The organism is Kribbella kalugense (genome assembly GCF_004365875.1).
In the GTDB taxonomy this organism is placed as follows: Bacteria; Actinomycetota; Actinomycetes; order Propionibacteriales; family Kribbellaceae; genus Kribbella; species Kribbella kalugense.
Window position 1 is genome coordinate 1,478,872 of sequence record NZ_SODF01000001.1, and the last position, 912,984, is coordinate 2,391,855.

General features: G+C 68.0%; 864 protein-coding genes, 9 tRNA genes, 2 pseudogenes and 5 riboswitches (2 of these 880 cut by a window edge). Of the genes and pseudogenes, 351 read left to right on the plus strand and 524 right to left on the minus strand.

Annotated features, from left to right (window positions below; translation table 11 throughout):
- Window positions 1-89, minus strand: the start of a protein-coding gene (locus tag EV650_RS06930; RefSeq protein WP_238174059.1) for a TIGR02569 family protein. It extends 709 nt beyond the left edge of the window; the window shows 89 of its 798 coding nt (coding positions 1-89); it begins with the start codon at window positions 87-89; its stop codon lies off the left edge, out of view.
- Between the two features lie 69 nt (window positions 90-158).
- Between EV650_RS06930 and lexA the strand changes: the two genes are divergently transcribed.
- Window positions 159-812 (plus strand): transcriptional repressor LexA, encoded by a 654-nt coding sequence (gene lexA, locus EV650_RS06935; RefSeq protein ID WP_134116490.1) that lies wholly within the window; start codon window positions 159-161, stop codon window positions 810-812.
- A gap of 107 nt (window positions 813-919) precedes the next feature.
- Here lexA and EV650_RS06940 read toward each other — a convergent pair whose 3' ends face one another.
- Genes EV650_RS06940 through EV650_RS06960 form a run of 5 tightly spaced genes read right to left on the minus strand, consistent with a single transcriptional unit; the run spans window position 920 to window position 4,523 of the window.
- On the minus strand, window positions 920-1,357 hold the full coding sequence (locus tag EV650_RS06940; protein WP_134116493.1) for an SRPBCC family protein: 438 nt from the start codon (window positions 1,355-1,357) through the stop codon (window positions 920-922).
- A 16-nt stretch (window positions 1,358-1,373) separates the two neighbouring features.
- Window positions 1,374-2,549 (minus strand): acyltransferase family protein, encoded by a 1,176-nt coding sequence (locus EV650_RS06945; RefSeq protein ID WP_134116496.1) that lies wholly within the window; start codon window positions 2,547-2,549, stop codon window positions 1,374-1,376.
- Between the two features lie 18 nt (window positions 2,550-2,567).
- A complete protein-coding gene (locus tag EV650_RS06950; RefSeq protein WP_134116498.1) occupies window positions 2,568-3,752 on the minus strand; it encodes an RNA polymerase sigma factor in 1,185 nt (394 codons plus the stop codon).
- A complete protein-coding gene (locus tag EV650_RS06955; RefSeq protein ID WP_134116500.1) occupies window positions 3,749-4,096 on the minus strand; it encodes a YciI family protein in 348 nt (115 codons plus the stop codon). Before EV650_RS06955 ends, EV650_RS06950 begins: the two co-directional genes overlap by 4 nt.
- Window positions 4,097-4,124: 28 nt before the next feature.
- Window positions 4,125-4,523: a VOC family protein gene (locus EV650_RS06960; protein ID WP_134116502.1), complete on the minus strand. Its 399-nt coding sequence runs from the start codon at window positions 4,521-4,523 to the stop codon at window positions 4,125-4,127.
- An 86-nt stretch (window positions 4,524-4,609) separates the two neighbouring features.
- Between EV650_RS06960 and EV650_RS06965 the strand changes: the two genes are divergently transcribed.
- Window positions 4,610-5,230 carry a class I SAM-dependent methyltransferase gene (locus EV650_RS06965; RefSeq protein WP_202874418.1) on the plus strand — a complete coding sequence of 207 codons (621 nt, stop codon included), beginning with the start codon at window positions 4,610-4,612 and terminating at the stop codon, window positions 5,228-5,230.
- 2 nt (window positions 5,231-5,232) lie between these two features.
- Here EV650_RS06965 and EV650_RS06970 read toward each other — a convergent pair whose 3' ends face one another.
- From EV650_RS06970 to EV650_RS06980, 3 genes are read right to left on the minus strand one after another with little or no spacing between them, the layout of a single operon-like run.
- Window positions 5,233-5,694, minus strand: coding sequence for a hypothetical protein (locus EV650_RS06970; protein ID WP_134116507.1), 462 nt, complete (start codon window positions 5,692-5,694; stop codon window positions 5,233-5,235).
- Between the two features lie 56 nt (window positions 5,695-5,750).
- On the minus strand, window positions 5,751-6,374 hold the full coding sequence (locus EV650_RS06975; RefSeq protein ID WP_134116509.1) for a response regulator: 624 nt from the start codon (window positions 6,372-6,374) through the stop codon (window positions 5,751-5,753).
- Entirely contained in the window at window positions 6,371-7,690 is a 1,320-nt protein-coding gene (locus tag EV650_RS06980) for a sensor histidine kinase (RefSeq protein ID WP_134116511.1), read from the minus strand. The genes EV650_RS06975 and EV650_RS06980 overlap by 4 nt, the downstream gene beginning before the upstream one ends.
- A 105-nt stretch (window positions 7,691-7,795) precedes the next feature.
- Between EV650_RS06980 and EV650_RS06985 the strand changes: the two genes are divergently transcribed.
- On the plus strand, window positions 7,796-9,469 hold the full coding sequence (locus tag EV650_RS06985; protein WP_134116513.1) for an ABC transporter ATP-binding protein: 1,674 nt from the start codon (window positions 7,796-7,798) through the stop codon (window positions 9,467-9,469).
- A gap of 21 nt (window positions 9,470-9,490) precedes the next feature.
- On the opposite strand, the gene EV650_RS40290 is transcribed toward EV650_RS06985, so the two are convergent.
- The gene (locus EV650_RS40290) at window positions 9,491-9,637 is read right to left on the minus strand and encodes a hypothetical protein (RefSeq protein ID WP_166678049.1); all 147 of its coding nucleotides are present in this window, start codon (window positions 9,635-9,637) and stop codon (window positions 9,491-9,493) included.
- Between EV650_RS40290 and EV650_RS06990 the strand changes: the two genes are divergently transcribed.
- Window positions 9,630-10,406: a serine/threonine-protein kinase gene (locus tag EV650_RS06990; RefSeq protein WP_166678050.1), complete on the plus strand. Its 777-nt coding sequence runs from the start codon at window positions 9,630-9,632 to the stop codon at window positions 10,404-10,406. The two genes, EV650_RS40290 and EV650_RS06990, sit on opposite strands and share 8 nt — an antisense overlap.
- Here EV650_RS06990 and EV650_RS06995 read toward each other — a convergent pair.
- Entirely contained in the window at window positions 10,396-10,848 is a 453-nt protein-coding gene (locus EV650_RS06995) for a YybH family protein (protein WP_134116517.1), read from the minus strand. The two genes, EV650_RS06990 and EV650_RS06995, sit on opposite strands and share 11 nt — an antisense overlap.
- 92 nt (window positions 10,849-10,940) lie before the next feature.
- On the opposite strand from EV650_RS06995, the gene sigJ reads away from it, so the two are divergent.
- Window positions 10,941-11,837: an RNA polymerase sigma factor SigJ gene (gene sigJ, locus EV650_RS07000; RefSeq protein WP_134116519.1), complete on the plus strand. Its 897-nt coding sequence runs from the start codon at window positions 10,941-10,943 to the stop codon at window positions 11,835-11,837.
- Here the strand turns inward: sigJ and EV650_RS07005 are convergent.
- The 4 genes from EV650_RS07005 to EV650_RS07020 form a co-directional block, all read right to left on the minus strand.
- The gene (locus EV650_RS07005) at window positions 11,800-13,074 is read right to left on the minus strand and encodes an FAD-dependent oxidoreductase (RefSeq protein ID WP_134116521.1); all 1,275 of its coding nucleotides are present in this window, start codon (window positions 13,072-13,074) and stop codon (window positions 11,800-11,802) included. The two genes, sigJ and EV650_RS07005, sit on opposite strands and share 38 nt — an antisense overlap.
- Window positions 13,071-13,937, minus strand: coding sequence for an AurF N-oxygenase family protein (locus EV650_RS07010; protein WP_134116523.1), 867 nt, complete (start codon window positions 13,935-13,937; stop codon window positions 13,071-13,073). The genes EV650_RS07005 and EV650_RS07010 overlap by 4 nt, the downstream gene beginning before the upstream one ends.
- Window positions 13,938-14,004: 67 nt before the next feature.
- Window positions 14,005-14,622 carry a class I SAM-dependent methyltransferase gene (locus tag EV650_RS07015; protein WP_134116525.1) on the minus strand — a complete coding sequence of 206 codons (618 nt, stop codon included), beginning with the start codon at window positions 14,620-14,622 and terminating at the stop codon, window positions 14,005-14,007.
- A gap of 10 nt (window positions 14,623-14,632) precedes the next feature.
- Window positions 14,633-15,235 (minus strand): TetR family transcriptional regulator, encoded by a 603-nt coding sequence (locus EV650_RS07020; RefSeq protein WP_134116527.1) that lies wholly within the window; start codon window positions 15,233-15,235, stop codon window positions 14,633-14,635.
- Window positions 15,236-15,322: 87 nt separating this feature from the next.
- On the opposite strand from EV650_RS07020, the gene EV650_RS07025 reads away from it, so the two are divergent.
- The 4 genes from EV650_RS07025 (at window position 15,323) to EV650_RS07040 (ending at window position 18,954) form a co-directional block, all read left to right on the plus strand.
- Window positions 15,323-16,804, plus strand: a complete 1,482-nt coding sequence (locus EV650_RS07025; RefSeq protein WP_134116529.1) for an FAD-dependent monooxygenase — start codon at window positions 15,323-15,325, stop codon at window positions 16,802-16,804.
- A gap of 99 nt (window positions 16,805-16,903) precedes the next feature.
- Window positions 16,904-17,821 carry a DUF929 family protein gene (locus EV650_RS07030; RefSeq protein WP_134116531.1) on the plus strand — a complete coding sequence of 306 codons (918 nt, stop codon included), beginning with the start codon at window positions 16,904-16,906 and terminating at the stop codon, window positions 17,819-17,821.
- Window positions 17,822-17,824: 3 nt separating this feature from the next.
- Complete coding sequence (locus EV650_RS07035) at window positions 17,825-18,307, plus strand: vitamin K epoxide reductase family protein (RefSeq protein WP_134116533.1); 483 nt, start codon at window positions 17,825-17,827, stop codon at window positions 18,305-18,307.
- 29 nt (window positions 18,308-18,336) lie between these two features.
- Window positions 18,337-18,954, plus strand: a complete 618-nt coding sequence (locus EV650_RS07040) for a UdgX family uracil-DNA binding protein (protein ID WP_134116535.1) — start codon at window positions 18,337-18,339, stop codon at window positions 18,952-18,954.
- Here EV650_RS07040 and EV650_RS07045 read toward each other — a convergent pair.
- Window positions 18,951-19,274, minus strand: a complete 324-nt coding sequence (locus EV650_RS07045; RefSeq protein ID WP_134116537.1) for a plasmid stabilization protein — start codon at window positions 19,272-19,274, stop codon at window positions 18,951-18,953. The genes EV650_RS07040 and EV650_RS07045 overlap by 4 nt on opposite strands.
- A 141-nt stretch (window positions 19,275-19,415) precedes the next feature.
- Here EV650_RS07045 and EV650_RS07055 point away from each other — a divergent pair, with 141 nt between their 5' ends.
- Entirely contained in the window at window positions 19,416-21,713 is a 2,298-nt protein-coding gene (locus tag EV650_RS07055) for a DEAD/DEAH box helicase (protein WP_369409949.1), read from the plus strand.
- On the opposite strand, the gene EV650_RS07060 is transcribed toward EV650_RS07055, so the two are convergent.
- Window positions 21,705-22,328 (minus strand): DUF1684 domain-containing protein, encoded by a 624-nt coding sequence (locus EV650_RS07060; RefSeq protein WP_134116539.1) that lies wholly within the window; start codon window positions 22,326-22,328, stop codon window positions 21,705-21,707. The genes EV650_RS07055 and EV650_RS07060 overlap by 9 nt on opposite strands.
- A gap of 120 nt (window positions 22,329-22,448) precedes the next feature.
- Between EV650_RS07060 and EV650_RS07065 the strand changes: the two genes are divergently transcribed.
- On the plus strand, window positions 22,449-23,678 hold the full coding sequence (locus EV650_RS07065) for an MFS transporter (RefSeq protein WP_134116541.1): 1,230 nt from the start codon (window positions 22,449-22,451) through the stop codon (window positions 23,676-23,678).
- Here EV650_RS07065 and EV650_RS07070 read toward each other — a convergent pair.
- Window positions 23,668-24,318, minus strand: coding sequence for a transglycosylase SLT domain-containing protein (locus EV650_RS07070; RefSeq protein WP_134116543.1), 651 nt, complete (start codon window positions 24,316-24,318; stop codon window positions 23,668-23,670). The genes EV650_RS07065 and EV650_RS07070 overlap by 11 nt on opposite strands.
- 93 nt (window positions 24,319-24,411) lie before the next feature.
- Window positions 24,412-25,818, minus strand: a complete 1,407-nt coding sequence (locus tag EV650_RS07075; RefSeq protein ID WP_134116545.1) for an alkaline phosphatase — start codon at window positions 25,816-25,818, stop codon at window positions 24,412-24,414.
- Window positions 25,819-25,974: 156 nt separating this feature from the next.
- On the opposite strand from EV650_RS07075, the gene EV650_RS07080 reads away from it, so the two are divergent.
- Window positions 25,975-26,622, plus strand: coding sequence for a VOC family protein (locus EV650_RS07080; protein ID WP_134116547.1), 648 nt, complete (start codon window positions 25,975-25,977; stop codon window positions 26,620-26,622).
- A 96-nt stretch (window positions 26,623-26,718) separates the two neighbouring features.
- Here EV650_RS07080 and EV650_RS07085 read toward each other — a convergent pair whose 3' ends face one another.
- Window positions 26,719-27,267: an HD domain-containing protein gene (locus EV650_RS07085; protein WP_134116549.1), complete on the minus strand. Its 549-nt coding sequence runs from the start codon at window positions 27,265-27,267 to the stop codon at window positions 26,719-26,721.
- A gap of 384 nt (window positions 27,268-27,651) precedes the next feature.
- Here EV650_RS07085 and EV650_RS07090 point away from each other — a divergent pair, with 384 nt between their 5' ends.
- From EV650_RS07090 to EV650_RS07110, 5 genes are all read left to right on the plus strand, one after another.
- A complete protein-coding gene (locus EV650_RS07090) occupies window positions 27,652-28,383 on the plus strand; it encodes a class I SAM-dependent methyltransferase (RefSeq protein ID WP_134116551.1) in 732 nt (243 codons plus the stop codon).
- An 82-nt stretch (window positions 28,384-28,465) separates the two neighbouring features.
- Complete coding sequence (locus tag EV650_RS07095; protein ID WP_134116552.1) at window positions 28,466-29,041, plus strand: dihydrofolate reductase family protein; 576 nt, start codon at window positions 28,466-28,468, stop codon at window positions 29,039-29,041.
- Window positions 29,042-29,062: 21 nt separating this feature from the next.
- On the plus strand, window positions 29,063-29,713 hold the full coding sequence (locus tag EV650_RS07100) for a DNA-3-methyladenine glycosylase family protein (RefSeq protein WP_134116554.1): 651 nt from the start codon (window positions 29,063-29,065) through the stop codon (window positions 29,711-29,713).
- Between the two features lie 7 nt (window positions 29,714-29,720).
- On the plus strand, window positions 29,721-31,322 hold the full coding sequence (locus tag EV650_RS07105; protein WP_134116556.1) for a RecQ family ATP-dependent DNA helicase: 1,602 nt from the start codon (window positions 29,721-29,723) through the stop codon (window positions 31,320-31,322).
- Window positions 31,319-31,891: a GNAT family N-acetyltransferase gene (locus tag EV650_RS07110; RefSeq protein WP_134116558.1), complete on the plus strand. Its 573-nt coding sequence runs from the start codon at window positions 31,319-31,321 to the stop codon at window positions 31,889-31,891. The genes EV650_RS07105 and EV650_RS07110 overlap by 4 nt, the downstream gene beginning before the upstream one ends.
- On the opposite strand, the gene EV650_RS07115 is transcribed toward EV650_RS07110, so the two are convergent.
- Entirely contained in the window at window positions 31,878-32,255 is a 378-nt protein-coding gene (locus tag EV650_RS07115) for a hypothetical protein (protein WP_202874419.1), read from the minus strand. The genes EV650_RS07110 and EV650_RS07115 overlap by 14 nt on opposite strands.
- 15 nt (window positions 32,256-32,270) lie before the next feature.
- Window positions 32,271-32,786 (minus strand): CGNR zinc finger domain-containing protein, encoded by a 516-nt coding sequence (locus EV650_RS40925; protein ID WP_134116560.1) that lies wholly within the window; start codon window positions 32,784-32,786, stop codon window positions 32,271-32,273.
- A gap of 37 nt (window positions 32,787-32,823) precedes the next feature.
- Here EV650_RS40925 and EV650_RS07125 point away from each other — a divergent pair, with 37 nt between their 5' ends.
- The 3 genes from EV650_RS07125 to EV650_RS07135 all read left to right on the plus strand — a co-directional run bounded on the left by EV650_RS07125 (window position 32,824) and on the right by EV650_RS07135 (window position 35,830).
- Window positions 32,824-33,507, plus strand: a complete 684-nt coding sequence (locus tag EV650_RS07125; RefSeq protein ID WP_202874420.1) for a hypothetical protein — start codon at window positions 32,824-32,826, stop codon at window positions 33,505-33,507.
- A gap of 5 nt (window positions 33,508-33,512) precedes the next feature.
- Entirely contained in the window at window positions 33,513-34,913 is a 1,401-nt protein-coding gene (locus tag EV650_RS07130) for a sulfatase family protein (RefSeq protein ID WP_134116562.1), read from the plus strand.
- A 182-nt stretch (window positions 34,914-35,095) separates the two neighbouring features.
- On the plus strand, window positions 35,096-35,830 hold the full coding sequence (locus tag EV650_RS07135) for a dienelactone hydrolase family protein (RefSeq protein ID WP_134116563.1): 735 nt from the start codon (window positions 35,096-35,098) through the stop codon (window positions 35,828-35,830).
- Here EV650_RS07135 and EV650_RS07140 read toward each other — a convergent pair.
- Together EV650_RS07140 and EV650_RS07145 are read right to left on the minus strand one after the other, a co-directional pair.
- On the minus strand, window positions 35,827-37,542 hold the full coding sequence (locus EV650_RS07140; protein WP_134116565.1) for a cation:proton antiporter: 1,716 nt from the start codon (window positions 37,540-37,542) through the stop codon (window positions 35,827-35,829). The genes EV650_RS07135 and EV650_RS07140 overlap by 4 nt on opposite strands.
- Before the next feature lie 10 nt (window positions 37,543-37,552).
- Window positions 37,553-37,981 (minus strand): Lrp/AsnC family transcriptional regulator, encoded by a 429-nt coding sequence (locus tag EV650_RS07145; protein ID WP_134116566.1) that lies wholly within the window; start codon window positions 37,979-37,981, stop codon window positions 37,553-37,555.
- A gap of 123 nt (window positions 37,982-38,104) precedes the next feature.
- Here EV650_RS07145 and EV650_RS07150 point away from each other — a divergent pair, with 123 nt between their 5' ends.
- Entirely contained in the window at window positions 38,105-39,385 is a 1,281-nt protein-coding gene (locus tag EV650_RS07150) for an amidohydrolase family protein (protein WP_134116568.1), read from the plus strand.
- Here EV650_RS07150 and EV650_RS07155 read toward each other — a convergent pair whose 3' ends face one another.
- A complete protein-coding gene (locus tag EV650_RS07155) occupies window positions 39,386-40,300 on the minus strand; it encodes an SAM-dependent methyltransferase (protein WP_134116569.1) in 915 nt (304 codons plus the stop codon). It lies immediately after the preceding gene.
- A gap of 144 nt (window positions 40,301-40,444) precedes the next feature.
- Here EV650_RS07155 and EV650_RS07160 point away from each other — a divergent pair, with 144 nt between their 5' ends.
- The 4 genes from EV650_RS07160 to EV650_RS07175 all read left to right on the plus strand — a co-directional run bounded on the left by EV650_RS07160 (window position 40,445) and on the right by EV650_RS07175 (window position 42,651).
- Window positions 40,445-41,068 carry a VOC family protein gene (locus tag EV650_RS07160; protein WP_134116571.1) on the plus strand — a complete coding sequence of 208 codons (624 nt, stop codon included), beginning with the start codon at window positions 40,445-40,447 and terminating at the stop codon, window positions 41,066-41,068.
- A 29-nt stretch (window positions 41,069-41,097) separates the two neighbouring features.
- Entirely contained in the window at window positions 41,098-41,832 is a 735-nt protein-coding gene (locus EV650_RS07165; protein WP_134116573.1) for a helix-turn-helix transcriptional regulator, read from the plus strand.
- A 64-nt stretch (window positions 41,833-41,896) separates the two neighbouring features.
- Window positions 41,897-42,280 (plus strand): VOC family protein, encoded by a 384-nt coding sequence (locus tag EV650_RS07170; protein WP_134116575.1) that lies wholly within the window; start codon window positions 41,897-41,899, stop codon window positions 42,278-42,280.
- 5 nt (window positions 42,281-42,285) lie between these two features.
- Window positions 42,286-42,651, plus strand: a complete 366-nt coding sequence (locus EV650_RS07175; protein ID WP_134116577.1) for a hypothetical protein — start codon at window positions 42,286-42,288, stop codon at window positions 42,649-42,651.
- Between the two features lie 50 nt (window positions 42,652-42,701).
- On the opposite strand, the gene EV650_RS07180 is transcribed toward EV650_RS07175, so the two are convergent.
- Window positions 42,702-44,393, minus strand: coding sequence for a hypothetical protein (locus EV650_RS07180; RefSeq protein ID WP_134116579.1), 1,692 nt, complete (start codon window positions 44,391-44,393; stop codon window positions 42,702-42,704).
- Window positions 44,394-44,487: 94 nt separating this feature from the next.
- Window positions 44,488-44,910, minus strand: a complete 423-nt coding sequence (locus tag EV650_RS07185; RefSeq protein ID WP_134116581.1) for a hypothetical protein — start codon at window positions 44,908-44,910, stop codon at window positions 44,488-44,490.
- Window positions 44,911-44,991: 81 nt separating this feature from the next.
- Here EV650_RS07185 and pta point away from each other — a divergent pair, with 81 nt between their 5' ends.
- Both pta and EV650_RS07195 read left to right on the plus strand, forming a co-directional pair.
- Window positions 44,992-47,073 (plus strand): phosphate acetyltransferase, encoded by a 2,082-nt coding sequence (gene pta, locus EV650_RS07190; RefSeq protein ID WP_134116583.1) that lies wholly within the window; start codon window positions 44,992-44,994, stop codon window positions 47,071-47,073.
- Window positions 47,070-48,266: an acetate/propionate family kinase gene (locus EV650_RS07195; RefSeq protein WP_134116585.1), complete on the plus strand. Its 1,197-nt coding sequence runs from the start codon at window positions 47,070-47,072 to the stop codon at window positions 48,264-48,266. Before pta ends, EV650_RS07195 begins: the two co-directional genes overlap by 4 nt.
- On the opposite strand, the gene EV650_RS07200 is transcribed toward EV650_RS07195, so the two are convergent.
- The 5 genes from EV650_RS07200 to EV650_RS07220 all read right to left on the minus strand — a co-directional run bounded on the left by EV650_RS07200 (window position 48,250) and on the right by EV650_RS07220 (window position 52,590).
- The gene (locus EV650_RS07200) at window positions 48,250-49,074 is read right to left on the minus strand and encodes an ACT domain-containing protein (RefSeq protein WP_134116587.1); all 825 of its coding nucleotides are present in this window, start codon (window positions 49,072-49,074) and stop codon (window positions 48,250-48,252) included. The two genes, EV650_RS07195 and EV650_RS07200, sit on opposite strands and share 17 nt — an antisense overlap.
- Before the next feature lie 68 nt (window positions 49,075-49,142).
- Complete coding sequence (locus EV650_RS07205) at window positions 49,143-50,009, minus strand: P1 family peptidase (protein ID WP_134116589.1); 867 nt, start codon at window positions 50,007-50,009, stop codon at window positions 49,143-49,145.
- A 26-nt stretch (window positions 50,010-50,035) separates the two neighbouring features.
- On the minus strand, window positions 50,036-51,232 hold the full coding sequence (gene lhgD, locus EV650_RS07210) for an L-2-hydroxyglutarate dehydrogenase (RefSeq protein WP_134116591.1): 1,197 nt from the start codon (window positions 51,230-51,232) through the stop codon (window positions 50,036-50,038).
- Window positions 51,233-51,256: 24 nt separating this feature from the next.
- The gene (locus EV650_RS07215) at window positions 51,257-51,511 is read right to left on the minus strand and encodes an alpha/beta fold hydrolase (protein ID WP_134116593.1); all 255 of its coding nucleotides are present in this window, start codon (window positions 51,509-51,511) and stop codon (window positions 51,257-51,259) included.
- Between the two features lie 26 nt (window positions 51,512-51,537).
- Window positions 51,538-52,590 (minus strand): substrate-binding domain-containing protein, encoded by a 1,053-nt coding sequence (locus EV650_RS07220; protein WP_166678051.1) that lies wholly within the window; start codon window positions 52,588-52,590, stop codon window positions 51,538-51,540.
- A 99-nt stretch (window positions 52,591-52,689) separates the two neighbouring features.
- Here EV650_RS07220 and EV650_RS07225 point away from each other — a divergent pair, with 99 nt between their 5' ends.
- The 8 genes from EV650_RS07225 (at window position 52,690) to EV650_RS07260 (ending at window position 59,215) form a co-directional block, all read left to right on the plus strand.
- The gene (locus EV650_RS07225) at window positions 52,690-53,085 is read left to right on the plus strand and encodes a MarR family winged helix-turn-helix transcriptional regulator (protein ID WP_134116595.1); all 396 of its coding nucleotides are present in this window, start codon (window positions 52,690-52,692) and stop codon (window positions 53,083-53,085) included.
- Between the two features lie 101 nt (window positions 53,086-53,186).
- The gene (locus EV650_RS07230; protein ID WP_134116597.1) at window positions 53,187-54,824 is read left to right on the plus strand and encodes a purine-cytosine permease family protein; all 1,638 of its coding nucleotides are present in this window, start codon (window positions 53,187-53,189) and stop codon (window positions 54,822-54,824) included.
- Window positions 54,821-55,123, plus strand: a complete 303-nt coding sequence (locus EV650_RS07235; protein ID WP_134116600.1) for an urease subunit gamma — start codon at window positions 54,821-54,823, stop codon at window positions 55,121-55,123. The genes EV650_RS07230 and EV650_RS07235 overlap by 4 nt, the downstream gene beginning before the upstream one ends.
- A 10-nt stretch (window positions 55,124-55,133) precedes the next feature.
- Entirely contained in the window at window positions 55,134-55,496 is a 363-nt protein-coding gene (gene ureB / locus EV650_RS07240; protein ID WP_134116602.1) for an urease subunit beta, read from the plus strand.
- Window positions 55,489-57,192 (plus strand): urease subunit alpha, encoded by a 1,704-nt coding sequence (locus EV650_RS07245; protein ID WP_134116604.1) that lies wholly within the window; start codon window positions 55,489-55,491, stop codon window positions 57,190-57,192. The genes ureB and EV650_RS07245 overlap by 8 nt, the downstream gene beginning before the upstream one ends.
- Window positions 57,192-57,872 (plus strand): urease accessory protein UreF, encoded by a 681-nt coding sequence (locus tag EV650_RS07250; RefSeq protein WP_134116606.1) that lies wholly within the window; start codon window positions 57,192-57,194, stop codon window positions 57,870-57,872. Before EV650_RS07245 ends, EV650_RS07250 begins: the two co-directional genes overlap by 1 nt.
- Window positions 57,865-58,572, plus strand: coding sequence for an urease accessory protein UreG (ureG, locus tag EV650_RS07255; protein WP_134116608.1), 708 nt, complete (start codon window positions 57,865-57,867; stop codon window positions 58,570-58,572). Before EV650_RS07250 ends, ureG begins: the two co-directional genes overlap by 8 nt.
- Window positions 58,556-59,215 carry an urease accessory protein UreD gene (locus tag EV650_RS07260; protein ID WP_134116609.1) on the plus strand — a complete coding sequence of 220 codons (660 nt, stop codon included), beginning with the start codon at window positions 58,556-58,558 and terminating at the stop codon, window positions 59,213-59,215. Before ureG ends, EV650_RS07260 begins: the two co-directional genes overlap by 17 nt.
- A gap of 2 nt (window positions 59,216-59,217) precedes the next feature.
- Here EV650_RS07260 and EV650_RS07265 read toward each other — a convergent pair whose 3' ends face one another.
- Complete coding sequence (locus EV650_RS07265; protein WP_134116611.1) at window positions 59,218-59,577, minus strand: ArsR/SmtB family transcription factor; 360 nt, start codon at window positions 59,575-59,577, stop codon at window positions 59,218-59,220.
- 64 nt (window positions 59,578-59,641) lie between these two features.
- Here EV650_RS07265 and EV650_RS07270 point away from each other — a divergent pair, with 64 nt between their 5' ends.
- Entirely contained in the window at window positions 59,642-60,607 is a 966-nt protein-coding gene (locus EV650_RS07270) for a cation diffusion facilitator family transporter (RefSeq protein ID WP_238174060.1), read from the plus strand.
- Window positions 60,608-60,685: 78 nt separating this feature from the next.
- Entirely contained in the window at window positions 60,686-63,451 is a 2,766-nt protein-coding gene (locus EV650_RS07275) for an ATP-binding protein (RefSeq protein ID WP_134116613.1), read from the plus strand.
- Here EV650_RS07275 and EV650_RS07280 read toward each other — a convergent pair.
- Complete coding sequence (locus tag EV650_RS07280; RefSeq protein ID WP_202874422.1) at window positions 63,448-64,185, minus strand: SDR family oxidoreductase; 738 nt, start codon at window positions 64,183-64,185, stop codon at window positions 63,448-63,450. The two genes, EV650_RS07275 and EV650_RS07280, sit on opposite strands and share 4 nt — an antisense overlap.
- A 13-nt stretch (window positions 64,186-64,198) precedes the next feature.
- Window positions 64,199-65,668 carry an MFS transporter gene (locus EV650_RS07285; RefSeq protein ID WP_134116615.1) on the minus strand — a complete coding sequence of 490 codons (1,470 nt, stop codon included), beginning with the start codon at window positions 65,666-65,668 and terminating at the stop codon, window positions 64,199-64,201.
- A 194-nt stretch (window positions 65,669-65,862) separates the two neighbouring features.
- Between EV650_RS07285 and EV650_RS07290 the strand changes: the two genes are divergently transcribed.
- Entirely contained in the window at window positions 65,863-67,209 is a 1,347-nt protein-coding gene (locus tag EV650_RS07290; protein WP_134116617.1) for a dihydrolipoyl dehydrogenase family protein, read from the plus strand.
- On the opposite strand, the gene EV650_RS07295 is transcribed toward EV650_RS07290, so the two are convergent.
- Window positions 67,202-67,717, minus strand: coding sequence for a DUF5134 domain-containing protein (locus EV650_RS07295; RefSeq protein WP_134116619.1), 516 nt, complete (start codon window positions 67,715-67,717; stop codon window positions 67,202-67,204). The two genes, EV650_RS07290 and EV650_RS07295, sit on opposite strands and share 8 nt — an antisense overlap.
- Window positions 67,718-67,827: 110 nt before the next feature.
- Between EV650_RS07295 and EV650_RS07300 the strand changes: the two genes are divergently transcribed.
- A complete protein-coding gene (locus tag EV650_RS07300) occupies window positions 67,828-69,795 on the plus strand; it encodes a cytochrome c oxidase assembly protein (RefSeq protein WP_134116622.1) in 1,968 nt (655 codons plus the stop codon).
- Complete coding sequence (locus EV650_RS07305) at window positions 69,792-72,014, plus strand: heavy metal translocating P-type ATPase (protein WP_134116624.1); 2,223 nt, start codon at window positions 69,792-69,794, stop codon at window positions 72,012-72,014. Before EV650_RS07300 ends, EV650_RS07305 begins: the two co-directional genes overlap by 4 nt.
- A gap of 4 nt (window positions 72,015-72,018) precedes the next feature.
- Here the strand turns inward: EV650_RS07305 and EV650_RS07310 are convergent, their stop codons facing one another.
- The 3 genes from EV650_RS07310 to EV650_RS07320 form a co-directional block, all read right to left on the minus strand.
- Window positions 72,019-73,044 (minus strand): phosphotransferase family protein, encoded by a 1,026-nt coding sequence (locus tag EV650_RS07310; RefSeq protein ID WP_134116626.1) that lies wholly within the window; start codon window positions 73,042-73,044, stop codon window positions 72,019-72,021.
- 21 nt (window positions 73,045-73,065) lie between these two features.
- Window positions 73,066-74,262, minus strand: coding sequence for a heavy-metal-associated domain-containing protein (locus EV650_RS07315; protein ID WP_134116628.1), 1,197 nt, complete (start codon window positions 74,260-74,262; stop codon window positions 73,066-73,068).
- A 143-nt stretch (window positions 74,263-74,405) separates the two neighbouring features.
- The gene (locus tag EV650_RS07320; RefSeq protein WP_134116630.1) at window positions 74,406-74,597 is read right to left on the minus strand and encodes a hypothetical protein; all 192 of its coding nucleotides are present in this window, start codon (window positions 74,595-74,597) and stop codon (window positions 74,406-74,408) included.
- Window positions 74,598-74,724: 127 nt separating this feature from the next.
- Between EV650_RS07320 and EV650_RS07325 the strand changes: the two genes are divergently transcribed.
- The 4 genes from EV650_RS07325 to EV650_RS07340 are packed head-to-tail and all read left to right on the plus strand — an operon-like array spanning window position 74,725 to window position 78,532.
- Window positions 74,725-75,381 (plus strand): phosphatase PAP2 family protein, encoded by a 657-nt coding sequence (locus tag EV650_RS07325; protein WP_134116632.1) that lies wholly within the window; start codon window positions 74,725-74,727, stop codon window positions 75,379-75,381.
- Entirely contained in the window at window positions 75,359-76,012 is a 654-nt protein-coding gene (locus tag EV650_RS07330) for a response regulator transcription factor (RefSeq protein WP_134116634.1), read from the plus strand. The genes EV650_RS07325 and EV650_RS07330 overlap by 23 nt, the downstream gene beginning before the upstream one ends.
- The gene (locus EV650_RS07335) at window positions 76,003-77,238 is read left to right on the plus strand and encodes a sensor histidine kinase (RefSeq protein WP_134116636.1); all 1,236 of its coding nucleotides are present in this window, start codon (window positions 76,003-76,005) and stop codon (window positions 77,236-77,238) included. Before EV650_RS07330 ends, EV650_RS07335 begins: the two co-directional genes overlap by 10 nt.
- 46 nt (window positions 77,239-77,284) lie before the next feature.
- The gene (locus tag EV650_RS07340) at window positions 77,285-78,532 is read left to right on the plus strand and encodes a COG4705 family protein (RefSeq protein WP_134116638.1); all 1,248 of its coding nucleotides are present in this window, start codon (window positions 77,285-77,287) and stop codon (window positions 78,530-78,532) included.
- Here the strand turns inward: EV650_RS07340 and EV650_RS07345 are convergent.
- The gene (locus EV650_RS07345) at window positions 78,516-79,319 is read right to left on the minus strand and encodes a class I SAM-dependent methyltransferase (RefSeq protein WP_134116640.1); all 804 of its coding nucleotides are present in this window, start codon (window positions 79,317-79,319) and stop codon (window positions 78,516-78,518) included. The two genes, EV650_RS07340 and EV650_RS07345, sit on opposite strands and share 17 nt — an antisense overlap.
- Window positions 79,320-79,431: 112 nt before the next feature.
- Window positions 79,432-79,992 (minus strand): DJ-1/PfpI family protein, encoded by a 561-nt coding sequence (locus EV650_RS07350; RefSeq protein WP_134116642.1) that lies wholly within the window; start codon window positions 79,990-79,992, stop codon window positions 79,432-79,434.
- A gap of 112 nt (window positions 79,993-80,104) precedes the next feature.
- On the opposite strand from EV650_RS07350, the gene EV650_RS07355 reads away from it, so the two are divergent.
- The gene (locus EV650_RS07355; protein WP_134116644.1) at window positions 80,105-80,893 is read left to right on the plus strand and encodes an oxidoreductase; all 789 of its coding nucleotides are present in this window, start codon (window positions 80,105-80,107) and stop codon (window positions 80,891-80,893) included.
- Here the strand turns inward: EV650_RS07355 and EV650_RS07360 are convergent.
- The 3 genes from EV650_RS07360 to EV650_RS07370 are packed head-to-tail and all read right to left on the minus strand — an operon-like array spanning window position 80,890 to window position 82,773.
- Entirely contained in the window at window positions 80,890-81,078 is a 189-nt protein-coding gene (locus tag EV650_RS07360) for a hypothetical protein (RefSeq protein WP_134116646.1), read from the minus strand. The two genes, EV650_RS07355 and EV650_RS07360, sit on opposite strands and share 4 nt — an antisense overlap.
- A 12-nt stretch (window positions 81,079-81,090) precedes the next feature.
- Window positions 81,091-81,957, minus strand: coding sequence for an AraC family transcriptional regulator (locus EV650_RS07365; protein WP_238174061.1), 867 nt, complete (start codon window positions 81,955-81,957; stop codon window positions 81,091-81,093).
- Window positions 81,958-81,966: 9 nt separating this feature from the next.
- Window positions 81,967-82,773: an alpha/beta fold hydrolase gene (locus tag EV650_RS07370; RefSeq protein ID WP_202874423.1), complete on the minus strand. Its 807-nt coding sequence runs from the start codon at window positions 82,771-82,773 to the stop codon at window positions 81,967-81,969.
- A gap of 75 nt (window positions 82,774-82,848) precedes the next feature.
- On the opposite strand from EV650_RS07370, the gene EV650_RS07375 reads away from it, so the two are divergent.
- Window positions 82,849-84,318, plus strand: coding sequence for a glycoside hydrolase family 3 protein (locus tag EV650_RS07375; protein WP_166678052.1), 1,470 nt, complete (start codon window positions 82,849-82,851; stop codon window positions 84,316-84,318).
- Between the two features lie 4 nt (window positions 84,319-84,322).
- Window positions 84,323-84,967 (plus strand): alpha/beta hydrolase, encoded by a 645-nt coding sequence (locus EV650_RS07380; RefSeq protein WP_134116649.1) that lies wholly within the window; start codon window positions 84,323-84,325, stop codon window positions 84,965-84,967.
- A gap of 136 nt (window positions 84,968-85,103) precedes the next feature.
- Here the strand turns inward: EV650_RS07380 and EV650_RS07385 are convergent, their stop codons facing one another.
- Window positions 85,104-85,517: an RNHCP domain-containing protein gene (locus tag EV650_RS07385; RefSeq protein ID WP_202874424.1), complete on the minus strand. Its 414-nt coding sequence runs from the start codon at window positions 85,515-85,517 to the stop codon at window positions 85,104-85,106.
- Between the two features lie 719 nt (window positions 85,518-86,236).
- On the opposite strand from EV650_RS07385, the gene EV650_RS07390 reads away from it, so the two are divergent.
- The 4 genes from EV650_RS07390 (at window position 86,237) to EV650_RS07405 (ending at window position 92,947) form a co-directional block, all read left to right on the plus strand.
- Window positions 86,237-87,538 (plus strand): globin domain-containing protein, encoded by a 1,302-nt coding sequence (locus EV650_RS07390; RefSeq protein WP_134116652.1) that lies wholly within the window; start codon window positions 86,237-86,239, stop codon window positions 87,536-87,538.
- Window positions 87,486-88,025, plus strand: coding sequence for a DivIVA domain-containing protein (locus EV650_RS07395; protein ID WP_134116654.1), 540 nt, complete (start codon window positions 87,486-87,488; stop codon window positions 88,023-88,025). Before EV650_RS07390 ends, EV650_RS07395 begins: the two co-directional genes overlap by 53 nt.
- 66 nt (window positions 88,026-88,091) lie before the next feature.
- Complete coding sequence (locus EV650_RS07400; RefSeq protein WP_238174062.1) at window positions 88,092-89,504, plus strand: nitric oxide synthase oxygenase; 1,413 nt, start codon at window positions 88,092-88,094, stop codon at window positions 89,502-89,504.
- An 89-nt stretch (window positions 89,505-89,593) separates the two neighbouring features.
- The gene (locus EV650_RS07405) at window positions 89,594-92,947 is read left to right on the plus strand and encodes a glycoside hydrolase family 84 protein (protein ID WP_166678053.1); all 3,354 of its coding nucleotides are present in this window, start codon (window positions 89,594-89,596) and stop codon (window positions 92,945-92,947) included.
- Here EV650_RS07405 and EV650_RS07410 read toward each other — a convergent pair.
- Entirely contained in the window at window positions 92,917-93,369 is a 453-nt protein-coding gene (locus EV650_RS07410; RefSeq protein ID WP_202874425.1) for a ribonuclease H family protein, read from the minus strand. The genes EV650_RS07405 and EV650_RS07410 overlap by 31 nt on opposite strands.
- Before the next feature lie 174 nt (window positions 93,370-93,543).
- On the opposite strand from EV650_RS07410, the gene EV650_RS07415 reads away from it, so the two are divergent.
- The 3 genes from EV650_RS07415 (at window position 93,544) to EV650_RS07425 (ending at window position 99,283) form a co-directional block, all read left to right on the plus strand.
- Complete coding sequence (locus EV650_RS07415) at window positions 93,544-94,635, plus strand: lactonase family protein (RefSeq protein WP_134116658.1); 1,092 nt, start codon at window positions 93,544-93,546, stop codon at window positions 94,633-94,635.
- A gap of 108 nt (window positions 94,636-94,743) precedes the next feature.
- Window positions 94,744-98,115 carry a hypothetical protein gene (locus EV650_RS07420; RefSeq protein WP_134116659.1) on the plus strand — a complete coding sequence of 1,124 codons (3,372 nt, stop codon included), beginning with the start codon at window positions 94,744-94,746 and terminating at the stop codon, window positions 98,113-98,115.
- A gap of 31 nt (window positions 98,116-98,146) precedes the next feature.
- Window positions 98,147-99,283: a hypothetical protein gene (locus EV650_RS07425; RefSeq protein ID WP_134116661.1), complete on the plus strand. Its 1,137-nt coding sequence runs from the start codon at window positions 98,147-98,149 to the stop codon at window positions 99,281-99,283.
- Window positions 99,284-99,298: 15 nt separating this feature from the next.
- Here EV650_RS07425 and EV650_RS07430 read toward each other — a convergent pair whose 3' ends face one another.
- Complete coding sequence (locus EV650_RS07430; RefSeq protein ID WP_238174063.1) at window positions 99,299-99,847, minus strand: DUF2461 family protein; 549 nt, start codon at window positions 99,845-99,847, stop codon at window positions 99,299-99,301.
- A 138-nt stretch (window positions 99,848-99,985) separates the two neighbouring features.
- The gene (locus tag EV650_RS07435) at window positions 99,986-102,139 is read right to left on the minus strand and encodes an MMPL family transporter (protein ID WP_134116663.1); all 2,154 of its coding nucleotides are present in this window, start codon (window positions 102,137-102,139) and stop codon (window positions 99,986-99,988) included.
- Window positions 102,140-103,074: 935 nt separating this feature from the next.
- Here EV650_RS07435 and EV650_RS07445 point away from each other — a divergent pair.
- A complete protein-coding gene (locus EV650_RS07445; protein ID WP_134116665.1) occupies window positions 103,075-103,950 on the plus strand; it encodes a hypothetical protein in 876 nt (291 codons plus the stop codon).
- Between the two features lie 776 nt (window positions 103,951-104,726).
- Here the strand turns inward: EV650_RS07445 and EV650_RS07450 are convergent.
- From EV650_RS07450 to EV650_RS07465, 4 genes are all read right to left on the minus strand, one after another.
- Window positions 104,727-105,131, minus strand: a complete 405-nt coding sequence (locus EV650_RS07450) for a DUF6855 family protein (protein WP_134116667.1) — start codon at window positions 105,129-105,131, stop codon at window positions 104,727-104,729.
- Entirely contained in the window at window positions 105,128-105,586 is a 459-nt protein-coding gene (locus tag EV650_RS07455) for an SRPBCC domain-containing protein (protein ID WP_134116668.1), read from the minus strand. Before EV650_RS07455 ends, EV650_RS07450 begins: the two co-directional genes overlap by 4 nt.
- The gene (locus EV650_RS07460; protein ID WP_238174064.1) at window positions 105,586-105,915 is read right to left on the minus strand and encodes an ArsR/SmtB family transcription factor; all 330 of its coding nucleotides are present in this window, start codon (window positions 105,913-105,915) and stop codon (window positions 105,586-105,588) included. The genes EV650_RS07455 and EV650_RS07460 overlap by 1 nt, the downstream gene beginning before the upstream one ends.
- 362 nt (window positions 105,916-106,277) lie before the next feature.
- Entirely contained in the window at window positions 106,278-106,553 is a 276-nt protein-coding gene (locus tag EV650_RS07465) for a YggT family protein (RefSeq protein ID WP_134116670.1), read from the minus strand.
- A 167-nt stretch (window positions 106,554-106,720) separates the two neighbouring features.
- Between EV650_RS07465 and EV650_RS07470 the strand changes: the two genes are divergently transcribed.
- Both EV650_RS07470 and EV650_RS07475 read left to right on the plus strand, forming a co-directional pair.
- A complete protein-coding gene (locus EV650_RS07470) occupies window positions 106,721-108,853 on the plus strand; it encodes an ATP-binding SpoIIE family protein phosphatase (protein WP_202874426.1) in 2,133 nt (710 codons plus the stop codon).
- On the plus strand, window positions 108,850-109,179 hold the full coding sequence (locus tag EV650_RS07475; RefSeq protein WP_166678055.1) for an STAS domain-containing protein: 330 nt from the start codon (window positions 108,850-108,852) through the stop codon (window positions 109,177-109,179). The genes EV650_RS07470 and EV650_RS07475 overlap by 4 nt, the downstream gene beginning before the upstream one ends.
- 4 nt (window positions 109,180-109,183) lie before the next feature.
- Here EV650_RS07475 and EV650_RS07480 read toward each other — a convergent pair whose 3' ends face one another.
- Entirely contained in the window at window positions 109,184-110,425 is a 1,242-nt protein-coding gene (locus EV650_RS07480) for an MFS transporter (RefSeq protein WP_202874427.1), read from the minus strand.
- A 55-nt stretch (window positions 110,426-110,480) separates the two neighbouring features.
- Between EV650_RS07480 and EV650_RS07485 the strand changes: the two genes are divergently transcribed.
- Window positions 110,481-111,440, plus strand: a complete 960-nt coding sequence (locus tag EV650_RS07485) for an ArsR/SmtB family transcription factor (protein ID WP_134116678.1) — start codon at window positions 110,481-110,483, stop codon at window positions 111,438-111,440.
- On the opposite strand, the gene EV650_RS07490 is transcribed toward EV650_RS07485, so the two are convergent.
- Window positions 111,424-112,320 carry an alpha/beta fold hydrolase gene (locus EV650_RS07490; protein ID WP_134116680.1) on the minus strand — a complete coding sequence of 299 codons (897 nt, stop codon included), beginning with the start codon at window positions 112,318-112,320 and terminating at the stop codon, window positions 111,424-111,426. The genes EV650_RS07485 and EV650_RS07490 overlap by 17 nt on opposite strands.
- A gap of 56 nt (window positions 112,321-112,376) precedes the next feature.
- Between EV650_RS07490 and EV650_RS07495 the strand changes: the two genes are divergently transcribed.
- On the plus strand, window positions 112,377-113,252 hold the full coding sequence (locus EV650_RS07495) for an alpha/beta fold hydrolase (RefSeq protein WP_134116682.1): 876 nt from the start codon (window positions 112,377-112,379) through the stop codon (window positions 113,250-113,252).
- A 395-nt stretch (window positions 113,253-113,647) separates the two neighbouring features.
- Window positions 113,648-114,136, plus strand: a complete 489-nt coding sequence (gene kilB / locus EV650_RS41595) for a plasmid transfer protein KilB (RefSeq protein ID WP_500778884.1) — start codon at window positions 113,648-113,650, stop codon at window positions 114,134-114,136.
- 160 nt (window positions 114,137-114,296) lie between these two features.
- Here the strand turns inward: kilB and EV650_RS07500 are convergent, their stop codons facing one another.
- Window positions 114,297-115,520 (minus strand): hypothetical protein, encoded by a 1,224-nt coding sequence (locus tag EV650_RS07500; RefSeq protein WP_134116684.1) that lies wholly within the window; start codon window positions 115,518-115,520, stop codon window positions 114,297-114,299.
- Window positions 115,521-115,644: 124 nt separating this feature from the next.
- On the opposite strand from EV650_RS07500, the gene EV650_RS07505 reads away from it, so the two are divergent.
- The 3 genes from EV650_RS07505 to EV650_RS07515 all read left to right on the plus strand — a co-directional run bounded on the left by EV650_RS07505 (window position 115,645) and on the right by EV650_RS07515 (window position 117,402).
- On the plus strand, window positions 115,645-116,154 hold the full coding sequence (locus EV650_RS07505) for a hypothetical protein (protein WP_134116686.1): 510 nt from the start codon (window positions 115,645-115,647) through the stop codon (window positions 116,152-116,154).
- Window positions 116,155-116,568: 414 nt separating this feature from the next.
- Window positions 116,569-117,150 (plus strand): hypothetical protein, encoded by a 582-nt coding sequence (locus tag EV650_RS07510; protein WP_166678056.1) that lies wholly within the window; start codon window positions 116,569-116,571, stop codon window positions 117,148-117,150.
- Window positions 117,151-117,189: 39 nt separating this feature from the next.
- Complete coding sequence (locus EV650_RS07515) at window positions 117,190-117,402, plus strand: hypothetical protein (RefSeq protein WP_134116690.1); 213 nt, start codon at window positions 117,190-117,192, stop codon at window positions 117,400-117,402.
- A gap of 553 nt (window positions 117,403-117,955) precedes the next feature.
- On the opposite strand, the gene EV650_RS07520 is transcribed toward EV650_RS07515, so the two are convergent.
- Both EV650_RS07520 and EV650_RS07525 read right to left on the minus strand, forming a co-directional pair.
- The gene (locus tag EV650_RS07520; protein ID WP_134116692.1) at window positions 117,956-118,846 is read right to left on the minus strand and encodes a phosphotransferase enzyme family protein; all 891 of its coding nucleotides are present in this window, start codon (window positions 118,844-118,846) and stop codon (window positions 117,956-117,958) included.
- The gene (locus tag EV650_RS07525) at window positions 118,843-120,228 is read right to left on the minus strand and encodes a helix-turn-helix domain-containing protein (RefSeq protein ID WP_134116694.1); all 1,386 of its coding nucleotides are present in this window, start codon (window positions 120,226-120,228) and stop codon (window positions 118,843-118,845) included. Before EV650_RS07525 ends, EV650_RS07520 begins: the two co-directional genes overlap by 4 nt.
- Window positions 120,229-120,514: 286 nt before the next feature.
- On the opposite strand from EV650_RS07525, the gene EV650_RS07530 reads away from it, so the two are divergent.
- Window positions 120,515-120,859: a hypothetical protein gene (locus EV650_RS07530; protein WP_134116696.1), complete on the plus strand. Its 345-nt coding sequence runs from the start codon at window positions 120,515-120,517 to the stop codon at window positions 120,857-120,859.
- Window positions 120,860-120,874: 15 nt separating this feature from the next.
- A complete protein-coding gene (locus EV650_RS07535) occupies window positions 120,875-121,198 on the plus strand; it encodes a hypothetical protein (RefSeq protein WP_134116698.1) in 324 nt (107 codons plus the stop codon).
- 182 nt (window positions 121,199-121,380) lie between these two features.
- Here EV650_RS07535 and EV650_RS07540 read toward each other — a convergent pair whose 3' ends face one another.
- From EV650_RS07540 to EV650_RS07550, 3 genes are all read right to left on the minus strand, one after another.
- Complete coding sequence (locus EV650_RS07540; protein ID WP_134116700.1) at window positions 121,381-121,860, minus strand: DinB family protein; 480 nt, start codon at window positions 121,858-121,860, stop codon at window positions 121,381-121,383.
- 85 nt (window positions 121,861-121,945) lie between these two features.
- A complete protein-coding gene (locus EV650_RS07545) occupies window positions 121,946-122,542 on the minus strand; it encodes a flavoprotein (RefSeq protein ID WP_134116702.1) in 597 nt (198 codons plus the stop codon).
- A 162-nt stretch (window positions 122,543-122,704) separates the two neighbouring features.
- Window positions 122,705-123,181: a DUF6326 family protein gene (locus EV650_RS07550; RefSeq protein ID WP_134116704.1), complete on the minus strand. Its 477-nt coding sequence runs from the start codon at window positions 123,179-123,181 to the stop codon at window positions 122,705-122,707.
- Between the two features lie 162 nt (window positions 123,182-123,343).
- Between EV650_RS07550 and EV650_RS07555 the strand changes: the two genes are divergently transcribed.
- Together EV650_RS07555 and EV650_RS07560 are read left to right on the plus strand one after the other, a co-directional pair.
- On the plus strand, window positions 123,344-124,483 hold the full coding sequence (locus EV650_RS07555) for a sensor histidine kinase (protein WP_134116706.1): 1,140 nt from the start codon (window positions 123,344-123,346) through the stop codon (window positions 124,481-124,483).
- Window positions 124,480-125,136, plus strand: coding sequence for a response regulator (locus EV650_RS07560; RefSeq protein ID WP_134116708.1), 657 nt, complete (start codon window positions 124,480-124,482; stop codon window positions 125,134-125,136). Before EV650_RS07555 ends, EV650_RS07560 begins: the two co-directional genes overlap by 4 nt.
- Window positions 125,137-125,787: 651 nt before the next feature.
- Here the strand turns inward: EV650_RS07560 and EV650_RS07565 are convergent.
- The 4 genes from EV650_RS07565 to EV650_RS07575 all read right to left on the minus strand — a co-directional run bounded on the left by EV650_RS07565 (window position 125,788) and on the right by EV650_RS07575 (window position 128,651).
- Window positions 125,788-126,243 carry a hypothetical protein gene (locus EV650_RS07565; RefSeq protein WP_134116710.1) on the minus strand — a complete coding sequence of 152 codons (456 nt, stop codon included), beginning with the start codon at window positions 126,241-126,243 and terminating at the stop codon, window positions 125,788-125,790.
- A 352-nt stretch (window positions 126,244-126,595) separates the two neighbouring features.
- Window positions 126,596-126,763 carry an OsmC family protein gene (locus EV650_RS40295; RefSeq protein WP_166678057.1) on the minus strand — a complete coding sequence of 56 codons (168 nt, stop codon included), beginning with the start codon at window positions 126,761-126,763 and terminating at the stop codon, window positions 126,596-126,598.
- Window positions 126,764-126,855: 92 nt separating this feature from the next.
- Window positions 126,856-127,512: a response regulator gene (locus EV650_RS07570; RefSeq protein ID WP_134098182.1), complete on the minus strand. Its 657-nt coding sequence runs from the start codon at window positions 127,510-127,512 to the stop codon at window positions 126,856-126,858.
- Complete coding sequence (locus EV650_RS07575) at window positions 127,509-128,651, minus strand: sensor histidine kinase (protein ID WP_134116712.1); 1,143 nt, start codon at window positions 128,649-128,651, stop codon at window positions 127,509-127,511. Before EV650_RS07575 ends, EV650_RS07570 begins: the two co-directional genes overlap by 4 nt.
- Window positions 128,652-128,780: 129 nt before the next feature.
- On the opposite strand from EV650_RS07575, the gene EV650_RS07580 reads away from it, so the two are divergent.
- The 3 genes from EV650_RS07580 to EV650_RS07590 all read left to right on the plus strand — a co-directional run bounded on the left by EV650_RS07580 (window position 128,781) and on the right by EV650_RS07590 (window position 132,202).
- Window positions 128,781-129,680 (plus strand): ABC transporter ATP-binding protein, encoded by a 900-nt coding sequence (locus EV650_RS07580; protein ID WP_134098177.1) that lies wholly within the window; start codon window positions 128,781-128,783, stop codon window positions 129,678-129,680.
- Window positions 129,677-130,489, plus strand: a complete 813-nt coding sequence (locus tag EV650_RS07585; protein ID WP_134116715.1) for an ABC-2 transporter permease — start codon at window positions 129,677-129,679, stop codon at window positions 130,487-130,489. The genes EV650_RS07580 and EV650_RS07585 overlap by 4 nt, the downstream gene beginning before the upstream one ends.
- Before the next feature lie 123 nt (window positions 130,490-130,612).
- Window positions 130,613-132,202, plus strand: a complete 1,590-nt coding sequence (locus tag EV650_RS07590; protein ID WP_134116717.1) for a tyrosine-type recombinase/integrase — start codon at window positions 130,613-130,615, stop codon at window positions 132,200-132,202.
- A gap of 13 nt (window positions 132,203-132,215) precedes the next feature.
- Here the strand turns inward: EV650_RS07590 and EV650_RS07595 are convergent, their stop codons facing one another.
- On the minus strand, window positions 132,216-133,538 hold the full coding sequence (locus EV650_RS07595) for an acyl-CoA dehydrogenase family protein (protein WP_238174065.1): 1,323 nt from the start codon (window positions 133,536-133,538) through the stop codon (window positions 132,216-132,218).
- A 96-nt stretch (window positions 133,539-133,634) separates the two neighbouring features.
- Between EV650_RS07595 and EV650_RS07600 the strand changes: the two genes are divergently transcribed.
- Genes EV650_RS07600 through EV650_RS07615 form a run of 4 tightly spaced genes read left to right on the plus strand, consistent with a single transcriptional unit; the run spans window position 133,635 to window position 137,860 of the window.
- Window positions 133,635-134,372 (plus strand): TetR/AcrR family transcriptional regulator, encoded by a 738-nt coding sequence (locus EV650_RS07600; RefSeq protein WP_134116719.1) that lies wholly within the window; start codon window positions 133,635-133,637, stop codon window positions 134,370-134,372.
- A complete protein-coding gene (locus tag EV650_RS07605) occupies window positions 134,369-135,646 on the plus strand; it encodes an acetyl-CoA C-acetyltransferase (RefSeq protein ID WP_134116721.1) in 1,278 nt (425 codons plus the stop codon). The genes EV650_RS07600 and EV650_RS07605 overlap by 4 nt, the downstream gene beginning before the upstream one ends.
- A gap of 8 nt (window positions 135,647-135,654) precedes the next feature.
- Window positions 135,655-137,001 (plus strand): 3-oxoacyl-ACP reductase, encoded by a 1,347-nt coding sequence (locus EV650_RS07610; RefSeq protein WP_134116723.1) that lies wholly within the window; start codon window positions 135,655-135,657, stop codon window positions 136,999-137,001.
- Between the two features lies 1 nt (window position 137,002).
- A complete protein-coding gene (locus EV650_RS07615) occupies window positions 137,003-137,860 on the plus strand; it encodes a MaoC/PaaZ C-terminal domain-containing protein (protein WP_134116725.1) in 858 nt (285 codons plus the stop codon).
- Between the two features lie 56 nt (window positions 137,861-137,916).
- On the opposite strand, the gene thrS (EV650_RS07620) is transcribed toward EV650_RS07615, so the two are convergent.
- The 3 genes from thrS (EV650_RS07620) to EV650_RS07630 form a co-directional block, all read right to left on the minus strand.
- Window positions 137,917-139,164 carry a threonine--tRNA ligase gene (gene thrS / locus EV650_RS07620; RefSeq protein ID WP_134116727.1) on the minus strand — a complete coding sequence of 416 codons (1,248 nt, stop codon included), beginning with the start codon at window positions 139,162-139,164 and terminating at the stop codon, window positions 137,917-137,919.
- A gap of 151 nt (window positions 139,165-139,315) precedes the next feature.
- Window positions 139,316-140,161, minus strand: a complete 846-nt coding sequence (locus EV650_RS07625; RefSeq protein ID WP_134116729.1) for an acyl-CoA thioesterase — start codon at window positions 140,159-140,161, stop codon at window positions 139,316-139,318.
- A 59-nt stretch (window positions 140,162-140,220) separates the two neighbouring features.
- Window positions 140,221-141,135 (minus strand): proteasome assembly chaperone family protein, encoded by a 915-nt coding sequence (locus EV650_RS07630; RefSeq protein WP_134116731.1) that lies wholly within the window; start codon window positions 141,133-141,135, stop codon window positions 140,221-140,223.
- Between the two features lie 172 nt (window positions 141,136-141,307).
- On the opposite strand from EV650_RS07630, the gene EV650_RS07635 reads away from it, so the two are divergent.
- Genes EV650_RS07635 through EV650_RS07645 form a run of 3 tightly spaced genes read left to right on the plus strand, consistent with a single transcriptional unit; the run spans window position 141,308 to window position 144,798 of the window.
- Entirely contained in the window at window positions 141,308-142,324 is a 1,017-nt protein-coding gene (locus EV650_RS07635) for a hydroxyacid dehydrogenase (RefSeq protein ID WP_238174066.1), read from the plus strand.
- Window positions 142,321-144,219, plus strand: a complete 1,899-nt coding sequence (locus EV650_RS07640; protein ID WP_134116733.1) for a DUF2264 domain-containing protein — start codon at window positions 142,321-142,323, stop codon at window positions 144,217-144,219. Before EV650_RS07635 ends, EV650_RS07640 begins: the two co-directional genes overlap by 4 nt.
- A 51-nt stretch (window positions 144,220-144,270) precedes the next feature.
- On the plus strand, window positions 144,271-144,798 hold the full coding sequence (locus EV650_RS07645) for a ferritin (protein ID WP_134116735.1): 528 nt from the start codon (window positions 144,271-144,273) through the stop codon (window positions 144,796-144,798).
- An 8-nt stretch (window positions 144,799-144,806) separates the two neighbouring features.
- Here EV650_RS07645 and EV650_RS07650 read toward each other — a convergent pair whose 3' ends face one another.
- On the minus strand, window positions 144,807-146,693 hold the full coding sequence (locus tag EV650_RS07650; RefSeq protein WP_134116736.1) for a DUF2207 domain-containing protein: 1,887 nt from the start codon (window positions 146,691-146,693) through the stop codon (window positions 144,807-144,809).
- A gap of 120 nt (window positions 146,694-146,813) precedes the next feature.
- Here EV650_RS07650 and EV650_RS07655 point away from each other — a divergent pair, with 120 nt between their 5' ends.
- A complete protein-coding gene (locus tag EV650_RS07655; protein ID WP_134116738.1) occupies window positions 146,814-148,940 on the plus strand; it encodes an elongation factor G-like protein EF-G2 in 2,127 nt (708 codons plus the stop codon).
- Here EV650_RS07655 and EV650_RS07660 read toward each other — a convergent pair.
- The 3 genes from EV650_RS07660 to EV650_RS07670 are packed head-to-tail and all read right to left on the minus strand — an operon-like array spanning window position 148,933 to window position 151,498.
- Window positions 148,933-150,180, minus strand: a complete 1,248-nt coding sequence (locus EV650_RS07660; protein ID WP_134116740.1) for an AAA family ATPase — start codon at window positions 150,178-150,180, stop codon at window positions 148,933-148,935. The two genes, EV650_RS07655 and EV650_RS07660, sit on opposite strands and share 8 nt — an antisense overlap.
- Window positions 150,177-151,052 (minus strand): tetratricopeptide repeat protein, encoded by an 876-nt coding sequence (locus tag EV650_RS07665; RefSeq protein WP_134116742.1) that lies wholly within the window; start codon window positions 151,050-151,052, stop codon window positions 150,177-150,179. Before EV650_RS07665 ends, EV650_RS07660 begins: the two co-directional genes overlap by 4 nt.
- Entirely contained in the window at window positions 151,049-151,498 is a 450-nt protein-coding gene (locus EV650_RS07670) for a hypothetical protein (RefSeq protein WP_134116744.1), read from the minus strand. The genes EV650_RS07665 and EV650_RS07670 overlap by 4 nt, the downstream gene beginning before the upstream one ends.
- 63 nt (window positions 151,499-151,561) lie before the next feature.
- On the opposite strand from EV650_RS07670, the gene EV650_RS07675 reads away from it, so the two are divergent.
- Window positions 151,562-151,969, plus strand: a complete 408-nt coding sequence (locus tag EV650_RS07675) for an HIT family protein (RefSeq protein WP_134116746.1) — start codon at window positions 151,562-151,564, stop codon at window positions 151,967-151,969.
- Here EV650_RS07675 and EV650_RS07680 read toward each other — a convergent pair.
- From EV650_RS07680 to pgsA (EV650_RS07690), 3 genes are read right to left on the minus strand one after another with little or no spacing between them, the layout of a single operon-like run.
- Window positions 151,962-153,041 carry a glycosyltransferase family 4 protein gene (locus EV650_RS07680; RefSeq protein ID WP_134116748.1) on the minus strand — a complete coding sequence of 360 codons (1,080 nt, stop codon included), beginning with the start codon at window positions 153,039-153,041 and terminating at the stop codon, window positions 151,962-151,964. The two genes, EV650_RS07675 and EV650_RS07680, sit on opposite strands and share 8 nt — an antisense overlap.
- A gap of 10 nt (window positions 153,042-153,051) precedes the next feature.
- Window positions 153,052-153,918, minus strand: coding sequence for a phosphatidylinositol mannoside acyltransferase (locus tag EV650_RS07685; RefSeq protein ID WP_134116749.1), 867 nt, complete (start codon window positions 153,916-153,918; stop codon window positions 153,052-153,054).
- Between the two features lie 2 nt (window positions 153,919-153,920).
- Complete coding sequence (pgsA, locus tag EV650_RS07690) at window positions 153,921-154,583, minus strand: phosphatidylinositol phosphate synthase (protein ID WP_134116751.1); 663 nt, start codon at window positions 154,581-154,583, stop codon at window positions 153,921-153,923.
- A 112-nt stretch (window positions 154,584-154,695) separates the two neighbouring features.
- Here pgsA (EV650_RS07690) and EV650_RS07695 point away from each other — a divergent pair, with 112 nt between their 5' ends.
- Together EV650_RS07695 and EV650_RS07700 are read left to right on the plus strand one after the other, a co-directional pair.
- Entirely contained in the window at window positions 154,696-155,640 is a 945-nt protein-coding gene (locus tag EV650_RS07695; RefSeq protein WP_238174067.1) for a hypothetical protein, read from the plus strand.
- Window positions 155,641-155,699: 59 nt separating this feature from the next.
- Entirely contained in the window at window positions 155,700-156,635 is a 936-nt protein-coding gene (locus EV650_RS07700) for a hypothetical protein (RefSeq protein ID WP_134116753.1), read from the plus strand.
- On the opposite strand, the gene EV650_RS07705 is transcribed toward EV650_RS07700, so the two are convergent.
- Window positions 156,632-157,204, minus strand: coding sequence for an HIT family protein (locus EV650_RS07705; RefSeq protein ID WP_134116755.1), 573 nt, complete (start codon window positions 157,202-157,204; stop codon window positions 156,632-156,634). The two genes, EV650_RS07700 and EV650_RS07705, sit on opposite strands and share 4 nt — an antisense overlap.
- Window positions 157,201-159,222, minus strand: a complete 2,022-nt coding sequence (gene thrS, locus EV650_RS07710) for a threonine--tRNA ligase (RefSeq protein ID WP_134116757.1) — start codon at window positions 159,220-159,222, stop codon at window positions 157,201-157,203. Before thrS (EV650_RS07710) ends, EV650_RS07705 begins: the two co-directional genes overlap by 4 nt.
- A gap of 176 nt (window positions 159,223-159,398) precedes the next feature.
- On the opposite strand from thrS (EV650_RS07710), the gene EV650_RS07715 reads away from it, so the two are divergent.
- Window positions 159,399-160,052: a DedA family protein gene (locus EV650_RS07715; protein WP_134116759.1), complete on the plus strand. Its 654-nt coding sequence runs from the start codon at window positions 159,399-159,401 to the stop codon at window positions 160,050-160,052.
- Here the strand turns inward: EV650_RS07715 and EV650_RS07720 are convergent.
- Window positions 159,985-160,668, minus strand: a complete 684-nt coding sequence (locus tag EV650_RS07720) for an FMN-dependent NADH-azoreductase (protein ID WP_134116761.1) — start codon at window positions 160,666-160,668, stop codon at window positions 159,985-159,987. The genes EV650_RS07715 and EV650_RS07720 overlap by 68 nt on opposite strands.
- A 68-nt stretch (window positions 160,669-160,736) precedes the next feature.
- Here EV650_RS07720 and EV650_RS07725 point away from each other — a divergent pair, with 68 nt between their 5' ends.
- Window positions 160,737-161,621 carry a sigma-70 family RNA polymerase sigma factor gene (locus EV650_RS07725; protein ID WP_134116763.1) on the plus strand — a complete coding sequence of 295 codons (885 nt, stop codon included), beginning with the start codon at window positions 160,737-160,739 and terminating at the stop codon, window positions 161,619-161,621.
- On the opposite strand, the gene EV650_RS07730 is transcribed toward EV650_RS07725, so the two are convergent.
- The 4 genes from EV650_RS07730 to EV650_RS07745 all read right to left on the minus strand — a co-directional run bounded on the left by EV650_RS07730 (window position 161,605) and on the right by EV650_RS07745 (window position 166,671).
- A complete protein-coding gene (locus EV650_RS07730; RefSeq protein ID WP_134116765.1) occupies window positions 161,605-163,134 on the minus strand; it encodes a MinD/ParA family ATP-binding protein in 1,530 nt (509 codons plus the stop codon). The genes EV650_RS07725 and EV650_RS07730 overlap by 17 nt on opposite strands.
- A gap of 198 nt (window positions 163,135-163,332) precedes the next feature.
- Window positions 163,333-163,998, minus strand: a complete 666-nt coding sequence (locus tag EV650_RS07735; RefSeq protein ID WP_134116767.1) for a response regulator transcription factor — start codon at window positions 163,996-163,998, stop codon at window positions 163,333-163,335.
- Window positions 163,995-165,551 carry a sensor histidine kinase gene (locus tag EV650_RS07740; RefSeq protein ID WP_134116769.1) on the minus strand — a complete coding sequence of 519 codons (1,557 nt, stop codon included), beginning with the start codon at window positions 165,549-165,551 and terminating at the stop codon, window positions 163,995-163,997. Before EV650_RS07740 ends, EV650_RS07735 begins: the two co-directional genes overlap by 4 nt.
- A 10-nt stretch (window positions 165,552-165,561) precedes the next feature.
- The gene (locus EV650_RS07745; RefSeq protein WP_134116771.1) at window positions 165,562-166,671 is read right to left on the minus strand and encodes a GntR family transcriptional regulator; all 1,110 of its coding nucleotides are present in this window, start codon (window positions 166,669-166,671) and stop codon (window positions 165,562-165,564) included.
- 73 nt (window positions 166,672-166,744) lie between these two features.
- Here EV650_RS07745 and EV650_RS07750 point away from each other — a divergent pair, with 73 nt between their 5' ends.
- The 3 genes from EV650_RS07750 to EV650_RS07760 all read left to right on the plus strand — a co-directional run bounded on the left by EV650_RS07750 (window position 166,745) and on the right by EV650_RS07760 (window position 169,221).
- On the plus strand, window positions 166,745-167,065 hold the full coding sequence (locus EV650_RS07750) for an SDR family NAD(P)-dependent oxidoreductase (protein WP_134116773.1): 321 nt from the start codon (window positions 166,745-166,747) through the stop codon (window positions 167,063-167,065).
- 68 nt (window positions 167,066-167,133) lie between these two features.
- On the plus strand, window positions 167,134-168,594 hold the full coding sequence (locus EV650_RS07755; protein WP_134116775.1) for an ArnT family glycosyltransferase: 1,461 nt from the start codon (window positions 167,134-167,136) through the stop codon (window positions 168,592-168,594).
- An 18-nt stretch (window positions 168,595-168,612) separates the two neighbouring features.
- Window positions 168,613-169,221 carry a formylglycine-generating enzyme family protein gene (locus tag EV650_RS07760; RefSeq protein WP_134116777.1) on the plus strand — a complete coding sequence of 203 codons (609 nt, stop codon included), beginning with the start codon at window positions 168,613-168,615 and terminating at the stop codon, window positions 169,219-169,221.
- Here EV650_RS07760 and EV650_RS07765 read toward each other — a convergent pair.
- The 4 genes from EV650_RS07765 to EV650_RS07780 form a co-directional block, all read right to left on the minus strand.
- On the minus strand, window positions 169,211-170,140 hold the full coding sequence (locus tag EV650_RS07765; RefSeq protein WP_134119948.1) for a zinc-binding dehydrogenase: 930 nt from the start codon (window positions 170,138-170,140) through the stop codon (window positions 169,211-169,213). The two genes, EV650_RS07760 and EV650_RS07765, sit on opposite strands and share 11 nt — an antisense overlap.
- Window positions 170,141-171,595: 1,455 nt before the next feature.
- Window positions 171,596-171,667 (minus strand) — tRNA-Val (locus EV650_RS07770).
- Between the two features lie 36 nt (window positions 171,668-171,703).
- A tRNA-Cys gene (locus tag EV650_RS07775) sits at window positions 171,704-171,774 on the minus strand.
- A 46-nt stretch (window positions 171,775-171,820) separates the two neighbouring features.
- Window positions 171,821-171,893 (minus strand) — tRNA-Gly (locus tag EV650_RS07780).
- Window positions 171,894-172,070: 177 nt separating this feature from the next.
- Between EV650_RS07780 and EV650_RS07785 the strand changes: the two genes are divergently transcribed.
- The gene (locus EV650_RS07785) at window positions 172,071-172,889 is read left to right on the plus strand and encodes an aminotransferase class IV (protein WP_134116779.1); all 819 of its coding nucleotides are present in this window, start codon (window positions 172,071-172,073) and stop codon (window positions 172,887-172,889) included.
- A gap of 56 nt (window positions 172,890-172,945) precedes the next feature.
- On the opposite strand, the gene EV650_RS07790 is transcribed toward EV650_RS07785, so the two are convergent.
- Window positions 172,946-173,512, minus strand: coding sequence for a CGNR zinc finger domain-containing protein (locus EV650_RS07790; RefSeq protein ID WP_238174068.1), 567 nt, complete (start codon window positions 173,510-173,512; stop codon window positions 172,946-172,948).
- 124 nt (window positions 173,513-173,636) lie between these two features.
- Here EV650_RS07790 and EV650_RS07795 point away from each other — a divergent pair.
- Together EV650_RS07795 and EV650_RS07800 are read left to right on the plus strand one after the other, a co-directional pair.
- Window positions 173,637-173,708 (plus strand) — tRNA-Val (locus tag EV650_RS07795).
- A 642-nt stretch (window positions 173,709-174,350) separates the two neighbouring features.
- On the plus strand, window positions 174,351-175,523 hold the full coding sequence (locus EV650_RS07800; protein WP_202874428.1) for a M20/M25/M40 family metallo-hydrolase: 1,173 nt from the start codon (window positions 174,351-174,353) through the stop codon (window positions 175,521-175,523).
- Here the strand turns inward: EV650_RS07800 and EV650_RS07805 are convergent.
- Window positions 175,520-176,530, minus strand: coding sequence for an SDR family NAD(P)-dependent oxidoreductase (locus EV650_RS07805; protein WP_134116783.1), 1,011 nt, complete (start codon window positions 176,528-176,530; stop codon window positions 175,520-175,522). The genes EV650_RS07800 and EV650_RS07805 overlap by 4 nt on opposite strands.
- A gap of 74 nt (window positions 176,531-176,604) precedes the next feature.
- Here EV650_RS07805 and EV650_RS07810 point away from each other — a divergent pair, with 74 nt between their 5' ends.
- Window positions 176,605-177,531 carry an AraC family transcriptional regulator gene (locus EV650_RS07810; RefSeq protein ID WP_134116785.1) on the plus strand — a complete coding sequence of 309 codons (927 nt, stop codon included), beginning with the start codon at window positions 176,605-176,607 and terminating at the stop codon, window positions 177,529-177,531.
- On the opposite strand, the gene EV650_RS07815 is transcribed toward EV650_RS07810, so the two are convergent.
- Together EV650_RS07815 and EV650_RS07820 are read right to left on the minus strand one after the other, a co-directional pair.
- A complete protein-coding gene (locus EV650_RS07815; protein ID WP_134116787.1) occupies window positions 177,513-178,478 on the minus strand; it encodes an aldo/keto reductase in 966 nt (321 codons plus the stop codon). The two genes, EV650_RS07810 and EV650_RS07815, sit on opposite strands and share 19 nt — an antisense overlap.
- Before the next feature lie 39 nt (window positions 178,479-178,517).
- Window positions 178,518-178,958 carry a pyridoxamine 5'-phosphate oxidase family protein gene (locus tag EV650_RS07820; protein ID WP_134116789.1) on the minus strand — a complete coding sequence of 147 codons (441 nt, stop codon included), beginning with the start codon at window positions 178,956-178,958 and terminating at the stop codon, window positions 178,518-178,520.
- Between the two features lie 72 nt (window positions 178,959-179,030).
- Here EV650_RS07820 and EV650_RS07825 point away from each other — a divergent pair, with 72 nt between their 5' ends.
- The 4 genes from EV650_RS07825 (at window position 179,031) to EV650_RS07840 (ending at window position 180,385) form a co-directional block, all read left to right on the plus strand.
- Complete coding sequence (locus tag EV650_RS07825; protein ID WP_238174069.1) at window positions 179,031-179,927, plus strand: sigma-70 family RNA polymerase sigma factor; 897 nt, start codon at window positions 179,031-179,033, stop codon at window positions 179,925-179,927.
- 165 nt (window positions 179,928-180,092) lie between these two features.
- Window positions 180,093-180,165 (plus strand) — tRNA-Gly (locus EV650_RS07830).
- A gap of 50 nt (window positions 180,166-180,215) precedes the next feature.
- A tRNA-Cys gene (locus EV650_RS07835) sits at window positions 180,216-180,286 on the plus strand.
- A 27-nt stretch (window positions 180,287-180,313) separates the two neighbouring features.
- A tRNA-Val gene (locus tag EV650_RS07840) sits at window positions 180,314-180,385 on the plus strand.
- Between the two features lie 879 nt (window positions 180,386-181,264).
- Here EV650_RS07840 and EV650_RS07845 read toward each other — a convergent pair.
- The 3 genes from EV650_RS07845 to EV650_RS07855 form a co-directional block, all read right to left on the minus strand.
- The gene (locus EV650_RS07845) at window positions 181,265-182,008 is read right to left on the minus strand and encodes an SDR family NAD(P)-dependent oxidoreductase (protein ID WP_134116791.1); all 744 of its coding nucleotides are present in this window, start codon (window positions 182,006-182,008) and stop codon (window positions 181,265-181,267) included.
- Between the two features lie 30 nt (window positions 182,009-182,038).
- Window positions 182,039-183,106, minus strand: a complete 1,068-nt coding sequence (rsgA, locus tag EV650_RS07850) for a ribosome small subunit-dependent GTPase A (RefSeq protein ID WP_134116793.1) — start codon at window positions 183,104-183,106, stop codon at window positions 182,039-182,041.
- A gap of 149 nt (window positions 183,107-183,255) precedes the next feature.
- Window positions 183,256-184,497 carry a YihY/virulence factor BrkB family protein gene (locus EV650_RS07855; RefSeq protein WP_134116795.1) on the minus strand — a complete coding sequence of 414 codons (1,242 nt, stop codon included), beginning with the start codon at window positions 184,495-184,497 and terminating at the stop codon, window positions 183,256-183,258.
- Between the two features lie 18 nt (window positions 184,498-184,515).
- Between EV650_RS07855 and EV650_RS07860 the strand changes: the two genes are divergently transcribed.
- Window positions 184,516-186,135, plus strand: coding sequence for an acyl-CoA dehydrogenase family protein (locus tag EV650_RS07860; RefSeq protein ID WP_134116797.1), 1,620 nt, complete (start codon window positions 184,516-184,518; stop codon window positions 186,133-186,135).
- Window positions 186,133-186,214: riboswitch (ZMP/ZTP riboswitch) on the plus strand. It overlaps the preceding gene by 3 nt.
- A gap of 28 nt (window positions 186,215-186,242) precedes the next feature.
- Window positions 186,243-187,691, plus strand: coding sequence for a glycine hydroxymethyltransferase (locus EV650_RS07865; RefSeq protein WP_134116799.1), 1,449 nt, complete (start codon window positions 186,243-186,245; stop codon window positions 187,689-187,691).
- On the opposite strand, the gene EV650_RS07870 is transcribed toward EV650_RS07865, so the two are convergent.
- Window positions 187,684-189,228, minus strand: a complete 1,545-nt coding sequence (locus EV650_RS07870; RefSeq protein ID WP_134116801.1) for a DHA2 family efflux MFS transporter permease subunit — start codon at window positions 189,226-189,228, stop codon at window positions 187,684-187,686. The genes EV650_RS07865 and EV650_RS07870 overlap by 8 nt on opposite strands.
- Window positions 189,229-189,290: 62 nt before the next feature.
- On the opposite strand from EV650_RS07870, the gene EV650_RS07875 reads away from it, so the two are divergent.
- Window positions 189,291-189,761: a GbsR/MarR family transcriptional regulator gene (locus EV650_RS07875; RefSeq protein WP_134116803.1), complete on the plus strand. Its 471-nt coding sequence runs from the start codon at window positions 189,291-189,293 to the stop codon at window positions 189,759-189,761.
- 993 nt (window positions 189,762-190,754) lie between these two features.
- Here the strand turns inward: EV650_RS07875 and EV650_RS07880 are convergent.
- The 4 genes from EV650_RS07880 to EV650_RS07895 all read right to left on the minus strand — a co-directional run bounded on the left by EV650_RS07880 (window position 190,755) and on the right by EV650_RS07895 (window position 195,625).
- Window positions 190,755-191,939 (minus strand): amidase family protein, encoded by a 1,185-nt coding sequence (locus EV650_RS07880; RefSeq protein WP_134116805.1) that lies wholly within the window; start codon window positions 191,937-191,939, stop codon window positions 190,755-190,757.
- 54 nt (window positions 191,940-191,993) lie between these two features.
- Window positions 191,994-193,778 carry a glycoside hydrolase family 9 protein gene (locus EV650_RS07885; RefSeq protein WP_134116807.1) on the minus strand — a complete coding sequence of 595 codons (1,785 nt, stop codon included), beginning with the start codon at window positions 193,776-193,778 and terminating at the stop codon, window positions 191,994-191,996.
- 84 nt (window positions 193,779-193,862) lie between these two features.
- Window positions 193,863-195,062, minus strand: coding sequence for an MFS transporter (locus tag EV650_RS07890; RefSeq protein WP_134116809.1), 1,200 nt, complete (start codon window positions 195,060-195,062; stop codon window positions 193,863-193,865).
- The gene (locus tag EV650_RS07895) at window positions 195,059-195,625 is read right to left on the minus strand and encodes an ArsR/SmtB family transcription factor (protein ID WP_134116811.1); all 567 of its coding nucleotides are present in this window, start codon (window positions 195,623-195,625) and stop codon (window positions 195,059-195,061) included. The genes EV650_RS07890 and EV650_RS07895 overlap by 4 nt, the downstream gene beginning before the upstream one ends.
- 411 nt (window positions 195,626-196,036) lie before the next feature.
- Here EV650_RS07895 and EV650_RS07900 point away from each other — a divergent pair, with 411 nt between their 5' ends.
- From EV650_RS07900 to EV650_RS07920, 5 genes are all read left to right on the plus strand, one after another.
- Entirely contained in the window at window positions 196,037-197,725 is a 1,689-nt protein-coding gene (locus EV650_RS07900) for a nitrite/sulfite reductase (RefSeq protein WP_134116813.1), read from the plus strand.
- Window positions 197,726-197,867: 142 nt separating this feature from the next.
- Window positions 197,868-198,551, plus strand: coding sequence for a phosphoadenylyl-sulfate reductase (locus EV650_RS07905; protein ID WP_134116815.1), 684 nt, complete (start codon window positions 197,868-197,870; stop codon window positions 198,549-198,551).
- On the plus strand, window positions 198,533-199,447 hold the full coding sequence (gene cysD, locus EV650_RS07910; protein WP_134116817.1) for a sulfate adenylyltransferase subunit CysD: 915 nt from the start codon (window positions 198,533-198,535) through the stop codon (window positions 199,445-199,447). The genes EV650_RS07905 and cysD overlap by 19 nt, the downstream gene beginning before the upstream one ends.
- Window positions 199,447-200,733 carry a sulfate adenylyltransferase subunit 1 gene (locus tag EV650_RS07915; protein WP_134116819.1) on the plus strand — a complete coding sequence of 429 codons (1,287 nt, stop codon included), beginning with the start codon at window positions 199,447-199,449 and terminating at the stop codon, window positions 200,731-200,733. Before cysD ends, EV650_RS07915 begins: the two co-directional genes overlap by 1 nt.
- On the plus strand, window positions 200,730-201,509 hold the full coding sequence (locus EV650_RS07920; protein ID WP_134116821.1) for a sirohydrochlorin chelatase: 780 nt from the start codon (window positions 200,730-200,732) through the stop codon (window positions 201,507-201,509). The genes EV650_RS07915 and EV650_RS07920 overlap by 4 nt, the downstream gene beginning before the upstream one ends.
- 39 nt (window positions 201,510-201,548) lie before the next feature.
- On the opposite strand, the gene EV650_RS07925 is transcribed toward EV650_RS07920, so the two are convergent.
- Window positions 201,549-202,430, minus strand: coding sequence for a type IV toxin-antitoxin system AbiEi family antitoxin domain-containing protein (locus EV650_RS07925; RefSeq protein ID WP_134116823.1), 882 nt, complete (start codon window positions 202,428-202,430; stop codon window positions 201,549-201,551).
- Window positions 202,431-202,590: 160 nt separating this feature from the next.
- On the opposite strand from EV650_RS07925, the gene EV650_RS07930 reads away from it, so the two are divergent.
- Entirely contained in the window at window positions 202,591-202,818 is a 228-nt protein-coding gene (locus tag EV650_RS07930) for a hypothetical protein (RefSeq protein WP_134116825.1), read from the plus strand.
- Entirely contained in the window at window positions 202,818-203,900 is a 1,083-nt protein-coding gene (locus tag EV650_RS07935) for a Clp protease N-terminal domain-containing protein (RefSeq protein WP_134116827.1), read from the plus strand. The genes EV650_RS07930 and EV650_RS07935 overlap by 1 nt, the downstream gene beginning before the upstream one ends.
- Before the next feature lie 19 nt (window positions 203,901-203,919).
- Here the strand turns inward: EV650_RS07935 and EV650_RS07940 are convergent, their stop codons facing one another.
- The 3 genes from EV650_RS07940 to zapE are packed head-to-tail and all read right to left on the minus strand — an operon-like array spanning window position 203,920 to window position 206,490.
- Window positions 203,920-204,789 (minus strand): PPK2 family polyphosphate kinase, encoded by an 870-nt coding sequence (locus tag EV650_RS07940; protein ID WP_134119951.1) that lies wholly within the window; start codon window positions 204,787-204,789, stop codon window positions 203,920-203,922.
- A 14-nt stretch (window positions 204,790-204,803) separates the two neighbouring features.
- The gene (locus tag EV650_RS07945; RefSeq protein WP_134116829.1) at window positions 204,804-205,460 is read right to left on the minus strand and encodes a hypothetical protein; all 657 of its coding nucleotides are present in this window, start codon (window positions 205,458-205,460) and stop codon (window positions 204,804-204,806) included.
- A gap of 25 nt (window positions 205,461-205,485) precedes the next feature.
- A complete protein-coding gene (gene zapE, locus EV650_RS07950) occupies window positions 205,486-206,490 on the minus strand; it encodes a cell division protein ZapE (protein ID WP_134116831.1) in 1,005 nt (334 codons plus the stop codon).
- Window positions 206,491-206,594: 104 nt separating this feature from the next.
- Here zapE and EV650_RS07955 point away from each other — a divergent pair, with 104 nt between their 5' ends.
- Genes EV650_RS07955 through EV650_RS07980 form a run of 6 tightly spaced genes read left to right on the plus strand, consistent with a single transcriptional unit; the run spans window position 206,595 to window position 212,767 of the window.
- Complete coding sequence (locus tag EV650_RS07955; protein ID WP_134116833.1) at window positions 206,595-207,908, plus strand: ABC transporter substrate-binding protein; 1,314 nt, start codon at window positions 206,595-206,597, stop codon at window positions 207,906-207,908.
- Window positions 207,909-207,912: 4 nt separating this feature from the next.
- Complete coding sequence (locus tag EV650_RS07960) at window positions 207,913-208,875, plus strand: carbohydrate ABC transporter permease (RefSeq protein ID WP_134116835.1); 963 nt, start codon at window positions 207,913-207,915, stop codon at window positions 208,873-208,875.
- Window positions 208,872-209,693, plus strand: coding sequence for a carbohydrate ABC transporter permease (locus EV650_RS07965; protein ID WP_134116837.1), 822 nt, complete (start codon window positions 208,872-208,874; stop codon window positions 209,691-209,693). The genes EV650_RS07960 and EV650_RS07965 overlap by 4 nt, the downstream gene beginning before the upstream one ends.
- A 19-nt stretch (window positions 209,694-209,712) precedes the next feature.
- A complete protein-coding gene (locus tag EV650_RS07970) occupies window positions 209,713-210,486 on the plus strand; it encodes a VOC family protein (protein WP_134116839.1) in 774 nt (257 codons plus the stop codon).
- Window positions 210,483-211,424: an aldo/keto reductase gene (locus EV650_RS07975; protein ID WP_134116841.1), complete on the plus strand. Its 942-nt coding sequence runs from the start codon at window positions 210,483-210,485 to the stop codon at window positions 211,422-211,424. The genes EV650_RS07970 and EV650_RS07975 overlap by 4 nt, the downstream gene beginning before the upstream one ends.
- Window positions 211,421-212,767, plus strand: coding sequence for a GH1 family beta-glucosidase (locus tag EV650_RS07980; protein WP_134116843.1), 1,347 nt, complete (start codon window positions 211,421-211,423; stop codon window positions 212,765-212,767). The genes EV650_RS07975 and EV650_RS07980 overlap by 4 nt, the downstream gene beginning before the upstream one ends.
- Here EV650_RS07980 and EV650_RS07985 read toward each other — a convergent pair.
- Window positions 212,764-213,975: an ROK family transcriptional regulator gene (locus tag EV650_RS07985; protein ID WP_134119952.1), complete on the minus strand. Its 1,212-nt coding sequence runs from the start codon at window positions 213,973-213,975 to the stop codon at window positions 212,764-212,766. The genes EV650_RS07980 and EV650_RS07985 overlap by 4 nt on opposite strands.
- Before the next feature lie 101 nt (window positions 213,976-214,076).
- Here EV650_RS07985 and EV650_RS07990 point away from each other — a divergent pair, with 101 nt between their 5' ends.
- Window positions 214,077-215,051 (plus strand): zinc-binding dehydrogenase, encoded by a 975-nt coding sequence (locus EV650_RS07990; protein WP_134116845.1) that lies wholly within the window; start codon window positions 214,077-214,079, stop codon window positions 215,049-215,051.
- Between the two features lie 74 nt (window positions 215,052-215,125).
- Window positions 215,126-215,878, plus strand: a complete 753-nt coding sequence (locus EV650_RS07995) for a phytanoyl-CoA dioxygenase family protein (protein ID WP_134116846.1) — start codon at window positions 215,126-215,128, stop codon at window positions 215,876-215,878.
- Window positions 215,879-216,362: 484 nt separating this feature from the next.
- Here EV650_RS07995 and EV650_RS08000 read toward each other — a convergent pair whose 3' ends face one another.
- The 7 genes from EV650_RS08000 to EV650_RS08030 form a co-directional block, all read right to left on the minus strand.
- Complete coding sequence (locus tag EV650_RS08000) at window positions 216,363-216,791, minus strand: DUF6069 family protein (RefSeq protein WP_202874430.1); 429 nt, start codon at window positions 216,789-216,791, stop codon at window positions 216,363-216,365.
- A gap of 5 nt (window positions 216,792-216,796) precedes the next feature.
- A complete protein-coding gene (locus tag EV650_RS08005) occupies window positions 216,797-217,783 on the minus strand; it encodes an RNA polymerase subunit sigma-70 (protein ID WP_134116850.1) in 987 nt (328 codons plus the stop codon).
- A gap of 64 nt (window positions 217,784-217,847) precedes the next feature.
- Window positions 217,848-218,438, minus strand: a complete 591-nt coding sequence (locus tag EV650_RS08010; protein WP_134116852.1) for a hypothetical protein — start codon at window positions 218,436-218,438, stop codon at window positions 217,848-217,850.
- 161 nt (window positions 218,439-218,599) lie between these two features.
- The gene (locus EV650_RS08015) at window positions 218,600-218,935 is read right to left on the minus strand and encodes a YnfA family protein (RefSeq protein ID WP_134116854.1); all 336 of its coding nucleotides are present in this window, start codon (window positions 218,933-218,935) and stop codon (window positions 218,600-218,602) included.
- Entirely contained in the window at window positions 218,932-219,345 is a 414-nt protein-coding gene (locus EV650_RS08020; protein WP_134116856.1) for a MerR family transcriptional regulator, read from the minus strand. Before EV650_RS08020 ends, EV650_RS08015 begins: the two co-directional genes overlap by 4 nt.
- Window positions 219,342-219,653, minus strand: coding sequence for a hypothetical protein (locus EV650_RS08025; protein WP_134116858.1), 312 nt, complete (start codon window positions 219,651-219,653; stop codon window positions 219,342-219,344). The genes EV650_RS08020 and EV650_RS08025 overlap by 4 nt, the downstream gene beginning before the upstream one ends.
- A gap of 42 nt (window positions 219,654-219,695) precedes the next feature.
- A complete protein-coding gene (locus tag EV650_RS08030) occupies window positions 219,696-220,367 on the minus strand; it encodes an FHA domain-containing protein (RefSeq protein WP_134116860.1) in 672 nt (223 codons plus the stop codon).
- An 84-nt stretch (window positions 220,368-220,451) separates the two neighbouring features.
- Between EV650_RS08030 and EV650_RS08035 the strand changes: the two genes are divergently transcribed.
- The 3 genes from EV650_RS08035 (at window position 220,452) to EV650_RS08045 (ending at window position 222,855) form a co-directional block, all read left to right on the plus strand.
- A complete protein-coding gene (locus EV650_RS08035; RefSeq protein ID WP_134116862.1) occupies window positions 220,452-221,528 on the plus strand; it encodes an ATP-dependent DNA ligase in 1,077 nt (358 codons plus the stop codon).
- Window positions 221,528-222,286 (plus strand): polyprenyl diphosphate synthase, encoded by a 759-nt coding sequence (gene uppS, locus EV650_RS08040; RefSeq protein ID WP_134116864.1) that lies wholly within the window; start codon window positions 221,528-221,530, stop codon window positions 222,284-222,286. Before EV650_RS08035 ends, uppS begins: the two co-directional genes overlap by 1 nt.
- A gap of 65 nt (window positions 222,287-222,351) precedes the next feature.
- Window positions 222,352-222,855, plus strand: a complete 504-nt coding sequence (locus tag EV650_RS08045; RefSeq protein ID WP_134116866.1) for a hypothetical protein — start codon at window positions 222,352-222,354, stop codon at window positions 222,853-222,855.
- Here the strand turns inward: EV650_RS08045 and EV650_RS40300 are convergent.
- Together EV650_RS40300 and EV650_RS08050 are read right to left on the minus strand one after the other, a co-directional pair.
- Window positions 222,852-223,028 carry a hypothetical protein gene (locus EV650_RS40300; RefSeq protein WP_166678058.1) on the minus strand — a complete coding sequence of 59 codons (177 nt, stop codon included), beginning with the start codon at window positions 223,026-223,028 and terminating at the stop codon, window positions 222,852-222,854. The genes EV650_RS08045 and EV650_RS40300 overlap by 4 nt on opposite strands.
- A 2-nt stretch (window positions 223,029-223,030) precedes the next feature.
- Window positions 223,031-224,920 (minus strand): ABC transporter ATP-binding protein, encoded by a 1,890-nt coding sequence (locus tag EV650_RS08050; protein WP_134116868.1) that lies wholly within the window; start codon window positions 224,918-224,920, stop codon window positions 223,031-223,033.
- Between the two features lie 132 nt (window positions 224,921-225,052).
- Between EV650_RS08050 and EV650_RS40655 the strand changes: the two genes are divergently transcribed.
- The 3 genes from EV650_RS40655 to EV650_RS08060 are packed head-to-tail and all read left to right on the plus strand — an operon-like array spanning window position 225,053 to window position 226,274.
- Window positions 225,053-225,493, plus strand: coding sequence for an SRPBCC domain-containing protein (locus EV650_RS40655; protein ID WP_238174071.1), 441 nt, complete (start codon window positions 225,053-225,055; stop codon window positions 225,491-225,493).
- Window positions 225,490-225,819 (plus strand): ArsR/SmtB family transcription factor, encoded by a 330-nt coding sequence (locus EV650_RS40660; protein WP_238174072.1) that lies wholly within the window; start codon window positions 225,490-225,492, stop codon window positions 225,817-225,819. The genes EV650_RS40655 and EV650_RS40660 overlap by 4 nt, the downstream gene beginning before the upstream one ends.
- An 11-nt stretch (window positions 225,820-225,830) precedes the next feature.
- Window positions 225,831-226,274, plus strand: a complete 444-nt coding sequence (locus tag EV650_RS08060) for an SRPBCC family protein (RefSeq protein WP_134116872.1) — start codon at window positions 225,831-225,833, stop codon at window positions 226,272-226,274.
- Here the strand turns inward: EV650_RS08060 and EV650_RS08065 are convergent.
- Both EV650_RS08065 and abc-f read right to left on the minus strand, forming a co-directional pair.
- Window positions 226,271-227,041 carry an enoyl-CoA hydratase/isomerase family protein gene (locus EV650_RS08065; protein ID WP_134116874.1) on the minus strand — a complete coding sequence of 257 codons (771 nt, stop codon included), beginning with the start codon at window positions 227,039-227,041 and terminating at the stop codon, window positions 226,271-226,273. The two genes, EV650_RS08060 and EV650_RS08065, sit on opposite strands and share 4 nt — an antisense overlap.
- A gap of 24 nt (window positions 227,042-227,065) precedes the next feature.
- Window positions 227,066-228,664, minus strand: coding sequence for a ribosomal protection-like ABC-F family protein (abc-f, locus tag EV650_RS08070; RefSeq protein ID WP_134116876.1), 1,599 nt, complete (start codon window positions 228,662-228,664; stop codon window positions 227,066-227,068).
- A gap of 106 nt (window positions 228,665-228,770) precedes the next feature.
- Between abc-f and ypfJ the strand changes: the two genes are divergently transcribed.
- Window positions 228,771-229,679, plus strand: a complete 909-nt coding sequence (gene ypfJ, locus EV650_RS08075; RefSeq protein ID WP_134116879.1) for a KPN_02809 family neutral zinc metallopeptidase — start codon at window positions 228,771-228,773, stop codon at window positions 229,677-229,679.
- Window positions 229,680-229,747: 68 nt separating this feature from the next.
- Here ypfJ and EV650_RS08080 read toward each other — a convergent pair whose 3' ends face one another.
- The 14 genes from EV650_RS08080 to EV650_RS08145 form a co-directional block, all read right to left on the minus strand.
- Complete coding sequence (locus EV650_RS08080; RefSeq protein WP_134116881.1) at window positions 229,748-234,787, minus strand: fibronectin type III domain-containing protein; 5,040 nt, start codon at window positions 234,785-234,787, stop codon at window positions 229,748-229,750.
- Between the two features lie 292 nt (window positions 234,788-235,079).
- Window positions 235,080-238,103 (minus strand): hypothetical protein, encoded by a 3,024-nt coding sequence (locus EV650_RS08085; RefSeq protein WP_134116883.1) that lies wholly within the window; start codon window positions 238,101-238,103, stop codon window positions 235,080-235,082.
- Between the two features lie 21 nt (window positions 238,104-238,124).
- Window positions 238,125-239,072, minus strand: coding sequence for a hypothetical protein (locus EV650_RS08090; RefSeq protein ID WP_134116885.1), 948 nt, complete (start codon window positions 239,070-239,072; stop codon window positions 238,125-238,127).
- A gap of 108 nt (window positions 239,073-239,180) precedes the next feature.
- Entirely contained in the window at window positions 239,181-239,816 is a 636-nt protein-coding gene (locus EV650_RS08095; protein ID WP_202874433.1) for a hypothetical protein, read from the minus strand.
- Window positions 239,817-239,836: 20 nt separating this feature from the next.
- Window positions 239,837-240,589, minus strand: a complete 753-nt coding sequence (locus tag EV650_RS08100; RefSeq protein WP_202874434.1) for a TadE/TadG family type IV pilus assembly protein — start codon at window positions 240,587-240,589, stop codon at window positions 239,837-239,839.
- Window positions 240,576-241,004 carry a TadE/TadG family type IV pilus assembly protein gene (locus tag EV650_RS08105; RefSeq protein ID WP_134116887.1) on the minus strand — a complete coding sequence of 143 codons (429 nt, stop codon included), beginning with the start codon at window positions 241,002-241,004 and terminating at the stop codon, window positions 240,576-240,578. Before EV650_RS08105 ends, EV650_RS08100 begins: the two co-directional genes overlap by 14 nt.
- Before the next feature lie 8 nt (window positions 241,005-241,012).
- On the minus strand, window positions 241,013-241,435 hold the full coding sequence (locus EV650_RS08110; protein ID WP_134116889.1) for a TadE/TadG family type IV pilus assembly protein: 423 nt from the start codon (window positions 241,433-241,435) through the stop codon (window positions 241,013-241,015).
- Between the two features lie 9 nt (window positions 241,436-241,444).
- Window positions 241,445-241,666: a hypothetical protein gene (locus EV650_RS08115; protein ID WP_134116891.1), complete on the minus strand. Its 222-nt coding sequence runs from the start codon at window positions 241,664-241,666 to the stop codon at window positions 241,445-241,447.
- Between the two features lie 112 nt (window positions 241,667-241,778).
- Complete coding sequence (locus tag EV650_RS08120) at window positions 241,779-242,687, minus strand: type II secretion system F family protein (RefSeq protein WP_134116893.1); 909 nt, start codon at window positions 242,685-242,687, stop codon at window positions 241,779-241,781.
- A complete protein-coding gene (locus EV650_RS08125) occupies window positions 242,684-243,589 on the minus strand; it encodes a type II secretion system F family protein (protein ID WP_134116895.1) in 906 nt (301 codons plus the stop codon). The genes EV650_RS08120 and EV650_RS08125 overlap by 4 nt, the downstream gene beginning before the upstream one ends.
- A 4-nt stretch (window positions 243,590-243,593) precedes the next feature.
- Window positions 243,594-244,904 (minus strand): TadA family conjugal transfer-associated ATPase, encoded by a 1,311-nt coding sequence (locus tag EV650_RS08130; protein WP_134116897.1) that lies wholly within the window; start codon window positions 244,902-244,904, stop codon window positions 243,594-243,596.
- On the minus strand, window positions 244,901-245,701 hold the full coding sequence (locus EV650_RS08135; protein ID WP_134116899.1) for a CpaE/TadZ family protein: 801 nt from the start codon (window positions 245,699-245,701) through the stop codon (window positions 244,901-244,903). The genes EV650_RS08130 and EV650_RS08135 overlap by 4 nt, the downstream gene beginning before the upstream one ends.
- The gene (locus EV650_RS08140) at window positions 245,701-246,441 is read right to left on the minus strand and encodes a hypothetical protein (RefSeq protein ID WP_134116901.1); all 741 of its coding nucleotides are present in this window, start codon (window positions 246,439-246,441) and stop codon (window positions 245,701-245,703) included. Before EV650_RS08140 ends, EV650_RS08135 begins: the two co-directional genes overlap by 1 nt.
- A gap of 86 nt (window positions 246,442-246,527) precedes the next feature.
- The gene (locus EV650_RS08145; protein ID WP_134116903.1) at window positions 246,528-246,989 is read right to left on the minus strand and encodes a hypothetical protein; all 462 of its coding nucleotides are present in this window, start codon (window positions 246,987-246,989) and stop codon (window positions 246,528-246,530) included.
- A 273-nt stretch (window positions 246,990-247,262) separates the two neighbouring features.
- On the opposite strand from EV650_RS08145, the gene EV650_RS08150 reads away from it, so the two are divergent.
- The 5 genes from EV650_RS08150 (at window position 247,263) to EV650_RS08170 (ending at window position 262,594) form a co-directional block, all read left to right on the plus strand.
- The gene (locus tag EV650_RS08150) at window positions 247,263-254,318 is read left to right on the plus strand and encodes a hypothetical protein (RefSeq protein ID WP_134116905.1); all 7,056 of its coding nucleotides are present in this window, start codon (window positions 247,263-247,265) and stop codon (window positions 254,316-254,318) included.
- Window positions 254,319-254,363: 45 nt separating this feature from the next.
- The gene (locus EV650_RS08155; protein ID WP_134116907.1) at window positions 254,364-254,903 is read left to right on the plus strand and encodes a hypothetical protein; all 540 of its coding nucleotides are present in this window, start codon (window positions 254,364-254,366) and stop codon (window positions 254,901-254,903) included.
- A 3-nt stretch (window positions 254,904-254,906) separates the two neighbouring features.
- Complete coding sequence (locus tag EV650_RS08160; protein ID WP_134116909.1) at window positions 254,907-255,464, plus strand: hypothetical protein; 558 nt, start codon at window positions 254,907-254,909, stop codon at window positions 255,462-255,464.
- Window positions 255,465-255,596: 132 nt separating this feature from the next.
- Window positions 255,597-262,109, plus strand: coding sequence for a hypothetical protein (locus EV650_RS08165; RefSeq protein ID WP_134116911.1), 6,513 nt, complete (start codon window positions 255,597-255,599; stop codon window positions 262,107-262,109).
- Window positions 262,106-262,594, plus strand: coding sequence for a hypothetical protein (locus tag EV650_RS08170; RefSeq protein ID WP_134116913.1), 489 nt, complete (start codon window positions 262,106-262,108; stop codon window positions 262,592-262,594). The genes EV650_RS08165 and EV650_RS08170 overlap by 4 nt, the downstream gene beginning before the upstream one ends.
- Here EV650_RS08170 and EV650_RS08175 read toward each other — a convergent pair.
- From EV650_RS08175 to EV650_RS08225, 11 genes are read right to left on the minus strand one after another with little or no spacing between them, the layout of a single operon-like run.
- Complete coding sequence (locus EV650_RS08175; protein ID WP_166678059.1) at window positions 262,585-263,199, minus strand: acVLRF1 family peptidyl-tRNA hydrolase; 615 nt, start codon at window positions 263,197-263,199, stop codon at window positions 262,585-262,587. The two genes, EV650_RS08170 and EV650_RS08175, sit on opposite strands and share 10 nt — an antisense overlap.
- 19 nt (window positions 263,200-263,218) lie before the next feature.
- Window positions 263,219-263,644 carry a type II toxin-antitoxin system VapC family toxin gene (locus EV650_RS08180; RefSeq protein ID WP_134116915.1) on the minus strand — a complete coding sequence of 142 codons (426 nt, stop codon included), beginning with the start codon at window positions 263,642-263,644 and terminating at the stop codon, window positions 263,219-263,221.
- Entirely contained in the window at window positions 263,641-263,871 is a 231-nt protein-coding gene (locus tag EV650_RS08185; RefSeq protein ID WP_134116917.1) for a FitA-like ribbon-helix-helix domain-containing protein, read from the minus strand. The genes EV650_RS08180 and EV650_RS08185 overlap by 4 nt, the downstream gene beginning before the upstream one ends.
- A gap of 55 nt (window positions 263,872-263,926) precedes the next feature.
- Entirely contained in the window at window positions 263,927-264,307 is a 381-nt protein-coding gene (locus EV650_RS08190; RefSeq protein ID WP_134116919.1) for a metal-sulfur cluster assembly factor, read from the minus strand.
- The gene (sufU, locus tag EV650_RS08195) at window positions 264,300-264,758 is read right to left on the minus strand and encodes a Fe-S cluster assembly sulfur transfer protein SufU (RefSeq protein WP_134116921.1); all 459 of its coding nucleotides are present in this window, start codon (window positions 264,756-264,758) and stop codon (window positions 264,300-264,302) included. The genes EV650_RS08190 and sufU overlap by 8 nt, the downstream gene beginning before the upstream one ends.
- A 1-nt stretch (window position 264,759) precedes the next feature.
- Window positions 264,760-266,016 (minus strand): cysteine desulfurase, encoded by a 1,257-nt coding sequence (locus tag EV650_RS08200; protein ID WP_134116923.1) that lies wholly within the window; start codon window positions 266,014-266,016, stop codon window positions 264,760-264,762.
- Window positions 266,013-266,774, minus strand: coding sequence for a Fe-S cluster assembly ATPase SufC (gene sufC / locus EV650_RS08205; protein ID WP_134116926.1), 762 nt, complete (start codon window positions 266,772-266,774; stop codon window positions 266,013-266,015). The genes EV650_RS08200 and sufC overlap by 4 nt, the downstream gene beginning before the upstream one ends.
- Before the next feature lie 23 nt (window positions 266,775-266,797).
- Complete coding sequence (locus EV650_RS08210) at window positions 266,798-267,136, minus strand: non-heme iron oxygenase ferredoxin subunit (RefSeq protein WP_134116928.1); 339 nt, start codon at window positions 267,134-267,136, stop codon at window positions 266,798-266,800.
- The gene (gene sufD, locus EV650_RS08215; RefSeq protein ID WP_134116930.1) at window positions 267,133-268,335 is read right to left on the minus strand and encodes a Fe-S cluster assembly protein SufD; all 1,203 of its coding nucleotides are present in this window, start codon (window positions 268,333-268,335) and stop codon (window positions 267,133-267,135) included. Before sufD ends, EV650_RS08210 begins: the two co-directional genes overlap by 4 nt.
- Complete coding sequence (gene sufB, locus EV650_RS08220; RefSeq protein ID WP_134116932.1) at window positions 268,335-269,747, minus strand: Fe-S cluster assembly protein SufB; 1,413 nt, start codon at window positions 269,745-269,747, stop codon at window positions 268,335-268,337. Before sufB ends, sufD begins: the two co-directional genes overlap by 1 nt.
- Window positions 269,744-270,481, minus strand: a complete 738-nt coding sequence (locus EV650_RS08225; RefSeq protein WP_439648763.1) for a helix-turn-helix transcriptional regulator — start codon at window positions 270,479-270,481, stop codon at window positions 269,744-269,746. Before EV650_RS08225 ends, sufB begins: the two co-directional genes overlap by 4 nt.
- 127 nt (window positions 270,482-270,608) lie before the next feature.
- Here EV650_RS08225 and EV650_RS08230 point away from each other — a divergent pair, with 127 nt between their 5' ends.
- From EV650_RS08230 to EV650_RS08240, 3 genes are read left to right on the plus strand one after another with little or no spacing between them, the layout of a single operon-like run.
- Window positions 270,609-271,328 carry an ABC transporter ATP-binding protein gene (locus EV650_RS08230; RefSeq protein WP_238174074.1) on the plus strand — a complete coding sequence of 240 codons (720 nt, stop codon included), beginning with the start codon at window positions 270,609-270,611 and terminating at the stop codon, window positions 271,326-271,328.
- On the plus strand, window positions 271,328-272,104 hold the full coding sequence (locus tag EV650_RS08235) for an ABC transporter permease (RefSeq protein WP_134116934.1): 777 nt from the start codon (window positions 271,328-271,330) through the stop codon (window positions 272,102-272,104). Before EV650_RS08230 ends, EV650_RS08235 begins: the two co-directional genes overlap by 1 nt.
- 19 nt (window positions 272,105-272,123) lie before the next feature.
- Complete coding sequence (locus EV650_RS08240; RefSeq protein ID WP_134119956.1) at window positions 272,124-273,143, plus strand: COX15/CtaA family protein; 1,020 nt, start codon at window positions 272,124-272,126, stop codon at window positions 273,141-273,143.
- Here the strand turns inward: EV650_RS08240 and EV650_RS08245 are convergent.
- On the minus strand, window positions 273,070-274,164 hold the full coding sequence (locus EV650_RS08245; RefSeq protein ID WP_166678060.1) for a ScyD/ScyE family protein: 1,095 nt from the start codon (window positions 274,162-274,164) through the stop codon (window positions 273,070-273,072). The genes EV650_RS08240 and EV650_RS08245 overlap by 74 nt on opposite strands.
- A gap of 132 nt (window positions 274,165-274,296) precedes the next feature.
- Window positions 274,297-275,211, minus strand: coding sequence for a heme o synthase (locus EV650_RS08250; protein WP_238174268.1), 915 nt, complete (start codon window positions 275,209-275,211; stop codon window positions 274,297-274,299).
- Between the two features lie 304 nt (window positions 275,212-275,515).
- Between EV650_RS08250 and tkt the strand changes: the two genes are divergently transcribed.
- Genes tkt through EV650_RS08285 form a run of 7 tightly spaced genes read left to right on the plus strand, consistent with a single transcriptional unit; the run spans window position 275,516 to window position 284,721 of the window.
- A complete protein-coding gene (gene tkt / locus EV650_RS08255; RefSeq protein WP_134116938.1) occupies window positions 275,516-277,693 on the plus strand; it encodes a transketolase in 2,178 nt (725 codons plus the stop codon).
- A gap of 43 nt (window positions 277,694-277,736) precedes the next feature.
- On the plus strand, window positions 277,737-278,846 hold the full coding sequence (tal, locus tag EV650_RS08260; RefSeq protein WP_134116940.1) for a transaldolase: 1,110 nt from the start codon (window positions 277,737-277,739) through the stop codon (window positions 278,844-278,846).
- Window positions 278,843-280,423, plus strand: coding sequence for a phosphoglucose isomerase-related protein (locus tag EV650_RS08265; protein ID WP_134116942.1), 1,581 nt, complete (start codon window positions 278,843-278,845; stop codon window positions 280,421-280,423). The genes tal and EV650_RS08265 overlap by 4 nt, the downstream gene beginning before the upstream one ends.
- Before the next feature lie 41 nt (window positions 280,424-280,464).
- Window positions 280,465-282,012, plus strand: a complete 1,548-nt coding sequence (gene zwf, locus EV650_RS08270) for a glucose-6-phosphate dehydrogenase (protein WP_134116944.1) — start codon at window positions 280,465-280,467, stop codon at window positions 282,010-282,012.
- Window positions 282,009-283,157, plus strand: a complete 1,149-nt coding sequence (locus EV650_RS08275) for a glucose-6-phosphate dehydrogenase assembly protein OpcA (protein WP_134116946.1) — start codon at window positions 282,009-282,011, stop codon at window positions 283,155-283,157. Before zwf ends, EV650_RS08275 begins: the two co-directional genes overlap by 4 nt.
- Entirely contained in the window at window positions 283,154-283,870 is a 717-nt protein-coding gene (gene pgl / locus EV650_RS08280; protein WP_134116949.1) for a 6-phosphogluconolactonase, read from the plus strand. Before EV650_RS08275 ends, pgl begins: the two co-directional genes overlap by 4 nt.
- A gap of 44 nt (window positions 283,871-283,914) precedes the next feature.
- Window positions 283,915-284,721, plus strand: a complete 807-nt coding sequence (locus EV650_RS08285) for an isocitrate lyase/PEP mutase family protein (protein WP_134116951.1) — start codon at window positions 283,915-283,917, stop codon at window positions 284,719-284,721.
- On the opposite strand, the gene EV650_RS08290 is transcribed toward EV650_RS08285, so the two are convergent.
- The gene (locus EV650_RS08290) at window positions 284,718-285,329 is read right to left on the minus strand and encodes an NADPH-dependent F420 reductase (RefSeq protein WP_134116953.1); all 612 of its coding nucleotides are present in this window, start codon (window positions 285,327-285,329) and stop codon (window positions 284,718-284,720) included. The genes EV650_RS08285 and EV650_RS08290 overlap by 4 nt on opposite strands.
- A gap of 65 nt (window positions 285,330-285,394) precedes the next feature.
- Between EV650_RS08290 and EV650_RS08295 the strand changes: the two genes are divergently transcribed.
- Window positions 285,395-285,733, plus strand: coding sequence for a winged helix-turn-helix transcriptional regulator (locus tag EV650_RS08295; RefSeq protein ID WP_238174075.1), 339 nt, complete (start codon window positions 285,395-285,397; stop codon window positions 285,731-285,733).
- A gap of 51 nt (window positions 285,734-285,784) precedes the next feature.
- The gene (locus EV650_RS08300) at window positions 285,785-286,189 is read left to right on the plus strand and encodes an SRPBCC family protein (RefSeq protein WP_134116955.1); all 405 of its coding nucleotides are present in this window, start codon (window positions 285,785-285,787) and stop codon (window positions 286,187-286,189) included.
- Here the strand turns inward: EV650_RS08300 and EV650_RS08305 are convergent, their stop codons facing one another.
- Window positions 286,190-287,680: an AAA family ATPase gene (locus tag EV650_RS08305; RefSeq protein WP_134116957.1), complete on the minus strand. Its 1,491-nt coding sequence runs from the start codon at window positions 287,678-287,680 to the stop codon at window positions 286,190-286,192.
- A gap of 67 nt (window positions 287,681-287,747) precedes the next feature.
- On the opposite strand from EV650_RS08305, the gene EV650_RS08310 reads away from it, so the two are divergent.
- Window positions 287,748-288,563, plus strand: coding sequence for an LLM class F420-dependent oxidoreductase (locus tag EV650_RS08310; RefSeq protein WP_134116959.1), 816 nt, complete (start codon window positions 287,748-287,750; stop codon window positions 288,561-288,563).
- Between the two features lie 74 nt (window positions 288,564-288,637).
- Window positions 288,638-289,243, plus strand: a complete 606-nt coding sequence (gene def / locus EV650_RS08315; RefSeq protein WP_134116961.1) for a peptide deformylase — start codon at window positions 288,638-288,640, stop codon at window positions 289,241-289,243.
- A gap of 1 nt (window position 289,244) precedes the next feature.
- Here the strand turns inward: def (EV650_RS08315) and EV650_RS08320 are convergent, their stop codons facing one another.
- From EV650_RS08320 to cobT, 5 genes are read right to left on the minus strand one after another with little or no spacing between them, the layout of a single operon-like run.
- Window positions 289,245-289,802: an AAA family ATPase gene (locus tag EV650_RS08320; protein WP_134116963.1), complete on the minus strand. Its 558-nt coding sequence runs from the start codon at window positions 289,800-289,802 to the stop codon at window positions 289,245-289,247.
- Window positions 289,781-290,308, minus strand: coding sequence for a GNAT family N-acetyltransferase (locus EV650_RS08325; protein ID WP_134116965.1), 528 nt, complete (start codon window positions 290,306-290,308; stop codon window positions 289,781-289,783). Before EV650_RS08325 ends, EV650_RS08320 begins: the two co-directional genes overlap by 22 nt.
- 13 nt (window positions 290,309-290,321) lie before the next feature.
- The gene (locus tag EV650_RS08330) at window positions 290,322-291,131 is read right to left on the minus strand and encodes a TrmH family RNA methyltransferase (RefSeq protein WP_134116967.1); all 810 of its coding nucleotides are present in this window, start codon (window positions 291,129-291,131) and stop codon (window positions 290,322-290,324) included.
- Window positions 291,128-292,336, minus strand: coding sequence for a uroporphyrinogen-III C-methyltransferase (gene cobA / locus EV650_RS08335; protein ID WP_134116969.1), 1,209 nt, complete (start codon window positions 292,334-292,336; stop codon window positions 291,128-291,130). Before cobA ends, EV650_RS08330 begins: the two co-directional genes overlap by 4 nt.
- On the minus strand, window positions 292,333-293,373 hold the full coding sequence (gene cobT, locus EV650_RS08340; RefSeq protein ID WP_134116971.1) for a nicotinate-nucleotide--dimethylbenzimidazole phosphoribosyltransferase: 1,041 nt from the start codon (window positions 293,371-293,373) through the stop codon (window positions 292,333-292,335). Before cobT ends, cobA begins: the two co-directional genes overlap by 4 nt.
- A gap of 133 nt (window positions 293,374-293,506) precedes the next feature.
- Between cobT and EV650_RS08345 the strand changes: the two genes are divergently transcribed.
- The gene (locus EV650_RS08345; RefSeq protein WP_134116973.1) at window positions 293,507-294,037 is read left to right on the plus strand and encodes a YbhB/YbcL family Raf kinase inhibitor-like protein; all 531 of its coding nucleotides are present in this window, start codon (window positions 293,507-293,509) and stop codon (window positions 294,035-294,037) included.
- Window positions 294,038-294,087: 50 nt separating this feature from the next.
- Here the strand turns inward: EV650_RS08345 and EV650_RS08350 are convergent, their stop codons facing one another.
- The 4 genes from EV650_RS08350 to EV650_RS08365 all read right to left on the minus strand — a co-directional run bounded on the left by EV650_RS08350 (window position 294,088) and on the right by EV650_RS08365 (window position 296,863).
- Entirely contained in the window at window positions 294,088-294,624 is a 537-nt protein-coding gene (locus EV650_RS08350) for a hypothetical protein (protein ID WP_134116975.1), read from the minus strand.
- A 211-nt stretch (window positions 294,625-294,835) separates the two neighbouring features.
- Window positions 294,836-295,318 carry a DUF7144 family membrane protein gene (locus EV650_RS08355; RefSeq protein ID WP_134116978.1) on the minus strand — a complete coding sequence of 161 codons (483 nt, stop codon included), beginning with the start codon at window positions 295,316-295,318 and terminating at the stop codon, window positions 294,836-294,838.
- A gap of 113 nt (window positions 295,319-295,431) precedes the next feature.
- Window positions 295,432-295,851 (minus strand): hypothetical protein, encoded by a 420-nt coding sequence (locus EV650_RS08360; RefSeq protein WP_166678061.1) that lies wholly within the window; start codon window positions 295,849-295,851, stop codon window positions 295,432-295,434.
- Window positions 295,852-295,891: 40 nt separating this feature from the next.
- Entirely contained in the window at window positions 295,892-296,863 is a 972-nt protein-coding gene (locus EV650_RS08365) for a DNA glycosylase AlkZ-like family protein (protein WP_166678062.1), read from the minus strand.
- A gap of 55 nt (window positions 296,864-296,918) precedes the next feature.
- Between EV650_RS08365 and EV650_RS08370 the strand changes: the two genes are divergently transcribed.
- A complete protein-coding gene (locus EV650_RS08370; RefSeq protein ID WP_134116984.1) occupies window positions 296,919-297,797 on the plus strand; it encodes a GNAT family N-acetyltransferase in 879 nt (292 codons plus the stop codon).
- On the opposite strand, the gene EV650_RS08375 is transcribed toward EV650_RS08370, so the two are convergent.
- Both EV650_RS08375 and EV650_RS08380 read right to left on the minus strand, forming a co-directional pair.
- Complete coding sequence (locus EV650_RS08375) at window positions 297,778-298,173, minus strand: hypothetical protein (RefSeq protein ID WP_134116986.1); 396 nt, start codon at window positions 298,171-298,173, stop codon at window positions 297,778-297,780. The genes EV650_RS08370 and EV650_RS08375 overlap by 20 nt on opposite strands.
- A gap of 99 nt (window positions 298,174-298,272) precedes the next feature.
- On the minus strand, window positions 298,273-298,764 hold the full coding sequence (locus tag EV650_RS08380; RefSeq protein WP_134116988.1) for a winged helix-turn-helix domain-containing protein: 492 nt from the start codon (window positions 298,762-298,764) through the stop codon (window positions 298,273-298,275).
- Window positions 298,765-298,826: 62 nt separating this feature from the next.
- Between EV650_RS08380 and def (EV650_RS08385) the strand changes: the two genes are divergently transcribed.
- Complete coding sequence (gene def, locus EV650_RS08385) at window positions 298,827-299,516, plus strand: peptide deformylase (RefSeq protein ID WP_134116990.1); 690 nt, start codon at window positions 298,827-298,829, stop codon at window positions 299,514-299,516.
- Here the strand turns inward: def (EV650_RS08385) and EV650_RS08390 are convergent.
- Entirely contained in the window at window positions 299,463-299,819 is a 357-nt protein-coding gene (locus EV650_RS08390) for a MerR family transcriptional regulator (protein ID WP_134116992.1), read from the minus strand. The genes def (EV650_RS08385) and EV650_RS08390 overlap by 54 nt on opposite strands.
- A 74-nt stretch (window positions 299,820-299,893) precedes the next feature.
- Between EV650_RS08390 and EV650_RS08395 the strand changes: the two genes are divergently transcribed.
- On the plus strand, window positions 299,894-300,214 hold the full coding sequence (locus EV650_RS08395) for a DMT family transporter (protein ID WP_134116994.1): 321 nt from the start codon (window positions 299,894-299,896) through the stop codon (window positions 300,212-300,214).
- 17 nt (window positions 300,215-300,231) lie between these two features.
- Window positions 300,232-300,567: a DMT family transporter gene (locus tag EV650_RS08400; RefSeq protein WP_238174076.1), complete on the plus strand. Its 336-nt coding sequence runs from the start codon at window positions 300,232-300,234 to the stop codon at window positions 300,565-300,567.
- 240 nt (window positions 300,568-300,807) lie between these two features.
- On the opposite strand, the gene EV650_RS08405 is transcribed toward EV650_RS08400, so the two are convergent.
- The 3 genes from EV650_RS08405 to EV650_RS08415 are packed head-to-tail and all read right to left on the minus strand — an operon-like array spanning window position 300,808 to window position 303,945.
- Complete coding sequence (locus tag EV650_RS08405) at window positions 300,808-301,692, minus strand: carbohydrate ABC transporter permease (protein WP_134116998.1); 885 nt, start codon at window positions 301,690-301,692, stop codon at window positions 300,808-300,810.
- A 1-nt stretch (window position 301,693) separates the two neighbouring features.
- Entirely contained in the window at window positions 301,694-302,653 is a 960-nt protein-coding gene (locus EV650_RS08410) for a carbohydrate ABC transporter permease (RefSeq protein WP_238174077.1), read from the minus strand.
- 8 nt (window positions 302,654-302,661) lie between these two features.
- The gene (locus EV650_RS08415) at window positions 302,662-303,945 is read right to left on the minus strand and encodes an ABC transporter substrate-binding protein (protein ID WP_134117002.1); all 1,284 of its coding nucleotides are present in this window, start codon (window positions 303,943-303,945) and stop codon (window positions 302,662-302,664) included.
- 435 nt (window positions 303,946-304,380) lie between these two features.
- Here EV650_RS08415 and EV650_RS08420 point away from each other — a divergent pair, with 435 nt between their 5' ends.
- A complete protein-coding gene (locus EV650_RS08420; RefSeq protein ID WP_134117004.1) occupies window positions 304,381-305,268 on the plus strand; it encodes a hypothetical protein in 888 nt (295 codons plus the stop codon).
- Here EV650_RS08420 and EV650_RS08425 read toward each other — a convergent pair whose 3' ends face one another.
- Together EV650_RS08425 and EV650_RS08430 are read right to left on the minus strand one after the other, a co-directional pair.
- Window positions 305,269-307,404: a 3-hydroxyacyl-CoA dehydrogenase NAD-binding domain-containing protein gene (locus tag EV650_RS08425; RefSeq protein WP_134117006.1), complete on the minus strand. Its 2,136-nt coding sequence runs from the start codon at window positions 307,402-307,404 to the stop codon at window positions 305,269-305,271. It lies immediately after the preceding gene.
- Complete coding sequence (locus EV650_RS08430) at window positions 307,401-308,621, minus strand: acetyl-CoA C-acetyltransferase (protein ID WP_134117008.1); 1,221 nt, start codon at window positions 308,619-308,621, stop codon at window positions 307,401-307,403. The genes EV650_RS08425 and EV650_RS08430 overlap by 4 nt, the downstream gene beginning before the upstream one ends.
- Before the next feature lie 62 nt (window positions 308,622-308,683).
- On the opposite strand from EV650_RS08430, the gene EV650_RS08435 reads away from it, so the two are divergent.
- Window positions 308,684-309,433, plus strand: coding sequence for a MerR family transcriptional regulator (locus EV650_RS08435; protein WP_166678063.1), 750 nt, complete (start codon window positions 308,684-308,686; stop codon window positions 309,431-309,433).
- Here the strand turns inward: EV650_RS08435 and EV650_RS08440 are convergent.
- The 6 genes from EV650_RS08440 to EV650_RS08465 form a co-directional block, all read right to left on the minus strand.
- On the minus strand, window positions 309,430-310,656 hold the full coding sequence (locus EV650_RS08440; RefSeq protein WP_134117010.1) for a sugar ABC transporter permease: 1,227 nt from the start codon (window positions 310,654-310,656) through the stop codon (window positions 309,430-309,432). The two genes, EV650_RS08435 and EV650_RS08440, sit on opposite strands and share 4 nt — an antisense overlap.
- Complete coding sequence (locus EV650_RS08445; protein WP_134117012.1) at window positions 310,653-311,420, minus strand: ATP-binding cassette domain-containing protein; 768 nt, start codon at window positions 311,418-311,420, stop codon at window positions 310,653-310,655. Before EV650_RS08445 ends, EV650_RS08440 begins: the two co-directional genes overlap by 4 nt.
- Window positions 311,420-312,475: an ABC transporter substrate-binding protein gene (locus EV650_RS08450; protein ID WP_134117014.1), complete on the minus strand. Its 1,056-nt coding sequence runs from the start codon at window positions 312,473-312,475 to the stop codon at window positions 311,420-311,422. The genes EV650_RS08445 and EV650_RS08450 overlap by 1 nt, the downstream gene beginning before the upstream one ends.
- A gap of 150 nt (window positions 312,476-312,625) precedes the next feature.
- Window positions 312,626-312,886, minus strand: a complete 261-nt coding sequence (locus EV650_RS08455; protein ID WP_134117016.1) for a DUF6510 family protein — start codon at window positions 312,884-312,886, stop codon at window positions 312,626-312,628.
- Window positions 312,883-313,635 carry a ferredoxin reductase gene (locus EV650_RS08460; RefSeq protein ID WP_134117019.1) on the minus strand — a complete coding sequence of 251 codons (753 nt, stop codon included), beginning with the start codon at window positions 313,633-313,635 and terminating at the stop codon, window positions 312,883-312,885. The genes EV650_RS08455 and EV650_RS08460 overlap by 4 nt, the downstream gene beginning before the upstream one ends.
- Window positions 313,605-314,201, minus strand: a complete 597-nt coding sequence (locus EV650_RS08465) for a sulfite oxidase-like oxidoreductase (protein ID WP_134117021.1) — start codon at window positions 314,199-314,201, stop codon at window positions 313,605-313,607. Before EV650_RS08465 ends, EV650_RS08460 begins: the two co-directional genes overlap by 31 nt.
- 397 nt (window positions 314,202-314,598) lie before the next feature.
- On the opposite strand from EV650_RS08465, the gene EV650_RS40305 reads away from it, so the two are divergent.
- Both EV650_RS40305 and EV650_RS08475 read left to right on the plus strand, forming a co-directional pair.
- Window positions 314,599-315,291, plus strand: a complete 693-nt coding sequence (locus EV650_RS40305; protein WP_166678064.1) for a GAF and ANTAR domain-containing protein — start codon at window positions 314,599-314,601, stop codon at window positions 315,289-315,291.
- Window positions 315,291-316,013: a GAF and ANTAR domain-containing protein gene (locus EV650_RS08475; RefSeq protein WP_134117025.1), complete on the plus strand. Its 723-nt coding sequence runs from the start codon at window positions 315,291-315,293 to the stop codon at window positions 316,011-316,013. The genes EV650_RS40305 and EV650_RS08475 overlap by 1 nt, the downstream gene beginning before the upstream one ends.
- 227 nt (window positions 316,014-316,240) lie before the next feature.
- Here the strand turns inward: EV650_RS08475 and EV650_RS08480 are convergent, their stop codons facing one another.
- Genes EV650_RS08480 through EV650_RS08505 form a run of 6 tightly spaced genes read right to left on the minus strand, consistent with a single transcriptional unit; the run spans window position 316,241 to window position 322,829 of the window.
- The gene (locus EV650_RS08480) at window positions 316,241-317,383 is read right to left on the minus strand and encodes an acyl-CoA dehydrogenase family protein (protein ID WP_134117027.1); all 1,143 of its coding nucleotides are present in this window, start codon (window positions 317,381-317,383) and stop codon (window positions 316,241-316,243) included.
- Between the two features lie 14 nt (window positions 317,384-317,397).
- The gene (locus EV650_RS08485; protein ID WP_134117029.1) at window positions 317,398-318,519 is read right to left on the minus strand and encodes a CaiB/BaiF CoA transferase family protein; all 1,122 of its coding nucleotides are present in this window, start codon (window positions 318,517-318,519) and stop codon (window positions 317,398-317,400) included.
- 34 nt (window positions 318,520-318,553) lie between these two features.
- Complete coding sequence (locus EV650_RS08490) at window positions 318,554-319,279, minus strand: SDR family oxidoreductase (protein ID WP_134117031.1); 726 nt, start codon at window positions 319,277-319,279, stop codon at window positions 318,554-318,556.
- Window positions 319,276-319,842 (minus strand): DinB family protein, encoded by a 567-nt coding sequence (locus EV650_RS08495; RefSeq protein ID WP_238174078.1) that lies wholly within the window; start codon window positions 319,840-319,842, stop codon window positions 319,276-319,278. Before EV650_RS08495 ends, EV650_RS08490 begins: the two co-directional genes overlap by 4 nt.
- The gene (locus EV650_RS08500; RefSeq protein WP_134117034.1) at window positions 319,839-321,290 is read right to left on the minus strand and encodes a cobyric acid synthase; all 1,452 of its coding nucleotides are present in this window, start codon (window positions 321,288-321,290) and stop codon (window positions 319,839-319,841) included. The genes EV650_RS08495 and EV650_RS08500 overlap by 4 nt, the downstream gene beginning before the upstream one ends.
- Before the next feature lie 9 nt (window positions 321,291-321,299).
- On the minus strand, window positions 321,300-322,829 hold the full coding sequence (locus EV650_RS08505; protein WP_134117036.1) for an MFS transporter: 1,530 nt from the start codon (window positions 322,827-322,829) through the stop codon (window positions 321,300-321,302).
- 87 nt (window positions 322,830-322,916) lie between these two features.
- On the opposite strand from EV650_RS08505, the gene EV650_RS08510 reads away from it, so the two are divergent.
- The 4 genes from EV650_RS08510 to EV650_RS08525 are packed head-to-tail and all read left to right on the plus strand — an operon-like array spanning window position 322,917 to window position 326,509.
- On the plus strand, window positions 322,917-323,213 hold the full coding sequence (locus EV650_RS08510) for a GNAT family N-acetyltransferase (protein WP_134117038.1): 297 nt from the start codon (window positions 322,917-322,919) through the stop codon (window positions 323,211-323,213).
- Window positions 323,210-323,740, plus strand: a complete 531-nt coding sequence (locus EV650_RS08515) for a YbaK/EbsC family protein (RefSeq protein ID WP_134117040.1) — start codon at window positions 323,210-323,212, stop codon at window positions 323,738-323,740. The genes EV650_RS08510 and EV650_RS08515 overlap by 4 nt, the downstream gene beginning before the upstream one ends.
- 10 nt (window positions 323,741-323,750) lie before the next feature.
- Window positions 323,751-325,367 carry a helix-turn-helix transcriptional regulator gene (locus tag EV650_RS40665; RefSeq protein WP_134117042.1) on the plus strand — a complete coding sequence of 539 codons (1,617 nt, stop codon included), beginning with the start codon at window positions 323,751-323,753 and terminating at the stop codon, window positions 325,365-325,367.
- Between the two features lie 53 nt (window positions 325,368-325,420).
- A complete protein-coding gene (locus tag EV650_RS08525; protein ID WP_134117044.1) occupies window positions 325,421-326,509 on the plus strand; it encodes a flavin-containing monooxygenase in 1,089 nt (362 codons plus the stop codon).
- Here EV650_RS08525 and EV650_RS08530 read toward each other — a convergent pair.
- Both EV650_RS08530 and EV650_RS08535 read right to left on the minus strand, forming a co-directional pair.
- Window positions 326,458-326,889, minus strand: a complete 432-nt coding sequence (locus EV650_RS08530) for an organic hydroperoxide resistance protein (RefSeq protein WP_134117046.1) — start codon at window positions 326,887-326,889, stop codon at window positions 326,458-326,460. The two genes, EV650_RS08525 and EV650_RS08530, sit on opposite strands and share 52 nt — an antisense overlap.
- A gap of 12 nt (window positions 326,890-326,901) precedes the next feature.
- Entirely contained in the window at window positions 326,902-327,855 is a 954-nt protein-coding gene (locus tag EV650_RS08535; protein ID WP_134117048.1) for a quinone oxidoreductase family protein, read from the minus strand.
- A 50-nt stretch (window positions 327,856-327,905) separates the two neighbouring features.
- Here EV650_RS08535 and EV650_RS08540 point away from each other — a divergent pair, with 50 nt between their 5' ends.
- Entirely contained in the window at window positions 327,906-328,556 is a 651-nt protein-coding gene (locus EV650_RS08540) for a TetR/AcrR family transcriptional regulator (protein WP_134117050.1), read from the plus strand.
- Here the strand turns inward: EV650_RS08540 and EV650_RS08545 are convergent.
- The 4 genes from EV650_RS08545 to EV650_RS08560 form a co-directional block, all read right to left on the minus strand.
- Entirely contained in the window at window positions 328,540-329,286 is a 747-nt protein-coding gene (locus tag EV650_RS08545) for a sulfite exporter TauE/SafE family protein (protein WP_134117052.1), read from the minus strand. The genes EV650_RS08540 and EV650_RS08545 overlap by 17 nt on opposite strands.
- 123 nt (window positions 329,287-329,409) lie before the next feature.
- On the minus strand, window positions 329,410-330,564 hold the full coding sequence (locus tag EV650_RS08550; protein WP_134117054.1) for an SPFH domain-containing protein: 1,155 nt from the start codon (window positions 330,562-330,564) through the stop codon (window positions 329,410-329,412).
- A gap of 169 nt (window positions 330,565-330,733) precedes the next feature.
- On the minus strand, window positions 330,734-331,261 hold the full coding sequence (locus tag EV650_RS08555; RefSeq protein ID WP_134117056.1) for an NfeD family protein: 528 nt from the start codon (window positions 331,259-331,261) through the stop codon (window positions 330,734-330,736).
- Between the two features lie 261 nt (window positions 331,262-331,522).
- Entirely contained in the window at window positions 331,523-332,305 is a 783-nt protein-coding gene (locus tag EV650_RS08560) for an ABC transporter ATP-binding protein (protein ID WP_134117058.1), read from the minus strand.
- On the opposite strand from EV650_RS08560, the gene EV650_RS08565 reads away from it, so the two are divergent.
- The 4 genes from EV650_RS08565 to EV650_RS08580 all read left to right on the plus strand — a co-directional run bounded on the left by EV650_RS08565 (window position 332,304) and on the right by EV650_RS08580 (window position 336,817).
- Window positions 332,304-333,101, plus strand: a complete 798-nt coding sequence (locus tag EV650_RS08565) for an Rv1486c family protein (RefSeq protein WP_238174079.1) — start codon at window positions 332,304-332,306, stop codon at window positions 333,099-333,101. The genes EV650_RS08560 and EV650_RS08565 overlap by 2 nt on opposite strands.
- A 53-nt stretch (window positions 333,102-333,154) precedes the next feature.
- Window positions 333,155-334,366 (plus strand): phosphoserine phosphatase SerB, encoded by a 1,212-nt coding sequence (gene serB, locus EV650_RS08570; protein WP_134117060.1) that lies wholly within the window; start codon window positions 333,155-333,157, stop codon window positions 334,364-334,366.
- 56 nt (window positions 334,367-334,422) lie between these two features.
- Window positions 334,423-335,292, plus strand: coding sequence for a GNAT family N-acetyltransferase (locus EV650_RS08575; RefSeq protein ID WP_238174080.1), 870 nt, complete (start codon window positions 334,423-334,425; stop codon window positions 335,290-335,292).
- A 109-nt stretch (window positions 335,293-335,401) separates the two neighbouring features.
- A complete protein-coding gene (locus tag EV650_RS08580) occupies window positions 335,402-336,817 on the plus strand; it encodes a glycoside hydrolase family 16 protein (protein WP_134117064.1) in 1,416 nt (471 codons plus the stop codon).
- 142 nt (window positions 336,818-336,959) lie between these two features.
- Here EV650_RS08580 and EV650_RS08585 read toward each other — a convergent pair whose 3' ends face one another.
- Window positions 336,960-337,979: a type IV toxin-antitoxin system AbiEi family antitoxin gene (locus EV650_RS08585; RefSeq protein ID WP_134117066.1), complete on the minus strand. Its 1,020-nt coding sequence runs from the start codon at window positions 337,977-337,979 to the stop codon at window positions 336,960-336,962.
- 217 nt (window positions 337,980-338,196) lie between these two features.
- On the opposite strand from EV650_RS08585, the gene EV650_RS08590 reads away from it, so the two are divergent.
- Together EV650_RS08590 and cphA are read left to right on the plus strand one after the other, a co-directional pair.
- Window positions 338,197-339,279, plus strand: a complete 1,083-nt coding sequence (locus tag EV650_RS08590) for a cyanophycinase (protein WP_134117068.1) — start codon at window positions 338,197-338,199, stop codon at window positions 339,277-339,279.
- Window positions 339,276-342,089 (plus strand): cyanophycin synthetase, encoded by a 2,814-nt coding sequence (gene cphA / locus EV650_RS08595; protein ID WP_134117070.1) that lies wholly within the window; start codon window positions 339,276-339,278, stop codon window positions 342,087-342,089. The genes EV650_RS08590 and cphA overlap by 4 nt, the downstream gene beginning before the upstream one ends.
- Here the strand turns inward: cphA and EV650_RS08600 are convergent.
- The 5 genes from EV650_RS08600 to EV650_RS08620 are packed head-to-tail and all read right to left on the minus strand — an operon-like array spanning window position 342,086 to window position 346,439.
- Window positions 342,086-342,937: a hypothetical protein gene (locus EV650_RS08600; RefSeq protein ID WP_134117072.1), complete on the minus strand. Its 852-nt coding sequence runs from the start codon at window positions 342,935-342,937 to the stop codon at window positions 342,086-342,088. The genes cphA and EV650_RS08600 overlap by 4 nt on opposite strands.
- 40 nt (window positions 342,938-342,977) lie before the next feature.
- A complete protein-coding gene (locus EV650_RS08605) occupies window positions 342,978-344,663 on the minus strand; it encodes a Mur ligase family protein (RefSeq protein ID WP_134117074.1) in 1,686 nt (561 codons plus the stop codon).
- Between the two features lie 3 nt (window positions 344,664-344,666).
- The gene (fabI, locus tag EV650_RS08610) at window positions 344,667-345,437 is read right to left on the minus strand and encodes an enoyl-ACP reductase FabI (protein WP_134117076.1); all 771 of its coding nucleotides are present in this window, start codon (window positions 345,435-345,437) and stop codon (window positions 344,667-344,669) included.
- 24 nt (window positions 345,438-345,461) lie between these two features.
- Complete coding sequence (gene fabG / locus EV650_RS08615; RefSeq protein WP_134117078.1) at window positions 345,462-346,166, minus strand: 3-oxoacyl-[acyl-carrier-protein] reductase; 705 nt, start codon at window positions 346,164-346,166, stop codon at window positions 345,462-345,464.
- A gap of 60 nt (window positions 346,167-346,226) precedes the next feature.
- Entirely contained in the window at window positions 346,227-346,439 is a 213-nt protein-coding gene (locus tag EV650_RS08620) for a dodecin (protein WP_134117080.1), read from the minus strand.
- Window positions 346,440-346,513: 74 nt separating this feature from the next.
- Here EV650_RS08620 and EV650_RS08625 point away from each other — a divergent pair, with 74 nt between their 5' ends.
- On the plus strand, window positions 346,514-346,861 hold the full coding sequence (locus tag EV650_RS08625) for a DUF3099 domain-containing protein (RefSeq protein WP_134117082.1): 348 nt from the start codon (window positions 346,514-346,516) through the stop codon (window positions 346,859-346,861).
- Window positions 346,862-347,051: 190 nt separating this feature from the next.
- Window positions 347,052-347,255, plus strand: a complete 204-nt coding sequence (locus EV650_RS08630) for a hypothetical protein (RefSeq protein WP_134117084.1) — start codon at window positions 347,052-347,054, stop codon at window positions 347,253-347,255.
- Window positions 347,256-347,315: 60 nt separating this feature from the next.
- Here EV650_RS08630 and moaA read toward each other — a convergent pair whose 3' ends face one another.
- Window positions 347,316-348,335, minus strand: a complete 1,020-nt coding sequence (gene moaA / locus EV650_RS08635; RefSeq protein ID WP_238174081.1) for a GTP 3',8-cyclase MoaA — start codon at window positions 348,333-348,335, stop codon at window positions 347,316-347,318.
- Between the two features lie 58 nt (window positions 348,336-348,393).
- Between moaA and EV650_RS08640 the strand changes: the two genes are divergently transcribed.
- The gene (locus EV650_RS08640) at window positions 348,394-349,194 is read left to right on the plus strand and encodes an SURF1 family cytochrome oxidase biogenesis protein (RefSeq protein ID WP_238174082.1); all 801 of its coding nucleotides are present in this window, start codon (window positions 348,394-348,396) and stop codon (window positions 349,192-349,194) included.
- 90 nt (window positions 349,195-349,284) lie between these two features.
- Window positions 349,285-350,040, plus strand: coding sequence for an SDR family oxidoreductase (locus EV650_RS08645; RefSeq protein ID WP_134117086.1), 756 nt, complete (start codon window positions 349,285-349,287; stop codon window positions 350,038-350,040).
- A gap of 16 nt (window positions 350,041-350,056) precedes the next feature.
- Here EV650_RS08645 and EV650_RS08650 read toward each other — a convergent pair whose 3' ends face one another.
- Together EV650_RS08650 and EV650_RS08655 are read right to left on the minus strand one after the other, a co-directional pair.
- Window positions 350,057-350,530, minus strand: a complete 474-nt coding sequence (locus EV650_RS08650) for a carboxymuconolactone decarboxylase family protein (protein ID WP_134117088.1) — start codon at window positions 350,528-350,530, stop codon at window positions 350,057-350,059.
- 63 nt (window positions 350,531-350,593) lie between these two features.
- Window positions 350,594-351,685, minus strand: coding sequence for a DNA polymerase domain-containing protein (locus EV650_RS08655; RefSeq protein WP_134117090.1), 1,092 nt, complete (start codon window positions 351,683-351,685; stop codon window positions 350,594-350,596).
- A gap of 168 nt (window positions 351,686-351,853) precedes the next feature.
- Here EV650_RS08655 and EV650_RS08660 point away from each other — a divergent pair, with 168 nt between their 5' ends.
- The 6 genes from EV650_RS08660 to EV650_RS08685 all read left to right on the plus strand — a co-directional run bounded on the left by EV650_RS08660 (window position 351,854) and on the right by EV650_RS08685 (window position 361,738).
- Entirely contained in the window at window positions 351,854-353,449 is a 1,596-nt protein-coding gene (locus EV650_RS08660) for a M4 family metallopeptidase (protein WP_134117092.1), read from the plus strand.
- A gap of 117 nt (window positions 353,450-353,566) precedes the next feature.
- A complete protein-coding gene (locus tag EV650_RS08665; protein WP_134117094.1) occupies window positions 353,567-355,297 on the plus strand; it encodes an NAD(P)/FAD-dependent oxidoreductase in 1,731 nt (576 codons plus the stop codon).
- 38 nt (window positions 355,298-355,335) lie between these two features.
- Entirely contained in the window at window positions 355,336-356,664 is a 1,329-nt protein-coding gene (locus EV650_RS08670) for an adenylate/guanylate cyclase domain-containing protein (RefSeq protein WP_134117096.1), read from the plus strand.
- An 82-nt stretch (window positions 356,665-356,746) separates the two neighbouring features.
- On the plus strand, window positions 356,747-359,134 hold the full coding sequence (locus EV650_RS08675) for a DUF8508 domain-containing protein (RefSeq protein ID WP_134117098.1): 2,388 nt from the start codon (window positions 356,747-356,749) through the stop codon (window positions 359,132-359,134).
- Window positions 359,135-359,209: 75 nt separating this feature from the next.
- Window positions 359,210-359,626 (plus strand): peptide-methionine (R)-S-oxide reductase MsrB, encoded by a 417-nt coding sequence (msrB, locus tag EV650_RS08680; RefSeq protein WP_134117100.1) that lies wholly within the window; start codon window positions 359,210-359,212, stop codon window positions 359,624-359,626.
- A gap of 69 nt (window positions 359,627-359,695) precedes the next feature.
- Window positions 359,696-361,738: an AAA family ATPase gene (locus EV650_RS08685; RefSeq protein WP_238174083.1), complete on the plus strand. Its 2,043-nt coding sequence runs from the start codon at window positions 359,696-359,698 to the stop codon at window positions 361,736-361,738.
- Here the strand turns inward: EV650_RS08685 and EV650_RS08690 are convergent.
- The 5 genes from EV650_RS08690 to hemE are packed head-to-tail and all read right to left on the minus strand — an operon-like array spanning window position 361,735 to window position 365,756.
- Window positions 361,735-362,112 (minus strand): VOC family protein, encoded by a 378-nt coding sequence (locus EV650_RS08690; RefSeq protein ID WP_134117102.1) that lies wholly within the window; start codon window positions 362,110-362,112, stop codon window positions 361,735-361,737. The genes EV650_RS08685 and EV650_RS08690 overlap by 4 nt on opposite strands.
- Window positions 362,112-362,807 (minus strand): hydrogen peroxide-dependent heme synthase, encoded by a 696-nt coding sequence (gene hemQ / locus EV650_RS08695; RefSeq protein WP_134117104.1) that lies wholly within the window; start codon window positions 362,805-362,807, stop codon window positions 362,112-362,114. Before hemQ ends, EV650_RS08690 begins: the two co-directional genes overlap by 1 nt.
- The gene (gene hemG, locus EV650_RS08700) at window positions 362,804-364,213 is read right to left on the minus strand and encodes a protoporphyrinogen oxidase (protein WP_134117106.1); all 1,410 of its coding nucleotides are present in this window, start codon (window positions 364,211-364,213) and stop codon (window positions 362,804-362,806) included. Before hemG ends, hemQ begins: the two co-directional genes overlap by 4 nt.
- Window positions 364,210-364,719 (minus strand): GNAT family N-acetyltransferase, encoded by a 510-nt coding sequence (locus EV650_RS08705; protein ID WP_238174084.1) that lies wholly within the window; start codon window positions 364,717-364,719, stop codon window positions 364,210-364,212. The genes hemG and EV650_RS08705 overlap by 4 nt, the downstream gene beginning before the upstream one ends.
- Window positions 364,716-365,756, minus strand: coding sequence for a uroporphyrinogen decarboxylase (gene hemE, locus EV650_RS08710; RefSeq protein WP_238174085.1), 1,041 nt, complete (start codon window positions 365,754-365,756; stop codon window positions 364,716-364,718). Before hemE ends, EV650_RS08705 begins: the two co-directional genes overlap by 4 nt.
- 109 nt (window positions 365,757-365,865) lie before the next feature.
- Here hemE and EV650_RS08715 point away from each other — a divergent pair, with 109 nt between their 5' ends.
- Together EV650_RS08715 and EV650_RS08720 are read left to right on the plus strand one after the other, a co-directional pair.
- Window positions 365,866-366,468, plus strand: coding sequence for a DUF3000 domain-containing protein (locus EV650_RS08715; RefSeq protein ID WP_134117110.1), 603 nt, complete (start codon window positions 365,866-365,868; stop codon window positions 366,466-366,468).
- Window positions 366,465-367,727, plus strand: coding sequence for a ribonuclease D (locus EV650_RS08720; RefSeq protein ID WP_134117112.1), 1,263 nt, complete (start codon window positions 366,465-366,467; stop codon window positions 367,725-367,727). The genes EV650_RS08715 and EV650_RS08720 overlap by 4 nt, the downstream gene beginning before the upstream one ends.
- A gap of 389 nt (window positions 367,728-368,116) precedes the next feature.
- On the opposite strand, the gene EV650_RS08725 is transcribed toward EV650_RS08720, so the two are convergent.
- From EV650_RS08725 to EV650_RS08745, 5 genes are all read right to left on the minus strand, one after another.
- Entirely contained in the window at window positions 368,117-369,337 is a 1,221-nt protein-coding gene (locus EV650_RS08725; RefSeq protein WP_134117114.1) for an MFS transporter, read from the minus strand.
- Window positions 369,334-369,924, minus strand: a complete 591-nt coding sequence (locus EV650_RS08730; protein WP_166678065.1) for a winged helix-turn-helix domain-containing protein — start codon at window positions 369,922-369,924, stop codon at window positions 369,334-369,336. The genes EV650_RS08725 and EV650_RS08730 overlap by 4 nt, the downstream gene beginning before the upstream one ends.
- A 127-nt stretch (window positions 369,925-370,051) precedes the next feature.
- Window positions 370,052-370,543, minus strand: coding sequence for a glutathione peroxidase (locus tag EV650_RS08735; RefSeq protein WP_134117118.1), 492 nt, complete (start codon window positions 370,541-370,543; stop codon window positions 370,052-370,054).
- Complete coding sequence (locus EV650_RS08740) at window positions 370,540-371,217, minus strand: dienelactone hydrolase family protein (protein WP_134117120.1); 678 nt, start codon at window positions 371,215-371,217, stop codon at window positions 370,540-370,542. The genes EV650_RS08735 and EV650_RS08740 overlap by 4 nt, the downstream gene beginning before the upstream one ends.
- On the minus strand, window positions 371,214-371,882 hold the full coding sequence (locus tag EV650_RS08745; RefSeq protein ID WP_134117122.1) for a hypothetical protein: 669 nt from the start codon (window positions 371,880-371,882) through the stop codon (window positions 371,214-371,216). Before EV650_RS08745 ends, EV650_RS08740 begins: the two co-directional genes overlap by 4 nt.
- A gap of 175 nt (window positions 371,883-372,057) precedes the next feature.
- Between EV650_RS08745 and EV650_RS08750 the strand changes: the two genes are divergently transcribed.
- Both EV650_RS08750 and EV650_RS08755 read left to right on the plus strand, forming a co-directional pair.
- The gene (locus tag EV650_RS08750; protein ID WP_134117125.1) at window positions 372,058-373,257 is read left to right on the plus strand and encodes a thiolase family protein; all 1,200 of its coding nucleotides are present in this window, start codon (window positions 372,058-372,060) and stop codon (window positions 373,255-373,257) included.
- Window positions 373,254-375,365, plus strand: coding sequence for a 3-hydroxyacyl-CoA dehydrogenase NAD-binding domain-containing protein (locus tag EV650_RS08755; RefSeq protein ID WP_134117127.1), 2,112 nt, complete (start codon window positions 373,254-373,256; stop codon window positions 375,363-375,365). The genes EV650_RS08750 and EV650_RS08755 overlap by 4 nt, the downstream gene beginning before the upstream one ends.
- 54 nt (window positions 375,366-375,419) lie before the next feature.
- Here the strand turns inward: EV650_RS08755 and EV650_RS08760 are convergent, their stop codons facing one another.
- The 5 genes from EV650_RS08760 to dxs form a co-directional block, all read right to left on the minus strand.
- Entirely contained in the window at window positions 375,420-376,703 is a 1,284-nt protein-coding gene (locus EV650_RS08760) for a hypothetical protein (protein WP_134117129.1), read from the minus strand.
- 59 nt (window positions 376,704-376,762) lie between these two features.
- On the minus strand, window positions 376,763-378,241 hold the full coding sequence (locus EV650_RS08765; protein ID WP_134117131.1) for an APC family permease: 1,479 nt from the start codon (window positions 378,239-378,241) through the stop codon (window positions 376,763-376,765).
- 71 nt (window positions 378,242-378,312) lie between these two features.
- Window positions 378,313-379,599 carry a gluzincin family metallopeptidase gene (locus EV650_RS08770; protein WP_134117133.1) on the minus strand — a complete coding sequence of 429 codons (1,287 nt, stop codon included), beginning with the start codon at window positions 379,597-379,599 and terminating at the stop codon, window positions 378,313-378,315.
- A gap of 150 nt (window positions 379,600-379,749) precedes the next feature.
- Entirely contained in the window at window positions 379,750-381,084 is a 1,335-nt protein-coding gene (locus EV650_RS08775; protein ID WP_238174086.1) for a hypothetical protein, read from the minus strand.
- 29 nt (window positions 381,085-381,113) lie between these two features.
- Window positions 381,114-383,006: a 1-deoxy-D-xylulose-5-phosphate synthase gene (gene dxs, locus EV650_RS08780; RefSeq protein WP_134117135.1), complete on the minus strand. Its 1,893-nt coding sequence runs from the start codon at window positions 383,004-383,006 to the stop codon at window positions 381,114-381,116.
- Window positions 383,007-383,175: 169 nt separating this feature from the next.
- Here dxs and EV650_RS08785 point away from each other — a divergent pair, with 169 nt between their 5' ends.
- Complete coding sequence (locus EV650_RS08785; RefSeq protein ID WP_238174087.1) at window positions 383,176-383,676, plus strand: ribonuclease FAU-1 family protein; 501 nt, start codon at window positions 383,176-383,178, stop codon at window positions 383,674-383,676.
- A gap of 196 nt (window positions 383,677-383,872) precedes the next feature.
- Window positions 383,873-384,367 (plus strand): DUF402 domain-containing protein, encoded by a 495-nt coding sequence (locus EV650_RS08790; RefSeq protein WP_134117137.1) that lies wholly within the window; start codon window positions 383,873-383,875, stop codon window positions 384,365-384,367.
- On the opposite strand, the gene EV650_RS08795 is transcribed toward EV650_RS08790, so the two are convergent.
- Entirely contained in the window at window positions 384,364-385,872 is a 1,509-nt protein-coding gene (locus EV650_RS08795) for a CocE/NonD family hydrolase (protein WP_134117139.1), read from the minus strand. The two genes, EV650_RS08790 and EV650_RS08795, sit on opposite strands and share 4 nt — an antisense overlap.
- A gap of 123 nt (window positions 385,873-385,995) precedes the next feature.
- Between EV650_RS08795 and EV650_RS08800 the strand changes: the two genes are divergently transcribed.
- The gene (locus EV650_RS08800) at window positions 385,996-387,903 is read left to right on the plus strand and encodes a Na+/H+ antiporter (RefSeq protein ID WP_134117141.1); all 1,908 of its coding nucleotides are present in this window, start codon (window positions 385,996-385,998) and stop codon (window positions 387,901-387,903) included.
- Between the two features lie 4 nt (window positions 387,904-387,907).
- Complete coding sequence (locus tag EV650_RS08805) at window positions 387,908-388,318, plus strand: HIT family protein (RefSeq protein ID WP_134117143.1); 411 nt, start codon at window positions 387,908-387,910, stop codon at window positions 388,316-388,318.
- On the opposite strand, the gene EV650_RS08810 is transcribed toward EV650_RS08805, so the two are convergent.
- Together EV650_RS08810 and EV650_RS08815 are read right to left on the minus strand one after the other, a co-directional pair.
- A complete protein-coding gene (locus tag EV650_RS08810; RefSeq protein WP_238174088.1) occupies window positions 388,301-388,753 on the minus strand; it encodes a GNAT family N-acetyltransferase in 453 nt (150 codons plus the stop codon). The genes EV650_RS08805 and EV650_RS08810 overlap by 18 nt on opposite strands.
- Before the next feature lie 97 nt (window positions 388,754-388,850).
- Entirely contained in the window at window positions 388,851-389,402 is a 552-nt protein-coding gene (locus EV650_RS08815; RefSeq protein WP_134117145.1) for a HEAT repeat domain-containing protein, read from the minus strand.
- Window positions 389,403-389,505: 103 nt separating this feature from the next.
- Between EV650_RS08815 and EV650_RS08820 the strand changes: the two genes are divergently transcribed.
- Window positions 389,506-390,597, plus strand: a complete 1,092-nt coding sequence (locus EV650_RS08820) for a hypothetical protein (protein WP_134117147.1) — start codon at window positions 389,506-389,508, stop codon at window positions 390,595-390,597.
- 70 nt (window positions 390,598-390,667) lie between these two features.
- Here EV650_RS08820 and acnA read toward each other — a convergent pair whose 3' ends face one another.
- The 5 genes from acnA to EV650_RS08845 form a co-directional block, all read right to left on the minus strand.
- A complete protein-coding gene (gene acnA / locus EV650_RS08825) occupies window positions 390,668-393,457 on the minus strand; it encodes an aconitate hydratase AcnA (protein WP_134117149.1) in 2,790 nt (929 codons plus the stop codon).
- A gap of 243 nt (window positions 393,458-393,700) precedes the next feature.
- Window positions 393,701-394,633 (minus strand): LLM class F420-dependent oxidoreductase, encoded by a 933-nt coding sequence (locus EV650_RS08830; RefSeq protein WP_134117151.1) that lies wholly within the window; start codon window positions 394,631-394,633, stop codon window positions 393,701-393,703.
- Window positions 394,634-394,643: 10 nt separating this feature from the next.
- Entirely contained in the window at window positions 394,644-399,533 is a 4,890-nt protein-coding gene (locus tag EV650_RS08835) for a hypothetical protein (protein ID WP_134117153.1), read from the minus strand.
- Between the two features lie 35 nt (window positions 399,534-399,568).
- Window positions 399,569-400,768, minus strand: a complete 1,200-nt coding sequence (locus EV650_RS08840; RefSeq protein ID WP_134117155.1) for a class I SAM-dependent RNA methyltransferase — start codon at window positions 400,766-400,768, stop codon at window positions 399,569-399,571.
- Window positions 400,765-402,792: an APC family permease gene (locus EV650_RS08845; protein ID WP_134117157.1), complete on the minus strand. Its 2,028-nt coding sequence runs from the start codon at window positions 402,790-402,792 to the stop codon at window positions 400,765-400,767. The genes EV650_RS08840 and EV650_RS08845 overlap by 4 nt, the downstream gene beginning before the upstream one ends.
- 96 nt (window positions 402,793-402,888) lie before the next feature.
- Between EV650_RS08845 and EV650_RS08850 the strand changes: the two genes are divergently transcribed.
- Window positions 402,889-403,551: a potassium channel family protein gene (locus tag EV650_RS08850; protein WP_134117159.1), complete on the plus strand. Its 663-nt coding sequence runs from the start codon at window positions 402,889-402,891 to the stop codon at window positions 403,549-403,551.
- A complete protein-coding gene (locus tag EV650_RS08855; RefSeq protein ID WP_130450480.1) occupies window positions 403,551-404,225 on the plus strand; it encodes a potassium channel family protein in 675 nt (224 codons plus the stop codon). Before EV650_RS08850 ends, EV650_RS08855 begins: the two co-directional genes overlap by 1 nt.
- Window positions 404,226-404,241: 16 nt before the next feature.
- Here EV650_RS08855 and EV650_RS08860 read toward each other — a convergent pair whose 3' ends face one another.
- The 5 genes from EV650_RS08860 to dut all read right to left on the minus strand — a co-directional run bounded on the left by EV650_RS08860 (window position 404,242) and on the right by dut (window position 408,220).
- Complete coding sequence (locus tag EV650_RS08860; protein WP_134117161.1) at window positions 404,242-405,414, minus strand: S41 family peptidase; 1,173 nt, start codon at window positions 405,412-405,414, stop codon at window positions 404,242-404,244.
- Window positions 405,415-405,798: 384 nt separating this feature from the next.
- Entirely contained in the window at window positions 405,799-406,608 is an 810-nt protein-coding gene (locus tag EV650_RS08865) for a DUF3159 domain-containing protein (RefSeq protein ID WP_134117163.1), read from the minus strand.
- Window positions 406,601-406,990: an OB-fold nucleic acid binding domain-containing protein gene (locus EV650_RS08870; RefSeq protein ID WP_134117165.1), complete on the minus strand. Its 390-nt coding sequence runs from the start codon at window positions 406,988-406,990 to the stop codon at window positions 406,601-406,603. The genes EV650_RS08865 and EV650_RS08870 overlap by 8 nt, the downstream gene beginning before the upstream one ends.
- A gap of 19 nt (window positions 406,991-407,009) precedes the next feature.
- The gene (locus EV650_RS08875) at window positions 407,010-407,666 is read right to left on the minus strand and encodes a DUF3710 domain-containing protein (RefSeq protein WP_134117167.1); all 657 of its coding nucleotides are present in this window, start codon (window positions 407,664-407,666) and stop codon (window positions 407,010-407,012) included.
- A 101-nt stretch (window positions 407,667-407,767) separates the two neighbouring features.
- A complete protein-coding gene (gene dut, locus EV650_RS08880; protein ID WP_134117169.1) occupies window positions 407,768-408,220 on the minus strand; it encodes a dUTP diphosphatase in 453 nt (150 codons plus the stop codon).
- Between the two features lie 52 nt (window positions 408,221-408,272).
- Here dut and EV650_RS08885 point away from each other — a divergent pair, with 52 nt between their 5' ends.
- Window positions 408,273-408,740 (plus strand): DUF3093 domain-containing protein, encoded by a 468-nt coding sequence (locus EV650_RS08885; protein ID WP_238174089.1) that lies wholly within the window; start codon window positions 408,273-408,275, stop codon window positions 408,738-408,740.
- 31 nt (window positions 408,741-408,771) lie between these two features.
- Complete coding sequence (locus EV650_RS08890; protein ID WP_134117171.1) at window positions 408,772-409,089, plus strand: DUF4235 domain-containing protein; 318 nt, start codon at window positions 408,772-408,774, stop codon at window positions 409,087-409,089.
- Between the two features lie 197 nt (window positions 409,090-409,286).
- On the opposite strand, the gene EV650_RS08895 is transcribed toward EV650_RS08890, so the two are convergent.
- The 3 genes from EV650_RS08895 to EV650_RS08905 form a co-directional block, all read right to left on the minus strand.
- Window positions 409,287-409,586, minus strand: a complete 300-nt coding sequence (locus EV650_RS08895) for a DUF4193 domain-containing protein (protein ID WP_131341119.1) — start codon at window positions 409,584-409,586, stop codon at window positions 409,287-409,289.
- A gap of 294 nt (window positions 409,587-409,880) precedes the next feature.
- The gene (locus EV650_RS08900; RefSeq protein WP_134117173.1) at window positions 409,881-410,681 is read right to left on the minus strand and encodes an inositol monophosphatase family protein; all 801 of its coding nucleotides are present in this window, start codon (window positions 410,679-410,681) and stop codon (window positions 409,881-409,883) included.
- Window positions 410,678-411,745: a ferrochelatase gene (locus EV650_RS08905; protein ID WP_134117175.1), complete on the minus strand. Its 1,068-nt coding sequence runs from the start codon at window positions 411,743-411,745 to the stop codon at window positions 410,678-410,680. Before EV650_RS08905 ends, EV650_RS08900 begins: the two co-directional genes overlap by 4 nt.
- 72 nt (window positions 411,746-411,817) lie before the next feature.
- Between EV650_RS08905 and EV650_RS08910 the strand changes: the two genes are divergently transcribed.
- Complete coding sequence (locus EV650_RS08910) at window positions 411,818-412,993, plus strand: MFS transporter (RefSeq protein WP_238174090.1); 1,176 nt, start codon at window positions 411,818-411,820, stop codon at window positions 412,991-412,993.
- Window positions 412,994-413,033: 40 nt separating this feature from the next.
- On the plus strand, window positions 413,034-413,750 hold the full coding sequence (locus tag EV650_RS08915) for a MerR family transcriptional regulator (protein WP_134117179.1): 717 nt from the start codon (window positions 413,034-413,036) through the stop codon (window positions 413,748-413,750).
- Here EV650_RS08915 and EV650_RS08920 read toward each other — a convergent pair.
- Window positions 413,733-414,338 carry a trimeric intracellular cation channel family protein gene (locus tag EV650_RS08920; RefSeq protein WP_134117181.1) on the minus strand — a complete coding sequence of 202 codons (606 nt, stop codon included), beginning with the start codon at window positions 414,336-414,338 and terminating at the stop codon, window positions 413,733-413,735. The two genes, EV650_RS08915 and EV650_RS08920, sit on opposite strands and share 18 nt — an antisense overlap.
- Before the next feature lie 55 nt (window positions 414,339-414,393).
- Here EV650_RS08920 and EV650_RS08925 point away from each other — a divergent pair, with 55 nt between their 5' ends.
- Together EV650_RS08925 and fdhD are read left to right on the plus strand one after the other, a co-directional pair.
- Entirely contained in the window at window positions 414,394-415,359 is a 966-nt protein-coding gene (locus EV650_RS08925; RefSeq protein ID WP_134117183.1) for a phosphotransferase family protein, read from the plus strand.
- 17 nt (window positions 415,360-415,376) lie between these two features.
- Window positions 415,377-416,210 (plus strand): formate dehydrogenase accessory sulfurtransferase FdhD, encoded by an 834-nt coding sequence (fdhD, locus tag EV650_RS08930; RefSeq protein WP_134117185.1) that lies wholly within the window; start codon window positions 415,377-415,379, stop codon window positions 416,208-416,210.
- On the opposite strand, the gene EV650_RS08935 is transcribed toward fdhD, so the two are convergent.
- The 3 genes from EV650_RS08935 to EV650_RS08945 form a co-directional block, all read right to left on the minus strand.
- Window positions 416,194-418,938, minus strand: coding sequence for an AAA family ATPase (locus EV650_RS08935; RefSeq protein ID WP_134117187.1), 2,745 nt, complete (start codon window positions 418,936-418,938; stop codon window positions 416,194-416,196). The two genes, fdhD and EV650_RS08935, sit on opposite strands and share 17 nt — an antisense overlap.
- Complete coding sequence (locus EV650_RS08940; RefSeq protein ID WP_134117189.1) at window positions 418,935-420,062, minus strand: metallophosphoesterase family protein; 1,128 nt, start codon at window positions 420,060-420,062, stop codon at window positions 418,935-418,937. The genes EV650_RS08935 and EV650_RS08940 overlap by 4 nt, the downstream gene beginning before the upstream one ends.
- Before the next feature lie 105 nt (window positions 420,063-420,167).
- Entirely contained in the window at window positions 420,168-420,977 is an 810-nt protein-coding gene (locus EV650_RS08945; protein ID WP_134117191.1) for an SDR family NAD(P)-dependent oxidoreductase, read from the minus strand.
- A 22-nt stretch (window positions 420,978-420,999) separates the two neighbouring features.
- On the opposite strand from EV650_RS08945, the gene EV650_RS08950 reads away from it, so the two are divergent.
- Together EV650_RS08950 and EV650_RS08955 are read left to right on the plus strand one after the other, a co-directional pair.
- The gene (locus EV650_RS08950; RefSeq protein WP_238174091.1) at window positions 421,000-421,548 is read left to right on the plus strand and encodes a GNAT family N-acetyltransferase; all 549 of its coding nucleotides are present in this window, start codon (window positions 421,000-421,002) and stop codon (window positions 421,546-421,548) included.
- Window positions 421,541-422,035 carry a phosphatase domain-containing protein gene (locus EV650_RS08955; RefSeq protein ID WP_202874437.1) on the plus strand — a complete coding sequence of 165 codons (495 nt, stop codon included), beginning with the start codon at window positions 421,541-421,543 and terminating at the stop codon, window positions 422,033-422,035. The genes EV650_RS08950 and EV650_RS08955 overlap by 8 nt, the downstream gene beginning before the upstream one ends.
- 4 nt (window positions 422,036-422,039) lie before the next feature.
- Here EV650_RS08955 and EV650_RS08960 read toward each other — a convergent pair whose 3' ends face one another.
- Genes EV650_RS08960 through EV650_RS08980 form a run of 5 tightly spaced genes read right to left on the minus strand, consistent with a single transcriptional unit; the run spans window position 422,040 to window position 427,604 of the window.
- Window positions 422,040-423,713 carry an ABC transporter substrate-binding protein gene (locus EV650_RS08960; protein ID WP_134117197.1) on the minus strand — a complete coding sequence of 558 codons (1,674 nt, stop codon included), beginning with the start codon at window positions 423,711-423,713 and terminating at the stop codon, window positions 422,040-422,042.
- Entirely contained in the window at window positions 423,710-424,696 is a 987-nt protein-coding gene (locus tag EV650_RS08965) for an ABC transporter ATP-binding protein (RefSeq protein WP_134117199.1), read from the minus strand. Before EV650_RS08965 ends, EV650_RS08960 begins: the two co-directional genes overlap by 4 nt.
- Complete coding sequence (locus EV650_RS08970; protein ID WP_134117201.1) at window positions 424,689-425,684, minus strand: ABC transporter ATP-binding protein; 996 nt, start codon at window positions 425,682-425,684, stop codon at window positions 424,689-424,691. The genes EV650_RS08965 and EV650_RS08970 overlap by 8 nt, the downstream gene beginning before the upstream one ends.
- Window positions 425,677-426,675 (minus strand): ABC transporter permease, encoded by a 999-nt coding sequence (locus tag EV650_RS08975; protein ID WP_134117203.1) that lies wholly within the window; start codon window positions 426,673-426,675, stop codon window positions 425,677-425,679. Before EV650_RS08975 ends, EV650_RS08970 begins: the two co-directional genes overlap by 8 nt.
- Window positions 426,675-427,604, minus strand: a complete 930-nt coding sequence (locus tag EV650_RS08980; protein ID WP_134117205.1) for an ABC transporter permease — start codon at window positions 427,602-427,604, stop codon at window positions 426,675-426,677. Before EV650_RS08980 ends, EV650_RS08975 begins: the two co-directional genes overlap by 1 nt.
- Before the next feature lie 154 nt (window positions 427,605-427,758).
- Between EV650_RS08980 and EV650_RS08985 the strand changes: the two genes are divergently transcribed.
- Both EV650_RS08985 and EV650_RS08990 read left to right on the plus strand, forming a co-directional pair.
- A complete protein-coding gene (locus EV650_RS08985; protein ID WP_134119970.1) occupies window positions 427,759-428,601 on the plus strand; it encodes an alpha/beta hydrolase in 843 nt (280 codons plus the stop codon).
- Window positions 428,601-429,302, plus strand: coding sequence for a nucleotidyltransferase domain-containing protein (locus EV650_RS08990; RefSeq protein WP_134117207.1), 702 nt, complete (start codon window positions 428,601-428,603; stop codon window positions 429,300-429,302). Before EV650_RS08985 ends, EV650_RS08990 begins: the two co-directional genes overlap by 1 nt.
- Window positions 429,303-429,342: 40 nt before the next feature.
- On the opposite strand, the gene EV650_RS08995 is transcribed toward EV650_RS08990, so the two are convergent.
- The 4 genes from EV650_RS08995 to EV650_RS09010 form a co-directional block, all read right to left on the minus strand.
- The gene (locus EV650_RS08995; protein ID WP_134117209.1) at window positions 429,343-431,118 is read right to left on the minus strand and encodes a hypothetical protein; all 1,776 of its coding nucleotides are present in this window, start codon (window positions 431,116-431,118) and stop codon (window positions 429,343-429,345) included.
- Window positions 431,119-431,251: 133 nt separating this feature from the next.
- Window positions 431,252-431,887, minus strand: coding sequence for a hypothetical protein (locus EV650_RS09000; RefSeq protein ID WP_134117211.1), 636 nt, complete (start codon window positions 431,885-431,887; stop codon window positions 431,252-431,254).
- 49 nt (window positions 431,888-431,936) lie between these two features.
- Window positions 431,937-432,593, minus strand: coding sequence for a hypothetical protein (locus EV650_RS09005; RefSeq protein ID WP_134117213.1), 657 nt, complete (start codon window positions 432,591-432,593; stop codon window positions 431,937-431,939).
- Complete coding sequence (locus tag EV650_RS09010) at window positions 432,590-433,099, minus strand: RNA polymerase sigma factor (RefSeq protein ID WP_238174270.1); 510 nt, start codon at window positions 433,097-433,099, stop codon at window positions 432,590-432,592. The genes EV650_RS09005 and EV650_RS09010 overlap by 4 nt, the downstream gene beginning before the upstream one ends.
- Window positions 433,100-433,212: 113 nt before the next feature.
- Between EV650_RS09010 and EV650_RS09015 the strand changes: the two genes are divergently transcribed.
- Complete coding sequence (locus tag EV650_RS09015; protein ID WP_238174092.1) at window positions 433,213-434,724, plus strand: TldD/PmbA family protein; 1,512 nt, start codon at window positions 433,213-433,215, stop codon at window positions 434,722-434,724.
- Window positions 434,721-436,127 (plus strand): metallopeptidase TldD-related protein, encoded by a 1,407-nt coding sequence (locus EV650_RS09020; RefSeq protein WP_134117217.1) that lies wholly within the window; start codon window positions 434,721-434,723, stop codon window positions 436,125-436,127. Before EV650_RS09015 ends, EV650_RS09020 begins: the two co-directional genes overlap by 4 nt.
- Window positions 436,128-436,182: 55 nt before the next feature.
- Here the strand turns inward: EV650_RS09020 and EV650_RS09025 are convergent, their stop codons facing one another.
- Together EV650_RS09025 and EV650_RS09030 are read right to left on the minus strand one after the other, a co-directional pair.
- Window positions 436,183-436,611: a DUF805 domain-containing protein gene (locus EV650_RS09025; RefSeq protein WP_134117219.1), complete on the minus strand. Its 429-nt coding sequence runs from the start codon at window positions 436,609-436,611 to the stop codon at window positions 436,183-436,185.
- Between the two features lie 161 nt (window positions 436,612-436,772).
- On the minus strand, window positions 436,773-437,459 hold the full coding sequence (locus tag EV650_RS09030) for a class I SAM-dependent methyltransferase (RefSeq protein ID WP_134117221.1): 687 nt from the start codon (window positions 437,457-437,459) through the stop codon (window positions 436,773-436,775).
- A 292-nt stretch (window positions 437,460-437,751) separates the two neighbouring features.
- Between EV650_RS09030 and EV650_RS09035 the strand changes: the two genes are divergently transcribed.
- The 4 genes from EV650_RS09035 (at window position 437,752) to EV650_RS09050 (ending at window position 443,336) form a co-directional block, all read left to right on the plus strand.
- A complete protein-coding gene (locus tag EV650_RS09035) occupies window positions 437,752-439,662 on the plus strand; it encodes a DUF2157 domain-containing protein (RefSeq protein WP_238174093.1) in 1,911 nt (636 codons plus the stop codon).
- A gap of 91 nt (window positions 439,663-439,753) precedes the next feature.
- Window positions 439,754-441,280, plus strand: a complete 1,527-nt coding sequence (locus EV650_RS09040; RefSeq protein WP_134117223.1) for a PfkB family carbohydrate kinase — start codon at window positions 439,754-439,756, stop codon at window positions 441,278-441,280.
- Between the two features lie 249 nt (window positions 441,281-441,529).
- Window positions 441,530-441,712: a hypothetical protein gene (locus EV650_RS09045; RefSeq protein WP_134117225.1), complete on the plus strand. Its 183-nt coding sequence runs from the start codon at window positions 441,530-441,532 to the stop codon at window positions 441,710-441,712.
- An 85-nt stretch (window positions 441,713-441,797) separates the two neighbouring features.
- Window positions 441,798-443,336 (plus strand): PfkB family carbohydrate kinase, encoded by a 1,539-nt coding sequence (locus EV650_RS09050; RefSeq protein WP_134117227.1) that lies wholly within the window; start codon window positions 441,798-441,800, stop codon window positions 443,334-443,336.
- Between the two features lie 6 nt (window positions 443,337-443,342).
- Here EV650_RS09050 and EV650_RS09055 read toward each other — a convergent pair whose 3' ends face one another.
- From EV650_RS09055 to clsA, 23 genes are all read right to left on the minus strand, one after another.
- Window positions 443,343-444,218: a Mom family adenine methylcarbamoylation protein gene (locus tag EV650_RS09055; protein ID WP_134117229.1), complete on the minus strand. Its 876-nt coding sequence runs from the start codon at window positions 444,216-444,218 to the stop codon at window positions 443,343-443,345.
- 197 nt (window positions 444,219-444,415) lie between these two features.
- The gene (locus EV650_RS09060; RefSeq protein WP_134117231.1) at window positions 444,416-445,096 is read right to left on the minus strand and encodes a hypothetical protein; all 681 of its coding nucleotides are present in this window, start codon (window positions 445,094-445,096) and stop codon (window positions 444,416-444,418) included.
- A 298-nt stretch (window positions 445,097-445,394) separates the two neighbouring features.
- Window positions 445,395-447,116 carry an IucA/IucC family protein gene (locus EV650_RS09065; RefSeq protein WP_134117233.1) on the minus strand — a complete coding sequence of 574 codons (1,722 nt, stop codon included), beginning with the start codon at window positions 447,114-447,116 and terminating at the stop codon, window positions 445,395-445,397.
- The gene (locus EV650_RS09070) at window positions 447,113-448,375 is read right to left on the minus strand and encodes a lysine N(6)-hydroxylase/L-ornithine N(5)-oxygenase family protein (RefSeq protein ID WP_134117235.1); all 1,263 of its coding nucleotides are present in this window, start codon (window positions 448,373-448,375) and stop codon (window positions 447,113-447,115) included. The genes EV650_RS09065 and EV650_RS09070 overlap by 4 nt, the downstream gene beginning before the upstream one ends.
- Before the next feature lies 1 nt (window position 448,376).
- On the minus strand, window positions 448,377-448,898 hold the full coding sequence (locus tag EV650_RS09075; protein ID WP_134117237.1) for a GNAT family N-acetyltransferase: 522 nt from the start codon (window positions 448,896-448,898) through the stop codon (window positions 448,377-448,379).
- A complete protein-coding gene (locus tag EV650_RS09080) occupies window positions 448,895-450,505 on the minus strand; it encodes an IucA/IucC family protein (RefSeq protein ID WP_134117239.1) in 1,611 nt (536 codons plus the stop codon). Before EV650_RS09080 ends, EV650_RS09075 begins: the two co-directional genes overlap by 4 nt.
- Window positions 450,502-451,989 (minus strand): pyridoxal phosphate-dependent decarboxylase family protein, encoded by a 1,488-nt coding sequence (locus EV650_RS09085; RefSeq protein ID WP_134117241.1) that lies wholly within the window; start codon window positions 451,987-451,989, stop codon window positions 450,502-450,504. The genes EV650_RS09080 and EV650_RS09085 overlap by 4 nt, the downstream gene beginning before the upstream one ends.
- An 83-nt stretch (window positions 451,990-452,072) precedes the next feature.
- The gene (locus EV650_RS09090; RefSeq protein ID WP_134117243.1) at window positions 452,073-454,379 is read right to left on the minus strand and encodes a hypothetical protein; all 2,307 of its coding nucleotides are present in this window, start codon (window positions 454,377-454,379) and stop codon (window positions 452,073-452,075) included.
- Window positions 454,380-454,406: 27 nt separating this feature from the next.
- Window positions 454,407-454,478 (minus strand) — tRNA-Ser (locus tag EV650_RS09095).
- 40 nt (window positions 454,479-454,518) lie between these two features.
- Window positions 454,519-454,836, minus strand: a complete 318-nt coding sequence (locus tag EV650_RS09100; RefSeq protein WP_134117245.1) for a helix-turn-helix domain-containing protein — start codon at window positions 454,834-454,836, stop codon at window positions 454,519-454,521.
- Window positions 454,833-455,198, minus strand: a complete 366-nt coding sequence (locus EV650_RS09105; protein ID WP_134117247.1) for a type II toxin-antitoxin system RelE/ParE family toxin — start codon at window positions 455,196-455,198, stop codon at window positions 454,833-454,835. The genes EV650_RS09100 and EV650_RS09105 overlap by 4 nt, the downstream gene beginning before the upstream one ends.
- Before the next feature lie 47 nt (window positions 455,199-455,245).
- The gene (locus EV650_RS09110) at window positions 455,246-456,544 is read right to left on the minus strand and encodes a serine hydrolase domain-containing protein (RefSeq protein ID WP_134117249.1); all 1,299 of its coding nucleotides are present in this window, start codon (window positions 456,542-456,544) and stop codon (window positions 455,246-455,248) included.
- On the minus strand, window positions 456,544-459,375 hold the full coding sequence (gcvP, locus tag EV650_RS09115; protein WP_134117251.1) for an aminomethyl-transferring glycine dehydrogenase: 2,832 nt from the start codon (window positions 459,373-459,375) through the stop codon (window positions 456,544-456,546). Before gcvP ends, EV650_RS09110 begins: the two co-directional genes overlap by 1 nt.
- An 87-nt stretch (window positions 459,376-459,462) precedes the next feature.
- A riboswitch (glycine riboswitch) is annotated at window positions 459,463-459,552 on the minus strand.
- A gap of 15 nt (window positions 459,553-459,567) precedes the next feature.
- The gene (locus tag EV650_RS09120; protein WP_134117254.1) at window positions 459,568-460,461 is read right to left on the minus strand and encodes a dihydrodipicolinate synthase family protein; all 894 of its coding nucleotides are present in this window, start codon (window positions 460,459-460,461) and stop codon (window positions 459,568-459,570) included.
- 15 nt (window positions 460,462-460,476) lie between these two features.
- Window positions 460,477-460,983 carry a MerR family transcriptional regulator gene (locus EV650_RS09125; RefSeq protein ID WP_233714804.1) on the minus strand — a complete coding sequence of 169 codons (507 nt, stop codon included), beginning with the start codon at window positions 460,981-460,983 and terminating at the stop codon, window positions 460,477-460,479.
- Between the two features lie 303 nt (window positions 460,984-461,286).
- Entirely contained in the window at window positions 461,287-461,781 is a 495-nt protein-coding gene (locus tag EV650_RS09130) for a bifunctional nuclease family protein (RefSeq protein WP_134117256.1), read from the minus strand.
- 49 nt (window positions 461,782-461,830) lie between these two features.
- Complete coding sequence (gene ftsR / locus EV650_RS09135; protein ID WP_134117258.1) at window positions 461,831-462,517, minus strand: transcriptional regulator FtsR; 687 nt, start codon at window positions 462,515-462,517, stop codon at window positions 461,831-461,833.
- Window positions 462,504-463,082, minus strand: a complete 579-nt coding sequence (locus EV650_RS09140) for a zinc-ribbon and FHA domain-containing protein (RefSeq protein ID WP_134117260.1) — start codon at window positions 463,080-463,082, stop codon at window positions 462,504-462,506. Before EV650_RS09140 ends, ftsR begins: the two co-directional genes overlap by 14 nt.
- A gap of 122 nt (window positions 463,083-463,204) precedes the next feature.
- Window positions 463,205-463,588, minus strand: a complete 384-nt coding sequence (gene gcvH, locus EV650_RS09145; protein ID WP_134117262.1) for a glycine cleavage system protein GcvH — start codon at window positions 463,586-463,588, stop codon at window positions 463,205-463,207.
- Window positions 463,589-463,613: 25 nt separating this feature from the next.
- Entirely contained in the window at window positions 463,614-464,438 is an 825-nt protein-coding gene (locus EV650_RS09150; RefSeq protein ID WP_134119973.1) for a DUF881 domain-containing protein, read from the minus strand.
- A 2-nt stretch (window positions 464,439-464,440) separates the two neighbouring features.
- Entirely contained in the window at window positions 464,441-464,773 is a 333-nt protein-coding gene (locus tag EV650_RS09155; RefSeq protein ID WP_130379362.1) for a small basic family protein, read from the minus strand.
- Window positions 464,770-465,618, minus strand: a complete 849-nt coding sequence (locus EV650_RS09160; protein ID WP_238174094.1) for a DUF881 domain-containing protein — start codon at window positions 465,616-465,618, stop codon at window positions 464,770-464,772. The genes EV650_RS09155 and EV650_RS09160 overlap by 4 nt, the downstream gene beginning before the upstream one ends.
- 4 nt (window positions 465,619-465,622) lie before the next feature.
- Window positions 465,623-466,219, minus strand: a complete 597-nt coding sequence (gene clsA / locus EV650_RS09165; RefSeq protein WP_134117264.1) for a cardiolipin synthase ClsA — start codon at window positions 466,217-466,219, stop codon at window positions 465,623-465,625.
- Window positions 466,220-466,410: 191 nt separating this feature from the next.
- Between clsA and EV650_RS09170 the strand changes: the two genes are divergently transcribed.
- Both EV650_RS09170 and EV650_RS09175 read left to right on the plus strand, forming a co-directional pair.
- Window positions 466,411-466,779: a YciI family protein gene (locus EV650_RS09170; protein ID WP_134117266.1), complete on the plus strand. Its 369-nt coding sequence runs from the start codon at window positions 466,411-466,413 to the stop codon at window positions 466,777-466,779.
- Entirely contained in the window at window positions 466,776-467,975 is a 1,200-nt protein-coding gene (locus tag EV650_RS09175; protein ID WP_134117268.1) for an RNA polymerase sigma factor, read from the plus strand. The genes EV650_RS09170 and EV650_RS09175 overlap by 4 nt, the downstream gene beginning before the upstream one ends.
- Here EV650_RS09175 and EV650_RS09180 read toward each other — a convergent pair.
- Entirely contained in the window at window positions 467,950-468,714 is a 765-nt protein-coding gene (locus EV650_RS09180) for a class I SAM-dependent methyltransferase (RefSeq protein ID WP_134117270.1), read from the minus strand. The two genes, EV650_RS09175 and EV650_RS09180, sit on opposite strands and share 26 nt — an antisense overlap.
- 156 nt (window positions 468,715-468,870) lie before the next feature.
- On the opposite strand from EV650_RS09180, the gene EV650_RS09185 reads away from it, so the two are divergent.
- The 3 genes from EV650_RS09185 to EV650_RS09195 are packed head-to-tail and all read left to right on the plus strand — an operon-like array spanning window position 468,871 to window position 473,043.
- Window positions 468,871-471,087, plus strand: a complete 2,217-nt coding sequence (locus tag EV650_RS09185) for a glycoside hydrolase domain-containing protein (protein WP_134117272.1) — start codon at window positions 468,871-468,873, stop codon at window positions 471,085-471,087.
- A complete protein-coding gene (locus EV650_RS09190; RefSeq protein ID WP_134117274.1) occupies window positions 471,084-472,397 on the plus strand; it encodes a glycosyltransferase in 1,314 nt (437 codons plus the stop codon). Before EV650_RS09185 ends, EV650_RS09190 begins: the two co-directional genes overlap by 4 nt.
- Window positions 472,398-472,431: 34 nt before the next feature.
- On the plus strand, window positions 472,432-473,043 hold the full coding sequence (locus EV650_RS09195) for a GNAT family N-acetyltransferase (RefSeq protein WP_134117276.1): 612 nt from the start codon (window positions 472,432-472,434) through the stop codon (window positions 473,041-473,043).
- Between the two features lies 1 nt (window position 473,044).
- On the opposite strand, the gene EV650_RS09200 is transcribed toward EV650_RS09195, so the two are convergent.
- Window positions 473,045-474,667 (minus strand): DNA polymerase Y family protein, encoded by a 1,623-nt coding sequence (locus EV650_RS09200; RefSeq protein ID WP_238174095.1) that lies wholly within the window; start codon window positions 474,665-474,667, stop codon window positions 473,045-473,047.
- Window positions 474,637-475,452, minus strand: a complete 816-nt coding sequence (gene imuA' / locus EV650_RS09205; protein WP_134117280.1) for a DnaE2-dependent mutagenesis accessory factor ImuA' — start codon at window positions 475,450-475,452, stop codon at window positions 474,637-474,639. Before imuA' ends, EV650_RS09200 begins: the two co-directional genes overlap by 31 nt.
- 77 nt (window positions 475,453-475,529) lie before the next feature.
- Here imuA' and EV650_RS09210 point away from each other — a divergent pair, with 77 nt between their 5' ends.
- From EV650_RS09210 to EV650_RS09220, 3 genes are read left to right on the plus strand one after another with little or no spacing between them, the layout of a single operon-like run.
- Complete coding sequence (locus EV650_RS09210; protein ID WP_134117282.1) at window positions 475,530-476,066, plus strand: hypothetical protein; 537 nt, start codon at window positions 475,530-475,532, stop codon at window positions 476,064-476,066.
- A gap of 9 nt (window positions 476,067-476,075) precedes the next feature.
- Window positions 476,076-476,540, plus strand: coding sequence for a PPOX class F420-dependent oxidoreductase (locus EV650_RS09215; RefSeq protein WP_134117284.1), 465 nt, complete (start codon window positions 476,076-476,078; stop codon window positions 476,538-476,540).
- On the plus strand, window positions 476,540-477,277 hold the full coding sequence (locus tag EV650_RS09220; RefSeq protein WP_134117286.1) for a PIG-L deacetylase family protein: 738 nt from the start codon (window positions 476,540-476,542) through the stop codon (window positions 477,275-477,277). The genes EV650_RS09215 and EV650_RS09220 overlap by 1 nt, the downstream gene beginning before the upstream one ends.
- Here EV650_RS09220 and EV650_RS09225 read toward each other — a convergent pair.
- From EV650_RS09225 to EV650_RS09285, 13 genes are all read right to left on the minus strand, one after another.
- Window positions 477,240-477,932, minus strand: coding sequence for a GntR family transcriptional regulator (locus tag EV650_RS09225; protein WP_134117288.1), 693 nt, complete (start codon window positions 477,930-477,932; stop codon window positions 477,240-477,242). The genes EV650_RS09220 and EV650_RS09225 overlap by 38 nt on opposite strands.
- Before the next feature lie 135 nt (window positions 477,933-478,067).
- Window positions 478,068-479,006, minus strand: a complete 939-nt coding sequence (locus EV650_RS09230; RefSeq protein ID WP_134117290.1) for a quinone oxidoreductase family protein — start codon at window positions 479,004-479,006, stop codon at window positions 478,068-478,070.
- A 61-nt stretch (window positions 479,007-479,067) separates the two neighbouring features.
- The gene (locus EV650_RS09235) at window positions 479,068-479,967 is read right to left on the minus strand and encodes an amidohydrolase family protein (RefSeq protein ID WP_134117292.1); all 900 of its coding nucleotides are present in this window, start codon (window positions 479,965-479,967) and stop codon (window positions 479,068-479,070) included.
- Window position 479,968: 1 nt separating this feature from the next.
- Window positions 479,969-480,361: a cupin domain-containing protein gene (locus tag EV650_RS09240; RefSeq protein WP_134117294.1), complete on the minus strand. Its 393-nt coding sequence runs from the start codon at window positions 480,359-480,361 to the stop codon at window positions 479,969-479,971.
- The gene (locus EV650_RS09245; RefSeq protein WP_134117297.1) at window positions 480,358-481,917 is read right to left on the minus strand and encodes an FAD-dependent monooxygenase; all 1,560 of its coding nucleotides are present in this window, start codon (window positions 481,915-481,917) and stop codon (window positions 480,358-480,360) included. Before EV650_RS09245 ends, EV650_RS09240 begins: the two co-directional genes overlap by 4 nt.
- Window positions 481,918-481,921: 4 nt before the next feature.
- The gene (locus EV650_RS09250) at window positions 481,922-482,647 is read right to left on the minus strand and encodes an SDR family NAD(P)-dependent oxidoreductase (protein ID WP_134117299.1); all 726 of its coding nucleotides are present in this window, start codon (window positions 482,645-482,647) and stop codon (window positions 481,922-481,924) included.
- Window positions 482,644-483,342 carry a GntR family transcriptional regulator gene (locus tag EV650_RS09255; RefSeq protein ID WP_134117301.1) on the minus strand — a complete coding sequence of 233 codons (699 nt, stop codon included), beginning with the start codon at window positions 483,340-483,342 and terminating at the stop codon, window positions 482,644-482,646. The genes EV650_RS09250 and EV650_RS09255 overlap by 4 nt, the downstream gene beginning before the upstream one ends.
- A complete protein-coding gene (locus EV650_RS09260; RefSeq protein ID WP_134117303.1) occupies window positions 483,339-484,172 on the minus strand; it encodes a fumarylacetoacetate hydrolase family protein in 834 nt (277 codons plus the stop codon). Before EV650_RS09260 ends, EV650_RS09255 begins: the two co-directional genes overlap by 4 nt.
- Before the next feature lie 39 nt (window positions 484,173-484,211).
- Window positions 484,212-484,607 (minus strand): RidA family protein, encoded by a 396-nt coding sequence (locus EV650_RS09265; protein ID WP_134117305.1) that lies wholly within the window; start codon window positions 484,605-484,607, stop codon window positions 484,212-484,214.
- Window positions 484,607-485,695, minus strand: a complete 1,089-nt coding sequence (locus tag EV650_RS09270) for an Ldh family oxidoreductase (protein ID WP_134117307.1) — start codon at window positions 485,693-485,695, stop codon at window positions 484,607-484,609. The genes EV650_RS09265 and EV650_RS09270 overlap by 1 nt, the downstream gene beginning before the upstream one ends.
- A gap of 118 nt (window positions 485,696-485,813) precedes the next feature.
- Window positions 485,814-486,593 carry an ABC transporter permease gene (locus EV650_RS09275; RefSeq protein WP_134117310.1) on the minus strand — a complete coding sequence of 260 codons (780 nt, stop codon included), beginning with the start codon at window positions 486,591-486,593 and terminating at the stop codon, window positions 485,814-485,816.
- Window positions 486,590-487,387 (minus strand): ABC transporter ATP-binding protein, encoded by a 798-nt coding sequence (locus tag EV650_RS09280; protein WP_134117312.1) that lies wholly within the window; start codon window positions 487,385-487,387, stop codon window positions 486,590-486,592. The genes EV650_RS09275 and EV650_RS09280 overlap by 4 nt, the downstream gene beginning before the upstream one ends.
- Window positions 487,388-487,403: 16 nt before the next feature.
- Window positions 487,404-488,423, minus strand: coding sequence for an ABC transporter substrate-binding protein (locus EV650_RS09285; RefSeq protein WP_134117314.1), 1,020 nt, complete (start codon window positions 488,421-488,423; stop codon window positions 487,404-487,406).
- Between the two features lie 373 nt (window positions 488,424-488,796).
- On the opposite strand from EV650_RS09285, the gene EV650_RS09290 reads away from it, so the two are divergent.
- Both EV650_RS09290 and EV650_RS09295 read left to right on the plus strand, forming a co-directional pair.
- The gene (locus EV650_RS09290; RefSeq protein WP_238174096.1) at window positions 488,797-490,113 is read left to right on the plus strand and encodes a sensor histidine kinase; all 1,317 of its coding nucleotides are present in this window, start codon (window positions 488,797-488,799) and stop codon (window positions 490,111-490,113) included.
- Between the two features lies 1 nt (window position 490,114).
- Window positions 490,115-490,765, plus strand: coding sequence for a response regulator transcription factor (locus EV650_RS09295; protein WP_134117316.1), 651 nt, complete (start codon window positions 490,115-490,117; stop codon window positions 490,763-490,765).
- On the opposite strand, the gene EV650_RS09300 is transcribed toward EV650_RS09295, so the two are convergent.
- Window positions 490,762-491,310, minus strand: a complete 549-nt coding sequence (locus EV650_RS09300) for a MarR family winged helix-turn-helix transcriptional regulator (RefSeq protein ID WP_134117318.1) — start codon at window positions 491,308-491,310, stop codon at window positions 490,762-490,764. The genes EV650_RS09295 and EV650_RS09300 overlap by 4 nt on opposite strands.
- Window positions 491,311-491,435: 125 nt before the next feature.
- On the opposite strand from EV650_RS09300, the gene EV650_RS09305 reads away from it, so the two are divergent.
- Window positions 491,436-492,104, plus strand: a complete 669-nt coding sequence (locus tag EV650_RS09305; protein ID WP_134119976.1) for an FMN-dependent NADH-azoreductase — start codon at window positions 491,436-491,438, stop codon at window positions 492,102-492,104.
- A 75-nt stretch (window positions 492,105-492,179) separates the two neighbouring features.
- Here EV650_RS09305 and EV650_RS09310 read toward each other — a convergent pair whose 3' ends face one another.
- From EV650_RS09310 to EV650_RS09355, 10 genes are all read right to left on the minus strand, one after another.
- Window positions 492,180-493,019, minus strand: coding sequence for a putative RNA methyltransferase (locus EV650_RS09310; protein ID WP_134117320.1), 840 nt, complete (start codon window positions 493,017-493,019; stop codon window positions 492,180-492,182).
- A gap of 4 nt (window positions 493,020-493,023) precedes the next feature.
- Window positions 493,024-493,887 (minus strand): ABC transporter permease, encoded by an 864-nt coding sequence (locus tag EV650_RS09315; protein WP_134117322.1) that lies wholly within the window; start codon window positions 493,885-493,887, stop codon window positions 493,024-493,026.
- The gene (locus tag EV650_RS09320; RefSeq protein ID WP_238174097.1) at window positions 493,874-494,806 is read right to left on the minus strand and encodes an ABC transporter ATP-binding protein; all 933 of its coding nucleotides are present in this window, start codon (window positions 494,804-494,806) and stop codon (window positions 493,874-493,876) included. The genes EV650_RS09315 and EV650_RS09320 overlap by 14 nt, the downstream gene beginning before the upstream one ends.
- Window positions 494,807-494,808: 2 nt before the next feature.
- Window positions 494,809-495,888, minus strand: coding sequence for a LolA family protein (locus EV650_RS09325; protein ID WP_238174098.1), 1,080 nt, complete (start codon window positions 495,886-495,888; stop codon window positions 494,809-494,811).
- Window positions 495,889-496,056: 168 nt separating this feature from the next.
- Window positions 496,057-496,659 carry an LURP-one-related family protein gene (locus tag EV650_RS09330; RefSeq protein ID WP_238174099.1) on the minus strand — a complete coding sequence of 201 codons (603 nt, stop codon included), beginning with the start codon at window positions 496,657-496,659 and terminating at the stop codon, window positions 496,057-496,059.
- Entirely contained in the window at window positions 496,656-498,011 is a 1,356-nt protein-coding gene (bluB, locus tag EV650_RS09335) for a 5,6-dimethylbenzimidazole synthase (protein ID WP_134117324.1), read from the minus strand. The genes EV650_RS09330 and bluB overlap by 4 nt, the downstream gene beginning before the upstream one ends.
- Window positions 498,008-499,351 carry a cobyrinic acid a,c-diamide synthase CobB gene (locus EV650_RS09340; protein WP_238174100.1) on the minus strand — a complete coding sequence of 448 codons (1,344 nt, stop codon included), beginning with the start codon at window positions 499,349-499,351 and terminating at the stop codon, window positions 498,008-498,010. The genes bluB and EV650_RS09340 overlap by 4 nt, the downstream gene beginning before the upstream one ends.
- On the minus strand, window positions 499,345-499,959 hold the full coding sequence (cobO, locus tag EV650_RS09345; protein ID WP_134117326.1) for a cob(I)yrinic acid a,c-diamide adenosyltransferase: 615 nt from the start codon (window positions 499,957-499,959) through the stop codon (window positions 499,345-499,347). Before cobO ends, EV650_RS09340 begins: the two co-directional genes overlap by 7 nt.
- Window position 499,960: 1 nt before the next feature.
- The gene (locus EV650_RS09350; protein WP_134117328.1) at window positions 499,961-501,934 is read right to left on the minus strand and encodes a magnesium chelatase subunit D family protein; all 1,974 of its coding nucleotides are present in this window, start codon (window positions 501,932-501,934) and stop codon (window positions 499,961-499,963) included.
- Window positions 501,935-502,003: 69 nt separating this feature from the next.
- Window positions 502,004-502,141: riboswitch (cobalamin riboswitch) on the minus strand.
- A gap of 33 nt (window positions 502,142-502,174) precedes the next feature.
- Window positions 502,175-503,551: a TolB family protein gene (locus EV650_RS09355; RefSeq protein WP_134117330.1), complete on the minus strand. Its 1,377-nt coding sequence runs from the start codon at window positions 503,549-503,551 to the stop codon at window positions 502,175-502,177.
- A 127-nt stretch (window positions 503,552-503,678) separates the two neighbouring features.
- Here EV650_RS09355 and EV650_RS41395 point away from each other — a divergent pair, with 127 nt between their 5' ends.
- Window positions 503,679-506,597: a helix-turn-helix transcriptional regulator gene (locus tag EV650_RS41395; RefSeq protein ID WP_134117332.1), complete on the plus strand. Its 2,919-nt coding sequence runs from the start codon at window positions 503,679-503,681 to the stop codon at window positions 506,595-506,597.
- Here the strand turns inward: EV650_RS41395 and EV650_RS09365 are convergent.
- The 6 genes from EV650_RS09365 to EV650_RS09390 all read right to left on the minus strand — a co-directional run bounded on the left by EV650_RS09365 (window position 506,591) and on the right by EV650_RS09390 (window position 514,195).
- Window positions 506,591-506,860 (minus strand): hypothetical protein, encoded by a 270-nt coding sequence (locus tag EV650_RS09365; RefSeq protein WP_130450647.1) that lies wholly within the window; start codon window positions 506,858-506,860, stop codon window positions 506,591-506,593. The genes EV650_RS41395 and EV650_RS09365 overlap by 7 nt on opposite strands.
- A 109-nt stretch (window positions 506,861-506,969) precedes the next feature.
- The gene (gene surE, locus EV650_RS09370; RefSeq protein WP_134117334.1) at window positions 506,970-507,734 is read right to left on the minus strand and encodes a 5'/3'-nucleotidase SurE; all 765 of its coding nucleotides are present in this window, start codon (window positions 507,732-507,734) and stop codon (window positions 506,970-506,972) included.
- 12 nt (window positions 507,735-507,746) lie between these two features.
- A complete protein-coding gene (gene cobN / locus EV650_RS09375; protein WP_134117336.1) occupies window positions 507,747-511,439 on the minus strand; it encodes a cobaltochelatase subunit CobN in 3,693 nt (1,230 codons plus the stop codon).
- Between the two features lie 32 nt (window positions 511,440-511,471).
- Window positions 511,472-511,594: riboswitch (cobalamin riboswitch) on the minus strand.
- A gap of 14 nt (window positions 511,595-511,608) precedes the next feature.
- The gene (locus tag EV650_RS09380) at window positions 511,609-512,577 is read right to left on the minus strand and encodes a DUF3500 domain-containing protein (protein WP_134117338.1); all 969 of its coding nucleotides are present in this window, start codon (window positions 512,575-512,577) and stop codon (window positions 511,609-511,611) included.
- The gene (locus EV650_RS09385; protein WP_134117340.1) at window positions 512,568-513,248 is read right to left on the minus strand and encodes a phosphoglycerate mutase family protein; all 681 of its coding nucleotides are present in this window, start codon (window positions 513,246-513,248) and stop codon (window positions 512,568-512,570) included. Before EV650_RS09385 ends, EV650_RS09380 begins: the two co-directional genes overlap by 10 nt.
- Window positions 513,239-514,195 carry a cobalamin biosynthesis protein gene (locus EV650_RS09390; protein ID WP_202874438.1) on the minus strand — a complete coding sequence of 319 codons (957 nt, stop codon included), beginning with the start codon at window positions 514,193-514,195 and terminating at the stop codon, window positions 513,239-513,241. Before EV650_RS09390 ends, EV650_RS09385 begins: the two co-directional genes overlap by 10 nt.
- Before the next feature lie 44 nt (window positions 514,196-514,239).
- Between EV650_RS09390 and EV650_RS09395 the strand changes: the two genes are divergently transcribed.
- From EV650_RS09395 to EV650_RS09405, 3 genes are read left to right on the plus strand one after another with little or no spacing between them, the layout of a single operon-like run.
- Window positions 514,240-515,067, plus strand: a complete 828-nt coding sequence (locus EV650_RS09395; protein WP_134117344.1) for a serine hydrolase — start codon at window positions 514,240-514,242, stop codon at window positions 515,065-515,067.
- Complete coding sequence (locus EV650_RS09400) at window positions 515,064-516,128, plus strand: mandelate racemase/muconate lactonizing enzyme family protein (RefSeq protein ID WP_134117346.1); 1,065 nt, start codon at window positions 515,064-515,066, stop codon at window positions 516,126-516,128. The genes EV650_RS09395 and EV650_RS09400 overlap by 4 nt, the downstream gene beginning before the upstream one ends.
- On the plus strand, window positions 516,125-516,991 hold the full coding sequence (locus EV650_RS09405) for a C40 family peptidase (RefSeq protein ID WP_134117348.1): 867 nt from the start codon (window positions 516,125-516,127) through the stop codon (window positions 516,989-516,991). Before EV650_RS09400 ends, EV650_RS09405 begins: the two co-directional genes overlap by 4 nt.
- Here EV650_RS09405 and EV650_RS09410 read toward each other — a convergent pair.
- From EV650_RS09410 to EV650_RS09430, 5 genes are all read right to left on the minus strand, one after another.
- Entirely contained in the window at window positions 516,988-518,004 is a 1,017-nt protein-coding gene (locus tag EV650_RS09410; protein WP_134117350.1) for a TerC family protein, read from the minus strand. The two genes, EV650_RS09405 and EV650_RS09410, sit on opposite strands and share 4 nt — an antisense overlap.
- A gap of 278 nt (window positions 518,005-518,282) precedes the next feature.
- Window positions 518,283-519,122 (minus strand): SDR family oxidoreductase, encoded by an 840-nt coding sequence (locus EV650_RS09415; protein WP_134117352.1) that lies wholly within the window; start codon window positions 519,120-519,122, stop codon window positions 518,283-518,285.
- A gap of 115 nt (window positions 519,123-519,237) precedes the next feature.
- Complete coding sequence (locus tag EV650_RS09420) at window positions 519,238-520,224, minus strand: Lrp/AsnC family transcriptional regulator (RefSeq protein ID WP_134117354.1); 987 nt, start codon at window positions 520,222-520,224, stop codon at window positions 519,238-519,240.
- A gap of 49 nt (window positions 520,225-520,273) precedes the next feature.
- On the minus strand, window positions 520,274-520,624 hold the full coding sequence (locus tag EV650_RS09425) for an MmcQ/YjbR family DNA-binding protein (RefSeq protein ID WP_238174102.1): 351 nt from the start codon (window positions 520,622-520,624) through the stop codon (window positions 520,274-520,276).
- A 13-nt stretch (window positions 520,625-520,637) separates the two neighbouring features.
- The gene (locus tag EV650_RS09430) at window positions 520,638-521,006 is read right to left on the minus strand and encodes a VOC family protein (protein WP_134117356.1); all 369 of its coding nucleotides are present in this window, start codon (window positions 521,004-521,006) and stop codon (window positions 520,638-520,640) included.
- Between the two features lie 67 nt (window positions 521,007-521,073).
- Between EV650_RS09430 and EV650_RS09435 the strand changes: the two genes are divergently transcribed.
- The gene (locus tag EV650_RS09435) at window positions 521,074-521,997 is read left to right on the plus strand and encodes a carbon-nitrogen hydrolase family protein (RefSeq protein ID WP_134117358.1); all 924 of its coding nucleotides are present in this window, start codon (window positions 521,074-521,076) and stop codon (window positions 521,995-521,997) included.
- A 50-nt stretch (window positions 521,998-522,047) separates the two neighbouring features.
- On the opposite strand, the gene uvrB is transcribed toward EV650_RS09435, so the two are convergent.
- From uvrB to coaE, 6 genes are all read right to left on the minus strand, one after another.
- The gene (gene uvrB, locus EV650_RS09440) at window positions 522,048-524,153 is read right to left on the minus strand and encodes an excinuclease ABC subunit UvrB (RefSeq protein WP_134117360.1); all 2,106 of its coding nucleotides are present in this window, start codon (window positions 524,151-524,153) and stop codon (window positions 522,048-522,050) included.
- Between the two features lie 46 nt (window positions 524,154-524,199).
- Window positions 524,200-525,030: a hypothetical protein gene (locus EV650_RS09445; protein WP_134117362.1), complete on the minus strand. Its 831-nt coding sequence runs from the start codon at window positions 525,028-525,030 to the stop codon at window positions 524,200-524,202.
- A 31-nt stretch (window positions 525,031-525,061) separates the two neighbouring features.
- The gene (locus EV650_RS09450; RefSeq protein ID WP_134117364.1) at window positions 525,062-525,766 is read right to left on the minus strand and encodes a hypothetical protein; all 705 of its coding nucleotides are present in this window, start codon (window positions 525,764-525,766) and stop codon (window positions 525,062-525,064) included.
- Window positions 525,767-525,987: 221 nt separating this feature from the next.
- On the minus strand, window positions 525,988-527,049 hold the full coding sequence (locus EV650_RS40670) for a hypothetical protein (RefSeq protein WP_202874440.1): 1,062 nt from the start codon (window positions 527,047-527,049) through the stop codon (window positions 525,988-525,990).
- Window positions 527,046-528,182, minus strand: a complete 1,137-nt coding sequence (locus tag EV650_RS09460; protein ID WP_238174103.1) for a PrsW family glutamic-type intramembrane protease — start codon at window positions 528,180-528,182, stop codon at window positions 527,046-527,048. Before EV650_RS09460 ends, EV650_RS40670 begins: the two co-directional genes overlap by 4 nt.
- Before the next feature lie 202 nt (window positions 528,183-528,384).
- Entirely contained in the window at window positions 528,385-528,993 is a 609-nt protein-coding gene (gene coaE, locus EV650_RS09465) for a dephospho-CoA kinase (protein ID WP_134117368.1), read from the minus strand.
- An 87-nt stretch (window positions 528,994-529,080) separates the two neighbouring features.
- Here coaE and EV650_RS09470 point away from each other — a divergent pair, with 87 nt between their 5' ends.
- Entirely contained in the window at window positions 529,081-529,674 is a 594-nt protein-coding gene (locus tag EV650_RS09470; protein ID WP_134117370.1) for a hypothetical protein, read from the plus strand.
- Here EV650_RS09470 and EV650_RS09475 read toward each other — a convergent pair.
- From EV650_RS09475 to EV650_RS09485, 3 genes are all read right to left on the minus strand, one after another.
- Window positions 529,665-530,513, minus strand: coding sequence for a class I SAM-dependent methyltransferase (locus tag EV650_RS09475; protein WP_134117372.1), 849 nt, complete (start codon window positions 530,511-530,513; stop codon window positions 529,665-529,667). The genes EV650_RS09470 and EV650_RS09475 overlap by 10 nt on opposite strands.
- A 72-nt stretch (window positions 530,514-530,585) precedes the next feature.
- A complete protein-coding gene (rpsA, locus tag EV650_RS09480; protein ID WP_134117375.1) occupies window positions 530,586-532,082 on the minus strand; it encodes a 30S ribosomal protein S1 in 1,497 nt (498 codons plus the stop codon).
- A gap of 250 nt (window positions 532,083-532,332) precedes the next feature.
- Window positions 532,333-533,208 carry a phosphotransferase family protein gene (locus EV650_RS09485; protein WP_134117377.1) on the minus strand — a complete coding sequence of 292 codons (876 nt, stop codon included), beginning with the start codon at window positions 533,206-533,208 and terminating at the stop codon, window positions 532,333-532,335.
- Window positions 533,209-533,231: 23 nt separating this feature from the next.
- Between EV650_RS09485 and EV650_RS09490 the strand changes: the two genes are divergently transcribed.
- Both EV650_RS09490 and EV650_RS09495 read left to right on the plus strand, forming a co-directional pair.
- Window positions 533,232-534,032: a class I SAM-dependent methyltransferase gene (locus EV650_RS09490; RefSeq protein WP_238174104.1), complete on the plus strand. Its 801-nt coding sequence runs from the start codon at window positions 533,232-533,234 to the stop codon at window positions 534,030-534,032.
- Window positions 534,029-535,069, plus strand: coding sequence for an acyltransferase family protein (locus EV650_RS09495; protein ID WP_134117379.1), 1,041 nt, complete (start codon window positions 534,029-534,031; stop codon window positions 535,067-535,069). Before EV650_RS09490 ends, EV650_RS09495 begins: the two co-directional genes overlap by 4 nt.
- Here EV650_RS09495 and EV650_RS09500 read toward each other — a convergent pair.
- Window positions 534,958-537,663, minus strand: coding sequence for an alpha-(1->3)-arabinofuranosyltransferase domain-containing protein (locus EV650_RS09500; RefSeq protein ID WP_238174105.1), 2,706 nt, complete (start codon window positions 537,661-537,663; stop codon window positions 534,958-534,960). The two genes, EV650_RS09495 and EV650_RS09500, sit on opposite strands and share 112 nt — an antisense overlap.
- A gap of 94 nt (window positions 537,664-537,757) precedes the next feature.
- On the opposite strand from EV650_RS09500, the gene EV650_RS09505 reads away from it, so the two are divergent.
- Window positions 537,758-539,005 carry an MATE family efflux transporter gene (locus EV650_RS09505; protein ID WP_134117383.1) on the plus strand — a complete coding sequence of 416 codons (1,248 nt, stop codon included), beginning with the start codon at window positions 537,758-537,760 and terminating at the stop codon, window positions 539,003-539,005.
- 1 nt (window position 539,006) lies between these two features.
- Here EV650_RS09505 and EV650_RS09510 read toward each other — a convergent pair whose 3' ends face one another.
- The 3 genes from EV650_RS09510 to EV650_RS09520 are packed head-to-tail and all read right to left on the minus strand — an operon-like array spanning window position 539,007 to window position 542,672.
- Window positions 539,007-539,981, minus strand: a complete 975-nt coding sequence (locus EV650_RS09510; RefSeq protein WP_134117385.1) for an ABC transporter permease — start codon at window positions 539,979-539,981, stop codon at window positions 539,007-539,009.
- A gap of 4 nt (window positions 539,982-539,985) precedes the next feature.
- Window positions 539,986-540,912: a carbohydrate ABC transporter permease gene (locus EV650_RS09515; RefSeq protein ID WP_238174106.1), complete on the minus strand. Its 927-nt coding sequence runs from the start codon at window positions 540,910-540,912 to the stop codon at window positions 539,986-539,988.
- Window positions 540,913-540,917: 5 nt separating this feature from the next.
- Complete coding sequence (locus EV650_RS09520) at window positions 540,918-542,672, minus strand: extracellular solute-binding protein (protein WP_134117389.1); 1,755 nt, start codon at window positions 542,670-542,672, stop codon at window positions 540,918-540,920.
- A 205-nt stretch (window positions 542,673-542,877) separates the two neighbouring features.
- Here EV650_RS09520 and EV650_RS09525 point away from each other — a divergent pair, with 205 nt between their 5' ends.
- Window positions 542,878-543,357 (plus strand): NUDIX hydrolase, encoded by a 480-nt coding sequence (locus EV650_RS09525; RefSeq protein WP_134117391.1) that lies wholly within the window; start codon window positions 542,878-542,880, stop codon window positions 543,355-543,357.
- On the opposite strand, the gene EV650_RS40675 is transcribed toward EV650_RS09525, so the two are convergent.
- Together EV650_RS40675 and polA are read right to left on the minus strand one after the other, a co-directional pair.
- Window positions 543,341-544,207: a hypothetical protein gene (locus EV650_RS40675; RefSeq protein WP_238174107.1), complete on the minus strand. Its 867-nt coding sequence runs from the start codon at window positions 544,205-544,207 to the stop codon at window positions 543,341-543,343. The genes EV650_RS09525 and EV650_RS40675 overlap by 17 nt on opposite strands.
- Before the next feature lie 4 nt (window positions 544,208-544,211).
- Window positions 544,212-546,914, minus strand: a complete 2,703-nt coding sequence (gene polA / locus EV650_RS09535; protein WP_134117393.1) for a DNA polymerase I — start codon at window positions 546,912-546,914, stop codon at window positions 544,212-544,214.
- 104 nt (window positions 546,915-547,018) lie between these two features.
- On the opposite strand from polA, the gene EV650_RS09540 reads away from it, so the two are divergent.
- Entirely contained in the window at window positions 547,019-547,408 is a 390-nt protein-coding gene (locus EV650_RS09540; protein ID WP_134119984.1) for a hotdog fold thioesterase, read from the plus strand.
- Here the strand turns inward: EV650_RS09540 and EV650_RS09545 are convergent.
- Window positions 547,371-547,970, minus strand: a complete 600-nt coding sequence (locus EV650_RS09545) for a GNAT family N-acetyltransferase (protein WP_238174109.1) — start codon at window positions 547,968-547,970, stop codon at window positions 547,371-547,373. The two genes, EV650_RS09540 and EV650_RS09545, sit on opposite strands and share 38 nt — an antisense overlap.
- A 151-nt stretch (window positions 547,971-548,121) precedes the next feature.
- On the opposite strand from EV650_RS09545, the gene EV650_RS09550 reads away from it, so the two are divergent.
- A complete protein-coding gene (locus EV650_RS09550; RefSeq protein ID WP_238174110.1) occupies window positions 548,122-548,838 on the plus strand; it encodes a DUF554 domain-containing protein in 717 nt (238 codons plus the stop codon).
- A 16-nt stretch (window positions 548,839-548,854) separates the two neighbouring features.
- Here EV650_RS09550 and EV650_RS09555 read toward each other — a convergent pair whose 3' ends face one another.
- The 7 genes from EV650_RS09555 to EV650_RS09590 form a co-directional block, all read right to left on the minus strand.
- Window positions 548,855-549,571, minus strand: coding sequence for an ABC transporter ATP-binding protein (locus tag EV650_RS09555; RefSeq protein WP_134117399.1), 717 nt, complete (start codon window positions 549,569-549,571; stop codon window positions 548,855-548,857).
- On the minus strand, window positions 549,568-550,524 hold the full coding sequence (locus tag EV650_RS09560; protein ID WP_134117401.1) for an ABC transporter ATP-binding protein: 957 nt from the start codon (window positions 550,522-550,524) through the stop codon (window positions 549,568-549,570). The genes EV650_RS09555 and EV650_RS09560 overlap by 4 nt, the downstream gene beginning before the upstream one ends.
- Complete coding sequence (locus EV650_RS09565) at window positions 550,521-552,236, minus strand: branched-chain amino acid ABC transporter permease (protein ID WP_134117403.1); 1,716 nt, start codon at window positions 552,234-552,236, stop codon at window positions 550,521-550,523. The genes EV650_RS09560 and EV650_RS09565 overlap by 4 nt, the downstream gene beginning before the upstream one ends.
- Window positions 552,233-553,549: a branched-chain amino acid ABC transporter permease gene (locus EV650_RS09570; protein ID WP_238174111.1), complete on the minus strand. Its 1,317-nt coding sequence runs from the start codon at window positions 553,547-553,549 to the stop codon at window positions 552,233-552,235. Before EV650_RS09570 ends, EV650_RS09565 begins: the two co-directional genes overlap by 4 nt.
- Before the next feature lie 84 nt (window positions 553,550-553,633).
- Window positions 553,634-554,875: a branched-chain amino acid ABC transporter substrate-binding protein gene (locus EV650_RS09580; protein WP_238174112.1), complete on the minus strand. Its 1,242-nt coding sequence runs from the start codon at window positions 554,873-554,875 to the stop codon at window positions 553,634-553,636.
- Window positions 554,876-555,055: 180 nt separating this feature from the next.
- A complete protein-coding gene (locus EV650_RS09585; protein ID WP_134117405.1) occupies window positions 555,056-555,646 on the minus strand; it encodes an ANTAR domain-containing response regulator in 591 nt (196 codons plus the stop codon).
- A gap of 15 nt (window positions 555,647-555,661) precedes the next feature.
- Window positions 555,662-556,438 (minus strand): helix-turn-helix domain-containing protein, encoded by a 777-nt coding sequence (locus EV650_RS09590; protein ID WP_134117407.1) that lies wholly within the window; start codon window positions 556,436-556,438, stop codon window positions 555,662-555,664.
- A gap of 85 nt (window positions 556,439-556,523) precedes the next feature.
- On the opposite strand from EV650_RS09590, the gene EV650_RS09595 reads away from it, so the two are divergent.
- Together EV650_RS09595 and EV650_RS09600 are read left to right on the plus strand one after the other, a co-directional pair.
- A tRNA-Leu gene (locus tag EV650_RS09595) sits at window positions 556,524-556,596 on the plus strand.
- A 47-nt stretch (window positions 556,597-556,643) separates the two neighbouring features.
- Window positions 556,644-557,393 (plus strand): transcriptional regulator, encoded by a 750-nt coding sequence (locus EV650_RS09600; RefSeq protein WP_134117409.1) that lies wholly within the window; start codon window positions 556,644-556,646, stop codon window positions 557,391-557,393.
- A gap of 209 nt (window positions 557,394-557,602) precedes the next feature.
- On the opposite strand, the gene pyk is transcribed toward EV650_RS09600, so the two are convergent.
- The 4 genes from pyk to gltB all read right to left on the minus strand — a co-directional run bounded on the left by pyk (window position 557,603) and on the right by gltB (window position 566,782).
- Entirely contained in the window at window positions 557,603-559,054 is a 1,452-nt protein-coding gene (pyk, locus tag EV650_RS09605; RefSeq protein WP_134117411.1) for a pyruvate kinase, read from the minus strand.
- A 99-nt stretch (window positions 559,055-559,153) separates the two neighbouring features.
- Window positions 559,154-560,704 carry a metallophosphoesterase family protein gene (locus EV650_RS09610; protein ID WP_238174113.1) on the minus strand — a complete coding sequence of 517 codons (1,551 nt, stop codon included), beginning with the start codon at window positions 560,702-560,704 and terminating at the stop codon, window positions 559,154-559,156.
- A gap of 88 nt (window positions 560,705-560,792) precedes the next feature.
- Window positions 560,793-562,259 (minus strand): glutamate synthase subunit beta, encoded by a 1,467-nt coding sequence (locus tag EV650_RS09615; RefSeq protein WP_134117413.1) that lies wholly within the window; start codon window positions 562,257-562,259, stop codon window positions 560,793-560,795.
- Window positions 562,259-566,782 (minus strand): glutamate synthase large subunit, encoded by a 4,524-nt coding sequence (gene gltB / locus EV650_RS09620; protein ID WP_134117415.1) that lies wholly within the window; start codon window positions 566,780-566,782, stop codon window positions 562,259-562,261. The genes EV650_RS09615 and gltB overlap by 1 nt, the downstream gene beginning before the upstream one ends.
- A gap of 341 nt (window positions 566,783-567,123) precedes the next feature.
- Here gltB and EV650_RS09625 point away from each other — a divergent pair, with 341 nt between their 5' ends.
- Window positions 567,124-567,924, plus strand: coding sequence for an aminoglycoside phosphotransferase family protein (locus tag EV650_RS09625; RefSeq protein ID WP_166678066.1), 801 nt, complete (start codon window positions 567,124-567,126; stop codon window positions 567,922-567,924).
- Here EV650_RS09625 and EV650_RS09630 read toward each other — a convergent pair.
- Entirely contained in the window at window positions 567,852-568,634 is a 783-nt protein-coding gene (locus EV650_RS09630) for a serine/threonine-protein kinase (RefSeq protein ID WP_134117420.1), read from the minus strand. The two genes, EV650_RS09625 and EV650_RS09630, sit on opposite strands and share 73 nt — an antisense overlap.
- 26 nt (window positions 568,635-568,660) lie before the next feature.
- Here EV650_RS09630 and EV650_RS09635 point away from each other — a divergent pair, with 26 nt between their 5' ends.
- Complete coding sequence (locus EV650_RS09635; protein WP_134117422.1) at window positions 568,661-569,716, plus strand: 1-aminocyclopropane-1-carboxylate deaminase; 1,056 nt, start codon at window positions 568,661-568,663, stop codon at window positions 569,714-569,716.
- Here the strand turns inward: EV650_RS09635 and EV650_RS09640 are convergent.
- The 13 genes from EV650_RS09640 to hisI all read right to left on the minus strand — a co-directional run bounded on the left by EV650_RS09640 (window position 569,678) and on the right by hisI (window position 579,823).
- A complete protein-coding gene (locus EV650_RS09640; protein WP_134117424.1) occupies window positions 569,678-570,496 on the minus strand; it encodes a hypothetical protein in 819 nt (272 codons plus the stop codon). The genes EV650_RS09635 and EV650_RS09640 overlap by 39 nt on opposite strands.
- An 80-nt stretch (window positions 570,497-570,576) precedes the next feature.
- Window positions 570,577-571,302, minus strand: coding sequence for a VIT1/CCC1 transporter family protein (locus tag EV650_RS09645; protein WP_238174114.1), 726 nt, complete (start codon window positions 571,300-571,302; stop codon window positions 570,577-570,579).
- Window positions 571,295-572,362 (minus strand): prolipoprotein diacylglyceryl transferase, encoded by a 1,068-nt coding sequence (lgt, locus tag EV650_RS09650; RefSeq protein WP_202874441.1) that lies wholly within the window; start codon window positions 572,360-572,362, stop codon window positions 571,295-571,297. The genes EV650_RS09645 and lgt overlap by 8 nt, the downstream gene beginning before the upstream one ends.
- Before the next feature lie 64 nt (window positions 572,363-572,426).
- Window positions 572,427-573,122 (minus strand): DsbA family protein, encoded by a 696-nt coding sequence (locus EV650_RS09655; protein WP_134117426.1) that lies wholly within the window; start codon window positions 573,120-573,122, stop codon window positions 572,427-572,429.
- Complete coding sequence (locus EV650_RS09660) at window positions 573,119-573,589, minus strand: MauE/DoxX family redox-associated membrane protein (protein ID WP_134117428.1); 471 nt, start codon at window positions 573,587-573,589, stop codon at window positions 573,119-573,121. The genes EV650_RS09655 and EV650_RS09660 overlap by 4 nt, the downstream gene beginning before the upstream one ends.
- Window positions 573,586-574,242, minus strand: coding sequence for an SCO family protein (locus EV650_RS09665; RefSeq protein WP_134117430.1), 657 nt, complete (start codon window positions 574,240-574,242; stop codon window positions 573,586-573,588). Before EV650_RS09665 ends, EV650_RS09660 begins: the two co-directional genes overlap by 4 nt.
- A 7-nt stretch (window positions 574,243-574,249) precedes the next feature.
- Complete coding sequence (trpA, locus tag EV650_RS09670) at window positions 574,250-575,074, minus strand: tryptophan synthase subunit alpha (RefSeq protein ID WP_134117432.1); 825 nt, start codon at window positions 575,072-575,074, stop codon at window positions 574,250-574,252.
- Window positions 575,067-576,269 (minus strand): tryptophan synthase subunit beta, encoded by a 1,203-nt coding sequence (gene trpB / locus EV650_RS09675; protein ID WP_134117434.1) that lies wholly within the window; start codon window positions 576,267-576,269, stop codon window positions 575,067-575,069. The genes trpA and trpB overlap by 8 nt, the downstream gene beginning before the upstream one ends.
- A 74-nt stretch (window positions 576,270-576,343) precedes the next feature.
- Window positions 576,344-577,150, minus strand: coding sequence for an indole-3-glycerol phosphate synthase TrpC (gene trpC / locus EV650_RS09680; RefSeq protein ID WP_134117436.1), 807 nt, complete (start codon window positions 577,148-577,150; stop codon window positions 576,344-576,346).
- A 13-nt stretch (window positions 577,151-577,163) separates the two neighbouring features.
- Entirely contained in the window at window positions 577,164-577,424 is a 261-nt protein-coding gene (locus EV650_RS09685) for an HGxxPAAW family protein (protein WP_202874442.1), read from the minus strand.
- A gap of 55 nt (window positions 577,425-577,479) precedes the next feature.
- Window positions 577,480-578,010: a Trp biosynthesis-associated membrane protein gene (locus EV650_RS09690; RefSeq protein ID WP_134117438.1), complete on the minus strand. Its 531-nt coding sequence runs from the start codon at window positions 578,008-578,010 to the stop codon at window positions 577,480-577,482.
- Window positions 578,007-579,497, minus strand: coding sequence for an anthranilate synthase component I (locus tag EV650_RS09695; RefSeq protein WP_134117440.1), 1,491 nt, complete (start codon window positions 579,495-579,497; stop codon window positions 578,007-578,009). Before EV650_RS09695 ends, EV650_RS09690 begins: the two co-directional genes overlap by 4 nt.
- Window positions 579,494-579,823 (minus strand): phosphoribosyl-AMP cyclohydrolase, encoded by a 330-nt coding sequence (gene hisI / locus EV650_RS09700; RefSeq protein ID WP_134117442.1) that lies wholly within the window; start codon window positions 579,821-579,823, stop codon window positions 579,494-579,496. The genes EV650_RS09695 and hisI overlap by 4 nt, the downstream gene beginning before the upstream one ends.
- A 91-nt stretch (window positions 579,824-579,914) precedes the next feature.
- On the opposite strand from hisI, the gene EV650_RS09705 reads away from it, so the two are divergent.
- Complete coding sequence (locus EV650_RS09705; protein ID WP_134117444.1) at window positions 579,915-581,024, plus strand: dipeptidase; 1,110 nt, start codon at window positions 579,915-579,917, stop codon at window positions 581,022-581,024.
- On the opposite strand, the gene EV650_RS09710 is transcribed toward EV650_RS09705, so the two are convergent.
- Complete coding sequence (locus EV650_RS09710; protein ID WP_238174115.1) at window positions 581,021-581,827, minus strand: GNAT family N-acetyltransferase; 807 nt, start codon at window positions 581,825-581,827, stop codon at window positions 581,021-581,023. The genes EV650_RS09705 and EV650_RS09710 overlap by 4 nt on opposite strands.
- A 456-nt stretch (window positions 581,828-582,283) precedes the next feature.
- Between EV650_RS09710 and EV650_RS09715 the strand changes: the two genes are divergently transcribed.
- Window positions 582,284-583,264, plus strand: coding sequence for a hypothetical protein (locus EV650_RS09715; protein ID WP_134117448.1), 981 nt, complete (start codon window positions 582,284-582,286; stop codon window positions 583,262-583,264).
- 838 nt (window positions 583,265-584,102) lie between these two features.
- A complete protein-coding gene (locus EV650_RS09720; protein ID WP_134117450.1) occupies window positions 584,103-584,402 on the plus strand; it encodes a Fe-S cluster assembly protein HesB in 300 nt (99 codons plus the stop codon).
- Window positions 584,403-584,525: 123 nt separating this feature from the next.
- On the opposite strand, the gene EV650_RS09725 is transcribed toward EV650_RS09720, so the two are convergent.
- Complete coding sequence (locus EV650_RS09725; protein ID WP_134117452.1) at window positions 584,526-586,322, minus strand: ABC transporter ATP-binding protein; 1,797 nt, start codon at window positions 586,320-586,322, stop codon at window positions 584,526-584,528.
- Window positions 586,319-588,139, minus strand: a complete 1,821-nt coding sequence (locus EV650_RS09730) for an ABC transporter ATP-binding protein (protein WP_134117454.1) — start codon at window positions 588,137-588,139, stop codon at window positions 586,319-586,321. The genes EV650_RS09725 and EV650_RS09730 overlap by 4 nt, the downstream gene beginning before the upstream one ends.
- 94 nt (window positions 588,140-588,233) lie before the next feature.
- Here EV650_RS09730 and EV650_RS09735 point away from each other — a divergent pair, with 94 nt between their 5' ends.
- A complete protein-coding gene (locus EV650_RS09735) occupies window positions 588,234-588,875 on the plus strand; it encodes a TIGR03085 family metal-binding protein (RefSeq protein ID WP_134117456.1) in 642 nt (213 codons plus the stop codon).
- Here EV650_RS09735 and EV650_RS09740 read toward each other — a convergent pair.
- The 4 genes from EV650_RS09740 to EV650_RS09755 are packed head-to-tail and all read right to left on the minus strand — an operon-like array spanning window position 588,861 to window position 593,681.
- The gene (locus EV650_RS09740; RefSeq protein WP_134117458.1) at window positions 588,861-589,442 is read right to left on the minus strand and encodes a DedA family protein; all 582 of its coding nucleotides are present in this window, start codon (window positions 589,440-589,442) and stop codon (window positions 588,861-588,863) included. The two genes, EV650_RS09735 and EV650_RS09740, sit on opposite strands and share 15 nt — an antisense overlap.
- Window positions 589,439-590,203: an MBL fold metallo-hydrolase gene (locus EV650_RS09745; protein WP_134117460.1), complete on the minus strand. Its 765-nt coding sequence runs from the start codon at window positions 590,201-590,203 to the stop codon at window positions 589,439-589,441. The genes EV650_RS09740 and EV650_RS09745 overlap by 4 nt, the downstream gene beginning before the upstream one ends.
- 14 nt (window positions 590,204-590,217) lie before the next feature.
- Complete coding sequence (locus tag EV650_RS09750; RefSeq protein WP_134117462.1) at window positions 590,218-592,323, minus strand: alkaline phosphatase family protein; 2,106 nt, start codon at window positions 592,321-592,323, stop codon at window positions 590,218-590,220.
- Between the two features lie 59 nt (window positions 592,324-592,382).
- Window positions 592,383-593,681, minus strand: coding sequence for a family 43 glycosylhydrolase (locus tag EV650_RS09755; RefSeq protein WP_134117464.1), 1,299 nt, complete (start codon window positions 593,679-593,681; stop codon window positions 592,383-592,385).
- A gap of 147 nt (window positions 593,682-593,828) precedes the next feature.
- Between EV650_RS09755 and dacB the strand changes: the two genes are divergently transcribed.
- The 3 genes from dacB to EV650_RS09770 are packed head-to-tail and all read left to right on the plus strand — an operon-like array spanning window position 593,829 to window position 597,317.
- Window positions 593,829-595,394 (plus strand): D-alanyl-D-alanine carboxypeptidase/D-alanyl-D-alanine endopeptidase, encoded by a 1,566-nt coding sequence (gene dacB, locus EV650_RS09760; protein WP_134117466.1) that lies wholly within the window; start codon window positions 593,829-593,831, stop codon window positions 595,392-595,394.
- 40 nt (window positions 595,395-595,434) lie between these two features.
- A complete protein-coding gene (locus EV650_RS09765) occupies window positions 595,435-596,388 on the plus strand; it encodes a GNAT family N-acetyltransferase (RefSeq protein ID WP_134117469.1) in 954 nt (317 codons plus the stop codon).
- Complete coding sequence (locus EV650_RS09770) at window positions 596,385-597,317, plus strand: GNAT family N-acetyltransferase (RefSeq protein WP_134117471.1); 933 nt, start codon at window positions 596,385-596,387, stop codon at window positions 597,315-597,317. The genes EV650_RS09765 and EV650_RS09770 overlap by 4 nt, the downstream gene beginning before the upstream one ends.
- Here the strand turns inward: EV650_RS09770 and EV650_RS09775 are convergent.
- The gene (locus EV650_RS09775; protein WP_166678068.1) at window positions 597,280-598,362 is read right to left on the minus strand and encodes a sigma factor-like helix-turn-helix DNA-binding protein; all 1,083 of its coding nucleotides are present in this window, start codon (window positions 598,360-598,362) and stop codon (window positions 597,280-597,282) included. The genes EV650_RS09770 and EV650_RS09775 overlap by 38 nt on opposite strands.
- Window positions 598,363-598,437: 75 nt before the next feature.
- Here EV650_RS09775 and EV650_RS09780 point away from each other — a divergent pair, with 75 nt between their 5' ends.
- Window positions 598,438-599,025: an ArsR family transcriptional regulator gene (locus tag EV650_RS09780; protein ID WP_134117475.1), complete on the plus strand. Its 588-nt coding sequence runs from the start codon at window positions 598,438-598,440 to the stop codon at window positions 599,023-599,025.
- A 23-nt stretch (window positions 599,026-599,048) separates the two neighbouring features.
- Window positions 599,049-600,305, plus strand: a complete 1,257-nt coding sequence (locus tag EV650_RS09785) for an MFS transporter (protein WP_238174116.1) — start codon at window positions 599,049-599,051, stop codon at window positions 600,303-600,305.
- Window positions 600,306-600,312: 7 nt separating this feature from the next.
- On the opposite strand, the gene EV650_RS09790 is transcribed toward EV650_RS09785, so the two are convergent.
- From EV650_RS09790 to EV650_RS09810, 5 genes are all read right to left on the minus strand, one after another.
- Entirely contained in the window at window positions 600,313-601,917 is a 1,605-nt protein-coding gene (locus EV650_RS09790; RefSeq protein ID WP_134117479.1) for an MFS transporter, read from the minus strand.
- Window positions 601,917-602,423: a MarR family winged helix-turn-helix transcriptional regulator gene (locus EV650_RS09795; RefSeq protein WP_134117481.1), complete on the minus strand. Its 507-nt coding sequence runs from the start codon at window positions 602,421-602,423 to the stop codon at window positions 601,917-601,919. The genes EV650_RS09790 and EV650_RS09795 overlap by 1 nt, the downstream gene beginning before the upstream one ends.
- Before the next feature lie 105 nt (window positions 602,424-602,528).
- Window positions 602,529-602,996 (minus strand): MarR family winged helix-turn-helix transcriptional regulator, encoded by a 468-nt coding sequence (locus tag EV650_RS09800; RefSeq protein WP_238174117.1) that lies wholly within the window; start codon window positions 602,994-602,996, stop codon window positions 602,529-602,531.
- On the minus strand, window positions 602,993-603,754 hold the full coding sequence (gene hisF, locus EV650_RS09805; protein WP_134117483.1) for an imidazole glycerol phosphate synthase subunit HisF: 762 nt from the start codon (window positions 603,752-603,754) through the stop codon (window positions 602,993-602,995). The genes EV650_RS09800 and hisF overlap by 4 nt, the downstream gene beginning before the upstream one ends.
- Window positions 603,755-603,813: 59 nt before the next feature.
- Window positions 603,814-605,025 (minus strand): aminopeptidase, encoded by a 1,212-nt coding sequence (locus tag EV650_RS09810; RefSeq protein WP_134117485.1) that lies wholly within the window; start codon window positions 605,023-605,025, stop codon window positions 603,814-603,816.
- Between the two features lie 83 nt (window positions 605,026-605,108).
- Between EV650_RS09810 and EV650_RS09815 the strand changes: the two genes are divergently transcribed.
- The gene (locus EV650_RS09815; protein ID WP_166678069.1) at window positions 605,109-605,717 is read left to right on the plus strand and encodes an ArsR/SmtB family transcription factor; all 609 of its coding nucleotides are present in this window, start codon (window positions 605,109-605,111) and stop codon (window positions 605,715-605,717) included.
- A 43-nt stretch (window positions 605,718-605,760) separates the two neighbouring features.
- Here the strand turns inward: EV650_RS09815 and EV650_RS09820 are convergent, their stop codons facing one another.
- From EV650_RS09820 to priA, 5 genes are all read right to left on the minus strand, one after another.
- Window positions 605,761-606,579 carry a lysophospholipid acyltransferase family protein gene (locus EV650_RS09820; protein WP_238174118.1) on the minus strand — a complete coding sequence of 273 codons (819 nt, stop codon included), beginning with the start codon at window positions 606,577-606,579 and terminating at the stop codon, window positions 605,761-605,763.
- Between the two features lie 113 nt (window positions 606,580-606,692).
- The gene (gene larAH / locus EV650_RS09825; RefSeq protein ID WP_134117489.1) at window positions 606,693-608,273 is read right to left on the minus strand and encodes an NPN-dependent hydroxyacid isomerase, LarAH14/15/16 family; all 1,581 of its coding nucleotides are present in this window, start codon (window positions 608,271-608,273) and stop codon (window positions 606,693-606,695) included.
- 37 nt (window positions 608,274-608,310) lie between these two features.
- Window positions 608,311-609,510 carry a zinc-dependent alcohol dehydrogenase gene (locus EV650_RS09830; protein WP_134117491.1) on the minus strand — a complete coding sequence of 400 codons (1,200 nt, stop codon included), beginning with the start codon at window positions 609,508-609,510 and terminating at the stop codon, window positions 608,311-608,313.
- Complete coding sequence (locus tag EV650_RS09835) at window positions 609,507-611,798, minus strand: HAD-IB family hydrolase (RefSeq protein ID WP_134117493.1); 2,292 nt, start codon at window positions 611,796-611,798, stop codon at window positions 609,507-609,509. The genes EV650_RS09830 and EV650_RS09835 overlap by 4 nt, the downstream gene beginning before the upstream one ends.
- Entirely contained in the window at window positions 611,795-612,568 is a 774-nt protein-coding gene (gene priA, locus EV650_RS09840; RefSeq protein ID WP_134117495.1) for a bifunctional 1-(5-phosphoribosyl)-5-((5-phosphoribosylamino)methylideneamino)imidazole-4-carboxamide isomerase/phosphoribosylanthranilate isomerase PriA, read from the minus strand. Before priA ends, EV650_RS09835 begins: the two co-directional genes overlap by 4 nt.
- Window positions 612,569-612,689: 121 nt before the next feature.
- Between priA and EV650_RS09845 the strand changes: the two genes are divergently transcribed.
- On the plus strand, window positions 612,690-613,802 hold the full coding sequence (locus EV650_RS09845; RefSeq protein ID WP_134117497.1) for a cytochrome P450: 1,113 nt from the start codon (window positions 612,690-612,692) through the stop codon (window positions 613,800-613,802).
- Here the strand turns inward: EV650_RS09845 and EV650_RS09850 are convergent.
- Window positions 613,786-614,544, minus strand: coding sequence for a class I SAM-dependent methyltransferase (locus EV650_RS09850; protein ID WP_134117499.1), 759 nt, complete (start codon window positions 614,542-614,544; stop codon window positions 613,786-613,788). The two genes, EV650_RS09845 and EV650_RS09850, sit on opposite strands and share 17 nt — an antisense overlap.
- A gap of 118 nt (window positions 614,545-614,662) precedes the next feature.
- The gene (locus EV650_RS09855) at window positions 614,663-615,433 is read right to left on the minus strand and encodes a sulfite exporter TauE/SafE family protein (RefSeq protein WP_134117501.1); all 771 of its coding nucleotides are present in this window, start codon (window positions 615,431-615,433) and stop codon (window positions 614,663-614,665) included.
- Window positions 615,434-615,530: 97 nt separating this feature from the next.
- On the opposite strand from EV650_RS09855, the gene EV650_RS09860 reads away from it, so the two are divergent.
- Window positions 615,531-615,923: a YciI family protein gene (locus EV650_RS09860; protein ID WP_134117503.1), complete on the plus strand. Its 393-nt coding sequence runs from the start codon at window positions 615,531-615,533 to the stop codon at window positions 615,921-615,923.
- Window positions 615,920-617,140, plus strand: a complete 1,221-nt coding sequence (locus EV650_RS09865; protein WP_134117505.1) for an RNA polymerase sigma factor — start codon at window positions 615,920-615,922, stop codon at window positions 617,138-617,140. The genes EV650_RS09860 and EV650_RS09865 overlap by 4 nt, the downstream gene beginning before the upstream one ends.
- On the opposite strand, the gene EV650_RS09870 is transcribed toward EV650_RS09865, so the two are convergent.
- From EV650_RS09870 to EV650_RS09910, 9 genes are all read right to left on the minus strand, one after another.
- Window positions 617,104-618,495: an FAD-binding oxidoreductase gene (locus tag EV650_RS09870; RefSeq protein ID WP_134117507.1), complete on the minus strand. Its 1,392-nt coding sequence runs from the start codon at window positions 618,493-618,495 to the stop codon at window positions 617,104-617,106. The genes EV650_RS09865 and EV650_RS09870 overlap by 37 nt on opposite strands.
- A gap of 137 nt (window positions 618,496-618,632) precedes the next feature.
- Entirely contained in the window at window positions 618,633-620,396 is a 1,764-nt protein-coding gene (locus tag EV650_RS09875) for a proline--tRNA ligase (RefSeq protein WP_134117509.1), read from the minus strand.
- Between the two features lie 88 nt (window positions 620,397-620,484).
- Window positions 620,485-620,844, minus strand: coding sequence for a DoxX family protein (locus EV650_RS09880; protein ID WP_134117511.1), 360 nt, complete (start codon window positions 620,842-620,844; stop codon window positions 620,485-620,487).
- 24 nt (window positions 620,845-620,868) lie between these two features.
- The gene (locus EV650_RS09885) at window positions 620,869-621,981 is read right to left on the minus strand and encodes a M14 family zinc carboxypeptidase (protein ID WP_238174119.1); all 1,113 of its coding nucleotides are present in this window, start codon (window positions 621,979-621,981) and stop codon (window positions 620,869-620,871) included.
- 54 nt (window positions 621,982-622,035) lie between these two features.
- Complete coding sequence (locus EV650_RS09890; RefSeq protein ID WP_134117513.1) at window positions 622,036-622,860, minus strand: GNAT family N-acetyltransferase; 825 nt, start codon at window positions 622,858-622,860, stop codon at window positions 622,036-622,038.
- Between the two features lie 51 nt (window positions 622,861-622,911).
- The gene (locus tag EV650_RS09895; protein WP_134117515.1) at window positions 622,912-624,165 is read right to left on the minus strand and encodes an MFS transporter; all 1,254 of its coding nucleotides are present in this window, start codon (window positions 624,163-624,165) and stop codon (window positions 622,912-622,914) included.
- A 17-nt stretch (window positions 624,166-624,182) separates the two neighbouring features.
- The gene (locus EV650_RS09900; RefSeq protein ID WP_134117517.1) at window positions 624,183-624,665 is read right to left on the minus strand and encodes a GNAT family N-acetyltransferase; all 483 of its coding nucleotides are present in this window, start codon (window positions 624,663-624,665) and stop codon (window positions 624,183-624,185) included.
- Window positions 624,662-625,300, minus strand: a complete 639-nt coding sequence (locus tag EV650_RS09905; protein ID WP_134117519.1) for a VOC family protein — start codon at window positions 625,298-625,300, stop codon at window positions 624,662-624,664. The genes EV650_RS09900 and EV650_RS09905 overlap by 4 nt, the downstream gene beginning before the upstream one ends.
- Window positions 625,297-625,461 (minus strand): ribbon-helix-helix domain-containing protein, encoded by a 165-nt coding sequence (locus EV650_RS09910; protein WP_134117521.1) that lies wholly within the window; start codon window positions 625,459-625,461, stop codon window positions 625,297-625,299. Before EV650_RS09910 ends, EV650_RS09905 begins: the two co-directional genes overlap by 4 nt.
- A gap of 55 nt (window positions 625,462-625,516) precedes the next feature.
- Between EV650_RS09910 and EV650_RS09915 the strand changes: the two genes are divergently transcribed.
- Together EV650_RS09915 and EV650_RS40955 are read left to right on the plus strand one after the other, a co-directional pair.
- Window positions 625,517-625,885 (plus strand): VOC family protein, encoded by a 369-nt coding sequence (locus EV650_RS09915; protein ID WP_166678070.1) that lies wholly within the window; start codon window positions 625,517-625,519, stop codon window positions 625,883-625,885.
- 25 nt (window positions 625,886-625,910) lie between these two features.
- A complete protein-coding gene (locus EV650_RS40955; protein WP_238174120.1) occupies window positions 625,911-626,042 on the plus strand; it encodes a hypothetical protein in 132 nt (43 codons plus the stop codon).
- 356 nt (window positions 626,043-626,398) lie between these two features.
- Here the strand turns inward: EV650_RS40955 and trxA are convergent, their stop codons facing one another.
- The 4 genes from trxA to EV650_RS09935 form a co-directional block, all read right to left on the minus strand.
- Entirely contained in the window at window positions 626,399-626,749 is a 351-nt protein-coding gene (gene trxA / locus EV650_RS09920; protein WP_134117526.1) for a thioredoxin, read from the minus strand.
- Complete coding sequence (locus EV650_RS09925; protein ID WP_134117528.1) at window positions 626,746-627,114, minus strand: MerR family transcriptional regulator; 369 nt, start codon at window positions 627,112-627,114, stop codon at window positions 626,746-626,748. Before EV650_RS09925 ends, trxA begins: the two co-directional genes overlap by 4 nt.
- Window positions 627,115-627,184: 70 nt before the next feature.
- The gene (locus EV650_RS09930) at window positions 627,185-628,807 is read right to left on the minus strand and encodes a thiamine pyrophosphate-binding protein (protein ID WP_134117530.1); all 1,623 of its coding nucleotides are present in this window, start codon (window positions 628,805-628,807) and stop codon (window positions 627,185-627,187) included.
- Window positions 628,804-629,589, minus strand: coding sequence for a cyclase family protein (locus EV650_RS09935; protein ID WP_134117532.1), 786 nt, complete (start codon window positions 629,587-629,589; stop codon window positions 628,804-628,806). Before EV650_RS09935 ends, EV650_RS09930 begins: the two co-directional genes overlap by 4 nt.
- Before the next feature lie 78 nt (window positions 629,590-629,667).
- Here EV650_RS09935 and EV650_RS09940 point away from each other — a divergent pair, with 78 nt between their 5' ends.
- Window positions 629,668-630,174, plus strand: a complete 507-nt coding sequence (locus EV650_RS09940; protein WP_166678071.1) for an NUDIX domain-containing protein — start codon at window positions 629,668-629,670, stop codon at window positions 630,172-630,174.
- Here the strand turns inward: EV650_RS09940 and EV650_RS09945 are convergent.
- The 5 genes from EV650_RS09945 to EV650_RS09965 are packed head-to-tail and all read right to left on the minus strand — an operon-like array spanning window position 630,155 to window position 635,254.
- Window positions 630,155-630,703 (minus strand): nucleosidase, encoded by a 549-nt coding sequence (locus tag EV650_RS09945; RefSeq protein ID WP_134117535.1) that lies wholly within the window; start codon window positions 630,701-630,703, stop codon window positions 630,155-630,157. The genes EV650_RS09940 and EV650_RS09945 overlap by 20 nt on opposite strands.
- Window positions 630,704-630,705: 2 nt before the next feature.
- Window positions 630,706-631,848, minus strand: a complete 1,143-nt coding sequence (gene ispG / locus EV650_RS09950) for a flavodoxin-dependent (E)-4-hydroxy-3-methylbut-2-enyl-diphosphate synthase (RefSeq protein ID WP_134117537.1) — start codon at window positions 631,846-631,848, stop codon at window positions 630,706-630,708.
- A 26-nt stretch (window positions 631,849-631,874) separates the two neighbouring features.
- Window positions 631,875-633,182 (minus strand): M50 family metallopeptidase, encoded by a 1,308-nt coding sequence (locus EV650_RS09955; protein ID WP_134117540.1) that lies wholly within the window; start codon window positions 633,180-633,182, stop codon window positions 631,875-631,877.
- Window positions 633,179-634,390 (minus strand): 1-deoxy-D-xylulose-5-phosphate reductoisomerase, encoded by a 1,212-nt coding sequence (gene dxr / locus EV650_RS09960; RefSeq protein WP_134117542.1) that lies wholly within the window; start codon window positions 634,388-634,390, stop codon window positions 633,179-633,181. The genes EV650_RS09955 and dxr overlap by 4 nt, the downstream gene beginning before the upstream one ends.
- Window positions 634,391-634,408: 18 nt before the next feature.
- Window positions 634,409-635,254: an FHA domain-containing protein gene (locus tag EV650_RS09965; RefSeq protein WP_134117544.1), complete on the minus strand. Its 846-nt coding sequence runs from the start codon at window positions 635,252-635,254 to the stop codon at window positions 634,409-634,411.
- A 68-nt stretch (window positions 635,255-635,322) separates the two neighbouring features.
- Between EV650_RS09965 and EV650_RS09970 the strand changes: the two genes are divergently transcribed.
- From EV650_RS09970 to EV650_RS09985, 4 genes are read left to right on the plus strand one after another with little or no spacing between them, the layout of a single operon-like run.
- Window positions 635,323-636,012: a type 1 glutamine amidotransferase gene (locus EV650_RS09970; protein WP_134117546.1), complete on the plus strand. Its 690-nt coding sequence runs from the start codon at window positions 635,323-635,325 to the stop codon at window positions 636,010-636,012.
- A 19-nt stretch (window positions 636,013-636,031) separates the two neighbouring features.
- Window positions 636,032-636,607: a DUF1707 SHOCT-like domain-containing protein gene (locus tag EV650_RS09975; RefSeq protein ID WP_134117548.1), complete on the plus strand. Its 576-nt coding sequence runs from the start codon at window positions 636,032-636,034 to the stop codon at window positions 636,605-636,607.
- 22 nt (window positions 636,608-636,629) lie between these two features.
- Complete coding sequence (locus EV650_RS09980; RefSeq protein WP_134117550.1) at window positions 636,630-637,793, plus strand: acyl-CoA dehydrogenase family protein; 1,164 nt, start codon at window positions 636,630-636,632, stop codon at window positions 637,791-637,793.
- A 38-nt stretch (window positions 637,794-637,831) separates the two neighbouring features.
- Window positions 637,832-638,263, plus strand: coding sequence for a group II truncated hemoglobin (locus tag EV650_RS09985; protein ID WP_166678073.1), 432 nt, complete (start codon window positions 637,832-637,834; stop codon window positions 638,261-638,263).
- Here the strand turns inward: EV650_RS09985 and rny are convergent, their stop codons facing one another.
- The 8 genes from rny to recA form a co-directional block, all read right to left on the minus strand.
- Window positions 638,264-639,970: a ribonuclease Y gene (rny, locus tag EV650_RS09990; protein ID WP_134117552.1), complete on the minus strand. Its 1,707-nt coding sequence runs from the start codon at window positions 639,968-639,970 to the stop codon at window positions 638,264-638,266. It abuts the gene before it with no gap.
- Window positions 639,971-640,648: 678 nt separating this feature from the next.
- Window positions 640,649-641,089, minus strand: coding sequence for an antitoxin (locus EV650_RS09995; protein ID WP_134117554.1), 441 nt, complete (start codon window positions 641,087-641,089; stop codon window positions 640,649-640,651).
- Between the two features lie 179 nt (window positions 641,090-641,268).
- On the minus strand, window positions 641,269-641,667 hold the full coding sequence (locus EV650_RS10000; RefSeq protein ID WP_134117556.1) for an MmcQ/YjbR family DNA-binding protein: 399 nt from the start codon (window positions 641,665-641,667) through the stop codon (window positions 641,269-641,271).
- 76 nt (window positions 641,668-641,743) lie between these two features.
- Window positions 641,744-643,171, minus strand: a complete 1,428-nt coding sequence (locus EV650_RS10005; RefSeq protein ID WP_134117558.1) for an alkaline phosphatase family protein — start codon at window positions 643,169-643,171, stop codon at window positions 641,744-641,746.
- A 151-nt stretch (window positions 643,172-643,322) separates the two neighbouring features.
- The gene (locus EV650_RS10010; protein ID WP_166678074.1) at window positions 643,323-643,724 is read right to left on the minus strand and encodes a GNAT family N-acetyltransferase; all 402 of its coding nucleotides are present in this window, start codon (window positions 643,722-643,724) and stop codon (window positions 643,323-643,325) included.
- Window positions 643,725-643,754: 30 nt separating this feature from the next.
- A complete protein-coding gene (locus tag EV650_RS10015) occupies window positions 643,755-644,249 on the minus strand; it encodes a regulatory protein RecX (RefSeq protein WP_238174121.1) in 495 nt (164 codons plus the stop codon).
- A gap of 865 nt (window positions 644,250-645,114) precedes the next feature.
- On the minus strand, window positions 645,115-645,384 hold the full coding sequence (locus tag EV650_RS10025) for a hypothetical protein (RefSeq protein ID WP_134117562.1): 270 nt from the start codon (window positions 645,382-645,384) through the stop codon (window positions 645,115-645,117).
- Between the two features lie 492 nt (window positions 645,385-645,876).
- Entirely contained in the window at window positions 645,877-646,950 is a 1,074-nt protein-coding gene (gene recA, locus EV650_RS10030) for a recombinase RecA (protein WP_134117564.1), read from the minus strand.
- A gap of 250 nt (window positions 646,951-647,200) precedes the next feature.
- Between recA and EV650_RS10035 the strand changes: the two genes are divergently transcribed.
- Window positions 647,201-647,992, plus strand: coding sequence for a hypothetical protein (locus EV650_RS10035; RefSeq protein ID WP_134117566.1), 792 nt, complete (start codon window positions 647,201-647,203; stop codon window positions 647,990-647,992).
- A gap of 42 nt (window positions 647,993-648,034) precedes the next feature.
- Window positions 648,035-648,595 carry a GrpB family protein gene (locus EV650_RS10040; protein ID WP_134117568.1) on the plus strand — a complete coding sequence of 187 codons (561 nt, stop codon included), beginning with the start codon at window positions 648,035-648,037 and terminating at the stop codon, window positions 648,593-648,595.
- Between the two features lie 27 nt (window positions 648,596-648,622).
- On the opposite strand, the gene EV650_RS10045 is transcribed toward EV650_RS10040, so the two are convergent.
- Window positions 648,623-648,817 carry a DUF3046 domain-containing protein gene (locus EV650_RS10045; RefSeq protein WP_134117570.1) on the minus strand — a complete coding sequence of 65 codons (195 nt, stop codon included), beginning with the start codon at window positions 648,815-648,817 and terminating at the stop codon, window positions 648,623-648,625.
- Window positions 648,814-649,989 carry an LppM family (lipo)protein gene (locus EV650_RS10050; RefSeq protein ID WP_134117572.1) on the minus strand — a complete coding sequence of 392 codons (1,176 nt, stop codon included), beginning with the start codon at window positions 649,987-649,989 and terminating at the stop codon, window positions 648,814-648,816. Before EV650_RS10050 ends, EV650_RS10045 begins: the two co-directional genes overlap by 4 nt.
- Before the next feature lie 109 nt (window positions 649,990-650,098).
- Here EV650_RS10050 and EV650_RS10055 point away from each other — a divergent pair, with 109 nt between their 5' ends.
- The 3 genes from EV650_RS10055 (at window position 650,099) to EV650_RS10065 (ending at window position 656,108) form a co-directional block, all read left to right on the plus strand.
- Complete coding sequence (locus tag EV650_RS10055; protein ID WP_134119995.1) at window positions 650,099-654,736, plus strand: ATP-dependent helicase; 4,638 nt, start codon at window positions 650,099-650,101, stop codon at window positions 654,734-654,736.
- Window positions 654,737-654,754: 18 nt separating this feature from the next.
- Window positions 654,755-655,540 carry an Fpg/Nei family DNA glycosylase gene (locus EV650_RS10060; RefSeq protein ID WP_134117574.1) on the plus strand — a complete coding sequence of 262 codons (786 nt, stop codon included), beginning with the start codon at window positions 654,755-654,757 and terminating at the stop codon, window positions 655,538-655,540.
- A gap of 82 nt (window positions 655,541-655,622) precedes the next feature.
- Entirely contained in the window at window positions 655,623-656,108 is a 486-nt protein-coding gene (locus EV650_RS10065) for a DUF4262 domain-containing protein (protein WP_134117576.1), read from the plus strand.
- 8 nt (window positions 656,109-656,116) lie between these two features.
- Here EV650_RS10065 and EV650_RS10070 read toward each other — a convergent pair whose 3' ends face one another.
- The 4 genes from EV650_RS10070 to EV650_RS10085 all read right to left on the minus strand — a co-directional run bounded on the left by EV650_RS10070 (window position 656,117) and on the right by EV650_RS10085 (window position 658,777).
- Window positions 656,117-656,410, minus strand: a complete 294-nt coding sequence (locus EV650_RS10070; protein ID WP_134117578.1) for a helix-turn-helix domain-containing protein — start codon at window positions 656,408-656,410, stop codon at window positions 656,117-656,119.
- A gap of 163 nt (window positions 656,411-656,573) precedes the next feature.
- The gene (locus EV650_RS10075; protein ID WP_238174122.1) at window positions 656,574-657,068 is read right to left on the minus strand and encodes a CinA family protein; all 495 of its coding nucleotides are present in this window, start codon (window positions 657,066-657,068) and stop codon (window positions 656,574-656,576) included.
- 46 nt (window positions 657,069-657,114) lie between these two features.
- Window positions 657,115-658,455 (minus strand): DUF2332 domain-containing protein, encoded by a 1,341-nt coding sequence (locus EV650_RS10080; protein ID WP_202874444.1) that lies wholly within the window; start codon window positions 658,453-658,455, stop codon window positions 657,115-657,117.
- Between the two features lie 19 nt (window positions 658,456-658,474).
- Complete coding sequence (locus EV650_RS10085; RefSeq protein ID WP_134117580.1) at window positions 658,475-658,777, minus strand: helix-turn-helix domain-containing protein; 303 nt, start codon at window positions 658,775-658,777, stop codon at window positions 658,475-658,477.
- A 77-nt stretch (window positions 658,778-658,854) separates the two neighbouring features.
- Here EV650_RS10085 and map point away from each other — a divergent pair, with 77 nt between their 5' ends.
- On the plus strand, window positions 658,855-659,637 hold the full coding sequence (map, locus tag EV650_RS10090) for a type I methionyl aminopeptidase (protein WP_134117582.1): 783 nt from the start codon (window positions 658,855-658,857) through the stop codon (window positions 659,635-659,637).
- Between the two features lies 1 nt (window position 659,638).
- Here the strand turns inward: map and pgsA (EV650_RS10095) are convergent, their stop codons facing one another.
- From pgsA (EV650_RS10095) to EV650_RS10125, 7 genes are all read right to left on the minus strand, one after another.
- Window positions 659,639-660,262 (minus strand): CDP-diacylglycerol--glycerol-3-phosphate 3-phosphatidyltransferase, encoded by a 624-nt coding sequence (gene pgsA / locus EV650_RS10095; RefSeq protein WP_134117584.1) that lies wholly within the window; start codon window positions 660,260-660,262, stop codon window positions 659,639-659,641.
- Window positions 660,259-661,968, minus strand: coding sequence for a MiaB/RimO family radical SAM methylthiotransferase (locus tag EV650_RS10100; protein WP_134117586.1), 1,710 nt, complete (start codon window positions 661,966-661,968; stop codon window positions 660,259-660,261). The genes pgsA (EV650_RS10095) and EV650_RS10100 overlap by 4 nt, the downstream gene beginning before the upstream one ends.
- 74 nt (window positions 661,969-662,042) lie before the next feature.
- Complete coding sequence (locus tag EV650_RS10105) at window positions 662,043-662,798, minus strand: helix-turn-helix domain-containing protein (protein WP_238174123.1); 756 nt, start codon at window positions 662,796-662,798, stop codon at window positions 662,043-662,045.
- 99 nt (window positions 662,799-662,897) lie between these two features.
- The gene (locus EV650_RS10110) at window positions 662,898-663,464 is read right to left on the minus strand and encodes a hypothetical protein (RefSeq protein WP_134117588.1); all 567 of its coding nucleotides are present in this window, start codon (window positions 663,462-663,464) and stop codon (window positions 662,898-662,900) included.
- Window positions 663,465-663,467: 3 nt separating this feature from the next.
- The gene (locus EV650_RS10115; protein WP_202874445.1) at window positions 663,468-666,077 is read right to left on the minus strand and encodes an FtsK/SpoIIIE family DNA translocase; all 2,610 of its coding nucleotides are present in this window, start codon (window positions 666,075-666,077) and stop codon (window positions 663,468-663,470) included.
- 73 nt (window positions 666,078-666,150) lie between these two features.
- Window positions 666,151-666,936, minus strand: coding sequence for a DUF4184 family protein (locus EV650_RS10120; RefSeq protein WP_134117590.1), 786 nt, complete (start codon window positions 666,934-666,936; stop codon window positions 666,151-666,153).
- Between the two features lie 20 nt (window positions 666,937-666,956).
- The gene (locus EV650_RS10125; RefSeq protein WP_134117592.1) at window positions 666,957-667,472 is read right to left on the minus strand and encodes a DinB family protein; all 516 of its coding nucleotides are present in this window, start codon (window positions 667,470-667,472) and stop codon (window positions 666,957-666,959) included.
- A gap of 214 nt (window positions 667,473-667,686) precedes the next feature.
- Between EV650_RS10125 and EV650_RS10130 the strand changes: the two genes are divergently transcribed.
- The 11 genes from EV650_RS10130 to EV650_RS10180 all read left to right on the plus strand — a co-directional run bounded on the left by EV650_RS10130 (window position 667,687) and on the right by EV650_RS10180 (window position 679,304).
- Window positions 667,687-668,844 (plus strand): hypothetical protein, encoded by a 1,158-nt coding sequence (locus EV650_RS10130; protein ID WP_134117594.1) that lies wholly within the window; start codon window positions 667,687-667,689, stop codon window positions 668,842-668,844.
- Window positions 668,837-669,580 carry an amidohydrolase family protein gene (locus tag EV650_RS10135; RefSeq protein WP_134117596.1) on the plus strand — a complete coding sequence of 248 codons (744 nt, stop codon included), beginning with the start codon at window positions 668,837-668,839 and terminating at the stop codon, window positions 669,578-669,580. The genes EV650_RS10130 and EV650_RS10135 overlap by 8 nt, the downstream gene beginning before the upstream one ends.
- A complete protein-coding gene (locus EV650_RS10140; protein WP_134117598.1) occupies window positions 669,577-670,332 on the plus strand; it encodes an amidohydrolase family protein in 756 nt (251 codons plus the stop codon). Before EV650_RS10135 ends, EV650_RS10140 begins: the two co-directional genes overlap by 4 nt.
- Entirely contained in the window at window positions 670,329-671,681 is a 1,353-nt protein-coding gene (locus tag EV650_RS10145) for an extracellular solute-binding protein (protein ID WP_134117600.1), read from the plus strand. Before EV650_RS10140 ends, EV650_RS10145 begins: the two co-directional genes overlap by 4 nt.
- Before the next feature lie 10 nt (window positions 671,682-671,691).
- A complete protein-coding gene (locus EV650_RS10150) occupies window positions 671,692-672,582 on the plus strand; it encodes a carbohydrate ABC transporter permease (protein ID WP_134117602.1) in 891 nt (296 codons plus the stop codon).
- A 1-nt stretch (window position 672,583) separates the two neighbouring features.
- On the plus strand, window positions 672,584-673,492 hold the full coding sequence (locus EV650_RS10155; RefSeq protein ID WP_134117604.1) for a carbohydrate ABC transporter permease: 909 nt from the start codon (window positions 672,584-672,586) through the stop codon (window positions 673,490-673,492).
- Complete coding sequence (locus tag EV650_RS10160) at window positions 673,489-674,733, plus strand: transglutaminase-like domain-containing protein (protein WP_134117606.1); 1,245 nt, start codon at window positions 673,489-673,491, stop codon at window positions 674,731-674,733. Before EV650_RS10155 ends, EV650_RS10160 begins: the two co-directional genes overlap by 4 nt.
- Window positions 674,723-675,913, plus strand: a complete 1,191-nt coding sequence (locus EV650_RS10165) for an N-acetylglucosamine-6-phosphate deacetylase (RefSeq protein ID WP_134117608.1) — start codon at window positions 674,723-674,725, stop codon at window positions 675,911-675,913. Before EV650_RS10160 ends, EV650_RS10165 begins: the two co-directional genes overlap by 11 nt.
- Window positions 675,910-676,677 carry a 6-phosphogluconolactonase gene (locus EV650_RS10170; protein ID WP_166678075.1) on the plus strand — a complete coding sequence of 256 codons (768 nt, stop codon included), beginning with the start codon at window positions 675,910-675,912 and terminating at the stop codon, window positions 676,675-676,677. The genes EV650_RS10165 and EV650_RS10170 overlap by 4 nt, the downstream gene beginning before the upstream one ends.
- Window positions 676,678-676,733: 56 nt before the next feature.
- Complete coding sequence (locus tag EV650_RS10175; RefSeq protein ID WP_134117612.1) at window positions 676,734-677,726, plus strand: LacI family DNA-binding transcriptional regulator; 993 nt, start codon at window positions 676,734-676,736, stop codon at window positions 677,724-677,726.
- A gap of 83 nt (window positions 677,727-677,809) precedes the next feature.
- A riboswitch (SAM riboswitch) is annotated at window positions 677,810-677,923 on the plus strand.
- Between the two features lie 16 nt (window positions 677,924-677,939).
- Window positions 677,940-679,304 (plus strand): aminotransferase class V-fold PLP-dependent enzyme, encoded by a 1,365-nt coding sequence (locus EV650_RS10180; RefSeq protein ID WP_134117614.1) that lies wholly within the window; start codon window positions 677,940-677,942, stop codon window positions 679,302-679,304.
- A gap of 21 nt (window positions 679,305-679,325) precedes the next feature.
- Here the strand turns inward: EV650_RS10180 and EV650_RS10185 are convergent, their stop codons facing one another.
- Entirely contained in the window at window positions 679,326-681,383 is a 2,058-nt protein-coding gene (locus tag EV650_RS10185; protein WP_134117616.1) for a prolyl oligopeptidase family serine peptidase, read from the minus strand.
- A gap of 95 nt (window positions 681,384-681,478) precedes the next feature.
- Window positions 681,479-683,005 carry an alkaline phosphatase D family protein gene (locus EV650_RS10190; protein WP_134117618.1) on the minus strand — a complete coding sequence of 509 codons (1,527 nt, stop codon included), beginning with the start codon at window positions 683,003-683,005 and terminating at the stop codon, window positions 681,479-681,481.
- A 247-nt stretch (window positions 683,006-683,252) separates the two neighbouring features.
- On the opposite strand from EV650_RS10190, the gene EV650_RS10195 reads away from it, so the two are divergent.
- The 8 genes from EV650_RS10195 to EV650_RS10230 all read left to right on the plus strand — a co-directional run bounded on the left by EV650_RS10195 (window position 683,253) and on the right by EV650_RS10230 (window position 692,102).
- Window positions 683,253-684,812, plus strand: a complete 1,560-nt coding sequence (locus EV650_RS10195) for an amidase family protein (protein WP_166678076.1) — start codon at window positions 683,253-683,255, stop codon at window positions 684,810-684,812.
- A gap of 172 nt (window positions 684,813-684,984) precedes the next feature.
- Entirely contained in the window at window positions 684,985-685,992 is a 1,008-nt protein-coding gene (locus tag EV650_RS10200) for an ABC transporter ATP-binding protein (protein ID WP_134117622.1), read from the plus strand.
- 1 nt (window position 685,993) lies between these two features.
- Window positions 685,994-687,598 (plus strand): ABC transporter substrate-binding protein, encoded by a 1,605-nt coding sequence (locus tag EV650_RS10205; RefSeq protein ID WP_134117624.1) that lies wholly within the window; start codon window positions 685,994-685,996, stop codon window positions 687,596-687,598.
- Window positions 687,599-687,601: 3 nt separating this feature from the next.
- The gene (locus tag EV650_RS10210) at window positions 687,602-688,546 is read left to right on the plus strand and encodes an ABC transporter permease (protein WP_134117627.1); all 945 of its coding nucleotides are present in this window, start codon (window positions 687,602-687,604) and stop codon (window positions 688,544-688,546) included.
- A complete protein-coding gene (locus EV650_RS10215) occupies window positions 688,543-689,505 on the plus strand; it encodes an ABC transporter permease (RefSeq protein WP_134117629.1) in 963 nt (320 codons plus the stop codon). The genes EV650_RS10210 and EV650_RS10215 overlap by 4 nt, the downstream gene beginning before the upstream one ends.
- Window positions 689,506-689,518: 13 nt before the next feature.
- Window positions 689,519-690,487: an ABC transporter ATP-binding protein gene (locus EV650_RS10220; protein ID WP_134117631.1), complete on the plus strand. Its 969-nt coding sequence runs from the start codon at window positions 689,519-689,521 to the stop codon at window positions 690,485-690,487.
- Window positions 690,488-690,497: 10 nt separating this feature from the next.
- Complete coding sequence (locus tag EV650_RS10225; RefSeq protein ID WP_134117633.1) at window positions 690,498-690,701, plus strand: hypothetical protein; 204 nt, start codon at window positions 690,498-690,500, stop codon at window positions 690,699-690,701.
- Window positions 690,702-692,102 carry an amidase gene (locus EV650_RS10230; RefSeq protein ID WP_134117635.1) on the plus strand — a complete coding sequence of 467 codons (1,401 nt, stop codon included), beginning with the start codon at window positions 690,702-690,704 and terminating at the stop codon, window positions 692,100-692,102. It begins immediately after the preceding gene.
- 3 nt (window positions 692,103-692,105) lie between these two features.
- Here the strand turns inward: EV650_RS10230 and EV650_RS10235 are convergent, their stop codons facing one another.
- Window positions 692,106-692,831: a GntR family transcriptional regulator gene (locus tag EV650_RS10235; protein ID WP_166678077.1), complete on the minus strand. Its 726-nt coding sequence runs from the start codon at window positions 692,829-692,831 to the stop codon at window positions 692,106-692,108.
- 276 nt (window positions 692,832-693,107) lie between these two features.
- Between EV650_RS10235 and EV650_RS10240 the strand changes: the two genes are divergently transcribed.
- Window positions 693,108-694,187, plus strand: coding sequence for a fatty acid desaturase family protein (locus EV650_RS10240; RefSeq protein ID WP_134117639.1), 1,080 nt, complete (start codon window positions 693,108-693,110; stop codon window positions 694,185-694,187).
- Window positions 694,188-694,262: 75 nt separating this feature from the next.
- Window positions 694,263-695,327: a fatty acid desaturase family protein gene (locus EV650_RS10245; protein WP_134117641.1), complete on the plus strand. Its 1,065-nt coding sequence runs from the start codon at window positions 694,263-694,265 to the stop codon at window positions 695,325-695,327.
- Here the strand turns inward: EV650_RS10245 and EV650_RS10250 are convergent.
- From EV650_RS10250 to EV650_RS10265, 4 genes are all read right to left on the minus strand, one after another.
- Window positions 695,304-696,332 carry a LacI family DNA-binding transcriptional regulator gene (locus EV650_RS10250; protein ID WP_134117643.1) on the minus strand — a complete coding sequence of 343 codons (1,029 nt, stop codon included), beginning with the start codon at window positions 696,330-696,332 and terminating at the stop codon, window positions 695,304-695,306. The genes EV650_RS10245 and EV650_RS10250 overlap by 24 nt on opposite strands.
- Before the next feature lie 46 nt (window positions 696,333-696,378).
- Window positions 696,379-698,073 carry a ribonuclease J gene (locus tag EV650_RS10255; protein ID WP_134117645.1) on the minus strand — a complete coding sequence of 565 codons (1,695 nt, stop codon included), beginning with the start codon at window positions 698,071-698,073 and terminating at the stop codon, window positions 696,379-696,381.
- The gene (dapA, locus tag EV650_RS10260) at window positions 698,070-699,008 is read right to left on the minus strand and encodes a 4-hydroxy-tetrahydrodipicolinate synthase (protein WP_134117647.1); all 939 of its coding nucleotides are present in this window, start codon (window positions 699,006-699,008) and stop codon (window positions 698,070-698,072) included. The genes EV650_RS10255 and dapA overlap by 4 nt, the downstream gene beginning before the upstream one ends.
- A 196-nt stretch (window positions 699,009-699,204) precedes the next feature.
- On the minus strand, window positions 699,205-700,032 hold the full coding sequence (locus EV650_RS10265) for a metal-dependent hydrolase (protein ID WP_238174124.1): 828 nt from the start codon (window positions 700,030-700,032) through the stop codon (window positions 699,205-699,207).
- Between the two features lie 100 nt (window positions 700,033-700,132).
- On the opposite strand from EV650_RS10265, the gene argG reads away from it, so the two are divergent.
- Complete coding sequence (gene argG / locus EV650_RS10270) at window positions 700,133-701,566, plus strand: argininosuccinate synthase (protein ID WP_134117649.1); 1,434 nt, start codon at window positions 700,133-700,135, stop codon at window positions 701,564-701,566.
- Window positions 701,567-701,621: 55 nt separating this feature from the next.
- Here argG and paaE read toward each other — a convergent pair whose 3' ends face one another.
- Genes paaE through paaA form a run of 5 tightly spaced genes read right to left on the minus strand, consistent with a single transcriptional unit; the run spans window position 701,622 to window position 705,144 of the window.
- Window positions 701,622-702,710, minus strand: a complete 1,089-nt coding sequence (gene paaE, locus EV650_RS10275) for a 1,2-phenylacetyl-CoA epoxidase subunit PaaE (protein ID WP_134117651.1) — start codon at window positions 702,708-702,710, stop codon at window positions 701,622-701,624.
- A 25-nt stretch (window positions 702,711-702,735) separates the two neighbouring features.
- Window positions 702,736-703,215, minus strand: coding sequence for a 1,2-phenylacetyl-CoA epoxidase subunit PaaD (gene paaD / locus EV650_RS10280; protein WP_134117653.1), 480 nt, complete (start codon window positions 703,213-703,215; stop codon window positions 702,736-702,738).
- The gene (gene paaC / locus EV650_RS10285) at window positions 703,209-703,949 is read right to left on the minus strand and encodes a 1,2-phenylacetyl-CoA epoxidase subunit PaaC (RefSeq protein WP_134117655.1); all 741 of its coding nucleotides are present in this window, start codon (window positions 703,947-703,949) and stop codon (window positions 703,209-703,211) included. The genes paaD and paaC overlap by 7 nt, the downstream gene beginning before the upstream one ends.
- Complete coding sequence (paaB, locus tag EV650_RS10290; protein WP_134117657.1) at window positions 703,946-704,224, minus strand: 1,2-phenylacetyl-CoA epoxidase subunit PaaB; 279 nt, start codon at window positions 704,222-704,224, stop codon at window positions 703,946-703,948. Before paaB ends, paaC begins: the two co-directional genes overlap by 4 nt.
- A complete protein-coding gene (gene paaA, locus EV650_RS10295) occupies window positions 704,221-705,144 on the minus strand; it encodes a 1,2-phenylacetyl-CoA epoxidase subunit PaaA (protein WP_134117659.1) in 924 nt (307 codons plus the stop codon). Before paaA ends, paaB begins: the two co-directional genes overlap by 4 nt.
- 174 nt (window positions 705,145-705,318) lie before the next feature.
- Between paaA and EV650_RS10300 the strand changes: the two genes are divergently transcribed.
- From EV650_RS10300 to EV650_RS10310, 3 genes are all read left to right on the plus strand, one after another.
- Window positions 705,319-706,503 (plus strand): DUF418 domain-containing protein, encoded by a 1,185-nt coding sequence (locus tag EV650_RS10300; protein WP_238174125.1) that lies wholly within the window; start codon window positions 705,319-705,321, stop codon window positions 706,501-706,503.
- Between the two features lie 18 nt (window positions 706,504-706,521).
- The gene (locus EV650_RS10305; RefSeq protein WP_134117661.1) at window positions 706,522-707,139 is read left to right on the plus strand and encodes a GNAT family N-acetyltransferase; all 618 of its coding nucleotides are present in this window, start codon (window positions 706,522-706,524) and stop codon (window positions 707,137-707,139) included.
- A gap of 123 nt (window positions 707,140-707,262) precedes the next feature.
- Window positions 707,263-709,008 carry an alpha/beta hydrolase gene (locus EV650_RS10310; protein WP_134117663.1) on the plus strand — a complete coding sequence of 582 codons (1,746 nt, stop codon included), beginning with the start codon at window positions 707,263-707,265 and terminating at the stop codon, window positions 709,006-709,008.
- Between the two features lie 363 nt (window positions 709,009-709,371).
- Here EV650_RS10310 and EV650_RS10315 read toward each other — a convergent pair whose 3' ends face one another.
- The 11 genes from EV650_RS10315 to EV650_RS10365 form a co-directional block, all read right to left on the minus strand.
- On the minus strand, window positions 709,372-711,873 hold the full coding sequence (locus EV650_RS10315) for an ATP-binding protein (RefSeq protein WP_134117665.1): 2,502 nt from the start codon (window positions 711,871-711,873) through the stop codon (window positions 709,372-709,374).
- A gap of 126 nt (window positions 711,874-711,999) precedes the next feature.
- Complete coding sequence (locus EV650_RS10320) at window positions 712,000-712,443, minus strand: hypothetical protein (RefSeq protein ID WP_134117667.1); 444 nt, start codon at window positions 712,441-712,443, stop codon at window positions 712,000-712,002.
- Entirely contained in the window at window positions 712,444-713,190 is a 747-nt protein-coding gene (gene dapB / locus EV650_RS10325; RefSeq protein WP_134117669.1) for a 4-hydroxy-tetrahydrodipicolinate reductase, read from the minus strand.
- A 37-nt stretch (window positions 713,191-713,227) separates the two neighbouring features.
- Entirely contained in the window at window positions 713,228-715,054 is a 1,827-nt protein-coding gene (locus EV650_RS10330; RefSeq protein ID WP_134117671.1) for a hypothetical protein, read from the minus strand.
- Window positions 715,055-715,101: 47 nt separating this feature from the next.
- On the minus strand, window positions 715,102-716,097 hold the full coding sequence (locus EV650_RS10335; RefSeq protein ID WP_134117673.1) for an ABC transporter ATP-binding protein: 996 nt from the start codon (window positions 716,095-716,097) through the stop codon (window positions 715,102-715,104).
- A complete protein-coding gene (locus tag EV650_RS10340; protein WP_134117675.1) occupies window positions 716,097-717,098 on the minus strand; it encodes an ABC transporter ATP-binding protein in 1,002 nt (333 codons plus the stop codon). The genes EV650_RS10335 and EV650_RS10340 overlap by 1 nt, the downstream gene beginning before the upstream one ends.
- Entirely contained in the window at window positions 717,095-717,988 is an 894-nt protein-coding gene (locus EV650_RS10345; protein ID WP_134117677.1) for an ABC transporter permease, read from the minus strand. Before EV650_RS10345 ends, EV650_RS10340 begins: the two co-directional genes overlap by 4 nt.
- Window positions 717,981-718,907, minus strand: coding sequence for an ABC transporter permease (locus tag EV650_RS10350; protein WP_134117679.1), 927 nt, complete (start codon window positions 718,905-718,907; stop codon window positions 717,981-717,983). Before EV650_RS10350 ends, EV650_RS10345 begins: the two co-directional genes overlap by 8 nt.
- Window positions 718,904-720,496 carry a peptide ABC transporter substrate-binding protein gene (locus tag EV650_RS10355; RefSeq protein WP_238174126.1) on the minus strand — a complete coding sequence of 531 codons (1,593 nt, stop codon included), beginning with the start codon at window positions 720,494-720,496 and terminating at the stop codon, window positions 718,904-718,906. Before EV650_RS10355 ends, EV650_RS10350 begins: the two co-directional genes overlap by 4 nt.
- A 313-nt stretch (window positions 720,497-720,809) precedes the next feature.
- A complete protein-coding gene (locus tag EV650_RS10360; RefSeq protein WP_238174127.1) occupies window positions 720,810-722,522 on the minus strand; it encodes an ATP-binding cassette domain-containing protein in 1,713 nt (570 codons plus the stop codon).
- A gap of 155 nt (window positions 722,523-722,677) precedes the next feature.
- A complete protein-coding gene (locus EV650_RS10365; RefSeq protein ID WP_202874446.1) occupies window positions 722,678-723,295 on the minus strand; it encodes a TetR/AcrR family transcriptional regulator in 618 nt (205 codons plus the stop codon).
- A gap of 80 nt (window positions 723,296-723,375) precedes the next feature.
- Here EV650_RS10365 and EV650_RS10370 point away from each other — a divergent pair, with 80 nt between their 5' ends.
- Window positions 723,376-724,002: a hypothetical protein gene (locus tag EV650_RS10370; RefSeq protein ID WP_134117685.1), complete on the plus strand. Its 627-nt coding sequence runs from the start codon at window positions 723,376-723,378 to the stop codon at window positions 724,000-724,002.
- Window positions 723,999-725,168, plus strand: a complete 1,170-nt coding sequence (locus EV650_RS10375; protein ID WP_134117687.1) for a cytochrome P450 — start codon at window positions 723,999-724,001, stop codon at window positions 725,166-725,168. The genes EV650_RS10370 and EV650_RS10375 overlap by 4 nt, the downstream gene beginning before the upstream one ends.
- On the opposite strand, the gene EV650_RS10380 is transcribed toward EV650_RS10375, so the two are convergent.
- From EV650_RS10380 to EV650_RS10395, 4 genes are all read right to left on the minus strand, one after another.
- Entirely contained in the window at window positions 725,158-726,468 is a 1,311-nt protein-coding gene (locus tag EV650_RS10380; RefSeq protein WP_134117689.1) for a M16 family metallopeptidase, read from the minus strand. The genes EV650_RS10375 and EV650_RS10380 overlap by 11 nt on opposite strands.
- The gene (locus EV650_RS10385) at window positions 726,465-728,687 is read right to left on the minus strand and encodes a polyribonucleotide nucleotidyltransferase (RefSeq protein WP_134117691.1); all 2,223 of its coding nucleotides are present in this window, start codon (window positions 728,685-728,687) and stop codon (window positions 726,465-726,467) included. The genes EV650_RS10380 and EV650_RS10385 overlap by 4 nt, the downstream gene beginning before the upstream one ends.
- Before the next feature lie 289 nt (window positions 728,688-728,976).
- Window positions 728,977-729,249, minus strand: a complete 273-nt coding sequence (rpsO, locus tag EV650_RS10390; RefSeq protein ID WP_134117693.1) for a 30S ribosomal protein S15 — start codon at window positions 729,247-729,249, stop codon at window positions 728,977-728,979.
- A 116-nt stretch (window positions 729,250-729,365) separates the two neighbouring features.
- A complete protein-coding gene (locus EV650_RS10395; RefSeq protein WP_134117696.1) occupies window positions 729,366-730,328 on the minus strand; it encodes a bifunctional riboflavin kinase/FAD synthetase in 963 nt (320 codons plus the stop codon).
- Between the two features lie 119 nt (window positions 730,329-730,447).
- On the opposite strand from EV650_RS10395, the gene EV650_RS10400 reads away from it, so the two are divergent.
- Window positions 730,448-731,464 carry an SGNH/GDSL hydrolase family protein gene (locus tag EV650_RS10400; RefSeq protein ID WP_238174128.1) on the plus strand — a complete coding sequence of 339 codons (1,017 nt, stop codon included), beginning with the start codon at window positions 730,448-730,450 and terminating at the stop codon, window positions 731,462-731,464.
- A 40-nt stretch (window positions 731,465-731,504) separates the two neighbouring features.
- Here EV650_RS10400 and EV650_RS10405 read toward each other — a convergent pair whose 3' ends face one another.
- From EV650_RS10405 to rimP, 8 genes are all read right to left on the minus strand, one after another.
- Complete coding sequence (locus EV650_RS10405) at window positions 731,505-732,401, minus strand: NAD-dependent protein deacetylase (protein ID WP_202874447.1); 897 nt, start codon at window positions 732,399-732,401, stop codon at window positions 731,505-731,507.
- A 17-nt stretch (window positions 732,402-732,418) separates the two neighbouring features.
- Complete coding sequence (locus EV650_RS10410) at window positions 732,419-733,261, minus strand: LLM class flavin-dependent oxidoreductase (RefSeq protein WP_134117698.1); 843 nt, start codon at window positions 733,259-733,261, stop codon at window positions 732,419-732,421.
- 34 nt (window positions 733,262-733,295) lie between these two features.
- Entirely contained in the window at window positions 733,296-734,222 is a 927-nt protein-coding gene (gene truB, locus EV650_RS10415) for a tRNA pseudouridine(55) synthase TruB (RefSeq protein ID WP_439648769.1), read from the minus strand.
- 8 nt (window positions 734,223-734,230) lie between these two features.
- On the minus strand, window positions 734,231-734,668 hold the full coding sequence (gene rbfA / locus EV650_RS10420) for a 30S ribosome-binding factor RbfA (RefSeq protein ID WP_202874448.1): 438 nt from the start codon (window positions 734,666-734,668) through the stop codon (window positions 734,231-734,233).
- 112 nt (window positions 734,669-734,780) lie between these two features.
- The gene (gene infB, locus EV650_RS10425) at window positions 734,781-738,038 is read right to left on the minus strand and encodes a translation initiation factor IF-2 (protein WP_134117702.1); all 3,258 of its coding nucleotides are present in this window, start codon (window positions 738,036-738,038) and stop codon (window positions 734,781-734,783) included.
- A gap of 136 nt (window positions 738,039-738,174) precedes the next feature.
- Window positions 738,175-738,504, minus strand: a complete 330-nt coding sequence (locus EV650_RS10430; RefSeq protein WP_134117704.1) for a YlxR family protein — start codon at window positions 738,502-738,504, stop codon at window positions 738,175-738,177.
- Window positions 738,505-738,549: 45 nt separating this feature from the next.
- Window positions 738,550-739,542, minus strand: coding sequence for a transcription termination factor NusA (gene nusA, locus EV650_RS10435; RefSeq protein WP_134117706.1), 993 nt, complete (start codon window positions 739,540-739,542; stop codon window positions 738,550-738,552).
- Between the two features lies 1 nt (window position 739,543).
- On the minus strand, window positions 739,544-740,074 hold the full coding sequence (gene rimP / locus EV650_RS10440) for a ribosome maturation factor RimP (protein WP_134117708.1): 531 nt from the start codon (window positions 740,072-740,074) through the stop codon (window positions 739,544-739,546).
- A gap of 172 nt (window positions 740,075-740,246) precedes the next feature.
- Here rimP and EV650_RS10445 point away from each other — a divergent pair, with 172 nt between their 5' ends.
- From EV650_RS10445 to EV650_RS10455, 3 genes are read left to right on the plus strand one after another with little or no spacing between them, the layout of a single operon-like run.
- Window positions 740,247-740,804 (plus strand): cell division protein FtsK, encoded by a 558-nt coding sequence (locus EV650_RS10445; protein WP_238174130.1) that lies wholly within the window; start codon window positions 740,247-740,249, stop codon window positions 740,802-740,804.
- On the plus strand, window positions 740,801-741,211 hold the full coding sequence (locus tag EV650_RS10450) for a ferritin-like domain-containing protein (RefSeq protein WP_134117710.1): 411 nt from the start codon (window positions 740,801-740,803) through the stop codon (window positions 741,209-741,211). The genes EV650_RS10445 and EV650_RS10450 overlap by 4 nt, the downstream gene beginning before the upstream one ends.
- Complete coding sequence (locus tag EV650_RS10455; RefSeq protein WP_134117712.1) at window positions 741,211-741,576, plus strand: YchJ family protein; 366 nt, start codon at window positions 741,211-741,213, stop codon at window positions 741,574-741,576. Before EV650_RS10450 ends, EV650_RS10455 begins: the two co-directional genes overlap by 1 nt.
- 17 nt (window positions 741,577-741,593) lie before the next feature.
- On the opposite strand, the gene EV650_RS10460 is transcribed toward EV650_RS10455, so the two are convergent.
- Window positions 741,594-742,775 (minus strand): ROK family transcriptional regulator, encoded by a 1,182-nt coding sequence (locus tag EV650_RS10460; protein ID WP_134117714.1) that lies wholly within the window; start codon window positions 742,773-742,775, stop codon window positions 741,594-741,596.
- Window positions 742,776-742,894: 119 nt separating this feature from the next.
- Between EV650_RS10460 and EV650_RS10465 the strand changes: the two genes are divergently transcribed.
- From EV650_RS10465 to EV650_RS10475, 3 genes are read left to right on the plus strand one after another with little or no spacing between them, the layout of a single operon-like run.
- Entirely contained in the window at window positions 742,895-743,815 is a 921-nt protein-coding gene (locus EV650_RS10465; protein WP_134117716.1) for a carbohydrate ABC transporter permease, read from the plus strand.
- A gap of 7 nt (window positions 743,816-743,822) precedes the next feature.
- Complete coding sequence (locus EV650_RS10470) at window positions 743,823-744,776, plus strand: carbohydrate ABC transporter permease (protein WP_134117719.1); 954 nt, start codon at window positions 743,823-743,825, stop codon at window positions 744,774-744,776.
- Between the two features lie 10 nt (window positions 744,777-744,786).
- On the plus strand, window positions 744,787-746,169 hold the full coding sequence (locus EV650_RS10475) for an ABC transporter substrate-binding protein (protein WP_202874450.1): 1,383 nt from the start codon (window positions 744,787-744,789) through the stop codon (window positions 746,167-746,169).
- 16 nt (window positions 746,170-746,185) lie between these two features.
- Here the strand turns inward: EV650_RS10475 and hisH are convergent, their stop codons facing one another.
- From hisH to hisD, 4 genes are read right to left on the minus strand one after another with little or no spacing between them, the layout of a single operon-like run.
- Window positions 746,186-746,827 carry an imidazole glycerol phosphate synthase subunit HisH gene (gene hisH, locus EV650_RS10480; RefSeq protein WP_134117721.1) on the minus strand — a complete coding sequence of 214 codons (642 nt, stop codon included), beginning with the start codon at window positions 746,825-746,827 and terminating at the stop codon, window positions 746,186-746,188.
- Window positions 746,824-747,423, minus strand: a complete 600-nt coding sequence (gene hisB / locus EV650_RS10485) for an imidazoleglycerol-phosphate dehydratase HisB (RefSeq protein WP_134117723.1) — start codon at window positions 747,421-747,423, stop codon at window positions 746,824-746,826. Before hisB ends, hisH begins: the two co-directional genes overlap by 4 nt.
- A complete protein-coding gene (locus tag EV650_RS10490; protein ID WP_134117725.1) occupies window positions 747,420-748,538 on the minus strand; it encodes a histidinol-phosphate transaminase in 1,119 nt (372 codons plus the stop codon). The genes hisB and EV650_RS10490 overlap by 4 nt, the downstream gene beginning before the upstream one ends.
- Window positions 748,538-749,863, minus strand: a complete 1,326-nt coding sequence (hisD, locus tag EV650_RS10495) for a histidinol dehydrogenase (RefSeq protein ID WP_134117727.1) — start codon at window positions 749,861-749,863, stop codon at window positions 748,538-748,540. The genes EV650_RS10490 and hisD overlap by 1 nt, the downstream gene beginning before the upstream one ends.
- A gap of 89 nt (window positions 749,864-749,952) precedes the next feature.
- On the opposite strand from hisD, the gene EV650_RS10500 reads away from it, so the two are divergent.
- The 4 genes from EV650_RS10500 (at window position 749,953) to EV650_RS10515 (ending at window position 752,111) form a co-directional block, all read left to right on the plus strand.
- Window positions 749,953-750,624: an LON peptidase substrate-binding domain-containing protein gene (locus tag EV650_RS10500; protein WP_134117729.1), complete on the plus strand. Its 672-nt coding sequence runs from the start codon at window positions 749,953-749,955 to the stop codon at window positions 750,622-750,624.
- An 84-nt stretch (window positions 750,625-750,708) separates the two neighbouring features.
- The gene (locus EV650_RS10505; RefSeq protein WP_134117731.1) at window positions 750,709-751,548 is read left to right on the plus strand and encodes an SDR family NAD(P)-dependent oxidoreductase; all 840 of its coding nucleotides are present in this window, start codon (window positions 750,709-750,711) and stop codon (window positions 751,546-751,548) included.
- 24 nt (window positions 751,549-751,572) lie between these two features.
- Window positions 751,573-751,809, plus strand: coding sequence for a ribbon-helix-helix domain-containing protein (locus tag EV650_RS10510; protein ID WP_134117733.1), 237 nt, complete (start codon window positions 751,573-751,575; stop codon window positions 751,807-751,809).
- A complete protein-coding gene (locus EV650_RS10515) occupies window positions 751,809-752,111 on the plus strand; it encodes a type II toxin-antitoxin system PemK/MazF family toxin (RefSeq protein ID WP_134117735.1) in 303 nt (100 codons plus the stop codon). The genes EV650_RS10510 and EV650_RS10515 overlap by 1 nt, the downstream gene beginning before the upstream one ends.
- Here the strand turns inward: EV650_RS10515 and ilvD are convergent.
- Window positions 752,108-753,958, minus strand: a complete 1,851-nt coding sequence (gene ilvD, locus EV650_RS10520) for a dihydroxy-acid dehydratase (RefSeq protein ID WP_134117737.1) — start codon at window positions 753,956-753,958, stop codon at window positions 752,108-752,110. The two genes, EV650_RS10515 and ilvD, sit on opposite strands and share 4 nt — an antisense overlap.
- A gap of 121 nt (window positions 753,959-754,079) precedes the next feature.
- Here ilvD and EV650_RS10525 point away from each other — a divergent pair, with 121 nt between their 5' ends.
- The 4 genes from EV650_RS10525 to EV650_RS10540 are packed head-to-tail and all read left to right on the plus strand — an operon-like array spanning window position 754,080 to window position 757,865.
- Entirely contained in the window at window positions 754,080-754,922 is an 843-nt protein-coding gene (locus EV650_RS10525; RefSeq protein WP_134117739.1) for an AraC family transcriptional regulator, read from the plus strand.
- Window positions 754,919-755,338 (plus strand): VOC family protein, encoded by a 420-nt coding sequence (locus EV650_RS10530; protein ID WP_134117741.1) that lies wholly within the window; start codon window positions 754,919-754,921, stop codon window positions 755,336-755,338. The genes EV650_RS10525 and EV650_RS10530 overlap by 4 nt, the downstream gene beginning before the upstream one ends.
- Window positions 755,339-755,397: 59 nt before the next feature.
- Window positions 755,398-757,233 (plus strand): DNA helicase RecQ, encoded by a 1,836-nt coding sequence (gene recQ / locus EV650_RS10535; protein WP_134117743.1) that lies wholly within the window; start codon window positions 755,398-755,400, stop codon window positions 757,231-757,233.
- Between the two features lie 59 nt (window positions 757,234-757,292).
- A complete protein-coding gene (locus EV650_RS10540; RefSeq protein WP_134117745.1) occupies window positions 757,293-757,865 on the plus strand; it encodes a dihydrofolate reductase family protein in 573 nt (190 codons plus the stop codon).
- On the opposite strand, the gene EV650_RS10545 is transcribed toward EV650_RS10540, so the two are convergent.
- On the minus strand, window positions 757,866-758,999 hold the full coding sequence (locus EV650_RS10545) for a serine hydrolase domain-containing protein (RefSeq protein WP_134117747.1): 1,134 nt from the start codon (window positions 758,997-758,999) through the stop codon (window positions 757,866-757,868). It lies immediately after the preceding gene.
- 42 nt (window positions 759,000-759,041) lie between these two features.
- Window positions 759,042-759,911, minus strand: a complete 870-nt coding sequence (locus EV650_RS10550) for a LysR family transcriptional regulator (protein ID WP_134117749.1) — start codon at window positions 759,909-759,911, stop codon at window positions 759,042-759,044.
- Between the two features lie 100 nt (window positions 759,912-760,011).
- Between EV650_RS10550 and EV650_RS10555 the strand changes: the two genes are divergently transcribed.
- Both EV650_RS10555 and EV650_RS10560 read left to right on the plus strand, forming a co-directional pair.
- The gene (locus EV650_RS10555) at window positions 760,012-760,731 is read left to right on the plus strand and encodes an SDR family oxidoreductase (protein ID WP_134117751.1); all 720 of its coding nucleotides are present in this window, start codon (window positions 760,012-760,014) and stop codon (window positions 760,729-760,731) included.
- A 15-nt stretch (window positions 760,732-760,746) separates the two neighbouring features.
- Complete coding sequence (locus tag EV650_RS10560) at window positions 760,747-761,508, plus strand: SDR family NAD(P)-dependent oxidoreductase (RefSeq protein ID WP_134117753.1); 762 nt, start codon at window positions 760,747-760,749, stop codon at window positions 761,506-761,508.
- Here EV650_RS10560 and EV650_RS10565 read toward each other — a convergent pair whose 3' ends face one another.
- The 8 genes from EV650_RS10565 to EV650_RS10600 all read right to left on the minus strand — a co-directional run bounded on the left by EV650_RS10565 (window position 761,509) and on the right by EV650_RS10600 (window position 770,752).
- Window positions 761,509-761,889, minus strand: a complete 381-nt coding sequence (locus tag EV650_RS10565; protein ID WP_134117755.1) for a VOC family protein — start codon at window positions 761,887-761,889, stop codon at window positions 761,509-761,511.
- 121 nt (window positions 761,890-762,010) lie between these two features.
- Window positions 762,011-763,786, minus strand: coding sequence for a DUF3352 domain-containing protein (locus EV650_RS10570; protein ID WP_134117757.1), 1,776 nt, complete (start codon window positions 763,784-763,786; stop codon window positions 762,011-762,013).
- Window positions 763,787-763,834: 48 nt separating this feature from the next.
- Window positions 763,835-764,455, minus strand: a complete 621-nt coding sequence (locus EV650_RS10575) for a hypothetical protein (protein WP_134117760.1) — start codon at window positions 764,453-764,455, stop codon at window positions 763,835-763,837.
- Between the two features lie 33 nt (window positions 764,456-764,488).
- Window positions 764,489-768,037 carry a DNA polymerase III subunit alpha gene (gene dnaE, locus EV650_RS10580; protein ID WP_134117762.1) on the minus strand — a complete coding sequence of 1,183 codons (3,549 nt, stop codon included), beginning with the start codon at window positions 768,035-768,037 and terminating at the stop codon, window positions 764,489-764,491.
- Window positions 768,038-768,142: 105 nt separating this feature from the next.
- Window positions 768,143-768,793: a DUF998 domain-containing protein gene (locus EV650_RS10585; protein ID WP_166678078.1), complete on the minus strand. Its 651-nt coding sequence runs from the start codon at window positions 768,791-768,793 to the stop codon at window positions 768,143-768,145.
- Window positions 768,790-769,698 (minus strand): RluA family pseudouridine synthase, encoded by a 909-nt coding sequence (locus tag EV650_RS10590; RefSeq protein ID WP_134120008.1) that lies wholly within the window; start codon window positions 769,696-769,698, stop codon window positions 768,790-768,792. The genes EV650_RS10585 and EV650_RS10590 overlap by 4 nt, the downstream gene beginning before the upstream one ends.
- A gap of 14 nt (window positions 769,699-769,712) precedes the next feature.
- Window positions 769,713-770,324: a signal peptidase II gene (gene lspA / locus EV650_RS10595; RefSeq protein WP_134117766.1), complete on the minus strand. Its 612-nt coding sequence runs from the start codon at window positions 770,322-770,324 to the stop codon at window positions 769,713-769,715.
- Complete coding sequence (locus EV650_RS10600) at window positions 770,297-770,752, minus strand: TraR/DksA family transcriptional regulator (protein ID WP_202874453.1); 456 nt, start codon at window positions 770,750-770,752, stop codon at window positions 770,297-770,299. Before EV650_RS10600 ends, lspA begins: the two co-directional genes overlap by 28 nt.
- A gap of 742 nt (window positions 770,753-771,494) precedes the next feature.
- Here EV650_RS10600 and ileS point away from each other — a divergent pair.
- Window positions 771,495-774,641 carry an isoleucine--tRNA ligase gene (gene ileS / locus EV650_RS10605; protein WP_134117770.1) on the plus strand — a complete coding sequence of 1,049 codons (3,147 nt, stop codon included), beginning with the start codon at window positions 771,495-771,497 and terminating at the stop codon, window positions 774,639-774,641.
- Here ileS and EV650_RS10610 read toward each other — a convergent pair.
- On the minus strand, window positions 774,638-775,114 hold the full coding sequence (locus EV650_RS10610; RefSeq protein WP_134117772.1) for a MarR family winged helix-turn-helix transcriptional regulator: 477 nt from the start codon (window positions 775,112-775,114) through the stop codon (window positions 774,638-774,640). The genes ileS and EV650_RS10610 overlap by 4 nt on opposite strands.
- Window positions 775,115-775,161: 47 nt before the next feature.
- Between EV650_RS10610 and EV650_RS10615 the strand changes: the two genes are divergently transcribed.
- Window positions 775,162-775,737 (plus strand): pyridoxamine 5'-phosphate oxidase family protein, encoded by a 576-nt coding sequence (locus tag EV650_RS10615; protein WP_134117774.1) that lies wholly within the window; start codon window positions 775,162-775,164, stop codon window positions 775,735-775,737.
- Between the two features lie 126 nt (window positions 775,738-775,863).
- Here the strand turns inward: EV650_RS10615 and EV650_RS10620 are convergent, their stop codons facing one another.
- The 6 genes from EV650_RS10620 to EV650_RS10645 form a co-directional block, all read right to left on the minus strand.
- Window positions 775,864-776,622, minus strand: coding sequence for a DivIVA domain-containing protein (locus tag EV650_RS10620; protein WP_134117776.1), 759 nt, complete (start codon window positions 776,620-776,622; stop codon window positions 775,864-775,866).
- Between the two features lie 197 nt (window positions 776,623-776,819).
- The gene (locus EV650_RS10625; RefSeq protein ID WP_134117778.1) at window positions 776,820-777,125 is read right to left on the minus strand and encodes a YggT family protein; all 306 of its coding nucleotides are present in this window, start codon (window positions 777,123-777,125) and stop codon (window positions 776,820-776,822) included.
- Window positions 777,126-777,175: 50 nt separating this feature from the next.
- On the minus strand, window positions 777,176-777,721 hold the full coding sequence (locus EV650_RS10630) for a cell division protein SepF (protein WP_134117780.1): 546 nt from the start codon (window positions 777,719-777,721) through the stop codon (window positions 777,176-777,178).
- Window positions 777,722-777,791: 70 nt separating this feature from the next.
- Entirely contained in the window at window positions 777,792-778,505 is a 714-nt protein-coding gene (locus EV650_RS10635) for a YggS family pyridoxal phosphate-dependent enzyme (protein WP_134117782.1), read from the minus strand.
- The gene (locus EV650_RS10640; protein WP_134117784.1) at window positions 778,502-779,227 is read right to left on the minus strand and encodes a purine nucleoside phosphorylase YfiH/LACC1 family protein; all 726 of its coding nucleotides are present in this window, start codon (window positions 779,225-779,227) and stop codon (window positions 778,502-778,504) included. Before EV650_RS10640 ends, EV650_RS10635 begins: the two co-directional genes overlap by 4 nt.
- Window positions 779,228-779,236: 9 nt before the next feature.
- Complete coding sequence (locus EV650_RS10645) at window positions 779,237-780,142, minus strand: S41 family peptidase (RefSeq protein WP_134117786.1); 906 nt, start codon at window positions 780,140-780,142, stop codon at window positions 779,237-779,239.
- Between the two features lie 57 nt (window positions 780,143-780,199).
- Here EV650_RS10645 and EV650_RS10650 point away from each other — a divergent pair, with 57 nt between their 5' ends.
- Window positions 780,200-780,721, plus strand: coding sequence for an ArsR/SmtB family transcription factor (locus EV650_RS10650; protein ID WP_134117788.1), 522 nt, complete (start codon window positions 780,200-780,202; stop codon window positions 780,719-780,721).
- A 532-nt stretch (window positions 780,722-781,253) separates the two neighbouring features.
- Here EV650_RS10650 and ftsZ read toward each other — a convergent pair.
- The 13 genes and pseudogenes from ftsZ to mraZ form a co-directional block, all read right to left on the minus strand.
- Window positions 781,254-782,516: pseudogene (gene ftsZ, locus EV650_RS10655) on the minus strand (cell division protein FtsZ); the annotation flags it as partial.
- A 160-nt stretch (window positions 782,517-782,676) separates the two neighbouring features.
- A complete protein-coding gene (locus tag EV650_RS10660) occupies window positions 782,677-783,417 on the minus strand; it encodes a cell division protein FtsQ/DivIB (RefSeq protein ID WP_134117792.1) in 741 nt (246 codons plus the stop codon).
- Between the two features lie 18 nt (window positions 783,418-783,435).
- Window positions 783,436-784,896, minus strand: coding sequence for a UDP-N-acetylmuramate--L-alanine ligase (gene murC / locus EV650_RS10665; protein WP_134117794.1), 1,461 nt, complete (start codon window positions 784,894-784,896; stop codon window positions 783,436-783,438).
- Window positions 784,893-785,981, minus strand: a complete 1,089-nt coding sequence (gene murG, locus EV650_RS10670) for an undecaprenyldiphospho-muramoylpentapeptide beta-N-acetylglucosaminyltransferase (protein ID WP_134117796.1) — start codon at window positions 785,979-785,981, stop codon at window positions 784,893-784,895. Before murG ends, murC begins: the two co-directional genes overlap by 4 nt.
- Window positions 785,982-786,003: 22 nt before the next feature.
- Window positions 786,004-787,254: a putative lipid II flippase FtsW gene (ftsW, locus tag EV650_RS10675; protein WP_134117798.1), complete on the minus strand. Its 1,251-nt coding sequence runs from the start codon at window positions 787,252-787,254 to the stop codon at window positions 786,004-786,006.
- A 14-nt stretch (window positions 787,255-787,268) separates the two neighbouring features.
- Window positions 787,269-788,705 carry a UDP-N-acetylmuramoyl-L-alanine--D-glutamate ligase gene (gene murD, locus EV650_RS10680; RefSeq protein WP_134117800.1) on the minus strand — a complete coding sequence of 479 codons (1,437 nt, stop codon included), beginning with the start codon at window positions 788,703-788,705 and terminating at the stop codon, window positions 787,269-787,271.
- Window positions 788,702-789,784 (minus strand): phospho-N-acetylmuramoyl-pentapeptide-transferase, encoded by a 1,083-nt coding sequence (gene mraY / locus EV650_RS10685; protein ID WP_134117802.1) that lies wholly within the window; start codon window positions 789,782-789,784, stop codon window positions 788,702-788,704. Before mraY ends, murD begins: the two co-directional genes overlap by 4 nt.
- On the minus strand, window positions 789,781-791,172 hold the full coding sequence (locus tag EV650_RS10690; protein ID WP_134117804.1) for a UDP-N-acetylmuramoyl-tripeptide--D-alanyl-D-alanine ligase: 1,392 nt from the start codon (window positions 791,170-791,172) through the stop codon (window positions 789,781-789,783). The genes mraY and EV650_RS10690 overlap by 4 nt, the downstream gene beginning before the upstream one ends.
- Window positions 791,169-792,692 (minus strand): UDP-N-acetylmuramoyl-L-alanyl-D-glutamate--2,6-diaminopimelate ligase, encoded by a 1,524-nt coding sequence (locus EV650_RS10695; RefSeq protein ID WP_134117806.1) that lies wholly within the window; start codon window positions 792,690-792,692, stop codon window positions 791,169-791,171. The genes EV650_RS10690 and EV650_RS10695 overlap by 4 nt, the downstream gene beginning before the upstream one ends.
- A 50-nt stretch (window positions 792,693-792,742) precedes the next feature.
- Window positions 792,743-794,947: a peptidoglycan D,D-transpeptidase FtsI family protein gene (locus tag EV650_RS10700; RefSeq protein WP_238174131.1), complete on the minus strand. Its 2,205-nt coding sequence runs from the start codon at window positions 794,945-794,947 to the stop codon at window positions 792,743-792,745.
- Between the two features lie 4 nt (window positions 794,948-794,951).
- Entirely contained in the window at window positions 794,952-795,578 is a 627-nt protein-coding gene (gene ftsL, locus EV650_RS10710) for a cell division protein FtsL (RefSeq protein ID WP_238174132.1), read from the minus strand.
- The gene (gene rsmH, locus EV650_RS10715) at window positions 795,578-796,543 is read right to left on the minus strand and encodes a 16S rRNA (cytosine(1402)-N(4))-methyltransferase RsmH (protein ID WP_134117810.1); all 966 of its coding nucleotides are present in this window, start codon (window positions 796,541-796,543) and stop codon (window positions 795,578-795,580) included. The genes ftsL and rsmH overlap by 1 nt, the downstream gene beginning before the upstream one ends.
- A gap of 265 nt (window positions 796,544-796,808) precedes the next feature.
- Complete coding sequence (mraZ, locus tag EV650_RS10720; RefSeq protein WP_130446673.1) at window positions 796,809-797,240, minus strand: division/cell wall cluster transcriptional repressor MraZ; 432 nt, start codon at window positions 797,238-797,240, stop codon at window positions 796,809-796,811.
- Window positions 797,241-797,821: 581 nt separating this feature from the next.
- Between mraZ and EV650_RS10725 the strand changes: the two genes are divergently transcribed.
- The 3 genes from EV650_RS10725 (at window position 797,822) to EV650_RS10735 (ending at window position 802,407) form a co-directional block, all read left to right on the plus strand.
- Window positions 797,822-798,760, plus strand: a complete 939-nt coding sequence (locus EV650_RS10725) for an AAA family ATPase (protein WP_439648784.1) — start codon at window positions 797,822-797,824, stop codon at window positions 798,758-798,760.
- A 3-nt stretch (window positions 798,761-798,763) separates the two neighbouring features.
- The gene (locus tag EV650_RS10730) at window positions 798,764-800,050 is read left to right on the plus strand and encodes a DUF58 domain-containing protein (RefSeq protein ID WP_134117812.1); all 1,287 of its coding nucleotides are present in this window, start codon (window positions 798,764-798,766) and stop codon (window positions 800,048-800,050) included.
- A 68-nt stretch (window positions 800,051-800,118) separates the two neighbouring features.
- Window positions 800,119-802,407, plus strand: a complete 2,289-nt coding sequence (locus EV650_RS10735; RefSeq protein WP_238174133.1) for a transglutaminase TgpA family protein — start codon at window positions 800,119-800,121, stop codon at window positions 802,405-802,407.
- 348 nt (window positions 802,408-802,755) lie between these two features.
- Here the strand turns inward: EV650_RS10735 and EV650_RS10740 are convergent, their stop codons facing one another.
- From EV650_RS10740 to EV650_RS10765, 6 genes are all read right to left on the minus strand, one after another.
- Window positions 802,756-803,172, minus strand: coding sequence for an SCO2097 family morphological protein (locus tag EV650_RS10740; RefSeq protein WP_238156975.1), 417 nt, complete (start codon window positions 803,170-803,172; stop codon window positions 802,756-802,758).
- A 264-nt stretch (window positions 803,173-803,436) separates the two neighbouring features.
- A complete protein-coding gene (locus tag EV650_RS10745) occupies window positions 803,437-804,183 on the minus strand; it encodes a methyltransferase domain-containing protein (RefSeq protein WP_134117816.1) in 747 nt (248 codons plus the stop codon).
- A 105-nt stretch (window positions 804,184-804,288) separates the two neighbouring features.
- Window positions 804,289-805,500: a DUF480 domain-containing protein gene (locus tag EV650_RS10750; protein ID WP_202874455.1), complete on the minus strand. Its 1,212-nt coding sequence runs from the start codon at window positions 805,498-805,500 to the stop codon at window positions 804,289-804,291.
- Window positions 805,501-805,591: 91 nt separating this feature from the next.
- The gene (locus EV650_RS10755) at window positions 805,592-805,840 is read right to left on the minus strand and encodes a hypothetical protein (protein WP_134117818.1); all 249 of its coding nucleotides are present in this window, start codon (window positions 805,838-805,840) and stop codon (window positions 805,592-805,594) included.
- Between the two features lie 49 nt (window positions 805,841-805,889).
- Window positions 805,890-806,363: an SAV_6107 family HEPN domain-containing protein gene (locus EV650_RS10760; RefSeq protein ID WP_134117820.1), complete on the minus strand. Its 474-nt coding sequence runs from the start codon at window positions 806,361-806,363 to the stop codon at window positions 805,890-805,892.
- Window positions 806,360-806,893 (minus strand): DUF6504 family protein, encoded by a 534-nt coding sequence (locus tag EV650_RS10765; protein ID WP_134117822.1) that lies wholly within the window; start codon window positions 806,891-806,893, stop codon window positions 806,360-806,362. Before EV650_RS10765 ends, EV650_RS10760 begins: the two co-directional genes overlap by 4 nt.
- A 402-nt stretch (window positions 806,894-807,295) precedes the next feature.
- Here EV650_RS10765 and EV650_RS10770 point away from each other — a divergent pair, with 402 nt between their 5' ends.
- Complete coding sequence (locus tag EV650_RS10770) at window positions 807,296-807,766, plus strand: YbaK/EbsC family protein (protein WP_134117824.1); 471 nt, start codon at window positions 807,296-807,298, stop codon at window positions 807,764-807,766.
- On the opposite strand, the gene EV650_RS10775 is transcribed toward EV650_RS10770, so the two are convergent.
- Both EV650_RS10775 and EV650_RS10780 read right to left on the minus strand, forming a co-directional pair.
- The gene (locus tag EV650_RS10775) at window positions 807,759-808,484 is read right to left on the minus strand and encodes a nucleotidyltransferase domain-containing protein (RefSeq protein ID WP_202874456.1); all 726 of its coding nucleotides are present in this window, start codon (window positions 808,482-808,484) and stop codon (window positions 807,759-807,761) included. The genes EV650_RS10770 and EV650_RS10775 overlap by 8 nt on opposite strands.
- A gap of 10 nt (window positions 808,485-808,494) precedes the next feature.
- Window positions 808,495-810,432: an N-acetylmuramoyl-L-alanine amidase gene (locus EV650_RS10780; RefSeq protein WP_134117826.1), complete on the minus strand. Its 1,938-nt coding sequence runs from the start codon at window positions 810,430-810,432 to the stop codon at window positions 808,495-808,497.
- A gap of 162 nt (window positions 810,433-810,594) precedes the next feature.
- On the opposite strand from EV650_RS10780, the gene EV650_RS10785 reads away from it, so the two are divergent.
- The 3 genes from EV650_RS10785 to EV650_RS10795 all read left to right on the plus strand — a co-directional run bounded on the left by EV650_RS10785 (window position 810,595) and on the right by EV650_RS10795 (window position 814,818).
- Entirely contained in the window at window positions 810,595-811,206 is a 612-nt protein-coding gene (locus EV650_RS10785; protein WP_134117828.1) for a DUF4126 domain-containing protein, read from the plus strand.
- A complete protein-coding gene (locus EV650_RS10790) occupies window positions 811,206-812,513 on the plus strand; it encodes a phytoene desaturase family protein (protein WP_134117830.1) in 1,308 nt (435 codons plus the stop codon). The genes EV650_RS10785 and EV650_RS10790 overlap by 1 nt, the downstream gene beginning before the upstream one ends.
- Before the next feature lie 136 nt (window positions 812,514-812,649).
- Window positions 812,650-814,818, plus strand: a complete 2,169-nt coding sequence (locus EV650_RS10795; RefSeq protein ID WP_369409950.1) for a HelD family protein — start codon at window positions 812,650-812,652, stop codon at window positions 814,816-814,818.
- On the opposite strand, the gene EV650_RS10800 is transcribed toward EV650_RS10795, so the two are convergent.
- Both EV650_RS10800 and metF read right to left on the minus strand, forming a co-directional pair.
- Window positions 814,815-815,354: a SixA phosphatase family protein gene (locus tag EV650_RS10800; RefSeq protein ID WP_134117833.1), complete on the minus strand. Its 540-nt coding sequence runs from the start codon at window positions 815,352-815,354 to the stop codon at window positions 814,815-814,817. The two genes, EV650_RS10795 and EV650_RS10800, sit on opposite strands and share 4 nt — an antisense overlap.
- A 4-nt stretch (window positions 815,355-815,358) precedes the next feature.
- Window positions 815,359-816,276: a methylenetetrahydrofolate reductase [NAD(P)H] gene (gene metF, locus EV650_RS10805; protein WP_134117835.1), complete on the minus strand. Its 918-nt coding sequence runs from the start codon at window positions 816,274-816,276 to the stop codon at window positions 815,359-815,361.
- A 58-nt stretch (window positions 816,277-816,334) separates the two neighbouring features.
- On the opposite strand from metF, the gene EV650_RS10810 reads away from it, so the two are divergent.
- Window positions 816,335-817,405, plus strand: coding sequence for a polyprenyl synthetase family protein (locus tag EV650_RS10810; protein WP_238174134.1), 1,071 nt, complete (start codon window positions 816,335-816,337; stop codon window positions 817,403-817,405).
- Here the strand turns inward: EV650_RS10810 and EV650_RS10815 are convergent.
- Complete coding sequence (locus EV650_RS10815; RefSeq protein ID WP_134117839.1) at window positions 817,402-817,821, minus strand: helix-turn-helix domain-containing protein; 420 nt, start codon at window positions 817,819-817,821, stop codon at window positions 817,402-817,404. The two genes, EV650_RS10810 and EV650_RS10815, sit on opposite strands and share 4 nt — an antisense overlap.
- A gap of 77 nt (window positions 817,822-817,898) precedes the next feature.
- On the opposite strand from EV650_RS10815, the gene EV650_RS10820 reads away from it, so the two are divergent.
- On the plus strand, window positions 817,899-818,252 hold the full coding sequence (locus EV650_RS10820) for a DUF4180 domain-containing protein (RefSeq protein WP_134117841.1): 354 nt from the start codon (window positions 817,899-817,901) through the stop codon (window positions 818,250-818,252).
- On the opposite strand, the gene EV650_RS10825 is transcribed toward EV650_RS10820, so the two are convergent.
- Genes EV650_RS10825 through thiE form a run of 3 tightly spaced genes read right to left on the minus strand, consistent with a single transcriptional unit; the run spans window position 818,235 to window position 819,741 of the window.
- On the minus strand, window positions 818,235-818,669 hold the full coding sequence (locus tag EV650_RS10825) for a barstar family protein (RefSeq protein WP_134117843.1): 435 nt from the start codon (window positions 818,667-818,669) through the stop codon (window positions 818,235-818,237). The genes EV650_RS10820 and EV650_RS10825 overlap by 18 nt on opposite strands.
- A complete protein-coding gene (locus EV650_RS10830; RefSeq protein WP_202874457.1) occupies window positions 818,666-819,097 on the minus strand; it encodes a guanyl-specific ribonuclease in 432 nt (143 codons plus the stop codon). Before EV650_RS10830 ends, EV650_RS10825 begins: the two co-directional genes overlap by 4 nt.
- Window positions 819,094-819,741 carry a thiamine phosphate synthase gene (thiE, locus tag EV650_RS10835; RefSeq protein ID WP_134117845.1) on the minus strand — a complete coding sequence of 216 codons (648 nt, stop codon included), beginning with the start codon at window positions 819,739-819,741 and terminating at the stop codon, window positions 819,094-819,096. The genes EV650_RS10830 and thiE overlap by 4 nt, the downstream gene beginning before the upstream one ends.
- A gap of 42 nt (window positions 819,742-819,783) precedes the next feature.
- Between thiE and thiO the strand changes: the two genes are divergently transcribed.
- The 6 genes and pseudogenes from thiO to EV650_RS10860 all read left to right on the plus strand — a co-directional run bounded on the left by thiO (window position 819,784) and on the right by EV650_RS10860 (window position 826,189).
- Window positions 819,784-820,923: a glycine oxidase ThiO gene (gene thiO / locus EV650_RS10840; RefSeq protein WP_134117847.1), complete on the plus strand. Its 1,140-nt coding sequence runs from the start codon at window positions 819,784-819,786 to the stop codon at window positions 820,921-820,923.
- A gap of 168 nt (window positions 820,924-821,091) precedes the next feature.
- Complete coding sequence (locus EV650_RS10845; RefSeq protein ID WP_238174135.1) at window positions 821,092-822,036, plus strand: LysM peptidoglycan-binding domain-containing protein; 945 nt, start codon at window positions 821,092-821,094, stop codon at window positions 822,034-822,036.
- A gap of 90 nt (window positions 822,037-822,126) precedes the next feature.
- Window positions 822,127-823,833 (plus strand): annotated as a pseudogene (pknB, locus tag EV650_RS10850) (Stk1 family PASTA domain-containing Ser/Thr kinase); the annotation flags it as partial.
- Window positions 823,834-823,839: 6 nt separating this feature from the next.
- Window positions 823,840-824,046, plus strand: coding sequence for a PASTA domain-containing protein (locus EV650_RS41555; RefSeq protein WP_439648785.1), 207 nt, complete (start codon window positions 823,840-823,842; stop codon window positions 824,044-824,046).
- Between the two features lie 34 nt (window positions 824,047-824,080).
- Complete coding sequence (locus tag EV650_RS10855) at window positions 824,081-824,971, plus strand: DMT family transporter (RefSeq protein ID WP_134117853.1); 891 nt, start codon at window positions 824,081-824,083, stop codon at window positions 824,969-824,971.
- A 9-nt stretch (window positions 824,972-824,980) separates the two neighbouring features.
- Entirely contained in the window at window positions 824,981-826,189 is a 1,209-nt protein-coding gene (locus EV650_RS10860; RefSeq protein ID WP_134117855.1) for a glycoside hydrolase family 15 protein, read from the plus strand.
- Here EV650_RS10860 and EV650_RS10865 read toward each other — a convergent pair.
- Window positions 826,186-827,256 (minus strand): glycoside hydrolase family 172 protein, encoded by a 1,071-nt coding sequence (locus EV650_RS10865; protein WP_134117857.1) that lies wholly within the window; start codon window positions 827,254-827,256, stop codon window positions 826,186-826,188. The two genes, EV650_RS10860 and EV650_RS10865, sit on opposite strands and share 4 nt — an antisense overlap.
- Before the next feature lie 131 nt (window positions 827,257-827,387).
- Between EV650_RS10865 and EV650_RS10870 the strand changes: the two genes are divergently transcribed.
- Together EV650_RS10870 and EV650_RS10875 are read left to right on the plus strand one after the other, a co-directional pair.
- Window positions 827,388-827,885: a SigE family RNA polymerase sigma factor gene (locus EV650_RS10870; protein ID WP_134117859.1), complete on the plus strand. Its 498-nt coding sequence runs from the start codon at window positions 827,388-827,390 to the stop codon at window positions 827,883-827,885.
- Window positions 827,875-829,083, plus strand: coding sequence for a hypothetical protein (locus tag EV650_RS10875; RefSeq protein ID WP_134117861.1), 1,209 nt, complete (start codon window positions 827,875-827,877; stop codon window positions 829,081-829,083). Before EV650_RS10870 ends, EV650_RS10875 begins: the two co-directional genes overlap by 11 nt.
- Here EV650_RS10875 and EV650_RS10880 read toward each other — a convergent pair whose 3' ends face one another.
- A complete protein-coding gene (locus EV650_RS10880) occupies window positions 829,084-829,611 on the minus strand; it encodes a histone H3 family protein (RefSeq protein WP_134117863.1) in 528 nt (175 codons plus the stop codon). It lies immediately after the preceding gene.
- Between the two features lie 138 nt (window positions 829,612-829,749).
- On the opposite strand from EV650_RS10880, the gene EV650_RS10885 reads away from it, so the two are divergent.
- Together EV650_RS10885 and EV650_RS10890 are read left to right on the plus strand one after the other, a co-directional pair.
- Window positions 829,750-832,866: a DPP IV N-terminal domain-containing protein gene (locus EV650_RS10885; RefSeq protein ID WP_134117865.1), complete on the plus strand. Its 3,117-nt coding sequence runs from the start codon at window positions 829,750-829,752 to the stop codon at window positions 832,864-832,866.
- 50 nt (window positions 832,867-832,916) lie between these two features.
- A complete protein-coding gene (locus EV650_RS10890; protein ID WP_134117867.1) occupies window positions 832,917-833,741 on the plus strand; it encodes an SDR family oxidoreductase in 825 nt (274 codons plus the stop codon).
- On the opposite strand, the gene EV650_RS10895 is transcribed toward EV650_RS10890, so the two are convergent.
- On the minus strand, window positions 833,738-834,847 hold the full coding sequence (locus EV650_RS10895; RefSeq protein WP_134117869.1) for a Gfo/Idh/MocA family protein: 1,110 nt from the start codon (window positions 834,845-834,847) through the stop codon (window positions 833,738-833,740). The two genes, EV650_RS10890 and EV650_RS10895, sit on opposite strands and share 4 nt — an antisense overlap.
- Window positions 834,848-835,033: 186 nt before the next feature.
- Between EV650_RS10895 and EV650_RS10900 the strand changes: the two genes are divergently transcribed.
- Window positions 835,034-835,579: a DUF2231 domain-containing protein gene (locus EV650_RS10900; RefSeq protein ID WP_134117871.1), complete on the plus strand. Its 546-nt coding sequence runs from the start codon at window positions 835,034-835,036 to the stop codon at window positions 835,577-835,579.
- 52 nt (window positions 835,580-835,631) lie between these two features.
- The gene (locus EV650_RS10905) at window positions 835,632-836,414 is read left to right on the plus strand and encodes an alpha/beta hydrolase (protein WP_134117873.1); all 783 of its coding nucleotides are present in this window, start codon (window positions 835,632-835,634) and stop codon (window positions 836,412-836,414) included.
- On the opposite strand, the gene EV650_RS40960 is transcribed toward EV650_RS10905, so the two are convergent.
- Both EV650_RS40960 and EV650_RS10910 read right to left on the minus strand, forming a co-directional pair.
- The gene (locus EV650_RS40960; RefSeq protein WP_238174136.1) at window positions 836,398-836,721 is read right to left on the minus strand and encodes a hypothetical protein; all 324 of its coding nucleotides are present in this window, start codon (window positions 836,719-836,721) and stop codon (window positions 836,398-836,400) included. The two genes, EV650_RS10905 and EV650_RS40960, sit on opposite strands and share 17 nt — an antisense overlap.
- Complete coding sequence (locus EV650_RS10910; protein WP_238174137.1) at window positions 836,700-837,305, minus strand: 1-aminocyclopropane-1-carboxylate deaminase/D-cysteine desulfhydrase; 606 nt, start codon at window positions 837,303-837,305, stop codon at window positions 836,700-836,702. Before EV650_RS10910 ends, EV650_RS40960 begins: the two co-directional genes overlap by 22 nt.
- Window positions 837,306-837,441: 136 nt before the next feature.
- On the opposite strand from EV650_RS10910, the gene EV650_RS10915 reads away from it, so the two are divergent.
- Complete coding sequence (locus tag EV650_RS10915) at window positions 837,442-837,846, plus strand: DUF302 domain-containing protein (protein ID WP_134117875.1); 405 nt, start codon at window positions 837,442-837,444, stop codon at window positions 837,844-837,846.
- Between the two features lie 290 nt (window positions 837,847-838,136).
- Window positions 838,137-838,529 carry a hypothetical protein gene (locus EV650_RS10920; protein WP_134117877.1) on the plus strand — a complete coding sequence of 131 codons (393 nt, stop codon included), beginning with the start codon at window positions 838,137-838,139 and terminating at the stop codon, window positions 838,527-838,529.
- Window positions 838,530-838,862: 333 nt separating this feature from the next.
- Here the strand turns inward: EV650_RS10920 and EV650_RS10925 are convergent, their stop codons facing one another.
- The 3 genes from EV650_RS10925 to EV650_RS10935 form a co-directional block, all read right to left on the minus strand.
- On the minus strand, window positions 838,863-839,840 hold the full coding sequence (locus EV650_RS10925; protein ID WP_134117879.1) for a ribose-phosphate diphosphokinase: 978 nt from the start codon (window positions 839,838-839,840) through the stop codon (window positions 838,863-838,865).
- A gap of 98 nt (window positions 839,841-839,938) precedes the next feature.
- On the minus strand, window positions 839,939-840,961 hold the full coding sequence (locus tag EV650_RS10930; RefSeq protein WP_134117881.1) for a threonine aldolase family protein: 1,023 nt from the start codon (window positions 840,959-840,961) through the stop codon (window positions 839,939-839,941).
- A complete protein-coding gene (locus EV650_RS10935; RefSeq protein WP_238174138.1) occupies window positions 840,958-842,331 on the minus strand; it encodes a class II 3-deoxy-7-phosphoheptulonate synthase in 1,374 nt (457 codons plus the stop codon). Before EV650_RS10935 ends, EV650_RS10930 begins: the two co-directional genes overlap by 4 nt.
- 206 nt (window positions 842,332-842,537) lie before the next feature.
- Here EV650_RS10935 and EV650_RS10940 point away from each other — a divergent pair, with 206 nt between their 5' ends.
- Window positions 842,538-843,575 carry a type IV toxin-antitoxin system AbiEi family antitoxin domain-containing protein gene (locus tag EV650_RS10940; RefSeq protein ID WP_134117883.1) on the plus strand — a complete coding sequence of 346 codons (1,038 nt, stop codon included), beginning with the start codon at window positions 842,538-842,540 and terminating at the stop codon, window positions 843,573-843,575.
- Here EV650_RS10940 and EV650_RS10945 read toward each other — a convergent pair.
- Window positions 843,568-843,969 carry a DUF2237 family protein gene (locus tag EV650_RS10945; protein WP_134117885.1) on the minus strand — a complete coding sequence of 134 codons (402 nt, stop codon included), beginning with the start codon at window positions 843,967-843,969 and terminating at the stop codon, window positions 843,568-843,570. The two genes, EV650_RS10940 and EV650_RS10945, sit on opposite strands and share 8 nt — an antisense overlap.
- A 68-nt stretch (window positions 843,970-844,037) precedes the next feature.
- Complete coding sequence (locus EV650_RS10950; protein ID WP_134117887.1) at window positions 844,038-844,802, minus strand: lysophospholipid acyltransferase family protein; 765 nt, start codon at window positions 844,800-844,802, stop codon at window positions 844,038-844,040.
- Window positions 844,803-845,172: 370 nt separating this feature from the next.
- Between EV650_RS10950 and EV650_RS10955 the strand changes: the two genes are divergently transcribed.
- Genes EV650_RS10955 through EV650_RS10975 form a run of 5 tightly spaced genes read left to right on the plus strand, consistent with a single transcriptional unit; the run spans window position 845,173 to window position 849,196 of the window.
- Window positions 845,173-845,961 (plus strand): alpha/beta hydrolase, encoded by a 789-nt coding sequence (locus tag EV650_RS10955; RefSeq protein WP_238174139.1) that lies wholly within the window; start codon window positions 845,173-845,175, stop codon window positions 845,959-845,961.
- Window positions 845,954-846,691, plus strand: coding sequence for a hypothetical protein (locus EV650_RS10960; RefSeq protein WP_134117889.1), 738 nt, complete (start codon window positions 845,954-845,956; stop codon window positions 846,689-846,691). Before EV650_RS10955 ends, EV650_RS10960 begins: the two co-directional genes overlap by 8 nt.
- 52 nt (window positions 846,692-846,743) lie before the next feature.
- The gene (locus tag EV650_RS10965; protein ID WP_134117891.1) at window positions 846,744-847,973 is read left to right on the plus strand and encodes an ornithine cyclodeaminase, nickel-pincer nucleotide-dependent; all 1,230 of its coding nucleotides are present in this window, start codon (window positions 846,744-846,746) and stop codon (window positions 847,971-847,973) included.
- A gap of 25 nt (window positions 847,974-847,998) precedes the next feature.
- The gene (locus EV650_RS10970; protein ID WP_134117894.1) at window positions 847,999-848,409 is read left to right on the plus strand and encodes a YybH family protein; all 411 of its coding nucleotides are present in this window, start codon (window positions 847,999-848,001) and stop codon (window positions 848,407-848,409) included.
- A gap of 37 nt (window positions 848,410-848,446) precedes the next feature.
- A complete protein-coding gene (locus tag EV650_RS10975) occupies window positions 848,447-849,196 on the plus strand; it encodes an enoyl-CoA hydratase family protein (RefSeq protein ID WP_369409951.1) in 750 nt (249 codons plus the stop codon).
- A gap of 1 nt (window position 849,197) precedes the next feature.
- Here the strand turns inward: EV650_RS10975 and EV650_RS10980 are convergent, their stop codons facing one another.
- The 7 genes from EV650_RS10980 to EV650_RS11010 are packed head-to-tail and all read right to left on the minus strand — an operon-like array spanning window position 849,198 to window position 854,636.
- On the minus strand, window positions 849,198-849,890 hold the full coding sequence (locus tag EV650_RS10980; RefSeq protein ID WP_134117898.1) for an endonuclease/exonuclease/phosphatase family protein: 693 nt from the start codon (window positions 849,888-849,890) through the stop codon (window positions 849,198-849,200).
- On the minus strand, window positions 849,887-851,029 hold the full coding sequence (locus EV650_RS10985; protein WP_134117901.1) for an ROK family glucokinase: 1,143 nt from the start codon (window positions 851,027-851,029) through the stop codon (window positions 849,887-849,889). The genes EV650_RS10980 and EV650_RS10985 overlap by 4 nt, the downstream gene beginning before the upstream one ends.
- A gap of 58 nt (window positions 851,030-851,087) precedes the next feature.
- A complete protein-coding gene (locus EV650_RS10990) occupies window positions 851,088-852,059 on the minus strand; it encodes an ROK family glucokinase (RefSeq protein WP_134117903.1) in 972 nt (323 codons plus the stop codon).
- Window positions 852,050-852,433 (minus strand): hypothetical protein, encoded by a 384-nt coding sequence (locus EV650_RS10995; RefSeq protein ID WP_134117905.1) that lies wholly within the window; start codon window positions 852,431-852,433, stop codon window positions 852,050-852,052. The genes EV650_RS10990 and EV650_RS10995 overlap by 10 nt, the downstream gene beginning before the upstream one ends.
- Window positions 852,430-853,749, minus strand: a complete 1,320-nt coding sequence (locus tag EV650_RS11000) for an ArsA family ATPase (protein WP_134117907.1) — start codon at window positions 853,747-853,749, stop codon at window positions 852,430-852,432. The genes EV650_RS10995 and EV650_RS11000 overlap by 4 nt, the downstream gene beginning before the upstream one ends.
- A gap of 4 nt (window positions 853,750-853,753) precedes the next feature.
- Window positions 853,754-854,185, minus strand: a complete 432-nt coding sequence (locus EV650_RS11005) for an SRPBCC family protein (protein WP_134117909.1) — start codon at window positions 854,183-854,185, stop codon at window positions 853,754-853,756.
- 4 nt (window positions 854,186-854,189) lie between these two features.
- Window positions 854,190-854,636 (minus strand): polyketide cyclase / dehydrase and lipid transport, encoded by a 447-nt coding sequence (locus EV650_RS11010; RefSeq protein WP_134117911.1) that lies wholly within the window; start codon window positions 854,634-854,636, stop codon window positions 854,190-854,192.
- A 104-nt stretch (window positions 854,637-854,740) separates the two neighbouring features.
- Here EV650_RS11010 and EV650_RS11015 point away from each other — a divergent pair, with 104 nt between their 5' ends.
- From EV650_RS11015 to EV650_RS11040, 6 genes are all read left to right on the plus strand, one after another.
- Entirely contained in the window at window positions 854,741-856,531 is a 1,791-nt protein-coding gene (locus EV650_RS11015) for an AMP-dependent synthetase/ligase (protein ID WP_134117913.1), read from the plus strand.
- Between the two features lie 92 nt (window positions 856,532-856,623).
- Complete coding sequence (locus EV650_RS11020) at window positions 856,624-857,553, plus strand: ABC transporter ATP-binding protein (RefSeq protein WP_134117915.1); 930 nt, start codon at window positions 856,624-856,626, stop codon at window positions 857,551-857,553.
- Window positions 857,550-858,326: an ABC transporter permease gene (locus EV650_RS11025; protein ID WP_134117917.1), complete on the plus strand. Its 777-nt coding sequence runs from the start codon at window positions 857,550-857,552 to the stop codon at window positions 858,324-858,326. The genes EV650_RS11020 and EV650_RS11025 overlap by 4 nt, the downstream gene beginning before the upstream one ends.
- Before the next feature lie 31 nt (window positions 858,327-858,357).
- On the plus strand, window positions 858,358-859,587 hold the full coding sequence (locus EV650_RS11030; RefSeq protein WP_166678080.1) for a sensor histidine kinase: 1,230 nt from the start codon (window positions 858,358-858,360) through the stop codon (window positions 859,585-859,587).
- Window positions 859,580-860,215 (plus strand): response regulator, encoded by a 636-nt coding sequence (locus EV650_RS11035; RefSeq protein WP_134117919.1) that lies wholly within the window; start codon window positions 859,580-859,582, stop codon window positions 860,213-860,215. Before EV650_RS11030 ends, EV650_RS11035 begins: the two co-directional genes overlap by 8 nt.
- 324 nt (window positions 860,216-860,539) lie before the next feature.
- Window positions 860,540-860,947 (plus strand): STAS domain-containing protein, encoded by a 408-nt coding sequence (locus EV650_RS11040; protein WP_166678081.1) that lies wholly within the window; start codon window positions 860,540-860,542, stop codon window positions 860,945-860,947.
- Here EV650_RS11040 and EV650_RS11045 read toward each other — a convergent pair.
- From EV650_RS11045 to EV650_RS11060, 4 genes are read right to left on the minus strand one after another with little or no spacing between them, the layout of a single operon-like run.
- Entirely contained in the window at window positions 860,931-861,758 is an 828-nt protein-coding gene (locus tag EV650_RS11045; protein WP_134117923.1) for a carbohydrate ABC transporter permease, read from the minus strand. The two genes, EV650_RS11040 and EV650_RS11045, sit on opposite strands and share 17 nt — an antisense overlap.
- Window positions 861,755-862,795: a carbohydrate ABC transporter permease gene (locus EV650_RS11050; RefSeq protein WP_134117925.1), complete on the minus strand. Its 1,041-nt coding sequence runs from the start codon at window positions 862,793-862,795 to the stop codon at window positions 861,755-861,757. Before EV650_RS11050 ends, EV650_RS11045 begins: the two co-directional genes overlap by 4 nt.
- Window positions 862,792-864,036: an extracellular solute-binding protein gene (locus EV650_RS11055; protein WP_134117927.1), complete on the minus strand. Its 1,245-nt coding sequence runs from the start codon at window positions 864,034-864,036 to the stop codon at window positions 862,792-862,794. The genes EV650_RS11050 and EV650_RS11055 overlap by 4 nt, the downstream gene beginning before the upstream one ends.
- On the minus strand, window positions 864,033-865,244 hold the full coding sequence (locus EV650_RS11060) for a hypothetical protein (protein ID WP_134117929.1): 1,212 nt from the start codon (window positions 865,242-865,244) through the stop codon (window positions 864,033-864,035). Before EV650_RS11060 ends, EV650_RS11055 begins: the two co-directional genes overlap by 4 nt.
- A 103-nt stretch (window positions 865,245-865,347) precedes the next feature.
- Here EV650_RS11060 and EV650_RS11065 point away from each other — a divergent pair, with 103 nt between their 5' ends.
- Both EV650_RS11065 and EV650_RS11070 read left to right on the plus strand, forming a co-directional pair.
- The gene (locus tag EV650_RS11065; RefSeq protein ID WP_134117931.1) at window positions 865,348-867,075 is read left to right on the plus strand and encodes a glycoside hydrolase family 36 protein; all 1,728 of its coding nucleotides are present in this window, start codon (window positions 865,348-865,350) and stop codon (window positions 867,073-867,075) included.
- An 11-nt stretch (window positions 867,076-867,086) separates the two neighbouring features.
- A complete protein-coding gene (locus EV650_RS11070; RefSeq protein ID WP_134117933.1) occupies window positions 867,087-868,076 on the plus strand; it encodes a LacI family DNA-binding transcriptional regulator in 990 nt (329 codons plus the stop codon).
- On the opposite strand, the gene EV650_RS11075 is transcribed toward EV650_RS11070, so the two are convergent.
- A complete protein-coding gene (locus EV650_RS11075; RefSeq protein WP_134117935.1) occupies window positions 868,042-868,932 on the minus strand; it encodes a LysR family transcriptional regulator in 891 nt (296 codons plus the stop codon). The two genes, EV650_RS11070 and EV650_RS11075, sit on opposite strands and share 35 nt — an antisense overlap.
- Before the next feature lie 69 nt (window positions 868,933-869,001).
- Between EV650_RS11075 and EV650_RS11080 the strand changes: the two genes are divergently transcribed.
- Complete coding sequence (locus EV650_RS11080) at window positions 869,002-869,751, plus strand: SDR family oxidoreductase (RefSeq protein ID WP_134117937.1); 750 nt, start codon at window positions 869,002-869,004, stop codon at window positions 869,749-869,751.
- Here the strand turns inward: EV650_RS11080 and EV650_RS11085 are convergent.
- Window positions 869,711-870,913: an MFS transporter gene (locus EV650_RS11085; protein WP_238174140.1), complete on the minus strand. Its 1,203-nt coding sequence runs from the start codon at window positions 870,911-870,913 to the stop codon at window positions 869,711-869,713. The genes EV650_RS11080 and EV650_RS11085 overlap by 41 nt on opposite strands.
- Before the next feature lie 67 nt (window positions 870,914-870,980).
- Here EV650_RS11085 and EV650_RS11090 point away from each other — a divergent pair, with 67 nt between their 5' ends.
- The 3 genes from EV650_RS11090 to EV650_RS11100 are packed head-to-tail and all read left to right on the plus strand — an operon-like array spanning window position 870,981 to window position 873,673.
- Entirely contained in the window at window positions 870,981-871,958 is a 978-nt protein-coding gene (locus EV650_RS11090; protein ID WP_134117939.1) for a DUF5937 family protein, read from the plus strand.
- 26 nt (window positions 871,959-871,984) lie between these two features.
- Window positions 871,985-872,635 (plus strand): hypothetical protein, encoded by a 651-nt coding sequence (locus EV650_RS11095; protein WP_134117941.1) that lies wholly within the window; start codon window positions 871,985-871,987, stop codon window positions 872,633-872,635.
- A 45-nt stretch (window positions 872,636-872,680) separates the two neighbouring features.
- On the plus strand, window positions 872,681-873,673 hold the full coding sequence (locus EV650_RS11100) for an EamA family transporter (RefSeq protein WP_238174141.1): 993 nt from the start codon (window positions 872,681-872,683) through the stop codon (window positions 873,671-873,673).
- A gap of 422 nt (window positions 873,674-874,095) precedes the next feature.
- On the opposite strand, the gene EV650_RS11105 is transcribed toward EV650_RS11100, so the two are convergent.
- The 4 genes from EV650_RS11105 to EV650_RS11120 form a co-directional block, all read right to left on the minus strand.
- Window positions 874,096-875,247, minus strand: a complete 1,152-nt coding sequence (locus EV650_RS11105; protein ID WP_134117946.1) for an alanine--tRNA ligase-related protein — start codon at window positions 875,245-875,247, stop codon at window positions 874,096-874,098.
- Between the two features lie 173 nt (window positions 875,248-875,420).
- Window positions 875,421-876,074 carry a response regulator transcription factor gene (locus EV650_RS11110; RefSeq protein WP_134117948.1) on the minus strand — a complete coding sequence of 218 codons (654 nt, stop codon included), beginning with the start codon at window positions 876,072-876,074 and terminating at the stop codon, window positions 875,421-875,423.
- Window positions 876,062-877,804, minus strand: a complete 1,743-nt coding sequence (locus EV650_RS11115) for a sensor histidine kinase (RefSeq protein WP_134117950.1) — start codon at window positions 877,802-877,804, stop codon at window positions 876,062-876,064. Before EV650_RS11115 ends, EV650_RS11110 begins: the two co-directional genes overlap by 13 nt.
- A complete protein-coding gene (locus tag EV650_RS11120; protein ID WP_134117952.1) occupies window positions 877,801-878,166 on the minus strand; it encodes a response regulator in 366 nt (121 codons plus the stop codon). The genes EV650_RS11115 and EV650_RS11120 overlap by 4 nt, the downstream gene beginning before the upstream one ends.
- A 149-nt stretch (window positions 878,167-878,315) precedes the next feature.
- On the opposite strand from EV650_RS11120, the gene EV650_RS11125 reads away from it, so the two are divergent.
- Both EV650_RS11125 and EV650_RS11130 read left to right on the plus strand, forming a co-directional pair.
- Window positions 878,316-880,247 (plus strand): alpha/beta fold hydrolase, encoded by a 1,932-nt coding sequence (locus tag EV650_RS11125; RefSeq protein WP_134117954.1) that lies wholly within the window; start codon window positions 878,316-878,318, stop codon window positions 880,245-880,247.
- An 11-nt stretch (window positions 880,248-880,258) separates the two neighbouring features.
- Complete coding sequence (locus EV650_RS11130) at window positions 880,259-881,179, plus strand: TolB family protein (RefSeq protein ID WP_166678082.1); 921 nt, start codon at window positions 880,259-880,261, stop codon at window positions 881,177-881,179.
- Here the strand turns inward: EV650_RS11130 and EV650_RS11135 are convergent.
- From EV650_RS11135 to EV650_RS11160, 6 genes are all read right to left on the minus strand, one after another.
- A complete protein-coding gene (locus EV650_RS11135) occupies window positions 881,176-882,294 on the minus strand; it encodes a glycosyltransferase family 4 protein (protein ID WP_134117958.1) in 1,119 nt (372 codons plus the stop codon). The genes EV650_RS11130 and EV650_RS11135 overlap by 4 nt on opposite strands.
- Window positions 882,291-883,523, minus strand: a complete 1,233-nt coding sequence (locus EV650_RS11140; protein ID WP_134117960.1) for a M48 family metallopeptidase — start codon at window positions 883,521-883,523, stop codon at window positions 882,291-882,293. Before EV650_RS11140 ends, EV650_RS11135 begins: the two co-directional genes overlap by 4 nt.
- Entirely contained in the window at window positions 883,516-885,003 is a 1,488-nt protein-coding gene (locus tag EV650_RS11145; protein WP_134117962.1) for a hypothetical protein, read from the minus strand. Before EV650_RS11145 ends, EV650_RS11140 begins: the two co-directional genes overlap by 8 nt.
- Before the next feature lie 86 nt (window positions 885,004-885,089).
- Window positions 885,090-886,151 carry a C40 family peptidase gene (locus EV650_RS11150; protein ID WP_134117964.1) on the minus strand — a complete coding sequence of 354 codons (1,062 nt, stop codon included), beginning with the start codon at window positions 886,149-886,151 and terminating at the stop codon, window positions 885,090-885,092.
- 212 nt (window positions 886,152-886,363) lie between these two features.
- Window positions 886,364-886,621 (minus strand): hypothetical protein, encoded by a 258-nt coding sequence (locus EV650_RS11155; RefSeq protein ID WP_134117966.1) that lies wholly within the window; start codon window positions 886,619-886,621, stop codon window positions 886,364-886,366.
- Window positions 886,622-886,713: 92 nt separating this feature from the next.
- A complete protein-coding gene (locus tag EV650_RS11160; RefSeq protein ID WP_134117968.1) occupies window positions 886,714-888,021 on the minus strand; it encodes an NYN domain-containing protein in 1,308 nt (435 codons plus the stop codon).
- Window positions 888,022-888,204: 183 nt separating this feature from the next.
- Between EV650_RS11160 and EV650_RS11165 the strand changes: the two genes are divergently transcribed.
- Complete coding sequence (locus EV650_RS11165) at window positions 888,205-889,998, plus strand: DEDD exonuclease domain-containing protein (RefSeq protein ID WP_134117970.1); 1,794 nt, start codon at window positions 888,205-888,207, stop codon at window positions 889,996-889,998.
- Here EV650_RS11165 and EV650_RS11170 read toward each other — a convergent pair.
- Window positions 889,995-890,417 (minus strand): hypothetical protein, encoded by a 423-nt coding sequence (locus EV650_RS11170; protein WP_134117972.1) that lies wholly within the window; start codon window positions 890,415-890,417, stop codon window positions 889,995-889,997. The genes EV650_RS11165 and EV650_RS11170 overlap by 4 nt on opposite strands.
- An 84-nt stretch (window positions 890,418-890,501) precedes the next feature.
- On the opposite strand from EV650_RS11170, the gene EV650_RS11175 reads away from it, so the two are divergent.
- From EV650_RS11175 to EV650_RS11190, 3 genes are all read left to right on the plus strand, one after another.
- The gene (locus EV650_RS11175; protein WP_134117974.1) at window positions 890,502-891,299 is read left to right on the plus strand and encodes a helix-turn-helix transcriptional regulator; all 798 of its coding nucleotides are present in this window, start codon (window positions 890,502-890,504) and stop codon (window positions 891,297-891,299) included.
- 19 nt (window positions 891,300-891,318) lie between these two features.
- Window positions 891,319-891,606, plus strand: a complete 288-nt coding sequence (locus EV650_RS11180; RefSeq protein ID WP_134117976.1) for an Lrp/AsnC family transcriptional regulator — start codon at window positions 891,319-891,321, stop codon at window positions 891,604-891,606.
- Between the two features lie 142 nt (window positions 891,607-891,748).
- Window positions 891,749-894,730 carry a hypothetical protein gene (locus tag EV650_RS11190; protein ID WP_166677959.1) on the plus strand — a complete coding sequence of 994 codons (2,982 nt, stop codon included), beginning with the start codon at window positions 891,749-891,751 and terminating at the stop codon, window positions 894,728-894,730.
- Window positions 894,731-895,145: 415 nt separating this feature from the next.
- Here the strand turns inward: EV650_RS11190 and EV650_RS11195 are convergent, their stop codons facing one another.
- Window positions 895,146-895,721 (minus strand): hypothetical protein, encoded by a 576-nt coding sequence (locus EV650_RS11195; protein WP_134117982.1) that lies wholly within the window; start codon window positions 895,719-895,721, stop codon window positions 895,146-895,148.
- Between the two features lie 207 nt (window positions 895,722-895,928).
- On the opposite strand from EV650_RS11195, the gene EV650_RS11200 reads away from it, so the two are divergent.
- Window positions 895,929-896,603, plus strand: coding sequence for a hypothetical protein (locus tag EV650_RS11200; RefSeq protein WP_238174142.1), 675 nt, complete (start codon window positions 895,929-895,931; stop codon window positions 896,601-896,603).
- A gap of 39 nt (window positions 896,604-896,642) precedes the next feature.
- On the opposite strand, the gene trpD is transcribed toward EV650_RS11200, so the two are convergent.
- Genes trpD through EV650_RS11215 form a run of 3 tightly spaced genes read right to left on the minus strand, consistent with a single transcriptional unit; the run spans window position 896,643 to window position 899,072 of the window.
- Window positions 896,643-897,686, minus strand: a complete 1,044-nt coding sequence (gene trpD, locus EV650_RS11205; RefSeq protein ID WP_134117986.1) for an anthranilate phosphoribosyltransferase — start codon at window positions 897,684-897,686, stop codon at window positions 896,643-896,645.
- 3 nt (window positions 897,687-897,689) lie between these two features.
- Window positions 897,690-898,109, minus strand: a complete 420-nt coding sequence (locus tag EV650_RS11210; protein ID WP_134117988.1) for a response regulator — start codon at window positions 898,107-898,109, stop codon at window positions 897,690-897,692.
- A 45-nt stretch (window positions 898,110-898,154) separates the two neighbouring features.
- The gene (locus tag EV650_RS11215) at window positions 898,155-899,072 is read right to left on the minus strand and encodes a cytochrome c oxidase assembly protein (RefSeq protein WP_134117990.1); all 918 of its coding nucleotides are present in this window, start codon (window positions 899,070-899,072) and stop codon (window positions 898,155-898,157) included.
- Window positions 899,073-899,154: 82 nt separating this feature from the next.
- Here EV650_RS11215 and ctaE point away from each other — a divergent pair, with 82 nt between their 5' ends.
- From ctaE to qcrB, 4 genes are read left to right on the plus strand one after another with little or no spacing between them, the layout of a single operon-like run.
- Complete coding sequence (gene ctaE / locus EV650_RS11220; RefSeq protein ID WP_134117992.1) at window positions 899,155-899,817, plus strand: aa3-type cytochrome oxidase subunit III; 663 nt, start codon at window positions 899,155-899,157, stop codon at window positions 899,815-899,817.
- Entirely contained in the window at window positions 899,814-900,680 is an 867-nt protein-coding gene (gene qcrC / locus EV650_RS11225) for a cytochrome bc1 complex diheme cytochrome c subunit (RefSeq protein WP_134117995.1), read from the plus strand. The genes ctaE and qcrC overlap by 4 nt, the downstream gene beginning before the upstream one ends.
- Complete coding sequence (gene qcrA, locus EV650_RS11230) at window positions 900,677-901,729, plus strand: cytochrome bc1 complex Rieske iron-sulfur subunit (RefSeq protein ID WP_134117997.1); 1,053 nt, start codon at window positions 900,677-900,679, stop codon at window positions 901,727-901,729. Before qcrC ends, qcrA begins: the two co-directional genes overlap by 4 nt.
- Window positions 901,726-903,399 (plus strand): cytochrome bc1 complex cytochrome b subunit, encoded by a 1,674-nt coding sequence (gene qcrB, locus EV650_RS11235; RefSeq protein ID WP_134117999.1) that lies wholly within the window; start codon window positions 901,726-901,728, stop codon window positions 903,397-903,399. The genes qcrA and qcrB overlap by 4 nt, the downstream gene beginning before the upstream one ends.
- 3 nt (window positions 903,400-903,402) lie before the next feature.
- Here the strand turns inward: qcrB and EV650_RS11240 are convergent, their stop codons facing one another.
- Window positions 903,403-903,906 carry a MarR family winged helix-turn-helix transcriptional regulator gene (locus tag EV650_RS11240; RefSeq protein ID WP_202874459.1) on the minus strand — a complete coding sequence of 168 codons (504 nt, stop codon included), beginning with the start codon at window positions 903,904-903,906 and terminating at the stop codon, window positions 903,403-903,405.
- Between the two features lie 40 nt (window positions 903,907-903,946).
- Here EV650_RS11240 and EV650_RS11245 point away from each other — a divergent pair, with 40 nt between their 5' ends.
- The gene (locus EV650_RS11245) at window positions 903,947-904,774 is read left to right on the plus strand and encodes an alpha/beta fold hydrolase (RefSeq protein WP_134118001.1); all 828 of its coding nucleotides are present in this window, start codon (window positions 903,947-903,949) and stop codon (window positions 904,772-904,774) included.
- 60 nt (window positions 904,775-904,834) lie between these two features.
- Here the strand turns inward: EV650_RS11245 and EV650_RS11250 are convergent, their stop codons facing one another.
- From EV650_RS11250 to ctaC, 4 genes are all read right to left on the minus strand, one after another.
- A complete protein-coding gene (locus EV650_RS11250; RefSeq protein ID WP_238174144.1) occupies window positions 904,835-906,079 on the minus strand; it encodes a L,D-transpeptidase in 1,245 nt (414 codons plus the stop codon).
- 198 nt (window positions 906,080-906,277) lie between these two features.
- The gene (locus EV650_RS11255; protein WP_134118006.1) at window positions 906,278-906,673 is read right to left on the minus strand and encodes a cytochrome c oxidase subunit 4; all 396 of its coding nucleotides are present in this window, start codon (window positions 906,671-906,673) and stop codon (window positions 906,278-906,280) included.
- Window positions 906,670-908,412, minus strand: coding sequence for an aa3-type cytochrome oxidase subunit I (ctaD, locus tag EV650_RS11260; protein WP_439648786.1), 1,743 nt, complete (start codon window positions 908,410-908,412; stop codon window positions 906,670-906,672). Before ctaD ends, EV650_RS11255 begins: the two co-directional genes overlap by 4 nt.
- Window positions 908,413-908,438: 26 nt before the next feature.
- Complete coding sequence (ctaC, locus tag EV650_RS11265) at window positions 908,439-909,326, minus strand: aa3-type cytochrome oxidase subunit II (protein ID WP_134118010.1); 888 nt, start codon at window positions 909,324-909,326, stop codon at window positions 908,439-908,441.
- A 94-nt stretch (window positions 909,327-909,420) separates the two neighbouring features.
- Here ctaC and EV650_RS11270 point away from each other — a divergent pair, with 94 nt between their 5' ends.
- Both EV650_RS11270 and EV650_RS11275 read left to right on the plus strand, forming a co-directional pair.
- Window positions 909,421-910,536: a cysteine desulfurase family protein gene (locus tag EV650_RS11270; protein ID WP_202874460.1), complete on the plus strand. Its 1,116-nt coding sequence runs from the start codon at window positions 909,421-909,423 to the stop codon at window positions 910,534-910,536.
- Window positions 910,533-910,745 (plus strand): sulfurtransferase TusA family protein, encoded by a 213-nt coding sequence (locus EV650_RS11275; RefSeq protein ID WP_134118012.1) that lies wholly within the window; start codon window positions 910,533-910,535, stop codon window positions 910,743-910,745. Before EV650_RS11270 ends, EV650_RS11275 begins: the two co-directional genes overlap by 4 nt.
- 29 nt (window positions 910,746-910,774) lie before the next feature.
- Here EV650_RS11275 and EV650_RS11280 read toward each other — a convergent pair whose 3' ends face one another.
- Complete coding sequence (locus EV650_RS11280) at window positions 910,775-911,689, minus strand: YobF C-terminal domain-containing protein (protein WP_134118014.1); 915 nt, start codon at window positions 911,687-911,689, stop codon at window positions 910,775-910,777.
- A 44-nt stretch (window positions 911,690-911,733) separates the two neighbouring features.
- On the opposite strand from EV650_RS11280, the gene EV650_RS11285 reads away from it, so the two are divergent.
- Window positions 911,734-912,462 (plus strand): SIR2 family NAD-dependent protein deacylase, encoded by a 729-nt coding sequence (locus EV650_RS11285; RefSeq protein ID WP_134118016.1) that lies wholly within the window; start codon window positions 911,734-911,736, stop codon window positions 912,460-912,462.
- Here EV650_RS11285 and EV650_RS11290 read toward each other — a convergent pair.
- Window positions 912,448-912,984 carry the 3' portion of a helix-turn-helix transcriptional regulator gene (locus EV650_RS11290; protein WP_238174145.1) on the minus strand. 312 nt of this gene lie beyond the right edge of the window, so only the last 537 of its 849 coding nucleotides appear in the window; the start codon falls outside the window, past its right edge; the stop codon is at window positions 912,448-912,450. The genes EV650_RS11285 and EV650_RS11290 overlap by 15 nt on opposite strands.

Below are 912,984 nucleotides of genomic sequence, written 5' to 3' on the forward strand. Positions count from 1 at the left end.
CGCCACGTGTCGCCTTGCCCGCCCGGCAGCAGCACAGCGGGCCCGGTCAGCGCGAACGCGTCCAGCACTTCACTCGAAGGACCAACCATGCCCGCACCCTGTCACTAAAGCGTGCGCGCTTCACCGGGTTTTCGTCAGCCGCGGGATAGGGTTCGGCGGTGACTGATCTCGACCTGTTCGGCGACCTCGACACCGCGGCTCTTCCGGAGCGGCAGCAGCGGATCCTGGTGGTGATCCGGGACTGGGTGACGCGGTACGGGTACCCGCCGAGCAGCCGGCAGATCGGGGACGCGGTCGGGCTGCGCTCCTCGTCGTCGGTGTCGAAGCACCTGGCCAGCCTTGAGGACAAGGGATTCCTGCGCCGGAGCCCGTCGGTCTCGCGGCCGATCGACGTCCGGATGTTCCTCCAGGACTCCGGCGCTGCTCAGACCAGTGACGACAACGTCCCGGTGCCGGTGGTCGGCGACATCGCGGCCGGTACGCCGATCTCCGCGGTCGAGCACGTGGACGACGTCATGCAACTCCCCCGCGGACTGACTGGCCGGGGCACCGTGTTCGGGCTGCGGGTGCGCGGCGAGTCGATGATCGACGCCGCGATCTGCGACGGCGACATCGTCGTGGTCCGCCAGCAGTCCGAGGCCCACTCCGGCCAGATCGTCGCCGCGATGATCGACGAGGAGGCGACCGTCAAGGTCTACCGCCGCCGCAACGGCCACGTCTTCCTAGAGCCCCGCAACCCCGCCTACGAAGTCATCGACGGCGACAACGCCACCATCCTCGGCATCGTCGTCTCAGTCCTCCGCAGCGTCTAACGTGCAGAAGAACAGGTAGTAGTGCCTGGCGCCTAGTACACCTGAGCGTGGCCGCACCCGTGCGTACGGCGTATCGCAGGTGTACTACCCGTTCTTACGTACACCAGTCAGCGCTCCAGGTTGGTTTTGACGCGAGCCAGGTTGGCTCGCATCTCCTTGCGGGACTGGGGCACGACCATCAGCGGGACCAGGAGTTTGCCGATTCCGTGGCCTTCGAAGTCGAGGTCGATGGTCAGCTTGCTGGCGTTGCGGCCGGTGATCGGCTCGACGGTCACGTTCACCGTGGCGCGGATCGGGCCGTCCTCGCCGCGGACCGCCCAGGCGCGCGGCGGGTCGAAGACGGTCAGCCGCGAGGTGACGTCCCGTTCACGCCCACCGATCTTGCGACGAGTCAGGCACATCGCGCCGACGACCGGTTCGCCGCCCTCCAGGTGGCCATCGGTCACGTTCGCCTGCCACTCCGGGAAGTGATCCGGATCCGTGACGTACGCGAACACGTCGTCCGCACTCCGCTCCACCTCGACCTGCGTCACAATCGATCCCATTGCTCCGGTCTCCTTCTCATTCGTCGGCCTTCGATCTGTTGACGAACGGCGTACCCCCGGATCCGACACGTTTGACGCCGAAGAGCGTCGAAATACCCGGCAAGACGGACAGCAGCCACGCTAGTACGGCGGACAGGGCGAAGGCGGTTGGCAGGAGGACGGCGTACTTGGCGCCTATCCCGGTGTCCCAGCGCACGACGTAGTACGCGATCGCGAGGATGATCGGCTGGTGCACGATGAAGTACGGCATCGCGGCGCGGGCCAGTGGGGTCGGTAACGGGCGTTGGAACGCCGGCGCGCGCATGCCGAAGCCAAGGACCGCGACCAACCAGCCCCACACGGCGATCGTGATGAGCGGCGAGTACCACAGGTACGCCCACGAGTAGCCCGGATCCGGCCACCAGCCGTCGAGGAAGTCGATGATCCCGGTGAGTACGCCGACCACGAACGCCGTGATGCCGACGATCAGCCCGGGTACGGCGTCCCGTCGTACCGCCGCGGTCAGCCGCTCGTCCGACATCACCACGAACCCGACGACGAAGAAGTCGAAGAAGAACACGAACTCGCCCCACCCGTGATCCGGCCCCGGCGCCGCGAGCAGCAGCAGGTGGATCGGGATGAGTGGCACCGCGAGCAACAGGATCGAGCCGCGTCGCTGACAGATCCGGGCAAGCCAGTCGACCCGGCCGCGGAAGAGCAGGAAGAGCGGCAGACCGAGTACGGCGAACTGGATCAGGTAGATCAGGAACCAGAGGTGATACGTGTCGCGCAACCAGAGCGGAGCATCGCCGGCGAGGTCACCGAAGAACGTCCGTACATCGCCGAAGAACGACTGACTCGACCGGCCCTTGTGGTGCTGCTCGATGAAGTACTGCAGCGGCGACAGCAGGACGTATGCGACGACGAACGGCACGAGCAACCGCAGAGCTCGCTCCCTGAGGAACGCGAGCCCGCTCCGCCAGCGCAGCGCCAACCACGACGCCGCACCCGAGATCATGAAGAAGAACGCCAGCCCCCACAGCCCGAGGAACGCGATCGCCATCGAGATCCCCTCGCTGGTCTGCGCGTTCTTCACGTGCCAGTCGCCGTCGTCGAACGGGCGCAGCGTGTGGAAGACGAACACCCCGAAGACCGCGAGTACTCGTAGCCAATCGAGGAACCACAACCGTTCGCCCCGCCCCTGAACACCCATGGTTGCAAGGATGGTGGCTCAGTGGGCCAGGCGCTCGCGCAACAGGTCGAGTTGGGCTGGATTGGCCGTTCGCTCGGCTGCTAGTTCGTCTGCCTGGCGCGCCTCGGCGTTGCGGCCGAGCTCGCGGAGGAACTGCGCTCGGGTCGCGTGGAACAAGGGATAGCTGTCGAGTGCGAGCTGATCGAGCTCTGCCAGCGCGACCGCCGATCCTTCGACGTACGAGACGGCGATCGAGCGGTGCAGGCAGGTCACGGGGCTCGGCTGCAGGGTCAGGAGCATGTCGTACAGCACGAGGATCTGCGGCCAGTCCGTCTCGGACCAGGTCGGCGCCTCGCTGTGGCAGGCGGCGATGGCGGCCTGCAATTGGTAGGGACCAGGAGCGTGGTGGCGGTGTGCGGTCCGGGTGAGGAGTGCTGTCGCTTCGGCGATCGCGGCGTGGTCCCAGAGGGTGCGGTCCTGGTCCTCGAGCAGGATGAGGTCGCCGGCCGGGGTGAAGCGGGCCGCCGTACGGGCTCGGTGGAGGCGGATCAGGGCGAGCAGGCCGGCGACTTCGGGCTCGTTGGGTAGGAGGCCGTGGAGTAGGGCGGTCAGCCATTCGGCGTCGTCGACGAGGTCGCGGGAGTGCGCGCGTTCCGCCGTACTGGACAGGTAGCCCTCGTTGAAGAGCAGGTAGATGACGGTCAGTACTTCGGTGAGTCGCTCGGGGAGCTCGTCGTCGCGTGGGATCCGGTACGGGATGCCTGCGTCGGTGATCTTGCGTTTCGCCCGGGTGATGCGTTGTGCGACGGCCGATTCGGAGGCGAGCAAGGCAGCCGCGATCTGTGCGGTCGTTAGGCCGCACACCACGCGCAGCGTGAGCGCGACCTGCGCCTCGCGAGCCAAGGCCGGGTGGCAGCAGGTGAAGATCAGCCGCAGCCGGTCGTCCGGCGGAGGCTGCACGGGAGGCTCGAACGCGGCCAGCTTGCTGCGATAGTTCTGCTGCCGGCGCAGTACGTCGAGCCCTCGGCGTTTCGCGACCGTGAACAGCCAAGCGTCCGGCCGGTCGGGCACACCCTCGACCGGCCAGCGCTTGAGCGCGATCTCGACCGCGTCCTGGACCAGGTCCTCGGCGGCGGAGAAGTCGCCGAGCAACGACACCAGTGAACCGGCCAGCCGGCCCGCGTGGTCACGCACCACGCGAGCCAGCTCGTCGTCGGTGTTCACATTTCTGCTACCGGACGGATCTCGATCACTGGGCAGGCGGGCCAGGTCCGGACCATCCGCAGCGCCTCATCCAGGTCCTCGACGTCGATCTCGGTGAACCCGGAGACGACCTCCTTGCCCTCGATGAAGGGTCCGTCGGTCGTCATCAGTGCGCCACCGTCCAGCCGGACCGTGGTCGCGGTCTCCCGGCCCTGCAGCTTCTGCCCGCGGTCGCTGATCTTGTCCCGGTGGTCGTCGAACCACTGGTACACCCGCCGGTACGCCTCCTCCCGCTCGGCCGGCCCCTTCGCCTCGAACTCCTTGGCGAACTCCTCGGTCTCGATGAACATCAGCACGTACTTCACACCCGAACCTCCTTCCGGACAGTCTTGCTCAGGACGCGGCCAGGTTGGCGTAGAGATCGACACCGTTCCCGGACGGATCGGCGACGGTCGCGTAACGCATTCCCCACGGGGCGTCGAACGGCTCCTGCCAGCCGGTCACGCCGGCGGCCACCAGTTCGGCGTACGTCGAGTCGACCTCGGCCGGCCCGTCGTACTCGAAGGTCAGGAAGGTCCGTCCCTGCTTCGGCGGCGTCCAGTTCTCGGTGGTCTTGCTGCGCAGGTCGTCGGTGTCGAGCATCAGGTGCAGCCCGTTCGGCAGGTCACAGCCGGCGTGGCTGTCCGGCATGTACGGGTCGCGGACGAACTCGAGGCCGAGCCGGCCGTAGAACTCGATCGCGGCTCCGAGGTCCGACACGACGATGTCGATGGCTTTCACAGTGGTAGGCACTGCTGTCTCCTAGCGATGGTGAGCTAACTGTCATCTAGGAGACGATCGGCGTACGGGCGTTTGCGACAGTCTGGCATCGTGTGCGCATGAAGCACCCGATCTTTGCTCGGATGTATGCGCGAGTCCGGCCTGCCATGGACCGGGAGGGCGCGAGTGAGCACCGGCGTCGGCTGTTGGCCGGGGCAGTCGGTCGGGTGGTGGAGATCGGTGCGGGTGACGGCGGCAACTTCGCGCACTATCCGGCTGAGGTTGTCAGCGTTCTCGCGGTTGAGCCTGAGCCTTATCTGCGCGCGCAGGCGCGGGAGTCCGCCGTACGCGCGCCTGTGCCGGTCGAGGTTGTCGAGGGTACGGCGGAACGGTTGCCGGCTGGGGATGCGTCAGCGGATGTGGTTGTCGTCTCTCTGGTCCTGTGTTCTGTGCCGGATCAGCAGGTGGCGCTCGCTGAGGCGGCCCGGGTACTGCGGCCTGGTGGTGAGCTCAGGTTCTACGAGCACGTCGCGGCGGACGGCGGGCGGCTGGAGACGGTGCAGCGTTTCGCGGATGCGACTGTCTGGTCGTTGCTCGCGGGCGGTTGTCATGTACATCGCGACACCGCGGCTGCGATCGAGGCGGCGGGGTTCGTGATCGAGGAGATCGATCGGTTCGAGTTCCCGGCCGACCGGCCGAACCCGGCGCGTCCGCACATCCTCGGCCGGGCGCGACGCTGACCTCAGTTGTGGTTGGGGCCGTCGTCGGAACCGGACTTCCCAGAGCCATGCTTGCCGGAGGTCGGCTTGCCGGTGGTCGTCTTCCCACTGCTCGGGCGGGTCCCGCCCTTGTCGTCCCCCGGCTCGGTCGTGCTGCTGGACTTCGGAGTACGAGTGCGGTCGCCACCGTGGTCGTCCACAGTCGGCGTGGGCGTGACCTTCTCGCTCTGCGGCGTGATCTTCTCCGGCGGCGGAAACCACAAGGGAGCCGGCGACTGCCCTGGCGCACCCGGATCGAACGCCGACCACACCGCTGTGCCTCCAGCCACCAATCCAGCGGCCGCAACCACTCCGAGCAGGCCAGTGCCGGCCCAGGCCAGGTAGCGCCGCGTACGGCGGGGTGCCACGGGGTCGGACTGACCGGCGTGCAGGACGACCGGCCGTCGGCGTACGTCGTCGGCGCTGTTCTGCGGGTGGTCGTCCATGGTTCGATCGTGTCTCATCGAGCGGTCCGAGCACCATCGGACGTTGGTACTAGTACCTACTCCTCACGGCGTTGGCGCTGGGCCCAGAGGGCGGCCTGGGTGCGGTCGGTGACGCCGAGGCGCTGGTAGACATTCGTGAGGTGCGCCTTGACCGTCCGCTCGCTGATGCCGAGCCGCCGAGCGATCGTCTTGTTCGGCAGACCTGCGCCGACCATGTCGAGCACCTCCTGCTCCCGGTCGGTCAGCTTCGTCTCGGGACCAGGCGACCGCCGGTTCGTCAGTAGTACCCGCGCGGCCTTCGGATCCAGTGGCGAGCCGCCCGACACGATCTCCCGGATCCCGGCCAGGATCACCTCAGGCTCACTGTGCTTCAGCAGATACCCCTCAGCCCCGGCCTGCAGCGCATCCAGAATCCGCGCCTGATCACTGAACGACGTCAGCACCAGCACATGCACCTCGGGAGCCGCCGCCACGATCCGCCCGGTCGCGGTGATCCCGTCGGTGCCCGGCATCGACAGATCCATCAGTACGACGTCCGGCCGCAATTCGGCCGCCATCGTCGCCGCCTCGGCCCCGTCCCCGGCGGCTCCGACCAGCTCGATGTCATCCGCCGTACCCAGCAATTGGGACAAGCCGGTCCGCACGATCGCGTGGTCGTCGGCAATCAGAACCCGGATCACACTGGTACCTCGGCTTCCACCCGTGTCCCCTGGCCGGGCGCAGCCCGGACGGTCAGCGTTCCGCCCGACTCCGCGAGCAGGTCGCCGATCGAGCGTAGCCCGAGGTGACCGTCACTGCTCCGCTCGCCGAGCCGCGACTCGTCGAATCCACGCCCGTCGTCGTCCACGATCAGCACGCCCCGCCCGTCCACCCGACTCGCCTTGATGAGCACGCTCCGGGCTTCGCTGTGCGCCGCGACGTTCCGCACCACCTCCTGCGCAGTACGGAACAACAAGGCCGCGACAGCCGGCGGCAAGTCCTCCGCCCCATCGGTCTCTAGGCGTACTTCGACCCCCGTCCGCTCCAGCCCCGCCGCCAATTCGGCCAACGCCGACGTCAGTCCTTCCTCGGCGAGGTTCGGTGGATAGATGTCCACTAGCAACGACCGCAGTGAGCCGATGCTCGCCCGCAATCGGCTCGCGCTGTCCGCGATCAACTCGGCCCGCTGCCCGTCGGTCGGGTGCCCGAGCCGCATCGCATCCAGCGCATAGTTCAGCCCGGTCAGCTCCTGTACGACGCCATCGTGCAACTCCCCCGCGATCCGCCGGCGCTCGGCATCGGACGCGTCGACCGCATGCTGCAGCAACCGCTCCCTGTCTCGTTGCTGCCGCTGCACCCGCCGCGCCAGCGACCAGGCGAACGGAATCTGCACCAGCTCCAGCACCAGCAACGCACCCAGCGACGGCGGCGCGAACCGCTGCCACGCGGCCTGCCCCGCCTCGGTGACCGCCTGGTACTGAAAGTACGCCTCGAACAGCATCGGTTCGCCGTTGATCCCGCGCACCCCGACGTACACCTCGAGCAGCTTCTTGTATGGGATCTCGAACTTGTTCTCCGGCCGGCTCAGATCGCTGACCTCGGACGCACTACTGCCCTGCCGCTGCAGCGCTTCCTGCTCCTCCGGTCCCAGTGGAAACTGCTGACCGATCAACCGCGGCTCGTCCGAGTACACGATCCGCCCGTCCGCGTTCCACAACTTCACCCGGACCAGCGACCCCTGGAGCACGTACTTCCGCATCGCCTGGTCGAACGCCGTGAGTGCCGCAGGCTGCCCAGCGATCACCGCGGCGTCCAGCCGCGGCTCGACCACACCCCGCGCCGTCACGTACGTCACCTGTCGAGCCGACTCGGTCGCCTGCTCCACACCGGCCTGCCGCGCGACGAACGCAATCAGCGCAGCCAGCGAGAGCAGCACGATCAAACCGGCTGCGGTGAACCGCACGAGCAGGCCGACCGTAGAGATCGGCTTGCTGTCCGCGCGTCGGAGTCTTCCCATGTCAGGGATCGTATGGTGCACCCCGCGCCGTAAGGCAGCCCGACAACGGTCCTAGTACCAAGGTCCACTACCAAAGCCGACCAACGCGCGACGAGCGTGGTCGGCATGAAACTTCCGCTGTCGCTCGCAGTCGCCGGGCCCGCCGCACGAGCTGAGCTTCCTGCTCTGGCTGCCGCGGCCGGCCTCGTCGTACTGCGAGTTGGCGCGGTGCTCGTCCGCCCGTGGCCGCTGGCGCTCGCCGTCGACCACGCGCTCGGCCCGAAGCCGACCGCCAATCCGGTCGCCGTACTCGGACTGGCCGCGGCTGGCAGCGTTGTCCTGTCTGCGGTCATCGGGCTGCTCGACATGGCGAGCCTGCGGACGGTCGAAGGCGCTGCTGAGCGGATCGGTGCGTCACTCCGGGCGACGATGTTCCAGCGCACGATGACCCGATCGCTTCGCTGGCATGATCGGATGCGCAGCGGCGAGCTCGTCTCGCGGCTCACCACCGACGTCGGCCGCCTGCTGGACGCAGTCGTCGCGGTGACCACGTCGTTCCTGCCCGATGCGGTGATGCTGGTCGGCGTACTCGCCCTGTTGGTTGCCTTCGACCCCGAGCTCGCTCTGATCGGGCTGGCCGTCGCACCGGTGCTCGGCGTCCTCGCGGTCCGGCAACGCCGACGGATCCGGGCCGCTCAGCAGGACGCCCGTACCGAGTCCGGACGGTTGGCCGGGGCAACGACCGACCTGCTCCGGAACGTCCGCGCCGTCCAGGCCTTCGGCCGGATCGACCGGGCCGCCGCGATCTTCGGCACCCGGAACCGTGCCGTCCTCGACGTCGAACTCCGCGCCATCGACGTGGACGCCCGCTGGACTCCGATGGCGGACATCGTCCTGGCGATCGGCGCCGCCATCGTCCTGGTCATCGGCGGGCGACATGTCCTGAGCGGCGCTCTGACCGTCGGCCAACTCCTGGTCGTACTGGCCTATCTCCGCGACCTCTACTCCCCCGTCCGCGGCCTGACCCGACTGTCCGTCGTACTCGCCAAAGCCGGCGCCAGCGCCGCCCGGGTCCGCGAGGTACTCGACTGCGACGAGGCCGTCGAGGACCGGTACGACGCTCGCCCGGCGCCGCGCCTCCACACCGGCATCCGGTTCGAACAGATCTCCTTCGGCTACGAACCCGGACGCCCGGTGCTCGACCACTTCGACCTCGACATCGCGGCCGGCGAGACCGTCTGCCTGCTCGGTCCGAGCGGCATCGGCAAGAGCACCACGCTCCACCTACTACTTCGCCTGTACGACGTCGACGCCGGACGGATCCTGATCGACGGGGTGGACCTCCGCGACTGCGATCAGCGGAGTCTGCGCGACCGGTTCGCCTTCGTCCCGCAGGACCCGTGGCTGCTGGACGCGACCATCGCCGAGAACATTGCCTTCGGCAACCAGAACGCGACCCGGGCGGGTGTGGTCGCGGCCGGCCGGTCCGCGCTGGTGGACGAGTTCGCCGACCGGCTGCCGTTCGGCTACGACACCCCGCTCGGCGAAAGCGGCGTACGACTGTCCGGTGGTCAGCGCCGCCGGGTCGCACTCGCCCGGGCCGCGGTCTCGTCGGCGCCGATGGTGCTGCTCGACGAGCCGACCGCGTCGCTCGACCCGGTCTCCGCGGCCGCCGTGATCAATGCGATCCGGACCACGACCGCACACCGCACGGTCCTGCTCGTCACCCACGATCGCGACCTGGCGGCCATCGCCGACCGGGTCGTCACGCTCGACCACCAACTCGCCGGAAGGAGGTGAACCTCATGCGTATCAAGCCAGTCATGCACCACGGGCGGTCCCGGAGCCGGTCCCGTTCGCGCAGCCGCAGCCGTTCCCGCAGCCGCTCGCGCGGCTGACCCACCAGCCTGCCGCCGGGCCACCACCCGGCGGCAGGCTTCGACCCTTCTGGAGACTGATCATGCTCATCGACACTGCTACCGATGACGTGGACGGACTGGCTGTCTGGGACTGGGCCGAAGGCTGCGAACTGCCGGGCGGAACATTCGCCATCGACCGCCTCGGCGTCGGCCACCGCTCCGAGACCTGGCTGGTCTGGTCGGTCGCACTCTGGGCACCCGCCGTACTCAAAGCGGCCCGGCCCCATCAAATCCATCACCCCCGCGCCGTCAAGTCCCTCCGCCGCGAGACCGCCGCGCTGTCCGGCAACCTGCACCCGGCCGTCCCCAGACTCCTGGCCGACGGCACGGACGAAGCGATCCCGTACATCTTGGTCGAGTACGTCGACGGCCCGACCCTCGCCGACGAGCTCGAGGACAACGGCCTGCTCACCGGGCCCGAGGCCGCACTGCTCGGAGCACAACTGCTCCCTGCGCTGATGGCCCTCCACCATCGCGGCCTCGCACACCTGGACGTCAAACCCGACAACGTGGTCCTGCGCGACGGGCGACCCGTGCTGATCGACTACGGCAGTGCGAGGCGGCTGGGCAGCGAGCAACCGGCCGGTCATCCTGTCGGCACGGAAGGCTATGCCTCGCCCGCCCAAGAAGCCTGCGAGCCAGTGTCCGCCGCGATGGACCTTTACAGCCTCGGCCGAACCCTCGCCGAGGCTTGCGGCGAGCTGCCCGACAGCCTGCAACTCCTCCTCGCGCCGCAACCCAACTCAGCTGAAGCTTTGACAGCGCTCGCGGACGCGGCCGGCGAACTCCGGCCGTGGCCCGAATGGCTCAGGGCGTGAGGTCCATCGCCGCGCGCCCCTCCGGGAAGTACGTCGGGACCGATACCTGGTCGTGCACGACCATCCACTGTCCGTCGATCTTCTGCCACGCCGACGTCCAGCGCAGCCAGTAGTCGATCTTGCCGCCGTTGCTCAGACTGGCGTTCATATGGTTGAGGCTGTAGACGACGGCGAGGTTGCCGTCGACAAGCACGGTCAGGTCGCGGGTCTCGTACTCGAGCGGCAGCTGGAACATCGTGAAGACCTGCTTCCAGTTCGCCGCCTTCTTCTCCGCGCCGAGGTGCCGGAGCGGCGCTTCGATGTCGAACGAGACGATGTTCGGCGCGAAGATCGTCTTGAGCGTCTCCAGATCACCGGTGCGGACGGCGTCGAGCAGGCTCTCGATACGCTCGCGGATATCGACTTCGGCCAGTGCGTTCTGTGTGGCGTTGTCTGTGGTCATGATCGGTACGACGAGACAGCCGCGCGGACTGTCAGACGTCACAGTTCGCCGGGCTGTCCCGTCGTACGGGTATGAACGAGGAGAGGAGCGCCATGAGCGAGCCGGGTCTGAGCGCGATCATGAGCGAGCGGCGGCAGCTGATCAACCTCGCCTACCGGCTGCTCGGATCGCTGGCCGACGCGGAGGACGTGGTCCAGGAGACGTACGCCCGCTGGTACGCGATGTCGCCGGCCGAGCAGCAGGCGATCGACAACCCGGCCGCCTGGCTGACCAAGGTCGCCAGCCGGGTCTGTCTCGACCTGCTGAGGTCCGCGCGATCGCGACGCGAGCGGTACGTCGGCGAGTGGATCCCGGAGCCGTTGCCGGAGAGCACCGAATGGCACACCGGCCAGCCCGGGACCGCCGATCCGGCCGATCGGGTGACGCTGGACGAGTCGGTGAACATGGCGTTCCTCGTCGTCCTCGACGCGATGACACCGGCCGAGCGGGTCGCGTTCATCCTGCACGACGTCTTCCGCTACCCGTTCCCCGAAGTCGCCGAGATTGTCGGCCGGACCCCGGCCGCCTGCCGGCAGCTCGCCTCGTCGGCGCGGCGCCGGATCCAGGATGCCGAGATTCCGGCGGCGCCGTCGCCGCGTCGGGCGGAGCTGATCCGGCAGTTCAAGGCAGCTTGGGAGTCGACCGACATCGCGGCGCTCGTCAACCTGCTCGACCCCGACGTGACGGCGGTCGCCGACGGCGGTGGCGTGGTGCAGGCCGCGCTCGCTCCGGTCCACGGTGGCGTCAATGTCGCGCAGTACTTCACCGGCCTGCCCATCTTCCAGCTCGGCCGCACGTTGCTCGAGCGGACGGTCAACGGCCAGCCGGGTCTGGTGATCCAGTTCGAGGGTGTCACCGAGACCGTGATCGCGTTCGACGTGGACGGCGACCACATCACCAACATCTGGGCGGTCAGGAACCCGGAGAAACTGCACCCCTGGACGAACTGACCAGCGTCATCACGGTCTCCTGGGCGCAGGCCTTGTTCACGCCGATCCCACCGCGAGCGCCGCGTTTGATCCAGCCCGCCACGTAGTGACCGGGCCGGTCGACGACGGCGCCGCGGACGTTGGGGACGATCCCGCGCTCCGGGTCGAACGGCAGTCCTTCGATCGGCTTCCCCTCGAACCCGATCGCGGTGAACAGGTTGCCCGCAGCAATCGTCTCGCCATCGTCGAGCGTGAGCCCTTCGGGGCTCCATGCCGTCGGGCGGGCGTGGTAGCGCAGCTCAACCCGATCACCAGCTGCGGCCAGCAGTTCCTGCAGCGCTGACTGCGTGTACGCCGCTTCGGCGGGACCGCGTCGGCCGAGCAGCACGACTTCCTTGATCCCGCTGGCCGCGAGGGTCTCACGTACCTCGGCCGGGACGTTTGCCGATCGCAACCGTTCGTCGCCGCTCAACAGCATCCGCGCCAGGTCGAGCGCGACGTTTCCGTTGCCGACGACAACCGCACGCGGACCGACGAGGTTGACCGGCAAGGTCGCTCCCGGCCGACCGTTGCACCAGGCAACGAAGTCTTCCGCGGTGCAGGCCGCGTCCTCGCCGGCGAGTCCGAGCCGACGGCTCCGGCGGGCGCCGACGGCGTGGACCACAGCGTCGTACCCGTCCGGCAGCTCCTCCGCGGCGGATCTGTTCCGCAGCTCGCTTGCGTCGCTTCCCGGGTGCCAGCGCACGCGTCGGTGCTCGACGATCCGCTCGAAGGTGTCGATGATCTGCTTGGTCTTCGGATGATCCGGCGCGACGCCGTACCGCACGAGCCCGCCCACCTGCTCGAGCCGGTCGACCAGCGTCACCTCGGCCGTTGTCCGCAGCAACAACTCGCGGGTCGCATACATCCCGGCCGGCCCGGCCCCGACCACCAGCACCCGCCGCGGCCCACCACCCCAAACCTGGTACGACGGCGGCTCCCAAGTATCGAGGTCCATCGCCTCAAGCGGCTCCCGATCGGCGAAGTACTCAAGGTTCCGCTCGACATCCTCAGGCGCCGCCTGATCGGCCGGCTGGGCCGCGTCGACCGGGCAGATGTCCGCGCACGCTCCGCAGTCGATGCACGTCCGCGGATCGACGAACAGGCTCACGCCCGTGCCGAATCCGGGCTCACCGGGCGACGGATGGATGCTGTTCATCGGGCAGGCGGCGACACAGCTCGCGTCCGAGCAGCACTCCCCCGAGATCGCGTAGCTCACAGCAGACCGGTCCGCCGATACACCCGGCTCGCGGCCGGCGTCAGCAGCCCGACCGAGCCGAGGAAGTCCATCAGGTTCGAACAGCTTGTCCGCAGCAACGACCGGTGATGCTCGTTCCGCCGCGCCTCGCGGACCGCCCGGTCAGCATCCAGGCCGACGTTCGCATAGACCTCGCGGCTCACCATGCTGGACACGATCATGTCCGCCGCGATCGCGATCACCAGCGCACTCACCCAGCGCCGACCGCGACTCGCCCCAGCGAGACGGTCCCGAGTCTCCTCGCGGGCGAACACCATGTGCCGCGACTCCTCGACGACATGGATGTGGTTCACCGTCCGGACCAGCGGCTCGACCCGGCGATCACGCATCCAGTCCCGCTGCATGACGTCCAGGACTTCCTCTGCCACCAGAATCGCGGCGTACGCCGACTCGCCGGTGGCGACCGTCTTGAACATCCGCCCGAGCTCCCGGGCCAGCAACCGCGGCCGGTACGACGGCTCGACCAACCGCTCCGTCGCCCGCGCGAACATGATCGAGTGCCGGCACTCGTCGGCGATCTCGGTCAGCGCCCACTGGAACTCGGCACTCCGCGGCTGCTTGTCGTACACGTCCCGCAGGATCATCTGCTGCAGGATCAGCTCGAACCAGATCCCGGTCGTCGCCACCGACGCCGACTCGTGCCGGGTCAGCTCCCGCTGCTGTGTGTCGGTCAGCTCGTCCCAGTACGGCGTGCCGTAGAGCGTGCTCCACTCCGGCGACATCCCGTACCCGTCGCCGATCGGCGCATCCCAGTCGATCTCGGTCTCCGGATCCCGGGACAACCGGGCGGCCGATCCGAGCAACCGCTGAGCGGTCTCGTCCATCCCACACCTCCGGCGCGATATGACATCGTCTATGTAACATAGCCGCTGTCCTAACCGCGCACAAGAGTCAATGAGTGAAGCTGAACAGGCTCTGACCGGTGACCAGCGGATCGGGCACGCCGTTGAAGCGGTGAACACCGACCCCGAATCCGGCGTCAGGTTCCGACACCCACACCCGCTCGAAGCCACGCGACTCGAACCACTCGCAGATCGTCGGTACGAGGTCCGGTTCTTCGCGATGGCGGGTCCAGATCACCGTGGCGCCGGTGCGGCACAACTGTGGACTCGCGTCGACGGTCCGCTGGATGTCCTCGGGCGAGATGTTGCCGAAGATCCCGCACAGCAGAACCAGCTCAGCCGGCACCACGCCGACGTACTGATCCGTCAGGGACGCGTCACCGGTGACAACCTCAACCTGGTCGAAGTCGCCGGCCCGCTCCCGCGCGGAGGCCGCTAGCTTGGGGTCCAGCTCGACGAGTCTGGCCTGAACGTCCGCCCGCCGCGGATGATCCGCCAGCACCTCGAGCAGGTCCCGGCCCTGCCCCGCACAGAGGCTGACCACCGGAACCGGACCGGCCGGCGCACGATCCAGTGCGTCCCGGACCTGCGCCTTCACGGCCTCCAGGCGACGGGACAGTTCGGATCCAGGTTCGTCGTACCGCTGATGCCACGTCTGCCAATCCATGCCCGGAAGGCTATTGGCCACCACCGACACTCCGGTCGAGCAGGTCGAAGGCCCGGTTGATCAGGGCAACCACTCGATCCCGGATCTCGTCGGCCTCGACTCCCTCCTGCGTCCAAAGCTCGACCATCCGCAGTGCGAGCGGATGAATGCTGAACACCTGATGCGCCAGGACTCGCGCGGTCAACTCGTCCACCTCGGTCGCCAGCGCGGCAGCGACCGCATCCTCGTGCCACGCCCACATCTGCTGACCCTTGGCCTGCAGCAACGCACTGCTGCCCAGGATCTTGCGGAAGTGCGCCGTCGCGCCGCTCGGATGATCCGCGAACCGTCCCAGCGACCGCCGGCGCAGGCCGGCGAGCAGACTCTCCCCGTCCCGCCTGTCCGCGACCGCCTCCAGCCAGCGCTGCTCGATCTCCTCGGCGCGGTCGAAGAACAGGTCCTCCTTGGCCGGGAAGTAGTTGAACACGGTCTTCACCGACACGTCCGCCGCCGCGGCGACCTCGGCGACCGTGGTCTGGTCGAAGCCGCGCTCGGCGAACAACGCCAACGCCACATCGGCGATCCGCGCCCTGGTCTCCCGTTTCTTGCGTTCCCGCAGGCCGGTTTCCGCCATCTCCGCAACCTCCTTGCGACGCAAGCTTACATCCGGCTATAACTTTATAGTCGAGTGTAATTTTATCCCAGAGTGTAGGAGACCATCATGGCGCGGACTTCGGTGCTGATCGTCGGAGGCGGGCTCGTCGGCCTGTCGGCGGCACTGTTCCTGCAGTACCACGGCGTGGACTTCGTGCTGGCCGAACGCCGTACCGGTGCGTCGGTGTTGCCGAGGTCGCGCGGTGTGCACGTGCGGACGGTCGAGCTGTTCCGGCAGATCGGTATCGAGGACCGGGTGCAGAAGGTCGCCGCGACGGCGTTGAAAGCCGGTGCGTTCGGCGGCGCGCGCCACGGCCGCAACCTGATCGACTCCGAGGCGCTCGATCTCAAGGCCATCCACAAGATGGGGCTCGGCCTCGACCCGAGTCCGGCGAACTTCTGCTTCTGCCCGCAGGTGCTGCTGGAGCCGGTGCTGGCCGACATCGCGAGAGAACGTGGTGGCGATGTGCGGTTCGGCACTGAGCTGACGGCGTTCAGCGCCAGCCCTGACGGGGTCACGGCAACGATCGGCGGCGAGCAACTCGAAGCCGATTATCTCCTTGCCGCTGACGGCACCGGTAGCGGGATCCGGACCGAGCTCGGCATCACCGGCTGGACCCTGCCGCCGACGCATCAGTACCTGAATGTCTTCGTCCACGCCGACCTGACCGAGATCGTCACCGGACGCACATTCAGCCAGTGCGAGGTCGCGAACGAGGTGGTCCGCGGCATGATCCTCGCGAAGAACAACACTGACGAGTGGTCGTTCCACCTCGAGTACGACGACACTCCCCCGGACAACCCGCTCGAACAGATCCACGCGGCAATCGGCAAGGAAGGTATGGACGATATCGACGTCGAGATCCTTGCCCGCAGCACCTGGGACACCCGGGTCCACGTCGCCGACGAGTACCGTCGCGGCCGGGTCTTCCTGGCCGGCGACGCGGCGCACCAGCACGCACCCTGGGGTGGGTACGGCGCCAACACCGGAATCGCCGACGTGCACAACCTGACGTGGAAGCTCGCGATGGTGCTGAACGGACACGCCACACCGGATCTTCTGGACACCTACGAGCCTGAGCGGCGGCCCCGCGCCGTACTCGCCGCGGAGCAGGCACGCCTCCGGACCGACTTCCTCGGCCGCTACGGCATCGAGACGCCCGCCAACGCCGCCGAGGTGGCGCAGCAGATCGACACCGGCGCGATCATGATGCGCTACAGCTATGCAAGTGATGGGTACGTCGACGAGCTGACCGGTCAGGTAGGCACCCGGCTGCCACACGTCGCGCTGTCGAACGGTCAGTCCACGCTCGATCTCTGTGGGCCGGGGTTCGTGATCCTGGCTGGGCCGGACGCCCCGGACTTCGGTGAGACCGTCCCGGTGCACCGGATCGGGAAGGGCACGGAGCTGGTCGATGTCGACGGCGATTGGGCCGATCGGATCGGTCTGTCCGCGGACGGCGCGTTGCTGGTTCGGCCGGATCAGCATGTCGCCGCGCGCTCCGATGCCGGTCTCACCCCGGCTACTCTGGCCACTTACCTGCCGTAGCTCGGTCGATCTGTAACCTCACAGTGACAGAAGGGCAGGAACTTCAGGGGCCGATGGATAGTTGTCTTTGAGGGTCCTGGGGGCAACTGGAGGAGAGTCATGGCAAGGCGTGTCGAACAAAAAGCTGCGGCCCGTCAGCGGATCGCAGCGCAGCTGGCCGCCCAACAGGCGGCAGAGCGGCGACGGCGCCTGCTGCTCGCGGTCGGAGCGGTCGTACTGGTCGTGGTGATCGTCGGCGGGCTGGTGACGATCCGGCTGGTCGGCGGCGGCAAGAAGACGGCGACCGGTCCGACCGGTGCGGCCGACTCGGCTCTCATGACCGCGCTCACCTCGATCCCCGAGTCGACCTTCTCCGCAGTCGGCTCCGCCGGCGTCACGGTCGCACCGTCGGCGATCAACAACGCGCCGGCGCTCACCGACAACGGCAAGCCGAAGGTGCTCTACATCGGCGCGGAGTACTGCCCCTTCTGCGCCGCCGAGCGTTGGCCGGTCACGGTCGCGCTGATGCGGTTCGGCACGTTCAGCGGTCTCGGTACGACGCATTCGGCGGCCGCCGACATCCACCCGAACACACCGACGCTGTCGTTCCACGGAGCGACGTACACCAGTCAGTATCTGGCGTTCACCGGTGTCGAGACGACGACCAACGAGCCGGAGGGCAACTCCTACAAGGCGCTCGACACTCCGACGGCCGCGGATCAGCAGACGCTGCAGACCTACGACAACCCGCCGTACGTCGACAAGGACAGCGCCGGATCGATCCCGTTCATCGACCTCGGCAACAAGTTCGTCGGGTCCGGAGCGACGTACGACCCGGATCTGCTGGCCGGTAAGACCCAGCAGCAGGTCGCCGACGCGCTGAAGGACCCGTCCAGCCCGATCGCGAAGGCGGTCATCGGGTCAGCCAACGTCTACACCGCGGCGATCTGCAAGCTGACCAACAACCAGCCGGCGAACGTCTGCTCGTCCGCGGCCGTCACCGCGGCTGCCGGCAAGCTCGGCGCTGCGAAGGCCTGAGGGATGACGGAATCGAACGTGGGCACCGTGCAGCGGTCGTCTCGGGCGCCCCTCGGAGTGATCCCGTGGGCGACCCTGGTGGTGTCGATCGCCGGCCTCGCGGTCGCGGCGTACCTGACCTATGAGCACTTCACGGCGGGTACGACGCTGGCGTGCCCGGAGACCGGGGTGGTGAACTGCGCCAAGGTCACCAGCAGCCAGTACTCGAAGGTTCTCGGGATCCCGGTCGCGCTGCTCGGGCTCGGCTTCTTCGTCGGGATGACTGCGCTCTCGGTGCCGCCGTTATGGCGCACCTCTTCGCCCTGGCCGGGACGCCTGCGGCTGGCCGCCGTACTCGTCGGTGTCGTGTTCATCTGCTACCTGATCTGGGCCGAACTGTTCCAGATCAACGCGATCTGCCTGTGGTGCACGGTCGTCCACGCCCTGACCCTGGTCCTGTTCGCCCTCGTCATCATCCGCCAGGCCCTGCTCCCACCCACCTCATGAACTGAGGCCCATTCGGGTACTCGGACGGCATGACTGAGTACGCCGGGGCTGAGAAGTGGGTGCCGCGGGACGGTGGGATGCGGAAGCTACGCGCCACCATCGGGGACTGCCGCGGCTGTGACCTGTGGAAAGACGCCGAGCGGTCCGTGCCGGGCGAAGGACTGGTCCGGGCGCGGATGATGCTGGTCGGCGAGACTCCGGGTGATCACGAGGACAAAGAAGGGCACGTCTTCGTCGGGCCGGCCGGGCAGCTGCTCGACAAGGCGCTGGTCGAGGCCGGGATCGAACGGTCCGAGGTCTACCTCACCAACGCGGTCAAACACTTCCGCTTCGAACTGCAGGGCAAGCGCCGGATCCACAAGACCCCGTCCGCCGGCCAGATCGACGCCTGCTCCCCCTGGCTGCAGCGCGAACTCGCGATCGTGAAGCCTGACCTGGTCGTCATCCTCGGCGCGGTCGCCGCCCGATCCCTGATGGGCACCGGCTTCAAGGTGACAGAGCGCCGCGGCGAAGCCGTCAAACTCCCCGACGGCCGCGCCGCGCTCGCAACCGTGCACCCCTCCGCGGTCGTCCGCTCCCAGAACTTCCGCCGCGACTTCGCCCAGTTCGTCGACGACCTCCGCACGGCGGCCAGCCTGCTCGATTAGCGCCCGACGGCCTTCTCGAGCTGAGCCTTCGTCATCTTCGAGCGGCCCTTGATGTTCTTGTGCTTCGCCTCGTTGTAGAGCTGCTCCTTGGTCCGGCCCTTCGACCCGCTGTGCGAGCGGAGGCCGCCGCGCCGGCCCGACGAGATGTCGTCCGTCGAGGTCCGGCTCGCCTCCTTCGCCTCACCCGACCGGGCACGTTCCTTGTTCACCGTCCGGGCCGCGATCTCCTCGGCGACGTCCTCGCTGCGACCCCGGTCCTTCAGGCCCGCCTTGATGTGCTCGTACTGCCGTTCCCGCTTACGGCTCGCTCCTGCAGGCATCGTGATGCCTCCTTTCAACCGCCTGTCCGGTACCCGGCGACGGCGGCCACATTCACGGGCTGACGGACGCGCTGGGGTCCGGTAGGGGTGGTTGGACGGGACTGAGGGTAGGATGGGTAGTCGATCGCGCATACAGGAGCGGTGAATTCTGAGGCCGTGTTCCTGGGGGCATCTCTGGACGGCTCCGCGTGGCATCTCGTCGCCGGGTCGATCCTCGTGCGATCAGGCGTTCCGCCGCGGCTCCGTCGTGGCACGACACAGGAGGAAACGTTGGCCCGACGAGGTCAGCGCCAGCCCGGCGCTACCCGTTCCGCAGCACCGCGTCGGCGGCGTCGCGTCCGCGACGGCGAGTCGGACGGTCTGATCCAGGTCCTGGCGCAGGCCGTGCGCGAGGTCGAGACCGCGATCACCCGCGGCGCGATGCAGCGTGGAGACCGTACGGCATCGACCCGGACGAAGTTCCAGATCGTCGCCCTGCTGGTCCGCGAGGAGCGGGCCCGGGTGAACGGCGCGACATCCGCCACCGAGGCGTACCGCGCCGAGCAGCTCCGGCGGCTCGACGGGATCGCCACGATCCTGGCGAAGACCGCCGCAATGGACCCGTCGCTGCTCGGTCTGCTGGCCGAGGACGCGGTGATCTCCGAGGCCGCGGCCGCACTCCGGCGGCAGATGCTCGAGGACGCCGGGATGGAGGCGCCCGAGGAGCCGGAGCCGGTCCAGCAGGTCGCTCCCCCGGACACCCAGACCCGCCGGGTGGTGCCGCAGGCCGTCGTCTCGCGGCAGCTCGCAAACCCATTCCTCGCCCCGGACTTCTCCAGCGCTCCGCCCCGGCCGACGCGTGCCGGTCGGCTCGCGGGCTGGGAGCTGATCGGGCCGCTGCTGCGATCGTTCGAGCAGACCGGCGCTTCGGCCAGCATGGCGCTGCCCGACCCGACGTACCTCGGCCTGTCCGGCGGCATCGACGCGCTGCGGCTCCGCGGTCTCGAACTCATGCCGCACCAGGCCAAACTGATCGCCTCCGCCGCGGCCGGTCACCGGACCTTCCTGCTGGCCGACGAGCCGGGTCTCGGCAAGACCGCGCAGGCGCTGCTTGCCGCGCAGGCTGCCGACGCCTATCCCCTGCTCGCCATCGTGCCGAACGTCGTCAAGACCAACTGGGCGCGCGAGGCCGGCCTGTGGACACCACGCCGTACGCCGACCGTGATCCATGGCGACGGTGACACGATCGACGGCTTCGCCGACATCGTCGTGGTCAACTACGAGGTCCTCGACCGGCACGTCGGCTGGCTCGGCGACCTTGGCTTCCGCGGCATGGTGGTCGACGAGGCGCACTTCATCAAGAACAAGAAGTCCCAGCGGTCCCGGAACGTGCTCGACCTGGCGAACCGGATCCGCAACCGGACCACCCGTCCGCTGATGATGGCCCTCACCGGTACGCCGTTGATCAACTCGATCGAGGACTTCACCGCGATCTGGGAGTACCTCGGCTGGATCGACGAGAAGGCACCGCGGCCCGAGCTGATGGAGAAGCTCGACGAGACCGGGCTGACGCCGGCCGACCCCGGCTTCTCCGCGTCCGCGCGGGCCAGCGTGATCGACATGGGCATCGTCCGCCGCCGCAAGGTGGACGTGGCCGCGGACATCCCGGCCCGCCGGATCGCCGACCTGCCGGTCGAGCTGGACGGCGCGGTCGGCCGCTCGATCCGGGCCGCCGAGCGGGAGCTCGCAGACCGTCTGGTCGAGCGCTATCGGACCGCTCTCGAGACCCGCCGGTCCGGTGTCGTCGTCGACGGTATCGACCACGACCTGGTCCGCCAGGTCGCCGGCTGGGAGCGGACCGAGATGGCGGCCAAGAAGACCGGCGAGAACGTCTTCAGCCTGTTCCGCCGGATCGGTCAGGCCAAGGCCGGGCTGGCCGCGGACTACGCGGCCCAGCTGGCGCAGAACGTCGGCAAGGTGGTGTTCTTCGCCCGCCACATCGAGGTGATGGACGCCGCCGAGGAGCTGTTCGCCGAACGCGGCATCCGGTTCGCGTCGATCCGCGGCGACCAGACCGCCCGGACCCGGCAGAAGAACATCGATGCCTTCGTCAACGATCCCGACGTGGCGATCGCGGTCTGCTCGCTGCTGACCGCGGGCGTCGGCCTGAACCTTCAGGTCGCCTCGAACGTCGTGCTCGCCGAGCTGTCCTGGACCAACGCCGAGCAGACCCAGGCGATCGACCGGGTGCACCGGATCGGCCAGGACGAGCCGGTCACCGCGTGGCGGATCATTGCCGCGCAGACGATCGACACCCGCATCGCCGACCTGATCGACGCCAAGGCCGGTCTTGCGGCCAAGGCACTCGACGGCTCCGACGAGGAGGTCGGCGCCTCGGCAGACTTCCAGCTCGAAGCCCTGGCCGCACTGCTCACCCAGGCCCTGGAGGCCTCAGCCTGACAACTCGCCCACCGGCAACTCAACAGCCAGCCTGTTGGTTGCCGGTGCGAGTGGGCAGGTCCATTCCGGGCTGTACGCGCACGACGGGTTGTAGGCGAAGTTCAGGTCGACAACGAGCCGCCCGGTGCGGAGATCGCCACCGAGATCGGCGCCCTTAACGGTGTCGATCAGGTAGCGACCACCGCCGTACGACGACTTGCCGGCGAGGGCGTCCTTGATCGGGACGAAGATGCCCCCGCCGTACGACTCGAGCCACCAGACGTCGAGGTCTCCTACCGGCAGGTGCAGTACGCCGACCCGCGAGAACGGGATCACCCCGTCGGTCGCCGACTCGAACTCCCAGGCCGACGGCTCAACATCGGTGTCGATCACGGCGTCGAACCGCAACTCCGAGCGGTAGTCGCCGATCCGGACACCCTTGAACCCGGACCGCTCGTCCTCCGGCACCGGCGACGCTGGATGGGTCGCCAGCAGCTCGTCCCGCCCTCGGCGCCACAAGTCGTGCGCCGCGGCGGGATCCGCCTCCGCGCGGACCTCGCCGTACAACGCGAACACCTGCCGTCGCCAGTCCGCCACGGCCAGCGCCGATGATCCCCGGAACTCGATCTGATCCATGTCAGCAGTATCTCCGACGGAGATGGAACCGATCTCTTGCTGGCCCGGCCGAGCTGGTATGCGTGCTGATCGCCGCCCGGTTTTAACAGGTGTCCACCAGACTTCCGAGGAGAAGTGTTGATGAGCACCACCACCGCACAATCCGCACACACCGCGGGTCAGCCGCGCATTCGGCACAAGGCCGGGTTCTGGTTCGTCACAGGCGCGTTCCTGACTCTGATGGCGTTCGGCACCGTGCCCACCCCGCTCTGGCCGATCTACCAGCAGCGCGATCATTTCGGCGCCACCACGGTCACGGTCGCCTTCGCGGTCCTCGTGGTCGGCGCCGCCGCAGGCTTCCTGCTGCTCGGCCACCTGTCCGACCGACTCGGCCGCCGCCGGATCATCGTCCCGGCTCTGCTGATCGGCGTACTCGCGGCCGCCGTACTCGCGATCTGGCCGACGCTACCTGGGCTGATCGTCGGCCGGATCCTGAGCGGCGTCGCGATCGGGTTGATGGCCTCGACGGCGACCGCCTACCTCAATGACCTGTACCACGAAGCGCATCCGGACCGTCCGGGTTCCGCCGTACCGACGGTGGTGGCGACCGCTGCCAATCTCGGCGGGCTCGCTGTCGGTCCGCTCGCCGGAGGGGTGCTTGCTCAGTGGGCGCCGGCGCCGTTGCACACCGGCTACATCGTGTTCGCCGGCTTGATGACCCTGTTCCTGCTGGTCGTCCTCGCGAGTCCCGAGACGGTCGACACCGGCCGGGATCGTCCGGTGCGGTTCGCTTTGCAACCGGGCCGGCGTACGACGTTCGGCGCGGCTGCGGCCGTCGGAGCGTTCGCCTTCGCGGTGATGGGGTTGTTCTCGTCGCTCGGCGCGATCATCGTCCGCGGTGAGCTCGGCATCACGTCGTACTTCGTCGCCGGACTCGCACCGTTCACCGCGTTCGCGGCCTCGGCGGTGGCTCAGCTCGCGCTCGCGCGCTGGACCGACAGGTCGGTTCTCGCGATCGGTACGACGCTCTTCCCAATCGGGCTCGCCTTGACCGCTGCGTCGCTCTACCACCCGGCCCTCTGGCTGGCGTTGGTCGCGGCAGCGCTGGCCGGCGCGGGCGCGGGCTTGCTCATCAAGGGTGGCGTTGCCGAAACTGTCCGCGCAGCCGTCCCGGCATCCCGGGCCGGGGTACTGGCGACCTTCTTCGTCATCGCCTACATCGGAATGGGACTGCCGGTCGTCGCCTTCAGCGTGATCGTCCGGTACGCCGGCCTCCGCCCGTCGATGATCGGCTTCGCCGCCGTACTGTCGATCGGCGCGTTCATCGCCGTCACGATCGCCCGGCGATCGTCGAGTGAGGTCAGCCGCTGACGGCCTGGCCGGCTTTGGTCCAGTTGTCGTGCAGGCGGTCGAGGTACGACGACGCCTGCGCGCCGGCCTTCCGTCCACGGGCGAAGATCCGCATGTTGCCGCCGCCGGCGTTGTAGCCGAGGGCAAGCAACTCGTCCTTCGTATAGAGGTCGGCGCGCTTGGCCGGGAGTCGTTTGGCCAGGTCGTGCAGGTGCCAGGCGGCGGCCTCGATCGCCAGCGCCGGGTTGTCCGGCAGCTCCTCCCACTTGCGCTTGGCGAAGTCGCGGCCGCGTTTGGTCTCGTCGAACGCGGGACGGTGCATGTTCGCGATCCCGAAGGCGGGGTCCGAGTCGACCTGGGCCCATTGCCGTTCGAACTTCGGGTCGTGCGGTTTGTACGCCTCGTTGTACAAGATTGCCATCAGCAACTGTGGGTTGATCCCGGCCTGCTTGGCGTACCGGCGTACCTCGGGAGCGAAGCGGGCCGGGTCGTAGTCGTCGTACCACGGCTTCGTACTCGTGGTGGATGCGGTCGGTTTGGTGACCGCAGGCTTGGTTGTGGACGGCTGGGACGTCGGCTTGGTGGCGTTGTTGTCCGAGCACGCCGCCCACACACCGACCACCAGTACGCCGACTGCCGCCCAAGCCCACCGCTTCGCCACGCCACCACCGTAGTCAGTCCGGCCAATGGCAGGACGTGGCGACACAGCAGTGGCCTCCGGTTCGCTCGGAACCGGAGGCCACTTTCAGGCGTGCTACTTGCCCTGGAGGACGTTGAAGAGGTGAGTGTGGTCGTTCGTGCCGAGGACCGCGTCGGCGCCCGGGCCGTTGGCCCAGACCGGGACGACCGCACCGGTGTGCTGCTGGCTCGGCGGCGTGGCCACCGGGGCCTTGCCGTCGCCGCCGAAGCCGGCGGTGCCGTAGGTGAGGGTCAGCGTCTGACCGTCCTTGGTGGTCAGGTTGGTCGACCAGCCGGTCGGCAAACCCGAGCCGGAGGCGTCCTCGCCGACGATCTGGCTGGTGTGCGCGTGGTCGGCGGTGACGACAACCAGCGTGTCGGGGTGCTTCTTCTGGTAGTTCAGGGCGACGCCGATCGCCTTGTCGAAGTTGACCGTCTCACCGATCTGGCCGCACGCGTTGGTGGCGTGGTCCTGCTTGTCGATCGAGGCGCCCTCGACCTGCAGGAAGAAGCCCTTCTGGTTCTCCAGCAGGTCGATCGCCTTCGAGGTCATGTCCGACAGGCTCGGCTCGTTCGACGGCCGCTGGTTCTCCTTGCAGGCCTGCGACGTGTTGCCCTTGCCGAGCGAGGCGGCCGGGCCGCTCCACTCCAGCGACATGTTGCTGCTGTGGAACAGGCCCAGCACCGGCTTGTTGCCCTTGACCGACTTCAGCCCGGCGGCGTCCGTGACGTACTGGATGCCCTTGGCCTTGGCCTGGTCGACGACCGTCTTACCGGCGTACGGACCGCCGGTGATCTGCTGCTCGAACCGGGCGCGACCGCCACCGAGCAGTACGTCGATCTTGTGGTCGACCTCCTGTTCCGCGATCGACCCGAGACCGCCGGCCGCCTTGGTCTCCTTCGGGCAGGCGGCCATGTCGGCCGGGCCCTGGCAGCCGCGCAGCGACATGTGCGAGGCGAGCACTGCCGGTGTGGCGTCGGTGATCTCCGCGGTGGAGACGTTGCCGACCTTCAGGCCGCGCTTCTGCGCCAGCTCGAGCACGGTCTGGTAGTTCGTGCCCGGCACGTTGTCGGCGCTGCTCGGACCCTGCGAGATCCGCTCGTCGATCGTCTTCTTGCCGGTCGCCCAGCTCGAGCCGGTCGAGGCCGAGTCCGGGTCGTAGTCCGGCTTGTACGGCGGCTTCGCGGCGGGCTTCACCGACCACGTCGTGTCGAAGCCGGTGTAGCGGGCCCGGTCGACGTTGAGCTTGTTCTGGACGCCCTGGTAGTACCGGGCCGCGGTGATCTCCTGGGTACCCATTCCGTCACCGAGGAAGAAGATCACGTTCTTCGGGCCACGCTGCGGGTGCTTGGCGGTGTCGGCAGTAGACTCGTCGGCGCGGGCGTTGCTGAATGCTCCGCTGGCGGCGGCCGAGGCCATTCCCGCCGCGGCGATCACCGATACCGCGGCGAAGGCAGCCACGAAAGCCTTTTTCCTGATCATTGCGGGCCTTTCTGGTCGGGCAAGACCTCCGGAACGTATTGGTCCCCCCAAGACGCAAGGTGACCGGAACATGGCCGACAGGTGACCGCACGTGCGGTGAAACTGAGAGAACTCTCAGTTGCGACGCGATCGGAAAGCGCTTGCTAGGATGAGTGGGTGATCTACGAGCTGAACCACGTCGGCGGCCGGGTGCGGGATCTCGATGCGAGCTTGTCGTTCTACGACGCGCTCGGCGCGGAGGTGGTCGACCGGCTGTTCATGGCCGGCTCACGCGTCAACCGCGTCCACATCCAGCTCGCGACGGGCCTGGTCGAGCTGCTCCACCACGAGGAGCCCGACCCACAGGCGACATACGGGCTGAATCACGTCGGCTTCATGACGGACGATCTCGACAGCGACTACGCGCGACTGATTGCGCTGGGGTACGCCGAGATCTCGACGCCTCGCGTCGCGGGCAGCGGACAGGGCCGGCTCGCGTTCCTGTCCGACCCGAACGGGGTCCGCGTCGAACTGCTGCAACGCTCCGAGGAGTTCCGCGTCCCGCCTCTGACCTCGGGCTCACTGCAGGGCCTTTCGTACGTCGCTTTGGCCGCACCGGATCTCGATGCGGCGGCCGAGTTCTACGGCACGCATCTCGGGATGGAACGAGTCGCAGACGACACGTTCCGGCTCGGCGCCGACGCCGTCAAACTCGTCCCGTCCGGAACGACCACGATCGACCACCTCGGCCTCGCCACCACGTCATCAGACGCAAACACCGAGGACCCAGACGGCAACCGCTTCGTCTTCCTGCCCGCCGCCTAACGTCCCGCGGGCCCACTCGACCACCGGCCGCCTAACCTGCCGCGACCCAACCGGCCACCGGTCACCGGCCACCGGCCACCGGTCGGCCGGCGGCGCTCAGCCGCGGGCTGCGGCGACTCGCTCGACGACCGGCCGCCAGGACTCGAGCAGCGCGACCTCGAGCCCGAGGACCTTGCCTGCGTCGTCCGCTCGCCGCAACGCGACCGCCGCCGCAAACGCCGGATCGCCCTCGAAGGCGCGGACCTCCTCCGCGGACATCGCCCCACCTTGAGCGACCAACGTACGACGACTCGACGCTGACAACCGCGCCGCATGGACCGCATCCGTCGCCGCCAGATACCGCTTAGCGACCACGTGCAGCTCCACCAATCGAGCGACCCGCTCCCCCAACAACGCCCGTACCGCATCCGCTCCGTGCCGGCCATGACCAGCATCATCACCGGGCCGCAACTGATGCCCGATGTCATGCACCAGGCCAGCAACCTGCAGCTCTTCGTCAACCGGGTAGTCCCGCCGCAACAACTCAGCACACTGCCGATCGTGGTCGAGAATGTCCACCGGATCCCCACTCCGATCAGGCATGTCCCACACGCCCGCACCCTCACCCAGCAACGTCATCAACTCGTCCACAGTTGCGATCGGCATGCCACGCACCCTAAGCACCCCGAATGAACTCCCGGTGCACCAACCCTCTACCCCAGCGCTCCTGCTGATGTGCGGGTGCTGCAGTCGGATCGTGAGGCGCCGGGGCCGCGGCTGTCGGTCATGTGGACAGGACGTGTCCGGCGACCGGTGGTACACCTGAGCGTGGAAACGCCCGCGCGTACGGCGTATCACGGGTGTACTACCAGTCGACCTGCAGATCGCCGGCGCGTAACCGCCGCACCGCTCGGCCGGCCCCGACGAGGCCCACCCCAACCAGCCCCACGGGCGGGGTGGTTGGGGAGGATTTCTGCCCGGAGCGGGGGGAATATCCTCCCCAAGGCTTGAATGCCAGCCTGGGTGCGAGCGCAGCACTAGCCTTGGGGAATGTTCGACTACGACGCCGAGGTGCGGCTTTACCGTGAGCACTTTCGGGGTGCGTGGGGCGTGCAGCCGGACGATCGGGTGCTCGACGTCGGTTGCGGCGGCGGGCAGACCACGCGGGACGCGGCGGAGGGGGCAGCACGGGTGCTCGGCGTGGACATCTCGGAGCCGATGCTTGAGCACGCTCGCAGTCAGCCGTTGCCGAATGTCTCCTATCTGCTGGCGGACGCCGCGACCCACGACTTCGAGCCGGAGTCCTTCGACCTGGCCATCAGCAGATTCGGCGTGATGTTCTTCGATGACCTGGTCGGTGCCTTCGGCAACATTCGGCGAGCGCTCCGTCCGGAGGGCCGGCTGGTCGTGCTGGTCTGGCAGTCGCGGACGGAGAACGAGTGGGCGCAGGTGATCCCGGAAGCCATCGGCGGATCGTTCCGCGACGACTCCCCGTTCGCCCTCGGCGACCCGGCCGTCACGCGGGACATCCTCACGGAAGCGGGGTACGCCGACCCGACGTTCACCGCGGTCCGCGAGCTGCTCTACTACGGCCCCGACTCCGAGGCGGCGTACGACAACGTGCTCAGACTACGAGAGCCTCAAGCACTCCTCGCGGACCTCGAACCCGCGGCCGCCGACCGCGCACACGCGTCTCTGCGTGCGACCCTCGATGCCCACGACACCGGCTCCGGCATCCAGTTCGAGTCGAGTGCGTGGATCGTGAGCACCCAGCGAGCGTGACCGGGGTCACACCAAAGGACATGTCGCATCCAGCGGACCCCACTCGACGCAGTGGCATAACCCCAAACCAAGGAGCACCAGAATGCGTACCCTTATCTCCACCTCGTTCGTGTCGCTCGATGGCGTCGTCGACTCGCCCGGCGGCGAGTCTGGCTACCGAAACACGGGCTGGACGTTCAAGGACCTCCCGTTCGACGAGGCGGCGTACGAGCTGAAGGGCACCGAGCAGGCCGAGGCGACCGCGATGCTGATCGGGCGGATCAGCTACCAGGCGTTCTCGCAGGTCTGGCCGGGGATGACCGTCGAGTTCGCCGGCTACAACGCGATGCCGAAGTACGTCGTCTCGACCACCCTGAAGGACAGCGACCTGGTGTCGAACTGGGGTGAGACCACGATCCTGCGCTCGCTCGACGACGTAGCCGCTCTGAAGGAGACCGAGGGCGGGCCGATCATCGTCCACGGCAGCGCCAACCTGAACCGCAACCTGTCCGACGCGGGCCTGATCGACCGGTACAACCTGCTGGTCTTCCCGGTCCTCCTCGGCGCGGGCAAGCGCCTGTTCAGCGACGCCGACCGCGACAAGCTCAACCTCGAGCTCGCCGACAGCGCCGCCTACCCCAACGGCATCCAGAAGCTCGTCTACAACGTCAAGCACTGACCGCTGTACTACGGTTCGGACATGGGTGACACCCCGGAGGACTACCTGCGTAAAGCCGATCCGGTGCTCGGGAAGATCATTGACGAGGTGGTGCGGGCCGAGGGTGGGCTGTTGTCGGAGAGCTCGGACACCGGTGTGCCTGACCTGCCGTCGGAGCACTACGGGGTGCTTGTGCGGGCGATCGTCGGGCAGAACATCTCGAACGTCGCCGCTCAAGCCATCTATCGGCGGATCGTCGAGCGGTACGGCGGGCACGCGCCCGCACCCGAGGAGCTGCTCGCCGACGAGCCCGACGCGCTCCGGACCGCGGTCGGGCTGTCGCACGCCAAGACCGCTTCCCTGCGGTCCTTAGCCGAGCACGTGATCTCCGGCGAGCTGGAGCTCGAGCGGCTGCCGGATCTGCCGGACGCCGAGGTGGTCGCTCAGCTCACCGCGATCAAAGGCATCGGGCGATGGACCTCGGAGATCTTCCTGATCTTCCACCTGCACCGGCCGGACGTGCTCGCGGTCGGCGACCTGGAGATCCGGCGGACCGTCGAGACGGCGTACGGACTGCCCGAGCTACCCAAGCAAGCCGAGGTCGAGCAGCTCGGGGAAGCCTGGCGGCCGCAGCGCACGCTCGCCGGGCTGTACCTCTGGCGCTGGCGAGCGGTACGTCGGGCTGAGGGATGATGTGGCGATGTGGGACATTGCCGGGCTCGCTCGGGAGCGGCTTGGGTACGACGGGTTGCGGGCCGGCCAGGAGGACGCCGTACGCGCGGTGCTCGATGGACACGACACACTAGCGGTCCTCGCCACCGGGACGGGTAAGACCGCGATCTATCAGCTCGCCGGCCTGGCGCTCGGTGGCGTTACGGTCGTCGTGAGCCCGTTGGTCGCGCTGCAGCGTGACCAGCTGCGTGCGCTGTCCAAGGGCGGCGTCGAGGTCGCTGAGCTGAACTCGACCGACCACGCCGGCCGGCGCCTTGCCCAGGATCTGCTGACCAGCAACAGGCCCGGCTTTGTCCTCCTCTCCCCCGAGCAGCTGACGCACGCCGCCGTACTCGATCTGCTCGCAGCCTCGCGTCCTCGGTTGGTCGCGGTCGACGAAGCGCATCTGGTCAGCGAGTGGGGCCAGGACTTCCGGCCCGACTACCTCCGCCTCGCGGCTGCGATCCAGGCGATGGGACGGCCGCCGATCGTCGCGCTGACCGCGACCGCCGCGCCGCCGGTCCGCAAAGAGATCGTGCACCGCCTCGAGATGAACGACCCGGAAGTCGTCGTCGGCGGGTTCGACAGGCCGAACCTCAACCTGGCCGTGTTCGCGTTCGCCGACGAGGACACCAAGAACCGCCGCCTGCTCAGCCACGTCCGGTCGTCACGCGGCCCTGGCATCGTGTACGTCGCGACCCACCGTCACGCCGAGGAACTCGCATCCGACCTGCACACGGCCGGCGTATCAGCGCAGGCGTACCACGCCGGGCTGACGGCCAAGCAGCGCCGCGAGGTCCAGGACACGTTTCTCGCCGGTGACTGCCGAGTTGTCGTCGCGACCATCGCGTTCGGGATGGGGATCGACAAGCCCGACATCCGCTGGGTCAGCCATGCCGAGGCGCCCTCCTCGGTCGATGCGTACTACCAGGAGATCGGCCGGGCCGGCCGCGACGGCGAACCGGCCGATATCGAGCTCTTCTTCCGGCATGCCAACCTCGGTCTCAACCGCTTCTTTGCCTCCGGAGGCGTCACCGACGAGGACCTCCTCGCCGTCGCGACGGCGATCTCCGAGCACAAGCCCACGGACATCGCCGCCCTTGCTGCCGCAGCCGGCCTCAGTACGGCCCGCGTCGAGCGTGCACTCGGTCGCCTGACGGATGCTCGGGTCGTTGCCATCGGCCACAAGTTCCATCTCGCCCGCGGCGTCGACGTCGATCGGGCCGTCACGGCCGCGTCGGCGGTCGAGCACGACCGGCGTGAGGTGGCCCGGTCCCGGGTCGAGATGATGGCGGCGTACGCGGAGTACGGCGGCTGCCGGCGGGAGTGGCTGCTCAGCTACTTCGGCGAGCAGTACGACGGACCGTGCGGCAACTGCGACAACGACCTGGCCGGCCGTACGGCGGCTCCGCCCGAGGACCAGCCGTTCCCGATCGGCAGCCGGGTCGTCCACCGCACCTTCGGTCCCGGTCTGGTCGAGCACTACGACGGTACGACGATGACCGTCCTCTTCGACCGCGTTGGCTACAAGGAACTTCGGACCGCGTTCATGATCCACAACCACCTGCTGCAACCCGAGGTCGCTCCATGAGCATCGACGTACGCCCGGCGACCGTCTTCGAGGACGTCCGCCAGGTCATCGGACCGAAGTCGCCGACGGCCACTGTCTGCTTCTGCCTCAGCTACCGCATCCCGTCGAAGCTGAACAACACCCTCCGCGGCGACGCGCGCAGCGAGTACGTCGCTGAGCTGTGCCGAGAGAAACCTGCTCCCGGCGTCCTCGCGTACGACGGTGACACGCCGGTCGGCTGGGCCGCGATCGCACCGCGGGCGGCGACCACCTTCGCCCGCAACCGGAAGATCCCGCATGTCGACGACCTACCGGTCTGGTCGCTCTGGTGCATCCGGGTCCGCCCCGGCCATCGCGGTCAAGGAATCTCTCACGCCCTCATCGCCGGCGCCGTCGACTTCGCCCGTACCAACGGCGCTCCGGTTGTCGAGGCCTATCCCCTCGACAGCGGCGACAACAAGGTCGACCTCACGATGGCGTACGCCGGCATCCGGAAGAACTTCGAGCACGCCGGCTTCACCAAGGCCGCCGACACCACGTCGACGCTGGCCGGCCACCCCCGTGTCCTCATGCGTCTCAACCTTTCTTGATCCAGCGGGACGCGGCCGTGTAGGTGTCGGACGGCGTGCTGTTGAAGGCGATCGCGGCGTCTGGAGCATGACGTCGTACCAGGTTGACGATGTTCTCGAACAGCCCGAGCTGCTCCTCGTTTCTGCGGATCCCGCCGCCCACGACGACGCACTCCCAGGGGTGCGCAGCCAACGCCGCGGCCACCACGGCCTCGACGTCGTCGCTTCCGTCCAGGCCGACGAGACACGTCTCGGCGCCCACGCCATGGTCCGCGAAATCAGCCATCCCGACCTGGATCCCGGTCGCCACCGGCTCAGGATCCCACGGCCCGGGAACGCGATACGGATCAAGCCCGATCACCAACACCCGCGGCATCTTCACCATCCCCGGACCATACGCTCAGTCCTTCGCTGCTCGGGCTCGGTAGGCGGCGACTGTTGTGCGGCTTGCGCAGGGGTTTGAGCAGAAGCGGCGGGTTCGGTTGCGGGACTGGTCGACGAAGTAGTTCTCACAGCCGGCGGCAGCGCATCGTCCCAACGTCACGGCCGGGTCGCCGGCCGCGACCAAGGCGAGCTTGGCGGCGGTCAGCTGGCCGAGCCACTTCTTCGCCGGCGTGCCGTTGCGGCTGAAGTGGATGTGCCAACCGTCGAGGCCGTCGTGGTCCGACAGGTGCATGTCCGGCGGGTATTCGCGAAGCAGCCGATGTACGGCGTCAGGCGCGGTGCCGTCGACCAACTCTGCCAAGGCGGTGCGCACAAGCTCCGGCAGGTCGCCGTAGTCGCCGTCCCGCGGCGGAGTGATCTCGTGCTCTGCGAAGAACGCGGTCACCAGCTCACCGTCCTGGTCGAGCGTGCCGGTGTTGGCCACCTCGACGGCCAGCCGGGTCACGTTCCCGATGTAGTCACCGTACTGCACTTGACCACCTACCTCGCATCTTCCTATGGTAGGCGTCATGCTACCTGACGCCACCTACCTGGCCCGTCGTCTGCACCTGCTCGGCGAGTGGGATGCCGCGCTCGCGGTCCTCGGCCCGGACGCCGATCCCGAGCTGTTCGCGGAGATCGCCGTCGACCGCTGGTTCTTCCAGATCGAGCATCACGACGAGGCCGAGAAGGCAGTCGAGGCACTCGACCCGACCTCGTGGACCGCGCAGTTGCTCACGGCACGACTGGCCTACAGTCGGCTGCTGTTCGACCGCGACACTCGCGCCGACGACCGCGCCGTGTCCGAGGCCAGCTATCGCGCAGCGGCACAGAGCGACGACGAGCTGCAGCGCGGCTGGGCGGAGTACCACTGGGGCGTCTTGCTGGACAACATCGACGAGGACTCAGCCGGCGCCCTCGCACGCTACGAGACGGCCCTCGAGATCGCGACGAAGTACGACGACGGCTTCTTCGAGTCGTACATCATCCGGCACATCGCCCATCTCAAGGAGCCGGCCGAACGGATTGCGATGCTGCGCCGCTCGCTCCACCTCCGCGGCGCGCTCGGCGCCCGGCCGCAGACGATCGCGGCACAGGCCGTCCTCGCCAACGATCTCCCCGAAGACGACCCTGAGCGCGCCGAACTCACGCGGACCTACCGCCCAGGTGCGGAGGAACTACACATCGGCTGGCTCCTGTCGTCCATAGACTGAGGCGTATGCCGCCAAACGTCTTGCTTGTCTGCACCGACCAGCAACGGTTCTCCGCACTCGGTGCCTATGGCAACGATGAGATCGAGACGCCGAACCTCGACCGGCTCGCGGACCAGGGTGTCCTGTTCGAGAACTGCTACGTACAGAACCCGGTCTGCGCGCCGTCCCGGGCCAGTCTGATGACCGGTCGCTACGTTCACGCCCACGGCCTGTGGGCGAACGGTGTCGGCCTGCCGGACCACGAGCGCCTGTTCAGCAAGGACCTGGCCGAGGCCGGCTACGACTGCGGGCTGGTGGGCAAGTTCCATCTGAACGCGTGCTTCGGCGGCCGTTCCGAGAAGCGGCACGACGATGGGTTCCGGGTCTTCCGGTGGGCGCACGACCCGTACCCGGGCTCGTCGGAGAACGAGTACCACTGCTGGCTGTACACGCTCCGTCCCGAGCTGGCCGGCGCGGAGGTCGACTACGACACGCTGCCGACCGAAGTGCACTACAGCCGATGGATCGGCGACCAGACGATCGACTTCCTGACCCGCTCCCGGGATCGCGACAAGCCGTTCCTGTTCATCGCCAACTTCTTCGATCCGCATCATGGTTTCGGCGCGCCGGAGGAGTACGTACGGCGTTACCGCGAGAAGACCCTCAGCCGGCCGATCCCCGACGACCTCGCCGGCAAGCCACCGATCCAGTCCGACGCGTCACAGTCGTCGTACGCCGGACATGCCCGCGGCTACACGTCGTACACCCCGGAAGAGCTTCAAGACGTCAAGGCGGCGTACTACGCGATGGTGACGCTGGTGGACGACGAGGTCGGACGCATCCTCGACGCGCTCGACGCCGAGGGTCTCAGCGAGAACACGCTCGTCGTCTTCACGAGTGATCACGGCGAGATGCTCGGCGATCACGAGCTCATGCTGAAGGGCCCGATGATGTACGAGCAGGCGGTCCGCGTTCCCCTGATCGTTCGCTGGCCTTCCGTCGTACCGGCTGGGACCCGCTGCGACGAGCTGGTCCAGTGGATCGATCTCTCGTCGACGATCCTCACCGCGGCAGGGTTGGAGCCTCGCGGCCAGGGTCAGGATCTGTTGCCGTTGGCCACCAAACCAACCCGGGGTCGTGGATGGGCGCTGAGCGAGTACCGGAACAGCGGTCATCCCTACACTCGCGCGGTCCACCTCACGATGCTTCGCCGCGACCACTGGAAGCTCGTCGTCCAGCACGGCTCCCCCGCGACCACCCGCGACCACACCGGCGAGCTCTACAACCTGACCGCCGACCCAGCCGAACAACACAACCTCTGGGACGATCCCCTTCACCGCGAGATCCGCACCGAGCTGCAGGAGTTCCTCCTCGACGTCCTGGTCGCCACCGAGGACCGCAGTCAGGACCGCGTCGCCGACTGGTGAAAAGCGTTGGCTCAGGCGGCACGCGGCCGAGTACGGTACGAGCGAACGTGACATCGCACGAGGAGGTGAGCACCATGCACGCTGCATCGAGCTGGGTGCTCCCTCTCACCGTCACGGCTGGGCGACCGAAGTAAGTGCCGCCAGGAGCGCCAACACGTCAGGCACTCCTGAAAGGCACCGCCATGACTGATCTGAAATTCATCAGCACCACCTCCGCGAACGGCGTTCTCGAGCGCGAGTTCACCCTCGGCGACCTGCACGGCATGCTCTGGTCGCCCGCATCCGCCGACCCCGCGCCGTTGATCCTGCTCGGACACGGCGGCGGTCGTGACAGCAAGGCGGCTCCGATGGTCGGCCGCGCCCATCGGCTCACCGCCGAAGGGTTCCACGCCGTCGCCATCGACGCTCCCGGGCACGGCGATCGGCCGCGTACGGCGCTCGACGACGAGCAGATCGCCGCGATGCAGAAGGCGATGGCGACCGGCGTACCCGTCGGGCCGATCGTCGTCCCGTACAACCTCCACCTCGCCGACCTCGCCGTACCGGAGTGGCAGGCGACGCTCGATGCCCTCGAGCAGCTTCCTGAGCTCGACGGCCGGTTCGGGTACTTCGGACTCAACATGGGCACTGCGATCGGCGTACCGCTGACGGCTGTCGATCCGCGGATCAGCGCCGCGGTCTTCGGCATCTTCTGGTACGACGAGGTGCTTGCGGAGCATGCCCGTCGGATCAAGGTGCCGATCGAGTTCGCCCTGCAATGGGACGACCAGCACATCCCGCGGGAGTCGTCGCTGGCGTTGTTCGACGCGTTCGGGTCGACGGAGAAGAGCCTGCATGCCAACGCGGGCGCACACAAAGAGGTGCCGCGCTTCGAGGTCGAAAGCATGGTCCGCTTCTTCGCCCGGCACCTGCGTTAGGCAGAGCTGAAGCGCTGCTCGACCGCGTCCAGGAAGCCCTGGACCTGGCGATAGGTGTCGGAGCTGTACACGCCGATGCTGCGTTCGGTGCCGAGGGCTTCCCGCATCGCGTCCAGGTACCGGCCCTGGACGATCGCCAGTTGGTCGCGTGTGTCCGGCTTGGTCTCCAGGAGCTGCCGGCTCCCGGAGACCAGGCGGGGCACGATCCGGTCCTTCAGGGTGCTGACCACGACCGGATCGAGCGGCTCGCCTTCGACGGTCTGCTGATCCAGTGGGCCGACGGCGTCGATCGCCGCCTCGCCGATCTGCCGCATCAGCGCCTGGACGGAGTCGCGCTTGTCCTCGGCGCTCTCCTCGCTGAACCGCATCCGCGCGATCACCGCAGGCAGCGACAGGCCGAACAGCACCAACGTGATCAGGGCGACGATGAATGCCGCGAGTACGACGGTTGCACGGTGCGGCGTACCGGCCGGGATGGTCTGGGCGGCGGCGACCGTGACGACGCCGCGCATCCCGGCCCAGGCCAGCACCACCATGCCGCGGCCGGTGATCGGCTCGCGCTCCTCGAAGTCGACGTCCGCCTGGCTGCGGGCGAGCCGCTTGCGGGCCCACGCGACGCGATTCTCCTCGCGCTCCCCCGACGGCTCCATGGAGTCCAGGTTCTCCTCCAGCTGGCTCAGCTTGGCCCGGACCTGGTCGTGACGATCGCCCGAGCCGAAGCGGCCGAGCAAGGCCGGCCACGCCAGGCCGACGAACCGCAGCACCACCAGCAGGCCGACCACCAGCAGGACCAGCCCGGCGATCTCGCCGACCGTCGTCTCGGCGCGGGCATCGTCGACGAGCTGCGGCAGCTCGTACCCCATCGCGAGGAAGACGCCGCTCTCCAGGACGAAACTGATCGTCGTCCAGGTGGTGGTCTGGGTCTGCCGGTCGCGGGCGCTGAACCTCCGGCTCCCGAGCGCGCCGGTCAACAAGCCGGCGATCACCACGGCGAGTACGCCGGACCCCCGCAGCGCCTCGGCCAGGAAGTAGGCGAGGAACGGTACGGCGAACGAGATCGTGGTGTTGAGAACCGGATCGTCGAGGCGCTGGCGCAACCGGACCGTGAGTACGCCGACGACCAGCCCGATCAGGATCGCGCCGACCACAGCCCAGGCGAAGTCCAGGACCGTGTGGCCGAGGTTGAAGTGGGTGGTGACGGCGAGCGCGGCCACCGCCGTACGCAGGACGACGAGCGCCGACGCGTCGTTGACGAGACTCTCGCCTTCGAGCACGGTCATCAGTCGCGGCGGCAACCCGACCCGGTGCCCGATCGCCGTCGCCGCGACCGCGTCCGTCGGGCTGACCACGGCCCCGAGCGCGGTCGCCAGCGCGAACGAGATGCTCGGGAACAGCGCGTGCACCAGCGCCCCGATCGCCAGCGCCGACACGATCACCATCACGACCGACAACCACGAGATCAGCCCGAAGTTCCGCCGTACGTCGAGAACCGGCAGTTGGACCGCCGACGCGTAGAGCAGCGGCGGCAGCACCCCGGCGAGGATGATCTCCGGCTCGATGTGGATCGCCGGCGTACCCGGTAGGTAACTCGCCCCGATCCCCAGCGCGACCAGCAGCAACGGCGCCGCGACACCGGTCCGGCGTGCGAACACCGACGCCGCGATCATGATCGCGAGCCCCGCACCGGCAATCAGAACAATCTGATGGTCCACCCTGACGACACTAAAGCGTTTTCATCGTCACGTAGCTCGTCACCGCCGCGACACCCGGGAGGTCGGCAAGGCGGTTTGCGTGGAAGTCCTCGTACGCCGGTAGGTCGGCGACCTCGACCTGGAGCAGGTAGTCGAAGTTGCCGGTGACGTGATGGGTCTGCACGACCTCGGGCAACTGCTGGACAGCGCGCTCGAACGCGACCACGTTCTCCCGAGCGTGTCGAACCAGCCGAACGCCGGCGAACACCCGCAGGCTGCGGCCGACCGCGGAGGGATCGACCAGCGCGCGGTAGCCGCGGATCGCGCCGATCTCCTCCAGCCGCCGTACTCGCCGCAGGCACGGCGACGGCGACAGGCCGACGCGAGTCGCGAGGTCGGCGTTACTGATCCGTCCGTCCCGCTCGAGCATCGCCAGGATCGCGCGATCGACATCGTCCATGTTGGCAGATTATTGCTCAAGTTGTGCCGCTACCACATCAGCTGTGTCAGCGCACGACGCCATTTGCTGCCAAAGTTGCCCGAAACAGGCGTACGGCGCCAGCCCGTCGGAGAGCCTGGTGGCATGTCAATCCTCATCACCGGCGGCACCGTCGTCAGCATGGATCCGGCCATCGGCGACCTCGAGCGCGGCGACGTACTGGTTGCCGACGGCATCATCGTGGAGGTCGCCGAGCGGATCTCGCGCCCGGACGCCGAGGTCATCGACGCGACCGATCGGGTGGTGATGCCCGGGTTCGTCGACACGCATCGGCATACCTGGCAGACCGCCTTCCGTGGCGTCGGGGCGGACTGGACGTTCGCCGACTACGCGGCCGCGATGCATGGGACGTTGAAGCCGCACTTCCGTCCCGAGGACGTGTACATCGGCAACCTGTTCGGCCGGCTGGAGGCCTTGTACTCCGGTGTGACCACGATGCTGGACTGGTTCCACGCGGCGCAGACTCCGGCGCACGCCGATGCCGCGGTCGCCGGGCTGCGCGATGCGCCGGGGCGGTCGATCTTCTGCTACGGCGCGGGATATCGCACCGACGACTCCATCGACGCTGAAGTACGCCGGGTCCGTGCGGAGCTCTCCGACGACCACGGTCTGCTCACGATGGCGTTGGGACTGCGCGGGCCGGACGAGACCACGATGGACAACGTTGTTGCGGACCTGAAGCTCGCAACCGAGCTGGGTCTGCGGACGAGTGTCCACGTCGATGGCCTGAGCGGCAGTCGTCCGATCGCCGCTCTGCAGGAGCACGGTCTTGTCCAGGACACCACGACGTACGTGCACGCCAACGGCATCAGCGACGAGGAACTGCGCATGCTGGCCGATGCGGGCAGCTCGGTCTCGATCAGCCCGGACGTGGAGCTCAAGATGGGCTTCGGCCAGCCCGAAACCGGCCGGATGCTCGCGGCCGGACTGCGTCCGACTCTGTCCGCGGACGACGTACCGTCTGCCGCCGGCGATCTGTTCGCGACCATGCGCACGGCGTACGCCGCCCAGCGTGGTCTGGACGGTGGCCTCAACGCGCGACAGTTGCTTGAGTTCACCACCAGCAACGCCGCTGCCGCCTGTGGGGTCGATGCCGGAACGCTCACCCCAGGCAAGGCCGCCGACGTGATCCTGCTCCGCACCGACGACCCAACCGTCTTCCCCTTCAACAACCCAGTCGGCACCATCGTCAGCGCTGGGCACCCGGGACTGGTCGACACGGTCCTCGTGGACGGTCGGATCGTCAAACGCGACGGTCGGCTCGTCGGGGTGGATCTGCCCGCGTTGCAGACTCGCCTGCTCGACTCCCGCAACCACGTCGCCGCCGCAGCCGGCTTCGCGATCGACGGCAGCTGGCGCGCGTGACTACGTCGCGCTGAGAGTGCCGCTGACATAGCGCATGTCGCCCATCCGCATCTCGTCGTCGGAGAGGGAGGCGAGGTCGTTCGCGGCCAGGAGATCGCGGATGGTGGACCCGCTCAGGGTCCAGCCGCGGTCGACCAAGTAGGGCGCCGCTTCGTTGCGCTCACCGAAGTACCGCAGCCTGGTCATGTCCGAGTCGAAGCTCTCCGCACGCCAGCGTTCGGACAGGCGGTCCAGGCGTTCCTTCGTCCTGTCCTCGTCGCCCGGCCGCAGGTTGGGTTTGCTTTCGGTGGCCAGCCGGCTTCCTGGCGCGCTGAGCTCGGTGATGGTGTCCAGCAGGTTGTCCTGCGCCTCGGGCGGCAGGTAGCCGAGCAGGCCTTCGGCGCTCCAGGCAGTTGGCTGGGACGGATCGAAGCCGGCGGCACGAAGTACTGCGGGCCAATCGTCGCGGAGGTCGACTGCAGCCACTCTGCGATCGGCGGTGGGCGCCGAACCCAGCTCGGCCAGCGCCCGGGTCTTGAACTCGATGACCTCTGGCTGGTCGAGCTCGAACACCACAGTCCCCGTCGGCCAGGGCAGACGGTACGCGCGGGAGTCCAGCCCGGAGGCCAGGATCACGACCTGGGTGATACCCGCGTCGGTGGCGTCGAGGAAGAACTCGTCGTAGAACTTGCCACGGATCTTGGCGACATCGATCCAGACCTGCTCGACCAAGTCGCCAGGCGGCAGTTCACCGGACGCCAGCTGGGTGAGTAGTTCGATGCCGACCGCCCGGACGAGCGGCTCGGCGAATGGATCGTCGAAGAGTCGCGGATCCGTGCGGGTCGCTATCGCCCGGGCCGCCGCGGCCATGGTGGCGGTCGAGCCGACGCTGGATGCCAGATCCCAGGTGTCTCCGTCATGTCTGGTCGAGGTCATGCGTGGCACTGTAGGAGTCAGGTCCGACAGTCTGTTGCGAGACCCGTGCGCCGAGGGGAATGACCAGGGACTCTCACTGGGGCCATCGCGGTTCCGAGGCGGCAGATTGGTGACCACGCAGCGAGTTGATCCCTGGAGGAAGTTATGAGCACCGATCTGAAGTTTGAAGCTGTGGTGATTCCGGTGGCGGACGCCGACCGGGCGAAGGAGTTCTACAGCGGGCTCGAGTGGCGGCTTGACGCGGATTTCGCGTTCCCCAACGGGTTCCGCGTCGTACAGTTCACGCCGCCGGGCTCCCCCGCGTCGGTCCAGTTCGGCACGAACATCACATCGGCCGAGCCTGGTACGGCGCAGGGGCTTTACCTCGTCGTCTCCGACATCGAGGCCGCGCGGTCCGAGCTGCTCTCGCACGGCGTCAAGGTCAGCGACGTCTTCCACCCAGGTGCACCGGGCGCGCAGTTCGAGGCCGGCGACACCAGTCAGCGCGTGGAGGGGCCGGCGGACGGCCAGTCCAGCTACAGCTCGTTCGCGACGTTCAGCGACCCGGACGGCAACACGTGGCTGCTGCAGGAGGTCACCACTCGACTGCCCGGCCGGGTCACGGAGTCGACGTACACCTCGGTCGAGGATCTCGAGGCTGCCCTGAAGCGCGCGGCCGCCGCCCACGGTGAACACGAAGCGCGCACCGGCCAGGCGGACGCCGAGTGGCCGGCCTGGTACTCCGCCTACATGGTCGCGGAGCGCACGGGCGCCGAACTCCCCCAATAACTGTCCGTGGCGGTGCCTAGCCTGCCTATATGAACCGGATCGATCGCCTGTACGCCCTCGCTGAGGAGCTCCGCGCAGCCGGGCCAAGAGGGCGTACGGCGCGACAGCTGGCGGAACGTTTCGAGGTCAGTGTCCGGACCATCGAGCGTGATCTGAGCGCGCTCGGGCAGGCCGGAGTACCGCTGGCAACGAAACAGGGCCGCACGGGCGGCTACAGCGTGGACCGGGCGATGAGCCTGCCGCCGCTCAACTTCACCGCCCGCGAGGCGATGGCGGTCGCGGTGGCGTTGAGCCGCGGCGCTCACGTGCTCTTCGCCCGCGACTCGCGCAGCGCCTTGCAGAAGATCGTCGCCGCGATGCCGCAGCGCGCTCTCGACGAGGCACGGACCGCGGCGGCGAAGGTCCGGCTGCTGGTTCAGCCGGTGCCGGATCCGGATGGCGAGGTCGCCGAGCAGATCTGGCGAGCGGTCCGCGACAACCAGGTACTGCGGATCGCGTACACCGATGTCGGCGGTGTCGAGACACTCCGGGACGTCGAGCCCCAGCATGTCGTCGTCGGGCCGAACGGCTCGTACCTGACGGCGTGGTGTCACCTACGTCAGGAGGACCGGGTCTTCCGGATGGATCGCATCACCGTCGCCGAGCGCAGTTTGACGCCGCCCTGCCGACCACCCGCTACCGGCGACCTGGAAGTCGACGGCCACGAGACCAAGCTGCCCGAAGCCGCACTGCGTCCCGAGGATCTTTTCCCAACTCCGACATAGGGCTGTCGCGAACCCCTGAAACCTTGGGCTTGTTGACCGATTCACCCTCTGAAGGAGACATCACATGCCTACTCCCGCGCCCGGCACGCTGGCTTGGTTCGAGGTCGCGTCCGACGACCCCGAGACCACTCAGAAGTTCTACGGCAGCCTGTTCGACTGGACCTTCGAGTCCGACGGCGACGTCGCCCCCAACGGGCTGGACTACCGCAACATCAAGGCCTCCGGCGCGGACCACCCGATGGGCGGCATCTTCGGCACCGCCGGACAGTTGCCGAACCACGCGATCTTCTACATCCTGGTCGCCGACCTCGAGGCCACCTGCGCCGACGCCGAACAGCTCGGCGGTACCGTGATCAGCAAGCAACTCGACGCCAAACCGGCGTTCGCGTACCTCCGCGATCCGGCCGGCAACCAGTTCGGCGTCTTCACCCCGCCGCCCGCGCCATGACGCCGGTGTCCCCGCCTGAGTCGGCCGGCTCCGGCGGGGACGCCCCGGACGAGCTGTACGAACAGCTCACCGACGATCTGCTTTACGACCCGGCGATCGGTCGCGGCACGATCATGGGCCACCCCTGCATCCGCCTGGCCGGCCGCTTCGTCACCAGTCTCGAAAGGAACGGCACCGGGCTGATCCTCAAACTCCCCAGCGACCGGGTCACCGACCTGATCACCACCGGCGTCGGCGAGCCGTTCGCGCCGACCGGCAACCCGATGCGCGAGTGGGTCGTCATCCCCGCCGCCGACCGCGAGCTCTGGCAATCCCTCCTCGCCGAAGCCGTCGCCTTCGCCCGGGAAGGCCTGTCGGCGAGACCGGGCTAGGGGCGGCCGCCCGGCTCGAGGTCGACACCGGGCTCAGGACGGACGCCGGGCTAGGTGGACAGACGCCAGGTGAGGTGGTCGTCGGGGCGTGGGCGGTAGGTGCACTCGGTACCGGTGCGGATCGCGTCGCGGAGGTGAGCGGCCAGCTTGGGATCGACTGCTTCGATGCGGGTGATGGCGGTCGCGATGGCTTTGGTTGCGGCGACTCGAGCCCGTTCGGCGGTAGAGCCCGTCGCGCGCTGCCGGCCGGCCAACCCTTCGGCCGAGCCGAGTTCGGCGAGAAGCGCCTCACGCTCAGCGGCCAGCACCTCGACCCGGCCGAGATCCGCCCAATCCTCTGCCTCGGCCAACTCCGCGGCGAGATCAGCGAGGCGCTGCCGATAGGCGGTGGCAGCCTGACGGTCGAGCTGCGGCCCGCTGTCCGACTGGATCACCGTTCCCGTGCCATCGGTGACGAGGTCAACCGCGGAGATCGTCTGCCCGGGCTGAGCGAGCAGCCGGTGCACGTACTCGAAGCCACGGAGAGCCCGCATGGGCCGGCCGGAATCGGACCCGATCAGCCACAGCCCGTCCTGACTCGGACAGAAATGTACGACAGACTCCCCCGACGTACCGCCGGATGCCTGCAACCGGTCGTACCACCAAGTCGCGCCGATCCGCAGATAGGTCGCGAGCGCGCGAGCACGCAGCCGCTCGGCGCGCTCGTGGTCGCCGGTCAGCGCGGCCGCGCGGGCGAGAGTGTCGTCGGTGACGCCATGGAAGTAGACCGCGCCGGCGTTGACCACCGGCCGGTCCTCGTACGGCGCGAGCCGCCGGGCCGCCGTACGCACAAGATCCTCGTCGCCGACCGCCAGCGCGGCCTCGAGCACGCACTGCAGGTTGAGCAGGTAGTTCACATCCCGCGGGAGCGTGTCCAGCACGTCCGCGCCGAGCTGCTCGAGCAGCGCCCGCGCCCGCTCGGGCCGGCCAAGCAACGCCCACAGCGAAGCGGCCTCCGCCGCCACGTCCGTGACCCCCTCGGAGCGGGCAAACTCTTCCATCAGCTCGAGAACCTCGACCACGGTCGCGACATCCCCGGCGTGCAGCGCGGTATAGCCGCGCATCAGGCTGGTCACCATCCAGCCGTCCGCCAGCCCGGCCTCCGCCGACGCGTCCTCCGCAACCGAGATCAACTCATCGGCCCCACCCTCGACACCACGGACATGGTCGTACATCCACCGCCTGGACGCAGCGAAGAACCGCGCCCGCGGCGACTCCTCAGCCAGCGACTCCAAGGCCCGAAGCTGACGCTGGATCACCGGCAGCCGCAGCGTCTCCCACCCGACCTGCAGACTCCACAAATGACCGCGAAGCCGCGCAGCGGGATCGAGTACGTGAGCAGACACCTCGTCCAAACGAGCCGCCGTCGTCTGCCGGAGCTCCAGCTCGTCCGGACCCCAATGGGCCGCGAGCACCGCGTCGAGACAGTCCGCGATCAGCTCCGGATCACCCGACCGTTCCGCGTGCGCCAACGCCTCGTCGGCGAACGGCGCGGCCCGATCGGCATGCCCGCCGTACACCCAGCACCGCGCGAGCGCAGCCGCCACCCGAGCCCGGTCGGCATCGTCGGTCGTCCGGACGAGTACGTCGTAGAGCTCGGCCGCGAGCCGCCCCGGTTCGGTGCCGAAGACATGACCGGCGGCCGCGTCGAGAACCGCGCGGGTCCGCGCCGCGAGCTCGGTGTCCCGCCGACTCCCCGTCACCCCCTCAAGGTACGACCCGAACCGCCACGCACGCAGAACCCCCTCCGGAGCGGCTCAGATCGCGCTTTTGAGGGGGTTCTGCATGCCTGGCGGTTCAGGGTCGAGCGAGTTTGACCTGCGCGGCGTGCTCGGCCTGCCGCTGCTCGTCCCAGTCGCCGGTGCAATACACCCGCAACTCGGTCATCTCGCCGGCCTCGTTGACGTCGGCGGCGATCTGCTCGCGGCAGTACCAGTTCTGCCCCTCGTGCCGCCACCGCTCCTCGAACGCGATCACGAACCCGCTCTCGGTCCGGTCAACCCGCTCGACCCGCACCTCCCCCGGGAACGGATGCAACTCACGCCGCGCCGCGATAGTCGCCGCGCCCGTCTCGAACTGCACCCGCCAGTGCGGCAGGCTCAAGTCGGTGAAGCAGTCCGCCGCGAACGTCCCCTCCGGCGCCACCCCGCTCTCCAACCACTCGACCAACCTCGCCGCCGACGCATCCACCTGGGCCGGGACAGCCGTCGTACTCGTCATGATGCCCTCCTTCTACTCGGTTACCCGTACGGCGTGACTCCGCGAGGAACGATCGTTACCCCGGTTCCGTAGGCTGCGGGTATGGGTAGCAGCGTCTACGTCGCCTCGGTCGAGGGAACAACCGGGAAGTCGACGGTGGCTCTAGGGGTGCTTCATCAACTGTCGCGGCGGGTCGGGCGGGTGGCCGTGTTCCGGCCGATCGTCCGGGCCGACACCGCGACGCACGGCGGGCGGGACTACGTCCTCGACCTGCTCATCTCGCAGGATGCGGTCGAGCAGTCGTACGACGACGGGGTCGGCGTCACGTACGACGAGGTGCACGAGGACCCCGACGCCGCGCTCGACACCATCGTCCAGCGGTACCACGCGGTCGCCGAGCACGCCGACGCGGTCGTTGTCGTCGGCAGCGACTACACCGACGTCGGTACGCCGACCGAGTTCTCGTTCAACGCCAAGATCGCGGCCAACCTCGGTGCCCCGGTCCTGCTCGTCCTGAACGGGTTCGGCCGTACGCCGCACGATGTCCAGGCGATCGCCGACATGGCCGTGGCCGAACTCACCGCGAACCACGGCTCGCTGTTCGCGGTGATCGTCAATCGCGTCGACGACGGCCAAGGGCAACTACTCGTCGCCGCGCTCGACGGTATCGGCGCGCCGGCGTTCGCGATTCCGGAGGAGCCGCTGCTCAACCAGCCCGTGGTCGCCGACCTGCTCGCCCCGATCGACGGCCGGCTGCTCAGCGGTGACCCACAACTCCTGACCCGTGAGGTCACCGGGTTGATGATCGCCGGGATGACCATGCCGAACGTGCTCGACCGGTTGTTCGAAGGCGCCGCGGTCGTGACGGCGGGAGACCGGCCGGAGGTCGTCCTCGGCGTACTGATGGCCCACGCTTCCCGGACGTTCCCGCAGATCGCCGCCATCGTGCTCAACGGTGGATTCGAGCTGCCCGCCCAGGTACAGCGACTGATCGAGGGACTGGGCGTCACCCTGCCCATCATCGAGACCGATCTCGGCACCCAGGCGACCTCGACCCACCTCACGGCCGTCCGCGGTCGGCTCACCAAGGACGCGCCGCGCAAGATCGATACCGCGCTGGCTCTCTTCAATCAGTACGTCGACGGCCCGGCGTTGCTCGACCAACTGGCTCTGGCCCGCAGCAGCGCGGTGACGCCGTTGATGTTCGAGCACCAGTTGCTCGACCGAGCCGTCTCCGACCGCCGGCACATCGTGCTGCCGGAAGGCGAAGAGGAGCGGATCCTGCGCGCGGCCGACGTACTGCTGCGCCGCGGAGTCGCCGACCTGACCCTGCTCGGCGATGCCACCACGATCAGTGCCAAGGCCGCGTCACTCGGCGTGGACGTGTCCGCGGCAACCGTCGTACACCCCGAAGACAGTGACCTGACCGAGCGGTTCGCCGCCGAGTATCACCGGCTGCGGCAGCATCGTGGAGTCGACCTCGACCGTGCCCGCGAAGTCGTCCGGGACTTCTCGTACTTCGGCACCATGATGGTCCAACTGGGTCTGGCCGACGGGATGGTGTCGGGCTCGGTCCACACCACCGCGCACACGATCCGGCCTGCGCTGGAGGTGGTCAAGACGGTTCCGGACGTGTCGGTCGTCTCGTCGGTGTTCTTCATGTGCCTGCAGAACCAGGTCCTTGTGTACGGCGACTGTGCGGTTAACCCGGATCCGACCGCCGAACAACTCGCGGACATCGCGATCTCGTCGGCCGCGACCGCGCTCGGCTTCGGCGTCGATCCCCGTGTCGCAATGCTGTCCTACTCCACCGGCACCTCCGGCAGCGGGACCGACGTCGAAAAGGTGTCGAAGGCAACCAACATCGTCCGCGAACGTGCACCGCAGTTGCCGGTCGAGGGACCGATCCAGTACGACGCCGCGATCGACGCTGCCGTGGCGAGAACAAAGTTGCCTGACTCCCCCGTCGCCGGCCGGGCCACGGTCTTCGTCTTCCCCGATCTGAACACCGGCAACAACACCTACAAGGCGGTCCAGCGTTCGGCCAACGCGGTCGCGGTCGGTCCGGTCCTGCAGGGTCTGCGTAAACCGGTCAACGATCTGTCGCGAGGAGCCACCGTGCGGGACATCATCAATACGGTCGCGATCACCGCGATCCAGGCCCAGCAAGGTGAGGCGAAGTGAGCGCGCACGTGCTGGTCATCAACGCCGGGTCGTCCTCACTCAAGTACAGCCTGGTCGAAGCGGCGTCGGGTGAGGCCGCTGCGAGCGGTTTGGTCGAGCGGATCGGTGAGGAACGCAGCCACCACGTCCACTCTGGGCCTAAGGGCGAGTACGACGACGAGCGGCCGATCGCCAACCACGAGGCCGCGCTGGAGGCCGCCGTACAGGCGTTCGAAACGCAGGGACCGGCGCTTGCCGACGTGGACATCGTGGCGGTCGGGCATCGCGTCGTCCACGGCGGCGATCGTTTCGCGGCGCCTGCGTTGGTTGATGACGAGCTGATCGCGGCGGTGACCGATCTCGTTCCGCTCGCTCCGCTGCACAATCCGGCGAACCTTGAAGGGATCGAGGTTGCTCGGCGGCTCTTGCCGGACCTGCCGCATGTCGCCGTGTTCGACACCGCGTTCCACCAGACGCTGCCGCCGTACGCCTACACCTACGCGGTGCCGTCCGAGTGGCTGGCGTCGTACGGGATTCGTCGGTATGGATTTCACGGTACGTCGCACTCGTTCGTCTCGGAGCAGGCCGCGAAGCTGCTCGGTCGGGATCCGAGCGAGGTCAATGTGATCGTGCTGCATCTAGGCAACGGCTGCTCCGCGGCGGCCATCCGCGGCGGTCGATCGGTCGACACCTCGATGGGCCTCACGCCGCTGGAAGGCTTGGTGATGGGCACCCGGTCGGGCGACCTCGATCCGGCCATCCACGGCCACCTCGCGCGGGTCGCCGGATGGTCTGCCGAGGAGACCGACCGTGCCCTCAACTCGGAGTCCGGGTTGAAGGGCATCACCGGCGCCAACGACTTCCGCGAAGTGTCCCGCCGACGGGCCGCTGGCGACGAGCAGGCCCAGCTCGGATTCGACATCTACTGCCACCGGATCAAGAAGTACATCGGCGCGTACTACGCCGTTCTGGGAACCGTCGACGCGATCGTCTTCACCGCAGGCGTCGGCCAACACTCGTCCGAAGTCCGGGCCGCCGCCCTCCACAACCTGACTGCCTTAGGCATCCACCTCGACCTCGACCGAAACGCCAACCCAGCCCAATCGAAGGGCTTCGTCTCCACCGATGACAGCCCCGTCGCGGTGCTCGTCATCCCCACCAACGAGGAGTGGCAGATCGCCCGGCAAGCGGTAGCCGTCATCCGGGCAAGCTAGTGATGGTCTGGGCTGATTCGGCTAGTTCGGCTAGGCGATGGGCTCGGGCTGACTCGGCCGGGGTGAAGGGCTCGCCGGGTCGGCTGAAAGCGAACAGGCCGGTCCATGGGGACGGGACTTTGAGGACCGTGCCGTCGTCGGGGAGCTGACCTGCGAGGGTTGCGCGGTCGGTGACTAGTTGGGCGCCGAGTAGTTCGGCTACCGCGTGTGGGAGCTCGGCGGGGTCGGCGACGACCCGGGCCGACAGGCTCAGGGCCTTGGTCTGGCCGTCGACCAACGCGAGCGCGGTAGTTGGCCATACGTGAGTCGCGCGACCGCCCGCCGAATCGACCGCTTCCTCCAGGTCGGCGGCGGTGATCGTGTCTGGCGTCGAGACCACCAGCTCGTCGCGGACGCCGTCGTCGATCGGGTGGACGTGCAGGCCGAGGATGTTGGCGTCCAGATCGGCGAGCCGTCTCGTCAGACGCTCGAGGGAGCCGGCTCGATCGTCGAGCGTCACCCGGATCCGCCACAACGTGTCGATCCCGTGCCGCGGACGGACCTTCGGCGCATGCAGCCACGAGCGCAGCAGCCGCATCGTGGACGGTTCGACCACCCAGATCACCAAGGCCGTGGTCACAGTCGCGAGCACGGCAACCGACACCAGGTACGGCGGATGTGCGGCAAGAACCACCGCATGCAACGCCAACTCCACCGGAGCCACCGCCACCAGTTTCGCCAGCGTCAACCGCAGCCGACGTGGATGCGGGAGACGTCCACACACGTCACAGGCAGTCCCGCCAGTGAGCGTCGTACGCAAGGAGTCCATGCTCCATAGCGTCCCCGCTCCAGATTGCCCACCTATTGCGTCGATATGACGTTTCCTCCGGCGTCGTCCTACTTGGCGACGCTTCGGACGGCGTCGGTTACGGCGGCGAGGGCGAGTAGGCGGACGATGTCGATGTGGGTTTCGACCTGGCCGGTCGACGCGGCGATGAAGCCGTCTCCGTCGAACTGGGTGTGCGGCGGAGTGACGGCACGAGCGAGTCCGTCATGCGCGCCCTGGGCAACGACCCGGCAGCCGACCTTGTCCAGGCGGGCGTTCGTGGCGACGATCCCGATCGTTGTGTGCGCCCGGCTCTCGCCGAACAGCGACGGGTCCGACAAGATGCCCACGGCATCGAACGACACATCCGCGCGACCGTCGTCGATGTCACCGAACGCATTCACGACAGCCAGGCACGCGACCACAACCTCGCCAAGCCGATGCTCGGCGTACCCAAGCCCGCCGGCCCGGCGACCCTGCGGTCCCCGCCAATGCCCGACGTACGCCCCGGTCCCTGCCCCCACCTGACCCTCAAGGATCTGCTCGCCCTGACACGCCAGCGCAGCCGCGTAACCAGCCTCGGAGTCGGGCGCTGCGGATGGATCACCCGCCATCAGATCGAACAGAGCCAGCGTCGGCACGATCGGCACCGGACCAGCGGGCGTCTGCACACCACGGCCGAGCTCTCGGTAGTACCGCATGACACCATCCGCAGCGGCCAGACCGAACGCCGATCCTCCGGTCAGTACGACGCCGTCGATCGCGCTGACCGCCTTACCCGGCTCCAGCAACTCCAGTTCGCGAGATGCCGGCGCACCACCACGCGCCTCGTACGACGCAACCGTCCCCGGCGGCAGGTCCACCACCGTGCAACCGGTCCGTCCCTCGAAGTCGCTCCAATGCCCCACCCGGATCCCGGCCACACCGAACGTCGTCATGCGACCCAACATCGCACACGCGGGTATCAGGCCCGGTCGGCGGACAACTCCTCGGCGATCCGGTTGCCGATGACGAGACACGCGGTCGCAGCGGGTGAAGGTGCGTTGAGGACGTGCAGCGCGCGCCCGTCGCGGAGGAACAGGAAGTCGTCGACCAGCTTGCCGTCGCGCGTCACGGCCTGAGCACGGACTCCTGCGCCAGAGCGCCGTACATCAGAAACCTGCAGTTCGGGGAGCATGCGCCGGGCCTCGCGGACCAGCGCCCTGCCGGTCAGCGAACGGACGATCTCCTTCGTACCGGTCCGTGCGTACCGGCGGGCCAGGCGCCAGGTTCCTCGGTACGTCGCGGCTTCCCAGACGTCTCGTGGGACGATCGACGACCACTTGTAGCCCTCGCGGGACAAGGCGGGTACGGCGTTAGGCCCGACGTGGACACCGCCGTCGATGCCGCGGGTCAGGTGGACGCCAAGGAACGGCAGGTCCGGGTCGGGCACCGGATAGACCAGGCCCTTCACCAAGTACTCGCGCCCAGGGACGATCTCGCTGAACTCACCGCGGAACGGGAGAATCCGGACACCAGGCTCGAGCCCAGACGCGCGCGCCAGCCGATCGCTGTGCAGGCCGGCGCAGACAGCGACCCGCTCGGCCTCGATCACGTCGTCAACCATCCGTACCCGGGCCATCGAACCCGCGTTCTCGACCGACACCACGGACACCCCGGTCCGGATCTCACCACCCGCCGCCCGTACGTCGTCGGCCAACGCCGCCGCGACCAGCTTGAAGTCCACGCGGCCAGTCGAGTCGACGGCCAGCGCACCCTTCACGCGCAGATGTGGTTCGCGCTCAGCCACCTCATCGAGCGTCAGCCGGCGGACCGGGACACCGTTCTCCTGGCCGATGCCGAACAACCGGTCGAGCTGCGGCAGCTCGGACTCCGTCGTCGCCACGACCAGCTTGCCCGGGACGTCGAGCGGGATGCCTTTCTCCTCGCAGTACTCCTTCAGCGCTGCCCCGCCGGCCACGGCGAACCGCGCCTTCAGCGAGCCGGGCCGGTAATACAGACCCGAGTGCACGACACCCGAGTTGTGCCCGGTCTGATGCGCGGCGACCGACTGCTCTTTCTCCAGTACGACGACCGGCGTACCGGGGTCGCGCCGCTGCAAGGCGCGCGCCACCGCCAGCCCGACAATGCCGCCGCCGACTACTACCGCAGATCTCGTCACGCCTAAGAGAGGTCCTTCGAACGGTCAGAAATACAGCCAGTCTCGGAGCAGAGTAGCCAGAGCCACCGGGGCGTCGTACTGCATGAGGTGGCCGGCGTCCGGCACCTCGACGTACGACGCACCCGGGATGGGGCCCGCCAGCTGCCTCCCGGTCGCCGTCGGAATCCACGCGTCCTCACGGCCCCACACCACCTTGACCGCGATCGAGAGGTCGAGCCTTGCCCCAGGCGATCGACCGGCCTTCCCACTCGAACCTCTCGTCGACCTCCATCTCTCCACCTAACCATCAATGATGGTCTTGATGGTTAGTGGGTGTAGGCGATCTGTTCCTGGATCCGGAACTCGAGGCCGTCGGCGACCGCGAGGTACACGTCCTGGTCGACGAGGTTGCCGTCGAGGCGGAGCAGACCGCGCGGGCTGTCGTAGAAGTGGCCGCTGGGGAGGCCGGCCGACATCGCGATCGAGCCGCTGACCTCGCCGAGGCGGGCGAGGAACCGGATCGCCTCGTAGCACGACTCGCCGACCGCGTTGAGGGCCGGCGCGAAGGGACCGAAGCGGGCGTAGTACTGCTGGGCGAACTCACTGCTCTCCACGGTCGACAGCCCGTCGAAGTATGCCGCGGCCGCGTAGACGCCGTGGTTCGCACCAGGTCCGCCGCCGAGCAGCGTGTTCTCCTCGATCGCCGGGCTCAGGCGAAGTAGGTCCTCACTCAGCCCGGCCCGGGCGAACTGACGGTTGAAGTGGACCGCATCCTGGCCCATCAGCAGCATGATCACGCCGTCGGCCTTAGTTGCCTTCAGCCCGTTGATCACCTCACTGAAGTCATCGGTGCCGAGGGCAACATAAGCGGAATCGACGATGTCCAAGGCCTCCTGGGCAACGGATCCGGTCACCCGCGGGTAGACATAGTCGTTGCCGACGACAACCCATCGGCTGGCGCCGTGGTTCTCGCGGAGCCATCGCGCGGCCGGCAGCAGCTGGTTGACCGGGCGCTCGCCGAGCATGAACACGCCGGGCGTGTCGTCGCCGCCTTCGTGCATCGCGGCGAACGCGTACACAACCCGGCCGCCGATCCGCCGAGTCAGCGCCACCCGGACCGCGGAGATATGCCAGCCGGCCACCGCCTCCACCCGCCCGGAGTCGACCAGCCGCCCGACCTCCTCAGCCACGACCGCGGGCGGTCGACCGGCGTCGACCTGGACGAGCTCGACCTGGCGCCCGGCGATGCCGTTGCGGGCGTTCAGTTGCTCGACGGCGAGCTGTCCGCAGGCGAGGCAGGACGGTCCGTAGATCCCGGTCGGCCCTTGCAGCGGCACGACGAAGGCGATCGGCAGTACGTCGGAACGCAGTACCGTCACCTCCTCCCGCCGTACATCCGGTCAAGTGTTGCGGAAGTGGAGGCGGATCTGCGAGCGAACGGCTATATTTCCCAGCACCTGAACGGAGGTGGGGTGCGGATGGCGTCGAGCCTGCTCCTGGTGCTGAAGCGGGTCGAGCGGGAGATCGAGCTCGGTCTGCAGCCGTTGCTGGACGAGTTCGGGCTGACGATCGAGCAGTGGCGGATCATGGCCGCGCTGCACGAGGAGCCCGGTCAGCCGATGTCGCTGCTCGCGGAGTCCGCAGTACTGCCGGCCGCCAGTCTGACCCGGCACGTCGACAAGCTGGTCGAGCGCGGACTCGTCGTACGCCGGATCCATCCGGACGACAAGCGGCGGATCGTCACCGCGCTCTCCCCCGTCGGCGCAACCGTCGCCGAGCGCCTCGCCACCGCCCAGCGCGCCCTCGAAGCCGACGTCGCCAATTACTTCCAGATGGAAATACACGAACGTAGCGGCTCGGCAACACGCAGGTAACACGGCGTTCCTAGGTTCCTTCCATTCGGGTGCATCCCCGCCGGCAACGTCGCCGGTCCGCCGGAGCACCGCTCGCCCGAAGGTGCCGCAGGAGTTCCGCCATGACTGTTGAACCCTCGCTCGACCACCACACCTCCGCCCCACCCGGACCGACCACCGCGACCCGCGAGACACTCGAGGACTACACCCTCCGATTCGCGCCGCGCAGCTACCGCAAGTGGACGACCGGCGTCGTCGCCGTCTCGGCCCTCGGCGGCATCGCCTACCTGGCCGACTTCGCGATCGGCGCGAACATCGGCATCTCGTACGGGACGACCAACGCGCTGTGGGGCATCGGGATCTTCGCCGTGGTGATCATGGCGACCGGGCTGCCGCTGGCGTACTACGCCGCGCGGTACAACATCGACCTCGACCTGATCACCCGCGGCAGCGGCTTCGGGTACTACGGCTCGGTCGTGACGAACGTGATCTTCGCGTCGTTCACGTTCATCTTCTTCGCGCTCGAAGGCTCGATCATGGCGCAGGGCCTGCAACTCGGGCTGCACGTGCCACTCTGGCTCGGGTACGCCGTTTCGACCATGGTGATCTTCCCGCTCGTGATCTACGGGATGAAGGTGTTGTCGACTCTGCAAGTGTGGACGACGCCGCTGTGGCTGATCCTGATGGTGCTGCCGTTCTGCTACCTGCTGATCTCGCACCCGTCGTCGGTGTCGACCTTCTTCGATTACGGCCCTGACGCCGATTTCGGCTCGATGTTGCTCGCAGCCGGCGTGTGCCTGTCGCTGATCGCGCAGATCGCCGAGCAGATCGACTACCTCCGCTTCATGCCGCCGAAGACGCCGGAGAACTCACGCAAGTGGTGGACCGCGATGCTGCTGGCCGGACCGGGGTGGGTCATCTTCGGCGCTCTGAAGCAGGTCATCGGCCTCTTCCTGGCGGTCTACATCATCGCGAACGTCGCCGACTCGTCCGCCATCGCCAACCAGCCGGTGCATCAGTTCCTGGAGATCTACCGCGGATTCCTGCCGGGGTGGCTGGCGATGACGCTGGCCGTCGTACTCGTCGTCATCAGCCAGGTGAAGATCAACGTCACCAACGCGTACTCCGGTTCGCTGGCCTGGACGAACTCGTACACCCGGCTGACCAGGCATTACCCCGGACGGCTCGTATTCCTCGGGTTCAACCTGGTGATCGCGCTGGTTCTGATGGAGGCGAACATGTTCGACTTCCTCAACACCATCCTCGGCTTCTACGCGAACTGCGGGATGGCATGGATCGTGGTCGTTGCCTCCGACATCGTCTTCAACAAGTACCTCTTGAAGCTCTCACCCAAGGCGCCCGAGTTCCGGCGCGGCATGCTGTACGCCGTCAATCCGGTCGGATTCGTTTCAATGGCAGCCGCCGCCGGCGTGTCGATCGTCGTATTCTTCGGTGGACTCGGCTCGGGCATCAAGCCGTACTCGCCGCTCGTCGCGATCGGACTGGCCCTCGTACTGCCGCCGGTCCTGGCCGTGATCACGCGCGGCAAGTACTACCTGCGCCGTACCGACGACGGGCTGGACCTGCCGATGTACGACGAACACGGCAACCCGTCAGGCGCCGTACTCACCTGTCATGTCTGCCGCCAGGACTACGAACGCCCCGACATGACCGCGTGCGCAACCCACGACGCGGCCGTCTGCTCCCTCTGCCTGAGCACAGACAAGGTGTCCGACCACGTCCTACCGTTGCAATCGTGAACTTCACTCCCGCTGACGTCGAGAAGCTGCTGCTCTCCGTGGCCGGCATGGTCGCCCGCGACCGGCTGGCCCGGGGAGTGCTGCTCAACCACCCCGAAGCCGTCGCCCTCCTCAGCACCTGGGTGATCGAACGAGCCCGCGAAGGCGCCCGCGTCGCCGACCTGATGGAAACCGGCCGCACAGTGCTGACCCGAGACCAGGTCATGCCAGGCGTCGCAGAACTCCTCCACGACGTCCAGGTAGAAGCCACCTTCCCAGACGGCCGCAAGCTCGTGACTATCCACAGCCCTATCATTTGAGGCGGATCTCATGGCTGACGACGTTAGACTTAGCAAGGAAGGTCAGGGGGCGCACACCAGCCCTCCCGGCCCCGGCGCCATCCGCGTCCGACCAGGCACCATTACGTTGAATGCCGATCGTTCGGACGACGAGCGTTTGCGGCTGGTGATCGTGAACACCGGCGACCGTCCCATCCAGATCGGTTCACATCTGCACTTGCCGGATGCGAACACTGCGCTGTCGTTCGACCGCGCCGCTGCACAGGGTTTCCGGCTCGACATCCCGTCCGGTACGTCGCAACGCTTCGAGCCGGGCGCGTCCCGGGAGGTGCAGCTTGTCGCTCTCAGGGGCAATCGGAAGGTTCCGGGGATTCAGGTGAAGCACGATGGTTGAGATCTCGCGGGCGGCGTACGCCGCGTTGTACGGGCCGACTGTCGGCGACCAGGTCCGGCTCGCTGACACCGACCTGTGGGTGGAGGTCGAGCAGGACCTGACCGTCGGCGGGGAGGAAGTGGTCTTCGGCGGCGGGAAGTCGATTCGCGAGTCGATGGCGCAAGGTACGGCGACGCGCGCGGAGGGAGCACCCGACACCGTCATCACCAATGTGCTCGTCGTGGACTGGTGGGGCATCATCCGCGCCGACGTCGGGATTCGCGACGGCCGGATCGTCGCCCTCGGCCGCGCCGGGAACCCGGACATCGCGGACGGCGTCCACCCGGACCTCCGGATCGGGCCGTCGACCGACGTGATCGCGGGCGAGGGTCGCATTCTCACCGCCGGTGCGATCGACTCACACGTCCATCTGCTGTCGCCTTCGCAACTCCACGAGGCCCTGGCGACCGGGATCACCACGATCGTCGGCGGCGGGACCGGCCCGAGCGAGGGCTCCAAGGCGACCACGGTCACCCCCGGCGCATGGCATCTCGAGCAGATGCATCGCGCGCTGGACGCCGTACCGCTCAACATCCTCCTGCTCGGCAAGGGAAACACCGTGAGCGCGGAAGCCCTCGCGGAGCAGGCTCTCGCGGGTGCCGCCGGGTACAAGGTGCACGAGGACTGGGGCTCAACCCCGGCCGCAATCGATTCCGCATTGCGCGCCGCGGACGACTGGGGTCTCCAGGTCGCGCTGCACGCCGACAGCCTGAACGAGGCCGGCTACGTCGAGTCGACGCTCGCCGCGATCGCCGGGAGGTCGATTCACGCGTTCCACGTCGAGGGCGCGGGCGGTGGTCACGCGCCGGACATTCTCTCCATCGCGTCGTACCCGCACGTCATCCCCGGCTCGACCAACCCGACGCTGCCGCACACCGTGAACACGGTCGCCGAGCACCTCGACATGCTGATGGTCTGCCACCATCTCAGCCCGGACGTACCCGAGGACCTCGCGTTCGCCGAGTCCCGGATCCGGGCGACCACGATCGCGGCCGAGGACATCCTGCACGATCTCGGCGCGCTGTCCGTGACCTCGTCCGACGCGCAGGCGATGGGCCGGATCGGCGAGGTGATCACCCGGACCTGGCAGGTCGCCCACGTGATGAAGGCCCGCCGCGGTCCGTTAAGCGGTGATCTTCCCGCCGACAACGAGCGGGTCCGCCGGTACGTCGCGAAGTACACCATCAACCCGGCCGTTGCCCACGGCATCGATCACGAGGTCGGCTCGGTCGAGCCGGGCAAACTCGCGGACCTGACGCTCTGGGATCCCCGGTACTTCGGTGTCCGGCCGAGCCTGGTGATCAAGGGCGGCGCGATCGCGTGGGCCGCGCTCGGCGATCCGAACGCGTCGATCCCGACCCCGCAGCCCGTGCTGATGCGTCCCGCGTTCGGCGACGCGATCGGCGCGGACCTGTCGTTCACGTTCGTCTCCCCTGCCGCCCTCGACGACGGCCTGGCGGAGCGGCTGGGACTGCGCCGGCGACTGCTCGGCGTACGGCCGACGCGGGCGATCGGCAAGGCGGACATGAAGAACAACAGCGCCTTGCCGAGCATCGACATCGACCCGGAGACGTTCGCGATCAAGGTCGACGGCGACCTGGTCGAACCGTCCCCCGCCGAGGTCCTTCCACTCGCCCAGCTGTACGCGATGTTCTGATGAGTACTGCGGAACTGGTCGCGCTGATGCTCACCGACGGCCGCCTGCCGACCGGTGGCCACACCCAGTCCGCCGGCCTCGAACCCGCAGTACGCGCCGGACTAGGTGCCGACGGCAAGCAACTCGCGGACGTCACGACGTACGCCCGAGACCGCCTCCACACCGTCACCCGAGTCGAGGCGGCGGTTGCAGTCCTAGCCCGCTACATCACTCACTCCCATCAGTCCGAAGGGCTCCGGCTGGTTGAAGGGGCTTGGGCGGCTCGGACTTCGTCGCAGGTTTTGCGGGGGGTTTCTCGGCGGCAGGGGCGCGCGTATTTGCGGTTGGCGGGGCGGGTTTGGCCCGAGGTGCTTGAGCACCTGCAGGCGGACAGTGAGGTCCCGCGGCCGATTGTCATCGGGGTCATCGGCGCGGTCACCGGACTCTCGGCGGAGCAGGTGGCTCGCATCATCGCGTACGACGATGTGCAGTCCGTGGTGTCCGCGTCGTTGAAGTTGCTCCCCGTGGACCCAGCTGAGGCGGCGACCTGGCTGGCCGGGCTTCATGACGACATCGAGGAGCTGGTCGCCGACGTCTCGCCGTTGACCGACATCGAGAAGATCCCAGCCAACGGCGCGCCGCTGATCGATCAGTTCGCGCAGAATCACGCGACCGAGAGAATGAGGTTGTTCCATGCATGAGACCCGCTCCTTCCGGCTGGGCGTCGCCGGACCGGTCGGCACCGGCAAGAGCTCCCTGATCGCGACCGTCTGCCGCGAACTCGCCGACGAACTCCGCCTCGGAGTGATCACCAACGACATCTACACCGACGAGGACGCCCGCCTGCTGCGGTCGGCCGGCGTACTCGATCCCGACCGCATCCGCGCCGTCGAGACCGGAGCCTGCCCGCACACCGCGATCCGCGACGACGTCACCCCGAACCTGATCGCCGTCGAGGATCTCGAGCGCGACTTCGCCCCGCTGGACGTCGTACTCGTCGAATCCGGCGGCGACAACCTGACCGCGACGTTCTCGCCGGCCCTCGTCGACGCGCAGATCTTCGTACTCGACGTGGCCGGTGGCGGTGACGTCGCACGGAAGGGCGGCCCGGGGATCGCGCGAGCGGATCTGCTCATCGTCAACAAGACCGACCTGGCGCCGTACGTCGGGGTCGATGTCGAACAGATGGTCAAGGATGCGAGCGAAGCCCGCGACGGGAAGCCAGTGATCGCACTCTCCCGCACGGATCCCGCCTCGGTCGCCGAGCTGACCGAGTGGGTCCGGACCATGACGGCCCACGTTCGCACCGGAGGGCACACACCGGTCGACCCCGGTCCGATGGCTCCGCACTCCCACGTCGGCGAGGACGGCACGCTGATCACCCATGTCCACTCGCATTGACGTCACCGCCGACCCGGTCCGCGATCGCTGTCTCCTGACGACCGGCCACCTCTCACCCCGGCGCTTGCATAGCCCACCCGGCGTGGTGCGCGTCGCCCTCGTCGCAGCGGGAGCCCTCCTGCTCGCCGGCGACAAAGTACGTATCGAAATCGTCGTCGAAGGTCCCGTGCGACTCGAGATCGTGGAAACCGCCGGAACGGTCGCCTACGCGATGCGCGGTGGATCCGCCCGCTGGGACGTCGACATCCGGCTGACGGACGGCGCAAGCCTGCACTGGTACGCGGAACCGTTCGTCGTCTCCGCCGGCGCCGACGTCACCCGCACCACAACGGCACGTCTAGCCCCCGGCTGCACCGCTCAACTCCGTGAGTCACTCGTCCTCGGCCGGTACGGCGAACTCGGCGGCACCGTCCGTACGACCACCCGCGCCTGGATCGACGACCACCTGCTCCTCGCCGAAGACCTCGACCTCTCCCCCGAGCCCCGCACCGGCTGGGCCATCCTCGGATCGGCCCGGTGCCTGGACACCGTTACCACGCTGGGTTTCCGCCTCCCCGACGACCCCAAAACGCTACAACTCGAAGGCTGCGGATCCATCGCCCGCCAACTGCTCGACGAACAACACCAGAGCACCCTGCACTAACTTCAGTGCGGCGACGGCGAAGCTGCCGACTGGTCCGGGAGATCGCGGTCGAGATGGTCGGCGTGGAACAGGGCCTGGTCGAGCAGGCGACGTACATGATGATCGGCGGCCGAGTAGTAGACGAACGTCCCTTCTCGACGGCCTTTGACGAGGCCGGCGAGGCGGAGCTTGGCGAGGTGCTGGCTGACGGCGGTCGGCGCTGCCCCGGCCAGTTCGGCCAGGCAGGCGACCGACGACTCGCCCTGCAGGAGGGCCCAGAGGACCTTGATCCGGGTCGGATCGGCGAGCAGCCGGAACGACTCTGCCGCGAGGTGTACCTGTTCCTCGTTCGGCATCTCGAAGTCCTCGATCGACGAGTGCATGCGCCGAGCCTAGCGTTACCTGCCTACTTGCGTACCTGCATGCTTGCGCAGCTAAGATGCTCAGGTGACGCAGACCCACGGACATGGACACGGCCACGGACACGGCCACGCCAGCGCCGACAAGATCGACTCCGCGCTCGAGGCGAGTCGGGACGGCATGCGGTGCCTGAAGATCAGCTTCGCCGGCCTGATCGTCACCGCTGTCATCCAGACCGTCATCGTCATCTACACCGACTCGGTCGCCCTCCTCGGCGACACCCTGCACAACTACGCCGACGCCCTGACCGCCGTCCCGTTGGGGATCGCCTTCATCGTCGGCCGCCGGCTCGCCACTCGCGCGTACACCTACGGATTCGGTCGCGCCGAAGACCTCGCCGGCGTGGTCGTCGTGATGTTGATCGCGGCATCTTCGGCGTACGCCGGTTACGAGGCGATCAGGCGATTCATCCATCCGGCCGACGTCCACCACGTCGGCGTACTCGTGATCGCCGGCGTCGTCGGCTTTCTGGGCAACGAAGTCGTCGCCCAGTACCGCATCCGCACGGGCCGCCGAATCGGCTCCGCAGCGCTCGTCGCCGACGGCCTGCACGCCCGGACGGATGGATTCACCAGCCTCGCCGTCGTCCTCAGCGCGATCGGCGCCTGGCTCGGTTTCCCGCTCGCCGATCCGATCATCGGCCTACTGATCACGGTCGCGATCCTGTTCGTACTGCGCGATGCCGCCCGCGAGGTCTACCGCCGACTCATGGACGCCGTCGACCCAGCCCTCGTCGACCAGGCCGAGCACATCATCCGATCCACACCCGGCGTACTCGACGTGTCCGACATCCAACTCCGCTGGCTCGGCCACACCCTCCGCGCCGAAGCCCGCATCACCATCGACTCCAACACCACACTCGTCGACGCGCACCACCTCAGCCACCAGGTCGAGCACGACCTCATCCACGCGGTGCCGCACCTCACCACTGCCACGATCCACACCGAGCCGCTCCCCCAGGACGCCACCCCGGCCCGCAACCTGGTGCGATAGTCAACCGGGCTGGTCGGACATAGGCTGGATCGGGTTCGGCAACCGCGGCGTGGGTCACCGCTGGGAGGGCGGCGGACTGTGGAGGGTGCAGGCGGTCTGGAGGGGAGGCGGGTACGGGCAACGGAGCTGCTCGGCCGCCGGCCGGAACGCGCCGTTCTCGACCGTTTACTCGCTGAGGTCCGCAGCGGAGGCAGCCGGGTGCTCGTCGTACGCGGTGAGGCCGGTGTCGGGAAGACCGCACTGCTCAACTACGCCACCGAGGCCGCGACCGATCTGCGCCTGCTGCGCACGGTCGGCGTGCAGTCCGAGATGGAGCTGGTGTTCGCGGCTCTGCATCAATTGTGTCTGCCGCTACTGGATCGGATGGAGCGGATTCCGGAACCGCAGCGGCGGGCGCTCGCGACGGTGTTCGGGCTTGCGCCCGGACCCGCTCCGGATCGGTTCATGGTCGGGCTCGCGGTGCTCAGTCTGATCTCCGATCTCGCGGCCGAGCAGCCGGTGCTGGTCGTCGTCGACGACGCGCAGTGGCTCGACACCGCGACCGCGCAGACGCTCGGGTTCGTAGCCCGCAGGATCGGGAACGAAGCGGTCGGCCTGCTGTTCGGTGCACGCGAGGTCGGCGTGGAGCTGAACGGACTCGCGGAGCTGGAAGTCGACGGGCTGCCGGACGACGAGGCACGCGCGTTGCTCGGGTCGGCCGTCGAGTTCCTGCTCGATGCTCCGATCCGGGATCGCCTCGTGGCCGAGACCGGTGGCAATCCGCTGGCGTTGCTGCAGCTGCCACGAGGGCTGACGGCGACTCAGCTGGCCGCCGGATTCGGGCTGTTCGGTGGGCAAGGTCTGCCCGGGCGGATCGAGCAGAGCTTCCTGTTGCAGGCCGACGCCCTGCCGCAGGAGACGCGGCAACTCTTGCTGGTCGCCGCGGCCGAGCCGGTGGGCGATCCGGTGCTGGTACGTCGGGCCGCCGATCAGCTCGGGATCGAGGCCGCGTTCGCGGAGATCGAGGGTCTGCTGAGCCTGGGTGAACGGGTGACGTTCCGCCATCCGCTGGTGCGATCGGCGCTCTATGGGTCGGCGTCCGCCATCGAGCGCCGCGCAGTACACCTGGCGCTGGCCGGAGCGACGGACTCGACCACCGATCCCGATCGGCGCGCTTGGCACCTGGCGGCCGCTGCGACCGGGCCCGACGAGAGAGTTGCCGTCGAGCTGGTGCGGTCTGCGGATCGGGCTCAGGCCCGAGGCGGGTTCGCGGCGGCCGCGGCGTGCTTGCAGCGCGCGGTCGCGCTGACCCGCGACCCGGTACGCCGTACCGAGCGCGCGCTCGCCGGTGCGCAGGCGAGTGTTCAGGCCGGCGCGTTCCGGACGGCGTGGGAGTTGCTCGCGACCGCGGAGGCGGGGCAGCTCGACGATCTCGGACGGGCGCGGATCGATCTGCTCCGCGCGGAGGCGGCGTTCGCCCAACAACGCGGCCGCGACGCGCCGGGACTGCTGCTGCGTGCCGCTCGAACCCTCGAATCGCTCGACGCCCGCCTGGCCCGGGATACCTATCTCGACGCGTGGAGCGCTGCCCTGTTCGCGGGCCAACTTGCCGGCACCGGCCTCCGCGAGGTGTCACAAGCGGCGATGGCAGCCCCACGCCCCGCAGCGCCGGCGCAGAGTTCCGACGTGCTGCTGGATGGGTTTGCGTTGTTGTTCGCGGAGGGACGGGACCGTGGAGTGCCGTTGCTCAAGGAGGCTGCGGTCGCGTTCGGTGCTGGGGAGGCCTCGGCCGAGGAGATCCTTCGGTGGGGGTGGCTGGCGACTGCCGCGGCCGCCACCGCGTGGGACTTCGAGGCCTGTCTGGCCGCTTCCGTCCGGCAGGTGGAGACAGCGCGAGGCGCGGGCGCGCTCGCCGTACTCGCGGTCGGCGTCAACGTACTCGGCCAGGTGTACGCAATGGCGGGTGACTTCGCCGAAGCGACCTCGCTGCGGGCCGAGGCCGACGCGGTCCGCGAGGCAACCGGCACCCACATCGGGCCGTATGGCGCGTTGGTGCTGACCGCTCTGCAAGGGCGCCCGGACGACGCGTTCGGGTTGATCGACGACACCATCACGCGGACGACGGCCGAGGGCCAGGGTACGGCGGCGCAGTACGCGCGCTGGGCGAAGTCCGTCGTACTGAACGGACTCGGCCATCATGACGAAGCGTTGCCGTGGGCAACTGCCGCCAGCGAAGACACACCGGAACTGTTCGTGTCCTCCTGGGCCCTGAGCGAGCAGATCGAAGCCGCCGCACGCAGCGGACATCCACGCGAGGCTGCCGACGCACTCGCCCGCCTGCAGGAGAAGACACGCGGCACCGCCGAACGCTGGGGGCTCGGCATCGAGGCGCGCGCCCGCGGACTGGTGCACAAGGGCGCCGCCGCCGAGAAGGCGTACCTCGAAGCGATCGAGCACCTCGACGGCACCAGACTGCGCCCGGACCTGGCCCGTGCGCACCTGCTGTACGGCGAATGGCTGCGCCGGCGAGCGCGCCGGGGCGACGCCCGGTCCGAACTGCGCACCGCCTACGAGCTGTTCTCCGAGATCGGCATGGTCGCCTTCGCCGAGCGCGCCCGCCGGGAGTTGCAGGCGACCGGCGAGACCGTACGCCGACGCGCATCCGGATCGACGGCCGGTGCCGAGCTGACCCCGCAGGAACGTCAGATCGCCCTTCTGGTCCGCGACGGTCTGTCGAATCCCGAAGTCGGCACCCGGCTGTTCCTCAGCCCACGCACGGTCGAATGGCACCTCCGCAAGATCTTCGACAAGCTCTCGATCAGCTCCCGACGCCAACTGCGGGACGCGCTGCCCGAGGCCGGTTAACGCGACACCAATTGCTGACCCCCGTCGATGTCGTACGTCGCACCGGTCAGCGCACCGTTCGTCATCAGGTGGACGACCAGCGCAGCCACGTCGTCAGGGCCGACGACTCGCCCGATCGGCAATGTGGCACGCAACTCCGCGCGACGGTCCTCGAGCTGATCGCCCAGCAGCCGCGCCGACAGCGGTGTGTCGACGAAGCCGGCAGCGACCGTGTTCACCCGGATCGGAGCGATCTCGACGGCCGCGTTCGCGACGATCGCGGACTGCGCAGCCGTCGCGATGGCGGCGATCATCAGTCCGACCCCCGGCCGCCGGGCGCCCGTACCGCTGATGAACGTCAGCGACCCGCCCGCGCGAACCCTCCCGATGCACAGCCGCGCGATGCGCAACGATCCGACCACGTGCTGGCTCATGAAGCGTTCCGCCTGCGCAAGATCGAGCTCCGGCAGCGGCGCGTAGAACGGACCGCTGCCGCCCACGAGGAGGTGATCGAGCTGCTGCGGCAAGTCCGCGAAGAGCGCTTCGAGCTCGGCCGGATCATACATATCCAGTGTCACCGCGCTCTCCGCGCCGACCTCTGCGGCCGCCTTCTCGAGCCGATCGCGATCGCGCCCGGTGATGATCACCCGCGCACCCGCCGCACCGGCCTGTCGAGCAGTCTCCAACCCAATGCCCGCACTGCCACCCATCACGACAACGACCTGCCCGGCGAGACTCTTCATTGACTCAGCCATCTGCTCTCCTAATTCACGTCGATACCGGTACGGCGCAACCGTGCACGCGAGGTGTCGCCGGGAGGTGACTGGTCGTCGGACGACCGCGCGCGACGAACACCATCGTGATCACTGCGGCGACGACGCTCAGGCCTGCCATCACGAGCATCGCCGTCTGGTACCTGTTCGCCAACGGGCCGGCGAGCTCGTCCGAGCCGCCGACGCCCAGCAGCACGGGAACGAGCGCGATCAGGACCACGCCCCCGACGCGGGACGCCGCATCATTGATCGCCGAGGCCTCACCGAGATCCGCATCATCGACAGCAGCGAGTACGCCGGCTGTCAGCGGAGCGACGGTCAGTCCGATCCCCAGGCCCCACAACAGTGCGCCGGGCAAAATCGCCCGTACATAGCTTTCGCCAGGCTGCGCCGCGGACAGCCAAGCGAACCCGCCGGCCACGATCAGGATGCCGGCAGCCATCGGCAGGCGAGTACCGACCCGGGCAACCAGACCGCCGACGAACGGCGAGACCAGCAGGAACACGGCCGACTCCGGAATCAGCGCCGCGCCCGCCTGGGTCGCGCTGTAGCCAAGCCGCAGTTGGCACTGCAGAACAACCAGGTAGCTGGCCGCAGACAACGCCCCATAGAAGAGGACAGTCGCGGCGTTGATGGCAACGAACTGCCTGATCCGGAACAGCGCAGTACGCAACATGGGCGCCGACAGTCGTTGCTCGACCGGAATCAGCGCGGCCAGGCAGACGACGCCGACGACAGCCGACACCACGACCGGCGCGCTGGTCCAGCCTGACGCGGATCCTGCGGTCAGTGCGTAGATCACGCCGCCCAATCCGAGCACGGCCAGCAGAGCACCGGTGAGATCGACCGACAACGGACGCCGGGGCCGGGTGACCTCCGGTACGCCGCGCAGTACCCACAACGCGGCCGCGATCAGCGGGAAGTTCAAGAGGAACACGTACCGCCAGGAGCCGTGGTCGATCAACCAGCCTCCGCCGTACGGGCCAAGCGTCGTACCAAGAGTCGACAGGCCGGCCCAGACGCCGATCCCCTTGGCACGGTCCGCCTGCTTCAGGGTCCCGTTGAGCAACGCGAGACTGCTCGGCACAACCAGCGCCCCGCCCGCCCCTTGCACCACCCGCCCTGCGATCAATGCACCGATGTTCGGAGCCGCGGCGCAGCACAACGATGCGACGAGCATGACGATGAGCCCGGCGACGAGAATTCGGCGCCAGCCGAAGTGATCGGCCAGCGCCCCGGCCAGCAGAAGCAGCGACGCGACGGCGACGAGGTAGCCGGTCAGCACCCACTGAAGCCCACTAACACCGGTCTCCAGATCGCGGCCGATCGCGGGGATCGCGACATTGATCATGTACGCGTCGATGAAGCCGACCATCGACGCCAGCACCGTCGCGGTGACCAGAAGAGCGCCGGCCCTCCCGCGCAGCGCGATCAACCCGGTCCCCGCCACTGCAGGCTCGCTCATGTCGTCGGCCTTCCCGCGTTCGAGCTCAGGCTGGTGGGAGTTGGTGCATCCACGATCGCGCCCGCGGACGGTTTCCGCACCCCTGGCGGTCCCTGGTCGGGTGGAACCAGGGGTACTCCCTGGCCCGGGCGGTCGCTGGCCGGGGCGAGTCTGGATGCGCCGGTTCGACTGAGCGCGAGGAATGGACCTCCCTGATGAGTGACTACGACGTGATCGTGCTCGGAGCCGGTGCTCCGGGTGAACACTGTGCAGCGACGCTGACCAAGGGCGGCGCGAAGGTTGCCGTCGTCGAGCGAGAACTGCTCGGCGGCGAGTGTTCGTACTGGGCCTGCATCCCGTCGAAGACCCTGCTGCGACCCGGCGAGGCGCTGGCCGAAGCTCTCGACACGCCAGGTGCGCGGGAGGCCGTGACCGGCTCGCTCGACACGCGTGCGGCCCTGGAGTGGCGCGACTTCATGGTGTCGAACTACGACGACGCCGGCGCGGTGGCCTGGGCCAAGGGCGTCGGCATCGAGGTACTGCGCGGCCACGGCCGACTCGCGGGCGCACACACCGTGGCCGTGGACGACCGGACCTACACCGCCGAGCACATCGTGATCGCCTGCGGCGCGGATCCCGTCATTCCTCCCGTTCCGGGACTGCGCGAGGTGCCTGGTGTGTGGACGAATCGGGACGTCACCGGGCTCGTCGACGTACCGGACCGCCTGCTCGTGCTCGGCGGCGGCGCGACCGGAGTCGAGATGAGTCAAGCGCTGGCACGAATGGGTACGGCGGTGACACTCGTCGAACGCGCCGATCATCTGCTGCCCCGTGAACCGCGAGCGGTCGGCGAGGCGGTCGCTGTCGCGCTGACCGCCGACAAGGTCGACGTACGGACCGGTATCGGCGTGGAGCGCGTTCAGCTCGACGGGGCGACGTACGTCATTGACCTCAGCGACGGGACTCAGGTCGAGAGCGACCGCGTCCTGGTCGCGACCGGCCGCCGGCCACGCGTCGACGACATCGGGCTGGAGACGGTCGGCATCGTCGCCGATCCGCATGGCATCCCGGTCGACGACAAGCTGTCGGCCGGCCCGAATCTCTGGGCGATCGGCGACGTCACCGGGCTGTGGCAGCTGACTCACGTCGGCGAGTACCAAGGCAGGGTCGCCGCGAGCAACATCCTAGGAACTCCGCGTACTGCGGACTACCGGGCGGTGCCGCGCGTCGTCTACAGCTACCCGCAGGCGGCCTCGGTCGGCGCTGCGGACGGACCGTACGTCAGCACCGTCCAGCTGTCCGGCGTGCCGCGCACGGCGACGTACCTGCGCTCGTACGACACTCAGCCCGGCTTCCTCACGCTCGTGTCCGACGGAAAAGTGATCATCGGCGCCTACGCAGTCGGGCCCGAGGCCGGCGAGTGGCTCCAGCAGGCGACCCTGGCGATCCGCGCCGAGGTGCCGCTTCCGGTGCTCCTCGACGTCATCCAGCCGTTCCCGACCTTCTCTGAATCCTTCCTTCAGGCTCTCCGGGACCTCGAGAGCCAGCTGGCCGTCAGATAGCCGGGGTCATGAGGGCCAGCATGGTCGCCATGCCTGCGCACGAGGCGGCGTGGCAACTGCAGAGCACTCGATGGCCGGCGGCTCGAGCAGCATGGGTCAGCCACCAGCCCGCGGTGATGGCGAGAAGTCCGACGGCTGCCCAGCTGAGCAGGGTGGTCCAGGCGTCGCCTGACATCAGGAGCGGCATGGCGACCAGCATCCACACCATGCCCAGGCTCATCGCCGCGTGAGCCATCGCGCCCGCTCGCTCGGGCACGGTGTCGGAGCCGGACAGGTGGCGGAAGAAGACGACCGCCAGGCCGCCGAAGACCGCGATCTGCGCCCATTTGCCGGTCGATGCCATCGGCCACCACAGCATCACGAGCATGGCCGGGCTCATCAGGACATGGCTCACGTCGACGACGGTCTCGTGGCCTTGCGACCGCCTCGCAGCCAACCGCCAGACGCAGTACAACCCGGTCGCGGCGAAGACCACGGTCAGGACGACCGTCCAGGCTCCAGTCAGCACGATCCTCTAACTCCAGCAACACGCCAGAAGTTCCACGGCCGGGAACTGTTCCGGACAGTCCTTCGTAGTCACTGATTGGGGGTTATGGCAACCAATCGATCAGGAGTGACGTGGGTACGACGCGCCACCGGCGGTGGCTGATCGGGTACGTCGTCCTGCTGGGCGTACTCGTGATCGCCGTACCGCTGGTCACCACCGGGCTGATGGGATCGGCCGGGTACCTGCCGATCTCCCGTGACTATCCGGGCCAGCTGACCGGACTGGTCACCACTTTCGTCCGGGCGATCGCGGAGCTGGCGTCGCTGGTGACCGCCGGAGGGCTGGCGTCGGCGCTGGTCGCGGGCAAGGCGCGTCCGGTGCGCGAGGCGGGTTCGCGCCGGCAACTGGAGATCGCCGAGTGGTTCGAGCCGATCGTCGTACGCCGGGCCGCCGCGGTGTGGGTGATCAGCTCGGGACTGCTGATCGCGTTCGACTCTGCCGACTCGAACGGTCTCTCCCTCGGACGGATCTTGGATCCGAGCGCGCTCCGGTTCGCTCTGTTCTCCGGTGATTTCGGGCGGGCCTGGATGGTCAACTGTCTGGCCGCGATCGTCGTGTTGGTCACGAGTGTGATCAGCGTTCGGTGGGTCGCCTACCTGGTCGCGCTCGGGGCCGCACTCGTCGGTTCGCTCGCCCCGGTCGTGGTCGGCCAGGTCCTCGTCGGCCCGCGGCACGACTTCGCCGGCGACTCGGCCGTCTACCAGACCGTCGCCACCCAACTGTTGCTCGGTTTGATCGTGGTCCAGACGCTCAGGACGGCCACGGGCCGGCGAAACCGGGTCCTCGACCGCATCCACTGGCGCGGCATCGCTCTTGGCGGGCTTGCCGTCCTCTTCGTGACTGAGGCCGTCCTGCTCTGGTTCAAGATGGCGGGCTCATCGCCGTTCAACTCCGCGACCGGCTGGCTGACACTGGCCCGGCTCGCGGCCTTGGGCCTTGTTGCCGTCGGCATGTACGCCGTTGCCCGCAGCAAACTGTCGGCCGGGGGCGTCCTGCTCACTGGCGGCGCGGCGGTCTTTGTTGCCTGCGGCATCGCAATGACCAGGATCCCGCCGCCACAGTTCTTCGTACCGACGTCGATCAGCCAGATCTTCTTCGGGTTCGACCTGACCAGCCGACCAAGCTTCGCCTCGCTCGTCGGGCAATGGCGACCCAACCTGCTGTTGGCGACCGCCGCCGTACTAGCCGTGGCGAGCTACCTCGCCGGCGTCCGCAGGCTGCATCGACGCGGCGAGCCTTGGCCGCTCGGCCGGACCATCGCCTGGCTCATAGGCTGGGTGCTGGTCGTCGCGGTGACCAGCTCAGGACTCGGGAAGTACTCCGGCGCGGACTTCGCCGTACACATGGCGATGCACATGGCGTTGAGCATGCTGATCCCGATTCCGCTCGTCCTCGGTGGGCCACTCACGCTCGCCCTCAAGGCGCTCCCGGCCGGCGCTCAGCCCGGGCCGCACGAGTGGATCGTGGCCGTCCTCCACTCGCGCCCATTGAAGGCGCTCTATCACCCGTTGCTTGTCTTCGGCATCTACATCGGTTCGTACTACGGGCTCTACTTCACCAACGCCTTCGGCACTCTGATGAAGTTCCATTGGGCGCACCAACTGATGAACGTGCACTTCCTGCTCGTCGGTTGCCTGTACTTCGGACTCGTCATCGGCGTCGACCAGACGCCGCGGAAGCTGCCGTCCTTGGCGAAGCTCGGCTTCCTGTTCGCGGCGATGCCGTTCCATGCGTTCTTCGGCGTGATCCTGATGTCTGACGGCGCGATCATCGGCGACTCGTTCTACCAGCACCTCGAGCTGCCCTGGAAGACGGACCTCGCCGGCACCCAGCACACAGCGGGTGGGATCGCTTGGGCCGGCGGCGAGATCCCGCTCCTGATCGTTGTCGTCGTACTCGCGCTGCAGTGGGCGGTCCAGGACAGCAAGGCGGCCAAACGCATCGACCGTCACCTCGACAGCGGCCTCGACGATTCGTACGACGCCTACAACGAGATGCTCGAACGGCTGGCTACCCGGACCACCAAGGAACCCCGATGACGCAAGCAAGCACGGTCGAACTACTGGTCGGCGGGATGACTTGCGCCGCCTGCGCCAACCGGGTCGAGCGTGCCCTGAACAAACTCGACGGCGTCACCGCCAGCGTCAACTACGCCACTGAACGCGCGATCGTCACGGGCACCGGACCAGACCTGGCCGACCGTGCCAGCAACGCAGTCGATCGCGCCGGGTACGACGCCATCCTTCGCGATCCGGAGTCCGCCGACGAGCTTGCCGAGCAGCTGACGGTCAAACGTGTCACCGCGCTGCGCCGCCGGATGATCGTCGCGATCCTGCTGGCGATTCCGCTGATGGACGCGACGATCGTGTTGGCCGCAGTACCGTCGTTCCGCTTCCCTGGTTGGGAGATCGTTTCACTGCTCGTCGCGCTGCCGGTGGTGACTTGGGCGGCGTACCCGTTTCATCGCGCCACGATCCGCAACCTCCGCCATCGCGCCGTCAGCATGGACACGCTGGTCTCGCTCGGGATCGCCGTGTCGTTCGGGTGGGCTGCTGTCTCGGTGTTGTGGCCCGGGGCATCGACTTCGAGCGGCAGCCATTGGCCCGGGCTGTCCTCGATCCCGCTCGACACCGGCGCTCTGTACCTCGATGTCGCGGCCGGGATGACCGTCTTTCAGTTGGCCGGCCGGTACTTCGAGACCCGGTCGCGCCGACGTGCCGCGGATGTCTTCGGGGCGTTGAGCCGGTTGGCGACACCGACGGCGCGGGTACGACGGGATGGCGCCGAGGTCGACGTACCGACTGGGCAGGTCGTCAAGGGCGACGTCGTCATCGTCAAGGCCGGCGAGATCGTCCCGGTCGACGGCACCGTCGTGGAAGGGACCGCGGCTGTCGATACCAGCGTTGTCACAGGTGAGCCGCTGCCGCGCAGCGTGCGGGCCGGCGATTCGGTGATCGGCGGCACGATCAGCACGGACGGCCGGCTGGTCCTGACCGCGACCGCCGTTGGGGCGCATACCCAGCTCGCTCAGATGGCCGCGGTCGCTGAGCAGGCTCAGGAGCGCAAGGCCCGCATCCAGCACACGGTCGACCGGATCATCGTCTGGTTCGTCCCGTCAGTCATCGGCCTCGCGATCGCCGTCACGGTCGCATGGATCCTCTCGGGTGCGTCGGTCCAGCAAGCGGTGGGCGTCGGCATCTCGGTTCTGGTGATCGCCTGCCCGTGCGCGCTCGGACTGGCCACGCCGACCGCACTGATGGTCGGCATCGGCCACGGCGCGACGCTCGGGATCCTGATCAAAGGTCAGGACGCACTCGAGGCCAGCGGAGTCATCGACACCATCGTCCTCGACAAGACCGGCACCCTCACCACCGGCGAGCTCGTGGTCGAAAGCATCACGCCAACCGCCGACCTCTCCGAGCACGACCTCCTCCGGTACGTCGCCTCCATCGAACACAACTCCGAACACCCAATAGCCCGAGCCATCGAACGCCGAGCCACCACCGACAGCATCACCCCCGCCCCCGTCACCCACTTCAAAGTCCACCCCGGCCAAGGCGCAACCGGCAAAGTCAACGGCCACCAAGTCACCGTCGGCAACCGCACGCTCCTACAGACGGAAGGCATCGCACCACTCCCCGACTCCGCCCCATCAAATGCGTCGGTTGTTTATGTGGCGGTGGATGGGCGGGTGGTGGGTTGGTTCGGTGTTGCTGATCGGTTGCGGGCTAGTGCGGCTGCTGCCGTTGAGACGTTGCACCGTCAGAAGCTGCGGACGATTCTGCTGACTGGGGACAGTGAGGTGGTTGCGCGGTCGGTTGCTGGGGCGCTTGGGATTGACGACGTTCGGGCCGGGGTTCTGCCCGCGGACAAGGCGGCTGTGATTGAGCAGTTGCGGGCTGACGGGCACCGCGTGGCGATGGTTGGTGACGGGATCAACGACGCCGCGGCGCTCGCAACTGCCGACCTCGGGTTAGCCGTCGTCACCGGGACTGACATCGCGCTCAAGTCGGCTGACATCATCCTCGTCCGCGACGACCTTCGGGTGATCCCGGACGCCGTCGCCCTGGCCCGCCGTACTCGCCAGACAATTCACCGCAACTTGATCTGGGCGTTCGGCTACAACGTCGCCGCAGTACCGATCGCCGCCGCCGGCCTGCTCAACCCACTCGTCGCGGCAGCCGCGATGTCGCTGTCGTCCCTGTTCGTCACCTACAACAGCCTCCGCCTTCGCGACTTCGGCACCGATCCCGACTAGCCGCCTACTCGAGCAGCACCTGCAGGCAGTCTCGCGCCGCGGCCCGGCGAGCGGCTTGCCACTCGGCGCTCTTCTGCCAGTAGTAGTGGGTCTTTGTCTCGGGTGCCAGCGCAACGATGTCGAACGTGGTCAGAGCGAGATGGATCTGCTCCCAACTCGGCAGCGGCACTGCACGATGTTCGGCGTACGCCGTCCAGAGGTGCCGACGGAGGTCACCGTAGGACCGCTCGGCGGCCCAACTCGCGCTGTCCCACTGGCTGCAGGTGAAGTCGACAAGAGGAGACAGGACACCTCCGAACCCCCAGTCGAGAATTCCGTTCAACGTCCCGGATTCGTCGAGCAGTAGGTGGCGCTCGTACAGGTCGCTGTGGGCAAGGACCGGGTCCATTAAGTCGACAGCTTCGAGGGCTTCGAGCAACGTCGTTCGCGCTGCCGGACCGGCGGAAGGTGCGACTGCTTCGACGAGTCGCTCCGCACCGCCCAGTTCGCTGAGAGGGACGAATCGCTCCGCGTCCGCGAGGTCGCGGAAAGGCGAGTAGCCGGCCAGTTCGCGGAGCGGGGAGTAGCAGTCGGCCGCGGTCGGTGGTGCCGTTGGCGGTTCCGACCAGGCGTTGGCCCAGAGGCGCCGTGGGACGCGCTCGAGGCTGATGTCATGACACACCGCGAGCGCCGATCCGAGCTGTCCCGCGAGCGCTGGCAGTTGTTCGGGCGACAGGTCGCCGAGCACGGTGCCCCGGAGCCGAGCCACAGCAAAGAACGGGTACGGCGAGATCGCCGGATCGTCCCAGCGGCCGAGCAGCTTCGAGACGAGCGGGTGGTCGACGGTTGCGTAGACGTCGCATTCGCGCTTGAGTTGCCCGACGATCGTGTGGTTGCGAGGGAACAGAAACGCGCGATCGTCGGCGAGCAGCACATGCTTCGTGGCCCCCTCGAACCGCGGCTCGATCGGCCCCGCTACCTCGCAGACCTCCCTGAATCGCTTGAGCTGGGTCGCGACGAGGACAGCACCGACGGCTGTTTCGTCATCCATGTGTCGGCTCCAGTCGGGAGGTTAGCGCGGTACGACGGTATACCCGCGGCCGCGGATCGCCTCGAAGCTCTGCGCTCGTACCTCGTCCGACGGGAACGCGGCGACGACCTCCTTCGTGTCCAGGTCGATCCCCGCGACCCGTACTCCGAGCGCCTCCAGTACACCGGTGATCGTGTTCGTGCAGTGCGAGCACGTCATGTCCGGCACCTCGAAAACCTCGTCCGCAGTGTCCACGCCGGCCTCCTCAATCTCCACCAGTTCGAGCAACTGAACGAATGTCTCCACAAACGTGTCCACCACACCCGGCAGCATCCTGACACCGTCCACCGACATGTTGGCCAGGCAGCGCGGCAGCTGTCCCGCCGGCAACAGCGCGTACTGCCGAGAGATCTGCCCGAGCAGTACGTCGTACTTCCGCAACGCCTCCTCGACGGTCAGGCCTTCGTCAACCGTTGCCCGCCGCAACGTCTCGTGCGCGTCGGCGATCGCGGTGTCTTTCATCGCCCGAAGCATTGCGCTCGTCTCACCGGCGTACCGCACGGTGCCGTCGTCCTGCGTGACGAGCCGCACCGGGATCATCCCGCGGCGGAACGTCGATGACTGCAGTCCCCAGAACCAGGTGTTCGCCACGACCGCGAAGATCCCCGAGTCGCGCAGTCCGCGCGCGAACTCCGCTGCATTTCGATACGGCGTCTGGTCCGCAAGGTACGCGTGCTGCACCAGCGCCCGCGCCGTCGTATCGATCCCGACCCGAAGGATCTCCACCGGATCCTTGTCCGTCGTAGTCGCGGCCATGATCGCGCGGTCCGCATCCGACAGAACCGCACCGATCACGTCGTCGTTCGCCGCCAACGCCCGCCACATCGCCAGCGTCGCCTCACGCGCAACCACGGGCAGAACTGGGCCGAGCGGACCGCAGTGCGCCACATTCGCGACACCGTCGCTGTCCCGCCAATTCACCGAGTACGACGCAGAGGCCACGAGCTCCGGCGTGCACGGCCGCATCCGGGTCCACACATACTCAAGCTGCAGCTCCGTCAGCCGACCACCGTCAGCTGTCTCAAGCGCACCAACCTCAGGCGCTATCCGCCGCACACCCCCAAGAAACCGCCCCTCAACCGACTCCCCCACCGGACCGAACGGCGTCGTACCGGCGACGCGCGCTAGGAGCCGGGCTGCGGCGGCGCGGTCGTAGTGGCCGCCTGGTAGTGCCGACATCCTTGCGACCTCCCCCAGGCAACCGTCACCTACGGGATCAAGTCTAGGAACCAAACTCGTGGCGCGTGGTCACACCGCGTGTCGGGTCAGGCGTCGTATACAACCGTAGGAGGCTCCACGTCCGGACCGAGAGTGACGGCCAACTATCGGCGTCGGCCTCTGATTCCGACGGCGCCGAGCGCCAGGCCGATCAGGAAGATGATCGGACCGGCCACCGCCCAAAAGGTGGTGCCACTCATCGCGCTGCCACCAATCACGTTGGTGCCCTGCAGGGTGAACAGCAGCCCCAGGACTGCCACCACCCCACCGACGACAACCCACAGAGACTTCTTCATGCTGCTCGGCTCCTTGTCCTGCGACGGCCACTCACAGCTACACACGGCCCCGACCCGCACTTGGTTCACCACCCGGGCCATCCTGTGACTCAGGAGACTCTCAGTGTGCGACGGCGAGACTCAGGTGATGAAAGCCTTGACGCCGCGCGCCCTGCTCGGGCTGGTCGTCTCGGTGGTTGGCGCGATTGGATTCGCCTGCCTCGCGGACGCCGCCGAGGAAGGTGACGGCCTCGCGGCTTTCGATCCGCAACTGACAGCCGACTTCGTTGCACGCCGTACCCCCAGCCTGACAGATGTTGCCCAGGGCATCTCGTTCGTCGGCAATGTTCCTGTCCTGTTGTTGCTGACGGCACTTGTTGCCCTCGGCCTCTGGATCCGAACCAGGCGCTGGCAACCGCCGGCTCTGCTCGCCCTCGGGATGGGCGGAGCCGGCGCGCTCACCTACATCCTCAAGGTGTTGATCGGACGACATCGTCCAGGCGCCGGCTTCGTGCTGGGACCGATCGACACTGGGTTCTCGTTTCCGTCAGGGCACACGCTGAGCTCGACGGTGTTCTTCGCGCTGCTCGCGGCCATTGTCTGGTCGGCGGAGGTACGCCGTACGTCGAAGATTGCAGCTGTCGTCTCGGCGGTTGTGCTGAGCCTGGCGATGGGAATGAGTCGTATCTATCTCGGATACCACTGGGGTACGGACGTGCTGGCCGGTTGGATCGTTGCCGTCACCTGGCTGTGTCTGCTCGCAAGCGTCACCCAGTTGAAGCATGGCGTCGATCGCGGTTTGTGAGGACGACCGTGCGTTGCGCGGCGTTCTTCGGCGGGCTTTGGAGGGGGACGGTCACTCGGTTGTTGCTACGTCGACCGGGTCCGGACTGCTTGGGCAGCTCGAGCCCGCTCCGCAGCTCGTCGTACTGGACATCGGACTGCCTGATGCCGATGGGCGGGACGTGTGCCTGGCGTTGCGTGCGCATGGGGTGGATGCACCGGTGCTGATGCTGACTGCGTTGGGCGGCATGCATCACAAGGTCAGTGGATTCGAGGCCGGGGCGGATGACTATCTGACCAAGCCGTTCGACCTACCTGAGCTGCTGGTCCGGGTTCGGGCTTTGTTGCGTCGGACAACCATCGCGGTCACCGTCGACGAGGTCGTTCTCGACCCCACCAGCCATCAGGTACGCCGGGGCACGAACGGCGAGGCGCTCACGCCGACCGAGTTCCGGCTGCTCGGCCGATTGATCTCCGCGCCCGGAGAGGTCGTCCGCCGGCATGCGCTGATCGCGACCGGCTGGCCGCACGGCGCGTACGTCAGCGAGAACACCCTCGACTCCTACCTTCGGCGACTACGCGTCAAGCTCGACCGGCTCGGGATCGCCAGCCGCGTCGCGACCGTGCGTGGAGTCGGGTACCGATGGGACTGACCGGCTTCCGCGGTCGAATCGTCTCACTGGCAGTCCTGACCGCGACGCTGGTGGTCGCCGTCCTCGTGATCCTCAGCCATGTCCTGCTCAGCCGCGCGACCGAGGCGGACACTCGCACGCTGGCACGCACTCGAGCCGAGGCCGTCGCCGCCACCGTCGAGGAGGTGAACGGCAAGATCCGGCTCGTCGAAGGAACCGGCGACGCCTTCGACACAGTCGCCTGGGTCTATGCCGACGGCCGTCTCGTCGACGGCGTTCTGCATCCGACCACGGCCGCGATCGTCGACCGGCTGGGCAAGACCGGTAGGAACCAGTTCGTCACGACGGGCCGCTCCTTGCTGTACGCCGAACCGGTGCACGGGGCAACGGTCGTTGTAACGGTGGACCTCACGCCGTACGAGAGCTCGGAGCAGCGCAGCCTGCTGATGTCGCTGGTACTCGGCGCCCTCGCGATCGTGGTCTCGGGCGGCGTCACCTACCTCGGCGTCAGCCGCGCGCTGCGGGTGGTCCATCGAATGTCCGCGCTCGCCGACGAGTGGGGCGATCACGACCCCGACCGTCGCTTCGGGCTGGGTCCACCGCGGGACGAGTTCGGCGAGCTGGCGCAAACCTTCGACCGGCTCCTCGACCGCGTCTCGGACACCATCGCCGACGAACGCCGGCTGACCGACGAGATCGCCCACGAACTCCGAACGCCGTTGACGGTACTGCGCGGCGAGGCACAACTGGCCGAACTCTCAGGAGACCAGGTCGACCCGCAACTCGTCCTCGCCGAAACCGACCGCCTCAGCAACGCCGCCGGCACGATCCTCGACGCGGCTCGGTCGCGGATGTACGGCGAGGCGTCCTGCCGACTGTCAGCCGCCCTGCGACAGCTTGGCGCCGCGCAGCTCGACCAGCCGGAAGAGGTCGAGGTCGCCGTACCGGCCGATGTCGTCGCGGCCGTTCTGACGCCTTTGCTCGACAACGCCACCCGCCACGCTCGAACGACGGTCTCCTTGCAGGTCGAGGCATCCGGCAAGAGCGTTTTCGTCCACGTCCTCGACGACGGCCCCGGCTTCGAGCCCGACGAGCTGGAGAGCGCGTTCGCGCCAGGTCACAGCGGCTCGGACGGTCATGGGCTCGGACTGGCAGTGGTACGTCGAATTGCGGCCGCGACTGGGCTCGGCGTACGAGCTGTGGCCGACGGCCGTGGGCACGTCGAGGTCCGGTTCCCGCGGGCCTGATCGACAGTCAGGTTGCGTGCAGGTGCTTCACGCAAGGGTGGCGGGCATGACAACCAATACCGCATCCCGTCCAGCCGCAGCTCGGGTGCTGCTGAACAAGGTGCCTGAGGTCACCGTCTGGTTCTGGCTGATCAAGATCCTCTGCACCACGGTCGGCGAGAGCTTCGCGGACTGGATCAACATGCAGCTCGGTGTCGGGCTGGTCAACACCGCGATCATCTTCACCGTGGTCTTCGCCGCGGTGCTGGCCTGGCAGGTGAGCACGTCCCGCTACCGGCCGGCCGCGTACTGGCTGACGGTCGTGGTCGTCAGCGTGACTGGCACGCTGTACACGGACATCCTGACCGACCAACTCGGCGTACCGCTGTGGATCAGTACGTCGGTGTTCACAGTGGCGCTCGTTGTCGTGTTCGGTATCTGGTGGGCGCGCGAGCGCACGCTCTCGATCCACAGCATCGTGAGCCGTCCCCGGGAGGCGTTCTACTGGCTCGCCGTCCTCGTCACTTTCGCGCTCGGCACTGCGGCCGGCGACTGGACTCTCGAGCTGACCGGCTGGAGCCCTGGCGTCTCGGTCCTGCTCCCTCTCGCCCTGATCGCAATCATCGTCGGCTGCTGGCGACTGGGCGCGAATCCGGTCCTGGCGTTCTGGCTCGCGTACATCCTCACCCGCCCGCTCGGTGCAAACCTCGGCGACTGGCTGGCCTCCCCCAAGGTCCCCGACCAAGGTCTCGGCCTCGGGACTCTGGTCACCAGCATCATCTTCCTGAGCGCGATCCTTGCGACCGTTGTGTACCTCACGCTGACGAAGAAGGACGTAATCGAGACTCACGAGCGCACCGCGAAGTACCACCAGCGGAAGCGGGAGTGGCCACTCGTCGGCGTCATGGCCGCCGCGACCATCGCGGCCGGCATCCTGCTCAACTGGGCGTCAGCACAACCGCATGCGAACGCCGCCGCCGAAGGTGAAGGTCCCAACCCGGCGGAGGCGAACGTGCACATGTCGTCGGCGGAGGCGACCGCGCACTTCCCGAAGGCCGACGTCACTCAGTTCCGCACGCTCGTCGGGACCATGAACGCCGACCTCGGGAAGGGCGACCAGGCCGGACTAAACACGGCCGTCAACGCCTACGAGACGGCCTGGGACGACGACGAGTCCACGCTCAAACCCCTTGACGGCAGGGCCTGGGACTACATCGACAGCCAGAACGACGCGCTCTTCAGCTCGGTCCGGGACACGAAGGACCCGACCGCCGAGAAGCAGGCCATTCAGGCGCTCCTCACGACACTGGGCTGACGATCATGACTAGGGATCCCTCGAAGTGGGGTTGGGTGCGGAGGTGGCCGTACTTCTTGTCCCAGGTGCCGTCGGCCAGGTCGCGGCCGAGGTCGGTCTCGAAGCGTTCATGGACCTCTGGGGCGACGAAGCTCCAGGCTGAGTTGGCTTTGCGGGCCCCTGGGTCGAGGAGTCGTTCTGGCCTTCCGTAGTACGCCTCGCCGAAGCCGTCGGTGCAGTGCAGCGGGATCGGGAGCAGCTCGACCTTGCCGCCGCCCAGGCCTGCCGCGATCGTCTCCGACGGCGGGTAGCGGCGAGCTTCGGTGTCGATCACCTCGGGCGCGTAGTCGTACAACCAGAACCGCTGCAGCAGCGTCGGTTCACCGGTCAGTACGACGACGGGCCCGGTGGTGACTCGGCGTACCTCGGCCAGCCCGGCGTTCAGGTCGGACCACTGGTGGACGGTGAAGCTGGCCATCGCGGCGTCGAACGCGCCGTCCGGGAACGGAAGGTCCTCGGCGGTCGCGTCGATCGCTTCGACCAGCCCGGCCGGCCGCTGGGCACGCATCTGCGCAGACGGTTCGACCGCGACCACGTCGAGGTCGACAGGTTCGTACGAGCCGGCACCGGCGCCGACGTTCAGCAACGTCCGCGCGTTGCCGAGAGCGGCACGCACCGCGGCGGCGATCTCGGGATCAGGCTGGCGGTACGTCGTGTACCCGGCGCCGATCCGTCCGTAGTCGGCATCACCTGCACTGCCGTCGGACCGGTCCGCGGGTCGCTCGAAGGTCTGGGATTCGGGGCTCATCATGCTCCTTTGCGAGTGAGTTCCTAACTGGAACTCTAGAGCAGAACCAGCCAGACCAGTGGATCACTCAGCAGACCACTGGCATGGCTGGTCAGCACCCGATTCGCCCGACTTACGCCGGTGCGTGCTCCTTCAGGACGGCCATGAAAGCGCGCATCCAGCTCGGATGATCCGGCCAGGCGCGGCCCGAGACCACGTTGCCGTCGACGACCGCGTCACCGTCGACCCATTCCGCTCCGGCGGCCCGGATGTCGACCGCGAGCGCCGGGTACGCCGACGTCTTCCGCCCGTTCAGCACACCCGCGGCGGCCGCGAGCAGCGGTCCGTGACACAGCTGCGCGACCGGCTTCGATTCGCCGTAGAAGTGCTTCACGATCCGTAGGCAATCAGCGTCGTTCCGGATGTACTCCGGCGCGCGCCCACCCGGAATCACCAACGCGACGTAGTCCGCCGGATCCACATCGGCGAACGCGATATCGGCCGGCCAGGTATGCCCCAGCTTCTCGGTGTAGGTGTCGAACCCGTCCACGAAGTCATGCACCACGAACTGCAGCTTCTTCACCTCAGGCGCAGCAACGTGGACTTCGTACCCCTCCTCCAGCAACCGCTGATAGGGATAGAACACCTCGAGATCTTCCGCGGCATCCCCCGTAAGAATCAGAACTTTCGCCATCACACAGCCTCCTTGTCGGCCACCCCATCCACACCGCCAGCCTCTGCCCGCATCCAACCCCGGTCAAGACCCGTAGCCTGATGCCGGATCCCGGCTCTCACTGGAGGCAGACATGGACTTGGGGCTCAACGGCAAGGTCGCCGTGGTCACCGGCGCGAGCAAAGGGATCGGACTGGCCATCGCCCGGACGCTGGCCGAGGAAGGCGTGACGGTCGTCGCCGGCGCACGATCCGGGAGCAAGGAACTCGACGAGTTGACGCGATCCCACGACGTACGGTCCTTCGAGGTCGATCTGACCACACCTGACGGACCTGCGGCACTGGTGGCCGCTGCTTCCGAAGGGCTTGGCCGGATCGACATTCTGGTGAACAACGTCGGCGGCGTACGGCCGCGACTCGATGGCTTCCTGGCGATCGACGACGCAGAGTGGGAGTGGTCTCTGACGATCAACTTCCTCGCGGCGGTCCGCACCACGCGCGCCGCGCTCCCCCATCTGCTGGCGAATCCGACGTCGTCGATCGTGACCGTCAGCTCGGTCAACGCTCTCCTGCCGGACCCCGGCGTGCTGGACTACAGCGCGGCGAAGGCCGCCCTCAGCAACTTCTGCAAGTCGTTGTCGAAGGAGTTCGGACCGCGCGGGGTGCGAGTCAACTGGGTCAGCCCAGGCCCGGTCCAGACCGACCTCTGGCTCGGAGACAAAGGCGTCGCCGCCACCGTCAGCCGCGCAGCGGGCCGTGATCCGGAGGAGGTAGTCAAGGAGCAAGCCGCCCAAGGCGTGACCGGCCGATTCACCTACCCGCAGGAGGTGGCCGACCTGGTCACGCTGCTCGCCACCGACCGACTCGGCAACCTGACCAGCAGCGACATCGTCATCGACGGCGGGCTGATCCAGACTCTCTAGAGTTCGCCACCCATTGCATTGGCGAGGCCGTCTCGGGTCAGGCCGAGTCTGCCTAGCAGCTGCGCGTCCGCGTCGGTGTCGGGATCGATCTGATCCGGCAGATGTTCCGCGATCCGATCGGCGGTCTCGGGTCCGTACGCGCGCCGAATGATCCGCAGCGCCTCAGCTTTGGTGAGAACAGCCATCGTTGCCCGCTTTCAGGGATGTGAGCGACCGTTGACCAGTCTGCCCCGCGACGCCGACCCGGGCCAAGCAACGTCATCGATCGCGAGCCATGGCGCTTCGGCCACCGCCGTTGGGGTCAGACCGGTGAAGGCTTTCACGTCGCGGTGCAGGTGGGACTGATCGACGTACCCGCTCTCGCTGGCAACGCGACCGGCGGCATGACCCGCCGCGAGCAGATGCGCGGCGTGGTCGAACCGCATCAGCTGAGCAGCGCGTTTGGGTGTGATCCCGAGCTGCGACCGGAATCGCGACCACAACCGCTTGCGACTCCACCCGACCTCATCCGCCAGCCCGTCCACGCGCACCCGCCCGCGACTCGCGAACGTACGCCGCCATACGTGAGCGACCTCCGGATCGACCGAGGTGCGCGTGCTGAGCCGTGCGCCGAGGATCTCCTCCGCGACGTTGAAACGTTCGTCCCAGGACGTGGCTGCGCGGAGCCTCTGCTCGGCGCGCTCGGCATCGCGGCCCCAGAGGTCCTCGAGAGCTACGACCGCGCCGGTGGTTACGCCGAAGACCGCGGCCGCGACAATCGGCTCGAGCCTGATCTGAAGACAGTTGACCGTCGTACAACCGGCCGCCCTCACCTGGCCTGGCAGCAGCCCGAGCACGACGCTACCGCGCCGCGACTGGCCGGCAACGTCGTACGCCAAGCCTTCGCCGTCGCTCAGCTCGATGAACAGCGAGACCGACGGATGCGCGACCATGGCGATGTCCCCGAACGCACGGGCACGCTGACGGAAGCCGGCCATCGTGACGCCAGGCAGCCGCGACGGACGCGGTACGGCGACATCCACGTCCGACCACGCCCAAGCGGGTAATGCTCCGGCCGACGGCACGTAGCCAGCCTAGGCCTCAGTCCTGGGCAGGGTCTCGTTTGCCATGAAATCGAGCAGCAACTCGCTCACCCGCTCGGCCGCTTCGTACGGCGGCACGTGCCCGACGCCGAACAGCAACTCCACCCGCGCATTCGGCACCGCGTCGTACTGGTGCGCCGACTGCGGATCCCACCGCGGGTCGGCGGCTCCAAAGACGACCAGCACCGGGACCTCCAGCGCGGCGAGGCGATCGGGCACACTCTTCGCCTTGATGTACGCCCCATTCGCCCGCATCACCTTCCGGAACGCGCGGTACGCCGTACCCCGCACCTCCTCGATCACGTCGGTCGGCACGTCGATCGGGCGAGCCGTCGTCGCGTTGATTCCACGGCGGATCATCGAGTCCGATCGTCTCGCCCAGAGCAACGGGCCGAACGGCGGGGCCAGCAGCATCCGAAGGATGGCCGGCTGCGGAAGGAGCGCGTCCATCCTCGGCCCGGTGCTGATCAGTGCGATCGATCCGACCAGGTCAGGTCGCTGTTCGGCGAGCGCGGTGACGACGTACCCGCCGCTGGAGTGTCCGACTGCTGTGACCTGGCGCAGCTCGAGTTCGTCGATCAGCGCCGCGACCCGGCCGGCCTGATCAGGCACGCCGTACGACGGTGGTGGCGGCGACTGACCGCAGCCTGGGAGGTCGACCCGGATCACGTGATGACGGGCGGCGAGCGCTGGGACGACTGGGTTCCAGGTGCCGCTCGACGTACCCGATCCGTGGACCAGCAACACCGGCGGACCCTCTCGCGGACCGTCGTGAACCACGTGCATGAACTGACTCATACAGCCGATGGTGCACACGCCGGCAGCCGGCCGTCTTGTATGAATGTCAGCAGCGCGTTTCTATTGGAGGACAGAGTGAACGCAGAGCTCGACCGGCTTGCCCATGGCGTGCTGTTTCCCGCGCTCGGCCGGCCCAAGGTGCCCAACTGGGTCCGACCACGTATCGAGGCCGGCCTCGGCGGCTTCGTGATTTTCGGCAAGGACATCGCCGACGGTCCGCAGTTCCAGCGGTTGGCCGCGGAGCTGCACAGTCTGCGCGACCACGTCCTGCTGTCGATCGACGAGGAGGGCGGCGATGTGAGCCGGCTCGCGAACCTGGGCGGCTTCTCGATGCCCGGCAACCGGGCTCTCGGCGAGCTGGACGACCTCGAGCTGACCCGGCAGGCCGCGTTCCAAATCGGTCTGTCGCTGGTCGAGGCCGGCATCGACTGGGACCTGGCCCCGGCGGTCGACACGGCCGTCAACCCGCTTAGCCCGAACGGGATTCGCTGCTTCGGAGCGGATCGTGACCTGGTCAGCCGGCATACGGCCGCTTGGGTGGAAGGACTGCAGGCTGCCGGTGTCAGCGCGTGTGCCAAGCACTATCCGGGCCACGGTCTCAGCGGCACCGATGCCCACCTCGCGACACCACTCGTCGACGTCTCCCGGGCTGAGTTGTCGGACAGCTACCTCGATCCGTTCCGGGCAGCGATCGCGGCCGGCGTCGACAGCATCATGGTGTCGCACGACCTGGTGCCGCAGGTGGACGACGTACCGGCAACGATCAGCAAGGTGCTGCTCACCGACATCCTGCGCGGAGAGCTCGGGTACGACGGGGTCGTGATCACCGACGCGCTCGAGATGTACGGGATCGCCGACGTGGCGCCGTTGCCGGAGGCCGCCGTACGGGCGATCGAAGCCGGGGCGGACGCACTCTGTCTGGGCTCGTGGGCGTTCCTCGACGACGTGGACGTTGCTGCGGCTGCTCTCGTCGAGGCAGTCGAGAGCGGACGACTGCCGTTGGAACGACTGCAAAGCGCGAACGAACGGCTGGCTCGGCTCGGGACTCGGCCGAAGGCGGACCTCTCGCTGCGGGACAACTCGTTAGGTGAGCGCCTAGCTGACCAGGTCGTGGTGACCCACGGCGATCCGGTACTGCGGAGTGACGCCGTACTGATCATCCGGCTCGAGCCGACGCACTCCCCCGCGGCCGGGTCGGCGGGCTGGGGTGTGGAGACGATGCTGCGCGACGCCGGGAAGGTTGTCGAGAGCATCGGTTTGTCCGGGCAGACCTACAACGGACCCGGGATGGCTCGGGCTGGTGTCGGTGAGTTCCGGTCGGAGTACGGCGCGGACAGTCAGGTGGTGCTGCTGGTTCGAGGAGCGCACCGTTTCGACTGGCAGGAGAAGCTGATCGGGGAACTACGGAGTCAGCATCCGGACCTGATCGTCGTCGACATGGGCGTCCCAGGCACGGACTACTCCGGGTTCGCCGGGTGGATCCAGACGTTCGGCAGTGCCCGAGTCTGCGCCGAGGCCGCGAGCCGGAGACTCCTTGTAACATGACACGATGTCATCCACTGTCACTGAGACGTTCGAGTACGACGGAGGCCGGCAGGTCACGGCGTACGTGCCGGATGAAACGCCGCAGGCGATCGGGTTTGCGGGTGACGGTCAGCTGATCTCGCAGTGGGGTGAGTTCGTCAACGCGGCGGCCGACGTACCGCCGACGATGGTCGTCGCCACGCACCGGCTGGACGACGAGATGGAGCGGCTGCACGAGTACTCGCCGTTCTTCGAGTCGGATCGGTTTCCGGCGCACGAGAAGTTCTTCGTCGAGGACGTACGGGAGTGGACGCGGTCGCGTTTCGGCGTCGCGTTGCCGGCCTCGCGTACTGCGGTCTTCGGTGTCTCGGCGAGTGGCGAACTGGCGCTCGCTCTGGGGCTTCGTCATCCGGATATCTACGGATCGATCTTCTGCGCATCGCCAGGTGGTGGGTACAAGCCGCCTGGCGATATGCAGGCCACGCTGCCGCGGACGTACCTCGTCGCCGGTACAGAGGAGCCGTTCTTCCGCGAGAACGCGACCCGCTGGGCGGAAGCGCTGCGCGATGCGAACGCCGATGTCGTCATGACCGAGCGGCCCGGTGACCACGGCGACCCCTTCTGGCGCGAAGAGTTCCCCCTGATGGCAGCCTGGGCGTTCGGCAGCTAACGCTCGTGTAGACGGACGGTCTCGCCTCGCCAATGACCGAAGTACAGAAGGCCGTTCTGCTTTCGGCGACATCCTCTATTTCTACAACGTCTTCGTTTCAAGCCCCCTCACCGGTGATGGTGAGGGGGCTGACTACTCAGGCCTTGGCCTTGCGGGTCCTTGGCTTGCGGGGTGGGGTTTGCGAGCTGTTGCCGTTGGTCGCGGGCTCGGGCTCGGGCTCGGCGGCGAACGGGATGAACGGCATGGTCAGCGGCAGCGCCGCGAGCCGCATCAGTAGCAGGACGTTGTCGTCACCGGCGGTCTTGTTGAGACGGAGTCGGCCGCAGTTGGTACATCGATGGATCAGGACCCATCGGCCCTCGCCGCGGACCGTGACCGCGATCGGTTCCATCCCACCGGCGCAGTCGGCCTTGCGATCACCCGGGACGTTGCGGTCCAGATGACGGGACCAGAGACAACTCGGGCAGTGATTGCGATGGGTAGTGCCAGGGGCGTCGAGCGAAACCTCTACGCCGCAGTGCTCACAGCTGAACGAACGTGCGAAAGCCAAACCAGAGAACCTTTCAGAGCGAAGCTGCAGGACATGACAGACATCGGCTTCCCTCCTCCCGGCCCGGCCGGCTCGTCCGGCACACCGCCCCCAGCAGACCAGCCCGCCTCCACCATCGTCAATCGATTAACTGCCGAACCCCCAGGCCATCACAACGCACTCCTGGGCTGCCGCCTACGCGAGGATGCGTTCCCTGGTTGACGAATGTGATGGCCTGGAGGTCCCCGCGCGGCCGCCGCCGGTGCGGTCACCGTCCCTGTCACGAGCCGGCAACCTCGCCGTACGCCACGGACGTCTCAGGGGTCAACCCCTGAGACGGACGGTTGCGGAAGCGAATTCTGGTTCCGCAACCGACCGCCAGAGGGGTTGACCCCTCAGATGGACCCGGGTGGTTGGGGTGCAGGCGCGGGAAGGATCGCGGACGCTGCTCGGACGGGCCGACGAACAAGCGTTTCATTGGAAAATAAGGGGTTCTGGCGCGAATCGGGTCAGGATCGAAGATTTCGAGACGATTCAGTCCGGGCGCTGTTTCAACCCTTTCGGCCGGGGGTAGGTCGGGAGGATCATGCAGCACTGACTCGGGGACTGAATGGGAGGGAACCCTTGTCAACGCAGTACCCGTCGGCACGAGCTACCGACGCACGGGGGCACATGGTGCCCGCAGATTGGCGGTCTGTTTCCTTCGAGGAGCTGCCTTTCCGAGACGGATAGCGAAGCCCATGGATGCATACGCCCTGCAACGCAGCTGGGACCAGGTCACGAAGCACGGAGACCAGGTGCCGCTGTACTTCTACTCACACATCTTCGTGTCTCATCCCGAGGTGCGGTCGATGTTTCCGCTCTCCATGGCGAACCAGCGGGACAAGTTCGTCAGCGCTCTCGGCCGGATCGTCAGTCATGCCGATCAGCTCGAGAACGACATGTCGTTTCTGCAGCACCTCGGCCGCGACCATCGCAAGTACGCCGTGGTTGCGGAGCACTACAACGCGGTCGGCGCTTCGCTCTGCGCAACCCTGATGCACTTCCTGGGGCCGGAGTGGGACGAGGAGCTCGCCGCGAACTGGACGGCGGCCTATCAGGTCGTCGCGCGAGTCATGGTCGAGGCTGCGGAGATGTCTTCGGAGACCAGCCCTGACTGGTGGGACGCCGAAGTGATCTCTGCCGAGCGGAGGACCATGGACCTCACCCTGCTGAGAGTTCGGCCCAGCCGCGCGTTCATGTTCCGGCCCGGTCAGTCCGTGTCGATGGAGGTTCCGCAACGCCCACGACAGTGGCGGTACTTCAGCCCCGCCAATGCCCCACGCCAGGACGGTTCGATCGATCTGCACGTGCAACAGATCGACGGCGGCCAGGTCAGTCCGACCGTCGTCCGGACCCTCAAGACCGGCGACACCGTGAAGCTGGGAGCGCCGATCGGCGAGCGGCTCACCCGGCGGGAAGGCGATACGAAGGATTTGCTGATGGTGGCCGGCGGAACAGGTCTCGCTCCGCTGCTCGCCGTACTCGAACAGATCGACAACGAGTGGCAACGGTCGGGCACCGGACCCATGGTCCACCTGCTCCACGGCGTACGGATGCCCTGGCACCTCTACGACCGTCCACGGCTGCGTGAACTGGCCGGCAAGCGGCCATGGTTCGACTACACGGAGGTCGTTTCCGACGACCCGTCCTATCCCGGTACCCGCGGGAAGGTCGGCACGGTCGCGGCCAGGCAACTGCTCTACGGGCGTACGGCGATGGTGTGCGGCGGACCGCAGATGGTCGCGCACACGTTGGAGCGCCTTGGCTCCGCCGGGATGCAGCCCGAGCAGATCAAGTACGAGCACTTCTACTACGCGGCCGCGGGCGAGCACACCGTGGTCCCGGCACTACCAGGTCAGGAGACAATCAGTGACGCTCAACAATCACCGCAACGCCTCTCGCCATCAGACACCCGCGTCGATCCGGTCCGAGACGTTCCAACGGCGGATGCGGGGCCTCGACGCGGGCAAGGTGTACGCGTACCTCGATCAGCTGGCTGACCAGGTACAGGCCTCGGACAAGCAGCTCAGCGAGAGCAGGGCCAAGAGCGAACGTCTCCAAGGCGAACTGATGCGTGTCCGTGCGGACTTCCAGCGCGTGCAGGCGGAGCTCGACCACTACGAGCAGGCCGGCGAACGGGTGAACGAACAGGTGGTCCAGATGTTCAGCCAAGCGCAGTTGGTGGTCGAAGAGATGGTGCAGGACGTCAGCCGGGACGCCCGCGAGCGCATCGGTCAGGCACGCGCACACGAGCGACAGATCGTCGCGGCGGCAATGGACACGGCCGGTCAGCAGGTTCGTTCGTACGCACAGACAGCGCAGGAGCAGATGCAGTCGATCGTCAACTCGTTCGCCACCGAGGTCAATCAGCTCGCGGTCCCGCCGATGCCCGGCGAGCCGGGTTTCACGCCGCTCCACCAGAAGGATCCTCTGTCGGAGGACTCCAGGGAGTGGCAGAACCGCTTCGGGACTACAGGTTCGGACTGACCAGTGCGTACTCTTCGGCGTCCCGCCCAGGCATACGAAGACACACTCGCAGTCGCTGGATTAGCTGTGCCCGCTGCCGCCGTCGGCGCGGTCGGACTTGGTTGGGACGTACCAACCAGCCGCCCGGCCGTCGTCGTAGTGGCCATGGCAATCCTCTTCCTCGCCGCTCGGATCTGCGCCCGTCAGGTCGTTGCGGTCCACTCCGGAGAACGCCTGCTCGATATCAGCGACCGGCCGTGGCGCAAGGCTCCGCGGATCGGCCGGCGGTCGTCGCCCGGTCCCGGCAGGATCCGGGCGAGACCCGACCACCACCCGTTGACCCGGCCCGAGCCCCGACCGAGTCCGGGGAACCCCGACGTCGAGCTGGTTCGGGCCGCGGCGAAGGAGTTCCTCGAGCTCTTTCATGCCGAGAATCCCCAGGCCGGCTGGATGGGGCCGCGGATCGCCGCGGTGATGCGCGAGATCGACCTGACCGGGACCTATTGGCACACCTCCGAGGAGCTGACCTTCGGCGCCCGCGTCGCCTGGCGCAACAACGAGCGGTGCATCGGACGGCTGTACTGGCACAGCCTGCAGGTCCGCGACCTGAGGACCGTGGCCGACGCCGGCGGGATCGCGGCGCACTGCTTCGACCACCTGCGCTCAGCCCACAACGGCGGCAAGATCCGGCCGATGATCACGATCTTCGCTCCCGAGACGCCGGCCAGACCTGCCCCCAGGATCTGGAACGAACAGCTCATCCGGTACGCCGGGTATGAGCAAACGGACGGTCGTGTCCTAGGGGACCCCCGCTACCGCACCTTCACCAGCGAACTCATCCAGCGCGGGTGGCGACCACCCGAACACCCGGGGGCGTTCGACGTACTCCCCCTCGTCGTCGAGACCGTCGAGGAGGGACCGCAGCTGTTCCAGCTCCCCGGCCAATCGGTGCACGAGGTCCCACTCGAGCACCCCGAGCTGTCGTGGTTCGCCGACTTGGGTATGCGATGGCACGCCGTACCGGTGATCAGCAACAACAGGCTGGTCATCGGCGGGGTCTCCTACCCGGCTGCGCCCTTCAACGGTTGGTACATGGGCACCGAGATCGGCGCTCGCAACTTCGGCGACAGTGAGCGCTACGACCTGGTCCCGGAGGTCGCCGAGCGGATGGGTCTGGACACCACGGACGAGGCGACGCTGTGGCGGGACCGGGCTCTGGTCGAGATCAATCGCGCAGTACTGCACTCGTTCCAGTCGAACGGCGTGAGCATCACCGACCACCACACCGAGTCCCGCAGATTCCTCATCCATCTGGAACGAGAGGAACGAGCAGGCCGGAGCTGCCCCGCCGACTGGACCTGGATCGTGCCGCCGATGTCCGGCTCGCAAACGCCGGTCTTCCATCGCCACTACGACGCCGAGACGCAAGTACCGAACTTCTTCTCCGATCCCGACGCCACCCGCCGAGCCCTCCATGGCGGTCCGCCCGCCTTCCGCTGAACTGCCTGGAATTGACCAGCTTCATATCTTGACGAGCACTTCTGCGCAGTGGCTAACTAGCTGGACCCGCCCCCGCGTGAGGAGACTCGATGCGCCTGCTCCTGTCCGCCGTCAGCTTGCTCGCCTTGACCTCCCCACTCGCGCTGGTGGCGCCGAACGCAACTGCGGCGCCGCCAGCCACCCCGACCATCAGTCCCGAACCAGAGCAGGTCGTCCAACGCACTGACGGCTTCCCGATCACTCCGGTGGTCGGGCTGGTTCGTACGCCGCGATCCGATCCGGACGCGGAACGCGTAGTACGTGAGGCGCTGACCCGCGCCGGTGTGAAGACCGTCCGGACCACGGACGGCAGCGATCCCGGCACACCGACGACCATCTGGCTCGGCCGTACGACGTCCGTTCTGTCCGGGCTGCACGTCCAGGACAGCACCGGGCTACCGGCCGAGGGCTACGTCCTCGCTGCTGGACGCGATCGGAAGCACCGCGCTCAGATCGTGCTCGACGGCGTCGACTCCGACGGCACGTTCTACGCCGCCCAGTCACTCTCACAGCTGGTACGGCGGAACTGGATGCCCGGTGTCGCGGTCCGGGACTGGCCGACGATGCGCTATCGCGGCTCGATCGAGGGCTTCTACGGAACGCCGTGGTCGCAGGCGGAGCGGTTGGACCATCTCGACTATCTCGGCGCGCACCGGATGAACACCTACGAGTACGCGCCCAAGGACGACCCGTACCACCGCGAGCAGTGGCGCGATCCGTACCCGGCGGACAAGCTCGCGCAGCTCGGTGAGCTGGTGACCCGCGCGCGCCAGAACAAGGTCGACTTCACCTTCGCGCTCTCCCCCGGCCTGTCGATCTGCTACACCTCCGACACCGACTTCCAGGCGCTGATCGCGAAGTTCGAGGCGTTGTACGAACTCGGCGCTCGGTCGTTCAACGTGCCGCTCGACGACATCGACTACAACAGCTGGCACTGCGACGCGGACCGGGTGAAGTACGGCACCGGCGGGGAAGCGGCTGGTCGGGCGCAGAGCGATCTGCTCAACCGCGTGCAGCGGGAGTGGATCGAGTCCAAGCCTGACGTCGCTCCGCTCCAAATGGTGCCGACGGAGTACTACAACGTCAGCGAAACGCCGTACAAGAAGGTACTGCGGGAGCAGCTCGACGCGGCTGTCGTCGTGCACTGGACCGGGATCGGCGTGGTCCCTCAGGCGATCACGGCAGCGCAGGCGGCTCAGGCGAAGGCCGTGTTCGGGCACGACATCCTGATCTGGGACAACTACCCGGTCAACGACTACGCGGCCGGCCGGTTGCTGCTGGCGCCGTACACCGGTCGTGAACCGGGGATCGCGGACGACGTCGTTGGCGTGATCTCGAACCCGATGAACCAGGCGGCGGTGAGCAAGATCGCGCTGTACTCGTTCGCCGAGTTCGGCTGGAATCCAGCGCGGTACGACGCGACGGCCGTATGGCTGCGTGCGATCGGCGAGCGCTCCGGTGGTGATCGACGTACGGCTGATGCGTTGAAGGTCTTTGCCGATCTCAATACGTACGACGGCACGCTGCATCCGGAGAGCGCGCCGGTGTTCGGTGCCGCCGTCAACGAATTCTGGCAGCGTTGGCGCGGCGGTCAGCGCGCCCAGGCGATCGCTTTGCTGAGGCCGCGCGTGAATGCGATCGTCGCGGCGCCGGGCACGATCCGTCGTGGTGTGGTCGATCCGGCCTTCACTGCGCAGGCGGAGTCGTGGCTCAAGGCAACAGAACTCTGGGGGCAGGCGATGAGCCGCGCCCTGGATCTGTTGACCGCGCTCGAGGCAGGCAATGGTGCGGCGGCGTGGACTGCGCGGCAGCAGATGAGTGCGCTCGTGACGCAGGCCAAGGCGATCCGCGACAGTCGGGCGCCGCATGACGGGACCTATCCGCGGATCGGCGAGCGGGTGGTTGACGAGTTGATCGCGGAGACCGGGCGGGTGCACGACCGCTGGCTCGGCGTCACGCCGGGTAAGTCGGCGACGACCAACCTGGGTACGTACCAGGAGAACGTGCCGGCGCGGATGGTCGACGGCGATGAGAACACGTTTTATTGGAGCGACGGTTCGCCTGGTCCGGATTCGGAGGTGCGGGTCGATCTCGGCTCGGCTGTCCAGATCGGTGCGATCGCCGTACTGATGGGGAAGGCGTCCAGTCCGGACGACTACATCCACTCGGGGGCGCTGGAGTACTCGGTCGACGGGACTCAGTGGAGCGAACTTACTCGGGCGACTAGTGCCGAAGTACGGTTCACCGCTCCGGCCGGGACCCTTGCGCGCTACGTGCGGTATCGCTCGTTGACGGCGAGCGATTTCTGGCTGGTGGTCCGTGAGTTCTCGGTCGCGACGGTCGGCGGGGAGAATACGACGCTGACCGTCAGCGGTACGCCGGCTCCTGCTGCGGGCTCGTCGTACCAGCGCGCTGTAGACGGCGATGTGGCGAGTGCTTACGTGCCTGCCGCGGCGCCGAATGTCGGTGATGCGTTGGTTGCCACGTTGTCGGCTCCGCGGGCTCTGTCTCGGTTGACGGTGCTGCAATCGTCCGTGGGGTCGGCGGATGTTGAGGTGCAGGTCGACGGCGTGTGGAAGCGGGTCGGCAGCGTTTCGTCGGCGTACGCCGAGGTGCCGGTTGGTGACGTCCTCGCCGAGGCTGTGCGGCTGGTGTGGAAGGGCGGAGCGCCGTCCGTTGCAGAACTCATTCCACTCTGGACCGACACACCATTGGTTGCCCTGCGCACCAGTGCCGATCGAGTCGACGTCGTCCGCGGCACGCCGGCCAGTGTCGTCATCGACGTGTCGGCCGGCCCGCGCGCGGACGTTTCCGGAAGCCTTCGGATCTCATCGCCCACCGGCTGGGCTCTCGAGGCACCTCACAAGCTCACCGTGAAACGTGGCTTCACTCAATCGGTCACCGTGAAGCTAACGCCACCCGCCGACGCCGCCTTGGCCGACGTGGACATCCCAATAGCGTTGGGCTCGACCACCGCCGTACTTCGGCTTGCAGTCCGCCCGCGTACCTCTGCCACGAACATCGCCCTGCACCACCCAGTCGTTGCCTCAAGCATCGAACCCGGCACGACGTTCACCGCCGACCTAGCAGTCGACGGCGACCCCGCCACCCGGTGGGCATCGGGGTACGACGACGCGTCGTGGCTCCAGGTCGACCTCGGATCTCCCACTCACCTGGGCAAGCTCGTGCTCCGGTGGGAGGCTGCGTACGGATCCGCTTACAAGATCGAGGTTTCCGACGACGCCACCACTTGGACCACGGCTGCAGACGTCACCACCGGCGACGGCGGCACCGACACGCTCTGGCTCGACGCCACCGGCCGCTACGTCCGCCTCCAAGGCGTCCACCGCGCGACGCCGTACGGCTACTCCCTCTACGAAGCGGAGGTCTTCCCAGCCGCCTGAGATGCGGCGACGGCCAACTGGTCCACGAAGTCGTTCATTTCGTGGCCGGAATGGCCTTTCACCCAACGAAAGGCGACGTCACCGCGGTCCGTCACCAGTTGCACCAACGGCTCCCACAGGTCCTTGTTGGCGACCGGCTTCTTCGCGGACGTCAACCACCCGCGCTCGAGCCACCCGACGTACCACCGATCCCGAAAACAGTTCACGACGTACGTCGAATCCGACACGACCAGGAGCGGACCGTCGTTCGCCCGAACCGCCTCGAGCGCGGCCCGGATCTCCATCCGCTGATTCGTCGAAGGAGCCTCGCCACCCGAGGCGTACTCGGTCGTCGACAACGCCCAGGCCCACCCGCCGGGCCCAGGGTTCCCCGAGCAGGCTCCGTCGGTGAACACCGACCGCGCGTCAACAGGAGCAGTCATATCAGCCGGCCGAGGCCGCCGAGCACGAGCAACAGGCATCCGTGAACCCTACTCCTTATGATTTGCGAACGTTTCACCGGCTAACGGGTTCCTTACCGCATTCGGAAATCTCCTCTTTGGCATTGCCCGGAGACCTACTGTCAAAGGCAATTACCCGCCAAGAAAGGAACTTCCATGCGCACCCGATCTGTCCGTCTCCTGGCTCCCGCGCTGGCCGCGGTCGCCGCCGCATCCCTGGTCGGCCTTCCGCCCGCAAACGCGGCGAGCAGCCCCGTCGGACATGTCTACGAGACGACGAACTCCCCCGCCGGCAACGCGATCCAGGTCTTCGACCGGTACCGGGACGGCCGGCTACAAGCGGGCGCCACCGTCGCGACAGGCGGTCGCGGGCTGGGTTCGTCCCTCGCCTCGCAGAACGGTCTGGTGCGGGATGGCAACCTGTTGTTCGCGGTGAACGCCGGCGACAACACAATCTCGACCCTCGCAATCACCGGGCACGGCCTCGCACGGCGTGATGTCGCCCCCAGCGGCGGCGATCGGCCGGTCAGCGTTACCGTCCGGCACGGGGTCGTCTACGTCCTCAACCAGAACAGCGAAACCATCAGCGGCCTCCGGGTCGACCACGACGGCGACCTTCAGCCGCTGCCGCACTCGACCAGGGCACTCAGCAAGACCACCGCCAACCCGACCGCGGCCGCCCAAGTCTCGTTCAGCCCTGACGGACAGACCTTGGTTGTGACCCACAAGGGCGACCAGACAATCGACGCCTTCGCCGTCAGGAACGGGTACGCCGGATCCGCGGTCGCCCACCACTCGTCGGGCTCGACGCCGTACGGATTCGCCTTCGACCGCCGCGGCCAAGCGATCGTCTCCGAGGCGGACGCCAGCGCCGTCTCGTCGTACGCCGTCCACGCGAACCAACTGCGAACCATCAGCGCCACGGTCCGCGACAACCAGGCAGCCGCCTGCTGGCTCGTCGTCACCAACGACAGCCACTACGCGTACGCCGTCAACGCAGCCAGCTCGTCAATCTCGTCGTACCGCATCACCGCCGACGGCCGCGTCCACCTGATCGCATCCGTCGCAGCCAGCACCAGCGCCGGCGGCTCCGACGCCGCCCTCACCCCCGACAACAAGTCCCTCTACATCCGCCTCAGCACCGGAGCAGTAGCCACCTTCACCGTCAACCACAACGGCACGCTAGCTCCCCAGCAAAACACCACCGGGGCCCCCACCAACGGCACCGCCGGCCTAGCCGCCAACTAGTTGCCGCTCCGTCAGTATCAATCGCGTACTCCGGAGTCTCTTTACAGATGAGAAGGATCATCTCGGGACTGTCGGCGGCATTCACGCCGGCGAGCGGAGGCGCAGCACATGGCGAATCTCCTTGGTCCGCCGGTCGGCGGACTCGATTCGACGACGGCTGTCGCCTTTCGCTACCGGCGTCGGGTGTTATGGCTCATCGGGGGCGTCGGCGCCTTCGTGCTCCTCGCAGCGCTCCTCCGTCGCGGAGACGACACGTGGTCGCCGGCGGTCTGGGTCACGCTCCTGCTGATCGCCGTCCTCCTGATGGCCATCCTCGCCGTCATGCTCAGCGCCGTTGCTCTGCTCGAACCTCCTCACGTGCCGCGTCCTCAGCTCGCCCGGTTGGCCGAGCGGCTCCTCGCGCAGCACCCCATCTTCCCCGTTGTACTGCGGTGGGCGGCACTGATCCTCACAGCGCTCGCCGCCGCCCATTTCGGCGGTACTGCGAGTCTGAAGGGCCAAAAGAAGTCGATCGTCGATATCGAACTCTCCGGCAGCAGCAAGGCGTGGACTGATTGCGACTGCGCCGGACCGTTCACGGCAGCCGTCCGTCAAGACTTCTGGTTCATCGCCTCCTACGTTCTGCTGCTCGGCCTGTTGGCGTTGTGGGCAGGCGCATACTTCCGGCTGCCCGCGCTCCGGCGGGCGCGCACCACTGTCGTCATCGCGATCGTCGTCGCCGGCCTCCTGGACGTCGTCGAGGACGTCCTCATGCTCGCTGCGGGGTCGTCGAACGGAACATGGCAGTTCGTCGCGGTCTGTGCGTGGGGGAAGTTCGCGTTGCTACTCGCCGCCGTCGTCTACATCGCGGCCGGCGCGTTCGCTTGGTGGTCGACGCCGCGCTGGGTCCGGTTGGCCTCGTGGGCCCTGCCCAAGTACGCCCGCGAGGCCGCTGCCGAGGCTCCGACATCGACACCTACGGAGGAGGTTGTCCCATCCGCGGCCGGCACCCAGACGGTACGCTCCGAGCCACCGGCGGAGGCTGCGAAGCACGGCATTGCCCTTTCCGGCGGCGGCATCCGGGCGTCATCGATCAGCCTCGGTGCGCTCCAAGCGCTCGACGGTGGCCCCCTCGACTGGTCGAAGGCGCGCGCGGTCACGGCCGTGTCGGGCGGATCGAACATGGCGGCGGGCTGGAGCATCTCGCGGTCCAGCTACCAGACAGCGGACGACAAGAGAACTGCTCAAGTAGATCCCGGTGAGCTGGACCCGTGGGAACAGAGCGGCGGCAACCCTCATCGCGTAGAGCCCAGCCAGTTGAATCCTGTTCCGTGGCAGCAGAAGAACAGCGGATGGCTCACCGCGGAGGAGCGCCATCTGGTCGACAACCTCGGTTACCTTGCGTCGAACCAGCCCCGTGGATCCGACACCGACCCGGCCGCTGCTGATGCCGGCAAGAGCGCCGATCTCGAGGGCGACCGGGCCTACGTCAAGGCGTCGTACCGTCCAGCCTTCTTCGCAACGATCATCGCCGGGCTGACCGTCAACGTGGTCGTACTGCTGAGCATGCTGTGGGCCATCACGCAGCCGATGGGCTGGGCACTGCGCAACCTCTCGGACCAGGACGGCAACCTGCGGCAGGGCGCGATCCACGACCTCGTCAAGCAACACTCGCTCGCGCTACCCGGGATCATCTTCCTGCTCGTCGGATTCGCCGCTCTGATGCTCTGGGTGCTCGCCGGTCGGCTTCTCGTCGGTCCTGCCCAGGATCACCAGTGGGCGCGCGTCATACTGCAGACGCTCAAGCGGGCGGCGTACGGCGGCCTCGCTCTGGGAGCGGCTCTCGCACTTGCTCTGTGGGCCTTCGTCGAACTGGTTGGAGCGGTCGCATACCTGTCGTTGCCCGCGCTGATCGCCAGTGCCGCGGCCGGCGCGGGTGTCATCGGCTCGGTCGTCCGCATTCTCAAGAAGCCGGCAGCGCGCTTCGCGCCGATGCTCGGCGGCTTTGCCTTCGTCGTCGTCGCGCTGGGTCTGGCAGCGCTCGCGACGTGGAGTGCGGCCAAGCAGGGGGCGAGTTGGTCGTCCGACGGTCTGTTCACCTGGCAGTCAGGCTGGAACTGGGTTGCCGCGCTGGCGTTTGTGACTGTTGCGCTCCTCGGACCCAGCCCGGAAAGCTGGTCGTTGGCACCCTTCTACAGAGGCAAGTTGCGCCTGGCCTACGCGTCCTACCGAGCCCCGAACGACCAGGACCGGGTGCGCCCGTACCTGAACGACAACCTCGCCGGCAGTCACCACGCCAAGCGCGAACCGGGGCTGTTCGCCTTCAACCGCGACGACGCCACGGTGCGTACGCCCCTGGTCGTCTGCACGACCAGCACCGTCACCTCGCGTGCCGTCCGCACCCACTACGGCACACCGGCTCTCAGCGTGACGTTCGACCCCGACCGAACCATCCTGCATCTGCCCCAGGACGGACACGGCCACACCCTCCAGTTCGCTGCGTCCACTGCGGTTGTCGACCGACTCGGCGAGGGACTGCACAAACGCATCACGACGATGATGGCGGTCGCCATCTCCAGCGCTGCGGTCTCTCCAGCGATGGGCCGGTACCGCATCGGGCCGACCAGCATGCTGCTGACCTTCTTCAATATCCGGCTCGGCGTATGGATCGCCAACCCACGTTTCGTCACCCAGCTCGAGGCCGCCGGCCTGCAGGACGAGGTCGACTTGTCGTACCCGCACACCGGGCTCGGCTATCTGTTCAAGGAGTTCTTCGGGATCCACGACCTCGACGACCCCTACCTCTACTTGACCGACGGCGGGCACTGGGAGAACACCGGACTCGTCGAGCTGCTCCGGATGGCCGACATCACCGAGATCGTCTGCGTCGACGCCGACTCCGGGCCGGGCGACGCGACGAGCTCGCTCGGCAAAGCCATCGCGATCGCTCCCAGCGAGTGTGACATCCGGATCGACATCAGTCTCGATCCCCTCCGCGCCACGCCCAGCGGCTCCCGGGTGCCGGCCTATTCGCCGCGGACCGTCAACATCGGGTTCTTCACCAAGGGCGCAGGATCGTTCACCGCCGAGACCCCGGTCGGTGTCCTCTGGTACGCCAAGCCCGGCCTGGCCAAGGACATGCCCGCGTCGTTGCTCGCATTCCACGAGCGCTACCCGACCTACCCAAGAGAATCGACGTTGAATCAGTTCTTCGACACAGCGAGCTTCGTTGCGTATCGCAACTTCGGTCGATACAACGCCGGCGAGATCCTGCTGGCGCGCGAGCGGCTTCAGGAGGCCCTCGCCAAACTCGTTCCGATCGACGATCCCGTCGTGTTCGGCAAGTCGTTGTCAGACATGCTCTGTGAACCGTCCTGCCACTGGGCCGTCGCCGAGCTCTCCCGCGCCGCTCACAGTGCGGCCGGACCCAACTCCGCCGAGAACGCGAGCCTTGTCGCGGCCTACTGCCGCGCAGTCAGCATCTCTCTGGTCCAACCCTAGCCACTGCGTATCGGAGAACGGCGGTCTGCGCATGAGCGGCAAGCAGCAGGCGAAGGTGTTACTGCGTCTCGACAAGGCGACCAACAAGCAGAGTGACGACATCCGGGTACGCCGCGGGACAAGTATCGAGTTGGACGCGAACGACCCGTCAGCCACGTGGGCATGCGACGGCGTCGACGTTGCTTCCCAGGGTGGTGTCGCGTCGATCCGGTCGATGGACGCCCGCCGATCGGGGACCTACGTTGCCAAAGACGCGGCGGGCAACGAGTTGGGTCGGGTCAAGGTGTACGCATTCTCCGCTCGCAACTCTTTGGCCTTCGTGGTCGCGGTGTGGATTGTGCTCGCGGTGGGCTTCTTGAGCTGGGGTCTTGCGGCTCCATCGCTGGGCAACGTCGAGCAAGGTACCCCCACCGGCAACGCCCAGGCCACGTGCGCCCCTTCCGATCCCGAGGCGAAGAAGGCGTTGGCGACTGTGGCGGCCAGAGGGGACCCTGCGGTCAGCATCCCGTTCGGTCGCGGCCTGAACAGCCAGACGCGAGTCCTGGAATACGTCATCGATCATCCGTCGGGCCTGATCGGTACTGCGGAGACATGCTTGCGGGTGGAGTCATCACAATTCTTGCGCTCGACCGCCGATGCCACGCTGCGGACCGACATGATCACCACCCAAGCGGTCGCCAAAGGTACGCGCTTGCTCATTTCCGTGACAGTGAATCGTAGTCGTAAATCGACCAGCGCGCCGGGCGCTTATACGGGTTCGATCACCGTGACTGATCCCAGGGTCGAGCGCGTCGACATTCCCATGACGATTTCTCTCGCCTATCCGTTCTGGCAAGTGCCGCTCGGTCTCGTCTGCCTCATCCTGCTGCCGGCGACCCTCTACGTCTGGCTGCTAAAGGGCAGCTTCACCGGCGAGAAGGGCAAGTGGCTGAGCTTCGAGGACTTCGCGTCGTACCTGCTGAGCCGCAACGGAATCCTCGCCGTGGGCGTCGGAACGGTCGCGGCGGGCGGCGGTTTCGCAGCGTCGTATCTGGGCTCGGCCACCTGGGACGCCGACGCCAAGAGCCTCGTTGCCCTTGCCGGAGCAGCGTTCAGCGCATTCGTCGCCGCCGCCACCGCCGTCACAGCCGCAGGCTCGGACCAGAGCGCCCTCAGCAGCTCCCCCTAGTGCCGTTGGGGCGGCCTACGACACATTCTTGACCAGCCAGTGCGCGAGTCGGCGTAGATGGGAGAACGCGGCTAGTACGTAGTCTGCCGCAGCAGACGTGTGGATCCATTCGTCACAGCCGAGCGGCTGGGTTGCGATGACTGATCTGTGGCGGAGCAGGTTCGCTCGCGGATGGTCGGCGGGATGGCCTCGTAGTGGTCGCTTCAGGAGGTCGCCTGAGATCACGAAGCCCTGCCGCTCGAGATCTCCGATGATGGTGACCAGGCGTCGTCCAGAACCGTCGTCCGCCACTGCGGCTCGGTACCTCGCGATCTGCTCCGACGGCGCGTACCACCACGCCAAGCCGACCCCGAGACCGTCCAGGTCGAACCGGACTCCCAGTTCGATACTCCGAGCCAGCCGGACGATCGCGTGCTGCCGCTGCCAGGCCTGCAGCAGCACGTCGCCGTACCCCCACACCGCAAAATCCTCATACTCCGGATCCGCATCGGCCACCGCGTTCATCAGCTCGACCATCGGCCGACGAACCAGCTCCTCCCGCTCCCGCCTCCACCGCTGCCTCACCTCAACCGAGGGCTCTCCCTCCAGCTGCAGAAGCACATCAAACGCACCCCGCGGCCACCCCTCAAAACCCCCGATCATGAGAGCAACCTTAGCGATTTCGACGGGACTCCAGCTGGTTGGCTGGAGTCCCGTCGTTCGTCAGTGCTTACCTGAGAGGTCGAGTTGGCGGGGCTCCTCGTCGACGGTTTTCGGGGTCGACTTGCGGTCCGCGTGGCCGGGCCACCAGGCGGCGTGGCCGATCAGGGCGGTCAGGCTCGGAGTGAAGAACATTGCCATCACGAAGGCTGCGACGACGATGCCGAAGGAGACGGCGAAGCCCATCTCGGTCAGCAGCGAGTTGCCCGCCATCATCAGGGTCGCGAAGGTGGCCGCCAGAATGAACCCGGCCGCGGCCACGGTCGGACCCGCGTACCGTACGGCCAGGCTGGCTGCCTCGCGTGGATCGTGGCCCTCGCGTGCCTCCTCCCGGAGCCGGGAGATCATCAGGATGTTGTAGTCGGTGCCGATGGCAACCACGAACAGATACATGATCACCGGGAGCATGAACATCAGCCCCGAGTGCCCCGCGGCGTTCTGGAAGATGAGCACCGTCGCGCCGAGGGTTGCGCCGAAGCCCAGCCCCACCGAGGCCATCAGGTACCAGGGCGCCACGACGCTGCGGAGCAGCAGGCCGAGGATGATCATGATCAGCAGCGCGGCCAGCGGGAACACCGTGCGGTAGTCATGGTTGACCGCGGCGTTGATGTCCTTGTAGATCGACGACATACCGCCGACCAACGCCTTCGTACCAGGCGGCGCTTCGGCATGCGCAACGTCGCGGACGTCGCCGACCGCGGTGAGCGCCTGGTCGGTGGCCGACCCGTACTTCAACGTGACGACGATGTACGCCGTCTTGCCGTCCTTGCTGATCGTGGCGGGCTGGACGTCGGCGACACCGGAGGCTGCGCTGAGCTTCTTCTCGTACGCGGGCAGGACCGTCGGGTCGAGCCGAGCGTCGTTGGTCGAGGTGACGAAGACGGACGTCGGTTCAGCGGCGCCGGCGGAGTACGCGTTCTGCATCTCGGTCTGGACGACCATTGACTCCTTGGTCTTCGGCATCGAACCGGCCGCGAGGTCGAAGGTGGCCTTGAAACCGAGCGTGCCGAGTGCCAGCGCAACCATGACCACGCCGGACACGCCAGCGAACAGGGCCGGACGACGTTGTACTCCGCGACCGAGCGCTGCGAACCGCGTCCCCGAGGGCTCCTTGCGCCACGCCTTCGACGGCCAGAACAGGGCGCGCGGCGGGATCAGCGAGCAGATCGCCGGGAACAGCGTCAGCGCCGCAATCAGCGTCACCGCGACCGTGATCGCGAGCGCCGGACCCATCTGCTGAAGGAAGCCGAGCGTGGACAGGATCAGCGCCAGGAACGAGATCATCACTGCACCGGCCGCCGACGCGATCGCCTCGCCGACCCGCCCGACCGCGGTGATCATTGCCTCCTTCGGCTCGTCGCCGGCCCGCAGCCGTTCGCGGTACCGGAACATCAGGAAGAGGTAGTAATCAGTCCCGACCCCTAGTAGTACGACGATCAGCAGCGCCGAGATCGAACTGCTTGCCTGGAGCCCGAACAGCTTGCTCGCGTCGGCGATCAGCGCGTTCGCCGTCGTCGACACCAGCGCGAGCAGGACGATCAGTGGCAGCAACGCGAGAATCGGCGAGCGGAAGATGAGCAGCAACGTGATCAAGATGATCGCGAAAGTGCCGGCGAACGTCAGCGTGTTCGCGCGGGTCGACGACTCCTGCTGGTCAAGACCCTGTGCAGCCGAACCGCCGAGCTTGGCGTCGAGCTGAGTGCCCTTCGTGAGCGCCTTCGCGTCCTCGCGCAGCGTCTTCGCGGCATCCATCTGCTTCGGCTGGCCAGCGTTGCTGGTGTCCATCGACACCAGACCCATCACGTACCGGCCGTCCTTCGACGGCGGACCGGGAACGACCTGCTCGACCTGGTCGATCTTCTTCGCGCCGAGCTGAGTGGTGATACTCGCGGCGTCCTTCAGGTCGGCCGGAGTGAGCTTGCCGCCGTCGGAACGCTGGTACAAGACGATGGCGGACGGCGTGAACGCGCTCGGGAACGCGCTCTGCTGAAGGTCCGCGGCCTGGATCGACTCGTAGCTCTTCGGCAGGAAGCTGCTCTCGTCACTGCTCGACGGAAGGCTTGGAGCGGTTGCGAGGACGGCGGCCGCGACGAATACCCACGCGACAATCGTCCAAATGGGGTGACGGACGACAACTCGCCCTATCCGGTGGAACATGTGATCTGCCTCCGGGCAGTGATCGTAGGAAGTCTGCTGATGACCACCACAATCGCCAACACCCCTGACACCGCACTGACACGGCGCTGCCACCTACGAAATCCGACGACGGTACGTGACCATCGCAAACCCGTACGCGACGACGAGGGTCCCGACACACCAGGCGAGAGCCGTCCAGATACCGCTCCCGACCGGCTGCCGCGCGAACAGGTTCCGGATCGCGTTGACGATCGACGTAACCGGCTGATTGCTCGATAGACACCCGCACCGGCCCGGGCATCATGTCGGTAGGCACGAACGCCGAGCTCACGAACGGCAGAAAGATCAACGGATACGAGACCGCGCTCGCCCGACCATCGCAACGAGGTGAACGAGTGGCTGACCGGCCCGAGGTAGGCGGCCAGACACCCCAGGGCCGTAAAGAACGCGGAACGCACAAGACATACCTGATAGATGCTGTTTGCCGCGATCATCAACCTGGCGGCCAGCCGCTGCGCCGAACGGGAACGCCGCACCCTCGGACGAGCAAGAAGTGGCTCACGCGAGGGCGCGTGGGTCCGGTCGCGGGACCGAATGGCGTCGAATAGCGTTGGCAACGTGGTCAGATGACATCGAAACACGGACTCGTACGTATGAAATAGGTCCTCGTGGCAACGAGAGCCGGGCTCATAATCCCTGCTCATGAGCCCGAAGGGATCGGCGTGAGCCAAATCCTGACACAGGGATGGTTCCAATCAATCTGAGGCTCGGGCTCAGGAACGCTCTGCCTCACCGCATGCTCAAGTTCCTGTGGCCGGCCACGACTTGAAATCGGTCTGTAACGATTCGTAGCCCTGACTCGATAGTGGGTCCGGGGGTGGCACGAAATGGCGGCAGCGTGTCGGGCGACGGCCTTGGCTGGAGCAGCCTCACCTCATCGTCGCTCAGGGGGACACGTGAATAAGGACAAAAGGAAGAAGCGCAAGAACAAGAAGCAGGGCGCGAAACAGGGCAAATCGACCGTCGGTCGCCGTCTTCGGAAGCGGACCATTGCTGCGCTGGTAGCTGTCCTGGCGTTTGTCGGCGGCATGATCGCCGCAACTCTATCGGGGTCCTTGGAACACCTCGTACCGGTGGATCCGGTTGTGGACAAGGCCGCAGGATCCGCCGATGCCATCAAGGTCGCCTCGGTAGACTTCGACAAATACTGGCCGACGGCATTCGAGGACTCCGCGAAGGCACAGAGCTATGTCCGGAAACTGAACTCAGGCGCCGCGCCATCTCTGACCGCTACTCCTGAGGGTGGCGTTCCGGTGACGTCGGACAACTCCGCGATCGTTCACCTCCGCGGCAACCGCGAGCAGACCATCCGGATCACCAACATCCGGATAGAGCCGATCGAAAAGCTGCCGCCCGTCAAGAAGACGCTGGTCTGTCCGTCGGTGGACAAGGGCGGCGGCGGTGACAACGAAATCCTGGACTTCGACCTCGACAGCACGGATTCGGTTGGATACTCCGTAGACGCGAGTTTCAAGAGGACCAGTATTCCGTACTTCGAGAAACGAACCGTTACGCTGGCGAAGAATGAGACCGTGGGATTCCTGATGCGGTTCCACACGTCTGCGCACCACGTCCGGTTCAGCATGACCGTTGACTATCAATACGGTACGGATGCGCACGGCTCCGTCAAGGTCGACGACCACGGCAAGCCGTTCGAATTCACCCCGCTTCAGCGGAAATCTGCCGAGAGACTCTGGATACCTGCGCCTACCTATCCCCTGGTCACGGAAGTCGACCCGGCCACCAACAACACTGTGGTGTCGAATTGCTGACTAACCGCCACTCCCATCGTCCGCCAGCAAAGCTGGCAGAGCCCACAGCGTTCGACGTGCCCAACTTGCGCCACGATCCGGCATCGGTGCCGAATCGAGACCCAGATCTCGTCACGGCCGCCAGAATCGATAGACGAGCACCCGCTCGGCCTGCGGGTCGCCTGCAAAGTCCTTGCCTACCTCGCCAGTTGCTCGATTCACGACAACGCTCGCAAGCGAGGGTTCGCTCCGTCGGAAGCAGTCCTCCGACAGCAGATCAAGCAGGCGGCCAAGACCTTGAGCGGGATGCGGTACGCCCAACTGCTGTTTGAGTTCGCCGTAGGTGATCGTGTCTCGATCCTAGGCGATCTCAATGAGTCGAGCGCGGATCCGAGGCAACCACTCGAACGCTATCGGTGTCACCTCGATCGTCCGACCCTTGATCGGAATCTTCTCACCTGGCCGCAGCATGAGCTTCATTCCGTCATCGTGACACGGTCGGCAGCCGCGGTCTCCTGGCTGCGTCCGCTCAGTATCCCGAATCTGAGCGGACGCAGCACCGCGCGCTTCCACGTTCGGTTGGACGTAAGCCGGTGGGCGGCGAGACCGCTTGCCCATCCCGGTCGGCCGCAACCACGGGGCGGTCGCAGGCGTGCGGTAGCGCGCAAGTGCCGGCGCTCGCCGGAAAGGATGCACCGGCGGCAGCCGGGGGCGGGTGGGAGCACGCGTAGCAGGCGCGGGAGGAGCGGCGCGACGGAGAGCCTGCGTAGCGCGCGGGGACGGACTACCTACGTTGATTAGTGGGCGCGGAGGCGGTTGTTGCGGGGGTTGTGTTCGAGCTCGACGAGGCCGAGCTCCTCGAGAAGGGGCGGGATGTACATCGCGAAGCGGCCGCGGTAGCCCTTGCGCAAGCCGTACCAGCCACCAACCGGGTTGTCCTCCGACCGCGCCCACGCCTCGAGCGTCCCGTCCTTCGCCGGCTTTCCCTCGTCGGCGCTGCCCAGGTCCATCCAGTCGCCGTGGGCTTTCAGCATCGCGGGTACGTCGTCGAGGCAGCGCGCCAGATACCGCAACTTCGTCGTACCGACCTGGCAGACAATCTCAGCCGGCTCGACAGCGTCGTCACGATGCATGGTGTACTCCGACGTGCCGGGTGGAGTCTTGAGAATCCAGGGATCGTCCGGGGCACCAGTTCCGCTCATGATCCAGCTCCTTGGCTCGTTTTGTTGCAGGCAGCAACGAAGTACCCGAGCAGCCCGCTCCATCCGCCTGCATTCGCATCACGCCAGCTGTCCGCATCGGCACCGAGCCGTTCCCAGCCCGAGTGCGTGATCAGCACCTTGCTTCGCTCCTCGGTGACCGGCACGAAGCGGATCTCGACATCAGTGGCCTCGTCCGCGGGTCTGCGGATGTGCCATCGGTAGCTCAGTCGGTGCGGCGGATCCCATGCGGTGATCTCGCCCCAATCGATGTCGTCGCCGTCGCGGGTGCGTTCGTAGATGCGCCCGCCCAGCCGCGGCTCCAATGTCACCGCGGCTGGGTCGCCGCTGACCGAGTGTCCACGCGGCCACCACGACGAGAACCGCTCGGTCCACGTCGCGAACGCATGCCCGACAGAACACTCCAGCAGTACTTCGACTTGCAACGGCTCCGTCACTACTCGCCCCCGTGTTCTGGCGGCCGCGTGTTCTCAGCCAGCAACTTGAACCGCGCGACCGCGTCCCCCCAAACCTCGAGCAGGTACGCCTGAACAACCTCAGCTCCGGCCTCATGCAGCCGATAGATCCGCCTCGTCCCCTCGGGCGCCTCCTCGACCAGCCCCGCCTCCTTGAGCAGCCGGAGGTGCCGCGACACCGCCGGCCGACTGACCGGCAACTCCCCCGCCAGTTCCCCCACCGACCGCGCCCGCCCACCCAACAACTCAAGAATCCGCCGCCGCATCGGATCCCCCAACGCCGCAAACGGATCCCGCCCAGCCTCAGCCACCCCCCAAGCGTAACCCATCAGTTACGGTAACCACTTTGTTACGATCTGTCTCCGAGCTGAAAGGGAGATGATGACGACGGTCTGGTGCTCTGTGGTCGCGGCGCAGTACAGGTCGGTCCTCGATGACATGGCCATCGTGCTGCGTGGCTGTCCGGATGAGCTGTGGGAAGCAAGCATCTACGAGGTCAAGAAGACCGACTCGTGGGCGTGGCCTCCGACGGATCGGGGCGGAGCCGCACCGAAATGGCGGCACGTCGTTAGCAGCCGTCCTCATCCAAGGCGTGCTCCACCTCCAGCTTCACTCCGCCCAGATACGCACGTTCCTCAGGAGCCACGGCATCCGTTGTGAGGACGAGTAGGAGCTACAGGCTGAAGGCGATCGAGCGGAGGATCAGCGCGGCGATGAACACCGCCGTGAACGCGAGGTCGATCGACAGTCCGCCGGCGCGTATCGGCCGTACCACCTGTCGCACCCGCCCGATCACCGGCTCCGTCCAGGCGTGCGTCAACTGGCGAGCCCGGCTCGCCCACTGGGGTCCGTTCGCCAGCACGCCCGACCAGTCCAGCACCATCCGCGCGAGCAACACCAAAATGAACGCCGACAGCGCCCACCCAATCAGGGCTCCGATGAGGCTCATGATCAACTCCTTTGCGATGGCCACATTGGCCGTCTCACAAGTATCAACGGTGCCCACAACCCAGGAATGTCCTCGCCGCCGACTTCTTAGCCGACTATCAGGTCCGAGGCACCCTTGACGTGGTCTGGTTTTGCAGCGTCCCATGAGCCATGGCCGGGCACACAGGAGTGAGGGCACTCAGGCTGCGCGTACCTGGGGACCTCGGCCGCACCGCCGCAGCCGTTGTCCTGGTCGGCGCGGCCTACTACCTGGGTGCGCGTCTGGGCCTGAGCCTGTCGCTGGTCGAGCGAAACGTCACGCCGCTGTGGCCGCCCAGTGGCATCGCGCTGGCGGCCTTCCTGATTCTGGGGAGGAAGATGTGGCCGGGCGTCGCACTTGCCGCTCTGGCCGTGAATCTGCCGATCAGCACCGGTCCGGTGCCCGCGCTGCTGACCGCAGTAGGCAACACACTTGCGCCACTCGTCGCGGCGATCGTGCTCGAGCGCATCGGGTTCCGCCGTCAGCTGGATCGCCTACGTGATGCGCTGGCGATCGTCTTCCTGGGTGCGCTGGCGAGTATGACGATCAGCGCGACCATCGGCGCCGTCACCCTCACAGTTTCGAAAGGCACCCATGGACTGGCCGGTGCGTGGGTGGTGTGGTGGACCGGTGACGCAATGGGCGTTCTCGCCGTCGCGCCGTTCCTGTTGTGCATCCCTCTGTTCTGGGAACTCGAACCATGGCCGGCCGCGCGCTGGCTCGAAGCAGGGGTCATCCTCGCGCTGACCATCGTCCTGATGTGGTGGACGACTCGCACCGACGTCCCGTTGCTGTTCCTGGTGCTGCCGTTGCTGGGCTGGGCCGCGTGGCGTCTGCAACTACGCGGAGCCGCGCCCGCCGCTCTGATCGCATCACTGATCGCCACCTGGTCGGCGACGCACGACCTCGGCCCGTTCCGGGGCAAGTCGCTGCTGGGGCAGATGTTGAGTCTTCAAGCCTTCGACGCCACTGTCGCGCTGACGTCGTTCTTCCTGGCCGCGCTCGTGACCGAGCGGATGGGATTCGCTCGCGCGCTGATGGCCGCAGCTGCCGACCTGGAGGAGCGCGTCAAGGATCGCACCGCGGAGCTGAAGACAACCAACGACCAGCTGCGTCGCGAGATCGACCAGCGGCACGAGACCCAACAGCAGCTGACCCGGGAGGAGGCCAAGACCCGGCGCGAGCACCAGATCGCGGAAACGCTCCAGCGCAACCTGCTCCCGGACCGGATGCCCGACATCCCCGGCCTGGTGGTGGCCGCCCGCTATGTCCCAGCGACCGCAGACCTGCATGTCGGCGGTGACTGGTACGACGTGATCCAGCTGCGCGACGGCCTGATAGGTCTCGTCATCGGTGATGTCGCCGGCCACGGTCTGCAGGCCGCAGCAGCCATGGCACAGCTGAGGATGGCGGTGCGGGCCTACGCCGTCCACGATCCGGCACCGGCAGCGGTGATGAGAAAACTGCACAGATTGGCCCGCGAGCTGCCGATGGCCGAGATGGTGACGCTGCTCTACGTCCTGTACGACCCGGACACCGGCACGGTGCGTTTCACGAACGCCGGACATCCGCCCGCCCTCCTGATCGACAACGAGAGCACGCAGTACCTCGACGGCGGGCTGGCCCCACCCCTCGGCGTACTCGCGCACGGGGACTATGCCGAAGCAACGCAGCGACTGCGGCCCGGAGCGACTCTGCTGCTCTACACCGACGGGCTGGTCGAGAAGCGCGCGTTGTCGATTCAGGACGGACTCGATCGGTTGCTCGCCGCAGTGAGCGACGCCGAATGGCCCGACCTCGACGCTCTCTGCGACCATCTCCTCTCGAGCCTGCCGGAGACCGGAAAGGTTGCCGACGACATCGCACTGGTGGCGCTCAGGCCTTTGGCGCTGGCCGGAATGCCGTTGTCACTCGACGTCCCGGCCGATGCGCGCATGCTGTTCCAAGTCCGGCACGCCTTACGTCGTTGGCTTCGCGAGTCTGGTGTCAATGCGCGCGATGCCGGCGAGATCGCGATCGCCTGCGGGGAGGCTTGCAGCAACGTCGTACGGCACGCGTACGGCGCCTCGCCAGGCGACCTGCACGTCGAGGCGCTGCTCGTGGACGGCTCGGTCCAGCTGACAGTGCGCGACCACGGCCGGTGGCGGCGGCCGGCGGATCGTGGCGGCGGATTGGGCCTGACGCTGATCAACGGACTGTCGGACTCGGTGGACATCGACAGCGATACAGCAGGTACGACGGTCCTCATCCGACGCAACGTAGTGGTCGGGGACGAGAAGTGACCGCCTACGCGGAAGTGGACGCCTGGACGAGCAAGGGCGTCCAGGTTGTGCGGATCTCCGGCGAAGTCGACCTCACCAACGCGGTCGAGGTGCGGGATGCCATCAGCCACGTCGCCTCCGTCGACGAGGCCGTCATCGTCGTCGACCTGACCGAGACCGCCTATCTCGACAGCTCCGGGATCGCGATGCTGTTCCGTCTGGCCGAACGACTCACCCAAAGCCGCCAAGAGCTCCGCATCGTCGTCCCACCGGACTCCCCACTCCGAGCCGCACTCGAGTTGACGGACCTACCCCAGACCATCCCGGTCCAGCACACGCTCGAATGATCGCTTAGGTGACTCGCATTCCGGAGCTGGCTTGGGGCGCGGCCGCGTGGTTGGCGAGTAGTGCGGTTGCTGCGCCAGTGGTTGCGAAGAGTACGCCGAGCGCGATCCAACCCGGCGTACCGTGGTCGATCGCGCTGGTGGTGACAACGGCTGGGCTGAACATTTGGGCGACCGCGTAGCCGGTTTGGCTGAGGCCTTGGTAGGCGCCCGCTCGAGCGGGATCAGCGAGCTCGAACGCCATGGTCCAGCCGCCGGCCTCGCCCTGCGTCTCGGCGGCGGAGGCTGCGAGTGCAGCGAGAAGCAGTACGGCGGTTGCCGCTACGGCACCGAGGTACCCCGCGAAGGCGAACAGCACGCACGCGACCAGCAGGAGCAGACCTGCTCGTCGTACCGACTGCCCAGCGGTGCGCAGGCTCTGTGCACCGCGGGACGCCCGGACTTGAAAGAGAGCCACATAGACGGTGTTGACGAGCAGGAGCGCTGACACGAGGACCGTTGGGGCATCCGTGTGGTCCGCGACCCACAGCGGTATCGCGACCGACGTCAGCCCGAACTGGATCGCGAGAATGGCATTGAGGATGGTCGACGCGACGTACGTCCGATCGCGCAGCGGGGAGCGACCGCTGGAGGATGTCGCAGCGGTGTTGGAGGCGTCCATCCGCTCCGCCAGTCCCGCGACCCTCCTGCGCAGACCGATCAGTGGCAGTGTGCCGAGCATTGTGACCGCACCGACGAGCACCACCGTGAAGCGGTACGCCGAAGTCGTGTCCACCATCAGAGCGAGTCCTGCGAGCAGGCTGCCGCCGCCGATGAAGACGTTCATCACTACACGCAGCCTGGCGCGGACAGTAACTCGCTCCGGGCCGACGTACCACCGGGCGAGCAGTGTCACCTGGGCGGTGCTTTGCAGGCCGCGCGTCGCGGAAACGCAGGCTGCGATCAGAACGAAGCTAAGTACGTTGCTCGCAAAGGCATACGCCAATAGCGAGGCTCCGTTCGCGGCCAGTGTCCATTGCTGCAACCGATCCGCACCGTAGCGGTCGCTCAGCCGCCCACCGACGTACGACGCCAGGACGCCGACCGCTCCGGCAGCGGTGAGCCCGATCCCGACTGTGGCTGCGGACAGCCCTACTCCGCGGGTGAAGTAGAGCGCGCTGACGGCGAAGAACATGCCACGGGAGAGCGACAGCGCGGCCACGGCGGAGGCGAGCGCGCGTTCGACGGGATCACGGAGGAGCTCAGGCACGCGACAGTTGTCGCATCGGATGCTGGCAGGTACCAGCGATGTAGCGTATTGCTTCATGATCGAGTACGAACTCGCGGGCAACGATCTCGGCGAGGTGCGGTTCGCGATCTCACCGCTGCATGAGCTGGTCCTGTCGCTACGGACCCTGCGCGACCCCGGCCGCTTCCCGTTGCAGCTCCCCTGGCTTCGGGCGACCTCGTCGGCGCGCGCCGGTCTCGACCTGGATCTGCTCCACGCACTGACGAACGAGGCGTTATGGACGCCGGACTTCCTCACACCCCGGCCTTACAGCCCGCTCGGTCGCATCGAGGACGAGCTCTCGGCACTGACCAGCACTCCAGCCGCCGTCGTACGCACGGACCTCGCGGCCGTCCATCCGACCGGGCTTCCTGTGGTACTTCGAGGCCGCCCGGCGACCGTACTCCGTCGCGTGCTGGCGGCATTGCGCGACTACTGGGATGCCTGTTTCGAGCCGTACTGGACCCGGATGCGGACCGTCCTCGAGGCCGACATCGTCTACCGCGGACGAGTCATGGCTCAGTCCGGCCTGGCCACCATGTTCGCCGACGTCGACCCCCACGTCCGCCTCGACGGCACCGTCCTCCGCATCCGCCTCCGCAGCGACCTCTCCTACCGAACCTCAACCGCCGGCCGCGGTCTGACCCTCACCCCCTCACTCTTCAGCCGCCGCGGCGCAACGCCCATCTCCCCCGACGAGCCGCCCCACCTCATCTATCCAGCCCGCGGCCTGGGAACGCTCTGGCAGACCTCATCAGCCATCCCACCAACTGCGCTCGCAGACCTCATCGGCCGGGTCCGGGCCCGCCTGCTATCCCAGCTCGAAACGCCGACCTCGACGACCGAACTCGCCGTACGCCTGAACGTCACACCGACCGCGGTCAACCAACACCTACGCGCCCTACGCGCAGCCGGCCTCCTCATCTCAGCCCGCCACGGCCGCTCAGTCCTCTACCGCCGCTCCGACCTCGGCGACCGCCTCATCCGAGGGCTATAACCGCCTCAGCAAAGGCAATCGGCGCCTCCTGCGGCGCGTTATGCCCGATGTCCGGCAGCGAACGAATCTCGCACGGGCCAGCGAAATGCTGACCATCGTCACGCCCGGCCGGACCAGTCACGCCATCGGCCTCGCTAACGAGGATGACGGTCGGTACGGCGATGTTCGGCAGCGCGGCGAGCGCGACCTCCAGCGCGCCGTACCGCGGATCGCCTTCGACCAGGCCGTAACGGTGGCGGTACGAGTGGATCACCACGTCGACGAAGTCCTCGTTGTGCAGGCTGGGCGCGGTGGCGGGATAGGCGGCATCCGCGCCGGTCCACTTCGGCGACCAGTCCCGCCAGAGCAAGGCACACAGGTCATCGCGGTTCCGCGTCAGGCCACGTCGGCCACGTTCGGAGTGGAAGTAGTACTGATACCAGTACTTCTGTTCGGCCTCGGCGGACGTAGGTTCGGCGGAGTTCGCGATGTCCTGGATCGCGTAGCCCCCACAGGTGACCAGGCCGGCAATCCGCTCCGGCCACAGAGCCGCAGCGACACACGCGGCCCGCCCACCCCAGTCGTATCCCGCGACGACAGCCCGCTCAATCCCCAACGTATCCATGAAGTCCAGCAGATCCTGCCCCAACGCCGCCTGCTGCCCAGAACGCAGAGTCCCGGCCTCGCGAAACCTCGTCGACCCGTAGCCCCGCAGATAGGGCGCCAAGACATACCGCCCACTCGCCGCGAGCTCGTCCGCCACCTCGTCGTACGCGCGCACATCGTACGGAAAGCCATGCAGAAGGATCACCGGAACGCCACCCGCACTCGGTTCACCAGCCGCCTCATACCCGATCTCGAGCACGGGCGTAGTCACACTGCCCTGCAAGGGGAAACTCATAACCTCATCGTCGCACCGAGCACCGACAGAACCGCGTTGCGCTATCGTCCCCAACCATGTTCAACGTGCGAGGTAGAACGGCCCATCTGGCGTGGTACCGCACCGATGAGGCGGTGGCAGACGTCGCCTTCCTCCACGGCTTCTCAGACTCCGCCCAATGCTGGGAACCCCTCCTCGCCGAGATCCCCGGCATCCAAGCCCTAGCAATAGACGCCCGCGGCCACGGCATCTCCGGCCTCCCAGACGGCCCCCTCAGCTACCCCGAACTCAGCGACGACGCCGCCCTCGTCCTCTCAAGCCAACCCCGCGAAGGCGGAATGATCCTCGTCGGCCACTCAATGGGCGCAATGACCGCCGCCTACCTAGCCGCCGCAAGACCGGACCTCGTCCGCGCCGTCGTCCTAGAAGACCCCCCAACCGGAGAGCCACCCACCGATCAGCCTGACGAACCAGCAGAACCAGGCGAACCAGCCGAACCAGGCCAACCAGGCCAACCGAATGAAACAGGCGAACCGGCTGAGCCGGCCCAACCGATGTCCGGGCCGCCACCCTGGCTAGCGGACCTCCAAGCCCTCGACCTACCATCCCGAATCGCCCAAGCCCGATCCAACGACCCCACCTGGCCCACCGACGAACTCACCCCCTGGGCCATCTCAAAAGCCCAAGTCAACCCCCACCTCTTCGACCAGCCCTTCCAAAAACCATCCCCACTAACCGCTCTCCTGGCCGCGATCACGCGCCCAGTCCTCCTCATCCACGGCGACACCACCCGCGGCTCCCTAATCTCCCCCGCCTACGCCAACCGCTGCGCCCAAGCAGCAGCCGCCGACTTCCGCGCCATCCACATCCCCAACGCCGGCCACTCAGTACACCGCGACAACCGCCCCCACTACCTCACAGAACTAACCACATTCCTCAACGACCACCGCTAACCAACGAGCCGCTCACCCAAGCAGGTCATCGATCTCAACTCGATTGAGGACTTCCCGCAGCGCCGGTTCGTCCTCGATGACGATCGGCAGCTATTCGTACGCCGTGCGCATCAGGTTGATCACGAGCTCGCGCACAGCGTCCTCGACGAGGAGATTCGCGGCCCACCTCATCCCATCGAACCGCGTCCCGCTGGTGGCGCTCAAAGCTGGCGGCGGCGGGCCTTGATCCGCCGAACGCCGAACGCATCAAGCCTCGCTTGATGAAGCGACAACTCGCACCTTGTCGATCGCAGGTGCGACGGCAAGCGCCTCACGAACCGTGAGCAGCACATGTGATGCGACCAAGAGTCCGCTAGAACTAGTCCTGGTCAGTACGAGATGGTCAACTGCTCTCCATGGAAACTGCATTTGCTGCGATCATCGCGGTCGCCGGCACTCTGCTAGGAGCGACTCTCACCTACATCTTTCAGCGTCGAGCCAATCAACAGCTTGCCGCTATCGGCTCACGAGAGAGAGCACGTCAGGAACGCCTCGACGCCTACGCAGCCTTCGGGGGTTCAGCAGTACGTTTCCGAGTATCAGGACTCAACCTATGGCACCGCCACGACGAAGGAGCGAGCGACGAAGCAGTGCGCCTCGCAACGGCCGACTATTACCGCCTCCGTGCAGAGTTGGTTGATGCGGAGCTCCGAGTACAACTGGTCAGTCCGGTCGCCGGCCTTCACGCGCTCATGTCAGATGTCATCGCGATGGCACATGTGGTTCCAGAAGCGACATCCGTAGATGATCGCAGAGCTCGAAGCACTGCCGCGAAGGCCGCATTGTCCCGTTTCGTAGCGGCCGCTTCGGCCGAGCTTAGGCAGCAACCCAGCACAATCGGGTGACAGCTGAAGCCAACATTGCTCGGAGGGCGCAGTCTGGCTTCGCCCGCTGAGGTAGCCGATGAGGTCACGATAGCGATCGCGCGGCGGTTCTATCGCCCGCGCCGCGAAAGACGACTGTCAGGATCAGCTTGCATGGGTCTCTCCAGGATTCTGACCGCGCTTAGGATTCCGAATGTTTCGTAGGCTCTGCGATCGGCACGTCGTCGGAGACACTCAACTTGCCCTCGTCCGGCGATGCGGTATGTTTCTCGGACTCGATCGTGTGTGTGTCGTTCACAAGTTCGACTGATGTCTTGTTCTCGAAGTCGATCTCTAGAGATGCGAAGCCCAACTGAGACGCGAGACCTGCAAATCGATCGACTGGTCCGCCATTCGGTGGCGTCGTGACAGGGAATCGCATGCCGATGACCGAATCTCCCAGGAGCTGCTGTGGCGTCGGGCCGAGCGGCAGCGAAGGGTACTTCGGCAGGCTCGCCTTCCGCCCGGCAAAATGCTGGGTCGCTGCAATGTAAAACATCGCAGCGTGAGTGGCTGCCAACATCCAAGTTTCAGCCAGAAGCATCGCTGGTACGAGACTCAGAGTAGTCAGCTCGAGCGGCTGCTTCCGACCATTCTGTCTTGAGGGACGAACTAGGTAGCTGAGGGTCTCTGAACTGAATATATCGATGGCTCCGGGACCTGAGACTGCACTCAACGGCATGGTCCCGTCGCTACTCGGAGGTTGCTTGGTGAAAACCAGACGAACGTCGTCACGCGACCTGACAGCGAGACCATGCTTGATCTTGTTGCCCGCGACATTGACGCTTACGTCATCGCGCTGAAGCAACAAGATGGCGTACTGCAGCCATGCTCCCATCACATTCAGCGCCACATCGTTCTCGGGCGCCGGCTTTTCACCTGCTTCGCTTGGCAGTACCAGTGTCCAGAATGTTTGACGACCGTCGTCACTTGCTAACCTCTCGGCCGCTTGGTTGGCAAGTTCGCGCACCGCCACTGGACCGTCTGATATAGCAACCCACATACATGCGGCCGTATCCCCAGGAACTCGGCCAATCGCGACTGAGTGGTACAACCGCACGAGCGCCTCAGCCGCGTGTTGGCGGACGGCCAGCGAGTCAGTTGCAACCTGGAGTCGACGGTCAGACCCGTCGAAGTCCAAGATCTTTGCCTCGTCATCGATCTCAAGGGCTGCAAGGAACGCCGCACCAACGTCACCTGATCGATTTCGTTCACCCGATTCCGCCACGGCGATCAGCGAAGCGATGCGCGCCGAGTAGTACTCCAGTGGACGCGACGTGAAGTATGCGTCGTCGAGATCGCGCGCTTGATCAGGCGTGAGCTGTGGGCCCTCTGCTTTGATGAACATCTTGCTATCCTCCTTCATCGAGCGGCACCAGCGCCCATCAATTGTGTGGTTGGCCAGCCGTGAGGAGTCCGCTATTCGGTGGATGTCTTCACACATCGCGCGGCGTCCCATCTTCTGTCGACCCGTGCGGCAGCCTGTCCACATGGCTATACGCGAGAGCGGGGAACTCGGGGTGGCGCACGCTGACCAGAGACCGGATTATTCGCTCGCTCTGGAGGAGGCGCGCCGCACTCTCGATCATCAGCGCGACGATCTGAAGTCGATTCGGGATCGCTCTGTCGCAGTCCTGGGGATCGCATCGGTATCTGCATCGGTAGCCGGTGGCCTCAGCACCACGAAGGCCGCGAGCCCCAGAGGTAGCGGGTGGGCTTACGGCGCCGGGGGCTGTCTCGCTCTGATAATTGCGATCACCTTACTGATCGCCTGGCCCCGCAAGGTCGTGTTCAACCAGAACGGTGCGAAGATCATCCGGTGGATCGACCTAGGCACGCCGGATATCCAGACCAGGGCGCAACGGAACCTCGCGATCTATATGCAGCGTCAGTACAACAACAACGAGCTCCTGCTAGACCGCATGTTGCGAGGATTGCAAATCGACATCATCTTGCTGGCAGTCCAGCTCGGGCTATTAGCGATCGACCTTTGGAGGTAGCCAGGTGTCTGGTCAAGAGGGAATGCCGGAGCCCGATCCCGACTTCGACGACCCTGGGATCACCGAGAAGCGCGATAGACCACGCAACGAGCCGAAGCCCGGACCTGGAGGCAGGCCCGGCGCGCCAGGCCCAGGATTGAGAGATCCCCGAGGCGGCCCGATCCGGCGCACAGTCGAAGGTCGAGCCGACGCAGGAGAGCAATAGCCGCTCGTTCGACACGGTTGACGCTGGGATGTCAGCAACTGTCAAGACCAGCGAGCCCGAGGGTGAGGCCCACCGAGGCGCGCAGCGACTTGTAGCGGTCTCGATTACAAAGCCTGGCCGCCGGCAAGTGCCACCGCTGAATTGTCGGCGGCCGAGGGTACGGTCCAGCCATGCCAATTGCCGGTTTCATCATCTCGATCGTTGCCGTCGTGGTGGCGACCGCCGCCGCGATCTTCACGGGTATTCAAGCCATCGAGACAAAGCGAGCCCGCCGAGCCTCGGAGATCCAGGCCGCTGCGGCACAACACTCGAATGAGATAGCTGAACGTGCAGTGCAGGAAGCAGCCCAGGCCAACATGCTCGCGGACAAGGACCGTCATCGCCGGATGACACCCACTGTGCTCGTTGAGCTTGGTCGCGAGACTGCTGGTGGCGGGTACGAGCTAGTGTTCATCTCACCGAACGACGACATCGAGGCCGGGACCGTTAGCTTGATCGACGGATGGCAATCGGCGGTCGCTGGCATCAGCACCAGTACGAGTTCACCGGTCATCGGAGCCTCGGCGAGCCTCCCAGCAACCTCAGCCGGTATTCCAGCTGTGCTGGGCATCTGGCTCAATCAGCCAGAGGACGCCTACGGCAAGGAGATCAAGATGCGTTGCACCGTGACAACTGCCGACGGTACATGGGATCTGCCTGCACACACTGTGCGCTTCGAGCAACCCCCGGCCTCGCCTCAGGTCGCCAGGCAGGCTGGGGATGGACCGGACATTGCAAGCGCGGGGTTCTGACTGCGCCTAAACCGTTTGACGGACAGCCAACATCGGGGGATGTCTGACCATGGAAGGCGTGCCGAGGAGGCTCCCCGGGCGGCGCTCGTTCCGGCCGGGGTTCAAGCCGCGATCGCGGAGTTGTGCCAGCGGGGTAGCCGAGCAGTCGGCCAGGTCATCGGGGACTTCGACCTGATCGAGACAGCGATGCGGGAATGGGTGAAGCAGGCAGGCGTGACGCGGGGCCCGCCAATGGTCGCCTGGCCTTGCTGATCGCACACCCGATCAGGTCAGCGCTTGATATCGAAGGAACGAGCCACCCCTTGCTGACAAATATGAGCTGCTTCAAACGCTGCCTCAAATTTGTACGGCGGGCGGTGTCTCCCAGCGTGGCGGAGCTCGGCCCGTGATGGCCGAACATCTCCCGCTTGGCCAAGCGCGGCTGAGCGTCGGCGACAGAAGCGTGCTGGAAATTCGACGTGCCAATGTCAGAGGGCACGAACGACTCGATGGACGCCACAGGCAGCCTGCCGCGGTAGACCCCGGCCGATGCCTCTGCCCACCTACTTGCAACATGTTGATACAAGTTCGTCAGCAAGTTGGCCTGAGCTGGCCACCTACCTCTGCACCCTCGTCCTTGATCGATAGAGGTACGAGGGTCAGTTTGCTCGGCTGTCTTTCGTTGTCCTCCCTCTTCCTCAAAACATGAGGACGGCAGCGCGCGTATCGAGGCTTGATGAAGACGTTGATTTCAAGCTGGTGGACCAATCTGATGGCATCGCACGGCAGGCGCTGCGCGGCCGATCATTGGGAGCGAAGAGCTCCGCTACTTGTAGCGGTGCCAGAGTTCGTTGGCGCCTGATCTGAGAGTGGCGAGGCGGTGGGCGTGAGCCTTGGCGATGTCGGGGCGGTTGCGGAGGTCGGTGATGACGCTGGTGACTAGGACTAGTTCTCGGATGCGGCGGAGGGTTGGCCAAGACGGGAGGGTGGTGACGTCTAGTCCGTAGGTGGTGGCTAGCGCCTCGTGGTCTTGGGTGGCGCCGAAGCGGAGGGCGCTGACTGCGGCTACCACTAGGTCGTAGGCCAGTGGGCCGATGCTGGTGCCGTCGAAGTCGCAGAGGACGAAGCGGCCGGTTGGCTCACGTAGGAGGTTGCCGATATAGGCGTCGCCGTGGAGTAACCCCATTCGGAGGTCGGGAGTGAGGGCTCGGTAGTCGGCTTCGATGGTGGTCCATTGTTCGGTGAGCCAGGCGTGGTCGTCGGCGGTGAGTCCGTCGGCCATGGCGAGGCGGCTGCGGGCGCTGCTAAAGGGGTCCCACGGTTTGAGGCCGGGCATCGGTTCGAGTTTGTGCCAGCCGAGTAATGGCGCAGCGAGCGCGGCGCCGGTCCATGCCGGGTTGCTGCCTTCGAGAAGCTGCCAGATCGTGGCTGAGTAGTTCTCGAAGAGGACGGGCTGGGTGAGATCTGGCGCCAGCCTGACAGCAGGCGCGTCGTGCTCTTCCAGCCAGGTAGCGATTCGTGCGACGTGGTCTGCCCGCTGGCTGGCGAGGTCGCCGGCACCGAACCTGACCACGACGCCTTGGCTAGGAAGTCGGTACACGGCGTTGTTTGTGTATTTGATGAGTTCAGCGTCGTCCGGGAGAAGGCCGGCCTCTTGGCAGATGCCTTTGAGAGCGTGCTTGAGCCGTTGGTCGAGCTCTGGGGACAAGTTGGTCATGCGGTGAGTGCCTTCGGCGCGGTCGTGCGGACGGATTCGAGCTGATGTAACAGGTCCACGGCGTCGGAGTTGTCGGAGTGTTGTGAGGCTGCGGTGCCGATCTCGGCGAGGCGGCTGAGGCCGCGGCCGCTTCGAAGGTGCTGCGCTTCGTTGATCACGTCACGAGCTATGTCGATGCCGATGTTCAGTTCGTTGGTACGCAGCAGGTTCGTCGACAACACGATCCGATCGAAGGTCCTACTTCGGCGCGACCTGTCGGAGCCGGATTCGGTGATTGCTTGCTGTGCGAATGTGACGGCGCGTACGGCGTACTCGCGAGCTTGAGTATCGTCCTTCGCGTACGCCGACAGCGAGTTGTACACGAGCGCCTGATGTCCGGTGTAGTCCCCTGGCGTGAAGTACAGGGTCGTCCACGGGGAGACCCGGCGCTTGTCGGCACGGCCCATCTCGTGTTCCGCACGAGCGAGAGCGTCAACGACGTGGTCGTGCTTGCCGAGCATCGCGTACGCCAGTGCTTCGTTGGCATGTAGCCTGGCGACCTCCGCTGGATCGCCCGCGTCCTGCGCCGCGAGTTGGCCAAGCTGGAGCATCTTCAGCGCCTCGACAGGTTGGGCTTCCTGCATGCTCACCCGTCCCAGCCGGTACAGGATCGACGCGGCCAGCGAGGGTTCGTCGGCGTCCTTGGCGAGGACGAGTGCGTTCATCAGAAAGCGTCGGGCCGTGGCTTGATCACCGATGTCATGGAACGACCAGCCGACCATGCTGCTGAAGTCCGCGAGGGATACCTTGAGGTCACGGCGAGTGCGCTGATCGGCAGTGGAATGGATCATCCGCCGTGCATAGCCGTAGAAGCCGCGGGCAGCGTCGACGGCTGCTCCCCCGCCGTAGCGCTGATCCAGCTTCCGAAACTCTGCCGTCATGGACACGACCTGCTCGACGTCAGAGTCTGTGATCACCGGCGGCACTGCGGTCGAACTGTTAGGGAACTCTGGCAACCACTTCCGGGCCTGGTCATTCACTGAACCGAACGCCACACTCGCCACTGCGCCGGCGAAATTCCTACGGTCTTCCCTGGTCAGCTCGCGCGACTCATCTGTCTCTGCTTGGTCGGTCGAGCCGTATGCGAGGCCCATCCTTCCGCGCGGAATCTCGAACGCATCGGCGACCCGTTCAAGGACGTCGTACGCCTTGACCTGGCGGCCGTTCAGGATCTCCGAGACTTCGCCCTGAGACTGGTAAGTGCGGGCGCCGATCTGCGTCTGACTCCAACCGTGGCGTTGCAGCCAACGGAAGATACCTGCCACGTCACGTGACGCCAGGACAGGACGCAGCTCCGCGCGATCCCACCACGAGGAGTCGAGCAGCGGCTGCGGTGCCGTCATCGTCACTCCTTGTCTCTAGGCGGCTCTGTGAAGTTAGCCCGAGCGCATCCGGCCCGTCTATCGGCACCGCCGATAGGTCGTCTCGATGAGCACAGCCCGTAGTAGGGGAAGCGGCCGCAGCGCCATGGTGTGGACACAGAGCGTTACAGCAACCAGTAAAGGACGCCACCCATGACAACGCCACTATTGATCGTGATCTGCCTGACCGCGGGCTTGACGATCGCAATGGTCAGGGATCTGGTTCGAGACCTGTCTGGCCGCAACGAATGAGCTGGCGGTCGGACAGATGACCAACACTCTTCCAGAGACAGATGACCGCGAGCAGGGCGACAACATGCGGACGTACGGCTACATCCGCAAACACTTCCTCATGACCGAGGCGGAGTTGGCAACCGCGCGAAAGCTGATCGTCGACGCGGCTCAGGCTCGTGGCGTGCATCTCGTGGCGATCCATGTCGAGGAGATCGAGACTTCGCCTGAGGCGTTCCACGATCTGCTTGCGGTCGTCATGCAGGAAGCACAGCGGATGATCATCACACCTGACATCCAGCACCTCGAGGTAGCCGGCGAGCCATCGTCAGTGCGGCAGCGCCTTGAGTCGAACGGCATCACGATCGTGGTCAGCGACTAGGCATCGCAGACGCAGATGTCGGTCACCCCAGCCCTCGGATTCATCTCGATGTACTTCGTCCGCAACACCGGCGAACTGCTCGCTGTCCACCGGCGGCTGAAGACGTTCGCGAACGACCATGGGCTTCAGCTCAGCAAGGTGTACGTCGAAGAGCCCGGACCACCCAACGCGGCCTTCGACCTGCTCGAAGCGCTCCTGGAATCCGAGGGGCAACCGCTCGTCGTGCCGACATTGCACCACCTCGTAGTACTCGGTCACCCGACGCAGATCAGAGACCATCTCCACCACTGCTCCCACGAGGTCCTGATCGCCACCAAGCCGGCGGAGCGGACGTGCTGAGGGGACATCCCTCGTTCTCCTCAAGTCCCCTGCACCCCGCGTCCGTTCCGCCGCTCCACCGGGAACACCGCCCGGCCACCTCACTAGCGCCTGGGTGGTGTTCCTCCCCCGAAGCTGCGTCCGCTCGGTGTCCTCAACCAGGCGGGCGCGGCGTGTGGCGCGCTAAGACTTGGTCTCAGAGTTCAGCCGGGAAGTAGTTGTTCGCGCAGGATGTCGGCGTGTCCGCAATGGTGGGCCAGCTCGCGCAGGACCTGCAGGTAGACCCAGCGAAGGGTCCGCGGTCCGGCGCGGTGGCCGGTGGCGACGGCGTCCAGTGGCATGTCTGCGACCGCTCCCCGAGCTGTGGCACAGGCTTCCTGGTGGGCTGCCCGAACTGAGGCGATGGTGTCGTCGGCGGCGAGCCGGAAGGATTCGCCTGGGCTCTGCACCAGGCCGAGTTCCCTGCGGGACCCGCCACTGACGCACTCCTCGAACCACACCCGCTGCATCCACGTGACGTGCTTGAGAAGCCCGAGCAGCGTCGTCGCAGACGGGACAAGCCGGCGGCGGACCTGCTCCTCGGTGAGACCCTCGAGCGTCGCCTCGATGGCATTGCGGTAGTCCTCGATGAATGCTTCGAGCTGTGTGCGTTCGTCGTCCAGCAGCACATCGAACGAACCCATCAAGTCTCCAATCGAGCCGATGGCGCCATCCACGGCGACGTCGACAGTCCACGACTCATGCTCTTGCTGCGTGAGACCGCGCCAATCAATCAGCACGAGGCCCAACGTCCTCGGCGGGCGCAAGGTTCTGTGGGAGCCAGGGGTGATCTAGAACGGCCTGCCAGGCGAGGTGCCATGGGAACAGGTGGATGTACTGTTCACCAGTTCCCGGTTCGTGCTGCTTGTAGACGTCATCCCCGACGAGAACGGTCACTCCCCACGCGGCGAGATTGGTGATCGCTGTCTGCACTGCGGGAAAGCTGATCTGTGCTCGGTTTGAGAACGGCATGGCGACAACGGGTTGCTTCTTGCCGACGGCTTCCACGAGAAGCCCCAGTGGCAATGTGTCCGAGATCCCGGCGGCCCACTTCGCCAGGCTGTTGCAGGTGATCGGAGCGACGATCAGCGCATCGGCCGGCGGCAGAACGTCCGGCGCATCCGGCTCCTTGTAAGAGCTGCGCACCGCATGCCCCGTCTTCGCAGCCAGACCTTCACAGTCGATGAAGCGTCGCCCGTCGGGTGAGGCAATGACACACACCTCCCATCCATAGGACAGGGCCAAATCAACCAACCGCCCAACATCCCGAGCCGCTGGCGATCCAGTCACCAGGGCATACAAGACCGGCAGACGGTCTGCGGTCATGGCTCCGTACCTCTCCCCTCAGACGCGCATCCGGCACCAAGCGGCAAACCTCGCAAGTGAGGCGGTCGTTCGTTTATACCTGACGGCGAGCTCCATGGGCGGCGGCCCGCGAGTCGCCGGCGGTAGCCGGCGAACTGGTTCGGTGCGCTGCGGACTGTCCGCCTAGGCGGTGGTGGCCGGGTCCAGGCTGGTCGCCAAGGTCGCCGACGGTGTGGTGCGGGGCCAGGTCCAGGCGAACCGCACGATGAGGGCGAGAAGGATCAATTCCAGTGCGATGCCAATGCCGTAGAAGTACAGCCAGGACTCGCCCACCACGTTGAACGCCGTGACGGGGATGTAGAGCGAAGCCACGATGAGGTTCGTGATGCGGTTCGCCCTGGCGGGCAGCGTCATCGACAGCACGACCATGAGGATCGGGATGGCCATGAGGGTCAGAGCCGTGGTCGAAAAGGTCTGGGAGAGGCCGAACTCGAAGACCTTGCCGTCGAGGATGTTTTCTATGACGCCGGGCGTGAAGAAGTTGAGAATGTCCACGTAGGCGTAGAGGAACATGAAGCTTGTCCACGCTGCGGCGAGCTTGGCTCGCACCGGGATCGGCTGGTCTTGCAGTTTGGCGGTGGTGGATTGACGTGTTCTCATCCTGGGCTCCGTTGGTGTGGTGAGGATCGGTGGGTCCACGATCGCCCGGCCCGGCGGCGGGCGCCTCGGCCCGAAGGCTGGAGTTCGGCTGGACGATGGCAGGGTCTCTCTCTAGTTCTTTCGGCGGGTACGCCGATGGGCGCCGAACCTTAGGCTGCAGCCGTGGTCACTATCCGGCGCTCTATCTGGCATGAGCCGCGGCCTGCCGACGCCCCACCCATCGGTCGGCTCGACTGGCTGCTGGTGGGCGTGCTCGCGGCCGCCGCCTTGGCCGAGGGCATCGCTCGGCCGAACTTGGCCTGGCAGCCCCTTGTGACGGTGCTCGCCCTGGCGCTGATGCCTGCCCTGCTCTGGCGGCGGAGCCGCCCCCTGATGGCCGCCCTGGTCGGGTGGGGCGTCGCCGGGCTGCTCTCGGTCCTCCAGCTGGCTGCGCACTCCGAGGACCTCGGCCTCGACTCCATGACGGCCGTCCTGATCCTGCTCTACTCCCTGGTGCGGTGGGGCTCGGGCCGGGAGATCGTCTTGGGGACGGCGTTCGTGACAGTCGTCGTCGCGCTGGGGATGTACGCCTCCTCCGCGGGCCGGGCCGAGGTTTTCGGCGGGAGCGTCCTCGTGCTGTTGTTCGTCGCCCTCGCGGTGGTGTTCCGCTACCGCGCGGACCTCTGGCGTCGCCAACGGCGCGAGATCCGCAATCAGGAGCGGGTGGCGCTGGCGCGCGAGCTGCACGACACCGTGGCCCACCACATCTCGGCCATCGCGGTGCAGGCGCAGGCCGGTGGCGTGGTCGCCGGCCCCCAGCCTGAGAAGGCTGCCGAGGTCCTGGCCGCGATCGAGCGTGAAGCGTCGCGAACCCTGGCGGAGATGAGATCCATGGTGCGGGTACTGCGTGAGGACGAAGCCGTCGGCTACTCACCGCAATTGGGTGTCGCGGACCTGCCGGCTCTGGCGCGCGCGGACGCGACGCCCACCGTCGAGGTCTCGCTGGAGGGTTCGTTAACCCGGCTGGCACGACCCGTGGACGCCGCGCTCTATCGGCTCGCGCAGGAGTCGCTGACCAACGCCGTACGGCATGCCCGGAGCGCGACCCGCGTGGGGATCGACGTACGCCGCGAGGGGGACGCCGTCAGGTTGCGTGTCAGCGACGATGGACGAAGCGAACCCGGGCCGGCTCCGGGGCCTGGGTTCGGCCTGCTGGGCATGGCCGAACGCGCTAAGCTCCTCGGCGGATCGCTCTCTGCGGGCCCGCGGCCTGGGGGTGGCTGGGTGGTCGAGGCCGTGCTGCCGGTGGAGGCGTTGGGATGAGCATCCGCGTTGTCGTAGCCGACGACCAGGACTTGGTCCGGACCGGGTTGGTGATGATCCTCGGCGCGCAACCCGGCATCGAGGTCGTCGGGGAGGCCGCAGACGGGCTCGCAGCGCTCGACATGGCGACCCGGCTGCGTCCCGATGTCCTACTCGTCGACATCCGGATGCCCGGACTCGACGGCGTCGAGGTGACGCGGCGCCTGGCCGGGCCAGACGTGGCGGACCCGATGGCTGTCGTCGTGATCACCACCTTCGACCTCGACGAGTACGTCCTCGGCGCCCTGCGCGCCGGCGCCCGCGGCTTCCTGCTCAAAGACGCCGGGCCGGCGCTCCTGGTGCAGGCCATCCACGCGGCGGCCGACGGGGACGCGCTGATCGCCCCCAACGTCACCCGTCGGCTGCTGGCGACCTTCGCCGACCAGGTGCCGGTGGTACCGGTCCAGCCCATCGACCCGCTCACCGAGCGCGAGGAGGAGGTGCTCGCGCTGGTGGCACGCGGCCGGACCAACGCCGAGATCGCTAACGAACTCTTCGTCGGCCTGAGCACGGTCAAGTCCCACGTCGCATCGTTGATGACCAAGCTCGGCGCGCGCAACCGCGTGGAGATCGCGATGTGGGCACACGACACCAGACGCCTGAGAGCAAATTAGGACCTCAGCGGATGCGCCGAAGGTGCGCCCTTGATCCATAAGAGCCCAAATCGGCAGAGCGCTCCGCGGAATTGGTGTCCTCCGTCGACTGATGCGCGATACTCGTCCGCCAGGGATCTGCGACAGCCGAAAGCGCGGATCGCGGCAGATCCGGTTGCCGCAGCGCACGCTATCTGCGGCAACCGGATGTGTGTCGTGGGCGGTTGCCGCGGCGGGCTCCCTCACGTCACGCGCGCCCACGCCACCGGCGAACCGACGACGGATCTCCTCGGCAGTTTTGACTCCCCAAGTCGAGATGGGGGTGAGCCCCTGCGAAGTGGTTGAGCACGGTCTCGTCGGCCCAAGCGGAAAGCGTGAAGAAGGTCTTGCGTAGAAGATCAGCCTTAAGGGAATGTCCGATCAGGCCCTCGGACCTTGCAAGTTGACGCCGTATGGCAACAGTTGCCCGCAGAAACCCAGGGATCGAGCGGTACCGCTTCAGGGGCAACCGCGAGGCCATCACGACAACCTGCTGTGGAGCATCGACGTGGTCCTAACCGGTCCAGCGAAGAGTGGGCACGGTTCCTCCGCGAATGTTGCGACAGCAGCATTCGCAATGCCTTGTGCCCACTTCGGAGACGTTTTCGACAAAGCGTCATTCTTCCTCGGAGGTCATTGGCCGAACAGCAACTGCCACCGGGGCGTCAGCCTTTTCGCGTGTGTCGCTAGTGCAGTGCCGATCAATGTAGTGCTGAGTGCCGGCAGCGATAGCGCGAACGCTGCCGCGTGCATGCGCCAGGCGAGCTCGAACGCTGGGGTCGGCTCGGTGAGCTTGCCTGCGGCCAGTACGACACCGTCCCACAAAACGGCGTAAGTCATCACGACCGCGGAGTAACATGCGCCCGCGGCGATCGCGAGGCGCGACCAGTCCGCGCCCGCGTGACCCCCGCGGCGCCCGGTGAGCCCGTGGAGACCGGCCAGGAACCCGAGCAGCAGCGGCACGTTCAGCGCTTCCATGCCGACCGCGATCGCGACCGCAACCGGGTGCCCCGCATGGAAGGCCAGCACCTCCTTGATCGGGGCGCTGTAGGCCGGCGCTCCCGCCAGGACAACCAAGTTCTCGATCACCAGCGACGCTGCCAACGTGATTGCCGTAGCGCCGACCACCCGCTCTCGGAGCGCTCGGGCCGGGCTGGATCCTGTCGCTGTCGCTGCCGCTTCCGCGCTCACGGGCCCGCGGGGGACTCCAGTGCAGCGGGGGCGTTCCGCCGTGATCTCATCTCAGACTCCTTCGTTGCGGTCGGATGACCAGTGACTCCACGGTTGCTGACTTCGACGACTGGCGGATCGGCTTAGAGGTCGTGCGCGTTCGGCCGAAGGAACGATCCATCTCTCGTCCTTTGGGGCGGCTAGCCCGGGGTCCTGCCCGACTGTGGCAGCCAGTGAAGGCCGCTACACGCGTCCTGTGAGCTGCCGGCCTTCAGGAAGCGATCTCCAGCGCGAACGGGATGTTTCCCTTGGTCGCGATGGAGTACGGGCAGACGCCCTTGGCCGCCTGTGCCAGTCGATGAGCCGTTGTGGCCTCGATGCCGGGCAGGGTGACGATGAGCCGGACCTTCAGGGCGTATGCAGCGCCTCGTGGCCCCATGGCGACTGGGCTGTGACGGAGGACTCCGCCAGGCAGATCCCTTCCTGTCGAGCGATCAGTCTCAGAACCACGTCCGCGACGATTGGGACCCTTCAGTCCCCCACTCGGCCGGTGTCGTAGGCCCACATCGCGATCTCGACCCTGTTGCGGGCGCCGATCTTGGTCAGCAGGCTCGCGACGTGGGTCTTGGCGGTCGTCAGGCCGATGAAGAGGTCGGCGGCGATCTCGGCGTTCGTGCGGCCACGGGCGACCAGCGCCAGCACCTCCTCCTCGCGGTCGGTGAGCGGCTCGATCGGTTGGGTACGCCGTTTCGACGGTCCCCTGGCGGCCAGGGTGGACAGCAGCCGCCGGGTGATGTTCGGCGCGATCAGGGCATCGCCGGCGGCGGCGGCATGCACGGCCTGGACGAGCAGCTCCGGCCCGGCGTCCTTGAGTAGGAAGCCTCGGGCGCCGGCCCGGAGCGCGCCGTGAACATACTCGTCGAGGTCGAAGGTGGTGATCACCACCACCGCGATTGGGTCCGGGACCCCCCGCCCTGCGAGGAGCTCGGTCACCTCGATGCCGTCAAGCCCGGGCATCCGGATGTCGACCAGGCACACGTCGGGGCGGAGCCGATGCGCCAGCTCGACCGTGGCGTGGCCGTCGGCGGCCTGGCCGACGACCTCGATGTCGGGCTGCGCCTCAAGGATCATGGAGAGGCCGGTTCGGACCAGGTCCTGGTCGTCGGCCACCAGTACGCGTACCGTCATCTGCCCACCTCCGTCGGCAGCTCGGCGTCGACCGCCCACCCGCCCTCGGGCGCTGGTCCGGCACGCAGGGTGCCGCCGAGCAGCTGCGCGCGCTCGGTCATCCCCAGCAGCCCGAAGCCGCGGCCCGCTGGCCGGGCCGGGTCGATCTGTCCGTCGTCGGTCACGCGTAGCCGCAGCCTTCCTGCCCCCTCGACGACCCGGATCTCCACACGCGAGGCGTTTCGCGCGTGCCGCAGCGCGTTGGTCAGCGCCTCTTGCGCCAGCCGGTACACGGCTGCATCGACCTGGGGCTGAAGTCCGGCCACATCACCAGCCAACTCCACCTCGACGACCGGGACCGGGTCGCGGCGGGCGAGGGACACCAGGTCGGCGACGCCGAGCTGGGGGGTGTACTCCGCCGGCGCTCCCTCGCGCAGCACCCGGACCATCGCCCGCATCTCCGCGAGCGTCTGCGATGCTTCCCCTTCGATGGCCGCCAGCGCCTCGAGCGCCGCTTCGGGTCGCTGCCCGGCCAGCGCCCGGCCCGCCTGCGCCTGCACCGCGATCGCCGAGACGTGATGGGCGACCATGTCGTGCAGCTCGCGCGCGAGTCCTACCCGTTCCTGGCTGCGAATCTGCTCCAGCGCCCGTCGCCAACTCTCGGCGCGGTAGCGGAACGCCGCTCCGCCCGCTGCTGACGCTGTCAGGATGCCGAACCCGCCGATGAAGTCGGACGGGCCGGTGTAGTCGGCGATCGTACCGATTACCGCAGCGATCAGCACGAACATCAGCCCGATCACGATCTCGCGCCCTGAGCCCCAGCGGACCAGCGCGTAGACGAGCACCAGGATGTAGATCATTGCGTTGAGCCCCACGTGCGAGGGGCCGCCCGCCAGGGTCGCCAGTCCCAACGCCATCGCGGTGCCGAAGCCCACCACGACGCAGGCCAAGGGCTGGGTACGCCGCCAGAGCAGCACGGGCGCGAGTCCGACTGCCACGATCGTCGCGAACGGTCGCCAGACGACGTGGTCCCGGAGGACTCCCTCGAGCAGAGCCGTCATCATCAACACCCCCACCAGCGCCCAGTCGCGCCGCCCCCGTTCGGGAGCGGCGGCTGCGCGGGGCTCGGCCCACAGCGAGCGCAGGGCGTTGGTGATCACCCGTCCAGCCTAGACAGCCGAGGCCCCGGGGACCGACCGAAAGAACGAGACGCTGCTCCTCCCGACGGCCGAGGAAGGTCCGGCCTGGACGCGGATGTGCGCACGCCGCGACGCGGCGAGGGTGGTCACATGATCACTGTTGAGTCACTGACCCGGAGGTACGCCGGCTTCACCGCCGTCGACAACGTCTCCTTCACCGCCCTGCCGGGTCGCGTCACCGGCTTCCTCGGCCCGAACGGCGCCGGCAAGTCCACCACGATGCGCGTGATGGTCGGTCTGACCGTCCCGACGTCCGGCACCGCGACCATCAACGGAGAACGGTTCGCCGACCTCCCCAACCCCGGCCTCGAGGTGGGCGTCCTGCTGGACGCCTCTGCCCAGCACGCAGGTCGCACCGGACGCGAGATCCTTACGATCGCCGCTGACACCATGGGTCTGCCCCGTCGCCGCGTCGACGAGATGCTCGAGCTCGTCAGCCTGACATCTTCGGAGGCCAAGCGCCGGGTGCGCAACTACTCCCTTGGCATGCGTCAGCGACTGGGCATCGGCACCGCACTGCTCGGGGATCCCCGGGTGCTGATCCTCGACGAACCAGCGAACGGGCTCGACCCCGCCGGGATCCGGTGGATGCGCGACCTGCTGACGGGCTTTGCCAGCCAGGGCGGCACCGTCCTGTTGTCCTCACACCTGCTCCACGAGATCGAGGTCATCGCCGACGACCTGGTCGTGATCGGCAAGGGAAAGATCGTCGCGTCCGGCAGCAAGGAAGAGCTGCTGGCCGCAGCGGGGACGCTCGTCCGGTCGCCGTCACCGCGCGACCTCGCGCACGCCCTCGAACGGGCCGGGATCCCCAGCACGCTCGCAGGGGACGGCTGGGTCCGCACGGATGCCGACCCGGCTCGGGTCGGGGCGGTGGCACTGACAGCTGGCATCGCCCTCACCGAGCTCCGGTCCGCCGAGGGCACCGGGCTCGAAGACATGTTCCTGTCCCTCACTGCCGACACCCAACGCGAAGGAGTTGCGGCATGACCGCCACGATCGTCCCTCCCGACACCATCGAGGCCGAGCCGGCCCGACGGACCGCCCAGCCCATCCCGACCACCCGACTCGTCAAGGTCGAGCTGCGCAAGATGTTCAACACCCGCTCGGGATTCTGGATGCTCATCAGCATCGGCGTCCTGTCGCCCATCTCGGCCGGGTCGCTCCTCGTCCTCGGCCTCAACAGCGACGTCACCTACCAGAACTTCGTGAGGGCGAGCGGGTTCCCGATGTCGGTGATCTTGCCGATCATCGCGATCCTGGCCGTCACAGGTGAGTGGAGCCAGCGAAGTGGGCTCACGACCTTCACGCTGGTGCCGAGCCGCGGCCGCGTGATCGGCGCCAAGGCGATCGCGACACTCCTGGTGGGCCTCGGCGCCGTCTCCGTCGCCTTCGCGGTCGGCGCCCTCGGCAACGTGGCCGGGTCCGCGCTCGCAGGCGTCGACACCGCGTGGGACGTTTCGTTGTCCATGGCACTCCAGATGATGCTCTACAACCTGGTTGGCATGGCCTTCGGCTTCGCCCTCGGTGTCGTGCTGCGCAACTCCGCGGCCGCGATCGTGGGCTACTTCGTCGCTTCACTGGTCATGCCGGGCATCCTCGCGCTCCTGGCTCAGGTGCGTTCGTGGTTCGAGGACCTGCAGCCGTGGATCGACTGGCACCACACGCAGGTGGCGCTCCTCGATGGCGCCACGAACACTGTCAAGGAGTGGGCGATGCTCGGCTCGACCACGATGATCTGGATCGTCCTTCCCTTCGTCATCGGACTGCTGTCCCTGCGCCGCTCCGAGGTCAAGTAGTCGCACACACGGGCGGCGCTCTCCGGAACCCCACTGTGGGTTCCGGACACCGCCGCTTCGGGGTGCGTCGGCTTAGCGCCCCCGTCATGACGTCGCCTGGCGGCGAGAAAGGAGACCACAACCATGACCACCTACACCCCGCCACCTGAGCCAGGCCGCACCGCCTCCCGCAGGAACCGCCCCGTCCCCCTCGTCATCGGCATCCTGCTCGCCATCATGGGCCTCCCGCTGCTGCTCGGAGGCCTCGGCCTCGGCCGGGCCGTGGCCACCCAGCGCGACGACGACGGGTTCTTCAGCACCTCGACTGAGCAACTCAGCACCCAGACGGTGGCCCTCTCCAGCGAGGTCGTGAACCTCGGCAAGGCCGGCCCCAACGACTGGTGGGCCGACCATCACCTCGCCACCGTGCGGCTGAGCGCCCGGTCCGAGGGCGCAAGGGTTCGGACCGCCAGGTGGGGCCACGGGAAGCGGTGGTTGGCGGGGTGGGTGGATCCGGAGGGGCGGGAGCGGACCAAGGCGTTCTCTACGAAGGCTCCGGCGGAGCGGCATGCGAATGCTATGGAGACGGATCGGGAGCGTGGGGAGTACATCGATCCGGAGGCTGGGAAGGTTCGGTTTGGGGAGGTTGCGGAGCGGTGGCTGGCTTCGCGGGTGGTGGATCCGGCATCCGTGATTCGGTACGAGTCGTCGCTGCGCTTGCATGTGGATCCGGTGTTTGGGCGGCGGCAGCTCAGGACGATCAAACCATCGGAGATCGCTGCCTGGATTGCTGAGCTGGATGCGCGGTTCGGGCCGTCGACCGCGCGTACGGCGTACCTCGTGTTGCACGGAACGCTGGAGATCGCGGTCGATGACGAGGCCATCAAGAAGAATCCCGCCAAGGGTCGGGCGGTCAAGGTGCCAGCGGAGAAGAGTGGGAGGACGGTTGCCTGGAGCGACGATGTGGTGTGCCGGATCGTTGAGGGGCATGCGGCGGAGTACCGGCCGATCGCATCCGTCGGAGCGGCCTGCGGGCTGCGGCAGGGCGAGTTGTTCGGGCTGGCGGAAGAGGGCATCGACTTCGACGAGATGGTCATCCACGTTCGGCGGCAGGTGAAGAAGCTTGGGCGGGAGTTTGTGTTCGCCTTGCCGAAGAACGACACGGAGCGGACGGTGCCGATGTCTGAGGGGACGGCGCTGATCCTGAAGGAGCACATCGAGGCCCACGGGCCACGCCCGTACACCTTGCCTTGGGAGAAGACGGACGGAGAGCCGCGGACCGTGAAACTCCTGTTCAGGTGGACCGATGACAAGCACATCCGAGCTCGGACGTACGACAAGTTGGTCTGGAAGCCTGCGTTGTTCTATGCGGGTCTGATCGCGGAGCCGAAGACGGATCGGCGCGGACGGCGGCAGTACGTGTCTAGCCGGGAGAACGGGGTGCACGGGCTGCGGCACTACTTCGCGAGTATCACTCTCGCGGATGGCGTCAACATCAAGGAGCTGGCTGAGTACCTAGGCCACAGCAACCCGGGGTTCACGCTGCGGCTGTACACCCACATGCTGCCGTCGTCGCACGAGCGGGCGCGGAAGGCTGTGGACTCCAGGCCGGCCAGACTCTTCGCTCTGAAATCTCACGTAGCAGTCACGGAGCAGGCCGCCATCCGCTCCCCCACTACCTCCTGGGAGCCGGACGACGGCCTATACCCTGACCAGCCTCAAACCGGGCTCTGACCTGCACAAACACCTACCTGATGCGCATGCCGCTGATCGCGCGGGCGATCACCAAACGCTGGATTTCGGAGGTGCCCTCGAAGATGGTGTAGATCTTGGCGTCTCGGTGCATGCGTTCTACGGGGTACTCGCGGGTGTAGCCGTTGCCGCCGAGGATTTGGATGGCTTCTTCAGTGACCTTGACCGCTACCTCGCCGGCCTTGAGTTTGGCCATGGAGCCTTCGCCGTGGCGGTAGTCGGGGGTTTCGCCTCGCATGAGGGCGGCCGACATGTTGGCTGCTCGCCACACCAGCAATCGAGCGGCGTCGATTTCCATGGCCATGTCGGCGAGTTTGAAGGCGATGCCCTGGTTGTCGATGATCGGGCGGCCGAATTGTTCGCGGGTTTTGGCGTAGTCGAGGGCTACTTCATAGGCGGCGCGGGCGATGCCGATGGCTTGGGCGCCGACGATGTGGCGGGTCATTTCGAAGGTGGCCATCGATGCGTTGCGGCCGGACGAGCTGCCAGTTCCGGCCGCGGCCTCACGAGCTCGGGCGAGGCGTTCGTCTAGTTTTTCCTTGCCGCCTAGGACGTTGGCGGCGGGGATGCGGACGTTGTCGAAGAAGACGTCGGCGGTGTGGGAGGCGCGGAGGCCGTGCTTGCGGAGCTTGGTGCCCATCTCGAGCCCGTGCACCTCAGTGCGAGGTACGACGAAGGCAGCCTGGCCCTTCGTCCCGAGAGACGGATCGACCGTCGCGACCACGACGTGGATGTCGGCGATGCCACCGTTCGTCGCCCACGCCTTCTGACCGTTGATGACCCATTCGTCAGTGGCCGAGTCGTAGACGGCCCGAGTGCGGATCGCCGACACGTCCGAGCCTGCGCCAGGTTCGGACGAGCAGAAAGCAGCCACACGTACGTCGTCAACAGTGCCGTAGCACCGGCCCATCCATTGGCTCCACTGTTCCGGCGTACCGTTCGAGAAGATCGCGGACGACGCAAGGCCGGTGCCCTTCAGGGACATCCCGATGCCGGCATCACCCCAGAACAGTTCCTCGTGGACCAGCGGCATCAGTAGACCGGTCGGGTCGACGAACAGATTGATGTTCGCGTCGAGCCCGTACAGGCCGATCTTGGCGGCCTCCTGGATCACCGGCCAGGGCGTCTCCTCGCGCTCGTCCCACTCCGAGGCTGCCGGGCGGATCACGTCGGCGGCGAAGGTGTGGGCCCAGTCGCGGATCTCCTTCTGCTCCTCGTTCAGAGCGAGGGAGAAGGAGCTCCAGCCCGGCTTGGACCGCTCGGCGCCGAGCTCGCCGGCGAGAGACATCACGTCCGCGGACACCACAGAGTCAGCCATCAACATCCTCCGACGAGCAGCAGGGGCAGTACGATGTTACCGACGAGTGTAACCGTCGTTTGCACCAGGGGGTACCGCTGTGGCTAAGATCGATCCATGAGCTCCGCGCTGCTCGCGATCGGACGCCGCCGCACCACGGCGGAGCGCCGTCGCGACCGGGAGCGGGACATCATCCGCGCGACCCGGGAGTTGTTCGACGAGCGCGGCACGATCGACGCTCAGATCGACGATATCGCCAAGCGGGTCGGGATCAACAAGGCGCTGATCTATCGGCACTTCGCAGGCAAGGAAGAGCTGTTCGCGCTCACCCTCGTCGACTACCTCGGCGAGCTCGACAAAAGCCTCGACGAAGTAGACCACCCACGCCGGGCACCGCTCAATCGGCTAAGGGCGCTGAGTGAGGCGTTCGTCGACTTCTGCCTGGGCTATCCGGCCTTCACCGACTGCGCGATGAGCCTGCTGCGCAGGACCGGCGAGCAGCTGTTCGGCGAGATCACCGAGCCGGTGATGATGAAGCTGGGTACGGCGATGGCCGCGCCGCTGGAGCGGATCGCGGCGATCCTCGCGGCCGGTCAGCGGACCGGCGTGTTCGACGAGGTCGACACCGATTACCTGGCCAATCACCTGTACACGCAGACACTCGGATCGTTGCACATGGCAAGGGTCGGGTTGATCGTGTCGAGCGGGCAGCCGGGGCATCCGGTGGTGCATCATGCCGATGTCGGCACCGTCCGGTCGACGGCGATCACCGCCACGCTCGCCACCGCGGTCGGGCGAAAAGCCCTCAACCACAGGACAACCACCCGCTCCGCTAGAGCAGGAGAGAAATCGTGACCGAGACCCGCAAGGTGGCCGTCGTCGCCGGCAACCGGATTCCGTTTGCCCGGCAGGACAAGACGTACCGCCATGCCTCCAACTCCGACATGCTCACCGCCGCGCTGAACGGCCTGGTCGACCGGACCGGCCTCGGCGGCCAGGAGGTGGGCGAGGTGGTCGCCGGCGCGGTCCTCAAGCACGCCCGCGACTGGAACATGGTCCGCGAGGTGGTCCTCGGTTCCAAGCTCGCGCCGACCACCCCGGCGTACGACATCCAGCAGGCCTGTGGCACCGGGCTCGAGGCAGCGATCCTGGTCGGCAACAAGATCGCGCTCGGCCAGATCGACGCGGGCATCGCGGGTGGTGTCGACACCGCATCCGACGCGCCGGTCGCGGTCAACGACCACCTCCGCAACGTGCTGCTCGACCTCAACCGGGCCAAGACGTACCCGGACCGCCTGAAGGTCCTCGCCCGCGTCCGCCCGAAGGACGTCGTACCCGAGATCCCCCGCAACGCCGAGCCGCGCACCGGCAAGTCGATGGGCGACCACGCCGCGCTGACCGCGCTCGAGTGGGGCATCACCCGGGAGGCGCAGGACGAGCTCGCCTACCGCTCCCACATGAATCTGGCGAAGTCGTACGACCGCGGCTTCCAGAACGACCTGATCACGCCATACCTGGGCCTCGAGAAGGATCAGAACCTGCGGCCCGACACGACTCTGGAGAAGCTGGCCAAGCTCCGGACCGCGTACGGCAAGGGCGAGACCGCGACGATGACCGCCGGCAACTCGACCCCGCTCACCGACGGCGCCTCGACCGTCCTGCTGAGCACGGACGAGTGGGCCGCGGAGCACAGTCTGCGCCCGCTCGCATACCTGACCCACTCGCAGACGGCTGCGGTCGACTACGTGAAGGGCGCGGAGGGCCTGCTGATGGCTCCGGCGTACGCCGTGCCTCGCATGCTGGCCCGGGCCGGCCTGACGTTGCAGGACTTCGACTACTACGAGATCCACGAGGCCTTCGCCTCCCAGGTGCTGGCCACCCTGAAGGCATGGGAGGATCCGATCTTCTGCAAGGAGCGGCTCGGCCTGGACGCGCCGCCCGGTGAGATCGACCGGGACAAGCTGAACGTGAACGGCAGCTCGCTGGCCGCGGGCCACCCGTTCGCGGCGACCGGCGGTCGGATCGTCGCCGCGCTGGCCAAGCAACTGGACGAGAACGGCGGCGGCCGGGGCCTGATCTCGATCTGCGCCGCGGGCGGCCAGGGTGTCGTCGCCATCCTCGAGAAGTAGGAGCTGAGATGACGGATCGCTACCAGACGTTCACCCGGACGCCCCTCGGCCAGACCCTGGTGAAGAACCTCGGTCTGCCCGACCCGACGCCGCTGCAGCGCTGGGTGCAGGGATCCCCCGTGATCGACGGGCCGGTCATCTTCGGCGCGATCGCCGAGACCGACGCAGGCAAGGCGATCCAGGCCCTGCTGCGCGACATCGGCGCCTCGTTCAGTACGGCGACCGAAGGCGTCGCGTCGATCGGGATCCGGCCGAAGGCGCTCGTCTTCGACGCGACCGGTGCGACCTCGACGGCCGAGCTGACCAGCCTGCAACGCTTCTTCTCCCCCGTCATCCGCCAGCTCGCCCCGGCCGGCCGCGTGATCGTCGTCGGCCGTACGCCGGAGCTCGCGGCCTCCACCGAGGAACACGTCGCCCAGCGCGCGCTCGAGGGCTTCACGCGAAGCCTCGGTAAAGAGGTCAAGCGCGGCGCCACGGTCAACCTCGTGTACGTCGCCCCGGACGCCCACGAGCAACTGGACTCGACGCTCCGCTTCTTCCTCTCCCCCAAGTCGGCGTACGTCGACGGCCAGGTCGCCCGGATCGGGACCGGTCCGCTGGTCAGCAACGACCCGAGCCGCCCGCTTGCCGGACGTACGGCGCTGGTGACCGGCGCGGCCCGTGGAATCGGGGCGGCGATCGCGGACACGCTGGCCCGGGACGGCGCGACCATCATCGGCGTTGACGTACCGCAGAACGCGGACCCGCTCCGCAAGGTGATCTCCCGCTTGGGCGGCACCGAGTTGCTGCTCGACGTGACCGCGGTCGACGCGCCGCAGCGGATCGCGGCCCATGCGCAGGAGCAGCACGGCGGGCTCGACATCGTCGTCCACAACGCCGGCATCACCCGCGACAAGCGGCTCGCGAACATGCGGACCGACACGTGGGACGCCGTACTCGATGTCAACTTGCGAGCACCCGAGCGGATCACGAAGTACCTGGTCGAATCGGGCGCCCTCAAGGACGGCGGCTCGATCATCGGCGTCTCGTCGATGGCCGGGATCGCGGGCAACAACGGACAGACGAACTACGCGACCTCGAAGGCCGGCGTGATCGGCCTGATCCAGGCGCTCGCGCCGAAGCTGGCCGACCGGCAGATCCGGATCAACGCGGTCGCGCCAGGGTTCATCGAGACCGAGATGACCGCCAAGATCCCGTTCACGATCCGCGAGGTCGGGCGACGGATCAACTCGCTGCAACAGGGCGGCCTGCCGATCGACGTCGCCGAGACGATCGCCTGGTTCGCGGATCCAGCGTCGGCCGGCGTGACCGGCAACGTGGTCCGGGTCTGCGGCCAGAGCATGCTCGGCGCCTGACATGCCGACGCGACGGTACGACGACTCGCCGAAGTTCGGCCAGCTCTACGCCCGGACCGTCCGCGCGACACTCAGGCGGGCCGACTACGAGCCGAACGAGGACGGGCTGACGCTCGAGCTGCCCCGATCGGCAGTCGATCAGGACCACCTGACGGCGTACCGGGAGGTCACCGGGTTCCAGGCCGGGCCGGCGCTGCCGACGACGTACCCGCATGTGCTGGCGTTCCCGTTGCACCTGGATCTGATGTCCGACCCGTCGTTCCCGTACAAGCCGATGGGGATCGTGCATCTGTCCAACACGATCACCCAGAAGCAGCCGATCCCGATCCACGCCGAGCCGGCGATCCGCGTGCACAGTACGCCGGAGCGGCCGCACCCGAAGGGCACCGTCTTCGACGTGATCAGCGAGGTCTTCGTCGATCACGAGCTGGTGTGGAGCGATCTGACCACGCTGCTCAGCCGGTCGGCCGGGGATCCGAGCGCACACGCGGACCTGCTGCCCGATCCGGTGCTCAGCCCGAACGCGTGGTGGGAGCTGCGCGGCAACCTCGGCCGCCGGTACGCCGCCGCGTCCGGCGACCGGAACCCGATCCACCTGTTCAAGCTGACCGCTCAGGCGTTCGGATTCCCGCGCCAGATCGCGCATGGGATGTGGGCCAAGGCTGCCGCGCTCGCGTCCATCCAGCGCGCCGGCGCACTCCCGGACGCCTTCACGGTCCGCGTCGACTTCCGCAAGCCGCTGCTGCTGCCGTCACGGGTCCAGTTCGGCTTCGAACAGTCCGGCAAGACGGTCGACTTCGCGCTGTACGACGAGTCCCACGAGGTCACCCACCTGATCGGCCAGCTGCAGGAAGGCTGACCGCCCAGGCGGACCGCCACGCATGCAGAAGTCCGTCCGCTCGCCGTTGGCCACGCTCAGCTCGCGGCGTCGGCGTGGTTTCTGCGTGCATGGAGATCCGCCTCCTGCCGGATCCGGTCGAGGACCTCGCCGATCGGCGCCGGGTCGTGGCGGCGGCCGTCGCGCTCGCGGATGGCCAGTTCGCCGGCGGCGGCCTCGCGGGCGCCGATGACGGCCTGGTACGGCGCGAGCCGGTTCTCGCGGATCCGTGCGCCGAGGCTGCCCTCGTCCGCGTGCGCGACCTCGACCCGGAGACCGCGATCCGACGCCCTCCGAGCCACCTGGACGGCGATGTCCTCTTCGTCGTCGGAGATCGGGAGTACGACGACCTGCACCGGCGCGAGCCAGGCCGGGAACGCGCCGCCGTGCACCTCGATCAGCTGAGCAACCGCCCGCTCGATGCTGCCGACGATCGCCCGATGCACCATCACCGGACGATGTTTGTTGCCGTCGGCACCGACGTACTCGAGGCCGAACCGCTCCGGCTGGTGGAAGTCGATCTGGACGGTCGACAGACTGAACTCGCGACCGGCCGAATCCTCCACCTGGATGTCGATCTTCGGACCGTAGAACGCCGCGTCGCCGGGCGCGTCCTCGTAGTCGATGCCGGCGTTCTTGAGGACGTCGCGCAGCAGTTCGGCGGCGTGCGTCCAGCTTTCGGCGTCACCGACGTACTTGCTGGCGGGGCTGTTGAACTCGGCGTCCTCCGACGGCAGAGCGAGGACGTAGCGCGAGGCGCTGATGCCCATATCGGCGTACGCCTGGTTGATCAGTCGGAGGGCGCTCTCTGCTTCACCGGCGACCTGGTCGAGGCGGCAGAAGATGTGCGCGTCGTTGAGTTGCATCGCGCGGACCCTGCTCAGGCCGCCGATGGCGCCGGAGAGTTCGGCGCGGTACTGGCCGCCGAGTTCGGAGTAGCGGAGCGGGAGCTCTCGATAGCTGTGAGATCGAGAGCGGTACATCAGCGCGTGGTGCGGGCAGATGCTCGGCCGCAGCACTAGTTGCTCACCGCCCATGTCCATCGGCGGGTACATGTCGTCGTGGTACTTGGCCCAGTGGCCCGAGATCTCGTACAGCTCGCGCTTGCCGAGGACGGGCGAATAGACCTGCTGGTAGCCGGCTCTTCGTTCCACCTCGGCGATGTAGCTCTCCAAGGCGTGGCGGATCGCGGCACCGGCGGGCAGCCAGTACGGCAGACCGGCGCCGATCAGCGGGTCGGAGTCGAACAGGCCGAGTTCGCGGCCGAGCTTGCGGTGGTCGTACATGGTTTCCTCCAGGAGTTTGGGGGCGAGCAACCCACGGAGGCACGAAAAAGCCCCGGGGCACTTGCCCCGGGGCTTTGTCAGACAGTCAGGTGTCAGCGCGCCGGGACGTACTCCGGCGTCGTCGTCACTACTGCGCGCTTCAACACGTTTTCTACGGTAGCAGATCGGCGTCGAGTCCGATGGGACGAATCAGGCCTTCCTGGGCTACGGAGGCGATGAGGCTGCCGGGCTCGGTGTAGAGGCGGCCGGTGGCGAAGCCGCGGGCTCCGGAGGCGGACGGGGACGACTGGTCGTAGAGCAACCACTCGTCGGCGCGGAACGGGCGGTGGAACCACAGGGCGTGGTCCAGCGACGCAGGCTGGATGCGGCGGTCGCCGATGACGATGCCGTGCGGGAGGAGGCTTGCGCCGAGCAGGGTGAGGTCGCTGGCGTAGGCGAGTACGCAGGCGTGCAGCGCGGGATCGTCGGGAAGCTTGCCGGCGGCACGGATCCAGAACTGACGGCCGGTCACCCCGGCGAGGCGTACGTCGAGGGCCGACCACTCGCGGTCCCACTCGGCCGCCGCGCGTCCGGACCGCGCTTCCAGAACGGTCGCCAGCCGTGGCGCTTCCTCAGGCGGTACGACGTCATCCGGCATCGGGTCCTGGTGATCCAGGCCGGGCTCCGGACGCTGGAACGACGCGGACATGTAGAAGATCGGCTTGCCGTTCTGCGACGCGACCACTCGACGGCTGCTGAACGACCCACCGTCGCGGGTCGGCTCCGCGCGGTACACGATCGGGACCGACGTGTCGCCGGCGCGCAAGAAGTAGCCGTGCAGGGAGTGCACGACTCGCTCGGGCTCGACGGTCCGGCTCGCCGCGGCCAGGGCCTGACCGAGCACCTGACCGCCGAACACCCGTTGCATCGAGGTCTGCGGCTGACGCCCACGGAACAGGTCGACGTCGATCATCTCCAGGTCGAGCAGCTCGACCAGGTCCTCCAACGACTCAGGCATGCCTCATCCTGACAGGCCCCGCGCCCGATCCCGCTGTGGGACCGGTCACGCGGGGGTGGTCAGTCGTTGTCTTCGCGGTTCAGTTCTGCCAGGAACTGCTCTACCTCGGCGCCTAGTTCGTCGGCGGACGGGGTGGAGTCGGCCAGGAGGCTCTTGCGGGAGAGGGAGCCGGCGGCTGCGTCGTACTGGGTTTCGAGGGCCTTGACGACGGCGCTCGCGTCCTCGGAGTTGTCGACCTGCTCGTCGACCAGCCGGCCGGTGACGGCGGCCTCGTCGAGCAGGGCCTTGCTAGGGAGGAGCAGGCCGGTCGCGGCCGAGATCGCGTGCACCAGGGCCAGGGCGGCACCCGGGAAGCGGTTCTCTGCCAGGTAGTGCGGGACGTGTACGGCGAAGCCCATCGCGTCCTTGCCTGCCTCGCCGAGCCGCACCTGCAGCATCGTGCCGGCGCTTGCGGGCAGCTGCATCTCGCCGTCCCAGATGTTCGAACGGGTGACCAGCTCGGGCCGGGTGGCGTGCGCGGTCAGGCCGAGGGGCCGCGTGTGCGGCACACCCATCGGGATGCCGTGTACGCCGACCGTGAGCGTCACGTTGTAGAGCTCGATCAGCTGCCGCACTGCCCCGGCGAACCGGTCCCAGTGATTGTCCGGCTCGGCGCCCTCGAGCAGCAGGAACTCCACGCCCGCGTCGTCCGTCAGCACATGCAGGCTCAGGTGCGGCGGCGTGTAGTCGATGAACCGGTCCTCGGCGAACGTCACCTCAGGCCGCCGAGCCCGGTAGTCGTGCAGCATGTCGACGTCGAACCGCGCCAGCAGGCGGTGGTCGAGCACCTCGAGCAGGTGGTCGGCAGTCACTCGGCCGGCTTGACCCGCGTCCATGAACCCGTCCAGCGAGTGCACCATGACCTTGGGCGTGGCCGCCGGGCCGGTCGCCACCGACTCGTCGACGATCTCGTAGAGGTCGTCCGGTCGCAGCATCGTCGTCTCCTTCACAGTGGCCTTCAGGGCGGGTAGGCCCCGCTATCCTGCCCTGTCCTGAATCAACGTCGTGACTCCGGGCACAAATTCCGGTCATGGCGAAGATTCAGGATGTTCCAAGACTCGGCGGTCGGCGCGACAGCTCCGGAAAGCGCTTGCTAAGTTGTTCGTCGTGAGCAGCGAACCAGATTCCGCCCTGACCGTCATGCTGGCGATGAGCGAGACCAGCCGGGACCGCGTCCTCGTGCCGCGGGTCCTGGAGCGGCTCGAGGCGGTCGCCACCGTGCTCCCGGTCGGCCCGGGGAACAGCTTCCTGGCCGACCCCGCCGTCCGGGCCGCGCTGCCGGACGTCGACGTACTGCTCACCGGCTGGGGCTGCCCGCGGATCGGTCCGGAGGTCCTCGACGCGGCGCCGAAGCTGCAGGCGATCCTGCACGCGGCTGGCTCGGTCAAGGCGATCGTCGACCCGGCAGTCTTCGACCGCGGCATCCAGGTGTCGTCGGCGGCCACCGCCAATGCGCAGCCGGTTGCCGAGTTCACGGTCGCGGCAATCGTCCTCGCCGGGAAGCGGGCGTTCCGGCTCGCGGCGCAGTACCGGATCGAGCGGCGGAAGGCCGACCCGCACGGGATGCCGGGCAGTTACGGTTCGACGGTTGGCCTGCTGGGCGCCTCGCGGATCGCGAAGATGGTTGCCGAGCGACTGCGGGCCTTCGACCTGCAGGTGCTGATCAGCGATCCGTACCTGACTACGGCCGAGGCGGCTGAGCTCGGCGCGGAGCTGGTCGACAACGACACGCTGTTCAGCCGGAGCGACATCCTCAGCGTGCACGCGCCGTTGATTCCGGAGACGGTCGGGCTGGTCGATGCCCGGTTGCTTGGGCTGCTGAAGGACGGCGCGGTCCTGATCAACACGGCCCGCGGCAAGATCATCGACGCCGAAGCGCTGCTGAGCGAATGCGTGTCCGGCCGGATCGACGCCGTACTCGATGTGACCGACCCGGAGCCGCTGCCGCCGGACTCGCCGCTGCTCGACCTGCCGAACGTCTTCGTCACGCCGCACGTAGCCGGTGCCGTCGGCAACGAGATCGCCCGCCTCGGCGAACTCGCCGTCAGCGAACTCGAACGCCTAGCCGCCGGCCAGCCGTTGCAGCACGCCATCAGCCCCACCGAAATCGGAAGGCTCGCATGATTCTCCCTGATACCGACCGGGTTCTCTCTCGTCAGACCGGGTGGAGCCGGGCGCACTGGGAGGCGTTGGCGGATCATCTGCTCGACTCGCTGGTGCCGTACTTCTCCCCCGGCGCCTCCCTGGTCGAGTTGCCCGGGCGGCCGAGTCGGTCCGGTACGGCGTCCGACGCGCTGGAAGGGTTCGCCCGGTCGTTCATGCTGGCCGCCTTCCGCATCGCGGGCGTGCAGGGCAAGGGCTGCGAGGCACTGATCGAGCGGTACGCGCGGGGTGTCGCGAACGGAGCGAATCCGGACCACCCCGACGCGTGGCTGCGGCTGACCCCGAGGTCCCAGCAGATGGTCGAGGCCGCAGCGATCGCGGTGTCGCTGCACGAGACCCGGGAGTGGATCTGGGACCGACTCGACTCGCGGGCGCAGCAGCAGGTGGCCGAGTGGCTCGGTGGTTTCAACGGGTCCACGACGCACGACAACAACTGGCGGCTGTTCCAGGTCGTGAGCGAGCAGTTCCTCGCGTCGGTCGGGGCTCCGTACTCGCAGGACGACATCGACGGCGGGCTCGACCGGATCGAGGACTGGTACGTCGGCCGTGGCTGGTACTCCGACGGCGACGGGCAGAACTACGACAACTACATCGGCTGGGCGATGCACCTCTATCCCGGACTGTGGGCGCGGATGGCGGCCGCGACGCCGGGTGCACAGTACGAGGACCGGCTGAAGCTGTATCGCGACCGGATCAAACTCTTCCTCGAGGACGCGTTGTACCTCGTCGGGAACGACGGTGCGCCGATCTACCAGGGGCGTTCGCTGACGTACCGGATGGCGGCCGCTACGCCGTACTGGATGGGAGCGATCCTGGACTCGACTCCGCTCACGCCGGGTGAGACGCGGCGGCTGTGCTCCGGGATCGCGCGGCATTTCGTGCAACACGGCGTACCGGATGAGCGTGGCGTGCTGACGCTCGGGTGGTACGACACCTTCCTACCGACGACGCAGCAGTACTCCGGACCTGGATCGCCGTACTGGGCGTCGAAGGGGTTCGTCGGGCTGATCCTGCCGCCGGAGCACCCGGTGTGGACGGAGCCGGAGGACTCGATCCCGCTCGACGATGCGGATCAACTGCGGGCGATGCCGGAGCCGGGTTGGATCGTGCATGCGAGCCGCCATGACCAGGTCGTGCAGTTGGTGAACCACGGCGCCGACCATGCTCCGGTGGCCGAGCCGGAGGGTGTGGAGCCAGCGGGCGATCCGCACTACAACCGGCTGGCTTATGCGAACCACGCGGGACCGGACTTGTCCGACAGCGAGCCGCAGGTCGACAACCTGATCTCGCTGGTCTCCCCCGATGGAACGACCAGCGGGCGTGGGCGGATCCGGCGGCTCGGGGTGGATGGTCACACTGCGTCGTCGTGGAACAAGGCGTGGCTCGGATCCGAGGGTCCGTGGGCGATCGAGGTCACGTCGGTGGTGCACAGCGGGTGGGAGATCCGGTGTGCGCTGGTCGAGGGGCCGGCCGGGGCGCTCGTTCGCAGCGGTGGGTTCGCGGTCGCCGGTGAGACCTTGCCAGAGGCAACAGTCGGCCAGGTGGTTGCGTCGGCGCGGAACGCGGACGGTCTCGTGTCGGCGGTGGTCGGGCTGCACGGATACGACAAGGCCGGCGTACATCGCGGGTTGGGCGTGAACCCGTTCGGTGCGCACTCGGCCACGCCGTACCTGACGGCACCGCATGACGGGCAGCCGTTGGTGCTCGTCAACGCAGTACTGCTGACCCGGGACGCGTTGCGGCCGGAAGCGCTTGCCGAGGGCATCGATGTGGCCGTCGATGGTACGACGGTGCGGATCGGCCTACCCGGTGGTGGCGTCGAGGTGGTCGAACTGGGACAAAATCGAATCGGTTAGGTCAGCCTCGCCAAGGGTGTGTAATCGGCCGATGGCCGTTAGATTGACGGGATGAGCACGTACGAAAAACTTCTGCAGGAACAGATCCGTAACGAGTTCACGGCCTCACAGCAGTATGTGGCGGTCGCTGTCTGGTACGACGACCAGGATCTGCCGCAGCTGGCCGCGCACTTCTACAAGCAGTCACTGGAAGAGCGCAACCACGCGATGATGATGGTCCAGTACCTGCTGGACAAGGACATCCGGCCGCACATCCCGTCGGTCGGCGAGGTCGAGTCCGACTTCAAGTCCGCGCTGGAGCCGCTCGAGCTCGCGCTGGCGCAGGAAATCACCGTCACCAAGCAGATCGAGACGCTGGCGCGTACTGCGCGCGACGAGTCGGACTACATCGGCGAGCAGTTCATGCAGTGGTTCCTCAAGGAGCAGGTCGAGGAGGTCGCCGCGATGAAGACCCTGGTCAACGTCGCGAACCGCGCCGGCGACAACCTGTTCCACCTCGAGGACTTCCTGGCCCGCGAGGTCGTCGGCGACGCCGGCTCAGACCCGACCGCCCCCACCGCGGCCGGCGGCACGGTCTAAGCGTTCAGCTACCAGCTTCCTCCGCCTCCGCCGCCGCCACCGCCGCCGGAGGAGCCGCCGCTGAAGCCGGAGGAGCTGCCGCCGCCACCGCCGGAGCTGGATGGCGTGGGTGGCGGGTCGAAGGTGCTTGCGAGGGTCGCGCCGACGGCGCCCGCGGTCCAGCCGGACGTGTAGTAGGACGGGCCGTAGTACCAGACAGGATCCGGTGTGATCCGGCCCGCGGCGACCAGTTGCTGACAGACCTTCTGCCAGCGGTCGGCGAGACCGAAGACGATTGCCCAGGGCAGGTACTTCGAGAAGATGTCCTCGCCCTCTTCGAAGCGCAATTGGTCCGCCTCGGCCGTCGCGAGGTACGTCTGGAAGCCGACCAACTGGTCCGTCACCGCTCGCCCGGCCGGGTTCCGCTGACCGCGGCCGCGGATGCCAATCCAGATGCCGATGGCAACGATCACCGCGACCACCGGGATCGCGATCACCACCGCGCGGCCCGCTCCCCCGGTCGCCGCGGCGGTGACCGTCCCGGCGAAACCGGCGCCGACCACCCAGATGGCGATCATCGCCATGCAGGCGCAGCCGAAGCCGTTCTTGAAGACCGACCCGCCGCCGGCTCGTGGCATCCGCAGGTACCACTGACGCTGCTTCACCTGCTCGCGGAGCGCGGTGATCATCGAGGTGTGTGCGGTCCGCATGGTGTTGTCCCCGACCGCACCGCGCTTGAGCAGTACCTCCGACCCCGGCTGCAGCGTCGGGAACAGGCCCGTCATCAGCGCCTGCTCGTGCGGCGCGGTCGCGACCGCAGGGTTCAGCAGGACGGCCTTCTGCGTGTCACCCGAGTTGTCGATCCGTACGCCGCCCCGCACCGCCAGGTCGATCAGGGTCGCCGCGGTCTCGGTCGTGTTCGCCTTCGCGTCGATCAGCAGTCCGCCCTCGGCGACCGGGATCCTCGGCGGCGAGAACGCGACCGGGATCTGGTCCTTCCGGAGGTCGTCCTTGACCGGTTCGGCCGCGACACCGCTCGGCGGGAAGGTCCCCGGCGGCATTCCGGCGTACCGCTGGTCCTTGTTGCCGACCTTGGCGTAGATGGCGGCGAGGACGATCGCGACCGCACTGACCAGGCCGGAGCCGATGAGCGAGAGCCAGGACAGGCCGTTGCGCTCCATCCAGTTCGGCGGGTCGGACAGGATCGGCGTGTCGTTCTGTACGGCGCCTGCCGCGATCCCGGCGACGATCGTCAACTGCTCTCCACGCCCGAGCTGGGATGCGCCGAACACACCCTTCTGGCCGACGACCGACTTCTGCGGGCAGGAGTCAGTCGCGCCGGCTGGGCCGGAGAAGCACTCGACCTGGGTCACGCCCTGCGGGACCTGGACGTTGACCGTGACCTGGTCGATCGTCGCGTCCCAGGCGGAGCCGGTGGCGTCCCAGTACAGCTCGCTGTGGTCGGCGAAGTGCCGTAGCGCGCCGCGCACGTCGTACGAGATCACGTACGTCGCCTCGTCGCCGGAGATCGTCTGGTCCGCCGAGCCGATCTTGATCTGGGTGTTCTCGTTGCGCTGGTTGTTCTCCTGGAACGTGTCCGTGGTGAACTCGTCCGAGACGTTCGGTGTCGGCGTGGAGACCTCGATGTTCGAGACCTGGTATTCCTGGTCCTTCGAATCGTCGTCCTTGTAGGGCTCCCGGGTGACCAGGTCCCGGTAGATGCCGTGCCGGCCGCTGGTCGCGAAGACGTAGTCGATCGTCTCCTTCACATGCAGTACGCCGTCCGCCGAGACGGTGTAGTCGATGGTGAAGTTCCTGATCTCGTCGCCCACGTCCGCCGACGCCGGCGCGGCGAACCCCGCCAGCGCCAATGCGGCGAAAAGCGAGCTGATGACGACCCCGAGTGCCTTACGCATGCCCAGGACACTATCCAGCGCGAGGGTCCGGAGGTGGGACCTCCGCGACGAATCCGCTACCGGATGGCTCTTGTGCGAAGTGTCCGTTAGGGGAATCGTGGGTGGACCAGGAGGAACGTCATGGCAGACAAGACGAATGCTTCCCAAGGCACCGGAGCCGCGCCCGCTGCGGACAGTCCGGACGCCATCCGCAACGTGGTCCTGGTCGGCCCGTCCGGGTCCGGCAAGACCACCCTTGTCGAGGCCTTGCTGGTGGCCTCCGGCGTCCTGAACAGACCCGGCACCGTCCTGGACGGAACCACGGTGTGCGACTTCGACGACGCCGAGGTCCGGCAGCAACGCTCCGTCGGCCTGTCGCTCGCCTCACTGCCGCACGACGGCGTCAAGGTGAACCTGATCGACACCCCCGGGTACGCCGATTTCGTCGGCGAACTGCGGGCCGGGCTGCGTGCCGCCGACTGTGCGCTGTTCGTGGTCGCGGCGAACGAGGGCGTCGACGAGCCGACCAAGGCACTGTGGCAGGAGTGCGACCAGGTCGGGATGCCGCGGGCCGTCGTGATCACCAAGCTCGACCACGCGCGCGCCAACTACCAGAACGCGCTTTCCACCGCGCAGAACGCGTTCGGCGACAAGGTGCTGCCGCTCTACCTGCCCGCTGGTGACGGGCTGATCGGGCTGCTCTCCCAGTCGTACTTCGACTACTCCGGCGGCAACCGCTCGACCGCGGCCCCGGACCCGTCGTACGCCGATGAGATCGAAGACCTCCGCGGCACGCTGATCGAGGGAATCATCGAGGAGTCCGAGGACGAGTCGCTGATGGACCGGTACCTGGGCGGCGAGGAGATCGACCAGAAGGTGCTGATCGAGGACTTGGAGCGCGCGGTCGCGCGCGGCTCGTTCTTCCCGGTCGTCCCGGTCTGCAGCGCCTCCGGAATCGGTACGTACGAGCTGCTCGAGGTGATCACCAGCGGGTTCCCGTCGCCACCGGAGCACACCATCCCGGAAGCGTTCAACCCGCACGGCGTCGCCCGCAAGGGCCTCGCGTGCGACCCGGACGGGCCCCTGCTCGCCGAGGTGGTGAAGACGACGTCGGATCCCTACGTCGGCAGGGTGAGCCTGGTGCGGGTGTTCTCCGGCACCATCAGGCCCGACACGACAGTCCACGTGTCGGGCCATTTCACGTCCTTCTTCGGAGACCACAACTCACACGAGGACCACGACGAGGACGAGCGGATCGGCGCGCTCTCGTTCCCGCTCGGCAAGACCCAGCGGCCGGCGGGTCAGGTGGTCGCCGGTGACGTCTGCGCGATCGGCCGGCTGACTCGTGCCGAGACCGGCGACTCGCTGTCAGATAAAGCGGATCCGCTGCTGCTGAAGCCCTGGAACATGCCCGAGCCGTTGCTGCCGATCGCCGTACAGGCGCATACCAAGACCGATGACGACAAGCTCGGTGTCGGGTTGCAGCGGCTGGCGGCCGAGGATCCGACCCTACGGATCGAGCAGAACCCGGAGACCCACCAGATCGTGCTGTGGTGCATGGGCGAGGCGCACTCCGACGTCGTCCTGGACGCCCTCGCGAACCGGTACGGCGTGACCGTCGACACCGTCGAGCTGCGGGTCCCGATGCGGGAAACGTTCCTCGGTTCGGCCAAGGGTCACGGGCGGCATGTGAAACAGTCCGGCGGGCATGGTCAGTACGCCGTCTGCGACATCGAGGTCGCGCCGTTGCCGCAGGGTGGCGGGTTCGAGTTCGTCGACAAGGTGGTCGGTGGGGCGGTGCCGCGGCAGTTCATCCCGAGTGTCGAGAAGGGCATCCGGGCGCAGATGGAGAAGGGAGTCGGGGCCGGGTACCCGATGGTCGACATCCGGGTCACGTTGCTGGACGGGAAGTCGCACAGCGTCGACTCGTCGGACATGGCGTTCCAGATGGCCGGTGGGCTGGCGTTGCGCGAGGCCGCGGCTGCTGCACGCGTCACGATGCTCGAGCCGGTGGACCTCGTGTCGGTGCTGGTGCCGGACGAGCTGGTCGGTGCGGTGATGAGTGATCTGTCCGGACGGCGCGGCCGGCTGCTCGGGACGGACAAGGTCGGCGAGGACAGGACGCTGGTGAAGGCCGAAGTACCGCAGGTGGAGATCACCCGCTACACCATCGATCTCCGCTCGCTGTCCCACGGCGCCGCCACCTTCAGTCGCGAGTTCTCCCGCTACGAGGCAATGCCAGACTCCGCCGCAGCCAAACTCAAGTGAGTCGGCGGCGTACGTCACGCGACTTGAGGTACGCCGCTACATCGTCATAGCGCTCGCTCTGGTTGGCGAACTCTATGTAGGACCGCACGCGGTGTAGCCAGTCGAGCGTGGACGGCTTGACCGACGCGAGCGCCTCGGTCAGGTGACGCATGGCCAGGGGCGGCTCGCCGCCACTGGAGAGCGCCTCGTCGATCACCTTGTCCACGCCGCGCTCGATCAGGGCGCGCAGGTCGGCGCCGCTGAACATCGGCGTCTGGTCGGCGAGGGCCTTGAGGTCGAGCCCGTCGACCGGGACGTCCTTCGTCAGGACCTTCAAGATGTCGGCCCGTGCCGGCTCGTCCGGCGGCGGTACGAAGATGACCCGGTCGAAGCGGCCCGGGCGGAGCATCGCCTCGTCCACGTCCCACGGCGCGTTCGAAGCGGCCAAGACCAGCAGGCCGTCGTTCTCGGAGCCGATCGCGTCGAGCTCCTGCAGCAGTACGTCGACCAGCCGCCTCGCCTCGGACCCACCGTGCTTGTGCCGGGCGAACGCCAACGCGTCCAGCTCGTCGAGGAACAGCACGCACGGCCCGTTGGCGCGGGCACGCTCGAACGCCTCGTGCAGGTTGCGCTCCGAGACCCCGAGGTACGGGTCCATCACGTCCTCGATCCGGACGTTGATGAACGGCAGACCGCACTCCCCCGCCGTCGCCCGCGCGAGCAGGGTCTTGCCGCAACCGGGCGGGCCGTAGAGCATCACGCCGCCGCCGGACTTCCGCCCGTACTTCTCGTACAGCTCCGGTCGGCTCTGCGGGAGGATGACCATCCGGTGGATGACCCGCTTGATCTCCTCCATCCCGCCGACCTGGTCGAAGGTGGTCGTCTCCTTCACCGGGTCGGCGCTCAGAGGGTCGTAATCCTCCTCAGCACCGACCTTGATGCGTACGCCGCTGCGCTCAGCGATCATGCCGTCCACCAACTGCTGCAGCCGCCCGGTCCCCTCGACGACTCCCTGCTGACGGGCCGCCTCCAGCAGATTCCGCAGCAGAGCGAGCCGTCCGTTTGCCGCGGCCAGCTCGCCGACCGGAACGAACTGGTCATCCGGCAACCCTTGCTGATCAAGCAGTACGACGTACTGGTCGAGCGCGTCCTCGATCTCGCTGTCCGCCACCAACGACTCCGCAAGCACAAGCCGCCGGAGCACGTCGTCCGGGTTGGCGTCGACCGCCTTTCTGAGGGCAGCGATCCGGTCGTTACTCATGATCCCCACTTTCGGTTGATCCAGCGGCGGACCAGCGGTGGGGCCACCCACGAGTACACGCAGAACGCCAGCCAAATCATGGCGAACGCGAAGGACAATGGCGCCAGACCGACGGCGCGGAGGCCGTAGATCACCGCGACCGCGCCGATCCAGACGATCATCGGATTGACGCGGGTGAACGGGCGCAGCGGAAGCATCAGCGGATGGTTGAACAGCTTCGCCTGGCGGGCGGCCGCTCGCAGGTCCGCGTCACCGGGCTGGGACGCGGCCGCGGAGGCGAGGGACGTGTACCCGGACCTCGGGTCGCCGGTCAGCATGGACGCCGTACCGTGCAGGGCTCGGGCGTTCGGGTCTTCGGGGTCGTGCGCCAGCGCTTCGGTGCTGTGGCGGTGCATGTCGCGGTCCTTGCCGAGCGCGAACGCGACCTGCGCGCGAGCAGCCGAGACGGCGACGCTCTCCGGCGCATGGGACGCGGCCCGCTCGACCAGGGCGCTCGCCTTCTGGGCCTGTCCGGCAGCCAGGCAGACGTGCGCGTAGCCGAGCAGAAGATCAGGTTCGTTCGGGTCGAGGCTCAGGCCTTGCAGGAACGCCGCCTCGGCCTCGGGCAGGCGGCCTTCGGATCGCAGTGCCGCGCCGAGGATGTGCAGCATCGCCGGGAACGGGCCATGCTGGGCGAGGCCGTCACGCAGTACGTCGACGGCCTCGGCGTTCCGGTCGGTAGCGTGCAGAGCGGCGCCGCGGAACAAGTACGCGCGGTAGTCGACAGCCGCGTCGCCCCAGAGTCCCTGCAACTCGTCCAGAGCGCGCTCGGGGTGACCGATCTGCAGCCAGTGCGCGGCCATCCGCAGGCGGGCGTCGCTCGGATCGTTCATCGGAGCACCGTCACCAGGAACAGGATCAGGAACTCGGCAACAGCCCCGCCGACCGTGACCGCGATCCCGACCCGCCACAGCGATCCGTACTCCGTGCCTCGGAGCTGGAACGCGCGATCCATCGGACGCTGGATCCGGAGCTGGACCAGGAAGCACAACACCGCCACCACCCGGCTGCTGACCCGTAGACCGGAGGTGAGGTCTGCGTCATCGTCGAGCAGGACGAACAGCGCGACGACCGCGATCAGGCCGACGAGACCGCTCAGCAGGATGAGTCGGCGCTTGGCCGCGTCCACGCCGAGCCGGCCTGAGTTGAGGAACGCAATGGCCGTCGACGCGATCACGCCACCGAAGAAAGCGACGTACGTCTGCGACATCAAGCGCCACGGGCGCACGGACATGTTCACACCCGCGCCGATCGTCGGGCGCAGAAGTTCGTCCGGCATCGGGCTCCTCGGGTGGACAGGCTCCGCAATCTGTGATGCTCGCGCAGTGTATAGCCTGTGCCGATGAGCGAGAACTGCATCTTCTGCGGGATCGTGGCCGGCACCATCCCCTCCACCCGGGTCGCGGAGAACGACCGGGCGATCGCCTTCATGGACATCGCCCCGGCGACCCCCGGGCACCTGCTGGTGATCCCGCGGGAACACTCCACGGATCTCCGCGAGGCCGCTCCCGAGGACCTCACCGCCGCGACCCTTCTCGCCCAGTCGCTGGTCAGCCGGGTGATCGACCGGCTCGAGGACGCGACCGGCGCCAACCTGCTCAGCTGCATCGGCGCGGACGCCTGGCAGACCGTGTTCCACACCCACCTGCATGTGATCCCCCGCTACCCGAACGACCCGCTGGTGCTGCCGTGGAAGCCGCACTCGGGCGACCTGGACGAGATCCAGGCCGTCCACGCCAAGCTCATCTAGCAACGAGCTCGTACACCGACAGTAGCTCTGGCAGCAGCACCGACCAGTCATACCGCGGTACGGCGATGAGGCCCGCTGAGCGAAGCTGGTCACGCTTATCCGGCCGGCTCAGCAACCGCAGGGCGCCGGCGGCCAACTCGGCAACGTTGCCGGGCTCGAACAACTCCCCCAGCCGCCCGCCGTCCAGGACCTGACGGAACGCAGGCAGGTCGCTCGCGAGCACCGGCGCACCGGCCGCCATCGCCTCGAGCAGGACGATGCCGAAGCTCTCCCCACCGAGATGCGGTGCGACGTACACATCGGACCCGGCCAGCATGTCCGCCCGCGCCTCATCGTCGATCGCACCGAGAAACAGAACGTTCTCGGGGTACTGCGCTTCGGCGGCCTGGCCCGAGCCGGCGACCAGGATCTTCAGCCTCGGGCGCTCAGCCAGGAGGAGCGGTACGGCGTCCAGCAGTACGCCGAGCCCCTTGCGTGGCTCGTCCAACCGGCCGAGGAAGCTGATCGTGCCGTCCTCGCCCATCCACTCCGGCCGCGGACTGCCCTTGAACCGGGCGGTGTAGAGGCCGTTCGGGATCACGACCGCCTCGCCGCCGACGTGCTGGACCATCATCGAGCGGGCGTTCTCGGACACCGCGATCCGCGCGTCGATCTTCTCCAGGGCCGGCCGGAGCAGGCTGGACGCCACGCTCATCGCCCGGGACCGGACCTGCCAGGTGTGGAAGGTGGCGACGAACGGCCCGTCGGCCGACCAGAGGGCGATGATCGACGCGCTCGGCGTGGTCGGCTCGTGCACGTGGACCACGTCGAAGTTGCCGTCCGCGAGCCAGCTCTTCACCCGCGCCGCCGTCCGCGGGCCGAAGGTAACTCGCGCGACCGACCCGTTGTACGGGACCCCGACCGCCCGGCCGGACGAAACGACGTACGGCGGGATCGCATCGTGGTCGTCGACCGGGGCGAGGACCGAAATCTCGTGGCCGAGCGAGAGCAGCGCCTCGGCGAGGTCGCGGACGTGGTTCTGCACCCCGCCGGGCGTGCCCAGCGAGTACGGGCACACCACTCCGATCCTCACGGGTCAATTCTCACTCGTCGAGGAAGATCCTCTGCAGCATGTGCCAGTCCTCGGGGTGAGCGGCGATCCCGGCCGCGAAGGCATCCGCGCAGTGCTGCGTCATGGTCGCGGCGTCACCGGGCTCGATCGTGTCGTGGAAGGTGATGACCAGGTCGGGGCCGTCGTAGTGGAGCGTCGCCGGGACCAGCGGGGCGCCGGTCTTCAGGCTCAGGGCGGCCGGGCCGACCGGCATCCGCGACGGGCGGCCGAAGAACGTGACCGGGATGCCGCGTTCGGACAGGTCGCGGTCGGCGACCAGGCAGACGAAGCCGCCGGCCCGCAGCCGATCCACGAGGACGGCGGTCACGTCGTCGTCACCGCCGGTCAGTGGGAGGACCTCCATGCCGAGCTTCTTGCGGTAAGCGATGAAACGGTCGAACAACGACTCCGGCTTCAGGCGTTCGGCAACGGTCGAGACCGGCATCCCGGTCAGGCCGGCCCAGGCGCCCGCGTGGTCGTAGTTCGCCGTGTGCGGCAGCGCGCAGATCACACCCTGCCCGGCCGCGTAGGGGTCGCGGAGAAGCTTCTCGTTGACCGTCCGGACGCTGCCGACGATCTCCTCGTCCGACCACTCCGGTAGCCGGAACGTCTCCTGCCAGTAGCGCAGGTACGAGCGCATTCCGGCGCGGACCAGCGCGTCCAGCTCGGCCTCGGTCGCCTCCGGGCGCACCACGGCCAGGTTCCCCCGCAAACGACGTACGCCGCGGCCGTTCTTGCGGACCGTACGGTCAGCGGCCTGCCGGAACAGCCAGCTGACGGTCCGCTCGGGCAGGCGCCGTACCAGGGTCCAGGCGAGCGCGAAGGCCAGGTCGACGGCCCGTTGCTGGAGACCGTTCATCGTCAGTCGTTCTTCGGCTCCGCCGGCGGCGGGGTGTCCAGGCCCGCGTTGGCCGGGTCTGCCAGGACCTGTTTGCGGACCGAGAGCGAGCGCTGTACGACGGTGATCGTGCTCGCGGCGGCGACGTACCAGATGACGATCTCGAGCAGGATCGGGAGGTTCAGCACGTCGGAGAAGAACGCGAGGACCAGCGTGAACACCAGTCGGTCCGCGCGCTCGGCCAGGCCGCCGCTCGCCTTCAGACCGAGGCTCTCCGCCTTGGCCCGCGCGTACGACGTGACCGCGCCCATCACCAGCGCCCACAGCGTGACCGCGGCCATCAGGGTGGAGTTGCCGGCGTGCGAGTTGGCGTAGAACATCACCAGGCCGCCGTAGATCGCGCCGTCGCCGATCCGGTCCAGCGTCGAATCGAGGAACGACCCCCACTTCGACGAGGTCCCCGAGGTCCGGGCCATGTGGCCGTCGAGCATGTCGGAGAACACGAAGCACGTGATGACGACCGTGCCCAGCCAGAGGTGGCCGCGCGGGAAGAAGATCAGGGCACCGGCGGACACACCGATGGTGCCCACCAGCGTGACCGCGTCGGCGCTCACGCCGAGCTTGAGCAGGAGGGTGGCGATCGGGGTGATCACCTTGGTCCAGAACTGCCGGAATCTGTTAAGCATGGCGACGCGATCGTAGTCCAGTCAGAGCACGGTCCGGTGACATGCCACCCGGTTCCACCTGCGAACGGCCCGGATTCGCGCGATGCTGGACCCAGCGAGGAGGTGGGGTGACATGCGTCGCAGACTGCTCATGGCCCTCGCCCTGCTCGCAGTGAGTGGCTGCACGGTTGCCCAGCGGGCCAACGACTCGCCGCCGCCAACGATTCCCCCGACCACCGTCATCCCCACGGTGATCGCTCCCCCACAGCCCGAAGGTCTGGACGGTACGGCGGGAGCACCCGGCCCGCAGGTCTGTACGGCGGTCACCCGCACGCTGACCACCAAGCTCCGGGTCCCGGTCACCGCGAAGCCATACGCCTGGAACGACAGCGGTCTGCCGGCCATGGATCTGTGCACCCTGCTGATCGAGGACCGGGTCGTCACGGTGGGCGTGAGTGCGTTGCCGAGTCAGCCCGACGCTCTCAATCGGCTGATGGACGGCGCCGGGGACCTTGAGCAGCTGCCGGAACTCGGGCCGGACGCACTGATCGCCGAGTCGCGGCTGGTGTTCCCGGTCGGCGATCGGGCGGTGCGGGTGACGCCGACCGGTGGCATCGATCGCGGCAACGCGACCGGCATCGACCGGGCCAAGGCTGTCGCGATCGCGCTCGCCGTCCAGGACGCCGTACCGAAGAACCTTCGTGCCGCGCGGCAGTCGGATGCGACGTGTCAGCTGGCGAACTCGGCGGCGGAGCGGTTCGTGCAGCTGCATGTCCAGCTGCGGCGCGACTACCGGGTGAAGGGTGCGCTGACGTGCATCTGGGGGACGTACGACGCGACGGTGTCGATCGTCGAGGCGTTCGACCAGGCGACCATCCCGGAGTCGCAGCGGGTGCCGCCGCCTCGGTTCGCGCCGCTCGGCCAGCCCGGGTACTACCTACCCGAGGAGGGTGAGCTGGTCTTCCGGCAAGGCCGCCGCGTGGTTCGCGTGACTGCGTTGACCAATCCGTCGCGCGAGGTGTCGCTGGAATCGCTCACCAACATCGTCGACCCGATGTTGCCGCTGTTCCTGCGCTGAGAACTTTCTGGTCCAGACCAACGTCCTACTTTCCACAATCACCAGTGGGGGTGGGGTTCATGAGCAAGTGGACGAAGTACGGCGGCGTTCTGTCCGCTCTTGTCGCTGGGGTGCTGGCGACCGGGACGGCAGTAGCACAGCCCAGCAGTCCGACGGTAACGCGCAGCACGCCAAGCGAGTGCCTGCTGAATCTCGGCTCGGTGACCGCCGGCGGCGATCACCGGATGCAGACCATCCAGGCCGAAGGCGCGGTGGTCGACGACTGGATCGTTGCCAAGGACATCTATCCGGACGGGCAGGTTCGGCTGAGCGCGACGGTCCGGTACGGCGCTGCCGAGGTCGGCGGGCTGGCTCACCAGGGTCCGGTCATCATGGGCTCGACGATGTACGACAGCAGCTATCTCACCGCGAACGGCCGCGGACCGGTCACGCAGAAGAAGGTCACCCGGGTCGGCCCCGGCTGGCAGGTGTACCGCAGTCTCGACCGGTCGACGTACGTCACCGCGACCAGGCAGCGGGAGACGGAGTACTCGCTGCACACCGACGGCACCCTCTATCGCCGCAACGTCACGTACAAGGACGGTGTGCCGAGCCGGCAGATCACCGGGTGGCAGTCCGGGTACAAGGGCGTGAAGGCGATGACGCTGATCAGCCAGACGGCGACGTACGACACGTTCCTGATGACGCTGACGTCCGGGAAGCTGTACACGGCGCGGTTGCCGCTCGCCGGCGGGCAGATCATCCCGGGGGTGGTGAAGCAGGTGCGAGGCTCGACCTGGCAAGGATTCGAGTCACTGGTGGCGGCCTCGTGCTGGGGCGGCGTACTCCTGCTCGGCATCGACAAGGACACCAAGTCCGCCTACCTGTACTCGGTCGGGCACGCCAACGGCGCGGCCACCCCGATCAAGCTGATCCGCAAGGTGCCGGGCACGTTCGCCGACCCGGTCTACTTCGACTGGCAGCTGTTCAGCGGGGAGCGGCTGGCCGGCGACTAGGGCCAGGACTTCGCGAGCAGCGCCCGGGTGTCGGTGAGGAGCTGGGGCAGGACCTTGGTGTGGGCGATGGCCGGCATGAAGTTGGTGTCGCCGCCCCAGCGCGGTACGACGTGCTGGTGCAGGTGGGCGGCGATACCGGCGCCGGCGATCTCGCCCTGGTTCATGCCGATGTTGAAGCCGTGCGCACCGGACACCGTGCGCACGGCTTGCATCGCCTGCCGGGTCAGCTCGGCGACGTCCCTGACCTCGGCATCGGTCAGCTCGGTGTAGTCGGCGACATGGCGGTACGGCACGACCATCAGGTGGCCGGGGTTGTACGGGTACAGGTTCAGGACGGCGTACGCCGCCTCGCCTCGATGCACGATCAGCGCATCGGCGTCCGTCATCCCGGGCAGCCTGCAGAACGGGCATCCCGAGCCGGCCTCGGAGCTGGTCGGCTTGTTCTCGCCCTCGATGTAGGCCATCCGATGCGGCGTCCACAACCGCATGAACTCATCCGGCTCCCCGACCCCGTCCTGCCGCACCAGCTCCTCGGGCTGGTACGGCGAGGCCGGGTGGTCTGACGTCATACTTGGACGCGCTTCTTGACGGCCTCGACGATCTCGGCGACCGCGTCCGCGATCGGTACGCCGTTCTTCTGCTCGCCGTTGCGGTAGCGGAACGACACCGATCCGCCGGCCATGTCCTCGTCACCGGCGATCAGCATGAACGGCACCTTGGACTTCTGCGCGTTCCGGATCTTCTTCTGCATCCGGTCGTCGGACGAGTCGACCTCGACCCTGATCCCCGCCGCCTTCAGCTGCGCGGCAACGTCGTACAGGTAGTCGACATGGCCGTCGGTGATCGGGATGCCGATGACCTGGACCGGAGCGAGCCACGGAGGGAAGGCGCCGGCGTAGTGCTCGGTGAGCACGGCGACGAACCGCTCGATCGAGCCGAACAGGGCCCGGTGGATCATCACCGGCCGCTGCCGCGAACCGTCCGGCGCGGTGTACTCCAGCTCGAACCGCTCGGGCAGGTTGAAGTCCAGCTGGATCGTCGACATCTGCCAGGTCCGGCCGATCGCGTCCCTGGCCTGGACCGAGATCTTCGGACCGTAGAACGCGGCGCCGCCCGGATCCGGGACCAGGTCGAGACCGGAGCCCTCGGCAACTTCCCGCAGCGTCGCGGTCGCCTCCTCCCAGACCTCGTCCGACCCGACGAACTTGTCCGGGTTCTTCGTCGAGAGCTCGAGGTAGAAGTCGTCCAGGCCGTAGTCGGCCAGCAGACCGAGCACGAAGGTGAGCAGGTTGCGCAGCTCGTCGCGCATCTGCTCACGGGTGCAGTAAATGTGCGCGTCGTCCTGGGTGAACCCGCGGGCCCGAGTCATGCCGTGCACGACGCCCGACTTCTCCAGCCGATAGACCGTGCCGAACTCGAACAGCCGCAGCGGCAGCTCCCGGTACGACCGGCCGCGGGCGGCGAAGATCAGGTTGTGCATCGGGCAGTTCATCGGCTTCAGGTAGTAGTCCTGGCCCTGCTTGCGGATCTGCCCGTCCGCGCCACGCTCCTCGTCCAGGTGCATGGGCGGATACATGCCGTCGGCATACCAGTCCAGGTGGCCCGAGGTCTCGAACAGCTGGCCCTTGGTGATGTGCGGCGAGTAGACGAACTCGTAGTCGTCCTCGACGTGCCGCTGACGCGAATAGTCCTCCATCACCTTCCGCAGTACGCCGCCCTTCGGGTGGAACACCGCGAGACCCGAACCGATCTCGTCCGGGAAGCTGAACAGGTCGAGCTCGGTGCCGAGCTTGCGGTGGTCGCGCTTGGCGGCCTCCTCCAACCTGGTCAGGTAGGCCTTGAGCTCGTCGCGCGATTCCCACGCCGTGCCGTAGATCCGCTGCAGCTGCGGGTTCTTCTCGCTCCCCCGCCAGTACGCCGCCGCCGTCCGCATCAACTTGAAGTTGCCGAGGTAACCGGTCGCGGGCACGTGCGGCCCGCGGCACAGGTCCTTCCAGGCAACGCTGTCGTCCCGCCTGACGTTGTCGTAGATCGTCAGCTCACCGCCGCCGACCTCGACCGACGCACCCTCGGCCGCGTCCGCAGCGGAGCCCTTGATCCCGATCAGCTCGAGCTTGTACGGCTCGGTCGCGAGCTCCTCGCGCGCATCGTCGTCGCTGACCACCCGGCGGCTGAACCGCTGCCGCTCCTTGATGATCTGCTGCATCTTCTTCTCGAGCTTGCCCAGATCCTCAGGCGTGAACGGCGTGGCTACGTCGAAGTCGTAGTAGAACCCGTTCTCCACCGGCGGGCCGATGCCGAGCTTCGCGTCGGGGAACAGGTCCTGCACCGCCTGCGCGAGGACGTGCGCGGTCGAGTGCCGGATGATCGCGCGGCCGTCGTCGGACGCCGCCTTGACCGGCTCGATCTCGTCGCCGTCGGCGACCACCCGGGACAGGTCCCGCAGCTCACCGTTGACGCGGGCGGCGATGGCGGAGCGGTCCTGACCGAAGATCTCGGCGAACAACTCCCCGATCGTCGTCGTCTCGGTCACACTCCGCTCAGCCTCGCCCTCGACGCCGATCAGATGGACCTTGACTTCCGACACGTTCACTCCTCGAGTCCTGCGGCCGGCCCGATGCCGGTCACGTCACAGATGGTATCGACTCCTGGCCTTCGCCCTGACGGCGTATCCACAGGCCCGCCGTACCTGACGAAAGTCGGGGGTCGAGCAAGCCGTTGGTCCGATGTGCCGGGGGTGCCCGAATTCCTAGATTCAGTTGTATGAGTGACGCGATCCTGCACTTCGCCGGCGAGCTGATGTCCTCGTGGTGGATCTACCTGGCACTGTGGGGCTTCGCCGCGCTGGACGGGTTCTTCCCGGCGATCCCGAGCGAGACGCTGGTTGTCACGGCCGGCGTCTTCGCCGCGTCCACCGGCGAGCCCAACCTGTACGCCGTGATCGCGGCCGCTGCCGTCGGCGCGTTCATCGGGGACCACGTCTCCTATGCGCTCGGCCGGGGCGCCGGTGGTCGACTACTCGACCGAATGAAGCCCGGCACCAAACGACACGCGGCTGTGCTCTGGGCGCGACGGGCGCTGACCGAGCGAGGCGGACTGGTCCTCGTGGTCGCCAGATACGTCCCCGGTGGTCGCACCGCGGTCACGCTGACGATGGGGTCAGTCCGCTACCCACTGCGGAAGTTCTCCGCGTACGCCGGGATCGCTGCGGTCAGCTGGGGTCTGTACTGCACCTTGGTCGGCTTCATCGGCGGCAAGGCCTTCGAGGACAACCCGCTCAAGGGCGTGGTCCTCGGCATCGGCCTCGCCCTCGCGGTCACGCTCGTCGTCGAACTGGTTCGCCACCGGCTCAAGAAGCGGCGTGAGTCTCAACCTCAGGTCGAGCCTGAGCCCGAACTGGTGGATGCCACCGAGTGATCCGGGCCCTGGCCTCGGCCAGGGAGCGCTCTGCCAGCGGCTTGAACTCCGCGAGCCGGTCGACCAGGCCCGTCAGAGTCAGCTCGGCTCGCACCAGAGTGAGGTCCTGCACTCCGAGGTTACCGAAGTACCTACGCAGGTATGGCTCCTGGTGGTCCCACCCTTCTCGCGGTGCTCCGGGGCCGTACGCTCCCCCGCTGGCCGTGACCACGACCACCCGCAGATCCCGCAGTACATCGTCGGCGAAGGCGCCTGGGAACGTGATCCTGTCGATCCACGCCTTCAGCGAGGCCGGGAGTGCGTAGTTGTAGAGCGGCGCACCGATCAGCAGCACGGACGCCGCTCTGACCTCTTCGATCAACGGCCTCGTCAGAGCCCACGCCTCGGCCTCGGCCTCGCTCTGGATCAATTGGTCAACGTCTACGAGCGGTACGACGCCCAGCCGCTCGGATCGCCGGCCCAGCTGGCAGTACGCCGTGTCGATCGGGGGCACCGGATCAGCTGCCAGATCCCGGTAGCGGTAGCCGGGTCCTGCCCACCGGTCAGCGAACTCCCGGGTCAGCTGCCGCGTCACCGATTCGGCCGAGCGGTTCGCGCTGCAATCAAGATGAAGCACTCGTGGTCACCTTCGTCGTCTCGTGGTCGTCAGACTGGGTGACGGCGTGCAGGGCGGAAAGGTGACCAGTGACCAGGGACGAGCTGACCGAGGCGTTCGAGGCGGAGCGGAGCAAGCTGGAGGCGGTTGCCTTTCGCCTGCTGGGCTCACACAGCGAGGCCGAGGACGCGGTGCAGGAAGCCTGGATCAGGCTCGGCCGCACCGAGGGCATCGACAACCTGGGCGCATGGCTCCGGACTGTGGTGACGCGGATCTGTCTCGACGTCCTGCGGTCGCGCAAGGTCCGTCCGGAGGACGCCACGACCCCCGACGACCTCGAGCAGACACCGGCGATACGACGTACGCCGGAGGACGAGGCGCTGGTCGCGGACTCGGTCAGCCGGGCTCTGCTCGTCGTACTCGACACGTTGGAGCCGGCCGAGCGGATCGCGTTCGTGCTGCACGACATGTTCGCCGTACCGTTCGCGCAGATCGCACCGATCGTGGAGCGGACACCGGTGGCAACCAAGAAGCTTGCGAGCCGTGCACGGCAGCGTGTGCAAGGCGCTCCGGTCGTTCCGTCGGCCGAGCTGGCCCGGCAGCGTCGAGTGGTGTCGGCGTTCCTGCATGCAGCCCAGGCAGGCGATCTGGCCGCTGTCCTCGCAGTACTCGCGCCAGACGTCGTACGACGTGTCGACGCGACCGCACTGGCTCCGGGGATGTCTGCCGAGCTTCGTGGCGCACAGGCCGTGGCAGAGGGGACGGTCGTCCTGTCCGGCCGCTCTCAGCTGGCTGAGCTCGCGTTGGTCAACGGCGAGGTCGGACTGGTGCTGGCACCGCAGGGGCGGCTGTTGCTAGCCATCACCTTCACCAGTGAGGCGGACCGGATCACGTCGTACGACGTAGTTGCCGATCCGGACCGCCTCGCCGGGTTGCGTCTTGCTGTGCTCAGCCCGATCAGCGTGGTGCGTTGAGTGCGATCGTGATCTGCTCGGACACCTTGGCTGCCAACTCCAGACCTGCGCGACGGGTAGCCGGCTGCAGGGCGGAGTGGTCCAGCGGGCCTTCGGCCGCGATGTGCATGTCGGTCGGGATGTCGACGACGGCGGCTGCGCGGGACTCGAAGTACGGCCGGAGCTGCTTCTCGACCTCCCGGTTCACATCGCCGGGGCCGTTCGACACCGCGATCACCGCACGGCGGATCAGCCGCTGTGCCTCGGGACCCTGGTTGTCGAGCTCCTCGAGCATCTGCACGGCGGCCGCGCAGGACAGGCTCTTCCACTTGATCGGGATGACGAGGGCGTCGGCCGCCTTCATCGCTTCCCGCCAGTTGCTGGAGCCCTCGTTGTTACCGGTGTCGATCACCAGCACCTTGTAGAACCGGCTCAGCAACCGGTGGATCTGGTCGAAATCCTTGGCCTCGATCTGCGCGTACGTCGTGGTCGCCGACGTCAGCACGTCGTACTGACCGGACACCTGGTGGCGCAGGTACGCAGCGACGTCGCCGAGCCGGGCATCCGGCTGGGTCAGCATCATCATGGCCTGCAGCATGTCCGTGACGGTCGACCGGGAATTCGTGTCGTGCGTGCGCAGGTGCATGTTGCCGCGGAGCTCGTTGTTGTCCCAGGCGACCACACCGCCACCACGGGCCTGACCGAGCGCACCAGCGAGCAGCAGGGTGGTCGGCGTCTTGCCGGAGCCGCCCTTCGGGTTGGCCACGACGATCGTCACCGGACGCCGGAAGGCCGTCGCCGCAGTGGCACGGGCGATCCGCTCAGTGCGCTCGGTGCTGCCGGGACGCAGCTTCAGCATGCTGCGGACACCGCGCTCGGCCGGAGCCTCACGTGGCAGCGGCAGAGCCTGAATCAGGTCGTCCGTGCGGAAGGACAGGTTCTGCTGCGGCTGCGGGGCCTGCTGACCCGGGATGCCCTGCGGGAAGAAGTGCTGAGCGGCCGGGGACAGCGGCTGCTGACCTGGCTGACCTTGAGGTGCGGGGCCGGGCTGTGGCTGACCAGCACCCTGGTCCTGGCTGAAGCCTGAGCTGTGGAACGAGGAGCCGCCGAACACAGGGCTGCCTTGTGCCGGTTCCTGAGCCGCTGCCGGGTCGGCTCCGTCCGTGGCCTGGGACTCGGTCTCGGTGGCCGGCTCGTCGTCGTACTCCTCCGGCTGGGTCCACGACGACGCAGCGGACTCGGCGACCGGCTGCGTCCAGGACGGAGCGGGCACGCTCGGCTGCGGCTGGGTCCACGGTGCCGGCTGGTCCTCCGGCTGGGCCGCAGGGCTGGCTGGGGTGGACGACGTGGACCAGGAGTCGCCTGGGAAGTCCTGGCTGAGCGCGTCGGGCTTCTGCTCGTCCGCCTCTTCGGCAGGGTCGGCTTCGTTCGGGTCCGGCTGGGTCCAGGAGGGGGTCGGCTGCCACATTCTCCGGACCTCGGCCGCCGCCGCTTCCCGGTCCTTGTGCTGTCCGGAGTTGTGCGAGTCGGTCACGACCTGGATCCCCGATTCTGTGAGAGGGGGCGGGTGGCCCCTTGAGCTGCTGGGTCGCCCGGAGGTGAGGGTCCGGGAGGCACCACTATCCCATGACCCGGTGTCCTCACCACGTCACCACCCGGAGCGGTCCGGTGACTGTTGCCGCAACCAGTATCCAGGCTCACCAAGGCCATGCATCGTCCTGACCCGAACAGGTCAGGAAGTAACCAGTCCCGCCTCGTACGCGACGATCGCGGCCTGGACCCGGTTCTTCACGCCGAGCCGCTGCAGAACGGCGCTGACGTAGGCCTTCACGGTCCCTTCGACCAGGTACAGCCGGGCCGCGATCTCGGCGTTCGACAGCCCCGCGCCGACCAGTCCGAGTACGTCCAGCTCGCGTGGCGTCAGTACGGCGACCTGCTCCTTGGCAGCCGCCGCCCGCGCCATCGCACCGCCACCGGACCCGGCACCCAGCTCAGCGATCACCCGCTGCGCCACTCGAGGAGACAGGTACGCCGCACCGTCCGCAACGGCCTTCAGCCCGGCGATGAGCTCACGCGGGTCGCCTGACTTCAGCAGGAACCCACTCGCGCCGTCGCCGAGCGCACGGGCGATGTAGGCGTCCTCCGAGAAGGTGGTGAGGATGACGACGGCCGTCTCCGGCACCGTCCTGCGGATCTCCGCACCGGCAGCCAGTCCGTCCATCCGGGGCATCCTGATGTCCAGTACGGCGACATCCGGCCGGTGCCGCCGTACCGCGTCGACGGCTTCGACACCGTCGGCCGCCTCGGCAACGACCTCGATCTCGTCGTCGGTACCGAGGATCGCGCGGACTCCGGCCCGCACCATCGCCTCGTCGTCGGCGAGCATCACCCTGATCATCCGGTCCCCTCCGGGGTTGGTGCGACGGACCCGCTCGCCACGACCTCTTTGGCGACCAGCGTGCCGTTCGCGAAGCACAGGCGGTACACGTAGTTGCTGGTGAACGGCGCAGCCGGCCGGTAGTACTGACAGCTCCAGCCGGCCGGTGGGTTGTACCCCTCCCCTGGCGGGTCGATCATCTGCATCCGTGGCAGGACCTTCGCCACGTCGGCCTCGGACTGCCCGATCGTCAGTGCGTCGTACTGCGTGGGTCGCAGGATCGCGCTGTAGCCCGCGACGAGGTAGTAGCCAAGGGCAACCGCACCGACGACCGCACCAAGTAGCAAAGGCGCGGCGATCGCGGTGATGAGTCCGCGCTGCGCACTCCGTCGTACCGTGGCCCGCTCGACCGCAGCAGTCGGAGGCTCTGGCCTACCGCCGGCGCGAGGCATCGTCGCCGTCAGCTGGAACCCACCACCTGGCCGCGGACCGGCAGTGAGCGATCCACCTGCCAGACGGACCCGTTCCCGCAGACCGTCCAGTCCTCGACCACCTGATGGCGCAGCCACCGGTCGACTGGCTCCAGTGTCCACCACGTCCACCCGTACGTCGTCCTCGTGCGAGGTCACCGTGACCGTCACGGCTGCGCCGGGTGCGTGTTTGCTCGCGTTGGTCAACGACTCCTGGACCACGCGGTGTACGGCGCGGTCCACCATCGGCGCCAGCTCGCCGTCGACCTCCTCGGTCAGCTGCACGGCCAGACCGGACGCTGCCGCTCGCTCCACCAGGGCTTGGACGGTTTCGTCGTGCGGCATCGTCGGTGCGTCCTGTTCACGAAGTACGCCGACGATCTGGCCGAGCCGTTCGGTCGCAGTGGCTGCTGACTCGCGCAAGTCACTTGCGGCTCGGCGGTGCTCCTCTGGCAGGGACGGGTCGAGCTCGAGAGCCGCTGCGCGCAATGCGAGCAGGCTGAGCTCGTGACCGACCGAGTCGTGCATGTCCTCGGCGATCCGCGACCGCTCCCGCAGCCGCTCCTGGTCGATCTCCATCCGCTGCTCGCGTTCGATCCGCTCGGCCCGCTCCCAGCCCGCCGTTGCCAGCAACGCCTGCTGCGCGCGGTACCTGCCGATCAGCCAGGGCAGCACGACCAGCAGCAGAGCGAGCAGGAGCATCAGCAACCACGTCAGAACCGCTTCGGTGGCCCGCGCTCCCCTCCGCACGGTCAGGGCGAGGATCAGCATCCCGAGTAGCGACCAGCTGCAGACCAGGACGAAGTGCTTGAGCTGTGTCTCCCGTCGACCGGCCAGGTAGCTCAGCAGACTGATCGCCGGAACGAGCGCGATCTGCACGCCGTTCGTCGTACCGAGCGCCAAGGCGACGATGACGATCTCTGCCCAGGCCACCGCGGCCAACGTCACCAGCGGCCACCGACGCCGCGCGACAACGGCAAACGCCAGTACGGCGATGCAGGCCGCGCGGAACCAGTACGGGTCGTGCCGCGCGCCGCTCTCGGCGAGCACCAGGAAGCTCAAGGCGGCCCACAGACCCACGTCCCCCAGGCGCCGCCACGTCATGCCACTGACGCTACACAGTCGGGTGCCGGTCGCCGTACTGCCGAAAGTCAGGTGCTGGTTCGACTATCTCGAATGGGACGAGCGACAGGTTCGGCACCGGTTCGCCACGCAGCTGGGCGAGCAACAGGTCGACTGCGCGGCGGCCCATTTCTGCCTGGTTCTGCCGGACATGCAGGTACGGCGGTCCGCCGATGGAGTCTCCCGGTGAGTCGAAGCACGCGACCACGCGGTCACCTCCCAGCACCCGGTCGACCATCCGGGCCAGGTTGTACTCACAGGCGAAGTACGCCGTCACCTCGGGCATGCGGTCGCGGAACATGCGGATGACGTCCAGGTCCGCCCGCACGCTCTCCGTGGTCGTCGAACCGGGCAGGGTGCTCCGCAGGTCGGTCAGCTCGTACGGCTGCCCGCCGCCGGCGAAAGCAGCACGAAACCCTTCCAAGCGGTCCTCGATGGAGGACGTGTTGACCGGTGGTGGCGAGACGAACGCGATGTGTTCATGACCCTGGTCGAGAAGCCGCGTGGTCAGTGCACGCGCTGCTGCCACGTTGTCCGTGTGTACGGCGGCTACTGGGATGCCGGAGAGGTGGCGATCGACCAGGACCACCGGGAACCCGTCGAGTACCTGTCGGAGCAGGCTGGCGTTGTAGAAGTCACCGTGGACCGGGAAGACGATCAGGCCGTCCACGGTCGCCACGAGTGAGTCGACGGCCTTCTCCTCGTCGGACTGACGCCCATGGGTACGCCGTACGACCAGGTGGGCGCCGTACTCCGCGCAGCGCTCCTCGATCGCGTTGAGGAGGTCCAGCCCGTACGCCTCGGACATGTCCGGGACGATGAGCGCTATCGAGCTGGCGTCCCGTCGCGGGGCCGGGCGGAGCGGCACGGACAGATCGGTGAGGTCTGGCAGGCGCCGTACGACGAAGGTGCCCTTGCCGCGGATGCGCTCCACCAGACCGGCTTCACGCAGTACCTCCAAGGCGCGCTTGGAGGTGATCCGGCTGACCGAGAACTGGGCCGCCAGCTCCATCTCGGACGGCACCCGGTCACCGGGCCGCAGAGCACCACGCCGCAGCTGCTCCAGCACGTGAGCGCAAATCCGCTCGTACAGCAGTGCCACAGCATCTCCCCTCGCTTGGTTGACATATCCAATCATCCCCGGACTGTCGGTAGGGCGTGGCAGCCTGCGGGACATGGACATCGCAGGGAAAGTCGCAGTCGTCACCGGAGCCGCGGTCGGCATCGGCCGCGGCATCGCCCAGCGCCTGGCCGCGGCGGGTGCGCCGGTGGTGGTCGCGGACCTCGACGCGGCCGGCGGTGAGCGTACGGCGGAGCTGATCGGCGGGTCGGCGCGCTTCGTCCAGGTCGATCTTCGGGACGACGACGCGGTCGCCGAGCTGATGTCATGCCAACCGCAGATCCTGGTCAACAACGCGGGCGGTGGGCCGGCGTTGGTGCCGCTCGAGTCAGTGACGTCCGCTTCGTCGAGGACGAGACGCTCACGGGTCGAGTAATGCTGGTTAACCGCGAGCAGGATCCGCGTCTGCTAGTCACGACCCCCGCGGACTGACAACATTCCGCCATGACCCGCCCTCCGGTGAACGCGTTCGCGGCTCGGCCCGTTGTGGGTGTGGCGGTGCTGGCCGGGGCCGTGCTGACGGCGCTCTCCGGCCGCTACGGCTACCACCGCGACGAGCTCTACTTCCTGGTCGCCGGTCGGCACCTCAACTGGGGGTACGTCGACCAGCCGCCGCTGACCCCGTTGATCACCCGCGTCTCGACCACGATCTTCGGCGACACCGTGATGGGTCTGCGGGTGCTCTCGACACTGAGCAGCGTCGCCACGATCATCGTCGTCGCGCTGATCGCCCGCGAGTTCGGCAGCGCCCGGCGCGGTCAGGTCGTCGCCGCGATCTGCGCCGCGGTGTCGGGCTTCGTACTCGGAGTCGGTCACATGGTGTCCACGGCGACGTACGACCTGCTCGCCTGGATGCTGATCGGACTGTTCGCGGTCAAGCTGTTGCGGACCGGCGACGGACGGTGGTGGCTCGCGCTCGGCCTGACCGCCGGGATCGCCTTGGAGAACAAGTACCTCGTCGTACTGCCGATCGGCGCATTACTCGTCTCGCTCCTGATCGTCGGGCCGCGCGAGGTACTGCGTTCATGGTGGCTGCTCGCCGGCGTCGCCGTGGCCGGGGTGATCGCGTTCCCGAACGTGCTGTGGCAGTTCCAGCACGGATGGCCGCAGCTGACGGTTGCCGGCGGCATCAGTCAGGACGACGGCACCGAGAACCGCATCATGTTCATCCCACTCCAGATCCTCCAGCTGTCGCCGTTCCTCTTGCCTGTATGGGTGGCCGGCTTCTTCCGGCTCTGGCGACAACCGTGGGCCCGCTCGATCGCCCTCGCCTATCCGGTCCTCTGCGTCGTGGTCCTGGCCGTCGGCGGCAAGTCGTACTACGCCTTGCCCCTGCTGCTCGTCCTCGTCGCGGCCGGCTGCGAACCGATGCTGAATTGGATCGACCGTCACCGGGTCCGAGCCGTCATCACCCTCGTCCTGACGGCTTTGACTTCGGCCCTCTTCACCCTGCCGATCCTCCCCGCCGCGGCCGCCGACTTCGTCATCCCGGTCAACAAGGAACAAGGCGAACAGATCGGCTGGCCGGCGTTCGTCGGTCAGGTCGCGACTGCCTGGTCCCAGATCCCGCCCGACCAACGGTCGACCGCGACAATCTTCGCCGGCAACTACGGCGAGGCCGGCGCGCTTGTCCGCTACGGACCTTCGCACGACCTGCCATCGGCGTACTCCAGCCACATGAGCTTCGCCGACTGGAACCGCCCGCCTGACACCAACACCGGCCCAGTCCTGCTGGTCGAACTCCAACGAACCCCGATCTTCGAGTCCCACTTCCAGAACTGCCACCAGGTCGGGACGATCAACGCGATCGTCTCCAACGACGAGGACGGCACTGCTCTGGTGTTGTGCGACAGGACCGCGGAGCCCTGGTCCACTGTGTGGCCGAAGCTCAGGCAGTACTACTGATGGCCTTACGGTTGGACGATGCCTGACCTGGTGGACATCCCAGCCGGCCTCCTGTTCCTGCGTGACGATCGCCTCGGCACCCGCTGGCATGTCAACGTGCCCGCGTTCCGCCTGGCCCGCTACCCGCTGGCAGGGCCTGGTGGTCTGCCACTGACCGGCCTCAGCTGGTACGACGCCGTTGCCCTATGCAACGAGTTGTCCGTCGAGGACGGTCTGGCTGTCGCTTACGCGATCGACAGCGAGGAGGTCAGTTGCGACTGGTCCGCTGCTGGTTACCGGTTGCCGACCGAGGCCGAGTGGCAGTACGCGTGCACCGGCGGCACACCGGCGTACCGCTATGGGCCGATCGACGAGATCGCCTGGTACGACGGGAATTCCGGCGGTCGGCCGCATCCCGTCGGCCGGAAGGCGCCCAACGCGTGGGGACTGCACGACATGCTCGGCAATGTGTGGGAATGGTGCTGGGACCTCTACGATCCCGCGACGTACGGCTCGTACCGAATCTTCCGCGGCGGAGGCTTCGCCGACCCGGAACGTTCCGTCGGCTCGACTGTCCGGCGTCGGTCCCATCCCACGTTCGCGATCGAGGATCTTGGCTTGCGGTTGGCCCAGACTCTTATGGCTTGAGTGCGAGCTTGCCGATCGTGGTGCCGGCTTCCAGTTCCGCGAGTACCTTCGGGCCGTCGGCCAGGTCGTAGACCGTCGGCGTGCCGGGCGGGTACACGCCGACCTCGATGAGCTTGCCGAGCTCGGCCATCACCTCGGCGAACATCTCCGGCGCGTGCCGAATCAGCGTCGTGAGATGGTTCCCGATCACCTGCACCGGGTGCTTGAAGTTCAACTCCCAGTTGCTGATCGACGACGCGCCACCCGCCACGCCGATGACGATCACCTTCCCCGTCACCCGCCGTGCGACCTCCACGCTCTTCCGGAACGTCTCGCCACCCACGGACTCCAGCACGACATCGACGCCCCGCCCGTCGGTCAACCGCAGTACCTCCGCGACCAGATCCGCGGTTCGGTAGTCGATCACCTGATCCGCCCCAAGCCGCCGTACAACCTCATGCTTCGAAGCCGACGCGGTCCCGATCACCGTGGCCCCGTAGTACTTCGCAATCCGCACCGCAGCCTGCCCCACCCCACCAGCCGCCGCGTGAACCAGCACCGTCTCCCCCGCACTCAACCGCCCCAACCACCGCAGCGAGGCGAGCGCAGTAGCCCAGTTCAAAACCAGCCCAAGCGCCTCCTCATCCCGCCACCCCGCCGGCACCGCAACAACCCCATCCGCCCCCATCACCACATACTCCGCAAACGCACCGGCCCCAGTCCCAATGACGTGATCCCCCACCGCCCAGCCGCTCACCCCATCCCCCACCGCAACAACTTCCCCCGCAGCCTCAAACCCAGCCAAATACGGCGGCCGAGGCCCACCGTCATACGTCCCCCGACCTTGCATCACATCCGCAAAATTCACCCCCGCAGCCCCCACCCGAACCAACACTTCCCCCACCCCAGCCACCGGCACCCCCACCTCCACCAACCGCATCTCCCCCGCCCCACCCCAGCCCTCCTGCACCAAACCCCGCACAACCCACCACCCTCACTGTTAGACCCCGACCATACACCTGTTCGACCCCACCCAAACACTTACTCTCGCCCCCAAGCCGCGGCCAACGACCAGCCTCAACTCAACCCAGTCCCGGCAACCGGTCAGCGTCCCCCTCGCCAAGTCGCGCATCCACCTCAGAACCACCGAGTCGTGCCAAACGGTTGGCGTCCGACTCGCCCAGTCGCGGATCCGGCTCGACAGACACGGCGTGTCGCCAGCCGAAACCCACGGCTCGGCGCACGGTCGCGGCACGGACTGGCGAACGGCCAGGGCTGGGGAGAGCGGACAGCCGGAGTGAGGCTTGGCGAGCGACGACATGACGCCGGTGGAGGCGTTGCCGGCGCGGTCGGGGTTGGGGAGCGGTCGGGGTTGGGATCGGCCCGCGCGGCCGGGGCCGGGTCGGCGAACGATCGCAGCTGGGATCGACCGACGGGACAGACTGGGGCGGCGTGGTCGGGGCAAGGAGCGGTCAGTTGACCGTCGAGTCGTACATCTGCGTCGAACCCACCGAGTCGTGGCAAACGGTTGGCGTCGTCTCGCCCAGTCGTGGATCCGGGTCGGCAGACGCGGCGTGTCGCCAGCCGAGATCCACGACTCGGCGCACGGTCGTCGCGCGGACTGGCGAACGGCCAGGGCTGGGGACAGCGGACGGCCGGAGTGGAGGTTGGCGAGCGGTCGGGGGTCGGGTCGGCGGCCGGTCGAGGTTGGAGTTGGGGAGCGGGCGGGTTGGGATCGGCCCGCGGTCGGGGCCGGGGCGGCGAACGATCGCAGCTGGGATCGACCGACGGGACAGACTGGGGCGGCGTGGTCGGGTCGAGGAGGGGCAGTTGACCGCCGAGCGGACCCCCAAGCCGGTGCTCGAAGGCGAGCGGACGCCGAGCATCTCGGACCCCCACGCCATCACAATCGCCCGGAACTCACCTGTCCCCGGCTCAATCCACCAGCGGCCGGCCCATTGTGATGGCCTGCAGGTCCCCGGCTAGCAAGGCGAGACCGGTAAGCCAGCCAAGTCGGTCAGGCCGAGGAGCGGTCAGTTGACCGCCGAGCGGACCGTCGACCACGGCCACAGCAGGCGAGCGGCGCGCCGAACCCGACCAGCACGCGAGCGAGCTGCCAAGTCCAACCCCCGCAGCCGAGCGCATTGTCGGACGCAGCCACAGCTGGCGAGTGGACCGCCTAACGCGACCACCGCGCCCGCGCGGACCGCGAAACACCCAACCCCCGCACCCGAGCGGACTGCCGGACCCAACCCCAGCCGCCGAGCGAAGCGAAGGCAAAAGGGGGGTGCGGGTGGCGAAGCCCCCGCCCGCGGCAAGCGAAGCGCCGCCGCACAAATGACGAAGGCGACGTCGTCCGCGCTTTTTGCGGACACACGTCGCCTGTCGACTCTCGTGGACGATACTGGGATCGAACCAGTGACCTCTTCCGTGTCAGGGAAGCGCGCTACCGCTGCGCCAATCGTCCAAATGAAAACACTCAATAAGGTGCATGAGGTTCTCGAGGTGGAGACGGGATTCGAACCCGTGTACACGGCTTTGCAGGCCGTTGCCTCGCCTCTCGGCCACTCCACCACTGAGAAAGCTGGCACTGAGAAGCTGGCCCGCCGAACCCTCTCCGAGCGGACGACCGGGTTCGAACCGGCGACCTCAACCTTGGCAAGGTTGCGCTCTACCAACTGAGCTACGTCCGCATTGCGCCGGTTTCCAGTGTCCCTCGGCGCGAAAAGAACACTAGCCCATCTCAGGCCGAGTTCAAAAATCGGGGGTCCGCCCGGACGTCGACGTACCGTCATCAACTGGTCACCTTCGGACTGCCTCGCAGTACCGGATCGCCTGCGCACTAAGGTGTTCCGCGGAAGGAGCACCACATGCGTATCTGGCTCAACGGCGCCTTGCTGGACGACGAGGCGACCATCTCGCCACTGGACCACGGGTTGACCACCGGCGACGGCGTCTTCGAGACGATCAAGATCGAGGCCGGGCGGCCGTTCGCGGTACGGCGGCATCTCGAGCGGCTCGTCCGTTCGGCGGTCGGGCTCGGCCTGCCGGCGCCGGACGTCGCGGCGATCGAGGCCGGTATCGAGGCAGTGGTCGCGGCGGATCCCGGGATCGCGTTCGGCCGGTTGCGGATCACGTACACGGGTGGTGTCTCACCACTGTCGTCCGATCGCGGTACGTCGGGTCCGACGGTGCTGATCGCGACGCAGGAGATCAAGCGCCCGTCGCCCACCTCCGCCATCGTCACCGTCCCGTGGGTCCGCAACGAACGCAGCGCGGTCGCCGGCCTCAAGACCACGTCGTACGCCGAGAACGTGCGCGCACTCGCCTACGCGAAGGAACGTGGCGGCAGCGAGGCGATCTTCGCGAACACGATCGGCAACCTGTGCGAAGGCACCGGGTCGAACATCTTCTGTGTGTACGACGGTGAGCTGGTCACGCCGACTCTGGAGTCCGCAGCGCTGGCCGGGGTCACGCGCGGACTCGTCCTCGAATGGTTCGGCGGCGTCGAGCGCGACGTACCGCTGGAGCAGCTTTTCGAGGCTGAGGAGATCTTCCTCACATCCACGACGCGCGACGTACAGGCGATCCATCGCGTTGACGACCGTGACCTCCCCGCGCCAGGCACCATCACTGCCCAGGTCGCGAAGATCTTCGCCGAACGCTCCACCGAAAACCCGAACCCGTGAGTCTGGGGAGGATCTCGGCCCGAATCGGGTAGAAGATCCTCCCCAAGCCCGCCGGCTTACTCGCCGGAGGCTTTGCGGCGTTCGCGGTAGGCGGCGACGTGCAGGCGATTCCCGCAGGTACGGGCGTCGCAGTAGCGCTTCGAGCGGTTGCGGGAAAGGTCGATCAGCGCGTCGTCGCAATCCGGCGCCTCACAGCGGCGGAGGCGTTCGCGTTCGCCGGCCGAGACCACCTGGGCCAGCGCGATCCCGCACTCCACGGTGATCCGGCACGCCATCGACGCACCCGCCCGCGAGTAGTGGATGTGCCACGGATGCCCGTCATGATTCGTCAGCCGCGGAGTCGACGTACCGCGCGCGATGATCGCGTTGATCATCGTTGCCGCGGCCGCGTCGGAATCCGTGGTGAACACCGGCGCGAACAACGGCCGCAGATCACGGACCTCCGCCAGGTCCTTCTCCGACAGGGTGTCGACCGCGCTGAACTCCCGCTCCTGGACGAACTTCTCCAGTTCCTCGAGTGTCTCCAGCGAATCGACCTGGCTGTTCGGTCCGGGCATGGTGTTGACCAGCCGGACCAGCGTCCCGAGCGCTTGCTCAGTGTCGTGCGAGAAAGTCACAATCACGTCTCCAACGCGACGGGATCTCCGTCCTGCAGCAAGAGTAGCCCGGCCCGATTAGATCGTCGCTGCAATGATGCGCTAAGGTTTTCACCGCACCACCTCAGTAGTAACACCAGCACCACCATCGGGGCGATTGGCGCAGTGGTAGCGCGCTTCGTTCACACCGAAGAGGTCACTGGTTCGAACCCAGTATCGCCCACGACAGTCGACGGCGACGTGTGTCCGCGGAAAGCGCGGACCACGTCGCCTTCGTCATTTGTGCGGCTGCGCTTCGCTTGCCGCGTTGCGGGGGCTCCGCCACCCGCACCCCCTTTGGCCTTCGCTTCGCTCGGCGTCCGGGCTGGGTTGGGCGGTTAGGTCACCAGCTGGCTTGGGTTGGGCGGTCAGCTCGGTGGCGCCGGGCGGGTTGGGCAGTTAGCTCACCAGCTCGGGGCGGGTGCTGAAAGACGAGGGAAAACCTGTTTGGTGAGTGGCTGACGGGGTGGGTGGCTAGTGCCAGAGTGAGGGCGAGGCGTATCGGTCCGCTCACTCTGGAGGCGCCATGTCTGGCTCTCGTTCGTCTCGATCCTCGACTTCGTCTTCCTCGACTTCGTCTTCGGCGTCGGGGTCTAGTCGCCGGGTGTTTTTGGCTGGGTCGGGGGCTGTGGCTGCTGGTGCTGTTGGGGCGGCGCTGGTTGGAGGGGGTGCGGCTGAAGCGGCTGGTGCTGGGCTTGGGCCGGGGAAGTTTGATGGGGAGTTGCGGAAGTTGTTGGGGAAGGTTGATCCCAAGCGGATTGGGGCGACTATTCAGCGGCTGACTGAGTTTGGGACTCGGCATACGTTGTCTTCGCAGACTGATCCGGTGCGTGGGATCGGGGCGGCGACCGTGTGGGTGGGGCAGCAGATGGACGCTGTGGCTGCTGCGTCGGGCGGGCGGATGACGGTGCAGCGGCAGTCGTTTGTTCAGCCGGTTTCGAGTCGGATCCCTGTGCCGACTCAGATCACCAACGTCATCGCGACGTTGAAGGGGACCGCGTCGCCTGAGCGGTTCTATGTGGTTACGGGTCACCTCGACTCGCGGGTGACTGATGTTATGGACTTCACCAGTGATGCGCCGGGTGCTGATGACGACGGGTCCGGTGTTGCGTGTGTGCTTGAGCTTGCTCGGGTGTTCGCGACCCATCAGTTCCCCGGGACGATCGTCTTCGCGACTGTGACCGGCGAGGAACAAGGGCTGTACGGGTCCTCGTTCATGGCGCAATCGATGGCGGCCGCCGGTAACGACGTACAGGGGATGTTCAGCAACGACATCATCGGGGCCAGCCGGTCGTTCGACGGACACAAGCCTGACCCGTTCACGGTGCGGATGTTCCTGGAGGGCATCCCAACCAACGTGACGCCCGCCCAGATCTCGCTGTTGCAGTCGGCCGGCGGCGAGAACGACGGGAAGGCTCGCCAGCTTGGCCGCTTCGTGCACTCGGTCGCGCCGAAGAGCTTGACCGGCATGGACATCCGGCTGGTCTGGCGGCGCGACCGGTTCCTGCGGTCCAGCGACCATGTCTCGTTCCAGAGCCTGGGCTACGCCGCCGCCCGGTTCACCGAGCCGCGGGAGAACTTCAATCACGAGCACCAGAACGTCCAGGTGGTCGACGGCGTGCAGTTCGGCGACCTGATCGACTTCGTGGACTTCGACTACATCGCCCGGGTGACCAGGGTGAACGCGGCGGCCCTGTGGGGGCTTGCCACCTCGCCCGGCACTCCCAAGAACGCCGGGGTCCACACGACCCCGCCCGGCACCCTCTCCGGCACGAACCTCACCACGCTCTCCTGGGACGCCAACCCCGAAACGAACCTGACCGGGTACGAGGTCGTGTTGCGGGAGACAACGGATTCCGATTGGACCAGTGCGATTCCGGTCGGGAACGTCACCACGGTGACGCTCGACATCTCCAAGGACAACGTGCAGATGGGCATCCGTGCCGTGGATCGGAATGGGAACCGCAGCCCGGCCGCAGCCCCGCAGGCGGTGGCCTAATGCTTGATCAGGTCCTCGCTGAGGGTCCAGAGCCGCTGGGCTGACTCGGGATCTACTGCGTGGGGTACGACGTCCGCCGGGATGTCCTGGTCGTGGAAGTTGATCGGCCTCGGGGTGTCGAGCGGCGAGACCTCGTTGTCTTTCAGGTAGACGCCGCCAACAGCTGCCAACTGGGGGTTGGTGGCGGCGAAGACCGTCGTACTTGCGCCTTGTTCGGGGGTTTTGAGACCTCTGGCCGGATCGACGATCTGGTTGCCTTCGGCGTCGGTCAGGCCCATGGTGTGGTGGTCTTCGACGGACAGCCACGGGGTGCGGGTCTCGCCCTCGGAGATCCACGGGCCGAGGTTGGTGGTGATGACAACGCCGGGATGTACGGCGTAGCCGTGGATGTCGTACTGCGACCAGCGCCGGTCGAGCTCCACCGCGAACAGGACGTTGGCCGTCTTGGACTGCCCGTAGGCGAGGAGCGGGTCGTAGCCGGTGGTGAAGTTCGGGTCGTCCCAGCGGATATCGGAGAGACGGTGGCCGCCGGACGTCACGTTGACGACCCGTGCGCCATGGGCGGCTTGGAGGGCGGGAAGCAGGCCGAGGGTGAGCTGGAAGTGGCCCAGGTGGTTGGTGGCGAACTGGGATTCGTAGCCGCGGGCGTCACGGACGAGCGGGCCGGCCATGATGCCGGCGTTGTTGATGAGGATGTGGAGCGGGCGGCCGGTGGCGAGGTAGCGGGCGACGAAGTCGTCGATCGACTTCGGGTCCAGGAGGTCGAGCTGGCTGGTCTCGACGCGGTCGATGCCGGCGAGAGCCTTGGCGGCGTTCTCGGGGTTGCGTACGGCGACGGTCACGTTGGCGCCTGCGTTGGCGAGAGCTCGAGTGGTTTCCAGGCCGAGGCCGCGGTGGCCGCCGGTGACGACGACGTTCTTGCCGGTCAGGTCGATGCCTTCGAGGACCTGGTCGGCGGTCGCGGCGGCGGTGAATCCGCTACCGATCGGGTGCTGTTTGTTGGTCATACCTCCACTCTGCTGTGCGGGCGGCGTACTCTGAATAACTATCCGTCCATATTTTCTTCGCGAGAGTACAGATCATGGCTGACGATCAGCTGTCCGAGGTGTTCGAGCTCGTCGAGGTGCGCGGGCTGGTGTCCGGCGGGTTCAGCGTGTGTGGGCGGTGGGTGTCGCGGGCCGCGCTGCAGGAGTCGTTCAAGTTCATGGCGGTCGTCGCCGGCAGCGCGCGACTGATGACCGACGGGATCGACGCGCCGATCGAGCTCCTCCCGGGCGACGTCGCGATCCTCAACAACCGGTCGCGGCTCGAACTCGCCGGCGGCACCGGCGACGGACCGGTCCGCGAGGTCATGCCGGTCGAGGACGGCCTGTCGCTGACGGAGGCCGACTGGACCACCAACGACATCATCCTCGGCGGTCGGATCGACCTCAACGGGGCCGGCCGGACGCTGCTGCTCGAAGCGCTGCCGCCGGTCGCGCACGTGCGCGCCTCCCCCACCAGCGGCGCCAACCTGCGCGGGAGCATTCACCGACTGTTCGACGAGGTGGCCGGCAACCGGATCGGGTCCGCGTTCGCGATCCGGCAACATGCCCAACTCGTGCTTCTCGAGGTACTCCGTGCGTACGTCGAGCAGGCCGAACTCCCACCGGGCTGGCTGCGCGTACTCACCGATGAACGCCTCCGTCCCGCCCTCACCCTGATGCACTCACAACCCGACCAGCTCTGGGGACTCAACGAGCTCGCGCGCGCAGCCGCAATGTCCCGGACGGCCTTCGCCGAGCGGTTCCGCGAGGTCTCCGGCATGCCGCCGCGCGCCTACCTCAACCGCTGGCGGATGATGCTCGCCCAGCGCGCCCTCCGCGATGCCGACGTCAGCGTCGGATCGCTCGCAACGGAGCTCGGGTACGCCTCGGAGAGCGCGTTCAGTACTGCGTTCAAACGCGAGGTCGGCGAGTCACCGCTGCGCTATCGCTTCCGGGTCCGCGATCAGGCATTGTCCAGCTGATCGACCAGCTCATCGTCGAGCCGGATCTCAACCGCGCCCAACGCCTCCTCCAACTGCTCGAGTGAAGACGCGCCGAACAGCGGGATGACGTTGTGGTGCAGGAGCCAAGCCAGCACGACCTGGTTCGGCGTGACGCCGAGGTCGTGGGCGGCCTGACGGAGAGCCTCATAGCGAACGTACGCCGTCGGATGGGCGTAGCGGCGCTCGAACGGCCGGTCCGGACGCGTGTACGAACCAGCGAGGAGAGGCTGGTACGCGACCAGCGTCATCTCCGGATGCTCCGACAGATAGTCGAAGAGCTCGATGCCGGCGTGCTGGTAGTGCGGAGTGCCGTGACGGCGAACGCCCTGCAGAGTAGGCGGATTCGGCCAGAGATAGCTCGAGTGCTGCTGGATAACGGAGTACTGCGCAACGCCTTGAGCGGCTGCGGTCTGGCGAGCGCGGTCCAGTCGCCACGTCGCCGTGTTGCTGCAGCCGATCAGGTCGACGACACCCTCCGAGGCCAGTCGGCCGAAGGCGGCCACCGTCTCGTCCAACGGAGTACTTCGGTCGTCGATGTGCGCGTAGTACAAGTCGATCCGGTCAATACCCAGCCGACTAAGGCTGCCCTTGACGGCCTCGCCGACGACTGGCGCGCTGAGACCTTCCCAATGGGCGTCCGCCGGATCGCCTGGAACGGTTGTCCGGGCACCGCATTTGGTGGCAATGAACAACTCATCACGGTTGCCTCGGGCCCTCATCCAGCCCCCTAAGAGCTCCTCGCTGTCACCTCCGTGGCCGTGCCATTGGTTGTAGTTGTTCGACGTGTCGATGAACGTCCCGCCTGCCGCCACGAACCGGTCGAGGATCGCGATCGCGGTCTCGGGCGGTGTCGACGTACCGAGGTTCATCGCGCCCAGGCAGAGCGCACTGACAGTCCGGCGATTTCCAATCGTTCGAGCCAACATGCCCCCTACCCTGCCTGCTGGAGCGCGCTCAAGGTCAAGTCAGACGAGCCAGATGCCGGCGTCCATGAGCACGCGGTCCTTGAGTTCGTTGACCTCACGCCAGGCTTGGATCTTGGTCGGTCTGACTCGGAAGAACGGGTAGTGGTCGAGCGGACGCGGATCGAAGCCGGCCTTCGCGGCGAACGCCTCGCTCTCGGCGTCGGTGACCTCGACGATCTCGACGGTCCCGGTGACGTGGATGACGTCGCGGACCTCACCGACGGTCAGCTGGACGACAGGATTCGCACGCAGGTTGCGGGCGGTCGGATTGGTGGCAGTAGTCGAGAGCAGCAATGAATCGTTGGTCCAGAGGAACGAGAGCGGCATCAGGTACGGCGTACCGTCGAGCGAGGCCGTGGACACCCAGGCGTCGACATCCTTCTCGAACCGCTGCAGGGTGTCCTGCTTGCGTACGGACAATGGGCGGGCTGGTGCCGTCATGACGTGCTCCTCTTCCTCTGGTGTCACATCTAACGCGCGTACTTCGTCAGTCGGAATGACAGCGTTGGGCCGGTGAGTGTGACAGGGAGTGTGGTCCGGATGAGCGGGGACGACTGGCTGGCGACACGGTTCGAGGAGAACCGGGATCGCCTGCGGGCCGTCGCATACCGGATCTTAGGCTCCGAACCGGAGGCCGAGGACGCGGTCCAGGAGACCTGGATCCGGCTCAGCCGCAGCGACTCCGAAACGATCGACAACCTCGGCGGCTGGCTGACCACGGTCGTCGGGCGGATCTGCCTCGACATGCTGCGCACCCGCCGCGGCCGGCCCGAGCTGCCGTTGGGCGACCACTCCCCTGCGTTCGCGGATGACGCCGTACCGGATCCGGAACTTGAAGCTGTGCAGGCGGATTCGGTCGGTCTCGCGCTGCTCGTCGTACTCGAGACTCTGTCGCCGGCCGAGCGATTGGCGTTCGTGCTGCACGACATGTTCGCGGTGCCGTTCGATGACATCGCGCCGATCATCGGCAAGTCGCCGGCGGCCGCGCGGCAGATCGCGAGCCGCGCACGCCGCCGAGTTCGCGGTACGCCGGAACCGACCGCAGTGGACGTGGTTCGTCAGCAGGAGGTCGTGAGCGCGTTCCTGGCGGCGGCCCGTGGGGCGGACTTCTCGGCCCTGCTCGAAGTACTCGATCCGGAAGTCGTGCTGCGGGCCGACGCCGGTGCATCGGAACGCGGGATGGCTCCGATGACGACCGGGTCGGATCGGGTTGCGGCGGCGTTCTCCGGGCGGGCGCAGGCGGCGAAACTCGTACTGGTCGACGGAATGCCTGGGCTGGTGTGGATGCAGCGCGGCGAACCGGTCGTTGTGTTCTCTTTCACCGTGGTCGACGGGCGTGTCGCCGCGATCACGTTGCGGGGCGACGACGACTACTTGCGAACGGTCGAGTTGGAGCCGTTGAAAGGGTGATCCGACGGCGTGGCGAGTGGACAGATTCGGTGGGACTCCTGTGACGGATGGGGTGCGATTCAGGCTCGTCGTACCCGCATCGCGAGACGGTGGAATCCGGTTTTTGTCCGGGCAGAAAGTGCGCTACTGTTCTGCTCTCGCACCGAGGAAACAGCTCGGAGCGATGCGGACGTAGCTCAGTTGGTAGAGCGCAACCTTGCCAAGGTTGAGGTCGCCGGTTCGAACCCGGTCGTCCGCTCGGAGAGGGTTCGGCAGGCCACCGTCCTCACGATGTCGAACTGCTTCACTGGTGGAGTGGCCGAGAGGCGAGGCAACGGCCTGCAAAGCCGTGTACACGGGTTCGAATCCCGTCTCCACCTCGAAACCTCAGTAGGCTTGGGTTTCCCGGACGATTGGCGCAGCGGTAGCGCGCTTCCCTGACACGGAAGAGGTCACTGGTTCGATCCCAGTATCGTCCACGAAGGCGAGGGGCGAGCTGTGCCTGCGGAAAGCGCAGGCCGGCTCGCCTTCGTCATTTGTGCGGCTGCGCTTCGCTTGCCGCGTTGCGGGGGCTTCGCCACCCGCACCCCCTGCGCCTTCGCTTCGCTCGGCGGCGGTGGCTGGGTCCGGCAGTCCGCTCGGGTGCGGGGCCGCGCGCCTGCTGTAGCTAGGTTTGCGGACCGCTCGGGTGCAGTGGTGGGTCCGGCGGTGCACGGAACGTCGGCCCGAGCGCGCCGCCCTGGCTTCGTCCTTCGGCCGATCCCAAAACCCAGACCGTTTGCCGGCCCGTCCCGACCCTTCGCCGAACCCAGCCCCGACCGGCGGTGCCAGCCCCGGCCGTTTGCCGAGTCGTGGGTTTGGTTGGGGACACGCCGCGGATGGCGGACCGAATCCACGACTCGGCGGACCCGACGCCGACCGTCTCACACGAATCGGCGGAGCTTGCGCCCTTCGCTTCGGTCGGCTGGCGGTGGCTGGGTGCGGCGGTCGGCTCGCCTTCTGTGGCTGAGTTTTGCGAGTTGGCTCGGGTGGTCGGTGATGCGGGTGCGGACCGCCAGGACATCACAATGCGTAGGGCCGCAGGTCGGGTAGGCGGCAGGGCGGGGACGTACGGCGATTGTGATGGCCTGGCGGTTCGCGGGTGGTTAGTGGTGGCGGGATTGGGCTGTTATCGCCAGGAGGAGTAAGGCGGTGCCTAGGAGGGCCGCGGGGGTTAGGTGTTCGTGGAAGGCGAGGGTGCCTATTGCTGTGGCTACTACTGGTTCTAGTAGGGCGATCGTGGCCGCGGTTAAGGCTGGGTGATGATTCGATGCACGACGTGGGCCTTAGTCAGTCCGTCGACCACGCGGCGAGCGGTTTTACATGCGGAGGTGGGAGCCGCCGTTGAAGTCCAGGACTGTGCCGGTGGCGAACTCGGCTTCCGCGGAGGCGAGGTAGAGGATGGCGCCTGCTACTTCGGAGGGGTCGGCTACTCGTTCCAGGGGGCTTTCCAGGCGGCGGCGGTCGTAGCCTTCGCCGGCCAGATTGACGGCGGCCATGTCGGTTACAGTCCAGCCTGGCGCGATGGCCGTGACCGCGATGCCCTCGGGGCCCAACGCTCGGGCGAGCGACTGGGTGAAGGAGACGATGGCGGCTTTCGAGGCGCCGTACGCGGGCTGGTTCGGTTCGCCGCGGAAGGCGCCGCGGGACGAGACGTTGACGATCCGGCCGCCGCTGGACATGCGCCGGACCGCGCACCACGTGACGTTCGAAGGGCCGACGAGGTTCACGGCGAGGGTGTCGGTCCACGCCTGCTGCCACTCGGCGTACGTCGTCTCGCGGATCCGGTGCGGGATGTAGAGACCGGCGTTGTTCACCAGTACGTCGATACTGCCGAGAGCCCGAGCCGCGTCGTCGACCATCGTCTCGATCGCCGCCGGATCAGCCAGATCGGCCTGCACCATCACATGCCCTGACCCAGGCAACTCCTTCAACACCTGGGCGGCCGCGTCCGCGGAGGCGCTGTAATGCACCGCCACCCGATCACCCGCGGCAGCGAACGCACGCGCCGTCGCCGCTCCGATCCCCCGCGAAGCACCCGTCACCAGCACCGATCGGTTCATGCCCCGATCCTTTCATCGCGGGCACAAGCATCACGGCCGGGGCTTCAGATCCTTCCGATAGGACTTGCTGGCGCGCGCCCAGTCCTTCTTCGCCTGCGCACGCAACCGCACGTCGGCGCGACGCGCCATGTACGCCGCCTCGCGCCGCAGCTTCACCCAGCTCTCGTACCGCCGGTACGGCAGCGAGCCGTCTTCCAAAGCCGCCCGTACCGCACAGTCCGGCTCCATCACGTGCGAGCAGTCCTTGAACTTGCACTCCGCTGCCAGCGCGGTGATATCCGGGAAGGCCGCCGCCAGTCCCTCTCCCGACTCTTGCAGACCGATCCCCCGCAGCCCCGGCGTGTCGATGACGACCCCGCCAGCTGGCAGCACGATCAGCTCACGCCGTACCGACGTGTGGCGACCCTTCCCGTCCTCACGGATCTCCTGCACGTCCAGCAGCTCCACACCGGCCAGTGCGTTCACCAGCGACGACTTGCCCGCCCCACTGGACCCCAGCAACGCCAGAGTCGCGTCCCCGTCCAGCAACGCGCGTACGTCGTCCAGGCCGACACCTGTGGTCGCACTGCACACCAGTACGTCGGCACCCGGCGCGGCGAGCGCCACGTCTTCGGCCAGCGCGTCGGCGTCCCCGACGAGGTCGGCCTTGGTGAGTACGACGACCGGCCGGGCGCCGCTCTCCCACGCCAGCGCGAGGAAGCGTTCGATCCGGCCGATGTTCGGTTCCGGATGCAGACCAACCACGATCGCGATCACGTCGACGTTGGCCGCGAGCACCTGCCCACGGGACGAACCGCCGACCTCCGCGCGGACGATCGTCGTACGGCGGGGCAGCACCGACTCGAGCGTGATCCGGTCGTCCGGCCAGAACCGCAGTACGACCCAATCGCCCGTACACGGACCGGCCTGCGGGTCGGCGGCGATCTCGGCGAGCAGCGAACTGGACCAGCTGGCCCGGACCGGACCGTCCTCGGTGAAAACCGTCGCCAGGCCCTTGTCGACCCTGGCGACTCGTCCCGGCACCAGCTCTTCCGGGACGGATTGCAGAAACTCAGCCGTGGATGCGTCGAGTCCCAGGGCCTGGAGTGTGGCTGACATGCGGCGAACCTTTCGGAGGGTCCGGCCGCGAGATCAGCTCAGCGGACGGACAGTGTGGGAGACAGCGGCCCATCGGGCCTGTTCCAAGCTCATGGCGGGCTGCCTCCCTTCTGGTCCGGTCGGTCCCGAGCCGGGGACCGTGTATGCCGTCAGACTAGGTCGTCGGTGTCACTCTGCGCACCGGATTTTCCGACCGGCGCAGGCTTCTTCTCGGCCGGCTCGTCCGTCGGCCTCTCGGGCGGCTTCGCGGGCGCTGGAGGAGCCAGCCGCGGCAGCTCCGCCACCTTCTCCCCGACCTTCTCGGCGACCTTCGCCCCCAGCTTCTCCACCTTGCGCGCCGCCTCGATCTCCGGACGCTCGTCCGACTCCACCGGCGTCAGCGAGCCGCCGTGCTCGTGATGACGCTCCGGCTCCGCCTTCATCACCGGCTCGACCTCGTCCTCGTCAGCCGTGTCCTCGACCGAGGCCTTCTTCACCTCGGCCACATGCTGCTTGTGCGGCCACAGCCGGTCCACCACGGCATTCAGCGCAGCACCTATCAGTACGGCGATAGCTGTCATGTACAGCCACATCAGTACGGCGATGGGCGCGGCCAGCGGACCGTAGATCGACGTACCGCCGACCGTGCTCTGCAGGACCCAGCGCAGTACGAAGCTGCCCAGGATCCAGATCGAGAGGGCCAGGAACGACCCCGGCAGGTCGGAGACCCACGGCGTCCGGATCGGCACCGACAGGTGGTAGAGGGTGTTCAAGAAGCCCGCGGACAGGATCGTGACGACCGGCCAGTACAGCTGGTTCAGGAAGTCGAGCCGGTGTGGCAGCAGCGCCTGGACCGCGTCCGGGCCGGCCAGCACCAGCGGCAGCACGATCACGCCGATGACCAGCGCAGCGCAGTACAAAGAGAAGGACAGGGCGCGGGTCCGGACGATGCCGCGCTTGCCGCCCATCCCGTACATGATCGTGATGGTGTCGACGAACACGTTCAGCGCACGGCTGCCGGACCAGAGCGCGAGCACGAACCCGATCGAGATCACGTCCGGCCGGCCGCCGTTCAGGACCTGGTCCAGCGTCGGCGCGATGACGTTCTTGATCGAGTCGTCGGTCAGCGCCTGAGCGGCCAGGTCGACGATCTGCTGCTTGACGTCATTGATCGTCTCGACCTCGAACCACTTGCTCGCGATGTAACCGAGCGACCCGGCCAGTCCGAAGATCAGCGGCGGCAGCGAGAGGATCGCGAAGAACGCCCCCTCGGCGGCGAGCCCGGTGACGCGGTACCGCAGACACACCCCGACGGTCTGGGTGGCCAGCTTCCAAGTCGTCGCGGGGACCCGGCGAACCCATGCAAATGAGAGGGAGCTCCCACCAGTGGGTCCTGCCCCAGAACGTGCCATACCGCTTACCGTACTGACATGGCGGACCCATTCGCGGTAACGAATCAGGCTCCCCCACTGCGGGGCGTGAACTTCTTCACCCACGACGCGGCCCTCGGTGACGCTCTGCGCCCGTACGCCGACCTCGTGGACGACCCCGGTCTACACCGGATCGGCGAGCTGGCCGGCTCCGAGGAGGCCCGAGCCCATGCGCTCCCGGCGAACCAGAACCCGCCGGTCCTGCGCACCCACGACCGCTACGGGAACCGGATCGATGAGGTGGAGTTCCACCCATCCTGGCACTGGCTGATGGAGCGGGCCGTCGGGTTCGGGCTACAGGCTGCGCCGTGGACCAGCGACCAACCGTCGCCGCACCTCACCCGGGCGGCCGGGTTCTACGTCTGGTCGCAGGTCGAGCCCGGTCACGGCTGCCCGATCTCGATGACGTACGCCGCGGTTCCGGCGCTGAAGGCGGACGAGCGACTCGCGAAGGAGTGGATCCCGCAGCTCGCGTCGACGGAGTACGACGTACGCCGGCTGCCGGTCGCGGCGAAGAACGGTGTGCTCGCCGGGATGGGGATGACCGAGAAGCAGGGCGGGTCGGACGTCCGGGCGAACCTGACGACCGCGACCCCGGTCGGGGACGACGGTGAGTATCAGCTGAACGGGCACAAGTGGTTCTGCTCGGCGCCGCAGGTGGACGTGTTCCTGGTACTGGCGCAGGCCCCGGACGGACTCAGCTGCTTTGTCGTACCGCGGGTGCTTGCCGACGGCAACCGGAACCCGTTCGCGCTGCAACGGCTCAAGGACAAGCTCGGCAACCGGTCGAACGCGTCCAGTGAGGTCGAGTTCCACGGCACGATCGGTTATCGGCTCGGCGACGAGGGCGCCGGCGTCCGCACCATCATCGAGATGGTCGCCGCGACGCGGCTCGACTGCGTCCTCGGATCGGCCGCCCTGCAACGCCGCGCGCTGGTCGAGGCGATCTGGCACACCCGGCACCGGAGCGCCTTCGGCGGTTTGCTCGCCGACAAGCCCGCGATGCAGAACGTCCTGGCGGACCTGGCAATCGAGAGCGAGGCGGCCACCGCGCTGGGGATGCGATTGGCCGCCGCAGTCGATTCCTCAGATCCGAAGGAAGCGGCGTTTCGGCGGATTGCGCTTCCGCTGGCGAAGTTCTGGGTGTGTAAGCGGACGCCTTTCATGGTCGCGGAGGCGCTCGAGTGCCTCGGCGGGAATGGGTACGTCGAGGAGTCCGGGCTGCCGCTGCTCTACCGGGAGTCGCCGCTGAACTCGATCTGGGAAGGCTCCGGCAACGTCAACGCGCTCGACGTACTGCGTGCGCTCAGGCGGCCCGAATCGCTCGAAGCCTGGCTGCTCGAGGTGGGCGCGGTCCAAGGGGCCGATGATCGGCTCGACGCCGCGGTGCACGACGTACTGCAAGCGCTTGCTGATGTCGCTGACGCCGAAGCCGGAGCTCGTCGACTGGCCGCGCGGATGGCGTTGTGTCTGCAGGCGTCGCTGCTGATCCGGCACTCGACACCGGCAGTCGCGGACGCGTTCGTGGCGTCGCGGCTGGCGAACGACTGGGGTGGTGTGTTCGGGACGCTTCCGCGGACGACACCGTTCCTGGACATCGTCGATCGCACGATAGGGTGAGCGCGTCGCGACTGGCGCGCTGAGGTGGAGAACCACCGGGGAGCGAAAACCGTCGGCACCGTGCGCCTGGGTGCCTTCGACCCACTGCAACCGCAGGAGAGACAACGATGCCTGAATCCTTTGACGGGGCCGCCGCGTCGGCCGCGTACAACAACGCGCTGCAGGTGATCGCCGCGGTGGAGCCGACCATCGCCGGCGCGATCAAGGCCGAGCTGGCCGACCAGCGTTCCTCGCTGAAGCTGATCGCCAGCGAGAACTACGCCTCCCCCGCCACCTTGCTGACGATGGGCAACTGGCTCTCGGACAAGTACGCCGAGGGCACCATCGGCCACCGCTTCTACGCCGGCTGCCAGAACGTCGACACCGTCGAGCAGGCCGCCGCCGACCACGCGATGGCGCTGTTCGACGCACCGCACGCCTACGTCCAGCCGCACTCCGGCATCGACGCCAACCTGGTCGCGTTCTGGGCGATCCTGGCCCAGCGGATCGAGTCCCCGGCGCTGGCCGAGGCGGGCGCGAAGCACGTCAACGACCTGACCGACGAGGACTGGACCAAGCTCCGCAAGGCGCTCGGCGACCAGAAGATGCTCGGCATGTCACTGGACGCCGGCGGTCACCTGACCCATGGTTTCCGGCCGAACATCTCCGGCAAGATGTTCAACCAGCACTCGTACGGCACCGACGCCGAGACGGGTCTGCTCGACTACGACGAGGTCGCGCGCAAGGCCCGCGAGTTCAAGCCGCTGATCCTGATCGCCGGCTACTCGGCGTACCCGCGAAAGGTGAACTTCGCCAAGATGCGGGAGATCGCCGACGAGGTCGGCGCGACGCTGATGGTCGACATGGCGCACTTCGCCGGCCTGGTCGCGGGCAAGGTCTTCACCGGCGACTTCGACCCGGTGCCGTTCGCGCATGTGACCACGACGACCACGCACAAGTCGCTCCGCGGCCCGCGCGGCGGCATGGTGCTGTGCCAGCCCGAGTACGCCGACGCCGTCGACCGCGGTTGCCCGATGGTGCTTGGTGGTCCGCTCAGCCAGACGATGGCGGCGAAGGCGGTCGCGCTCGCCGAGGCCCGGCAGCCTTCGTTCCAGGTTTACGCGCAGGCGGTCGCGGACAACGCGGTCGCGCTGGCCGAGGGTCTGATGAAGCGCGGCGTGAAGCTGGTGACGGACGGCACCGAGAACCACCTCGCCCTGCTCGACGTCTCGTCGTACGGCATCACCGGCCGGCAGGCCGAGTCGGCCCTGCTCGACGCGGGCATCGTCACCAACCGGAACGCCGTACCGCGCGACCCGAACGGCGCCTGGTACACCTCGGGCGTTCGGATCGGTACGCCGGCGTTGACGACGCGCGGGTTCGGCGCGGACGAGTTCGACCGGGTCGCCGAGCTGATGGTGGACGTGCTGTCCTCGACCACCCCCACGAACACGTCCGCGGGTGCTCCGTCCAAGGCGAAGTACGTGCTGGCCGACGGCGTCGCCGACAAGACCAAGGCTGCTTCGGCGGAGCTGCTCGACAAGTACCCGCTCTACCCGGGCCTCGTGCTCAACTGACGACTGGCTGCCCGCTCTCAGATTCTTGAGGGCGGGCAGCTTTCTTTGGCATCAGAACGGCCGCGAGCACGGCACCGGCAACTGCGATCCCGCCGGAGACCCACATGGTGGTGTTGAGGCTGGTCATGAAGGCGTCGCGAACGCTGCTGAGTAGGTCGGCCGAGCCGGCCTTTGCCGCGACTGCGAGCCCGCCGCCGAGACTCTTCTCGACTGCGTCGGCCGCCTGCGCCGGCAAGCCGGTCGTGTCGACGTTGTTGCGGTAGACCGAGTTCAGCACGGTCCCGAGTACGGCGACCCCGACCGTCCCACCGACCTGACGGAACGCCTGCAGCAGACCGGATCCCGTCCCTGCCCGCTCGGGATCGAGCACGCCGAGCGCAGCGTTCATTGCCTGCGGCATCGAGCACCCGAGGCCGAACCCGACCACCACGAACCAGATCGCCGTATAGCCGTACCCGGTCGCGAGATTCGTGAAGGCCCCGAGCACGAACCCGGCCGCCATCACCACGAACCCGATCATCACCACCAGCCGGGTGCCGATGCGAGCCTCCACCGGCTCAGCCAGCTTCGCGCCGACCGTCATCCCACCGATGAACGGCAGCAACTTGAGCCCGGTGTGCAGCGCGTCCGATCCGTTGATGCCCTGGAAGTACTGCGGCATCGTGAACAGCAACCCGAAGATCGCGAACACGGAGACCGTCAGCAGCACCGCGCCACCCGAGAACGCTCTCTCGTGGAACAGCCGGAGCTCGATCAACGGCCGCGGATTCCGCCGCTGCCACCACAAGAATCCAGCGATCAGTACGATGGCCAGCCCGAGGAACGCGACCGTCACGCCAGCCGTCCACGACGACTCCCCCGCCCGGGTCACGCCGTACACAAGGGCTGCCAGCCCCGCACTCGACAGCACGATGCCGAGCCAGTCGATCGCCGGCCGGACGGAACTCCGACTTTCCGGAACCAGCAGCATGACCGCGACGGCCGCGATGAACGCGATCGGGACGTTCATCAGGAAGATCCACTGCCAGCCGGCGTGGTCGAGCAGCAGTCCGCCGACGATCGGGCCGAGCGGCATACCGATGCTGTTGGCAACGACGAAGAAGCCGATCGCCTTCTTCCGCTCCACCTCGGTCGAGAACAGCACGGTGATCAGCGAGAGCGCCACCGGAACGATCATCGCCGCGCCGATGCCGAGGAACGCGCGCGACGTGATCAGCGCCGCGGCCGAGTCCGACAACGCGCAGGCGAGCGACGCGAGTCCGAACAGCGACAGCGCAACCGCGATGATCTTGCGCCGCCCGTACCGGTCGCCGAGCAAACCGGCCGGCAGCAGCAGTGCGGCGAGGACCAGGTTGTAGCTGTTCGCCATCCACTGCAGCTGACTCGTCGAGGCGTCGAGGTCCCTCGCGAGCGTCGGCAGCGCGACGTTGAGCACGGTGGTGTCCAGGCCGAGCACGAGTACGGCGAGACAGAGTGCGATGAGTACGCCGAAGCGGCGGGCGCCGGTGAGCGTCGGCGTATCGGTGGTCGTGGTCATGAATTCAAGTTATCAGAACTTTGTGATAGTTGCGATAGATTCAATTATTGTAAGCTTCAACCATGGCGGAGGAACCGAGCCCGGAGGCCGTGAGCCAGTTCGTCGAGCGGTTCGCGGGCGTGCTGGCGAACAGCGGCGTACCGACGATGTCGGCGCGGGTGATGGGCGCGATGCTGGTCAGCCCGACCGGCACGATGACGGCGAACGAGCTGGCCGAGTCCTTGCAGATCAGTCAGCCGGCGGTGTCGGGCGCCGTACGCCAGTTGCTGCAGGTGTCGTTCATCTCTCGCGAGCGGTTGCCCGGGTCGCGCAAGGACCACTACCGGATCCGCGAGGACGTCTTCGCCGCGATCCTCGAGCGCCGCAACCTCGCGCTGAGCGAATGGGAGTCGACCAGCCGCTCCGGCGCCAACCTCTTCCCCGACGACTCCCCCGTCGCCCGCCGCCTGACCGAGGCCGCCGACTTCTTCGCGTTCATCCACAACGACATGGACAACATGATCAAGAACTGGCGCTCGGAGCACCCTGGGTGAACCGCCGGGAGGCAAAGCGGCTCGTCGGTACGGCGTGGTTGGACAGCGACTACCGAACTCAGTGGGAGACGCGCATCATGCGCCGGCGCGTCCCGCTCTACCGCCTGGGGATCGGCGCACTCCGCGCTCTCAACCGGCTGACCGGTGGGCCGAACCGGCCCTCGCTGAAGGTCACCCAATGGAATCGGGTCGGGCCGAACGGCGAGACCTTCGTGATGCACAAGCTCGAGACCATGACCGGGGAGACCTCTCATCCGGTCACCTCGCGAGCCGAGCTGCGGGCGCGGACCTCGTTCGCGGCGCGGCTAGCCAGGGCGATCTCGGCGGACGAGTGGCCGCAGATCATGGCGGAGTACGAACGACGCAAGCAGGGCGAGCCTCCGCAGTTCCGCTATATCGGTCATCGGCCGCTGAACGCGGAGTCGCATGCGTTGATGGACGAGGCCTGGGTGCGGGGCGAGCTGCCGACGGACACCCACCGGGCCTGGAACGTCCTGAAGTTCGAGGACGAAGGCGCGATCTACAGCGACTTCTTCGCCAATGGCGGCGCACGCGGTTATCCCGGCGGCGAGACCAATGCCGGCTTCCGGCTGGGACGAATCATGTTCGACGTCAGCTGGCGGGAGAAGGCCTCACTGAGCGGTGAGCGCCATACCCTCCGCCGCACCCGAATCCTGCGCGCGAAGGAGCTGGTCAAGTTCGTCCGCACGGAGCTGAAGGAGGCGATCCGTCCGCCGGCCCCGCCCGCCACGCACACCACCGCCGTACGTCGGGATGTCTACACCCAGCCTGTCGTCGCCGCGATCTCCGACTTCGTCAAGCCGGAGCCGCTGCGCTCCCCGACCGTTCGAGGTGAAACCACCCCGAACCGCAAGCAGGCATCGGCCATCGACGTCGCCAGCACGGTGCAGAAGGCGCTGCCGCCGCCGATCAACGGCCGGCCGGCCGCGGTCAACGGACAAGCTGGAGCGGCCAACGGACAAGCTGGAACGCTCAGTGGACCGGGGGCAGCGGGAGCTCGATCAGCAACTGGCGAGCAACCGCCAGCGCAACCTCGTCCGAACCATGCGGCGCAACAACCTGCACACCCACCGGCAGCCCGTCCGCCAACCCCGCCGGGACACTCACCGCGGGATGCCCAGTCACGTTGAACACCCAGCAGGGATCGCCGGTAACGATGGTCTCCTCGCGCTGATCGTAGCCATGGGCAACAGTCAACGTAGTCGGCGTGACCAGCGCATCGACCTCAGCGAACAGATCAGCCAGCGCGGTGTCGTTGTAGTCCCGCACCTCCCGCGCCCTCCGCGCCGCCGCTTCCTCGACCCCACGCCCGTTGTCCAGATCGGACAACACTCCCCACGCCTCGTCGGTCGGCGCCAACTCCAACGGCACGTCAACCACGTCCACCCCGACCGCCGCCAGCCGCTCCCGCACCACGCGATCGACCGCCACCTCCGCCGGACAAACCCCCAGCGTCGACCGATAAGCAATCCTCCACGGACCGTGTAGGTGCTCAAAGGAGGGCCGCCATGGTGGGAGGGCGGTCGGGTCCAGGCGATGTGGGCCACTGGCGATGCTCGTCGCGAGGATCACGTCGTCGAGATCCGCGCCGATCACCCCGGCTGTCGTCAGACCGCCGAGCCCGCGTCCACCCGGCCGCGGGATCCGGCCGTACGTGCCCTTGAATCCCACGATCCCGCAGAACGACGCCGGGATCCGCAACGACCCACCACTGTCCCCACCGGTTGCCAGCGGTACGACGCCGGCCGCAACAGCTGCTGCTCCGCCCGCCGTCGACCCTCCCGGGGACCGCGACAGATCCCAAGGATTGCGGGTGTAGTCGGTACCGTTCCACCCGAAAGTCAGAGAGTGGGCACCCGGCCGAGCCCGCGTCGACCACCCGATCGGAACTGCACCCGCAGCAACCAGCCGAGCGATGAGCGGCGCGTCCGGCGGTGTCCGCGACTTGATCAGGAACGGTACGCCGGCCAACAGCCCGGCCGTCTGCACCCGCTCCGCCGCAGCCAGCGCCCCGGCCGCGTCCAATTCCTCAAGAAAGTGCAGCACCGGATCAAGCCGCTCCGCTGCCGCGATCGCCGCCGCGACGACGTCAACCGCGCTCACGGTCCCCGACCGAACAGCCGCCGCGATACCGCGCGCAGTGCGGCGGCTAGTCATTCGGCGAGGAGGGCGTAGGCGACGGAGAGTTCGCGGTCCAACACCGGCGTGAGTTTACGTCAGCGCATAGACCGTGATCGCTGCGAAGTCGTCGGCCGGTTCGGCCGTCTGCCAGGACCGTACGTCGTCCACATACCGCGAGTCGTGACCGGTGTACTGCGCATACGAATCGGACGCATCCGCCGGGCAATGGGTCATCCCGTCCAGGTAGCCGTCGAGCCCGTCCGTGAACAGGTCGGCGGAATTGGGACCGTTGACCACAGCACCGGTGAGCTGACGTCCGGTGATGTTCGCGATCTGATGGTGCGGGCATCGCTCGAAGTTCTGCCCCACCCCGATCATGAACGAGACGCCCCAGGCATTCGCCCCGAACGCCCAGTCCAGCTGCTGCTGCCCGAAGTCGTCGTACCGATGGTCGCCCGTCGCCCGCGCATACAGACGAGCAGTCGTAGCCAGCCCAAAGGTGTGCGGTACGGCGTCGAACTCGGCGTACTGCGCTCCCGCCCGGAACGGATCCGCCGCCGACCGCGCAGCCCCGATCTCCAACTGGGCTTGCAGATCCCCGGCCAAGGCACGCACCAACGGTCGGTCCGTCCGCGCAGCCTTGATCAGATCCGCATGCGCCAACGCGCTCACGTCGTACAGGTTCAGCGTGTCCCCGCCGGCCTCATGCTGGATGTACTGCGAAGCCCAGTAGCCGGCCTGCTTCAACCAGGCCCCGGCCCGCGGATCACCGAGCCGGCGAGCGGCCAACGCCAACTCAGTGGCGCCCAGCTCGAGATCGTCGCGCCATGCAGTCTCCGGATAGAACGCGAACGGCAGCGACGTCACCAACTGCCCGACGTTCTTGGTCTGAGCCTGCGCGTAGATCTGCGCGGCCGTCGCGAGATGCCGGCGTGCGTCCGCACGGTTCGGCTCGACCTGCGCGGCCAGCGCGAACGCCGCTGCCGTACGCCCAGCCAGGTTGGGACTAATCGGCTTGCCCGGCGCGGCAGCCCGGAACACGGGCCGGTTGCGCAGGAATCGCTCGGACGGATCGGTCAGGTGGTCGTCGACGCCCGGTAGCCGCCAGATGTCATGGTCGCCGATGTACGTCTCGGTGTCGTTGCCGGCCCCGACGCCGACCTGGATGTAGAGCGTCCGGGTCCGCTGGTCCCACATCTTGTCGAGCCAGTCCAGCCCGTGCCGCGCCTCCGCGAGCACCTTGCCGTCCGGCTTGTCCCGAACCGATGCCCACAGCAACGATTCCGAGTACGCCGCGATATGCGTGAACTTCAAGTAGTCGCCGGCGTCGTACCACCCGCCGGTGACGTCGACGGGTCCACCGACCCGCTGAAGTTCACCCACGGTCTGGTCGCTGTCCGGATCCACAAACGTCGGGGTCTCGTAGACCAGCGCTTTCGAGTCATTGCGGTGAGCCGTGTCCCGCTGCGCCGTAAAGAACTGCACGGCCTTGTCCTTGGCGCTCGTCAGCAGCCGGTCCGACGAAGCCCGGACCTCAAAGGCAGCCGATGCCACGCCAGGCACCTGCAGACGGTAGGACCCCGGCACCTTCAGCGCAGACAGATCCAGCTGATAGACGTGCGGGTACGTCGCATTCCACTCCCCCACGTCCTTGCCGACCCGGCCGCTGAGCACCCGCCGCCCGTACCGGTCCACGACCTGGAAACGAGTCGCCACCGAACGACTCAGAACGTACGCCGCCTTGCTGTCGAAGGCGCCGTACCCGAGCTGGTTCACCCGCACAGCTCCAGCCTGTGCTGCCTCCGCCGTACTCACCGGCCCAACCACCAAACCCAGCCCCACCACCAGGGCTCCGAACCGACGCCAGGACCTCACGATTGTCTCCCTCCGACCAATCGTTAGGAAAGTTTCCTATTGCTGATCGGGACGGTAGCGCACGTCGTCGCCGGAGTACAGGTTTCAGCTGCGCAAGCGCGACGCCGACCACACCATCAACGCCGCGAAGACCGCACCGAGCAACGCACAGGCAGCCGGGACGCTGGTCAGCGAGATCAGCGCGCCGAAGCCGGCCATCGCGACCGGCATCAGGCCGTCGTCGGAGAGGCTGACAATGCTCGACGTACGCCCGAGGAAGGCGGGATCGATCGTCTGCTGGAACGCGCCGGACAGCAGGGCCGACGCGAGGCCGGCGGTGGCGCCGATCAGGCCCATCGCGACGAACACCGCCAACCGCGGAACCGAGCCGATCATCACGCAGCCGGCTGCCTGGATGATCAGCAGGAGCAACCCGGCCCGCGCCGGACGGCGCGGCTTCCATCGCATCGCCACGATCGCTCCGGCCGCGGCGCAGATGCCCGAGCACGCCTGGAACCAGCCGAGGGCCGCCGGCCCCCAGCCATCGAGGTGGACCCGTTGCACCAGGCCGACCGCCAGCACCGGACCGACACACAGATTGAGCCCGAAGAACGCGATCACCAGCGTGCGCGCGGCCTCGTCCCGGCGCAGGTACCCGAACCCGGCCGACAGGTCCCGCCGGATCGAATGCCCGCTCGCCGGCGGCTGCGGGAACCGTGGCCGGATCACGAACGCCAGGGCCAGCGCGATGACTCCGAACGAGACCGCATCCACGACCATCACGGTCAAAAGCCCGCCGTGCGCGACGAGCAGACCACCCAGCGGCGCGCCGGCGAACACGGCCAGCCGGTTCGCCAACTGTCGTCCGGCCGCCAGCGCGACCAGGTCGTCGGCCTGCACCATCCGACGCGGGAGCGTGCCGGCCGCCGGGTTGTAGAGCGCGTCGACCGCCCCGAAGACCACCGCGACCGTCAGCAGCAGCGGGAGCGTCACCTGACCCGCGGCCACGACGAACGCCGCGACGGCGAGGACCACGATCCGCCCGAGGTTCGCCGCGATCATCGTGCGCCGGCCGTCCAAGCGATCGGCGAGCGCACCGCCGAACAGCAGGAACAATGCTCGCGGCAGCGCGCCGATTCCCATCACCAGGCCGGCCGCCGCGGGTGACGCGACCTGTGCCGCGCTCCAGGCCAGACCGACGTACCACGCGACATCGCCGGCTTCGGAGACAGCGCCGGACAGGGTCCAGGCCTGGACCCGCCGATCCCGGCGCAACGGCGGCAGGACAGCGATCGACTCACTCATGGCCGGGCCGGTACGCCGTGGGCGAAGACGTAGACCGGTGTCGCCGAGGGCTCGGTCGACGGGCTCTCGTAGTACTCCTGGATCAACTCGCTCATGCGGCCGCCGAGCTCGGCCAGCCGCTCCGGCGTCAGTCGCAGCCAACTGTCGGTCGCGAAGGCGGCCCGCGACCACTCCTCGCCGTACTCCGGGCGCTCGGTGAACCACTGCCGCACCTTGTCGACGTGGTGTGTGACGTTCCTCTCCTCGGCCACGGTGGCGACGAGCTCATCGGCGGGCTCACCAGCCGCGTCGGCAACCGACCAGCTGTACGACTGGTGAGCACTGCGCCACCAGCGCTCGCGCCGGTTCTTCGCCAGCTCGGGCGCCTCCTCGATGACTCCGGCCGCTGCCAGCACCTTCAGGTGATGGCTGATGTTGCCGACGAGTTCGCCGGTCCGCTCGGCCAGTTGCGAGGCGGTGGCCGGACCGTCGACGCCGAGCAGGTCGATCAGCCGGCGACGCAGCGGGTGATGGATGGCGGCGATCACCGAGGAGGTGGCCGAACGCCGGTTCGCGGGTGCCATGCGCCGTACCCTAGCTTCCACAAGAGTTCTTGCACAAGAGCTCTTGTGGGACACGATTCGAGCGCGAATCAATCTCCAGCAGACTGCTAGACATAGCCATATCGTGAGATCGGGTCTCAGGATTCAGGATTGACAGTTGCAAAGTCGGGCTCTGACGCTGACGCTTGTGGACATGCTCGCTGCCCGCTCCACCCACCTCGTAGGTCGCATTCATGTCGACCTCGGGCGGATGCGCAGCGCCATCTGTTGTCCTTCGATGTTCTGACAGCCACCCCGCCAGGGCCCACCGCGGCCCCCTGATCATCCCCGATCACCGCTGGGTGCGCACCGCGCGGAACGCATCGAACCGACGACGCTTCGATCCCGCCGCATCCGGTGAGCACCTGTCACGAGGACAAGGACACGCCCCCGATGACTGCTGGCGTCACCTCCCCCGCCCGCAAACCGGCCCGCCCCCGCAAGGGCAAGGGCGAAGGCCAGTGGGCGCTCGGATACCGCGAGCCGCTGAACAAGAACGAGGAGAACAAGAAGAACGACGACGGCCTGAACGTCCGGGCCCGGATCGAGAACGTCTACGCGCACCGCGGCTTCGACTCGATCGACCCGGCCGACCTGCGCGGCCGGTTCCGGTGGTGGGGGCTGTACACCCAGCGCAAGCCCGGGATCGACGGCGGCAAGACCGCGACGCTGGAGCCCGAGGAGCTGGACGACAAGTACTTCATGCTCCGGGTTCGAGTCGAGGGCGGCCAGCTCAGCACCGAGCAGCTGCGGGCGATCGCCGAGGTCTCCACGACGTACGCGCGGGACACCGCCGACATCACCGACCGGCAGAACATCCAGCTGCACTGGATCCGCGTCGAGGACGTCCCCGCGATCTGGCAGAAGCTCGAGGCGGTCGGCCTCTACACGACCGAGGCCTGTGGTGACGTGCCGCGGGTGATCATCTCCAGCCCGGTGGCCGGCATCGCCGCGGACGAGATCATCGACCCGACACCGGCCATCGACGACATCGTCGAGAAGTACATCGGGTCGAGCGAGTTCTCCAACCTGCCGCGGAAGTTCAAGACAGCGATGACCGGGCACCCGTCGCACGACGTCGTACCGGAAGTGAACGACATCGCGTTCGTCGGTGTGGTGCACCCCGAGCACGGCCCGGGTTTCGACGTCTGGGTCGGCGGCGGACTGTCGACCAACCCGATGCTGGCGCAGCGCCTCGGCGCATGGGTGCCGCTCGACGAGGTGCACGAGGCCTGGTGGGGTATCTGCAGCATCTTCCGCGACTACGGTTACCGCCGGCTGCGGACCCGGGCCCGGATCAAGTTCCTGGTCGCGGACTGGGGCATCGAGAAATTCCGCGAGGTTCTCGAGACGAAGTACCTCAAGCGGAAGCTGATCGACGGACCGGCGCCCGAGGTTCCCGCCGTACAGGGTGACCACGTCGGTGTGCACAAGCAGAAGGACGGCAAGTACTTCGTCGGCGTCGCGCCGGTCGTCGGTCGCGTCTCCGGCGAGAAGCTGGCCAAGCTCGCGGACGTCGTCGCCGCACACGGCTCGGATCGGATCCGGACCACGGCCCAGCAGAAGCTGATCGTGCTGGACGTCGAGGAGTCGAAGGTCGAGTCGCTGGTGACGGCTCTCGCCGAGTTGGGCTTCCAGGCCCGGCCGTCGGCCTGGCGCCGCAACACGATGGCCTGCACAGGCATCGAGTTCTGCAAGCTCGCGATCGTCGAGACCAAGGCCCGCGCGGCCCAGCTGATCGACGAGCTGGAGGAGCGGATCCCCGACCTCGACGTACCGATCACCGTGAACGTGAACGGCTGCCCGAACTCGTGCGCCCGGATCCAGGTCGCGGACATCGGCCTGAAGGGCCAGCTGGTGATGGATGCCGACGGCAACCAGGTGCCCGGGTACCAGGTGCACCTCGGCGGCGGTCTCGGCCTGGACGCCGGCTTCGGCCGGAAGCTCCGCGGCCACAAGGTCACCGCCGACGACCTGACCGACTACGTCGAGCGCGTCACGCAGAACTACCTGAAGGAGCGCAACGAGGGCGAGCGCTTCGCCCAGTGGGTCACCCGAGCGGACCAGGAGGCACTTCAGTGAGTGAGCGAGCGGCACCTCTCTACTGCCCGTACTGCGGAGACGAGGACCTCAGGCCCTCCGAAGAAGGCCATGGCGCGTGGGAGTGCCGGCCGTGTGCACGGGTGTTCCAGCTGAAGATGATCGGACTGCGGGTGACGGTGGAATGAGTGACTTGAAGACTCTTGCCGAGGAGGCCAACGAACGGTTGGCCGACGCCTCGGCGGTCGAGGTACTGGCGTGGGCCCGGGAGACGTTCGGCGACGAGCTGGTGGTGACCGCCTCGATGGCCGACGGCGCACTCCCCCACCTGGCGGCGCAGGCGGCTCCCGGTGTCGACGTACTGTTCCTCGACACCGGCTACCACTTCGTCGAGACGATCGGGACCCGGGACGCGGTCGCCGCGACGCTGCCGATCCACCTGATCAACGCACTTCCGCTGCAGACGGTGGCTGAGCAGGACGCGGAGTACGGCGAGAAGCTGCACGACCGCGACCCGAACAAGTGCTGCGCGATGCGCAAGGTCGAGCCGCTGAACCGGTACCTGTCCGGCTACAAGGCTTGGGTCACGGGCATTCGCCGCGAGGAGGCGCCGACCCGGGCGAACACCCCGGTCGTCGAGTACGACGCCAAGCGGGACATGGTGAAGCTCAACCCGATCGCGCCGTGGACACAGGACGACCTCGACACCTACATCGCTGACAACGGCGTACTGGTCAATCTGCTGCAGTACGACGGCTACCCGTCGATCGGCTGCGAGCCGTGCACACAGCAGGTCGCGCCTGGTGAGGACCCGCGCAGTGGCCGCTGGGCCGGCACCGGCAAGGTCGAATGCGGGTTGCACACGTGACCGCGTTGGTGACGGAGCTCGATGCTCTGGAGAGCGAGTCGATCTTCGTCTTCCGCGAGGTGGCAGCCGAGTTCGAGCGTCCGGTGATTCTGTTCTCCGGTGGCAAGGACTCGATCGTGATGCTGCACCTGGCTCGCAAGGCGTTCTCGCCGGCTGGGGTGCCGTTCACGTTGCTGCACGTCGACACCGGGCACAACTTCCCCGAGGTGCTGGCGTACCGCGATGCGGTGATCGAGCAACTAGGTCTGCGACTCGAGGTCGCGAGTGTCGAGGACTACATCGCCGACGGCCGGCTGCGCGAGCGTGCGGACGGGACGCGGAACCCGTTGCAGACGGTTCCGTTGCTCGACGCAATCAACAAGCACCGGTTCGACGCCGTCTTCGGCGGCGGCCGGCGCGACGAGGAGCGGGCCCGGGCGAAAGAGCGGATCTTCAGCCTGCGGGACGAGTTCGGTCAGTGGGACCCGCGGAACCAGCGGCCGGAATTGTGGTCGCTGTACAACGGCAAGCACCGGCCGGGTGAGCACGTGCGGGTGTTCCCGCTGTCCAACTGGACCGAGCTGGACGTCTGGAACTACATCGAGCGCGAAGAGATCCCGCTGCCGAGCATCTACTACGCCCACGAGCGGGACGTGTTCGAGCGCGACGGCATGCTGCTTGCCGTCGGCCCGTACTCGCAGCCGCGCTCCGGTGAATCCGTTGGCAAGCGCATCGTTCGCTACCGGACGGTCGGCGACATGTCCTGCACCGGCGCGGTCGCGTCGACAGCCGGGAGCCCGGCCGAGGTCGTGGTCGAGGTTGCGGCCAGCACCCTGACCGAGCGGGGCGCGACCCGCGCCGACGACCGGGTCAGCGAGGCCGCGATGGAAGATCGCAAGCGAGAGGGGTACTTCTGATGAGCACCCTGTTGCGTCTGGCAACGGCTGGATCGGTGGACGACGGGAAGTCGACGCTGGTCGGGCGACTGCTGCACGACTGCAAGGCGATCCTGGCCGACCAGATCGCGCACGTGAAGACGGTCTCCGAAGCCCGCGGTGGCGACTTCGACTTCGCCCTGCTCACCGACGGCCTGCGGGCCGAGCGCGAGCAAGGCATCACGATCGACGTCGCCTACCGGTACTTCGCCACCGACAAGCGCTCGTTCATCCTGGCCGACTGCCCCGGGCACGTGCAGTACACCCGCAACACCGTGACCGGCGCCTCGACCGCGGATGTCGTCATCATCTTGGTCGACGCGCGGCACGGCGTACTCGAGCAGACCCGGCGGCACCTGGCCGTGGCCGGTCTGCTCCGGGTGCCACACGTCGTACTCGCGGTGAACAAGATCGACCTGGTCGGGTACGACGAGGCCGGGTTCACCAAGATCGCAAAGGACGTCAACGAGGTCGCCGACCAGCTCGGCATCGCGCACATCCAGGCGATCCCGGTCTCGGCCCTTGTCGGCGACAACGTGGTCGACCGGTCCGCGCACACCCCGTGGTACGACGGCCCGACGCTGCTCGAGCTCCTGGAGAACGCGTCCGGGCGGATCGACAACTCGCAGCAGCCGCTGCGGTTCCCGGTGCAGTACGTGATCCGGCCGCAGACCGACGACGAGTACCGCGACTACCGCGGCTACACCGGAACGGTTGCCTCCGGCACCGTTTCGGTCGGCGACCAGGTGATCGTGCTGCCGGCAGGACGCCGTACGTCGATCGCCGGCATCGACCGGCCGGTCGTCACGGCCACCTCGACCACCGTGGTCGAGCGACCGTCCGCGGTTGCCGGCGAAGCGGTTACCGTACGGCTCGCCGACGACCTCGACGTGGCCCGCGGCTCCGTCATCGTCGACGCCGAGGCCTCCCCCGGCACCCGCCGGGAACTTGCCGCCACCGTCAGCTGGCTGGCCGACCGGCCACTGACCGTCGGGGCCCGGGTGCTGATCAAGCACACCACCACCACCGCGCAGGCGATCGTCACCAAGATCACCGGCGCGCTGGACCTCGACACGCTCGGAGTCATCGACGCCACCGAGCTCGCTCTGAACGACATCGGCAAGGTGCAGCTCAAGATCGCCGCACCGCTGGCCGCCGACCCGTACTCCAGCAACGCCATCACCGGATCGTTCCTGCTGATCGACGCCCACGACGGGTGGACGCTCGCAGCCGGAATGATCGACGACGAAGAAGGGGAACTGCTGTGACTGCTCCAGCGCTCGTGATCCTCGCCCACGGCAGCCGCGACCCGCGCTCGGCCGCCACCGTCCACTCGCTCGTGAAATGCCTGCGCGAGCAGCGTGACGACCTGCGGATCGAAGCCTCCTTCCTCGACCACTGCCCGCCCAAGCCGTACCAGGTGATCGGCAAGCTCGCCGCCGAAGGCATCGAGGAGGTCGTCGTCCTGCCGCTGCTGCTGTCGTCGGCCTACCACGCCAAGATCGACGTACCCGCGGTCGTCGACGAGGCCCGCAGCCGGTTCCCGAACCTGCGGATCATCGCTTCCGACGTGCTCGGGTACGACGACACGCTGCTCGACGTACTCGATCGGCGGATGCGCGCGGAGCTGAAGGACGGCCGGGTCCGCGAGCTGGACGCGCTCGTGCTGGCGTCCGCCGGCTCCAGCGACTCCCACGCGAACGCGAGCGTCACCCGCCTCGCCCGCCTCTGGGGCCAACGCCACAAGCTCCCCGTCACGGCCGCCTTCGTCTGCGCCGCGTCGCCCTCCCCCGCCGAGGCCGTTCTCCAGTACCGCCTCGAGGGCCGTCGCCACGTAGCCGTAGGCTCCCTCTTCCTCGCCCCCGGCGTACTCCCCGACCGAGCCGAATCCACCGCCCGCCGAGCCGGCGCGGTCGCCGTCTCCCGCCCCCTAGGCGTCAGCGCCGAGGTAGCCCGCCTAGTCCTCCTCCGCTACGGCGTAGCCGGCCTGGACCTGCTCACCCTAGAGCCCGCCCCCCGGCCGGTACTCGTTCACTCCGCCTAAACCGGACCGCCACGCACGCAGAACCCCGTCAGAACCCCCTCAAGCAGCCCGTTTGAGGGGGTTCTGCCTGCGTGCAGGTCCGCCCCGGACGACAGATGTCACCGCGACGGCCACCCAGTCTGGGTCGAGCACCACGTCCTCCCACGAGAACCGCAGCAGGGTCCAACCGCGCATGGCCAGGTTGACGTAGCGGCGGCAATCACGGCGCAGCGCGTCGCGGGACGCGTGGTAGGCGAACGAGTCCGCCTCGAGAACCAGCCGCAGCTTCGGGTCGGCCAGGTCGACGCGGGCGAAGAACTCGCCATCCGCGATCACGTACTGCGGCACGAATCCGCCAAACCCGGCGGCCAGGACGCGAGCTCGCAGCATCGACTCCAGGGCAGATGCCGCGCGCGCATCACTTGCCTCGATCAACTTGATCGCACGCGCCCGCCCCGGCCTCCGGCCTGCGATCGCCGCTGCGAGCAGCTCCTCAGCTGAAACGAGCCCGTTGCGCAGCGCTGAGTCTGCCACCGCCAGCGCTTCGCCGAAGGGAAGGTTCTGCGCGCAGTCGAGAACGGTACGCACCGGAGTGGTTGCGCCGTCGAGCTCCGGCGCGTCGGACCAGTGCAACGTGCAGGGCAGCCGCGTGGTTCGCCTCCTCTTGGTGCGGCCGATGGTGACATGCGGTTTGAGCGGGATCGTCACGACATCGAGCCCGAGTTGCTGGGCGGCGCTCTCGTGCGAGAGCACACCGCCGTGCGCGCGAGCGACCGTCAGCGGCGAGGCGTCGACCGGCAAGGCGTACACGCCCTTGGCCACTCGCTTGATCCGACCCTCCGCGAGCGCGCGCCGGATCGTTCGACCGGACGCGAACCCCCGGAGCTGGGCGAACGTCGCGCTGCCACCCGACCGCTGAAGGATCTCGACCACGTCAGTCACCGAACCATGGTGGCAAGAATCGCGTTCTGGCCACGGCGTTCATCCACAGGCGGACCGCCACGCACGCAGAACCCCGGTCAGAACCCCCTCAGGCAACCGTTTGAGGCGGTTCTGCATGCGTGGCGGTCCGCCCCACCGATAGCGTGATATCTTGATATCCATGGCGAAAGACACGACCAAGAACATCTTGTTGCGGTTGGAGACGGGGTTGGCTGAGCGGTTGCAGACGGTGGCTTCCGTTGAGGGGCGGTCGGTGTCGGATGTGGCTCGGGAGGCTATTGCGGCGTTGGTTGATCAGCGGCGGCAGGACAGTCGGTTCAGTGAGTTGCTGGAGGAGAACCTGACCCGGCACGAGGAGTCTCTGCGCCGGCTGCGGGACGACGGCTGATGCGGTATCTCGGTCCGTACGACGTGCTCGCGGTCGCGGCGCGGGTGCTGCGGTGTCCGTCGGAGGACGTCGTACGGCGGACGGAGCTGGACGCGATCGAGCGGGTGCTGGACGGCGTACGGATGACGAGCGGGCTGGCCGAGGCGGCTGGGGTGCTACTTGCCGGTCTGGTGCGGGCGCGGCCGTTCGACGGGGCGAATCGGGTGGTGTCGGTTGCGGTCGTGCTGCAGTTCGTCACGCTCAACCGGGCCGATGTGCAGCTGGAGCCGGTGGCGGACGTCGACGAGTTGCTCGATCGGATCGTGTCCGGTGAGGCCGGTCATCGCGAGGCGGCCGCGTTCATCCGGAGCCGGCTCGAGCACCACCCGGTGACGGCCGAGGACCTGCAGGACGACCTACGGATCGAGCTGCTGCTGGGGGAAGAAACCCTGATGCAGGAATGGTGGAGGGGAACCGACATGTACGAGCGATTCAGCGATCCGGCCAGGCGGGTCATCGTGCTGGCTCAGGAGGAGGCGCGCGGCCTCGACCACACGTACGTCGGGACCGAGCATCTCCTGCTCGGGGTGATCGCCGAGGGCCACAGCATCGCGGCCCGAGTGCTGTCTCCCCTCGGGATCACGGCCGACGCCGTGAAGGACCTGGTCGTCGAGATCATCGGACGCGGGAAGGGCGGTACGACCGGGTCGATCCCATTCACGCCGCGGGCGAAGAGCACGTTCGAGTATGCGTGGGGTGAGGCTCGGGCTCGCGGCGCCGAGCAGGTCCGTCCGGAGCACCTGTTGCTCGGCGTACTGCACGATCGCGACGGTGTCGGCGGCCAGATCATCACGAAGCTTGCCGCCGACATCGATCAGGTACGACGCAAGCTCGAGGAGCGGATGAACTACCGCGAGCGCTCCGAGGCTCTCGTCGCCGGCATGCTCACCGAGGACACCGGCCCCACCTGGACGACGTACGGCCGCCGGCACCACCTGGTCCACGAGCTGAACGCGGTCCTCGACGAGAACGAGCGCCTGCACGAACAGGTGGCCAACCTCCGCGACCTGCTGCGCCGCCACAACATCGACCCGGACAGCTGAGCTCAAGCGGCTTCCGATGTCAGGTTGCTGCCAGGCGCTGCTTCTCCTTCTCCACGTCGAAGTCAGCCGGCGGCCACTGCGGGTTCAGCTCCTTCAGCGTCTCCAGGAGGAGCGTCGTGACGGCCCAGTTGCGGTACCACTTGCGGTCGCTCGGGATGACGTACCACGGCGCATGCGGCGTATTGCAGCGCTCGATCGCCGCGTGGTACGCCTCCATGTAGTCGGGCCACAGCTTCCGCTCGTCCACGTCGGCCGGGTTGTACTTCCAGTACTTCGTCGGGTCGTCGAGTCGGGACTCGAGCCGGGACTTCTGCTGCTCGTACGTGATGTGCAGGTAGCACTTGATGATCGTCACGCCGTTCGCGGCCAGCTCGGCCTCGAAGTCGTTGATCTGGTCGTACCGCCGGTTCCACACGTTCGGCGTGACCAGCTCGCGGACCCGGGCGATCAGCACGTCCTCGTAATGCGACCGGTCGAAGATGCCGATCATGCCGGGACCGGGCACGGCCTGCCGGATCCGCCACAGGAATCCGCGCCGTTTCTCGGCCGGCGTCGGCGCTTTGAACGACGTGATCTTCAGGCCCTGCGGGTCCATCAGCCCCGCGCCGTGTCGGATCACACCACCCTTACCGGAGGTGTCCATCCCCTGCAGCACGACTAGTACGCTGCGGTTGCCGTCCTTGCGACCCTCGGCGAACAGCCGCTCCTGCCAGTCCGAGATCTCGGCGCCGAGATCGTCCAGCGCAACCTTGCCGTCGTCCTTCGAACCGCTGAACCCCGGCGTCGCGCGGGTGTCGTACGTCGTCAGGTCAACCGGCCCGACCGGAACCCGCAACTGTTCCCGCAGTCCCCCGCCGGCAGCCTTCTCGCCCTTCTTCTGCTTCGCCATCTCCACATCCTGCCTCATTCACCCCCTACTTCAGCGGTTTTGCGTCGTCGACGCCGCGACAACACGATCTCGATCACGAGAACGGCAAGGCCGCAGACGGGTACGGCGAGCACGCCCCACACGAACCCGCCGAGCGGGGCCAGGCAGTCTCCGTCCTCCGGGCACTCGGTCCTCGCGTAGTAGTCAGCTCCGGCCGCGAACGCCACGAGCACGACGACGATCGTCCCGCACAGGTAGGCCGCCGTACGGACCAGCCATCTGCCCGGTCCGGGCCGGCCAGCCCCTGGTTCCGCCGAGATTTCGCTCACCGGTGCCGGCTGCACGCCGTTCGCGATCAGCACGAAGGCGACCAGGCCGGTCGCGAACTCCAGCAGGGCGAGCTCGCCCTCGCTCCGGTTCCAGACGAATCGGAACCCGTCGTTCGAGATGCTCTCCCAGACCAGGAGGGCCGTCAGAACAGCCAGCGCGATGCCCAGCCACAGACGCGCCTTCGGGTCAGGCCATGCGGCCGCGATCGACGCGAGCGCCGGGACGAACGCCAGCGCTCCGAGCGGCAGGATCCATTGCTCGGCACCAAAGCCGGACGTGTCGTCGAACTGCACGAAGCCGGCGGCGAACAGCAGCCCGAGCGCCACGGCAAGCAGCACCAGCGAGAGCGAACGTCGACTCATCCGTCCAGGGAAGCACGCCTCAGGATCATGCAGCGCGGGCCAGTGCGATCAAGCGCGAGAGCGCGCGGAGGTATTTCTTGCGGTAGCCGCCCTTCAGCATGTCGGGTGAGAACAGTTGGTCCAGTGGTACGCCGCCGGCCAGGAGCGGGAGGTTGCGGTCGTACATCCGGTCCGCCAGCACGACCATCCGCAGTGCGACGTTCTCGTCGGTGAGTGGGCGTACGTCGGTGATCCCAACGGTCTCGATGCCGTCGAGGAGGGCGCCGTACTTGCTCGGGTGGAGCTCGGCCAGGTGGCGGTGCAGGTCGACGAAGTGGTCGCAGGACGCGTTCCGTCGTACGGCGGACTCCCGCTCGACGTCGGGCCATGGGTCGGGGGCGACGGGCAGTCCGCGGTGGCGGTAGTCGGGGCCGTCGATCCGGCGTACGTCGAAATGCGCGGCGAGAGCCTGGATCTCGCGGAGGAAGTCGACTGCCTGGAAGCGTCCTTCGCCGAGCTTGTCGGGCAGCGTGTTGGACGTCGCGGCGAACTCGACGCCGGCCTCGACCAGCTGACCGATCAGGCGGGAGATCAGCATCGTGTCGCCGGGATCGTCCAGCTCGAATTCGTCGATGCAGATCAGCCGGTACGACGACAACGCCTCGACTGCCGTCCGCAGTCCGAGTGCGCCGACGAGGTTGGTCAGCTCGACGAACGTGCAGTACATCTTCGGACCGGCCGCCTCATGCCAGAGCGACGCCAGCAAGTGGGTCTTTCCCACGCCGAACCCGCCGTCAAGATAGATGCCTGGCTTCTCCGGCACCGCGGCCCGGCCGCGCAGCCGCGACCATAGCGACGGCGCCTGGCGCGGCTGGGCCAGCCTGGCGGCGCGCTCGGTCAGGACGGCCAGCGCTTCGGACTGCGACGGCTCGTCCGGGTCGGGGCGGTAGGTGGCGAACCGGACGTCGGCGAACCGAGGCGGAGGCACGCACTCCGACAGCAGCCGGTCCGAGCTCACCTCCGGCCACCGCTCGCTCAACCGGATCACCATGTTCCAACCCTAACGAGGGAAAACTTCGGAAACTCAACTGACGCCTTGACCGCTTTCTTACTTTCAGTTAGGAAGTTGAGTACGCGAACGACGAGGAGTCTCCGATGGGCGAACAGCACGTGCGGCGGCGGACGGTTCTCAAAGGGGCGGTGGGTGCGCTCGGCCTCGGGTCCGCGCTCGGATCCACACTGGCCGCCTGCGGTGGCAGTGACAGCGGCGGCGGTACCACGAGCGGCGGGAAGTCCGTGGTCCGGATGTGGTCCTGGTACAGCGACCAGGAGGACCAGTTCCCGAAGCTGATCAGCGCGTTCGAGGCCGCGCACAGCAACATCAAGATCGAGAACCGGATCTTCGGCACCCCGGACCAGTACCTGCCGGCTTTGCAGGCCGCGGTCGCGGGTGGCGACGTACCGGAGATCTTCGCGCCGCACACCCGGGCGCTGACGTACGGAACCGGCGGCATCTCCGCCGACCTCAAGCAGGAGCTCGGCGACGACTTCCTGAAGGACTTCTTCGACTCGGCCAACCAGGAGTACACCCTGGACGGCAAGCAGTACGCGGTCGGCTGGATGGCGCAGACGTTCGGGATCTTCTACAACCCGGACATGCTGAAGAAGGCCGGTGTCGAGGAGGACGGCATCGAGACCTGGGACGACCTGATCGCGGCGGCCGCGAAGATCAAGGCGACCGGCAAGTTCCCGGTGGCGCTGAGCTGCAACCCGACCACGAGCTCGCTCGACTTCTTCCTGCCACTCGTCACGCAGGTGGCCGACGACCCGACGTACTACCTGAAGCTGGATCAGCTCAAGGACGGCGCGACGTACGAGGATCCGAAGGTGGTCCAGGCGATCGAGCTGCAGCAGAAGATCGTCAAGGGCGGCGTCTTCCAGCCCGGTACGACGGGCACCAGCGGCGACCAGGCACCGCAGATCTTCTACACCGGCAAGTCCGCGATGCTGTTCAACGGCAGCTGGACTCCGCAGGGTCTGACCAAGGACGCGACACCGGCCTTCAACAAGCTGTACAAGGTGATGAAGACGCCCGCGATCGCGCCCGGCAAGCGGCACTGGACCGCGAACCAGGCCGGCGCCGGCTGGGCGGTCTCCGCGACCAGCAAGAACAAGGACGCGGCGCTGGAGTTCCTGAAGTTCCTGTACTCCGCTGACCAGTACTCCCCCACCATGAACGACTCGAACTCGATGCCGGCCACCAAGAGCGCGGCGGCCCGGATCGAGCTGCCGATCATGAAGCAGATGACGTCGTGGCTGCTCGACGGCGACGGCTGTCCGCACATCCCGTTCGGGCCCGGGTCGGTGGCGGCGGGCGATCCGCTGGCGAAGATCTTCGACGGCACTGGTGAGCCGGCGGCTGTCGCGAAGGCGATGCAGCAGGCGGTCCAGAACGCCAAGGGCGGCTGATCGGATGGCGACAGCTCTCTCCAGGGAGGATGTCGTACGGCGGTCCGGCGAGCGAACGCCGTACCGGTTCGGATCGCCGTTGCGGCGGTCGCAGCGGATCGCCGGCTTCCTGTTCATCGCGCCGACGTTCGTGCTGTTCCTGGGGTTCGTGCTCTGGCCGATCCTCTACACGGCGTACCTGAGCCTGACCTCGTGGGGCGGGTTCGGGGCGCCGCGGTTCGTGCAGTTCGACAACTACAGCCGGATGCTGCACGATCCGGTCGCGCGCCGCGCGCTGATCGTCACGCTGGTGCTGACCGGGGTGACGACTGCGATCCTGACGTTCCTCGGTCTCGTCACCGCCGTCTTGGTGAACGTGATCTGGTCCAAGGTCGGCGTCGTCGTACGGACGATCCTGTTCGTCCCGGGCATCGTGTCGTTCGTCGTCTCGGCGGTGCTGTGGAAACTGATCTACGACCCGAACATCGGCACGCTGAACCGGTTGCTGGGGGCAATCGGTCTGGACAGCCTGCAGCACCCGTGGCTGGCCGACCACAAAACGGTGCTGCCGGCAATCGTCGTGGTGACCGTGTGGGGCGGGCTCGGGTTCAACATGCTGATCTACTTCGCGGGCCTGCAGAGCATCGACCCGAACCTCTACGAGGCAGCCGCGATGGACGGCGCCAACACCGTCCAGCAGTTCCGTCACATCACGGTCCCGAGTCTGCGGATCGTCACCGGCCTGATCGTCAGCCTCGGCCTGTTGAACGGCTTCAAGGCGTTCGACGTGATCTTCGTGATGACCGGCGGCGGTCCCAACCACGGCAGCGAAGTACTCGGCACCTATCTGTACTCATTGGCCTTCGGCTCGACATCCGGCTCGATCCCGCAGCTCGGGTACGCCAGCGCGTTCAGCGTCGTCACGATGGTGCTCTGCACGCTCGCTGTGATCGCTCAGTTGTGGCTGACGCGGAGGGCGGACCGATGAATCGCTGGCTCGGGAAGTCCTTCGCAACCTTCGTGCTCTTGCCGTTCTGCCTGCTGATGGCGTTCCCGTTCGTGTGGATGCTACTGACCTCACTGCGGGAGCAGAACACGATCTTCAACGGGCCGATCATCCCGCGCAAGATCACCGGTACGGCGTACAAGGAGGCCTGGACGTCGATCCAGTTCCCGCTGCATTTCTGGAACAGCGTCTGGATCACGTCGGTGACCGTGATCGGCGTGCTGGTCTTCGCGACGCTCAGCGGGTACGCGTTCGCCAAGCTGGACTTCCCGTTCCGGAACACGTTGTTCGTGCTGCTGCTGACCACGCTGATGATGCCGTCGACGGCGCTGATCATCCCGCTGTACCTCGAGCTCAAGTCGCTCGGTCTGCTCGACAGCCAGGGCGGTCTGCTGGTGCTCTACATCTCCGGGTCGGCGCCGTTCGCGATGTTCTTGATGCGGGCGTTCTTCCAGACGCTGCCGGACGAGCTGATCGAGGCGGCGCGGGTGGACGGCGGCAGCGAGCTGACGATCTTCCGCCGGGTGATCCTGCCGCTGACCCGGCCCGGGATCGCGACCGTGGTGATCTTCCAGTTCCTGTCCACCTGGAACGAGTTCCTGATCGCCAACACGGTACTGCGCAACACCGACGAGCTGCCCCTGCAGCCGGTGCTGTTCACGCTGATGGGCCAGTACTCCACGAACTGGCCGGCCCTCACCGCCGGCCTCACGCTGTCCGTCGTACCGGTCGTGATCGTCTACGTCCGGATGCAGCGGCAGTTCGTCGCCGGGATGATGCTCGGCGCGGTCAAGAACTGACTCCTTCGAAAGAGGTTGTATGCCGATCAAGAACGTCGTCGTCAACTGCACCGATGTCGCCCGCTCGGTCGAGTTCTACACCAGGTTCCTCGAGCTCGAGGTGGTCGGCGAGCCGACGCCCGAGCGGGCCGTGCTGGACGCGGTGACCGCGACCGTCGAGTTACGGGCCGTGGGCAACGGCCGGGACGCGAGCACGTGGTCGCCGGACGATCTGCAGAAGGGATTCCGGCACGTCGGGTTCAAGGTCGACCGGATCGACGAGCGGGCCGGCGTACTCAAGGATGGCGGCGTCGAGTTCAAGCTCGACCCGCTCGATGCCGAGGGCAACGTCCGGATCTGCTTCTTCTACGACCCGGACGGGACGCTGCTGGAGATGATCCAGGGCGACCTGCAGTACGCCGAGGTGCTGGACGCGGACGGGGTCGCGCGGGAGCGGGCTCTCGGCGTACCGTCGCGCCCGCGGTTCGACCACGTCGCGGTGACGATCGAGGACCGGGCGACGACCAGCGCGTTCTACGACCGGTACGGCTTCTCGTTCATCGGGACCATCGAGCAGCCGCACGACCAGCGCGGCTTCCACATCGGCTACCTCAAGGGCGGCGACACCGTCCTCGAGGTGTTCACGTACGAGGTGGACAAGAGCTCCCGCGCTCCCCAGCTCGACGTCGCCGGTTTCGCGTACGCCGAACTCGTGGGCGACCCGGCGGACCTGCCGACGGAGACCGCACCGGACGGAACCAAGGTCTACATCGACAGCGACGGGTTCGCCTTCGCCGTAGGCTCCGAGGCATGACAGACAACTGGCTGCGGCCCCTCGGTTCCACGGGTCTGACCGTATCCGCGGTGTGCGCCGGCGGCAGCGGGCTCGGAAGCATGCCCGCGGTGTTCGGCTACGACGTGACCCGACAGGAGGCGATCGACCTGGTCCTGCGCGTGTTCGACAGCCCACTGACCTGGATCGACACGTCGAACGGGTACAGCGACGGCGAGAGCGAGCTACGCATCGGTCTGGCCATCAAGGAGTACGGCGGACTGCCCGACGGATTCCTGGTCGCGACGAAGGTCGACGCCCGCGACGGCGACTACTCGGGTGCACGGGTCCGGGCCAGTGTTGCCGAGAGCAAGGAGCGGCTCGGGCTGGACCAGCTGCCGTTGGTCTACCTACACGATCCTGAGTTCCACGACTTCGAGTCGATGCGGGACGCGGTCGACACGCTGATGCAACTCCGGGCCGACGGGGAGATCGGGCACGTCGGACTGGCGGGCGGTGACACCACTGAGCTCGGGCGGTACCTGGACCTCGGCGGGTTCGAAGTACTGCTGGTGCACAACCGGTGGAGCCTGGTCGATCATTCGGCCTCGGCGATCTTCTCGCGAGCCCGCTCAGAGGGCATCGCGGTGGTGAACGCGGCGATCTACGGCGGCGGGATCCTCGCGAATCCTTCCGGTGCGACGAGGTACGCCTATCGGGAGGCGCCGGCTGCTGTCCTGGAGGCAGTGGCGGACATGGACAAGACGTGCCGTGAGTTCGGGACGGACCTTGCCACGGCTGCTCTCCGGCACTCGGTGGACAACCCGGACGTCGCCGGCACGGTCGTCGGCATCACCAAGCCGGCCCGCGTGGACGCACTGGTCGCCGCCCTGGAACTGGACCTTCCGGATACACTGCTTAACCGGTTAGGTAGCCTGTTGCCGGACAGGCAGTACTGGGTCGAGAAGGAGACGACGTGACGAACGGTTTCCCGAGCGGATTCACGTGGGGTGCGGCAACCGCGTCGTACCAGGTTGAGGGAGCCGTCGCCGAGGACGGGCGTGGTCCGAGTATCTGGGATACCTTCGCCCACACACCGGGCCGGATCGTGGACGGCACCAACGGTGATGTGGCCGACGATCACTACCACCTGTTCGCCGACGACATCCGGTTGCTGGCCGACCTCGGGCTGAACGCGTACCGGTTCTCGATCGCTTGGCCGCGGATCGTGCCGACCGGCGCGGGTACGGCGAACGCGGCCGGGCTCGACTTCTACCGGCGGATCGCGGAGGCCTGCCTGGCGAACGGGGTCACGCCGTACGCGACGCTTTATCACTGGGACCTGCCGCAGCCGCTCGAGGACGCCGGCGGCTGGCTGGTCCGCGACACGGCTGAGCGGTTCCGCGACTACGCGGCGATCACCCATGACGCGCTCTCCGACGTGATCTCGCACTGGATGACGCTGAACGAGCCGTGGTGCTCGGCGTTCCTCGGGTACGGGAACGGTGAGCACGCACCGGGTCGGACGGAGGGTGCGGACGCGCTCAAGGCCGTGCACCATCTGCTGCTCGGCCACGGTCTGACGCTCGACGCGATCCGCTCGGAGGGTGGCACGTACGGGATCGCGCTCAACCCGGCGCCGATCCACGCCGCCACCGACTCTCCCGCCGACCGCGACGCCGCGCGCCGGGTCGACGGGCTCCGCAACCGGGTGTTCCTCGAGCCGCTGCTGTCCGGGCGGTATCCGGCGGACGTTCTCGAGGACACCGGGATGACTTCGTGGTTCGCCGAGCAGGAGGCGGACCTTCCGCTGATCGCGGCGCCGCTCGACTTCATCGGCGTCAACTACTACTGCCCGACGACCGTCGCCGCGCCGGACGGGCCGATCTCGTCGCCCGTCGCGTCGACGCAACCCGGCAGCGAGAATGTCGTTGCCGTGGACACCGGTCTGCCGCGGACCCAGATGGGCTGGCCGATCCAGGCCACCGGTCTCCGCGACATCCTGGTCACGATCAACAAGCTGGCGCCCGAGTTGCCGTTGTACGTGACGGAAAACGGCGCGGCGTACCCCGACGCGGTGACCGCTGACGGCTCGATCGAGGACGACGATCGCCTCGACTACATCAAGCAGCACATCGATGTCTGCAAGGACCTGGTCGCCGAAGGCTTCCCTCTGAAGGGGTACTTCGCCTGGTCGCTGATGGACAACTACGAGTGGGCCTGGGGCTACAGCCGCCGCTTCGGCATCGTGTACGTCGACTACGCGAACCAGGCCCGCATCGTGAAGAAGAGCGGGCGCTGGTTGAAGGACTTCCTCAGCTAGGCGCGGGAGTTCTGGTGCGGGGTCAGCTGGGAGTGGAGGACCAAGGAAGCCGCTCCCAGCGCGGCTGCACTCGGGCCTAGCTTGGACAGCTCGACGCGGGTGGGGTGCATGGCGCGAACGAACGAGAGGCGGTTGAGCTCGGTCGCAGCGACCCGGACGTAGATGTCGCCGGCTTCGCTGAAGCCCGGGCCGGCCAGGATGATCTGCTCGAGGTCGAGCAGGTTGGTGATCGACAGCAAGGCCTTCGCCAGGTACGTCGCGGATTCCTCGAGCAGCTCCACGCAGCGAGGATCCCCCGCGGCCGCCAGCCGGGCGATCTTGGCGAAGTCGGAACGGACAGACAACCTCCGACCGCGGAGGCCGAGCTTGTCGGCCAGCGCCTCGTCCTTCCCGGCCCGCGCGACCACTGCAGCCGGTGCAGCCAGGCTCTCCAGACACCCTTGACCACCGCACCAGCACATCGGCCCGTTCACGTCGAGGACCATGTGCCCGATCTCGCCGACGTTCGACGACGAACCGCGGTACACGTCCCCGTTGGTTACTAGGCCCAGCCCGAACCCGGCCGCCATGTACACGGTCGCGAAGTCGTTCACCGACGGGATCTTCCCGGCCCAGAACTCGCCGATCGCCGCACAGGTCGAGTCGTTCTCCACGACGATCGGGTGGTCGATGGCGGCCTTCAGCGTGTCCCGGACCGCGAATGGCTCCCACGCGTACTTCTCCGAGTCCGTCCGCAACAGTCGCGTCCCGCCGCGCCCCTGCCGGCCGGCCAGCGCCACCCCGACACCGACCAGCGTCGACGGCTCGATCTCCGCCTTCACCATCAGATCCTCGAGCTCGGCCGTGATCCGCCGTACCGCCGTCGCCGGAGCGTCCTTGCCGATCCCCCGCGACGACACCTGCTCGATCACCCGCCCGCTCATATCGGTGACGACGTACGTCGTACTCGGGGTGTCGACCGAGATCCCGACGGCGTGCCGGGCCCGCGGGTTGAACTGCAGCAGCGTCGCGCGTTTCCCACCGGTCGGGTCGCCGTACCCGGTCTCGATGATCAGGCCGTCGGCCAGCAGCCGCTTGACCACCCGGGAGATCGACGCGCCGGTGAGCCCGGACCTCTCGGCCAGATCGACCCGGGTGACCGTGCCGCTGGAGCGGATCAGGTCCAGGATCGCGCTATGCGTCTCCTGTGCGGTCGCACCTCTCAGCATCTTCGCCACGTCGCCCTCCCTCGGACCGCACTTTAGTACACAACGTAAGGAAGTGGCAGAGGTTGACCTCAACCAACGTTGAGGTCCTAGCGTTGCCGGGCATGAAGGCGATCAGACTGCACGCGTTCGGCCCGGCGGAGAACCTGCTCTACGAGGACGTCCCCGACCCCACTCCCGAGACCGGCATGGTGCTCGTCGAGGTGGAGGCCGCCGGTGTCCATCTCGTCGACACGATGATCCGGTCGGGCTCGACCGGCGACAGCCCGATCCCGATCCCTGACCTGCCGACGATCCCCGGGCGCGAGGTCGCGGGCCGGGTCAGCGCGGTCGGCCCGGACGTGGACGCGTCCTGGGTCGGCAAACGTGTCGTCGTCCATCTGGGCATGGTGCCAGGTGGGTACGCCGAACGCGCGGTAGCGAAGGTCGAGTCGCTCTACGAGATTCCCGACCACGTGGACGCGGCGCAGGCAGTCGCGGCGATCGGCACCGGGCGGACGACCGCGGGGATCCTGTCGCAGGCTCAGCTCACTGACGATGACGTCGTACTGATCACTGCCGCTGCGGGCGGGATCGGCAGCTACCTGGTGCAGGCTGCGCGGAACGTGGGCGCGACGGTGATCGGGTTGGCGGGCGGTGCGGCCAAGGTCGAGCTGGTGCGGTCGCTGGGGGCGCAGTACGCGATCGACTACAACGATCCGGACTGGGTGGCCGGGCTGAAGGCCTTGCTGGGCGATCGGGAGATCACGGTCCTGCTCGACGGGGTTGGTGGGGTCAACGGTCAGCACGCGTTCGACCTCCTCGGGTACGGCGGGCGGCTGCTGATGTTCGGCTGGTCGGGTGGCGGCGCGATTGAGTACACCGACGAAGAGCTGGCGGCCCGCGGCCTCACCGCCGACTGGGCAATCGGAGCCAAGTTGGCCGCCCAACTCCGCACCCTCGAGACCGCCGCACTCGAGGAGGCCGTCTCGGGCCGCTGGCACGCGCTGACCACAACGTTCCCTCTGTCCGAAGCAGCAGCCGCTCACCAGGCCCTCGAAGACCGGCAGACCACCGGCAAGGTCGTCCTCATCCCCTGAGACGCGCGGGGAGACATTCTCTGCCGGTCGCTGTCGGCTTAGCGTCGTAGTACAGCCGATCTAGCGGAGGATTCATGACCGACCTGGTCACACCCGACCACCTGGCGCAGTTCCGCGACGAGGGGTACTTCGTGCTGGACCGCGTGCTCACCGACGAACAACTGGAGCTGTTGCGCGGCGGAGCGCAGTACTCGATCGACAAACTCGACGCCGCGATGGACGAGGCGGGGACGGACTCGCTCGGGATCAACCACCGGGGCAAGCGGTACTTCAGCAGCATGATCTACCAGGACCGGCCCGAGCTGCGGCAGTTCCTGTTCAGCGACACGATGGCCGAGATCTGCCGGAAGACGCTCGGGGACGAGGCGTACCTGTTCTGGGAGCAGTACGTGATCAAGGCCGGCGACCCGGAGACGGCGTTCGCGTGGCACCAGGACTCCGGGTACGTCCACGAGGACCACACGCCGTACCTCACCTGCTGGATCGCGCTCGACGACGTCACCGAGGAGAACGGCTCGGTCTACCTGCTGCCGTACTCGCGGTCCGGGATCAAGTCGTACATCAAGCACATCCGCGACCCGAAGCTGAACGACATGGTCTGCTACTTCGGCTCCGACCCCGGCATCCCGATGACCGCGTCGGCCGGCTCGATCGTCGTCTTCTCCAGCGTCGTCATCCACCGCAGCGGTCCCAACCTCACCGACCGAAACCGCCGCGTCTACATCGCGCAGTACTCCCAAGACATCATCCAAGCCAAGGACGGCTCGCGCGCCCACGGTTCCTTCGACCCATTCCTGAAGGCCGGTCAGAACATAGCCGACCACTGACAGGCCTCGTCGTTCCCCCACAGGCCGGGTTGGGGAGGATTTCCTGCCCGATTCGGCGCAGAATCCTCCCCAACTCCCCTCAGAGAGCTCGGCATGAGGAGTGCTTGGTGGTAGGCGAGTTCGCTCCTCGTCCTCCACCATCGCCGACCACAGTCGTACGGCGAGCTCGGCGGCCTTGGAGCGGATCTCGTCAGGCATCAGGAGGCCGGGTGGCGGAGCTCCTTCGCCGTCGCAGTAGTCGTCCGACACGAAGAACAAGTCCGCCGCCGCCTGGTGCTGCTCCGACTGGGCGATCAGCCGTTCGCGGGCTGCGTCACCCGGCTGAAGTTCCCAGCCTTCAGTGGGATGACCCAGACCCACAACTCGCTGGCTGCGGAACCAGAATTCCTTCGAGCGGCGACCTCCGACTTCGACATCAGAAGCCTGTTACTGGCTTGAGCCTGCACGTCATGACCCCCAGAAGATTCGAACGATTGGGCCATCGCTAGCCTGCCCGGCGGAGGCTCCGGGCCAGGGTTGGGATCATCACCGTGGCAGCGATGACGTGCAGGCCGATGAGGGCGGCGGTGGTGGCGGTTGTTGCCCCGGCGAGGAGGGGTGGGACGAACGAGATCGCGGTCAGCGGCAAGGCTGTCTGCACGAATCGTTTGGCGGGGCGGGTGCTCCAACGCCCGAGAGCGGCGGCGATGACGACGCCAACGACCGAGAAGAAGCCTGTCACCACGGTGAATCCGGGCACCGGGATGGTCTCACCACCATCGGGGACCTCGAAGTCGACGCCACCGGCCCGGGCCAGCGCGGCGGCGACGGTCGTTGCCGCCATCGCCGCGAGGGTGGCAAGCAAGCCGGTGCCAATGAGGCCGCGGGTGTGGTTTGTCCGGCCCGCTGCCGCGACGGCTCCGGTGTCATTCATGCTGTTCATGGCATCCCTAGGGTCTCGGGCAGGCCGAGTCGCGGGAACTGGTCGGCGTGGAAGGTGATGATCTCGGCGATCGCCCCGCCGGTCACCCGCAGTACGTCGATCGTGAGCGGCAGGTACGTGCCCTCCTCCTGCCGCATGTAGAAGGCCACGGCGGGCTGACGGTTCGCCGACGTGAGTACGGCGCGGAGGTGTTTCATGTCCTCAAAGCCGCTCTCGATCCAGTCGTGCACCACCGCGTCGCGGCCGACGTACAGGCCGGGGGTGGGCGGCATCGAGCAGCGGACGTCGTCCCGTAGCAGTGCGGTGATCGTGTCGACGTCCGTGGCCACGCTGGCCTCGGTGTAGCGGCGTACCAGGTCGCGTGTGCCGGCGTCCTCGTCGCCGCCGGTCCAGTCCTGACGCTCGGCGGGAAGGTGCTCCCGCATGCCGGCGCGGGCCCTCTGCAGCGCGCTGTTCACGGAGTTGACGGAGTCACCGAGGAGGTCCGCAACGTCCTTTGCGGGCCAGCCGAGCACGTCCCGCAGGATCAGCACGGCCCGCGGGCGCGGCGCGAGGTGCTGGACCGCGACCAGATAGGCCAGCTCGATCGTCTCCCGCGCCATCGCAACGCTCTCCGGCTCGTCCGCGTCGGCCGCGGGGAGCTCGTCGAGCAGTTGGTCCGGGTACGGCTGCAGCCACAGCACCTCACCGCCGGTCGCCGGCTCCGGGCGGCTCTTGTCGAGCAGGTCCAGGCAGGCGTTGGTGGCAATCCGGTACAGCCACGCCCGGAACGTCGACCGCCCCTCGTAGGTCTCTCGCCTACGCCAGGCCCGCAGAAACGTCTCCTGCACCGTGTCCTCGGCATCCTCGAACGACCCCAGCATCCGGTAGCAATGCACATGCAACTCCCGCCGATGCCGCTCCGCCATCCCAGAGAACGCCGGCTCGTCAACCTCCCCCAGTCCACCCACGCCCAGCCCCTCCAATAACGCATCCACACTCATAACATCACCCTTCCGTCCAGCGCGGTCCTTTCACACGTAAGACGGCCACGGACGCCACAACTCATCACCAGGGCGCGGTCAGCGTGTTCCCGAGGGACATCGAGGCTGCCGTCAGCGCCGTACGGTCGACGGCTGCTGGGGTGTCTTTCGCGAACGGGGTCCAGCCGGGGAAGAAGATGCCGTGCGGCCAAGCGACAGGCTGGGTCCGACTGAAGGCGGTGTGGAACTTGTCCAGGACGACGGCTGGGAGCTTGGTCGAGAGGAAAGGGAGGCTGGAGATCGAATGGCTGGCGCGGAGGGCGCTCGGAGTCGGCAGGGTTTCCTCGATGGCGATTGAGCCGTAGACGGCCCCGGTGCGGCTGGTGAGATCTCGCAGTACGTCGCTCGCCCAGCCAGCCAGCTTGTACGCCGCCTTCCGGTCCTTCAACGTCCACAGCCCCTCGGGCAATCCCAATGCGCCGGCCGACAACGAGACGGCCACCGGATGGGTCTCCACCTCCGTCCCGAACAGATGCTCCACGATCACCGTGCCCAACCCCTTGCCGCGATACCCAGCCTTCAACGCCCGCGACACCGGGTCCCCGCCACGCACCACCGACTCGAACTCCGCACCCCCGAGCCGCACGATCGACCGGTCCTCCAGATCCTGCACCATCCCAAACCGCCGCCCCCGCGGCGCAACCTCAACTACACCCGACGGCACACACCCAAACTCACGCGCGACGTCACACGCACGCGGGAAAGCCAACTCCTCGTCCCCAGCCACCCACACCGCAACCGTCAGATGCGGCGGCTCCGGGTACAGGGCTTCCATCGTCACGAGCTGCGGGGCGCGTACATGATCACGACTACGCCGAGCAGGCAGATGGCGGCGCCGGTGATGTCCCAGCGGTCGGGTTTGAAGTGGTCGACCAGGACTCCCCAGGTTAGGGAGCCGGCTACGAAGATGCCGCCGTAGGCGGCGAGGATTCGGCCGAAGTTGGGGTCGGGCTGGAAGGTGGCGACGAAGCCGTAGGCGCCTAGGGCAACTATTCCGCCGGCGATCCAGAGCAGGCCGCGGTGTTCGCGCCAGCCTTGCCAGATCAGCCAGGCTCCCCCAATCTCGGCGATCGCCGCCAGCACGAACAGGAGGACGGACTTGAGGACCGTCATGCACGGCCGATCTCGGGGAACGGGAGGGGACAGTCGGGGTTGCCGGCGCAGGTTTGGAGGTCGTCGCAGCCGGCGGCGATGCCTGCGCGCAAGGTGTCGGCGATGACGGTGAGGTCGGCGATCTTGGCTTCCACGTCGAGCAGTTTCTCGCGGGCTCGCGTCTGCAGTCCGGCTCCCTCGCCGCGGGCGTGGCGATGTCTGGCGGTGTCGAGCAGGTCGGACACCTCGGCGAGGGTGAACCCGAGTCGCTGGGCCGCCTTGATCACGCGCAGGGTCGTGACTGCTTCCGATGGGTACATCCGGTGCCCGCCACGGGTCCGGCTCGGTTCGTCGAGCAGGCCGCGGCGTTCGTAGTACCGCAGGGTTTGCAGGTTGACGCCGGCCGCAGCGGCGAGCTCGCTCGATCTCACAGGCGTTCACTCAAGCCGTCGAGTACGGCGGTCTGCGTCGGCGGGACCGTGATCCGTAGGCGGAGTTCGTCAGCGGACTCGCTCAGGGTGAAGGTGAAGAATGAGCAGCACTCGGTCTCGCGGGCGGTCAGGTCGGCGACCGTCTCGCGGGAGGCGGGAGTCAGCGTGACGTCGAGGGTCTGCGCGTCCACGCGATCGGCGCCGCGGAGGTGGTCGGCGAACAGTTGGTCGAACTCCGCCATCCGGAACGGCCGGTCCGCGGTCGGCAGGGTGCAGGCGTCGGGGACCCAGGTCAGGTGATCGTCCATGGATCGACGGTAAACCCGTACCGAAGTACCGGATGCAAGTCCTCAGTCGGTCCAGGTCAGGACGTAGGCGACGGCGCCGAAGCTGACTCGGTCGCCGGGCCGGACGCGAGCGGTGGTGGTGATGCGGAGATCGTTGACGCAGGTGCCGTTCATCGAGCCGAGGTCGCGGACCATCCAGCCGTCGTCGACGTGCCGGAGTTCGGCGTGGAAGCGGGACACGGAGACGTCGGCCAGTCGGAGGGTCGCACCGGGACCACGGCCGATCCGCACGGTCGACGTACCGGGTGCGGGTAGGGCGAGCGCGGGAAGCGGTACGGCGGTTGGCTGCCGGACGAACGAGAAGCGCGGAAGCGCGTCCAGCCAGGAGGCGACCACGCCAACCGGGTCGAACCGCGGGGCGCGGCGGGCGACCTGTGCGGGCCGGGGCTGATGCGCTCCGGTACGGGCGTTCGGGGACGCCGAGCTTTCGACCTTCAGGCGTGGCAGGCGTCCGCGTAGGTTGCGGGTCCAGCCCTGGCGAGGTTCGCTCCGCGGGAGGTCGCGGATCGCGTCGGCGAGTTCGCCGCGGCTCTGGGCGCGAAGGACGAAGTTCATCCGCCGGATGAAGGTGTCGTGCGACAACCGGCCCGACCCGGCGCCGTCCCGCAGTACGGCGAGGGCACGGTCCCGCTCCGCGTCCGACGGACGCGTCCCCTCCACCGGCACCGACGTCATAAGGGCATTGTCCGTGGCGTGCCGGTTCACTGTCCACCAGAGGTGTTTCTGGTGACTGTCGGTGGGGTGGGACAGAATGCAGGGATGCGACTGCCTGTGATGCCGCCGGTGAAACCGATGCTTGCCAAGCCGGTCAAGGAGATTCCGCGCGGTGAGTTGAGCTACGAGCCCAAGTGGGACGGGTTCCGGTCGATCATCTTCCGGGACGGGGACGAGGTGGAGATCGGCAGCCGGAACGAGAAGCCGATGACCCGGTACTTCCCCGAGCTGGTCGAGGCGATCAAGGCGAATCTGCCGGAGCGGTGCGCGATCGACGGCGAGATCATCGTGATCGGCGAGTCCGGCGACCGGCTCGACTTCGAGGTCCTGCAGCAGCGGATCCACCCGGCCGCGAGTCGGGTGAACATGCTGTCGGAGAAGACCCCGGCCCGGTTCGTCGCGTTCGATCTGCTCGCGCTCGCTGACGACGACTACACCGAGCGCCCGTTCAGCGAACGTCGTACGGCGTTGCTCGACGCGCTCGCAGGTGTGAAGGCGCCGATCCACGTCACGCCCGCGACCGCCGATCCGGACACCGCCGCGCAGTGGTTCGAGCAGTTCGAGGGCGCCGGTCTGGACGGGTTGATCGCGAAGCCGCTGGACGGGCTGTATGTGCCGGACAAGCGGGTGATGTTCAAGATCAAGCCGGAGCGTACGGCGGACTGCGTGGTCGCCGGCTACCGCCTGCACAAGAGCGGCCCGGACCGGATCGGCTCGCTGCTGCTCGGGCTGTACAACCACGACGGCACACTGGCCAGCGTCGGCGTGATCGGCGCGTTCCCGATGGAGCGCCGCAAGGAGCTGTTCGAGGAGATGCAGCCGCTCGTCACCAGCTTCGACGAGCACCCGTGGGCGTGGGCGAAGCAGGAGGAAGGCGTCCGTACGCCGCGCAACGCCGAAGGTAGCCGTTGGCAGGCGGGCAAGGACCTGTCGTTCACACCGCTGCGGCCGGAGCGGGTCGTCGAGGTCCGGTACGACCACATGGAAGGCATCCGCTTCCGGCACACAGCGCAGTTCGTCCGCTGGCGCCCGGACCGCACGCCCGAGTCCTGCACCTACGAGCAGCTGGAGGAGCCGATCAAGTTCGACCTGGCCGACGTGCTCTCCAGCGCCCAACGCTGATGCTGTACCGCCTGTATACGCGCATCCTCCGGCGCCAGTTGGCCGGTCTGCCGATGCCGCAGCACGTCGCGATCGCGATGGACGGCAACCGCCGCTGGGCCAAGGGCGCCGGGTACGACGACGTACGCATCGGTCACCGCTTCGGTGCCGAACACCTCGAACTCTTCCTGCGCTGGTGCGCCGATGCCGGGATCAAGTGCGTCACGGCCTGGGTGGCCTCGCCAAGCAACTTGCGCAAACGCGACGCTGCCCAGGTCGACTACCTGATGAACCTGACCGAGACCGTGCTCGCGGATCATGTCCGGCGAGACCACAGGTGGCGGCTGCACGTCGCAGGCCAGTTGGATTTGTTGCCTGATTCAACGGCTCGCGCGCTGAAGGAGGCCGTGGAGGAAACTCGCGACCGCCCGGACGCGGCAGATCTGACGCTCGCGATCGCCTACAGCGGCCGGCTCGAGGTGGTCGACGCCGTCCGCGCAATCCTGGACGAGGCAGCCGACGGCGGCCGATCGCTCGAAGAGGTCGCGGACGCGCTGAGCGAGGAGGAGATCGGCCGGCATCTGTACGTGCCGGGCCTGCCAGATCCCGAACTCGTCATCCGGACCAGCGGCGAGCTGCGGATGTCGGACTTCCTGCTCTGGCAGGCAACCCGCTCGGAAATCGAGTTCTGCGACCTCTACTGGCCCGCATTCCGCGAGATAGATCTGCTTCGCGCGCTGCGAACGTACGGACAGAGGAAACTGCAACGATCTAGATGAATACTTCCGGGTCGGACCGGGGCACTATGGAGGCATACCGACTGGTAAGAACCGGAGGTTGCGCGATGTACGACGTCGTACTGCTCGTCGAACAGGAACTGTCCGAGCCCGACGCGAAACGCGTCGTCGAACTGCACGATGACATGCCAGAGCCGGTCAACTACCACGTGCTCGTTCCGTGCCACAACGCCGAGGCGGGCGTCGAAGCCTCGATCAGCGCACTCGGTACGGCGGACCTCTACGGGCCAGGCCTGGCCGGTCAGCGCGAGGATCTCGCCGAGGCCCAGAAGGCGATCGACAGCGAGGCCAAGGGCTGCACCGGACGCAGCGTGGAGCGGCTGCGCGATCTCGGTCAGCACGCCGAGGGCGGGATCTCGCACGACCGGCCGATCGACGCCCTGATCGCGACCGTCAAGCACGTCCAGGGCCAGGAAGTCATCATCCTGACCCGCCAGCACGTGGTCGCGGAGTTCTTCCACCTGGACTGGACCAACTCGGCCCGCCGGCACCTCGGCGTACCCGTGCTGCACCTGCTGGAGCAGGACCCGCAGAAAACCGCAGCCAGCTAGTGGGAGAGCAAGGCCGCGTAGGTGACGCCGCCGGCCAGGCTCGCGATCAGCAGTGACAGCGAGGTCCGGACGACGCGTTCCCCGGTCTCACCGTAGTGGCGGCCGTCCTCGGAGTGGTACGCGAGCTTGAAACCCGCGTACCCCGCGGCGAGGACGAACGCCAGCTTGATCATGGTCAGACACCTGCCGCCGTACCAGATTCGGTGAATTGAGTGTGGTACAGATCAGCGTACTCGCCGGCGGCCGCGAGCAGCTGCTCGTGCGTGCCGCGCTCGACGATGTTGCCGTGGTCAACGACCAGGATCTGGTCGGCGTTCCGCACGGTCGACAGCCGGTGCGCGATCACCAGCGACGTACGCCCTTCCAGGGCCGTGTCCAGCGCCCGCTGAACGGCGACCTCCGACTCGGAGTCCAGGTGCGCCGTCGCCTCGTCCAGTACGACAATCTTCGGTGCCTTCAGCAACAACCGGGCGATCGCGAGTCGTTGCCGCTCGCCACCGGACAGCCGGTGACCACGATCGCCGACCACCGTGTCCAGCCCGTCCGGCAAGGCTGACACCAGCGGCCAGATCTGGGCCGCGTCGAGCGCCGCGATCATCTCGACCTCGGTCGCGTCCGGCTTGGCGTACCGCAGGTTCGCCCGGATCGTGTCGTGGAACATGTGCGCGTCCTGCGTGACGTACCCGATCGTGTCGTGCAACGACTGCAGCGTCACATCCCGTACGTCGTGACCGCCGATCCGCACCGCTCCCCCGGTCACGTCGTACAGCCGGGCGACCAGGTTGGTGATCGTGGTCTTACCGGCCCCGGACGGTCCGACGAGAGCGACCATCTGACCAGGTTGTACGGCGAAGCTGATGTCCTCGAGCACCTGAGCCGAAGCCCGCTTGTCCAGTACGGCGACGGACTCGAGGCTAGCCAGTGAGACCTGCTCGGCCGTCGGGTACGCGAAAGCGACGTGCTCGAACTCAACGCTCGCGGCGCCCGCCGGGAGGTCCTCGGCATCCGGCGCATTCGTGATCATCGGCTCGAGATCGAGCACCTCGAAGACGCGCTCGAACGAGATCAGCGCGGTCATCACGTCGACGCGGATGTTGGAGAGCGCGGTCAGCGGCCCGTAGAGCCGGCCGAGCAGCGCGACGAGTGCGAGCAGGGTCCCGATCGTCAGCGTCTGACGGACGGCCAGGTTGCCGCCCACGCCGTACACCAAGGCTGTTGCCAGCGCGGCGACCAGGGTCAGCGCGGTGAAGAAGACCCGGCCGAGCATCGCGATCCGAATGCCCAGGTCGCGGACGCGGCCGGCGCGCTCACCGAAGTCCTCGTTCTCGAGCGAGGGGTGACCGAACAGCGTCACGAGCAGCGCTCCCCCGACGCTGAACCGCTCGGTCATCGCGGTCGACATCTCCGCGTTCAGGTTCATCTGTTCACGTGTCATCGCGGCCAGCCGGCGACCCAGGACGCGGGCCGGGATCAGGAAGACCGGCAGCATCAGGATCGCGACCAAGGTCAGCTGCCAGCTCAGCGCCAGCATCGCGCCGACGACCAGGATCAGGCTGATGATGTTCGAGACCACGCCGGACAGCGTGGAAGTGAAGGCCTGCTGGGCGCCGATCACGTCGTTGTTCAGACGGGACACCAGCGCGCCAGTCTGGGTCCGGGTGAAGAAAGCGATCGGCATCCGCTGGACATGCGAGAACACCTTGGTCCGCAGGTCGAAGATGAGTCCCTCGCCGATCCGCGCCGAGAACGAACGCTGGACCAGGCCGAGCAACGCCTCGAAGACCGCAAGCAGCGCGACGACCAGGGCCAGCGCGGTCACCAGGCCGGCGTTCCCCTTCGTGATGCCGTCGTCGACGATCTTCTTGAACAGCAGCGGCGACGCGATCACCAGGACCGCCGAGACGATCACCAGCAGCATGAACGCCGTGATGTGCCAGCGGTACGGCTTGGCGAACCGGACGATCCGCCGCAACGTGCCCTTCGCCAGCTTCTTGCCGACGACGGACGCGTCCTGGCGCCGCCAGCCAACCGCGCCCATACCGCCGCGCATCATCGGTCCGGACATTCCGGCCCCCTCCCTGTCGTGAACCTTCATAACACTCGAGGTCGTCGCCCGCTTCCCGCAACTCTTGGTTGCGCGTCGACCGGATCCGGTCTAGAGTCATCTGCAACCAAAGGTTGCGAAAGGATCAGTGTGATGAGCAGGAGCATCGAGCGGGAGATTCGGGTCGAGGCCGCACCCGAGGTGGTGTACGAGGTGGTCAGCTCGCCCGAGCACCTGCGCGAATGGTGGCCCGACGACGCGGACCTCGACGCGACAGCCGGCGCGACCGGGACGATCACCTTCCGGCGCGAGGACGAGACCAAGGTCGTCGCGCTGACGGTCGTGGAGGCCGACCCGCCCCGGCGGTTCTCGTTCCGGTGGGACTACGACGGCGAGGTCGCCACGGCGAGCAACTCGCTGCTGGTCACGTTCGACCTGATCCCGTCCGACGGCGGCACGCTACTGCGGTTCGCCGAGACCGGGTACGACGAGGCCGCGAAATCGGACGAGGTCTACCACGATCACACCAGCGGCTGGAACTACTTCCTGCCCCGCCTCACGCCGTACGTCGACCGGCTGGTGCATCGGCCGTGATCGACGACGAGCTCTGGTCGGCGATCGGCGACCCCACCCGGCGGCGGATGCTCGACCTGCTGCTCGCCAACGGTGGCGGTACGGCGACCAGCCTCAGCGACCAGCTGCCCGTCACCCGGCAAGCGGTCGCGAAGCACCTCGGCGTACTCGACCGGGCCGGACTCGTGCACTCCACGCCGTCCGGTCGCGAACGTCGCTACACCGTGGACGAGTCGCAGCTCGCCCACGCGATCAGCCAGCTGTCCGACGTCACCGAAGCCTGGGACCGGCGGCTGCAGCGCATCAAGCGGATCGCCGAGACGATCCAGAAGACCCGAGACAACTGAAAGGCAGACCCATGAGCGACATCCTGCACCGCGTTGGCATCATCGCGTCCCCGAAGGACGTGTTCGCGGCACTCACCACGATCGACGGTCTGGCCGGCTGGTGGACCGAGGACACCGTCGGCGATCCGGACGGAGTGATCGCCTTCCGCTTCGCCACCGCCGGCGGCGACGGCTTCGACATGAAGGTCCTCGAGACCAAGCCCGGCGAACTGGTCCGCTGGGAGGTCGTCGGCGGTCCCGAGGAGTGGATCGGCACCGAGGTCAGCTTCGCGCTCTCCCAGACCGACGAGTACACGATCGTGCTGTTCAAGCAGGAAGGCTGGCGGGAGCCGGTCGAGTTCATGTACCACTGCAGCACCAAGTGGGCCACGTTCCTGATGAGCCTCAAGCAGTACGTCGAAACCGGCAAGGGCGAGCCCGCGCCGAACGACGTACTGGTCAGCAACTGGCACTAGCCGAGGGCGGCGATGAGTTCCTTCAGTCGTCGGGACTGAGCCTCGCGCTCAGCCTTCAGCTGGTCTTCGTAGGTGCGGTCCGCAGCGCCGAGCAGCAATGCCTTGGTCTCGCGGATCGCACCCGGGAGTGGGCCGAGCACGGCCTCGGTCAGGTCCTTCACCGTCGCCGCCAGTTCCTCGGCGGGTACGACGATGTTCGCCAGGCCGATGTCGTGCGCCTCGGCCGCCTCCACCCAACGGGTCGTCGTACACAGCTCGAGCGCCCGCGAGTATCCGACCAACTGGACCAGCGGCTGCGTGCCGCCGAGGTCGGGAACCAGGCCGAGGGCCGGCTCGCGCATGCTGAAGCGGGCGTCCGGGGTCACGACGCGCAAGTCGCAGGCCAGCGCCAGCTGGAACCCCGCCCCGACAGCGTGCCCCTGGACCGCCGCGATGCTGATGATCTCCGGACGCCGCAGCCAGGAGAACCCGGACTGGAACGCAGCAATCAGCTCCAGCAGTTCAGGCTCTGGCTTCGCGCCCAGCGTCAGCAGCGGCTCCTGACCGTCGACGGCAGGACCCATCATCAGCCGTCGATCGAGTCCGGCCGAGAACGACGGCCCCTCCCCCGACACGACGACCACGCGGACCTCGGGCGGCAACGCCGTACCGAAGTCGGCCAGCGCGCTCCACATGGCCGGAGTCTGCGCGTTGCGCACCTCGGGCCGATCCAGCACCACCCGAGCCACCGGCCCGTCCACCGTCAACCGCAGTCCGAGATCCGTCATGGACCGAACATTACTGCGGAGTAATCAGGCGAGCGAGACCAGGTCGGCGTAGTCGGCGGACCAGAGGTCTTCGACGCCGTCCGGGAGCAGGACGACGCGCTCCGGTTCGAGGGCCTCGACTGCACCCTCGTCGTGGGTGACGAGGACGATCGCGCCGGTGTACGAGCGGATCGCGTTCAGCACCTCCGTGCGGGATGCCGGGTCCAGGTTGTTGGTCGGCTCGTCGAGCAGCAGGACGTTCGCCGCGGACACGACCAGCGTGGCCAGGGCGAGACGGGTCTTCTCGCCGCCGGACAGCACTCGCGCGGGCTTGTCGGCGTCGTCGCCGGTGAACAGGAACGAGCCGAGCACGCTGCGGGCCTGGGTCTCGTTCAGATCCGGAGCGGCGGTCTTCATGTTCTCCAGCACGGTCCGGTTCACGTCGAGCGTCTCGTGCTCCTGTGCGTAGTACCCGAGCTTGAGGCCGTGGCCGTCCATCACCTCGCCGGTGTCGGCCTTCTCGATCCCGCCGAGGATCCGCAGCAGGGTGGTCTTGCCGGCGCCGTTCAGCCCGAGTACGACGACCCGCGAGCCCTTGTCGATCGCGAGGTCGACGTCGGTGAAGATCTCCAGCGATCCGTACGACTTGGACAGCTCCCGCGCCATCAACGGCGTCTTCCCGCACTGAGCCGGGGTCGGGAACGAGATGCGCGCGACACGGTCGGCCTGGCGCTCGTCCTCGAGCGAGGACATCATCCGCTCGGCGCGGCGCAGCATCTGCTGGGCGGCGGCTGCCTTGGTCGCCTTGGCGCGCATCTTGTTCGCCTGGTCGACCAACTGGGTGGCCTTCTTCTCTGTGTTCGCCCGCTCACGTTTGCGACGCCGTTCGTCGGTCTCGCGCTGGTTCAGGTACGCCTTCCAGCCGACGTTGTAGACGTCGATCTCGGCCCGGTTCGCGTCCAGGTGGAAGACCCGAGTGACGGTCTCCTCGAGCAGGTTCACGTCGTGGCTGATCATGATCACGGCACCGGCGTACGACTTGAGGAAGTCGCGCAGCCAGATGATCGAGTCCGCGTCCAGGTGGTTGGTCGGCTCGTCGAGCAGCAGCGTCTCGGCCTGGGCGAACAGGATCCGGGCCAGCTCGACGCGACGGCGCTGACCACCGGACAGGGTCGCCAGCGGCTGGCCGAGTACGCGGTCCGGGAGACCGAGGTTGGCCGCGATACGAGCAGCCTCGGACTCGGCGGCGTACCCTCCGGCGGCATGCAGGTCGGCCTCGGCCCGCTCGTACCGGCGCATGCCCTTGGCACGAGTCTTCTCGTCCGCGCTGGCCATCGTCTTCTCGGCGCTACGCATCCGGCGTACGACGTCATCGAGACCGCGAGCCGACAGGATCCGGTCCTGGGCGAGTACTTCGAGATCGCCGGTGCGCGGGTCCTGCGGGAGGTAGCCGATCTCGCCCGACTTGGTCACCGAACCGCTGGCGGGCAGGCCCTCACCGGCCAGGATCTTGGTCAGCGTCGTCTTACCGGCGCCGTTGCGGCCGACCAGGCCGACCTTGTCGCCCGGGCCGACCCGGAACGACGCGGGCGCGAGCAACTGGCGGGCACCGACGCGAACCTCGAGATTGGAGACAGTGATCATCGGGGTGCGGGGGCGTCCTTACGCTGGGTTACTGGGCATGACTCTGGGCAGGAGGCGGTGTCGCGTCACGCCGAAATCTCCCGCCCTCAGGTCTAGTGTATGTGGCGTGAAATTCAACCCGGATGCGGATCTCGACACCAGTGGCGTCGAGGACACCCGCGGCAGTGGCGGCGGCGGCCGCGGCGGTGGGCTACCGACCGGGATGATCCCGGTCGGCGGCGGCATCGGCGGCATCATCCTGCTGGTCGTGATCGTGCTCCTGTCCGGCGGCCTGCCAGGCGGAGGTGGCAGCGCCGACGAACCGGTCACGCAGAACACAGCAGCCGGCAACCTCGACTCCTGCAAGAAGGGCTCGGACCTCCAGTCGAATTCCGACTGCCGGTTCGTCTTCTACCAGAACTCGATCGAGAGCTTCTGGTCGGCGGAGCTCGCCCGGCGCGGGAAGAAGTACACGCGGGCACCCATGCGGGTCTTCGACGGCTCGGTGAACACGGGCTGCGGTCCGGCCACCAGCGCGGTCGGTCCGTTCTACTGCCCGCCGGACAAGCGGGTCTACCTGGACCTCGGGTTCTTCAAGACGCTGCAGACGGACCTGGGCGCGCGCGGCGGTGAGTTCGCCGAGGCGTACGTCGTCGCGCACGAGTACGGGCATCACATCCAGAACCTGTACGGCATCCTCGACCGGATCAAGACCCGCAACGGCCCGACCTCGGACTCGGTCCGCTCCGAACTCCAGGCCGACTGCCTGGCCGGAATCTGGACCAACCACGCCACCACGGTCCCCGGCAAGAACGGCCAGCCGCTCATCACCGAACTCTCCGACGACGACATCGCCCGCGGCCTCGACGCCGCCGCATCTGTCGGCGACGACCGCATCCAGCAGAAGACCCAGGGCCAGGTAACCCCCGAGTCCTTCAGCCACGGCACCGCCGACCAACGAATGAAGTGGTTCAAAACCGGCATGGACTCCGGCGACATGACCGCCTGCGACACCTGGTCCGCCAACCCCCTCTGACCGAACGAAAAAACCGCCCCACACCTCAACAGGTGCGGGGCGGTTCTGTGTCTAACAGACCGTACGAACTACCCGATCCGCTGCCCCATCGGATGCCGCGGCTGCGTCGGCTCGACGAAGGACCGCCCCGGTGTCCACGCAACCACACTTCCGTCCCGCGCCATGCTCGTTCCTGACACACCGGTGGTTGCCCAGATGCCCAGATCCTGAATTTCCGTGCGAACTCCAGTGGTCAGATTGCGCACCACGAACTTCATCGGCGATGGTGGTGGGTCCTCCTCGACCGGACCAGGACCATAGGCCACGATCTTGCCATCGTCGCTGATCGCCAGCGGCAGACCAGGGTGGTCCCAGAGATATCCGCGCTCGATCATGTCTGCTTCCGTGACCACCCCCGTTCCAACCCGTTTGACGACAGTGGCCGCCTCCGTAGGATTCGGCCATCCAACTACTACCGTGCCGACGAAGTACTGGAGATTCCTGCTGAACTCGGCACCGAACGGCAGTCCACCCTGCTTGAAGTAAGGCATGGTGAACTGTCCGGTCGAGGCGTTGTAAAAGACGTACGTATTGTTTGCGTTGAAGTACGGGCTCTGGTTGTTGTTAACGCCCATGTCGTAAACGACGGTGTTGCCATCGCCGGCCAAGGCAACAAAGTAGGCGGCGTCGCAGACGGTGGTCGACGTACACATATCGATCCGTGTCGCTGCGCCACCCTGCACTACGCGGAACACCTTTTTGTTCGAATGCTGCGGGTCTGACGGATTGTCCCCCGCAGTACCGAGCGCTACGACGTTTCCGGCTGCGGAAAGATCCATCCTCAGAATTCTTTCGGGAACTCCGGTGTCCGCAGACCACACTCTCTGTGTGGCGAAGTCATAGACCAGGACACGACGGGCTGGACCGTCGGAGTCGACGACGTAGGCGATCGACCTCCCATCTGACGAGCTCGCCGAGTCCAGCTCGGGTCCGGCTGCGGGCGACGTGGCGAGGATCTGCGGCGTTTTGCCGTCTGGCTGCCTCGAGGCCAGTTCGATCTGCCCCGTGGCGAGGTCGCGGCGGACCAGGTAGAAGTTGCCGTCCTGCGGAATGCCGGGCGGGGCGACCTCGTCCGGCCTGATGCTCAGCGGGAAGAACGCATAGCGACCGTCATCCGAGAGTTCCACCGGGATCGAGTTTGTCGTACCGGCCATACCCCGCATCAGGTCGTTTGCCCCAGGGTTGTCCAGCAGCGGAGTACCCACCACGACCGGATCGGAGGTGGCGGGATCACTCTGGCCCGCGCTGGTTACTGCGTAGACACTGACCACATAGTTCACGCCCGCACGCAGGCCGCCGATCACCGCGCTCAGAGTCGAGCCCGGGGCGGTATGGGTCCCGGAGTCGGGCGCCGTGGTCAGGACGTAGTGATCGATCGGGTTACCGCCCGACTGTTCAGGCTCTCGCCAGGTGACGTTGGCAGCGAGATTTCCAGGGCTGACTGCCACGTCTCTTGGCGCGGACGGCGCATGCGGACCGACGTAGATCGCAGCCTCAGCGTGGAGATCAGGCCGGGTCGCATCCCCTGGAACGGCCGCCTTGATCTTCACCAACCCGTCCTGGACAGCTGTGTAGACGCCGTCCGCGCCGATGGTGCCCGGGCCCTGTTCAACGCTCCAGGTCGCCGGGGCGTCTGGATAGCCATAGACATGACTGTTCAGGTCTACGTGTTCACCGACTGCGAGTTGGGTGCTCGGCGGATCGATCAAGACGTTGCGAATCGGGCCGCCGGAATCCCAGACCGGCTTCTCCCAGCGAAACAGCTCCGGCGCTTCCCAGTGCACCAGGTTCTTCGTGAAGAGGTCCACAGTGAGACCTGCACCCAACTCGACTCCGAGGTACACACCTATGAACGGATCTTTATCGGTGTCTGCCTCGGCGCGGAGATACGGCTTGGCGGTCAGGAACGGCCCAGTCGACCCGTAGAACCTCAGCGCCAGGTCCGGTTCCAGCGCGAGCGTCTCCTCGACGTTCCCGAACGGAATCGCCTCGGGCTGCGAGCTCAACGCCTGCTCGCCGAACGGCGCCGGAACGACATGACCGTCCCGCCACTGGAGGTCCACACCGAACTGCCCTGAGGTCCGCGCTATGACCCTTGCCCCGGCGCGGCCGTCGGTCGTCAGGACCAGATAGAGATCGACACCCGGGCAGATCTCCACGGGCACCCTGCCGATCGGCACCGTCACACAGCCGCCGGAGAGGTGACCGATTGGGATTCGGCGCTCGGTCTCCTTCTTGAAGATCTCCGCGTCGAACCGATACTCAACGTCGGTGTCGGCCTTGATCGTGAAAGCGCTGACGTACTGGCTGCCGTCTCGGTGGCTATAGGCCTGCCACTCAGGATCGAGCTCACCCGACGCCTCCAGGTGGACGTTGGGGTCGACGTCGCCCGCGAACTCGAAGACCATCTTTCCGTCGTGCAGACCGAAGGTCGGATCGACTGTGCCGGCCTTGCCAGCGCGCGAGCGCGGCGCTCCCTGAACCAGCGTCTTGCCCTTGATCGTCGGATGCCGGAGGGTAACGCCAGGCAGTTGCTGCTCGAACTGCATGCCGTCCGAGTCCTTCAGCTTGATGTTGCGCGCCAGCGCACCGTCGGACAGTACTTGCTCCAACGAAGCATCCTCGGTCTGGAACACCAGAACACTGCCTCCGCTATCCACCCGCAGCACCTTGCGCAGCAATCCCTCAGGCGTCGCCGCACTCGACGTCGCCACGACGATGTCGCCGGCTTGAACAGCACTGAGCTGCGCGTTCGGGCTCACGACGGAGATGCTCGTCGTTCCCACGTTTGCTATCCGGCTCATCGAATCGGCACTCAGCACAACTGGCGCCTGCTGCACTTCCACCGTTGGCTTGATCGGTTGCGATGCGGCTGTCGGCTGACTGACGCCATGAGTGTTCAGGGCTGCGACTGCGAAGGTGTACTCCGTCTGCTGGTCAAGCCCATCGACAACCACCGATGGAGATGGGGTATCGATGACGCGCCCGCCGGGATTGACCGTGACGCGATACCCGCTGATCGGCGCTGAACCAGTGTCCACGGGAGCTTCCCACGCCACCGTGACCGAGCCGTTGTCGGTGACAGACGCCTGCAGGTCGGTTGGTATCTCAGGAACTCGGGCTGCAGCCGGCGTACCAGATCCCTGCGCCCATTCGCCGCTGCCGGCCTTGTTTCTCGCACGGACCGTAACGGTGTATGCCGTCCCGTTGTCCAACCCGGTGAACCCGGTGACCGTCGTTCCGGCCGGGATCACGATCCGGTGGTCGCCTGGCTCAGCGACAACCTCATAGTCGATGATGTCGGCGCCGCCATCCGCAGGCTGAACCCACTGAATGTCCAACCGAGCATCCAACTGGAAGATCGAGAGCGCGACCGGCACCAAGGGAACCTCAGCCGGAGTCGGGGTAACGGCTGACGGCGCAGAAGACGTCGTGCCGTTCGCGTTGGTCGCACTCACAACCACCTTGTAGAGCTGGCCGTTGGTCAGGCCCGTCAGGTTCGCCGTTCGCTCATCCCCTGGCACCGTCACAGTGGTGGTCGCCGGAATCGTCGTGACGCGATAGTCGACTACCTGATCGACCGCGCCCTCCGGGGCCGTCCAAGTCACCACAGCTGAACTGTCCCGCCCGAGTGTGCTGGTGATGAATGGCGGGCCAGGCGGTGCGGGCACGGCGGGCTTGATCGGCTGCGAGGCCGCAGAGTAGTCCGACATAGCTGCTGCCGTTTTCGTGCGTACCTGGAACGTGTACGACGTGCCGTTCGTGAGTCCCTGCACGACGACCGAGGTGCTCGTGCTCGACACGATCTGACCGCCAGGTGTCGTCACGACGTCGTACCCAGAGATCGCGAGATCGCCCGAGTCTGCGGGCGGATCCCAGCGAACTTCGACCGCTTGGTCGCGCGCCCCTCCAGTCACGTTGGTGGGTGGATTCGGCTTGCCCGGCGCTACGGCGTACGCCTGGATGTCGACGTACATGCGGACGCCAGCGTTTGTGCCGTTGACGATGCTGACTGTTCCGGTAGGACTGACGCGAGCCCACATCAGGTTGTAGGAGAGCGTGTTGCCGGACGGCGGGGCGACGTCCGTCACCGCGGTCGGCCGGGTCTCGTTCCCCGGATAGGTCACGACCTCCCCGCTGGTGGTCGAGCCGTACGCCGTCACTCGGAGCGCGGCGAACGCAACGCCGCTGGCCGGGAGACCGGCCTTGCCGAAGAGCTGGAGAGTCTGAACGCCCCCGACAGGCACCAAGGCCGCGGATCCGGTGTCCAACAGACGCTGCTGAGCAACAGGCACGACTCGCAGTGAGACCGCCGCGGGGTTGGTCGCGGCGGTGAAGTAGCCGACAACGTCCACGGTGTAATGGGTCGTACCCGACGCGACATTGAAGAGCGTCAGGCTGCCGGTGCTCGAAAGCTGGACAACGGCGCTGTTCGTGTACGGCTTCCCGGCCGCGAAGTTGCCGTGGTACGCGCTCGGTCGTGTGCTGCCACCCGGGTACATCGTCCAGCCGCCTGCGGCTGTGGGCGACCACGCAGTGACGTTGACGACGGCAGCAGTGATGTTCGCTGCTGCCGGCAGACCGCCCTTGGATGCGATGGCAACGGTGATCGCGGAGTTGGCCGGCACCGGCGTGTTGGTCGTGACGCCGATCTTGTTCCTCGTGTCGATGACCCGCGACTGCTTCAGTGGGACGAAACGGTTACCCGACGTCTGCGACGATGCGTCGGTGTAGTAGCCAGTGACATCGGCAAGGATCCGGACTGTTCCGGCACTGCCATTCTTGAAGCTGACTTGACCTGCCGCGCTCAGTCGAACGGTCGATGCCGATGAGGTAAATCCACTGCTCGCGTAGAAGTAGAAGTTGGGTGCGGCTGGGACCGTCTCCCCCGCCGGCCAGGCGAACAGAGACCCGGTAGCCGTCGGCGAGATAGTGATGATGTTGGCCTGGATCGCGCTGACGCCGGAGGCAGGAACTCCGTTGCGGCCGGTGAACTGAACTGTCACCGTGCCCTGAGCGGGCACCGGTGTGGTCGTCGGCACCCCGATATGCGTTCCGGTGTCGAGCATTCTCTGTGGCGGGGACAATGGTACGTACTGACCCGGCCCGGTGCTGGGCACAGTGGCGGCGGACGCAGCATTCCGGCTTTGTCCGGCCGAGCCTGCATCAGCAGGCGGAGCAACCACATTCGCAATACCCAGAACTAGGCATAGCGACAGAAATATTCGTGCAAATGAATGCACTGAAACCCCCAGCTAGAAGCGGCCCCCGGAGCAGGCACACTCTAGCAACGCGCGGGCACGCTCCGCTGTCGAATTGCAGCTTGTTGCAACTGCAATCCGACAGCCGGAGTGATACCCGTCAGGCGACCTGGGCGGGGCGGTGGTAGCCGGGGAGGAGTTCGTCGACGAGGGCGTCGGTCTCGGCCTCGGGGCCGCGGGGGGCGCCGTGTTTGGTGAGGGCGGCGTACAGCTGGCTGGCCACGTTGGTGACGTCGGCGGTGGTGCCGAAGTGAGCGGCCAGGCGGAGGGTGGCTCGCCACAGTTCCTCGGAGGCCGGCGAGAAGCTGAGGCCGGTCTGGAGGGCTGTGCGGGCCAGGTTGCCGTCGTTGTGGCTGAGCGATGCCTCGGCGAGTCGCAGTGAGGCGTCGACGACGGCTTCCACCATCCGGCGTTCGATCCCGGACGCGGCGAGCCACGAGTAGCGGCCGCCGGGCAGGTTCGACCAGGCGGGGCCGTGGACCAGGCCGAGCGCCGTCGAGAGCGGACCACGCGGGTCGTCCACCATCGTCGCCTGCTTGGCCAAGGTCCGGAACACGTCCCAGTCGACCCGGACGACACTGCGGTTCAGCATCCAGCGACCGGACTCATCGGCGTACATCGCATCGACACCCACCCAGCGGCGGGTGTGGTCCAGCGCGGCGTCGCGCAGTTCCTCGCTGATGCCACGGGGCCAGATCGCACCGGCGAGCACGTTCGGGTGTACGCCGTAGTCCTGGCTGGCCAGGAACGCGATGATCTCCGTCGACAGGCTGACCCGGCCTTCGTCGATCACGCCGCGAGCGTCCACCTCGACCGGACCGAGCAGGTCGACCTCGACCGGCGCCGGCTGGCTGAGATCGGTGGTCGAGAACTCGTACGCCGGCATGTCCTGCTCGGACCGGCGCTTGTCCCGGGCATCCGCCTCGGCCGCGTCGAACAGCGACACGAGGTCGGCGAACTGCTCCGGGTTGACGCTGTGCGCGTCGACCTCGAGCCCGAGCAGCCGGCAGACGGCCTGGTTCTTCTCGTCCACGACGAACCGCCACGGCGAGTTGATCACGTCGCCGACCACGACGACCGCGATGCTGCGCTTGGCGTCCGCGGCCAGCCGGTTCAGCTGGTCCTGCTCCTCCGGCGACGGCGGAGCGGACACGAAGATGATCTGCGCGCCCCACAGCGCCGCGTCCGGGTGCGTCATCCGGGCCTCGGCGACCGAGCCGGCGTTCCGCCGCTGGCACGCCTGCACCTGCGCCTCGGTACGCCGGGCAACCTCGCCCATCGCGTCGTCGAGACGGACCCAGTAGCTGAGCCGTGCCGGTGCCAGCGACGACAGATCGTCGCCGAACCCGACCATGCTGATGTGCGCGCCTTCGGACCACAGGTTGGTCGCGAGCTCGACAGCGAGCGAACCGACCACGTCGCGGGACGCGTTGGTCACGCCGCCGAAGGCAACGATCCCGTTCGCGGTATCGAGGTCGATGAGCACCGTGGCGCCGTCCGCGTTCTGGCCGACCGTGACCAGCGTCGGGTACGGCGCGGGTGCGTTGACCTCACCGCTCGGGCCGTACGCACGGCGCAGCGTCCAACGGGTGCCTTCGGCAATCGCCTGCCACGGACCGGGCGGCGCGGGCTGCGCCTCGTACGGGTCGAGGACCAGCGTCAGCGCCCGGTCGGTCACCAGCGCGGCGACGACCTTCGGCATCGGCCGCTGCAGCTCGGTCATGTCCGAGCCGAGCTTGCGCAGCGAGTTGTCGACGAACTCCGCGGTCGGGATGTCCGACGCGAGCCGCAGACCGACCTCGGTCTGCCGGTGACCGGCAGCCTTCGGGCCAGGACCCTGCGCCCAGCCGCGGCGCCGCTTCAGCGCCAGCGCCAGGCCGGCGGCGAGCAGTGCCGCACCGAAGCCGTAGATACCGGCCTGCTGCAGGTTGATCCCGCCGTCGTCGGCCGCAACCGGCGTCGCGTCGGGCACCTGGATGCCGCCGCCGGCCGGCTCGCCGTGCTCGGACTGCCCGGTCCCCGGAACGTGCGGCTCGACCGTGACGCCCGGCTCCCCCGGCTTCACGTTCTTCGCGCCCGGGTCGTTCGTCGCACTACCGATGACCACGGACGAGCCCGGCTCGATGCCCTGCTCGGAGTACCGGGTCGGAGCACTGGTCTTGGTCTCGGTCTTCCCGCCGGCCTTCGTCTCGGTCTTCGTGGTCGACTTGACCGTCGGCTTGACGGCCGTCCTGGTCTCGGTGGTGGTCTTCGTGCTGACGGTGGTCTTGGAGGTGACCGTCTTGCCGTGGTCGTCGATGTTCACCCGGACCGTGTGCACGCCCGGACCCTTGGCATCACCCGGCAACCGCACCTGCCAGCCCGGCAGGATCAGATCCGGGTTGGTCAGCCGGCGGCCGTCCGGCTGCAGCTTGTCCTTGTTGAGGTCGTAGATCTCCTTGTACCGGCGGCCTTCACCGAGGTACCGCTCGGCGATGTCCCACAGACAGTCGTAGTTGCGGCCGTGCGGCGGACGGACCTCGGTGTACTTGATGACCTGACCGGTGTGGTCGTGGTTCGTCCGTACGCCGGTCGTCGTCTTGTTGCCGGCGAGCACCTTGCTGGCGGGCTCGGTCTGACGGAACTGCGAGGTGGAGCTCTGCTCGTGGCCCTGGGTCGCGGTGATCGCGGTCGGCGCACCCGGGCCGGTCGTCGTAACAGCGCTGGCGACCGGCAGGCTGACGCCGGCACCGGCCGCGATCAGTACGACGGTGCCGATCAGCCGGCGCGCGACGGTCTGCGAACCGCCGCCGAACGGGATCCGTGGGGACAACCCGTGGCCGCGGATCTCCGCGACCGCCTCAGCGATCAGGCAGACGACGAAGTGCAGCCAGGCGAGCCAGATGAAGAACGCGATGATGCCGAGGACGGTCCGGATGCTCAGCTCGCTGAACAGCATGCTGCTGGTCGGCATCTTGTCCGGCCACGGCGTACCGAAGAACCGCAGCAGGATGTACGGGACGCCGCCGACGATCGCGAGAATCGCAAGCAGCGCGACGAACCCCTTCAACCGGTCCGCGCCCGGACTCCCCGCCCGGCGCTGCGGCAACCGCGCCGCCTGCACCGGCTCATTCGTCCTTACCATCGCTCCTCCATACCCCCACCGTCAGCCACCAATGGCCTGAGCTTCCTGTACAGGAAGACGCTGTACCGCCGTCACGTTCGCCTTGCCGATCGAGTGCCAGCCGCCCGCACCCTTACCGACCCAGTAGAAAACTTCCCACGTCAGGGTGAGCTTCACCGTGTACATGTCGTCCGGCTGGGTCGCGCTGGATCGCTGGTACACGTGCTTGCACGTGTTCATCTGGTGGAACGGGTCCTGCGTTTCGTCGTACCCATCCGGATCGTCCTCCGGCGTGACACCCATCAGGCACTTGAACGGCTTGGACCCGTCACCGGGATCGACCGTCATCTCGGAGATCTGGCCGCGCATTGTCAGGTTGTGGTGCGGATTTACGTAACCGCTGAGCTCTCCCGGGTTGTTCGGGTCGGCCCCTGCCTTCGAGCTCTCCGGAGTCAGGGAGAAGAAGGCAGGCACATTGACCCGGGGCGTAAACGTCGGCATCACCACCAGCGCCGGTGGCGGGTAGTTGCTCTTGAACGGATACCAGAACGGCTCCATGTAATTCGGGAACGGGCACTGCGCCTCTTCCACCGGCCCCACCGGGACATAGGCGCGCTCGAGGTGGGCGTCGTGACCACCGTCGTACGTGTCGAGCTTGTAGTCGGTGATCGTGATGCGCATCACCCACTTCTTGCCGTCCGGCGCCTTCGGTAGCCGGATGCCGTTGGGGATGTCGAAGTCACGGCACGGAATGAAGGGCTTGCCACCCAGTCGCTCCCGCCACGTCGGTGGCGGCTTGTTGCTGCCGTTCGGCACATAGGCCGCACCGTTGCTGCAGTACGCACCGAAGCCCACCGAGTTGACATACATGCTGCACACCGACGTGCCGGTCTGGATGGTGTCCGCGGAGGCCGTCGAGACCGGACCGACCGTGAGCAGCGCGAGCACCGCGCTCAGGACGAGCAATGTGCGGCCTACTCGGTTGTGCATCCTCACTCCCCAGACTCGTCTTCCGGCAGATTATCTTCGACCAGGGGCATCATGCCCGTTGCCCAGTGCCCCGTCACCTATTCGGAATATGAATTCGAATCTTCCGGACTAGGCCGGATAGTGCACGCTCGCGCAGTTCACGCCTGCCGTGGTGGCCAGCCGGTACGGCAGCCAGCCGATCCCGGTCTTGATCATCTCGATCACCTCCGGCATGCCCTTCGGCGCGACGACGCTCCAGTTCCGCGCCTTCGGATCCCAGTACTGCGTGCTCTGCGAGCGACACGTCTGTACCGCGACGGTGCCGTCCGCGGTCTGCTTCGCACCGACCACAACCACGCTGCCCGGCGGTTTCATCACCCAGCCGTTGCGCTGAGCGTCCTGGATCTCCTCCGACACGTCGGCGTAAAAGAACGACGGGAACTTCTTCTTGAGGATTGTGTCGTCCTTCGACACCAGCGCCTGGAAGTAGAGCGGGTAGCTGGTCACGAGGCCTTGGACGGCGTCGTTCGACGCGAAGTTCCCGGCCTGGATGATGATTTGTCCCCTCGGCGCCGTAGTCGGCTTGGCGCTGGTGGCCGGCTGCGTCGGGGTGGTGGGCTCGGACGACTGCGACGGCGTGCTGGACGTCGCCGTACCGGATCCACCGGCTGGGACCGGGAGGCCGCCGTCGTTCGAGTCTTTGCTGCATGCGGTCAGCAGCAGGGCACTTGCCAGTACGGCGGCCGGGAGGGCAAACCTACGCACGAAGAACAATCCTCCGGTGTCTAGCCGCTCGGCGGCGAACTCGGGCCTGATGGCGTGTCGGTGGGTGGTGTGCCGGTCGGCGGGGTCCCTGACGGGTCGGGTGTCGGTGTCACGTTCGGCGAGCAGGTCGGGGGGAACGGGAACGGCGACAGGGTCCAGGTCGGGGTTGGTGAGCCGACCGTCCACGTCGGGCAGGGCAGATCGATCGTGGGCGGCTGCGCGGTTGTGATCGGCGCGCCGGGGCCGTCCGTGGTCGAGTTGACCACGATCGGGGGGATGGTTGGGCTGTCGGCGTTCTTCTCAACACCCTGCTCCGCGTGGGCCTGGCCGGTGCCGCTGGCCTTCAGGGCGGTTTTGCCGATCAGGCCTAGGAACGTGGTTTTGTTGGAGATGTCGACTTTGATGTCGACCTCTTTGTCGGTCAGCGTGGTCGGGCCGCAGGACGTGACGGCCGGGTCGTTGGTGCGGACCTGGGCGCAGAACCCGGAGATCGCAACGGCCGCCTTGGCGGTGTCGATCTTCGCCTCGGCGACGTTCAGCTGGATCGCGGCGGCGCCGACGCGGGCCGCCTCCTGGGCGTAGCCGACCGCACGTGAGCGGGCGCCCAGCTGGCGGCCGCCGTCGATCACCAGGCCGGCCAGGGTAAAGATCATTACGGCGAGGATCGCGACCGCGGGACTGAGCGCACCGCGCGCGAACAGCCGGTGGTTGCCTGGGGCATCGATCCGGAAGAACTCGACAACCTTGGACCGGTGGCGCTCAGGAGCCGTCACTGTGCACCCCCCGGTACGGGTCGAGGGACGAGGTGAAGCGTTTGGTGATGGTGGTGTCGCCGCCGAGGCCGAGCAGACCGAGGTCGCGGTAGTTGATCGTGCAGGTGACCTCGACCGACAACGGCGAGCCGGCAACGAAACCCGTGGTGATGGAGCCGGTGGCGGTCGTCTTGCAGGACTTGATCGCCTGGCTCATCGTGCTGGTGACGGCCTGGTCGACGCGGGTCTGTGCGTCGGGCAACGAACGCGCCTGGCTCGCGCTGCGGGCGCCGTCGCGGGCCGCACTCTCCAGCAGCGAAGACGTCTGGAAGTACCGGCCGCAGGCGAGCAGGAACATGAACAGCAGAAGCAGCACCGGGGCAAGGATCACCATCTCCAGCGCCATCGTCCCGCGCTGCCCGCGCCTCCGCTTCATCCCCACACTCACTTGTCGGCTTCGAACTGTTCGATCGGCCCGGTAGCGGTCCGGCTCACCTTCAGCGTCAGGCCGGGCACCAGCGAGACGGTGTCACCGGTGACCGTGAACGAGACCATGCCTTCCGGGCTGTTGTACGACGGGAACGGCACGTTCGCATGCTGCAGCGTCGTACCGCCCACCTGCTCGGCGTACGACTGGATGTCCGCCCGGACCTTCTCCCCCACTGCTGTGGAGTAGACCGGCGGCTGCACCAGCCGAAGTCGCGAAACGCCTTCCTGCGCAGCGTTCAGCGCGACAGAACGCCCGTACAGCCACAGGGCGGTCTGAATCGACAGGAAGATCAGCGTGAGGATCGCCGGCGCCAGAATGGCCAGCTCAAGCGTGCTGACCCCGCGCTCCGACCGTCTCCGCTTGCGCCCCAGCCGCATAGGTCTACGTCAGCTGCCCTGGTCGATGTCTGCGGTGTGCTTGCTGATGACGCGCTTCACCACCACGCCGATCGCCAGCGCGGCGACGACCAGGATCCCCGAGATGATCGCCCACTCGAGTGCGGAGGCGCCCATCTCGGTGTGCCCCTGCCGCGCCCGGGCCCGCTGGGCCTGCGCCCGTGCGAGCGCGTAGCGGGCCATGGTCCGCCAGAACATCAACTCCGAGGTCATCCGATTGCCTTCCAGATCATGAGGCCAAAGCAGGCCTCAGTATGCCCTGTACGACGGACTGAACCGCCGCGTGGATCCCCGCAAACAAATACCGTCCTCATCACTGTTCGACCTAACTTCCGAGGATGGCCACGCCGGCCGGAAAGGCCAGGAACAGGAAGAACGCCGAGATCATGACGAGCTGCGCGACCAGCATCGACTGAGAGCGCTCACCCGCCTTGCCTTCCACGTCGGCCAGCTCCTTGCGCCGCAGCGATGCCGCCCTAGCCAGCAGCGACGACCGGATCTTCGCGCCCTCGTCGCCGGCCAGTGCCAGCGCCGATGCCAGGTCGCGCAGTTCCTCGACGCCGAGGTCCTCGCCGAGCAGTGCCATCGCGTCCCACGGTGTGATGCCGATCAGCCGCGCGTTCGCCAGTGCCTGCCGGATCCGGGCCATCGCCCAGTGCTCGCCGATCGTGGACGCGGTCATCAGCGCCTCGGGCAGACCGCGGCCGCCGGCGAGGTTCATCGCAACCAGGTCGAGGAAGCTGCCAACCACGTGCCGGAAGTCGCGCCGCCGCTTCTCTGCCTCCTGCCGCAAGGCCAGGTCCGGCAGGAAGAACGCCAGCGTCATGAAGGCCAGCGTCACGATCGCCGGCGCCGCCCCGGGCGCGGTGAACCCGATCGCGGAGAACAGGAACAGCACGATCGGGATCAGGACCAGCGCGCCGAGGGCGAAGAACACCTTGGTCGCGAGCATCGCGGCGAACGGCTGGTTCATCACCGCGAGATCGCGGCGGAGCTTGCCGAACGCCCAACCGCGCGCGTTCGCCTCGAGCTCGAGCCGCCGGCCGAGCGTCTCCCGAGCTCGGTCCACGCCGCCGAGCACGCGTTCGCCGGCGGCGCTGGTGGTGTAGCCGCCGCGCCCGGCGTCGATCCGCGCGATCGTCGACAACACGTTCGCCCGCGGCTTGATGAAGATCCGCACCGCGACGTACACGCCGAGGCCGGCCAGGCCGCCGCAGATGAAGGCCCACGTCATCCGCTCACCACCTCCATCCGCTGGTCACCCTGCCGATTCGCCGACCGGTCGTTGGTCATGCCGATCAGGAACCGCTCCGGTACCTCGATCTTGGCCAGCCGCCGCAGCCACAGCAGTCCGAGTGCGTAGAGCCCGATCACCAGGGTCAGCACGACCTGACCGATGAAGCTCCGGTACGGCAGCATGTACGTCGGATTGAACAGCACCAGCCCGGCCGCCATGATCAGCGTGATCGCGACGACCACCTGCACGCTGCGTCGGGTCGACCGACGTTCCGCCGCGACCTTCCGCCGTACGTCGAGCTCCTCGCGGGCCGAATCGGCGAGCGCGCTCAGCACCTCGCGCAGACCGGGTCCGCGGAGCCGGGCGTTCAGCACCAGGGCCGCGACGATCAGGTCGGCGGACGGGTCGTTCAGGTCGTCGGCGAACCGCATCAGGGCCGAAGGCAACGGTTCGCGGATCCGCAGCCGGTCGACCAGCAGGTTCAGGCTGGGCTTGATCGCCGGCGCCGCGTTCACCGCGGTCGCCGGGATCGCCTGCTCCAGACCGACCGCGCCGGCGATCGTGTCGCGCAGCGCCTCGGTCCAGGTGGCCAGTGCGTCCAGCCGGTCGATCGCGCGGCGTTCCTCGCCGGTGCCGCCGAAGAACCGGTCCGCCATCGCGGCCAGCAGGCCGAGCGCGATCGCGAGCACCAGCCAGCGGGTCACCACCAGGACGATCAGGCCGACGGCGATACCCGCGCCGAGCCGGATCAGGTTCTTGCGGTTCTCGGCGCTGCGGTTGCGGAACAGCGAGGGCGTCTCGTCCTTCGGCTCGGTGCCGCGGATCGCGACGATCAGCAGCATCACCGCGCCCCCGACCACCGCCCCGCAGATGAGCGCCCCCAGAGTCCTGTCGTTCATCGCGTCACGCCCACGTTCCGTGGACGAGCGGCTGGTAGCCGTAGTGCTCGAGCTCGTCCATGCAGGCGATCGGCGCGTGCGCCGCAGCGTGGCCGTCGGGTCCGGGCGCGAATACCTCGCCCGACAAGACCCGGCCGTCCCAGCCGGTCACCTCGCGGATGCTCTCGATGTACCGGCTCAGGCCGCCGCCGCGCTCGTAGTCGTTGTGCTTGCGGACGAACACGACGAAGTCGAGCGCACCGGAGATCAGCATCTGGGTGGCGTCCATCGGCAGCCGCTCCGCCGCCTGGATCGCGTAGGTGCTGATCCGGTTGAACACCTCCATCGAGCTGTTCGAGTGGATCGTCGACAGTGAGCCGTCGTTTCCCTGGCTCATCGCGTTCAGCATCGTCACGATCTCGTCACCCAGCACCTCACCCACGATCACCCGTGAGGGGTTCATCCGCAGCGATCGGCGGACCAGGTCGGCCATCGTGACCTCACCGACGCCTTCGGAGTTCGGCAGCCGTTCCTCGAACGCGACCACGTTCGGGTGCAGGTCCTTGAACTCGCCGAGGCCGAGCTCGAGCGACCGCTCCACCGTGACGAGGCGCTCGTGCGGCTGGATCTCGTTGGCCAGCGCGCGCAGCATCGTGGTCTTCCCGGAGTTCGTCGCGCCGGCGATCATGATGTTCTTCCGCGCCGCGACCGCGGCCCGCAGGAACGAGCCGACGTCGTCGGTCATGGTTCCGTTCAATACCAGGTCGCGGAGGAACACCTTGCCGAGGCGGGCGCGGCGGATCGACACCGCCGGGCGCGAGGTCACACCCATCACCGCCGACAGTCGGGAGCCGTCCGGCAGCCGCAGGTCCAGCTGCGGGTTGGCCGAGTCGAACGGGCGGCTGGTCAGACCGGCGTGGGCGGCCAGCACCTGGATCAGCTCGATCAGCTCTTCGTCGCTCTCGGCGACCGGACCGGGAGTCTCCTCGCGGCCGTCGCCGTACTGCACGAAGACCTGGTCGCAGCCGTTGATGTCGATGTTCTCGACGTCGGGGTCGTCGATCAGCGGTTGCAGCCGGCCGACGCCGAATAGGGCGGAGTGGATCGCGCCGGCGATCTGGGCGTCGTCGTCCGGGGTCGGCGGCGTCCGGCCGTCGGCCAGCTCGTACCGCGCGTGGTCCTCGAGCACCTGCACGATCAGCGACCGTGCGTACTCCCGCTCGTCCTCCGCGCTCATCGGAGGTACGCCGTTCACCTGGTCACGGCGACGCTGCTCGTTCAGCCGCTCCGCAACCTGAACCCGGAGCTTCCGAACCAGCTCCTGATCAGCGCTCATCGATCATCACCCGGCGGAAACGCCGCGTTGGCCATGTCGAAGTCCTGCGGCGGCGGCGCGGACACCAGCGACGCCATCTCCGCGGTGATGTCGGTCGCCGTCCGGATCAGCGGGGTCTTGTCGAGACGGCCGTGGCCGCGCCCGTCGAAGAACGCTGCGCCGGCCTGGTCGTACGCCAGGTGCCAGCGGTGCCGCACCGGCAAGGACATCGCGTCCAGCACGGTCCAGACCTGCTTGACCGCGTCACGCTGCTTCGGGTCGGCAACGACAACCACGCCGAGCTGTGCGTCGACATGGTGCACCAGAGTGGACAGCCGCTCCCGGAGGTGCGCAACCGACGAGCCGGTCGCCGAACACATCAGTACGACGAGTCGCGCGGACTGGATGACGGGCAGCTGCGGTGACGACGCACCGATCCGGCCGCAGTCGGCCAGTACGTCGCCGTGCTGCATCTGGTTGAACGTGATGCCGAGCGGATGCCACAGCCCGCCCATGCCACCCACCTGCTCCGGCGAACGGACACCGAGCAGTACGTCGAGACCGCCGTCGAGCTGCTGGCTGTGCGCGAGGATCACCTCGTCGCCCAGGCCCTTTCGGCTCGCCGCGGCCAGGCTGACCAGACCGCGGTCGGAGTTGAGCGCCGCACCGCCCGGTCCGGTCATCCGGATCGCCACATCGCTGCCGGCCGGGTCACACTCGGCCAGCAACACCTGCCGCGGCCACAGCGCACCGAAGACCAGACTGGCCGTAGTCACCCCTGGCGAGCCCTTCGCGCTCGCCAATGCCACCAGTGCCATCAGTTCGACCCGCCGTTGCGCGAGACGTCCGTCGGCGTCCCCGCCGGCAGCTTGGCCACTGTCAGGCTCTTGGCCGCCGCCGCGGCGCTGACCGTCGAGATCTGGTCGGCCGGGATCAGGATCGTCACGTTGAGGGAGCTGTTCGCGCTCGTCCGCGCGTCCGTGATCGCACCCGCGCTCGACGTCACCATGGCCGCCTTCACCAGCGTCACCGGCGAACCGCCGTCCTGGTTGGCGGTGGGGACCCGGATCACCGAGACGATGTCGCCGACGTTCAGTCCGTCCGACGGCGCCCGACCGGCCTCGAGGCTGACACCGACCAGGGCACCGCCCGCCGGGATCGGCGGCTTGTCGTCCACGGTCAGGTTCTTCGGCGTGACGAACTGGTCCTTGTACAGCCAGGTGGTGGTGTAGTGCCCCAGGTACTTCGAGGCTTCCGACCACGGGATCAGGCCGCCGGTCGCACCGGCCAGGTCGCCGCGGGACAGGTCCTTCGCCTCGAGCTTGTGCCCGGGCGGGAGGCTGTCCTGGGAGATCGCGACGAAGTCGGACCGGTTGCCGCTGTTGAGCGCGATCAGCGCGGACCCAGCCGCGCCGAGCAGAATCAGGATCACCGCGAGCGCGGCGAGCGCGGGACGGCGCTCCCGGCTGCCAGGGAGGCGGGTCGAACTACCGCCCGCCGATCGGCCCGCTGCCCGGGCGCCTTGGGAGGGGGTTCGCGTGGAGGACGAGAGGCTCACCCGCCTACCGTAATGGCAGCGAGGTGCCACTCATGCCAGTAGGGCGGCCTGTGACCGGTGCTGTTATCCGTGCTGTACCTGTGCTGTTACCGCTGCGCGACCCGGAGTCGTTCGGAAGGCGTCAGCAGCTCGTTGAAAGCTCCCGGTCCGCCGTACAACTGGTCTAGATAGATGTACAGCCCGTGCAGCGCTTTCCCGAGCTCCTGCTGCCATCCGTCCCGCTCCTCCAGCCAGGCCGTCAGGGTCCGTCCCTCGACCAGCGTCACGGCCGCGTTGACGGGCTGGACCAGCCGGAATGAGTCCGGGTCCGGTACGACGTTAGGCCCGCGGACCTTCCGGACCGAGTCGGCCAGCGTCTGCCGCTCCGCCCCGGTGAAGACGATGTCGAACCCGGTCCCGCCGTACAACTGGTCGAGGTAGTCACACAGAGCCATGAACAGCTCGATGCCGTCGTACTCCGGGCCGTCGCCGGCGACGTGCCGCAGCCGCGCCACCATGTTGCGCGCCTCGGAGACGCTCCAGCTCGATGTACCCAGGCGCTCGACCATGAAGCGATCCTAGGTGGCCGTACCGGCGTAAATTGTTAACAGTCCGGGTGATTCGAGTTGCTGGCAAGTAACCGAATGTTTGCTAGATTCCGGAACTAGGACGTCCTAGTGACAACTGGTGAGCACTTGGATACCTACGGGAGGGGGTGGGGTCTGGTGACCACGTCCGCAGGATCGGCACAATCTGCCCAATCTGCACGGTCTGCTGGGGATTCGACGGTTCGGGCCCGCTGGGCGACGCGAGCCGCGCTCGCGATTCTGCACCCCTCCGCCGTGCCGCTCCGTAACGGCCGGGTCTGGCTGACGAGCCGCGACGACATGCTCACCGCGCAAGTGATGCGCGGCCTCGAGGAGCTGCTCGCCCGGCGTGCTGCGGACCGGGTGTCCGACGAGCGTCTGCTGGCGGAGGCGGTCGGCGTACTCGGCGCGGAGGTCGCCCGGGTCCGCGGCGAGCTGCCGGCTCGCGGTGCGACCGAGGCCCTCGATCAGTACCTGCGGGCGCCGAGCCTGGACCAGTCCCGGCGTACCGAAGCCGAGTCGATGCTCCGCGTCGCCCTCAGCGCCGCCGCCGACGACCCGGAGGTGGCCGCCCGCCTCGACCGCCTCCCCGGGTCCTCGAGGCCGGTCTCCTTCTCTGGCATCGTCTCGGCCTCGGCTGAGATCAGCCGCGACGCACAGCTCCTCGGTGTGACTCCCCCGCCGACCACCTCGTCCGCTAACCGGCACCGCGCGCAGGCCGGTAGCTCCCACCGCCGCGCGGAGGGCAGGCGGGTCTGGACCGGGCAGATCCGCGGCACCGGCCTGATCACGGGATCGCGCGGACGCCCGAGCGCCGACGGCGCGCTGACCAGCTCGACCGCCCTCGACGCGCTCGCCTCGATGAGCAACCCGGACCTGGCCAACGCATCGGTGACCGAGCCGCCGGCCATCGACCTCCAGGCGCAGCAGGCGATCTTCCGTACGACGGTCAGCGACGTACCGCAGCATGTCCGCGTCCAGGTCGGCCCGACCACCCTGGGCGCCCTGGCGCACGGCATCATCCGGGCCGGCACGGCCGAGGATCCGCATGTACTGGAGATCTCGTCGGAAGTGGCCGACGCACAGCTCCGGCACGTGTGGACGCATCAGCTGGCCCAGATGACCCAGGAGATCGCCGCCGCTCAGGCCGACCGGCCACGCGGGGTGCTGGGCCGGCTGAAGTCCGCCTTCGGTCACGAACGGCGCGACCGTCGGCTGAGCGCCGACCACGCGGCCTTCCAGGTCATGGTCCAGGACTGGCACCAGGCTCGCGCCGAGACGATGGCCATCGGTCGGCCGACAGGTCCGCGCACCGTCGAGGACCTCGAGCGCGACCTGAGCGGTCTGGCCAAGACGATCCGCCGCCACGGCGGCGCCGAGCCCACCCTGCCCTGGGCGCCGGAGGCGATGTCCGGCACCGACGCCGCCGCGTTCGGTATCGCGGCCGCTCGTGCCGCCGAGAAGCCTGCTCGGCATACTCCCGCGCACCTCCGCGGGCAGGTCGTCACCCAGATCCAGTCGCTCGAGTCCGCGGTCAAGGAGCTGGAAAAGCAGGCCGCGACCAAGAAGCGCACCGCGGGGACGGCGGAGGAGGAGGCCGACAAGACCGCGGACGCCGCCGACACGGAAGAGCAGGGGCTCGACCTCGGCGCCTCCGAGCGCGCCCGGATCCTGCGGAAGACGGCCACCTCCCTGCGGAACAAGGCCGACCGGCACATCGAGATCCGCGATGCGTACGCCGCAGCCGCCGCCAAGGCGAAGCTCGCTCTCGACTCGTACCAGGAACTCCTGACCGAGATCGACGCCGGCAGTCCGCAGGACCAGCTCACCGCGCTGGCCGGCGCCGCACAGCAGCAGGTCGACGTCTACGAACACAGCCGCGACGCCGCGATGCCGGTCAAGGACCTGCTGATGACCGGCGTACCCGAGGGCCAGCCGGTCCGGCTTCCGGCCGACGACATCAACCGGGTGCTGGCTGCGAACGGCATCCGCCATGGACTCCCCACCCGAGGCCCGCAGCCCTTCCCCAGTGCGGAGTACCGGCGGCTGCTGTCCCAGGACGGCATGGTGTTCGCGCTCGGCGGCGACCCGGACGGCAGCATCGACGACATGCCCGAGGTGCGGATGCGGATGCGGCCGCGCAACCTCCGGGAGCGAACCGACCACGACTTCGAGATGGCCGAGCAGATGTCCGGGACGCTCGGCGAGGGCGGCACCAGCGTCGCCACCACGAACACCCACTCGACGAGTTCCACCGTCGGCGTGAACCTGCAGCCGCTGCTGGCGCTGGCGGCTCCGGGTACGCCGCTGCACGTCGCCGCGCAGCTCGTCTCGCCGAAGGTCGAAGCGACCCGCGGCCGCACGCTCGCCAACACCGGTGGCGCCACCGCCCATCACCAGCACGGCTGGGTGGACGACAACCGCGGCGAGTCCCTGCTGTGCGAGTGGGACGGCGTGCTCGAGGTGGAGGTACGCCGCTCACCCACCGAGCCCTGGTCACCGGTCGAGAGCATCGACGTCGGCCGCCAGCAGACCTGGGTGTCCAGCGCGTACACGGTGAAGCCCCCGGCCGAGACGGTCACGCTGGCCGAGCTCGGCCACGCCAAGGACGTCACCAGCGAGTTCCCACGGCACGCGGTCACCAGCATCAGCGGCGTACAGGAAGTCACCGACCGGCTGATCCGGCGGGCACAGCAGCAGTACGGCGGCCTGGACCGGGGCACGTACAACCACATCGCCGGCCTGATGGTGTACGACTCGCACCGGCTGCTCCGGGAGATGAGTCAGCCGGGCGGCATCACCCGACGGTTCAGGTCGACCGACAACTCGGAGTACGAGCTCACCTGGGAGGTCGAGCCGGTCTGGAGCAACGCCGAGCTGATCGGCGAGTCCAGCTCGGAGATGTGGCAAGAAGAGGTCCTGGTCGACTTCGCCGGCGTCAACGCGAGCCAGGTGTACGGCGCGTCGGCGACCGGCACCGGCTCGCTCGCCTACCCCGGCGTACCGGTCGCAGGCCACCCCGCCGCCGGTTCGACCACGCTGAAGGACATCGGCGGATCCGGTGTGAACGTGGGGCCGAGCGTGTCGGCCGGACGGACCGTCACCCGCCAGGGCGGCCAGAACGTCAGCATGACCACCATCTCCCCCGCCGTACACCGGAACCAGGGGCCGACCCAGGGCGTGATGGTCGGCCTCAAGGTGAAGGCCACGCTGCAGAAGGTCGGCGACACCAAGAACGCTCCGATCGTCGAGCGCGACCTGTGCAAGGCGCTTCTGCGCGTCGCGGAGAACGACCTGCTCCGGGTCGGCGGCCGCGCCGACAAGGACGCAGTACTGCGCAATCCCGACGACAGCCTCCAGCTCGACAAGTCCGGCCGGGTGCTGCTGCGCGGAGACGCGACGCCGTCGACCGGTCCGCAGACTGTGCCGCCCTGGATGGGGCGTGGTGAGAACCAGCTCCGCGGTGCCGGCAAGGCGCTGCCGCAGAACCTCATCGGCGCGGACGACGCACAGCGCGACGCCCTGGTGAAGCTGAGCGAAATGGGCCTGGTGCCGGCGGTCGACGACCACGGCCTGCTCATTCCTGGCCAGCCGGCGACGACGGCTCAGCTGAACAACTACCAGCGCGTCATGCAGCAGATCAGCGCACCTCGGCTGGAGGCCGGCATCGACCAGGCCTGCCAGGGCGGCCTGATCGTGATGCTCGAGGACCACGGCTTCGCCGGTACGCCGCGCTGGCGGCCGTTCCGGCTGTCCGTCACGCAGGACCACGACGAAACCACCGGTGCGTTCAAGGCCGAGGGCCTGGGCACCAGCACGAACGAGAACCTCGTGCTGCTCGGCATCGCCTCGAGCGGGACCGGCATGACCACCACGCGGTCGAAGTCGGTGCCGCTCTCGGCCGGCGTCGACGCGACCATCGGCCCGCCGAAGGGCATCCGCGGCTGGATGGGTCGGCTCGGCGTGAAGTTCAGCCGGAACGCGCTCGGCCGGACCTACAGCTGGTCGGCGGGGCGGCGGGTCAGCGAGGTCACGCTGACCGACAGCACCGAGCCGCTCGACCGGTTCAAGCAGGACATCCGGATCAAGTTCGCCGAGATCACCGACCACGGCGACGAGACGCTGGCCGACGTCCGCGGCAGCATGGAGCTCGCCTACGAGAGCTCGCTGGCACGCGCCGGTACGCCGGTGTTCGAGCAGGACCCCAAGGCGCCGGACCAGCTGGCCGTCCAGCAGGCGTTCCCGGTCGCCGTCGACGCGGGCAACGCGGCCGACGAGCTGGCCGCGGCGATCCCTGCGATCCGCTCCGACTCCACCGCGTTCCCCGCGCTGCACGCGGCCTTGGCGCCGACCAGCCTGATCGCGAACCGGGACTGGATGAACGGTAGCTACCGGCTGCCGTTCACCGTGGTCAAGGCGCCGGGCAATCCGCTGCACGCGTTCAGGGACGGCACGATTCTGCCGCAGGAGTACCAGATCGTAATCCGGGGCGAGGCGGTCAGCCTCACCCACCTCGCGATGACGCAGCAGAACTCGGTCGACATCAACTTCACCATGACCGACGTCGGCTACACCTCCGGGACGACCAAAGGCGGCGGGGTCACCGGCAGCGGTGGCGGCGGCCAGGTCGCCGCGGACGGCGCCAACCGGTCCGGCGGCGTGTCCGTCGGTCGCATCGGTACTTCCACGCAGTCGTCCACGGTCAGCGAGACGTCGGGCGACGAGCGGTTGCTGATCAACCCCGGTACGCACCACGAGTTCCTCGAGCGGCACCGGATGGTCGCCGACATCGTCCACAACGGCCAGGTGATCCGGTCGGTGCCGCTGCCGGACGCGGTGGCACAGAAGACGATGGCCGAGCGGCGGGCGCTGGAGCTGTATGCGAGCAACAAGCTCGACCTGCCGCTGTGGGTGGCCAGCGACGCGGCCGAGCGGTACCTGAACGACAAGCTCGACCTGGACGCGCGGGTCGCGCTCGGTTTCGTCCGCCGCTACCAGCGGGAGACGGCCGGCGTCACCACCGGCCTGGCGCCCACCCATACGCCCGAGCGCCTGGCCGCGAAGCTCTACCAGCGGGCCGAAGCCGAACCGGCGCAGGACCAGACCGCGGACGAACGGTTCACCGCGGCGATGAACCTGACCGAGGCGGTGGCCCAGGCGCGCCGCGTCATGCACACCGGCACCGAGGCGTACGACGAGAGCCTGGGCGCGGCCCAGATCGAGTCGCTCACCGTCGAGGGCCACCCGGATCAGCGCGTCGACCTCCGCGCGTTGGTCGAGCCACAGGTCGACGAGGTCGCGCCGGGCCTGCGCGACGCCAGCCTGCTGCTGCAGAACGCGCTCGAGGTCGATCTGACGCCGAGCCGCCTGCAGGGGCACCTCGAGGACATGCTCAGCGTGAGCGAGTTCGAGGCTCCGATCGAGGTGCCGATCAAGGGCCAGGCCCGCCCGGACGTGCTGTTCGTCCGGGCCTGGGCGCGCTACGAGGGCGACCTGATCGTCACGGCCGTCCCCACCGACGAGGACGGGAACGTCCTGGTCGACAAGGACGGCAAACTCAAGCTGCCCACGGAGAACGCCGGCGGCGTCGATCAGGACTACGACTACCAGCAGCTGGATCAGTCCGCCGGCCACACCGTGGCGGTGACCGCGGGCCTCGACGGCAAGACCCCTGGCCCGCTCGGCAGCGAGCTCACCGGCGGTCTCTCGACCGACCTGACCACGACGGACTCCCGCACCGAAGGCTTGCAGAACACGAACCTGCGCCGGCTGGGTCACTTCAAGAAGACCCGGATCCAGCGGACCGTGGTGTTCACCACCGAGGTGGTCCGGGTCCGCAACGCCGGCGCCGCGGCGATGGCCAGTGCGCGCTGGAAGCTCGGCCGGATCGACCCGGCCGACATCACCAGCGTGTCCCAACGGCGCGAGCTGCGCGCCGAGCTGTCCGTCCTGGTCCCGACGGACGAGCTGCAGGACGGTGCGCGCACCGTGGCGCCGCAGGTGCAGCAGGAGTTCGAGACCCGGCCCGAGCACCGCAACATCCAGATTCCGGAGGGCGCGAAGGTACTCCGCTCCGTGCCGCACGGACGAGGCGAGCGGAAGCGCGACCAGCTGTACGAGAACCTGACCGCCTACCTCCGGCGACCCGACGTGCTCGGGGTTCGCGGTACGGCGGCGTACCGCCACGTCATCCGGCCGATGCTGAAGGCGAGCGCGCTCAAGGCCAAGGTCGGACGGCTGCTCGACGGCGGCGTCGACCTGCCACCGATGGCGCCGCCGGGTAACGGCAACACGATGATCAGCGTCCACGTCGAGGCCAGAGCGGTCGGCTGGGAGCTGGACGGGGACTCCCTGCCGGGCCAGGAGGGCCATGTCTGGCGCGAGCAGTTCCGGTACGGCACCGGCAGCGCCAGGAACCGGCGGACACCGCTCAAGGCGACCGGCGGATTCGACGCCGGTGTGGCCTCGGTCAGCGCTTCGATGGGTGAGCAGGTCAACGAGCAGTCCTCGGACGCGAACGGCACCCGGTTCGAGGGCAGCCGGTTCCTGGAGGGCCAGATGGTCACGGTCCGGATCCCGCTGGTGTACGACGCGACGGTCCGGACCACCACCGACAACGGCCGCGGCGAGCCGGTCACCAAGAGCACCACCCGGCTGCCGGAGCTGGCGCACGGCGAGATGTTCGTGCGGATGCTGGGGCACCGGTACCTCGAGGGTCTGCGGCAGATGGAGCAGGGCGCCACGATGGACGCCGTACTGGCGAACTCGCGGCTGCAGGCCGTGCCGGAGAAGCTGGGGCGGCCGGACGTCGTCGCGACCGAGTACGGACGCGACGAGTCCGGAGCGGCGGTGTACCAGCCGTACCGGCCGCTGCTCGACGCCATCAACAGAGCCAAGGCGGAGCGGAAGCCGATCGTGCTGCTGGTCCGGGAGGCCGACGGCACGGAGCGGAAGTACCAGGCGCTGCCCCCGCAGAAGGACAGGCCGGCGACGCTGCTCGGAGTGGCCGACGGTGGATTCGCCTCCGAGTTCGCCACCCTCCATCCGAACCTGGTGATGATGGCCGAAGGCCGGGTCAACCTGCGGGAGCTGTACAACACGTCGTCACCGGAGGGCCCCTTCAGCGCGAAGGTCGCCGCCGAGCTGGAGAAGTCCGGCGTACCGCGGGATGTGCTGAAGGCCTTCGACTACACGACCGCCAAGGCGACGATGGCGCCCGCGCCCAGTCAGGGTGCGCGTACGTCGAACGGCGGCGCGGCCGGGCGGACCATTGCACCAACCGGCCACGGGCCGTCGCTGACCGGACCGTGACACCGATGATGGGTCCGGACCACGAGCTGGCACGAGAGGGGCGGTATGGCATTCGCGGTGGCGCGGACCCGGGACGAGGCGCAGCTGTACCTCGAGCTGCATCCCTGCCCGGACTGCGGGTCTCTCGACGCGCCCTGGCAGCAGGCACTGGTCTCGGTCGACGGTGAGCTCGCCAGCAGCTACTCCGCGACCTGCCCGGGCTGCGGCGCGGAACGCGAGTACCTGTTCGGTCTGCCGGCCAGCGAGACCCCGGTGCAGGGGTGGCCGACGTTCGGCGGTCCGGAACCGTCCGAGCTGCTGGACGCCGGCCAGTGGCTGCAAGTGGCCGACAGTGCCGCCGCGGTGGTCCCCACCGATCCCGCCGAGGCCGGTAAGGTGCTGGCCGTCGCGCAGGCGGCGGTCGCCGAGGTGATCAAGTTCGTGCCGGCCGGCGCGGACGCCGTACCGGAGGACGAGTTCTGGACGCCGGAAGGGCAAGCGGTCCGCGAGGCGGAGCCCGGGCGGTTCCGGCTGGAGCGGTTGCTGATCGCCCGCGACACCTATCACGAGCTGGGCTGGGAACTCAGGGACACAGGAGCGAGATAACCGATGCTGACCGCGAGGACCCTGACCGAGGCCCAGGTCTACGTGGGCCTGGTGACCGCCGCGGACCCGGACCTGCCGGCCGTCCCGGCGCCGGGGCCGCAGCCGGGGGTGAACGTGACCGAAGGCCCGGAGGCCTGGACGTTCGCGTCGCAGGCCGGTGACATCGTCATCCCGTACGCCTCCGAGCGCGCCGCCACCACGGTCGGCGCCTGGTTCGGGCTGGGGAAGTCGCGGCTGATCGACGCGGCGCAGTGGGCGATCGTCTCCGCGACCTTCGCCCGGCGCGCACTGGACGCCGACCTGGCCTACACCGGCGCACCCGGGCAGGATCGCTCCCCGGTCGAGCTGAACTGGGAGTTCGCCGCCGACGCCGTCTCCGAGGCGATCAAGTTCCTGCCGGACGGCGCCGACGAGGTGCCGGACGCGGAAATCTGGACCGAGTACGGCAAACAGGCCAAGGCCCGGCACCCGCATCTGGTCAGCCGCGCCAAGCTGTACGACGACCTGGAGTACTACCGCGGCACGCTCGAAGACTTCCGCGCGCTGTACAGGAATTCATGATGTGACAAAGGCCACCGGAAGATAGTTACTCTACTGCCGAGAAACATGGCGAAAAGTTGAACATCCGGTTGCTACTCTCCCCGATCACGGCCAGTGCCCGAAGGCACCCGGCGCTGAACGGGGAGAGCTGGATTGACGACTGCGGTGACCACGGAGGGCGGCCCACGCGACCGCGCTCGCCGAGCGCTCGGGCTGGCGTTCGGCGTGGTGGCGCCGGAGGCGATCGCCCTTCGTGACGGCACCCTCCGGCTCCGGCACTCGCGCGACCGGCTGGCCGCGAAGGTGCTGCGGAGGCTGGTACGCCGGCTGACCCGGCGGGCCGACACCGATGTCACCGACGACCGGCTGTTCGCCGAGGCGCTGGCGTTCGTCGGCGCCGAGCTCGATCGAGCCCGCGGCGGGTCCCGGGCCGATGGCGCGACCCGCGCGCTGGACACCCTGCTGGACCTGCCTGGCCTGCCCGCGACGCAGCGGGCCGAGACCCAGGCCCTGCTCCAGGACGTGCTGGACGGCAACGAGCTGGCCACCGATGCCGACCTACGGCGACTGACCAACGTGCGTGCCCGGCGCCGCACCACAGGTCGGCCGCTCGCGGCGGACCTGATCACCGCGGCACGGTCCATGAACCGCGACGCGGAGCGCCTGCTGCGGCCGCAGACTCCCCCGCCGCCGTCGCTGCGAGCACCTGACCGCCCACGCCGCCCAGTCGGCAGCAACCACCGCGCCGGCGATGGTGCTCGGCGTGACAGTGCTGCTCGGACCGGGTTCTTCGGCTGGATCCGCGAGATCGTGCGGGACACCCGTGCAGGGATGCGGGCCTACGCGGAGCAAGGTGACCGCCGGGCAGAGGCGCAGTACGACGAGTTCCGGCAGCTGAGCGCGGAATGGCAGGACACTCGCGACGGTGCCGGCGTTCGGCCGCTCGGTGACGTCGAGCGCGACCTGACGAAGCTGTCGTGGGCGATCCGGCGTGGCGGGCACCCGGCCCCGACTGTCCCGGCCGCCGGGCTGCAGGTCGTCGTACCGGATCAGCCGACTCCGGCGACGACGCCGCGAGACCGCTTCGAGGCCCACGTACTCCGTCAGATCGCCGACCTCGACGCTGCGGCGGCTGACCACGAGCACCGGGCCGAGGTGCGGACCGAGAGCGCGGATCTGGCCGGTGAGCAGGCGGCTGACCTGTTCGAGGAGGCCGACCAGCAGAGTTCCGCACAGGACGCGTCCGCGAGCGAGCGGGCCCGCCGGCTCCGCACTCGAGCGATCGCCAGACTCCGGAGCGCCGACCGGCACACCGAGATCGCGGTGGACTGCACTGCCGCCGCAGACCAGGCGCGTGCCGCCGCCGATGCCTACCGAGCCCTGCTCGCGGCGCCGGACATATCGCTGGATGCAGTGCAGGCAGCCGCAGACCAGGTGCTGGCGTATGAGGCGGCCAGCGCGGCCACGCTGCCTTCGGCGGACGTGCAGCACAACGGCCTCCCGTCCGGGCGGCTCCCCCACCTCACGACGCTCTGCCAGGAGCTCAACCAGGCTCTCGCGGAGCGCAACGCGACGTACCGCTTCACCCCGGACGTCCTGCACCGGACACTGCGCGCGGAGAGCCGGCGGATTCTGTCACCGGACGGCTTCGTGCTGACGATCGGCAACAACCCCCGCGCCGACGTCGACGACCTCGTCCAGCTCCACCTGAAGCTCGATCCCGGCGAGCTGCAGGAGCTGCTGGACAGTCCGATCAACCTCGACGAGGCCCAGGTCGGACAGGTGGTCCAGGGCGGCTTCAACGTCGCCACCGCCGCCAATGAGTACTCCGACAAGACGCTCGGGGCCAACCTCCGCGTCGTGACCCGGGCATTGCCGGACTCCAGCATGCTGAAGGCCGCTGCCCGGATCGTCTCGCCCGGAGCCGAGGTCTCCACCGGGCACGGTCTGACGGTCGCCGGCGGGGCGACCGAGTTCGCGCAGAGCGGTGCGGTCGAGGCGCTCCGCGGGGAGTTCCTGCGGTACCGGTCAGCGCGGCCGCGGTGGACCTGGCGGATCCGGGAGTCGGCGACCGCCGACTGGTCCGCCGCTCACGTCGTCGACTCCGGCGCGGACCACGACAACGCCACGCTCGACCTCGGGTACATCCACACCTACACGGTCCCGCCGCCCACGAACCAGACCGATCTGGAGACGCTCGGGCTGTCGGCCGAACGTAGTACCGCCATGCCCGAGCACATGGCCACCCGGGTCGACGGTCTCGACGAGTTGTGCGACCGGACGGTCGCCGAGCTGCGGCGACGGCTCGGATCCCTCGACCGGGTCGGTCACGACCGGGTGCGCAGTCTGGTCGCCGAGGACGCGATGATCCGGCTGGACGAGACCACCAGGCCCGGCGGTGTCTGGAGACTGATCACGAACGGCGGCCGGCCGGTGGCCTGGGCGCAGCTGGAGACCGTGGCCGACCTGGAGTCGGCGGAGCTGATCAGCGACAGCTCACCCGACCACAAGCTCGAGGTATGGCGCGTCGGCAACTCGGGCACCTCCGGCAGTCAGGGGTTCAGCTCCTCCCGGACAGTCACTGCGACGGCTGCGATCGGCGGTACGGCGCTCTCCGACGTCGGACCGACCACCGCCGATCTCGCCCCGGGACTCCGCGCGGGACGAAGCACCGGCCAGGAGGACACCGCGTCGACGGCCGACCTCGGCAGCCGCTGGAGCACCCAGCGGGTCGCGCCGACCGTCGGTGTGAAGCTGGGGTTGCGGCACAAGGTCACGGTGCACCGGCTCGACCGTGCGGAATCGTTCACGACCGAGGGCGAGGGTGACGCCTGCCTGCGGATGGCGGAGCGGGACGCGTTCCGGTACGGGCTTCCGGTACCTGCCGCGGCTCTCGTCCGCGACGAGAACGACAAGCTACGCCACGGCACCGACGGCCGGTTGCTGCTGCGTGGAGACCCGCATCCGGTCGAGAATCCGCTGCGGCTGCCGGTGTGGCTCGGCAACGGACCCGGTCAGCTGCGTGGCGCCGGGCCGGCGATGATCCGGGAGCTCACCGGCGCCGACGAAGCCCTGGAAGGCTTCCTCGCGCACCTCGACGACGAGTCGATGATTCCTCCGCTCGACGATCACGGCCAGCCGATCCCGGCCGGCCTGGCCGATGAGGACCCGGCCGCCCAGCTCAGCCGCCCGGAGAACTGGGAACGTGCGTGCCAGCAACTCGCCAAGCACCGCTTGGAAACCGGGTACGACCACGCCGCGCAGGGCGGGCTGACCTTCCAGCTCACCGATCACCGGACCGGCCACTCGCCACGGGTGCGCTCCTACCGGATCGAAATCGAGCAGCACTTCGACCGCGCGACGCCGATCGGTGTCGCCGACGACGACATGGTCGTCAACGTGGACATCGGTGTGAGTACGTCGGGCCGGTCCAGCAGCCGGTCGAAGAGCGTGCCGTGGTCGGCCCGGCTCGGGCTGAGCAACCAGCCCTCCCCCGGACAGTCCGGAGCCACGCCGAAGGCCGGGATCTCGCTCGGCCGCTCGTCACTGGGCCGGATCCTCGGGTGGTCGTCCAGCCGGGGCGTGTACCGGATGACCGTTTCCGAGTCGAGTTCGCAGGTCTCGGTGTTCGACGTACCGCACACGATCAGGATCAGCGAGATCACCGACGAGGGTGGATCGGTGCCGCTGGTCTCGGCGGAGGGCAGCGCCCGGGTCTGCCTCGACAGCGAGTTCTGCGCCGAGGTCGAGCCGCCCTCACCCGCCGTACCCGGCCGGGTCGACATCGGTCTGCTGCAGACCGCGACCATCCAGCACGTCGACGCGCGCGACCCGATCCGCCGGCTGACCGAGGCCGCGCCGGAGCTCGGGCGCGGCGACAGCTCCGCGCTGCACCACCTCGGCGCCTTCCTCGCCCCACGGAACCTGATCTCCCGGCCCGAACTGCTCAGCACCGAGTACCGCACCGGGCTGGCCGTGAGCCCGGCGCCCTCCGACCCGCTGGAGGCAGTACGGCGGCGCGGACTCAGCCCACGCCGGACCACGTTGAGCGTCACCACCCGCGTCGAGAACCTCAAGTTCGTCGGCGACGGGAGCCCGATCCTGGCCGAGCTCCACGTGACCTTGGCGAGCACCGCGAGTACCTCGGGTGTCTCCAGCGGCGCGACGGCCGGCGTCGACGGCGGCATCGGTCGCGTGGCGGCCGACGGACGCTCGCTCGGCCTGGCGGGAGGCCTGAGCCGGACGACCACCGTCTCCTCGGCCGGGTCCGAGTCGGCCACGACAGGTGTAGAGCGGACGCTGATGCGCGACGGGCGGCACTACGAGTTCTGGGGCGATCTCGTCCTCGAGGCGCAGCTCCGGTCCGGCGGTGCCAACCCGCGCGTCATCCCGCTGGAGACGGGAGCCGTCGTACTCACGCTGCCCGAACGCGACGCGCTGCAGTCGTACGGGCAGAACAAGTTGGACCTTCCGCTGTATCAGGTCTCCGATGCCGTCGAGCGACTGCTCGACGGGAACCTCGACCTCCCGCGCCGCACCACGACCGCGCTGGTACGGCGCTACCTGATCGAGAAGGCCGGGGCCGACGGTCTGGCCGTGGAGCACACCGACCAGCGGCTGATCGACAAGGTCCGCGAGGTAACGGGTCTCGCCGGGCCGCCAGATCAGCGTATCGACGCCGTATTGGTCGACGCCGAGGAGCTCGCCCGGCAGCGGGTCGAAGTCCGGCCACCGCGTCACTACGAGCGGCTCATGGGTGGCGCGCAGGTCGAGCGGTCCTCGCTGCAGGACCATGACGGCAACGACAGCGACCTGTTCCGTGAGGTGTGCGCCGCCGTCGAGGAGCATTCGCCGTGGGCGCTGGACGACCCGGTCCTGACCAGTGCGCTGCGCGGTGACCTGGCCGGTGACCGCTGGCGGAATCAGCTGGACGACATGCTCGACCCGCGCGGCTTCGTGCGTGAGCTCCCGGTCCGCGACGGTGCGGGCGAGCGCAACATCCGGGTCCGGATCAAGCTCAGGTTCACCGGGCCGGTGACCACCGAGGCCGGCGGGACCGAGGGGCAGACCGGCAACGGCTTCGGCCTGATCCAGTTGTGGAACATGCGGGAACGCAACCGCAGCGTCACCGAAGGCACGGCGTACGACGGAACGTTAGGCGTAGACGGCTCGGACGGCGTCGCCGGCAACGCCGCAGTGGGCGCGGAGCTCGGTACGTCGACCACCGCGTCGAGCAGCGAGCTCAACACCCGCATCAGTACCGGCCTGTCGATCACGACGGCCCGCGTCGAGCGGGACTACGAGGTTGTGATCGAGGTCGAGGACTCGGCAACACCTGGTGCCGCCGGGCGATCGACGACCCGCCGGGAGGCCTCCGGACGGCTGAGTCTCTCGGTCCCGGCGGCAGTACTCGACTCGGCCCCGGACCCCATGGGGGTCTCCGATCATCGGCGAGCGACGTTGCCGGACAACTACCTCGTCGAGGGCACGGTCCCCTACCGGACCGGTGAGGCGGAGGAGAACACCCTGTTCGACGCCGCCTGCGCCCGTCTCGGCCGCGCCGACATGCTCCGGGAGGCCGGTGTCCGGCTGCATCAGACCACGCTGGAGTCCCTGCTCGGCGCGAGCAACCGGATGGTCGCGTTCCAGGAGATGGCCGGGCCGTCGGGGTACGAACTCGTCCCGCTCGCCATTCCCGGGCAGAGCTCGCGGGTGGTCGCGGTCCGGGTCCGCGCGGAGGTCTCGGGCGTCGAGCTCGTCTCGGACCCAGACCCGGAGTCGACCACCCAATTGGGCGAGAACTCCCGTGAGCTGCGCGTCAGCAACCTGACCGCGCGGAGCAACCGGCTACTCCCCGGATCGCGGACCATCGGAGGCACCACGCCCGGCGGCGAACTCACGTCGAGCCTGACCACCGGCCGCCGGGTCAGCGAGCAGGACACCGGTACGGTCGGCGCCCGTCACGAGACCGGCGCCTACGAGTCCGGGCAGGTCGTCACGGTCAAGGTGAGCGTCGACTACCACCTGGACTTCGAACGCCGCCGGATCAGCCGGAACAACCGTCCGCGGGTCGAGCGCTCCGACTCGGTGCACCGCGCGGCGTCCGGCGAGGCGTACCTGACGATGTTCCGGCACGAGTACGACGCGATGCGGGCCCGGATGGAGGCCGGCGAACCTGCGCTGGCCGGCTGGGATCCGGCGCAGCAGCCGCGGCCGGCCCGGGTCCGGACCGTGGCGATGCAGGTGGTGGCCGACGAGCAGCACCCGTACCAGCCGATGGTCGACGCTCTCGACCGGGCCCGCCAGGACGGCGTGAAGGTGCGGCTCACGGTCCGCGAACCGGGCCGCAAGAGGGAGGTGTACGTCGCCAATCCCGACGGCACGATGACCGGCGGAGACGGCTTCGGGGCTGCGTTCGCGACGCTGCACCCGCGGCTCGCGCAACTGGCCGAAGGCCGGGTCGATCTCCGCGAGCTGTACGCCTCGCAGTCAGGCCCGTTCACCGGAACGGTCGTCGACGCACTCCAACAGCACGGCATCGCCGCGTCGGTGCTCGCCGAGACCGACTCGCGGATCCGCCGTACCCGGACCGAGGAAGAGACCGCTCGCGTACCACCGCACCGAACGACGATGTCCAATCCCGGGACGGGGATGACGATCGATTGAGTACCTACGACCCGCCGTACGCGATCGCCCGGACATCGACCGAGGTCTCGCTCTACCTCGACCTCATCCCGTGCCCGGACTGCGGATCAGATCAAGCGGACTGGCAGGAGGAGGCCTTCACCTACACAGGCGAATGCGTGGGCTGTGGCGCGCAGCGTGAGTACACCTTCTCGCCGCCGGAGCACGCCATCCGCGACACCTTCGGCGGACCGGAACCGTCCGAGTTGATCGACGCCGGGCAGTGGCTCGCGGTCGCCGACCGGATCGCCGGCGAGGTCGCGGTGAACGACCGGTCCGAGGGAGCGCTGACCGCGATGGCACTCGCCCGGCAGGCGGTCGAGGAGGTCCTCAAGTTCATCCCGCCGAGCCAGGACACCGTCCCGGACGAGGCGTTCTGGACGGACGCCGGCCGCGCCGAACGCGAGCTCGACCCGGGTCGCTTCCGGTTGGACCGCCTGCTCGTGGTCCGGGACAGCTACACCTGATCAACCTCGATGCGGATCGCGCGCGCATCAATGCCGGCCTGCTCGAGCACCTTCTGCTTCGGATCCGGTACGCCGAGGAACGGCGGCCGCACGAGTCCGGGCAACTCTTTCAACCGCGGATCCTCGAGCACGGTGTCGATCGCCCGCCGGTCTCCCCCGCAGACGAGTACGTCGAGCTTGGCCGGCGCGAGGATCCGGACAGCGACCTCGGTCGCGGCGGCGAACGCCTCCCGCGCCTGATTGTCACGCCGGCGAGCGAACCGCTGCTGCGACCAGCCGCCGGCCTTCGTCGTCCCCTGCACATGCCGCGACCCGACCTTCGAGTCCACCAGCTTGCCGCCGGCAAACACTCCGGCCCCGTAACCGCCACGCCGCACCAGCAGTACGCCGAGACGCCGATCGGCCAGCACATGCGCGACGAGCCCCTCGCGGGTCAACACCGCGAGAGGCTCGAACGGCACGGTGACGACGGCCGAGGAACCGTCATCGGCAGACAAGGTGACGCTCGTCGGCGTCACGTTGTATTCGACGTCACCGTGCCGTTCACCGAAGCCGGTCAGCCACCTGTCCAACCGCTCCGGCGAAACGGAGACGATACGAGTCACATTGCCGAAGGTAGTACAGCTAGACAGCCGGAGGGATCTCCCACGGATTCACCACCTCAAGCCCGAATCCTTCGAAGTGCGCAACGTTCCGGGTCGCGACCTGAGCGCCGTACGCGAGGGCGATGGCGGCGATCATCCCGTCTTCGAGCGATGTCACCCTTCCTTCCGCCTCCCGTGCGACACGAAGGTCCGCGTGCAGTCGGGCAGCCTCTTCGTCATAGACCAGGAGGCGTTCCCGCGCCGATGCGATCAGCCTGTCGACGGCCGCCGCCAGACCGGTCCTGCGACGACCGACGGGCAGCCGCTGCACGCCGTACAAGAGCTCGGACACGGTGATGGTGGTGAGGGCGAGGTTCGGCCCGTTGTCTCGCAACCAGCTGACCACCGCTTGATCAGGGGCCTTGTTCAGCGGCTCGGAGAGAACGTTGGTGTCGGCAACGATCACGCCGGGCCGATCTCACGGGGTGCGGTCCGCTCGGGGAGCTCCAGCGCTTCACCGCGCAGGTCCTCCGCGGAGTCCAACCAGTCCTCGATGAAGTTCGGCGGGACGTCGACCGCGGCTTCGAGGATCGCACGCGCCTCTGCTTCCATCGACCGGTTGTGCTGAGCCGCGCGCCTTCTCAGCGCGTGGTGTGTCTCCTCAGGCACGTTCCGTACTGTGAGCGTAGCCATCAGCAACCCCCTTCCATCTACTGCTGTCAATGCTAGCAGACGGAGCTGTGGCTACTCACACGTTGAAGCCGAGGGCGCGCAGCTGGTCGCGGCCGTCGTCGGTGATCTTCTCCGGACCCCACGGCGGCATCCAGACCCAGTTGATCCGGAAGTCGTTGACGAGACCCTCCAGCGCCATCCGGGTCTGGTCCTCGATCACGTCGGTCAGCGGGCAGGCCGCGGACGTCAGCGTCATGTCGATGATCGCCGTACTGGTGTCGTCGACGGTGATGCCGTAGATCAGGCCCAGGTCGACCACGTTGATGCCGAGCTCGGGGTCGACGACGTCCTTCAGCGCCTCGGTCACGTCCTCGACCTTGGCCGGGGTCGTGCCGGCCTGAGCAGCCTCCAGGTCGACCTCGGGCAGCTCGATCTTCTCATCGGTCTGGTCAGGCATTCTTTGCTCCTTCGTTGGCGGCGAGGGCCTGTGCCGTGGCATCCCGCCACGCCGACCAGCCCAGCAGTGCACACTTCACCCGGGCGGGGAACTGGGCGACGCCGGCGAACGCCACGCCGTCCTCCAGCACCTCTTCGTCCGGCTCGACGTTTCCCCGGCCCTGCATCAGCTCGAGGAACTTCTCGTACGTCGCCATCCCCTCGGCCACCGGCTTGCCGATGACCAGGTCCGACATCACCGACGTCGCCGCCTGGCTGATCGAGCAGCCGACGCTCTGGTGCGTCACCGCCGTCACGGTGTCGCCGTCGAGCTCGACCCGGAGCGTGACCTCGTCCCCGCAGGACGGGTTCACGTGGTGCACCTCCACGTCGTACGGGTCCGCGAGGCCCGCGTGGTGCGGGGTGCGGTAGTGGTCCAGGATGATCTCCTGGTAGAGGCTGTCCAGCTGCATATCAGTCCACCTTGAAGTATGACCGGACGAATCCGAGGCCGTCGACGAGCGCGTCGATCTCCTCGGGCGTCGTGTACAGGTAGAAAGACGCTCTGGTCGACGATTGCATTCCGAACCGCTCGTGCACCGGACGCGCGCAGTGGTGCCCGGCGCGGACCGCGATGCCGCGGGTGTCCAGCACCGTCGACACGTCGTGGGGGTGTACGCCGTCCAGCGCGAAGCTGATCGCACCGCCGTGGTTCTCCGCGTCGGTCGGCCCGAGGATCGTCAGCCCTGGAACCGTCTTCAGCCCCTCGAGCGCGTACTCGACGATCGCGTGCTCGTGCGCCGCGATCTTGTCCATCCCGATCCCGGACAGGTAGTCCACAGCCGCACCGAGACCGACGGCCTGCGCGATCGGCGGCGTACCGGCCTCGAACCTGGCCGGCGGAGCGGCGTACGTCGAACCTGTCATCCGGACGATCTCGATCATCTCGCCGCCACCGAGGAACGGCGGCAGCGAGGCGAGCAGGTCGTACCGGCCCCAGAGCACGCCGATGCCGGTCGGGCCGACCACCTTGTGACCGGTGAAGGCCAGCAGATCCGCGCCGAGCGTCGAGACGTCGACCGGGAACTGCGGGACGGCCTGCGACGCGTCGACGACGACGGTCGCGCCGACCGCGTGCGCCTTGGCGGCGATGTCCGTGATCGGGTTGATCGTGCCGAGCGCGTTCGAGACCCAGGTCAGTGCGACGACCTTGGTCTGCTCGGTGAGCAGCTCGTCGATGTTCGACAAATCGAGCCGGCCGTCCTCGGTCACGCCGAACCACTTCAGCGTCGCGCCGGTCCGCTCACAGGCGAGCTGCCACGGGACGATGTTGCTGTGGTGCTCCATCTCGGAGACCACCACGACATCGCCCGGCTTCAGCGAGGCGCCGAGTGTGTGCGCGGCCAGGTTGAGCGCCTCGGAGGCGTTCTTGGTGAAGACGATCTCGTCCCGGGACGGCGCGCCGATGAAGGCCGCGACCTTGTCCCGGCCGCCTTCGTACGCCGCCGTTGCCTCGGCACCGAGCTGGTGCATGGCGCGGGCGACGTTCGCGTTGTGCTTGAGGTAATGGTCCTCGATCGCCTGGACCACCTGGAGCGGCTTCTGCGAGGAGTTCGCCGAGTCCAGGTAGACCAGCGGGTATCCGCCCGCGAGCTCGCGGGACAGGATCGGGAAGTCCGCCCGGACCGACTGCAGGTCCAAGGGACTGCTGAATGTCCGGGCGTCGGTCACTTCGCGCCTGCCTTGAGGAAGCGCTCGTACCCGTTGGCCTCGAGCTCCTCGGCCAGCTCCGGGCCGCCCTCTTCGGCAACCCTGCCGTCGACGAACACGTGCACGAAGTCCGGCGTGATGTAGCGCAGGATCCGGGTGTAGTGGGTGATCAAGAGAACACCCTTGTCGCCCTTCTCCGCGAACCGGTTGACGCCGGTGGAGACGATCTTCAGCGCGTCGATGTCGAGGCCGGAGTCGGTCTCGTCGAGGATCGCGATCTTCGGGTCGAGCAGCTCCAGCTGGACGATCTCGTGCCGCTTCTTCTCACCACCGGAGAAGCCCTCGTTGACGTTGCGCTGACCGAAGTCGGGGTCCATGTCCAGGTCGGCGAGCGCCTTGTTGACGTCCTTGACCCAGGTCCGCAGCTTCGGCGCCTCGCCGTCGATCGCGGTCTTCGCGGTGCGGAGGAAGTTCGACACGGTCACGCCAGGCACCTCGACCGGGTACTGCATGGCCAGGAACAGGCCGGCCCGGGCGCGCTCGTCGACCTTCATGTCCAGCACGTCCTCGCCGTCGAGGGTGACGGTGCCGCTGGTGACGTTGTACTTCGGGTGGCCGGCGATCGAGTACGCCAGCGTGGACTTGCCGGAACCGTTCGGGCCCATGATCGCGTGCGTCTGGCCACCGGCGATGGTCAGGTCGACGCCGCGCAGGATCTCCTTCGGGCCGTTCTCGGTGTCGACCGACACGTGCAGGTCGCGGATCTCGAGTGTCGCCATGAGGTCTTCTATCTCCGTCGCTTCTACAGGGATTTCTGGTTCAGGGGGTTCTTCACGTCGACGAGTACGTCGTCGCCGTCCAGCCGGACCGGGTAGATCGGCACCGGGTCGTACGCGGGCAAGCTGGTCGGCTCACCGGTGCGCAGGTCGAAGCGGGAGCCGTGCAGCCAGCACTCGATCTCGCACTCGCCGACGTCACCCTCGGACAGCTGGATCTGCGCGTGCGAACACTCGTCCCGCACCGCGAAGAACTGCCCTTCGCTCTTCACCACCGCGACCTCGACGCCGCCGACCTCGACCGGGATCACTCCCTCGTCGGGTACGTCGGCGGCGGCGCAGGCGCGCTCGAACGTGTCGCTCACTGGCCTGTGACCGCCTTGGCGGACGCGCTCAACTCCGCGGTCCGGGCCAGCTTCTCTTCGATCACCTCGTGCAGGTGCTCGGTGACCTCGGGTACGCCGATCTTGCCGATGATGTCGTTGAAGAAGCCGGACACCACCAGCCGCCGGGCCGCGTCCTCGGGAATGCCGCGGGCCTGCAGGTAGAACAGCTGCTCGTCGTCGAACCGGCCGGTCGCGGACGCGTGACCCGCGCCCTCGATCTCACCGGTCTCGATCTCCAGGTTCGGCACCGAGTCGGCGCGGGCGCCGTCGGTCAGGACCAGGTTCCGGTTCAGTTCGAAGGTGCTGGTGCCTTCGGCCGCCGCCCGGATCAGCACGTCGCCGATCCAGACCGAGCGGGCGTGGTCACCGGCCAGCGCACCCTTGTAGATCACGTTGCTCTTGCACTGCACGGCCTCGTGGTCGACGAACAGCCGGTTCTCGTGGTGCTGACCCGACTCCGCGAAGTACACACCGAGGAGCTCGGCGTCGCCGCCAGGTCCGGCGTACCGGACGTTGGTGGCGATCCGCACGATCTTGCCGCCCAGCGTCACGACGACGTGGTGCAGCTTCGCGTCCCGGCCGACCAGCGCGTCGTGCTGACCGAGGTGGATCGACTCGTTGTCGCCCTGCTGGATGCTGACCACGCGCAGCTCGGCGCCGTCGCCGACGACGATCTCGACGTTGCTGCCGAGCTCACCCGCGCCGGTGTGATCGATGATCACGATCGCCTTGCTGTGCCGGCCGGCGTCCACGATCAGGTGGCTGAAGCCGCGGGCGCCGAGGCTCGCGACGTTCACGTGCACGGCCTCGGTCAGCTCGGCCTCGACCGGGATCCGGACCGCGAGCGCCTCGCCGGCGTGGTTCCAGGCGATGGCGGCGGACCGGTCCTGCGGCTTGCCGACCTTGAGCGAGTCGGCCGCGACGGTCTCGAACACGACACCCTCGGGACCGCTGGTGTCGATCTTCGGGGTCTCGCTGCCGGCCGCGTCGTCGAACAAGGCCTTGAGCTGCTTGACCGGGGTGAAGCGCCACTCCTCCTCGCGTCCGTTCGGCACCGCGAAGTCGGCCACGTCGTACGACGTCGGCCGCTCGCTGCGGGCCTGGAGCGGGACCGGGGAACCAGGCCCGTGGGAGTGCGCCTTGTTGCCGGTAGCAACAAGGGTGTCAGACGACGACATCAGCCGACGGCCCCTTCCATCTGCAGCTCGATGAGCCGGTTGAGTTCCAGCGCGTACTCCATCGGGAGCTCGCGGGCGATCGGCTCGATGAAGCCGCGGACGATCATCGCCATCGCCTCGTCCTCGGCCATCCCCCGGCTCATCAGGTAGAAGAGCTGGTCGTCGCTGACCTTGGACACGGTCGCCTCGTGCCCCATCGCCACGTCGTCCTCGCGGACGTCGACGTACGGGTAGGTGTCCGAACGGCTGATCGTGTCGACCAGCAGCGCGTCACAGCGGACCGTGGACTTGCTGTGGTGCGAACCCGGCGCCACCTCGACCAGACCGCGGTACGACGTCCGGCCGCCACCGCGGGCCACGGACTTCGAGACGATCGAGCTGGAGGTGTACGGCGCGTTGTGCACCATCTTGGAGCCGGCGTCCTGGTGCTGGCCCTCGCCCGCGAACGCGACCGACAGGGTCTCGCCCTTGGCGTGCTCACCCATCAGGTAGACGGCCGGGTACTTCATCGTCACCTTGGAGCCGATGTTGCCGTCGATCCACTCCATCGTCGCGCCCTCTTCGCAGGTGGCGCGCTTGGTGACCAGGTTGTAGACGTTGTTCGACCAGTTCTGGATCGTCGTGTAGCGGCAGCGGGCGCCCTTCTTCACGATGATCTCGACCACCGCGGAGTGCAGCGAGTCCGACTTGTAGATCGGCGCCGTGCAGCCCTCGACGTAGTGCACGTAGGCGTCCTCGTCGACGATGATCAGGGTCCGCTCGAACTGGCCCATGTTCTCGGTGTTGATCCGGAAGTAGGCCTGCAGCGGGATGTCCACCTTGACGCCCTTGGGCACGTAGATGAACGAGCCGCCGGACCAGACCGCGGTGTTCAGCGAGGCGAACTTGTTGTCGCCGACCGGGATCACGGAGCCGAAGTACTCCTTGAAGATCTCCGGGTGCTCCTTCAGGCCGGTGTCGGTGTCCAGGAAGATGACGCCCTGCGCCTCCAGGTCCTCACGGATCTGGTGGTAGACGACCTCCGACTCGTACTGCGCGGCGACGCCGGCGACCAGGCGCTGCTTCTCCGCCTCCGGGATGCCGAGCTTGTCGTAGGTGTTCTTGATGTCCTCGGGCAGCTCTTCCCAGCTGGTCGCCTGCTTCTCGGTCGACCGGACGAAGTACTTGATGTTGTCGAAGTCGATCCCGGACAGGTCGGCGCCCCACGACGGCATCGGCTTGCGGTCGAAGAGCTTCAGGCCCTTCAGGCGCAGGTCCAGCATCCACTCCGGCTCGTTCTTCAGCGCGGAGATGCCCCGCACCACGTCGGTGCTGATGCCGCGCTGGGCGACCGCACCGGCGGCGTCGGAGTCGGCCCAGCCGTACTGGTAGTTGCCGAGGCCTTCCAGTTCGGGGTGAGCGGTTTGCGTCATCGTGTAGTCCTCGCAGCTTCGCCGTCGGATACAGGGGGAACCGGGTTGGTACCCGGGATATGCGTCGTACAGACACCGTCGCCGTGGGCGATGGTGGCCAGTCGCTGCACGTGCTTGCCGAGGAGTCTCGAGAACACCTCGGTCTCGGCCTCGCACAGTTGGGGGAACTGCTCGGCCACATGGGCGACCGGGCAGTGGTGCTGACAGAGCTGCTCTCCATGTGCGGCCTTCGCCGTGGACGCGGCGTACCCGTCCGCGGTGAGCGCCTGGGCGAGCACCTCCGCCTTCTTCTGGTCGGGAACCGCTTCGAGCAGCTCCCGGTACCGTCGCTCCACCTCGGCGGACCGGCGCCGGGCGAACTCTCCGACCGCCTCGTCACCGCCGGCTTCGGCGATGAACCTGATCGCGGTCGCCGCCAGGTCGTCGTACGCCTGGTGGAACGCGTGCCGGCCGGTGTCGGTCAGCACGAAGACCTTCGCGGGGCGGCCGCGGCCGCGGGGGCCGTAGACACGCTCCTCGCGGGACTCGACCAGGCCCTCGTCGAGCAGGTGGTCGAGGTGCCGGCGGACCGCTGCCGGGGTCAGCTCCAGGCGCTCCGCGAGCACGGCGGCGCTGGACGGACCGTTGGTCAGGATCGACCGGGCCACCCGGTCCCGGGTGGACTCGTCCCGCGTCACACCGGCTCCGGACGGCACGGAGCCGCTCGGCGCAGGGGTGGTCGCGGAAGTTTTCACAACATCAGTGTCGCGTAATTCCCCGGGGCCTTCAAATAAGGCTCCCCTAACCGGTTCACGCGACCACGCGGGGCCACGACCAGGACCGTGAGCGAGGTCACTTCGGACCGTTCTCTATGCTGCCGTTGTGCCAGTTGCGGTGGAGATCGACAACCTCGTCGTGCGGTACGGCGAGAAGGCCGCGGTGGACGGTCTCAGTCTCACCGTATCCGCCGGCTCCGTGACGGCCGTGCTCGGCCCGAACGGCGCCGGCAAGACCACGACCGTGGAGAGCTGTGAGGGCTTCCGGCGACCCGATTCCGGCCGGGTCCGGGTGCTCGGACTGGACCCGATCGCGAACCACGAGGAGCTGATGCCGCGAATCGGCGTCATGCTCCAGGAAGGCGGCGCCTGGTCCGGCGTTCGCGCGGTCGAGATGCTGCGGTACGTCGCCTCGCTGCACGCGCACCCGCTCGACATCCCGGCACTGGTCGAGCGACTCGACCTGGGCAGCTGTGGCAGGACGCCGTACCGCCGTCTGTCGGGTGGGCAGAAGCAGCGGCTGTCATTCGCGCTGGCGATCCTGGGGCGGCCGGAGATCACGTTCCTCGACGAGCCGACGACCGGGCTGGACCCGCACGGCCGGCGGGAGATCTGGCAGTTGATCCGGGATCTGCGCGACGACGGCGTGACCGTCGTACTCACGACGCACGCGATGGACGAGGCCGAGCAGCTGTCCGACCAGGTGTACGTCGTCTCGGCCGGCAAGGTGATCGCCTCCGGCACACCGGATTCCCTGACCGAGCACCACACCAAGTCACTCGAGGACGTCTACCTCGAACTGACCGCCCCGAAGCGGGAGAACTGATGGCGACCTACGCCCCGCAGCCGGGCAGCGCACCGTGGCCGCGGAAGGTGTTCGCGCACAGCCGGATGGAGTTCAAGCTGCTCGTCCGCAACGGCGAGCAGTTGTTGCTGGCGTTGGTGATCCCGCTCGGACTCCTTCTGCTCCTGGGCGGCACCGGCCTCGGCGACCGGCTCCCCCTCGGCGACGGGCCGGCCATCGACCAGGCCGTACCGCGGGTGCTCGCGCTCGCTGTCCTGTCGTCGTCCTTCACCTCGCTGGCGATCGCGACCGGCTTCGAGCGCCGGTACGGCGTGATCAAACGACTCGGCGCTTCGCCGCTGTCCCGGACCGGCCTGCTCGCCGGGAAGATCGGCGCGGTCCTGGTGGTCCAGCTGATCCAGCTCGCCGTACTGATCGGCACCGGGTTCGCCCTCGGTTGGAAGCCGACCGGCGGTTTCAACGCGGTCTTCGGCGTGATCCTGACCGTCCTCTGCGGTACGGCGGCCTTCGCGTCCCTCGGTCTGCTGATGGCCGGGGTACTGCGGGCCGAGGCGACTCTGGCGGCCGCGAACCTGCTGTATCTGCTGCTGCTCGTCGGCGGCGCGATCATGACTCCGGTCGACGAGTACCCGGCCGGCATGCAGGGCGTCGTACGACTGCTGCCGAGTGCCGCGCTGGCCAACGGGCTGGCGAACTCGACCGTCGAAGGAGTGATCCCGTGGGCGGCCGCGTTGTCGCTGGCGCTCTGGGCCGGCGTGCTGGGCTACCTGGTGTCCCGGACGTTCCGATGGGACTGACCTTTAGAGTATGCCGGTGATGACGACGGAGACCCCGCCTCGAGAGACCGAGCCAGTCAATGCCTTCTGGCGACTGGTGCCCGCGCCGAGCCTGGACGTGGTCCGGCGCTGGGGCTGGGCCTCGGTGGTGGCGAACATCGGCATCGTGGTCACCGGTGGTCTGGTCCGGTTGACCGGCTCCGGTCTCGGCTGCCCGACCTGGCCGTCCTGCACCGACGAGTCGTACGTTCCGCACGCCGCACTCGGCTACCACGGCGCGATCGAGTTCACGAACCGGATGCTCGGGTTCGTGGTCGGTGTGATCGCGATCTGCACCTGGCTGGTCGTGATGCGCTACCGTCCGATCCGGCACGACCTGCGCCGGCTGGCGACGGCCGCGGCCCTGGGTGTCCCGCTGCAGGCGGTGATCGGCGGCATCAGCGTGCTCACCGGCCTGAACCCGTGGATCGTCTCGGCGCACTTCCTGGTCTCGCCGATCATCATCACACTGACCGTGGCGATGATGCGCCGGTCGCGCACCAGCCCCTATCCGCACACTCCCCCGGTGGTTCGCGCCCTCGCTACCGCTGCTGTGGTGGCGGTCTGGCTGACCGTTGCCCTCGGCACCATTGTGACCGGCGCCGGCCCGCACTCGGGTGATCCGGACACCGGCCGGAACGGCTTCGACCCGGAGCTGGTCGCTCAACTGCACTCGGACGTCGTCTTCGGGCTGCTCGGGATCACGATCGCGCTGGTGATCGCGACCCGGGTCACCGCGACCTCGCGGACATTGCGGAAGCTGGCCGCCTGGCTGCTGGCCCTTGAGCTATTCCAGGGCGTGGTCGGCTTCACGCAGTACTTCACCGGTCTGCCGTGGGGTGTCGTACTGGTTCACATGTTCCTGGCCGGACTGCTGATCGCGCTGGTCACAGCCGTGTACGGCGAGCGCGGAACGGCCCGCGACCTGAGCGGGCGTTCCGCACCTTTCAGTACCGCACCTTGTAAACAGCACCTGGGCCGAAGACCGGTCCGGAGACGAACAGCTCGCCCCACCGGTTGAAGCCCGCTCCGCCTGGCAGGGTCAACTGATCCTTCACCAGTTCGCGCTTGTAGCCGGCCCGGTGGTTCTTGCCCGGGTACTGCAGGAACAGCCCACCGTGCGTCGGGCCGCTCATCTCGAACTTCAGCCAGCTCGCCTTGTCCAGCTCGACCACTGCGAGCGTGCCGTGCGGACCACCGGCCAGATCGACGATCGACGTGTAACCGTCGGCGTACCGCTGGCAGTTGCCCCTGTTCGGCTTGACCGGGTCACACACCGCGCCCACCGAGCCCGGCCTGATCCGCCAGATCTCCGACGTCCCCGGTGTCGCCGGGAAGCCACGGAGCTCGCCGACGTACCAGTAACCGTCCGAACCGACCGTGACCGAGGTGGCCACTGCTTCGGCGACGAACGGCGTACCGGCCGGCGGAGCCTCGTCACCGAGACCGGCGGGCACCTTGACCGTGCGTGGCTTCAGCCGCGCGACCGTCTTGACGTGACCGTTCGGCCAGACCCTGAGCAGGTCGTTGTTGGCGGCATCGGAGACCAGCACCGTGCCGTCGCTCAAGGCCGCGACCCCGAACGGGTTGGACTCCGTCGGCGAGTCGGCCTGGTTGTACGGATCCGGGTCGTGCGCCTGGTACGCCGCGATGTCGGCGATTTTGACCGGCGCCTTGCCGTACCGCATCCGGTACAGCGTCGCGCTGCCCGGCACCGGTGGCTGACCCGGCTCGCCGCCCGCACCGGTCAGTGCGTACGTCGTACCCCATTTGTTGGTGTCGATCGCCGGCGGGAACCCGCCAGTGCCCGGCACCGTACCGAGCTTCACGCTCTTGCGGCCGTCGGTCACGTACACCGAACCGTCGGTCACGCTGTAGATGACCTTGTGCCCGTACGTCGAAACCCCGCGCGGCCCGTTCAGACCCGTTGCCAACGGCTTCAAACTGGAGTGCTGGTTACCGGCGTCAGCCTGCCCGGCCACCAGGACCGAACCGGCCAGTGCGAGTGCCGCCAGCGTGGCAATACGTGTTCGTACCCCCATGCGATTCCCCCTGCTGTGGCGCCTCCCCAGGCGTGGAACCCCCTCCACAGGCGACCCCATCGCAACATGACGTCACGAAATGGTCAACGGGAAAACTCCGAGCGCTCGGCGGGCGACGCTCAGTGCCGGATCTCAGTGCAGGAGCGGATCGATGGCCGCGGCGATGAAGAGCAAGGCCAAGTAGATGTTCGAGAAGTGGAACAACCGCATCGGCCGGAGGGCGGCCCCGTCGGCGCCGGTGTGTGCCCGGAGCAACAACCGCCGGGCCTCGCGGAGGAAGACGAAACCGAGCACGAAGGCGGCCAGCGGGTACACGAACCCGGTGCTCGCGACCGGCCACAGCGCGATCGACGTGACCACCATCAACACCGAGTACGCCATGATCTGCCGCGCAGTAGCCACCGGGGTCGCCACCACAGGCAGCATCGGTACGTCGACCGACGCGTAGTCCTCGCGGTAGCGCATCGCCAGCGCCCACGTGTGCGGCGGCGTCCAGAAGAACACCACCAGGAAGAGCACGAGCGGGGTCCAGGCGAGCTTGCCGGTGACCGCGGTCCACCCGATCAGCGTCGGGAAACACCCGGCGATCCCGCCCCAGACGATGTTCTGCACGGTCCGGCGCTTGAGCAGCATCGTGTAGCCGAAGACGTAGAACAGGTTCGCCGCGAGCGCCAGCCCGGACGACAGCCAGTTCACGAAGAAGCCGAGCTCCAGCGTCGCCAGCACACCGAGCACGACACCGAAGACCGTCGCGGACCGAGGGCTGACCGCGTGCCGCGGCAACGGGCGGCGCCGGGTCCGGCGCATCTGCTCGTCGATGTCGCGGTCGAGCACGCAGTTGATCGTGTTCGCGCTGCCGGAGGCCAGGATGCCGCCGATCAGAGTGGCCACGACGACCTCGAGCCCGGGGACTCCCCCGGCGGCCAGGAACATCACCGGCACGGTGGTGATCAGCAGCAGCTCGATGATGCGCGGCTTGGTCAGACCGACGTACGCCTTCACCACGTCGCGCACCGACGGACTCACCACAGCAGTAGCGTCCGGCAGCGGCGTCGGGTACGACGTCGTCGCGGCGGGACGCGGGTCGACGGCCGTCACGAACACCTCGAACAAAGTGGGTTGACGCCGAACCTCCGGCGCTGACGATTCAGCAGTCTACGACGCCCCGTAGGAGGGATCTCGCACCCCCCTCCCCTGCCGGGTGTCCGTCCGGGAACAGGCAAAGTTGGAGAACGGTTGACAAACAGTTGTGCGGTGCGCGAAGGACGGAGTGCGCCACAGTAGGCTCATCCTGAGAAGGCACCCCGAAGTTCACCCCGGGAAGATCACCATCGAGAGGAGCGCCGTCGGCGTGACGGAGAAGACCAGCCCCAAGCTTGAATGGACCGAGCTCGACCAGCGCGCGGTCGACACCGTCAGGGTGCTCGCGATGGACGCGGTCGAGAAGGTCGGGAACGGACACCCCGGGACGGCGATGAGCCTGGCACCCGCGGCGTACCTGCTGTTCCAGAAGGTGATGCGGAGCAACCCGGCCGACCCGCACTGGGCCGGTCGCGACCGGTTCGTGCTGTCCGCGGGCCACTCCAGCCTGACGCTGTACATCCAGCTCTACCTGGCCGGCTTCGGCCTCGAGCTGGACGACCTGAAGGCGCTGCGGACCTGGGGCAGCAAGACCCCGGGCCACCCGGAGTACCGGCACACCGACGGCGTCGAGACGACCACCGGCCCGCTCGGCCAGGGCGTCGGCAACGCGGTCGGGATGGCGATGGCGGCCCGCCGCGAGCGCGGCCTGCTCGACCCGGACGCGCCGAAGGGCGAGAGCCTGTTCGACCACCAGGTCTACGTGATCGCCTCCGACGGTGACATCGAGGAAGGCGTCTCGTCCGAGGCCTCCTCGCTGGCCGGCCATCAGAAGCTCGGCAACCTGACGGTCATCTACGACGCGAACAAGATCTCGATCGAGGACAACACCGACATCGCGCTGTCCGAGGACGTGGCTGCTCGCTACGCGGCGTACGGCTGGCACGTCCAGGACGTCGACTGGACCAACGGCGGCTCCGGCTACGAGGAGAACGTCCAGGCCCTGTACGACGCGCTCGAGGCGGCCAAGGCGGTCACGGACAAGCCGAGCTTCATCCGGCTGCACACGATCATCGGCTGGCCGGCCCCGAACAAGCAGAACACCGGCAAGATCCACGGCTCGGCGCTCGGCGCCGACGAGGTCGCCGCCACCAAGAAGGTGCTCGCCTGGGACCCGGAGCAGACCTTCCAGGTCGCCGACGACGTGATCGCGCACACCCGCGAAGCGCTGGACCGCGGCAAGGCCCTCGAGGACGAGTGGAACACCGGCTTCGAGGCCTGGAAGGCCGCCAACGGCGAGCGCGCCGAACTGCTCGCCCGGCTGCAGAAGCGGGAGCTGCCGGCCGGCTGGAAGGACGCGCTGCCGAGCTGGGACGCCGACGCCAAGGGTGTCGCGACCCGCGCCGCCTCCGGCGACGTGCTGACCAAGCTGGCGCCGGAGCTGCCCGAGCTGTGGGGCGGTTCGGCCGACCTGGCCGGCTCGAACAACACCACCCCGAAGGGCCAGCCGTCCTTCATCCCGCCGGAGTACGCGACCAAGGAGTTCTCCGGCGACGAGTACGGCCGGGTGCTGCACTTCGGTATCCGCGAGCACGCGATGGGCTCGGTGCTGAACGGCATCGCCCTGCACGGCCTGACCCGCCCGTACGGCGGAACGTTCCTGGTCTTCTCCGACTACATGCGCCCGTCGGTCCGGCTGGCCGCGCTGATGCAGCTGCCCGTCACGTACGTCTGGACGCACGACTCGATCGGCCTCGGCGAGGACGGTCCGACCCACCAGCCGATCGAGCACCTGTCGGCGCTACGCGCGATCCCGGGCCTGGACGTCGTCCGCCCCGGTGACGCGAACGAGACCGCGGCCGCCTGGGCCACGATCCTCGAGCACACCGACCGCCCGGCCGGCCTGGTGCTGACCCGGCAGAACGTGCCGACCTACCCGCGCGGCGCGGACGGGTTCGCCACCACGGAGAACGTCCACAAGGGCGGCTACGTGCTGCTGGACACCGAAGGTACGCCGGACGTCGTGCTGATCGGGACCGGTTCGGAGGTCCAGCTTGCCGTCGACGCACGGGCCAAGCTGGCCGAGGAAGGCGTCAAGGCCCGGGTGGTCTCGATGGTTTCCCGCGAGTGGTTCGACGAGCAGGACGACGCGTACCGCGAGTCGGTCATCCCGGCCGACGTCCGGGCCCGGGTCTCGGTCGAGGCCGGGATCGCGCAGAGCTGGCACGACATCGTCGGCGACTCCGGCCGCTGCGTGAGCCTGGAGCACTACGGCGCCTCGGCGGCGTACCAGACGCTGTACGACGAGTTCGGCATCACCACCGACGCGGTCGTCCAGGCCGCCAAGGACAGCATCGCCGTGGCCGCGCAGATCAGCGGACCGGGTGTGCCGCCCGGCCGTGCCGCCTCCGGCCCGGTCGGACCGGCCGACGCCCGCCTGGCCAACTGAAGACACCCACAACAGAACATTCTCGGAAGAAGGCATCGGAGCTATGAACGATCGCTTGAAAGAACTCGCCGACGCGGGCGTCTCCATCTGGCTCGACGACCTGTCCCGGCAGCGGCTGACCAGCGGCAGCCTGCAGGCGCTGATCGAGGACAAGCACGTGGTCGGCGTGACCACGAACCCGACCATCTTCGCGAAGGCCATCTCGGACGCCGAGGCGTACGCCGAGCAGGTCTCCCGGCTCGCCAAGGACGGTGTCTCCACCGACCAGGCGATCCGCGTCATCACCACTGACGACGTCCGCAACGCCGCCGACGTGTTCAAGCCGGCGTACGACGACTCCGAGGGCCAGGACGGCCGGGTGTCGATCGAGGTCGAGCCGACGCTCGCGCACGACACCGCGAAGACCGTCGAGCAGGCCAAGCTGCTGTGGGACATCGTCGGCCGGGACAACGTCTTCATCAAGATCCCCGCCACCAAGGAAGGCCTGCCGGCGATCACCCAGACGCTGGCCGCCGGGATCAGCGTGAACGTGACGCTGATCTTCTCCCTGGACCGCTACAAGGCGGTCGCTGCCGCGTTCCTGGCCGGCCTGGAGCAGGCCGTCGAGAACGGCCACGACGTGACCAAGATGGCCAGCGTCGCGTCGTTCTTCGTCAGCCGGGTGGACACCGAGGTCGACAAGCGGCTCGACGCCATCGGCACGGACGAGGCGAAGGCGCTGAAGGGTAAGGCCGCGATCGCCAACGCCCGGCTCGCGTTCGAGGCGTACGAGGCGATCTTCGACACCGACCGCTGGCACGAGCTCGAGACCGCCGGCGCGAAGCCGCAGCGTCCGCTGTGGGCGTCGACCGGCACCAAGGACCCGTCGTACTCCCCCACCCTGTACGTCGACAACCTGGTCACCAAGGGCGTCGTCAACACGATGCCTGAGGCAACCATCAAGGCGGTCGAGGAGCACAGCCAGATCACCGGTGACACGGTCCGCGGCAACTACGCCGGCGACCGGAAGGTGATCGACGACCTGGAGAAGCTGGGCATCTCCTACGACGAGGTCGTGCAGGTGCTCGAGGACGAGGGCGTGGCCAAGTTCGACGCGTCCTGGTCGGAGCTGCAGGACACCGTCACGTCGGCGCTGAAGGGTGCTGCCAAGTGAGCGCTCCGACCGTAAGCACGCAGAACGGCGACTGGGCCGAGGTCGTCGACAAGCTGGTCGCGGAGAAGATCGCGTCCCGGATCGCCGCGAAGGACGCGACGATCTGGGGTCCGGAGGCCGAGTCCGAGGCGTCGATCCGGCTCGGCTGGGTCGACCTGCACGACACCTCCCGGCCGCTGCTGGCCGAGGTCGAGGCGCTGCTGGCCGACCTGCGGTCCGAGGGCCTGGACCGGATCGTGCTGTCCGGTATGGGCGGCTCGTCGCTGGCTCCGGAGGTCATCACCCGGACGGCCGGCGTCGAGCTGGTCGTACTGGACTCGACCGACCCGAGTGTGGTCAAGCGGGCGCTGGACGGCGACCTGTCGAAGACGGTCATCGTGGTGTCGAGCAAGTCCGGCGGGACGGTCGAGACCGACAGTCACCGGCGTACCTTCGCGAAGGCTTTCACCGACGCGGGCATCGACGCCGCGTCCCGGATCATCGTCGTCACCGACCCGGGTTCGCCGTTCGAGAAGCTGTCGGCGGACGAGGGCTACCGCAAGACGTTCCTGGCCGACCCGAACGTGGGCGGCCGGTACAGCGCGCTGACGGCCTTCGGCCTGGTGCCGTCCGGTCTGGCCGGCGCGGACATCGCCGAGCTGCTCGACCAGGCGGCCGAGGCGGCGCCGGAGCTGCAGGCCGACTCGACGGACAACCCGGCGTTGTGGCTGGGCGCCGTACTCGCGGCCAGCGCGGGCCGGGACAAGGCGATCATCACGGCTGATGGGTCGGACATCGTCGGGTTCCCGGACTGGGCCGAGCAGCTGATTGCGGAGAGCACCGGCAAGAACGGCACCGGCGTACTGCCGGTCGCCGTCGAGGTCGGCGCGCCGGAGCTTCGCAGCGAGGCGGCGGACCTGACCAACGCGCTGCTCGCCGAGAAGGCGACCAGCGGCGTACCCACGGCGCTGACGTCGGGCTCGCTCGGCGGTCAGATGCTGCTCTGGGAGACGGCGACCGCGGTGGCCGGCTACCTGCTCGGGATCAACCCGTTCGACCAGCCGGACGTCGAGAGCGCGAAGAAGGCAGCGCGCGGTCTGCTCGACGCGCAGCCGAAGCCGGAGGCGGCAGCCTTCACCGAGGGTGCTGTCGAGGTCCGTGGTTCCGAGGGCCTGCTCGACGGTGTCGACTCGCTCCAGGGCGCGGTCGACGCGCTGCTGGGCAAGCTCGACGCGAAGGGGTACGTCGCAGTGATGGCGTACCTCGACTCCGAGCGCGACGCTGACCTGATCGCCGTACGTCCGGCGCTGGCCGGCAAGACCGGGCGACCGGTCACGTTCGGCTGGGGTCCGCGGTTCCTGCACTCGACCGGTCAGTACCACAAGGGCGGTCACCCGGAGGGCGTGTACCTGCAGATCACCGGGGCGCACCCGCAGGACGTGGAGATCCCCGACCGTCCGTTCACGTTCGGCACGCTGATCTCGGCGCAGGCCGCCGGTGACGCCGGTGTGCTGGCCGACCGCGGCCGCCCGGTCCTCCGCCTGCACCTGACCGACGTGGCGAACGGCGTACAGCAGCTCCTGTCCCTCTTCAACTAGCACTCACTGTTCGGCATCCCAACTCACGGAGGAAGCGGCTCATGACGGCTGAGCTCGACGAAGCGCCTGGCCCGGTCAATCCGTTGCGGGACCCGCAGGACCGGCGGCTGCCGCGGATCGCCGGGCCTTGCAGCCTGGTGATCTTCGGCGTCACCGGCGACCTGGCCCGCAAGAAGCTGATGCCGGCGGTCTACGACCTGGCGAACCGGGGGCTGCTGCCCCCGGGTTTCGCCCTGGTCGGGTTCGCCCGTCGGGACTACACCAACCAGGACTTCGCCCAGATCGTGCACGACTCGGTGAAGGAGCACGCCCGGACCCCCTTCCGTGAGGAGGTCTGGCAGCAGCTCTCCGAGGGTTTCCGGTTCGTGCCGGGCGACCTGACCGACGACGTGGCGTTCGAAAGGCTCCGGGAAACGGTGGACGAGCTCGACGTCACCCGCGGTACCGGCGGCAACCACGCGTTCTACCTGTCGATCCCGCCGGGGCTGTTCCCGGAGGTCGTCCGGCAGCTGTCCGAGCACGGGCTGACCGACGAGAAGCCGGGCTCGTGGCGGCGGGTGGTGATCGAGAAGCCGTTCGGCCACGACCTGAAGAGCGCCCGCGAGCTCAACCAGGTGGTCGAGTCGGTGTTCCCGCCCGAGTCGGTCTTCCGGATCGACCACTACCTGGGCAAGGAAACGGTCCAGAACATCCTGGCGCTGCGGTTCGCGAACGCGATGTTCGAGCCGATCTGGAACAGCAACTACGTCGACCACGTGCAGATCACGATGGCCGAGGACATCGGCATCGGCGGCCGCGCCGGGTACTACGACGGCATCGGCGCTGCCCGGGACGTGATCCAGAACCACCTGCTCCAACTGCTCGCGTTGGTCGCGATGGAGGAGCCGGTCAGCTTCGACGCGTGGTCCTTGCGCCAGGAGAAGAAGAAGGTGCTGAACGCCGTACAGCTGCCGGAGCGCCTCGACCTGCACAGCGCCCGCGGTCAGTACGCGGCCGGCTGGGCCGGAGGCGTGAAGGTCAAGGGATATCTGCAAGAGGACGGCATTCCGAAGCACTCGGCCACCGAGACCTTCGCGGCGCTGCGGGTCGACGTCGACACCCGTCGCTGGGCCGGCGTCCCGTTCTACCTGCGCACCGGCAAGCGGCTCGGCCGCCGGGTCACCGAGGTCGCGGTGATGTTCAAGCGCGCGCCGCACCTGCCGTTCAACAAGACCGAGACCGAAGAGCTCGGCCAGAACGCCCTGGTACTGCGGATCCAGCCGGACGAAGGCATCACCGTCCGGTTCGGCGCCAAGGTGCCCGGTACGTCGATGGAGATCCGCGACGTCAACATGGACTTCGCGTACGGCGGCTCGTTCACGGAGTCCTCTCCTGAGGCGTACGAGCGGCTGATCCTCGACGTACTGCTCGGTGATCCGCCGCTGTTCCCGCAGCACACCGAGGTTGAGCTGGGCTGGAAGATCCTCGACCCGGTGCTCGACTACTGGGCCCGGCACGGCGCACCGGACCAGTACGCGTCCGGCGGCTGGGGGCCGGACTCGGCGCACGCGATGCTCGCCCGCGACGGACGCGCCTGGAGGCGGCCATGATCATCGACCTGACCGACACCACGTCGAGTGGCATCGCGTCCGCGCTGCTGCAGGCCCGCCGGCGCGCCGGTTCGCCGGCCATGGGCATGGTCGGCACGATCGTGGTCGTCGTCGACGAGGCATCCCACCACGACGCGATGAAGGCGGCGAACGAGGCCGGTCGCGAGCACCCGTCCCGGGTCCTGGTCGCGATCCTGCGGCCCGGTCGCGGCCCGTCCGGGCTGGACGCGGAGGTGCGGATCGGCGAGGGCGTTCCGGGTGAGGCCGTGCTGCTGCGGCTGCACGGTGAGCTGGCCAAGGTGCCGGAGTCCGTCATCACGCCGCTGCTGCTGCCCGACTCCCCAGTCATCGTCTGGTGGCCGGGTGGCGGGCCGAAGGTTCCGGCCGACGATCCGTTGGGTCGGCTCGGCCGACGCAGGGTGACGGATGCGGCCGCGACGCGGCGTGCTTCGGTGGACTACAGCGCGCGGGCCGAGGGCTATGAGCCTGGCGACACCGACTTCGCGTGGACGCGGCTGACGCCGTGGCGGGCGCTGATGGCTGCGGCGCTCGACCAGTACCCGACCAAGGTGACGGGAGCCGAGGTCGCGGCCGCCAGGGGCAACCCGAGTGCGGACCTGATGGCCGCGTGGCTGCAGTCCCGGCTGAAGGTGCCGGTCGAGCAGCGGAATTCGCGTGGCCCGGGTGTTACCGCCGTACGCCTGTTCACGCCGTCGGGGGCGATCGCGCTGACCCGGCCGGACGGTGCGATCGCGACGTTCAGTGTGCCGGGTCAGCCGGATCGGCCGGTGGCGCTGAAGCGGCGTACGACGTCCGAGCTGCTGAGCGAGGAGCTGCGGCGGCTGGATCCGGACGATGTGTACGCGAAGACGCTGGCGTGCATGGTCGAGCGCGACAAGCTCCCGGCCGACGCGAAGAAGGTCGACGCGACGGCGCGGAAGTCGACCGCGGCGAGTGTGACCGCGGCCGGCAAGAACGTTGTCGCCAAGGGCACGGCCGCTCAGAAGACCGCCGCCAAGAAGGCTCCGGCTAAGAGGGCCGTCGCCAAGAAGACTGCTGCCAAGAAGACTGCGGCTAGGAAGACTGTGGCGAAGAAGACGGTTGCCAGGAAGGTTGCCGGGGGCAAGAAGGTGGCTAAGCGATGAACCAGGCCGAGCTGCTGATCCATGCCGACGCAGCCGAACTCGCGTACGCCGTCGCGTCCCGGTTCATCACCCGGGTCGTCGATGCCCAGAGCACCGGTGGCGTCGCCCAGGTCGTGCTGACCGGCGGCCGGGTCGCCGCCGTCGTTTACAAGGCCGTCGCGGAATCGCCGGCCGGGGTCGAGATCGATTGGCAGCGGGTCGAGTTCTGGTGGGGTGACGAGCGCTTCCTGCCGGACGGTGACCCGGAACGGAACGAGACGCAGGCCCGGGACGCGCTGCTGTCGCACGTCGAGGTCGACCCGGCGCGGGTGCACCCGATGCCCGCCGACACCGGTCAGGGCGCCGAGGTTGCGGCGGCGGCGTACGCGGACGAGCTGGCGGCCGCGGGGTCACCGAAGTTCGACGTACTGATGCTGGGCGTCGGTCCGGACGGGCATGTGGCGTCCCTCTTTCCCGGTTATCCGCAGCTCGAGGTGCTAGACGTCGAGACGGTCGCCGTCCATGATTCCCCCAAGCCGCCGCCGACCCGGATCTCGCTGACGTTCCCGCGGCTGGACCGGTCGCGGGAGGTCTGGTTCGTGGTGTCCGGTGAAGACAAGGCCGACGCGGTCGCGCAGGCGCTGAAGGACGGTGACGTCCCCGCGGCCCGGCCGAAGGGACGGGACCGCACCCTCTGGCTGCTCGACGAGGCCGCTGCCTCGAAGGTGTCCTGACAGTTCGGTCAGCGCCGAAGGGTCGGGGTGACAGACTCCGGGGTATGACTTTCCGCGAGCTGCACGACGGTCGGTTTGTGATGCCGAATGCCTGGGACGCCGGGAGCGCGGTCATCCTGGCTGCGGCCGGTTTCCCGGCGATTGCGACGACGAGTGCGGGGATCGCGTTCTCGCTGGCCAAGGGTGATCACACGCTGCCCGACGGGGCGCCGGCGGTGTCGCGGGAGGCGATGTTCGACCGGGTTCGCGAGATCGCCGCGGCAAGCGCCGTACCGGTGAATGGCGACCTCGAGGACGGGTACGGCGCTGAGCCGGAGCGGGTCGCGGAGACGATCACGCTCGCCCGCGAGGCGGGTCTGGCGGGCGGGAACATCGAGGACTACGACGGGCGTGAGCTGTACGACGCCGAGCTCGCCGTCGAGCGCATCCTCGCCGCTCGCGAGGCTGCGGGCGACGACTTCGTGCTCACGGCACGGACCGACGGACAGTTGCTGCGTACGCCGACGTCGCTGGCGGACTCGATCGAACGCGCGAACCGCTTCCGGGCGGCCGGGGCGGACTGCCTGTACGTGCCTGGCGTGAACGACCTGGACACGATCCGCACGCTGGTCCAGGAGATCGACGGACCACTCAACGTCGTGATCGGCCTCGGTACGTCGACGCTGAACGTCGCGGACCTGCAGACGGCCGGGGTCACCCGGATCAGCCTGGGCGGCAGCATCGCCCGAGCAGCCCTCGGCTTCATCCGCCGCAGCGCCGAGGAACTCGCCACCAAAGGCACCATCACCTTCGCCACCAACCAAATCCCCCAAGCCGAACTAAACCAACTCTTCGCCACCGGCCCGCACTAGCCGGGTGGGACGGTTCCGAAGGCTGCCTCCAGCGGTGGGAACATGCCTCGGACGTCTCCCCCGGCGACCCAGATCCCGATCGCCAGCGCGGCCGTTGCCTCCAGCAACTTCGCGCGTACTAGCCCACCGGCCATGACCGGCTCGCACCCGAGATCCCGGACCAGCTCAGCCACGACCTCCAGCCCATCGTCACCACAGATCGGCACGCCGAGCCCCGCCGGTGGATTCCGCCACACCGCGTCAGCCGCCAGATTGAATGCTTTCACCACCTGCACCCCCGGCACCGCCTGACTGACTGCCTCGGCCACGGCCGGCCGCGCCAGCGTGAAATCCCTGTAATCCAAGGCGTTCGAGCAATCGATCAACGTCCGCCCGGCGGGCACCACCCGCGCCACCTCGACCGCGACCTCGGCCGGTACGGCGAGCAGCACGACCTCGCCGTACGACGCTGCCTCAGGCAACGATCCCGCCATACCGCCGACCCGCTTCGCCACCTCCTCGGCGCGCCCACGATCGCGGCCGCCCACCATCACCTCGTGCCCAGCCTTGACCCATTGCCCGGCCAGCGCCTCGGCCATCAACCCGTTGCCCAGTGTTCCTATTCGCATGGCCTCGACCGTAGAGAGTTCGATGCGCACTTCCTGGTGCCCAACGGCCGACGCACAATGGACGGGTGGAGCCGAGATTCTTCGCCGACTGCCAGGCGCGGGTCGCCGCCGACCTGATCAGTGGCCGCTGGCCGATGGTCGTCCTGTACTCGCTGGCCGACGGCCCCGCCCGCCCCGGCCGGCTCCGTGAGCAGATCGGCGGCATCAGCCAGAAGGTCCTCACCGAGACCCTCCGCCGCCTCGAACACAACGGCCTGGTCGAACGCCACCGGTACGCCGAGGCCCCGCCGCGCGTCGAGTACTCCCTGACCACCGCCGGCAAGGACCTGCTCGTCCCGATCCGAGCCCTCGGCGACTGGGCCGCCGTTTACGCCGACCAGCTTCCGACCGAAAACAAACCGTAAGGGCGTCGAGGCACAGTTCTGGAGTCAGCCCAACACCGAGGAGACCCAGAGATGTTCACCTTGCAGCAGGTCGTCGACGCACCGCCCGCCGAGGTCGTCCGCGCCTTCACCGAACCCGAACCGTTCGCCGCCTGGTTCCTCGCCGAAGGCTTCACCACCCCGTCCGACCGGGTCACACTCGACGTCCGGGCCGGCGGCCTCATCTCGGCCGTCTTCGTCGGCGAGGGCGACGTCGAGGTCCCGTTCACGCTCCGGTACGGCGAGCTGGACCTCCCGCACCAGGTCGTACTGCACTTCGACGACCCGGCCGAGGAGATCACCGTCGACCTGACCGAACTCCCGGCCGACAAGACCCAGCTCGACTACCGCAGCGTCGGTCTGACGGACGAACAGCAGGTGCCGATCAAGCCCGGCGTCGCCACCATGCTCAACCACCTTGCGGCCTACTTCAGCTGATCATCCCCGATAGATCCCAGGCATCGCCCCACCCCGCGGCATCACACCCGCCCCGGCACCCGGCCCTGCCACCCCCGGCTCAGCCGGGGCTTGTCCTCCGCCGGATCCGTCGTCGTGCGGTTCGCCGTTCGTTGCGCCGAGCAACCGTCGGGTGAGTGTGTCGCGCGACGACAGCAGCTCCGCCACCGCGGCCCGTAAATGATCGGCTCCCGGCTCCGCACCCGCCTCGGCCGCCAGCAGGACGGTCCGGCGTACCAGCTCCTTCATGAACGACGCCGTCGTACCGGCCGTCTGGTCGACGATCTCGTCCACCAGCTCGGTCGGCAGTTCCAGCCCCGGCCCGTACAGATGCAGCAGTCGCGCTCGCCCGTCGGCGTCCGGCAGCGGCACCTCGACCGCCATGTCGACCCGGCCGGGCCGCTGCATCAGCGCCGGCTCCAGCAGGTCCGCCCGGTTCGTGGTCAGCAGGAACGCCACGTCGGCGTCCTGCGCCAACCCGTCCATCTCGTTCAGCACCTGGAACAGCAGCGGATTCTCCCCGCCCCGCGAGTAGTCCCGCGCCTCAGCCACCAGATCGCAGTCCTCGAGTACGACGAGCGCCGGCTGCAGCATCCGTGCCAGCGCACACGCCTGCGAGATGAAGTGGATGCTCGTCCCCGCCAGCAGTACGACGGTGAACTCGGGCAACTGCGACAGTACGTACCGGATGGTGTGGGTCTTGCCCGTGCCGGGCGGCCCGTAGAGCAGGACGCCCCGCCGGACGTGCTGACCCGCGGCCAGCAGCGCCTCCCGATGCGCGGCGATGCCGACGACCTCCCGCTCGATGCGCTCGAGTACGCCGTCGGGCAGTACGACGTCCGCGCGGGTGATCCCCGGCCGCGGATGCAACCGGAACGGCCCGACGCCCTGCCCGAACTCGTGCCCCTCGAACGACACCACCTTGCCCCGGAACACGTTGTGCTCCCGGATCAACTCGGGCAACGCCCCGAGGAACCGGTCGCCCGCTGCCTTCTCCACCGCGAGGATCTCGAGGTCCACGCTCGACCGCCCGTACTGCGGGTTCGCCGCCCGCAGCAGAGCGACGTACCGGTCCTCGCCCCGCACCCCGAGGTAGAACCCGAACGCGACGCAGTCCATTTCCTCGTCGACATCGATCTGCAGCCGTTGGTAGTCGACCGCCCCGATCCCGAACCGGTCGTACTCCGCCAGCTCGAGGAGCTCACCGAGCGAGTGATGACCGCGGTTGGACCCCGCCAGCCCCAGCACGTCGAACGAGTCGAACCACGCCTCGATCGCCCGCTGCACGTTCGGCAGGTCGTACGGCGGGAAGCTCGACGACACCACCGGCACCTGCTCGGGGTCGACGCCGAGATGCGTCCGGAGCCGGTCCCGCAGACTCTCGCGGTTGCTCCGCGGCCCGCTCTGCTGCATGCGCTCCAGGAACCGCGTGAACAGCCGCGCGAACTCGTCGACGTCACTGTCGTCAGGCATCTCGCCGTACCTCCTCGTTCCGGACCTATCCGGAGGGTCCTCCGTAACGGCGGATAGGATCTTCACCATGACAGCTTCCGAGTCCACCGACCGTCCGTACGGCGCCTTCCCGGTACGGATCGGTCTGCAGATCCAGCCCCAGCACGCCCAGTACGCCGACATCCGGCGTACCGTCGCCGCGGCCGAGGAGATCGGCGTCGACGTCGCGTTCAACTGGGACCACTTCTACCCGCTCAGCGGTGAGCCTGAGGGCCTGCACTTCGAGTGCTGGACCATGCTGGCCGCCTGGGCCGAGGCGACCGAGCGGGTCGAGATCGGCGCCCTGGTCACCTGCAACTCCTACCGCAACCCCGACCTGCTCGCCGACATGGCCCGCACGGTCGACCACATCAGTGACGGCCGGCTGATCTTCGGCATCGGGTCCGGCTGGTTCGAGAAGGACTACGACGAGTACGGCTACGAGTTCGGTACGGCGGGCGGCCGGTTGGACGCCCTCGGCGAGGCGCTGCCGCGGATCGAGGCGCGCTGGGAGAAGCTCAACCCGAAGCCGACCCGCGACATCCCGGTGCTGATCGGTGGCGGCGGCGAGAAGAAGACGCTGAAGCTGGTCGCCAAGCACGCGAACATCTGGCACGGCTTCGGCGACGCCGAGACCATCGCACACAAGCACGCGGTGCTGGACGAGCACTGCAAGACGATCGGCCGCGACCCGGGCGAGATCGAGCGTTCGGTCGCCGTCGGCGACAAGAAGCCGGAGGACATCGGCAAGCAGCTGCTCGACGTCGGCACCCGCCTCTTCACCGTCCACGCCGGCGGCCCGGACTACGACCTCGGCCTGCTCCGCGACTGGGTCGCCTGGCGCGACGAGGCCAACGCCAAGTAGTCAGCACACCCGCCTGCGTCCGAAGAACTGCGGCAGTTCTTCGGACGCAGCGGTGTCTGGGTAGGATTTCCGCCATGTCTACGTTGCCTCAGGACGGTTCGGTGCGGCCAATCACCCGGTGGGGTGAGGACGTGATGCATCGGGTCAATCAGCCGGTGACCGACTTCGGGGCCGAGCTGCAGACGCTGGTCGCCGACATGGTCGCGACGATGAACGCGGCCGAGGGCGTCGGCCTCGCGGCGAACCAGGTCGGCGTCGACCTGCAGCTGTTCGTGTTCGACTGCCCCGACAAGGAGGGCAATCGGGTGCAGGGCGTCGTGTGCAACCCGGCGCTCGAAGTACCGGAGGGCAAGGACCGCAACCTGGACGAGGGCGACGAGGGCTGTCTGTCGCTCCCCGGGGCGTTCACCAAGTGCGCCCGTCCGGACTACGCGAAGGTTGTCGGTGTCGACCAGCACGGCAAGCCGGTCAGCTTCGAGGGCAACGGCCTGCTGGCGCGCTGCCTGCAGCACGAGACCGACCACACCCAGGGCATGGTGTTCGGCGACCGCATCTCCCGCAAGTACAAGAAGCGCCTGTACGCCGAGGCCGAGGAGTTCGCTCCCGACTACCCGAGCGACTGGCCGGTCTCGCCGATGATCGAGCACGACGACGAGCACGAGGACACGCCGGCCACCTGATCTACCAGCGGGCCTTCTCCAGGTCGATCTCGTCGACAGTCTGGGCCGGGGTCTGACCAGTGGTGTCCAGCCACAGACCCCGGCGCGGAATGTCGTCCAGCCCGGCCTGCAGCGCGCGTACGGCGTCCGCCAGCGTCCCACCGGGTTCCTGCCAGTCCCGGTACGCGTTCCCGCCGCCGCGGGCGAGCTCCCGCTCGACGATCGACTCCACCGACGGCACGAGTACGACGAGATAGGTCTCGACACCCTTGAGCCGCGAGAACCATCGCTCGACGTGCTCCCCCAGCACGATGTCGCTGCAGACGAAGTCGAACCCGGCGTCCGCGTAGTGCTGCGCGACCAGTGCACTCGCGTCGTACCGCAACTCCAGCTGCTGCACCGCCTCCGCCGACGGCTCAGGTGTCATCTGCTCGGCCCCCGCGACCACTCCGCGGTAGAACACGTCCCCGTCGAGCGTTGCGGCCGGCGGGCCGAGCCGCGCGGCCAAGAGCGGTGCCACCGTCGACTTCCCCGCCGCCTGCATCCCGGTGACAAGTACTACTTTCGGCTTGCTCTCCATGCCTCCGCCGTCAACGAGTAGATGGTCGCGTCGAACTGCTCGCCGTCGTCGGTCAGGACTGCCTCGTGGTCGAAGCTCATCCCGAGCCGGCGCATGACCGCGATGCTACGGACGTTCGGCGTATCGGTCACGGCAATAACCCGCGGCAGCTGCAGCTCGGTGAAGCCGAGCTCGATCCAGGCCGCGGCCGCCTCCGTCGCGTAGCCGTGACCCCAGTAGGCACGCGCCAGCCGCCAGCCGATCTCGAGATCGTCCGGGTACCACTGCTCACGGCTCAGGCCAGCCGCGCCGAGGAATGCCCGGTCCGTCCGCCGTTCGATTGCGAGGAAGCCGAAGCCGTCCCGTTCGTAGCGGGCGTTGACCGCGGCCGCGATCTCGTTACAACGCGCCCGGTCCAAGGGCGCGCCGAGGTACTGCGTGACCTCGGGGTCCGCGTTCAGTGCGGCCCACGGCTCCAGGTCCTCCTCGCGGAACGGACGTAGTACCAGGCGCTCCGTCATACGCATGGCTTGCTTCACCTCAGCGTCGCCGGGTTGCGTAGAACGCGACCGCTGCCGACGATGCCACGTTGAGCGAGTCGACGCCGTCCGCCATCGGGATGCGCACGGTCAGGTCGGCCTTCTCGAGCACGTGCGGTTTGAGGCCGTGGCCTTCGGTGCCGAAGATCAGCGCGAGCTTGGCGTCGTCGCGGTCGGCAAGGTCGTCGAGCGTGATCGAGTCGTCGGCGAGGGCCATCGCGGCGGCGACGTACCCATGCTCCTGGAGTACGTCGAGGGCTCCGGGCCAGGTCTCGAGCCGGGTCCACGGGACCTGGAAGACCGTGCCCATCGAGACCTTGATCGAACGCCTGTACAGCGGATCCGCGCAGGTCGGCGTCACCAGCACGAGCCCGACGCCCATCGCCGCAGCGGCCCGAAAACCGGCTCCAACGTTGGTGTGGTCAACGATGTCGTCGAAGATCGCGATCCGGCTCGGCGCCTGCTCGAGCAGCTCGCCCAGCGGCTGGGCCGCGCGACGTTTGTACGACGCCAACGCGCCGCGGTGCACGTGAAATCCGGTGACCTGCTCGGCCAGCTCCTCGGACACGACGTACACCGGTTTGTCCGGCCACTTCTCGAGAACGTCCTGCAGCGAGTCCAGCCACCGCGGCGCGAGCAGAAACGACCGAGGCTCGAACCCGGCATCCGCCGCCCGCCGGATCACTTTGTCGCCCTCAGCAATGAACAGCCCGTGTTCTTCTTCGAGCAGCCGCCGCAGATTCACCTCCCGCAACTGCACGTAATCCGCGAGCCGATGGTCGGCTGGATCAGCTACTTGGACGAGATTCATCGTGCCTGACGAGCCACGTCGACTACGTTGCCGATGACAACGATCGCGGGGGCGCCGACGCCCTCGTCCTGCATCGCCTGGGCGATGCCCGCCAGATCCGACGTCACCATCCGCTGTCCGGGAAGGGTGCCGTCGGCAATCGCCGCCGCCGGGGTCTCCGCGGACCGCCCACCGGCGATCAACCGCTCGGTGATCGCGGGCAGATTCTCCACCGCCATCAGCAGTACCAGCGTCCCACGCAACTGCGCCAGCGCGTCCCAGTTGACCAACGAGTCCGGATGCGACGGCGGGATATGCCCCGACACCACCGTGAACTCATGCGTCACCCCGCGATGCGTGACCGGGATCCCCGACACCGCCGGCACCGAGATCGAGCTCGTGATCCCCGGCACCACGGTCCACGGCACTCCGGCCGCCGCACACGCCAGCGCCTCCTCGAAACCGCGACCGAACACGTACGGGTCGCCGCCCTTCAGCCGTACGACGACCTTCCCCTGACGACCGCGATCGATCAGGATCCGGTTGATCTCCTCCTGCTGAGCCGCCCGACCACGCGGCAACTTCGCCGCATCGAACAGCTCCACATCCGGATGCAACTCGTCCAGCAACTGCTGCGGCGCCAGCCGATCCGCCACGACCACATCCGCCTCGGCCAGCAACCGCCGCCCGCGCACCGTGATCAGATCCGGATCGCCCGGTCCCCCGCCGACCAGATACACCCCCGGTCGCCGATCCACATCACGCGCAGCCAGCTCACCGGTCCGCAGTCCCTCCAGGATCGCGTCCCGTACGGCGGCCGACCGCCGGTGATCTCCACCGCCGAGCACCCCGATGGTCACGTTGTCGTGCTGCCCGGACGCCGGAGTCCACGCAGTCGCGCGGGACCGGTCGTCCGAACGCACACAGAAGATCCGACGCTCCTCGGCCTCCGCCGAGACCTGATCGTTGACCGAGGCATCATCCGTCGCCACCACGACGTACCAGGCGCCGTCGAGATCGCCGGTGACGTACCCGCGCTCGATCCAGTTCAGCGATGGGTTGCCGAGCAGACCCTCGATCGTCGGCGTGATCGACGGCGAGATCAGGTCGATCTGCGCCCCGGACTCGAGCAACCGCGGCAGGCGACGCTGGGCGACCCCACCGCCGCCGACGACGACCACGCGCCGTCCGTCGAGGACGAGACCGGACAGGTACTGCTGAGTCACGAAGTGATCCCCGCGTCCTCGAACGTGGCCATCTCGGCAAGCGCGCGGACCGCGCAGGTCAGGATCGGGTACGCGAGCACCGCGCCGGTGCCCTCGCCGAGCCGCAGGTCCAGGTCGACCAGCGGCTGCAGGCCGAGCTGCTTCAGCGCGACGGCGTGACCGGGCTCGGCGGACCGGTGGCCGGCGACGCAGTACTCGATGACGGCCGGGTGGAACGCCTGCGCGACGAGCGCGGCGGCGCCCGCGATCACGCCGTCGAGGATGACCGGAGTGCGGTTGGCCGCGGCGCCGAGGATGTACCCGGCCAGGGCTGCGTGCTCAAGACCGCCGTACGCCTGGAGGGCCTTGAGCGGCTCGGTCGGCGGTACGGCGTGCAGCGCGAGGGCCGACCGTACGACGCCTGTCTTGTGTGCCAGCGCCGCGTCGTCGATCCCGGTGCCACGGCCGGTGACCGCGTCGGCGGTCGCCCCGGTGAAGGTCGCGATCAGGGCGGCGGACGCGGTCGTGTTGGCGATGCCCATGTCGCCGGTCAGGAGGCAGCGGTACCCCTCCTGGACCAGCTTGTCCGCGAGGTCGAACCCGACGGCGATGGCTGCCTTGGCCTCGTCCTCGGTGAGGGCGTCGGTCTGGGACAGGTCGCGGGTGCCCGGGCGGACCTTGGCGTGGACGATGTCCAGCTGGTCCACCGACGTGGCGACGCCGACGTCCACGACCCGTACGTCGACCCCGTTGTTGGTCGCGAACGCGTTCACCGCGGCACCGCCGGCGGCGAAGTTCGCCAGCATCGCGGCGGTCACTTCCTGCGGCCACGGCGAGACGTTCTGAGCGTGTACGCCGTGATCCGCCGCGAAAACCGTCACCACGGCGGGCTGAGGCACCGGCGGCGGGCAACTCCCCGTCATGCCGGCGACCCGAACGGACAACTCCTCGAGCACCCCCAGCGACCCCGCCGGCTTGGTCAGCCGCGCATGCCGCTCCTCGGCCGCCCGCATCGCGACGGCATCGGCCGGCCCGATCCGCTCCAGGTACTCCTCCACCGCGTCCTCCACTCGCTTGCCTACTCGTACGTGCTGCAACCTCCTCCGATCTTCGCATCCCCGGGTCGGTGCCCGTGGATCTGGACAGTAATGTCGGAATCACCACACCTCGCGAGATCCCGGAGGAACACAGATGTCGCTCGATCGTCCCGTCGCCCCGGACCCGTACGAACTCCTGCCGAAGGCCGGTTCGTTCACCCTCACCAGCACCGACGTCGCCGACGGCGAGCCGCTGTCCGACGACCACGCGTTCGCCGGCGGGAACACGTCGCCGCAGCTCAGCTGGTCCGGGTTCCCGGCGGAGACCAAGGCCTTCGTCGTCACCTGCTACGACCCGGACGCGCCGATCGTCTCCGGCTTCTACCACTGGAACCTGGTCAACCTGCCCGTCACCGTGACCGAGCTCCCCGCCGGCGCGGGCACCACGGAACGCCTCGACAACGGCGCCTTCCACGTCCGCAACGACTTCGGCGCCAAGGCCTTCGGCGGCGCCGCCCCGCCCCCCGGCGACCAGATCCACCGCTACTACTTCGTCGTACACGCCATCGACGTAGAAGCCCTGGACGTTGACTCCGACGCCACCCCAGCCGTAGTCGGCTTCAACCTAGCCTTCCACACCCTAGCCCGAGCCATCCTCACCCCGACCTACCAAATCCCGGAGTAGTACGCAGGGGCCGCCTCACTCGAGTCGGCCCCTCCGCAACCGCGCCACCGCTACTTGGATCTCCGAGCCTCGACCCGGTCGAATGCGCCCGCCGGGTACACAAAGACCCGCTTGACCGTCGTGATCGGCTCCTTGGCACCGAGAAACGCGGTCCCTTTGGCGCCCGGATACAGGTCGAAGCTGCTCGAGGTCGAGAGCTCAATCCCCAGGTTGTAGTTCTTGACGCTGCCGTTTTCGCCGGCGAACGAGTCCCGCCAGGTGTCGATGAAATCACTGATGGGCGTCGCCTCGATCTGCTGCCCGTCCGCGGTGACGACGACAACCTCGTACATGTTGATCGTGTCGTCCGACCGATTGTCCACCTGCGCGATCAGGTACGTGATGGGCCGCGCACCGGCGAGCCGCCGATAGTCGCCGTACGGCTCCAATCGTGGGTCCTTGATGTTCGCGGGGACCTGGATCGTGCCCACCGCGCCTTGGTAGGTGAAGGTGTACGTTCCGGGACCGGTGAGCGCGTGACGGACCGGAGCCGGGCTGGTCGGAGCGGGTCTCGGCGGCGCTGTCACGAGCACGCTGGGTGTCGGCACCTGAGCGGACTCCTCTGGTACCACAGCTTTGCTCGGTGACGCCGATGGTGCATTGATCACACACCCCACACAACTGACGAGCAACCCCGCCGCCACCAACGCCTTCGTGCCGAACGAGCCGCGATTGATCCCCATGATGTTCCCCCCTTGCGGCGCCTCCCCCAGCGCCGACCTGGCCCATTGTCGACCCGCAGCCTCCGATCTACCAGGGTCAGCCGAGTGGGGGGCGGCGGCGTTCGGCGGATGCTAGGTCGGCTGCTTCTTGGCCGGTCCAGGTTGGGGCGGCTGGGCGGTCTAGCTCGTTGCGTACGTCGGACCAGCGGGCGGTGAGGGCGAACAGTACGAGGACGTCCAGCGCGATCATCAGTAGCGACCAGACGGGGTAGGCGGCGAGCCAGGCGATCTGGGTGACGGCGTGCAGGCAGACCAGCACGATGGCTGTGAGCCTGGCCCAGGTCTGTGCCCAGAGCAGGCCGGCGCCGACGGCCATCAGGAGCAGGCCGAAGATCACCAGCATCCATCCCCAGCCCGTCACGCCCACGATGATGAGGTGCTCCCGCGTGATCACCAGACGCTTGTCGGCGAACAGCGCGATCAATCCTTCGAAGACGTTGATCAATCCGGTCATCATGAGCAGCGCGCCGGCGAACACGACGAAGCCGGTCATGGCCGCACCGCCTCGTTTCGCAGCCATCCTGACATCTCCTCTCGGGCAGCGGCCGCCACCGAGCCGGCGGCGGATCGCACCTGGATGCTGTCCCGACGGCCGGTTGCGCGCATCCCCCCAACCGGATGAGGTTCGGTCCGTCAGTCGCCTGGCTGGGCGGCCCAGCGGGTGATCTGGTAGGCGGCGCTGTCCGGGGTCGCGGGGTCGCCGGTCAGCTCGGTCGAGGTCATCCTCGGCTGGAAGCGCAGGTGGTCGATCTGGCCGTTGCGGCGGTGGATGTCGAGGTAGACGCCCAGGGGCTTGTAGTCGAACTTCGCGAACTCGATCTCTACGCGAGGGATCCGATGGGATCCGATCAGCTCTCGAAAGACCAGTTCGTCGTCGGTCAGCCGCAGCTCGTAACGCATAGCCCCGAGCAGCACCACCAGACTGAGCGGGATCGCCGGCCACAACATCGGCTCGATCAGGCTCACCACCACCGCAGCCAGCACCAGTAGGCGGAGCACGATCAACACCACCCGATGTGCGCCCCACCTGCGAATCTCCGGCAGTTCGCCCATCTCAGAGCGCCCCGACGGACAAGTAACTAGGAACTGGCATCTACCAATTGTCGCCGGAGCGGACTGAGAGGCTCGCATCCCGCACCGGCAGACATGCGACCTCGGCCTCCAAGGCGTCGTACTGCGTTGTGCTGAGGGTGTCCGACAACACGACGTCGACCCGCCCGCCCTTGCGGCCCCACGCCCCGACGATGCGTCCGTCGACCATCAACCCGTTCGGATGAAAGGAATCCGCCACCGGCGTGAGCGCCCGCAGACCGGGTGCGATGAAGCGCGCGTCGCGGTCCCGACCGAACAACCGCAGGTCCGAGGCGACCAGCAGCCGAACTCCACGCGGTGACGGCACGGACCGCAGGCACTCCTCGTCCGTCCGAAGAATCCACCCGGGAACGCCGTCGAAATCGACCTCAAGGAGCTCGTCGGCCAGCGAACTCCAGACGGCTTTGGCGTCCGCGGGCGACAACCCGGACCACCACGAGAACGCCTTCGGGGTCGTTGGTCCGAAGTAGTGCAGATGCCGTCGACATAGTTCCAGCCGGGCGTCGGCGACCTCGATGGACGGCTTTGGCACCTCTCGTGCCCACAGCGACGTCGTGTCCCAGCGCACCGCGATTCGCCCGCTGGCACACGCTTCCCGCAGCCCGTGCACCCCGGCCCCGCGCCGCTCACGCCCGCCCAACGTCTCGCACACCTGCTCCGCGAGTACTTCGATCCGCTCCGCGGCGGCCGGGTCGAGCGGCAGGCGGCCGAGCGTGAACACCCCGAAGTCGCGTGCCGGAAGCACGTACACCGCCGCCCGCGGACTGTACGTCTGGATCAACGACGGGTGCTCCCAGTCCGACGGCGTGCACTCCGACATCCGTGCGTGCAGCCCGAGCAGCGCGTCCCGAGGCGCCGTGTCTTGCAACCCGGCGTACGCCGCCTGCTCGTGCAAACCGGCCGGGAGTCGACGGGTCAGATGATTGACGTGCAGCCGGTACGCGATGACCTGCTCGCGCGTGACAATCCGCATAACCTCGACCGTAGTCATCAAACACGCCACCTGATGACCTGTTTCTAGGAGAGCAATGCTCACGACGGCCCGGCTCGACCTGGTGGAGTTCGAGTTGGAGCGGGATCTGGCGGCGTTGCACGCGATGTTCTCGGATCCGGAGTGGGCGCGCGGTGGGTTTATAACTCCGGCGACGTCCTCTGCCGAGTCGCGGGAGCGGTTGGAGCGTGAGTTTGGGGGCAACAGCGGCTGGACTTGGGTACTGCGGGTTCGGCCGGATGAGGATGCGGTTGGGGTGATCGGGGTGTTCTCGGATCAGGGCAGCTCGATCCGCGGGATCAGCTGGTATCTGCGGCGCGACCACTGGGGCGCCGGTCTGATGAGCGAGGCGGCTCGGGCGGTCGTCGATCACCTGTTGCAGCAGGCATCGATCACCGGGATCGAGGCCTGGATCGACTCACGGAACGTCCGCTCGATCGCCGTCGCCCGCCACGCCGGCCTCGACGTCGTTGGCCGCCTGCCCAGGACGCAGTACGGCGAGATCGCGCAATCGGTCGTGATGGGCCGGGCCGCACAACCGACCGATCCGACCACGTTCGGAGTCACTCCGACCCTGGAGGTCCGCGATGTCCCCGGCACCGTCCGCCTTCTCTGCTCGTTGCTCGGTCTGCAGGTCAGCTTCGAGCTCGACGGCTTCGCGCTCCTCGGCTTCACCGAATGGAACGGCCAGAGCAGCCTCGAAGTACGACGTGCATCCGGCGAAATCTCCCCCGCCACAATGACGATCGACGTCGGCGTACTCGTCGATCGTCTCTACGACGCCGCAATCACGGCCGGCCTCGTCGACTCGACGGCGCCCGAGGACACGTCGTGGTACCGGCGTACCTTCACGTTGGTGCTGGCCGAGGGGCACCGGTTGACGATCTCGGGGCCGGTCAGTAGTTGGCCAGCATGATCCGTCCGAGCACGAGGGCGATCGCGCAGAGGACCGCACCCACGACGGCCAGAGGTTTGCCGCGGCGACGACCGCTCAGGCCGGCGATCGCGAGCCCGATCCCCGGGACCGCGAACGGCAAGGCGGCGTACTGCCGGAAGCCACTCATATCCATCGGCAGGAACGGCACGACCAGGGCGACGAGCCCGAGCACCAACGCAAGCACCCCCATCACACCCGACCCCGCCGGACGCTCCGGAACCGGCACAGGACGCACCTGCTCCGGCTCCCGCGCATAATCCGGCCAAAGATCCTGCGAATACCCGGCCTCGCCTTGCTGCTGCGGGTGGGCCTGGCCGGTGGACTGCGGGTTCTGTTCTGGCGGCTGGTAGGTCATGGGCTCCACATCCCGGGTCGGTTCACCGGGCGAGAGGTTGCCCGGTGCGGATGTCGTCCCCAGCCCTGACGCTACGAGCCAGGCAACGGTTCCCCCGGATTACTGCTCGTGGAGGGGGAAGGCTCGGATGATTACTGCGGTGGGGGTGGTGGTGGTGGCGGAGGAGGAGGTGGGTTCGCTGCCGATGAAGTCGTGGAGGACTCGGTGGAGGCGGGCTCGGAGTTCGGCTAGTTCGCCGTCGGCGAGGGTAACGACCTCGCTGAAGGCGAAGTCCTCGTCGTCGGAGGTCTTGGCGGCCAGCCAGGTTGCGTAGGCGCTGTCCTCCAGTTCGCGGTTGAGTGTCGCTTGCTCGGTGCGCAGGCGCCGCCACGGCTTGACCCGGCCCACCGCGCCCGGCACCGGCTCGATCAGACCGAGCGCCTCCAGCCGGCGGAGGTGGAACGAGCATGAGCCCGTGCTCTCCCCCAGCTCCCGCGCCGCGACCGTGGACGTCGTCGTACCGTCCCGATCGATCAGGCCGAGCAGCGCTTCCCGCAGCGGATGGGCGCGGACGACGTCACGGCGGTTCGGGGTACTGCGCTGCTCGGGCATGGTCGCAGCTTAGCCGACTGGGATCTTTGCAAAGCTCAGACTTTGCAGACTATGGTCTTTGCATGCCGACGTACATCCAGGGACGGCCGAGTCGCCGACTGCCCGAGCTGATCGATGAGGTACGGCGTGGGACGGCGCTGCGGATCACGGAGTACGGCGAGGAAATCCTGCACCGTCCGTGCCGGGCGGTCACCGAATTCGGCGCCAAGCGGTGGAGCGGGTTGATCGACGACATGTTCACCACGATGTGGGTCGCCGAGGGCTGCGGTCTGGCCGCGAACCAGGTGGATGTGGATGCCCAGCTGTTCGTGTACGACCTGACCGACGAGTACGGCGACCGCCACGTCGGTCACGCCTTCAACCCGCGCGTCGTACCACTGTCAGCCTTCTTCGGCGAACAGGACGGCACCGAAGGCTGCCTCTCCGTCCCCGGCGCCAACGCACCTCTCCCCCGCCCCGCCCGCGTCACCCTCCACGCCGACGACCTCGAAGGCCGCCCCTTCACCCTCGACGCAACCGGCTACCTCGCCCGCTGCCTCATCCACGAAACCCAACACCTAGCCGGCACCGTCTACGTAGACCACCTCCCCCCAACCACCCGCACCCAAGCCCTGACCCACTCCACCACCCATCGAGCCGAAGTCATGTCCCACCGAACCACCCGCCAACAACAACTGAGCTCAGGCCGGTATGACGGCTCAGTGGTTGGCGGGGATACTGACGTCCTGGCGGAGGGCTTGGAGGACTTCTAGTTCTCGGTTGATTTCGCGGCGTTTGGCTTCGAGGCGTTCGACTCCTTGGGCCAGGAGTGCCTCGAGTACGCCGGTGCGCTCGGCGGGCGGCGCTTCCAGGCAGGGTAGGAGCTCGGCGATGGTCGCGCTGCACAGGCCGGCCGCGAGCAGGTGCTGGATCATGACGACGCGTTCGACCATCGACTGGTCGAACTCTCGCCAGCCGCCCGCAGTACGCCCTGATCGGATCAGGCCCTGCTCCTCGTAGTACCGCAAGGAACGCGAACTCACGCCGGTGGCGTCCGCGAGCTCTCCGATGCGCATGGGAACCAGTCTTGCACTTCACACCAGTGTGAAGTTTGACCCTGATGAGGTGACCGTTCACTGAAAGGAACCTCATGCACTGGCTCTACCTAGCAGTCGCCGTCGTCTTCGAGATCGCCGTCGCACTCTGCGCCGGCAAGGCCCAAGGATTCACCGAGCGCGGCTGGACCGCCGCCACTCTCGTCACCGGCGGCCTCGGCACGTACTTCCTCAGCCGCGCCCTCCTCACCTTCGACGTCGGCGTCGGGTACGCACTCTGGACCTCCCTCGCCGGAGTCGGCATCACGCTGCTCGGCGCGCTGCTGTTCGGCCAGCGCCTGACCGTGGGCAAGGCCGTCGGTATCGCCCTGGTCATCGCCGGCGTCGCAGGCCTGCAACTCTCCGGAACCGTTTGATGCGGCGCACTGGGTGGATGACTCTGTTGCTGGCCGGCGCGTTCGAGGTCGGCTACGCACTCTCCGTCGGCGGCAGCCACGGGTTCACCGTGTTGCGGTGGTCCGCCGTAGCCGTCGTGTTCTTCCTGCTGACCCTCTGGGCACTCAGCCTCGCCCTCCGCACCATCGAGGTCAGCATCGGGTACGCCGTCTGGGCCGGAATCGGAGCCGTCGGCGCAGCCCTCCTCGGCCCCGTCTTCTTCAACGAAACCCTCACCTTGGCGAAGGCGGGCTGGCTAGCCGTCATCATCACCGGCGTCATCACCCTAAAACTCGCCGACCGCACACCAAGCCACGTACCGACGGACGGGTAGAGCACCAGCGAGACGCCGTACACGAACACACATCTACGCTCAGGTGCACTACCCACCCCACCAACACCACCCGTCCGCCGGTACACCAACCCCGTTGCACCACGGCTTTCCGGAACATAAATCGCACCAGCCGCCCAACATGTTCCGCAAAGATCACGCCCCAGCCCCAGACCCGGACCGCCGGAGGCGGCGATGGGACAGCCGCCGCGGAGCGGTGTCCGATTGCCGGCGGGTGGTGGGTCAGTCTTTTATGCCGGATTGGGTTACGCCTTGGATCAGGTAGCGCTGGAGGAAGGCGAAGATCAGGACCAGCGGGAGGATGGAGACGGCGACCGCCATGAAGAGTTCGTGGATGTTGATGGTTTGGGCGGTGATGAACGTCGACATCGCCACCTGGATCGTCCACGACGACGAGTCTTGACCGATCACGAGTGGCCAGAGGAACGAGTTCCAGTTGCCGATGAAGGTGATCGCCGCCAACGCCGCGAAGAACGGCAATGAGTTCGGTACGACGATCCGCCAGAACACACCGAAGTACCCGGCCCCGTCCACCCGAGCAGCCTCCTCCAGCTCCCGTGGAAACCCGAGGAAGTACTGCCGGAACAAGAACGCCGCAAACCCGCTGAACAGCGTCGGGATGATCAGACCCCGCAGCGACGACACCCACCCCAGCGAAGACACCACGATGAACGACGGGATGAACGTCACCGCGCCCGGGATCATCAACGTCGCGACGATCGCGTAGAAGATCTTGTCCGCATGCCGATAAGGAATCCGCGCCAGCCCATACCCAGCCATAGATGCCAACAGCAACTGTCCGGCCGTCCCGAGGATCCCGACGACGGCGGAGTTGTACAGCGCCCGAGCCATCGGCACCTGGGTGTCGTCGAACAGCTCCTTGATGTTCCCCCACTGCAGATGCGACGGGAACAACGTCCACGAGGGCGCGGTGATGTCCGCCTCCGTGGACAGCGCGTTGCGCAGGATCAGATAGAACGGCAAGAGGAACAGCACGACCGCGATGAACAGCGCGATCCAGCGCAGCACCATCCCGACCCGGCCGAACGCCGTCTGGCTGAAGCCGATCGGTTGCGGAGTTCCCGTCGTACGCTCGGAGACTGCCATCTCAGTCACCCGCCTTTCCGAAGCCGAAGATCCGGGCCTGCAGCAGGGTCACGATCATGATGATCACGGCCAGGATCAGCGCGCCGGCCGAGCCGTGGCCGAGGTCCTGGATCGAGCCGAGCGAGATGCCGTACAGGTAGACCAGTGGAGGCCGGGCGTAGTTCACGTTCCCGATCAGGTTGTAGAACTCGTCGAACGCCTGGTACGCCGCGATCAGGTTCAGGATCAGTACGGCGATCGACGTCGCCCGCAGCTGCGGCAGCGTGATGTAGCGGAACACCTGCCAGCCGGGCTTCGCCCCGTCGACGTACGCCGCCTCGTACAACGTCGGCGAGATCCGCTGCAGCCCCGCGATGAACAGGATCATGTAGAACCCGAGCTGCAACCACAGCCGCACCGTCACGATCGGCAGCCAGTACCAGGGCGGACTGACCGTGGACAGCCAGGCGATGTTGTCGATCCCGAACCAGCCGAGGATCGTGTTCGCCAAACCGAACCGGACGCCGTTGAAGATCGACAGCCGCCAGATCAGCGACGCCACGACGTACGAGCAGGCGGTCGGCAGGAAGAACACCGACCGGAAGAACGCCCGGGCGATCTTCACCTGGTTGACCAGCAACGCCAACGCCAGCGACAGGATGAACGTCAGCGGCACGATGAACACGGCGAAGATCGTGAACGTGCCGAGGCTCGACAGGAAGTTGTGGTCCTTCAGCATGTCGATGTAGTTCTGCAGCCCGACGAACTTCGACGGCGTCGCCGTGTTGTAGGCCTCGAAGAAGCTGAGGACCAGGCTCCAGATGATCGGCAGGTAGGAGAAGACCAGCAGACCGAGGACGAACGGCCCGACGAAGATCCAGAACCACAGCGCGTTCCCGGCGATGCCCTTCTGCCGCCCAGGACGCCGACGACGCCGCCGCTCACCAGCGGTGGCGGCGTCCTCGGCCCGGGACGTTGTCACCGGAGCGCTCATCCGAACAGCCGCGACAGTTCGGTATTGACGGTCTTCTCGGCTTTACTGATCTCCGCGGCGGGGTCGGCTCCCTTCTTGATGACGTTCGTGAGCAGATCGGTGAACGCCGTACCCATCTTCGGAGTCCAGGCCGGGTTGTCGGTGTGGCCGTAGTCGGCGGTCAGCTTGACCGTCTCGGCCGCGACACCACTCTGCAGCTTCGACGCCTTGGCAGCCAGGCTCTTGCGGGGCGGGATGTGGAAGCCGTAGTTGAGGCACCAGTCTTCCTGGTCGGCCGACTGGTCGATCCACAGCCACTTGACGAACTTCTTCGCCGCGTCGACGTTCGCGCTCTTGGCTGAAACGAACTGGGTCCAGCCACCGGAGTACACGGCCGGCTTGCCCTGCGCGTCCAGCGCGGGGAAAGCGAACACGCCGAGATCGTCGCCGAGCGCCTTCTGCATCCCCGGCACGGCCCACATACCGATCCACTGCATCGCCGCGAGACCCTGGTTGATCGCGCTCGGGTCGGTCCAGTCCGTCGGCGAGCCGAGCAGGATGCTCTTGCTGGCGTAGAGCTCGTGCAGCTTCCCGAACGCCTGGGCCGCGCGAGCGCCGGTGAAGCCGGGCTTGTGGTCGTCGGTCAGGTAGGTGCCGCCGGACGACCACAGCGCCGGGCCGCCCAGGGCGAGACCGCCGTCGTTGCCGACGAAGAGGCCCTTCACCTTGTTCGTGGTGAGTTCCTTGGCCGCGGAGATCAGGTCGTCGATCGTCTCCGGCGGCTTGATCCCGGCCTTGTCCAGCAGGCTCTTCTTGTAGTAGATGACCTGCGGGTCGACGATCATCCGGATGCCGTAGATCTTGCCGTCGACGGTGTTCGTGGCCAGGTCGCCCGGCTGGAAGTCGTCCTTCACGTCGGCCATGATGTCGTCCAGCGCGACCACCTGGTTGCTCTTCACCATGCCGATGTTGAGCTGGCTCTCGAACACGTCCGGGCCCTTGTTGGACAGCAGACCGGAGGAGAGCTTGGTGCCGTAGTCACCAGGGGTCCACTGCACGCTGACGTTCGCGTCGGTGTAGGCCTTGGCGTACTTCGTCGCCGCCTGCTGGGTCCCGGTCTCGCCGTACTGGTGGTACCACTGCGACAGGTTGACCTTCGACCCGCCGCTTCCGCCGCCCGAGGACGGTCGGCCGGTATTGCCGCCACAGGCCGCGGTGAACGCGGCGAGTGCCGCCAGACCACCGGTCCGCTTGAGCAGATCCCGCCGGGTCAGACCGGCGTTCGGAACATGAGCAGGCATGTATTCCACCTTCCCGAGAGGGAACGTCGCAGGGGTACGACGCACGGTTCCGAGTTACTTAACAGCGTTAAGCATCTCCGATTTCGCACACGGTACAACAGGGTCCAACACAACGACAGCGTTCGACACAGGTCGTTTCTGGCATGATCGCCACCCGATCGGAAGCAGCCACGCCGCTGACGCCTAGGTCAATCGTTGTAGAAGTGCCAGAACAATGGCTCAAAACCGCGCCCGGCGCAAGACCGGGCGCGCTGTTATTTGTTCGATTCTGTGGAATTGGGTGCCTGCTCGCTCCGCAGCTCGGATGACCTCCGCCGGGGGTTGGATGGAGCGCGACACGGCTGGTTGCGAAGGGCGGCGGAGATGACTCCACGGCAGGACAGGAAAGACTGGGAAGCTCTCAGCCGGAACTCTCCGGAGGTGGCTGCCGGCGCCATGACGAGATATCAGCGACTGGTCGCGCGGATCGAGGACCCGGACAGCACCGGCCAGGTGACGAAGCGGCCCTGGGAGACCGACCGCAAGCTGTACGCGACCACGCACCAGCCGGTGTGGCAGATGTGTCTGCGGGACGCACAGAACAAGCCCTCCGACTATCCCTTTGCCGGCGACGAGATCCGGGTCCGGCAGGCGCTGCGCAACCTGTTGCTGGAACACGGTCGGCTCGAACCGGAAAGGCGCGCCGGTCCGAGCGAGGACGCTCTGTCCAAGGCCTTCCGTTTGGAAGCCGCCGACGATGCCGTCAGCAGCAGGATCGAGGCGCTTGGCGACCAGCGGCTCGAGCCGCTCTTGCGATACTCCACCGAGCCGGAGACCGGCCACTACCCGGCGGCCGCCCGCAAGCTACGGGAGAACTTCGCTGCGGCCGCCCGGCAAGTTGGAAGGGATGACCTGCTTCCCCTCCGGGTGAGTCCGTATCACGTGATGTCCGCGGGGATCGTCGTCGATGCCTACAGCAACATCACCGGGATGACGCCGGGCGATGTCAGCCGACACCTCGGCGCGCGCCTCGGCGAGCTGGAAACGGTCGCTCCGCAGGCTCCTAACGGTCCAGAAAGGGTCGACAGGATCGTCGATCACGCCACATTCGAACTCTGGTCGAATGCGATCGACCATCAACTCGAACTCGCCCGCAAGGAAGCGGAACAGACCGCTGATCCAGTGACCGCTGATCCAGTGACCGCCGATCCGGTCCGGGTCGCGCTGGGCGACCTGCCGAACCCTGGGGCGACGCAACCGGTGGAGACCCGCGGTGGCAGCGGGGGTGCGCAGGACGGACCAGTGACGCGCGCGCAGCGGCCCGGTGGCCTGACTCGTACCTGACTACGCCCAGACCTCACCCGCTTCGGCCTTGCTCACGAGCAGTGCGGGCGGTTCGAAGCGTGCGCCGTACGCCGCCGCAAGCGAGCGGGACCGCTCGACGAAGGCACTCAGCCCGTAGCCGTTGATGTACTGCAGCGCGCCGCCGTGCAGCGGCGGGAAGCCGATGCCGAAGATCGAGCCGATGTTGGCGTCCGGCACCGATCGCAGCACGCCCTCCTCGAGACACTTCACGGTTTCCAAGGACATCGCGAACAGCATCCGCTCCTGCAGATCGATCAGCGGTACGTCGTTGTGCTGCCGGAAGTGCTCCCACAGCCCAGGCCACAACCGCTTCGGCCCGTCCGCCGGGTAGTCGTAGAACCCAGCCCCGGCCGCCTTGCCCCGGCGGTCGAACTCGTTGACGAGACGATCCGTCACCGCCATCCCAGGATGGTCGTCGAACGCACCCGCGCTGTCACCGGCCGCGCGAGCGGCGTCCCGGATCTTCTGCGGCAGCGTCAGCGTGACCTCGTCCAGCATCGCCAACGGCGGCGCCGGGAACCCGGCCTGAGTCGCCGCCCGCTCGATCATCACCGGATCGACGCCCTCGGCCACCATCGCCGCGCCCTCCATCACGAGCGTGCCGAACACCCGCGAGGTGAAGAATCCCCGGCTGTCGTTGACCACGATCGGCGTCTTCTTGATCTGCCGTACGACGTCGTACGCCTGGGCGATCGCCCGGTCCGAGGTCTTCTCGCCGACGATCAGCTCGACCAGCGGCATCCGGTCGACCGGCGAGAAGAAGTGCATGCCGATGAAGTCGTCCGGCCGGTCGATCCCGTCGGTGAGCGAGGTGATCGGCAGCGTCGACGTGTTCGAGCAGAGCAGTGCATCCGGCTCGACCACCCCGGCGATCTCCGCGAACACCTTCTGCTTCAACCCGGTGTCCTCGAAGACGGCCTCGATCACCAAGTCGCAGCCGGCCAAGTCGTTCGGATCCCCGGTCGGCGTGATCCGGCTCAGGAATGCCTCGACGTCGGCGGCGGAGGTCCGGCCTTTCGCGACCTGTTTCGCCAGCAGCTTCTCGGAATATTCCTTTCCGCGCGCAGCAGCCTCCAACGAAACATCTTTGAGCACAACGTCGATTCCGGCCTTCGCGCACGCATACGCAATTCCGGCGCCCATCATTCCCGCGCCGAGCACCCCGACCTTCCGCGCCGAGTACTTCGGTACGTCGGACGGCCGCGAACTGCCGGCGTTGATCGACTGGAGGTCGAAGAAGAACGCCTGGATCATGTTCTTCGCGATCTGGCCGGTGGCGAGCGAGACGAAGTACCGCGACTCGATCCTGGACGCGGTCTCGAAGTCGACCTGGGTGCCCTCGACAGCCGCGCTCATGATCGCCCGCGGCGCCGGGTACGGCGCGCCCTTCAGCTGCTTGCGCAGGTTCGCCGGGAAGGCTGGCAGGAACGCGGCCAGCTTCGGCGACGACGGCGTACCGCCGGGGATCTTGTAACCGTCGCGGTCCCACGGCTGCTTGGAGTCGCCGTCGTACGTCGTGATCCACCGACGGGCCGCGTCGACCAGGTCGTCGGCCGGGACCACCTCGTCGACGATGCCGACGCTCAGCGCGTGCGCCGGCTTCATCCGCTGACCCTGCAGCAGCACCTTCATCAACGCGTCCTGCAGACCGAGCATCCGGACCGTCCGGGTCACTCCCCCGCCACCGGGCAGCAGGCCGAGGGTCACCTCCGGCACGCCGAGCTCGATCCGGTTGTCATCGGCAACGATCCGGTGGTGACAGGCGAGTGCGATCTCCAGCCCGCCGCCGAGCGCCGACCCGTTGATCGCGGCAACCACCGGAACACCCAACGTTTCAAGGGCTCTGAGCTGCCGCTTGACCTCTTCGATGGTTGTGAAGACCTCGGCGGCGTCCGACGGCTGGATCTGCGACAGCAGCTGCAAGTTGCCGCCGGCAAAGAACGTCGACTTCGCCGACGTCACGATCACGCCCTTGAGCAGCGCCTTCTCGGCCACCAGCCGCTCGACGGTCCGGCCCATCGCCTCGACGTACGCGTCGTTCATCGTGTTGGCGGACGCGGACGGGTCGTTCAGCGTCAGCGTCACGACACCCGCGTCGTTCTTCCACTCGATCATGCCGCAAGCCTCTCGATGATCGTCGCGACGCCCATCCCGCCGCCGACGCACAGGGTGGCCAGTCCGTAGCGGAGCTCGCGCCGCTCCAGCTCGTCCAGCAGGGTTCCGATCAGCATCGCCCCGGTCGCACCCAGCGGGTGGCCGAGTGCGATCGCGCCACCGTTCACGTTCACCTTCTCGTGCGGTACGCCGAGATCCTTCATGAAGTGCATGACCGCGGCCGCGAACGCCTCGTTCATCTCGAACAGGTCGATGTCGTCGACCTCGAGCCCGGCCCGCGCCAGCGCCTTCCGGGCGGCCGGCGCCGGACCGGTCAGCATGATGGTCGGATCCGCACCGCTGACGCCGACAGCGACCACCCGGCCGCGCGGCGCCCGACCGAGGGCCTCGCCGGCCTTCTCGTTGCCGACAGCAACCAGCGCGGCGCCGTCGACGATCCCGGACGAGTTGCCCGCGTGGTGCACGTGGTTGATCCGCTCGACGGTCAGATACTTCTCCAGCGCGACCGAGTCGAACCCGCCGTGCTCCCCGATCGCCTCGAACGACAGCGGCAGCCCGGCCAGCGTCTCGACGGACGTTCCCGGCCGGACCAGTTGGTCGTGGTCGAGGATCTGCAGCCCGTTCCGATCCACCACCGGTACGACGGAACGACCGAAGTACCCGTTGGCCCAGGCTTTCGCGGCCCGGGCGTGCGACTCGGCAGCGTACGTGTCGACGTCGGTGCGGGAGAAGCCGTCCAGGGTCGCGATCAGGTCCGCGCTGATGCCCTGCGGGATGAAGCCGGTCTGCAGCGCCGTCTCCGGGTCCATCGCCCACGCGCCGCCGTCGGACCCCATCTTCACCCGCGACATCGACTCGACACCGCCGGCGAGGATGAAGTCCTCCCAGCCGGACCGCACTCGCTGCGCGGCCTGGTTCACGGCCTCGAGCCCCGACGCGCAGAAGCGGTTCAGCTGCACGCCTCCGGTCGTCTCGGGGTAGCCGGCCATCAGTACGGCGGTGCGCGCGATGTCCATGCCCTGGTCGCCGATCGGAGTCACGACACCGAGTACGACGTCGTCGATCGCGGCTGGATCCAGGTCGGGATGCCGGGTCCGCAGTTCGTGCAGCAGGCCGGTGATCAGCTGGATCGGCTTGACCTCGTGCAGCCCGCCGGTCGGTTTGCCCTTGCCGCGCGGTGTCCGAATCGCGTCGTACAGAAACGCTTCGCTGCTCATGAAGCCGATTGTGACAGCAGCACTGTAATGATGGTCAAGTGCGGGTCGTTATGATCTCCGCCATGTCGGAAGTCTCGGGGGCTGTGTCAGAAGGGCTTGGCGCCACGCTGACAGTTGATGAACTGTCGGCCCGCGTCGGAATGACTGTGCGCACGTTGCGGTTCTATGCGGGTCGAGGTCTGATCCCGCCACCAATCAGACGCGGAAGGGTCGGGTACTACGGTCCCGAGCACATCGCGCGGCTTGATCTGGTGCGGGAGTTGCAAGCGCACGGGTTCACGCTGCAGGCCATCGAGGGCTACCTCGATCGGATCCCGGTCAACGCGACGCCGCAGGACATCGCGCTGCATCGCACCCTGCTGACCCCGTGGATGCGGGATCTTCCTGAAACGCTTGACCGAGCGACGCTGGTACGGCGTACCGGCCGGGAGCTCAACGACGACGACATCGAGATGCTGGTCGCGCTCGGGGTGGTCGAGCCGACGCCGGACGAGGACGTGTTCCAGGTCGCGACCGCACACCTCAGCCTCGGCGTCGAGCTGCTCGACCTGGACCTCCCGGTCGAGGCGGTCCTCGACGCGGGCCGCATCTTCACCGAGCACGGCCGCGCGATCGCCGAGGAACTCACCGACGTGTTCCGCACCAAGGTCTGGCCGCACTACCGCGACTCGGGCGGCCCGCCCGAGCACATCCAGCAACTCGTCGAACGCTTCAAACCGGTCACCATCCAGGGCCTGGTCCTCGCCTACGAACGAGCCGTCGGCGAGACCCAGCGCGACACCATCCGCCGCACCCAGAACAAACCCCGCTAAGCACGACCGTGGCTGGTGCGCGTCCGACGAGCCAGTGAGTCCACGCCGACCGCAAGCAACAGCACCACACCGGTCACGAAGAACCGGTACGACGAGTCAAGGCTGAGCAACGTCAGTCCGCTGGAGATGGCCTGGATGACGAGCACACCGAGGACCGCGGCGAACGCCGTACCCCTGCCGCCGAACAGGCTCGTGCCGCCGATGACCGCTGCGGCGATCGCGTTGAGGTTGACGTCACCTCCGCCGCTCGCCTGGTTGGCCGCCGCGAGCCGGGCCGCGCCGAGCACACCACCGAAGGCGGCAAGCGTCGTACAGATCGCGAAGACCGACGTGTAGACGAGGCGCACGTTGATACCGGCGCGACGGGCGGCCTCGACGTTGCCGCCGACCGCGTAGACCGCCTTGCCCCATTTCGTCGACGTCAGCGCATAGTGCAGGATCAACGCCAGCGCGACGAATAGGACGAACATCCAGCCGATCCCCCGCGTCCGGTTCAGGTACCAGGCCGCGAGGCCGAGCCCGACCGCGAGTACTCCGCTACGGATCAGCAGGAACCGCGTCGACCTGGCGGACAGGTCCGCCGTACGACGCTTCGCCGCGTGGAGAAAGCCGACGACGAAGAGCCAGGCCGCTGCGAGCAGCACCAACACGTAGGACAACCAGGGCGGCACGAACTTCAGCTGGGCGAACTCGACCAGACCGGAGTCGAACGGCAGGTTCACCGACCCGATCGCGCCGAGCGCCTTCAGCTGCAGGCCGAGGAACGACAGCAGTCCCGCCAGCGTGATCACGAACGTCGGGATCCCGACCCGGTTGAAGATCTCGGCGTACAGCACTCCGATCGCGCACCCGGCGACCAGCGCGACCAGCACCGCGAGCCAGGCCGGCCAGCCGTCTTTGACGAACAGGATCGCCATGATCGCTGCGGACAGTCCGCTGATCGAGCCGACCGACAGGTCAATCTGGCCGACGAGCAGCACGCAGACGATGCCGAGGGCAATGACCCCGACCGGGACGCACTCCATCAGCAGGTTCACCAGGTTGGTACTGGACAGGAAGATCGGGTTCAGGATCTGCAGGACGACGCAGATCACCAGCAGCCCGGCAACCACCGGGACCATGCCGAGCTCACCGGCCCGGACCCGGTCCACCAGGGCGGACGCGGACCCGCGCAGGCCGGTCGCCTGCCGGAGCCGCTCGTCGGACAGATCGGCAGCGGTCACTGGTCAGCTCCTTCGACTCGGGCGGCGCGCTGGGAGACGACGTTGTCCTCGAGCCCAGTGATCGCCGCGACGATCTGCTCCGACGACGTACTCCGGGCGTCGAACACCCCGTTGTTCCGGCCGAGACGCAGTACGACGACCTGATCGGCCACCGCCCGTACGTCGGCCATGTTGTGGCTGATCATGATCACGCCGTGGCCGTTCTCGCGGAGCCGGTCGATCAGGTTCAGCACCTCAGCGGTCTGGGCCACGCCGAGCGCTGCGGTCGGCTCGTCGAGGATGATGATCTTCGGATCGCCGAGCAGGCTTCGCGCGATCGCGACGGTCTGACGCTGACCACCGGACAGCGCGGCGACGGGCAGCCGTACGGTCGGGAGCTTCGCCGACAACTGCCGGAGCAGCTCCCAGGACCGGACCTCCATGGCCACGTCGTCGAGCCGGAACGGGCCAAGCTCCTGACCGAGGAAGAGGTTCTCGATCACGTTCAGGTTCTCGCAGAGGGCGAGGTCCTGGAACACGGTCGCGATCCCGAGCCGGTGCGCCGCGGCCGGTCCGGGGATCGTCACCTCCCGACCCTCGAACCCGATCGTGCCCGCGTCCGGGGCGTACACCCCGGACAGCACCTTCACCAGCGTCGACTTCCCGGCGCCGTTGTCGCCGACGATCGCGACCACCTGGCCTGCGTCGACGGACAGGTCGACCTCGGTCAGGGCCGCGACGGCACCGAAGCTCTTGCTGATACCACTGAGCTGCAGCGTCGCCATCAGCTCAGCCCCAGCTCCGTGCAGGCCGCCTTGTACTCCGCCGTACAGACATCGGCGATCTTCACCGCGAACCCCGGCTCCTTCAGGACCTCGGCGATGTTCTCCCGCGTCACGACGGTCGGCGTGAACAGCTGCGACGGCGTGTCGAACAAGGTCGTCTTGCCGGCCGGTTTGTTGCCTTGAGCAAATTCGTGGGCGACGGTGGCGGCCGCGTCGGCGACGATCTTGATCGGCTTGGAGATGGTGTTGTACTGGTCGCCCGAGATCACCCGCTGCAACGCGGCCAGCTCGGCGTCGTTCCCGGTCACCGGCGGGACCTTGTCGCCGGCGGCTTTGAAGGCGGCGATCGTCGCGCCGCCGGTGCCGTCGTTCGCGGCGACCACGCCGGCGACCTGGTTCGGGAAGCGGGTGATCTGGCCGCCGACCCATTCCTGCGCCTTCGGTGGCTGCCAGCCCGGTGTGTCGAACTCAGCCAGGAGCTTGTAGCCGCTCGGATCCACCGCGCTGTGGATGCCCTTCTTGATCAGGCCGGCCGCGGCGTCGGTCGGTGAGCCGTTGACCTGCAGGATGCCGCCGGTCGCCTTGGTCGCCTTCAGGTGGTCGACCAGCGACTGGGCGATCATCTGCCCGATCTTCTCGTTGTCGAACGAGATGTAGTAGTCGGCCTTCTTGTCCGGGATCGGGCGGTCGTAGGCGATCACCGGCACGCCCTGCCCCTGGGCCGTCTGCACGATCGAGGCGGCCGCGGCGGAGTCGACCGGATCGATCACGATCGCCTTCACGCCCTGGGCGAGTACGGAGTTCGCCTGCTGCTGTTGCTTGGCCGGATCCGCGGCCGCGTTCTGGTAGAGCACCGTGCAGCCGGAGCACAGCTCCTTCATCTTCGCGGTGAACAGCGGTGCGTCGAACAGCTCGTACCGGGTCGAGGCGATGTCGGGCATCAGGAAGGCGATCTTCGCGTCGGAACCGCCGCCACCCGTGCCGCCACCGGACCCGCAGCCCGCCGAGGCCAGCACCATCAGTCCCGCGACAGCCAACACTCCGACACGCCTCATCCGACGGCTCCTCTCAGAGAATCCTGTTAATTTCTCATCGAACCGTGATACAGAATCGCAGGAGCGCACACGCTGTCAAGACCTGGCCACAGAAAGAAACCCCAGCCAGGCGACCTGGCTGGGGTTCGGCGGTGCGGGCTCAGCGACCCATCACGTGGTGGGCACTCGCAGGTAGGTGAGGCCTCGGAGGTCGAGGTAGGTGTCGTTGGGGGTGGTAACGATGCGGAGGAGCACCGAATCGCAGCCGACGCAGCGGGCGACCAGGCCCGGCGCGTCGGCGTACACGCGGGACTCAGCGAACACCGTGGTGTGGCCACAGCCGTTGCATTGGGCGATGGCCGCGGTCAGGTCAACCGCGAACAGCTCGCTCAACGGGCCGGCCGCCACATTGCCGTCCAAGTAGTCACTCATCGCGGGCCTCCTGTCGGTCCGAACCGTTCTGTTCTCACCTTCGCCGGGTCGTGCCCGGCCGCGACCAGCAGGTCCGCCACCGTCTCCACGAACGGCGTCGGCCCGCAGACGTACGTCGTCGCGCCGTCCTCGGGCTTGAAGGCGTACTGCGAGATCAGGTCGGCGTCGATCCGTCCGATCCGCGGCTCCCCCGCCGGCGCTTCCCGCGTGTACACAAGCCGTACGTCGACATCGTCGGACGCGGCCAGCTCCTTCAAGTCGCTGACGTAGATGACCGACTCCGGACGACGCACGGAGTACAGCAACCGGGCCTTCGTCGTACTCGCGGCCGCCGCATGGGCACGCAGCATCGCCCGTAGTGGAACGACTCCCGATCCCCCGCCGATCAGCTGCACCGGCCCTTCCTGCTCGGGCGTCCACACGAACCAGCCACCGACCGGCCCACGGATCTCGAGCGGATCGCCGACCTTCAAGACGTCGACCAGGTACGGCGACACCTCGCCCCGCGGCACCTGCTCCACGGTGAGCTCGATCGTGTCACCAGTCCAGGCAGAAGCGACCGAGTACGACCGCGAGGCCCGATATCCGTCCTCCGCGGTCAAGCGGACGTCGAGATGCTGCCCAGCCAGATGCCCTTGCCACTCAGGTACTTCGAGCACCAGCGTCCGAGCGGTCTCCGTCTCACGCCGTACGTCGGTGACCGTGCCAACCTGCCACGTCAGTCGCCGGCGTATCGCTGTTCTTTCCATGGGTCTCCGTACTCGTGGTAGCCGGCCGTTTCCCAGAAGCCGAGGTCCTCGGTGTCGGACAGCACCAGTCCGCGGACCCACTTGGCGCTCTTCCAGAAGTACAAGTGCGGCACGAGCAGTCGGGCTGGTCCGCCGTGCTCGGGGTCCAGCGGCTCGTCGTCGTACTCGTAGGCGATCCAGGACTGTCCGTCGAGCAGGTCCTCCAGCGGCAGATTCGTCGTGTAGCCGCCGTAGCTGTGCGCCATCGCGTAGTCCGCGCCGGTCTCGACGTCCGCGAGCAGCGTGTCGAGCGAGACACCCTTCCAGGTCGTCTGCAGCTTCGACCAGCGGGTCACGCAGTGGATGTCCTTGGTGATCTCCTCGGCCGGCAGCGCCATCAGCGCGGGCCAGTCCCACCGGTACATCTCGCCGGACTCGGTGGTGACGGTGAATTCCCAGTGCTCGGTCCGGACGTGCGGTGTCGGTCCTGCCGACAGGACCGGAAACTCGTGCGTCAGGTACTGCCCCGGCGGAAGCTCCGTTCCACCTCGCCGGCGACCGGTGAATCCAGGCGACACGATGTTCATGACGACCTCCCTCGACTCCTTGAAGCAGTCAACCACTCCGACGCGCCGGGCGGGAGTACCGCAGGCGCTGGGGCGAGTAAGGATGGCAGTATCGGGTACTGGGGGTGCCTGGGGACGACCAGACCCACGAGTCGAGAGACCAGGCCCGACGCGGCTGCGGAAAGTATTGACGATGACGCGCGGCGCGATCAGCAACGCTTCGATGATCCGGCCGCTAGGGTGGACCATCCGCCCAGTGGCGGTTCAAGGGTGGGCGGGACGGGTGGATCACGACCGTAGTGCAAGGGTCTGGGGGGCGATCAGGGCCGTCGCTGACGGCGATCGCGCTGCCCTGTCGTTGCAGCACGCTGTGGTTGCTTGCGCGCAGGCCCTTTCTGCCGCGGGTGCGGGTCTGGCGATGAGCCGCAACGGCGGTCTGCTCGAGCCGCTGCTGGCCACCGACGTGGTGATCGGTGAACTGGACGAGCTGCAGTTCGAGTTGGGCGAAGGGCCGAGCAGCGACGCGGCCGCGACCAGTTCGCCGGTGCTCGAAGCGGATCTGGCCGGCCTCGAGGCCGGGCAGCGGTGGCCGGCGTTCGCTGCGGCCGGTGCCGACCGGGGTTTCCGCGGCGTCTTCGCCTTCCCGGTGACAGCCGGCGCGGCCAGGCTCGGCGTACTAACCATTTACCGGCGGGAGCCGGGACCGCTGCAGAGTGACCAGGTAGCGGACGCCTTGGTGTTCGCCGACGCCATCTTCGTGCTCGCTCTGGACCATCGCCAAGGTGTCAGCGCGGAGCTGGGCGAGGTGATCGAGACTGCGTTCACCGCCCGGCGGGCCGAGGTCCACCAGGCCGCCGGCCGGCTCGCGTCCCAGCAGCGCATCAGTGTGACCGATGCGCTCGCCCGCCTGCGTGCTCACGCCTACAGCAGTGGAATGTCGTTGCACACCGTCGCCATCGATGTGATGGCCGACCGCCTTCAGCTGGACAGTGACCTCGCTGCCGGCGGTGCCCCACCCAGGACCGCTCCGAATTGGCCGCCGACGAACGGACGATCCCATCCCCACGCGACAGACAATGGACAGGACGAGAAGGAACAGGAGGAGGACTGATGATTGCATCTGACCGTAGGGTGCGCGAGGTGTTCATCGAGCTGTCGGACACTCTCGTCGACGACTTCGACATCATCGAGTTCCTGGACCGGCTCGCCGCGCACTGCAGTGAGTTGCTGGGCGTATCGGCCTGCGGCATCCTGCTCGCCGATCATCACGGCGCGCTGAACCTGGTCGCCGCCTCCAGCGAGGAGGCGCGGATGGTCGAGCTGACCCAGGTCCAGAACTCCGAAGGCCCGTGTATGGACGCGTTCCGCACCGGACATCCGGTGCAGGTCGCGGACCTCCGGGAAGCCCGCATCCGCTGGCCTCGCTTCACCGGGGCCGCTGTCGACGCCGGTTACCTGTCGGTGCAGGCACTTCCGATGCGGCTGCGGTCCACGGTGCTCGGCGCGGTGAATCTGTTCAGCCAGTCCACCGGGCAACTGGACACCGACACCATCACCTTGGGGCAGGCGCTCGCCGACGCGGCCACCATCGGCATCGTGCACCAGCGTGCGCTGGCGCGCCAGGAGATCGTCACCGAACAGCTCCAGACCGCTTTGAACAGCCGGATCCTGATCGAGCAGGCGAAGGGATTCCTGAGCCACAGCATCGATATCGGTGTCGACGAGGCGTTCGCCCTGATGCGTTCGTACGCCCGGGCCAACAACCGCCGGCTGACCGATGTTGCCGATGACATCGTTCAGGCCAGGCTCAGGCTGCCTCGGCCGACCGGGTAATCGCAACAAACTGTGGTCACGTACAGCTAGACCAGTTACGCTGAACCTGCCTGTTCGGGCATGCCCAAGACCTCGGCGCCTGGTGTGTCGCTCCGCTGGGAGGGGTTGGGTGCGAGACATCGGTTGATCAGCACAGGACGCTCGCACCGCCTGGCTGATGATCAGGCGCAGGACCCCGTCGCAACGGCGCCACCCGCGTGCGCACCGGGCGACGGGTTCCTCTGCGTCTACACGCCCATCGTCCGGCCGATGATTTCCTTCATGATTTCGGTGGTGCCGCCGTAGATCGTCTGGATGCGGGTGTCGAGGTACGCCTTCGCGATCGGATACTCCGTCATGAAGCCGTAGCCGCCGTGGAGTTGGAGGCAACGGTCGACGACCTTCTTCTGGAGTTCGGTCGTCCACCACTTGGCCATCGCGGCCTCGGCCACGGTCAGCGTGCCGGCGATCAGTTCCTGGATGCAGCGGTCGACGAAAACCCGGGCGATCTGGGTCTCGGTGGCGAGCTCCGCGAGTACGAAGCGGCTGTTCTGGAAGGAGCCGATCGGGCGGCCGAAGGCCTTGCGATCCTTCGCATAGCGCAGAGTGTCGGCGAGCATGTTCTCGCAGGCGGCGGCCGCGACCACGGCGATGGTGAGTCTTTCCTGAGGCAGCTTCTCCATCAGGTAGACGAAGCCCTTGCCCTCTTCGCCGAGCAGGTTCTCCGCCGGCACCCGGACGTCGTCGAAGAACAGTTCCGCGGTGTCCTGTGCCTTGAGGCCGATCTTGTCCAGGTTCCGCCCGCGTTCGAAACCGGGCATGCCGCGCTCGACGACGAGCAATGAAATCCCTTGCGCACCGGCGTCCGGATCGGTCTTGGCCACAACGATCACCAGGTCGGCGAGGATTCCGTTCGAAATGAACGTCTTCTGCCCGTTCAGCACGTAGTGGTCGCCGTCGCGGCGCGCGGTGGTCTGGATGCCCTGCAGATCACTCCCAGCGCCCGGCTCGGTCATCGCGATCGCGGTGATCGTCTCCCCGGAGCAGAACGCGGGCAGCCAGCGCGCCTTCTGCTCGTCGGTCGCATAGTCCAGCAGGTACGCCGAGTTGATGTCGGTGTGGATCGTGAAGCCGACCCCACTCGCGCGCACTCGCGTCAGTTCCTCGATCAGCACGGTGTTGAACCGGAAGTCCCGAACCCCACCCCCGCCGTATTCCTCCGGCATCATGAAGCCGAGCAGGCCTGCGTCACCGGCGGCGGTCCACAGTTCGCGCGGGACGATCCCGGCGTCCTCCCAGCTGTCGTGGTGCGGGACGATCTCCTTTTCGCAGAAGGCGCGAACGGTCTCCCGGAAGGCTTCGTGATCGGCGTCGAAGAGCTGACGTTCCACGGGCGGTGTTCCTCTCAGTTCTGTACGGCGGCGCCGGAATCCAGCAGGTTGTCGATCTCGGTGATTCCCCAGTCGGCCAGAGCCTCCCGGGTGTGTTCGCCCGGTCGGGCGGGCGGTCGGTCCAGGCTGGTCGGCGTACGGTCGAAGCGTGGTGCGGGCGCGGCCTGCCGGACTCCGTGGTGGTCCACAAAGGTGCCTCGGGCAACGAGATGCGGGTGATCGGCGGCGAGCGGCAACACTGGCGTGACGCAGGCGTCCGAGCCGTCGAACAGGTCAGCCCACTCGGCCTGTGTGCGTTGCCGGAATGTCTCGGTAAGGACCTTGCGCAGCTCGGGCCACTGGGCCGGGTCGTTGCGATCCGGTGCGTCGAGACCGAGCTTGTCGATCAGCTCGGCGTAGAACTGCGGCTCGAGCGCCCCGACCGCGACATGCTTCCCGTCGGCCGTCTCGTACACGTCGTAGAACGGCGCGCCCGTGTCGAGCAGGTTCGTCCCGCGCTCCTGCCGCCAGGATCCGGCCGCCAGCGCGCCGAGCAGCATCGTGGTCAGATGCGCCGAGCCGTCGACGATCGCCGCGTCCACGACCTGTCCTTGACCACTGCGCTGCGCCTCGTGCAGCGCCGCGAGTACGCCGATCACCAGGTAGAGCGAGCCACCGGCGAAGTCACCGAGCAGGTTCGCCGGCACCTGCGGCGGCCCACCGGCCCGACCGATCAGATGCAGCGCACCCGACAGTGCGAGGTAGTCGATGTCGTGCCCGGCGGTCTGGGCAAGCGGACCGTCCTGGCCCCAGCCGGTCATCCGCCCGTACACCAGCCGCGGATTGATCGCGTGGCAGTCGTCCGGCCCGAGCCCGAGCCGTTCGGCAACGCCCGGCCGGAACCCTTCGACGAGTACGTCGGCCTGCGCGACAAGCCGCCGTACGACGTCGACCGCCGCGGGTTGCTTCAGGTCCAGGGCCGCACTCCGGCGACCGCGGTTCAGCAGGTCGAGCTCCGGTGGACCGAGGGACGGGCCGCCGCCGGGGCGATCGATGCGCAGTACTTCGGCGCCGAGCTCGGCCAGCATCATGCACGCGAACGGCGCCGGACCGATCCCGGCCAGCTCGACCACCTTCACGCCCTCGAGTGGACCCATGGACGCTATTGTGACAGTGCAACTGTCACAGTCGTCAAGTCAACGTGCTGAGGTACTCCGCGAAGGTGGTGCGACCGTACGCCGGTCCGTCGACCGTTGCCGCGCCGTTCGCATACTCCCGGAAGATCCGGCCCGGAAGCTTGAGTGGAACCACCGGGCGGCGCACACCCCGAGCCTGTTTCCAGAGGCGCGCCAACTCGGGCACCGACAGTCGTTCCGGACCGCCGATGTCAGCGGCTCGTCCGTTGACCGGCGGCTGGTCGACCAGCTCCGCGAGCCGCTCAGCCACGTCGTCGACCGCGATCGGCTGCAGCGGGACGGCCGGCGCGAGGACCGCGGGCAGGAACCGCTGGACGGTCAGGACGCGGTCGACGAGATTGTGGAACTGGGTCGCTCGCAAGATTGTGTACGGCAGGCCGGACTCGGCGACCAGTCGCTCGGCCTCCAACTTGTGACGGTAGTAGGCGACTGGAATCCGGTCGATCCCTGCGATCGACATCATCAGGAGATGCTTCACGCCTTCAGACGCGGCCAGCAGATTGCGGGTCTGCTGAACGTCCTTGCTGCCCAGACTGGTGGCGAGGTGCACGATCACGTCCGATCCGGCGACCGCAGCCAAACCCTCGCCGGTGGTGAGGTCAGCAACGACGCGATCGGGTCCAGGCTTCCGGCTGAGCACCCTGACCTGGCGATCGGCCAGCCGGGCCACGGTCGGCCGACCAAGCGTGCCAGTACCGCCGGTGACAAGGATGGACGTCATGTGCGCCGCTCGAACGTCTCTGCGGCGCGCTGGATTGTCGTGTAGTACTCCGACCAGCCGGTCTCGTCGAGGAGGTCCGCGTCCTTGCCGCCCTGGCCGTCGATCAGTTCGCGGATGATGTCCGCATGGCCGGCGTGGTGCGCCGTTTCGTCCACGACCCGGATCAGCAACGCGCCGAACGTCGTACTGCGTTTGTCCTCGGACCAATGCGGTACTTCGGCCGGCTGGTCGAGCTCGAACTCCGCGATCGAGCGGTCGCTGTGGGCGCAGGCCTCCCGGTAGAGACCGGTGAGGTACTCCGTCGACTCGGTCGGCTTGGCCCACATGTCCGCGCCTTCCCAGACCGAGCCGTCCGCCTCCCACGGCAGTACGTCGGCCGGCGGGCGACCCACGCTGGTCCCGAGGTACACGTACTCGATACCGACCAGGTGCTTCACCAGCCCAAGCAGATTGGTCCCGGACGGCACGAGCGGCCGTCGCCGGTCGTACTCGCTCAGCCCGTCGAGCTTGGCGAGCATCAACGCCCGGGTGTCCTGGAGATACTTCTGCAGTTCGGTCTTCACGGCGCTCCTGGTGGGACGAACGGGACGGGCGGTGCGCCGTTCTCGATCAACCGCATGAGGCCTGCGGTGTCGGCGTACTCCTCGATCATGTCGGCCAGCCGGTCCAGCCGGTCCTCGCGCAGCCCGGCGAACGAGACCGAACCGTCGGGCGCAGGCTTGCCCGTCAGCCCGGCGACCTCGGTGAGGAACGCGTGCCGCGCCGCGTCGTCGTCGAGCAGCCCGTGCCAGATCGTCCCCCACGTGCTCCCGACCCGACAGCCGCCCGGAAACTCCAAAGCGGAGGCAGTCACGTCGACCACCCCGTGGTGGATCTCGTACGCCGTAGTCGTAGGCCGCGCCAACGTCTTCTCCCGGGCGAACACCGTTGCCACCGGCAACAGCCCGAGACCGTCGTACGCACCACCCGACTCGACCCCGTCCGGGTCGGAGATCGTTGCCCCGAGCATCTGGTAGCCACCGCAGATCCCGAGCACCGGCCGCCCCGCCGCGACCCGCGCAGCCACCGCGTCCGCGAGTCCCAGCGACCGCATCCACTCCAGGTCCGAGCTGGTCGCACGCGAGCCCGGCAGTACGACCAGATCGGCGTCACGCACCTCGCCCGGGCTGGTCGTGAAGAACACGCTGTTGGTCGGCTCGACCGCCAGCGCGTCGAGGTCGGTGAAGTTGCTGATCCGCGGGAACCGGACCACCGCGACCGTCAACAGATCCGTCGGCGAAGTCCGCCGTACCGGGATATCGAGCGCGTCCTCGGAGTCCAGCCAGAGATCGGGCAGCCACGGCAGGACGCCGTACGTCGGCCGACCGGTCACCGAGGTGAGCATGTCGATCCCCGGTTGCAGGAGCGACACGTCGCCGCGGAACTTGTTCACCAGGAACCCGCTGACCAGCGACTGATCGGCGGCATCCAACAACGCGACCGTGCCGAACATCGACGCGAACACTCCCCCGCGATCGATGTCCCCGACCACGACGACCGGCGCCCTGGTGTGCTGCGCGAGGCCGAGGTTGACGTAGTCGGACTGCCGCAGGTTGATCTCGGTCGGGCTGCCCGCACCCTCGCTGATCACCACGTCGTACCTCGACGCCAGGTCGTCGTACGCCGCGAACGCCGCCTTGGCCAGCTCGGCCCGCTCGGTCAGGAAGCCGCGCGAGGTCAGCTCGCCCCACGGCTGGCCCATCAGGACGACGTGGCTGCGGCGGTCGCTGCCGGGCTTCAGCAGGACCGGGTTCATCGCGGCCTCGGGTTCGGCGCCGGCCGCGACGGCCTGGATCCACTGCGCGCGGCCGATCTCGGTGCCGTCCGCGCAGACCATCGAGTTGTTCGACATGTTCTGCGCCTTGTACGGCGCGACCCGCACACCCTGCCGCGCCAGCCAGCGACACAGGCCGGTGACCACAGTCGTCTTCCCGGCATCGGACGTCGTACCAGCGACGAGCAGTGAACCCACGCCGCAATCTTAGGGTTCGCGCTTCGGCGGCCGATCGATGCTCGGCGTTCGAGGCGCCGGTCCCTGGAACCGGGTGCCTCCGGTGGTGGCCGACAGTGGCTTGGCGACGCTCTCCAGCGACTGGCCTTCGGCGTCGACACCGAAGAACCACGCGATCAGACCGCCGATCAGCATCACTGCCGCGCCGATGATGTAACCGACCGTCAACGGACCGCGGGCCGGGTTGTCGCCGCTACCGATCAGGGAGGCGAACAGGAACGGCGCGATCACACCGCCGGTCAGCTGCGAGATCGCGAAGAAGAACGAGATCGCCTGACCCCGCAGCTCGATCGGGAAGATCTCACTCACCGTCAGGTACGCCGACGACGCACCGGCGGAGGCGAAGAAGAACACCACGCACCACAGGCCGGTCAGCGACGCCGCGTTCAGCGTGCCCGCGTTGAACAGCAACGCAGTGATGAACAGCACCACCGCGGCCAGCGAATAGGTGCCGAGGATCATCTTGCGCCGGCCGATGGTGTCGAACAGATGACCGAGCAGCAGCGGACCGGCCAGGTTGCCGATCGCGAACGGGAAGAAGTACAGCGCGACGCTGGAGTCGTTCAGGCCGAAGTACGCCTTCAGGACCAGTGCGTAGGTGAAGAAGATCGCGTTGTAGAGGAACGCCTGGGTGACCATCATCGAGAACCCGAGGAACGAGCGGCTGCGGTAGTCGCGGAGCATCACCCGGGCGATCTCGCGGTACGTCACCGGCGGGTAGTCGACCAGCTCGATCGCCTCGTCGTCGCTGACCTCGCGCAGGGTGCCGCCCTGCCGCCGGACGGTCGCCTCGATGTCGTCGACGGTGCGCTCGGCCTCCTCGACCCGGCCGTGCGTCATCAGCCAGCGCGGGCTCTCCGGGATGTGCCGGCGCAGGTAGATGATCATCAGTCCCATCACCGGGCCGATCAGGAAGCACAGCCGCCAGCCCCACTCGATCGGGACGATGTCCTTGTTCAGGAACACCAGACCGACCGCGGAACCGATCAGCGCGCCGGCCCAGTAGGTGCCGTTCACGCCGATGTCGACCCGGCCGCGGAACCGGGACGGGATCAGCTCGTCGATCGCGGAGTTGATCGCGGCGTACTCACCGCCGATGCCCATCCCGGCGACGAACCGGAAGATCAGCAACGACGCGAGGTTCCAGGACAGACCGGCGGCGCCGGACGCGATCAGGTAGACCAGCAGCGTGACGATGAACAGGCTGCGCCGGCCGAGCTTGTCGGTCAGCCGGCCGAAAAGCAGCGCACCGACCACCTCGCCGCCCAGATAGACCGAGGCCATCAGGCCGACGTCCGACGTACTGAGGTGCAGGGTCTCCGGCTCTTTCAGCACGTTCCCGACCAGCGAGACCAGCTGGATCTCGAGTCCGTCCAGGATCCAGGAGACGCCGAGACCGACGACGATCATCCAATGGAACCGCGTCCACGGCAGCCGGTCCATCCGGGCCGGCACGAGACTCGGTATCGCCCTGCCGTGCTCCAACGCGTGCTCGCTCATCCCTGCTCCTCCCGCACGTGGTCCTTCGGAGCCCGTACCCCAAGGGTGACAAAACCCAAACCCTCAGTCACGGCCTAGAGTTGCGGCATGGAGAACGAGATCACTGTGCTGGACGCCAAGGAGCGCAGCCGGTACGAGGCGCAGGACGCCGACGGAAACCTGATGGGGTTCGTCGACTACAAGCTGCACCCGGGCGTCATCACCTTCCTGCACGCCGAGACGCTGCCCGACTTCCGCGGCCACGGGGTGGCCGGGCGGATCGCGACCAAGTCCCTCGACGACGCCCGCGCCCTCGGGCTCCGGGTCAAGCCGGCCTGCCCGTTCTACAAGGACTACCTCGAGGAGCACACCGAGTACGCCGACCTCGTGAAGGCCCCCGAATGACGGCGCCGGTAATGGGCAAGCTCGACTGGCAGCCCGCTCTGGAGGTGCCGGAGTTGCTGGCTGCGCCGGTACGCGATGCGGTCGCCGGCATGACGGCGTACGCCGCGGCGATCGACGCGGAGCTGGCCGACACGGCGGCCTTCTGCGCGGAGTACGACGTACCGATGGCCGCCTCGGCGAACTGTGTGGTCGTGCTCGGCAAGCGGGCCGGCGAGGAGTCGTACGCCGCGGTGATGGTGCTCGCCACCGACCGGGCGGACGTGAACGGCGTGATCCGCAAGCACCTCGGGGTGCGGAAGATCTCGTTCACCGCGCAGGACGACGCGGTCGCCAGGACCAGCATGGAGTACGGCGGGATCACGCCGATCGGACTGCCCGCCGACTGGCCGGTGCTCGTCGACGAGGCGGTCGTCCAGGCCGGGCCGGTCGTGATCGGCAGCGGGATCCGCGGGTCCAAGCTGCTGCTCGACGGCACCGAGCTGGCGAAGTTGCCGACAGCAACGGTGCTGGACCTGGCCCAGCATTAGACAGGATGCGATGGAGCAGCACGACTGGCCCGCGGAGTACGCCGAGCTGACGGCGGCTGATCAGCGCGCCCCGCTCGCGCCCGCCGAGCTGGACCGGCTGGCCGTCGCCGCCTTCGTACTCGGTCACGACGACGAGGTCTCGGCCTACCGCGAGCGAGCGCACGAGGCACATCTCGCTCGCGGCGAGATCGAGGCGGCGATCCGGAGCGGCTTCTGGCTCGGGTTCCACTTGCAGCAGCGGGGTGAGCTCGCCCGGGCGGCCGGTTGGCAGGCTCGGATCGAGCGGCTGATCCCGGACGGCAAGCCGCAGCTCACCGGACTGCTCACGATGGCCAACGCCGCCTTGCTGATGAACTCCGGCGACGCCGCTGCGGCACTCCCCTTGTTCGAGCAGAACCTCGGCTGGGCGACCGAGCCGGACGCGATCGTGCTCGCCTCGCTCGGTCGCGGCAGCTGCCTTGCCATGCTCGGTCGTGGTGTCGAGGCGCTCAAGGCGATGGACGAGGCCATGGTGCACGTGACCGGCAGCCGCGTCGGTCCGGAGGTCACCGGGTTGGCGTACTGCTCGGTGATCGCGTTCTGCATGCACATGTACGACTTCCGCCGCGCGCAGGAGTGGACGCAGGCGCTGACCGGCTGGTGCGACGACCAGCCAGGACTCGTGCCGTACCGCGGCACCTGTCTGGTGCACCGCGCGCAGATCCTGCAGTTGCGCGGCGCCTGGACCGAGGCGGTCGATGCCGCCGAGGACGCGTGCCGTCGACTGTCGCCGGGTACGGTCGGCTCGGCCTGGTACCAGCTCGCCGAGGTCGAGCGGCACCGCGGCCGCCTCGAGGCCGCCGAACGCGCCTATCTCACCGCAGCCGCGGACGGGATGGACGTGCAGCCTGGTCTCGCATTACTCCGTGCCTGGCAGGGTCAGACCGATGCCGCGATCGCCGGACTCGATCGGGCGCTCGCAGAGGATGCCTTCTCGTCGAACCGTCCGCTGCTGCTGGCCGCCCGGGTCGAGCTCGCGATCGAACGGGCTGACCGCGAGACCGCTCGCAAGGCGGCCTCAGAGCTGAACGAGTTGGCTCGCGCGGATTCGCCGTACCTGCAGGCGTTGGCGGCGTACTCCGAAGGTGCGGTGCGGGTCGCGTGTGGTGATCCGCAGGGTGCGATCCCGTTGTTGCGGCGGGCGTGGGGGTTATGGCAGCGGCTGGAGATGCCGTACGAGGGTGCGCGGACCCGGCTCCTGGTCGGCCAGGCGTGCCGGGCGCTCGGTGATGTCGACGCGGAGCAGATGGAACTCGATGGCGCGCGGACCGTGTTCGAACGATTGGGCGCGATCCAGCAGCTGACTGCGCTGGATCAATTGACCCGGCCGTTCGACGGCACCGGGCTGACTCCTCGGGAGGTCGAGGTGCTGTGGGTGCTCGCGACCGGCGCGACGAATCGGGCCATCGCGGACCAGCTCTTCCTCAGCGAGCGGACCGTTGCTCGCCATATCAGCAACATCTTCGCCAAGCTGCGCGTGTCCAGCCGGGCAGCGGCGACGGCTTGGGCGTACGACCATCGGCTGACCAGCAAGAGCTGGGAGCAGATCAGTCGGATGGGTAGAAATGACCAGTCGCCGCCGGCCTGAATTGGCGTGATCGGCGGATGTCGCGCCTTGCCTCTGACCCCTACCGTGAGGTCATGGACAGGGTTGGGACTGTGGTGATCGGGGCGGGCCAGGCCGGTCTGGCGATGGGTTACTGCCTGCGCGAGGACTTTGTCATCCTCGAACAGAACGACCGGGTCGGCGACTGCTGGCGGGAGCGGTACGACTCGTTGCGGCTGTTCAGCTTGCCGCGGTATGCGAGCCTCCCGGGGTTGCGGATCGGCACCCGGGACTGCCCGAGCCGCGACGAGATGGCCGACTACCTCGAGCAGTACGCCGTACATCATGAGCTGCCCGTGCGGACCGGCGTACGCGTGACGCGGCTGTCGCGGGACGAGGAAGGGTTCCTGGTCGAAACCAGTGCTGGGGACTGGCGTGCTGATCAGGTGGTCGTTGCCGCGGGCATGCATTCGACGCCGCGGCGGCCGTCGTACGCCGATGAGCTCGATCCGTCGATCCGGCAACTGCACTCGTTGGAGTACCGGAATACCGACCAGCTCGCGGACGGGACCGTGCTCGTCGTGGGTGCGGCCAACTCCGGGACCGACATCGCGCTAGACGCGGTCAAGACCCACCGGACCCTGCTCGCCGGCCGGCATCCGGGTCAGGTACCGGTCGACATCGACTCGACCGTCGGCCATGTCTTCACGCCGGTGGTCATGTTCCTGTTCAAGTACGTCCTCACCCGCCGTACGCCGATGGGCCGCAAGGCGATCGCGAACGCGGTGCAGAAGGGGCTGCCGCTGACCAGGAACAAACTCGACCACCTCGACGCGGCCGGGATCGAGCGACTCGGCCGCATCGACGGGGTTCGCGACGGACGGCCGGTCACCGCGGACGGCGACGTACTCGACGATGTCAGGACCGTGGTGTGGTGCACCGGCTCGGATCCGGACCACAGCTGGATCGACCTGCCGGTGTTCGAGGACGACGGCCGGCCGCGGCACGAGCGGGGCGTGTCGGCCGACGTACCCGGACTGTTCTTCCTGGGTCTCGACTTCCAGTACGCGATCGCCTCGGCCAGCATTCAGGGCGTCGACCGAGACGCTCGCTACCTGGTGAAACGGCTCGGTCAGGCGACCTTGAGGTCGACCTTGATGTTGCCGCGGGTGGCGTTGGAGTAGGGGCAGACCTCGTGGGCCTTGGCGACGAGCTCCTCGGCGACAGCGCGCTCGATGCCGGGCAGGCTGGCGACCAGCGCGACCTCGAGGCCATAGCCGGCGCCGCCGTTGATCGGGCCGATGCCGACCTCGGCCGTGACGGTCGAGTTGTCCACGTCCTGGCGGGCCCTGCGGGCCACGACCTTCAAGGCGCTGTGGAAGCAGGCCGCGTAACCGGCCGCGAACAGCTGCTCGGGGTTGGTCCCTTTGCCGGTGCCACCCATTTCGACCGGCGGGGCGACGACGACCTCGAGCTTGCCGTCGTCGCTGGCCACCTTGCCGTCCCGGCCGCCGTGCGCGGTCGCGTGGGCGGTGTACAGAACCTTCTCAACAGCAATCGTCATATCTGTTTCTCCTTAGCGAGTGGGATCGAGTAGCAACTTGCCTACGGTACGTCGCGCCCGCATGTCCTCATGGGCGGTGGCGACCTCGGACAGGGCGTACTCGCCGCCGACAATCGGGACGAGCTTGCCGTTGGCAGTCAGGTCGAACAGCTCGGCCAGCGGGCGGCCGAGCAGTTGCGGGTTCGCGAAGCAGTCGGCCAGCCAGAAGCCGGCGATCGTCTTCGAGCCCTTCATCAACCGGCTCGGGTCGATCGGCGCGGCCGCCTGCCGGGACGCGGAGCCGAACGTGACCAGGCGGCCGAAGCGGCCCAGCGCGGCGAACGATTCGTCGAACGTCTGACCGCCGACCATCTCGAGCACGATGTCGACCGGCTTGCCGCCGTTCGCCTCGAGGATGCGGTCCTTCAGGCCTTCCGGCGTACCGTCGATCGCCGCGTCGGCGCCGAGCTCGAGGACCTGCTTGCGCTTGTCCTCGGTGGAGGCGGTCGCGATCACGCGACCCGCACCCCACAGCTTCGCGAGCTGGACGGCGAGCGAGCCGACACCGCCGGCACCGGCGTGCACGAGCACGGATTCACCCGGCTGCAGGTGGGTGGAGGTCTTGAGGAGGTGCCAGGCGGTGGTGCCTTGCAGCACGAGCGACAGCGCCTGGCCGTCGGTGACGCCTTCCGGCACGTCCCAGGCGTACGGCGCGTGCGCGACGGCCTGCTCGGCGTACCCACCCGATCCGATCAGTGCGACCACGCGGCGACCGTCCGTCGTCCGGCCGACCACCTCGCCGCCCGGGATCAGCGGCAGCTCGGTCTTGGAGAGGTAACTGTTCTCGACCTGGTGCGTGTCCGCGTAGTTGATACCCGCGCGGTCGACCGTGATCAGGACCTGTCCGTCGCCGGCGACCGGCTCCGGGACATCGCTGACCTTGAGGACCTCGGGTCCGCCGAACTCGGTGATCTGAATGGCTCGCATACACCGTACTATACACTGTACGTTAGGGAGATCGAAGGGAGGTGGGTCACATGGCCAGGACGCCGCGGAACACGCTCAGCGCCGACCTGATCGTGCGGACCGCGCTGGACCTGATGGAGGTCAAGGGCGCGGATGCTTTCAGTCTGCGCGGGGTGGCCGCCGAGCTCGGTGTCGGACCGATGGCGCTCTACACCTATTTCCGTAACAAGGACGATCTGTACGACGCGGTCCGGGATCACTTGATGGGTCTGCTGCCCGCCGTACCGGACGGTGCGCCGTGGCCGGACCAGGTCAGGGCGGTCTGCCGCTCGCTGCGGCTGCTGATGCTGCAACATCCTTGCCTTGTGCAACTACTCGCCGGACGGCCGCTGAGCGGGCACGAGACGGCGCGGGTCGCCGAGGGGCTGCTCGGCGTACTGCTGGCGGCCGGGTTCGACGCGGAGACGGCGGCGCGGACGCACACGACGTTGTTCACCTACGTGCTCGGCTCGACGTCGTGGGAGATTCAGATGGCGGCCGAACGGCGTGATCCGGAGGCCTGGCGACGGCTGCGAGCGTCGATGGAGTCCCTGTCGGCCCGCAAGTTCCCGTCAGTGGTTGAGCTGGCGCCCGAGTTGGCCCGGACGACAGGCGGCGACGAACAGTTCGACTACGGGCTTGATCTGCTACTAGCTGGATTAGCGGTCAGAACACCATCGTGACGATGGCGAGGATGCCAATGCAGACGATCAGGCCGCGGAGTGCGATGGGTGGTAGCCGGCGGCCGTAGCGGGCGCCGATGAAACCGCCGATGGTCGACCCGACCGCGATCAGTCCGGCCGCGAGCCAGTCGATGTCGTGCACGGTGATGAATAGAATCGCCGACGCGGTGTTCACGACCGTGGCCAGCACGTTCTTCAAGCCGTTCATCCGCTGCAGGTTCGAGTCCAGGCCGAGGCCGAGGATCGCCATCAACAGAACGCCTTGGGCTGCACCGAAGTACCCGCCGTACACACCGGTGGCGAAGACGGCCGGGATCACCCACCATGCACCACGGTGCAGGTGCGACGGAGCACTGATCCACCGCGACAGCAACGGCTGGAACGCGACCAACAGACAGCCGAGCAGGATCAGCACGGGTACGACGGCGTGGAAGGCAGAGTCGGGCAGCGTGAGCAGCAGCACTCCCCCGACGATGCCGCCGGCGAGCGACGCCGGGATCAGCCGGAGCATCCGGCCGCGCTGACCCTCGAGCTCGCGACGGTAGCCGATCGCGCCGGCCGCCGTACCAGGCGCCAGACCGACGGTGTTGCTGACGTTCGCCAGCACCGGAGGGATGCCGACGGCAAGCAACGCGGGGAAGGTGAGCAGCGTGCCGGACCCGACCACGGCGTTGATCGTCCCTGCGCCCATCCCCGCCAGCAGGACGAAGACCGCCTCGAACCATGTCATCGCTGACCGACTTTACGCACCTGACCGCTCCCGCGCAGATCTGTCCGATGGTTGAACATCGTTCTATCGCGCAGAAGGGCCCCTTCCCAAGCGATCTGGGAAAGGGCCCTCGTGCTCTTTACGTCAGCGCTGCGGCGGCTCTGCGGCCGGCGGCTCCTGCGTCGGGAGGTCCTGAGTCGGTGCGACGGCCGGAGTCGTCGGGACCGTACCGCGGTTGCCCACGGCGGCGGACTCGGCGGCGGCGATCGCCTCGCGGACCGCGTTGTCGGCCTCGGCCACCGCCGCAGGCGCGGCCGCGCCGGAGTCGAGCTCCGCGACCTCGCCGTTGGACAGCTCCGGCGCCTGCCAGTTGCCCTCGGCCTTCTGGGTGATGCCGGCCACCTGGCCGACCGCACTGCCGAGACCCTTGAGCGCGTCGCCGATCTCGCTCGGCACGATCCACAGCTTGTTCGCGTCGCCCTGAGCGATCGACGGCAACATCTGCAGGTACTGGTACGCGAGCAGACCCTGGTCGGGCTTGCCGGCGTGGATCGCGTTGAAGACCGTGGTGATGGCCTGCGCCTCACCTTGCGCCTTCAGGATCCGCGCCTCCCGCTCGGCCTGCGCCCGCAGGATCCGGGACTGCTTGTCACCTTCGGCGGTGAGGATCGCGGACTGCTTCTGACCCTCGGCGGACAATACTGCGGACTGCCGCATACCTTCCGCGGTGAGGATCGCGGCGCGCTTGTCACGGTCGGCGCGCATCTGCTTCTCCATCGAGTCCTGGATCGACGGCGGCGGGTCGATCGAGCGGAGCTCGACCCGGTTGACCCGGATCCCCCACTTGCCGGTCGCCTCGTCCAGCACGTAGCGGAGCTTCTCGTTGATCTCTTCACGCGAGGTCAGCGTCTGCTCCAGGTCCATGCCACCGATGATGTTTCGCAGCGTGGTCATGGTCAGCTGCTCGATCGCCTGGATGTAGTTGGAGATCTCGTACGTCGCCCGGACCGGGTCGTTCACCTGGAAGTAGATGACGGAGTCGATCGACACCATCAGGTTGTCCTCGGTGATGACACCCTGCGGCGGGAACGCGACCACCTGCTCGCGCATGTCGATGGTGTAGCGGACCTTGTCGACGAACGGGGTCAACAGGTTCAGGCCCGGCTGCAGCCCGGTCTTGAACTTGCCGAACCGCTCGACGATCCCGACGGTCTGCTGCTGCACCACCCGGACGGACTTGACCAAGGTCACGATCACCACTAAGGCGACCAGTGCCAGGACTATGAGGAACGCGGTCACTTTGACCCTCCACTCGAACGGACCCTCAGGACGGACAGTCTTCCGTATCGACGGGGCAGGCGCCGTACCGGTTCCCGGCGCGTCGGATGCCTGATCGAGCAGTTACTTCAACCGTCCCTCACCTTCGACACTACTGCGCCGAGGGGACCACTCAACCGCCGGAGCGCGGTCAGGTCTGCGGCGGTTCGGTCGGTTTCGGGTTCTGGGTCGGTTCGGGGAGGTCCAGGTCGTGGTGCAGCGGCTCGCCGATCGGGTACACGACCGCGGTCGCGCCGTCGATCGACATCACCTCGACGCGCGTCCCCGGGGCGATCGTCGACACCTCGTCGTACGGGCGTGCGGTCCAGAGCTCACCGCTCAGCCGGATCGAGCCACCGCCGTCGGGGTGGATCTCCTTGACCACGATCCCGGAGCGGCCGATGACGTGTGCCGAGCCGGTCTTGAGCTCGGTGCCGTGATGGATCTTGCGGACGATCATCGGCCGGATCGCGCCCAGCATCGCGCCGGCGGTGATCAACGCGATGACGATCTGGAGCCACAACAGTCCGGGGAAGAACGCCGCCACCCCGGCGGCCGTGAGCGCACCCGCGGCCAGCATCAGCAGGGTGAAGTCGAGCGATGCCAGTTCGGCCAGACCCAGGACGGCGGCGATCGTCAGCCACGCCGCCCACATGTTGTCCCGCAGCCAATCCATCATTTCCCAAGCCTATCCACGTCGGGGCCCGCAAGCAGATGTTTGGACGCGCCGACCTCCCCTCCGGCTCCACCGCCATTTCCCTGGCAGACCCACGAATTTGGCTGGCTGACCCACCAGATCGGGGGTTCTGCACTCTGAACCAGGGTGTAGAACCCCCAAGCTCGTGGGTCCACCAGCCAAATGCGCGGGGCTGGAGCGGGCGGGGTACGCGTCCGGGCGGGCGGTGGCGGGCGGTGGCGGGCGGTGGCGGGCGCGGGTGGGTTAGAGGGCGCGGGCGGTGTAGCGGCCGTCTTCTTGTTTGAGGGTGAGGGCCAGGTCGAAGGTGTCGCTGAGGGTCTCGGCCGTCAGGGCCTCGTCCATCGGGCCGGCGGCGACGATGCGGCCCTGCTTGAGCAGCAGGGCGTGGGTGAAGCCGGGCGGGATCTCCTCGACGTGGTGGGTGACCAGGACCATCGCCGGGGCGCCGACCGCGGTCGCGATCGCGCTGAGCGACCGGACCAACTGTTCGCGACCCGTAAGGTCCAGGCCGGCCGCGGGCTCGTCCATCAGCATCAGTTCGGGGTCGGTCATCAACGCACGGGCGATCTGCACCCGCTTCCGCTCCCCCTCCGACAAGGTGCCGAAGGTCCGGTCGGCCAGGTGCCCGATCCCGAGCTCGGCCAGCAACGCCCCGGCGCGTTGGTGATCCAGGTCGTCGTACTGCTCGATCCATCGGCCGAGGACGGCGTACGACGCGGAGACCACAACGTCGGACACGCGTTCGCTCTTCGGCAACCGGTCGGCCAAAGCGGCACTCGTCAGTCCGATGCGCGGCCGCAGCTCGAACACATCAACCGCACCCAGCACCTCACCGAGCAGCCCGGCGACACCGGCGGTCGGGTGGATCTGGGCGGCGAGGATCTGCAGCAGCGTCGTCTTGCCGGCACCGTTCGGCCCGATCACGACCCACCGGTCCGCCTCGTCGATCGTCCAGTCGATCCCGTCGAGCAGACGCGCCTCACCGCGGACGATCGTCACCCCGGCCAGCTCCACCACTGCAGTCATGCACAAAACCTACGGGGTCGCCGTCCGCGAGTTGTCTCCGGGTGGTGAGAGTATTGCGGGCGTGCTGACGACCTCCGCCTCGGTCCGGTTCACCGTGTGGACGAACGCGATGCTGACCGGAGCCTGTGACCCCGACACCGCCGCGCAGAAGATCCTCGGCGACGACGTCGGGCACCACGTCGCGGGCCTGGCCGGACACCCCGAGCCGGCCACCCTCCCGGTCGCGCTGAACCTCCTACGCGCCGCCGGTACGACGCAGGCCCACCTCGCACTCCCAGTCCCCGGCGACCCGATCGGTCTGGCCGGACCGCCTTCGTTCAACGAGGCCGCGTTGGAGACCGGAGAGGCCGTCGTACTCACGGGACCGGAGCTCGGACTCGTTCCGTCGTACGTCGGTCCTGCTGTGCAATGGTCCGTGCTGCCGGCGGCGAGCCCAGTGCTGGCCGACTTCGGTGAAGCGGATCGCGGTCTGCGGCTGGCGCTGATCGACGCCGCCGAGTCGTTGGCCGCGCTCGACGTCGCGCGCTGGAAGCCGGAGGTCGCGGACGCGCTGATCGACATCCGCAAGATCGGCCGTGGCCGCGGCGACGACCTTGCCCCCGGCTACGAACCGCGCGCGGTGAAGACCGCGGCGACCGCCCGGCGGTGTCTCGCGATCGCCGACGCGGCCCTGGACGACGACGGCTCCGCGGTCACCGGCGCCGAGGCCGACGCCCGCCGCCGAGCCCTCCTCGAGCTGGCCGCCGCGGCCCGCCGAGCCCTCGTCGCGGCGTGCGCGCCGCCCGTTCACGCCTGAGATCTGGACCGGATACCGGACCGTCATCTCAAGTAGGTAGCGTTCGGGGTGCGATGACTGATCCCGGTGAGGTTGAAGCGGCCGAGCGGCCGACGGTGCTGGTGACGTTGACGGGGACCGACCGGCCGGGACTGACGTCGGCCGTCCTGTCGACGATCGCGACCCGTGGGCTCGAGGTGATCGACGCCGAGCAGGTCGTACTGCGAGGCCGTCTGGTGCTCGGCGTACTGCTGTCCGCGCCGCGTGACCACAAGAACCTCAAGGAAGAACTGAAGGCGCTCGCCGACATCCTCGACGTCGAGATCTCGGTGAAGAAGGGTCTCGGCGACAATGAGCCGCGGCGCAAGGGCCGTAGCCAGGTGACGGTGATCGGGCGCCCGCTGTCCGCCGCCGGCCTGGCCGCGGTCGCCGGCCGGATCGCCGACACCGGCGCGAACATCGACCGGATCAGCCGAATGGCGCGGTACCCGGTCACGGCGATGGAGATCGCGGTCTCCGGCGTCGATCCGGAAACGCTGCGGACTGTCCTCGCGCTGGAGGGCGTCCGGCAAGGGCTGGACATCGCGGTCCAGGACGGCGGGCTGTATCGGCGGGCCAAGCGGCTGATCGTGATGGACGTCGACTCGACGCTCATCCAGGGCGAGGTCATCGAGATGCTCGCCGCCCACGCCGGCCGGCTGGATGAGGTCGCCGCCGTCACCGAGCAGGCGATGCGCGGCGAGCTCGACTTCGCCGAGTCGCTACGACATCGGGTCGCTGCCCTCGAAGGACTGCCGGCCACCTCGCTCGACGAGGTGTACGCCGCGATCGAGCTCGCACCGGGCGCCCGCACCTTGGTACGGACGTTGAAGCGGCTCGGGTACCAGTTCGCGATCGTCAGCGGCGGCTTCAGCCAGATCACCGACAAGCTGGCCGCGGAGCTCGGCATCGACTACGCCAAGGCCAACGAGCTCGAGATCGTCGACGGCCACCTCACCGGTCGCGTGGTCGGCGAGATCGTCGACCGCCCCGGCAAGGCGACCGCCCTTCGTCAGTTCGCCCAGGAGTCCGGTACGCCGCTCACCCAGACGGTCGCGATCGGCGACGGCGCCAACGACCTCGACATGCTCGCCGCCGCCGGCCTCGGCGTCGCCTTCAACGCCAAGCCGGTCGTCCGAGCGGCCGCCGACACCCACGTCAGCGTCCCCTACCTGGACACGATCCTTTACCTCCTCGGCATCACCCGCGAAGAGGTGGAAACAGCCGACGCCGGGGACCCCGCCTGATCGCAACAAGCTGCAACTTTCCCGGCCACCTGGGCTGGATGCGGCAGTATCGGTTCATGGAGTTCTCGACTCGGCCGGCGACGCTTGACGACGCACCTGCGATCCATCAGTTGATCGCGGCCGAAGAGCGGTCCTGGCATGGACAGGTGGAAGCTGTGCCGGACGCTGTCGCGGCGGATCTGCGGCGGCCGCTGATCAAGCTCGAGCTCGACACCCGGGTCGCGACGGCGCCGAACGGTGATCTGGCCGGCTGGGTCTGGGTGCACGGCGGCAGACACGCGAAGATCGACGTCCATCCGTCGTACGCCGGACTCGGACTCGGCACCCAGCTGCTCGACTGGGCCGAGGCGCGGGCCCGGGAGATCGGCACCGACTGGCTCGCACAGATCGTCGACGACTCCGATCAGGCCGGCACCGACATGCTCCGGTCCCGTGGGTACGAGGTGCTCGCGACCAACTGGTTGCTCGAACGTCCGACCGCGCCGCAATCACCTGCTCCCCCAGGCATCCGGCTCGATGCATACGATCCGGCTCGCAGTCACGAAGTACACGAGCTGATCGAGCAGGCGTTCGCCCCGTTCCAGCCGCGGGCGAAGTCGTACGACGAGTGGGCCGAGCTGACCGTCGCTCGGTCCACGTTCCTCCCGCAGGCTTCGACCCTCGCGTACGCCGACGATCAGCTGGTCGGCGCGGTCATCGCGCTGGACGGCGACGAGGGGTACGTCGAGCAGCTCGCCGTACAGGCCGATCAACGGAACAAGGGCATCGCCCGCGCAATGCTCGACCGAACCTGCGCCGAGTTCCTCCGCAACGGGCGGACCACCTGCATCCTGTGGACCCATTCCGGCACCGGCGCGCTGGCGATGTACGAGCGCCTCGGCATGCGGGTCCGGCGCAGTACAACGGTGTATCGCACCCAGCTGTGACGAGCTGTTGACACAAGGTGTTGACACCTGGAGATGAGAGCGCTCTCATTGGGTCAATCCCCCGGCCGGCGGTCTGGTGAGGCGCCGGCCTCGACTGTGGAGGTCGACCATGCGTTCCCGCCCGAACCAATCACGTCGCCGTACCCACCGCCGTACTCTCCTGGCAGCACTAGCCGCGCCGATCCTGATCGCCGGCAGCCTCGCGGTCGCCGCCCAGGCGAGCGTCCCCCCGCCCGCGTCCGGCTGGAGCACCGTCTGGAGTGACGACTTCGACGGACCGAACGGCACCCTCCCGTCCGGCGCCAACTGGATCATCGACACCGGCCACGGCTACCCGGGCGGCCCGGGCAACTGGGGCACCGGCGAGATCCAGAACTACACGAACAGCACGAACAACGTCGCCCTCGACGGCGGCGGCAACCTGCGGATCACGCCGCGCCGCGACAGCGCCGGCAACTGGACGTCCGGCCGGGTCGAGACGCAGCGGAGCGACTTCAAGCCGCCGGCCGGTGGGGTGCTGGCGATCGAGAGCCGGATCCAGATGCCGAACGTCACCGGCGACGCCGCGCTCGGGTACTGGCCCGCGTTCTGGGCGCTGGGCCAGCCGTACCGCGGCAACTACTGGAACTGGCCGGGGATCGGCGAGTTCGACATCATGGAGAACGTCAACGGGATCAACTCGGTCTGGGGCGTGCTGCACTGCGGCGTGAACCCGGGCGGCCCGTGCAACGAGACCAGTGGGATCGCCAACAATCGCGCGTGCCCGGGCGCGACCTGCCAGGCCGGATTCCACACCTACCGCTTCGAGTGGGACACCAGCGTCTCGCCGAACCAGTTGCGCTGGTACGTCGACGGGCAGCAGTTCCACTCCGTCAGCCAGGGTCAATTGCCGGCCGACACGTGGGCGAACATGACCTCGCACGCGGGGTACTTCGTCCTGCTGAACGTCGCCATCGGCGGAGCGTTCCCCGACGCCCTCAACGGCCCGACCCCGCGAGCCTCGACCGTGCCCGACAAGCCGATGGTCGTGGACTACGTGGCCGTGTCGTCGAAGGGCGGCGGCGGCACTCCGCCCACCTCACCGCCGCCGACCTCTCCCCCGCCCGGCGGTGGCGGCAGCGCGTACAGCACCCTCCAGGCGGAGTCCTTCCAGCAGCAGGGCGGGATGGGCGTCGAGACGACCACCGACTCCGGTGGCGGCCAGAACCTTATGCAGATCGGAAACGGCGACTGGGCCCTGTACCAAGGCGTCGACTTCAGCAGCTCGGCCGCACACCAGTTCGTCGGCCGGGTCGCATCCGGCGCGGCAGGTGGCGTGAGCGGCCTGGTCGAGGTCCGGCTGGACAGCCGGTCGAACGCTCCGATCGGCAGCTTCGCGGTCGGCAACACGGGTGGCTGGCAGTCCTGGCGATCGGTCCCTGCCAACATCAGCGCGGTCACCGGCGTCCACGACGTCTACCTGACCTTCACCAGCGGTCAACCAGCCGACTTCGTCAACCTCAACTGGTTCACGTTCGGTCACTGACCACCTCTTCCTCTCCGACTTTGAGAACCCACCAACCAAGAATTCGCTCCCGAAACGGTCGGTGGCTTCTCAAAGTCGCGAGGTTGGGGGCGCGTCGTGGGGAGGGCGTGCGAGGTGGGGTGCGGCGCGGGAGGTGCGGGGATCAGGCGGCGTGGAGCCAGGCGGTCAGGTCGCGCGGGTCGGGGGCTCGCCACGGCGGGCAGTCGCCGGGGCGTGCGCTCCCTCTGGCGAAGGCTGCACGGAGGCGGGCGATCACGTCCGAGTGGGGATCGAGAGCATCCTCCCAGCCGAAGTGCACGAGCTCCACGGCACGATCGCTCAGTCGTTGGTCACGCCGATGACCGCGCCGCAGTTGCCGACGTCGCTCCTCAGGAGTATCAGCGTCGTACTTCGCCAGCCCGTCGGCCTCGCCGACCGTCCGGAACCACGGCCACCAGAAGTCGACGCGTTCAAGCATCCAGCCGGTGCCGTCCCAGAACTGGGCCTGGAGGATCGGCGCAGGCAGTCCCGCGGCCGCGAAGACCGCCCGCGCGATCGACTCCAACGCCGATTCCGCTCTCGGATCCCCGAAACCGATCGTGGTCCGCGCCCGGCGAATGCCCGGCCATTGGAACTGCTGCTCGACGACCGCCTCGAGATCGGCGGCGCAGACACCGCTGCGCAGTGCGTCGTCGATCGTCACGATCGCCTCACGGAGCGGCAGCGCACGGGCGATATCCACGACCGTCCTGGCCGTACTGGTGACCGGCAACCATAGGAACCTGGACAGATCGGCCGGCGCCAGAGTGGCACGTCGTACGACGATGTCGTTGCGACGCTGGTTGCGCTTGGCCTCGGGCGGCCTGGTCAGCCACGCAGCATCGAGCGGCGGGTGGGACGGACGCCGACTGTCCGTCCAGGTGCGCAGTCCGGAGAGCTGGGCCGCACTGAAGTGACTCACCGCAGAACCCGGGTGCAGCGCCTGCGCGCAGGCGAACCGCGCCAGTGCCTCCTTCAGCCTGCCGTCGACATAGTGCCCATGATGGTGCTGCAACACTTGCCGGCGCACCAGTCGCCGCAGGTCTGAGTCGCGCAGGCCGGCCTCGATCAGGACTTGCCGCGGCTGCGGCCTCCGAACGAGCACCGTCAGCCGATCGCGGACTCCCCCGGGCAATCGATCCATCGCGCCATCGTCCCTCATCACCTCACCCGCCCGCTCGCACCGAACGCCACCCTGTGGATAACCCCCTGGCCACGTCGACTTTGAGAATCCACCAACCACAAATCGGCCGCAGAAACGGTCGGTGGCCTCTCAAAGTTGGAGGTGGCGGGAGGGGGAGGGATGGGGCGTGTGGAGGGAGTGGCGGGGGTGGTGGGGCGGTACGGCTTATTCTTCGGCTATGTCAGAACTGCAGGGTGGGCCTGGAGCCCTGTTTGCGATCGGCGGCGCCGAGGACAAGCTGAAGAAGCGGATGGTGCTGCAGGAGTTCGTCGAGGCGGCCGGTGGAGCCAAGGCGCGGATCGTGGTGGTGCCCACCGCGTCCGCGCTCGGGCCCGACGTCATCGACGTGTACCGGGCGCTGTTCGCGGCGCTCGGTGCCGCGAGCGTGGTCGGCGTCCGCCCGGAGAACCGCGAGGACGCCGACGACCCGGCCTTCATCGCCCCGCTGAACGACGCGACCGGCATCTTCATGACCGGCGGTAACCAGCTCAAGCTGGCCGGCGTCGTCACCGGTACGGCGTTCGGCCGGGCGGTCACCGCCGCCCACGCGCGCGGTGCCGCGGTCGGCGGTACGTCGGCCGGCGCGAGCATCCTGGCCGAGCACATGATCGCGTTCGGCCGCTCCGGCGCGACCCCGCGGCAGCGGATGAGCCAGCTGTCCGGCGGTCTCGGACTGGTCCAGGGCGCGATCGTCGACCAGCACTTCGCCCAGCGGAACCGGTACGGCCGGCTGCTGTCGCTCGTCGCCCAGTCCCCCGGCCTGCTCGGGATCGGCGTGGACGAGGACACCGCGGCGGTCGTCCGCGGCACTCACCTGGAGGTCGTCGGCCGTGGTGCGGTGACGATCTTCGACGGCGGCCGGATCACGTCGAACGCCCACTCCGCCAAGCGATCCGAGCCGATTCTCGCGTCCGGCGTCGTACTGCATGTCTTGCCTGCGACCGCGACGTTCGACCTGCAGAACCGGGTGCTGTTGTCGTTCGGTCCGCAACCGCCGGCCGCGGAGATCGCCGAGATGGCGGCCGCCGAGGCGGATCTGCGCAAGCTGACCAAGGAGATCGCGGCCGAGGGCGTGTCACCGCGGTACTACGAGGAGCGCAAGAAGCGCGCGGGACGCCGTACGGCGAAGAAGTCTGCTGCGTCGATCGGGGCCGCGGAGTCCAGACCGGAGGCGACCGAGCCCCTGACCAGACCAACACAGGCGGCCGGCGCCGACTCCGACCTCCCCGACCGCACGCAAACAGACAACGGAACCACATGACCGATACGCATGGCGCCCCCGCTCCGGACCTGAAGATCATCGAGACCCGCGTCTACCGCGGGCCGAACGTCTGGAGCTACGAGCCCGCGATCCACCTGGTCGTCGATCTCGGCTCGCTGGAGAACTTCCCGTCGAACACCATCCCCGGTTTCACCGAGCAGCTGCTGACCTACCTGCCCCGGCTCGACCAGCACCACTGCTCGCGCGGCCGGCGGGGCGGGTTCATCGAGCGACTGCAGGAAGGCACCTGGCTCGGGCACATCGCCGAGCACGTCGCGCTGCAGCTCCAGCAGGAAGCCGGCCACGACATGCGGCGCGGCAAGACGCGCCAGGTCAAGGGATCGCCGGGCATCTACAACATCGTCTACGCGTACGCCGACGAGGCGGTCGGACTCGCCGCTGGTGAACTCGCCGTACGGTTCGTCAACAACCTGGTCCAGCCCCAAATGAAGAATGCACAGCCGGCGTTCGACTTCACCACCGGGCTGGAGCGGTTCATCAAGCAGGCCGAGCGGACCGCGTTCGGCCCGTCAACGCAGGCGATCGTGGACGAGGCGGTGTCCCGGGACATCCCGTGGATCCGGCTGAACAAGGCCAGCCTGGTCCAGCTCGGTCAGGGCGTGCACGCGAAGCGGATCCGGGCCACGATGACGTCCGAGACCGGTTCGATCGCGGTCGACGTCGCCAGCGACAAGGACCTGACCACGAGGCTGCTCGCGTCGGCCGGTCTGCCGGTGCCGCGGTCGGAGTCGGTACGTACGGTCGACCAGGCGGTCATGGTCGCGCACAAGATCGGCTACCCGGTGGTCTGCAAACCGCTCGACGGCAACCACGGCCGCGGCGTCTGCCTGAACCTGCAGAACGCGGACGAGTTGCGGGAGGCGTTCCCGATCGCGGCCGAGCAGTCCCGGCGCGGGTCCGTGATCGTGGAGAACTTCGTCACCGGCAAGGACTACCGCTGCCTGATCATCAACGGCCGGATGGAGGCGATCGCCGAACGCGTGCCCGCGCACGTGGTCGGCGACGGCATCCACACCGTGGCCGAGCTGGTCGACATCACCAACGCCGACCCGCGCCGCGGTGTCGGTCACGAGAAGATCCTGACCCGGATCACCATCAACGCGGCCGCACGGCAGCTCGTCCGGGACCAGGGTTTCGAGCTGGACGACGTACCGCCGGAAGAGCTGATGGTGAAGCTGACGCTCACCGGCAACATGTCCACCGGTGGCATCTCGATCGACCGGACCTGGGAGGCGCACCCGGAGAACGTCGAGATCGCCGAGGAGGCGGCCCGGATGATCGGGCTCGACATCGCCGGTATCGACTTCATCTGCCCGGACATCACCCAGCCGGTGCGCGAGACCGGCGGCGCGATCTGCGAGGTGAACGCGGCGCCCGGGTTCCGGATGCACACGAACCCGACGATCGGCGAGCCACAGTACATCGCGAAGCCGGTGGTGGACATGCTGTTCCCGCCGGGTGCGACCAGCCGGATCCCGATCGTCGCGGTGACCGGGACGAACGGCAAGACCACCACCTCGCGGATGATCAGCCACGTCTTCAAGGGGCTCGGTCGCAAGGTCGGTATGACGTCGACCGACGGCATCGTGATCGACGAGCGGCTGGTGATCCGGCAGGACGCGTCCGGGCCGAAGTCCGCCCGGATGGTGCTGCAGAACCCGCGGGTCGACTTCGCGGTCTTCGAGGTGGCGCGCGGCGGGATCCTGCGCGAGGGGCTCGGGTACGAGCGCAATGACGTGGCCGTGGTGCTGAACGTGCAGCCGGATCACCTTGGCATGCGTGGCATCGACACCCTCGAGCAGCTCGCGGACGTGAAGGCGGTCCTGGTCGAGGCGGTGCCGCGGACGGGGTACGCCGTACTGAACGCGGACGACCCGTTGGTGCGGAAGATGCGCCGGAAATGTTCGGGTCAGGTCGTGTGGTTCAGCATGGCCGAGCCGGGCAGCGAGGTCCGCGAGTACATCGAGGGGCACTGCCGGCGGGGTGGTCGCGCGGTGGTGCTAGAGCGGTCCGACCTGGGCGACATGATCGTGGTGAGGCACGGGCGGCGGTCGATGCAGCTGGCGTGGACTCACTTGCTGCCGGCAACGTTCGGTGGGCGGGCGATGATGAACGTGCAGAACGCGATGGCGGCCGCCGCGGCGGCGTTCGCGGCCGGTGCGTCGTTGCACGACATCCGGCAGGGGCTGCGGACGTTCAGTACGTCGTACTACCTGTCGCCGGGCCGGTTGAACGAGATCGACGTCGACGGCCGCACGGTGATCGTGGACTACTGCCACAACGCGCCGGCGATGCGGATGCTCGGGGACTTCGTCGACAAGATCGGTGAAAGCCTGAGCGCGTCGTCGGAGCTCGGACGGCCGTCGCGGATCGGTGTGATCGCGACCGCGGGCGACCGGCGCGACGACGACATCCGCGAACTGGGCGAGGTCGCGGCGCAGCACTTCGACGTGGTCATCGTCCGCGAGGACGCCCGCCTCCGCGGCCGGAAACGTGGCGAAGCAGCCGCTCTGATCGCAACCGGCGTGCATACCGCGATGGAGCAGGGCGCCCGCTGCCGTCAGGTCGATACCGTCCTGGAGGAGCTGGACGCGGTCCGGCACGCCCTCAGCCGCTCCAACCCGGGCGACCTCGTCGTACTGTGCGTCGACCAGCACCAGTCGGTCCTGGCCGAACTCGAGTCGGTGTCCCACCTCGCCCAGGCCGGCGCACGGTCCGGCGACGAAGGCGGCGACCCGGACTTCGTCCTCCCGGACGAGGAAGCCGGCGAGGTCACCGTCCCCAGTTAGTTCACCGGTTGGCGACGGGGCAGGAGGCGGCGATGGGCCTCCTGCTCGTCGATCCAGTCGAGGTCGTCGGAGAGTACGGCGTCGTTCGACTTGTCGGCGTACGGGTCGGGGGGTGGCGGTGGTGGCGGGAGTGCGCGGAGCTTGAGCGCCACCATCGGGATCGCGAGCAGTACGGCGACCACCATCCACGGCCAGTACTCCCGCAGCAGCGGTGCGAAGGACTGGAAGAAGGCCTCGGTCGATGCGTCCCCAACCGCGTCCATCGGCTTGCCGTTCGAGCGGGCGACCACCTGCACGGCCTCGACGAAGCCGTTGCAGACCAGGTAGAACCCGGCCAGCGGAATCCAGGACCCCACTGACCGCCAGCCGCGCTTCCAGCAGGCGAAGTACAGCAGCAGCGCGAGCCCGGCGCCGACCAGCAGGCCGTTGAGCTGCCAGATCCACTGCCAGTCGCGTAGCTGCTCAGCGGGTCGCTGGGCGTACCACGCCACCGGCAGCGCGAGTGCGAACGCTGCAAGCACCGAGCTTCTGGTGCCCAGGGCACCGAACAGCCCACCCAGAGCGCTTGCCACCAGCAACGTGACCAGCATGTCCCGGTCGGAGAACGAGTTCCCGGTCAGCCACCACATGCCCGCGGCAACGACCAGCAGCACCGGTACGGCGATCCGCACCCGGCCGATCAGCAGTCCGGCGAGCACTCCACCGGCGAACCCACCGAGCAGCAGCAGGTCGACCCGCGGCGGCACGAAGTACGTCGCACCGTCCGGCAGCCCTTTCAGGTACGTCGCGGAGAAGCCGCCGATGAACCAGGCGACCACCGCGGCCGGGATCGACCACAGGTAGCGCATCACAAACCCCGTTCCACCCCAACCGTTCGGGCGGAGGGGCTTAGTGCTGGGCTCTCTCGACCTTGCTCTTCAAGATCTCCGGTGTGTCGACAGTAGCTCCCTCGGACCGCAACCAGCCGTCAAGACTCGCCCGATCCTGCAGAGACATCACCGCGACGACATCCCCGGCCTGCGCCTCAGCGACCAGTGCCTGGGCCGCCTCGAGCTCGGTCGGGTACGCCGGTACGTCGTCCACGCCGACCGACGCAGCACCCTCCCGGAACACCGCCTCGAGCTCAGCCGGCGGCCGTCCGCGCAGGTAGTCGCTCTTGTGGCCGATCGCCACCCGGTCGGTCCCCCGCGCACCCATCGCGCCCAGAGCGGCGACCATGTCGTCGGCCCGGTCCCCCGGCGATCCGAGCGCCAGCATCAGCCGCCCGCCCTCCGGCCGGACGCCGTTCATGATCTCGAGCAGCGCCTCCAGCCCGGCCTCGTTGTGGGCGAGATCGATGACGACGGTGAAGTCGCGCAGCGAGTACATGTTCATCCGGCCGGGGTTGTTCTCGTTCGGTGCGAACGTGCTCAGCCCCTCGATCACCGCGGCCCGCGGCAACCCCAGCCCGAGCGCCGCCGACGCCGCGGCCAGCGTGTTCTCGACGTTGTAGTGCGACAACCCCGACAGCGTCATCGGTACGTCGACAACCTTCAGCAACGGCTCCGGGTCGCGCGACTGATCGAGCACGGTCACGTATCCGTCGAGGACAGTCGTCGCCCGGCCGCCTTCGTCGAGGACCGCCCGGATCGACGGCGAGTCCGGCTCGCGCGAGAACACCCAGCACTTGGCCGGCGAACCGAGCCGCATCGCGAACGTCCGCGGGTCGTCGCCGTTCACCACGCACCAGCCGCGCGGACGGGTGATGTGGGTGATGACCGCCTTCACCTCGGCGAGCTGGTCGACGGTGTCGATCCCGCCCAGGCCGAGGTGGTCCGCGCTGACGTTGGTGACCACCGAGACGTCGTTGTACGCGACCCCGATCCCCCGGCGCAGGATCCCGCCGCGAGCGGTCTCCGTCACCGCGAGCTGGATGCCGGGCTGGGACAGCACTTGTCCGGCGCCGCTCGGTCCGGAGAAGTCGCCGTACTTCACGAGTTCGCCGTCGAAGTACACACCGTCGGTGCTCGACCAGCCGACGTGCAGTCCGGCGGCCCGGCCGATGTGCGCGATCATCCGCGACGTGGTCGTCTTGCCGTTCGTCCCGGTCACCGCAACTACCGGGATCTTCGGGCGCAGGGTCGGCGGCGGGTTGCCCGCCGGCTCGTCCCGCACCCGCGTCCCCACGGACGCGATCAACTCAGTCAGATCCTCGGCCCCGAACGCGTCCAGGACCTCGACGATCGCGGCCCCGAGTGCCCGAGCCCGGGTCTCATGCGCCCATGGGAAGGCCACGACAAGCCGGCGTACGTCGGACTCCGGGCGAACCCGGACGCCGATCCGGCCGATCCCGGCCTCCCGCGCAATTCGCCGTACGACGTGACCGACGACGCGGATCGCGAACCGCTGCCGGAAGCCCGACCCGATCCGGCCCGGCCGGGTGGTGCCGAGACCGATCGCCTGTCCATAAGCCTTTGCCGCCGGCGCCGGAGCGTCGACGAGTGCGGACACGTCCAGCGTCAGCTTGACCGCGGCACGACTGAAGTAGAGGTTGGCGCCATCGAGAACACGGAGCTCAACCAGCGAGGTGGCCAAACCCTACGCTCCCATCGCGTGGAAGCCACCGTCGACGTGGATGATCTCGCCGGTGGTCGAAGGGAAGAAGTCACTCAGCAGGGCCACGATTGTGCGGCCGGTCGGCTCGAGGTCGGTCGGATCCCAGCCGAGCGGCGCGCGGTCCAGCCATGGCCCCTCGAACTTCTCGAAGCCCGGAATCGCCTTCGCAGCCAGCGTTTTCAGCGGACCGGCCGAGACCAGGTTGCACCGGATGCCCTGGGCACCGAGATCACGCGCGAGGTACCGACTGGTCGACTCGAGAGCAGCCTTGGCCACACCCATCCAGTCGTACCCGGGCCAAGCGACGGTCGCGTCGAAGGTCATCCCGACGACACTGCCACCGCGGCCCATCAACGGCGCGCAGGTGACCGCAAGGGACTTGAGGCTGTACGCCGACACGTGGACAGCCTGGGCCACGTCGTCCCAGGGTCCGTCGAGGAACTTGCCGCCGAGGATCGTCTCCGGGTTGCCGTACGCGATCGAGTGCACGACGCCGTCCAGACCGTCGACGTGCTCACGGATCGCGTCCGGCAGGGCAGCCAGGTGCTCCGCGTTGGTGACGTCGAGCTCCAGCACCGGCGGCTCGGTCGGCAGGCGTTTGGCAATCCGTTTGGTGATGCTCAGCGCCCGGCCGAAGTTCGAGATCAGCACGGTGGCGCCTTGTTCCTGCGCCACTTTGGCGGTGGCGAAACCGATCGAGGAGTCCAGCGTGACTCCGGCGACCAGGATCCGCTTGCCGTCGAGGATGCCCACCGGCTTCCCTTTCTGAAGTGAGAGTTAGTTGCCCATGCCGATGCCGCCGTCGACCGGGATCACTGCGCCGGTGATGTAGCCGGCCTCCTCCGAGGACAGCCAGCGGACGGCCTTCGCGATCTCCTCGGTCCGGCCGAAGCGGCCGAGCGGGATCTGGCTCAGGTACTGCTTCTGGGTCTCCTCCGGCAGGACCGCGGTCATGTCGGTCTCGACGAACCCGGGCGCGACGACGTTCGCGGTGATGCCGCGGCTGCCGAGCTCACGGGCGATCGAGCGGGCCATCCCGATCAGGCCGGACTTGCTGGCCGCGTAGTTCACCTGGCCCGGTGAGCCGAGCAGGCCGACCACCGAGGAGATGAACACGATCCGGCCCTTGCGCAGCCGCAGCATGCCCTTCGCGGCCCGGCGGGCGACCCGGAACGAACCGGTCAGGTTGGTCTGGATGACCGAGTCCCAGTCGTCGTCGGACATCCGCAGCAGCAGGGTGTCCCGGGTGATGCCGGCGTTCGCCACCAGCACCTCGACCGGACCCTGCTGCTCCGCGATGGTGTCGAACGCCGCGTCGACCTGCTCCTGGTCGGTGATGTCGCACTTCACCCCGAGGAAGCCCTCCGGCGGCGGGCTCGTGTTGTAGGTGACGGCGACCTCGTCGCCGGCCTCCTTGAACGCGGTCGCGATCGCCAGACCGATCCCCCGGCTACCACCGGTCACCAGCACAGACCTGCCCACAAGCCCTCCTCACATCGTCGGTCGGAGGAACGCTATCCCACCAGGCCCGGGTCCCCCGACTTAGGAGTCTTCGAGCCGGAAGCCGACTTTCATACCGACCTGGTAGTGGTCGATCTGGTTGTCCACGACATGGCCGCGGATCTCGGTGACCTCGAACCAGTCGAGGTGACGCAGCGTCTCGCCGGCCCGGGCGATTCCGTTGGTGATCGCCTGGTTCAGCCCCTCCTTGGAGGTACCGACGATCTCGGTGACCCGGTAAGTCCGATCGCTCATTGCGACATTCCTTCCATCCTGGCTGCGCCCGGGCGGGCGGCGCGGCGTACCGTTGGTCCTGTTGAGGAGGATAGATGTCGAGACATCGTGAGCGAACCGGCGAGACCGTCATTTCGGTGACGAGTGCACAGCCGGGCCGGTCCGAGGATCTGGACAGCCGGATCGTCCGCTACGCGTGGATGATGTCGATCCGGATCGGCTGCTTCATTGCCGCCGTCCTGACCCCGTCGCCGTGGCGCTGGTTGTTCGTCGTCGGGGCGATCGCGTTACCGTACTTCGCGGTGGTGCTGGCGAACGCGCATCAGTCGTCGACACAGCCCGCCGCGGACCCGTACGTGGCACCGGTACGACCGTCGATCGGTGAGCGTCCGACTGTCGTCGTACCCCAAGAAGAGGACCCTCGCGCCGACACCGAAAAGTGATCTCGGCCGGGACTGGAAAATTTGCACTGATCCGTGTCAGAATCTCCCGCGTGCTCTGAAGTTCATGAGTGAAATTCAGGGACTTGATGCGGCGTCGGACGGCTCCCCCCGTGGCTGTCCGACGTCGCTTCATTTTGTCCAGGCTATTGATTATTGAGGCATCAGGAATGCAGAGGAATGGCATCAGCGGATGAGTGACGAAGCAGCACCAGCCGTCTGCTCCGCAAGGGGATGCGGCAGGCCGGCCACGTGGTCGCTGCTGTGGAACAACCCGAAGATCCACACCCCCGATCGGCGCAAGACCTGGCTCGCCTGTGACGAACACAAGGAGAGCTTGTCCGACTTCCTGGCCCGGAGGTCATTCCTGCGCGAGGTCGAGCCATTCACCGAGTGAATGGTTGATAGCGAAAAAGTACATTTCCGGATTGGACCGGAAGTGCAGGCGATTCGCTGATCAACCGCCGATGGCGGACATCGGCCGGGCCGGTTGCAGGAAGCTCGGGTCGTTGATGCCGTGACCGGGCAGTTTGTTCCGCATCGCGCTCCGCCAGCGGTCGGCCAGTTCATCGTCGTCCGCACCGGACCGCAGCGCCGTCCGTAGGTCGGACTCGGCACGTGCGAACAGGCAGTCGCGGACCTGACCGTCGGCGGTCAACCGGACCCGGTCGCAGTCGCCGCAGAACGGTCGGGTGACGGAGGCAATGATCCCGACTGTCTGCGGTCCACCGTCGACCACGAACGACTCGGCCGGCGCACTCCCCCTCGTCGACGCGTCGACCGGAGTCAGAGCAAAGCGACCGGACAGCAGCTCAAGAATCTCGTCGGCGGTGATCATGGTCGCCCGGCTCCAGCCGTGCTGCGCGTCGAGCGGCATCTGCTCGATGAACCGCAGTTCGTAGCCGCGGTCGAGGCAGAACTCCAGCAACTCCGGCGCCTGCTCATCGTTGACGCCGCGCATCAGGACAGCGTTCACCTTCACCGGCGTGAGACCGGCCTCGTGCGCTGCCTCCAGACCGGCGAGCACGTCCTTCAGCCGGTCCCGGCGAGTGAGCTCCTGGAAGGTGCCCGGCTCGATGGTGTCGAGACTCACATTCACCCGATCCAGGCCGGCGTCCTTCAGAGCCTGCGCCTGACGGGCCAGCCCGATCCCGTTGGTTGTCAGCGAGATCTCGGGGCGCGGTGCGAGCTCCGCCGTACGCGCGACGATTCCGACCAGACCACGCCGCAAAAGCGGCTCGCCGCCGGTGAAGCGGATCTCGTTGACGCCGAGGTGCGTCACGGCGACGGAGACCAGCCGGATCACCTCGTCGTCGGTGAGCAGCTCAGGCTTGCCGAGCCAGTCCAGACCTTCCTCCGGCATGCAGTACGTGCAGCGCAGATTGCAGCGATCCGTGAGCGACACCCGCAGGTCCGTGGCGACCCGGCCATACCGGTCCGCCAGGCCTGTTTGAGTAGCCTCCTGGATCGCTGTCACAGGCCCCAGCCTACGTGCCGCGCGTCGGCGGTTTCAGGCGATGCCTTAAGTTCGAGACGTGCGTCGCTTGATGAACGTCCGCTGGATCACCGCCGCGCTGGCGGTCATCCTGCTCGCCGTCGTGTGCGTGGAGCTGGGTCGCTGGCAGCTGCATCGCCTCGAAGAACGCAAGGCTCGGAACGAGGTGACCCGGTCCAACCTGGCCGCGGCACCGGCGCCGATCGACCAGATCGTCGGCCCGCAGGGCCTGATCGGCGACCAGCACGCCTGGCGGACCGCGGTCGTCACCGGACGGTACGACGCCTCCAAGCAGATCATCCTCAAGTACAGGAACATCGCGGACCGACCGGGCTTCGAGATCGTCACGCCCTTGGTCCAGGCCGACGGGAAGGCCGTGCTCGTCGACCGGGGCTTCCTTCCCCGGCAGAGCTCGGAGTTGATGCCTCTTCACGTCCCCGCCGTACCGACGGGTGAGGTGACCGTCACCGGACGGCTGCAGCGCAGTGAACGCGGCGGCAGCACGAACGGCGGCGTACCGGACGACGGTACGGCGCGACTCATCAACGGACCGGATTTCGCCAAGGTCCTCGGGATGGACCTGTACGACGGCTATATGACGATCAGCCAGCAGCAGCCGGCCAACGACGCGTCGTTCCTTTCCTTCCCGGGACCGGAGATCGACGACGGGCCGCACTTCTTCTACGCCCTGCAGTGGTTCTTCTTCGCGCTGATGGCCCTCGGTGGACTCGTCTATTTCACCCGGCAGAACAAGCCCGAGGACAAACCGGAAGACAAGCCGGCCGAGCCCCAGCCGGAGGCCGCCGAACGCCCCGAGGCGCACGCCGCCGTTCGCGACTAACTCTCGTTGCCCTGCGCAACGACAGCCGAGTTGCCGTCGGCCCCGAACTCTCGAGGTGCGCGACCCGGTGCGGTGGGGCAGGATGGAGCTGTGGACCTCGGACTGCGCGATCGCACCTACATCGTCACCGGCGCCAGCGCCGGACTCGGCTTCGCCACGGCGAAAGCGCTGGCTGCTGAAGGCGCGCGGCTGGTGATCTCCAGCCGCAACGAGGAGTCGATCTCCCGCGCCGCCGCCGAGCTCGGCGAGAACGTGGTCGGCATCCCGGTCGACAACGCCGACCCGGAGAGCGCCGAACGGCTGGCCGCGACCGCGATCGCAAAATGGGGCGCGCTGCACGGCGCACTGATCAGCGTCGGTGGCCCGCGGCCCGGGACCGCCCTCGACTCCGACGAGGACGACTGGCGGTCGGCGTTCGACAGTGTCTTCCTCGGCAGCCTGCGGATCGCTCGCGCGGTCGCGCGGGCCGGATCGGAGGGTACGTCGATCGCCTTCGTGCTGTCGTCGTCGGTGCGGTCCCCGATCACCGGCCTGGCGATCTCCAACGGCCTCCGGCCCGGCCTGGCGATGGTCGCCAAGACTCTCGCCGACGAGCTCGGCCCGAACGGCACCCGGGTCAACGGCCTCCTGCCCGGCCGGATCTCCACCGACCGCCTGAAAGAGCTCGACGCCAAGGGCGGCGACGCCGAAGCCGCCCGCCGGGCGTCCGAGAAGACCATCCCGCTGCGCCGCTACGGCACGCCCGACGAGTTCGGCCGGGTCGCCGCCTTCGTCCTCTCCCCCGCCGCCTCCTACCTGACCGGCACCATGATCCCGATCGACGGCGGGGCCCTGCGAACTATCTGAGCTGCGAACTAGCTGATCAGCCCCACTGGCCGGCGACGTAGTCACCTGCGGGCTGGGCGGTCATCACGTTCAGGCGGTTCCAGGTGTTGATGCCGGCGATGGCGCCGACCAGCGCGGCCAACTGGTTCTCGTCGTAGTACTTGGTCGCGTTCAGCCAGACGTCGTCGGAGACTCCGCCGGCGGCATCGGCGATCCGGGTGCCGGCTTCGGTCAGCTCCAGCGCGGCGCGCTCCGCGTCGGTGTAGACGGTGGCCTCGCGCCACGTCGCCACCAGGTTGATCCGGACCGCGGTCTCGCCGTGGTGTGCAGCCTCCTTCGCGTGCATGTCGACGCAGACGGCGCAGCCGTTGATCTGGCTGGCCCGCAACTCGACCAGCTCGAGAGTGGCGAGCGGCACACCGGCGTCGAGCGCGACCCGGGCGGCCGCGTTGAGGTGCTTGATGAACTTGCCCAGCACCGGGTTCGTGAACAGATCCAGACGAGCTTCCATAACAGGTATCTCCTAGCGAATAAGCGTGTTGATGCCTATCCGACGAGACAGCCTCATGAAGTGTCAGTCAGGGGCGACCCGGTTGCCTTGCTCGTCCCAGTGCTCCGCGACCTTCTTGCTCGGCTGGACGCGCGGCGGCTCCCCCGGCATCTTCGGGTAGTCGGGCGGGAAGTTCAGCTCGCCGCCGGGGAGCTCCTCCCACAGCCGCAGCAGCGGATCGAGCGGGTATGCCGTCTCGTCCATGTCAGCCCACGGATCGCCATCGGTCAGGTACTCCGGAACCGTGTGCAGGTTGAACGCACGCGGATCGTCGACGTCGGCGAGCCGCTCCCACGACATCGGCGTACTCACCGGAGCACCCGGCCGCGGCCGGAGGGACCAGGCGCCCGCGACCGTGCGATCCCGGAGGTTCTGGTTGAAGTCCAGGAAGATCGACGCCTCGCCGCGTTCCTCTTTCCACCAGGCCGTGGTGACGCCGTCGTCGCGTCGCTCGAGCTCGCGGCCGAGGCCGATCGCGGCATGCCGGACCTCGTCGAAGGTCCACTGCGGCAGGATGCGGACGTAGATGTGGATGCCCCGGTTGCCGCTGGTCTTCGGATACCCGCGCAGACCGAGCTCCTCGAGCAGTTCACGGGCGACATCGGCCACCCGGCGGGCATCCGCGAAGGTCGCACCGGGCTGTGGATCGAGGTCGAGGCGCAGCTCGTCGGGATGGTCGAGATCGCTGCGGCGAACGGCCCACGGGTGGAAGGTCAACGTGCCCATCTGAGCCGCCCACACCGCGGCGGCCGGCTCGGTCAGGCAGAGCTCGTCGATCGGGCGGTCGTTCGGCGTCAGGATCCGGCAGGTCTCGAGCCAGTCCGGCGCGCCCTTCGGGAGGCGCTTGGAGTAGAAGCCGTCTCCGGTCTGACGGCCGCTCGCGTCCACCGACAGCGTCATACCCTCGCGCCATCCGCCGGGCCAGCGCTCCAACGCGACCGGACGGTCGCCCGAGGCGCGCATGAACGCGGGAGCCACACCGATGAAGTACTCGCAGACCTGAAGCTTGGTGACCTCCGGAGCCCAGTCGGTCGCCTCGTAGACGACCCGCTCGGGGCTGGAGACCCGGACCTCGCGGTCGCCGACGGTGACCACCACGGCTGTGCTCTTCGCCATGCGGTGACCGTATCGCCCACCCCGGACAAATCCGCGGAATTTCCGTTGGCCGCACGGGAAAGGAGACTTTTCCCAACCTCTGGCCACGGTAGGTGACCGAGCGGTAACGTTCCAGCACCTCGTTCCTGGGGCGTGAGGCCCCCGGGACACCTGACAAGGAGCGCGAGGATGAACAGATCCGCCCTGATCGCCGCTGCTACCGCAGTGGTGACCGCTACCGCCCTCGGATTGACCAGCGCGACCACAGCAACTGGCGCGCCGACTGCATCCCCTGTCCCCACTCCTGCCGCGGCCGTTGCCAAGGCCAGAGCTGCGATCACCAGCAACCTGACCGCGCTGCGCGCCACCACGGCCGACGCGTTCGTGGTCAAGGACGTGATCGTCGACCCCGACGGCTCCAGCCACGTCCGGATGGACCGCACCATCGGCGGACTGCAGGTGCTCGGCGGCGACGTCGTCGTACACCAGGCCAAGGACGGCGCGTTCAAGGGCGCCAGCCTGACCCTGAGCAGCAGCGCGAACATCGCCCGTACGCCGAAGCTCAGCGTCGCGACCGCCACCGCGAAGGCACTCACCAAGGGCCTGAAGGCCGAAGGCAAGCCGAGCTTGGTGATCGAGGCCCGCAAGGGCGCGCCACGGCTGGCCTACCTGGTCACCACGGCCGGCACCCAGGCGGACGGTACGCCGAGCCTCGTCACCACGACCGTCGATGCCTTGACCGGCGCGAAGCTGATCAGCGAGCAGCACATCGAGACGGCGACCGGTGACGGCAAGAGCCTCTACAGCGGGACCGTGCCGCTCGAGACCACGGCGGTGACCGGCGGCTTCACGCTGACCGACGCGACCCGTGGCGGCGGCTTCACCGCGGACGCGAAGAACCAGACCGACTCGATCCTGTGCCAAATCCTCCAGATCGGTTGCCCGACGCCGACGAAGTACACCGACGCGGACAACCACTGGGGCACCGGCCTCAACACTGACCGCGCCACCGCCGCCGTCGACGCGCACTACGGCGCCGCGACCACGTTCGACTACTACAAGAACGTGCACGGCCGGAACGGCATCTTCGGCGACGGCAAGGGCGTCCCGAGCCGCGTGCACTACGGCACGAACTACGTGAACGCGTTCTGGGACGGCAAGCAGATGACGTACGGCGACGGCGACAACGTTGCCGCGGGTCCGCTGGTCTCGATCGATGTGGCCGGTCACGAGATGTCCCACGGCGTCACCGAGCACACTGCCGCGCTGACCTACTCCGGCGAGTCCGGCGGCCTGAACGAGGCGACCAGCGACATCTTCGGCACGCTGGTCGAGTTCTACTCCAACAATGCCTCCGACCCGGGCGACTACTACATCGGCGAGGAGATCATGAAGGACCGCCCGGCGCTGCGGTTCATGGACAAGCCGAGTCGGGACGGCCAGTCCCCCGACTGCTACACCTCCGACGTCGGCAACCTCGACGTGCACTACTCGTCGGCAATCGCGAACCACTTCGCCTACCTGCTTGCCGAGGGCACCGGCGCCAAGACGATCGGCGGCCTGCCGCACAACTCACCGACCTGCAACGGTTCGTCGGTCACCGGCATCGGCCACGACAAGCTCGGCAAGATCTGGTACCGCGCGCTGACGACGTACATGACCAGCGGTACGACGTACGCGCAGGCACGGACCGCGACGCTGAACGCGGCCACCGACCTGTACGGCGCCAGCAGCATCGAGCGGGCAACCGTTGCCGCCGCTTGGTCCGCTGTCGCGGTGAACTGACCAACTGAGGGTTTCGCCGGTCCTGTCCCACTGGGGCGGGCAGGACCGGCGGATATCAAACGCTTTGTCCCCCTTATTCCATTGCCACCGGGTTTGTGCGGACCTACCGTCGCAATCATGGGTGGGGAACCCGGGGGAACTTCAGACCAGCGACGGCCGCAACTGCATGCGGCCAGGCCGTTGCTGCTCGTCGTCGACGCTGACCCGGAGCGTCTGGAACGGTGCGAAAGCGAACTGGAGCGGGCCTTCGGCGTCGACTTCAGAGTCCGCGGCGAGCTGACCGCAGCCGCCGCGATCACTTGCCTACAGCAAGCGCACGAGTGGGGACAGCGGGTTGCCGTCGTCCTCGTCGACGACGCGCTCGACGCCCAGGAGCGGGCGCAGATCCTCGCGACATCGCGGTCCGCGCACCCGGACGCGCGCCGGGCGTTGCTGATCGAGTGGGGCGCGTGGGCCGACCGTGCGACCGCGTCCGCGATCCTGACGGCGATGTCGGTAGGCGACATCAACTACTACGTGCTCAAGCCGTGGACCACGCGCGACGAGCTGTTCCATCGCACGGTCGCCGAGTTCATCCAGGAATGGTCGCGGTACGAGGTCGCGAACCTGCGGGAAGTAGTGGTGATCGCCGCCGAGCATTCGGTCCGCGGTCAGGCCGTCCGCAGTCTGCTGGCCCGCAACGGGATCCCGAGTGCGTTCCGCGAGAGCGGTACGGCGCTGGCGAACGACGCACTCAAGTTCATCGACGAGCCGGATCCGGGTGCCGGGGTGCTGGTGTGGATGCCGGCGATCGGTGGCGTCGTACTGCACGACCCGACCGATGCGGAGATCGCGGAGGCGTGGGGGGTGCCAACGGCCCTGGCGTCGGAGGATCGCTCGTTCGACGTCCTGGTGATCGGGGCTGGTCCGGCCGGGCTGGCGACGGCGGTGTACGCGTCGTCCGAGGGTTTGCGGACGCTTGTGGTGGAGCGAGAGTCGATCGGCGGTCAGGCGGGGACGAGCTCACTGATCCGGAACTACTTGGGGTTCTCGCGGGGTATTCGCGGGTCCGAGCTGGCGCAGCGCGGGTACCAGCAGGCGTGGGTGTTCGGGGCGCATTTCGTGCTGATGCGGTCGGTCGAGCGACTGGAGATGGGTGAGGGTCATTTCCATGCAGTGATCGGCGATGTGGGCGAAGTGACGGCACGGGCCGTCGTACTGGCGACGGGTGTGTCGTACCGGCGACTCGAGGTGCCGTCGCTGGAGAAGCTGCTCGGGAACGGCGTGTACTACGGCGCGAGTGTGTCCGAGGCTCACGGGCTGATGGGTCGGGACGCGGCCGTGGTCGGCGGCGGGAACTCGGCCGGACAGGCTGTCCTGCATCTGGCCCGCTACTGCCGGCACGTGCTGCTGGTGATCCGGGGCGAGGACCTTTCGGCGAGCATGTCGCAGTACCTCATCGACGCGATCGATGCGGCGGACAACGTGACCGTACGGGCGTCCAGCGAGGTCGCCGACGGTGGCGGCGACGGGCGGCTGCAGCAGGTGACGCTGCGGGATCGGCGTACCGGCGAGGAGGAGACGATCCCGCTCGACGGGCTGTTCGTGATGATCGGCGCGGTGCCGGGGACCAACTGGCTGCCGGACGAAGTGGCGCGCGACAAGCTCGGGTTCGTGCTCAGCGGCTCGGACGCCGGTGCGCATGAGCTCTGGCAGCAGAGCCGGCCTCCGCGGCCTTACGAGACCACCGTGCCCGGGCTGTTCGCCGTCGGCGACGTGCGATCCGAGTCGGTGAAGCGGGTGGCCTCGGCGGTCGGTGAGGGCTCGGTGGTCGTCTCGCAGATTCACACCCACCTCACGGTCCCGTGAACCAGCCAACTCACAGGCCGTTCGCCTACACGCCAGCGATGGTCGCCCTGACCGCGCTGGTGTTGTTGGTGCCGCTCGCCGGGCTAGTGGTGCTGCTGCAGACCCCGCGGTACGACGTGCATTGGGAACACCATCCGACCCATTTCTGGCTGGTGCTGCTCACGGCAGCCCTCAGCGCCGGACTCGCCTACACGACCGGAGCGGCGGCGCTGCGGCGCGGTGACGCCCGCGTGCTGTTCGTCTCGCTGGCGTTCCTGTCCGCGGCCGGCTTCCTCGGGCTCCATGCGCTGGCGACACCGAAGGTCTTGCTGGACACGCCGAACGCCGGTTTCACCCTCGCCACGCCGATCGGTGTGGCTCTCGCGTCGGTGTTCGCGTTCCTGTCGAGTCTGACCGTCTCCGGCATCAGGTGGGGTCGCTGGCTGCGCGCCGGCCTGCTGGTGCTGATGGCCTTGTGGGCAGTCGCTTCGGTACTGCGGTTGCCACCGCTGCACGACACGTCCGTCCCGGAAGTTGCCGACGGCATCCTGAAAGCGTTGGCCGTACCAACGATCCTGCTGTACGGCGTGGCTGCCGCCCGCTACCTGCGGATCTGGTGGGCGCGGCCGTCGTTGATGTTGCTGTCGATGATCTCCGCGTTCGTGCTGCTCGGCGAGGCGATGGTCGCGCTGGTGTTCGCGAAGAACTGGGCGCTGTCGTGGTGGGAGTGGCACGTGCTCTTGCTGGCCGCGTTCGGGCTGGTCGTGGCCGGGGTGCGGATCCAGTGGTACGAGGAACGGTTCGCCGACCTCTACCAGCAGGACACCGTGTCGGGGCAGCGCGAATTGAGCGTGCTGTTCGCGGATCTCGCCGGCTTCACGACGTTCTCCGAACAGCACGATCCGGCCGAGGTCACGGCGATGCTGAACACGTACTTCAAGGTCGTCGTACCGTCGGTGGTCGGGCGGCACGGCGGCGACGTGGACCGGATCATCGGGGACGCGCTGATGGTCACGTTCAACAAGCGCGGTGACCAGCCGGATCACGCGGAGCGGGCGGCTGCGGCCGGGCTGGCGCTGCAGGAGGCGGCGGCCGAGGTCCTGGCCACCCATCCGCACTGGCCGCGGTTCCGGGTCGGGATCAACAGCGGGATCGCGTCGGTGAGCCTGCTCGGCACCGAAGGCGGCCGGACCCACACAGTCATCGGTGACACGGTGAACGTCGCCTCCCGGATCGAGGGGAAGGCCCCGGGCGGCGGCGTGGCGATCGGCCCGGCGACGAAGGCGCTGCTGCCCGCGGCGCTGACCGAATCGCTCGGGATGCTCACGCTGAAGGGCAAGGCCGAGCCGCTGGAGGTCTACCGGCTGATCGCGCTGCGTGGCGAATGATCACCCGTGCCTTTCGTGCGCACCCCGGGTGTTCATGTGTTGGCCCTTGGAACGCTGACGTCCCGGTGTGAGAATCCGGGCCATGTCTGCCCTGATCCGATCACGACGCCGCCTGGGCGCCCTCGTGGTCACCTCGAGTCTCGCCTTGACCGGTGCCGTCGCGTTCGTCGCCAGACCGGCTGACGCCGCTTCCACCGACGTGGTCGTCACGGAGGTGTATGGCGGTGGCGGCAACTCCGGTGCGCCGTACACGAACGATTTCGTCGAGTTGACGAACAACAGCTCGGCCGCGGTCGACGTCAGCGGCTGGTCGGTCCAGTACGCCTCGGCCGCCGGCGCGACCTGGCAGGTCACCAAGCTCACCGGCAGCATCGCGCCGGGCGCCGCCTACCTGGTCCAGGAGGGCGCGGGCGCCGGCAACGGTCAGCCGATGCCGACCGCGAACGTCGAGGGCACCATCGCGATGTCCGCGACGGCCGGCAAGATCGCCGTCGTCACCAACCAGACCGCGCTCGCCTGCGGGGCGACCTGCCACGCGGACGCCGGCGTGAAGGACTACGTCGGCTACGGCACCGCGACCGACTCCGAGACCACGCCCGCGCCGGGCCTGTCGAACTCCACCTCGGACTCCCGGACCGACCCGAAGCAGGACACCGACAACAACAGCGCCGACTTCGTCGCGGGCAACCCGTCGCCGGGCACGCTGACCGGTGGTCCGGCCGAGCCCCCGGTGGACGCGAAGATCCACGACATCCAGGGCGCCGCGCACCGCTCGCCGCTCGAAGGCAAGCTGGTCCAGAACGTCACCGGTGTGGTGACCGCGAAGAGCACCAACGGGTTCTGGTTCCAGGACACCCAGCCGGACGACAACCCGTCCACCAGCGAGGGCGTGTTCGTCTTCACCAGCTCCGCGCCGACCGTCTCCGTCGGTGACGCCGTCACGGTCGCGGGCATGGTCGCCGAGTTCCGCCCCGGCGGCTCCGGCGGTACGACGAACCTGACCACGACCGAGATCACCAACCCGAAGATCACCGTCACCGGGACCGCCGCCGTACCCGCGCCGACCATCGTCGGCCCGGGCGGTCGGGTGCCGCCGTCGACCGTGATCGACAACGACTCCAGCGGTGACGTGGAGACCACGAGTACCGCGTTCGACCCGGCCCAGGACGGCCTCGACTTCTGGGAGTCGCTGGAGGGCATGTGGCTGGGCATCAACCAGCCGCAGGTCACCGGCCCGACCAGCTCGTTCCGCGAGCTGTCCGTCGTACCCGCCGGGGCTGGGGTACGCACCGTGCGCGGCGGGATCCTGCTGCAGAAGAACGACAGCAACCCGGAGCGAGTGCTGCTGGACGACGTACTGGCGCCGATCCCGGATGCGAAGACCGGGGACAAGCTGGCCGGTCTGGTGACGGGTGTTCTGGACTACTCGTTCGGCAACTTCAAGTTCCAGCCGACCGTGACGCCGACCGTGATCGACGGTGGCGTGAAGCGGGAGACGACCAAGGCGTCCTCGCCGCTGCAGGTGTCGGTGGCGACGTTCAACGTGGAGAACCTGGACCCGTCCGACGGCCCGGCCAAGTTCGACGGACTCGCGCAGGCCGTCGTGAAGAACCTCGCCTCGCCGGACATCCTCGGGCTTGAGGAGGTCCAGGACAACGACGGCGCCACGAACTCCGGTACGACGGCCGCGAACGTCACCCTGGACACGCTCGTCGCCGCGATCCAGAAGGCCGGCGGACCGAAGTACACCTACCGCGAGATCGACCCGGTGAACAACGCCGAGGGTGGCGAGCCGGGCGGCAACATCCGGGTCGCGTTCCTGTACCGGACGGACAAGCCGGTCAAGTTCGTCGACCGCCCGGGTGGCGGCTCGACGGTCGCGACCACGATCACCACCGACCGGTTCGGCAAGCCGCACCTGAGCTCGTCGCCGGGCCGCGTCGACCCGGCGAACCCGGCCTGGGAGGCGACCCGAGTCCCGCTGGCCGGCGAGTTCACCTGGCTCGGGCAGTCGCTGTTCGTGGTGGTCAACCACTTCAGCTCCAAAGGCGGCGACGACCCGCTCTGGGGCCGGTTCCAGCCGCCGGTGCAGGTGACCGCCGAGAAGCGGCACCAGCAGGCGCTGGCGGTTCGCGGGTTCGCGGACCAGATCTTCGCCAAGGACAAGGGGGCGAACGTGGTCGTGCTCGGTGACCTGAACGACTTCGACTGGTCACAGACCGCGGACCTCCTGGTCGGCTCGGGCAAGACCGCGCTGGTCGACCTGCCCCGGACACTGCCGCTGAAGGAGCGGTACAGCTACGTGTTCGAGGGCAACAGCCAGATCCTGGACCAGATCCTGATCTCGCAGAACCTGCGCCCGACCGCGTCGTACGACGTGGTGCACATGAACTCGGAGTTCCCGGACCAGATCTCCGACCACGACCCGCAGGTGGTGAAGCTGATCCCGTTGCCCTCCTGGGTGCGGTGACATCGCAGGATTGCGGGAGTCTTACGTGCGGCGGCCGGGCGGGGTTTTCCTTGCCCGGTCGCCGATACTTAAGACGTGACAGATGACATCAAGCAGTACGCCGTACAGAAGTCCGACGCGGAGTGGAAGGCGCAGCTCTCCCCCGCCGAGTTCAAGGTGCTGCGCAAGGCCGGCACCGAGCGGCCGTTCGTCGGTGAGTACACCGACACCAAGACGGTCGGCGTGTACAAGTGCCGGGCCTGCGACGCGGAGCTGTTCCGCAGCGAGACCAAGTTCGACTCGCACTGCGGCTGGCCGTCGTTCTTCGCCCCGCTCGCCGAGGACCGGGTCGAGTACATCGAGGACTACGACCTCGGGATGAAGCGGACCGAGGTCCGTTGCGCCAACTGCGGCTCCCACCTGGGTCACGTCTTCGAGGGCGAGGGCTACGGCACGCCCACCGACCTGCGCTACTGCATCAACAGCATCAGCATGACGCTCACCCCGGCCTGAGCCTGCGGCACCGGTCGCCCGGTCTGGTTCTAGACTGGGCCGGCTGGTGGCTCCTGGGGAAGGAAATTGGTGGCTGACGACATCCGTAGACCGCGGGTTCTGGATGTGCTGGCCGTGGCAGAGCCGTGGGAGGTGCCGGCCGAGTGGACGGCCCGGATCCGGGCTCAGCTGCGGGCCTGGGCCGACGACCCCGACGCACTGCGGCCGTTGCGCCCCGAGGCGTTCCCGGACTTCGTCAAGGGCACGCCGGCCGCGGTCTGGTTCACCCACCAGGCAGCGCCGCTGCTGACCGGGTGGATCCCGGTCCTGCACGGTGAGTACGCCGACCTGTCGGCCGAGCTCACGCACGAGTTCTACCGGCCGTCGTCCCGCCTCGGCGGCAGCGGGCACGTGACCTACGTGGCACCGACGGACTGGCACCTGCAGGCGATCGCCGGCGCCCGCGGCTTCCGCGAGAACGGGCGCAAGCATGCCCTGCAACTGTCCCGCAACGTCGTCCGCCTCTTCGTCGACGCTCCCCCGATGGCCGCTCGGGCCGAGGCCCTGACCGCCGCGTTCGACCGGGTGCTGGCCAACCGCGACGCGACCGAACTGCACATCTCCGGCGAGTACGACGAGATCGTCAAGTACTGGCGCACCGAAGGGCTCAAGGACTCCGAGCGCGCCGTACTGCCCGAGCTGGCCGGCCCGACCGCCGCGCTGCGTTACTCGCTGAACTCGGTCCGGGACACGCACGCCCGGATGCTGATGCTGAGCCCGGACGAGTACGCCGGGGATTTCGCGCAGGTGCTGGCCGAGCTGATCCTGGCCTCCGGCCTGCGCGGCATCCCGCAGCCCGTCGCGAACATCCTCGGCTCCGCCGCGGTGGACGTGCACAAGGCGCTCCAGGACATCGACCCGACCTTCAACCTGCAGACCTGGCACGGCCATGTGAACCAGTGGATGGCCCGCGCCATCCGGAACGGGCAGTCGCCGCTGGCCCGGTCCTGGGGCGCCGCCGCCGCGCGGGTCGCCGTACACCTGTCGGGTGTGCTGGCCAGGGAGCCGTGGCCCGAGCCGGAGGTGCCGGACCTCAGCACGCTGTTCCGGATGCTCGACCGGGAGCGCTGGAGCGCCCTGGAAAGCCAGGCCGCGGCGGAGCAGGACGCGTCGCTGTCGGCCGCCTGGAAGGACGTCCAGAAGGACGCCAATGACACTGCACATCCCGCGCCGGCCTCCGGCGGAACCCTCGACGAGCCGCTCCCCGCGCCGCTGGACTTCAGCGACAACCCGCTCGCCGAGCTCGACTCGCTGATCGGCCTGGAGTCGGTGAAGGACGCCGTACGCCGGATGGTCGCCGAGGTGAAGACGAACCTGCGCCGGGCCGAGCTCGGCCTGCCGAGTCACGACCGGGCCCGGCACATGGTCTTCGTCGGCAAGCCCGGTACGGCGAAGACGACGATCGCCCGGCTGCTCAGCCGGATCTACCACCAGCTCGGCGTTCTGGAGAAGGGCCACGTGGTCGAGGTCGACCGCTCCGACCTGGTCGGCCCCGCCCTCGGTGCGACCGCCCCGATGACCGCGGCCAAGTTCCGCGAGGCGCTCGGCGGCGTGCTGTTCATCGACGAGGCGTACAGCCTGACCCCGGAGAACACCCCGGGCGACTACGGTCTCGAGGCGGTCGCGACGATCCTGAAGCTGATGGAGGACCACCGGAACGACTGCATCGTGATCGTCGCCGGGTACCACCGCGAGATGCAGCGGTTCATGGAGTCCAACACCGGTCTGGCGTCCCGGTTCCCGAAGCTGCTGTCGTTCAGCGAGTACGACACCGATCAGCTGGTCGCGATCTTCGAGCTGCAGGCGCGGCAGAAGGGGATGATCTACGGCGAGGAGGTGCTGGACAAGGTCCGCACCGTCATCCCGCCCGCGCCCCGTGCGCACAGCTTCGGCAACGGTCGTTTCATCCGGAACGTCCTCGAGGAGGCCGTCTCCAACCAGGCCATCCGGCTGTCGTCCAGCGACCCGGACCGCCTGACCGAGCGCGACCTCCGCGAACTGATCCCGGCCGATGTCAGGCCCCCGACGTCGATGCGCGCCGAGGACTACCTACTGCAGAAGCCGGGGACCTAAACCGGGGTCGCCAGTGCGACCGGGTTGCCCTCGGGGTCGGCCAGGTACGCCTGGCGTTCGCCCCACGGCATGGTTGCGGGTTCCTGGAGGACGGGGTGGCCGGCGGCGCGGAAGCGTTCCACCTCGGCCTCGACGTCGTCGACGTACACGAAGAGCTCGAAGCGTGGCGCCGTACCCACGGTGATGCCGAGCTGGGCCTCGGGCCAGTTGGCGTCGGACAGGCCGAGGGACGAGTCACCGCGCTCCAGGCCGACGTAGTGCGGCTCGCCTTCGAGCGGGAACTGGTACGTCGACTCGTAGCCGAGGAGCGCGTAGAACTCCACGGACCGGCGTACGTCAGCGACGTACAACACCGGAAACGCCTTGCGATGCATCAGACCAGGTTAGCCACGAGCTCGCTGAGCTCGGTGCGCTTTCCGGTGTAGAACGGGATTTCCTCCCGCACGTGTCGCCGCGCGGTCGAGGCCCGGAGGTCGCGCATCAGGTCGACCATCCGATGCAGTTCGTCGGCCTCGAAGGCGAGGATCCACTCGTAGTCGCCGAGCGCGAACGACGCCACCGTGTTCGCCCGGACGTCCGGGTAGGTGCGCGCCATCTTGCCGTGCTCGGCGAGCATGAACCGGCGCTCCTCGTCCGGCAGCAGGTACCACTCGTAGGACCGCACGAACGGGTACACGCAGATGTAGGCCCGCGGCTCCTCGTCGGCCAGGAACGCCGGGATGTGGCTCTTGTTGAACTCCGCCGGCCGGTGCAGCGCGAACTGCGACCAGACCGGGACCAGGTGCCGCCCGAGCCGCGACCGGCGCAGCGCATGGTACGCCTGCTGCAGCGCGTCCGAGGTCGGCGCGTGCCACCAGATCATGAAGTCGGCGTCGGCCCGGAAACCCTCGATGTCGTAGATCCCGCGGATCACCACGTCCTCGCCGGCCAGCTTGCCGACCAGGTCGTTGAGCTCGGCGGTCAGCTCGTCCCGGTCCGCATCACCGAGCGGCGTCTCGACCTTGAAGACCGACCACAGGGTGTACCGGATGACGTTGTTGAGCTCTCGGGCTTTCGGCGTACCAGTCACTTCGCCATTGTCTCCAATGCATTGAGATGCTCCTGCACCCGGGTCGCCGCCTTGCCACCGGACGCGACGCAGGCGGCGATCCCGACACCGCGGTACGCCGCTCCGCACACAGCCAGCCCCGGTACGTCGGCCACCGCGGCCTCGACCCGATCGACCCGCTCCAGATGACCGACGGCGTACTGCGGAAGACCGCCGCCCCACCGCGTCACCAGGGACCCGGCCACCTCGGAGTGCAGGCCGATCGCCTTCTGCAGGTCCGCGACCGCGAGCGCTACGAGCTCCTCGTCGGACCGCTGCAGCACGTATTCCTCACCGAGCCGGCCGACCGACGTACGCAGGACCGCCAGGTCTCCCCCGGCCTCGCCCGACCACGCCCACTTGGCGTGCGAGTAGGTCGACGCCTTGATCGTCCGACCTTCGACGGACGGCACGAGGAATCCGGACCCGGTCGCGTCGGCCGGCCAGTCGCGCTTCCGGACGGCCAGCGTGACGATCGCCATGCTGGCGTACTCGATCGTCGCCAGCTCGGTCGACGCCGCCGGCACCACCTCGGTCAGCATCCTGGCCGCTGGCGCTGCGGGCACCGCGACCACCACCGCATCAGCCGTCAGCAACGTCGGCGCGGGGACCGGTCCGGCCTCCAGCGCGAACCCGTCCGGCGTGCGCGAAATCCGTCGTACCGTCAGCTTGCGGCGGATGTCCACGCCGCGCGCGGTCAGATCCTGCTCGAGCGCGGCGATGATCCGGTTGATCCCGCCGACCACACCGGCGAACACCGGTTGGCCCGCTCGCTTCTGGCCCAGTGCGCGTAGATCGGCAGTGGCAGCGAGCAGGCTCGGGGCGGTCCGCAGCTTGGCGTACAGATCCGGTACGGCGGCAGCGAGCGAGATCTCCTCCGCCTTCCCGGCGTACACCCCGCCGAGCAGCGGGTCGATCAGCTTGTCGGTGACCGCGGACCCCATCCGCTCGGCAACGAACCGCCCGATCGCCACGTCCTCGGTGAGCGCCGGCGCCGGTAGGTCGGCCTCATGTGCCACCTGCTCGGCGGCGGCGGACCCGAGTACGTCGGCAGTCGCGGACGGATCGACCGGGACGCCCATGATCGTCGGCGGGATCGCCCGGATCCGGTCGCCGACCCACAATCCGGCCGATGTCGTTGCCGGATGCACCAAGTCGTCACCGAGCCCGATCGCCCGGATCAGATCGACCGCCTCGGGACGCCGGGCCAGCACCGACTCGGCGCCGAGGTCGACCGGCACGCCCTCGATCTCGGCCCCGGCCAGCTTCCCGCCGAGCCGCGGCGACCCCTCGAGCACCGTGATCTGCGGCGGATTCGGCCCGGTCGCCAGCGCGTACGCCGCCGCCAGCCCACTGATCCCGCCACCGACCACGACGACCCGGCTCACACGCCCTCCAGCATCAGCTCGTACTTCTTCCCCGGCCCGAGGCTCGTGCTGCTCGTCCCGACCGGCCGGAACCCGGCCCGGGTCAGCACCGCCTGCGACGCCCCGTTGTGATCGGAGGCGCCAGCCCGCAGAACTGTCAGCCCGTACTCGGTCGCTGCGACCCCGATGATCGCCCGGACCGCTTCGGTCGCGAGCCCTTGACCGGCCCACTTCTCCGCGATCCGGTAGCCGAGCTCGGCCGACCCGTGCTCGAGGTCCACCAGGTTCACCCGGCCGACCACCGCGCCGGAGTCGTCGGTGAGTACGTGGAAGCGACAGGCGCCGGTCGCCTGCTCGGCGAGCATCGCCGCGTGCCGGGCCGCGAACTCGGCGAAGTACTCGTCGCCGCGATCCCAGATCCAGCTCGCGAAGTACGCCCGGTTCTCCTGCTCGAAGGCGAGCACGGCATCGGCGTGCGCAGCGGTCAGGAGCTCCAGGGTCACCGGGTGGTCCGGCAGACGGATCACACAGCGCTCCGGGTTTGTACGTACTTCGCCACCCGGGCGAGCACCTCGGGGTCGGCGTTCGGCGGCACTCCGTGGCCGAGGTTGAAGATGTGGCCGGGCGCCGCCTTGCCCTCCTCGAGGATGCGGTCGATCTCGGGCTCGATCGCGTCCCAGCCGGCGAACAACAGGGCTGGATCCAGGTTGCCCTGCAGCGGCTTCGGGCCAACTCGTCGTACTGCCTCGTCGAGCGGGACGCGCCAGTCGACTCCGACCACGTCGGCGCCGGCAGCGCTCATCAGGCCGAGGAGCTCGCCGGTGTTCACGCCGAAGTGCACCCGCGGTACGCCGTACGGCTTGAGCGCCTCGAACACCTTGGCGGAGTGCGGCAGCACGAACCGTTCGTAGTCCCGCGGCGACAGCCCACCGGCCCAGGAGTCGAACAGCTGGATCGCCGACGCGCCGGCCTCGACCTGGACCGACAGGAACGCGATCGCGACCTCGGCCAGCCGGTCCGCCAGCGCGTGCCACAGGTCCGGCTGACCGTGCATCATCGCCTTGGTCTTCGCGAAGTCCTTGCTCGGCCCACCCTCGACCAGGTACGACGCGAGCGTGAACGGCGCGCCCGCGAACCCGATCAACGGCGTACCACCGAGGTCGGAGACGAGCTGCTGGATGGCCTCGGTGGTGAACGGCACGTCGGCCGCGGTGACCGGGCGGACCGCCGCCACCCCGGCGGCGTCCCGGATCGGGTCCGCCGCCACCGGGCCGACGCCGGGCTTGATCTCGATGTCGTAACCGGCGAACTGGAGCGGGGTGACGATGTCGGAGAAGAAGATCGCCGCGTCGACGCCGTAACGGCGGACCGGCTGCAGCGTTATCTCGACGACAAGGTCGGGACGCTTGCAGGACTCGAGCATCGTGATGCCCTCCCGCACCTTGTGGTACTCGGGCAACGCGCGCCCCGCCTGGCGCATGAACCACACCGGGGTGTGCGGCGCACGCTCCCCCCGGGCAGCTAGCAGGTACGGCGAACGATCCAGCGGCGACGTCGAAGACACACAGGGATGATCCCACGCGGCTTTCAACGGTCGTGCGCCGGTTACACACTGGCTGTCACCGGCGCGTCTAAACAGGCGTCGGTGAGTGATCGGTCGTAGGCTGCCAAGCATGGGTGCCCGCAAGCAGGTCGACGCGCCACCCGCGGAGTTCGCCGAGGCAGTCTCGCAGTTACGAGGTGCCCGGTTCCGGCCCGAGGTTTTCGTCGAGGAGATGCCCGCACCGCAGCGGATCGCACCGCACGCGGCCGCGGTCAGCGCCGACGTGACGGTCGACGGCGACGATGTCGCCACCGGCCGGCTCGTCATCCTCTACGACCCGGCCGGGAACGACGCATGGCAGTCGACCTTCCGCTGTGTCGCGTACGTGCGAGCCGCCGTCGAACCGGAGATGGTGACCGACGCGCTGCTCGGCGGCGTGGGCTGGACCTGGCTGATGGAGGCGCTGGCCGACCGCGGCGCCGACTTCCTGGCGCCTAGCGGTACCGTCACCAGGGTGGTATCGGAGAGCTTCGGCGGGATGGCCGACGACGACGCGACGGCGGAGATCGAGATCCGCGCGTCCTGGAGCCCCGTGCCCGGACCTGCTGGACTGGTGGACGTGACCCGGCATGCCGAGGCCTGGGGCGAGGTGCTCTGCACGGCGGCGGGTTTGCCGCCGGTTCCGCCGGGGGTGGTCGCGATGCCGACCCGGCGCGGACAGCGGGGCCAATGAGCCCAGCCGAAACCCAGCCGACGGCACCGGACGAACCGGCTGAGAAGGAACTGCCCCTGCTCGAGCTCAGGGACGGGCTGTCGGAGGTGGTCGAGACCGACGACGCCTTGACCGAGATCGTCGAGGCGTTCCAGGGCGGCACCGGCCCGGTGGCCGTCGACGCCGAACGCGCCTCCGGTTACCGCTACTCCCACCGTGCGTACCTGGTCCAGCTGCGGCGCGTCGGCTCCGGCTCGGCGCTGGTCGACCCGATCCCGTTCGGTGACCTGTCCTCGCTCGGCGACGCGATCGTCGACACCGAGTGGATCATCCATGCGGCCAACCAGGACTTGGCCTGCCTGGCCGAGGTCGGGATGGTGCCGCGTCAGGTCTTCGACACCGAGCTGGCCGGCCGCCTGCTCGGGTACCCGAAGGTCGGGCTCGCCTCGCTGGTCAGCGAAGTGCTCGGCTATCGGATGCGCAAGGAACACTCGGCCGCCGACTGGTCCACCCGGCCGCTCCCAGCGCCTTGGCTCGTGTACGCCGCGTTGGACGTCGAGATGCTGATCGAGCTGCGGGACGCCATCGAGCAGGAGCTGCGCCGCGAGGGCAAATGGGAGTGGGCCGAGCAGGAGTTCGCCGCGATCCTGGACGCTCCCCCGCGGGAGCCGAGGCCGGACCCATGGCGCCGTACGTCGGGCATGCACCGGGTCCGCAACCGTCGCAGCCTGGCCGTCGTCCGCGCCCTGTGGGAAGCACGCGACCAGATCGCCGAGTCCGCGGACATCTCCCCCGGCCGCGTGTTGCCGGACGCCGCGATCGTCGAGGCTGCATCTGCGATGCCGGCCGACCGCGACACGCTGCAGAAACTGACTGCTTTCAAGGGCCGCGGCGCTCACCGTCACATGCGGACCTGGTGGGAAGCGGTCGACCACGCCCGCCGCCTGCCCGACTCCGAGCTCCCCAAGCAAGGCCCGAGGTACGACGGCCCGCCGCCGGCCCGCGCCTGGGCCGACCGGGACCCGGATGCCGCGGCTCGTTTGTCGGCCGCCCGGAGCGCGGTCGCCGAGATCGCCGAGGCTCACCGCCTTCCGACGGAGAACCTCCTCGCCCCCGACACGATCCGCCGGCTGGCCTGGTCACCGCCCAAGGACGTGACGCTAGACGTGGTCACGAGCTTCCTCCGCGAACACCACGCCCGCCAGTGGCAGATCGCCCTCACCGCCGACGTCCTCACCGACGCAATGACCTCAGAGGCCCCGGCGAAGCCGCTCGATTAGCCGGTTGTGACCAGAACACACGGCTTTCGTCGTCGAAGAAGCCGCCGCGCGGTCCGTCGTTCGGCAAGGTCGCGAGCCGGATCGCGATCGCGGCGCTGAGATGCACCGAGGTTGGGGAGGATGGTGTGCCGGATTCGGAGGGTAATCCTCCCCAAGGCGGCAGTCCGTTCCGGCACGAGTGGCTGCGGAGCCCTTGCGTGAGCAATCCCGGGCCTTGGCCGCTTTGCGGAACATTTTTGCCACCAGGTGCAAACTTGTCACCGCAAACAGCGTGGCCCCTCGGTTCGCCGCTTGCCCAGGACTGCGGGTCGCGCGTGCTGAGCGGCATTGGGGTCGACCCCTGAGCTGGTCGGTTGCCACCCCTACGAACGAGGGGTCAACCGACCATCTCAGGGGTCAACCCCGGAGATGGACTCCGCTGGAGTCAGGTCCGGGCGCAGCTGGTCGCGGAGGGTCAGTACGATCTGGAGCGCGCCGAGCAGGATCACGGTCGCGATGATCACGAAGATCTGGCGGTAGCTCAGCAGACTGACGAGCAGACTGCCCAGCGCGAGGGAGATCGCCTGCGGCGTAGACAGCAGCACCTCGACCGCGGTCGACACCCGGCCGATCAGATGACCCGGTGAGCGGCGCTGCATCAACGTCGTGAACGACACGAACGTCCACGGCAACCCGAGACCACAGATCCCCGCGCCGATCAGCACCACGATGATGGTGGGCGCGGCAGCACAGACGATGGTCGCGGCAGCCAGCGCGACCAGGCCGACCAGGCAGACGGCGATCTCGCCAAGCCGTCGTACGGCACGGCTCGCGGTCAGTCCACCGATGATCGCGCCGACGCCCTGACAGGTGACGAAGACGCCGGAGTACGTCGGTGGTTTGCCGAAGGCATCCATCAGGGCGTAGATCGACGACTCGAAGAAGCCGATGACGAGGATCGAGATCGCGAGCCCGGCGAGGACATGACGCAGTACCCGATCGCCGAACAGGAACCGGACGCCACCGAGGACGTCCTCGCGGAAGGTGTTCTTCACCGGCGCCGGAGTCTCGGTGACCTTGATCGTCGCGATCAGCAGCCCGGCCAGCGCAAACGTGGTCGCGTCGATGACCGCGACCAGCCAGCCGCCCGCCGTCGCGAAGATCGCGGCACCGACCAGCGGCCCGAACAGCCGGTAGCCCTCCTTGATCGTGGCCAGGCTGGAGTTGGCGTCGACGAGGAGTTCGTCCGGCAGGAGCTCCTTGAGCAGGCCGTTGAGCGCGGCCGGCAGTACGACGAACGAGACGCCGTACAGGAAGGCGACGACCCAGATCAGCCATACGTCGTTCGCGTCCCGGACGAGCACGAGCGGGAGGACCGCGGCCGCGCTGGCGAAGTTGCCCCAGACCAGGATCGCCTTGCGGGGCAGGCGATCCACCCACACGCCGAGCAGCGGGGCGCCGAGCGCCGGCAGCACCATGAAGAAGAACGTCAGGCCGGCCAGCGCGTTGGAGCCGGTGAGCGTCTTCACCCACATGCTCAGCACCAGCAGCATGACCGAGTCGCCGAGCATCGACGTACTCAGGCCAGCAAACAGGCGCGGGAACCCGGGCTGGGCGAACAGCTTCCTCATGCCGGCTCGACCCCCGGGAAGGACACCGGGACGCCCCAGGAGACGAACTCGCACAGCCGCGCACCCGCCGGCCGCTGCTTCGGATCGGTCAGCCGCTCGACATGGCGGTCGAGCACAGCCTCGATCGCCTCGTTCATCTCCTTGAGCTCGTCCGCGGTCAGCCAGGCGACCATCTCGGTGTTGCTGGTCGCCGCCCGCCACTCCTCGGGTTCCTCCGGCGCGCGCTCCTGCGCCTCCCGCAACCGGTCGATCGCGCGGCCCATCACCACTTCGGACAACGCCTGCGCGGCCCGCCGCTCGTCGATCGACCCGGCCCCGTGCTCCTCGTCCCAGTGGAATCCGAGCCCCGGCACCTGCCACGGCCGCTGCCGGCCCTTCCCGCCCTCGGCCTCCTCGACGAAGCCGTGCTGCGCCAGCTTGCGCAGATGCCACGAACAGTTGGCCGGCGTCTCGTCGAGCCGGTCGGCCAGCTCGGTCGCGGTCAGCGGCCCGCTGACCGACAGCAGTTCGATGATCGCCATCCGGACCGGATGGGCCAGCGCGTTCAGCTCACGGGGATCGCTCAGGCGGCGATGCGGGTTCGGCATGCATCGAAAGTACTCTTTCGAAAGAGTTGTTGCAATGAAAGCCATGAAGAAACCCCCAACCCCTCGCTTCGCTCGGGGGTGGGGGTGGTGTCTCCGCCGCGTCGTCAGGTGGTGGGGACGGGTGGCGTCAGTTCTTCGGGAGCTGGGTCTCGATCGCGGCGATGACCTCGTCGGACTCGGGCACGGTGCCCGGGCGGAAGCGGGCGGCGATCGTGCCGACCGGGCTGATCAGGAACTTCTCGAAGTTCCACTGGATGTCGCCGGCCTCGCCTTCGGCGTCCGGTGTCTGGGTCAGCTCGGCGTACAGCGGGTGCCGGCCATCGCCGTTCACCTCGAGCTTGTCCAGCATCGGGAATGTGACGCCGTACGTCGTCGAGCAGAAGGTCTCGATCTCCTCGGCCGACCCCGGCTCCTGGCCGCCGAACTGGTTGCAGGGGGCACCGAGCACGGTGAAGCCACGCGACGCGTACTTCTTCTGCAGGTTCTCAAGACCCTCGTACTGCGGCGTCAGTCCACACTTCGACGCGACGTTCACAACGAGAACAGCCTTGCCCTTGTACTCGCCGAGCGAGGTCGCAGCGCCGGAAAGGGTGGTCAACGGGATGTCGTACAAGCTCATTCTGATCCTTGGGAGGTTGGGAGATGACGGGCAAGAAAGTCTTCGGTACGACGCCATGCCAGCGCGGACGCGTCAGCGTTGTGGAACATAGGCAGCGGATTGTCGAACGCGTGACCGGCATCGTCGTACCGGTGGATCTCGGCATCACCCAGCATCGGGACGATCTCGTCGACGTCCAGGTACGCGTCGGTGTTGCCGAAGTGGTGCAGGCTGGTCACGGTCACCTGTGGTGCGAGGTCGCCCAACTGCTTCAGCGCGGAGCCGTAGTAGCTCACGAGCACGTCCGGTGCCGCCACGGCCGCGACGTTGAAGCCCAGTCCGCCGCCGAAGCAGAAGCCGACCACTCCGGCACCCTTGCCTCGCGCCTGCAGGTACTCCAGGGCGGCAACGGCGTCCTTGACGGCTTGATCCCAGTCGAGGCGTTGGACGATTCCCATCGCCCGCGGCAGGAGCTCCGGCGAGGACTCGTCCAGCTCGGTGTCGTCCAGCCGCCAGTAGATCTCCGGCGCGATCACGTAGTACCCAAGGGCGTGCAGATCCGCCGCACGCTGCTTGATGTAGTCGGAGACGCCGAAGATCTCCTGGAGAAGCAGCACACCGGGCGCGTCGGCGTCTGTGGAACCCCACTCGTGGACTGGCAATGAACCTGAACCGGTGTCGATCTCCAAGGTCACACGGTGAAGCGTACGACCTCCCTGGGAACCGCCTTCGGTGCAGGTGCCGGCATCCAGGACTTGGTCTCGGCGATGGCGTCGAGGAGCAACTGGTACAGCCGGTCGTCCGGGTTCGGTACGCAGGCCTGCGAGATGCCTTCGACCGCGCACGACACCGCGCGTGGCGCCGTACGGCGGGCGAAGTCAGGCGTAGCGCGGCGCGAGCGTCCGGTGAACGCACGAGCCCACTTCGTCGCCGACGGGACCGACTTCAGCACCGCGAGCGAGTCCGGCTCGATGTCGTCCAGCGGCCGTCCGTCCAGCAGGGCCAACTGCTTCTCCCCCACCAGCAACGCCACGGCCAGGATGTACTGGCGCTCCTGCGAGACGATCGGCAACGCGTGCTGGATGCAGCGTGCCGTCACCCGCGGTACGACGTGCGGGTCCTCAGGCGTCAGCCCGATCACCGAGGGGATCAGCGGAGCCAGCCGCGACCGCCCGGAGTCCGTCGTACAGTCGTTGACGTCGCGCGCGACGCCCGCGAGCAGCGCATGCGTGCAGCCTGGATGGTCGGACCACGGTTCGCCGGCCAGGTAGGAGGCGAACTCCATGAAGCAGGCGCCCTTGCGAGGGTTGCGGTGCTTGCCCCGGCTCAGGACCGGTACGGCGAGATCAAGGTTGTTCATTGAACGGCTCCCCATAGCTACCTGCCACCAGCATGCGCCGATTCCCCGCCATCCGCCACGGCTTGCCCTCACCTCCTTCTCTTGTGAGCAGCCGCACACGCGCGGGTACTTTGGTGGTTCTGTTACTCACGGGTAGCATCGAGTTAGCTTTCCCGACCCCCAGAGGAGGGCCCTCGTGCCCCGTGAGATCCGCGATGTCGTGTTCGTCGACGGCGTTCGCACCCCGTTCGGCAAGGCCAAGGGCCAGTACGCCGAAACCCGCGCCGACGATCTGGTGATCAAGTGCATCCGGGAGCTGCTGCGGCGGAACCCGGGTCTCCCGCCGGAGCGGGTGGACGAGGTCGCGATCGCGGCCACCACCCAGATCGGCGACCAGGGCCTGACCATCGGCCGGACCGCGGCCCTGCTGGCCGGCCTGCCGCAGACCACCCCCGGGTACGCGATCGACCGGATGTGCGCCGGCGCGATGACCGCCGTCACCACCACCGCGGCCGGCATCGCCTTCGGTGCGTACGACGTGGTCGTGGCCGGCGGTGTCGAGCACATGGGCCGGCACCCGATGGGCGAGGGCGTCGACCCGAACCCGCGGATCATCTCCGAGAAGCTGGTCGACACCTCCGCCCTGGTGATGGGGTCGACCGCCGAGAACCTGCACGACCGGTACCCGACGATCACCAAGCAGCGCGCGGACGCCTTCGCCGCCGCCTCCCAGGAGCGCGCCGCCAAGGCCTACGCGAACGACCTGATCCAGCCCGACCTGGTCCCGATCGCGACCCGTTCGGCCGAGCTGGGCTGGGGCTACGCGACCACCGACGAGCCGATGCGGCCTGGTACGACGGTCGAGGACCTGGCCGGACTGAAGACGCCGTTCCGTCCGCACGGCCGGGTGACCGCCGGCAACTCGGCCGGCATCAACGACGGCGCGACCGCGTGCGTGCTGACGTCGGCTGAGGCCGCCGAGGAGCTCGGTCTCACGCCGAAGATGAAGCTGGTCTCGTACGGCTTCGCCGGTGTCGAGCCCGAGGTGATGGGCGTCGGCCCGATCCCGGCGACCGACAAGGCGCTGAAGCTGGCGGGGCTGACGATCGACGACATCGAGGCCTTCGAGGTCAACGAGGCGTTCGCCGTTCAGGTGCTGGCGTTCCTGGAGCGCTACGGCATCGCCGACGACGACCCGCGGGTCAACCCGTACGGCGGTGCGATCGCCTACGGACATCCGCTCGCGTCGTCCGGCGTACGGCTGATGAACCAGCTGGCGAAGCAGTTCGAGCAGCGCCCCGAGGTCCGCTACGGCCTCACCACCATGTGCGTCGGCCTAGGCATGGGCGGAACCGTCATCTGGGAGAACCCGAACTGGGAAGGGACCTCGAAGTGAGCCTGCAGGATTTGATCGACTCGGCGTCGGCGCTGTCGACGGACGAGGTCGTCACGCTCGCGCACTCGCGGGACGTCGTACTCCCGAACAAGGCCGGCACGATGGCCCTGATCACGCTGGACAACGGGCACGACCACACCAAGCCGAACACCTTCGGGCCCAAGGGTCTGGGGTCGCTGAACGAGGCTCTGGACGCGGCGTTGGCCCGGGACGAGATCGTCGCGATCGGTGTCACGGGCAAGCCGTTCATCCTGGCCGCGGGTGCCGATCTGACCGGCGTACCGAAGCTGACCGAGCGGGAGCAGGCGCTGGCGCTTGGCAAGATCGGGCACGGCGTGATGCGGAAGCTGATCGACGGCGGGAAGCCTTCGTTCGCGTTCGTGAACGGTGTGGCCCTCGGCGGCGGGCTTGAGGTCGCGCTGCATGCGACGTACCGGACCGTGTCGGTGGCCGCTGGGATGCTCGCGACGCCGGAGGTGTTCCTCGGCCTGATCCCGGGCTGGGGCGGCAACTTCCTGCTGCCGAACCTGATCGGCGCGGACAACGCGGTCAAGGTCGTCGTCGAGAACGCGCTCAACCAGAACAAGATGCTCAGCGGGCCGGAGGCGGTGAAGTTCGGCATCGGCGACGTACTGCTGGAGTCGGCCGACTTCCTCGAGCAGTCGCTGCTCTGGGCTTCGAAGGTGCTGACGGGTTCCGTTGTGGTCGAGCGGCCGGAGATCGACCGCGGCGATGCCTGGGACGCGGCTGTTGCCCGGGGCAAGGCGTTTGCCGATCTGAAGGTCAGTGGCGCGGCGCCGGCGCCGTACCGGGCACTCGACCTGATCGCGGCGGCTCGCGACAACGACCGGGACCGTGGGTTCGCGGCCGAGGACGAGGCGCTTGCCGACCTGATCCTGAGCGAGGAGCTGCGGAGCGGGCTGTACGCGTTCGACCTGGTGAACAAGCGGGCCAAGCGGCCGGCCGGTGCGCCGGACAAGTCGCTGGCGCGGCCGGTGAGCAAGGTCGGCGTCGTCGGCGCGGGCCTGATGGCGGGTCAGCTGGCGCTGCTGTTCGTACGGCGGCTCGAGGTTCCCGTCGTACTCACGGACCTTGACCAGGAGCGCGTGGACCGCGGGGTCGGGTACGTGCACGGCGAGATCGACAAGCTGCTCGCGAAGGGCCGGCTGCGCTCCGACAAGGCGAACCAGCTGAAGGCGCTCGTCACCGGGTCGGTGGATCGCTCGGTGTTCGCGGATGCGGACTTCGTGATCGAGGCCGTGTTCGAGGAACTGCAGCTGAAGAAGACGATCTTCGCCGACCTGGAGAAGATCATCCGGCCGGACGCGATCCTGGCGACGAACACCTCGTCGTTGTCGGTGACCGAGATGGCGGCGGACCTGGAGCACCCGGAGCGCGTGGTCGGGTTCCACTTCTTCAACCCGGTCGCGGTGCTGCCGCTGCTGGAGATCATCCGCGCGGACCGGACCGACGACGCGTCGCTGGCGACGGCTTTCGCGGTCGGCAAGAAGCTGAAGAAGTCGTGCGTGCTGGTGAAGGACGCACCGGCCTTCGTGGTGAACCGTCTGCTCACCCGCTTCCTCGGCGAGGTCAGCGCGGCGGTGGACGAAGGTACGCCGATTCCCTTTGCCGACAAGGCGTTGTCGTCCTTGGGCCTGCCGATGCCGCCGTTCGTCCTGCTGCAGCTGGTCGGACTCCCGGTCGCGCTACACGTGGCGGAGACGATGAACCGCGCGTACCCGGACCGGTTCGCCGTCTCATCCAACTTGGCGAAGGTTGTTGCCGCAGGCAAGAGCTCGTTCTACACCTGGCCCGAGGGCAAGCCGGTCGTCGACCCGGAGGTCGAGGCCCTGGTATCGGTCGGCGACAAGCCCTCCACCGCCGACGAACTCCGCAACCGCACCCTCACCGCCCTCGCCGAAGAGATCAAGATCATGCTCGACGAAGGCGTAGTAGCCGAGGCCCAGGACATCGACCTCTGCCTCCTCCTAGGCGCCGGCTGGCCCTTCCACCTAGGCGGCATAACCCCCTACCTAGACCGAACCGGCATCTCCGAAAAAGTCAACGGCACCCGCTTCCTCCCCCGAGGCGTAGCCAGCCTCACCTGACCTGAGACAGGCAACGGCGGGCTGGGACCTGTAATTTCAGGTCCCCGCCCGCTTTCAGCCCTTGAATTTCTTTGCGCCGGCGACGATTTGGGCTGGGGTTTGGCCGGTGTCTTTCTTCAGGACCGAGTCGCCGTGTTGGGCCATTTCGGTGTAGAGGGTGGCTAGTTTCTTTTCGCCTAGGTTGTGGGCCAGGTACTCGACGATCCACCAGCTGGTGCCGTAGGCGCGGTCTGCGTTGGTGTCGAAGACTGTGGTGTCGGGGAGTGCGGTCAGCTTCGGGAGGTACGCCGTTTTGACGCGCTTGCGGTATGGGTCGACGGTCCAGTGGGGATCGTCCTCGATCGACCGGCAGCGGACGTACTCGGCCAGGCCCTCGACCATCCAGATCGGGGTGGCGATGCCGAGCGTCGACGTCGCCACGTGCGTCATCTCGTGGACGAGTAGGTCCTTGTCGAGGCGCTTGCGCAGAGCCGGGTTCACGACGATCCGGCTGCCGATCGGACGGCCGATCGGCTTGCCGAGCTGCTCGCCCTCGAACAGCGTCACGGCCTTCGCCGCGATCGTCCAGCCGTCCCCGGTGCCGGTTGTCCAGATCGTCGACATCACCCGGTCCTGCGGCATCGCGACGACCAGGACCGCGCCGTTCCACGGCCGCTTCCAGTGTTTGCGGACCGACTTGACCGCCTTCTCCGCGACCTGCGCGACCTTCGTACCGAGACTGGCTTCGCGTTTGTCCACGACCACGACGACCGGACCGCGCCGTACCACCTGGACCTCCTGGAAGTCCCACGGCTGGCGGTGCCCGTCCGAGCTGAGGAACTCGTCGGTCCCGGTGTCGTCGACCAGCACCCACGCGCCGGCCCGTCGGACGAACGAGTACCCGAGATCGGTCTGCACCGGACGCGGATCCAGCCCGGTCAGCTGGTACCGCATCATCACCCGGGTCGAGTACGTCGTCGGCCCGAACTTCGCGACCAGGTTCGGCACCGGCCGGAACGCATCGGCGGTGAAGTACTGAAGCGAACTGAACCCGAACTTCCGCAGATTCACGAACAGCAGCCGCTCGCGCGCGACCAGGTCCGCCTGCTTCGGGTCGACCGAGGCCAGGAAGCCTTTCAGGTCGCCCTTGAGTACGGCGGCCGACCGACGAGCCAGCACAACGTTGATCGCCTTCGTGTCGACGACAACGACCTGCGTTGTGGGAGCGCGGGTAGCCTCCACGGCCATCGCGCTAGGTGCTCCCGCCTCGCCGTTCCAGGCCCGGACGGCGACAACCGCGCCGGACGCGGTCAGCGCCAGCGCGGCAACGCCCGCAAGCAGGCGTTTCGGGTGGTTCATCTGCTGTGGTCCCCCTCGGACGATCGGCTGATCCTAACCGACCGTCCGAGGGGAGCCGGTCAAGCCTTCTGAGCCTCGCCGGTCTTCTCCTCCAGCCCCACCCGGCTCCGCTTGTAGCCGTAGAAGGCGTAGATGACGAAGCCGAGCACCATCCAGATCGCGAACCGCAGCCAGGTCTCCAGCGACAGGTTCAGCATCAGGTAGACGCAGATGACCGCGGCCAGGATCGGGATCACCGGGTTCCACGGCACCGTGAACGACCGCTTGATGTCCGGCCGGCTCTTCCGCAGCAGCGGTACGGCGATCGACACCAGGGTGAACGCGGCCAGCGTGCCGATGTTCACCATCTCCTCGAGCTTCCCGATCGGGGTCACACCGGCGATGATCGCGACGACCACACCGATCCCGATGGTCAGGCGGTACGGCGTACCCCACTTGGGGTGCGTCTTGCCGAGCTGACGCGGCATCAGGTGGTCCCGGCTCATCGCGAAGACGACCCGGGCGGCGCCGATCATCAGCGTCAGTACGACGGTGGTCAGACCGGCGACCGCACCGGCGGAGATCAACGTCGCGAAGCCGCCGCGGCCGACCGAACGGAAGGCCTCAGCCAGCGCAGCCTCACCGCTGATGTCGGTGTACTTCACCATGCCGGTGATGACGATGCAGACCAGCACGTACAGCACGGTGCAGATCGCCAGCGAACCGATGATGCCGCGCGGCAGGTCGCGCTGCGGGTTCTTCGCCTCCTCGGCCGTGGTCGCGACCACGTCGAACCCGATGAACGCGAAGAACACCAGCGACGCGCCCGAGATCAGACCCATCACGCCGAACGTCGACGGTGCGCCGAAGATCGCCTGGATCAGCGGCGTGGTGAGATCGACGTGCGCGTTCGGCGACGGGATGCTCGGCGGGATGAACGGCGTCAGGTTCGAGCTCTTGATGTAGAACAGGCCGGCGATGATCACGAACAGGACCACGAACAGCTTGATCCCGACCAGCACCAGGTTGACCCGCAGCGACTCCTTGATCCCGATCGTCGCCAGCGTCGCCAGCACCAGCACCAGGAGCATCGCCAGCACGTTCACATGGCTGTCCGGCCCGATCGAGTCCGGCCAGCCCAACCCGATCTCGTCGAGGAAGAGCTTGGCGTACGTCGACCAGCCCTGCGAGACGACGCTTGCCCCGAGCATCAGCTCGAGCAGCAGGTCCCAGCCGATGATCCAGGCAAAGATCTCGCCGAGGGAGAAGTACGAGAACGTGTACGCCGAACCGGACACCGGCACGGTGGACGAGAACTCGGCGTAGCACAGCGCGGCCAGCGCACAGCAGAAGGCGGCCAGCACGAAGGACAGTGCGATGCCGGGACCGGCGTACAGCTTGGCCGCACGGCCGGTCAGGGTGAAGATGCCGGCGCCGATGATGACGCCGATGCCGAAGACCGTCAGGTCGATGGCGGTGAGGCGTTTCTTGAGCTGGTACTCCGGCTCGTCGGTATCAGCGATCGACTGCTCGATCGTCTTCTTCCGCACAAGACTCATCTGCGCCTCCTCGAGGTGGACGAAAACCCCTACGAGATTGCCCCTCTGACGCGATGAGGTCAATCCGCCACTCAGCGTTGTGGCGTGTATGTTGCCAGCGAGGTCCACAGGGTCGCTTCGGTGAGCCCGCTCCGGCTGAGCAAAATCCGGTCCCGGGACGCCTGGTCGGTGCCGTTCATCGCCATGTCCTCGTACAGGTCCTCGACCTTGTCGAGCCCGATCCGCTGCACCAGGTACCGGACCGCCAGCCAGCTCACGCCGTACACGTCGGCGGAGTTCTGGTAGAAGCCGGCGTCGCTCGGCAGCGAGGTCAGTTGCGGCATCGCGTCGTCGATGACCTCCTGCTCCCACTTGGCCACCTCGGCCGGTCCGCTGATCGCCTCGATGCCCTTCCAGGACACGTACTCCGCGGCGCCTTCGGCCAGCCAGAGCGGTTCGTACCCGCCGAGGTCCGCGGTCGCGACGTGGGTGATCTCGTGCGACAGCAGGATCTCGTCGACCCGGTCGCGCTCGTTCGGATTGATCACGATGTAGCCGCCGGCGACCGTACCGTCGGCGGTGTCCTGACCGGGCAGCGACGAGAACGTCGAGCCCGTGCTGGCCGCCGACTCGATGTCCTCGTCGGCGAACCGCGCGTCGCGGACATCGGTCTCGTCGAGCGCGATGATGAAGACCGATCCATTCCACCTGCGCGGCCAGTACGCCGTCACCTCGTTGAGGCCCTCGGTCGCCGCCGTGACGATCGCCCGCCCGCGCTTGGTGTCGCCCTTCTCGACAGCCACCAGTACTCGCGGCCCACGCTGGAGCTCGATCCGGCCGAGATCCCAGACCTCGCGGTGCGCACCCGGGCCGAGGTCGCTGTCCAGGTCGTTGTCGTCGGTCAGCACCCAACGGCCGGCCCGGTCCACGAACGTGTAGCCGAGCTCGGTCGTCACCGGCGTGAAGTCGATCTTCGGGATCTGGTAGCGCATCAGCACGCGAACGAGGTACGTCGTACTGCCGTGTGCCCGCACCACCGCGGGGTTGAAGCGTTCCTCTGCCTGGCTGTAGCCGATCTCGCTGAACCCGATCTCGACCAGGTTCGCGAACAGGATCTTCTGCTCGGCGCGCAGCTTCTTGTTGGCCGGATCGACATCGGCGAGGAACAGATTCTCGTTGCCGGCCTCCACAGCCTGGGCACGGCGGAGCAGGATCGTGTCGATGGCGACCCGGCGCGCGGCGATCTGGGCGGCGACCCGGGACGGCTTGCTCGCCTTCGCCGCGGGCGGACTGACTGTCCGGGTGGCGGCCGGCCGGTTGCGGGCGTCCTGCTCGCGTTCTTCAACGGTGTAGACCACGCCGCCCGACACCAGAGCCACCGCCAGGACAAGTCCCAGCCAACGACCGGGGCGGGTCGGCGGCGGCCCAGATTCAGGCCCAGAATCAGGCGTGTTTGCACTCACTTCGGGTGGTTCCCCTCCGAGTACCCGATGGTCGCAGCCGGGCTACCCTACTCGACCCTCGCGGCTTTATGCTGCCGCGGCAGCCTTCAGGGCGCGGAAAAGTCCGGCCTCGGTCATCCCGACGTGTTCGAGCATGATCCGGTCCCGTTCCTTCTGGGTCGAGCCCATCGCGGCCAGCTCGCGGTACAGCGTGCCGACCTCGGTCCCGCCGAACCGCTGGAACAGGTAGTCGAGCGCGAGCCACGACAGCGGATACGCACTGTCCGCGTGGTCGAAGAACGTCGCGTCCGGCGGCAGACCCGTCGCCTTCGCCAGGTACTTCGTCCGGACGTCCTGGCGGTACTGCGTGATCGCGAGATCCTTCTGCCCGGCCATCGGCAGGAACTCGACGTACGTCGCGGCTCCCTCGACCATCCAGCGTGGGGCGAACGCTCCGTACGGCGCGGTCGCGACGTGGGTGAACTCGTGGGCCAGCGTGCGCGCGTCGACCTTGTCCCGGTTGTGCGGGTTGATGACGACGTACGAGTCGGCCCGCTCCCCCGCGCCGGTGACCTCGCCGGGCAACGTGCGGTACACGAAGGTCGCCATCGCGAGCGCGTCCTCCGCGTTCATCGGCTGGGTGTAGTCGGCGCCGCGGACGATCTTGTCGTCGAGCGCGATCACCACGCCGGACCCGTTCCAGCCGCCGGGCCAGCTCTTGCTGACGGCCTGGACGGCGCTGGTGGACATCGAGATCAGGCTGTTCGCGAGCGAGTCCTGGCCTCTCTCGACCACCACCAGCACACGCGGCGCCCGCTTGACCAGGACCGGGCCGGTGTCCCACGCCTCCTCGTGCGAGCCGCGCGGGAGGCGCTTGTCGAGGTCGGAGTCGGAGACCAGCATCCACGTGCCGTTCGGCCGCTGGGTGAAGGTGTAGCCGAGCATCGCGCGGACCGGGCCCAGGTCGATGCCGCGGATCTGGTACGTCATCGCGACGGCGACCAGGTACGTCGACGGGCCGTACTTCTGCACCATGCTGTCGTCGTACTGCTGGGCCAGCTGCTGATACGTCAGCTTGGCGAAGCCGAACTCGCGGAGGTTGGTGAACAGGGTCCGCTGACCCGAGACCAGCCGGGTGTTCGCGGGGTCGACGTCGGCGAGGAACTCCTTCTCGTTGCCGGCGAGCACGGCCTGGGCGCGTCGCGTCAGCACCTCGTTGACGGCCGCGGACCGGGCCTCGAGGTCGATGTTCGGCGCGGTGGTCGCAGTGTCCGAGGAGCTGTCGTCGCGCTGGCTCGAGCGGTGCAGCGCCAGACCGCCCGCTCCTGCGGCCGCGATCAGGACGAGCGACAACAGGACCGGCCACGCTCGCGAGGAGCGCCGCGTGCCGGAGTGCCGACTGTGCCGCCCTCCCTCAGCCACGGTCCCGCACCTCCGTCTGTGTGAGGTGCCTAGGCGTTGCCGGGGCGGTCGCCGGCCGGATCCGGCGCGTTCAGAGCGTCACCGTGGTGCTCCGAGAGCAGCTCGGTGATCTCGCGGGCCAGCTCCTGCCCGGTCAGCCCGATCTCCTGCAGTACGACGGCCCGCTTGGCGTGATCGAGGAACTGCTGCGGGATGCCGAAGACCCGGATCGGGGTCTCGATCCCCGCGTCGCCCATCGCCTGGGCGATCATCGAGCCGCAACCGCCGGCCCGGCCGTTGTCCTCGATCGTGACGACGAGCTTGAAGCTCGCGGCCAGGTCGACCAGCTGCGGATCCACCGGCTTGACCCAGCGCGGGTCGACCACGGTGACCCCGAAGCCGTGCGCCTCCAGCCGCTCCGCGACATCCATCGCGGTCGCCGCCATCGCGCCGATGCCGACCAGCAGTACGTCGTTGCCGGATCGCTTGAGTACGTCGATCTGACCGACCCGGTCGATCGCCTCGATGTCCGGGCACACCTCGCCCTTGGCATAGCGAAGTACCGTCGGGGCGTCGTTGACGTCGATGGCCTCGTTGAGGAGCTCCTGGACGCGCTTGCCGTCGCGCGGCGCGGCCAACCGGAGGCCGGGGACGACCTGCAGGATCGACATGTCCCACATGCCGTTGTGGCTCGGGCCGTCGTCACCGGTGACGCCCGCGCGGTCGAGCACGAAGGTGACACCGCACTTGTGCAGCGCGACGTCCATCAGCACCTGGTCGAAGGCCCGGTTGAGAAAGGTCGCGTAGATCGCGACGACCGGATGCATGCCGCCGAGCGCCAGACCGGCGGCGCTGGTCACGGCGTGCTGCTCCGCGATCCCGACGTCGAAGGTCCGGTCCGGGAACTCTTCCGCGAACGCGGCCAGGCCGGTCGGGTGCAGCATGGCCGCGGTGATTCCGACGACGTCCGGGCGGCTGTGCCCGATCTTGACCAGCTCGTCGCTGAACACGTCGGTCCAGCCGCGCGGCTTGTTCGCCGGGCGGATCTGGTGGAAGTTGTCTTCCTCGTCCTGCTCGGCGGCCGCGTAGCCGAAGCCCTTCTTGGTGACCGCGTGCACGATCACCGGGCCGCCGAAGGCCTTCGCGCTGCGGAGCGCGTCCTCCATCGCCTCACGGTCGTGACCGGCCACCGGTCCGACGTACTTGAGGCCGAGGTCCTCGAACATGCCCTGCGGGGCGAGCATGTCCTTCAGACCCTTCTTGATCCCGTGCAGGACCTCGTACATCGGCGGGCCGACGTACGGCGTACGGCCGAGGTTCTTCTTGATCAGGTCGAGGACCTTCTCGTACCGCGGGTTGGTGCGCAGAGTGGTCAGGTGCGTGGCCAGGCCGCCGACAGTGTCGCTGTACGAGCGGCCGTTGTCGTTGACGATGATGATCAGCTTGAGGTCCTTGGCGGCGGCGATGTTGTTCAGCGCCTCCCAGGCCATCCCGCCGGTCAGGCCGCCGTCACCGATCAGCGCGACGACGTGACGGTCTTCCTTGCGCAGCCGGTACGCCTTGGCCAGGCCGTCGGCGTACGACAGGGCGGTCGAGGCGTGGCTGTTCTCGATGATGTCGTGCTCGGACTCGGCGTGGTTCGGGTAGCCGGACAGGCCGCCCTGCTGACGGAGCGTGTCGAACCTCGGCGCCCGGCCGGTGACCAGCTTGTGCACGTAGGCCTGGTGGCCGACGTCGAAGACCAGGCGGTCCCGAGGGGAGTCGAACACGCGGTGCATCGCCAGGGTGATCTCGACCATGCCGAGATTCGGGCCGAGGTGACCGCCGGTCCGGGACACGGTCTCGACCAGCACGTCCCGGATCTCCGCCGCGAGATCGGTGAGCTGCTGATCAGTCAGCTTCTTGAGGTCCGCCGGACCTCCTACCGTCTCCAGCACGCGCATCGAGCTCCTCCCGCAGGTCTTCCTCGAATGCTTGAGTCTATGCACGCCGTGCCCGGAATCCGAACTCGGGAACGGCGTGCTGAACCCGGCATTGGCCAATCTCACACTCCAAGACGCTTCCCGGGAGTGGCTGGTTCGACGTGGCGTGCGTCTCACTTAGGGTAATTGTATGGAGATGGTGAGGACGCTGTTCCGGAAGTACGACGGACAGCCGCATCGCCTGGTCGAGGCGGTCCGCCTCGGCGAGGACGAGCACGGCCTCTGGGTCGGCTCGCTTCCCGGCACCCGTGGCCAGCGGGCGGACGGCAGCTGGACGACGATCGACCACCACCGGGTCCGGCTGTTCCCGTACGGCCAGTGGTGGAGCGCGCTGTTCAACGACACCCCTCACCAGACCGCGATCTACTGCGACATCACCATGCCCGCCGAGTTCGGCGTCGACTCCGTGACGACCGTCGACCTGGACCTCGACATCCGCCTGCTTCGAGACGGCACCGTCCACGTCATGGACGAAGACGAGTTCCAGGCGCACCAGGTCCGGTACAACTACCCACCCCAGGTCATAGCCACCGCCCGAGCCACCTGCAACCACCTGGCCGCCACCATCACCACAGCCGAACCCTTCACCACGGCGTACAAGCCCTACCTCGAACAAATCCGCAGCCTGTAAACCCCCGCTCAGGCGGCAACCGGCCCCCGTCGGCTAGGAGCCCCCCTGAGCCGACAAGGGCCGATCACAATGACGGCCTTGGGCCGGCACCCCACCATGCTCCGTCGCATTGCGCGACTGGTCCACTCCCCACAGCAAAGTTGCATAAACCTGCAGTCGCGCAAACCCGCCCCCCAGGCGGGATAAGTTATGGGCCATGCGTGATGTCAGGGTCGTGTACCGGAAGTTCGACGAGAAGTTGCACTGGCATCAGTGGATGCGTTTCTTGGGTGAGGACGAGTACGGCGTGTGGCTCGGAGCGCCGGCCGGATCGGTGTCACAGCGCGGGGACGAGCCGACGATCACGCAGGAGCAGGCGCATGTGCAGCTGTTTCCGCAAGACAAGTGGTTCACGGCGATCTTCAACGACGAGCCGCGGTACACCGAGATCTACGCGGACATCACCACGCCGGTGGAGTTCTCCGACGACGTGGTGACGATGATCGATCTCGACCTGGACGTGATCAAGCGTCGCGACGGGACCGTGTTCGTCGACGACGAGGACGAGTTCGCCGAGCACCAGGTGCAGTACGGCTACCCGGCCGACGTGATCGCCACCGCACAGCAGACTTGTGACTGGCTAGTACGCGCGGTGTCCACCGACGAGCCCTTCCTCACCGTCTACAAGACCTACCTCGACAAGATCCGCTAGCGGGCCAGGTGGACGGCCAGCGTGCCGTTCTTGAGCATCATGACGCCGGGCAGCGGTCCGCGCTGACCGGCGTACATGTCGGCGACCGGGGCGACGGTCAGGTAGAGGTTCTGACCTGCCGGTACGTCGACCGCGATCGCCGGGAGCTCGATCGTCCGCCGTACGCCGCGTGCGGTGCGCTTCTCACGTAGCGGCATGGTGTTGTTCTGGACGACCTTCGCCGTCAACGGGCTCGTGCCGACGCTCAGCGCGAAGTACGCCGCCGATTGCGGGATCACCGTGTAGACGTTCGCAGTCAGCTTCGGCGTACCGGCGATGGTGATCGGTCCCTTCGCGATCGGCAGGTTCACCGGCAGGCCGACGCCGGTCGGGGCAACGATCTTGCCGAGCCGGAAGCTCTTGTTCGGCGTCAGATTCTGTTGCGTGAGGCAACGACCGTCCGCGGTCGACAAGTGGTATGTACCAAAGCCGGTCAGCCCGGTCGACTTGTGCAGCAGCTGCAGTTGCATGAAACGGATCGACAGGCTCGCGAACGTCGGCGATCCGAGCGCGATCGAACACGGGTCACCAGCGGTCGCATAGCCGGGCGGTACGACGCTCGGCAGCGTATGACCGCCGTTGTATCCGACGAAGATCGAGCGCGCCCGCGATCGAGCCGTCAGCGCGTGATCGAAGTTCGCCAGGCCCTGGTTCAGGTTGAACAGGTTGTCCGAGATGCCCTGCCCGAACAGGACCGGGATGTCCAGCTTGCGCCCTTGCTGCACGTGCCACGCCGGCCCGTTGTGCGCGAAGAACGCGTCGAGATCCCGGCCAGCCTTCCCGGCAGGCCAGGCGCCGGTCGCGATCAGCGCCACGAACGCCGCCGACACCGCCGGCGGGAGGTGAGTGCCGCCGCCCGCGAACAGGATCGACAGCCACATCGTCCGGGCCGCTTCCTGCGGCGCCAGGCTCTGCTTGAGATCCCACCAGGTGATCTCCGGAGCGAGCGCGTCGAACCGGGTACGGCCGCTGTCGCGTAGCTCGGTGAACGCGCCGGCGAACTGGTATCCGCCGCCGTACGACCCACCGATCGCGCCGATCAACGGGTCACCCGGCCGTTGTTTCGTCACCCAGTCGAGGCCGGCGACCAGGTCGACGAGCTTCACGACGTCGCGGCCCTCGTAGTCCGGGTTCATCACGTGCGCGACGCCCGTACTCTCGCCGAAACTGCGCTGGTCGAAGCTCAGCACCCCGAAGCCCGCGTCGAGCCAGTCCTTGAACGCGGCCGGATCCGTGGTCCGGCTGCCACCCCAGCCGTGACTGTGGAAGATCAACGGCACGGTGTGCTGCGCCGACGCGGTGGACGGTTTGAAGAGCGAGTAGCAGATCCGTACCGGCGTCGTCGTACCAGGCTCTGGCACCGACGCCACGCACCCATTGGTCACCGTACTGGCCGCTGCAGCCGGAACGACGGGCGACAGCAGCAGAGCAATCACACCCGCCAGAGCAAGCACACGACGACGCATCGATGACTCCTGGTGATCGGCTGCTCACACGTTATGGGACTGCCCCTCGACTGACCAGACCCTGCGCTCAGCCGTGCGCGAACCAGTGAGCGGAAAACGGTCCTCCGCTGCGACACTGTGCGCGTGCATATCGCGATCGAGCTCGTCGCCCTCGTCGCCGTCGTCGCGGCGGGTGCCGCGCTGGCGCGGCGGATAGGGATCTCGGCTCCGCTGCTGCTGGTGGTCATCGGGATCGCCGTGTCATACCTGCCGTTCATCCCCCGGATCGAGCTCGCGCCCGAGGTCGTCCTGGTCGGCTTCCTGCCGCCGCTGCTCTACTCGGCCGCCATCAAGACCAGCCTGGTCGACTTCTCCAAGCACCGCCGGTCCATCGGGCTGCTGTCGGTCGGCCTGGTCGCGTTCACCGCACTCGGCGTCGGCGTGGTCGCCTGGTGGCTGCTCGGCCGGGTGGCGGAGTCGATCGGTCAGCAGCCGTTGCCGTTCTGGGCCGCGTTCGCGATCGGCGCCATCGTCGCGCCGCCCGACGCGGTGGCCGCGACCGCGATCGCCAGGCGGGTCGGTCTCCCCCGCCGGATCGTCACGATCCTCGAGGGCGAGAGCCTGATGAACGACGCGACCGCGCTGGTTTGCCTGCGTACGGCGCTCGCCGCTGCCATCGTGGCCCCGACCGTGCTGCACGTCGGCCTGGACTTCCTGCGCGCGGCCGGCGGTGGTGTCCTCGTCGGCCTGATCGTCGCGTTCGTGCTGGCGAAGATCCGCCGCCAGTTCACCGACCCGGTCCTGGACACCACGCTCAGCCTGACCGCGCCGTTCATCGCCTACATCGCGGCCGAGAACCACTACGTCCACGCGTCCGGCGTACTCGCCGTCGTCGTCACCGGGCTGCTGCTCGGCCACAAGGCGCCGATCATCCAGTCGGCCAAGTCGCGGATGTCGGAGCGGACCAACTGGCGGACGTTCCAGTTCCTGCTGGAGAACACGGTCTTCCTGCTGATCGGGCTGCAGACCCGGTGGATCCTCGACGCCCTGGGCGCGAGCCCGCTACCAGCCTGGTTGATCGCGGTGACGACTGTCGCTGTGTTCCTCGCGGTCGTCCTGCTCCGGCCGATCTGGGTCATCCCGACGACGCTGCTGTCGCGGCGCTTCCTGGGTCCGTCCCGCCCGGGGCCTGTTTCGCGACGTGCCCTGATCGTGGTGTCGTGGGCTGGGATGCGCGGCGTGGTCACGCTGGCGGCCGTCTTCACGCTGCCCGAGAACACCCCGCATCGCGAAGTACTCGTGTTCATCGCGCTGGCCGTGACCGCGGGCACGCTGCTCGTCCAAGGCTCGACGCTGCCCTGGCTGGTACGCCGGTTGCAATTGCCTGGCCCGGATCCGGCCGAGGATGCGTTGCAGGAGGCCGCCGTACTCCAGGGGGCTCATCGGGCCGCGATCGAGAAGCTCGAGGAGATCACCACGCCGTCCGACCCGCCGGCCGTGCTCGACATCCTGCGTCAGCGGGGTGAGGCGCGGACGCAGGCCGCGTGGGAGCGACTTGGGCGGCCGGAGAGTGAGTACGAGACGCCGAGCGAGACGTACCGGCGGCTGCGGATCGCGATGCTGGACGCGGAACGCACACACATCCTGAAGGTCCGCGACGCCGGCCTGGTCGCCGACGAGGTCCTGCAGCGGGCGCAGAACGCGCTCGACATCGAGGAGTCGATCCTGGACCGGGACGAGGACGACGACGTCGGCGGGCGCTCGGAGGACCTGAAGCCGAAGATGCTGCCGGGCGGGTTGTGCGAGCACCTCGACGAGGCGCCGCTGGTGGTCACGCCGAACACTCCGGAGGGCTGCGAGGAATGCCTGGCCACCGGCGGGAACTGGGTCCATCTGCGGCTGTGTCTGGGCTGCGGTCACGTCGGGTGCTGCGACTCGTCGGTGATGAAGCACGCGAGCAAGCACTACGACGAGTACAAGCACCCGGTGATGCGCAGCTTCGAGCCGGGTGAGACCTGGCGCTGGTGCTTCGTCGACGAAAAGCTAGGGTGAGCCGGTGGCGGACTGTCTCTTCTGTTCGATCATCGCGGGTACGACGCCGGCGCAGATCGTGCTCAACACCCCGGAGGTCGTCGGCTTCCTGGATGTACGGCCGGTGTTCAAAGGGCACACGCTGATCGTGCCGCGGACTCATATCCCGACGCTGGTCGAGCTGCCTGACGAGCTGATGGTCCCGCTCTTCGGCGCGGCACGGTCGGTAGCGGACGCCGTGCGTACCGCGTTCGACGCACAGGGGTCGTTCGTTGCCGCCAACAACGTCGTGTCGCAGTCGGTGCCGCATCTGCATGTCCACGTCGTCCCCCGCACCAAGGGCGACGGGCTGCGCGGCTTCTTCTGGCCACGGACGAAGTACGCCGACGAGGCCGAGGCCGAGGAATACGCCGGCAAGCTACGCGCCGTCCTTTAGCTCGTACTCCACCTGGGCGAGGGGGTTGCCGTCGCCGAAGTCGCGGGTCTGGGTTGCGCCGGTCTCGGTGAAGCCGCATTTCGTGTAGAAGCGGCGTGACTGTGGGGTGTCGCGCAACGTCCACAGATGCACGCGGTCTGTGCGAAGGGTCTTGAGAGTGGCGTCCATCAGCGCGGCGGAGACGCCGCTCCCCCAGCTGTCGGGGTGCGTGTAGAAGCTGAGGATCTCGGTGAATCCGGGGCGGGTCTCGGACGGCTTGGACCACGACATCGCCAGCGGTCGCTCGCCGACGAACCCGAGCATGATCAGGCCTTCACCGTCCGCGATCCGCGCGTGCCAGCGGGTCTTCCGGCTCTCGATGCCTTCCTTCGCGACGTCCTCCGGAAACAACGGCGCGTACGCCGCTCCCCACGACGCAGCGTGGATCTCCCCCACCGCCGCGCCGTCAGCAGCCGTCGCAGGCCGAGCCGAGATCGATCCAGCCGGCCGGGGACCGACAGCGGTTCCGGGACGGTCGGTGGTTCCGGGGTGGTTAGTGGACGGGTCGGTCAAGGCGGTCCTCCAGTTTGGACAGGGCGCGCTCTACGGCGGCGCGGACTGTGTGATCAGGGTCGTCGGCAAGTGGGCGGATCGCGTCGGCGTGCTCGAACTCGCCCGCGGCCCCGACCGCACGAACGGCCGCCGCCCGAACGCGCGGCAGGTCATGCTCGAGCATCGGGAGCAGCGAGTCGACGAGCTGACCGAGCTCGCGTTGTGCGGTGATCTTGGCAACGTGCTCCTGGACTCGCCACGCCGGATCGCCCGCCGCCTGCAGCAGAACGCCGACGAGGTCGTCCCGCCACACATACAGGAACACCCGAGCGGCCCAAACCCGGATCCAGTAGTAGTTGACCGGATCAACAGGGGCCTTCCACCCACCCGGGTTGTCCGACCCGGTGATCGCGATCAGCTTCGGCAACTCAGCGCCGTACGCCGCCTCCCCCGAGATCTCCCCGGTGAGGAAGGCAATGCACCAGTCGATCACGACGTCCTCGCCGTACTCCGCGCAGGCAGCACGGACGACTTCGCGCGGTGAGTCCCTCATGACCTCAGTAAACCGCGAGCCACCGACAACTTCCGATTCCCGTGACCCCAGCCGTCAATACGCTCACCGAGCCAGCGACAAACTCACTGAGGACGGTGCCTGGATGCCCGACGTACGACTGCTCGACCCGGCCTCGGAGGACTACCGGATCGTTGCCGGACTCATCCGTTCCGCGCACGAAGCCGTCGGCGCCCCGAAGAACCAGTGGTGGAACGGCAACGTCGGCGTGCTTGCGACGACCAGCCGGACGCGCAGCCGGGCCGACGTCGACGGCACGATCCACCTGCACCCGCGGCACGTGATCGCACCGCTGCACCGGGCGATCGGCGGTGGCCACGACCGGTGGTGGAACCCGAAGGCGACCCGGGACGCGGCGTACAGCGTGATCTACGAAGGACTGCGGATGGCCGGGCCGACCGGACTCAAGCCGAGGGCGAACCGGCCCCTCGACCAGCCGCTCGACCGGGCGCTGCCGGCCGGTGATCGCAGCCTGGACCGCGCGCTCAACGAGCAGCTGACGTACGAGATCACCGAGGCGGTGATGGCTGCCAACGGGCTGGGCGACGCCTACGAGGCCGACCCGCCCGAGACCGCTCTCGTCGGCCACGGGCCGACGGCGGGACTGCTGGCTAGCTCGGTGTTCCGGCTCAACCAGGTCTCGACCGCGCCGACCGCCGCTGCCCGCGGCCTGGCCGACGGGCTCGCAGACGCGACCGACCGCCCGCGGCAGCTCGTGTTCAATACCTTGGTGCAGAGCGTGAAGACGGACCGGTTCGGCCTCGCTGTGAGCGTGGTGGCCGAGGCGCAGCAGCCCGGCGTACTCGCCGCGATCGACGCCAGGGGTCTCGAGATCAACGTCACCGAAGTTCAGCGCGCGGCAGGACGTGAGTGGGCCCGACTCAGCACCATGAAGGTCCACACGATCAGCACGATCGAGGCTGCCGAGAAGTGGGGCTACGCGATCGGTCAGGACACCGCCGGGGTGCTGGTCACCGCGGGCAGAAGCCTGGCCAGGCTCGGATCCAGTACGCCTGAACGGGACGTCGTAGCCGAACAGCCGGCAGCCACCCGAGAGCTGACTCCGGACGAGGTGCTGAGCCCGCAGGCATCACCCACCGGTACGCCGTCCACCGCCGGCAGCGCCCCAGCCCAACGGACCGGCGCCGAGCGCCCGGACCATCAGGTCGTCCGGTAGCTCCAGGCAGCGCGACCAGTCAGCTGGGGGGAAGGCTGGGGCGTCGACGACGCCCCAGCCGTCCTCGTCGTCAGCTCGCGATCAGCGACCGCAGCACGTACTGCAGGATGCCGCCGTTGCGGTAATAGTCGGCCTCGCCTGGGGTGTCGATGCGGACGACCGCGTCGAACTCCTTCACGCCGCCGTCGGCCGCGGTGACCTTGACGTGCACCGTCTCCGGGACGTCGCCGTCGTTCAGCGCGGTCACGCCGGTGATGTCGAAGGTCTCCTCGCCGGTCAGGCCGAGGGACTCCGCGTTCTCACCCTCCGGGTACTGCAGCGGCAGCACGCCCATGCCGATCAGGTTCGACCGGTGGATGCGCTCGAAGGATTCCGTGATGACGGCCTTCGCCCCGAGCAGCGCCGTACCCTTGGCGGCCCAGTCGCGCGACGAACCCGAGCCGTACTCCTTGCCGGCCAGGATGACCAGCGGCGTACCGGCCTCGGCGTACGACTGCGCGGCTTCGTAGATCGACGTAACAGGCGCGTCGGCCAGAGTTGAATCGGACTGCGTGAAGTCGCGGGTGAAGCCGCCCTCGGTGCCCGGCGCGATCTGGTTGCGCAGCCGGATGTTCGCGAACGTGCCGCGGATCATCACCTCGTGGTTGCCGCGACGCGAACCGTACGAGTTGAAGTCCTTCCGGTCCACACCGTGGTCGGCCAGGTACTTGCCGGCCGGGCTGTCGGCCTTGATCGAACCGGCCGGCGAGATGTGGTCGGTGGTGACCGAGTCGCCCAGCTTGGCCAGCACGCGCGCGCCGGCGATATCGGTCACCGGCGACGGGTCCTTCGCCATGCCGTCGAAGTACGGAGGCTTGCGCACGTAGGTCGACTCAGCGTCCCAGGCGAACGTCTTGCCCTCGGGCGTCGGCAGCGACTGCCAGCGCTCGTCACCGGCGAAGACATCCGCGTAGTCCTTGGTGAACATCTCCTTGCTGATCGAGCTCGCGATCACTCGCTCGACCTCGTCGGTGGCCGGCCAGATGTCCTTCAGGAACACGTCGTTCCCGTCGGTGTCCTTGCCCAGGGCATCGGTCTCGAAGTCGAAGTCCATCGTGCCGGCCAGCGCGTACGCGATCACCAGCGGCGGGCTCGCCAGGTAGTTCATCTTCACGTCCGGGTTGATCCGGCCCTCGAAGTTCCGGTTGCCGGACAGCACCGACACGACGGCGAGGTCGGCTTCCTGGACACCGGCCGAGACCTCCTCGGGCAGCGGTCCCGAGTTGCCGATGCACGTCGTACAGCCGTAGCCGACCAGCTGGAATCCCAGCTTGTCCAGGTACGGCGTGACGCCGGCCTTCTCGTAGTAGTCCGTGACGACCTTCGAACCCGGCGCCAGCGACGTCTTCACCCAGGGCTTGCTCGACAGGCCCTTGTCGACCGCGTTCTTGGCGAGCAGCGCGGCGGCCATCATCACCGACGGGTTCGAGGTGTTGGTGCAGGAGGTGATGCTGGCGATCACGACGTGGCCGTGGTCGAGCTCGGTCTCCGCGCCGTTCAGCGTGATCTTGGTCTTCTTCGACGGACGGCCGGGGCCACCGTGCGGGGTGTGCGGCGCGTCGTCGACGTGACCGTGGCCGTTCGGCGCGTCGCTGGCCGGGAAGCTGCCGGTCTCCGACGGGTCTACCTCGGTCTCCTCGGTCGCGTAGTCGGTCAGCGCGCCACGGAAGCCTTCCTTGGCCTCGCTCAGCGCGACCCGGTCCTGCGGCCGCTTCGGGCCGGCGATCGACGGTACGACGGTCGACAGGTCCAGCTCGAGGTACTCCGAGAAGCGCGGCTCGACGGACTGGTCGTGCCAGAGACCCTGCTCCTTGGCGTACGCCTCGACCAGGGCGACGTCCTCGTCGCTGCGGCCGGTCAGCCGCAGGTACTCCAGCGTCACGTCGTCGATCGGGAAGATCGCGCAGGTGGAGCCGAACTCCGGGCTCATGTTGCCGATGGTGGCGCGGTTGGCCAGCGGCACCGCCGCGACACCCTCGCCGTAGAACTCGACGAACTTGCCGACCACGCCGTGCTTGCGCAGCTGCTGCGTGATGGTCAGCACCACGTCGGTCGCGGTCGCGCCGGCCGGCACCGAGCCGGTCAGCTTGAAGCCGACGACCTTCGGGATCAGCATGCTCACCGGCTGGCCGAGCATCGCGGCCTCGGCCTCGATACCGCCGACGCCCCAGCCGAGCACTCCGAGGCCGTTGACCATCGTGGTGTGGCTGTCGGTGCCGACGCAGGTGTCCGGGTACGCCACGCCGTCGCGGACCATGACGGTCCGGGCGAGGTGCTCGATGTTCACCTGGTGCACGATGCCGGTGCCCGGCGGGACGACCTTGAAGTCGTCGAACGCGGTCTGGCCCCAGCGCAGGAACTGGTAGCGCTCACCGTTGCGCTGGTACTCGAACTCGACGTTGCGCTCGAACGCGTCCGCGCGGCCGAACACGTCGGTGATGACGGAGTGGTCGATCACCAGCTCGGCCGGAGCCAGCGGGTTCACCTTGGTCGGGTCGCCACCGAGCTCGGCGACCGCCTCGCGCATCGTGGCCAGGTCGACCACACACGGCACACCGGTGAAGTCCTGCATGATCACCCGGGCCGGAGTGAACTGGATCTCGGTGTCAGGGGCCGCGTTCGCGTCCCAGTTGCCGAGCTTGGTGATGTGCTCGGCGGTGATGTTCGCGCCGTCCTCGGTGCGCAGCAGGTTCTCCAGCAGGATCTTCAAGGAGTACGGCAGCGTGTCCGCACCCTCGATACCCGCCAACCTGAAGATCTCGTACGACTGCCCGTTGACCTCGAGTGCCCCCTTGGCACCGAAGCTGTCGACGCTCGCCATCAACCCGCTCCTCTGTCCAGTCCGTGTCCGCTGCGCCCATCCTGCCCAGCGCGTCGACCGGCCGCGAGGTCAGGTTCCCCTAACCTCCCGACACAAAGTCTCTCGACATCAAGATACACGACATCGAGCCACCTCCGGTATCCCGCCAGCCAGAACCGGGGGCTTGAACAAGCACTGGTGGCGTGCCACAGGAAATAACCTGTCTCAGCCCACCAGACACCGTCCAAGGCCCCGATTCCTGGCTCAGGAGACCTGGGATAGGACTTCGGCGGCGATGAGGTCGAGGTGGGCCAGGTCTTGGAGGTCCATGATCTGGACGTACTGGCGTTGGGAGCCGATGGCGGCGTACTGGCTGATGCGGTCGACTACTTCGGCTGGTGTGCCGGCGATGGCGCTGGCCTTGAGGTCGTCGACGTCGCGGCCGATGGCGTCGGCGCGCTGCTTGACCTGGGCGTCGTCCTTGCCGACGACAACGGTGTGCGCGGTCGACAGGTTGAGGGTCTTTGGGTCCCGGCCTTCCGCCTCGCACGCGGCGCGGACGCGCTTGAAGAGGACCTCGGTCTCCTCGACGCTACGGAAGCCTGCGTTGAACTCGGCGGCGTACTGCGCGGCGAGGGACGGCGTCCGCTTCTTGCCGGCGCCACCGACGATGATCGGCGGGTGCGGCTGCTGGACCGGCTTCGGCAGGGCCGGTGAGTCGGTGAGCTGGTAGTGCTTGCCCTCGAAGTTGTACTTCTCCCCCAGCGGGGTGTCCCACAGGCCGGTGATCAGCTCGAGCTGCTCGGTCAGCAGGTCGAAGCGGCCGGGGGTGTCGGGGAAGTCGAGTCCGTACGCCTTGTGCTCCGCCTCGTACCAACCGGCGCCGAGACCGAGCTCGGCGCGGCCGCCGCTCATCTGGTCGACCTGCGCGACCGAGATCGCGAGTACGCCGGGGTTGCGGTACGTCGCTGAGCTGACCAGCGTGCCGAGCTTGATCCGCTTGGTCTCACGGGCGAGGCCGGCCAGCGTGATCCAGGCATCCGTCGGGCCCGGGAGACCGTCGCTGTCGCCCATGACCATGTAGTGATCGGACCGGAAGAACGCGTCGAACCCGTTCTCCTCGGTCTTGCGGGCCACCGCCAGGAGGTCGTCGTACGAGGCGCCTTGCTGAGGTTCGGTGAAGATCCTGAGAAGCATGGCGCCAACGCTATCTTGCGCTGGTGTACAGCTTCTCCAGGTACGACGGTTGCCACTGCGGACCGCGGCTGTACAGACGGCGTACCAGCCCGTTGACGTCGAGCCGGGGCTCGATCGGGTTGTCCCACCAGTCGGGCACCTGGTCGTACCACCGGTCGATCCGCAGCGTCCGCCCAGCCGCGTCGATCCGGGCGAACAGCCAGCCGCCCAGGTCACTCTGCTGCTCGGTCGACCAGAGATCGCCGAGGAGCCCGCTGAGCTTGTCCGACGCATACTCCGGGTCGTCGACCTCCGGCGGCTCCAGATCGAAGCGGTACGACGGCGCACCGGGATCGAGCACCTGCACCTGAATCGTGAACCCCGACGGCACGATCGCCGTACGAGCCCGGCACCAGGCCCGCAACGCCAGCACCGCATCAGACTCCTGCGGGCGCGGACGGGGCCGCTCGAGCTCAGTCCGCATAGCCTCCTCAATCGACCCCGGCTGCGGCACAACGCGAGGCCCTCCACCCCCGACCAATCCGAGCCCGGGTATAGACATCCGCTCGACAGCCGCCGTTTGGGCGCCCACCTGAGAGGCCGCGTCGTCGTCCGGCGCCACAGCCAACTCGCCGAACCCAACCGCCTCCATCGTCCCGGTCGGCTCGTCATCCCCCACCACCGGCACAAACCCAGTCGGCTCCTCATCCTCCGGATCCGCGACGAAGCCGTCTCGCGCGTCGGCCCCCACCCCAGCGGCCCCGTTCAGGCCCAGACCGTTAGCCGCCGTCCCATTCGGGGCCAGCCTGTCCGAGCCCAGCCCACTCCCGGCGGTCCCGTTGACGGCGAGCCCGTTGGCGGCAGTGCCATTCGCGGCCAGGCCGTTGACCCCGTTGCCGTTCGCGGGCAGTCCGTCCGCGCGAGTCCCGTTCGAGGTGAGCCCATTCGGGGCCAGGCCATTCGCGGCAGTCGTGCTCGAGACGCCACCGGTGGGACTGCTGTTGGTGTCGTTGGCCGAGGGTGCCGAGCCGTTGGCGTACATGTCCCAGCTGCCCTCGAGGCGAGCTACCTGCGCCTCCTCGGGCGCGGACTCCGGCCAGGTAGGCAGCTCAGGTTCGCGCCCCAACTCCGGGTTCGGGTTCGGCTCGGGTTCCGGCGGCGGAATCTGTTCCGGGTCAGGATGCGGTTGCGGCCACGGCTCGCGATCCGGGTCAGGCACCGGCTGAGGCTCGGGTTCAGGGAACGGCTCAGGCTCCGGATCCGGCACCGGCGTTGGCTCGGGACCTGGGAACGGCTCAGGGCTCGGCCCAGGACCAGGCATCGGTTCGGGGTTTGGCCCAGGACCTGGGTACGGCTCCGGATTCGGGCCAGGGCCCGGGAAGGGATCTGGGTTCGGTCCAGGACCAGGACTCGGCTCGGGGCGCGGTCCAGGATTCGGGAACGGGTCCGGACTTGGCCCAGGACCAGGAAACGGCTCCGGGCTAGGTCCAGGACCGGGGAACGGTTCCGGACTCGGGCTCGGGCCTGGACCGGGGAACGGGTCTGGGCTCGGTCCAGGACCCGGCAACGACACGGAAGCTGCGCCGGGCCGCGATTCTGGGTGCGGTTGCCGCCAAGGGTCAGGCTCTACTTGAGCTTCAACCTCATGCGCTCGCCGGCCGAAGATCTCGTCCTCGTCGTCATCCACCGCATCGAACCGCGACGCGCGCCGGTCGACCTCGGCTCCAGCGCCGTCCACCTCACGCCCGAGCGTTTCCCGAGATGCCGACCGTACGTCGGACGCCTCAGCGGCCCTCGGCTCGTCAACCACCGCGGGAATCTCCGCAGTCTGGTCGTCCGCATCCACATCCGCGGACAGCTGATCCGGCCCTCGCGTCTCCGGATCGAATTGATCCCCCGCCCACTCGCGGCGGCCGAGCGCATCGCCGGAAGCCGCGTCGTCGCGCACCGCCGGATGGTCAGCCTCCGCGTACACCCCCGGCTGGTCAGCCTCCGCGTACACCCCCGGCTGGTCAGCCTCCGCGTACACCCCCGGCTGGTCAGCCTCCGCGTACACCGCCGACTCGTGGCTCGCGCCATGCCGCTCGGCCGACTGCCGGCCGGTCGGCTGCTGGGGCGCTGCCTGCCGGTTCTCCGATCCCCAGAGCGACGACTGCGGGCCAGTGGGGTCCTCGTCCGTCGCCTGCCGGACGGTGGGCTGCCGATCGATGGGCTGCCGGTCCGCTGACTGCCGGTTCCCAGACTCCCAAGCCGGTGACTGCGGGCCTGTCGGGTCCTCGTCCGTCGCCTGCCAGTCCCCCGCCTGCCGACGACTGGGCTGGGTCTTCGTGCGCCCGTACTCCGACTGCTGCTGGCTCCCGGTGTGGCGCTCCGCCGACTGGCGGTCGGTGGGGTGCTGGGCGGCTGCTGGGCGGTTCTCTGCGTCCCAGAGCGGCGAGTGCGGGCCTGTGGGGTCCTCGTCCGTCGTCTGCCGGTGCGTGGAGTCCCAGTCCGCTGACTGCGGGTCTGTGGAGCGCTGGTCCAACGACTGCTCGTCCGCGGTGTGCTGGTCCGCTGACTGCGGGGCGGCGGGGTACTGGCTGGGCTGGGCTGGTGGGGTGTGTTGGCCGGAGGCCTGGAGGTACGGGTCTTCGGATGCCCAGTGCGTGGTTGCGCGCGGGTCGAGAGGCTGACGCTCAGTTGTACGGCGGTCGGTTGTGGGCGCTCCGCTTGTCGGGTGGTCGGATGCGCGGGCCGTGGTGGCGCGGTGGTCGGTGGGCTGGTGTTCGGGGGTGGGGCGGTTGGTTGACGGCTGTGCGGTCGGGTGTTGAGTCTGTGGGTCTCGGGTTGACGGGTGGTCGGCGTAGTGGGCCTGGCTGGTGGGGTGCTGGGGGCCGGCGGGGTCGGCGTACTCGGGCTGGCGGGGGGTGGGCTCGGAGTGGGCTGCTGGGGCGAAGGGGGATGGGCCGGTGAAGGAGGCTGGCTCTTCCTCTTCGTTGGCTGATAAGTCCAGGACTTCGTTGGCTGATGGGTCCAGGACGGCGTCGATCTCGGCGGTGGGGGCGTCGTCGTCTTCGAGATCGGCGGGCGGGGCGTACGGGCGGGCGGGCGTGACGTCGTCAGCGGATTCGGGCGGGGCGAAGGGGGAATCTGCGGGCGGGGTGTCGGTGGGTGGGGCGGTTGGCTGTTGGAGGGCGGGGGCGGACTGGCTGAACAGACCGGGGTGAGAGTCTGCGCCAGGTTGAGCTGGGCGGGCCGTGCGGCCGGGCTGGGTCGCGCCGGGGTGAGCCGAGCCGAGAGTCGCATCGGGCTGGGCCGAGCCGGGTGTCGCGCCGGGGCGGGCCGAGCCGAGAGTCGCGTCGGGGTTAGCCGGGTGGGCGGTCGCGTCGGGCTGGTCCGGGTGGACGGGTGTGCCGGGGTGGGTCGCGTTGGGGGCCGGCTGGGTGGTGGGGTCTTCTACCCATTGGCCGTTGATCCAGGCTGGGCCGGTCCATTCGGGGGCGGCGTTGGGGGCGGTGTCTTCGGCGAACGGGTTGTATTCGCTGGTGGGTTCCTGGGTGGACCAGTTGGGTTGTTCGGCGGTTTCCCAGTCTTGTTCGTCGGGGGCGGGGGCCGCGGCGGCTGGGGCGTCGGCGAAGAGGCTGTTGTAGAAGTCGTCGCCTTCGTAGCGGCCGCCGCCTACGCGTGGGGGTTCGGCGGACGGGAGGATCGGGTCGTACGACACCGGCGGGGTGGGCAGGCCGCTGCCGTCGACGTCGTCCGGGACGTAGGTGCCGGGTGCTGGCCCGGCGGGGTACGTCGAGGGGGCGTGGTCCTCCGGTACGGCGTCGTGCCTGCGGCGCCGGAGCCAGCCCTGTTTCTTGCCCGTGACGCCGTAGTCGTCGGCGGCGTCACGCCCAGCTCCGTCACGCCCAGCACCGTCAGAAGCAGCTGCGCCATACCCAGCTCCGTCACGCCCGGCTGCGCCACTCCCAGCGCCGTCAGAACCAGCGGCATCACGCCCAGCGGCATCACGCCCGGCGGCGTCACGACCACCAGCGTCACGACCACCAGCGTCACGACCAGCGGAGTCACGACTAACGGAGTGACCTGCGGAGTCGTGACCTGTGGCCGGGTCGTCGTATCCGACGACCGCGCGTGGTGGGTCGTCGATCGGCTGGCCGGTGAACGGGCTGATGCCGGGTGGGACGACGTACGACTCCTCGTCCCCGGAGGGGCGGCTGTCGGGTGCTCCAATCACGACATCCTCAACGACCGACACCTCGGCCGTGTCAGGGTCGTCGGGGAAACTTGCCGGTACTGCAAAGTTTCGGCTGAAATCCTCCCCCGCCGCGACCCCCGCAGGCAGGTCCGGCTGCACCGGAGATCGCGGGTCGATCCCGAACGGCGCGAAGAAAGCACCCAACGCGTCAGCCGTGATCCCCGAGAACGCCGTCCGGATCAGTTCGACGCCGTACGGGCGTAGTTCGTCGAGCCCGCCCAGGTAGTCGGCCCATTCGGCGACCCACTCGATCATCTCGTCGGCCGCAGCCTCGTCCGACCTGATCCAACCGCCGATCGGCTCGAACCCGTCGTCGACCGGCTGCCACGGATCCCCCGGGTACGACGCCCGCGCCCAGGTCCCGTTGAACGCGCCGTACACGAACCCCAGCTCGCCGGCCGCCTGCCGCTGCCGCACCTCCGGCTGCCCGATCCAGTCCGGCGACCCGGCTAGCAGATCGGCGCCCGCGGTCGCGCTGTACTGCGTGTGGAACCCCCACAGCACCACTCGCCCGTCCGTGAGCCGCGTCATCCGCAGCACCGAGGCGGTCTCGTCCTGGTGGTGGTACCCGTCGTCGTCGGCGTACCACCGCCGGTCGAAGCCCGTGGCATGGGCGACCGCGGCGAGTGCGGCCCAGCGGGCCCGCAACTCGTCAGGTTCGTCCAGGTCAACGAGTGGCATCAGGTCTCCAGCGCATTGGAATCCAGGCCAGAACGCTACCCGAGGCCCCCAGGACTGGCCACTTCACTGTCCACAGGCTCGAGTATTGCGACGCATTCAATGTGGTGTGTCATGCCAAAGAGATCGAAGGCCCGCAGCGACGCGATCCCGTACCCGAGCCGTCCAAAAGTCTTCAGGTCCCGCGCCAACGCCGCCGGATCACACGCTACATACGCGACCCGCCGCGGTCCGAGCGCCGCAACCCGACGTACGACGTCCTTCCCGGCGCCGGTCCGAGGCGGATCGAGTACGACGAGGTCCACCTGCTCGAGCCCTTGCCCGGCGGCCGCATTCAGGACGCGGTCGACGTCGCCGTTCTCCAGCGTCACGCCCTCGAGGTCGCGCAGGTTCCGCCGAGCGTTCCGGACCGCGTCCTTGTCACCCTCGATCGCGAGCACCGCGCAGCCGGCCTCAGCCAGAAATGCAGCGAACAGCCCGACACCCGAGTACAGATCGAGCGCGGTCTCCCCCGCAGCCGGCTCCAGCCCACTCAGTACGGCGTCCAGCAGCGTCTCAGGCGCCGCCGGGTGCACCTGCCAGAACCCACCCGCCTCGACCAGGAACCGCCGCTCACGGACGACCTCGACCAGGCGCTCACCAGGCTCCCGATCGGTCTGTACGGCGGTCTTCCCCTCGGACGACACGACAGCCTGCACCGACGACACGCCCGGCCAGCGATCCGACAGCACGTCCGGCGTACCCGGATGGGCGATCAGGCACCGGTCGATCGGCACCAGGTCGTGGGAGCGGTGCGCGTACATCCCCGGCCGCCCGTCCACCACGGCGTACCGCATCCTGGTCCGCCAGCCCAGCCCGTCGTCACCCGGCGACTCCATCACGATGGTCCGTTCGATCCCGCCGATTCGCCGCAGCGTGTCCGAGACCACAGTCGCTTTCAGCCGGCGCTGCTCGACGATGTTGGCGTGCTGGAAGTCGCAGCCGCCGCACAGGCCAGGGCCGGCGTACGGGCACGGCGGCTCGATCCGTTGCGGGGACGGCGTCAGCACCTGCACGGCGTCCGCCCGCAGGTACTTCGCCGTCTGCTCCGTGATCCGGGCATGCACCAGCTCCCCCGGCAGCGCATGCCGGACGAACACCACCTGCCCCTCGTGCCGGGCGACACAGTGCCCCCCGTGCGCGACGGGCCCTACCTCCAGCTCGACTACCGCTCCTACCAGACTGTCTTCGTCTGTCACCGATCTCCTGACGCCTTGCGGGCTCCGCGCCGTACCTGGCCGGCTACCCGTTCCACCCGATCCTGCCGTTCCTCGGCTCCCTGCGACGAGAGCAGCTGATAAGGAACTGACGTAACCATCACACCAGGTGTGAACAAGAGCCGCCCCTTGAGACGCAGTGCGCTCTGGTTGTGCAGGATGTGTTCCCACCAGTGGCCGACGACGTACTCCGGGATGTAGACCATCACCACATCCCGCGGGGACTGCCTCCGGATGTCCTGGACGTACTGCAGGATCGGTCGGGTGATCTCCCGGTACGGCGAGGCGAGCCGCTTCAACGGGATCGGGATCCCGCGGGCGTCCCACTCGGCCTGCAGCGCGTCGGCCTCCTCCCGATCCACGTCGACCGTGACCGCCTCGAGCGTGGACGGCCGAGCCGCCTTGGCGAAGGCCAGCGCCCGCAGCGTCGGCTTGTGCAGCTTGGAGATCAGCACGATCGAGTGCACGCGGGACGGCAGCATCAGCGGCTCGTCACCTTCCGCGGACATTTGCTTGCGGACCGTGTCGTAGTGCCGGCGGATGCCCTTCATCAGCACGAACAGCGCGGCCATCGCGATGATCGCGATGTAGGCGCCGTGGGTGAACTTGGTCAGCAGCACGATGATCAGCACGATGCCGGTCATGGTCAGGCCGACCGCGTTGATCACGCGGGAGCGCATCATCTTCCGCCGCTTGACGGCGTCGGTCTCGGTCTTCAGGTGCCGGGTCCAGTGCCGGATCATGCCGAACTGGCTGAGCGTGAAGCTGACGAACACCCCGACGATGTAGAGCTGGATCAGCTTGGTGACCTGCGCGTCGAACGCGATGATCAGCGCGGCCGCGCACAACGCCAGCAGGATGATGCCGTTGCTGTAGGCGAGCCGGTCGCCGCGGGTGTGCAACTGGCGGGGCAGGTAGCCGTCGCGGGCCAGGATCGAGGCGAGCACCGGGAAGCCGTTGAACGCCGTGTTCGCGGCCAGCACCAGGATCAGCATGGTCGCGCCGATCACCACGTAGAAGCCGGGCGTGAAGTTCGAGAAGACCGAGTCGCCGATCTGACCGATGACCGTCTTCTGGGTGTAGCTGTCCCCGACCGGCCGCCCGTCCCGGTACAGCTGCGTGGCGGGATCCTCGGCGTACCGGAGCCTGATCTTGCTGGCCAGGAACAGGATGCTCATCAGCATCGTCACGGCGATCGTGCCGAGCAGCAGCAGCGTGGTCGCCGCGTTCTTGCTCTTCGGCTTGCGGAACGCCGGTACGCCGTTGCTGATCGCTTCGACCCCGGTCAGCGCCGCGCACCCGGACGAGAACGCCCGGGCCAGCAGGAAAACCGCGGCCAGCCCGGTGAAGGCCTCGTGGCCCGACTCGGCGTGCACCTCGAAGCCGGAGCTCTCCGCCATCGGCAGGTTGCCGGCACTGAGCCGGATCAGGCCCCAGATCGCCATCCCGATGATCGAGAACATGAAGATGTACGTCGGAACCGCGAACACGCCGCCCGACTCGCGGACCCCGCGCAGGTTCATCGCGGTCAGCACCAGCACCAGGCCGACCGCCAACGGCACCTCGTGACCCGCCAGGAACGGCAACGCGGACTTCGCGTTCTGGACCCCGGAAGAGATCGACACCGCGACGGTCAGCACGTAGTCGACCATCAGCGCGCTGGCCACGGTCAGCCCGGCCGTCGGGCCGATGTTGACCGTCGCGACCTCGTAGTCACCGCCGCCGGACGGGTAGGCGTGCACGTTCTGCCGGTACGACGCGACCACGACGAGCATCACGAACGCGACCAGCAGGCCGATCTTCCAGGAGAAGCTGTACGCCGCCAGCCCGGCGATCGACAGCGTCAGGAAGACCTCGTCGGGGGCGTACGCGACCGACGACAGCGCGTCGCTCGCAAACACCGGGAGGGCGATGCGCTTCGGCAGCAGGGTCTCACCCAGCTGGGTGCTGCGCAGTTTGCGACCGAGCAGCAGCCGTTTGCCGATATCGCCTAGAGCGGGAGTCACACCGGTGATGTTAGAGGGCACCCCGGTCCGGTGTAGCGTCTATCCCTGCCGAACCGAGCCAGCGGCCCCCCGGTGGGGGCAAGGAGTGATCACTCAGTGCACGTCGTCATCATGGGCTGCGGCCGCGTCGGGTCGATGCTCGCGCGTGGCCTGGAGAGACGCGGCCACACGGTCGCGATCATCGACCAGTCGGCCGACGCCTTCCGGCGGCTCAGCCCCAACTTCACCGGCCGCACCATCGTCGGGATGGGCTTCGACCGGGAGGTGCTGATCGAGGCCGGGATCGAGGACGCCGAGGCGTTCGCGGCCGTCTCGAACGGCGACAACTCGAACATCCTGGCCGCCCGGGTAGCTCGCGAGAACTTCGGCATCTCCAACGTGGTGGCCCGCATCTACGACCCCGGACGCGCCGAGGTTTACCAGCGGCTCGGCATCCCCACCGTCGGTACGGTCCGCTGGACGGTCGACCAGATGATGCGCCGGCTGCTGCCCGAGGGCTCCGAGCCGGAGTGGCGGGATCCGTCCGGCACGATCCGGCTGGCCGAGGTACACGTTCACGCCGAGTGGATCGGCCGGCTCGCGTTCGACATCGAGAAGGCCACCGGCGCCCGGGTCGCGTTCCTGACCCGGCTCGGCGAAGGCATGCTGCCCAAGGCCGACACGGTCATCCAGGAAGGCGACCTGGTCCACGTCGTGATGCCGGAACGGGACGCAGCCACCATCGAGTCCCAGCTCGGCACGAAGCCTGAGGAGCTGTGATGCGGGTAGCCATCGCCGGTGCCGGGAACGTCGGTCGTTCCATCGCCGCCGAGCTGCTGGAGAACGGCCACGAAGTACTGCTGATCGACAAGGACCCGCGGGCAATCAAGGCCGAGTCGGTGCCGCGCGCCGAGTGGCTGCTGGCCGACGCGTGCGAGCTGTCCTCGCTGGAGGAGGCCGCACTGCAGCGTTGCCAGGTGGCGATCGCGAGCACCGGTGACGACAAGGTCAACCTGGTCGTCTCGCTGCTCGCCAAGACCGAGTTCGGCGTCCCGCGAACCGTTGCCCGAGTCAACCATCCCCGCAACGAGTGGATGTTCAACGAGGCCTGGGGTGTGGACGTGTCGGTCTCGACCCCGCGGATCATGTCCGCACTGGTCGAGGAGGCGGTGTCGGTCGGCGACCTGGTCCGCCTGTTCACCTTCCGCCAGGGCGACGCGAACCTGGTCGAACTGACCCTCCCCGAAGACTCCCCGATGATCGGCCAACGAGTCGGCGACATCGACTGGCCCCTCGACACCGCCTTGGTCGTCATCCTCCGCGAGGGCCGAGTACTACGCCCCGACCCCGAAGGCACCCTCGAACTGAACGACGAGCTCCTCTTCGTAGCCGCAGACGAAACCGAAGAACAACTCGAAGACATGCTCTCCCCCCACCACCGCAAGTCGGAGTAGCCAAGAGCGCCTCCGGTCACTTGGTTCTGTTGGTGGAGTGGTTGCTATTTGGGTGCGCGAGGCACCACTCGATGGCGGTGTCGTGTCCGGCTCTGTCGGTGTTCCAATCTGGATCAATTCGCTGGTCTGGGAAGACGGCGGCGGTATCGGTGTCGGAGAAGCGGTAGCGCCGGGTTGCGCAGTGCGCGCGCAGGCCCGATCGGGGTAGATCGAAGGTGCCAAGTTCCTGATAGCCGACGGGCCGGGCGCCGGTGGGCTCGCCGACAAGGATGGCTTCGGTTTCGCGGCGGAAATCCGTGGCGGTGACCATCGCGGCGGAGTAGGTGTTCCTGCCGATCAGTACGTACAGACCGCCGGGTCGGTTGATGGTCGGCAGCCTCCAGATCGGATAGATGAGGTTGTGACGGGCGAGGGTGTAGTCGCCGCCACCGTTGTCGCGAAGGTCGAGGATCAGTCGGGTTGGTGCGGTGTCCTGCAGGTGCGCAATCAGTAGCCCAGCAGCCTGTTCGAGGCCGTCGTAGCGGCGGAAGCTCGCGTACGTCGCGTCGCTTGAGGGAAGTGCGATGTAGGCGAGCGGCTCGTCGGGGCTCCGCATCCTGAGCGGGGCGTCCGGCGAGGGGGCCGGCCACGACGGCGCCGTACCAGGTGGTAGGGATGCCACGTCGGCTGTAAAAGACGCATCGTCCTGGCCGACGAAGCTGAACTCGCCGGCGGCAGTGTCACGCAGGCAGTCGAGGGCAACGAGTACGTCGGCGCGGGTGAGTCGATCCGCACTGCGGGCGCGCTCGTGCCAGGCGTTCTCGCCCTGTGGAATGAGTGACTGGACTCGCCGGTCGATCTCCTCGACGGCGATGCCACCGATCGCAACCAGTTGGGCGCCGAGCACTCGAGGGTCGTCAGTGAGTGCCTTGACTACGCGCAACTGGTCGCCGTACCAGAACAATTCCAGCGGAAAGCGTCGGTAGTGATCGTCGGTCTCGACGCGGGTGTGGCCGTCGCCGATCATTGCTGCTACCTCGTCGAAGCCGACGAGTATCGCGGTGCCGGACAGGTCTGGAATGCGATCGTGCAGGCGAGCCACTGTGGCGTCGAACTGTTCCGGCGAGATCGTGTGGAAAGGATTGCGGTGCCGCTCTAGGAGGCCGCCGGCGAGCGCATCGAGGTCTGTGTGCCAGTCGTCCGGCCCCATGAGCCGTAACCTCTCGGCGGCAGTCGGTCTGCTCGGGTCTTTCGTCCTGCCTGCCATCTGTCCTCCAACCTCTACCGAGTGGCTTCCGGACCCACTCTGCGCGGCCCGGCACACCGTGAGAGACATGTTTCGAGAGTAATCTCTCAGATTATTCTCGACAACACGATCGAGTGTCTGGCGGCCCGGGCGCGAGCCTGGGTATGAACGCCGAGCGCGAGGCAGCGGCACCACGATCCACGCCGTGACGGTCGTCCCCGAGTTGGGCGCCGGCCCAGGTAGTCGCACGCGAGCGGAAGCGAGCGATCCGCAGGCGGCAGCCCGCAAGTCGCCGGCGGCAGTCGGCACGATCCGGCGTCAGCCGGATGGGATGCACGCAGGGGCGTACTACTTTTTGTTGCCGCGGAGGAGGTGGGTGATGCTGTCTCGGGCTTCGTCCCATTTCTCGGGGGGCATCGAGCCTCGGAGTACGGCGTAGGCGAACCAGATCGCGAGTGCGTAGAAGGGCAGACCGAGGCCGATCTTCGCGATGCCGAGGGCGTTCAGGCTGCCGGTGAAGTACAGCGGGACCTGGACGATCAGGCGGATTGCGAACAGCCCGACGAAGACCAGTGTCGCCCGCGAGAAGCCCTTCAGCATCGCGGGATCACGGCGCCAGGCGGTGCCGGTCTGGGTGATCACGCCGTACAGGACGCCGAACAGCGGCCAGCGGATCAGGACGGTGATCAGGTACAGGGCGCCGTACCCGAGGTTGGTCAGCAGGCCGGGGACGTAGAAGTCCTTCGCGTTGCCGGTGCGGTTCGCGACCCACGCCGAGATCAGTACGCCGATGAAGCCGCCGATGACATTGCGCAGCGCCTGCCGGCGGAACAGCCGGACGACGGCGAGAACGCCGGCGCAGCTGACGGCGACGATCAGCGAGAGCTGCAGTTTGTGGTCGGTCGCGGCGTACATGACCAGGAACGCGATCCACGGCAGCCCGATGTCGAGCAGCGCGCCCCAACCACCGAGTGCATGGAAGAAGTCCTTGTCGGTGGACTTCGCCGGCTTCGCGGGCTCTTCAGCAGGCTTGTCGGACGGAGGTTCAGTGGCCGGCGGCTCGGTGGCTGCGGCTTCGAGCTCGGGTTTGAGGATCTCGACCAGCTTCTCGTTGAGGTCCTCGTCGAGCTGGTCGCGGCGCGACGTCGGCTCAGCCATTGGCCGTCTGGGGACGCAGCTCGTACCGCGGGTTGAACATCACCCGGTCGCCGTCGACGACGCCGATCCGGCCGGAGGCGATCAGCTCCGAGCCGGCGTGGATGCCGCCGATCTTGCGCCGGCCGAGCCAGATCAGCTTGACCGTGCCGGTGCCGTCGTACAACTCACCCTCCAGTGCTGGTACGCCGCCTCGCGGGCTGAACGTGATCGTCCGCAACGTGCCGTACAGCGTGACGAGTTCCCGATCGTGGCAGCCAGTGATGGAGCGCGCACCACAGTCGTGCGCGAAGTCCTGAAGGACCTCCGCGTCCTGCTGATCACGGTCCCCGGCCAGGCCGCGGAAGGCACGCTTCCACAGCCCCTCGGGCTTGCTGCTACCCATGATGTCGAGTGTAGTCCGGTCAGGCTTGTTCTTCGGTCGGGCTCGGCTGGGCGCCCGGCGGAAGGGTCAGCGGGAGCGACTCGCGGACCGCCATCGGCTCCTCACCGCGGACGACGACGGTGTTGCGCAGCGTCTCCTCCATCGGCAGCGCGGCGTCGGCCTCGACCGCGGCGCGACCGAGCACGGTGCCGCGGAGCAGCCAGCGTGGGCCGTCCACGCCGATGACGCGGGAGGTCTGGCTGAAGATCTGACCCTCGGGGTCCTCGACCGGGACGACCAGCACCAGCTCGGTGCCGAACGGGCCGTCGGTCTCGGTCGCCGTACCGCCCATCCGGCTGGCCTCGGCGGCGATCTCCTGCCGGACCTCGTCCCAGATGCCGCTCGTCCGCGGTGCCGCGAAGGCGCGCAGCTCGAGGGCGGAATCCTCCAGCATCAGCAGCACGGCCTGTACGACGCCACTCTGCTCGTCGACCTGCAGGCCAAGCTCCATCCCCGGCATCCCGGTGACGACCAGCGCACCGAGGTCGATCCGCTCATCGTCTTCCAGCACGGACGCGTCGACCTCGGTCGAATCGAACGGACCCTCGGCGCGAGGGTCCACCGGACCGGTCTCGTCCTCGGCGCCGACGTCGGTCGTCTCCGGGTCGTCGTTCTTGCCCTTGCGGCGGAAGATCACTGCTGTTGCCTGCTTCCTTGATGTTTTGCCCGGCCCATAACAGAGCCCCGTCACACAGCGCAGTAGTCTCGCGCATCCGTCAGGTCAACGGCTGCACCTGCTCAGCGTGTCACATCGCCGAAACCACCTGTCGACCCGTGTCCCTGGTCCCCGCGGGCAGAGCCCGGCAGCGACGTGACCTCGACGAAACGGGCCTTCTCGACCTGCTGGACGACGAGCTGCGCGATCCGGTCGCCTCGGCGCACAGTCACCTCCGCGTGCGGGTCCAGGTTGATCAGGCAGACCTTGATCTCGCCGCGGTAGCCGGCGTCGACGGTGCCGGGCGCGTTGACGATCGAGACGCCGTGCTTCGCGGCCAGCCCGGACCGCGGGTGCACGAACGCGGCGTACCCGTCCTGCAGGGCGATCGCGATGCCGGTGCCGACCAGGCCGCGCTCCCCCGGCTTGAGGGTGAGGTCGGCCGCCGCCACCAGGTCCGCGCCGGCGTCGCCGGGATGCGCGTACGACGGGATTGGGAGGTCGGGGTCGAGTCGCTGGATCAGTACCTCGGTCACGAGAGGCGACCCTATCGAGCGGGTCCGACCGGGTACGTGCCAGGCTGGGCCTGTGGGTAGTTCTGTGGGTGGTTATCGCGAGAGTCTGCGCGTCCCGGTGGCCTGGTGGCTGATCGGCGCCGCCGCTGTGATCACGCTGTTCGTGATCGTCGCGGTGCCGGTCAACGTGTTCGTCGGCGCGCTCGTCGGCGGGCTCGCGGCGGTGCTGCTGGTGCTGCTGTTCGTTCGGTACGGCGGTGCGCGGGTCGAGGTCGACGACCGTCGGCTCCGGGCCGGGCGGGCCGAGATCAACCGGACGTACCTGGGGACGGTCGAGGCGTTGACCGGGGAGGACGCTCGGCGGGCGTTCGGACGGGACTGCGACCCGAAGGCGTACCTGGTACTGCGGAGCTACGTGCCGGGAGCGGTCCGGGTGCAGATCACGGATCCTGGCGACCCGGCGCCGTACTGGCTGATCGCCACGCGGCACCCGGATCGACTGGCTGCCGCGCTGAGTGGGCACAGCGTGGGAAGATCCTGACTATCAGGCAGTCGGTTTAGGAGGGTTTGCAGTGGTCGGAGCAAAGATCGGCTGGAAGCTGGTGCAGGCCGCGTTCACGCTGGCGGTCGGCCTGGCCGCGAGCAAGGCGGTCAGCACGGCCTGGAAACTCGGGTCCGGCGGGAAGCCGCCGAAGAACGGTGACGGCGGATACGCCGAGGTGATCACCTGGGCCGCCGCGAGTGCAGCCGCTGCGGCCGCGGCTCGACTCTTCGCCGAGCGTCGTGCGGCCGCCTACTGGCTCAAGTCCACCGGCTACGCCCCACCCGGCTACGAGCAGGCCGCGGCGGACGGGTCGCTGCTGAAGAGCATCGAGAAGTCAGACGACTAAAAGCCAAAAACAAAAAGAACCGCCTCGCTGCGCTCGGCGGGTGTTGTGGAGCAGCCGCGCTCGGGGTGGGTTGAGGCAGGTGCGCTCCGCGGGTTGGTTGGCGGCACGGCGCTACTTGGTTTGGGTAGCACTGCGGGACCGTTTCCCAGGGTCTGGGAAGCGGTCCCGCTGCTTTAGCACGAAGTAGGGCGCTGGTGTCAGGCTGCGCAGTCGCGGCAGATCAGCTGCCCGTTCTTCGTTTCGGCGAGCTGGCTGCGGTGGTGAACCAGGAAGCAGCTCGAACAGGTGAACTCGTCGGCCTGGCGCGGGAGGACCCGGACCGCCAGCTCCTCGTGGCTCAGGTCCGCGCCGGGCAGCTCAAAGCTCTCCGCCGCCTCGGCCTCGTCCTCGTCGACCTTGCCGGAGTTCTTGTCGTGACGGCGAGTCTTCAGCTCTTCGATCGACTCTTCGGAGGATTCCTCGTCCGTCTTGCGCGGGGCGTCGTAATCAGTCGCCATGGTGTTCCCTGCCCTCTTCGTACCCGTGGTGTTGCCTGCTGAGCCCTTGAACGGGTGAAGCGGTCGAGAAATTCCGCAGCGGAGCACCGCGCTGAATCTTCGTCCCCCGAAACCCTTGACAGTCAGGCCGGGATCGGCAATCACCGCTCCCGAGGACGGGATTGTGCCCTATAAACCGCCGCGATGCACGACTGGGTCCATGCTGTGGCCTGCGTGTCGCCATAAATGTCAGGACCGAACACCAGAATGCTCATTATTGCGCGATACTGCGCAGAAACGAGCACTCACCGACGTTCAGGCGCGCAACGGGTCCGCAGCGGCCAGCAGGTCGTGGAACGGCCCGAACAGCGCCGGACTCGCCGCGATCGACATCTCCGGCGACACCGGAGCCCCGTTGATCCCACCGACCGTCGCACCGGCCTCGGACGCGATCAGGGCACCCGCGCCGTAGTCCCACGGGTTCAGTCCGCGTTCGAAGACGACGTCCAGCCGCCCGCACGCGACGTAGCAGAGGTCGATCGCGCCGACCCCGATCCGGCGGATGTCGCGGACCTTGCTGATCAGCTGCTGGATCACCTCGGCCTGCACCTGCCGCCGCGCCGGGTCGTACCCGAACCCGGTCCCGACCAGCGCCTTGCCCAGCTCGGTCTCACCCGACACCTGGATCGGCTTGCCGTCCGCGAACGCGCCACCGCCCTTCGTCGCGGTGAACACCTCCCCCTTCGGAGCGTCGACGACCACGCCGGCGACCGTCTCCCCGGCGTACTCCACGGCGATCGAGACGGCGTACGTCGGGATGTCGTAGAGGTAGTTGACCGTCCCGTCGATCGGGTCGACGACCCAGCGCACTCCGCTGGTGCCGTTCACGTCGTCGCCTTCCTCGCCGAGGAACGAGTCGTCCGGCCGGGCCTGCAGGACCCGGGCCCGGATCAGTTCCTCGGACTCGCGGTCGACCGCGGTCACGACGTCGGTGATGGTGCTCTTGGTGTCGGCGACCGTGATCGTGCCGCGGCGACGTTCGACGATCATCGCCGCCGCCTCCTCCGCCACCTCCACGGCCAGCTCGAGCAGATCCTGCGGGCTCTCGGAGGTCATACGGATTCCTTAGCGGTAGGTCGACGCAAGGGTGGGCAGCAGTCGTGGCGGCAGTCGTCGCAGGCCGGGCCGAGCTTGCCGACGCAGGGCCTGGCCGGTTGCTCGCCGCGTTCGGCGGCGGCCCGCTCGACGACCAGGTCGCGGAGCATCGTGACGAACTTCTCGTCCGTCCCCGGGGTCGCGGCGCGCGCCATCGGCAGGCCGAGCTTCTCGGCCGTCTTCGCGGCCTCGGTGTCGAGGTCGTAGATGACCTCCATGTGATCACTGACGAACCCGATCGGTACGACGGCCACCCCGGGCACCCCATCAGCGGCCAGTGTCTCCAGGTGGTCGTTGACGTCCGGCTCGAGCCATGGCACCTGCGGCGGTCCGGACCGCGAGCAGTAGACGAGGTCGGTACGCCGTACCTGGCCGGTCCGCCGTTCCAGCTCCGCGGTGATCTCCGCGGCGACGTCCAGGTGCCAGTCGACGTACCCGTTGCCGTCCGGTCCGCTGGTCGCGTTCATCGCGGTCGGGATCGAGTGCGTCACATAGGCGATCGCCGACCCCTCAGGCAGCCGGCCCAGCGCGTCAGCCGTCGACTCGACGAACGCACCGACGAAGCCGGGGTGGTTCGCGTAGTGCCGGAGCTTGTCGATCCGCGGCGCGTCCGGGACCTCGCGGGCGGCGTCCTCGAGGTTCTCCCGGTACTGCCGGCAGCCGGAGTACGACGGATAGGCGGACGTCACGATCACGACGGCCCGGCGTACCCCGTCGGCGGCCATCTCCCGCATCGTGTCGGTCAGGTACGGCGCCCAGTTCCGGTTGCCCCAGTAGATCGGCAGGTCCAGCCCGATCTCGTCGAACGACTCCCGCAGCGCCTTGAGCAGCTCGCGGTTCTGGTCGTTGATCGGACTCTTGCCGCCGAACCCGTAGTAGTGCTCCCCGACCTCCTTCAACCGCTCGTCAGGGATGCCCCGGCCGCGGGTGACGTTCTGCAGAAACGGCAGCACGTCCTCGGACTTCTCGGGACCACCGAAGGAGAGCAGCAGCACAGCGTCGTACGGGGAACCAGCACTCGACATATTCCAAGCTTCTCAGACGAGTGACGGCTAGGGTGTTCCCGGTCTCTCATGCTCAAGCCTTACGTTCATCTCATGCGCCGGCCCGGTGCTGGCGCCTTCTTCGCCGCCGGGATCCTCGGGCGTATGCCGATCTCGATGGTCGGCCTCGGCATCGTCATCCTGATCGCCCGCGAGAGCGGTTCGTACGGTCTGGCCGGCGCGGTCTCCGGGGTGGCCGTCATCGCCGGTGCGCTGACCGGTCCGGTCCAGGGGCGGCTCGTCGACCGGTTCGGTCAGCGGGCACTGGTACTGATCGGCTCGACGGCCTGCACCGTGGCTCTGGCCGCGTTGCTCGTCGCGGTGCGTGCCGACGCGGCCGACTGGGCGTTGTATGTGCTGTCGTTCGTTGCCGGAGGCGCCCGTCCCCAGGTCGGCACGTTCGCCCGCGCCCGCTGGACGCATCTGCTCGGCCGCGGTCGTGCACTGCAGACAGCCTTCGCACTCGAGGCGGTCGGCGATGAGGTCGTCTTCATCGTCGGCCCGGTCCTGGTCACCGCCCTAGCGACGCAAGTCAGCCCGTACGCCGCATTGTCAGCAGCCGGCGTACTCGGCCTGGCCGGCGGCTTCTGGCTCGCGTCGCTGCGCGCTTCCGATCCGCCCGGACGCGGCAAGTCGGACGGGTCAGAGCAGGCACCCCTCCCCTGGCTCTCGATCACGCTGCTCAGCCTGATCGGTCTCGGCCTCGGTGCGACCCTTGGCGGCGCCGAGGTGATCACGGTGGCGTTCACGACCGAGAAGGGTCAGGCCGGTCTGGCCGGCGTCGTACTCGCGGTCTGGGCGTTCGGCAGCCTGCTGGCCGGACTCTGGTACGGCTCGGTCCACTGGCGCGCTCCGGTCGAACGGCGGCTGCTGTTGGGCACGATCGCGCTCGCCATCACGCTGGCGCCACTCCCCTGGGTCAACAGCGTGCTGATGCTCGGTGTCGTGCTGTTCGGCTGCGGGATGACGATCGCTCCGACGATGGTCGCGGTCACCGCCTGTGTCGAGGAATGGGTCCCGCCCGAGCGGCTGACCGAGGCGATCACCTGGACCGTCACCGGCATCCTGCTCGGTGTTGCCCCGGGCAACGCGGCGGCCGGACATGCTGTCGACGTCTGGGGGCCGTCGGATGCCTACTGGGTGCCGTTCCTGGTCGGCATCGCGTGCGCGATCGTCGCCGCGATCTCGATCACCTTCGCCCGGCCGAAAGAGCGGTTCGCTCACAACTAGGCTTGTATCTCCTCTTACGGGAGATGTGAGGGTGTAGGGCATGGACCACTCGATCGGTGCGGTGGCGCGGCTCGCCGGGGTGTCGGTGAAGACCGTGCGGCACTACTCCGACCTCGGCCTGCTGACGTCACGTCGTACGGCGTCCGGCCATCGACGGTACGACGCGACTGCGGTCGCTCGGCTGGAGCTGATCCGCACGTTGCGCGCTCTGGGGCTCGATCTGGAGACGGTGCGGACCGTGCTGGAGCGGGAGCGGATGCTGGCCGACGTACTCGCGGCTCACGCCGACGCACTCGCCGTGCAGATCCGAGCGCTACAGGCGCAGCACGCCGTCGTATCAGTGGTCGCTCATCATCACTCGACTCCCGAGGAGCTCACCGACATGACTGCACAGTTCGAGCAAGCGCGCCGAACGCTGATCGCCGATTTCCTGGCCGACGCCCTCGGCGACGACCCTGTTCTCGCCGCGGTCCGTCAGAACCTCACGCCCGTACTCCCTTCGGACGCCGAGCCGCGACAGCTCGAGGCCTGGTTGGAGCTCGCCGCGCTGGTCTCCGAGGACGACTTCCGAACCTCGGTACGCCGGATGGCCGCGGGCTACCGCGTTCTGGCCGGGGACGACCTGTTGTGGGCGAACCCGGAGTTGCGGGGCCGGCTGATCGAATTGCGTCGTACTGCTGATCCGCGGTGGGAGCGGTATCTGGAATTGCTTGCCGTGGTCAACGGATGGGCGCCGCCGTCACGAGTTGCGGGGTAGCGGCGCGTTCCAGCCGCGGCGGATCGCGATCAGCCGGATCGTGAAGCAGGTCGCCGCGGCGGCGATCGGGACCCAGAGGGCGTGGTACTCGAGGGCCGACGCGACGACCACGATGCCGGCGCCGAGCAGGGCCGGGGTGGCGTAGATCTCGGAGCGGAGCACGACCGGGACGCGGCCACTAAGGACGTCGCGGATCACCCCGCCGCCGATGCCGGACAGGGTCCCGAGCAGCGCGGCCGAGAACGGGGACAGGCCGAACTCGATCGCCTTCAGCGCGCCGGTCACGCAGAACAGCGCGAGGCCGGCCGCGTCGAAGATGTTCACCAGTCGCTCGACCCGGCCGATCCCCGGATGCAGGAAGAACGTCAGCAGCCCGGCCACGATCGGGACGACCAGATAACGCCAGTCGCGAAGCGCGGCCGGCGGGGTCTGGCCGATCAGCACGTCCCGGATGAACCCACCGCCGAGGCCGGTGACCAGCGCCAGCACCTGGATCCCGAACACGTCCAGCTTCTTCCGTACGCCGACCAGCGCCCCGGTGATCCCGAACACGAAGATCCCGACGAGATCGAGCAACTGCAGCACCATGGCTCGACGCTAAACCACGAGCGCCACGGTTCCGTCCCTTCTATCGTTGATGGACATGAGCCGCGCGCCCGACGTCGACTACTCCGCCACGTCCCAGCGACCCGACTGGAGTTCGCTGCCGACGGCTCTCCACGACGCGCTGGCCGTTGCCCTGGGCACCCAGATCGCGGCCGTGTCCCGTCCAGTCAGCTCGGGCTTCACCGGAGGGTTCGCGGCGCGTGTCCAGTTGTCCGATGGTCGCAATGTCTTCATCAAGGCCGCGCCGGACACAACCCACGACTTCGAGGCGTACCAGCGTGAGGCCGAGGTCGTCCCTCGACTCCCGAACGCGGTGCGCGCCCCGGCGATCATCACCACCGCACACACCGGCGACTGGTTCGCTGTCGTCTCCGAGTGGGTCGACGGGCGGATGCCAGGCAGTCCTTGGACCGGCGAGGACTTCGCGCGGGTGACCGCCGCTTGTGAGGAGATGGCGGTGGCACTGCGGCCGAGCCCGTTGGACGGATTGCGGATGTTCGGCGAGCTGGTGGGTGACGACCTCACCGTGCCGCAGCGGATCCTGACAGGCGACCTGCCGCTGCCCAGCGGTTTGCAGGAGTGGTCGCCTCGGGTGTTGCCTGAGGTCGCCGAGTTGGCGGCCGCAGGTCCGGAGGTCCTGGTCGGCGATACCGCGACCCACTCCGACCTTCGCCCGGACAATCTGCTCATCGACCCGCACGGTGCCTGCTGGACGGTCGACTGGAACTGGCTGACGCTCGGCCCGCGGTGGGTGGACTGGGTCGGTTTGCTCCCGCTTGCGCAGTACCACGGCATCGACACGTTCGCCGCGATCACGAGCAGCCCGCTGACGGCCGACGTACCCAAGGATGACCTCGACGTCTTCATGGCGGTCATCACGGCGTACATGATGAAGAACACCGACGCCCCGCCTCCGCCTGGTTGTACGCCGGCTCTCCGCGAGCACCAGCGGCTGACGGCCTGGACGTTCCTCGACTGGCTCGCCGTACGCCGTGGGTGGTGAACGCCTACTGTTGATGCATGGGTAAAGGGCCGACCACCAGGTTCAAGGTTGAGGTGCTCGATGGTGACCGGACGTCCCGGCGGGAGGATGTCGTCACCACCGAGGAGCCGCTGGAGTTGCGGCTGGAGTGGCCGGGACGACCGCCCGAGCCGCTGGTCGTCACCATGCGTACCCCTGGCGCGGACTTCGAGCTCGCGGCCGGCTTCTGCCTCGGCGAAGGGTTCGCCGTCCGCCCGGACGCGATCCGGACCGTTGCCTACTGCACCGATGTCGCCCTGACCCGCGAGCAGCAGTTCAACACCGTCACGGTCACCTTCGACGGTCCCCCCGACCGCGAACCACCCCAGCGGTACGGCGTTACGTCGGCCGCCTGTGGTGTCTGCGGCCAGCAGAGTCTCGACGAGCTCGTCGATCGCGCGTACGCCCCGGTCGATCCGGTCGAGGTCCCGGTCGACGTCGTACGCCAGCTGCCCGATCTGCTCCGCGAAGCCCAGCCGATGTTCAACCGCACCGGCGGCCTGCACGCGGCCGGTCTGTTCACCGCCGACGGCCGCAAGATCGTCGTGAAAGAGGACGTCGGCCGGCACAACGCGGTGGACAAGGTCGTCGGCTGGACCGTTCTCAACCAGCACAGCCGCAAGGGTCTCGTGCTCGCGGTCAGCGGCCGCGCCGGCTACGAAATCATCCAGAAGGCCGCCGCCGCCGGCATCGGCATGATCGTGGCAGTAGGCGCCCCCTCCAGCCTCGCCGTCGAACTAGCCCGCCAGTTCAACATCACCGTCGCCGGCTTCACCCGAGGCCAACGCTGCGTCGTCTACTCAGCCCCGGAGCGCATCACGCGTCCAGCTTGATGAAGGTTGCTTTGGGGACGTATTCGTAGCGGTCGGGCATGCAGGTCAGGATGATGACCTGGCCGTGGTCGCCGGCGCGGCCCAGGAGGGCGCCCATGTCGCGGAGGCGGGCCTTGTCGGACCAGCCGAGGGCGTCGTCGAAGATGACCGGCACGCTGCCCTCGCCGGTGCTGACCAGGTGGCTGATGGCCAGCCGGGTGATGATCGCCAACTGCTCCTGAGCACCCGTCGACAACGCCTCGACCGGCAGCCGTATGCCGTCCAGCTCGCGCTCCGCGACGGCCAGATCGTCGTCCAGCCAGACCCGGAACGAGGGCCCGTACACACTGCGTCCGAGCGACTCGATCCGGCTCTGCAGCGGTTCGGAGTACTTCGTCTGCGCCTCGGCCCGATGCCGGCTCAACGTCTCGTGCACCCGCCGCGCCGCCTCGGCCCGTCGCTGCAGGCTGTCGTGCTCCGTGCGTACGGCGGCCAACTCCAGGTCGGCCACGTCCCGCCGGGTCGCCAGCCCGTCCCGCCCGGACTGCTCCAGCCGGCCTTCCGTCGTACGCAACGCATCGCGCAACGTGTCCCGCTCACCCTGCAGCCGCGTCGCGACCGCCAGCGCGTGCGTCAGCTCGCCCGCGACCTGATCGGCCCCGGCCTCGTCCGCCTGCTCTTGTACGGCGGTCAGCTCCTCGAGCACAGCCTCGACCTCAGACGTTGCCTCGGTCTCAGCCGTCGCCACCCCGGCGTCGTCGAGCAACGCCCGCGCGGCCTCGAGCGACTCGACCGCGGCGGCCAGCCGCTCACCCGCTAGCTCCGATCGGGCCCGCGCGTTCTGGGCCTCGGACCGATCCTCGTCGGCCGCTTTCCGCGCCTGCGCCGCCGCGAACTCCGCGTCGGCCAGCAACCGCTCGACCTCGGCCAGCCCGTCCCGGGCCTCCTCGAGCGCCCGCTGCGCACCGGCAAGATCGCCCTCTTCCGGCTCGGGCACCTCGAAGTCGTCGAACAGCGTGTCATGCGGTGAAGCGAACTCCTCGAACAACGACATCTGCCCCGGAACGCCTTCAACCGCGGGCTTCCCTGTTTCCTCGTCCTCGTCGTCGGGGCCCAGCCGCGCGGTGAGTACGGCGATCCGCTCCCCCGGATCACCCCCGGCGGTCAGCGACTTCTCCGTCCGGCGGGCCTCGTTCAGCTCGGCGGTCGCCGTGTCCGCCTTCCGCAGCAACTCACGTGCGGCCGCGACATCCTTCACGCCGGCCCGCTTCAGCAGATCCTTCTCACGTCGTACTGCGTCGTCGACCCGCGACCGCAGCGTCGCCGCCTCACCGCCGGCCCGCACAGTCACCTCAAGCTGACCGGGTACGCCGATCCTCAGCTCACCCGAGACCAGCACATCCGTCGCTTCGTCGAAGCCCAGCTCCGACGGCACGAGTCCGTCCAGCCCGGTCCCCGACAACTCGACCGGCTCCGCGCCAAGACGCCGTACCGACACCTCAGGTACGCCGGCCGCGAGCGCCGCGCGGGCCTCGACCACCGCCGCCCGCGCATCTTCCAGCGCCGCCACCATCGCGTCGTCGACCTTGATCCGGTCCAGGATCGTCCCGGCCGCCGCGATCCGCGCGCGTACGTCGACCAGCTCGGTCTGCTGCCCAATCAACCGATCGAGCTCGGCACGATCCACCAGATCCGAGACGCGCCGCTCGGCCGCCTGCACGTCAGTACGGCGAAGGTCCTTGAGCTCCACGACCTCGGTCAGCGCCGTCTCCGCCGCCTGCACCGTCTCGGCCGCGGTCTTGGCGACCAGCTCGGCATCGGTACGACGGACCGCCAGCTCGGCCTCGATCTTGGTGAAGCGCTCGACCTCGTCCAGGATCCGCTCGCGATCGAGCCGGGTCCGGGTGTGGTTCTCCAGCCGGGCCCGCGCGGTCTCGGCCCGCGAGCGGACCGAGTCGCGGCGGAGCAGGATCTCGTCGGTCGCCTTCTTGCGCTCGCGCAGCTCCTCGACCGACTTCAGGTGATCGGACAACCGAGTGTCGACATCGGACAGGTCGAGGTTGAGCCGCTCGGCCCGGCGGATGTCGGACTGGACCTCTTCCATCGCCTGCAACGCCTGCGCCGCGGCCAATTCGGCCGACGACACCGTCTTCGCGGACCTCGCGTAGTCCCCGGTCGGTTTGCCACGCGGCGTCCAGTACCGCAGGTACTCGTGCTCGACCGCGGTCACCAATGGCATCGACGCACCGTCGACAGGAGTCCCGGACTCGGCGGTCACGGCGGTGATCAACGGCTCCGCGTCGGCTGGCGTTGGCAGCACCAACGATTGCCCCTGGCTGACCATCAAGGTCTGCCACAGCACCGGGTCGACGTTCTGGTGGAACAGCCGCTCGGCCTCGTTGTGCGCCTCGCGACCGGTCCAGGACTGCCGCCGGCCGTCAGGCTGGACGATGGTCAGCTCGGTGGACCGGTCCTTCAGCCAGCGCTTGGTGTACGTCAGCTCGAGACCGCCGAGGCTCAGCTCGGCGGTAACCTCCGGGCCGACGTCCTGGCCGACCGGCTGGATGTCGCGGATCCGGGTCGACTTCGAGTCGTCGGGCAGATCGAAGACCAGCCCGAACGCCTCGACCAGGCTGGACTTCCCGACCTCGTTGTCGCCCACGACGACCGTGGTGCCGAGCGCGCGGAACCGGACAATGCGGTCCTTGACGCCACGGAAGTCCCGTAGCGCCAAGCTGTGTAATCTCATCCCGCGTCCCGCGCCAATCGGTGCATCAACGACAACGCTGCACCCGCATCCTCATCGCCACCGGCCAGCGCCTGCCGAAGCTCTTCCATCGCAGCGCGGGCCGGTCCGCTCAGCTGCAGCGACTCGAGGTCGGCCGCATCCGGAGCGGGTCGCACAGTCCAGAACTTGGCCCACCGCTCGACACTCGCGAACACCTCGCCCTGCGCGTCGATCATCGCGTCCAGCCGGCTCAGCAACGGCAGCGCCAACGAGCCGTCACCAGCCAGTCGCACGTACGTCCGCTCTTTGTCCGGCAACTCCGCGAACCAATCCTCGAGCGCCTGGATCGACTCCTCGTCGAACAGCTCGACCCGGTGATCGACCATGTGCCACGCGCCGACCCGCACCGGCTCGACGTCGATGCCGTTGGAGCCGATCGTCACCTTGAGCACGTTCCCCGGCGCGTCCTCCTCGGGCGACGTGACCTCCTGCGTCCCGGAGAACCAGATCCGGTCGGTCACCTTCGTCGTCGAGTGCCGGTCGCCAAGTCCGACGTACTGCAACCGACCGTCCGCGACCGCGGCCTCGAGCGCGGTCTGATCGATCGTCGGTACGTCGGACATGCCGCCGGACAGACTCGTCAGCTGACCGTGCGCGAGCAGGATCCGGATCATCCCGGGATCGGCCGTGAGGTCGGCGTATCCGGGCGCGGCCGGATCCGACAGCGGCCGGCGCGAACGCCAGGGTGCGCCGACGATCTCGACGCCCGGCATGATCTGGAAAGGCGTCGTTTCGGTCAGCACCGTCACGTGTTCCGGTGCATGCGCCTGCCATTGGCTCGAGGTCCACAGCGAGCCGGGCTCGAGCGCGTCGTGGTTGCCGGGCAGCAGGACGACGGGAACCGGGATCCGCTTGAGCGCTTCACAAGCACGCAGGATCGTCTGCCGCTCGACCTGGTTGTGCTCGAAGACGTCCCCGGTGACGACCACGAACGCCGCCCCGGTCCGCTCCGCGACCTCGCCGATCCGTGCGACAGCATCCAGCCGCGCCTGACCCCACCGGGCCTGGCCGTCCGGCCCCAGGAACCGGCGCATCATCCCCAGCTGCCAGTCCGAGCTGTGCAGAAACGTGATCGACTCGTCCATTGCGGAATGAACGCTAACCCGCGCCGCCGACAACCGCCCAACCCAACACACACAATCGCCCCACACCGCCCACACTCCGGACAGTTTCCGGGGCTCTACAGGGTGTCAGTCCGGGAAGTCGGCGCTCCGGGAAAGGCTCTCCCAACCGGCGAGCTCGCTCTGCGCACCGGCGTACACACCCTGCAGCGCCTCGACCGCGTCCGAGCCGAGCGGCAGACGCAGCGGGGGCTCGGGGCTCGCGACCGCGGTCAGGATGGCTTGCGCGGCGCGGACCGGGTCGCCGGGCTGGGTGCCGTTCCCGTTGGAGAGTGCGTCGCGGACGGCGCCGACGGGGCCCTCGTACACGGAGCTGATCTCGGCGACATGTGGTGCGCTCGGCTCGTTGAACGACGTACGGAACGCACCCGGCTCGGCGATCAGCACTCGGATCCCAAACGGCTTGGTCTCGACTGCGAGCGCCTCCGACCAACCTTCCAGCGCGAACTTCGTCCCGCTGTACGCACTGATCCCCGCGAACGCGAACCGCCCACCCTGACTGCTCAACTGGACGATGGTCCCGCTCTTCCGCTCCCGCATCCCCGGCAGCACCGCTTTGGTTAACGCAACCGGCCCGAAGAAGTGCAACTCCATCAACCCACGCAGTTCCTCGTCGGTTGTCTCCTCCGCCGCGCCCACCATGCCGCGGCCCGCGTTGTTGACCAGTACGTCGATCGGTCCGACCTGCTCGACCACCTCAGGAATCGCAGCGCTGTCCGTCACGTCGAGCTTCACCACCGACAACCGCTCGTGCTGGAGGTCCATCGCCTCCGGTCGCCGGACGGCCGCGACGACGGTGTGCCCTGCCGCCAGCGCCTCCTCCGTCAACGCCCGCCCGAACCCCGCATTGGCACCAGTAATCAACCAGACCTGAGACATGCGAACAGCCTACGATCCAAAGGTGCACGCGTACCTGGAGACCGAGCGGCTGACGCTTCGCCGCTTTACGCCGGCTGATGTCGAGCTGCTGGTCGAGCTCGACTCCGACCCCGAGGTGATGCGGTTCCTGACCGGTCAGCCGACACCGCGGGACGAGATCGAGAACGTCGTACTGCCGGAGATCCTGAAGGTGTACGCCGAGCATCCGCAACTGGGGACGTTCAAAGCTGAATCAGCAGCAGGTTTCGTCGGATGGTTCGGCCTGCAGCCGACCGCCGACCCCAAGGTTGCCGGCGTCGGCTACCGGCTGCTCAAGGCCGCGTGGGGCAAGGGATATGCGACCGAGGGGACGAAGGCGCTGATCGCTCACGCCTTCAGCCTTGGCATGGAGCAGGTGGTGGCAGACACGATGGCCGTCAACCATCGCTCGCGGGCAGTGATGCGGCGTTCCGGCCTGCGCTTCCTGAAGATCTACCACGAGTACTTCGACGACCCGCTGCCAGGAACGGAGTTCGGCGAGGTGCTGTACGGCGTCGATCGCGCGACCTGGGAAGCTGGTCGGCATGGATGACGATCGACCGTACGCCGTACTCGATATCGACGCGACGTTGTCGGACACCAGTCAGCGGATCCACTTCATCGAGCGGAAGCCGAAGGACTGGGACTCGTTCTTCACGCACGCCAAGGAGGACGCCGTACTGCCGGAAGGCCTGGCGGTCGCGACCACGCTGGCGGCCGAGCATGTGATCGTCTACCTGACCGGGCGGCCGGAGCGGATCCGGCGGGACACGGAGAAGTGGCTGAAGGACAACGGCTTCCCGGACGGCAAGGTGTACATGCGCGGCAACACCGACCGCCGCCCGTCGATGCTGATGAAGCTCGGCCGGCTGAAACGTCTCGCCGAGCAACGCCCGATCGCCGTCCTGGTCGACGACGACGTCAAGGTGATCGCCGCCGCCGAGAAGGCCGGCTACACGGTGATGAGGGCCGACTGGGGACTCGATGCCGAGTCCCAGCCGACCCTCTTCGACGCTCAGGAATCCGAAGGACGGACCTGAGTACTTACTTGCTCAGCCCGAGGATCAGCGTGTTCGGGTACGGCGGGTACTGCGGCAGGTAGAAGTTCTGCACCTTCGACCCGTGCAGGAACGCGTTCCGCGCGTAGATCAGCGGCACGACCGGTGCGTCGGCCATGATCTGCTTGTCCAGCGCACCCCACAGCCCGGCCGCCTTGGTCCGGTCGGACTCGGCCGTCGCCGCGGCGATCGCCTTGTCCACCGCCGGGTTGGAGTAGCGGGAGATGTTGTACCCGCCGTTGCCGATCTCCGACGTCCCGAACAGCGGCTGGATGTTGCCGATCGCGGACGGGAAGTCCGGCAGCCAGCTCGACACGGTCAGGTCGAAGTCCGGCTTGTTCCCGGTGATCAGGTCGGACAGCGGCTCGCTGTCCAGCGGCTTGATCGTGACCGTGATCCCGGCCCGCTTCAGGCCCTGCTGGATCGCCTGCGCCACGCCGAGACCGGTCGTGTTGTCGGCGGCCAGCACCAGGTTGAGGTTGGCGGCGCCGGCGGCCGCGAGCATCTGCTTGGCCTTGTCCGGGTCACCCGCCGGCGGCGCCGGGAACAGGTCGAACTTGCTGAAGCCGTCGATACCCGGCGTGATCAGGGTGGTGGCGAGCTCACCGCCGAACTCCGGACCGCCCTCGGCGACCTGGACGGCCTGCTTGTCGACGGCGTACTGGATCGCCTTGCGGACCTCGGGCTTGGCGAGCGCGGGGCGCTGCGTGTTCATCGCGAGGTACATCAGCGCGCCGGACGTCGACGTTGCCACCCGGGCCTTCACCGCGGGGTTGCCGGTGACGGTCGGGATCAGCGCGGCCGGGACCGACGTCCCGGTGGTGGCGGCGAACTGGTCGTCGCCGGCGTCAGCGATCAGCCGCTGGTTGACCACGTCGGGCTGCAGGCCCATGTCGGTCACGATCGAGTCCGGCAGGCCGGTGCGGGCCGGGTCGGTCGACTTGTCCCAGTTCGGGTTCCGGGTCAGCACGAGCTTCGAGCCCGGCGTGTACGACTGGACCTGGTACGGGCCGCTGGCCATCGGCTTCTCGCCGTAGTGCGCCGGGTCGGTGTCGGCCTTCTTCGGCACCGGCGAGAAGGCCGGCATGCTGACGATCCACGGCCAGTCGCCGTACGGCTTGTTCAGCTTGAAGATGATCGTGGTGTCGTCCGGCGTCTGGATCGAGGCCAGGTCGCCACCCTTGTACGGGCCTTGGTACTTGTCGCCGCCGACCAGCAGCGACTTGTGGTAGCCCAGACCGCCGGACAGTTCCGGAGCGAACGACCGCTCGACGCCGTACTTGATGTCAGCGGCAACGATCGGCGACCCGTCGGAGTACTTCAGGCCTGACTTCAGCTTGTAGGTCCAGGTCTTGCCGCCGTCGCTGACCTGACCGGTGTCGGTGGCCAGGTCCGGAACCAGCTCGGTCGGCTTGCTCGGGTCGGTCTTCCACGAGGTCAGTCCGCGCAGCACCAGGTGGATGCCGCTGATGCCCAGGTTCTGGCTCTTGGCCGGGTCGTAGCTGACTTCCTTGGCGGTACTGAGGAAGTGGAGGGTTCCGCCCTGCTCTGCGGCCGCGGTGCTGCCACTACCCGCCGTGGACTTGTCGTTGGCGTTGCAGGCGGCCGCCGCCAGCGCCAGCACGGCCGCTAACGCGACCGCTCGCGATATGCGTTTCATTGTTTCCTCTCAGAGGTGGGGGGCTCAGGGAAGTAGCAGGCGGCCCGGTGTTCGGTCGAACCTTGGACGGGCTCGAGCACCGGTCGTTCGGTCGCGCAGACGTCCTCAGCCTTGTAGCACCGGGTCCGGAAGGGGCATCCGGACGGTGGGTTGATCGGCGTCGGGACATCGCCCGTCAGCACGATGCGATCACGGGAGACGCCCGGCTCGGGCACCGGTACGGCGGACAGCAAAGCCTTCGTGTACGGGTGCGCCGGCGCCTCGTACACCTGCGCGGCGGGACCCTCTTCGACAATCGTGCCGAGGTACATGACGGCGATCCGGTCGGCGACCTGACGGACGACGGCCAGGTCGTGGGCAACGAGCACGTACGACAGGCCGAGTTCGTCGCGCAGGTCGGCGAGCAAGTTCAGCACCTGGGCCTGGACCGAGACGTCGAGCGCGGACACCGGCTCATCACAGACCAGCAGACCGGGCTTCATCGCCAACGCCCGGGCGATCCCGATCCGCTGCCGCTGCCCGCCGGAGAACTCGTGCGGATACCGCTCCAGGTGCTGTTCGGCGAGCCCGACCTGCTCCAGCAGTTCGACGAGCTGAGCCCTGGTCGGGCGGATCCCTTGCGCGCGGTACGGCGTACTGAGGATCGTGCCCACCGACTGCCGTGGGTTCAGGGACGCCTGCGGGTCCTGGAAGACCATCTGGATCTGGCGGCGGATCGGCCGGAGCCGGCGACCGCGCAGCCTGGTGACATCCGTGCCGCCGATCTCGACCCGGCCTTGTGTCGGGTCGAGGAGCCGGGTGGCGACCCGGGCGAGCGTCGACTTCCCGGATCCGGACTCGCCGACCAGGCCGACCGTCTCGCCCTTGCGGACGACCAGGTTGACCCCGTCGACCGCGCGGACCGATTGCGCCTTGCGCCACGGTGCACCGCGAAGTCCGAAGTACTTCTTCACGTCCTTGAGGTTCAGCAGCTCGTCAGACATCCGACGGCCTCCGCCCCAGGTGGCACGCCGCTTCGTGGTCGCCCTCGCCGGGGCGCGGCGTGAGCTCGGGCCGCTCGGTGATGCAGCGCTCGCCGACCCGGTCGGTGTAGGCGCAGCGCGGCTGGAACGCGCAGCCGGTCGTGATCGACCCCGGCGTCGGCGGGCTGCCCGGAATCGTGGTCAGCCGCAGCTTCGGCGGTACGTCGACCCGCGGCATCGCGCCGAGCAACCCCAGGCTGTACGGGTGGGCGGCCCGGTAGAACAGGTCGCGGACCGTACCGCGTTCGGCCGCACGTCCGGCGTACATCACCAGGACGTCGTCCGCGACCTCGGCGACCACACCGAGGTCGTGCGAGATCAGGACCATCGCCGTACCGAACTCCGCCTGGACGTCCTCCAGCAGCTGCATGATCTGCGCCTGCACGGTGACGTCGAGTGCGGTCGTCGGCTCGTCCGCGATCAGCACTCTCGGGTCGTTCACCAACGCCATAGCAATCACGACCCGCTGCCGCATTCCCCCGGAGAACTCGTGCGGGTAGCCGTCCGCCCGGCGGGCCGCGTCCGGGATGCCGACCTTGTCGAGCATCTCGATCGCCCGCTGATGGGCCTTCTTCTTCGAGACGTCGTGGTGCAGGCGGTACGCCTCGGCGACCTGCCAGCCGACGCTGTAGTACGGGTTCAGCGCGGACAGCGCGTCCTGGAAGACCATTGCGATGTCGTTGCCGCGGATCTTGCGGAGCTCGTCGTTCGGCAGGCCGATCAGCTCCCGGCCGTCGAGCAGCACCTCGCCGGTCACGTCGGCGTTCGAGGGCAGCAAGCCCATCACCGCGGCCGAACTGACGCTCTTGCCGGACCCGGATTCGCCGACGATCGCGAGCGTCTCCCCCGGCGCGACGGCGAAGTCGATGCCGTCGACGGCGGGGACCAGACCGCCCTCGGTGCTGAACGTGACGTGCAGGTCGTGCACCTCAAGGACTGGCTCAGCCATGGCTCACCCTCGGGTCGAGCACACCGTGCACTACGTCCACCACCAAGTTCGCGAGGATGATCAGGAAGGCCGAGAACAGCGTCACGCCGACGACCACGGCCACGTCGAGCTGACCGACCGCGCTGATCAGCAGGTCGCCGAGGCCCTGCATGCTGAAGACCTTCTCGGTCAGGATGGCACCACCGAGCAGACCGCCGAGGTCGAGGCCGAACAGCGTGATCACCGGCACGAGCACACCACGCAGGCCGTGCGTCACGACCACCCGCAGCTCACCGGCGCCCTTCGCCCGGGCCGTGGTGATGTAGTCGAGATTCAGCTCCTCGAGCATCTGCGACCGGGTCAGCCGGATGTACGACGCCGCTTGCAGGATCGCGAGCACGATCCACGGTGTGATCAGATGCCAGGCCCAGTCGACCGGACTCTCGGTCAGCGGAACGTAGCCGTTGACCGGGACCATGTTGAGCCAGAACCCGAACACCAGGATCGCCAGCAGACCGAGCAGGAACGACGGCGTCGACACCCCGAGCAACGCCACCCCGACAGCCAGCCGATCCAGGATCCGGCCGCGGTTAAGGGCCGCGATCACGCCGAGCGACACGCCGAGGAGCAGCCACAATACGGCGGCGCCGAGCGCGATCGAAGCGGTGATCGGCAGGCGGTCCATGATCAGCGTGGTCACCGGGCGAGCGAGCGGGAACGAGTACCCGAAGCAGGGGGCGTTGCAGTGCACGGCCGCCGCACCGTCACCGAACGTACGGCCGGCGACGATGCCCTTCAAGAAGTTCAGGTACTGCTGCAACGTGCTCTGGTCGAGCTGCATGAAGTGACGGGCCTGCTCTAGGCGGTCCGGCGTACACGGCTTGCCACAGGCCAGGTGGGCCGGGTCGGCAGGGATCGCGTAGAAGACCAGGTAGACGGCGAGGCTCAGTGCGAGCATCACGATCAGGGCCGCGAACAGCCGCCGGACGATGAACCAGACGAGGTCGGGCATCAGCTCGTCCTCCGCAACCGGACGTCGAACGCATCTCGTACGCCGTCACCGAGGAGCGTGAAGCCGAGCACGGCGAGGAACAGCATCGCGCCGGGGAACAGCAGGAACCACGGGTCCGCGCCGGTGTAGACCCAGGCGATCGAGTCCGAGATCGACCGCCCGAGACTCGGTGTCGGTGGTGGTACGCCGACGCCGAGGAACGACAGTGCCGCCTCCGCACCGACGTACCCCGGAATGGCCAGTGTGGCGATCACCAGGACCGGGCCGAGGAGGTTCGGCAGGAGCTCGCGGGTGATCACCATCCAGCTGCTCGAGCCGACGCTGCGCGCGGCCTCGACGAACTCGCGGGTGACCAATGAGCGGGCCTGGTTGCGGATCAGCCGGGCCAGACCGGCCCAGCCGAAGACGCTGAGGACGCCGATCAGCAACAGCGGGCGGGACACCTTCGCCGGGACGATGATGCCGAGGGCAATCATGAAGACGAGCTGCGGGAACCCGAACAGGAAGTCCAGCAGCCGGGACACGATCGCGTCGTACCAGCCACCGAAGTACGCCGCGCTGATGCCCAGCAGGGTGCCGATCACGGTGGTGATCACGGTGACCGTGATCGCGATCACCAGCGACGTCCGCAGGCCGAGGACCACGATCGAGAACAGGTCCCGGCCGGTCAGCGGCTCGACGCCAAACCAGTGGGTGCCGCTCGCCCCACCGAGCGCACCGCGGGGCGCGTTCCCGCGAGCGGGATCGAGCAGGTCGATGTGGTACGTCGTCGCGTCCTGCCCGGCGAGCCGCACCAGAAGGGGCGCGGCGGCCGCGATCACGATCAGCAACACGACCACGATCACACCGACCCGCGCACTGCGGTCACGCCGTACCCGGCGCAACGCCTGCCGGGTAGGTGAAACGGTCCCGGCGACCGAGGAACTCACAAGCACTCCCGACTGGTTTGATTCTTACAGCCGACAAAACCTAGGCCGCATCCTCCCACCACCTGGTACTCATCTCGAATCCCGAGAATCTCGAGTCGGTAACTGTGAATTCGGATAGCTGCTGTCGGGTGGTTACGCTCCGCTGGTGGACGACATGGTGCGGGTCGGCGACCGGATAGTTCTCTACAGCGTCTTCGGCGACGAGGACGGGATGCCGGCACTCTCGTTCAGCGGTACGCCTTCGACCCGCTGGAAGCGGCCGGACGCCTTGGCAGCCATCGAGTCGTCCGGTCTGCGAGTGGCTACTCCGGACCGCCCCGGCTACGGCGGATCGACCCGTCAGCCAGGACGCACTGTGGCGTCGGTGGTCGAGGATGCCGTCGCGGTGGCCGATGCGCTGGGTTGGGACAGATTTGCCGTCACGGGCGGCTCCGGCGGTGGGCCGCACGCGTTGGCGTGTGCGGCGCTGTTGCCGGACCGGGTGACGAGGTGCGCGGTGATCGGGAGCAATTCGCCCCCTCTGGTGGACGGGCCGGAGCCGACCGAGGAGGAGGAACGGGAGGACCCGCGGCGTAACCGGACCTCTTGGCGTGCGGTGCACGGGGACCTCCGGCCCGGGTTCGAGGAGACGGCCCGGACGATCATGGCCGCGATCGAGGCGGGTGGCGCGGAGATCCCACCTCAGCCGGGGGCCGAGCCGGGTCCGCCTGCTCGGGAGGACCCCGCGGCGATGGCTCGGGTGACAGCCACCTTCGTCACCAGCCACGACGGCTGGCTGGACGACCACGTGGCCTTCGCTACGCCCTGGGGCTTCGAGCTCGGCGACATCCGGGTCCCGGTCAGCCTCTGGCACGGCTCGGCCGACGAACGCGCCGGCAAGTACGTCGACTTCCTGGCCGCCGAGATCCCTCACGCGGAACGCAAGTACTACGTGGGCGGCCACATCCCGCCGGAAAATGCGTTCCGCGAACTACTGCGCTGGCTGACACTGTCCTGATGGACGTCGCACGCCAACTAGTACTGGAGCTGTACCCGGACGCCCGAGCCGCCTGGCTCGGCGGCAGCGTGGCCCGCGGCGACGCGAGTACTACGTCCGACCTGGACATCACTGTGCTGCTGGACGGTGCTCCGGCGCCGATGCGGAAGTCGCTGGAGTACGGCGGCTGGCCGGTCGAGCTGTTCGTCCACACCGAGAAGTCGCTGCGCCATTTCGCCGACAAGGACCAGGAGCGCCGCCAGCCGACCATGATGCGACTCGTCGGCGAGTCCGTCGTACTGCTGGACACAGACGGGTGCGGGGCGCGGTTGCAGCAGTCGTTCTTGGCAGAGGTGGCCGCTGGGCCTAAACCACTCTCGACGGATGAGCTCGATCTGCTGCGCTACACGATCACCAACCTCCTGGACGACCTGGCTGACGCCTCCGGCGATGAACGCACCGCCATCGCTTCCGTCCTCTGGCAAGACGCCGCTCGCCTGTTACTGACCGGCGCCCGCCACTGGTCCGGAACCGGCAAGGGTCTGCTGCGTGAGGTGGTCGCGTACGACCGCGCGCACGGCACTGAGCACGCTGCGGCCTTGATGGACGGCGTACGCGCGGAGGACGACAGCCTGATCGTTGCCGTAGACCACATCCTCGCCGCCCACGGCGGGCGCCTGTTCGCCGGCTTCGAGCTAGCCGCCCCACCCGAGGCCCGCTGACGGGATTGGTCGGTCGGCCCGGCTTTGATCCGACGTGGGTCTAGTCCGGTGAGGGCGGCGGCACTCGGTGGGTGCCGGTGGGGTCGACGTGAAAGCGGAACCCGTGAGGCGTGCTCCATGCCAGCGTCTTGTCGTCGACACGTTGCACATTCCAGCCGTGGGCGTGGGTCTTCACCCGGTGGGGGTAACGTCCCAACGGCGCGAGATTGCTGGTCGAGGTCTGACCCGGTGGACCGAGAGGGTCGTAGGGGCGCAGGTGGTCCAGGTCCATGGAGCGGCGGGTTTCTTGGGTGCCGAACGGGAAGACCTCGACGGGGTGGGTGAGCTTGACGCGTTCACGGATCCGGTCGGGGATCTCGTAGGCGTCCACACTCACCGCATCGTTCAGATCAATAACTGGCTTCACGGTGTACGGGCCGTACCCGACCAACTCGGCGAGCTGCTCGGCAAGCATCGGACCCAGCGCCTCGACCCGCAGGACACCGCTCCCGGTCGCGAGGGTGAGATCGGTGAGGTGCACATAGACCTCAGTCTGCCCCGGCCGCACCCGCACACCACCACTACCGCCGGAGTCGGAGTGGGGTTGGTTGGTATAGGCATCGTGTTTGATCCGGGCCAGGCGGGCGCGCAGGGCTCGCTCGGCGGCGGGGTCCATGGGCCGGCCGTCGTCGGGTTCGATGTGCAGGAACGGACCGGACGGTCCAGCCGACTCCGACTCCGACGCCGACTCCGGCTCCGAGGGCTCCTGCTCAGACTCGGGCTCCGCGTCTGTGGCGTCGGGTCTGGCGGCATCGGTGCTGCGGGGGTGGGGATCGTCCGGGTGGATCTCGTCCTCCGGGCGTAGCTCATCCGAGCTGTCCGGCCAATCGTCCAGCAGGTCCTCATCCTCATCACTCCACCGGGCTCGGACCGCAGCCGTGGTCGGGTCCGGCGTACCTGAGCGGCCCGGCACATCCGGGTCGGGCCTCGTCGCGTCCGGGGTGTCGGCGGGGTCTGGCTGTGGGTTGATGAGGCGGTGGGCGCGGGCTTGGGTGAGAAGTTCTTCGGTGAAGCGGGCATCGGCGATGATGCCGACTGCCTCCGCGCGGCGGGTCTGGATGCTGCGGGTGTCGCCGAAGATCTTCAACGCCTCCGCGATCGCGGCCAGCGTCGCGTCGTTGCGGGCCACCGCACCCGCCGCGGCCTTGATGAACATGGTCTTGGTGCCATGCTCGTTCGACTGGCCGATGAAAACGCCCCGCTCGCGCGCCTTCTCGGCGGCCTCGGCGCGGGCCTGGTCGGTATCGACGTGCATCCTCGCGGCTTTGATGATCTTCTCCAACCGGGCCGGGGTGATCGAGTCCACCAGCCCGGCTACTCGCCTGTCGACGCGGGCGGCTGCCTCCGCGGAGAGTTTCTTGCAGTCGGCGACGATCCGGCAGGCCTTCCAGGGAGTCGCCTCACCAGACAGGACCCGGGCCCACAGGAAGGGGAATCGGTGCCGCAGCGCCAGCGCCTGGCCGAGGTAGTCGGCTGCGACCCGGGGCGAGATGCCCAGCATGACGCCGAATTCGGCGATGGCGAACTCGAGGATCTCTGGGCAGCCGTCGCCGCCGAGTACGACCGTGCGCTCGCGGCCGTCGCAGGTACGGCGGCCGGGGCGGCGGCCGGGGCGGCGGCCGGCGCGGTCGGGGTGGGCGGAGGGGTGGTAGCGGTCGGCGTAGGACAGGGCGTGTTGGAGGAGCCGGGCCTCGGCGCGGTGGGACAGGGCGCGGAGTTCGGCGGCCGACTCCAGCAGGTCGGCCGTCGGCAACGCATCCAAATCATCCTCGAACATGTGTTCGAGATTACTCCGCGGCCGAGCCGCAGGCAAATCGAACAGAGCCGGAAACCCCTTATCCACAAGGGGAAACCTCACCCCGCACAAGCACGACCAAACAGGTATACACCAGCGAAGTAGAGAGAGATCATCACTCCACGTCGGTTAGCTGCCAGTCACGGCGTTTGGGAAGCAAGCGCACGCCGACCAGGGAAGTCAGAGCGCCAACGAGGACGCCGGGGATGATCCAGCGCCAGCCGGTGAAGAGGCTGGTCGAGGCCGTGGCGACCGCCTGAGTGGGCGCAGGTGTTGTGACGGGTTCGGCTGCGCCGGAATAGCCGTCGTCGAGCGTGGGGCCGCCGTCGAACTTGGCGTCGAGGAGTTTGAACGAGTCGAGCAACCCACGCAGCCGCGCAGGGTCGGTGGGAAGGTGCCAGGTGATTTTCGACGGTGTGGTTCCGTTGAACTCCTGCGTGGAGATCCACGGGCCGCCGGGCGCGTCCGGATAGATGATGTCGATCCGCCACACGGTCATGTCGTGGATCAGCCACGTGGCCCGGACGAATCTGCCGGCTTCGTGTGCAGGATCGGCGGTGTCGCCCTTCGGCGCGGTTTGGACCAGCTCCTGCAGGTCGTAGTACCGCTGGTCGTCGTATCCGACGGCGGTCACGTGTGGCGGCGAGCTGAGCAGGACGCTGGTCGGACCGCCCGCGTGCGCTGGGACGGCGGTGAAGGCGAACAGTGTGGCAACCAGTGCTGCGACCAGTGCGAGGGTACGGCGGACCATGGCAGCTCTCCCTGTCGACGAGGACTCACTGCTGATACACCGCTGCTGCTCAGGAGGTTCCGCTTGCCAGTGCCACCGCACGAGCCCTATCGACGCCTTCGAGGCGGAAGGTGACGCCGCTGTGCTCCCAGACCAGGGTGGGCCCGGCAATGCGTACGACGCGTTTGTCGACCAGCACCAGGTCGTGCGGCGTGCTGAACCAGAAGGCGTTGATGTCGGAGATGTAGTCGCCCGTGCCGTAGTACTGCTTGATGTACATCGGCTCGATACCGGACTGGAACTGCTCCAGCCGGATGCCGCTCCAGCTCGTCGCAATGAACCCCTTGGACGCCTCCACACCGGTCGGCGCACCCAGCTCCTTCGGAAGCTTCGGAGTGAAGCCGGCTGTTTGCGCAGCCTGCTCCAACGACAGGTGGCCGGCGACAGTTGGCACAGGTGGCGCGGTACTCGGACCGCTGCCGACGGGTTGCGCCTGGACTCCACCGATTCGCAGCCACTCCGCAACTGTCGCCCGTACCGGTGGGGTCAGTGCGAGGCCAGCCAGCAGTACCAGGAAGCCGGCGAGGAATGCCCGCCACCTGTCCCTCAGACGCTTCCGCAGTGGGATGTCAGCAACGCGTGTGAGCACTGCGGCGGTCAGGGCGTCGTCCACCGGAGGTACGACGGCAGACCGCCCGACGGCGCGCAGTTCGTCTTCGAGGCTCATCGCTGCACCTCCTTGTCCGGTAGGGCGTCGCGGAGTCTTCCCAGTGCACGGTGCAGGCGCGACTTGACCGTCCCGCGCGGCCAGCCGAGCACTACGGCGGTCTCTTGCTCATCCAGATCCAGCAGGTAGCGGCAGGTCACCACGAGCCGCATCGGCTCCGGCAGCTCACGTACGGCGGCCAGCAGCTCAGTCCGCCGCTCCAGCGAGACAGCTGCGTCAGCCGGATCCAGTACGACGTCCAGCGGTGCAGCCAGCTCCTCACGCCGCGTCCGGCGTCCCCGCGCCCGTACGACGTTCCGCGTCTCGTTGGCGACGATCCGCAAAAGCCACGGCCGGAACGCCGCCCCGTCCCGAAACCCACTCAGCGCCCGATACGCCTTGACGAACGCCTCCTGCACCACGTCGTCCGCGTCAGCGCCCGCCCCCACCAACACCGCCGTACGCTTCGCGATCCGGGCATGCCGATCCACCAACTCGCCGTACGCGGCCGACTCACCGCGCCGCACCCGAGCCAAGATCTCAGCTTCGTCGCTCTGGCTGATCCACGCCTCCTGTCAACTTCCAGTCATTGTCACTACACCGCCAAGGATTGTCGGGTTCCCTGTATAAGGTCGGAATCGTGCCTGAAGTCGATGCGAGCTTCCTCGCCCTCCCCCGTCATCAGCTGGCCGCCGCCGCGCTGCAGCGCGCCCGTGACCTCGGCGCGACCTTCGCCGAGTTCCGGTTGGAGCGGATCCGATCCGAGTCGATCTCCCTGCGCGACAGTGTGCTGGAGAGTGCGAAGGACGACGAAGACCTCGGCCTCGCGGTCCGCGTCATCCACGACGGCACCTGGGGTTTCGCCGCCGGCGTGGCCCTCACCGAGGACGAGGCGGTCCGCGTCGCCGAGCAGGCCGTCAACATGGCGCAGGTGTCCCGCCCGATCAACGCCGAGACGATCGAGCTCGCCGACGAGCCCGTGTACGACGACGTCACCTGGACCTCGTCGTACGAGATCGACCCGTTCACCGTCTCCCGGGCCGACAAGGTCGCGCTGCTCACCGACTACAGCGACCGTCTCCTCAAGGCTGACGGTGTCGCCCACGTCAGCGTCCACGTCGCCACGATCCACGAGTGCAAGTACTACGCGAACACCGCGGGTACGTCGTACACCCAGCAACGGGTCCGGATCGGTCCGAACATCACCGCCCACGCGGTCGCAGAGGATCGCTTCGACTCGATGTCGACCTGCGCCCCACCGGCCGGCCGCGGCTGGGAGTACATGACCGGCACCGGGTGGAACTGGGACGACGAGCTCGCCCAGATCCCCGGCTGGCTGGCCGAGAAGATGGCCGCGCCGACCGTCGAGGCCGGCGTCTACGACCTCGTCATCGACCCGACGAACCTCTGGCTGACCATCCACGAGTCGATCGGCCACGCCACCGAGCTGGACCGCGCCCTCGGCTACGAGGCGAACTACGCCGGCACCAGCTTCGCCACGACCGACAAGCTCGGCACGCTGAAGTACGGCTCGCCCGTCATGCACGTCACCGGCGATCGCACCGCCGAGCACGGCCTGTCCACCGTCGGGTACGACGACGAGGGCGTCGCCGGCCAGCAGTGGGACCTGGTCAAGGACGGCATCCTGGTCGGCTACCAGGTCGACCGCCGGATGGCGAAGAAGAACGAGGACCTGCTCGGCACCCCGCGCTCCAACGGCTGCGCGTACGCCGACTCGTCCGGCCACATCCCGATCCAGCGAATGGCCAACGTCTCGCTCCAGCCCGCGCCGGACGGTCCGTCCACCGAGGAACTGATCAGCCAGGTGAAGAACGGGATCTACATCGTCGGCGACAAGTCCTGGTCGATCGACATGCAGCGGTACAACTTCCAGTTCACCGGTCAGCGGTTCTACAAGATCACCGACGGCAAGCTCGACGGTCAGCTCCGCGACGTCGCGTACCAGGCGACGACCACCGACTTCTGGGGCTCGATGGAGGCGGTCGGCGGCCCGCAGACGTACCTCCTGGGCGGCGCGCTGAACTGCGGGAAGGCCGAGCCCTCGCAGTCCGGCGCGGTCACGCACGGCTGCCCGTCCGCGCTGTTCCGCAGCGTCCGCATTCTCAACACCACGCAGGAGGCCGGCCGGTGAACGGGATTCAGCTCACCCCGCAGGACACGATCGAGCGGGGTTTGGCCCTGGCCGCGGCCGAGGGGGCCGACGGCTGCGTCGTACTCGTCGCCGAGACCTCCAGCACCAACCTGCGCTGGGCAAACAACACCCTGACCACGAACGGCGCGATGCGCGGCTCGAGCGTGACTGTGATCGCCACGGTCGGCTCCGGCGAGGGTACGGCGGCCGGCGTCATCGGCCGCTCGTCCGTCACCGAGGACTCGCTGCGCGAGATCGTGTCCGCCGCGATCGCGACCGCCCGCGCCGCCGGACCGGCCGAGGACGCGCGACCGCTCGTGGACGGCACGGTGAGCGACGACTGGGCCCTCGAACCGGAGGAGACCACGGTCGGCGTGTACGAGAAGTTCGCGCCGTCGCTCGGCGAGTCGTTGAAGCGCGCCGAACTCGAGCGGCGCCGGCTGTACGGCTTCGCGAACCACGAGGTCGTCACGCTGTACGTCGGTTCGTCGACCGGACTGCGGCTGCGCCAGGCGCTCCCCCGCGGCTACGTCTCCTCGACCGGCAAGAACGCCGACCTCAGCCACTCGGCCTGGGTCGGCACCGCGACCCGCGACTTCACCGACGTCGACCCGCTCGCGCTCGACGCCGAACTCACGCGCCGCCTCGGCTGGGCGAAGCGGACGGTCTCGGCCGACGCGGGCCGGCACCCGACGATCCTGCCGCCGGCCGCGGTCGCGGACCTGATGACGTACCTGTTCTGGCAGCTCGACGGCCGGGACGCGTTCGAGGGCCAGACGGTGTTCTCCAAGCCCGGCGGCGGCACCCGGATCGGTGACACCGTGTCGCCGCAGCCGGTCAACCTGCACTCCGACCCGGCGCTCGCCGGTCTGGAGGCGTTCGCGTTCGCGGTGGCCCGTTCGTCGGGTGGATCGTCGAGCGTGTTCGACAACGGGCTGACGCTGACGGCGACGGACTGGATCCGCGGCGGCAAGCTCGAGCACTTGATGACAAGCCGTCGTACGGCGGAACTGATCGGCGTACCGACGGCCACGCCGGACATCGAGAACTACGTGCTGTCCGTCGACGGCGGAGCCGGTTCGACCGACGACCTGGTCGCCGGTCTCGACAGCGGTCTGCTGGTGACCTGCCTCTGGTACATCCGGATGGTCGACCCGCAGACGCTGCTGCTCACCGGTCTGACCCGCGACGGTGTCTACCTGGTCGAGAACGGCGAGGTGACCGGTGCTGTGAACAACTTCCGGTTCAACGAGAGCCCGGTCGACCTGCTCTCCCGGTTCACCACGGCCGGCGCCACAGTCCCGTCGTACTCCCGGGAATGGGGCGACTTCTTCTCCCGGACCGCGACGCCGCCGCTGCTGGTGCCCGACTTCAACATGTCCAGCGTCAGCCAGGCCAGCTGAAACAGCAGCACGCCCCGCGAAAACTCGCGGGGCGTGCTTGCGGTCTGAACTCGGATCAGACGGTCGGGTAACCCGGCTCCGCCGGTCCGGCCGGTCCGCCGAAGCCCTGGCCACGCTCGGCCGCCTTCGGGTCCGGACCGTACTGGTTGTCACCGGCTACGCCCTCGCCGGCCGCCAGCACGATGAACCAGATCCAGCCGATGCAGGGGATCAGGTTGATCAGGATCCACCAGCCGCTGCGGTTCGTGTCGTGCATGCGCCGGATGGCCACGCCGATCGTCGGCAGCAGGACCGCCAGGCTGTAGAGCGACGACAGCCAGCCGCCCGAGTTGCCCGAGCCGTAGTCCAGTCCGAGGATCTTGTCCAGGATGGACAGGATGATCGAAACGATCACGCTGAAGAGCACGAACATCCAGTACTCTTTGCGGCGGGCCCGGCCGTCGAACACGGCGTACTTCTTCAGAACGTCGATGTACCACTGCATTGCTGTATCTCCGATGGTCGAAGGTGAGACGCGGACCGAGCCTGTCGGAACCGGTCGGGTTCGTCAATGCAACTTTTCGCTTTGGTGACCACACCGCAATCTGGCACGCCGGTACCGCGGTCAACTTGACCAGTTCGGAACCGGAACACCTAGAGCCGGCTTCAGCTTTCCGGCTGGAGTTTCTGGGGTTTCTGGGGCTTCGTCATCGTGACGCGCAGCATCCGGCGTTGACCTTCGTCGTAAGGCGTTGCGTCGTCGAGCTGCCAGTTCTCGCCGAGCTCGGCCACCAGCGACTCGGCGAAGAACCGCCCGACGAAGCCGTCGTTCATCGACAGTCCGTTGTCCAGCTGCTTCCAGTGCTGCGAACACGGGTCAGCTGTCGACCACACGGCGTACACGAAAAGCCCGCCAGGACGCAGAACCCGGTGCGTCTCGGCGACGAGTGATCGCAGCTCGGACGGCGAGAACGCCATGTTCAGCAGGAGATTCGCGAACACCGCGTTGACCGTCGCATCGGCCGGCGGCAGCGGATCCCGTACGTCGTGCAGCGCCGCCGTCACGCGGTCGTCGAGCCCCTCCCGCTGCGCCTCGTGCCGCAACTGGTCGAGCGCCGCCTCGCTGAAGTCGGTGGCGTGCACGCTGAATCCCTGCCTGGCCAGGAAAAGCGCGTCCCGCCCGTGCCCGGAGCCGAGCTCCAGCACGTCATCGATGCCCGCGGCACCGAACGCCTCGGCGGCCCGGTGCGCCGCGGCCGATGGCTCCGACCCGTGCAACTGCGGGTGCCGCGCGTACGCCGACTCCCACCGTTCCTGCTGAGCCCTCGCGAGCTCGACATGCCCAGTATTCATGTTGCTCCCCGTGTTCGTCACACCGATCTGGACGATCGACAGACCGCAGCAGCCTACGTCACAACTTTGAGTAGACGTACTCAAGCGGCAAGCCGTTCCAGCTCGGGACAGTGGTATCGACCTTCAGGAGGACTCGATGCCCACCGCCACGATCACCTGCCCGACGTGCCGCACCTCGCTCCAACTCAGCGTTCTCCCCACGCCTTATCCACAGCCTTACCCACAACCCCTGTCCCCCGTATACACAACACCTCCTGCTCCTCTCATGCAGCCCGCTCCTCCTCCTGCTTCGGTGCCGCTCGCTGCCTCCACCCGTCCGCCGTCGGGCACGCGACCGCCCTACCAGTCCCGCTTCGGCGCACCCCACCCCCTCCCGCAACCGCCCAGCAAGCCCTCGCGGATCCGCCGCCTGAGCCCCCAGGCCACCCTCCTGGCCCTCGGCGTACTCCTCCTCCTGGCAGCGGGCGTCACCTTCCTAGCCGTCAACTGGGACAGCCTCCCCGTCCCCGCCCAGGCCGGCATCATCGCCACCCTCGCCGCTCTCGCACTGGCCGGTTCAGTCCCGGCATCCCGCCGTACCCTCGCCGGCACCGCCGAAGCCCTCGCCATCCTCGGCTCCGGCCTCCTCACCGTCGACCTGTACGGAGCCCGCGCCCTCGGCCTGATCCCACCCATCGACGGCTTCACCTACAGCGCGATCGTCTTCGGCTCCCTCGCCGTACTCACCCTGCTGATGACCCGCCTCGCCCCGAAGGTTGTCACCTACGGTGTCACGACCGTCATCGCCGGTCAGCTCCCACTTCCGCTGATTCTGATCGACCGCACGAGCCTCCCGATCATCCTCGCCGCCCTCCTGGCTCAGGTCGTACTCACGCTCATCCTGACCGCCAAGGGCACCCCGATCGTCCGCCGTACTGGAGCCATCACCGCAGCCGTCGTCCTCGGCGGCATCCTCGTCACCGGCATGACCCGCACCCTCGTCGGCTTCATTGACACGTACGGCGTGAACCCGCCGACCCAGTTTCTGAAAACGGTCGCGACCGCTGCCGTCGTGTGTCTCGCGGCCGCAACAGGCATCGCGATCCTGCGCAAGCGTCCGCTGCCCACCGCGATCCCGTCCGGCCTCGGCGAGGCCGTCTGCGCCGCAGCCGCAGCCTTCGCCGTCGCCACCACGCTCCCCACCGCAGGCCGCTGGCTGACCACAGCTCTCGCCACAGCGCTGGTCATCACCGAGCTGATCGTTGCCCGCCGTACCGGCAAACTCGCCCTCATCCTGCACACCGCGACCATCACCGTCGCCGTCATGGATATCGCGATCTGCCTGGCGCTGGACGACATCCGCCAACTCGGCTACCTCGCCGTGATCGTGGCCGTACTGTCCGTCCTGGCCGCCCTTCGCAAGGTCATCGACCCAGTCGCGGCCGCCGCCGTAGCCAGCCTCGGCGCGCAGCTCGCGATCATCCTCTTCACCGCGGACATGTACATCGACCGCTGGCCCGCGGCGATCACGCTCGCCGTCGTCGGCGCCGCCGGCACCTCGATCGCCTGCCGCCACATCGGCCGTCCACTGGAACGAACCCTGATCACCACCGCCACCTGCGCCGCCGCCCTGGCCGAGATCACCGCGATCCTGATCTCCGCAGACACCGCCACCGACGTGGTCCTCACCATCACCGCCGCCCCACTAGTTGCCTACGGCATGCACCCGGCGCGCCGACCGGCCCTGCTGATCGCTGCCCTCTTCCTCATCATTGCCAACACCACCTTCGTACTGGGCGCCGGCACCACCACCCTCGAGTGGTACACCGTCCCACCCGCCATCATCCTGCTCGCCGTCGGAACCCTTGCCTGGCGCAACAAACCCAGCTGGCTCTTCCTCGGCCCCGGCCTCCTGATCGGCCTGGCCCCCTCCACCCTCATCGCCAACACCGACGACAGCTGGCTCCGCGTCACCCTGGTAGTAGCCGCCGCCCTCCTGATCCTCCTCATCGGCACCCGCCTCTCCCTCCAGTCCCCCTTCCTCATCGGCGCCGCAGCACTGGCCAAAATAGGAATCTGGCAATTCCTCGAAGTAGCCCCCTTGATCCCCCGCTGGATCACCCTCGCCACCGCCGGCGCAATCCTCCTCACCACCGGCGCCACCTACGAACGCCGCCTAACCCAAACCAAACAAGCCGCCCGCTGGGTCGCCTCCTTGCGCTGAATCAATTGCTTGCTAGGACGCGCTGACAATCGCCCCCACCAAAGCTGCGAACCGCATACTGGAATTGCTGTCTAGCTGCGTTGGGGGACGCATGTCCGACCACTTGATCCAAGGACCGACCGAAGCCTCCTACCTGGTCCCTGTCTTCGAGTCCCTCAGGCGGTACGACGGCCTCACCGCCAAACGCCTCGCGACGCGAGCCGCGCAACCTCTCGTCCGGCTCCCCATCGTCCAGAACCAAGCAGTCCAAACCGGCCACAAACCCGCCGACGCAGCACTCGAGGTCATCACCGAGCAGATCCAGGAACTGGACACTCCGGCCGACCGCATCATTGCCGACGCGATCCTCAAACTCGGGATCTATCTCAAGACCTACAAGTCCCACGACGTGCCCAAACGAGCTGTCCACCAACTCGGATCCGGCGGGCTCACTGCCCGTCGGCTGGCTCTTGTCCAGCACTGGCGTGCTCTGCATCAGGCCATCGGCGAGCAACCGCTCTCAGATCCGCCCGGCGAGCACACCTTGCGGTCGCGGATGGAGAATGAGGTCTTCGAGAAGCTCGCCTCTCTGCTGGTGAATCCTAGGCCGATCATCGAGGTCTCAGAGCCCGGAGAACCGATTCCGACCTCAACCGCGCAAACTGTCGACGCCGCCGCCACCGGAAAGGTCATCGTCGTCGGCGGAGCCGCCATCGACCACATCTGGCGGCTCGGCTCGACCCCTGAGGCCGGAACCTCTGCGATGGCGATGAGCTATACCCGCACTCTTGGGGGCAAGGGGCTCAGTCAAGCAGTTGCTGCCGCCCACTTGGACCTCGACGTGTCCCTGATCGCCGCCATTGCGAGCGACGACGACGGCAAGGAGATCGAATCCCACCTGGTACGCGAAGGTGTCGACGTCTCGCTGCTTAAGCACATCGACAGGCCCACCGTCCGAACGCCGACCACGGGCATTTTCGAACTCCCCGCCGGGAACAGCTCGGCCGCAGTCTGGCGCGACGGCGTCGAGCTGGACATACCGACCATCGACCAGCACGCGACGACTCTCGCCTCATGTGACGTCCTACTGCTGACCTTCGAGCTCCCGCAATCGGTCCTCCGGCACACCCTCGACCTGGTCACCACCGGAGCGGACCGTCCGGTCGTGATCGTCACGCCAGGCCAGCCGTACGCCGACGGTCAGCTCCTGATCCCCCTCCTGAAACACGTCGATTACCTGGTCGCGCACATGTGGGAGCTGGAGGGTTTCGCATTCTCCGTCGAAGCGAAGTTCGACCCTCAGCTCCTCAGCGACGGCCTGCTCAGCCTCGGCCTCAGATCCCTCTGCCTCCTCGGCGACACCGGCGGTGGGAGCATCTACGAACGCGGCAAGTCGCCCGAGCAGATCCCTGTTCCGCCCTCGGTTCTGAAGGAATCCGCCATCACCCGAGACTCCTTCTGCGCCGCCCTCGCCGCCCGCCTCATCGAAGACCGCACCCTGACCAGCGACACGATCCGCTGGGCCGCCGCCGCGATGGCCAGCTTCACCGAGACCTACCACCAGACCCCCACCCACCCCCGCCGAGCCACAGTCGACGAAAAATACCGCCGCCAGTTCGCCCCACCGGATATGTCCTGACTTGCCAACTGGCAGAGCGCTCCGGCAGATTGGCAAACCAATGACCGCTGGCTGCCGATCAGCGCGGGCCTCAGTGCCAAATGCGGCCCCAAAACTGCCACTCGACATCTCGACTGCACAACCGATCCTTTAAAGAAAGACGCCAAAAGCGTCTTCAGCGGAGTCGACAGGACCCAATCCGGAGTTCGCCGAACCCGCGAGGTCAAGGATCGAGGGACACACACCATGGCCGGTAATCAGGTACTCGCAATGCTGCTGATCTTCTGCGTCTTCCTCACTGCAGCGAAGCATTGGAAGAAGGTCCTCGCCGTCTTGGCCGCCGCAGCAATGACAGCCATCTGCGTCGGCGTCATCACCGTGGTTGGCGCCGTCCACGGTGATGTCGAGGCTCCTGCACCGGTAACGGAGCCCAATACAACCCAGCCACGCTGAGAATCTCAGCCAACAACCCCGTGGCCGGACATCACATCGGTCAGCCGGTCACGGGGACCACTAGGCACCAGACAGGTGAAGCTCGATGACGAATGACAACGACCAGCAGCCGGCCAAGGCGCTGCTTCTCGTGAGCGTGCTCGAAAAACTCCGCACCCGTGATGGCCTGACCATCGACCGCCTGCACGCCGGACGATTCGGTCCGACGCTCCCTTTGCTCGACCTCGCGGCCACGCGCTGCGCCGATATCCGCGACACCGACATCGCACGGGCTGCTTTCGATCTGGTCCTCACAACGGTTCGTGAGCGCTTGCACGGAACACAACAGATCGTGGCCGACGCGATCCTCGCTCTCGGCGTTCACAAGAGCACGTACGCCGCCGTCGGTCTTGATGAGCGAATCATTGGATCGCTGTATCACACCTCGCTCGGTCGCCGGCGCGAGGTTCTCCTGAACAATTGGCACTACCTGCATGGCGCCCTCGGTCTCACGACATCCGAGGCCCCAGCCGACCGCGCCCTTCGCGGCACCACCGAGCCTGCGGTACTGCGCGAACTGGTCAACCAACTGGTCCACCCGGACGGCTACTCGGCCGGAGCGAGACCTGTCACGACACGTGAGCTGACAGCGGCTGATGACGCGGCGCGCTCTGGCAGGGTGATCGTCGTCGGCGGCGCAGTCATGGATGCGACGTTCCGCATCAAGTCGCTGCCTGACTCGGAAACGTCGACCGAGGCATACGACTTCGACCTTTCCCCAGGTGGCAAAGGCCTCATGCAAGCAATCGCCGCCGCCCGCTTGGGTCTCGAGACTTCGCTGATCGCAGCGGTACCCGACGACCGCTTCGGCGAGGACATCCTTGAACAACTCGAGTCGGAGGGCGTCGACACGTCCCTGATCAAGCATGTTGAGGACGCGAGCACTCCGTTCACCGGTGTGCTGGAGAAGGAGCTCGGCGACAGCATCGCCGTCAACTGGCGAAATCAGCGTGAGGTGTTCCTCGCCCCGCGTGACATCGATGATCGAGCCCGCGAACTAGTCGGGTGCGACGTGCTCATGGCCACCTTCGAGGTGCCTCGCGAGACTTTGCAGCGAACGCTGGCAATCGCGCACCGTGAACCTGGCAACCGCCCGTTGGTGGTCGTCACCCCTGGCCAGCCGTACACCGACGAACGCATCAGCCACGAGACGCTCGCACAGATCGACTACCTCGTAGCGCACCCATGGGAACTCGGACAATTCGCGTCAGCAGGCGAAGTCCCGTTCAGCCCCGATCCGATTGCTCGGAAGCTTGTCGCGTTCGGCGTGGAAACGCTGTGCCTCCTGGTGAACGGCGGCTGCACGATCTACTCGCATCTGACCGAAGAGGCGACACAGGTGCAGGCCTTTCCGACGATGTACAAGGAGACGTCAGTCGCGAGGGACGCCTTCTGCGCATCGCTCACAGCCAAGTTGATCGAGAACGACCGCAAATTCTCGGATGAGGTCGCGATCTGGGCATCGGCAGCCATGTCGTGCGCCGCCTCGGGCTTCCGCTCCTCTGACTCGATGCCCGACCGCAAACGCATCGAGAGGTTGCTGACCCGCTCCACGCGCCACCAGCACAACCCTGCTACGGCCTGAGCCGTCTCACCGACGGAGGCGGCGCTGACCTTCCGGCGGGATGGTCTCAGTCGTGCCATCCAGGCGACAGCAGAAGATCCATGAGTCCAGCAGCGGCACTCGACTCTGCTCGAATCGATTAGCCGGATTGGCTCTACGCAAGTCCGACAGGTTTGCCCCTCCGAAACGGAGCCGAAGCTGCCGCGGACTCGCGTACATGCCGTCGACGTAGAGGTACGGCCTTGCCTGGACGGACATCCATCGCTGCCAGTTGGCCGCGCGATAGCTAGCGCCGCCGAACCCCAGGTTCGGATCGACCGCGGTCGTCATCACGCTCGCGTCCTTGACCGCGCGCAGGGCCTGCCGGACCTTCGCAAGCAGAAACGAAATCGCGTTCGTCGGGGCCACGGCGAAGGAGTAGACACGCGACACCTCCCACGCCGAGTCGGGCGGGACATCGAACTGTGTACGAAGCTGGCGGGCGACGCGGGCCCACTCCAGCAGGGACACACTGCACAACGTCACGGGCCGCCGATGCACCGGGTCCACGAGCGCGAAGTTCAACGAGCCCGAGCGCGCGCTGCGCAGGTAGTGGAGACGACTGAAAATCTGATCCGCGACGCCGCGTCCTAGCTCCACGAAGTGCAGGTCAGCGAGCGGAATCTCATCGTTGGGAACGAGGTGCGCGATCGCCTGATGATCAGTCTGCAGCCTATTCGCGTTAAGTCTGAGCTCGGCGATCACGTCGCTGCGCCGAATGGCCCCGCCCGGCCCAGCCAGTCGTGGCAGGTGCAGCAGCGTCCGGACACTGAGCGTCCGTTTTGGAACGTCTCGCAGTCCTGCTACGCCCTCGACCAGCTCAGCAAATGCGGGCCGGGTCGAGCGGCACTCGGCCAGCGTCAAGAACTGACGCGAGCGGCGTGGCCCCGAAGACACCGTCCCAACATGGCACATCGCCGGAATTGCCTCGGGCGCCTGGCCAGGCTTGGACAACCTCACTGTGCCTCCCAGCCGACCGTCCGCGATCAGCTTCAGCTCAGTCTAGTCGGCCGCACTCACGGCGACCGGGACCAACCCGAGCTCCGCTCAACTGTTCGGGATCAGAGGGCGAGCCGTTGCTGCGTGGAGTGACGGATATCCGCATCAAGACGCTCGTACCGGTGCCAGACCGGGTCGTGACGAAGGTCGTTGAAACGCATCCGACTGCCGGCTCTGTATTCAATCGATTGGTTGACCAGAGTCTTGTAAGGCTCACAGACCAGGTCCCGGTCGCTGAGGTCGTCGAATTGATCGCAGGTCAGATCGATGACAAGGCGCCTGCCCGACCGTGTGCCGCCGATCTCGATCCAGCAGTGGAGGACATCGCTCCCCGAGTCTCTTCCCTCAAACACGACATAGCCAACACAGTAGGTGGCACGGAAACGCCGTAACCAACTGAGCCTCGGAAGCAGCCACGCAGAACTCACGCCGCATTGGCCCTTTGACGCGGGCTGATCAGTTAGCTGCATTGCGTCAGTTCCAGGATAAACTGTTTCCGGCGACCACGCCTCAAGAAGAACACTTCGATGCCTGCGCAATTGCTCGACAAACCGCCGACGAAATACCGGGGGGGTCGACAGTCGGTCGCCGACTAGAGTCGTCTGCCGCGCCGGCACTATTCCTTCCGCAGGCGCGAGCTGAGTGTCCGGCTGCGGAGGCATGGCGGCACGGCTCGCGGCATCCATTTCCGGCAGAAGGCCCCTGACTGCGTCCATGCCGGGGACGCCATGATCGTCGAGCATGTCCCCGTTGACTCCATCTGACCGATCAATGCTGTCGACAGCCGAGCCTAGAGGACAATGAGTAGCGACGCCAACACCGACCGTATCTGACTGACGAACCTGAGCGCCGAGATCGGTCGATGCACTTAGATTGCTGACGAAGAGTGACGGCCAACCTGAGTGTTGTGACGGATAGTGCTCAACCGTAGGTGCGGACATCTCACGCATCACCTGCACGGAGCAAATGCATGAGGCGTTTTACCGGTTCGGCTAGGTCCTTCGCAAGGCGCCGCACCACTCCCCGCAGGGATCTGTTCGGTCAGGGGGTTGCGGGCACGATCGGTTGCGCCTCGTGCAGAGGGTTCGGCATGACACCGGCCTCGGGGATCGTAGGTCTCGTATCCAGGTCCGTATAACCGAGAGCGAGTCGATATCCATTCAAGGGATATCGCCGGAAATTCTTCCCCGAGAATGCTGTTTCAGACAATCGCGCAGCAAGTTCCGGATGAGCGGAAACATAACGGTCTATTTCCCCCCGAACCAATCCCCAGAATTCTTTCTCGGGGATGAGAGGCTCTGCGGTAAGCGGATTTAGAACGCCCAATAGCAACGCGTCGACGATGTACTGCCGAAGAACCTTCCAGGGCTTTCTCGGTAGGACTCGTGCGTGCGAATCGGGTTCGCCTCCCCGGGCCGGTATGAAGTCGGTCGATACGTTGATGTCGTCGACGAGGTCTTTGATGACGAGGCGGCTGGGCAGCCCTGAAGGGTCGCAGATGACGGCCAGGTTTTCACCGTGTGGGTTGACGGTGATGCCGTAGTGGTGGAGGAGGTGGAGCAAGGGCCGAAGGAGGGTAGAGAGGAGGCGGCTCAGCCAGGTCTGGGGATCGGTTCCGGATCGGATAATCAGTTCCTGGGCTAGTCCGGGATGTAAGACGGCGGCCAGCGGCCAGACGGTTTCGTCAGGGCGGAGGCGGGGGTCGATGGGGTCTCGCCAGATGACGCCGAGGGTTTCGGTCCATTGGTAGGGGATGCCCGGGGCGGACAGTTGCGGGTGCGGGACGGTGACGGAGGCGACTTCGCCGAGGAGTTCGGTGCCTAGGGTGCGGAAGGTTTCGTCGCGGGACCAGAGGCCTCGGAGCCATTGGGTGATCATGGGGGCGGCGAGGGTGCAGTGGGGCGGGATGCCTCTGTAGACGGAGGTGTTGAGGATTTTCAGGGGGAGCTTTACCTGATAGCGCGCCGGGTTGGAGATGTTGACCATGGTGCGGATGGATTGGGTGGGCAGGTAGTCGTCCGGCCCCTCCCCCAGGATGACGATTTCGCCGGTGGCTAGTTCGCGGGCCCATTGGGTGCGGATGACGTGGTCCAGTTGCCAGGGGTGGCATGGGAGCCAGACGTAGGTGTCGGGGTCGTCCAGCTCGGCGCGGAAGGCTTCGATGACCGATGGGTCCAGTTCGCGTTCCAGCACCGCGTGCTCCGACAGGTCCGGCGTACCGCGGAATTCGGCCAGGCCTCGGCGTACGGCGAGCCAGGTCAGGCGCACCGGAGTACGGGCTTCGGGGGCGTAGCGCTCGCTGTCGGAAGCGGAGAAGCCCAGGCGGCCCTTGTTGGCAACCAGGAGCGGGTGGCCGGTCAGGTGGCCTTCTAGGCGGCTGTGGTGGAGGTCGAGCAGCTCGCCCACAGGCAGAGCAGTCGACGCCATGCGTACGTCGGCTGCCAGTGTGCTTGTTAGTTCGGCTAGGTAGCCGGCGATGGTCGAGCCGTCGAGGTCCAGTACGTCGGCTGCTTCGACGAAGAACCGGATCGGGTCGGTGGCGAGCTCGCTCTCGTCGTTGCCGAGGATTCCGGCCGTGGTACGACGGATTGACGCCGGATCGACTCGCCAACTGCCGAAGCCACCACGGGTTGCTTCAAACGTGTACGACACCGGACCGAGGTCCAACCGGTTGTCGACGGGCTCCAGTAGACCCTCGGTGCAGAACTGGGAGATCAGCTTCGCCAAAAGCTGCGAAGAGCACGACGTCCAGAGGTCACTCATCCGGGGATCGCAAACGTCGTGAAGGCGGTCGACTTGGGCAGCCGGAACACCTCGCGGCCGGCGATGCTGTTCAGGATGCCGGCGTTCCGGATCGCGCCGATGCCTAAGTCCGGGGCCGCTACGCCGTGGGAGTGCAGGTCCGCGTTGGCCACGAAAAGGCGGCCGGCCAGAGCATCAGAAGTTGCCAAGCTGTGGTCGCGGTTGATCACCCAGCGGCCAGCGGCGTCGTGCTCGATCTGCGACTGCAGCGACTCCATGAAGGGCAAGGGGCGGTTGCGGTAGCCGGTGGCGGCTACTACTGCGCCCGTGCTGTGCTGGAAGGTCTTGCCGCTGTCGGCGTGCAGCATTGTCAGTTCAAGGCCGTCAGCGCGGGCGACCGCGGCCACGACGCCCACGCCGACCTGCAGCTCAGCGGGCAGAGCGCTCAGGTCGCGTGCGTAGAGAACGTCGTGGATGTCCTCCAGCGTCTCCGACGAGATGCCCTTGTAGTGGCGCCACTGGTCTTTCACCAGTCGGTCGCGCGCCGGCTCGTCCAGTCCATGGAAGTAGTCGACGTACGACGGTGTGGTCATCTCGAGCACGAGCTTCGAGTAGTCCAGCGGCGTGAACGCCGCCGTACGCGTCAGCCACGACACTGCTGGACCGTCAGAGCGGAGCAGGTCCAAAAAGCACTCAGCACCGGACTGGCCCGAGCCGACGACGGTCACGTGGCCCGAGCGGAGCAGGTCGTCCCGCCGGAACAGGTAGTCCGCAGAGTGGAGGAAACGCTCCTCAGGCAGCCCAGCCAGCGCAGCGGGCACAGACGGCTCTGTGCCGACGCCAACTACCAGGTGGCGCGCTTCGAAGGTCTCCACGGCGTCGCCGCGCTCCACGGTCAGCTCAAACGCAGAGCCGTTCCACACCGCGTCCCGCACGTGATGACCGAAGTGCAGCGAGTCCAGCTGCGCAGCACACCACCGCAGGTACGTCTCGTACTCACGCCGCGTCGGGTGAAACTTCTCCCGCACATAGAACTGATATAGCCGGTCACTGTCCTTCAAATACGACAGAAACGACAGGTGGTGCGCCGGCTCGACCAACGACACCAGGTCCGCCAGAAACGACACCTGCAGCATCGCGTCCTCGAACATCAGCCCTCGGTGCCACGTGAACTCAGGCCGGCTGTCCAGCACGGCGAGCTCCACATCCCTCACCTCGGAGGCCAGCGCGGCCAGGCCGAGGTTGAACGGCCCACAGCCGATCGCAATCACGTCGTACATCTCACGCCTCCAGAGTCCGGGTGCGGACCATCAGTACTGCTGTCTTGTCGGGCAGCTGTAGCTCCCCGTGCTGGACGAAGCCCGCCGCGCCAAAGGCGCGAATGGACGGGGTGTTCTCGATGTCGGGCTCGGCCACTACACGGCGACAGGCTGGGTCTGCCTGCAGCACCGCATCGGCGAGCGCACGCAGCAGTTGGCGTCCAAGGCCGCGGCCGACCCGGGTCCCGTCGCCGATCGCGACGTGGACTCCCCAGTCGTTTTCGTCGTACGAGTAGTACTCCGCCAGCCGGTCGAGGCGCACGCGGTACAGCTCGACATAGCCGAAGTCATCGTCGTCGACCGCGGCAATGCAGGGCACCGAGTGCTCACCTGCTGCCTGCCCCGAGATCTCGGAGGCCCAACGTTCGACTGACCAGTCCTGCTGCCACCAGCGCTGGATGTGCGGCTGCGACATCCACACTGCGATCCGGGCAGCGTCGGCGGGCACAGCTGGGCGCAGCTCGAAGCCGCTGTCCAGATTCACCGCAGCGGGTTCGGAATGTCGAGGTACACCGACTGGGCGTCCAACGGCGCCACTACCTCGTCGATACCGCGCAGCCGCGTCAGCATGTTCGCCTTGCACGGCAGGGTCTCCGCTTCGAGCCACCGACGCGCCAGCCGATCACCGTCCGGTCCAGCAGCCTTCAGCAGAGGCAACGCGTGCGTCAGGCGTTCTCGCACCACACTGAGCAGCTCAGACTCGTCAGCGACCCCGTCGGCCGCCAGACAACCAACCACGGCCAGCGCCTGGTTGTGGAGCAGGTAGTAGGTCAGCCGGTCATCGACAATCGGATCGTCGACCACCGCCAGCGTCGAGTCACGCAGCCCGGTCACCCCGAGCAGACCACGCAGGTACGACGACGCGAGGTAGTACCCCTGGTTGTCGCGGTACGCACCACCCTTGATCCGCCCAGCTCCGTCCAGCCGCACCAGCGTGTTCTGCTGATGCGCCTCGAGCCCGATACCGGTCTCGGCGTACAGGTGCAGCATCGGGACCAGCACATTGTCGATGTACGCCGCTACCCAGCCGGCCGGATCCTCCGCCGCGTAGACACTCAACCGGCTGACCCCGCCCGGACGCGGCGCGACGAGACCCGCCAAACATGCGTAACTGTTGACGTCTGTTGGCACTTCTCGTACAGCAACGTCAAGACCAGTCAATGTTGGTCCACCTTCGTCAAGAGCGACCCAGGCCGGGTCCCTGACGATCACGAACCGCGGGTGGGCGGTCGCCGTACCAGCGTTGTACGCCGCGTCGAGCAGCCGGTTGATCTCCAGCCCGCGGCGCAGTTCGGTCGGTGTCGACTCCCGCCGCGAGTTGGTGATCCGCAGACCGAGCGACAGCTTCAGCATCACCGGCTGGTCCGGGTGAAAGACCGTTCGCAGCGAAGACGTCGGGTACCACTCCGGCCCGTGCGGACCCAAGGCCTTCAGCCGCCCGGAAGCGACCAGCGAAGCCACCCGCGGACGATGCAGCAACGATTCCGCCTGCCACGGGTGGGCCGGGATCAGCACCCGCCCCGGCGACGGGGTGATACCGGCCAGCGCGCCCATCAGCTGCACAGCGTCCAGTCCCTGCAGCGAGGGCGCGCCGGCCACCTGGTCCGACGACACCAATTCGGCGTCGGCTTCGAACCAGTGCACTGCGAAACGGCCACCGAGCTCCGGCGAGTACGCCGCCAACTCGGCACCGCTCAATCCGTCCCGGCTCTTCGGCGCCGGATGATTCAGATGCCCGAACAGCAACGCCTGCTCGAACTCCAGAAACCGGCCCGGCCCGAACTCGGCTCCCTCAAGAAACAACCCAACATTGCGCACCGACTCCGCCGTACGCGCCACCAGATCGTCGATCTCCGCCGGATCGGCGTCCACGGACAGCACCCGCACCAAGTCCTCAGGAACAGCTGGTACGCCGTCCACCAGCACGTCGGCGAACTGATGCAACCCCGTCCGCGACGCATGCTCTACCCGCGCCGTGACCACCGTCGCGCCCACGGAGAGCGATAATGGTCCGACAGCCACCGGCACGGACGATTCACGGGTGTAGCACCGCAGGATCGCGTTCAGATGCGCAGCAACCGCAATACTCACGCCGCTCCCTCTCCGGTCAGGACGTCGAGGCCGGTGGCCACGACCTGGTCGAGCAGGTCCTCGATGTCCGTCGCGGTGGCGTTCGGGTTCAGCAGCGTCAACTTCAACGCGACCGCGGCCGGGCGGCCGTCGCGGGCCGGCAGTTTCGTCCGGCCGATCAGCACCCGCCCGGACGTCAGCAACCGGCGCCGGACCTCACCCTGAAGCGCGTCCAGCACGACCGGCTCCAGCCCCTGCCCGGCGACCCGGAACAGCACCGTGGTCAGGGTTACCGGCGCCAGCAACTCGAGGTTGCTGTCGGCAACGACCCTGGCCGCGGCGGCGTGCGCGAGCTCGTGACAGGTGTCGAGCATCGTTCCCAGTTCGGACCGTCCGTAAGCCGTCAACGTGGTGGCGACCTTGACCGCGTCCGGGCGACGGGTGGTCTGCAGGCTGCGGCCGAGCAGGCCGTCCAGCCCGGAATCGATGTCGTCGGCCGGGTTCAGGTAATCCACCGAGCGGTCGAAAGCGGAGAACCGGGTCCGGTCGGCCACCAGCAGCACGCTGGTCGCGGCCGGCTGCCAGCCGATCTTGTGCAGGTCCAGCGTGACCGAGTCCGCCACCGGCAGCTCGGCCAGCAACGGCGCGAGCCGCTCGGAGAACAGCGCCCCGAACCCGTACGCCGCGTCCACATGCACCCAAGCCCCATGCGCGCGCGCCAACGAGGCGACGTCAGCGATCGGGTCGATCGATCCGAAGTCCGTCGTACCGGCCGTCGCGATCACGGCGACCGGCGTACGGCCAGGCTTGGCCAACTCGTCCGCGAGTATGTCGGTGCGCATCCGGAAGTTCTCGTCGGACGGAATCGTGATCGCCGCCGACTCACCGAGCCCGAGGGCGGCACAGGCTCGCTGGACCGAGAAGTGGGCGAGCTCGGAGCAGAACACGACCGGCCGAAACAGCCCCTCCAGACCGTTCCGCCGTACGTCGACCCCCGCGGCAGCGGCCGCACTGTCGCGGGCGATCAGGACCGCGAGCAGGTTCGAGATCGAGCCGCCTGGCGTGAGTACGCCGTCCGCCTCCGGGCCGAATCCGGCCAGGCCGGCCAGCGCCTTCACGACCCACTGCTCGATCGCGAGCGTCGCCGGACCGGAGTCGTACGTGTCCATCGAGGCGTTCGAGGCCGACGCCAGCGCGTCCGCGTCCACCGCGACCTGGAGCACCGGCGGCTGCAGGTGGGCCGCCGCGTGCGGGTGGCTCAGGTCGATTCCGTTCTGGTCCAGCAGCCCCGCGATCAGGTCGAGCGCGGCGGACTCCCCTACCCCGGTCGACGGGATCCGCGGCTCACCCAGTACCTCGGCGGCCCGGCGCAGTACCGCTCCCGGCGAGCCGTGCGGCAACGGTCCACGCTCCCGATCCGACACCGTCGAGGCCAGCGGCCAACGGTCGGCGAACGGATCGCGGACGGGTGCGGGCAGCGCGGTCAGACGCGCGGGCTGCGACATCCAGATCTCCCGGGAAGTTGTCGAGTAAGGCAAGCCTTACTAAGGCAGACCTAACTTTTGCCCGGCTCACTCACCGTGTCAACTCAGCCACCCGAGACGTGAACATCCTCACGAACCGGCCGCGCCAACCAATGCGGCCCGGCGCTCCAACCGAGCAGTCGGCGCCCGCCACCGGCCGTCCGGCCTTCCGCGGCGAAGCGCTCCCCCGCGGCCACCTGCAGCAGACCTTCGACGGCCGGTGCAAGGCGCGCATCGGCCCGCGACTCGAGTCGCGCCAGCACGTCACGTCGTACGGCGCGGTCGCAGAAGCTCAGGTAGAAGATCGCCTGCCGCCACGCGTACGCCGTGTTCTTGATGCCCTGCAACTCGGAGATCCACGTCGTCACCGGCTGGGTCTGCCGCTGCAACGCCCAGGTGAACGCGCGGTCGGACAGGTCGGGTGCCACCTCCCGCAGCCAGTCGGTCAACTGCAGCCCGTCGACCAGCGCGGCCAGGTTGTGCGTCGTCAGGATCTGGCTCTGCTCCAGCACGGTCCCGTTCTGAGCGACGTACCCACCGCCGCCATTGGCTGCCTCCTGCGACCGCTGGCGGCACACGTCCGCGAAGTCGTCCGCGGTCGCCTTGCCCCAGCGCTTGTACCGGGGCTGCTCCAAGGTCGGCCAAGACGGCGGCAGGTCGTAGTACTGCGCGTACAGCGTCCCGAACAGCACCCGGCTCGCGACCGACGCCGCCGTCCGCCACTTCTGGGTGAACGTCCCCATGAAGATGTCGGCCGCGACCTCCTCGACGAGCGGCATCTTCAGCTCCGCCTGCGAGGCGAGCGCGCCGAACTCCCGGACGAGCGGATTCGGCAGGATCGCCTGCGGGAACGCGGTGAGAGCCACGACCGTCGTCTCGCGCAGCGACTGCGCCGCGGCTCGGGTCACCTTGGTACGCCGATCGCGGTGCGGCGCCACCGCCTCAATCCAAGGAAGTTCGTCGAAGCGCACCTGGTGCTCGAGATTGAGCAGCAAGAGGCTGCGCCGACGCCGAAAGGCCGCGTAGGTCTGGGCGTAGGCGGCGGCCAGCGACGGGTCCTCGATGTTGGCGGCGAGCAACTGGGACGTGATCTGCGGCAGAACCCTCGCGAGCACCTCTCCCGAGCTGATCACGCCGCGATCGACCAACTCACCGATCGGAGCCTCGAGTGCACGCGCTGCCTTCGCCAGCAAGTGCGCCGGCATGGCTGAGCCGGCCGCCGCGGGAACCTCGTCAGCGGTCACCTCACCGTCGATCGCGTCGAGCGTCGGCAACCCACCGTCGTCCGGAAAACGATCCAGCCGGCAGCTCAGCACGTGCGCCAAGGTCGCGTACGTCGGCCGCGCGGCGACCGTACTCTGCATCGCACGCAGCGCTGCCCGAGCCTCCGATCCGGGCGCGCCGTGCGCCTGGATCGTGTTGGCCAGCGCGCGACGGATCCAGCCGACCTCACGACCGCTCAGCGCCGAACTGTCCGACGGACAACGCTCCAGCGCCGCCTGCAGCCGAGCGAAGTTGTCCCCGGGATGCCGATGGACCTCAGCAGCAGCCCGGAACTCGTCGAGCCATTGGGAACGCCGTTCCACCCAGTCGTCCGGCCAGACCTGGCACGGCCAACCACCGACGACCGCACCGTCGGCGGTCAACTCGGGCAGCTCGTCGTCGACGGTGTCGCACCACAACGCCACCAGGCGGTCGTAGAGCGGGTTCCAGACCCGCAGAGTCTCCAGCATCGCGGCGATCTGCGGCCGTACCGTTGCCTGCCGCAACGTACTGCGCACCTCGGCGACCGGCTGCAGCCGCACCACCGCCCCGGACGGGGTCGAGGACGGGCTGAACGTCGGCGTGAACCGGAGCCGATGCATCAGCGGCCGCAGCTCGGACACGAGGTCGAGCGCCGCGGCGTGCTGCTCGCGCTCGAGCAACCAGGCGACGACCAGCAGCGCCGACTCTTCCGGCACGTCGATCCGGTAGTTCCCGGTCCGAAGCGCCTGGCCGAGCTCGGCGAGCCCGTCGTCGCCGAGGAACCACAGGTTGAGGCGCTCCCGGTCGGTCTCGCCCGGCGCGTCCTCGGGCAGTCGCGCCGACTCATCCTCGCGCAGCGGCGTCTCCGCCAGATACCGCCCGGTTGCGAACCCGCCGTGGGCCACCTCAAGCGTTACCCAGGCAGGCGTCTCCGCGACCGGCGTCCTCGATCCGATCGTCAGGCGACCGGACGCCATCCCGTCCAGAACGTTGCGCCAGGCATCGACCCGGGCAGCGGCACGACGGCGTACCTCGGCATCGTCGGCGGTCAACGCACGCTCAAGGGCCTGTTCCAGCCGGCCCATCGCGTAGCCGGCCGAGGCCGTCTCCCACGCCTCCTCCGCCATCCGGAACCCCCGCTCCCTCGAGAAGAGACATGGAGGCAGGACTCGAACCTGCGCCCTCCCGGTAAGCAGCCGGGTGATCTACCCCTGATCTACTCCATGCAGTGCGTCACACCTTAGTAGCCTCACCGGGTCGGGATGGTCAGGCGATCGCAGCAATGTCGCCGTCGTCGAAGTAGATCGCCTGATGCAGACGGCCACCGAGCGCGACCGCGTAGCGGAGCAGAACCTCTTGTCCGGAGATCTTGCCCTGCTCAATCTGAGAAACCCGGCCCTTGGTGACCCCCATCCGCTCGGCAACCTGAGCTTGCGTCAGCCCACGAGCCCGCCGGATCTCCGCCAGGCGGTGACCCTGGACCTCCGCAAGGAGCTCCTGTTTGCCGGCCGCGACACTCTCCTCACCACCGGCGCGCGCAACCGCCTGCTCGCGAATGTCTCGCCATCTTACGTAACTGCTCATCGCTCGTCCTCCTCTTCGACCTGCCGTTCCTTCAGGTAGATCTCGTAACGGTGCTCCGCGACAGGAATCGCCTCGTCATACCAAGACTTCCATCTGCCTGCCTTGTCGCCAGCCACGAGCAGGACGCTGGATCGCCATGGGTCGAACACGAACAGGATCCGCACGGTGCCCGGTCTCAACTCTTTCAGGTTCGGCAGCCGGGACCCGGTGATCGTGTCGACAAGCGGTCGTCCGAGCCCGGGGCCGACCTCAGCCAGCGCATCGATTGCCTGCACAACCCGCCGGTGCGTGGCGCCGTCCAAGCCTTCGATCCACGCACGCACCTCGTTGACGATGTACACATCCCACTCCTGCATCGCCATAGCCGAAGTATAGCAAATGGTATACCTGATGGGTTTGCGGACGGACGTTAGGCGCCGTACGGGGTTCTGGTCAGGACGAATGTGGCGATGTTGAGGTGGGAGATTGTGTTGTTGGTGCGGATTACGTGGAGTTTTTCGCCGGCTAGGTAGCCGTCTCGGCCTTGGTAGAGGTCGGGGGCCAGGGGTGAGAGGCGGGTGGTGAGGCCGCCGGAGAGTTGGAGGATGCCGGCGGAGACGGAGATTGTGAGTGGCGTGTTGCCCCAGTACCAGTGGCCGAGCAGGTCGGTGCCCTGGGCAAGCGTCGGCTCGGGCACCCACTCCTGCGCGATCGGCGGCTCGTACGCCGTCAGCGTCCGCACCAGGTCAGGTGCGAGCGACGCCACCCGCCCGTACGTCGCGTTGCCGAGAGTCACCGCACCCACGCGGCGGACCCGGTCGACGAAGAGACCGGCCAGGAACCCGGGCATCGAGCCGGTGTGACCGATCAGCAGATGCGGGTCGTCAGCGATCAACCGCAGACCAAGCCCGTACGACGCGGTCAGCCCCTCCCGTGGATCCGACGCCACCGGAGCCGCCATCTCGTCGATCGTGTCCCGGCTCAGCACCTCAGGCACCGGGTCGATCCAGAACGACGCGTACCGGGCCAGATCCTCGATCGTGCTCCACAACTGCCCCGCTGGCGCCATCGCCCCCGAGTCGTACGCCGGCTCCGGCACCAGCTGCCCGCCGAACGGATGCACCGAGAACCCTTGCGCAGCAGCTCCCGTCGGGAAGTACGACGTACGCCGCATCTCGAGCGGATCGAGGATGCGCTCCTGCACCAACTCGAGCCAGGTCGACCCGCGCAACCGAGCCACGATCTCGCCCAGCAACCCGTACCCGAGATTCGAGTAATGATGACGCTGGTCCGCCGACCCGGCCGCCTGCGAGTCGTCCATCGCCGCGGTCAGCTCGTCGAACGAGACGCCGGGATTCCGTTCCCACCAAGGACCTTCGGGCTCCGCGTTCATCCCGCCGCTGTGCGCGAGCAGGTGCCGGATCGTCCGGTCCCCGAACGCGATCCCCGGCAGATGCTTGCCGATGGCATCGTTCAGCCCAAGCAGTCCGTCGTCCCGGCACTGCAGTACCAGGATCGCCGTCAACGTCTTGGTGATCGACCCGACCCGGTACTGCACATCCGCACCGGGCAACGCCCCGTCGGCCGTCGCGAACCGCCCGCGCGACCCGGTCCAGACCAGCTCCCCGTCCCGGACCACTCCGGCATTGACCGACGGCAACTTCCCCTCGCTCTGAGCCGCCGCGATCTCGGCGTACAGAGCAGCGGCGGTGTCAGAGCGCAAGGACATTACTCGAAGGCCTCCGGTGCTGGGCAGGAGCAGATCAGGTTGCGGTCGCCGTAGGCGCCGTCGATGCGGCGGACCGGCGGCCAGTACTTCGAGGCGCGGTCCACCGAGCGGGGGAACGCGGCCTCCTCGCGAGTGTAGGCGTGCTCCCACTTGTCGTTGATGACCGACTCGGCGGTGTGCGGTGCGTTGACCAGCGGGTTGTCGGCGGCCGGCCACTCCCCCGCGGCGACCCGGTCGATCTCGTGCCGGATCGCGATCATCGCGTCGCAAAAACGATCCAGTTCCCCTAGATCTTCTGATTCCGTCGGCTCGACCATCAGCGTGCCGGCCACCGGGAACGACATCGTCGGCGCGTGGAAGCCGTAGTCGATCAGCCGCTTCGCGACGTCGTCGACGCTGATCCCGGTCTCCTTGGTCATCGGCCGCAGATCCAGGATGCACTCGTGCGCGACCAGCCCGTTCTCGCCGGTGTACAGCACCGGGAACGCGCCCTCGAGCCGCTTCGCTACGTAGTTCGCGGTCAGTACGGCGGCCTTCGTCGCATCGGTCAGCCCGGACGCACCCATCATCCGGATGTACGCCCACGAGATCGCCAGTACGCCCGCGGATCCGAACGGCGCCGCGCTGATCGGGCCGACGCCGGACTCCGGGCCGGCCTGGTCGAGCAGCGGGTGGTTCGGCAGGTACGGCGCCAGGTGCGCGGCGACCGCGACCGGGCCAACACCCGGGCCGCCGCCACCGTGCGGGATGCAGAACGTCTTGTGCAGATTCAAATGCGAGACGTCGCCACCGAACTCACCAGGCTTGGCCAGGCCGAGCAACGCGTTCAGGTTCGCGCCATCGACGTACACCTGACCGCCGTGCTCGTGGACGATCGAGCAGACCTCGCGGACGCTCTCCTCGTAGACGCCGTGCGTCGACGGGTAGGTGATCATGATCGCGGCCAGCTTGGCCGCGTGCTCAGAAGCCTTCCCCCGCAGGTCGTCCAGGTCGATCGTGCCGTCGTCGTTGCCCTTGACAACGACTACCTTCATGCCGGCCATCACCGCGGACGCGGCGTTCGTACCGTGCGCCGACGCCGGGATCAGGCAGACGTTCCGCTCGAGATCCCCACGCCCGTGGTGGTACCCGCGGATCGCCAGCAGACCGGCGAGCTCACCCTGCGAGCCGGCGTTCGGCTGGATCGAGACCTTCGCGTAGCCGGTGACCTCGGCCAGCCAGCGCTCCAGCTGACCGATCAGCTTCACGTACCCGGCCGCGTCCTCGATCGGCGCCAGCGGATGCATGTCCGCGAACTCGGGCCAGGTGACTGCTTCCATCTCGGTGGTCGCGTTCAGCTTCATCGTGCAGGACCCGAGCGGGATCATCCCGCGGTCCAGCGCGTAGTCCTTGTCGGACAGCTTGCGCAGGTACCGCAGCATCGCCGTCTCGGACCGGTGCGTGTTGAACACCGGGTGGGTCAGGTACTCCGTGGTTCGCGGTACTGCGATCGCGGCAGCGCTCAGCGTGTCGTCGTACTGCACACCGAAGGACTGGCAGACCCGGGTCAGCGTGGCGACGTCGGTCTTCTCGTCGCAGGAGATGCCGACGTGGTCCGCGTCGACGAGCCGCAGCCAGATCCCGTTCTGCCGCGCGGCATCCACCACGTCGGCGGCCTGACCCGGCACTCGGGCGAGCACGGTGTCGAAGAAGTCGTCGTGCACGACCTCGACCCCACCCGCACGCAGCGACGCGGCCAGCTTGCCGGCGTAGTTGTGGACCCGCTCAGCGATCGCGCGAAGGCCGTCCGGTCCGTGGTAGACGGCGTACATCGAGGCGACCACGGCCAGCAGGACCTGCGCCGTACAGATGTTGGAAGTCGCCTTCTCGCGGCGGATGTGCTGCTCGCGGGTCTGCAGCGCCAGCCGGTACGCCGGGGCGCCGTCGGCGTCGACCGAGACCCCGACGAGACGACCGGGCAACGACCGCTCCAGCCCGGACCGGACGGACATGAACCCGGCGTGCGGACCGCCGTAGAACAGCGGTACGCCGAAGCGCTGCGAGGATCCGATGACGATGTCGGCGCCGGCCTCACCCGGTGCCTCGAGCAACGTCAACGCGAGCAGATCGGAGGCGACGGCAACCAACGTCTCGCGCTCGTGGGCCGCCTCGATCAGCGGCTTCAGGTCGCGGACGACGCCGTTCGAGCCCGGGTACTGCACGAGGAAGCCGAAGAAGTCGCCCTCGGGCAGACCGTCCGTGGTGTCGGCGACGACCACCTCGATGCCGAGCGCCTCGGCCCGGGTCCGCACGACCGCGATGGTCTGGGCGAAGCAGTCGGCGTCGACCAGGAAGCGGTCGGACTTACTCTTCTTGTTCGACCGGTGCGCCAGCGTCATCGCCTCGGCGGCGGCGGTGCCCTCGTCGAGCAGCGACGCGTTCGCGGTCGGCAGGCCGGTCAGGTCGGAGACGACGGTCTGGAAGTTCAGCAGGGCCTCGAGCCGGCCCTGCGAGATCTCCGGCTGGTACGGCGTGTAGGCCGTGTACCAGGCCGGGTTCTCGACCAGGCGGCGGACGATGACGGACGGCGTGAAGGTGCCGAAGTACCCCTGGCCGATCATCGAGGTGGCGACGTTGTTGCGGGCGGCGAGCTGGCGGAGCTCGGTCAGCGCGTCGACCTCGGAGGCCGGCTCGGGCAGCCGGAGCGGCTCGGCCGACCGGATCGAGGCGGGTACGGCGGCGTCGACCAGCGCGTCGACATCGGCGTACCCGAGAAGCTGCACCATCCGGGCGACCTCGTCCGGGCGTGGTCCGATGTGGCGGTCGGCGAAGATCGCAGAGAGTTCGGTCATGAGAGGCTCCGTTGCTGACAATGCTTCCGGTCGCCTCCCCCTCTGTCACGCCCGTGTCAGTTTCAACAACGGGTGCTTCAGAGTCGCCTGACGCACTCGGTCCATGGGCCTGAGAGGTTCCGGGGAGGAATTGCCCCTTCGGCGCCCGGTTCAACGGGTCTCTCCCGAGTGCTGTGTACGGCTGCACCGAGGCTACCAGGAATCGGCGAACAGTTCGGGCAGCAGCCGCCGAGCGACCGGTCGGGCCGCCTCGACCTGCTCCGCGGTCGCCGACTGCATCGGCCACCGGACTCGCGTGCCGACGTCGGCCCAGTCCCCGACCGCGGCCAGGAACTTGTCCAGCGCCGGGTTCGACAGCCCGGCCTTCTGCAGCGGTACGACGTGTGCCGCGAAGAACTCGCCGATCCGCCGCTCGACATCCAGGTCGGTGGCGGTCGCGACCGACCCGTTCGGCGAGAGGGCGGCCACGTTGGAATAGCTGCCGTGCGCACCGAGTGACGACATACTCGCCAGGAAGTGGCCGGGGACAAAGATCGCCAGCCCGGACTTGAGCGCCTGATCGAACCAGGCCTTGTCGCCGCCGGCTGTCTTCAGCCCGATCAGACTCGGCACCGCCTCGGCCAGCTCACGCAACTGCTGCGGCCCGACGGCGGTCTTCGCGTGCGGCGGGTTGTAGAGGACGAGCGGGACATCGCCGGCTGTCTCGGCGGTTCGCCGGAGGAAGTCGAAGACCTCATGGGCGTTCAGCGGAAGCCAGTCGGGGACGATCACCTGGATCGCACCGGGCTCCAGAGCGGCCGCGCGCTGGACCCTGGACAGTTGCACCTGCGCGGACGGGTGACTCGCGCCGATCTGGAACGGCTTGCCCGTGCCGGCGAGCAGCTCGTTGACGTGGTCGAACTCGTCCTCGGTCAGGGTCTGAAACTCGCCGGCTGTGCCGTGCGCGTACAACCCGTCGACGTGGCTCGCGCTCAGTACTTCGGCCTGGGCTCGAAGCCGGGCGAAGTCGATGGAGTCGTCGGCGTTCAGGGGCAGCAACAACGTCGCCCACACACCACGGAGCGAGTCGGCAGTGAGTGGGCGCACGAAGGTAAAGCTATGTCAGCCCGTCATGCGAGCGCGACGGCGGGCGGCGAGCTCGTCGCCCGCGTGGCCGTCGGAGTCGCCCTCGTCGTGACCGTCGGCACGCTCTGTGGGCAGCTCCGAGAGCGATCCCTCGACCTCGCGCCAGACACCGCCGAGCGCGATGCCGAACACACCCTGGCCACCGGCCAGCAGGTCGATCACCTCGTCCGGCGAGGAGCACATGTAGACCGACGCGCCGTCGCTCATCAGCGTGATCTGGGTCAGGTCGTCGAAGCCGCGCTTGCTCAGATGCGCGATCGCGGTCCGGATCTGCTGCAGCGAGATCCCGGCATCAAGCAGCCGCTTGATCACTTTCAGCAACAGGACGTCACGGAACCCGTACAACCGCTGCGTCCCGGAACCGGTCGCCGGCCGCACCGACGGGGAAACCAGGCCGGTCCGGGCCCAGTAGTCGAGCTGCCGGTAGGTGATCCCGGCCGCCGCGCAGGCCGTCGGACCCCGGAACCCGACATCCTCCGGCATCGGCCGCAGGTCGTCGTCGAACAGCAGACCCTGGACGCCGGCGGTGGCTGTAGCAGCTGCCACAGCCTCGGCGTGCGCGTCGGACGTCGACTGCGCCGTCAGATCCGTGTCGCCGGTGCGTGTCACGCCTGAGCCTCCCTGGATACCGAGTGGAACGAGCCATCTCCGTGGAGTGACAGCACCCCACGACTCCTTCACGGTAAGCCGCCGCCCGAACCGGGTCAACGACAACCGCACCGAGCCGGGAGCGTGTCGCGACCATCGTACGAATCGTTACCAAGGCGGTCTTGAAGCCACCAAGGCTCAGCTCTTGTCGAAGTCCTCTGGTGTGACCTGGTCGAGGAACTCGCGGAAGCGCTCGACTTCCTCCTCCTCGACCACCTCGTCCGGGTCGCCGGTCTCACTCTCCGGAACCGGGATCCCGGCCTCGGCCAGGATCTCGTCGGCGCAGAACACCGGGGTCCCGGTGCGCAGCGCGAGCGCGATCGAGTCCGACGGACGCGCCGAGATCTCGGTCTTGTCGTCGAACACCAGGATCGCCTCGAACACGCCGTCGGTCAGGTTCACGATCCGGACCTGGCTGAGGGTGTGCCCGAGCACCCGGATGGTCTCGGCGAACAGATCGTGGGTCAGCGGCCGGGGCGGCTCCATGCCCTGCTGCGCGAACGCGATCGCACTCGCCTCGGCAGCACCGATCCAGATCGGCAGGTACCGCTCCCCGCTGACCTCTTTCAGCAGCACGATCGGCTGACTCGAGGGCATCTCCACCCGGACTCCGACCACGTCGACTTCGCGCACACCTTCAGCCTACTCCGAGGGGAAGGCCCGGGCAGGCCCGCGGGGTTCGCTACGGACGCGGCAGGCGGGAACGGACCAGTGCGGTGTGCAACCGGACGGTCAGCGCGGCCAACTCCCCCGTCTGCTCGGTACGCCGTGGGCCGGTGACCTGCTCGATCAGGCCGACCTCCCGATCGGCCGCCGTACGGAAGGCCCGCAGGTGCCGGGGCTCGAGCCCGTATCCGGCCAGGTCGGCCGCGACCTTGGCGATCACGATCGCGTCGCCGTCGTAGTGGTTGCCGCGAGCCACCACCAGGCCATGGCTCTCCAGCTCGCCGAGCAGCTCCGCGGAGACACCCGCGGCGGACCGCAGCTCCTCCCGGGTCAGGCGCAGCTCGGTGCCCGCGGCCCCGAAGTCGTCCGCGACCGGCTGACCGGGGGTCTGCGGCAACGAGCTCGGCGCGACCGGAGGACCCGCGGCGGCGGGGCTCAGGCCGCGGTCGATCGCGCCGAGATGTTCCTTGATCACCTTCAGCGGCAGGTACTGGTCGCGTTGCGCGGCCAGCACGTACCGCAGCCGGTCGACGTCGGCGGCACTGAACTTGCGGTAGCCCGACGCCGTCCGGCCCGGCGTCACCAGGCCCTCGGACTCCAGGAACCGGATCTTGGAGATCGTGACGTCGGCGAACTCGGCCTGCAGGAGCCGCAGCACCTGCCCGATGCCACGGCTGTCCGCGCTGGGATCAGGCCTGGCCACTGGCGTAGTACACCAGCCGGTACTTACCGATCTGGACCTCGTCGCCGTTGCTCAGCTGGACCTCATCGATCCGGTCGCGGTTGACGTATGTCCCGTTCAGGCTGCCGACGTCGCGGACCTTGACGCCGTACGCGTCCCGGCGGAACTCGGCGTGCCGGCGGGAGACGGTCACGTCGTCGAGGAAGATGTCGCTGTCCGGGTGCCGGCCGGCCGTGACCACGTCGACGTCGAGCAGGAAGCGGCTGCCCGCGTTCGGACCACGCTGGACGATTAGCAGGGCGGACCCGGCCGGAAGCGCACCGACGGCAGCCTCGTCGTCCGCGGACAGCGGCTCGCCGCCGCGCTCCGGCTCCGGCTCGGCGCCGATCGGGGTCAGCATCGCGGTGTCCGTGACGCCCGGGGTCGGCTGCTGCACCGGCTGCTGCACCGGCGGCTGGCCCGGCGGGGCCGGTGGGGTGGCCGGTGCTGCCGCCGGGCGGTCAGCGCCAGGCAGCATCGCTCCGCACTGCGAGCAGAAGCGGCTGCCCTCGGAGTTCTCGTGCCCGCACTGGTTGCAGAACGGCATGCTGTGATCCTCCCGATCGCCGGCGGTCCGGCGACGTTTTCGATAGACCCCGTAATAACAGTGTGGACATGGACCTCAACCCTCGACCAGCGGTTGAGGTCCCAAAACCTATCAGGCGGTTGTCAGGCCTGGTCGAGCTGTCCCTGGTAGGTGTCGGCGTCCATCAGCGCCGCCACCTCGGCGGCGTCCTCGACGTCGATGTCGAGCAGCCAGCCCTCGCCGTACGGGTCGCTGTTCACCAGGTCCGGCTGGTCGGCCAGCGCCTCGTTCACCGCGGTCACGGTGCCGTTGACGGGAGCGAACAGATCGCTCACGCTCTTGGTCGACTCGAGCTCGCCACAGGCGTCGCCGGCACGCACCGTGCTGCCGACCTCGGGCAGCTGCACGTAGACGATGTCGCCGAGCTGGTCCTGCGCGAAGTCGGTGATGCCGACCCGCACCGGTCCGTCGTCGCCGGCCTTCAGCCACTCGTGCTCGGCCGTGTACTTCAGATCTTCGGGGTACACCTTCGTTCCTCTTTCACTCAAGTACTTACTTGGTCGGGCTGGGCGCCGGGCGAGCGTAACGATGCTCCTCCGGTGCGTGCAAGGCGGTGATCGGGACGGTCGTGAGCTCGGTCACCTCGGCCGTTCCACCCACCTGCGGACCGGTCACCTCGCTGACCAGACCGCCCGGGAAGTTGGCCGCCTCGGACAAATTGTGGGACTCCCCGATCGCCTCGATGACGTACGGCGAGTTGACCTTCTGACCGTCGATCCGGATCCCCGGCGGGTCGTCCACGAAGTCGGTGCTGGCGACCACCCGGGCCGACCCGTTGATCTGGATCGCCTCGGCCCCGGCGTCACGCAGCTCCTCGATCGCGTCCAGCAGGTTGCTCGAGGTCATCTTGCCCTGCGGGTCGTTCAGCGTGATCCGGACCCCGGGTCCGGTCGCGGGCAGCGTACCGGCCAGGATGCCGAGGGTGCGGACCTGGGCCTCGGCCTGCTCGCGGGCGGTCTGTGCCTTGTCCGCGCCGGACGACAGCGAATTCTTCCGCTCCTCGAGGTCGGCGATCTCGCTCTCCAGCCGGCGGGTGTTCTGCCCGAGGCCGTCCAGGATCGCGATCAGGTCCTCGCGGCGGGCGTTCTGGTAGCCGTCGTCGGCCCGGTTCACCCGGACCTGGACCACGGCCACACAGGCCACCAGCGCCAGTACGACGGCGACGATCGCCTGCCCGCGGGACGGTTTGAAACCGGTCCGGAGCCGCCGCAACGCCAGGTTGGGCGTCTTCGGTTTCGGCTTCGGCATCGGAGTCGGTGCCTCCGGCTGGGGCGGCTCGACCGCGTCGGCGGGCTTCTCAGGCTTGTCGTCGCTCATACTCAAGCCCGGAAGATGTGCCGGCGGATGGCGGCCATGTTGGTGAAGATCCGGATGCCAAGGACGACGACCACGCCGGTCGACAGCTGCGAGCCGACGCCGAGCTGGTCACCGAGGTAGACGATCAGCGCCGCGATCAGCACGTTGGAGACGAACGAGACGACGAACACCTTGTCGTCGAAGATCCCGTCCAGGAACGCCCGGAGCGCGCCGAACACCGCGTCCAGCGCGGCCACGACCGCGATCGGCAGGTACGGCTGCGCCCAGTCCGGCACGTCCGGCGCGACCAGCAGGCCGACGACGACGCCGATCACCAGCCCGAGTACGGCGATCATCTCGATCCCACTTTCGCGTAGCGCAACGCGATGGTCGCATCGGCCGGCACCAGCAAGGAGTCCTCCGTCGTGATCGTCATCCGGACATCGAAGTTGCTGACCAGGTACTGCACCCACTGCCCGCCCGAGCTCTGCGCGAACCGGGCCGGCATGGTCGAGGTGTCCCCGATCGCGAGCACCGTGTACGGCGGGGTCAGCGAGCTGTAGTCGACGGTGATCGCACTGCCCGCGCCACGGATCGCGGTCAGCGACGTGATCCGGTGACCGTTCACCGAAACAGCCTCCGCGCCGGATGTCCACAGGCCGTTGACCAGCTGCTGCAGATCGACGTCGAGCAGGCGGCCCTCCTTGGCGTCGGCGTCCTTCGCGTCATCGATGACCGCCTTCAGCCCGGGGCCGGTCGCCGAGACCGCCCCGGTCTGCAGCTCGAGGTCGTCCAGCTTCTGCTGCAGCGCCGCCCCGCTGCTGTCATTACTCAGTCCGCTCGCCTGCAAACGGCGTACCTCATCGGCGAGGTCGGACTGGTGGTTGCGGAGGCCGGTCAGGCGGGAGTCGGCCTGGTTGATCCGGTCGACCAGCTCGTTGCGTTGCTTCTCCGCCTCCGGCGCGCTGCGGTAGTTCTGCGAGGCGGCGACGGCGAGCAGGAATCCGAGTACGACGGTGGCCGCGACGAGCATCACCCGGTGCCGGGAGCGGAACTTCTTGCCGCCGTCCTTGGGCCGGGTCCGGGCGGCAACGGCGTACCCCTCGTCGATCGGGTGCGCCATCAGGTTGTTCAGCAGCGACATCGAGGCGTCTACACGCCGCGGCTTCGGCGTCGTTTGCTGGGGGGATTGCTGTGTCACGGATCTACCCGGCCGCGTCCTTGATCGGTTTCACCGTCTGGACGAGGTGCCGCAGCTGGGCGAAGTACAGCGCGCCGGCCCAGTAGTACAGCCCGGTCCCCCAGATCGCGAACGCCCAGCCGAAGACCCGCGCGAGCAGGTTCAGGGTGGTGTCGCCGTCGCCGAGCAGGAGCAGCGGGAACGCGTACAGCAGGCAGAACGTGGCGGACTTGCCGAGGAAGTGCACCGGCAGCGCGTTGAAGCCGCGCCGGTGCAGGGCCGGCAGGGTCAGCGTCAGCAGCACGTCCCGCAACGGCAGCGCGATCGCCAGCCACCACGGGATGATGTCGCGCAATGCGAGGCCGATGACGGTCGCGAAGATGTACAGCCGGTCGGCCACCGGGTCGAGCATCTGGCCCAGCCGGCTGGTCTGATTCATCCGGCGGGCGATCTGGCCGTCGGCCCAGTCGGTGAACCCGGAGATCGCGAGCACCAGGAGCGCCCAGCCGTCCTCCTTGGGTCCGAGGACCAGCCACAGGAACAGCGGCACCCCCAGCAACCGAAGGAAGCTGAGTGCGTTCGGGATCGTCCAAACCCGGTCGGACACTTCTACGTCCGGCACGCGACCCCTCCCTCTCTCACCCTGATACCCGTCGTAACTGTACTGGGGCACCCGGACAGGTTTACGTCCGGCCATGCCGGGGCATGCCCCGACTTTCCCCTGATTGCTGAACGCGTGTCCATCCGAACCGCTACGCCTGCTGCGAACCGGTGATCCGATCGATACGGAAGGGTGATGCTTAGGCTGTCCAGATGAAGTTCCTGGTACTGATCTACGGCAACCCGGAGTCCCGTGCCGTCTGGGACTCGTTGACCGATGAACAGAAGAAGGAAGGCATGGCGGGGTACGCCGCCCTGCACGAGGCGCTCGCCGTCCACAACGAGCTGGTCGCGTCCGAGTCGCTGGACGATCCGGGGCTGACCAAACAGGTGCTCGTCCGCGACGGCCGGCCGATGACGACCGACGGGCCGTTCGCCGAGGTGAAGGAGCAGCTGGCCGGGTTCTACCTGCTCGACTGCGACTCGATGGACCGCGCAGTGGAGATCGTCGCGCAGATCCCGGAGGCGCCGTACAGCGTGGTGGAGGTCCGTCCGGTGCGCGACCTCGGTGCGTTCATGTGATTCCCGAGGAGCTGCTGCGGGAGCAGGCGCCACAGGTGCTAGCGGCGCTGGTCCGGCGGTACGGCGACTTCGACGCGTGCGAGGACGCCGTACAAGAGGCCCTGCTCGCCGCGTCGCTGCAGTGGCCCAGTGAGGGTGTTCCGGCGAACCCGCGCAGCTGGCTGATCACGGTCGCGTCCCGGCGGCGGATCGAAGTACTGCGGAGTGAGGCAGCCCGGACGCGGCGGGAGGAGACTGTTGGGTCCTGGTCCCCGCCCGAGCCTGCTCTTTCCGAGGACGACTCGCTCACTTTGCTGATGCTGTGTTGTCACCCGGCGCTGACGCCGCAGTCGCAGGTCGCGCTCACGCTGCGCGCGGTCGGCGGTCTGAACACCGGCGAGATCGCGCGGGCGTTTCTGGTGCCGGAGGCAACGATCGGGCAGCGGATCAGCCGGGCGAAGGCGAAGCTTCAGGGTGCGCGGTTCGCGATGCCGCCGGCGTCCGAGCAGCCGGAGCGACTGGCCGCCGTACTGCATGTGCTGTATCTCGTCTTCAACGAGGGATACACGGCATCGTCCGGTACGTCGCTGCATCGGGTCGAGCTGAGCGCGGAGGCGATCCGGCTGACGCGGCTGTTGCGGGCGCAGCTGCCGGCGGAGGGTGAGGTGGCCGGGCTACTCGCGTTGATGCTGCTGACGGATGCGCGGCGGCCCGCTCGTACGACGGCGGACGGGGCACTCGTGCCGTTGCCGGAGCAGGACCGGACGCTGTGGGACGCGGCGGCGATTGCCGAGGGCACCGAGTTGATCACGTCTACGTTGGCCGCAGCGCCGGTTGGGCCCTATCAGCTGCAGGCGGCGATCGCGGCGGTCCACGACTCGGCTAAGTCTTCAGATGAGACCGACTGGCAAGAGATCCTGATGCTGTACGAACTCCTCGAGTCGACCGCCCCGGGCCCGATGGTCACGCTGAACCGGATCGTCGCGGTCGCCATGGTCCACGGCCCGGCCGCCGGGCTGGCGTTGCTCGACGATGTGGACCCGGCTTTGCAGGGACACCACCGGTTGGCGGCGGTCCGTGCTCACCTGCTGGAGCTGTCCGGCTCCGCGGTTGCCGCGCGGCAGGCGTACGAGCTCGCCGCGCGGCTCACTCAGAGTCTTCCCGAGCAGCGCTACTTGCAGTCGCGTGCCTCTAGGCTCGCGGACGCCCCCAGCTGAGCTCAGCCTCGATCTTCAGCTCGAGTACGCCGTCCTTCGCGTACGGCCGTACCGCTTCCTCGACGGTCGTGTCGAAGTCGGCGGCTTCCTCGGGTGTCATCAGGTCGCGGGCCAGGCTGGACGTCGAGTGGAACTGTTCGACGTAGTCGGCGACCTTCTGGCGGTACGTGATCGGTGCGGTCCGCGCCGTACCGCTGAGATCGAGCAGGCCACGCTCGCGGATCGCCTCGACGACGCTGAACTTCGGGTCGTGGTTCTTCTTGCGTGAATGCCGCTCGATGGCTTGCATGACGCCGTCCCACCACGGCATGTCGACGGGGCCATGTTCGATGACGACGAGCTGGGCGTTCGGGGTCAGGTGCGGGACGATCCGGGCGAACGTCTCCTCCCACGGCATCCAGTGGACGCTCGCACCGGCCGTCACCAACGCGTACGGTCCGTCGAGGTCGGCGGTCTCGATCGGGCTGACCTGCCAGCTGAGGTTCGGGTGGTCGCCGCCGGGGCGTTGCTTGCCGGCGTCAACCATCGGCTGGGAGAAGTCGATCGCGTCGACGTGCTCGACCCGTGGCGCCAGCGGCCGGGCGATCGCGCCTTCGCCAGCCCCGATGTCGAGGACGCGTCGTGGCTCGTCGGTGATCAGCGCCTCGAGGCGGTCGAACACCTCGTCCGGGTACGGCGGCCGATGCTGATAGGCCTCTGCTACTGCCTCCTGCTGGAACGTCGCCGCAAGCTCAGTCATGCCTCGGAGCGTAGCCCGGGCTGCGCGGCCCGATCACCCGTTTCTGCTGCCAGCCGACCGGCCGGTCGTAACCTGCCCGTTTCCTTCGAACACACGGCTGAAACATGCGCTTCTTACTTTGAGAGTCCACTTCAGCCGCGCGAGGCGGTGAGCCCCATGTACGAGCACGTTGACCCGTTCATCGGGACCGGCGCCACCGACCTGCCCACGCCGAAGGGCCTGGCCGCGAACTGGTGGTGGCCCAAACCGCAGGTCGGCAACACCCACCCGGGCGCCATGCACCCGTTCGGGATGGTGTCGGCCACGCCGTACTCCGGTGCCTACCCGACCGGTTACGGGCTGTACGACTTCAACACCGAGGGCGTGCCCGACCTGTTGTACGACCGCCCGGTCGCCTCCGGTTTCACTCACTTCCAGCAGTCCGGTACCGGCGCGATCCGCAAGTACTACAACTACTTCCGGGTCACGCCGATGCTCGGCCCGCTCGATGACCTGGGCACCACGTGGGACCTGCTGGACGAGGTCGCCGAGCCCGGCTACTACGCGGCGACGCTGAGCTCGGGGGTGCATTGCGAGGTGACGGTCGGTCCCAAGTCGGCCGTCCACCGGTACACCTTCCCGGCGCATGACGCCGCCCGGATCGTCATCGACGCCTCGACCGGCGGGCTGGCCATCCCGCACAGCCAGACCGTGCCGCTGAAGGCGCACCTGGCGATGCTGGGGCCGGGGGTGGCTCAGGGCGAGATCCACGTCGAGGGGGTGCCGCTGGCCGTGCACCTGGAGGTCGACGCGCCTGGCTGGCGGCAGCTGCTGTGGTACGACCGGCGCCTGATGCCCGGCGGCACCCGGCTCGACTTCGACTACATCCGGCCGACCACCCTGCGCCCGTTCGGACTGATGTTCATGGGTCCGTCGCGCGCCGAGCAGACCGTCGAGGTGCGGCTGGGGTTCTCGCTGCGTGGGTGTGAGACCGCCCGCGACAACCTGTATGCAGACGTCGGCCACACTCAGGCCACCTTCGCCGGGCGGCGCGACGACACAGCAGCCACCTGGCGCGACCACCTCGGCAAGGTGACGATCAAGACCGAGTCCGAGGACCAAGCAACGGTCTTCGGTACTGCGCTCTACCACTCGCTGGTCAAGCCGTGCTTCGCCCCGGACGAGAGCCCGTGGACGACCGAAGGCCCGTACGCGTTCGACATCTGCACCATGTGGGACATCTACCGCACCCAGCTGCCGCTGATGACCACGCTGTTCCCGGAGCGTTCGGTCGCGCTGGCCAACTCGCTGCTGTCGATCTGCGAGCAGGAGGGCAACCTGCCGATCGGCTACCGGATGGCCAAGGGCGCCGACCGGTTCTCCCGGCAGGGCAGCGCGCTCGCCCACACCTTCCTGGCCGACCTGTGCCAGCTGGACCTGCCTGGTATCGACTGGGACTGGGCCATGGTGCATCTGGAGATGGACCTGCGCCGGACGTACGGCGAGGACTACCTGGTGCACGGTGTGGCGCACCCGATCAGCCACACCCTCGACCTGGCGTACGCCTACCACTGCACCGCGGCGATCGCCCGCAAGGTGCGCGACCGGCCGCTGGCCCGGCAGATGCGCGACCTCTCTCATGGCTGGCGGGCGGCGTACGACCCGGGCACCGGCCTGCTGCGCGACTCGACGTTCTACGAGGGCGGCCGGTGGAACTACTCCTTCCGGCTGCTGCACGACATGCACGCCCGAATCGCACTCGCCGGCGGTGACGAGGCGTTCATCGGGCTGCTCGACCGGTTCTTCGGGTACGGCGCCGCACCGGTCACCCAGCCGGGGGTGGCGCCGAGCGTGGCCGAGATGAGCGCCGGGTACGACCTGTGCCGGTTCGAGGGCCTGAACAACGAACCGGACTACGAGGCGCCGTGGTCCTACCACTACGCCGGACGGCCGGACCGGACCGCCGAGGTGGTGCATGCCGCGATCGCCAACCAGTTCGGTACCGGCCGGGGCGGGTTGCCGGGTAACGACGACTCCGGCGGGCTGTCCGCTTGGTACGTGTGGGCGACGCTCGGGCTGTTCCCGGTGGCTGGGCAGAACCTGTTCCTGGTGAGCGCGCCGGCCGTGGCGGAGTCCACGACCCGGCTGCCGGAGGGCGAGCTGTCGATCACCACCACAGGGTTCGAGCCGGTCGAGGCAGGCGGACCGGTCTCGTACGTGCAATCCATCACGGTGGACGGCAAGACACTCGAACGTCCCTGGATCTCCGGCCGGGAACTGCGGCACATCCGCAACCTGCACATCGAGCTCGGCCCCCGGCCCTCCGGCTGGGGCACCCGGATCAGGCCACCATCCACATCCGACCCACTGCACACCGCTGGAGGTGAGGCATGAACATCATCGCCGACGACACACTCGTCCCGTCCAAACCCAACCGCCGCCTGGTCATCGTTGTTCGCGCCGACCCGGTGATCTGTGGGCACTCCGGTGAGGCCCGCTGCCTCGCGGAGGTGGCGCTCACCCGCGGGTTCGACGACGTACGGATCGTGACCTGGCCGCTGGACGCGCTGGAGGCGGCCGGGCTGCCGTTGAAGCCACTCGACGGCGTGCTGCCGTACAGCCCTGGCATCACCGTGGAGCGGCCCGATCCCGTTGGCGACTACCGGGTTCTGGACGGGCGTTACCTGTCCGGGCTGATCGGGCGGCTGGTCGAGTTGTTCAGCGACGGAGTACCGACAGTGGCGATGTCGCTGTACCTGAGCCCGCACGCGATCGCCGTACAGGAGGCCGTCCAGGTCGCGCGCCGGATCGGGCCCGCACGGGTCATCACGGTGGCCGAGGCGGTGGGCTCCGACATCACCAACGTGGTGCGCGAATGTGTGAACAGCGGCCGGTTCGGGGCGGCGGCGCACATCCTGTCGGTCTACCTGGAGGCCGACCAGTGCGTGGCGGTGTCGGAGTACACCAGGGAGCTGATCGTGGCCTCGGCGGAGACCCTCGACAGCATGCACGGTACGACGTTCGCGCAGCAGTGCCGGGATCGGATCGCCATCTCCTATCCGGCGGTCGACTCCTGGCCATACCTGTCGCTCACCGATGACAGGATCGCCGAGACCCTTGCCCGGCGCGGCCTTTCCCGGGACGGGTACGTGCTGTTCCTGTCCCGGATCGCCTCGGCGAAGGGGATCGACGACCTGATCGACGCCTACGCCGGGTCGCGGTCGGCCGAGCGGGTGCAGCTGGTCCTGGCCGGGCGCGGGCCGCAGGAAGCCGAGGTGGTGGCGCGGGTGGCGGCAGCCGGGCTGGGCGAGCGGGTGCGGGTGCTGACCGACGTGGACGACGCGGAGAAGCCGGCGCTGATGGCCGGGAGCGCGGCGTTCGTACTGCCGACCCGCGAGCAGCCGGAATTCGTCGAAACGTTCGGGATCGCGCTGGTCGAGAAGGCTCTCGCCGGCGGCGGACCGGTCATCACCTGCGCGACCGGCGGCGTACCCGAGGCGGTCGGTGACACGGCCCTGCTGGTGCCGCAGCACGACCCGGCCACGCTGCGGACCGTGCTCGACGAGGTCGTGTGCGACTGGACCCCCGAGCAGCGAGCGGAGGCCGAGCGGCGCGCACGGGCGTACGCGCTGCAGTTCGACCGGGTCGCAGTCTTCGACAACCTGTTCGCCCTCGCCGCCCCTCCCGCCATCCACGTCGCCTGATCGCGGGTTCCGGAAGTGGGGTTAGCGTGCTGGCATGCGGGTGATCGAGGAGTCGCAGGTAAGCGTCGTACCGGCGAATGAGGCGCCGTGGGAGGACTTGCAGGAGGTGTTCGGTACGGCGGATGCCGGGCAGTGCCAGTGTCAGCGGTTCAAGATCCGGGGATGGATCTGGCGGGACTCGACGCTGGACGAGCGGATGACGCGACTGCAGGACCAGACCGCGTGCGGTACGCCGGACGCGGAGTCGACGAGCGGACTGATCGCGTACATCGACGGTGAGCCGGCCGGATGGGTTGCCGTCGAACCGCGAACGGCGTACCCGAAGTTGCGGACGTCTCGGATCCCGTGGGCGGACCGCACCGAGGACAAGGACGACGAAAGCGTCTGGGCCGTCACCTGCATGGTCGTCCGCAAAGGCTTCCGCGGCCGCGGACTCACCTACCATCTGGCGCGCGCCACCATCCCCCACGCCCGCACCCGCGGCGCCCGCGCGCTCGAGGCCTACCCGATGCTCACCCAACCGGGCAAAACCATCACCTGGGGCGAGCTCCACGTAGGCCCCCACCAAGCCTTCGAAGAAGCCGGCTTCAAGCAGGTCACCCATCCCACCCTCCGCCGCACCGTGATGCGGATCGACTTCACGTAATTCAGTCGTAGGTGGCTTGGGCTTGCCAGGTGGTTTGGTGGAGGGTGAAGAGCCAGGCGCGGGTGTCGGCGGTCTGGAACTGGAAGCGGGCCTGGCGGGACTCGGTGCTGGGGTCCCACCAGCGTTCGGTGCTGAGCCAGGGGCCGGCCCAGGCGGTGATCGGGTGCAGCTTGTTGCTGTCGGCAACTTGTGGGGCGGGGGCCAGGCGGAACGCGGCCGGTGGGGCGGAGAGCTCACCGCGGGCGCTGACCGAGACCTTGGCCCCGTCCACCCCGAACACCTCCGCGGCCAGTGGCTCCGGGAAGATCGTGGTCGGCGCCGGGGTCGGCCAGCGCCGGGCATCGGTGATCGCCCCCGGCCACGGCTGGTCCGGGGGCCGGGCCGGCACCGGCGGATCGCCCCATGGGATCAGCGTCTGCCGCTCCGCGAACCCTCGCCCGCCGCCGATCACCACCGACACGACCGCACCGTGACCGAGCATGCTCTGCACCCGCGACAACGCCCGGTGGATCCGCTCGTCCGGCCCACCGCCCCACAACCCGTCGACATGCGCCCCGACCGGATCCGCCTGGTCCGGGATCAATCGGATCCGGACCACGGGCGAGGTCAGCTCGCTCGTCGCCGTACCGCTCCCCTGCAACTGCCAGCGAACCCGGTCGACCACGTCCGCCGCGGTGAACCAGCGCGGGTGCAGCCACTCCCGCTCGTGGATCCGCCCGGACTCGGTGCCGACCTCGACCCGCAGCGTCGTACACACCAGGCCGAGCTCGGTCAGCCGGGCGATCAGCTCGTCGGCGATCGCCCGGACCGCGAACGCGACCTGGTCGACCCGGTCCACCGACGGCTCGAAGTCGAGTGTCCGGGTGAGCTCCGGTGGGACCACCCGGCCGGTCACCGGGCGATCGTCGTACCCACAGGCCAGCCGGTGGGCGAAGGCGCCGCTCGGACCGAACCGGGTCAGCACCTCGGTCCCGGCCAGCTGGGCGAACGCACCCAGCGACCGCAACCCCAGCCGGCGCAGCAGGTCCGTCAGCTCGGGCTGCTCGAGCACGTCTACCGACAACGGCGCAAGGAACTCCGGTGATCCACCGGGCGGCACCACCTGCACCCGGATCCGCGCGGAACTCGCCCGGGCCGCCTGCTCCGCGGCGAACGGACCGTCGGCGATCCCGACCCGGCCGCCCGGCACGTCGTACGTCTCCAGCCGATCGAGCAGCTTCTCCGCCGCCGCCTCCTCGCTGCCGTAGAACCGCGCCGGACCGCGCGCCTTCAACGCACACATCCCCGGGCGGATCACCTGCACGCCCGGCATGATCGCCTCCAAACAAGCGATCACCGGGTCGAACGCGCGCGCGTCGATCACCGGGTCGTACTTCAGCACGACCAGCTCCGGGCACCGCGACTGCGCGTCCCGAGCCCGCTGCCCGCGCCGCACCCCTTCGGCCCGGGCGGCGGCGGAGGTGGCGAGCACCTTCCCCTTCTCCAGCACGACGATCGGCTCGTCCGGTGACCGCCCGGTCGCCACCGCGGCCGCCGCCACCGGCCAGTCCGGCACCCAGATCACCATCGTGCGAGTCAGTCCACGGCCGCCCATCAGCCCACCGCGCCGATCTGGTCCGGCCACTCTTCCTGCCAGCTGGACTTAGCCGGCTCGGCAGAACGGATCGTGCCGTCGGCGGCGGGCAGCCAGAGCTGGTGACGACGAGTGTGTACGGCGGTCCGCCGGCCGGTCACCACGACCGTCGCCCGGCGCGCGGTGAGCAGACCCTCGCCGTCGCCGAGGCCGGTCCAGGTGTTGCTCTCGATCTCGAACTTGGCCTCGCTGCCGGGCCAGGAACCGGACACGATCAGCATCGCGCCGCGGGTCCGGAGCCGGGCGGCGAGCCGGGACGCCTCCCCCGAGGTCACCTCGCCCGGCGGGCGGACGACCACCACGGTCAGCGCGTCGACCAGCGCGGCGACGACGTTGAGCCAGTCCCGGCCAGGGTCCGGAACCAGCACGAGGCGCTCCAGGTCGACCCCGAGCCCGCGCGCCGCCTCGGCACCGAACGACGGCACGCCGACGACACCGCACCAGGCCCCCTCCGCCGACGGACCGGCCATCAGCGCCATCACCAGGGCAGCACTGCCACGCACGGAGTACGCCGAACCGCCGCGCAGACTCGCCCCCGCCAGCAACTCGCTCACCGCCGGATGCGTAGGCAGCTCCCGATCCACCTCGGCCGTGTCCAGCGCCTGCTGCACCCGCGCCACCGACGGCACCCGACCCGCGACCGGAGCCAGCCGGACACCCTCGTCCCCCTCGTCCATGTCGTCCTCGGGGGCTTTCCGGGCTTTGACCTGAGCCAGCAGCAGGCGTGCCTGATCGAGCGCCGTGACCCGGCTCGTCGCTGCCTTGCTCCCCGTCATAGACCCATGTTCGAACACCTGTTCGAACATGTCAATCCGGTCGTCCACAGGCCCGCGAACTGGTTAGATTCCCGGGTATGCGACGCGTCGAACACCCGCGGTTCACCACCGCGCTGCGACAGGTCGAGGACAGTATCGACGCAGCCTGGGACAGTTTCTGCGCGGAGTCCGGCGTCGGCAAAGGTACGACGGAAGCCCGCGAACTGGCCGAGGTCGTCCTGCAGGACACCTCCGAGTTCGACTGGCGGATCGTCGACGGAGCGCTCAACCAGCTGACCTGCCCGGACTGCGGCGCCACTCTCGGAGCCGGCGACGCGGGCTGTGCAAGCTGCGACCTGGCGAACGGCTTCCGTTTCGCAGCGCGGGAGACCGACCGTCCCGCCGTACCTCCGGGCAACGAGCACGCGATCCGGGTGTCCTCGGCCGTGGCCCGGACCAGGAACCGCTACACGCCCCGCGCCCGCGCCGGCTACGAACTCGTCCTCCCCGACCTGCTCGCCGGTGAGCTTCCCACCACCGCCCAGGCGCAGCGTCTCAAGCACCTCATCAATCAGCTCAGCGACGACGAGCTGGAGCACCTCCTCACCCCGTCGGACCTGCAGCGGGACGCATAGGGTGGAGGTATGCCGCGGACTATTGCTACCAATACCAAGGTCGACCTCGAGGGGCTGCTGGAGTTTGTGCGGCCCCGTCATCACATGCTGCTGATCGCCTACCGGGCGGACGGGACGGCGCAGGCTTCGCCGGTGTCCGGTGGTGTGGACACGGAGGGGCGGATCGTCATCTCGTCGTACCCGGAGCGGGCCAAGAGCACGAACGTGAAGCGGGCCGGCAAGGCCAGTGTGGTCGTGCTGTCGGACGAGTGGAGCGGTGCGTGGGTTCAGGTGGACGGCAGTGGTGAGGTGATCGAGCTGCCGGACGCAGTGGAGCCGCTGGTCGACTACTACCGTGCGATCTCCGGTGAGCACCCAGACTGGGACGAGTACCGCGAGGCGATGGTGAAGCAGGGCAAATGCCTGATCCGGATCACCCCGGAACGCTGGAGCCCACTGGCCACCGGCGGCTTCCCGGCCCGCCTAGCTGACTGATGCCGACAGCGCTCGTCGTCCACGCGCACCCGGACGACGAGGTGTTCGCCACAGGTGCCGCCACCTCCGTGCTGAGCGAGCAGGGCTGGTACGTCGTACTCCGCGTCGCCACTGCCGGCATGCACGGAGCAGCCGACCACCTGACCGCCTCCTGCGGGCTGCTCGGGATCGACGAGTGGGACTGGCTCGGCACGGAGAGCCAGTGGATCGACGACGGCGGCCTCAACGGCCCGCGGACACTGGCAGCCGCGGCACCGACCGATGAGGTTGAGAGAACGGTTCGAGAGATCGAACCGGACCTCATCCTCACAGTGGGCAGAGACGGACTAACCGGTCACCCGGACCACATCGCCATCTCGCAGGCAGTCCAGCGAGCACTCCAGCACGTCCACTGCCGCACGCTCGGCGCCCGCGTCAGAGCACAAGATGTGCGCGCAGGCGAGCAACTGATCCAACAGCTCGCACCGGGTAAGCAGGTCGGTTCAGGACATGTCAAAGGATGCGAGGACGGCACACCGCTCGAGGAGCTGAGCGGAGCGTCCGAACAGCGGAGACGACAGGCGCTCGACGAGTACTACGACGGTCTGGGGAGCAAACCGCTCGAAGAGTTGATCGGCGTTCACCGGGCAAGCAGTGACGGCCTGCTGCTTCGCGCGGTCTTCGACGCGACCGGCTGGCAGCATGACCGCTTCGAAGAGCTCAGTGCTTGGCCGAGCGACGCTCCATCGTCTCGGTGATGCGCTGCATCGCGCCTTCCAGGTGTTCGCGCAGCGCCGCCTCAGCGCCCTGCTCGTCGTGCGCCACGCACGCGTCGAGGATCGCCTGGTGTTCCCGGCGGGTCTGCTCGATCCGGGCCTTGGTCTGCCGGGAGCCGAACCGGTAGCGCTCGCTGTTCTGCCAGACCGGCTCGATCGCCCGCGGCAGCCACCGCGAGCCGCCGGCCCGATAGATGGCGAAGTGGAACTCGGTGTGTGCCTGCCGGGACGCGATGTTGTCGCCCAGCTTCGACAGCCGGACATGCTCGGCCAGAGCGTCCCGCGCGGTCGACGCGTCCGCGTCGGAGAACTGGGTCGCGGCTGCACGAACCGCCAGCGACTCCAGCGCCAGCCGGGTCGCGTGAGTGTCGCGTAAGTCCTCCATCGAGAGCTCTCGCACCCAGGCGCCCTTGTGCGGAATGATCTCGACCAGTCCGAGTGCGGCCATCCGGCGCAGCCCTTCCCGGATCGGCATCTGGCTCATGTCGAGCCGTTTGGCGAGCTCCTCGAGCCGGAGCGCCGTACCACTGGGAAGTTCGCCGGACAGGATGAGCTCATGTAGCTCAGCGGCGGCTTCCTCGGCGAGCGTACGACGGCCGGTCGGCCCCCCAGGCGTGAGCTCGAGTCTTCGGATCATCAGTAGCGGGCTGCCTCTCTCCTATTCAGCTCTGGAGGTACCGTAGCCGCCAGGCGGGTATCTGAGGGCCTTCGATCACGGATTGCTCAGCTCAAAGCCCAACAAACACGAGTGGTCTAGGCCAGCAGCAGCCGGTCAGCGCAAGGCCGTCAGGTCCAGCAACACCCGTCCCGCTTGCCGATCCAGCGCGTCACCGGCCCGGTCTGCCGGCACCACGTCGTACTCCGCTCGCCAGGACGCCGGTGCGATGTCGGCCAGCGCCTGACCGACCGCGTCCGCTGCCAGTGCGGTCCGCTGCAGGTTCACCGGCAGCACCCGCAGGTCGCGGCCGACCAATTGGTGCAGATCGATCGTGGTGAACTCACCGGCGTTGTAGCCCAGTACGGCAATCCGCCCGCCCGGAGCGATGTGCCCCAGCACCCCACCGGTCACCGGACCGCCCATGGTGTCGATCGCCGCGTCGCACCATTGCAGCTCCCGTCCGACCTGGCCCAGACCATCGACCCGGACGATCTGATCCACCAGTGCGGTCGTGCTGTCGACAGATGCCTCCATCGACACCAGACCGACCACCCGAGCCGCACCGGCTGACCGGGCGACCTGCGCGCACATCCGGCCGACCAGACTGGTCACCCCGGTGACCACCACGGTCTCGCCCTTCAGAATCTCGGCCACTCGCCGTACTGCGGTGTGCGCAGTCAACGCCGGCGTCAGCAACGCCAGAGCAGCTGCCGGCTCCAACGACGACGGCAGCCGATGTACGGCGCCATCCGGCACGACGGCGTACCGGCCCCACACACCGGGCCTCGTCACCCCGACACCTTCACCGCGGACGACCACAGCCGTCCCAGCGTCGACAACGTCCGAGCTGAGGACCACGCCTGCTCCCTCAGAGCCAGGCACGAACGGCACCGACGGCTGCTTGCCGGCCAGTGTCGACCGATCCAGTGCGGTCACGGCAGCCAGCCGCATCTCGACCAACGTCTCACCTGGACCAGCGGTCAGCTCGACCTCTTCGGCCTTCAGCTGCTCCCCTGGTCCATGACTGTGCAACACAGTCCCCCGTGTACTCACGCCTCATCCCCGTTCACGATTTGATATCTGATCACAACCTCGATCAGACCGAAAACCCGTCTCACCACGCGGCGACCTCCTTCGCCAGCGGCCGGGTCAGCACCTCTGCCGCCGCGGACCGCGCGGCGCACACCCCGTCGCTGCCCATCGGGAACGGCCAGTCACTCCCGGCCAGCACCCGCTCGGGCCCGAACGTCTTCGTCAGCAGCTCCAGTACGGCGTCGTCGTGGGCCAGATCGTCGACGTAGAACCGGCGCAGCGCCTCGGCCACCGGCAACGAGACCGGCTCGATCCCGGGCCGGTTCGTGTCGATCCCGCGCTGCCACCGGCCGGCAACGGCCGCCGTCACACCACCCCCATGGCACAAGCAGAACTGGATTCCCGGGAACCTCCCCGGCACGTCCGCGAAGACCAGTGAAGCCGCTGCCACTCCGGTCTCGTACGGATTCCCCAGCAGGTTCGACAAGTAAAACGAGTCAAGCCGCTTGTCGTCACTGGCACCGGGGTGAATCAGCGTGAACGCGCCCACGGTGTCCAGCACCCGCCAGACCGGATCCAGCCCGGCGTAACTCGGCGTACCAAGGGCGAATCCGCTGAAGACGCCCTCGCCGGCCAGACCGGCAGCCACGGACGGTGCGGCCGGGTCGAGTAACGGCAGGTGCGCCAGCACGCGCAGCTGCGGTGTGGCGAGCTCCCGGAGCCCCTGGTTCACCAGCTCGGCCCACTCGACACCGGCGTCGTACCGGAAGAGCGCGGGCGGGACGGAGACCACAGCGCCGTCCAGTGACTGCTCGGCGATCCAGTGCAGCAGTGCGGTCGGGTCGGCCAGCCGACGCAGCGGCAGCCGCTGTCCGTCGACGACCAGCGAGCCGCTGTCGACGGACAGCCCGAACTCACCCCGGTGCGCCGCCGACAGGACGGTCGGCGGGATCAGGTGGGTGTGGACGTCCCATCCGGCCATATCAGCGGGCGTCCTCGTCGTTGTCGTAGAAGACCGGCCGCTCCGGGTAGTGCGGCCCGTCGTACACCTCCAGCAGGACAGAGGTCTCCTCTGCGTGCGTCGGTCCGTGCACCACACCCTTGGGGTTCCAGTAGAAGCTGCCCTTGGTCAGCGTGGTCCCGGTCGGCAGGTACACGTACCGGCCGGACAGGCAGAACATGAACTGGTTCGACGCGTGCTTGTGCTCCGACGGAATACCGGAGCCCTGCTCGAACCTCACCAGGGCGATCGATGCCTCGGTCTCCGGGTCCCGCCACAGCATCTTGTGGGACAAGCCGGCCAGCGACTTCTCCACCCACTCCAGGTCGTCCGTCTGCAGCAGGATCTCCTGCAGCGGCACGTCAAAGCCGGTCATGGCACCTCCCGACCAGTCACGTGCGTGTAGAGCTGCTCAGCCACACCAGCGGCCATCGGAGCAACAGCGGCGATGTGACCGTCCGGCCGGATCAGTACGACGCTCTCCGGCGGTACGCCGTACCTGTTGGTGGCAACGCTGCCTGGGTCGAACAGGGCGCGGTCCCGGAGACCGGAGTCGTGCGGCGCGTCCCACCGCGAGACGGCGTAGTGCTGCAACGCCGGCGACTGGTTGACCGGGATCTCCGGCCGACGGCGTACGTCGGTGAAGTAGAGCGCCACGAACGAGTCGCGGCACAGGTCGTGGATCGTGGTTCGACCGGTCGGACTGTGCAGCACCAGGTCCGGCGCCCGGTCACCAGCCCGCACGGCAGGCGGCGTAGCGGACGTGGCCACCATCGACCAATCGCCGACCCCCTCAACGTCCAGCCGCACGCTGAGCAGAGTCCTGTTGTACGCCGTGGCCCATGCACCCGTTCCCTCGGTGACGGCACCACGCTGGAACGACATGTACTTCCGGGCGGCCTCGGCCATCTCACCGGAGCCCTCGATCGCCACCGGCCGCTGCTCCTGCTCGTACCCGTCCAGCAACGACGGGTCGGCCCAGCCACGCAGTACCCAGGCCAGCCGCCACGGCAGGTTGGACGCGTCCAGCGCACCGGTGTTCAGGCCGAGCGCCCACATCGGCGTGATCAGGTGCGCCGCATCGCCCATCAGGAAAACTCTGCGGTCCTTAGTCCACTGCTCAGCCACCCGGTGATGCACGTTGTAGACGACCGAGCCGAGCAGCTCGATCCGGTCCACCTCACCGATGAACTGCTTCACCTTCACCAGCAGGTCCTCGTCGTCCGGCGCATCCGCACCCGGCGCCAGCGGGAACAGGAACCGCCAGTTGTCCGGCTGCCGGATCAGCACCATCCACTCGGACTTGTCCGCGAAGTACGCGAGGTATGGGTAGTCCCTGGCGTTGTTGACGTCCAGGTCCACCACGACGTCGATCAGCATGTACCGCTCGGGCAGGGTCTCCCCCACAACCTTCACCCCGAGCGCATCGCGGATCTGCGAACGCCCGCCGTCACAGGCCAGCAGGTACGACGCCTCCAGCTCCTGCGGACCGTCCGGCGTCTCCAGTTGCAGCACGACGCGGTCGTCACGGACCTCGAACGACGTCATCCGATGCTGGGTCCGCACCGGTTCCGGCAGGGCCGCGGCCAGCAGCGGCTCCATCTTCTGCTGCGGCAGGTTGATGACGAACGGGAACTGGGTGTCGTTCGCCAGCTCGGCCAGCTGCACCGAGGCCCGCGGGGTGTTCGTGGCCCGGTCGATGTCACCGATCTCGTCGATCCGCAGTGCGGCACCGAGGATGCCGTCGACCGCGCCGTACCGGTTCCAGATCTCCAGTGTCCGGCTGAGCGTCGTACCGGCCTTGGTGTCGGACGACAGGACCGCGTCCTCCTCCAGCAGCACGTACGGGATGCCGTAGTGCGCCAGACCGAGAGCGGTGGTCAGGCCGATCGGTCCGGCGCCCACCACCGCTACTGGCAGCTGTTCAGTCACTCGTTCACTCCACAAAGCTTGTGAGCTTGGCAAAGACACGTTCCCGGGTCAGGACCGACCCGGTCATCGCGGCCGCGTCGGACAGCAGGAACAGCAACGGCCCGACCACGTCGTCGGCGTCACCGATACCTATGGTGTCGTGCCAGTGCTCCCGGTCCGCACCCGCGTTCGCACTGCGGAACTGCTCGGTGTCGATCACCCCCGGCGCGACCACGTTCACCCGGACCCGGTCCCCGGCCACCTCAACAGCCAGCGACTTGGCGAACGCGACCAGCGCCGCCTTGCTCGACGTGTACGCCGAAGCGCCCGCGAACCCGGTCGACGCCATCCCGGACGTGAACACCACCACCGAACCGGACTGCCTCGCCACCATGTGCGGTACGACGGCCTGACACGTCCAGACCACGCCGTCGAGGTTCACCTGCAACGTCCGCGTCCACTCGGCCGCATCCATCGCCAGCACCGTCGACCGCGGCTGCACAGCCGCACCGGCGACCAGTCCGTCAATCCGCCCGTACCGCTCCAACACGCCAGCAACCGCGGCCTCGACCGCACCCCGGTCCGCCACGTCCACTTCGACGTACTCGACGCCGTCAGCAGGCGGCGTGACGTCGAAGACGACCGCCGTACCGCCGACAGCGTTCACCGCCTGCGCCAGGGCCGCACCGATGCCACGCGCGCCACCTGTGATCACCACGACCTCACCGGTCGCGTCGAAGCTCACCTTCATGACGTCTCCTTCTGCTTCGACGTCATCGTCTCGGTGATCCGCTGGAACGCACCGGCGAGGTGGCTCCGCAACGCCAGCTCGGCCGCGTCCGGGTCCTGCGCCACGCACGCATCGAGGATCGCCTGGTGCTCCTGCCGGCTCCGCTCGATCAGGAACGCCGTCGGCCGGCTCCCGAACCGGTAGCGCTCACTGTTCTGCCAGACCGGCTCGATTGCTCGCGGCAACCACTGCGAGCCGCTCGCTCGGTAGATAGCGAAATGAAAGTCCGCATGGGCCTCACGGGCACCCGCAGAGTCCTCAGCCCGCGACAGACGCAAGTGCTCGGCCAGTGCGGCCGCTGCCTTCGCCAGGTCCTCGTCGGTGAACCGTGTCGCAGCCGCCCGTACGGCGAGACTCTCCAACGCCAGCCTGGTCTCGTGGGTGTCCCGCAGGTCCGACAGCGACAGGTCACGGACCCACGCGCCGCGGTGCGGGATGATCTCGACCAGCCCGAGCGCCTCCAGCCGCCGGAGCCCTTCACGGACAGGCATCTGACTCATCTCGAGCCGACTGGCCAGCTCCACCAGGCGCAACGGCGTACCGCTCGGCAGCTCGCCGGACAGGATCAGCTGGTGCAGTTCGGCGGCCGCGTGCTCGGCGAGGGTACGACGCCCACCCTTGCCTCCACCTGGCAGCAGCTCCAACGGCCCGCTCATGCGCGAGTCACCCGGTTACGCAATATGCCGAGCTTGTCGGAGCGGGTGACGACCTCGTCACCGTCCTGCAGGAACACCTGTGGTTCGCGGGCGTTGCCGATGCCGGCCGGCGTACCGGTCAGCAATAGGTCGCCGGGGCGCAGCGTCATACCGAACGAGAGCTCACTGATCAGCGTGGCGATGTCGTACGCCATCTGCCGCGTCGACGCGTCCTGGCGGACCTCGCCGTTCACCAAGCACTGCAGGTGAATGTCCTGCGGATCGCCCACCTCGTCGGCGGTCACGATCCACGGTCCCAGCGGCATGGTGTTGTCGATGCTCTTGCCCTTCAGCCACTGCCCGCCGCGCGCACGCTGCAGGTCCCGCTGCGACACGTCGTTCGCGAGCATGTAGCCCCAGACATGATCCAGGGCGGTGCTGACCGGAATGTTCTTGCCGGTCTTGCCGATCACCAGCGCGACCTCGGCCTCGTAGTCCCACTTGGCCGAGATCGCCGGGTCCCAGGCGATGTCGTCGTACGGGCCGATCACCACGTCCGGGCCCTTGGTGAAGAACGTCGGGTGCTCGGGCCGGTCCACGTCCTGCCCCTCCCGCTTGCCCTTGCTCTCCTCGAAGTGGTCCCAGTAGTTCCACCCGGTGCAGAGGATGTCCCGCCGGAACCGCCGCAACGGCGCCCGCAAGATCCCTTCGCTATAAGGGATCTTGTCCACGATGTCGGCCGATCCAAGGATGACGTCAGTCAGATCGGTTGCCGACAGCAACAGCACCGAATCCCCGTCGAGTACGCCGGGCACTTCCCGACCGGCGTACTCCACCATCACGTACTTCATCTCAGGTCCACTCGACGCCACGCATGGAACTCACCCCCGTCATGCGATCACGGCGATCGCGTTGATCTCGATCAGGTAGTCGGGGTGCGCGAGCTTGCTGACCTCGACCATGGTCGAGGCCGGCAGGGGTTCGGTGAAGTACTGCGCCCGGATCTCGTGGATCTTGGCGAAGTCCTCCATGTTGCGCACGTACACGTCCACCCGGCAGACATCGGCGAGCGTGCCGCCGGCCGCCTCGACCGCGGCCTTCACGTTCTCGCACACCTGCCGGGTCTGCTCGCGAACGTCCCCGACGCCGACGATCTCGCCGTCCGGCCGCCGCGCGGTCATCCCGGAGACGAACACCAGCCGCCCGGTCGCCTCGATCGTCGTGGCCTGCGAGAACACCCCGTTCGGGCTCCGCAGCGCCTCGGTCGAAACCTGTGTCTTCCCCATCAGCTCAACACCCCTCCCGCCGGTACGACGGCACCGACCGCGCGCGCCGTCTCGAGCAGCCCGTCCAGTCCCGACCGCTCGATCTGGACGCCATGCCGCCGCTGGTACGCCGCCCGCTCGGCCTCGATCTCCCCCGGCAGATGCAGCCGGCTCACGCCCGGAGCCGTCGCGCTCCCCCGGACCCGCGCAGCCAGCCCGGACGAGCGCTGGCGGAAGCTCTCCACGCCGCCCATCAGTTCCGGGTCGATCGCCAGGAACAAGTGCGCGCAGTCGTTCGGCCGGTCCGGCTCGCGGTACAGCGGGCGGACCTGATCGCCCCAGCCCCCGCCGCTCAGCACGCCGGTGAGTACGTCGATCATCAAGGCCAGACCGAAGCCCTTGTGACCGGCGGCCGGCAGCAACATTCCGAGCACGGCCTCGTCCGGGTCCGTGGTCGGCGTACCGGAGGCATCCGTCGCCCAGGTCTCGGGAATCGACCGCCCGGCCGAGGCCGCGAGCCGGATCTTGCCCAGGGCAACCGCTGACAACGCCATGTCCAGCACGATCTCCACGCCGGCCTTGGTCGGCACCGCGACCGCCAGAGGGTTGTTGCCGACGATCCGCTCGGCGCCGCCCGGAGCCGGCATCAGCGGAGTGGTGTTCGACATTGCGATACCGATACACCCCGCCTTGCCGGCCTGCATGGCCCAGCGGCTGGCGGCTCCGAAATGGTGTGCGTTGCGGACCGAGACCAGGCCGATTCCGTACCGGCCGGCGCGCTCGACCGCGTGCCCCATCGCCTGCGGACTGGACAGTTGCCCCATCCCACCGCGTGCGTCGGCGACCATCGCGGCGCCGGCGTCGAACAGGATGTCGAGCTCGCGCTCCCGGGTGACGCCGCCGGCGTTCAGGCGTTCGACGTACATCGGGACGAGCATCACGCCGTGCGAACTGACTCCACGCAGGTCCGCCTCGACCAGCGCGGAAGCGATCTCGTTCGCGTCGGCCAGCTCGAACCCGAGCGCCGTGAAAACGCTCGAAACCGTGGCAGCCAGCCAGTCCGGCCGGACCAGCACGCGACGATCCGCGTCCGAAGCTTGAGCGGTCATCGGGCCTCCCGGCCTGGACTGAGGAGCGCAGGGAGCGAAGCGACCGGAGCGACGAGGGAAGGCCGGGAGTCAAAGCCCGATGACCACGCCGGCGCCGAAGGCCCGGCCAAAAGCACTGTCACCGCTTCTCCTGGGCCCAAGGCAACAAGATGTGCTCGAGGAGCACCAGGCCGTAGAACAGGATGATGCTCATCACGCTGAGCAGCGCGATCGCGGCGAACGCCAGTGTGGTGTCCGCACTCGCGCCGGACTGCTGGATCACGTACCCGAGTCCCTTGGTGGCACCAACGAATTCGGCGATCACCGAACCGATCACGGCCAGCGAGATCGCCACCTTGAACCCGGTGAAGATCTGCGGCATCGCGTACCGCAGCCGGAGCTTGAAGAACTCCTGCGTCCGGGTCGCGTTCAGCGACCGCATCAGCTCGACCAGCTCGGTCGGGGTCGACTTCATCCCCTGCGCGGTCGAGATGACGATCGGGAAGAAGCACATCAGCAGCACCATCACGACCTTCGGCCACTGACCGAAGCCCATCCACACCACCAGCAGCGGCGCGACCGCGACCTTCGGGATCGAGTTCACCATCAGCAGCAGCGGGTACACCAGCCGCTCGAGGATCACCGAGCGGACGATCACCAGCGCGATCGGCACACCGATCACTATCGCGAGCAGGAAACCCTCGATCGTCTCGAGCAGCGACGTACCGGTCTCCGACAGCAGCTGACCCGGCTGGTCGAAGAACTTGACCAGCACGTCCCACGGCCCCGGCAGCAGGAACGGCTCGATCGAGAACACCACCGTCGCGCCCCACCACAGCGTGATCGCGGCCACCAGGCCGATGATCGGGAGTACGACGGCGGCGACCGGAGAGCTGGTCAGCCAGGATCGCTTCGTCATCGCGGCACCTCGTCGACCGGACGTACGTCGGCCTTCTCCGAAAGCAGCGCATGCAGCCGGCCACTGATCGCCGCCACCTCGGTGAGGTGCGCGTCCTGGCCGAGGCTGCGTGGCCGTGGGATGTCGATGTCGACGACCTCCCGCATCCGGCCCGGCCGAGGCGTCAGCACGACCACCCGGTCGGCCAGCACGACGGCCTCCTCGATCGAGTGCGTGACGAACACGATCGTGGTGGACAACTCCATCTTGATCCGCTGCAGCTCCTCGGACAGCTCGGTCCGGGTCAGCGCGTCGAGCGCGGAGAACGGCTCGTCCATCAGCATCACCTGCGGATCCCGCATCAGCGACCGGCACAGCGACACCCGCTGCTGCATGCCGCCGGACAACTCGTGCGGCAACCGCCGCTCGAACCCTTGCAGCCCGACCAGCTCGAGCAGCTGATGAGCACGATCGCGGTACTCCGCTTTGCCGCGGCCACCGCGGCCTTTGTCGATCTCGACCGGCAGCATCACATTCGACAGCACCGAACGCCACGGCAGCAGGGCCGGGCGCTGGAACATGAACGAGACGTCCCGGCGCGGTCCGGTGACGGGCTCACCCGCCACCTGGACCGAGCCGGACGTCGGAACCAACAGTCCCGCGATCAGCCGGAGCAGTGTGGACTTGCCACAACCGGACCGGCCGATCAGCGTGACGAACTCACCGCCACGAACGTGCAGGTCGATCTCCTCCAGGGCGGTCACCGAGCCCTCGCGCCCGTCGAAGACCTGCCCCACACCGTTCAGGCGAATCATCTGTGGTCAGACACCCCTAGCTCTTCGGAGCCAGGCTCATCGTGACGACGTCGGCCGGGGTGATCGACCCCTTCTCGATCGCCTTGGACTGCTCCAGCAGCGAGATGATCGTGTTCACCCGGTCCACCGTGACATCGCCGAGCGGGCCGTTGAAGGTCTTCGGCTTGGTGAAGTCCTTCATGATGTCGAGCTCGGCGGTGGCGACCGCGAGATCGGTGTCCGGCACGTACTTCTTCAGGATCGCGGCCGACCCGGCCGGGTCCGTGACGGTGTCCTGCAGGCCCTTGAGCAGCGCGCCGGTGAACTTCTTCACCTGGTCCGGGTGGTCCTTGGCCAGGTCCGACCGGGTCAGGATCGCGTTGCCGTAGAGCTGCGGCAGCACGTCGCCGTACGACAGCGTGACGGCCTTGCGGTGCTTCGGGTCCGCCTTCTCGATCAGCGGCTTGCCGACCACGAACTGGCCGATGCCCTGCACCTTGCCGGCGGCCAGCAGCTTCGGCAGGGCCGGCGGCGGGGACGGCAGGAAGGTGACCGACTTCGGGTCGATGTGGACCGCGTTGGCGTAGACCGGGAACATCACCGTGTTGGTGGAACCCGGCTGGTCGCCGATCTGCTTGCCGGGCAGGTCCTGCGGCGTCTTGATGCCCAGGCCCTCCAGCGACATGATCGCGGCCATCGACTTCTGGTGGATCATCCCGACCGTGGTGACCGGCAGCTTCTGCTTCGCCAGCGTGATGGCGATCGCGGTGAAGTCACCGATGCCGTAGTCGGCCTGACCGCCGGCGACCAGCTTCATCACGTCGACGGTGCCGGTTCCGGGACTGATCTTGACGTCGAAGCCGGCGTCCTTGAAGTAGCCCTTGTCCAGCGCGACGTACGCGTACGCCTCACGGCCGAAGGTGTTGAACGACGTCAGGTAGCTGACCTTCTGCAGCCCGCTGTCGGCTTGCTTGTTGTTGTCACTACCGTTGCACGCACTGACCAGAGCGAGCCCCAGGACCGCCATCACCGCGATGACGGAACGCCTCAACCTCATATCGACCTCTCTCGTCCCGATATTTGATCAAACATCAAATATAGAAAGGTGGTCAATCCGCCCGCGGGGTCTTCACGGGGACTTAACGTCCGCCGTGCCGGGTCCTCGCAGTGCATGCTGGCCACCCGTCCTGGAGCCGTTCCCCATACCTGTCCGTAGCCGGACGGGCACCCGCCCCGACCACAGACCGTACCTGCCTGAGCAGCAGATCGCGACGCCCCCAAGGGCTGAACCGGCCCGGGCAGCGTCAAATTTACGTAAACCCTCAACTTCTTGGTGAGCCAGCCCACTCCGGCGGGCCGGGAGCACAGGTTTTCCTCCGATCACTCCGGGGAGGGAGGTGACACCGTCCCGGCCCTGACACGATGAGACCGTGACGGAGGTGACGGCGCCGGTGAAGAGACGGCGATGGCGTGCGGTCGGCCGGGCGATCGGCAGTCTGTGGCGCACGTCGACGTACCTGCGCTGGGTGTACCTGTTGCTCGGCGCGGCGCTGGTACTGGCGTTCATCCTGGTGGACAGCGCACTCGGTGCGGTGGTCAACGGCCTCGGGCTGCCGAAGGTTGCCACCGGCATCATCTGGGTGCTGATGGGCCTGGTGCCGCCGGTCGTGCTCGGAATGCTGCCCGCGGTCCGCGAGGTGGAGGGCATCGCGGTCGAGTCGCTGCTCGCGGTGCGGTTCGAGGAGCGGCCGCTCGGGCCGGCCCGGACCTGGCCGCAGCGGCGGCGGACGGTGATCTGGTTCTGCCTGCACCTGGTCGCCGGCGGGGTCGTCGGGATCCTCAGTACGATCGTGTTCGGCATCGGGGCGATCTGGCTGGCGGCGCCGTTCCGTTCGGCCGGGACCCGCGACATCGTCCCCGGGAAGACGTACGAGATCCACGGCAACTGGACCGATCTCTGGATGCCCGCGGCCGCGATCGGCGGTCTCGCCGGACTGTTCCTACTGTCGGCTGCGGTCGGCGCGCTGCTGGCGTACCTGGCGCCGCGGGTCCTCGGCCCGACCGCGGCGGAGCGGATCGAGCTGCTCGAGAAGCAGACCGCAACGCTTGCCGAGCGCAACCGTCTCGCCCGCGAGCTGCACGACAGCGTCGGGCACGCGCTCAGCCTCGTCACCATTCAGGCAGCGGCTGCTCGTCGAGTGCTGGCGACCGACCCAGAGTTCGCCGAGACCGCGCTGGCCGCGATGGAGACGTCGGCGCGGGCGGCGCTCGCGGATCTCGACCACGTACTCGGCCTGCTCCGCGACGACCGCCGACCAGGCTCCCGGACCACGCCACAGGCCACGCTCGGCGGCCTGGACCGACTGGTCGAGGCCACCCGAGCCGGCGGGATCACGGTCGAGGTCGACCGGTCGGGCGATCTCGACCAGCTGCCGGCCGCAGTGTCCCGGGAGGCCTACCGGATCGTCCAGGAGGGCCTCACGAACGCGATCCGGCACGCGGGACGGCCAGCCGGAGAGCTCGAGGTAGATCTGTCGATCCGGCTGGACACCTCCGGCCTGCGGCTATCGGTGACCAACCCCATCAACGGCAAGTCGGACCACACCGGCGGCGGCCGTGGACTGGCCGGGATCCATGAAAGAGTCGCCGTACTGCACGGCACCGTCGACGCCGGCCCGGTAGCGGCCGCCGACGGTGAGGCCTGGCGCCTCGCGGTCCGGTTACCGATCAGCATGACGAAGGGATGAGATGAACCTGTCGGTGGTCGTGGTCGACGACGAGCCGCTGATCCGGAGTGGGTTGCGGGCCATCATCAACGCCGAGCCGGATCTCACGGTCGTCGGCGAGGCCGGTGACGGCGCGGAGGTGCTCCCGGTAGTTCGTCGTACCGGCGCCGACGTCGTACTGATGGATGTCCGGATGCCCGCGGTGGACGGCATCCAGGCGACCCGGCTGTTGCTGGAGAACCTCGACCCGGCGCCGCGCGTGCTGGTCGTCACGACGTTCGAGAACGACGACTACGTGTACGACGCTTTGCGGGCCGGTGCGTCCGGGTTCCTGCTGAAGCGGACCCCGCCGGACGAGATCATCGCGGCGATCCGGACGGTCGCGCGGAGCGAGTCGCTGCTGTTCCCGGAGGCGATCCGGGCGCTGGCGCTGGCCCACGTCGGGGCGCAGCCGCCGCGAGGCCTGGACCAGTACCAGCTGACCGAGCGGGAGCAGGAGGTCCTCCGGCTGATGGCGCGCGGTCTGTCGAACGCCGAGATCGCCGAAGAGCTCATCCTCGGGCTGCAGACGGTCAAGACTCACGTCGCCAACGTGCTGTCCAAGCTCAACGCACGGGACCGCACCCAGGCAGTCATCCGGGCCTACGAATCAGGCTTCGTCCCGCTGAGCTAGGTGTTAGCGGGGTCGTCCGCTTCGGCGAGCGAGCAGGCGTTGTGCAGCGGGTCGACGGCGTTGGCCTTCATCGCCACGCGCTGCAGGAGCATCCGGAAGCTGGCGCGCTCCGACTCGTCGAGGATGCCGAGCACCTCTTCCTCGGTGCTGCGCAGACGGCGCTCCAGGTCGCACAACGTCTCGAAGCCCTGCTCGGTCGGCGCGATCAGGCGCGCGCGACGGTCGGCGGGGTCGGGCCGACGCTGCACCAGGCCGGCCTTCTCCAGGTCGTCGAGCAGGTAGGTCATCACGGTCCGGTCGACGCCGAGCTGCGCGGCCAGATCGAGCTGCCGCTTCGGGCCTTCGGAGCTCGTCGTCGCGAGCACCTGATACCCCCGCGGGCCGCCGGGCAGGCCTTCCAGCGCCGCCGCGGACGTCTTCGCGTACCGGCGGAACACGACGCCGAGCTGCCAGCCGAGGTCGGCCTCCACCGGCGCAGCGCCGGCGGCCGATGGCTCGATCCCTCGAGCGACGCGGGCCGCGACCTCGGGCGAAGTACTGGACATGGCTCCATCGTACGTGGTGTATGCCACCCGGAATACGATCTGACTTGAATATGTTCTGTCTGACAGATTATCTTCGAAGCAGCTCAACACGAGCACGCCCCCTCAACTCGATGGAGACAGAACTTATGAGCACCCTGCTACGCGTCGATGCCAGCATCCGGCTGGACGGTTCGGTGTCCCGCGCCCTGGCGGACAGCGCGGAGGCCGCCTGGAACGCGGAGCACCCGGACGGTGTCGTGGTACGGCGTGACCTCGGTCAGCACCCGCTGCCCGCGACCGTGTGGCCGACGCTGGCCGCGGCCCAGGTAGGACAGGAGCCGGTCGCGGATTCCGACCGGATGCCGCTCGACGAGGCAAAGGCCATCGCCGCCGAACTGTCGGCCGAGATCACCAACGCCGACGCGATCCTGCTCGCCGTACCGCTGTACAACTACGGCATCGCCCAGAACGCTAAGACCTGGATCGACCTGCTGCTGATGGACCGCGACCTCGCCTTCGGCTCCCGCCCGCTGGCCGGTCGGCCGGCGATCTTCGCGATCGCCCGCGGTGGCGGCTACGCCCCGGGTACGCCGAAGCACGGCTGGGACCACGCCACGCCGTACCTCGAGCGGGTCTTCGCCGACCTGTTCGGAATGAACATCCGCACTGCCGCCGCCGAGCTCACCCTGGCCCCGGTCACCCCGGGCATGGAAGAGCTGATCGACGCCTCCAAGGTCTCGGAGTCCGAGGCGCACGTGGAGGCCGAGAACCACGGCACCGTCGTCGCCCGCCAACTGATCGGCCACGCGGCCTGACCGGACCGCCGCCACTCACCAACTGCCGCTCGGGGCCTGGTTTCGGCCGGGCCCCGGCGTGCGTCAGGTCGTTGATCAGTGACCGGGGTCCGCTTCCCAGGTCGAGAGGGTGACCGACAGCGTGGCGATCGTGGGCTCCCGGAGTACTGCGATCTGCTGCATGAGCTCGCGGTAGTTCACGTGCCGCGCGCTCGGCGTCATCAGCACCAACTGCTCGACGGCCGTATGGTCGAGCCGCATCGTCTCCTCGATGAGCTCGCTGCCGGTACGGACGAACTCCCCCGCGAGCGACTCGTGCAGCCGCCGCTCCTTGTCCTCATCCACGCTGACCAGCCCTAGTACGTCGACCAGTTCGGCGAGATGCTGCTGGTTCGGCGTGACCACGAGCAGTCGACCGGTTGGCGCGAGTACCCGAGCCATCTCGGCGGCGTTGCGTGGGGCGAACACGTTGAGCATCAACTGAGCCGACCCGTCGATCAGCGGAAGCTCTCGCCATGCGTCGCACACCACGGACGCGATCCGTGGATTGACCTTCGCTGCGCGCCGGGCGGCGAACTTCGACACGTCCAGCGCGATCCCGCGCCGCCGCGGAGCCAGACCCAGGACACCGGACAGGTAGTAGCCGGTGCCGGCGCCGACCTCCACGACCAGGTCGTCCTCACCGAGGTCGGCGGCGAGGATCAGCGCGTCGCGGATCGGCGCGTAGTGCCCGGTGCCGAGGAAGACCGTGCGGGCGCCGACCATCGCGGCCGAGTCGCCGTCGATCCCGTTCGAGGCCGTGGGCAACAGATTCAGGTAGCCCTGCTTGGCCAGGTCGTACGCGTGCCCGCGCGGACAACGCGCCGTACGGTCGTCCAGCGCGAGCCCGTCAGCACAGACCGGGCAGCGCAGGACGGCAACTAGGTCAGGCTCCACCGGGCTAGGTTATGTCGCGGCTCGTGATCCTTGCCCAGGCTGCCGTGTAGAAGACGGCCAGGTAGCCCGCTTGCAGAAGCAGGTTGCGGACGATCTCGTGCCAGTACGGCGGATCTCGGAGCAGGTCGGCGAACGACTGCCAGCGGTAGATCAGCAGCCACGGATGGATCGCGTGCAGCTGCGGGATCGCGGTCAGGATGCCGAGTACGACGAACGTGCCGAACGTCGCCGCCATCGCGGCCAGCGGCGTGGACGTCAGCGACGAGATGAACAGGCCGATACCGGCCAGCCCGAGCAGCGACAGCGAGATCACGATGGCGATCCCGAACGCCCGGAGCAGGCCGTTGCCGAGCGAGACCGTCGAACCGGACAGCAGCAGTACGTCGCCGACCGGGAACAGGATGAAGCCGACGATCAGGCCGGAGATCCAGATCGTCATCGTCGCGGCCAGGCAGAACACGGCCAGCGCGACCATCTTGGCCGCGAGCAACCGCGACCGTCCGGCCGGGGCGGTGAGCAGGCTGCGCAGGGTGCCGAGGCTGGCCTCGCCGGCCAGCGACTCCCCCGAAATCACGGTCACCGCGGTCGGTAGGAAGAACGGCAGCGACAGCCCGAGACTGGCGACGATCAGGAACAGCCCGTTGCCGGCGATCTGACCGATGAACCCGTCGGTGCCACCTTCGGACCCGGTGATCTTGATCGCGATCCCGATCAGCAACGGAACGGCCGCGAGCACCCCGAGCCCGACCTGGGTCCGGGCCCGGCCGAACACGAGCCGCAGCTCGGAGATGAACAACGCCAACGTGTGCCGCCCGGCACTAGGCCGTACTGCGACCGCAGCGTCTGCAGTTGCTTCACTCGGCGACATCGAAGCCTTCCCCGGTCAGCGCCACGAAGGCGTCCTCGAGGCTCGGCCGTTCCAGCCCGAAGCCGTGAATGCGTACGTCGGCAGCCACCAGCGCCGCCGCGAACTTCTCGATCGGCAGCTCGCCGGGGTCACCCTCGACGGTCTCCTCGGATGTCTTCAGCTCGGTCACGCCCATCCCCTGCAGGGTCTCGGCCGCGGCCCCGAGGTCCGGCGTACGCACGATCAGCCGTGGACGGAGCTCGGAGCGGAGATCCGCCACCGTCGACTGCCGCAGCAGCTTGCCGCGGCTCATCACCGCGGCGTGCGTGCAGACCTGCTCGACTTCGGCGAGCAGGTGAGTCGAGGTGAAGACCGTCGTACCGTCGCCGGCGAGCTCGCGGATCAGGTGCCGGACCTCGCGGGTGCCCTGCGGGTCCAGACCGTTGGTCGGCTCGTCCAGGACGAGCAGTTCGCGCCGCTGCATCAGCGCGACGGCGATCGCGAGCCGTTGGCGCATACCCAGCGAGTACGCGCGGACCTTCTTGTTGGCCGCGTTCGACAGGCCGACCCGCTCCAGCGCCTCACCGGCGCGGGCCTTGCGGGTCTTCGGGTCGGCGGTGCGGTCGGCCGCGTCGAAACGGAGCAGATTCGCCTGGCCGGACCAGAACGGGTAGAACGCCGGTCCTTCGACCAGCGCTCCGACCCGGGGCAGGACGCGGAGGTGCGCCTTCGGCATCGGCTCACCGAGCAGCTCGACCTCACCGGACGTCGGCGCGATCAGGCCGAGCAGCATCCGGATCGTCGTCGTCTTCCCCGACCCGTTCGGGCCGAGGAAGCCGTACACGCTCCCGGCCGGCACCTCGAGGTCGACCGCGTCCACCGCCACCTGCCCGCCGTGGAAGCGCTTGGTCAGCCCGCGGGTGACGACCGGTGCGCTCACGGTCAGCGGGGAGCCTTCGCCGCGGCGGCCTGCAGAGTGTCCGGCGTGACCAGGCCGACGAAGACCCGGCCGTCGTCGGTGATCAGCGCGCTGATCATCTTGCTGGTCACGATCTTGCCCGTACCCCACGAGCCCTGCACGGAAGGCGCCTTCGCCAGCAGCTGGCCGAGCGGTCCGCCGGTGAGTCCGCCGGTCTGTGCGCCGCGGATCATCGCCACGCTGTCCCAACCGGTCCCGATCACGGTCGGCTTGCCGGCGTTCGCCGTACCCGGCTTCGTCGGCTTGATCAGACTCGGGTTGCCCGGCCTCTGCGGGATGCTGTGCGGGCGCTCGGCCTTCGACGGCACCTTCTCGTCGGTCACCTTCACACCCTTGGGCGGGGTGAACGTGAACGAGCTCGCCGACGGTACGTCGAACGACACCGAGGTGAAGCCCAGCTCGACCGCCGGGTCGTTGCCGGTGCGCGGCATCACGGTCACGTCCAGCGGGACCCAGGTCTTCGAGTCGATCGCCAACGTCACCGAGCCGACGGTCGACTTGTCCGTCTTCGGCACCAGGCGCAGCTTGTACGCGTCCCGCCCGGCGACCTTCTCAGTGCCGCTGACCTGGACCTTGGTGGTCGGGTCGATCGCGGTGAGGATCTGCTTGGCCACGGCCTGCGGGTCGTAGGACTGCGGCAGTGTCTTCTCCGGCTTCGCCTTCGAGTGCGCCGGGAGGGTCAGCTTGGTGGCTTCCCGCTTGGACGAGTCATATGCCCAGGCGGACGTGCCGTCGCTGGTCCACAGCCGCTCTGCCTGGGCGTCGAGGATGGAGACCTTCGCCTTGTCCGGGCTGGCGAACGCGACCCGCGCGGTGTGGTCGCCGTTGATCAGGGCGAGGACCTGACTGGCGCCCTGCATGCCGTCCGCGCCGTCCATGCCCGGGATCGCGGGCAGGCCGAGGTCGGTGGACGAATGCACCGTGCCGCTCAGGCCGTCGACCTTCGCGGTCTGCACCTTGGCGAGCAGATCCTGTGCGGTGATGGTCGGCAGCTTCGGCGAGGCGTCCGCGACCACCGGCCCGAGTGCCCCCACCCCTGCCACTACCGCGACTGTCGCTACCGGAACCAACCACCGTCGACTGCGCTGCGCTACGCCCATGTGACCAAGACTCGCACCCGCACCGGGCTGAACCAAGTGTCTCGGGGTCCGTTCACCCAAAAGAGTGAGTCCGGCGTACGACCGTGGTCGTACGCCGGACTCAGAAACGTCTCAGCGGGACTGCAGGGCGTCCAGGGCGACCGTCATCGCGGCCGCGACGCGGAAGTCCAGCCGCTGGTCCTGCACGGTGATCCGGTAGCGGTCCCGGATCGAGACCTTCCGCTCCACCGACAGCACCGGCTGACCGCCCGACCGGTCGGTGAAGTCGAAGTGGAAGATGAACGGCAGCGGGATCTCGCCGACGAACGGCACGAACTCCCAGACCCGCCGGAGGACCGCGATCGTCGGGTTGCGCTCGGTGCCGTCCGCGTCCAGACCCGGCGCGCTCAGCTGCCAGCTGGACCGGAGCAGGCTCTTGCCGAACTCCTTCTTGAACCAGCCGATCGACTGGCCTCCTGCGTCGAACACGTCGTACCCGGAACCCAGGTCGATCGTCTTGCGGGCCTTGAACGAGAACACCGGCTGGGTCTTGGTGTCGTCGGTGTAGAACGTCACCTGCTCCTTGAAAGCCATCCGCTTCTGCTGCGCGAACGCGAGCAGCGGCCCGTCGCTCCCGTCCGGGTTGGTGGTGATCAGCTCGTACTTGTTCGCCATCAACGTGACGCGCTGCTTCATCGAAAAGGCGGGGACGTACATCGGTGCCTCAGAACTCATGGGGTGGAGTGTGTCAGACCACAGGCCGACGCACCGACCTTCAAGCCGCGGGCGAGTGCCTCCGCGCACTCCGACTCTTCGGCAAGCTGTACGACGAGTTGGCCGACGCCCTGCAGTGCGAGGTCGCGCGCGATCTCGACTCCGAACTCGACCGCCTCGGCCGGCGTACGCGCGGGTCGCCACAACACACCGAAGTCGGCTCGCGGCTTGTCTGCATGGAGATCGACAACGAGCGCATCAGCTTCGTCCAACTGCGTCGCATCACCGCCAACGATCACTCTGACTCTCTGTCCAGACGCCGGTACTGCGTTCTGTCCGGCCTGCAACGCGTCATCGACGATCGACGCGTCGCGGCGGCCCCACTCCTCGTGGTGGATCGCCCACGCCAATGGACGGCGTTTGGCCCAGCCTGAACGGACCAGCTCCGGTGCGGCGGCGAACTCGTCGACGTACCCGATGCAGAGATAGCCGACCAACTCGATGTGTGCGGGCAGGTCGAGGACGCCGGCAACCTCGGCCGGTTCGAAGAACGAGACCCAGCCGACGCCGAGTCCTTCAGCTCGAGCGGCCAGCCAGAGATTCTGGATCGCGATCGCGGCGGAGAACCAAGTAGTCCGGGGATCCGCGTGCCTCCCCAGCACGTGTCGTCCGCCGCGGCCGGGATCGCACGTGACCGCGATGTTCATCGGGGTGTCGAGGATCGCTTCGATCTTCAGGCCGTCGAAAGCAGCCCGCCTATCGTCCGGAAGCGATGCGGCGAACGCGTCCCGCTGGGCGGTCGCGAGATCGTGCACCTTGCGGCGGGTCGCGAGATCCCTGATGACGAGGAAATCCCAGGGCTGGCTGAGGCCCACACTCGGCGCTCGATGCGCCGCTTCCAGGACCCTGGTGAGCAACGCGTCGTCGATCGGTACGTCGAGGAATCCCCGGCGTACATCGCGTCGCTCGGCGATCACGCGGTGCACGATCTCGCGCTCCGCTGGTTGGTAGCCGGGTGCGGGCAGGCGGCCGACCGCTACCGTCGCGTTCGCGCTCTGCTGCTTGGTGACCACGAGCTGCGCGCCGACTGCGAGGACGGCTGCTTCGGCGACGCTCGGCGTACCTGTCAGATCCTCGACTTGGATGCTCGGGGTTGGTGCCGGTTGGTCGGCCAGCTCGTCGGTCGAGAGGATGCGCAGCTCGGCACCTAGTTGCTCGACCAGCTGTTGGAGAGCGGGCTCTGTTTCTCTGCCCTTGCGTGTCACTACTAGGTGCACGTTGCCTGTGAGGTCGTGCAGGGCGCTGGTGACGAGATCGCTCAGTTCGGCGTACGGCGTGCCGGAGCGGAGTCCGACGCCGATGACGAGGTTCATCGGCGGGCCGCCGCGACCAGGCGGGCCGGGACGTCGGCGGTGGCGGTCCAGTGGAGGTGCAGGTACGACGCGTGGACGTGCGGGAGGGTGATGCCTTCCATGCCGTCGGGGAGGTACCAGGCGGGGTGTACGTCGGTGTCTAGGTCGATCGCGGTGCGGTGGAACTCGTGGCCGCGGACTCGGCGGCCTTCGGCGAAGAAGTCGGTCGCGGTGGCGGCGATCGCTGTGCGGTAGCCGAGGGTCAGGCGGGTGGTCATTCGGCCGGTCGCGGGGAGTACGCCGGTCATCGGGTGGCCGTCGAGTTCGCGGCAGAGGTAGAGGAGGCCGGCGCATTCGGCGATGACGGGGAGGCCGTCGGCGACCTCGGCGGCTACCTGGTCGCGGAGTTTGGTGTTCGCGGACAGGGCTTCGGCGTGGAGCTCGGGGAAGCCGCCGCCGAGGTAGAGCGCGGCGGTTGCCTCGGGCAACGGATCGGTCAGCGGGTCGAAGGTGACGACGTCGGCACCGGCGGCGGTCAGGAGCTCGGTCGTCTCCGTGTAGTGAAAGGAGAAAACGGGGCCACCGGCAACAGCAACCACCGGCCGGTTGAGCTCAGGTCCAGGCGGCGGGACCTCCGTGCTCGGATTCCAAGGGATGACTTCGTGAGGTGTAGCGGACTTGGCTGCGGTGACTACGGCTTGTAGGTCTACGCCTTGGTGGACGAGTTCGGCGGCTGCGTCGACAGCTCGCTCGGCCTGGTCTCGTTGTTCGTTGGCGGGGATCAGGCCGAGGTGCCGGCTGGGGACGGTCAGGCGGGTGTCACGTCGCAGTACCCCGAGCACCGGCACTCCGGTCGGCGCGATACCTGCCCGGACCTCGGTCTCGTGCCGATCCGACCCCACCTTGTTCAGGATCACGCCGACGATCCGTACTTCGGTGTCGAAGGCAACAAACCCCTGGACGACCGCACCGACACTCCGCCCGGCCGCCGACGCGTCCACCACCAGCACGACCGGTGCCTTCAGCAACTTCGCGACATGCGCCGTCGACGAGAACCCTTCCGTGCCGAGCGCCCCGTCGTACAAACCCATCACGCCTTCGACGACAGCGATGTCCGCCCCCGCCGAGCCATGCTCGAACAACGGAGCCACCCGCTCCTCCCCCGACAACATCGGGTCGAGGTTGCGCCCCGGCCGACCAGTCGCGACCGCGTGGAAACCAGGGTCGATGTAGTCGGGCCCGACCTTGAACCCGGCGACCGTATGCCCGGCCCGCCGCAGCGCCGCCATCAGACCGACAGCGACCGTCGTCTTCCCCGCACCCGACGACGGCGCCGCCAGCACGATCCGCGGGATCACCACTCGATGCCCTTCTGGCCTTTCTGGCCTGCATCCATCGGGTGCTTCAGCTTGGTCATCTCGGTGGCGAGGTCGGCGGCGTCGAGCAGCTTCGGGTGCGCGTCGCGGCCGGTGATCACGACGTACTGATGGCCGGGGCGGTTGACGAGAGTGTCGACGACCTCGTCCACGTCGACCCAGCCCCACTTCATCGGATAGGTGAACTCGTCCAGGACATACAGATCGTGCGTCTCCGCGGCGAGCCGGCGCTGGATCTCGCGCCAGCCCTCGAGGGCGTCGGCGGCGTGGTCCTCCTCGGTGCCGGCCTTGCGGGACCAGCTCCATCCCTCGCCCATCTTGTGCCACTCGACCGGCCCGCCCTGGCCGGTCGACTCGTGCAGCTCACCGAGCGCCTTGAACGCGCTCTCCTCGCCGACCTTCCACTTCGCGCTCTTCACGAACTGGAAGACCCCGAGGTTCCAGCCCTGGTTCCAGGCCCGCAACGCCATCCCGAACGCGGCGGTCGACTTCCCCTTCATCTCACCGGTGTGCACCATCAGCAACGGCCGGGTACGGCGCTGGCGCGTGGTCAGACCGTCGTCCGGTACGGCGACCGGTTGTCCCTTCGGCATCTCAGGCCACCTTCCGATCGGTGACCGTACGCACAAGGTTGCCAGCAGCAACGTCTCCGAGATCGAGGTACTCGGCGCCGAGGTCGGCCGCGAGCTCCCCCGCCAACCCGAGCCGGACGCCACGATGCGGCTCACAGTCCACCACCACGGTCGCGATCCCGTGCTGGGCCAGCCATCCGGCGGCTTGGCGGGCGCGGGCGAACGCGTTCTCGCCGTGGGTGGCGCGGCCGTCGGTGACGAGCACGAGGAGCGGACGTCGACGGGGATCGCGGATTGCGGCAATCCGCAGTACTTCTGCTGCTTGAAGGAGCCCTTCGGCGAGCGGGGTGCGACCGCCGGTCGGGAGGGATTCGAGCCGTCGTACGGCGGTCTCTACGCTGCCCGTCGGCGGGAGGGCGACCGTGGCCGTCGCGCCGCCGAACGTGACCAGGCCGACGGTGTCACGCCGCTGGTACGCATCAAGCAGGAGCGAGACGATCGCGGTCTTCACCTCGCCCATCCGCTTCTTCGTCCCCATCGACCCGGAAGCGTCGACGCAGAACAGTACGAGGTTGCCTTCACGCCCTTCGCGTACGGCGAGTCGTACATCGGACGAACGTACGGCGAGCCCCGCGCCGACCCGCCCCCGAGCACGCTGATGCGGCGCCGCAGACCGAATAGTCGCGAGCAAGTGCGGCCGCCCGGACTCCCGCCCGGCGCGCGCACGATCACCCACCACCCGCCCAACCTCAGTAATAGCCCGAGACCGCCGCCCGGCCACTCCCGCACCAGCAGATTGGACGCTCAGCAGCCGAGCCTTGTACGGCTCCGAACTGCCGGCGACCTGACCGCTCGGAGCCGGACCAACTGCCGCTTCCCCCGCTTCACCCGGTTCACCCTCGGATGATTCGGAGGGGTCTACTCCTCCGCCAGGCCCGCCGCCGGGATCTTCAGGTCCGTCGTCCGGATCCTCAGGCGGGGTGCTGTTGTTGATTGCTTCTTCCAGCTGGTCGTCGTCCAGGCCCGGGGCGTCGAACGGGTTGCGGCGTTTCCGGTGCGGGAGGGCCAGCTTGGCGGCCGCCCGTACGTCTTCGACCTCGACGACGGTGCGACCAGACCAGGCCGCGTGCGCCACCGCCGTACGCGCCGTTACGAGATCCGCACGCATCCCGTCGACGTCGAACGACGCGCAGATCTCGGCGATCTGCCGGAGCGCCGAGTCCGTCAGGATCACCTCCGACAGCAGGTCGCGCGCCTTCACGATGCGCTCGGCGAGCTCCCGCTGCGGACCGTCGTACCGCGCGACGAAGTCCTCCGGACCAGCCTCGTACGTGAGCCGCGCCCGCATCACCTCCACGCGTACGGCGGGATCCCGGCTGGCAACCACGTCCACCGTCAAACCGAACCGGTCGAGCAACTGCGGCCGCAGCTCACCCTCCTCCGGGTTCATCGTCCCGACCAACACGAACCGCGCCGGATGGGTCACCGAGACGCCATCCCGCTCAACAGTCGCCCGCCCCATCGCGGCAGCATCAAGCAGTACGTCGACCAGATGGTCATGCAGGAGATTGACCTCATCGACGTACAGCAACCCCCGGTTCGCCGCCGCAAGCAGACCAGGCTCGTACGCCGTAACGCCTTCGGCCAACGCCTTCTCCAGATGCAGCGAACCAAGCACCCGATCCTCGGTCGCCCCCACCGGCAACTCGACCAGCCGCGCCGGCCGTACCGTCTCCTCGCCCGTATGCGGACCATCCAGACAATCCGCGTCCGGCCGCTCAGGGTCACACGAGAAGCGACAACCAGGTACGACGTCCACCGGCGGCAGGATCTCGGTCAGCGCGCGGACCGCGGTCGACTTCGCCGTACCCTTCTCGCCCCGGATCAGCACGCCGCCGATCGCCGGCGAGATCGCGGCCAGGATCAGCGCGAGCTGGAGGTCCTCCATGCCGACCACGGCGGTGAACGGGAATCCGGTGGAAGCTGCAGGCCGCATCGGCGGTGGGTCCCTTCGTCGAGCGGGTGTCCACGCCCGCTACGGCTGGTACGCCGTACCGCGGAGACCGCGACCCGGCGGACGACCGCGGATGTCCTGGCTTCCGGGAGGCAGCGAACTGCCTCCCGGTCACAGTGGCGGGACCGCCCCGGACTCCCAGCCTCAGCCAGTCACCGGTGTTCCTCCACAGCCGTCGCGCCGATCATGGCACACCTGGCCGACCTCCCGGGGCGCGGGTGATCACCTGGGCCGTACCGCGTTCCACAGGTAGGTGTCGCGGCCGAACATGCCGCCGCCGGCCGCCAGTTGCTTGTCGTCGGACTCGAACGCCACGTGCTGACCGTCGGCCGAGATGGCCGGGCCGACGCTGCCGATCCGGCCTCCGAACGGGTCGGTCTGGTCCTGGGCACGGGTGATCCAGACCAGGGAGCCAGTCTTGCGGTCGAGCCGGAACACGTCCGCCAGGATGCCTGAATCCCCACTCGTCAGGAGCGCTGGTGTCGAGAACGTCACATACCTCCCGTCAGCGGAGACGCCACTGCGGAAGACCGGACCGACGGCCGTCGAAGGTTTGCCCTGAGCATCGGCCGAGATCAGTTGCAGCCGGTTGGTGCGCAGATCACGCAGCCAGACGTTCGGGATCGGGTCGATGCCGACGCCGAGCCAGGAGATCTGGGTGAAGACGACGTACCGGCCGTCGTTCGAGAAGCTCGGATAGGCGGCCTCGACGATGATGGACCGCGGGTCATGCGTCGCACCCAGCGAGACCGGTCGGGTCTTGTGCGCCGTGCGATCGCGGACGTACAGGATGATGTCGGTGCTGGGCGGCGACGGCGGGACCGGCACCAGCTCGGCCGGCGTCCCGAACGCGACCAGGCTCCCATTGCCCGAGATCGCGGACAGATTCGAGAAGACGTCGAGCTGACCCCCGTCGGAGCTCACCGAGACCCGCTCGGTCCGCCGGGTCCGGAGGTCGCGGACGAACACGTCCTGGGTGTCGTTGGTGTCGCCGGCGACCAGGTTGGTCGCGGCCGACGTGAACGCCACGTGGCTGCCATCGGCCGAGATCTCCGACCCGATCGAGCTCAGGTTGCCCTGACCCTGGCTGCCCACCGAGACAAGCGTCGTACGCCCGGTCTTCAGGTCGCGCAGGAAGACATCGCCTTCGCCGCCGTTCGTGTCACCGGGGACCAGGTTCGAGGCGAACGAGGTGAAGGCGACGTACCGGCCGTCGGCCGAGATCGACCCCTCCCGGCTCTCGCCGTTCCCCTGCACGCCACCATCGCCGACCGAGACGCGGGTCGTCCGCCCACGGACCAGGTCCCGGACGAACACGTCCCGCTGACCATTGGTGTCGCCGGGCACAAGATCAGTGGCGTACGACGAGAAGACGACGTACCGCCCGTGGGCCGACACCCCCAGCCCTTTCTGCGTCCCGGCGGCCGACTCACCATCACCGCCGACCCCGCCCGGCGTGATCGACACCAGGTCGATCGAGTCACCCGACTGGTTACCGGCGAGCGCCGGCGCACTGGCCCCTCCCCCGACAACCGCGGCGACGGCAACTGCTGCGAGAACAGTTCGAATCGGCCTCTGGACAAGGCGAAAACTCTCCATGATGTCCCCCTTCGGACACCAACTGAGATGCGCCGCAAGACGCCGAAGTTATGCCTTCAAAACACTCAAACGCTTGGAAGCTGGGACGGGTGGTGCGAAGTGGGGCTGAGGTGTTCACTGGGTATGCATGGGGGGTCTACGGCCCGATCATCGCTTCGCCGGACGCGTTGCCGAACAACAGTTTCTCGGCGAAGTACTGCGTGATGCCGTGGCCGGACGTCCGCGCGCGATCGTCGTCCATGGCGAAGCCGGCATCGGCAAGACGCGACTGATCCGTGAGACCTGCGGAGGTTCGCAGCTCCAGGTCCTCTGGGGTTCCTGCGTGCGCTTCGGCGGCGCCTCGGTTCCGTTCGCGCCGATCATCGGACTGCTGCAGGACTGGCTGGCTCGGGCGGATACCGGCGAACGAGCCGAGGTGCTCGACGGGCTCGACGGGCTGGCTGCGTTACTGCCCTCGCTCGGAGGCAGCACAGTCGCCACGACCAGGCTGCCCGTCCTGGTCGATCTGGCGACCAACCGGATCGCGAAACGACGTCCGACCGTGCTGGTCGTCGATGATCTGCAGTGGGCCGACGTCGCGTCGCTCGACGTGTTGTCGTACCTGATCGCCGGCTTCCGGGACCAGCCGCTGGTGCTGATCGCGACCAGCCGGACCGAGGAGCGACCGGAAGGTCATCCGCTGCATGCCTGGCTGGCGGACATGCGGCGGATGCCGTTGTACAGCGAGATCCGGTTGGAGCCACTGGACCTGGATGCCACCAGCGCTCAGATCGAAGGCTTGCTGGGGACAGCGCCTGACCCCGGGCTCGTCGCCGAGGTTCTGGCCAGGTCGGACGGAAATCCGTACCTGATCGAGCTGATGGTCCGCGGTCTGTCCGGATCGGAACGCACCCTCCCCGCGATCGTCCCGGTGGCGCTCCGCGAAGCCCTGCTCGCCGCCTGGCACAGCCTGTCCGACGAGGCGCGGCTGGTGACCAGGATCCTCGCCGTCGGCGGCCGGCCGACGTCATCCGCCGTACTGACCGAGGTCGCCGCCGGCCATGGACTGAAGGCGGACCTGATCGGTCATTGGCTGTCGGAGGCGCAGGATCGCGGCGTGGCGACCGCCGCCGGTGGTAGCACCTGGTGGTTCCGGCACCCGCTGCTTGCCGAGGTGCTGTACGACGGACTGTCGCCCGACGAAGCCGCCGACCTCCATGCCCGCTACATCCGGGTGCTGGACGAGCGGCCCACTGAGGTGACGGCCGCTGACCTCGCCGTCCACCATGAGAAGGCCGGCGACATCGATGCCACGTATCGCTGGTCACTCGTTGCGGCGGATCAGGCAGCGCGACTGCGGGCACCCTCGGAAGAGGCGATCGAGCTCCGCCGGGCGTGTGCGGTCTGGCAGTCGGTGTCACCGGCCGTCCGCGGAACGCTCGACGACAGGATCGGACTGCTACGACGGACGGGCCTGGTGTGCGATCGAGCCGGCCGGCCGGACGTTGTGGTGACGCTTCTCACCGAGGCTTTGAGCCTGCTGGACCAAGCGCAGGACCCGGAGCTGGCCTGCGAGCTGATGATCGTGCTGGCAAACGGTCGCTGGCAGTCGACAACTCCCGGCTCGGCGGACCTGGAAGAGATCCACGCCGCGATTGCACTGACCGAGGACAACCCGGACAGCGCTGGGCGCGCCAGAGCCTTCGCCGAGCTGGCGGAGTACGAGGACATGTACGGCATGCCGGACAGCACGGGCCATGCGGAGGAATCCGTCCGGGTCGCGTTGCGGTCGGGCTCGCCGGCGGCTCTCGGCAGGGCACTCTGCGCCCGCGCAGCCGTGTACGACAGGACAGCGCCGCTGGATTCGCTCGCCGACGCGGATCGCTCGGAGCAGTTGGCACGGTCCTGCGGCGATCTCGACACCTCCGTCAACGCCGGCATCTGGCGCTTCGACGCCCTGCACGCGCTCGGCCGGCGAGGCGACGCAGCTGACGTCACGCGCGCTGCCTACCAGGACGCCGTCGCAGCCGGCGCCGGCATCTGGGCCTACTTCCTCGCCTACCAGGCCGCCCTCGAGCTGATCGACCTCGGCCGCTGGAACGAGTGCCGGGCGATGCTGCGATCAGCCGTGGCGGCACGCTGCAACGGCATCCCCGGAGCAGGGATCAGGTTGGCCGCGAGCCTGCTGGCGGTCCGATCGGGGCGGATCGAGGAGGCGCGGCAGCATTTCGATCGGGCCCTGGAGCTGGTCTCCGAGGACTTCAACCCGCTCCGCCCGGTGATGACCGTCGCCGGTATCGAACTGATGAGCGCCGAAGGTCACGTCGCCGACGCCGTGAGCTGGGCTCGCCCCCGGCTGTCCGTTCCCGAATATCCCGAGCCGGACGACGACGAGGCGCTTCCGGTGTATGCGTTCGCAGCGGCCGAGACCGCCCGGGACGCCGGTCAGCACGGCCTTGCGGCCTCGGAGTCGGTCGACAGCGTTCTTGCCGACTGGGCGTGGGAGCCGTTCGCCCACGCCCTCGGCGGGGTGGACGCTCAGGCGATGAAACGGGCGCTGGTGGCGGCCGAGCTGGCCCGCTGCCGCAACACCGCGGATCAATCCGACCTCTGGCGTCAGGTCATCGAAACCGCGAGTACGGCGGGAAGTCGCTGGCACGAGGCCGTGGCCCAGTGGCGCTGCGCCGAAGCGAGCTTGACGAGCGGCTGGCCACCGTCGAAGGCGGCCGATCTGCTACGACACGCGCATCTCCGCGCGGTCGAACTCGGTGCCCGGCCCTTGCAGACCGAGATCGAGTCGCTGGCCCGCCGATCGAAGATCGATCTCAGCGCGCCGATCCCGGTCGTGCACGATGCCGGCGACGCACGGTTGGCGGCGCTCACCGAGCGCGAGCGGGAGGTGCTGTCGTTCCTGGTGGCCGGCCGGTCCAACGGTGAGATCGCGAAGGAGCTCTTCATCAGCGACAAGACGGTCAGCGTGCACGTGTCCAACATTCTTCGGAAGACCGGGACGACGAGCCGGGTGGCGGCCGCCGCTCTGGCTGAGCGACGGCCGCCGGGTCAGTGAACCTGCGCTGGATGACGACGCCGATAGGCCCAGAGGACTGCCAGGGCGATGCCGGCGCCACCGATGGCGCTCGCACCGGCCTGCACGGCCTCGGTGACGGCGTCGTCGACCTGGATCGTCGCTCCCGGGTCGTGGACAACCACGACAGGCGTGCGGTAGTCGTCCTCCGGGTCGATCGGGTACGCCGATGCCTGGACCGCGCCGGCCACGGCGAACCCGCAAGCCACGACGGGTACTGCGATGAAGGTGCAGATGTGCTTCACGGTTCCTCCTCACGGCGCGGATCGCCGTCTGTATTCACCGTGCGACCGGACCACCGGTCACCACATCGGGCGTTCCCCCTCAGATCCGCGACGTACCCCCTTAGCCACCTCAGGCCAGGCGTTTGGCCAAGGCCGTGGCGGCTGCGTCGTCTTTGATCTCGCGGATACCGACGATCGGGGTGACGGTGACGAATCCGGCCGCTAGGAGGGCCTCGTCGGAGCCGGCTACCGGGTTGGGCTGGACCGGCTCGATCTCGATCATCGGCTCGCCGGTCGGCGCCTTTGTGCCGATGACCCGGGAGCGTTTGATCGGGTGCAGGGAGGCGTGCCGGACGCCGGCCAGCTGGTCGAGCGGGCGGTCGGGGACGTTGATGGTGACGACTGTGCCGGCCGGCTCGGCGGCGATCCAGGCGAGGGCTTCGGCGGCGACTGTTGCCGAGGTCTCCCAGTACGACGGGGTCTCCGAGTCGATGCTGATGGCAACGGCAGACGTGCCCTGCTCGGCCGCGGTCAGCGCGGCGGCGACGGTGCCGGAGTGGAAGATCGGTACGCCGATGTTGTGCCCGCGGTTGATCCCGGACAGCACCAGGTCCGGCGGCCGTCCGAACGCGCCGACGTTCGCCAGCGTCACCGCGAGTGCCGGCGTACCGTCGATCCCGGTGAACGTGACCCCGTTCTCCTCGTCGGACTCGGTCCGGATCGGGCGGCCGACCATCCTGGCCCGAGCGGATCCAACGCCGCTCTCGTCGACTAGCGGCGCAACCACGACGACGTCGTACCCGAGCGCGGCGATGGCCGGCGCGAGCGCGCGGATCCCCGGTGCGAGATAGCCGTCGTCGTTGGTGATCAGGACTCTGAGCTGGTCAGGCGGCATGCCTCTACCCAATCAGCCGCGGTCCTCGATGTCACCTTCCGTCTCAAGTACTGCGTTGCGCAGCGTCTCCAGCGCCTCGTCCGACGGCTCCGCCCACAGCCCGCGCTGGGCCGCCTCCAGCAGCCGCTCTGCGATCCCGTGCCGGGCCCACGGATTGGACTTGCGGAAGAACTCCGCCATCTCCGGATCGGCGACGTACTCCGTCGTCAGCGTCTCGTACATCCAGTCGTCGACCACGCCCGCGGTCGCGTCGTACCCGAACAGGTAGTCGACGGTCGCAGCCATCTCGAAGGCGCCCTTGTACCCGTGCCGCCGCATCGCCGCCATCCACCGCGGGTTCACCACCCGGGCCCGGAAGACCCGCTTCGCCTCTTCGTCGAGGGTCCGGGTCCGGACCTGCGCGGGTACGGCGGAATCCCCGACGTACGCCTTCGGGTTGGAGCCGGTCAGGTGCCGGACCATCGCGATCATGCCGCCGTGGTACTGGAAGTAGTCGTCGGAGTCCATGATGTCGTGCTCGCGGGTGTCCGCGTTCTTCGCCGCGACCTGGATCCGGGCGTACGCGCGTTCCATCGAGCCGCGGGCCTCCGCGCCGTCGAGGTCCTTGCCGTACGCGTACCCGCCCCAGACGGCGTACACCTCGGCCAGCTCGGCGTCGGTCCGCCAGTTCCGCGCGTCGACGAGCGGTAGCAACCCAGCTCCATAGGAGCCAGGCTTCGACCCGAACACTCGCGCGGTGGCCGACCGCAGGTCATTGCCTTCAGCAACATCAGCGTCCACGTGCGCGCGCAGGAAGTTGTCCGTGGCCGGCTCGTCCAGGGCAGCGACCGTACGTACGGCTTCGTCCAGCAGGGCCACCACGTGCGGGAACGCGTCCCGGAAGAAGCCGGAGATCCGGATCGTCACATCGATGCGCGGCCGGCCGAGCTCCTCCAGGCCGACCACCTCGAAGCTGGTCACGCGACGGGAGGCCTCGTCCCAGACCGGGCGGCAGCCGAGCAGCCACAGCACTTCGGCGAGGTCGTCGCCTTGGGTGCGCATGGCCGACGTACCCCAGATCGTCAGGCCGACGGACCGCGGCCACTCCCCCGTCTCGGCCTGATGCCGGGCCAGGAGCGAGTCGGCGAGCGCGACGCCGACGTCCCAGGCGTTGCGGCTCGGGATCGCCTTCGGGTCGACCGCGTAGAAGTTGCGGCCGGTCGGCAGCACGTTGACCAGACCGCGGGTCGGCGAGCCGGACGGCCCGGCCTCGATGAAGCGGCCGTCCAAGGCCCGCAGTACGTTGGTCAGCTCGTCACCCGTCCGGGCGAGCCGTGGGACGACCTCGGTTGCCGCGAAGGTCAGCGACTGCGAGACCTGGTCCGACGGACGGCCGAGCACCTCGGTGACGACGACCGGCACCTTCGCGGCGTCCCAGCTCAAGGTCTCCATGCTGACGACGAGCTTCCGTGCGACTGCCTCGAGGATGTCGACACCGTCGGCGCCGGAGACCGCGGGCAGGTCCGCGAGCGTTGCGAGCTCGGCGAGGTCCGCGGCGCGGCCTGGGTTCGCCAGCAACTCGGCTTCGTCGACACCGAACGTCTCCCCGAGGGCGGTCCGCAGCCCAGGGATCGAGTACGAGCCGCCCCAGAGCTGACGCGCCCGCAGTACGGCGAGCACGAGGTTGACCCGCGCTTCACCATCAGGCGCACCACCGAGGATGTGCAGCCCGTCGCGGATCTGCACGTCCTTGATCTCACACAGATACCCGTCGAGGTGCAGCACGAACTCGTCGAAGGCCTCGTCCTCGGGCCGCTCGTCAGTGTGCAGGTCGTGGTGCAACTGCGCGGCCTGGATGAGCGTCCAGATCTGCGCCCGCAGCGTCGGCACCTTCTCCGGGTCGAGCGCGGACACGGTCGCGTACTCGTCGAGCAGGTACTCCAGCTTCGCCATGTCGCCGTACGTCTCGGCCCGCGCCATCGGCGGCACGAGGTGGTCGACAACGGTCGCGTGTGCCCGTCGCTTCGCCTGCGTCCCTTCACCCGGGTCATTGACGATGAACGGGTAGACCATCGGCAGGTTCCCGAGTACGGCGTCCGGCGCGCAGCCGGCCGACATCCCGATCCCCTTGCCAGGTAGCCATTCCAGCGTCCCGTGCTTACCGAGGTGTACGACGGCTTGCGCGCCGAAGCCGCCGTCCTCCGGCGCGGCCTCCAGCCAGCGGTACGCCGCCAGGTAGTGGTGCGACGGGGCCATGTCGGGGTCGTGGTAGATCGCCACCGGGTTCTCACCGAAACCCCGCGGCGGCTGGATCATCAGCACGACGTTCCCGAACCGCAGCGCGGCCAGGGCGATGGCCCCGGACGGATCGACGTACAGCGAACCAGGCGGCTCACCCCACGCCTCAGTCATTGCCTTGCGCAACGACTCCGGAGCCCGGCCGAACCATTGCTGGTAGGTCGACAGCGGCACCTTCGCGACCGCGTTCTCCAACTGCTCGTCCGTCAGCCAGTCGACATCGTGCCCGCCGGTCGCGATCAGCCGGTGGATCAGACCGTCAGCGCCCTCAGCACCTTGCAGCTCGCTCAGGTCGAGGCCGCCGAGGTCGTACCCGGCCTGCTCCAACTGCCCCAGCAAAACCACGGCCGAGGCCGGCGTGTCCAGGCCGACCGCGTTCCCGATCCGGGCGTGCTTCGTCGGGTACGACGACAACATCAGCGCGATCCGCTTCTCGGCGGCCGGCACGTGCCGGAGTCGCGCGTGAGCGACCGCGATCCCGGCCAGCCGCGCGCATCGCTCGGGGTCCGGCGCATACCGGGCCAGCCCGTCGGCGTCGTACGACTTGAACGAGAACGGGATCGTGATCAACCGGCCGTCGAACTCCGGAATCGCGACCTGCGTCGCCGCGTCCAACGGGCTGACCGCCGCGTCGCTCTCGAGCCACTGCTCACGGGTCGAGGTCAGTGCGAGGCCTTGAAGCAACGGGATGTCGAGCGACGCCAGCGCACCGGCGTCCCACGCGTCGTCCGCACCGCCGGCGCTCGCGTTCGCCGCCACCGCACCACCCGCGGCGAGCAGTGTGGTGACAAGTACGTCGCACTTCCGGAGCAGATCGAAGAGCCCGACGTTCTCGGCCGGATCGAGCCCGCGCAGCGTGCCGCAGTACACCGGCAACGGCTGGGCGCCGGCCTCGACGACCGCATTCGCAAGTGCGTCGACGAAGGCCGTGTTCCCGGAGATCTCGTGCGCGCGGTAGTAGACGATGCCGACCACGGGCCGCTCGTCCTCGACGTACGTACCCCGCACGCCGTACGCCGGGAGCGCCTGCGGCGGATCGAACTCGTCGCCGGTCAGCAGCAGCGTGTCCCGCAGGAAGCCGGCCAAGTTGCGGAGGTTGTCCGAGCCGCCCTCGCGGAGGTAAGCGAGCGCCTCGGTGACCGCGCCGGCGGGCACGGTCGACAGCGACATCAGCTCGGCGTCAGGCGCGGCCTCGCCACTGACCACGACGGCCGGCTTGCCGGAAGCGACGACGGCATCGAGTCCTTCTTCCCAGGCGCGGCGACCGCCGAGCAGCCGGACGACGACGACCTCGGCCGCGTCCAGCAGCGGCCCCAGCTCAGCCAGCTGGAGGCGGGCCGGGTTGGCGACCTTCCAGCCGGCGTCCGCCTCCGCGGCGGCGAGCAGATCGGTGTCGGCGGTGGAGAGCAGCAGAAGATTGGCAGCCATGCGCGACCGTTCCTTCCCGGGGTATCCACGCCCCGACTTCAGGTACGACGGCGGCAGTTCCTGACTCCCCTTGCGGGTCACAGTGGCGGGACCGTCCCGGACTCACACCGGGTTCCTGCTGATGCCATCGATTGACGGTCGTGACTCTAGTCGACGGTGCGAACGCGACTCACTGGTGGAATGCGTAGTGCGCCGCCAGGAGGTCGGTGCCCCAGTCGTTGCGGAGGTCGCGCCAGACGGAGTGGATGTGGTTGGCGTCGTCCTGGGTGTTGTCGTACTCGGCCAGGAAGCTCGGGCCGGCGACCGAGTAGTAGTGCCGGTGGCCGACACCAGGCTCGGTCTCTCCGGCCCAGGCGAACGTCAGCTGCTCGATGCCGTGCTCGGTGATGTCCTGCCAGGTCTGCAACCCGATCGGCCCGGCGGCACGACCGACGTACTGGCCGATGAGCAGGCTGAGCACCTGGCGTTGGTCCTCGTTCATGTCGCCGTACGACAGACCGCGGTGCAGCATCGACGCGTCGGCGACCGGGTCGTGGCGGGTCAGGAGGTCGTCCGGAGCCTCGGGTGAGACGACCGCGATCTCACGTTGGGCCGGCTCGAGGGCGTGCAAGAGCTGAAAGCCCAGGTCCTGCTCGGCGGCCAGGAAGCGTCGGCCTGCCTTCGGGCCGGTACGGACTTCGGCCGGGTTCGAGCCGATGAACTGCGGGGTGAACGCGATCGCTCCGTCCACCAGCGTCACGTGCAGCGCCAGGTGGTGGCCGTTCAGCCGCCAGGCCCACGGATCGGTCCCGTTCGGGTCGCCGAGCACCCGGAGGAAGTACCGGTCCGCGACAGTCGCGCCCTCCCACTCCCCCGACGGCGGCAGGTCCGGCAGCCCACGACACACGACCTCCGCGTCCAGAACCGCCCAGACATCGGCCGCGCCCCGGTCACTGCAGTCGGTCGCGACGAGCCGTTCGACCAGCTTCTGCTGCGTCGGCGTCAGCTCGGTCAGCGCGAGGCCTGGCACAGGTCCTGGCAGGTAGGTCCACTGCTGATGGTCCGGAATGTCGAACGGGGCCCGGATCTTCTCGACCTGGGCCGGCGTGAGACTCGCCAGCAGTTCGAGGACCGTGTCCCGCGTCTGCGCTACAACCATGCCGATCGCTCCCGTTCCGTCGGTTCGTAAGGCGTCCACTGCTCGAACGGCCGGTCCAGCTTGTACCGGAAATCGGTTTGCCGCAGCAGGACGCGTGTTTCGGCGTTCGCCGGATTGCGCAGCGACTCGAGGAACGGGACCGACCAGTGGAACCAGCGCATGCAGAACAGCCGCATGGTCAGGCCGTGTGAGACGAGCAACACGTTCCTCGGCGCGTCGGCCACCTCGAAGTCACGGTGGATGGTCTCCAGGAACGTCGACACCCGGTCGTACACGTCCGCACCCGACTCGCCGTGGGTGAACCGGTAGAAGAAGTGCCCAAACGCGTTCCGGAGCTGTTCCTGCTGCTCGATGTCCGCGGTGTCCTGGAGATTGGCCCAGTCCTGCTCGCGTAGCCGCGGCTCCTCCTGCTGACTGCTGATCAGGTCGTCCAGCCCGAGCGAGTCCAGCGTCTGACGAGCCCGCAGGTACGGCGAGACGTAGACCCGGACCGGCTCGTTCTCGAACAGCTCCCGCAGACCCTTCCCCGTCTCGGCCGCCTGCTCATGCCCGTGCGGCGTCAACGGAACGGCGTGGTCAGGGATCCGCTCGTAGATCGTCTTATCCAAATTCGCCTCAGACTCCCCATGCCTGACCAACACAATCCGCAACGGCCGATGACTCAACCCCATCGTTTTCCCTTCCGTCGGCTGTGTATGGCGCCTTGCGCCTCGCGCAGCAGAGCGGCCAGTGCCGCGAGGCCGGCGGCGGCGATTCCGACTCGTCTCGCGAGCGCCGCCGTACGACGGATGTCGTCCACCGCCGGCGCCGGTCCGTCGCCGAGCGTGCCGCGGTCCTCTGCGCAGCTTCCGTAGCTGTTCGTGCCACCGAGCGTCAGCCCGAGCGCACCCGCGAACGCCGCCTCGACCGGCCCGGCATTAGGACTCGGATGCTTCGGCGCATCCCGCCGCGACACCGCGAGCGCCTCGCGCGGTCTTCCAGCCACGACCCCGGTCAGCACCGCACACACCCTCGCGGGAACCAGGTTCAGCACGTCGTCCAGCCGCGCCGACGCCCAGCCGAAGTTCTGGTACTTCGGTGACTTGTAGCCGACCATCGCATCGAGCGTGTTCACCGCCCGATAGCCAAGCAGCCCGGGGACGCCGAAGACGCCCCACAGCAGCGGCGCGACACAGGCATCGGAGGTGTTCTCGGCGATCGACTCCACCGTCGCCCGAGCCAACTCGTCCGACTCCAGCTCGGTGGCATCACGAGCACACAGGTGACTCAGGCGGTCGCGAGCACCCGGGATGTCTTTCTCCTCGAGCAGTTCGGCCATCGTCTCCGCCTCGCGCTCCAAGCTGCGGGCGCCCAGCACCGTCCACGTGGCGGCTGCGGTGACCGCGGTGTGCAGGATCGGATGCTTGCGAGTCAGCCGCTCGAGCGCGACGCCCAGGACTGTGGTGGTTCCCACGAGCACGGCGGTGTGCGCGGTCCCGGCGAGACGCGAGTCGGCGTACAGCTGCCGTTCGAGGCCCGCCGCGGTCCGGCCGAAGCCGGCCACCGGGTGGAAGCGGCGCGGATCGCCGAGGACGCGGTCGGCGGCGAAGCCGAGGAGGAGACCGATTGCCCGGGACACCCTTGGCAGTCTGCCAGGTGGGGGTTTGTGATTGGGTGAGTGGCATGGGAATCGCGGAGCTGCTCCAGGGGGTCGCCGGGAGTGGGGAGTTCGGGGTGTGGCTCGGCCGGCTGGACGGCGTACCGGTGTTCGAACACCATGCGGAGCGGCCGCATTACTCGGCCAGCACGATGAAGCTGCCGGTGGCGATGGCGATCATGCGCAAGGTCGAGGCCGGTGAGCTGGCGCTGGACCAGCCGGTGACCGTGCACAACGACTTCGCGTCCGCGGCCGGCGGCCGGTTCGGGGTGGACCCGGACGAGGACGAGGCGCCGGCGACCTGGACCAAGCTCGGTACGGCGGTGCCGCTCGGCTGGCTCGCGACCGAGATGATCACCCGCTCCAGCAACTTGGCGACCGACCTCGTGCTCGAACAGGTCGGCGCCCCCGCGGCCCACGCCGCCTTGATCGAATCGACGTTGCCCGGCTCGCCCTCCCCCGCGTCCAAGATCCAGCGCGGCATCGACGACGGGGCCGCGCAACGCGCCGGGATCAGCAACCTGATGAGCCCGGCCGGACTGGCCGGCGTACTCGTTGCGGTGGGCAATCAGAAAGGTGCCTCCGGCGACTACCTGCGCGACCTGCTGGCCGGCAACCAGTGGAACGGCGAGATCCCGGCCCTGCTGCCGACCGGTACCCGGGTCGAGCACAAGAACGGCTGGGATACCCGGATCCGCCACGACGGCGGCATCGTCCGCCCCGCCGACGCGGACCCATTCGTGGTGGTCGCGTGTACGACGTCCGACCTGCCGGACTCCGAGGCGCAGAAGCTGATCGCAGGGATCGCGCTCGAGGCCTGGAACCACCGGCACGACCTGGAGACCGTCCGGTGAAGATCACGACGCACCTGGTCTCCGCGCCGCTGCACACCCCGTTTGTCACTGCCCTCCGTACGGCGACACACGTCGAGTCGCTCCTGGTCGAGGTGAGCGATGGCGAGCTGAGCGGCTGGGGCGAGGCTCCGCAGGTCTGGAAGGTGACCGGCGATTCGCTGGCCGGTTCGCAGGCCTGTGTCGAAGGACCGATCACGACCGCGCTGAACGGGCTCGGCCCGGACGACCTGACCGAGGCGCTGCGCCGGGTGCAGGGCGCTGCCGTCGGCAACTTCGGAGCCAAGGATGCCGTCGATGTCGCGCTGCATGACCTCGCGGCGCGCCGGCGCGGGCAGACGCTGCACGGGTTCCTCGGGTCGACGGTCGACGTCGTACGCACCGATGTGACGTTGTCGGTCGGCGATGCGGCGGCGCTGGCGGCTGCTGGGCGGGATCGAGTCGCGGACGGGTTCGACGTACTCAAGATCAAGGTCGGCACCGATGCGGCCGGCGACATCGAGCGGGTACGACGGGTCCGCGAGGCGATCGGCTCCGAACCGCGGCTGCGGCTGGACGCCAACCAGGGCTGGACCCGCCGCGATGCGGTCACGGTCATCCGGGCGCTGGAGGACGCCGACTGCGCGATCGAGCTCGTCGAGCAGCCGGTCGCGGCGGCCGACCTCGACGGGATGGCGTGGGTGACCGACCGGGTCAGTACGCCGATCCTCGCCGACGAGTCCGTGTACGGCGTACGCGATCTGGTCGCAGTGATCCGGATGGGCGCGGCCGACCTGGTGAACGTGAAGCTGGCGAAATGCGGCGGATTGGCACCAGCGCGCACGCTGCTCGAGCTCGCCCGTGAGCACGGTCTCGGCGCGATCGTCGGCTGCATGATGGAGAGCCACGTCGGCGTCGGTGCGGCCGCCGCACTCGTCTCGGCGTACCCGACGACGGCGGTCAACGACCTGGATGCGGCCTGGTGGCTGCGCGAAGCGCCGGTGACCGGCGGGATCCGGTACGACGGCTCGCTGATCCACCTGCCTTCTGATCCCGGCCTCGGCGTGACAGGCTTGACCGCATGAAGTTAGCCGCCATCAACGTCCCGATCAGTACGGTCTGGACCTCGCCGGACGCACCGCGTGACATCGACGCGCCGGCAACCGCCGCACAGCCCGACGTCGCAGGTTGGGCCAAGTCGATGGATACCGAGACCCGGCTCGGCCTCCACGGCCGGACCTTGACCCAGTTGCTGTTTGCCGAGCCTGTGCTGGTTCGCTCGGAGCGGGACGGCTGGTCCGAGATCACCGCGCCGTGGCAGCCGTCGTCCCAGGACGAGCTGGGGTATCCGGGCTGGATTCCGTCGAGCCACCTGGGTGAGCTGCCGGAGAGCGCGTCCGACCCGATCGCCATCGCCGTACCGACCGCTTCGCTGCTGGCCGAGCCTGGTGGTCAGGCGCTGGCCGAGTTGTCGTTCGGGACCGTGCTGGCGTCGATGGAGCACGCCGATGGGTACACGCGGGTGGCGACGCCCGACGGTGGGTCCGGCTGGCTCGCTGACGCCGTACTGCGGTCTGCTGCGGAGCCGTCGGGAGCTGAGGAGCGGCTGCGACTTGGTGAACTGTTCCTCGGACTCGAGTACCTGTGGGGCGGTACGTCGGCGCACGGGCTGGACTGCTCCGGGTTGATCCACACGGTGGGTCGCGTACTCGGTCTGCGGACGCCGCGGGATGCGCACGACCAGGCGGACACGCTGGAGAACATTCCGATCGAAGAGGCACAGCCGGGTGACCTGTACTTCTTCGCTCGCGACGGCAAGCCGGTGCACCACGTCGGGTTCGTGTCCGAGGCCGGAATGCTGCATGCGTCCGAGACCGGTAAGCGGCTCGAGAACGAGCCGCTTACCGACGAACGCCGCGCGACGCTGGTAGCTGCCGCCCGGTTCTAGTTGGTGTGGTTCTCCGGCGCCGGGTCTTCAGCCGGCGCTTCGGACTTCGTCTTCCTGGACTTGTGCAGGCTCGCCACCGTGGTGATGCCGAGGGTGACGATGATGAAGCCGAGCGAGAACCAGATCGGGATCTCCGGCGCCCACTCGATGTGGTGGCCGCCGTTGATGAACGGCAACTCGTTCACGTGCATGGCGTGCAGGACCAGCTTCACGCCGATGAACGCGAGCACCACCGACAGGCCGAGCGACAGGTAGACCAGACGCTTCAGCAGGTCACCGAGCAGGAAGTACAGCTGGCGTAGACCCATCAGCGCGAACACGTTCGCGGCGAAGACCAGGAACGGCTCCTGCGTCAGGCCGTAGATCGCCGGGATCGAGTCGAGCGCGAACAGCAGGTCGGTGGTGCCGAGGGCAATGATCACGATCGCCATCGGCGTGACGAACCGCTTGCCGTTCTTCTTCAGCGTGAGCTTGACGCCGTTGTACTCGTCGGTCGCGTTCAGCCGCTTCTTCGCGAACCGGATGACCGCGTTCTCCTTGAAGTCGTCATCGTCGTTCTCACCCTGCTTGGCCAGGTGGATCGCGGTGTAGACCAGGAACGCGCCGAAGATGTAGAAGACCCAGGAGAACTCGTTGATCGCGGCCGCGCCGACCGCGATGAAGATGCCGCGGAAGAACAGCGCCAGGATGATGCCGATCAGCAGCGCTGTCTGCTGGTACCTCCTCGGCACCGCGAACCTGGACATGATGATCAGGAAGATGAACAGGTTGTCGACACTCAGGCTGTACTCGGTGAGCCAGCCGGCGAAGAACTCACCGGCGTACTGCCCGCCGGAGAACACCCAGACCCCGAGGCCGAAGACCACCGCGAGACCGATGTAGAACGCGATCGCGGTCGCCGATTCGCGGGTTGTCGGCTCGTGGGGCCGACGGCCGATAACGAAGACGTCGAACGCCAGCAGTGCGAGCAGCACGCCGACGGTGATGTACCAAACGTAGTCAGCTACGTGCATAGAATTCCTCCGGAGCTCAGATAGACAGTCACTCCGAAGGTCTCTTCCGCTTGACCGGTTACAGCCAGTCAGGCCGGAGGCACCGGGTCAGGACCGAGCCTGACCGTGATGACGATGCCACCGCGAAGGAATACTCCCCTTCATCTACGACCATTCTGACGGGTCGACGACCGACACACCAAATCAACGACACCGTGTCCGCCTGTCGAAATCGTCACACCTTGATCAGCAAACCGTCACTGCCGGTGGTGACCGAGCGTTCACCCCAGCCTGGTCGGTCAGCGGAAGTCGGCTGCGTGGTCGCGCGCCCAGCTGGCGAACGAGACCGGCGGGCGGCCGAGGACCCGCTCGGCCGTCGTGGTCTTGAACCAGCCGCCCTCCTCGGTGCCGCGGCGTACGAAGTGCAGGATCGCGTCGACGATCTCCGGCGACTCGCCCGCACCGAACATCTCGCGGGCCAGCCCCTCGCCGATCTCCTCGACGGTGATCGGCTCGCCCACCGCTTCGGCGATCAGCGCGACCTGGTCGCTCAGAGTCAGCGGCTCGGCACCCGTCAGCAGAGCGGAGACCTCCTGCGGTTCGGCGCCGGACAGAGCCGCGAGAGCGACTGCCGCGATGTCGCGCTCGTGGATCGGCGCCGAGACCGAGCCGGGATGAACGAGCCGGACGGTACGCCGGGACCTGATTGACGACGCCCAGGCGAGCGCGTTGCCGGCCAGCACCAGCGGCCGGATCGGAACCAGTTCCGGCCCACTGCCGGTCAGCAGGTCCTCGGTCATCCGGTGCTCGACCGTGATCGGGTTGGAAGTTGCCCACGGCACCAGAACGCTGCCCGAGGACAGCAGCACGACACGTTCGACGCCGGCCACCAGCGCGGCCTTACCGAAGTCGGCTGCGCCGCGCGGTTCGGCGTACAGGAAGACCTGCGTGACGCCGTCGAGGGCCGCGGGCAGCGTGTCTGGTTGGGTCAGGTCGGCCTGGACGACGTCGATGCCGGGTCCGAAGTCGGCCTTGGCGAGATCGCGGACCGAGGCGCGGACCGGCGTACCGGCCGCGCGCAGCCCGTCGAGAACGTGCCGGCCGATGGCGCCACGGGCACCGATGACGAGAGTGGTCATGGACAGGGAGCTCCTCACGATTGGTCGTCGACCAGCATGTGGAGGCTGCGCTCGAAGTGGCGTGAGGTTTGTGGAAGTTGTTCAGATCTCGACAGCTAGCGGCGGTCCGGTGTCGTTATCCGACAGAGCGCCGTACGCCGTAGTGCATCGAGGCGGCCTTCACCGTGCGCAGTACCGGCGTCAGGTTGACCTGGGTGACGCCGGACTGGCCGGCGATCTCGGTCGTCAGGTAGCGGTACAGGCCGTCGGGCGAGTGGCTGCCGATCGCGGCGAACAGCGATGTCGATCCGGTGGTTGCCGCCACGAAGGCGACCTCGGTGTGCCCGGCGAGGGCGCGGCCGGTCGCGTCGAGACGATCCGGCGTCACGGCCAGCCGCAGCATGGCCCGCGCGGGCACGTCCTGCAGCCGCGGATCCGCGTCGACGTCGAAGCTCATCACGCCGGTGGTGACCAGGGTGCGCAGGCGGCGCCGTACGGTCGGCGCGGACACCCCACAGACCTTGGCGAGCCGCTCGATCGGCGCCCGGCCGTCGCTCCGCAGTACGTCGAGGAGCCGGCGGTCGAGCTCATCGAGCGTGACCACCTCGGCGGTCGGATCGGGCTCGGGCACCTGCCGTTGGAGCTCCGCGATCTGCTCCGGGCGCAAGGGACCAGCCTTGGCGTACGGCGAACCGGCTCCGCCGTAGAAGACCTGCAAAACCTCGGCAGCCTCGACGTCGATCACCTGCCGGGTCCGAGGCAGTACGTCGAGCAGGAGCGGGCCGACGTCGTCGCCGTACACCGTGCACTCGATCTCGGTACCGCCCGCGCACAGGTTCACCCAACTGGTGTCCGGGCGCCGAGCGAGTGCGTCGGCGACCTCACCGGCCGCGCTCGGGACAGCGCGCACCCGCAGCAACCATTGAACCTCCTGGGTCCGGCCCGGATGACTCAGCGCTGTGACGCGCAGGGCGCCGCTCTCCCTGAGGCGGGCGTAGCGGCGAGCAACGGTCTGATCGGAGACGCCGAGGACGTCGCCCAACCGACGAAACGGTGCTCGGGCGTCGATGTGCAAGGCATGCAGCAGCCCGCGATCGAGCTGGTCGAACGGATCCGCGGTCACAGATGTCGAGAATAGAACACGATCATCGAGATCCGTGGAGCATTCGGTCCTACGCCGGGCGCAACCGACGGGGCAGCTTCGCCACGATCGTCTCGTACGACGTGTCGATCAGCTCGAGGATCTCGTCGTCGGGAACCTTGCCGCCGAGACGGACGGTGTTCCACCCCGATCGGCCGATGTAGGCCATCTTGCTGATGTCCTCCGGGTAGGTGTCGACCAGCTCGTCGGCCTCCTCCCGGTTGGCGCCGCACTTGAGCCCGACCGACGCGCCACCGCCGAGGAACGCGAAGATCTTGTCGCCGACCTTCGCGACGACATCGCCGTCCCACGGCTCGTCCTGCCAGGCCCCGGGCTTCGCCAGACAGTGCTCGAGAATCTCGCTCCCGCTCAGCCTCGCCACGTCCTGCTCCTCCTCAGCTGTGAGAGACAACCTCGACATTGTTGCTGTCCGGATCGCGCATGAAGACCGCGTAGTAGCCCGGGTGGTATTCAGGCCACTCCTTCGGCTCATGCAGGATCTCGGCTCCCAACTTATGGACCGCGTGATAGATGCTGTCCACGACGGCACGGCTGGAGGCCGTGAACGCGACATGGATCTCGCGCTGGCTGCCCCCGGTCGTCTGCTTCCCCAGCCAGAACTTCGGTACGCCGTCTTCCGCCGACAGCCCGAGCACGTCGCCGAAGTCCATCGACACGCTGATGCCGAGGGGCGCCAGCACGGTCTCGTAGAAGGCGCGGCTCGCGGTCAGGTCATCGCACTGCAGCGACACGTGGTCGAACATGGTCCCTCCCCTGGTGGCTCTGAAATGCACAGTAGACCTCGGCGGGGACAGAACTACGCTGCTCGGCATGACCTCCGTTGTCGTCGCCGCCGTACAAGCCGGTTCCACCCTGTTCGACACTCCCGCGACGCTGGCCAAGGCCGAGCGGTACATCCGCGAGGCGGCGTCGGCCGGCGCTCGGCTCGTCGTACTGCCGGAGGCGTTCCTCGGCGGGTATCCGAAGGGACTCGACTTCGGCGTGACCGTCGGATCCCGGTCGCCCGAAGGCCGCGACGTCTTCCGGCGGTACCGCGAGGCCGCCGTCGAGCTGGCCGGTCCGGAGCTCGCGCGGCTGGCCGAACTCGCGGCCGAGTTGAGCGTCCATCTCGTCGTCGGGGTGATCGAGCGAGCCGGCGGGACGCTGTACTGCACCGCGGTCTTCATCGACCCACGGGACGGCGTCGTCGCGCACCACCGCAAGCTCATGCCGACCGCGGCCGAGCGCTTCCTCTGGGGTCAGGGCGACGGCTCGACGATGCCCGCCGTACCCACGGACTTTGGTGTGCTGGGCGCGGCGATCTGCTGGGAGAACTACATGCCGCTGTTCCGGCAGACCATGTACGCCAAGGGCGTCGAGCTCTGGTGCGCACCAACCGTCGACGACCGGGATCAGTGGCAGGCGACGATGCGGCACGTCGCACTCGAGGGCCGCTGCTTCGTGATCAGCGCAAACCAGTACCTGACCCGAGCCGACCTCCCCGACGACCTCCACCCCATCCAGGGCGATGCGCCAGACACCGTACTCATCAACGGCGGCAGCGTGATCATCTCCCCACTAGGCAACATCCTCGCCGGCCCACTACGTGACGGAGAAGGCATCCTGCTAGCAGAGCTCGACCTCAACGACCTGGACCGCGCCCGCTTCGATTTCGACGCCAACGGCCACTACGCCCGCCCAGACATCTTCACCCTAACCACCAACGAGTCCCCCCAACACACCGTCATCCGGTAGGAGCACCAGAGCCAACCGAGTCGTGGATCCGGGTCGACCTGAGACCGGAGCTATTTGGCGCCGGCGTTGGTCATTTGGCGGAGTTCCTTTTTGAGTTCGGAGATCTCGTCTCGGTAGCGGGCGGCTACCTCGAACTGGAGCTCGGCGGCCGCGTTGTGCATCTGGTCGGTGAGTTGCTGGATGAGGTCGGCCAGGTCGGAGGACGGGAGGCCGCCGGCCAGTTCCTTCGCCTTCTCGCCCGCCTTCAGCTTGCCGCCGCCTGGGACCGGAGCCTTGCCGCGGGACTGGTTCCGGCCGGAGCCGAGCAGCTCGGCGGTGTCGGCGTCCTCGCGGGCCAGCATGTCGGTGATGTCGGCGATCTTCTTCCGCAGCGGCTGCGGATCGACGCCGTGCGCCACGTTGTAGGCGGTCTGCTTCGCGCGGCGCCGGTTCGTCTCGTCGATCGCCTGTTCCATCGACGGGGTGATCTTGTCGGCGTACATGAACACCTGGCCGGACACGTTTCGGGCCGCACGGCCGATGGTCTGGATCAGCGACCGGCCCGAACGCAGGAAGCCTTCCTTGTCCGCATCGAGGATCGCGACCAGCGATACCTCGGGCAGGTCGAGGCCCTCCCGCAACAGGTTGATGCCGACGAGGACGTCGTACTCACCCATCCGCAGCTCGCGGAGCAGCTCGACCCGGCGCAGGGTGTCGACCTCACTGTGCAGATACCTGGTCCGGATACCCATCTCCAGCAGGTAGTCGGTCAGGTCCTCGGACATCTTCTTGGTCAGCGTCGTGACCAGGACCCGCTCGTTCCGCTCGACCCGGCCGCGAATCTCATGGATCAGGTCGTCGATCTGGCCCTTGGTGGGCTTCACGATCACCTCGGGGTCGACCAGACCGGTCGGCCGGATGAGCTGCTCGACGTACCCGTCGGACTTGTCCTGCTCGTACTGCCCCGGGGTCGCGGACAGGTAGACGGTCTGGCCGATCCGCTCCAGGAACTCCTCCCAGCGCAGCGGCCGGTTGTCCATCGCCGACGGCAGCCGGAACCCGTGCTCGACCAGGGTCCGCTTGCGAGACATGTCGCCCTCGTACATCCCGCCGATCTGCGGGACGGTGACGTGCGACTCGTCGATGACCAGCAGGAAGTCCTCGGGGAAGTAGTCCAGCAGGCAGTGCGGCGCCGTACCGGGCTCGCGGCCGTCGGTGTGGCGCGAGTAGTTCTCGATGCCGGAACACGTCCCGATCTGACGCATCATCTCGATGTCGTACGTCGTACGCATCCGGAGCCGCTGTGCTTCCAGCAACTGGCCGCCGCGCTCCAGCTCGGCCAGCCGCCCCTCCAGCTCGGCCTCGATCGAGGTGATCGCGCGCTCCATCCGCTCCGGCGCGGTCACGTAGTGCGTCGCGGCGCCGATGTAGAGCTCTTCCTCCTCGCTCAGCACCTCGCCGGTCAGCGGGTGCAGCGTCATCACCCGCTCGATCTCGTCGCCGAAGAACTCCACCCGGACGGCGAGCTCCTGGTAGACCGGGAAGACCTCGAGCGTGTCGCCGCGGACCCGGAACGTGCCGCGGGTGCCTGCCAGGTCGTTGCGGGCGTACTGCACGCCGACCAGCTTGCGGAGCAGGCCGTCGCGATCCATCTCGTCGCCGACCTTCACGTGGATCATCCGGTTCAGGTACTCGTCCGCGGAGCCCAGGCCGTAGATGCAGGACACGGTCGCGACCACGACCACGTCGCGGCGGGTCAGCAGGGACCAGGTCGCGGAGTGCCGGAGCCGCTCGACCTCCTCGTTGATCGAGGAGTCCTTCTCGATGTAGGTGTCCGTCTGCGGGACGTACGCCTCGGGCTGGTAGTAGTCGTAGTACGAGACGAAGTACTCGACCGCGTTCTCCGGGAAGAAGTTGCGTAGCTCGGTCGCGAACTGGGCGGCGAGGGTCTTGTTCGGCTGCAGGATCAGCATCGGGCGCTGGATCTTCTCGGCGAGCCAGGCGACGGTCGCGGTCTTACCCGTACCGGTCGCGCCCAGCAGTACGACGTCCTGCTCGCCGGCGTTGATCCGCCGCTCGAGGTCCGCGATCGCGGCGGGCTGGTCACCTGCCGGATCGAAGTCCGACACCACCTTCAACGGGGCGACCATCCGCTGGAGATCCGACACCTGTCTCATGCCACCCACCGTACGGCCCGCCGCCGACAGTTTCTAAAACCCCAGGTCAGAAGCTTTTGACCACGCTGTTGTTCATGTAGATGAGTTCGTTTACTCGGCGGGCGTAGACGCGGGTTTCCAGGGCGGCGTCCGTGGCGGTTACTCGGTCGAACTTGTCTTGGTAGGCGGTGACGAAGCCCTTCATCGAGACCTTGGCGCCGTTCTTGCCGACCCAGACTCCGGTGTACGACAGGGCGTAGCAGGCCTTGATGTTCGGGTTGGCCGGCTTGCAGGCGACGCCGCTGCCGATCCGGACGCCCTGCATGCCATTCGACTCGACGTCGACCAGGTGCTCGGCAAAGCTCTTGGCGTTGTACAGCTCGGTCTGGCGGACCCAGTAGTACCCGTCGATCAGCCCGCGTGCGCTGAACTGCTGCAGGATGTAGTTCTTCCCGCTCTTCGACTTGTCCCAGTCCGGCAGCCAGCCCTTGGACGGCGTGAACCAGACCCCCCAGCCGACCTCGACACCGAGGTCGTTCGGGCCTTTGGAGTCGTTCGGGGTCGGAGTCGGCGACGGCGTGTACAGCGAGCCCACCGGATCCGGCGTCTGCTGGGCCGCCGGCTTGTCGTTCCCATTGCCGTTCACCAGCAGTACGACGCCGACAGCGACCAGCAGTACTGCGACGACCGCGCAGGCCATGATGATCCACGGCGTCCGGTTCGACTTCGGCGGCTCGTGTGGCCGCTGCGGCCCGGGACCCCAGCCACCACCTGCGGCCCCACCCGCGGACCCACCTGCGGCACTGCCCGGCCGGCCCTGCTGCCCGGGACCCCAGCCCGCCGGAGCGGGAGCAGGTGCGGGCGGCGGGCCTGGCGGCGGACCGTACTGCTGACTCATATTTCTTCCTCGCGGTAGTTCTGGGGATCCGTCACATGCTGTCGATCACGGACTTCTTCATGATCGCGGCGTCCGCATCGGCCTTCTGGGCGAAGTCGACCCGGGTCCGGTAGTCCAGCGCGGTGACCACGCCGTCCTTGCGCCGGTACACCTCGACGGTGCCCTTGACGTTCACGTCCGCGCCGGTCTTGTCCTTGGCCGTGGAGGTGTAGTCGATCGCGACGCACTCCACCAAGACGTCCTTGGGGCACGGCAGGTTCCGCACGTTGCCGAGCTGCGCGACCTCTTCCTCGGTCTCACCTTCGACGATCCCCAGCAGGTACGCCTGCGCGGTGACCTTCTCCTTCTGCCGGACCCAGAAGAACCCGCGTGGCTGTCCGTCGGGTGCATAGGTCGCGACCTGCTTGCCCTGGGTCTCCTGGGTGACCAGGCTCCAGCCTGCGACCGGTACGAGCGACACGCCGAAGCCGACCGCGATCGCGTTCGACGGCGGCTGGTACGACGACTTCGGCGCCGTCGGCGTACCCACCGGCGTACTCGGCGTGTTGCTCTGGTCGGCCTTGTCGTCGCCACCGCCGGACAGCAGCACCAGTGCAACCGCGACCAGCGCGACCACGACCAGGCCGGCGCCGATCGGGATCAGCAGCGGCGGGAAGCCCTTCTTCTTCTTCTCCGGCGGGGGCCGCCGCAGCGACGGCGGCCCGACCTTGTCACCCCACGCCGACGAGGTCTCCATCGCCGGACCAGAACCCGGACCGGGACCCTGGCCAGGAGCAGGACCGGGAGCTTGTCCCGGGCCTGGTCCCTGCGCTGACCCGCCGTCCCAGGGTGACGGTGGCGGTGGCACCTCGAGGTCCCAGGGCGACGGCGGGAGCTGTTCCTCCGGCTCGGCGTCCGGCTCCGGCCCGGGGTCGTTGACCCAGGGGTTGCCGCTGGAACCCTTGTCGCGCTTTCCGCTCACTGACTCTTGACCACCGACTGCAGCATCGCCGTGGAGTCCGGCTGGATGGTGGCGATCTTGTCCTTGCGCCCGTACACCCGGATGATCGTGATCACGCCGTCGTTACGCTCGATCACGCCGACGAAGCCGACCACCGGCAGGCTGCCGTTCTGGCTGGTCGACACCGCGTCGAACTCCTGCGTGGTGAGGACCTTGACCGTGGTCTTGTCGTCCGGTCCCGGCTTGCTCACCTTCGGCTGGCCGGTCTTCACCGACGTCAGGTCCTTGGTCTCCGCGGACAGCAGCTTCGGCAGCACCGTGTCGGTGTTCTCACCGGCCTCGGCCTTCCAGGCGTTCACCATGAAGTACGCCTCGCCCTGCTTCAGCAGGTACACCCCGTCGAACCCGGTCAGGCTCTTGCGGATGTAGCCGGGCTGCGGCTTCACGTACACACCCTGGCCGACCTCGATGCCCTCGTCGACGTTCGTCGGTTCGGTGCTCTGGCCGGTCGTCGGCTGGGTGACCGGGCCCGGGTCCGCCTTCTTGTCGTCGCCGCCCTTGAAGACGAGCGCCAGGATGATGCCGATGACCGCGACCACGGCGAAGCCGCCGCCCGCGAGCAGCAGCGTCTTGCTGCCGCCGCCACGCTTGCGCGAAGGCTGACCGAACTGACCCTGACCCCACTGCTGCTGGCCGCCGTACTGCGGCTGGCCCGGGTACCCCTGCTGGTACTGCTGCTGACCGGGGTAGCCCTGCTGCTGCTGTTGCGGGTACTGCTGCTGACCCGGGAAGGTCTGCTGCGGCTGGCCCTGCTGCGGGTACGGCGCCTGCCCAGGCTGACCCTGCTGCGGCGGGTACGGCGGTTGACCGGGCTGGCCCTGCGGACCAGGCTGACCCGGCTGCCCGTAGCCCGGCGGCGGCTGCTGCGGACGCCCATACCCAGGCTGCCCCTGCGGCGGCTGCTGACCGTACCCAGGCTGGCCCTGCGGACCAGGCTGCTGCCCCGGCTGACCGCCGTACGGCGGCTGTCCGCCCTGGCCGCCCTGGCCGCCACCGTAGGGCGGTTGCTGGTTGCTCATGCCTGCGTCTCCCCAGTCGTCGCTTCGTACCCACCGGCGCCGGTCGGTGCTGTCACCCCGCGAGCGGACTTCGGCACAGACCGCACCGAGTTGCCACAGGCGGAGCAGAAGTCGGAGTGCGGGAGCAGCGGCATCTCACAGCGCGAGCAGAACGCCAGGTCGCCCGACGCGTGGTTGGAACCACCCCGGGCGGCAGACTCCAGCGCCGCCTCGAGCAGACCCTTGTGGAGCACCGTCCGGACCCGGATGATCAGCGCACCCAGCAGTAGCAGGCCCCAGACCACGCCGAGGATCGAACCGACGGTCGAACCGTGGCCGCCGACGAAACCGAGCAGGTAGACCCCGCCCTGGAACAGTGCGTTGACCACCATCGCCTGGAGCAGGCCGAACACCCAGCGCGGTGTGAACCCGTCGTACCCCTCGCCCAGGCCGGAGAACTCCGCACCCGCGAGGCCGGTGGCCGAGCCGTACACCAGTGGCTTGATGAAGCCGTGCAGCAGCACGATCGAGATCCACGTGCCGGCACTGCTGCCCGGACCGGCGAAGCCGCCGCTGATCCAGCCCCAGTGCAGCACCAGCGTCTCGAAGCAGGCGTACCCGACACCGGCCACCACACCGAAGGTGAAGCCGTCCATCAGGTCGTCGTACCGCGGCCGTGAGGCCAGGTAGAGCGGGCCGATCTGCCGGATCAGCTCCGACACCACCGGCACCAGCAGAAGCAGGATCAGCAGGTCCCGCCCGGACGGACCGGCGCTGTTACCGCCGATCGTGTCCAGCGAGAGCGTCAGCTTGTCCTTCCACAGCCAGGTGAAGACAGCCGCGAGTACGCCGGTCAGCACGAAGGCCGCGGCGACCACCGGGATCGGCTCGTCCTCCCAGAGGTTCACGTCGTACAAGTAGATGATGTAGACGATCGGGATGGCGAAGGCCGCGATCATGATCGCCACCGGCAGGGCGCCGAGCGCCGCCGTCACCACGGTCAGCAGCAGGGCGATGCCCAGCGCGACCTTGTAGGTGTACGGCTGCTGGCCGGAACCCTGCGGCATGATCGTCGAGACCAGTTTGAACGACGCCACCGGCTCATCCGGCCTGGCGGCGTACGCCTTCTTGCGCTCGGCATCCCCGGTACGCATGTCGTTGCCACAGTGGTGGCAGAAATGCGAGACCTCGGGGACGTCGGAGCTGCAGCGCGGACACACCACGCCATCCTCCCAACCTCGGACGTCCGGACCGGCGCGGGGCGCGCCGTCGGTGGCCGGCCCCGATCAACCCTGGGCCGAACCGGGACAGATTCTCGTACAGCCGGTCCCGGATTCATCATTTACCGCGCAAGGGTCACCTTTTCGTGTCCGGACCGTGGCCTGCGAGTTGTTCCCACACCTTGTCGAGCCGATGGTCCAGATCGTCGAGGCTGCCGGAGTTGTCCACGACAACATCCGCAACCGCCAAGCGGTCCTCACGCGAGGCCTGACTGGCGATCCGCTGATTCGCTTCCGTGTCAGACATCCCACGGTGCGACGTCAATCGCTGCACCTGCAGCTCGACCGGTACGTCGACCACGAGTACGACGTCGAACCTGTCGGCCTGACCGGTCTCGACCAGCAGCGGGATGTCGTGTACGACGATCGCGTCCGCCGGCGAGCCGTGCTCGATCTCGGCCGCCCGGGCACGGACCCGTGGATGGATGATCGCCTCCAGCGTCCGCCGGGCGGTCTCGTCACCGAACACGATCTTCCCGAGCGCCGGCCGGTCCAGGTCACCGTCGGCGGTCAGTACGCCGGGACCGAACGCCGCCACCACCTCGGCCAGCCCGTCGGTCCCGCGCGCGACCACCTCCCGCGCCAGTACGTCGGAGTCGATCACCACGGCACCCCGCTCGGCCAGCCGCGACGACACCGCGCTCTTGCCGGCGCCGATCCCGCCAGTCAGTCCCACTCTCAGCACCCCAGCACCCTATCGAGCGGCCTAGCATGGCTTATGGGGTGGTGGTCGAGGCGACGGGATGTGGAGGAGCTCGGTCACGTCCGGCTGATGGCTGAGGAGGACGTGGTCCAGTTCGGGGAGGAGCTGGCCCGGTTCGGTGAGCTGCTGGAGAGCACCGAACTCGATGCGGAGACCCGGCACGACTACCAGACCGCGCTCGACGCGTACGAGACCGCCGAACGGCTGGTCGACCGGCTCAGCTCGTTCGAGTCGATCAGTGCGGTCGTGGACACCCTGACCTCAGGACGCTACGCACTGGCGTGTGTCCGCGCCCGCGTGGCGGGCGATCCGCTACCAGAGCGTCGTACGCCGTGCTTCTTCAACCCGCAGCATGGCCCGGCCACCGGCAACGTGGTCTGGACACCACGCAACGGGCCGACCCGGACCGTGCCGGCCTGCGCCCAGGACGCGGCCCGGATCAAGGCGGGCGAGGACCCACCGGTCCGGATGGTCCGGTACGGCGAGCAGCAGGTGCCGGCGTGGGAGGCAGGGGCTCCGAACGAGCCGTACCGGATCGGCTTCTTCTCCGCGAGCGGCGCCCGCGCGCACGTGATGGAGCTGAAGATGCGGCTCAAGGGTGAAGGCCGCGGCCAGTGGGGCACGGACCTCGGCAAACCCCGGATCCGCCGCCCCTACGACTGATTCACCCGCGCGTGCGCGATCCCGGAGTACTCCAGGCTCGGACCGATCGGCTTGCCGTCCGCACCAGTCAGGTGGTCCCGGACCAGGTCCTCTGCGGTCGCGTTGCTCACCAAGGTCAGTCCGCGCGACGTGACAAAGTCCTTTACGTCCTCAGGATCCAGGCCAAACCGCAGCGGCTCGTTGTGCCGCTCGAGGTACGCCCGGAGCTTCTCGGCCCCGTCCGCGGACCGGTAGACGTAGTCGAACGCCACACTCGATGCCGGCGCGAACCGGCTGATTGTCGCGAGCGTGTCGTCGATCGCGTCCGCGGTCAGGTACGGCGTGACGCCTTCCCAAATGAAGAGCGTGGGCACGGACAGGTCATCGAAGACGTCGGCCAGCTTCTGGCTGTGGAAGTCGATCGGGGCATACCGGACCGCGGCCTCCCCGAAAGCCCGCCGTACCCGCTCCTGCTTCCACGCGCTGGTGGCCGGATGGTCGACCTCGACGAACGCCACGTCCGGGAACTGCGGACCGAACCGATAGGCCCGGGTGTCGGCACCAGCGCCCAGGATCACGACCTGCTTGATGCCCGCCTCGAGCTCCGTGAGCAGGATCGCGTCGAGGTGCTTCGTCCGGGCCGTGATGAACAGCGACAGTCCGGCAAGCTCACGCTCGGCCCACAGCAGCGCGATCGCCCGCAGCGGGCGCACCCGGAGCAGCAACTGGTAGCGGCGGCTGATGAGCCGCTCAGCGAGGTGATCAGGGTTGTGACGGACCGGGTCGGTCGAGCGGGCGCCGGCCGCGCGCAACGCGGCGACCCCTTCCGCTGTGTGACTGCGTGCTGACGTCTCGTCCACGCAGAGACCGTACTAGGACAGCCGAAGCCCCCGCACCCAGAAGGATGCGGGGGCTTCGAAGGGTCGAACTGATCAGCCCTGGCCGGTCAGCTTCTCGCGGAGTGCCTGCAGCGCCTCGTCGGAAGCGAGCGCACCCTCGACGGGAGCGTCGTCCTGCGGGGCGGAGCTGCTGCCGCCACCGGACGCCGAGGAGTACGTCGACGCCTCGCCGGCCTCGACGTCCGCCGTCTTGGCGTCCTCGATCTGCTTCTTGTGGGCCTCCCAGCGCGTGTGGGCCTCGGCGTACTGCCGCTCCCACTCCTCGCGCTGAGCGTCGAAGCCCTCGAGCCACTCGCCCGTCTCCGGGTCGAAGCCCTCCGGGTAGATGTAGTTGCCCTGGTCGTCGTACGTCGCCGTCATGCCGTAGAGCGTCGGGTCGAAGTCGTCCGAGACCGGGTCGACACCCTCGTTGGCCTGCTTCAGCGACAGCGAGATCCGGCGCCGCTCCAGGTCGATGTCGATGATCTTCACCATCACGTCGTCGTTCACCTGGACAACCTGCTCCGGGATCTCGACGTGCCGCTCGGCCAGCTCGGAGATGTGCACCAGACCCTCGATGCCCTCCTCCACGCGGACGAACGCACCGAACGGAACCAGCTTGGTGACCTTGCCGGGCACGATCTGGCCCATCTGGTGGGTCCGGGCGAACTGCTGCCACGGGTCTTCCTGGGTCGCCTTCAGCGACAGCGAGACGCGCTCGCGGTCCATGTCGACGTCCAGCACCTCGACGGTGACCTCCTGGCCGACCTCGACCACCTCGGTCGGGTGGTCGATGTGCTTCCAGGACAGCTCCGACACGTGCACCAGACCGTCGACGCCGCCGAGGTCCACGAACGCACCGAAGTTGACGATCGAGGAGACGACACCCTTGCGGATCTGGCCCTTCTGCAGCTGGGTGAGGAAGTTCATCCGCACCTCGGACTGCGTCTGCTCCAGCCACGCCCGGCGGGACAGGACCACGTTGTTGCGGTTCTTGTCCAGCTCGATGATCTTGGCCTCGATCTCCTGGCCGACGTACGGCTGGAGGTCGCGGACGCGACGCATCTCGACGAGCGAGGCGGGCAGGAAGCCACGGAGGCCGATGTCCAGGATGAGGCCACCCTTGACGACCTCGATGACGGTGCCGGTGACGACGCCGTCCTCTTCCTTGATCTTCTCGATCGTGCCCCAGGCCTTCTCGTACTGGGCGCGCTTCTTCGAGAGGATCAGACGGCCTTCTTTGTCCTCCTTCTGGAGAACCAGGGCCTCGACGTGATCGCCGACGTTGACGACCTCGTTCGGGTCGACGTCGTGCTTGATCGACAGCTCACGGGAGGGAATCACGCCTTCGGTCTTGTAACCGATGTCGAGGAGAACCTCGTCCCGGTCGACCTTGACGATGGTCCCTTCAACGATGTCGCCGTCGTTGAAGTACTTGATGGTCTGATCGATCGCCGCGAGGAAGTCTTCCTCCGACCCGATGTCATTGACCGCTACCTGCGGGGTGGTGCGAACTGCGGGGTCGAGAGGTGCCTCGATGCTGGCCGTCATGTGGTGGGTTGCTCCGTGGACTGGTGGTGTTGTGCGGTCGCGCTAAGTTCCGTTGGATCGCATCAAACCGCTGGATTGCCTGAAGAGCACAGATTCACCACCGACTGCTGCGAGCACGAGCCTGCTCCGTCCGAGGTCGCGCGGGCCCATAGCGCATCTCACAGAATACCGGTCTTGACGAAGGCAGCACAACCTGGGGCACCCGGTCCCTACCGGCCGCCCGCCGAGGTGTCCCGACGTGCCATCGATCTCAATGTACGACGTCCAGTGCCGGACGTCCTCCGGAGAGGGTGCCGGTGTCCACCATCCGGGAGACCAGACGGTGCGCGGCAGCGGCGACTTCGTGCTCCGCCGCGCGGGAAGCCAGGTCCAGGAGAGCCCACAGATCGGCCGCCCGGCCGAGGTCCACGAGCCGCTCCCCCAGGCCCATTCCCCGCAGGACCTCCAGCACGGCGCCGGCCAGAACCGGGTCCTCGCAGAACCGGAAAAGGTTTCCAACATCGGCGTACGGCGATCCCGCGTGGGCGAACTCCCAGTCGATCAGCCCGGTGATCCGCGCCGTCGCCGGGTCGACCAGGAGGTTCTTCGGGTTGAAGTCGCTGTGGACGAGGCAGACCCGGTCGACGCCGTCGGCCATCAGGTCCTCTGCCTCGTTCAGAACGACCGCAAGTCGCTCCGGGTCCAGTCCGAGGCGGAGACCGGCGGCGTACTGCTCTAGGTCGCCGAGCCCGAACGGCTCCACTGCCAGCTCGCCGCCACGGAACATCCCGGACTGAAGGAACGGCATCCCGCTCAGCCTCGCCAGCACCTCGCCGAGCTGCATTCCGACCGTCCGGCGCTGCTCCTCCGAGGCCGTGTCGAGAAAGACCTGCAGATTGACCCCGGGCAGCCGCTCCATGAGCAGGTACGGCGGGTCGTCGTACGACCCCTCCCGCTTCAAGTCCAGCACCCGTGGCACCGGTAGCAGGCCCCTGACCAGTTGGAGCAGTGCAGCGTCGACGGCAGCCCGGTCCGGGTCTTTCACGTACAGCTTGAGTACTGCGTCCTCGCCGCCCGCACTGACCGCGAACGTCTGGCCGCCGTAGCCCCCGGTGAGAGGAACGGCACTGGCTGCGAAGTCGTCCATGCGCCCGACACTAGAGTGTGCGCGTGAATAGGCCGGTATGGGTGGAGCTGAGCGAGGCGGAGGCCTCGCGGGCCAGTCGTGCCTACTGGGATTCGGCGGCCGACGAGTACCTGGAGGAGCACGGCGAGTTCCTCGGTGACGACCGGTTCATCTGGTCCCCGGAAGGCGTCGACGAGTCATCGGCCCAGCTGCTCGGACCGGTCCGGGGTAAGCGGATCCTCGAGGTCGGCTGTGGTGGGGCGCAGTGCTCGCGCTGGCTGGTCGGTCAGGGCGCCGACGTGGTCGCGTTCGACATCTCGGTCGAGCAGCTGCGGATCGCCCAGGAGCTGGACGCGCGGACCGGTACGACGGTCCGCACAGCCGCGGCCGACGCGACAGCACTGCCCTACCGGGACAGCTCGTTCGACATCGCCTGCTCGGCCTTCGGCGCTCTCCCGTTCGTGGCCGACGTCGGTACGGCGTTCCGCGAGCTCGACCGCGTGCTGAGGCCCGGTGGCCTGCTGGTGTTCTCCGTGACCCACCCGTTCCGCTGGACCATGCCGGACGACCCATCGCCCGCCGGTCTGCGGATCACGCACTCCTACTTCGACCGGACGCCGTACGTCGAGGTCGACTCCTCCGGTACGCCGGTGTACGCCGAGCACCACCGGACCACAGGTGACTGGATCCGTGAGCTGACCGGAGCTGGGTTCGTCGTCGACGATCTGCTCGAGCCGGAGTGGCCCGCCGGACACGAGCTGGTCTGGGGCGGCTGGGGGCCCGAGCGTGGCCCGCTGGTCCCCGGAACGGCCATCTGGACCGCACACAAAGGACTGGGCACATGACCCGATTCCCAGCAGTCGACGGCCTACGTGCAATCGCTGCGGTCGCAGTGGTGACCGCAATGGTCGGACTGCACACGGACGCGCCGTTCGCCGGCGTGGTGTCCAGGTTGGATGTCGGCTGGGCGATCTTCTGCGCGGTCTCCGGGTTCCTGCTCTACCGGCCGCATGTGCTCGCGTGGTTCTCCGGCACGCTGCCGCCGCTCACGCTCCCCTACTTGCGCAGCCGGGCGCTGCGGATCCTCCCCGCCCTGCTGGTCGCCGTCGTCCTGTCGATCGTCTTCGTCCCGCACCCAGCGACCACCTACCTCAAGTGGGCGGTCTTCACTCCACTCCCCTTCTACCTGCTCCTCCCCGGCCTAGGCAGGCTGCTGACCGGGTACGAGCGACCGACTCGCCGCAGTGTCCGCTGGCGGCTCCTCGTGCTGGTCGCGCTGACCGTCATAGGACCGGTCTGGATGGCAGCAGTCCCACAGGCGGCTCTCTGGCTGCCCGGGTACCTCGGCTGGTTCGCGGTCGGCATGGGTCTGGCGCTGTGGCAGGTCGCCCGCGCCACAGGTCGACTCGGACCGTCGACACTCGACACGCTGACCAGAGTGCCCGGCACGCTCTGGGGAATCGCCGCAGCCCTCCTACTGATCGCCGCGACCCCACTAGCCGGGCCATACGACCACTCCGTGCCCACACCGGCCCAGGCACTGCTCAAGAGCCTGCTCTACACGGTCATCGTGGCGTGCGTGCTCTTCCCGGTCCTGACCCCCACCGCACGGACAGTACGCGTGCTGGGTGGTCGTCCGGCACAGATCGCCGCACAACTCTCGTACGGCGTGGTGGTGTACGGGTTCGTCGTACTAGGCCTGCTCCACGGACCGTTCGTCGTACAGCTGCCGGTGACGCTGGTGGCATCGGTCGTGATCGCGGCCGCGAGTTACCGCCTGATCGAGCGGCCGGCGCTGCGCTTCGGAGTACGCCGGAAGAACACGGCAGTGGCCAGGACCGCTAGCAACGCGACCAGTCCGAGCAGTAGCCCGGCACGGTAGGCCCGGTCGGGCATGAAGGCTGCCGTGACGACCTGCTCGGGTCCGGCCGGTACCACCCAGCCCTGCTGCCAGCCGCCGATCCGGATCGGCGTGAGCTTGTGGCCGCTGCTGTCGTACGCCTCCCAGCCTTCGTTGTAGTTCTGTGCAACCGCCAGCACCGACTGCTGGTCCGCGTCCGGCACCTCGACAGTCAGCTCGGCCGGGTTCGGACGCCACACGTCCACGCCCTGCACCGGCGTCACAGACACGTCACCGAACCCAGCCTTGGCCAGCGTGGTCTCGATCGGCACGAGCCCGCGGTTCGCCAGCACCTCCACGTCGTGTCGCCCGGACCGCAGGGGGACGGACGTCAGCTGTCCACACAGGCTGAACGAGACCGGCCGTCGTTGCAGCAGGTCCTGCATGGTCGCCACGACCTGCGTCTGCAGTTGTACGCCGTCGATCCGGAGAGTCGGCCCGTTCCCGCAGTACGGCGTGATCCGGCGATTCGGATCGACTGCCTTGCGCAGGTCGTCCGCGCCGAGCACCTCGACCTCCGTCACGCCGACCGGGCTCCGCCGAGCGTCCTGCAACGGCTTAGTCGCGGTGAAGTCGATCTCGATCGTCCGCGCGTGCCGCTTCGCGAACCGGACGTTCCCGTCGGCGTCGACCGCGGCCCGGATCGGCACGCTGCCGTCGAAATGCAGCATCACCTCGGCCGGCCGCGAGCCATCCAGGTAGGTGTCGGACCGGAACCGCAGCCCCTGCACATCCCTTGCCGCCGGCAACTTCACCGTCAGGCTCGGCGCCGGGTCGTCCGGGTCCGCGATCCAACCGGTCCCGGTGTCGCGGTCCACGGCCGCACCTGGCCGCCCTTCCGGTGCCGTGACCGCCCGCGAGGATGCCGTTGCCGTGATCGCACCCGGCATGAACAGCAGCCGCTCGAGCGCGTCACCCTCCTTCGCCAAGGCGGTCCCTTGCACCTCGTACGACGCGGCCGACGGCAACTGCACGTTGCGGGACAGTCCGTTCGACTCATCCGCAGCCTGGGCCTGGCCTTTGCTACACAACGCCCGTACGCCGACATGCAGACAGGCGGACCGTCCGATCTGCCGATTCCGCAGTACCACCGCACTCGGCTGCCGGTCGACCGCCTGACCGCCGGCGTCCGTTTCGATGAACGGCAGCCCGTCGAGCTTGCCGTCCGCGTCCGCACTCAGCACGGCGCCTCCGCCCCCGCCGAGCGCAGTCACGACGGTCGGTACGTCGTCAACCGTGCCACCGACCGCGACGAGCCGGGACCGCGGGAGCAGTCGGCCCGGTGTGGTCGGCCCGACGTCGTAGATCTCGACAGTCGGGTACGGGAGGCGGGTCTGCCCGGCCGGGCCGAAGTACGCGACTCGCTTGATGCCGGCGTCGGCCAGACTGTCGTGGACCGCCAACGCGGGCACACCGTCCGTCTGGTCGTTGCGCACCACGACGTATCGGACGCCGTCGCGGGTGAGCTCCTGCCGCAGAGTCTGGTCACCGACGCCGGAGTCGATACGACGCCGGACATCATCCGTGAGCGCAGCCATGGGTCGCTTGACCAGGGCGGCGAGTGGCTCGGTCGTATTCGACAGGACCAGCACACTGCCCGGCGCGGCCTGCTCGTCCAACCACGCCGCCGCCCCATGCCAATGTGCCGGGATCGTGGTGAACGCTCCGTCTGGTCGAGCGGCAACCACAGGCACCGCTGCGGCCACTGCCAGACAGGTGACGAGCACAGGTACGACGCGACGGTGGATGCTTCGGGACGCCGCCAGGCTGGCCAGCCGGCGCAGGTAGTGCGCGGCGGCGAGGGCCAGCGGCAGGCCGATAGCCACACCGATCGCCGGTTGCCAGCGCGGGCCTGGCGGCGCATCGCCGTACCGGATGACCAGCAGCAGCGGGATCAGCCACCAGAGCGACGCCGCGACCACGAAGCCGAGCCAGCCCAGTGCGAGCTTCACCTTCGCGCGACTGAGCAGCCAGATCGCCGGCACGATCAGCGTGGCGGCCGCTGCGACCGGATTAGCACCACCGATCAGCGCGAACGCGAGAGCCGACCAACTGACCCGCCACCAGCCGGACCGGGCACGCGGTGAGACGAGAGGCAGCAAGACCCAGGGGGCCATGGCCATCGGCCACACCTCGATCGGCAGCTCACCGAACGTCCGCGGGATCAGCGCGTAGAACAACGCGACGGCGAGACGCGTCCAAGGCACGCCGTACTGCAGGACGTTGCAGAGCTTCCAGACACCGAGGAACGCGACACAGAGGACCAGCGACCACCACAGGCGCTGGGCGATCCAGTCCGGCACAGACAGCGCGTCCAGCAGCCAATGGAACGGTCCCATCGGCAGGAGGTAGCCGTAGGCGTCGCTCTGGACCTGGCCGAACGCAGTGTGCGGATCCCACAAGTGCAGTGCGCGCGAGAGGAAGTTGCCCGGTGCAGCCGTCAGCTCGAGCTTGCTGTCCGGAACGATCTTGCCGGGGGCTTGCTGGAAGCACAGGGCAATCAGAGCCAGGCAGCCCAGCACGAGCCTCGCTCGCCAGACCACCTGTTCCGCACTGCCTGTCTTCAGCCTCCCCACCGGCGGGACATTAACGGATCCGGCGGCTTCCGGACGGCATCGTTGCCGTACCGTGAGGTCGGCAATATCACCCAGCGATCCGAGGCAGCGCAGAATGACGTCGGGCACCACCCAACCGCAGGCGCCCCGCAGTGCCTTCCTGCGCAGTGCCACGGTCGTCGCGGTCGCGATGGCGATCATGAACGTGGCGGCCTACGGGTTCACGCTGATCGGTTCCCGCCGGCTGATCCCGGAGCAGTTCGGCGCGATCACTGCCCTCCTGGGCCTGCTGCTGATCGGCAACGTCGCCTCACTCGGACTGCAGGCTGCCGGAGCTCGTCGGCTCGCCACACACACCGGGGACGGCGCGGCTTCTCTGGCCGACGCGATGCTGCGGGCAGGCCGTCGGTCTGCTCTCGGACTCACCGTGCTCTGCCTAGTACTGACGCCGCTGTTCATGTGGCTGCTGCACATCGACTCGGTCGTCGCGATCCTGCTGCTCGCACCGACTCTGGGCAGCCTCACACTGATGGGCTCACAGCTCGGCGTCCTGCAAGGCAGCCACCGCTGGACCGAGCTGGCCGCCATTTACTTCTCCACGGGCATCGGCCGACTGGTGCTCGGTGGCGGCGCGCTGCTCATCCACCCGTCGCTCGACTGGGCGATGGCCGGCCTTGCGCTCGGTGCCGTCGTACCCGCTCTGCTGGGCCAGTTCTTCCTGCGTGGATCGAGCGGTGCGACCGGCGAGCAGGTCAAGGAGGCACTGCGGGAGACCGTGCACGGCACGCACACCCTGCTGGCGTTCTTCGCGCTCGCCAATGCGGATGTGCTCTTCGCTCGCGCCCTGCTCGACGAGAAGGACAGCGGGTACTACGCGGCCGGTCTGATCATCGCGAAGGCCTGTCTGTTCCTGCCGCAGTTCGTCATCGTGCTGGTGTTCCCGTCCCTGGCGAACTCCCCCGGCGACACCGTCCGGCTGCGGCGCGCGATACTGGCCGTCGCCGGCCTGGGCGTGTGCGCGGTGATCGGCACTCTGATCCTGCCCGGCGTCGTGGTCGAGGTCATCGGCGGCAAGGACAAATACGCGCCACTCGGTCCGTACACCTGGATGTTCGCAGTGGCCGGCTCGGCGTACGCCGTACTGCAGTTGGTCGTGTACGCCGCGATCGCGCAGCAGGAGAAGCGCGCCGCACTGGGCATCTGGGCCGGCCTGGTCGTCCTGGCGGTCGCAGCAAGCATCGTGCTCGGCGCCCATATCGCCACCGGCCTCACCGGCGTGAAGGTGCTGGTCGCGATGACCAGCGCCTGCGCTCTCCTGCTCTCCGGCGGCCTGGCGGCCGGACTGCACCGCCAGGCCACTTAGCTCACCAGAGACTGGATTTGGCGAAGCGCCGAGCAATGGTGTTCGCCAGCACCAGGAGGACCAGTCCGATCACCGACCTGAACAAGCCGATCGCCGCGGCATAGCTGAACTGCGGCACCTGGGATGCGAAGCCCAGCTTGTACACATAGGTGTCGATCACTTCCGAGGTCTGCAGGTTCAGCGTGTTCTGCAGCAGCAGGACCTTCTCGAACCCGGCCGACATGATCGACCCGATGTTCAGGATCAGCAGGATCACCGCGACCGGGCGGATCGCCGGCAGGTCCACGTGCCAGATCCGGCGCAGCCTGGACGCGCCGTCGACGATCGCGGCCTCGTGCAGCTCGGGCGACACGCTGGTCAGCGCGGCGAGGTAGATGATCGCCGAGAAGCCCATCGTCTGCCAGGCACTCGACCAGACGTACAGATGCCGGAAGTAGTCCGGGTTGTTCAGTACGTCGATCGGCCCGATCCCGAACAGACCGAGGAACTGGTTCAGTACGCCGGTGTTCGGGTCGACGATCACCACGATCAGCCCGACCACCACCACGGTCGAGATGAAGTGCGGTGCGTACGTGATCAGCTGGACGGACCGTCGGTACCACCGGCGCCGGGCCATGTTCAGCCCGAGCGCCAGCAGGATCGGCAGCCAGAACGTCGCGAACAGCTCGTACACGTGCAGGATCAACGTGTTCTTCATCAGCCGCCAGAACTGGTACGACTCGACGAACCGTTCGAAGTGCTTGAAGCCGACCCACCGGCTGCCGAAGATGCCGTCGACGACGTTGTAGTCCTTGAAGGCGATGATCGCGCCGTACATCGGCCAGTAGGCGAAGATCGCCAGCCAGATCAACGGCAGCGCGAGCATCACGTACAGCTGCCAGTGCCTGCGCATCCGCGCGCCGAGCCCCAGCGCCTGCTTCGTCGGACGGGCAGCACTGTGCGCGGGCGTCCGTCGTACCAGAGTGTCTGTAGTCATGACGTCATCCCTTCAGTGAGCCGACCATGGCGCCCTTGACGAAGTGCTTCTGCACGAAGGGGTAGATCAGCAGTGGCGGGATGATCGCGATCACGATCAGTGAGTACTTCAGCTGCTCCTGCAACTCCTTCATCCGGATCAGCTCGGCGGTGTCGCGGACCTGGGACGGATCGAAGTTGTTCTGGATCAGGATCTGCCGGAGCACCATCTGCAGCGGGAACAGGTGCTCGTTGGTCAGGTAGATCAGCGCGCTGAACCACGAGTTCCATTGGGCAACCGCGTAGAACAGCAGGTTCACCGCGATGATCGGCTTGCTCAGCGGCAGCACGATCCGCCAGAAGAACCCGAAGTCGGTGCAGCCGTCGACCTTCGCGGCCTCGGCCAGCTCCTCGGGGATCGTCGACTGGAAGAAGGTCCGGGTGATGATCATGTTCCAGACCGCGAGCGCTCCCGGCAGGATGATCGCCCAGCGGGTGTTCAGCAGCCCGAGCCGGTCGACCACCAGGTACGTCGGAATCAGGCCGCCGCTGAACATCATCGTGAACACGAACAACGCCATGATGATGCCCTTGCCCGGCAGCCCACGCCGCGACAGCGGGTACGCCGCCAACAGCGTCAATGCGGTCGCGATCAACGCACCGCCGATCGCGTAGATCACCGAGTTGCCGAAGCCACTCACGATCGAGTCGTAGTCGAAGATCGCCTTGAACGCCTCGAGGCTGAACCCGACCGGCCAGAGCCAGACCTTGCCGGAGACAACGTTCTTCGGGTCGCTCAGCGAAGCGCTGACCACGTAAACAAGCGGGTAGAGCACGGCCAGCGTGAACAGGCCGAGCGCGGTGTAGTTGCAGATCATCACGATCCGGTCGGACCGGGTCTCGCGGACCGGTGCGGGTGCCCCGGTCAGAGCTGTTTCTGTAGCTGTGGCCACGGTCGTCACCCCTGGTAGGTCTCGTAGGCGGCTTGCTGGATCTCCAGGTAGGGCTGCAGTCCGATCTTGTTAATGCGGTTCTTGTAGTCGTTCCACTGCCCGTCGTCGGCCGGGTCGAGCTTCCCGGTGACGAACTTCGCCATCGACGACGTGACCTCGCCCTTCAGGTTCAGGCCGATCTCCGCGTCCTGCGCGGCCTGGTCGGCCTCCAAGGTGACGGGCGGGAACTGCTGCTCCATCGGCTGCTTGAACGGGAACAGCTGGTCCCGGGTCTGCTCGTACAGCGGTGACTCGAACGTCGGCTTCTTCGGGTTGACCCGCTCAGCCAGCCGGAAGTCGCCCGACCGGTACATCACGCCGTACTGGTCCCAGGTCTTGCCCTTGGTCGCGTCGGTGTTCCAGGAGTCGAATCCGTACACCGACTGCTTGCCGTTGATGCCCTTGTCACCCTTGGCCGACCAGCGGATGTCCGGACCGGCGTACGAACGCAGTACGACTTCGAGATCCATCTGATAGTCGGCCCAGCGGACCAGCAGGTCAGGCCGCCGGCACTTGCGAGTGACGACCAGAGTCGAGACCTCGAGGCCGACGTCGAGGTAGTCCCACGGCGCGATCTGGACACCGCCTGGGCCCTTGAGCGGCTCCATCGTCTGGTACTGGCGCCAGCGGGCGTTGGGATCGACCAGGTCCAAGGTCATCAACGTGCCCCAGTAGTACACCCGGGCTCCACCGAGGATCGGCCCGCTCGGGTTGTCGCCGTACCGTTTGATCTGGTCCTCGTTCGCGGTGAAGATGTCCTTCGCCAGCAGGCCGTCGGCGTACAGGTCGTGCAGGTACTTGAGGCCCTCGCGCCATTCGTCCTTGACGTAGGTGACGCCGACCTTGCCGTCGTCGACGACCAGCCACGGCTCGCCCGGGTTGTAGAGGAACGCGTTCATGAAGTAGGTGTCCAGCGGCTGATCCTTGTAGCCGCCGAACGGAATCGTCTTGCCACCGCCGGCGAGGTCCGCCTTCTTGAACGCCGTGAGTACCTCGCGGAACTCGTCCGTCGTCGTCGGCATGTCCAGGCCGACCTTGCGCAGCCAGTCGGTGTTGAGAATGGCCCGGCCGTTCGAGGCGCGGCAGTGGTAGCAGTCGTTGATGTCCGGGAAGCTGTAGATGCCCTTGTCCGGGGCAACCATCAACTTGCGCGCCTCGGGGTAGTCCTTCATCGCCTGGTGCAGGTTCGGCGCGTACTTGTCGAGGTACGGGTTCAGGTCGACGAACAGGTTCTGCGCGCCGTACAGATACAGCTGCGAGCGGGTGAAGGTGATGCCGAGAAAGGCGTCCGGTACGTCGCCGGCCGCGATCATCGCGTTGACCTTCGTCATCGTCTCGGCGTCGTTGCCCTTGCCGGCCACCTGACGCCACTGGATCCGGATGCCGGTCTGCTGCTCCATCCAGCGGGTGAACTCGTTCTTCTCCCAGTCGCCGACCGTCAGGCTCTGCGGTACGACGACGGTGAACGTCGCCGGCTCGGTGACGATCGCTCGCCGCTCGCGGGCCACCGGTCCGACGTACCCGGGCGGGTAGATGATGCCAGTCCTCTTCTGGCCGAGTGTGGTGGGTGGTGCGCTCAGGCTGTCCGGTGCGGCACCGGCGGCGGCCTCACCTGAACTGCAGCCGCTCAGTAGACCGCTGCCGCCTGCGGCCGCGATTCCGAGCGCACCTGCGACCACCGCGCGCCGCTTGACCGGCGTGGTCCGGATGTCTTCGTGCATCCCGCCTCCCGATGCCAGCTAGGGAATATCCGATAGGATCTCGGATCTTTGCCCGGGAGGATGACACACAACCCGGCGGCACGGAAGAGGTCGGCGGTCACCGGCCGGAATCGGCCGGTCACTGTCAGGATCTTGCAAGCAAGCGCTTTCCGCTGAACGTTTCACATGTGACTTCTTGCAAACCCGGCTTCGGTAGGGTGCTGCCATGCCGACCCCGAAGTTCATCCTCGACCTGCGCGAGAAGATCGGGCACGACCTGCTCTGGCTGACCGGCCTGACCGGTGTCGTGCTCGACGATCAGGACCAGGTGTTGCTGGTCCGGCGTGCGGACACCGGCAACTGGGCGCTGATCGGCGGCATCCTCGAGCCCGGTGAACAGCCGGCCGTCGGCCTGGTCCGGGAGATCTTCGAGGAGACCGCGGTCGAGGCCGCCGTCGAGCGCCTGCTCAGTGTCGAGTCGTTCCCGCCGGCCAGCTACCCCAACGGCGACCGGGTCCAGTTCCTCGACCTGTGCTTCCGCTGCCGCCCACTCCGCGGCGAGGCTCGCGTGAACGACGACGAGTCCGTCGACGTCCGTTGGTGGCCGCTCGACGGCCTACCGCCGCTCCGCGACACCGACCTGATGCTTCTCCAGCGCGCCCTCTCCCCCGACGGACAGCCGCTCTACCTCACTTCCGAAGACTGAGCTGCAGGTCCCGTAGCCAACGCTCGCTCATCGCCGGCTGCCGCCCGAGCTCGTCGGCGAGCGCACGCCGTACGTCGGGGGTCCGCCCGGCGGCCACCACCTGGACCGCCTCGGCGAGCGCCAGCCGCGTCTCCTCCGCCCGGCGCGGTTCGGCGACGTCGGCGTCGGACCAGCGGGTCCGGCGGAACGACTCGGCTGTCTTCGGCTGGGTGTTGCCGAAGTACGACCAGAGCCGCCCGTCCAGGGAGACGTTGCGGATCGCGGTGGCTGGGAGCTCGCCGGCGAAGTCCGCGTGCTGCTGCCAGCGCCAGGTATTCGGGCTGGTCTTCGTTCGCCAGGTGATGCCGACGAACCGCAACTGCCGGCGGATCACGTCCCACTGCGCCCGTTCGTCGTCGATCCACTCACGCAGTACGGCGTACAGGTTCTCGAAGGTGGAGCCCTGGTAGACGAGGTCGACGAAGACCGTCGGCCGGCCGCGCATCAGCTCGGCCGGCGCCAGGCCCTCCGCGGTCAGGTTGGTCCGGAGCTGGCGGAGCTCCTCGGCGGTGAAACCCTGCCCGCTGAGGCCGTAGAGCGACAGCGGGAGCGGGTGCAGACGGGAGCTCCACCCGGTGTCCGCGAGCGCGCCGCTGAGCAGGTCGTACAGGCTGTCGACCGACCGGCCGACGAAGTGCAGCTCACCGTCGGCGCACTGCCCGAGGACTCGCGCCGCGCACTCGATCAGGCCGTCCAGGAAGAACAGCGGCGGCACCTCGACGCCGTCGAGCATCGAGCCGAGCTGATCCGGCCGGACCAGATCCCAACGAAACGGCCGGTTCGGCTGGTCTGGCCGGTTCAGCTCCGGCACGGGCTCAGTGGGCGGCTTCGTGCCAAGTGCGGCCGACGCCGACCGACACGTCCAGCGGGACGTCCATCTCGACGGCGGCGCCCATGTCGCGGCGGACCAGCTCCTCCAGCGGCTCCCGCTCGCCCGGCGCGATCTCGAAGACCAGCTCGTCGTGCACCTGCAGCAGCATCCGTGACTTCAGTCCCGACTCACGCAGCGACCGGTCGACCTTCAGCATCGCCATCTTGATCACGTCCGCGGCCGACCCCTGGATCGGCGCGTTCAGCGCCATCCGCTCGGCCATCTCGCGGCGCTGCCGGTTGTCGCTGGTCAGGTCCGGCAGGTACCGCCGCCGGCCCAGGATCGTCTCGGTGTACCCGGTCTTGCCGGCGTCGATCACGATCGACCGCAGGTAGTCCCGGACGCCGCCGAAGCCCTCGAAGTACTCGTCCATCAGGCCCTTGGCCTCGTCGACGCCGATCTTCAGCTGCTGACTCAGCCCGTACGCCGACAGGCCGTACGCCAGGCCGTAGTTCATCGCCTTGATCTTGGCCCGCTGTGCCTGGGTCACGTCGCCCGGCTCGACCGAGAACACCCGGGACGCGGTCACCGAGTGGAAGTCCATCCCGGAGTTGAACGCGTCGATCAGGCCCTGGTCCTTCGAGACGTGCGCCATGATCCGCATCTCGATCTGGCTGTAGTCCGCCGACATCAGCGACTCGTTGCCCTCGCCGACGACGAACGCCTGCCGGATCCGGCGGCCCTCCTCGGTCCGGATCGGGATGTTCTGCAGGTTCGGGTCGGTCGAACTCAGCCGGCCGGTGGCCGCGATGGTCTGGTTGAACGTGGTGTGGATCCGGGCGTCGCGCGGGCTGATCGTCTTCAGCAGCCCCTCGACCGTCTGCCGCAGCCGGGTCGCGTCCCGGTGCGCCAGCAGGTACGCCAGGAACGGGTGCTCGGTCTTCTCGAACAGCGCCTGCAGCGAGTCCGCGTCCGTGGTGTACCCGGTCTTGGTCCGCTTGGTCTTCGGCATCTGCAGCTCGTCGAACAGCACCACCTGCAGCTGCTTCGGCGACCCGAGATTGATCTCCTTACCGATCACCTCGTACGCCGAGGTGGCCGCCTCCCGTACGCCGGTGGCGAACCGCTCCTCCAGCTGCTCGAGGTACGGCCGGTCGACCGCGATACCGTCCCGCTCCATCGCCGCGATCACCTGGATCAGCGGGAGCTCGACGTCCGCGAGCAGCGCCGTACCGGCCTGCTTCTCGAGCTCGGCGTCGAGGGTGTCGGCGAGGTCCGCGATCGCGCGCGCCCGCAGCATCGTGTGGTCGGCGGCTGGGCCGCCCTCGATGTCGTCGAAGCTGAGCTGCCCGTTCTCGGCCTCTTCGTTGCGCAGCTCACGCTTGAGGTACCGCACGGTGAGGTCGGCGAGGTCGTACGCGCGCTGATCCGGCCGGACCAGGTACGCACTCAGCTGGGTGTCCGAACTCAGACCGGCCAGGGTCCAGCCCCGCTCCAGGAAGCCGAGGAGCGGACCGTTCACGTCGTGCAGCGCCTTGGGCTGCTTCTCGTCGGCCAGCCAGGTCTTCCAGGCCGACTCGTCGTCGGGCGTCAGCACGGTCGGGTCGAACCAGGCAGCTTGGCCCGACGTGCCCGCCAGCGCGAGGCCGGTGATCTCGCCGGTCCCACCACCCCAGCTCCCCTGCACCGCGACGCCGATGCGCTCACCGGTGCTCGCGTGCTCCTTGAGCCAGGCAGCCACCTCGCCCGGCTTCAGCTGCACGCCGTCCAGCTCGAAGCCGTGGTCGACAGTCGCGTCGACCTCCTCGTGCTCGGCGACCAGCCGCTCGCGCAGCACCCGGAACTCCAGGCTGTCGAACAGCGTGTGCACCTTCTCGCGGTCCCACGGAGTCCGGACCAGGTCGTCCACCGTGACGTCCAGGGTCAGGTCGCGGACCAGCTCGTTGATCTGCCGGTTCCGGATCACGTCGGCGAGGTGCTCGCGCAGCGACTCGCCGGCCTTGCCCTTGATCTCGTTGACCCGGTCGATCACGTCGTTCAGCGAGCCGAACTGGTTCAGCCACTTGGCCGCGGTCTTCGGACCGACCCCGGGCACACCGGGCAGGTTGTCGCTCTGCTCCCCCACCAGCGCCGCGAGATCCGGGTAGAGCCTCGGAGTCACGCCGTACTTCTCCTCGACCGCGGCCGGGTCCATCCGGGCGATCTCGGACACGCCGCGCTTCGGATACAGCACCGTGACGTCCTCGCTGACCAGCTGGAACGCGTCCCGGTCACCGCTGCTGATCAGCACCTCGAAGCCCTGCTCGGCGGCCTGCGTCGCGAGCGTGGCGAGGATGTCGTCGGCCTCCCAGCCGTCGATCTCGGTGGTCGGGATCCGGAGCGCCTCCAGCACCTCCTTGACCAGCGAGACCTGCCCCTTGAACTCGTCCGGCGACTTCGAGCGGCCGGCCTTGTACTCCGCGTACTGCTCGGAGCGGAAGGTCTTGCGGGACACGTCGAACGCGACACAGATATGCGTCGGCTGCTCGTCGCGGAGCATGTTGATCAGCATCGAGGTGAACCCGTACACCGCGTTGGTGTGCTGCCCGGTGGTGGTGGAGAAGTTCTCCACCGGGAGCGCGTAGAACGCCCGGTACGCCAGCGAGTGCCCGTCCAGCAGCAGGATCCGCGGTCGCCCGGTGCCCGGGGTCGCGGTGTCCTTGGTCATCGTAGAAGTGCCTGTATCTGGAGCCACACACCGACTCTAGTGGGTCCCATGGACAGTTCTGACACACTGCTTCCGTGACAGATGAAACGAACCTCGGACCAGGCATGGGCATGGAGGGCACCCTCCTCCAGCTGATGGGAATCGTTGTCAGCGAAGCGTCACCCGAGCGGGTGGTCGGCACGATGCCCGTCAAGGGCAACACGCAGCCGTACGGTCTCCTCCACGGCGGCGCCTCCTGCGTGCTCGCGGAGAGCCTCGGCTCGATCGGATCCGCACTGCACGCGGCGACGTACGGGAAGGTCGCGGTCGGCGTCGACATCAACGCGACCCATCACCGCGCGGTCCGCGAGGGGACGGTCACCGGGGTCGCGACGCCGATCTACCTCGGCCGTACGACGACGTCGTACGAGGTGGTCGTCACCGACGAGCGGGACAAGCGGGTCTGCACCGCTCGGATCACTTGCCAGCTGATTCAGGCTCCGCCGGGGAGCTGATCACGCCGAGCTGTGCGCGGCGGGCGAAGGCCGATCGGCGGGACGACAGCAGGGCGAGCAGGTTCGGCGCGTGCTCGGCTGCGAGCCGGCGACGGACGGTGAGCGTGTTCGCGAACCGCAGTACACCGGCCTGCCCGAGACCGAGCCGGGCCAGGAAGCGGTTCGCCTCGCGGGCGATCGCGGGCGCGACGACGGCGAGGTGGGCGCAGCTCTCGTGCTCGGCCCAAGCGACCGCCTCCGCGATCAACGCCTTGCCGAGACCGTGCCGGCGGGCGGAGTCGCTGACGTGCAGGTACTCGACCGTGACCGTGGTGTCGTCGTGCAGCGGGCTGACCGCGGTCCGGCGCAGGTACGCCATACCGTGCACGTCGCCGTCCAGCTCGACCACCAGCAGCCGGCCGAACGGATCGTCCAGGTGCTTGCTGACGGCAACCTCCGCGGCGGCCGTCGACGGCGGCGCCGGCAACCGGGACGGCAGCCCGGCGGTGGTCAGCTCACGCCACAACGCGACCAGAGCGCCGGCGTCGGTCTCTCGGGCGTCCCTCACCTCGATGGCTGCCACCACAGCGACCTCCTGGGTCCGGTCCACCCCCGAGGTGAACGGACGGGCCGATACGCTCGTCCTCGCGCAACAGTAGGCCCTCCGGGGTCACATGCAAAGCTGACCAGAGCTGTCCGGAGGGACCAGGTTGTTCATCGGAATCGGGACCGTCGTGAACGTTGCGACGGTGCTCGTCGGATCGGTACTCGGCGTACTCGTCGGGCATCGACTCAGTCACCGGACCAGGGAGCTGGTCACCGACGCGATCGGCCTGGTCACGCTGCTGATTGCGATCTCCTCGGCACTCACCGTCGGCGACAAAGCGCTCAGCGACGCGGTCGGCGACAGCGCCCCGGTGCTGATCGTGCTGGGCGCGATGCTGATCGGCGGGATCATCGGCTCGCTGCTGCACATCGAGGAACGGCTGGAGGGCTTCGGCTCGTGGATGCAGCGCCGGTTCGACCGCGGTGAAGGGCAGAGCACCTTCGTCGAAGGGTTCGTGTCGGCGTCGATGGTGTTCTGCGTCGGGCCGCTGACGTTCCTCGGCTCGCTGTCCGACGGTCTCGGCCGGGGCGCTGATCAGCTGTATCTGAAGGCGGTACTGGACGGGTTCACGTCGATCGCGTTCGCCGCGTCGTTCGGCTGGGGCGTGGCCGCGTCCGCGCTCGTCGTTCTCGTAGTACAGGGATCGATGACGGCGGTCGGCGCGCTGCTGGGCGACGTACTGCCGGATGCGCATGTGACCGCGCTCGGCGCGACCGGTGGCGTGATGCTGATCGGGGTGGCGCTGCGGCTGCTGAAGATCAAGCAGGTCGCGGTCGCCGATCTACTGCCCGCGTTGATCGTTGCCCCGCTGCTGGTTCAGTTGCTCGTTGTCATCCGCAACTGAACCAGCAGCATGGGTCTCAGTCCTCGCCGAGATAGGCCTTACGGACCGAGTCGTTCACCAACAGGTCGCTGCCGCTACCGGACAGCACGATCTTGCCGACCTCGAGCACGTAGCCGAAGTCGGCCCGCTTCAAGGCCGCCTGGGCGTTCTGCTCGACCAGCAGGATCGTCGTACCCTGCCGCTGCAGCTCGGTCACCGTGGACATGATCCGCTTCATCATGATCGGCGACAGACCCATCGACGGCTCGTCCAGCATCATCAGCTTCGGCCGGCTCATCATCGCCCGGCCCATCGCCAGCATCTGCTGCTCACCGCCGGAGAACGTACCGGCCGGCTGCTTGCGCCGCTCCCCCAGGATCGGGAACAGCTCGTACGCCGCTTCGAGGTCGGCCCGCACCGCGGCCGGGTCCCGGCGCGCGAACGCGCCGAGCATCAGGTTCTCCTCGACCGACAGCCGCGGGAAGATCCGCCGGCCCTCGGGCGAGTGGGCCAGACCCCGGGTGACGATGTCGTGCGCCGCCACGTGGTCGATCCGCTCACCCTGGAACCAGATCTCGCCGGCCGTCGGCCGGAGCAGCCCGGAGATCGTCTTCAGCGTGGTGGTCTTGCCGGCGCCGTTGGTGCCGATCAGCGACACCACCTGCCCCTGCTCCACGCTGAAGCTGATCTTCTTCACCGCAAGGATCTTGCCGTAGGCAACTTCCAGGTCCTTGACCTCGAGCATCGCGGTCATGGCTTCTCCTCCCCGGGTGTCGAATCCGGTACGGCGTCCTGCGGAGCATCCTCGTCGTCGTCCTCACCGGTGCCGATGTAGGCCTCGATCACCCGCGGGTCGGACTGCACCTCGTCCGGGGTGCCCTCGATCAGGGCCTGCCCCTGGACCAGACACAGCACCCGGTCGCACAGGTTGAAGATGAACCGCATGTCGTGCTCGATCACCACGACCGACAGCCCGGAGTCCCGGATCTTGAAGATCAGGTCCATCGCCTGCCGGGTCTCCTGCGGGTTCATACCGGCCGTCGGCTCGTCCAGCAGGATGAGCTTCGGGTCGGTGGCCAGCGCCCGCGCGATCTCGAGCCGGCGCTGGTCGCCGTACGGCATGTTCCGGGCCAGGTGCTCGGTGGACTTGCCGAGGCCGACGAAGTCGAGCAGCTCCTGGGCCCGAGCCCGGGTCGCCTCCTCCTCGCGCCGGAACTTCGGCCCGCGGAGCACCGAGGTGAGCGCGCCCGCGCTGGTCCGGCAGTACCGCCCGACCATCACGTTCTCCAGCGCGGTCATGTTCGCGAACAACCGGATGTTCTGGAACGTCCGGGCCATTCCCGCGCGCACGACCGCCCGCGGCTTCGGCGGCAACGGCGTCAGCGCCGCCAGCTCCTGAACCGGCACGGCCTCGAGGTCCAGGGACTCGCCCTTCTTGACCTTCGGTGCCTTCGGCGCCTTCCGCGGTACGCCGGCGAACCGGACCTGACCGCTGGTCGGCTTGTACAGACCGGTGAGGCAGTTGAAGAACGTTGTCTTGCCGGCCCCGTTCGGGCCGATCAGACCGACGATCTCGCCCTCGCGGACGGTCAGGTTGACATCGTTGACCGCCAGCAGACCACCGAACCGCATGGTCACGCCGGAGGCTTCCAGGACCGGCTCGCCGATCGGCCGGGTGGCCTCGGGCCGGGACTCGGTCACTGTCATTGCGCCTCCCCGACGGCCAGGCGTTGCTCTTCGACTTCGACGGCCAGCTCTTCGTCCTCTTCGTGGAACTCGAGCTGCCTTCGTCTGCTCGCGACCAGCCCCTCGGGCCGGAACCGCATCATCAGCACGAGCAGCAGCCCGAACATCAGCAGCCGGTACTCGGAGAAGAACCGCAGCTTCTCCGGCAGCAGCTTCAGGATCGTTGCTCCCAGCAACACACCGGCGATGGTGCCCATACCGCCGAGCACGATCGCGGCGAGCAGGAACGCCGACTCGATGAACTGGTACTGATCAGGGCTTACCGCCGCGTCCTGGTGGGCCTTGATGGTGCCGGCCAGACCGGCCAGGAACGCACCGACCGCGAACGCGAGGATCTTCAGCCCGAAGACGTTCACGCCCATCGCCTCGGCGGCCTTCTCGTCCTCACGGATCGCCACCCAGCCGCGCCCGATCCGGCTGTTGTTCAGCCGGGCGAAGACCAGGATGACGAAGCCGATCAGGATCAGCAGCAGGAAGTAGTAGTTCGAGAACCTGCCGAGCTCGATGCCGGCGAGCGAATGCTCGTCGCCGAAGTTGAACCCGCCGATCTGCAGGTCCGGGATACCCGGGATACCGTTCGGACCGTTGGTCAGGTTCGGGCCGTTGTTGCCGTCCAGGTTGCCCATCGAGAACCGGAAGATCTCACCGAAGCCGAGCGTCACGATGGCCAGGTAGTCACCTGAGACCCGCAGCGTCGGCGTACCGATGATCAGGCCTAGCGTCGCGGACACCGCAGCGCCGACCAGCATCACGACCAGGAACGGCGGCTTCCACCCGACCGTGGCGAACGCCGAGTTCGACAGCACCGCCGCCGTGTAGGAACCGGCCCCGAGGAACGCGATGTACCCGAGGTCGAGCAGGCCGGCCAGACCGACGACGATGTTCAGGCCCATCGCGGTCGCGCCGAAGATCAGCACCTGGTTCGCGATCGACATGTTCGCGTCCGACCCGTTCTGCGTGAACGGGAACAGGAACGCCACCACGAACGCGGCCAGCGTGAGCACCTTCTTGTGCCGCTGCCCGACGTGACTGACGAACGTCATCGTGCCGGTCCGGAACAACGCCGTCGCGATCACGGCGATGAACACCAGGCAGAGGATGAACGACCAGGCGTCCTGCAGACCGAGCGCGTACGCCGCGGCGAACAGCACCGCGGCCATCAGCACCGCGATCGTGAGGATCTCGATGCCGCCCGGCAGCCTCGCCTCACTCATGTCCCGCAATTGCCGCAACGGCAGCAACCAGCCCGAGACCGCGATCAGCAGCGCACCCACCAGCGAGATGTACCCGCCCGGGTTCACGTTGATCAGGCCGTCGGACTCGGTGCCGATCGCAACCAGGATCAGCACCATGTAGAGCGACAGACCGGCGCCGAGCGTCCGGATGCCGAGCGTGGCGTCGAGCCAGGCACCCAGCCTGGTCATCGGGCCCTTCTCGGCCAGCAGCAGCACCAGCGACAGCACCGCGCCGATGAGCGTCAGGATCTGCAGACCACCGGGATAGAAGTTGATCGACAGGTCGTTCAGGATCTGGCCGTCGTAGCTCCAGGACAGGAACGATCCGACGACCAGCAGTACCACACCGGCGATGCCCAGCGGCCACGCGATCGGCCGTTCCGGCTTCGCGGCCGGCGCATCCGTTGCCTCCGGCACCGGAGTTTTGACATCCGTCATGCGCGGTCCACCACCCTCGCGCCGAGCAGGCCCTGCGGCCTGAAGACCAGAACCAGAATCAGGATGACGAAGGCCCACACGTCCTTCCAGGTACTCCCGCCGAACTGGCCCGGGATGTACTGCGTGGCCATCGCCTCAACCACACCGAGCACGAGACCGCCGACAACGGCGCCGTACACGTTGCCGATACCACCGAGCACGGCGGCGGTGAACGCCTTCAGACCGGCCAGGAAGCCCATCCGGAAGTCGATGTTGTTGTTCTGCAGACCCTGCGAGACACCCGCGATGGCAGCGAGTACCGCACCGAGGGCGAACGCGACCACGATGATCCGGTCCACGTTGATACCCATCAGCCGGGCGGTGTCCGGGTCCTGCGACACGGCCTGCATACCGCGACCGAGCCGGGTCCGGTTGATGAAGAACCACAGCACCACGGCGCAGACCGCGAGGGCCGCGACCGTGAAGACCGCGGACCGCTGGATGGTCACGCCGCCGACCTGCAGCGCCGTACCGGTCACCACGTCGAGCTGCGGGAACGGGATGCGCTGCTTCGCACTCGGCCACTCGACCTTGTCGATCAGCAGCTTGAAGATGATCCAGCCGATCTCAGCCGACAACGCGGTCGCGGCTGCCGTGGCGGCCACGGCCTGCAGGTTGATCTGCACCCGCGCGTGCTTCTTCGCGGCCAGACCGGCCAGCACGCCCACCGCCGTACCGATGATCGCACCGCCGACGATGGCGGCGACGACGTACAGCGCGGACACGTCGGTGTTGATCAGCCGTACGACGATCCACAGCACGACGGCACCGCCCGCGGCGCCGAGCAGCGGGGCACGGTCGTACCACTTGGTGATCGGGTTGTTCAGGTGGACCTTGGCCTGCCGTCCACCGACGATGTACCCGATGGCGATCGCCAGACCGGCGAACACCACCACGGTCCAGCCCGGCTGCTCGTAGAAGAGCCGGATGAACTCCTGCAGGAACACCGAGATACCGATCGCGGTGATCAGTGGTGCCAGTCGTGGCGCGTTCCGCAGGGGACGGTACGCGACACGTTCCATCAGCACCGCGGTGCCGACCGACGCGATCATCGCGCCGATGATCATCACCGGCAGGATCCAGACGCTGGTATGACCGTTGAAGAACAACAAGTACGTGGTCAGCGCGCCGAACGCGCCGATCATGAAGACCTCGCCGTGGGCGAAGTTGATGAGCTGCACGATGCCGTAGACGACGGTGTAACCCACCGCGATCAGGGCGTACAGCGAGCCCAAGGTCAGCCCGTTGACGAGCTGTTGCAGGAACTGGTCCACGTCGACCTCCCATCTGCCTCAGTTATGACACGCCACGGGGGCGGGAGGATCACTCCCACCCCCGAGACATGAGGTCGACTCTGCTTACTTGTCTTCGAACGCCTTGGTCTCGACGGTGGCCCACTTGCCGCCGGCAACCTTGTAGACGGTCAGCACCTTGGAGGTGGTGTCACCGTACTGGTCGAAGGAGACCTTGCCGGTCACGCCGTCGAACGAAACCTTGCTCATGGCATCGACCGTCGCCTGCCGGGCCGACTCGACGTCCTTGGCGTCCTTCAGCGAGACCTTCAGCGCGTTGATGATCGCGTTGGCCGCGTCGAAGGAGTAGCCGCCGTACGCCGCGTATGGCTCCTTGTAGTTCTGCGCGTTGTAGTCCGAGACGAACTTCTTCGCCGAGTCCAGCGAGTCCACCGGCGCGCCGACCGAGGTGGCCAGGTCGTTGTCGGAGGTCTTGCCGGCCAGGGTGATGTACTTCGGGTCGAAGATGCCGTCGCCGCCCATCAGCGGGACGTTCAGACCGGCGGCCTTCATCTGCTGCGAGAGCGGACCGGCCTGCGGGTACTCACCACCGTAGTAGATCGCCTGCGGTGCGGACGGCTTGATCGCGGAGATCACGGCCTGGTAGTTCGAGTCGTCCGGGTTGATCGTCTGCGCCGCGACGACGGTACCGCCGAGCTTCTTGAACTCGTCGGTGAAGGTGCCGACCAGGCCCTGGCCGTACGCCTTCTTGTCGTGGATCGTGGCGACCTTGGTGATCTTGGCGGTCTCGTACAGGTAGCGGGCCGCGAACGGGCCCTGGACCGCGTCGGTGGTGCAGGTACGGAAGTACGTCGGGTACGGCCGCTTCGGAGCGGTCTGCCAGTTGGCGCCCTGGGTCAGGCCCGGGCCGGTGTTGGCCGGCGAGACCTGGACGATGTTCTTCGGCGCGAGCACCGGCTGGACCTGCTGGCTGACGCTGGTGTTCAGCGTGCCGACCACGCCGATCACGTCGGCGTCACCGGCCAGCGCCGTGGCGGCGTTCTTACCCGGGTCCGGCTTGGCCTCGTCGTCCTTCGGCACGACCTCGAGCTTCCAGCCCGGAATCGCGCCGGAGTCGTTGGCCTGCTTCACGGCCAGCTCGACCGAGTGCTGGATACCCAGACCCAGTGCCGACAAGTCTCCCGACAGAGGCGCGATCACGCCGATCTTGGCAGTCTTCGTCGAGCCCCCGGAGCTCCCCCCGGAGTCGTTGCCACTGCGTGAACCGCAGGCAGTCAGGGCCAACGACGCAACGATCAGCGACGCGCCGACCCTTACTACGGAACGCTGGTGCACTGTTCCTCCCATGTCTGGATAGTCCGGCGAATCCCCGGACTCCCGCGTTTGCCGCGAGCATCCGCAGGCTAGACCTCTGGGGGCTCTTCAAGCGATGTCACGGAGCGTGTGTTGTGAGGTCGTTACAGCGGTAAGCAGCATGGGCAGAAGTAGTTGCTGTACGCCCGCTCAGTCAGATGAGCACAGAGTGATTCACTCGCTACTGCCAGCCTCGTCAACGACCAACTGCGCGACCTGCCGCATCGAAACTCTTTTATCCATTGCGGTTTTCTGGATCCACCGGAACGAGTCCGGCTCGGACAGCCCGAACTTGGTCTGCAGGATCGACTTGGCCCGGTCGACCAGTTTGCGGGTCTCCAGCCGCTCGGCCAGGTCCGCGACCTCCCGCTCCAGCTCGGCCAGCTCGACGTACCGAGAGGCGGCGATCTCGATCGCGGGCAGCAGATCCGCCTTGGAGAACGGTTTCACCAGGTACGCCATGGCGCCGGCGTCACGGGCCCGCTCGACCAGCTCGCGCTGCGAGAACGCGGTCAGCATCAGCACCGGCGCGATCCGCTCACCGGCGATCTTCTCGGCCGCACTCAGCCCGTCCAGCTTCGGCATCTTGACGTCCAGAATCACCAGATCCGGCCGAAGATCCGTCGCCAACCGGATGGCCTCTTCCCCATCCCCCGCCTGCCCGACGACGTCGTACCCCTCCTCAGCCAGCATCTCGGCCAGATCCATCCGAATCAAAGCCTCATCCTCAGCGATCACCACACGCTTAGCAGTCACACCGCACACCTTAGCGATCCCCCCTCAGCTCTTCGGCCCCACGAACCCATCCAGCGCGGCGACCCCCTCCTTCCGGCTCACCGCGATCGCGTTCCGCCGCGGTTGCCGCCAAGGAATCCCGAGCAGATCCAACGTGTCGGTCAGGATCTTCCGGATGTCGTCCGACTCGTTGGAGAACATGTACCGAACGTAGAAGTAGCGCTTGCCTGACTCCGGCTTGCTTGCCCAGTTCACGAACCGGCACCCATCCGAATGAAACAACCCGCGCAGCAACTGTTCGGGGTACTTGGCAACTATCTCCCGCTGCCAATCCTCCAACTCGATCTTCCGCAGATGCTTCCGCCCCGGACCATGCTGCGGAAACACACAAGGCCAGTGCTTCCACCGCGCCTCAACCCGAATCGCTCCGTCACCTCCCCGCAGACAGGGACTCGCGCCGGGTTTGACCTGTCGAATCGTCTCGGCAATCTCCTGATTGAGCTCGACATACCGCTCGTCGTTGACGATCTGCAGCGTGAAAACTCCACGCCGCGCCCTGGCGATCGATCCGTCCCCCAGATACCACCCCAGCAACAACGCGTACGCCGCCTCGTCGAGCTCGGCCCCGTCACACCGAGGACACGGCGTCGCCGGGTATCCGCTCCCCTTGCGGATCCAGCCGTCCCGTTGATAACGCCGCCGCCACGTCCGAATCGTCCGCAACGCAACACCGTGGATCGCGGCATTGACGCGATCGGGGACGCCATCATCAGACATCCGCAACGCCGACTCCACCGTCTCCCGCGACCTGAAGTGCCCCATACCCAATGCTCCCGCCGGCCACCGACAGTTTTCTGTTCGAGCGACCGGATGGGCTAGGATCTTCGAGCGCACACGGAGCGCATCAGCCCTGGTACCCCAACGGCAGAGGGAGCGGATTCAAAACCCGCACAGTGTGGGTTCAAATCCCACCCAGGGCACAAATAGGTGGCCGGAATCTGTCGGTCGTGGCTGGCAACCTCGGGTCATGTACGACGAGGAGACGCGGGCCACCGCACGAGCCGCAATGGCCGGCGGTGAGAGTCTCAACTCGATCAGCAAGCATCTCGGCGTCAGCCGAGCTACGCTCCGTGACTGGCGGAACCGTGAGGGTCGTAGGACGTACCCGAGTGACTGTCCTCGGTGCGCGAACGGGAAGCTGCCGGGTACGTCGTACGCGCACTTGCTCGGGTTGTATCTCGGAGACGGCTGCCTGTCGAAGCACCGCCGAGACGTGTACGCGCTCCGGATCGCCTGTGACGACGCCTACCCCCGGCTGATCGACGAGACGGCGGACGCGATTCTCGCCGTACACCCGAGCCGACCGGTGCACCGCGTCCAGGCCGTCGGATACACGTCGGTGGTTGCGTACTGGAAGCACTGGCCGTGCTTGTTCCCGCAGCACGGACCAGGACCCAAGCATCGCCGGACCATCGAGCTGGCGACCTGGCAGCAGGAGATCGTTGCCGAGTGCCCCGAACTCTTCCTCCGCGGCCTGTTCAACTCCGACGGCTGCCGGGTCGCGAACTGGACGAGTCGCACAGTCGGCGGCGTACAGAAGCGGCACGAATATCCCCGCTACATGTTCTCCAACGAGTCCGCCGACATCATGCAACTGTGCCAGTGGGCTCTCGACCTCCTGGACATCCCTTGGCGCATGCCCCGCCGAAACGCGTTGTCCGTAGCCCGCCGAGAAGCGGTAGGCAGACTAGACGAATTCATCGGCTCGAAGTCGTAGGTGAGCCGCCTATACAACGTGCCTGAGCATCAGGCCGGGGCGCCTTTGGGTCGCCTTCCGTGCAGTTCGCGGGACTGTGGACACCCTTTGGGGTCTGGAGACAGGAAATAACCTGTCTCCAGACCCCAGTTCTTGTCTCCGGCCCCGGTTCATGGCTCGGGCGGAGGCGGGCGGTCAGGTGGCCGGCCGCCTCGGGCGGTGCGTGCTGGTTACGGGTTTTGGCTTCGGTAGGCGGGGGCTATGCCGTCTATGGCGTCGCCCATTCGGTGGACTCGGAGGGCGTTGGTGGAGCCGGGGATGCTGGGTGGGGAGCCGGCAACGATGACGACCAGGTCGCCCTTGTTGAGTTTGCCGAGCTCCAGCAGGCGCTGGTCTACCTGGCGGACCATTTCGTCGGTGTGTTCGACGGTGGGGACGATGAACGTTTCCACGCCCCACACGACGCTCAGCCAGGCGCTGACCGACGGGACCGGGGTGAACGCGAGCAGCGGGACCTCGGTGCGGTAGCGGGCCAGCCGGAGCGCGGTGTCGCCGGACTGGGTGAAGGCGATCAGGTACTTCGCGTCCAGCCGCTCGGCCACGTCCGCGGCCGCACGGGCGATCACGCCGCCCTTGGTCTTCGGCTCCCACTCGATCGCCTGGACCCGGCTCAGGCCGTGTTCCTCGGTCGACTCCACGATCCGCGACATCGTCTTGACGGTCTCGATCGGGAACCGGCCGACGCTGGTCTCACCGGACAGCATGACCGCGTCCGCGCCGTCGAGTACGGCGTTCGCGACGTCGGAGGCCTCGGCCCGGGTCGGCCGCGGGGCGGAGATCATCGACTCCAGCATCTGGGTGGCGACGATCACCGGCTTCGCGTTCAGCCGGGCCTGGTCGATGATCAGCTTCTGGACCAGCGGGACCTCCTCCAGCGGGAGCTCCACGCCGAGGTCACCGCGGGCCACCATGAAGCCGTCGAAGGCGTCGATGATCTCGTCGAGGTTGGCGACCGCCTGCGGCTTCTCGATCTTGGCGATCACCGGGATCCGGTGACCTTCCTCTTCCATGATCTTGTGCACGATCCGGATGTCGTCCGCGCGCTGGACGAAGGACAGCGCGATGATGTCGGCCGGCAGGTGCAGTGCCCAGCGCAGGTCCTCGGCGTCCTTCTCCGACATTGCCGGCACGCTCACCGTGACACCGGGCAGGTTGATGCCCTTGTGGTTGGACACCGGCCCGCCGACGGTGACCCGGCAGATCACGTCGGTCTCGGTGACCTCCTCGGCCACCAGCGCGATCCGGCCGTCGTCGATGAGCAGCTGGTCGCCGGGGCTCACGTCGCCCGCCAGACCGTCGTACGTCGTACCGCAGATGGTCTGGTCACCCGGCACCTCCCGGGTGGTGATCGTGAACCGCTCGCCGTAGGTCAGCGTTGCCTTGCCCTCGGCGAACTCGGCCAGGCGGATCTTCGGGCCCTGCAGGTCGACCAGGATGCCGACGTTGTGGCCGGTCTCCGCGGCTGCGGTGCGGATCCGCTGATAGATGCGCTCATGCTCGGCATGGGCGCCATGACTCAGGTTGAGTCTTGCGACGTCCATACCTGCTTGGACGAGTTCCAGGATGCGCTCGGGGGCGGCAGTAGCCGGGCCGAGCGTACAAACGATCTTTGCGCGACGCACGTCACAAAACCCTACTCCTGCAAACCACTGCCCCCGCTGGTCCACCCCCGTTACTGGACAGTTAACAGCTGAAGGCAATCAGGTACATCGCCTGAATCGTCAAGAAGACAAGGGGGTGTAGGCCCCGACGGTCACGTCACCACTCGGCTGCGCGGTGACCGTCTGCAGACCGACCGGCAGCCCTTTCAGGTACGTGATGAGGGTGACCTCACCTGGTTTCCGCAAGGTGTAGCCGAGCGCGAAGGCGTACGCCGCTCCCCCGGTCGTCCCGTTGGTGTACGTCGTGACCTCCCGCTGGTCGACCACGGTGTGCTCAGGCCCGACCTGACGGTGCAAATGACCGGACAACAGCAATGTCGCGCACCCGCGGGTGGCGGTGTCGGCGAACGACGACGGGTCGTGCACCACCATCGTCGAGATCCGCTTGTCGTCGGGCTGGTCGCAAGCGACGTCCGCGAGCCGCTTCGACTGGTGGTCGATCGTCTCGTCGCCGGGCGTGTCGGCGCTGCCGAGCCCGGTCTTGGTCGGGTCGCTGTCGCCGAGGAACCGGATCCCCTCGACCTCGACCGGCTTGCTGTCGAGCACGGTGAACCCGGCCTTGCGCATGAAGTCCTCGACGTGCCCGCCGGCGTCGTGGTTGCCGGCCACCGCGACCACCTTGAGGTCCTTGAAGTGCTGCTTCAGCGAGTTGATGCTGAACGCTTCCCAGCTCTGCCCGGACGAGGTGTCGTCACCGGCGTCGATCAGCAGCTTCGCGCCGGCCGCCTTACCCACCGCGGACGCGAACCCGTCGATGCCGATGTTGTCGTGCCGGTCCGAGACCAGCAGCGCGACCGTCTCGTCTTTGTTCGGCTGGTGGATCTGGGTGGTGACATCGGAGACCCGGTCCTTCAGCTCGCCGTACAGCTCGGTGGACTTCCGGTACGTCTCGACCAGGGTCCGGATCACCCCGACGCCGCCGGTGGTGGAGAACCCGGACGCGACCTCGACCGACTTCAGCCGGTCGTCGAACGACAGGTCCGGTAGCAGCTTGACCAACGGCTGCCACTGCGTTGGCGGTACGTCGGCCGGTCGCATCCGTCCGGGTCCGTAGATCGACGCGATCGTGATCAGCATCGCGACCAGTACGACGATGGCCCGATGCTCGAACCGGCGCTCGTGCCGGTGGACCAGATGCCACAGCTCTCGCCGGCGTCGCGCCCCCAGCGCCGTCCAGAGGGTGGCCACCACCACGACGACGAGCAGGCCGGATCCGGCTCCGGCGACCGCGTTGTCGACCGCCATCTGCTGGATGACCTGCTTCATCCGCGCGATCTCACCGTCGGGCTGGGACGCGATCAGGGTGTCGCGGGTGAGCAGCTCGGTGAGGTTGTCGGCGTCGGTCTCCTGTACGTCGATGTTGATGCCGATGCCGCCAGGTGTGTTGGCCGGGATCCGCAGCCGCGGCAGCACGGCGCCGAGGTCGAGCGTGGCGTACCCGTCGAACGTCGGCGAAACCGTTGCCGCGTGCGCGCCGATCGTGACCCGCTCGGAATCGCTCACGAACCCGAACAACCCGACCACGACCGAGGTCAGCACGAACAGCACGCTCAACCCGGCCCACGGTGCGATCGCACGGAGCCGGGCTCGGGTCACGAGGCGGGTAGCCACGTGCACCAACTTATTGCGGAGCTCAAGCCGTCGCATCTTCTGGCGCGCGGTTGCGGGCTACAAACAAGTTGCCTGTAGCCCGCATCCGTCAGACCGCGAGAGGTCGGGCCGTCGGCGGGATCGGCGTCGGAAGGGTCGAGGACCCGGTGAGGAGCGTGTCGACCCCGTTGGCGCAGGAGCGGCCTTCGGCGATCGCCCAGACGATCAGGGACTGGCCGCGGCCGGCGTCGCCGCAGGCGAAGACGCCCTCGACCGAGGTCTGGTACGTCTTGTCCCGCTTCACGTTGCCGCGCTCGTCGAGCTCGACACCGAGCTGCTCGAGGAAGCCCTCCCGCTCCGGGCCGAGGAAGCCCATCGCGAGCAGCACCAGCTGGGTCGGGATCGTCCGCTCGGTGCCCTCGACCGGCACGAACTTGCCGTCCTTGAACTCCACCTCGACCAGGTTCAACCCGGAGACGTTGCCCTCGGCATCCGCCTCGAAGTTGACGGTGGAGACCGAGTAGACCCGGTCGCCGCCCTCCTCGTGCGCGGACGCGACCCGGTAGATCATCGGGTACGTCGGCCACGGCTGGTTGCCGGGCCGGTCGTCGCCGGGTCGCGGCATGATCTCCAGCTGGGTCACCGAGCGAGCACCCTGCCGGTGCGCCGTGCCCAGGCAGTCGGCGCCGGTGTCGCCGCCGCCGATGATGACGACATCCTTGTCAGTGGCAACGATCTGGTCCTCGACGGCCTGACCGAGCGAGGCCCGGTTGGACTGCGGCAGGTACTCCATCGCCTGGTGGATGCCGCCGTACTCACGGCCCGGCACCGGCAGGTCGCGGGCCGCGGTGGCGCCGGTCGCGATCACCACCGCGTCGTACCGCTGCTTGAGCTGGGTGCCGGTGACGTCCACGCCGACGTTGACTCCGGAGCGGAAGACCGTGCCCTCCTCCTTCATCTGCTGGATCCGGCGGTCGACCTGGAGCTTCTCCATCTTGAACTCCGGGATGCCGTACCTGAGCAGGCCGCCCGGGGTGTCGGCGCGTTCGTAGACCGCGACCGTGTGCCCCGCCCGGGTCAGCTGCTGTGCGGCGGCCAGGCCGGACGGACCGGAGCCGACGACCGCGATCGTCTTACCGGTCAGCCATTCCGGCGGCTGGGGCCGGACGTCGCCGGTCTCCCAGGCCTTGTCGATGATCGCGACCTCGACGTTCTTGATCGTCACCGGGTCCTGGTTGATGCCGAGCACGCACGAGGTCTCGCACGGCGCCGGGCAGAGCCGGCCGGTGAACTCCGGGAAGTTGTTGGTCGCGTGCAACCGCTCGATCGCGCTCGACCAGTCGTCCCGCCAGACCAGGTCGTTCCACTCCGGGATCAGGTTGCCCAGCGGGCAGCCGTTGTGGCAGAACGGGATGCCGCAGTCCATGCAGCGGCCGGCCTGCTTGGTGATGATCGGCAGCAGCGCCTTGCCGGGCCCGCCGGGGTAGACCTCTTTCCAGTCCTGCACCCGCTCGCCGACCGGCCGACGGTCGGCGACCTCCCGCGGTGTGGTCAGGAATCCCTTCGGGTCAGCCATCAGATGGCCTCCATCATCGCTCGCGTGGTGGCGTCCTCGTCCAGCCCGTCCCGCTCGGCGGCCGCCTTGGCCGCCAGCACCCGGGCGTAGTCGCGGGGCATCACCGTGGTGATCCTGGCGGCGGCGGCGGGCCAGTCGGCGAGCAGCTTGGCCGCCCGTTCCGATCCGGTCTCCTCGAAGTGCCGGCGTACCAGGTCGTGCAGGAGTTCGGCCTCGTCCGTGGTGACCGGGTGCAGATCCACCAGCTCCGGGTTCACCAGGGCGTGGTCCAGGTCGAGCACGTGGGCCACGCCGCCCGACATGCCCGCCGCGAAGTTCCGGCCGACAGGGCCGAGTACGACGACGCGCCCACCGGTCATGTACTCGCAGGCGTGGTCGCCGACCGACTCGACGATCGCGGTCGCACCCGAGTTCCGGACGCAGAACCGTTGCCCGACGCCACCACTGATGAACAGTTCACCCGAGGTCGCGCCGTACGCGATCACGTTGCCGGCGATGATCTGGTCGGCCGCATCGAACCGCGCATGCCGATCCGGCCGGATGACCACGCGGCCACCGGACAGACCCTTGCCGACGTAGTCGTTGGCGTCACCCTCGAGTCGCAGGGTTACTCCGTTCGGGACGAAGGCGGCGAACGAGTTGCCGGCCGACCCGGTGAAGGTCAGGTCGATGGTGCCGTCGGCCAGGCCGGCCGCGCGGTACCGCTTGGTGATCTCGTGGCCGAGCATCGTGCCGACGGTCCGGTTCACGTTCCGGATCGCGAGCTGCGCCCGTACCGGCTCGCCGTTCTCCAGGGCGGGCCGGCAGATCCGGATCAGCTCGTTGTCGAGTGCCTTGTCCAGGCCGTGGTTCTGCTTGACCACCTGGTGCCGCGACGCGCCCTCGGGCAGCGACGGCACGTGCAGGATCGGCGCCAGGTCGAGACCGTCCGCCTTCCAGTGGTCGACGGCGCGGTGGACGTCCAGCACCTCGGCGTGCCCGATCGCCTCCTCGAGGGTCCGGAAACCCAGCTCAGCAAGGTATTCCCGGACTTCCTCGGCGATGAACTCGAAGAAGTTCACCACGAACTCGGGCTTGCCGGAGAACCGCTCGCGCAGTACCGGGTTCTGCGTCGCGACCCCGACCGGGCAGGTGTCCAGGTGGCAGACCCGCATCATGATGCAGCCCGAAACCACGAGCGGCGCGGTCGCGAAACCGTACTCCTCCGCGCCGAGCAGCGCGGCGATGACGACGTCCCGCCCAGTCTTCAACTGACCATCGGTTTGTACGACGATCCGGTCGCGCAAACCGTTGAGCAGCAGAGTTTGCTGCGTCTCGGCCAGGCCGAGCTCCCACGGACCGCCGGCGTGCTTCAGCGAGGTCAGCGGCGCCGCGCCCGTACCGCCGTCGTGGCCGGAGATCAGCACGACGTCCGCGTGAGCCTTGCTGACACCGGCCGCGATCGTGCCGACGCCGACCTCGGAGACCAGCTTCACGTGGATCCGCGCCTGCGGGTTCGCGTTCTTCAGGTCGTGGATCAGCTGGGCCAGGTCCTCGATCGAGTAGATGTCGTGGTGCGGCGGCGGCGAGATCAGGCCGACACCCGGCGTCGAGTGCCGCGTGTTCGCCACCCACGGGTACACCTTCGGTCCGGGCAGCTGACCACCCTCGCCGGGCTTCGCGCCCTGCGCCATCTTGATCTGGATGTCGTCGGAGTTCGTCAGGTACTCCGCCGTGACGCCGAAGCGCCCCGACGCGACCTGCTTGATCGAGCTCCGCCGGGTCGGGTCGTACAGCCGGTCGGCGTCCTCGCCGCCCTCACCGGTGTTCGACTTGCCGCCGAGCCGGTTCATCGCGATCGCCAGCGTCTGGTGCGCCTCGGCGCTGATCGATCCGTAGCTCATCGCACCGGTGGAGAACCGCTTGACGATCGCGCTGACCGGCTCGACCTCGTCGATCGAGATCGGCTCGCGGTCCGAGTTGAAGCCGAACAGACCGCGCAGCGTCATCAGCCGCTCGGACTGCTCGTCCACGCGGGAGGTGTACTGCTTGAAGATGTCGTAGCGACCGGTCCGGGTGCTGTGCTGCAGCCGGAACACCGTGTCCGGGTCGAACAGGTGCGGCTCGCCTTCACGCCGCCACTGGTACTCGCCGCCGATCTCCAGCTTGCGGTGCGCGGGCAGGATCCCGTCCGCCGGGTACGCGCGCAGATGCCGGCGGCGTACCTCCTCGGCGATCGCGTCCAGGCCGACGCCGCCGATCCTCGACGACGTACCGGTGAAGTAGATGTCGACCAGGAACGGGGACAGCCCGTTCGCCTCGAAGATCTGGGCGCCGGTGTACGACGCGACCGTCGAGACGCCCATCTTCGACATGACCTTGAGCACGCCCTTGCCGAGCGACTTCACCACGTTGCGGACAGCCTGCTCGGGCTCGATCCCCGGCAGGTAAGTGCCCTGACGGCAGAGGTCCTCGACGGACTCCAGCGCCAGGTACGGGTTGATCGCGGCCGCGCCGTACCCCATCAGGAGCGCGACGTGGTGGACCTCGCGGACGTCACCGGCCTCGACGACGAGACCGACCTGGGTGCGGGTCTTCTCCCTCACCAGGTGGTGATGGACCGCGGCGGTCAGCAGCAGCGACGGGATCGGCGCGCTGTCGGCGTTCGAGTGCCGGTCGGAGAGCACCAGGATGCGAGCGCCCTCGGTGATCGCGGCGTCGGCCTCGGCGCAGATCTCGTCGAGCCGCGTCCGGAGCGCCTCGCCGCCGCCTTCGACGTCGTACACCCCGCGCAGGACCGTGGTGGCCAGGCCGGGCATGTCGCCGTCAAGGTTGATGTGCCGGAGCTTGGCCAGCTCGTCGTTGGTGATCACCGGGAACGGGATGACCACCTGACGGCAGGAGGCCGGGCTCGGGTTCAGCAGGTTCGACTCCGGGCCGAGGCTCGACGACAGCGAGGTCACGAGCTCCTCGCGGATCGCGTCCAGCGGCGGGTTGGTGACCTGCGCGAACAGCTGCGCGAAGTAGTCGAACAGCAGCCGCGGCCGGTCGCTCAGGACCGCGATCGGCGTGTCCGTTCCCATCGAGCCGATCGGCTCCGCGCCAGACTTCGCCATCGGGGTGAGGATGACGCGCAGCTCCTCCTCGGTGTACCCGAAGACCTGCTGCCGCCGCGCCACCGACGCGTGGCTGTGGACGACGTGCTCGCGCTCGTGCAGGTCCTCGAACCGGATCAGGCCGGCGTGCAGCCACTCGTCGTACGGATGCTCGGCGGCGACCGCGTTCTTCACCTCGCTGTCGGTGATGATCCGGTGCGCGTCGACGTCGACCAGGAAGATCCGGCCCGGCTCGAGCCGGCCCTTCTCGGTGACGGTAGCCGGGTCGATGTCGAGCACGCCGGCCTCGGACGCGAGTACGACGAGACCGTCCTCGGTGACCCAGTAGCGCGAGGGGCGCAGACCGTTGCGGTCGAGGACCGCGCCGACCTTGGTGCCGTCGGAGAAGACCACCGACGCCGGGCCGTCCCACGGCTCCATCAGGGTCGAGTGGAACTCGTAGAACGCACGCCGCTTCGCGTCCATGCCGGCGGCGTTCTCCCACGCCTCCGGGATCATCATCAGCATCGCGTGCGGCAGCGAGCGGCCGCCGAGGTGCAGGAGCTCGAGGACCTCGTCGAACGAGGCCGAGTCCGAGGCTCCCGGCGTACAGATCGGGTAGAGCTGCTCGAGGTCACCAGGGATCAGGTCGCTGGCGAGCAGGGCCTCGCGGGCGCGCATCCAGTTCCGGTTGCCCTGGACGGTGTTGATCTCGCCGTTGTGGGCGATGTACCGGTACGGGTGGGCGAGCGGCCAGGACGGGAACGTGTTGGTGGAGAACCGCGAGTGCACGATGCCGATCGCCGAGGCGAGGTCGGGGTCGGTCAGCTCGGGAAAGAACTTGTCCAGCTGGTCGGTGGTCAGCATCCCCTTGTAGGTGATGGTCCGGCCGGACAGCGACGGGAAGTAGGTCTCCGTCTCCTTCTCGGCCCGCTTCCGCAGCCGGAACGCCATCCGCTCCAGCGCCAGGCCGAGTACCCGGCCGGCCTTCGCGCTGACGAACAGCTGCTTGAACGTCGGCATCACCGAACGCGCGGTCGCGCCGAGCAGGTCCGGGGTGGTCGGGATGTCCCGCCAGCCGATCACTCTCAGCTGCTCCTCGGCGGCCAGCTCCTCGATCCGGTTGATCGCCTTGGCGGCGTCGTCGGGATCGGCGGGCAGGAACGCGATACCGGTCGCGTAGCTGTGCGGCGCCGGCAGCTCGAACTCGCACACCTTGCGGTAGAAAGCGTCCGGGACCTGGAGCAGGATGCCGGCACCGTCGCCGGAGTCGGGCTCGGCACCGGACGCGCCACGGTGCTCGAGATTGCGCAGGGCGGTCAAGGCCTTGGCCACGATGTCGTGGCTGGGTTCACCGGTCAGAGTCGCGACGAAAGCAACACCACAAGCGTCGTGCTCGTGGGTGCCGTCGTAGAGACCCTCGCTCCGGAAGGGGGCGCGACCATACATTCAGGGGCTCCCGTCGTCCTACGGTCAACAACTGGCCGCGGGACAACATTGGCCCAAGCCGGGTGTCCCGAGACTACCTCATGACGCCCGCCAGCTGGACTTCCAGTCCACCGCGAAACGCCTTGATAACCCACAGTAAGCAAGCGCTCACTACTAGCCCCCATCTTCCCAGCCCACCGCCCCCACAACCACCCGCCACCCAGAAATTCACCCACTGAGACCAGATCGGCAGAAGAGGTGGGTGGAGTGGACCAATTGGGTGATAGATCTGCTCGATGGTTTGGCGGCCGGGGCGTGGTTGGGTTCTGCTCAGTGTGGGGAATGGGCGGGCGGATGGTGGCGTGTGGAGCACGCCAGAGGGGTTTGTGGCCAAGCGGCTGGTGCCCGGTGAGGGGCGGCCGGGGCATTACGCGTACTGGCGCCGGCAGGCCGAAGTGGCCGGTAGTGGTCTACTCGAGCGGACCGTCGGGCTGCGCGCGCCGCGGTGTGTGAAGGTCGAGAGCGATCCGGATGGCATCACGCTCTGGACGGATGCCGTTCAGACGACTCCGCTCACCTCCGTCGACGCGGCCGCCGCTATCGGGCGGTTCGCCCTGAATCGGCTGGAGCCTGCCCAGTGGTTCGCTCGGCGGATCATGCGCGACCGGCTGGCTGATGATCAGCAGCACGGTGGCTGGGCCGCGCTCGAAACGGCCGAGGTTTTGCCCGCCCACGTACGGCGTACCGGCCATCAGCTGTGGACGCACCGGGACGAGGTGATGTCCGAGCTCGATCGACTGCCGAAGCAGCTCATCCACGGCGACGCGCATCCGCCCAACCTGCTCCGGGCGGATGGCGACGACGTCATCGCGGTGGACTGGGATCAGTTCGGCATCGGCCCGTTGGGCTTCGACCTCGGGTACCTACTGCAGTTCACCCCAACACCGATCGCGGATCTCGTCGCCGCCTACCAGACCGGCAGCGCGGCCACCTGGCCGGCCAGAGACGTACGGCGAGGTGCCGTGCTGACCGCTGCCGTCACCCTGGTCGCGCGTGCAGCGTGGGCGCTCAATCAACCCGAGCCCGGAGTTCACCTGGAGCGCTTGCTCAGGCTGTCGGCCGTCGTCGACGAGGCGGTCAGCCACGCCTCGTGGAACGCCTGATAGCTCGGGAACCGCGCGGTCGTCGCCTCGAGGAGAACGTCTTCGAGCGCCGGCGGCGGGTCCGGGAGCAGGATCAGGCCGGCGCGGGCCATGACGTAGGCGTTGGTTCGGGTGTCGATAGGCGCGCCCAGCGAGAGTTCTTCAGGCGCCATGAAGCGGGTCGAGCCGAACATGCGGCCCATGGTGTTGCGGTAGGCGCCGCGGTGATACGAGTCGAGGTCCATCACCGTCAGGCGATGGGTTGCGAAGTCGTAGATCAACGACCCGTCGTAGAAGTCGCCCTCGACCCAACCGGCCGCATCGAGGGCGGCGTGCAGGTCGTAGAGGGTGTCTAGGGCGGTGAGGATCTCCCCGGTCGGGAGGGCTTGGAAACGTCCGGCGGAATCGTGGAGAAGGTCACCGTCGCGCCAGTCGTAGACCAAGAGCGGACCGCCCGGGGACTCGACGACGGTGTGCAAGGTGGGCAGCGCGGAGTGGGTGACGGAGCGGCTGAGCTCGATCGCGTTGCGGAGGAGGGACACTCGGTCGGCGAAGCCGAGATAAGAGTCTGACGCGGCGGGGTCGCCGGCGGTCTTGACGAAGTACCGGGCATCGCCGGTCCGTACGCCGTACGAGAAGTTGCCGGAGTCCTGGGTGGTGAATCGGGTGAAGATGGTGCCTAGCTGGTCGAGGTAGTTGGCCGGAAGGACGTCGATCTCACCGGGGAACATCCCGCTGACCCTAGTGGAGGAACTTGATGGGGCTGAGTGATTTTCCGAGGTACCCGCTGCTGTTCGGGCCGAGTCCGGTGCATCCGCTCGAGCGGCTGAGCGCGTACCTCGGTGGCGCGAGCGTCTGGGCGAAGCGGGAGGACTGCAACTCGGGGCTCGCGTACGGCGGGAACAAGACCCGGAAGCTCGAGTACCTCGTGCCGGACGCGCTCGCCCGCGGTGCGGACACGCTGGTCTCGATCGGCGGGTACCAGTCGAACCACACCCGGCAGGTGGCCGCGGTCGCGGCAAAGGTTGGGTTGAAGGCCGTCCTGGTCCAGGAGAACTGGGTCAACTGGCCCGATGCGCTCAACGACCGGGTCGGCAACATCCTGCTCAGCCGGATCATGGGCGCGGAGGTGCGGCTCGATCCGGCCGGGTTCGGGATCGGGTTCAAGGACAGCTGGAAGCAGGCCCTCGCGGACGTGGAGTCCCGCGGCGGTACGCCGTACGCCATCCCGGCAGGTGCCTCGGACCACCGGCTCGGCGGACTGGGGTTCGCGAACTGGGCGGATGAGGTGGCGCAGCAGGAGCGCGAGCTCGGCGTCTTCTTCGACACGATCGTCGTCTGCTCGGTGACCGGCTCGACGCATGCCGGGATGATCGCCGGGTTCGCCGGGCAGGACCGGCCGCGGCGGGTGATCGGGATCGACGCGAGCGCGAAGCTGCAGGAGACCCGCGCCCAGGTCGAGCGGATCGCCCGCGCGACGGCTGAGCTGATCGGGCTGGGTCGCGAGCTGCGGGACGACGAGATCACCGTGCTCGAAGGCTGGGCCGGCGACGAGTACGGCGTACCGGTGCAGTCGACTCTGGACGCGATCCGGCTGACCGGTCAGCTGGAGGGGATGATCATCGATCCGGTCTACGAAGGGAAGTCGATGGCCGGCCTCATCGACCTGATCCGCAACGGCGACATCCCCAAGGACTCCACCGTCCTCTACGCCCACCTCGGCGGCCAGCCCGCCCTGAATGCGTACAGCAGCCTGTTCACCGAGAGCAGGCCGCTACCAGCCCCCGGCGAAGAAGGATTCGAGGCCGGGTAGCGGATGGGCCGCCGTGGTCGCGTTCGCCACGACGATGACGGCAAGCACGAGCGCCAACAGCGGGATGAAGACGCCGTACGCCGCCAGCACTCGCCTCGATCGCCGCTCGGCCCGATCGGTCCTCGTGAAACCCCGCCACAGCAGGACGGAGACGACGACAAGCAGGATGACCACGATCGTGCCCTCGACGGCCATCACCGCGTGGAACTTGACGTAGTCGTCGAGGATCGGGCCTAGGGCGGGTGAGTTCTGCCCGTCGACCAGCTGCTGCCTGATCTGAGCCAGCGTGTCGGGCAGCGAGCCAACTGAAGGGCTGCCGAACAGCATCGGCAGCAGGGAGCCGAACGGTGCCGCCATCCCATGGATGTTGGCCATCACGGCCGCCAGCGAGACCACCGCCAGAGCGGTGGCCAGGACACCACTCACTGCGAGAGCGGCTGCCCGAAGACCGCCGACCCGGAGGAACGCCTGCCAGCTCAGCACGCCGAGGACGATGAGCACCACCAGCAACGCCCCACTGAGCACCGCCTTCGCTACGTGGTAGCGAAACCAGTAGTCGACGACCCGCTGCAGCTCGGAGCCGAAGTCCGCGTTGCCGGAACTCCAGTACCCGACGAACGCATTGCGGAAGGCCCCGATGAGTCGCGACTCGCCGCGAAGGTCGGAGGTCGCTGCGGTGCCCGCCAGCGCGGCCGGAGCCATCACGAAGGCGACGACGAGCGCCGCGGCAATGGCCGCAACGCAGGCCAGCGCCCGCCAAGGCCGGAGCAAAGTGGTCATGAGCTCAAGCTAGGCGGACCGGTCCGGACGAACCATCACGCTGGATCGACCCTGCAGGTAGCGCCTGCGATACCTCTCGGTCAGCCGATTCCTGGGCCGACGAGGGTGCCGACGAAGTAGGTCAGGGCGGCGGCAGCGGCACCGAGGAGGAGTTGACGCAGGCCGGAGTACCACCAGGAGCGGCTGGTGACACGGGAGACGACCGCGCCACAGACGAAGAGCGCGGTCAACGCCAGGATCAGCGACGGTACGACGCTGCCCGCACCGAGCAGGTACGGCGCGAGCGGGATGAACGCACCCACGGCGAAGCAGATGAACGACGACGCGGCCGCGACCACCGGGTTCGGCAGGTCGCCGGGGTCGATGCCGAGCTCCTCGCGGACGTGCTCCTCGAGAGCCTGCTCCGGGTTGGCGTGGAACTGCTTGGCGACCTTGCTGGCCAGGTCCGGATCGAGGCCCTTCGCGCGGTACGTCTCGGCGAGCTCGATCTCCTCGTCGATCGGGTGCTTCTTGATCTCCTTGCGCTCGACCTCGATCTCGGCGTGCGCCAGCTCGCGCTGGGACGCGACCGAGGTGTACTCCCCCGCCGCCATCGAGAACGCGCCCGCGGCCAGGCCCGCGAGTCCGGCCAGCACGATGAACTGCGAACCCGAGCTGGTGCCGCCGTCCATGCCGGCGATCAGCGCGAAGTTCGAGACCAGGCCGTCCATCGCGCCGAACACCGCAGGACGCAGCCAGCCGCCGGTCACATCACGGTGGGTGTGATCACCTTGATGCTCCGACGACACCTCGGGTGTCTCAGTCACGGGACCCATCAGACTCGGAACCGTTCTTCACTTCAACCTTCGGCTTGTCGTTCGCCTCGGCAGCCGGCCCCGCCGAGGCGGGGCTGGAATCGTCGGCGTCCGCTACGGAGGCGTCGTGCGCCTCGTCCGGCGCCGGCTCGTCGGCGTCCGCCTTCGCTTCGCTCGGCTCGGTGGCCGGGTCGGTCTTCTCGCCGTCCGCGGGCTTGCCGGCCGCGGGGCCGGTGGCGATGTCTTCCTGACCAGGACGCTTGCGGGCGCTGACGACGAACGCCGCGACGGCGAGCACGAACAGGATGATCGCGGTCCACACGTTGAGGCGCAGCCCCAGGAAGTGGTTGACGGTGTCGATCCGCAGGTTCTCGATCCAGGCACGGCCCGCGGTGTAACCCGCGACGTACAGGAAGAACGCGCGGCCGTGGCCGAGCTTGAAGCGGCGGTCGATCAGGATCACCAGCGCGACCACGCCGAGGTTCCAGATCGCCTCGTACAGGAAGGTCGGGTGGAAGGTGGCGAAGTCGGCGTACCCGGGCGGCCGGTGCTCCGGCGCGATCTCCAGGCCCCACGGCTTGGTCGTCGGGCGGCCGAACAGCTCCTGGTTGAAGTAGTTGCCGAACCGGCCGAACACCTGCGCCAGCGCGATCCCCGGCGCCATCGCGTCCGCGACCGCCAGGAACGGCACCTTCGCCCGGCGGCAGGCGATCCAGGCGCCGAGCGCGCCGAATCCGACCGCGCCCCAGATCCCCAGGCCGCCGTGCCAGATCTTCAGCGCGTCGATCGGGTGCTTGCCGTCGCCGAAGTACAGCTCGGCATCGGTGACGACGTGGTAGATCCGCGCGCCGACCAGCCCGAACGGGATCGCCCAGAACATGATGTCGGCCAGCACCGGCGCCGAACCGCCGCGCGCCACCCAGCGGCGGCGGCCGAGCCAGTAGCCGACGAAGATGCCGGCCAGGATGCACAGCGCGTACGCGCGCAACGGCAGGCCGAAGATGTGCCAGACACCCTGGCTCGGGCTGGGGATGAACGCCGGAACCATCACGGCAGGAATCAGACTAGACATGGCAAGGGGAGACGCTACTCGACCCACCAGTGCACGGCCAGAAACACATGGTCACGATGGGGCCTCAGCTAGCGATCGCATCGACGGCCTTCTGCAGGCCGTCGGCGGTCAGTTGGTCGGTCGGCAACTGCTTGCCGTTGACGTAGACGGTCGGCGTCTCGGTCACACCGCGGTCATCGGCCGCCTTGGAGACGGAGTCCAGCCAGTCGCCGTACGTGTTGTCCTGCAACGCCTGCTGGTACTTCGCGTCGCCGATCCCGAGCTGCGTCCCGAGGTCGGTCAGCTGGCCGGAGGTCCAGGATTTCGAGAAATCGGCGTACAGGTTGTCGGCGAAGCTGAGCGCCTTGCCGTTCGCGGCCGCCGCGGCGAAGGCGTTGGCCAGCCGGGCCGACGCGTCCGGATTGACGAACTTCAGCGGCCAGTACGTCAGCGTCGCCGTACCGTCCTCGACGAGCTTGTCGATGGTCGCGCCGCTGTCCTTCTCGAACTCCGCGCAGTGCGGGCAGCGGAAGTCCAGGTACAGCTCGATGTTGACCTTCGCGCCGGCCTTGCCGACCGTGACGCCCTTGCCGGACGTGCCCGGGCCGGTGATCACGGCCGGCTCGGTCTGGCCGGGTGAGCTCACCTCGACCTTGGAGTGACCGCGGTAGTACTGCACCCCGACGCCGGCGGCGAGAGCCAGGACCAGGACGATCACCACGACGATCCCAGTGGAGATCCGGCGCTTCGGCTTCTGGAGCAGCGGATTGGTGGTGCTCACGACGCAGTGACTCCTTGTGGTTCGGATACGACGGCGAACTTGCTGACCGGGTTCAGCCACAGCCAGCCGGCCAGCACCAGCAGGCCGATGTCCCGGAGGATCTCCTGCAGGTACTTCGTTTGCCCGGGCGCGACCTGACCGCCGCCGCCGAAGCAGCCGCAGTCGATCGACAGGCCGCGAGCCCAGGCGGACGACACCGCGGCGATGAAGACGATCATGAAGACACCCGCGGCCGCGGCCGTGGCGCGGACACCGAAACCGACGACCAGCAGCAACCCGATCGCGATCTCCAGGAACGGCAGACCCCAGCCGATCGGTGCCACGAGGGCCGACGGCAGCAAGTCGTACGCGCGGACCGCCTGGGCCGCCGTTTCGGGATCGGTGACCTTCAACGCGCCAGCGACCAGCATCACACCGCCGAGCACCAGCCGCGCGATCAGGGATACCCAGGGAAACCAGAACTTCACTGGTTGTCGTCGACCAGCTTCCCGAAGTCGTGCGCCAGGTCGCCGATGGCCGCGTTCGACAGCCAGAGCACGTTCGCCTTGTCGTTCTTGCCGAAACCGATCACCTGCGCTCCGTGACCGACCTCGTACCCACCGGAGGGAAGCTTCTGCATCCCTTCCACCGGTACGCCGACCGCCTTCGCGACGTCCTTGATCGACGACAGCGAGCCGGTCAGCCCGGTGAACGACGGGTCGAACCGGTCCAGGTACTTGCGAATCACCGGACCGGTGTCCCGCGAGGGGTCGGTGGTGATGAACAGCATCTGGATCTGGTCCCGCGTCGGCTGGTCGAGCTTGGTGAGCGCGGACGCCACGTCGGCCATCACGGTCGGGCACACGTCCGGGCAGTTCGTGTAGCCGAAGAACACCAGCGTGACCGGCTTCTTGGTCGAGGTGACCAGGTTGAACGGGTTCCCGCTGGTGTCGGTCAGGGTGGCCGCGGGCATCGTGTACGGCTGGTCGAGCGTCGCACCGCGCAACCCGTTCGGATCCTGGCTGCTGCGGATGATCGCACCGCCGGGGTTGTCGGGCTTCTCGGCCTTGCCACTGCAGCCCGCGAGGGCGAGCAGAGCCACCGCGGCCAGTAGCAGGGCCGCGCTTCTGGTTCGACTCACAGCGGTTCTAACGATCAACGGTCGTACGGCGTTCCCGGCGTACGCCCTCGGCCAGGTCCTCGGTGAGCTCGCGAACCCCGGCCGGGCCGCCTTCCCCGAGCGCCTTGACCAGGGCTGCGCCGACGATCGCCGCGTCCGCGAACGCCGTCACACCGGCTGCCTGGTCGCCGTTGGAGATCCCGAGGCCAACACCGACCGGCAGGCCAGTCGCCGACTTCACCCGCGCCACCAGGGGCGCCGCGAGATCCGACGGCTTGTCGCGCGCGCCGGTGACACCCATCACAGCGGTCGCGTAGACGAAACCGCGGCAGGCGGCCGTGGTCATCGCGATCCGGGCGTCGGTCGACGACGGCGAGACCAGGAACACCTTGTCCAGATCGTGCTTGTCCGCGGCCGCGATCCACTCCGCGCCCTCGTCCGGGATCAGGTCGGGCGTGATCAGCCCCGCTCCCCCGACACCGGCGAAATCGGCCGCGAACCGGTCCACGCCGTACCGCTCGATCGGATTCCAGTACGTCATCACGAGCACCGGAACGTCGGAGTACGCCGCGAGCTTCTCGACCGTGCTGAGCACGTCCCGGGTCCGCAGTCCACCGGCCCGCGCGATCTCGGTGGCGCGCTGGATCGTGACGCCGTCCATCACCGGGTCGCTGTACGGCAGGCCGAGCTCGACCACGTCGACCCCGCCGTCGATCATCGCCTTGACCCCGTCCACGGCAGCGTCGTACGTCGGGAAGCCGGCCGGCAGGTACCCGATCAGGGCGCCCCGGCCTTCGTCGTTCGCCTTCCGGATCGCGGCCCCGGCCTTGCCGAGGGCAACCACATCACTCATCAGAACCCCCCAGGCCGAACCACTTCGCCGCCGTGTCCATGTCCTTGTCCCCGCGACCGGACAGATTCACCAGGATCGTTGCCTCAGGCCCCAGTTCCTTGGCGATGTCCAGCGCGCCGGCGACCGCGTGCGCGGACTCGATCGCCGGGATGATGCCCTCGGTCCGGGACAGCAGCTTGAACGCGTCCATCGCCTCGGCATCGGTGATCGGCCGGTACGACGCCCGCCCGGTCTCCGCCAGCCACGCGTGCTCCGGACCGACGCCCGGGTAGTCCAGACCGGCCGAGATCGAATGCGACTCGATCGTCTGGCCGTCCTCGTCCTGCAGCAGGAACGACCGCGCACCGTGCAGTACGCCGACCTGTCCGGCGGTGATCGTGGCCGCGTGCCGGCCGGTCTCGAACCCGTCGCCGCCCGGCTCGATGCCGTAGAGCTTCACGTCCGCGTCCGGGATGAACGCGGTGAACAGGCCGATCGCGTTCGACCCGCCGCCGACCGACGCGACCGCGGCGTCCGGCAGCTTGCCGAGCAGCTCGAGCGACTGCTCGCGGGCCTCGTCACCGATACCGCGGACGAAGTCGCGGACCATCGCCGGGAACGGGTGCGAGCCGGCCGCCGTACCGAGGATGTAGTGCGTCTTGTCGACGCTGGCGACCCAGTCGCGCAGGGCCTCGTTGATCGCGTCCTTGAGCGTCCGGCTGCCGTTCTTGACCGAGATCACCTCGGCGCCGAGCAGCTTCATCCGGGCCACGTTCAGCGCCTGCCGCTCGGTGTCGACCTCGCCCATGTAGACCACGCACTCGAGGTCCAGGTAGGCACACGCGGTCGCGGTCGCGACACCGTGCTGGCCGGCGCCGGTCTCGGCGATCACGCGGTGCTTGCCCATCCGCTTGGTCAGCAGGGCCTGGCCGATCGCGTTCCGGATCTTGTGCGCGCCGGTGTGGTTCAGGTCCTCGCGCTTGAGCAGGATCCGGGCGCCGGCCGCGTCCGACAGCCGGGTCGCGTCGAACAGCAGGCTCGGCGCACCGACGTACTCGCGCAGCATCCGCTCGAACTCACCGGTGAACTCCGGGTCGGCCATGGCGTCGCGCCAGGCCTGGGTCAGTTCGTCGAGCGGCGCGATCAGCGCCTCCGGCATGAACCTGCCGCCGAAACGGCCGAAGTGCCCGAACTGGTCGGGCAGCACAGTAGACATCCGACAAACCTTCCAACCCGGCTTTACGGCACGGGACAGTTTCGGCCCCGCGCCGTTTGGACCGGGCGGGCGTTCTAGTGCCGCTGCTGGATGGCGGGGTGCGATCCGGCGGCGACGAGGTCGGCGACCGAGGCGCGAGGATCGCGGCCGGTCACCAGGGTTTCACCGACGAGGACGACATCGGCCCCGGCGCGCGCGAACTCGATTACATCATGCGGCCCGCGGACCCCGGACTCGGCCACCCGGACCAGCTCGGTCGGGATCGTCGGCGCGACCCGGGCGAACGTGTCCCGGTCGACCTCGAGGGTCTTCAGGTTGCGGTTGTTCACGCCGATCAGCTGGGCTCCGGCGTCCACCGCACGCCGGGTCTCTTCCTCGTCGTGCACCTCGACCAGCGGGCACAGGCCGATCGAGTGCGCACGCTCGATCAGCGAGACCAGGGCCTCCTGCTCCAGCGCGGCCGCGATCAGCAGGATCATGTCGGCGCCGGCTGCCCGGGCCTCCCACAGCTGGTACGACGAGATGATGAAGTCCTTGCGCAGCACCGGCACGTCGACCCGGCCGCGGACCGCGCGCAGGTCGTCCAGGCTGCCGTTGAACCGGCGTTCCTCGGTCAGGACCGAAATTGCCGCGGCACCGCCCAGCTCGTACTCCCCGGCCAGCGCGGCCGGGTCGGTGATCTCGGCCAGCTCACCCTTGGACGGGCTGGACCGCTTCACCTCGGCGATCACCGCGATACCGTCACCGCGGAACACCGGCATCGGGTCCTTAGCGTCGGGCTTGCGCTGGGCCTCCTGCTTCAGATCGTCCAGGCTGACCCGCGCCTGGCGCTCCGCGAGGTCCTCCCGGACCCCGGCGAGAATGTCGTCAAGCACAGTCATGTCTGTCCGCCCCTCAGTGGTCGCCGTCAGCCGGGACCCCGAAGCCGAGCAGCTGCAGCACCTTGCCGGTCAGCCCACCCACCACAGCGATTCCGACGGAGATCCAGAACAGCACCCAGTTCGGCCCGAGCACCATCGCGATGGCGCCGATCGTGAACGCGACCAGCACGATCACCACCGCGGTCCACGCCGCTGGGCTGTTGCCGTGCAGGTCGTGCGGAGCGTCCTCCTCGCTGATCCGCGTCGCCGCTTGGTCTGCTGTCGTATTGTCCATAGTTGGCGCCACTCCTCCTCGTCGACAGTCCTATTGTGGCGGTAGCCCGCCGCGATCAGAGAGTCGGGTCCTCCCCGGCGTCGATCGCCTTCCACTGATCCGCCGGTGAGGCAGCCGGATCACGCTCGTATCGTGCGGTGGCGCGCCGCCAGCGATGCGCCGTCAGTATCGTGATCAGCCCCACCGCGACCAGGGCGACACCACCGCCTAGTGCGAACCACGGTGCCGGGCCGCCGGACTGGGTGACCTGGTCGGCCAGCGCGTCGCTGAGCTCCGGCCGGAGCCGGCTCAGCTCCTCGCCGCCGGGCCGTACGAACAGCGCGACGGCGATGGCGATCGCACCCATCACCAGCACGAGTGCGCCCAGCACCCGGCGCAACGCCGTACCTGCGAGCTTCAGGACGACCACGGCCACCAACGACGCGAGCGCAAGCGTGACCGGAGCCTTGGTGATCGTGTAGCCGTTGAACACCACGTCTACTCGCCCGTTGCCTGGATTGGCCGACACCCAGGTCAGGTACCCAGACAGGCCGAGCAGTACTAGTGCCACCACGGCGAGCAGGTCAACTATCCGTTGAGGTCTCATACGTCGCTGAACGTTCCTGCGACCGCGATCGCGTTGAGTACGGCGGCCGCCTTGGTCCGGCACTCCGCGTCCTCCGACGCCGGGTCGGAGTCGGCGACGATCCCGGCGCCGGCCTGGACGTACGCCGTCCCGCCGCGCAGCACCGCGGTCCGGATCGCGATCGCCGTGTCCGCGTCACCGGCGAAGTCGAGGTAGCCGACAATTCCGCCGTACACGCCGCGCCGGGTGACCTCGAGTTTGTCGATGATCTCCATCGCCCGCGGTTTGGGTGCCCCCGACAACGTCCCGGCCGGGAACGCGGCGGTGAGCGCGTCGAACGCAGTCTTGCCGGCCGCCAACTGCCCGGTCACCGTCGACTCCAGGTGCATGACGTGGCTGTAGCGGCGGACGGTCATGAAGTCGACGACCTCGACCGTTCCGGGCGCGCAGACCCGGCCGACGTCGTTGCGGCCGAGGTCGACCAGCATCAAGTGTTCGGCGCGCTCCTTGGCGTCCGCGCGCAGCTCTTCCTCCAGCGCGTGGTCCTCCTCCGGAGTCGCGCCGCGGCGGCGGGTGCCGGCGATCGGGTGCAGGATCACCTTGTTCTCGGTGACCTTGACCAGCGCCTCCGGACTCGAGCCGACGATGTCGAAGCCGTCCAGCCGGACCAGGTACATGTACGGGCTCGGGTTGGACCTTCTGAGCACCCGGTAGATGTCCAGCGCGCTCGCGGTGGTCTGCAGCTCGAACCGCTGCGAGACGACGATCTGGAACGCCTCGCCCGCCCGGATCTCCTCCTTGGCGTGCTCGACAGCCTCCCGGTACTCCGCGCTTGACCGCTGCCGATGTGGATCCGGCTCGGCGTTCCGGTCCGCGCGGACGACGTACGACGGGGTGGGCTGCGCGAGATCGCGCTCCATCGCGTCAAGGCGGCGTACCGCGTCTGCGTAGGCCTCGTCGACGCGCTCGTCGGAGTCGTCCCAGTTGACCGCGTTCGCGATCAGCCAGATCTCGCCGGTCTCGTGGTCGAGGGCGGCCAGGTCGGTGGCGAACAGGAACGTCAGCTCGGGCAGGCCGAGGTCGTCGGTCGTTGTGTCCGGCAACCGCTCCAGCCGGCGGACGGCGTCGTACCCGAGGAAGCCGACCATGCCGCCGGTCAGCGGGGGCAGGTCCGGCAGCCGCGGCGTGTGCAGGATCTCGAGCGTCTCGCGGAGCGCCTTCAGCGGGTCACCGGTCTGCGGCAGACCGACCGGCGGATTGCCGGTCCAGATCGCCTCGCCGTCCCGCTCGGTCAGCGTCGCGGACGACCGCACGCCGATGAACGAGTAGCGTGACCAGACTCCGCCGTTCTCCGCGGACTCCAGCAGGAACGTGCCTTCGCGCTCGGCCGCGAGCTTGCCGTAGACACCGATCGGCGTCTCGGCATCGGCCAGCAGCCGCCGCGTCACCGGAATGACCCGGCGGTCCTTCGCGTAGTCGCGGAACGTCTCGATGTCCGGAACGGTCACGCTGCCACCTCGATCTCGCCGTTCTCGAAGCAGCTGCGGGTGCCGGTGTGACAGGCCGGGCCTTCCTGGTCGACGAGGACGAGCAGGGTGTCGGCGTCGCAGTCGACGAGGATCTGCTTCACGTGCTGACGGTGGCCGCTGGTCTCGCCCTTGACCCAGTACTGCTGCCGGCTGCGGGACCAGAACGTGCCCCGTTTGGTCTCCGCGGTACGGCGTACCGCCTCGGCGTTCATCCAGCCCACCATCAGGACCTCGCGCGTGTCGTACTGCTGCACCACCGCCGGGATCAAGCCGGCCGCGTCGAAGGTCAACTCGTCGATAGTCACCAACCCATTGTCCCCGATCACCGGTACGGTCCTGACCACGGGAGGCCGATCTGGACGTGGCTTGCTGGACGTGGCCTGACAGGATGGCGGCATGACGACTGAGGCGCGGGTCGAGGAGCTGCTGCGGGACCATCCGGTGATCGACGGGCACAACGACCTGCCGATCGCGTTCTACGAGTTGTGCGAGTACGACCTCGACGCGCATGACCTGGCCGGTTCGGTGCCGGAGCTGAACACGGACCTGCCGCGGCTCCGGGCGGGCCACGTCGGCGCGCAGTTCTGGTCGCTGTGGGTGCCGCAGGACCAGCACTCGGTACGTCGTACTTTCGAGCAGCTCGACTTCGTCCTGCGTCTCGTCGAGCGCTTCCCGTCGGACCTGCAGCTCACCTCGACGGCCGACGAGGTCGAGGCGGCGATCAAGGCCGGCCAGGTCGCGTCGCTGATGGGGATGGAGGGCGGCCACTCGATCGGTGAGTCGCTCGGCGTACTACGGGTGATGCGAGAGCTGGGCGTGCGGTACATGACGCTCACCCACAACAACAACGTGTCCTGGGCGGACTCGGCCACCGACGAGCCGGTGCTCGGCGGGCTGAACGACTTCGGCGAACAGGTCGTCCGCGAGATGAACCGGATCGGCATGCTGGTCGACCTCTCGCACGTCTCCGCCGACACCATGCGGCACGCGCTCCGGGTGACGAGCGCGCCGGTCATCTTCAGCCACTCGTCTGCCCGCGCGGTTTGCGACGTACCGCGGAACGCGCCGGACGACGTGCTCGAGACGCTGGCCGGCAACGAGGGTGTCTGCATGGTGACCTTCGTGCCGTACTTCACCTCGCAGGCGTACGTCGACTGGGTCGCCAAGGCGCGCGAGGCCGCGCAGGACCAGGGGCTGAACCCGCTGAACCCGGAGAACCAGAAGAAGCTCGCCGACATCTACGGCGTACCGAAACCGGCGACCACGCTGGCCGACGTGGTCGCACACGTCGAGCACGTCCGCGAGGTGGCCGGGGTCGACCACATCGGCCTGGGCGGCGACTACGACGGCTGCCCGGAGTTCCCGGTCGAGTTGCCGGACGTGTCGTCGTACCCGCGGCTCTTCACCGCGCTGGCCGACCGCGGCTGGAGCGACGAGGACCTCGCGAAGCTTGCCGGCGGCAACATCCTGCGCGTGCTGCGGGCCGCCGACGACACTGCTGCCTAGACCTCGCGGTTCTGCGCCCGGATCTCCGGCAGCGGCTGGAGACCTGCGGCCTGGTACGTCGCGACCGCGCCGACGTTGAACGCCGGCGTACACGTGTAGACGCTCGACGCGCCCATCTCCTGCAAGGCACGAGCGCAGGCGAGGACCATGGCGGTGCCGTAGCCGCGACCGCGGTGCATCCGATGGACACCCATCGGCTCGATGTACCCGGGCCGCCCTTCACCGGCTGACCAGACGGTCGCGGCGGCCACCGACTCACCGATGTCATTGCGTACGACGAGACACCGCGCGTCGGCGTACGGCTCCCCGTCGGCCATCGCAAACCAGCGAGCGGTCGTGAACGTCGACCCGTCGAACGAGGCCCGCTGCACCTCGGCCCGCTCGTGACCCTCCTCCGAACCGATCACGTCGACCCGCATCCCCGGATCCGGCACCGAGCCGGCCAGACTGCGGTGGAGCGGGATCCACGGTTTGTCCGCCGTCCATCCCTCCTTGAAGAGCAGGTCCTGAACGAGCGCTCCCATCGGAGTCTCGACGGTCACCTTGCCGTCAATCAGCACGCCCGGAACGTCCTCGACGATCTGCCGAGCCAACTCCTCGTCCCGCTGAGCCTCCGGCGCGATCGCCATCCGCAACCAGTCCGGCTCATCCAGCATCCCGACCGCAACGATCTCCCCGTCCCGCTGCCAGACCCGGGTAGCCGCCGCCGTCTGCTCCGCCCCGAACCGCCAGAACCACCCCAAATCCCCCGGATGCAACTGCAACGCCACCCCCTCCCGCTGCCACCCCCGCAGCACCCCCACAACCCCACCCAGTTCCCCAACCCCCACAACACCCACACCAATACCCATCCCCCAATCCCACACCATCCCGCCGACACCCCACACACACACCCTCCCCCACCCGCCGACCCACCCCACCCCAACCGCCACCCCGCACCACCGACGCGCGGGCAGAGCCCGCGAGCGAACGCCACCAGCCCGCACCACGCCCGCCTAGCGAGCGACCTCCCCTCCGTCGCCGCCCCGCCCCGCCGCCCCGCCTCGCCGCCCCGCCTCGCCGCCCCGCCTCGCCGCCCCGCCTCGCCGCCCCGCCTCGCCGGCCCGCCTCGCTCGGCCTCGCCCGCCCGCCCGCCGCCAAGCTGACTTTGTGCACCCAGGGCGTACGTTTTGCGCGCCGCCGTACGGCAGCGGTGCACAAGGTGGCGTTATCCACAGGGGGCCAGCGGGGAAGGGGGTAGTTCCGGGAGGATTTGGAGGGTGGAGAGGTTGGAGGTGGGGGTGCGGGAGGAGTTGGTTCGGCGGGCGACGCGGCCGATGCGGCAGGGCGAGTTGCTGGGGCTCGGCTTGCAGAAGTACGAGATCGAGCGGCTCTTGCGGAACGGTCACCTTCGGTACGCGCACGCGCGGTACGTCAATGGGAGAACCGACCCTCGCATCGCGGTCATCGCCTGCGCTCAGGCAGCACATCCGAAGTCAGTGGTCAGTCATTTCACCGCCGCCGAGGTAGCCGGGCTCCGGGTCTGGACGAACCAGGACAGTCGACCGTCGCCAGACGCCGTTTGGTTGACCTGCGAGCCCGGTCCACGCCGCAACCTGAAACGTACAGACGTCGTACTGCGCCGAGCCGGCCTCATCGAAGCGGACCTCCAACTGCGCGATGGAATCTGGCTCACAACCGACGCGCGGACCACGGTAGACATCGCGCGAGAACTCCCCGTCCGCGAAGCCGTCACGACAGTCGATCACGTGCTGAGCCGAGGCGTGTGCCGCGCCGACCTCGAGGCAGTACTGGCGCGCCAACGCCGCTGGCCAGGGATACGGAACGCCCGGACGGCTGTTGCTCTGTCGGACCCACGTTCGGAATCGGCTCTCGAGTCCTATGCGCGTGTGGTTTTCGTGGAGAGCGGATTGCAGACGCCGATCCTGCAGGTCCAGTTCTGGAACGGCACCCGATGGCTGACAGAACGGGTCGACTTCTGGTGGCCACAGTTCCGTACGGTCGGCGAGGCCGACGGACTGGAGAAGTTCGAAGCCGCCACGGCGAGCGAACGTCGTCGATTGCTCCGCCGGTCCTTCGAGCGCGACCAACGCCTCGCGGACCTGGGACTCGAACTCGTCCACTTCGGCTGGGAAGACGCCGTACGCCGCCCCGCCAACCTGATCCACCGCTTCGAGACCGCCTTCGCCCGCGCATCCCACCGCACCGACCCCACCCCCACCTGGCGCCCCGCCCCCTAACCGGCCCCCCGGCCCCACGCCCAACCCAGCCAGCCCCCGCCGCCACCCGGCAGCACCGCCAAACCCGGCCACGCCCGCGCGAGGCCAACCCCACCCGACCCAGCCCTGGCCGCCACCCCGCAGCGCCGCCTAACGCGGCCGCGGCCTCGCGGGGGCCAACCCCGCCACCCCGCCCCAGCCAGCCCCCGAACCACGCCCCAAACACCGAGGCCCGACCCGCCGTCTCGTGGGCACTTTGTGCACGACTGCCGTGCCCGTCGGGCGAATCCGTACGGCATGGATGCACAAAGTCGCCGTCCCGCGATGGCGAGGCTGCGGTACGGCGGGGTGGTGGCCGCGAACCGGGGTTCGGCCGGAGTGGCGCCGCGGGAGAGCCGGGTGGTGGCGGGTGGCGGCCACCTCCCGCCCTTTCGTGGGCACTTTGTGCACGACTGCCGTGCCCCTCGGGCGAATCCGTACGGCATGGATGCACAAAGTCGCCGTCCCGCGACCGCGAGGCTGCGGTACGGCGGGGTGGCGGCCACGGACCGGGGTTCGGCCGGAGTAGCGCCGCGGGAGAGCCGGGTCGTGCGGGCGGCGGCGCGGCGTGACTGCCGGGGTTGGGTGGGGTGACGGCGCGGAATGGCTGCCGGGGTTGGGCTGGGTTGGGTCTGGGGGCCGTGGGGTTAGGCGGCGGGGTGGTGGCTGGGGTTGTTGTTGGGTGGGGTGGCGGGGGGGCTGCGGTATGGCGGGGCTGGGGTTTGGGGGGTGGCGGCGGGGGTTGGAGGGGGTGGGGTTTGGGGAATGGGGTGGGGGGCACGGGGTGGGCTCAAGTGTTAACCGACGGATGGAGTGGGCTGTGCTGACCCTGACTGAGAACGCGACGCTGGTGATCAAAAGCATCACTGGGGTCGAGGGCGCGCCGGAGGGGGCCGGGGTGCGGATCTCGCAGGACAACCCGGCGGATCCGGCGCTGGCGGTGACCACGACGGAGGCGCCGCAACCGGGCGATCAGGTGGTCGAGGAGGCTGGTGCGCGGGTCTTCCTCGAGCACAACGCTGCGAGCGCTCTCGACGACAAGATCCTGGATGCGGCGGTCGACGACAAGGGCGGTGTCGAGTTCCTGCTCGTGCCGCAGCCCGGCGCACCGACCCCGTAACGACAGAACGACAGATAGCCGCGTACCGAAGAACGGGTAGTAGTACCGGTTCCGACCCAGCTCTGAGCGCGACCATTGCCCAGGGCAGGGAGGACGACCCGTTCTTCGGTACGCGCTGTCCGGTTAGAGCTCGCTTCGCTGAGCGATCCAGCTGTCGTGCAGCCGGCTGTAGACCCCGCCGGCACCGACCAGCTCGGCGTGCGGGCCGCGTTCGACGATCTCTCCGTCGTCGAACACCAGTACTTCGTCGGCAGCTTCGGCCGTCGACAGGCGGTGGGCGATCGTCACCGAAGTACGCCCCGCCATCAGCCGTTCGAGTGCCGCGTTGACCCGTACTTCGGTCCCCGGGTCCACAGCGGACGTGGCCTCGTCGAGGACGAGCAGGTCGGGGTCCGCGATGTTCGCGCGGACCAGCGCGACCAACTGCCGCTCCCCCGCTGACAGCGACTCGCCGCGTTGTCCGACCGGTGAATTGAGCCCGTCCGGCAACGACTCCAGCCAGTCCGTCAGCCCGAGCGACTCGAACGCCGTCACCAGCTCAGCGTCCGTCACCTCAGGGCGGCCGAAGCGCACGTTCTCGGCCAGTGACGCGTCAAACAGGTACCCGTCCTGCGGCACCATCACGACCCGCTCCCGCAGCGACTCGAAGGAGATCTCGCGAGCGTCGACCCCGTCCAGCTTCACCGCCCCGGACGTCGGATCCATCAACCGGGTCAACAGCTTCGCGAACGTCGTCTTCCCGGATCCGGTCTCGCCGACGACCGCGACCCGCCGGTGCGGCGAGAGCTGTACGTCGACATCGCGCAGTACCAGATCGCCTTCCGGATAAGCGAAATCGACGTCGTCGAACTCGACCGTGATCGGTCCACGCGCCTGCTTCACGCCGGCCTCACCCGGGTCGACCACATCCGCCGGCGTCGCGATCACGCCGAGCACCCGCCGCCAGCCGGCGAAGGCGCTCTGCGCGTCGGTCAGCACCTGCGTGGCGATCTGCACCGGGTCCGAGAACAGCGAGACCAGGAACATGAACGCGAGCAGCTCCCCCAGCGTCGCGTGCCCGTCGACGCCCAGCAGCAGCCCGACCGTCAGCACGCCCGCGTTCGCGAGACCGGCGGCGAGACCACCGATCGAGAACGTCAGCCCGGTGATCGCCTGCGCCTTCGTGGCGGTACGCCGGTAGTCCTCGATCGAAGCGTCGATCCGGTCCTGCGTGCGCTTCTCGATCGCGTACGAGCGGACCACCTGCGCGCCGACCACTGGCTCCGAGATCGCCGACAGCATCTCGCCGACCTTCGCCCGGACCGTGCCGTACGCCGCCGACATCGCGCGCTGCAGGTACTTCAGGCTGGCGAACAACGGGATGAAGCAGAGCAGCACGACCAGCGCGAGCTGCCACGAGTAGAAGAACATCACCACGGTCGCGAGCACCATCTGCCCGATGCTGACCAGGAAGATGAACCCGCCGAACTGCAGGAACTGCGACACCGTGTCCACGTCCGACGTGACCCGGCTGACCAGCGCGCCGCGCCGCTCGGTGCTCTGCGTCAGCACCGGCAGGTCGTGCACGTGCCGGAACGCCTTGATCCGCATCGTCGCGAGACCCGACTCGGAGTTGACCGCCAGCCGCACAGTCGTCAGGTACGACGCACCGGCGGTGAGGATCACGCCGATCGCGCAGATGAGACACATCCACGCGACGTACGACATGTCCGGACCGCCCGCCCCGGACAGCCCCTTGTCGATCGTCTGCTGGACGGCGATCGGTACGACGATCCGCCCGCCCGTCATCGTCAACGCCAGGATCCCGGTCAGCCACCACCCACGGGCCAACTCCGGCGAGACCTTCAGACCTTCCTTGAGGGTCTGCAGTCCGCCCGCATTGTCGCCATGGTCCAACCGGCTCGCTTCAGCCGCGCTCATGCGGACGCCTCCAGTTCTTCCTCACGGCGCTCGGCATCCTTCTCGTAGGCGTCGACCAGATCCCGGTAGGCGGCCGTCGAAGCCTGCAACTCGGTATGGGTGCCGTGGGCAAGGATCCGGCCGTCGTCCAGGAACAGCACCTCGTCGGCCAGCGAGATCGTCGCCTTCCGATACGCGATCACCAGCACAGTCGTCGCCGCCCCCGCATCGTCCTGAACCGCGGACCGCAGTCCGGCCAGGATGCGCGCCTCGACCTGCGGGTCGACCGCGCTGGTCGCGTCGTCCAGGATCAGCAGCCGCGGCCGTCGTACCAAGGCCCGCGCCAGCGCGATCCGCTGCCGCTGCCCGCCGGATAGCGTCGTACCGCGCTCGCCGACCTTCGTGTCGAGCCCGTCCGGCATCGCCTTCACGAACCCATCGCCCTGCGCGATCCGCAACGCGTCCCACACGTCGTCGTCGCTGTAGTCCCCGCCGAGCGTGATGTTGCCGCGGATCGTGTCGTCGAACAGGAACGCGGTCTGCGCCACCAGCGCGACCGAGCCGGCCAGCTCGTCCCGCGCCAGGTCCCGCAGGTCGATCCCGTCGATCTTGACCGCGCCCTGCTCCGGGTCGACCAGCCGAGTGAGCAGCGTGGTCATTGTGGACTTGCCGGCGCCGGTCGGCCCGACGACCGCGACCGTCCGGCCGGGCTCGACGGTGAAGTCCATTCCGGCGAGTACGTCGCGCTCCGGCAGGTACCCGAATCGCACACCGGCCACCTGCAGCCGGGCCGCCTTCGTCGAGGTCAGCCGCGCCTCGCCGTACTCGATCCCGCCCTCGGCCGTCAGCACCCGCTGCACCCGGTCCCAGCCGACGATCGACCGCGGCAGCTCACCGAGCACCCACCCGAGCGCCCGGATCGGGAACCCGATCAGCGTGAACAGGAACGCCACCTGGATCACGTCACCCGCATCCGCACCGCCGGACCGCACCCGCCCAACGCCGACCAGCAGTACGGCGAGCACCCCGAGCCGCGGCAGTCCGTCGATGACCGGGTCGAACATGCCGCGGGCCTTGTTCACCGCGATGTTCGCGTCCCGGAGCGCGTACGTCGGGGTGCGGAACCGCTCGGTCTCGGCCGCCTCTCGACCCAGCGTCTTCACCACGAGCGCGCCGTCGAACGACTCGTGCGCGACCTCGGAGACGTCGGCCCGGAGCTGCTGCGCCCGGGTCGCGAGCGGCTGCAGGTAGCGCTGGAAGATCACGTTCGCGACGAAGACCAGCGGGAACACCAGGCAGCCTACGAGGGCAAGCCAGACGTCGGCCGCGAACATCGCGATGGTCGCGAACACCAGCATCGCGATGACGCCGATCGCCATCGGCAGCGGCGCGATCACGAACCAGGTCGACTCCACGTCGGCGTTGGCGTTCGACAGCAACATGCCGGTCGAGTGCTGGTGGTGCCACTCGAGCGGAAGCTTCAGATACTGCCGGGTCACCCGCCGCCGGTAGGTCGCCTGCAGCCGGAACTGCATCACGCCGGCCCCGAGCCGTCGCCCGACCACGCCGATCGCGTTCAGGATCGCGATCCCCATGAACAGCGAGATCAGCGTGACGATCGCGCCGGTCGTCGTCGCACCGCGCTCGAACGCGGGCCGGATCAGGTGATCCGTCGACCAGCCGAGCGCCCAGCCACCGGCCACCGTCATCGCGCCGTACAGCATGCTGGCGAGCACGGAGAACGCGAAGATGCCCGGCTCCTCCCAGATCGCGACCCGCAGCACCCCGAGCCCCCTCCGGGTGACGCTGCCCTTGTCGGGGACTTTCGGGACAGGCAAGACACACTCCAGGGCAATCAGGTGCAAACGTGGGACACAGGCATGACAACGATTGACATTCTGCCATTCACACCCGACAACTACGATCGAGTATGTGACCGACTACAGCCGGGTAGAACGACTTGCGCTCAGTGACCTGCTCGACCAGTTGGGGCCTGATCAGCCCACGCTGTGTGAGGGCTGGGACACCTACGACCTCGCGGTCCATCTGTACATCCGGGAAGCCGATCCGATGGTCGGCCCGGGGCTCGTGATCCCGGCGCTGGCCGAGACCACCGCGCGCCGGATGAGGCGGGCCAAGGAGCGGTACAGCTTCACCGAGGTGGTCGACAAGTTCCGGCACGGGCCGCCGCCGATCTCGATCTTCGCGCTGCCGAAGCTCGGTCACCAGCTGAACACGAGCGAGTACTTCATCCACCACGAGGACGTCCGCCGGGCGCAGCCGACGTACGAGATCCGCACCCTGCCGGCCGACCAGCAGGAGGGCCTGTGGAAGGGGCTCCGGCTCGGCGCGCGGTCGATGCTGCGGAAGGCCGCGAGTGGTGTGGTGCTCGCACAGCCGGACGGTACGTCGGTTGTCGCGAAGCGTCCCACCGAGCTGGGGTCGGTCACGGTGACCGGTGCGCCGGGTGAGGTGGTGCTGTTCTGTTCCGGGCGCCAGCAGGTGGCCGACGTCAAGCTGGACGGCGACGCGGAGCCGATCGAGCGACTCCGCAACGCCTCATTTGGGGTGTGATTTACGCCGGGCGCGCTGGATCAGGGTGCTGACCAGCGTGGTGAGGATGACCAGCACGATCGCTGCCAGCACGCCCTGCCACGGCTCGTCGAAGAGCGCGTAGCCGAGCAGTCCGATCGCCATGTAGACCGCGGCCCACAGCGACGAAGCGATCAGGTCGACCAGCGCGAACCGCCGCCACGGATAGCCGGCCAGCCCGGCCGCGAGCAGCACCGGCACGCGACCACCCGGGATGAGTCGTGAGGTCAGCAGCACGCTGATCTCGTGCTCGGCCAATCGGATCCGGAGTGCGTCCAGCGACGCGTTGTCCCGCAGCCACCCGATCCGTTTCGCCAACCGCTCGCCGCCGAACCGGCAGCCGGCGTACACGATCAGGTCGCCGACGTACGCTCCGGCCGCGCCCGCGATCAGCACTCCGATCAGCCCGATCGGATTGCTGTGCGACGCCAGTACGGCGCCTGCCGACACCGCAGCGCCCGTCGGCAGCACCGGAAGCACGGCCCCGATCAAGACGGCACCGGCCAGCGCGAACAGATACCAAAGGTCGAACTTGGCGTCACCGCTCATGCCGACACCTCAACCGATTCGCCCGGCACCAAGAGCTCCACCTTTACCGCAGGGTCCACCTCGGCCATCGCGGCTCGGAACCTCTCCCCCGGCGGCAGGAACAGCTCCGGTTTGACCCAGTCGAGGCCGATCGGCCAGAACGTCCCGAAATGTACCGGCACCGCCGTCGCCGCGCCGACTCGCCGAACCGCCTCGGCCGCCCGGATCGGATCCAGATGCCCCGGCCCGAGCGACGGCCCCCATCCGCCAACAGGCACCAGCGCCAGATCGACCTGACCGGCCTCCGCGGCCATCCCGTCGTACAAATCGGTGTCGCCCGCGAACCAGACACTCGGCGAGCTGTCGATCCGGTACCCCAGCGCCTGCGCGGAGTACGACGACCAGGGCAGCCGCCGCCCGTCGTGATGGGCCGTGACGGCGGTGATCTCGACCGAGCCGATCTGGATTTGATTGCCCGGAGCAACCTCGATGCAACGGTCCGAGTACGCCGGCCCGCTGTCGGCGTGGATCAGCTTCGCGGCGCCACGCGGGACCACCAGCGCGGCGTCCGGCGAGACCAGCGCCAGCGAGGTGAGATGCAGGTGGTCGGCATGCAGATGCGACACCAGGACCGCGTCGCAGTCGCCCGCCTCGGGCAGCGGGGCCGGACCACGCCGCCGGCGCAGGTGCGCGATCCGCGACGTCAGCACCGGGTCGGTCAGGAGCCGCGTGCCGTTCGCCTCGATGGTGGTGGTGGCGTGCCCCCACCACGTCAGTTGCATGTGATTCGCACGCTTCAGGCCTCAACCTTCGACTCGACCGGTTCGTTCAGGTCCTTGCGATGCCCCAGCTTCTCCAGCCAGTCGATCAGCACCTCGTGGACCGCGTCGGAGCCTACGGGAGGCTCGTCCAGCACCCAGCGGCTCGGGTGTACCAGGACCGCGTCGGTCTGCCAGCCGCCGATGCCACCGTGACAGCCGACCAGTTCCTCGAACGCCGCCACCTCGTGGGTGTAGTCGTCCAGCCGGCTGACCACGACCAGGTCCCCGTTGTGCGGCATCTCGGCCTGCCGAAGCAGCGCTGCCGCCGCCAGCTCGCCGTACGCCGCCAGCGGGTCCTCCCCCTCGACCCGGCCGGACCGCAGGACGTGGACTCCGGCCCGCCCGATCGCGACCGGGCCTTCGGCGAGTGAGTCGACCACCACGAACCCGATCCCGGGGTGCGTCGCGAGTCCGGGGATGAGCTTGGGGTGCAGCAGTTCGATCTCCTCCAGCGGCACCCGGCCGGGGGTGGTGGCGAGGTAGATCAGCGCGAGGTTGCCGGACGCGGTGACGATCATCTGCTCGTCGGCGGCGATCGGCGGCTCGCAGTCCTTCGGGCCGAGCTCGACCTCGCCGGCCTTCACGTGCAGCGCCTTCCGGGTGACCGATCCGGCCACGCTGCGGCGCATCGACAGCTCGGTCAGGAACGCGTTCACCGGACCCCAGCCCTCGGACTTACCGACCGCCGTGACCGGCTCCTTGGTGGTGTCGACCAGGTCGTCGACCACCTCGGCGAGGGTCCGGCCGTACCGCTGCTCGAAGGTCGAACCCTGGCTCTGACCGTGGTCGGACAGGACGACGATCTCGTACGAGTGCGGGAGGATGTCGATGATCCGCTGCAGCGCACCGAGCACACGGTCCAGGCCCTCCAGGGTCTGCAGCGACTCGGGCCGGGTCGGGCCGGCGTGGTGCGCGACCTCGTCGTAGTCGACGAAGTCGCAGTAGATCACCGGAGTGCCCTTGACCAGCTCGTCGGTGATCAGCGAGACGTTCAGGTCGCGGAGCAGGACGTTGGTGATCGCGCGCAGGAAGATGTAGCCGCCGCCCCGCTTCACCCGCGGGACCAGGTGCCGGACGCGCTGACGACGGGCCTGGTGCAGCTCCTTGATCATCTCCGCGACGCACAGGATCAGGCCGCGCGCGGCCCCCTGCGGACTGGAGAAGAACCGGACGTAGCCCCGGCTGCGACTGTTCGGCAGGGCCGCCCGGCTGAAGACCAGCTCGCACCTGTCCGCGTCGCCGGACCAGTTGTTGCTGATGCTGACGCCGCCGTCCGCGAGCAGACCCCGCCCGGTGGACATCCGGGCCTCGATCTCCGCCGCGTCCCGGGCCCGGTTGGTGACCATCACCCGGCCGGTCTCCTTCTCGTACCACCGGAACGCCGGGATGTGCTTCGAGCCGCCGTGCAGGATCCCGGCCTGGCTCGCGGGCGTGGTCGCCGGTACGCCGGTGTGCCAGGCCAGCATCGAGTGGCTGCCGTCCCGGATCCAGCCGCCGAGGTTCGGCAGGTTGCCGGCCAGGACCATCCAGTTCAGCAACGGCGCGGACAGGCCGTCGATCTGGATGATCAGCAGTCCGGTCTTCGGCGCGGGCTGGATCCGCCGGGCCCGCCGGTGCACGACCCGCATCACCTCGGCGACGTACGCGTCGTCACTGCCGGCGTACGCGACCCAGCCGACGAAGGCGCTCACCGACGCCATCACGATCGAGACCAGCAGCGGCGCCTCGACGCCGCCGTGCAGGTCCACACCGGGGTCGACGGTGATGGCCAGGTAGACGACTCCGAACTGTGACAGCAGCCCGCCGATCAGGACGCCGAGCGAGCCGATCAGGATCGCGACCCCGGCCAGCACCCAGCGCATCAGCACCGAGAACACCGCCAGCAGGACGACCAGCCGGAAGATCGGCAGCCGGCCGTCACTGCTGATCTGCGGCAGCGTCCAGAACGTGATCACCAGCGAGATCAGTGAGGCGAGACCGCCGTACAGCATCGCCTGCAGGCCGCGGCCGGTACGGCGGAGATCCAGCCACACCGGCCGCCGCCGTCGATCGTCGTACACCTGCTCTGGTGGTTTCGCCATTGCCTGCTTCCCCGTCGTGCTCTCTGCCAGTACGAGAGTACGGGGTCGGGCAGACGCTTTTACTGCACCTCGAGGTAGTCGACTTCCGTGTACTGGTCACCCTTCGTCAGCCGGATCGTGTTCCAGCCGGCGTTCAGCGTCACGGACACCGAGCTCTCGTGCCAGTTGTCCCAGCCGGTGACCGGGTAGCTCACCGAGCCCGCGTTGTTGCCGTTGACAACCAGACCGTGGCTGGCGGTGGAAGCCGATCCGTTGGCGTACCCGACGTGCAGGGTGTAGCTGCCGGAGACCGGCGCGAAGACGGTGTTCTCCACCCACGAGTCGGCGTAGTCGATGTACGCGACCACCTTGCCGTCCGACGCGCCGGCGGCGTTGGGCCGGACGCTGCAGTCGTTCAGCGTGCCACGCTCCGCCTCGTACCGGACCCGGCTCCCGCGGACCACCGGATAGTCGTTGGCCCACCCGATGTCCGCGACGTACAGATGCCGCTGGCTGCCGACCCACCCGTGCAGGAAGATCTTGTCGCCGACGACGTCAGCACCACCCGGCCCACAGACCGCGTTGTCGAAGGTCGCCGTCGTCATCAACGGCCGGTATGCCGTTGTCCACGGGCCACTCAGACTGGTCGAGGTCGCGTACGACGTGAGGTAGTTGCAGTCGGTGTACCCGCCGCCGGAGAAGAACAGGACGTACTGACTCCCCCGCTGGACCAGGTCCGGCGCCTCGATAACGCCGCTCGAGGTGAGCATCGCGGTGTTGCCGCCGACCAGGGTCTGACCGTTGTTCGCCGTCCGGGTCAGCCAGAGCGTGGACGGCTGGCTGATCGCGTTGCCGTCGTTCTTCCAGACCAGGTAGCGGGTGCCGTCGTTCGCCACAAACGTGTTGGGGTCGATCGCGCCGCCGAGGTCGAGCGGGCAGATCAACGGCGCCGTACCAACCGGCTGGAACGGGCCGAGCGGCGAGGACGCGGTCGCGACGCCGATGCATTGGCGGCCGGAGGCCTTGTGCCAGGCGACGTACGTGAGCGTGTAGGTGCCGTCGGAGTTCGGGTAGACGTCCGGCGCCCAGGTGCGGCCAGGCTGAGCCCAGTCGGCGGAGGGGCCGCCGGGCATCGCGTCGCCGCGGATGGTCCACGGTCCGTTCGCGCTCGGTGCGGTCGCGACCGGGACGGTGCCGCGGCCGTTGTTGGTCGAGTAGGCGTACCAGGTGCCGTTCTGCTGGAAGACGTCCGGATCGGGGAAGTCCTCACCGATGATCTCGCTCGGGAAGACGGCCGATGTTGTCGCGGCATGCACCGGCGGGCACAGGAAGGCGGACAGGCTGAGCACTGCCAGGGCAGCAACTAGAAGTCGTCTCATGGAGACTCCTCAGGTGGGGGCGGATACCTGTAGGACAAACCTTTACATCGATTCACCTGGAAGGCGAGACCCCAATCCCTGGACCTTGGGCTTCCGGAGGTGGAGACTCCGGCTAGTTGTTTTCCGCCTGGTTTGAGGGAGTGTCTCGTGAAGTATTTACCGAGAGTGTCGGGACGCGGGTTGGTCGCCGCCGTGGCAGCGGCCGCAGCCGTGGTCGGCGGAGTGTCGGCTCAGACGGCCGGAGCGCCGACCGCAGTACAAGAGACGGCGCTGCAGCAGCGGCTCGACGGGCTGCTGAACGACAGCCGGTACGACGGGTCGCAGGTCGGGCTCGTGGTCCGCGACGCGACCACCGGCGAGACGCTGTACGACCGGAACGGCGGCGAGCGGCTGCTGCCCGCGTCGAACACCAAGCTGTTCACCTCGACGGCCGCGATGCACGTACTCGGCCCGTCGTACCGCTTCCACACCGACGTACTCGCCACCGCACCCGTCCGCGGTGGGAAGCTGCGCGGTGACCTCTACCTGAAGGGGTACGGCGACCCGACCGCACTGGAGTCCGACTACGTCGGCCTGGCCAAGCAGCTCAAGGCGGCCGGGGTCCGACGGGTTGACGGCAACCTGATCGCCGACGACACGTACTTCGACCACGTCCGCCTCGGCGACACCTGGTCCTGGGACGACGAGCCGTTCTACTACAGCGCCCAGATCTCCGCGCTCACGCTCGCCCCGAACACCGACTACGACTCCGGTACGGCGATCATCGAAAGCCTGCCCGGCGCCAAGGCCGGGGCTCCGCTGAAGCTGAACACGGTCCCGGCGAACGGCGTACTCAAGGTGATCAACACCGCGACGACCGGCGCCGTGGGTACGTCGAACACGGTCAACGTCGACCGCGACCACGGCACGAACGTCGTCCGGGTCAGCGGCTCGATGCCACTCGGATCCTCGGTCGAGCAGGACTGGATCACCGTCTGGGAGCCCGAGCTGTACGCCGCCGACGTATTCCGGCGAGCGCTCACCGCGCAGGGCATCTCGGTCAGCGGCCACATCAAGAACGCGGGCACCCCGACCGGCGCGACCCGGCTGGCGATGGACGAGTCGATGACGGTCGGCGAACTGCTCACGCCGTTCCTCAAGCTCTCGAACAACATGCACGCCGAGACCCTGGTCAAGACGATGGGCGCGGTCGCCGAGGCCGACGGCAGCTGGCCGGCCGGACTGGACGTGGTGACCAACTACGCGAAGAGCCTCGGCGTCGACACCAGCCGGATCCGGCTTTCCGACGGCTCCGGCCTGTCCCGCAAGGTCAACGTGACCGCCGACGCGGTGACCGACGTACTGATCGGTGCCCAGAAGGAGACCTGGTGGAAGCAGTGGTACGACGCTCTGCCGATCGCGGGCAACCCGGATCGGTTCACCGGCGGCACGCTGCGCAACCGGATGCGGAACACGCCCGCCGCGAACAACCTGCACGGCAAGACGGGCTCGCTGACCGGTGTCACGGCGTTGTCCGGCTACGTGACGAACAAGGACGGCCGCAAGCTGGTGTTCTCGATGATCAGCAACAACTACCTGACCAGCCCGGTCCCGATCGAGGACGCGGTCGGCGTCACGCTCGCCTCCTGGTCCGACCAGGCACCGCCTGCCGCCGTCCCGATGCTGAAGTCCGCTCAGCCGACCTGTGACCTGGAACTGGCCAAGGCCTGCTAATCGGTTCGACAGTACGGCGGTCGTTCATCACCATGAGTGCATGACCGCCGTACTGCCATCGTCGTACACCGTCCGTCCGCCGTCGAAGGAGGACGCGCAGGCGTTCCTCGAGCTCGTGTCCGACTACAACACCTCGGTGATCGGGTACGCCGACTTCACGCTGGAGGACGCGGAGGACGAGCTCACCGAGCCCGGGTTCGAACCGGAGACCGACGGCTGGCTCGTGTTCGACGGCGACCGGCTGATCGGGTACGGCGCGGTGTTCGGCAAGGGTGACCACCGGTCGTTGGACCTGGACAACGTGACCGCCGATCCGGTCGTCGAGCGGTGGTTGCTCGATCGGGTTGTCGATCGGGCAGCAGAGTTTGCCCGGGAGTACGGGCACGCGTCGGTGCAGCTCGACGGGGTCGTCTACCAGGCCGACACCGCGCGCCGGGATCGCTTTGCTGGCTACGGATTCGCGCCGGGTACGACGTTCCACCGGATGCGGATCGACCACGACGGACCGGTCGCGGCGCCATCGGTTCCGGATGGGATCACGGTACGGCGTGGTGCTCCGGACGAGGCCGGTCAGCGGGCAGGGCACGCCGTACTGAATGGCAGTTTTGACGGGCAGTTCGGGTTCACGCCGCGGTCGTTCGAGGAGTGGCGGGCGTCGCAGGAGAACTTCTCGGCGTTCGACTGGTCGCAGCTGACGTTGCTCGAGCTGGATGGCGAGGTCGTGGCGATGCGGTCGACCACGAACCAGTTCGTGGAGGACGAGAACTGCGGGTACATCGGCCGGCTCGGGGTGCTCGAGAAGGCTCGCGGGAAGGGGCTGGCGAAGTTCCTGCTGCGGGACCAGTTCGCGCTGGACGCGGCGGCTGGGCGGACCGGCACGATCCTGCACGTCGACACGAACAACCCGACGCCGGCGCTCGGCGTGTACTTGTCGGTGGGGATGCAGGCAGTGCTCGTGATGGAGGTCTGGCGACGCGAGGTAACGGCCGCATGAGTCTGCCCGCCGGCTACACGTTTCGGCCGATGGTGTTGGACGACACGGGGCTGATCGCCGAGCGGTCCGCGGCGTACACCTCCGCACTGCTTGGGTTTGCGAAACACAGCCCGGAGGATGTGGCCAACTACCTACGGGACCCCGGCATCAACCTCGCAACCGACGGCTGGGTAGTGCTCGACGCGGAGGGCGCATTCGCGGGCTCGGCGACCGCGGTGTCGATGTCCGACGGCGCAGAGGTCAACATCGACATCCTGAGCGAGAGCCCGACGATCCTGAACTGGCTCCTGGACCAGGCGGAACGCCGAGCCGGCGGGGTGCGTGAGGTTGTGCTGAAGGTGGGTGTGATCCGTCAGGACCGGTTGTTGCCTGAGGTGCTTGCTGCGCGGGGGTTCGCGATCGGGACGTCCGTCCAGCGGATGCGGATCAACTTCGACGGACCGGTCGTGTCGCCCGCGGTGCCGGACGATGTCGTAGTACGGCGGGGAGCACCGGACGAGGCGAGTCGGCGGGCGGCGCACGCCGTACTGATGGAAGCGTTCGCCGAGCAGCCCGGGACGCTGCCGCGGCCGTTCGACGTGTGGGTTGCGTCGCGGGAGAGCCGGTCGACGTTCGACTGGTCGCAGGTGACGATCGTCGAGCTGGACGGGCAGGCCGTCGGGATGACCGAGTGCAACGACAACTTCGTCAGCACCGACAACTGCGGGTACGTCGGGCGGCTGGCCGTCGTGCCGTCCGCCCGTGGTCGCGGCCTGGCGAAGTTCCTTCTGCACAAGGCGTTCGCGGTCGACGCGGCCGCCGGACGGTCCGGCACGATCCTGCACGTCGACACCGGCAACCCGACCCCCGCCGTCGCGCTCTACACCGGAGTCGGCATGCGCCCGGAAGTGATCAGCGACATCTGGCGGCGAACGATCCAGCCGGTCTGAGGCAGCCGCGAGGCCTCAGTACGACACGCTCGCCGGTGCTGCCGGCGTACACCGTGCGGCTCCCGAGCACGAACTGCAGATCGACCCGGAGAGCGGTCGGCGCAGGCCCCGGATTCGTACATTGGTGACCTTCGTTCTGATCCGGGCCGAGGCCGTACCGGTACGCCGCGATCCGGACCGAGTACGCGTCCTGGGCCAGGATCCGGACGACCGTGTTCGGCAGGCACGGCTCGATCGCGACCTCGTCGGGTTCGACCCCGACGGACAGCACCGACAGGTGCTCCGGATCCACGCTCGCCGATGTCACGGCGATCTCGCCGCGCAGCAGGATCGTCGTCGTACCGATCTTGTAGTGCTGTGGCGCCGGCCCGTCGACGATGTACTGCGGCATCTCGAGGCCGATCGTCGGCTCGGTAGCGGCCTTCGAGTGAACGAGAGCGCCGGCGACGCCGCCCACGAGCAGGATCGCCGCAACGGCCGCTGGTACGACGTACCTCCGCCGGCGCCGCTCCTGGACGCCTCGTTCGACGTCCTCGAGCGGAGGCGCCTCCTCCGGCGTCCGCGCATCGACGTACTCGGTCAGCTCGAGCCCTGGCCCGAGTGCCCGCCGCGCCCGGGCCAGGCGGGACCTCACCGCACCGTCCGCGAGCTGCAGCTCGACGGCGACCTGCTCGACCGGCAGCTCCATCACGTCATGCAGTACGACGACCGCCCGCTGCTCCGGCGTGATCCGGGCCAGCGCGCCCGCCGCCTGACCGCGATCCGGGTCGCCTCCGAGCCTGACCAACGCCCGGGCCACCACCTGTCGCCGGTTCAGCCGGCCGATCATCGTGCGCACAGCTAGCCCGCGTACCCAGGACTCCGGATCGTCGTACCGGCGGATCGCGTCCCACCGGCCGAGCAGCTTCACGTACGCGTCCTGGCTGACCGCCTCGGCATCCGCCCGCGATCCCCCGATCGACACCAGTACGCCGATCAGCCGCGGCCAGGTCCGCCAGTAGAAGGCCTCCAGGTCCGCAGCAGTTGCATCACTGGCGTCCCGCACGTCGCCAGTGTCCCGCCGTACCAACTTGAGCGACAGAGGTTGCCTCCGAGAGATCTGAGAGATTACTCTCGAAACATGTCTCTCAGAAATCCGTACGGCGATTTCGAGATCACCGACCCGCAGGCCATGCGCGCGTTGGCGCATCCCGTCCGGCTCGCGGCGCTCAGCTACCTGCAGCGCCACGGCCCGGCCACGGCCACCCAACTGTCCGAGCACGTCGGCGCCTCGCCGTCGGTGACCAGCTGGCATCTGCGGCACCTGGCGACGTTCGGGCTGGTGGTCGACGGTCCCCCGCCGACCGGGTCGGATCGGCGGCAGCGCTGGTGGAGTGCGGTCGCCCGCGGGTTCCGGTACCGGATGCCCGACACCCCGGACGGAGTCGAAGCGGCCAGGCTGCTCCGGGCCGAGACGATGAACCAGGCCCTGGAGGCCGCTCAGCACTGGCTGGTCGAGACCGAACCTCAGCTCGAGCCCGAGTGGAGCCGGCTGGCCGGTTCGGCGAACACCCTGCTGGTCCTGACCCCGGCCGAAGCCGAGGCGATCGGATCCGCGATCGAGCAGCTGATGGCGCCGTACGTCGAGCGCCGCGACGCCGGCGAATCCCCGGACGACGCCCGTCCGGTCCGGTACCTGCGCATTTCTTTGCCCGAAGCAACTACGTGAGGCTTTCCCTTGGGGGAACGATTGTGAGCACACTGTCCGCCACCAGCTTGTGGCGTGATCGCCGGTTCCGGACCTTCTGGTCCGCTCAGACCGTGTCCGAGTTCGGCGACCGGATCACCGAGCTCGCGCTGCCGCTGATCGCGGTCACCCTGCTCGACGCCTCCGCCAGCCAGGTCGGGTTCCTGACCGCGGCGGTCTGGCTGCCGAGCCTGGCCAGCCTGTTCGTCGGGTCGTGGGTCGACCAGCGCCGGGACAAGCGGCCGCTGATGATCGCCGCCGACGTGTCCCGCGTGGTTCTGCTGCTGACGATCCCGGTGGCGTACTGGCTGGACCTGCTCACCCTCGGCCAGCTCTATATGATCGCGATCCTGGCCGGTACGGCCGGAGTCGTGTTCGGGACCGCGTACGCGTCGTTCTTCGTCCGGATGGTCGAGCGGGACCAGTTCCTCGAGGCCAACGGCAAGCTGTCGGCGACCCGGTCGATCTCGTTCATGGGCGGTCCGGCGGTCGGCGGCGTACTCGTGCAGGCCCTGACCGCACCGGTCGCGATCGTCGTGGATGCCTTCTCGTTCGCGTTCTCGGCGATCCAGATCAGCCGGCTCGACGTTCCGCCGGGCGAGGCCGACGAGACGCCGGAGCCGCTACTGGCCCGAGCCCGGTCCGGGATGCGCTACCTGCTTCGCCACCCGTATCTACGCCGCAGCCTCGGCTGCGCGACCACGGTCAACTTCTTCCACATGATCGGGATGGCGCTGCTCGTGCTGTTCGCCAGCCGCGAGTTGGGCCTCTCGGCCGGCACGATCGGTCTGGCCTTCGGAATCGGATCGTCCGGCGGCCTTCTCGGCGCGGTCTCCGCCGCGCCCCTGAGCCGGATCTTCGGGGCCGGACGGGTGATCGCGGCCGGAGCGGTCGTCTTCCCCAGCGCGATGGCGTTCGTTCTGCTTGCCCAGGGATCGACCTTCGCCCGAGCGGTCGCGTTGTCCGCGGGCATGTTCGTCGCGACGTTCGCGGTGATGTGTTTCGACGTACCGCTGAACTCGCTGCAGGCGGCCGTCACGCACGACCACATGCGGAGCCGGGTCGCCGGTGCGTTCAGCACCATCAACTACGGCGTCAGGCCGCTCGGCGCGGTCGTCGGAGGGTTCCTCGGCACCTGGATCGGTGTCCGGGAAACCCTCCTCGTCTCCGCCGCCGGCGGCCTGCTGTCCGTGCTGTGGCTGATCGGCTCACCGATCATCCGCACCCACGAACTGAGCGGGTTGGAACCACCTGAGCTTTAGTCGTGTCCTAGTCGTGTACCGCGCGGTCCGCCAGGTCCTCGACGTCGTCGACCTTGGCGACGGTCTGCCGGAGCGGGACCTCCTTGATGAAGAAGACCGCGACCAGGCTGACCAGGGCACACGCGGCCGCGATCATGAAGATCCGTCCGGTGGCATCGCCGTACGACATCCGCACCAGCGTCGCCAGCTGCGGCGGCAGGTGGTTGACGTCCAGCAGGCTCGTACCACCGGAACCGCCCTCCTGCAGCTTCCGGGCCGCCTCGGCGCCACCGGGTCCGGAGAGCAGACCGGCGATCATCAGGTCCTTGACCCGAGCCGCGAGTACTGCGCCCAGCACCGCGACGCCGACCGCACCGCCAAGGCTGCGGAAGAACGAGACGGTGGCACTCGACGCGCCGATCTCGCGGACGTCGACCGTGTTCTGTACGGCGAGGACCAGGTTCTGCATGGTCATACCCATGCCGAGGCCCATCAGCAGCATGCCGAGACCGGTGTACCAGTACGGCGTGGCGTGGTCGATCGTGCCGAGCAGGACCAGACCGATCACCAGCAGGATCGCGCCACTGACCAGGTACCGCTTCCACTTGCCGAAGCGGGTGATCATCTGCCCGGATCCGATCGACCCGAGGAACGAGCCGAGCATCATCGGGATCGTCAGCAGGCCGGCCTCGGTCGGGCTGTAGCCACGCGCGATCTGGAAGTACTGGCCGAGGAACAGCGCGCTGCCGAACATCGCGACACCGACCGCGACGCTGGCGATGATCGCCAGCGCGGTGGTGCGCTGCTTGACGACCTTCAGCGGAACCAGCGGCTCCGGCGTCTTGCTCTCGACCACCACGGCGAGGATGCCGAACAGCAGCGTGCCGCCGACGAACAAGGCCGACTGCCAGGACATCCAGGCGAAGTCCGTGCCGGCGAAGCTGACCCACAGCAGCGGGAGGCTCGCGGCGACGCTGATCAGGATCGCGCCGAGGTAGTCGATCCGGACCTCACGCTTGAACGTCGGCAGGTGCAGGTACTTCTGCAGGATCACCAGGCTGATCACAGCCAGCGGGACGCAGACGTAGAAGCACCAGCGCCAGCCCAGCCAGGAGGTGTCGACGATGACGCCACCGATGAGCGGGCCGCTGACGGTCGCGACCGCCATCACGGCACCCATGTAGCCGGAGTACCGGCCGCGGTTGCGGGGCGGGATGGCCGCGCCGATGATCGCCTGGGCCAGCGCCATCAGGCCGCCCATCGCGAGGCCCTGCAGTACGCGGGCGCCGATCAGGAACGGCACGGTGCGGGACAAGCCGGCCAGCGCGGACCCGATCACGAAGACCGAGATCGCGATCTGGACCAGCAGTTTCTTGCTCACCAGGTCAGCGAGCTTGCCCCAGATCGGGGTGGACACCGTGGTGGCCAGCAGGCTCGCGGTGAGGACCCACGTGTACTGCGTCTGGGTGCCTTCGAGGTCGGCGATGATCGTCGGCAGGGCATTGCTGACGATCGTCGAGCTGAGCATCGCCGTGAACAGCGCGGCGAGCAGTCCGATCAGGATCTCGAGGATCTCGCGGTGGGTGAGTTCCGACGCAGCGGGCGCCTGCTGCCGGGTCTCGGTGACAGTCATCAGTCTCCTGTTGGTTGTGAACGCCTCACGACCTTGTTGGCCTCGACGATGGCGATCGCGACCCGCTGCATGGTGGCTGCGGCCGCGATCATCGCGTCGTCGTCGAGGTCCGCCAAGGCGGATCGCAGTTGCTGGGTGTAGGACGAGTAGACGGCCTCCAGCTGGGCCTTTCCGTGGGACGAGAGGCTGACCAGCCCGACCCGGGCATCGGCCGGGTCCGGTCGACGGCTCACCAGTCCGTCGGCCTCCAGCGCGGTCACCTGCCGGCTCACCACCGACGCGTCGACGCCGAGCTTGGCGGCGATCTCGCCGCCGCGTTGCTCGCCGTCTTTCATCAGCACCTTGAGCACACTCGCGTCGGAACGCCGCAGTCCGCTCTCGCTGGTCAGATGCCGATGCTCGATACAGCGCACGGCGCGCACCAGCGAGCTCACTCCTTCGAGCAGCTCCTGGGCGGCCGCATCCCGCTCTACCCCCGGGACGAGGGGTTGCTGAGCTAGTTGCATAACCCAACTATATACTCAAATAGTTGGTTTCCACAACCATATGCGCACCCTGTGGATAACCGGTGACTACGGGTCAGACCTCAGCTCTCAGCTGAGGGTCGAGGCTCAGCCGAGGTCGGCGTTGAGGCGGGCCAGGAGGCGGCCCAGGTCGGCGAGGTCGGCCGGGTTCCAGCGGCCGAGGATGGTGCGGAACTCGGTCTGGCGCTGCGCCCGCATCGCGTCGTACCGCTCGGCGCCGGTGGTAGTCAGGCGGAGCAGCCGCGCGCGGCCGTCGTCGGGATCACCGACGCGTTCGATCAGACCGAGCGTCTCCAGCTGCGTGATGCCGCGACTGACCGTCGACTTGTCCAGCCCAAGCACGTGAGCAACATCCGACGCCCGTACGCCGGCGCCCCCGCCGGTCCCCATCTCGATCTGGGAGATCAGCGCGTAACCGGCCGCATCCATCTCCGGGTGCACGCGCCGGGCGAGGCGCAACGACGCCGAACGCGACCGGCGGAACAGCGCCGACAGCTCCTGCTCGATCGCCGGAACCAGCTCCTCCGACTGCTCGACGTGCGCCGGCGTGCTCACCGAACCACGATCCCCGCGTCGCGAAGCGCCTTCTTCACATCGGCGATCCGGAAGTCTCCGAAGTGGAACACACTCGCCGCGAGCACCGCGTCCGCCCCGGCCTCGACCGCAGGCGGGAAATGCTCCGGCTGCCCCGCTCCCCCGCTGGCGATCAGCGGTACGTCGACCACCGCGCGGACCGCCTTGATCAGCTCCAGATCGAAACCCTGCTTGGTCCCGTCGGCGTCCATCGAGTTCAGCAGGATCTCCCCCGCGCCCAGCTCACATCCACGCTGCGCCCACTCGATGGCGTCCAGCCCGGCCGACTTCCGGCCGCCGTGCGTGGTGACCTCGAACCCGCTCGGCTGGTCCGCAGTACGCCGTACGTCGAGGGAGAGCACGAGCACCTGGTTGCCGAACCGGTGGGCGATCTCGCGGATCACCTCGGGCCGCGCGATCGCGCCGGTGTTGATCCCGACCTTGTCCGCGCCGGCCCGCAACAGCCGGTCCACGTCGGCCACCTCGCGGACGCCGCCGCCCACGGTCAACGGGATGAACACCTGCTCCGCGGTCCGCCCGACCACGTCGTACGTCGTCTCCCGCGAACCCGACGACGCGGTGATGTCGAGGAACGTGAGCTCGTCGGCACCCTCGGCGTCGTACACCTGCGCCATCTCGACCGGATCGCCGGCATCCCGCAGGTCAGCGAAGTTGACCCCCTTCACCACCCGCCCACCATCGACGTCCAGACAGGGAATGACTCGCACAGCAAGGCTCACGCCGCCAAGCCTAGCGAGTCCATCCCTGAGAACCCTGCCGAACCGTCCGACGACACCGGTCAGGTCGCGGGTAGCCAGGTGTCGTTTTGGAGGAGGACTACGGGGCCGGTGGGGGTTGTGGCGGTGACTGTTAGGCCTTCGCCGCCTAGGACTACGTCGGTGTGGACGGTGGAGTTGTTGAGGCCGAGGGTGTAGCGCTCGTCGGGTGTCATCTCGAGGCCCTTCTCGACAGCGAAGGGGAAGCTTTGGCCCCAGGCGACGTGGCAGCCGGCGTTCTCGTCGAAGAGGGTGTTGTGGAAGACGACACCCGCCTGCGCGATCCGGGACTCCTTGTCGACGAGGGCCACCTCGCCAAGGCTGCGGGCACCCGGGTCGCTGTCGAGCTGTGCACGAACCAGGTCCGCGCCCGTCGTCGCCGAAACGTCGGTGATCCGGCCGCCCTCGAACGTGAGCCGCAGCCCTTCGACCAACTGCCCCGCGATCACGACCGGCTTCGCCAGCCGCGCCACACCATCCGCACGACGCCGATCCGGGCTGGTGAAAACCTCCTCGGTCGGGATGTTCGGCAGGTACACGACGCCGGCCGAGTCGGCCAGGGAGCCACCGGTCCAGCGACAATCAGGCAGCAGCCCGACGGTCAGGTCCGTTCCCTCACCGACGTACCTGAGCTCACTGATCTGCATCGCGTCAAGCGCAGCGCACCGGGCCGCGAGCGCCGCCGACCGCTCCCGCCAGGCCGCGACCGGATCGGCCTCATCGAGTCGCATCGCCCGGGCGACCACGTCCCAGAGCCGTTCGACGTCAGGCTCGCCGTACACCTGGGTGGCCCACTGAGCGTTCGGCGCGGCCACGACCGTCCACCGCCACCGCCCGCTCATCACGGCCTGCTGCCTGGCCATCATTTCCTGCATCCGTACGGCGGCCAGCCGGGCGGAGTCGATCCCGGCGTACAACTCGGGATCCGTCGCACCAACCAAGGCGATCGTGGCGATCCCCTCCTCGGTCCAGCCGCGAGTGCGCTCCAACGCCCACGGCCGATCGGCGGTCAGCGTCTCCAGGTCGGCGTGCTCGAGGTCGGACCGGCGTACGACGGCATCGGTCCAGAGCACCTCCACCCACCGCGCGCCGGCCTGGTAGGCGCTCTCGACCACCAGCCGGGCGAGGTCGGCCTCGGCGACGTCGGCGTTGACCACCACGCCTTGGCCCGGTTGCACGTTCACGCCCACCCGGACGACCAGGTCGGCGAAGCGCTCCAGCAGTTCGTTGTTCATCCTCGGCTCCCACCTATTCACGTTGGCGTGAACATTGGCAGATGTGCGAACATTGCGCAAGACGTAAATTAGAAGGAGTCAGCATGGAGCCGCAGCCGGTCCGGGCGATCACCGACGTGGAGACGATGCGGGCGTTGTCGGATCCGACCCGGGTCGCGATCCTGCGCCTGCTGATGAGCGGCGACCGCACGGCGCCGCCGGTGATGTCGGCGAAGGAGCTCGCGGCCGCGCTCGGCGAACCGCAGACGAAGCTCTACCGCCACCTCAAGCAACTCGAGGCGGCCGAGTTGATCCGGGTGGCGGAGACCCGGCTGGTGTCCGGCATCCAGGAGCAGCGGTATCAGACCGCCCAGCTGGACTTCGAGATCAGCCGCGACCTGGTCACGGACGAGGCGTCCGGGGAGTTCGCCGACACCCTGTCGGCGCTGTTCGGCGAGTTCCGCACCGAGCTGGTCGCCAATCTGAGCGCCGGGCGGGTCCCGATCGGCGCGGAGGCGCAGACGCCGCTCGGTCTGCTGATCGGGCGCGGGATGGTGCGGCGCGTGAGCCGGGACCGCGCCGCGGAGTTCCGGCGCCGATTGCTCGCTCTCCAGGCCGAGTTCGACGCCCTCGAGGACGACGATCCCGACGGCATCCCGGTGCACTTGCTGGTCGGCTGGTACGCCGTCACCGAGCCGGCTGCCGGCGAATGAGAAAGGGCTGTAGGCAACAGGTTCGTTGCCTACAGCCCGTAGATCACTTCCAGGCGCGGCGGCGGCCGTCGGTGGACTTCATCGGGCGGGTCGACTCCCAGACCCTGCGCCAGCGGGCCGCGTCGGGACCGGTCTGGGCCGGTGAGGCGCCGATCGCAGCACGGCGCCGGGACTCGTACCAGGTGGTCGACTCCTCGTCGAGGAGCGCCGAGACCGCGGACGCGATCCGGGGCGCGAAGTCGCGGGCGCTCTCACCCTCAGCGGCCCGCAGCGGGTCGCCGTACCGGACGTGAACTGCCGGGCGGCCCGGGACCGGCCAGCCGCGACCGCGAGGCATCGCGGCGAACGAGCCCTTGATGCCGACCGGGATCACCGGCACGTTGTGCTCGACGGCGAGGTACGCCGCACCCATCCGGAACCGCTGGATCCAGCCGTCCGGCGACCGCGTGCCCTCCGGGAACACGACCACGTTCCAGCCGTCGGCGAGCAGGTCGCCCGGGGTCGAGCTCAGGTTGCCGCCGCGGCGCTCGATCGGGAACGTGTTGAACACGATCGCCGACCCGGCCGCCCGCCACCAGGTGTCGAAGAAGTAGTCGGCCGCCGCCGCGAACGCGGTCTTGCGGCGCATCGCGTCCGGCAGCGACAGCAGCAGCAACGGGGTGTCGAGGTGCGACGAGTGGTTCGCGACGATGATCGCCGGGCCGTCGAGCTTCAGCAGCGAGTCGAGACCGCTGACCTGCGGGCTGACCTCGAAGTTCAGGACCGCGTTCAGCGGACCCTTCTGGATCAGGTCGCGGACCGCGATCGCGGCCGGCTTCCGGGCCCACTTGGTCGGGAAGACCGTGGTCTCCTTCGGGATCACGTACGGCTAGGCCGACCGCGGCACCTGCGGGCGCCGGCCCCACCGCCACCCGCGCGCGACCTGCTTGACGTCGCGCGCGGTGTCCCGGCTGAACTTCACCAGGCTGGTACCCATCAGCGCACGTCCGCGAGCAGGTGCGGCGGGTTGTGCAGGTAGGTGATCGACGGCGACCGGCCGACCGAGTGGCTGACCATCTCGAGCGCGTCCTGCAGCGTCGACGCGGACCGGAAGCCCATCCGCTCGACCGTCTTGCGGTTGGCGCCGACCCAGACGATGTCGCCACAGTGGTCCAGCGCGTGCGAGATCCAGTACCACATGTAGAACGGGTGCACGCCGTGGTACGCGTACGACGTCCGGTACAGGTGGATGTACCACGGGTCCTCGGCGTACTGCTTCTCGAACTTCGCCTCGATCGTGGCCGGATCGGTGCTCTCGGCAAGCACTTCCTCGAAGAAGTCGACGTACGACGGGTGGTGCAGCTGGCTGAACTCGTAGTCCACCGGGTGGTACAGGATCACCGCACCGTCCTTGCGGACGATCGGGTTGCCCCGGTAGGAGTTGAAGTAGTAGCCCAGGCCCATGCAGGCGGCCAGGATCGGGTTCATCACCGAGTTCACGTTGTACGGGCCGATGAACGGCACGCCCATGATCGCGACGTCGGACTGTCCCTGGACCTCGACCAGGTGCTGGCGGTGCACGTTCTCCAGCGTCTTGTCGTGCACCGGCTCGATCTTGCCGGCGTGTACTCCGGTCAGCCCGTAGTTGGACCGGACGTCGGTGAAGATCTTGTGCCGCAGCTTGGACGGTGCCGCCGCGAGCGCCCGCTTGGTGCCGAGCATCGAGGCCTGGTCCTTGATCGACCACTCCCACTCGCGCTTCTGCAGGAACTCCAGCGGTCCGCCGAAGATGTCGTTGTTCAGCGTGGTCTCGATCTGGAAGACCTTGACGTGCTGGGTCAGCACCGAGCCCATCCGCCAGGCCGACTCGTGCATCTTCGAGGCCTTGTGGTCCATGAAGGACCGCGAGTGGATCATCGTGTGGCTGTTGTGGTGGTGCTTCAGCGACTTGTACGACGCCAGTCCGATCGACGTCGACTTGTGGCCGCCGTCCATCGCCACCAGGTTCACGTTCACGTACACCAGCAGGTCGGACTCGGCCGCCCGCTTGGAGATCTCGACGTCCTCGCCGTGCTTGGTCTGACCGAGGTGGGTCAGGTTCGCGGTGTCCTCGGCGTCGAAGTTGTACAGCTTGCCGTCCGGGAAGAACGACCGGAAGACCCGCTCGCCGACGATGTCGCGCAGCTCGTTCGGGGTGAGCCGGCGGTGCAGCGCGTTCGCCGAGATCAGCTCGACGTCGTCGACACCGGCATCGGCGGCCATCGTCAGGACGGCCTCGATGATCCGCTGGCGGATGTCCGGCTTCTTCATCGGCGGCAGCGGGATGGAGATGTCGTCGAACGCGATCGTCAGCCGCATCCCGGCGTGCAGCAGCTCCGGCAGCGGCTCGGACTCGAGCGGGTGCAGCAGCGCGTTCTGGATCGCCTCCTCCACGTCCCGGACCGGCGGCAGCGCCTCCGGCGGGTACACCACCCGGGTACCGAGCGGGAACCGCTCCAGCAGGAAGCCCTCACCGTTGTGCACGAGCAGCGGCGGCGTCCGGTCGTCCACCTCAAGCACGAATCCTGGCCGAGACATGTTCAGAACCTCTCTCGTCGTACGTACGGCGCGGCCCTCATGAGGCCCTCACATCGAAAGCAACCTTGACTGTTCCCAGTCGGCCGGCGGAGTGCGCGTGGTCCAGCGCCTCACGCCAGCGGTACAGCGGATAGCGGGCTCCGACGATCCCGTCGAGCGGGGCCCGTCCGGCCAGCTCCAGCGCGGTCTCGAACGCCGGGCGGCCGTTCGGCTCCTCCCGCGCGGACGCGTAGGTGCCGGTCACCTCGAGCTCCCGGAACCACACCGGCGACAGGTCGGCGCCACTGGCCGGCATCCCGGACAGCACCACCCGGCCGCCGGCCTTCGTGACTCGCAGCACGGTGTCGATCGAGTCCTTGCTGCCGACCGCGTCGACCGCGACGTCCACGCCACCGAGCAGGAACTCGCCCGCACCGAAGTCCGGCTTGAGCCGGAACGCTCCGGTCGATCGCCGTACGCCGCGGAACACCTCGTCGGGTGCGACCACATCGCTGGCGCCGAACGCCCGCGCCAACTCGCGCTGCTTCGGGTGCTTGGCGACCACGGTGATCCGGCCGGCCTGAGTCAGCTCCCGCAACGCGAGCGTCGCGAACAGTCCGACCGCACCTGCGCCACTCACCAAGACCGACTGCCCCGGCTGAACCTTCGCCCGCAGCGCCGAGTGCACGGCGCCGGCGAGCGGCTCGACCAGCACTGCGCGCTCGTTGGTGAGTGCCTCAGGTACGGCGTACAGCTGGCTGCGGTGGGCGACCAGCATGTTCCCCCAGCCGCCACCGGTGTCCTGGCAGAACCCGGTCTGCAGGCCCGGCGCCACGTGGCCGACCGTGATCCTGTCGCACCGGTTGGTGTTCCCGGTGACGCAGTTCTCGCACGGCTCGACACCGCGGGCCGCGCAGGTGAGCACGGAGTCCATTACGACCCGGGTGCCCTTCGGCAGGTCCTCGCAGTCGTCGAGCAGCTCGCCGACGATCTCGTGCCCCGGTACGAACGGCATCGACACCACGGCGGAGAAGTACAGCTTCGTCGAGCCGGTCACCATGCCGAGGTCCGAGCCGCAGATACCGGACAGGATCGGGCGGATCCGGGCCCAGCCCGGCCGCTCGGCCTTCGGCTCGTTGATGGTCACCAGGCGCAGTGGCGCGGCCGGCCCGGTCAGGATGCCGGGGATGCGGCCGCCTACCGCCTTGGCCGCCAGGAACTTGGCCGGCGACCGGTACATCTCAAGAGCGAGCATCATCGGGCGTTCACCCCAGGGAGCTCCAGACGGGACGAGGTGGACGGGGTCTTCCAGTCGACGATCTGCCAGCGCGCGGCCCGGGCGGCCCGGAACAGCGACACGTCCGGCGAGACAGCGACCGGGTTGCCGACCACCGACAGCATCGGCAGGTCCGAGTGGCTGTCGGCGTAGGCGTACGACTTGGACAGGTCGATGTTGGTCTGCCGGGCGTGGTGCTTGATCCACGCGGCCCGGGACTCACCGACCAACGGCGGACCGGACAGGAATCCGGTGCATCGACCGCGGTCGTCGACGGCCAGCTCGGCCGCGACGATCTCGTCGAACAGCGGCTCCAGCGGCCGGGTCAGCGGCCGGACCGCGCCGGTGATCAGGATCGTCTTGTGCCCGGCCGCGCGGTGCTCGCGGATTCGCCGTACCGCAGCGCCGCTCAGCCTCTCGAGCACGTGCTCGGCGAGGACCTCGTCGACGATCTGGTTCAGCTCCTCCAGGTCCGCACCGGCGTACCGGCGGTAGATCGTGCGGAGGAACGTGCCGCGGTCCTTGCGCTCGGCCGCGATCAGCTTCGGCAGCTTGCGGAGCATCGCGCCGATCTCGCCGACCCGCTGCGGGCCGTCCAGCTCGGGCAGCCGCATCCACAGGTAGGTCTCGATCACGTTCGACGACAGCAGCGTGCCGTCCATGTCGAACGCGGCGATGACCTGCTCGTCCTGCGACGGCTCGACCTTCTTCAGTACGCCGGCAGACTCGGCCAGCGCCTTGTTCCGCTTCTTCCGTACGACGTCCAGCCGGCGCATCGACTCTGTGACGCTCGGGCAGTGCAGCTCTTGCAGGTAGTACTGCCAGTCGACGACCGAGGTGTCGCAGGCGAACTTCTCCCGGTCGTCACCCTCGAGCGCGTTGTGCAGCGCGAGCACGTTGTCGTCGATGAACTGCAGCTCCGCCTGCGCGTACTCGGAGTACAGATCCATGTAGCGGCGAAGGAAGTCGAGGCGCCGCTTCTGTACGTCGAGTTCGCGGGCGTACTTACGGACCCGTTCGCTCCGCGGCACCGTGGTGATGATCCGGTCGGCGATCTTGTGCGCCTTCTCGCCGTACCGCAGCATCGTCTCGACCGAGTCGCCGCCGGGGAACTTCCACACCGGCAGCCGGACCGCGCCACGCTCGCCGAGGTCGAACGGGTGCTTGGAGAAGTACTCGCGAACTCCGGCGTACAGCTGCTCGAAGGTCAACGGGTTCCGGGAGCCGGAGCCGATGTGGTAGTACTCCGGCTTGCTCAGCTCGGGCTCGGTCGCCATCACCGCGCAGATCGCGCCGACGACGTGGTCGACCGGGATGATCTCGATCACCGAGTCCGGCGAGGCCGGGAATTCGGGCAGCTCACCGCGACCGTAGGCCAGGATCAGCGGCTCGGCCATCTTGAAGCCCTCGATCCAGCCCGGGTGCGGGCTCTGGAGCGCGGACTCGATGATCGCCGGCCGGACGATGGAGGTCGGCAGCTTGCCGGAGAACTCCTCCACCACCCGCTCGCCGAGCGCCTTGGTGAATGTGTAGCAGTCGGTCCAGCCGAGGCTGCGGGCCCGCTCGGTGCCGGTCTCGACCAGCTTCTTCGCGACCCACTCGGTACGGCGGCGCTCGGTGTCGGCCGCGGCCGTCAGGTGACCGGCGCGGCGGTGCTCCCGCTCGGCCTCCTTGCGGAACTTGGCCAGCATCTGCGCGGACCGGGACTGCTCCTCGATCCGGGGCTTCATCGCCATCCCGGCCTCGGCCTCGGTCCGCCAGTCGACGCTGTGCTCGACCGACGCCTCCGGGATCGCGCCGCGTCGACGACCCGCGGTGTAAGCGGTGGAGATGTGCACGTAGTGGACCGGGCGGCCGGTCTCGACGATCCGCTCGAGCAGGCTCTTGGTGCCGAGCACGTTGGTCGTGAACGCCTCATGGATCGGCGGATCGAAGCTGACGTCGCCGGCGCAGTGCACGACGATGTCGAGATCCTTCGGCAGCTCCGGTACGTCGGACATGTCGCCGTTGATCACCTGGATCCGGGCCGCGCTCAACGCCTCGGCGCCGGCGTGCTCGGTGCCCTCGCCGTAGAACGGCTTGAAGATGTCCTTGCGCAGCAGCTGCGCCATCCGATCGGTGCCGGTCAGCGAACCCTTCGGACGGATGATCGCCACCACGGAGGTCCCGGGCAGGTCGCCGAGGATCCGGTGCAGCAGGGCCTCACCGACGAAACCGGTGACGCCGGTGACCAGGACCTTCTTGTCCTTGAGCTTGTCGGCCAGACTCACTTGTTGCCTCCACGCGTGAGTTCGAGTGCCTGTTCCAGGGTGAACGCGCCGGCGTACAAAGCCTTGCCGACGATGACGCCTTCGACGCCGTCGGGGACCAGCGTGCTCAGGGCCTCGAGGTCGTCGAGGCTCGAGACGCCGCCCGACGCGACGATCGGCTTGTCGGTGCGCGCACACAGGTCGCGGTACAGCTCCAGGTTCGGGCCCTGGAGCATGCCGTCCTTGGTGACATCGGTGACCACGTACCGCTCGCAGCCGGCCGCTTCCAGCCGGGCGAGCACCTCGTACAGGTCGCCGCCTTCCTTGGTCCAGCCGCGGGCAGCGAGCGTGCGACCGCGGACGTCGAGTCCGATGGCCACGCGATCGCCGTACTGCTGGATGATCCGGTCGCACCACTCCGGGTCCTCGAGCGCGGCGGTGCCGATGTTGACCCGCCGCGCGCCAGTTGCCAGCGCCGCGGCCAGGGAGTCGTCGTCGCGGATGCCGCCGGAGAGTTCGACCTGTACGTCGAGCTTGCCGGTCACCTCGGCCAGGAGTTCACGGTTGCTGCCGCGGCCGAACGCCGCGTCCAGATCGACCAGGTGGATCCACTCCGCGCCGGCGTCCTGCCAGGCCATCGCAGCGGCCAGCGGATCGCCGTACGACGTCTCGCTTCCGGCCTCGCCCTGCACCAGCCGAACCGCCTGCCCGTCCGCCACATCGACGGCAGGCAGCAGCACCAGGTTGCCTGACCGGGGCGGTGGGGTGGGGAACGAATCTGACACTGACATGGGCCACACCCTAGAGGGAGTTCCTGAAGGATTCGTAACCCGGAGGCCCGCTGAGTCGTTGAGATCCGATCTGTCTCAGCAATACCAGTGCGGTTAGTGGTCCTATACGTAGGCTGGTCTGGTGGTGACTGTCGCGCAACTCGAAACCGACCCGCATCCGACTCTCGCGCAGGTGCGACCGATCGGGTGGATCGAGGCGTTGAACAGTTGGGTCGTCACGTCCCGCGCACTCGCGCTGGCGGTCCTGCGTGATCCGGACACGTTCACGGTCGACGATCCTCGGTTCTCGACAGCGCAAGTGGTCGGCCCGTCGATGCTGTCCCTCGACGGCGGTCCGCACAAGGCACACCGCGACCCCTTCGAGTCCCCGTTCACCCTCGCGGAAACCCGCCGTCGCTTCACCGGTCCGGTCCAGCAGACCGTCGACGAACTGATGGCAGCCCTGAAACAACCTTCGGACCTTCGCACGGCGCTTGCCGGTCCGTTGTCGGTCGCGGTGGTTGCGTTGTCGCTTGGTCTGCCGCCGGCGTCGGCCTCGACGGTGCTCGACTGGTACACCGCGATCTCCACCTCCGTGTCCGGCGTCTCGGCCGGCCACCCGATCACCGCCGAAGGCACCGCGGCCTTCGCCGAGCTCCACAAACACGTTGCCGCAGGCATCGACTCGGCGGACTCACTGATCGCGACGGCCGCGCATGCCGGACTCGGTGTGGACGAGGTCGTCGCGAATGCCGCCGTACTGATGTTCGGCGGGATCGAGACCACCGAGGGCATGATCACCAACGCCCTCTGGCATCTCCTCAGCCACCGCGACCAACTCGACCTGGTCCTGGCCGACCCGTCCCTCCTCCCCAACGCGATGGAGGAATCGCTCCGCCTCGAACCAGCCGCCGCCGTCGTCGACCGCTACGCGACCCGCGACATCGACCTGGCCGGCACCAAGATCCGCCGCGGCGACATGGTCACCGTCTCGCTCGCCGGCGCGGGCCGCGATCCGGAGGTGTTCGAGTCGCCCGACAAGTTCGACGTACGCCGGGCCAACGCCCGCCGGCATCTCGCCTTCGCCAGCGGACCGCACATCTGCCTCGGCATGCACCTGACCCGCCTCGAAACGCTCACCGCATTGGAAGCGGTAGTCCGTCTTCCCGGCCTTCAACTGGCTGCGGACTCACCCCCGCCGACCGGTCTCGTCTTCCGCAAGCCGACGGCCCTGAACGTCAGTTGGGACGAGTGAGCACCAGCGTCGTCGCGGAATAGACGGGCATCTCACGATCCGGATCCCGCTCCGCGTCCTCGGCGAACCTGGCGAACCCCGCGTCCATCTCGTCCGCCGGCAGGTGCTCGAACGTCGACAGCGCGCGATGACTGAGCCGCTCGTACCTCTCCTGCAGAGTCCGCGGCTCTTCGGCGGTGATCGCCACGACGTCGTCGGCCGGCGCCAGCCCGGCCTCGGTCGCGAGCGCCTTCGTGTCTGCCAGCGAGCTGTACATCGCGGCGTCGACCTCCCGCGCGGACGGGAAGTACTCGTACCAGAACAGGTCCGGCATCAGGTCCGCGAACTGCGTGCGCAGCAGCGCCACTCCCCCGGGCCGCAACACCCGGCAGACCTCGCGCAGACCCTGCAACTGGTCCGGGAAATGATGGAACGACAGGAACATCAGCACCGCGTCAACCGATGCCTCAGGCAACGGAATGTCCTCGGCGCTGCCCTTGAGGTACGTCACGCCCGGATGCGGCGACTGCTCGGCCGTCTCACGCATCCGGTCCGACGGCTCCACGCCGTACACCTGCCCCTGGAACTCCGCGGCCAGACCTGGAGTCAGCCGGCCCGTCCCGCTCCCGAGGTCGAGGACATCCAGCGGACGCCGCTCCGGCAGGTACGTGGCGAACGCCCCGGTCCAGCGACGCACTTCGGCCGGCGGCATCCCCCGGCCCGCGACGTACACACTGCCCATCCGACCGTTGTAGTCGACCATGCCGACACCCTATCCGTGCAGAAGGACACTACGTACACATGTAGCACCTAGTACACCTGAGCGCGACCGTCCTCGCGCGTACGGCGTATCGCGGGTGTACTACCCGTTCTTAGGTACATCAGAACACGTCGTACGCCAGGCGCAGGATGAGCGCAGAGACGACGACCAGGAAGATGATGCGGACGAAACGGCTGCCGCGGGCGACCGCGGTGCGGGCGCCGAGGAGGCCGCCGAGCATGTTGGCCGCGCCCATGATCAGGCCGAGTCCCCACAGCGGTGCGCCGTGCAGTGCGAAGACCGCGATCGCGCCCAGGTTGGTGGCCACGTTGGCGATCTTCGCCTTGGCGCTGGCCTGCAGGAAGTTGTACCCGAGGAAGCCGACCAGCGCGAAGATCAGGAACGACCCCGTCCCCGGCCCGACCGCGCCGTCGTAGAACCCGATGAGTACGCCGACCGCACTCGCCGCGACGTAGTGGTCGCGACCGTCGAACCGCAACGCGGTCCGGGCACCGAGGGACGGCTTCATCGCGGTGTAGATCGCCACGACGATCAGCAGCACCAGCACGATCGGCTTGAACCACGACATCGGGATCTTCGTCGCCACCAACGCGCCGGCCGCCGCGCCGAGCCCGGCCAGGATCGCCAGTGGTACGACGGTCTTCCGGTCGGGCCGGACCTTCACGCCGAACGTGACCGCGCTGGTCGTCGTACCGCACAGGGACGAGATCTTGTTGGTCGAGAGGATCTGCGCCGGTGACGCGTTCGGCAGTCCGAGCAGCATCGCGGGCAGCTGCAGTAGCCCGCCGCCACCGACCACGGCGTCGATCCAGCCGGCCGCGAAGGCGGCGATCACCAGGAATAACAGGGTCCACAAAGAGATATCAGGCACAGCGGTACGTCCTCACGGACCCGATGATCAGGTAAGGGCATCGTACGACTCAACCCTTACATCGCTGGGTGAGACCGGCGTCGGGAAGAATGGCCGGGTGAAGTTCCTACTGCTGATCCACAACAACGCCGAGGCCCTCGCGCAGTTCACCGAGCAGCAGCTGATCGAGATGTCCGGCGGTCGCGACCAGATCGCCGCGACGGCGCGCGCCTTCCTGGAGACCGGCGAGCTGGTCTCGGTCCTTTCCCTGGCCGATCCTGCAGTGGCGACCAAGGACGTTCAGTTGGTCGCCGGTACGCCGGTGATCTCGGACCGTCCGCTGCTGGAGACGAAGGAGTACCTGGCCGGCGCGATGGTGCTGAACTGCGCCTCGGTGGAGCGTGCGCTCGAGATCGCGACCCACATCCCGCTGGTGAACTTCCGGCGGGTCGAGCTCCGGGAGATCACCCTCGACCAGGACGACTTCTTGGCGCAACTCAACGAGTCGTGACCGCTGAACTGGAGGCGGCGATCAGGGCGGCGGCGCCGCGGGCGTTGGCTGCGCTGGTGCGGCGGTACGGCGTTTTCGATCAGTGTGAGGATGCCGTGCAGGAGGCGCTGGTCGACGCGTTCGTGCAGTGGCGGGCGAAAGGCGTACCCGAGCAGCCGATCGGCTGGCTGATCAGCGTCGCGTCTCGGCGGATGATGGACGGCTGGCGGCGGGACAACGCGCGCCGGCAGCGTGAGCTGAACGACCACCTGCGTGCGCCGGCCGATGAGTACGACCCCGACGACTACCGCGAGGACGCCGACGACACGGTCCGGCTGCTCGTGCTGTGTTGTCATCCGGCGCTAACGCCGGCCTCGCAGATCGCGCTGACGTTGCGCTCGGTCGGCGGTCTGACCACGGCCGAGGTGGCCGCGGCCTTGCTCGTCAGCGAGACCACGGTCGCGCAGCGGATCAGCCGAGCGAAGCGATTGCTCAAGGACGCACAGTTCGAGCTGCCGACGGCCGAGGAGTACGACGTACGACTCCGCGCCGTACTGCATGTGCTCTATCTGATCTTCAATGAAGGGCATACGGCCAGCGCCGGCGATTCGTTGCAGCGCGTGGATCTGGCCGCGGAGGCGCTCCGGATCACTCGGCTCCTGCACCACGCCGTCGGCGGCTCCGGTGAGGTCAGCGGCCTACTGGCGTTGATGATCCTCACCCACGCCCGCCGAGACGCACGGACAGGACCCGGTGGCAACCTGATCCCGGCCGACCGGCAGGACCGGACCCGCTGGTACGCCGACGAGATCGCCGAAGGCACCCGCCTCGTGGAGGAGACGTTGCGTTCCGGCGCCGTCGGCCCGTACCAACTGGAGGCTGCGATAGCTGCGGTGCACAGCGAGGCCGACTCGGTCGAGACCACCGACTGGGAACAGATCGCGGGCCTCTACCGGATCCTCCAGCAGGTCGATCCGAGTCCGATGGTGACGCTGGGAGCCGCTGTCGCGATCGCGATGACCGACGGCCCGGACGCCGGCATCGCGATCGTCGAAGGGCTGGCCGACGACCGGTACCTCGGCGACCACCATCGCCGCCTGTCGGTCCTCGCCCACCTGCACGAACTCGCCGGCCGCCCGGACCTGGCCCGGTCGAACTACCTTGCCGCGCTGGAGCGCACCCGGAACGCTGCCGAGCAGAACTATCTGCGCGACCGCATCGCCCACCTCATCAAGTGACGCCGGCCGCCGGTCCACTCCGGCCGCGGCGGCACGCTCAACGCGCTGCGGAACACGTGGCCCGGATCGACGGCCTGCTTGAGTGCGGCCAATCGGGCGCGAGTTGCCTCCGGGTAGCAGCTGTCGAGGTCGGCGTCCGTCGGGTTGGACAGGAAGTTCATATACGCGCCGTTCGGCCGCAGGGTCTGCCAGAGCGCGTCGAAGTCCTCGGCCTGCGAGCCCTGCTGCTCGGGCGTTCCCATCAGCACCGAGTTGACCATGAACTGCGCGTCGCGGTGGGCGAACGCGGTCGCATCCGCGGGCATCGCACCGAACGCTCCGCCAAGTGCCCGAATCTCCATGGCCAACCCCGGGATCCGCTGGCGGCCTTCGAGCAGACGGTCAGTCAGGTCGGGCGACCACGCGTCGAAGAAGCCGTTGCGGATCCGCGGGCGCCAGTCCGCGGGCATCGACATGTCCGAGAACACTTCGGCGTACGGCACCTCGGCGACGTTGTCGGTGAGCAGCGTGCCGAGGTTGCGTAGTGGTTCGAGGACCTCGTCTGGGTCGCCGCTAACGCAGACCATCACAGCGACCGGGACCTGCCGGTCGGCCATCATCGTCGGCGCCAACTGCAGCGACGACGTGAGTGCCTCGGGCGCACCCGCCATGCACTCCGCCCAGCCGGCCATGACCTGCGCTGCTTGGGTCCACGGGTACAGCAGCGTTCCGAAGTGCACGGTCTGCTGACGTACGGCGGTGATGTCGTACGACGTGACCACGCCGAGGCTGCCCGCGGCGCCGCGGACTCCCCAGAACAACTCTGGTTCCGTCGCCGCGTCAACCCGGCGTACCGAACCGTCAGCGGTGACGACCTCGGCGGAGACCACGTTGTCGATCGCCAGCCCGTGCTTGCGAACCATCCAGCCGATGCCGCCGCCCGCCATCAACCCACCAACGCCGACGCTCGCCGTGTCCCCTGACGAGATCGCCAGCCCGACCTTCGCGAGTCGCTCGGCCACGTGACCCCAGGTAGCTCCGGTGCCGACTCGCACGATGTCGTCCGGAAGCACCTGGACCTGGTCCATCGGCCGTACGTCGATCACGACGCCACCGTCGTTCGTACCGAGGCCGGCCGCGTGATGTCCGCCGCTCCGTACGGCGATCGGCAGGTCCTCAGCCTCGGCGTACTTCAATGCAGCCACCACATCAGCCGGTCCCGTGCACCGCACGACCACCCGCGGCCGTCCTGCGTTCATGATCACGCGCCCGGCGTCCAGGTACTCCGGATCGCCGTCGGCGAGGACCTCCCCCGCCACCACCTCACGAAGCTCATCGATCCCCCGGCCGACCCGAACCACTGCAGATTCCCTCATCGCCAACTCCCTCGATCCCAGACGCCCCCTCAGGCGTCTCGCACCGGGATCGGAGCCGGCAGACGATCCTCGACATGCCGCGTCAAAAAACTTCCGGCCCCGCTCCCTGAGCGGGAACGGGGCCGGAAGAACGACGATCAGTTGCGCACTGTGCTGACCAGGTGGTCGACGATGTCGGCGACGGGGATGTCGGCGCGGTCGCCGGAGCGGCGGTCCTTGACCTCGATGGTGCCGTCGGCGAGACCCTTGCCCACCACCGCGATGGTCGGGACGCCGATCAGCTCGGCGTCCTTGAACTTCACGCCCGGGGAGACCTTCTCGCGGTCGTCGTAGATGACGGACAGCCCGCGGGACTCCAGCTCGGCGGCGATCTCGGCCGCCTTCTCGAAGATCGCAGTATCCTTGCCAGTGGCAACCAGATGTACGTCGGCCGGCGCGATCTCACGCGGCCAGATCAGACCGAGCTCGTCGTGGTTGCCCTCGGCGATCGCGGCCACCGCGCGGGTAACACCGACACCGTAGGAACCCATCGTGACCGTGACGAGCTTGCCGTTCTGGTCGAGCACCTTGAGGTCCAGCGCATTGGCGTACAGGCGGCCGAGCTGGAAGATGTGGCCCATCTCGATCCCGCGCGCTGCCTGCAGCGGACCCGAACCGTCCGGCGCCTCGTCACCGTCACGGACCTCGGCGGCCTGGATCGTGCCATCCGCGGTGAAGTCGCGACCGTGCACCAGGTTGATCACGTGGAAGCCGGACTTGTCCGCACCCGTCACCCACGCCGAACCCTGCGCCACCCGCGGGTCGAGCAGGTAGCGAATACCGGAGGTGTTCTCCTTGCCCAGCACGCCAGGACCGATGTAGCCCTTGGCCAGCGACGGGTACTTCTCGAAGTCGGCCTCCTCGAAGGCCGCGACCTCGGCCGGCTCCACCTGGGCACCGAGCCGCTTCTCGTCGATGGCCCGGTCGCCCTGTACGCCGATCGCCAAGGGCTCGCGCGTCCCGTCCGGGTGCACCAGCATCACCAGCACGTTCTTCAACGTGTCGGCGGCGGTCCAGTCGCGGCCGTCTGCGCGCGGGTGCTTCGCGTTCAGCGCGTCGACGAGCGTGTCGATGGTCGGCGTCTCCGGCGTGTCCACGACCTCGGCGGCCGGTACGCCGGATGCGTCCACCGGCGCCGACTGCGGGACGACGACCGCCTCAACGTTGGCGGCGTACCCACCCGCGGAGCGGACGAAGGTGTCCTCGCCGTTCTCCGCGATCGCCAGGAACTCCTCGGACCGCGACCCGCCCATCGCGCCGGACATCGCCTTCACGATCACGTAGTCGAAACCGAGCCGGTCGAAGATCTTGATGTACGCCTCGCGGTGCAGCTCGTACGACGCGGCCAGGCCCTCGTCGTCGACGTCGAAGGAGTACGAGTCCTTCATCACGAACTCGCGCCCGCGCAGCACGCCGGCCCGCGGCCGCGACTCGTCGCGGTACTTGTTCTGGATCTGGTAGATCGACAGCGGAAGGTCCTTGTACGACGAGTACAGGTCCTTCACGACCAGGGTGAACATCTCCTCGTGGGTCGGGCCGAGGAGCATGTCGGCGCCCTTGCGGTCCTTCAGCCGGAAGATGTTCGGCCCGTACTCGGTCCAGCGGCCGGTGGCCTCGTAGGGCTCGCGGGGCAGCAGCGCCGGGAACACCAGCTCCTGCGCGCCGATCGCGTCCATCTCCTCGCGGACGATCCGCTCGACATTGCGCAGCACCCGCAGGCCCAGCGGCAGCCAGGTGTAGATGCCGGGCGCGGCCCGCCGGACGTAGCCGGCCCGGACCATGAGTTTGTGGCTCGGGACCTCCGCGTCCGCCGGATCCTCGCGAAGGGTGCGGAGGAACAGCGACGACATACGCAAAATCACGGGAGTCTCCAAGCGTGCAAAAACAGGAATCAGGACGTCACAGAGAATATCCGCCCGGCGGACATGCTCTCACCACGTTATCCACAGGTCACTCGCGGGCAGCCTTGAGCGCCCAGCGAATCAACGGTAGCTGCAACGGCAAACGCGCAAACGCGACCGCCTGGGCGGTCGGCGACCCCTTCTTCCGCAGGTCAGCGGCCATCTGCACGTTCGCCGGGAACACCGCGACCAGCAGCCCGGCGCTCGCCAGCCCGGCCAGCCGCCTCGTCCGCGGGTGCAGCAGCCCGGCCGCGCACGCGAGCTCGGCGACCCCAGAGGCGTACACGAGTTCCTTCTTGCGCGGCAGCACGCGAGGCACGATCTGCTCGAACGGCTCCGGCTTCACGAAGTGCAGCGTGCCGAGCACGCCGAACAGAACGGCCAGGCTCTTGGTGCTTCGCGAAACCATGGGCCGGAGCCTACCCGACGGTAATCACGGTAGCTGCCCGTACGGCGTCCCGGCGGCCTGAGCGGCATAAACCAACGCTGGTTTCAGCAACGGCCAGAACGTCGAGGAAACACACGAGTACGCCGGCAGGAACCCGGCGCACCATCCCACCTTCGGCCCGATCTCGAAGGTGTACGACGGCACGCCGCGCGTCCCGTACAACCAGTCGGTGGTCGAGCCCGGCGTGAAGTACCCGATCCCGCCGTCCCCGGTGAAGACCGGATAGCCCGTGAACCCACCCATCTTGTTGCCTAGGGCCACCAATGCGTCCCGGTCCGGCGCGGCCGCGCCGGTGTAGCCCCAGGGAGCCAGGATGTCGTCGCCGTAGCTGTGCAGCGTCACGAAGACACCGGTCGTGCTCGCGGCGGCCGAGTCGTCGACACCGCGCTTGGTGTCGGGAAAGATCCTGGCCAGGAAGCCCTGGATCGCTGCGGTCTCCGGCTCGGACGCCGCCTTCGCACCTGGGTACATCTCGTCGCAGGGACCGCCCTGATCACCGTCCCACTGGAACGACGAGTTCCGGTTCAGGTCGACTCCGGGGTAGCCCGCGCGGCAGCCGCCGGCGCTGTCGTCGACGTTCTTCCGTTGCAGGAGCGGCCGCGTCGGGTTCGACGCGACCACGTCCACTCCGTCCGGGTTCGCGATCGGCACGACCCACAGTTCGCGGGTGTCCAGCAGCGCGGTGATCTCAGGGTCCACGCCGTACGACGAGACGAGCAGGTCGATCCACCGGTACGCGATCTCGCCGGTCGCGAGCTCGCGCGCATGGATCTGCGCGTGCACGACGAACTTGGGCTTCTTCCCGGTGCTGTGCAACGCGCAATCGCCGGCCGCGAGCTTGGTGATGCACAAGGCCTGGATGTCGTGCCCGCCCTGTCCCTTCGCCTTCTTCCACGAATCGCCGATGTCGTAGAGCTTCACCAGATCCGGGTGCGCCGCGGCAACGGCCGCATTGTGCTGCTCGTGGCCCGCGGTGGTGTGATACCCGCCGTAGTACGTCGCCTCCAGTACGACGACCGGTGGAGCGGCCGACGAGTGGCCGGTCGACGACATCAGGACGAGAGCACTGGTGCACAGGAGAACGGCGAGCCTTCGCACGATGACCAGCCAACCCGACAACCGATCGTCGGGGATCACGGAGAGTGCGCGGTATCAGAACAGAATCGTCGCGAAGGTTTCGACGGTCCGGAAACCGACGCGTTCGTACGCCGCTCTGGCCGGCAGGTTGAACGCGTTCACATAGAGCGTCACCACCGGAGCGATCTGGCGAGCCAGTTCAACCACCGCCGCCATCCCGGGCGCGGCCAGCCCCCGGCCGCGGTACTCCGGATCGACCCAGACCCCTTGGATCTGGCAGACCCCGGTCCCGACCGACCCGACCTCAGCCTTGAACACGACCCGCCCGTCCTCGATCCGCGCGAACGCCCGCCCGAGCCGGATCAGCTCGGCCACCCGCGACCGGTAGAAGGTCCCGTCCGGCCCGGTCTGCGGCGGTACGCCGACCTCCTCGGTGTACATCGCCACGCAGGCCGGGTACAGGATCGGCAACTCGACCGGCTCCACCGCCCGGACCAGCGGATCCGGCTCGATCAGCGGCAGCCCCTCGATCACCATGAACGGCTGGTCGTCGCGGACCTCGCGGGCCGGACCCCAGTGCGGCTCAAGGATCTCCCACAGCTGCTCGACCGCACGTGCCTGCCCGAGGATCTGGAAGCAGTTCCGGCCCCGCCGCATCGCGTACGCCGCGAACGCCCGCAGCGCCGCGTCGTCCGCCCCGACCGGGACCATGTTCCCACCGGCATGACACAGTGCCTCGAGGGCGCCCTTGTCGACGTACCCCCAGACCTCGGCGCCGCGGCGCGGGTCGAGTCCGGACGCCTGCACGAGGCTGTCGACGAACACGTTGATGACCGGATCGCGGGCGATGACCGCGCGCGCCGCCGCGAGGTCGCGAGGACCGAGAACCCGTACGCCCACGGGCAGAACCTAGCGGATCATCGCCGCCGACGTATGCAATGGGGCCGCGAATCAGGCCAGGTCGGCGTCCTGCCCGGCCGCGATCCGGCGCAACGGCGAGGTCCAGGCGATGACGACACCGGCGCATCCGCACAGCCCCATCAGCACCATCCCGGTCCGCGGACCAAACGCGTTACCGAGCACACCGCCGAGCACCGAACCCAGCGTCCAGCCGACTCCCCAGGACAGCATCCGGCCCGCCGTGTTGACCCGGCCGAGCAGCTTCTCCGGCGTCACCTGCTGCCGGTACGAGATCGCGTTCACGATCACCAGCACGTACGCCGAGCCCCAGACGAGCAAGGCGAGCGCGGCGACGATCCAGTGTGTCGACAGCGGCGAGAGGACTCCGAGGAGCGCCGAGACCGGCAGCGCGTAGAGCGTGATCGCGGCGGGCGGCATCCGCTTCAGCAACCGCGGCAGACTCAGCGCTGCGATCAGCCCGCCGATCCCCCACGTTCCCCAGACGAGTCCGAAGCGGAGTCCCGACGTACCGACGTGCAGAACGCGGTCGCACCAGACCACGATCAGCGCCATGAACCCGCCGCCGGCGAACGACTGCACGCTGCCGACGATCGTCATCGTCCGCACACCGGCGTGCCCGATCAGGTAACGCAGGCCGTCACCGATGTCGGTCAGGACCACCCGCGGCCGCAGCGGCGGCTGACCGGCGCGCGACTCGGACATCGCCCGGACGATCCCGCGGACGGCGAACGCGGACGCCGCGAAGCTCAGTGCGTCGAGCGTGAGCAGGCTGGCCGGATCGAGTACGGCGAGGGTCAGGCCGGTCAGCGGCGGGACGAAGAGCTCGATCAGGCTTGAGGCCGTCCAGACCGCGGAGTTCGCCTGGGCGACTCGGGCGCGGCCGACCAGGACCGGTAGCGCGCCGAAGTTCGCACCGTCGAAGAACGTGTAGACGGCCTGCACCGTGAACGCCACCACCAGGACCTGCGCGACCGTCAGCACGCCGAGCAGGTGCGCGACCGGCACCGACCCGACGAGGACAGCGTTGACGCAGTCCGCGGTGACCATCGTCCGCCGCCGGTTCCAGCGGTCGGCTAGCGCGCCGGCGAACAGCCCGGCCAGCAGGTACGGCGCTGACTCGAGAGCGGTCACCAGCGCGGTGAGGACGGTCGAACCACTCAGCCGGTAGACGAGCACCGGCAGGGCGATCGCCGTCACCATCGAGCCGGTGATCGACAGGGCGCGAGCCAGCCAGTACCGCCGGAAGTCCGGGTCGTCGCGCAGCCGCTCGGGCGTCACCGTCATGGCCGAATCTTGCAACTTCAGGTCCGGTCGAGGTCAATGGCCATCCACATCAGGTCATCACCAAGATCGCGGTCCGGGGTTCGCGTGGGCTCGATGAAGCCTTGTGAACGGTAGAAGCCGATCGCCTGCTCGTTCGCGACCAGGACGTCGAGCAGCAACTCCGGCGTACCTTCCGGAAGGGCGGCGATCGCGGCGTCGAGGAGTGCTTTGCCGACTCCCTTGCCCTGGTGATCGGGGAGGACGTACAGCTTCCACATCACCCAGTAGTCGTCCTGACGGCCGAGTCCGACCATGCCTACGAGCTCGTCTTGATAGGCCGCGACCAGGGTGATGCCTTTGCTGATACCGCGTTCGACGGCTTCCGGCGACCACCACTGGGCCAGTCCGTCGGTGATGAAGTCCTGCGGCACCAGTCCGGCGTACGCGACCGGCCAGGTGCTCAGACCGATCTGGCGGACGGCGTCGACGTCGTTGAGCTCGGCCCGGCGTACGGCGATCATCCGTGCACCACTACGAGCTGGCCGTCCGGATCGACGATCTCCAGGCCGGCGGCGGTCCGGGTGACCTGATAGTTGTCGAGGCGGGCCTGTACGTCGTCCAGGTCCTCGGTGGTGCTCAGGTCCAGCCGGACGGCGAACTCGCCGTCGTCCGGTCCGAACCGGACGGTTGCACCGACGCCTTCGAGGAAGCGGCGCCAGGCCGGCTCTTCGGCACCGGTCAGGTACGGCGTGACCGACCAGCGATCGTCTGGACGTACGTCGTGCACCTTGTACCCGTACATGTCCTCGGCCCGCTCGTCGACCCAGATGACGACCGAATCGGGCGCGGTCACCGACAACACCCGCCCGTACGCCTCGTCGAAGACCGTCGCGTCGACGAACCCCACCTGCTCCAGCCGGTCTCTGAGCTCGTCGATCTTCTCCGCCTCGAACGAGAGCCTCGTCTGCCCCGGCTGCCCGCCAGTACTACTGCTCGCGGCATCGTGCAGCGCGACCATCCCCCGACCGGTCAGCATGTCGACCCAGCCGCCCCGCTCGGACTCGATCCGCGACCGCAACCCCAGCGTCTCGAGGAACGCGCGCATCGCGTCCACATCGGCCGTGAACCGCAGCGGCCTCATCACCACGTCGTTCATCCCCGCGCCTCCCCGTGCTTGTCCAGGTACTCCGTCAACGCCTGCTCGACCAACGCCGACAGACTGGCCGCCTCGTCGATCGCCTTGTGCTTCACCCGCCGCACCAATCCAGGCGGCAGATACACGTTGAACTGCACCTTCTTGCCACCGTCATCCGCCATGGCTATATTGCTAGCATTCTAGATGGCTAACAGTCAATCAGCAGGGAGTCCAGCAATGAATCTCCGTTTCGACCACCTCGGCCTGCTCACCGACAGCCGGGAGAAGAACCAGGACCTGGCGGACTTCTTCTCCGGCGTGCTCGGCCTGGAGATCTCCGGCAACGCCGGCGAGGGGTACGCCGAGGTGAAGGCCGGGGCGATCACGATCGCGCTGCACACCGGGGCGATGGTCGACGACTTCGGCGCACACGGCGGCACGCTGTTGCAATTCAGCAGCGACGACGTACGCGCCGACATCGAAGAGATCCGCGAGCGCGGCGGCAAGGTAGTCCTAGAGCCGATCGACACGGACTGGGGTACCACCTCGGCGTACGTCGCCGGTCCCCACGGCGTACTGGTAGAGCTCTACAAGTTCAACAGCTAGGCCTGGTTCGGGGATCACGGCGATCGTGACCTACCGGGTCGAGGTGACGGTGCTTGTCGATGGCAACGAAGCGCAGTTCCCGTCGTACGCGAGCACGGTGTGGACCAACGTCAGCGGTGAATGGCGGATTGCGTTCCACCAACAGACAGCACTCTGACGCCCCCGACCATGCCGCGGCTGCGGGCGTCCACGCCATCACAATGCCGCACTCGGGAGCCGGCCAGGCGGGGCCGCCGCTACCTGGCCCTAGTTGTGATGGCCCGGCGGTACGCGCTGCAGCTTGCACCGGCGCAGTCAGGAGCCAGCCAATCGTCTGCGGGTGGCTGCCCGGCAGTGAGTGGAGTGGCGGTTATCGGCTGACGTCGGGGGTCCTTTGGGGCGCGGTCGTGGGCCGGTTGGCCTCCCAGGCTTGTTCAACGCCAGGCTGCCACTCCCGCCACAGGTCCGCGGCGCGTGCCTCGATCCTCGCGTTGAGCGAAGCCTTACCCGCGTCTCCGCCGCTGTGCTCCTGAGTCATCCCACCAAGCTAGGGGCGACCGGGGTCAGGGCTTCGTCGAGGTCTTTCAGGAGTTTGGCCTTCGGGCGGGCACCTACGACGGACCAGATCATTTCGCCGCGGTGGAAGAGGATGAGGGTCGGGAGTGCCATCACTCGGTAGCGGGCGGAGATCGCTGGGTTCTCGTCGGAGTTCAGCTTGACCACGTTCAGCCGCTCGCTGCGCTCGGCCGCGATCTGGGCCAGCACGGGCGCGATCTGGTGGCAGGGCGGGCACCACTCGGCCCAGAAGTCCACTAGTACGGGCTTGTCGGACCGCAGTACGACGTCCTCGAAAGTGGCCTCGTCGACGGTGTTCAGATCACTCATAGTTGATTCATCCTCCGGCTCTCGGCATCGGTCAGGAGGTCGGTCAGCCGGGCCCGCAGATCGGTGAGCTCCTCGATCCGCCGGTCCACGTCCGCGATCCGGGTCCGGTACGCCGTCAGCGAGGCCGGGCACACGTCCGCCCGTTCGTTGCCGGCCCGCAGGCACTCGATGAACGGGTACGTCTGCTCGGCGGTCAGCCCGAGACTGAGCAGCGCCTTCACCTCGCGCACCACGACCACGTCGTCCGCGTCGTACGCCCGGTAGCCGTTCGCCTCCCGGCGTGGCTTGAGCAGCCCTTGCGACTCGTAGTACCGCACCGCCTTGACCGTCACACCGGCCTCGGCCGCCAGATCGCTGATCCGCATCCCGCCTCCTTCACCCCGACGCTAAACCTTGCCCCTGGGGTCAAGGTCAAGCCAGGATAGGCTGCGACCTTCAGTGGCCGCGAAACGCCTCCTCCAGCCACCAGGACGGCTCGTCCGCAACGACCTTCGCGTCCACGAGCATCGGCGCCGACCGGGACCCGTTCAGCCAGTCCTTGACCGCGGTCAGGTCATTGACAGTTCGCACGGTCGCAGCCTCGAAGCCGTACCCGCGGCCGATCGCCGCGATGTCGGTCGGCGGGAACGTCACCGTGTCCACCGGGTATCCGCTCGGACCGAAGTGGTGCACCTCGGCGCCGTACGCGTCGTCGTTGTACACGACCACCAGCATCGGCAGGCCCAGCCGGCGTACGGTGTCGAGCTCCGCAGCGCTCATCAGCGCACCGCCGTCGCCGAGCGCGGCGACCGGCAGCCGGTCCGGTTGCGCCAGCGCTGCACCGATCGCGGTCGCAAGGCCCAGCCCGATCGATTGGAACGCCTGGGTAAAACAGAAGCCGTTCTCGTCCGGCACCGACAGGTAGGCGCTCGGGTAGCCCATGAAGTTGCCGGAGTCGACGGCGACCACGCGTTCGGCCGGGAGGAGGTCGTCGAGCGCGATACTCAGCGTCCGTGGATCGATCCGCTCCGCCGTACTCGTGTCGTCGTACCCGACATCCCGCCAGCGCACGCTCCCGAGCTCGTCGGTGCGATACCCCACGCGCTGCTCGCCGAACGCCTCCAAGGCGAGCGTGGCGGTGAGCTCGACGTCGCCGGTGATGCCGAGCTGGATCTCGCGATGCGCGCCGAGCGCGGACTTGTCGTCGTCGACCTGCACGACGGTCGCGTCGGGTGCGATCAGCTGACCGTGACGCATCGTCCACATGTTCAGCGCGCAGCCCCAGCCGACGATGAGGTCGGCGCCGCGGATCAGTTCCGCCGTACGTGGGCAGGCGAAGCCGCCGGAGATCCCGAGCGACCAGGGGTTGCCGTGGAACAGACCGTGCGCGACGGCCGAGGTCGCGAGGAGCGCGCCGGATCGTTCGGCCAACGCTTCGAGCGGCTGTCGAAGTCCACGAGCTCCGCGCCCGGCAACGAAGACCGGGCGCTCGGCACGCCGCAGCAGGTCGGTCAGTGCGGCGACCTCGGCGGCATCCGGCACCACCGCGTCCCGCGAAGGCGGCGGCGCACTCGCGGTCTCGCCGGCCTCGGCGGGAATCTCCAACGCCTGCAGGGAAAGCGGAACGTTGAGCAGCACGGTACGGCGCTCGCGAACGGCTGTCTCCACGGCACCGACCGCCTCCGCGACCGCCGTCTCCGCCGAGGTGATGCGCACCGGCACCGCACCCACCGCGCGGGCGAGCGCGTCCTGATCGACGTAGAAGTTCGACCGCGGCTCGGTCGCCTCCGCCGCCACGACGATCATCGGCGTACCGCTCTTCGCCGCCTCGGCGATCCCGGTCATCGCGTTCGTCAGGCCGCAGCCCTGATGCATCGAGATCGCGGCGACCGTCCCACTCATCCGTGAGTACGCATCTGCCATCGTCGCCGCGCCGCCCTCGTGGCGTGCGGCAACGAACTGCGCGCCACCGGCAACCATCGCGTTCGTCAGGTGGAAGTTGCCCGAACCGATCACGCCGAACACCTGACGGACACCGGCAGCCGCCAGCGCCCGGCCGACGGCATCCGCGACGTTCATCCGCGTTCGACCAGCGCCAGCACCCGCGCGGGAGCGCCGGAGCCGCCGACGATCGGCAGCGGTCCGGCGATGATGACCGCGCCCGTCGGCGGCAGTTCGGCGAGGTTCTGCAGCTGCGTCAGCCCGTACTTGTCGCTGCCCATCAGGTAGGAGTGGCACGGGAACGGCGGGTCGAACGAGTGCGCCTTCCCGGCGTCGGTCCCGACCGTCTCGACGCCCATCCCGAGTACGGGCGACTCTTGAGCGACCCACCGCGCGCACTCCGGCGACAGGCCCGGCGTGTGCGGCCCGTTCTCGTCGGCGTTGAGGAACGTCTCCTGCGAGTGCGATCGCGCCGCCCATCCCGTGCGTACGAACAACCAACCGCCGGCGGGCAGCGGTACGTTGTCCGCCTCCCAGGCCTTGAGGTGGTCGACCTCGACGAGGAAGTCGGGGTTCTTCTCGACCTCCGCGGTGAAGTCGAGTACGACGGCCGGCGCGATCAGCCGGTTGGCCGGAACCGACGCGATGTCGGCGAGGTCCTTGCCGGTGACCCAGTGGTTCGGTGCGTCGAAGTGGGTGCCGGTGTGCTCGCCGCTGGTGAAGTTGTTCCAGTACCAGGCCGGCCCGCGATCGTCGTACCTGCTGATCTCCTCCAGCGCGAACGTTGCCGTCTGCCCGAACTCCGGCGGCAGCTGAATCACCGGGGTCGAAGCGGACAGCGGCGACGTCAGGTCCACCACCTCGACCGACCCGTCGGCGAGGGCTGCGACGAGCGCCGCTAGGGGTGACGAACCGGTCATGCGAACCTCCAGGCGAGTGGCGTGCGGACCCCTGACGCTAGGACGACAACCCTGACCCCGTCCAGGACAATGGCCCGCATGCTGCTGGCGACGTTCCGTTCACCCGAACTCCCACCTGGCGGACGGCTGGTCGAACGGACCGCGGTCCGCGGCGTGCTCTTCCGCGGACCGGAGCTGCTACTGCTCGGCTCGCGCCACGGCGACTACAAGTTCCCCGGCGGCGGCGTCGAGGCCGGCGAGTCCTTCGAGGTCGCGCTGCGGCGAGAGCTCCGCGAGGAGTGCGGGTACGACGGGGTTGCGGTCGGAGCCGAGTTGGCGACGACCCGGGAGGAGGTCGCCGCGATCGAGCCGGAGTACGACGTGTTCGGCATGACGTCGTACTACTTCGCCTGCTCGGGCGGAAGGTCGATCGGTCGGCAGCAGTTGGAGGGGTACGAGGCGGAGCTGGAGCTCACGCCGCGATGGGTGACTGTCGACGCGGCGCTGGCGGCCAACCGTAGGGTGTTGGAGAGCGGGGTCGGCGTGATGCGGTGGCTGGTGCGGGAGATCGCCGTACTGGAATGGCTCAGCGCACGTAGTCGCTGACCCACTCCCCCAGCACCTTAGCGCTCGCGTCCACCAACGCCGGCCAGTCGAGCGCGGCCTCGTCGGCCGAGTCCGACACGTGCTTCACGACCCGCACGGGGACGCCGTACTCACGGCACGCGTAGACGACGCCGTACGCCTCCATGTCCACCAACTGCGCCCGCTCCGCCAACCGCGCCCGTACGACGGGATCCGTCACAAACACGTCGCCCGAAGCAAGCACTGTCCCGTCGCCACCCTCAACCGGCAACTCGTCCTGCGGATCCAACCCGATCGCCCGAACCGCCTCCGCATTCACGTCGTGATTGATCACCACGCTAGGCAGAAACAACCCAGACAACCCATCCCGCAACGCCCCAGTCGTACCAACATTCAGCACCACCAGGTCGGAAGTATCCCGCCCACCCAACGCCCGACTAACCGCAACCGCAGCCGCCGTCTTCCCCACCCCAGTCACCACCACAGGAAGCCCGTCCGGCACATACCGAGCCTCCCCAACAACCGCACTAACCACCAGATAATCGGCCACGGTCAGCTGATCGTGACCGTCGGGTCTCCGGTGGCTTCCATGGATTCGGCGATTCGCATGGCTTCTTCGATCAGGGTTTCTACGATGGCGGATTCGGGGACGGTTTTGATGACCTCGCCCTTGACGAAGATCTGGCCCTTGCCGTTGCCAGAGGCGACGCCGAGGTCGGCCTCGCGGGCCTCGCCGGGGCCGTTCACGACGCAGCCCATGACGGCGACGCGGAGCGGGACCTCCATGCCCTCGAGGCCGGCGGTGACCTGCTCGGCGAGGGTGTAGACGTCCACCTGGGCGCGGCCGCAGGACGGGCAGGAGACGATCTCGAGCTTGCGCTCGCGCAGGTTCAGCGACTGCAGGATCTGCAGGCCGACCTTGACCTCCTCGACCGGCGGCGCGGACAGCGAGACCCGGATCGTGTCGCCGATGCCCTTGGCCAGCAGTGCGCCGAACGCGACCGACGACTTGATCGTGCCCTGGAACGCCGGCCCGGCCTCGGTCACGCCGAGGTGCAGCGGCCAGTCACCCTGCTCGGCCAGCAGCTCGTACGCGCGGACCATCACGACCGGGTCGTTGTGCTTCACGGAGATCTTGAAGTCGTGGAAGTCGTGCTCCTCGAACAGCGACGCCTCCCACACGGCCGACTCGGCCAACGCCTCCGGCGTCGCCTTGCCGTACTTCTGCAGCAGCCGCGGGTCCAGCGAGCCGGCGTTCACCCCGATCCGCAGCGACGTCCCGTGGTCCTTCGCGGCCTGCGCGATCTCCTTGACCTGGTCGTCGAACTTGCGGATGTTCCCCGGGTTCACCCGGACCGCCGCACATCCCGCCTCGATCGCGGCGAAGACGTAGCTCGGCTGGAAGTGGATGTCGGCGATCACCGGGATCTGCGAGTGCTGCGCGATCTCGGCCAGCGCGTCGGCGTCCTCCTGCCGCGGGCAGGCGACCCGGACGATGTCGCAGCCCGCCGCGGTCAGCTCCGCGATCTGCTGCAGCGTCGTGTTGACCTCGTGGGTCTTCGTGGTCGTCATCGACTGCACCGAGATCGGCGCGTCTCCGCCGACCAGCACGCTACCGACCTTGATCTGACGGGTCTTGCGTCGCGGCGCGAGGGTGGGTGGTGGCAGCGCGGGCATGCCCAGGTTGATGCTCATGTGTCCTTAACCGTTGGGTGAGGAGGTCAGCCGTTGAAGAGTTTGATGGGGTTCACGATGTCGGCGATGACGAGCAGCACGCCCATCACCACGATCACACTGGCCGCCACGTACGCGATCGGGAGCAGCTTCGCCACATCGACGTACCCGGGGTCGGGACGGCCGAAGAGCTTGGCCAGGCCGCGCCGGATGCCTTCCCAGATCGCGCCGATCATGTGGCCGCCGTCCAGTGGCAGCAGCGGGATGAAGTTGAACAAGGCAAGGAACAGGTTCAGCGAGGCGAGCAGGAGGATCCCGGTGGCGATCTTCTGACCGACGCCGAGGTCGCTGGAGGCGACCTCGCCCGCAACCCGGCTCGCGCCGACGACGCTCATCGGGCTGTCCTGGTCGCGCTGGCCGCCAACGATCGACTTCGCCACTCCGACCAGCTTCTCCGGGAAGCGACCGAGCGCCTGCACGGTGCTGACGGTGAGCTTGCCCATCTGGTCGACCACGAAGCCGAAGCTCTGCCGCTCCACCTTCTCGGTCGGCGAGATCCCGAGGAATCCGACCGAAACGAGCTTCTCCGAGGTGGCGCTCTCCTGCACCTGGTTCATGATCGTGCTGGTCTTCAGCGTCTTCTGTACGCCGTTGCGCTCGACAACGATCGTGGCCGGCTTGTCGGTGTTCGACCGGATCAGCGGGGTGAGCTGGTCCCAGCTGGAGATCTGGGTGCCGTTGAAGGACACGATCTTGTCGCCGACCTGGAACCCGGCGTCCTTGGCCGGCGACACCTTGTCGGTGTCGGTGCACTTGCGGTCCGGGGTCGCCTGGTTGGCCGGGATGACACAGTCGGTGACGGTGGAGACCGTGGTCTGCGCGACCGGCGTCCCGTAGAGCATGTAGAGGCCGCCGAACAGCACGAACGCGATCACCACGTTGACCAGCGGCCCGGACGCCATCACGATCAGCTTCTTCCACCACACCTTCTGGTAGAACAGCCGGCCGTCGTCCTCGGGCGCGATCGTCTCGTACTCCGCGGACCGGGCGTTCTCGACCATCGACTGGATCGGTCCGGTGTTCGCCTTGCGGACCTTGGTCGGGTCCTGGCCCTTGGCGGGCGGCATCATCCCGATGATCCGGACGAATCCACCGGCCGGGATCGCCTTGATGCCGTACTCCGTCTCGCCGCGCTTGACCGACCAGACGGTCCGGCCGAAGCCGACGAAGAACTGCGTGACCTTCATCCCGAACGCCTTGGCCGGGATCATGTGACCCATCTCGTGAAGCCCGACGGAGATCAGGACCCCGGCGACGAACAGCACGATGCCGACAATGGTGAGAAGCACGGTCATGCCTGCTGAGTCTCCTGTACTCCAGTGATCTGCCGGGCCCGGTCCCGGGCCCACGCATCCGCCGCGAGCACGTCGTCGACGGACAGTTCCACATACGAGGGTACGTCGTGTTCGGTCACTACCCGGGCGACTGTGTCGACGATCCCGGTGAACGGCAGCCGGCCGTCCCGGAACGCCTGCACGCAGACCTCGTTCGCCGCGTTGAAGACGGCCGGCGCGGTCCCGCCCCGGCTCCCGGCCTCCCGGGCCAGCCCGACGGACGGGAACTCGGCGTCGTCGACCGGCTGGAACGTCCAGGTGCTCGCCTCGGTCCAGCTCCACGGCGGCGACGCGTCCGGTATCCGGTCAGGCCAGCCGAGCGCGAGCGCGATCGGCACCGTCATCGTCGGTACGCCGACCTGCGCGATCGTGGCCCCGTCGGAGAACTCGACCATCGAGTGGATCGCCTGCTGCCGGTGGATGACCACGTCGATCCGGTCCATCGGGATCCCGAACAGCAGATGCGCCTCGATCAGCTCCAGCCCCTTGTTCACCAGGGTTGCGGAGTTGATCGTGACGACCGGACCCATCGCGAAGTTGGGGTGGTTCAGGGCCTGCTCGACGGTCACGTTCGCGAGCTCGCTCCGCGATCGGCCGAGGAACGGCCCGCCACTGGCGGTCAGCACCAGCCTGCCGACCTCGTCGGCCGAGCCGCCGCGTAGGCACTGGGCGATCGCGCTGTGCTCGGAGTCGACCGGGATGATCTGCCCCGGCTTGGCCAGCCGCGTGACGATCGGTCCGCCGATCACCAGCGACTCCTTATTGGCGAGCGCCAGCGTGTTCCCGGCGTCCAGCGCGGCCAGCGTCGCGTGCAGACCGACCGATCCGTTGATCCCGTTGAGAACTACGTCACACGGCATCGCCGCGAGCTCGCTGGAGGCGTCCGGTCCGGTGACGATCTTCGGGATCCGGAACTCGCCCTGTGCGTACCCCTTCCGCTGAGCCTCGGCGTAGAACGCCAACTGCAGGTCCTGCGCCACCGTGGCCTTCGCCACCGCGACGACCTCAACACCGAACTCGAGCGCCTGCTCCGCCAGCAACCCGACGTTGTCACCGCCGGCGGACAACGCCAGCACACGGAAGCGGTCCCGGTTCCGACCGATCAGCTCCAGCGCCGTAGTACCGATCGAGCCGGTCGAACCGAGGATGACGACGCTGCGCGGGTTCACGGGCGCCATTGTTCCAGGTCAGGACAGCAGGAGCCGGAACGGGAGCGCGCCGAGCCGGATCTCGTCGCCGTGACCGACCATGGCGGTCTGGATCGGTACGCCGTTCACCTGTGTCCCGTTGGTCGAGCCCAGGTCCCGCAGCTCGTAGCTGGTCGCGTCGATCCGCAGCAGCTCCGCGTGGTGCCGGCTGATCTCCTGGCGGTCGATGATCAGGTCGCAGTCCGGCGCCCGCCCGATCCGGACCAGGTCCAGGATCGGTACGACGTCACCGTCCCGACCGACCAGCACCGGCTGCGGCCCGGTCTCGAGTGCCGTGGCGATCTCGCCGACCCCGGCGGTCCGGATCGACAGCGAGACGATCAGGTCGTCGCCTTTCTCCACGTGCAGGTTGTGCTGAGCGCCGTACCCCTGCAGCAGGTCGCCGTACTCGTCCACGACGACAGCGGACACGTGGTAGTAGCCGGGCGGCAGTTGCGCGTACGCCGCTGCGCCGAGCGAGGTCGTGAGCACCACAGCGTCGTACTCGCGGTGGCTGACGTCGGTGATCGTGATCAGGACCGGACTGTTGGCCGTGAGGTGCGCCTCAGCTCCGGTGTCGCCAGGGGTGAACTCAACGGTCAGCAGTGGCGCCGGACGGGTCTCGTCCAGCCCGACCAGTCGATCGACGGCGGGCACTGTGCCGGTGGGAACGGACAGTGGCACGTACTGACCGTGCGACCGGACCAGGAGGTCCAGCTGCGGCCTGGCTACGCCGTTGCGGCGGGCCAGCAGGTACGCGTTGACCATGCCCTTGCCGAAGATGAAGGCGACATCCCCCACCACGGCGCGCACGAATCCGCTGATCGGCTCCATCTGCACCCCCACAGTGCATCAGTATCCAGGAATCGCGACTCCGGTACGGCGGTGTCCGGTGTGCCGCGTAGCTTTGCCGCGTGACTGTGTTGATCATCGAGAACGATCGCGGAAGCGGTCCAGGCCGGTTGCTCGACTGGCTCGACGAACGCGGGATCTCACCGGTCGTCGTCCACGCCTGGAACGGCGAACCTGTGCCGACCGGCATCGGCGACCATGCGGCGCTGATCATGCTCGGTGGCGGGATGCTGCCGGACGAGGACGAACGATCGCCGTGGCTGCCGGCCGAACGTGAGTTGCTGCGCGACGCGCACGACCGGGTGCCTGTGCTCGGGATCTGTTTGGGCGGGCAGCTGCTGGCGCACACCTTCGGCGGGGAGGTCCAGGGAAAGTACGGCCTGCCGGAGAAGGGAGTGACCGATCTGACGGTGCTGCCGGCTGCGGCAGACGACGTACTGCTGGCCGGACTGCCGTCGACGGTGCGGGCGGTCGAGAGTCACCAGGACCAGATCACCCGGCTGCCGGAGGACGCCGTACTGCTGATGTCCAGCGAGCGGTGCACGAACCAGATGCTCCGCGTCGGCGACCGGAGCTGGGGCGTCCAGTTCCACCCGGAGGTCACGGCCGATCGGGTACGCCGGTGGAACCCGGAGCGACTGCGGTCGATGGGGTTCGATCCGGAGACCGTGGTCGCGGAGGCCGACCGGTACGCGGAGGAACTGGAGAAGACCTGGTCGGCGGTGTTCGGACGATTCCTGTCGAACCTGTAGCGGCGCTACCTTTGGTCACATGAGTCTGGAGCAGCCGCCACCCGGTCACCGGGCATCCGACAACGACCGCGAGCGTGCCGCCGCCGTGGTCCAGGAAGCACACACCGACGGGCGGCTGGACTTCCAGGAGCTCGACGAGCGGCTGACCCAGATCTACACGGCGAAGACGCAGCTCGAGCTGCGCAACGTGACCGCCGACCTGGTGCCGGTCGCGCACGGCAGTACGCAGGAGCTGACGCTCCGGGCGCGGCACAGTGCGCAGAAGCGCGAGGGCGCGTGGACCGTGCCCGAGCGGCTCACCGCGATCGCGGAACACTCGTCGGTGAAGCTCGACTTCACCGACGCGCTCGTGCACTGGGCCGAGGTCCACGTCGACGCGCACGCCAAGCACAGCTCCGTCGTGATGGTGATCCCCGAGGGCTGGAGCGTCGACATCGACCAGGTCGACATGGTCCACAGCAGCGCCAAGAACAAGGCCGTTGCACCCCGAGCCGGCGGCGTCCGCCTCCGCGTCACCGGCGAAGCCCGCCACGGCAGCATCGTCGTCCGCCACCCCCGCAAGCGGCACTGGTGGTGGCCTTGGTACAGCAAATGAGTTCTACCGTTAGCGTTCGGGTATGACCGTTTCGCTGGATCTCGTGGACGTCGACTCGCTGCTGACTGACGAGGAGGTCGACGTACGGGATGCTGCTCGGCGGTTTGCGGACGAGCGGTTGCGGCCTTCGTTGCCGGAGTGGTTCGAGACGGCGTCGATTCCGGCGAGGGAGTTGGCGAAGGAGCTGGGAGCGCTTGGGTTCCTGGGGATGCACCTGACCGGGTACGGGTGTGCGGGGCTGGGCTCGGTCGCCTACGGGTTGGCGTGTCTGGAGATCGAGGCGGCGGACTCCGGGATGCGGTCGCTGGTGTCGGTGCAGGGATCGCTGGCGATGTACGCGATCTGGAAGTACGGCAGCGACGAGCAGAAGGACGAGTGGCTCCCCCGGATGTCCGCGGGTGAGGCGATCGGCTGCTTCGGACTGACCGAGCCCGACTTCGGTTCGAACCCGGGCGGCATGCGTACGAACGCCCGCCGCGACGGCGATGACTGGGTGCTGAACGGCTCGAAGATGTGGATCACCAACGGTTCGATCGCCGACGTCGCGGTGGTCTGGGCCCGGACCGACGACGGCGTCCGCGGCTTCGTCGTACCGACATCGACGCCCGGCTTCTCGGCGCCGGAGATCAAGCAGAAGATGTCACTGCGGGCTTCGGTCACCTCGGAGCTTGTGTTCTCCGATGTCCGGCTGCCCGCCAGCGCGATGTTGCCGGAGGCACGCGGTCTGTCCGGCCCGCTCGGCTGCCTGAACGAGGCCCGGTTCGGCATCATCTTCGGCGCGATGGGCTCGGCCCGCGACTGCCTCGAGACCGCGATCGCGTACGCCGGTGACCGGATCGTGTTCGACAAGCCGCTGACGGCGTACCAGCTGACCCAGGCCAAGCTGGCCGACATGGCGGTCGAGCTGAACAAGGGCATCCTGCTCGCCGTGCACCTCGGCCGGCTGAAGGAGAAGGGCTCGCTGCGGCCCGAGCAGGTGTCGGTCGGCAAGCTCAACAACGTGCGCGAGGCGATCGCGATCGCGCGCGAGTGCCGCACGATCCTCGGCGCGAACGGCATCAGCGGCGAGTACCCGATCATGCGGCACGCCAACAACCTCGAGTCCGTCCTGACCTACGAAGGCACGTCCGAGGTCCACCAACTCGTCATCGGCCAGGCCCTGACCGGCGAGTCCGCCTTCCGCTGAAGCTTCCCCTCGCGGCGGTGGCGGGTAATCATGTAATCATGACGATCTACGATCACCTGGGCGGCGACGACGCACTGCGCCGCGCGGTCGACATCTTCTACACGTCGGTCCTGGCCGACCCGATCCTGCAACCGCTGTTCGGCAGCGGGCGCCCGGAGCACGTGGATCACCTGACCGCGTTCATGGCCGAGGTCTTCGGCGGTCCCGCCCGCTACACCGGCGAACTCGGCGGCTTCGACCACATCGTCGCGACCCACCGTGGGCTGCGGATCGCGGAGCCACAGCGGCAGCGGTTCGTCGAACTGATGATCTCCGCCGCCGACAAGGCCGGCCTGCCGACGGACGAACGTTTTCGGGCGGCGTGGAACTCGCATGCCGAGTTCGGCTCACAGGTCGCGATGCAGAACTCCAACGCCGAGACCGACGACGAACTCCACCCGCTCCGCGAGATGCCCCGCTGGAACTGGTAGCTACTTCGCGACTTCGGTCGCGCGGGATTCGCGCACTACGGTCACGCGGATCTGGCCCGGGTAAGTGAGCTCCTCCTCGACCTGCTTCGCGATGTCGCGGGCCATCACCTGTGCCGCGATGTCGTCGACCGCGTCCGGCAGCACCATCACCCGGATCTCCCGGCCGGCCTGCATCGCGAACACCTTCTCGACACCGTCGTGGTGCATCGCGATCTCCTCGAGCCGTTCGAGCCGCTGTACGTACGCTTCCAACGACTCCCGCCGCGCGCCCGGTCGACCGCCGCTGACCGCGTCCGCGGCCTGCGTCAGCACGGCCTCGACGGTGCGGACCTCGACCTCGTTGTGGTGCGCCTCGATGCAGTGCACGACGTCGTCGTTCTCGCCGTACTTGCGCGCCAGCTCGGCACCGACGATCGCGTGACTGCCCTCGGACTCGTGTGTCAGCGCCTTGCCGATGTCGTGCAGGAACGCGCCGCGCTTGCACAGCTTCGGATCCAGCCCGAGCTCGGCCGCCATCATCCCCGCGATGTGCGCCGACTCGATCAGGTGCTTGAGCACGTTCTGCCCGTACGACGTCCGGTAGCGAAGCAGACCCATCGTCCGGACCAGCTCCGGATGCAGGTGGGTGATCCCGACGTCGGCCATCGCGTCCTCGGCCGCCCGCTGACACAGCTCGGCGACCTCACCCTTGCTGCGCTCGTAGATCTCCTCGATCCGGCTCGGATGGATCCGTCCGTCCAGCACCAGCGAATCCAGAGTCAGCCGCGCGGTCTCCCGCCGGACTGGATCAAAACAAGAGAGAAGCACCGCTTCGGGGGTGTCGTCGATGATCAGGTTCACGCCGGTGGTCTGCTCGAACGACCGGATGTTGCGGCCCTCACGCCCGATGATCCGGCCCTTCATGTCGTCACTGGGCAGATGGACGACGGACACGACCGACTCGCTGGTCTGCTCCGACGCCAGCCGCTGCACCGCGCCGGTGATGATCTTGCGGGCCTTGATCTCGCCCTCGTCGAGCGCCTGCCGCTCGATCTCGCGGACGATCGTGTGCGCGTGCAGCTTGGCCTCGTCCTCGATCGACGCGACCAGCTCGGTCTTGGCCTGCTCGGTGGTCAGGTTCGCGACGCCTTCGAGGATCCGGCGGCGCTCGTCCTCGAGGTCCTTGATCTCCTGCTTGCGCTGGTCCAGCTCGGCCAGCTGAGCGGTGAGTTCGAGCTGGCGTTCCTCGATCACGCGGTGCTGCTCGTCGGCCCGCTCCTCGCGTTCGGTCAGCCGGTGGTCGCGGCGTTCCATCTCGAGGCGCTGCTCGCGCAGGTCGTCCCGGATCGACTGCGCTTCCGCTTCGGCTTCCCGGCGTACGTCGGATGCGCGCTGCTCGGCATCCCGGCGTACCTCGGATGCGCGGTCCTCGGCGCCGCGGCGGATCTCCTCGGCGCGCTGCTCTGCGGTCTCGGCGCGAGTCCGCAGTACGGCGGCCTCCTCCTCGGCTTGCCGTCGTACCAGGTCGGCCGCGGACTTCGCGCCGGCGGCGACCTGTGCGGCCTCCAGCTGGGCGGTCTCGAGCTGTTTGGTCTTCAGCTGCGCTGCCTCGAGTTGCGCGTTCGAGGTGTCGACTGCCTTCCGGCGCGAGAGGGTGAGGCCGATCCAGGCCAGCAGCCCGGCGATCAGCAATCCGATCAGGGCCAGGCCAACGGACATCGCAGTCATCGGCGTCTCCCTCTCCGTCGAGTCCCGCGCGGGGACTGTGGCCGTCGGTCGAAGGGACTCGCCACTGGTATCGCTGAAGGCTCCACCGGGGTACGGCGTACTCCGGTGGCTACTGAGGTACGGCAATGCCGGCGCCACCTGAAGCGGTGTCGCTTTAATCGCGGACTGGTGGAGCCGCGGGGTGCGGCCGTCCAGCGTTGCTTTGCCTCGCTTGCTCACCGTTAGTCGCCGAGAACCCGGAGACTACGGTGACGCCGCTCGCATGGCCGTCTCGGGTTTGCGTGCGGTGCCGTCTATTCGACTGCGCTACGTGGCGCCGTCGTCCTTCCTTCAGCTCGGTCGAGCGTGGTTGCGTCTTTTCCCCGGCCGGACGGTAGTTTCACCGACCCCGCCGATGCTTATATCCGCCACCGTTGCGGTGGATTCGTCCCTTCTTGATCCCGAGGCTAAGCGCGCCCCACCAACCGGTCAAGACGGACACTCACCCGCACCGATCCTGATCACCGCAAGCACTGCGACCGCTCTCGCCCGTCACCCACCCAGATGAGACCACTTCGAACACTGGTCCACTCCACAATGCACCTAACTACGCACCCATCCGACTGTGTGCGTAGTTAGGTGCTGTGCTGGCCTAGATGGTTTAGATGCCGTACTGGCTTAGGTGCTGTGCCGACTTGCCTACGGCTGCTGGCCGGGCAGCGCGCTGTCGGTTCCGGCCGTGCCCGAGCTTCCGGCCGTGTCTGCGCTCGGGCCGGGCGAGCTGTCCGGGGCGGGAGCTTGCGCCTCCGGCGCTTCGGCGGGCTCGTCCGGCTGTGCGCTCGTCGTCGTACCGGCGCTGCCGTCCGCTGTTCCGTTCGGCTGGTTGCTCTCGGCCGTCCCGGCGGTGGTGGATTCTGACGTCGTCTCGGCGGGCGCCTGACCCGCGGCTTCCTCGGAGGTCTGCTTGTCCACGAACGTGCCGACCTTCTGCTGGACCGCGTCGACCTTCTCCGCGTACTTCCCGCCGGTCTGCTTGTCGATCAGATCGCCGGCCTTCTCGACGCCGGCCTTGATCTTGTCCGGGTTCTGCTTGACGACATTCCGGAGCCAGTTCTTCGCCTGTTCCTGGAAATCGTTCATTGCACCCTCCGCGGTGTCTGAGGCGGATCGACGGAAAATCACAGCCTACGGACCGGTCCAAATACCAGCCCTACCTCGGATAAGACACCGTCGCACCGCACCCGTCAACGCCCCTCGCCGCAGCCCGGCCTCAATTCCCCTCACTCTCCGTTACCAGGTGTCGGGTTCCAACGATCGTTTTACTTCGACTGCCCGTCCAGGTGCGCCTTCGCCACCTTCGCCGGGGCGTACACCAGCCAGCCGTCGAGCAGTGCCTCCTTCAGCACGTGCTCCGGCACCTTGTCGAGCTCGACCAGCACCGCGGCGTACCCGTTGAAGTGCGGGATCGTGAAGAACCCGTCCCCCGACCGCGCGGCCAGCACCGCTTCCTTCTCCGCGAGGTCCTCGACCCGGATCGCCAGAATCGGCCCGTCCGGCGGCGTCTCGTCGCCGTACCGCTTCAGATCCGCCTTGCTGAACGACCGCTCCCACGCGTACCCCTTGCCGCCGACCGCCCAGGTCCGCATGCCGTGCCGGGTCGTCTCCTCGGTCTCCGGCAACTGGCCGACCAGCCGCGCAACATCCTCCAAGCTCGCCATGCCGCAGACGCTACTCCGGCCGACGCGCGACGGCCGGACAATCCGCGTGAGGATTGCCCGGCCGTCGGCGTACACCTCAGAGGCGGTGGCGACCGCCGCGTTCCTGGTGCGGAACGACCTGCGTCGAGGTCGGGAACGTCGGCGCCGGCAACTGCGCGGCCTCGTACGTCGCCAGGTTCAGCTGAGCGCCCGTCTCCGGAAGCGCCGGCGGCTTGCTGATGTGATCGTGACGGAAGACCGAGGTCAGGTCACCGAACGTCTTGCGACGCCACTGGCTGATGTTCGGCTCGGCCACGCCGGTCAGCTTCTCGAGGAACTGCAGCACCGACGTGTGGTCGAACTTCTGGCTGCTCACCCAGCCACCGGCGGACCACGGTGAGACCACGATGCACGGCACCCGGAACCCGCCACCGATTGGCAGGTCCAGCGCATACTCGTCCGGCGTACTGGCCGGCGCCGTCGGCGGTACGACGTGATCGAACAGGCCGTCGTTCTCGTCGTAGTTCAGGATGAAGACCGTCTTCTTCCAGACGTCCGGGTTCGCGGCGATCGCGGCGATCTTCGACGCGACGAAGTCGGCACCGGCAGCCGGCATCTCCTTCGGGTGCTCCGAAACCCCGCCGGCCGTCATCAGCCACGACACGGTCGGGAGCTTGTCGTGCAGAGCGTCGTACTCGAACTGACCGAGCGGCGACACCTTCATGCCCTTGTCGTACAGCGGCGTACCGGGCGTGGCGTCCTGGAACTGCTTGAAGTGCGGGAGCATGTTGTAGCTGCTCAGACCGACCTGGTCCTGGTACACGTTCCAGCTCACACCAGCGGCCTCGAGGCGTTCGGCGTACGTCGTCCAGCGGTACGCACCGTTCGGCAGCGAGTTCGACGTGATCGGGCCGCCGAGCGTGCCGCCCGGGTCGACCATGCCGGTCTGCCAGTACAGCCGGTTCGGCCAGGTCGGGCCCTGGACCGAGCAGTGGTACTGGTCGCAGATCGTGAACGCGTCGGCGAGTGCGTACTGGAACGGGATGTCGTCGCGGGTGTAGTACCCCATCACGTACGGCCCGTTGGCCTTGTCCGCGGCGCGGTGCGCAGGCAGCCAGGCGTCCATCTTGCCGCCGTTCCAGGCCTGGTGCTGGACCGAGTACGCGTGGCTGGTGGACGGGATCGCCTGCGAGTTGGTCGAGTGGGTGTCGAGGTGGAACGGCAGCAGGTAGCCGTCCGGGTTCTCCGTGTCGGGCTGGTAGAAGACGTTGCGCCCGGTGGACAGCTTGATCGCGTGCGGGTCGTCGAACCCGGCCACCCCCGACAACGTGCCGAAGTAGTGGTCGAAGCTGCGGTTCTCCTGCATGAGCATCACAACATGCTTGATGTCGCCGAGCCGCGCCGGGCGCGGCGGCGGGGAGGCGAGGGCCTTCTGGACGCTCGCGGGCATCAACGCGGCCGCGGCACCAAGACTCGCGGTCGCCGCAGCGCCGCCAAGAAACCGGCGCCGAGTGAAGTCAGACATTGGGCGGAACCTCTCGAAGTAGGCGGTGATTCCGTCAAGAACCTTCCGCCCACAAGGTGACAACCGCCTGGCAGTCGGCCTAACACTGCCGGACCAGTCCCTAAGCGCAACCTTTAGCGAAGGTAAACAACTCGTACCTGCGAGTGTTTGGCTACTCGGCCTGGTTTGCTGCCCAAAGCCACGGACCCGAGCACCGCGCAAAGCCCGCTTGGAGGTAGAACTCGGCAGACTCTTCGCTGATGGCCGACACGAAGACCACCTCGGCCCCCAAGCCTCCAAGCCAAGCCCGACACTGCGCGAGCAAAGCCGTACCAGTCCCCGAGCCACGCATTGCTGGATCCACCACGAGCTCTTCCACAACGCCGTACGGCTCGTGTCCGTAGTCGACGAACGTCGCTACGAGGAGACCGCGGAGCTCGTCGTCATCGCCGACGACAAAGGTCCGCGCCTGCTGACGCACCTCGGGCAAGGTTGTTGAGTCCGCCCTGTCGCCGTGCAGTTCGCGCAACAACCGCTGGATCCCGGCTCGATCCGCTGCCGTCGCCGCACGCACCGCTGGCTGCCCGCAGTTGGTCATCTCCCCCTACTCAGGCTCTAACCCGGACGGGTCGAGGAGGGGGAACTCGTCGTGAGAAGCGTCCAGCTCCTGCTTGACGATGCTCATCGCCATGCCACCGGAGTACCCCTTGCGCGCCAGCATCCCGAGCAGTCGCCGCATGGCCACCTGCCGATCCAGCGACCGCATCGAACGCAGCTTCCGCCGTACCAGCGTCCGAGCCGTCTCCTCCTCTTGCTCCGGTTCCAGCTCCTCGAGCGCGTCCTTCGCCAGCTCGTCATCCACACCACGCCGCCGAAGCTCTTGCGCCAAGGCTCGCTTCCCGAGCCCCCGGCCCCGATGCCGCGACTCCACCCACGCATTCGCGAACGCGGCATCGTCGATCAACCCGACGTCCGTGAACCGATCCAGCACCTCGTCGGCCACCTCGTCCGGAATCTCCCGCTCAGCCAGCACATCCGCCAACTCAGCCCGAGTACGCGGCTGCCCCGACAACTTGTCCAACAAAACAGTCCGAGCCACCGCCGCCGGATCCTCCCCCACCCCCGAATCCCCCACCTCACCCTCCGAACGCCTCTTCCCCCGCCCCCCAAACCCCCCACCAACAGCCCGCCGCCCCAAACTCCGCCGCCCCCCACCCCGCCGCGCCCCACCAGGCTTGCCCTCACCAGACTGCCCCTCACCAGACTGCCGCCCACGGCCCGCGCGGCCGTCCGCCGCAACCTCGTCAGCTGCCACAACCTCGTCCCCTGCGACGCCTTGTCCAGCAAGTCTCACGCCATCCGCGGCCACCCCTCGGCCCGCCGGCACACTCTCATCCGCAAGCGTCACGGGATCGGGTTCGGCGAGTTCGCTCTCCGGCGTGCTCAGGTCTTCGGGGACCACCTGAGCGGCTGCGGGCACACCAGGCTTCTCGCCAGATGCCACAGCGCCTGTCTCGGCGGTTGTCCCGGCGGATGGCGCTGCAGTCGGCTCGGCCGATGGCTCAGCGACTGTCTCTGTAGTTGGCTCAGCGATCGTCCCGGCAGCTGGCTCGGCGATTGTCTCGGCGGTCCGGTCTGCGATTGTCCTGGCGGATGGCTCGGCGGGCTTGTTGGTGTGAGGTGGGTGTACGTCGTCTGTGGAGACGGACGGTTCATCGGCCCATAGGTCGAAGGACTCGGGGGCGGTGGGGACGTTGCGTGCAACCGCAGTAGCCGGCGGCTCAGGGGCGGCCGGGCGTGCGGATGTGTTCGCCGACTGGCCATGCTCAGTCGCTCGGCTGTGGTTGGCGCGGGCTGTGGGTGGAGGTGTTGCGTCGTCCGCGAATGCGCGCGCCTCGGCCTGGCGGTCCGCGGCCTGCGCCTTGAATCTGTTGGCGGACTGCTCGCCTTCATCGCCCCAAGGATCAACCGGATTCGTGGATGAAGTACGCCGCGAGTTGGCGCGACGCGACGTCGGCCGATCCGCCGCCTGCCGATCCGAAGGCTGCCGGTCCGAAGGCTGCCGGTCCGAAGGCTGCCGGTCCGACGGTTGCCGATCCGCTGACGGCCGACTGGCTGGCGGTTGTTTGCGTGCCTTGCGTGAGGACGAGTCCCGTCCGGCGGATTCGCCAGACTGCCGAGCTGCGGTAGCTGAGGCGTCCGGTTGGTCGGCTGAGGTGGCCGGTTCGTCCCACGGGTCGATGGTGCCGGAGATTCGTCTGATGGAACCTGGGCGCCGACGAGCAGTACTCCACTCCGACTCGTCCTCGCTCAGGAAGTCATCGGCACCACCCACGGAGTCAGAGCTGCTCGCGCCCGAAGCACGTCCCCGAGCACGACGCCCACGCCCCGAGCCCACGCCCGATCCGCTAGCTGCACCCGAACCGCTCGTTGCGCCAGAACCGCTAGTCGCACCCGGCTCAGGCAACGCAGACTCACCAGCACCCGACTCACCAGCACCTGATCCGCGAGCATCCGACTCACGAGCACTCAGTCCGCGGGCACGCGATCGGTCAGCGGCCGGTCCTGGAGCGGCTGCACCGGGGGGCGTCGCTGCGGCTGTTCCCTCGGCTAGGAGTTTGCGGGCCAGGGCCAGGCGTTCTTCGTGCGGTAGAGACAGCGCCGCGGGGGCAGCGTCGTCGGCAGCGGTGGGCTGCCGGGGGACGCTGCCGCCCGCGGAGGGCCGATCAGAAGTCGACATCAACCTCGGCCTTGGCGGCCTCGTCGGCCGGCTTGTCGAGCATCGCGCCGATGCCCATCTTCTCCTGGATCTTCTTCTCCAGCTCGTTGGCCAGATCGGGGTTGTCGCGCAGGAAGTTCCGCGCGTTCTCCCGGCCTTGGCCGAGCTGGTCGCTCTCGTAGGTGAACCAGGCACCGGCCTTGCGGACGAAGCCCTGCTCCACACCGAGGTCGAGCAGGCTGCCCTCGCGGCTGATGCCCTGGCCGTAGATGATGTCGAACTCGGCCTGCTTGAACGGCGGGGCCACCTTGTTCTTCACGACCTTGACGCGGGTCCGGTTGCCGACCACGTCGGTGCCGTCCTTGAGCGACTCGATCCGGCGCACGTCCAGCCGCACCGACGCGTAGAACTTCAGCGCCTTACCACCGGTCGTCGTCTCCGGGGAGCCGAACATGACGCCGATCTTCTCGCGCAGCTGGTTGATGAAGATCGCGGTCGTGTTGGTCCCGCTGACCGCACCGGTCATCTTCCGCAGCGCCTGGCTCATCAGCCGGGCCTGCAGACCGACGTGGCTGTCGCCCATCTCGCCCTCGATCTCGGCCCGCGGCACCAGCGCGGCCACCGAGTCGATCACGACGATGTCGATCGCGCCGGAGCGGACCAGCATGTCGGCGATCTCCAGCGCCTGCTCACCGGAATCGGGCTGCGAGACCAGCAGCGCGTCGGTGTCGACGCCGAGCTTCTTCGCGTACTCCGGGTCGAGCGCGTGCTCGGCGTCGATGAACGCCGCGATCCCGCCGGCCCGCTGCGCGTTCGCGACCGCGTGCAGGGCAACCGTTGTCTTACCGGAGGATTCCGGGCCGTAGATCTCCACCACGCGACCGCGCGGCAGACCACCGATGCCGAGCGCGATGTCGAGCGCGATCGACCCGGTCGGGATGACCTCGATCGGCGGCCTGTTCTGCTCCCCCAGCCGCATCACCGAACCCTTGCCGCACTGCCGCTCGATCTGCGTCAGCGCGGTCGCAAGCGCCTTCTCGCGATCGGCCACCGCGCGCTCCGCACTCGCTGCACCCGCCATGTGACTGCCACCTGACCCATCTGCTAATCGGGGCCGCTGTCCCAGCCGCCCGAAGGAATTTCGTGTCGCCAGAGAAGGTATCCATCACGTCGGACAGTTTTCGCTGCCACTTCGGATCTGTGGACAACTCGACCGCCTGCCGGCACCTTCCGGGCACCAAAGTATCCCGAACACGTGTTCGAATCGCAACTGACACGCCGAAGCTGCCCCGGCGACCACTTCGGACCACCGATTCCCTACCCTGGCGGTCGTGACCGACCGTCCCGACGTACCCGATGCAGCCGTCGTTCTCGCCCTCAGCCGGGTCGAGTTCGGCATCGACTCGGTCCTCGACGCGCTCCGTACTCCAGACCCGTTCGGGGTCCGCAGCATCATGACGGAGTACTCCGTCCAGGAGAAGCCCAACCTGGCCGAGAAGGCTCTGATCCTCGCGATCGACCGGCTGCTGAGGATGAAGGTGCCCGGGCACGCCGAGTGGCCGAAACTGCCGCTCGCCGAGCGTTGCGACTGGTGGGTGGACCGGCTGGGCGGATTCGCGGCCGTCGTCGCGGCGCTCCCCCGGATCAGCGGTGCGGCCGCTGACCGGCTCCCGATCAAGGACACTCTCGGCGCGGCCGTGCAGGCGATGGTGATCGGCGCGATCTGCCGCGAGTACGGCGTTGAGGCGCATGCCGACCGTACGGCGGTCATCGCACGGGTCCTGACCGACCGTCCGATCACTCCGGACGACGTACTCAAGTACGACGACCCGACCGTGGCCGGCCGGGATGCGGCGAAGCAGCTCGGCTTCGGCGACGAGTCCGAGGAGACCGGGCTGCGTCACGGCGTCCGGCTGCTGTGGCGGATCAGCAAGCTGTTCGGCGGGCTCGGTGAGGTCTTCGAGGAGCGTCCGCGCGGCAGCCTCGGTGCCCGGTTCGTCGGGAAGTTACCGGGCATCGGCGTGGTCGGCGGGTTCTTCGACGAGCGCAAGGGCATCCGCAAGGCGGCGTACGAAGCGGCGGACCTGCTCACCAACAGCGCGTTCCGGGTCAAACCTGTCTAACTGGCTGGGATCCGACACCGCAGTACTGGAATGATCGCCCCCATGACTGGGATCGTCATCGCGCGACCGGACGACAGCTGGCCGGCGCAGTACGACAACACCGCACACGTGATCGACGGACTGCTCGGCGAGTTGGCCCAGCGGATCGACCACATCGGTTCTACCTCGGTACCCCGCTTGCCGGCGAAGGACATCCTGGACATCCAGGTGACGGTCGGCTCGGAACCCGAGCTGGACGACGTGGCGGAACGGATGGTCGCCGCGGACTGGGAGCTCCGCCCGCCGCGGCGCGACCACCCGGTGCCCGGTCTGCCCACCGATGACATCGAGTGGGTGAAACGGATGCTGGTCGAGCCGATGTACCGGCGGCGGGTCAACCTCCACGTACGGGTAGCCGGTCGCGCCAACCAGCGCTACGCGCTCCTGTTCCGCGACTACTTGCGCAGCCACCCGGAGACAGCACGCGCGTACGCCACCTTCAAGCAGCACGCCGCCGCGCTCCGGCTCGAGATCGGCGACTACAGCGACCTGAAAGACCCGGTCTGCGACCTCATCTATCTACCGGCCGAGGAATGGGCAGCCCGCACCGGGTGGACCGTCTAGAAGGCTGGACGTTTGTTGCCTAGGGCATCAGCGTTCGCTGGCGGGCAGGTTGAGGTGCTTCCACACGGCACGCCAGACGGCCTTCGCGGCCTCGCCCTCGGCCAGGGCCTGGTCGACCGTGCGGCCGCCGAGCTCCTGGACCACCTGGGTTTCGGCCCAGGTCCGTGCGTACGCGGGACCGAGATGGTGATCCATCCGTGCCCAGAACTCCGTCAGTCTCATGCCTGCCCGTCATCGTCCCTCGGCGGCGGTCCCCAACCGCCCTGCTGACCCTGCTGGGGCGCCGACGGACCACCTTGCTGCGGCGGCTGCTGCCCGTGCTGCGGCTGACCAGGCTGACCCTGACCAGGCTGCGGCCCCCAACCACCAGGACCCTGCTGCGGCGGCTGTTGCTGACTCGGCTGCGGACCCCATTGACCCTGCCCCTGCTGAGGCTGCCCAGGGTACTGCGGCTGACCAGGCTGACCACCCGGCCCAGGCTGACCCGGTTGACCGCCGTACGGCGGCTGACCCGGCTGTCCCTGACCTGGCTGACCCTGCGGCCCTGGGTACTGACCAGGTTGCCCCGGCTGACCTGGGTACTGCCCAGGCTGACCGCCGTACTGACCTGGCTGTCCCGGGTACTGCCCACCGGGACCAGGCTGACCGTACTGCTGGCCGTACCCCGGCTGACCCGGGTACTGCCCAGGGCCGCCGTACTGACCGGGCTGACCCGGGTACTGCCCCGGGAACGGCTGCCCATAGCCCTGCGGCTGTCCCTTGGCCCTCCGGCTGCGCAGGATGAAGAACACGACCGCCGCGATCGCCAGCAGCACCAGAACGATGATCAGGATCAGCGCCCAGGTCGGGAACCCACCGCCGGCCTCAGAGGTCAGCGAGACCTTGCCGAGCTTGTCGAGGCTGTCGTACGTCGCCGTACGGCCGCTGATCTTCGCGCCGTCGTCGTGCTCGAGGATCTTGCCCGGCATGGTGATCTTGAAGTTCACCTCGGGCGTGCTACCGGACGGAACGGTACCCAGGTCGCCGGCCTTGACCGTGACCATGACCTTGTCGCCGTCCTTGCGGAAGCCGACGCCGTCGCCGCTCGAGCTGCCCATCTTGTCGAACGGCACGCTCTCGAAGGTGCAGTTCGACCCGACGTACTTGTCGTCCTCGTACGACTTGCAGGTGACGCCTTGCGTCGTCGTCTGCTTGATGCCGCTCTCGATCTGCTGGCGGACCTTGTCGAGGGACTCGCCGCTGGACTGCAGCAGCTGCTTGTCGACCCCGATCTTCATGGTGCCGGAGACCGTCTCGTTCGACCCGACCTTCAGGTCGGCGTCGAGCCTCACGCACCCGGACAGAGCGACCAGGCAGGCCACAACGACGAGCGCTGCACGTACGCGGTTGATCATGGCGCCGATCATTCCAGACGATGGGGACAACCTGGACATCGGACGGAACGCGCGTCCTCACGCTGAGCCACCGGCGGTCGCGAAAAAACTGTCGGCGGGACCGGGCAAGATGGTCGGCGTGAAGAAGACCAGCGCGTTGAGCCGGTTCTCGCCCGCGACCCGGGCGTGGTTCGGCGACGTTTTCGAGGCGGCCACCCCGGCCCAGCTCGAGGCGTGGGACGCCATCACCGCGGGCCGGGACGCGCTGGTGGTCGCCCCGACCGGGTCAGGCAAGACGCTGGCGGCCTTCCTCTGGGCACTCGACCGACTGGCCACAACTCCCCCGCCCGACGATCCGAAGCTGCGCTGCCGAGTGCTGTACGTGTCACCGCTGAAGGCGCTCGCAGTCGATGTCGAGCGCAACCTCCGCGCACCCCTGATCGGCATCCGGGAGACCGCGCGCCGACTCGGCGAGGCGCCGATCGATGTCGAGGTCGCGGTGCGGTCGGGCGATACGCCGGCCAGTGAGCGACGGAGGTTCGCCTCGCGGCCTTCCGACGTACTCATCACCACGCCGGAGTCACTGTTTCTACTGCTCACCTCGCAGGGCAGGGAGTCGCTGCGCGGGGTCGAGACAGTCATCATCGACGAGGTGCACGCGGTCGCCGGGACCAAGCGAGGTGCCCATCTGGCGCTGACGCTCGAGCGGCTGGACACCCTGCTGCCGAAGCCGGCGCAGCGGATCGGTCTGTCCGCGACCGTGCGTCCCGTCGAGGAAGTCGCTCGCTTCCTCGGTGGCGAGCGGCCGGTGACGGTGGTGCAACCCAAGTTCACCAAGCAGTGGGATCTGAGCGTCGTCGTTCCGATCGAGGACATGGCCGAGCTGGCCGCGACCGAGGTGGAGAGCTCTGGATCCGCAGCGGGTCCGCAGCAGCACGCCTCGATCTGGCCGCATGTCGAGGAGCACGTCTTCGATCTCATTTCTCAGCACAAGTCGACGATCGTCTTTTCCAACTCTCGGCGGCTGGCCGAGCGGCTGACCGCCCGGCTGAACGAGATCGCTGCCGAGCGGGCCGAGCTGGAGCTGCCGGAGCTGGGATCGCCCGCCGCAGTGATGGCGCAGTCGGGCGGATCGCTGGCAGCGCCGCCGTTGATCGCGCGAGCCCACCACGGCTCGGTCAGCAAGGAGCAGCGAGCGCTGATCGAGGAGGATCTGAAGTCCGGCCGCCTGCCCTGTGTGGTGGCGACGAGCAGCCTCGAGCTCGGCATCGACATGGGTGCCGTCGATCTGGTCATCCAGGTCGAGGCGCCGCCGTCGGTCGCCAGCGGGCTGCAGCGCGTGGGTCGTGCGGGTCACCAGGTCGGAGCGGTGTCGCGTGGGGTGCTGTTCCCGAAGTTCCGCGGCGACCTGATTGATACGGCTGTGGTCGTGCAGCGGATGCGCGACGGGCTGATCGAGAGCCTGCACATCCCGGCCAACCCGCTCGACGTGCTCGCTCAGCAGATCGTGTCGATCGTCGCCCTCGACTCGGTCGACGTCGACGAGCTGTTCAGTCTGGTACGCCGCTGTGCGCCGTTCGCGACGTTGCCAAGATCGGCGTACGACGGGGTGCTCGACATGCTGTCCGGTCGGTATCCGTCGGACGAGTTCGCCGAGCTGCGGCCGCGGATCGTGTTCGACCGCGTGAGTGGTGAGATCTCCGGCCGTCCTGGGGCACAGCGTCTTGCCGTGACGAGCGGCGGGACGATCCCGGACCGCGGGCTGTTCGGGGTGTTCCTGGTCGGCGAATCGACGAACCATCGCGTTGGCGAGCTCGACGAGGAGATGGTGTACGAGTCGCGAGTCGGCGACGTCTTCACGCTCGGCGCGTCCAGCTGGCGGATCGAGGACATCACCCACGATCGGGTGCTCGTCTCCCCCGCTCCGGGTCAGCCGGGCAGGTTGCCGTTCTGGAAGGGCGATGCGGTCGGGCGGCCTGCGGAGCTCGGCGCGGCGACCGGCGCGTTCGTCCGCAAGATGGCGTCGATGCCCGCTGCCAAGGCGATCGAGCGCGCGCGGACCGCGGGCCTGGATGAGTACGCCGCCAACAATCTCGTGTCGTATCTCGCCGAGCAGCGGGACGCGACCAGCCGGGTGCCGGACGACGTGACCATCGTGGTCGAGCGGTTCCGGGACGAGCTCGGCGACTGGCGGGTCTGCGTGCACTCGCCGTACGGCGGTCAGGTGCACGGCCCATGGGCACTCGCGATCGCAGCCCGCCTGCGCGATCGGTACGGGATGGATGCGCAGTCGGTCTCGGGTGACGACGGGATCGTGCTGCGGCTGCCGGAGACGGACGAGGCGCCGCCGGGTGCGGAGCTGGTGCTGTTCGATCCGGCCGACATCGAGGATCTGGTCACCACCGAGGTCGGTGGGTCGGCTCTGTTCGCGGCCCGGTTCCGGGAGTGCGCGGCGCGGGCGTTGTTGTTGCCGCGGCGCAATCCGGGCCGACGTTCTCCACTGTGGCAGCAGCGGCAGCGGTCGGCGCAGTTGCTGAGTGTGGCCAGCAAGTACGGCTCATTCCCGATCGTGCTCGAGACGTTGCGCGAGGTCTTGCAGGACGTCTACGACCTGCCGGCGTTGAAGGATCTCCTGACCGGGATCAGCGAGCGTCGGATCTCGGTCGTCGAGGTCGAGACTTCCGAGGCGTCGCCGTTCGCGAAGTCGCTGCTGTTCGGCTATGTGGGCGCCTTCATGTACGAGGGCGACAGCCCGCTCGCGGAGAAGCGTGCAGCCGCATTGGCGCTGGATCAGAGCTTGCTGGCCGAGTTGCTCGGGCGGACCGAGCTGCGAGAGCTGCTCGATGCCGAGGTCGTACTGCGGACTGAGGCCGAGCTGCAACGACTGGCCGAGGATCGTCGAGCGCGTGATGCCGAAGGTCTGTTCGACGTACTGCGGATGGTCGGTCCGCTGTCGTTGCCGGAGGCATCGCAGCGGTGTGTCGACGGTTCGGATGCTGAGTCTTGGTTGACCTCGTTGGCGGCCGCTCGCCGAGTCGTGCGAGTGCGGATCGCCGGTGAGCATCGGTGGGCGGTTGTCGAGGACGTTGCCCGACTGCGGGATGCGCTCGGTGTGCCGCTGCCGCCTGGGGTCGCGGAGGCGCACGCCGAGCCGGTCGCCGATCCGCTTGGCGATCTGGTGTCTCGATATGCGCGGACGCACGGACCGTTCCGGGCGATCGATCTTGCGACACAGCTCGGGATCGGGGTGGCCGTTGTCACCGATGCGCTGCGGCGCTTGGGCGCGGCCGGTCGAGTTGTCGAGGGCGAGTTCCTGCCGGGCGGGATAGCGCTCGAGTGGTGTGACAGCGAGGTCCTCCGACTGCTGCGCCGGCGTTCGCTCGCCGCGCTGCGGAAGGAGGTCGAGCCCGTCGATCCGTCCGCGCTGGCCCGGTTCCTGCCTGCGTGGCAAGGGATCACGAGCAGCCGCGGCCGTGGGTACGACGTACTTCTCGGAGCAGTCGAGCAGCTCGCCGGGTGTGCGGTGCCGGCGTCGGCATTGGAGTCGATCGTGCTGCCGGCGCGGGTGCCCGGGTATCAGCCGTCGATGTTGGATGAGCTGACGGCGACCGGTGAAGTGGTGTGGGCGGGTTCGGGTTCGTTGCCGGGGACTGACGGGTGGGTGTCGTTGCATCTCGCGGACAACTGCGATCTGACGCTGCCCGATCCGGATCCGGCTGTGGAGTTGGGCGAAACGCATCAGGCTGTGCTGGACGCGTTGTCGGGTGGTGGCGCGTTCTTCTTCCGGCAGTTGAGCGATGCGATCGGATCCGCGTCCGGCGTGGTGGAGGACAACGCCTTGGTCGGCGTCCTCTGGGATCTCGTCTGGGCCGGGTATCTGACCAATGACACCCTGACACCGGTCCGATCGCTCGTCGGTGGCGGCCGAGGCAGTCATCGGACGCGCCGTGCGACGCCGCGCGCACGGCCCGGACGTCCGAGCCGACCGACGATGCCCTCACGTAGCGGTCCGCCGACGGCCGGTGGGCGATGGTCGTTGCTTCCGGCCCGTAGTTCGGACACGACCCGGCGGGCGCATGCCGCGGCCGAGACGCTGCTCGATCGCTACGGGATCGTGACGCGCGGCTCGGTGATGACCGAGCGAACGCCTGGCGGGTTCGCCGCCGTTTACAAGGTGCTGAGCGCGTTCGAGGAGTCCGGGCGATGCCGACGCGGCTACTTCGTGGCCGGGCTCGGGGCCGCTCAGTTCGCCCTGCCTGGGGCCGTGGACCGATTGCGGGCGCTCGCCGAGTTGCCGACGACGACGCCGGGATCGGACAGCCCATTCGGTCCTGCGGGACGATTCGGGCCGGGCGGTGCGCGTTCGCGCGGCGGTGGCCGGAAGGACGAGGAGCTGACCGCGCGTGCCGTCGTACTTGCGGCTTCCGACCCGGCGAATCCGTACGGTGCCGCGTTGCAGTGGCCCGAGCGAGAAAGCGCAGGCGGTCACCGCCCGGGTCGGAAGGCAGGCGCGTTGGTCGTGATGGTCGACGGGCAACTGATTGTGTACGTCGAGCGCGGCGGGCGGACTGTGCTGAGCTTCACTGAGGATCCAGATCTGCTCCAGCCGGCGGTCGATGCGCTGGCGTTGTCGATCCGGGACGGTCAGCTCGGCAAGCTGAGTGTGGAGACTGCTGATGGTGAGCAGGTCCGGCACACAACGTTCGGCGATGCCTTGGCGAAGGCTGGCTTCCATGCGACGCCGCGCGGCCTGCGTCTGCGGGCTTGATAGCCGGAGCGAGCGACCATGCCTGAAGGAGATACCGTCTGGCGAGCTTGCAAGCGGCTGAACCAGGCGTTGGCCGGGCAGGAGCTCGTTCGTACGGACTTCCGCGTGCCTTCATTGGCGACGACCGACTTGAGCGGGCGGACGATGCTCGAAGTCGTTGCGCGCGGCAAGCACATCCTGATGCGGATCTCCGGCGGACTGACGCTGCACAGCCATTTCCGGATGGATGGCAGCTGGCATCTGTACCGGCCAGGTGAGCGGTGGCACGGCGGGCCCGATCACCAGATCCGCGTGGTCCTCGAAACAGCGCCCTGGACAGCGGTCGGTTATCGCCTCCCGGTGCTCGATCTGGTCGCGACCGGCGACGAGGACAGCGTGGTCGGGCACCTCGGACCCGATCTGCTCTCGCCGTCGTTCGACCGGGCCGTCGCGATCGCCAACCTGGAGTCCGATCCGGAGCGCACGGTCAGCGAGGCACTGCTCGACCAGAGGAATCTCGCGGGAATCGGGAACTTCTATCGCATCGAGGTCTGCTTCCTGCTCGGCCTGCATCCGTGGCGCCCGATCTCGGCCGTCGACGTCCCGGCCGCAGTCGACCTCAGCCGGAAGCTGATGAAGGCCAATGTCCGCAACGGCACCCAGGTCAGCACCGGCATCGACCGGCCGGGCCAACGCTCCTGGGTGTTCGAACGCGCCGGCAAGCCGTGCCAACGCTGTGGTACGACGATCCTGACGGCGTCGCTCGGCGAAGCGACCCGCGAACGGGTCACCTACTGGTGCCCTGTCTGCCAACCCGAGCACTGATCCGCGAACCAGACAGAACTGGCCTGTGGACAACGGCGCCGGCCGACGACAACGCGGATATCTTCTCTGACGCATCGAACAAATGTTCGATCGAGAGGAGAAGCTGATGTGCGACCGATGCGGCGGCCTGACCGACGACCAGTACTCGTGGCAGATCGAGCGGAACATCCTGACCTACGGCTGGACGATGCAGTACGTCGAGAGCGACGGCGTCCGCAACCCGGCCTTCGGGTACACGCTGGGGCTCAGTCTGTACCGACACCCGGAGATCATCGTCTTCGACCCCGAGCCAGACTCGGCCTACCTGGGGCTCAAACCGCTCGCCTGGGCGGTGATGGGCGGGGCGGTGTTCGACGAGGGCGACGACCTGTCCGCCTTCTTTCCGCCTCCGGATGCGGCCGCGCTCCTGCGGTTTCCTGACTCGGCGCACCACTTGTTCACGGCGAACCAGATGTTCCGGCAGCCTGGCCAGCCACCGCTGCCGGCTCTGCAGCTCATCTGGCCGACTCGCATCGCCCTGATCCAGCCGTCCGACAGCAGCCCCACGCCAGGCGGGGGCGTTCGATGATGCGCGGCTCAGGCCGCGGAGGCCACGACCTCGGCAGGCTCGATGGTCGGGTGCGCCAGCACCAGAGCCTCTTCGCGGGCCAGATCCTCGCTCACCTCGGCGAAGACCGTCGACAGCGGCACATCGAGCGCCGTGCAGATCGCCGCCAGCAGCTCGCTGGAGGCTTCCTTCTGGCCGCGCTCGACCTCCGACAGGTAGCCGAGACTCACGCGGGCGTCGGCGGATACCTCGCGGAGAGTGCGCCCCTGGCGCAGCCGCTTACGCCGCAGCACGTCGCCCAGCAGGCCACGAACCAGCACCATGAGGTTTCTCCCTTCCGCCTGTCCGGTCACGTCTACTCGCACGGTAGCGCGACCGTAGGAACCAACGGTACCTGTTGCCGGGTCACTACCCCTCGCAATGTCCACCTTCGGTGCGCCGTGCCAGTCTGCCTTACCTGTCACCATGCTGGTCTCAACACCCTGTTCAGTCGAGTTCTTCCGCCACAACGGCGGCTCCGAGTTCCAGGACGGCCTGTACGCTCCCCCGGCGGACGGCCGCCCGGTCGCCGGTCAGCTGCAGCTTCCGCACCTGCACCGAGCCTGGTCCGGCCGCGGCGACGTACACCGTGCCGGCTTGGATGCCCGCCTGCGGGTCCGGACCGGCCACACCAGTCGTCGCGAGCCCGTAGTCGGCCTCCAGACGCTCTCGTACGCCGCTGGCCAGGGCTGCGGCCGTGTCCGGGTGGACCGGCCCCACAGCAGCCAGCAGGTCCTCCGGCACGCCCGCGAGCTTGGCCTTCAGATCGGTCGCGTACACGACCACGCCACCCCGATACACCGCCGACACCCCCGGCACATCCGTCAGAACCGCCCCAACCATCCCACCTGTCAACGACTCAGCAGTGGCGAGCGTCACGCCACGCTCCTGCAACAGCCCGACCAATCGCAAAACTGCATCCTCGAGGCCGTCTCCGGTCACCCGTCACCTCCTGCGCTCCCGACCTGCCGCTCAAGGTGCGGCGGGACTACGAGTCTGCCAGCCAGGCCAGCATCTGGCCCCGCAACCAGCAGCGGCCGACAGCTTCGGCGTGCAGCGACGAGTGGTCGAAGACCGCGAGTCCGATGATGCTGTGGCCGGAGGCGCGGCGGTCGCCGAAAGTCGGGATCGACGGCGCCACTCCGACACCTTCCACCGACACCCACGCGACCGGCCGGTCGGTCGCCGCTTCGTCGAGGAGCTGCAGGAAGCGCAGACGGCTCTCGAGCGGCAGGTCCGACAACGCCCAGGTCGTGGTGACGACGGGCAGTGCGTCTGCCGGCACGCGGGCGAGGGCGTCGGGCAACAGCTCGATGGCGTCACCTTGCAGCAGGAGCGGCGGGTTGGTGGCGGCGAGCGTCAGTTCCGCTTCGAGTCTCGCGATCCGTTCCGGCTGGTCCGGCGGCAGGCAGGCACGTAGCCACCGCGCCTCGTCCGCGTCGGTCACGTCGATCGGATCGAGGTCGATGCCGATTCGGGCAACGACCTCCGGCACGGTCAGGGCCGGGACGGGACGGTCGCCCACGATCGAAGCTGACACCTGCACGGCGGACGACGGGTCGCCGAGCGATTGGCCGTTGCCGTACGTGATGCCTACACGGTCGACGTTGAGGTTGAGCCCGGCCGAGCAACCTACGTCAATGAGCCCGACCGTATTTGCGCCAACCCGGCGTGCCACCTCGGAGATCGCTGGATACAGCACGGCGTGGTGTCCGACCTCGTTCGCGCGCACCTTCCGACGTACCGCAATGGACACGACAGCCTCAGTCATCCGAACCAACGTGTCGACGGCAACCGCCGCTAGGTCAGCGTCCGCGCCAAGTCCCACGCCGGACTCCGACGCGCCTGATCCGGCCGGACGCCGTAGTCCCGCTGCGGCGACCGACTCCAGCCCCGCGGCCGCGACCGGCTCTAGTCCCGGTGGCGCGTCCGGCTCTAGTCCCGGTGGCGCGTCCGGCTCTGGTCCCGGTGCCTCGTCCGGGTTCGGTGCCGGTGTTGCTGTGGGGGCAGTGTGGCCGGGTTGAGACGCTGTTGCGTAGGCGGTGGCTAGTGCGGGGGCGTGGTCGGTGAGGGCTAGGTCGTGGAGGGCGGCGAGGATCAGGGCTGGGTGGCGCTTGCGGGCGGGCGCGGTTTCGATCGCGGCGAGGGCCTCGTCGGACTCGCTGATGGCGAGGGCGATCCGTTCGTCGAGCGGTGAGGTCTTGGTTGCCTCGACCTCGGCGAACCGGCGGTACTTCTGGGCGAGCGTCCGGGACGCTGCGGATCGGTCTGAACCCGGGCGAGCGGTCTTTGCCGCCTCGTGCGCGGGTCCTGTGGTCGGCCTCGACACGCCGGCAAGCTTAGCTGTACTACCCGGGGAGATTGGTTGAGAGTTTGTGACCTGAGCTGGTCGATTCGACACCGCGTTCGGGCTGGTTGATCGCGGCCCACACCGCATCGAGAGAGAGGCCGAGGACATCGGCGATCGCAGCGATGGTCGAGAAGGCAGGGGTCGCTACCCGGCCCGACTCGATCTTCCGGAGGGTCTCCGGTGAGACGCGGGCACGGAGGGCGGTCTCGAGCATCGAGTGTTCGCCCCTGGCGCGACGTAGCAATGCACCGAGACGCTGCCCGCGCTCGACCTCTGCGGGTGTGAGCGGCAACCTGACCATGCTCCGATTCTAATACCGGGATAATATGGCCGGGATAGTTATTGGCTGAGTAGTTGTTGGATGAGGAAGGCCTCCGCATGATCGAGATCCTGAACAGCACCGAGCTGCCCCGAGCGAGGGAGGCAGGCGCCCTGGTGGCTGACATCTTGCAGACGATGAAGGGTCGCAGTGCGGTAGGTACCAACCTGCTCGACATCGACAGCTGGGCCGAGGCCATGATCGTCGAGGCTGGAGCGAAATCCTGCTACGTCGACTACGCACCATCGTTCGGGCGCGGGCCGTTCGGTCACTACATCTGTACGTCGGTCAATGACGCCGTACTGCATGGGCTGCCGTACGACTACACGCTTGCCGACGGGGATCTGCTGTCGCTGGACCTCGCCGTCTCCAAAGACGGAATCGTTGCGGACTCCGCCATCAGCTTCATCGTCGGCGACTCAAAACCGGCGGAGAGCGTTGCGATGATCAACGCGACCGAGCGCGCGCTGTCCGCGGGGATCGCGGCTGCCGGGCCTGGGGCTCGCATTGGTGACATCTCGCACGCCATCGGCTCGGTGCTCTCAGAGGCGGGGTATCCGATCAACACCGAGTTCGGGGGTCACGGGGTTGGATCGACGATGCACCAGGACCCGCATGTTTCGAACACCGGCAGGCCTGGCCGTGGCTACAAGCTGCGCCCCGGACTGCTGCTGGCCCTGGAGCCCTGGGTCATGGCGGACACCGATGAGCTCGTCACCGATGCCGACGGCTGGACGCTGCGAAGTGCGACGGGCTGCCTGACGGCACACAGCGAGCACACGATCGCCATCACCGACGACGGCGCCGAAATCCTCACCCTGCCGAAGCAGACGCACTTGTGAGTTATGGGAGGGGGCGTTTGGCGGCGGCTCGGAGGCGGAGGGCTCGGCCTACGTAGTCGAGGCCGGTGACGATGGTGACGATGACGGCTGCGGCCATGATGACGATGGCGGTCCAGTGCAGGACTGCGAAGTCCTGCCAGGGCAGGAGGTAGAGGCCCAGGGCGATTGCCTGGAGCACGGTCTTGAGCTTGCCGCCTCGACTGGCCGGCATTACTCCGTGGCGGATCACCCAGAAGCGGAGGGCTGTGACGCCCCACTCGCGGACTAGCACCACGACGGTGACCCACCACGGGAGTTCGCCGAGGTACGAGAGGCCGATGAAGGCTGCGCCGGTGAGGGCCTTGTCGGCGATCGGGTCGGCGATCTTGCCGAAGTTGGTGACCAGGTTCCAGCGGCGGGCGATGTCGCCGTCGAAGCGGTCGGTGACGATCGCGACTACGAACGCGGCAGCGGCCAGCAGTCGGGTGCCGTTGGTTTCACCGCCGTCGCGGAGCAGGAGCCAGACGAACAGCGGTACCAGGACCAGCCGCAGGACGGTCAGCGCGTTCGGCAGGTTCCAGGCGCTGGGCGCATGGAGATGACTGCCGGCCGCGCGTGGCGCCGGGTTCGTCGGCGGGTTGGTCACGCCGTCAGGTTAGCTGCCGGACGGGCGTCCGGGGTGCTCACGAGCGCGGCGAACTCGGCGATCAGGTCGACGCCGTCGCTCGCCACCACCTTCGCGGACACCAGATCGCCGACCCGCACCCCGTCCGGAAGACCGGTCACCGTCGTCGACCCATCCACCTCGGGCCCCTGATGCGCAGCCCGCCCCTCCCCTGTCCGCCCGTCACCAGCCAGCCCGCTCCCGAAGCCCTCGACAGATTCGAGATCGTCGGCGGAGGAGGTGGGTTCTGTGGATTCGATGAGGACTTCGAGGAGTTCGCCGATGCGGGATTCGGCTCGGGCTGAGGTGAGGTCTTCGGCGAGGCGGGTCACGCGGTCGAGGCGGGCGGCGATGGTGTCTTCGTCGAGTTTGCCGTCGTACGTCTCGGCTTCGGTGCCGTCCTCGTCGGAGTACCCGAAGACGCCGATCGCGTCGAGGCCGGCGCGGGACAGGAAGGCGCAGAGGATGTCGACGTCTTCCTCGGTCTCGCCCGGGAAGCCGACGATGACGTTACTGCGGATGCCCGCGGTCGGGGCGGCGGCGCGGACCTGGGCGATGAGCTCGAGGAAACGCTCGGAGTCGCCGAAGCGACGCATCCGGCGGAGCAGCGGGCCGGCAGCGTGCTGGAAGGACAGGTCGAAGTACGGAACGACTCCGGGGGTGGAGGTCATCGCGCTGATCAGCGTCGGGCGCATCTCGGCGGGCTGCAGGTACGAGACCCGGACGCGGGTGATGCCGGCGACCTGGGCGATCTCGCCGACCAGGGTCTCGAGCAGGCGGAGGTCGCCGAGGTCCTTGCCGTAGGAGGTGGAGTTCTCCGAGACGAGGAAGAGTTCGCGTACGCCGTTTTCTGCGAGCCACTCGGCCTCACGCAGTACTTCCGCGGGGCGGCGGGACATGAAGGCGCCGCGGAACATCGGGATCGCGCAGAACGCGCAGCGGCGATCGCAGCCGGACGCGAGCTTCAGCGGTGCCATCGGGCCGCCGTCGAGGCGTCGTCGCATTACCCGCGGGCCGCTCGCCGGAGCCGTCGCGAGGTCGGGTGCGTCGATCTTCAGCTCTTCCGGCTTGCCGGTTACGAACCGTCCCTTGAGTCCGGCCGTTGGCTCGTCCGCACCCGACGTGGAGTCAGCAAGCAAGGCGTCGTTCGTACGCCGAAGCTGCTCCGGGATGTGGTCGCCGAAGCCGACAGTCGCGTCGGCGCGGGTCCCGTCATCGCCGTGGCCGGGGAGGGAGGGGGCGGGGGTGGAGTGGCGGTCGGCGGGGGCCAGGGGGAGGAGTTTGCGGCGGTCTCGCGGTACGTGGGCCTGGTGCTTGGTGCCGGCGAGGATGGAGCGGAGGCGGTCTGAGATGTCCGCGTAGTCGTCGAAGCTGAGGACCGCGTCCGTTTCCGGGAGGGCGTCGGCGAGCTGTTCGCCGTACCGCTCGGCGAGGCAGCCGACCGCGACGACGGCCTGGGTGCGGCCGGAGTCCTTGTAGTCGGCGGCGGCCAGCAGGGTGTCGACGGAGTCCTTCTTCGCGGCCTCGACGAATCCGCAGGTGTTCACCACGACCGTGTCCGCCTCGGCGGCGTCGTCGACCAATCGGAAGCCACCGGCTTCGAGCCGGCCGGCCAGTTCCTCGGAGTCGACATCGTTGCGGGCACAGCCCAGCGTGACCAGGGCGACGGTGGTGGGTGGCGTAGTCATCACCACGAGTATGACGCGCCGTACAGTCCCCCACCTAACTCACAGGCGGATCTCACAACGAGACCTAGCGAGCGTCAGGCCGCGGTCTTGCTGAGAGTCCCGTTCGGGTGCGCGGTGAACTTGAGCAGCTTGGTCGGGACGCGCTTGCCGTTCAGCGTGACGATCAGGTTGGCAGGATTGCCAACCGTCACGCGGATGTCGCCTGAGCTGGTCACGGACTGAGCGATGCCGGGACTGAGCTTGCCCTGGAACAGGCGGCGGTTCTTCTTGTCGCGGACCGTCAGGTACGTGCCGTCGCCCTTCGCCGTCAGAGTCAGCGCGGTCTTCAGGACCGGCGGCTTGGCGGTGGTCGGCTTCGTCGTGGGCTGGACCGTGGGCTTCGCCGGCGGCTTGGGGGTCGGCGTCGTGACGGTGGCGGTGGTTGTCGTCTTCGACGCGTTGGCCTCGATGTCGCTGGGCAGGGTGAAGAGTCGCACCATCCCCCAGCCCATCAGGATGACCAGGATCGCGCCGACCACGATCGCCCAGCGCGGGCGGGCCGGACGAAGCGTCGGGCCTTTGGCAGCGACGCGCTCCTCGCGGCGGGACTTCTCCTCCTCGACGGCCTGCTCGGCGTCGAAGCTGGCAATCAGCGGAGCGGGGTCGGCCTTCACCACTCGGGCGATCGAGCGGATGTGCCCACGGGCGTAGAAGTTCCCACCGCAGCGGGAGAAATCGTCGGCCTCCATGGCGATCAGCAGCCCGGTTCTGATCCGGGTCGCAGCGCTCAGCTGCTCGATCGTCATGTCGGCCCGTACGCGGGCCGCCGTGAGATCGCTGCCGATGCTCACGTCCCCACCATCCTCTCGTTCGTCATCGTGCGGACCATCGATGTCGCCAAGCCGGCAACATCAAGTCAACGGTCCTGGCTCGACGGGGTCACGGACGAGTCAGAGCTGTTCCCTGACCGGACACCTTGCATCCGCCAGCATGTGCAGCGCCTGCACCACTTCCCCGTTCGACGGCCGAGCCGTCAACCCGAACGGTATCGCGAGTGAGGATCCCGTCAGTCGACGGTTCGCATCGGTTGTCTTGCGAGTCGAACTCGGCATCGCACCGAGGATCGGCCCGGGGTCCTGCAGATGTACGGCGATCCGTCCGTCGTCAAGCGGATGCCGGCGCTGCAGCACCGTCACCTCCTCGATGTCTTCCCACCGGGTGCCGATCCATTCGTTCCCGATCCGCAGCCGAATGCCGACGGCGTCGGCGACCAGCATGTCCCCCACCGTCAGCGCGCGGGCGCAGATGACGGCGAGGACGGCGAAGGCCGCCGCGACGATCCAGCGCAGGATTCCGGTCGGACTCGTGGACGCCGATGCGGCGAAGCCGATCGCGACCAGCGCGGCGCCGACAGCGAGGCCGCCGTGGACCCGCTGCGAGGCGCTGACGGTGAACGGCACGGGCTTGGGGTCGACGTCGAATCGGTCCTGCCTGGGCAGTGCACTCGCGGCGGTCACGTCTCACTCTCCTCGGAGGGTGCTGATGAAGTCCTCTAGATCGTCAGGTTTGACCAGGACGTCCCTGGCCTTCGAACCTTCACTGGGACCGACGACGCCGCGGCTCTCCAGGATGTCCATCAGCCGTCCGGCCTTGGCGAAACCGACGCGGAGCTTACGCTGCAGCATCGACGTCGAGCCGAACTGGGTGGAAACAATCAGTTCGGCCGCCTGCACCACCAGGTCGAGGTCGTCGCCGATCTCGTCGTCGAGGTCCTTGCTCGGCCCGGCCGCCACCGTGACGTCCTCGCGGTACGTCGGCTCGAGCTGCGTCTTGCAGTGCTCGACGATGCCGTGGATCTCGGACTCCGTGACCCAGGCGCCCTGGATACGCATCGGCTTGCTCGCGCCCATCGGCAGGAACAGGCCGTCACCCTGACCGACCAGCTTCTCCGCGCCGGGCTGGTCCAGGATGACGCGGCTGTCAGCCAGCGACGAGGTCGCGAACGCAAGCCGGGACGGCACGTTCGCCTTGATCAGACCGGTCACGACGTCCACCGACGGCCGCTGGGTGGCGAGCACCAAGTGAATGCCGGCCGCACGGGCCAGCTGGGTGATGCGGACGATCGAGTCCTCGACGTCGCGCGGCGCGACCATCATCAGGTCGGCCAGCTCGTCGACGATCACCAGCAGATACGGGTACGGCGTGAGCACCCGCTCGGACCCTGGTGGCGGCTTCACCTTGCCGCCACGGACCGCCTTGTTGAAGTCGTCGACGTGCCGGAACCCGAACGCCGCCAGGTCGTCGTACCGCATGTCCATCTCGCGGACGACCCACTGCAGCGCCTCGGCGGCCTTCTTGGCGTTGGTGATGATCGGCGTGATCAGGTGCGGGATGCCCTCGTAGCTGTTCAGCTCGACCCGCTTGGGGTCGACCAGGATCATCCGCACCTCGTCCGGTGTGGCCCGCATCAGGACCGAGGTGATCAGCGAGTTGACGAACACCGACTTGCCGGACCCGGTCGCACCGGCGACCAGCAGGTGCGGCATCTTCGCCATGTTCGCGACCACGAAGCCGCCCTCGACGTCCTTGCCGAGCCCGGCCACCATCGGGTGGTGATCGTTGCGCGCGTTCGCCGAGCGGATCACGTCGCCGAGGCTGACGATCTCCTTGTCGGTGTTCGGGATCTCGATCCCGATCGCGGACTTGCCCGGGATCGGCGACAGGATCCGTACGTCGGCCGAGGCCACGGCGTACGCGATGTTCTTCGACAGCGCGGTGACCTTCTCGACCTTCACCGCGGAGCCGAGCTCGACCTCGTACCGCGTGACTGTCGGACCACGCGTGTACCCGGTGACCTGCGCGTCGATACCGAACTGATCGAACACCTCGGTCAGCCGGTCGACGACCTGGTCGGACGCCTTGGTCCGAGCCTTGTGCACCGAGCCGGGCTTGAGCATCTGCCCGTCCGGAAGCGTGTAGGTGATGTCGCCGGACAGGCTGAGCTGCTCGACCCGCTGCGGCAACGGGGTGTGCGGCGGCGGCTCGGGCGCAGGCGCCTTGGCCGCGGCAGGCACGTCCTCGACCGGCTCAGCGGCAGGCATCTCCGACGCGTCCACGTCGTACGCCGGCTCCTCGGCAGGCGCCTTCGACTTGCGGGTGCGCTTGGAGATCTCGCGGCCCTCGAGCACCGGCGAGTCGTACGGCTTGATCGTCGGCTCGCCGTCCTCGTCGAGCTCCGCGGCCTTCGCGCGCCGCTGCTTGCGGGTCAGCCGGACCGTGTCGTCGGTCGGCGCGGCCACGACGGACGGAGCGTCCTCCGGCAGCGCCGTACGTCCCATCAGTACGTCGAACGCCGCGCGGAACCGCAGCGGGATCGCGTACACCGGCGTCCCGGTGATCACCAGGGTGCCGAAGATCGAGAGCAGGACCAGCAGCGGCGCAGCGACGTACTGCGTGAGCAGGTCCGACAGGAACGACGAGATGAAGTATCCGATCGCGCCGCCGGCGGCACTGAGCGGACCGTCGGCCGGGTTGCTTGGCCGGGGCAGACCGTTCGCGATGTGGATCAGGCCGAGTACGCCGAGGCAGACAGCGGTCCACCCGATCACCTGGCGACCGGCCGGTCCGTTGTGGTCCGGGTGACGCAGCGTGCGGATGGCGATGAGCAACAGGAGCAGAGGCAGTGCCCAGCCGAGCATGCCGATGCTGCCGCCGACGACCGTGCGCACGCCGTTGCCGACCGCGCCCGGGAGGTCCCACCAGATCGCCGCGGCCACGACGACCGCGAGGCCGATCAGGAACAGGCCGGCGCCGTCACGACGGTGCTCCGGCTCCAGGTCGCGGGCGCTGTGACCGATCCCCCGCACCATGCTGCCGAGCAGGTGGGCGATGCCGATCCAGACCTTCACCACCCCGCGACAGAGCGCGAGCATGGCGGCCGCGAACGGGCCCGGTCCGCTGTTTTTGGGCGTGCTGGTCCGCGCCGCGGATGTTCCGCCGCGCTTCGTGCTCTGCCCTCGCTTCTGGGCACCGGACGGACGGGAGCGTCCACCAGCAGCCGAACGGGCCGTACTCGGCCGTTTAGCTGCCGACTTCTGCGCCCGCGCCGGGGAAGACGTGCGGGTCGCCATATTGATCAGGCTACCCCGACTATCCCTTGAGTCCCACGTGTCACACGCCGATCACGCTGCCCCATCCGTAGCGTCACAGCGTGACCGTTCTCCTCCGGAAGCGGACGAGATGCCAGACGACGACGTACCAGGCAAGTGCGGCGAGGCCGCCCGAGACCAGGCCTGACAGGACCAGCCGTACCGCCGTCTCACCGCTCAGATCGCCGTCTGCGCGGCCGACCTCGACGACGGCGCCGGTGGCGGCGAGCAGGAGCCCGGCGACGATCACGACATACCGTGCCCAGGGCGCGACGAGATCACGGGGAGTGACCGAAGGGGGTGTACGGCGGTACCAGCGGTAGAGCCAGATCGCCAGGACGAGGCAGCCGCCGACCGTGCTGACGTACTGGAGGATGCGGTTCACGTCCCACGCCCCCACCACCTCGGCGCGGAACACGCCGGGGAACTGGCGGACGAAGTAGCCGTCGCCGTGGGTGAAGGAGTCCCAGATGACGTGGGTCAACGCGCCGAGGACTGCCGACACCGCGCTCCAGAAGAGGGCCGGACGCAGGAGGGCAGTCGCGGCCGGCAGGCGGGCGGCGAGCGCCCCTGGAGCGAGGGCGATGAGCGGGCGCATGAGGACGAGGTTGTAGATCGCGAGGAGCACGAGCGCGATCAATGGGTCGAGCCAGAACGCCGACGTGAACTCGTGAGTGAGGGTCAGCGTGAAGTTGCCGCTGATGTGCTGCGTGGCGAGCCGGTAGATCGGGTCGACGTAGAGCAGGTCAGGCGCCACTGCGCCGGCCACCAAAGCCGAGGCCACGAACGGCCGGCGGACCAGCGGGAGGACGGCGGCGGGGTGGGCAAGAGTGAACGGCACCCCGGAACTCTAGAACGCCGCTAGGCCCCCGTGGTCCCGTCGAGTTGTTCCCGCAAGAGGTCGGCGTGTCCGCAGTGCCGGCCGTACTCACCGATCAGATGGATGTAGATCATCCGCAGCGTCGACTCGGTGCCACCGAAGGCGAAGCGGTCGTCCAGCGAGTGGTCGGCAGCAGCCTCGTCCGACAGCTTCCACTCCGCGATCAATCCGTCGTACGCCGCCTGTGCGTCGGCGGGATCGATCAGCTCGAAGTCCGCGTCCTTGCCGAGCTCAGGAGCGAACAGCGGCTCGGCAGGCTCGTCCGCGAAGTGAATCCGGAACCAGATCCGCTCGACCTTGGTCAGGTGGCGGATCAGACCGAGCAGCGAAAGGTTCGACGGCGGTGACGGCCGCTCGGCCAGCTGCTCCGCGGTCAGGCCGGCGCACTTGAACAGCAAGGTGGCGCGGTAGAAGTCCAGGTAGCCGGCGAGCAGCTCCCGCTCGGGCGCCACCAACGATCCGTCGGGCCGTTCCACCGATGGTGCGATCCAGGTCATCGCACTATCCAACCCGGCACCTCGAGGGACGGCGGAACCGGCCCCGGTCTGTTACCGCAAGATGAACTGCAAGCGCTCCCATCATCTTGCCGAGAAACCGCGGCGAAACGTCGAGCCTTCCCAGCGTTACGCTCAAATATCTTGACCAATCAGGCTTCCCAGCGGACTGCAAGCGCTTGTAGTCTTTTGCAGTCAGCCGATCAAGGGAGCCATCGTGAAGGTGCAGGCACACGCGCTCAGGGACCGCCGGTTCGACGACTGGCACCGCGCCGTCGCCGGCCGCTGGTCGATCGAGGACCTGCGGGCCGACCCGCGGTACCGCGACGACTGGATCTCGTTCGACTGCCTGTCCTGGGACGCCGACCGCGAGCTGCTCTATCTCGGCCTGACGTCGATCAACACCGACATCTTCTGGACCTTCGAGCCCGGCACGCAGAAGTTCGAGTCGCTGGGGTACGACCGGGTCGGCGACCGTTTCGACGCCAAGTTCCATCGGTCCCTCGAGCGCGACCGCGACGGTTCGTATCTGGTGGCGACCGCGATGTTGCACGACATGGACCAGCAAGGGCAGGCCGGCGGCGGGAAGCTGCTGCGCTACCGGCCGGCCGAGGGTGAGTTCGAGCTGCTGGCCGTCCCGGTACGACGGCAGTACATCCAGTCGATCCTGTTCGACCCCGAGCGGCGACTGGTCTACGGGTTCACCTATCCGGCCGAGCACCTGTTCGTGCACGAGCTGCTGACCGGGCAGACCCGGACGCTCGCCTATGTCGGCAACGCCCGGATGATCTGTCAGCCGCACAACGCGGTGCTCGATCCCCGCGGCCGCCTCTGGGGCACGTGGGGCGAGAACAGGGCCTTCGAGGACGACCTCGGATCCACGCCGATCCGGTACTTCTGCTATGACCCCGACCAGGACGCCTTCGAGTGGTTCTCTTACGGACCGTCGAAGTCGTGGCCGCGCGACATCGCGGCGGTCGACCACATGCTGCTGGCCGACGACGGCCTCATCTATGTCGGTACGACGGCCGGCGGCCTAAGCACGCTGGATCCGGAGACCGGGCGGGTCGAATCACTGGGCAAACCGTTCACCGGCCGGCGACTGGCCGGTCTGGTCCAGGGACGCGACGGCTACATCTACGGAGCCGGTAACGAGGGCATCGACGCCGAAGGGCGCGGGAAGGCGCGGATGTTCCGTCACGACCGGGCAACCGGCCGGACCGACGATCTCGGCCCGATCTTCGATCCCGCCCGCAACGACGGCGCGGTGAAGATCCACATGCTCGTCGAGGCCGAGGACGGCGTGTTCTACGCGGGCGAGAACGACAACCAGCTGCGTTCGTCCTACCTGTGGCGGTGTCAGCTCGATGACTGACGTGATCGACGGACACCGGCATCTCGGTCGCGGCGTCGACACCGTCGACGACCTCGACCACCTGCTCGCGGACATGGATGCGCACGGCGTCGCCAGGACGGTCTTGATTCCGACCGACCGCGAGATCGCCGTCGACAACCGGGCCGGCAACGACGCCATGCTCGCCGCCGCGACCACCCATCCGGACCGACTATTGCCGATGGCAACCGTGAACCCTTGGTTCGGTGCTCAGGCGGTGGCTGAACTCCGCCGCGCCGTCTACGCCGGCGCGGTCGGCCTGAAGTTGCATCCGGCCCTGCAGGGCTTCGTGCTCTGCCATCCGATGGTCCATCCGTTGATCGCCGAGTGTCAGACGCTGGGTGTCCCGGTCTACGTTCACACCGGTACGCCGCCGTACGCGCAGCCGTTGCAGCTCGTGGAGCTGGCCCGCACGTTCCCGAAGGTGACGTTCGTGATGGGGCACGCGGGCAGCACCGACCTCAAGGCCGACGCCATACCGGCAGCGCACCTGGCCGCGAACGTCGTCGTCGAGACCTCGTGGAGTCTGCCTGCTCGCTTGAGGCAGCTCGTCGAGACGTACGGCGCTCACCGGGTGATGTTCGGGTCCGACGCGCCGTTGAGCTCACTCGGTCTCGAGCTGGCCAACCACCGTGCTGCGGACCTCTCCGCACCGGACGCGGCCGAGGTGTTCGGCGGAACCGCCCAGCGTGTCTTCGGTGGAGGTGCGTCGTCATGATCATCGACGCGCACACCCATCTCCCGCCCGACTCGTTCTACCCACCCGAGCTCGGACGGGGTCCGGAGGGATTCCTGGCCTTGTGCGACACCCATGGCGTCGACGTGGCCTGGGTGTTCACGACCGCCGGTCTGAACGATCCCGATCCGCGCCACAACGACGTCGTACGGGCGTTCTGCGCCGCGGCACCGGACCGGCTCGTTCCGTTCTGCACTGTCTTCCCTCATCTCTCCGGCGCGGTGGACGAACTTCACCGGGCCGTCGAGGCGGGGGCACGGGGGCTCAAGCTGCACCCTTGGCTACAAGGCTTCTCGCCGATCGAGCCGTGTATGGACGACCTCGGTACGGCGCTCGAGGCACTCGGCATCCCGGTGGTGTTCCATGACGGCACGCCACCGAACTCGTCACCGCTGCAGATCGCCGCGTTCGCCGAGCGTCATCCCGGCGTTCCGGTGATCCTCGGCCACGGCGGCCTGCACGACCTCTGGGTCGAAGCCGTTGCGGCGCTGCAGCGGGTGGACAACCTGTGGGTCATTCCCTCGGGGACACCACCGGCGGGCCTGCGTCAGCTGGTCGATCAGGTCGGCACCGGCCGGCTGCTGTTCGGCTCCGACGCCGGCTTCGGCGACCCGCACTGGCAGACCTTCCAGTTGAGCAAGATCCGCGACCTCCGGCTCCGTCCGGAGGACGAGGCAACCCTTCTGAGCGGCAACGCCCAACTGCTCATGCAACCAGATCGAGGTTCGAGATGAGATTTCGCAAGCGCGCGACGGCGATCGTCGCTGCCCTGACCCTGGCCGCCGCCGCGGCAGCCTGTTCGGGGCCGGTATCGGCCGGCGGGTCCAGCGGCGACTCCGGCGGCAAGACCAAGATCGTCTACTGGAGCATGTTCAGCACCGGCGAACCGCTGCAGCAGCTGATGCAGTCCGCCACCGACCGGTTCATGAAGGAGAACCCGGACATCACGGTCGAGATCAACTGGGCCGGCCGCGATGTCCTGACCAAGCTGCAGGGCGCGATCAACGCCGGCCAGCAGGTCGACATCGTTGACCACTCCAACGACCGGGTCCGCAGTGCCGTCGTACTCACCCACCAGGCCTTGAACCTCTCCCCCTACCTGCAGCAACCGGCGTACGGCGCGACGACCGGCAAGTGGCTCGACGAGTTCGCGCCCGGGTCGGTGGAAGCCTTCGCGGAGAAAGACGGGGTGTACGAGATTCCGCGCGACGTCTACGTCTCGGGCTTCTGGTACAACGCGAAGATGCTGGCCGACGCCGGCCTGAAACCGCCGGTCACCGGGATGACCTGGGACCAGTTCCTGCAGCTGATCCAGACGCTCAAGACGAAGGACCCCGGCGTCTCGCCGCTCGGCGCCGACGGCAGCCTCGACTTCTACAACAACTGGTGGTTCAGCTACCTGGCGATCCGGCTGGCCGGGCTCGACGCGTTCCGCAAGGCGGCGTACGACAAGACCGGGCAGTTGTGGAAGCAGCCGGTCTTCCTCCAGGCGGCGAACATGGTCCGACAGCTGCAGGACGCCGGCGACTTCCAGAAGGGCTTCGAAGGCTCGGTCTATCCGGCCGCGCAGGCCCAGTGGGTGAACGGCAAGACCGCGATGATGCTGATGGGCGCGTGGCTGCCGAAGGAGGTCGAGTCGCAGGCGCCGAAGGACTTCTCGATGGGCATGTTCGCCTTCCCGAACGTTGCCGGTGGCAAGGGCAACGACCTGGTCGAGTACTGGGCCAACGTCTACGCGGTGATGAAGAACTCCAAGCATCCGGACGCGGCGGTCAAGTGGGTCAAGTTCATGACGTCCGCGGCCGGCGCCGGTACCGAGCTGCCGAAGGCCGGCTTCCCGACCGCCACCAAGAACGCGCCCACGCCACCGACCCACCTCGCGCAGGCCGAGGTGCTGAAGACCTACAAGGTGATGGGACAGCGCGGCGGTCTCAACGACGACGTCCCGGGCTACATGACCGAGGTCTACAACCGCTGTGACGACCGCTTCTTCCTGATGCAGTCCGGTCCGTCGGACTTCATCAGCTGCCTGTCCGACGGCACGAAGAAGTTCTGGTCGACCAACACCCCGCCGAGCAGCTGAGGACCTGACCGTGAGACGTACAGGACGCAGAAGCGTGGTGGTGCCGTTTCTCTTCCCGGCACTGGCTGTCTACACGCTGATCTTCGTGTACCCGGCCTTCGACGCCGTCCGGGTGAGCCTGTTCCAGTGGAACGGGTTCACCACCCGGATGACCTACATCGGGTTCGGGAACTACCGGCACCTGCTCTCGGACCCGACCTTCTGGGTCTCGCTGCGCAACACCGCCGTGATCGCCATCGGCGGCGGGGCCGGCATCTTCGGGCTGGCCTTCTTCTTCTCGGCGATCCTGCAACGCGAGATCCGCGGCAAGAAGTTCTTCCGGGCGCTGATGTTCTTCCCGATCGTGCTGCCCGGGGTGGGCGTCGGGATGATCTGGCAGTTCGTCTACAACCGGTCCTGGGGTCCGCTCAGCGCGTTCCTGAACGCGGTCGGGCTGGGGTCGCTGGACCAGACCTGGCTGGGCCCGAAGCTGATCATCCCGTCGCTGACGATCGCGGTGATCTGGACCTACATGGGCTTCTACCTGGTCATCCTGATGGCCGGGATCGACAAGATCCCGAAGAGTTACTTCGAGGCGGCGAAGATGGACGGCGCCTCGGACTGGCGGACGTTCTGGCTCATCACCCTTCCGATGACCTGGGACGTCCTGGTGGTCGCCATGGTGCTGTGGCTGATCTCCGCGATGAAGATCTTCGACCTCATCGTGGCGACCACCTTCCCCTCCCCGCCGCGATCGGGTTTCACCATGACCATCTTCATCTGGGAGCGGGCGGTGGGCGCGTACACCCCGGTCTTCGAGCTCGGCTACGCGACCGCGCTCGGCGTCGTACTGCTGGTCTGCGTCGTGGCCGGCGTGGCGGTACTGCGGCTCATCACTCGTCGGGAACGGATCGAGTACTGATATGGATACAGCGACACAGGTCGTCACGCCGGCCAGGCAACACCCGCTCGAGCAGGACAGGCCTCGACTCACGCCGGGCCGGCTGATCGGAAACCTTCCGTACTACGTCGTGCTCGGGCTGTGGGCCGCCCTGACGATCTTCATCCTGCTGTGGTTGTTCAGCGGGTCGCTCAAGAGCAACGTCGAGATCTTCGGCTCGCCGTGGGCGCTGCCCAAGAATCCGTCCGCCGACGGGGCGAAGAACTACAGCGCCGCTTGGACGACGGCCCACATGAGCATCTACTTCGTCAACAGCGTCCTGGTCACCAGTGTGTCGGTGGTGATCACGGTGGCGATCTCGGCACCAGCCGCCTATGTGCTGTCCCGGATCCCCTTCCGTGGCAGCACGCTGATCAACTACTACTTCATCGCGGGCATGGGACTGCCGTTCCAGCTGATCCTCGTTCCGCTGTACGTCCTGCTGGTGCAGATCGGACTGATCGACACGCGGGCCGGACTGACCCTGACGTACGTCGGTGTGTCGATACCGTTCACGATCATCCTGCTGACCGGCTTCTTCCGGTCGCTCCCGTCCGAGCTGGAGGAGGCCGGAGCGGTCGACGGCTGCTCCGAGCTGGGCATCTTCTGGCGAATCATGATGCCGATCGCGACACCGGGGCTGTTCACGGCCGCGATCTTCAACTTCGTGATGATCTGGCAGGAGTTCCTGCTGGCCCAGCTGCTGCTGAGCTCGGACGGGAACAAGACGCTGCCGGTCGGCCTGATGGGGTTGCGCCAGACCATGCAGTACAACAGCAACTGGGCCGCCATGTTCGCGGCGGTCATGATCATCGTCGTCCCGTCGTTCATCGTGTTCGTCGCGCTGTCGAACCGGATCATGGCGGGCCTCACCCTGGGAGCCGGCAAATGAGCGGGTTGGTAGCGAAGGAGACCGGTCGGGTCGTGGCGACCCTCGGCGAGGAGGTGAACGGCCGGCGGTACGCACGGAGTCGGCTCGACCTCGATAGCGAAGCCTCGACGCTCTACGTGCTGGCGCGGTCGCATCGCGCGGACGGACCACCGCTCGAGATCCAGATCGGCGACACTCCGGTCGGCGCGATTCCGGCGACCAACGACCCCGTACTGACGTGGCGCGAGCTGACCCTTCCACGCGATGCCGGCGCCGGGTCGGTGACGCTGTCTTCGCGTGGCAATGCGATGGACGCGTGGACCGTCGGCGTCGACCACACGACCGTCGGCGGTGACGAGCTGTCGATCGATGCCGGCGGCACCTGGTCGGCCGATCGCATCGGCCACCTCCACCTGGCACCCGGGCGCTACGTGGTCCGGGCGCGTGTTGAAGGGGTCGACGACCCGCAGCCGCCGGCCCCGGTCTGGGAGGACGTCGAGCATCCCGCCGTACGGGCGTTCCTCGAGCAGCTGCCGGCGGAGGCTCTGCAGTCGAGTGATCCGTTGACCACGGCGCAGGCGCTGAGCACGTGGGTCTGCCGTTCGTGGCGGTATCGCAACACCAGCGAGGCGAGCCAGTACACGCCCTGGGACCCACCGACGATCCTCTCCTGGGGTGCGAGCGAGCAGGGCCATGCGGGCAACCTCCCAGTGGTCATGTGCGTGCACTACGCCCTGGTGCTGACCGCGGCGTGTCAGGCACTCGGGATCCCAGCGCGGTGTGCGGTTCTGACCGGTTCGATCAACGGGTACGACGGTCATTTCGTCAGCGAGGTGTGGAGCGAGCGACTGGGACGCTGGGTCATGCTCGATCCGACCTTCGACGTCACGGTGGTCACGCCGGACGGACCTGCCGATCTGCAGACGATCCGTGAACTCGGCACCGACCTACGGCACCACGTGGTCGCAGGCCCCGGGATCGAGGACCGGTTGACGATGCCGTCGCAGCGGACGTGGTTCGAGGAGAACCTGCTGAAGGGCGTGTGCTTCCGCAACCGTGCCTTGTGGCCGCGCAGCGATTTCCTGTCACGGCCCGACCTCACTCCCCCGGGTCACGGCGCCGCGTCGTACACCGAGCTGGATCTGGTGTGGGACGAGCGGTGCCGGGATACAGGGTTCGGTATGTTCCGCTACTTCGCCGGCCAGGACTGGTTCGAGGCTCCGCCGGCCGTTCAGGTGAAGGTCGCCGCAAATGCCCGCTGAAGCGCTCGTCGGACCGCGGGTGGTCCTCGAGGACGCCGTACTCGACGACCACGCCGTACTCGTCCGCGACGGCCGGATCGAGGCGATCGTCCCGGCGTCACAGGTCCCCGCGGATGCCGTACGCCGGGATCTCGGCGACGGGATCCTGACGCCGGGACTGATCGACATCCACACGCACGGCGCCAGCGGGCACAGCTTCAACGAGGGCACGAAGCCCGCGACCCGGGCCGCTCTGTCCGGCCTCCTGGCCGCCGGGGTCACCACCGTGCTTCCGACCATTGCAACCGCTCCGCTGGAAGACATCGAGGCCGCCGTGGATGCGATCGCCTCCTTCCAGGGCGAGCCGGGCCTGCCGCGCATACCGGGTGCGCATCTGGAAGGGCCGTACTTCGCTCGCGCGCAGTGCGGCGCACAGGACCCGGACCACCTGCGATCTCCGGACGACGGCTCGATCGACCGGCTGCTCGATCAGGCCGCAGCGATCCGGATGATCAGCTACGCCCCTGAACTGCCCGGTGCCGTCGCCCTCACGCGGCGGCTCGTCGAGGCGGACATCGTGCCTGCGGCCGGGCACAGCGATGGTCGGGACGAGGACCTGCTCGCCTGTCAGGAAGCCGGTCTACGGCACGTGATCCACATCTTCAGCGGCCAGTCCAGCACGGTACGACGGGGTCCGTGGCGGCAGCCTGGCCTGCTGGAGGCAACCCTGACGTCCGACGGCCTGACCGTGGAAATGATTGCTGACGGCAAGCACCTCCCGCCGACTCTGCTCCGGCTGGCGCACCGCTGCCTGCGCGGACGGCTGTGTCTGGTCTCCGACTCCACACCAGGCGCCGGCCTGCCGGACGGCGAGCACTACCGGATGGGCCGGCGTGAGTACGTCGTCTCGGACGGCGTCGGCATGACGCTCGACCGGACAGCGTTCGGCGGCAGTACGACGCTGTTGCCGGCGATGATCCCGATCGCTCTGGAGGCGTTGGGGATCGAACTACCCGAGGCGGTCGCGATGGCATCGGTTGTTCCGGCCCGCGCAGCCGGTCTGGCCGACGTCGGCCGGATCGCGCCCGGATGCCACGCGGACTTCGCGCTGTTCACCGAAGACCTGACTCTCAGGGCCGTCGCTGTCGGCGGCCACTGGAACGACATCGACGCACTGACTGGAAAGGAACCACCACGGTGAAGGAACTGCGGTACGGCGAGCTCGAGGTGTTCGTCGCGGACTCGTCCGGCGAACTCAGCACGGCCGCCGCCGAACACTTCGCGGCCGCGGTCAAGGCGGAGCTCGAGCAGCGGGACGAGCTCGCCGTCATCCTGGCGACCGGCAACTCGCAACTCGGCTTCATCAAGGCGGCCCGCGAACGCGACGACATCGACTGGTCCCGGATCACCGTTCTGCACATGGACGAGTACCTCGGGATGGACGAGAACCACTCGGCCAGTTTCCGCCGCTGGATGCACGACAACTTGGCGTCGCACGTGCCGCTGAAGGCGTTCCACGGTGTCCGCGGCGACCACGAGCCGATCGAGGAGGAACTCGAGCGGTACGGCGAACTGCTCCGCACCCTCGACCCGGCGATCTGCGTGATGGGCATCGGGGAGAACGGGCACCTCGCCTTCAACGATCCGCCCGCCGACTTCGAGACGCGCGAGCTGATCCACCTGGTGACGCTCGACGACGCGGCCCGCAAGCAGCAGGTCGGCGAGGGTCATTTCCCGTCGCTCGAGGAGACACCCAAGCAGGCGCTGTCGTTGACGATCCACGCGCTGCTGCGGCCCCGCGCCGTACTCGTGGTCACGCCGGAGGCGCGCAAGGCGCCCGCGGTCGAACGCGCCCTGACCGGCCCGGTGACCCCGGACTGCCCGGCATCCATCCTGCAGACCACCCCGCAGGTGCGGCTGTTCCTCGACGACGAGTCGTCGGCGCGTCTCGACACCGGCCAGTAGATGGGAAGCGTTTCCGCTAGGGTTTGCGGTGTCGCTCGGCACTCGGAGGGAGAACGGTGAGGGTCACTCTTGCCGACATCGCGAAAGCGTGCGACACGTCGCTGTCGACCGTGTCCCGCGCGTTGTCCGACCCGGACCGGGTGAACCCGCAGACCCGGGAACGCATCCAGCGGGTCGCCCGCGAGATGGGTTACATGACCAACCCGATCGCCCGGGCGCTCGCGCTCGGGCGGACCGGGGTGATCGGCCTGATCGTGCCGGACATCGCGAACCCGTTCTTCCCGCCGATCATCAAGGCGGTGCAGGCGCGGGCCGGGCGGAAGAACACCGCGGTCCTGCTGGCCGACACCGACGAGCACGCCAGCGACGAGCTCGAGCGGGCCGCCGTACTCAGCAAGCAGGTCGACGGCCTGATCCTGGTCTCGCCGCGGACCGCGGAGGAACGGCTGGCCGAGTTCATCGAGCTGTCGCCGGTCGTCTTCGTCAACCGGCAGGTCGAGGGTGCGCAGAGCGTCATCATCGACAACTCCGACGGCATCACCCAGGCGGTCCAGCACCTGACCGCGCTCGGCCATCGTCGGATCTGCTACCTGAACGGACCACGCCGGTCGTGGTCCAACGAACGGCGGCGGATCGCGCTGCAGGAGGCGTGCACGCAGTACGGCGTTGAGCTGGTCGAGTTCGGCCCGTTCGAGCCGCAGGTCCAGGCCGGCGTCCGCGCTGCCGACCTGGTGCAGACCAGCGGGACGACCGCGGTCATCGCGTACGACGACCTGATCGCGCTCGGCCTGATGGCGAGGCTGGCCGAGCACCGGCTGCAGGTGGGGCGCGACGTCAGCGTGATCGGTATCGACGACAGCCCGATGTCCGATGTCGCCTATCCCACACTCACGTCGATTCACGTGCCCGGCGCCGAGGCGGGCACGGTCGCCGTCGATCTACTCCTGGAGCAGCTCGACGACGCCGACCGGGAACAGCCGACCCTGGTGCAGCTCGAGACCCGGTTGATCATCCGCGGTTCCACCGGTCCCGCGCCCGCCGCGAGGTAGCCATCTCACGATGTGCCCGCCTGTCTCACTGAGCGAGATAGGCACTGGCGCCGGCCGTGGCCCGTTCGTTACCGTTCTCGGCAGGTCATGAGTGTCAGCGTCAAGCCCCGGCTCGCTGGCCGGCAACCCTCCTCCGCGGTGGGGTGCCCCGGGTGAAGACCAGGCCGTGCGGATACCCCGCTCGGCAAGCGCGGACTTCCCGGGAGCAGCAGCATGTCGATCCTCTCCATCCTCGAACCGGCCAGTGTGACCACTCCGCGGCCGACGATCAGCCGGCTCGCCACCGGCAGCATCCCCGCCACGGTCGGCTCGGACCTGTTGGTCCCGCTGGCCGACGGCCGGGTGACGGACTACGCGAACTTTGACCACGGTGCGAGCGCGCCGTGCCTGGAGTCCGTCCGGGCCAGCGTTGAGGCTGCGCTGCCGTCGTACGCCTCGGTGCACCGCGGCAACGGGTACGCCTCCCGCATCACCACCCAGTGGTACGAGCGGGCTCGCGAAGAGGTGCACGCCTTCGTCGGGGCACGTCAGGACGACCAGGTGATCTTCACCCGGCAGACCACCGACGCGCTCAACCTGCTGGCCCACGCGGTGCCGGCGGACGCGACGGTGATCGTGTTCGAGTCCGAGCACCACGCTGCTCTCCTGCCTTGGCCGGCTGAGCGGACCGTTCGCCTGGCCGCGCCGTCGAGCCAGACCGACGCCGTGACGAAGGTCGCGGATGCACTCCGGCAGGCGCCGGACGGTCCGCGGCTCGTCGTCATCACCGGCGCGTCGAACGTCACCGGTGAGATCTTCCCGATCGCAGAGATCGCCAAGGTGGCCAAGGCGCACGGCGCGCGGGTCTGCCTCGACGCCGCGCAGCTGGCTCCGCACCGCCAGGTCGACATCGCCACCCTGGACGTCGACTGGGTCGCGCTGTCCGGTCACAAGCTCTACGCGCCGTACGGCGCCGGCGCGCTGATCGGCCGCTCCGACTGGCTCGACGCCGCCGACCCCTACCTGTACGGCGGTGGCGCGACCCACGCGGTCACGGACACCACCGTGGTGTGGGCGACCGGCTCGGCCCGGCATGAGGGCGGCTCTCCCAACGTCATCGGGGCCATTGCTCTGGCGAGTGCGTGTGCTGCGATCAGCAAGCACCGCGATGCGATCGAGCAGCACGAGCGCAGCCTGCTGGCCCGCCTGCGGACCGGGCTCGCCCAGATCGACAAGGTCACGACGTACTCGATCTTCGGCGCGGATGCGGACCGCGTAGGCACCGTCTGCTTCACGGTCGCCGGACTGACCTCGACGCTCGTTTCAGCAGCTCTGAGCGCGGAGTACGGCATCGGGGTCCGCGACGGCAAGTTCTGCGCCCACCCGCTCGTCGGCCACCTCCTCGCCGACTCCCCCGAGCACGGTACGGCGGTCCGCGCCAGCCTCGGCCTCGGGACTACGCGCGAGCACGTGGACCGGCTCGTCAGCGCCGTACGCACGCTGGCGACCACTGGTCCGCAGAGCGAGTACGCGGAGACCGCGCACGGCTGTCAGCCGTGCGACGATCCCCGCGACCTCAAGGCCCCTCAGATCTGGTAGCCCCAACAGCAGCGAGCCCTCCTACTGCTCAGGAGGCGTTAGACCTACGTGGTGAGCAGCGAACGCCAGTAGGTCTGCCCACTCCGACGCGATCATCGCGGCCGGTTTTCCGAAGCCATGGCCGGTGTTGACCTCTACCCGGGTCAAGACCGGCTGCGGACCGGACTGGGCGTGCTGCAGCGCCGCGATGAACTTGTGGCTGTGCAACGGAACGACCCGGTCGTCGTGGTCACCGGTGACCACCAGCGTCGCCGGGTACGCCGTACCGTCGCTGACGCGATGCAGTGGCGAGTAAGCCAACAGGTCCTCGAACTGCTCCGGATCGTCGGGCAAACCGAAGTCGGACGCCCACGCCGCTCCCACGGTGAACTTGTGGAACCGCAGCATGTCCAGCACCCCGACACCGGGCAGTGCGACCGCGAACAGGTCCGGTCGTTGCGTCATGACCGCTCCGACGAGCAGTCCTCCGTTGCTGCGTCCGTGGATCGCCAGCTGGGCCGGCGTGGTCACTCCGGTGTCGCGCAGGTGCTCGCTGACCGCGATGAAGTCGTCGAAGACGTTCTGCTTGTTCTTCAGCCGCCCCGCGTCGTGCCACTCGGTCCCGTACTCACCACCGCCGCGCAGGTTCGCGATGACCAGCACTCCGCCCGCAGCGAGCCAGGCCGGCCAGCCCGGTCGGTAGTCGGCCTGGACCGGGATGCGGAACCCGCCGTACCCCCACATCAGCGTCGGGCGCGGGGTGGAGAAGTCCAGGTCCGACCGGGTGATCAGGAAATACGGTACGTCGCGGCCTGGAGCGATCTGACGCGTCACGGTGACCTGAGGCGGTGTGAACCCGCCAGAGCCACGGACCAGCTCGGGCAGCGGACGCACGTCACCGGACCCGGTCGAGACGACATACGACAGCGTGGGATCGGTTGTCGTCGACAGTCCGATGAACAGCTCGTCGTACTCCGGTCCGCCGTTGAGGCCGACCACTCCCCCACCAGGTACGTCGACCACGCGCCTGCCGGAACCATCCAGCCCAAACAGCGTCAGCACCGGCTGCGCATCGACAAGAGTCAGCGTGGCCAGACCGTCCGCCGTACCGCGGACCGCCTGCAGCGTCGCCTCACCCTCCGGGATCAGGTCAGTGAACTCGCCATCCAGCGACGACAGCACCACGCGACCGCGAGACGCGTCCCGGTCGGTCCGCAGTACCAGCTGGTCACCGGACATCCGCACGAAGGCGATCTCGTCGTCGAACGAGTCCACCACCTTCACCGGCTCGCCCAGCCCGTCCGACGTGATCGGGTAGACCCAGAGCCGGGTGCCGGGGTCAGTGCCCTCGGTGACGTGGACGACGAGGTACCGATCGTCATCGGACACCTCCGGAGCGATGAACAACTGGTCCTCACCGGGGAAGTTCAGCACCAGCTCGTCCTCGGACTGCGGTGTGCCGACCCGGTGGAGCGTCAGCCGCCCACCGGACTGCGCGGTGGTCTCAGTGCCCTCACTACGCCCACTCGTCGGGTAGTGCAGGTACAGGTACGCCGAACTGTCCGGCAGCCAGACTGCTTCACTGAACTTGGCCTCCGACACCACGTCGTCGACCGGACTGCCGGTGGCGATGTCGAGCAGCCGGAACGTCGTCCAGTCGCTACCGCTCTCGTTGATGCCGTACGCGAAGTACTTCCCGTCCGGGCTGACGGTGAACGTGCCCAGTGAGTCGGTGCCGTCCGCGGACAGGGTGTTCGGGTCGATCAGGACCCGGCCGCCGGACAGGAGCTCATCCAGCGACTCGGCCACGAAGATCACCTCCTGGGCCTGCGTCCCGTCGTTGCGGCCGACGAAGTACCAGCCCGCCTTCTTCTCGGGGACACCGGCGCGTGGCCGTGCGAGGATCGCGGACATCGTGGTCTGGAACCACTCGCGCTCCGGGTAGCCGGAGAGCTCGGCCTGGGTGAATTCGTTCTGCCTGCGGACCCAGTCCTGGGTCGCGGGTGAGTCAGGGTCTTCCAGCCAGCGATACGGGTCGGCGATCTCACGCCCGTGCAGTGTCTCGACCAGGTCGTCGCGGCGGCTCTCCGGATAGGTCATGTGGCAAACCTAACCTGAACACTGCGTCGTACTCACCGGCTCCGGTGGGCGGCATCCCGCACAGGCGCCGGAGCCGGGTGAGCACGACGGGCCCGTCAGTGACGGGTTGGGGTGAGGTCCTTGGTCCAGAGGACGTGGCCGAACAGGTTGCGCAGCGACACGGTGAACACACGGGTCCGCGGGTCGATCTCGGTGTAGCCGAAGAACTGGTTGCCGCCGGCCGGTGACTGGCTCGGGAAATCGGCCACCTTCGAGAACACGACCTCCGGCCCGAAGGTGCTGTCCAGCGCGTTCGGTCCGAAGGTGCCGGCGTTGATCGGGCCGGCCACGATCTCCCAGAACGGATCGAAGTCGGTGAACGCCGCCCGGGACGGGTCGTAGTGGTGCGCCGCCGCGTAGTGCACGTCGGCGGTCAGCCAGACCGCGTTCCGCACCTTGTGCTTCTTGAACTGGCTCAGCACCCACGCGATCTCGTGCTCGCGACCACCGGGAGCGCCCGGCAGACCGTTCGCGACCGCCTCGACCAGGTCGGCGTCCGGCACCAGCAGGCCGAGCGGCATGTCGCTGGCGATCACCTTCCAGGTCGCCTTCGAGGCCGCGGCCTCGCGGACCAGCCAGGCGGCCTGCTCGGCGCCGAGCATCGCGACCGGGCCGACAGTCGACGGCACCGGGTTCGCGCCACGGTACGTGCGCATGTCGAGGCAGAACACGTCGAGCAGCGGACCGTAGCTGACCTTGCGGTAGATCCGGTCGCGCCCCGACACGTGCTCCATCGGCAGGTACTCGAGGAACGCCTTCTTCGCCCGCGACGCCAGGACATTGACCCGCTTCTCCGTGTACCGGTCATCCGTGAGGATCTCCCCCGGGTACCAGTTGTTCAGCGTCTCGTGGTCGTCCCACTGCGCGACCAGCGGTACGTCGGCGTACAGCGAGCGCACGTTCTCGTCGAGCAGGTTGTACTTGTACCGGCCGCGGTACTCGGCCAGCGTCTCGGCGACCTTCGAGACCTCCTCGGTCACGACGTTCTTCCACACGGTGCCGTCGGCAACCTTCAGCTCGGCCTGGAGCGGGCCGTCGGCGTAGATGTTGTCGCCGGAGTGCAGGAAGAAGTCCGGCCGGGTGTCGTGCATCGCCTTGTACGCGATCATCCCGCCGAGCTCCGGGTTGATGCCGTACCCCTGGCCCGCGGTGTCACCGGTGAACACGAACGACACCGGCCGGTTGCGTCCCGGCGTGGTGAACGAACCGTCCAGCGTCTCGCCGATCCGGCCGTGCGCGTCCTCGAAGCCGAGCCGGTAGTCGTATCGCTGTCCCGGACGCAGTCCACGCAGCGGCAGCCGCGCGGTGAAGTCGTCGTCGGCCGAAGTCTTCGGGCCGCGTAGGCGGATCGCCCGGTCGAACCGGCCGCTGCTGGTCAGCTGGACCACGAGCCGGCCGGGCCGGTCGGTCCGCGACCAGACGACGGCCGAGGACGGCGTCACGTCGGCGCTCGCGATCCCCGACGGCAGAGCCGGCCGGTCGCGACGGACGAGATTCGGGGCCGCAGCGGCCACCCCAGGTACGGCGAGGGTGGCACCGGCAACGGTGGATGCGGCCAGGAGTTGGCGGCGACTCAGTTTCATGACCCGAAGGTGCGCCCCACGGGTGACGCCCAGGTGACACCGGCGCGAACTGGGTGCCAACTTGCCCGATCGGCGGCGCTGGCCCGGCGGAGTACCCGCGTTGCCGACCCGGTGCCCAAGCATCCGTGCAGGTCAGCGCCCGATTGCCGGTCCGGCGAACCCGCTTAACACGGTGCGCATGCGATTGGGCGTACGGCGTAACCGGGCCTGGCGACCGTCGATCCATCAAACGATCGAGGAGGCTGCCATGTACCGAGTTCCCGATCTGCCCGAGTTGCAAGCCGCCGCCGAACGGCTCGGCGTGACGCTGGGCACCGAAGAGGCGGCGGTCTTCCGCCTTCACCTCGGCCGGATGCTGGCCGAGTTCGACGACTTCGTCCAGTCCCGGACCCCCGAGGTCCGGCCGCCGCGATTCCCCGGCGCCCGCGAACCCGGGTACCGCCCCGGAGCGGACGAGGACCCGCACAACGCCTGGACCTGGAAGTGTTCGATCCCCGGTAGCGCCGAGGGAATCCTCACCGGCCGGACGGTCAGCTACAAGGACCACATCGCCGTGGCCGGGATGCCGATGGCGTTCGGCGCACACGTGCTGTCCGGGCACACGCCCGACTTCGACGCGACCGTCGTACAGCGTGCACTGGAGGCCGGCGCCACTGTCGTCGGCAAGAACGTGATGAACGGGCTGGCCGGTGGTTTCGGCTTCGGCGGCGGCGTCGGCGACTTCGGCCGCCCGATGAACCCGCACAACCCGGCCTACCTGACCGGCGGGTCGTCGTCGGGTTCCGCGGCCGCACTGGTCGACGGCGACGTGGACATCTCGTTCGGCGGCGACCAGGGTGGTTCGATCCGGATCCCGGCGTCGTGGTCCGGCACCGTGGGGCACAAGCCGACGTTCGGCCTGATCTCGCACTTCGGCATCGGCTTCGGTTCCGACCAGAGCATCGACTACACCGGCCCGATGACGATGTCGGTCCGCGACGCCGCGCTCGCACTCGAGGCGGTCGCCGGGTACGACGGCCTGGACCCGAGACAGACCCGCGAGGTCCCCGAGCGGTACGACGCAACCATGGCACTGACCGATGACGTCGAGGGGCTGCGGATCGGCGTACTGCGGGAAGGATTCGACGGCGCGACTGAAGCCGTCACCGACTCCGTTCAACAGGCGATCGAGGTGTTCGAGAAGCTCGGCGCAGTCGTCAGCGAGGTGTCCGTTCCGGAGCACCTGACGATCGGCACGGCGCAGCAGGCGATGTCGGCCGAGGCAGCACTGGCGATCCGGGGTGCCGGTTTCTACGGCGCGTTCACCCGGACCTACTACCCCGAGGACACGATCGCGGCGATCACCAGTGCCTGGCAGCACGGGCAGGAACTGCTGGATCCGCGCGGTCTGCTCACCTTGCTGACCGGAGAGTTCAGCCGACGGTACTGGGCCGGGCGGCTCTACGCGAAGGCACAGAACGTCCGCCCCGGCTTCATCGCGGCGTACGACCGGGTGCTGGCTGACGTCGACGTACTCGTGATGCCGACTACGGTCACGCAGGCGCCGAAGTTCGAGCCGATCGACGACCCGCTGACGGCACTCGACACCGCGATGCGCAGCCCGGTCTCGCAGAGCGCGGTCGCGAACACCCGGCCGTTCAACTTCACCGGGCACCCGGCGCTCGCCGTGCCGTGCGAGAAGCGCGACGGGCTGCCGGTGAGCATCCAGCTGGTCGGAAAGATGTTCGACGACGCGCTGCTGCTCCGCGCCGCACAGGCCTTCACCACCGCCGTCCCGTTCGCGGAATGGCTCGCGGTCGACGCCTGAATTCCACTGTGACAATTCCCGGGATCGTTTACGAGCGAGATACCGGAATGGTCGGCGAATGAAACATGACGGCCATATCTTCGATGCTGGAAACCCTTCTGTCACAGGGCTTTCAGCATCGAATCCGCTCCGTTGAAAGCACCCGGAGAATCCCCCTGGAAGGAATCTGAGAATGTCGCTGACGATTGAGACCCGGGCCGCCGGGACAACGACACCCGCGATAGCGCCCGCACTCCGGGTGCGGGACCTGGTCACCGAATTCCGCGGCCGGTACGGCGCGGTCCGCGCGGTCGACGGGGTGTCGTTCACCGTGCCGCGAGGCAGCGTGCTGGCCGTGATCGGCGAGTCCGGCAGCGGCAAGAGCGCGATGCTGCGCTCGATCATCGGGATCAACCCGCCGACCACCTTGGTCACCGGGGAGATCTCGGTCGGCGGCCGGGATCTGCAGACGATGTCGCCGCGGGACCGCCGGACCGCTCGCGGCAGCGACGTGTCGATGGTCTTCCAGGATCCGCTGACCGCCCTCGACCCCGTCTACACGGTGGAGAAGCAGTTGGTCGAGGCGATCCGTAAGCATCACGAGGGACTGGACAAGGCGCAGGCGCGGCAGCGGGCACTCGAACTGCTCGAGCTGGTGCGGATCCCGTCCGCGGCCGCCCGTCTGAAGGCGTACCCGTCCGAGCTGAGTGGTGGCATGAGGCAACGAGTCGTGATCGCGATGGCGATCGCCGGCCGCCCGACCGTGCTGCTGGCGGACGAGCCGACCACCGCGCTCGACGTCACCGTGCAGGCCCGGATGATGCGGTTGTTCCGGCAGATCCAGCGCGACATCGACATGGGTCTGGTCATCGTCACGCACGACCTCGGCGTCGCCGCGGAGCTCGCCGACGAGGTGGCGGTCATGTACGCGGGCCGCTTCGTCGAGCACGGGACTGCCACCCAAGTCCTGACCCGCCCATCCCACCCCTACACGGAGGGACTGATCGAGGCGAACGTCCGGGCCGGCCAAGACCGCCGCCCGAACGCGATCCCCGGTGCGCCGCCGAGCCTCGACCAACTGCCGCCCGGCTGCGCCTTCGCGCCACGCTGCCGGTACGCCGTCAGCGCCTGCTGGGACGTCCGTCCGATCACGCAACTCGTCGGCGACGGCCACTCGAGCAGCTGCCTACTGGCCTCCTAACATGGGCCTCCGTCTCAAACACGCCCTCCTCGCGCTGCTGCTCGTCGTCCTGGCCGGATGTACGTCGGCAGCGGCGAGCGGACCGCCACCGACCGGGGGTGAGCTCCGGATCGCCATGTCCGCAGGCAACATCCCGTTCCCGTCCACCCCGCCGAACGAGGGCTACGAGGGTTACCGCTTCGTCGGCAACAACATCTACGACGGTCTCACCCGCCTGAACCTGGACCAGTCCACCACCCTGCCGACGCCGCAGCCGTCCCTCGCCGAGTCGTGGACGACGTCGAAGGACCTGACCACCTGGACCTTCAAGCTCCGTCAAGGCGTGCATTTCCACGACGGCACGGCCTTCGACGCGGATGCGGTGATCTTCCAGTTCGATCGGCTCCGCACCAAGACGTCGCCGTACTACGACTCGAAGTCAGCGGCGAGCGCGGCCGCCGCGTTCCGGTACTTCAAGTCTTGGCGCAAAGTCGACGCCCGGACCGTCCAGATCACCACCACGCAGCCGTACGCGTGGCTGGTGTGGGACCTGGCCGGCATCTTCTTCCCGAGCCCTGCCGTGGTGAAGAAGTACGGCAACGACAACTACAACCAGCACGCCTCCGGCACCGGTCCGTTCCGGATGACGAAGTACGTCGACGGTGAGGAGATGGAGCTCACCCGCAACGACAACTACTGGGGTGGCAGGGTCAAGCTCGGCCGGATCGTGCTGTACCCGCAGCCCGAACCTGCCTCGCGACTGTCGATGCTGCAATCCGGTGAGGTCGACTGGGCTGAGGTCCCGTCGCCCGACTCGGTCCAGCAGTTGCGCAACGAGCACTACCAGATCGAGATGGGCAAGTACCCACACGGCATCATGCCGCGGTTCAACCTGTTCCGAACGCCCTTCAAGGACAACCTGAAGTTGCGCCAGGCACTCAATTACGCGCTCGACCGGCAAGGCACGGCCGCCTTGCTGAACAACGTCGGCTACCCGGCGACGGAGTACGTGTACGACGGCAATCCGTCGTACACGAAGGCGACGCAGGGCTACAGCTACGACGTCGCCAAGGCGAAGCAACTGCTCGCGGAGGCCGGCTATCAACCCGGTCAGCTGACGATCACGATGGCCTATCCGACTGGTGGTTCCGGGAACATGTACCCGGACACGATGATGCAGAAGCTCCAGGCCGACTTCGCCGCGATCGGCGTGCACACGAACCTGCGGCCGCTGGAGTGGAACACGATCATCTCGATCGGGCTCGACGGCCTGAACGCCAAGCAGTGGAGCGATATCGACATCCTCTGGGCCTCCCCCGCGGCCGGGATGATACCGACCGGCTACAGCGCCACCTTCTTCTGCAACCGCCCCGGCGGACTGCCGAACGCGGCCGGGCTGTGCGACCCGAAGATCGACGCGGCCCTCACAGCTGCGAGTCAGCAGTCCGACGTCGCCTCGCAGTACCGCTATCTCCAGCAAATGATGGATGTCGCGCTGAAGAACGCGTACTTCCTGTTCTGGATGCACGACCTCAACCTGCGCGTGCTCAGTCCCAAGGTGCACGGCTACGTCCAGCCCCAGTCCTGGTGGGTGGACTTCACCCAGATCACGGTCGAGGAGGACTGACCTATGCTGCGTGTCGCGGTACTCCGGATCTCGATGGCGGTGCCGATCCTGTTCGGTGTCTCCGTCATCGTGTTCCTGCTGATGAACGTGCTGCCCGGCTCGGCCGAGGCCTCGCTGGTCAGCGACGACATGTCTGCCGCCGAACGGCAGGCGATCCGCGACGAGCTCGGGCTGAACGACCCGCTGCCGCTGCGGTACCTGCACTGGCTGGGTGACGCGCTCCAGGGCAACCTCGGGTACTCCGCCCAGCGACGCCGGGACGTCTCCGACCTGCTCATGCAGGCCTGGGGCAACACCGCCGTACTAGCCCTTGTCTCGGCTGTGTTCGGGATCAGCCTGGGTCTCTGGCTCGGGTACGTCGCCGGCACCCGGAGGGGCACGTTGATCGATCGGCTCACCGGCGTACTCAGTCTGTCCGGGTTGAGCATCCCGTCGTTCTTCCTGGCGATCATCCTGCTCGCGGTGTTCGCCGGCTGGCTCCGGCTGCTGCCGTCAGGTGGCGCGAACCTCGACTCGGGGCTGCTGATGGCGCTGCGAAGTCTGGTTCTGCCGGTGTTGTCCGGGTCGCTGATCACGATGGCGATCACGGCCCGGGTAACCAGGGCGAGCATCGTCGACGTGGCCGGGGCGGACTTCGTCGAAACGCTGCGGGCCAAGGGATTGAGCGAGTGGGAGGTACGCCGGCACATCCTGCGGAACGCGATCTCTCCGGTGCTCACTACCTCCGGCGTCCAGATCGGCGCCCTGCTCGGCGGCTCGGTGCTGGTCGAGACGATCTTCCGCTGGCCCGGGATGGGTCTCCTCGTGTTCACGGCGATCTCGGCCCGCGATCTGCTTGTCGTACAAGGCGCAACGCTGGTCATCGCGGTCACGTTCGTCCTGCTGAACCTCGTCGTCGACCTGCTCCAGGCCTGGATCGATCCCCGGGTGAGAGGAGCGGTCTCATGACCGAAGCAGTGGTTCCGACCCTGCTCGACAAGAGCTTCGGCGCCGGTACGACGGCTGCCGACCGAGACGAGGCGGCGCGCCGCCGGGACGAGTGGAACGCGGCCCGCACCAGCGAACAACCGCAGTCGTTCTGGCAGGCGACCCTTCGGAGGTTCGCCACCAACAAGGTGGGTGTGGTTGCTGCCGGCATCGTTCTCCTGCTGGTCCTCGGCGCGATCTTCGCACCACTGCTGACCAGCGCGGACCCGCTGATCGGCAAACCGTTGGACCGTCTGCAGAACGTCGGCTCCCCCGGCCATCTGCTCGGCACCGACGAACAGGGCCGGGACATGCTCGCCCGCGTTCTGTACGGCGGCCGGTTGTCGCTGCTCGCCGGCTTCGTGCCGACGATCGGTGCGGCCCTGATCGGGACAGCGATCGGCGTCACCTCGGGCATCATGCGGGGCGCGGTCGGGACGGTGCTGATGCGGACGATGGACATGCTGTACGCGTTCCCCGCGATCCTGCTGGCGATCGCGGTCGGCGCCTCGCTCGGTCCGGGGCTGACCAACACGATCATCGCGGTGACAATCGTGTTCGTCCCGCCAGTCGCTCGGGTGGCCGAGTCCGCCACTCGGCGGGTCGTCGTACAGGAGTTCGTCGAGGCGGCCCGGCTGAGCGGTGCGAGCACGTTGCGGGTCGCCCGTACTCAGGTGCTGCCCAACGTGCTGAACGACGTCATCGTCTACGCCTCCGGGCTGGTCGGGGTGGCGATGATCATCGCCGCCAGCCTGAGCTTCCTCGGCCTCGGATCGGCGCCGCCGGCACCCGAATGGGGCTACATGCTGAACAGCCTGCGCGGCATGGTCAGCGTCGCGCCGCTGGTCGCGATCGTGCCCGGTTTCTTCATCTTCCTCACCTCGGTGGCCTTCAACCTGGCCAGCGACGCGCTGCGGGAAGCGATGGACAGCCGCCTATGAGAAAGGAGGAGCAATGGCTGATCTACTAGAACTGATCGACATATCGAAGACCTTCGACGTCCGCTCCGGCGGCCGCCGGGCCACCCTGTCCGCGGTCGACCACGTCTCACTCACGGTCCGGCCCGGTACGACGCTCGGCATCGTCGGCGAGTCCGGCTGCGGCAAGTCCACACTGGCCCGGGTGATCGTCGGGCTGCACCTGGCCGACGACGGCGAACTGGTCTTCGACGGCAAGCAGATGCTCACCGGCAAACGCCGTACGCCGGGCGAACTCAAGCAGATGCAGATGGTGTTCCAGGACCCGTCGTCCGCGCTCAACCCGCGGGCCACGATCAGCGAGTCGATCGCATTCCCGCTGCAGGTGCAGGGCGCGTCCAAGTCGGTGATCGCGGAGCGAGTGGCCACGGTGATGCGGGACGTCGGACTGCCCGCGGCGTACGCGTCCCGGTATCCGCACCAGCTGAGTGGTGGCCAACGGCAACGAGTCAACATCGCCCGGGCGCTGGCCCTGCAACCGAAGCTGGTCGTCCTGGACGAGGCGGTCTCGGCGCTGGACAAGTCGATCCAGGCCCAGGTGCTGAACCTGCTCAGCGACCTGCAGGACGAGTACGGCCTGACCTATGTCTTCATCAGCCACGACCTCAACGTGGTCCGCTACCTCAGCGACGACGTCGCGGTGATGTATCTCGGCCAGGTGGTCGAGCAGGGCAGCGCGCAGCAGTTGTACGACGAGCCCAAGCACCCGTACACGCAGCTACTGCTGTCCTCCGTGCCGACCCTCGACCCGGCCGAGAGCACTCGCGACGAGCCGGTCGACACCGCGGACAGCACCGAGATTCCCAGTCCGATCGATCCGCCGAGCGGCTGCCGGTTCCGGACCCGCTGCCCGTTCGCGACCGATCTCTGCGCGCAGGTCGTGCCCGTGCCGATCCAGGTCGGCGAAGGCCGGACCGTCGCTTGCCATCTGTACACCACTCCTTAGGAGGCCCACCATGCCCGAACCCGCCGACATCGTCCCGGCGCTGCTCACCGCCGCGCAACTGACCGTCTCCGACACCGAACTGGCCACGTTCGTCCGCGACTACCCGCTGGTCCGGCAGGGCGCCGACGCGCTCTACCTGCTGGACCTCGGCGCGGACGAGCCCGCGATCAGATTCGACCCGCTCGACTTCTACCCCGCCGGAAAGGAAGCCTGAATGCTCCCCATCACCATCAAAGACGCCGCCGCCGCACTACGCGATGGAAGCATCACCTCAACCGCTCTGACCCAGCAGATCCTCGACAAAGCCACGGCTCTCAACCCAGCCCTTGGCGCGTACGTCGAGATCACCACCGAGGCCGCGCTCGACCAGGCAGCTGCCGCGGACGCCGCGCTGGCGGCCGGCGAGGACCACGGACCGCTGCAAGGCATCCCGCTCGCGATCAAGGACATCATCGCGCTCGAAGGCACGCCGACCACGGCGAACAGCCGCGTGCTCGCACCGGACTGGAACGGCGGCGTCGACGCGCCGGTGGTGAGCCGGCTACGCCAGGCCGGCGCGGTGTTCGTCGGCAAGGCGACCACCAGCGAGTTCGCCATCGGGTTGCCGGACGCAACCAAAGGCTTCCCGGTCCCGCACAACCCGTGGAACGTCGAGCACACGCCGGCCGGCTCGAGCTCCGGCACCGGTATCGCGGTCGCTGCCGGTCTCGCTCTCGGCGGCCTGGGTACCGACACGGGCGGCTCGGTTCGCGGTCCGGCCGCGGTCAACGGTCACACCGGCCTGAAGGTCACGTTCGGCCGGGTCCCGAAGAGTGGCGTCGTACCGCTCGGTTTCAGCCTGGACAGCATCGGCCCGATGGCCCGCAGCGCGTGGGACTGCGCCGCGCTGCTCGAGGTGATGGCGGGGTACGACGTGACTGACCCGAACTCGGCTCAGCAGCCGGTCCCGGCGTACACCGGGCTCCTGGACGGGTCGGTCGACGGACTGCGGATCGCCTTGCCGACTTCGTACTTCTTCGATCATGAGCAGCTCGATCCCGAGATGCACGACGCCGTACTCAGCGCGGTCAAGCAGCTCGTCGGACTGGGCGCGTCCTCGTCCGAGGTGGAGCTCGCCCACGCCGCCGAGGCCAAGGACGCGAACCACATCATCCTGGTCGCCGAGGCGTACGCGTACCACCGCAACAACCTGGTGAACCGCTGGACCGACTACGGCGTACACACCCGGCCGACGCTTGCCCGCGGTGCCTTCTACAACGCCGGCGACATCGCGCAGGCCGAGCGCTTCCGCCGGTACTTCGCCCGCCAGGTCGCCGCGCTACTCGACGAGTACGACGTGATCATCACACCGGCCGCACCGACGCCGGCCGAGCGGGCCGCGGAGCTGACCCCGAGCAAGCGGCTGCAGGTCCCGAGCTTCACCGGTCACTGGAACCTGACCGGCCTGCCGGCTGTCGCCGTACCCGTCGGCTTCTCCACGAGCGGACTGCCGCTGTCGATGCAGATCATCGGCAAGCCGTTCGCCGAAGGCACCGTGCTGAAGGTCGCCGACGCGCTGCAGCGGGTCAGCGACTGGCACCTCGCCGTACCGCCCGTCGGCACGCTGGCCGCCTGAGCCTCACGAGGCCACCGAGCGCTCGGCCGGTCCGCGCATCACGGTCGCGAACAGGAGCCGGTCCGAGCGCGCGTGCGACACGCTGTACTCCAGCGGACGGCCGTCGAGGGCCCTGACGACCCGGCTGGTGTCCAGCAGCGCGAACCCGACGTCCACCTGCAGGGAGGCGGCACTGATCGGATCGGCCATCGAGCAGCCGATCTGCAGTTCGGTGTCGCCGACCGGCTCGTGGATCACGTCGGCGATCAATTCGTACGGCGACCTGTTGAGGCTGGTCGCCGGACCGCGAAGCAGTACGGCGAACGGGTCGGCCGGCAGGAACGCGGACCGAATGCTGAGCGGGTACCCGTCCAGCGAGGTGACCGATTCCAGGATCACCACCTCGGCGCCGGTCCCGAGCTCGAGCCGCTCGGCGATGAAGGCCGGCGCCGGGTGCAGGCTCGCATAGGTGGTCCGGATCGCCACCCGGGTGCCCTCGGCGTTCACGTCCTGGGCGAGGTCGCGGGACACCTCGATCCCGTGCTGCAGCGCACTCGGAGTCAGGGCGAACGTCCCGGCGCCGCGAACCCGCTCGACCAAGCCCTGCTCGGCCAGGATCGCCAGTACGTCCCGGATGATGCCGCGGCTGACGCCGTACTTGCGGATCAGGGCGTCCTCGGCCGGCAGCGGAGTCTCGGCCCAGTCGCCGCTGAGCAGCTCGGTCCGGAGCAGGTCGCAGACCCATTGCACCGTGCGGGAGCGTCCGGGACCGCGTCGCGAACGCTGCCCCTGAGCGGAAGGGTGTGTCACGGATCTCCTCCGATGGAGCCGGAGCCTGAGATTCCGGTCACCGTACTGCGGCCCGCTGGGCCCACCAAGCGATATCTCGTTTCCTGGCGCACGAGACCGGCCTTGTATGTGGCCACCGGACATGGTTCTGTTGGGGCGACAGCACCTTCTCGTGACGCTGCCCTTGGACCTGGTAGCGCATCGACCGATGCACTACACAGAACCGGGGCGTTTCTCATGTCACAGCTGCTTGCCGAAGACCATGACCCCTTACGGGCTCAACACAAGTACACAAATCTGTACACCGACCTGCTCCGCACCGTCCGCGAGCTCGGACTACTGAAACGGCGCCGTCGGTATTACTTCATTCGGATCGGTCTAGTCCTCGGCGCGTTCGTCGCGGTCTGGGTCGGCTTCGGCCTGCTCGGCAACTCGTGGTTCCAGCTGCTGATGGCAGGTGCGCTGGCGCTGGTGCTCACCCAGGTCGCGTTCCTGAGCCACGACAGTGCGCACCGGCAGATCTTCGACTCCGCCGCCTGGAACGACTGGACCGCCCGGCTCCTCGCCGGCGGCGTGATCGGCATGAGTGCGAGCTGGTGGCGGTCGAAGCACAACCGGCACCACCAGGCGCCGAACCAGCTGAAGAAGGACCCGGACATCGACATCGGTGTCATCGCCTTCACGCCCGAGCACGCGGCCAAGCGGACCGGATTCCAGGCGTGGCTGACCCGTCGCCAGGGCTGGCTGTTCTTCCCGCTGCTGACGCTCGAGGGCCTGAGCCTGTACGTCGCCAGCGTGCAGCACCTGCTCCGCCGCGGCGCGACCAAGGTCGAACGGATCGAGGCCGCGATCGTGGTCACCCGGCTGGCCGGATACCTGACAGTCCTGTTCCTGCTGCTGCCGATCGGCAAGGCCGGCGCTTTCCTGGGACTGCAGCTCGCGGTCTTCGGAGTCTGCCTGGGCGGATCGTTCGCGCCGAACCACAAGGGCATGCCGCTCGTCCCGAGGACGATGAAGCTGGACTTCCTCCGCCGCCAGGTGCTGATGTCCCGCAACATCCGCGGCGGCGTCGCCACTGACTTCGCGATGGGCAGCCTCAACTACCAGATCGAGCACCACCTGTTCCCGAGCATGCCGAGCCCGACCCTGCGAAGGGTCCAGCCGATCGTCCGGGAGTACTGCGAACTGCACGGCGTGAAGTACACCGAGGTCAGCCTGGTCTCGTCGTACCGGATCGTGGTGGACTATCTGAACAATGTCGGCCTGCGAGCCCGGGACCCGTTCGAGTGCCCACTCGCCGCACAGTACCGGGGATAGCACTTTGCCAAGCCGACTTCGCCGCGACATGTGGCCGCACACCCGCCTTCACGCCACGTCATCACGCTGGTCGACATGAGCGGCCAGCAGGAGTACGTCAGCCTCTACACGGATCTGCTCCAGACCGTGCGGGAGCTTGGCCTGCTCCGGCGGCGCCACGGCTACTACCTCGTCCGGATCAGTGTGGTCATGACCGGACTGCTGGCCGTCGCGGCCGGCGTCGTACTGCTCGGCAACTCCTGGTTCCAGCTGGTGCTGGCGTTCGTGCTGGCGCTGCTGCTGGTGCAGGTCGCGTTCCTGAGCCACGACAGCGCGCATCGGCAGATCTTCGACTCGGCCGCCCGCAACGACTGGACCGCGCGGATCCTGGCCGGCGCCGTACTCGGGATGAGCGTCAGCTGGTGGCGTAGCAAGCACAACCGTCACCACGGCGCGCCCAACCAGGTCGACAAGGATCCCGACGTCCAGCTGAAGGTGCTCGCCTTCCACCCGGACGCGGTCACCGAACGTGGACCTGTCGGGCAGTGGTTCGCGGCCCGACAGGGCTGGCTGTTCTTCCCGCTCCTGACCCTCGAAGGCGTCGGCCTGCACGCGTCCAGCCTGACGCACCTGCTGCGCCGCGACGCGAGCCGCACCGATCGCATCGACGCCGCGATCGTGGCTGCGCGGATCGCGGCGTACGTCGCTGCGCTCTACGTGCTGCTGCCGGCCGGGAAGGCGACCGCGTTCCTCGGCCTACAGCTCGCGGTCTTCGGCGTCTGTCTCGGTGCCGCGTTCGCCCCGAATCACAAGGGCATGCCGATCGTGCCGGCGTCGATGAAGCTCGACTTCCTCCGCCGCCAGGTGCTGACGTCCCGCAACATCCGCGGCGGCTTCTTCACCGACCTCGCGATGGGCGGGCTGAACTACCAGATCGAGCACCACCTGTTCCCGAGCATGCCGCGACCGACCCTGCGAAGGGTCCAGCCGATCGTCCGCGAGTACTGCGAACTGCAAGGCATCGCGTACGCCGAAACCGGCCTGTTCGCGTCGTACGGGATCGTGATCGACTACCTGAACAACGTCGGCCTCCGGGCCCGCGACCCGTTCGACTGCCCGCTGGCCGCCGATCTCCGATCAGGCGGGCGGAATCTCGCCTGACCCGCGGATCGTCAGCTTCACCGGGACCCGGACCGTGCGGCCGGGGCGGTGTGGCTCCGGGAGACGCTCGGTCATCAGCTGGATCGCGGTCCGCGCCATCACGTCGGCCGACTGAGCGACCGCGGTCAGGCCCGGGCTGAGCAGGTCCCCCAGCGCCAGGTCGTCGAACGACACCAGCGCGACCCGGTCCCGTCGGCCGGCCAGACCACGCAGTACCTCTGCCGTCGTCATGTTGTTTGCCGACAGCAACGCAGTGGCCGGCTCGGACCGGTCGAGGACGGCGGACAGGGTGATGCCGATGCCTTCGGTGGTCGGCTCGGACAGGTGGACCAGGTCCTCGTCGACGTCGATGCGGTGCCGGGCCATCGCGGCCCGGTAGGCGACCACGCGTTCGCGGGCGGTGAAGATCCGCTCGTCGTCGCCGAGGTACGCGATCCGGCGGTGACCCTGCCGGACCAGGTGGTCGATCGCCTGGTCGATCCCGCCGGCGTTGTCGGCGAGTACGGCGTCCGCCTCGATGCCGTGGGCCGGGCGGTCGATCGTCACGACCGCCATCCCGGCGTCGACATGCGGCGCCAGATACTCCTGGGTCTCCCCGATCGGCGCCATGATCAGCGCGTCCGGCCGACGGGCGACGAACTCCAGGCAGACATCCTTCTCCCGCTCCGGGTCCTCGTCGGTCAGCCCGATCATCACCACCGAGCCGGACGAGCGCGCCCATAGCTCGACCGCACGGCCGAGCGACGCGAAGAACGGGTCGCCGATATCGCGGATCACCACCGCGATCGTCCCGGTCTTGCCGCGGCGCAGCATCCGGGCGGACTCGTTCGGGGTGTAGTTCAGGTCCTTGATCGCGGCCTGGACCTTGGCGGTCAGCTCCGGGCTGACGTTCGGCTCCTCGTTCACCACCCGGGACACGGTCTTCAAGGCCACTCCCGCCCGGGCCGCGACCTCCTTCATCGTGGGCCGGCGCTGACCCGTCCCGTTCACCCCGCTGAAACTCATCGCCGGCCCACCCTTTCGTCTGCTGCGCAGAGGTTACACCGGGTGACTAGCTCTCCACCACGACGGGAATGATCATCGGCCGCCGGCGGTGGGTGTCGCTGACCCACTTGCCGACCACCCGGCGGATCACCTGCTGGAGCTGGTACATGTCGTCGACACCGCTGCCGATCGCCTTCTCGATCTCGGCCTCGATCTTCGGCTTGAGGTCGTCGAAGACCGTGTCGTCCTCGGCGAAACCACGGGCCTGGATCTCCGGACCGGCGGTCAGCTTGCCGGTGACCGAGTCCATCACGGCGATGACCGAGATGAAGCCCTCGTCACCGAGGATCCGGCGGTCCTTCAGCGAGGTCTCGGTGATGTCACCGACGGTCGAGCCGTCGACGAACACGTACCCGCACTCCACCTTGCCCGCCACCACGGCCTTGCGGTCGATCAGGTCGACCACCACACCGTCCTCGACGACGACCACGTTCTCCCGCGGTACGCCGGTCTGGACCGCCAGGTCGGCGTTCGCATGCAGGTGCCGGATCTCGCCGTGCACCGGCATCACGTTGCGCGGCTTGACGATGTTGTAGCAGTACAGCAGCTCGCCGGCGCTGGCGTGACCGGACACGTGCACCAGCGCGTTGCCCTTGTGGATCACGTTCGCACCGTGCCGGATCAGGCCGTTGATCACCCGGTACACCGAGTTCTCGTTGCCCGGGATCAGCGACGACGCCAGGATGACGGTGTCGCCCGGCTGCAGCTGGACCACGTTGTGGTCGTTGGCCGCGATCCGGGACAGCGCCGACATCGGCTCGCCCTGCGACCCGGTCGAGACCAGGACGACGCGCTCCGGCGGGTAGTTGTCGAGCTCGCGCATGTCGATCAGCGTGTCGCCGGGGACGGACAGGAAGCCGAGATCCCGCGCCACACCCATGTTCCGGACCATCGAGCGGCCGACGAACGCCACCTTGCGGTGGTGCTTCACGGCCGCGTCCATCACCTGCTGGACCCGGTGCACGTGCGAGGCGAAGCAGGCGACGATGATCCGCTGGTTCTTCGCGTTGGTGAAGACCCGGTCCAGCACCGGCGCGATGTCGCGCTCGTGCGTGGTGAAGCCGGGCACCTCGGAGTTGGTGGAGTCGACCATGAACAGGTCGACGCCCTCCTCACCGAGCCGGGCGAACGCGCGCAGGTCGGTGATCCGGTTGTCCAGCGGCAGCTGGTCCATCTTGAAGTCACCGGTGTGCAGCACGACTCCGGCCGGCGTCTTGATCGCGACCGCGAGCGCGTCCGGGATCGAGTGGTTCACCGCGACGAACTCACAGACGAACGGACCCATCTGCAGGGTCTCGCCTTCGACCACGGTCTGCTGCGGCACGTTGCGGTGCCGGTGCTCCTTCAGCTTGCCCTCGAGCAGCGCGAGCGTGAGCTGCGAACCCACTACCGGGATGTCGCCCCGCTCACGCAGCAGGTAGGGCAACCCGCCGATGTGGTCCTCGTGGCCGTGCGTCAGGACGACGGCGACGACGTCGTCGAGCCGGTCCCGGATCGGCTGGAAGTCCGGCAGGATCAGGTCCACGCCGGGCTGGTTCTCGTCCGGGAACAGTACGCCGCAGTCCACGATCAGCAGCTTGCCGTCGTACTCGAACACCGTCATGTTCCGGCCGACCTCGCCGAGGCCGCCGAGTGGGATCACCCGCAAAGCGCCCGGAGCGAGTGGTCCGGGCGCGTCGAGATCTGGATGGGGATGGCTCATACAATCAGTCCTGCCGTCTTGAGGTCGGTGGTGAGCCAGTCCACTTGCTCGGCGGTCGCCTCAACCAGCGGCAACCGAAGTGTCGCGTGCTCGATGACGCCGGCCAGCTTGAGCGCGGCCTTCACCATGATGGCACCCTGGGTCCTGGTCATGATCGTTTCGACGGCGGGCACCAGCCGTCGGTCGATGTCCTGCGCGGTGGCGAGGTCGCCGGCCACCACGGCGTCGATCAACTGCCGGTACTCCCGGCTCGCGACGTGGGCAACCACACTCGCGATACCGACCGCGCCGATCGCCAGCGAGGCGAGGTTCAGCTCGTCGGCACCGCAGTAGTAGAACAGATCGGTGTTCGCCAGCACCTTGGTGGTCCCGGCCAGGTCGCCCTTGGCGTCCTTCACCGCGACGATCCGCGGGTGCTCGGCGAGCGCGATCAGCGTTTCGGTCTTGATCTCCACCCCGGACCGGGCCGGGATGTCGTACAGCATGTTCGGCAGGCCGGTGGCGTCGGCGACCGCGGTGAAGTGCGCGCGCAGCCCGTCCTGCGGAGGCTTGTTGTAGTACGGCGTGACGACGAGCAGACCGTCGGCGCCGGCGGCCTCGGCCTGCTTGGCGCCCTCGATCGTGTGCGCGGTGTCGTTCGTGCCGACACCGGCGACGATCTTGATGCCGGCGCCGACCGCCTCGCGGACGGCCTCGATCAGCTGGACCTTCTCCTGGTCCGACGTGGTCGGAGCCTCGCCGGTGGTCCCGTTCAGCACCAGGGCGTCGTTGCCGCCGTCGACCAGGTGCTTCGCGACCAACTGGGCGGCGTCGAGGTCGAGGGAACCGTCGGTACGGAACGGGGTGATCATCGCGGTCGTCAAGCGGCCGAACGGCAGTGCAGTGGACCGGGCCGCAGAGTGGGCCGACGAAGGCGTGGATTCTGGCGAGGACATGGCCCTCAGATTACCGCTCTCGAGCCCTGAAGAAATGGGTAGGCCTGGTGGCTGTCCGCTCGGGGGTCCGGGCAGCCACCAGGCTCACTCGTCCTATCGGCCCCGGCCCGGTAGTCGTTACAGCTTCCACCAAAAAAATCCGGAAAAACTTCTGCGAATACTTTGGGTAGCAACGCCATCACTCTTTGTCGAGAAATCATTGCCCTGCCAGCCAGATCGAGGTCGCATCGAAGAGCCGCTCGACCGCCTGGAACGCCCCAGGCAGGAGTAGTACGCCGGCAACGAACAGGAGCGGGGCGACGACGAGTCGCTCGACCCAACTGTCAGTGCTGAAGCGGAGCGGTCTCGGGAGACGGAGTTCGTACCAGGTCTCGCCGCGGATCGGGAGCGGCCACAGCCACGGACAACCGGAACGGGTCAGGCTGTCGCCGAGACAGTGCACGAACATCCCCAGTCCGACAGCGACACCGATCCAGCCGCCGATCTGGCTCAGACCACTTTGTACGGCGGCGTGCACCGCGTCCGTGGTCGACGTACCGGGGAGCGCCGTACCGACGACTGACCATCCGGCTGCGGCCAGTACTGCAAGGACAATCCAGTCCCCCAACGCATCCGCGGCCAGCACGAGACCGGTCACCGCGACGCCGAGCACTGCCCATTTGCCGCGACCGCCGAGACTCGCGGCCAGCATCCCGAGCAGGATCGCCGCGACCAGCGTGTGGGTCGCGTGCCGATGCTTCCCCGTGCTCTCCTCGTCGCGCGGACCCTTCGTCAATTTGTAGAGCACACCGGAGAAGGCGCGCACCGCTCCCGACACCAATCGGGTCACCGGCCCCAACAACCGCGACGCGCTCGCGCCCGGGTGATCCAGATCCGGCACCAACGCGTACCCGGCAGTTGCCGCGGCGAACGGCACCACCTCCGCCACCGAAGTCAGACCGAGGAGCGGCGCCACCGCCAACCCGGCGCACCACCCCGACAACGCATGCGACCGCCCCATCATCCGGAGCCTCACTCCCCTCACCGTCGGGCTCCATCCTTTCCGACCAGCCCCATCAGCCACAGCAGCCACGCGGGCACCGAACCGTTTTGCATAATCATGCAGAAGGGTGCATACTTTTCCTGTGTCCAAGGTACTTACTTCTTTGCCGGTCGGTGAGCGCGTCGGGATCGCCTTCTCTGGAGGTCTCGATACGTCGGTTGCGGTTGCGTGGATGCGGGAGAAGGGTGCGATCCCGTGCACGTACACCGCTGATCTCGGGCAGTACGACGAGCCCGAGATCGAGACGGTGCCCGGCCGAGCCACGGCGTACGGCGCCGAGATCACCCGGCTGGTCGACTGCCGTACGGCGATGGTCGAGGAAGGGCTCGCGGCCCTGGCCTGCGGCGCCTTCCACATCCGGACGGCGGGGCGGACGTACTTCAACACCACCCCGATCGGGCGGGCCGTGACCGGCACGCTGCTGGTCCGGGCGATGCTCGACGACGACGTCCAGATCTGGGGCGACGGGTCGACGTTCAAGGGCAACGACATCGAGCGGTTCTACCGGTACGGCCTGCTGGCGAACCCGCAGCTGCGGATCTACAAGCCGTGGCTGGACGCGCAGTTCGTGCACGAGCTCGGCGGCCGGAAGGAGATGTCCGAGTGGCTGGTCACGCACGGCCTGCCGTACCGCGACAGCACCGAGAAGGCCTACTCCACCGACGCGAACATCTGGGGCGCCACCCACGAGGCGAAGACGCTCGAGCACCTCGACACCGGGCTCGAGACCGTCGACCCGATCATGGGCGTGAAGCACTGGGACCCGTCGGTCGTGATCGAGGCCGAGGACGTCACGATCGGGTTCGAGCGGGGCCGGCCGGTGACGATCAACGGCAAGGAGTTCGGCTCGGCGGTCGACCTGGTGCTGGAGGCGAACGCGATCGGCGGCCGGCACGGGCTGGGCATGTCGGACCAGATCGAGAACCGGGTCATCGAGGCGAAGAGCCGGGGCATCTACGAGGCACCCGGGATGGCGCTGCTGCACGCGGCGTACGAGCGGCTGGTGAACGCGATCCACAACGAGGACACGATCGCGAACTACTTCAGCGAGGGCCGGCGGCTCGGGCGGCTGATGTACGAAGGTCGTTGGCTGGACCCACAGTCGCTGATGCTCCGGGAGTCACTGCAGCGGTGGGTCGGCACGGCGGTGACCGGATCGGTGACGCTCCGGCTCCGGCGGGGTGAGGACTACTCGATCCTCGACACCACCGGCCCGGCGCTCAGCTACCACCCGGACAAGCTGTCGATGGAGCGGATCGAGGACTCGGCGTTCGGCCCGGTCGACCGGATCGGCCAGCTGACCATGCGGAACCTCGACATCGCCGACTCCCGGTCGAAGCTCGAGCAGTACGCCGGTCTCGGCCTGTTCGGCAACTCGAACCCCGCGCTCGCCTCGTCCACCGACCTGATCGGCGAACTCACCACCGGCGGCGCCGAAGCCATCGCCTCCCGCGGCGAAGCCACCGAAGAGGACGAGCTCCTCGACCGCGCCGCGATGGAAGCCGGCACGGACTAACTCCCCCAGGCAGGCAACAGCCGACCTCCCTTCAGGTGGGAGGTCGGCTGTTTGCTTATGCGTCGTAGTCGAGCGTGACCGTGGGGGTGGTCGGGTGGGACTGGCAGGTCAGGACGTAGCCGGCCCGAAGTTCGTCAGGCTCCAAGGCCCAGTTGGTGTCCATCCGGACTGCGCCGTCCAGCACCTTCGCCCGGCAGGTGCCGCAGACGCCGCCCTTGCAAGCGAACGGCGCATCGCTGCGTACGGCGAGCGTCGCGTCCAGCACCGCCTTCGAATGCTGACCGAGTGAGAACGTCGACCGGCGACCATCCAGGATCACAGTCACCTCTGCGGCGTCCTCGTCGACCACTGCCTCCTCGACAGGAGCCTTCGGAGCCTCGTCGCCGACGTGGAAGAGCTCGGCGTGCACGTGTTCGCGGGCAACGCCCTCGGCCAACAGAAGATCCTGAGCACCGACCACCATCGCGTACGGCCCGCACAGGAACCATTCGTCCACGGACGCCAGCGGCAAGATCGTCGCGAACATCCGCTGCAGCCGGTCCGCGTCGATGCGGCCGTTGAACAGCTCGACCTCGGTCGACTCCCGCGAGAGCACATGCACCAAGTGGAACCGCTCGGCGTACCGGTCCTTCAGGTCGGCCAGCTCGTCGGCGAACATCACCGAACCCGCGGTCCGGTTCCCGTACAGCAACGTGACCCGACTGGACGGCTCGACCGACAGGATCGTCGCGACCAGTGAGAGCACCGGCGTGATCCCGCTGCCCGCGGCGACGAACGCGTAGTGCTTGGCGTTGGCCGCATCAAGATTCGTCCCGAACCGGCCGAGCGGCGTCATCACCTCGAGCTCGTCGCCGACCTTCAACTCCTGCGCGGCGTACGACGAGAAGTCGCCGCCCGGGAGCCGTTTCACCCCGATCCGCAGTACGCCGGAACCGGCCGGCGAGCAGATCGAGTAACTCCGCCGGACCTCTTCCCCGCGCCGCCGGATCGTCAGGTGCTGACCCGCGGTGAACTCGTACTCCCCCGCCAGCTCCGGCGGTACGGCGAACGTGATCGCAACCGAGTCGTCGGTGATCGCGTCGAGCGCCGAAACCTTCAACGAATGAAAGGCGGCGCGCCGCCTGGGCGCAAGAGTCGTCGTCATCAGATCGCCTTGCTGTGTTGGATTTTCAAAGGGATTTGAAGTGATCGAAGGGCTCACGGCAACTGTTGCACCGCCAGAGCGACTTGCAGGACGTGGATCCGAACCGGCTGAGCTCACTCGTGTCCAGCGATCCACACAACGGACACCGCACACTCAGACTCAACGACACCGGTCCACCAACGGCCCGCCGACCGGTCGGCGGAGCGATCCCGTACTCGGTCAGCTTCGCCTTCCCGGCGTCACTCATCCAGTCGGTCGTCCAGGCCGGCGACAACACCGTCTCGACCCGTCCGTCCACGTGCAGCGACTGCAGCGTCAGCTCCACCTCGTGCCGGATCAGATCCATCGCCGGACACCCGGAGTACGTCGGCGTGATCGTTACGACGACCTCGTCGCCTTCATGCCGGACACCACGCAGTACGCCGAGGTCAGCGATCGTCAGCACCGGAACCTCTGGGTCCGTGACCTCACCGACGGCTTCAAAGATCGCAGTGTCGGTCACCATGTCGCCCCCGGGTGGGAACGGGCCACATGCTGCAGCTCAGCGAGCAAATACCCCATGTGCTCGGTGTGACGGCCTTCGCGACCGCCTGAGTGCTGGTACGACGACTCTGGCCGGCCGCAGGTCGATTCGTCGATCACTGCGGTCACGCGACGCGTCCACTCGTCCTGCAACGTCGACGGATCGACGGCAACGTCCAATCGCTGCACCAACTCGTCCGACGAGAACATCTCTGCTGTGTAAGGCCAAAGCGCATCCAACCCAGCCTGCATCCGCTGGTGGCTCTCCTCGGTCCCGTCACCCAGGCGCAGCACCCACTGGGTCGCGTGGTCGACGTGGTACGCGACCTCCTTGACCGCCTTGCCCGCAACCCCGGACAGCATCTCGTCGGAGCTCTTCAGCAGCTCTTCGTACAGCAACTGCTGGTACGTCGCGAAGTACAGCAACCGCGCCATCGCATGAGCGAAATCCCCGTTCGGCAGCTCGCACAGCTGCAGGTTGAGGAACTCACGCTCGTCGCGGAAGTAGGCCAGATCGTCCTCCGACCGGCCGGCGCCTTCAACTGTCCCGGCGTACTGCAGCAGCGTCCGCGCCTGGCCCAGCTGGTCGAGGCCGATGTTGCCGAGGGCAACGTCCTCCTCGAGCTGCGGGGCGGCTGCGATCCACTCGGCGGTGCGCTGCGCGGAGATCAGCGCGTCGTCGCCGAGGCGGAGCGAGTACACGAACAGATCGGTCACAGGTGCTCGACACCTTCCGGGACCTGGTAGAACGTCGGGTGCCGGTACACCTTGTCGCCGGCCGGATCGAAGAACTCGTCCTTCTCGTCCGGCGAAGACGCGGTGATGTCGGAAGCCCGCACCACCCAGATCGACACGCCTTCCTGGCGGCGGGTGTAGACGTCCCGTGCGTTCCGCAACGCCATCGTCGCGTCGGGCGCGTGCAGGCTGCCGACGTGCGTATGCGACAGTCCCCGCCGGGACCGGACGAAGATCTCCCACAACGGCTCGATCATGCCGCGGCCTCCTTCAAAGCTTGCTTTTCGGCATAGGCGGCCGCGGCCTCGCGGACCCAGGCGCCGTCCTCGTGCGCCTTCACCCGGTGCGCGAGCCGCTCCTGGTTGCACGGGCCGTTGCCCTTCACCACGTCGTACAGCTCGGTGTAGTCCGGCTCGCTGAAGCGGTAGTGCCCGGCCTCCTCGTCGTACGACAGGCCGTCGTCAGGAACGCGCAGCCCGAGTACGTCGGCCTGCGGGACGGTCATGTCGACGAAGCGCTGCCGCAGCTCGTCGTTGCTGTGCCGCTTGATCCCCCACGCCATCGACTGCTCGGAGTGCGTCGACGCGGAGTCCGGCGGGCCGAACATCATCAGCGACGGCCACCACCAGCGGTCCAGCGCGTCCTGCGCCATCGCCTTCTGCTCGGGCGTGCCGTTGCACAGCGTGTAGAGGATCTCGAACCCCTGCCGCTGGTGGAACGACTCCTCCTTGCAGACCCGCACCATCGCCCGCGCATAAGGCCCGTAGGAGCAGCGGCAGAGCGGGACTTGGTTGACGATCGCGGCGCCGTCCACCAGCCAGCCGATCGCACCGATGTCGGCCCAGGTCAGGGTCGGGTAGTTGAAGATGCTGGAGTACTTCTGCTTCCCGCTGTGCAGCAGGTCGAGCACATCGGCCCGATCCACGCCGAGCGTCTCGGCAGCGGCGTACAGGTAGAGACCGTGGCCGGCCTCGTCCTGCACCTTGGCCATCAGGATCGCCTTGCGGCGCAGCGACGGCGCGCGGCTGATCCAGTTGCCCTCGGGCTGCATGCCGATGATCTCGGAGTGCGCGTGCTGCGCGATCTGCCGGATCAGGGTCTTGCGGTACCCGTCCGGCATCGCGTCCCGCGGCTCGATCCGGCCGTCTGCGTCGATGGTCGCCTGGAAGCTGTCCATACCGGCAGCATAGCCGAGATGTGACACTTTTTCTCCAGATCAACAAGAAGTGTCACACAGGGGTGTTAGACCTACCCCAGGAAGGGGTGGCAACGCGCTGGGAGCGGCCGAGCGCAGCCGGGAGTATTTCGAGTAACAGCTCATGGATTGAACAGTTTCTCGAAAGGGTGTCCCGTGACCACGCAGACTCTTCCGGCCGCCGATCACCGCGGGCCGGTCACCGGTAAGGAACGAGCGCTCGCCCCGGACCTGATCCGCGGCGCGATGCTGCTGCTGATCGGCCTGGCCAACAGCGCCAACTTCGCGTTCGCCGGCCAGCCCGGCGTGGAGAGCGCGCCGCACGGCTTCGAGCGGATCCTCAACTTCGTCAAGCTCACCTTCGTCGACGCCCGGGCCTACCCGGTGTTCGCGATCATGTTCGGCTACGGCCTGGTGCAACTGGCCCGGCGGCAGCAGTCCTCCGGCGCGACCCCGGGCGCGGTCCGGCGGATCCTGCTCAAGCGCAACGCCTGGCTGATCGCCTTCGGCCTCCTGCACGCGACCTTGCTGTACTTCGGTGACTTCCTCGGCGCGTACGGCATCGTCGGGATCATCTGCACGCTGTTCCTGCTCAACCGCGGCGACAAGTTCCACCGGATCGCCCTCGGTATCTGGGCGTTCATGGCGCTGGAGGTCGTCGTCGTGGCGGTCCGGGCCGTGCTCGCCCTCATCAACAGCTCCGGTCCCGCGTACCCGCTGACCAACAAGCCGAACCCGTCGCTCGCCGCGACGTCGTACTTCGGGAGCCTGGTCGACCGGCTGCACGAGTACCCGCTGCACGCCGCCAGCGTGCTGGGCTTCATCGTCATCGTCTGGCTCGGCATCTGGGCCGCCCGCAAGCAGATCCTGGAAAACCCGAGCGCGCACCGCAAGCTGCTGTCCTGGGTCGCCGCGGTCGGACTGGGCATCACTGTCCTCACAGGCCTGCCGCTCGCGCTGATCGGAGCCGGCTGGCTGCACGTCGACGAGTCGGCGGTCGGCGCGATCGACTACCTCGCCCAGGCCGGCGGGATGTTCGGCGGACCCGGGTACGTCGCCCTGTTCGGTCTGCTTGTCGCCCGGATCAGCAAGATCTCGTTGCCGGTGCGCGCCATCTCCGCACTCGGTCAGCGGTCGCTGTCGGGCTACCTGTTCCAGTCGGTGTCGTGGATGGTCCTGCTCGCACCGTTCACGCTCGACCTCCGGTTCGGCAGTACGGCGTACACCGCGGCACTGGTCGCGATCGGGGTCTGGATCATCTCGGTGCTCGGCGCGTACGCGATGAGCAAGCGCTCCTACCGCGGCCCAGCCGAGACCCTGCTGCGCAAGCTCGTGTACTGACTTGGGAGGATGGCGGGTATGAGCGACTTCGGCGTGCCGGAACCCGCCAACCTCTCCGATCTGTCGGGCTCTGAGCTGTCCGGTGATGGTCCGGTGGCCGAGACGAGCGTGCGGCTCGCGCTTCCGGCGGAGGCGAACGCGATCGGCGAGATCCAGGTCGCGGCCTGGCGGTCGTCGTACGCCGGGCTGCTGCCGGCCGAGGTACTCGCCGATCTGGACCCGGCGCAGTTCGCGGCGCAGTGGCGGGCCGCGCTGCTGTCGCCGGGCGAGGCGCGGAACCGGGTGATGGTCGCGCTGGCCGGCCGCACGCCGGTCGGCTTCGCGGCCATCACGCCGTCGGACGACCCGGACGCGGACCCGCGGCGCGACGCGGTGATCGCCGAGCTCGCGGTCCAGCCGGAGGCAACCCGGGCCGGCCACGGCTCCCGGCTGCTGAATGCGGTCGTCGACACGATCCGCGCCGACGGCTTCACCCGGGTGACCGTCTGGGTCAACTCGACCGACGACATCCTGCGGGCCTTCTACACCGAGTCCGGCTGGGCGCCGGACGGCGCGCACCGCGAGCTGGATCTGTACGGCGACGAGTCGGTCCGGATCAAGCAGATCCGGCTGCACGCGGACCCCGGGCCTGCCTAACTGCTAGCCCGGAGCTAGCACGGGGCAGATCGGCGACGGGCCGGGGGTGGTGCTCGACGCGTCTGAGCGGACATGACAGATTGTCACGGTCCGATCACGCAAGGCCATCCGCTGGAGTCTGCAATGAAGTACCTCACCCTGGCCGTCGGCCTGGGCCTGTCCGCTGCTGCCGTTCTCTTCGTCCCGGGGTCCGGTGCGACCGCGTCGATGCAGTCGGCCACCGTCGTCGACAAGCCGCATCGTGTGGCGAACAAGTACCTCGACCAAAGACCGAAGTGGATCCCGTGCGGTGATCCCGAGCTCCGCACGTACTGCGCGAAGATCACCGTCCCCCGCGACTGGGCCAACCAGTACTCCGGGAACGACCTGCAGATCGCGGTCAGCAAGGTCGCCCCAGCCAATTCGTCCCCCGCCCACCCGCCGAGCCGGGTCGTGTTCGGCAACCCGGGAGGACCGGGCGGCCCCGGCCTCGGCCTGGCGCCGTACCTGGCGAGTCAGGCACCGCTGGCCAAGGACCACCTCGCCGTCGGATTCGACCCCCGCGGGACCGGCACGAGCTCCAACGTCAGCTGCGACGGCAGCCCCGGCTACTCGATGGATGCCCGCGACCGCGACCCCGCGACCCGCGGCCTGATCGCCGAGGCGTCGGAGATGAGTCAGCAGTACTGCGAGAGCCAGTCCCGCGGCCTGCTCCCCTACATCACCACCGCGCAGACCGTGCAGGACATGGATCTGATCCGGCAACTGCTCGGCTTCGACAAGATGGACTACGTCGGGTACTCCGGCGGCACCTGGCTCGGGGCGTACTACCAGACCTACTTCCCCGACCACGTCGGCCGGTTCGTGCTCGACTCGAACACGGACTTCACCAAGACCTGGCTGGACACGTTCGCGGCCCAGCCGCAGGCATTCGAGCGCCGGTTCCGCGAGGACTTCGCGACCTGGGCAGCGAAGTACGACGAGCTGCTGCACCTGGGATCGTCACCCTCTGCGGTCATCCGCACCTACGAGCGGTTGCGACGAGCGCTGAAGGAGCGGCCGGCGGTCGAGGAATTCCTAGACGCCGGAGTTCAGGTCACGTACGACCAGAACACGCTGGACCAACTGATCGCCAACGATATGTATACAAAGCTGGACTTTCATTCTCTGGCGGACGATCTGGCATTTCTCCGCGACCTTTCCGCCGCGCAGACAAAAGGCGGTCCGCAAGCCGCTCAGCGCCGGGTGGACGCACTGTCGACGGCTCGCCAGCAGGAGCTCGTACGGCGCGCCAACAGCGCACCGGTCGGACTCCGCCCCGGCGGCAACCAGCTCGGCGGCAATCAGCTCGGCGACGACGCCGAGGACGCCACCTTCACCGCGATCACCTGCAACGACACGGCCTGGCCGCAAGGCCGCGAGTACGGCGAACAGCTGGCCGCTCGCCTCGGCCCGCACTTCCCGCTGGTCGGCTGGACGATGACCGAGAACCCCTGCTTCTACTGGGACCGCCCGAACCTGACCATGCCGACCCCAACCGGCAAAGGCTTGCCCACAACGCTGATGGTTCAGTCGGTGCACGACCCGGCGACGAACTACGCCCTCGCGGTCTCGGCCCACAGCAGGTACGCCGGTTCGCGGCTGCTGACCGTCACCAACGAAGGCGACCACGGTGTGTACGGCGGGGTGAATCGGTGCGCGGACCGGGTCGTCAACACGTTCCTCACCACCGGCAAGGCGCCGGCCACCGACGTCAGCTGCCCGGGTGAAGGGATCCCCGCACCCACGACCGAGGAGCCCGGTCTCGAGGAGACCGGTGGATACACAAAGGGAGCTCCTTTACGGCAGATCGCCGGATTCACGAAAGCCGTTTCCGGATATCTGCACTGAACGAGCGTTTGACATTCGCCGGAATTCCCCTACGCACGGGCAGATTCCGGTCACCGTGGGCGAATTCCGGGCGGCGCTTTCGTTGTCAGGACAAATTTGTCAGGGCGATGTCAGGGTTCCGTCCCTGTGCGACAGAGCGTGATAACGGCAACCTTGTGTTAGCGCGGAGGAACCGGCGTCGACCGGGAGGGCTCGATGACGGCGACCACCGCCGACGTGGCTTCGGCCGGCTGTGAGGTGGGGGGACTGCCTGGGGGGTCAGACAGAACACAGCCGGCCGGGTCACGTATCTGGATCCGCGCCCCTAGATCCCTCGCGGGGCACCGTCGATCCCCCAGGTCGTGGTGTCTCGCGAGGCATGTCTCAAATCAGCGCGCGTGATCCCGAGCCCGGTGGTGGATAGCCGTCGGCGACCGCGGCCAGCGGCACCGCACGACCCGACGACCAGGCCGTCCGGAAAGTCCGCCGTTCCAAGGCCGCTTCGACGGCAGCTCGGGTCGCCGTGTAGTCGGCCTTCTCGATCTGCGGTACGGGCACGTTGATGACCTCCCGCACCCCGTCGGCCGCACCCAGCAAGAATGCGGCGTACTCGCTCCGGTCGCGTTGCTGCGCAACGGCGGCCAACTCCTCGAGCACACTGGCCGACCGCCACCGGTCGCCCAGATCGCGATGCTCGGCAAGACTCTCGTCCAGCAGGTGTACGGCGCGCTCGGTCACGCCACGCCGGCGTTCGATGATGCCGAGCTGGTTCAGCGACCAGGCGACACCTTCGCGGTAACCGAGCCGCTGCGACAGCGCGAGACTCTCCTGCAGCACGTCCTCCGCCTCGACAAGCTCACCGCCGTACTGCGCGATCGCGCCGAGGCTGATCAGCGACCAGGCGAGGCCTTCGCCGTCACCGACGATCCGGAAGGCATCGCGGGCCTTGCGGCACCGGCGTGCGCCGACCTCGAGATCGCCGCGGAGCCAGGCCACGAAGCCGAGATGGTTGTGGGCCCAGGCCATCCCGGCCCGGTCCCCCAGGCTCTCGTACAGGTCGTAGCTCTCGCAGTGCAGGTCCTCTGCGGCCTCGTAGTCGCCACGTTCGCGTGCAACTCCACCGAGCCGCTGCAGCGTCAACGCAGTACCAGCGTCGTCGCCCAGCTCTTTGAACTGTCGTAGCGCGATCTGCAGGCGGACGGTCGCGGCGTCGTACTCGCACTGGAGGAACGCCAGCGATCCGGCGCCCAGGTTCGCCTTGGCAGATGCGGCGGACAGGTCAGCCGTCAGCTCGGCCGGCATCGATTCGGCCAGCGTCAGCGCGCGCTCCAGCCACTGGCTTCCCTCGGCGTAGTGGCCATGCAGCGAGCAGAACTGCCACAGCCCACCGGCCAACCGCAACGCCTCGGAGACCGAGCTGGTCCGCAGAGCCCATGCCATCGCGGACCGTAGGTTGTCGAGCTCGCTCTCCAACCGCTCGAGCCACTCCGCGTGCTCCGGACGGCGCAGATGTCCCTCGGCCTCTTCGGCCAGGCTGAGGTAGAACAGCGCGTGCCGCTCGGCCGCCTCGTCCGTCCGGCCAACGGCCACGAGTCGGTCGGCGGCGAACTCCCGGATCACCGCCAGCATGTAGTAACGCGTGACGCCATGTCGGCGGCTCACCCGGATCAGTGACTTGTCGGCCAGCCGTCCGGTGAGGTCGAGTGCCTCGGCGCGCTCTTGAGGTCCGGGGAACGGCTGCCCGGACATGACCGTCGCGGCCGCGTTCAACGTCCAGCCACCGACGAACACGGACAGCTGGGCGAACACGTCTCGTTCGGCCGGCGTGAGCAGCGCGTAGCTCCACTCGATCGCGCCGGTCATCGACTGCTGACGTGGCGACGCAGTCCGCGAACCGCCGGCCAGGATGCCGAACGACAGCTCGAGCTCGTTGGCCAGCTCCTCGATCGTCATCACATTCAGCCGTGCGGCGGCGAGCTCGATCGCCAGCGGCATGCCTTCCAGCCGACGTACCACTCGTGCGACTTGGTCGAGCTGGCCGGTCGAGTCGTAGCCGCGCGCGGTCGCCCGTTCGGCGAAGAGCTGCACCGCTTCCGACGAGTCGACCTGGTCCTCGGTGTGCGGCAGGGACAGCGCGGGTACGACGTACACGCTCTCGCCGGGGAGTCGGAGAAGCTCACGACTCGACGCGAGGATCGACAGATTCGGGCAGCGCTCGAGCAATGCGGCGCAGACCTGGCCGACCGTCGCAACGACGTGCGAGCAGTTGTCGAGCACCAGCAGCATCGTGCTGCGGCCGATCTGTTCGGCGATCTCCTCGACCAGCCGCGTGCTCTCCAACGGATGCAGGCCGATCGACGCCGCGATCGCCGGTACGACGGCCGCCGGGTCGGTCAGGGCTGCGAGCGGCACCCAGCAGACACCGTCCTGGAAACTGTCCCCGACGTCGATCGCGACCGCCAGAGTGAGTCTCGTCTTGCCGACTCCACCCGGTCCGGTCAAGGTAAGCAAACGCGTGATTCGCTGCCCCAGCACGCGACTCGTCGCGGTCAGCTCCGTCGTACGACCGATCAGCTGGTTGGTCGGCGCCGGCGGTTGCCGCATCGGCGTCCGGGTGGTGTCCGCCTCTTTCCGGGCCGCGGCGGTGAGCCGCGAGCGATCCGGATCCTCGAGCCGCAAGGCGTCCGCGAGCAGGCGTAGCGTGTGCGCCCGCGGCGCACGCCGGCGTCCTCGCTCCAAAGCCGCGATCGCGTCGACGCTCAGTCCGGCGAGTTCGGCCAAACCCTCCTGCGACAGCCCGGCTTCTCGCCGATGCCGGCGCAGCAGGCCACCGAATCCAGCCCCCTGCACGTCGTCCGCACCGCGGCGAGACCCGTCTGACGGCACAGGACGGCTCCACCCCAGTTGCCCGACCTTGTTACGTGGCGGCTGCCACGTAGCCCCTTGAAGGTATCCCGATCCGCACCGGGTTGTCAGTCACCCCGGGTCCTTCACAGCAGACTCCCAGGTAACTCACGAATTCTTGTCGTGCTGCAGGATCGCGGCTCGCATGGTTGCGCGGGCCCGTTTCCGGTCCCCCGCGGCGTCGTACGCCGTCGACAGCCGGAACCAGACCCGCCAGTCATCAGGGGCGGCTTCCGCCTCGGTCTTGTACTTCCCGAAGGCCTCGTCCGCGGCGGCGCGATCGATTCGACCGGACGGCCGGCGCGGCAGATCGTCGACCGGCAAGCCGCCGGATGCCTCCAGCTCGCGGGCCAGCACCTCGGTCCGGCGGCCGAACTGCAGCTCGCGCCAGACCAGGTACGCACCGAGCACCGGGATGACCAGGACCGCGATCCCAAGGACGATCGCGACCGGATCACCGGTCCCGATCAGCAACACCCCGCGCCACCCGAGCAGAACGGCGTACGCGACGAAAACCACCGCGAGCAGAATCGCCGTCCGCTTTGCCGTCATCTAATCGAGATCCAGGAAGTGTTCCAGGCCGACCGTCAGACCCGGCGTGGTCCCGACGCTGCGGACGCCGAGGAGTACGCCGGCCATGAAGGAGACGCGGGCCATCGAGTCGTGGCGGATCGTCAGCGTCTCGCCCTCGTCGCCGAACAGCACCTCCTGGTGCGCGATCAGGCCGCGCAACCGGACGCCGTGCACCCGGATCCCGTCGACATCAGCGCCGCGGGCCCCGTCGAGCGCGGTCGTGGTCGCGTCCGGGATCGGTCCGGACCCGGCCTCGCGACGTGCCGCTGCGATGAGTTCCGCCGTACGACGTGCTGTGCCGGACGGCGCGTCGACCTTGTCCGGGTGGTGCAACTCGATGATCTCGACGGACTCGTAGTACCGCGCGGCCTTCGCGGCGAACTGCATCATCAGCACCGCGCCGATCGAGAAGTTCGGCGCGATCAGTACGCCGGTCTTCGGGTTGGCCGCGAGCTGCGAGCGCAGCGTCGCCAGCCGCTCGTCGTCGAACCCGGTGGTGCCGACGACGGCGTGGATGCCGTGCTCGATGCACCAGGCCAGGTTGTCCATCACGACCTCGGGCCGGGTGAAGTCGACCACGACCTCGGCGCCCGATCTGGTCAGCTCGTCGAGCTCGTCGCCCTGGTCGAGCCGCGCGACCAGCTCACAGTCGGCAGCCTCCTCGACCGCGAGGCACGTCTGAGCGCCCATCCTGCCCTTGGCCCCCAGCACACCGACCTTGATCATCCGCATCCTTCCCGTCCGTCATGTGAGGAACAGGATCTCATCCAGGCTTCCGGACACTCAGTTCGGCCTTGGGCACCCACACCTGCAGGCCGATCGTCTCTCGCGCCGGCGCCAGCTGTCCGTAGTCGGCGTGGAAGTCCAGCCCGCAGGCCTGCAGCGCGGTGATCTCGAGGTCCGAGATCGGCCGGTTCAGGATGATCAGCGGCGGCCGGGACGGGTCCCACGGGCGGCCGTCCCGGCAGACGTGCTCGATGCCGGCCGCGGTCCGCTCCCGCTCCTTCGGCGCGATCCAGGCCTCGCCGACGGGACGGCCGCCGAGCATCAGCACCAGGCCGGCCATCTTGTCGAACGCCAGCATCGGCCGCCCGGCGGGCTCGGTGTACGGCCGAAGGTCGGCGGCCAGGCGGCTGTAGTTCTGCTCAGTGACCGGCGACAGATAGAGGCCCTTCAACGCGGGCAGTGTCGCCGCCGCGGTCAGCTGGGAGTGGTCGGGCGAACGGTACGGGTACCGGAACAGGCCGGTATAGGCGATCGACGCGGTCGCCACCAGCGAACCGACCAGGACGAGGCCGAGCGTCGCTCGTGCCACGATCGGCGTCGCCCAGATCCCGGTCAGCACTGCGATCATCACCGCGGCCCACGCGGCGAAGGCGTTGAAGCCGATCGTGTAGAGCGGCGTGTTCGTTCCGAAGGCCTGCACCAGCGGCAGCAGCACGAGCAGCCCGAGGATCACCCAGGTCCGTGTGTTCTCCTGGCTCAACCGCGAGCAGTCCGTCACCCCGACCTTGCCCGCGATCAACGCGCCGGCCGCAGCCACTACAGCCACCAGTACGGCGGCCAGCAGCGTCACCGGGTACGACGCGGTGTTCGCGGACCCACCGAGTGCGCCGCCGTCGACGACAACCCGTCGTACCGAGAGAACCAAGGCGGCCAGGACCAGGACAGCCGAGGCGATCCGAAGCCAGCGCCAACGGGCGATCACCGTGAGCGCGGTCGCGAGCAGGAGCAGGCCATGTGCGCGCAGTGTCTTGCCGAGCAGCTTGATGCCGCTCGACCAGTAGAACTGGAGCAGCTCGGTCGGCGAGTACGACGTACCTGCGATGAACTTGTTGACGGTCACGATCCCCGGCACGGCCACGTTCAGCCGGACCACGAACAGTTGTACGACGAGCGCCACCACCGCGAGTCCGCCGACGGCGAAAAGGATGCCTCGGGCAACGGCTCGCCAGCTCTGGCCGGCCAGCACGACCACTGCGGCGACCACGATCAGCCCGATCACCACGACCGAAGTCCACTTCGCCAGCACCATCAGGCCGATCACCAGGCCCGCGATCACCGGCAGCCAGAACGGCACCGGTTGACCGCGATCGACCGCTGTAGCCATCCACAGCACGCAGGACACGAGGGTGAGCGCACCGAGCAGCACCACATCGTTGTAGCCGGGCGACTGCGGCAGCCAGCCGTAACACATCCCGCCCGCGGCCAGGATGACCGCCATCCCCGCCAGCTCCCACAGCTTCGTGGCAGGCATTCTCGGCCGTCGCCCGCGCAACCAGCGCATGAAGCTGTAGCCGAAGAGCAGGTGTACGACGACCACCGTCAGCAACCGGAACAGCCGCAGCCTGACGATGTCGTACCCGAACCACTCGAACAACGGGCCGTAGATGTACTGCACCCCGGTCAACGCCAACGGCGTGCTGTCCCACCACCGGTACGACAGCAGGTAGTAGCCCTCGTCGGTGATGTCGAAGCCCTCGTTGGCGGCCCGGCCCGCGGTGAGAATCCACCACGCCGCCAGCCCGCCGGCGACCACGATCACCCCGACGAGCAGCACTATTCGCTTGCGCGCCGAGGAAACACCCACGGCCGCCACCCTAGGCCATCACTCCACAGCTATCTCCCAGGTACCACTCAGGCTGGGGAGTAGGCGGTCTGCGCATCCTCGGCAAAATGACACGAGACAGTCTGACCGGACCGGATCTCCCGGAGCTCGGGTACCTCGGTGCTGCACCTGGCCTCGGCCCGCAGGCAGCGGGTGTGGAACCGGCAGCCGGACGGCGGCATCACCGGCGACGGTGGGTCACCGGCCAGCACGATCCGCTGCCGGCCCTGCCGGGCCAGACCGGGCTCGGCGGACAGCAGCGCCTGGGTGTACGGGTGCGCGGGTACGTCGTACACCTGCTGGTGCTCGCCCAGCTCGGCGACCTTGCCGAGGTACATCACCGCGACCCGGTCGGAGACGTGCCGGACCACGGACAGGTCGTGGGCGACGAAGATGATGCTGAGACCGAGCTCACGCTGGAGCCGCATCAGCAGGTTGACGACCTGCGCCTGGACGGACAGGTCGAGGGCGGACACCGGCTCGTCGCAGAGCAGCACGTCCGGGTTCAGCGCGATGGCCCGCGCGATCCCGATCCGCTGGCGCTGACCGCCGGAGAACTGGTGCGGGAACTTGGTCTCGTCCTCCGGCCGCAGGCCGACCAGCTCAAGCAGCTCGCGGACCCGGGTACGGATGTCCAGGTTGCGGGACACGTCCGGGTGGACCTCGAGCGGTTCGGCGACGATCTCACCGACCCGCATCCGCGGGTTCAGGCTGGAGTACGGGTCCTGGAACACCACCTGGACGTTCTGCCGCCACTTGCGCAGCTCCCGGCCCTTGAGCTTGCTGACGTCGACGCCGTTGTATTCGATCTGCCCCGCCGTCGGCTTCTCCAGGGCGGCGAGCAGTCGAACCAGGGTGGACTTCCCGCAGCCGGACTCGCCGACGATGCCGAGCGACTCGCCCTTGCGCAGGGTCAGGTCGACACCATCGACGGCACGGACCAGGGTCTTGGCGCCGAAGTTCAGCGCCGGGCTGATGTCGTAGTGCTTCACGACATTGGTTGCCACGAGCAACTCGTCGGCCATCAGACCGCCTCCTTGTTGGCCGAGATCGTCGTACGCCGGATGCACGCGGCATCACGTCCCGGCGCGACCGTCAGCAGCGGCGGGATCTCGCGGGCGCAGTCGTCGATCGCGATCGGGCACCGGGGCCGGAACGCGCAGCCGGACGGGATCGCCCGTAGCGACGGCGGCGTACCCGGGATCGTCGGCAGCTCCTGGCCCTTCAGGTCCGACGACGGCATCGAGCCCAGCAGCCCTTCGGTATAAGGGTGAACGGGGTGCTCGAGCGCCTCGGCGGTGGCGGCTCGCTCGACGACATGTCCGGCGTACATCACCACGACGTTGTCGGCGACGTCCGAGACCACGCCGAGGTCGTGGGTGATCAGCACGACGCCCATCTCTCGCTCGGCCTGCAGCTCCGCGATCAGCTCGAGGATCTGCGCCTGCACCGTGACGTCGAGCGCGGTGGTGGGCTCGTCGGCGATCAGTACGTCGGGATCGAGCGCGAGCGCCATCGCCAGCATCACCCGCTGCCGCATCCCGCCGGAGAACTCGTGCGGGTAGTCGCGGACCCGGTTCGCCGCGGCCGGGATCCGCACCTGGTCGAGCATCTCCGCGGCCCGTTTCATCGCGTCCCGCTTCGACATCCCGCGGTGCACCCGGTAGCACTCGGCGATCTGGGTGCCGACCGACTGCACCGGGTTCAGCGCGGACAGCGAGTCCTGGAACACCATCGTGATCCGGTCCCCGACGATCTTGCGCCGTTCCTTGGTGGTCATCGCGATCAGATCGGCGCCGCGGTACTCCGCCGTACCCTTCAGGATCCGGCCGGGCGGCATCTCGAGGATCCCGGTCAGCGCCTGCGTCGAGACACTCTTGCCCGACCCGGACTCACCCAGGATCGCCAGCGTCTCCCCCGCCCGCACCTGCCAGGACACCCCATCCACGGCCCGCACCGGCCCCCGCGGAGTGTCGAACTCCACGGTCAGATCATCGACCTTGAGCAGTACTTCGCCAGTAGTCATCGCAGTAGTTTCGGGTCTAGGGCGTCTCTGATGGAGTCGCCGATGATCATGAACGAGATCGTCATGGTGGAGATGAACAGCGCCGGCCAGAGGAACAGGTGCGGCGTTTCCCGGTAGGAAGTCGCGACGCCGAACTGCGATCCCCAGGAGATCGACGGCGGTTGCAGCCCGACCCCGAGGAACGTCAGTACGGCTTCGAGTCCGATCAGGCCGCCGATGCCGAGCGTCGTCATCGCCAGCAGTGGCGCCATCGCGTTCGGGAAGACGTGCTTCCGCAGGATCCTCACCGGCGAGACCCCGATCGACCTCGCCGCCAGCACGTACTCGCGGTTGCGGACCGAGAAAACCGTCGACCGCATCACCCGCATACCCTGCGGCCAGCCGGTCACCATGATGATCGCGACAATGATCCAGATACTCCGGTTCGGCACCGAGTTCAGGATCACGATCAGCGCGATCAGGCCGGGCAGCGCGAACAGTACGTCGGCCACCCGCGAGATGACCGTGTCCACCTTGCCCGGGAAGTAGCCGGCCAGCAGCCCGAGCAGACCGGCGACGAGGAAGCCGCCGACCCCCGCGACGAGACTGACCAGGACCGACGGCCGGGCGCCGTAGATCACGTTCGCGAAGTAGTCGCAGCCCTGGATGTCGAAGCCGAACGGATGCCCGGGCTGGTGGCCTTGCTGACTCTTGCCCAGCTCGCAGAACCGCGGATCCGTCCGCGTGAACACCTTCGGCACCGCCGCCATCAGGAAGAAGGTCAGCACCAGGAGCAGGCAGATGTCGAACTGCGGCTTGCGCAGCAACGCCCGGAGCAGCTCCCGGTTCGACAGGGTCCCGCCTTCGAGGTCCTGCGACTCGGCCCCGAAGACCTGTTGGGTCTCAGACATTGCGCACCCTCGGATCGATCGCGCCGTACACGATGTCGACTATCAGATTGATCACGATGAACATCAGGAAGGCCAGCGTCGACAGCAGCACCACGACTCCGCCTTCCTTGAGCTTGATCGCCTGGAACATGAACTGGCCCAGGCCGGGCAGGTTGAAGATGCTCTCCGCCAGCACCGCGCCGCCGAAGATGCCGGCGAAGTCGATGCCCATCAGCGTGACCACCGGCAGGAGTGCGTTCGGCAGCACGTGCCGCCAGAGGATCCGCTGCTCCCCCAGGCCCTTGGCCCGGGCCGTCTTCACGAAGTCGGAGTTCACCGTGTCGACGATCGACGTCCGGGTCAGCCGGGCCAGCCCGGCGAACCCGCTGATGCCGATACAGAGCGCCGGCAGCAGGTACGACATCGGCCAGCCGTCCCGGGCACCGGAGACCGGCAGCCATTTCAGCTCGACGCCGAACACGTACTGCCCGGTGAAGTACAGCACCAGTCCGGGCACCGCGAGTACGACGAGTGTTGCCAGCAGCAACATTCGGTCGACCACGCCGTTACGCCGGAACCCGGCGTACAGACCGAACAGCAGACCGGCGATCCACTGGAACACCAGGCTCATCGTGGCCAGCTTCAGCGTGACCGGGATCCGGAGCCTGAGCTGGTCGGCGATGTCGGCGCCGGCGAACGTGGTCCCGAAATGCCCGGTGAGGATGTCCTTCATGCTCAGCAGGTACTGGACGATGAAGGGATCGTCGAGGTGGAACTGTGCGCGTTTGGCCGCCAGCACGGCGGCCGGGATGGGTTTGTCGCCGGCCAGTTCACGCAGGGGGTCTCCGGGCATCGCGAAAACGAGCGCGTAGACCCCCAGCGTGACGACCAGCCCGATCGGGATCGCCGCCAGCACTCGGCGGAGGATGAAACGGATCACTTGAAGGTGGCCCAGAGTGCCGAGACACCGACGTACTTCGACACCCGCGGCTCGATCTTGTCCGAGTGCAGGTACGCGTTCGACTTGGTGTACAGCGGGATCAGCGGCATGTCCTCGAGCGCGATGTCCTCGGCCTGCTGGTACAGCTTGATCGCCTTGTCCGGGTCCGGCTCGGCGTCGCCCTTGGCCAGCACGGCATCCAGCGCCGGGTTGCTGTAATGGGCGAAGTTCGCGTCACCGTTGGACTTGAACATCGGCGTCAGGTAGTCCTCGATCGACGGGTAGTCGTGACCCCAGCCGGAGAACCGCAGGCCGTCCAGCTTGTGGCTGTCGGCCAGCTCGGTGATCTCCGAGCTCTGCTTGCCGGTGTACTTCACCTGCAGGCCGAGGTTCTGCCGGAGCATGTTGCCGATCGCCTCGGCGAAGATCTGCCCGGTCGCCGAGGTGGTGCTGTAGTTGATGTTCACCGGGCCGGAGAAGCCGCCCGCCTCCGCGAGCAGCTGCTTGGCCTTGGTCGCGTCGAAGTCGCAGTACTTGCAGGCGTCGGCGCGGTAGCCGTTCATGTCCGGCGCGATCAGGCCCTTGGCCGGGTCGGACAGGCCGACCAGGTCGGCGAAGGCCTTCCGGTCGATCGCCTCCGAGAACGCGTGCCGCAGCTTCGGGTTCTTGAACCGCGGGTCCCAGGCCGGGATCACCAGGTAGTTCGCGCCGGAGCTGACGCTGGTCACCCACTGGTCGGGCGCGTCGGTCTTGAAGCTCTTCACCTTGGTCGACGGCACGTCGGTGAAGTCCACGTTGCCGGCCAGGAACTCGTTGTACGCCGTGTCCGCGTTCGGGATGAACCGGTAGGTGATCGAGTCGGCCTCGGGCGCGTCCGACGCCTTGTAGCCGTCCCACTTGGCCAGCTTGAGGTCGTCGCCGGCGTTCCAGGCGGCGGCCAGCTTGTACGGGCCGTTGCCGATCGGCTTGCGCTTGTAGGCATCCGGGTTCTTCCGGACCTCCTCCGGCAGCGGGGCCAGGCCGAGGTACTGCAGGGTCAGCCCGAACTGCGAGAACGGGACCTTGAGCTTGACCGTGAAGGTCAGGTTGTCGACCAGCTTCAAGCCGCTCAGCGTCTTCACAGCGGTCGGCTTCGGCGTGGCGCCGTCCGGGGTGGGCGGGTTCAGCGCGTCGTACCCGTCGACCTTGGAGAAGAAGCCGTTGTTCTTCCAGGCGTTCGAGCCCTCGGCGGTCATGTTCCAGCTGTCCACGTAGTCCTTGGCGGTCACCGGCTGGCCGTTCTGGAACGTGTTGCCGGGCTTCAGCTTGACCGTCCAGGTCTGGCTGGTCTTGTCCGGCGTGACCGAGTCGGCCATCACGTTCAGCAGCTTGCCGGTGTTCGGATCGGTGGTCACGAGCGGCGCGAAGATCGCCATCGAGACCCCGATGCCGGCCGTGCCGTTGTCGTTCAGCGGGTTGATGTACTCCGGCGGGTCGGCGGCGACGGCGATGACCTCGCTCTTGCTGCCCGAGCTGCCGCTGCCACCACTGCTGCTCTTGCCGTCACCACAGGAGGCGAGCACCAGCGCTAGGCCGAGTGCTACCCCCACAACTCCAGACAGACGTCGCACGGTCGAACCAACTTCCTCGGCGGGAGGGCCGCTAGGCGGGCGGATCAAGCGTCATGGTTGCTGGTCGAAACTGCGCATGTCAACGTTGTCAGCTACATTGCGGCGGCGCGTAACGCAGGCGTTACTTTGCCAAGACCTCTGACGACCAGCCCTGACTTTTGGAGGGAACCCTCACTTAATCAGATCAGTCCACCATAGTCATCAGATGACACGGCAGATCCCAGCAATTGGCCATGTGCTCACAAATGCGCACTCGGTGCTGCGCCGGCGACTGCGCTGAGTGTTCGGGTCCTTACTCTTGCTGTGCCGCGAAGAGTCTGGCGAAGCGGCCGGTTGGTTGGGACATCAGGGCTGAGTAGGTGCCTTGCTGGACTACTGCGCCGTCGTCGATGACGTAGATGCGGTCCATTTCGCGGAGGGTCCAGGCTCGGTGGGAGACGACGATGGTGACGCGGTCGGCGCTGGTACGGCGCAGGTCGGCGAAGATCTCGCGTTCCGCCTCGGCGTCGATGGCTGACGTCGGTTCGTCGAGGATCCAGACGCCGGCGTTACGGAGCCGGATCCGAGCCAGCGCGAGCCGCTGCCACTGGCCGCCGGAGATCCCGGTCCCGCCCCACTGCTGACCCAACTGGGTGTCGAGCGGCAGATCCGCGGCGAACGTATCGGCGAGCGCAGTACGAACCTCCTCGTCCGCGGCAACCCCAGGCGAGCCAAGACCGACAGCATCACGCAAGGTGAACTCGAACCGCCCAAACTCCTGCACCAGCAGCCCGAAATGGCCAAGCCGCTCCGCCTCAGTCAGCCGCGCCGCATCGCGCCCGTCGATCAGGACCCGCCCACAGTCCGGACTGAGGCTGCCGACGAGCAGACTGACCGCAGTCGACTTGCCGGCGCCATTCAGGCCGACCAGCGCGACGAGCTCACCCCGCCGCGCGGTGATGCAGATGTTCCGTACGGCGGCGGTGGATGCACCCGGGTAGCTGAAGCTGACGTTGTCGAGGGCAACCGAATCCACGCGCGACACCACCGTCTGCGGCTCCCCCGCCGGCACCGAGCGGACGAACCGCCGGTACACCTGGGCCTGCGGCGCAACCGTGATGATGGTCCCGAACGCGTAGCCGCATTGACGGATCGCATTCAGGCCGGAGATCGTTCCGGCCACCGCGGCGGCCGCTGCTCCCCCACCCGCTCCGCCGGTCACCAGCGCGATCAACGCGCCACCGAAGAGCATCGCAGTCGCGAGTGCGGCGGCCAGCTCGAGGTTCATCGCCGTACGGATCATCCCATCGAGGACCCGGGTCGCCTTCGCCCGGCGATCCGCGATCAGGTCGGCCACCTTCGGGCCGGAGCCGAGGACGGCTAGTTCGGTGCCGGAGCGTTGCTGGATCAGCTGTTCGGTCGCGTACGCCGCTCGCCGGTCGTGTACTGCGACCTTCGGCCAGCCCGTCGACTCCATCCGGGAGATCAGCGTGAACGCGAGGACCGTCGGTACCAAGGCGGCCAGCACCAGCAGGCCCGACAGCGGGTTGATCGACCAGATCGCGGCGCACAGTACGACGGAGGTGACGGCAGCGCCCGGCACCTGCACGGGCCTGATGGCCATGTCGCTCATCGGCTGGGTCGCGTTCTGACTGGCCTCCAGATCGGTGACCACCTCGGCATCGGCGAGTCGGCTCGGACTCAGCCGGGCCGCGGTCCGCGCGAGCTCGACGCGGTAGTGCAACCGGAGCCGCAACATCATCAGCTGGCCGGCGATGTTCGTCACCTGCGCCAGCGGATACATCGCCCCGACCACGACAGTCAGGCCGAGCAGTTCGCTCCAGGCGTTCCCGCCGGAGTTGAGACGGTCGATCAGGCCCTCGATCAGGACGACCTGCGCCGCAGGCAAGACCGCCTGGACCAGGACCAGGATGGCGCAGAGCAACAGCCAGCCCGGCGTGACCCGGACGGCGTCGGACAGCGATTCGCGGGCGGTACGGAAGGCAGCGCGGAGCGGAGACAGCACGAGGATCCTCTTTTACGCATGAGCAGGCCGGAGCTGCGCTGGTGAATTCAGCGCGCCCTCACCGGCCGTCAAATGCGTGCCATCCCTGAATCGAGCCCCGCCCGTTCAGATGGGATCCAGTGGCAGATCACGTGGTGACGTTTACGAACCCCAACCTACCGGGGCGGGAGGAGCTGTGTCACGAGGGCGTCCGCGGTCCACTGCTCCCAGCGGGACGGGGACCAGCCTCGGCGGGTGGTGAAGAACTGGTACATCTCCGGGCTTTGCAACGCGAGCGCGACATCGGTCGCCATCGCGACGTCGAGCCCGTCCCGCAACGGCGTCTTGGCGGCGAGCGCCGTGATCATTCGCTCCATCGCAACAGCGCGCTGGGCGTTGTTGGTCATCCAGAGCTCATGGATCTCGGGATCGCCCGGCGCCGCATGCGCGACCACCTGGAGAACCGGCGCGACCCGCTCGTAGATCTCCCGGGCGATCGCCGCCAGCTCGTGCAGCTGCGCCACCGGATCCGGATCGTCGATGGCGGCCAGCACCCGCGGCCGCTCCAGCGTCGGGACCGGCTCGTCGTCACCGGCGACCGCGATGTCGAGCAACTCGCCGAGCAGCGCGCGTTTGGTGCCGAACGTGAAGTACAGGGTCTGCACCGCCATCCCGGCCTCGTCGGCGATCGCCTGCATCGACGTGGCGGAGTACCCCCGGCTGCTGAACAGGGTCTGCGCGGCCGTCCGCATCCGCTGCCGGTTGGCCTGCGCCTTCTCCGCTCTCACGTTCATGACCGCCAGGTTACCAGTTGACTAGAGCGAGTCACTAGTGATTCGCTAGAGGCACACTCTAGTGAAACCCGGGGTCCATCATGACCGAGACTCTTCCGGCGCCGACCGGCCTGCGCCGGCAACTGCGCACCACCGCACGACTGACCGCGTTCATCGGTGGGCCGGTGTTCTGGCTCGGGACGCTGTTGCATCCGGCCCGGGACGGCTGGAGCATCGCCGCCGTCGGTGAGCGCTACGGGCTGACGCATGACATCCAGGCAGCCGGCCTGGCGCTGCAGATCGTCTGCCTGGCCAGCATGATTGCGCTGGGCAACCAAATCACCCGGCGCCGCGACCTCGGAGCCTGGTACGCCGCAATGGTCGGCACCCTGCTCTGGTTCGCGTTGATCATCTTCGACGGCTCGCACAACCCGGTGCGGGCGGAGTACGCGCCGAGCATGGTGCACGAACCCGCGGATCTCGACACACCCGCGGCACTGATCGTGTTCCCGGCGTTGCTGATCTTCCCGCTGAGTTATCTCTGGCTCGGTTGGACGCTGCGGCAACGGCTGACCGGCGTACTGCTCGGTGTCGGCGCTCTCGCCTACACGATCGGTGGCCTGTTCATCTTCACGTCAGGCCCGCGGTTCGGCCTGATCCAGATCTTCGAACTCGCCGGCGCGACGCTGTACGCCGTCGGCTACATCCTCCTCGGGCGGCGCGCATGAACCTCATCGAGTCCCTACTGTCGCCGGCCGGTCGCGCCGACCCGTTCCCGTTGTACGCCGAGGCGCACCGGCTCGGTCCGGTGCTGCCGATCACGGACAGCGCGTTCCTGGTCGTGGGGTACGCGGCCAGCAACGAAGTACTGCGGAACCCGGGCTTCCGGATCCCCACAAATCCCTCGAGCCAACCGTCGCTGGAGCTGATGCAGCGATCGATCCTTCGCGCCAACCCGCCAGACCACGGCCGGATGCGGTCGCTCATCTCTCAGGTCTTCACGCCCCGCCGCGTCGCCGCATTGCAGCCCGCCATCGAAGCCGCAGTCGACGGCCTGATCGACGGTCTCCCGGCGGAGGTCGACTTCATGGACCGGTTCGCCTTCCAGCTACCGGTGACGGTCATCTGCGAGCTTCTCGGCGTACCCGCATCCGAGCGGGATCGCTTCCGGCCGCTCGCATCCGACCTCACGGCGGCGCTCGAACTCACCGATACCTCCGACGGGTCCGCGGACGCGGCTGCGCGTGAGCTCGGCGAGTACTTCGCCCACCTGATCCGCAATCCAGCCGCCGATGGCCTGGTCAGTGCACTTGTCGCCGCGCGTGATGCCGGCGACGGGCGACTGTCCGACGAGGAGCTGCTCGGCAACCTCATCCTGCTCCTGGTCGCCGGCTTCGAGACCACCACGGATCTGCTTGGCAACGGCTTGGCGATCCTGCTCGACCGGCCAGAGCTCACCTCGACCGCTCGGAGCGACCCTGCGGCCTTTGTCGAGGAGGTACTGCGGTACGACTCCCCCGTGCAGCTGACGACTCGGGTTGCGCACACGGAGGGGCTGTCGGCAGGCGGCGTCCCGATGCCCGCCGGCAGCGACCTGATCCTGCTGCTCGGAGCGGCGAACCGTGATCCGGCGCGGTTCCCGCGGCCCGACGAGTTCGATCCGGCGCGGACCGACAACAAGCCACTGAGCTTCGGCGCCGGCGCTCACATCTGCCTGGGCAACAGCCTGGCCAGGCTCGAAGGCACCATCGCGTTCACTCGCCTGGTCGAGCGCTACTCATCGATCACGGCTGAAGGACAAGCCGCCCGCCGCGACCGGCTCGTCCTCCGCGGCTACCGAACCCTGCCGGTCCGGCTCACTGCGGCGGGATGCCACCCGGGTGCTACAGCGTGAAGGCGGTGGTGTTCTCGTCGAAGGGGCCCATCACGGTGAGGGCGGGGGTGCCGCCGTACAGGTCGGCGGCCAGGCGGGCGACGTCGTCGAGGGTGACCGAGTCGATGCGGTGCAGGATGTCGTCGACCGTCGGCAGCTCGCCGTACACGAGCTCCGCCTTCGCGATCCGGGTCATCTTGGCGCCGGTGTCCTCGAGCCCCATCACGACCGAGCCACGCATCTGACCCTTACCACGCAAGAGTTCGTCCGGCGTGATGTTGCCTCCGGCAATCGACTCGAGCTCGGCCCGGATCACGTCCAGGACCTCAGGAGCCTTCTTCGGCAGGCAGCCGGCGTACACCCCGACCATGCCGGCATCGGCGTACGCCGAACCGAACGTGAACACCGAGTACGCCAGCCCACGCTTCTCGCGGACCTCCTGGAACAGCCGCGACGACATCCCGCCACCGACGATCCCGTGCAGTACGCCGGCCACGTACCGGCGCTCGTCGTCACGCACCAGCCCCGGCATCCCGAGCACCAGATGCGCCTGCTCGACATCCCGGTGATGGACCTGCACCCCGCTGTACGTCGGAACCGGCTTGCCGCCACGTCGTACCGGCGAGGGTGTGGCTTCCTCGGTGACCCAATGGCGCTCGAACGCCTTACGAACAAGGCGCACGACGTCAGCGTGGTCGACGTTGCCGGCCACCGAGACGACGATGTTGGAAGGCTTGTAGCGACGGCGGTACCAGCCCACGACTTGTTGGCGGGACAGTCCGGCGACGGATTCCGGCGTACCGGTGATGGAACGGCCGAGCGGGGACTTGCCCCAGAGTTGCTCGGCGAAGAGGTCGTGGATGTGGTCCGACGTCTCGTCGGCGTGCATCGCGATCTCTTCGTCGATGACGTCGCGTTCACTCTCGACGTCCGCCGGAGTCAGCGTGGCGGAGGTGATCATGTCGCAGATGACGTCGACCGCGAGCGGCAGGTCGGAGTCGAGCACCCGCGCGTAGTAGCAGGTGTACTCCTTGCCGGTGAACGCGTTCATCTCGCCGCCGACCGCGTCGATGGCGGCGGAGATCTCCAGCGCGTCGCGGCGCTCGGTGCCCTTGAACAGCAGGTGCTCGAGGAAGTGCGTGGCGCCGGCCAGCTGCTCCGGCTCGTCGCGGGAGCCGACGCCGACCCACACGCCGAACGTGACCGAGCGGAAGCCCGGCACCGACTGGGAGAGCACGCGAAGCCCGGAGGGCAGGACGGTCCGTTTGACCGGACCGCCCGCCTCCGGGCTCAGCAGCGTGCTGGTGGTTGCTCGAATCACTCGGCGGACTCGGCAGCCTTCTCTTCAGCCTTGTTGTCGTCCGAACCCTCGATGACCGGGATCAGCGACAGCTTGCCGCGGTCGTCGATCTCGGCGATCTCGACCTGCAGCTTCTGGCCGACCGACAGCACGTCCTCGACTGCCTCGACCCGCTTGCCACCGGCCAGCGGACGCAGCTTCGAGATGTGCAGCAGGCCGTCCTTGCCCGGCAGCAGGCTGATGAACGCACCGAAGTTGGTCGTCTTCACGACCGTGCCCAGGTAGCGCTCACCCTTCTCCGGCATGGTCGGGTTCGCGATCGCGTTGATCGCGGCCCGGGCCGCCTCGGCCGACGGACCGTCGGTCGCGCCGATGTAGACGGTGCCGTCGTCCTCGATCGAGATGTCGGCGCCGGTGTCCTCGGTGATCTGGTTGATCATCTTGCCCTTCGGCCCGATGACCTCGCCGATCTTGTCGACCGGGACCTTCACCGAGATGACCCGCGGCGCGAACTCGCTCATCTCACCCGGCGCGTCGATGGCCTTGGCCATCACGTCCAGGATCGTCAGGCGGGCGTCCTTGGCCTGGGTCAGCGCACCGGCCAGCACGCTGGCCGGGATGCCGTCCAGCTTGGTGTCCAGCTGCAGGGCGGTGACGAAGTCCTTCGTACCGGCGACCTTGAAGTCCATGTCGCCGAACGCGTCCTCCGCGCCCAGGATGTCGGTCAGCGCGACGTACTCCGTCTTGCCGTCGATCTCGCCCGAGATCAGACCCATCGCGATACCGGCGACCGGGGCCTTCAGCGGCACACCGGCCGACAGCAGCGACAGCGTCGAGGCGCAGACCGAACCCATCGAGGTCGAGCCGTTCGAACCGAGCGCCTCGGACACCTGACGCAGCGCGTACGGGAAGTCCTCGCGCGACGGCAGCACCGGCACCAGGGCCCGCTCGGCCAGCGCGCCGTGACCGATCTCGCGGCGCTTCGGCGAACCCACCCGGCCGGTCTCACCGGTCGAGTACGGCGGGAAGTTGTAGTTGTGCATGTAGCGCTTGCGCGTCTCCGGGGAGAGCGTGTCCAGCTGCTGCTCCATCCGGAGCATGTTCAGCGTGGTGACACCCAGGATCTGGGTCTCGCCGCGCTCGAACAGCGCCGAACCGTGCACTCGCGGCAGCACCCGCACCTGGGCCTTGAGCGGCCGGATCTCGGCCAGACCGCGACCGTCCATCCGGACCTTCTCGGTCAGCACGCGGTTGCGGACGAGCTTCTTGGTGAGCGAGCGGAACGCTGCGGACAGCTCCTTCTCGCGACCCTCGAAGTCAGCGGCCAGCTTGGCCACCACGGCGGCCTTGACGGCGTCGGTGGCGTCGTCGCGGTCGTGCTTGCCGGTGATGGCGAGGGCCTGGGTCAGCTCCGCGGTCGCGGCCGCCTCGACGGCGGCGAACGCGTCGTCCTGGTAGTCCGGGAAGACCGGGAACTCACCGGTCGGCTTGGACACCTTGGCGGCCAGCTCGGACTGCGCCTCGACCAGCGTCTTGATGAACGCCTTCGAAGCCTCGAGGCCCTGGGCCACGATCTCCTCGGTCGGCGCCTGCTTGCCGGCCGCGACGGCCTCGAACGTGCCCGGGGTGGACTCCGCCTCGACCATCATGATCGCGACGTCACCGGTCTCGGTGACGCGACCCGCGACCACCATGTCGAAGACGGCGTCCTCGAGCTCGGTGTGGGTCGGGAACGCGACCCACTGCTTGTCGATCAGCGCGACGCGGGTGGCGCCGATCGGGCCCGAGAACGGCAGCCCGGCGATCTGGGTGGACATCGACGCGGCGTTGATCGCCAGCACGTCGTACAGCTTGTCCGGGTTCAGCGCCAGGACGGTGATGACGACCTGGATCTCGTTCCGCAGGCCGGACACGAACGACGGCCGCAGCGGGCGGTCGATCAGCCGGCAGGTCAGGATGGCCTCCTCGGACGGGCGGCCCTCCCGGCGGAAGAACGAGCCCGGGATGCGGCCCGCGGCGTACATCCGCTCCTCGACGTCCACCGTCAACGGGAAGAAGTCGAACTGGTCCTTGGGCTTCTTGCTGGCCGTGGTGGCCGAGAGCACCATCGTGTCGCCGTCGAGGTAGGCGGCGGCGGAACCGGCGGCCTGCTGGGCCAGACGGCCCGACTCGAAGCGGATGGTGCGGGTGCCGAAGCTGCCGTTGTCGATCACGGCTTCGGCGAATTCTGCGCCCTCCATGGGCGCGTTTGTGGATCCCGACACGGGATACCCCTCTCTAGCAGTGTGACGACTGCGAGGCGCGAGCTTCCGGGGTGCCGGTCTTCGATCGAGGCCCGCGGAATCCTGTTCCAACTGTGTGGAATTTCCGAAGGCCACTACCGAGGACCGGTCGTCTCCCGCCACGCGCTTCGCGTCGCCTCGTACGTCGTGCTTCTGTATTCAGTTGTAGGCCCCGCGCTCCCGTCTTATCAGGGCGCGGATACGCCAGGAGCGGCCACCCGGGATTCGGGGGCCGCTCCTCGCGACGTCATCGGCGAAGGCCGAGCCGCTCGATCAAGGACCGGTAGCGGTTGATGTCCTTCTTCGCCAGGTAGTTCAGCAGCCGGCGGCGCTGGCCGACGAGCAGCAGCAGGCCACGACGGCTGTGGTGGTCGTGCTTGTGCTCCTTCAGGTGCTCGGTGAGGTGCGCGATGCGGTGCGTCAGCAGCGCAACCTGGACCTCGGGGGACCCGGTGTCACCCTCGGTCAGGGCGTACTCCGCCATGATCGTCTTCTTCGTTGCGGCATCAACAGATGACACAGGTTTCCTCTCGATTTCCGTTGCGCGGCGCACCGGGGCTTTCTTCACCCGAGCACTATCTGTCCGCGGCCGTTCAGACGGCAGCAGCCAGAGTATCAGTCCGTGGACGCGTCACCCTAATTGCGGGTAAGCAAGCCACGAGCGCCGTCGACGTCCGCTTTCATCTGCACGAGCAGCTCGTCGATGCTGTCGAAACGGATCTGAGTCCCCCGCAGCCGGGCGACGAAGTCGATCGCCACCGTCGCGCCGTACAGCTCGAGATCGTCGCGATCCAGCACGTACGACTCGACCCGGCGGTCCACGCCGTCGAAGGTCGGATTGCTGCCGACGCTGATCGCGGCCGGCAGCGGATCTGGGTACGCCGGAGCGCCGGGCGCCGGCGTGATCACGGTCAGCCACCCGGCGTACACCCCGTCCTGCGGCACCGCGGCGCCCGGGTCGGCGGGGATGTTGGCGGTCGGGTAGCCGAGCTCGCGGCCGCGTTTGTCGCCCTCGACGACCACTCCGGTGACCCGGAACGGTCGGCCCAGGGCCTCGGCAGCCGCCTCGACGTCACCGTCGGCGAGCCGCTCGCGCACGTACGTCGACGACCAGGGCTGCGCGTCGCCGGCCAGGCTCAGGCCCTCGACCTGGAAGCCGTACTGCGCACCTGCCTGGACCAGCGTGTCGACGTGCCCGGCCGCCTTGTGGCCGAAGCGGAAGTTCTCGCCGACGACGACTGCCTTCGCGTGCAGCGCGGTGACCAGGACCCGATCGATGAACTCCTCCGGCGACCAGCCCGACACCTCCTTGGTGAACGGGAGGATCAGCACCGCGTCCGCGCCGTACCGGCCGAGCACCTCGGCCCGCTGCTCGGGCTCGCTCAGCATCAGCGGCGCGTGATCCGGCCGCAGCACCCGCATCGGGTGCGGGTCGAAGGTCAGCGCGACCACCGGCAGGCCGCCCAGCTCGGCCGCGCGCGCCCTGGCGTGCGCGAGTACCTCCTGGTGACCGCGGTGTACGCCGTCGAAGTTGCCGATCGTGACGACCGTCGGCCCGAGATCCGGGCTCACCTGGTCCAATCCGTGCCAGACACGCATGACAGCAGGATTCCATGTCGCGGATGGATTCCCTGCACCAGGTCCACCATCACCCCTTGTGATCATGCAGTAACTCAACTTAGGGTGGGGCCGCACTGCTGAGCCCTTGGGGAGGTCTGGTGAAGCTCCGCCGTCTGGTCGCCGCCTGCGCGACGATGGTCCTGCTTGGCGGCTTGCCCGCTGCCAACGCCGCTGCCGCGCCGACAGTGACGCCACGTTTCGAGAACTACGTCGCGCTCGGCGACTCGTACACCTCGGCGCCGTTCGTGCCGCTGGCGGACCTGCTGTCGCTCGGTTGCGCCCGGTCGTACAGCAACTATCCGAAGCAGCTCGCGGCCAAGCTGCACGTGCGTCGCCTCAACGACGTGAGTTGCGGCGGTGCCGACACGACCAATATGACCCAGCCGCAGAGCACAGTCCTCGGTACGGCGGCGCCGCAGTTCGACGCGCTCACGCCGGACACGGACCTGGTCACGGTCGGCATCGGCGGGAACGACTTCGGCGTGTTCGGCAGCATCATCGACACCTGCCCTGGCCTGCGGGCCTCGGACCCGACCGGAGCGCCGTGCAAGGCGCACTTCACCGTCGACGGGGTCGACACGCTCAAGGCGAAGATCGCCCAGACCCAGACCCGGATCGCGATCGTTGTCCAGGGCATCAAGGCACGGTCGCCGAAGGCAACGATCGTGCTGGTCGGCTACCCGAAGATCGCGCCGGAGCACGGCACCTGCCCGTCGATTCTGCCGTTCGCGGACGGTGACTACTCCTACCTGTACTCGATCGAGCAGGCGCTCAACGCGGCCGTGTCCAACGCGGCCGCGGCGGGCGGAGCGACGTACGTCGACACCTTCGGGCCGTCGACCGGGCACGACGCCTGTGCGCCGGACGGGCAGGCGTGGATCCAGGGCAAGGACATCAACCTGCTCCGGGCCATCAGCTACCACCCGCGCTACGAAGGCGAAGCCGGGATGGCGTCGCTGACCTACAAGACGCTGACTGGTGCGCCGGCCACGGTGACCGCGACCGAGCAGTCCGCCTGGGCTGCGAAGGCGCGCACCCTGGCCAAGCAAGCAGCTGCATCACCCCAGGCCCTCGAGGCCTCCCTGAACCGCGTACGGACCAGCGCGCAACGCTGACCCTTTCCAATCCGTACTGCGGACTCCGGGCCGGGCCACCTCACGCGTGGCTCGGCCCGGTGGTTTCTCGCAGCAGTTCGGTCAGCGCCTGACCGAGCGGCAGATTGACCCGGTACGTCGCGTACGGATCGCCGCGGGTCAGTCCCTGGTTGATGATCAGCACCGGCGTACCGGCCTTGGCGGCGTGGCGGACGAAGCGGAAGCCGGACATGACGGTGAGGGACGAGCCGAGGACGAGTACGGCGTTCGCGTCGTCGATCAGTGAGTAGCAGCGCTCGACGCGGTTCCTCGGCACGTTCTCGCCGAAGTAGACGACGTCGGGCTTGAGGATTCCGCCGCAGACCGTGCACGGGACGACGACGAAGGTCCGGACGACATCGTCCGGGAGCTCGACATCGCCGTCCGGATTGATCCGGGTCGCCTCGGCCGTGAACGCCTGGTTGGCTTCGCGCAACCGACGGTCGAGGACCTCGCGGGCTGACGTTGTACCGCAGTTCAGGCAGATAACGCGGTCGAGGTTGCCGTGCAGTTCGATCACGTCGCGAGCGCCGGCGGCCTGGTGCAGACCGTCGACGTTCTGGGTAATGACGCCGCTCAGGAAGCCTCGCGCTTGAAGGGCCGCCACGGCACGGTGGCCTTCGTTCGGCTCCGCGCGGGCGATCGTCCGCCACCCGAGGTGGCTGCGGGCCCAGTACCGTTGCCGGCCCGCCTCGCTGGCCACGAAGTCGCCGTACGTCATCGGAGTGTGGGTCCGGAGACTGCCCGTCTCGCCGCGGTAGTCCGGAATCCCCGACTCGGTGGAGATCCCCGCCCCACTCAGTACGACGACTCCCCCGCCGGCGACCACGTCCGCGACCGGCCCGACGTCCGTCGTACCCGGCTCGAGTGCCAGCACCTCAGGCCCAGGGGCCCACTGCAGAGTCGGACGGGAACGCACCCCTCCAGCGTACGTGCTCAGTCGATCCGGGGTGGGCCGGCTTGGAGGCGGCGTTCGGCGGCTCGGCGAACGACGGTCCGGTCCATCGACGACCAGTCCGCGTCGATCCACCACGTGGCGCCCGCCTCGGCCCACGGACGGACAGCGTCCACGGCGGCGGGATCGTCGGCGGCGGTCGTGCCCTCGGCAACCACGTCGTACCCGTCCATCGTCAGGCCGTGCGCGAGGCGTTCCTTCCGGATCCAGTCGAGGCCTTGGGCGACGACGTCAGGTGTCACCTCGCCGTCACCGACATACGCCGGCAGCCATCCGTCCTGCAACGCCGCTCGTCGCATCGACTTCGGTCGCGGCCACCCACCGACCACCCAGGTCGGAACCCGCGGCTGCTGCACCGGAGGCGGCGGCGCCGGCGGCATCAGCTCGGCGATCTTCCTCGACCGGTAGTGCGTCCCGGTGAACTCGAACGGCTCGTCCCGCCAGAGGTGCGACAGCATCTCCAACGACTCGTCCATGAGCTCCGCGCGCACCTTCCGGCCCGGATCCTCCTCGAACAACCAGAACCGCTCGTCGCCCGTCACGCCCAGCCCGACCGACAGGATCACCCGCCCACCGCTCAGGTTGTCCACCGTCGAAACCTGCCCCGCCACATCCCACGGCTTCCGGCGCGGGAGCGGCGTCAGCATCGTCCCGAGCCGGATCCGCTCGGTCGTCATCGCCGCGGCTCCGAGCATCACCCAGGCGTCGATCCCCCAGATCGACTCCCACACGAAGAAACCGTCCCACCCGTGCTGCTCGGCGACGGGCGCCAACTCAGCCGCGTCCCGAGCATCGCCGTACGCCATCACGAACCCGTATTTCATGCTTCAGCACGCTACGCCGAAGCACCGACAGTTCTCAGCTCACGAAGACCGCAGTGGGTTTGGCCAGCGGGCCGTGGGGTTCGTAGAGGGCCAGGAAGGTGCCGTCCGGGTCGAACATCGCGGTCTGGCCGGGGGCCAGATTGAGGCCCGGGAGGGGCCGTCCGGTGCGGATCGCGGCTGCCTGGGTGTCGTCGGCGTCGTACCGCGGGAAGGTGCCGGCGGCAACGTCCGCGATCGGGAGCCAGTCGAAGGACTGGGCCAGCGACTCCAGCGAATGCGCGGCGGACAGGTCGAAGGACCCGACCCGGGTACGGCGGAGTGCGGTCAGGTGGCCGCCGACGCCGAGGTCGGCACCGAGGTCCCGGGCCAGCGCGCGGATGTAGGTGCCGCTCGAACAGTCCACCGAGACGTCGACGGAGATCCCGTCGGCGTCCGGCCGTACGTCGAGGACGTCGTACCGGGAGACCGTGACCGTCCGCGCCTTGAGCGCGACTTCTTCCCCCGCCCGGACGCGTTCGTACGCGCGCCGTCCGTCGACCTTGATCGCCGAAACCTTCGACGGCACCTGCGAGATCTCGCCGCGGTACCCCTCGACGGCCGCCGAAATCGCCTCGGAGGTCACTCCGTCGACAGGAGCCGTGGACACGATCTCGCCCTCGGCGTCATCGGTCGTTGTCGATGCGCCGAGCCGGATCGTGGCGTCGTACGACTTGTCCGCCAGCTGCAGGTGACCGAGCAGCCGGGTCGCCCGATTGATGCCGACGACGAGTACGCCGGTCGCCATCGGGTCGAGCGTGCCGGCGTGCCCGACCTTCCGGGTGCCGGCCAGCCGACGAATCCTGGCGACCACCGTGTGCGAGGTCATGCCGTCAGGCTTGTCCACCACGACGATCCCGTCCGAGGACGAGGTGAACGGCGGCGGAGAGACAGCCTGAGACGTGATGTGGTCCGTGCCGCTCAACGGAGTACTCAGTCCTCGTCGTCCTCGTCGTCGTCCTTGTGCTTGTACGGATCGGCGTCACCGGCCGGCTTCGCACCGGCGGCGGCCTTGGCCACCTCGGCGTCGGCCATCCGCGCCTTCTCCAGCAGTTCCTCGATCTGGCCGGCGTTCTCCGGCACGGCGTCCAGGAAGAACGCCACGCTCGGGGCATGACGCAACCCGAGCGCCTTGCCGACCTCGCTCCGGATCAGACCACGCGCCGACTCCAGCGCCGCCGCGGTGGACGCGCGCTCCTGCTCGTCGCCGTACACGGTGTAGAAGACGCTGGCCTCGCGCAGGTCACCGGTCAGCCGGGCGTCCGTCACGGTGACGAAACCCAGCCGCGGGTCCTTGACCCGGCGCTCGAGCAGCTCCGCGACGAGTACCTGGATCCGGTCGGCCAGCTGCTTCGCCCTTGCTTCACCCATCAGGGCTCACTCCCTCATTCATGAGTACGTCCGGGGAGAACATCGTCTCCCCGGACGCTACTCCGACGGTCCGGGCGCCCCGTTCAAGGGCCGCCCGGCCGTCACCGAACCATCAGCTGCGCGGCTTCTCGCGGAGCTCGAACGCCTCGACGACGTCGCCGATCTTGATGTCGTTGAAGTTGTTGATGGTCAGACCACACTCGAAGCCCTCGCGGACCTCGGAGGCGTCGTCCTTGAACCTCTTCAGCGACGACAGCTCGGTGTTGTCGACGACCACCGCTCCGTCCCGGATCAACCGGACCTTCGCGTTGCGCTTCAACAGGCCGCTGGTCACCCAGCAACCGGCGATGTTGCCCACCTTCGAGGACCGGAAGATCTCCCGGATCTCGGCCTGGCCGAGCGTGACCTCCTCGTAGATCGGCTTGAGCATGCCCTTCAGGGCGGCCTCGATGTCGTCGATCGCCGAGTAGATGACCGAGTAGTACCGGACATCCACGCCCTCGCGCTCGGCCAGGTCACCGGCCTTGCCCGCCGGCCGCACGTTGAAGCCGATGATGACGGCGTTCGACGCGATGGCCAGGTTGACGTCGTTCTCGTTGATCGCACCGACACCGCGGTCGATGATCCGCAGGTTCACCTCGTCGCCGACCTCGATCCGGACCAGCGCGTCTTCCAGCGCCTCGACCGAACCGGACACGTCGCCCTTGAGGATCAGCAGCAGCTCCTGGGCCACACCCTTCTCCATCGAGGCCATGAAGTCCTCGAGGGTACGACGGGCGCGACGCTTGGCGTTCGCGGCCGCACGGGCACGCGCTTCCCGCCGCTCGGCGATCTGCCGTGCCATCCGGTCGTCGTCGACCACCAGGAACTTGTCACCCGCACCTGGTACGGCGGTCAGACCGAGCACCAGCACCGGACGCGACGGCGTCGCCTCCTCGACCGGGTCACCGTGCTCGTCGAGCATGGCCCGGACCCGGCCGTACGCCGGTCCCGCCACCATCGAGTCGCCGACCCGCAGCGTGCCGCGCTGAACCAGCACGGTCGCCACCGGACCACGGCCCTTGTCGAGGTTGGCCTCGATCGCGATGCCCTCGGCGTGCATGTTCGGGTTGGCCCGCAGGTCGAGTGCCGCGTCCGCGGTCAGTACGACGCCTTCGAGCAGCCCGTCGATGTTGATCCGGGACTTCGCCGAGACGTCGACGAACATCGTGTCGCCGCCGTACTCCTCGGGCACCAGGCCGTACTCGGTCAGCTGACCGCGCACCTTGGCCGGATCCGCGGACGGTACGTCGATCTTGTTCACCGCGACCACGATCGGGACGTTCGCCGCCCGGGCGTGGTTCAGTGCCTCGATCGTCTGCGGCATCACGCCGTCGTCGGCCGCGACCACCAGGATGACGATGTCGGTGGCCTGCGCACCACGGGCACGCATGGCGGTGAACGCCTCGTGACCCGGGGTGTCGACGAAGGTGATCGCCCGCTCCTGGCCGTCGACCTCGGTCGTGACCTGGTACGCACCGATGTGCTGGGTGATACCGCCGGCTTCCTTGGCAACGACGTTCGCCATCCGGATCGCGTCCAGCAGCTTGGTCTTACCGTGGTCGACGTGACCCATCACGGTCACCACCGGCGGCCGCGACACCAGATCGCCCTCGTCGCCTTCGTCGTTGCCGAAGTCGATGTCGAACGACTGGAGCAGCTCGCGGTCCTCGTCCTCCGGCGACACGAGCTGTACGTCGTAGTTCAGCTCGGTCCCCAGCAGCTCGAGGGTCTCCTCGTTCACCGACTGGGTCGCGGTCACCATCTCGCCGAGGTGGAACAGCACCTGGACCAGCGATGCCGGGTCGACGCCGACCTTCTCGGCGAAGTCCGTCAGCGACGCGCCACGGGCCAGCTTCACAACCTCGCCGTCACCGTGCTTGACGCGGACGCCGCCGACCGCCGGGGCCTGCATGTTGTCGAATTCCTGGCGCTTGGCCCGCTTCGACTTGCGACCACGACGGGCCGGGCCACCCGGACGCCCGAAGGCACCCTGTGTCCCGCCACGACCACGGTTGCCCGGACCCGGACGGCCACCGCCGCCACCGGGCGGGCCGCTCGGGCCGCCGCCACCGGGACGGAAGCCACCGCCGCCGCCACCGCCGCCACTGCGCGGACCGGCACCCGGTCCACCCGAACCGCCGCCTGGGCGACCACGGCCACCGCCGCCACCGCCACCAGGACCGCCGCCACCGGGTCCGGACGGACGACCGGTGAACGTGCCTGCGGACGACTTCGGCATCATCGCCGGGTTGGGGCGCGGTGCACCCGGCACGCCACCCTGGCGCGGCCGGTCACTGCCACCGCGGTCACCGCGGTCGCGGTCGTTGCCGCCACGGCCCTGCGGCGGACGCGGCGCCATACCGGCCGGGCTCGGCGCAGGCCGGTCGGAACCGCCGCCACCCTGGCCCGGACGTGCGCCACCGCGCTGCATGCCCTGGGTCGAACTGAACGGGTTGTTGCCCGGACGCGGCGAACCGGGACGGCCGCCGCCTTGACCACCCTGACGCGGCGCACCGGGGCGCGGAGCACCCGGACGCGGCGCACCCGGACGCGGGCCGGAGCCCTGCTGGCCACCCGGACGCGAACCTGCACCCGGCTGGGGGGCCGGACGCGGACCTGGCCGGACGGAACTGTCGCCGCCCGATCGCCGCGGCGCGGGCGCCTCTGACGCAGCCGGTGCAGAGGACGCAGCCGGGGCCGCCTTCGCGGCCGGGGCCTCGAACGACGGAGTCGCCGGGGACGCCGGCGCCTCGGCAGGGGTCTCCACCTTCGCCGCCGGAGCGGACTCGACCGGAGCAGCCTCGACCGGTGCGGTCTCAGCCGGTGCGGTCTCAGCCGGAGCGGTGTCGCGACGCGGACCCGGCTTCGGGCCCGGACGCGGACCAGGCTTGACGCCCGGCGCCGGAGCGGCCTTCGCCGGAGCGGAGTCGGCCGTCGTGTCGGCCCTCGTGTCAGCCGTCGTGTCAGCCCTAGTCACTGGTGCTTCGGCAACCGGAGCAGGCGTCGCCTCCGCGGCCGGCGCCGGGGCAGGCGTGCGCTCAGCCGGAGCCTTCGGCGTGGCCGGCTGTGCTGGTTTCTGAGCCGGGCTCGCAGGGGCGACCGGTGCGGTCGCCTGCGGCGCGGCAGACGTGCTGGCAGCGGCCTTCTTGGCCGTGCGCTTCTTCGGCGGGTTCTTCTCGAACTCCTCCGCCAACCGTCGGACGACGGGTGCCTCGATCGTCGAGGACGCCGATCGGACGAACTCTCCCATGTCGTTCAGCCTGGTCAGAACGACCTTGCTGGTAACTCCGAGCTCTTTCGCGAGCTCGTAGACCCGGACCTTTGCCACTACTCTCCCTCTGGTCCGAGCCTGGGGCGCGGACCGTTAGTTGACGTACATGCTCATCGCATTGCACTCATCGTTCGACACTCATCGAGTGGTCATGAGTCGATGACCCGCCTTCATGTCGGTCACGACGGTCCGGTCAGACCGCCGTGGACGGCCGGTTGGCCGCCTTTTGTTCTACATCTTCCCTATCACGCTGCGCGACGTACTCCTGCAGCCCGGTCACGTCGAGCGGCCCCTGGACCCGGAAGGCCCGTGGGAACGCCTTGCGCCGGACGGCGAGGTCGAAGCACTCGGTCGCCGGGTGCAAATGCGCCCCGCGGCCAGGTGCCCGACGATCGGGATCCGGAAGGACAAGTCCCTCGAAAACCGTCATCCGCAGCAGGTCAGCCGGACTGGACCGCTTCCGACACCCGATACAGGTACGCTCCCGCGGCTTGCCGGGGCGCGCGTCTGTAGCAACTTTCACGTGTTCCTCAGGGTGTGGCTGCGACTCAGTCGACGGACCGAGAGATCAGTCTACCTTCTCGCTCTCACGAGTCACATCGGTATCCGGGCGGATGTCGATCCGCCAGCCGGTGAGCCGGGCGGCCAGGCGGGCGTTCTGCCCCTCCTTGCCGATCGCCAGCGAGAGCTGATAGTCGGGTACGACGACGCGCGCCGAGCGGGCCGCGGCATCGATCACCTCAACCGAACTAACCTGCGCCGGGGACAGCGCATTCCCGACGAAAGTGGCCGGATCGTCGCTGTGGTCGATGATGTCGATCTTCTCGCCGTGCAGCTCGTGCATGATGTTGCGGACCCGCTGGCCCATCGGCCCGATGCAGGCGCCCTTCCCGTTCACCGACGGGTTCAGGGTCCGGACGGCGATCTTGGTCCGGTGCCCGGCCTCGCGGGCGATCGCGGTGATCTCGACGGTGCCGTCGGCGATCTCCGGGACCTCCAGCGCGAACAGCTTCTTCACCAGGCCGGGGTGGGTCCGGCTGACGGTGATCTGCGGGCCCTTGAAGCCCTTGCGGACACCGACGACGTACACCCGCAGGCGGGAGCCGTGGTCGTACTTCTCCCCCGGCACCTGCTCGGGCGCGGGCAGCACGGCCTCGATCTTGCCGAGGTCGACCATCACCGACCGCGGGTCGCGGCCCTGCTGGACCACGCCGGAGACGATGTCGCCCTCCTTGCCGGAGAACTCGCCGTACCGGACCTCGTCCTCGGCGTCGCGCAGCCGCTGCAGGATGATCTGCTTGGCCGTGGTCGCGGCGATCCGGCCGAAGTCGGCCGGGGTGTCGTCGTACTCGCGGGCCGGCGTACCGTCCTCGGCCAGCTCGCTGGCGTAGACGGTCACGTGCCCGGTCTTGCGGTCCAGCTCGACGCGGGCGTGCTGCTGGGCCCCCTCGGTCCGGTGGTACGCGACCAGAAGGGCCGCCTCGATCGCCTCGGCGACGACCTCGATCGCGATGTCCTTCTCGCGTTCAAGTGACCGCAGGACGGCCATGTCGATGTCCATGTCAGTTCTCCTCCACCGTGCCGTCGGCAGGTGTTTCTTCAGTGTCGTTGCCGGCAGCCCGGTTGAATTCGATCTGGACCTTGGCCTTCTCCACGTCGGCGTACGCGACGGTCTCCCACTTGCCGTCGACGTCCAGCTCGGCCGCCTCGTCGGAGGCGGACTTGATCCGGCCGGTCACCTTCCCGCCGGCGATCAGCGTGACAGCGACCAGCCGGCTGATGTTGCGGCGCCAGTGCCGGGGCAAGGTGAGTGGCCGGTCGACGCCGGGGCTGGAGACCTCCAGCGTGTAGGCGCCGTCGCCCATGATGTCGTCGGCGTCGAGCGCCTTGGAGATGGCCCGGGTGACGTCGGCGACGTCGTCGAGGCTGATCCCGCCGTCGCGGTCGACCAGGACGCGCAGCAAGCGGCGGCGACCGGCCGGCGTGACATCCGCGGCCTCCAGGTCGCAGCCGAACTGCCCGACGATCGGCCGCAGGAAGTTCTCGAGGCTCGTGGTGTCCGTGTGGCCCGCGTGGTTCGGCTTTCGGCTCACAGGTTGACCTGCCTCTCTCCAGTTGTGCACCCGTTGCACCCCCGGCGGTCCAGCCGAGGGCAGTAGCCCACCCTATCCGGCCGGGCCTGCTGTCCAGGTCACCGGCACGTCCCAGCACGTCATCGGCCCGTCTCCGGCCGGGGTTCGACGGGTCACCGGGTATCGTTCCGCCGTGCCTGAACGCCGCCCGACCCGACGTGCCATGCTCGTGACCGCCGCCCTCGTTCCCGGCGCGGCCGCGCTGGCCGGCTGCAAGGACGACGCAGCGGCAGGCGCTGGTACGCCGGGAGCCGTGAACGGCACGCCGTCGTCAGGATCGCCGGGACCAACGGCGGAGACGCCGACCGTGGACCCGGCCATCGTTGCGGCGCTCAGCGCAGCAGCGACCCAGGTAACTCAATTGTCGCAGCTCTACGCAACTGTCAGCCGCAAGTTCCCCGCGCTGCGGGCCAAGCTGGCCGCCGGAGCGAAGTACCACGCCAGTCACCTTGTGAAGCTCAAGGAGACCCAGGGCGTGGCCGCGGCCACCACCAAGGCGCCGGCGGCACCCGCCACCTCCGTAGCCGCCCTGGCCGCGATCGCCAAGCAGGAGGCTGTCGCAGCCGCCACCCACGCGGCGGCCGCAGCCAAGCTCTCCGGCGCCTCCGCCCGCACCCTGGCGATGATCGCCGCCGCCGAAACCCAGCTGAGTTCCTCGCTCACCCCGCCGAAGAAGAAGGATGCTTCGTGAACCAGGTCGAAGCTCTCCAAGCCGCCCTCGCCGGCGAACACGCCGCCGTTTACGGCGTGGGTGTGGCCGGCGGGAAGCTCAGCGGCGCCCGGTTCCGGGACGCGACCGAAGCCTTCGATCGGCATCGCGCCAACCGCGACCACCTGACGGCGCTGCTCGTCGCCGCCAACCAGACTCCGGTCGTGGCCGAACCGGCGTACGACCTGCCCCAAGCGGTCACGAACGCCGCCACTGCGACGGCGCTGGTCCTGGTGATCGAGCGGCGGATCGCTGCGGTGTACGGCGACCTGGTCGAGGCTGCTGAGCAGCCGGCGGTCCGGACGTTCGCGATCGAGGGTCTGCTGACTTCCGCGAGCAGCCAGCTCACCTGGGGCGGCGCGCCGGTCGCCTTCCCGGGCCTCGTCTGATGGCCAAACGCTGCCCGTGCGGTCTGGGCGCGACGTACGACGACTGTTGCGGCAGCCTGCACCAAGGACGTGCATCGGCCAGCACCGCCGAGCAGCTGATGCGGTCGCGCTACACCGCCTTCGTGGTCGGCGACACGGCGTACCTGCTCCGCACCTGGCACTCCACGACCCGCCCACCGCAACTCCGGCTGAGCGACAACATCCGCTGGACAGGCCTCGAGATCCTCGGCAGCACCGGCGGCAGCGCGTTCCACACCGAGGGCACGGTTGAGTTCCGCGCGAACTACGCGGGCGGGTCCCAGCACGAGAACAGCCGCTTCACCCGCGAGAACGGCGAATGGATGTACGTCGCGCCGTCAGAGTGAGCGAACTGAGTCGCAACTCAGGCGCCGAGGACGTGCTGGATGCCTGCTACCGCGGCGCCGCGGGCCCAGTCGGTGAAGGTCAGCGGGGTGGCGACGACCTCAAGGGCGCAGCGCTGCGTCTCCAACGGTCCTGGCCGGAGTCGATCGTCGATCGCCGCTTGCAGAGCGGGCGAGTCGGTGAAGGCGGCGATGTCCTCGCCGGCCAGCACGATGCAGGTCGTCTGGAGCGCCCCGGCGAACGACGCCACGACGTGTCCGAGTGCCCGGGCGGCGTCGTCGAGCCGACGAGCGGCGGCCGGGTCGCCGCCGGACCGGGCCCGGACCAGGTCGGTCAGGGTGACCGGGTGCTTGGCGGCCGCCGAGGCGTGGCGCTCGAGATCCTCCCGGTTGAGGTAGGCCGCCACGCACCCCCGGTGGCCGAGGGTGCAGGTAGGCCCGCTGCCGTCGACAGGCGAGTGCGCCAGCAGATGACCGTTGTCGATCAGTTCCTCGACGGCGACGCCCTCCCTGACCACGCCCACACCGAGGCCCGCGCCGACGGTGACGATGCCGAAGGTCGAGTGGGTGCGGCCGGCACCGAACCAGAGTTGCTCGCGAGCCAGCGCCGTGACGTCGTTGGTGACAATGACCGGCAGACCACTCCGGTCCTGCAGCGGTGTGCCGAGATCGACGTCCCGCCAGCCGAGGAACGTCCCCTCGCGTACGACCGAACGATCCGCGATCACCCCACCGACAGCCACCCCGATGCCGTCAACGCTCGGCACCTTCGGCGCGAGCCGGTTCGCCAGCTGGGCGATCAGCTTCACGGTGCCCGCGACCGGCACGACGCCGTCCTCCTCGGGCCGGGGCAGGGCCGCCCTCGTGGTCGCTTTGACGTCGCCGAACAGGTCGCAGACGACGCCGTACGCGGTGTCGCCGGTGAGCTTGACGCCGACGACGTGCCGGGCACTGGGCACCGCGGTCAGGACGTGCCGGGGGCGGCCGATCGCTGCTGCCGACTCGGGGTCCTCGGTCGCGATGCCGCCACCGATGAGAGCCCGGGCCAACCGGGACATCGACGCGTAGGAGAGGTTGAGCCGGTCGCCCAGGTCGCCGCGGGTCGCCGGCCCGTGGATCAGCAACTGGCGCGTGACAGCCAGCTGTCCCGCGGTCAGCCCTCGCTCACCGGCTGACCGTTCAGAAGCGCCCGTCACTGCCATCCGCCCAGCTTACAAAGCGGCCCTGTGACCCTTGTCACAGTCGCCAGCATGGCTTATTTTCAATCTGACTGTAAATAGCCCCGGACCCCGGCGACCAGTCCCCGGGCGAAGGAGAGCTAATGGTCACCACGACCTCGATCCGGTCGGCGAAGTCCGGCCGCGCCAGGAACGGCCCGCGCGACGACACCCGTCTGGCGCTGCTGTTCATCCTTCCCGCACTGATCGGCTTCGGCGTCTTCCTGGTCTGGCCGACCTTGCGCGGGATCTACCTGAGCTTCACCAAGTTCAACCTGCTCACGCCGCCGCAGTTCAACGGCCTGGACAACTACGTCCGGATGGTCCAGGACCCGGTGTTCTGGAACGCGTTGAAGGTGACGCTCTACTACGTGATCCTGAACATCGGCCTCCAGACGGTACTGGCGCTGGTGATCGCGGTGATGATGCAGCGGCTGACGCAGCGGACCTGGCTGCGCGGCATCGTGCTGACGCCGTTCCTGGTCTCGAACGTGGTGGCCGCGATGGTCTTCCTCTGGATCCTCGACTACCAGCTCGGCATCGGCAACACGATCCTGGCCGCCGTCGGCGTCGACCGGATCCCGTTCCTGTCGTCCAGCTCGTGGGTCATCCCAACGATCGCGTTCATCAACGTCTGGCGGCATGTCGGCTACACCGCGCTGCTGATCTTCGCCGGGTTGCAGACGATCCCGGAGACCGTCTACGAGGCCGGCCGGATCGACGGTGCGAGCGAGGTCCGGATGTTCCGCAGCATCACGGTGCCGCTGCTGCGGCCGATCCTCTCGCTGGTGCTGATCATCACCGTGGTCGGTTCCTTCCAGGTCTTCGACACGGTGGCGATCGCGACCCGCGGCGGACCCGTCGACTCGTCCCGGGTACTGCAGTTCTACATCTACGACGTCGCGTTCGGCCGCTTCCAGTTCGGCTACGCGTCGGCCATGTCGGTGGCGCTGCTCGCCGTCCTGGTGGTCGTCACATTCCTCCAGTACCGGCTCACCCGGGCCGAGACCTCAGATCTGGCGTGAGGGCAGCATGGCTACCGACACCACCCCGACGGTCGCGACCGTCGGCCCCGTCGCCGTACGACGCGACACACCCCCAGCAGAGCCGCGCCGGCTGAACTTCGGCCGCGCGCTCGCCTGGAGCTTCATGATCCTCGTGATCCTGGTCAGTCTGTTCCCCTTCTACTGGATGCTGCGCACCGCCCTGTCCAGCAACAACGCCCTGTACGCCGGATCCGGCAGCCTGCTCCCGGTGCAGACCTCGGCCGGCGGATTCGAACGGGTCTTCGGCCTGCAGACCGGTCAGGAGGCGATCGACGCCGGTGGCGCCGGGCAGGCGATCAACTTCTGGCGCTACCTGTTCAACTCCGTCGTCGTCTCGACGCTCATCACCGCCGGGCAGGTGTTCTTCTCCGCGATGGCGGCGTACGCGTTCGCCCGGCTGCAGTGGAAGCACCGCGAGAAGGTCTTCGCGTTCTTCCTGGCCGGCCTGATGATCCCCGCGATCTTCACCCTGCTGCCGAACTTCGTGCTGATCAAGCAACTCGGTCTGGTCGACACCCTGCTCGGGATCGCGCTGCCGACGATGTTCATGACGCCGTTCGCGGTGTTCTTCCTGCGCCAGTTCTTCCTGGGTATCTCCCGCGAGGTGGAAGAGGCCGCACTGATGGACGGCGCCTCCAAGGTGCGGGTGTTCTTCCGCCTGATCATCCCGATGTCGCTCGCGCCGATCACGACGCTGGCGATCCTGACCTACATCGCCTCCTGGAACGAGTATTTCTGGGCGCTGATGGTCAGCTACACCGATAAGTCGCGCGTCCTCACCGTCGCGCTCGGCGTCTTCAAGTCCCAGACGCCGCAGACCGGCCCCGACTGGTCCGGCCTGATGGCCGCGACCCTCGTCGCCGCCCTACCGATGCTGGTGCTGTTCATGCTGTTCGCGAAACGCATCGTCAACTCCATCGGCTTCAGCGGGATCAAGTGAGGAGCCCGGCATGATCACCTTCCGGCAACGGATCCGCACCGCGGCGGTCGCCTTGGTCACCGTGACGGCCTTGGCGGCCTGTGGCGGTACGACCGGCAGCAGCGCGAACGGCACCATCGAGTACTGGCTGTGGGACTCGGCCCAGCAGCCGGGCTACCAGAAGTGCGCCGACGCGTTCGCCAAGGCCAACCCCGGTCTGAAGATCCACATCTCGCAGTACGGCTGGGACGCGTACTGGTCAAAGCTCACCGCCGGCTTCATCGCCGACACCGCACCCGACGTCTTCACCGACCACCTGTCGAAGTTCGCCCAGTACGTCGATCTGAAGGTCCTCCGTCCCCTCGACGACCTCGGCCCGACCAGCGACATCAAGGACGGCGATTATCAGCAAGGCCTGGCGGAGTTGTGGAAGGGCCAGGACGGCAAGCGGTACGGCGCCCCGAAGGACTGGGACACGATTGCCATCTTCTACGACGCTGCCGCGCTCAAGGCGGGCGGCGTGGATCCCGCCGAGTTGCAGAACCTCACCTGGAATCCCCAGGACGGCGGCACGTTCGAGAAGCTCGTCGCACATCTGACCATCGACGAGAAGGGGGTCCGGGGCGACCAGCCGGGCTTCGACAAGACGCACGTCAAGACGCACGGCCTCGCCTCCGAGGGATCCGGTGGCGGTGGCTGGGGTCAGACGCAGTGGTCGGCGTTCGCCGGCAGCGCGGGCTGGCAGGCCACCGACAAGAACCCCTGGGGCACGAAGTTCAACCTGGACCAGCCGGCTCTCCAGGACACCCTGAGCTGGTACTTCGGTCTCGTACAGAAGGGCTACATGCCCAGCTACGAAGAGATCGGCGGCGCCAGTGCGATCGGCACGGACAAGCAGATCCAGTCCGGTACGGCGGCTCTCGGCCTCAGTGGGTCGTGGATGATCTCCAGCTTCACCAAGCTCACCGACTCCGCCGGCAAGAAGCTGGACATCGGGCTGGCGCCGACCCCGATCGGGCCGAGCGGCAAGCGTGCGTCGATGTTCAACGGCCTGGCCGACTCGGTCACCACACTGTCGAAGCAGCCCGAGAACGCCGCCAAGTGGGTCGCGTTCCTGTCCGGGGCGGAGTGCCAGAACATCATCGGCCAGTCCGGCGTCGTCTTCCCGGCCCGGCCGGCCGGCACGCAGCTGGCGATCGCCTTCAACAAGTCCGAACGCAAGCTCGATGTCACCCCGTTCACCCGGCAGGTCGTGGACAAGACGACGTTCCTGTTCCCGGTGACGACGAACGCGGCCGACATCGCGGCGCTGATGGCACCACGTTTCGACGCCGTCTACATCGGCAGCTCGCCGATCAGCTCGCTGACGAAGCTCAACACCCAGCTCGACGACCTGTTCAAAGTCGCCCAGTAGGTAGGAAGGCAGGTATTCAGAGGGAGCGGACCCAGTTCTCCAGGAGGGTGGCGCCGGCGTCGCCGGACTTTTCTGGGTGGAACTGGGTCGCGCTCAGCGGACCGTTCTCCACGGCCGCGACGAACTTGTCACCGCCGTACGTCGTCCATGTGACCAGCGGGGCGACCGATTCGCGGGTGTCGTTGAGCTGCCAACTGCGGACGCCGTACGAGTGGACGAAGTAGAACCGTTCCTTCTCGATGCCGTCGAACAGCGCGGTGCCCGACGGGACGTCGACCGTGTTCCAGCCCATGTGCGGTACGGGCTCGGCGGACTCGGGCTGGAGCCGCTCGACCGAGCCGGGCCACTGGTCGCAGCCCTCGGTCTCGACGCCGTGCTCGATGCCGCGGGCGAACAGGATCTGCATGCCGACACAGATGCCGAGCACCGGGCGGCTGCCTGTCAGCCGGCGGTCGACGATCACGTCGCCCCGGACCGCCTTGAGCCCGGTCATGCAGGCCTCGTAAGCGCCGACGCCGGGGACCAGCAGGCCGTCCGCGTTCAGCGCTTCCTCGTAGTCGGAGGTGACCGTGACGTCCGCGCCGACGCGCTGCAGCGCCCGCTCCCCCGACCGGATGTTCCCCGAGCCGTAGTCGAGCAGGACGACCTTCTTGCTCACAGAGCGCCCTTGGTGGAGGGGATGCCCGGCTGCCGCGGGTCGAGCTCGGCGGCGGCCCGCAGCGCTCGGGCGAACGCCTTGAACTGCGCCTCGACGATGTGGTGCGGGTCGCGGCCGGACAGCACCCGGATGTGCACGCAGATCGCAGCGTTGAACGCGAGCGTCTCGAACACGTGCTGGGTCAGCGAGCCGGCGTAGTCGCCGCCGATGATCGCGTAGACCTGCCCCTCCGGCTCGCCGGTGTGCACGCAGTACGGCCGGCCGGACAAGTCGACCGTGCAGTGCACGAGCGCCTCGTCCAGCGGGACGGTCGCGTCGCCGAAGCGCCGGATGCCGCGCTTGTCGCCCAGCGCTTCCTTCAAAGCCTGGCCGATGCCGATCGCGGTGTCCTCGACCGTGTGGTGCGCGTCGATCTCGAGATCGCCGACCGTGTTCACGTGCAGGTCGAGCAGCGCGTGCTTGGCGAGCGCGTTGAGCATGTGGTCGTAGAACCCAACACCCGTTGAGATCTCGGCCCGACCGGTGCCATCCAGGTCGAGCTCGACCAGCACCTTGGACTCGCTCGTCTCCCGATCGATCCGGGCAGTGCGCGTCATGACAACCTTCCCGTGTCTGTCTTGAGAATGCGCTCCAGTGAAGCGCGGAACGCGGCCATCTCCTCGCCGGTGCCGATCGAGACCCGCAGCCAGCCGTCCGGACCGGTCTCCCGGATCAGTACGCCGTCGTCCAGCAGCGACTGCCAGACCGCGTGCCGATCGGCGAACGTGCCGAACAGGACGAAGTTCGCGTCCGAATCCACCGCACGCAGCCCGAGCGACCGCAGCCAGTCGACCGTCTCGTCCCGCTCGACCCGCAGCTGCTCGACCCGGCCGAGCAGCTCGTCCGAGTGCCGCAGCGCGGCCCGCGCGACCGCCTGCGTCACCGCGGACAGGTGGTACGGCAGCCGGACGATCCGCAGCGCGTCCACGAACTGCTTGCTGGCGGCAAGATAACCGACCCGGCCGCCCGCCATCGCGAACGCCTTCGACATCGTCCGCGCGACAGCGAGATTCGGGTACGTCGGGAGCAGCGAGACCGCACTCGGCGTCCCGGTCCGGCGGAACTCGGCGTACGCCTCGTCGACCACCAGCACCGAACCCAACGCGGCGGTGCGGGCCGCGATCGCCTCGACCACCTCGATCGGCAGCGCCGTACCGGTCGGGTTGTTGGGCGAGGCAAGCAACACGACCGACGGGTGGTGCCGGGAGATCGCGGCCAGGGCCTTGCTCGGGTCGAGGGTGAAGTCCTCGGCACGACGACCGGTGACCCAGCCGGTGTTCGTGTCCCGTGCGTACTCCGGGTACATCGAGTAGGTCGGGGCGAACGACAGCGCCGTACGCCCGGGGCCGCCAAAGGCCTGCAGGATGTGCAGCATGACCTCGTTGGACCCGTTCGCCGCCCAGATCTGCTCGGGGGCGAGCTGCGCGCCGGACTCCCGGGCCAGGTACGCCGCGAGATCTGCGCGGAGGTCGAGGAACTCGCGATCCGGGTAGCGGTTCATCCCGCGGGCCGCGACGGCCACGGCGGCCGCGATGTCCGCGACCGTCTCCTCGCTCGCCGGGTACGGGTTCTCGTTCACGTTGAGCAGGACGGGTACGTCGAGCTGCGGGGCGCCGTACGGCTCGAAGCTCTTCAGCTCCTCGCGGATCGGCAGCCCGTCGAAGCGGCCCATCAGTTCGCTCCTGGGAATCGGACGGACACCGCGGCACCGTGAGCCGGCAGGTCCTCGGCGTGGGCCAGCGCGACCACGTGACCGGCGACCTCGTGCAAGGCGTCGCGGGAGTAGTTGATGACGTGCATGGCCTTGAGGAAGCTACGCACCGAAAGGCCCGACGAGTGACAGGCGCAACCGGCGGTCGGCAGGACGTGGTTGGAGCCGGCGCAGTAGTCGCCCAGCGATACCGGCGACCAGCCGCCGACGAAGATCGCGCCGGCGTTGTTGATCAGCCCCGCGCGCTCCTCGGCGTCGGCAGTCTGGATCTCCAGGTGCTCGGCGGCGTACGCGTCCGCTACCGCGGTGCCTTGGTCGAGGTCGTCAACCAGTACGACGGCCGACTGCTGACCACTCAACGCTTCGGTGACGCGATCCTGGTGCCACGTGGTCGCAACCTGGAGCGCGAGCTCGGCCTCGACCGCCGCCGCAAGGGTCTCGCTCGGTGTCACCAATACGCTGGCAGCCATCGGGTCGTGCTCGGCCTGGCTGATCAGGTCGGCGGCGACGTGGATCGGGTCGGCCGTGTCGTCGGCGAGGATCGCGATCTCGGTCGGGCCGGCCTCGGAGTCGATCCCGACCTCACCGATCAGGAACCGCTTGGCGGCGACCACGTAGATGTTGCCCGGTCCGGTGATCAGGTTGACCTTCTTGCAGCCGTCGAAGCCGTACGCGAACCCGGCGATCGCCTGCGCGCCGCCCATCGCGTACACCTCTTCGATGCCGAGCAACGCGCACACCGCGAGCACCGTCGGGTGCGGCAGACCGCCGAACTCCTTCTGTGGCGGCGATGCAACAGCAAGCGACGGTACGCCGGCCACCTGAGCCGGAACGACGTTCATCACCACCGACGACGCCAGCGGCGCACGACCGCCCGGGACATACAGCCCGACGCGCTGGACCGGGACGAACCGCTGAGTCACCCGTCCGCCCGGTGCGGGCTCGGAGGCGATGTCGGCGGTGAGCTCGTCCTGGCTGACCTCCCGGACCCGGCGGATCGACTCCTCGAAGGCGCTACGCACCACCGGGTCGAGCTCCTCGAGCGCGGTCTTCAGCGCCTCGGCCGGGACCCGGATGTCCTCGACGCGGACATGGTCGAACTTCTCGCCGTACCCCCGGATCGCCTCGAGGCCGCGATGGCGGACGTCCAGGCAGATGGGTCGGACGACGTCGAGAGCCTTCTCGACGTCGAACACGGCTCGGGGGACGAGGGCGTTCACTTCGGCTTGGAGGTCGGTAACCTCTCCGGCCGCCACTCGGCCCCGCAGGTCGACGCGGCGAATCATGCCGCCAGTCTAGTGGTGACGACCCGTCAACCTCGCGCCGTATCCACAAGCCGGGCCGTTACCAGGTGTGATGCCCTAGGCTCGACCATATGGACTCCCGCCTGCCGCTGCTCACTGTCGACACGGTGATCTTCCCCGGGCTGGTGCTGGCGATTCCGGTGACCGACGTACAGGGCCGTGCGGTGATCCGCGACCTGGTCGAGAACGGCGGCGAACTGGTCTGCGGGGCGCTCGCGGTCCGGGACGGGTACGAGCTCGGTGAGCGGGTGTTCCGGTCGCTGTACGGGACCGGCTGCGCGGCGACGATCTCCGAGATCACGCTGGACCCGGACGACGACGGGCCGGTCGAGGTCACGCTGACCGGCAACCGGCGGTTCAAGGTGGCGGAGCTGGACGGCACCGGTGACTACCTGGTCGCGGACGTCGAGTGGCTGGACGACGACCTCGGCGACGACCCGTTGACCACGGCGCTGGTCGCGGTCAAGCGGTTCCGGAAGTACGCCGAAGCCGTGAGCGAGATCAGCCGCCCCGGCCTGCACCTGGGCGAGCTCCCCGACGACCCCGGCACGCTGTCGTACCTGATGTCGGCCGCGATGAAACTGATGACCCCGGAACGCCAGAAGCTCCTCGAGGCCCCGGACGCCACCGACCGCCTGACTCAGCTCGTCGGCCTGATCGACAGCGAACTCGCCGCCATCGCCGCCCTCCCGTCCCTCCCCGCCATCGACCTCATCACCTGGTCGGCCCTCTCCCCCAACTGACGGTTCGACCTCCGTCCAAGTGACGCCCGAGGACCGGTCGCGTCCCTAGACTGCGATCGGGCGGGGCTAGGGAGGAGTCAGGGGATGGACGAGAAGTATGTGCTGATCACGGGTGGGACCAACGGGATCGGGTTGGCGGCGGTACGGCGATTGGCGCGGGAGGGGGCTCGGATCGGGCTGGTGGCCCGGGACCGGGAGAAGGCTGAGCGGGTCGCGGGCGAGCTGGGTGGGGCGGATGTTTTCGAGGCGGATCTGACCTCGCAGGCGTCGATCCGGGAGATGGTGCGCGACGTCAGAGGGCGGGCGCCGGCGATCGACGTGCTGGTGAACAACGCCGGCGCGATGTACGGCAGCCACCAGGTGTCGGTGGACGGCATCGAGCTGACGTGGGCTCTGAACGTGGTCGCGCCGTACCTGATCACCACCCTGCTCGCCGGCCACTTCTCGCCCTGGGCCCGGGTGATCGGGACGGCATCGGACGAGCACGAGAAGGCGAAGCGGATCGACTTCGACGACCTGAGTGGTGAGCGGTACTTCTCGACCTCCGCCAAGCTGACGGGCGGATCGCTACGGCGGTACGGCGAGACCAAGCTCGCGCTGATCCTGCTGAGCGGGGAGCTGGGCCGGCGGGTGCCGATGATCCGCACATACACCTTCGAGCCGGGGCTGGTCTCGACCGGGTTCAACACGAACAACGGCCGGCTGATGAAGCTGATGATGGCGATGACCAAGCCGTTCGCCCGTACGCCGGAACAGGGTGCGGAGACCCTGGTCTGGCTCGCCACGTCACCGGACGTGGCGGATGAGTCCGGCCTGTACTACTCGCGTGAGCGGCGTACCGACCCGTCGGCGGCCGCGCAGGACACGGACGCGGCCGCGCGGTTGTGGGAGACGTTGCAGCAGCAGACGACGCTACCGAAATGAATCCCAGCGCGGTATGGTCGTGGTATGAGCAAACAGATCACGGTCAGGCTGCCGGACGACCTGGTCGCCTTCATGGACGAGCTCGTCGCCACCGACAAGGCGACGAGCCGGGCGTCCGTGGTCGCCCGGGCGATGGAGCGTGAGCGTCGCCGCGAACTGGCCGCCCGCGACCTGGCCATCCTGAGCGAGCACGGCGGGTACGACGACCTGGACGGCCTCGCCACCGCGGCCTCGGGCACCGTCCTCAGCGATCTCGACTGATGCGTCCGATCCACATCGCCCGGCTCGACAAGCCGCGGCCGGTCGTGGTCCTCACTCGCGAGCTCATCCGCCCACGCCTCACCAACGTCACAGTCGCCCCGATCACCAGCACGATCCGCGGCCTGTCCACCGAGGTCCTGGTCGGCCCGGACAACGGCCTCGATCACCCGAGCGCCATCTCCTGCGACAACATCCAGACCATCCCCAAGTCGCAACTCGGCCGCCTGATCGGCCACCTCCACCCCGACCAGGAACCCCTCCTGGCCGAGGCGATCAACCTGGCGTTCGACCTCGAGCTCTAGCCCAGCTTGCTGACGTCGCGGACGGCACCCTTGTCCGCGCTGGTTGCCATTGCGGCGTACGCACGGAGCGCTTGGGAGACCTTGCGCTCGCGAGCGCGGGGAGCGTAGACGCCGTTGAGCGCGACGCGACGGGTGGCCAGTTCGTCGTCGGAGACGAGCAGCTCGATGGAGCGGCCGGGGATGTCGATCTTGATCTGGTCGCCGTCCTGGACCAGGGCGATGGTGCCGCCGGATGCTGCCTCGGGTGATGCGTGGCCGATCGAGAGTCCCGACGTACCGCCGGAGAAGCGGCCGTCCGTCACCAGCGCGCAGACCTTGCCCAGGCCGCGGCCCTTCAGGAACGAGGTCGGGTAGAGCATCTCCTGCATCCCGGGGCCGCCCTTCGGACCCTCGTACCGGATCACCACGACGTCGCCGGGCTGCACCTGCTTGGCCAGGATCTTCTCGACGGCCTCCTCCTGCGACTCACACACGACCGCAGGTCCCTGGAACGTCCAGATCGACTCGTCCACGCCGGCCGTCTTGACGACACAGCCGTCGACGGCCAGATTCCCCTTCAGTACGGCGAGACCGCCGTCCTTGGAGTAGGCGTGTTCGAAGTCGCGGATGCACCCGCCGGCCGCGTCGGTGTCGAGGGTCTCCCACCGCTCGGACTGCGAGAACGCGGTCGCCGACCGCTTGCAGCCCGGCGCCGCGTGCCACAGCTCGACGGCCTCGGGCGACGGCGAGCCGCCGCGCACGTCCCAGTTCTTCAGCCAGTCGTCGATCGAGTCGCTGTGCACGGTGTTGATGTTCTCGTTCAGCAGGCCGGCGCGGTGCAGCTCACCGAGGATGGCCGGGATGCCGCCGGCGCGGTGCACGTCCTCCATGTAGTACGTGCCTTGTGGTGCCACGTTCGGCGCGACCTTCGCCAAGCAAGGCACCCGGCGGGAGACCGCGTTGATGTCGTCCAGATCGAAGCCGACCTCGGCCTCCTGCGCGGCGGCCAGCAGGTGCAGGATCGTGTTCGTCGATCCGCCCATCGCGATGTCCAGCGCCATCGCGTTCCCGAAGGCTTCCTTGGTCGCGATGTTCCGCGGCAGCACGGTCGCGTCGTCGTTGTCGTAGTACCGCTTGGTGATCTGTACGACGGTCTCGCCGGCCTTCTCGTACAGCGCGCGGCGGGCGGTGTGGGTCGCGAGGACGGAACCGTTGCCCGGCAGCGAGAGGCCGATCGCCTCGGTCAGGCAGTTCATCGAGTTCGCGGTGAACATGCCCGAACACGACCCGCAGGTCGGACAGGCGTTCTCCTCGATCCGCAGGATGTCGGCGTCGGAGACGTTCTCGTTGACGGCCTCGGACATCGCGTCGATCAGGTCGAGCTTGCGAACCGTTCCGTCGACCAGCGTGGCCCGGCCGGCCTCCATCGGACCGCCGGACACGAAGACGGTCGGGATGTTCAGCCGGAGTGCGGCGTTGAGCATGCCGGGGGTGATCTTGTCGCAGTTCGAGATGCAGACCAGCGCGTCCGCGCAGTGCGCCTCGACCATGTACTCGACCGAGTCGGCGATCAGGTCCCGCGACGGCAGGCTGTAGAGCATGCCGCCGTGGCCCATCGCGATCCCGTCGTCGACGGCGATCGTGTTGAACTCACGCGCGATCCCACCGGCCGCATGGATCGCCTCGGAGACGATCCGACCGACCGGCGCGAGGTGCGTGTGACCCGGCACGAACTCGGTGAAGCTGTTCGCCACCGCGATGATCGGCTTGCCGAAGTCCTCACGGGCTACCCCGGAGGCCTGCATGAGCGCGCGGGCGCCCGCCATGTTGCGGCCGTGGGTGACAGTACGGGACCTCAGAGCAGGCACGACGACATCTCCTCGCAGTAGAACGACGCTACCGATGTTGCCACGCCCGTCCGGATGGCGGTACGCGGGTCCCGAATCGTGGAGTGGTGATTCTGTCGGTGGTCGGATCTAGCCTGACTTCATGGCAGGGATGGAGCACCACACACGACCGGTGCAGCCTGCCCTGCGCCCGTACGTCGGCGACCTCGTCGGGTACGCGTACGACGGCGATCCCCCACAGCTGCACCGCGGCCTGCCCTCGCGCTTCCTGACTCTTGTCATCACGCTGGACGATCCGCTGGGCGTTGCCTGGCCTGGTCGACCGGTGGAGAAGTACGACGCCCTCGTCGGCGGACTGCACTCGACCGCGGTGCACATCGGCCAGACACCCAGTCGTGCCGGCGTGCAGCTCTCACTCACTCCCCCGGCCGCGCGGGCGTTGCTCGGCCTGCCGCCGGGCGAGCTCGCCAAGACGGTGATCGGCCTCGACGAGGTGCTCGGCCGCCCGGCCCGCGAGCTGACCGATCGGCTGCGCGAGGAGTCGAGCTGGCAGCGGCGGTTCGACCTCCTCGAGGTCGCGCTACTCCAGCAGCTCGGCGCGCGAGAGACAGCCACGGTCCGTCCGGAGGTCGGCTGGGTCTGGCAGCGGCTCTGCGCGTCGGGCGGTGCGATCGGCGTACAGGAGCTGGCGACCGAGGTCGGCTGGAGCCGGCGGCATCTGACCGACCGATTCACCGCCGAGTTCGGCCTGGCGCCGAAGGTCGCGGCTCGAGTACTGCGGTTCGAACGCGTCACCGGACAGCTACGGCGACAGCCACGCACCCGGCTGGCCGATCTGTCAGCCAGCGTCGGGTACGCCGACCAGGCCCACCTGACTCGCGAGTTCCGCACCATCGCCGGCTGCTCACCCCGCCAGTGGATGACCGAGGAACTCCCAAACCTTCAAGACTTCCCGGCCGCCGGTGACCGACAGTCGGAGGTATGAACACAACAACGAACGTGATCGGCGTCTGGCCAGGGCTGCACTACCGGGACGGGCAGGCCGCGCTGAAGTTCCTCACCGAAGGCCTCGGCTTCACTGTCATCGCGTCGTACGCCGGGGTGACCGACGGGTCGATCGCCCATGCTGAGCTGGCCTGGCCGACCGGTGGCGGGATCATGATGGGATCCGCCGATGCCAAGGCAGAGCCGGACGAATTCACCGCACTCGCCGAACGGACTCAGTCGGTCTATCTCGTCCACGACGACCCGGACAGCCTGATCGGCCGTGCGATCGGCGCGGGCGCGGTCGTCGTCCGCGGTCTGGAGGACACGGACTACGGATCGCGTGGGTTCACGGTGCGCGATCCCGAGGGCAATCTGTGGAGCGTCGGCACGTATGCCGGTGAAATCTCCAAGTAATCCACAGGCTGCGGCGATCGAGTCGGCATCCGTCGGTCGATCTCATTAGACTCGCCGGGGTGAGCGAGACAACCGGACTGCCCGATTCCGAAGCCCTGCAGATCCTGCGGCGGGTCTTCGGGTACGACGCCTTTCGCGGGGAGCAGGCCGAGATCATCGACACCGTGGTCGCCGGCGGCGACGCGTTGGTGCTGATGCCGACCGGCGGCGGCAAGTCGCTCTGCTACCAGATCCCGGCCCTGGTCCGATCCGGCGTCGGCGTAGTGATCTCGCCACTGATCGCTTTGATGCAGGACCAGGTCGACGCGCTGACGGCTCTCGGCGTACGGGCGGGATTCCTCAACTCCACGCAGGACTACGAGCAGCGGCGCGAGGTCGAGCAGGCATTCCTGGCCGGCGAGCTGGACCTGTTGTACCTCGCGCCCGAGCGGCTCCGGGTCGAGGCGACCGTGCGGCTGCTCGACCAGGGCAAGATCGCGCTGTTCGCGATCGACGAGGCGCACTGTGTGTCCCAGTGGGGGCACGACTTCCGGCCGGACTACCTGATGCTGTCCGAGCTGCATGAGCGGTGGCCCGACGTACCGCGGATCGCCTTGACCGCGACGGCGACCGACGCGACCCACCAGGAGATCGCGACCCGGCTGAACCTGTCCGAGGCGAAGCACTTCGTCGCGAGCTTCGACCGGCCGAATATCCAGTACCGGATCGTTCCGAAGGACAACCCGCAGCGGCAACTGCTCGACCTGCTCGGCACCGAGCACAAGGGTGACGCGGGCATCGTCTACTGCCTCTCCCGCAACAGCGTCGAGAAGGCCGCCGCCTTCCTGACCCAGAACGGGATCGAGGCCGTGCCCTACCACGCCGGCCTGGACAGCCGGACCCGCGCGGCCAACCAGGCCCGGTTCCTGCGCGAGGACGGGCTGGTCGTGGTCGCGACGATCGCGTTCGGGATGGGGATCGACAAGCCGGACGTCCGGTTCGTCGCGCATCTCGATCTGCCGAAGTCGGTCGAGGGCTACTACCAGGAGACCGGCCGCGCCGGGCGGGACGGACTGCCGTCGACGGCCTGGCTCGCGTACGGCCTGCAAGACGTCGTGCAGCAGCGGAAGATGATCGACACGTCCGAGGGTGACCTCGCGCATCGGCGCCGGCTCGGCTCACACCTGGACGCGATGCTCGCGCTGTGCGAGACCGTCGAGTGCCGGCGGTCGCAACTGCTCGCGTACTTCGGTCAGCACGGCGAGGCTTGTGGGAACTGCGACACGTGTCTGACGCCGCCCGAGTCGTGGGACGGGACGATCGCGGCGCAGAAGCTGTTGTCGACGGTCTATCGGCTGCAGCACGAGCGTGGGCAGAAGTTCGGCGCCGGGCAGCTGGTCGACATCCTGCTCGGCAAGGAGACCGAGAAGGTCAAGCAGTTCCGGCACGAGCAGCTGTCGGTGTTCGGGATCGGCAGCGAGTTGAAGGACACCGAGTGGCGCGGGGTGGTCCGGCAGCTGCTGGCGCTGCGGCTGCTGGCGGTCGAGGGCGACTACGGCACGCTGGTGCTGACCGAGGAGAGCACTGAGGTGCTCGGGCGGCGCCGCGAGGTGATGATGCGGCGCGAGCCGGAGCGGACTCGGTCGAGGTCTTCCTCGAGTGCGAAGAAGAAGGCGGTGGCTGATCTCGCGCCCGAGGCGGCGCCGGTGTTCGAGCGGTTGCGCGCGTGGCGGGGGGCGGCGGCGAAGGAGCAGGGCGTCCCGGCGTATGTCATCTTCCACGACGCGACGCTCCGGCAGATCGCCACCGATCTGCCGTCCTCGCTGGCCGAGTTGGGCAAGATCAGCGGCGTCGGCGACAACAAACTGGCCAAGTACGGCGAGGGAGTACTGGAAGCCCTGTCGAATTCGGACTGAGCTCTTCGACGCGAAGGCAGGAGCACGGATCGGCCGCGCCCTCCAGAGGGAGAACGAACATGGGTTCATCGGTGCTGTTGATGTCGATGTCCGCCGACGGCTACGTCGCCGGCCCGAACGACCGGCCGGGCAACCCGGGCGGCGACGACTTCATGCGGTTGCACGAGTGGTACCTCGACGCCGACGGCGAGGTGGGCCGGCCGGCGGGCGAGGCCGGCGTGATCTACGACGAGTTGATGGCGACCGGTGCCGTGGTGGTCGGTCGTCGTACGGCGGAACAGGTCGACTACTACGGTGGCGCCCATCACGGCGTACCCCTGTTCGTCCTCAGCAACGATCCGGCGGCGACCTCGAAGTACGAGTCGGTCACCTTCGTGAGCGACATCGAGACCGCAATGGCCCAGGCAAAGGCTGCGGCCGGCGACAAGGACGTGCTGGTTCACGGCGCGATCACGGCCCAGACCGCACTGGCGGCCGGGGTGCTCGACGAGTTGCAGATCGACCAGGTGCCGGTGTTGTTCGGCAGCGGGATGCGGTTGTTCGACGTACTGCCGGAGCGCATCGAGCTCGAGATCGTCCGGGTGATCGACACACCGCAGGCGACCCACATCCGCTACCGGGTACGCCGCTGATCAACCCAGCAACGGTTGCAGGGCCTTGGTCAGTTCGGCCATCACACCGTCGACGTTCTTGTTGCCGTCGGCAAGGATGAGGGAAACCGAGACCTTCTTCTCCGGGACCACGACCAGCACGCAGGTGTGATCGGACGACTCCCCACGATGGCCGTACGCCGTACCGATACCGAACCGCTCGGAGAACAGCATCGTGCCCAGCCCGTACTCGCCGTCGCCCGTGGTCATCTGATCGACCAGCTCGGCCGGCAGCACCCGGTCGCCGTACAACTCGTAGCCCCAGCGCGCGATCGTCGGCGCATCGGCGGCCATCCCGCCGTTCGCCGCGGACAGGCTGGCGATCGCACGGCACGGCAGGTAGCCGTCGGGCTTGCCACAGGCTGCGTTGACGTCCTGAGCGGCCGGCGGTTGGGGCTTCTCCGCATCCTGGAAGGCGGCGTGCTGCAGACCGGCCGGTGCAGCCAGGTCCCGCCGGAGCACGGTGGCGAGCGGCTGACCGGTCACCTTCTCGATCATCATGCCGAGCAGCACGTAGCTGGGATTGCTGTAGCTGTAGGGACTGCTCGCTGCCCCGACAGGCATGCTGTCGTAGGACAGCGCGTCCTCGGGCGTCCAGTGCCTGCTGGGCGCAGCCTCGATGACCTTGTCCATCCGGAGGTAGTCCTCGGGTCGATAGTCCTGCACTCCCGAAGTCATCGAGAGATGCTGCCGAACGGTCGCGTTGTTGGCGGTCAGCTTGTGCTTCACGTACGTCGAGAGCGGCGCGTCGAGGTCGATCTTCTTCGCCTTCGCGAGCAGCATCACCTCCGACGCGACGAACGTCTTCGTGATGCTCGCAACGCCCATACTCGTGGTCGGCACCAACGCCGTCCCGAGCGCATCCTTTCCCGCCGCCCCGGACCAGGCCCACTTGTCGGTGATGACCGCCGCGGTCGCGCCCCGCGCCCCTGCCGGCGAGTCCGGGAACGCGACGATCTTCGCGAGCACGTCCTGCAAGACCTTGGCCTTCGCCGGGTCCAGGGCCTCTGTCGCCGGGTTGGGAAAGCCCACCGCGGCCGGGGTTGTGCTCGTCGATCCCCCACCAGAGCAGCCCACCAACGCCAACAGCAGCATTGCCGCCCCAGCTTTTCTCATCCCTCGATCATGGCACCGCGCGGGCCAACCGGACCTGCCCGATCAGGCAGTCCATCGAACGGAAGGCGCCAGGGCAGCGAAGTCTTGGATCAGGCCTGAACGGCGGGACGACATCCAGGCGAGGCAGACGCTGTTCTGGGCGAGATTGCTGACCGGGACCGTGACCACGTCGGGACGTTGGTAGAACGTGGCGACCGACAACGGGATGATCGAGATCCCACGGCCGGTGGCAACGTGTTCCAGCTTCTCCTCGACGCTGCGCATGACCGGCACCGGTTTCGCGGTCCGGGTGCGGAGCTCGAGGGCGATATCGCGCCACTCCGGTACGGCGTCCGGGTCCTGCAGCAGGTGCTCGTCGGCCAAGTCGGTGATGTCGATGACCGGTTTGCCGGCCAGCCGATGATCGGCGGGCAACGTCGCGACCCGCGGCTCCTCGAACAGCGGGCGGACGGTCAGCCCGGCCTGATCGATCGGCAACCGGACGACACTCACATCGACCCGGCCGTCGTGCAGTACGGCGACCTGGTCGAACCAGGTGGTCCGGATCAGCTCGACCTCGAGGTCGGGATGCGTCGCCCCGAAGGACCGGACCGCCTCGGTGACGGTCAGCCCCGGCATGAACCCGATGGTGAACGTCTTCGATCCCCTGGTCGCCTGAGCAACCCGTCTGCGCGTCGCGTCCGCGGCTGCGAGCAGCGGGCGAGCGTCGTCGAGCAGCTGCCGACCGGCCGGAGTCAGCTCGGTGGCGCGCTTGGTACGGACGAACAGCTGAGCCCGCAGCTCGTCCTCGAGGGCCCTGATCTGCCGCGACAGCACCGGCTGCGCGATGTGCAGTCGCTCCGCCGCCCGGCCGAAGTGCAGTTCCTCGGCGACGGCCACGAAGTACCGGAGCTTGCGGAGATCGAGGTCCATAATACCTTCAGGGTATTACAGCGGCCCGAACAGGTCTTGGACGGCGGCCGCCCGGCGACCGCATCGTGGAAGGGAATCCCCACCACGAAAGGCAGTCCCCATGACTCTGCAGGATCAGCGCGTCGTCCTCCTCGGCGGTACGTCGGGGATCGGCCTCGCCACCGCTCAGCTCGCCGCCGCCCAGGGCGCGACCGTGATCGTTGCCTCCAGCAACCCTGAGTCGGTGAAGCGAGCGCTGGACGCACTGCCCGCGACCGCGTCCGGCGAGGCGGTCGACCTCACCGACGCCGCGGCGGTCAAGGCGTTCTTCGACGGCCTCGACCCGTTCGACCACCTCGTCTACACCGCGGGTGAGTCGCTCGCCCTGATCGAGGTCGCGTCGATGGACCTGGCCCGCGCTCGCAAGGCGTTCGAGCTCCGCTACTTCGGCGCACTCGGTGCGGTCAGCGCCGCGGCGGCCAAGATCCGGCCAGGCGGTTCCGTCGTACTCACCACCGGTGCCGCCGGCGACCGACCGAGCCCAGGCTGGTCAGTGGCGGCCAGCATCTGCGGCGCGGTCGACTCCCTCGTCCGCGCACTAGCCGTCGAACTCGCCCCGCTGCGCGTCAACGCGGTCAAGCCCGGCGTGGTCCGCTCGCCGCTGTGGTCGAACATGCCCGTCGAGGACCAGGAGACGTTGTACGACGAGACATCGCGGCTGCTCCCCGTCGGCCGGGTCGGTGAGGTCACGGACATCGCCGCGGCGTACGTCTACCTGATGAACCAGGGCTACGCGACGGGCACGATCGTGACCGTCGACGGCGGCCATGTCCTGGTGTGAGGCAGAGTGGGTCTCGTGACACGCATTCTGATCACCGGTTCCGCGGACGGGCTCGGGCAGATGGTTGCCCGAGAGCTGGTTACGCAAGGACATGAGGTCGTGCTGCATGCTCGCAACCAGGAGCGTGCCGACGATGCTCTTCGTGCCGTACCCGAAGCGACTGCTGTGCTCGTCGGCGATCTCGCGAGCATCGACGAGACGCGGGACGTGGCTCGGCAGGCTAACGAGTCGGGGCGGTTCGACGTGGTCGTCCACAACGCGGCCGTCGGATATCAGGAGCCGCGGATCGAGACCGTGGACGGGTTGGAGCACGTGTTCGCGATCAACGCGCTGGCGCCGTACCTGCTGACCGCGTTGATCGACCGGCCGGAGCGGCTGATCTATCTCAGCTCGGGCATGCACGAGGGCGGTGACGTCGTACTCGACGATCTGCAGTGGGTACGGCGGCGGTGGCGCGGAGCGCAGGCGTACTCGGACTCCAAGCTCCACGACGTGATCCTGGCGTTCGCCGTCGCCCGGCTCTGGCCGGACGTGCTGTCGAACGCGGTGGATCCGGGCTGGGTTGCGACGAAGATGGGCGGTCGAGGCGCGCCGGGCGATCTCAGTCGGGCGCATCTGACGCAGGTCTGGCTGGCAATCGCGCCGAGTACGCCGAGCGGTGGGTACTACTACCACCGGCAGCTGCACCGGACGAATCCGGCGGCGTCGGATCGCGAGACGCAGGACGCCTTCCTCGACGCCTGCGCCTCGCTCACCGGAGTACAACTTCCGAGCTGATCAGCCCTCGGAGATGTAGAGCCGATTTCCGTCTTGGTCGCGGAGGCTGAACATCGGCGGGATGCCCGGCCACTCGAGCAGCTCGTCGGTGTCGACACCGACGTCGAGGAAATGCTGATGCGCCGCCTTGGCGTCCGGGCTGCCCATCCGGATCCCGGTGTCGACACCGGCCGGGTTGCCGTCGCTCGCCGGTACGAGCGCAACGCTTCCGGACGCGCCCGCCGAGCCGGCCGGGGCGACGACGATCCACCGGCCGCCGAACTGCGGCAGCGGAGCGTCCATCAGCAGCTCGAACCCCAGCGTCTCGGTGTAGAACGTCACCGCGCGGTCCTGGTCGGTCACCGGTACGCCGACGGTCCGGATCTCGCTGATGTGATTCATCGTGGTTCTCCTTGGTTGTGAAGAGGTGCTTTCACCAAGAGGTAGAACCCGATCCGGCCTTTTCGACATCACCCAGCAAAGAAGCCCCGGACGAGTGTCCGGGGCTTCTTCGGCGAGCTGACTACTTGGCGACGACTCGCAGGCTGAACTCGGCCTGGCCGTCACCCGTCGAGCGGGCCACGATGCCCGCCGAACGGAGCGCTGCCAGATCCTTGTCCTCGGCGAACCGCTGACTGAGCGAGCCGGCCGCCTCGAAGTCGACGTACCCGATCATCACCGCGCCCTTGGTGTCGGGCAGCGCCTGCTTGAAGTTCTCCGCCTGGCCGAGGTTGCCGCCCTTCAGCACCTGGTCGGCGTAGTCCTTGCTGGTCGAGACGACGAAGGTGTCGTCGTCCTTCGCGGTCTCGATCGGGATGTTGGCCGACGAACGCTGGCGCAGCAGCGTGGTCAGCTTCTGCACGACCGTCTCGGCCTTCGCCGGGTCGGTCTCCATCCGGGCCGCGATCTTCGGGCCGTTCGCGGCGTCCTTGTCGACCGCGACCGCGAGGTTCTTGCCGACCAGGCTCTTCAGGTCGTCCGGCAGGGTCAGGCCGGTCTCCTCGGTGATCTGGTCGATCATCGGCTTGAGCTTGTCGCCGCCGGTCTTCTGCAGCTGCTGCCAGGCGGTGTCGATCAGGCTGTCGCCGCCCGAGATCGCGATCGCGCCGGCCGTGCTGTCCGGCAGCTTCGAGACCAGGTCGCCGGCGTCGGCCGCCGAGTTCACCTTGATGCTCTTGTCGCCCTGGCCGATGCCCTTCAGCTCGACGTACGACGCGTCGAACCGCAGCGCGACCGCCGTGGTGGCGTCGCCGAGGCCGGCCAGCTGACCGGAGTCGACCTTGCCGGTCATCGTGGCGATGCCCTTCATGTCCGCCCAGCCCGACAGGAAGCCCTGCTCGCCGAGCTTGTCCATGTCCGCGCTGAACTTGGCGTTCTTGGTCAGCGGGTTGTCCTTGGCGGTGGCGACGGCCGAGTCGACGGTGGCCTGGTCGTCGGACAGCAGCACGTACCCGTTACTGAACGCTCGGCCGGGCTTCTTGTCCTCGTTCGCCATCAGCTTGTCGAGGCCCTTGTTGGCGGCGTCCTGGTTCTTCACCTGGACCGCGACCACGGGGACCGGGTCGTCCTTGCCGTCAGCGGGCGGTAGCAGAGCGACGCCGGCCCGATCGCCGAGCCACGGCTTGATGTCCTTGTCGTAGTCGACAGTCGCAAGATCGTCGCCGGCGGACTTCTTGATCTGCTCGAACAGCTTCTGCCGCAGGTCGTCCTGGTCACCGGTGAGGCCGAGCTTGTCCTTCACCGACGGGAACTTCATCATGAACCGGATCGCCGCGACCTTCTGGCCGGCGGACGGGTTCAGGTCAATCCGTGCGTACGCCACGGCGGTGCCGGGCAGCACGTCGGCCGGCTGCTTACCGCCGGCAAGCTTGCCGTAGGCAAAGATTCCGCCGCCGGCCAGGACCAGCACCATCGCGAGTGCGGCGACGATCGGGATCAGCTTGCCGCGCTTCTTCTTCGGCTCCGGCTGCCACTGCGGCTGACCGCCGTACCCGGGGCCTTGCGGCGGCTGACCACCGACATGCATCTGCTCGTACGACGCCTGTCCAGGCTGCCCGTACTGCGGCCCGCCCTGCTGAGGACCGCCGTACTGGGGTCCGCTCTGCTGCGAGGCGCCATACTGCTGGCCACCCTGCTGAGGACCACCCTGGTGCGGGGCGCCGTACTGCTGACCCTGCTGTGGACCCTGTGGCCTGCCCTGCTGTGGCCAAGGGTTCTGGCCTTGGGGTTGACCGTACTGCGGCTGCGGACCGCCGGCGCCTGGGTACTGCGGGTTGGGCGGTTGGTTCTGGTCGGACATAAGCTCCCTCGCTGGCTCCGGTGGCCTCACCCGCCGGACCTGCAAAGGTTAGTGGACCGGTGGCGCAGGGTCTGACGCAGCAGGTTGCGAAGTGGTTGCAACCGGGTCCGCGCGCCACGTCGTGGCAGCGATCACAGCGCAAACCAATGCGGCGCCGACCAGCCAAGACACCAGAGGCGTCCACGTGTGCAGCTCGAGTGGAGCCGCGACCAGATCACCCGGCCGAGCCGCCCGCAACCGCGCATCCAGCGGGTCGTGCCCGAGCAGCATGCCGACACCCCAGCAGACCCCGCCGCCCAGACAGGCGCCGAGGGCAACGATCGCCACCGACCACGGACCGTAGTTGCGCAGCCACAAGAACAGCGCCCCGCCGAGCACCACCGCGGCAATGAACCCGATCGCAGTGAACGTCCCGTCCGGCCCGAAGATCTGGGTCATCTGCTCCTCACCGAGCGACCCGCCCTGCGCGTCCACGGTGTACTGCGCCAACGGCGAGAACTGCTGCCACGCCCAGCCGGCCACCACTCCGGCGACCAGGAACACCGCCACAGTCACCAGCACAGCCTTCGCCCACGGCAACGCCCGCTCCGCCACCGGCGGCGCCCCGAACGGGTTCATCGAAGGCGGCGCCACATACGGCGAAGACTGAGGAGACTGATCCTGACTCACGCCGCCAGTGTGCCGCATCCGTCCCAGCACCCGTCAGCTGGCCAGGCAGGACGGGCCCAGGAGGGCTTTCAGGTCGGCCATCAGGGACGAGGTCGGGGTCACGCGGAAGCGGTCGCCGATGCGCATGACTGTGGTCTTCTGGCGGGCTTGGAGGCGTAGGTGGACCTCGGTCATGCCGGGGTGTGACGTCAGGATGTCGCGCAGCTGATCGACGACCGGTGGGGTGCAGCGGTTGACCGGCATCGTCAGGACGACCGGGCCGCTCGGGCCTTCGGTCAGGTCGGGTACGACGACCTCGTCGCCGCTCAGCTCGAGCCGGTCCTCACGACGGCGTACCCGGCCCTTCATCAGGATGATCGCGTCGTTGCTGAGCAGGTGCGCGTGCAGCTGGTACGCCGAGGAGAACATCATCACCTCGAGCGAACCTTCCAGGTCCTCGATGGTGACAATCGCGTAGATGTCGCCGCGCTTGTTCACCTTCCGCTGGACTGCGGTCACCAGGCCACCGATCGTCACCCGGCTGCCGTCCGGACGGTCCTCGTCGGCGAGCAGCTGACCGATCGTGCAGTCGGTGCCGTTGGTGAGCACGTGCTCGACCCCGAACAGCGGGTGGTCGGACACGTACAACCCCAGCATGTCCCGCTCGTGCGCGAGCTTGGTCGCCTTGTCCCACTCCTCGATCTCGGGGACCGTGACGGTGAGGCGGCTGTTCCCCTCGCCCTCCTCGGCGTCGTCACCCATCGAGAACAGGTCGAACTGCCCGTGCGCCTCGTTCCGCTTGAGGTCGATGGCCTCGTCGACGGCCTGCTCGTGCACCGCGACGATCGCCCGCCGGGCGTGGTTCATCGAGTCGAACGAGCCGGCCTTGCCCAGCGACTCGATCACTCGCTTGTTGCAGACCGGCAGCGGCACCTTGTCGATGAAGTCGACGAAGTCAGCGAACCGGCCCTTCTCCTCGCGGGCGCCGACGATCTCGGCGACCACGTTCACGCCGACGTTGCGGATCGCGGACAGGCCGAAGCGGATGTCGGTGCCGACCGGGGTGAAGTTCGAGTCGGACTCGTTCACGTCCGGCGGCAGCACCTTGATGCCCATCCGGCGGCACTCGTTCAGGTAGATGGCCATCTTGTCCTTGTCGTCCTTCACCGACGTCAGGACAGCGGCCATGTACTCCGCCGGGTAGTTCGCCTTCAGGTACGCCGTCCAGTAGGACACCAGACCGTACGCCGCGGAGTGCGCCTTGTTGAACGCGTAGTCGGAGAACGGGACCAGGATGTCCCACAACGTCTTGATCGCGGCCGCGCTGAACCCGCTGTCCTTCATGCCGGCCTCGAAGCCGACGTACTCCGCGTCGAGCACCTCGCGCTTCTTCTTACCCATCGCCTTGCGGAGCAGATCCGCTTTGCCCAGGCTGTAGCCGGCCAGCTCCTGGGCGATCCGCATCACCTGCTCCTGGTAGACGATCAGCCCGTAGGTCGGGCCCAGGATCGGCTTCAGCGACTCTTCGAGCTCCGGGTGCAGGTAGCTGATCTCCTGCTGACCGTTCTTCCGCAGGGCGTAGTTGGTGTGCGAGTTCGCACCCATCGGGCCCGGCCGGTAGAGCGCGCCGACAGCGGAGATGTCCTCGAAGTTGTCCGGCTTCATCAGCCGCAGCAGCGCTCGCATCGGACCGCCGTCGAACTGGAAGACGCCGAGGGTGTCACCGCGCCCGAGCAGCTCGAAGGTCGGGCCGTCGTCGAGGCTGTGGCTGAGCGCGTCGAGGTCGACGGTGAAGCCGTGGCTTGCCTCGATGTTCTTGACCGCGTCGTCCATGATCGTCAGGTTGCGCAGACCCAGGAAGTCCATCTTGACCAGGCCGAGCGTCTCGCAGCTCGGGTAGTCGAACTGGGTGATGATCTGGCCGTCCTGGTCGCGGCGCATGATCGGGATCAGGTCGATCAGCGGCTCGCTGGACATGATCACGCCGGCCGCGTGCACACCCCACTGGCGCTTCAGGTTCTCCAGGCCGCGGGCGGTGTCGACGATCTTGCGGACGTCCTGATCGGCCTCGTACAGCTGGCGGAACTCGCCGGCCTCGGAGTACCGCTTGTGGGAAGAATCGAAGATGCCGGACAGCGGCACGTCCTTGCCCATCACCGCGGGTGGCATCGCCTTGGTAATCCGGTCGCCCATCGCGAACGGGTAGTCGAGCACCCGGCCGGCGTCCTTGATCGCCTGCTTGGCCTTGATCGTGCCGTAGGTGACGATCATCGCGACCCGGTCGTCGCCGTACTTCTCGGTGACGTACCGGATCACCTCGGGGCGGCGGCGGTCGTCGAAGTCGATGTCGAAGTCGGGCATCGACATCCGCTCCGGGTTCAGGAAGCGCTCGAAGATCAGCCCGTGCCGCAGCGGCTCGAGGTCGGTGATCCGCATCGCGTACGCGCAGATCGAACCGGCGCCGGAACCACGGCCCGGACCGACCCGGATGCCATGCTTCTTGGCCCAGTTGATGAAGTCGGCGACGACCAGGAAGTAGCCGGCGTACCCCTTCGAGACGACGATCTCGATCTCGTAGTCGGCCCGCTTGCGGATCTCGTCGGTGATCCCACCGGGGTAGCGCTCGTGCAGCCCGACCTCGACCTGGTTGACGAACCAGGACTCCTCGTTCTCCCCCTCCGGGCAGGGGAAGCGCGGCATGAACCGGCCCTCGCCCTCGGTGAAGCTGACGTCGCACTGCTCGGCGATCAGCAGCGTGTTGTCACACGCCTCGGGATGGTCCCGGAACAGGTCGCGCATCTGCTCCGGCGACTTGAGATAGAACTCGTCGCCGTCGAACTTGAACCGGTTCGGGTCGGACAGGGTCGATGCGGACTGGACGCACAGCAACGCGGCATGCGCAGGGGCGTGTTCCTTGTGCGTGTAGTGCAGATCGTTGGTCGCTACCAGCGGCAGGTTGAGATCTTTGGCGAGTCGGAGCAGGTCCTCCTGTGTCCGCCGCTCGATGTCGATACCGTGGTCCATCACTTCGCAGTAGAAGTTCTCCGCGCCGAAAATGTCCCGGAACTCCGCTGCCGCCTCGACGGCCTCCTTGTACTGGCCGAGCCGCAGCCGGGTTTGCACCTCCCCGCCGACGCACCCGGTCGTCGCGATCAGGCCCTTGCCGTAGGTCTGCAGCAGCTCTCGATCCATCCGAGGCTTGAAGTAGTAGCCCTCGAGGCTGGCCAGCGACGCCATCTTGAAGAGGTTGTGCATACCCCCGGTGTTCTTCGCGAGCAGGGTCATGTGCGTGTAGGAGCCACCGCCCGATACATCCTCACTGCTGTTGTTGCTGGCGTCTCCCCACTTCACTCGGCGCCGCTCGGTCCGATGGGTCCCCGGCGTGAGGTACGCCTCGCAGCCGATGATCGGCTTGACGTCGTACTTCTTCGCGGTCCGCCAGAACTCATACGCACCGAAGACGAAGCCATGGTCCGTCGTCGCCAGGGCCGGCATGCCCTGCTCGGCTGCGGCTTTGAACAACTCGTCGATCCGCGCGGCGCCGTCCAGCATGGAGTACTCAGTGTGGTTGTGCAGGTGGACGAAACTGTCGCTGGACCCCATATCGGCGCGGACCTCCCAGGGCGTAAGTGAGGGTGACTGGAGCAGCCTAGTTCGAGCCTCGGACAGTTTCCGAACGGGCTCTCCGGGGAGTCCTCAACCCGCCCGCTATCCGGTCAGTCGAAGCACTCGGACGGCGAGCGGCACGACGCAGAGCGAGACCAGCACGAGAGCGAAACGCTGGGCCAGGCCCTGGACCGCGGTGCCGCCGGTGAACGCCGTCACGGCCAGCGCCGCGATGATGACGAAGCCGGCGATCCGGGTCGGTCCGGCCAGCTCCCGCCAGCCGTCGATCGCGCGCATCCGTCGGGACAGCAGGAACGGCGCGATCACCGTCGCCACGCCCGCGACCACGTACGAAGTGATGTGCACCTTGCCGTGCCACGACTCGAAGGACGCCGTCGACACACACCAGGCGTCCGCGTTCCGGCAGTCGAGTCGGAAGAACGCGTCGCTGACGTTGTCCCAACCGGCGAGCGAGAAGGCAACCAGCCAGGCGCCGACGGACTCGTGACCATCGGCAGTACGCAGAGCAGGCCGCAGTACCAGCAGCGCGAACGCGATCGTGAGGACGCCGGCGATACCGAGGCTGAGACGGGCCAAGGTCGCGTGGTGCGCCGTGAGCGCCGCCAGGTCGCTGATGTCGTCGCGCGCGACGTTGTACCCGTGTCCCTCGATCACGCTGCCGACTGCCACGCCGACGATGAAGACTCCCTGCCCCGCAATGGCAGCGATCGCCAACGCCCGGCGGGCACTCACTGGGCGTCGACGAGCAGGTCCAGAGCCTGATCCAGGTCGTCGGGGTACTTCGAGGTGAACTCGACGTACTCGCCGGTGCCGGGGTGGTTGAAGCCGAGCCGCATCGCGTGCAGCCATTGGCGGTTGAGGCCGAGGCGCTCGGCCAGGACCGGGTCGGCGCCGTAGGTGAGGTCGCCGCAGCACGGGTGGCCGATCGCGGACATGTGCACGCGGATCTGGTGAGTGCGGCCGGTCTCGAGGGTGATCTCCAGGAGGGTCGCGTACCGGAAGGCCTCGAGGGTCTCGTAGTGCGTGACACTCGGCTTGCCTCCGGCGACCACGCCGAACTTGTAGTCGTGGTTCGGGTGCCGGTCGATCGGCGCGTCGACGGTGCCGGTGAACGGATCCGGATGGCCCTGCACGAGCGCGTGGTAGATCTTCTTGACCGTCCGCTCCTTGAAGGCGCGCTTGAGCACGGTGTACGAGTACTCAGTCTTCGCGACCACCATCAGCCCCGACGTACCGACGTCGAGGCGATGCACGATCCCCTTGCGCTCCGCCGCGCCACTCGTGGAGATGTTGAACCCAGCTCCGGCCAGATGACCGATCACGGTCGGCCCGGTCCAGCCAGGGGACGGATGGGCGGCGACGCCGACCGGCTTGTCGACCACGATGATCTCGTCGTCGTCGTACACGATCCGCAGGTTGTCCACGGTCTCCGGTACGACGGTCACCTCGGTCGGCGGCGCCGGCAGCTCGACATCGAGCAGTACGCCGGCCGCGACCCGAGACGACTTCGGTGCGGGTACGCCGTCCACCTGGACCAGGCCGGACTCGATCATCTCGACGGCCTTGGTCCGGGACACGCCGAACAGCCGGGACAGCGCCGCGTCCAGCCGCTCCCCCGCAAGACCGTCCGGCACCATCACGGTCCGGGCAGTCACTTGCGCTGCTCCCTGGTCCCGTCGAGCTTGATCCCACGCAGCGTTTGGATCACCAGCAGTACGGCGGCCGTCGACACCGCCATGTCCGCGACGTTGAAGATCGCCCAGTGCGGCGTCTGCAGGAAGTCGACCACGTGCCCGTGGAACGCCGACGGCTCCCGGAAGATCCGGTCGATGATGTTCCCGACCGCGCCGCCGAACAGCAGCCCGAACGCGACTGCCCAACCCGCCGACCCGAGTCGTCGGGACAGATAGATGACACCGATCGCGACGATGATCTGGACCGCCGAGATGTACGGCGTGTAACTGGTCCCGAGGCTGAACGCGGCGCCCGGATTCCGGATCAGGTTGAACTTGAGCAGCGACCCGACCACGTTCACCGGCTCCCCCGGCGTCAGATGCGCCAGAGCCAAAGCTTTCGTGATCTGGTCGATCACCAGAATCACCAGCCCGACCCCACCGAACAACCCGATCCATTTCCAGGACCGGCCATCCGGGGACGACGGAGAACCGGCCGACGGTTCGTCGGCCGGTTCCGGTGAGTCTGCGTCCTCCACCTGATGGGACGAGGCGGGGTCGTTCAGCGGCGTTCCTGGCGTTCTTTGCATGACACGCACAGTGTCGCACGCGGGAACGCCTGCAGCCGACCCTTGCCGATCGCGTTGCCGCAGTTCTCACAGACGCCGTACGTGCCGTCGTCGATCCGGGCCAGCGCGAACTCGATCTGGTTCAGCATGTCGCGGGCGTTGTTGGCCACCGACAGCTCGTGGTACCGCTCCAGCGTGGTCGAGCCGACGTCCGCCTGGTCGTTGCCGGCGCCGTCGCTGCCGTCCCGGAACAGCCCCGCGATCTCCTGCTCGGCGTCGCGGATCTCCTCCTTGAGGTGCTCGACCTCACTCTCCAGCTCGGTACGCAGCTCGGCGATCTCGGCCGCGGTCCACGGGTCCTCGCCCGGCTTCACCTTGAAGGTCTCGGCCGTGTGTGCAGCGGACTTCCCCGGCGCCGTCGCCGGAGTCCTGTTCTCGTTCGTCTTCATGGCCACCCTCTTCGTCTGGGCTTCCTTGGCAGGGGTCTTAGCCGCTGTACCTTTTTTCGCGGTGGTGGTCGTCGTCGACTTCTTCACCGCGGAAGTCTTCTCGGCCGGCGAGGTCCTCGCCGGCGCTTTCCGTGCCGTCGTCTTCTGGACCGGCTCGGACGTTTTCTTTGCGGCACTCTTCTTGGCCGCAGCAGAACGTTGGGGGGCGGACTTCTTGGGTGCCGATGTAGCCATGGTCAGCTACCCCCTGCCTTCGTCGGAGACTGAAGCGGACTGGTCGCAAGACAGTAGGCCACGTGTTGACCACGTGCCAGCCCGACGCGCAGACCGTGGACATACGGTAGTCGGTTCTTCAAGTCCGCTCGATGTTCCGCGCGTCACAGCCCTGTCTCAGCCGTTACCGTCAGTCACCTGAAGCTCAACTCCCCCTCACTTCTGAACCCTCTGAACGCAGCAGCATTGTGCGCAGAGAACCGCGAACTGACCATCGATTAACGATTCGTAGTCATGCGGTACGACGCCGTACACTGACAACTGCGATCCGCAAGGCAACGATGGGGCTATCACCCCGGAGCCGCCGGAAGAACGGTCCGCAAGGACCTATTAGAACCGGCAGCGGGTGGTTAAGGAAGTGGGTGACCGCACTCTGGGTCATCAAGGAGGGTGGTACCGCGCGGTAGCCGGGTAAAGTCCCGGCACTTCGTCCCTCGTCCGGCAGCAGGACGCGACGAAGGACGCAGAGATGGCGGCAGATACCCCCTGGCGGCAGGTTCCGGCCCAGGTCGACTTCCCGGCACTGGAGCGCGAGGTGCTCGCGCTCTGGGACGAGCACGACACGTTCGCCAAGAGCCTCGAGCAGTCCGCCGGCGGACAGCCGTGGACGTTCTTCGAAGGCCCGCCGACGGCGAACGGCATGCCCGGCACCCACCACATCGAGGCCCGCGTCTTCAAGGACGTGTTCCCGCGCTACCGGACCATGAAGGGTTTCTGGGTCGAGCGCAAGGCCGGCTGGGACTGCCACGGCCTCCCGGTCGAGGTCGCGGTCGAGAAAGAGCTCGGCTTCAGCGGCAAGAACGACATCGAGGCGTACGGCATCGCCGCGTTCAACGACAAGTGCCGCGAGTCCGTACTGCGGCATGTCGACGCGTTCAACGAGCTGACCGTCCGGATGGGCTACTGGGTCGACCTCGAGCACCCGTACAAGACGATGGACCCGGAGTACGTCCAGTCGGTCTGGTGGTCGCTCAAGCAGATCCACGACAAGGGCCTGCTGGTCGAGGACTACCGCATCACGCCGTACTGCCCGCGCTGCGGCACCGGCCTGTCCGACCACGAGCTCGCCCAGGGCTACGAGACAGTCGTCGACCCGTCGGTCTACGTCCGCTTCCCGCTGACCTCCGGCCCGCTCGCCGGCAAGGCGTCGCTCCTGGTCTGGACGACGACCCCGTGGACACTCGTTTCAAACACCGCGGTCGCCGTACACCCGGATGTCGAGTACGTCGTCGCCACCGACGGCAACGAGTCACTAGTAGTCGCCAAGCCGCTGCTCGACAAGCTCGGTGAAGGCTGGACGGTCACCAACGAGTACGTCGGCCGCGAGATGGAGCTGTGGACGTACCAGCGTCCGTTCGAGCTGGTCGAGTTCGACGAGCCGGCGCACTACGTCGTACTGGCGGACTACGTCACCACTGAGGACGGCACGGGTCTGGTGCACCAGTCCCCCGCGTTCGGTGCGGACGACCTCGCGGTCGGCCGCGAGTACAACCTGCCGGTGGTGAACCCGGTCGACACGACCGGTCACTTCAACACCGACGTACCGCTGGTCGGGGGCCAGTTCTTCAAGAAGGCCGACGAGGACCTGGTCAAGGACCTCAAGGACCGCGGCGTCCTGTTCAAGCACGTCCCGTACGAGCACCCGTACCCGCACTGCTGGCGCTGCCACACGCCAGTCATGTACTACGCGCTCCCGTCCTGGTACATCCGCACCACCCAGGTGAAGGACGCACTGCTCCGCGAGAACGAGAAGACCAACTGGTACCCGGACTCGGTCAAGTGGGGCCGGTACGGCGACTGGCTGCGGAACAACATCGACTGGGCGGTCTCCCGCTCTCGCTTCTGGGGTACGCCGCTGCCGATCTGGCGCTGCGACGAGGACCACCAGGTCTGCGTCGGCTCGCTGGCCGAGCTCGGCGAGCTGGCCGGCCGGGACCTGAGCTCCACCGACCCGCACCGGCCGTTCGTCGACGACATCACCTTCGACTGCCCGACGTGTGGCGCCGAGTCACACCGGGTGCCCGAGGTGATCGACGCCTGGTACGACTCGGGTTCGATGCCGTTCGCGCAGTGGGGCTACCCGTGGGCGGAGGGCTCGGAGGAGAAGTTCGCCAAGACCTACCCGGCCGACTTCATCTCCGAGGCGATCGACCAGACCCGCGGCTGGTTCTACACGCTGATGGCGATCGGCACGCTGGTCTTCGACGAGTCGTCGTACCGCAATGTCGTCTGCCTCGGGCACATCCTGGCCGAGGACGGCCGGAAGATGTCCAAGCACCTGGGCAACATCCTCGAGCCGATCCCGCTGATGGACAATCACAGCGCGGACGCGGTGCGCTGGTTCATGGCCGCGTCCGGGTCGCCGTGGAAGGCGCGCGGCATCGGGCCGAACGTGCTGAACGAGATCACCCGGAAGGTGCTGCTCACCTACTGGAACACGGTCGCGTTCCACGCGCTGTATGCGCGGCTGTCCGATTGGTCGCCTGCCGACGCTCCTGCGGTCGAGGACCGCTCGGTGCTGGATCGCTGGTTGGTCAGCGAGACGCACCGGCTGGTCCGGGACACGGACGCGGCGTACGCCGAGTTCGACACGCAACGGCTCGGCGTACTGATCAACTCGTTCGTCGACGTGCTCTCGAACTGGTACGTACGCCGTTCGCGCCGCCGGTTCTGGTCCGGTGACGCGAGTGCGCTCGCGACCCTGCACGAGACACTCGACGTACTCACCCGGGTGATGGCGCCGCTGATGCCGTTCGTCACCGAGCGGGTCTGGCAGGACGTATTCCGCCCAGTCACGCCCGGGCTGCCCGAGTCCGTCCACCTGACCAGCTTCCCGACGTACGACGAGACGCTGATCGACGACGTGCTCGCGCAGCATGTGTCGATGGCGCGGCGCGTCGTCGAGCTCGGCCGGTCGGCCCGCGCCGAGGCGAAGGTGAAGATCCGGCAGCCGCTGGCCCGTGCCCTGGTCGGGTCGGCCGCGATCGCGGACCTGTCGCCGGAACTGCTGCAGGAGATCGCCGACGAGCTCAACGTGGGCACGGTCGAGCCGCTGTCCGCCGCGGGTGCGGACCTGGTCGAGTTCTCAGCCAAGGGCAACTTCCGTGAGCTGGGCAAGCGGTTCGCCAAGCAGACGCCGGTGGTCGCGGCCGCGATCGCCGCCGCCGACGCCGGCGGGCTCGCGGTCGAGCTGAAGGAGACCGGGTCGGCAAGCGTCGTCGTCGACGGCGAGGACGTCCGGGTGAGCGAGGCCGAGGTACTGCTGTCCGAGCGACCGAAGGAAGGCTGGTCGGTGGTCAACGAGCAGGGCGAGACCGTTGCCCTCGACCTCGAGGTCACGCCGGAACTGCGGCAGGCCGGCCTGGCCCGCGAGGTGGTCCGAACGTTGCAGGAGGCCCGGAAGAACGCCGGCCTCGAGGTGTCGGACCGGATCAAGGTCTGGCTGACCTCGACCGACCCTGAGCTGGCCGATGCCCTCGGCAAGCACGCCGACGAGATCGCCCGCGAGGTCCTCGCCGTCAACCTCGCCCAGTCGGCCCCGTCCGAACCCCTGGTCGACGTTGCCGAAGGCACCGAAGAGGACCTCCAACTCACCTACTGGCTCACCAAGGCCTAACGAGGCGGCCGGACGGCGCGGGCCCGCAACGACGGGCTCGCGCCGAGGTGGTTGATGATGTCGATCATCAGTAGGCGGGCCTTTTCGACCTTGGCGTCGCCGAGGGTTTGGCGGAGTTCGGCATCGAGGGCGGCTCGGTGTTTGCGGGCGGCCTCGATGACCGCCTGACCACGGTCGGTCAGTACGACGATGCGGGCGCGGGCGTCGGCCGGGTCGGGGCGGCGACTGACGTAGCCGCGGTTCGACAGGTCGGCGATCGACTTCGAAGCCGCTTGCTGTGTGACGCCGAGCTTCTCGGCGAGTGTGCTGATCGTCACCGGGCCGGCGACCAGATGCTGGAACACCACGCCGTCCGCGAACCGCGAGTCCTCGAAGCCGTCGGCAGCAAGTCGGCGCTGGAGCTCGTCGGCCAACGCCCAGCCGGCGAACAGTGATGCCAGGGACAGGTCGGCATCAGCCGGATCGAACTCCATGCCGGCAAACTATACAACCATGGTTGTGCATCGACTAACCTACAACCATGGTTGTGCAAAAGGAGTTTCTCGAGAGAGCGCACCGCATCGTGTGGTGCACGGTCGCGACGGTCGGTCCGGACAACCGGCCGCGGAGCCGGATCCTGCACCCGATCTGGGAGCTCGACGATCAGCTGACCGGATGGATCGTCACCCGGGCGACGCCGGTCAAGGTGCGGCACCTCAGTTACAGCCCGTATCTGAGCTGCAGCTACTGGGAGCCCGGTCATGAAGTGGCCATCGCCGACTGCGAGGCGGAGTGGGTCACCGATGCCGCGACGCGGCAACGAGTCTGGGAGCTGTACCGCGACGCTCCAGCCCCACTCGGCTACGACTTCTGGAGTGTGTTCCCCGCTGGACCGGCCCCGGTCGTGGGGCCTCCCGGCCTGGACCGAGGAGCGCAGGGAGCGAAGCGACCGGAGCGACGAGGGAAGGCCGGGAGTAACAGCCCCACGACCCGCCGCGCCGGAGGCGCGGCATTCAATACAGAGTCACCCTCACTCCTACGGCTTGCGCCGTACCGGCTTCGGCTTGCTGATGTCGAGACGCTCAGCGGCCGGAAGGAACCTCGGGTCTGGCCCTGACTCCCCGTTACCGGGAAGGGACCCTGAGTCAAAAGGGTCCAGACATGCCGAAGAGGCGGTGCTGCCGGAAAGCACCGCCCCCTCGAGGGATGAAACGCGACTCCGAGGTTTTACGACACCGAGTCTTTAAACGCCGTGACCGTGAGCCTGGGCGCGGGCCTCCGGGCGGAAGCCGTTGCGCGGGCTGAGCGTGTCGTCGCCGTTGCCGAGCGCCTTCAGCTGCTCGGTGAAGTACGTCTTCAGGCGGCTGCGGTACTCACGCTCGTACGCGTGCAGGTCGTCGATCGTGCGCTCGAGCTGACCCTTCTGCTTCTCCAGCGTGCCGAGCATCTGAGCGCGACGCTCGGCGATCTCGCCGTCGAGCTTCTCGGCGCGGGCGCGAGCCTCACCGGTCATCCGGTCGGCCTTGCCACGCGCCTCGTTCTCGAGCCGCTCGGCCTTGGCGCGGGCCTCGCCGATGATCTTGTCGGCGGTGTCCTTCGCCTCCTGGACCAGGTCGTCGGAGTGCTTGGTGGCCATCTCCAGCAGCCGAACGGCCGAGCTGGAGGCGTCACCGACCGAGCCGGCCGCAGCAGCTGCACCAGCAGCCGCGACCACCGGCATCACCGGCGGCTTCTCCTCGACCTTCTCGACCACGACCGGGGGCTTGGGCTGCTGCACGACTGGCGGCAGCGCGGCGGTCTGGTCGACCGGCCGCTGCTGGTCCGCGCCCGCGCGCTGAGCCGCCGCGAGCTTGGCCCGCAGCTCCTCGTTCTCGGCGAGAAGTCGCTCGAGCTCTGCCTCGACCTCGTCGAGGAAGGAGTCGACCTCTGTGACGTCGTAGCCCTCCCGTAGTCGGACGGGCGTGAACTGCTTCGAGCGGACGTCATCCGGCGTCAGCGGCATCTTTCACCTCGTTTGTCTGTGTCTTGGCGGAGTCCCCGTGGTGCTACACCCCGGCGACTCAGTAGATCACGTTATCGCTTCGTTGTCTTATGACGGAATCCGGGCGGGTGACAACGGTCCTGCCCGGTGGAGCGGCCCCGTAGACACAGCCCCGTTTTTCCGAGTCTCCACCTACCCAGTCCGCGCCTTCCTCACCCTTACAACGAGCGTAAAGCCGTTGAGTTGATGGACATCGCCACCGAAACGATGACGAACAACATCAGCATGGACAGGTCGATCCGCACCCCACCGGCCCCGATCGGGGGCAGGATCCGGCGCAGCGGCCGCAGCAGCGGATCGGTGACCGAGTAGATCAACTCGAAGAACAGCAGCAGCGGTCCCTTCGGATGCCACTGCGGCGCGAACATGACGATCAGACTGAGCACGAACCTCGCCACCAGGATCAGGAAGAAGGCGAGCAGCACCCAGCTGAGAACACTGAGGACGAGCGCTAGAGCAACCATGTCGTCAATGAGTGTAGAAGACGGCGGAAGGGTGTTGACCAGCCAGAGCGTCAGCTCTGGTTGTAGAACCCGTCCGCGGCGATCTTCTCCTTCTCCTCGGCGGCGACCGTGACGTTCGGCGGGCAGACCAGGAACACCTTGGTGGTGATCCGCTCGATCGAGCCACGGCAGCAGAAGATCAGCCCGGCCGCGAAGTCGACCAGCCGCTTGGCGTCGGCGTGGTCCATCTCGGTCAGGTTCATGATGACGGGCGTGCCGTCGCGGAAATGCTCACCGATGACGCGCGCTTCGTTGTAACTGCGCGGGTGCACGGTGGTGATGCGGGCCAACTCGGTTACCTCCGGGGACGGCGCGACCCCGCGCCGGTCTGGGAACTTGCTGACCGTGGCGCCGCTCGGGGTCTCGCGGTCCTCGCGAGACTCGCGGCTCTCCCGGCCGGCAGGTACCGGCTCGGTCTCGTGGGAGTCCCCGTCGACGGCGTCGTCGTCGTACTCTTCGTACTCGTCGTCGTACGTGTCGTCGTACCGCGCGTTGTAGCGCTCCCCGTCCTCGACCAAGCCGAGGTAGACACCCATCTTGCGCAGCGCGCCGCTCATGGCCCTCCAGCACCTCGATCCGGTTCGACGACAACAGTGAGCCGGAAGCTAAACCCGCTCGATGTCGACACTAACCCAGTGGAGTGCGCGTACCGAGTAATGCGCGCCCGAGCCGAACGTGTGTCGCACCGTGCTTGATCGCCGCCTCCAGATCAGCGGTCATCCCGGCCGAGATCCAGTCGGCACCAGGGTGTTCGGAGCGTAGCCGGGACGCTACGTCGTGCAGTCCGGCAAAGGCTTCCTCCGGGTCCGAACCCAACGGCGCAACCGCCATCACTCCCCCGAGCTCCAGCCCGTCCGCGGCCGCGATCTCCGCAGCCAACTCCGGTACGGCGGAAGGCTCGACGCCACCCCGGCCGGCACCGGTCGCCGCCTCCGCCGATCCGTACGCGGCAAGGCTCACCTGGATCAGGCAGCGCACCGTCTTCTCTTCGCCGACTGCGGCCTTGGACAACGCTTCAACGAGTGACGACCGATCGACCGAGTGCACGACCGAAGCGTTCCGCACAACCGACCGGGCCTTCTTCGACTGCAACTGGCCGACGAAGTGCCAGATGAGGTCCGGGCACTCCGGCGCCTTCACCTTGAGCTCCTGCTCGCGGTTCTCCCCGACGTCGCGGACACCGAGGGCCGCCAGCGCCCGTACATCGCTGACTGGGAAGGTTTTAGTGATCGCCACGAGGTTGACCTCGTCCCGCGCTCTCCCGGCCGCCTGACAGGCCTTCTCGATCCGTTCCTGAACCTGCAGCAAGTTGTCGCGCAGCTCATTCGCGCGGTCACTCATTGCGTCACCAGTCTGATCAGTCCGGCCATCCGGCCGCTCATCGGCCCTTCGCGACGGTACGAGTACAGGCTGTCCGATTCGATCGTGCACGCGGTCGCGTCGACAACCTCGACGTCGAGCTCGACGAGTTGTGACTTCACACCAGCGGCCACGTCGAGTGCGGGAGTGCCCCAACTCGTTTCGGAGTACGCCGCCGGCACGCGCTGCGCGACCTCGGCCCGCATGTCTTCGGGAACCTCGTAGCACTTCCCACACGCATACGGTCCGAGTACGGCGGTGATCCGCGATGCACCGAGGTCCCGCATCGCGTCGACAGTCGCCGGCACGATGCCGACGTACATGCCCTTGCGGCCGGAATGCGCCGCACCGATGACGCCGTCGCCGACCAGCAGCACCGGCAGGCAATCGGCGGCACGTACGGCGAGCACAACATCGGATCGCGTCGTGACGAGCCCGTCCGCCTTCGGATTCCGATCGAGCGGCAGGTCGTCGTCCGGACCGATCACGTGGACCTCGCGGCCGTGGACCTGGCTGACCCGGACGACCGCCTCGGGCGCCACCTCGAACGCGGTGGCGACCCGGCGGAAGTTCTCAGCGATCCGCTCGGCGTCCTCGCCGTACCCACCGAGATTGAATTCGCCGTACGGCGGCTTGCTGGCCCCGCCGTACCGATCGGTGAACGCGACCCGGGCAGCGGAAAGTACCTCGTCGTAGCCGAACACGACTGAAGGTTACCCAGCGAAAGCCAGCGCCCGCTGATAGGCCACTTCGAACGCCTCGTCCGCGGGTACGTCGAGGTCGGGAGCGACACCGGTGCCCTCCCAGTTCGTCCCCGAGATCGCGTTCTCCGAACGCGCCACCGGCACCGTTGCCTCGAGCTGCTCGTGCACCTTGAAACCCTGCCGCGGATGCGCACCGCCCTTCGTCCGCTCGCCGACGATCACCGCCCGGCCGAGCTGCTGCAGGTCGTACGCCAACTCTTCACCGCCGGAGAACGTCGCCGAACTGGTCAGCACCCAGATCGGCTTGATGCCGCCGAACCGCGGACCTGGCACGTACGGCGTGGTCCAGAACTGCCGCCTGGTTCCGTCGGACCGAGTAATCAGATCCTGCAGATGGACCGGCTCGCCGGGCTCGACCAGATGACTGCAGACGAAGGCGACCTGATCGGGCGAGCCGCCGACGCAGCGGCGCAGGTCGATCAACAGCGCGTCGGTCGAGGCGAGCAGCGTCATCGCCGCGGTGAAGGCCGCGCCGGCGTGGTTGGGGTCGTACAGCAACGGGCGGATGTCCAGTAGCCCGATGTTGCCGTCGAGCCGTTCGACCCGGGCGATCCCGCCGCCGTCGCGCTCGGCCTGACGACGCCAGTGCAGTTCCTCGGCGATCGGATCGGTCTCGTCCGGCGGGCCGTCGGGGTGGAACTTCAGCCGGAGGTGCTTGTCCTGGTTGCCGACCTGGAGGTCGGTCGTGACTCGCTCGGCGAGCTGGTCCGGCGATTGGAGTTCGTCGTACCGGCCGTCGGCCGAGTGCTTGGCGAGACGGTCGGCCACCTCACGGCCGGTCTCGGGAAAGACGTAGTGCTCGGCGACAAGTTCGCCCAGGCGGCCGATGACGGCGCGGATCTCTTCGGTCTGCATGCGGAGGAGTGAAGCATGCGGATTGACAAAGCGTCAAGAATTCTCGACGCTTGATTCATGACCGAGATCCGGGACCAGCTGGAGGTGTCGACGGCCGCACAGTTCAAGGCCCTCGGGCACCCGTTGCGGCATCGCTTGCTGTTCGCAGTCGGACAGGAGGCGGCCACGATCAGCCAGCTGGCCGTCGCGCTCGGGACTGCCAAGGGCAACGTCGCCCACCACCTCGGCGTACTGCGTGATGCCGGGATGGTGCACGTGGCCGAGACGAGGCAGGTGCGCGGCGGGACCGAGCAGTACTACCGACGGTCCGCGGAGCGGTTCAGCTTCGTCGGCGAAGGCGCGCGGGCGAACAACACCATCGCGCTGCAAGCGGTCGCGGCCGAGCTAGAGACCGCCGACCCCGACCCGATGTTCACCCTGCGAAACATCCGCCTCACCGCCGACCAGGCCACCGAACTCACCGAGACCCTCGAACGAATGGTCCGCAACCTCACCGACGCCGGCCCCGGCGAATCGCGCTACGGCGTAGTCATCTCCGTCTACCAACCCCGCCAACCCCAACCACCCACCCAGGGCTGAGCCAACTCCCGGCCCAGCCACCCACCGAACCTTGACCCACCTCCCGCCCACCGCCGTACAGCGCGGAGCCGGCCGGGGGACGTTTCAGGGGTCAACCCCGGAGATGGTCGGTTGCGGACGGAGAATCCGGGTCCGCAACCGTCCAGCTGGGGGGTTGACCCCTGAAACGTTCGCTCTTGATTACGTGGGTTCGCGCTCGATTGCTGGAGGGCGGGGATTACTTGAGGAAGTCGGGGATGTCGAGGTCTTCTTCGGGCTCCGGCTTCTTCGGGCGGCTGGCTGCGCCCGGCTGACCCGACTGCGCCGGCTGGCTGGATTGACCAGGCTGACCGGACTGCGTGGGGCCGTTGGACGGGGTGCCGGATGAGCTGGGGCCGTGGGTGGGCCAGGAGTGCGGGGTCGACGGGGAGGCCGGGGTGTGTGGTGCCGGCTGGGCCGACTGCTGACCGGACTGCACCGTACGGACCGGGTCGCCAGCCGGCGGGCGTGCGGAGTTCGTCGTACCGACGCCGGAACGCGGCTCGGTCGGTGCGGGCACCGGAACCGTGTCGTCGGTCGGCGCCGGCGGGTTCCCCGGCGCCGCGTTGACGGCCGGCGCACCCTGCTGACCGGGGACGGCCGGCTGACTCGGGGTCTGCGCAGGCTGACCCGCACCCTGCTGACCGCCCGAGAACTGCCCACCAGGCTGGCCGCCTTGCTGACCACCCGAAGCTTGCCCACCCGAACCCTGTCCACCGGACTGGTTTCCAGGCTGACTGGAGCCTGACATCGGCGCCGAGTAGTTCTGCGCTCCCGACCGGGACGATTGCGGCCGAGCCTGGTTCATCGCCTGCTCGCGCCGCTTCGGCATCCCGCCGTCAAAACCCGCCGCGATCACCGTCACCCGCACCTCGTCACCGAGAGCGTCGTCGATCACCGCGCCGAAGATGATGTTCGCGTCGGTGTGCGCGGACTCCGACACCAGCTGCGCCGCCTCGTTGATCTCGAACAGCCCCAGGTCGGAGCCGCCCGCGATCGACAGCAGTACGCCGTGCGCACCCTCGATGCTTGCCTCGAGCAACGGAGACGAAATCGCCGCCTCGGCCGCCGCAACCGCGCGGTCCTCGCCGCGGGACGAGCCGATGCCCATCAGCGCCGAACCGGCGTTCGACATGACCGCCTTGACGTCGGCGAAGTCAACGTTGATCAGACCCGGTGTGGTGATCAGGTCGGTGATGCCGGAAACACCTTGCAGCAGCACCTGGTCGGCCTGCTTGAACGCGTCCAGCACGGACACGGCGCGGTCGGAGATGGTCAGCAGCCGGTCGTTCGGGATGACGATCAGCGTGTCGACCTCTTCGCGGAGGGCGGCGATGCCGTCCTCGGCCTGGGTCGCACGGCGCTTGCCCTCGAACGAGAACGGCCGGGTCACGACGCCGATCGTCAGCGCACCGAGCGAACGCGCGATCCGGGACACGACGGGCGCGCCACCGGTGCCGGTGCCACCACCCTCACCTGCCGTGACGAAGACCATGTCGGCGCCCTTGAGCGCCTCCTCGATCTCCTCGCCGTGGTCCTCGGCGGCCTTCTGCCCGATCGCCGGGTTCGCGCCGGCGCCGAGGCCCCGGGTCTCCTCCCGGCCGATGTCGAGCTTGACGTCCGCGTCGCTCATCAGCAGCGCTTGCGCGTCGGTGTTGATGGCGATGAACTCAACGCCCTTCAGACCGTGCTCGATCATCCGGTTGACAGCGTTCACGCCGCCGCCGCCGATGCCCACGACCTTGATGAGTGCCAGGTAGTTCTGCGGTGCCGCCACGTCCGCGCCTCTCGCCTCGTTCGTTTCCCGTTGTCCAGCGAAAAGACTGAACCTCAAGTGAATGCTTAGACTTATGTCAACTTTAGATTACGACGCACGGTACGGGACGCTCCGAGCCAAAGTCCACGCGCCTCGCCGCAGGCGTCCGGGATGTGATCAGTCACCGCTTTTCCCCTTTTGTCACAGGGAGATCGGGCGCCGACACGTCGTACACCTTGGCCTTCCGCTTCATCAGCACGCTCAGTACCCCGGCCTTGCGCGCACTGTCATCGGAACTACCCCAAACGACCTTGACCCCACTGCTGAGGTTGAGGGTGATCGAGTCCGGTGAGGCCGCCGTGATCGAGGACACCTGGGCTCGCAGACTCTCCGGCAAGGCTGCCGACACGGTCACGACCGAGTGCACCGTGACGTCTCGCCGTACCCCGGTCACCTTCGCCTCCGGCAGCCCGGCCGGCCGGTCCGGCACCGTGCGGTACGTCGTACCTGTCGCGTCGACCAGCTCGTACCGCGAACCGTCGGTGACGACCACGACCGGAACCCGTTCGGTGACGACGATCACGATCTTGCGCGGCCACGCCCGCGTCACCTGAGCGTCCGCGACCGCCGGGATCGACCGCACCCGGTCCGCGATCGACCGCAGGTCCACCTTGGCCAGCGGCGTACCTATCGGTGCGGCCGCCGTTTGCTCGATCGTTGCCAGCGGCACCGTGTCCGCGCCACTGATCCGGACGCCGGAAACCGCGAGTACGGAGGAGAAGTAGAACAACCAGACGACTAGCCCGGCCAGGACGACCAGTCCGCCGCCGATAGCCCACGGCAACCAACTCCGCCAGCGCACCAGCCGTTGCCGGCGCGCGAACCGCTGCTGTGCCCGAGCCAGATCAACGCTCTGGCTCATTCAACAAACCCCACCCTTTTACTCCACCACAGGTGTGCGCGATGCCTCGGAAGGCTCGCGGGCGGCAGCGCGTTCGGCCAGCAAACCAACGATTTCCGGGCCGATCAGCGTCACGTCGCCCGCGCCCAGCGTCACGACCAGGTCGCCCGGCTCGGCCAGATCCGCGACCAGCTGCGGTACTGCGGACCACGACGGCTCGAACCGTACCTGTTCAGGCTTCAGCGGCACGTGGTTCGCGATCAGGGCCCCGGTCACACCGGGCTCCGGGTCCTCGCGGGCCGCGAACACGTCCATCACCACGACCTCGTCGGCCAGCGCCAACGCCTCGGAGAACTCGGTGGCGAAGATCCGGGTCCGGCTGAACAGATGCGGCTGGAAGCACGCGATCACGCGCCCCTCCCCCGCCACCTGACGGGCCGCGGTCAGGTCGACGGCCAGCTCGGTCGGGTGGTGCGCGTACGAGTCGAACACCCGCACGCCGTCCTCGAGACCCTTGAACTCGAACCGCCGGCCGGTACCGGTGAACGCCGCCAGCCCTTCGGCCAGATCGACCGCGGAGAACCCGAGCCCGAGCCCGACCGTCAGCGCCGCCGACGCGTTCAGCACGTTGTGCTTGCCCGCCTGCTGCAGATTCACGACCGGCAGCTTCCGCCCGTGGTACACCGGGACGAACGACTGCGTCGCCCCGGTCGCGGTGATCTCGGTGACATGCAGATCCGCGTCCTCGGACTCGCCGTACGTCCGTACGTCGATGCCGCGGTCCCGCGCGTACTCCGCCAGCCGCCGGGCGCCCGTGTCGTCCTGGCAGATCACCATGAAGCCCTCGGGCTGCACGCGGTCGCAGAACTCGACGAACGCCTGCCGGTAGTTGGCCTCGGTCCCGTAGTTGTCCAGGTGGTCCGGCTCGACCGACGTGACGATCGACACCTCGGGCGTGTAGGTCAGGAACGACTTGTCCGACTCGTCGGCCTCGGCGACGAACAGGTCGCCGGTTCCGTCGTGGGCGTTCGAGCCGGATTCGTTCAGGTTGCCGCCGATCGCGTACGACGGGTCGGCGCCGCAGTGCTGCAGCGCGACCGTCAGCATCGACGTCGTGGTGGTCTTGCCGTGCGTCCCAGCGACCGCGATCGTCCGGCGGCCGACCATCACCGAGGCGAGCGCGGCGGCCCGGGGCAGGATCGGGATCCCGGCCTGGCGGGCAGCGACCACCTCGGGGTTGGTCTCGCGGATCGCGGTCGACACCACCACGGTGTCGACGTCCTTGACGTGCTCGGCGGCATGACCGACCCAGCAGGTCGCGCCGAGCGCGCGGAGGGCGGCGAGCACCTTGCCGTCCTTGGCGTCGGACCCGGACACCTCGATACCGCGGGAGGCCATGATCCGGGCGATACCGGACATGCCGGCTCCGCCGATACCAACGAAGTGCACCTTGCCCAGCTTTTCGGCAGGCAGGAGCGTGTCAGGAGCGGTGACGATCACGAAGCAGACCTCACCACATCCAGGATGATCCGCGCCAATCGCTCGTCGGCATCGGTCCGGATCACACCTCGGGCAGCTGTGGACATGGCTGTCAGACGCTCGCGGTCGTGCAGAAGTTGCGGGACATTCGCCCGGACCCAGTCAACGGACAGCTCGGCGTTGTCGATCAGCACCCCGCCGCCCACGTCGACCACCGGCTTCGCGTTCAGCTTTTGCTCACCGTTACCGATCGGCAGCGGGACGTAGATGGCCGGCAGCCCGACGCCGGACACCTCGGTGACGGTGTTCGCACCCGAGCGGCAGACGACCAGGTCGGCGGCCGCGTAGGCGAGATCCATCCGGTCGATGTAGTTCAGCACGACGTACGGATACCGGCCGGTCTGCGGTACTTCGAGGCTGTTCTTCGGCCCGATCGCGTGCAGGACCTGGATCCCGGCCGCCTGCAGATCCGCGGCGGCGCCGGAGATCGAGTCGTTGATCCGCTGCGCGCCCTGTGACCCACCGGTCACGAACAGCGTCGGCGCGTCCGGGTCCAGGCCGAAGAACTGGCGCGCCTCGGCCCGGAGCGCGGCCCGGTCCAGCGTCGAGATCGCGCGCCGGATCGGCAGCCCGACGTACTCCGCGTGCGGCAGCTCGGTGCCCGGGAACGAGGTCTTCACGTGATGGGTGCAGTAGCGGGCGGCGAACTTGTTCGCGATCCCCGGTACGGCGTTGCCCTCGTGCACCACGATCGGCGTCTTCCGCCGCCAGGCCGCGACGTACGCCGGGGTGGAGACGTAGCCGCCGAATCCGACCAGGACGTCGGCCTTGGCCTCGTCGAGAACCCGCCGGGCCGCGCTGACCGAGGCCAGCATCTTCCCCGGCACGGCGAGCAGGGCCGGGGTGGGCTTACGCGGCAGCGGCACCGGCGGGATCAGCTCCAGCCGGTAGCCGGCCTCGGGAACGACGCGGGTCTCGAGGCCGCGCTCGGTCCCGAGGGCCAGGATCTCGACGGTCGGGTCGATCCGGCGCAGGGCGTCGGCGGTGGCGATCAGGGGTGAGGTGTGGCCGGCGCTTCCGCCTCCGGCCAGGACGATGCTGGGCACAGCTTTCAACGCTCCCGCGGGTTCATTTGTAGTGCGGCGTACGCCGCGAAGGCAGCCACCCGAACCGGGGCCGCCGAGTCTCTTTCAAGGCGGCCTGCGCGCCGGGCTCGGCCTTCGCGAAGGACAACAGCATGCCGATCGCGATCAGCGTCGGCAGCAGTGCGGAACCACCGTACGACAAAAGCGGGAGCGGGATACCCACGATGGGTAGCAGTCCGATCACGGCACCCAGGTTGACCAGCGTCTGGGCCATGATCCAGATGGTGATTCCGGCCGCCGCATAGCGGACGAACGGCTCGGTGTTCCGGGTCGCGATCCGCACCCCGGCGTACGCCATCACCAGGAACAGCGCGAGCACCGTGAGCGACCCGACCAGGCCGAGCTCCTCACCGATCACCGAGAAGATGAAGTCGGTGTGAGCCTCCGGCAGGTTGCTCCACTTCTGCCGGCTGTTGCCGATCCCGACGCCCCACCAGCCGCCGGTCGAGAGCGCGTAGAACGAGTGGTACGCCTGCCACCCGACACCCCTCGGGTCCGAGAACGGGTCCAGGAACGACGTGACCCGCTCCATCCGGTACTTCTCCGCGTTGACGAAGTACGTCGCCACCGCGCCGACCACTGCGATCGTCGCGACGAACAACCGGGTCGGTGCGCCGACGATCCAGATCATGCCGATCATCACGGCCATCAGAACCAGCGCCGTACCCAGGTCGTGCTGGCCGACGACGAGCGCGATCACCAGACCGCAGACCGGGACCATCGGGACGAGCAAGTGCTTCCACTGGGTGAGCAGCTGCTCCTTGCGTGCATAGAGGTCCGCGCACCACATCACCATCGCCAGCTTGGCGAACTCACTCGGCTGGATCTGCAGCGGTCCGCCGAGGTTCAGCCAGTTGGTGTTGCCGTTCACGCCGACGCCGAGGCCCGGGATGTAGGTGAGCACGAGCAGGAACATCGAGCCGAGCAACGCGACGTACGCGAGCATGCGGAAGTGCCGCGGCGTCATCCGGGAGGCGACGTACGCCATCGGTAGGCCGACGACCACCCAGATCAGCTGGCGGACGAAGATCGTGTAGCTGTTCCCGTTCACCCGCAGCGACAGCACACTCGATGCCGACAGCACCATCATCAGGCCGAGCACAAGCAGCAGCCCGGTCGCGCCGAGGACGATGTGGTACGACGTCAGCGGCCGGTCGAGCACATCCCGGATCGCCGCGACCCAGGCCCGCTCGCCACTCTTCCTGTCTTCGGACTGATCCGCGATCGACGTCACGCGATCACCTCGGATCAGTTGGCCAGCGAGCCGACGGCTTCGGCGAAGGCGTCCCCGCGGGCTCCGTAGTTGGCGAACATGTCCCAGGACGCGCAGCCAGGCGCGAGCAGCACGGTGTCACCCACCTGTGCGAGCTTCGCCGCCTCCCCCACCACGATCTGCATGGCTCCAGTGTCCGTTGACTCGACGACGATCCTCGGAACATCCGGTGCGTGTCGCTCGAGAGCTTCGGCGATCACGTCCTTGTCCTGTCCCAGCAGTACGACGGCGCGCAACCGTTCTTTGGCTGCGATCACGAGGTCGTCGAAGGTCGCGCCCTTGGCCTGACCGCCGGCAATCCAGACCACGTGTTCGTACGCGAGCAGCGAAGCCTGCGCGGCATGCGGGTTGGTCGCCTTCGAGTCGTCGACATAGTTGACTCCGGCAACCTCCGCGACGTGTGCGATCCGGTGCTTGTCCGGCCGGAAGCCACGCAGCCCGTCGCGAACCGCGGTCGCGGGTACGCCGAATGCCCGGGCCAATGCCGCCGCGGCCAGCGCGTTGGCCACGTTGTGCGGCGCCGCCGGCGTGACGTCGGACAAGCTCGCGAGCTCCAGCGCCGAGGTCGCGCGCTGCTCGACGAACGCCCGGTCCACCAGCAGGTCGTCGACCAGGCCGACCATGGAAAGTCCCGGCGTACCAAGGGTGAAACCGACCGCGCGGCAGCCCTCGATCACGTCGGCTTCCTCGACCAGGTGCTCGGTCTCCGGGTCCGCGACGTTGTACACGCACGCGACCTGGCAGTTCTCGTAGATGCGGCCCTTGTCCAGGGTGTACGCCGCCATCGAGCCGTGCCAGTCGACATGGTCCGGCGCGATGTTCAGTACGGCGGCCGAGTGCGCCGACATCGACTGCGTGAAGTGCAGCTGGTACGACGAGAGCTCGACCGCGATCACGTCGTACGGCTCGGGGTCCATCACGACCTCGAGCAACGGCAGCCCAACGTTGCCCGCGGCAACGGCCCGGTGACCGGCAGCCTGCAGGATCGCGGTCAGCATCTGAACCGTCGTGGTCTTGCCGTTGGTGCCGGTGATGCACAACCAGGGCGCGGCGTTGGCCGGGTCGCGCAACCGCCAGGCCAGCTCGATCTCGCTCCAGATCGGCACGTCCCGCTCGGCCGCCTGCGCGAGCAGCGGCGCATGCGGCGGTACGCCGGGAGATGTCACGACGACGTCGACCTCTTTGGGCAATTCCGCAGTGCTGCCCGGGCCAAGGGTGATCGTGGCACCGAGCGTCTCGAGGATCTGCGCCTTCTCCCGCAGCGCCTCGTTGTCCCGATCGTCGAGTACGACGAGATGCTCGGCGCCGGCCTGGATCAGCGAGTCGGCGCAGGCGTAACCCGCCGTACCGAATCCGAGAACGACGAACCGGGTCGTCGCCCAGCCGTCCGACGTACGCGTCTCGAGAGTCATGAAGCTACCCATTCCGCATAGAAGATCCCGAGGCCGATCACCACGCACAGGCCCTGAATGATCCAGAACCGGATCACGATGTTGACCTGTTCCCAGCCGAGCATCTCGAAGTGGTGCTGCAGCGGCGCCATTCGGAACATTCGTTTACCGACACCGGTGGCACGTTTGGTGACCTTGAAGTAGCCGACCTGCAGGATCACCGAGGCGGTGATGATGACGAACAGGCCGCCGATCAGCAGCACCAGCAGCTCGGTCCGGGTCATCACGGCCATGCCGGCCAGCGCGCCACCCAGCGACAGCGAACCGGTGTCACCCATGAAGATCTTGGCCGGCGACGCGTTCCACCAGAGGAAGCCGAACAGCGCACCGGTCAGTGAAGCGGCGACGACGGCGAGGTCGTGCGGATCTCGTACTTCGTAACACTTGGCGCCGACGCCCTGCGCGGTCGCGCAGCTCTGGTTGAACTGCCAGATGCAGATCAGCGTGTAGGCGCCGAACACCATCATCGACGCGCCGGTGGCCAGACCGTCCAGGCCGTCGGCCAGGTTCACGCCGTTCGACATACCGGCGATCAGCAGCAGGATCCAGATGATGACCAGGATCGCCGGCAGCTCCAGCCAGCCGATGTCGCGGATGAACGAGATGAACGGCGACGCCGGCCGCTGCCCGCGGTCGTCCGGGAACTGCAGCGCGAGCACCGCGAAGATCACCGCGACCAAGGTCTGACCGGCCAGTTTCGCCTTGCTGCGCAGGCCGAGGCTGCGCTGCCGGAAGATCTTGATGAAGTCGTCCAGGAAGCCGACCGCGCCCATTCCGGCGAACAGGAACAGCACCAGCAGCGCCGAGGCGCTCGGCGGCGTCATCGTGAACAGCTTCGCCGCGAAGTACCCGATGATGGTCGCCGTGATGAATACGGTGCCGCCCATCGTCGGCGTACCGCGTTTGGTGTGGTGCGAGGCCGGGCCGTCGTCGCGGATCTCCTGGCCGTACCCGCGTTTGGCGAGCCACAGGATCGCCCAGCGGGTGCCGATCAGCGTCAGCACCATCGAGACGGCGCCACCGAACAGGATCGAGATCACTGCACGTCCTCCAGCAGGGCGTCGGCCAAGCTCCGCAGTTTCGAGCCCTTGGATGACTTCACCAGTACGACGTCCCCCGCGCGCAGCTCGGATCTGAGCAGCTCGAGCGCGTCCGGGATCGTGTCGACGTACGTGGATTCGTTGCCCCACGAGCCTTCCAGCGAGGCACCGAGGTGGATCGGTTTCGCGCCGGCGCCGACCACGACCAGCCGGTTCACGTCCAGCCGAACGACGAGCCGGCCGATCGCGTCGTGCTCGTCGGCCGAGGCGTCGCCGAGCTCGAGCATCTCGCCGAGCACCGCCCAGGTCCGCGCGCCGCGGGACCGACCGATGGCGACCAGAGACTTGAGCGCCGCTCGGGTCGAGTCCGGGTTGGCGTTGAAGGCATCGTTGATGATCGTCACGCCATCCGCGCGCTCGGTCAGCTCCATGCGCGCCGCAGACACCCGGGTGGCGGCGTTCAGGCCGTCGGCGATCTGTTCCGGCGTCAACCCGACCGCTGAGGCGACGGCGGCCGCGGCCAGCGCGTTCGAGACGTAGTGCTCGCCGATGAACTGCAGCTGGACGTTCCCGCTGAAACCGCCGAGGTGCAGCATGAACGCGGGCCGTCCCTCCGCATCAAGCTTCACGTCCGCGGCCCGGACATCGGCCTCCGGCGACTCCCCGAAGGTCAGCACCTTCTCCTGTGTCCGGCTCCGCATCCCGGCGACGCGGTGGTCGTCCGCGTTCAGGATGGCCGTGCCGCCCGCGGTGACAGCCTCGATCAGCTCGCCCTTGGCGACGGCGATGTTGTCCTGCGTCCCGAACTCGCCGATGTGCGACGTACCGACGTTCACCACCAGACCGATGGTCGGCGGCGTGATCCCGGTCAGGTAGGTGATGTCGCCCTGGTGCCGCGCGCCCATCTCCGCGATCAGGTACTTCGTCGTTGCAGAAGCCTGCAGCGCCGTGAGCGGGTGCCCGATCTCGTTGTTGAACGAGCCTTCCGGCGACACCGTCTCGCCGTACGGGCGGATCAGCTGGGCGATCAGGTCCTTGGTGCTGGTCTTGCCGGACGAACCGGTCAGCGCGATCACGGTCAGGTCGGGAAGCCGGTCGACCACGAACCGGGCCAGGTCGCCGAGTGCCCGCTGCGGATCGTCGACGACGATGCAGGGGCTGCCCTCGATCGGCCGGGCCGTCAGCGACACCGTGACGCCGGCCCAGGTCGCCGTACCGACGAAGTCGTGCCCGTCGACGCGCTCACCGGGCAGGGCGACGAACAGCCCACCCGGTTCCGCGGCCCGCGAGTCGATCACCACCGGGCCGTCCACGACCGCTGACGGGTCGACGCCCGCCAACTGCCCGTGGACGACGTCGGCGATCTCGCCGCAACTGACAGGGATCACCGGTCTGCCTCCAACAGCTCACGCACGGTTTCGCGGTCGTCGAACGGGTGGATCACACCGCCGACGTCCTGGCCGGTCTCATGGCCCTTGCCCAGTACGACGACCGTGTCGCCGGGACCGGCCAGCTCGATCGCGGTCGCGATGGCCTGCCGGCGGTCGCCGATCTCGTGCAGGTCGGCATCAGGTACGGCCTCCCGGGCGCCGGCCAGCGCGGTCGCACGGATCGCGGCCGGGTCCTCGCTGCGGGGATTGTCGTCGGTGACGATCACGACGTCCGCGGCCCGGGCCGCCGCGGCGCCCATCGCCGGCCGCTTGCCGGGATCGCGATCGCCGCCGCAGCCGACGACGGCGAACAGCTTGCCCTTGGTCGCGCTGCGCGCGGCCTTCAGCGCCAGCGCGACCGCGTCCGGCGTGTGCGCGTAGTCCACGATCACCGCCAGACCGTCCTGCCGGGTGAACGTCTCCATCCGCCCCGGTACGGCCGCGGTCCGCAGACCGGCCGCGATCGCCTCGGCGGGTACGTCGAGTTGCCGGAGCATCGCGGTCGCGAGCAGCGCGTTGGCGACGTTGAAGTCACCCGGCAGCGCGATCTCCACGGTCAGCGTCTCCCCCGGCCCCTGAATATCCAGGACCGTGGTGCCGTGCTCGGACCGATGCCGATTGGCCACAGTCCAGTCGGCATCGCCCAGCGTCGACACGGTGACCAGCGGTACGACGGCCTGCGCCGCCAGCCGGCGTCCGTACTCGTCGTCGATCGTCACCACGGCCACATCACACCGCTCCGGGGTGAATAACGAGGCCTTCGCCTGGAAGTAGTCCTCGAACGTCTTGTGGAAGTCGAGATGGTCCTGGGTGAGATTGAGGAACCCCGCGACCGCGAAACGAGCCCCGTCGACCCGGCCCATCGCCAGCGCGTGGCTCGACACCTCCATCGCGCACCAGGCGACCGCCTGCTCCCGCATCACCGCGAACAGCGCCTGCAGGTCGGTGGCCTCCGGCGTGGTCCGGACGCTCTTCACGACCTCGTCCCCAACGCGCGTTTGAATCGTCCCGATCAACGCCGTCCGGCCGACGTGACGCAGTACGGAGTCCAGCAGGAAGCTGGTCGTGGTCTTGCCGTTGGTGCCGGTCACCCCGAGCAGCCGCAGCTCACTGGTCGGCTCGCCGTAAATCCGGGACGCGACCGCGCCGAGAACACTCCGCGGCTTGTCGACCACCAGCACCGGCAGACCGCTCGCTGCGGCGCGCTCGGCGCCCGTCGGGTCGGTCAGTACGGCGACAGCGCCCGCCTGCTGGGCTTTCGCGACGAACTCCGCGCCGTGCGTGACCGCACCGGGCAGAGCGGCGTACAGATCACCGGGAAAGATCGAGCGCGAGTCGAGGGAGACGCCGGTGACGTTCACAGAGCTGCCGGGAGACGCGGCGTGCGCGACGCTCGCGATCTCGTCGAGGCCGACCGGTACGACATGCCGTGGCCTGATCGCGGCTACGGCGCCGCCCGCGGCGGTAGGGGTGGACACGGGCCCTGAGGCTACCGCTCCGGACCCTGTGACTCCTACCTGACCCTGCGTCACCAGGTGAGCGGAATCTCGGGCTGCTTCGCGCCGGTCGGCGGGACGACGTACTTCTGCAGCGCGTAGCTCATCACGTCACGGAACACCGGTCCTCCTTGCAGACCACCACCCCGAACGCCGTCGCTCGGGTCGTGCAGTACGACGTACGTCACGAACCGTGGGTTGTCGGCCGGAGCAAATCCGGCGAAAGAAGTGGCCCATTTGCCGTAGCGGCCGGTCTTCGGGTCGACCTCCTGCGCCGTACCGGTCTTGCCGGCGACCAGGTAGCCGTCGATCGCGGCCTGCGGTGCAGTGCCCTTCTTCGCGGTCACCGCCTCCATCATGGTGGCGACCTCCTTGGCGGCCTTCGCGCTGACCACCCGGTGCGGCGCGGCCGCCTGGTTCGGCGTGACTGTGCCGTTCGCGTCGATGTAGTTGCGGACCAGCTTCGGCGGCATGTAGACGCCACCGTTGGCGACCGTGTTGACCGCGGCGGCCATCTGGACCGCGTTGGCGGACAGTCCCTGGCCGAAGGCGACGTTCGACCGGGTGATCTCCGGCCACTCGTCGCCCTGCATCAGCCGGCCCTGGCTCTCGCCCGGGAAGTTCAGCCCGGTCGGCTCGCCGAAACCGAAGTCGTGCAGGTACTTCACGAACTGCGGGATCCGCATCTGCTGCGCGGCCATGATCGTGCCGACGTTCGACGACTTCGCGACCACGCCGGCGATGGTCAGGTTCATCGGGCCGTGGTCCCAGTGGTCCTTGATCGTCCGCCGCTGCACCTCGATGCTGCCCGGCACCCGGAGCTTGGTGTTCAGGTCGATCAGGCCGGCGTCGGCCAGCGCCGCCATGGTCGCGACCTTCTGCACGCTGCCGGGCTCGTAGGTGGTCTCCAGCGCGGGGTTGTTCAGGTCCTTGGAGGTGTACGGCTTGTTCGGGTCGAACGTCGGGTAGTTGGCCATCGCCATCAGCTCGCCGGACTTCACGTCCATCACGACCACCGTGCCGGAGCTGGCCTTGTACTGCTCGACCGCCTGCTGGATCCGCTTCTCCGCGAAGTACTGCAGGTCGGTGTCCAGGGTCAGCTGCACACTGACACCGGGCTTCGGCTCCTCGACCGTGTGGTTCGCGTTCGGGATCTTGTTGCCCTTGGTGTCGACCTCGTACATCGCCTTGCCGTCGTGGCCGGACAGCTTGTCGTTCAGGCCGTACTCGAGCCCGGACAGACCCTTGCCGTCGGCACCGGTCACGCCCACCACGGTCGCGGCGATGCTGCCGTTCGGGTGGCTCCGGATCGGGTCGTCCTCGGTGTAGAGGCCGAGCAGCAGCGGGGCCGCCTGGTCCAGCGGCTTGGTCTTGTTCTGCTGGGCGATGGTCGCGTTCGCAGCCTTCATCTCGGCCTGGATCGTGGTCCAGGTCGTCGGGCTCACCTGGTGCGCGAGGTAGGTGAAGCGGCCCTTGCCGGTCATCGCGGCGACCAGCTTCGCGTACGTCGTACCGGCGACCTTCGGCGCCAGGATCGCCGCGAGCTGCTGCGCGACAGGCTTGGTCTGGCTCGGGTCGGCGGTGATCGCGACCGCGTCCTCGGAGACCGCCAGCTCGACGCCGTTCCGATCGGTGATGCTGCCGCGGGACGCGTGCAGGATGGACGGCTGGGTGTTCTCCCTGGTCGCGGCCTGCGCGTAGCTGTCCGGGTCGACACCCTGCAGCAGGATGAGCCGGCCGGCGAACAGCGACAGTACGAACGCCATCACGCCGAACGTCATCCGCAGCCGTACGGCGGGGCGGCCGAGCCGCAGCATCCGCGGTGGCTTGTGCACCTTCCGCTTCTTCGGCCGGGGCTGCGGCCGATTCTGCGGCGGGCGCTTGCGCGCGGACGCAGTCTTCTTGACCGGCCGCTTCGCAGTGCTCTTGACCGGCGCCTTCTTAGCGGGTGCCTTGTTAGCTGGTGCTTTCTTAGCCGGAGCCTGCTTGCGAGGTGCCGCGCCGCTAGGAGCAGGCCGCTTCGCCGCTGCCTTCTTCACCGGACGTGGAGTCGGCCCCTGCTGTTCGGCGCGCGCCTGGCGGAGCAGGCGGTCGCGGGTGGACTCGGGGCGTTGCGGGGTGGTGCGACCACTGTCTGTAGCGGACGGACGACGGGGTTGAGCCTTGCGCGGCGGGTTCTCCCGGCCCGCTGCGGAACCACGCTTGCGTGGCGGCTCGTTTCCCCGTCGATCCGTCATCCGATCATCCCCGTGTGGTCGTGGCGGGTGGCTTCGTCGTGGCCGGCGGCTTCGTCGTCCCCGTCGGCGGCTTGGTCGTCCCTGTCGTCTTGGTTGTGCCAGTCGTCTTGGTTGTGCCAGTCGGCTTAACCGGTGGTTTGACCGGTGTCTTCGTCGTCGGCTTCACGACGGGCGGCTTCTTGGTGGCGGTGCCGGTCGGCGTACCTGGGCCGAACATCGCCGTACCCGTGCCGGCCTTACCTTCCGCCGGTACGCCGAGCACGCGGCCGTCGGACAGCCTCAGGAACACCGGGTTCGGGTTTGGCACCATGCCCATCCGCAGTGCGTTGTCGGACAGGTTCTGCGGCGACTCCAGCGTCCGGACCTGCTTCTCCAGCTGCTCCTGCTGGGCGCGCAGCTGATCGGCCTGGCCGCTCAGCCGGGTGATGTCGAACGTCCCGCTCTGCAGCTGCGTGTTCAGCAGCAGCAGACCGACCAGTCCGGCGGCCAGCAACGACACCACGAAAATGACGAACGGCATCCGCGGCGGCCGGAACGGCGCCCCGTACACAACTCGCAGTCGCGGTTCGGAGCGCTTCTTCGCCGGGACGGGCGTCACCCGCGCCTTCTGCGGGCTGAAGACAGTACTCATCAGGCCACCAGTCCCTTCTCCCGGATTCGTTCGGCCGCTCGCACGCGAGCGGAGGCGGCCCGCGGGTTCACCGCGACCTCCTCGTCGGTCGGCCGTTCGGCTCCCCGGGTCAGCAATTTCAGATACGGCTCATGCCCGGCCGGAATCACCGGCAGGTCGTCGGGTACGTCGGACTTCGTCACCGCGGCGAACGCCTGCTTGGTGATCCGGTCCTCCAGCGACTGGTAACTCATCACGACGATCCGTCCGTGCAGCGCCAGCGATCGGATGGCAGCCGGCAGGGCACGACGCAGTACCTCGAGCTCGCCGTTCACCTCGATCCGCAACGCCTGGAACGTCCGCTTCGCCGGGTGTCCCCCGGTACGACGGGCCGCCTGCGGGATCGCGTTCCGGACGAGCTCGGACAGTCGCGCGCTGTTCGTGAACGGCTCGGTCTCCCGCTCCCGGACGATCCGATCCGCGATCCGGCGGGCGAACTTCTCCTCGCCGTACTGGAACAGGACCCGGGCCAGGTCGGCCGCGCTGTAGGTGTTGACGATGTCGGCCGCCGTGGTCGGGCCGGTCGAGTCCATCCGCATGTCCAGCGGCGCGTCCTGCGCGTAGGCGAAGCCGCGGTCGGCCTCGTCCAGCTGCATCGACGAGACACCGAGGTCGAACAGGATCCCGTCGATCGCCGGCACACCGAGATCCGCGAGTGCTCGCGGCAGCTCGTCGTACACGGCGTGTACGAGAGTGATCCGCTCCTCGTACGGCGCCAGTCGCTCACCGGCCAGCCGCAGTGCGGCCGGATCCCGGTCGAAGCCGATCAGCCGGAGGTCGGGGAACTGCTGCAGAAAGGCCTCGGAGTGACCACCGAGGCCGAGGGTCGCGTCGACCAGGACCGCGCCGGAATGCGCGAGTGCCGGCGCCAGCAGCGCGACCACGCGCTCCAGCATCACCGGCACATGCCGCTCCGCAGCGTTCATCCTCGACCCTTCCCGTCGCCGCGGGAGCGACCCTGCCCCCGCAGGTCTTCTGTGGTGCGGTGGTGCAAGTTGTCGATGGGTACGGCCGGAGACGACTCCGTCCGGTCAGATCGCGGGTACGCCTTCCGGGGAAGTACCTCGAAGCCTTGGCGCCGGGGAAGTGGCGTCAACACTCTTGGTCGGAAGTCGGACCCGTGATCTCACCGGACGGCCGATGTGCTCGCGGTACCGCTCGTCCACTCGTTTGCTGGAAAGTCTGTCGCGTTCAGAAGATGCCTGGCAGCACTTCCTCGGAGAGGTCGGCGAACGCCTGCTCCTGCTCCGCGGAGTACCGGTTCCAGTTCTCCGTGTTCCAGATCTCCACCCGGTTCATCGCCCCGATGACGACACAGTCGCGATCCAGTGACGCGTAATCGCGCAGCATCGGCGGGATGGTGACCCGGCCCTGCTTGTCCGGCATCTCGTTGGAGGCACCGGCGAACAACATCCGTAGGTAGTCCCGCGCACCCTTGTTGGTGATCGGAGCCTGCTTCAACTGCTCGGTCAGCTGGACGAACTCACGCTCCGGCCACACGGACAGCGATCGCTCCTGCCCACGCGTGATCACCAGACCGTCGGCCAGTTCGTCCCGGAACTTGGCCGGCAGGAACAGCCGTCCCTTGTCGTCGAGCTTGGGGAAGTGAGTTCCGAGGAACACGCTCCACCTCCCCGTTGCGGACTCTCCGACTCAGGCGGGTGTTTCCACCACTTCAGTTCCACTGCGCTCCACCTTACTCCACTTTCCACCACCGTCAACCAACTTCCGCCCCATTCCGCCCCCGCGCCGCCTGAATCCGCAGGCGCAAACCTGCGTGTCGCTGCCGCCTCAGCCGTTGCGCGTTCCTCCATTTCGCTCCACCGGGCCGGATCTCCTCCACTTCGCTCCACTGCGCCGGATCTCCTCCACTTCGCTCCACCGAGCCGGCCTCGGAGGGTGAGGTTGAACCGCTCGGGAGGATTGGTCGTGAACCTTCTGGGTGGACAGAACGTCGTACGGGCCGCGCAGTGCTTTTCCCGCCCGTACGCTTGGAGGGACGCGACAGCTGCACACCACAGACCGACCCGCCGTGAGGGCGTGCGCCGATGAACATCGAAACGTCAGGTAACGAAACCCCCGCCGGACTAGGCCCGACCCCTACAGCGGGTGAGAATGTGTCGGCAGTCAACGAATGGGGAGGACACAGAGTGAGCACCACCGCGACCAGCTCGCCGCTGGCAGGAGCCGGGGACTTCGACGAGCTGTCCGAGGTGGCGGGCCGCGTCCGCCGGGCCATGGAGCAGGTGATCGAGGGCAAACCCGACGTGGTCGAGGTCGCCATCACCGTCCTGCTGGCCGAAGGACATCTGCTGATCGAGGACGTGCCGGGCGTCGGCAAGACGATGCTGGCGAAGGCGCTGGCGAAGTCGATCGACTGCACCGTGCGCCGGATCCAGTTCACGCCGGACCTGCTGCCGTCGGACATCACCGGCGTCTCCGTGTTCAACCAGGAAATCCGCGACTTCGAGTTCAAGCCCGGCGCGGTGTTCGCGAACATCGTGGTCGGCGACGAGATCAACCGCGCCTCGCCGAAGACCCAGGCCGCGCTGCTGGAGTCGATGGAGGAGCGCCAGGTCACCGTCGACACCACGACGTACCACCTCGAAGCGCCGTTCATGGTCATCGCGACCCAGAACCCGATCGAGATGGAAGGCACCTACCCGCTGCCGGAAGCGCAGCGCGACCGGTTCATGGCCCGGGTCTCGATGGGCTACCCCGAGCCGGCCGCCGAGCTGCGGATGCTGGACGGGCACGCCGCCAACGACCCACTGCTGAGCCTGCAGCCGGTCACCGACGGACAGCAGATCCTCCGCCTGGTGAAGACAGTGCAGTCCGTGCACGTGTCCGAGTCGGTGAAGGAGTACGCCGTCGCTCTGGTCGGTGCGACGCGCCGCTCGCAGGAGCTCCGGCTCGGCGCCAGCCCGCGGTCGACGCTGCACCTGATCCGAGCAGCTCGTGCGGCAGCCGCACTGGACGCACGCGAGTTCGTACTGCCGGACGACATCCAGGAGCTCGCGGTGCCGGTCCTCGCGCACCGGGTGCTTCCAGCGGCTGAAGCGCATCTCGGTGGGCGCGGTGCAGCCGACATCATCTCCGGGTTGGTGTCCAGCGTGGCCCTCCCCCGTACTCGCCGGGACTGAGACATGCGGCAGGCAATGCGCGGACTGACCACCAGGGGGCGGGCGTTCGTCGCGGCCGGTCTCACTGCTTCGCTGTGCGCACTGCTGCTCGGCCAGAAGGACCTGCTCCGGGTCGGCATCCTGCTGGCGGCACTGCCAATCGTGGCGGCTCTTGTCGTCGGCCGGACCCGGCTGCGGCTGCAGGTACGACGCAGTCTGGCGCCGGACCAGGTCCCGGTCGGGACGCAGGCCACCGTCGAGCTGACCCTCAGCAACCAGGGCCGGATGCCCGCCGGTCTGCTGCTGCTTGAGGACCGTATTCCTTACGTGCTCGGTCACCGGCCGCGGTTCGTCGTCGATCGGGTCAGTCCGAACTGGCGTCGTACCGTCACCTATCCGGTCAAGTCCGACGTACGGGGGTTGTTCCAGGTCGGGCCGTTGATGCTGACGGTCGCCGACCCGTTCGGGCTGGTCGAGACGAGCCGGACGTTCACCCGTAGCCAGCATCTGCTGGTCACGCCGCGGGTCTACCGGCTGCCCGAGATCCGGTTGGGTGCGGACCGGGCCGGCTCGGGCGAGAACCGGCCGCGGGCGATCGCGTCGGCCGGTGAAGAGGACGCGACAGTCCGCGAGTACCGGGACGGCGACGACCTGCGCCGGGTGCACTGGCGGTCGACCGCACGGCGCGGCGAGCTGATGGTCCGCCGCGAGGAGCAGCCTTGGCAGAGCCGGTGCGCGCTGTTCCTGGACGCGCGGACGATCTCGCACCACGGGCACGGACCGTCGTCGAGTCTGGAGTGGGCGGTCAGCGCTGCTGCGTCGGCCGGCATCGACAGGATCCGGCGCGGTTATGTCACCACCATGCTTGGCGGACCGACCACGCTGTCCGCCATCACCCACCGCACTTCCGCGTCGGTGCACCAGCCGCTCACCCAGCAGCAACTGCTGACCGAGTGCGCGACCGTCGAGGAACATAAGTACGCCGAGATCGCCCCGCTCCTCACCGTCGACCGGCATGCGCAGGAGCCGAGTCTGGTGATCGCGATCCTCGGCGCGTGCACTTCTGATGACGTGACTGCCCTGAACCGGTGGCGGACCAGCCAGGCGACCGGCGTCGCACTGCTGCTGGACGCGGCCAGCTGGGCGGTCGGCGCCGAGGCGACCGAGAAGGCGGCCCGGCTGACCGCCGCCACGGACGTCACCGAGAACGAGCTGCGTCGGAACGGCTGGCGAGTAGTCAGAGTCCGCCGCGGCGACCACCTGCCGACAGTGTGGTCCGGCCTAGGACTACGGAGCGGAAGAATCGCATGACAGGACATGCCAGGCTCTCTATCGCTGCATGGGGAGCGACCGTACTTGGGTCGCTTGTTCTGACGCCGGTGTTCTCCGGGCCGTTCCTGTTCATCAGTGCGTTCCTGTGCGCCGTGGTGACCGGGACCGGCGTCCTGCTGCAGAACCTGCGCACCCCGCGGATCGTCGTACCGATCGTCCAGCTGTTTGTGCTGGTGGAGCTGCTGTCGCTGTTCTTCCTGCACGGGACGATGAAGTTCGGGCTGATCCCCTGGAAGGGCACCGTCGTCGAGTTCAACTCGCAGATGGTCGATGCGATGGACTCGATCAACCGGTTCAGCGCGCCGCTGCCGCAGGACACGCATCTGACGCTGTTCGCGGTCTCGGTGATCGCCGCGACCGGGTTCCTGGTCCACGTCATCGCCGTACAGCTGCGACAGGCTGCGTGGTCCGGTTTGCTGCTGCTGATCATGTACACCGTTCCGGCCGCGACCGTGCACGGCGGTCTGCCGGCTCTGTTGTTCATCCCGCCGGCGATCGGCTACATCGTCCTGCTGTCCGCGGAAGGCCGCAGCCGGCTCAGCCGCTGGGGCCGCCGGATCTCCGGCGTCTCGCACCTCGACGCGGCCGAGCCCGTCGAGGCATCGGCGCTCGGGCAGGCCGGACGACGGATCGGGCTGACCGTGGTCGCGATCGCCGCGCTGCTGCCCGCCTTGCTGCCGGCGCTGCCGGAAGGCGTGATCGGCAACGGTCTGGCCGGCGGCGGTACCGGCAACGGCATCGGGGCTTCGATCTCGTCGACCGATCCGATGCTGGACATGGGCAAGAACCTGAAGCGCGGCGACAACGTCGTCGCCCTGACCTACAAGGGTGGTCCGTCGGGCGGCTCGTACCTGCGGCTGACCGCACTCGACCTCTTCGACGGCAACACCTGGCGGATCGCGCCGCGCTCCGACGGGCACAAGATCAGCGGCGACCTGACACCGCCGCCCGGCTACACCGGTGACCTGACCAAGGTCCCGCAGACCTCGATGGAGATCGACGTCACCCGGACCTTCCGGTCCCAGTTCGTCCCGGTCCCCTACCCGCTGCGCTCCATCTCGCTGAAGAAAGACTGGCAGTACGACGCGGGCTCGCTCGACGTGGTCTCGACGAACGGCTCGATCGTCGGCGGCAAGAAGTACAAGCTGACGTCGTACGACCTGGAGCCGACACCGGAGCAGCTGCACGACTCGATCACCACTGGCGCGCCAGACGAGTACACGCTCACCGTTCCGCAGAAGACGCCGCAGGACATCAAGCAGAAGACCTACGAGATCACCGGCGCGGCCGCGAACAACAAGTTCGAGGCGGCCGTGCTGATCCAGAACTGGTTCCGCAGCGGCGGTGGCTTCACCTACAGCACCGCGAACGCCAAGGGCAGCGGCATGTCCGCGCTCGAGGACTTCCTGCTGAAGAACAAGGAAGGGTACTGCGAGCAGTTCGCGACCGGGATGGCGCTGATGGCCCGGATCATCGGGATCCCGTCCCGGGTCGGGATCGGCTTCCTGCCCGGGCAGGCCGGCAAGGACGGCGAGTACACGGTCCGGATGCACGACATGCACGCCTGGCCGGAGCTGTACTTCGAGGGCATCGGCTGGGTCCGGTTCGAGCCGACGCCTTCCGCCCGGGTCTCGGCCACGCCGAACTGGACCGTCACCACCAGCGGAGATCCGACCAGCCCGACGACCGCGCCGACCAGCGTCGCGACGACGCCCGGCGGTGCGGAGACTCCGGGGATCGACAAGCCGCGGCACGACCCGAACCTGCCGGACCAGAGCGGCATCCCGATCGTTGGCTCCGGCAACTGGTTCACCAACGGCGGCGGTCAGGTGATAGCCGGGGGGCTCGGCGTGATCCTGCTGCTGTGCATCCCGTGGCTGATCCGGGTACTGACCCGCCGACGGCGGTTCCTGAGACCTCCTGGCCGGCAAGCGGCCGAGGGCTTGTGGGCCGAGGTCCGGGACACCGCGCGCGACCTGGGCCTGGACTGGTCCGAGGTCTCGACGCCACGGCAGACCGGTCAATGGCTGATGACGAAGCTCCCGGAGGAGACGCATCCGGCCGCGCGCAGATTGGCGCGCGGAATCGAAGGACTGCGGTACGCCGGTAACGCGAACCTCGACATCGACCTCCGCCCCGAGGCAACCGCCGTACGCACGGCCCTCTGGAGCCAAGCGCCGGCCCGCCGCCGCTGGCGGGCGCGCTTGCTGCCGCCGTCGTGGCGCTGGTACCTAAGCCGAGGCTCCACCGAAGCCTCCGACCTCCTCGACGAGTTCGACCTGCTCCTAGCCCGCCTCCGCTCCCTAGCCCTCCCCAAACGCCCCCACACCAACTAGGCCATCCGAGGCGCTCCGGCCCAGCCGGCCGCTGACCCCAGGTCTCCGGCCAGCCGACGGCCGCCGCCTCGGCACCCCGGCATTTGGCTGGCTGACCCACCAAGTTGGCTGGCTGACCCAGCAAATTGGCTGGCTGACCCAGCAAATTGGCTGGCTGACCCACCAAGTTGGGGGTTCCTGACCCTGAATCACGGTCAGGAACCCACGAGCTCGTGGGTCAACCAGCCAAATGGGACACGGCTCACGGGCACACCGGGAACGCGGCGTGGTTCTTGGGTGTAGAAACGACCACACCCGTCCCACCAGGGCACGGGTGTGGTCGAAGAGTTGGGTGCGCTCAGGCGCGGGTCAGAGGTCCTCGTCGCGGCGGCGGCGCCAGCGGTCTTCCATCCGCTCCATGAAGCTGCCGGACGAGTCGTGTTTTGTCCGGTGCCGTTTGGTCGGCGGGGGCGGCGGGATGTCGTCGGACTCCCCCGCGTTGCTGATCCGCTTCATGCTGAGCGCCGCGATGTACAGACACGCGACCATCATCACGAAGCCGATGACGCCGATAATGGTGTTCGGGATGATCGCGCCGGTCATCAGCACGACGATGCCCAGCACGAATCCAACGCCGGCAAGCACTGCCCGCCGCTTGTAGTACAAGCGCACATTGGTCCCACGCATGGCGGAAACGAACTTCGGGTCTTCCGCAGCAAGGGCGCGTTCGAGCTGCTCGAACTGGCGCTGCTCTTCTTCCGAGAGGGGCACCGTCGATCCCTCCATGATGAGCGCGATCTCGATAGGCCGCCTTCAGTCTAGGCCGCGCGTGCCTGACACGAAACCCTGACCGGCTGTCCAGCGCGTCACGGTCCCGCAACTGCCCCAACTGGACCGGTCCCAAACTCGTGTACTTCGGCGTGTCGCTCACAGCCGGTAGACAGGAATCACCACCTGACCGTGCCACAGGTAGCCCACCCGTCACCCTCCGTCGCAACCACCTCCGGTACGCCGGCATCCGCCGCACCACTCAGCGTGGCGAGAATCTGGTCAGCGGGTGGCGAGGATGTGGAGTTGGGTGGCTAGGGCTCGGAATGCGGGGTGCTGGCTGGCGGCGCGCTCGAGTTCGGCGAGGGAGTCGGCGGCTCCGGGCTCGGAGTCTACGAACGCGGAAGGCACCAGGTCGGCGAACGTGCGCACACCGTGGACCGTGTGCACCATGAACCCGGCGTCGGCGAGCTGCGCCGTGATCCCGGCCTCGTCGAACCGCCGCGGCATCGGATCGGTCGCACCCCAGCGCCCGTCCGGATCCTGCAGCGCGATCCGCGCCTCGGCCAGGTGACCGGCCAGCGCACGAGCCAGCACCACGGCGTTGCGCTGGGCAACGAGCAGACTGAGTACGCCGCCTTCTCGTAATACCGACGCCATCGCCTGCAAAGCCTGCACCGGATCGTCGACGACCTCGAGCACTCCATGGCACAGTACGGCGTCCGCACTCGACTCCCCTGCCAGCCCGGGCAGCTCGGTCGCGTCACCCTGCACGCCGCGGACCAACTTGCTCACACCTTCGTCACTGGCCCGTCGCTCCAGCGACGCCAGCGCATCCGGGCTCGGGTCGACCACTGTCACCCGATGCCCTTCGACTGCCAACGGAACCGCGAACCCACCGGTCCCGCCGCCAAGGTCGACGATGTCCAGTCCCGCTCCCGGATCGGTACGTCCTCGTCCGGCCAACGCAACGCGCAACGCCTCGCCCACCAACGCGGTCCGAACGCTTCGCCGTCGCCGATCCACCATCAACCCTCCAGCCGATCCCCCATCACCACCCCACCGCGCCACACCCTACTTCCACCCCAACCCCGCGGATTGCTCCCGGGTCGCATGCCTGAGGTCAGCTGCTGATCACGCGGGCTTGCGGGCGACGACGTACAGGCGGCGCGTGGTTTCGGAGCGACTGGTGATCGGCCCGCGGAGGTACCACTCGACGTCGGTCAGGCCGGCGGCCTCTACGACGTTCACGATCTGACTCGGCTCGTACAGGACGTAGTCGAGGTTGACCTCCTGGCCGAGGAACTCCTCGACGTGGCGGACCTCGGCGCCGGCGTGGAGGGCGAGCACCAGCCAACCATCGGGGTCGAGCGGACGGCTGAGTGCGGCGATCGCATCCGGTAGTTCCGACGCGGCCAAGTGGATGAGCGAGTACCAACCGAGAACGGCCGCCCAACCGGAACTCGTCCGTGGGCGACCAAGCCGACGGAGGTCTCCGACCTCGAAGCTGCGGTCGGGGAAGCGTCGCCGCGCCTCGGCGACCATCTCCGGCGAGAGATCGATGCCGGTGGCATCCGCATCACGATCGGCCAGGTATGCCGTGATGTGGCCGGGACCCGAACCGACCTCGATCACTGGGCGACCGTCGGCGTGGGCGATCACCCGGTCGAGCAGCCACCTCTCGAACGGCAGCCCGTCGAGCTCGTCCAGCAACTCATCCGCGTACGTCGTCGCCACAGCGTCGTACGCCGAACGCACCCGAGCGTCACGCACTTCGGTGCCGTCGGCGATGACCGTGTCGCGGTCGACAGACTCGATGACCGCTACTGCTTCCTCCTCGGGAATCGGACCGAGGAGGTGGATCCAGCGACGGTCGTGCTGACCGGCGCGGCGCTCCAGCTCACGCACTAGCGGTTCGGGGCGGGCGGCCATCCGCCGCAGGCACGCCTCGACATCGGACCGGTCGTCGAACTTGTGGAGCCGCTCGGTCCGGGTCCGCAGTTCGCCGGGCGCCTGTGCGCCGCGCAGCAGCAAGACCGTGATCAGCGCCCGCTCGTCGACCTCGAGTCCGAGCTTCTCGTCCAGGGTCTGGTGGTACTTGAGCGTCCGACGGCCGGTGTCGACCCAGACGATCCGCAACAGCTCCCGATCCCGAAGCGACCGCGCGGCCCGCTCTACGGTCCCTTGGTCGTATTCGACGACAGGGTCGCGGTTGCTGGCTTGATTGCACGCCATCCGGAGTGCGTTGGCTGTCAGGGGGTACGACGCAGGAACTGTGGACTGCTTCTCCAGCAGACTCCCGAGCACCCGCTGATCCTCAGCATCCAGAACAGGAAGATCACTCACCCGCCCGACCCTAGTTCCCATCCGGGCCGAGCGAGCCATCCGAACGGCTCGAACCCTCAGCCGCGCCGGTAGGTGAGTGACTCGAACCCGATCAGCCGGGTTGATAGGTCTCTGGGAGGGTGAGGGGCTCGAAGGCGGTGCCGTTGCAGGCGGGGCAGAGGGCGTCGGACTGGATGCCGGAGCCGGCGCACTGGGTGCACAGGCCGTCGTGCCAGGCTTCACCGGAAAGGGCGTGGTGCGGGCGGGGGTAGTGAGTGTCCGGCAGGTAGCACTCGGCTCCGGTGAGGGCATGCACGCGACCACACAGGTCCGTACCCAGTCCTCTCGAGGTTTCGCTCACGGTCGGGATCTCCTCAGTGCTGGTGAAGACGCTGGTGAAGGCTGGTGGGTCAGCTGGCTTGCATCCAGGGTTGGGTCAGGACGGACTGCGGGTCGGTGGTGGCGGTGAGCACCGGGGTCGTGGACAGCCGCAGGCTGGCCTCCACCTGGTCGTAGAACATGTCGGCCGCGCGGATCAGGTCGTCCGCCTCGCGAGTGGTGACGGCACGTGCCAGGCCCGCCTCGGCCGCGGCGCGCTGGGCGGCGCCGGCAGCGAAGAACGCTGCCCATTCGCCGAACTCCGGCGCGACCTCGGCCAGCAGCACCCAGGCGTTGCGCTGAACCCGACGGCGGCTGCCCGAGCGGACCGGGCGAGCCCGGACTGCGAGCACCGCGGCCGCGACCCGGAGCGCCGCGACGTGGGCGCTCGAGTAGCGGAGCAGGTGGTCGGTCGTCTCCGTGGCCTCGGTCAATGCGGCACGAGCCCGGAACAGCTCTCGGCTGGCCGCGCCGGCGGCAGCCGGCGACACCGGTGAAACAGTCATCGGTCGGTCACCCTCTCCAGTTGCCAACGACCCGAGTCCGGGTCGTGGGCGAGATCGAACAACTCACGGCGGCCGTGCCGGCCGCATCCTGCTTCGACCCGGAACACCGTGCGCTCCGGTCCCCAATCCGCATCCAGCACCCCGACCGCCGCCGGGCTCGTGTCCACAACTGCGGGGTATCCGGAGGAGAGCGTGGCGGCGGCACGCGAACGGGGGGTCGCTGCCGCCGCCACGCCGGCCGAGTGAGTCCGGGCAGGACGGGTGGTGCGCACTCCCGAGCAGGCCTCGGCGACCATGGCCGCGTCGATCCGGGCCGGCAGCACTTCGGGCTGCGCGGGGCGCTGGGCGCGCGGGTCGTGGATGGCACCGGCGCCGATGATGCCGCGCTCCCACCAGGCGGCGGTCTCGGTCCACTGGGACCTGAGCGCGCAGACCCGCCAGAGGCGACCGCGCCAGAGGAACTGGTCCGGGGTCTCGATGCCGTCCACGAACACCGAGTGCACCTCGACAGCGTCGTCGAACTCCCACATGTTCCATCGCCTCCTCTGATTACGCTTCCCCTGTTTGACGGCTGAGTCGACGGCCCGGCGGGTAGGCACGGGGTGGGGGTCGAGGTCCACCCCGGTGCCCGGCCCGCCGGGACCACCGGATTCCGATGCGGCCGCAACTCCGCACCGGAGCCGTCCAGCTGTCCGGCTCACCTCGGCCCGGTCTCCCGACGAAACCGGACCCGAGGTAATCGAACATCTGTTCGAACACTGGAAGCGTATCGCCGCCCACCGACAATCGTCAACGGCCGGGCCGCCCGGCGCGCCGGGCTCACGAGGCGATCTCTCCATCTGCACGTGAGTCATGCTTCCGGACGCCACCGACAGTTTCCGCAGAGCGAAACCGGGATGCCCGGCAGAGAGCGTCCGCATAGGCTGCGAAGGGTGAGCAGTCATCCCAATGTGCAGAAGGTGGCCGACGCCCTGGCGGCGGCCGGAGCCACCGGCGAGATCGTGATCCTGGACGAGGCGGTGCCGACCGCGGCCGCCGCGGCGGCGGAGCTCGGCTGCGAGGTCGGCGCAATCGCCAACAGCCTGATCTTCGCCGGCGACGGCGCCCCGGTTCTCATCCTCACCTCAGGCGCGCATCGCGTCGACACGGCGAAGGTCGCGGCCGAGCTCGGGATCGGGAAGCTGAAGCGGGCCACGCCGGAGTTCGTGAAGGAGCACACCGGTCAGTCGATCGGCGGTGTCGCCCCGGTCGGGCACCCGGGCAGGGTCCCGACCTACGTCGACAGCGCCCTGGAGCAGTACGACGTGATCTGGGCTGCCGCCGGCATCCCGCACTCGGTCTTCCCGACGACGTACGCCGAGCTGCTGAAGCTCACCGAGGGCACGCCGATCACGGTCAACTGAGTACGGCGGGAATCGCCGTACGCACGAATCGTCGGGTCAGCCCGGCGCGGGTGTGCCGCCACCACGGCCCGGTCCGGACCTCCGGCCCGTAGCGGCGGCGCCTGATGTCCTCGACGACGTCCGCGGGCGCGCCGAGATGGGGCAGCACGTCGAACGCCACGCGCTTGGTGATCAGGTCGCCCGTGGCCAGCGTGACGTGCGCGCGGGCGATCGTGAGCAGGCTGAGGTCGACCCAGATGTCGGCGTACCAGTTCGCCCGTTTCCGGGTGACCGGGAGCCAGAAGTCGCGCAGGTCGCGGCGGATGAACTCGAACAGCTCCTCGTCGGTGGTTGCCGGTAGCAACTCCGACGGCGGCGGGCCGAACAGCGTGCGGTTGCCGATGGCAAGCTCTCGCCGGGTCACCGGAGTCACCGGACGGTCGAAGTACCGCTCGTGAGCGAAGGTCGGGTGCCGGACCGAGAGGTCGGCCAGGTCGGTCATGTACGAGCAATGGAGTTTCGCGGCGAGCGGGAAGTCGCGGATCAGTTGGCGGTGCACATCGGCGACCGCGTCGGGTGGTGGCGTCGACGCCACCACGATCACGTCCAGGTCGCTGCGTCCCAGCTGGTAGTCGCCCAGTGCGAGCGAGCCGTGCAGCCAGACCGCCTCGACAGCAGCCACTTTGCGCACTGACGTGACGAAGCCGTCCAGCACCTGCTGGACGGCTTCGTCGATCACGGCAACCAGATTAGATGGCTGGTCGCACGTCCACGTCGGCAGCCCGTACGTAGGCCATCCGGTGGCCGAACCAGATCTCGTAGTACTTGTCCTTGCCGAGCACCTGGACGTGGTCGGTCGGCGGCTGCCCGTCGAACGTCACGGCCCGGTAGTAGTCGGTCTCGATGTTCAGGTCAGCGGCCGGGTAGGCCTGACCCGCGCTGATCGAGTACTGCAGCGGCGTCACCGTCTGGTACGGAATACCGGTGGGGTACGCCGCCTGCTCCGGATACGCACGCCCGTAGACCGGCACCGACGTCTTCCCCGCCTTCGGCTTCACGACCAGACCGGGCTTCGAGAACGCATCCGGATGGGCTGCCGGGCTCTTGAACCACCCCAGCGCGCCCAGGTACCAAACGGCCACCCAGTCGCCCTGACGCTGCGCCACGACGTACTGCGAACCCGCTGCGGCCCGTGAGCCCATGTCGGAGACGTCTGTGGTGCCGTCGATCCCGGTCGGGTGCAGTCCGATGTCCTTGACCAGCGGAGCGTTGTCGTCCGGCGACTGGCGCAGGTAGACGAAGTTCGTGCCCTGCGGCGTGCAGGTGGTGGCCGGGGCGTCACAGTTGCTGACGACCTGGACGTTGTCCTTGAAGCCCGGCTTGATCGTGACGATCGAGCCGGCGCGGACCGGCAGTACGGACTTGCCCCAGATCGGCGCACCGAGCAGGTCGAAGTAGTGCTCCCAGTCCCAGTAGGGTCCCGGGTCCCAGTGCATGCCGGCGACCGTCGACGGGACCGTGCCCGGCACCTGGTCGTGCCCGATGATGTGGGCCCGGTCGAGCGGGATGTTGTTCTTGACGGACAGGTACTTCACCAGCTTGGCCGAGTTGCGGTACATCGACTCGGTGAACCAGGTCGCGCCCTGCGGGGCGAAGCCCTCGTGCTCGATGCCGATGCTGTGCATGTTCACGTACCAGTTGCCGGCGTGCCAGGCGACGTCCTTGGCCTTCACGTGCTGCCAGGTGTGCCCGTCGGACGACCGCATGGTGTAGTTCCAGCTCACGTACGTCGGGTCCTGCACCAGGTTCAGCACGCCCTGCCAGGTGCCCTCGGTGTCGTGGATGACGATGTAGTCGATCTTGCCGGTCTTCGGCCGGTTGGCGAGGTCGTGGTTGCCGTAGTCACCCGTCGTACCGAAGGTCGAGTACGGCGCCGGCAGCCACTCGCAGTCGAGTGACGCCGGGCACTCCACGTCCGACTTCGACGGCTGCACTCCGGCCGGCAGCGAGAGCTTGTTGACCTGCGCCTTGTCCGGCTTGGCGGCGGCTGCGACGGCCGGCATCACGATCTGCTGGCCGGTGTTCGTCGTACGGGCCGCACCCTTGGCCATGATCGAGTAGACGTCGTCGGCGAACCCAGCGGCACCGACCTTGTCCCCCGACTCGGCGTACGACGCCACAGCGCCGTACCACTCGGCCGGGGAGGTCGTCGCACCAAGCGGCAGGCCGAGCGACTTCTGGTACGACGCCAGCACCGCAGCGCCACCGGTGATGTTCGCAGTGATGTCGGTGCGCAGCGCGGTGGCGTCAAGGCCGGTCAGCTTGGACGCCTTGTCCAGCGTCTGCAGCGACTCGGCCGTGGCGACCTTCTGCTTGCCGGAAAGGTCCGCGACCTCCGACGCACCCAGTGCGGTGAGGTGCATGGGGCCGTAGCCACCTGACGTGCTCGGCGCGCCGGCGTGGTCGTCCCAGCGCGACTCGGCGTACGAGACGGCCAGCAGGACGGACTCCGGTACGCCGTACTTCGCAGCGGCCGCGCTGTACGCAGTCGCGGCCACAGCCGACGGCGCGGACGGCGCCGGCGCCGGGGAGGCCTCGGCGGGTGGACCTCCCAACGACACGCCGACCAGGGCGGCCGGCAGCGCTACCGCAGCTAGTGCGGCAAGAATCTTCGGACGACGCAGCATGATGTTCTCCTGAACCCGAGGGCGGGATGCCGGTCACACAGACTGGCAGCCTAGTCACTGTGAGTCGAGGCGACGCGGAAGTCAACGGTTAACCAAAACTCACGTAACAAGGTTCGATACTGACTAAATCACGCGGCCACTGACGGTTACGGAGCAGAATCGATGGAAGCGCTGCCGCTGGCGGTCACGGCCGGCTGGGCCAGTGGCGTGAATGCCTATGCCTGCGTGCTGATTCTCGGTCTGCTGGGCCGGTTCGCGGGGGCCGACGACGTGCCGCACTCGCTGACCACGACGCCGGTGCTGATCGCAGCGGGTGTGCTGTTCGCGTTCGAGTTCGTCGCGGACAAGATCCCGTACGTCGACTCCGCCTGGGACGCGATCTCGACCGTCATCCGGCCGACCATCGGCGCCATCCTGGCCGCGCTGCTCTCCGGCCAGGCGAGCACGCTGCACCAGGCGATCATCGCGACCACCGGCGGTCTGGTGGCGCTGCTCTCGCACAGCGTGAAGGCGAGTCTGCGGCTCGCGATCAACACCTCCCCCGAGCCAGTCACGAACATCGCCGCGTCTTCCGGAGAGGATGTGGCGGTCGCGGGTGTGATGTCGCTGGCCGCCTTCCATCCGGTGGCCGCGCTCATCATCGCCGGCATCCTGCTGATCCTCGGACTGATCGCGGTGTACTTCGCGTTCCGGTTCATCCGACGCGGTTATCGCAGATTCAAAGCCTGGCGCGAGAAACGAAGTACCCCTGCAACCGGAAGCAGTGCTGCCTGATGGCCAATGTGATCGTCGTCGGAGCTGGCCTGGCCGGTCTGGCCAGTGCTGTTCGTCTGGCCAAGCTCGGCCACGAGGTGACCATCTGCGAACAGAACGAGCATCTCGGTGGAGTCCTCGGCCGCATCGAGGCAGACGGCTTCAGCTGGGATGCCGGTGCGGCGAGCACGACGCTTCCGGCCGCACTGCGCGACCTGTTCCGCAAGAGTGGCCGTCCGATCGAGAGTCTGGTCCAACTGGAGCCGGTGACCGAGCCGCGCCGCCACATGTTCTCTGACGGCTCTGTGCTCGACCTGCCGGTCAGTGACCGCGGCGCGCAGGAGGAGGCCTGGACAGACCTCGCCGGTGTTGCTGTGGCCGAGCAGTGGACCGCACTGGTCGACGCGTACGGCGACACCTGGCAGCTACTCCGGAAGACCTCACTAGAGCCACCGCTCGAGGACAAGCTGCCCATCAAGACCATCCGCGCTCTCAAGCCCTGGCAGTCGCTGGAGAAGGTTGCACAGCGCGAGCTGAGCGACGAACGGGCCCGTGCGGTACTGCGGCACTTCGCAGCGCAAGGTGGTTCGGACGCGACCCTCACGCCGGGGTACGTCGGTGTCTGGTCATACCTGGAACGCACGTTCGGCCGCTGGACGATCGCAGGTGGCTTCGGTGCACTCGCGGACGCTCTGGTGCAGCGGGCCAGCGAACGGAAGATCACCGTCCGCACCAGCGCGGAGGTGGTCGCTGTAACGACGTCCGCCGGCGCAGTGACGGGCGTGCGGCTCGCTGACGGCACCGAGCTGGCGGCCGACATCGTTGTGAGCGACGTCGACCCACGCGTGCTGTACGAGACCTTCGTCGACGACCCGGTGGCCAAGAAGGCCCGCAAGAAGGTCCTGACGACCCACCAGGCCCAGGCGGCGTACGTCGTACATCTCGGGCTGAAGGACCCTGTTCCGGAGCTGCCGTTCGAGACCGTGCTGCACGGTACGCCGACCGTAGTCGTCCGGACTGGTGGTACGGCGCCGGCCGGGCACACAGCGTGGTCGGTGCTGGTCCACGGCTACCCCACCGACGACGTACTGGACCTGCTGGTCGCGCGCGGCCTGCCTGTCCGGGACAACGTGGTGTCGCGGCAGACGTCGCCGTCCTGGTGGGCCGGAGTGGCCTGGGAGGGCTACCGGACCGCCCGCCGGCGGGCCTCGAACGTGTCTCCGGTGAAAGGTCTGTACTGCGTCGGCGCGGGTGCGCACCCGGGCTCCGGTGTGCCCGCCACCACACTCGGCGCGGCGATTGTGGCCGACGCAATCGGTAAGGCCTGAGACCCCGGTGGGGTTGGACACGGAAGCCAACTAAGATTGGTTGTTCCTGTGTTCTGTGTCGGGGTGGTTCCCGGCGGTAGAGAGGACCTCGGTGGATCAAACCCCCACATCGGCCGATCACGACAACCCTGACAGCGTGGAGCGGGCGGAGCTGGCGGCTGAGCAGCAACACGTCGACCGGGTGTACGGCCGGGTCGAGGAAGCCGCCCGGTCGGCGTCACGAATCGCCGTCGAGGGTCACCAGCGTGGCCAGGCGCAGAACGTCGGCCGCGTCCGTGACGAAGAGCAGACCGGTCTGTACGAGCGGGATGTGCTCGTGTTCGCCGCTGCCCGCCGGATCGCCGAGCTCGACGCCGAGCACGAGGGCCTGGTCTTCGGCCGGCTCGACTCCGACCAGGGTGACGACCAGCCGCCGGTCGCGGCCGCGAGCGAGCTCGACAAGCTGTACGTCGGCCGGATCGGTGTCCGGGACGCGGAGTACGAGCCGCTGGTGATCGACTGGCGCGCCCCCGCGGCCGAGCCGTTCTACCGGGCCACCCCGACCGACCGGCAGAAGGTCGTCCGGCGCCGAGTACTGCGGAACAAGGGTCCGCGGATCGCCGGTCTCGAGGACGACCTGCTGGCGCCGGAGCGGGCGCCGGAGGACCTGCCGGTGATGGGTGAGGGCGCGCTGATGGCCTCGCTGTCCCGCGCCCGCGGTCACACGATGCGCGACATCGTCGCCACGATCCAGGCCGAGCAGGACGAGGCGATCCGGGCACCAGCACGCGGTGTCACCGTCATCGGTGGTGGACCGGGCACCGGAAAGACCGTGGTCGCGCTGCACAGGGCGGCGTACCTGCTCTACAGCGACCGGCGTCGCTTCGAACGTGGCGGCGTACTGGTCGTCGGACCGTCCGCTGCGTTCATGGCGTACATCGAGCGGGTCCTGCCGAGCCTTGGTGAGAACACGGTGTCGCTGCGGGCAGTCGGTGAGCTGGTCGACGGTGTGAAGGCCACTGCGGTCGACGAGGCCGTGGCTGCGTCGGTCAAGGGCTCTCTGCGGATGCGCGCCATACTGGCGCGAGCTGCCCGCGACCGGGTGCCGAACGCGCCGACCACGCTGCGCGTGTACATCGGTGGCGCCACGGTCGAGCTCGACACCAACCAGCTCGACAACGTACGCCGGAACGCGCTGCGGCGTACTGCACGCAACCGGGCCGGTGCCGACGCGCGGAAGGGGCTGATCGCCGCACTGTGGCAGCGGTTCCCCGAAGACCTGCGAAATGGGCCATTCGGCGACCGTGAGTCGTTCGGCGACCGCGTTGGCGACACTCCGGCGTTCCGGACGTTCTTCAGTCAGTGGTGGCCGATGCTGACGCCTGAGGCGGTACTGCGCTGGCTCGGCGACCCACGCCGGCTGCAGCGCTGGGCCCGGAACGACCTGACCCCGGCAGAGGTCGACGCACTCGCCACGGCGATCCGGTCGACGGACGAGTTCACCATTGCCGACGTTGCGTTGCTGGACGAGCTGACCACGTTCCTCGGCCTCCCGCCGGCGGTGGAGAACACCGATGAGGAGTTCGACTGGCTGGAAGGCCTGAGCGACGGCGTCAACGAGGTGCTGACCACCTCCGAGCGCCGAGCCCGCGCTGCGGCGGCGCGGGACGCGGAGGAGCCGGAGGAGTACGCGCACGTGCTGGTGGACGAGGCACAGGACCTCTCCCCCATGCAGTGGCGGATGGTCACCCGGCGCGGGCCGCAGGCCAGCTGGACGATCGTCGGCGACCCGGCGCAGAGCTCCTGGCCGGACCCGGATGAGGCACGGGCCGCGATGGACTCGATGCTGTCGCACCTGCAGCGGCACACGTTCCGGCTGTCCACGAACTACCGGAACTCGGCGGAGATCTACGCGTTCGCCGGTGAGGTGATCCGGCAGTCCATCCCAGACGCGGATCTGCCGAACGCAGTCCGCAGTACCGGAGTGGAGCCGGAGCACCGGATCTTCGACGACGGCAAGGTCGCGGAGGCCGCCGGTGATGCGGCCGCCGAGCTGCGCCAGCTGGTCGAGGGCACGGTCGGCGTCATCGTGCCGCCGAAGCTGCGCCCCGCTGTCGACCAGGTGCTCGCAGAGCTGGGCGACCCACGGGTGGTGTCGGTCACGCCGTTGGAGTCCAAGGGCCTCGAGTACGACGCTGTGGTGGTCGTCGAGCCGGACCGCATCGTCAGCGACACGCTAGGCGGCGTCCGCGCCCTCTACGTTGCCCTGACCCGAGCCACCCAACGCCTCATCACCGTCAACAGCACCACCCACTGGCTGCCTTAGCCGCGCGGTACGACGTACGACACGAGGTCGGCATCGTCGGCTGACAGGTCGAGCCAGCGGCAGGTGAGGTGGAGGACGGTGAGGCCAGAGGTGGGGTACTTCTGGGTGAGCTCGACTCGCTCGGGGCTGGTGCCGTCGAGGGCGAGCTCGTCGGCCAGCCACGGGATGCCGGGGGCGTGGCCGACGACGATCACGGTGCGGGCCTCGGGCGGGGCGTCGTGGATGACGTCGAGGAGCTCTTCCGTGCTGGCATCGTAGATCCGCTTGTCGTACCAGACGTCGGTCGCGGTCACGCCGGCGTCGGCAACCTGCTTCCAGGTCTCGCGGGTGCGCTTCGACGGCGAGCACAGGACCAGGTCCGCTTCGATGCCTTGGGCAACGAGATAGCGGCCGGCCGCGCTGGCGTCGGCACGGCCGCGATCGGCCAGCGGTCGGTCGAAGTCCGGCGACTGGGGCATCGACTCCGGTGGCACCGCCTTGGCGTGCCGGAGCAGGACGAGAGTGCGGTCGATCAGCAGGTCCGACGGGTCAGCCATTGCGTCAGGATACGACCGATGACGTGAGGTTCAGGAAGACCTGTCGGGTTGCTGTGGATCTGTTCAAGGTAATGAAATGAATGCCCGGTGCTCCGCCGGCCAGCAGGCGTTCGCACAGCTCGGTCGCGAGCTCGATACCGACCTCGCGGACTGCCGTCGGCTCGTCCTCGACGGCGAGCAGCCGATCGGTGACGGCCGTCGGCAACGCCATACCGGTCAGCTCGGCCATCCGCTGGATCTGCTTGATGTTGGTGACCGGCATGATGCCCGGCAGCACCGGCATGTCGCAGCCGAGCGCCGCGGCCCGATCGACCAGCCGGAAGTAGTCGTCGGCGCCGAAGAACATCTGGGTGATCGCGTAGTCGGCGCCGGCCTGTGACTTGGCGGCGAGCACCTGCGCGTCCGCCTCCAGCGAAGCCGCCTCCGGATGCTTGTCCGGGAAGGCGGCGACACCGACGCAGAAGTCGCCGAGGGACCGGATCAGCTCGACCAGCTCGACCGCGTGGTTCAGGCCCTCAGGGTGCGCGACCCAGGGCTGGTTCGGTCCGCCGGGCGGGTCGCCGCGGAGCGCGAGCATGTTGCGTACGCCGGCGCCGGCATACGCACCGACCACCGAACGCAGCTCGTCGCGGGAGTGCGCGACGCAGGTCAGGTGACCGAGCGGAGTGAGGGACGTGTCCTGCGCAACCCGCTCGGTGACCCGGATCGTGCCGTCCCGAGTCGTCCCGCCGGCGCCGTACGTGATCGAGACGAAGGTCGGCCGCAGCTGCTCGATCTCACGGATCGACCGCCACAGCACCTCCTCGGCCTCGGGCGTCTTCGGTGGGAAGAACTCGAACGAGAAGGACCGGTCTCCGGACGCGAGCAGCTCACGGATCGTCGGCGTACCGCCGGGAAGCGTCGAGGGAAGACCATTGGCCATGCCGCTCAGGTTACCCGCGGTGGCCCTTCCCGTCAGCCCACCGACTACGCTCCGAGACGTGGATGGCGATGTGGACATTGCGGCCGAGGTCCAGCGGGCGCTGAGCGGGTTCCTCGACCGGCAGGAGGAGCGGCTGGCGGCGATCGGGCCGGAGCTGTCCGAGCAGGTGCAGGCCGCGCGGGACGCGACCAGCGGCGGCAAGCGGCTGCGTCCGTCCTTCTGTTACTGGGGTTTCCGGGCCGCGGGCGGTGATCCGGCGCTGCCGATTCTGACCGCCGCGGCGAGCCTGGAGATGCTGCACGTCAGCGCCCTGGTCCACGACGACGTGATGGATTCTTCCGACGTACGCCGGGGTGCACCGGCTGCTCATCGCCGGTTCGAGGCCTTGCAGCGTGAGCGGGCCGAGAAGACCGGGCATGGTGCTGATCCGGTCGGTTTCGGAATTGGTGCGGCGATCCTGCTCGGGGATCTGTGTCTGATCTGGGCCGACGAGCTGCTCCACACCTCCGGATTCGACGCGGCTGCCTTGGCGCGAGCCGAGCAGTACTTCGACGCGGTCCGGGTCGAAGTGACGGCTGGGCAGTACCTCGATCTGCTCGCGCAGGCGAGTGGTGAGTCGGACATGGATCTGGCCCTGCGAGTACTGCGGTACAAGTCGGCGACGTACACGATCGAGCGGCCGCTGCATGTCGGGGCGGCGTTGGCCGGGGCGGACTCGCGGTTGATCTCGGCGCTGTCGGGTTATGGGCTGCCGTTGGGCGAGGCGTTCCAGTTGCGGGACGATCTGCTCGGTGTGTTCGGTGATCCGGCGCTGACGGGCAAGCCGGCCGGGGACGATCTCCGCGAGGGCAAGCGGACGGTTCTGATCGCGTACGCGATCGACCACGCGTCGCAGGTCCAGCTGTCCGAGTTCAACCGGCTGTTCGGTCGTCCGGACCTCGACGACGACGAGATCCAGCTGCTGCGCGAGATCCTCCAGGACTCCCGCGCCGTACAGGCTTGCGAAGACCTGATCACCAACCGGACCGAGGACGCGCTCGATTCACTCGACCGGGCTCAGCTCGCCGACGATACGACTCGCAAGGCCCTGACCGACCTGGCCATCGCAGCGACCTCGCGCCAGGTCTAGTCGTCGGCCAGTAAGGCGATGAGGCGGAGAAGCTCGGCTGTGGCCGGAAGGTTGCCGAGGATGATGACTTTGAGGACGGCTCGGTCCTCGTCGTAGATGGTTTCGGCCTTCAGGTGGACGGCTTCCGGCTGGTTGAGGGCGCCGAGGATGTGGGTGCTGATGCGGTCCGCGGTGGCGCGGTCGACGGCGTCGATGTGGACGATGCTGGAGGCCTCGACATGCCTGCTGGACCGGTCGACGTCGATGACGGCAGTGGGGGTGCCGGTGAATGCCTCGAGGTCCTCGCGGGTGATGCGGTACTGCTTGCCGATCCGCACGGCCTTGAGCCGCCCGTCGCGGACGTAGTTCCGGATCGTGCGGACGTGCAGACCGAGCCGGTTCGCCACCTGCTCGACCGAGTACAGCTCCTGAGCCATGCCCACCAGGCTACGGCAGCTTCCTTAGAATTCCCTATAATTGGCTCGTTAGAGGCATTTAGGGTATTTTTAGGCACATGGTTGAGCTGGCCGGCACCCGGGTGTTCGTGAGCGACACGGCAGTCGTCAACGAGAGCGACGCCGTACAACTCATCGTCGACGCGTACTACGCGCATCAGGCCGAGTGGATCGCGTTCATGCCGGAGCAGCTGGGTGGCGAGTTCTTCGAGCTGAAGACCGGTCGGGCCGGTGCGATCACCCAGAAGTTCGTCTCGTACCACATGGGGCTGGCGGTCGTCGGCGACATCTCTGCACGGGTCGCCGCGAGCAAGCCGCTGGCCGACTGGGTCCGGGAGAGCAACCGGGGCCGCAACCTGTTGTTCGCCAAGGATCTGGACGAACTGACCGAGCTCCTAAAGGACCGGCAGTGAGCTGAGCAGGTCCGGTGTCTTCGCACCGGCCGGCTCATCGATGAGCACCCGGAGCTGACCGGAATTGGTCGTGTCCTCCGCGAAGATCTGCAGGGCGACGTCGACGGTGTCGTGGTCGTGCTCGAGCAGGTGCTGCAGACCGGTCCACAGGACGACCTCGGGCGAGCCGGTGGACCGATCGCTGAGCGAGTCGGCCAGCGCGTCCCAGTTCCGGCCGAACCAGCGCGGCAGGTCGAACGCGGTCGCGCACAGGTCCAGAAACCCTGCCTTGTCGTGGATCTCGCCGGTGTCGAGGTGTACGAACCCGAACCCCGCGGCGACTGCATCGCGGCGTACTTCGTCCACAGTTGCAGCGGACTGCCAGCGGTAGACGCCCGGCCGCAGCCCCTCCGCCAGCAACGCACGTAACCCACTCATGAAGTTCCCCCGTCTTCCGCGATCGTGCGGAAGGACTTGTAGTGATCGTCCGTGTAATAACGCTCACCAGCGTTGCCGGTCACGATCCGGCGGGCACCACGGTCCTTCTCCCCCGGCGTCGTCACGGTGTACTCGTGGTAGTAGCCGCGGTCGTGCTTCGGCAGGATCTTCTCCAGGTTCCCGAACACCACACCGTCGCGGCTGTACGGGTACGGGCCGCCCTGGTCGATCAGCTTCAGCGTGTCCTGTGCCTCTTTCGGCATGTCGGCAACCGCGACGATCTTCAGGCCGCTGGCCGCATCGACGTCACTGGACGACCTGGTCTTCGTACTCGCGCTGCACCCGAACAGCGACGCCGCCAAAGTGATCACGAGCATGGCGATCACCACGATCGCCACGATCCGCGCGGCCTTCTGGTTGTTGATCACCCGGCCTCCTGCAGACGCCGGACGAACTCGGCTGCCGCCGCACCCGGGTCATCGGCCGCAGTGATGGCGCGTACGACGACCACTCGCGTCGCACCTGCTTCCATCACCTCGTCCAGCCGTTCCAGGTCGATCCCACCGATCGCGAACCACGGCTTCGACTGACGGCGACCAGCGGCGTACGAGACCAGCTCCAGACCGGCAGCCTGACGCCCCGGCTTGGTCGGCGTCTCCCAGGTCGGCCCAACACAGAAGTAGTCCGACCCCTGCTCGGTCACCGCGGCGTTGACCTGACTGAACGTATGCGTCGAACGCCCGACGATCGGCCCGGGTCCGGTGATCGCCCGGGCGGCATGCACTGGCAGGTCACGCTGCCCCAGGTGCAGTACGTCGGCTCCGGCCGCGAACGCGATGTCCGCGCGGTCGTTGACTGCCAGCAGCTTGCCGTGCCGCTTGCACGCGTCCGCGAACACCTCCAGCGCGGCCAGCTCGTCGGCAGCCTCCATCTCCTTCTGCCGGAGCTGCACGATGTCCACGCCACCAGCCAGCGCGGCGTCCAGGAACTGCTCGAGATCACCCTGCTTCTCGCGTGCGTCCGTGCATAGGTAGAGCCGAGCAGCGTCCAGGCGGTCGGTGTGGTCAGTCACAAGCCAAAGCCTGCCATGCCCACCAGAAGTAGGCTTTACGGCATGCCTGAGCACACATCAGATGTGGTTGTCATCGGTGCCGGGCTGATTGGTCTGGCGACTGCTTGGCGGCTTGCTGCCGACGGTGTTCAGGTGACTATTTGTGACCCCACGCCCGGCTCCCAGACCTCCAACGTCGCGGCCGGCATGCTCGCGCCGGTCACCGAGGTGGAGTACGGCGAGGATGAGCTGCTGGCCCTCAACCTGGCCTCTGTCGACGCCTGGCCCACATTCGCCGCCGAGCTCGAGGAACTAACCGGACTCTCCGCGGGTCTCCACCGGACCGGCACCCTGTCGGTCGCGTACGACGTCGACGACGCAGCTGCTCTCCGCCGGCTTGCTGACTACCAGCGGCGGCTCGGGCTCGAGGTGGAGGAGCTGTCCGGTCGCGACGCCCGTCGTCGCGAACCACTGCTCGCCACTGGCGTCTCCGGCGGCGTTTGGGTTCCCGGTGACCACTCCGTCGACAACAGGCAGGCAGTCGCCGCCCTCCTCCGCGCAGTCGACCTGTCCGGCGTCCAGCTCATCCGCGAACGCGTGGCTCACGTGATCACCTCCGGTACGACGGCTGTCGGCGTACAGCTCGAGAACGGCGACGCCGTGCATGCCGGTCACGTCATCGCTGCGACTGGACCGTGGTCGTCGCAGTTGGCCGGCGTACCCGAGGAGTTCCGGGCGCCGGTGCGACCGGTGAAGGGCGAGGTGCTCCGACTGCGAGTGCCAGAGGCCTACCGCCCTGCACTTCGGCATACCGTCCGAGCAACTGCCCGCGGCTTCTCTGTCTATCTCGTACCGCGACCAGGTGGCGAGATCGTGGTCGGCGCGACCACTACCGAGCTCGGCTACGACACTCGAGTGCTGGCCGGCGGTGTGTTCGCGCTGCTGCGCGACGCTCGGACCGTCCTGCCGATCACCGACGAGCTCGAGCTGGTCGAAGCGATCGCGGGCCTCCGACCGGCCACACCGGACAACGCGCCGGTGCTCGGTCCGTCCGGGCTAGATCGGTTGCTCTGGGCAACCGGCCACTACCGGAACGGCGTGCTGCTGACACCGGTGACCGCACAGCTGCTGGCCGACACCGTGCGTACCGGCACCCTGCCGGACCTCGGAAAACCCTTCCTCGCCAGCCGGTTCGGGCACTGACTCACAGTTGCCCGCAGCAACCGGAATGCTTGTGAAAGACAACAATGTAGTTCAGGCTTGAATTGTAAACATTGCATTACAGGCGTAACACGCACCCCATGGTCCCCTGTTGTCACATCCGTACCAGCGCTTACGGTCGACAGGACGTCAGACGGGGAGATGGTTGCTATGCACAAGGTCCTACGAGTGCTGAGCGGACTCGCCGTACCGGTGCTGGCCGCGGCCGTGATCACGGCCGGCGCACCCGGGTTCGGCGGCTACAAGGTCAAACAAGGTGACACCCTCAGCCTCATCGCCGACCGCTACGGCACGTCGGTCAAGACACTGGTCGCATTGAACAAGCTGCCCGGCAACGGCAACGCGATCTACGCGGGCGAGGTCTTGAGAGTGCCCGGCAAGACCACTACGACAGCCCCGGCGAAGCGTTCTCAGCTCGGCCGGGTGACGTACGTCGTCAAGCGCGGCGACACGATCTCCGGGATCGCGAAGCGGTTCAAGTGCTCCCAGGCCAACCTGCGCGCCGCGAACGGACTCAAGTCCGGCGACCGCATCTACGCGGGCAAGCCGCTCCAGGTCCCGGTGAAGCTGCACCCGAAGAAGCCGAAGGCGCGGACCGACAACACCTTCGCCGGCCGCACGTACGCCGACCACATCGTCGCCCAGGCCAACCGCAACCGGGCGATCCTGAAGAAGCGCAAACTGCCGACCCGGTCGCAAATGCGGTCACTGATCGTCACCACCTCGAAGCGGTACGGCGTCGACCCGCAGCTCGCACTCGCGGTCAGCTGGCAGGAGTCCGGCTGGAAGCAGCGGGTCGTCTCCCCCGCCAACGCGATCGGCACGATGCAGGTGATCCCGTCGACCGGCAAGTTCGCCTCGAGCATCGTCGGCCGGAAGCTGGACCTGCTCAAGCCGCAGGACAACGTCACCGCCGGAGTCGTCCTACTCAGCCGCCTGACCGGTGCGGCCCGACTGGACCTCGCGGTCGCCGGGTACTACCAGGGTCTCGGCGGAGTGAAGAAGAACGGTGTGTACCCGGACACGAAGCTCTACGTGAAGAACGTGCTCCGGATCAAGGGCCAGCTGGAACGCGGGTGGGACCCTCTGCGGTGAGCCTGGCCCAGTCACGCTGAGGCGTTATCTACACTCTCTGAGCAGAACGTTTGGAGAGGCGGCTCACCGCAAGTGACGGATGACGTGGACATGCAGGTCAGCGACCGCCTCGTCGGGCGTGTGCTCGACGGTCGCTACCGTGTGGACGCGCGGGTCGCGAAGGGCGGTATGGCCACCGTCTACCGGGCCCTCGACACCCGGCTGGACCGGACCGTCGCACTCAAGGTGATGCATGACGGGCTCGGTGACGACGCCCAGTTCGCCCGCCGGTTCGTGGCGGAGGCCCGGGCCGCGGCCCGCCTCTCGAACCCAAATGTGGTGGCCGTCTTCGATCAGGGCGACGACGACGGCACGCTGTTCCTGGCAATGGAGTACGTGCCGGGACGCACTCTGCGTGACGTCATCCGCGAGCAGGCACCGCTCTCCCCTGCCCGTGCGCTGGACCTGCTCACGCCGATCCTGTCCGCTTTGTCGGCTGCACACGACGCCGGCATCGTGCATCGCGACATCAAGCCCGAGAACGTGCTGATCTCCGACAAGGGCGCGGTGAAGGTCGCCGACTTCGGTCTGGCCCGTGCGGTCAGCGCCAGCGGCAACACCGCCACCCAGGGCCTCCTGATGGGCACAGTGTCGTATCTGGCGCCGGAGCTGGTCACCGACGGCAGTGCGGACGCCCGCTCGGACGTGTACTCGGCCGGCATCGTCCTGTACGAGATGCTCACCGGCAACAAGCCACACTCCGGCGACACCCCGATCCAGGTCGCGTACGCACATGTCCACGCCGACGTACCCCCTCCATCGCTGGAGCAGCCCAGCATCCCGCCGTACGTCGATGCGCTCGTGCAGCGTGCGACTGCACGTGACCGGGACCTGCGGCCGACCGACGCGCGGGTGTTCAGCCGGCAGGTGCACCGGGTCCGCAGTGCGCTCGACGAAGGGCTGCCGGACGACCCCGAGCTGACCGGTGACCTCACTGTGCCGATCCACCAGATCCGGCAGGACAGCGGGTACGACGACGGCTATACGCGCGGAGAGCCCGAAACGCTCCGCCACGACACCATCGTCGTACCGGTGAATCAGGGCCGCCCTACTGGTGCTCCAGCAAAGCCTCAGCCACCAGAGCGGCGCCGAAGCCGCGGCCCGCTGGCACTGATCCTCATCCTGGCCGCCGCGATCGGCATCGGCACCGCAGCTTGGTACTACGGCATCCACCGCTACACGTCCACGCCGAATCTGGTCAGCATGGCTCCCGCGGCCGCAGCAGCGGAGGCGGAGAAGGCCGGTCTGCGCACCAGCCTCGACAACCAGGACTACTCCGAGGACGTCCGCCTAGGTGAGGTCATGCGGACCGACCCGGCCGCCGGCGACCGGATCCGCAAGAACGGTGATATCGGACTCACCGTTTCCAAGGGTCCCGAGCGCTACCGGGTGCCGCAGCTGGTCGGTCTGCAGCTGGACGCCGCACAGCAGGCGCTGTCGCCGATCAAGCTGGTCACCGGGCAGATCAGCGAGGTCTACAGCGAGACGGTGCCGCAGGGCCGGGTGATCGCGATCAGCCCGAAGTTCAACACGGTCGTCAAGCCGGGCGCTGCGGTCAACTTCGCCGTCAGCAAGGGCAAACGGCCCATCGCGGTGCCCGACTGGACCGGCAAGTCCTACCACGACGCCAGCAAGGCATTGCGCAAACTCGGCTTCACCGTCGGCCGCAGCACGCAGTACGACGAGAAGGTCGCCGAGGGCAACGTGATCAGCCAGACCCCGAACAGTGGCACGCTGTTCGCCAAGGACAAGGTCTCGCTGGTGGTGTCGCTCGGCCCGCCGCTGGTCGACGTACCGGACGTCAAGCGGAAGAGCACCGCGGACGCGCAGAAGCTGCTCACCGACGCGGGCTTCAAGGTGACGGTGCAGAAGGCGCCGTTCAACCTCGGCCTGAACATTGTCGCCGCGCAGAGCCCGAGCGCCGGCAAGAAGGCCCAGCCCGGGAGCACAGTCATCATCACGGTGCTGTAGGCCGTTTTGCCTTCTGTTGAAGGCGTCTGATGAGATGAGCGGCGTGAACCACCCACGTGTCGCCGTACTCGCCCTGCTCGCGGTCGCGGCGGCGTGGGGATCGACGTTCTTCCTGACCAAGGACCTGCTCACCAGGATGGACGTCGCCGACTACCTGGCGTTGCGGTTCCTGATCGCCTCGGTCGCACTGGTGCTGGTCCACCCGCCTGCGATCGCCAAGCTAAGCCGCCTCGACCGCGGCCGGGCCGTTGCCCTGGGCATCACGTACGGCATCGCGCAGCTGGTGCAGACCGAGGGCCTGCGGCACACCTCGGCCAGCGTGTCCGGCTTCGTCACCGGCATGTACGTCGTCTTCACGCCGCTGCTCGGTGCGGTCATCCTGCGACACAAGATCGGCCGCTGGGCCTGGTTCGCCGTGATCCTCGCCACTGTGGGTCTCGGCGTACTGTCGCTGCGCGGGCTCAGCATGGGCCACGGCGAGCTGCTGACGCTGGCGTCCGCCGGGCTCTACGCGCTGCACATCATCGGGCTGGGTGCTTGGTCGACCCCGCAGAATGCGTTCGGGTTGTCGTCGCTGCAGATGATCGTGATCACCTGCGTCTGCGCGATCGGCGCCATACCTGGCGGGTTCTCGGTCCCGGGCACCGGCCGCGACTGGGTCAGCGTGGTCTACATGGCTCTGGTGGCCGGAGCGCTTGCCCTGATCGTCCAGACCTGGGCACAGGCACACCTGACTCCCACGCGAGCCGCGATAGCGATGACAATGGAGCCAGTGTTCGCCTCGACGTTCGCAGTACTGTTCGGCTCTGACAGCCTGACCTGGCGGATGCTGGTCGGTGGCGCGCTGGTGCTGTCGGCGATGTATCTGGTCGAGCTGGCGCCGCGGCGGAAGTTCGAGGCGGAAGTGCAGCACTTGGCTCAGTAGGAGGGGATCATGCGGGAAGGCGGCCGGCACGGTTGGTTCCCGTACGTCGTGATTGCCCTCCTGCTCACGATTCTGGCCGCCGGCACGATCAGCAACCTGATCCGCAACCCGCAGCCCCGCCTCGTCGCCGACGGCATTCCCGGTCGGGCAGCGACGTCCGCCAAATCGTCACTCGGCGGCGGCAGCCCGAAGTACGACGACCTGGTCCGGCACGCGTTGGCCGACCTCGACGGGCTCACCTTGCCGAACGGCGCCACGCTGGCCGGCTGGAACGGCCCATGGCGGTACGTCTGGCCCCGGGACGCGTCGTTCGTCGCCGTCGCCCGCTGCGCGATCGGGCAGTACGACGAAGCTCTCGACGTACTGGGGTTCCTGGACCGGGTCCGGCCGTCGACGGGTCGTTGGGAGGCGCGGTACACCGAGACCGGCGGCCGGGTCGACGACGGACGGCCGCCACAGCTCGACGGCTCCGGGTGGGTGATCTGGGCGACCTGGTTCTGCCACGCGGGCGAGAAGTACTGGGACTTGGTCAGGGAGTCGGCCGACCAGATCGTCACCGAGCTCGCCCCGAACGGCCTGCCTGGTCCGTCGTCGGACTACTGGGAACGCCGCGAGAAGGAGCTGACCCTCGGCACGATCGCACCGCTACTGACCGGACTACGGTCGGCGGTCCGGATCGCCACCGATCAGCATCATCCAGCCGAGGCCGCCCGCTGGCAGACCGCGGCCGAAACGTTGTCGAAGGCAACCGATCGGGTGTTCGGGCCCGACTATCCCCGGACCCCCGCGCGGGCGACCAGCTTCCTGGAATCAGGCCTCGAACCGATCGGCATCGACGGCGGCGCCGACGCGATCGTGACCGTGCTCGGTCCGCCGTTCGCGCCGGCCCGGGCCAACGTGACGAGTGCGATCGAGCGCACAAACGCAGTACTGACGCAGCCCAACGGCGGCGTGACACCTGGCGAGGACTGGCGGGCGGACGGGGTGTCCTGGACGCCGCAGACCGCGTTGTTCGCGCTGAGCGCGGCCGCGCGAGGAGATCACGCCACGGCGGACCGCCTGCTGACCTGGCTCGATCAGCACCGGACCAGCACTGGTGCGTTGCCCGAGAAGGTGAATCGGGATCTTGAGCCGGCCGGCGAGGCGCCGCTCGCGTGGACCGCGGCGCTGGTGGTGCTCGCCGACTCGGCTCTACGGAACCCCCTGCCCGTTCCTTAGCAGATCTCCATCACGTCGTGCGTGGGCGCGTCTGGTCGCGCGGTACTCGTCTTGCCTGAGTAGAAGAACGCAGTCGACGAGATGTCGTCCTGCAGCGGCAGGTACCGTCCACCGGACCGCCAGCCGAGTGCCTGTACGTCGACGCGCAGTTTCTCCTTGAAACGAACCGGGTCTGGCAGGTGGAAGCGGTACATCCCGAACCGCTGCTGGCTCTGGTACTGCCCGTCCGGCCGGATCACCTGCGGCATACCGAGGTACGGCGTACTGAACTCCGTGTAGCCGCCCAGGTGAGGTACGTCGAAGTTCCACGCGCCACCGAAGTAGTCCTCGGTACCTGTGCCGCAGATGGTCGGGAACTCGTCGTCGCCGTCCAGGTAGAACTTCACCTCACCCTCACCCCACCAGCCGGTGCTGTTGACTCCCCAGGCGAGGTAGGTGCCGACGTAGTGACCAGGACCCTCGACACCGTCCAGCAGCGTGTGGACCGTCCTGCTGAGCAACGGATTGCTCCGCCGCCACTGCGCATGCAGGTACGCCGACTTATCCGGTACTGCGCCCAGCCAGTAGTCCACCTGGAAGTACACGACCACCTTTTCGTCGTGCGTGTTCTCCAGCGTGAACGTGGCGTGCTCCTTGAAGGGCATCTCCCAGTAGCAGTTGAAACCGCCGTTCGGGTTCACCGCAACCGGCAGCGAGTTCACCTGGGCGAACTTGCCCCAGCCGGAGCAGAAGAAGTCGCCGACCGGAGTCTCGATCGCCGGCGCCTCGTCGCCGTCCCAGTGGGCGCGCAGCACCAGCCGGCGCCAGTGGTCGACGTGCGTGGTCAGCCAGATGTGCGTGACGCAGCCGGAGCCGGCGATGTCCGCCAGCGTCGCGGTCTCCCCCGGCCCGAGCTCGATCGACGGCGAGACCTTCCAGCCCTGACCGAGGTCCCGGGCCGCGTTCGCACCGGTCCCCTCGGTCCGCCGCCCGCCCTGACCGGGCTCGCCGGTCGGGTTCTCCGCACTGATGGAGCGCGACTCGACGTCGGCGAGCGCACTGATGCCAGTCAGGTTCCCAAGAGTCATACCCGCGACCCTAGGCCCGCCCGGGTCCGCTGAGAAATCGATTGCCCATGAAGTGGACTCAGCAGATCGGTCCGTACCGTCGTCTGTACTGGTGTAGGCCGGTCAACCGACCGGCCGGGACAGGGGGCGACGTGACCTTCGACGAGTGGACCAGGTCCGGTCTGCCGCCGCTACTGCGGTTCGCGACCGTGCTGTGCGGTACTCCGCACCTGGCCGAGGACGTCGTACAGGACGTGGCGATCAAGGCCCAGCGGAAATGGGACCGGATCGGCGGGCTGGACAACCCGGAGGCGTACCTGCGCCGGATGGTGGTCAACGAGTACCTGTCCTGGCGGCGCAAGTGGTCGCGGTACGTGCCGAGCGCCGAGATCGAGCCGGCCAGCACCCCCGACCATGCCGAACGCACCGCCGACCGTGACCAGTTGCTCGGCGAGCTGGCCAAACTCCCCCGGCGTCAACGAGCCGTCCTGGTACTGCGGTACTTCGGCGGACTGAACGACGCCGAGATCGCCGAGACCCTGGGCTGCTCGCCAGGCACCGTGCGCGCGCACGCCTCACGAGCTCTAGCCACTTTGCGCATCGAATTCACCAGCAACCGTGTGACGGAGGACGTCCACCATGCGTACTGAAGAATCCCTCCGCGATGCCTTCGAGCACCTGGCCGACCAGGCACCGCATCCGACCGACATCCGCGCCGGCTTGCAACCCCGCGGACCTCGCCGACCCCGTCGTACCGCTGCGATCATCTGTACGGCGGTCGTCACCGCAAGCGTGGCAATCGCGGCGGTCGTCGTACCGCATGTCATCTCTGACGACTCGGGTCCGGCGGCTCAGGTCAAGGGCAACACTGCCTGGTCGCGGTGGGTCGACCTGAATCTGCCGAAGAACTTCAAGGCGGTCGACCAACGGTTCACCGCCAACCGCCAGGACTACGAACTGGTCGACACCACTGTGCGGACCCAGGCGCCGTTCTGCCAGCTTCAGCTGCACCGCAACGGCGACTTCGACCCTTCGACGATCCCGGCCGGCAGCCCGACGGTCCCCATCGGCGAGCACACGGCCCGGGTGGTCACCTTGGACGGGAAGAAGCCGTTCATGCCCCCGCCGTCGAACTACAGCTTCCCGCTGTCCGCCAAGCTGCGCAAAGTCTTGGCGTGGGAACCGATCGATGGACTATGGGCGCTGCTCAGCTGCGAGACTCTGATCCCTCAAGGCGCCGACATCGTGCCGACAGCTGAGCTACAACCTGCCGTGAGCCTCGCCAAGTTGATCTCGCCGCGGGCTGGCCGGCTCGGCTCCCCGGTCAAGCTCGGTGAGCTCCCGAAGGGCCTCTCGCCGCAGCTCATCCACTACGAGCCGTACGACAATGCGATCCCCGGATCCGGCGAGGAGTTCACGGCGCTGCTCAGCGACGGCAATCCGGCCACCGGCTACGTGCCGCCGGTGCTGAAGCCGGCCGGACTTGTGTCAGGCAACCCCTGGGACCCGGCTCGTGGTGACGACCTGTCGATCAGGTACGACACCAGCAAGTTCTGGAACCAGATGACCCAGATCCGGGGCGGCAAGGCGGATGCCGTCATCCATGGCATGAAGGCGTACTACACCAACGCGAAGATCACGTACTCGAAGAAAGACCCGACGAAGGTCACCCTGTCGGGACCGCTGAACACCCTTCGCCTCGAAGCGAACGGCGTCGCGGTCGTGATCAGCAGCTACGCCGCGAAGCCGTCGATGGAGCAGCTGAAGCGGGTGGCCGCGTCGATGGAGTTGACGAAGAGCCCGAAGGACCCCGCCGCCTGGTTCGACGCGGCGACCGCGATTCGCTGATCAGCAGGGGCGGACCGTGGCGGTCATGCCGTGAGAGAAGGACACGCAGGCCCAGGGGCGGCCCTGGTCGCGCTTGGCGCGGACGATCATCGGGAACGCGTCCGCGCCACGCACCTGCGTGTTCTTCTCGGTCGGCAGTGAGCCGACGCCGCCACCGCGCGCCTCGGCCGCGGCCTTCACGTCGGCAACCGTGACGGTGCTGCTGGATGCCTTCTCGGCCGCCTGCTTGGCGTCGGTCGCGACCTGCAGGGCGAACTTGATCTCCGGCGGCTTCGACCAGGTCGTCTGCGACACCGGGATGATCAGCCCGAACATCGCCAGCCCGATCGCCGTCACGATCTGCCGGAGCCGACGGGTCTGATCGGTCAGCAGCAGGCTGGCGCAGCACACCGCGAGGAACACCGTCAGCCCGCGCAGGATCCAGTGCCGGTCGAGCCGGCTGTCCACCGCGAGTCCGGCCACGACGGCGATCACCAGGCAGAGCACGGCCGCACCGAGCGCCCGGGCCCGTGGAGACAGAGATTGCATGCCGCAGACGATAGACGCTCGCCGTTCGTCGCACGCTAGCGGCCGTTGAGCGCGGGACGCGCCGGTCAGGATCGTGCGATACGAACGGTGCTGGCAGATTCTGAGGGGTCCCACCGCCCCTAGGGATTGGACCGGATCATGACCGAGAACCCGGGCTTCTGGAGTATTTCGCGGCGTCGCGCACTGCAGCTGAGCGGAGGGGTCGCGGCGGCCGGCGCCGTCCAACTGCCGGCCCATGCAGGACTACCAGCGGGTGGCAGCCAGGCCTCGCTGGCGGAAGGCACCAACTTCATGGTGTCGGTGTCGCCGGACGGGAAGTGGCTCGCATTCGACCTGGTGACGGCGATCTGGGTGACGCCGGCCGCGGGCGGAACCTCGCGCCGGCTCACCGACGACCTGCAGGACGCGACCCGGCCGCGGTGGTCGCCGGACGGACAGTCGATCGTGTTCCAGTCGTACCGCGATGGGAACTTCCATTTGTGGACAATCCGACCAGATGGCAGCGGGCTGCGGCAGTTGACCACCGGGCGGTACGACCACCGCGAGCCGTACGTCAGTCCCGACCGCCGATCGATCGTGTTCTCCTCGGATCGCGGCGGCAATGGCAGCTATGGCGTTCACCGACTCGATCTCGTGAGCGGCGCGATCGTGGCGCTGACCGACGATGCGAGCGATGAGGCCGAGCCAGCCGTGTCTGCGGACGGTACGAAAGTCGCCTTCACCGTGGACGCCAGCTCCATCGTCGAGCTCGATCTGACGACGGGTGCGCGTACGACGTTGGTCGCGGCGCAGACCGGGATCAGCCTGTTCGGGCCGTCGTACTCCGTGGGCGGGAAGCTCGCCTACGTTCGGCTGACTGGACCGTCCTGTGATCTGATTGTTGACAATCAGCAAGTCACAACAGGCAAGGATGTCTTCGCGCTGCCGCCGTCGTGGGCGTCCGCGACCGACCTGTTCTACAGCGCTGACGGGACCGTTCACCGCTACCAGGTCGGCGGCGGGGATGCCGTCGTACCGTTCGCGGCGACCGTTCCGGTGACGTCGAAGCGGCCTCGGCCGAAGGTGCCTGACCTCGAGTCGACCGCCAAGCGGCCGGTCCGCGGGATCGCTGGACCGACCGTTTCGCCGGACGGCAAGTGGCTCGCGTTCCGGGCGTTGAACGCACTCTGGCTGGCGTCGACCGACGGTAAGGGGAAGCCGCGCAAACTGGTTGCCGACGGCTACTTCAACTCGGATCCGGACTTCTCGCCCGACGGCAAGAAGTTGCTCTATGCAAGCGATCGCGACGGTACGGCGGACCTCTGGCTGCACGACCTGGCGACCGGCGCCGACACGAAGCTCTCCGGTCTGCCCGGCGCCCAGACCGCACCACGGTTCGCGCCCGACGGCCAGCGGATCGCGTACCAGGACCAGGACGGGATCGCCTGGGTCCTCGACCTCGCGTCCGGGCAGGTCCGGCAACTCACGCCGACGCTCTTCCAGCCCGGCCGGGTCAGCTGGTCGCACGACGGCGGGACTCTCGTCCTGGCCGCGGTCAAGCCGTTCTCCAAGCGGTTCCGCGAGGGCACAAGCCAACTCCTGTACGTCGATGTCGCGACTGCTGCTCTCGAGTACGTCGAGCCGATGCCGTTCCGCTCGCTCGCCACCCGCGGCGACGACGGCCCGGTCTTCTCCCCCGACGGCACCCACCTGGCCTTCGTCGTCGAGAGCCTGCTCTACGTCGCACCGGTCGACAATCGAGGCCGCTTCACTGGCGAGCCGCGTGCGATCACCAGCGAAGTGACCGACTCGCCTGTCTGGCAAGACGATCGGACCTTGCTCTACCTGTCGAACGGAAAGTTGCGCAGGACAACGATCAACGGCAGCCAACCCGAGACGATCCGGATCGATCTGGAGTATCGGCGGGCCACGGTGAGGCAGCACGTCACGATCCACGCCGGCGCCTTGTGGGACGGCCGCGCGACCACGCTGCTCCGCAACGTCGACGTAGTACTCGATGGCTCGAAGATCGCCGCCGTACGCCCGCATCACGGCCGGGCCGACGTGGACGCGTCGAAGCTGACGGTGATGCCGGGACTCGTCGATGCGCACAACCACTGGCATCTGCGCGGACGGGCGTGGGGTGCGCGGCAGGGGAACCTGTGGCTCGCGTACGGCATCACGACCACGCGGTCGCCCGGCGATCCGGCGTACCAGATGCAGGAGACTCGCGAGGCTCTCGCCAACGGGACGCTCAGAGGGCCGCGGTACTTCGCGACCGGCGAGGCGATCGACGGGTCGCGGGTGTACTACAACTTCATGCGGCCGACGTTGTCGGTGCGGCAGCTCGGTCTGGAGCTCGATCGGGTCGAGGGGCTCGCGTACGACTTGGTCAAGACCTATGTGCGGCTGCCGATCGAGTACCAGCGGCGCGTGATCGCCGCCGTACACCGGCTTGGGCTTCAACTGTCGTCGCACTACCTCTACCCGGCCGAGCACCTCGGCATGGACGGCATGGAGCACACCGGCGCGACGAATCGGCTCGGGTACTCGCACACGGTCAGCCGGCTCGGCCGCGCGTACGCCGATGTGGTCACGCTGTTCACTCGCGCCGGATTGTCGGTCACCCCAACGTTGTTCAATTCAACGATGGCGCATGTAGATGATCCGTCGCTGCTCACGGACCGTCGTACGACGACGCTCTATCCGTTCTGGGAGTACGACTTCTTGATGGCCGAGGTGAACACCGCGAAGGGACCCGCGGGCGTCACCACCCGCGAGCTCCTGCGCGGCAACGTCGACATGGTCCTCCGGATCCACCGCGGCGGCGGCCTGGTCATCTCTGGCACCGACACTCCGCTGGACAACATGGCCGTCTCGTTGCACGCCAACCTGCGGTCGATGGTCGCCGGCGGATTCACGCCGTACGAGGCGCTGACCACGGCGACCCACAACCCGGCCAAGTGGCTCAACCTCGAGGACAAGATCGGCGTGGTGAAACCCGGCGCGCAGGCCGACCTGTCGTTCGTCACCGGCGATCCCCTCGCCGACATCCGCGCCGCCGCCGCAGTCGATCGCGTCATGATCGCCGGCCGGCTTCACACCGTCGACGACCTGCTCAAACCATTTGCCGCCAGCAACCAAGTCGAACCTGCGGTCCACACCGCCAACGCCCCACAACCATTGACCCGGGACCAAGCCCACGCCCACGCCCACGACGCCGACTACTGGTGGCACGAACCCGAGTGGCTGCACCGAGCCTGTTGCGAGGGTTAACCGAGCGCGCGCAACGCGGTCGCGAGGATGAGCTTGCGGTGTTCGGGCGAATGAACTCACCGGTGCTGATCACCGGCTGCTCGTCCGGCATCGGGCGGGCGACGGCACTCGCGTTCGCGCGCGCCGGTCGGCCGACCTGGGCGACCGCGCGGAACCCGGAAACGCTCGACGAGCTCGCCGCGGCGGGGTGCCGGACGATGGCGTTGGACGTCACCGACGAGGAGTCGCGCGTCGAGGCGGTCAAGCGGGTCGAGGCCGAGCACGGCGCGGTCGGCGTACTCGTGAACAACGCGGGCTATGCGCAGACGGGTCCGGTGGAGGAGGTGTCGCTCGAGCTGCTGCGGGAGCAGTTCGAGACGAATGTGTTCGGGCTGATCGGGATGGCCCAACTGGTCCTGCCCGCGATGCGCGCGGCCGGCAGTGGGCGGATCGTCAACCTCGGGTCCGCGGGCGGGCTGATGGCCTTCCCCGGGGTCAGTGCGTACGCGATGACCAAGTGGTCGTTGGAGGCGATGTCGGATGCGCTGCGGTACGAGACGCGGTCGTTCGGCATCCGTGTCGTACTACTGGAGCCGGGTGGGGTGGTGAGCAACTTCGCCGCGACCGAGGAGGCCAGCTGGCCGCAGTACGCCGACAGTCCGTACGCCGGATTCCGCCGGAACCACCGCGATCGGATGGCTCGGTTCAACCGCGCCGGGGCGCCTGGGATGTCGTCGCCGGAGGACGTGGCCAAGGCGATCGTGCGCGCCGCGACCGCGAGCCGGCCGCGTGCGCGGTACAAGGTTGGCGTTGCGCCGCGAGTCCTGCCGGTGCTGTATCGATCGCTGCCGGCCGCGGGGTGGGACGCTTTTGTCGGCCGGATGTTCCCGGTCTAGAAGGTGGTCGTGAGGTCCTGGGTCTGGCCGGTGGCGGAGGCTTGGTAGGCGGACTCGATGATGTCGATGACGTGGCGCGCGTGTTCGGCGGTGACGATCGAGGGCTTGCCTTCGCGAACCCAGTCGACGAGCTGCATGACGTCCTCGTAGACGTGCTGCTCCTCGATGTCGCGATGCGCGCCGGTCACGTGCGGAAGGAGCGCCTGGTTGCCCGGGCCGCGGGGCGCGAGCTCGGATGGGTTGCGGTCGGGGAAGTCGAACGGTTCGCCGTTGAGCAGCAGGCCGTCGATCGTGCCTTCCGTCCCGTAGTACGCACCGCCGAAACCGCCCCGGATCGGCCCCGCCGCGGTCCCGGTCGCGACGCAGTACAGGTTGTCGCCGAAGTCGATCAAGACGATGGTGTTGTCGTCGGCATCGGTCTCGACGTTGCCACGCATGGGGATCCGTACGCCGGACATCGCGGTCACTCGCTTCGCCGGGCCGAGGATCCCGGTCACGGTGTGCAGTGCGTACACCGTCATGTCGTACATCGGTCCGCCACCGGGCTTCCGGAAGTACCACGACGGATCGATGTTGCTCAGTACGTCGCTGCCGCCGCGAACGGACTCGTTCTCGTGATAGGTCCCGAACGCCGCGCCGCAGCTGACCCAGGACAACGTGCCGATGGCGCCGTCGGCGATCAGCTCACGCGTACGCACGTGATGCGGGCGCAGCATCTCCCCGGGCGAGGCAACGATCCGCAGGTCGTTGGCGGCCGCGAGCTCGATCAGTTCGGTCGCCTCGGCGACGGTGATCGTCATGGTCTTGTTGAAATGCACGTGCTTGCCGGCCTGCAGCGCGAGCTTGCCCTGCTCGTAGTGCAACCCGATCGGCGAGGCAATCGTGACGGCGTCAACATCGCCCCGAGCCAGCAGATCCTCGTACTCCGTGAACGCCCGCTCGACTCCGAACTTCTGGGCCGCCGCCTCCGCCCGCCCCGCCACCGGATCACAAACCGCCGCCAGCGTCACCCGCCCCGCAAGATCAGGCAGCCCCAAATGCGGAAGGATCCCCCGAACCGAAATACTCCCCGCCCCAACAACCCCGATCCGCACGGTGTCCGCCATAACCGCAATCCTATTGGCCTTCGCCCCGCCAAGCCGGGCCACGCCGCGGACCTGCATCACTCATCAACCCCGCCCTCGGACCGTCCCCCGAGCGTGAGCACCCGGCGCCGCGCGCACTTGGTGAGTGGCCCGCGTCCCCGCGCCAGAGCTTCCAGGGGTGGCAGGGGTGAGCGTACTTTTGAGAGCGTGGCATCGAGATCCTGGCCGCAACGTGCAGTCCGCATGGTCGGCGACAGCCCTGTCTCCGAGCGGATCGCCCACGCCCAGGAGCTGGCTTACAAGCCACTGATCGAGTGGGTGCAGCACACCCCGTTGCACACCGACGTACTCGGTCATTCGTTGCATCCGTCGCTGACCGAGGTGACCACTGGGTGCTGGATCGGCGCGTCCCTTCTCGACCTCGCTGGTGGGTCCGAGTCGCGTCGCGGGGCGACGCTCCTCACCGGGTTCGGACTGCTGGCGTCGCTGCCGACGGCTCTCTCCGGCGCCGCCGACTGGGGGAAACTGTCAGGTGATGAACGCAGGATCGGTGCGGTCCACGCGCTCGGCATGGACACCGCGACGTTCCTCTTCGCCGGCTCGCTCGTCGCGCGTCTGCGTGGCAACCACCGGCGAGGTACAAGGCTTGCCGCTGCCGGCAACCTGGTGATGGCGGGTGCGGGCTTCCTCGGCGGCCATCTGGCCCTGCACCGCGGAACTGCCCGCCGGACTTCCGTGGCTGAGAGCAACTAGAACTGCGCGGGGTACGTGCGGCGGCGTGCTCCGTCGGATAGGTTTCGGCGGCATGAGCGTTGTGGAGCATGTTGTTCTGATTCACGGGACCTGGGGCCGCGGGAGTCATTTCCGGGAGGCCCGGGCTGCGTTCGAGGACCGTGGGTTCGTTGTGCATACGCCGACGTTGCGCCATCACGAGCTGCCGCTGCAGCAAGGATCGGCGCAGATCGCGCCGCTCAGTCTGACCGACTACGCCGACGATCTGGTCTCGGTGTGTGAGGCCCTGGACTCGCCGCCGTTGATCCTCGGGCATTCGCTGGGTGGGTTGCTGGCCCAACTCGTTGCGGCCCGGACTCCGCACGCCGGTCTGATCGGCGTGTGCCCAGCTCCGGGGGCCGGGATCTTCGCAATGTACCCGTCGATGAGCCGGCTGTTCCTGAGCCACTACCTCCAGCCGCGACCGTGGACCAAGCCGCTCGTGCCGACCTGGGAGAAGTTCCACGTCGGCGGTCGGATCACGCAGACCGAGGAGGATTCGCGAGCCCTGTTCGCGGACCTGGTCTGTGAGTCGGGGCGCGCGTACTGCGAGATGGCTTTTCCACAACTCGATCGCCGGAAAGCATCACGCGTCGACTACGCCGCCATCCCCGGCCCGGTCCTGATCTTCGGCGGCTCCGAGGACCGCACTGTGGTCCCAGCCGTCTGCCGCGCCACCGCCTCGAAGTACGCCAACGCCACCTACCAAGAACTCCTCAACGCCGACCACATGCTCCTGTTCGGCACCATCCTCCAAACCACCATGACCCACATCGACGACTGGCTCACCGCCAACAACCTCACCCCCGCCGACTAGGCACCTCGCCGGACCCGTTGATCAACGCAACGATCGTCGTACCGCGCGGGAACGCGCTGCGCGCGACCTGGTCGAACAGCGCGTACATCATCTTCGCCTCGTACACCCAATCCAGCCGCAGACCGTGCCGCGCCTCGAAGTCGTCGATGAACTCGTCCAGCTGAGGCGTCCGCTTCGCATAACCACCGAAGTGGTAATCACACTCGAGCCGCCACGACCCGGCACGCGCGCCGTACACCTGCTCCTGAAGCGTGACGACGTTGCCCTCCAGGAACGCGCCACCCTTCAGAACAGGAACCCCGACCACCAACTGATCTGGCCGCACTCCTGCGGCCACACCAGCAAGCGTTCCTCCGGTACAACGGCACAGAACACGACGTCGACCGACGGATCCAGCTCCGCCGGCAACTCTGCACATCCCCGCACCGCGTCGGCATTGCTGCCGCCCTCGGGAGTCAGGTAGAAGTCGCCGAACTCCTCACGCAGCGCCTCGACCACAGCCTCCGACGTCTTCGCGCGGTACGTCGTCCGGTCGACGTACGTCAGCCGCATTCCGCGCGAGGCCGCATACCGAAGCGAGGGATTCAACGGCAGATGCTCTTCACCACGGATCACACCGATCGTGGTGAAGCCGCAGTACTGCCCGACCGCAGCAGTGGCCCGAATGTGATTCGAATACGCCCCACCAAACGTCAGCAGAGTCCCGAACCCCAGCTCCCGAGCACTCGCGAGGTTGTACTTCAACTTCCGCCACTTGTTCCCAGGCACTTCCGGATGAATCAGATCATCCCGCTTCAACAGAACCCGCACGCCCGCGGCCGCCAGCCGATCTTCCTCGATCTCAACCACCGGCGACGGCAACCGAAGCCCTGCGATCAGCCCATCCTCCACCCCGCCAGCATCGCACGCGGCCGCACGTCAGCTAGGCGGTCCACGAATCGACGACGGTGACGCCAACTTCCTTACCGGCGTAGCATCCGGGGCCTAACGACGGTGAAGGCGCGAGACCTGGAGGAGGAACGTGATCATGAAGACTGAGATGTCGGCGTACGGCGTGGTGACCAAGACGGCCGCCGGGTCGGTAGCTCAGGTCGCCGAGCGATTCCGTCGGCTCCTCGATGCCAAGGGGGTCATGGTGTTCGCGGTCATCGACCAGGCGGCCGCGGCCCAGACGGCCGGACTAAGCCTCCGCGACACCGTGCTGATCATCTTCGGCAACCCTGCCGCCGGCACCCCGATCATGGAAGCCGCTCCACTGGCCGGCCTGGACCTCCCGCTGAAGGTCCTCATCTGGGACGACGCCGGAGAAACCCGAGTCAGCTACTACTCCCCCGACACCATCGCCGCCCGCCACAACCTCGCCACCGCCGCCGGCCTGTCCGCCATCGACACCCTCACCGACGCGCTCACTGCCGGATCGCCGTCAGATTAGTCAGGTAGCCGCACGCCAGGTTCCACCACAGTCGCCGCGATCTCGGTCGCCCAAGCAGCGAACTCGATACCGAGCCTGCCCAAGACGGACGTCCCGGTGACTTTCGGCGAAGGCCGCGCCGAATCAAGAAACGGTTGCAATCCACGGAGCCGGCCGCAATCTCTGTGGATTGATCGTGGCCTGACCGGGGAGCGGGTGTCACACTGAGCCTCATTCCCGGGGGCGGGCGGCGGCAACGGCTTGGCCGATGCCGTCATGGATGGCGCATGCCATCGGAACAAGGGGGCGGCATGGACAAGGTACTGAAGGCGTTAGGAGCCTATTCGGCGGTCGTCGGCATCGTGGCGCTGGTGACCGGCAAGGACAGTTGGAGCGGCAAGTTCAGCGAGATTCTGTGGCTGCTGCTGAGCATGTACATCGCTCTGGTTCCGACAGGACTGATTGTCGCGGGCATCAGCAACCTACCGAAAACCCTGCTGGACGTAGACAAATGGAATGACGCTCAGACGATCTTCGCAGTCGGCGCAGTCAACCTGAGCCTCGCGTTCCTGATCCGCTACGGCGTTCTGGACTCGGGCACCAGAACGCCGAGCACAGGCGCAGCCGTCGCAGGCGCAGTCCTCCTCGCCATCCCTTTCATACTGATCACCTTCAGAAGCCTGGCCGCCCCAGCACAGGCGTAACAGTCCAGACGCCGTCGAACTCGGCACCGACCGGAACAGCCTCACGAGCCCCGACGGCAACTGGAGGCTTGAACTCTGACCAGTTGTAACCCCACCGCACCTCGTCCATGACCAGCGCGGGGACACGGGGTCCGCAGTTCCGGTCATCGCGGTCCGATTGAGCGGGGCGCCGGCCGAGTAGTCACACGCGGGCGGCAGCCCGCAAAGTCCGGCGGGAGCCGGAAAGGATGCACCGGCGCTGAGCCGGGGGCGGGTGGGTGCGGGCGTTGCAGGTGCGCGGAGCGACGAAGGAAGCGCCTGCGGAGGATGCGGGGTCGACCACATTTCCCAGGATTAGAACGGGAGTTTGGGTTGGGGTGGGGCGTGGGTTGGGTCTACGCCGTCGAAGAGGCTGCTGACTGATTCGCCGTCGTGGATTCGTTTGATGGCTTCGGCGAACAGGCCGGCGATCGAGGTGACCTGGAGTTCGGGGAAGCCATCGGGGCGCGGCACGGTGTCGGTGCTGATGACCTCGGTGATGGACGGGTGCGAGCGAAGCCGGTCGACCGCAGGCCCTGCGAACAATCCGTGCGTACAGGCAACGGCAGCTTGGGTGCAGCCGAGGTCCTTCAGGCGGTCCAGGAGTTCGATGATCGAGCCGCCGGTGGCGATCTCGTCGTCGAGGATGATGGCTCGCTTGCCGGCGACGTCGCCGACGATCGCGTCGATGACGACCCGGTCGTCGGCCAGGCGCTGCTTGCTGCCGGCCGCGACCGGTAGGCCGAGCAGCCGGGCGAACAGGGTCGCGGTCTTCGCGTTGCCGAGGTCGGGGCTGACCACGACCGTGTTGGACAGATCGTGGTTGCGGAAGTGATCCGCGAGTACGCCGATCGCCGTCAGGTGGTCGACCGGGACCGAGAAGAAGCCGTGCACCTGGGGCGCGTGCAGGGCCATCGTCAGGACGCGGTCGACGCCGGCCGTGACGAGGAGGTCCGCGACCAGGCGACCGCCGATCGAGATCCGGGAGGCGTCCTTCTTGTCGGACCGTGCGTACGCGTAGTGCGGCATCACGGCGGTGATCTGCTCGGCCGAGGCACCGCGGGCGGCGTCGATCATCAGCAGCAGCTCCATCAGGTGCTCCTGCGTCGGCGGCACCAGCGGTTGCACGATGTAAACGTCCCGCTGCCGACAGTTTTCCTGCAGTTGTACCTGCAGGCAGTCGTTGCTGAAACGATGGATTTCCACCGGTGCGAGCGGTACGCCGAGATCGGCACAGATCCGCTCCGCCAAACCAGTGTGGGCACTTCCGCTGAACACGACGATCTCTCGCACGGCTCTCCCCGAACGCTGCGAACCCCGACATCGGCAGCCTACCTGGCACCACCGCGGACCCTCACGACCAGGGCAATGGCGAGAGCAGCCGCGAGGGCTCAGCTGAGGATCGAGGCGAGAACTGCGGCCGCCTTGCGGCAGTCCTCCGCGGAAGCGTCCAGGTGGGTGACGACTCGGAGCTGGGTGGCACCGACGCCGCCGATCAAGACGCCCTCAGCCTTTGCGGACTCGACCACCTCGGCGACGGTCTTCCCGGTAGCGGCCAGGTCGGCCACCACGATGTTCGTCTCAACCTGATCCGGCTTGACCGACCCAGGAGCGGCGTCCGCGAGGACCTGCGCGATCGCCCGGGCGTTCGCTTGGTCCTCGGCCAGCCGGGCGACGTTGTGCTCAAGCGCATAGAGCCCCGCAGCAGCCAGTACGCCGGCCTGTCGCCACCCCGCCCCGAGACGCTTCCGCCAGACTCGCGCTTCCCGGATCAGTTCCGTCGAGCCGACCAACACCGACCCGACCGGAGCGCCCAGACCCTTCGACAAACAGACGCTCGCGGCGGCGGCCCGGGACGCGTACGACGCGGGAGTGCGACCGGTAGCAACAGCGGCGTTCCACAGCCGGGCCCCGTCCAGGTGCAGCGGCAGTCCGCGGGCCTCGAGTTCGTCCGCCAAAGCGTCGTACCCGTGCTGGATCGCGCCGCCGCCGAAGTTGTGGGTGTTCTCGACCGAGACGGCCGAGGTGACGACGAAGTACGGGCCGAGGTCCGGTGCAATCAGCGCGCGGATCTGCTCGAGGTCGATCTGCCCGGACGGCGCGGTCCACGTCCGGGTGGTGACCCCGTTGACGGCCGCGTGCCCGCCGAGCTCGGCCCGGGCGATATGCGCGCTCGACTCGCAGAGAACTTCGCCGCCGGGCGGAACCAGTGCCCGTACGCCGAGGAGGTTCGCCAGCGAGCCGGTCACGGTGAACAGACCGGCCTCGTGCCCGAGCAGGTCGGCGACGGTCTCCTCGAGCTGGTTGACGGTCGGATCCTCGCCGTACACGTCGTCGCCGAGCGGCGCCGAGGTCATCGCGGCGAGCATGTCCGCCGACGGGCGGGTGACGGTGTCGGAGCGGAGGTCGATCATGCCTTCGCTCCCCGGAGACGCTCGGCGACCAGGAAGGCGAGCTCGAGGGACTGATGCCGGTTCAGTCGCGGGTCGCAGGCCGTCTCGTACCGGTTCACGAGGTCCTCCGCGACCAGCTCCTCGCCGCCGCCGAGGCACTCGGTGACGTCGTCGCCGGTGAGCTCCATGTGTACGCCGCCCGGCCAGGTCCCGACCTGCTCGTGCGCGTCGAAGAAGCCCTGCACCTCGTCCATCACGTCGTCGAAGTTGCGGGTCTTGTACCCGTTCGGCGTCTCGAACGTGTTGCCGTGCATCGGATCGCTCACCCACGCGATCGGCGAGCCGTGATCGCGAACGGCCTCCAGCAACGGCGGCAGCGCCGAGCGGATCTTGCCCGCACCCATCCGGGTGATGAACGTGAGCCGCCCCTCGATCCCCTTCGGGTTCAGCTTGTCGATCAACGCCCGGATGTACTCCGGCGTGGTGGTCGGACCGATCTTCACGCCGAGCGGGTTGCTCAACGACGCGAGGAACTCGACATGCGCGCCGTCCAGCTGCCGCGTCCGCTCCCCCACCCAGAGCAGATGACCGGAGACGTCGTACGGCTGCTCTGTGCGCGAGTCGATCCGGGTCAGCGCGTGCTCGTACTCGAGGATGAGCGCCTCGTGCGACGCGTAGAAGTCGACGGTCCGGAACTCGTCCGCGGTCGCGCCGCAGGCCCGCATGAACGCGAGCGCCCGCTCGATCTCCGACGCCAGCTGCTCGTAACGCCGGCCGACCGGGGACGACTTCACGAAGTCCGTGTTCCAGGCGTGCACCTGGTGCAGGTCGGCGTACCCACCGGTGGTGAAGGCGCGGGTCAGGTTCAGGGTCGCGGCGGCCGCGTTGTAGACGCCGCGGAGGCGCTGCGGGTCCGGGATCCGCGACTCGGGGGTGAAGTCGAAACCGTTGACCGCGTCGCCACGGTACGACGGCAGCGTGACGCCGTCCCTGGTCTCCTCACCGGAGCTGCGCGGCTTGGCGTACTGCCCGGCGATCCGGCCGATCTTCACGACCGGGACGCTGGCGGCGTACTGCAGTACGACGGACATCTGCAGGAGCACCCGCAGCTTGGCCCGGATGTTCTCCGCGGTCACACCGGCGAACGTCTCCGCGCAGTCGCCGCCCTGCAGGATGAACGCCTCACCGCGGGCGACCGCCCCGATCTTCGTGGTCAGGTCGTCGCACTCGCCGGCGAACACCAGCGGCGGCAGGGTCCGGAGCTCGCGCATCACCTGGTCCAGCGCGGCCCCATCCGGCCACTCCGGCTGCTGCAGCGGCTTCAGCCCCCGCAACTCGTCCAGACTCGGAACCCCAGGCACTTCCCCAGCCGTCAACGTCGCAAATTGCATACCGCCAGCCTAAGCCAGCCCCCCACACCCCGACCTCCCCCGTCTCACCCATCCCCCCGCCGGCCCCGCGCACCGCCCCACCCTCGACGAGCCCGGAGTGGGGAGGATCTCCCTCCCGAGACGGGCGGAGATCCTCCCCACAGTGGTTGTCCACAGGTGAGAGGTCGCGGGCGGCGGACCGGGTGGGGAGGTGCATGTTTTGAGGTATGAGTGACGAGGGATTAGCGCGGTCGCTGGCGGAGGTGCGGCGACTGCAGGCGGGAGCGTTCACACGGGCGCAGGCGATGGCGGACGGGATCACAGACAAGGTATTGCGGCGGGGCTGCCGATTGCGGCAGCTGCAACGGGTCCACACCGGCGTGTACGTCGACTTCACCGGACCTCTGCCGTGGGAGACCAGGATGTGGGCCGCCTACCTGGCTTTGGGACCGGGGGCGGCGCTGACCGGTGAAACTGCCCTGCGCCGGTACGCCGTCACCGGTGACTGGCGAGACGATCGGGTCCAGCTCGCCGTACCGTATGGTCGGCGGGTCGATCCGCGACCCGGCATCACGATCAGTCGCCATCGCAACCTGATCTCGCTCCTGCACGGGTCTCGCGAACCACGCAGCGTGCGGCTGGACGTCGCGCTGCTGCTGACTGCGGGCGCAGAGCCAGATGTCGCTCGGCGAGCCGCCGTACTGCTCGACGCGTGCCGGCAGCGCATGACCACGCCCGTGCGGCTACTGGCTGAGCTGGACTCGTTGCCGCAACTCCCCGGACGCCGGATTCTCCGGAGGATCCTCGGTGACGCCGCCGAAGGCGTTCATTCCTTCCTCGAGCACGCATACCTCCGACGCGTCGAACGCGCCCACGGCCTACCGAGAGCCCAACGACAGGTCCGGGACTCGACCACGGGAGTCGCCGTCTATCGAGACGCCGAGTATGTGCCGTACGACGTCATCGTCGAGCTGGACGGGCAGGCCGGGCACGCGGACGTCATGAGCCGCTGGCGCGACATGACCAGGGACAACGCGGCAGCGACGAGCGGCAAAGTGACGTTGCGCTTCGGCTATCAACTCGTCAGTCGCCCCTGCGACGCGGCCGCACAGGTGACCGCCACTCTCCGGTACCGCGGTTGGCCCGGCTCACCCCGCCCCTGCTCCCCCGGCTGCTCGCTGACCTCGCGGGTCACTTCACCGGAGTGGGGAGGATTTCGGCCCGATACGGGCACACGATCCTCCCCAACCCTCGAAGTCAGGTGAGAGAGCTGGGGTCGGTGGGGACGTCTACGGCGTGGTCTTTGAGGACGGTTAGGGGGATGGTTTCTAGGGCTCGGGCGTGGGTGGAGGCCAGTACGACGGGGGCGGCGGCGCCGGCGTGGTGGGACTGGAGCCAGCGGGCGGCGACTACGCACCAGCGGTCGCCGGGTTCGAGGCCGGGGAAGTTGAACTCGGGGCGCGGGGTGATCAGGTCGTTCCCGATCGCGGCCTGGTGGGCGAGGAACTCAGCCGTCATCACCGCGCAGACCGTGTGGCTGCCGAGGTCCTCGGGGCCGCTCGTGCAGCAGCCGTCCCGGTAGAAGCCGGTGACCGGGTCGGTCCCGCACTCCTCGAGCGGTTCGCCGAGAACGTTCAGGTCGGTGTCCACGGAATCCATGCCGACCATCCTCTCCGGCGGCAGGCGGGAAAACGGTCAGCCGAGGTTCGTGTCGCTGAGCGAAGGGGTCAGCTGGCCTTGGTGTCGCCGAGGCGGAGGTGGGCGTCGACCGATTCGCCGGCCTTGATGAGTTCCTTGGCCTTGTCGGCGTACATGTCGACGTACTCCTGGCCGGACAGCTCCATCAGCGCGTACATGATCTCGTCGGTGACGGAACGGAGTACGAACCGGTCGCGCTCCATCCCCTCGTAGCGGGAGAAGTCCAGCGGCTTGCCGAACGCGACGCCCGGGCGCACCTTCCGCGGCAGCAGCCGGCCGGGCTCACGGTAGAACAGGTTCGGCTTCATCCGGCCGGAGGGCTGGAGCTTGTCGGTGTCGATCATCGCGACCGGGATGACCGGGACGCCGGCCACGATCGCCATCCGGGCCACGCCGGTCTTGCCCTTGTACAGGCGGCCGTCGGGCGAGCGGGTGCCCTCCGGGTAGATCCCGAACAGGCCGCCCTTCTCGAGGATGCCGAGACCGGTGTTCAGCGCGGCCAGCGAGGCGCGCCCGCCGGACCGGTCGATCGGGATCTGGCCCACCGAGCGGAAGAAGGTCGCGACCAGCTTGCCCTTGAGGCCGGGGCCGGTGAAGTACTCCGACTTGGCCGGGAACACGATCTGCCGCGGTATCGAGACCGGCAGGAAGATCGAGTCGGAGAACGCGAGGTGGTTGCTGACCAGCAACGCCGGCCCGGAGGTCGGCACATGCTCGACGCCGGTCACCTTCGGCCGGAAGAGCAGGTTGATCAGTGGTGCGACCACGAACCGTCTGAGGAACAAGTACAGCATCCGTCTCGACCTCCGTCACTCGCCCGACAATCACCCGACTGTGCCCGAAAGCGGCCCGGCAACCCTCACCAGCCATCCTCGGCCGTACCCTCTTCCGGCACCAGTGCCCGCCGGTGGCGGTCAGGCGACAACCTCGGCGCGCCGACCGTTCCGGTGCGGACACTACGTTCCAGCTTCCCCCTCAGGCAATGTCACCGCCAGGAATGTGGGTGTTGCTCACCGTGTTGTCACCTGGATGCAGACTGGAAGCAGCCTGTACCTCGTCGTGCCAGACGTGTCTTGACGAGGTACTTGATGCGACCATTGAGTGACGCTCGGACCCTGATCGGTCCGGGCGTCTGTGAGGACCGTGAGCGGCGAGGAGTCGAGCGTGCCAGTGCAAGCCCACGCGGCGGAGTTTCGCAGCCCGGGGACCGGGGAGAACGCCGCTGTCGGAGTCCTGCTGAGTCACGGGTTCACCGGCTCGCCGGTCTCGATGCGCCCGTTCGGCGAGCACTTGGCCGCTGAGGGGTACGGCGTCGCAGTACCGCGGCTGCCCGGACACGGGACCACTTGGCAAGAGATGAACACGACCGGCTGGCCGGACTGGTACGCCGTACTCGACAAAGAGTTGGACCGGTTGCGCAAGGAGCACGACCAGGTGTTCCTGGTCGGCCTGTCGATGGGCGGCTGTCTGGTACTGCGGCTGGCCGAGCAGCACGGTGTCGACATATCTGGTCTGGTCCTGATCAACCCGTCGGTCCGGACCGATGACAAGCGGCTGGCGGTGCTGCCGGTGCTGTCGCGGTTGGTTCCGTCGTTCCCAGGCATCACGAACGACATCAAGAAGCAGGGCGCGGACGAGTACGGGTATGACCGGATGCCGCTGCGCGCACTGCTGTCGCTGTCGAAGCTCTGGAAGCTGACTCGTGCGGATTTGGCCGAAGTCACGCAGCCGGTGCTGTTGTTCCGCAGTACTGTCGATCATGTGGTGGAGCCGAGCTCGGGGCGGACGGTGCTGTCGTCGATCTCGTCCCGCGATGTGACCCAGACCCTGCTCGAGGACAGCTATCACGTGGCAACTCTGGACAACGACGCACCGCGGATCTTCGCGGACACGTCAGCCTTCATCCGCCGGCTCAGCGAGAACGGGCACCCGGGCGGCAGCAGCGATGCGTGACAACGGACTGACGGCGGCGTCGTACACGTCGCTCGGGAGGATCGACCCGTTGATCGCGGAGCCGGTGCTGGACGCACTCGCCGCGGCCGGCATCGCGGCGTACTGCGAGAACCAGAGCGAGGCGCGTACGCCGGACCAGAGCGAAGCCCGTGCACCCGAGGAGCCGCAGGAGCCCGAGGAATCGGTCCGGATACCGGTCGGGTACGACGAGATCTTCGTCGACGCAGCCGAGGTCGAAAAGGCCCGCCCGGTGATCGACCGCAGTACCGAGGACGCGGAGTGGCAGTCGCTGGTCGAGCAGTTCGGCCAGCCGTCCGCGCCCGGCCACGACGGCGGCGAGGACCCGGTCCCGCGGTGGCCGGCGAGCGAGGATGTCGACGAGAAGTACGAACCGCTGATCGACGTACCGTCCGGGCTCACCGTCCAGGACACACCGGACGAGGACGACGAGGACACCAAGCCGGCGAAGAAGGCCGACGACCCGCACGACCACTTCGTCCCGCCGGAGCCGCCGCGCGGACCGCGGCTGGACTGGATCAGCCGGCTCGCCTGGCTCGGTCTGCTCGGCGGTCCGCTGCTGCTGATCGCGGCCGCCGTGCTCGACTTCGGCACCGGCCGGATCACCACGCTCGCCGTGACCGGATTCATCGGCGGATTCCTCACGCTGGTGCTCCGGATGAAGGACCGTCTTCCTCCGGGAGACGGCGGCGACGACGGGGCGGTCGTCTGAGCTAGCATTCGGATCGTCGGACAATCCGACGAGTCCCGAGGGAGGGTACCCCGTGCAGGTCACCGAGACCGTCGAGATCACCGGCCACCTGATGGACTCCGGGCTGCTGTCCCGGGTCCTCGACGACATCCGCGGGTACGGCGGCGAGTACACGCTGGACAAGTTCGACCTCGGCTACGACAAGGACGACCCGTCCACGGTCCGGATGACGGTCGGCGCGGACGACGAGGAGTCGCTGCAGCGGCTGCTGATGCGGATCCAGACCAAGGGCGCGAACCTGGTCGACCCCGGTACGCCGGAGATCACCGAGGTCTCGCAGGACGGCGTGTTCCCGGACGGGTTCTACTCGACCACGAACCTGCCGACGAGCGTGCGGCTCGGCGGCCACTGGGTTCTCGTGCAGAACCCGGAGATGGACTGCGGGCTGATCGTCGAGGGTGACGTCGTACGGACGATCCCGATGTCCGACGTCCGCGCCGGGATGCGGATCATCACCAGCGCGCAGGGCGTCCGGGTCACTCCCCCGATCGTGACGAGCACCGAGGACGGGTTCGGCTTCATGGAGTCGGACGTGTCGTCGGAGAAGCCGCAGCGGGTCCTGGTCAAGCAGGTCGCGGACGGCATGCGTGAGGCGAAGGCGAACGGTCAGAAGGTCCTCTGGGTCGGCGGCCCGGGCATCGTGCACACCGGTGCCGCGCCGGCGATGGTCGCGATCGTCGAGGCCGGGTACGTCGATGTGCTGTTCGCCGGCAATGCGCTCGCGACCCACGACATCGAGTCGTCGCTGTACGGTACGTCGCTCGGCGTCGACCTGGCCCGTGGTCGCGGGGTGGAGCACGGGCACGAGCACCACATCCGCGCGATCAACACGATCCGCAAGGCCGGGTCGATCAAGGCCGCTGTCGAGCAGGGCGTGCTCACCTCGGGCGTGATGCACGCGCTGGTGAAGAAGGGCGGGAAGTTCGTGCTGGTCGGGTCGGTGCGCGACGACGGGCCGCTGCCCGATGTCTACACCGACGTACTCGAGGGTCAGCGTGCGATGCGGGCCGAACTGGACGGCGTCGGGTACTGCCTGATGGCCGCGACCATGCTGCACTCGGTTGCCACTGGCAACATCCTGCCGGCGTCGATCCCGTTGACCTGCGTGGACATCAACCCGGCCACCGTGACCAAGCTCGCCGACCGCGGTTCGTCGCAGGCGCGCGGGATCGTCACCGACGTCGGCCTGTTCATCGAGCACCTGGCCCGCGAGCTGTCGCCGTCGTACGCCGACTTGAAGTGACCCTGTCGGCGTACAGGCTGGTGTCATGGTGAGTGAGGACTTCGAGTCGTTCCTGCGCCGCTTCGAGGAGGCCAACACCGCGTTCGTGAACGGCGACCCGTCGCTGTGGCTGCCGCTGGTGTCACACAGCGAGCAGACCTCGATCTTCGGCGGCTTCGGCGGCCAGGAAGTCGGCTGGTCCGAGATCGGCCCACGCTACGAGTGGGCGTCGTCACAGTTCCGGCCGAGCGGCGCGAAGGTCGAGTTCGAATACCTGGACAAGCACGCCGGCGCCGAGGTGGCGTACTCCGTCACGATCGAGCGCTGCACGGTCCAGTACGCCGACCGTCCCGGCGACCACCCGCACATCCTGCGCGCCACGATGATCTTCCGCGACGAGCCCGACGGCTGGAAAATCGTCCACCGCCACGGCGACCCCCTAGTCCCGAAGGCCTAGCGAGCGTGATTCGCCGGCACGGTGTTGGATGGGGTCCATGACCGAACTCGTACACCTGCAAGTGGCCGACGGCGTCGCGACGATCACGCTCGACTCGCCGCACAACAAGAACGCGCTGTCGCAGCAGTTGACGGGTGAGTTGCTCGAGCAGCTGGACGCGGCCGGGGCGGACGATGCGGTGCGGGTGGTCGTAGTTCGGTCGGCGCTGGATGTGTTTTGTTCTGGTGCAGACCTGTCCGAGGCGACGACGGTGGGGATGGGCGTCGGGGCGCAGCGGATGGTCGACGTACAGCGGGCGATCGTCGCGAACCCGAAGCCGGTGGTCGCGCGGGTGGCCGGGCCGGTTCGGGCGGGCGGGATCGGGATGGTCGCGGCGGCCGATATCAGTGTTGCCGGGGAGAGTGCGACGTTCGCGTTGACCGAGGTACGGCTGGGGCTTGCGGCGGCGACGATCTCGCTGACCGTCCTTCCACGGCTGACGGACCGCGCGGCGGCGTACACCTTCCTGACCGGCAACGCGTTCGACGCACTCGAGGCGGCGCGGCTCGGCCTGCTCACGCTGACGGTCCCCGACAGCGACCTCGACGAGGCCGTCGACACCGTGCTCGCGTCTCTGCTGAAGGGCGTTCCGCAAGGGCTGCGCGAGACCAAGAAGCTGCTCAACCGCGACTTGCTCGCCGACATCGATGCCCGCGGCAAGGATCTCGCGGAACTGTCGGCCAGCCTGTTCGGCTCCTCCGCGGCCCAGGAAGCGATGCTCGCCTTCCTCAACCGCCGCAACCGCTGATTCAGGACCTGATTTCCACCAGGAGCGGCAGGTGGTCTGAGGCGGCGGCCAGGTCCTCGCGAGTTGCCGGGATGTGGCGGCGGCGGCCGTTCAGCCCAGGTGTGAGTTCGGCGGCGTCGATGCGTTTGTGGGGCGTGGTGGAGTTGAAGGTCGGGCCGGCGTCCAGGTCGACGAGGCCTTCCTCGGCCAGGCGTTTCCAGATCGGGCCGTCGGGCTCTTCGTTGACGTCGCCGGCCAGCAGGTACGGCGTACCGAAAGAGCGGCACAGCGTCAGGACCTGAGCGATCTCATGCACCCGGCCACGGGGATGCAGGCCCAGGTGGCAAACGACGACAGCTAGTCGGGTCGAGCCCAGGACAACTACACCGCCGACCGCGCCACCGGGGAGCTGGGTGGCGATGAAGTTCAGTCGGCGGCGGATGAACGGGCGCCAGATCCGCCGGCCGCGGATGCCGGTCAGATCGATGCCGTCGGCAACCAGGATCGCGTTCCGGGCCGACGCCGCGACGTACCGCATGCCGAACGTCGCCGCCATCGCGCGACGCTTCCGCCGAGTCCCCCACCAGGTCGGCGCTTCCTGCACCAGCATCACGTCCGGCGCGCACGCCTTCACCACCCGGGCGAGCGCCGTACGGTCGTCGCCCCAGCGGTGCACGTTGTACGACAACACCCGCAGCGGCGGGCTGTCACTCATCCGTCGGTGTCGCCGTTCAGATCAGCCGGGTGCAGGTCCGCGTCCTGCGCCGCCGCCCGCATCCCGGTACGGCGTCCTGCCGACTTCCGAGCCGCCCTGTCCAAGCGGGTCGACCGGCCACGCGCAGCCGCCGTCTTCGCCGTCACCGCGGTCGTCTTGACCCGAACCCGGCGCAACCAGGTCGCCTCTTCGCGCGCCAGGTCGGCCGCACCGACCAGGCCAGCCTCCGGGCCGAGCACCGCGCGAACGATCCGCGCCTCCGGCCGGAACCCGCGACCGGTCAGCGTCCTCTTGAACGCCTCGCGAGCCGGTGCCAGCAGCAGCTCACCCGCATCGGACACGCCACCACCGATCACGAACGTGCCGGGGTCCAGCGCGGCGGCCAGGTTCGCGAGGCCGATGCCGAGCCATCGGCCGACGTCCTCGAGCAGCTCGACCGCAACCGGGTCGCCGTCCTTGGCCAGCTCGGTCACCATCGGTCCGTTGATCTTCCGCGGATCGCCACCGGCCGCACGCAGCAGGTTGTGCGCGACCGGCGAGCCGGACAGCGCCAGCTCGCGGGCCTCGCGGGTGAGCGCGTTGCCGGACGCGTACTGCTCCCAGCAGCCGCGGTTCCCGCACTCGCAGCGATGACCGCCGGGGACGACCTGCATGTGGCCGAACTCGCCCGCGATGCCGAACTTCCCGCGCTGCAAGGCGCCGTCGTTCAGGATTGCGCCGCCGATGCCGGTCCCGAGCGTCACGCAGACCAGATGGCTCTCGCCCTGCCCGCCGCCGAAGCGCCACTCCGACCACGCGGCCGCGTTGGCATCGTTCTCCACCACGACCGGTAGACCGAGGCGGCGCTCGACCGCATCCCGTAGCGGCTCGTGCCGCCAGGCGAGGTGCGGCGCGAAGAGCACCGACGACCGCGTCCCGTCGACGAACCCGGCGGCGCCGATTCCGACCGCGATCACGTCATGCCGGGACTCCAGGTCGCGGACGATCTCCGCGATCGCGTCCTCGGTCTCCTTCGGGTCCGTCGTCGGCGTGTCCCGCCGCAACCGGTCCAGAATGTTGGCCTCCGGGTCGACCACTCCGGCAGCGACCTTCGTGCCGCCGATGTCGATCCCGATCGTCAGAGCCTGTGTCAGAGCCAAGGTTCGACCTTCCTCGCGGTACCCCCGGTCCCCAGTCCAGTATCCCTGGTCAGGACAATCACCGTGTCTTCTCGGGCGCCGGAGCCGGCCGGCGGGCCAGGTCGGCGGCGCCGATCAGGCCGGCGTCGTTACCCAGCTCGGCGAGGCTGAAGGAGGCGTGCGGACGGTTCGACTTGGCCGGGAGGTTCTTCTCGAACGCCAGCTGAGCCGACTTCATCAGCAGCTCCTTCGCCGCGCTCACCCCGCCTCCGATCACGATCTGCGTCGGGTCGAACATCGTCGCGAGGCTCGCCAGCCCCTCCCCGAGCCAGCGGCCCAGGTCCTCGAGCAACTCCACCGCGCACGGGTCGCCGGCCATCGCGGCCTCGGTGATCATCGGCCCGGTCAGCTCCGCCGGGTCGGTGATCCCGCAGACGCTGAGCATCTGCACCGCCGCGAGCGAACCCGACTCGGCACCCGCACGCCCCTCGCGCACCAACGCACGCCCGGACGCGTACTGCTCCAGGCAGCCGCGCGCCCCACACCCGCACCGATGCCCACCGGGTACGACGCGCATGTGGCCGAGCTCGGCCGCGACACCATGAGCGCCACGGAGCAACTCGCCTTCCACCACGACGCCGCCACCGATCCCGGTGCCGACCGTGATGCAGACCATGTGCTCGACGTCCTTCGCCGCACCGAACGCGAACTCGCCCCAGGCCGCCGCGTTCGCGTCGTTCTCGACCACCACCGGGATCTTCAGCTTCTCGCCGACCCGCGCCCCGAGCGGCTCGTCGCGCCAGGCCAGGTTCGGCGCGAACAGTACGGTCGAGCGGTCCGACGAGACGAACCCGGCGGCACCGATCCCGACCGCCTCCACGTCGTGACCGGCGATCAGCTCGGCTGCCGCGTCGCAGATCGCCGCCGCGGTCGCGTCGACGTCGTCCGCCGGGGTGTCACGATGCGTGCGGGCCCCGATCACGCCGTCCTCACCGACCACGCCGGCGGCGATCTTCGTACCGCCGACATCGATGCCGATCGTCAGTCCCATGGCTCGGGGTCCTCACTCACGTCGATCCGGTCCACCCGGGGCCGGTTCGTTTCCTCGTCTGGTTGCGGGGATCGCGGCGCTGCGTCCTCCCGCGACTGCCGGGCCGCGTCCGCCGCGGCCTCCAGCAGAGTTCTCAACGAGCCCAGGACCTGCGCCGCGGCCGTCGACAGCTGCTCGATCGTCTCCGGGCTGGTGTTCCGCACCCGGTGGATCAACTGGCAGACCGGACACCACACACAGTCCGGCCCCAGCTTGTGCTCATGCTTCTCATCCGCAGAGTCCGCAGGCGGAGGCTCGTCCCCAGCGGCGTTCTGCAGTACGGCGAACAGCTTCGCGGCCTCTTCTGCGATCGAACCGACCGGTTCCCTACTCACCGGCCGTCCCCGATCGCGGCCTCACGGAGGGCCAGCTGCTCGTGGAACTCGGCCGTCAGGCCCTGCGCCAGCTCCTGCGCGGACTCCAACGGCCCCGACCCGCTCGGCATCTCCGAAGGCGCCACCGGCCGCGCACTCTCCCGTGGCGCGAAGCGCACCTGCAGCCGCCCTTCGTCGAGCCGCGCACCCGCGACCACGCCCCGGGCCAGCGCCGCCGGCAACGGCAGCACCCGCCGGTACGACCCGACGGTGATGATCAGCTCGTCCCCGTGCCGGGCCAGCTCCAGCTCGCTGGCCGATGCCAAGGGCAACGGCATCGTCAGCGTGTACGTCCGGCCGTCGGTGTCGATGTGCCGATCCACCCACAACGAGGTCTCGTCGGTGGCACGCGCGAACGGGTCATCGCCGCCGTACATCTCGACCGCGAACGCGGCCAGCTCCTCGACGCCGACCGGCTCACAGACCCGGTACGGCGACTCCCAGATCGGCAGCGGCCGGAAAGAGTCCGCGACCTCCTCGAGAATCCCGCGCTGCGCGGCAACCCACTGCCGCCGCCAGGTGTCCGCACCGGCCGCCGGGAAGACCCGGTTGGCTACGACACCGTCCACGCGGTACCCGTACAACGAAAGCCTGGTCAGCGACCGCCGCGCCTCCGCGACCACGACCGCCTCCGGCGTCAGCACCAGCCGCACCGAGGCGTCCGGGCCGGCCAGCAGCGTGCGGATATCGGAGAGGTCGCTCTGCAACCGCCGGAGCGCGTCGAAGACCGTGTCGTCGGGCATCGGGATGCTCGACCCGCGGTTCAAGAACGGCCGGAAGGTCCGCATCATCTTGCGCTCTGCGTTGAAGATCCGGTCCAGGTACCAGTTCAGTGCCTCGGGCAGCCCCAGCAGCCGCAGTGTCTCCGCGGTCGGCGCGCAGTCGACGACGATCACGTCCCAGCGACCGGACCGGACGTGGTCGCGGACCTCAAGCAGCGCGAGCACCTCCGCGGCGCCGGGCAGCACGGTCAGCTCCTCGGCCTCGATCGGGTCGAGACCGACCATGTGCAGCACCGAGCGCAGGTAGTTCTGAATGTCACCCCAGGACCGCTCGAACTTGCGCTGGGCGTCGATCTGCTGAACGAACAGCAGGTCGTCGATCTCCGTCGGCTCCTGGCCGACCTCGGAGTCGAACGCGTCCGACAGCGAGTGTGCGGCGTCCGTCGACAGCACCAGCGTGCGCAGCCCGCGCAGCGCGGCGAGCGTGGCCGTCCCGGCAGCGGAGGTGGTCTTCCCTACGCCGCCCTTACCTGTGTACAGCAGTACCCGAGTCACTGGATCAGGACTCGACGCGCTTCTTGAGGCCCTTCAGGGCGGTGTCGATGATGACCTTCTCGGCCTTCCGCTTCAGCATCCCGATCATCGGGATCGCCACGTCCACGGCCAAGCGGTACGTCACCTCTGTCCCCTCCGCACCCAGGTCCTTCAACACGTAGGCGCCGTCCATGCCCTTGACCATCTTCGCCTCGACCAGCGTCCAGGTCACCTCGTTGCGGGACCAGACGTAGGCCAGCGTGTACTCGTCCGAGATCGCGCCGGCGTCGACCTTGAACCGCACCTTGTTCGGCCGGCCGGCCTCGTCGGTGGACAGCACCTCGGTCTCGCGCATCGAGTCGGCCCACTCCGGGTATGCCGCGAAATCCGCGATCACCGCCAGGATTTCCTTGGGGGTCGCGTTCATCTGGATGGTCGAGGTGGTCTGTTCCGCCATCGATTCACCTCTTCGCCGGTCGGGTCTGGTGCACAGGACTGCCACTGTCCTCACCGGAGACTATCGCGGGTTCGGATCCGGTACGGCGTTCGCCCGCCGGACGACCCGCTTCGGCTTCGTCCTTGAACCGCCACAGGTGCTCCCGGTACGCCGCGACGTACCGCTCCTTCAGCCTGGCCAGGGCCTGGCCGCGGACCGCGCGGGCCGGGTCGACACGCAGGTACCAGTGCACGACGACCCCGTCACGGACCGGTTCCAACCACCATTCCGCCGTACCGATGGCGGCGCCGGTGACGAGCCATCGGACACCTTCCAGGCCGCGGCGCTCGGACGGGGTCAGGGTGAGGTCCGGCCACCACTCGCGCCAGAGGGTGTCCGAGCCGAGCCGCTCGGCGACGTAGGCTTGATCCGCAACGACCAAGTCGTCGCAACTGATGTCGAGCACTGGCATAGCTGGACCTAGTTCCGTGGGTCACATAAACCTGGCTACTTGTGGGTAGGTGACTGTAGCGTGCGCCGGAAGTCGACAATTCGTGACCGACTGAGGAGACGCGGATGCGTGAGTACACCGTTCCTGCTGTGACCGAACCCGCTACTGGGAGCCTGAGCGACCCGGTCTGGGCGAACGCGTCCTCCTATCCTGACACTGCTGTGTTCAGCCGGCGGGTAGCGGGCGGTGGCTGGCAGGACGTGACCGCCGCCGAGTTCGCCCAGCAGGTCACCGGCGTCGCGAAGGGCCTGATCGCGGCCGGTGTGAAGCCTGGCGAGCGGGTCGCCCTGCTCAGCCCGACGCGGTACGAGTGGACCCTGGTCGACTACGCGATCTGGAGCATCGGCGCGGTCACCGTGCCGATCTACGAAACCTCCTCGACCTCACAGATCAAGTGGATCCTGACCGACTCCGAGGCAGTCGTCGCCGTCGTCGAGAACGCGACCCACAGCGCGGTCGTCGAGTCCGCCCGGGCCGAGGCGCCCGCGCTGCAGGAGATCTGGCAGATCGAGGCCGGCGCCGTCGACCAGCTGACCGCGCTCGGCCAGGAGGTCACCGACGCCGAGTTCGACAAGCGCCGTACCGCGGTCGGGCCGTCCGACCTGGCCACGCTGATCTACACCTCCGGTACGACGGGACGCCCGAAGGGCTGCAAGCTCAGCCACTCGAACTTCCTCGACGAACTCAACCCCGCGGTGAAGATCCTCGACGACCTGTTCGACACGAACGGCGCGAGCACTCTGCTGTTCCTGCCGCTGGCCCACATCTTCGCCCGGATCATCCAGGTCGGCTGCGTGATGCAGCGGGTCAAGGTCGGCCACAGCGCCGACGTGAAGAATCTGGTCGAGGACCTCGGCGCGTTCAAGCCGACGTTCATCCTGAGCGTGCCACGGGTGTTCGAGAAGGTCTTCAACTCGGCCAGCCAGAAGGCGCACTCCGAGGGCAAGGGCAAGATCTTCGACGCCGCCGCGGACACCGCGATCGCGTACTCGCAGGCGCAGGACAAGGGCGGCGCGTCGTTCGGGCTGAAGGCCAAGCACATGCTGTTCGACCGGCTCGTCTTCAGCAAACTGCGGGCCGTCCTCGGCGGCCGGGTGGCGTACGCCGTGTCCGGCGGAGCTCCCCTGGGTGACAAGCTCGGCCACTTCTTCCGCGGCATCGGCGCGCCCGTCCTCGAGGGCTACGGCCTGACCGAGACCACCGCCGCGGTCTCGGTGAACCTGCCCGACGACATCCGCATCGGCACCGTCGGCCGGCCGCTTCCTGGTGTGTCGGTCGGCGTCGCGGAGGACGGCGAGCTGTGTTTCAAGGGTGGCCAGGTGATGCAGGGCTACTGGAAGAACGACGAGGCGACCGCGGCCGCGATCGACGCCGACGGCTGGTTCCACACCGGCGACCTGGGCGAGTTCGACGTCGACGGGTTCATCCGGATCACCGGCCGGAAGAAGGAGATCCTGGTGACGGCCGGCGGCAAGAACGTCGCGCCGACGCTGCTCGAGGACCAGATCCGGCTGCACCCGCTGGTCAGCCAGTGCATGGTGGTCGGCGACGGCAAGCCGTTCATCGCCGCACTGATCACGATCGACCCGGAGACCATCGTCCCGTGGGCGACCGAGCGCGGGAAGCCGACCGACGTCGCCTCGCTGACCCAGGATCCGGATCTGATCGCCGAAGTACAGAAGGCGATCGACGAGGCCAACGCGAGCGTCTCGCACGCCGAGGCAATCAAGAAGTTCTCGATCCTGCCGATCGACTGGACCCAGGAAACCGGCGAGCTGTCCCTCAAGCTCTCGCTCCGCCGCCACATCGTGATGGAGAAGTACGGCACCGACGTCGAGGCCCTCTACACCAGGTGAGTGGCTGACCCCCGGCATCAGCCATTTGGATGATGTTGGAGCGAGCTCGTTGGGCGATGTGGCGGGGGTGCCGGTTCCGCGAGGCTCTAGTCATGATCACGAGCAGCGGGACACCGGGCGCACCGGTCGTCGAAGTCAGTAACCTGCGCAAGTCCTACGGGGGCCGGACGGTCGTCGACGACGTGTCCTTCAGCGTCGGCGAGGGTGAGATCTTCGGGATCCTCGGGCCGAACGGTGCCGGCAAGACCACCACCGTCGAGTCCATCGAGGGCCTGCGGGTCCCGGACAGCGGCCGGATCCGGATCGCCGGCCTCGACCCGGTCGCCGACCACGCCGCCGTCACCCAGGTGCTCGGCGCGCAGCTCCAGGAGAGCCGGCTGCAGGACAAGCTCACCGTCCGCGAGGCGCTCGAGCTGTACTCGGCCTTCTACCCGAACCCGGCCGACTGGCGGGTGCTCGTCGAGCGGCTCGGCCTCACCGACCGGCTGGACGCCCGGTTCGGCAAACTCAGCGGCGGCCAGCAGCAGCGGCTGTTCATCGCGCTCGCGCTGATCGGCAACCCGCGAGTCGTGGTGCTGGACGAGCTGACCACTGGGCTCGACCCGCGCGCCCGCCGCGACACCTGGGAGGTCGTCGAGGACGTCCGTGCCCGCGGAGTGACGGTCCTGCTCGTCACCCACTTCATGGAGGAAGCGCAGCGCCTCTGTGACCGGATCGCTCTGATCGACCAGGGCAAGATCACCGCGCTGGACACCCCGCAGGGGCTGATCAGCCAGGCGTCCGGGTCCACGATCATCTCGTTCACGCCGTCGGCACCGCTCGACGACACCGACCTGGCGACCCTGCCCGCGCTTGCGTCGGTCGAGCACAAGGACGACCGGCTCATCCTCCGCGGCACCGACGACACCGTCACCGCCGTGCTCTCGCTGCTCGCCCGGCACCGCATCACCGCGCATCAGCTCCGCGTCACCGACGCCACGCTGGACGACGCCTTCCTCGACCTGACTGGAGCCCACCGATGAGCACCGCCGTCCAGACCGCGCCCGAGCGGCACGCCACCCCCTACGCCGCCGTCCTGCGCACCGAGGCGCGTTTGTTCCGCCGCGAGCCCGGCGCCCTGTTCTGGGTGGTCGCGTTCCCGCAGCTGCTGCTGATCATCCTCGGCAGCATCCCGTCCTTCCGGAAGCCCGACGACGGCCTCGGCGGCCTCCGGCTGATCGACCTGTACGTCCCCGTCCTGGTACTGATCGCCCTGGTGATGATCGGGCTGCAGACCATGCCCACGGTCATCACCGGGTACCGCGAACGCGGCATCCTGCGCCGGATGTCAACAACTCCGGTGAAGCCGTCCGCCCTGCTCGGCGCCCAGTTCGGGCTGAACGGTGCCGCGGCCCTGGTCTCGGCCCTGATCTGCCTGACGATCGGCCGGCTCGCCTTCGACGTGGCGCTGCCGCGACAGGCGTTCGGCTACGCGCTGGCCCTGCTGCTCACGGCGGCCGCCGCACTCTCCCTCGGCGCGCTCGTCACCGCGCTGGCCCGGACCGCGAAGGTCGCGCAGGCGATCGGTACCGGGATCTTCTTCCCGAGCATGTTCTGCGCCGGCCTCTGGATCCCGGTCAAGGCGATGCCCGACCTGATGGCGCACATCGTCGTCCTCACTCCGTTCGGGGCCGCGGCCAGCGCCCTGGACCAGGCCTTCGCGGGTGCCTGGCCGTCGTGGTCGCACCTCGGCGTACTGGCCGGGTGGGCGGTCGTGCTGTCCGCCGCGGCGGCACGGTGGTTCCGCTGGGAGTAGGACCGTGCTCTTGGCAAGGCAAACTAGTGCCGTGACCACGGCCGACGCGCAGATCGACCGGCGGAAGAAGGCCTTCCGCCGGTGGATGCCGTACGGCCTGCTCGCGATCGGTACCGCGCTCTCGGCGGCGACTTCGCAGCTCATCACCCCGACCGCGACCAGGCAGGCGCTGGCCGCGGCCGGGGTCGTTGCGGCGGTCGTGCTCCAGCTGCTGTGGGGCGACCGCACCGAGCGCGGCCCGAGCCGTCTCTCGGCCGGGTACTACGGCGTCCGGTACGCGCTCGGCTTCGGTCTCACGCTGGTCAACCCGTTCTTCGCCTTCTTCGCCGTGGCCGGGTACTTCGACGTCGAGGAGCTGATCCGCGGCCGTCGCCGGCGCCGGGCCGCGCTGTTCGCCTGCTCGGTCCCCGTGGCCGGGTCGCAGACCGCCGGCATCCCGGTGGACGGCGGGATGCGCTGGATCGTGTTCGCCGTACTCCTGCTGGGCAACAACGTGATGCTGACACTCGTCACCCACTTCGCCGAGCAGGAGGAGCAGCGGTCCCGCGACCGGGCCGACACCATCCTCGAGCTCCAGCAGGCGCACGAGGAGAACGCCGCGCTGCAGGCCCAGCTCCTGGTCCAGGCCCGCGAGGCGGGCATCGCCGACGAACGCCGCCGGCTGGCCGCGGAGATCCACGACACGATCGCGCAGGGTCTGACCGGCATCATCGCCCAGCTTCAGGTGGTCGCGAACAGCTCGGACCCGGCGGCCGTCAAGGACCACGTCGACCGCGCGACCGACCTGGCCCGGCACAGCTTGGGCGAGGCCCGACGCTCGGTGCACAACCTCGCCCCGGTCGGTCTGTCGAACGACGGCCTGCCCGTCGCGCTGCGGAAGGTGGTCGAGCAGTGGGCCGAGCAGACCGGCGTACGGGCGGAGTTCACAGTAACCGGTACGGCGGAACACCTGCACGGGGAGGTGTCGGCGACCCTCCTGCGCATCACTCAGGAGGCGCTGGCGAACGTGGCCAAGCACGCGGCCGCGACCCGCGTCGGCGTCACACTCAGCTTCATGGACAGCGAGGTCACCTTGGACGTACGCGACGACGGCAAGGGCTTCGACCCGCTGTCGCTTCCGGCCCGCACCCGCACCGGCGGCTTCGGCCTCGACGGCATGCGCGCCCGCGCCGAACGCATCGCCGGATCACTCACCGTCGAGGCCGAACCAGGCTTCGGTACGGCGGTGTCGGCTCGCGTACCGTTGGTGCTCCATGCCTGACGACATCTCGCTGATCCTGGTAGACGACCACCCGGTCGTCCGGAACGGCCTGCGCGGAATGTTCGAGTCGGCACAGGGATTCACGGTGCTCGGCGAAGCCTCGAACGGCGTCGAGGCGGTCGAGCTGGCCGCGGACCTCGACCCGGATGTGGTCCTGATGGATCTGCGCATGCCCGGCGGTGGTGGGCTGGACGCGATCACTGAGCTGACGCGTCGCGGCATCCGTTCGAAGGTGCTGGTCCTGACCACCTGGGACACCGACACCGACACCCTGCCCGCAATCGAGGCCGGCGCCACCGGTTACCTGCTCAAGGACGCGCCGCAGGACGAGTTGTTCAACGCCGTCCGCCAGGCAGCCGAGGGTCGCACGGTCCTCTCCCCCGCCGTCGCTTCCCGATTGGTCTCGGCGGTCCGCACACCGGCACCGAGTCCGCTGGCCGCGCGCGAACGGCAAGTCCTGGAGCTGGTCGCGAAGGGTACGCCGAACCGGGACATCGCCCGCGAACTGTTCATCAGCGAAGCCACCGTGAAGACCCACCTCAGCCACGTCTTCACCAAGCTCGGCGTCACCGATCGGGCAGCCGCCGTAGCCAAAGGCTACGAACAAGGCATCCTCGGCCGCGACTAACCCCCGCGTCGGCCGCATGGTGGCGTCGGCTCCTGGCGTGGAGTCAGCAGCTCGACAGTACGTATACGCCCACTGCGATCGGCTGCCCGCCTGCGCCTGCCTCGATCGCGAGGTAGTGGGCGTATACGTACTGTCGAGCTGCACATGGTTCGAGGGCATTTGCCTGGTGACCCCGGAGCCAGGCCGCTTTGCGGAACATTTTTGCCACCATGTGCAAATTTGTCACCGCAAACAGCGTGCCATCAGTTCACCTCTCGGCCGAGACTGACCCAGCGTTAGCCGGTGGGTACAGGTCATGACATGAAACCATCTCCTGGACCCCGGGTGGCTCGCTCCGCTCGTTCGCCGAAAGTCGTGGGTGGGGCCTTCGTCTGTAGTTGGAGCGCCGTCGGCGACTGCGCCGTCGTCCGCGTCGCCGGCCCGATCGACGTCGGCACACTGCCCACGCTCGCCGGCGAACTGCAGCACGTGATCACCACCAAGCTGTCACGCCTCGTCGTCGACCTACGTCGCGTCACCACGATGGAGGCGGCCGGCCTCGACGTACTCGCCGACGCTCACGAACTGGCCGTCGAACACGGCGGCTGGCTACGAGCCTCCGGCGCCGCCCAATGGCTCGCCGACCTGATCCGAGCGACCGGCCCCAACCGCCCCCTAGACCACTACCCAACCCTCGCCGACGCCCTCCCGGCCTACCGCCCGGCAGCGATCGGCATCACTTCCCACCACTGAACGTGATGCCGTTCGTGATCTGTTTTTGGGCTACGAAGAAGATCACTAGGCAGGGGATCGTGATCAGGACGGACGTTGCCATTAGCAACGGGGTGTCGGTGCCGTTGACGGATTGGAAGCCGGCTAGGGCTAGGGGGAGGGTTTTCCACTTGTCTGAGTTGATGTAGATCGCGGGGCCGAGGAAGTTGTTCCAGTAGCCCATGAACAGCAGGATCGAGACGGCGACCACGGCCGGGCGGGCCAGCGGTAGGTAGACCAGCCAGAACGTCTTGAACCAGCCGCAGCCGTCGACGACCGCGGCGTCGGCCAGCTCGGACGGCATGCGGGCGAAGAACTGCCGGAAGAGGAAGATGTAGAACGGCGATCCGAAGAACGCCGGCAGGATCAGCGGGTACAGCGTGTCGACCATGCCGAGGTTGTTGAACAGCATGAACTGCGGCACCATCGTCACCTCCCCCGGCAGCAGCATGGTCGCCAGTACGACGGCGAACAGCACGCCGGCGAACCGCACCCGCAGCCGTGCGAACGCGAACCCGGCCAGCGAGCAAGAGAGCACCGTCCCCACGATCGGGATCACCGTGGTCAGCACCGAGTTCAGCGCGTACCGCCAGAACGGGAACGACGTCACCGCGCGGCTGTAGTTGCTCCAAAGGAACTCGTGCGGCCAGACACTCGCACCCGAGCTGCCGACACCCGCGAGCGAGCGCAAAGAGGTCGCGATCATCCAGAGGAACGGGTAGACGAAGACCACGGATCCAAGGACCAGAACGACGTACGGGATGACCGAGTTCTGGATGCTGCGCCGCGTCATCGACGTCTCCGTTTCCGGGTCATCTCGGTTTCGTAGTACACGGCGAACGCGCTGCCGCGGAGGGTGACCGCGGTCAGCGCGAGGATCACGACGAACAGGATCCAGGCCAGGGCGGACGCGTAGCCCATCCGGAAGTTCTGGAACGCGTTGTCGTACAGGTAGTAGACGAAGAACAGCAGCGAGTCCTTCGGGCCGCCCTTCGCGATGAAGCCCTGGGTGAAGATCTGCAGCGAGCCGATGATGCCGGTCAGCACGTTGAACAGGATGATCGGCGACAGCTGCGGCAACGTCACATGCCAGAACTGCCGAACTGGACCGGCGCCGTCGAGCGCCGCTGCCTCGTACAGATTCGTCGGCACGTCCTTCAGCCCGGCCAGGTAGATCACCATCGCGCCGCCGACCGTCCACAGGCTCATCAGGATCACCGTCGGCAACGCCCACGACGAGTCGTTGAACCAGCCGGGTCCCTGGATGCCGAAGTGCGCGAGTACGTCGTTCGCCAGGCCGTACTGCGGGTTGAACACCCAGAGAAACAAGACCATCTGGGCGACGCCCGAGACGAGCGAAGGCAGATACCAGATGGTCCGGAAGAACCGCATCCCCCAGAGCTCCGAGTTCAGCAGCAGCGCGACCAGGAACGCCAGCGCGGTCTGCAGTGGCACGCTGATCACGGCGTACAGCAGGGTGACCTTCAAGGCCTGGCCGACCTGGGGATCCTGGAAGGCCTCGCTGTAGTTGGCGAGACCAACGAACTGCGGCGGCGTGATCAGGTCCCACGAGGTCAGGCTGACGTAGACCGAGGACGCCATCGGCCCGACCGTGAACAGGCAGAACCCGATCAGCCACGGCGACACGAACAGCCAGAACGCGATCGTCTTGTCGGCCCGCGGCCAGCGCCGCTGCGCCCCGTACGCCGCCAGTCCGATGACGGCGTACAGGACGATCAGCAGCAGCAGGAACGGGACCAGCGGCACCAGGGCCGCGGGCACGCCCCAGGACGCCGCCCAGTCGCGGATCAAGCCGATGGTTGGGTTCATTTCTTGAGGGCCTGCGTGCACTTCTCGGCGAGCTGCGGCAGGATCTTCGCGACGTCGTCCTTGCCGGTGCCGAGCGCGGTGTAGCTGTTCATACCCTTCTCGGCGTCACCGGAGATCTGCGCTTCCTTGGCGACGGACGGCCCGACCTCGCCGCTCTTCAGTGCGGTGGTGAACGCGGCCAGGTTGCGCTCGGCCGGCAGCACCTTCTCCAGCGTCGGCGTCGAGGCGGCGATGATCGGTACGCCGAGTGCGGTGTTGCCCTGGATCAGCTGGTCCTGAGCGACCTGCTGCGTACTGGCGAACTCGACGAACTTCTTCGCGGTCTCGAGCTTCTTGCCGCTCGCGTTCTTCGCGATGCCGAGCCCGTCGACCTCCATCGGGAACCCCTTACCGGGCACCGGCACGAGGGTCCAGTTGGGCTTGCTGATCTTGGCGAAGTCGGCGACCGTCCACGGACCGAAGTCGCTGAACGTCCCGAGCCGGCCGGCCGCGAACCACTGCGCCTGGTCCTGACCCTGGACGTCGGTCGAGGTCGGCGAGTAGCGGTTCTTCTGCATGTCGACGACGTACTGCGCGGTCTGTACGCCGGTTCCGTCGCCGAAGGTGCACGCGGTCGCGTCGGCGTTGTAGTAGCCGCCGCCGGCCGCGGTCAGCCAGCCGCGGTACCAGAGGTTGCTGGACCCGTACACGCGAGCCTTGCCGTCGCCGTGCGACAGCTTGGCGGCAATCGTCTTGAACGCGTCCAGGGTCAGCGGTGTCGTTGCGCTCGGCAACGGTACGCCAGCAGCCTTGAAGGCGTCGGTGTTGATCGCCATCACCTTGGGCTTGGCGGCGAACGGCATCGCGTAGTACTTGTCCTGGTACTGCATCGCGGCCGAGATGTTCGGCTGCACGTACTTGCCCGGGTCAACGGTCTGCTCGGCGAAGCTGGGCGCGAACCCGGCCAGGCTGGTGTTGCTGATCTCCATCACCGTCGACTGGGTACCGGCCGCGATCGAGGTCTGCAGCTTCTGCTCGTAGTCGGCCTGGATCCAGTTCGTGGTCACCTTGGTGCCCGGGTTGGCCTTCTCGAAGGCGGCCGCGATTGCTTTCAGCGAGGCGGCCTCGGAGTTCGTGCCCCAGAACGAGAAGCTGATCTCACCAGAGTTGTCAGCTGCCTTGTTCGAGGCGGGGGCGTTGCCGGTCGCGCAACCGGCGGCCAGAAGAACGGCGATCGCAGTGGGCAGGAGGAGTTTCTTCATGAGGGGTCCTTGGTCACCCGGGCGGATTGACCCGGTTCGAGGGAGTGGGACTCGGTTCCGACCGTCACGGTCAGCGGACCCGGTCCGCTGTGCACGGTGACTTCGGTCGTACGCCGGCCTTCCTGGTGGATGCTGACGTCCCAGTCGCCGACCGGAACGTGGTCGGCCGTGAGGACGCCGATCTCGGCGGGCAGGTGGGACTCGACGGTTAGCACGGCGTTCGGCGCGTCCGGTCGCAGGCCGAGCAGCCCGGCGACCAGGTGCTCGACGACGGTGAACGAGATCTCCGGGTAGTCGTCGCGGCTGTCGATCAGATGCTTGGTCCAGCGCCAGGCCGACTCGTCCCGGCCGTACTTGAAGAGCAGCTCGGGGTAGTAGCTGAGCGACTCGATGTTGAGCGGCGGGTGGGACTCCATCTGGGTCTCGAGGTAGTCGAGGAAACGTTCGTCGCCGTTCAGCCCGAACAACGGGACCAGAGTGTGCGACTCCAGTCCCCAGTCGAAGTCCAGCCCGTCCTTGGTCACGCCCCGGGCGAAGTGGTCGCCGTTCCACCACTCGTCGTACGTGGCCCGGATCCGGTCGGCCTCGGCGTCCAGGCCGAGCTTGCGGAGTACCGCGTACTGCGTTGCCAGGCCGTCGCCCGCGATGAAGAGGGGCGCCTCGCGCTCGTTGTAGGTGGCGGTGCCGAGGAAGATGTCCGCGGTCCCGCCCGCCTCGGGGATGCCGTCGCCGTCGGCATCGTGTGCCTCGACGAACTCGCCGACGCTGTGCCGGTAGTACGCCGCCAGGTCGGGGTCGTCGATCCAGCGGCGGTCACCGGTCCAGTCGTACTGTTCCAGCGCCCGGTAGCACAGGTCGAACACCGCGGGGATCTCCCGGACGAAGTGCTCGTCGTTGTGATAGTCGAGGGCGGCGATCCGCCCGTCGAAGTGGAAGGCCCAGATCGGGAACCACTTCCGGGCCGGCGTCGCCGAGCGGGCAAAGTGCCGGAACATCGCGAAGTTCTCCGCGTCCAGCCCGAGCAGGTGCGCGCCGGCCGCCTGGTGGCAGACGTCGCGCGAGTAGAACATCGGCCGGGACGGGTAACCGGCCCAGTACGACGGCAGGTTGCCTGGTTCGGCCTCGGTCTGGACCCAGTCCAGGGCCCGCTTCCGGGCCCACCCGAAGGCGTCCTCGACGTACCCCAGGTCGGAGCTGACAGCCAGCACTGCGTCTCCTCGCGAAATCGGATATTAGCGCTAAAACTAGAGACGTGAGCCAATAACGTCAATACCTTCTGGGGGATCGATTTTACCGCTATAGTCCTGCTTCGTGACGACTTTCGAGATCCGTTCTCCCGACGGCCGCACGCGGCGCACCGGCGAGCTGGCCGGTGGCGGAACCCTGACCGAGCGCCCGGCCGACGAGCCTGGCCTCCTGCAGTACGACGTGACTGTCGGTGCTGCCGGTGGGCCGGTTACCTTGCGGTGGACATGGCCGGCGGAGACCGCGGTGACGTTGTGGCGGGCGACGCAGGGTTCGCGGCGGGAGCTGCCCACCGACTGGGGTGCGCACCGCGACATCCGCTCGGTCCGCTCGGCGCCGGTCGCCGCACTTGTCGACAACAGTGATCGCAGTTTGTTGACAATCTCCTTGTCGGCAAGCGTTCGCGGCTGCGACTTCGCGGTCGGCGTGAACGAGGAGACCGCCGAGCAGCTGGTCGAGCTCACCGTGACCGATGTCGAGGGCGGGAGCTTCACGCTGCGGGTCGACACCCGCAGGCAGCACTTCGCCGACGCGCTTCGCGGCGTGACCGGCGAGTGGACGGCTGAGCTCGGCGACCGGATCGCCGCAGTACCGCCGGTCGCCCGGGAGGCGATGTACTCGACCTGGTACAGCGATCACCAGCACGTCTCGGCCGAGTCGGTCGAGCGGCACGCCCGCGCGGGAGCGGCGTACGGCTGTGCTGCGGTGATTGTCGACGATGGTTGGCAGACCGATGACACCCGGCGCGGGTACGCGTACTGCGGTGACTGGGAGCCGACCAGCCAGACGTTCCCCGACATGACCGAGCACGTACGGCGGGTGCACGAACTCGGACTGCGGTACGTGCTGTGGATCGCGCCGCCGTTGATCGGCGTGTACTCGAAGGCGTGGGATCGGCTGCAGCACCGGATCCTCGGTTTCGCCGACGCCGACGTCACCGCGGTCCTCGATCCGCGCTACCCCGAGGTCCGCGAGCACCTGCTGGAGTGCGCGATCCGGCCGGTCCGCGACTGGGGCATCGATGGCTTGAAGATCGACTTCATCGACTCGTGGGCGTGGGACTCCCCTCCCCCAGCGCCGGACGCGGACTGCGAGTCCGTCGACGAAGGCGTCGAGCTGCTGTTGCAAGCGATCACGGACGAGTTGAAGCGGCTGCGTCCGGACGTGCTGATCGAGTTCCGGCAGGACTACGTGAACCCGCGGCTGTGGCAGTTCGGCACGTTCCTGCGCGCCGGCGACTGCGCGCTCGACCCAGTCGAGAACCGCGTCCGCACAGTCGATTGTCGATTGTTGGCAGGCGACCGCGCGGTGCACTCGGACATGCTGCTCTGGCCTGCGTCGGCTTCCGTGGAGAACGTCGCGCAGCAGTTCATCAACGCGTTGTTCAGTACGCCGCAAGTCTCGATGGAGCTGGACGCGTTGTCACCGGAGCACGAGCAGGTGGTCCGCTACTGGCTCGGGTTCATGCGAGACCACGCCGACGTACTGCTGGACGGCCTACTGCTGCCGTCGCGGCCGGATGCGCGCTACACGCAGGTTCGTGCCGTTGGTGAGTCCGAGACCGTGGTGGCAGTGTTCACCAACCCTGTGGTGTCGGTGACGGAGTCGTGCACGGTTGTGGTCAACGGTGGAGCAGATCGGCGGATCTACGTCGGAGGTGCGGACGGTGGGCCGGTCGACCTCGTAGTGTCTGACTGCTCGGGCCGTGAGGTGCACCGTGCGACGACGACTCCAGCTGGGGTGTGGGTGGTCGACGTACCGGTCGGTGGGATGGCCCGGATCGTGCGTAACTAAAAGGGGATCCATTGGCTGAAGAGAAGCTGCGGCGTACGACGGTCGCGGACGTCGCCCGGTTGGCCGGGGTGTCGGCGATGACGGTGTCGAACGTACTGAACGCGCCGCACCGGGTCAGTGAACCGACAGTCCGGACCGTGCGTGCCGCAATCGACGAGCTCGGGTACATACCGAACCACGCGGCCCGTGCGCTGTCGTCCGGACGCAGTCAGGTCATCGGCCTGCCGCTGTACTTCGAGGACGAGGAGAACCCTGGTCTCGGTGGGTTCCTGCACGGCCTGCTCGGCGGTCTGGTGAAGGCGGCCGCGTTATCCGGGTACGGCGTACATGTCACCACCCCAACTGATGGGTCAACCGAGATCGCGCTGTACGAGAAGCTGATCGCGGCCCGGCAGGTGGACGCGATCGTGGTACTGGAGACGATGCCGCACGACGAGCGGATCGAGTTCCTCAGCCGACGCAGATTCCCGTTCGTCGCGTTCGGGCGGACCGGATCCACGCAGCGGCAGTGCTGGGTCGACGTGGACAACGAGACGTCGATGGCCGGCATCGCGCAGCACTTGCAGTCGACCGGCCGGAAGCGGGCGGTGTATCTGGCAACGGACAGTGCGCTGCCGTGGGTGCATCAACGGCGGGACGGTTTCGTCCGGGAGTTCCCGTCGACCGTGGTGCGATCGTTCGCTTCACTTGAAGCAGTTGCGGCGTACGTCGACGAGGTCGAGACGCCGGACGTGTTCGTTGCGGACAACGACGCGTTCGCCGTGGTGGCGATGCGGTCGCTGCAACGACGCGGGATCGCGGTCGGCGAGGACGTCGCCGTCACCGGGTTCAACGACTTCCCGTTCGCGAGCATGCTCGACACCCCGCTGACGACGGCCCGGATCCCGTTGCGCGACATCGCGACCTGTCTGTTCGACCGCGCTCTGCGGGAGATCAGTGGTGAACCGGACGCGCCGGGCCGGCTCGTTACGGCGCCGTTGGTCGTCCGCTCGAGTGCCTGATCGCCGCCTCGACGAACCTGGCGAGTTCGCGGGAGCGGCTGCCGGCCGGCCACACCACCAGCATCCGGTACGCCTCGACATCGGCCACCGGCCGATAGACCACGTCCGGCCGGATGTTGCGCTCAGCCATCGACTGCGGCACGAGTGCGACCGCCTGCCCGAACGCGACCACTTCCAGCAGCTGCGACGAGTCCTGGACGATCGGGCCGTCGACCGGATCGTCCGGCCGGGCCGACCAGTAGTTGCGCTCAGCAACGTTGGATCGACTCCAGCGCGGCGCCGGGATGCCGGCCAGGTCGTCGGCGACCAGCACGTCACGCCCGGCCAGCTCGTGGTCGACCGGAAGCGCGGCGACCCGCGGTTCGGTGTACAGCAGCTCGGTCTCGAGCCCGTGGTCGTCGAACGGCCGACTGACCAAAGCCACGTCCGCACGGCCGTCGCGGATCATGTCCGCCTGCTCGCCGAACCCGCTGACCACGACTTGAACTTCCGGCTGCTCGTCATGCTCGCGCAGCTCGCTGACGATCCGGTGCAGCAGCTCGGTCGCGACCCCGGGCTTGGCGGTCACGATCAATCCGCCGGACGACAGGCCCGCTCGCTGCGTACGGCGTACCGCGGAGTCGAGCGCGTCGAGGACCGGGCCGGACTCCTTGAGCAGGGTCTCCCCCGCCTCGGTCAGGACGAGTCGCGGACCTGAGCGGTCGAACAGGTCGACGCCGAGGCGGTGCTCGAGCTGACGCATCGCCCGGGACAACGGCGGCTGCGCGATCCCGAGCCGCTCGGCGGCCCGGGTGATGTTCAGGTCTTCCGCGACCGCACGGAAATAGCGCAGTTCGCGGATCTCTGGTTCCGGCATACCTCCAGGGTATGGCGAACCACCTGATCGGTGTTGGTCTGCGGCGGCGGGCCGCGCTGGACTGGGAGCATGAATCAGAACGAAGTCGCCCTGGTGACGGGCGGAAACAAAGGCATCGGCCGCGAGATCGTCCGGCAACTCGGAATGCGCGGCCTGACGGTGTACCTGGCGGCACGAAACCCCGAGCTTGGCACTGAGGCGGCGGCCGAGCTGGTGGCCGAAGGGCTCGATGTGCGGTTCGTGCAGCTCGACGTGACGGATGTGGAATCGGTCGACGCGGCCGCGAAGCAGGTCGAGGCGGACTCCGGCCGGCTGGACGTGCTGGTGAACAACGCGGGCATCGTGGCCGAGTGGGGTACGGCGGTCGCCGACATCACAGCCGAGCAGGTACGCACGGCGTACGACGTGAACGTGTTCGGCGTAGTGTCCGCGATCCATGCGTTCGTACCGCTGCTCCGGCAGTCGCCGAACGCGCGGATCGTCAACCTGTCGAGCGGCCTGGGCTCGGTCAACCTCCTCTCCGAACTCGACGGCCGCCTCGCCACGCAAGGCCTGCTCGCCTACAGCTCGTCGAAGGCAGCGCTCAACGCACTCACCCTGGTCTACGCCAGCGCACTGCGCGCAGACGACATCAAGGTGAACGCCGCAACCCCCGGTCTCGTCCCGACGGACCTCAACACGATGGCCGTAGTACCGCGCGGCGAACGAACCGTGGCGGAGGGAGCAGCAGTGCCGGTCGAGCTCGCAATGCTGCCGGCCAACGGCCCGACCGGAGTCTTCAGAGGACCTGGCTCACTGGACGACGTGGCCCCGTGGTGAGGGCCTGACGGGCGATTAGGAGGGTGGTCGCCGTACCGAGGATGCCTGCGGCAGCGATCGTGAGGTTGGGCGCGAGGAAGGAACCGACCACGCCGGCGAGGGCGATGCTGACGCCCTGGATCGCCATCAGGCCGCTGGTCTGGACGGTGAACAGGCGGCCGCGGTACGACGGCTCGACCGACTCCAGGATCAGCGGATCGATGCCCTGATTGAAGGCGTAGCCGGCACCGGAGACCGCGAGCAGGACCGCCGCCACCGGGATGCCCGGTTCGGTCAGGAACGCGATCGCCGGGAGTTGGCTGGTCAGCAGGAACGGGACGACGAGCCGTCGCCGCGTGGAAGGGGGAAACCGCGCGACGACGAGCTCGCCGAGAACAGAGCCGACCGCGTAACCAGTGAACAGCGCACTGGCAAACGCGGCGGCGACGCCGACCTGAGCGGTATACGCGACGGCCAGCCCGTCCGGGACGGACGAGAACGCGGGCGCCGCCCAGGTCAGCAGGATCAGCGCGCGAAGCCTGCGGTTCGCGAACAGGTACTGCAACCCGGACCACGAGTCGCGGACCGGGTTGCTCGTGCGCGCACCCGGCGGGGCGTACGGCGTACCGACGCCTATCAGGATCGCCGACGCGACGAACGTGACGGCGTCGACAGCGAGCAGCCAGTTCGCGCCGACCATCGCCACCGCGATCCCGCCGAGCGCGAACCCGGTCAGCACACTGACCTGACTGATTGTCCGCAGCAACGACCTCCCGATCGGAAACACGTCGGCAGGCAACAGGTGCGCGAGACTGGCCGCCCGCGCTCCGGCGAAGATCGGCGCCACCATCCCGGTCACCACCAGCAACCCGAGCAGCCCGCCGACCGGCATCCCCGGAGTCAGCATCAGCCCGATGCACGCCGCGCTGACCAGATCACAGCCCACCAGCACCCGCCGTACCGGGAACCGGTCCGCGACCGACGAGAACAGCCCGCCGCCCACGGCGTACGGCAGGAACGAGCAGGCCAGGACGAGCGCCGACAACAGCGGCGACCCGGTCCGCTCGAAGACCAGAATCGACAGGGCGACTTGCGCACCGACAGTCCCCAGCATCGACACGGCGTGCGCGCCGAACACCGCGCGCATGCCGGGAACGCGCAGGACAGCTCCGTAAGAACTCACGCGGAGAGCGTGCACGACAATAGACCACTCGGAGTAGAGTTTTGGTTGTGGCCGAAAGTTCGCCTTCATGATCGTCCTGCGATTCACGCAGGCCGACACCGTGCGCTGCCGGTTCGGTACCTCTCCGTTGTGGGAGACGATGTCGGCAGTGCGAGTGCTGAACGGGTCGAAACACCGGCCGCTGTACGGCGAGTGGGTGGACGCCAAACGGGACGCCTCGCGTTCGCTGGATCTCCGCGAGTTGAAGGCCCTACAGCCCCGGGTCGGCTTCACCCCTGACTTCCTGACCCCGCCGCCCAAGGCATCGCGGGCGAAGTTCGCGACCGAGATCGCCCGGGTCCGGAGTACGCCGCTCGACCGGGTCCGGAGCGAGCTGGTCCAGAGCCGAGACACGCTGAACAACCCAGCCGCACCGGCGATCAACCGGATGCTGGAGGACCTCGCCGGCACCCGGGAACGGCTCGCGGATGCGATCGAGAGCGCCTGGGAGATCCTGGTGAAGCCCGACTGGCCGCTGATCAGCCGTGTGCTCGAAGACGACATCGCCTACCGCGGTCAGCAACTCACCGACGGCGGCCTCGCCAGCCTCTTCGACGACCTGCACCCGACCCTCACCTGGGAGGACGATCGACTGGTCGCCACCCGGCAAGCCTCAGATCACCGCGACCTCGCCGGCCAAGGCCTCCTGGTGGTCCCCGGGGTCTTCGCCTGGCCGCACCTGGTGATGGTTGTCGCCCCGGCGTACCACCCGACTCTGGTCTACCCGGCCCGCGGAGCCGCCCGCCTCTGGTCCGACACGCCCGCTCCCCCGGATCCACTGGCCCGCCTCCTCGGCCGCACCCGCGCCGCCCTCCTCGTCGCCCTCGATCCGCCGGCCACGACCAGCGCTCTGGCGTCCCAGTACGGGCTCGCCCTCGCCACGGTCGCCGAACACCTCTCTGCCCTGTACGACGCGGGGCTCGCGACACGGCGTCGTACCGGGCACCAGGTCCACTACCGGCGTACCGAAACGGGACAGGCCGTCGTCGACGCCTCCGTCGGATGAGAACCGATGGGCGTCAGAATGCTGAGGTGAAGACGAGAACGCGCCACACCCGGCGATGGCCGGCCTCGCTGGCCGTGGTCGCGGTCCTGATCCTGCAGGTGCTGGTGCCGACGCAGATCAATGCCCTCCCGCGCTGGCTGATGCCGGTCCTCGGCGGTCTCATGCTGCTGCCCCTGATCTACATGAACCCGTTCCACCTGCGTCGCGACGAGCCCTGGCTGCGCTGGGTCGAACTGGCGCTGCTCGGCGTCCTGGTCGCGGCCAACACGTACTACCTGGCCGGGATGATCTTCTTCCTCAACAACGGCGACGCCAACGAGGGCTCGGTGCTGGTGAAGAGCGCGCTGCTGATCTGGGTGACCAACGTGGTCGCGTTCGCCGTCTGGTACTGGGAGATCGACCGCGGCGGCCCGTTCGCCCGCGCCCCTGAGCACGACCGCGAGGTCGAGCGGGAGGACTTGCTGTTCCCGCAGATGACGGTCGACCTGGCCGGCTGGAAGGGCTGGCTGCCCGGATTCACCGACTACCTGTACGTCTCGCTCACCAACGCGACCGCGTTCAGCCCGACCGACACGCTGCCGCTGAGTGCGCGGCTGAAGATGCTGATGGGTGTCCAGTCGGCGATCGCGCTGCTCACCATCGCGATCATCGCCGCCCGCGCGGTGAACGTCCTCTGAGATCTCTCTCGACAGTTCTGTAATGGGCATGAGACCGTTATGCCCATGTACAGCACGAAGTCGGTGGGGTTGGGGTTCGCGATCTTCTCCGCGATCACGTTCGGCGGCTCAGGACCGTTCGCCAAGGCTCTGATCGGGGCCGGTTTCAGCCCTGAACAGGCGGCCTGGCTCCGGATCCTCGGCGCCGCCGCGCTGCTCGTGCCGCTGGTGCTGGTCTTCCGCGGCCGCGCCGGTCTGCGCGCGGCTCGAGCGTCCTGGAAGGCCCTCGTGCTCTACGGCCTGACCGGCATCGCCGGGTGCCAGACGCTGTTCTTCGTCGCGGCCAGCCGGTTGCCGGTCGGGGTCGCGCTGATGCTCGAGTTCTCCGGCCCGGTGCTGGTGGTCGCCTGGCTGAAGTTCGGCCAGAAGGTCGCCGTACCGCGATCTGCCGCAGTCGGAGTCAGCATCGCGGTCGTCGGCCTCGCGACCGTGGCCGAGATCTGGTCCGGCCTGCAGATCGACCCGATCGGTCTGCTCGCCGGACTCGGTGCCGCCGCGTGCCAGGCGACGTACTTCATCCTGATCGACAAGCTGACCGGAGCTGCCGACCCGCTGGTGATGACGGCGGCGGGCAGCGTGGTCGGTGCCGTCGTACTGACGTTCATCGCCGCGCCCTGGGGTACGCCGTGGCACGTGCTGGTCGACACGATCGCGATCGGCCATCGGCACGCACCCGGTTGGGTGATGGCCACCTGGCTGATCGTGGTCAGTACGGTCGTCGCCTACCTGGCCGGCGCGGCCGCGGTACAGCGCCTCTCGGCACCGATCGCGGGTGCGGTTGCGTACGTCGAGGTTGTGGCGGCCTGCATCTTCGCGTTGATCCTGCTCGGCGAGACCCTGCGGACCAACCAGATCATCGGCGGCGTGATCGTGCTGGCCGGGGCGTTCGTGGCCCAGTCGTCGGTCGGGAAGGTCGCTTCCCCGGAGATCCCAGACTCCGATACTCCGGACTCCGGCGCCACCCCCCGCCCCGCGGACCTGGACCCAGCCGGCATCTGACGTCACCTGAGACAACCAGCGGAGACAGAAATCTGATACTGCCTGTCCCCAATGGCACTCCTGCCGTATGAGGGTGATGTGAGGGCATTCCTAGGCCGCCGGGACCGGGGGTGGCGGCAGGTGGACAGGTAGTGTCAGGCGGCTCGTAGTACACCTGAGCGTGGAAGTGATCGCGCGTACGGCGTATCGGAGGTGTACTACCTGTCCAGCTGCAGATCGTCGGCGCAGAATCTGGACGGTCGACCCGGGGATCCGGACTCCGACGCCTCGGACTCCGCCCCGGACCTGGACACAGGCGGCATCTGACCTGAGGCAGGAACCGGGGACTGAGACAAGGTCTGGGGACCTGAGACCTGATATTTCCTGTCCCCACTCCCCACAACCTGTCCCAGGTCCCGGGTTCCTGTCCCAGGTCTCGGTGTTCACCGGAGGGAGTCCACCAGCTCTCGCGGGAGGCCGTGGGTTTCGTGCAGGTACTCGTAGTCGGTCTCGTCGAGTGACTTGTGGAAGCGCTCGTGGCTGAGCACCTTCCGGCCGCGGTCGAGCAGGTTGCTGAACCGGATCTCCTCGTCGATCAGGATCCGCCGGATCAGCGTCACCGTCTCGCCCTGGTGGAAGTGGTTCAACGTGTGCTCGAACAGCTCGATCGGCACGTCGGACAGCGATCGTGAATCGTCGTCGCGCCACAGTGTGGTCAGCATCCGGCGGATCAGCCGGCGCAGCACGTACCCGCGGCCGGTGTTCGACGGGTGCACGCCGTCGCCGACGATCACGATGCTCGATCGAAGGTGGTCGATCACGATCCGCTGCGACCGCTCGTCGAGCTTCCACAGCTTCGGAATGGTCCGCATCCACGGCTCGAACAACGAGGTCTCGTACACGGACCGCTTGCCCTCGAGCAGCATCGTCAGCCGCTCGAGGCCGAGGCCCGTGTCGATGTTCTGCTGCTTGAGCGGCTCGAGCGAGTTGTCGTCGAGACGGCGGTAGCGCATCATCACGTGGTTCCACACCTCGACCCAGCGGTCGTCCGTGGTCGGCGTACCCTCCGGCTCGCCGTCTCCCGTCCAGACGAAGATCTCCGAGTCCGGGCCGCACGGACCGGTCGGGCCGTTCGACCACCAGTTGTCGTCGGTGGTCAGCTCGATCGGCAGGCCGAGCTCCTGCCAGGTCCGCAGCGATTCCTGGTCCAGCGACACCTGCTCGTCACCGCCGAACACGGTCACGTACATCCGCCGCGGGTCGAGGCCGAAGCGGGTGGTCAGCAGTTCGTAGCCCCACTTCAGGGTCTCGCTGCTCCCGTAGTCCCCGAGCGACCACGAGCCCAGCATCTCGAACACGGTCAGATGGGTCCGATCACCCACCTCGTCGAGATCGGTGGTTCGCAGGCATCGCTGGATGCCCACGAGTCTGCGCCCCAGCGGATGGGGTTCGCCTTCCAGGTATGGCGTGAGTGGATGCATCCCCGAGGTCGTGAAGAGCACCGGATCACCCAGCCGCGGGATGAGCGTGGACCCGGTGGTCGGGACGTGGTCGCGGTCGATGAAGAAGTCGATGAAAGTCCTGCTGATGGTCATCTTTCTGGTCCTTGTCAGATCGGACCGGAACCAGACCACCGGGTAGCAGAAACAACAACACCGGCGAACCGTTTCCGGTCGCCGGTGGAAGTTTCGAAGATGTCAGGCAGCGGCAGCCGGAGAGCGAAGAGCTCGTACGGCTGCGGCAAGTCGGAACATCCGGTGCATGTCGGTCAGAGTACACGATCTGCCGATCGGAGGAACATCAATACCGCCCGGACCCGGCGGTGGTCGTCCGGCGCCGGCGGGAGACCGAACTTGTGGAAGATCGACCGGACGTGCGCCTCGACGGTCTTCGGACTGAGCACCAGCGAGTCGGTGATCGACTGGTTCGACCGGCCTTGCGCCATCAGTTCGAGAACGTCTCGCTCGCGGCCCGACAGTTGGTCGACCGGGCTCCGTGGCCGGTCCAGAATCTGCGCGACCACGGCCGGATCGATGACCAGATCGCCGCGTCCAACCCGCCGTACCGCGTCGGTGAAGTCGGTCAGCTGGACCACGCGATCCTTGAGCAGGTAGCCGGTCCCGGTGGCTCCGGTCGACAGCAACGTGATCGCGTACTGCGGTTCGACGTACTGGGAGAGGACGAGTACGGCGGTGCCTGGGTAGCGGCTGCGGATCTCCTGCGCGGCGGTCAGACCCTCCTTGCCGTACCCGGGTGGCATGCGGATGTCGACGATCGCCACGTCCGGTCGGTGCCGCTCGACCAGGATCCGCAGCTCGTCGGCGTCCCCGGCCTGCGCCACCACCTCGAACCCTGCCTCGGTCAGCAGCCGAGCCATACCTTCGCGGAAGAGGAGCGAGTCCTCGGCGATCACGACACGCATGGGATCTCCGCGAATACGACGGTTCCGCGACCCGGCGGACTGTCCACCCGGAGCCGCCCGTCGACGGCGGCGACCCGATCGGCGAGACCCCGCAGCCCAGATCCCTCCGGATCGGCGCCGCCTTTGCCGTCGTCACGGATCTCTACCAGCACCCGCCCGTCGACTCGGCGTACGGCGACCGACACCTCCTCGGCCGAGGCGTGTTTGGCGGCGTTGGCGAGCGCCTCGGAGATGACGAAGTACGCCACCGCCTCGATGGCCGGCTCGATCCGTCCGGGCGGTACGGCGAGCAGCCGCACGGGCACCGCGGACCGTTCGCTCAACGAGCGCAACGCGGACACCAGTCCTTCGTCGACCAGGATCGACGGATGGATCCCCCGGGCCAGTTCGCGTAGCTCGGCCAGGGCCGTGGTCAACCCGTCCGCGATCGCCGCCACCGAGTCCGCGGCGGCCGGATCATCGCCGGCCTCCAGCTTCGCGGCTGCCATCCGCGCGTCCAAGGCCAACGACACCAGGCGTTGCTGCGCGCCGTCGTGCAGGTCCCGCTCGAGCCGTCGACGTTCGTTGTCTGCGGCAACCACGATCCTGGACCGGGACGCGCGTACCTCCGCCAGCTGAGTGCTCAGCTCGGCCCTCAACCGATCGTTGTCAATCGCCATCCGCACGGCCGCGCCGGCCGAGCTCAGCAGCTCGCCACCATCCAGCAACGCGCGATCGTGGACCACGGCAACCATCGGGCGACCGTCATGCTCGAGGTACGTCGTCGACTGAGCGGATCCTGCATCCGGGAGGTCGGCACCGGTCGAGATCAGATATCGCCGCGCCGACGGGTCCCACCGGCCGATGGCCAAACACGGATCGCCGAGTACGCGCGCCATTGTGCGCTCGACCAGGTCCAGCCCGGAGTGCTCGGCAAGCTCCGTGACCAGCTCACCGATCCGCGCCTGCCGCGCCCACCCGAGTGACAGTCCGATCAGGATCGCCACGGGATGCACGAGACCGGCGTACATCGCGACGAGGTTGATCGCGTGGCTGACGTCTGGATGTGTGTCGTAGAGCTTCAGGGAGTTGGCGATCATCTGGGCGCTCAGAGCGAGCAGAAGCGGTACGGCGGCCACCAGCACCGGACCCGAGATCCGCCGCAGCGGACGGCTCGCTCGCCACCACCGAACCACGCACACCACCGCGAGGCCGACGAGCATCGGCACCATCAAGTAGACGCGCCCCGGGAACGCCGCGTAGATCCGGTCGAGCCGACTGACGACGTCCGGGCTCGCGTGGACCAGGTTGAGGCCGGGCGGACAGTCCGAGCAGCCGAGGTCGGACGGGTCGGTGCCGAGGATCGGGATCGTCGTCCAGCACAGCATGGCGACAACGGCCGCAAGGACCGCGCACTGCTCCCACCGACGGGTGAGCCGACCGCCGGGAAAGGACAGGAGGACCGCGACGAGGGCCGGCAGGTAGGCCAGCTCGAACGCGACACCGATCGTCCACAAGAGCGGCGGGACATGCGGGCCTTCGAACAGGAACATCAGGTAGGCGACGCCGGTCAGCATGAGCAGGACGCCGGTGCGGTTGCGCGGCTGCCGGTCCCACGCGATCAGACCGGCCACCAGATACAGCCAGGGCAGCAGACCCCATTGCCAGCTGGCCTGTCCGGCGCGCCACAACAACACGCAAACGACAGCTCCGGCAACCGCTACGACCACGCCGACCACTCGCCGATTCATTGCGCTCTCGCAAGCAGAGCAGTGATTCTCGACTCGGACAGCTCGGCCTTCGGGATGAAGCCGCGCGCCGGCGTACCGATCAGACGGGTGCGGTAGTCGGAGGCGTCCCGGATCGAGGTCAGGATCACCGCCGGCGCGTCGGGCTCCTCGGCCAGCTGCCGGGCCACCTCGAAGCCGTTCATGTCGGGCAACTGGACGTCGAGCAGCACCACGTCGGGTCGCAGCGTGCGAACGGCCGTGATCGCCGAGCTGCCGTCGCCGGATTCGCCGATCACGACGAAACCCTGCGACTCCAGCATCCGGCGGACCGAGCTCCGGAACAGGACATGGTCGTCCACGATGAGGATCCGCGCCGCCCCCATCCCCACATCGTCAGGCCCACCGGACCACCCGTCAATCAGGGCCAACCCTCAATCGCGGTGTGGTGGCCGCCCCGATGCGGCGTCCGCGCGCCGGCTGATTGGCTGGCCAGCAGGCGGGGGTACGCCCCGTGCGGGAGGGGGATCCGGCCATGCCGACCATCAGAAGACGTCGTCTCCGCGGCATCGTACTGTCGCTGACCGCTTGTATCGCACTCGTTGCCGTAGGCGCCCTGCCCGCCGCACCCACACCACTTCGCACCGATCGACTCGAGCTCGGCCCGTGCGCGGATGATCCGGCGTTCCGCTGCGGCACGCTTGCGGTGCCGCTCGACCGCCGGCATCCCGACGGCCGCACGGTGCCGCTGCATGTCGAGATCTTCCCGCACACCGGTCCCGCCGCCACACCGCCCGGCGCGGTGTTCATCACCTTGGGCGGTCCCGGCGCTTCGATCAGCTTGTCCGACAAGTACGCGTACGTCGACTTGCTGGCAACCGTCGCGGAGACCCGTGATCTGGTCTTCGTGGACCAGCGCGGGGTCGGACTGTCCGCGGCCATCGACTGCCCCGACTGGCAGCACGGCGGACCGTTCTACGCCTCGGCGCCCAAGTGCCACGACCAGCTCGGCGATACCGCGAATCTCTACAGCACAACGGATGTGGCCGACGACCTCGAGCAGGTACGCCGGGCGCTGGCGTACGGCGACATCGACCTGGTCGGCGCCTCCTACGCCGCCAACGACATGGTCACCTACGCGACGCGCTGGAAGCAGAACGTCCGGTCGATCTCCCTCGGCGCACCGGCGCTCACCGTCGGCACCGACCCCTTCTACGCCTATCAGCCGAAGCACTACCCCGCTCTCGTGAACGCGGTCTGTGGCCGCTCCCCGGCCTGCGCGGCGGCCAACCCCGACCCGGCCGCCTCGCTCGCCTGGCTGGCGGACCGGCTCCGGCGCAAGCCAGTCAGCGGTGTCGGCGTCGACTCGCACGGCGTCCCGCACCGGATCACCGTGACCGAGAACCTGCTCGCGACCGCGATCATGTCCTTCAACGGCGGTAGCTTCGTCGGCCCGGGAGAGATCACTCAGGCCGCGGTGGCGCTCCAGCGTGGTGATCCCGTTCCACTCCTGCGGTTGGCGGCGGACGTCGATCCGGCGAACGGCTTCGACACCGGCGATCCGCGAGAGTTCTCCAACGGCCACGCGCTCGCCCGAATGTGCGTCGACCAGCCCGCACAGTGGGACAAGGACGCGGGGCCGGCCCGACGGCTCCAGCAGTACGCCGCCGCGTTCGCTGCCGAACCGGCCCACTACGGACCGATCTCGAAGGCCGCCTGGGATCACGAGGGCTATCTGGGCTTCCAGCCGCTGCCGTGCATCGCATCAAGCTGGGAGGACCGGCCGAGCTATCCCAGCGGCACGAAGGTTCGCGTACCGGCTCTGATCCTGACCGGCGAGTACGACGTCGGCGTCACGCCCGAGGCCGGCCGGATCGCGTCGCAGGTCCTCGTCGGGTCGACGTACGTCGAGCTGGCCGCTGTCGGGCACTCGACGTGGTTCACCGGCTCCTGCGGGACCGTCTTGCTGCAGCGGTTCATCGAGACACTGGCCGTCGGCGACACGTCCTGTGCTCGCACCCCGCCGGCGGGCTGGTGGATGCCCGGCAGCTTCCCGCTCACCGCCGCGACGGCCCCACCTGCCCGGCAGACCGGCGGTCCGGCCGCCGCGACCGACGTACGCCGACTCGCCACAGTCACAGCGTGGACCGTCATGGACGGCCTCCAGCACCAAGCCTCGATCTCCGGTCTCGTCGCCGGCGGACTCCGCGGTGGCACGGTGACGTACGACGACAGCTCGGAGAGCCCGTTCGTGTACGACGCGGCGCGGTTCACCCGGGACGTCTCGGTCTCCGGAGCGACCGCTTGGACACCTGATGGCATCGACGGCACGTTCACCGTCCGCACTCCGGCCGGGACGACGGCGAGTGCAACCGTGCGCGGCGCCTTCACCCACCTCGGCGGGACCGTCGTGGTGACCCTGCGGCAAAGCAACCGCACCCAGACCTTCGAGATCCCCGGCTACTGATGAGGCGACCGATGAAGCGTGTACTAGCAGTCTCGATCTCGTTGATGCTGGCGTTGTGCGGGTCCAGCGCCCCGCACAGCAATGACGGACGGATCGTGTTCAGCCGGCAGCTCGAGTCCGGCGGCGCGAACCTGTTCGTGGCCCGGGCGGACGGATCCGGCGTACGGAAGGTGCCGATGCCGGAACTCGTCGAGGATTTCGGGTCGGGGCGGTGGTCACCCGACGGCAGCAAGCTGCTGATCTCGAACCTGCTGCGCTTCGACGCTGCCGGCGAGCTGCTGCCGTTCCGGCCGGCGACCGTGCGGCCGGACGGGTCCGGCTTCCGGATGCTCGAACCACCGGGCGCACCGGACGACATGCTCTGCGGTGCCTGGTCGCCGGACGGCAAGCGAATCCTGTGCGGATTCGGCGGCGACAAGCCCGGCGTCTTCAGCATCCGCTCGTCGGACGGCGGTCGTCCGATCCGGCTGACGACGAATCCGTACGGCGGGTCGGACGTCGCGGGCGACTACTCACCCGACGGCGACCAGGCGGTCATCGTTCGGTTCCGGGGTGAGGACACGGCGCTGTTCGTGGTCGACACCGACGGTCGTCACCTTCGCCAACTGACGCCGTATGGACTGGCGCAAGGGCATGAGCTGGCGACGGCCCGGTGGTCGCCTGATGGTCGCAGCATCCTGTTCGCGACCGCGGAAGGTGGACTGTCGCTGATCCGGCTCAAGGATGCGCGTCTGACCTCGATCACTCTCGACACCGGCGGCAAGGCGTACCACGCCTTCGCGCCCGGATGGTCACCGGACGGTTCGAGGATCGTCGTCTCGCTGACCATCGATCAGCAGGAGGACATCTACACCGCCCGGCGGGACGGCACCCACTTGCAGCGGATCACGAACACACCGGACTTCGAACCGTTCGCGGACTGGGGCTTCTAGACGTCCAGGAGTTCGCGCAGCACGGCGCCACTGCGGCTCCATGACCAGTCTCGTCGTACCCACTCCCGGCCGGCCGCGCCCATCGCCCGGGCGCGAGCGGGATCGGTGAGGAGTTCGGCGATCCGTACGCCGGTCGGCGCCGGGTTGTACGGGTCGACCAGGTATCCAGTCTCGCCGTGCCGGACGGTGTCGCCGGCGCCGCCGGAGTCGCCGACCACGACCGGCTTCCCGGTCGCGGACGCCTCCAGCGTGACGATGCCGAGAGCCTCCGGTTCGAGGCCGAGCCGCCGGGTCCGGCACGGCATCGCGAACACGTCGGCAGCATCGACGTACGGCGGAATGTCGGCCCACGGCACCGGCCCGGTGAACACGACCGACGACCGAACCCCGACCGCCAGCGCCAAGTCCTCGAGCCGTTCGCGATCCGTGCCGCCGCCGACCAGGAGCAGGATCGCGGACGGTACGGCGGCCAGGACGTGCGGCCAGGCGCGGATCAGGGTGTCCTGACCCTTCCGCGGGATCAGTCGCGAGACGCAGGCGACGACCGGGATGCCTTCGAGGCCGAGGCCTTTGCGGACCTGCTCTCCCCCGCAGTTCGGGAAGAAACGGCTCGTGTCGACCCCGGGCGTCAGCCGCCGCATCCGTCGTACCGCTGCCGGTGAGAGCGCAGGCGTGATCCGGTCCGCGCACCACGACGACACCGTCGTCATCGTGTCGGCCGCGTCACCGATCCGGCGCAGGGCCTGACGAGTGCCCGGTACGCCGGCCCACCAGGTCTCGTGGCCGTGGGTCATCGCCACGATCCGTCGCGCGCCCGCTCGGCGCAGCGCTGGTCCCATCAACCCGAGTGGTGCGGCCGCGCCGAACAGCACCCGATCCGCGTCGTACTCGCGCAGCAGGAGGACGGCCCGCTTCGTGATGCGGGCCGTGGGCAACAACATCGACGTCCGGTCGCGGATCACCGGGAAGGGCAGCGTTGCGTCGTACGCCGTGTCGCCGGGTTCGTGGGACGTGTAGACGACGGGGTCGGGCAGCTCGTCGCAGAGGGACCGGACGAACGTCTCGATCCCGCCCTGGCGTGGCGGGAAGTCGTTGGTGACGACCAGGACGGTCATCGCCCGACCAGGGGCGGAACCGGGTGGCCATCCTGCGTCGCCCAGGCCCGGCCCATCGCGATCCGCTCCGGCGGGGTCGGGTGGGTGGCGAACATCCAGTACCGCCAGCGGCTCGGGTCGAGGCCGTCGATGTTCTGCACGGCGAGGTCGTGCTGCATCGCGACGAAGTCCTGCGGGTCGTTCGTCAGCCGGAGCGAGTGGTAGTCGGCGCGGGCCTCGATCTTCCGGCTGACCAGGTTCTGCACCGGGCTCGCGAGCACCGTCCCGGCCGCAACCAGCGCGACCAGCATCGCGGCCCGACGTGGATCGGACATCCGTGCCCCGAGCAACAAATACAGCAGCGTGATCCCGAACGCGGTCCCGAGGACGCCGATCAGCGTGCCGTGCAGTACGTCGTCCTCCGCGGCGTGACCGAGCTCGTGCGCGACCACAAGCCGGACCTGGGCCGGCGGAGTGTCCTTGAGCAGCGTGTCGTACACGACCAGCCGACGGGTCGAACCGAAGCCGGAAACGTAAGCGTTCAAAGCGGTCGTCCGCTTCGACGCGTCCGCGACCAGCACGTCCTTCACCGGTACGCCGTCCTGCTTGGCGAGCGCCAGGAACTCGTTGCGCTGGGCACCGGCCGGCATCGAGGTGAAGTGGTTGAACCGCGGCTCGACCAGCACCGGGTACGCGAACGACACACCGAGCACCAGCAGCGCCGCGGCGATTGCCCCCGGCAACCACCAGCCCTGCTTCCAGTGTTTCGCCAACGCCATCAGGACAACCGCGATGACCGCGAGCCCGAGCGAGGTGAGCGCCCAGTTGAGCCCGCGGTCCCAGACCCACAGCCGCCAGTTCTGCACCGACAGGCCGTACTTCAGGCTGACCCGCTCGGCCATCACGTCGGTCGGAACGGTGAGCAGGCTCGTGATCAGGACGACGCCGGCGACGGTCAAGGGAACGGCGATGACCCACGGCCGAACGCGCAGACCGTCGTACATCCGGCGGCCGAGTGGGCTGAAGCCGATCACCAGCGGCACAAGGGTCGAGATGATCCACGATGCCGTCGACCACGGCAGGATCTCGTGCCGGAACGCGTTCTGACGGGCGATCTCGGCGGACGTGAAGTCCAGCGCGGCGTCGGGTTTCGGCAGGTCGATCAGGTGCCACGGGGTGGTGACGGCGACGGTGAAGACCAGGGCGAGCGCGAGCAGGCCGGCGGCGAGGCGGGGCGCGCTCTTAGGCACCAGCGAGCCTCTCGAGGTACTTCTGCCACTCGGCGACGAACTCGGCCTCGGTCATCCCCAGCACCGACTTGAACGCGTCGGCCAGACCGGTCGTGCTCTTCGAGGTGTGCACAGCCAGGTAGAACTTCACCAGCTTGGCCTGCCCCTCACGCTCCGCGATCAGCCGGCAAGCGAGCCACGCCGCCTCGTAGGCCTGCGGCAGCTCGGTCGCCGACGCCGCGAACGACTCCGGCGTGGGCAACGCGGTCGGCACCTTCCCGGCCCGGACCGCCTTGAACAGCTCCTTCGCCGCCGACTCGTCCTGAACCGGTACGGCGGTGAACGCGACGTAGTCCGCGAACCCCTCGGCCAACCACAACGGCACCGGCGAGGCGGTCGCGGTCGACGCGACGTGCGTGGTCTCGTGCGTCAGCACGATCCGGCGGCCCTGCTTGCCGAGCTCCTCGAACAGCTTCGGGTTGGCCACGATCCGCACCGGCGCGCCGACGGCAGGCGTATCCAGCTCGGCCATCGTGACGGCGGCGATCTGGGTGTACGTGTTCGGCGCGGCGCCGAGGATGCCCTCCATCTGATCCTGTTTGGCGGGCAGGTAGATGATCACCTTCTGCCGCCAGTTCTTGCCCCAGACCTTGCTCACCGACTCGACCGCCTTGTCGGCGACGGCGACGTAACTCTTCGCCTCGGCCTCCGAGTCCAGGCTGACCACGAGGCTGTGCTTGCCCTTGGCCACGTCCACCGGACCAAGCGCCCAGATCGGTCGGCGCTGCCCGGCCGCGAATCGCTCCGAGAACGAGGCGGCGTACGTCGTCCCGTCGCGGGTGACGAACGTGACCGGCAGGGTCTCCCGGGCCGGTTTGACGTCGTACCCGGAAAGTTGCCAGGAGACCTCGACCTGCGCCAGCCAGGACTGCGTGCCACCGAGCTCGGCGGTCCGGTTCGGGGTCAACGCGCCGGTGTCGTCGCTCACGTAGCGCAACTGGAACGTGCCGAGCGGGAGCGTGCTCAGGTTCGAGAAGATCGTCCGCGCGCTGGTCCGGAACGCCGAGGCCTTCGGGTCGATGGTGTCCAGGAACTCGGTCCGGTTGTCGTTCTCGACCGCGTCGGTCATCTTCTGCAGCACGGCCTCGCCGGCGACAGCACGTCGTACCCCGTCCTGGGCCTGGTCGGGGGTCGCCGAGGTGGCCTGCGGGTGCGCACCGGGCGCCTTCGGGTCGGCCGGCGCGTCGGCGATCCGCCGAAGTCCGGCGTACCCGCCGCCGATGACCAGGCAGACGGCCAGCCCGAGGGCGACCTTCTTGATGATCGGCGTGAACGGCGGCCTGCTTCCGGTGCCCGCACGGGTGACGTACAGCGGCTGCCGGTGGTCGATCGGCTCCTGAGAGTCACCGGCCGGAGGGGTCACCGGCAGCGGAACCGTGTCGCCGTGTTCGTCGATCACCTCGGCCCTTCGCTGCTCACCTGCCCCAGTCAGGCGGGACACCCGGCCTCCTCCGACATTACGGCATCAATGAGTCGGCTCCGGAGGAAGGGATCCCCCGGAGCCGCAGAGTATGTCAAGGTCGCAGGTCAGCCCGGGCGAACGGCGCCGTTGTAGGGCATCTCGTCCATCGGGGCGATCTCCACGCTCTTGCCCGGCCGGGGAGCGTGCACGATACGGCCGTTGCCGAGGTACATCGCGACGTGGCTGGTCGGGCTGTAGTAGAAGATCAGGTCGCCCGGCATCAGCTGGTCCTTGCTGATCCGGCGGCCCGAGTTCTGCTGCTCCTTCGACGAGTGCGGCAGGGAGACGCCGGCCTTGGCCCAGGCGTACATCATCAGGCCGGAGCAGTCGTAGGAGCTGGGGCCGTCGGCACCCCAGACGTAGGGGTCGCCGAGCTGGGACAGAGCCGCGCTGACCGCGATCGACGCACGACCGCTGGCCGGGACGTTCGGGATGTCCTTGTCGTCGGACTCCCGGTCGCCGCTGCGGGTCGGGCGCTCGCTGCGCGCCTTCTCGGCCTCTTTGGCGTTCTCTTCCTCGATCCGCTTGCGGTCGGCGGCGCTGAGCTTGTCGAGGACCTTCTCGGCGGAGTCGAGGTTGGTCTGGAGCTGCTTCTTGAACGCGTCCTGCTTCGCCTGCACCGACTGCAGCGCGGCCAGCTCGGTCTGCTCGCTGGCCTGCAGGTCGGTGAGCTTGCCCTGCGCGACCTGGTAGCGACGCAGCGTCGAGTTCTGCTGCCCTGCGAAAGCCTGGGCGGTGGACGCCTGGCTGAGGAACTGGTCCGGGTTCGTCGACAGCAGCAGCTGCGCCGTCGTCGAGATGCCCGAGGTCTGGTAGCCGGCGACCGCGAGGGATCCGATCTGCCGCTTCACACCGTCGACCTGGGCCTGCTGCTTGGCGATCCCCGCCTGCAGCGCCTTCACCCGGGCGGTCGAGGCGCTGATCTGGCCGCGCAGCTCGTTCGCCGACTCACCGGACACTTCGGCCTGGTGCTGCAGCTCGGCGACCTGCTTCTTCGCCTGATCGAGGGTGGGCGCGGGATCGGCGTTGGCCGCTCCCTGGATCAGAATCACGCCTGCAGCGACAGCGGTGCTGGTGATGGCGGCGAGGGCGATTCCCTTGGTGCGGTTGATGCGTCCGATGGACACAGCCCGGTCGGTCCCTTCCTCTGCTCGCGCCGTCCCCGTTGACCAGGCTCACCACGGACTCAGTCCGTGGGCTCCGCCGGATCACTCCCTCGGCTTGCCGCTGCCCGGTCGGCCGGAACGGCCGACACCCTGAGGCAACGAGACGTACAGTAGTGACCGTTTCGTGACCAGTGCAATTCGCCCCTCGGGTTTGATCGATTCTTAACGAAGAATCATCCGGACCAAACGGCCGTTTCGCCTTCGCCGGCAGGGTTTTCGGCAGCAGTATCGGGCTCGACACTGCTGACGGCGTGTACTAGGCGTAACGGTGGGACCAGGCCCGACTCGGCGAGGGCGTCCAGGGCGGCCTTCTCGTCGTCGTCGATCCGCAGGCTGCCGGACCGTTCGGCGGCGAACCCGAGAACGACCGTCACCACGCAGTCCTGGCAGCCCGGACCCTTCATCACACAAGCGTCGCAGTCGATCAGCACAACATCCTCCAAGTGGGGAAGCACCCGGACTTGCATCCGGCTGAGAAGGACGCTAGAGAGGCCCGCCGACAGTTTCCGTCGACCAACTGTCGTCAGGTGCGTGCGATGCGTGCGATCAGGCTGGATGCGGACAGTGCGCGGGCGCCGAGTTTGATGATGCTGTCGGCAACCTCACGGTCGGTGGACACGACCACCACAGGGCGTCCCGGCGGCTCGGCGCGGACAAGTTGCCTGATCACGTCATCGGCGATCACACCGGCCGGGCTGAACCGCACCCGCACACCGCGTGGCGGATTCAGTTGTACGGGTCCCGACAGCTCGGCGCCGTCGAAAACCACCGTGACCTCGATCCGGCGTTGCGCCACCAACGCGCCGAGCGCTGTCACCAGCCGCTGACGCTGCGAATGCAGCGGCGAGTTCGGCCAGGCGGTCTTCGTCACGTTGTAGCCGTCGATGATCAGGTGAACCTGCGGCAACGCGAGCAACTCGTCGAACAACGCCGGGTCGTCCTCAGGCGCCGTACGCCCGATCGGGGCTGCATCGGGCTCCGAGCCGGCCACCGTGTCGGCAGGACGGAGCTCTCCCCCAGGCGGCAACGCCAGCTCGCGACGCAGCCCACTCGCTGCCTCGAGCAACGTGTCGAGCAGCAGGCGGGTGCGTGTCGATGCCAGCTCCCGCTCCTGTCCCGCCGTACGCCGGGCCGCGTGCTCGACCGCTTCCAGTTCGGTGATCCGGGTCCGCAGCTTGCGCAGGTCCCGCTCGACCTCGGCGCGAGCGGCGTCGACGCGTTCGTCGGCGGTCTCGGCTTCCTTGGTGCGTTGCTCGAGGTCGGTCTGCAGACCGGCGATCCGCTGCCGGGCCTCGTTGAGCTTGCGCCGGAGCGTGACGTTCTCGCCCTTGAGCTCGTTGACCTGTTCACGAAGCCGTTCGCGGACCTGACGGGTCTCGGTGCGGGCTTGATCGAGCTGGTCGGCCAGCCGATGGACGGCTTCTTCGTCGGCGCGCGGGTTCTCCACCGGGACCTGGGCGGCTGCGGCGATGCGCTGCTCCCAGTCGTCCGGGCGGAGCAGGTACGCGAGGGCTGCGACCTCTACCGGGTCGGCGGCCGGGACCGGGACACCTTCGGCGACAGCATCGCCGAGCTCCGGGTGCTCACGCCGTACCTCGAAGGCGGTCAGCCGGCGGAAGTGTTCGTCGGTCTCCAGGATCGGACCGAGCACCGACGCGGACAGCTTGGCGCGTTTCGCCGGCGCGAAGCTGGCGAACCGGCGGAGTGGGGCCGGGATGTCGGTTGCGGTGAGCTGGCCGAGTGCGTGTGCGGCGAGGGTCAGGACGCGTTGCCGGACCGGTTCAGGCAAAGTCGTAGCGGCGGAGCTCGCGGCGGTGCCGGCCTCAGTCACCGGTCCGCAGTCCGGCTGGAACGACGGCCTGGCAGCTGCTGCTCGGCCGGTGATGCAGACCACAGTGAACGGGCGTCCGGCCCGGATTCACGGTAGTCGCCTGTGTACGCATACAGAGAGCCTAGTCGACTCGCAGGCGTGTCACCTGCGGAATTGTCGGTGGCGGCTCTTAGCGTCGTGGGCATGAGCAGCCCAGGGCGTGCAGACACCGCGGATTCGATGTTGCCGATCCGCGGCGTCCAGCACAGCTTCGACGACCTGGGTACGCCGTTGCGCGACATCACCTTCTGCGTGGTCGACCTGGAGACCACGGGCAATCCGCCCGGCGAGGGCGGCATCACCGAGATCGGTGCGGTGAAGGTGAAGGCCGGCGAGCTGATCGGTGAGTTCCAGACGCTGGTCAGCCCGACCGAGTCGATCCCGCCGTTCATCGCCGTACTCACCGGCATCACGAACCTGATGGTTGCCTCGTCACCGCGGATCGAGTCGGTGCTGCCCGCGTTCCTGGAGTTCGCGCAGGGCTGCGTGATGGTTGCCCACAACGCGCCGTTCGACATGGGCTTCCTGAAGCACGAGAGCCTCGTGCACGGGTACGACTGGCCGGACTTCCCCGTCGTCGACACCGCGCTGTTGGCTCGCCGGGTCATCACCCCGGACGAGGCTCCGAACTGCAAACTCGGCACGCTGGCCAAGCTGTTCCGCACCACCACGACACCGAACCACCGGGCCTTGTCCGACGCTCGCGCGACAGTCGACGTACTGCACGGGCTGTTCGAGCGGGTCGGGTCGTTGGGCGTGCAAACGTTGGAGGACCTGCAGACGTATTCGTCCCGGGTCGCGCCGGCCGTGCGGGCCAAGCGCCACCTGGCCGAGTCGTTGCCGCACGCACCGGGTGTGTACCTGTTCACCGACGATCGTGGCGAGGTGCTGTACGTCGGCAAGTCGAAGGACCTGCGGACTCGCGTCCGGTCGTACTTCACCGCGTCGGAGACCCGGAACCGGATCGGCGAGATGGTCGGGATCGCGACCGGCGTCCGCGGGATCGAATGCGGGACTCCGCTGGAGGCCGAAGTACGCGAGCTGCGGCTGATCGCGGAGCACAAGCCGCGGTACAACCGGCGGTCGAAGTTCCCGGAGCGGCAGCATTGGCTGAAGGTCACCGTCGAACCGTTTCCGCGGTTGTCGCTGGTCAAACAGGTGCGTGACGACGACGCCGGGTACCTCGGGCCGTTCAGCTCGCGGAAGACGGCCGAGCGGGCGATGGCCGCGCTGCACGAGGCGTTCCCGATCCGGCAATGCACGGCGCGGATGTCGCGGCATCCGCAGCTGTCGCCGTGTGTGCTGGCCGAGATGGGCCGCTGCGTCGCGCCCTGCGACGGCCGGATCTCGATGGATTCGTACGGCGGGTTTGTGGCGTCACTGCGGACGGCGCTGACCGTGGATCCGACGCCCGTGGTCGAGGCGATGGACCGGCGGATCGACGGACTGTCGGCGGACGAGCGGTTCGAGGACGCCGCCGTACATCGGGATCGGTTGAGTGCGTTCGTGCGGAGTTCGGCGCGGATGCAGCGGATGGCGTCGGTGACCGGGTGCGCCGAGATCTGCGCGGCCCGGCGTACCGAGGACGGCGGCTGGGAGCTTCATGTGATCCGCCGCGGCCGGCTCGCGGCGGCCGGGTTCAGTCCGCGGGGCACGGACCCGCGGCCGCATCTGGAGATGCTGCGCGCGTCAGCCGAGACGGTCCTGCCGGGTATCGGTCCGGTCGCGGCGGCGTCGCCGGAGGAGATCGAGCTGATCCTGCGCTGGCTCGAGCTCCCCGGCATCCGCCTGGTCGAGGTGGACGGCACCTGGACCTGCCCGGTCAGCGGCGCCGGCCGACACCTGACCCGCCTCGACAACTCCCGCTCCGACGCCCACCACCACCCCACCGAACGCCGTCGCCACCTCCGCCCGCTGGGACCTGCGCGCGTTGGTTAGGCCTCGACGAACTGATAGTCGGAGACGATGCGGCCGTCTGGACCGAGGTGGATGAGGTCGATGCCGATGGCAAGCGTCTCTCCCCCGCCGGCCGGGACCATGGCCCAGCGCAGCTTCACCAGATCACGCAGTACGGCGGCGTCACCGTGCCGGACGAATTCGTACTGCCCGGGCGCGACGAACTCGTCGTACGCCCTGGTCACGCGGGTGAAGAGCTCCGCGTGGCCGCGGGCTTCCAGCGTCGCGGTGACGCCGATCTCGGTGGCGCGCTTGACGATCTCCTCGGGCGGCTCGAGCAGATGTACGCCGTCCTCGGTCCACAGCTCCTCCACCGCCTGCCGGCGAGCGTCGGCGTCGGGTTCGTTCCAGACTGCCAGGTAGCGGTTTGCCAGGTCTTCTGCTGAGTTGTTGTTGTTCACACCACGACCTTGCCGAGCGGGTCGGGGGTCCGACAATTCCCTGCTGGGTATGGACTGTCGGTGGCGTGGGTTAGAACTGAGGGCATGACATCAGAGCTGTCCGCGGGTCTGCGATCGTGGCGTACGCGTCGACGCGTGAGTCAGCTCGAGTTGGCTGTCCGCGCGGGGACGACGCAGCGGCACGTCAGCTTCATCGAGAGCGGCCGGTCGACGCCCGGTCGGGACATGATCATCCGGCTCGCCGAGTCGCTCCAACTACCGCTGCGTGAGCGCAATCAGCTCCTGGTGGCCGGGGGCTTCGCGCCGGCGTACGACGAAACGCCGTACGACTCACCCAGTCTCGACGCGATCCGGACGGCGCTGGCCGGGATCCTCGAGGGGCACCGGCCGAGCCCGGCCGTGGTCGTGGATCGGCGTGGTGACCTGGTGCTCGCGAACCGGTCGTTCGACGCGTTCGTCGCCGGAGTCGCGCCGTACCTGCTGGAGCCGCCGGTGTCCGTGCCCCGACTGCTCCTCCACCCGGCCGGGCTGGCGCCGCGGATCGTGAATCTGGCCGAGTGGTCGTGGCACGTGATCGACGCGCTCACCCGGGAGGCCGCGCTCGTGCCGGATCCCGAGGCGGACGCGCTGATCTCGGAGCTGACCGCGCTGGTCCCGCCGCGTCCGGTGACCGGGCCGGATCATCTCGGGTTCGCCGTACCGCTGCGGCTCCGGTCTGAGGACGGCGAGTTGCGGCTGGTCACGACGCTGACCAGGTTCGGTACGGCGATCGACGTGACGGTGGCGGAACTGCGGATGGAGGCGTTCCTGCCCGCGGACGAACCGACGGCGAGGGCGTTGGCGGGCCTGGACCGCACTATGCTTCAGCGGGTTGAGATGTGAGTACTGAGGAGAGGACGGCATGGTCACCGCGATCGTGTTCATCAAGGCCGACGTCGCACGGATCCCGGAGGTCGCCGAGCAGGTGGCGGCGATCGAGGGCGTCAGCGAGGTGTACTCCGTGACCGGCGGGCTCGACCTGATCGCGCTGGTCCGGGTCGCGCGGCACGACGACCTGGCCACCGTCATCCCCGAGCACGTGAACCGGGTGCCCGGCGTACTGAGCACCGAGACGCACATCGCGTTCCGTGCGTACTCCAGCCACGATCTGGAGGCGGCCTTCAGCCTCGGTGAAACCGACGGTGTCTGAGCACCGGTCCGATCGGTCCGACTGACACGAGCTGAAGTTACGGTGAACACATGAACGTCCGGGGCCAGTTCCGTGCCGACAACGGCGTACTTCGTGCGTTTGCGCGTCGTACGTTCGAGCCGACCGCCGAGCGAGGACGCGGATGAGCAACCCGCCCGCCGGCTGGTACCCCGACCCCACCGGCCAGCCGAACATCATCCGCTTCTGGAACGGCGAGAAGTGGACCAACCAAACCGAACACGAAGACACCCACCGCGACCCGGCGCCTGACGACTCCCCCCAGCCCCCCTCGACCCCGGAACCCACCCAGGTCCGCCCGGCCCCAGAACCCACCCAGCCCGCCCCGGCCGCACCCCGGCAGGAGCCAGTTGCGCCCACGCCAGAGACCTTTGCGCCCGGGCAGGAGCCGGTCGCGCCTCGCCAGGAGACTGTTGCGCCCAGGCAGGAGCCCGTTGCTGCTCAGCCGGAGACGGTCGCGCCCAGGCAGGAGACCTCTGCGCCTCGGCAGGAGCCGGTTGTGTCTCGGCAGCAGTCGGCTGGTCCTGGGCTGCGGTCGGTGCAGGGGCCGCGCACGGGTACGCCGGTGTCTCAGCCGGAGGCTCAGTCGGAGCAGGCCGACGGTGGCGGGTGGTGGCAGCCGGCGCCCACTCCCCAACTGCGGAACGCGGCACCGACCGGTCAGTCTGACGGACCGCACCTGCGTGCAGTGACCCCAGAGGAGTCCGCTCAGGAGCAGGGGCCGACCCCAGCCGAGCGTGCACGCGCGACCTGGGGTGCGCCCGAGATCGCGCCCGCTCCCCCGGAGCACTGGACCCAACGCGAGGTCACGGACGAGCAGGAGCTCGTAGCGGCCCCCGAAGTACAGCCAGAGGAGCCGGCCGGCAACTGGACCCTCAAGCTCGCGCCAGAGCCGGCGGACGAGCCGACCGTCATCGCCCCAATCCAGCCAGCGGCCGAAGCGGACGCGGGTGCCGATTCGAGGGAGGGATGGTCTGACGTCAGTTGGACCGCACAACCGAGGTTCGCCCCGACCCCAAAGGAAGACGTCCAGGCGGCGAACGCCGACGTACAGGCAGCCGACACAGGCGAGGATGAGGTACCGGCCGCTGACGCGGCGGCTGGTGAGGCGGCGGCAGCTGACGTGGCTGCAGCTGACGGCGCTGCGGCTGACGTGCGGAGCCCGGAACTGCAGAACGCGGAGCTGGACGCGGATGCAGCTCAGACCGCTGCGCAACTGCAGCCGGACTGGGGCGATCAGTCGGACTCTCAGCAGTACCAGCAGGACCAGGCGAGTGATCAGCCGTCGTGGGGCGTCGAAGCCCAGGACGAGGACGACCTGCAAACACCGGAACAGACCACCGCCGCCCCACTCTGGTCAATGCCGCAGCCAGACGACGCCACCCAAGAACAACCAGTCTGGAACGCCACCCAGCCACCCGACCAAGTCCAACTCTGGGCCGACCAGCCGCAGAGCCCCGACCCCCAAAACCCCTACGGCCCAAACCAGAACTGGGGCACACCGCAGCCCGCACAGCCCGAGCAAACCTGGGGCACACCGCAGTCGGGTCAGCCAGAGCAGACCTGGGGCGCAGCGCAGTCCGGTCAGCCCGAGCAGAGCTGGGGCGCGGCGCAGGGTGGTCAGCAGGAGCAGGGTCAAGGTTGGGGTGCTGGGCAAGCCGAGCAGGGGCAGGCTTGGGGTGCGCAGCAGGGTGCGGCGGGGACCGACTCGCACGCGCAAGCCGGCGACAACGGCTGGGGTGTTGACGACCAGCACGGCGTAGAAGATTCGGGTCCGTGGGGTCAGCAGGCGACTGCCCAGACCCAGAACGGTCAGCACACCGGCGACGAGCCGTGGGGCGGACAGAGCTGGCCCGTCCAGCAGTCCGCGGACCAGCAGACCGACAACGGTTGGGGCGAAAGCCAGCAGACCGACAACGGTTGGGGCGAAAGCCAGCAAAGCGACAACGGCTGGGGCGAGAGCCAGCAGACGGCCTCGCCAAGCTGGGGTGCCACGCAGCAGAACGGCACTCAGTCGTGGACCGACGGTCAACAGAATGGCCAGCAGAACGGTCAGCAGGGCGATGGCGGATCCTGGGCCGGGGACCAGCAGCAAGGCTCCGGGCAGTCCTGGGGTGCTGGGCAGCAGACCGCGCCAGAGCAGTGGGCTCCTCAGCAGAACGCCGGCCAGCAGAACGGCGTACGGCAAGGCGGCGTACAGCAAGGGGCTGGTGGTCCGCAGGGTCTGCAGCAGGGTGGAGCCGGTGGTGGGCAGCAGGCTTGGGGGGAACAGCAGGGACCGCGTGCCTGGGGTGAGGACGGGAACGAGTCCTGGGGCGGGCAGACCGACCTCAGCACCGGCGTGGGCAAGCGGGAGAAGGGCCAGAAGAAGTCGAAGAGCCCTGGCGGTGGCGGCGGTGGGTTCGGTGCGAAACTGCCGTTGATTGTTGGCGGCGGGATCGCGCTCGTGCTGCTGATCGTGGCCGCCGTCTTCCTGATCACCAGGCCGGGTGACGACAAGAAGGCCGACCCGAACCCCACCGGCGCGACGCAGCCGACCGGTTCCCCAACGGGCCAGAGCAGCGCCAAGCCAGGCCAGTCGAAGAACCCGAAGCTGCACGAGGGTTCCGGCCGGATCTCGTCGGATGCGATCTCGTTCCCACGGAGGAACCCGCCGTGGTCGGACCGCAAGCGCCTGGTCCAGCAGTTGCTCAACTCCAGCGGGCAGCACATCGTCCTGCAGGAGAAGGTGAACGGCGGCGACGACTGGAGCGCGGACATCTTCGTCGGCGGTCTCGGTACCGGGTCGGGATTCAACGGCGACCCCAAGGCGACCGCGGCGAACCTGTCGGTCCAGCTGCGGACCGGCATGTACGGCAGCATCCCGGTGACGTACCGGACGATCGCGAACGGCGCGGTGAAGCGGACCGACAAGTCGGGCTGGTTCTTCCAGCAGAGCGTGACCGCGAAGTCGGCGGCCGTGACCGATCGAGTACTTACCCTGACGGTGGCCGTTTTCGACCTCGGTGACGGTACGGCGGTTGCCTACATCAGCGGCATCCCCAACAACCGCCCGGATCTGAAGGCGGCCGAGATCCAGGCCTACAAGGGAATCAACGTTGGCTGAGAACGAAGACCAGACGCCAGTCGAGCCAGGTCAAGCCGGGCGCAACGGCGAACCGCCTGCGGCACCGGGCACCCAACCGGGCACGCCAGGCGGTCCCGCTGCCGACGCCACCTCCGGCGACCCCCTGGCCGGCACTCCGCAGGCACCCCCCGCCCTGAACCCCACCCAAGGCCCAGGCCCTTCGGCCGGTTCGTCGGATGCCCTGTTCGGCCAGTCACCCGCGCCCGCACCCCCTCCCCCGCCGCCGACCCGCCCACAACACGCAGCCCAACAACAACCGCGGACCGCCCAACCCCCAGCCGCACAGCAGCCGGGACAGCAGCAACCGGGTCAAGCGGGATGGCAATCAGGCCCGCAGCAGCCAGGTCAGCAGCCGGCAGCTTCGCAGTCAGGTCAGCAGCAGCCCGGGCCGCAATCAGGTCCGCAGCACCAGCGGCCGCAGGCAGGTCAGCAACCGCAGCCGCCGCTGCAATCCGGACCACAACAGCAGCCAGGCTCGCAGTCGGCTCCGCAGCACCGAGGGCCGCAGTCGGGTCCGCGGCCCCAGCAAGGTCCCCAGCAGGCCGGCCCCCAACTGTGGGGAGCACAGCAACAACAGCAGTCGGGTCCCCAGCAGCCACAGCAGCAAGGCCCGCAACCAGCGCGCCCACAACACGCTGGCCCACAGGCAGGTCCGCAGTACGCCGGCCAGCAGCCAGGCCAACCGCAAACACAACCGGGCCGGCCCCAGCCGGGGCAAGGACAGGCAGGTCCGGCATGGTCCGGGCAACCGCAGCCAGGCCAGGGCCAACCGGTTCAGGGTCGGCATGGGCAGCCGGGGCAACAGCAGCAGCCTGGGCAGCAGCCCGCTGGTCCGATGTGGGGCGGGCAGCAGCAAGCCGGGCAGGGTCGGGGCGGGCAGCGGCAGGTTGGGTGGCAGACGCAAGAGGCGGGTCCGCAGCACGGTCGACCGCAGGTTGGTCAGCCGCAGCAGACCGGGGGCCCGGGGCAACAGTCCTTCGGACAGACGATCTCGCGCGCGACCGGGCAAGGCCCGGGCGCAGCTGGATCAGTCGCTGGGCAGGGTGTTGGGTCGTCGGCTGGATCAGTCGGTAGGCATGGTGGTGGGCCGGCGGCTGGGGGGCGGTTGCCTGGTGGGGATGGTGGGTCGGTCGGGGTTGGTGGGCGGGCTCGGATGATTGGGGCGATTGTGTTGGTGGTGGCGGCGCTCGCTACCACCGGGTTGAGTGTCGGCTGGATCTGGACGAAGGCGGACGCCGTCGTACCGGTCGCGTTGCCGTCGGGTGGGAAGTCGATCGAGACGGTCAGCCCGTCGGTGAAGCCGTCGGAGACGCCGACGCCGTTCGGCAAGGTGCTCGGCACCGAGATGGTTGCCTCGAACAACGACTCGATGCCGATCATGAGCTCGAAGTGGGGCAACACCGACGAGCGCGCCGGTCTGTGGGGCGGCGCCGCGATCTGGTTGACGATCCACACCAACTACGACGGCAAGGGCGGCAGCTGGGGCAACTTCACCGCCTTCGGTCAGCTCCCGCCGGACATCCCGTACAAGAACACCCCGGCCGGCCTCAAGGAGGCCGCGGTGCAGGTCGGTTCCCGCGCGATCGTGAACCTGTACGACAAGAACGCGAAGCTGATGCCCGGCACCACCCACAAGGTGATCACGGTCAACGGCCACACCGGCCACGAGATCGTTGCCAAGGTCATCGTCAAGGTGCCGAAGCTGCCGGAGACCTTCTCGACGGTGATGATCGCGGTGATCGACCGCGGCGACGGTACGGCGGATGTCTCGGTCGCCGACATCGCCGGCTCGACCCCTGCTTGGCAGAACGTCTGGCGCTACAAGGTCAGCCAGATCACGATCAACAAGTAGCAAAGGGCCGGCGGGGACACCCGCCGGCCCTCAACACGTCTAGCCGCGCACCTCGGCGCAAGCAGCGATCCACCGGTCCAGCTTCTCCTTCGCGGCCCCGGAGTCGATCGCCTCAGCCGCCCGGTCCATCCCGGCCCGGATCCGTGTCGTCACGCTGCCCTCTTCCGGCGTGTACGTCGCCAGCGCGGCCCCGGCGTTCAGCAGTACGACGTCCCGCACCGCCCCCGGCTCCCCGTCGACAAGCGCCCGTACGACCTTCGCGTTGTACGTCGCATCCGCGCCCCGGAGCGCGTCCGCCGACACCGGCTCGATCCCGAGCTCGCGCGGATCCAGCACGATCGGTCCTTCGACCTTCCCGCCGCCGACCGACCACACCTGGGAGGTCGTCCGCGTGGTCAGCTCGTCGAGACCGTCGTCACCGTGGAACACCAGCGCGTCGATCCCGCGCCGCGCGAGTACGCCGGCCACCAGTCCAGCGACCCGCCCGTCCGCGACGCCGACCGCCTGCGACGACGGGTCGCCCGGGTTCGCCAGCGGGCCGAGCAGGTTGAACGTCGTCGGTACGCCGAGCTCCCGCCGCGGCACCGCCGCATTCCGCAGCGCCGGGTGGAACGCGGACGCGAAGCAGAAGGTGATCCCGGCCCGCTCCGCCACCTCGGCGACCTGCGGCCCGGTCAGATCGAGCGGGATCCCCAGCTCTTCCAGTACGTCGGCCGCACCGCAGGCCGATGAGGCCGCGCGGTTGCCGTGCTTCACGACCTTCGCACCGGCGCCGGCCGCAACGATCGCGGACATCGTGCTGATGTTCACGGTGTGGGCTTGATCACCGCCGGTGCCGACGACGTCGAGCGTCCGGCCGGGGACGGTGATCCGGGCAGCGAACTCGCGCATGGTCGCGACCAGGCCCTCGACCTCGGTCACCGTTTCGCCCTTGGACCGCAGCGCGATGACAAACCCCGCCAGCTGGGCCGGCGACGCCGCCCCGGACAGGATCTGCTCCATCGCCCACGCGGTAGCCGAAGCCTCCAGATCCTCGTGCCGCAGCAGCGGACCGAGCACCTGGGGCCAGGTGTAGTCAGCCATTGCCTAGGCGGTGGTCGCAGGCAGCTTGTTCAGCCGCTGCCGGAGCAGGTCCGCGGTGACCTCGGCCGTGCGGACCGGGTCGATCGGGTGCGAGATGACGCCCTCGGCCCGGGACCAGGTCGCCAGCCAGGCGTCCTGCGGACGGCCGGTGATGATCATGATCGGCGGGCACTGGAAGATCTCGTCCTTCAGCTGCCGGGCGATGCCCATGCCGCCGGCCGGGACAGCCTCGCCGTCCAGGATGGCCAGGTCGATCCCGCCCTTGTCCATGGTCTTGATCACGGCCGGCTCGGTCGCGCACTCGACGTACTCGAGCTCGGGCAGATCGGCGGCCGGCCGCTTGCCGAGGGCCAGGCGGACGGACTCCCGCGTCGTACGGTCGTCGCTGTAGAGCAGCACCTTCAGCGGACGCTCTGAACTCATCGATCCATCCCAAGCTTGTTCAAAGAAGACTGGACAACCGGAATGCTACCGGGGTGCCTGTCCGGCCCGGCGAGCCTGTTCCTCCAACCGGTCCAGGCGCCGGTCTTCGCGGCGCGCCTCGCGCTGCGACTCACGCACCCACTGGACGAACAGTACGGCGAAGAACACCACGCCGATCAGGTCGCCGGAGCCCCAGAGCAGACCGCCCGCGATGTACTGGTCACGCAGTGGTGAGGGCGGCCAGGACCGCCCGAAACTCGTGTACCAGTCCTCGGCGATCAGCTTGTTCGCCGACATGATCGTGATGCCGAGGAACGCATGGAACGGCAGGGTCAGGAACGTCAGCATCAACCGGAACGGGTAGATCACCCGGCCCGGCACCGGGTCGATACCGAGCAGCGGCCAGAAGAACAGCGATCCGACCAGGATGAAGTGCATGTGGAGCAGGTCGTGCAGCACGGGCGAGTGCAGAGTCGCGTCGTACCAGCCGCTGAAGTAGAGCGCCCACGGGCTCAGGACGAACAGGGTGAAGCCGACCAGCGGGAAGCACAGCACCTTGGCGACCCGGGAATGCAATACGGAGAGCAACCATTTCCGCGGTCGTTGCGGCAGGGTCCGAAGTGCGAGCGTGACCGGCGCGCCGAGCGCGAGCATCAACGGCGTCAGCATCGACAGCACCATGTGCTGAGCCATGTGCACGCTGATCAGCACCGTGTCGTACGTGCCGAGCGCCGACTGGGTGGCGATCACGGCACTGCCGAGGCCGACTCCGACGAACGCGAACGTGCGGCCCTTGGACCACTTGTCACCCCGCTTTTTCAGCAGGTGGACGCCGTACAGATAGAGCCCGCCGAAGATGACGATCACACCGAGTAACACCGGTTCGAAGGTCCAGGCAGTCAGCAACCGGAGCGGCGTGAGCGGCTCGATCTGGTCGCCGGGTGTGGCGTGGAGGGGAAGCACGCTTCCACAGTAGAAACCATTAGTTGCCGACATGCATGGGGGTGGTCGTGTCAGTTGATACCAGGACCGACATAATGACCGCGTGGCCACTGCAACCGCGCTCCCAGCGTCTCGTGAACACGGACACCACGACCGTCCCAGCATGGTCAGTGTCGGCACGATCGTCTGGCTCTCGAGCGAACTGATGTTCTTCGCCGCCCTGTTCGCGGCGTACTTCACGATCCGGTCCGTGACGACCGCTGCCGCCGCTCCGGGTACGGAGAACTTGTGGCAGGTGTCGACGCAGCTCCTGGACGTCCCGTTCGCCTCGGTGAACACCTTCGTCCTGGTCGCGTCGTCGTTCACCTGCCAGGCCGGTGTGTTCGCCGCCGAGCACGGCAAGGTGGGCCGGGTCGGCTCGCTGGCGAACCCGCGCAACTGGGGTATGCGTGAGTGGTTCATCCTCACGTACCTGATGGGCGCGGTCTTCGTCGCCGGCCAGGTGACCGAGTACACCGGGCTGGTGCACGAGGGCCTGACGATCTCGTCCACGGCGTACGGATCGGTGTTCTACCTGGCGACCGGGTTCCACGCGCTCCACGTGACCGGCGGCCTCCTCGCTTTCCTGTTCGTCCTGGCCCGGACGTACATGGCTCGTAAGTTCACCCACGAACAGGCCGTCTCGGCGATCGTCGTGTCGTATTACTGGCACTTCGTCGACGTGGTCTGGATCGCCCTGTTCGCGACCATCTACCTGCTCAAATGAGTGAGAAGAGATCTTCCTTGTCACCGGCGCGCTTTCTCTCCGCGCGACGACGGCACCGGTCCGCCGGCCTCGTCGTGCTCCTGTTCGGCCTCCTGGCAGTGGGTTCGGCGTACGCCGCCTTCGCCCCTGACAACGCGGTGGCGGACAACTCGGCCCAGTCCCAGCAGATCGAAGAGGGCAAGAAGCTCTTCTCGGTCGGCTGCTCCAGCTGCCACGGCCTGAGCGCCGAGGGCGGCGGGAACGGCGCGGGCAAGATGGCCGGCCCGTCGCTGATCGGCGTCGGCGCCGCAGCGGTCGACTTCCAGGTCGGCACCGGCCGGATGCCCGCGATGCAGCCCGGTGCGCAGATCCCGCGCAAGGCCCCGGCGTACTCCGAGGCCGAGATCGAGGCCCTGGCCGCGTACGTCGCCTCGCTGGCCCCCGGCCCGGCCGTGCCGGCGTCGGACTCGTACGACGTGAGCAAGGCCACCGACGACCAGGTCACCCGCGGTGGCGAGCTGTTCCGCACCAACTGCACGGCCTGCCACAACTTCGCCGGCCGCGGTGGCGCACTGCCGAACGGCAAGTCCGCGCCGTCGCTGATGGGCGTCAGTGAGAAGCACATCTACGAAGCGATGCTGACCGGCCCGCAGCAGATGCCGGTCTTCTCCGACCAGGTCATGCAGCCGCAGGACAAGGCCGACATCATCGCCTACCTGAAGGCGCTGCAGGCACAGAAGGACCCGGGTGGCTTCGGCCTCGGCCGGCTCGGCCCGGTCTCGGAGGGTCTGTGGGGCTGGTTCGTCGGCATCGGTCTGCTGGTGTGCGTAGCGGTCTGGATCGGCGCCAAGGGCGTCAAGGCCAAGGGAGCGAAGGCCGAATGAGCGAAGAGAAGAACCTTCCCGCGGTGAAGGCCGAGGAAGCGCATGGTGCGGTCGAGGTCGCCGAGCCGATCCCGGACCCGGGACTGGAGCCGCACGAACCACGCATCACCGACATCGACCCGAAGGCGGCCGACCGGGTCGAGCGCCAGGTATCGACGATGTTCGGGCTGGCCACCGTGCTGGTGCTCGGCTCGTGTGTCGCGTACTTCGCGATTCCGCGGGACTCCACCCTGGTGTTCGGCCCGTTGTCCGGCAACGCGAACAACATGGTCATGGGCCTGTGCATCGGGCTGGCGCTGTTCCTGATCGGGGCCGGCGCGATCCAGTGGGCCAAGAAGCTGATGGTCGACGAGGAGATCTCCGAGGAGCGGCACGCCGCGCACTCCTCGCCGGAGCAGATCGCCGAGATCACCGAGGCGTTCAAGCAGGGCACCGCCGAGTCCGGCTTCGGCCGGCGCAAGATGATCCGCAACTCGCTGATCGGCGCCATGGGCGCTCTCGGGCTGCCGGCCATCGTGTTCCTCCGCGATCTCGGTCCGCTGCCGGGCCGGTCGCTGTACAACACGATCTGGGCGAAGGGCATCCGCGTCGTCAACGACGTCACGGACCGTCCGATCAAGCCGTCCGACCTGGTCGTCGGCCAGCTGGTCAACGCGGCGCCGGCCAACCTGGCCCCGCTGCAGGAGGAGAACCCGACCGAGTACCAGAACGCCAAGGCGAAGGCCTCGGTGATCGTGGTCCGGATCAAGCCGAGCGAGATCCGCACCAAGCCCGGCCGGGAGAACTGGGGCATCGACGGCATCCTGTGCTACTCGAAGATCTGCACCCACGTCGGTTGCCCGATCTCGCTGTACGAGCAGACCACGCACCACGTGCTCTGCCCGTGCCACCAGTCGACCTTCGACCTGTCCGACAGCGCCAAGGTCGTCTTCGGTCCTGCGGCCCGACCGCTGCCTCAGCTACCGTTGGCAGTGGACAGTGAGGGCTACCTGGTTGCGCAGAGCGGCTTCACCGAGCCGGTCGGCCCGAGCTTCTTCGAACGAGGGTGACAACAGTGTCAACAAGCACAGAGTTCCCTGGACCGGTCAAGTGGGTCGACGATCGCCTCGGCATCGCGAAGATCGGCAAGAAGAACCTGCGGAAGGTCTTCCCCGACCACTGGTCCTTCATGCTGGGCGAGATCGCGCTCTACAGCTTCATCATCCTGATCCTGACCGGCACCTTCCTGACCTTCTGGTTCAAGCCCTCGATGACCGAGGTCGAGTACCAGGGTTCGTACAGCCTGCTCAAGGGTCTGCACATGTCGGAGGCGTACGCCTCCACGCTGGACATCACCTTCGACGTCCGCGGCGGCTTGCTGGTCCGGCAGATCCACCACTGGGCGGCGGTTCTGTTCATCGCCGCGATGATGGTGCACCTGCTCCGGATGTTCTTCACCGGCGCGTTCCGCAAACCGCGTGAGCTGAACTGGCTGATCGGTTTCGGGATGCTGTTCCTCGGCATCATCGAGGGCTTCCTCGGCTACGGTCTGCCCGACGACCTGCTGTCCGGTACCGGTCTACGAATCACCAACGGCATGATCCAGGCCTCGCCCGTGATCGGCACGTACCTGAACTTCTTCATCTTCGGCGGTGAGTTCCCCGGCGACGACTTCGTCTCCAGATTCTTCATCGTCCATGTGCTGCTGATACCGGGGATAATTCTGGGCCTGGTGACGGCCCACCTCTTCCTGGTCGTTTACCACAAGCACACGCAGTACGCCGGTCCCGGCCGGACCCAGAAGAACGTGGTCGGCTACCCGCTGTTCCCGGTGTACACGGCCAAGGCCGGCGGCTTCTTCTTCGTCGTGTTCGGCATCACCGCGCTGATGGGCGCACTGATGCAGATCAACCCGGTCTGGCTGTACGGCCCGTACAACCCGGCCGAGGTGACCGCAGGTGCGCAGCCCGACTGGTACATGGGCTGGCTGGAAGGCTCGGTCCGAATATTCCCCGGCTTCGAGTCACACTTCTGGGGCATAACTCTGAGCTGGAACCTGCTCATACCGGCGCTGATCGTGCCACCTCTTTTCGTCACGGTGGTCGCGCTCTACCCGTTCATCGAGGGCTGGATCACCGGCGACAAACGTGAGCATCACCTGCTGGACCGGCCGCGGGACCAGCCGACCCGGACCGGTATCGGCGTCGCGTTCATCACCTTCTACGCGATGCTGTGGATCGGTGGTGGTAACGACCTGATCGCCACCCACTTCCACCTCTCGCTGAACAACGTGACCTGGTTCCTCCGGTTCGCGGTGATCCTCGGGCCGATCCTCGGCTTCTGGATCGCCCGCCGCTGGGCGATCTCGCTGCAGCGGGCCGATCGGGACCGGCTCCTGCACGGTCTGGAGACCGGCGTCATCGTGCGTGGCCCCGAGGGCAAGTACACCGAGAAGCACCAGCCGATCTCGACGTACGAGGCGTACTCGATCACCGCACGGGATCGGCAGGTGCCGTTCGAGATCGGTCCGGAGACCGACGACAACGGCGTCCGCGCACCGCGCCGGGCCCTGAACAAGGTCCGCGCCCGGCTGTCCCGGTTCTACTTCGCCGACGCAATCCAGAAGCCGACCGCTCAGGAACTCGAAGAGGCGCACGAGCACGCGCACGACTCCGACGAGATCCACGAGCTGACGGAAGACACCGAGACCTACCGAGAGGTCACCAGCGACCGCTCGTAAGGTTCAGCTCCAACCGAAGGGCCTCCGGCTTTCTGCCGGAGGCCCTTCGATCGCTTCGGCGACTGCGGTTAGGTAGTTGCCGACGATCGTCCGCTCTGCCGGGGTGAGGGAGCTCGTGACGGCGATGACGGGGTCCAGCAGCGGGCCGAAGAACTGCCAGCCGAGGTCTACGGCGGTGTCGGAGACCTGGAGGCGGGAGCTGCGGCCGTCTGTGCGGCTTCTGAGGCGTTCGACGTGGCCGGCGGACTCCAGGCGGTGGATGACGGCTGTGGTCGCCTGAGAGGTCATTCCAAGCTGCTGAGCGAGCCAACTAGGGGTCGCCTCGACTCCGGCACGCTCGGCGTCCAGGAGCCGCACCAGCGCCCGTACGTCGGTCCCGTGCAGCCCGGTCGTCCTGGCGAACTCCCCCACCGCCAACTCGAGCCGCAACGCGACCTCCCGCAGCCGATGCACCAACTCGAGCGCAGCCGCCCGTTCCGGATCCCCGGACATCACTCCTTCACGCATGCCCTCAATCTACCTCACTCAGTGAGCTATCCTCGGCACCATGACCTTCGACGAGGCGTACGACGCCCTCCTCGCTCGCTGGGGTGTCCCGGTGGAGCAGCTCGAGCTCACGGACGAGTTCGGTACGACGCATGTGAACGCCTGCGGTCCCGCCGACGGCCCGCCCGTCGTACTGCTGCCAGGACACGGCGCGACGTCGGCGGTGTGGTTCGCCGTCGCACCGCGGCTCGCCGAGCGTTACCGGGTCTACGCGATCGACGTGATCGTCGATGCAGGCCGCAGTACCAACACCGGACGCAAGCCCAAGACCCCGGCAGATCTGCATGCCTGGCTGACGAACGTGCTCGATGGTCTGGGGATCGAGCAGGCGGCGCTGTGCGCACACTCGTACGGCTCGTGGATCGCGCTGACCTTCACGATCGCGAACCCTGGCCGCGTGAACCGGCTCGCCCTGCTCGACCCGACCGACGGCTACCTCGGCCTGCGCGTCCCGTACATCCTCCGCGCCGTACCGAGCCTCCTCCGCCCGTCACGCAAGACCACGGAGTCCTTCCTCCGCTGGGAGACTCAGGGCCTCGCCGTCGACCCCCTGGTGCTCGAGCTGGCCGGCCTGGCCGCCGAGCAACCCTCAACGCCATTCGTCCGCACCAAGCGCCCCACCGACGCCCAGCTCCGCGCCCTCAGCCCTGCTCCCCTGGTCTTCATCGCCGGCCGCAGCAAAAGCCAAAACCCCGACCAACTCACCGCCCGCGTAACCACCCTCACCCCATCCGCAACCGTCGTACACCTCCCCAACGCAACCCACCACTCCCTCCCCACCCTCCACACAGACGAGATCCTCCCCGAACTCGAGAAGTACCTGGCCTGAACAAGACGCAACCCCTCCCCGCGAGCATGCGGGAAGGGGTTGCGCTTGACAGCTGATGGGTCAGGACAGGGCCGAGCCCTTCTTGTAGGCGGCCCAGGTGGTGTTCCAGTCGGTCCAGCCGTTGCCGGGCTCCATGTGCTTGGTGGTGCCGGTGACGGTGACGGGGTCGCCGCGCAGCGTCTGGTCGAAGAACCACTGGGCGTTCGCGAGGCTCATGCCGACGCAGCCGTGGCTGACGTTGGCGCTGCCCTGGGCGCCGCCGGACCACGGGGCGCCGTGGATGAACTCGCCGGAGCTGGTGACGCGCTGAGCCCACTTCACGTCGCTGATGTTGTAGTAGTTCGGGTCGCCCGGCTTGATGCCGATCGTCGCCGCGTCCATCCGCTTGGTGGTGAACTTCTCCATGATCACCTTCACGCCGCTGCGGGTGGTGAACCCGTCCTTGCCGGCGGTGATCGGGATGGTGCGGGCCAACTTGCCGTTGATCGTCACGGTCATCGAGTGCTTCTTGACGTTGACGTTGCTGACGACCGACTTGCCGATGCTGAAGGCGATCTTCCGGCTGGAGGTGCCCCAGGTGTTGTTACCGGCGTTGACGCCCTGCGTATCGATGTTCACCGACACCTTGGTGCCGGCCGGCCAGTAGTTCATCGGCCGGTAGTTCACCTGCTTGCTGTTCACCCAGTGCCAGGTACCGGTGACCGGGACCGAGGTGGTCACCTTCAGCCGCTTCTCGACCGCGGCGCGGTCCTTGACCGGGTTGTTCCAGTAGATCTGGATCGGCAGCGCGACGCCGACGGTCTCACCGTTCAGCGGGACGACCGAGGCCTTCAGGCTCTTGGTCGCCTTCAGCGTCTTGAACGTCGAGCTGATCGGCACAGTTCCGCCGTCGCTGCCCTCGGCCGAGCCGCTCACCGTGTACGACGCACCCGGCTTGAGGTTGTCCGTGGAAGTCCACTGGGTCTTTTCCGTGTTGAAGCTGCCGGCCACCTTGTCGCCGTCGTCGTCCTTCAGCGTGACCTCGGCCAGCTTGCCGGCCGTCGTGGTCACGGTCACCGGCTTGTCCGGCTGCACCGAGGACGCGCCCTTGGCGGGCACGACCGAGATGCTGGCCGCAGGCGTCTCCGACGGGGTCGTCGAGTCGCCCGGAGATGTCGAGGCGCCCGGAGAGCTGCTCTGCGACGTCGACGGGTTCGTCGTCGACTGACCGGTCGTTCCGCTGCCGTTGGCCTTCGTGTCGCTGCACGCCGTCACTGCCAGCAGCAGCGCGCAGATCCCCGCCACGGCAAGGCCGTGTTTCCTCACCGAACCGCTCACCATTCCCCAGCACTCCCCTGTTTAGTCAAACCGCGGTAAGGGTAACCTGCCGCAGCGACATTTCTTTGCACCGCATCGCCACCGAACTGGTACGGACCACAACGGTCCGTCCTCACATCACTCCTACAGACGCACGAAAACGCCGCCCGGTTCGTTCCCGGACGGCATTTTTCGTACGGCGCTCAACTAGTGAGCGTGGTCACCCCGGTAGTACTCGAAGATGAACCCGCTCAGCGTGACGATGCCGATCCCGACGCCGGCGATGAACAGCCACCAGCCGAAGACGATTCCGAGCACGACAACGGCCAGCGTCATCGCGCACCACAGCGGCCACCAGGAGTACGGCGGGAAGAAGCCGAGCTCGCCGGCTCCCTCGACGATCTCCGCTTCCTTGCGGTCCTCCGGCCGGGCGTCCATCCGGCGAGCGGTAACGCTCAGGTAGAACGCCACCAGCAGCGACAGGAAGAACGTCATCACCAGCGCGGTGGTACCGGTGGGGTCGTTCGACATCAGCCAGTAGATCGGCGTGACGACCACCACGAAAACGCTCAGGATCCCGAAGACCCAGGCTTCGACCTTCACGCCTTGTCCTTCCCCTCGGTCTCGCTATCGGCGATCTCCTCGAGATGCTCCACGCGACCCTGGTCCTCACCCGCGTCGAGCAGGTTGTCGGAGCCGGCCCGGTTGTCCGGGTACTCCGCCAGTGCGAGCTCGGCGTGGTGCAGGTCGAAGGCCGGCGACTCGGACCGGATCCGCGGCAGCTTCTCGAAGTTGTGCCGCGGCGGCGGCGAGCTGGTCGCCCACTCCAGCGAGCGTCCCCAGCCCCACGGGTCGTCGACACCGACCTTCGGCGACTTGCGCGACTTGTAGACGTTGTAGAAGAACGGCAGCATCGACATGCCCAGGATGAACGCGCCGATGCTCGACACCTCGTTGAGCGTGGTGAAGCCCTCGTTGGGGCCGTAGTCGGCGTACCGCCGGGGCATGCCCTCGACACCGAGCCAGTGCTGCACCAGGAACGTGGTGTGGAAGCCGATGAACAGCAGCCAGAAGTGCAGCTTGCCGAGCCGCTCGTCGAGCATCCGGCCGGTGAACTTCGGCCACCAGAAGTAGAACCCGGCGAACATCGCGAACACCACGGTCCCGAACACGACGTAGTGGAAGTGCGCGACCACGAAGTACGAGTCGGACAGCTGGTAGTCCAGGGCCGGCGAGGCCAGGATGATGCCGGTCAGACCGCCGAAGAGGAAGGTGGTCAAGAAGCCGACCGACCAGAGCATGGGGGTGTCGAACGACACCGACCCGCCCCAGATCGTGCCGATCCAGTTGAAGAACTTCACGCCGGTCGGTACTGCGATCAGGAACGTCATGAAGGAGAAGAACGGCAGGTTCACCGCACCGGTGACGAACATGTGGTGCGCCCAGACCGCCACCGAGAGGACCCCGATGCCCATGGTCGCGGCGACCAGACCGATGTAGCCGAAGACCGGCTTGCGGCTGAAGACCGGCAGGATCTCGGTGATGATGCCGAAGAACGGCAAGGCGATGATGTAGACCTCGGGATGCCCGAAGAACCAGAACAGGTGTTGCCACAGCAGTGGCCCGCCGTTCGCGGCATCGAAGACGTGCGCCCCCAGCGATCTATCCGCCTCCAGGACCAGCAGTGCACCAGCCAGGATCGGGAACGCGATCAGCACGAGGATCGACGTGACCAGGATGTTCCAGGTGAAGATCGGCATCCGGAACATCGTCATACCCGGAGCGCGCATCGTGATGATCGTCGTCACGAAGTTGACCGCACCGAGGATGGTGCCCAGACCGGCCATCCACAGACCCATGATCCACAGGTCGCCGCCGATGCCCGGCGAGCGGACCGCGTTCGACAGCGGGGCGTAGGCGAACCAGCCGAAGTCGGCCGCGCCGCCCGGGGTGAAGAAACCGCTGATCGTGATCAGGCCGCCGAACAGGAACAGCCAGTAGCTGAACATGTTCAGCCGCGGGAACGCGACGTCCGGGGCGCCGATCTGGATCGGCATGATCTCGTTCGCGAAGCCGACGAACAGCGGTGTCGCGAACAGCAGCAGCATGATCGTGCCGTGCATCGTGAAGAGCTGGTTGTAGACCTCTTCGTTCACGATCTGCAGGCCCGGTTTGGCCAGCTCGGCGCGGATGACCAGTGCCATCACGCCGGCGATCAGGAAGAACGCGAACGAGGTGATCAGGTACATGTGCCCGATGATCTTGTGGTCGGTGGTGGTGATCCACTTGACCAGGATCTGACCCTTGCTGCGCCGCCGCGGCAGTGCGGTGGTGCTACCGATGGCGCCGGTGCGCTCGGCGTAGTCGGTCACTTCTCGCCCTCCCCTGTACCGGGAATGGTGGTGGCGTCGGAGCCTCCGGTGGCGGCGCCGGTCTGGCCCTTGGCGGCCAACTCACGGAGGTGTGTGTCGTACTCGTCGCGGCTGACGACCTTGACGCTGAAGATCATCCGGCTGTGGTAGAGCCCGCAGAGCTCCGCGCACTTGCCCTCGAAGGTGCCGATCTTGGTCGGGGTCAGCTCGAACTTGTTGGTCCGGCCCGGGATGACGTCGAGCTTGAAGTAGAACGACGGCACCCAGAAGGAGTGGATGACGTCCGGCGAGGTCAGGTCGAACTGGACCGACTCGTTCACCGGCAGCCACAGGGTGGACGGCTTGTCCATGGTGCCGGTCTCCCAGACACCCTGCTGCCCGTCGACCGTGTCCTTGTAGTTGAAGGTCCACTGCCACTGCTGAGCCACCACGTTGACGGTGTGCTGCGAGTTGGCGCTCATCTTCGTGACCTGGTTGCCGTGCTCGACGGTGTAGAAGAACAGCACACCGATGATCGCGAACGGAGCCAGCGTGTAGAGCACCTCGAGCGGCAGGTTGTACCGCACCTGCCTCGGGGCCTCCTCGTTGCGCTTGCGGTACCGGACGCTGACCCACAGGATCAGGCCCCAGACCATCACGCCGACGATCAGGGCAGCGGTCCAGGCACCGATCCAGAGACTGCGGACAGCCTCGGTCCGGTCCGACGCGCCCTCGGGGAGACCGAGTCGTTTCCACTGCTCAGTGGTTTCCGACGAGCAACCGGTCAGCAGCAGGGTGCCGAGCACCACCGCCGTACCGACCAGCAGGCGTCGTTTCGCCGGACGTGTGGCGCCGGCAGAAACTGCCGAACGCTCCTCCACTCCGGGCGTGCCGTTCGAACCCACGGGGCGCCTTTCCCTTCCCAAGTGAGACTGACGACCAAACACTACTGGACACCTTTCGCGTCTCTGCGCATAGGTAGGGCTTAGCGTTTCCTCTGTGAGTGAGCGTGCGTATCTGGACGCGGCATCGGCCGAGTCGTTGCACCCGGCAGCAAGGGAAATGTTGCTGTCGGCAGTGGATTCCGGCTGGGCCGATCCGGTCCGTCTGCACCACGAGGGACGGACCGCACGACTGCTGCTCGACAACGCCCGCGCTGTCCTGGCGGACGCGATCGGAGTACGGCCGGACGACCTGTACCTGACTACCTCGGGTACGACGGCCATCCGGGCCGGTCTGACCGCGGTGCGAGCTGCCCGGAGTCGGGTCGGGCAGACCGTCGTACACAGTGCTGTCGAGCACTCCGCCGTACTGCACTCTGGTGGAGAGTCGGCCGTTGAGGTTGGCGTGGACATGCAGGGTCGGGTTGACCTGGAGGCCTTTAGTACGGCGGTGCGGCAACCAGGTGTGGCTCTGGCTGCTGTGCAGTCGGCGAACCATGAGGTGGGTACTCGGCAGCCGATCAGCGCTTTGGCTGAGGCGTGTGGCGACGTACCGCTGCTGGTGGACGCGGCGGCCTCGGTGGGGCATGACGCCGTACCCGCGGGCTGGTCTGTGCTGACTGCTAGTGCGCACAAGTGGGGTGGTCCGGCAGGTGTGGGCCTGCTGGCTGTGCGGAAGGGCACCCGGATCACTCCGGCCTGGCCGATGGACGAGCGGGAGGACGGGCTCTCCCCTGGCTTCCCGAACGTGCCAAACGCACTGGCTGCGGCCGCTGCCTTGCAGGCCCGGCTCAGTGAAGCAGCTGAGCTCGACAAGCAGCACAGGGCCTGGATCGATGAGGTACGGCGCCGTGTGGCCGCAGACATCTCCGATGTGGAGGTGGTAGGAGATCCGGAGGACCGCCTGCCGCACATCCTCACGTTCTCGTGTCTCTACGTGGACGGCGAGGCGATCGTGACCGCTCTGGATGCGGAGGGCTTCGCGGTCTCCAGCGGGTCCGCGTGTACGTCGAGCACCCTGCGACCGTCACATGTCCTGGCAGCTATGGGTGTGCTGACCCACGGCAACGTGCGCATCTCACTCGGCCGCAGTACGACGTACGCCGACATCGACCGCTTCTGCGCTGTATTGCCAGGGATCGTGCAGCGGATCCGGGCGGAGGTCGGCATGTGAACGTCGACCTCGACTGCCGTGGCCTGCTCTGCCCACTCCCGGTAATCAAACTGGCCAAGACGCTACCGACCGTTGCCATAGGCGACACAATCACCGTCCTGGCCGACGACCCGGCCGCCGCCACCGACATCCCAGCCTGGTGCCGGATGCGCTCCCAGGAGCTCGTGTCAGCCGACGAAAACCAATACGTCGTCCGCCGACTCAGCTGACAGGCAGCTCGGCCTGCACCGGCCCCAACTCAGAGCGCCCGGGACAGTTCGGCGTAAGTGGGCTGCAGCTTGCGGACGGTCGCTGCGGCGGCCGTGGGTGAGCCGGCGGTGAGTTCGTACTGCAGGCTGCCGACCAACCGCGCCTGGGTGTCGAGGATCGCGCTCGCGTCCAGCAGCCCGATCCGTGCCGTCGCTGTCGCCGCGTCGACCAGCCGTCGCGTGCCGACCCGGACCGCGAAGTGCGTCATCATTCCGCGCACCGCTTCGTCCTTACCCTGCTCGATCATCTCGGCAAAGCGTTCGAGCGCTGCCTCGTTCCCGACGGTCCCAGGCGAGATCTGTACGTCGTCCCGGAGCGACAGCCACGCCTTGGCCGCGGGCATGGATACTCGCAGCGCGTCGTCCGCCGTCACCTCCCGGACCCGCTGGAAGCCGGACCGCATCCCGTAGCCGTACCGCCGGTAGCTGATGGACTCGGCACGCCAGGCCGCCAGAAAGGCATCGAGCGGAAGCGTCGCGTAGGGAAAGCCATGCGGGTCGTGCATCAGCACTCTGTCGCCGTCGACCGCAAGCACGGCCAGGAAGTGATCAGCCTCGATAGGTGTGCCGGCGCCTGGTTGGTGCAGCAGTAGGCCCATCTCGACCGGTCCGACGAGCACTGGTCCGTCCAGCAGCGCCGTACGCAATCGGTCGAGTGCCTCGTCAGCTGACGAGGCGCCGCTCGCGTCGCAGGTCCAGCCGAGCAGTTCGATCGCAGCGTCGAGTCCGAGGTCCGGATCCCACCCGTAGGGATCGAAGAGCGGCACCCGGCCGGAGATCAGCTGGACACCGAAGGGTGAGCCGGTGAGTACCTCGATGACCGCTGGAGTGGGCGCTTGGTCGCCGAGGATCATCGCGAGGCTGTTGCTGTAGCAGTACGGTCCGGAGCCGGTGTAGGGAAGCATGGGTTTGACGATCAGGGTTGCCCCTGTGTCAAGGTCAAGGGCATATGTTCGATCTTGTGCTCAACGCTGACCGCATCGCCGTGCTGACTGGGGCGGGGATCTCTACGGCCTCTGGGATCCCTGATTTTCGTGGGCCGGAGGGGGTGTGGACGAAGGACCCGGCTGCGGAGGCGATGTTCGACATCGACGAGTACGTCGGGAGTCGCGAGGTCCGCGTGGCGACGTGGAAGCACCGTCTCGCCGTACCGGCCTGGACAGCCGAGCCGAACCCAGGCCACCTCGCACTGGTCGAGCTGGAGCGACAGGGGCGTCTGACCGGACTGATCACCCAGAACGTCGACGGGCTGCACCAGAAGGCCGGATCGTCGCCGGAGCTCGTCCACGAGCTGCACGGGACGGTCTGGTACGTCGACTGCCTCCAGTGCAACCGGCGCATCCCGATGGCCGACGTACTCCCCCGGCTCGAGTCCGGTGACGAGGACCCGGCCTGTGAGGTCTGCGGCGGCATCCTGAAGTCCGCAACGGTCTCCTTCGGCCAGTCCCTCGACCGGGCCGTCCTGGACCGAGCCGTCGCCGCCACCGAGTCCGCCGACCTGTTCCTTGCCGTCGGCACCTCACTGCAGGTCTACCCGGCCGCCGGCCTCTGCGACCTGGCCCTGAACGCAGGCAAGCCTCTGGTCATCCTCAACGCCCAGCCCACCCCGTACGACGAACACGCCACCAAAGTCCTCCACACCCCCATCGAAACCACCCTCCCGTCACTCGTCGGCTGACCACTCGCCGGCCAGCAGTTGGAGCGCCGCCTCGGAACGGGAACCCGGCTCCGCGTTGAAGATCGCCACCCGCTGACCGTCGTCGGGCAGGACCAGGAGCTCGGTTATCAGCTCCATCCGCCCGACCAACGGGTGCTGGTAGGTCCGGGTGGCGCCGCCGCAGTCGCCGACCGGGTGGCCGGACCAGAGCTTGGCGAACTCCGGGCTGCCGAGCGTCAGGTCACCGACTAGCCGGCTCAGCTCAGGTTCGCCGGGATAGCGTCCGGCGATCAGCCTGAGGTCAGCGACAGTGGCCCGCGCCTTCTGCGGCCATTCGACGTACAGCTCGCGCAGGTGGGGATCCAGGAACAGTAGCCGCGCGATGTTCGGCCGATCGCTCGGACGGCTCGGTGCGGTGGGGTCGAGGTGACCGGCGAGCAGTGCGTGGGCCATCGGGTTCCAGGCGAGGACGTCGAGGAACCTGCCCATCACCAGCGCAGGCACGTCTCCGAATGACTCGATCATCACCAGCACTCCGGGCCG

Coding starts and splice junctions, on each gene's coding strand:
- EV650_RS06940 (WP_134116493.1), bottom strand. CDS start 1,357: ATGGGATCGATTGTGACGCAGGTCGAGGTGGAGCGGAGTGCGGACGAC.
- EV650_RS06945 (WP_134116496.1), bottom strand. CDS start 2,549: ATGGGTGTTCAGGGGCGGGGCGAACGGTTGTGGTTCCTCGATTGGCTA.
- EV650_RS06965 (WP_202874418.1), top strand. CDS start 4,610: ATGAAGCACCCGATCTTTGCTCGGATGTATGCGCGAGTCCGGCCTGCC.
- EV650_RS06970 (WP_134116507.1), bottom strand. CDS start 5,694: ATGGACGACCACCCGCAGAACAGCGCCGACGACGTACGCCGACGGCCG.
- EV650_RS06980 (WP_134116511.1), bottom strand. CDS start 7,690: ATGGGAAGACTCCGACGCGCGGACAGCAAGCCGATCTCTACGGTCGGC.
- EV650_RS06985 (WP_134116513.1), top strand. CDS start 7,796: ATGAAACTTCCGCTGTCGCTCGCAGTCGCCGGGCCCGCCGCACGAGCT.
- EV650_RS06990 (WP_166678050.1), top strand. CDS start 9,630: ATGCTCATCGACACTGCTACCGATGACGTGGACGGACTGGCTGTCTGG.
- EV650_RS40290 (WP_166678049.1), bottom strand. CDS start 9,637: ATGAGCATGATCAGTCTCCAGAAGGGTCGAAGCCTGCCGCCGGGTGGT.
- EV650_RS06995 (WP_134116517.1), bottom strand. CDS start 10,848: ATGACCACAGACAACGCCACACAGAACGCACTGGCCGAAGTCGATATC.
- sigJ (WP_134116519.1), top strand. CDS start 10,941: ATGAGCGAGCCGGGTCTGAGCGCGATCATGAGCGAGCGGCGGCAGCTG.
- EV650_RS07010 (WP_134116523.1), bottom strand. CDS start 13,937: ATGGACGAGACCGCTCAGCGGTTGCTCGGATCGGCCGCCCGGTTGTCC.
- EV650_RS07015 (WP_134116525.1), bottom strand. CDS start 14,622: ATGGATTGGCAGACGTGGCATCAGCGGTACGACGAACCTGGATCCGAA.
- EV650_RS07020 (WP_134116527.1), bottom strand. CDS start 15,235: ATGGCGGAAACCGGCCTGCGGGAACGCAAGAAACGGGAGACCAGGGCG.
- EV650_RS07025 (WP_134116529.1), top strand. CDS start 15,323: ATGGCGCGGACTTCGGTGCTGATCGTCGGAGGCGGGCTCGTCGGCCTG.
- EV650_RS07030 (WP_134116531.1), top strand. CDS start 16,904: ATGGCAAGGCGTGTCGAACAAAAAGCTGCGGCCCGTCAGCGGATCGCA.
- EV650_RS07035 (WP_134116533.1), top strand. CDS start 17,825: ATGACGGAATCGAACGTGGGCACCGTGCAGCGGTCGTCTCGGGCGCCC.
- EV650_RS07040 (WP_134116535.1), top strand. CDS start 18,337: ATGACTGAGTACGCCGGGGCTGAGAAGTGGGTGCCGCGGGACGGTGGG.
- EV650_RS07045 (WP_134116537.1), bottom strand. CDS start 19,274: ATGCCTGCAGGAGCGAGCCGTAAGCGGGAACGGCAGTACGAGCACATC.
- EV650_RS07060 (WP_134116539.1), bottom strand. CDS start 22,328: ATGGATCAGATCGAGTTCCGGGGATCATCGGCGCTGGCCGTGGCGGAC.
- EV650_RS07065 (WP_134116541.1), top strand. CDS start 22,449: ATGAGCACCACCACCGCACAATCCGCACACACCGCGGGTCAGCCGCGC.
- EV650_RS07075 (WP_134116545.1), bottom strand. CDS start 25,818: ATGATCAGGAAAAAGGCTTTCGTGGCTGCCTTCGCCGCGGTATCGGTG.
- EV650_RS07085 (WP_134116549.1), bottom strand. CDS start 27,267: ATGCCGATCGCAACTGTGGACGAGTTGATGACGTTGCTGGGTGAGGGT.
- EV650_RS07090 (WP_134116551.1), top strand. CDS start 27,652: ATGTTCGACTACGACGCCGAGGTGCGGCTTTACCGTGAGCACTTTCGG.
- EV650_RS07095 (WP_134116552.1), top strand. CDS start 28,466: ATGCGTACCCTTATCTCCACCTCGTTCGTGTCGCTCGATGGCGTCGTC.
- EV650_RS07100 (WP_134116554.1), top strand. CDS start 29,063: ATGGGTGACACCCCGGAGGACTACCTGCGTAAAGCCGATCCGGTGCTC.
- EV650_RS07105 (WP_134116556.1), top strand. CDS start 29,721: ATGTGGGACATTGCCGGGCTCGCTCGGGAGCGGCTTGGGTACGACGGG.
- EV650_RS07110 (WP_134116558.1), top strand. CDS start 31,319: ATGAGCATCGACGTACGCCCGGCGACCGTCTTCGAGGACGTCCGCCAG.
- EV650_RS07115 (WP_202874419.1), bottom strand. CDS start 32,255: ATGGTGAAGATGCCGCGGGTGTTGGTGATCGGGCTTGATCCGTATCGC.
- EV650_RS07125 (WP_202874420.1), top strand. CDS start 32,824: ATGCTACCTGACGCCACCTACCTGGCCCGTCGTCTGCACCTGCTCGGC.
- EV650_RS07130 (WP_134116562.1), top strand. CDS start 33,513: ATGCCGCCAAACGTCTTGCTTGTCTGCACCGACCAGCAACGGTTCTCC.
- EV650_RS07135 (WP_134116563.1), top strand. CDS start 35,096: ATGACTGATCTGAAATTCATCAGCACCACCTCCGCGAACGGCGTTCTC.
- EV650_RS07145 (WP_134116566.1), bottom strand. CDS start 37,981: ATGGACGATGTCGATCGCGCGATCCTGGCGATGCTCGAGCGGGACGGA.
- EV650_RS07150 (WP_134116568.1), top strand. CDS start 38,105: ATGTCAATCCTCATCACCGGCGGCACCGTCGTCAGCATGGATCCGGCC.
- EV650_RS07155 (WP_134116569.1), bottom strand. CDS start 40,300: ATGACCTCGACCAGACATGACGGAGACACCTGGGATCTGGCATCCAGC.
- EV650_RS07160 (WP_134116571.1), top strand. CDS start 40,445: ATGAGCACCGATCTGAAGTTTGAAGCTGTGGTGATTCCGGTGGCGGAC.
- EV650_RS07165 (WP_134116573.1), top strand. CDS start 41,098: ATGAACCGGATCGATCGCCTGTACGCCCTCGCTGAGGAGCTCCGCGCA.
- EV650_RS07170 (WP_134116575.1), top strand. CDS start 41,897: ATGCCTACTCCCGCGCCCGGCACGCTGGCTTGGTTCGAGGTCGCGTCC.
- EV650_RS07185 (WP_134116581.1), bottom strand. CDS start 44,910: ATGACGAGTACGACGGCTGTCCCGGCCCAGGTGGATGCGTCGGCGGCG.
- pta (WP_134116583.1), top strand. CDS start 44,992: ATGGGTAGCAGCGTCTACGTCGCCTCGGTCGAGGGAACAACCGGGAAG.
- EV650_RS07200 (WP_134116587.1), bottom strand. CDS start 49,074: ATGGACTCCTTGCGTACGACGCTCACTGGCGGGACTGCCTGTGACGTG.
- EV650_RS07205 (WP_134116589.1), bottom strand. CDS start 50,009: ATGACGACGTTCGGTGTGGCCGGGATCCGGGTGGGGCATTGGAGCGAC.
- EV650_RS07225 (WP_134116595.1), top strand. CDS start 52,690: ATGGCGTCGAGCCTGCTCCTGGTGCTGAAGCGGGTCGAGCGGGAGATC.
- EV650_RS07230 (WP_134116597.1), top strand. CDS start 53,187: ATGACTGTTGAACCCTCGCTCGACCACCACACCTCCGCCCCACCCGGA.
- ureB (WP_134116602.1), top strand. CDS start 55,134: ATGGCTGACGACGTTAGACTTAGCAAGGAAGGTCAGGGGGCGCACACC.
- EV650_RS07245 (WP_134116604.1), top strand. CDS start 55,489: ATGGTTGAGATCTCGCGGGCGGCGTACGCCGCGTTGTACGGGCCGACT.
- EV650_RS07250 (WP_134116606.1), top strand. CDS start 57,192: ATGAGTACTGCGGAACTGGTCGCGCTGATGCTCACCGACGGCCGCCTG.
- ureG (WP_134116608.1), top strand. CDS start 57,865: ATGCATGAGACCCGCTCCTTCCGGCTGGGCGTCGCCGGACCGGTCGGC.
- EV650_RS07260 (WP_134116609.1), top strand. CDS start 58,556: ATGTCCACTCGCATTGACGTCACCGCCGACCCGGTCCGCGATCGCTGT.
- EV650_RS07265 (WP_134116611.1), bottom strand. CDS start 59,577: ATGCACTCGTCGATCGAGGACTTCGAGATGCCGAACGAGGAACAGGTA.
- EV650_RS07280 (WP_202874422.1), bottom strand. CDS start 64,185: ATGGCTGAGTCAATGAAGAGTCTCGCCGGGCAGGTCGTTGTCGTGATG.
- EV650_RS07285 (WP_134116615.1), bottom strand. CDS start 65,668: ATGAGCGAGCCTGCAGTGGCGGGGACCGGGTTGATCGCGCTGCGCGGG.
- EV650_RS07290 (WP_134116617.1), top strand. CDS start 65,863: ATGAGTGACTACGACGTGATCGTGCTCGGAGCCGGTGCTCCGGGTGAA.
- EV650_RS07305 (WP_134116624.1), top strand. CDS start 69,792: ATGACGCAAGCAAGCACGGTCGAACTACTGGTCGGCGGGATGACTTGC.
- EV650_RS07310 (WP_134116626.1), bottom strand. CDS start 73,044: ATGGATGACGAAACAGCCGTCGGTGCTGTCCTCGTCGCGACCCAGCTC.
- EV650_RS07315 (WP_134116628.1), bottom strand. CDS start 74,262: ATGTCGGCACTACCAGGCGGCCACTACGACCGCGCCGCCGCAGCCCGG.
- EV650_RS07320 (WP_134116630.1), bottom strand. CDS start 74,597: ATGAAGAAGTCTCTGTGGGTTGTCGTCGGTGGGGTGGTGGCAGTCCTG.
- EV650_RS07325 (WP_134116632.1), top strand. CDS start 74,725: ATGAAAGCCTTGACGCCGCGCGCCCTGCTCGGGCTGGTCGTCTCGGTG.
- EV650_RS07330 (WP_134116634.1), top strand. CDS start 75,359: ATGGCGTCGATCGCGGTTTGTGAGGACGACCGTGCGTTGCGCGGCGTT.
- EV650_RS07335 (WP_134116636.1), top strand. CDS start 76,003: ATGGGACTGACCGGCTTCCGCGGTCGAATCGTCTCACTGGCAGTCCTG.
- EV650_RS07340 (WP_134116638.1), top strand. CDS start 77,285: ATGACAACCAATACCGCATCCCGTCCAGCCGCAGCTCGGGTGCTGCTG.
- EV650_RS07345 (WP_134116640.1), bottom strand. CDS start 79,319: ATGAGCCCCGAATCCCAGACCTTCGAGCGACCCGCGGACCGGTCCGAC.
- EV650_RS07350 (WP_134116642.1), bottom strand. CDS start 79,992: ATGGCGAAAGTTCTGATTCTTACGGGGGATGCCGCGGAAGATCTCGAG.
- EV650_RS07355 (WP_134116644.1), top strand. CDS start 80,105: ATGGACTTGGGGCTCAACGGCAAGGTCGCCGTGGTCACCGGCGCGAGC.
- EV650_RS07360 (WP_134116646.1), bottom strand. CDS start 81,078: ATGGCTGTTCTCACCAAAGCTGAGGCGCTGCGGATCATTCGGCGCGCG.
- EV650_RS07370 (WP_202874423.1), bottom strand. CDS start 82,773: ATGAGTCAGTTCATGCACGTGGTTCACGACGGTCCGCGAGAGGGTCCG.
- EV650_RS07380 (WP_134116649.1), top strand. CDS start 84,323: ATGTCATCCACTGTCACTGAGACGTTCGAGTACGACGGAGGCCGGCAG.
- EV650_RS07390 (WP_134116652.1), top strand. CDS start 86,237: ATGGATGCATACGCCCTGCAACGCAGCTGGGACCAGGTCACGAAGCAC.
- EV650_RS07395 (WP_134116654.1), top strand. CDS start 87,486: ATGCGGGGCCTCGACGCGGGCAAGGTGTACGCGTACCTCGATCAGCTG.
- EV650_RS07405 (WP_166678053.1), top strand. CDS start 89,594: ATGCGCCTGCTCCTGTCCGCCGTCAGCTTGCTCGCCTTGACCTCCCCA.
- EV650_RS07410 (WP_202874425.1), bottom strand. CDS start 93,369: ATGACTGCTCCTGTTGACGCGCGGTCGGTGTTCACCGACGGAGCCTGC.
- EV650_RS07415 (WP_134116658.1), top strand. CDS start 93,544: ATGCGCACCCGATCTGTCCGTCTCCTGGCTCCCGCGCTGGCCGCGGTC.
- EV650_RS07420 (WP_134116659.1), top strand. CDS start 94,744: ATGGCGAATCTCCTTGGTCCGCCGGTCGGCGGACTCGATTCGACGACG.
- EV650_RS07425 (WP_134116661.1), top strand. CDS start 98,147: ATGAGCGGCAAGCAGCAGGCGAAGGTGTTACTGCGTCTCGACAAGGCG.
- EV650_RS07435 (WP_134116663.1), bottom strand. CDS start 102,139: ATGTTCCACCGGATAGGGCGAGTTGTCGTCCGTCACCCCATTTGGACG.
- EV650_RS07450 (WP_134116667.1), bottom strand. CDS start 105,131: ATGAGCGGAACTGGTGCCCCGGACGATCCCTGGATTCTCAAGACTCCA.
- EV650_RS07465 (WP_134116670.1), bottom strand. CDS start 106,553: ATGAGCCTCATCGGAGCCCTGATTGGGTGGGCGCTGTCGGCGTTCATT.
- EV650_RS07485 (WP_134116678.1), top strand. CDS start 110,481: ATGATCGAGTACGAACTCGCGGGCAACGATCTCGGCGAGGTGCGGTTC.
- EV650_RS07490 (WP_134116680.1), bottom strand. CDS start 112,320: ATGAGTTTCCCCTTGCAGGGCAGTGTGACTACGCCCGTGCTCGAGATC.
- EV650_RS07495 (WP_134116682.1), top strand. CDS start 112,377: ATGTTCAACGTGCGAGGTAGAACGGCCCATCTGGCGTGGTACCGCACC.
- kilB (WP_500778884.1), top strand. CDS start 113,648: ATGGAAACTGCATTTGCTGCGATCATCGCGGTCGCCGGCACTCTGCTA.
- EV650_RS07500 (WP_134116684.1), bottom strand. CDS start 115,520: ATGAAGGAGGATAGCAAGATGTTCATCAAAGCAGAGGGCCCACAGCTC.
- EV650_RS07505 (WP_134116686.1), top strand. CDS start 115,645: ATGGCTATACGCGAGAGCGGGGAACTCGGGGTGGCGCACGCTGACCAG.
- EV650_RS07515 (WP_134116690.1), top strand. CDS start 117,190: ATGTCTGACCATGGAAGGCGTGCCGAGGAGGCTCCCCGGGCGGCGCTC.
- EV650_RS07520 (WP_134116692.1), bottom strand. CDS start 118,846: ATGACCAACTTGTCCCCAGAGCTCGACCAACGGCTCAAGCACGCTCTC.
- EV650_RS07525 (WP_134116694.1), bottom strand. CDS start 120,228: ATGACGGCACCGCAGCCGCTGCTCGACTCCTCGTGGTGGGATCGCGCG.
- EV650_RS07530 (WP_134116696.1), top strand. CDS start 120,515: ATGACCAACACTCTTCCAGAGACAGATGACCGCGAGCAGGGCGACAAC.
- EV650_RS07535 (WP_134116698.1), top strand. CDS start 120,875: ATGTCGGTCACCCCAGCCCTCGGATTCATCTCGATGTACTTCGTCCGC.
- EV650_RS07540 (WP_134116700.1), bottom strand. CDS start 121,860: ATGGGTTCGTTCGATGTGCTGCTGGACGACGAACGCACACAGCTCGAA.
- EV650_RS07545 (WP_134116702.1), bottom strand. CDS start 122,542: ATGACCGCAGACCGTCTGCCGGTCTTGTATGCCCTGGTGACTGGATCG.
- EV650_RS07550 (WP_134116704.1), bottom strand. CDS start 123,181: ATGAGAACACGTCAATCCACCACCGCCAAACTGCAAGACCAGCCGATC.
- EV650_RS07560 (WP_134116708.1), top strand. CDS start 124,480: ATGAGCATCCGCGTTGTCGTAGCCGACGACCAGGACTTGGTCCGGACC.
- EV650_RS40295 (WP_166678057.1), bottom strand. CDS start 126,763: ATGGGGCCACGAGGCGCTGCATACGCCCTGAAGGTCCGGCTCATCGTC.
- EV650_RS07570 (WP_134098182.1), bottom strand. CDS start 127,512: ATGACGGTACGCGTACTGGTGGCCGACGACCAGGACCTGGTCCGAACC.
- EV650_RS07580 (WP_134098177.1), top strand. CDS start 128,781: ATGATCACTGTTGAGTCACTGACCCGGAGGTACGCCGGCTTCACCGCC.
- EV650_RS07585 (WP_134116715.1), top strand. CDS start 129,677: ATGACCGCCACGATCGTCCCTCCCGACACCATCGAGGCCGAGCCGGCC.
- EV650_RS07590 (WP_134116717.1), top strand. CDS start 130,613: ATGACCACCTACACCCCGCCACCTGAGCCAGGCCGCACCGCCTCCCGC.
- EV650_RS07595 (WP_238174065.1), bottom strand. CDS start 133,538: ATGGCTGACTCTGTGGTGTCCGCGGACGTGATGTCTCTCGCCGGCGAG.
- EV650_RS07600 (WP_134116719.1), top strand. CDS start 133,635: ATGAGCTCCGCGCTGCTCGCGATCGGACGCCGCCGCACCACGGCGGAG.
- EV650_RS07610 (WP_134116723.1), top strand. CDS start 135,655: ATGACGGATCGCTACCAGACGTTCACCCGGACGCCCCTCGGCCAGACC.
- EV650_RS07615 (WP_134116725.1), top strand. CDS start 137,003: ATGCCGACGCGACGGTACGACGACTCGCCGAAGTTCGGCCAGCTCTAC.
- thrS (WP_134116727.1), bottom strand. CDS start 139,164: ATGTACGACCACCGCAAGCTCGGCCGCGAACTCGGCCTGTTCGACTCC.
- EV650_RS07625 (WP_134116729.1), bottom strand. CDS start 140,161: ATGCCTGAGTCGTTGGAGGACCTGGTCGAGCTGCTCGACCTGGAGATG.
- EV650_RS07630 (WP_134116731.1), bottom strand. CDS start 141,135: ATGCTGCGACCGGACGACCTCTACGAGATCGTCGACGAGTCGGTGGCG.
- EV650_RS07640 (WP_134116733.1), top strand. CDS start 142,321: ATGATTCTCCCTGATACCGACCGGGTTCTCTCTCGTCAGACCGGGTGG.
- EV650_RS07645 (WP_134116735.1), top strand. CDS start 144,271: ATGAGCACGTACGAAAAACTTCTGCAGGAACAGATCCGTAACGAGTTC.
- EV650_RS07650 (WP_134116736.1), bottom strand. CDS start 146,693: ATGCGTAAGGCACTCGGGGTCGTCATCAGCTCGCTTTTCGCCGCATTG.
- EV650_RS07655 (WP_134116738.1), top strand. CDS start 146,814: ATGGCAGACAAGACGAATGCTTCCCAAGGCACCGGAGCCGCGCCCGCT.
- EV650_RS07660 (WP_134116740.1), bottom strand. CDS start 150,180: ATGAGTAACGACCGGATCGCTGCCCTCAGAAAGGCGGTCGACGCCAAC.
- EV650_RS07665 (WP_134116742.1), bottom strand. CDS start 151,052: ATGAACGATCCGAGCGACGCCCGCCTGCGGATGGCCGCGCACTGGCTG.
- EV650_RS07670 (WP_134116744.1), bottom strand. CDS start 151,498: ATGCCGGACGAACTTCTGCGCCCGACGATCGGCGCGGGTGTGAACATG.
- EV650_RS07675 (WP_134116746.1), top strand. CDS start 151,562: ATGAGCGAGAACTGCATCTTCTGCGGGATCGTGGCCGGCACCATCCCC.
- EV650_RS07685 (WP_134116749.1), bottom strand. CDS start 153,918: ATGAACGGTCTCCAGCAACGGGCCGTCGACCTGGCCTTCGCGCTCGCC.
- pgsA (WP_134116751.1), bottom strand. CDS start 154,583: ATGCTTAACAGATTCCGGCAGTTCTGGACCAAGGTGATCACCCCGATC.
- EV650_RS07695 (WP_238174067.1), top strand. CDS start 154,696: ATGCGTCGCAGACTGCTCATGGCCCTCGCCCTGCTCGCAGTGAGTGGC.
- EV650_RS07700 (WP_134116753.1), top strand. CDS start 155,700: ATGAGCAAGTGGACGAAGTACGGCGGCGTTCTGTCCGCTCTTGTCGCT.
- EV650_RS07705 (WP_134116755.1), bottom strand. CDS start 157,204: ATGACGTCAGACCACCCGGCCTCGCCGTACCAGCCCGAGGAGCTGGTG.
- EV650_RS07715 (WP_134116759.1), top strand. CDS start 159,399: ATGAGTGACGCGATCCTGCACTTCGCCGGCGAGCTGATGTCCTCGTGG.
- EV650_RS07735 (WP_134116767.1), bottom strand. CDS start 163,998: ATGATCAGGGTGATGCTCGCCGACGACGAGGCGATGGTGCGGGCCGGA.
- EV650_RS07740 (WP_134116769.1), bottom strand. CDS start 165,551: ATGACGTGGCGGCGCCTGGGGGACGTGGGTCTGTGGGCCGCCTTGAGC.
- EV650_RS07750 (WP_134116773.1), top strand. CDS start 166,745: ATGGACATCGCAGGGAAAGTCGCAGTCGTCACCGGAGCCGCGGTCGGC.
- EV650_RS07755 (WP_134116775.1), top strand. CDS start 167,134: ATGACCCGCCCTCCGGTGAACGCGTTCGCGGCTCGGCCCGTTGTGGGT.
- EV650_RS07760 (WP_134116777.1), top strand. CDS start 168,613: ATGCCTGACCTGGTGGACATCCCAGCCGGCCTCCTGTTCCTGCGTGAC.
- EV650_RS07765 (WP_134119948.1), bottom strand. CDS start 170,140: ATGCGGTTGGTGGAGGTGGGGGTGCCGGTGGCTGGGGTGGGGGAAGTG.
- EV650_RS07785 (WP_134116779.1), top strand. CDS start 172,071: ATGCGTATCTGGCTCAACGGCGCCTTGCTGGACGACGAGGCGACCATC.
- EV650_RS07805 (WP_134116783.1), bottom strand. CDS start 176,530: ATGACCAACAAACAGCACCCGATCGGTAGCGGATTCACCGCCGCCGCG.
- EV650_RS07810 (WP_134116785.1), top strand. CDS start 176,605: ATGGCTGACGATCAGCTGTCCGAGGTGTTCGAGCTCGTCGAGGTGCGC.
- EV650_RS07815 (WP_134116787.1), bottom strand. CDS start 178,478: ATGTTGGCTCGAACGATTGGAAATCGCCGGACTGTCAGTGCGCTCTGC.
- EV650_RS07820 (WP_134116789.1), bottom strand. CDS start 178,958: ATGACGGCACCAGCCCGCCCATTGTCCGTACGCAAGCAGGACACCCTG.
- EV650_RS07845 (WP_134116791.1), bottom strand. CDS start 182,008: ATGAACCGATCGGTGCTGGTGACGGGTGCTTCGCGGGGGATCGGAGCG.
- rsgA (WP_134116793.1), bottom strand. CDS start 183,106: ATGTCAGCCACACTCCAGGCCCTGGGACTCGACGCATCCACGGCTGAG.
- EV650_RS07855 (WP_134116795.1), bottom strand. CDS start 184,497: ATGGCACGTTCTGGGGCAGGACCCACTGGTGGGAGCTCCCTCTCATTT.
- EV650_RS07860 (WP_134116797.1), top strand. CDS start 184,516: ATGGCGGACCCATTCGCGGTAACGAATCAGGCTCCCCCACTGCGGGGC.
- EV650_RS07865 (WP_134116799.1), top strand. CDS start 186,243: ATGCCTGAATCCTTTGACGGGGCCGCCGCGTCGGCCGCGTACAACAAC.
- EV650_RS07870 (WP_134116801.1), bottom strand. CDS start 189,228: ATGACCACGACCACCGATACGCCGACGCTCACCGGCGCCCGCCGCTTC.
- EV650_RS07875 (WP_134116803.1), top strand. CDS start 189,291: ATGGCGGAGGAACCGAGCCCGGAGGCCGTGAGCCAGTTCGTCGAGCGG.
- EV650_RS07880 (WP_134116805.1), bottom strand. CDS start 191,939: ATGACTAGCCGCCGCACTGCGCGCGGTATCGCGGCGGCTGTTCGGTCG.
- EV650_RS07890 (WP_134116809.1), bottom strand. CDS start 195,062: ATGAGTGAGTCGATCGCTGTCCTGCCGCCGTTGCGCCGGGATCGGCGG.
- EV650_RS07895 (WP_134116811.1), bottom strand. CDS start 195,625: ATGGCACCCGCGAACCGGCGTTCGGCCACCTCCTCGGTGATCGCCGCC.
- EV650_RS07900 (WP_134116813.1), top strand. CDS start 196,037: ATGACTGCTGGCGTCACCTCCCCCGCCCGCAAACCGGCCCGCCCCCGC.
- EV650_RS07905 (WP_134116815.1), top strand. CDS start 197,868: ATGAGTGACTTGAAGACTCTTGCCGAGGAGGCCAACGAACGGTTGGCC.
- cysD (WP_134116817.1), top strand. CDS start 198,533: ATGCGGGTTGCACACGTGACCGCGTTGGTGACGGAGCTCGATGCTCTG.
- EV650_RS07915 (WP_134116819.1), top strand. CDS start 199,447: ATGAGCACCCTGTTGCGTCTGGCAACGGCTGGATCGGTGGACGACGGG.
- EV650_RS07930 (WP_134116825.1), top strand. CDS start 202,591: ATGGCGAAAGACACGACCAAGAACATCTTGTTGCGGTTGGAGACGGGG.
- EV650_RS07935 (WP_134116827.1), top strand. CDS start 202,818: ATGCGGTATCTCGGTCCGTACGACGTGCTCGCGGTCGCGGCGCGGGTG.
- EV650_RS07940 (WP_134119951.1), bottom strand. CDS start 204,789: ATGGCGAAGCAGAAGAAGGGCGAGAAGGCTGCCGGCGGGGGACTGCGG.
- EV650_RS07945 (WP_134116829.1), bottom strand. CDS start 205,460: ATGAGTCGACGTTCGCTCTCGCTGGTGCTGCTTGCCGTGGCGCTCGGG.
- zapE (WP_134116831.1), bottom strand. CDS start 206,490: ATGGTGATCCGGTTGAGCGAGCGGTGGCCGGAGGTGAGCTCGGACCGG.
- EV650_RS07955 (WP_134116833.1), top strand. CDS start 206,595: ATGGGCGAACAGCACGTGCGGCGGCGGACGGTTCTCAAAGGGGCGGTG.
- EV650_RS07960 (WP_134116835.1), top strand. CDS start 207,913: ATGGCGACAGCTCTCTCCAGGGAGGATGTCGTACGGCGGTCCGGCGAG.
- EV650_RS07965 (WP_134116837.1), top strand. CDS start 208,872: ATGAATCGCTGGCTCGGGAAGTCCTTCGCAACCTTCGTGCTCTTGCCG.
- EV650_RS07970 (WP_134116839.1), top strand. CDS start 209,713: ATGCCGATCAAGAACGTCGTCGTCAACTGCACCGATGTCGCCCGCTCG.
- EV650_RS07975 (WP_134116841.1), top strand. CDS start 210,483: ATGACAGACAACTGGCTGCGGCCCCTCGGTTCCACGGGTCTGACCGTA.
- EV650_RS07985 (WP_134119952.1), bottom strand. CDS start 213,975: ATGCTGAGAGGTGCGACCGCACAGGAGACGCATAGCGCGATCCTGGAC.
- EV650_RS07990 (WP_134116845.1), top strand. CDS start 214,077: ATGAAGGCGATCAGACTGCACGCGTTCGGCCCGGCGGAGAACCTGCTC.
- EV650_RS07995 (WP_134116846.1), top strand. CDS start 215,126: ATGACCGACCTGGTCACACCCGACCACCTGGCGCAGTTCCGCGACGAG.
- EV650_RS08000 (WP_202874430.1), bottom strand. CDS start 216,791: ATGAATGACACCGGAGCCGTCGCGGCAGCGGGCCGGACAAACCACACC.
- EV650_RS08005 (WP_134116850.1), bottom strand. CDS start 217,783: ATGAGTGTGGATGCGTTATTGGAGGGGCTGGGCGTGGGTGGACTGGGG.
- EV650_RS08010 (WP_134116852.1), bottom strand. CDS start 218,438: ATGGTGCAGGATCTGGAGGACCGGTCGATCGTGCGGCTCGGGGGTGCG.
- EV650_RS08015 (WP_134116854.1), bottom strand. CDS start 218,935: ATGACGGTCCTCAAGTCCGTCCTCCTGTTCGTGCTGGCGGCGATCGCC.
- EV650_RS08025 (WP_134116858.1), bottom strand. CDS start 219,653: ATGGACGATCACCTGACCTGGGTCCCCGACGCCTGCACCCTGCCGACC.
- EV650_RS08030 (WP_134116860.1), bottom strand. CDS start 220,367: ATGACGTCGGTGCCGGTGGAGGGGACGCGTCCGTCGGACGCGGAGCGG.
- EV650_RS08035 (WP_134116862.1), top strand. CDS start 220,452: ATGCGACTGCCTGTGATGCCGCCGGTGAAACCGATGCTTGCCAAGCCG.
- uppS (WP_134116864.1), top strand. CDS start 221,528: ATGCTGTACCGCCTGTATACGCGCATCCTCCGGCGCCAGTTGGCCGGT.
- EV650_RS08045 (WP_134116866.1), top strand. CDS start 222,352: ATGTACGACGTCGTACTGCTCGTCGAACAGGAACTGTCCGAGCCCGAC.
- EV650_RS40300 (WP_166678058.1), bottom strand. CDS start 223,028: ATGATCAAGCTGGCGTTCGTCCTCGCCGCGGGGTACGCGGGTTTCAAG.
- EV650_RS08050 (WP_134116868.1), bottom strand. CDS start 224,920: ATGTCCGGACCGATGATGCGCGGCGGTATGGGCGCGGTTGGCTGGCGG.
- EV650_RS40655 (WP_238174071.1), top strand. CDS start 225,053: ATGAGCAGGAGCATCGAGCGGGAGATTCGGGTCGAGGCCGCACCCGAG.
- EV650_RS08060 (WP_134116872.1), top strand. CDS start 225,831: ATGAGCGACATCCTGCACCGCGTTGGCATCATCGCGTCCCCGAAGGAC.
- EV650_RS08065 (WP_134116874.1), bottom strand. CDS start 227,041: ATGACGGATCTCGGACTGCGGTTGACGGTGGACGGGCCGGTGGCTCGG.
- abc-f (WP_134116876.1), bottom strand. CDS start 228,664: ATGATCACTGTCTCCAATCTCGAGGTTCGCGTCGGTGCCCGCCAGTTG.
- EV650_RS08080 (WP_134116881.1), bottom strand. CDS start 234,787: ATGCTCGACACCGGAACGCATATCGGGGTGCCGACGACCACACCGGTG.
- EV650_RS08085 (WP_134116883.1), bottom strand. CDS start 238,103: ATGGTAAGGACGAATGAGCCGGTGCAGGCGGCGCGGTTGCCGCAGCGC.
- EV650_RS08090 (WP_134116885.1), bottom strand. CDS start 239,072: ATGCACAACCGAGTAGGCCGCACATTGCTCGTCCTGAGCGCGGTGCTC.
- EV650_RS08105 (WP_134116887.1), bottom strand. CDS start 241,004: ATGAAGCGGAGGCGCGGGCAGCGCGGGACGATGGCGCTGGAGATGGTG.
- EV650_RS08110 (WP_134116889.1), bottom strand. CDS start 241,435: ATGCGGCTGGGGCGCAAGCGGAGACGGTCGGAGCGCGGGGTCAGCACG.
- EV650_RS08115 (WP_134116891.1), bottom strand. CDS start 241,666: ATGACCTCGGAGTTGATGTTCTGGCGGACCATGGCCCGCTACGCGCTC.
- EV650_RS08120 (WP_134116893.1), bottom strand. CDS start 242,687: ATGACGTGGGCCTTCATCTGCGGCGGCCTGGCCGGCCTCGGCGTGTAC.
- EV650_RS08125 (WP_134116895.1), bottom strand. CDS start 243,589: ATGAACGACAGGACTCTGGGGGCGCTCATCTGCGGGGCGGTGGTCGGG.
- EV650_RS08130 (WP_134116897.1), bottom strand. CDS start 244,904: ATGAGCGCTGATCAGGAGCTGGTTCGGAAGCTCCGGGTTCAGGTTGCG.
- EV650_RS08135 (WP_134116899.1), bottom strand. CDS start 245,701: ATGGCACTGGTGGCATTGGCGAGCGCGAAGGGCTCGCCAGGGGTGACT.
- EV650_RS08145 (WP_134116903.1), bottom strand. CDS start 246,989: ATGGTCGAGCGCCTGGGTACATCGAGCTGGAGCGTCTCCGAGGCGCGC.
- EV650_RS08155 (WP_134116907.1), top strand. CDS start 254,364: ATGGCATTCGCGGTGGCGCGGACCCGGGACGAGGCGCAGCTGTACCTC.
- EV650_RS08160 (WP_134116909.1), top strand. CDS start 254,907: ATGCTGACCGCGAGGACCCTGACCGAGGCCCAGGTCTACGTGGGCCTG.
- EV650_RS08185 (WP_134116917.1), bottom strand. CDS start 263,871: ATGGCTACGCTCACAGTACGGAACGTGCCTGAGGAGACACACCACGCG.
- EV650_RS08190 (WP_134116919.1), bottom strand. CDS start 264,307: ATGCCTGACCAGACCGATGAGAAGATCGAGCTGCCCGAGGTCGACCTG.
- sufU (WP_134116921.1), bottom strand. CDS start 264,758: ATGCAGCTGGACAGCCTCTACCAGGAGATCATCCTGGACCACTACCGC.
- sufC (WP_134116926.1), bottom strand. CDS start 266,774: ATGGCGACACTCGAGATCCGCGACCTGCACGTGTCGGTCGACACCGAG.
- sufD (WP_134116930.1), bottom strand. CDS start 268,335: ATGTCGTCGTCTGACACCCTTGTTGCTACCGGCAACAAGGCGCACTCC.
- sufB (WP_134116932.1), bottom strand. CDS start 269,747: ATGACGCAAACCGCTCACCCCGAACTGGAAGGCCTCGGCAACTACCAG.
- EV650_RS08235 (WP_134116934.1), top strand. CDS start 271,328: ATGGCGACCTACGCCCCGCAGCCGGGCAGCGCACCGTGGCCGCGGAAG.
- EV650_RS08240 (WP_134119956.1), top strand. CDS start 272,124: ATGACGACGGAGACCCCGCCTCGAGAGACCGAGCCAGTCAATGCCTTC.
- EV650_RS08245 (WP_166678060.1), bottom strand. CDS start 274,164: ATGGGGGTACGAACACGTATTGCCACGCTGGCGGCACTCGCACTGGCC.
- tal (WP_134116940.1), top strand. CDS start 277,737: ATGAACGATCGCTTGAAAGAACTCGCCGACGCGGGCGTCTCCATCTGG.
- zwf (WP_134116944.1), top strand. CDS start 280,465: ATGACGGCTGAGCTCGACGAAGCGCCTGGCCCGGTCAATCCGTTGCGG.
- EV650_RS08275 (WP_134116946.1), top strand. CDS start 282,009: ATGATCATCGACCTGACCGACACCACGTCGAGTGGCATCGCGTCCGCG.
- pgl (WP_134116949.1), top strand. CDS start 283,154: ATGAACCAGGCCGAGCTGCTGATCCATGCCGACGCAGCCGAACTCGCG.
- EV650_RS08285 (WP_134116951.1), top strand. CDS start 283,915: ATGACTTTCCGCGAGCTGCACGACGGTCGGTTTGTGATGCCGAATGCC.
- EV650_RS08290 (WP_134116953.1), bottom strand. CDS start 285,329: ATGCGAATAGGAACACTGGGCAACGGGTTGATGGCCGAGGCGCTGGCC.
- EV650_RS08300 (WP_134116955.1), top strand. CDS start 285,785: ATGTTCACCTTGCAGCAGGTCGTCGACGCACCGCCCGCCGAGGTCGTC.
- EV650_RS08305 (WP_134116957.1), bottom strand. CDS start 287,680: ATGCCTGACGACAGTGACGTCGACGAGTTCGCGCGGCTGTTCACGCGG.
- EV650_RS08310 (WP_134116959.1), top strand. CDS start 287,748: ATGACAGCTTCCGAGTCCACCGACCGTCCGTACGGCGCCTTCCCGGTA.
- def (WP_134116961.1), top strand. CDS start 288,638: ATGTCTACGTTGCCTCAGGACGGTTCGGTGCGGCCAATCACCCGGTGG.
- EV650_RS08320 (WP_134116963.1), bottom strand. CDS start 289,802: ATGGAGAGCAAGCCGAAAGTAGTACTTGTCACCGGGATGCAGGCGGCG.
- EV650_RS08325 (WP_134116965.1), bottom strand. CDS start 290,308: ATGCGTATGACGGAGCGCCTGGTACTACGTCCGTTCCGCGAGGAGGAC.
- EV650_RS08330 (WP_134116967.1), bottom strand. CDS start 291,131: ATGAATCTCGTCCAAGTAGCTGATCCAGCCGACCATCGGCTCGCGGAT.
- EV650_RS08345 (WP_134116973.1), top strand. CDS start 293,507: ATGTCGCTCGATCGTCCCGTCGCCCCGGACCCGTACGAACTCCTGCCG.
- EV650_RS08355 (WP_134116978.1), bottom strand. CDS start 295,318: ATGGCTGCGAAACGAGGCGGTGCGGCCATGACCGGCTTCGTCGTGTTC.
- EV650_RS08360 (WP_166678061.1), bottom strand. CDS start 295,851: ATGGGCGAACTGCCGGAGATTCGCAGGTGGGGCGCACATCGGGTGGTG.
- EV650_RS08365 (WP_166678062.1), bottom strand. CDS start 296,863: ATGCGGATTGTCACGCGCGAGCAGGTCATCGCGTACCGGCTGCACGTC.
- EV650_RS08370 (WP_134116984.1), top strand. CDS start 296,919: ATGCTCACGACGGCCCGGCTCGACCTGGTGGAGTTCGAGTTGGAGCGG.
- EV650_RS08375 (WP_134116986.1), bottom strand. CDS start 298,173: ATGACCTACCAGCCGCCAGAACAGAACCCGCAGTCCACCGGCCAGGCC.
- EV650_RS08380 (WP_134116988.1), bottom strand. CDS start 298,764: ATGCCCGAGCAGCGCAGTACCCCGAACCGCCGTGACGTCGTCCGCGCC.
- def (WP_134116990.1), top strand. CDS start 298,827: ATGCCGACGTACATCCAGGGACGGCCGAGTCGCCGACTGCCCGAGCTG.
- EV650_RS08390 (WP_134116992.1), bottom strand. CDS start 299,819: ATGCGCATCGGAGAGCTCGCGGACGCCACCGGCGTGAGTTCGCGTTCC.
- EV650_RS08395 (WP_134116994.1), top strand. CDS start 299,894: ATGCACTGGCTCTACCTAGCAGTCGCCGTCGTCTTCGAGATCGCCGTC.
- EV650_RS08400 (WP_238174076.1), top strand. CDS start 300,232: ATGACTCTGTTGCTGGCCGGCGCGTTCGAGGTCGGCTACGCACTCTCC.
- EV650_RS08405 (WP_134116998.1), bottom strand. CDS start 301,692: ATGGCAGTCTCCGAGCGTACGACGGGAACTCCGCAACCGATCGGCTTC.
- EV650_RS08415 (WP_134117002.1), bottom strand. CDS start 303,945: ATGCCTGCTCATGTTCCGAACGCCGGTCTGACCCGGCGGGATCTGCTC.
- EV650_RS08420 (WP_134117004.1), top strand. CDS start 304,381: ATGACGAGATATCAGCGACTGGTCGCGCGGATCGAGGACCCGGACAGC.
- EV650_RS08425 (WP_134117006.1), bottom strand. CDS start 307,404: ATGATCGAGTGGAAGAACGACGCGGGTGTCGTGACGCTGACGCTGAAC.
- EV650_RS08430 (WP_134117008.1), bottom strand. CDS start 308,621: ATGAGCAGCGAAGCGTTTCTGTACGACGCGATTCGGACACCGCGCGGC.
- EV650_RS08435 (WP_166678063.1), top strand. CDS start 308,684: ATGTCGGAAGTCTCGGGGGCTGTGTCAGAAGGGCTTGGCGCCACGCTG.
- EV650_RS08445 (WP_134117012.1), bottom strand. CDS start 311,420: ATGGCGACGCTGCAGCTCAGTGGTATCAGCAAGAGCTTCGGTGCCGTC.
- EV650_RS08450 (WP_134117014.1), bottom strand. CDS start 312,475: ATGAGGCGTGTCGGAGTGTTGGCTGTCGCGGGACTGATGGTGCTGGCC.
- EV650_RS08455 (WP_134117016.1), bottom strand. CDS start 312,886: ATGAGTGACTACTTGGACGGCAATGTGGCGGCCGGCCCGTTGAGCGAG.
- EV650_RS08460 (WP_134117019.1), bottom strand. CDS start 313,635: ATGGAAAGAACAGCGATACGCCGGCGACTGACGTGGCAGGTTGGCACG.
- EV650_RS08465 (WP_134117021.1), bottom strand. CDS start 314,201: ATGAACATCGTGTCGCCTGGATTCACCGGTCGCCGGCGAGGTGGAACG.
- EV650_RS40305 (WP_166678064.1), top strand. CDS start 314,599: ATGAGCCGCAACGGCGGTCTGCTCGAGCCGCTGCTGGCCACCGACGTG.
- EV650_RS08475 (WP_134117025.1), top strand. CDS start 315,291: ATGATTGCATCTGACCGTAGGGTGCGCGAGGTGTTCATCGAGCTGTCG.
- EV650_RS08485 (WP_134117029.1), bottom strand. CDS start 318,519: ATGGGTCCACTCGAGGGCGTGAAGGTGGTCGAGCTGGCCGGGATCGGT.
- EV650_RS08490 (WP_134117031.1), bottom strand. CDS start 319,279: ATGACGTCCATCCTTGTCACCGGCGGTACTGGCACGCTTGGTCGGCCG.
- EV650_RS08505 (WP_134117036.1), bottom strand. CDS start 322,829: ATGAGCGAGCACGCGTTGGAGCACGGCAGGGCGATACCGAGTCTCGTG.
- EV650_RS08510 (WP_134117038.1), top strand. CDS start 322,917: ATGGAGAACGAGATCACTGTGCTGGACGCCAAGGAGCGCAGCCGGTAC.
- EV650_RS08515 (WP_134117040.1), top strand. CDS start 323,210: ATGACGGCGCCGGTAATGGGCAAGCTCGACTGGCAGCCCGCTCTGGAG.
- EV650_RS40665 (WP_134117042.1), top strand. CDS start 323,751: ATGGAGCAGCACGACTGGCCCGCGGAGTACGCCGAGCTGACGGCGGCT.
- EV650_RS08525 (WP_134117044.1), top strand. CDS start 325,421: ATGGACAGGGTTGGGACTGTGGTGATCGGGGCGGGCCAGGCCGGTCTG.
- EV650_RS08530 (WP_134117046.1), bottom strand. CDS start 326,889: ATGACGATTGCTGTTGAGAAGGTTCTGTACACCGCCCACGCGACCGCG.
- EV650_RS08535 (WP_134117048.1), bottom strand. CDS start 327,855: ATGCGAGCCATTCAGATCACCGAGTTCGGCGGACCCGAGGTCCTCAAG.
- EV650_RS08540 (WP_134117050.1), top strand. CDS start 327,906: ATGGCCAGGACGCCGCGGAACACGCTCAGCGCCGACCTGATCGTGCGG.
- EV650_RS08545 (WP_134117052.1), bottom strand. CDS start 329,286: ATGACATGGTTCGAGGCGGTCTTCGTCCTGCTGGCGGGGATGGGCGCA.
- EV650_RS08555 (WP_134117056.1), bottom strand. CDS start 331,261: ATGATGGATTGGCTGCGGGACAACATGTGGGCGGCGTGGCTGACGATC.
- EV650_RS08565 (WP_238174079.1), top strand. CDS start 332,304: ATGCACAAAACCTACGGGGTCGCCGTCCGCGAGTTGTCTCCGGGTGGT.
- EV650_RS08560 (WP_134117058.1), bottom strand. CDS start 332,305: ATGACTGCAGTGGTGGAGCTGGCCGGGGTGACGATCGTCCGCGGTGAG.
- serB (WP_134117060.1), top strand. CDS start 333,155: ATGACTGATCCCGGTGAGGTTGAAGCGGCCGAGCGGCCGACGGTGCTG.
- EV650_RS08575 (WP_238174080.1), top strand. CDS start 334,423: ATGGAGTTCTCGACTCGGCCGGCGACGCTTGACGACGCACCTGCGATC.
- EV650_RS08580 (WP_134117064.1), top strand. CDS start 335,402: ATGCGTTCCCGCCCGAACCAATCACGTCGCCGTACCCACCGCCGTACT.
- EV650_RS08585 (WP_134117066.1), bottom strand. CDS start 337,979: ATGGATCGATTGCCCGGGGGAGTCCGCGATCGGCTGACGGTGCTCGTT.
- EV650_RS08590 (WP_134117068.1), top strand. CDS start 338,197: ATGTCAGAACTGCAGGGTGGGCCTGGAGCCCTGTTTGCGATCGGCGGC.
- cphA (WP_134117070.1), top strand. CDS start 339,276: ATGACCGATACGCATGGCGCCCCCGCTCCGGACCTGAAGATCATCGAG.
- EV650_RS08600 (WP_134117072.1), bottom strand. CDS start 342,937: ATGCGCTACCTGTGGTCGATCCCGGCCGCGGTGGTCGCCTGGTTCATC.
- EV650_RS08620 (WP_134117080.1), bottom strand. CDS start 346,439: ATGAGCGATCGGACTTACCGGGTCACCGAGATCGTCGGTACCTCCAAG.
- EV650_RS08625 (WP_134117082.1), top strand. CDS start 346,514: ATGTCGAGACATCGTGAGCGAACCGGCGAGACCGTCATTTCGGTGACG.
- EV650_RS08630 (WP_134117084.1), top strand. CDS start 347,052: ATGAGTGACGAAGCAGCACCAGCCGTCTGCTCCGCAAGGGGATGCGGC.
- EV650_RS08650 (WP_134117088.1), bottom strand. CDS start 350,530: ATGGAAGCTCGTCTGGATCTGTTCACGAACCCGGTGCTGGGCAAGTTC.
- EV650_RS08655 (WP_134117090.1), bottom strand. CDS start 351,685: ATGGCGAAGAGCACAGCCGTGGTGGTCACCGTCGGCGACCGCGAGGTC.
- EV650_RS08660 (WP_134117092.1), top strand. CDS start 351,854: ATGAACAGATCCGCCCTGATCGCCGCTGCTACCGCAGTGGTGACCGCT.
- EV650_RS08665 (WP_134117094.1), top strand. CDS start 353,567: ATGGGTGGGGAACCCGGGGGAACTTCAGACCAGCGACGGCCGCAACTG.
- EV650_RS08670 (WP_134117096.1), top strand. CDS start 355,336: ATGGTCGCCCTGACCGCGCTGGTGTTGTTGGTGCCGCTCGCCGGGCTA.
- EV650_RS08675 (WP_134117098.1), top strand. CDS start 356,747: ATGTCTGCCCTGATCCGATCACGACGCCGCCTGGGCGCCCTCGTGGTC.
- EV650_RS08690 (WP_134117102.1), bottom strand. CDS start 362,112: ATGCATCGCAAGGCGTTTCCGGTGTTGTACGTCGCTGACGTACGCCGG.
- EV650_RS08715 (WP_134117110.1), top strand. CDS start 365,866: ATGGGTGCCCGCAAGCAGGTCGACGCGCCACCCGCGGAGTTCGCCGAG.
- EV650_RS08720 (WP_134117112.1), top strand. CDS start 366,465: ATGAGCCCAGCCGAAACCCAGCCGACGGCACCGGACGAACCGGCTGAG.
- EV650_RS08725 (WP_134117114.1), bottom strand. CDS start 369,337: ATGAGGAAGCTGTTCGCCCAGCCCGGGTTCCCGCGCCTGTTTGCTGGC.
- EV650_RS08730 (WP_166678065.1), bottom strand. CDS start 369,924: ATGCCGAACCCGCATCGCCGCCTGAGCGATCCCCGTGAGCTGAACGCG.
- EV650_RS08735 (WP_134117118.1), bottom strand. CDS start 370,543: ATGAGCTTGTACGACATCCCGTTGACCACCCTTTCCGGCGCTGCGACC.
- EV650_RS08745 (WP_134117122.1), bottom strand. CDS start 371,882: ATGAACAACCTTGATCTCGCCGTACCGGTCCTGAGCCGGGGCAAGCAC.
- EV650_RS08760 (WP_134117129.1), bottom strand. CDS start 376,703: ATGAACCACCCGAAACGCCTGCTTGCGGGCGTTGCCGCGCTGGCGCTG.
- EV650_RS08765 (WP_134117131.1), bottom strand. CDS start 378,241: ATGAGTCTTGTGCGGAAGAAGACGATCGAGCAGTCGATCGCTGATACC.
- dxs (WP_134117135.1), bottom strand. CDS start 383,006: ATGCGCGTGCTGGAGACGGTAGGAGGTCCGGCGGACCTCAAGAAGCTG.
- EV650_RS08785 (WP_238174087.1), top strand. CDS start 383,176: ATGGAGATGGTGAGGACGCTGTTCCGGAAGTACGACGGACAGCCGCAT.
- EV650_RS08790 (WP_134117137.1), top strand. CDS start 383,873: ATGCGTGATGTCAGGGTCGTGTACCGGAAGTTCGACGAGAAGTTGCAC.
- EV650_RS08795 (WP_134117139.1), bottom strand. CDS start 385,872: ATGCGTCGTCGTGTGCTTGCTCTGGCGGGTGTGATTGCTCTGCTGCTG.
- EV650_RS08815 (WP_134117145.1), bottom strand. CDS start 389,402: ATGAGGGACTCACCGCGCGAAGTCGTCCGTGCTGCCTGCGCGGAGTAC.
- EV650_RS08820 (WP_134117147.1), top strand. CDS start 389,506: ATGCCCGACGTACGACTGCTCGACCCGGCCTCGGAGGACTACCGGATC.
- acnA (WP_134117149.1), bottom strand. CDS start 393,457: ATGGCGAGCGTCGACAGCTTCGGTGCCAAGGGGGCACTCGAGGTCAAC.
- EV650_RS08830 (WP_134117151.1), bottom strand. CDS start 394,633: ATGCTTCTCAGGATCTTCACCGAACCTCAGCAAGGCGCCTCGTACGAC.
- EV650_RS08835 (WP_134117153.1), bottom strand. CDS start 399,533: ATGCCACTCGTTGACCTGGACGAACCTGACGAGTTGCGGGCCCGCTGG.
- EV650_RS08855 (WP_130450480.1), top strand. CDS start 403,551: ATGCGGGTAGCCATCGCCGGTGCCGGGAACGTCGGTCGTTCCATCGCC.
- EV650_RS08860 (WP_134117161.1), bottom strand. CDS start 405,414: ATGGGGCCGGACGACTGGCACACAGACCTCGATGCGCTCGCCGGCGGC.
- EV650_RS08865 (WP_134117163.1), bottom strand. CDS start 406,608: ATGGCTGAGCCGACGTCGCGCCGCGACCAGCTCGACGAGGACCTCAAC.
- EV650_RS08870 (WP_134117165.1), bottom strand. CDS start 406,990: ATGGGTAGCAGCAAGCCCGAGGGGCTGTGGAAGCGTGCCTTCCGCGGC.
- EV650_RS08895 (WP_131341119.1), bottom strand. CDS start 409,586: ATGGCGACTGATTACGACGCCCCGCGCAAGACGGACGAGGAATCCTCC.
- EV650_RS08900 (WP_134117173.1), bottom strand. CDS start 410,681: ATGACCTCCGAGAGCCCGCAGGATCTGCTCGAGCTGGCCGTGGAGGTG.
- EV650_RS08905 (WP_134117175.1), bottom strand. CDS start 411,745: ATGTCGAGTGCTGGTTCCCCGTACGACGCTGTGCTGCTGCTCTCCTTC.
- EV650_RS08910 (WP_238174090.1), top strand. CDS start 411,818: ATGCGCCGGCCCGGTGCTGGCGCCTTCTTCGCCGCCGGGATCCTCGGG.
- EV650_RS08915 (WP_134117179.1), top strand. CDS start 413,034: ATGGACCACTCGATCGGTGCGGTGGCGCGGCTCGCCGGGGTGTCGGTG.
- EV650_RS08920 (WP_134117181.1), bottom strand. CDS start 414,338: ATGGTGCTGCAGTTGCTCGATCTCGTCGGGATCTTCGTGTTCGGGATC.
- EV650_RS08925 (WP_134117183.1), top strand. CDS start 414,394: ATGAGCCGCGCGCCCGACGTCGACTACTCCGCCACGTCCCAGCGACCC.
- fdhD (WP_134117185.1), top strand. CDS start 415,377: ATGGGTAAAGGGCCGACCACCAGGTTCAAGGTTGAGGTGCTCGATGGT.
- EV650_RS08935 (WP_134117187.1), bottom strand. CDS start 418,938: ATGAGATTACACAGCTTGGCGCTACGGGACTTCCGTGGCGTCAAGGAC.
- EV650_RS08940 (WP_134117189.1), bottom strand. CDS start 420,062: ATGGACGAGTCGATCACGTTTCTGCACAGCTCGGACTGGCAGCTGGGG.
- EV650_RS08945 (WP_134117191.1), bottom strand. CDS start 420,977: ATGTCTCAGGTCTGGTTGATTACTGGTGCCAATGCGGGGTTCGGGCGG.
- EV650_RS08955 (WP_202874437.1), top strand. CDS start 421,541: ATGGATGACGATCGACCGTACGCCGTACTCGATATCGACGCGACGTTG.
- EV650_RS08960 (WP_134117197.1), bottom strand. CDS start 423,713: ATGAAACGCATATCGCGAGCGGTCGCGTTAGCGGCCGTGCTGGCGCTG.
- EV650_RS08965 (WP_134117199.1), bottom strand. CDS start 424,696: ATGTCTGACGAGCTGCTGAACCTCAAGGACGTGAAGAAGTACTTCGGA.
- EV650_RS08970 (WP_134117201.1), bottom strand. CDS start 425,684: ATGGCTGAGCCAGTCCTTGAGGTGCACGACCTGCACGTCACGTTCAGC.
- EV650_RS08975 (WP_134117203.1), bottom strand. CDS start 426,675: ATGCCCGACCTCGTCTGGTTCATCGTCCGGCGGCTGTTCGCGGCCCTG.
- EV650_RS08985 (WP_134119970.1), top strand. CDS start 427,759: ATGGTGCGGGTCGGCGACCGGATAGTTCTCTACAGCGTCTTCGGCGAC.
- EV650_RS08990 (WP_134117207.1), top strand. CDS start 428,601: ATGGACGTCGCACGCCAACTAGTACTGGAGCTGTACCCGGACGCCCGA.
- EV650_RS08995 (WP_134117209.1), bottom strand. CDS start 431,118: ATGTTCGAGGATGATTTGGATGCGTTGCCGACGGCCGACCTGCTGGAG.
- EV650_RS09000 (WP_134117211.1), bottom strand. CDS start 431,887: ATGGTCCGCCGTACCCTCGCACTGGTCGCAGCACTGGTTGCCACACTG.
- EV650_RS09005 (WP_134117213.1), bottom strand. CDS start 432,593: ATGAGCCTCGAAGACGAACTGCGCGCCGTCGGGCGGTCTGCCGTCGTA.
- EV650_RS09025 (WP_134117219.1), bottom strand. CDS start 436,611: ATGCAGTGGTACATCGACGTTCTGAAGAAGTACGCCGTGTTCGACGGC.
- EV650_RS09030 (WP_134117221.1), bottom strand. CDS start 437,459: ATGAATACTGGGCATGTCGAGCTCGCGAGGGCTCAGCAGGAACGGTGG.
- EV650_RS09040 (WP_134117223.1), top strand. CDS start 439,754: ATGTCCGACCACTTGATCCAAGGACCGACCGAAGCCTCCTACCTGGTC.
- EV650_RS09045 (WP_134117225.1), top strand. CDS start 441,530: ATGCTGCTGATCTTCTGCGTCTTCCTCACTGCAGCGAAGCATTGGAAG.
- EV650_RS09050 (WP_134117227.1), top strand. CDS start 441,798: ATGACGAATGACAACGACCAGCAGCCGGCCAAGGCGCTGCTTCTCGTG.
- EV650_RS09060 (WP_134117231.1), bottom strand. CDS start 445,096: ATGCTCGACGATCATGGCGTCCCCGGCATGGACGCAGTCAGGGGCCTT.
- EV650_RS09065 (WP_134117233.1), bottom strand. CDS start 447,116: ATGAGTGACCTCTGGACGTCGTGCTCTTCGCAGCTTTTGGCGAAGCTG.
- EV650_RS09070 (WP_134117235.1), bottom strand. CDS start 448,375: ATGTACGACGTGATTGCGATCGGCTGTGGGCCGTTCAACCTCGGCCTG.
- EV650_RS09085 (WP_134117241.1), bottom strand. CDS start 451,989: ATGTCGCAGCCCGCGCGTCTGACCGCGCTGCCCGCACCCGTCCGCGAT.
- EV650_RS09090 (WP_134117243.1), bottom strand. CDS start 454,379: ATGGCGGAGGAGGCGTGGGAGACGGCCTCGGCCGGCTACGCGATGGGC.
- EV650_RS09100 (WP_134117245.1), bottom strand. CDS start 454,836: ATGAGCAGTTACGTAAGATGGCGAGACATTCGCGAGCAGGCGGTTGCG.
- EV650_RS09105 (WP_134117247.1), bottom strand. CDS start 455,198: ATGGCGATGCAGGAGTGGGATGTGTACATCGTCAACGAGGTGCGTGCG.
- EV650_RS09110 (WP_134117249.1), bottom strand. CDS start 456,544: ATGTCCTTGCGCTCTGACACCGCCGCTGCTCTGTACGCCGAGATCGCG.
- gcvP (WP_134117251.1), bottom strand. CDS start 459,375: ATGACCGAACTCTCTGCGATCTTCGCCGACCGCCACATCGGACCACGC.
- EV650_RS09125 (WP_233714804.1), bottom strand. CDS start 460,983: ATGCCGGAGGATGTCGGGTTCCGGGGTCCGACGGCCTGCGCGGCGGCC.
- EV650_RS09140 (WP_134117260.1), bottom strand. CDS start 463,082: ATGCCGTTCTGCAACCAGTGCGGGCACGAGAACTCCGAGGGCAGCCGC.
- EV650_RS09150 (WP_134119973.1), bottom strand. CDS start 464,438: ATGAGCGACGACAAGCCTGAGAAGCCCGCCGACGCGGTCGAGCCGCCC.
- EV650_RS09155 (WP_130379362.1), bottom strand. CDS start 464,773: ATGATCGCCGTACTCGGGCTGGTGATCGGCGTCGTCGTCGGCCTGCTG.
- EV650_RS09170 (WP_134117266.1), top strand. CDS start 466,411: ATGAAGTTCCTGGTACTGATCTACGGCAACCCGGAGTCCCGTGCCGTC.
- EV650_RS09180 (WP_134117270.1), bottom strand. CDS start 468,714: ATGACTGAGCTTGCGGCGACGTTCCAGCAGGAGGCAGTAGCAGAGGCC.
- EV650_RS09185 (WP_134117272.1), top strand. CDS start 468,871: ATGTACGAGCACGTTGACCCGTTCATCGGGACCGGCGCCACCGACCTG.
- EV650_RS09190 (WP_134117274.1), top strand. CDS start 471,084: ATGAACATCATCGCCGACGACACACTCGTCCCGTCCAAACCCAACCGC.
- EV650_RS09195 (WP_134117276.1), top strand. CDS start 472,432: ATGCGGGTGATCGAGGAGTCGCAGGTAAGCGTCGTACCGGCGAATGAG.
- imuA' (WP_134117280.1), bottom strand. CDS start 475,452: ATGACGGGGAGCAAGGCAGCGACGAGCCGGGTCACGGCGCTCGATCAG.
- EV650_RS09210 (WP_134117282.1), top strand. CDS start 475,530: ATGCGACGCGTCGAACACCCGCGGTTCACCACCGCGCTGCGACAGGTC.
- EV650_RS09215 (WP_134117284.1), top strand. CDS start 476,076: ATGCCGCGGACTATTGCTACCAATACCAAGGTCGACCTCGAGGGGCTG.
- EV650_RS09220 (WP_134117286.1), top strand. CDS start 476,540: ATGCCGACAGCGCTCGTCGTCCACGCGCACCCGGACGACGAGGTGTTC.
- EV650_RS09225 (WP_134117288.1), bottom strand. CDS start 477,932: ATGATCCGAAGACTCGAGCTCACGCCTGGGGGGCCGACCGGCCGTCGT.
- EV650_RS09235 (WP_134117292.1), bottom strand. CDS start 479,967: ATGGCCGGATGGGACGTCCACACCCACCTGATCCCGCCGACCGTCCTG.
- EV650_RS09240 (WP_134117294.1), bottom strand. CDS start 480,361: ATGACCGGCTTTGACGTGCCGCTGCAGGAGATCCTGCTGCAGACGGAC.
- EV650_RS09250 (WP_134117299.1), bottom strand. CDS start 482,647: ATGAAGGTGAGCTTCGACGCGACCGGTGAGGTCGTGGTGATCACAGGT.
- EV650_RS09255 (WP_134117301.1), bottom strand. CDS start 483,342: ATGAGCGGGCCGTTGGAGCTGCTGCCAGGTGGAGGCAAGGGTGGGCGT.
- EV650_RS09260 (WP_134117303.1), bottom strand. CDS start 484,172: ATGAAGTACGTGATGGTGGAGTACGCCGGTCGGGAAGTGCCCGGCGTA.
- EV650_RS09265 (WP_134117305.1), bottom strand. CDS start 484,607: ATGGGGAAGACACAGGTTTCGACCGAGGCGCTGCGGAGCCCGAACGGG.
- EV650_RS09270 (WP_134117307.1), bottom strand. CDS start 485,695: ATGACCGCTCAAGCTTCGGACGCGGATCGTCGCGTGCTGGTCCGGCCG.
- EV650_RS09275 (WP_134117310.1), bottom strand. CDS start 486,593: ATGACGAAGCGATCCTGGCTGACCAGCTCTCCGGTCGCCGCCGTCGTA.
- EV650_RS09280 (WP_134117312.1), bottom strand. CDS start 487,387: ATGATTCGCCTGAACGGTGTGGGGCAGGTCTTCGACGGGCGCGAGGGC.
- EV650_RS09285 (WP_134117314.1), bottom strand. CDS start 488,423: ATGAGGTTGAGGCGTTCCGTCATCGCGGTGATGGCGGTCCTGGGGCTC.
- EV650_RS09295 (WP_134117316.1), top strand. CDS start 490,115: ATGAACCTGTCGGTGGTCGTGGTCGACGACGAGCCGCTGATCCGGAGT.
- EV650_RS09300 (WP_134117318.1), bottom strand. CDS start 491,310: ATGTCCAGTACTTCGCCCGAGGTCGCGGCCCGCGTCGCTCGAGGGATC.
- EV650_RS09305 (WP_134119976.1), top strand. CDS start 491,436: ATGAGCACCCTGCTACGCGTCGATGCCAGCATCCGGCTGGACGGTTCG.
- EV650_RS09315 (WP_134117322.1), bottom strand. CDS start 493,887: ATGTCGCCGAGTGAAGCAACTGCAGACGCTGCGGTCGCAGTACGGCCT.
- EV650_RS09330 (WP_238174099.1), bottom strand. CDS start 496,659: ATGAGTTCTGAGGCACCGATGTACGTCCCCGCCTTTTCGATGAAGCAG.
- bluB (WP_134117324.1), bottom strand. CDS start 498,011: ATGAACCTCGTCATCGGCGTCGGACTCCGCTCCGGCACGCCGTACGCC.
- cobO (WP_134117326.1), bottom strand. CDS start 499,959: ATGCCGAAGGGACAACCGGTCGCCGTACCGGACGACGGTCTGACCACG.
- EV650_RS09350 (WP_134117328.1), bottom strand. CDS start 501,934: ATGCGGCCTGCAGCTTCCACCGGATTCCCGTTCACCGCCGTGGTCGGC.
- EV650_RS09355 (WP_134117330.1), bottom strand. CDS start 503,551: ATGGAGAGTTTTCGCCTTGTCCAGAGGCCGATTCGAACTGTTCTCGCA.
- EV650_RS41395 (WP_134117332.1), top strand. CDS start 503,679: ATGGGGGGTCTACGGCCCGATCATCGCTTCGCCGGACGCGTTGCCGAA.
- surE (WP_134117334.1), bottom strand. CDS start 507,734: ATGCCGCCTGACCAGCTCAGAGTCCTGATCACCAACGACGACGGCTAT.
- cobN (WP_134117336.1), bottom strand. CDS start 511,439: ATGGCTGCCAATCTTCTGCTGCTCTCCACCGCCGACACCGATCTGCTC.
- EV650_RS09380 (WP_134117338.1), bottom strand. CDS start 512,577: ATGGTTGTAGCGCAGACGCGGGACACGGTCCTCGAACTGCTGGCGAGT.
- EV650_RS09385 (WP_134117340.1), bottom strand. CDS start 513,248: ATGGGGTTGAGTCATCGGCCGTTGCGGATTGTGTTGGTCAGGCATGGG.
- EV650_RS09395 (WP_134117344.1), top strand. CDS start 514,240: ATGGGAATCGCGGAGCTGCTCCAGGGGGTCGCCGGGAGTGGGGAGTTC.
- EV650_RS09405 (WP_134117348.1), top strand. CDS start 516,125: ATGAAGTTAGCCGCCATCAACGTCCCGATCAGTACGGTCTGGACCTCG.
- EV650_RS09410 (WP_134117350.1), bottom strand. CDS start 518,004: ATGCACGTAGCTGACTACGTTTGGTACATCACCGTCGGCGTGCTGCTC.
- EV650_RS09415 (WP_134117352.1), bottom strand. CDS start 519,122: ATGACCACTCTCGTCATCGGTGCCCGTGGCGCCATCGGCCGGCACGTT.
- EV650_RS09430 (WP_134117356.1), bottom strand. CDS start 521,006: ATGTTCGACCACGTGTCGCTGCAGTGCGATGACCTGACCGCGAGCCGC.
- EV650_RS09435 (WP_134117358.1), top strand. CDS start 521,074: ATGACCTCCGTTGTCGTCGCCGCCGTACAAGCCGGTTCCACCCTGTTC.
- uvrB (WP_134117360.1), bottom strand. CDS start 524,153: ATGAGACAGGTGTCGGATCTCCAGCGGATGGTCGCCCCGTTGAAGGTG.
- EV650_RS09445 (WP_134117362.1), bottom strand. CDS start 525,030: ATGAGTCAGCAGTACGGTCCGCCGCCAGGCCCGCCGCCCGCACCTGCT.
- EV650_RS09450 (WP_134117364.1), bottom strand. CDS start 525,766: ATGGAGACCTCGTCGGCGTGGGGTGACAAGGTCGGGCCGCCGTCGCTG.
- EV650_RS40670 (WP_202874440.1), bottom strand. CDS start 527,049: ATGAGCAACCAGCAACCGCCCTACGGTGGCGGCCAGGGCGGCCAGGGC.
- EV650_RS09460 (WP_238174103.1), bottom strand. CDS start 528,182: ATGCGTACCGGGGATGCCGAGCGCAAGAAGGCGTACGCCGCCAGGCCG.
- EV650_RS09470 (WP_134117370.1), top strand. CDS start 529,081: ATGGCTGAGGAGGACGTGGTCCAGTTCGGGGAGGAGCTGGCCCGGTTC.
- rpsA (WP_134117375.1), bottom strand. CDS start 532,082: ATGACGGCCAGCATCGAGGCACCTCTCGACCCCGCAGTTCGCACCACC.
- EV650_RS09485 (WP_134117377.1), bottom strand. CDS start 533,208: ATGGACGACTTCGCAGCCAGTGCCGTTCCTCTCACCGGGGGCTACGGC.
- EV650_RS09495 (WP_134117379.1), top strand. CDS start 534,029: ATGACCCGATTCCCAGCAGTCGACGGCCTACGTGCAATCGCTGCGGTC.
- EV650_RS09505 (WP_134117383.1), top strand. CDS start 537,758: ATGACGTCGGGCACCACCCAACCGCAGGCGCCCCGCAGTGCCTTCCTG.
- EV650_RS09510 (WP_134117385.1), bottom strand. CDS start 539,981: ATGACTACAGACACTCTGGTACGACGGACGCCCGCGCACAGTGCTGCC.
- EV650_RS09520 (WP_134117389.1), bottom strand. CDS start 542,672: ATGCACGAAGACATCCGGACCACGCCGGTCAAGCGGCGCGCGGTGGTC.
- EV650_RS09525 (WP_134117391.1), top strand. CDS start 542,878: ATGCCGACCCCGAAGTTCATCCTCGACCTGCGCGAGAAGATCGGGCAC.
- polA (WP_134117393.1), bottom strand. CDS start 546,914: ATGACCAAGGACACCGCGACCCCGGGCACCGGGCGACCGCGGATCCTG.
- EV650_RS09540 (WP_134119984.1), top strand. CDS start 547,019: ATGGGCATGGAGGGCACCCTCCTCCAGCTGATGGGAATCGTTGTCAGC.
- EV650_RS09555 (WP_134117399.1), bottom strand. CDS start 549,571: ATGACCGCGATGCTCGAGGTCAAGGACCTGGAAGTTGCCTACGGCAAG.
- EV650_RS09560 (WP_134117401.1), bottom strand. CDS start 550,524: ATGACAGTGACCGAGTCCCGGCCCGAGGCCACCCGGCCGATCGGCGAG.
- EV650_RS09565 (WP_134117403.1), bottom strand. CDS start 552,236: ATGACGGATGTCAAAACTCCGGTGCCGGAGGCAACGGATGCGCCGGCC.
- EV650_RS09580 (WP_238174112.1), bottom strand. CDS start 554,875: ATGGGAGGAACAGTGCACCAGCGTTCCGTAGTAAGGGTCGGCGCGTCG.
- EV650_RS09590 (WP_134117407.1), bottom strand. CDS start 556,438: ATGGGGCACTTCAGGTCGCGGGAGACGGTGGAGTCGGCGTTGCGGATG.
- EV650_RS09600 (WP_134117409.1), top strand. CDS start 556,644: ATGTACGACGAGGAGACGCGGGCCACCGCACGAGCCGCAATGGCCGGC.
- EV650_RS09615 (WP_134117413.1), bottom strand. CDS start 562,259: ATGGCTGACCCGAAGGGATTCCTGACCACACCGCGGGAGGTCGCCGAC.
- gltB (WP_134117415.1), bottom strand. CDS start 566,782: ATGTATGGTCGCGCCCCCTTCCGGAGCGAGGGTCTCTACGACGGCACC.
- EV650_RS09630 (WP_134117420.1), bottom strand. CDS start 568,634: ATGTTCCCCGGTGAGATCGACGTCCTTCCGGCCAACTACCTCGACCAG.
- EV650_RS09635 (WP_134117422.1), top strand. CDS start 568,661: ATGGGGCTGAGTGATTTTCCGAGGTACCCGCTGCTGTTCGGGCCGAGT.
- EV650_RS09640 (WP_134117424.1), bottom strand. CDS start 570,496: ATGACCACTTTGCTCCGGCCTTGGCGGGCGCTGGCCTGCGTTGCGGCC.
- lgt (WP_202874441.1), bottom strand. CDS start 572,362: ATGTCTAGTCTGATTCCTGCCGTGATGGTTCCGGCGTTCATCCCCAGC.
- trpA (WP_134117432.1), bottom strand. CDS start 575,074: ATGAGTGATGTGGTTGCCCTCGGCAAGGCCGGGGCCGCGATCCGGAAG.
- trpB (WP_134117434.1), bottom strand. CDS start 576,269: ATGTCTACTGTGCTGCCCGACCAGTTCGGGCACTTCGGCCGTTTCGGC.
- trpC (WP_134117436.1), bottom strand. CDS start 577,150: ATGACTGTGCTTGACGACATTCTCGCCGGGGTCCGGGAGGACCTCGCG.
- EV650_RS09685 (WP_202874442.1), bottom strand. CDS start 577,424: ATGGACAATACGACAGCAGACCAAGCGGCGACGCGGATCAGCGAGGAG.
- EV650_RS09690 (WP_134117438.1), bottom strand. CDS start 578,010: ATGAGACCTCAACGGATAGTTGACCTGCTCGCCGTGGTGGCACTAGTA.
- EV650_RS09705 (WP_134117444.1), top strand. CDS start 579,915: ATGACGACTGAGGCGCGGGTCGAGGAGCTGCTGCGGGACCATCCGGTG.
- EV650_RS09725 (WP_134117452.1), bottom strand. CDS start 586,322: ATGAGCGCGGCTGAAGCGAGCCGGTTGGACCATGGCGACAATGCGGGC.
- EV650_RS09740 (WP_134117458.1), bottom strand. CDS start 589,442: ATGAGCGGTGACGCCAAGTTCGACCTTTGGTATCTGTTCGCGCTGGCC.
- EV650_RS09745 (WP_134117460.1), bottom strand. CDS start 590,203: ATGCAACTGACGTGGTGGGGGCACGCCACCACCACCATCGAGGCGAAC.
- EV650_RS09750 (WP_134117462.1), bottom strand. CDS start 592,323: ATGGCGAAACCACCAGAGCAGGTGTACGACGATCGACGGCGGCGGCCG.
- EV650_RS09755 (WP_134117464.1), bottom strand. CDS start 593,681: ATGAGACGACTTCTAGTTGCTGCCCTGGCAGTGCTCAGCCTGTCCGCC.
- EV650_RS09765 (WP_134117469.1), top strand. CDS start 595,435: ATGACCGCCGTACTGCCATCGTCGTACACCGTCCGTCCGCCGTCGAAG.
- EV650_RS09770 (WP_134117471.1), top strand. CDS start 596,385: ATGAGTCTGCCCGCCGGCTACACGTTTCGGCCGATGGTGTTGGACGAC.
- EV650_RS09780 (WP_134117475.1), top strand. CDS start 598,438: ATGTCTCTCAGAAATCCGTACGGCGATTTCGAGATCACCGACCCGCAG.
- EV650_RS09790 (WP_134117479.1), bottom strand. CDS start 601,917: ATGACTGTCACCGAGACCCGGCAGCAGGCGCCCGCTGCGTCGGAACTC.
- EV650_RS09795 (WP_134117481.1), bottom strand. CDS start 602,423: ATGCAACTAGCTCAGCAACCCCTCGTCCCGGGGGTAGAGCGGGATGCG.
- EV650_RS09810 (WP_134117485.1), bottom strand. CDS start 605,025: ATGAACAACGAACTGCTGGAGCGCTTCGCCGACCTGGTCGTCCGGGTG.
- EV650_RS09815 (WP_166678069.1), top strand. CDS start 605,109: ATGGAGCCGCAGCCGGTCCGGGCGATCACCGACGTGGAGACGATGCGG.
- larAH (WP_134117489.1), bottom strand. CDS start 608,273: ATGTCTCGGCCAGGATTCGTGCTTGAGGTGGACGACCGGACGCCGCCG.
- EV650_RS09830 (WP_134117491.1), bottom strand. CDS start 609,510: ATGATGCTCGCTCTTGAGATGTACCGGTCGCCGGCCAAGTTCCTGGCG.
- priA (WP_134117495.1), bottom strand. CDS start 612,568: ATGTCAGTGTCAGATTCGTTCCCCACCCCACCGCCCCGGTCAGGCAAC.
- EV650_RS09850 (WP_134117499.1), bottom strand. CDS start 614,544: ATGGTCGACTACAACGGTCGGATGGGCAGTGTGTACGTCGCGGGCCGG.
- EV650_RS09870 (WP_134117507.1), bottom strand. CDS start 618,495: ATGAGGGAATCTGCAGTGGTTCGGGTCGGCCGGGGGATCGATGAGCTT.
- EV650_RS09880 (WP_134117511.1), bottom strand. CDS start 620,844: ATGGTTTCGCGAAGCACCAAGAGCCTGGCCGTTCTGTTCGGCGTGCTC.
- EV650_RS09895 (WP_134117515.1), bottom strand. CDS start 624,165: ATGACGGTGACGCCCGAGCGGCTGCGCGACGACCCGGACTTCCGGCGG.
- EV650_RS09900 (WP_134117517.1), bottom strand. CDS start 624,665: ATGATCGCCGTACGCCGGGCCGAGCTCAACGACGTCGACGCCGTCCGC.
- EV650_RS09905 (WP_134117519.1), bottom strand. CDS start 625,300: ATGAACGACGTGGTGATGAGGCCGCTGCGGTTCACGGCCGATGTGGAC.
- EV650_RS09910 (WP_134117521.1), bottom strand. CDS start 625,461: ATGGCGGATGACGGTGGCAAGAAGGTGCAGTTCAACGTGTATCTGCCG.
- EV650_RS09915 (WP_166678070.1), top strand. CDS start 625,517: ATGAATCTCCGTTTCGACCACCTCGGCCTGCTCACCGACAGCCGGGAG.
- trxA (WP_134117526.1), bottom strand. CDS start 626,749: ATGAGTGATCTGAACACCGTCGACGAGGCCACTTTCGAGGACGTCGTA.
- EV650_RS09925 (WP_134117528.1), bottom strand. CDS start 627,114: ATGCGGATCAGCGATCTGGCGGCCGAGGCCGGTGTGACGGTCAAGGCG.
- EV650_RS09930 (WP_134117530.1), bottom strand. CDS start 628,807: ATGAACGTCGCGGATGCCGTCGGCCGGGCGCTGGCGGCTGCCGGTGTC.
- EV650_RS09935 (WP_134117532.1), bottom strand. CDS start 629,589: ATGACCGGTTCGTCACCCCTAGCGGCGCTCGTCGCAGCCCTCGCCGAC.
- EV650_RS09940 (WP_166678071.1), top strand. CDS start 629,668: ATGCTGCTGGCGACGTTCCGTTCACCCGAACTCCCACCTGGCGGACGG.
- ispG (WP_134117537.1), bottom strand. CDS start 631,848: ATGAGCATCAACCTGGGCATGCCCGCGCTGCCACCACCCACCCTCGCG.
- EV650_RS09955 (WP_134117540.1), bottom strand. CDS start 633,182: ATGACCGTGCTTCTCACCATTGTCGGCATCGTGCTGTTCGTCGCCGGG.
- EV650_RS09975 (WP_134117548.1), top strand. CDS start 636,032: ATGAGTCTGGAGCAGCCGCCACCCGGTCACCGGGCATCCGACAACGAC.
- EV650_RS09980 (WP_134117550.1), top strand. CDS start 636,630: ATGACCGTTTCGCTGGATCTCGTGGACGTCGACTCGCTGCTGACTGAC.
- EV650_RS09985 (WP_166678073.1), top strand. CDS start 637,832: ATGACGATCTACGATCACCTGGGCGGCGACGACGCACTGCGCCGCGCG.
- rny (WP_134117552.1), bottom strand. CDS start 639,970: ATGACTGCGATGTCCGTTGGCCTGGCCCTGATCGGATTGCTGATCGCC.
- EV650_RS09995 (WP_134117554.1), bottom strand. CDS start 641,089: ATGAACGATTTCCAGGAACAGGCGAAGAACTGGCTCCGGAATGTCGTC.
- EV650_RS10000 (WP_134117556.1), bottom strand. CDS start 641,667: ATGGCGAGCTTGGAGGATGTTGCGCGGCTGGTCGGCCAGTTGCCGGAG.
- EV650_RS10005 (WP_134117558.1), bottom strand. CDS start 643,171: ATGTCTGACTTCACTCGGCGCCGGTTTCTTGGCGGCGCTGCGGCGACC.
- recA (WP_134117564.1), bottom strand. CDS start 646,950: ATGGCGGGTGCAGCGAGTGCGGAGCGCGCGGTGGCCGATCGCGAGAAG.
- EV650_RS10040 (WP_134117568.1), top strand. CDS start 648,035: ATGACTGGGATCGTCATCGCGCGACCGGACGACAGCTGGCCGGCGCAG.
- EV650_RS10045 (WP_134117570.1), bottom strand. CDS start 648,817: ATGAGACTGACGGAGTTCTGGGCACGGATGGATCACCATCTCGGTCCC.
- EV650_RS10050 (WP_134117572.1), bottom strand. CDS start 649,989: ATGATCAACCGCGTACGTGCAGCGCTCGTCGTTGTGGCCTGCCTGGTC.
- EV650_RS10055 (WP_134119995.1), top strand. CDS start 650,099: ATGGTCGGCGTGAAGAAGACCAGCGCGTTGAGCCGGTTCTCGCCCGCG.
- EV650_RS10060 (WP_134117574.1), top strand. CDS start 654,755: ATGCCTGAAGGAGATACCGTCTGGCGAGCTTGCAAGCGGCTGAACCAG.
- EV650_RS10065 (WP_134117576.1), top strand. CDS start 655,623: ATGTTCGATCGAGAGGAGAAGCTGATGTGCGACCGATGCGGCGGCCTG.
- EV650_RS10070 (WP_134117578.1), bottom strand. CDS start 656,410: ATGGTGCTGGTTCGTGGCCTGCTGGGCGACGTGCTGCGGCGTAAGCGG.
- EV650_RS10085 (WP_134117580.1), bottom strand. CDS start 658,777: ATGGTCAGGTTGCCGCTCACACCCGCAGAGGTCGAGCGCGGGCAGCGT.
- map (WP_134117582.1), top strand. CDS start 658,855: ATGATCGAGATCCTGAACAGCACCGAGCTGCCCCGAGCGAGGGAGGCA.
- EV650_RS10100 (WP_134117586.1), bottom strand. CDS start 661,968: ATGACTACGCCACCCACCACCGTCGCCCTGGTCACGCTGGGCTGTGCC.
- EV650_RS10115 (WP_202874445.1), bottom strand. CDS start 666,077: ATGGCGACCCGCACGTCTTCCCCGGCGCGGGCGCAGAAGTCGGCAGCT.
- EV650_RS10125 (WP_134117592.1), bottom strand. CDS start 667,472: ATGACCTGGATCGCACCATCGGTGGAACGGCCCGACGGATCGTTGGTG.
- EV650_RS10135 (WP_134117596.1), top strand. CDS start 668,837: ATGACTGACGTGATCGACGGACACCGGCATCTCGGTCGCGGCGTCGAC.
- EV650_RS10140 (WP_134117598.1), top strand. CDS start 669,577: ATGATCATCGACGCGCACACCCATCTCCCGCCCGACTCGTTCTACCCA.
- EV650_RS10145 (WP_134117600.1), top strand. CDS start 670,329: ATGAGATTTCGCAAGCGCGCGACGGCGATCGTCGCTGCCCTGACCCTG.
- EV650_RS10155 (WP_134117604.1), top strand. CDS start 672,584: ATGGATACAGCGACACAGGTCGTCACGCCGGCCAGGCAACACCCGCTC.
- EV650_RS10160 (WP_134117606.1), top strand. CDS start 673,489: ATGAGCGGGTTGGTAGCGAAGGAGACCGGTCGGGTCGTGGCGACCCTC.
- EV650_RS10165 (WP_134117608.1), top strand. CDS start 674,723: ATGCCCGCTGAAGCGCTCGTCGGACCGCGGGTGGTCCTCGAGGACGCC.
- EV650_RS10180 (WP_134117614.1), top strand. CDS start 677,940: ATGTCGATCCTCTCCATCCTCGAACCGGCCAGTGTGACCACTCCGCGG.
- EV650_RS10185 (WP_134117616.1), bottom strand. CDS start 681,383: ATGACCTATCCGGAGAGCCGCCGCGACGACCTGGTCGAGACACTGCAC.
- EV650_RS10190 (WP_134117618.1), bottom strand. CDS start 683,005: ATGAAACTGAGTCGCCGCCAACTCCTGGCCGCATCCACCGTTGCCGGT.
- EV650_RS10195 (WP_166678076.1), top strand. CDS start 683,253: ATGTACCGAGTTCCCGATCTGCCCGAGTTGCAAGCCGCCGCCGAACGG.
- EV650_RS10200 (WP_134117622.1), top strand. CDS start 684,985: ATGTCGCTGACGATTGAGACCCGGGCCGCCGGGACAACGACACCCGCG.
- EV650_RS10205 (WP_134117624.1), top strand. CDS start 685,994: ATGGGCCTCCGTCTCAAACACGCCCTCCTCGCGCTGCTGCTCGTCGTC.
- EV650_RS10210 (WP_134117627.1), top strand. CDS start 687,602: ATGCTGCGTGTCGCGGTACTCCGGATCTCGATGGCGGTGCCGATCCTG.
- EV650_RS10215 (WP_134117629.1), top strand. CDS start 688,543: ATGACCGAAGCAGTGGTTCCGACCCTGCTCGACAAGAGCTTCGGCGCC.
- EV650_RS10220 (WP_134117631.1), top strand. CDS start 689,519: ATGGCTGATCTACTAGAACTGATCGACATATCGAAGACCTTCGACGTC.
- EV650_RS10225 (WP_134117633.1), top strand. CDS start 690,498: ATGCCCGAACCCGCCGACATCGTCCCGGCGCTGCTCACCGCCGCGCAA.
- EV650_RS10230 (WP_134117635.1), top strand. CDS start 690,702: ATGCTCCCCATCACCATCAAAGACGCCGCCGCCGCACTACGCGATGGA.
- EV650_RS10240 (WP_134117639.1), top strand. CDS start 693,108: ATGTCACAGCTGCTTGCCGAAGACCATGACCCCTTACGGGCTCAACAC.
- EV650_RS10245 (WP_134117641.1), top strand. CDS start 694,263: ATGAGCGGCCAGCAGGAGTACGTCAGCCTCTACACGGATCTGCTCCAG.
- EV650_RS10250 (WP_134117643.1), bottom strand. CDS start 696,332: ATGAGTTTCAGCGGGGTGAACGGGACGGGTCAGCGCCGGCCCACGATG.
- EV650_RS10255 (WP_134117645.1), bottom strand. CDS start 698,073: ATGAGCCATCCCCATCCAGATCTCGACGCGCCCGGACCACTCGCTCCG.
- dapA (WP_134117647.1), bottom strand. CDS start 699,008: ATGTCCTCGCCAGAATCCACGCCTTCGTCGGCCCACTCTGCGGCCCGG.
- paaE (WP_134117651.1), bottom strand. CDS start 702,710: ATGACGACGACTCTTGCGCCCAGGCGGCGCGCCGCCTTTCATTCGTTG.
- paaD (WP_134117653.1), bottom strand. CDS start 703,215: ATGGTGACCGACACTGCGATCTTTGAAGCCGTCGGTGAGGTCACGGAC.
- paaB (WP_134117657.1), bottom strand. CDS start 704,224: ATGATCGAGCCGTTGTGGGAGATCTTCGTCCGGTCCCGGCGGGGACTG.
- paaA (WP_134117659.1), bottom strand. CDS start 705,144: ATGGACAGCTTCCAGGCGACCATCGACGCAGACGGCCGGATCGAGCCG.
- EV650_RS10305 (WP_134117661.1), top strand. CDS start 706,522: ATGAGCGACTTCGGCGTGCCGGAACCCGCCAACCTCTCCGATCTGTCG.
- EV650_RS10310 (WP_134117663.1), top strand. CDS start 707,263: ATGAAGTACCTCACCCTGGCCGTCGGCCTGGGCCTGTCCGCTGCTGCC.
- EV650_RS10320 (WP_134117667.1), bottom strand. CDS start 712,443: ATGACGGCAAAGCGGACGGCGATTCTGCTCGCGGTGGTTTTCGTCGCG.
- dapB (WP_134117669.1), bottom strand. CDS start 713,190: ATGATCAAGGTCGGTGTGCTGGGGGCCAAGGGCAGGATGGGCGCTCAG.
- EV650_RS10335 (WP_134117673.1), bottom strand. CDS start 716,097: ATGGCCGACGAGTTGCTCGTGGCAACCAATGTCGTGAAGCACTACGAC.
- EV650_RS10340 (WP_134117675.1), bottom strand. CDS start 717,098: ATGACTACTGGCGAAGTACTGCTCAAGGTCGATGATCTGACCGTGGAG.
- EV650_RS10345 (WP_134117677.1), bottom strand. CDS start 717,988: ATGTCTGAGACCCAACAGGTCTTCGGGGCCGAGTCGCAGGACCTCGAA.
- EV650_RS10365 (WP_202874446.1), bottom strand. CDS start 723,295: ATGAACGTGAGAGCGGAGAAGGCGCAGGCCAACCGGCAGCGGATGCGG.
- EV650_RS10370 (WP_134117685.1), top strand. CDS start 723,376: ATGACCGAGACTCTTCCGGCGCCGACCGGCCTGCGCCGGCAACTGCGC.
- EV650_RS10375 (WP_134117687.1), top strand. CDS start 723,999: ATGAACCTCATCGAGTCCCTACTGTCGCCGGCCGGTCGCGCCGACCCG.
- EV650_RS10385 (WP_134117691.1), bottom strand. CDS start 728,687: ATGGAGGGCGCAGAATTCGCCGAAGCCGTGATCGACAACGGCAGCTTC.
- EV650_RS10395 (WP_134117696.1), bottom strand. CDS start 730,328: ATGCGTGTCTGGCACGGATTGGACCAGGTGAGCCCGGATCTCGGGCCG.
- EV650_RS10410 (WP_134117698.1), bottom strand. CDS start 733,261: ATGAAATACGGGTTCGTGATGGCGTACGGCGATGCTCGGGACGCGGCT.
- rbfA (WP_202874448.1), bottom strand. CDS start 734,668: ATGGGTGAAGCAAGGGCGAAGCAGCTGGCCGACCGGATCCAGGTACTC.
- nusA (WP_134117706.1), bottom strand. CDS start 739,542: ATGGACATCGACATGGCCGTCCTGCGGTCACTTGAACGCGAGAAGGAC.
- EV650_RS10455 (WP_134117712.1), top strand. CDS start 741,211: ATGGCCAAACGCTGCCCGTGCGGTCTGGGCGCGACGTACGACGACTGT.
- EV650_RS10460 (WP_134117714.1), bottom strand. CDS start 742,775: ATGGCAGTGACGGGCGCTTCTGAACGGTCAGCCGGTGAGCGAGGGCTG.
- EV650_RS10465 (WP_134117716.1), top strand. CDS start 742,895: ATGGTCACCACGACCTCGATCCGGTCGGCGAAGTCCGGCCGCGCCAGG.
- EV650_RS10470 (WP_134117719.1), top strand. CDS start 743,823: ATGGCTACCGACACCACCCCGACGGTCGCGACCGTCGGCCCCGTCGCC.
- EV650_RS10475 (WP_202874450.1), top strand. CDS start 744,787: ATGATCACCTTCCGGCAACGGATCCGCACCGCGGCGGTCGCCTTGGTC.
- hisB (WP_134117723.1), bottom strand. CDS start 747,423: ATGACGCGCACTGCCCGGATCGATCGGGAGACGAGCGAGTCCAAGGTG.
- EV650_RS10490 (WP_134117725.1), bottom strand. CDS start 748,538: ATGGGCCGCTTCGACGGGCTGCCGATCCGCGAGGAGCTGAAGAGCTTC.
- hisD (WP_134117727.1), bottom strand. CDS start 749,863: ATGATTCGCCGCGTCGACCTGCGGGGCCGAGTGGCGGCCGGAGAGGTT.
- EV650_RS10500 (WP_134117729.1), top strand. CDS start 749,953: ATGGACTCCCGCCTGCCGCTGCTCACTGTCGACACGGTGATCTTCCCC.
- EV650_RS10505 (WP_134117731.1), top strand. CDS start 750,709: ATGGACGAGAAGTATGTGCTGATCACGGGTGGGACCAACGGGATCGGG.
- EV650_RS10510 (WP_134117733.1), top strand. CDS start 751,573: ATGAGCAAACAGATCACGGTCAGGCTGCCGGACGACCTGGTCGCCTTC.
- EV650_RS10515 (WP_134117735.1), top strand. CDS start 751,809: ATGCGTCCGATCCACATCGCCCGGCTCGACAAGCCGCGGCCGGTCGTG.
- EV650_RS10525 (WP_134117739.1), top strand. CDS start 754,080: ATGGCAGGGATGGAGCACCACACACGACCGGTGCAGCCTGCCCTGCGC.
- EV650_RS10530 (WP_134117741.1), top strand. CDS start 754,919: ATGAACACAACAACGAACGTGATCGGCGTCTGGCCAGGGCTGCACTAC.
- EV650_RS10540 (WP_134117745.1), top strand. CDS start 757,293: ATGGGTTCATCGGTGCTGTTGATGTCGATGTCCGCCGACGGCTACGTC.
- EV650_RS10545 (WP_134117747.1), bottom strand. CDS start 758,999: ATGAGAAAAGCTGGGGCGGCAATGCTGCTGTTGGCGTTGGTGGGCTGC.
- EV650_RS10550 (WP_134117749.1), bottom strand. CDS start 759,911: ATGGACCTCGATCTCCGCAAGCTCCGGTACTTCGTGGCCGTCGCCGAG.
- EV650_RS10555 (WP_134117751.1), top strand. CDS start 760,012: ATGACTCTGCAGGATCAGCGCGTCGTCCTCCTCGGCGGTACGTCGGGG.
- EV650_RS10565 (WP_134117755.1), bottom strand. CDS start 761,889: ATGAATCACATCAGCGAGATCCGGACCGTCGGCGTACCGGTGACCGAC.
- EV650_RS10570 (WP_134117757.1), bottom strand. CDS start 763,786: ATGTCCGACCAGAACCAACCGCCCAACCCGCAGTACCCAGGCGCCGGC.
- dnaE (WP_134117762.1), bottom strand. CDS start 768,037: ATGGGGTCCAGCGACAGTTTCGTCCACCTGCACAACCACACTGAGTAC.
- EV650_RS10590 (WP_134120008.1), bottom strand. CDS start 769,698: ATGGTGCCGGACGGTCTTGCGGGGGAGCGGCTGGACGCGGCGCTGTCC.
- lspA (WP_134117766.1), bottom strand. CDS start 770,324: ATGCAAAGAACGCCAGGAACGCCGCTGAACGACCCCGCCTCGTCCCAT.
- EV650_RS10600 (WP_202874453.1), bottom strand. CDS start 770,752: ATGAAGACGAACGAGAACAGGACTCCGGCGACGGCGCCGGGGAAGTCC.
- ileS (WP_134117770.1), top strand. CDS start 771,495: ATGGCGGCAGATACCCCCTGGCGGCAGGTTCCGGCCCAGGTCGACTTC.
- EV650_RS10610 (WP_134117772.1), bottom strand. CDS start 775,114: ATGGAGTTCGATCCGGCTGATGCCGACCTGTCCCTGGCATCACTGTTC.
- EV650_RS10615 (WP_134117774.1), top strand. CDS start 775,162: ATGGTTGTGCAAAAGGAGTTTCTCGAGAGAGCGCACCGCATCGTGTGG.
- EV650_RS10620 (WP_134117776.1), bottom strand. CDS start 776,622: ATGCCGCTGACGCCGGATGACGTCCGCTCGAAGCAGTTCACGCCCGTC.
- EV650_RS10625 (WP_134117778.1), bottom strand. CDS start 777,125: ATGGTTGCTCTAGCGCTCGTCCTCAGTGTTCTCAGCTGGGTGCTGCTC.
- EV650_RS10630 (WP_134117780.1), bottom strand. CDS start 777,721: ATGAGCGGCGCGCTGCGCAAGATGGGTGTCTACCTCGGCTTGGTCGAG.
- EV650_RS10635 (WP_134117782.1), bottom strand. CDS start 778,505: ATGAGTGACCGCGCGAATGAGCTGCGCGACAACTTGCTGCAGGTTCAG.
- EV650_RS10645 (WP_134117786.1), bottom strand. CDS start 780,142: ATGCAGACCGAAGAGATCCGCGCCGTCATCGGCCGCCTGGGCGAACTT.
- EV650_RS10650 (WP_134117788.1), top strand. CDS start 780,200: ATGACCGAGATCCGGGACCAGCTGGAGGTGTCGACGGCCGCACAGTTC.
- EV650_RS10660 (WP_134117792.1), bottom strand. CDS start 783,417: ATGAGCCAGAGCGTTGATCTGGCTCGGGCACAGCAGCGGTTCGCGCGC.
- murD (WP_134117800.1), bottom strand. CDS start 788,705: ATGACTCTCGAGACGCGTACGTCGGACGGCTGGGCGACGACCCGGTTC.
- EV650_RS10700 (WP_238174131.1), bottom strand. CDS start 794,947: ATGACGGATCGACGGGGAAACGAGCCGCCACGCAAGCGTGGTTCCGCA.
- ftsL (WP_238174132.1), bottom strand. CDS start 795,578: ATGAGTACTGTCTTCAGCCCGCAGAAGGCGCGGGTGACGCCCGTCCCG.
- rsmH (WP_134117810.1), bottom strand. CDS start 796,543: ATGAACGCTGCGGAGCGGCATGTGCCGGTGATGCTGGAGCGCGTGGTC.
- EV650_RS10730 (WP_134117812.1), top strand. CDS start 798,764: ATGCGGCAGGCAATGCGCGGACTGACCACCAGGGGGCGGGCGTTCGTC.
- EV650_RS10740 (WP_238156975.1), bottom strand. CDS start 803,172: ATGGAGGGATCGACGGTGCCCCTCTCGGAAGAAGAGCAGCGCCAGTTC.
- EV650_RS10745 (WP_134117816.1), bottom strand. CDS start 804,183: ATGGTGGATCGGCGACGGCGAAGCGTTCGGACCGCGTTGGTGGGCGAG.
- EV650_RS10760 (WP_134117820.1), bottom strand. CDS start 806,363: ATGACTGTTTCACCGGTGTCGCCGGCTGCCGCCGGCGCGGCCAGCCGA.
- EV650_RS10765 (WP_134117822.1), bottom strand. CDS start 806,893: ATGTGGGAGTTCGACGACGCTGTCGAGGTGCACTCGGTGTTCGTGGAC.
- EV650_RS10780 (WP_134117826.1), bottom strand. CDS start 810,432: ATGCTGCGTCGTCCGAAGATTCTTGCCGCACTAGCTGCGGTAGCGCTG.
- EV650_RS10785 (WP_134117828.1), top strand. CDS start 810,595: ATGGAAGCGCTGCCGCTGGCGGTCACGGCCGGCTGGGCCAGTGGCGTG.
- EV650_RS10790 (WP_134117830.1), top strand. CDS start 811,206: ATGGCCAATGTGATCGTCGTCGGAGCTGGCCTGGCCGGTCTGGCCAGT.
- EV650_RS10800 (WP_134117833.1), bottom strand. CDS start 815,354: ATGGCTGACCCGTCGGACCTGCTGATCGACCGCACTCTCGTCCTGCTC.
- metF (WP_134117835.1), bottom strand. CDS start 816,276: ATGGCCAATGGTCTTCCCTCGACGCTTCCCGGCGGTACGCCGACGATC.
- EV650_RS10815 (WP_134117839.1), bottom strand. CDS start 817,821: ATGGCTCAGGAGCTGTACTCGGTCGAGCAGGTGGCGAACCGGCTCGGT.
- EV650_RS10820 (WP_134117841.1), top strand. CDS start 817,899: ATGGTTGAGCTGGCCGGCACCCGGGTGTTCGTGAGCGACACGGCAGTC.
- EV650_RS10825 (WP_134117843.1), bottom strand. CDS start 818,669: ATGAGTGGGTTACGTGCGTTGCTGGCGGAGGGGCTGCGGCCGGGCGTC.
- thiO (WP_134117847.1), top strand. CDS start 819,784: ATGCCTGAGCACACATCAGATGTGGTTGTCATCGGTGCCGGGCTGATT.
- EV650_RS10845 (WP_238174135.1), top strand. CDS start 821,092: ATGCACAAGGTCCTACGAGTGCTGAGCGGACTCGCCGTACCGGTGCTG.
- EV650_RS10855 (WP_134117853.1), top strand. CDS start 824,081: ATGAGCGGCGTGAACCACCCACGTGTCGCCGTACTCGCCCTGCTCGCG.
- EV650_RS10860 (WP_134117855.1), top strand. CDS start 824,981: ATGCGGGAAGGCGGCCGGCACGGTTGGTTCCCGTACGTCGTGATTGCC.
- EV650_RS10865 (WP_134117857.1), bottom strand. CDS start 827,256: ATGACTCTTGGGAACCTGACTGGCATCAGTGCGCTCGCCGACGTCGAG.
- EV650_RS10875 (WP_134117861.1), top strand. CDS start 827,875: ATGCGTACTGAAGAATCCCTCCGCGATGCCTTCGAGCACCTGGCCGAC.
- EV650_RS10880 (WP_134117863.1), bottom strand. CDS start 829,611: ATGCAATCTCTGTCTCCACGGGCCCGGGCGCTCGGTGCGGCCGTGCTC.
- EV650_RS10885 (WP_134117865.1), top strand. CDS start 829,750: ATGACCGAGAACCCGGGCTTCTGGAGTATTTCGCGGCGTCGCGCACTG.
- EV650_RS10890 (WP_134117867.1), top strand. CDS start 832,917: ATGAACTCACCGGTGCTGATCACCGGCTGCTCGTCCGGCATCGGGCGG.
- EV650_RS10895 (WP_134117869.1), bottom strand. CDS start 834,847: ATGGCGGACACCGTGCGGATCGGGGTTGTTGGGGCGGGGAGTATTTCG.
- EV650_RS10905 (WP_134117873.1), top strand. CDS start 835,632: ATGAGCGTTGTGGAGCATGTTGTTCTGATTCACGGGACCTGGGGCCGC.
- EV650_RS10915 (WP_134117875.1), top strand. CDS start 837,442: ATGAAGACTGAGATGTCGGCGTACGGCGTGGTGACCAAGACGGCCGCC.
- EV650_RS10920 (WP_134117877.1), top strand. CDS start 838,137: ATGGACAAGGTACTGAAGGCGTTAGGAGCCTATTCGGCGGTCGTCGGC.
- EV650_RS10930 (WP_134117881.1), bottom strand. CDS start 840,961: ATGATCGACCTCCGCTCCGACACCGTCACCCGCCCGTCGGCGGACATG.
- EV650_RS10935 (WP_238174138.1), bottom strand. CDS start 842,331: ATGCAATTTGCGACGTTGACGGCTGGGGAAGTGCCTGGGGTTCCGAGT.
- EV650_RS10940 (WP_134117883.1), top strand. CDS start 842,538: ATGAGTGACGAGGGATTAGCGCGGTCGCTGGCGGAGGTGCGGCGACTG.
- EV650_RS10945 (WP_134117885.1), bottom strand. CDS start 843,969: ATGGATTCCGTGGACACCGACCTGAACGTTCTCGGCGAACCGCTCGAG.
- EV650_RS10950 (WP_134117887.1), bottom strand. CDS start 844,802: ATGCTGTACTTGTTCCTCAGACGGTTCGTGGTCGCACCACTGATCAAC.
- EV650_RS10960 (WP_134117889.1), top strand. CDS start 845,954: ATGCGTGACAACGGACTGACGGCGGCGTCGTACACGTCGCTCGGGAGG.
- EV650_RS10970 (WP_134117894.1), top strand. CDS start 847,999: ATGGTGAGTGAGGACTTCGAGTCGTTCCTGCGCCGCTTCGAGGAGGCC.
- EV650_RS10975 (WP_369409951.1), top strand. CDS start 848,447: ATGACCGAACTCGTACACCTGCAAGTGGCCGACGGCGTCGCGACGATC.
- EV650_RS10980 (WP_134117898.1), bottom strand. CDS start 849,890: ATGAGTGACAGCCCGCCGCTGCGGGTGTTGTCGTACAACGTGCACCGC.
- EV650_RS10990 (WP_134117903.1), bottom strand. CDS start 852,059: ATGGGACTGACGATCGGCATCGATGTCGGCGGTACGAAGATCGCCGCC.
- EV650_RS11005 (WP_134117909.1), bottom strand. CDS start 854,185: ATGGCGGAACAGACCACCTCGACCATCCAGATGAACGCGACCCCCAAG.
- EV650_RS11010 (WP_134117911.1), bottom strand. CDS start 854,636: ATGCCAGTGCTCGACATCAGTTGCGACGACTTGGTCGTTGCGGATCAA.
- EV650_RS11015 (WP_134117913.1), top strand. CDS start 854,741: ATGCGTGAGTACACCGTTCCTGCTGTGACCGAACCCGCTACTGGGAGC.
- EV650_RS11020 (WP_134117915.1), top strand. CDS start 856,624: ATGATCACGAGCAGCGGGACACCGGGCGCACCGGTCGTCGAAGTCAGT.
- EV650_RS11025 (WP_134117917.1), top strand. CDS start 857,550: ATGAGCACCGCCGTCCAGACCGCGCCCGAGCGGCACGCCACCCCCTAC.
- EV650_RS11035 (WP_134117919.1), top strand. CDS start 859,580: ATGCCTGACGACATCTCGCTGATCCTGGTAGACGACCACCCGGTCGTC.
- EV650_RS11045 (WP_134117923.1), bottom strand. CDS start 861,758: ATGACGCGGCGCAGCATCCAGAACTCGGTCATCCCGTACGTCGTTCTG.
- EV650_RS11050 (WP_134117925.1), bottom strand. CDS start 862,795: ATGAACCCAACCATCGGCTTGATCCGCGACTGGGCGGCGTCCTGGGGC.
- EV650_RS11055 (WP_134117927.1), bottom strand. CDS start 864,036: ATGAAGAAACTCCTCCTGCCCACTGCGATCGCCGTTCTTCTGGCCGCC.
- EV650_RS11075 (WP_134117935.1), bottom strand. CDS start 868,932: ATGCCGGAACCAGAGATCCGCGAACTGCGCTATTTCCGTGCGGTCGCG.
- EV650_RS11080 (WP_134117937.1), top strand. CDS start 869,002: ATGAATCAGAACGAAGTCGCCCTGGTGACGGGCGGAAACAAAGGCATC.
- EV650_RS11090 (WP_134117939.1), top strand. CDS start 870,981: ATGATCGTCCTGCGATTCACGCAGGCCGACACCGTGCGCTGCCGGTTC.
- EV650_RS11100 (WP_238174141.1), top strand. CDS start 872,681: ATGTACAGCACGAAGTCGGTGGGGTTGGGGTTCGCGATCTTCTCCGCG.
- EV650_RS11105 (WP_134117946.1), bottom strand. CDS start 875,247: ATGACCATCAGCAGGACTTTCATCGACTTCTTCATCGACCGCGACCAC.
- EV650_RS11110 (WP_134117948.1), bottom strand. CDS start 876,074: ATGCGTGTCGTGATCGCCGAGGACTCGCTCCTCTTCCGCGAAGGTATG.
- EV650_RS11115 (WP_134117950.1), bottom strand. CDS start 877,804: ATGAATCGGCGAGTGGTCGGCGTGGTCGTAGCGGTTGCCGGAGCTGTC.
- EV650_RS11120 (WP_134117952.1), bottom strand. CDS start 878,166: ATGGGGGCGGCGCGGATCCTCATCGTGGACGACCATGTCCTGTTCCGG.
- EV650_RS11125 (WP_134117954.1), top strand. CDS start 878,316: ATGCCGACCATCAGAAGACGTCGTCTCCGCGGCATCGTACTGTCGCTG.
- EV650_RS11130 (WP_166678082.1), top strand. CDS start 880,259: ATGAAGCGTGTACTAGCAGTCTCGATCTCGTTGATGCTGGCGTTGTGC.
- EV650_RS11135 (WP_134117958.1), bottom strand. CDS start 882,294: ATGACCGTCCTGGTCGTCACCAACGACTTCCCGCCACGCCAGGGCGGG.
- EV650_RS11165 (WP_134117970.1), top strand. CDS start 888,205: ATGAGCAGCCCAGGGCGTGCAGACACCGCGGATTCGATGTTGCCGATC.
- EV650_RS11175 (WP_134117974.1), top strand. CDS start 890,502: ATGACATCAGAGCTGTCCGCGGGTCTGCGATCGTGGCGTACGCGTCGA.
- EV650_RS11180 (WP_134117976.1), top strand. CDS start 891,319: ATGGTCACCGCGATCGTGTTCATCAAGGCCGACGTCGCACGGATCCCG.
- EV650_RS11190 (WP_166677959.1), top strand. CDS start 891,749: ATGAGCAACCCGCCCGCCGGCTGGTACCCCGACCCCACCGGCCAGCCG.
- trpD (WP_134117986.1), bottom strand. CDS start 897,686: ATGGCTGACTACACCTGGCCCCAGGTGCTCGGTCCGCTGCTGCGGCAC.
- EV650_RS11210 (WP_134117988.1), bottom strand. CDS start 898,109: ATGAGTTCAGAGCGTCCGCTGAAGGTGCTGCTCTACAGCGACGACCGT.
- qcrC (WP_134117995.1), top strand. CDS start 899,814: ATGAGTGAGAAGAGATCTTCCTTGTCACCGGCGCGCTTTCTCTCCGCG.
- qcrA (WP_134117997.1), top strand. CDS start 900,677: ATGAGCGAAGAGAAGAACCTTCCCGCGGTGAAGGCCGAGGAAGCGCAT.
- EV650_RS11240 (WP_202874459.1), bottom strand. CDS start 903,906: ATGCGTGAAGGAGTGATGTCCGGGGATCCGGAACGGGCGGCTGCGCTC.
- EV650_RS11245 (WP_134118001.1), top strand. CDS start 903,947: ATGACCTTCGACGAGGCGTACGACGCCCTCCTCGCTCGCTGGGGTGTC.
- EV650_RS11280 (WP_134118014.1), bottom strand. CDS start 911,689: ATGCTTCCCTACACCGGCTCCGGACCGTACTGCTACAGCAACAGCCTC.
- EV650_RS11285 (WP_134118016.1), top strand. CDS start 911,734: ATGTTCGATCTTGTGCTCAACGCTGACCGCATCGCCGTGCTGACTGGG.